695 protein-coding genes, 24 tRNA genes, 15 rRNA genes, 7 pseudogenes, 2 riboswitches and 1 other annotated feature (1 of these 744 only partly in view) are annotated in these 802554 nt (G+C 52.1%); of the genes and pseudogenes, 425 read left to right on the top strand and 316 right to left on the bottom strand.

What is annotated here, in order from left to right; all coding sequences use genetic code 11:
* Positions 1–606: 606 nt before the first annotated feature.
* The 9 genes from rpmH (at position 607) to HV243_RS24635 (ending at position 8295) form a co-directional block, all read left to right on the top strand.
* Positions 607–747, top strand: coding sequence for a 50S ribosomal protein L34 (gene rpmH / locus HV243_RS24675; protein ID WP_003023858.1), 141 nt, complete (start codon positions 607–609; stop codon positions 745–747).
* A gap of 17 nt (positions 748–764) precedes the next feature.
* Complete coding sequence (gene rnpA, locus HV243_RS24670) at positions 765–1124, top strand: ribonuclease P protein component (RefSeq protein WP_003844432.1); 360 nt, start codon at positions 765–767, stop codon at positions 1122–1124.
* Positions 1088–1345, top strand: a complete 258-nt coding sequence (gene yidD / locus HV243_RS24665; protein WP_003023846.1) for a membrane protein insertion efficiency factor YidD — start codon at positions 1088–1090, stop codon at positions 1343–1345. The genes rnpA and yidD overlap by 37 nt, the downstream gene beginning before the upstream one ends.
* A 2-nt stretch (positions 1346–1347) precedes the next feature.
* Positions 1348–2994 carry a membrane protein insertase YidC gene (gene yidC, locus HV243_RS24660; RefSeq protein ID WP_003023844.1) on the top strand — a complete coding sequence of 549 codons (1647 nt, stop codon included), beginning with the start codon at positions 1348–1350 and terminating at the stop codon, positions 2992–2994.
* A gap of 136 nt (positions 2995–3130) precedes the next feature.
* Positions 3131–4495 (top strand): tRNA uridine-5-carboxymethylaminomethyl(34) synthesis GTPase MnmE, encoded by a 1365-nt coding sequence (mnmE, locus tag HV243_RS24655; protein ID WP_016155071.1) that lies wholly within the window; start codon positions 3131–3133, stop codon positions 4493–4495.
* A gap of 180 nt (positions 4496–4675) precedes the next feature.
* Positions 4676–5857 carry an MFS transporter gene (locus tag HV243_RS24650; protein WP_049271660.1) on the top strand — a complete coding sequence of 394 codons (1182 nt, stop codon included), beginning with the start codon at positions 4676–4678 and terminating at the stop codon, positions 5855–5857.
* Positions 5826–6785: an HTH-type transcriptional regulator YidZ gene (gene yidZ, locus HV243_RS24645; protein ID WP_016155073.1), complete on the top strand. Its 960-nt coding sequence runs from the start codon at positions 5826–5828 to the stop codon at positions 6783–6785. The genes HV243_RS24650 and yidZ overlap by 32 nt, the downstream gene beginning before the upstream one ends.
* A gap of 166 nt (positions 6786–6951) precedes the next feature.
* A complete protein-coding gene (locus tag HV243_RS24640) occupies positions 6952–7698 on the top strand; it encodes a 4'-phosphopantetheinyl transferase superfamily protein (RefSeq protein ID WP_016155074.1) in 747 nt (248 codons plus the stop codon).
* A 30-nt stretch (positions 7699–7728) separates the two neighbouring features.
* On the top strand, positions 7729–8295 hold the full coding sequence (locus tag HV243_RS24635) for an NADPH-dependent FMN reductase (protein WP_003827046.1): 567 nt from the start codon (positions 7729–7731) through the stop codon (positions 8293–8295).
* A gap of 115 nt (positions 8296–8410) precedes the next feature.
* Here the strand turns inward: HV243_RS24635 and adeP are convergent, their stop codons facing one another.
* On the bottom strand, positions 8411–9748 hold the full coding sequence (gene adeP, locus HV243_RS24630) for an adenine permease AdeP (protein ID WP_016155075.1): 1338 nt from the start codon (positions 9746–9748) through the stop codon (positions 8411–8413).
* Positions 9749–9915: 167 nt separating this feature from the next.
* Between adeP and yieH the strand changes: the two genes are divergently transcribed.
* The gene (yieH, locus tag HV243_RS24625) at positions 9916–10581 is read left to right on the top strand and encodes a 6-phosphogluconate phosphatase (RefSeq protein ID WP_053389259.1); all 666 of its coding nucleotides are present in this window, start codon (positions 9916–9918) and stop codon (positions 10579–10581) included.
* An 83-nt stretch (positions 10582–10664) separates the two neighbouring features.
* Here the strand turns inward: yieH and phoU are convergent, their stop codons facing one another.
* The 20 genes from phoU to asnC form a co-directional block, all read right to left on the bottom strand.
* Entirely contained in the window at positions 10665–11390 is a 726-nt protein-coding gene (phoU, locus tag HV243_RS24620; protein ID WP_003023824.1) for a phosphate signaling complex protein PhoU, read from the bottom strand.
* A gap of 14 nt (positions 11391–11404) precedes the next feature.
* Entirely contained in the window at positions 11405–12178 is a 774-nt protein-coding gene (gene pstB / locus HV243_RS24615) for a phosphate ABC transporter ATP-binding protein PstB (RefSeq protein WP_003023821.1), read from the bottom strand.
* 106 nt (positions 12179–12284) lie between these two features.
* Positions 12285–13175, bottom strand: a complete 891-nt coding sequence (pstA, locus tag HV243_RS24610) for a phosphate ABC transporter permease PstA (protein ID WP_016155077.1) — start codon at positions 13173–13175, stop codon at positions 12285–12287.
* Complete coding sequence (pstC, locus tag HV243_RS24605; protein WP_016155078.1) at positions 13175–14134, bottom strand: phosphate ABC transporter permease PstC; 960 nt, start codon at positions 14132–14134, stop codon at positions 13175–13177. Before pstC ends, pstA begins: the two co-directional genes overlap by 1 nt.
* A 192-nt stretch (positions 14135–14326) precedes the next feature.
* Entirely contained in the window at positions 14327–15367 is a 1041-nt protein-coding gene (gene pstS, locus HV243_RS24600; protein WP_016155079.1) for a phosphate ABC transporter substrate-binding protein PstS, read from the bottom strand.
* Positions 15368–15699: 332 nt separating this feature from the next.
* On the bottom strand, positions 15700–17529 hold the full coding sequence (glmS, locus tag HV243_RS24595) for a glutamine--fructose-6-phosphate transaminase (isomerizing) (RefSeq protein WP_016155081.1): 1830 nt from the start codon (positions 17527–17529) through the stop codon (positions 15700–15702).
* Positions 17530–17752: 223 nt separating this feature from the next.
* Positions 17753–19123 (bottom strand): bifunctional UDP-N-acetylglucosamine diphosphorylase/glucosamine-1-phosphate N-acetyltransferase GlmU, encoded by a 1371-nt coding sequence (gene glmU, locus HV243_RS24590; RefSeq protein WP_019077996.1) that lies wholly within the window; start codon positions 19121–19123, stop codon positions 17753–17755.
* A 673-nt stretch (positions 19124–19796) separates the two neighbouring features.
* Entirely contained in the window at positions 19797–20216 is a 420-nt protein-coding gene (locus tag HV243_RS24585) for a F0F1 ATP synthase subunit epsilon (RefSeq protein ID WP_003023809.1), read from the bottom strand.
* A gap of 20 nt (positions 20217–20236) precedes the next feature.
* Positions 20237–21619, bottom strand: a complete 1383-nt coding sequence (gene atpD, locus HV243_RS24580) for a F0F1 ATP synthase subunit beta (RefSeq protein WP_003023806.1) — start codon at positions 21617–21619, stop codon at positions 20237–20239.
* A gap of 26 nt (positions 21620–21645) precedes the next feature.
* Complete coding sequence (atpG, locus tag HV243_RS24575; protein WP_016155083.1) at positions 21646–22509, bottom strand: F0F1 ATP synthase subunit gamma; 864 nt, start codon at positions 22507–22509, stop codon at positions 21646–21648.
* A 50-nt stretch (positions 22510–22559) separates the two neighbouring features.
* Entirely contained in the window at positions 22560–24101 is a 1542-nt protein-coding gene (gene atpA / locus HV243_RS24570) for a F0F1 ATP synthase subunit alpha (RefSeq protein ID WP_003023802.1), read from the bottom strand.
* Positions 24102–24113: 12 nt separating this feature from the next.
* A complete protein-coding gene (atpH, locus tag HV243_RS24565) occupies positions 24114–24647 on the bottom strand; it encodes a F0F1 ATP synthase subunit delta (RefSeq protein WP_006687767.1) in 534 nt (177 codons plus the stop codon).
* A 14-nt stretch (positions 24648–24661) separates the two neighbouring features.
* On the bottom strand, positions 24662–25132 hold the full coding sequence (atpF, locus tag HV243_RS24560; RefSeq protein WP_003827022.1) for a F0F1 ATP synthase subunit B: 471 nt from the start codon (positions 25130–25132) through the stop codon (positions 24662–24664).
* A 59-nt stretch (positions 25133–25191) separates the two neighbouring features.
* Positions 25192–25431 (bottom strand): F0F1 ATP synthase subunit C, encoded by a 240-nt coding sequence (gene atpE, locus HV243_RS24555; protein WP_003023794.1) that lies wholly within the window; start codon positions 25429–25431, stop codon positions 25192–25194.
* Between the two features lie 46 nt (positions 25432–25477).
* A complete protein-coding gene (gene atpB / locus HV243_RS24550) occupies positions 25478–26293 on the bottom strand; it encodes a F0F1 ATP synthase subunit A (protein WP_003023792.1) in 816 nt (271 codons plus the stop codon).
* A gap of 7 nt (positions 26294–26300) precedes the next feature.
* Positions 26301–26681, bottom strand: coding sequence for a F0F1 ATP synthase subunit I (gene atpI / locus HV243_RS24545; protein WP_003023790.1), 381 nt, complete (start codon positions 26679–26681; stop codon positions 26301–26303).
* A gap of 614 nt (positions 26682–27295) precedes the next feature.
* Positions 27296–27919: a 16S rRNA (guanine(527)-N(7))-methyltransferase RsmG gene (gene rsmG, locus HV243_RS24540; RefSeq protein WP_016155084.1), complete on the bottom strand. Its 624-nt coding sequence runs from the start codon at positions 27917–27919 to the stop codon at positions 27296–27298.
* Positions 27920–28022: 103 nt separating this feature from the next.
* A complete protein-coding gene (gene mnmG / locus HV243_RS24535) occupies positions 28023–29912 on the bottom strand; it encodes a tRNA uridine-5-carboxymethylaminomethyl(34) synthesis enzyme MnmG (RefSeq protein WP_016155085.1) in 1890 nt (629 codons plus the stop codon).
* A 372-nt stretch (positions 29913–30284) separates the two neighbouring features.
* Complete coding sequence (mioC, locus tag HV243_RS24530; RefSeq protein ID WP_016155086.1) at positions 30285–30734, bottom strand: FMN-binding protein MioC; 450 nt, start codon at positions 30732–30734, stop codon at positions 30285–30287.
* A gap of 88 nt (positions 30735–30822) precedes the next feature.
* Entirely contained in the window at positions 30823–31281 is a 459-nt protein-coding gene (gene asnC, locus HV243_RS24525; protein WP_003023780.1) for a transcriptional regulator AsnC, read from the bottom strand.
* A 151-nt stretch (positions 31282–31432) separates the two neighbouring features.
* On the opposite strand from asnC, the gene asnA reads away from it, so the two are divergent.
* Entirely contained in the window at positions 31433–32425 is a 993-nt protein-coding gene (gene asnA / locus HV243_RS24520; protein ID WP_053389260.1) for an aspartate--ammonia ligase, read from the top strand.
* A 3-nt stretch (positions 32426–32428) separates the two neighbouring features.
* Here asnA and viaA read toward each other — a convergent pair whose 3' ends face one another.
* On the bottom strand, positions 32429–33880 hold the full coding sequence (gene viaA, locus HV243_RS24515) for an ATPase RavA stimulator ViaA (protein WP_131351619.1): 1452 nt from the start codon (positions 33878–33880) through the stop codon (positions 32429–32431).
* Positions 33874–35370 carry an ATPase RavA gene (ravA, locus tag HV243_RS24510; protein ID WP_047358450.1) on the bottom strand — a complete coding sequence of 499 codons (1497 nt, stop codon included), beginning with the start codon at positions 35368–35370 and terminating at the stop codon, positions 33874–33876. The genes viaA and ravA overlap by 7 nt, the downstream gene beginning before the upstream one ends.
* Before the next feature lie 330 nt (positions 35371–35700).
* On the opposite strand from ravA, the gene kup reads away from it, so the two are divergent.
* The 7 genes from kup (at position 35701) to rbsR (ending at position 43647) form a co-directional block, all read left to right on the top strand.
* Positions 35701–37569 carry a low affinity potassium transporter Kup gene (kup, locus tag HV243_RS24505; RefSeq protein WP_053389262.1) on the top strand — a complete coding sequence of 623 codons (1869 nt, stop codon included), beginning with the start codon at positions 35701–35703 and terminating at the stop codon, positions 37567–37569.
* Between the two features lie 192 nt (positions 37570–37761).
* Positions 37762–38181: a D-ribose pyranase gene (gene rbsD / locus HV243_RS24500; RefSeq protein ID WP_016157824.1), complete on the top strand. Its 420-nt coding sequence runs from the start codon at positions 37762–37764 to the stop codon at positions 38179–38181.
* Positions 38182–38188: 7 nt separating this feature from the next.
* Positions 38189–39694 (top strand): ribose ABC transporter ATP-binding protein RbsA, encoded by a 1506-nt coding sequence (rbsA, locus tag HV243_RS24495; protein WP_003023764.1) that lies wholly within the window; start codon positions 38189–38191, stop codon positions 39692–39694.
* Between the two features lie 5 nt (positions 39695–39699).
* Positions 39700–40665, top strand: a complete 966-nt coding sequence (rbsC, locus tag HV243_RS24490) for a ribose ABC transporter permease (RefSeq protein ID WP_003023762.1) — start codon at positions 39700–39702, stop codon at positions 40663–40665.
* A gap of 24 nt (positions 40666–40689) precedes the next feature.
* Positions 40690–41580 carry a ribose ABC transporter substrate-binding protein RbsB gene (rbsB, locus tag HV243_RS24485; RefSeq protein WP_003023760.1) on the top strand — a complete coding sequence of 297 codons (891 nt, stop codon included), beginning with the start codon at positions 40690–40692 and terminating at the stop codon, positions 41578–41580.
* 141 nt (positions 41581–41721) lie between these two features.
* A complete protein-coding gene (gene rbsK / locus HV243_RS24480; protein WP_016157826.1) occupies positions 41722–42651 on the top strand; it encodes a ribokinase in 930 nt (309 codons plus the stop codon).
* A gap of 3 nt (positions 42652–42654) precedes the next feature.
* Complete coding sequence (rbsR, locus tag HV243_RS24475; protein ID WP_016155093.1) at positions 42655–43647, top strand: ribose operon transcriptional repressor RbsR; 993 nt, start codon at positions 42655–42657, stop codon at positions 43645–43647.
* Here the strand turns inward: rbsR and mdtD are convergent.
* Both mdtD and HV243_RS24465 read right to left on the bottom strand, forming a co-directional pair.
* Positions 43613–45040: a multidrug transporter subunit MdtD gene (gene mdtD, locus HV243_RS24470; protein WP_046276279.1), complete on the bottom strand. Its 1428-nt coding sequence runs from the start codon at positions 45038–45040 to the stop codon at positions 43613–43615. The genes rbsR and mdtD overlap by 35 nt on opposite strands.
* A 1-nt stretch (position 45041) precedes the next feature.
* Complete coding sequence (locus HV243_RS24465; protein WP_016157828.1) at positions 45042–45746, bottom strand: FadR/GntR family transcriptional regulator; 705 nt, start codon at positions 45744–45746, stop codon at positions 45042–45044.
* Between the two features lie 454 nt (positions 45747–46200).
* On the opposite strand from HV243_RS24465, the gene HV243_RS24460 reads away from it, so the two are divergent.
* From HV243_RS24460 to HV243_RS24435, 6 genes are all read left to right on the top strand, one after another.
* A 16S ribosomal RNA gene (locus tag HV243_RS24460) occupies positions 46201–47742 on the top strand.
* Positions 47743–47827: 85 nt separating this feature from the next.
* Positions 47828–47903: transfer RNA gene (locus HV243_RS24455), tRNA-Glu, on the top strand.
* Between the two features lie 220 nt (positions 47904–48123).
* Positions 48124–51030: ribosomal RNA gene (locus HV243_RS24450) — 23S ribosomal RNA — on the top strand.
* A gap of 98 nt (positions 51031–51128) precedes the next feature.
* A 5S ribosomal RNA gene (rrf, locus tag HV243_RS24445) occupies positions 51129–51244 on the top strand.
* The 16S, 23S and 5S rRNA genes sit together here with 3 tRNA genes alongside, the layout of an rRNA operon.
* 55 nt (positions 51245–51299) lie before the next feature.
* Positions 51300–51376, top strand: a tRNA-Asp gene (locus HV243_RS24440).
* 52 nt (positions 51377–51428) lie between these two features.
* Positions 51429–51504: transfer RNA gene (locus tag HV243_RS24435), tRNA-Trp, on the top strand.
* 101 nt (positions 51505–51605) lie between these two features.
* On the opposite strand, the gene hdfR is transcribed toward HV243_RS24435, so the two are convergent.
* Positions 51606–52451 (bottom strand): HTH-type transcriptional regulator HdfR, encoded by an 846-nt coding sequence (gene hdfR, locus HV243_RS24430; protein ID WP_094761725.1) that lies wholly within the window; start codon positions 52449–52451, stop codon positions 51606–51608.
* Between the two features lie 106 nt (positions 52452–52557).
* Here hdfR and maoP point away from each other — a divergent pair, with 106 nt between their 5' ends.
* On the top strand, positions 52558–52896 hold the full coding sequence (gene maoP, locus HV243_RS24425; RefSeq protein WP_003018025.1) for a macrodomain Ori organization protein MaoP: 339 nt from the start codon (positions 52558–52560) through the stop codon (positions 52894–52896).
* A gap of 25 nt (positions 52897–52921) precedes the next feature.
* On the opposite strand, the gene HV243_RS24420 is transcribed toward maoP, so the two are convergent.
* Positions 52922–54442, bottom strand: coding sequence for a YifB family Mg chelatase-like AAA ATPase (locus HV243_RS24420; RefSeq protein WP_053389654.1), 1521 nt, complete (start codon positions 54440–54442; stop codon positions 52922–52924).
* A 353-nt stretch (positions 54443–54795) separates the two neighbouring features.
* Here HV243_RS24420 and ilvL point away from each other — a divergent pair, with 353 nt between their 5' ends.
* From ilvL to ilvA, 6 genes are all read left to right on the top strand, one after another.
* Positions 54796–54894, top strand: a complete 99-nt coding sequence (ilvL, locus tag HV243_RS24415) for an ilv operon leader peptide (RefSeq protein ID WP_001311244.1) — start codon at positions 54796–54798, stop codon at positions 54892–54894.
* Positions 54895–55033: 139 nt separating this feature from the next.
* On the top strand, positions 55034–56680 hold the full coding sequence (gene ilvG, locus HV243_RS24410) for an acetolactate synthase 2 catalytic subunit (RefSeq protein ID WP_047499578.1): 1647 nt from the start codon (positions 55034–55036) through the stop codon (positions 56678–56680).
* Entirely contained in the window at positions 56677–56940 is a 264-nt protein-coding gene (gene ilvM / locus HV243_RS24405) for an acetolactate synthase 2 small subunit (RefSeq protein WP_003018017.1), read from the top strand. Before ilvG ends, ilvM begins: the two co-directional genes overlap by 4 nt.
* Before the next feature lie 17 nt (positions 56941–56957).
* The gene (locus HV243_RS24400; RefSeq protein ID WP_003829030.1) at positions 56958–57887 is read left to right on the top strand and encodes a branched-chain amino acid transaminase; all 930 of its coding nucleotides are present in this window, start codon (positions 56958–56960) and stop codon (positions 57885–57887) included.
* A gap of 156 nt (positions 57888–58043) precedes the next feature.
* Entirely contained in the window at positions 58044–59894 is a 1851-nt protein-coding gene (gene ilvD / locus HV243_RS24395; protein WP_016157832.1) for a dihydroxy-acid dehydratase, read from the top strand.
* Positions 59895–59899: 5 nt separating this feature from the next.
* Positions 59900–61444, top strand: a complete 1545-nt coding sequence (ilvA, locus tag HV243_RS24390) for a threonine ammonia-lyase, biosynthetic (protein WP_016157833.1) — start codon at positions 59900–59902, stop codon at positions 61442–61444.
* Between the two features lie 63 nt (positions 61445–61507).
* On the opposite strand, the gene fabV is transcribed toward ilvA, so the two are convergent.
* Both fabV and ilvY read right to left on the bottom strand, forming a co-directional pair.
* On the bottom strand, positions 61508–62701 hold the full coding sequence (fabV, locus tag HV243_RS24385; protein WP_016155101.1) for an enoyl-ACP reductase FabV: 1194 nt from the start codon (positions 62699–62701) through the stop codon (positions 61508–61510).
* A 175-nt stretch (positions 62702–62876) separates the two neighbouring features.
* Entirely contained in the window at positions 62877–63779 is a 903-nt protein-coding gene (gene ilvY, locus HV243_RS24380; protein ID WP_016155102.1) for an HTH-type transcriptional activator IlvY, read from the bottom strand.
* 152 nt (positions 63780–63931) lie between these two features.
* Between ilvY and ilvC the strand changes: the two genes are divergently transcribed.
* On the top strand, positions 63932–65407 hold the full coding sequence (gene ilvC / locus HV243_RS24375) for a ketol-acid reductoisomerase (protein ID WP_047358762.1): 1476 nt from the start codon (positions 63932–63934) through the stop codon (positions 65405–65407).
* Between the two features lie 53 nt (positions 65408–65460).
* On the opposite strand, the gene ppiC is transcribed toward ilvC, so the two are convergent.
* Positions 65461–65742 (bottom strand): peptidylprolyl isomerase PpiC, encoded by a 282-nt coding sequence (gene ppiC / locus HV243_RS24370; protein WP_016155104.1) that lies wholly within the window; start codon positions 65740–65742, stop codon positions 65461–65463.
* Positions 65743–65887: 145 nt separating this feature from the next.
* Here ppiC and rep point away from each other — a divergent pair, with 145 nt between their 5' ends.
* Positions 65888–67909 (top strand): DNA helicase Rep, encoded by a 2022-nt coding sequence (gene rep / locus HV243_RS24365; protein ID WP_053389655.1) that lies wholly within the window; start codon positions 65888–65890, stop codon positions 67907–67909.
* A gap of 47 nt (positions 67910–67956) precedes the next feature.
* Here the strand turns inward: rep and gppA are convergent, their stop codons facing one another.
* Together gppA and rhlB are read right to left on the bottom strand one after the other, a co-directional pair.
* The gene (gene gppA, locus HV243_RS24360) at positions 67957–69441 is read right to left on the bottom strand and encodes a guanosine-5'-triphosphate,3'-diphosphate diphosphatase (RefSeq protein ID WP_181603898.1); all 1485 of its coding nucleotides are present in this window, start codon (positions 69439–69441) and stop codon (positions 67957–67959) included.
* Between the two features lie 8 nt (positions 69442–69449).
* Positions 69450–70718: an ATP-dependent RNA helicase RhlB gene (rhlB, locus tag HV243_RS24355; RefSeq protein WP_003829013.1), complete on the bottom strand. Its 1269-nt coding sequence runs from the start codon at positions 70716–70718 to the stop codon at positions 69450–69452.
* Between the two features lie 143 nt (positions 70719–70861).
* Between rhlB and trxA the strand changes: the two genes are divergently transcribed.
* The 20 genes from trxA to HV243_RS24255 all read left to right on the top strand — a co-directional run bounded on the left by trxA (position 70862) and on the right by HV243_RS24255 (position 88032).
* Positions 70862–71191: a thioredoxin TrxA gene (gene trxA, locus HV243_RS24350; protein WP_001280776.1), complete on the top strand. Its 330-nt coding sequence runs from the start codon at positions 70862–70864 to the stop codon at positions 71189–71191.
* Between the two features lie 130 nt (positions 71192–71321).
* Entirely contained in the window at positions 71322–71441 is a 120-nt protein-coding gene (locus HV243_RS24345) for a rho operon leader peptide (RefSeq protein WP_049259789.1), read from the top strand.
* An 87-nt stretch (positions 71442–71528) separates the two neighbouring features.
* A complete protein-coding gene (rho, locus tag HV243_RS24340; protein ID WP_002437993.1) occupies positions 71529–72788 on the top strand; it encodes a transcription termination factor Rho in 1260 nt (419 codons plus the stop codon).
* 249 nt (positions 72789–73037) lie between these two features.
* Positions 73038–74141, top strand: coding sequence for a UDP-N-acetylglucosamine--undecaprenyl-phosphate N-acetylglucosaminephosphotransferase (wecA, locus tag HV243_RS24335; protein ID WP_053389656.1), 1104 nt, complete (start codon positions 73038–73040; stop codon positions 74139–74141).
* Positions 74142–74153: 12 nt separating this feature from the next.
* Positions 74154–75200 (top strand): ECA polysaccharide chain length modulation protein, encoded by a 1047-nt coding sequence (wzzE, locus tag HV243_RS24330; protein WP_046274879.1) that lies wholly within the window; start codon positions 74154–74156, stop codon positions 75198–75200.
* A 55-nt stretch (positions 75201–75255) separates the two neighbouring features.
* Positions 75256–76386 carry a UDP-N-acetylglucosamine 2-epimerase (non-hydrolyzing) gene (wecB, locus tag HV243_RS24325; RefSeq protein WP_047499573.1) on the top strand — a complete coding sequence of 377 codons (1131 nt, stop codon included), beginning with the start codon at positions 75256–75258 and terminating at the stop codon, positions 76384–76386.
* Entirely contained in the window at positions 76383–77645 is a 1263-nt protein-coding gene (gene wecC, locus HV243_RS24320) for a UDP-N-acetyl-D-mannosamine dehydrogenase (protein WP_046274881.1), read from the top strand. The genes wecB and wecC overlap by 4 nt, the downstream gene beginning before the upstream one ends.
* Positions 77645–78712 carry a dTDP-glucose 4,6-dehydratase gene (gene rffG / locus HV243_RS24315; protein WP_046274882.1) on the top strand — a complete coding sequence of 356 codons (1068 nt, stop codon included), beginning with the start codon at positions 77645–77647 and terminating at the stop codon, positions 78710–78712. The genes wecC and rffG overlap by 1 nt, the downstream gene beginning before the upstream one ends.
* A gap of 28 nt (positions 78713–78740) precedes the next feature.
* Positions 78741–79622, top strand: coding sequence for a glucose-1-phosphate thymidylyltransferase RfbA (gene rfbA / locus HV243_RS24310; RefSeq protein WP_016155112.1), 882 nt, complete (start codon positions 78741–78743; stop codon positions 79620–79622).
* Positions 79600–80277: a dTDP-4-amino-4,6-dideoxy-D-galactose acyltransferase gene (gene rffC / locus HV243_RS24305; RefSeq protein ID WP_047358754.1), complete on the top strand. Its 678-nt coding sequence runs from the start codon at positions 79600–79602 to the stop codon at positions 80275–80277. The genes rfbA and rffC overlap by 23 nt, the downstream gene beginning before the upstream one ends.
* 4 nt (positions 80278–80281) lie before the next feature.
* Positions 80282–81412 (top strand): dTDP-4-amino-4,6-dideoxygalactose transaminase, encoded by a 1131-nt coding sequence (gene rffA / locus HV243_RS24300; protein ID WP_016155114.1) that lies wholly within the window; start codon positions 80282–80284, stop codon positions 81410–81412.
* Position 81413: 1 nt separating this feature from the next.
* The gene (gene wzxE, locus HV243_RS24295; protein WP_019078442.1) at positions 81414–82664 is read left to right on the top strand and encodes a lipid III flippase WzxE; all 1251 of its coding nucleotides are present in this window, start codon (positions 81414–81416) and stop codon (positions 82662–82664) included.
* Positions 82661–83740, top strand: coding sequence for a TDP-N-acetylfucosamine:lipid II N-acetylfucosaminyltransferase (locus HV243_RS24290; protein ID WP_053389657.1), 1080 nt, complete (start codon positions 82661–82663; stop codon positions 83738–83740). Before wzxE ends, HV243_RS24290 begins: the two co-directional genes overlap by 4 nt.
* Positions 83737–85092 carry an ECA oligosaccharide polymerase gene (gene wzyE / locus HV243_RS24285; RefSeq protein ID WP_047358751.1) on the top strand — a complete coding sequence of 452 codons (1356 nt, stop codon included), beginning with the start codon at positions 83737–83739 and terminating at the stop codon, positions 85090–85092. Before HV243_RS24290 ends, wzyE begins: the two co-directional genes overlap by 4 nt.
* Entirely contained in the window at positions 85092–85832 is a 741-nt protein-coding gene (gene wecG / locus HV243_RS24280; RefSeq protein ID WP_053389658.1) for a lipopolysaccharide N-acetylmannosaminouronosyltransferase, read from the top strand. The genes wzyE and wecG overlap by 1 nt, the downstream gene beginning before the upstream one ends.
* Before the next feature lie 278 nt (positions 85833–86110).
* Positions 86111–87496, top strand: coding sequence for an amino acid permease (locus HV243_RS24275; RefSeq protein ID WP_016155119.1), 1386 nt, complete (start codon positions 86111–86113; stop codon positions 87494–87496).
* Positions 87497–87598: 102 nt separating this feature from the next.
* Positions 87599–87675 (top strand) — tRNA-Arg (locus HV243_RS24270).
* A 57-nt stretch (positions 87676–87732) separates the two neighbouring features.
* Positions 87733–87808: transfer RNA gene (locus HV243_RS24265), tRNA-His, on the top strand.
* A 20-nt stretch (positions 87809–87828) separates the two neighbouring features.
* Positions 87829–87914 (top strand) — tRNA-Leu (locus HV243_RS24260).
* Between the two features lie 41 nt (positions 87915–87955).
* A tRNA-Pro gene (locus HV243_RS24255) sits at positions 87956–88032 on the top strand.
* A gap of 459 nt (positions 88033–88491) precedes the next feature.
* Here HV243_RS24255 and hemY read toward each other — a convergent pair.
* From hemY to hemC, 4 genes are read right to left on the bottom strand one after another with little or no spacing between them, the layout of a single operon-like run.
* Positions 88492–89691, bottom strand: a complete 1200-nt coding sequence (gene hemY, locus HV243_RS24250) for a protoheme IX biogenesis protein HemY (protein ID WP_016155120.1) — start codon at positions 89689–89691, stop codon at positions 88492–88494.
* Positions 89692–89693: 2 nt separating this feature from the next.
* Positions 89694–90869 (bottom strand): uroporphyrinogen-III C-methyltransferase, encoded by a 1176-nt coding sequence (gene hemX / locus HV243_RS24245; RefSeq protein ID WP_053389013.1) that lies wholly within the window; start codon positions 90867–90869, stop codon positions 89694–89696.
* Between the two features lie 21 nt (positions 90870–90890).
* A complete protein-coding gene (gene hemD, locus HV243_RS24240; RefSeq protein ID WP_016155122.1) occupies positions 90891–91631 on the bottom strand; it encodes a uroporphyrinogen-III synthase in 741 nt (246 codons plus the stop codon).
* Positions 91628–92569: a hydroxymethylbilane synthase gene (gene hemC / locus HV243_RS24235; RefSeq protein WP_016157846.1), complete on the bottom strand. Its 942-nt coding sequence runs from the start codon at positions 92567–92569 to the stop codon at positions 91628–91630. The genes hemD and hemC overlap by 4 nt, the downstream gene beginning before the upstream one ends.
* A 395-nt stretch (positions 92570–92964) precedes the next feature.
* On the opposite strand from hemC, the gene cyaA reads away from it, so the two are divergent.
* The gene (gene cyaA / locus HV243_RS24230) at positions 92965–95511 is read left to right on the top strand and encodes a class I adenylate cyclase (protein ID WP_019078435.1); all 2547 of its coding nucleotides are present in this window, start codon (positions 92965–92967) and stop codon (positions 95509–95511) included.
* Between the two features lie 40 nt (positions 95512–95551).
* Here cyaA and cyaY read toward each other — a convergent pair whose 3' ends face one another.
* A complete protein-coding gene (gene cyaY / locus HV243_RS24225) occupies positions 95552–95872 on the bottom strand; it encodes an iron donor protein CyaY (RefSeq protein WP_003828967.1) in 321 nt (106 codons plus the stop codon).
* Between the two features lie 138 nt (positions 95873–96010).
* Here cyaY and HV243_RS24220 point away from each other — a divergent pair, with 138 nt between their 5' ends.
* The 8 genes from HV243_RS24220 to corA all read left to right on the top strand — a co-directional run bounded on the left by HV243_RS24220 (position 96011) and on the right by corA (position 103084).
* Positions 96011–96214 (top strand): lipoprotein, encoded by a 204-nt coding sequence (locus tag HV243_RS24220; RefSeq protein WP_003017937.1) that lies wholly within the window; start codon positions 96011–96013, stop codon positions 96212–96214.
* Between the two features lie 48 nt (positions 96215–96262).
* A complete protein-coding gene (dapF, locus tag HV243_RS24215) occupies positions 96263–97087 on the top strand; it encodes a diaminopimelate epimerase (RefSeq protein WP_016155126.1) in 825 nt (274 codons plus the stop codon).
* The gene (locus HV243_RS24210; RefSeq protein WP_047358746.1) at positions 97084–97791 is read left to right on the top strand and encodes a DUF484 domain-containing protein; all 708 of its coding nucleotides are present in this window, start codon (positions 97084–97086) and stop codon (positions 97789–97791) included. Before dapF ends, HV243_RS24210 begins: the two co-directional genes overlap by 4 nt.
* A complete protein-coding gene (gene xerC / locus HV243_RS24205; RefSeq protein WP_049040600.1) occupies positions 97788–98690 on the top strand; it encodes a tyrosine recombinase XerC in 903 nt (300 codons plus the stop codon). Before HV243_RS24210 ends, xerC begins: the two co-directional genes overlap by 4 nt.
* Entirely contained in the window at positions 98690–99406 is a 717-nt protein-coding gene (gene yigB / locus HV243_RS24200; protein WP_016155129.1) for a 5-amino-6-(5-phospho-D-ribitylamino)uracil phosphatase YigB, read from the top strand. The genes xerC and yigB overlap by 1 nt, the downstream gene beginning before the upstream one ends.
* An 88-nt stretch (positions 99407–99494) precedes the next feature.
* Positions 99495–101657, top strand: a complete 2163-nt coding sequence (gene uvrD / locus HV243_RS24195; RefSeq protein WP_016155130.1) for a DNA helicase II — start codon at positions 99495–99497, stop codon at positions 101655–101657.
* A gap of 265 nt (positions 101658–101922) precedes the next feature.
* Complete coding sequence (gene ysgD, locus HV243_RS25430; protein ID WP_212723238.1) at positions 101923–101979, top strand: YsgD/CorL family protein; 57 nt, start codon at positions 101923–101925, stop codon at positions 101977–101979.
* Positions 101980–102133: 154 nt separating this feature from the next.
* A complete protein-coding gene (gene corA, locus HV243_RS24190) occupies positions 102134–103084 on the top strand; it encodes a magnesium/cobalt transporter CorA (RefSeq protein WP_003017920.1) in 951 nt (316 codons plus the stop codon).
* Between the two features lie 41 nt (positions 103085–103125).
* Here corA and rarD read toward each other — a convergent pair whose 3' ends face one another.
* Together rarD and yigI are read right to left on the bottom strand one after the other, a co-directional pair.
* Positions 103126–104019, bottom strand: coding sequence for an EamA family transporter RarD (gene rarD, locus HV243_RS24185; RefSeq protein WP_016155131.1), 894 nt, complete (start codon positions 104017–104019; stop codon positions 103126–103128).
* A gap of 51 nt (positions 104020–104070) precedes the next feature.
* Positions 104071–104538 carry an acyl-CoA thioesterase YigI gene (yigI, locus tag HV243_RS24180; RefSeq protein WP_003017917.1) on the bottom strand — a complete coding sequence of 156 codons (468 nt, stop codon included), beginning with the start codon at positions 104536–104538 and terminating at the stop codon, positions 104071–104073.
* A gap of 165 nt (positions 104539–104703) precedes the next feature.
* On the opposite strand from yigI, the gene pldA reads away from it, so the two are divergent.
* The 3 genes from pldA to rhtC all read left to right on the top strand — a co-directional run bounded on the left by pldA (position 104704) and on the right by rhtC (position 108176).
* A complete protein-coding gene (pldA, locus tag HV243_RS24175; protein ID WP_016157849.1) occupies positions 104704–105573 on the top strand; it encodes a phospholipase A in 870 nt (289 codons plus the stop codon).
* An 88-nt stretch (positions 105574–105661) separates the two neighbouring features.
* On the top strand, positions 105662–107491 hold the full coding sequence (gene recQ / locus HV243_RS24170) for an ATP-dependent DNA helicase RecQ (protein WP_019078429.1): 1830 nt from the start codon (positions 105662–105664) through the stop codon (positions 107489–107491).
* Between the two features lie 64 nt (positions 107492–107555).
* Entirely contained in the window at positions 107556–108176 is a 621-nt protein-coding gene (rhtC, locus tag HV243_RS24165; RefSeq protein WP_016155134.1) for a threonine export protein RhtC, read from the top strand.
* 44 nt (positions 108177–108220) lie between these two features.
* Here rhtC and rhtB read toward each other — a convergent pair whose 3' ends face one another.
* Positions 108221–108841 carry a homoserine/homoserine lactone efflux protein gene (rhtB, locus tag HV243_RS24160; protein ID WP_003828938.1) on the bottom strand — a complete coding sequence of 207 codons (621 nt, stop codon included), beginning with the start codon at positions 108839–108841 and terminating at the stop codon, positions 108221–108223.
* A 110-nt stretch (positions 108842–108951) separates the two neighbouring features.
* Between rhtB and pldB the strand changes: the two genes are divergently transcribed.
* The 3 genes from pldB to HV243_RS24145 all read left to right on the top strand — a co-directional run bounded on the left by pldB (position 108952) and on the right by HV243_RS24145 (position 111764).
* Positions 108952–109968 carry a lysophospholipase L2 gene (gene pldB / locus HV243_RS24155; protein WP_053389014.1) on the top strand — a complete coding sequence of 339 codons (1017 nt, stop codon included), beginning with the start codon at positions 108952–108954 and terminating at the stop codon, positions 109966–109968.
* Positions 109969–109983: 15 nt separating this feature from the next.
* Complete coding sequence (yigL, locus tag HV243_RS24150) at positions 109984–110784, top strand: sugar/pyridoxal phosphate phosphatase YigL (RefSeq protein WP_008787091.1); 801 nt, start codon at positions 109984–109986, stop codon at positions 110782–110784.
* Positions 110785–110864: 80 nt separating this feature from the next.
* A complete protein-coding gene (locus HV243_RS24145) occupies positions 110865–111764 on the top strand; it encodes a carboxylate/amino acid/amine transporter (protein ID WP_016157852.1) in 900 nt (299 codons plus the stop codon).
* Here the strand turns inward: HV243_RS24145 and metR are convergent.
* Positions 111652–112605, bottom strand: a complete 954-nt coding sequence (gene metR, locus HV243_RS24140; RefSeq protein WP_003017908.1) for an HTH-type transcriptional regulator MetR — start codon at positions 112603–112605, stop codon at positions 111652–111654. The two genes, HV243_RS24145 and metR, sit on opposite strands and share 113 nt — an antisense overlap.
* Positions 112606–112839: 234 nt before the next feature.
* Here metR and metE point away from each other — a divergent pair, with 234 nt between their 5' ends.
* Positions 112840–115101, top strand: a complete 2262-nt coding sequence (gene metE, locus HV243_RS24135; RefSeq protein WP_053389015.1) for a 5-methyltetrahydropteroyltriglutamate--homocysteine S-methyltransferase — start codon at positions 112840–112842, stop codon at positions 115099–115101.
* Positions 115102–115203: 102 nt separating this feature from the next.
* On the opposite strand, the gene HV243_RS24130 is transcribed toward metE, so the two are convergent.
* The gene (locus HV243_RS24130; protein WP_016155137.1) at positions 115204–116010 is read right to left on the bottom strand and encodes a dienelactone hydrolase family protein; all 807 of its coding nucleotides are present in this window, start codon (positions 116008–116010) and stop codon (positions 115204–115206) included.
* 265 nt (positions 116011–116275) lie between these two features.
* On the opposite strand from HV243_RS24130, the gene udp reads away from it, so the two are divergent.
* From udp to tatD, 9 genes are all read left to right on the top strand, one after another.
* Positions 116276–117037, top strand: coding sequence for a uridine phosphorylase (gene udp / locus HV243_RS24125; protein ID WP_006686084.1), 762 nt, complete (start codon positions 116276–116278; stop codon positions 117035–117037).
* Positions 117038–117177: 140 nt separating this feature from the next.
* The gene (rmuC, locus tag HV243_RS24120; RefSeq protein ID WP_019078423.1) at positions 117178–118608 is read left to right on the top strand and encodes a DNA recombination protein RmuC; all 1431 of its coding nucleotides are present in this window, start codon (positions 117178–117180) and stop codon (positions 118606–118608) included.
* 94 nt (positions 118609–118702) lie between these two features.
* Entirely contained in the window at positions 118703–119458 is a 756-nt protein-coding gene (gene ubiE, locus HV243_RS24115; protein WP_003017897.1) for a bifunctional demethylmenaquinone methyltransferase/2-methoxy-6-polyprenyl-1,4-benzoquinol methylase UbiE, read from the top strand.
* 13 nt (positions 119459–119471) lie between these two features.
* Entirely contained in the window at positions 119472–120077 is a 606-nt protein-coding gene (ubiJ, locus tag HV243_RS24110; protein WP_016155139.1) for a ubiquinone biosynthesis protein UbiJ, read from the top strand.
* Positions 120074–121714 (top strand): ubiquinone biosynthesis regulatory protein kinase UbiB, encoded by a 1641-nt coding sequence (gene ubiB / locus HV243_RS24105; protein WP_016155140.1) that lies wholly within the window; start codon positions 120074–120076, stop codon positions 121712–121714. Before ubiJ ends, ubiB begins: the two co-directional genes overlap by 4 nt.
* A gap of 78 nt (positions 121715–121792) precedes the next feature.
* Complete coding sequence (tatA, locus tag HV243_RS24100) at positions 121793–122047, top strand: Sec-independent protein translocase subunit TatA (protein WP_003017888.1); 255 nt, start codon at positions 121793–121795, stop codon at positions 122045–122047.
* A 3-nt stretch (positions 122048–122050) separates the two neighbouring features.
* Positions 122051–122599 carry a Sec-independent protein translocase protein TatB gene (gene tatB, locus HV243_RS24095; RefSeq protein WP_047358742.1) on the top strand — a complete coding sequence of 183 codons (549 nt, stop codon included), beginning with the start codon at positions 122051–122053 and terminating at the stop codon, positions 122597–122599.
* Between the two features lie 2 nt (positions 122600–122601).
* Positions 122602–123393, top strand: a complete 792-nt coding sequence (gene tatC, locus HV243_RS24090; RefSeq protein ID WP_016155142.1) for a Sec-independent protein translocase subunit TatC — start codon at positions 122602–122604, stop codon at positions 123391–123393.
* Between the two features lie 41 nt (positions 123394–123434).
* Positions 123435–124217 (top strand): 3'-5' ssDNA/RNA exonuclease TatD, encoded by a 783-nt coding sequence (gene tatD / locus HV243_RS24085; RefSeq protein WP_047358741.1) that lies wholly within the window; start codon positions 123435–123437, stop codon positions 124215–124217.
* A 5-nt stretch (positions 124218–124222) separates the two neighbouring features.
* On the opposite strand, the gene rfaH is transcribed toward tatD, so the two are convergent.
* Positions 124223–124711, bottom strand: a complete 489-nt coding sequence (gene rfaH, locus HV243_RS24080; protein ID WP_016155144.1) for a transcription/translation regulatory transformer protein RfaH — start codon at positions 124709–124711, stop codon at positions 124223–124225.
* A 204-nt stretch (positions 124712–124915) separates the two neighbouring features.
* Between rfaH and ubiD the strand changes: the two genes are divergently transcribed.
* The 4 genes from ubiD (at position 124916) to HV243_RS24060 (ending at position 129287) form a co-directional block, all read left to right on the top strand.
* Complete coding sequence (ubiD, locus tag HV243_RS24075; protein WP_016155145.1) at positions 124916–126409, top strand: 4-hydroxy-3-polyprenylbenzoate decarboxylase; 1494 nt, start codon at positions 124916–124918, stop codon at positions 126407–126409.
* A 40-nt stretch (positions 126410–126449) separates the two neighbouring features.
* The gene (gene fre, locus HV243_RS24070; RefSeq protein WP_003828903.1) at positions 126450–127151 is read left to right on the top strand and encodes an NAD(P)H-flavin reductase; all 702 of its coding nucleotides are present in this window, start codon (positions 126450–126452) and stop codon (positions 127149–127151) included.
* 233 nt (positions 127152–127384) lie between these two features.
* A complete protein-coding gene (locus tag HV243_RS24065) occupies positions 127385–128299 on the top strand; it encodes an ROK family protein (RefSeq protein ID WP_053389017.1) in 915 nt (304 codons plus the stop codon).
* A 7-nt stretch (positions 128300–128306) separates the two neighbouring features.
* Positions 128307–129287: a LacI family DNA-binding transcriptional regulator gene (locus HV243_RS24060; RefSeq protein WP_053389018.1), complete on the top strand. Its 981-nt coding sequence runs from the start codon at positions 128307–128309 to the stop codon at positions 129285–129287.
* 213 nt (positions 129288–129500) lie between these two features.
* Here HV243_RS24060 and fadA read toward each other — a convergent pair whose 3' ends face one another.
* Both fadA and fadB read right to left on the bottom strand, forming a co-directional pair.
* Positions 129501–130664 (bottom strand): acetyl-CoA C-acyltransferase FadA, encoded by a 1164-nt coding sequence (fadA, locus tag HV243_RS24055; RefSeq protein ID WP_016155148.1) that lies wholly within the window; start codon positions 130662–130664, stop codon positions 129501–129503.
* 9 nt (positions 130665–130673) lie between these two features.
* The gene (fadB, locus tag HV243_RS24050) at positions 130674–132863 is read right to left on the bottom strand and encodes a fatty acid oxidation complex subunit alpha FadB (protein ID WP_047416480.1); all 2190 of its coding nucleotides are present in this window, start codon (positions 132861–132863) and stop codon (positions 130674–130676) included.
* A gap of 189 nt (positions 132864–133052) precedes the next feature.
* Here fadB and pepQ point away from each other — a divergent pair, with 189 nt between their 5' ends.
* From pepQ to rrf (HV243_RS24005), 9 genes are all read left to right on the top strand, one after another.
* A complete protein-coding gene (gene pepQ / locus HV243_RS24045) occupies positions 133053–134384 on the top strand; it encodes a Xaa-Pro dipeptidase (protein WP_016155150.1) in 1332 nt (443 codons plus the stop codon).
* Entirely contained in the window at positions 134384–134998 is a 615-nt protein-coding gene (locus HV243_RS24040) for an IMPACT family protein (protein ID WP_053389019.1), read from the top strand. Before pepQ ends, HV243_RS24040 begins: the two co-directional genes overlap by 1 nt.
* 38 nt (positions 134999–135036) lie before the next feature.
* Entirely contained in the window at positions 135037–136488 is a 1452-nt protein-coding gene (gene trkH, locus HV243_RS24035; RefSeq protein WP_003017848.1) for a Trk system potassium transporter TrkH, read from the top strand.
* A gap of 11 nt (positions 136489–136499) precedes the next feature.
* On the top strand, positions 136500–137045 hold the full coding sequence (gene hemG, locus HV243_RS24030; protein WP_016155152.1) for a menaquinone-dependent protoporphyrinogen IX dehydrogenase: 546 nt from the start codon (positions 136500–136502) through the stop codon (positions 137043–137045).
* 374 nt (positions 137046–137419) lie between these two features.
* Positions 137420–138961, top strand: a 16S ribosomal RNA gene (locus HV243_RS24025).
* A gap of 71 nt (positions 138962–139032) precedes the next feature.
* A tRNA-Ile gene (locus HV243_RS24020) sits at positions 139033–139109 on the top strand.
* A 108-nt stretch (positions 139110–139217) separates the two neighbouring features.
* A tRNA-Ala gene (locus tag HV243_RS24015) sits at positions 139218–139293 on the top strand.
* A gap of 208 nt (positions 139294–139501) precedes the next feature.
* Positions 139502–142408, top strand: a 23S ribosomal RNA gene (locus tag HV243_RS24010).
* A 96-nt stretch (positions 142409–142504) separates the two neighbouring features.
* A 5S ribosomal RNA gene (gene rrf, locus HV243_RS24005) occupies positions 142505–142620 on the top strand.
* A gap of 121 nt (positions 142621–142741) precedes the next feature.
* Here the strand turns inward: rrf (HV243_RS24005) and mobB are convergent.
* Together mobB and mobA are read right to left on the bottom strand one after the other, a co-directional pair.
* A complete protein-coding gene (gene mobB, locus HV243_RS24000) occupies positions 142742–143260 on the bottom strand; it encodes a molybdopterin-guanine dinucleotide biosynthesis protein MobB (RefSeq protein WP_095715465.1) in 519 nt (172 codons plus the stop codon).
* Positions 143242–143826, bottom strand: a complete 585-nt coding sequence (gene mobA / locus HV243_RS23995; protein WP_016157861.1) for a molybdenum cofactor guanylyltransferase MobA — start codon at positions 143824–143826, stop codon at positions 143242–143244. Before mobA ends, mobB begins: the two co-directional genes overlap by 19 nt.
* A gap of 69 nt (positions 143827–143895) precedes the next feature.
* Here mobA and HV243_RS23990 point away from each other — a divergent pair, with 69 nt between their 5' ends.
* From HV243_RS23990 to dsbA, 3 genes are all read left to right on the top strand, one after another.
* On the top strand, positions 143896–144165 hold the full coding sequence (locus HV243_RS23990; protein WP_003028616.1) for a YihD family protein: 270 nt from the start codon (positions 143896–143898) through the stop codon (positions 144163–144165).
* 76 nt (positions 144166–144241) lie between these two features.
* Complete coding sequence (locus tag HV243_RS23985) at positions 144242–145228, top strand: serine/threonine protein kinase (protein WP_016155155.1); 987 nt, start codon at positions 144242–144244, stop codon at positions 145226–145228.
* Between the two features lie 16 nt (positions 145229–145244).
* Positions 145245–145868: a thiol:disulfide interchange protein DsbA gene (dsbA, locus tag HV243_RS23980; protein WP_016155156.1), complete on the top strand. Its 624-nt coding sequence runs from the start codon at positions 145245–145247 to the stop codon at positions 145866–145868.
* A 13-nt stretch (positions 145869–145881) separates the two neighbouring features.
* On the opposite strand, the gene HV243_RS23975 is transcribed toward dsbA, so the two are convergent.
* Positions 145882–146742: an acyltransferase gene (locus HV243_RS23975; protein ID WP_233623861.1), complete on the bottom strand. Its 861-nt coding sequence runs from the start codon at positions 146740–146742 to the stop codon at positions 145882–145884.
* On the opposite strand from HV243_RS23975, the gene HV243_RS25635 reads away from it, so the two are divergent.
* The gene (locus HV243_RS25635) at positions 146636–146971 is read left to right on the top strand and encodes a hypothetical protein (RefSeq protein ID WP_240489674.1); all 336 of its coding nucleotides are present in this window, start codon (positions 146636–146638) and stop codon (positions 146969–146971) included. The genes HV243_RS23975 and HV243_RS25635 overlap by 107 nt on opposite strands.
* 215 nt (positions 146972–147186) lie before the next feature.
* Positions 147187–149973, top strand: a complete 2787-nt coding sequence (gene polA / locus HV243_RS23970) for a DNA polymerase I (RefSeq protein ID WP_053388930.1) — start codon at positions 147187–147189, stop codon at positions 149971–149973.
* A gap of 333 nt (positions 149974–150306) precedes the next feature.
* Here polA and yihA read toward each other — a convergent pair whose 3' ends face one another.
* Complete coding sequence (gene yihA / locus HV243_RS23965) at positions 150307–150939, bottom strand: ribosome biogenesis GTP-binding protein YihA/YsxC (RefSeq protein ID WP_005121851.1); 633 nt, start codon at positions 150937–150939, stop codon at positions 150307–150309.
* A 209-nt stretch (positions 150940–151148) separates the two neighbouring features.
* Here yihA and HV243_RS23960 point away from each other — a divergent pair.
* The 3 genes and pseudogenes from HV243_RS23960 to hemN all read left to right on the top strand — a co-directional run bounded on the left by HV243_RS23960 (position 151149) and on the right by hemN (position 153574).
* Positions 151149–151397: pseudogene (locus tag HV243_RS23960) on the top strand (hypothetical protein).
* A gap of 105 nt (positions 151398–151502) precedes the next feature.
* A complete protein-coding gene (gene yihI / locus HV243_RS23955; protein ID WP_019077947.1) occupies positions 151503–152012 on the top strand; it encodes a Der GTPase-activating protein YihI in 510 nt (169 codons plus the stop codon).
* A 188-nt stretch (positions 152013–152200) separates the two neighbouring features.
* The gene (gene hemN / locus HV243_RS23950) at positions 152201–153574 is read left to right on the top strand and encodes an oxygen-independent coproporphyrinogen III oxidase (RefSeq protein ID WP_053388929.1); all 1374 of its coding nucleotides are present in this window, start codon (positions 152201–152203) and stop codon (positions 153572–153574) included.
* 87 nt (positions 153575–153661) lie between these two features.
* Here hemN and HV243_RS23945 read toward each other — a convergent pair whose 3' ends face one another.
* The 4 genes from HV243_RS23945 to glnA all read right to left on the bottom strand — a co-directional run bounded on the left by HV243_RS23945 (position 153662) and on the right by glnA (position 157968).
* Positions 153662–153772, bottom strand: coding sequence for a YshB family small membrane protein (locus tag HV243_RS23945; RefSeq protein ID WP_003028631.1), 111 nt, complete (start codon positions 153770–153772; stop codon positions 153662–153664).
* 112 nt (positions 153773–153884) lie between these two features.
* Positions 153885–155294, bottom strand: a complete 1410-nt coding sequence (glnG, locus tag HV243_RS23940) for a nitrogen regulation protein NR(I) (protein WP_047357802.1) — start codon at positions 155292–155294, stop codon at positions 153885–153887.
* An 11-nt stretch (positions 155295–155305) separates the two neighbouring features.
* Positions 155306–156355, bottom strand: a complete 1050-nt coding sequence (gene glnL / locus HV243_RS23935; protein ID WP_016155163.1) for a nitrogen regulation protein NR(II) — start codon at positions 156353–156355, stop codon at positions 155306–155308.
* A 203-nt stretch (positions 156356–156558) separates the two neighbouring features.
* The gene (gene glnA, locus HV243_RS23930) at positions 156559–157968 is read right to left on the bottom strand and encodes a glutamate--ammonia ligase (protein WP_003028638.1); all 1410 of its coding nucleotides are present in this window, start codon (positions 157966–157968) and stop codon (positions 156559–156561) included.
* Positions 157969–158348: 380 nt separating this feature from the next.
* Between glnA and typA the strand changes: the two genes are divergently transcribed.
* On the top strand, positions 158349–160172 hold the full coding sequence (typA, locus tag HV243_RS23925; RefSeq protein WP_008786988.1) for a ribosome-dependent GTPase TypA: 1824 nt from the start codon (positions 158349–158351) through the stop codon (positions 160170–160172).
* A 66-nt stretch (positions 160173–160238) separates the two neighbouring features.
* Here the strand turns inward: typA and HV243_RS23920 are convergent, their stop codons facing one another.
* Positions 160239–161027, bottom strand: coding sequence for a DeoR/GlpR family DNA-binding transcription regulator (locus tag HV243_RS23920; protein WP_053388928.1), 789 nt, complete (start codon positions 161025–161027; stop codon positions 160239–160241).
* Positions 161028–161066: 39 nt separating this feature from the next.
* Positions 161067–161963, bottom strand: coding sequence for a sugar kinase (locus tag HV243_RS23915; RefSeq protein WP_016157866.1), 897 nt, complete (start codon positions 161961–161963; stop codon positions 161067–161069).
* Positions 161964–162135: 172 nt separating this feature from the next.
* On the opposite strand from HV243_RS23915, the gene yihU reads away from it, so the two are divergent.
* The 10 genes from yihU (at position 162136) to fabY (ending at position 171809) form a co-directional block, all read left to right on the top strand.
* The gene (yihU, locus tag HV243_RS23910) at positions 162136–163026 is read left to right on the top strand and encodes a sulfolactaldehyde 3-reductase (RefSeq protein WP_181603897.1); all 891 of its coding nucleotides are present in this window, start codon (positions 162136–162138) and stop codon (positions 163024–163026) included.
* A 25-nt stretch (positions 163027–163051) separates the two neighbouring features.
* A complete protein-coding gene (locus HV243_RS23905) occupies positions 163052–163939 on the top strand; it encodes an aldolase (protein ID WP_016157868.1) in 888 nt (295 codons plus the stop codon).
* Positions 163940–163970: 31 nt separating this feature from the next.
* Entirely contained in the window at positions 163971–164981 is a 1011-nt protein-coding gene (locus HV243_RS23900) for an alcohol dehydrogenase catalytic domain-containing protein (RefSeq protein WP_016157869.1), read from the top strand.
* Positions 164982–165050: 69 nt separating this feature from the next.
* Positions 165051–166484, top strand: coding sequence for an MFS transporter (locus HV243_RS23895; protein WP_053388927.1), 1434 nt, complete (start codon positions 165051–165053; stop codon positions 166482–166484).
* Positions 166485–166586: 102 nt separating this feature from the next.
* Complete coding sequence (locus tag HV243_RS23890) at positions 166587–167912, top strand: MFS transporter (RefSeq protein ID WP_016157871.1); 1326 nt, start codon at positions 166587–166589, stop codon at positions 167910–167912.
* A gap of 30 nt (positions 167913–167942) precedes the next feature.
* The gene (locus tag HV243_RS23885) at positions 167943–168833 is read left to right on the top strand and encodes an aldose epimerase (RefSeq protein ID WP_053388926.1); all 891 of its coding nucleotides are present in this window, start codon (positions 167943–167945) and stop codon (positions 168831–168833) included.
* A 90-nt stretch (positions 168834–168923) separates the two neighbouring features.
* Entirely contained in the window at positions 168924–169523 is a 600-nt protein-coding gene (gene yihX, locus HV243_RS23880; RefSeq protein WP_016157873.1) for a glucose-1-phosphatase, read from the top strand.
* Positions 169517–170389 carry a virulence factor BrkB family protein gene (locus HV243_RS23875; protein WP_019077938.1) on the top strand — a complete coding sequence of 291 codons (873 nt, stop codon included), beginning with the start codon at positions 169517–169519 and terminating at the stop codon, positions 170387–170389. Before yihX ends, HV243_RS23875 begins: the two co-directional genes overlap by 7 nt.
* Positions 170386–170823, top strand: coding sequence for a D-aminoacyl-tRNA deacylase (gene dtd / locus HV243_RS23870; protein WP_003028671.1), 438 nt, complete (start codon positions 170386–170388; stop codon positions 170821–170823). The genes HV243_RS23875 and dtd overlap by 4 nt, the downstream gene beginning before the upstream one ends.
* A 44-nt stretch (positions 170824–170867) precedes the next feature.
* Positions 170868–171809, top strand: coding sequence for a fatty acid biosynthesis protein FabY (fabY, locus tag HV243_RS23865; RefSeq protein WP_053388925.1), 942 nt, complete (start codon positions 170868–170870; stop codon positions 171807–171809).
* Between the two features lie 17 nt (positions 171810–171826).
* On the opposite strand, the gene HV243_RS23860 is transcribed toward fabY, so the two are convergent.
* The 3 genes from HV243_RS23860 to HV243_RS23850 form a co-directional block, all read right to left on the bottom strand.
* On the bottom strand, positions 171827–172279 hold the full coding sequence (locus HV243_RS23860) for a helix-turn-helix domain-containing protein (protein WP_053388924.1): 453 nt from the start codon (positions 172277–172279) through the stop codon (positions 171827–171829).
* Positions 172279–172587 carry a type II toxin-antitoxin system HigB family toxin gene (locus HV243_RS23855; RefSeq protein ID WP_053388923.1) on the bottom strand — a complete coding sequence of 103 codons (309 nt, stop codon included), beginning with the start codon at positions 172585–172587 and terminating at the stop codon, positions 172279–172281. The genes HV243_RS23860 and HV243_RS23855 overlap by 1 nt, the downstream gene beginning before the upstream one ends.
* Positions 172588–172671: 84 nt before the next feature.
* Positions 172672–173601, bottom strand: a complete 930-nt coding sequence (locus tag HV243_RS23850; RefSeq protein ID WP_149330683.1) for an alpha/beta hydrolase — start codon at positions 173599–173601, stop codon at positions 172672–172674.
* Between the two features lie 204 nt (positions 173602–173805).
* Between HV243_RS23850 and HV243_RS23845 the strand changes: the two genes are divergently transcribed.
* Together HV243_RS23845 and HV243_RS23840 are read left to right on the top strand one after the other, a co-directional pair.
* Positions 173806–174048, top strand: a complete 243-nt coding sequence (locus HV243_RS23845) for a CopG family transcriptional regulator (protein ID WP_016155181.1) — start codon at positions 173806–173808, stop codon at positions 174046–174048.
* Positions 174048–174422, top strand: a complete 375-nt coding sequence (locus HV243_RS23840; protein WP_053388922.1) for a type II toxin-antitoxin system VapC family toxin — start codon at positions 174048–174050, stop codon at positions 174420–174422. Before HV243_RS23845 ends, HV243_RS23840 begins: the two co-directional genes overlap by 1 nt.
* A gap of 36 nt (positions 174423–174458) precedes the next feature.
* Here the strand turns inward: HV243_RS23840 and fdhE are convergent, their stop codons facing one another.
* Genes fdhE through fdnG form a run of 4 tightly spaced genes read right to left on the bottom strand, consistent with a single transcriptional unit; the run spans position 174459 to position 179982 of the window.
* Positions 174459–175388: a formate dehydrogenase accessory protein FdhE gene (gene fdhE, locus HV243_RS23835; RefSeq protein ID WP_003028685.1), complete on the bottom strand. Its 930-nt coding sequence runs from the start codon at positions 175386–175388 to the stop codon at positions 174459–174461.
* On the bottom strand, positions 175385–176020 hold the full coding sequence (gene fdoI, locus HV243_RS23830; RefSeq protein ID WP_003028686.1) for a formate dehydrogenase cytochrome b556 subunit: 636 nt from the start codon (positions 176018–176020) through the stop codon (positions 175385–175387). Before fdoI ends, fdhE begins: the two co-directional genes overlap by 4 nt.
* Entirely contained in the window at positions 176017–176919 is a 903-nt protein-coding gene (gene fdoH, locus HV243_RS23825) for a formate dehydrogenase O subunit beta (protein WP_053388921.1), read from the bottom strand. The genes fdoI and fdoH overlap by 4 nt, the downstream gene beginning before the upstream one ends.
* 12 nt (positions 176920–176931) lie before the next feature.
* On the bottom strand, positions 176932–179982 hold the full coding sequence (gene fdnG / locus HV243_RS23820) for a formate dehydrogenase-N subunit alpha (protein ID WP_131351646.1): 3051 nt from the start codon (positions 179980–179982) through the stop codon (positions 176932–176934).
* A 194-nt stretch (positions 179983–180176) separates the two neighbouring features.
* On the opposite strand from fdnG, the gene fdhD reads away from it, so the two are divergent.
* Complete coding sequence (fdhD, locus tag HV243_RS23815) at positions 180177–181013, top strand: formate dehydrogenase accessory sulfurtransferase FdhD (protein WP_072161021.1); 837 nt, start codon at positions 180177–180179, stop codon at positions 181011–181013.
* 128 nt (positions 181014–181141) lie between these two features.
* Entirely contained in the window at positions 181142–181354 is a 213-nt protein-coding gene (locus HV243_RS23810) for a DUF1471 domain-containing protein (protein WP_003825262.1), read from the top strand.
* A 56-nt stretch (positions 181355–181410) separates the two neighbouring features.
* Here the strand turns inward: HV243_RS23810 and HV243_RS23805 are convergent, their stop codons facing one another.
* The 6 genes from HV243_RS23805 to HV243_RS23780 all read right to left on the bottom strand — a co-directional run bounded on the left by HV243_RS23805 (position 181411) and on the right by HV243_RS23780 (position 187283).
* The gene (locus HV243_RS23805) at positions 181411–183156 is read right to left on the bottom strand and encodes a putative frv operon regulatory protein (RefSeq protein ID WP_053388918.1); all 1746 of its coding nucleotides are present in this window, start codon (positions 183154–183156) and stop codon (positions 181411–181413) included.
* Positions 183156–184226, bottom strand: coding sequence for an aminopeptidase (locus HV243_RS23800; protein ID WP_053388917.1), 1071 nt, complete (start codon positions 184224–184226; stop codon positions 183156–183158). The genes HV243_RS23805 and HV243_RS23800 overlap by 1 nt, the downstream gene beginning before the upstream one ends.
* Entirely contained in the window at positions 184216–185661 is a 1446-nt protein-coding gene (locus tag HV243_RS23795; RefSeq protein WP_047357775.1) for a PTS fructose-like transporter subunit IIBC, read from the bottom strand. The genes HV243_RS23800 and HV243_RS23795 overlap by 11 nt, the downstream gene beginning before the upstream one ends.
* 10 nt (positions 185662–185671) lie before the next feature.
* Positions 185672–186118, bottom strand: a complete 447-nt coding sequence (locus tag HV243_RS23790) for a PTS fructose transporter subunit IIA (RefSeq protein ID WP_047357774.1) — start codon at positions 186116–186118, stop codon at positions 185672–185674.
* 182 nt (positions 186119–186300) lie between these two features.
* Positions 186301–186624: an AzlD domain-containing protein gene (locus HV243_RS23785; RefSeq protein ID WP_016155190.1), complete on the bottom strand. Its 324-nt coding sequence runs from the start codon at positions 186622–186624 to the stop codon at positions 186301–186303.
* Positions 186624–187283, bottom strand: coding sequence for an AzlC family ABC transporter permease (locus tag HV243_RS23780; RefSeq protein ID WP_016155191.1), 660 nt, complete (start codon positions 187281–187283; stop codon positions 186624–186626). Before HV243_RS23780 ends, HV243_RS23785 begins: the two co-directional genes overlap by 1 nt.
* A 101-nt stretch (positions 187284–187384) precedes the next feature.
* On the opposite strand from HV243_RS23780, the gene HV243_RS23775 reads away from it, so the two are divergent.
* The gene (locus HV243_RS23775) at positions 187385–187933 is read left to right on the top strand and encodes an XRE family transcriptional regulator (protein WP_016155192.1); all 549 of its coding nucleotides are present in this window, start codon (positions 187385–187387) and stop codon (positions 187931–187933) included.
* 336 nt (positions 187934–188269) lie between these two features.
* Positions 188270–189667: a carbohydrate porin gene (locus HV243_RS23770; protein ID WP_053388916.1), complete on the top strand. Its 1398-nt coding sequence runs from the start codon at positions 188270–188272 to the stop codon at positions 189665–189667.
* Between the two features lie 291 nt (positions 189668–189958).
* Here the strand turns inward: HV243_RS23770 and rhaM are convergent, their stop codons facing one another.
* The 5 genes from rhaM to rhaB form a co-directional block, all read right to left on the bottom strand.
* A complete protein-coding gene (gene rhaM, locus HV243_RS23765; RefSeq protein ID WP_016155195.1) occupies positions 189959–190273 on the bottom strand; it encodes an L-rhamnose mutarotase in 315 nt (104 codons plus the stop codon).
* Entirely contained in the window at positions 190270–191418 is a 1149-nt protein-coding gene (gene fucO / locus HV243_RS23760) for a lactaldehyde reductase (protein WP_053388915.1), read from the bottom strand. The genes rhaM and fucO overlap by 4 nt, the downstream gene beginning before the upstream one ends.
* Before the next feature lie 126 nt (positions 191419–191544).
* Positions 191545–192372: a rhamnulose-1-phosphate aldolase gene (gene rhaD / locus HV243_RS23755; protein ID WP_016155197.1), complete on the bottom strand. Its 828-nt coding sequence runs from the start codon at positions 192370–192372 to the stop codon at positions 191545–191547.
* Positions 192373–192515: 143 nt separating this feature from the next.
* Positions 192516–193775: an L-rhamnose isomerase gene (gene rhaA, locus HV243_RS23750; RefSeq protein WP_019077926.1), complete on the bottom strand. Its 1260-nt coding sequence runs from the start codon at positions 193773–193775 to the stop codon at positions 192516–192518.
* On the bottom strand, positions 193772–195241 hold the full coding sequence (gene rhaB, locus HV243_RS23745; protein ID WP_016155199.1) for a rhamnulokinase: 1470 nt from the start codon (positions 195239–195241) through the stop codon (positions 193772–193774). Before rhaB ends, rhaA begins: the two co-directional genes overlap by 4 nt.
* A gap of 300 nt (positions 195242–195541) precedes the next feature.
* On the opposite strand from rhaB, the gene rhaS reads away from it, so the two are divergent.
* The 4 genes from rhaS to tssD (HV243_RS23725) all read left to right on the top strand — a co-directional run bounded on the left by rhaS (position 195542) and on the right by tssD (HV243_RS23725) (position 198897).
* A complete protein-coding gene (rhaS, locus tag HV243_RS23740; protein WP_016157890.1) occupies positions 195542–196390 on the top strand; it encodes an HTH-type transcriptional activator RhaS in 849 nt (282 codons plus the stop codon).
* Between the two features lie 105 nt (positions 196391–196495).
* On the top strand, positions 196496–197335 hold the full coding sequence (gene rhaR, locus HV243_RS23735) for an HTH-type transcriptional activator RhaR (protein WP_053388914.1): 840 nt from the start codon (positions 196496–196498) through the stop codon (positions 197333–197335).
* A 181-nt stretch (positions 197336–197516) separates the two neighbouring features.
* Positions 197517–198230: a hypothetical protein gene (locus HV243_RS23730; RefSeq protein ID WP_053388913.1), complete on the top strand. Its 714-nt coding sequence runs from the start codon at positions 197517–197519 to the stop codon at positions 198228–198230.
* 187 nt (positions 198231–198417) lie between these two features.
* On the top strand, positions 198418–198897 hold the full coding sequence (tssD, locus tag HV243_RS23725) for a type VI secretion system tube protein TssD (RefSeq protein WP_053388912.1): 480 nt from the start codon (positions 198418–198420) through the stop codon (positions 198895–198897).
* A gap of 109 nt (positions 198898–199006) precedes the next feature.
* On the opposite strand, the gene rhaT is transcribed toward tssD (HV243_RS23725), so the two are convergent.
* Entirely contained in the window at positions 199007–200041 is a 1035-nt protein-coding gene (gene rhaT, locus HV243_RS23720) for an L-rhamnose/proton symporter RhaT (protein ID WP_046276208.1), read from the bottom strand.
* Positions 200042–200330: 289 nt separating this feature from the next.
* Between rhaT and sodA the strand changes: the two genes are divergently transcribed.
* Together sodA and kdgT (HV243_RS23710) are read left to right on the top strand one after the other, a co-directional pair.
* A complete protein-coding gene (gene sodA, locus HV243_RS23715) occupies positions 200331–200951 on the top strand; it encodes a superoxide dismutase [Mn] (protein WP_016155203.1) in 621 nt (206 codons plus the stop codon).
* Between the two features lie 235 nt (positions 200952–201186).
* Positions 201187–202170, top strand: a complete 984-nt coding sequence (gene kdgT, locus HV243_RS23710) for a 2-keto-3-deoxygluconate transporter (RefSeq protein WP_016155204.1) — start codon at positions 201187–201189, stop codon at positions 202168–202170.
* Between the two features lie 41 nt (positions 202171–202211).
* Here kdgT (HV243_RS23710) and HV243_RS23705 read toward each other — a convergent pair whose 3' ends face one another.
* Positions 202212–203108, bottom strand: coding sequence for a dihydrodipicolinate synthase family protein (locus tag HV243_RS23705; RefSeq protein WP_016155205.1), 897 nt, complete (start codon positions 203106–203108; stop codon positions 202212–202214).
* A 152-nt stretch (positions 203109–203260) separates the two neighbouring features.
* On the opposite strand from HV243_RS23705, the gene yiiM reads away from it, so the two are divergent.
* From yiiM to HV243_RS23685, 4 genes are all read left to right on the top strand, one after another.
* A complete protein-coding gene (gene yiiM / locus HV243_RS23700) occupies positions 203261–203935 on the top strand; it encodes a 6-hydroxyaminopurine reductase (protein ID WP_053388910.1) in 675 nt (224 codons plus the stop codon).
* A gap of 229 nt (positions 203936–204164) precedes the next feature.
* Positions 204165–204869, top strand: coding sequence for a GntR family transcriptional regulator (locus tag HV243_RS23695; protein ID WP_019077919.1), 705 nt, complete (start codon positions 204165–204167; stop codon positions 204867–204869).
* Positions 204870–204877: 8 nt separating this feature from the next.
* On the top strand, positions 204878–205834 hold the full coding sequence (locus HV243_RS23690; protein WP_053388909.1) for a TIM barrel protein: 957 nt from the start codon (positions 204878–204880) through the stop codon (positions 205832–205834).
* A gap of 118 nt (positions 205835–205952) precedes the next feature.
* Positions 205953–207203 carry an MFS transporter gene (locus tag HV243_RS23685; protein WP_029139693.1) on the top strand — a complete coding sequence of 417 codons (1251 nt, stop codon included), beginning with the start codon at positions 205953–205955 and terminating at the stop codon, positions 207201–207203.
* Between the two features lie 40 nt (positions 207204–207243).
* Here the strand turns inward: HV243_RS23685 and cpxA are convergent, their stop codons facing one another.
* Both cpxA and cpxR read right to left on the bottom strand, forming a co-directional pair.
* A complete protein-coding gene (gene cpxA, locus HV243_RS23680) occupies positions 207244–208617 on the bottom strand; it encodes an envelope stress sensor histidine kinase CpxA (RefSeq protein WP_016155210.1) in 1374 nt (457 codons plus the stop codon).
* Positions 208614–209312: an envelope stress response regulator transcription factor CpxR gene (gene cpxR, locus HV243_RS23675; protein WP_006686193.1), complete on the bottom strand. Its 699-nt coding sequence runs from the start codon at positions 209310–209312 to the stop codon at positions 208614–208616. Before cpxR ends, cpxA begins: the two co-directional genes overlap by 4 nt.
* A 150-nt stretch (positions 209313–209462) precedes the next feature.
* On the opposite strand from cpxR, the gene cpxP reads away from it, so the two are divergent.
* The 6 genes from cpxP to HV243_RS23645 all read left to right on the top strand — a co-directional run bounded on the left by cpxP (position 209463) and on the right by HV243_RS23645 (position 215589).
* Positions 209463–209963 (top strand): cell-envelope stress modulator CpxP, encoded by a 501-nt coding sequence (gene cpxP / locus HV243_RS23670; RefSeq protein ID WP_016155211.1) that lies wholly within the window; start codon positions 209463–209465, stop codon positions 209961–209963.
* A 147-nt stretch (positions 209964–210110) separates the two neighbouring features.
* Entirely contained in the window at positions 210111–211013 is a 903-nt protein-coding gene (gene fieF, locus HV243_RS23665; RefSeq protein WP_016155246.1) for a CDF family cation-efflux transporter FieF, read from the top strand.
* Between the two features lie 185 nt (positions 211014–211198).
* The gene (gene pfkA, locus HV243_RS23660) at positions 211199–212161 is read left to right on the top strand and encodes a 6-phosphofructokinase (RefSeq protein ID WP_003028778.1); all 963 of its coding nucleotides are present in this window, start codon (positions 211199–211201) and stop codon (positions 212159–212161) included.
* A gap of 206 nt (positions 212162–212367) precedes the next feature.
* Complete coding sequence (gene sbp / locus HV243_RS23655) at positions 212368–213357, top strand: sulfate/thiosulfate ABC transporter substrate-binding protein Sbp (RefSeq protein ID WP_016155247.1); 990 nt, start codon at positions 212368–212370, stop codon at positions 213355–213357.
* 104 nt (positions 213358–213461) lie between these two features.
* The gene (locus tag HV243_RS23650; RefSeq protein WP_016155248.1) at positions 213462–214211 is read left to right on the top strand and encodes a CDP-diacylglycerol diphosphatase; all 750 of its coding nucleotides are present in this window, start codon (positions 213462–213464) and stop codon (positions 214209–214211) included.
* Between the two features lie 73 nt (positions 214212–214284).
* A complete protein-coding gene (locus tag HV243_RS23645; RefSeq protein WP_053388908.1) occupies positions 214285–215589 on the top strand; it encodes an SLC13 family permease in 1305 nt (434 codons plus the stop codon).
* An 82-nt stretch (positions 215590–215671) separates the two neighbouring features.
* Here the strand turns inward: HV243_RS23645 and tpiA are convergent, their stop codons facing one another.
* Both tpiA and HV243_RS23635 read right to left on the bottom strand, forming a co-directional pair.
* Positions 215672–216439: a triose-phosphate isomerase gene (gene tpiA, locus HV243_RS23640; protein ID WP_003028783.1), complete on the bottom strand. Its 768-nt coding sequence runs from the start codon at positions 216437–216439 to the stop codon at positions 215672–215674.
* A 111-nt stretch (positions 216440–216550) separates the two neighbouring features.
* Entirely contained in the window at positions 216551–217147 is a 597-nt protein-coding gene (locus HV243_RS23635; protein WP_016155250.1) for a YiiQ family protein, read from the bottom strand.
* Between the two features lie 100 nt (positions 217148–217247).
* On the opposite strand from HV243_RS23635, the gene HV243_RS23630 reads away from it, so the two are divergent.
* Positions 217248–217679: a DUF805 domain-containing protein gene (locus HV243_RS23630; protein ID WP_131351658.1), complete on the top strand. Its 432-nt coding sequence runs from the start codon at positions 217248–217250 to the stop codon at positions 217677–217679.
* A 39-nt stretch (positions 217680–217718) separates the two neighbouring features.
* Here HV243_RS23630 and fpr read toward each other — a convergent pair whose 3' ends face one another.
* The 4 genes from fpr to HV243_RS23610 form a co-directional block, all read right to left on the bottom strand.
* Complete coding sequence (fpr, locus tag HV243_RS23625) at positions 217719–218465, bottom strand: ferredoxin--NADP(+) reductase (protein WP_049040560.1); 747 nt, start codon at positions 218463–218465, stop codon at positions 217719–217721.
* 95 nt (positions 218466–218560) lie between these two features.
* The gene (gene glpX, locus HV243_RS23620; RefSeq protein ID WP_053388906.1) at positions 218561–219571 is read right to left on the bottom strand and encodes a class II fructose-bisphosphatase; all 1011 of its coding nucleotides are present in this window, start codon (positions 219569–219571) and stop codon (positions 218561–218563) included.
* A gap of 135 nt (positions 219572–219706) precedes the next feature.
* Positions 219707–221215, bottom strand: coding sequence for a glycerol kinase GlpK (gene glpK, locus HV243_RS23615; protein WP_016155254.1), 1509 nt, complete (start codon positions 221213–221215; stop codon positions 219707–219709).
* Positions 221216–221237: 22 nt separating this feature from the next.
* Positions 221238–222083: an MIP/aquaporin family protein gene (locus tag HV243_RS23610; protein WP_016155255.1), complete on the bottom strand. Its 846-nt coding sequence runs from the start codon at positions 222081–222083 to the stop codon at positions 221238–221240.
* A gap of 428 nt (positions 222084–222511) precedes the next feature.
* Between HV243_RS23610 and zapB the strand changes: the two genes are divergently transcribed.
* Positions 222512–222757 carry a septal ring assembly protein ZapB gene (zapB, locus tag HV243_RS23605; RefSeq protein ID WP_019077914.1) on the top strand — a complete coding sequence of 82 codons (246 nt, stop codon included), beginning with the start codon at positions 222512–222514 and terminating at the stop codon, positions 222755–222757.
* 221 nt (positions 222758–222978) lie between these two features.
* Here zapB and rraA read toward each other — a convergent pair whose 3' ends face one another.
* The 7 genes from rraA to priA form a co-directional block, all read right to left on the bottom strand.
* A complete protein-coding gene (gene rraA / locus HV243_RS23600) occupies positions 222979–223464 on the bottom strand; it encodes a ribonuclease E activity regulator RraA (RefSeq protein WP_008787034.1) in 486 nt (161 codons plus the stop codon).
* Positions 223465–223556: 92 nt separating this feature from the next.
* Complete coding sequence (gene menA, locus HV243_RS23595) at positions 223557–224486, bottom strand: 1,4-dihydroxy-2-naphthoate polyprenyltransferase (protein WP_016157915.1); 930 nt, start codon at positions 224484–224486, stop codon at positions 223557–223559.
* 67 nt (positions 224487–224553) lie between these two features.
* Positions 224554–225885, bottom strand: coding sequence for an HslU--HslV peptidase ATPase subunit (gene hslU / locus HV243_RS23590; protein WP_003028803.1), 1332 nt, complete (start codon positions 225883–225885; stop codon positions 224554–224556).
* A 9-nt stretch (positions 225886–225894) separates the two neighbouring features.
* Positions 225895–226425 (bottom strand): ATP-dependent protease subunit HslV, encoded by a 531-nt coding sequence (hslV, locus tag HV243_RS23585; protein ID WP_003028805.1) that lies wholly within the window; start codon positions 226423–226425, stop codon positions 225895–225897.
* A 91-nt stretch (positions 226426–226516) separates the two neighbouring features.
* Complete coding sequence (gene ftsN / locus HV243_RS23580) at positions 226517–227491, bottom strand: cell division protein FtsN (protein WP_072034356.1); 975 nt, start codon at positions 227489–227491, stop codon at positions 226517–226519.
* 93 nt (positions 227492–227584) lie between these two features.
* Positions 227585–228610 (bottom strand): DNA-binding transcriptional regulator CytR, encoded by a 1026-nt coding sequence (gene cytR / locus HV243_RS23575; RefSeq protein ID WP_016157916.1) that lies wholly within the window; start codon positions 228608–228610, stop codon positions 227585–227587.
* Between the two features lie 156 nt (positions 228611–228766).
* On the bottom strand, positions 228767–230965 hold the full coding sequence (gene priA, locus HV243_RS23570) for a primosomal protein N' (protein WP_016155264.1): 2199 nt from the start codon (positions 230963–230965) through the stop codon (positions 228767–228769).
* Positions 230966–231222: 257 nt separating this feature from the next.
* Here priA and rpmE point away from each other — a divergent pair, with 257 nt between their 5' ends.
* From rpmE to HV243_RS23555, 3 genes are all read left to right on the top strand, one after another.
* Positions 231223–231435 (top strand): 50S ribosomal protein L31, encoded by a 213-nt coding sequence (rpmE, locus tag HV243_RS23565; protein ID WP_008787040.1) that lies wholly within the window; start codon positions 231223–231225, stop codon positions 231433–231435.
* Positions 231436–231774: 339 nt separating this feature from the next.
* Positions 231775–232455 (top strand): oligogalacturonate-specific porin KdgM family protein, encoded by a 681-nt coding sequence (locus HV243_RS23560; protein ID WP_053388905.1) that lies wholly within the window; start codon positions 231775–231777, stop codon positions 232453–232455.
* Between the two features lie 87 nt (positions 232456–232542).
* Entirely contained in the window at positions 232543–233967 is a 1425-nt protein-coding gene (locus HV243_RS23555) for a glycoside-pentoside-hexuronide (GPH):cation symporter (protein ID WP_053388904.1), read from the top strand.
* A gap of 53 nt (positions 233968–234020) precedes the next feature.
* Here the strand turns inward: HV243_RS23555 and metJ are convergent, their stop codons facing one another.
* Positions 234021–234338: a met regulon transcriptional regulator MetJ gene (gene metJ, locus HV243_RS23550; RefSeq protein WP_003825168.1), complete on the bottom strand. Its 318-nt coding sequence runs from the start codon at positions 234336–234338 to the stop codon at positions 234021–234023.
* A 265-nt stretch (positions 234339–234603) separates the two neighbouring features.
* Between metJ and metB the strand changes: the two genes are divergently transcribed.
* Positions 234604–235764, top strand: a complete 1161-nt coding sequence (gene metB / locus HV243_RS23545) for a cystathionine gamma-synthase (protein WP_053388903.1) — start codon at positions 234604–234606, stop codon at positions 235762–235764.
* A gap of 2 nt (positions 235765–235766) precedes the next feature.
* Positions 235767–238199: a bifunctional aspartate kinase/homoserine dehydrogenase II gene (metL, locus tag HV243_RS23540; RefSeq protein ID WP_016157920.1), complete on the top strand. Its 2433-nt coding sequence runs from the start codon at positions 235767–235769 to the stop codon at positions 238197–238199.
* On the opposite strand, the gene HV243_RS23535 is transcribed toward metL, so the two are convergent.
* Positions 238174–239349, bottom strand: coding sequence for a hypothetical protein (locus HV243_RS23535; RefSeq protein WP_053388902.1), 1176 nt, complete (start codon positions 239347–239349; stop codon positions 238174–238176). The genes metL and HV243_RS23535 overlap by 26 nt on opposite strands.
* Positions 239350–239482: 133 nt before the next feature.
* On the opposite strand from HV243_RS23535, the gene HV243_RS23530 reads away from it, so the two are divergent.
* Positions 239483–241039 carry a bifunctional UDP-sugar hydrolase/5'-nucleotidase gene (locus tag HV243_RS23530; RefSeq protein WP_019077905.1) on the top strand — a complete coding sequence of 519 codons (1557 nt, stop codon included), beginning with the start codon at positions 239483–239485 and terminating at the stop codon, positions 241037–241039.
* Positions 241040–241076: 37 nt separating this feature from the next.
* Here the strand turns inward: HV243_RS23530 and HV243_RS23525 are convergent, their stop codons facing one another.
* Positions 241077–241454: a carboxymuconolactone decarboxylase family protein gene (locus HV243_RS23525; RefSeq protein ID WP_053388901.1), complete on the bottom strand. Its 378-nt coding sequence runs from the start codon at positions 241452–241454 to the stop codon at positions 241077–241079.
* Between the two features lie 88 nt (positions 241455–241542).
* On the opposite strand from HV243_RS23525, the gene HV243_RS23520 reads away from it, so the two are divergent.
* From HV243_RS23520 to katG, 3 genes are all read left to right on the top strand, one after another.
* Entirely contained in the window at positions 241543–242451 is a 909-nt protein-coding gene (locus HV243_RS23520) for a LysR family transcriptional regulator (protein WP_053388900.1), read from the top strand.
* Between the two features lie 157 nt (positions 242452–242608).
* The gene (gene metF, locus HV243_RS23515) at positions 242609–243496 is read left to right on the top strand and encodes a methylenetetrahydrofolate reductase (RefSeq protein WP_016155273.1); all 888 of its coding nucleotides are present in this window, start codon (positions 242609–242611) and stop codon (positions 243494–243496) included.
* A gap of 168 nt (positions 243497–243664) precedes the next feature.
* Positions 243665–245845 carry a catalase/peroxidase HPI gene (gene katG / locus HV243_RS23510; protein ID WP_016155274.1) on the top strand — a complete coding sequence of 727 codons (2181 nt, stop codon included), beginning with the start codon at positions 243665–243667 and terminating at the stop codon, positions 245843–245845.
* Positions 245846–245929: 84 nt separating this feature from the next.
* Here the strand turns inward: katG and HV243_RS23505 are convergent, their stop codons facing one another.
* Genes HV243_RS23505 through ptsP form a run of 3 tightly spaced genes read right to left on the bottom strand, consistent with a single transcriptional unit; the run spans position 245930 to position 250225 of the window.
* Positions 245930–247033 (bottom strand): glycerol dehydrogenase, encoded by a 1104-nt coding sequence (locus HV243_RS23505; protein WP_049040568.1) that lies wholly within the window; start codon positions 247031–247033, stop codon positions 245930–245932.
* A gap of 12 nt (positions 247034–247045) precedes the next feature.
* The gene (fsa, locus tag HV243_RS23500) at positions 247046–247708 is read right to left on the bottom strand and encodes a fructose-6-phosphate aldolase (protein ID WP_053388899.1); all 663 of its coding nucleotides are present in this window, start codon (positions 247706–247708) and stop codon (positions 247046–247048) included.
* A 15-nt stretch (positions 247709–247723) separates the two neighbouring features.
* Positions 247724–250225 carry a phosphoenolpyruvate--protein phosphotransferase gene (ptsP, locus tag HV243_RS23495; protein WP_053388932.1) on the bottom strand — a complete coding sequence of 834 codons (2502 nt, stop codon included), beginning with the start codon at positions 250223–250225 and terminating at the stop codon, positions 247724–247726.
* 307 nt (positions 250226–250532) lie between these two features.
* On the opposite strand from ptsP, the gene HV243_RS23490 reads away from it, so the two are divergent.
* The 5 genes from HV243_RS23490 (at position 250533) to HV243_RS23470 (ending at position 255549) form a co-directional block, all read left to right on the top strand.
* Positions 250533–251612 carry a PTS fructose transporter subunit EIIC gene (locus HV243_RS23490; RefSeq protein WP_003825153.1) on the top strand — a complete coding sequence of 360 codons (1080 nt, stop codon included), beginning with the start codon at positions 250533–250535 and terminating at the stop codon, positions 251610–251612.
* A gap of 14 nt (positions 251613–251626) precedes the next feature.
* Positions 251627–251947, top strand: coding sequence for a PTS fructose-like transporter subunit IIB (locus HV243_RS23485; RefSeq protein ID WP_016155279.1), 321 nt, complete (start codon positions 251627–251629; stop codon positions 251945–251947).
* Positions 251948–252049: 102 nt separating this feature from the next.
* Complete coding sequence (locus HV243_RS23480; RefSeq protein WP_053388898.1) at positions 252050–254347, top strand: formate C-acetyltransferase; 2298 nt, start codon at positions 252050–252052, stop codon at positions 254345–254347.
* On the top strand, positions 254313–255191 hold the full coding sequence (locus HV243_RS23475; protein ID WP_053388897.1) for a [formate-C-acetyltransferase]-activating enzyme: 879 nt from the start codon (positions 254313–254315) through the stop codon (positions 255189–255191). Before HV243_RS23480 ends, HV243_RS23475 begins: the two co-directional genes overlap by 35 nt.
* A gap of 1 nt (position 255192) precedes the next feature.
* On the top strand, positions 255193–255549 hold the full coding sequence (locus HV243_RS23470; protein WP_016155282.1) for a PTS fructose-like transporter subunit IIB: 357 nt from the start codon (positions 255193–255195) through the stop codon (positions 255547–255549).
* On the opposite strand, the gene HV243_RS23465 is transcribed toward HV243_RS23470, so the two are convergent.
* From HV243_RS23465 to argE, 4 genes are all read right to left on the bottom strand, one after another.
* Positions 255536–256396, bottom strand: coding sequence for an AraC family transcriptional regulator (locus HV243_RS23465; protein ID WP_049269724.1), 861 nt, complete (start codon positions 256394–256396; stop codon positions 255536–255538). The two genes, HV243_RS23470 and HV243_RS23465, sit on opposite strands and share 14 nt — an antisense overlap.
* Before the next feature lie 86 nt (positions 256397–256482).
* Positions 256483–258216 (bottom strand): phosphoethanolamine transferase CptA, encoded by a 1734-nt coding sequence (locus HV243_RS23460; RefSeq protein ID WP_053388896.1) that lies wholly within the window; start codon positions 258214–258216, stop codon positions 256483–256485.
* 219 nt (positions 258217–258435) lie between these two features.
* Positions 258436–261087: a phosphoenolpyruvate carboxylase gene (gene ppc / locus HV243_RS23455; RefSeq protein WP_016157932.1), complete on the bottom strand. Its 2652-nt coding sequence runs from the start codon at positions 261085–261087 to the stop codon at positions 258436–258438.
* Between the two features lie 342 nt (positions 261088–261429).
* A complete protein-coding gene (gene argE / locus HV243_RS23450) occupies positions 261430–262581 on the bottom strand; it encodes an acetylornithine deacetylase (RefSeq protein WP_053388895.1) in 1152 nt (383 codons plus the stop codon).
* Positions 262582–262736: 155 nt separating this feature from the next.
* On the opposite strand from argE, the gene argC reads away from it, so the two are divergent.
* The 3 genes from argC to argH all read left to right on the top strand — a co-directional run bounded on the left by argC (position 262737) and on the right by argH (position 266015).
* A complete protein-coding gene (gene argC, locus HV243_RS23445) occupies positions 262737–263741 on the top strand; it encodes an N-acetyl-gamma-glutamyl-phosphate reductase (protein WP_016155287.1) in 1005 nt (334 codons plus the stop codon).
* A gap of 10 nt (positions 263742–263751) precedes the next feature.
* On the top strand, positions 263752–264525 hold the full coding sequence (gene argB, locus HV243_RS23440; RefSeq protein WP_053388894.1) for an acetylglutamate kinase: 774 nt from the start codon (positions 263752–263754) through the stop codon (positions 264523–264525).
* Between the two features lie 116 nt (positions 264526–264641).
* Complete coding sequence (gene argH, locus HV243_RS23435; protein WP_046276416.1) at positions 264642–266015, top strand: argininosuccinate lyase; 1374 nt, start codon at positions 264642–264644, stop codon at positions 266013–266015.
* Between the two features lie 64 nt (positions 266016–266079).
* On the opposite strand, the gene HV243_RS23430 is transcribed toward argH, so the two are convergent.
* Positions 266080–268251 carry a ricin-type beta-trefoil lectin domain protein gene (locus HV243_RS23430; RefSeq protein WP_131351667.1) on the bottom strand — a complete coding sequence of 724 codons (2172 nt, stop codon included), beginning with the start codon at positions 268249–268251 and terminating at the stop codon, positions 266080–266082.
* 481 nt (positions 268252–268732) lie between these two features.
* Here HV243_RS23430 and oxyR point away from each other — a divergent pair, with 481 nt between their 5' ends.
* Entirely contained in the window at positions 268733–269650 is a 918-nt protein-coding gene (oxyR, locus tag HV243_RS23425) for a DNA-binding transcriptional regulator OxyR (protein ID WP_003028858.1), read from the top strand.
* Here oxyR and sthA read toward each other — a convergent pair.
* Complete coding sequence (gene sthA / locus HV243_RS23420) at positions 269633–271033, bottom strand: Si-specific NAD(P)(+) transhydrogenase (protein WP_016155291.1); 1401 nt, start codon at positions 271031–271033, stop codon at positions 269633–269635. The genes oxyR and sthA overlap by 18 nt on opposite strands.
* A gap of 191 nt (positions 271034–271224) precedes the next feature.
* Here sthA and fabR point away from each other — a divergent pair, with 191 nt between their 5' ends.
* Both fabR and HV243_RS23410 read left to right on the top strand, forming a co-directional pair.
* Entirely contained in the window at positions 271225–271860 is a 636-nt protein-coding gene (gene fabR / locus HV243_RS23415; RefSeq protein ID WP_003028862.1) for an HTH-type transcriptional repressor FabR, read from the top strand.
* 15 nt (positions 271861–271875) lie between these two features.
* Positions 271876–272235, top strand: coding sequence for a YijD family membrane protein (locus HV243_RS23410; protein ID WP_016155292.1), 360 nt, complete (start codon positions 271876–271878; stop codon positions 272233–272235).
* A 45-nt stretch (positions 272236–272280) separates the two neighbouring features.
* On the opposite strand, the gene trmA is transcribed toward HV243_RS23410, so the two are convergent.
* A complete protein-coding gene (gene trmA / locus HV243_RS23405; protein ID WP_047357751.1) occupies positions 272281–273381 on the bottom strand; it encodes a tRNA (uridine(54)-C5)-methyltransferase TrmA in 1101 nt (366 codons plus the stop codon).
* A 115-nt stretch (positions 273382–273496) separates the two neighbouring features.
* A riboswitch (cobalamin riboswitch) is annotated at positions 273497–273684 on the top strand.
* Positions 273685–273748: 64 nt separating this feature from the next.
* Here trmA and btuB point away from each other — a divergent pair.
* The 9 genes from btuB to birA all read left to right on the top strand — a co-directional run bounded on the left by btuB (position 273749) and on the right by birA (position 284216).
* On the top strand, positions 273749–275605 hold the full coding sequence (gene btuB, locus HV243_RS23400) for a TonB-dependent vitamin B12 receptor BtuB (RefSeq protein ID WP_046276417.1): 1857 nt from the start codon (positions 273749–273751) through the stop codon (positions 275603–275605).
* Entirely contained in the window at positions 275550–276401 is an 852-nt protein-coding gene (murI, locus tag HV243_RS23395; protein WP_016157938.1) for a glutamate racemase, read from the top strand. The genes btuB and murI overlap by 56 nt, the downstream gene beginning before the upstream one ends.
* Before the next feature lie 375 nt (positions 276402–276776).
* Positions 276777–278318 (top strand): 16S ribosomal RNA (locus HV243_RS23390).
* Positions 278319–278389: 71 nt separating this feature from the next.
* Positions 278390–278466 (top strand) — tRNA-Ile (locus tag HV243_RS23385).
* 108 nt (positions 278467–278574) lie between these two features.
* Positions 278575–278650, top strand: a tRNA-Ala gene (locus HV243_RS23380).
* 208 nt (positions 278651–278858) lie between these two features.
* Positions 278859–281765: ribosomal RNA gene (locus HV243_RS23375) — 23S ribosomal RNA — on the top strand.
* A 96-nt stretch (positions 281766–281861) separates the two neighbouring features.
* Positions 281862–281977: ribosomal RNA gene (gene rrf / locus HV243_RS23370) — 5S ribosomal RNA — on the top strand.
* Between the two features lie 251 nt (positions 281978–282228).
* Complete coding sequence (gene murB, locus HV243_RS23365) at positions 282229–283257, top strand: UDP-N-acetylmuramate dehydrogenase (RefSeq protein WP_053390240.1); 1029 nt, start codon at positions 282229–282231, stop codon at positions 283255–283257.
* On the top strand, positions 283254–284216 hold the full coding sequence (gene birA / locus HV243_RS23360) for a bifunctional biotin--[acetyl-CoA-carboxylase] ligase/biotin operon repressor BirA (protein ID WP_046275709.1): 963 nt from the start codon (positions 283254–283256) through the stop codon (positions 284214–284216). Before murB ends, birA begins: the two co-directional genes overlap by 4 nt.
* Before the next feature lie 32 nt (positions 284217–284248).
* On the opposite strand, the gene coaA is transcribed toward birA, so the two are convergent.
* Positions 284249–285199 carry a type I pantothenate kinase gene (coaA, locus tag HV243_RS23355; RefSeq protein WP_003031107.1) on the bottom strand — a complete coding sequence of 317 codons (951 nt, stop codon included), beginning with the start codon at positions 285197–285199 and terminating at the stop codon, positions 284249–284251.
* 301 nt (positions 285200–285500) lie between these two features.
* Positions 285501–285569: pseudogene (locus HV243_RS25625) on the bottom strand (hypothetical protein); the annotation flags it as partial.
* 19 nt (positions 285570–285588) lie between these two features.
* Between HV243_RS25625 and HV243_RS23350 the strand changes: the two are divergent.
* From HV243_RS23350 to rpoC, 13 genes are all read left to right on the top strand, one after another.
* Positions 285589–285664, top strand: a tRNA-Thr gene (locus tag HV243_RS23350).
* A gap of 8 nt (positions 285665–285672) precedes the next feature.
* A tRNA-Tyr gene (locus tag HV243_RS23345) sits at positions 285673–285757 on the top strand.
* Between the two features lie 114 nt (positions 285758–285871).
* Positions 285872–285946 (top strand) — tRNA-Gly (locus tag HV243_RS23340).
* Between the two features lie 5 nt (positions 285947–285951).
* Positions 285952–286027 (top strand) — tRNA-Thr (locus HV243_RS23335).
* A 118-nt stretch (positions 286028–286145) separates the two neighbouring features.
* Positions 286146–287330, top strand: coding sequence for an elongation factor Tu (gene tuf, locus HV243_RS23330; RefSeq protein ID WP_003031109.1), 1185 nt, complete (start codon positions 286146–286148; stop codon positions 287328–287330).
* Positions 287331–287560: 230 nt separating this feature from the next.
* Entirely contained in the window at positions 287561–287944 is a 384-nt protein-coding gene (gene secE / locus HV243_RS23325) for a preprotein translocase subunit SecE (RefSeq protein WP_053389755.1), read from the top strand.
* A 1-nt stretch (position 287945) separates the two neighbouring features.
* Complete coding sequence (gene nusG / locus HV243_RS23320; RefSeq protein WP_003033125.1) at positions 287946–288491, top strand: transcription termination/antitermination protein NusG; 546 nt, start codon at positions 287946–287948, stop codon at positions 288489–288491.
* Between the two features lie 155 nt (positions 288492–288646).
* A complete protein-coding gene (gene rplK / locus HV243_RS23315; RefSeq protein ID WP_003033122.1) occupies positions 288647–289075 on the top strand; it encodes a 50S ribosomal protein L11 in 429 nt (142 codons plus the stop codon).
* A 3-nt stretch (positions 289076–289078) separates the two neighbouring features.
* Complete coding sequence (gene rplA, locus HV243_RS23310; RefSeq protein WP_016155300.1) at positions 289079–289786, top strand: 50S ribosomal protein L1; 708 nt, start codon at positions 289079–289081, stop codon at positions 289784–289786.
* 358 nt (positions 289787–290144) lie between these two features.
* Complete coding sequence (gene rplJ / locus HV243_RS23305; protein WP_053389756.1) at positions 290145–290642, top strand: 50S ribosomal protein L10; 498 nt, start codon at positions 290145–290147, stop codon at positions 290640–290642.
* A 66-nt stretch (positions 290643–290708) separates the two neighbouring features.
* Complete coding sequence (gene rplL, locus HV243_RS23300; protein WP_000028882.1) at positions 290709–291074, top strand: 50S ribosomal protein L7/L12; 366 nt, start codon at positions 290709–290711, stop codon at positions 291072–291074.
* A gap of 320 nt (positions 291075–291394) precedes the next feature.
* Positions 291395–295423: a DNA-directed RNA polymerase subunit beta gene (rpoB, locus tag HV243_RS23295; protein ID WP_003033111.1), complete on the top strand. Its 4029-nt coding sequence runs from the start codon at positions 291395–291397 to the stop codon at positions 295421–295423.
* Between the two features lie 76 nt (positions 295424–295499).
* Entirely contained in the window at positions 295500–299723 is a 4224-nt protein-coding gene (rpoC, locus tag HV243_RS23290; protein ID WP_016155301.1) for a DNA-directed RNA polymerase subunit beta', read from the top strand.
* A 147-nt stretch (positions 299724–299870) separates the two neighbouring features.
* Here rpoC and HV243_RS23285 read toward each other — a convergent pair whose 3' ends face one another.
* Positions 299871–300188 carry a PTS lactose/cellobiose transporter subunit IIA gene (locus tag HV243_RS23285; protein WP_047415986.1) on the bottom strand — a complete coding sequence of 106 codons (318 nt, stop codon included), beginning with the start codon at positions 300186–300188 and terminating at the stop codon, positions 299871–299873.
* 4 nt (positions 300189–300192) lie between these two features.
* Entirely contained in the window at positions 300193–300498 is a 306-nt protein-coding gene (locus HV243_RS23280) for a PTS sugar transporter subunit IIB (RefSeq protein WP_016155303.1), read from the bottom strand.
* A gap of 1090 nt (positions 300499–301588) precedes the next feature.
* Between HV243_RS23280 and HV243_RS23275 the strand changes: the two genes are divergently transcribed.
* Positions 301589–301801: an RNA chaperone/antiterminator CspA gene (locus tag HV243_RS23275; RefSeq protein ID WP_016155304.1), complete on the top strand. Its 213-nt coding sequence runs from the start codon at positions 301589–301591 to the stop codon at positions 301799–301801.
* 120 nt (positions 301802–301921) lie between these two features.
* Here HV243_RS23275 and thiH read toward each other — a convergent pair whose 3' ends face one another.
* The 7 genes from thiH to HV243_RS23240 form a co-directional block, all read right to left on the bottom strand.
* On the bottom strand, positions 301922–303055 hold the full coding sequence (gene thiH, locus HV243_RS23270; RefSeq protein WP_053389757.1) for a 2-iminoacetate synthase ThiH: 1134 nt from the start codon (positions 303053–303055) through the stop codon (positions 301922–301924).
* Positions 303052–303822: a thiazole synthase gene (thiG, locus tag HV243_RS23265; protein ID WP_047415991.1), complete on the bottom strand. Its 771-nt coding sequence runs from the start codon at positions 303820–303822 to the stop codon at positions 303052–303054. Before thiG ends, thiH begins: the two co-directional genes overlap by 4 nt.
* 1 nt (position 303823) lies before the next feature.
* On the bottom strand, positions 303824–304024 hold the full coding sequence (gene thiS / locus HV243_RS23260) for a sulfur carrier protein ThiS (protein ID WP_016155307.1): 201 nt from the start codon (positions 304022–304024) through the stop codon (positions 303824–303826).
* Complete coding sequence (locus tag HV243_RS23255) at positions 304005–304763, bottom strand: HesA/MoeB/ThiF family protein (RefSeq protein WP_053389758.1); 759 nt, start codon at positions 304761–304763, stop codon at positions 304005–304007. Before HV243_RS23255 ends, thiS begins: the two co-directional genes overlap by 20 nt.
* Positions 304756–305391 (bottom strand): thiamine phosphate synthase, encoded by a 636-nt coding sequence (gene thiE, locus HV243_RS23250; protein WP_016157945.1) that lies wholly within the window; start codon positions 305389–305391, stop codon positions 304756–304758. Before thiE ends, HV243_RS23255 begins: the two co-directional genes overlap by 8 nt.
* Complete coding sequence (gene thiC, locus HV243_RS23245) at positions 305391–307289, bottom strand: phosphomethylpyrimidine synthase ThiC (RefSeq protein WP_016155310.1); 1899 nt, start codon at positions 307287–307289, stop codon at positions 305391–305393. Before thiC ends, thiE begins: the two co-directional genes overlap by 1 nt.
* A gap of 83 nt (positions 307290–307372) precedes the next feature.
* Positions 307373–307495: riboswitch (TPP riboswitch) on the bottom strand.
* A gap of 49 nt (positions 307496–307544) precedes the next feature.
* Positions 307545–308033, bottom strand: a complete 489-nt coding sequence (locus tag HV243_RS23240) for an Rsd/AlgQ family anti-sigma factor (RefSeq protein ID WP_016155311.1) — start codon at positions 308031–308033, stop codon at positions 307545–307547.
* Between the two features lie 96 nt (positions 308034–308129).
* Between HV243_RS23240 and nudC the strand changes: the two genes are divergently transcribed.
* The 6 genes from nudC to HV243_RS23210 all read left to right on the top strand — a co-directional run bounded on the left by nudC (position 308130) and on the right by HV243_RS23210 (position 312488).
* Complete coding sequence (nudC, locus tag HV243_RS23235; protein ID WP_016155312.1) at positions 308130–308903, top strand: NAD(+) diphosphatase; 774 nt, start codon at positions 308130–308132, stop codon at positions 308901–308903.
* Between the two features lie 43 nt (positions 308904–308946).
* Entirely contained in the window at positions 308947–310011 is a 1065-nt protein-coding gene (hemE, locus tag HV243_RS23230; RefSeq protein WP_046276272.1) for a uroporphyrinogen decarboxylase, read from the top strand.
* 9 nt (positions 310012–310020) lie between these two features.
* Positions 310021–310701, top strand: coding sequence for a deoxyribonuclease V (nfi, locus tag HV243_RS23225; RefSeq protein WP_047359002.1), 681 nt, complete (start codon positions 310021–310023; stop codon positions 310699–310701).
* Between the two features lie 33 nt (positions 310702–310734).
* Positions 310735–311325, top strand: coding sequence for a YjaG family protein (locus tag HV243_RS23220; protein ID WP_003842015.1), 591 nt, complete (start codon positions 310735–310737; stop codon positions 311323–311325).
* A gap of 186 nt (positions 311326–311511) precedes the next feature.
* On the top strand, positions 311512–311784 hold the full coding sequence (hupA, locus tag HV243_RS23215; RefSeq protein ID WP_001044509.1) for a nucleoid-associated protein HU-alpha: 273 nt from the start codon (positions 311512–311514) through the stop codon (positions 311782–311784).
* A gap of 11 nt (positions 311785–311795) precedes the next feature.
* On the top strand, positions 311796–312488 hold the full coding sequence (locus tag HV243_RS23210; RefSeq protein ID WP_016155315.1) for a DUF1481 domain-containing protein: 693 nt from the start codon (positions 311796–311798) through the stop codon (positions 312486–312488).
* A 59-nt stretch (positions 312489–312547) separates the two neighbouring features.
* Here the strand turns inward: HV243_RS23210 and zraP are convergent, their stop codons facing one another.
* Entirely contained in the window at positions 312548–312988 is a 441-nt protein-coding gene (gene zraP / locus HV243_RS23205; RefSeq protein WP_016155316.1) for a zinc resistance sensor/chaperone ZraP, read from the bottom strand.
* 264 nt (positions 312989–313252) lie between these two features.
* On the opposite strand from zraP, the gene zraS reads away from it, so the two are divergent.
* Entirely contained in the window at positions 313253–314638 is a 1386-nt protein-coding gene (zraS, locus tag HV243_RS23200; RefSeq protein ID WP_053389759.1) for a two-component system sensor histidine kinase ZraS, read from the top strand.
* 5 nt (positions 314639–314643) lie between these two features.
* Positions 314644–315969, top strand: a complete 1326-nt coding sequence (gene zraR / locus HV243_RS23195; RefSeq protein WP_053389760.1) for a sigma-54-dependent response regulator transcription factor ZraR — start codon at positions 314644–314646, stop codon at positions 315967–315969.
* Here zraR and purD read toward each other — a convergent pair.
* Entirely contained in the window at positions 315966–317255 is a 1290-nt protein-coding gene (gene purD / locus HV243_RS23190) for a phosphoribosylamine--glycine ligase (RefSeq protein WP_016157951.1), read from the bottom strand. The two genes, zraR and purD, sit on opposite strands and share 4 nt — an antisense overlap.
* A gap of 15 nt (positions 317256–317270) precedes the next feature.
* The gene (purH, locus tag HV243_RS23185) at positions 317271–318860 is read right to left on the bottom strand and encodes a bifunctional phosphoribosylaminoimidazolecarboxamide formyltransferase/IMP cyclohydrolase (protein WP_047358998.1); all 1590 of its coding nucleotides are present in this window, start codon (positions 318858–318860) and stop codon (positions 317271–317273) included.
* A 619-nt stretch (positions 318861–319479) separates the two neighbouring features.
* Here purH and HV243_RS23180 point away from each other — a divergent pair.
* From HV243_RS23180 to aceK, 8 genes are all read left to right on the top strand, one after another.
* Positions 319480–321021, top strand: a 16S ribosomal RNA gene (locus HV243_RS23180).
* A gap of 85 nt (positions 321022–321106) precedes the next feature.
* A tRNA-Glu gene (locus HV243_RS23175) sits at positions 321107–321182 on the top strand.
* 220 nt (positions 321183–321402) lie between these two features.
* Positions 321403–324309: ribosomal RNA gene (locus HV243_RS23170) — 23S ribosomal RNA — on the top strand.
* A gap of 96 nt (positions 324310–324405) precedes the next feature.
* A 5S ribosomal RNA gene (rrf, locus tag HV243_RS23165) occupies positions 324406–324521 on the top strand.
* Positions 324522–324861: 340 nt separating this feature from the next.
* The gene (metA, locus tag HV243_RS23160; RefSeq protein ID WP_016155321.1) at positions 324862–325791 is read left to right on the top strand and encodes a homoserine O-succinyltransferase; all 930 of its coding nucleotides are present in this window, start codon (positions 324862–324864) and stop codon (positions 325789–325791) included.
* 268 nt (positions 325792–326059) lie between these two features.
* Complete coding sequence (aceB, locus tag HV243_RS23155; RefSeq protein ID WP_053389653.1) at positions 326060–327661, top strand: malate synthase A; 1602 nt, start codon at positions 326060–326062, stop codon at positions 327659–327661.
* A 35-nt stretch (positions 327662–327696) separates the two neighbouring features.
* Positions 327697–329001 (top strand): isocitrate lyase, encoded by a 1305-nt coding sequence (aceA, locus tag HV243_RS23150; protein ID WP_016155323.1) that lies wholly within the window; start codon positions 327697–327699, stop codon positions 328999–329001.
* Between the two features lie 102 nt (positions 329002–329103).
* Positions 329104–330831, top strand: a complete 1728-nt coding sequence (gene aceK / locus HV243_RS23145) for a bifunctional isocitrate dehydrogenase kinase/phosphatase (RefSeq protein ID WP_053389652.1) — start codon at positions 329104–329106, stop codon at positions 330829–330831.
* A gap of 17 nt (positions 330832–330848) precedes the next feature.
* Here the strand turns inward: aceK and iclR are convergent, their stop codons facing one another.
* Positions 330849–331673, bottom strand: a complete 825-nt coding sequence (gene iclR / locus HV243_RS23140) for a glyoxylate bypass operon transcriptional repressor IclR (protein WP_047357748.1) — start codon at positions 331671–331673, stop codon at positions 330849–330851.
* A gap of 195 nt (positions 331674–331868) precedes the next feature.
* Here iclR and metH point away from each other — a divergent pair, with 195 nt between their 5' ends.
* Positions 331869–335552, top strand: coding sequence for a methionine synthase (gene metH / locus HV243_RS23135; protein ID WP_047357747.1), 3684 nt, complete (start codon positions 331869–331871; stop codon positions 335550–335552).
* 241 nt (positions 335553–335793) lie between these two features.
* Positions 335794–337425 (top strand): Na/Pi cotransporter family protein, encoded by a 1632-nt coding sequence (locus tag HV243_RS23130; protein ID WP_016155327.1) that lies wholly within the window; start codon positions 335794–335796, stop codon positions 337423–337425.
* A gap of 56 nt (positions 337426–337481) precedes the next feature.
* Here the strand turns inward: HV243_RS23130 and pepE are convergent, their stop codons facing one another.
* Positions 337482–338171, bottom strand: coding sequence for a dipeptidase PepE (gene pepE / locus HV243_RS23125; protein WP_016155430.1), 690 nt, complete (start codon positions 338169–338171; stop codon positions 337482–337484).
* 156 nt (positions 338172–338327) lie between these two features.
* Positions 338328–338747 carry a rhodanese-like domain-containing protein gene (locus tag HV243_RS23120; protein WP_019077882.1) on the bottom strand — a complete coding sequence of 140 codons (420 nt, stop codon included), beginning with the start codon at positions 338745–338747 and terminating at the stop codon, positions 338328–338330.
* Between the two features lie 84 nt (positions 338748–338831).
* Here HV243_RS23120 and ftrA point away from each other — a divergent pair, with 84 nt between their 5' ends.
* Together ftrA and rluF are read left to right on the top strand one after the other, a co-directional pair.
* A complete protein-coding gene (gene ftrA / locus HV243_RS23115; protein ID WP_029139686.1) occupies positions 338832–339812 on the top strand; it encodes a transcriptional regulator FtrA in 981 nt (326 codons plus the stop codon).
* Between the two features lie 68 nt (positions 339813–339880).
* On the top strand, positions 339881–340756 hold the full coding sequence (gene rluF, locus HV243_RS23110) for a 23S rRNA pseudouridine(2604) synthase RluF (RefSeq protein WP_053389651.1): 876 nt from the start codon (positions 339881–339883) through the stop codon (positions 340754–340756).
* Here the strand turns inward: rluF and HV243_RS23105 are convergent.
* The 3 genes from HV243_RS23105 to lysC form a co-directional block, all read right to left on the bottom strand.
* Positions 340753–341025 carry a DUF3811 domain-containing protein gene (locus HV243_RS23105; RefSeq protein ID WP_003826541.1) on the bottom strand — a complete coding sequence of 91 codons (273 nt, stop codon included), beginning with the start codon at positions 341023–341025 and terminating at the stop codon, positions 340753–340755. The genes rluF and HV243_RS23105 overlap by 4 nt on opposite strands.
* Positions 341026–341126: 101 nt before the next feature.
* Positions 341127–342053, bottom strand: a complete 927-nt coding sequence (panS, locus tag HV243_RS23100) for a ketopantoate/pantoate/pantothenate transporter PanS (RefSeq protein ID WP_053389650.1) — start codon at positions 342051–342053, stop codon at positions 341127–341129.
* Positions 342054–342145: 92 nt separating this feature from the next.
* A complete protein-coding gene (lysC, locus tag HV243_RS23095) occupies positions 342146–343495 on the bottom strand; it encodes a lysine-sensitive aspartokinase 3 (protein WP_016155333.1) in 1350 nt (449 codons plus the stop codon).
* A gap of 302 nt (positions 343496–343797) precedes the next feature.
* Between lysC and pgi the strand changes: the two genes are divergently transcribed.
* The 5 genes from pgi (at position 343798) to HV243_RS23070 (ending at position 349689) form a co-directional block, all read left to right on the top strand.
* On the top strand, positions 343798–345444 hold the full coding sequence (gene pgi / locus HV243_RS23090) for a glucose-6-phosphate isomerase (protein WP_016155434.1): 1647 nt from the start codon (positions 343798–343800) through the stop codon (positions 345442–345444).
* Positions 345445–345914: 470 nt separating this feature from the next.
* Positions 345915–346157, top strand: a complete 243-nt coding sequence (gene yjbE / locus HV243_RS23085; RefSeq protein WP_053389648.1) for an exopolysaccharide production protein YjbE — start codon at positions 345915–345917, stop codon at positions 346155–346157.
* 63 nt (positions 346158–346220) lie between these two features.
* Positions 346221–346859 carry a YjbF family lipoprotein gene (locus HV243_RS23080; RefSeq protein WP_053389647.1) on the top strand — a complete coding sequence of 213 codons (639 nt, stop codon included), beginning with the start codon at positions 346221–346223 and terminating at the stop codon, positions 346857–346859.
* Positions 346856–347593 (top strand): capsule biosynthesis GfcC family protein, encoded by a 738-nt coding sequence (locus tag HV243_RS23075; RefSeq protein ID WP_046275309.1) that lies wholly within the window; start codon positions 346856–346858, stop codon positions 347591–347593. Before HV243_RS23080 ends, HV243_RS23075 begins: the two co-directional genes overlap by 4 nt.
* Entirely contained in the window at positions 347593–349689 is a 2097-nt protein-coding gene (locus tag HV243_RS23070) for a YjbH domain-containing protein (RefSeq protein WP_053389646.1), read from the top strand. Before HV243_RS23075 ends, HV243_RS23070 begins: the two co-directional genes overlap by 1 nt.
* A 34-nt stretch (positions 349690–349723) precedes the next feature.
* Here HV243_RS23070 and HV243_RS23065 read toward each other — a convergent pair whose 3' ends face one another.
* Positions 349724–350179, bottom strand: a complete 456-nt coding sequence (locus HV243_RS23065; RefSeq protein ID WP_165500024.1) for an acyltransferase — start codon at positions 350177–350179, stop codon at positions 349724–349726.
* 135 nt (positions 350180–350314) lie between these two features.
* Here HV243_RS23065 and psiE point away from each other — a divergent pair, with 135 nt between their 5' ends.
* Entirely contained in the window at positions 350315–350725 is a 411-nt protein-coding gene (gene psiE / locus HV243_RS23060) for a phosphate-starvation-inducible protein PsiE (RefSeq protein ID WP_003031674.1), read from the top strand.
* Positions 350726–351108: 383 nt separating this feature from the next.
* Here the strand turns inward: psiE and malG are convergent, their stop codons facing one another.
* The 3 genes from malG to malE form a co-directional block, all read right to left on the bottom strand.
* Entirely contained in the window at positions 351109–351999 is an 891-nt protein-coding gene (gene malG, locus HV243_RS23055; protein ID WP_016155340.1) for a maltose ABC transporter permease MalG, read from the bottom strand.
* A 14-nt stretch (positions 352000–352013) separates the two neighbouring features.
* Positions 352014–353558, bottom strand: coding sequence for a maltose ABC transporter permease MalF (gene malF, locus HV243_RS23050; protein WP_053389644.1), 1545 nt, complete (start codon positions 353556–353558; stop codon positions 352014–352016).
* 186 nt (positions 353559–353744) lie between these two features.
* A complete protein-coding gene (gene malE, locus HV243_RS23045) occupies positions 353745–354935 on the bottom strand; it encodes a maltose/maltodextrin ABC transporter substrate-binding protein MalE (RefSeq protein ID WP_016155342.1) in 1191 nt (396 codons plus the stop codon).
* A 359-nt stretch (positions 354936–355294) separates the two neighbouring features.
* On the opposite strand from malE, the gene malK reads away from it, so the two are divergent.
* The 9 genes from malK (at position 355295) to HV243_RS23000 (ending at position 366108) form a co-directional block, all read left to right on the top strand.
* Positions 355295–356404: a maltose/maltodextrin ABC transporter ATP-binding protein MalK gene (gene malK / locus HV243_RS23040; protein ID WP_016155343.1), complete on the top strand. Its 1110-nt coding sequence runs from the start codon at positions 355295–355297 to the stop codon at positions 356402–356404.
* Positions 356405–356580: 176 nt separating this feature from the next.
* The gene (locus HV243_RS23035; RefSeq protein WP_016155344.1) at positions 356581–357939 is read left to right on the top strand and encodes a maltoporin; all 1359 of its coding nucleotides are present in this window, start codon (positions 356581–356583) and stop codon (positions 357937–357939) included.
* Between the two features lie 113 nt (positions 357940–358052).
* Positions 358053–359000: a maltose operon protein MalM gene (gene malM / locus HV243_RS23030; protein WP_016155345.1), complete on the top strand. Its 948-nt coding sequence runs from the start codon at positions 358053–358055 to the stop codon at positions 358998–359000.
* Positions 359001–359180: 180 nt separating this feature from the next.
* The gene (gene ubiC / locus HV243_RS23025; RefSeq protein ID WP_053389643.1) at positions 359181–359678 is read left to right on the top strand and encodes a chorismate lyase; all 498 of its coding nucleotides are present in this window, start codon (positions 359181–359183) and stop codon (positions 359676–359678) included.
* A 13-nt stretch (positions 359679–359691) separates the two neighbouring features.
* Entirely contained in the window at positions 359692–360564 is an 873-nt protein-coding gene (gene ubiA, locus HV243_RS23020; RefSeq protein WP_053389642.1) for a 4-hydroxybenzoate octaprenyltransferase, read from the top strand.
* Positions 360565–361126: 562 nt separating this feature from the next.
* Entirely contained in the window at positions 361127–361687 is a 561-nt protein-coding gene (locus HV243_RS23015; protein ID WP_047357735.1) for a fimbrial-like protein, read from the top strand.
* Positions 361688–361894: 207 nt separating this feature from the next.
* Positions 361895–364303 carry a fimbria/pilus outer membrane usher protein gene (locus HV243_RS23010; protein WP_242672057.1) on the top strand — a complete coding sequence of 803 codons (2409 nt, stop codon included), beginning with the start codon at positions 361895–361897 and terminating at the stop codon, positions 364301–364303.
* 15 nt (positions 364304–364318) lie between these two features.
* Positions 364319–365056: a molecular chaperone gene (locus HV243_RS23005; protein ID WP_047357733.1), complete on the top strand. Its 738-nt coding sequence runs from the start codon at positions 364319–364321 to the stop codon at positions 365054–365056.
* Positions 365056–366108, top strand: coding sequence for a hypothetical protein (locus HV243_RS23000; RefSeq protein WP_046275044.1), 1053 nt, complete (start codon positions 365056–365058; stop codon positions 366106–366108). The genes HV243_RS23005 and HV243_RS23000 overlap by 1 nt, the downstream gene beginning before the upstream one ends.
* Positions 366109–366192: 84 nt before the next feature.
* Here the strand turns inward: HV243_RS23000 and plsB are convergent, their stop codons facing one another.
* The gene (plsB, locus tag HV243_RS22995) at positions 366193–368613 is read right to left on the bottom strand and encodes a glycerol-3-phosphate 1-O-acyltransferase PlsB (RefSeq protein WP_046275043.1); all 2421 of its coding nucleotides are present in this window, start codon (positions 368611–368613) and stop codon (positions 366193–366195) included.
* 171 nt (positions 368614–368784) lie between these two features.
* Here plsB and HV243_RS22990 point away from each other — a divergent pair, with 171 nt between their 5' ends.
* The 4 genes from HV243_RS22990 (at position 368785) to HV243_RS22975 (ending at position 371670) form a co-directional block, all read left to right on the top strand.
* Positions 368785–369153, top strand: a complete 369-nt coding sequence (locus HV243_RS22990; protein WP_003826594.1) for a diacylglycerol kinase — start codon at positions 368785–368787, stop codon at positions 369151–369153.
* 109 nt (positions 369154–369262) lie between these two features.
* On the top strand, positions 369263–369871 hold the full coding sequence (gene lexA, locus HV243_RS22985; protein WP_003826596.1) for a transcriptional repressor LexA: 609 nt from the start codon (positions 369263–369265) through the stop codon (positions 369869–369871).
* 134 nt (positions 369872–370005) lie between these two features.
* A complete protein-coding gene (dinF, locus tag HV243_RS22980) occupies positions 370006–371325 on the top strand; it encodes an MATE family efflux transporter DinF (protein ID WP_181603896.1) in 1320 nt (439 codons plus the stop codon).
* Between the two features lie 135 nt (positions 371326–371460).
* Positions 371461–371670: a CsbD family protein gene (locus HV243_RS22975; RefSeq protein WP_019077869.1), complete on the top strand. Its 210-nt coding sequence runs from the start codon at positions 371461–371463 to the stop codon at positions 371668–371670.
* Between the two features lie 48 nt (positions 371671–371718).
* Here the strand turns inward: HV243_RS22975 and zur are convergent, their stop codons facing one another.
* Positions 371719–372237, bottom strand: a complete 519-nt coding sequence (zur, locus tag HV243_RS22970; protein ID WP_046275041.1) for a zinc uptake transcriptional repressor Zur — start codon at positions 372235–372237, stop codon at positions 371719–371721.
* Positions 372238–372352: 115 nt separating this feature from the next.
* Here zur and HV243_RS22965 point away from each other — a divergent pair, with 115 nt between their 5' ends.
* From HV243_RS22965 to pspG, 3 genes are all read left to right on the top strand, one after another.
* Positions 372353–372841, top strand: a complete 489-nt coding sequence (locus tag HV243_RS22965; protein WP_016155350.1) for a cupin domain-containing protein — start codon at positions 372353–372355, stop codon at positions 372839–372841.
* A gap of 107 nt (positions 372842–372948) precedes the next feature.
* On the top strand, positions 372949–373947 hold the full coding sequence (gene dusA / locus HV243_RS22960) for a tRNA dihydrouridine(20/20a) synthase DusA (RefSeq protein ID WP_053389614.1): 999 nt from the start codon (positions 372949–372951) through the stop codon (positions 373945–373947).
* 133 nt (positions 373948–374080) lie between these two features.
* Positions 374081–374323: an envelope stress response protein PspG gene (gene pspG, locus HV243_RS22955; RefSeq protein ID WP_016155352.1), complete on the top strand. Its 243-nt coding sequence runs from the start codon at positions 374081–374083 to the stop codon at positions 374321–374323.
* Between the two features lie 232 nt (positions 374324–374555).
* Here pspG and HV243_RS22950 read toward each other — a convergent pair whose 3' ends face one another.
* Complete coding sequence (locus HV243_RS22950) at positions 374556–375539, bottom strand: quinone oxidoreductase (RefSeq protein WP_016155445.1); 984 nt, start codon at positions 375537–375539, stop codon at positions 374556–374558.
* A gap of 64 nt (positions 375540–375603) precedes the next feature.
* On the opposite strand from HV243_RS22950, the gene dnaB reads away from it, so the two are divergent.
* The 5 genes from dnaB (at position 375604) to HV243_RS22925 (ending at position 380915) form a co-directional block, all read left to right on the top strand.
* Positions 375604–377019, top strand: coding sequence for a replicative DNA helicase (gene dnaB, locus HV243_RS22945; protein WP_003826610.1), 1416 nt, complete (start codon positions 375604–375606; stop codon positions 377017–377019).
* Between the two features lie 47 nt (positions 377020–377066).
* Positions 377067–378146, top strand: a complete 1080-nt coding sequence (gene alr / locus HV243_RS22940) for an alanine racemase (RefSeq protein ID WP_016155354.1) — start codon at positions 377067–377069, stop codon at positions 378144–378146.
* Positions 378147–378275: 129 nt separating this feature from the next.
* Positions 378276–379469 (top strand): aromatic amino acid transaminase, encoded by a 1194-nt coding sequence (gene tyrB / locus HV243_RS22935; protein ID WP_053389613.1) that lies wholly within the window; start codon positions 378276–378278, stop codon positions 379467–379469.
* A gap of 249 nt (positions 379470–379718) precedes the next feature.
* Positions 379719–380432 carry an acid phosphatase AphA gene (gene aphA, locus HV243_RS22930; RefSeq protein WP_003826615.1) on the top strand — a complete coding sequence of 238 codons (714 nt, stop codon included), beginning with the start codon at positions 379719–379721 and terminating at the stop codon, positions 380430–380432.
* Between the two features lie 126 nt (positions 380433–380558).
* Positions 380559–380915 (top strand): MmcQ/YjbR family DNA-binding protein, encoded by a 357-nt coding sequence (locus tag HV243_RS22925; RefSeq protein ID WP_016155357.1) that lies wholly within the window; start codon positions 380559–380561, stop codon positions 380913–380915.
* Between the two features lie 94 nt (positions 380916–381009).
* Here the strand turns inward: HV243_RS22925 and uvrA are convergent, their stop codons facing one another.
* Entirely contained in the window at positions 381010–383832 is a 2823-nt protein-coding gene (uvrA, locus tag HV243_RS22920) for an excinuclease ABC subunit UvrA (RefSeq protein WP_016155358.1), read from the bottom strand.
* Positions 383833–384083: 251 nt separating this feature from the next.
* On the opposite strand from uvrA, the gene ssb1 reads away from it, so the two are divergent.
* The gene (gene ssb1, locus HV243_RS22915; RefSeq protein WP_003826621.1) at positions 384084–384608 is read left to right on the top strand and encodes a single-stranded DNA-binding protein SSB1; all 525 of its coding nucleotides are present in this window, start codon (positions 384084–384086) and stop codon (positions 384606–384608) included.
* Between the two features lie 66 nt (positions 384609–384674).
* On the opposite strand, the gene HV243_RS22910 is transcribed toward ssb1, so the two are convergent.
* On the bottom strand, positions 384675–384956 hold the full coding sequence (locus HV243_RS22910) for a YjcB family protein (RefSeq protein ID WP_016155360.1): 282 nt from the start codon (positions 384954–384956) through the stop codon (positions 384675–384677).
* A 551-nt stretch (positions 384957–385507) separates the two neighbouring features.
* Here HV243_RS22910 and HV243_RS22905 point away from each other — a divergent pair.
* Positions 385508–387094, top strand: a complete 1587-nt coding sequence (locus HV243_RS22905) for an EAL domain-containing protein (RefSeq protein ID WP_053389612.1) — start codon at positions 385508–385510, stop codon at positions 387092–387094.
* A 2-nt stretch (positions 387095–387096) separates the two neighbouring features.
* On the opposite strand, the gene soxS is transcribed toward HV243_RS22905, so the two are convergent.
* Positions 387097–387420, bottom strand: a complete 324-nt coding sequence (gene soxS / locus HV243_RS22900) for a superoxide response transcriptional regulator SoxS (protein WP_016155362.1) — start codon at positions 387418–387420, stop codon at positions 387097–387099.
* Between the two features lie 86 nt (positions 387421–387506).
* On the opposite strand from soxS, the gene soxR reads away from it, so the two are divergent.
* From soxR to HV243_RS22885, 3 genes are all read left to right on the top strand, one after another.
* Positions 387507–387965, top strand: a complete 459-nt coding sequence (gene soxR, locus HV243_RS22895; protein ID WP_016155363.1) for a redox-sensitive transcriptional activator SoxR — start codon at positions 387507–387509, stop codon at positions 387963–387965.
* A 604-nt stretch (positions 387966–388569) separates the two neighbouring features.
* Positions 388570–389919 carry a guanine/hypoxanthine transporter GhxP gene (gene ghxP, locus HV243_RS22890; protein WP_016155449.1) on the top strand — a complete coding sequence of 450 codons (1350 nt, stop codon included), beginning with the start codon at positions 388570–388572 and terminating at the stop codon, positions 389917–389919.
* A 157-nt stretch (positions 389920–390076) separates the two neighbouring features.
* The gene (locus tag HV243_RS22885) at positions 390077–391723 is read left to right on the top strand and encodes a Na+/H+ antiporter (protein WP_016155450.1); all 1647 of its coding nucleotides are present in this window, start codon (positions 390077–390079) and stop codon (positions 391721–391723) included.
* Between the two features lie 84 nt (positions 391724–391807).
* Here HV243_RS22885 and HV243_RS22880 read toward each other — a convergent pair whose 3' ends face one another.
* Positions 391808–392698, bottom strand: a complete 891-nt coding sequence (locus HV243_RS22880) for a LysR family transcriptional regulator (RefSeq protein WP_016155366.1) — start codon at positions 392696–392698, stop codon at positions 391808–391810.
* A 101-nt stretch (positions 392699–392799) separates the two neighbouring features.
* Between HV243_RS22880 and HV243_RS22875 the strand changes: the two genes are divergently transcribed.
* Positions 392800–393210: a CidA/LrgA family protein gene (locus tag HV243_RS22875; RefSeq protein WP_016155367.1), complete on the top strand. Its 411-nt coding sequence runs from the start codon at positions 392800–392802 to the stop codon at positions 393208–393210.
* Positions 393203–393892: an LrgB family protein gene (locus HV243_RS22870; RefSeq protein ID WP_049282883.1), complete on the top strand. Its 690-nt coding sequence runs from the start codon at positions 393203–393205 to the stop codon at positions 393890–393892. Before HV243_RS22875 ends, HV243_RS22870 begins: the two co-directional genes overlap by 8 nt.
* A 14-nt stretch (positions 393893–393906) precedes the next feature.
* On the opposite strand, the gene HV243_RS22865 is transcribed toward HV243_RS22870, so the two are convergent.
* Positions 393907–395196 carry a Gfo/Idh/MocA family oxidoreductase gene (locus HV243_RS22865; protein WP_053389611.1) on the bottom strand — a complete coding sequence of 430 codons (1290 nt, stop codon included), beginning with the start codon at positions 395194–395196 and terminating at the stop codon, positions 393907–393909.
* Positions 395197–395439: 243 nt separating this feature from the next.
* On the opposite strand from HV243_RS22865, the gene HV243_RS22860 reads away from it, so the two are divergent.
* Positions 395440–396387: a DUF4431 domain-containing protein gene (locus HV243_RS22860; protein ID WP_181603895.1), complete on the top strand. Its 948-nt coding sequence runs from the start codon at positions 395440–395442 to the stop codon at positions 396385–396387.
* A gap of 244 nt (positions 396388–396631) precedes the next feature.
* Here the strand turns inward: HV243_RS22860 and actP are convergent, their stop codons facing one another.
* The 3 genes from actP to acs form a co-directional block, all read right to left on the bottom strand.
* Positions 396632–398281 (bottom strand): cation/acetate symporter ActP, encoded by a 1650-nt coding sequence (gene actP / locus HV243_RS22855; protein ID WP_016155369.1) that lies wholly within the window; start codon positions 398279–398281, stop codon positions 396632–396634.
* The gene (locus HV243_RS22850) at positions 398278–398592 is read right to left on the bottom strand and encodes a DUF485 domain-containing protein (protein WP_016155370.1); all 315 of its coding nucleotides are present in this window, start codon (positions 398590–398592) and stop codon (positions 398278–398280) included. Before HV243_RS22850 ends, actP begins: the two co-directional genes overlap by 4 nt.
* 236 nt (positions 398593–398828) lie before the next feature.
* Entirely contained in the window at positions 398829–400787 is a 1959-nt protein-coding gene (acs, locus tag HV243_RS22845) for an acetate--CoA ligase (RefSeq protein ID WP_016155371.1), read from the bottom strand.
* A gap of 1150 nt (positions 400788–401937) precedes the next feature.
* Here acs and nrfA point away from each other — a divergent pair.
* The 7 genes and pseudogenes from nrfA to gltP all read left to right on the top strand — a co-directional run bounded on the left by nrfA (position 401938) and on the right by gltP (position 410101).
* Positions 401938–403374, top strand: coding sequence for an ammonia-forming nitrite reductase cytochrome c552 subunit (nrfA, locus tag HV243_RS22840; RefSeq protein ID WP_016155372.1), 1437 nt, complete (start codon positions 401938–401940; stop codon positions 403372–403374).
* Between the two features lie 44 nt (positions 403375–403418).
* The gene (nrfB, locus tag HV243_RS22835) at positions 403419–403985 is read left to right on the top strand and encodes a cytochrome c nitrite reductase pentaheme subunit (RefSeq protein ID WP_005132587.1); all 567 of its coding nucleotides are present in this window, start codon (positions 403419–403421) and stop codon (positions 403983–403985) included.
* Positions 403982–404653, top strand: a complete 672-nt coding sequence (gene nrfC, locus HV243_RS22830; RefSeq protein ID WP_016155373.1) for a cytochrome c nitrite reductase Fe-S protein — start codon at positions 403982–403984, stop codon at positions 404651–404653. The genes nrfB and nrfC overlap by 4 nt, the downstream gene beginning before the upstream one ends.
* Positions 404650–405606, top strand: coding sequence for a cytochrome c nitrite reductase subunit NrfD (gene nrfD / locus HV243_RS22825; protein WP_053389708.1), 957 nt, complete (start codon positions 404650–404652; stop codon positions 405604–405606). The genes nrfC and nrfD overlap by 4 nt, the downstream gene beginning before the upstream one ends.
* Before the next feature lie 8 nt (positions 405607–405614).
* Positions 405615–407826: pseudogene (nrfF, locus tag HV243_RS22820) on the top strand (heme lyase NrfEFG subunit NrfF).
* The gene (nrfG, locus tag HV243_RS22810) at positions 407823–408443 is read left to right on the top strand and encodes a heme lyase NrfEFG subunit NrfG (protein ID WP_053389710.1); all 621 of its coding nucleotides are present in this window, start codon (positions 407823–407825) and stop codon (positions 408441–408443) included. Before nrfF ends, nrfG begins: the two are co-directional and overlap by 4 nt.
* 344 nt (positions 408444–408787) lie before the next feature.
* Positions 408788–410101 (top strand): glutamate/aspartate:proton symporter GltP, encoded by a 1314-nt coding sequence (gltP, locus tag HV243_RS22805; protein ID WP_016155378.1) that lies wholly within the window; start codon positions 408788–408790, stop codon positions 410099–410101.
* A 50-nt stretch (positions 410102–410151) separates the two neighbouring features.
* On the opposite strand, the gene yjcO is transcribed toward gltP, so the two are convergent.
* Together yjcO and fdhF are read right to left on the bottom strand one after the other, a co-directional pair.
* Entirely contained in the window at positions 410152–410841 is a 690-nt protein-coding gene (yjcO, locus tag HV243_RS22800) for a Sel1 family TPR-like repeat protein YjcO (RefSeq protein WP_016155379.1), read from the bottom strand.
* A gap of 103 nt (positions 410842–410944) precedes the next feature.
* Positions 410945–413092, bottom strand: a complete 2148-nt coding sequence (fdhF, locus tag HV243_RS22795) for a formate dehydrogenase subunit alpha (RefSeq protein WP_081000494.1) — start codon at positions 413090–413092, stop codon at positions 410945–410947.
* A gap of 288 nt (positions 413093–413380) precedes the next feature.
* On the opposite strand from fdhF, the gene HV243_RS22790 reads away from it, so the two are divergent.
* The gene (locus tag HV243_RS22790) at positions 413381–414112 is read left to right on the top strand and encodes a response regulator transcription factor (RefSeq protein WP_019077857.1); all 732 of its coding nucleotides are present in this window, start codon (positions 413381–413383) and stop codon (positions 414110–414112) included.
* A 14-nt stretch (positions 414113–414126) separates the two neighbouring features.
* Here the strand turns inward: HV243_RS22790 and HV243_RS22785 are convergent, their stop codons facing one another.
* The 6 genes from HV243_RS22785 to HV243_RS22760 all read right to left on the bottom strand — a co-directional run bounded on the left by HV243_RS22785 (position 414127) and on the right by HV243_RS22760 (position 420289).
* The gene (locus HV243_RS22785; protein WP_094169356.1) at positions 414127–415131 is read right to left on the bottom strand and encodes a carbohydrate kinase family protein; all 1005 of its coding nucleotides are present in this window, start codon (positions 415129–415131) and stop codon (positions 414127–414129) included.
* Positions 415128–415988: a ketose 1,6-bisphosphate aldolase gene (locus HV243_RS22780; RefSeq protein WP_053389712.1), complete on the bottom strand. Its 861-nt coding sequence runs from the start codon at positions 415986–415988 to the stop codon at positions 415128–415130. Before HV243_RS22780 ends, HV243_RS22785 begins: the two co-directional genes overlap by 4 nt.
* Before the next feature lie 14 nt (positions 415989–416002).
* The gene (locus HV243_RS22775) at positions 416003–416686 is read right to left on the bottom strand and encodes a D-lyxose/D-mannose family sugar isomerase (protein ID WP_053389713.1); all 684 of its coding nucleotides are present in this window, start codon (positions 416684–416686) and stop codon (positions 416003–416005) included.
* Positions 416687–416806: 120 nt separating this feature from the next.
* Positions 416807–417748, bottom strand: a complete 942-nt coding sequence (locus HV243_RS22770) for an ABC transporter substrate-binding protein (protein ID WP_019077849.1) — start codon at positions 417746–417748, stop codon at positions 416807–416809.
* Between the two features lie 29 nt (positions 417749–417777).
* Positions 417778–418773, bottom strand: coding sequence for a hypothetical protein (locus tag HV243_RS22765; RefSeq protein ID WP_016155386.1), 996 nt, complete (start codon positions 418771–418773; stop codon positions 417778–417780).
* Positions 418766–420289, bottom strand: coding sequence for a sugar ABC transporter ATP-binding protein (locus HV243_RS22760; RefSeq protein WP_016155468.1), 1524 nt, complete (start codon positions 420287–420289; stop codon positions 418766–418768). The genes HV243_RS22765 and HV243_RS22760 overlap by 8 nt, the downstream gene beginning before the upstream one ends.
* Before the next feature lie 114 nt (positions 420290–420403).
* On the opposite strand from HV243_RS22760, the gene HV243_RS22755 reads away from it, so the two are divergent.
* Both HV243_RS22755 and yjdP read left to right on the top strand, forming a co-directional pair.
* Entirely contained in the window at positions 420404–422668 is a 2265-nt protein-coding gene (locus tag HV243_RS22755) for a hybrid sensor histidine kinase/response regulator (protein ID WP_053389714.1), read from the top strand.
* A 69-nt stretch (positions 422669–422737) separates the two neighbouring features.
* The gene (gene yjdP / locus HV243_RS22750; RefSeq protein WP_016155470.1) at positions 422738–423067 is read left to right on the top strand and encodes a DDRRRQL repeat protein YjdP; all 330 of its coding nucleotides are present in this window, start codon (positions 422738–422740) and stop codon (positions 423065–423067) included.
* A gap of 69 nt (positions 423068–423136) precedes the next feature.
* Here yjdP and phnP read toward each other — a convergent pair whose 3' ends face one another.
* The 16 genes from phnP to HV243_RS22670 form a co-directional block, all read right to left on the bottom strand.
* Entirely contained in the window at positions 423137–423895 is a 759-nt protein-coding gene (gene phnP, locus HV243_RS22745) for a phosphonate metabolism protein PhnP (protein ID WP_016155390.1), read from the bottom strand.
* A 9-nt stretch (positions 423896–423904) separates the two neighbouring features.
* Positions 423905–424339: an aminoalkylphosphonate N-acetyltransferase gene (gene phnO / locus HV243_RS22740; protein ID WP_016155472.1), complete on the bottom strand. Its 435-nt coding sequence runs from the start codon at positions 424337–424339 to the stop codon at positions 423905–423907.
* Complete coding sequence (gene phnN, locus HV243_RS22735; protein ID WP_016155392.1) at positions 424326–424880, bottom strand: ribose 1,5-bisphosphokinase; 555 nt, start codon at positions 424878–424880, stop codon at positions 424326–424328. Before phnN ends, phnO begins: the two co-directional genes overlap by 14 nt.
* A gap of 2 nt (positions 424881–424882) precedes the next feature.
* A complete protein-coding gene (phnM, locus tag HV243_RS22730; protein ID WP_016155473.1) occupies positions 424883–426019 on the bottom strand; it encodes an alpha-D-ribose 1-methylphosphonate 5-triphosphate diphosphatase in 1137 nt (378 codons plus the stop codon).
* The gene (phnL, locus tag HV243_RS22725; RefSeq protein ID WP_053389715.1) at positions 426016–426702 is read right to left on the bottom strand and encodes a phosphonate C-P lyase system protein PhnL; all 687 of its coding nucleotides are present in this window, start codon (positions 426700–426702) and stop codon (positions 426016–426018) included. Before phnL ends, phnM begins: the two co-directional genes overlap by 4 nt.
* A 116-nt stretch (positions 426703–426818) precedes the next feature.
* Complete coding sequence (gene phnK / locus HV243_RS22720; protein ID WP_053389716.1) at positions 426819–427577, bottom strand: phosphonate C-P lyase system protein PhnK; 759 nt, start codon at positions 427575–427577, stop codon at positions 426819–426821.
* The gene (gene phnJ, locus HV243_RS22715; RefSeq protein WP_049259807.1) at positions 427574–428365 is read right to left on the bottom strand and encodes an alpha-D-ribose 1-methylphosphonate 5-phosphate C-P-lyase PhnJ; all 792 of its coding nucleotides are present in this window, start codon (positions 428363–428365) and stop codon (positions 427574–427576) included. Before phnJ ends, phnK begins: the two co-directional genes overlap by 4 nt.
* A gap of 46 nt (positions 428366–428411) precedes the next feature.
* Positions 428412–429479, bottom strand: a complete 1068-nt coding sequence (locus HV243_RS22710; RefSeq protein ID WP_053389717.1) for a carbon-phosphorus lyase complex subunit PhnI — start codon at positions 429477–429479, stop codon at positions 428412–428414.
* On the bottom strand, positions 429479–430063 hold the full coding sequence (phnH, locus tag HV243_RS22705) for a phosphonate C-P lyase system protein PhnH (RefSeq protein ID WP_046274564.1): 585 nt from the start codon (positions 430061–430063) through the stop codon (positions 429479–429481). Before phnH ends, HV243_RS22710 begins: the two co-directional genes overlap by 1 nt.
* Positions 430060–430512: a phosphonate C-P lyase system protein PhnG gene (phnG, locus tag HV243_RS22700; protein WP_047499589.1), complete on the bottom strand. Its 453-nt coding sequence runs from the start codon at positions 430510–430512 to the stop codon at positions 430060–430062. The genes phnH and phnG overlap by 4 nt, the downstream gene beginning before the upstream one ends.
* Positions 430513–431238, bottom strand: coding sequence for a phosphonate metabolism transcriptional regulator PhnF (gene phnF / locus HV243_RS22695; protein ID WP_016155477.1), 726 nt, complete (start codon positions 431236–431238; stop codon positions 430513–430515).
* A 20-nt stretch (positions 431239–431258) separates the two neighbouring features.
* On the bottom strand, positions 431259–432038 hold the full coding sequence (gene phnE, locus HV243_RS22690) for a phosphonate ABC transporter, permease protein PhnE (protein ID WP_053389718.1): 780 nt from the start codon (positions 432036–432038) through the stop codon (positions 431259–431261).
* Positions 432039–432143: 105 nt separating this feature from the next.
* Positions 432144–433160, bottom strand: coding sequence for a phosphonate ABC transporter substrate-binding protein (gene phnD / locus HV243_RS22685; protein WP_016155399.1), 1017 nt, complete (start codon positions 433158–433160; stop codon positions 432144–432146).
* A gap of 80 nt (positions 433161–433240) precedes the next feature.
* The gene (gene phnC, locus HV243_RS22680; RefSeq protein WP_047416020.1) at positions 433241–434029 is read right to left on the bottom strand and encodes a phosphonate ABC transporter ATP-binding protein; all 789 of its coding nucleotides are present in this window, start codon (positions 434027–434029) and stop codon (positions 433241–433243) included.
* A gap of 132 nt (positions 434030–434161) precedes the next feature.
* Entirely contained in the window at positions 434162–434608 is a 447-nt protein-coding gene (yjdN, locus tag HV243_RS22675; RefSeq protein ID WP_016155401.1) for a VOC family metalloprotein YjdN, read from the bottom strand.
* Positions 434609–434747: 139 nt separating this feature from the next.
* Entirely contained in the window at positions 434748–435083 is a 336-nt protein-coding gene (locus tag HV243_RS22670) for a zinc ribbon domain-containing protein YjdM (RefSeq protein WP_003031835.1), read from the bottom strand.
* Positions 435084–435622: 539 nt separating this feature from the next.
* Between HV243_RS22670 and crfC the strand changes: the two genes are divergently transcribed.
* Both crfC and HV243_RS22660 read left to right on the top strand, forming a co-directional pair.
* Entirely contained in the window at positions 435623–437980 is a 2358-nt protein-coding gene (crfC, locus tag HV243_RS22665) for a clamp-binding protein CrfC (protein ID WP_053389816.1), read from the top strand.
* Entirely contained in the window at positions 437977–438870 is an 894-nt protein-coding gene (locus tag HV243_RS22660; RefSeq protein ID WP_016155403.1) for a diguanylate cyclase regulator RdcB family protein, read from the top strand. Before crfC ends, HV243_RS22660 begins: the two co-directional genes overlap by 4 nt.
* 30 nt (positions 438871–438900) lie before the next feature.
* Here the strand turns inward: HV243_RS22660 and kdgT (HV243_RS22655) are convergent, their stop codons facing one another.
* Entirely contained in the window at positions 438901–439899 is a 999-nt protein-coding gene (kdgT, locus tag HV243_RS22655) for a 2-keto-3-deoxygluconate transporter (RefSeq protein WP_016155482.1), read from the bottom strand.
* Between the two features lie 699 nt (positions 439900–440598).
* On the opposite strand from kdgT (HV243_RS22655), the gene proP reads away from it, so the two are divergent.
* Positions 440599–442101, top strand: coding sequence for a glycine betaine/L-proline transporter ProP (gene proP, locus HV243_RS22650; RefSeq protein ID WP_016155405.1), 1503 nt, complete (start codon positions 440599–440601; stop codon positions 442099–442101).
* A gap of 165 nt (positions 442102–442266) precedes the next feature.
* Here the strand turns inward: proP and pmrB are convergent, their stop codons facing one another.
* The 7 genes from pmrB to melR form a co-directional block, all read right to left on the bottom strand.
* Positions 442267–443349, bottom strand: a complete 1083-nt coding sequence (gene pmrB / locus HV243_RS22640; protein WP_016155484.1) for a two-component system sensor histidine kinase PmrB — start codon at positions 443347–443349, stop codon at positions 442267–442269.
* Positions 443350–444018 carry a two-component system response regulator PmrA gene (gene pmrA, locus HV243_RS22635; RefSeq protein WP_016155408.1) on the bottom strand — a complete coding sequence of 223 codons (669 nt, stop codon included), beginning with the start codon at positions 444016–444018 and terminating at the stop codon, positions 443350–443352. It lies immediately after the preceding gene.
* 4 nt (positions 444019–444022) lie between these two features.
* On the bottom strand, positions 444023–445660 hold the full coding sequence (eptA, locus tag HV243_RS22630; RefSeq protein ID WP_053389817.1) for a phosphoethanolamine transferase EptA: 1638 nt from the start codon (positions 445658–445660) through the stop codon (positions 444023–444025).
* Between the two features lie 145 nt (positions 445661–445805).
* Positions 445806–447143, bottom strand: a complete 1338-nt coding sequence (gene adiC, locus HV243_RS22625; RefSeq protein WP_016155410.1) for an arginine/agmatine antiporter — start codon at positions 447141–447143, stop codon at positions 445806–445808.
* Positions 447144–447270: 127 nt separating this feature from the next.
* A complete protein-coding gene (locus tag HV243_RS22620) occupies positions 447271–448032 on the bottom strand; it encodes an AraC family transcriptional regulator (protein WP_053389818.1) in 762 nt (253 codons plus the stop codon).
* A gap of 315 nt (positions 448033–448347) precedes the next feature.
* Positions 448348–450615, bottom strand: a complete 2268-nt coding sequence (gene adiA / locus HV243_RS22615; RefSeq protein ID WP_095715480.1) for an arginine decarboxylase — start codon at positions 450613–450615, stop codon at positions 448348–448350.
* Positions 450616–450892: 277 nt separating this feature from the next.
* Entirely contained in the window at positions 450893–451825 is a 933-nt protein-coding gene (gene melR, locus HV243_RS22610) for a transcriptional regulator MelR (protein WP_016155413.1), read from the bottom strand.
* Positions 451826–452094: 269 nt separating this feature from the next.
* Here melR and melA point away from each other — a divergent pair, with 269 nt between their 5' ends.
* The 3 genes from melA to HV243_RS22595 all read left to right on the top strand — a co-directional run bounded on the left by melA (position 452095) and on the right by HV243_RS22595 (position 455230).
* Complete coding sequence (gene melA / locus HV243_RS22605; protein ID WP_049259806.1) at positions 452095–453450, top strand: alpha-galactosidase; 1356 nt, start codon at positions 452095–452097, stop codon at positions 453448–453450.
* Positions 453451–453542: 92 nt separating this feature from the next.
* Entirely contained in the window at positions 453543–454973 is a 1431-nt protein-coding gene (gene melB, locus HV243_RS22600; protein ID WP_053389820.1) for a melibiose:sodium transporter MelB, read from the top strand.
* Between the two features lie 2 nt (positions 454974–454975).
* Positions 454976–455230, top strand: a complete 255-nt coding sequence (locus HV243_RS22595; protein ID WP_016155416.1) for a SemiSWEET transporter — start codon at positions 454976–454978, stop codon at positions 455228–455230.
* Between the two features lie 26 nt (positions 455231–455256).
* On the opposite strand, the gene HV243_RS22590 is transcribed toward HV243_RS22595, so the two are convergent.
* The 5 genes from HV243_RS22590 to HV243_RS22570 all read right to left on the bottom strand — a co-directional run bounded on the left by HV243_RS22590 (position 455257) and on the right by HV243_RS22570 (position 462172).
* Entirely contained in the window at positions 455257–455874 is a 618-nt protein-coding gene (locus tag HV243_RS22590) for a DUF2238 domain-containing protein (protein WP_016155491.1), read from the bottom strand.
* Positions 455875–456021: 147 nt separating this feature from the next.
* Entirely contained in the window at positions 456022–457668 is a 1647-nt protein-coding gene (fumA, locus tag HV243_RS22585; protein ID WP_016155418.1) for a class I fumarate hydratase FumA, read from the bottom strand.
* A 96-nt stretch (positions 457669–457764) separates the two neighbouring features.
* The gene (gene dcuB / locus HV243_RS22580; RefSeq protein ID WP_003031873.1) at positions 457765–459105 is read right to left on the bottom strand and encodes an anaerobic C4-dicarboxylate transporter DcuB; all 1341 of its coding nucleotides are present in this window, start codon (positions 459103–459105) and stop codon (positions 457765–457767) included.
* A gap of 719 nt (positions 459106–459824) precedes the next feature.
* Positions 459825–460544, bottom strand: coding sequence for a two-component system response regulator DcuR (dcuR, locus tag HV243_RS22575; RefSeq protein ID WP_016155419.1), 720 nt, complete (start codon positions 460542–460544; stop codon positions 459825–459827).
* The gene (locus HV243_RS22570) at positions 460541–462172 is read right to left on the bottom strand and encodes a sensor histidine kinase (RefSeq protein WP_016155492.1); all 1632 of its coding nucleotides are present in this window, start codon (positions 462170–462172) and stop codon (positions 460541–460543) included. The genes dcuR and HV243_RS22570 overlap by 4 nt, the downstream gene beginning before the upstream one ends.
* Positions 462173–462769: 597 nt before the next feature.
* On the opposite strand from HV243_RS22570, the gene HV243_RS22565 reads away from it, so the two are divergent.
* The 3 genes from HV243_RS22565 (at position 462770) to rrf (HV243_RS22555) (ending at position 467664) form a co-directional block, all read left to right on the top strand.
* Positions 462770–464311: ribosomal RNA gene (locus HV243_RS22565) — 16S ribosomal RNA — on the top strand.
* 234 nt (positions 464312–464545) lie between these two features.
* Positions 464546–467452: ribosomal RNA gene (locus HV243_RS22560) — 23S ribosomal RNA — on the top strand.
* A gap of 96 nt (positions 467453–467548) precedes the next feature.
* Positions 467549–467664, top strand: a 5S ribosomal RNA gene (gene rrf / locus HV243_RS22555).
* 166 nt (positions 467665–467830) lie between these two features.
* On the opposite strand, the pseudogene HV243_RS25620 reads toward rrf (HV243_RS22555), so the two are convergent.
* The 25 genes and pseudogenes from HV243_RS25620 to aspA form a co-directional block, all read right to left on the bottom strand.
* A pseudogene (locus HV243_RS25620) lies at positions 467831–467926 on the bottom strand (GNAT family N-acetyltransferase); the annotation flags it as partial.
* A 596-nt stretch (positions 467927–468522) separates the two neighbouring features.
* Complete coding sequence (locus HV243_RS22550; RefSeq protein ID WP_158083363.1) at positions 468523–469170, bottom strand: hypothetical protein; 648 nt, start codon at positions 469168–469170, stop codon at positions 468523–468525.
* On the bottom strand, positions 469157–470800 hold the full coding sequence (locus HV243_RS22545; protein ID WP_158083364.1) for a hypothetical protein: 1644 nt from the start codon (positions 470798–470800) through the stop codon (positions 469157–469159). The genes HV243_RS22550 and HV243_RS22545 overlap by 14 nt, the downstream gene beginning before the upstream one ends.
* A gap of 13 nt (positions 470801–470813) precedes the next feature.
* Positions 470814–471338 carry a tight adherence pilus pseudopilin TadF gene (tadF, locus tag HV243_RS22540; RefSeq protein WP_053390204.1) on the bottom strand — a complete coding sequence of 175 codons (525 nt, stop codon included), beginning with the start codon at positions 471336–471338 and terminating at the stop codon, positions 470814–470816.
* Positions 471322–471786 (bottom strand): hypothetical protein, encoded by a 465-nt coding sequence (locus HV243_RS22535; RefSeq protein ID WP_131351696.1) that lies wholly within the window; start codon positions 471784–471786, stop codon positions 471322–471324. Before HV243_RS22535 ends, tadF begins: the two co-directional genes overlap by 17 nt.
* Before the next feature lie 3 nt (positions 471787–471789).
* The gene (locus tag HV243_RS22530) at positions 471790–472533 is read right to left on the bottom strand and encodes a hypothetical protein (protein WP_053390202.1); all 744 of its coding nucleotides are present in this window, start codon (positions 472531–472533) and stop codon (positions 471790–471792) included.
* Positions 472530–473441, bottom strand: a complete 912-nt coding sequence (locus tag HV243_RS22525; RefSeq protein ID WP_181603894.1) for a type II secretion system F family protein — start codon at positions 473439–473441, stop codon at positions 472530–472532. Before HV243_RS22525 ends, HV243_RS22530 begins: the two co-directional genes overlap by 4 nt.
* The gene (locus HV243_RS22520; RefSeq protein WP_053390136.1) at positions 473438–474352 is read right to left on the bottom strand and encodes a type II secretion system F family protein; all 915 of its coding nucleotides are present in this window, start codon (positions 474350–474352) and stop codon (positions 473438–473440) included. The genes HV243_RS22525 and HV243_RS22520 overlap by 4 nt, the downstream gene beginning before the upstream one ends.
* Positions 474345–475598 carry a CpaF family protein gene (locus HV243_RS22515; protein WP_053390135.1) on the bottom strand — a complete coding sequence of 418 codons (1254 nt, stop codon included), beginning with the start codon at positions 475596–475598 and terminating at the stop codon, positions 474345–474347. The genes HV243_RS22520 and HV243_RS22515 overlap by 8 nt, the downstream gene beginning before the upstream one ends.
* Before the next feature lie 3 nt (positions 475599–475601).
* On the bottom strand, positions 475602–476747 hold the full coding sequence (locus HV243_RS22510; protein ID WP_053390134.1) for a hypothetical protein: 1146 nt from the start codon (positions 476745–476747) through the stop codon (positions 475602–475604).
* A gap of 1 nt (position 476748) precedes the next feature.
* Positions 476749–477210, bottom strand: a complete 462-nt coding sequence (locus HV243_RS22505) for a hypothetical protein (RefSeq protein WP_053390133.1) — start codon at positions 477208–477210, stop codon at positions 476749–476751.
* Positions 477197–478456: a pilus assembly protein N-terminal domain-containing protein gene (locus HV243_RS22500; RefSeq protein WP_053390132.1), complete on the bottom strand. Its 1260-nt coding sequence runs from the start codon at positions 478454–478456 to the stop codon at positions 477197–477199. Before HV243_RS22500 ends, HV243_RS22505 begins: the two co-directional genes overlap by 14 nt.
* On the bottom strand, positions 478443–479360 hold the full coding sequence (locus HV243_RS22495; RefSeq protein ID WP_053390131.1) for a hypothetical protein: 918 nt from the start codon (positions 479358–479360) through the stop codon (positions 478443–478445). The genes HV243_RS22500 and HV243_RS22495 overlap by 14 nt, the downstream gene beginning before the upstream one ends.
* A 16-nt stretch (positions 479361–479376) precedes the next feature.
* Positions 479377–479823 carry a prepilin peptidase gene (locus tag HV243_RS22490; RefSeq protein WP_053390130.1) on the bottom strand — a complete coding sequence of 149 codons (447 nt, stop codon included), beginning with the start codon at positions 479821–479823 and terminating at the stop codon, positions 479377–479379.
* Between the two features lie 308 nt (positions 479824–480131).
* Positions 480132–480386 (bottom strand): hypothetical protein, encoded by a 255-nt coding sequence (locus HV243_RS22485; protein WP_053390129.1) that lies wholly within the window; start codon positions 480384–480386, stop codon positions 480132–480134.
* A 90-nt stretch (positions 480387–480476) separates the two neighbouring features.
* Complete coding sequence (locus HV243_RS22480) at positions 480477–480716, bottom strand: hypothetical protein (protein ID WP_053390128.1); 240 nt, start codon at positions 480714–480716, stop codon at positions 480477–480479.
* 199 nt (positions 480717–480915) lie between these two features.
* Positions 480916–481449: a hypothetical protein gene (locus tag HV243_RS22475; protein WP_053390127.1), complete on the bottom strand. Its 534-nt coding sequence runs from the start codon at positions 481447–481449 to the stop codon at positions 480916–480918.
* Positions 481397–482110, bottom strand: a complete 714-nt coding sequence (locus HV243_RS22470) for a winged helix-turn-helix domain-containing protein (RefSeq protein WP_053390126.1) — start codon at positions 482108–482110, stop codon at positions 481397–481399. The genes HV243_RS22475 and HV243_RS22470 overlap by 53 nt, the downstream gene beginning before the upstream one ends.
* A 1056-nt stretch (positions 482111–483166) precedes the next feature.
* Positions 483167–483242: transfer RNA gene (locus tag HV243_RS22465), tRNA-Phe, on the bottom strand.
* 115 nt (positions 483243–483357) lie between these two features.
* Positions 483358–485370 carry a DUF1176 domain-containing protein gene (locus tag HV243_RS22460; RefSeq protein ID WP_046274479.1) on the bottom strand — a complete coding sequence of 671 codons (2013 nt, stop codon included), beginning with the start codon at positions 485368–485370 and terminating at the stop codon, positions 483358–483360.
* A gap of 67 nt (positions 485371–485437) precedes the next feature.
* Positions 485438–486013 carry a transcriptional regulator gene (locus HV243_RS22455; RefSeq protein WP_046274478.1) on the bottom strand — a complete coding sequence of 192 codons (576 nt, stop codon included), beginning with the start codon at positions 486011–486013 and terminating at the stop codon, positions 485438–485440.
* A gap of 36 nt (positions 486014–486049) precedes the next feature.
* Complete coding sequence (locus tag HV243_RS22450; protein WP_053390048.1) at positions 486050–487759, bottom strand: protein-disulfide reductase DsbD; 1710 nt, start codon at positions 487757–487759, stop codon at positions 486050–486052.
* Complete coding sequence (gene cutA, locus HV243_RS22445; protein WP_003025447.1) at positions 487735–488082, bottom strand: divalent cation tolerance protein CutA; 348 nt, start codon at positions 488080–488082, stop codon at positions 487735–487737. The genes HV243_RS22450 and cutA overlap by 25 nt, the downstream gene beginning before the upstream one ends.
* A gap of 131 nt (positions 488083–488213) precedes the next feature.
* Positions 488214–489515, bottom strand: coding sequence for an anaerobic C4-dicarboxylate transporter DcuA (dcuA, locus tag HV243_RS22440; protein WP_016151387.1), 1302 nt, complete (start codon positions 489513–489515; stop codon positions 488214–488216).
* A gap of 115 nt (positions 489516–489630) precedes the next feature.
* Complete coding sequence (gene aspA, locus HV243_RS22435) at positions 489631–491067, bottom strand: aspartate ammonia-lyase (RefSeq protein ID WP_016151388.1); 1437 nt, start codon at positions 491065–491067, stop codon at positions 489631–489633.
* A gap of 338 nt (positions 491068–491405) precedes the next feature.
* Between aspA and HV243_RS22430 the strand changes: the two genes are divergently transcribed.
* Positions 491406–491882 (top strand): FxsA family protein, encoded by a 477-nt coding sequence (locus tag HV243_RS22430; protein ID WP_016151389.1) that lies wholly within the window; start codon positions 491406–491408, stop codon positions 491880–491882.
* Positions 491883–491930: 48 nt separating this feature from the next.
* Here the strand turns inward: HV243_RS22430 and yjeH are convergent, their stop codons facing one another.
* The gene (gene yjeH, locus HV243_RS22425) at positions 491931–493196 is read right to left on the bottom strand and encodes an L-methionine/branched-chain amino acid transporter (RefSeq protein WP_053390047.1); all 1266 of its coding nucleotides are present in this window, start codon (positions 493194–493196) and stop codon (positions 491931–491933) included.
* A gap of 275 nt (positions 493197–493471) precedes the next feature.
* On the opposite strand from yjeH, the gene HV243_RS22420 reads away from it, so the two are divergent.
* The 3 genes from HV243_RS22420 to HV243_RS22410 all read left to right on the top strand — a co-directional run bounded on the left by HV243_RS22420 (position 493472) and on the right by HV243_RS22410 (position 496061).
* Complete coding sequence (locus HV243_RS22420; RefSeq protein ID WP_000027827.1) at positions 493472–493765, top strand: co-chaperone GroES; 294 nt, start codon at positions 493472–493474, stop codon at positions 493763–493765.
* A 43-nt stretch (positions 493766–493808) separates the two neighbouring features.
* Positions 493809–495455, top strand: a complete 1647-nt coding sequence (gene groL / locus HV243_RS22415) for a chaperonin GroEL (RefSeq protein WP_053390046.1) — start codon at positions 493809–493811, stop codon at positions 495453–495455.
* Between the two features lie 252 nt (positions 495456–495707).
* Positions 495708–496061: a DUF4156 domain-containing protein gene (locus HV243_RS22410; RefSeq protein ID WP_053390045.1), complete on the top strand. Its 354-nt coding sequence runs from the start codon at positions 495708–495710 to the stop codon at positions 496059–496061.
* A gap of 86 nt (positions 496062–496147) precedes the next feature.
* On the opposite strand, the gene yjeJ is transcribed toward HV243_RS22410, so the two are convergent.
* Complete coding sequence (gene yjeJ / locus HV243_RS22405) at positions 496148–497011, bottom strand: YjeJ family protein (protein ID WP_053390044.1); 864 nt, start codon at positions 497009–497011, stop codon at positions 496148–496150.
* Positions 497012–497193: 182 nt separating this feature from the next.
* Positions 497194–498222: an EF-P beta-lysylation protein EpmB gene (epmB, locus tag HV243_RS22400; RefSeq protein WP_047358982.1), complete on the bottom strand. Its 1029-nt coding sequence runs from the start codon at positions 498220–498222 to the stop codon at positions 497194–497196.
* A 41-nt stretch (positions 498223–498263) separates the two neighbouring features.
* Here epmB and efp point away from each other — a divergent pair, with 41 nt between their 5' ends.
* From efp to ecnB, 3 genes are all read left to right on the top strand, one after another.
* On the top strand, positions 498264–498830 hold the full coding sequence (efp, locus tag HV243_RS22395; protein WP_003025478.1) for an elongation factor P: 567 nt from the start codon (positions 498264–498266) through the stop codon (positions 498828–498830).
* Between the two features lie 57 nt (positions 498831–498887).
* Complete coding sequence (ecnA, locus tag HV243_RS22390; protein WP_016151394.1) at positions 498888–499022, top strand: lipoprotein antitoxin entericidin A; 135 nt, start codon at positions 498888–498890, stop codon at positions 499020–499022.
* Positions 499023–499129: 107 nt separating this feature from the next.
* Entirely contained in the window at positions 499130–499276 is a 147-nt protein-coding gene (gene ecnB / locus HV243_RS22385) for a lipoprotein toxin entericidin B (RefSeq protein WP_016151395.1), read from the top strand.
* A 30-nt stretch (positions 499277–499306) separates the two neighbouring features.
* On the opposite strand, the gene HV243_RS22380 is transcribed toward ecnB, so the two are convergent.
* Positions 499307–499906, bottom strand: a complete 600-nt coding sequence (locus HV243_RS22380; protein WP_053390043.1) for a LuxR C-terminal-related transcriptional regulator — start codon at positions 499904–499906, stop codon at positions 499307–499309.
* Between the two features lie 256 nt (positions 499907–500162).
* On the opposite strand from HV243_RS22380, the gene sugE reads away from it, so the two are divergent.
* Positions 500163–500480: a quaternary ammonium compound efflux SMR transporter SugE gene (gene sugE / locus HV243_RS22375; protein ID WP_016151397.1), complete on the top strand. Its 318-nt coding sequence runs from the start codon at positions 500163–500165 to the stop codon at positions 500478–500480.
* Here the strand turns inward: sugE and HV243_RS22370 are convergent.
* Positions 500477–501010 carry a lipocalin family protein gene (locus tag HV243_RS22370; protein WP_131351699.1) on the bottom strand — a complete coding sequence of 178 codons (534 nt, stop codon included), beginning with the start codon at positions 501008–501010 and terminating at the stop codon, positions 500477–500479. The genes sugE and HV243_RS22370 overlap by 4 nt on opposite strands.
* 93 nt (positions 501011–501103) lie before the next feature.
* A complete protein-coding gene (locus HV243_RS22365; protein WP_053390271.1) occupies positions 501104–502249 on the bottom strand; it encodes a class C beta-lactamase CMY-137 in 1146 nt (381 codons plus the stop codon).
* A gap of 131 nt (positions 502250–502380) precedes the next feature.
* Here HV243_RS22365 and ampR point away from each other — a divergent pair, with 131 nt between their 5' ends.
* Positions 502381–503253 (top strand): LysR family transcriptional regulator AmpR, encoded by an 873-nt coding sequence (gene ampR / locus HV243_RS22360; RefSeq protein WP_053390096.1) that lies wholly within the window; start codon positions 502381–502383, stop codon positions 503251–503253.
* 44 nt (positions 503254–503297) lie between these two features.
* Here ampR and frdD read toward each other — a convergent pair whose 3' ends face one another.
* From frdD to frdA, 4 genes are read right to left on the bottom strand one after another with little or no spacing between them, the layout of a single operon-like run.
* On the bottom strand, positions 503298–503654 hold the full coding sequence (gene frdD, locus HV243_RS22355; protein WP_032937775.1) for a fumarate reductase subunit FrdD: 357 nt from the start codon (positions 503652–503654) through the stop codon (positions 503298–503300).
* A gap of 10 nt (positions 503655–503664) precedes the next feature.
* Entirely contained in the window at positions 503665–504060 is a 396-nt protein-coding gene (gene frdC, locus HV243_RS22350) for a fumarate reductase subunit FrdC (RefSeq protein ID WP_016151401.1), read from the bottom strand.
* Positions 504061–504070: 10 nt separating this feature from the next.
* On the bottom strand, positions 504071–504805 hold the full coding sequence (gene frdB, locus HV243_RS22345; protein ID WP_016155500.1) for a fumarate reductase iron-sulfur protein: 735 nt from the start codon (positions 504803–504805) through the stop codon (positions 504071–504073).
* Positions 504798–506588 (bottom strand): fumarate reductase (quinol) flavoprotein subunit, encoded by a 1791-nt coding sequence (frdA, locus tag HV243_RS22340; RefSeq protein ID WP_016151402.1) that lies wholly within the window; start codon positions 506586–506588, stop codon positions 504798–504800. The genes frdB and frdA overlap by 8 nt, the downstream gene beginning before the upstream one ends.
* A gap of 324 nt (positions 506589–506912) precedes the next feature.
* On the opposite strand from frdA, the gene epmA reads away from it, so the two are divergent.
* Both epmA and yjeM read left to right on the top strand, forming a co-directional pair.
* Positions 506913–507890 (top strand): elongation factor P--(R)-beta-lysine ligase, encoded by a 978-nt coding sequence (gene epmA / locus HV243_RS22335; protein ID WP_003830517.1) that lies wholly within the window; start codon positions 506913–506915, stop codon positions 507888–507890.
* 214 nt (positions 507891–508104) lie between these two features.
* The gene (gene yjeM / locus HV243_RS22330) at positions 508105–509607 is read left to right on the top strand and encodes a glutamate/gamma-aminobutyrate family transporter YjeM (protein ID WP_046275844.1); all 1503 of its coding nucleotides are present in this window, start codon (positions 508105–508107) and stop codon (positions 509605–509607) included.
* 80 nt (positions 509608–509687) lie between these two features.
* Here the strand turns inward: yjeM and mscM are convergent, their stop codons facing one another.
* From mscM to rsgA, 3 genes are all read right to left on the bottom strand, one after another.
* Positions 509688–513002: a miniconductance mechanosensitive channel MscM gene (gene mscM, locus HV243_RS22325; protein ID WP_016151404.1), complete on the bottom strand. Its 3315-nt coding sequence runs from the start codon at positions 513000–513002 to the stop codon at positions 509688–509690.
* A gap of 17 nt (positions 513003–513019) precedes the next feature.
* Positions 513020–513988, bottom strand: coding sequence for an archaetidylserine decarboxylase (gene asd / locus HV243_RS22320; RefSeq protein WP_047358902.1), 969 nt, complete (start codon positions 513986–513988; stop codon positions 513020–513022).
* Between the two features lie 92 nt (positions 513989–514080).
* Positions 514081–515133, bottom strand: a complete 1053-nt coding sequence (gene rsgA, locus HV243_RS22315; RefSeq protein WP_181603893.1) for a small ribosomal subunit biogenesis GTPase RsgA — start codon at positions 515131–515133, stop codon at positions 514081–514083.
* A gap of 105 nt (positions 515134–515238) precedes the next feature.
* On the opposite strand from rsgA, the gene orn reads away from it, so the two are divergent.
* From orn to HV243_RS22295, 4 genes are all read left to right on the top strand, one after another.
* Positions 515239–515784 carry an oligoribonuclease gene (gene orn / locus HV243_RS22310; protein ID WP_016151407.1) on the top strand — a complete coding sequence of 182 codons (546 nt, stop codon included), beginning with the start codon at positions 515239–515241 and terminating at the stop codon, positions 515782–515784.
* A gap of 240 nt (positions 515785–516024) precedes the next feature.
* Positions 516025–516100 (top strand) — tRNA-Gly (locus tag HV243_RS22305).
* A 43-nt stretch (positions 516101–516143) separates the two neighbouring features.
* Positions 516144–516219, top strand: a tRNA-Gly gene (locus HV243_RS22300).
* A 43-nt stretch (positions 516220–516262) separates the two neighbouring features.
* Positions 516263–516338, top strand: a tRNA-Gly gene (locus tag HV243_RS22295).
* A gap of 269 nt (positions 516339–516607) precedes the next feature.
* Here HV243_RS22295 and queG read toward each other — a convergent pair.
* Positions 516608–517747 (bottom strand): tRNA epoxyqueuosine(34) reductase QueG, encoded by a 1140-nt coding sequence (queG, locus tag HV243_RS22290; protein ID WP_053389332.1) that lies wholly within the window; start codon positions 517745–517747, stop codon positions 516608–516610.
* Here queG and nnr point away from each other — a divergent pair.
* From nnr to HV243_RS22215, 15 genes are all read left to right on the top strand, one after another.
* The gene (gene nnr / locus HV243_RS22285; protein ID WP_072161053.1) at positions 517746–519293 is read left to right on the top strand and encodes a bifunctional ADP-dependent NAD(P)H-hydrate dehydratase/NAD(P)H-hydrate epimerase; all 1548 of its coding nucleotides are present in this window, start codon (positions 517746–517748) and stop codon (positions 519291–519293) included. The two genes, queG and nnr, sit on opposite strands and share 2 nt — an antisense overlap.
* Positions 519265–519726, top strand: coding sequence for a tRNA (adenosine(37)-N6)-threonylcarbamoyltransferase complex ATPase subunit type 1 TsaE (tsaE, locus tag HV243_RS22280; RefSeq protein WP_016151410.1), 462 nt, complete (start codon positions 519265–519267; stop codon positions 519724–519726). The genes nnr and tsaE overlap by 29 nt, the downstream gene beginning before the upstream one ends.
* A gap of 16 nt (positions 519727–519742) precedes the next feature.
* Positions 519743–521074 (top strand): N-acetylmuramoyl-L-alanine amidase AmiB, encoded by a 1332-nt coding sequence (gene amiB / locus HV243_RS22275; RefSeq protein WP_019078199.1) that lies wholly within the window; start codon positions 519743–519745, stop codon positions 521072–521074.
* Between the two features lie 9 nt (positions 521075–521083).
* Entirely contained in the window at positions 521084–522946 is a 1863-nt protein-coding gene (gene mutL / locus HV243_RS22270; protein ID WP_053389333.1) for a DNA mismatch repair endonuclease MutL, read from the top strand.
* Positions 522939–523889, top strand: a complete 951-nt coding sequence (miaA, locus tag HV243_RS22265; RefSeq protein ID WP_016151413.1) for a tRNA (adenosine(37)-N6)-dimethylallyltransferase MiaA — start codon at positions 522939–522941, stop codon at positions 523887–523889. Before mutL ends, miaA begins: the two co-directional genes overlap by 8 nt.
* A gap of 84 nt (positions 523890–523973) precedes the next feature.
* A complete protein-coding gene (gene hfq / locus HV243_RS22260; protein WP_003025584.1) occupies positions 523974–524282 on the top strand; it encodes an RNA chaperone Hfq in 309 nt (102 codons plus the stop codon).
* Between the two features lie 74 nt (positions 524283–524356).
* Positions 524357–525637, top strand: a complete 1281-nt coding sequence (gene hflX / locus HV243_RS22255; RefSeq protein WP_016151415.1) for a ribosome rescue GTPase HflX — start codon at positions 524357–524359, stop codon at positions 525635–525637.
* 189 nt (positions 525638–525826) lie between these two features.
* Positions 525827–527080, top strand: a complete 1254-nt coding sequence (gene hflK, locus HV243_RS22250) for an FtsH protease activity modulator HflK (RefSeq protein ID WP_016151416.1) — start codon at positions 525827–525829, stop codon at positions 527078–527080.
* 2 nt (positions 527081–527082) lie between these two features.
* Positions 527083–528087, top strand: a complete 1005-nt coding sequence (gene hflC / locus HV243_RS22245) for a protease modulator HflC (RefSeq protein ID WP_016155510.1) — start codon at positions 527083–527085, stop codon at positions 528085–528087.
* 82 nt (positions 528088–528169) lie between these two features.
* On the top strand, positions 528170–528367 hold the full coding sequence (locus HV243_RS22240) for a DUF2065 family protein (RefSeq protein ID WP_047358897.1): 198 nt from the start codon (positions 528170–528172) through the stop codon (positions 528365–528367).
* Between the two features lie 102 nt (positions 528368–528469).
* Positions 528470–529768 carry an adenylosuccinate synthase gene (gene purA, locus HV243_RS22235; RefSeq protein WP_003025606.1) on the top strand — a complete coding sequence of 433 codons (1299 nt, stop codon included), beginning with the start codon at positions 528470–528472 and terminating at the stop codon, positions 529766–529768.
* 216 nt (positions 529769–529984) lie between these two features.
* A complete protein-coding gene (nsrR, locus tag HV243_RS22230; RefSeq protein ID WP_003025609.1) occupies positions 529985–530410 on the top strand; it encodes a nitric oxide-sensing transcriptional repressor NsrR in 426 nt (141 codons plus the stop codon).
* 38 nt (positions 530411–530448) lie between these two features.
* Positions 530449–532911: a ribonuclease R gene (gene rnr / locus HV243_RS22225; RefSeq protein ID WP_053389334.1), complete on the top strand. Its 2463-nt coding sequence runs from the start codon at positions 530449–530451 to the stop codon at positions 532909–532911.
* Positions 532912–532981: 70 nt separating this feature from the next.
* Positions 532982–533713, top strand: coding sequence for a 23S rRNA (guanosine(2251)-2'-O)-methyltransferase RlmB (gene rlmB, locus HV243_RS22220; RefSeq protein WP_003830482.1), 732 nt, complete (start codon positions 532982–532984; stop codon positions 533711–533713).
* Positions 533714–533842: 129 nt separating this feature from the next.
* Entirely contained in the window at positions 533843–535465 is a 1623-nt protein-coding gene (locus HV243_RS22215; protein ID WP_131351705.1) for an isovaleryl-CoA dehydrogenase, read from the top strand.
* A gap of 85 nt (positions 535466–535550) precedes the next feature.
* Here the strand turns inward: HV243_RS22215 and yjfN are convergent, their stop codons facing one another.
* Entirely contained in the window at positions 535551–535826 is a 276-nt protein-coding gene (gene yjfN / locus HV243_RS22210; RefSeq protein ID WP_016151420.1) for a DUF1471 family protease activator YjfN, read from the bottom strand.
* Positions 535827–535973: 147 nt separating this feature from the next.
* On the bottom strand, positions 535974–536303 hold the full coding sequence (bsmA, locus tag HV243_RS22205) for a biofilm peroxide resistance protein BsmA (RefSeq protein WP_029139740.1): 330 nt from the start codon (positions 536301–536303) through the stop codon (positions 535974–535976).
* 181 nt (positions 536304–536484) lie between these two features.
* Here bsmA and yjfP point away from each other — a divergent pair, with 181 nt between their 5' ends.
* Entirely contained in the window at positions 536485–537234 is a 750-nt protein-coding gene (gene yjfP / locus HV243_RS22200) for an esterase (protein WP_053389336.1), read from the top strand.
* Here yjfP and ulaR read toward each other — a convergent pair.
* A complete protein-coding gene (gene ulaR, locus HV243_RS22195; RefSeq protein ID WP_016151423.1) occupies positions 537231–537986 on the bottom strand; it encodes an HTH-type transcriptional regulator UlaR in 756 nt (251 codons plus the stop codon). The genes yjfP and ulaR overlap by 4 nt on opposite strands.
* 106 nt (positions 537987–538092) lie before the next feature.
* Positions 538093–539157, bottom strand: a complete 1065-nt coding sequence (gene ulaG / locus HV243_RS22190) for an L-ascorbate 6-phosphate lactonase (protein ID WP_016151424.1) — start codon at positions 539155–539157, stop codon at positions 538093–538095.
* Positions 539158–539524: 367 nt separating this feature from the next.
* Here ulaG and ulaA point away from each other — a divergent pair, with 367 nt between their 5' ends.
* The 6 genes from ulaA to HV243_RS22160 are packed head-to-tail and all read left to right on the top strand — an operon-like array spanning position 539525 to position 543935.
* Positions 539525–540922 (top strand): PTS ascorbate transporter subunit IIC, encoded by a 1398-nt coding sequence (ulaA, locus tag HV243_RS22185; protein WP_016155515.1) that lies wholly within the window; start codon positions 539525–539527, stop codon positions 540920–540922.
* Positions 540923–540937: 15 nt separating this feature from the next.
* Complete coding sequence (gene ulaB / locus HV243_RS22180; protein ID WP_016151426.1) at positions 540938–541243, top strand: PTS ascorbate transporter subunit IIB; 306 nt, start codon at positions 540938–540940, stop codon at positions 541241–541243.
* An 11-nt stretch (positions 541244–541254) separates the two neighbouring features.
* Complete coding sequence (ulaC, locus tag HV243_RS22175; RefSeq protein WP_053389337.1) at positions 541255–541722, top strand: PTS ascorbate transporter subunit IIA; 468 nt, start codon at positions 541255–541257, stop codon at positions 541720–541722.
* 12 nt (positions 541723–541734) lie between these two features.
* Positions 541735–542385: a 3-keto-L-gulonate-6-phosphate decarboxylase UlaD gene (locus tag HV243_RS22170; protein ID WP_053389338.1), complete on the top strand. Its 651-nt coding sequence runs from the start codon at positions 541735–541737 to the stop codon at positions 542383–542385.
* A 9-nt stretch (positions 542386–542394) separates the two neighbouring features.
* On the top strand, positions 542395–543249 hold the full coding sequence (locus HV243_RS22165) for an L-ribulose-5-phosphate 3-epimerase (RefSeq protein ID WP_053389339.1): 855 nt from the start codon (positions 542395–542397) through the stop codon (positions 543247–543249).
* Positions 543249–543935 carry an L-ribulose-5-phosphate 4-epimerase gene (locus HV243_RS22160; RefSeq protein ID WP_053389340.1) on the top strand — a complete coding sequence of 229 codons (687 nt, stop codon included), beginning with the start codon at positions 543249–543251 and terminating at the stop codon, positions 543933–543935. The genes HV243_RS22165 and HV243_RS22160 overlap by 1 nt, the downstream gene beginning before the upstream one ends.
* A gap of 130 nt (positions 543936–544065) precedes the next feature.
* On the opposite strand, the gene yjfY is transcribed toward HV243_RS22160, so the two are convergent.
* Entirely contained in the window at positions 544066–544341 is a 276-nt protein-coding gene (gene yjfY, locus HV243_RS22155; RefSeq protein WP_016155520.1) for a DUF1471 family protein YjfY, read from the bottom strand.
* Positions 544342–544639: 298 nt separating this feature from the next.
* Between yjfY and HV243_RS22150 the strand changes: the two genes are divergently transcribed.
* The 6 genes from HV243_RS22150 (at position 544640) to HV243_RS22125 (ending at position 548070) form a co-directional block, all read left to right on the top strand.
* Positions 544640–545404 (top strand): TSUP family transporter, encoded by a 765-nt coding sequence (locus tag HV243_RS22150; protein ID WP_016151432.1) that lies wholly within the window; start codon positions 544640–544642, stop codon positions 545402–545404.
* A gap of 159 nt (positions 545405–545563) precedes the next feature.
* Positions 545564–545959, top strand: a complete 396-nt coding sequence (gene rpsF, locus HV243_RS22145) for a 30S ribosomal protein S6 (RefSeq protein ID WP_016151433.1) — start codon at positions 545564–545566, stop codon at positions 545957–545959.
* Between the two features lie 6 nt (positions 545960–545965).
* Positions 545966–546280 carry a primosomal replication protein N gene (gene priB / locus HV243_RS22140; RefSeq protein ID WP_003025674.1) on the top strand — a complete coding sequence of 105 codons (315 nt, stop codon included), beginning with the start codon at positions 545966–545968 and terminating at the stop codon, positions 546278–546280.
* A 4-nt stretch (positions 546281–546284) separates the two neighbouring features.
* A complete protein-coding gene (rpsR, locus tag HV243_RS22135) occupies positions 546285–546512 on the top strand; it encodes a 30S ribosomal protein S18 (protein WP_000135199.1) in 228 nt (75 codons plus the stop codon).
* Positions 546513–546553: 41 nt separating this feature from the next.
* Positions 546554–547003: a 50S ribosomal protein L9 gene (gene rplI, locus HV243_RS22130; RefSeq protein ID WP_003025676.1), complete on the top strand. Its 450-nt coding sequence runs from the start codon at positions 546554–546556 to the stop codon at positions 547001–547003.
* 143 nt (positions 547004–547146) lie between these two features.
* Positions 547147–548070: a DMT family transporter gene (locus tag HV243_RS22125; RefSeq protein ID WP_016151434.1), complete on the top strand. Its 924-nt coding sequence runs from the start codon at positions 547147–547149 to the stop codon at positions 548068–548070.
* Positions 548071–548124: 54 nt separating this feature from the next.
* On the opposite strand, the gene HV243_RS22120 is transcribed toward HV243_RS22125, so the two are convergent.
* The gene (locus HV243_RS22120; RefSeq protein ID WP_016151435.1) at positions 548125–548775 is read right to left on the bottom strand and encodes an OapA family protein; all 651 of its coding nucleotides are present in this window, start codon (positions 548773–548775) and stop codon (positions 548125–548127) included.
* A gap of 219 nt (positions 548776–548994) precedes the next feature.
* Between HV243_RS22120 and fklB the strand changes: the two genes are divergently transcribed.
* Positions 548995–549615, top strand: a complete 621-nt coding sequence (gene fklB, locus HV243_RS22115) for an FKBP-type peptidyl-prolyl cis-trans isomerase (RefSeq protein ID WP_003025685.1) — start codon at positions 548995–548997, stop codon at positions 549613–549615.
* 309 nt (positions 549616–549924) lie between these two features.
* Positions 549925–551334, top strand: coding sequence for a D-serine/D-alanine/glycine transporter (gene cycA, locus HV243_RS22110; protein ID WP_016151437.1), 1410 nt, complete (start codon positions 549925–549927; stop codon positions 551332–551334).
* Positions 551335–551414: 80 nt separating this feature from the next.
* On the opposite strand, the gene ytfE is transcribed toward cycA, so the two are convergent.
* Positions 551415–552077, bottom strand: coding sequence for an iron-sulfur cluster repair protein YtfE (gene ytfE / locus HV243_RS22105; RefSeq protein WP_003025690.1), 663 nt, complete (start codon positions 552075–552077; stop codon positions 551415–551417).
* Positions 552078–553052: 975 nt separating this feature from the next.
* Between ytfE and HV243_RS22100 the strand changes: the two genes are divergently transcribed.
* The gene (locus HV243_RS22100) at positions 553053–554606 is read left to right on the top strand and encodes a methyl-accepting chemotaxis protein (protein ID WP_053389020.1); all 1554 of its coding nucleotides are present in this window, start codon (positions 553053–553055) and stop codon (positions 554604–554606) included.
* A gap of 63 nt (positions 554607–554669) precedes the next feature.
* Here HV243_RS22100 and HV243_RS22095 read toward each other — a convergent pair whose 3' ends face one another.
* The 3 genes from HV243_RS22095 to HV243_RS22085 form a co-directional block, all read right to left on the bottom strand.
* Positions 554670–555635: a DMT family transporter gene (locus HV243_RS22095; RefSeq protein WP_053389021.1), complete on the bottom strand. Its 966-nt coding sequence runs from the start codon at positions 555633–555635 to the stop codon at positions 554670–554672.
* A gap of 76 nt (positions 555636–555711) precedes the next feature.
* A complete protein-coding gene (locus tag HV243_RS22090; RefSeq protein ID WP_016155523.1) occupies positions 555712–556536 on the bottom strand; it encodes an AraC family transcriptional regulator in 825 nt (274 codons plus the stop codon).
* 81 nt (positions 556537–556617) lie between these two features.
* The gene (locus tag HV243_RS22085; RefSeq protein WP_016151442.1) at positions 556618–557466 is read right to left on the bottom strand and encodes an SDR family oxidoreductase; all 849 of its coding nucleotides are present in this window, start codon (positions 557464–557466) and stop codon (positions 556618–556620) included.
* 85 nt (positions 557467–557551) lie between these two features.
* Here HV243_RS22085 and HV243_RS22080 point away from each other — a divergent pair, with 85 nt between their 5' ends.
* On the top strand, positions 557552–557956 hold the full coding sequence (locus HV243_RS22080; RefSeq protein ID WP_016151443.1) for a helix-turn-helix domain-containing protein: 405 nt from the start codon (positions 557552–557554) through the stop codon (positions 557954–557956).
* A gap of 48 nt (positions 557957–558004) precedes the next feature.
* On the opposite strand, the gene cpdB is transcribed toward HV243_RS22080, so the two are convergent.
* Positions 558005–559948, bottom strand: coding sequence for a 2',3'-cyclic-nucleotide 2'-phosphodiesterase (gene cpdB, locus HV243_RS22075; RefSeq protein WP_016155525.1), 1944 nt, complete (start codon positions 559946–559948; stop codon positions 558005–558007).
* Between the two features lie 187 nt (positions 559949–560135).
* Between cpdB and cysQ the strand changes: the two genes are divergently transcribed.
* The gene (gene cysQ, locus HV243_RS22070; RefSeq protein WP_016151445.1) at positions 560136–560876 is read left to right on the top strand and encodes a 3'(2'),5'-bisphosphate nucleotidase CysQ; all 741 of its coding nucleotides are present in this window, start codon (positions 560136–560138) and stop codon (positions 560874–560876) included.
* Here the strand turns inward: cysQ and HV243_RS22065 are convergent.
* Positions 560866–561423, bottom strand: a complete 558-nt coding sequence (locus HV243_RS22065; RefSeq protein ID WP_047358569.1) for a YtfJ family protein — start codon at positions 561421–561423, stop codon at positions 560866–560868. The two genes, cysQ and HV243_RS22065, sit on opposite strands and share 11 nt — an antisense overlap.
* A 327-nt stretch (positions 561424–561750) precedes the next feature.
* On the opposite strand from HV243_RS22065, the gene HV243_RS22060 reads away from it, so the two are divergent.
* On the top strand, positions 561751–561957 hold the full coding sequence (locus HV243_RS22060) for a DUF1107 domain-containing protein (RefSeq protein ID WP_003025710.1): 207 nt from the start codon (positions 561751–561753) through the stop codon (positions 561955–561957).
* A gap of 67 nt (positions 561958–562024) precedes the next feature.
* On the opposite strand, the gene HV243_RS22055 is transcribed toward HV243_RS22060, so the two are convergent.
* Together HV243_RS22055 and msrA are read right to left on the bottom strand one after the other, a co-directional pair.
* Positions 562025–563365, bottom strand: coding sequence for a hemolysin family protein (locus HV243_RS22055; RefSeq protein WP_003830418.1), 1341 nt, complete (start codon positions 563363–563365; stop codon positions 562025–562027).
* A 152-nt stretch (positions 563366–563517) separates the two neighbouring features.
* Positions 563518–564156 carry a peptide-methionine (S)-S-oxide reductase MsrA gene (gene msrA, locus HV243_RS22050; RefSeq protein ID WP_046275831.1) on the bottom strand — a complete coding sequence of 213 codons (639 nt, stop codon included), beginning with the start codon at positions 564154–564156 and terminating at the stop codon, positions 563518–563520.
* A 212-nt stretch (positions 564157–564368) separates the two neighbouring features.
* Here msrA and tamA point away from each other — a divergent pair, with 212 nt between their 5' ends.
* The 3 genes from tamA to HV243_RS22035 are packed head-to-tail and all read left to right on the top strand — an operon-like array spanning position 564369 to position 570222.
* Complete coding sequence (gene tamA / locus HV243_RS22045) at positions 564369–566102, top strand: autotransporter assembly complex protein TamA (protein WP_016155528.1); 1734 nt, start codon at positions 564369–564371, stop codon at positions 566100–566102.
* Entirely contained in the window at positions 566099–569875 is a 3777-nt protein-coding gene (gene tamB, locus HV243_RS22040; RefSeq protein ID WP_053389022.1) for an autotransporter assembly complex protein TamB, read from the top strand. Before tamA ends, tamB begins: the two co-directional genes overlap by 4 nt.
* A gap of 2 nt (positions 569876–569877) precedes the next feature.
* Positions 569878–570222 (top strand): gamma-glutamylcyclotransferase, encoded by a 345-nt coding sequence (locus tag HV243_RS22035; protein WP_016151451.1) that lies wholly within the window; start codon positions 569878–569880, stop codon positions 570220–570222.
* Positions 570223–570264: 42 nt separating this feature from the next.
* Here the strand turns inward: HV243_RS22035 and HV243_RS22030 are convergent, their stop codons facing one another.
* The 3 genes from HV243_RS22030 to ppa form a co-directional block, all read right to left on the bottom strand.
* Positions 570265–572274 (bottom strand): TonB-dependent receptor, encoded by a 2010-nt coding sequence (locus HV243_RS22030; RefSeq protein ID WP_053389023.1) that lies wholly within the window; start codon positions 572272–572274, stop codon positions 570265–570267.
* Between the two features lie 83 nt (positions 572275–572357).
* Complete coding sequence (locus HV243_RS22025; RefSeq protein ID WP_047358567.1) at positions 572358–573428, bottom strand: YncE family protein; 1071 nt, start codon at positions 573426–573428, stop codon at positions 572358–572360.
* A 199-nt stretch (positions 573429–573627) separates the two neighbouring features.
* A complete protein-coding gene (ppa, locus tag HV243_RS22020; RefSeq protein WP_003025726.1) occupies positions 573628–574155 on the bottom strand; it encodes an inorganic diphosphatase in 528 nt (175 codons plus the stop codon).
* 309 nt (positions 574156–574464) lie between these two features.
* Here ppa and ytfQ point away from each other — a divergent pair, with 309 nt between their 5' ends.
* The 5 genes from ytfQ (at position 574465) to HV243_RS21995 (ending at position 580249) form a co-directional block, all read left to right on the top strand.
* On the top strand, positions 574465–575421 hold the full coding sequence (ytfQ, locus tag HV243_RS22015) for a galactofuranose ABC transporter substrate-binding protein YtfQ (RefSeq protein WP_016155532.1): 957 nt from the start codon (positions 574465–574467) through the stop codon (positions 575419–575421).
* Between the two features lie 85 nt (positions 575422–575506).
* Positions 575507–577009 carry a galactofuranose ABC transporter, ATP-binding protein YtfR gene (gene ytfR, locus HV243_RS22010; RefSeq protein ID WP_046275826.1) on the top strand — a complete coding sequence of 501 codons (1503 nt, stop codon included), beginning with the start codon at positions 575507–575509 and terminating at the stop codon, positions 577007–577009.
* 13 nt (positions 577010–577022) lie between these two features.
* Entirely contained in the window at positions 577023–578045 is a 1023-nt protein-coding gene (ytfT, locus tag HV243_RS22005; protein ID WP_016155534.1) for a galactofuranose ABC transporter, ATP-binding protein YtfT, read from the top strand.
* Positions 578032–579033 (top strand): galactofuranose ABC transporter, permease protein YjfF, encoded by a 1002-nt coding sequence (gene yjfF / locus HV243_RS22000; RefSeq protein WP_016151457.1) that lies wholly within the window; start codon positions 578032–578034, stop codon positions 579031–579033. The genes ytfT and yjfF overlap by 14 nt, the downstream gene beginning before the upstream one ends.
* Before the next feature lie 103 nt (positions 579034–579136).
* Entirely contained in the window at positions 579137–580249 is a 1113-nt protein-coding gene (locus HV243_RS21995) for a methyl-accepting chemotaxis protein (protein ID WP_016155535.1), read from the top strand.
* Positions 580250–580301: 52 nt separating this feature from the next.
* Here the strand turns inward: HV243_RS21995 and fbp are convergent, their stop codons facing one another.
* Positions 580302–581300: a class 1 fructose-bisphosphatase gene (gene fbp / locus HV243_RS21990; RefSeq protein ID WP_016151459.1), complete on the bottom strand. Its 999-nt coding sequence runs from the start codon at positions 581298–581300 to the stop codon at positions 580302–580304.
* Positions 581301–581475: 175 nt separating this feature from the next.
* Between fbp and mpl the strand changes: the two genes are divergently transcribed.
* The 5 genes from mpl (at position 581476) to HV243_RS21965 (ending at position 587243) form a co-directional block, all read left to right on the top strand.
* Positions 581476–582852, top strand: coding sequence for a UDP-N-acetylmuramate:L-alanyl-gamma-D-glutamyl-meso-diaminopimelate ligase (mpl, locus tag HV243_RS21985; protein ID WP_016151460.1), 1377 nt, complete (start codon positions 581476–581478; stop codon positions 582850–582852).
* 287 nt (positions 582853–583139) lie between these two features.
* A complete protein-coding gene (locus HV243_RS21980; RefSeq protein WP_046275824.1) occupies positions 583140–583892 on the top strand; it encodes a MurR/RpiR family transcriptional regulator in 753 nt (250 codons plus the stop codon).
* Positions 583892–585214: a 6-phospho-beta-glucosidase gene (locus HV243_RS21975; RefSeq protein ID WP_053389024.1), complete on the top strand. Its 1323-nt coding sequence runs from the start codon at positions 583892–583894 to the stop codon at positions 585212–585214. The genes HV243_RS21980 and HV243_RS21975 overlap by 1 nt, the downstream gene beginning before the upstream one ends.
* Before the next feature lie 16 nt (positions 585215–585230).
* Complete coding sequence (locus tag HV243_RS21970; RefSeq protein ID WP_016155538.1) at positions 585231–585920, top strand: 6-phosphogluconolactonase; 690 nt, start codon at positions 585231–585233, stop codon at positions 585918–585920.
* Between the two features lie 6 nt (positions 585921–585926).
* Positions 585927–587243 (top strand): PTS transporter subunit EIIC, encoded by a 1317-nt coding sequence (locus HV243_RS21965; RefSeq protein WP_053389025.1) that lies wholly within the window; start codon positions 585927–585929, stop codon positions 587241–587243.
* Positions 587244–587306: 63 nt separating this feature from the next.
* Here HV243_RS21965 and yjgA read toward each other — a convergent pair whose 3' ends face one another.
* The gene (yjgA, locus tag HV243_RS21960) at positions 587307–587858 is read right to left on the bottom strand and encodes a ribosome biogenesis factor YjgA (protein WP_053389026.1); all 552 of its coding nucleotides are present in this window, start codon (positions 587856–587858) and stop codon (positions 587307–587309) included.
* A 95-nt stretch (positions 587859–587953) separates the two neighbouring features.
* Here yjgA and pmbA point away from each other — a divergent pair, with 95 nt between their 5' ends.
* The 11 genes from pmbA (at position 587954) to HV243_RS21905 (ending at position 597475) form a co-directional block, all read left to right on the top strand.
* Complete coding sequence (gene pmbA / locus HV243_RS21955) at positions 587954–589306, top strand: metalloprotease PmbA (RefSeq protein ID WP_003830385.1); 1353 nt, start codon at positions 587954–587956, stop codon at positions 589304–589306.
* Positions 589307–589353: 47 nt separating this feature from the next.
* Entirely contained in the window at positions 589354–589740 is a 387-nt protein-coding gene (gene cybC, locus HV243_RS21950) for a cytochrome b562 (RefSeq protein ID WP_016155540.1), read from the top strand.
* Positions 589741–590070: 330 nt separating this feature from the next.
* Positions 590071–590379, top strand: a complete 309-nt coding sequence (locus HV243_RS21945; protein ID WP_016151467.1) for a PRD domain-containing protein — start codon at positions 590071–590073, stop codon at positions 590377–590379.
* A gap of 10 nt (positions 590380–590389) precedes the next feature.
* A complete protein-coding gene (locus HV243_RS21940; RefSeq protein ID WP_003830384.1) occupies positions 590390–590752 on the top strand; it encodes an SFCGS family glycine-rich protein in 363 nt (120 codons plus the stop codon).
* A 2-nt stretch (positions 590753–590754) separates the two neighbouring features.
* Positions 590755–591054 carry a DUF4312 family protein gene (locus HV243_RS21935; protein ID WP_016151468.1) on the top strand — a complete coding sequence of 100 codons (300 nt, stop codon included), beginning with the start codon at positions 590755–590757 and terminating at the stop codon, positions 591052–591054.
* Positions 591055–591076: 22 nt separating this feature from the next.
* Complete coding sequence (locus tag HV243_RS21930) at positions 591077–591853, top strand: DUF4311 domain-containing protein (RefSeq protein ID WP_005134210.1); 777 nt, start codon at positions 591077–591079, stop codon at positions 591851–591853.
* Between the two features lie 11 nt (positions 591854–591864).
* Positions 591865–592509, top strand: coding sequence for a DUF4310 family protein (locus HV243_RS21925; RefSeq protein ID WP_003830379.1), 645 nt, complete (start codon positions 591865–591867; stop codon positions 592507–592509).
* A gap of 58 nt (positions 592510–592567) precedes the next feature.
* The gene (locus HV243_RS21920; RefSeq protein WP_053389028.1) at positions 592568–593701 is read left to right on the top strand and encodes an amidohydrolase/deacetylase family metallohydrolase; all 1134 of its coding nucleotides are present in this window, start codon (positions 592568–592570) and stop codon (positions 593699–593701) included.
* A complete protein-coding gene (locus HV243_RS21915) occupies positions 593685–594803 on the top strand; it encodes a DgaE family pyridoxal phosphate-dependent ammonia lyase (protein WP_053389029.1) in 1119 nt (372 codons plus the stop codon). The genes HV243_RS21920 and HV243_RS21915 overlap by 17 nt, the downstream gene beginning before the upstream one ends.
* Positions 594800–595540, top strand: a complete 741-nt coding sequence (locus tag HV243_RS21910) for a KDGP aldolase family protein (protein WP_053389030.1) — start codon at positions 594800–594802, stop codon at positions 595538–595540. The genes HV243_RS21915 and HV243_RS21910 overlap by 4 nt, the downstream gene beginning before the upstream one ends.
* Before the next feature lie 21 nt (positions 595541–595561).
* Entirely contained in the window at positions 595562–597475 is a 1914-nt protein-coding gene (locus HV243_RS21905) for a PRD domain-containing protein (protein ID WP_049043244.1), read from the top strand.
* A 32-nt stretch (positions 597476–597507) separates the two neighbouring features.
* On the opposite strand, the gene nrdG is transcribed toward HV243_RS21905, so the two are convergent.
* From nrdG to treR, 5 genes are all read right to left on the bottom strand, one after another.
* Complete coding sequence (nrdG, locus tag HV243_RS21900; protein ID WP_016151476.1) at positions 597508–597972, bottom strand: anaerobic ribonucleoside-triphosphate reductase-activating protein; 465 nt, start codon at positions 597970–597972, stop codon at positions 597508–597510.
* A gap of 175 nt (positions 597973–598147) precedes the next feature.
* Positions 598148–600286, bottom strand: a complete 2139-nt coding sequence (nrdD, locus tag HV243_RS21895; protein WP_016151477.1) for an anaerobic ribonucleoside-triphosphate reductase — start codon at positions 600284–600286, stop codon at positions 598148–598150.
* A 409-nt stretch (positions 600287–600695) separates the two neighbouring features.
* Complete coding sequence (gene treC, locus HV243_RS21890; RefSeq protein ID WP_053389031.1) at positions 600696–602348, bottom strand: alpha,alpha-phosphotrehalase; 1653 nt, start codon at positions 602346–602348, stop codon at positions 600696–600698.
* A gap of 49 nt (positions 602349–602397) precedes the next feature.
* Positions 602398–603816 (bottom strand): PTS trehalose transporter subunit IIBC, encoded by a 1419-nt coding sequence (gene treB / locus HV243_RS21885; RefSeq protein ID WP_016155564.1) that lies wholly within the window; start codon positions 603814–603816, stop codon positions 602398–602400.
* Between the two features lie 110 nt (positions 603817–603926).
* Positions 603927–604874 carry a trehalose operon repressor TreR gene (treR, locus tag HV243_RS21880; RefSeq protein WP_016155565.1) on the bottom strand — a complete coding sequence of 316 codons (948 nt, stop codon included), beginning with the start codon at positions 604872–604874 and terminating at the stop codon, positions 603927–603929.
* Between the two features lie 389 nt (positions 604875–605263).
* Between treR and mgtA the strand changes: the two genes are divergently transcribed.
* The 4 genes from mgtA (at position 605264) to HV243_RS21860 (ending at position 611214) form a co-directional block, all read left to right on the top strand.
* Complete coding sequence (gene mgtA / locus HV243_RS21875; protein WP_019078248.1) at positions 605264–607972, top strand: magnesium-translocating P-type ATPase; 2709 nt, start codon at positions 605264–605266, stop codon at positions 607970–607972.
* 375 nt (positions 607973–608347) lie between these two features.
* The gene (locus HV243_RS21870) at positions 608348–609325 is read left to right on the top strand and encodes a TRAP transporter substrate-binding protein (protein WP_047358554.1); all 978 of its coding nucleotides are present in this window, start codon (positions 608348–608350) and stop codon (positions 609323–609325) included.
* A gap of 62 nt (positions 609326–609387) precedes the next feature.
* The gene (locus HV243_RS21865; RefSeq protein ID WP_046275813.1) at positions 609388–609897 is read left to right on the top strand and encodes a TRAP transporter small permease; all 510 of its coding nucleotides are present in this window, start codon (positions 609388–609390) and stop codon (positions 609895–609897) included.
* A 30-nt stretch (positions 609898–609927) separates the two neighbouring features.
* A complete protein-coding gene (locus HV243_RS21860) occupies positions 609928–611214 on the top strand; it encodes a TRAP transporter large permease (protein WP_016151490.1) in 1287 nt (428 codons plus the stop codon).
* Positions 611215–611305: 91 nt separating this feature from the next.
* Here HV243_RS21860 and ridA read toward each other — a convergent pair whose 3' ends face one another.
* From ridA to pyrL, 4 genes are all read right to left on the bottom strand, one after another.
* Positions 611306–611692: a 2-iminobutanoate/2-iminopropanoate deaminase gene (gene ridA / locus HV243_RS21855; RefSeq protein WP_016151491.1), complete on the bottom strand. Its 387-nt coding sequence runs from the start codon at positions 611690–611692 to the stop codon at positions 611306–611308.
* 76 nt (positions 611693–611768) lie between these two features.
* Positions 611769–612230, bottom strand: a complete 462-nt coding sequence (gene pyrI, locus HV243_RS21850; protein WP_016151492.1) for an aspartate carbamoyltransferase regulatory subunit — start codon at positions 612228–612230, stop codon at positions 611769–611771.
* A gap of 13 nt (positions 612231–612243) precedes the next feature.
* The gene (gene pyrB / locus HV243_RS21845; protein ID WP_016151493.1) at positions 612244–613179 is read right to left on the bottom strand and encodes an aspartate carbamoyltransferase; all 936 of its coding nucleotides are present in this window, start codon (positions 613177–613179) and stop codon (positions 612244–612246) included.
* A 36-nt stretch (positions 613180–613215) separates the two neighbouring features.
* Entirely contained in the window at positions 613216–613317 is a 102-nt protein-coding gene (pyrL, locus tag HV243_RS21835) for a pyr operon leader peptide (RefSeq protein ID WP_003025819.1), read from the bottom strand.
* On the opposite strand from pyrL, the gene HV243_RS21830 reads away from it, so the two are divergent.
* The gene (locus HV243_RS21830) at positions 613297–613419 is read left to right on the top strand and encodes a hypothetical protein (RefSeq protein WP_085951096.1); all 123 of its coding nucleotides are present in this window, start codon (positions 613297–613299) and stop codon (positions 613417–613419) included. The genes pyrL and HV243_RS21830 overlap by 21 nt on opposite strands.
* Here HV243_RS21830 and HV243_RS21825 read toward each other — a convergent pair.
* The 5 genes from HV243_RS21825 to arcA (HV243_RS21805) all read right to left on the bottom strand — a co-directional run bounded on the left by HV243_RS21825 (position 613416) and on the right by arcA (HV243_RS21805) (position 618721).
* Positions 613416–613895 (bottom strand): arginine repressor, encoded by a 480-nt coding sequence (locus tag HV243_RS21825; RefSeq protein WP_047499901.1) that lies wholly within the window; start codon positions 613893–613895, stop codon positions 613416–613418. The two genes, HV243_RS21830 and HV243_RS21825, sit on opposite strands and share 4 nt — an antisense overlap.
* Positions 613896–614039: 144 nt before the next feature.
* On the bottom strand, positions 614040–615443 hold the full coding sequence (locus HV243_RS21820) for a YfcC family protein (protein ID WP_047499900.1): 1404 nt from the start codon (positions 615441–615443) through the stop codon (positions 614040–614042).
* Positions 615444–615498: 55 nt separating this feature from the next.
* Positions 615499–616503 carry an ornithine carbamoyltransferase gene (gene argF / locus HV243_RS21815; RefSeq protein ID WP_053388739.1) on the bottom strand — a complete coding sequence of 335 codons (1005 nt, stop codon included), beginning with the start codon at positions 616501–616503 and terminating at the stop codon, positions 615499–615501.
* Between the two features lie 55 nt (positions 616504–616558).
* On the bottom strand, positions 616559–617491 hold the full coding sequence (gene arcC, locus HV243_RS21810) for a carbamate kinase (protein WP_053388738.1): 933 nt from the start codon (positions 617489–617491) through the stop codon (positions 616559–616561).
* Positions 617492–617500: 9 nt separating this feature from the next.
* Entirely contained in the window at positions 617501–618721 is a 1221-nt protein-coding gene (gene arcA, locus HV243_RS21805; protein WP_181604083.1) for an arginine deiminase, read from the bottom strand.
* A gap of 673 nt (positions 618722–619394) precedes the next feature.
* Between arcA (HV243_RS21805) and HV243_RS21800 the strand changes: the two genes are divergently transcribed.
* Positions 619395–619847: a YhcH/YjgK/YiaL family protein gene (locus HV243_RS21800; protein WP_016151499.1), complete on the top strand. Its 453-nt coding sequence runs from the start codon at positions 619395–619397 to the stop codon at positions 619845–619847.
* Positions 619848–619946: 99 nt separating this feature from the next.
* Here HV243_RS21800 and argF (HV243_RS21795) read toward each other — a convergent pair whose 3' ends face one another.
* Positions 619947–620954 (bottom strand): ornithine carbamoyltransferase, encoded by a 1008-nt coding sequence (gene argF, locus HV243_RS21795; RefSeq protein WP_016155574.1) that lies wholly within the window; start codon positions 620952–620954, stop codon positions 619947–619949.
* A 163-nt stretch (positions 620955–621117) separates the two neighbouring features.
* Here argF (HV243_RS21795) and rraB point away from each other — a divergent pair, with 163 nt between their 5' ends.
* The 3 genes from rraB (at position 621118) to HV243_RS21780 (ending at position 623349) form a co-directional block, all read left to right on the top strand.
* Entirely contained in the window at positions 621118–621543 is a 426-nt protein-coding gene (gene rraB / locus HV243_RS21790) for a ribonuclease E inhibitor RraB (RefSeq protein ID WP_016151501.1), read from the top strand.
* Between the two features lie 51 nt (positions 621544–621594).
* Positions 621595–622353, top strand: a complete 759-nt coding sequence (gene miaE, locus HV243_RS21785; RefSeq protein ID WP_016151502.1) for a tRNA isopentenyl-2-thiomethyl-A-37 hydroxylase MiaE — start codon at positions 621595–621597, stop codon at positions 622351–622353.
* A 165-nt stretch (positions 622354–622518) separates the two neighbouring features.
* Positions 622519–623349: a hypothetical protein gene (locus HV243_RS21780; protein WP_053388735.1), complete on the top strand. Its 831-nt coding sequence runs from the start codon at positions 622519–622521 to the stop codon at positions 623347–623349.
* Positions 623350–623375: 26 nt separating this feature from the next.
* Here HV243_RS21780 and HV243_RS21775 read toward each other — a convergent pair whose 3' ends face one another.
* The 4 genes from HV243_RS21775 to pepA all read right to left on the bottom strand — a co-directional run bounded on the left by HV243_RS21775 (position 623376) and on the right by pepA (position 628960).
* Positions 623376–623879, bottom strand: a complete 504-nt coding sequence (locus tag HV243_RS21775) for a GNAT family N-acetyltransferase (protein ID WP_053388734.1) — start codon at positions 623877–623879, stop codon at positions 623376–623378.
* Between the two features lie 160 nt (positions 623880–624039).
* Complete coding sequence (locus HV243_RS21770; protein WP_053388733.1) at positions 624040–626895, bottom strand: valine--tRNA ligase; 2856 nt, start codon at positions 626893–626895, stop codon at positions 624040–624042.
* Entirely contained in the window at positions 626895–627338 is a 444-nt protein-coding gene (gene holC / locus HV243_RS21765) for a DNA polymerase III subunit chi (protein WP_016151505.1), read from the bottom strand. The genes HV243_RS21770 and holC overlap by 1 nt, the downstream gene beginning before the upstream one ends.
* A 110-nt stretch (positions 627339–627448) precedes the next feature.
* Entirely contained in the window at positions 627449–628960 is a 1512-nt protein-coding gene (gene pepA / locus HV243_RS21760; protein WP_003025870.1) for a leucyl aminopeptidase, read from the bottom strand.
* 153 nt (positions 628961–629113) lie between these two features.
* Between pepA and HV243_RS25420 the strand changes: the two genes are divergently transcribed.
* The 3 genes from HV243_RS25420 (at position 629114) to lptG (ending at position 631409) form a co-directional block, all read left to right on the top strand.
* On the top strand, positions 629114–629164 hold the full coding sequence (locus tag HV243_RS25420) for a hypothetical protein (protein ID WP_212723231.1): 51 nt from the start codon (positions 629114–629116) through the stop codon (positions 629162–629164).
* Between the two features lie 62 nt (positions 629165–629226).
* On the top strand, positions 629227–630327 hold the full coding sequence (lptF, locus tag HV243_RS21755; RefSeq protein WP_016151506.1) for an LPS export ABC transporter permease LptF: 1101 nt from the start codon (positions 629227–629229) through the stop codon (positions 630325–630327).
* A complete protein-coding gene (lptG, locus tag HV243_RS21750) occupies positions 630327–631409 on the top strand; it encodes an LPS export ABC transporter permease LptG (RefSeq protein WP_008786067.1) in 1083 nt (360 codons plus the stop codon). The genes lptF and lptG overlap by 1 nt, the downstream gene beginning before the upstream one ends.
* A 39-nt stretch (positions 631410–631448) precedes the next feature.
* On the opposite strand, the gene HV243_RS21745 is transcribed toward lptG, so the two are convergent.
* The 5 genes from HV243_RS21745 to idnD form a co-directional block, all read right to left on the bottom strand.
* A complete protein-coding gene (locus tag HV243_RS21745) occupies positions 631449–632951 on the bottom strand; it encodes a helicase HerA-like C-terminal domain-containing protein (RefSeq protein WP_029139751.1) in 1503 nt (500 codons plus the stop codon).
* Between the two features lie 79 nt (positions 632952–633030).
* Positions 633031–634029, bottom strand: coding sequence for a LacI family DNA-binding transcriptional regulator (locus HV243_RS21740; RefSeq protein WP_047358548.1), 999 nt, complete (start codon positions 634027–634029; stop codon positions 633031–633033).
* Positions 634030–634081: 52 nt separating this feature from the next.
* Positions 634082–635401: a gnt-II system L-idonate transporter gene (gene idnT, locus HV243_RS21735; RefSeq protein WP_016155581.1), complete on the bottom strand. Its 1320-nt coding sequence runs from the start codon at positions 635399–635401 to the stop codon at positions 634082–634084.
* Positions 635402–635588: 187 nt separating this feature from the next.
* Positions 635589–636353: a gluconate 5-dehydrogenase gene (gene idnO, locus HV243_RS21730; RefSeq protein ID WP_016151510.1), complete on the bottom strand. Its 765-nt coding sequence runs from the start codon at positions 636351–636353 to the stop codon at positions 635589–635591.
* A gap of 11 nt (positions 636354–636364) precedes the next feature.
* Positions 636365–637408 carry an L-idonate 5-dehydrogenase gene (idnD, locus tag HV243_RS21725; protein WP_053388732.1) on the bottom strand — a complete coding sequence of 348 codons (1044 nt, stop codon included), beginning with the start codon at positions 637406–637408 and terminating at the stop codon, positions 636365–636367.
* 217 nt (positions 637409–637625) lie between these two features.
* Here idnD and idnK point away from each other — a divergent pair, with 217 nt between their 5' ends.
* Positions 637626–638147 (top strand): gluconokinase, encoded by a 522-nt coding sequence (idnK, locus tag HV243_RS21720; RefSeq protein ID WP_047358547.1) that lies wholly within the window; start codon positions 637626–637628, stop codon positions 638145–638147.
* Between the two features lie 30 nt (positions 638148–638177).
* Here idnK and HV243_RS21715 read toward each other — a convergent pair whose 3' ends face one another.
* Positions 638178–639197, bottom strand: a complete 1020-nt coding sequence (locus tag HV243_RS21715) for an NAD(P)-dependent alcohol dehydrogenase (protein ID WP_053388731.1) — start codon at positions 639195–639197, stop codon at positions 638178–638180.
* A gap of 220 nt (positions 639198–639417) precedes the next feature.
* Here HV243_RS21715 and HV243_RS21710 point away from each other — a divergent pair.
* The 5 genes from HV243_RS21710 to HV243_RS21690 all read left to right on the top strand — a co-directional run bounded on the left by HV243_RS21710 (position 639418) and on the right by HV243_RS21690 (position 647167).
* Positions 639418–639502, top strand: a tRNA-Leu gene (locus HV243_RS21710).
* A 198-nt stretch (positions 639503–639700) separates the two neighbouring features.
* Positions 639701–640963 (top strand): integrase arm-type DNA-binding domain-containing protein, encoded by a 1263-nt coding sequence (locus HV243_RS21705; RefSeq protein WP_181603892.1) that lies wholly within the window; start codon positions 639701–639703, stop codon positions 640961–640963.
* Between the two features lie 203 nt (positions 640964–641166).
* Positions 641167–643845 carry a DNA methyltransferase gene (locus tag HV243_RS21700; RefSeq protein ID WP_181603891.1) on the top strand — a complete coding sequence of 893 codons (2679 nt, stop codon included), beginning with the start codon at positions 641167–641169 and terminating at the stop codon, positions 643843–643845.
* Between the two features lie 40 nt (positions 643846–643885).
* A complete protein-coding gene (locus HV243_RS21695; RefSeq protein WP_220132202.1) occupies positions 643886–645901 on the top strand; it encodes a DEAD/DEAH box helicase in 2016 nt (671 codons plus the stop codon).
* Positions 645902–645904: 3 nt separating this feature from the next.
* Entirely contained in the window at positions 645905–647167 is a 1263-nt protein-coding gene (locus HV243_RS21690) for a GIY-YIG nuclease family protein (RefSeq protein WP_181603890.1), read from the top strand.
* Positions 647168–647322: 155 nt separating this feature from the next.
* Here HV243_RS21690 and HV243_RS21685 read toward each other — a convergent pair whose 3' ends face one another.
* Complete coding sequence (locus tag HV243_RS21685) at positions 647323–648528, bottom strand: XRE family transcriptional regulator (protein ID WP_181603889.1); 1206 nt, start codon at positions 648526–648528, stop codon at positions 647323–647325.
* A gap of 12 nt (positions 648529–648540) precedes the next feature.
* The gene (locus tag HV243_RS21680; protein ID WP_181603888.1) at positions 648541–649209 is read right to left on the bottom strand and encodes a hypothetical protein; all 669 of its coding nucleotides are present in this window, start codon (positions 649207–649209) and stop codon (positions 648541–648543) included.
* Positions 649210–649511: 302 nt separating this feature from the next.
* On the opposite strand from HV243_RS21680, the gene HV243_RS21675 reads away from it, so the two are divergent.
* Positions 649512–651665: an AAA family ATPase gene (locus HV243_RS21675; protein WP_181603887.1), complete on the top strand. Its 2154-nt coding sequence runs from the start codon at positions 649512–649514 to the stop codon at positions 651663–651665.
* 2 nt (positions 651666–651667) lie between these two features.
* Positions 651668–652576, top strand: a complete 909-nt coding sequence (locus HV243_RS21670; RefSeq protein ID WP_181603886.1) for a hypothetical protein — start codon at positions 651668–651670, stop codon at positions 652574–652576.
* 316 nt (positions 652577–652892) lie between these two features.
* On the opposite strand, the gene HV243_RS21665 is transcribed toward HV243_RS21670, so the two are convergent.
* On the bottom strand, positions 652893–654692 hold the full coding sequence (locus tag HV243_RS21665) for a DUF262 domain-containing protein (protein WP_181603885.1): 1800 nt from the start codon (positions 654690–654692) through the stop codon (positions 652893–652895).
* Between the two features lie 554 nt (positions 654693–655246).
* Between HV243_RS21665 and HV243_RS21660 the strand changes: the two genes are divergently transcribed.
* Genes HV243_RS21660 through HV243_RS21650 form a run of 3 tightly spaced genes read left to right on the top strand, consistent with a single transcriptional unit; the run spans position 655247 to position 657774 of the window.
* Positions 655247–655930, top strand: a complete 684-nt coding sequence (locus HV243_RS21660; protein ID WP_181603884.1) for a WYL domain-containing protein — start codon at positions 655247–655249, stop codon at positions 655928–655930.
* A 38-nt stretch (positions 655931–655968) separates the two neighbouring features.
* Positions 655969–656973, top strand: coding sequence for a GTPase (locus tag HV243_RS21655; protein ID WP_181603883.1), 1005 nt, complete (start codon positions 655969–655971; stop codon positions 656971–656973).
* Positions 656974–656985: 12 nt separating this feature from the next.
* Positions 656986–657774: a hypothetical protein gene (locus tag HV243_RS21650; RefSeq protein ID WP_181603882.1), complete on the top strand. Its 789-nt coding sequence runs from the start codon at positions 656986–656988 to the stop codon at positions 657772–657774.
* 219 nt (positions 657775–657993) lie between these two features.
* On the opposite strand, the gene HV243_RS21645 is transcribed toward HV243_RS21650, so the two are convergent.
* Positions 657994–658212 (bottom strand): AlpA family phage regulatory protein, encoded by a 219-nt coding sequence (locus tag HV243_RS21645; RefSeq protein WP_181603881.1) that lies wholly within the window; start codon positions 658210–658212, stop codon positions 657994–657996.
* Positions 658213–658303: 91 nt separating this feature from the next.
* Entirely contained in the window at positions 658304–658951 is a 648-nt protein-coding gene (locus HV243_RS21640) for an inovirus-type Gp2 protein (protein ID WP_181603880.1), read from the bottom strand.
* A gap of 543 nt (positions 658952–659494) precedes the next feature.
* Here HV243_RS21640 and HV243_RS21635 point away from each other — a divergent pair.
* The 5 genes from HV243_RS21635 (at position 659495) to HV243_RS21615 (ending at position 662654) form a co-directional block, all read left to right on the top strand.
* A complete protein-coding gene (locus HV243_RS21635; protein WP_181603879.1) occupies positions 659495–660451 on the top strand; it encodes a hypothetical protein in 957 nt (318 codons plus the stop codon).
* Positions 660452–660600: 149 nt separating this feature from the next.
* Positions 660601–661422: a DUF932 domain-containing protein gene (locus HV243_RS21630; RefSeq protein WP_181603878.1), complete on the top strand. Its 822-nt coding sequence runs from the start codon at positions 660601–660603 to the stop codon at positions 661420–661422.
* 68 nt (positions 661423–661490) lie between these two features.
* On the top strand, positions 661491–661961 hold the full coding sequence (gene radC, locus HV243_RS21625) for a DNA repair protein RadC (RefSeq protein WP_181603877.1): 471 nt from the start codon (positions 661491–661493) through the stop codon (positions 661959–661961).
* Between the two features lie 12 nt (positions 661962–661973).
* Entirely contained in the window at positions 661974–662297 is a 324-nt protein-coding gene (locus HV243_RS21620; protein WP_181603876.1) for a type IV toxin-antitoxin system YeeU family antitoxin, read from the top strand.
* Positions 662298–662333: 36 nt separating this feature from the next.
* Entirely contained in the window at positions 662334–662654 is a 321-nt protein-coding gene (locus tag HV243_RS21615) for a TA system toxin CbtA family protein (RefSeq protein ID WP_181603875.1), read from the top strand.
* Between the two features lie 349 nt (positions 662655–663003).
* On the opposite strand, the gene HV243_RS21610 is transcribed toward HV243_RS21615, so the two are convergent.
* Together HV243_RS21610 and HV243_RS21605 are read right to left on the bottom strand one after the other, a co-directional pair.
* Positions 663004–663696 carry a hypothetical protein gene (locus HV243_RS21610; RefSeq protein WP_181603874.1) on the bottom strand — a complete coding sequence of 231 codons (693 nt, stop codon included), beginning with the start codon at positions 663694–663696 and terminating at the stop codon, positions 663004–663006.
* 482 nt (positions 663697–664178) lie between these two features.
* On the bottom strand, positions 664179–665051 hold the full coding sequence (locus HV243_RS21605) for a phosphorothioated DNA-binding restriction endonuclease (protein WP_081000487.1): 873 nt from the start codon (positions 665049–665051) through the stop codon (positions 664179–664181).
* Positions 665052–665309: 258 nt separating this feature from the next.
* Between HV243_RS21605 and HV243_RS21600 the strand changes: the two genes are divergently transcribed.
* From HV243_RS21600 to tssD (HV243_RS21590), 3 genes are read left to right on the top strand one after another with little or no spacing between them, the layout of a single operon-like run.
* Entirely contained in the window at positions 665310–665759 is a 450-nt protein-coding gene (locus HV243_RS21600; RefSeq protein WP_003830103.1) for an STM2901 family protein, read from the top strand.
* The gene (locus HV243_RS21595; protein ID WP_016155588.1) at positions 665753–666079 is read left to right on the top strand and encodes a DUF1493 family protein; all 327 of its coding nucleotides are present in this window, start codon (positions 665753–665755) and stop codon (positions 666077–666079) included. The genes HV243_RS21600 and HV243_RS21595 overlap by 7 nt, the downstream gene beginning before the upstream one ends.
* 18 nt (positions 666080–666097) lie before the next feature.
* Positions 666098–666583, top strand: coding sequence for a type VI secretion system tube protein TssD (tssD, locus tag HV243_RS21590; protein WP_016151545.1), 486 nt, complete (start codon positions 666098–666100; stop codon positions 666581–666583).
* Positions 666584–666645: 62 nt separating this feature from the next.
* On the opposite strand, the gene symE (HV243_RS21585) is transcribed toward tssD (HV243_RS21590), so the two are convergent.
* A complete protein-coding gene (symE, locus tag HV243_RS21585) occupies positions 666646–667008 on the bottom strand; it encodes an endoribonuclease SymE (protein ID WP_019078284.1) in 363 nt (120 codons plus the stop codon).
* A gap of 778 nt (positions 667009–667786) precedes the next feature.
* Here symE (HV243_RS21585) and HV243_RS21580 point away from each other — a divergent pair.
* From HV243_RS21580 to pdxY, 3 genes are all read left to right on the top strand, one after another.
* Positions 667787–669157, top strand: coding sequence for a tyrosine phenol-lyase (locus tag HV243_RS21580; RefSeq protein WP_016155590.1), 1371 nt, complete (start codon positions 667787–667789; stop codon positions 669155–669157).
* A gap of 188 nt (positions 669158–669345) precedes the next feature.
* A complete protein-coding gene (locus HV243_RS21575; protein WP_016151548.1) occupies positions 669346–670611 on the top strand; it encodes an aromatic amino acid transporter in 1266 nt (421 codons plus the stop codon).
* A gap of 11 nt (positions 670612–670622) precedes the next feature.
* A complete protein-coding gene (gene pdxY / locus HV243_RS21570; RefSeq protein ID WP_053389296.1) occupies positions 670623–671480 on the top strand; it encodes a pyridoxal kinase PdxY in 858 nt (285 codons plus the stop codon).
* A 470-nt stretch (positions 671481–671950) separates the two neighbouring features.
* Here pdxY and HV243_RS21565 read toward each other — a convergent pair whose 3' ends face one another.
* Complete coding sequence (locus HV243_RS21565) at positions 671951–673504, bottom strand: L-lactate permease (RefSeq protein ID WP_053389297.1); 1554 nt, start codon at positions 673502–673504, stop codon at positions 671951–671953.
* Between the two features lie 579 nt (positions 673505–674083).
* Here HV243_RS21565 and HV243_RS21560 point away from each other — a divergent pair.
* Genes HV243_RS21560 through HV243_RS21550 form a run of 3 tightly spaced genes read left to right on the top strand, consistent with a single transcriptional unit; the run spans position 674084 to position 676926 of the window.
* Positions 674084–674803 carry a (Fe-S)-binding protein gene (locus tag HV243_RS21560; protein ID WP_016155592.1) on the top strand — a complete coding sequence of 240 codons (720 nt, stop codon included), beginning with the start codon at positions 674084–674086 and terminating at the stop codon, positions 674801–674803.
* Positions 674804–674813: 10 nt separating this feature from the next.
* A complete protein-coding gene (locus HV243_RS21555; RefSeq protein ID WP_053389298.1) occupies positions 674814–676241 on the top strand; it encodes a LutB/LldF family L-lactate oxidation iron-sulfur protein in 1428 nt (475 codons plus the stop codon).
* On the top strand, positions 676234–676926 hold the full coding sequence (locus HV243_RS21550; RefSeq protein ID WP_016151553.1) for a lactate utilization protein C: 693 nt from the start codon (positions 676234–676236) through the stop codon (positions 676924–676926). Before HV243_RS21555 ends, HV243_RS21550 begins: the two co-directional genes overlap by 8 nt.
* A 48-nt stretch (positions 676927–676974) precedes the next feature.
* On the opposite strand, the pseudogene gntP reads toward HV243_RS21550, so the two are convergent.
* A pseudogene (gene gntP, locus HV243_RS21545) lies at positions 676975–678317 on the bottom strand (gluconate permease GntP).
* A 260-nt stretch (positions 678318–678577) separates the two neighbouring features.
* Between gntP and uxuA the strand changes: the two are divergent.
* From uxuA to HV243_RS21520, 5 genes are all read left to right on the top strand, one after another.
* Complete coding sequence (uxuA, locus tag HV243_RS21540; protein WP_016151555.1) at positions 678578–679762, top strand: mannonate dehydratase; 1185 nt, start codon at positions 678578–678580, stop codon at positions 679760–679762.
* Positions 679763–679840: 78 nt separating this feature from the next.
* A complete protein-coding gene (locus tag HV243_RS21535; protein WP_046275098.1) occupies positions 679841–681316 on the top strand; it encodes a fructuronate reductase in 1476 nt (491 codons plus the stop codon).
* A 221-nt stretch (positions 681317–681537) separates the two neighbouring features.
* Entirely contained in the window at positions 681538–682311 is a 774-nt protein-coding gene (gene uxuR, locus HV243_RS21530) for a Uxu operon transcriptional regulator (protein WP_029139754.1), read from the top strand.
* A gap of 647 nt (positions 682312–682958) precedes the next feature.
* On the top strand, positions 682959–683168 hold the full coding sequence (locus tag HV243_RS21525; RefSeq protein ID WP_016151558.1) for a hypothetical protein: 210 nt from the start codon (positions 682959–682961) through the stop codon (positions 683166–683168).
* A gap of 176 nt (positions 683169–683344) precedes the next feature.
* Entirely contained in the window at positions 683345–684352 is a 1008-nt protein-coding gene (locus HV243_RS21520) for a porin (protein ID WP_053389299.1), read from the top strand.
* Between the two features lie 59 nt (positions 684353–684411).
* Here HV243_RS21520 and HV243_RS21515 read toward each other — a convergent pair whose 3' ends face one another.
* The 4 genes from HV243_RS21515 to HV243_RS21500 all read right to left on the bottom strand — a co-directional run bounded on the left by HV243_RS21515 (position 684412) and on the right by HV243_RS21500 (position 688571).
* Positions 684412–684813 carry a hypothetical protein gene (locus HV243_RS21515; protein WP_053389300.1) on the bottom strand — a complete coding sequence of 134 codons (402 nt, stop codon included), beginning with the start codon at positions 684811–684813 and terminating at the stop codon, positions 684412–684414.
* A gap of 190 nt (positions 684814–685003) precedes the next feature.
* Positions 685004–686191: an MFS transporter gene (locus tag HV243_RS21510; RefSeq protein WP_053389301.1), complete on the bottom strand. Its 1188-nt coding sequence runs from the start codon at positions 686189–686191 to the stop codon at positions 685004–685006.
* Between the two features lie 97 nt (positions 686192–686288).
* Positions 686289–687569 carry a DUF445 domain-containing protein gene (locus tag HV243_RS21505; protein ID WP_016151562.1) on the bottom strand — a complete coding sequence of 427 codons (1281 nt, stop codon included), beginning with the start codon at positions 687567–687569 and terminating at the stop codon, positions 686289–686291.
* Positions 687570–687644: 75 nt separating this feature from the next.
* Complete coding sequence (locus HV243_RS21500; RefSeq protein WP_053389302.1) at positions 687645–688571, bottom strand: LysR family transcriptional regulator; 927 nt, start codon at positions 688569–688571, stop codon at positions 687645–687647.
* A gap of 219 nt (positions 688572–688790) precedes the next feature.
* Between HV243_RS21500 and HV243_RS21495 the strand changes: the two genes are divergently transcribed.
* Together HV243_RS21495 and metC are read left to right on the top strand one after the other, a co-directional pair.
* Positions 688791–690023 carry a dicarboxylate/amino acid:cation symporter gene (locus HV243_RS21495; protein WP_003019196.1) on the top strand — a complete coding sequence of 411 codons (1233 nt, stop codon included), beginning with the start codon at positions 688791–688793 and terminating at the stop codon, positions 690021–690023.
* A 30-nt stretch (positions 690024–690053) separates the two neighbouring features.
* Positions 690054–691244, top strand: coding sequence for a cystathionine beta-lyase (metC, locus tag HV243_RS21490; RefSeq protein ID WP_016155600.1), 1191 nt, complete (start codon positions 690054–690056; stop codon positions 691242–691244).
* Between the two features lie 92 nt (positions 691245–691336).
* Here metC and mdtM read toward each other — a convergent pair whose 3' ends face one another.
* From mdtM to HV243_RS21475, 3 genes are all read right to left on the bottom strand, one after another.
* Positions 691337–692578 carry a multidrug efflux MFS transporter MdtM gene (mdtM, locus tag HV243_RS21485; protein WP_046275093.1) on the bottom strand — a complete coding sequence of 414 codons (1242 nt, stop codon included), beginning with the start codon at positions 692576–692578 and terminating at the stop codon, positions 691337–691339.
* Between the two features lie 323 nt (positions 692579–692901).
* On the bottom strand, positions 692902–693552 hold the full coding sequence (locus HV243_RS21480; RefSeq protein WP_019078298.1) for a LysE family translocator: 651 nt from the start codon (positions 693550–693552) through the stop codon (positions 692902–692904).
* Positions 693553–693600: 48 nt separating this feature from the next.
* Positions 693601–694416, bottom strand: a complete 816-nt coding sequence (locus HV243_RS21475) for an AraC family transcriptional regulator (RefSeq protein WP_053389303.1) — start codon at positions 694414–694416, stop codon at positions 693601–693603.
* A 230-nt stretch (positions 694417–694646) separates the two neighbouring features.
* On the opposite strand from HV243_RS21475, the gene HV243_RS21470 reads away from it, so the two are divergent.
* Entirely contained in the window at positions 694647–695561 is a 915-nt protein-coding gene (locus HV243_RS21470; RefSeq protein WP_053389304.1) for an Rpn family recombination-promoting nuclease/putative transposase, read from the top strand.
* Positions 695562–695612: 51 nt separating this feature from the next.
* Here HV243_RS21470 and HV243_RS21465 read toward each other — a convergent pair whose 3' ends face one another.
* Positions 695613–697025, bottom strand: coding sequence for a PLP-dependent aminotransferase family protein (locus HV243_RS21465; protein ID WP_047414541.1), 1413 nt, complete (start codon positions 697023–697025; stop codon positions 695613–695615).
* A 177-nt stretch (positions 697026–697202) separates the two neighbouring features.
* Between HV243_RS21465 and HV243_RS21460 the strand changes: the two genes are divergently transcribed.
* Both HV243_RS21460 and HV243_RS21455 read left to right on the top strand, forming a co-directional pair.
* Positions 697203–697367: a DUF1127 domain-containing protein gene (locus tag HV243_RS21460; protein ID WP_064484482.1), complete on the top strand. Its 165-nt coding sequence runs from the start codon at positions 697203–697205 to the stop codon at positions 697365–697367.
* A 150-nt stretch (positions 697368–697517) separates the two neighbouring features.
* Positions 697518–699617, top strand: coding sequence for a DUF262 domain-containing protein (locus HV243_RS21455; RefSeq protein ID WP_053389320.1), 2100 nt, complete (start codon positions 697518–697520; stop codon positions 699615–699617).
* 43 nt (positions 699618–699660) lie between these two features.
* On the opposite strand, the gene symE (HV243_RS21450) is transcribed toward HV243_RS21455, so the two are convergent.
* The 5 genes from symE (HV243_RS21450) to HV243_RS21430 form a co-directional block, all read right to left on the bottom strand.
* Complete coding sequence (gene symE, locus HV243_RS21450; RefSeq protein ID WP_053389305.1) at positions 699661–700008, bottom strand: endoribonuclease SymE; 348 nt, start codon at positions 700006–700008, stop codon at positions 699661–699663.
* Between the two features lie 214 nt (positions 700009–700222).
* On the bottom strand, positions 700223–701974 hold the full coding sequence (locus tag HV243_RS21445; RefSeq protein WP_053389306.1) for a restriction endonuclease subunit S: 1752 nt from the start codon (positions 701972–701974) through the stop codon (positions 700223–700225).
* Positions 701974–703443 (bottom strand): N-6 DNA methylase, encoded by a 1470-nt coding sequence (locus HV243_RS21440; RefSeq protein ID WP_053389307.1) that lies wholly within the window; start codon positions 703441–703443, stop codon positions 701974–701976. Before HV243_RS21440 ends, HV243_RS21445 begins: the two co-directional genes overlap by 1 nt.
* Positions 703444–703513: 70 nt before the next feature.
* Entirely contained in the window at positions 703514–705943 is a 2430-nt protein-coding gene (locus tag HV243_RS21435) for a DEAD/DEAH box helicase family protein (RefSeq protein WP_053389308.1), read from the bottom strand.
* A gap of 95 nt (positions 705944–706038) precedes the next feature.
* Positions 706039–707205 (bottom strand): restriction endonuclease, encoded by a 1167-nt coding sequence (locus HV243_RS21430; protein ID WP_019078303.1) that lies wholly within the window; start codon positions 707203–707205, stop codon positions 706039–706041.
* 230 nt (positions 707206–707435) lie between these two features.
* On the opposite strand from HV243_RS21430, the gene HV243_RS21425 reads away from it, so the two are divergent.
* Together HV243_RS21425 and HV243_RS21420 are read left to right on the top strand one after the other, a co-directional pair.
* Entirely contained in the window at positions 707436–707723 is a 288-nt protein-coding gene (locus tag HV243_RS21425; protein ID WP_053389309.1) for a BrnT family toxin, read from the top strand.
* Positions 707710–708012 carry a BrnA antitoxin family protein gene (locus tag HV243_RS21420; RefSeq protein WP_046275900.1) on the top strand — a complete coding sequence of 101 codons (303 nt, stop codon included), beginning with the start codon at positions 707710–707712 and terminating at the stop codon, positions 708010–708012. Before HV243_RS21425 ends, HV243_RS21420 begins: the two co-directional genes overlap by 14 nt.
* A 307-nt stretch (positions 708013–708319) precedes the next feature.
* On the opposite strand, the gene HV243_RS21415 is transcribed toward HV243_RS21420, so the two are convergent.
* From HV243_RS21415 to HV243_RS21395, 5 genes are all read right to left on the bottom strand, one after another.
* Positions 708320–710167, bottom strand: coding sequence for a 3'-5' exonuclease (locus HV243_RS21415; protein WP_053389310.1), 1848 nt, complete (start codon positions 710165–710167; stop codon positions 708320–708322).
* Between the two features lie 186 nt (positions 710168–710353).
* Complete coding sequence (gene yjiA, locus HV243_RS21410; protein WP_053389311.1) at positions 710354–711310, bottom strand: GTPase; 957 nt, start codon at positions 711308–711310, stop codon at positions 710354–710356.
* 12 nt (positions 711311–711322) lie between these two features.
* Positions 711323–711517, bottom strand: a complete 195-nt coding sequence (locus HV243_RS21405) for a YbdD/YjiX family protein (protein WP_003830038.1) — start codon at positions 711515–711517, stop codon at positions 711323–711325.
* 49 nt (positions 711518–711566) lie between these two features.
* Positions 711567–713717, bottom strand: coding sequence for a pyruvate/proton symporter BtsT (btsT, locus tag HV243_RS21400; RefSeq protein ID WP_003830033.1), 2151 nt, complete (start codon positions 713715–713717; stop codon positions 711567–711569).
* Between the two features lie 289 nt (positions 713718–714006).
* Positions 714007–714549, bottom strand: a complete 543-nt coding sequence (locus HV243_RS21395; protein ID WP_053389312.1) for a hypothetical protein — start codon at positions 714547–714549, stop codon at positions 714007–714009.
* 191 nt (positions 714550–714740) lie between these two features.
* Here HV243_RS21395 and tsr point away from each other — a divergent pair, with 191 nt between their 5' ends.
* Positions 714741–716402 carry a methyl-accepting chemotaxis protein gene (tsr, locus tag HV243_RS21390; protein ID WP_016155617.1) on the top strand — a complete coding sequence of 554 codons (1662 nt, stop codon included), beginning with the start codon at positions 714741–714743 and terminating at the stop codon, positions 716400–716402.
* A 39-nt stretch (positions 716403–716441) separates the two neighbouring features.
* Here the strand turns inward: tsr and HV243_RS21385 are convergent, their stop codons facing one another.
* The 3 genes from HV243_RS21385 to HV243_RS21375 form a co-directional block, all read right to left on the bottom strand.
* Positions 716442–716957, bottom strand: a complete 516-nt coding sequence (locus HV243_RS21385; RefSeq protein ID WP_047358387.1) for a GNAT family N-acetyltransferase — start codon at positions 716955–716957, stop codon at positions 716442–716444.
* A gap of 52 nt (positions 716958–717009) precedes the next feature.
* Positions 717010–718371, bottom strand: a complete 1362-nt coding sequence (locus tag HV243_RS21380) for an MFS transporter (RefSeq protein WP_016155619.1) — start codon at positions 718369–718371, stop codon at positions 717010–717012.
* Positions 718372–718583: 212 nt separating this feature from the next.
* A complete protein-coding gene (locus tag HV243_RS21375) occupies positions 718584–719498 on the bottom strand; it encodes a GntR family transcriptional regulator (RefSeq protein WP_016151582.1) in 915 nt (304 codons plus the stop codon).
* A gap of 137 nt (positions 719499–719635) precedes the next feature.
* On the opposite strand from HV243_RS21375, the gene HV243_RS21370 reads away from it, so the two are divergent.
* Together HV243_RS21370 and HV243_RS21365 are read left to right on the top strand one after the other, a co-directional pair.
* Positions 719636–720658 (top strand): zinc-binding alcohol dehydrogenase family protein, encoded by a 1023-nt coding sequence (locus HV243_RS21370; protein ID WP_047358386.1) that lies wholly within the window; start codon positions 719636–719638, stop codon positions 720656–720658.
* Between the two features lie 13 nt (positions 720659–720671).
* Complete coding sequence (locus tag HV243_RS21365) at positions 720672–722117, top strand: tagaturonate reductase (RefSeq protein WP_047358385.1); 1446 nt, start codon at positions 720672–720674, stop codon at positions 722115–722117.
* A gap of 105 nt (positions 722118–722222) precedes the next feature.
* Here HV243_RS21365 and opgB read toward each other — a convergent pair whose 3' ends face one another.
* The 6 genes from opgB to HV243_RS21335 all read right to left on the bottom strand — a co-directional run bounded on the left by opgB (position 722223) and on the right by HV243_RS21335 (position 727951).
* Positions 722223–724514, bottom strand: coding sequence for a phosphatidylglycerol--membrane-oligosaccharide glycerophosphotransferase (opgB, locus tag HV243_RS21360; protein WP_053389313.1), 2292 nt, complete (start codon positions 724512–724514; stop codon positions 722223–722225).
* Positions 724515–724744: 230 nt separating this feature from the next.
* Positions 724745–725236: a DUF2501 domain-containing protein gene (locus tag HV243_RS21355; RefSeq protein WP_016151586.1), complete on the bottom strand. Its 492-nt coding sequence runs from the start codon at positions 725234–725236 to the stop codon at positions 724745–724747.
* Between the two features lie 70 nt (positions 725237–725306).
* Positions 725307–726044, bottom strand: coding sequence for a DNA replication protein DnaC (gene dnaC / locus HV243_RS21350; RefSeq protein WP_016155623.1), 738 nt, complete (start codon positions 726042–726044; stop codon positions 725307–725309).
* A 2-nt stretch (positions 726045–726046) separates the two neighbouring features.
* Complete coding sequence (dnaT, locus tag HV243_RS21345) at positions 726047–726586, bottom strand: primosomal protein DnaT (protein ID WP_016151588.1); 540 nt, start codon at positions 726584–726586, stop codon at positions 726047–726049.
* Between the two features lie 124 nt (positions 726587–726710).
* Complete coding sequence (locus HV243_RS21340) at positions 726711–727184, bottom strand: threonine/serine exporter (RefSeq protein WP_016151589.1); 474 nt, start codon at positions 727182–727184, stop codon at positions 726711–726713.
* Complete coding sequence (locus HV243_RS21335) at positions 727175–727951, bottom strand: threonine/serine exporter ThrE family protein (protein ID WP_016155624.1); 777 nt, start codon at positions 727949–727951, stop codon at positions 727175–727177. Before HV243_RS21335 ends, HV243_RS21340 begins: the two co-directional genes overlap by 10 nt.
* 458 nt (positions 727952–728409) lie before the next feature.
* On the opposite strand from HV243_RS21335, the gene HV243_RS21330 reads away from it, so the two are divergent.
* Together HV243_RS21330 and bglJ are read left to right on the top strand one after the other, a co-directional pair.
* Positions 728410–729135 carry a response regulator transcription factor gene (locus HV243_RS21330; RefSeq protein ID WP_053389314.1) on the top strand — a complete coding sequence of 242 codons (726 nt, stop codon included), beginning with the start codon at positions 728410–728412 and terminating at the stop codon, positions 729133–729135.
* Complete coding sequence (gene bglJ / locus HV243_RS21325) at positions 729096–729773, top strand: DNA-binding transcriptional activator BglJ (RefSeq protein WP_047414508.1); 678 nt, start codon at positions 729096–729098, stop codon at positions 729771–729773. Before HV243_RS21330 ends, bglJ begins: the two co-directional genes overlap by 40 nt.
* A 54-nt stretch (positions 729774–729827) precedes the next feature.
* Here the strand turns inward: bglJ and HV243_RS21320 are convergent, their stop codons facing one another.
* Positions 729828–730289: a YbaK/EbsC family protein gene (locus HV243_RS21320; RefSeq protein WP_053389315.1), complete on the bottom strand. Its 462-nt coding sequence runs from the start codon at positions 730287–730289 to the stop codon at positions 729828–729830.
* A gap of 365 nt (positions 730290–730654) precedes the next feature.
* Between HV243_RS21320 and HV243_RS21315 the strand changes: the two genes are divergently transcribed.
* Positions 730655–731998, top strand: a complete 1344-nt coding sequence (locus HV243_RS21315) for a PTS sugar transporter subunit IIC (RefSeq protein WP_053389316.1) — start codon at positions 730655–730657, stop codon at positions 731996–731998.
* A 29-nt stretch (positions 731999–732027) separates the two neighbouring features.
* Here HV243_RS21315 and fhuF read toward each other — a convergent pair whose 3' ends face one another.
* Both fhuF and HV243_RS21305 read right to left on the bottom strand, forming a co-directional pair.
* Positions 732028–732816: a siderophore-iron reductase FhuF gene (gene fhuF / locus HV243_RS21310; RefSeq protein WP_053389317.1), complete on the bottom strand. Its 789-nt coding sequence runs from the start codon at positions 732814–732816 to the stop codon at positions 732028–732030.
* Positions 732817–732924: 108 nt separating this feature from the next.
* Positions 732925–734001 carry a GGDEF domain-containing protein gene (locus HV243_RS21305; protein ID WP_016151597.1) on the bottom strand — a complete coding sequence of 359 codons (1077 nt, stop codon included), beginning with the start codon at positions 733999–734001 and terminating at the stop codon, positions 732925–732927.
* A gap of 255 nt (positions 734002–734256) precedes the next feature.
* On the opposite strand from HV243_RS21305, the pseudogene HV243_RS21300 reads away from it, so the two are divergent.
* Positions 734257–734509, top strand: a pseudogene (locus HV243_RS21300) (DUF1435 domain-containing protein).
* A gap of 39 nt (positions 734510–734548) precedes the next feature.
* Here the strand turns inward: HV243_RS21300 and HV243_RS21295 are convergent.
* The 4 genes from HV243_RS21295 to rsmC all read right to left on the bottom strand — a co-directional run bounded on the left by HV243_RS21295 (position 734549) and on the right by rsmC (position 736135).
* A tRNA-Leu gene (locus tag HV243_RS21295) sits at positions 734549–734634 on the bottom strand.
* 31 nt (positions 734635–734665) lie between these two features.
* Positions 734666–734751, bottom strand: a tRNA-Leu gene (locus tag HV243_RS21290).
* 28 nt (positions 734752–734779) lie between these two features.
* A tRNA-Leu gene (locus tag HV243_RS21285) sits at positions 734780–734866 on the bottom strand.
* Positions 734867–735106: 240 nt separating this feature from the next.
* Entirely contained in the window at positions 735107–736135 is a 1029-nt protein-coding gene (gene rsmC / locus HV243_RS21280; protein WP_053389012.1) for a 16S rRNA (guanine(1207)-N(2))-methyltransferase RsmC, read from the bottom strand.
* Positions 736136–736238: 103 nt separating this feature from the next.
* On the opposite strand from rsmC, the gene holD reads away from it, so the two are divergent.
* From holD to HV243_RS21240, 8 genes are all read left to right on the top strand, one after another.
* Positions 736239–736652, top strand: coding sequence for a DNA polymerase III subunit psi (gene holD, locus HV243_RS21275; protein WP_046275496.1), 414 nt, complete (start codon positions 736239–736241; stop codon positions 736650–736652).
* Complete coding sequence (gene rimI, locus HV243_RS21270; RefSeq protein WP_046275497.1) at positions 736621–737067, top strand: ribosomal protein S18-alanine N-acetyltransferase; 447 nt, start codon at positions 736621–736623, stop codon at positions 737065–737067. Before holD ends, rimI begins: the two co-directional genes overlap by 32 nt.
* 14 nt (positions 737068–737081) lie before the next feature.
* Positions 737082–737762: a pyrimidine 5'-nucleotidase gene (yjjG, locus tag HV243_RS21265; protein WP_016151600.1), complete on the top strand. Its 681-nt coding sequence runs from the start codon at positions 737082–737084 to the stop codon at positions 737760–737762.
* A gap of 92 nt (positions 737763–737854) precedes the next feature.
* A complete protein-coding gene (gene prfC, locus HV243_RS21260) occupies positions 737855–739444 on the top strand; it encodes a peptide chain release factor 3 (protein ID WP_016151601.1) in 1590 nt (529 codons plus the stop codon).
* Between the two features lie 305 nt (positions 739445–739749).
* Positions 739750–740367 carry a molecular chaperone OsmY gene (gene osmY, locus HV243_RS21255; protein WP_016151602.1) on the top strand — a complete coding sequence of 206 codons (618 nt, stop codon included), beginning with the start codon at positions 739750–739752 and terminating at the stop codon, positions 740365–740367.
* Positions 740368–740494: 127 nt separating this feature from the next.
* Complete coding sequence (locus HV243_RS21250; RefSeq protein WP_003019081.1) at positions 740495–740656, top strand: DUF1328 family protein; 162 nt, start codon at positions 740495–740497, stop codon at positions 740654–740656.
* A 245-nt stretch (positions 740657–740901) separates the two neighbouring features.
* On the top strand, positions 740902–741975 hold the full coding sequence (locus HV243_RS21245; protein WP_019078315.1) for a patatin family protein: 1074 nt from the start codon (positions 740902–740904) through the stop codon (positions 741973–741975).
* The gene (locus HV243_RS21240; RefSeq protein WP_053389011.1) at positions 741972–742748 is read left to right on the top strand and encodes a metal-dependent hydrolase; all 777 of its coding nucleotides are present in this window, start codon (positions 741972–741974) and stop codon (positions 742746–742748) included. Before HV243_RS21245 ends, HV243_RS21240 begins: the two co-directional genes overlap by 4 nt.
* A gap of 32 nt (positions 742749–742780) precedes the next feature.
* Here the strand turns inward: HV243_RS21240 and HV243_RS21235 are convergent, their stop codons facing one another.
* Together HV243_RS21235 and HV243_RS21230 are read right to left on the bottom strand one after the other, a co-directional pair.
* Positions 742781–743644 (bottom strand): YjjW family glycine radical enzyme activase, encoded by an 864-nt coding sequence (locus HV243_RS21235; RefSeq protein ID WP_053389010.1) that lies wholly within the window; start codon positions 743642–743644, stop codon positions 742781–742783.
* Positions 743616–745166, bottom strand: coding sequence for a YjjI family glycine radical enzyme (locus HV243_RS21230; protein ID WP_053389009.1), 1551 nt, complete (start codon positions 745164–745166; stop codon positions 743616–743618). Before HV243_RS21230 ends, HV243_RS21235 begins: the two co-directional genes overlap by 29 nt.
* 261 nt (positions 745167–745427) lie before the next feature.
* Between HV243_RS21230 and deoC the strand changes: the two genes are divergently transcribed.
* The 4 genes from deoC (at position 745428) to deoD (ending at position 749902) form a co-directional block, all read left to right on the top strand.
* Positions 745428–746207 carry a deoxyribose-phosphate aldolase gene (deoC, locus tag HV243_RS21225; RefSeq protein ID WP_016155634.1) on the top strand — a complete coding sequence of 260 codons (780 nt, stop codon included), beginning with the start codon at positions 745428–745430 and terminating at the stop codon, positions 746205–746207.
* 179 nt (positions 746208–746386) lie between these two features.
* Positions 746387–747709, top strand: coding sequence for a thymidine phosphorylase (gene deoA, locus HV243_RS21220; RefSeq protein WP_016151609.1), 1323 nt, complete (start codon positions 746387–746389; stop codon positions 747707–747709).
* A 50-nt stretch (positions 747710–747759) separates the two neighbouring features.
* The gene (gene deoB, locus HV243_RS21215) at positions 747760–748983 is read left to right on the top strand and encodes a phosphopentomutase (RefSeq protein ID WP_053389008.1); all 1224 of its coding nucleotides are present in this window, start codon (positions 747760–747762) and stop codon (positions 748981–748983) included.
* Between the two features lie 199 nt (positions 748984–749182).
* Positions 749183–749902 carry a purine-nucleoside phosphorylase gene (gene deoD, locus HV243_RS21210; protein WP_000224864.1) on the top strand — a complete coding sequence of 240 codons (720 nt, stop codon included), beginning with the start codon at positions 749183–749185 and terminating at the stop codon, positions 749900–749902.
* Between the two features lie 85 nt (positions 749903–749987).
* On the opposite strand, the gene lplA is transcribed toward deoD, so the two are convergent.
* The gene (lplA, locus tag HV243_RS21205) at positions 749988–751004 is read right to left on the bottom strand and encodes a lipoate--protein ligase LplA (RefSeq protein ID WP_053389007.1); all 1017 of its coding nucleotides are present in this window, start codon (positions 751002–751004) and stop codon (positions 749988–749990) included.
* A 20-nt stretch (positions 751005–751024) separates the two neighbouring features.
* Positions 751025–751666, bottom strand: a complete 642-nt coding sequence (locus HV243_RS21200) for a YtjB family periplasmic protein (protein WP_016151612.1) — start codon at positions 751664–751666, stop codon at positions 751025–751027.
* A gap of 115 nt (positions 751667–751781) precedes the next feature.
* On the opposite strand from HV243_RS21200, the gene serB reads away from it, so the two are divergent.
* From serB to nadR, 3 genes are all read left to right on the top strand, one after another.
* The gene (serB, locus tag HV243_RS21195) at positions 751782–752750 is read left to right on the top strand and encodes a phosphoserine phosphatase (RefSeq protein ID WP_003829946.1); all 969 of its coding nucleotides are present in this window, start codon (positions 751782–751784) and stop codon (positions 752748–752750) included.
* A gap of 83 nt (positions 752751–752833) precedes the next feature.
* Entirely contained in the window at positions 752834–754216 is a 1383-nt protein-coding gene (gene radA, locus HV243_RS21190; protein ID WP_053389006.1) for a DNA repair protein RadA, read from the top strand.
* A gap of 65 nt (positions 754217–754281) precedes the next feature.
* A complete protein-coding gene (gene nadR, locus HV243_RS21185) occupies positions 754282–755511 on the top strand; it encodes a multifunctional transcriptional regulator/nicotinamide-nucleotide adenylyltransferase/ribosylnicotinamide kinase NadR (protein ID WP_016151614.1) in 1230 nt (409 codons plus the stop codon).
* A 99-nt stretch (positions 755512–755610) separates the two neighbouring features.
* Here nadR and ettA read toward each other — a convergent pair whose 3' ends face one another.
* On the bottom strand, positions 755611–757278 hold the full coding sequence (gene ettA, locus HV243_RS21180; protein ID WP_003019019.1) for an energy-dependent translational throttle protein EttA: 1668 nt from the start codon (positions 757276–757278) through the stop codon (positions 755611–755613).
* 408 nt (positions 757279–757686) lie between these two features.
* Here ettA and sltY point away from each other — a divergent pair, with 408 nt between their 5' ends.
* Together sltY and trpR are read left to right on the top strand one after the other, a co-directional pair.
* The gene (gene sltY / locus HV243_RS21175; RefSeq protein WP_149330695.1) at positions 757687–759624 is read left to right on the top strand and encodes a murein transglycosylase; all 1938 of its coding nucleotides are present in this window, start codon (positions 757687–757689) and stop codon (positions 759622–759624) included.
* Positions 759625–759713: 89 nt separating this feature from the next.
* A complete protein-coding gene (gene trpR, locus HV243_RS21170; protein WP_019078321.1) occupies positions 759714–760040 on the top strand; it encodes a trp operon repressor in 327 nt (108 codons plus the stop codon).
* Positions 760041–760115: 75 nt separating this feature from the next.
* Here the strand turns inward: trpR and yjjX are convergent, their stop codons facing one another.
* The gene (yjjX, locus tag HV243_RS21165) at positions 760116–760631 is read right to left on the bottom strand and encodes an inosine/xanthosine triphosphatase (RefSeq protein ID WP_016151618.1); all 516 of its coding nucleotides are present in this window, start codon (positions 760629–760631) and stop codon (positions 760116–760118) included.
* A 52-nt stretch (positions 760632–760683) separates the two neighbouring features.
* Here yjjX and gpmB point away from each other — a divergent pair, with 52 nt between their 5' ends.
* Positions 760684–761331 (top strand): 2,3-diphosphoglycerate-dependent phosphoglycerate mutase GpmB, encoded by a 648-nt coding sequence (gpmB, locus tag HV243_RS21160; RefSeq protein ID WP_016151619.1) that lies wholly within the window; start codon positions 760684–760686, stop codon positions 761329–761331.
* Here the strand turns inward: gpmB and robA are convergent.
* Positions 761328–762197: an MDR efflux pump AcrAB transcriptional activator RobA gene (gene robA / locus HV243_RS21155; RefSeq protein WP_003837295.1), complete on the bottom strand. Its 870-nt coding sequence runs from the start codon at positions 762195–762197 to the stop codon at positions 761328–761330. The two genes, gpmB and robA, sit on opposite strands and share 4 nt — an antisense overlap.
* Before the next feature lie 211 nt (positions 762198–762408).
* Here robA and creA point away from each other — a divergent pair, with 211 nt between their 5' ends.
* Genes creA through creD form a run of 4 tightly spaced genes read left to right on the top strand, consistent with a single transcriptional unit; the run spans position 762409 to position 766433 of the window.
* Positions 762409–762882, top strand: a complete 474-nt coding sequence (creA, locus tag HV243_RS21150; protein WP_016151621.1) for a protein CreA — start codon at positions 762409–762411, stop codon at positions 762880–762882.
* 12 nt (positions 762883–762894) lie between these two features.
* The gene (creB, locus tag HV243_RS21145) at positions 762895–763584 is read left to right on the top strand and encodes a two-component system response regulator CreB (RefSeq protein WP_016151622.1); all 690 of its coding nucleotides are present in this window, start codon (positions 762895–762897) and stop codon (positions 763582–763584) included.
* The gene (gene creC / locus HV243_RS21140; protein ID WP_047500125.1) at positions 763584–765008 is read left to right on the top strand and encodes a two-component system sensor histidine kinase CreC; all 1425 of its coding nucleotides are present in this window, start codon (positions 763584–763586) and stop codon (positions 765006–765008) included. The genes creB and creC overlap by 1 nt, the downstream gene beginning before the upstream one ends.
* A 57-nt stretch (positions 765009–765065) precedes the next feature.
* Positions 765066–766433 (top strand): cell envelope integrity protein CreD, encoded by a 1368-nt coding sequence (creD, locus tag HV243_RS21135; RefSeq protein ID WP_053389004.1) that lies wholly within the window; start codon positions 765066–765068, stop codon positions 766431–766433.
* A gap of 60 nt (positions 766434–766493) precedes the next feature.
* Here creD and arcA (HV243_RS21130) read toward each other — a convergent pair whose 3' ends face one another.
* A complete protein-coding gene (gene arcA, locus HV243_RS21130) occupies positions 766494–767210 on the bottom strand; it encodes a two-component system response regulator ArcA (RefSeq protein WP_001194359.1) in 717 nt (238 codons plus the stop codon).
* 95 nt (positions 767211–767305) lie between these two features.
* On the opposite strand from arcA (HV243_RS21130), the gene yjjY reads away from it, so the two are divergent.
* From yjjY to thrC, 6 genes are all read left to right on the top strand, one after another.
* Complete coding sequence (yjjY, locus tag HV243_RS21125; RefSeq protein ID WP_042998021.1) at positions 767306–767446, top strand: protein YjjY; 141 nt, start codon at positions 767306–767308, stop codon at positions 767444–767446.
* Between the two features lie 399 nt (positions 767447–767845).
* On the top strand, positions 767846–768532 hold the full coding sequence (locus HV243_RS21120; RefSeq protein ID WP_016155643.1) for a tRNA/rRNA methyltransferase: 687 nt from the start codon (positions 767846–767848) through the stop codon (positions 768530–768532).
* Positions 768533–768738: 206 nt separating this feature from the next.
* Positions 768739–768865: a sequence feature (Thr leader region), on the top strand.
* On the top strand, positions 768744–768809 hold the full coding sequence (gene thrL / locus HV243_RS21115; RefSeq protein ID WP_181604081.1) for a thr operon leader peptide: 66 nt from the start codon (positions 768744–768746) through the stop codon (positions 768807–768809). Its footprint overlaps the feature before it by 66 nt.
* Before the next feature lie 23 nt (positions 768866–768888).
* Positions 768889–771351, top strand: coding sequence for a bifunctional aspartate kinase/homoserine dehydrogenase I (gene thrA / locus HV243_RS21110; protein WP_046275506.1), 2463 nt, complete (start codon positions 768889–768891; stop codon positions 771349–771351).
* A 1-nt stretch (position 771352) separates the two neighbouring features.
* On the top strand, positions 771353–772282 hold the full coding sequence (thrB, locus tag HV243_RS21105) for a homoserine kinase (RefSeq protein WP_053389003.1): 930 nt from the start codon (positions 771353–771355) through the stop codon (positions 772280–772282).
* Between the two features lie 3 nt (positions 772283–772285).
* Positions 772286–773572, top strand: coding sequence for a threonine synthase (gene thrC, locus HV243_RS21100; RefSeq protein ID WP_019078326.1), 1287 nt, complete (start codon positions 772286–772288; stop codon positions 773570–773572).
* Positions 773573–773656: 84 nt separating this feature from the next.
* Here the strand turns inward: thrC and yaaA are convergent, their stop codons facing one another.
* A complete protein-coding gene (gene yaaA / locus HV243_RS21095) occupies positions 773657–774430 on the bottom strand; it encodes a peroxide stress protein YaaA (RefSeq protein ID WP_053389002.1) in 774 nt (257 codons plus the stop codon).
* A 77-nt stretch (positions 774431–774507) separates the two neighbouring features.
* A complete protein-coding gene (locus HV243_RS21090; RefSeq protein WP_053389001.1) occupies positions 774508–775938 on the bottom strand; it encodes a sodium:alanine symporter family protein in 1431 nt (476 codons plus the stop codon).
* A gap of 274 nt (positions 775939–776212) precedes the next feature.
* On the opposite strand from HV243_RS21090, the gene tal reads away from it, so the two are divergent.
* The 3 genes from tal to HV243_RS21075 all read left to right on the top strand — a co-directional run bounded on the left by tal (position 776213) and on the right by HV243_RS21075 (position 779296).
* Positions 776213–777166, top strand: a complete 954-nt coding sequence (gene tal / locus HV243_RS21085) for a transaldolase (RefSeq protein ID WP_016151631.1) — start codon at positions 776213–776215, stop codon at positions 777164–777166.
* 110 nt (positions 777167–777276) lie between these two features.
* Complete coding sequence (gene mog / locus HV243_RS21080; RefSeq protein ID WP_016155649.1) at positions 777277–777864, top strand: molybdopterin adenylyltransferase; 588 nt, start codon at positions 777277–777279, stop codon at positions 777862–777864.
* A 124-nt stretch (positions 777865–777988) separates the two neighbouring features.
* Positions 777989–779296: an MFS transporter gene (locus HV243_RS21075; protein ID WP_047358363.1), complete on the top strand. Its 1308-nt coding sequence runs from the start codon at positions 777989–777991 to the stop codon at positions 779294–779296.
* A gap of 34 nt (positions 779297–779330) precedes the next feature.
* Here the strand turns inward: HV243_RS21075 and satP are convergent, their stop codons facing one another.
* Positions 779331–779897, bottom strand: a complete 567-nt coding sequence (satP, locus tag HV243_RS21070; protein ID WP_047358362.1) for an acetate uptake transporter — start codon at positions 779895–779897, stop codon at positions 779331–779333.
* A gap of 611 nt (positions 779898–780508) precedes the next feature.
* Here satP and dnaK point away from each other — a divergent pair.
* The 5 genes from dnaK to HV243_RS21045 all read left to right on the top strand — a co-directional run bounded on the left by dnaK (position 780509) and on the right by HV243_RS21045 (position 787722).
* Positions 780509–782431, top strand: a complete 1923-nt coding sequence (dnaK, locus tag HV243_RS21065; protein ID WP_016151634.1) for a molecular chaperone DnaK — start codon at positions 780509–780511, stop codon at positions 782429–782431.
* 85 nt (positions 782432–782516) lie between these two features.
* Positions 782517–783650 carry a molecular chaperone DnaJ gene (gene dnaJ, locus HV243_RS21060; protein WP_008786151.1) on the top strand — a complete coding sequence of 378 codons (1134 nt, stop codon included), beginning with the start codon at positions 782517–782519 and terminating at the stop codon, positions 783648–783650.
* A 190-nt stretch (positions 783651–783840) separates the two neighbouring features.
* Positions 783841–784794 (top strand): LysR family transcriptional regulator, encoded by a 954-nt coding sequence (locus tag HV243_RS21055; RefSeq protein ID WP_053389000.1) that lies wholly within the window; start codon positions 783841–783843, stop codon positions 784792–784794.
* Positions 784785–785108: a phage holin family protein gene (locus HV243_RS21050; protein ID WP_046275510.1), complete on the top strand. Its 324-nt coding sequence runs from the start codon at positions 784785–784787 to the stop codon at positions 785106–785108. Before HV243_RS21055 ends, HV243_RS21050 begins: the two co-directional genes overlap by 10 nt.
* Before the next feature lie 901 nt (positions 785109–786009).
* Positions 786010–787722 (top strand): aryl-sulfate sulfotransferase, encoded by a 1713-nt coding sequence (locus tag HV243_RS21045; protein ID WP_047414479.1) that lies wholly within the window; start codon positions 786010–786012, stop codon positions 787720–787722.
* Between the two features lie 64 nt (positions 787723–787786).
* Here the strand turns inward: HV243_RS21045 and HV243_RS21040 are convergent, their stop codons facing one another.
* Positions 787787–789358, bottom strand: coding sequence for a bifunctional UDP-sugar hydrolase/5'-nucleotidase (locus HV243_RS21040; protein ID WP_103928890.1), 1572 nt, complete (start codon positions 789356–789358; stop codon positions 787787–787789).
* A gap of 110 nt (positions 789359–789468) precedes the next feature.
* Positions 789469–790227, bottom strand: a complete 759-nt coding sequence (locus tag HV243_RS21035) for an outer membrane protein OmpK (protein WP_047414475.1) — start codon at positions 790225–790227, stop codon at positions 789469–789471.
* 573 nt (positions 790228–790800) lie between these two features.
* On the opposite strand from HV243_RS21035, the gene HV243_RS21030 reads away from it, so the two are divergent.
* The 6 genes from HV243_RS21030 (at position 790801) to nhaR (ending at position 798962) form a co-directional block, all read left to right on the top strand.
* On the top strand, positions 790801–792294 hold the full coding sequence (locus tag HV243_RS21030) for a sulfatase-like hydrolase/transferase (RefSeq protein WP_080859392.1): 1494 nt from the start codon (positions 790801–790803) through the stop codon (positions 792292–792294).
* 98 nt (positions 792295–792392) lie between these two features.
* Positions 792393–793592, top strand: a complete 1200-nt coding sequence (locus HV243_RS21025) for an anaerobic sulfatase maturase (RefSeq protein WP_100250040.1) — start codon at positions 792393–792395, stop codon at positions 793590–793592.
* Positions 793593–793616: 24 nt separating this feature from the next.
* A complete protein-coding gene (locus HV243_RS21020) occupies positions 793617–794867 on the top strand; it encodes an IS1 family transposase (protein WP_181603873.1) in 1251 nt (416 codons plus the stop codon).
* A gap of 118 nt (positions 794868–794985) precedes the next feature.
* Complete coding sequence (locus tag HV243_RS21015) at positions 794986–796701, top strand: aryl-sulfate sulfotransferase (RefSeq protein ID WP_046274470.1); 1716 nt, start codon at positions 794986–794988, stop codon at positions 796699–796701.
* A 156-nt stretch (positions 796702–796857) separates the two neighbouring features.
* Entirely contained in the window at positions 796858–798024 is a 1167-nt protein-coding gene (gene nhaA / locus HV243_RS21010) for a Na+/H+ antiporter NhaA (protein WP_016151635.1), read from the top strand.
* A 38-nt stretch (positions 798025–798062) separates the two neighbouring features.
* The gene (gene nhaR / locus HV243_RS21005; RefSeq protein ID WP_016151636.1) at positions 798063–798962 is read left to right on the top strand and encodes a transcriptional activator NhaR; all 900 of its coding nucleotides are present in this window, start codon (positions 798063–798065) and stop codon (positions 798960–798962) included.
* 292 nt (positions 798963–799254) lie between these two features.
* Here the strand turns inward: nhaR and rpsT are convergent, their stop codons facing one another.
* Positions 799255–799518: a 30S ribosomal protein S20 gene (rpsT, locus tag HV243_RS21000; protein ID WP_003018940.1), complete on the bottom strand. Its 264-nt coding sequence runs from the start codon at positions 799516–799518 to the stop codon at positions 799255–799257.
* A gap of 105 nt (positions 799519–799623) precedes the next feature.
* Here rpsT and HV243_RS25615 point away from each other — a divergent pair.
* From HV243_RS25615 to ileS, 3 genes and pseudogenes are all read left to right on the top strand, one after another.
* Positions 799624–799839 (top strand): annotated as a pseudogene (locus HV243_RS25615) (DUF2575 domain-containing protein).
* 7 nt (positions 799840–799846) lie between these two features.
* Positions 799847–800785, top strand: coding sequence for a bifunctional riboflavin kinase/FAD synthetase (gene ribF / locus HV243_RS20995; protein WP_053388869.1), 939 nt, complete (start codon positions 799847–799849; stop codon positions 800783–800785).
* A gap of 37 nt (positions 800786–800822) precedes the next feature.
* Positions 800823–802554: the 5' portion of an isoleucine--tRNA ligase gene (gene ileS / locus HV243_RS20990; RefSeq protein WP_047358353.1), read on the top strand. 1085 nt of this gene lie beyond the right edge of the window; only the first 1732 of its 2817 coding nucleotides appear in the window; the start codon lies at positions 800823–800825; its stop codon lies beyond the right edge, outside the window.

Genomic DNA, 802554 nt, shown 5'->3' with positions numbered 1-802554 from the left:
GGCGGACTCCACTCGAACAAAAGTCGATAAATGACAAAGGCTGAAACATTCATGATTGTTGACGCACATCGACAAGACCCTATGCAAAGGGTGACGTGCGAATTGCTATCTGCAATTTTTACCCGATCAGGATCCATTGAAACGATCAGGACCGCGGATCATAGCGTAAACTGAGAAAGAGATCTTCTGTTTCTCACAGATTCTTCCCGATTTATCCACAGGATGATCCAGAATCGGCTAAGTGTAAACGATCCTGGAGAAGTGCTGCAGGTTTTAGCGCGCATATTGAAAAAATTAATGAGTAAAGATGCTTTACTGCTTAAACGATCTAATAAAGATCCCGAGCGATCCTTGCGCTTTATCCGCCAGCCCGTATAATTCTTACCCCCAGCGAGTAACGGTCGCCTTACGGCGTCAACGCTGCCTGTTTTATACGCGAAACCATGCGGAAAAAAGCGGGAAATAAGGAAAGAGAATTGACTCCGGAGTGTACAATTATTACAATCCGGCCTCTTTAATCACCCACACTGTGGCGTAAGTCGTTCGAAATTCGTTCGGGTATACGCAAAAGTCAGTGAATTTATTCAAGTTTAGGTAGAAATCGCCATGAAACGCACTTTTCAACCGTCTGTACTGAAGCGCAACCGTTCTCACGGCTTCCGTGCTCGTATGGCTAATAAAAATGGTCGTCAGGTTCTGGCACGTCGTCGTGCTAAAGGCCGTTCTCGTCTGACCGTTTCTAAGTAATAAAAGCTAGCCCCTGAGTGGTTAAGCTCGCATTTCCCAGGGAGTTACGTTTGTTAACTCCCACTCATTTCACATTCGTCTTCCAGCAGCCACAACGGGCTGGCACGCCGCAAATCACCATCCTCGGCCGCCTGAATTCGCTGGGGCATCCCCGTATCGGTCTTACCGTCGCCAAGAAAAACGTTAAACGCGCGCATGAACGCAATCGGATTAAACGTCTGACACGTGAAAGCTTTCGTTTACGTCAGCACGAACTTCCAGCAATGGATTTCGTGGTGGTGGCGAAAAAAGGGGTTGCTGACCTCGATAACCGTGCTCTCTCGGAAGCGTTGGAAAAATTATGGCGTCGCCATTGTCGCCTGGCTCGCGGGTCCTGATAGCCCTTATTCGGGTCTATCAACGCCTGATCAGTCCGCTGCTTGGGCCGCATTGCCGTTTCACTCCAACCTGCTCGAGCTACGGAATTGAGGCATTGCGCAGGTTTGGAGTGATAAAAGGCAGTTGGTTGACGGTGAAACGCGTATTAAAATGCCACCCTTTACACCCTGGTGGTGACGATCCCGTCCCGCCCGGACCATTTGATACCAGAGAACACTAACGATGGATTCGCAACGCAATCTTTTAGTCATCGCTTTGCTGTTCGTGTCTTTCATGATCTGGCAAGCCTGGGAGCAGGATAAAAACCCGCAACCTCAGGCCCAACAGACCACGCAGACAACGACCACCGCAGCGGGTAGCGCCGCAGACCAGGGCGTACCGGCCAGTGGCCAGGGGAAACTGATTACGGTTAAAACTGACGTGCTTGATCTGACCATCAACACCCGTGGTGGTGATGTGGAACAGGCTTCACTGCCAGCTTACCCGAAAGAACTCGGTTCTACCGAACCGTTCCAGTTACTGGAAACCACGCCACAGTTCATCTACCAGGCACAGAGTGGCCTGACAGGTCGTGACGGCCCGGATAACCCGGCTAACGGCCCGCGTCCGCTGTACAACGTCGAAAAAGACGCGTTTGTACTGGCTGACGGTCAGAACGAACTGCAGATCCCGATGACCTATACTGACGCAGCGGGTAACACATTCACTAAAACGTTTGTACTCAAGCGCGGTGAATATGCTGTCAACGTTAACTACAGCGTGCAGAACGCCGGCGAAAAACCGCTGGAAGTCTCCACCTTTGGTCAGCTGAAGCAATCCATCAATCTGCCATCTCATCGCGACACTGGTAGCAGCAACTTTGCGCTGCACACCTTCCGTGGCGCGGCGTACTCCACGCCAGATGAGAAGTATGAGAAATACAAATTCGACACCATTGCTGAAAACGAAAACCTGAACGTCAATGCTAAAGACGGCTGGGTCGCAATGCTGCAACAGTATTTCGCAACGGCATGGGTTCCGCGTAACGACGGCACCAACAACTTCTATACCGCTAACCTGGGTAACGGCATTGCCGCTATCGGCTATAAATCACAGCCGGTACTGGTTCAGCCTGGCCAGACTGGCGCGATGACCAGCACCCTGTGGGTCGGCCCGGAAATTCAGGATAAAATGGCGGCAGTTGCACCGCACCTGGATCTGACCGTGGATTACGGCTGGTTGTGGTTCATCTCTCAGCCGCTGTTCAAACTGCTGAAGTGGATCCATAGCTTCCTGGGTAACTGGGGCTTCTCCATCATCGTTATCACCTTTATCGTTCGTGGCATCATGTACCCGCTGACCAAAGCGCAGTACACCTCCATGGCGAAGATGCGTATGCTGCAGCCGAAGATTCAGGCTATGCGTGAGCGTCTGGGCGATGACAAACAGCGTCAGAGCCAGGAAATGATGGCCCTGTACAAAGCTGAGAAGGTTAACCCGCTGGGCGGCTGCTTCCCGCTGATCATCCAGATGCCAATCTTCCTGGCGTTGTACTACATGCTGATGGGCTCCATTGAACTGCGTCATGCGCCGTTCGCTCTGTGGATCCATGACCTGTCTGCACAGGACCCGTACTACATCCTGCCGATCCTGATGGGCGTGACGATGTTCTTCATTCAGAAGATGTCTCCGACCACCGTGACCGACCCGATGCAGCAGAAGATCATGACCTTTATGCCGGTCATCTTCACCGTGTTCTTCCTGTGGTTCCCATCAGGTCTGGTGCTGTACTATATCGTCAGCAACCTGGTAACCATTATTCAGCAGCAGCTGATTTACCGTGGTCTGGAGAAACGTGGCCTGCATAGCCGCGAGAAGAAAAACTCCTGATATTAGTCGCAGGTGCGTTGGCTGCATTTGCTTGCCGCCTTCTTGCAACTTGAATTATTTCGAGTATTCACGGTAAAGTTAATGCCAGAGAAGGCGGTCATTAGACCGCCTTTTTTACATTTACAAGAGAGCTATCATGAACCATAACGACACCATCGTCGCTCAGGCCACCCCACCGGGACGTGGTGGCGTGGGTATCCTGCGCATCTCCGGCCTGAAGGCGCGCGAGGTTGCAGAAACCGTACTGGGGAAACTACCAAAACCGCGCTATGCCGACTATCTGCCGTTTAAAGACGCGGATGGCAGCACGCTGGATCAGGGAATTGCCCTGTGGTTCCCCGGTCCGAACTCCTTTACCGGTGAAGATGTTTTAGAGCTTCAGGGCCACGGCGGTCCGGTGATTCTCGATCTGCTGCTCAAACGTATTCTGACCATTCCCGGGCTGCGCATTGCCAGACCGGGTGAATTCTCCGAGCGTGCGTTTCTCAATGATAAGCTTGATCTGGCCCAGGCAGAGGCAATTGCCGACCTGATCGATGCCAGTTCAGAGCAAGCCGCTCGCTCGGCGCTGAACTCGTTGCAGGGCGCATTTTCTGCACGGGTAAATCATCTTGTGGAAGCGCTCACTCACCTGCGCATCTACGTGGAAGCGGCGATCGACTTTCCGGATGAAGAAATCGACTTCCTGTCTGATGGCAAGATTGAAGCGCAGCTCAACAACGTTATCAGCGATCTCGATGCCGTTCGTGCCGAAGCGCGTCAGGGCAGCCTGCTGCGCGAAGGGATGAAGGTAGTCATTGCCGGTCGCCCAAATGCCGGGAAATCAAGCCTACTGAACGCGCTGGCAGGTCGTGAGGCGGCCATTGTGACCGACATTGCGGGCACGACTCGCGACGTACTGCGTGAGCATATTCATATCGACGGTATGCCGCTGCACATCATCGACACTGCCGGTCTGCGCGATGCCAGCGATGAAGTTGAACGCATTGGTATCGAACGCGCGTGGCAGGAAATTGAACAGGCCGACCGCGTTCTGTTTATGGTTGATGGCACCACCACCGACGCCGTGGACCCGGCTGACATCTGGCCAGACTTTATTGCCCGTCTGCCAGCCAAACTGCCGATTACCGTGGTGCGTAACAAAGCGGATATTACCGGTGAGACGCTGGGCCTTAGCGAAGTAAATGGCCACTCACTGGTTCGCCTATCCGCGCGTACCGGTGAAGGCGTTGACGTGCTGCGTAACCATCTCAAACAGAGCATGGGCTTTGAAACCAATATGGAAGGCGGCTTCCTGGCGCGCCGTCGTCACCTGCAGGCGCTGGCAGAAGCGGCGGAGCATCTCGAGCAGGGTAAAGCCCAACTGCTCGGAGCATGGGCCGGAGAATTGCTGGCAGAGGAACTACGTCTGGCGCAGCAGAACCTCAGTGAGATCACCGGGGAATTTACCTCCGACGATCTGCTGGGAAGGATTTTCTCCAGCTTCTGTATTGGCAAGTAACGTTGTGTTGCCCGGTGGCGCGATGCCTACCGGGCCTACAGTACCCGTAGGTCGGATAAAGCAAAGCGGCTATCCGGCTACAAGTAATTTCCCATATGGAAATCACTGTTGTCCAAATGGCAACTCGTGCAGTTGACTCTCTGCCCGTATGCTTAGCGCCACATTCCTCATGAGGTCGCTATGACACGCTTTCTAATCTGCAGTTTCGCCCTGGTGTTACTCTATCCCGCGGGTATTGATATGTATCTGGTGGGGCTGCCCCGTATTGCTGCCGATTTACAGGCCAGCGAGGCGCAACTGCATATCGCGTTTTCGGTTTATCTGGCGGGAATGGCGACGGCGATGCTGTTTGCCGGGAAAATTGCCGACCAGTCAGGACGCAAACCCGTCGCTATTGTCGGTGCCCTCATCTTTATTTTCGCCTCTGCGCTGTGTTCATTCGCCGAAAGCGGTACGCCGTTTCTCACAGGCCGCTTTATTCAGGGCGTCGGCGCAGGCTGCTGCTATGTGGTGGCGTTCGCCATCCTGCGCGATACGCTCGACGATCGCCGCCGGGCGAAGGTACTGTCGCTGTTGAACGGTATCACCTGTATCGTGCCGGTACTGGCGCCGGTGATGGGGCATCTGATTATGCTCAAATACCCGTGGCAGAGCCTGTTCTACACGATGATCGGTATGGGGGTGGCCGTTTGCCTGCTGTCAGTGTTTATCCTGCGAGAATCGCGCCCAGCGACGCTCCCGGCATCTGCAGAGAAGAACCACCTATCTGAATCGCTGGTGAACCGTTTTTTCTTAAGCCGCCTGGCCATCACCACTCTCAGCGTGTCGGTGATCCTGACCTTCGTGAATACTTCGCCGGTGCTGTTGATGGAAGTGATGGGCTTTGACCGTGGAGAGTACGCCACCACGATGGCCATGACCGCAGGCATCAGTATGGCGGTCTCGTTCTCTACGCCATTCGCCCTAAGCGTGTTTAAACCTCGTGTTCTGATGCTGACCTCACAAGTGCTGTTTCTGTCTGCTGGTGTGGTGTTAACCCTTGCCAGTTCGCACATGGTGACGCTGTTTGGGCTGACCTTAATCTGTGCCGGGTTCTCGGTCGGCTTCGGTGTCGCGATGAGCCAAGCGCTGGGACCTTTCTCGCTGCGTGCGGGCGTTGCCAGCTCGGCGTTAGGTATTGCGCAGGTTTGCGGTTCCTCGCTGTGGATATGGCTGGCGGCGGTGCTCGGTCTTGATGCGCTGAATATGCTGATCGGGATTCTGATTGGCTGTAGCATAGTGAGTATCATGCTGATTATCACTGTTGCACCTAACCGGTCCACGCCAACTCATGAAGAAATCCCTCAGCAGTCTCGATCTTAATTTATTGCTCTGCCTGCAGCTGTTGATGCAGGAACGCAGTGTTACCAAAACTGCCAAACGGATGAACGTCACGCCGTCGGCGGTCAGCAAGTCGCTGTCGAAACTGCGGGCCTGGTTTGACGATCCACTGTTTGTAAACACCCCGCTGGGGCTAACGCCAACACCGCTGATGGTCAGCATGGAACAGAACCTGGCAGAGTGGATGCAGATGAGCAACCAGTTGCTGGATAAGCCGCACCATGAAGCGCCGCGCGGGCTGAAGTTTGATCTGGTGGCCGAAACGCCGCTGGTGATGATCATGTTTAACGCGCTCTCCCGACAGATCTATCAGCGTTATCCCCAGGCGACGATCAAAATACGCAACTGGGACTATGATTCGCTGGATGCAATTATTCGCGGCGAGGTGGATATCGGCTTTACTGGCCGGGAAAGCCATCCGCGTTCGCGTGAACTGTTGAGTTTGCTGCCGTTGTCGATCGACCATGAAGTGCTGTTTTCCGATCTCCCCTGCGTCTGGCTACGTGAAGATCATCCGGCATTGCAGGAAGAGTGGAATCTGGACACATTTCTGCGCTATCCGCACATCAGCATTAGCTGGGAGCAAAGCGATACCTGGGCGCTGGATGAAGTCCTGCAAGAGATGGGGCGTGCGCGCAATATTGCGTTATGTCTGCCCGGTTTTGAGCAGTCGCTGTTTATGGCCGCCCAGCCGGATCACGCGCTGATAGCCACAGCTCCGGTTTATTGCCAGCGTTATAACCAACTCCACCAGCTTCCGCTCGTGGCGCGTCCTATGCCTTTTGATGCCGCGCAGCTGGAAAAAATGCGCGTACCGTTCACCCTTCTTTGGCACAAACGTAACAGTCATAATCCTAAGATCGTCTGGTTGAAAGACACCATCAAGGCGCTTTATCGCGATATGTCTTGACGTTGCACCGCCACTTTGTTGCTAAATCGACTATTCTGGCAACAGAAATGTAAATATCGCGTAATGTATTCTATTTCAGCTTACTTTTTGGGCAGCAAAGCCTGCCTGGATGCCGCGTAAATGTTACTCTGGTAATTATCACGGACCATTAATCACGGAGCGAAAAATGGCGACACATTTTGCCAGAGGGATTCTTACGGAGGGACACCTGGTTTCAGCTCGCCTCCCTTCTCCATGTCATATCGAAGCAAGAGATCTCCCCGCTCATCGCCGAACACGTTTCCTGGCTTCCCGAAGTTTACTCGCTGAACTGATGTTTATGCTTTACGGCACCAGTACGCTGCCCGAGATTGTTACTCAGGCCAAAGGTAAGCCCATTTTTCGCGATAAGAACCTGCCGGGATTTTCGATTTCTTATGCCGGGAATATCGTTGGCGTTGCGCTAACAACTGAAGGAACGTGCGGGCTGGATATGGAACTGCAGCGAGCTACCCGCAGCTTTCACCATCCGCATTCAACGGAAACATGGCGCTTCTCCAGCAACGAAAATCTGTGGATCAATAACCAAAACGACCCCAACGAAGCACGCGCGCAGCTCATTACGTTGCGCCAGAGCGTACTCAAACTCACCGGTGATGTAAGCAATGATGATCCGCACGAACTCCAGCTTTTACCCGGCGCAGGACGTCTGAAATGTGCCCATGTTGCGCAGGTTGAAGCCATTTGCGATGCGGAAGATGTTCTGGTGTGGTCGGTTGCAGTTACGCCAACCATTGAAAAACTCAAGGTTTGGGAGTTTGATGGTAAACAGGACTGGAAAAGTTTGCCTGATATCCAGACCCGCGCCAATGAGCCTACGGGTCGCCTGATCCGGTTCTCTCAATTATGCGCAGCGAAGAGCCATACGCTTTGATTTAACCTTTATGATGAAACAGGAGTCACCATGTCAGAAACATTGAATGTTGTTACGTTACTGGGAAGTCTACGCAAAGGTTCGTTTAATGGAATGGTTGCCCGTACGCTGCCCAAGATTGCTCCAGCAGGAATGGAAGTCAACGCGTTGCCATCAATTGGTGATATCCCACTGTACGATGCCGACCTCCAGCAGGAAGAAGGTTTTCCGGCAAGCGTAGAAGCGCTGGCAGAGCAAATCAGGAAGGCTGACGGTGTCGTCATCGTGACACCGGAATATAACTATTCCGTGCCTGGCGGACTGAAGAACGCCATCGACTGGCTGTCCCGCCTGCCGGATCAGCCATTATCGGGTAAGCCGGTGCTGATCCAGACCAGCTCCATGGGCGCCATTGGCGGCGCGCGCTGCCAGTATCATCTGCGTCAGATCCTGGTGTTCCTCGACGCCATGGTAATGAATAAGCCGGAATTTATGGGCGGCGTGATTCAGAACAAAGTGGACCCGCAGACAGGTGAAGTGATCGACCAAAGTACGCTGGACCATCTAACCGGCCAGTTGACCGCATTTGGCGACTACATCCAGCGTGTGAAAGCCTAAAAGAAAAAGCCCGCTGGCTGCAATGCCTGGCGGGCCGTATCCGGTTATCAAATTTGCCTGATGGCGCTGCGCTTATCAGGTCTACACGCCTCGCGCAGCACTGTCTCAGCGGCAATTAATGCGCGTCGATAAACACAATCTTCAACACAAACAGCAGTGCGACAACGATGACGCACGGGCTGAGATCGCGGAAACGTCCGGTACCGATTTTCATCACACAGTAGGAAATAAAGCCCAGCGCGATACCTTCGGTAATCGAGAAGCTAAACGGCATCATCACGGCGGTAATAAACGCCGGAACGGCTTCAGTCAGGTCATCCCACTTAACGCGTGACAGGCTTGATGTCATCAGGACGCCAACGTAAATCAGCGCACCAGCGGCCGCATATCCCGGTACCATTCCCGCCAGCGGCGACAGGAAGATAACCAGCAGGAACAACAGGCCAACAACTACCGCGGTCAAGCCAGTACGTCCACCGACAGAAACCCCGGAAGAAGACTCGATATACGCGGTAACGGAAGAAGTACCGATAAACGCACCAGCAACCGATGACACGCTATCCACATACAGCGCCTGCTTCATACGCGGAAACTTACCCTTCGCATCCGCCAGACCGGCTTTATCCGTGACGCCAATTAGCGTACCGGATGAGTCGAACAGGTTGACCAGCATGAACGAGAAAATTACGCCCGCAAGACCAATGTTAAACGAACCAGCCAGATCAACATGCCCGATAACGGACATTACGCTCGGCGGCGCGGAGACGATCCCGTTGTAATGGACATCGCCCAGCATCCAACCCAGCAGCGTGGTCACAATGATAGAGATCAGTACCGCCGCATGGATGTTACGTGAAGCCAGAATCGCGATGATAAAGAAACCCAGAATACCGAGCAGTACGCTGTGGGACGTCAGGTTGCCAATAGACACCAGGGTGTCTTGGTTGGCGACGATAACACCAGCGTTTTTCAGCCCCATCATGCCGATGAACAGACCAATACCGCTGGTGATCCCCACGCGCAAACTAACCGGGATGTTGGCAATCATCCAGTAACGTACGCGGAAAATCGTCAGTAGCAGCAGACCTACCGCGCCCCAGAAGATTGCGCCCATACCGATCTGCCATGACAGGCCCATCGCGCCAACGACCACGAAGGCGAAGAACGCATTCAGACCCATAGCAGGCGCAAGTGCGACCGGCAGGTTGGCAAACAGGCCCATCAGGATGCTACCAAATGCAGCAATAAGGCAGGTGGTCACAAAGACGGCGCTGGTATCCATGCCAGCCACGCCAAGAATTTGCGGGTTAACAAAAACGATATACACCATCGTCAGGAAGGTGGTTAAACCGGCGATCACTTCGGTCCGTGCCGTCGTGCCATGTTCGCGCAGTTTGAACACGCGTTCCAGCATCCCCTGGCCAGAAGCCTGGGTTGTGTGTTGTTGACTCATTATCAATTTCCGAACAAGGAGGGAAAATTCGTCGCTATCCTATACCAAAATGCGACAATAGGGTTGGGTTATGAGCAACTTTTTTCATTGATTTTGCTTATACGGCAACGATTGCGTCGCCCAATAATGCATTACGAAAACGTTAAACTTGTTAAAACGGAAATGACATGTCCCAGATAGAAGCCGTATTTTTTGACTGTGACGGTACCCTTGTCGACAGTGAAGTGATTTGTTCTCGCGCGTATGTCAGCATGTTCCAGGCGTTCGGCATTACGCTCGATCTTGAAGAAACTTTTAAACGCTTCAAGGGGGTAAAGCTGTACGAGATCATCGACATTATCAACGAAGAGCACGGTGTCGAACTGGCAAAAGCCGAATTAGAGCCGGTTTACCGCGCAGAGGTCGCACGTCTGTTCGATACGGAACTGGAGGTGATTGCCGGAGCCAATGCGCTGCTGGACAGCATGACCGTCCCTATGAGCGTGGTATCTAACGGTCCGGTCAGCAAAATGCAGCACTCGCTGGGTAAGCTGGGTATGTTGCACCATTTCCCTGATTTGCTGTTCAGCGGCTACGATATTCAACGCTGGAAACCCGATCCGGCCCTGATGTTCCATGCGGCGAAAGCGATGGACGTTAACGTTGAGAACTGCATTCTGGTTGATGACTCCAGCGCAGGTGCCCAGGCGGGGATTTCTGCAGGGATGGAAGTGTTTTACTTCTGCGCCGATCCGCATAACAAACCAATCGATCATCCAAAAGTGACGACGTTTACCGATCTGGCGCAGTTGCCAGCGTTATGGAAGGCGCGGGGTTGGAATATTACGCGATAACTGAAAGGCCGGATGGCGCTAACGCTGATCCGGCCTGCATGTCTTGTAGAGCGGGTAAGCGTTAGCGCCACCCGCCACAAATATCACTCTTTCGGATCTTTGCCCGCCAGCAGCTTATCCAGCTCATCACCGCCCACGTGACGGAAGTCTTGTCCCTTCACGAAGTAGAAGATGTATTCGCAGATATTCTGGCAACGGTCACCGATACGCTCGATGGAGCGCGCGCAGAACAGCGCGGTCAGCACGCTTGGAATGGTACGCGGGTCTTCCATCATGTAGGTCATCAGCTGACGCACGATACCTTCATACTCCTGGTCGACTTTCTTATCTTCGCGATAAATACGTACCGCTTCGTCAAGATCCATACGCGCAAACGCATCCAGCACGTCATGCAGCATTTGTACGGTGTGGCGACCCAGTGATTCCAGGCTTACCAGCAGCGGCTGATGCTGTTGAGAAAATTTCTCCAGCGCGGTGCGGCAAATTTTATCCGCAACGTCGCCAATACGTTCCAGCTCAGCGATCGTTTTGATAATCGCCATCACCAGACGCAAGTCACTGGCGGTCGGCTGACGCTTGGCAATGATACGCACGCAGGCCTCGTCGATCGCCACTTCCATCATATTGACGTTCTTATCGCCCTCAATGACGCGCTTCGCCAGCTCACTGTCCTGATTGTGCATGGCGGTAATCGCATCAGAAAGCTGCTGCTCGACCATGCCGCCCATGGTCATCACCTGGGTACGGATGCTTTCCAGCTCTGCATTGAACTGGCCGGAAATATGTTTATTAAGGTTAAGATTATCCACAACAAGCTCCTGAATCAGCCGTAACGACCGGTGATGTAGTCTTCAGTTTGTTTCTTCGCGGGCTTGGTGAACAGATCGTCCGTGTTACTGAACTCAATCAACTCGCCCAGGTACATAAATGCCGTGTGATCGGAACAACGCGCAGCCTGCTGCATGTTGTGGGTAACGATAACGACGGTGTAATCCTCTTTCAGCTCAGTGATCAGCTCTTCGATACGCCCGGTAGAAATAGGGTCGAGCGCTGAACACGGCTCATCAAGCAGAAGCACTTCCGGGCGAATGGCGATCCCACGCGCAATACACAGACGCTGCTGCTGGCCACCGGAGAGAGAGTACCCGCTCTGGTGTAATTTATCTTTGGTTTCGTTCCACAGCGCGGCCTTGGTCAATGCCCACTGCACACGCTCGTCCATATCCGCACGAGAGAGTTTCTCAAACAGACGCACGCCAAAAGCGATGTTGTCGTAGATGGACATCGGGAACGGCGTCGGCTTCTGGAATACCATGCCCACTTTGGCACGCAGCAGAGCGATATCCTGAGTGTTGGTGAGAATATTGTCGCCATCCAGCAGGATTTCGCCTTCCGCACGCTGTTCCGGGTACAGTTCAAACATTTTATTGAACGTACGCAGCAACGTCGATTTACCACAGCCTGACGGCCCGATAAACGCCGTTACCTGGTTTTTGGCAATATCCAGGTTGATGTTCTTCAGGGCATGGAACTTGCCATAGTAGAAGTTCAAATCACGAACCTGAATCTTACCTGGGGCAGTATCAACCATACTCATTTCTATCTTTTCCTCATCATGCCTGATGGCGCGCAGCTTTCAGGCCTACAAATGTCTTCAATCGTAGGCCGGATAAGGCGTTTACGCCGCCATCCGGCACTTCGTCTTAACCGTGTTTCTTCTTCGCGAAAATGACGCGCGCCAGAATGTTCAGCAGCAGTACGCACAGGGTAATAATCAGTACCCCGGCCCAGGCCAGTTGCTGCCACTCAGCAAACGGGCTCATCGCAAACTTAAAGATAGTGACCGGCAGGTTGGCGATAGGCTGCATCATGTCGGTGCTCCAGAACTGATTGGAGAGCGACGTAAACAGCAGCGGAGCCGTTTCACCTGCGATACGTGCAATAGCCAGTAAAACGCCTGTAATGATGCCTGAGACAGAGGCCTTCAGGGTGATCGCAGAAATCATCTTCCATTTCGGCGTACCCAGCGCATAGGCGGCTTCACGCAGGCTATCCGGTACCAGCTTGAGCATGTTCTCCGTGGTACGAATAACAATGGGCACCTGCAGCAGCGCCAGCGCGATAACGCCCGCCCAGCCGGAGAAGTGCTCCATTTTTGCTACCACGATGGTGTAAACGAACAGACCGACCACGATTGATGGCGCAGAAAGCAGGATGTCATTGATAAAGCGGATCACCTCAGCCAGCCAGGACTTACGTCCGTACTCTGCCAGGTAGATGCCCGCCATAATACCAAGCGGTGTACCAAACACGGTCGCCCACAGAATTAACAGTCCGCTACCGGCCAGGGCATTCGCCAGACCACCACCAGCCGTATTCGGCGGAGGTGTCATTTCGGTGAACAGCGCCAGTGACATACCGTCAATACCGCGGGTGATCGTGGACATCAGGATCCAGATAAGCCAGAACAGACCGAATGCCATGGTCGCCATAGAGAGCGTCAGCGCGATGCGGTTCTTCAGACGACGACGCGCCTGCATTTTACGGCGGGATTCCGCAAGCGCAGCGGTGTTTTGCATTTCAAGCGTAGCCATTAGCGTGCCCCCTCGTTCTTCGCAAGGCGCATGATCATGAACTTAGACGCCGCCAGCACGATGAAGGTAATCACAAACAGAATCAGGCCCAGTTCCATCAACGCGGCAACGTGCAGTCCTGATTCCGCTTCGGCAAATTCATTCGCCAGCGCAGAAGTAATACTGTTGCCCGGCATGTACAGAGAGGCACTATCGAGCTGGTAGGTGTTACCGATGATAAACGTCACCGCCATGGTTTCACCCAGCGCGCGGCCCAGACCGAGCATCACGCCGCCGATCACACCGTTTTTGGTGAACGGCAGGACGATGCGCCAGATAACTTCCCAGGTAGTACAACCGATGCCGTAGGCTGACTCTTTCATCAGCACCGGCGTTTGTTCGAACACATCGCGCATAACCGCCGCAATGTACGGGATGATCATGATGGCGAGGATCACGCCAGCGGCCAGAATACCGATACCAAATGCCGGACCCGCAAACAGCGCGCCAACAAACGGAATGTTGGAAAGGATGTTCCCGACCGGCTCCTGGAAGTAAGTCGCAAACAGCGGGGCAAAGATAAACAGGCCCCACATGCCGTACACGATACTCGGTATTGCCGCCAGCAATTCAATAGCGATACCCAGCGGGCGACGCAGCCAGCCAGGAGCAAGTTCAGTCAGGAATAAGGCTATGCCAAAACTCACCGGAACGGCGATCAGCAGTGCGATAAGCGAGGTGACCAGCGTACCGTAAATCGGTACTAATGCACCGTAGATATCGTTTGGCGCATCCCATTCTTTAGTCCACAGAAAGGAGAAGCCAAATTTCTGAATGCTTGGCCAGGAGGAGATAACCAGAGAGACAATAATGCCACCCAACATCAATAGCACAATCAGCGCAGCCAGTTTTACCAGCGCGCTGAATATCATGTCACCTTTTTTACCCGGTGGGTTCAAAGCAGGCTTGGTTGCAGCCATAAATCACTCTTTAAGTTTGGGCCGGGAAGCACGCATTTTATCGTGCTTCCCGGCTAACGTAATGCCATACCCTAAATAATTCGAGTTGCAGCAAGGCGGCAAGCTTGTGAATACCCAGGAGCATAGATTCACTATGTGACTGGGGTGAACAAGCACAGCCAACACAGCTGCGGCTCGAAGTATGACGGGTATTTAGTACAGCGCTTTACCGCTGCTGTCCTTCACGTTGGTCTTCCATGCAGCACGAATCTGCTCAACCACGCTGTCCGGCAGGCTGGCGTAATCCAGGTCATTAGCCTGTTTGCCGCCATTTTTGTACGCCCAATCGAAGAACTTCAGCACTTCAGCGCCCTGCTCAGGTTTCTTCTGCTCTTTATGCACCAGGATGAAGGTGGTGGAAGTGATCGGCCACGCATCGTCACCTTTCTGGTTAGTCAGATCCTGAGCGAAGGTTTTGCTCCAGTCAGCGCCTTTTGCAGCGTTGGCAAAGTTTTCTTCGGTCGGACTTACCGGTTTGCCATCAGCAGAGACCAGCTTGGTGTACGCCAGGTTGTTCTGCTTAGCGTAAGCGTACTCAACGTAGCCGATAGAACCCGGCAGACGCTGTACGAACGCAGCGATACCGTCGTTACCTTTACCGCCCAGACCGGTCGGCCAGTTAACGGTAGAGCCGGAACCAATTTTAGATTTCCACTCTTCGTTCACTTTCGCCAGGTAGCTGGTGAAAACGAAGGAAGTACCGGAACCGTCAGCACGACGCACAACGGCGATATTCTGAGAAGGCAGCTTCAGACCCGGGTTCAGTTTGGTGATGGCTTCATCATCCCACTTCTTAATTTTACCGAGGTAGATGTCGCCCAGCGTTTTACCGTCCAGCACCAGTTCGCCGGATTTCAGGCCAGGGATGTTCACCGCCAGCACCACACCACCGATAACAGTCGGGAACTGGAACAGGCCTTCTTGCGCCAGTTTCTCGTCAGACAACGGTGCGTCTGAGGCGCCGAAATCAACGGTATTGGCCGTAATTTGTTTTACACCACCGGAGGAGCCGATACCCTGGTAGTTTACTTTGCTACCGGTCTCTTTCTGATAGGTATCTGCCCATTTGGCATACACTGGCGCAGGGAAGGTTGCACCTGCACCTGTCAGGCTCGCTGCTGCAAACGCAGAAAACGCGCTCATGGATAAGGTCGCGGCGACAACAGTTGCGACAGTGGTACGCATAACTTTCATAATGTCTCCTGCACGGTTTTCGTAAATCGTTGTTTGAGTTGCTACTGTGAGCAAAATAGGACAAACAGGTGACAGTTAAATGTACGAAATATGACAGTTTTATGACAATGAAAAACTTGGGAAGTTTTTTATCTAAAAATACATTTAAAACAGAATGTTAATCACCATCATGACAATAACATTTCGCTGAAATTTTCTTTTTATGACACTGAAAACAGTAGTTGAAGATGACGGTTTGTCACATAAAACAGGCGGGATAATTGATTAAAACAGAACAAGCTAAAAAAATGCCCCGCTTGCAGCAGGGCATTTTCAGTTCAGTTAAGTGCGGATTACTCTACGGTAACCGACTTTGCCAGGTTACGCGGCTGGTCCACGTCGGTGCCTTTAATCAGCGCCACGTGATACGCCAGCAACTGCAGCGGAACGGTGTAGAAGATCGGTGCAATCACCTCTTCCACATGCGGCATCTCAATGATGTGCATGTTTTCGCTGCTGGTAAAGCCAGCATCCTGGTCCGCAAAGACGTACAACTGACCGCCACGAGCGCGAACTTCTTCAATGTTGGATTTCAGTTTTTCCAACAGTTCGTTGTTCGGTGCAACTACGATAACCGGCATATCGGCATCAATCAGCGCCAGCGGACCGTGTTTCAGTTCGCCTGCAGCATATGCTTCAGCGTGAATATAAGAGATCTCTTTCAGCTTCAGCGCGCCTTCCAGCGCAATCGGGTATTGATCGCCACGGCCCAGAAACAGCGCATGGTGTTTGTCTGAGAAACCTTCCGCCAGAGCGGCAATGCGTTTGTCCTGAGACAGCATCTGCTCAATACGGCTCGGCAGTGCCTGCAGACCGTGAACGATCTCCTGCTCAATAGACGCATCCAGGCCTTTCAGACGAGACAGTTTCGCCACCAGCATCAGCAGAACGGTCAGTTGGGTAGTAAATGCTTTCGTCGAGGCCACACCGATTTCGGTACCGGCATTGGTCATCATCGCCAGGTCGGATTCGCGCACCAGAGAAGATCCCGGTACGTTACAAATAGCCAGCGAGCCCAGATAGCCCAGCTCTTTAGATAAGCGCAGACCCGCCAGGGTATCCGCCGTTTCACCGGACTGGGAAAGGGTAATCATCAGACTGTTACGACGCACGGCGGATTTGCGATAGCGGAACTCGGAAGCGATTTCGACATCACAAGGAATACCAGCCAGCGATTCAAACCAGTAGCGGGACACCATACCGGAGTTGTAGGACGTACCGCAGGCGATAATCTGGATATGCTCAACCTGAGACAGCAACTCGTTGGCACGTGAACCCAGCTCGCTTAAATCCACTTCACCGTGACTAATGCGCCCGGTCAGCGTATTTTTAATTGCGTTCGGCTGTTCGTAGATCTCTTTCTGCATGTAGTGGCGATAAATACCTTTTTCGCCCGCGTCATACTGCAGATTCGATTCGATATCCTGACGCTTCACTTGTGCGCCAGACTTGTCGAAAATAGAGACAGAACGACGGGTCACTTCTGCGATGTCACCTTCTTCCAGGAAGATAAAGCGACGGGTTACCGGCAGCAACGCCAGCTGATCGGAAGCGATAAAGTTTTCCCCCATCCCCAGACCAATCACCAGCGGGCTACCTGAACGGGCCGCCAGCAGAGTTTCCGGGTTACGGGTATCCATGATCACCGTGCCATAGGCACCGCGCAACTGTGGAATAGTACGCAGTACGGCTTCACGCAGCGTACCACCCTGTTCCAGTTCCCAATGCACCAGGTGAGCAATCACTTCGGTGTCGGTTTCAGAAACAAAGGTGTAACCACGGGTTTTCAGTAGTTCACGCAGAGGTTCATGGTTTTCAATGATGCCGTTATGCACCACAACAATGTGTTCAGAAACATGGGGATGCGCGTTCGCTTCTGAAGGTTCACCGTGTGTCGCCCAACGGGTATGAGCGATACCTGTACCACCATGCAGCGGATGTTCTTCCGCAGCAGCAGTCAGCATCTGCACTTTACCCAGACGACGCAGACGGGTCATGTTGCCTTCAGCATCGACAACGGCCAGACCAGCAGAGTCATAACCACGATATTCCAGACGACGTAAACCTTCGAGAAGGATTTCAGCTACATCACGCTGCGCGATAGCGCCAACAATTCCACACATATTTTTTGATTCCGAATTTAGGCATTTGCCTGTCGTTGTCGCTGACCTGTATTTGCCCTTTCCGGGCGCCCCGAGCCTTGTAGAGAGTGGGGTTATTTTTATGGTACTGCTTGTTGAGCGGAGGATTATGTTATCCCCTCATCTCTTGTCTGCCTGATGGCGCTTACGCTTATCAGGCCTACAGAACGTCACCGCACGTAGGCTGCCATCCGGCAAAAATCACTTACTTCTTCTTCACCGGACGCTGCCAGCCCTGTTTATGGACCTGAGGTACACGGCTTAATACCAATTCGTTATCGGCGACATTACGCGTTACGGTAGTGCCAGCAGCGATGGTGGCACCTTTACCCACGGTGACAGGCGCCACCAACTGAGTATCAGAACCCACAAACACATCATCACCAATAATGGTTTTAAACTTATTGGCACCATCGTAGTTGCAGGTAATCGTACCCGCGCCGATATTCACATTATCGCCAATTTCCGCATCGCCCAGATAGGTCAGATGACCAGCTTTAGAACCTTTACCCAGACGCGCTTTTTTCATTTCGACGAAGTTACCCACGTGCGCGCCTTCCTGCAGCTCAGCACCCGGGCGCAGACGCGCGAATGGACCGATGGTACAAGCGGCTTCCAGATGGGCATCTTCCACCACACTGTATGGGCTAAGCTCACAACCTTCACCAATCACGCTGTTTTTGATGATACAGCCAGCACCAATCTTGACGCGATCCCCAACGGTTACGTTACCTTCAATGATAACGTTAGTATCAATTTCAACATCGCGCCCGTGAATAAGCGTACCGCGAAGATCAAAACGTGCAGGATCGCGCAGCATCACGCCCGCCAGCAGCAGTTTCTCTGCTTGCTCAGACTGATAAACACGCTCCAGACGGGATAACTGAAGACGGTTATTCACCCCTTCCGTTTCGCTAATACGTGCTGGATGTACCGCAGCAATTTCGCGTCCTTCCTGATACGCCATCGCAATGATATCGGTGATGTAGTATTCACCCTGCGCATTGTTATTGGTGAGTTTGGACAGCCAGCGCTTCATATCAGCACCATTGGCAATCAGAATACCGGTGTTGATTTCCTGGATTTGGCGCTGCTCGTCAGTTGCATCTTTATGCTCGACGATACCGGTGACGTTACCGTTCTCACGCGTAATACGCCCATAGCCGGATGGATCATCCAGTTTTACCGTTAACAGGCCGATGCCGCCCTGCGGTTTAGCATCACGCAGGCTACGTAAGGTATCGGTAGAGATCAGCGGCACATCACCATAGAGCATTAAAATGTCTTCGTCATCACCAAAGAATGGCGCTGCCTGCTGCATTGCATGGCCGGTCCCCAACTGCTCTGCCTGCAGAATCCAGTTTAGATTGCCATCTTTCAGCGTCTGCTTAAGCAAATCACCACCGTGCCCGTAGACCAGATGTACGTGAGTGGCACCTAATTCATTAGCGGCATCAATGACATGCTGAACCATCGGCTTTCCTGCGAGGGTATGCAGCACTTTAGGGAGATCGGAATACATACGCGTGCCTTTGCCTGCGGCAAGGATCACGACGCTCATAGCATTATTCAACATACACGTCCTGACTGTAATTTGAGAACGAATTTATACCGTTTCACATTGAAAATACTACATTTTTTTCATCGTGAAATGGACCGAAGATAAAACGTTCAATCGGGGAAATTTCCCCTCTGATAACTCTCTATTTTCGTCTATTTCGGCGTCTTTTGTCTCCCAAAAACCAGGAGACTGCTCTTATTAAAGCCTAGGTTAATGTTTTTGCTATTTTTTTACTGCATGAATAAAGAGTTACAAAAGAAAAGTATAATTTTATTAATATGATTCAGCGAGAAGCAGAAAAAACAGACAGGGAAAATAGAGTTTTAAAAGGGAAGAGGACAAACGATAAAGCGGAGGAGGGGGATTTAATAACAGCTGGCGCGTGCTGATAACCGTATGAAGCATCGCGCCACAGAGCAGGTCGGGAAGACTAAACTTCCATGCTGCTGAAAAGGGCGATGATTTTATTAATCAGTTTCATGTTGCTATCCTGTTTTTACCTGAGTTAATTATGTGACACACATCACAAAAAAAAAGAGTCTACGCCTCATTTTTTAACCGATCAATATTTTTGTGACACAAATCACAAAATAATAAAACAGCTTTTTAGTTCCACTTTCACTGAAACAAAACCATAAAAAAAGCCAGCCTGGCAACCAGACTGGCTTTTGTGCTTTTCAAGCCGGTGTTACATCGCTTTTTTGGTCAACTCGATAACGCGCAGTTTCGCGATCGCTTTGGCCAGTTCCGCAGATGCCTGAGCGTAATCCACGTCACCATGAGAGCTCTTAATGTGCTCTTCAGCCTTACGCTTCGCTTCCAGGGCTCTCGCTTCATCGAGATCCTGTCCGCGAATCGCGGTATCAGCCAGAACGGTCACGCTGCCAGGCTGCACTTCGAGAATGCCGCCAGACAGATAGATAAACTCTTCATGACCGAACTGTTTAACGATGCGGATCATACCAGGCTTAATGGCGGTGAGCAGCGGTGCGTGACCCGGGAAAATACCCAGTTCACCTTCACTACCCGTTACCTGGATTTTTTCGACCAGACCAGAGAACATTTGCTGCTCTGCGCTGACGACGTCCAGGTGGTAAGTCATTGCCATATCACCCTCCGATTAAGGCGTTAAAGTTTTTTGGCTTTTTCCACGGCTTCGTCGATAGAACCAACCATGTAGAACGCCTGCTCTGGCAGGTGGTCGTATTCGCCTTCCATGATACCTTTAAAGCCACGGATGGTGTCTTTCAGGGATACGTATTTACCCGGAGAACCGGTGAATACTTCCGCAACGAAGAACGGCTGGGACAGGAAGCGCTGAATTTTACGTGCGCGTGCTACCACCAGTTTGTCTTCTTCAGACAGTTCATCCATACCCAGGATGGCGATGATGTCTTTCAGTTCCTGATAACGCTGCAGCAGAGACTGTACGCCACGTGCGGTGTCGTAGTGTTCCTGACCAACAACCAGCGGATCCAGCTGACGGCTGGTGGAGTCCAGCGGGTCAACTGCCGGGTAGATACCCAGAGAGGCGATCTGACGGCTCAGTACCACGGTTGCATCTAAGTGAGCAAAGGTGGTTGCTGGGGATGGGTCAGTCAAGTCATCCGCAGGTACGTATACCGCCTGAACGGAGGTGATAGAACCGGTTTTGGTAGAGGTGATACGTTCCTGAAGAACACCCATCTCTTCCGCCAAGGTCGGCTGGTAGCCTACCGCTGATGGCATACGACCCAGCAGAGCGGATACTTCTGTACCGGCCAGGGTGTAACGATAGATGTTATCAACGAACAGCAGAACGTCACGACCTTCGTCACGGAACTTCTCAGCCATGGTCAGACCGGTCAGAGCAACGCGCAGACGGTTTCCCGGCGGCTCGTTCATCTGGCCATATACCAGGGATACTTTGTCCAGAACGTTGGAGTCGGTCATTTCGTGGTAGAAGTCGTTACCCTCACGAGTACGTTCACCCACGCCCGCAAACACGGAGTAACCGGAGTGTTCGATCGCGATGTTACGGATCAGCTCCATCATGTTTACGGTTTTACCTACACCCGCACCACCGAACAGACCAACTTTACCGCCCTTAGCGAACGGACACATCAGGTCGATAACTTTGATGCCGGTTTCCAGCAGTTCCTGAGAGCTGGACAGCTCTTCATAGGAAGGTGCCGCGCGGTGGATAGCCCAACGCTCTTCTTCACCGATATCGCCTTTCATGTCGATCGGGTGACCCAGGACGTTCATGATACGACCCAGAGTTGCTTTACCTACCGGGACTTCGATCGGGTGTTCGAGATCTTTAACTTCCAGACCACGACGCAGACCGTCGGAAGAACCCATGGCGATGGTACGTACGATACCGCCGCCGAGCTGCTGCTGAACTTCCAGCACCAGGCTCTCTTTACCATTCATAACCTCAAGAGCATCGTACACGCGCGGTACGGCATCCTGAGGGAATTCGACGTCAACCACGGCGCCGATTACCTGGACAATTTTTCCAGTAGCCATCTTGAATCCTCTACGAATTAACCTGGTTATACCGCGGATGCACCACCGACGATTTCGGTGAGTTCCTGAGTAATGCTGGCCTGACGAGCTTTGTTGTATACCAACTGCAGCTCTTTAATCAGGCTGCCGCCATTGTCGGTCGCGGCTTTCATCGCCACCATACGTGCGGCCTGCTCGCTGGCCAGGTTTTCTACCACGCCCTGATAAACCTGAGACTCGACATAACGACGCAGCAGGGTATCCAGCAGCGCTTTCGGGTCTGGCTCATACAGGTAATCCCAGGATTTACGCTTCAATTCATCATCATCTGATGCCGGCAGAGGCAGCAGTTGGGTGATGGTTGGCGTCTGAGACATGGTGTTAATAAATTTGTTGCTGACAACGTACAGTCTGTCCAGACGACCTTCATCGTAGGCCTGCAGCATCACTTTAACCGGACCGATCAGTTCGGACAGGGAAGGGTTATCCCCCATACCGGTTACCTGAGCAATCACATTACCGCCAACGGAGTTAAAGAAAGACACGCCCTTAGAGCCGATCATTGCGATATCGCACTGAACGCCTTTATCGGACCATGCTTTCATATCCGCCAGCAGCTTTTTGAACAGGTTAATGTTCAAGCCACCGCACAGACCACGGTCGGTCGACACCACCAGGTAGCCCACGCGCTTAACGTCGCGTTCTTCCAGGTAAGGGTGCTTATATTCCAGATTACCATTCGCAAGGTGACCAATCACTTTGCGCATGGTCTCTGCATAAGGACGGCTGGCCGCCATGCGATCCTGCGATTTACGCATTTTGGAAGCGGCGACCATCTCCATCGCTTTAGTGATCTTCTGCGTGTTCTGGACGCTTGCGATCTTACTACGTATCTCTTTTGCGCCGGCCATGAGCTTCTCCTCAATGCCTTGCGGTCCGCCCTAAAGCAGACCGCCAGACGTTACCAGGACTGGGTTGCCTTGAAGGAATCGAGGATAGCTTTCAGCTTACCTTCGATTTCATCGTTATAGCCACCGGACTGGTTGATCTCTTGCATCAGCGGAGCGTGGTCACGGTCAACGTAAGCCAGCAGAGCGGCTTCAAAGCTACCGATTTTCGCCAGTTCCACATCTTCGAGGTAACCGCGTTCAGCCGCAAACAGCACCACACCCTGCTGTGCTACAGACATTGGGGCATACTGTTTCTGCTTCAGCAGTTCAGTTACTTTCTGACCGTGGCTCAGCTGCTTACGAGTAGCTTCATCCAGGTCGGAAGCGAACTGAGAAAACGCTGCCAATTCACGATACTGCGCCAGTGCGGTACGAATACCACCGGACAGTTTCTTGATGATCTTGGTCTGCGCTGCGCCACCTACACGAGATACGGAGATACCCGGGTTAACTGCCGGACGAATACCGGAGTTGAACAGGTTGGTTTCCAGGAAGATCTGACCATCTGTAATGGAAATTACGTTGGTCGGAACGAACGCAGAAACGTCACCCGCCTGGGTTTCGATAATCGGCAGAGCGGTCAGGGAGCCGGTTTTACCTTTAACTTCACCATTGGTGAACTTCTCAACGTATTCCGCGTTTACGCGGGATGCGCGCTCCAGCAGACGGGAGTGGAGGTAAAATACGTCGCCCGGGAATGCTTCACGTCCTGGTGGACGACGGAGCAGCAGGGAAACCTGACGGTAAGCAACAGCCTGTTTAGACAGGTCATCGTAAACGATCAGCGCGTCTTCACCGCGGTCACGGAAGTATTCGCCCATTGCGCAACCGGCATATGGCGCCAGGTATTGCAGAGCAGCAGATTCAGACGCGGTCGCCACAACAACGATGGTGTTGGACAGTGCGCCGTGTTCTTCCAGTTTACGAACCACGTTAGAAATGGTGGACGCTTTCTGGCCGATAGCCACGTACACACATTTGATACCGGAATCACGCTGGTTGATGATGGCATCGATTGCCATCGCAGTTTTACCTGTCTGACGGTCACCGATGATCAGCTCACGCTGGCCACGACCGATTGGGATCATGGCATCAACAGATTTATAACCTGTCTGTACTGGCTGGTCGACGGACTGACGTTCGATTACGCCTGGTGCGATAACTTCGATTGGCGAGAAGCCATCGTTATCAACCGGACCTTTACCGTCAATTGGGGAACCCAGAGTGTTCACCACACGACCCAGCAGGCCACGGCCAACCGGAACTTCCAGAATACGACCCGTACACTTAACCTTCATGCCTTCGGCGAGGTCAGCGTATGGACCCATCACAACGGCACCTACGGAGTCGCGCTCCAGGTTCAGTGCGATAGCGTAACGGTTACCCGGCAGGGAAATCATCTCACCCTGCATACAATCGGCCAGGCCGTGAATGCGGATAACACCGTCACTTACAGAAACAATAGTACCTTCGTTGTGAGCTTCGCTCACAACATTGAACTGAGCAATGCGCTGCTTGATCAGTTCGCTGATTTCGGTGGAATTCAGTTGCATGCTCCAGTCCCCTTAAGACTGCAAGACGTCTGCAAGGCGCTCAAGACGGCCGCGTACGCTGCCATCAATGACCATATCACCCGCTCGGATGATTACGCCAGCCATTACAGACTTATCGATTTTGCAATTCAGCTTAACTTTGCGTGACAGACGTTTTTCCATCGCTGCACTAATCTTCGTAAGCTGTTCATCACTCAGTGCATTGGCAGAAGTGACTTCTACCTCAGAGATAGCCTCACTGGCTGCACGCAGATGAATAAACTGCTCAAGAACATCCGGGAGCGCATTCAGACGGTTATTTTCAGCCATTACCCTAATCAGGTTTTGGCCGCTTTCGTCCAGCTGCTCACCGCACACGGCGATAAACGACTCAGCGAGCGTTTCCGGCGCCAGCGCGCCAGAGAGAAGCTCTGCCATTTGTTCGTTTTTCGTCACCTCAGCGGCAAACGTCAGCATATCCTGCCAACGGTCAACGCTTTGGTGCTCAACGGCAAAGTCAAAAGCTGCTTTGGCGTAGGGGCGAGCTACCGTAATAAATTCAGACATCAGCCCCTCCCTCCTTACAGTTCAGCGACAAGTTTGTCCACGATGTCGCTATTAGCAGCTTCATCCACGGAACGTTCGATGATCTTCTCGGCGCCAGCAACAGCCAGGATAGCAACTTGCTTACGCAGCTCTTCGCGAGCACGTTTACGCTCGGCGTCAATTTCCGCCTGCGCCTGTGCCACGATTTTAGTACGTTCCTGCTCTGCTTCAGTTTTAGCTTCGTCCAGGATCTGAGCACGGCGTTTGTTCGCCTGCTCGATGATTACCTGAGCTTCCGCCTTCGCTTTTTTCAGCTGGTCGGTCGCGCTGGCCTTTGCAAGGTCAAGATCCTTATGTGCTCGTTCTGCAGAAGCAAGGCCGTCAGCAATTTCTTTTTGACGTTTTTCGATGGCAGCCATTAAAGGCGGCCATACGTACTTCATGCAGAACAGAACGAACAGGACAAACGCGATGGCCTGGCCGAGGATTGTTGCGTTAAGATTCACAGCACAATGCCTCTATCTAGTTAACGTTCTGATATTGCTCTTAATTCAAGCAACGCTTACTACGCGACAGCAAACATCACGTACAGACCCAGACCTACAGCGATCATTGGGATTGCATCCACCAGACCCATAACGATAAAGAACTGAGTACGCAGCAGAGGAATCAGATCCGGTTGACGCGCTGCGCCTTCCAGGAATTTACCCCCGAGGATGCCGATACCGATCGCAGCACCGATTGCCGCCAGACCCATCATCACAGCGGCAGCAATGTACAGCAGATCCATATTCAGGTTTTCCATGACAGTCTCCAGTTTGTTTCAGTTAAAACGTAGTAGTGTTGGTAAATTAATGCTCTTCAGATGCCATCGACAGATAGACAATCGTCAGAACCATAAATATGAAGGCTTGCAGCGTGATAATCAGTATGTGGAAAATGGCCCATGGCACATTCAGGATCCACTGTGACCACCACGGCAACAGACCAGCAATCAGAATGAAAATCAGCTCACCGGCATACATGTTGCCGAACAGTCGCAGACCAAGAGAAATTGGTTTGGACAGCAGGCTTACCCCTTCAAGGATTAAGTTGACAGGGATGAACGCCCAGTGATTGAACGGCTGCAGCGTCAACTCTTTCGCGAAGCCGCCGATGCCTTTCATTTTGATGCTGTAGAACAGAATGAGGATAAATACGCCCAGCGCCATCGACAGGGTGATGTTCACGTCAGCAGACGGAACCACACGCAGAGCCGGCAGGCCAAAGATATGCTCACCGATGTACGGCAGCAGGTCGATAGGCAGTAAATCCATCAAGTTCATCAGGAATACCCAGACGAAAATCGTCAGGGCCAGCGGAGCAATCAGCTTGCTTTTGCCATGGTACATGTCTTTCACGCTACCATGCACAAAGCCGATTACCAGCTCAATCGCGGTCTGAAATTTACCTGGTACGCCGCTGGTCGCCTTTTTAGCTACGCTACGGAACATAAGCAGGAACAACAGACCCAGAACCACCGAGAAGAAAATGGAGTCAATATTGAGCGTCCAGAAGGTGGCTGGGGGGTTGTGCGGATCCACCAGCGAGAATGTACGTAGGTCCAACTGAAGGTTATTCAGATGGTGTCCTATGTAATCCTGCGGCGTCATATTTTCTGAAGCCATGATGCCTTTACCCTTTGTTGTTAATTACAGCCGGCGCCAGTATCTGAACCACCAGCACCAAAACCCACGTAACGATCAGCGGCATGAATACCGCTTTCAAAACAGCCAACGCCACCACCAGCAAAACCAGCATAGCTAACACCTTGAAGGCTTCGCCGAAGGCGAACGTCCAGGCTACTCGGCCTTTAGCTGGTGTATGCGCCTGGTGACGCCAGGCAAATATCATAAACAACACATTAGGCAGTAACACTGCCAATCCACCGCACAATGCGGAGATGCCCCAGAAAGGGTCTTTGAGGCTAAACAGCAATCCACTTGCTATTACCGCCAGAAACTGTGTGAGCAAAAGCTTACGAGCAACGTTTCGACTCAAGAGCGACATAGACATCACGTTTTTACTCCTGCTCCCTTCGAGGTATGCCGCGTGTCGTATAAAACGTTCTTTATGGCTTAGAGTCAAGCATCAAAAAGCGGTCAAATTATACGGTGCGCCTTCGTGATTTCAAACAATAAGTAGCTAAAAAGTGAATAAATGTTTAAATATTTTTCGCTACCCCACATTTATCACTTTTAAGCAAACTGTGAACGATCATGCAAAACTGCAAATGCCGCGTAAATACTGGCGGCAAAGCGTGCACCAGATCACATATTGAACATATTCACCTTCGCATAATTTATTTACGTGGCAAATGATGCCTTTTCATCTTTTTGATATTTAAGCGTAAAAATAGCCACTATTTAAAAAACAACAGCTAACAACAAAAAAACCACGCATTGACATTTATAATAAAAAATTAACACAACGGGCGGTTCTTACGTTCTATTTTTAGCAGACTGATATTTTCACAGCTGACTTGTTTCGCTTTTAACAAAAAACGGTACGTTATAGTTATGATGCAAAACCGTAAGGCGCTAGTGAATTGTAACGACATTTAACCACACTATTCCCTATGACTTTTAACACCTGAATAGCCGTTTTTTTTCTATTTTTTTTGATAAAAATTAAATTTTGTTTGGCTTAATAACCACCAGATGACGTTCACCATCCAGTTGCGGAACGCGTAATTTTTCGACCGACTCGACGCTGAATTCTGCAGGCAACGAAGCAATTTCATCTTCAGGCAACTGCCCTTTTAGCGCATAAAAACGCCCATCCAGGCCAGGCAAATGATGGCACCAACTCACCATATCAGTAAGTGACGCGAACGCACGGCTAATAACCCCATCGAACGGCGGCTCTGAAGGGAATTCTTCAACGCGACTTTGCACAGGAGTGATGTTAGTAAGCGCAAGCTCATGCTGCACCTGACGCAAGAAACGGACGCGTTTTCCCAGACTATCCAGCAGTGTGAAATGCGCTTCTGGGCGCACGATAGAGAGAGGAATACCCGGCAGGCCCGGTCCCGTACCCACGTCGATAAAACGCTCCCCTTTCAGATACGGCGCGACGACAATACTGTCCAGAATATGGCGCACCAGCATTTCGTTGGGATCCCGTACCGACGTCAAGTTGTACGCTTTGTTCCATTTGTGCAGCATATCGACATACGCAATCAGCTGATTTTTCTGGTGATCGGTAAGAGAAATACCAGCATCAGCCAGCAGACGAGAGAGTTTGTTGAGCACGGTCGTTACCTGTTCATAATCAATTTCCCGATGCGCTATAGCTTATCGGGACTACAAATTTGTAGGGCGGGCAGGCGAAGCGCCCGCCGCCAAAATAGTGTTATCAAGCGCTGCGGCGCAGCATACCTTGTTTCTTCAGCCATACCAGCAGAATGGAAATGGCGGCAGGCGTTACGCCAGAAATACGCGATGCCTGGCCGATCGATACCGGTTTGTGATCGTTCAGCTTGGCGATAACTTCATTCGACAAGCCTGAGACCTGACGATAATCCAGCGTTGCAGGCAACAGGGTGTTCTCATTACGCTGTTGTCTTTCGATTTCTTCCTGCTGACGGGCGATATACCCTTCGTATTTCACCTGAATCTCAACCTGTTCCGCGGCCTGAGCATCGTCGAGCGCTGGTGCAAACGCAGATAAAGAGGTCAACTGAGCATAGGTCATATCCGGGCGGCGCAGAAGATCTTCACCGCTGGCTTCACGTGACAAAGGCGTAGCCAGGTGAGCATTCACTTCTGCTGCAGATTCCGCTAACGGATTTACCCAGGTTGATTTGAGACGCTGACGTTCCTGTTCGATACGCTCCAGCTTCTCGTTGAAACGAGCCCAGCGCTCGTCGTCCACCAGACCCAGTTCACGACCAATTTCGGTCAGACGCAGGTCGGCGTTATCTTCGCGCAGCATCAAACGGTATTCTGCGCGTGAGGTGAACATGCGGTACGGTTCTTTGGTGCCAAGCGTACACAGATCGTCCACCAGTACACCAAGATAAGCCTGATCGCGACGCGGTGCCCAGCCGTCTTTCTCAGCAGACAAGCGTGCGGCGTTCAGACCCGCCAACATCCCTTGCGCGGCAGCTTCTTCGTAACCGGTAGTACCGTTAATCTGGCCCGCAAAGAACAGACCCTGGATGAATTTACTTTCCAGAGTGGGTTTCAGGTCGCGCGGATCGAAGAAATCATACTCAATCGCGTAGCCAGGACGGACGATTCTGGCATTTTCCATACCCTGCATGGAGCGGACAATTTGCATCTGCACATCGAACGGCAAGCTGGTGGAGATACCATTCGGATAAATTTCGTTAGACGTGAGTCCTTCCGGTTCGAGGAAGATCTGATGCTGATTACGATCGGCAAAGCGCATCACTTTGTCTTCGATCGACGGGCAGTAGCGCGGACCGATACCTTCGATCACGCCTGCGTACATCGGGCTACGATCGAGGTTATTGCGGATCACGTCATGGGTTCTCTCATTGGTATGCGTGATGTAACACGGCATCTGACGCGGATGTTGAGAAGCATCGCCCAGGAATGAGAAGACCGGCATCGGGTTATCGCTGTTTTGCTGGCCGAGCACGCTGAAATCAATAGTGCGTGCATCGATACGCGGCGGCGTACCGGTTTTCAGGCGGCTGACGCGTAACGGCAGTTCACGCAGACGGCGTGACAGCGGGATAGACGGCGGATCGCCAGCACGGCCGCCGCTGTAGTTGTCCAGACCAATATGAATTTTGCCGTCAAGAAAAGTCCCTACGGTTAATACAACCGCTTTGGCACGGAACTTCAGTCCCATTTGGGTCACTGCACCCACAACACGATCGTTTTCAACAATCAGATCTTCAACCGCCTGTTGGAAGATCATCAGATTGGGTTGATTCTCGAGTGCGGTGCGTACAGCCTGGCGATAGAGCACACGGTCGGCCTGAGCTCGGGTAGCACGAACGGCTGGCCCTTTGCTGGCGTTTAGTATCCTAAACTGGATACCTGCATGGTCGATCGCTTTTGCCATCAACCCACCAAGCGCATCCACTTCTTTTACCAGGTGTCCCTTCCCAATACCGCCGATCGCCGGGTTGCAACTCATCTGTCCCAGTGTGTCGATATTGTGTGTCAAAAGCAGAGTCTGTTGACCCATTCGCGCCGCGGCCATTGCGGCCTCGGTGCCTGCATGACCCCCGCCAATGATGATGACGTCAAAAGGATCCTGATAAAACATGGTAATTGCCTCGCATAACGCGGTGTGAAAGTGGATTGAAGCCCGGGCCGTGGATTCTACTCAACTTTAGTCGATCGAGAAAGCCCTGGGATCCTGGGTATTAAAAAGAAGATCTTTTTATTTAGAGATCTGTTTTATTGTGATCTCTTATTAGGATCGCAACTTTCTGTGGATAAGGGCGATCCTTTGAATAAGATCAACAGGTTGTTGAGGATCATTAGCTGTGAATGATCGGTGATCCTGGCCCGTATAAGCTGGGAGCAGAATGAAGGGTTATACACAACTCAAAAACTGAACAACGGTTGTTCTTGGGATAACTACCGGTTGATCCAAGCTTTTAACCAGACTTATCCACATAAAAAAGTACGATCTTTACAAATCTCTGAGCAATGGATGCCAGGATCCCAGCCAAATTTCAGCCGGATCTTCCGGAATTTCATGTTCCAGTACGTTGATCCTGAGCGTTTCGCCGATCTGTTTTGCTCCGCAGGCTTTCAGTTCGGCTTCCAGCTTGTCGATTGCGCCGCAAAAGGTGTCATATTCACGACTGCCGATCCCGATTGCACCAAAGTGCACTTGTGAAAGGTCCGGTTTTTGCTCGCATAAGGCATCATATAAAGGCTGCAGGTTGTCAGGAATGTCTCCCGCACCGTGCGTGGAGCTAATAATCAGCCAGATCCCATCAGTCGGGACCTCTTCAAGCATTGGCCCATGCAGTATTTCGCTGGAAAAACCCGCGTCGTCCAGTTTTTCAGCCAGATGCTCTGCTACATATTCCGCACTGCCAAGCGTGCTGCCGCTGATAAGAGTGATTTCTGCCATGATCGCCCACCTTTATAAAGAGGGCGTATTGTACGCTGTGAGCGAGCTGGGATCTACCTGTGGAAAAATAGGGGATTAAAAAAAGCGATCATGGCTTGATGGTACGCATGATCGGGTTTTGCAGGACGATCAGGGTCTCCGTGGACTGAATTTCGTCAATTGTTTGGATCTTGTTGATAAGTACCTGCTGTAACGCGTCGATCGACTTGCACATCACCTTTATAAAGATGCTGTAGTGCCCGGTGGTGTAATACGCTTCGGTCACCTCATCGAGGCTTTCCAGTCTGGCCAACGCTGACGGATAGTCTTTCGCACTTTTCAGGATGATGCCGATAAAGCAGCCGACGTCATAGCCCAACTGTTTGGGACTAACATCAATCCGTGCGCCGGTAATAATCCCGGCCTGCTTCATCTTCTCTACGCGAACGTGAATTGTCCCCGGGCTAACGCCGAACTGTTTGGCCAATTCGGCATAGGCCGTTCGGGCATTTTCCATCAGGGCGTCAAGAATGCCGCGGTCCAGATTGTCGATCTGATAATTTTCCATAGGTTTTTCTTATGTAGATTAATGATTCCCTCTATTTTAGACGTTAATTTTAACGAATCAAAATCGAAGAAGGCTTTTTGTTTGTTGATTATTGAATATTACCTACATTCTGTTGCTTAATCATAGGCAACAGGACACAGGAGTACACATAATGAAAACCGCTTACATTGCCAAACAACGTCAAATTAGCTTCGTAAAATCTCATTTTTCTCGTCAGCTGGAAGAGCGTTTAGGTCTGATCGAAGTTCAGGCTCCGATCCTCAGCCGCGTAGGAGATGGCACGCAAGATAACTTGTCGGGCTGTGAAAAAGCGGTGCAGGTGAAGGTTAAAGCATTGCCAGACGCTCAATTCGAAGTGGTTCATTCACTGGCGAAGTGGAAGCGTCAAACATTAGGACAACACGACTTTAGCGCAGGCGAAGGGCTGTACACGCATATGAAGGCCCTGCGTCCTGATGAAGACCGCCTTTCCCCGCTGCACTCAGTGTATGTTGACCAGTGGGACTGGGAGCGCGTGATGGGCGACGGCGAGCGTCAATTCTCCACTCTGAAAAGCACGGTAGAGGCTATCTGGGCGGGAATTAAGGCTACCGAAGCTGCGGTGAGCAAAGAGTTTGGTCTGGCACCGTTCCTGCCAGAGCAGATCCACTTTGTTCATAGCCAGGAACTGTTATCTAGTTATCCTGGTCTTGACGCAAAAGGTCGTGAACGTGCGATCGCTAAGGAGCTGGGCGCGGTATTCCTGGTGGGGATCGGCGGCAAGCTCAGCGACGGTCACCGCCATGATGTACGTGCGCCGGATTATGATGACTGGAGTTCAGCGTCCGAGCTGGGTCACGCCGGTCTGAACGGTGATATTCTGGTCTGGAACCCGGTACTGGAAGATGCGTTTGAGCTGTCTTCTATGGGGATCCGTGTGGATGCTGACGCTCTGAAACATCAGCTGTCTCTGACCGGAGATGAAGATCGTCTGAGTCTGGAATGGCACCAGGCGCTGCTGCGCGGTGAAATGCCACAGACGATTGGTGGAGGAATTGGGCAGTCGCGTCTGACCATGCTGTTGCTGCAATTACCACACATTGGTCAGGTTCAGTGTGGCGTATGGCCGGCACAGGTACGTGAAAGCGTCGCCTCTCTGTTGTAAGAATTAACGCCGCCAGCGTCTGAGCAGGCGGCTTCGCATCCCGGTATCAAAGCGCCAGATATGATCGAAAATGCGCATGATGCCGGGTTTACCATGTGCTGACATCGCCACCGCGTGAAAACGGTGCTGGTGCACCCGCTGTAATTCCTCCACTTTGCTGACAACCTCATCGGGCAATCGCTGTGCGATAAAATCTGAGATCACCACCGCATCAGCATCAAACCATTCCCGACCCTGCATGCGCTCAGTAATGGCGCGAAAACAGCTGGCAATATCGGTACCACCGCGAAAGCGCTGACTTAAAAAACGGATCGCCTGTTCGATGCCCTCCGGGCCGGATAGCTCATAGCGCACTACTTCTGTTGAAAACAGCATGATGAAACAGCGTCGGTTATCGGCAAGGGCGACGCGCATTAGCGCCAGGCAAAAGGCTTTCGCACACTGCTCATTAAAGCCGCCCATCGATCCCGAAGTATCAACGCAGACGATAAAAGGTCCGCGCGGTTGCTCGTCAAAATCCTGATGCACCACGGGGCGTTCCGTGACTTTCTCACGCCATGCTTCGCCGTGCAGGCGATAGGTCAACAACTGCTTTTCCACCAGTCGTCGGTAGAACTCGTATTCCAGTTCGGTAATGCCCAGAGTGGCCAGTTCCGGCGGCAGCAGGCGCAGGATATCGTCGCTTTGCTGGATGCCATCTACTTGCTCCGGGACGGTTGCCGGTTCGCGCACCAGGGTGCGGAAGGTTTCCATTGGCGCATCTTTACGCGGTACGGATTTCGCTTCTCTGGAACGGCCTAACTGCTCAGCCAGACGCTGGAGTTCAGGTTGTTGCGTCAGGAATTCGCCATATTTCACCATCAACTGATAATCACCGCGCTTGATTTGACCTGCGCTCATATCCCACAACCGGCCTGCTGCGTTGTCATTTTCTGCCAGTACGGGTTCCAGTTGCCCGCTAAGGGTCATCCGTTCCTGTACTTCACTGAGCAAATGCTCGCGCTCTTCTTCCAGCAGTTGCTGATTCAGCGTTGTGGTTTGCACCACCAGGCTCAGGCGCCAGCGCTGGAGAAAAAGCGTATGTAGGGCAGGCGTAAACGCGCTGTTGTCATTGACCAACTGCTGCGCTTGTCCGGCCCATGGCGAATGGAGGTGGTGTAATAGCGACAATATTTGCGGTAGCTGGACGATAAACTGCGCATGAGAGAGGAGCTGGCTTTGTTGATAGCATATAACCTCTTCCGCTAACTCCGGCGGTACATGGGTATCTTTGAGGCGGCTACGCAAAGATTCACGCCAGCGGGGAATATCGTCAGTGATCGCTTTTTTAAGGCGAGGGAATTTGTTAAAAAATACCACCATCTTCGGAGAAGCCAGTAGGGCGACGATCATCTCTTCGATCATCGCTTCTTCACTGACCGCCAGCATGATGTTGAGTGTATCAAGGGTCAGCATTGTTGCGCCTGGCGGATTTGTGCCCCGACATCCTGCAGGCTGGCCTCAATGCGGCCTAACCAGTCGCTATGAATAAACAGACATTTTTGCTGCTCGCTAAATGCGCTGTGCTGCTGATGCCACTCGTTATCGAGCGCTTCAAGCTCCTGTTTTATTTCAGCGGGCATACTCTCTTGTGATGTACCGGGCAATGCCAGGCGAGAGCCTTGTAAGCTGACGTCGCGTACAACCAGGTGCTGCGCGCTATCCACTTCCATGTTCAGCGTCTGGGCAAAACCGATGCCGTTTAATTTTCCGCGGATCTCTCCGCCTTTGGTTAACCACAGTTCCAGCGCGCTACGTTCGAAAGCAATATGGATTACTTCCATATCATGCAGCTTTAAGGGCTTTTGCAGTAGTAATGTCACGACGGATGACGTGGCCTCCGGCGGTAAATCATAATGAGGACGACGGCTGAACATGCCGCCCTGACGGATCACGGTGAATGCTGTTTTATCGCTTTGCTGCTGCTGGAGCTGAATGCGGCGCTGCACAATACTGCCCAGACGGGTCAGCATGGCTTGCTGTTGCCATGCGTGTCCGGTCATCAATATTTCCAGCTGCTGCTGCATTAGATTCAGGCTTTGTGCGTCGTACCACAGGCAGTCTTTCAGCAGGATCAGATCGATGGGAACTACCGCATCACGTCCGCTAAAGAAGGCGCTGGCCTGGAGCAAGCGAATGGCTTTTTTCCAGCGACGATCGGACACGTAGGGGGCATTCGGTAGCGTGTCCAGCTGCTGGCGCAGCATGAAAATAAGCTCAAACACGCGATCGGGAAGCGTGATGGCGCCAATGTCCTTTTGCCACTGGTAATACTCTTCATCCGTTACCTGTAACGATGCCGGGACCGGATTGTCGCTTTCATCCTGCTGACTTAACAGCATCGAGCGGAAGTTGGCCTTGTCCTGGACTTTATCCAGCCACAGACGAATCAGCATACGGTCGTACAGCGCTTCCAGGCTGCTGTCTGCCTCAGGCAGTTCGTTGGAGGCTGCCACCAGCAGGCGCATCGGGATTTTCTCTTCATGCGCGCCGTTGCGGAAGTGGCGTTCGTTGATGGCGGTCAGCAGGGTGTTAAGAATCGCCGGTCCCGCCTTCCAGATTTCATCGAGAAAGACGATTTCAGCTTCAGGGAGATAGCCTGCCGTTAAGCGTTCATAGCGACCTTCGTCTTTTAACGCCTGAATGGACAGCGGGCCGAAAACCTCTTCCGGCGTAGAGAAGCGCGTCATCAGATATTCGAAGGCGCGAGCATTTTGAAAGGCAAATTTCAGTCTGCGGGCAATTAAGCTTTTCGCGATCCCGGGAGGACCTAATAAGAAAACGCTCTCGCCGCTAAGCGCAGCCAGCAGACACAGACGAATGGCGTGGCTACGTTCATAAAGTCCCTTTTCCAGCGCATTGCTCAGACGGGAAATTCTTTCCGCTAATAAATGTGGGTGAGCCATAATGAAGTGGCGTCCTTTCGCCAAATGTACTGCATAAACAGCGAGTATAGATGCTTCACACCAGTGCAGTAATAGACTGAAGGTGCGCTTATTTTTCTTTGAGCCAGATTAATCTGGTCTCATTTAGGGGTACGATTTTGCGATTAATCGTGCATACTGTGCGCCTTTTTGTGGGCCAAGGGACGACGCACACATTTCTTATATATACACCAAATCAATCAAGCTGCACCAAGGCGGCAATGGAGTTTTCTTCTGGGATGGGGGGAATAACGAATGCAGCCCACGCGGAGGTGGCTTGAAAGATGATGTGTATAAACGAAAGACGAGTCTATGAGCACTGATAATAAACAATCATTGTCTGCGATTACCCTTGCGGCCATTGGGGTTGTCTACGGTGATATTGGTACCAGCCCACTTTATACGCTTCGTGAATGTTTGTCCGGCCAGTTTGGTTTTGGCGTTGAACGTGATGCCGTATTTGGCTTTCTCTCGCTGATTTTCTGGCTGCTGATCTTTGTTGTCTCCATTAAATACCTGACGTTTGTCATGCGCGCGGATAACGCCGGAGAAGGCGGGATCCTGACGCTGATGTCATTGGCCGGGCGTAATACTTCAGCACGAACAACCTCCATGCTGGTGATTATGGGGTTGATTGGCGGCAGCTTCTTCTATGGAGAAGTGGTTATAACGCCTGCTATCTCTGTGATGTCGGCGATTGAAGGTCTGGAGATCATTGCCCCGCAACTGGATACCTGGATTGTTCCGCTCTCGATAATCGTACTGACCCTGCTGTTTTTGATTCAAAAACACGGTACCGGCATGGTCGGTAAGCTGTTTGCGCCGATTATGCTGTTGTGGTTCCTGACGCTGGCGGTGTTAGGAGTGCGCAGTATTATTGGCAATCCGGATGTGCTGCAGGCGCTCAATCCGTATTGGGCGGTGCATTTCTTCCTCGAATTCAAAACGTTGTCCTTTATTGCGCTGGGTGCGGTGGTGTTGTCGATTACCGGTGTTGAAGCGCTGTATGCGGATATGGGCCACTTCGGTAAGTTGCCGATTCGCCTGGCATGGTTCTCCGTGGTATTGCCTTCGCTGGTACTGAACTATTTTGGTCAGGGGGCGTTGCTGTTAAAGCATCCTGAAGCGATTAAAAACCCGTTCTTCCTGCTGGCGCCGGACTGGGCGTTGATACCGCTCCTGATCCTCGCCGCGCTGGCAACGGTTATCGCTTCACAGGCGGTTATCTCCGGCGTCTTCTCACTGACGCGTCAGGCCGTGCGTCTGGGGTATTTATCGCCGATGCGTATCATCCATACCTCGGAAATGGAATCGGGCCAGATCTACATTCCTTTCGTTAACTGGATGCTCTATTTTGCAGTGGTTATTGTGATTGTGAGCTTTGAACACTCCAGCAATCTGGCTGCGGCGTACGGGATTGCGGTGACGGGGACAATGGTGCTGACCTCAATTCTGTCGACCACCGTGGCGCGCAAAAACTGGCACTGGAATAAATACTTCGTCTTCCTGATCCTGGTGGCGTTCTTGTGCGTCGATGTTCCGCTGTTCTCCGCGAACCTCGATAAACTGATTTCCGGCGGTTGGCTGCCTCTGACGCTGGGTCTGGTGATGTTCACCATCATGACTACCTGGAAAAGCGAGCGTTTCCGTCTGCTGCGTCGCATGCATGAGCACGGCAACTCTCTGGAGGCGATGATTGCCTCTCTGGAGAAATCACCACCGGTACGCGTGCCGGGAACGGCGGTGTACATGTCTCGTGCATTGAACGTCATCCCGTTTGCGCTACTGCATAACCTCAAACATAACAAGGTTCTGCATGAACGCGTTATTCTGCTGACGCTGCGCACGGAAGATGCGCCATATGTTCACAATGTGCGTAGGGTGCAGATTGAGCAGTTATCGCCCACCTTCTGGCGCGTGGTGGCCAGCTACGGTTGGCGCGAAACGCCGAACGTTGAAGAAGTGTTCCATCGCTGCGGTCTGGAAGGCTTAAGCTGTCGGATGATGGAAACCTCGTTCTTCATGTCGCATGAGTCGTTGATTGTTGGCAAACGACCATGGTATCTGCGTCTGCGCGGCAAGCTGTATCTGCTACTACAACGCAATGCGCTGCGCGCCCCGGACCAGTTTGAAATCCCACCGAACCGGGTTATTGAGCTCGGTACTCAGGTCGAGATTTAATCTCATCGACGCCCTCTTTCATTGCGAAAGGGGGCGTTTTGTTTTGTCCCTCCCAGTTTTCATTTCATCGAATGATAATCCTTGCGAAACGTTTCGATGGCGATCACATTTTCGTAACTTCGCGGTGGTTTTATCTCCACTCTTCGCTCTACACTTATCTTCAGCGAAACGTTTCGCTAGTGGGGAAAGAAAATGAAGAAAGGCACGGTACTCAACTCTGAAATTTCATCGGTGATCTCCCGTCTGGGGCATACCGATACGCTGGTGGTGTGTGATGCAGGTTTACCCATCCCGAATAGCACAACGCGTATCGATATAGCATTAACCCAGGGCGTACCTTCTTTTATGCAGGTACTGGATGTGGTGACACGTGAAATGCAGGTCGAGGCGGCCATTCTCGCGACGGAAATTAAACAACATAATCCGCAACTCCACGAAACGTTGCTCAGCCACATTGAGCAACTGCAACAACACCAGGGAAACACCATAGAAATTCGTTACACCACGCATGAACAATTCAAAAAACAAACCGCAGACAGTCAGGCGGTAATTCGCAGCGGAGAGTGTTCTCCGTATGCGAATATTATTCTCTGTGCTGGCGTCACGTTCTGAGGCCATCATGAACGCATTACTGCAACTCAAAGGGATCGATAAAGCGTTCCCGGGCGTAAAAGCGCTATCCGGCGCCGCGCTGAATGTCTACCCAGGCCGCGTAATGGCGCTGGTGGGCGAAAACGGCGCGGGCAAATCCACCATGATGAAAGTGCTGACCGGGATCTATACCCGTGATGCCGGTTCTTTATTGTGGTTGGGAAAAGAGACCACCTTTAACGGCCCTAAATCCTCCCAGGAAGCCGGAATCGGTATCATCCACCAGGAGCTGAATTTGATCCCGCAACTCACTATCGCCGAGAACATTTTTCTTGGCCGTGAGTTCGTTAATCGCTTTGGCAAAATTGACTGGAAGAAGATGTACGCCGAAGCCGATCTGCTGCTTGCCAAACTGAATCTGCGCTTTAAAAGCGACAGACTGGTCGGTGAACTGTCGATTGGCGATCAGCAGATGGTTGAAATTGCCAAAGTGCTGAGCTTTGAATCGAAGGTCATCATTATGGATGAACCGACGGATGCGCTCACCGATACCGAAACCGAATCCCTGTTCCGCGTCATTCGCGAACTGAAATCCCAGGGACGCGGCATTGTCTATATTTCTCACCGCATGAAAGAGATCTTCGAGATTTGCGACGACGTGACCGTTTTTCGCGATGGGCAGTTTATTGCCGAGCGTGAAGTCGCTTCGCTGACCGAAGACTCGCTGATTGAAATGATGGTGGGACGTAAGCTGGAAGATCAATACCCGCGCCTGGAAAAAGCGCCGGGTGATATTCGCCTTAAGGTCGATAACCTGTGCGGCCCTGGCGTAAACGATGTTTCATTCACGCTGCGTAAAGGCGAGATCCTTGGCGTATCGGGGCTGATGGGGGCCGGACGTACCGAGCTGATGAAAGTGTTGTACGGCGCATTGCCGCGCACCAGCGGTTACGTCACGCTTGATGGCCATGAAGTGGTCACCCGTTCGCCGCAGGATGGGCTGGCTAACGGCATCGTCTATATTTCTGAAGACCGTAAACGCGATGGTTTAGTGCTGGGCATGTCGGTGAAAGAGAACATGTCACTAACCGCGCTGCGTTATTTCAGTCGCGCTGGTGGAAGCCTTAAACATAAAGACGAGCAGCAGGCGGTAGGTGATTTTATTCGTCTGTTCAATGTTAAAACGCCATCGATGGAACAGGCTATCGGCCTGCTTTCTGGCGGTAATCAGCAGAAAGTGGCGATTGCGCGCGGTCTGATGACCCGACCAAAAGTCCTGATCCTCGATGAACCAACGCGCGGTGTTGACGTTGGGGCTAAGAAAGAAATCTATCAGCTTATCAACCAGTTTAAGGCCGATGGGCTGAGCATCATTCTGGTCTCCTCTGAGATGCCAGAAGTATTGGGCATGAGCGATCGAATTATCGTTATGCATGAAGGGCATCTCGGCGGTGAGTTCACTCGCGAGCAGGCCACTCAGGAAGTATTAATGGCTGCCGCTGTGGGCAAGCTTAATCGCGTGAATCAGGAGTAAAAAAGATGACTACCCAGGCTGTTTCTGGTCGCCGTTATTTCACTAAAGCATGGCTTCTGGAGCAAAAGTCGCTCATCGCTCTGTTAGTGCTGATCGCGATTGTTTCCACCATGAGCCCTAACTTTTTTACCGTTAATAACCTGTTCAACATCCTCCAGCAAACGTCGGTGAACGCCATCATGGCCGTTGGCATGACGCTGGTTATCCTGACGTCGGGGATCGATCTGTCTGTCGGTTCTTTGCTGGCGCTTACCGGTGCGGTTGCGGCTTCCATTGTAGGGATTGAAGTCAATGCGCTGGTGGCTGTCGCTGCGGCCCTGGCGCTCGGTGCTGCTATTGGCGCGGTAACCGGGGTGATTGTCGCGAAAGGCCGGGTACAGGCGTTTATCGCGACCCTGGTGATGATGCTGCTGCTGCGTGGTGTGACCATGGTATACACCAACGGCAGTCCGGTTAATACCGGGTTTACTGACAATGCCGATCTGTTTGGCTGGTTTGGTATTGGTCGTCCGTTAGGCGTCCCTACGCCTGTGTGGATTATGGGGATTGTCTTCCTCGCGGCGTGGTACATGCTGCACCACACTCGTCTGGGTCGTTATATCTATGCGCTGGGCGGTAACGAAGCGGCAACGCGCCTGTCCGGTATCAGCGTAAGTAAAATCAAAATTATCGTTTATTCCCTGTGTGGTCTGCTGGCATCGCTGGCGGGCATCATTGAAGTAGCGCGCCTCTCCTCTGCGCAACCGACGGCAGGTACTGGCTATGAGCTGGATGCTATCGCCGCGGTGGTGTTAGGTGGTACCAGCCTGGCGGGTGGTAAAGGACGTATTGTTGGGACGCTGATCGGCGCATTGATTCTTGGTTTCCTCAATAATGGTTTGAATTTGTTAGGTGTATCCTCCTATTACCAGATGATCGTCAAAGCGGTGGTGATTTTGCTGGCGGTACTGGTAGACAACAAAAAGCAGTAACAACGATTACAGGACATCTTAAATATGAACATGAAAAAACTGGCTACCCTGGTTTCTGCTGTTGCGCTGAGCGCCACCGTGAGCGCGAATGCGATGGCGAAAGATACCATTGCGCTGGTGGTCTCCACCCTCAACAACCCGTTCTTTGTTTCTTTGAAGGATGGGGCGCAAAAAGAGGCCGATAAGCTGGGCTACAACCTGGTGATTCTGGACTCACAGAACAACCCAGCGAAAGAGCTGGCTAACGTTCAGGATTTAACGGTTCGTGGAACTAAAATTCTGCTGATTAACCCGACAGACTCCGATGCTGTTGGTAACGCTGTGAAGATGGCTAACCAGGCGAAAATTCCGGTTATCACCCTTGACCGCGTTGCGTCCAAAGGCGAAGTAGTAAGCCATATTGCATCTGATAACGTGCTGGGCGGTAAGATTGCGGGCGATTACATCGCGAAGAAAGCGGGTGAAGGCGCGAAAGTTATCGAACTGCAGGGTATTGCCGGTACTTCAGCGGCGCGTGAGCGTGGCGAAGGTTTCCAGCAGGCTGTTGCGGCACACAAATTTAACGTACTGGCCAGCCAGCCGGCCGACTTCGACCGCACCAAAGGTCTGAACGTCATGCAGAACCTGCTGACCGCGCATCCTGACGTGCAGGCCGTATTTGCCCAGAACGATGAAATGGCGTTGGGTGCGCTGCGCGCACTGCAAACCGCGGGTAAATCTGATGTGATGGTGGTTGGATTTGACGGTACTCCAGATGGCGAAAAAGCAGTAAATGATGGCAAACTGGCTGCGACCATTGCTCAGTTGCCGGATCAGATCGGCGCGAAAGGCGTTGAGACTGCGGATAAAGTCCTGAAAGGCGAGAAGGTTCAGGCTAAATATCCGGTTGACCTGAAGCTGGTCATCAAGCAGTAATACCGATTCAGGTCGCTCGCGGCCTGATGGAGACATAAAGACGCCATCCCCGTATCGGGTTTTGGGGATGAAAGCGTAAAAAGAAAAGCAGGGCACGCGCCACCCTAATCCGGTGGCGCACTTTGACTTGGAACACCAAATATGAAAACCGCAGGCAACCTCGTTGTTCTTGGCAGTATCAATGCCGATCACATCCTCAACCTTAACTCTTTCCCGACACCTGGTGAAACCGTAACCGGTAACCATTATCAGGTTGCATTTGGTGGTAAAGGCGCGAATCAGGCTGTTGCTGCGGGGCGTAGTGGCGCGAATATCGCATTTATTGCCTGTACGGGTGATGATGATATTGGCGAAAGTGTTCGTAAACAGTTAGCCAAAGATAATATCGATATTGCGCCGATTAGCGTAATTTCGGGGGAATCGACCGGTGTGGCGTTGATTTTTGTGAATGGTGAAGGTGAGAACGTCATCGGCATTCATGCTGGTGCGAACGCGGCACTTTCGCCTGCGCTGGTGGAAGCTCAGCATGAGCGTATTGCCCAGGCGTCTGCCTTACTGATGCAGTTAGAGTCGCCGATCGAAAGCGTACTGGCTGCGGCAAAGATTGCACATCAAAATAAAACCACGGTAGCCCTTAACCCGGCCCCGGCACGTGAACTTTCTGACGAACTGCTGGCGCTGGTGGATATTATTACCCCGAATGAAACCGAGGCTGAAAAGCTCACGGGAATCCGGGTTGAAAACGATGAAGACGCGGCCAAAGCTGCGCAGGCATTGCACGCGAAGGGGATCCATACTGTACTGATTACCTTAGGCAGTCGCGGGGTGTGGGCCAGCGTAAATGGTGAAGGTCAGCGTGTGCCTGGGTTTAAAGTGGACGCCGTTGATACCATCGCCGCTGGGGATACCTTTAACGGCGCGTTAATTACAGCGTTACTGGAAGAGACTCCGCTGCCTGAAGCTATCCGATTTGCACATGCCGCTGCGGCGATTGCGGTCACCCGTAAGGGCGCACAGCCTTCCGTTCCATGGCGCGAAGAAATAGAAGCGTTTTTAAGTCAACAGAGGTAACGCTTGGCTACAATGAAGGACGTCGCCCGCCTGGCGGGGGTTTCCACGTCGACGGTTTCTCACGTCATTAATAAAGATCGCTTTGTCAGTGAGTCTGTCACTGACAAAGTTGAAGCGGCGATTAAAGAGCTTAACTACGCGCCCTCAGCGCTGGCGCGTAGTCTCAAGTTAAACCAGACCCACACTATTGGCATGTTAATCACTGCCAGTACCAACCCCTTTTATTCCGAGCTGGTGCGCGGCGTTGAACGTAGTTGTTTTGAACGCGGCTACAGCCTGGTGCTGTGCAACACTGAAGGTGATGAACAGCGCATGAACCGTAATCTGGAAACGTTAATGCAAAAACGGGTGGATGGCTTGCTGCTGCTCTGCACGGAAACACATCAACCTTCCAGGGAGATCATGCAACGCTATCCTTCTATACCGACCGTCATGATGGACTGGTCGCCTTTTGATGGTGAAAGCGATCTGATCCAGGATAACTCCCTGTTGGGCGGGGATTTAGCCACTCAACATCTTATCGAAAAAGGTTTTACGCGCATTGCCTGCATCACCGGGCCGCTGGATAAAACTCCAGCGCGTTTACGTCTGGAAGGATATCGGGCGGCAATGAAGCGGGCGGGGTTGCCGGTCCCGGAAGGTTACGAGATTACCGGTGACTTTGAGTTCGGCGGCGGCTTTGAAGCTATGCAAACGTTGCTGTCGCATAAACAGCGACCGCAGGCCGTTTTTACCGGCAATGATGCCATGGCGGTTGGCGCGTATCAGGCTCTGTACCAATCGGGATTGCGCATTCCGCAGGATATGGCGGTGGTGGGTTATGATGATATCGAGCTGGCGCGCTATATGACGCCGCCGCTGACGACCATCCATCAACCAAAAGATGAACTGGGCGAACTGGCCATCGATGTATTAATCCACCGGATGGCGCAGCCCGCATTACAGCAACAGCGCCTGCAACTTACTCCTGTTTTGATGGAGCGGGGGTCGGTTTAGGATTATGTCGCTCTTTAATCAGATTACGTCCATCTTTTGCTTTTAGCAGCATGAACATCAGCGCAGACACTACCGTGATAGCGCCCATCGTCATAAAGGTGTAGTGGAACTGCTCGACCGTATTGGTTCCTTCCATACCTTCATAGATACGCAGAACGGCAGCGCTGATGGCGACCCCTAAACTGATTGATAACTGCTGAGTAACGGCCAGCACACTGTTGCCGCTGCTGGCGTTTTCATCGGTCAGGTCCGCCAGAGTGATGGTATTCATGGAGGTAAACTGGGTGGACATCGCCATACCCAAAATGAACAACGGCAGGATCAACATCCAGACCGGCATGGCGGGAGATTGCAATGCGAACTGCGCAATCATCAGGCCGATAAATACCGTAACACCCACCAGTGTGGTTCTGTAGCCGAGCCGGCGCAGCACCTGCGTCACCATTGATTTCGCCAGTATTGATCCCAGCGCCGTTGGCGCCATCATGCAACCGGCTATCAGCGCCGGGTATCCAAAGCCTACCTGCAACATCAGCGGCATTAAGAAGGGCACGCACCCTGTACCCAGACGAGTGGCAAGGTTTCCGGCGATCCCGACGGAAAAAGTTCGGGTCTTAAATATAGGAAGCGATATTAGCGGCGTTGGGTGACGACGCGCGTGGCGAATGTAGGCGAGCAGTAACAGAATACTGGCAAGAATAATGCTGAGTGCTATCCAGGTCTCGACAAGCTTCTCACCGAACAGCTCTACCCCGCTGGAAAACAACACCAGGCTCAAACCAAACAGAAAGAAACCGGTCATATCAAAACCGCGGCGCGGCGTGGTGAAGTTCGGCATATATTTGCGGGCATAGAAGATACCGGCAACCCCAATTGGAATATTAATCAGGAAGATCCAGTGCCAACTGGCCCACGTGACCAGTACACCGCCCAATACTGGACCTAAAATCGGCCCCACAAGTCCAGGCATGGTTACGAAGTTAAGCACGGGAAGCAGTTCGCTGCGGGGGTAAGCACGTAATAATGCCAGACGGGCAACGGGCATCATCATGGCGCCACCGATGCCCTGAATGACGCGGAAAATCACCAGTTCGCTTAGGGAGCTGGACAGCGCACAGGCCAGCGAACCCAGCGTAAACAGGCTCACAGCTATCATAAAGACGCGCCGGGTACCAAACCTGTCTGCCAGCCATCCACTCACCGGGATCAGCATCGCGACCGTCAGGGTGTAGCTGATAATGGCCGACTGCATGGCGAGCGGAGAGCGGTTAAGGCTGTGTGCTATTGCGGGTAAGGCGGTATTGAGGATCGTGGCGTCTAGTGCCTGCATAAAAAAGGCCATGGCTGCTATCCACGGTAGCCCGGCCATACTGCGTGATTTCTTTTCTGACATATTATTTATCCGGTAGCACGTTCGGTGCTATCAGCAATGCCTGACAGGCAGCGAAGGCGCGATCGCCATCGCTCTCATCTATTGCGTCGACAATGGCCTGGTGTAAATCCAGCTTGACCACGTCGTTATAGGTAATAGAGGTAAAGTAGGTCTGGTAAACGGAATGGAAGAGTGACGCGAAGGAGATAAGGAACGGGTTCGCACTCATTTCATAGATGTGTTCATGCCAGGCGATATCAACCTCAATCCAACGCTCGCGTCTGAAGTTTCTTTTCAGCTCGACCATTTCTTCCATTAGCGTGTTGAGATGCGCTTTCTGTTCTGCCGTACCTATAGTCGCCGCCAGTAAACACGCCTGAGGCTCCAGGCTGATACGCATCACCAGAAAATGTTTAATGACCTGAGAGAAATTATCTTCTGTCATCCACCAGGTGAGCAGCTCCTGGTCGAGGAAGTTCCAGTTTGCCTGCGGCATGACGCGTGTACCAATACGCGGGCGCGGTAATACCATACCTTTTGCCGTTAACGTCTTTACCGCTTCTCTTACCGCGGTACGACTTACGCCAAACTGATCGCCCAGCTCTATTTCGCCAGGCAATATAGCGCCCGGTGCGTATTCACCTTTTAATATTCGCTGAGCCAGCTTTTCGGCCAGAACGTAGGACAGGTTTTTCTGTGCGGCTAGCTGTTGGGCATTTAACGGCATGAATGGTTTTCCTTACTTTATTTCCTATTCATTAGTATGCCACCTGGAAGCGTTATTGCGGCTGCAAAAGCGGCAATTTGCTTATTTTATGGCATGTTAATGGTGGTTTTGCTGAAAAAACACGCACTCGGAAAGTTATTTTAAATTTCCCCTTGTCAGCCTGAAATAACTCCCTATAATGCGCCTCCACTGACACGGAACAACGGATTACAAACCGCCGGGTCAGCGGAGAAAAGCGAAAATAAACGCTTGACTCTCCAGCGGGATGGCGTAATATGCACACCCCGCGCCGCTGAGAAAAAGCGAAGCGGCACTGCTCTTTAACAATTTATCAGACAATCTGTGTGGGCACTCGAAGATACGGATTCTTAACGTCGCAAGACGAAAAATGAATACCAAGTCTCTGAGTGAACACGTAATTCATTACGAAGTTTAATTCACGAGCATCAAACTTAAATTGAAGAGTTTGATCATGGCTCAGATTGAACGCTGGCGGCAGGCCTAACACATGCAAGTCGAACGGTAGCACAGAGGAGCTTGCTCCTTGGGTGACGAGTGGCGGACGGGTGAGTAATGTCTGGGAAACTGCCCGATGGAGGGGGATAACTACTGGAAACGGTAGCTAATACCGCATAACGTCGCAAGACCAAAGAGGGGGACCTTCGGGCCTCTTGCCATCGGATGTGCCCAGATGGGATTAGCTAGTAGGTGGGGTAACGGCTCACCTAGGCGACGATCCCTAGCTGGTCTGAGAGGATGACCAGCCACACTGGAACTGAGACACGGTCCAGACTCCTACGGGAGGCAGCAGTGGGGAATATTGCACAATGGGCGCAAGCCTGATGCAGCCATGCCGCGTGTATGAAGAAGGCCTTCGGGTTGTAAAGTACTTTCAGCGAGGAGGAAGGTGTTGTGGTTAATAACCGCAGCAATTGACGTTACTCGCAGAAGAAGCACCGGCTAACTCCGTGCCAGCAGCCGCGGTAATACGGAGGGTGCAAGCGTTAATCGGAATTACTGGGCGTAAAGCGCACGCAGGCGGTCTGTCAAGTCGGATGTGAAATCCCCGGGCTCAACCTGGGAACTGCATCCGAAACTGGCAGGCTAGAGTCTTGTAGAGGGGGGTAGAATTCCAGGTGTAGCGGTGAAATGCGTAGAGATCTGGAGGAATACCGGTGGCGAAGGCGGCCCCCTGGACAAAGACTGACGCTCAGGTGCGAAAGCGTGGGGAGCAAACAGGATTAGATACCCTGGTAGTCCACGCCGTAAACGATGTCGACTTGGAGGTTGTGCCCTTGAGGCGTGGCTTCCGGAGCTAACGCGTTAAGTCGACCGCCTGGGGAGTACGGCCGCAAGGTTAAAACTCAAATGAATTGACGGGGGCCCGCACAAGCGGTGGAGCATGTGGTTTAATTCGATGCAACGCGAAGAACCTTACCTACTCTTGACATCCACGGAACTTGGCAGAGATGCCTTGGTGCCTTCGGGAACCGTGAGACAGGTGCTGCATGGCTGTCGTCAGCTCGTGTTGTGAAATGTTGGGTTAAGTCCCGCAACGAGCGCAACCCTTATCCTTTGTTGCCAGCGGTCCGGCCGGGAACTCAAAGGAGACTGCCAGTGATAAACTGGAGGAAGGTGGGGATGACGTCAAGTCATCATGGCCCTTACGAGTAGGGCTACACACGTGCTACAATGGCATATACAAAGAGAAGCGACCTCGCGAGAGCAAGCGGACCTCATAAAGTATGTCGTAGTCCGGATTGGAGTCTGCAACTCGACTCCATGAAGTCGGAATCGCTAGTAATCGTGGATCAGAATGCCACGGTGAATACGTTCCCGGGCCTTGTACACACCGCCCGTCACACCATGGGAGTGGGTTGCAAAAGAAGTAGGTAGCTTAACCTTCGGGAGGGCGCTTACCACTTTGTGATTCATGACTGGGGTGAAGTCGTAACAAGGTAACCGTAGGGGAACCTGCGGTTGGATCACCTCCTTACCTTAAAGAAACGTTCTTTGTAGTGCTCACACAGATTGTCTGATGAAAAGTAAATAGCAAGGCGTCTTGCGATTGAGACTTCAGTGTCCCCTTCGTCTAGAGGCCCAGGACACCGCCCTTTCACGGCGGTAACAGGGGTTCGAATCCCCTAGGGGACGCCACTTGCTGGTATGTGTGAGTGAAAGTCGCCGACCGAAGTATCTCAAAACAGACTTTCGAGTCTCGTTTGAGATATTTGCTCTTTAAAAATCTGGATCAAGCTGAAAATTGAAACGACACACTGTTTCATTTCTCCGTAAACAAGAAATGAAAAGCGGTGTGTTCGAGTCTCTCAAATTTTCGCAACACTGAAGTGTTTTACGAAACATCTTCGGGTTGTGAGGTTAAGCGACTAAGCGTACACGGTGGATGCCCTGGCAGTCAGAGGCGATGAAGGACGTGCTAATCTGCGATAAGCGTCGGTAAGGTGATATGAACCGTTATAACCGGCGATTTCCGAATGGGGAAACCCAGTGTGATTCGTCACACTATCATTACGTGAATACATAGCGTAATGAAGCGAACCGGGGGAACTGAAACATCTAAGTACCCCGAGGAAAAGAAATCAACCGAGATTCCCCCAGTAGCGGCGAGCGAACGGGGAGCAGCCCAGAGTCTGAATCAGCATGTGTGGTAGTGGAACGGTCTGGAAAGTCCGGCGATACAGGGTGATAGCCCCGTACACAAAAGTGCATGTGTTGTGAACTCGAAGAGTAGGGCGGGACACGTGGTATCCTGTCTGAATATGGGGGGACCATCCTCCAAGGCTAAATACTCCTGACTGACCGATAGTGAACCAGTACCGTGAGGGAAAGGCGAAAAGAACCCCGGCGAGGGGAGTGAAAAAGAACCTGAAACCGTGTACGTACAAGCAGTGGGAGCCTCTTTATGGGGTGACTGCGTACCTTTTGTATAATGGGTCAGCGACTTATATTCTGTAGCAAGGTTAACCGAATAGGGGAGCCGAAGGGAAACCGAGTCTTAACTGGGCGTTAAGTTGCAGGGTATAGACCCGAAACCCGGTGATCTAGCCATGGGCAGGTTGAAGGTTGGGTAACACTAACTGGAGGACCGAACCGACTAATGTTGAAAAATTAGCGGATGACTTGTGGCTGGGGGTGAAAGGCCAATCAAACCGGGAGATAGCTGGTTCTCCCCGAAAGCTATTTAGGTAGCGCCTCGTGAACTCATCTTCGGGGGTAGAGCACTGTTTCGGCTAGGGGGTCATCCCGACTTACCAACCCGATGCAAACTGCGAATACCGAAGAATGTTATCACGGGAGACACACGGCGGGTGCTAACGTCCGTCGTGAAGAGGGAAACAACCCAGACCGCCAGCTAAGGTCCCAAAGTCATGGTTAAGTGGGAAACGATGTGGGAAGGCACAGACAGCCAGGATGTTGGCTTAGAAGCAGCCATCATTTAAAGAAAGCGTAATAGCTCACTGGTCGAGTCGGCCTGCGCGGAAGATGTAACGGGGCTAAACCATGCACCGAAGCTGCGGCAGCGACACTATGTGTTGTTGGGTAGGGGAGCGTTCTGTAAGCCGTTGAAGGTGTGCTGTGAGGCATGCTGGAGGTATCAGAAGTGCGAATGCTGACATAAGTAACGATAATGCGGGTGAAAAACCCGCACGCCGGAAGACCAAGGGTTCCTGTCCAACGTTAATCGGGGCAGGGTGAGTCGACCCCTAAGGCGAGGCCGAAAGGCGTAGTCGATGGGAAACAGGTTAATATTCCTGTACTTGGTGTTACTGCGAGGGGGGGACGGAGAAGGCTATGTTAGCCGGGCGACGGTTGTCCCGGTTTAAGCATGTAGGCGGAGATTCCAGGTAAATCCGGAGTCTTGTTAACGCTGAGGTGTGATGACGAGGCACTACGGTGCTGAAGTAACAAATGCCCTGCTTCCAGGAAAAGCCTCTAAGCATCAGGTAACACAAAATCGTACCCCAAACCGACACAGGTGGTCAGGTAGAGAATACCAAGGCGCTTGAGAGAACTCGGGTGAAGGAACTAGGCAAAATGGTGCCGTAACTTCGGGAGAAGGCACGCTGATATGTAGGTGAAGTGATTTACTCATGGAGCTGAAATCAGTCGAAGATACCAGCTGGCTGCAACTGTTTATTAAAAACACAGCACTGTGCAAACACGAAAGTGGACGTATACGGTGTGACGCCTGCCCGGTGCCGGAAGGTTAATTGATGGGGTTATCCGTAAGGAGAAGCTCTTGATCGAAGCCCCGGTAAACGGCGGCCGTAACTATAACGGTCCTAAGGTAGCGAAATTCCTTGTCGGGTAAGTTCCGACCTGCACGAATGGCGTAATGATGGCCAGGCTGTCTCCACCCGAGACTCAGTGAAATTGAACTCGCTGTGAAGATGCAGTGTACCCGCGGCAAGACGGAAAGACCCCGTGAACCTTTACTATAGCTTGACACTGAACACTGGTCCTTGATGTGTAGGATAGGTGGGAGGCTTTGAAGTGTGGACGCCAGTCTGCATGGAGCCAACCTTGAAATACCACCCTTTAATGGCTGGTGTTCTAACGTAGACCCGTGATCCGGGTTGCGGACAGTGTCTGGTGGGTAGTTTGACTGGGGCGGTCTCCTCCTAAAGAGTAACGGAGGAGCACGAAGGTTAGCTAATCCTGGTCGGACATCAGGAGGTTAGTGCAAAGGCATAAGCTAGCTTGACTGCGAGAGTGACGGCTCGAGCAGGTGCGAAAGCAGGTCTTAGTGATCCGGTGGTTCTGAATGGAAGGGCCATCGCTCAACGGATAAAAGGTACTCCGGGGATAACAGGCTGATACCGCCCAAGAGTTCATATCGACGGCGGTGTTTGGCACCTCGATGTCGGCTCATCACATCCTGGGGCTGAAGTAGGTCCCAAGGGTATGGCTGTTCGCCATTTAAAGTGGTACGCGAGCTGGGTTTAGAACGTCGTGAGACAGTTCGGTCCCTATCTGCCGTGGGCGCTGGAGAATTGAGGGGGGCTGCTCCTAGTACGAGAGGACCGGAGTGGACGCATCACTGGTGTTCGGGTTGTCATGCCAATGGCATTGCCCGGTAGCTAAATGCGGAAGAGATAAGTGCTGAAAGCATCTAAGCACGAAACTTGCCCCGAGATGAGTTCTCCCTGACCCTTTAAGGGTCCTGAAGGAACGTTGAAGACGACGACGTTGATAGGTCGGGTGTGTAAGCGTAGCGATACGTTGAGCTAACCGATACTAATGAACCGTGAGGCTTAACCTTACAACGCCGAAGATGTTTTGGCGGATGAGACATCGAAATTCAGCTTGATTACAGATTACATTGACAGACCCGAGAGGTGTGTTGATAAACAGAATTTGCCTGGCGGCTGTAGCGCGGTGGTCCCACCTGACCCCATGCCGAACTCAGAAGTGAAACGCCGTAGCGCCGATGGTAGTGTGGGGTCTCCCCATGCGAGAGTAGGGAACTGCCAGACATCAAATTGCAGTAAACCGGGATGAATAATCCGGGTAGTGACAAAGAAATTCGGTGGAGCGGTAGTTCAGTTGGTTAGAATACCTGCCTGTCACGCAGGGGGTCGCGGGTTCGAGTCCCGTCCGTTCCGCCACTTATTAGAAAATTAAGCCTGCTACCAAGCAGGCTTAATGATAAGAAAATTTAGGGGCGTAGCTCAGTTGGTAGAGCACCGGTCTCCAAAACCGGGTGTCGCGAGTTCGAGTCTCTCCGCCCCTGCCAGAAATAATCCTTAGCATTTTTGCTAAGGATTTTTTTTATCTGCAATTGAATTGTGCCTTCCTGCTGTTTTACTCCCGGCATCATCCTTGCCTATATTTTCTTTAATTTTCCAGAATATTCGTTCTTAGCAGATCGCAAATTAGTCCATTTTTATCGCTGTTTTGCAGCCAAACTGCATATAAAGGACGTGAAAGCGTTGTACTGTCGGTAACCGTATGGAGATCGCTTTTGGTTTTGGCCCAGTTGACGGGAAGCCAGCTAAAGCCCTTAATCACTGAAAGTTGCTGCCTGGCCAATTCTGCCGAACTGGTGGTGAGTACCGGCACTTCATCTCCCGCTATTAGTCCTGCTTCGTGTTGTTGGAAATCGGGTCCCCATTCCAGGCGTAAATAATTCAGCTCATCTTTGGTTTGCGAAGGAGAGCTGCAATAGAGCGCCAGCGTGAAATATCCCAACAGTTGGCTGCTAAATTCGTCCATTTTGGGTGTTTCGGTAGTAATCAGTAGATCAAGCTGTCGTTCATGAAGCTGTTTTACTAACGATTGGCGTTGAGCGATCCTCGCTTCAAACTGCAGGCTGGATTGTGGCTCCTGAGATTGATACAAACGCTTCAACCAGTCATTAAGCATGCACTCCCAGAGAGATGCGCTGGCACCGATAGAAAACTCGTTATGCCGCGAGGTATTCGCGACTTCCTTACGTGCTGCCTGCCACGTATTCATCAACGTTTCGGCGTAAGGCAATAATTTTTCACCTGCAGCGGTTAAACGGATATTGTTTCTGTGTCGGGTGAACAGGTTTACACCCAATTGATTTTCCAGTTGTCTGATCCGGAAACTAACCGCTGATTGGGTCAGGTAGAGCGCTTCAGCAGCCCTGCCAAAGTGGCGTGTCCGGCTAACTTCCAGGAAAGTTTTTAACAATTCCGTATCCACAACTCGCTCCATAAAATTATTTGTCGTTATGATTTAAATCTTTTGTTTGACGCTCTGTCAAGCGTAACTAATACTCCGCGCCATAAATAGCTCGGCCAAAGAATTAGGAGCGTGCAGGATGGCGGAAAGCTTTACGACGACTAATCGATATTTCGATAATAAATATTATCCCCGCGGATTCTCCCGTCATGGTGATTTCACCATTAAAGAAGCACAACTGCTTGAGCGTCACGGTTATGCTTTCAACGAGCTGGATCTGGGCAAGCGTGAGCCGGTAACTGAAGAAGAAAAACTGTTTGTTGCGGTATGCCGTGGTGAACGTGAGCCGGTTACCGAAGCTGAACGTGTGTGGTCTAAATACATGACGCGTATTAAGCGTCCAAAACGCTTCCACACCTTATCGGGTGGGAAACCTCAGGTGGAAGGCGCAGAAGACTACACCGAATCTGATGATTAATAAAAAAAGGGCGAAAGCCCTTTTTTTATGTCAGTAGTTTCTGCAGATGAATGAGTAACCTGTCTATCGCTCGGTACCCAACGGCCTCCTGTAAATGCTGGCGAGAGATGTGATCACATTGTTCGATATCCGCAATCGTTCGAGCGACCTTAATCAGGCGCAGCCAGGCGCGGATAGACAATCCGAGATGAGCGAGCGTTTCTTCAAGCCACTGTGCATCGTCGCTACGCAGTAGGCAGTATTTATGGATATCCTGACTGTCCAGATGTGCGTTTAACTTATTTTGCCGCTGATACTGACGCTCTCGCGCTGCCATAACACGTTGCTTCACCGTTGCGCTATTTTCCCCTTTCATCGCGCTCTGGCTGAGTATACCGGGCGGCGGTAAGGGAATTTCGAGGGAGAGGTCGAAGCGGTCAAGAAATGGACCTGACAATCGATTTAGGTAGCGCAGTGTCTGTTCTGGGGTACAGCGGTTATGGTTTCCCTGATAATGGCCCGTCGGGCTTGGATTCATCGCAGCTATGAGTTGAAAGCGTGCGGGATAGGTTATTTTTGCTCTGTTGCGGGATAGATGGATCTGCCCGGACTCGATGGGTTCGCGCAGTGCATCCAGCGTGCGCCGCTCAAACTCGGGTAGTTCATCCAGAAACAGTATGCCGTTGTGCGCTAAAGAGATCTCTCCTGGCGCAGGAATAGAGCCTCCACCGACCATGGCGGTTAATGAAGCACTGTGATGTGGCGAGCGAAAAGGGCGTTGCTTCCACTGTTTTTGTATCGTGTCGGAATGGATCAGACTGAGTATCGCGGCACTTTCCAGCGCTTCATCGTTGCTAAGTGGAGGGAGCAGCCCTCTGAGTCGACTGGCTAGCATAGTCTTTCCCGTACCCGGCGGGCCGATGAGCAAGAGGTTGTGGCCGCCTGCTGCGGTAAGCTCCAGCCCGCGTTTACCCTGTTCCTGGCCGATAACATCGCTCAGATCATCAGCTAATGCGTTAGGCGTAAAATCTGCGGATGATGGCCTGTCTAAATCATGCTTACCTTCGAGAAATGCGCATACGGTCTGCAGGTGATCGGCGATCAGGCATCCTTCGCCGTGTATCAGTCCAACTTCAGCGGCATTCTCTTTTGCGACAATAATTCGCCTGCCTGCACGAATGGCCTCGGTTGCGCTTGATATCGCGCCGGGAACGCCGCGTAGCGCGCCTGTAAGCGCTAATTCACCTACCAGCTCGTAGGTGTCGAGATTGTGGGGTGTAAGCTGCTCAGAGGCGGCCAGAAGCGCAACCGCGATAGGTAAATCATATCGCCCCCCTTCTTTCGGGAGATCGGCCGGAGCGAGGTTTATAGTTATCTTCTTTGTCGGGAATTCATAACCGCTATTAATAATCGCACTGCGTACCCGATCGCGAGCCTCTTTCACCGTCGTTTCGGGCAGCCCCACCATGGTTAAACCAGGCAGGCCGTTGCTGATATGTACCTCGATGGTAATGGCTGGCGCATTCACGCCTAGCGCGGCGCGTGTGTGAACAATCGATAGTGACATAATTCCTCCTGATAAAAGTATTATGTCGTAATACATCGCGGCAAGATTTCATATAATTACGGTTTTTAGATGCTGGTTCCCGTATTTTTGCGTAACGTATAACTGCTTGCATTAAGCTTGGAATGACGCCCGCAAATGCTTTTGAATGGTGTTTGTATTGGGGATCGGGTTACCGAGGATCGCTTGAAGCGTGAAATATTTTCATTTTTGATTTTTTTGTATAAAAAACAACGGTATTTATCTAAACCGTTAACGACGTCAGAAAAACGAATAAAAAAATATCTTGTGTCATTTGCAAATTCTATGGTAACTCTTTAGGTATTCCTTCGAACAAGATGCAAGAAAATACAAAAATGACAGCCCTTCTACGAGTGATTAGCCTGGTCGTGATTAGCGTGGTGGTGATTATTATCCCACCGTGCGGGGCTGCACTTGGACGAGGAAAGGCTTAGAAAACAAGCCTTAACGAACTAAGACCCCCGCACCGAAAGGTCCGGGGGTTTTTTTTGACCTTAAAAACATACACGAGGAGCAGAAAGTGAACGGTAGCATAAAATTCTGTTTCTCAAGATTTACGGCGGGGATGTAACTATGAATGGGGCACAGTGGGTGGTACATGCGTTGCGTGCACAAGGGGTTCAAACCGTCTTTGGTTATCCTGGTGGCGCAATTATGCCGGTTTACGATGCGTTGTATGACGGCGGCGTAGAGCACCTGTTGTGCCGACACGAGCAGGGTGCCGCAATGGCGGCGATTGGCTATGCCCGTGCGACCGGTAAAACCGGCGTTTGTATCGCTACTTCCGGCCCTGGCGCAACCAACCTGATCACGGGCCTTGCCGATGCGCTGTTAGATTCTGTTCCAGTGGTGGCGATCACCGGTCAGGTGGCATCACCTTTCATCGGAACGGATGCGTTCCAGGAAGTGGACGTGCTGGGGATGTCTCTGTCCTGCACCAAACACAGCTTCCTGGTACAGTCACTCGAAGAACTGCCGCGTATCATGGCTGAGGCTTTCGCCGTGGCGAATTCCGGTCGTCCGGGTCCGGTTCTGGTTGATATCCCGAAAGACATTCAATTAGCCAGCGGTACGCTGGAGCCATATTTTACGACCGTCGAAAACGTAGAGACGTTTCCGCACGCTGACGTTGAGCAGGCACGTAATATGCTGGCGCAGGCACAAAAACCCATCCTGTACGTAGGTGGTGGCGTAGGTATGGCGCAGGCGGTCCCGGCCCTGCGTGAATTTATCGCGGTAACCCAAATGCCGGTCGCCTGCACGCTGAAAGGTCTGGGCGCAGTAGATGCTGACTACCCGTACTATTTGGGCATGTTGGGAATGCACGGTACTAAAGCCGCGAATTTCGCGGTGCAAGAGTGCGATTTACTGATTGCGGTTGGCGCACGTTTTGATGACCGGGTGACTGGCAAGCTGAATACCTTCGCACCGAACGCCAGCGTAATCCACATGGATATCGACCCAGCGGAAATGAACAAACTGCGCCAGGCACACGTGGCGCTGCAGGGGGATTTAAATTCTCTTCTGCCAGCATTACAGCAATTGATGAAGATTGACGAATGGCGTCAGCACAGCGCTGAACTGCGCGCAGAACATACCTGGCGCTACGACCATCCGGGGGAAGCTATCTATGCGCCACTGTTGTTAAAGCAGTTATCCGATCGCAAACCTGCGGATAGCGTAGTGACAACGGATGTTGGCCAGCATCAGATGTGGTCGGCACAGCATATGACCTACACTCGCCCTGAAAATTTCATCACGTCGAGCGGTCTGGGGACGATGGGCTTTGGCCTGCCAGCAGCGGTTGGCGCGCAGGTTGCTCGCCCGAATGATACGGTAATCTGTATCTCCGGTGACGGTTCCTTCATGATGAATGTACAGGAATTGGGCACCGTAAAACGCAAGCAGTTGCCGCTGAAGATAGTTTTACTCGACAACCAGCGGTTAGGCATGGTGCGACAATGGCAGCAGCTGTTTTTCCAGGAACGTTATAGCGAAACCACCCTTACCGATAACCCCGATTTCCTCATGTTGGCCAGAGCCTTCGGCATTCCTGGTCAACACATCACCCGTAAAGACCAGGTTGAAGCGGCACTCGACACCATGCTGAACAGCGAGGGGCCATACTTGCTTCATGTCTCAATCGACGAACTTGAGAATGTCTGGCCTCTGGTGCCACCTGGCGCCAGTAACTCAGAAATGCTGGAGAAATTATCATGATGCAACATCAGGTCGCCGTTGAGGCTCGTTTCAATCCGGAAACGTTAGAACGTGTTTTACGCGTGGTACGCCATCGTGGTTTTCAGGTGTGCTCCATGAATATGGAAGCCGCCAGCGATGCGCAGAATATAAATATCGAATTGACCGTTGCCAGCCCCCGGTCGGTCGACTTACTGTTTAGTCAGTTAAGTAAACTGGTAGATGTTGCACATGTTGCTATCTGCCAGAGCACAACCACATCACAACAAATCCGCGCCTGAGCGCAAAAGGAAGAAAAATGACGACGAAAAAAGCTGATTACATTTGGTCTAATGGCGAGATGATTCGTTGGGAAGACGCGAAGGTCCACGTGATGTCCCACGCGCTGCACTACGGAACTTCTGTATTTGAAGGGATCCGTTGCTACGATTCTCACAAAGGGCCGGTAGTGTTCCGTCATCGCGAACATATGCAGCGTCTGCGTGATTCAGCCAAGATCTATCGTTTTCCCGTTTCTCAGAGCGTTGATGAGCTGATGGAAGCTTGCCGTGAGGTGATTCGTAAAAACAACCTGACCAGCGCCTATATCCGTCCGCTGGTGTTTGTTGGCGACGTAGGGATGGGCGTTAACCCGCCTGCGGGATACACCACTGATGTGATAATCGCCGCGTTCCCATGGGGGGCTTACCTCGGTGCTGAAGCGCTGGAGCAGGGGATCGACGCGATGGTTTCTTCCTGGAACCGCGTTGCGCCGAACACGATTCCTACCGCTGCTAAAGCAGGTGGTAACTATCTGTCTTCGCTGCTGGTGGGTAGTGAAGCGCGTCGTCATGGCTACCAGGAAGGCATTGCGCTGGATGTGAATGGCTACATCTCCGAAGGCGCGGGCGAAAACCTGTTTGAAGTAAAAGACGGCATTCTGTTTACCCCGCCGTTTACCTCTTCCGCGCTGCCGGGTATCACCCGTGACGCGATCATTAAGTTGGCGAAAGATCTCGATATCGAAGTGCGTGAGCAGGTGCTGTCTCGTGAATCGCTGTACCTGGCCGACGAAGTGTTCATGTCCGGTACCGCGGCCGAAATCACCCCAGTACGCAGCGTCGATGGTATTCAGGTGGGCGAAGGCCGCTGCGGTCCGGTCACCAAACGCATCCAGCAGGCCTTCTTTGGCCTCTTCACCGGTGAAACGGAAGATAAATACGGCTGGTTGGATTCAGTAAACCAATAACAAAATTAATATTTCCCCAAAATAGTTCACGTTGCAGGAAGATGGCAACGCAGCGAGCCCCAGGAGCTTACTTTAGTAGGTGACTGGGGGGAGCGAGGCAGCCCTCAGCTGCGGCGTGAAATATGCAGGGGAAAGACAGACGGGAGTTAATCAAGCATGCCTAAGTATCGTTCTGCTACCACCACCCACGGCCGCAATATGGCGGGTGCCCGCGCACTGTGGCGCGCCACCGGGATGACCGATGATGACTTCGGTAAACCGATTATCGCTGTGGTGAACTCCTTTACCCAGTTTGTGCCGGGCCACGTCCACCTGCGCGATCTCGGTAAGCTGGTTGCCGAACAAATCGAAGCCTCAGGCGGCGTGGCGAAAGAGTTCAACACCATTGCCGTGGATGATGGTATCGCCATGGGTCATGGCGGCATGCTTTATTCACTGCCGTCGCGTGAGCTGATCGCCGATTCAGTGGAATATATGGTTAACGCCCACTGCGCCGATGCGATGGTCTGCATCTCTAACTGCGATAAAATCACCCCCGGGATGTTAATGGCCTCTCTGCGGCTAAACATTCCGGTGATATTTGTTTCCGGCGGCCCAATGGAAGCCGGGAAAACCAAGCTCTCTGACCAAATCATCAAGCTTGATCTGGTTGATGCGATGATTCAGGGCGCAGACCCGAAAGTCTCCGACTCGCAGAGCGAGCAGGTTGAACGTTCGGCCTGTCCGACCTGCGGCTCGTGCTCCGGGATGTTCACCGCCAACTCGATGAACTGTCTGACCGAAGCGCTGGGTCTGTCGCAGCCGGGTAACGGTTCGCTGTTGGCGACTCATGCCGACCGTAAAGAGCTGTTTCTCAACGCAGGTAAACGCATCGTTGAGCTGACCAAACGCTACTACGAGCAGGATGACGCTTCAGCCCTGCCGCGCAACATTGCCAGCAAGGCGGCGTTTGAGAACGCCATGACGCTGGATATCGCGATGGGCGGCTCCACCAACACCGTTCTGCACCTGCTGGCGGCCGCGCAGGAAGCGGAAATCGACTTCACCATGAGTGATATTGATAAGTTGTCCCGCAAAGTCCCGCAGCTGTGTAAAGTTGCGCCGAGTACGCAGAAATACCATATGGAAGACGTGCACCGCGCGGGCGGCGTACTGGGCATTTTAGGCGAGCTGGATCGCGCCGGTCTACTGAACCGCGACGTGAAAAACGTGCTGGGACTGACTCTGCCTCAAACGCTCGATAGTTATGACGTTATGCTGACCAAAGACGACGCGGTGAAAAAAATGTTCCGCGCAGGTCCGGCTGGCATCCGTACCACCCAGGCGTTCTCGCAGGATTGTCGTTGGGACACCCTGGATGATGACCGCGCAGAAGGTTGCATTCGCTCGTTGGAACATGCTTACAGCAAAGACGGCGGCCTGGCAGTCCTGTACGGTAACTTCGCGGAAAACGGCTGTATCGTAAAAACCGCTGGTGTGGATGACAGCATCCTGAAATTCACCGGCCCGGCAAAAGTGTATGAAAGCCAGGACGATGCGGTTGAAGCTATCCTCGGCGGTAAAGTGGTTGCCGGCGACGTGGTGGTGATTCGCTACGAAGGGCCGAAGGGCGGGCCAGGCATGCAGGAAATGCTCTACCCAACCACCTTCCTGAAATCGATGGGTCTCGGTAAGGCCTGCGCGCTGATTACCGACGGTCGTTTCTCTGGCGGTACTTCGGGGCTTTCCATTGGTCACGTTTCTCCTGAAGCGGCCAGCGGCGGTAATATCGCAATTATCGAAGATGGCGACATGATTGCTATCGATATCCCGAATCGTGGCATTCAACTGCAACTGAGCGATGCGGAAATCGCTGCGCGCCGTGAAGCGCAAGAAGCTCGTGGTGACAAAGCCTGGACGCCAAAAGATCGTCAGCGTCAGGTCTCCTTTGCGCTGCGCGCTTACGCCAGCCTGGCAACCAGCGCCGACAAAGGTGCGGTGCGCGATAAGTCGAAACTAGGGGGATAATGACCATGGCGGATTCTCAACCCCTCTCCGGCGCTCCAGAAGGCGCCGAGTATCTCAGAGCAGTGCTGCGTGCGCCGGTATACGAAGCGGCGCAGGTCACACCGCTACAAAAAATGGAAAAACTCTCTTCGCGCCTCGATAACGTGATTCTGGTGAAGCGCGAAGACCGTCAACCCGTTCACAGCTTCAAGCTGCGCGGTGCTTATGCCATGATGGCCGGTCTGACCGAAGAGCAAAAAGCGCATGGCGTAATCACCGCATCGGCGGGTAATCATGCTCAGGGGGTAGCTTTCTCTTCTGCGCGATTAGGCGTGAAGGCGCTGATTGTCATGCCTACGGCTACCGCCGATATCAAAGTCGATGCCGTTCGCGGTTTCGGTGGTGAAGTACTGTTACACGGCGCGAATTTTGATGAAGCCAAAGCCAAAGCGATTGAGCTGTCGCAGCAGCAGGGTTTTACCTGGGTTCCTCCGTTCGACCATCCGATGGTGATTGCCGGGCAGGGCACGCTGGCACTGGAGTTATTGCAGCAGGATGCCCACCTTGATCGTGTATTCGTGCCGGTGGGCGGTGGCGGATTAGCGGCAGGCGTGGCGGTGCTGATCAAGCAGTTGATGCCGCAGATCAAAGTGATTGCCGTTGAAGCTGAAGACTCAGCCTGCCTGAAAGCGGCGCTGGATGCCGGTCAACCGGTCGATCTTCCGCGTGTTGGCCTCTTTGCTGAAGGCGTGGCGGTGAAACGTATCGGCGACGAAACCTTCCGTTTGTGCCAGGAGTATCTCGACGACATCATCACTGTCGATAGCGACGCTATCTGTGCGGCAATGAAAGATCTGTTCGAGGATGTGCGCGCGGTGGCGGAACCATCCGGTGCGCTGGCGCTGGCGGGGATGAAAAAGTACATTGCCCAGCACAACATTCGCGGCGAACGTCTGGCGCATATCCTTTCCGGCGCTAACGTTAACTTCCATGGCCTACGCTATGTTTCCGAACGTTGCGAGCTGGGCGAACAGCGCGAAGCGTTGCTGGCAGTAACTATTCCGGAAGAAAAGGGCAGCTTCCTGAAGTTTTGCCAGCTGTTGGGAGGACGCTCGGTTACCGAGTTTAACTACCGATTTGCTGATGCGAAAGACGCCTGTATTTTTGTTGGCGTCCGTCTGAGCCGTGGGCTGGAAGAGCGTAAGGAAATCCTCCAGTTGCTTAACGAGGGTGGCTACAGCGTGGTGGATTTGTCCGACGACGAAATGGCGAAGCTGCACGTGCGCTACATGGTCGGTGGGCGCCCGTCGAAACCCTTGCAGGAGCGGCTGTACAGCTTCGAATTCCCGGAATCTCCGGGGGCGTTGCTCAAATTCCTGCATACCCTGGGGACGCACTGGAATATTTCGTTGTTCCACTATCGTAGTCACGGAACCGATTATGGTCGCGTACTGGCGGCGTTTGAGTTGGGTGAGCACGAGCCTGATTTCGAAACGCGACTGAACGAACTGGGTTATGACTGTCATGATGAAACGCATAACCCGGCGTTCAGGTTCTTCCTGGCGGGTTAGCGGTAGCCATTAAAAAAGGGTTCATGTAAAAACATGAACCCTTTTTGCAACTGTATCAGCAGATTACAGCGTGATGACTTCGAATTCGACTTCGGTGTTTACATCCGCATCGTAATCCACTTCGTCGAGACCAAAACCGAACAGATTCAGGAATTCCTGCTTATATCCTGCATAGTCCGTTTTTTGCGCCAGGTTTTCGGTGGTGATCAGCGGCCACAGATCGCGGCATGCCTGCTGAATGTCTTCACGCAGTTCCCAGTCATCCATACGGATACGCTGGTTGTCATCAAGCGCCACTTTATCGCCGTACAGGCTGGTGGTCATCAGACGGTTGATCTGCTCGATGCAGCCTTCATGAATGCCCTGTTCTTTCATCAGCTTGAAGACCATGGAGATGTACAGCGGCATCACCGGAATCGCAGAAGAGGCCTGCGTGATAACGGATTTCAGTACAGCAACGTTAGCGGAACCGTTCAGCGGAGCCAGTTGATTACGCAGCGCGCCTGCCGCGCGGTCGAGATCTTCTTTTGCTTTGCCCAGCGCGCCGTGCCAGTAGATTGGCCAGGTCAGGTCAGTACCGATGTAGGAGTAGGCAACGGTTTTCACGCCGTCAGCCAGCACGCCTGCTTCGCTCAGCGCGCCCATCCACAGTTCCCAGTCTTCGCCGCCCATAACGGTGACAGTGTTCTGAACTTCTTCTTCGGTTGCCGGTTCAATGCTGGCGGTTATGATCTGATCTTTGTTGGTATCGATCGCTTTAGAGGTATAAACCTCACCGATTGGCTTCAGCGCAGAACGGACGATTTCACCGGTTTTCGGCATTTTACGTACCGGAGATGCCAGTGAATAAACCACCAGGTCAATCTGACCCAGGTCTTCTTTGATCAGTTTGATAACTTCGTCGCGACACTCGTCGGAGAACGCGTCGCCGTTGATGCTTTTGGAATACAGACCTTCACGTTTTGCGGCCTCATCGAAGGCTGCAGAGTTATACCAGCCCGCGGAACCTGGCTTGGTTTCCGTGCCTGGTTTTTCGAAAAATACGCCGATAGTGGCGGCTCCGCTGCCAAACGCGGCGGAAATTCTGGAAGCAAGGCCGTAACCGGTGGAAGCACCGATGACCAGCACGCGGGAAGGGCCGTTAGCGATTTTCCCGTTTTTCTTCACATAATCGATCTGTTTTTCCACATTGACTTTGCAGCCAGTCGGATGGGTCGTTGTACAGATGAATCCACGAATTTTTGGTTTGATTATCATAATGATGGCTAATTAAGTTTGTATTTTCGCTGTCAAGTGCGCAATGACACCGTCTGTTCTGGCTTGCTAAACGTGATGGTTAACAAGCCCCCCACATCTATTATGGCACGGGACATTATACAGAAAAGGAGCGCCAATACTGAATCTACCACTGATTTTAGGCCTGACGCTGGCGCTACTCGGCGGATTTACGCTCCAGAACAATCTTCCAGAACGCGTCGATCAGCGGCTCATGCAGCCGTTTTTTCGGTGCGCAGACGCCCAGCTCGAACGGCGTTTTTTCGTCGCTGCGTTCTAAAATCATCACGCGATTCCGTACCGGCTCCGGGCTGTTTTCCAGCACCACTTCCGGCAGCAGCGCCACACCGCAGCCCAGCGCCACCATCGAGACCATCGCTTCGTGCCCCCCGACCGTGGCGTAAATCGATGGGTTGCTGATTTTGTGACGGCGGAACCACAGTTCGATGCGGCGGCGTACCGGCCCCTGGTCGGCCATGATAAACGGCACCGTCGACCAGTCCGGCTTATCGACCGAAACCTGATTCCGTACCGGGCAAGGCAATGCTGGTGCGATCAACACTACCGTTAAATTCTCCAGCATCGAGAATGCCACAGCACCGGGCAGCGTCTCTGGCTTACCCGCTATTGCCAGATCGGCCTCTCCGGTGACCACTTTGTCCATCGCATCAGCGGCATCGCCGGTGGTGAGCTTAATTTCAACCGAGGGGTGCTCGGCGCGAAAGCGGTCGAGAATTGGCGGCAGGTGGCTGTAGGCGGCGGTAACCGAGCAGAAGATATGCAGCTCGCCCGACAACGACGGTCCCTGCTGATCGAGGGTGTGGCGCAATTGTTGATACTGCAACAGCGTCTGCTGGGCAAACACTCGCAGCTCTTCGCCTGCTTCGGTCAGCGTGACCGTACGGTTATCGCGCACAAACAGCGCCTGGCCGAGATCTTCTTCCAGCCGTTGGATCTGGCGTGAGAGTGTGGAGGGGCTGACGTGCATCGCCCGCGCACTGCGGCCAAAGTGGCGGCTTTCCGCCAGATGCAGGAACATTTTCAGATCGCGTAAATCCACGGACGAGCCTCCGATTTTCTACGTTGCAGATATTGCAATGTGATGTTGTGAATATATCAATTTCCGCAATAATTTTCCTGTTGTAATGTGGGTTCATTCTCGCTGAAACGCGAACCGAACAATAAGACAGTACAACATCACGAGGTATCACCATGGCTAACTACTTTAATACACTGAACCTGCGCCAGCAGCTGGCGCAGCTGGGCAAATGTCGCTTTATGGGTCGCGACGAATTCGCCGATGGCGCAAGCTACCTTCAGGGTAAAAAAGTGGTCATCGTCGGGTGCGGTGCTCAGGGGCTTAACCAAGGCCTGAACATGCGCGACTCCGGTCTGGATATCTCCTACGCCCTGCGTAAAGAAGCGATTGCTGAGAAGCGCGCTTCCTGGCGCAAAGCGACCGAAAATGGCTTCAAAGTAGGTACCTACGAAGAGCTGATCCCGCAGGCAGATCTGGTGGTTAACCTGACCCCGGACAAACAGCACTCCGACGTTGTACGTTCCGTACAGCCGCTGATGAAAGATGGCGCGGCGCTGGGCTACTCCCACGGTTTCAACATCGTCGAAGTGGGCGAGCAGATCCGTAAAGATATCACTGTGGTGATGGTTGCGCCGAAGTGTCCGGGTACCGAAGTGCGTGAAGAGTACAAACGTGGTTTTGGTGTTCCAACCCTGATCGCCGTTCACCCGGAAAACGATCCGAAAGGCGAAGGCATGGCGATTGCCAAAGCATGGGCTGCGGCCACTGGCGGTCACCGTGCAGGCGTGCTGGAATCGTCCTTCGTTGCGGAAGTGAAATCTGACCTGATGGGCGAGCAGACAATTCTGTGCGGTATGCTGCAGGCAGGCTCTCTGCTGTGCTTCGACAAGCTGGTGGAAGAAGGTACTGACCCGGCTTACGCCGAAAAACTGATTCAGTTCGGCTGGGAAACCATCACCGAAGCGCTGAAGCAGGGCGGTATCACCCTGATGATGGATCGTCTGTCTAACCCAGCGAAACTGCGTGCTTATGCGCTGTCCGAACAGCTGAAAGAGATCATGGCGCCATTGTTCCAGAAACACATGGATGACATCATCTCCGGCGAATTCTCTTCAGGCATGATGGCTGACTGGGCCAACGACGATAAGAAACTGCTGACCTGGCGTGAAGAGACCGGCAAAACCGCGTTCGAAACCGCGCCGCAGTTTGAAGGAAAAATTGGCGAGCAGGAGTACTTCGATAAAGGCGTGCTGATGATCGCAATGGTGAAAGCTGGCGTTGAGCTGGCGTTTGAAACCATGGTGGATTCCGGCATCATCGAAGAGTCTGCTTACTACGAATCACTGCACGAACTGCCGCTGATCGCGAACACCATCGCCCGTAAGCGCTTGTACGAAATGAACGTTGTCATTTCCGATACCGCAGAATACGGTAACTACCTGTTCTCTTACGCGTGCGTACCGCTGCTGAAAGAGTTCATGGCCACCCTGCAAACCGGAGATCTGGGCAAAGCGATTGCCGAAGGTGCGGTAGACAACGCGCAGCTGCGCGACGTGAACGATGCTATTCGCGGCCATGCTATCGAGAAAGTGGGCCAGAAACTGCGTGGCTATATGACTGATATGAAACGTATTGCTGTAGCTGGCTAAGAGGCCGCCTTTCGGCAAAAAAAGCCCGGTGTTTTAACACACCGGGCTTTCTATTAGTTACGGTACAGCACTTTAATGATGTGATAACCGAACTGAGTGTGCAGTGGGCCGGTTGGCTCCAGCACCGGGCAGGAGAACACCACTTTATCAAACGCCGGAACCATCTGGCCCTGGCGGAATTCGCCTAAATCGCCGCCGCGTTTGCCCGACGGGCAGATAGAGTGTTTCTTCGCCAGTTTACCAAAATCGGCGCCATTTTTGATTTGTTCCAGAAGATCGAGAGCCAGTTTCTCTTCTTTAACAAGGATATGCACTGCTGATGCTGTTTTTGCCATGGTTTGCGCTCTGAGTTGAGTGATAAATCAGGGCGCAATAGTAGCATGTAATCCGTGGTCTTCGGCGATGGGCTATGACCGATCCCCCTGGCGTCACTTTCTGCTACAATCCACATCCCCGTGTTTACAGATTGAGCAATCCTCTATGCGTTTGAACCCCGGACAACAACAAGCCGTCGAATTCGTCACCGGACCTTGCCTGGTGCTGGCGGGAGCGGGTTCCGGTAAGACGCGTGTTATCACTAACAAAATCGCACATCTGATCCGTGAATGTGGCTATCAGGCACGGCATATTGCGGCAGTAACCTTTACCAATAAGGCTGCGCGCGAGATGAAAGAACGTGTGGCGCAAACGTTGGGTCGTAAAGAAGCGCGCGGGTTGATGATCTCTACTTTCCACACTCTGGGACTGGATGTCATTAAGCGTGAATACGCCGCGCTGGGGATGAAGTCGAACTTCTCGTTGTTTGATGATACTGACCAGGTGGCCCTGCTTAAGGAATTGACCGAAGGGCTAATTGAAGACGATAAACTTATCCTTCAACAGTTGATTTCAACGATCTCCAACTGGAAAAACGATCTGATGACCCCAGCGCAGGCGGCAGCCAGTGCAAAGGGTGAACGCGATCGTATTTTTGCCCACTGCTATGGTCTGTATGACGCGCATATGAAGGCGTGTAACGTCCTCGATTTTGACGATCTGATCCTGCTCCCCACGCTGCTGTTGCAGCGCAATGAAGAAGTACGTGAGCGTTGGCAAAACCGAATCCGCTACCTGCTGGTGGATGAATATCAGGATACCAACACCAGCCAGTACGAGTTGGTGAAGTTGCTGGTGGGGAAACGCGCGCGCTTTACCGTCGTGGGTGATGACGATCAATCGATCTACTCCTGGCGCGGTGCACGTCCGCAGAACCTGGTACTGTTAAGCAAAGATTTTCCGGCGCTGCAGGTGGTGAAGCTGGAGCAAAACTATCGCTCATCAGGGCGTATCCTGAAGGCGGCGAACATCCTTATTGCTAACAACCCACACGTCTTTGAAAAACGGCTCTTTTCTGAGCTGGGCTACGGCGCTGAGCTGAAGGTGTTGAGTGCGAATAATGAAGAGCACGAAGCAGAACGCGTGACCGGGGAACTGATTGCCCATCACTTTGTGAACAAGACGCAGTATAAAGACTACGCCATCCTGTATCGCGGTAATTATCAGTCGCGAGTGTTCGAAAAGTTTCTGATGCAGAACCGCATCCCGTACAAAATTTCCGGCGGGACGTCGTTCTTCTCACGTCCGGAGATTAAAGATCTGCTGGCCTATCTGCGCGTGCTCAGCAACCCGGATGATGACAGTGCATTTTTGCGCATCGTAAATACGCCAAAGCGTGAAATCGGTCCGGCCACGCTGCAAAAGTTGGGGGAATGGGCGATGACGCGTAATAAAAGCCTGTTTACCGCCAGCTTTGATATGGGACTTAGCCAGACGCTAACCGGGCGCGGATATGATTCTCTGACCCGCTTTACGCACTGGCTGGGTGAAATTCAACGTCTGGCGGAGCGCGAGCCGGTTGCCGCCGTACGCGATCTGATCCACGGCATTGATTACGAATCCTGGCTGTATGAAACCTCGCCGAGCCCGAAAGCGGCCGAAATGCGTATGAAAAACGTCAACACGCTGTTCAGCTGGATGACGGAGATGCTGGAAGGTAGTGAGCTGGAAGAGCCAATGACCCTGACTCAGGTCGTTACCCGCTTTACCCTGCGCGACATGATGGAGCGCGGAGAGAGCGAAGATGAGTTGGATCAGGTGCAGTTGATGACGCTGCATGCTTCAAAAGGACTGGAGTTCCCGTACGTATTTATGGTGGGAATGGAAGAAGGATTTTTGCCGCACCAGAGCAGCATCGATGAAGATAACATCGACGAAGAGCGTCGTCTGGCTTACGTCGGGATTACACGTGCGCAGAAAGAACTTATCTTCACGCTGTGTAAAGAGCGCCGTCAGTACGGTGAACTGGTACGACCTGAACCGAGCCGTTTCCTGTTGGAACTACCACAAGATGACGTTATCTGGGAACAGGAGCGTAAAGTGGTGAGTGCCGAGGAGCGGATGCAAAAAGGGCAGGCCAGCATTGCTAACATTCGGGCAATGATGGCGAAAGCCAAAGAGAAATAGGTATTTTGTAGGCCGGATAAGCGTAAGCGCTATCCGGCAGCCAGCATCTAATGCACTTCCAGCGGCCAGTGGACATAACTTTGCCACTGTATTTCCTGATCGATTAACTCTGTACCTAATGGATGATGTTCCAGCCAGCCTTCCGGTAGCGTTAACGTCAGATTCTCATCCTGAGCTTGCAGGGTGATATGTGGCACTAAATCGTCGCGACGGCGAGCGGCGAAAATGATCGCCAGGCGTAGCAAACGGCAAAGGTGCTCCGCGATGCGTGGTGGCACAGCGTTTTGCTGGTGGAGTGAAGAGAGATCGACCGGATTAGTTTGGTTGAGCAACAGCGTGGCTAACAGTTTCTTCTGCGCGGGAGTAAAGCCCGGGAGATCGAGATTACGTACCAGCCAGGCGGCATGCAGTGGCGCCTGCTTATACTCTACGCTCAGTCCTATTTCATGCAACTGACAGGCACTTTGCAGCAGTTCACGACTAATGGCTTCAAGATGCCACTCATCTTTCACCTGTTCGAGTAAATGTACAGCCAATTGCGTGACGCGATTCGCCTGATCGGTGTCGACCATAAATCGACGCTGAATATTACGCAGCGTACGGCTGCGAATGTCCTGATCAACCGGCAAGTGCAGCATGCCGTAGACCAGACCTTCGCGTAGTGCGCCGCCGGCCAGAGTCATGCATTGAATATTCAGTTCGGTGAAAATGGCGATCAGAATGGCCAGTCCGCTGGGAAAAACCAGTGCGCGTTCCAGCGTTAACCCTTCTATTTCCAGCTCTTCCAGACGACCACAATGAATGGCGCGCTGTTTAAGCTGCTGAAGCTTGGCCAACGTAATGCGCTCATCCATGCCTTGCGCCATCATGATTTCCTGTAACGCCTGGACGGTGCCAGAGGCACCAACGCAAACTTTCCAGCCATGAAAACGCAGTTTGTCGGCGACCGGGCGCAGAACTTCGCGAGCCGCTTTCTCTGCTTCGTCAAAGTTTTCCTGTGCCAGATTACGATTGGTGAAATACCTTTCGAGCCAGGTGACGCAGCCCATTGACAGGCTGAACAGAGAGGTGGTTTGCGCGCCGGAGCCGGTAACCAGTTCAGTGCTGGCACCGCCAATATCAACGACCAGACGCTGATCGGCGCCGCCGGTGGTGTGGGCAACACCTTGATAAATCAGCCGCGCTTCTTCTTCACCGCTGATGACCTGGACAGGGCAGCCGAGGATCTCTTGCGCTTTGGCGATAACCTCATCGGCGTTTACCGCGATGCGTAATGTTGCCGTGGCGACCACGCGGATTTGCGGCTGAGGGATATCCTGCAGGCGTTCAGCAAACAGGCGCAGGCATTGCCAGCCGCGCTCCATAGCTTCAGCGGAAAGAACGTTGTCGCTGTTGAGGCCAGCGGCCAGACGCACCTTGCGTTTAATACGCGTGAGCGTCTGAATGCTTCCCGCCACCTCGCGTACAACCAGCATATGAAAACTATTCGAGCCTAAATCAATTGCGGCGTACAGCGAAGTGGTTGTGAGCATATCTAACGTTAACCTGAACGACGACGATTACGCGGAGCACCACCGGTACGGCGTGGGCCATTGCCTGTGCGCGGACGCGTTAAGCGTAACGGCTTCGGCAGATCGGTCATCAGCGCATCCGGGTTGTACTTGCTGACCGGGATCGAGTGACCGATATAGGTCTCGATTGCTGGTAAATTCAGCGCGTATTCTTCACAGGCCAGGCTGATAGAGTGACCGCTTGCTCCGGCGCGACCGGTACGACCGATACGGTGAACGTAATCTTCACAGTCATCCGGCAGGTCATAGTTAAATACGTGCGTTACGGCTGGGATATGCAGACCACGCGCGGCGACATCCGTCGCAACGAGAATGTCGAGATCGCCACGGGTGAACTCATCAAGGATACGCAGACGTTTTTTCTGCGCCACGTCACCGGTCAACAGACCGACGCGATGACCGTCAGCGGCAAGGCTACCCCAGATATCTTCACAACGATGCTTGGTGTTAGCAAAGACGATGGCGCGATCTGGCCACTCTTCTTCAATCAGCGTTTGCAGTAAACGCATTTTCTCTTCGTTGGAAGGATAGAAGAGCTCTTCTTTAATACGGTGACCTGTCTTCTGTTCTGGTTCGACTTCAACGTACTCGGCGTTATTCATCTGTTCGAACGCCAGTTCGCGAACGCGGTAAGAGAGGGTTGCAGAAAACAGCATGTTCAGACGTTGGGTGGTTGGCGGCATACGACGGAACAGCCAACGGATATCTTTGATAAAGCCCAGATCGTACATACGATCGGCTTCATCCAGCACCACGACCTGAATCGCGCCCAGGTTAATGTGGTTCTGTTTTGCATAGTCGATGAGACGACCGGTCGTGCCGATAAGAATATCGACGCCGCTTTCCAGCACTTTCAGCTGTTTGTCGTAACCGTCGCCGCCATAAGCCAGGCCTAATTTCAAACCGGTGGTCTGTGCCAGCGGCTCGGCGTCAGCATGGATCTGCACGGCTAACTCACGCGTTGGCGCCATAATTAACGCACGCGGTTGGTTCACCTTGCGATCGGCAATCGCGGGATGAGAGAGAAGATAATGAAACGTTGACGTCAGGAACGCCATCGTTTTTCCGGTACCGGTTTGCGCCTGCCCTGCAACATCACGACCTGCCAGCGTTAGCGGCAGCGCGAGGGCCTGAATGGGCGTGCAGTTATGAAAGCCTTTATTTTCAAGGGCTTCTATCACCTTTGGGTGCAGGGCGAAGTCGGAAAACTTCTGTTCTGTTAAATGTGTTTTGCTCATAGTGTGGTAGAATATCAGCTTACTATTGCTTTACGAAAGCGTATCCGGTGAAATAAAGTCAACCTTTAGTTGGTTAATGCTACATCAACACGTCGTTGATTAAGAGTACACCAACGCACCAGGCTTATTCCTGTGGAGTTAATATGAGCGATAAAATTATTCACCTGACTGACGACAGTTTTGACACGGATGTACTCAAAGCGGACGGAGCTATCCTCGTTGATTTCTGGGCAGAGTGGTGCGGTCCGTGCAAAATGATCGCTCCAATTCTGGATGAAATCGCTGACGAATATCAGGGCAAATTGACGGTTGCTAAACTGAACATTGACCAAAACCCAGGCACCGCGCCGAAGTATGGTATCCGTGGCATCCCGACCCTGCTGCTGTTTAAAAACGGCGAAGTTGCGGCGACTAAAGTCGGCGCACTATCCAAAGGTCAGTTGAAAGAATTCCTCGACGCTAATTTAGCGTAAGGAAGTCTCATGATCGGGCGACCATACTTCGAAATGATTCGGATGACTGGACGCCCGACTTGAGTCGTGCTAAGTTAGTGTTGACTTCGTATTAAACATACCTTATTAAGTTTGAATCTAGTTATATCCAATACTTCCCGTTGTTTCTCGCGCGAGAAGTGGACAGATTCCTGGCTTGTCACTCAATCCGTCTTGTCGTTTCAGTTCTGCGTACTTTCCTGTGACCAGACAGCGAACAGACATGAGTTGATGGCCGTAAACAGGCATGGATGACCCTGCCATACCATTCACAACATTAAGTTCGAGATTTACCCCAAGTTTAAGAACTCACACCATTATGAATCTTACCGAATTAAAGAATACGCCGGTTTCTGAGCTGATCACTCTCGGCGAAAATATGGGCCTTGAAAACCTGGCTCGTATGCGCAAGCAGGACATTATTTTTGCCATCCTGAAGCAGCACGCAAAGAGTGGCGAAGATATCTTTGGTGACGGTGTGCTGGAGATATTGCAGGATGGATTTGGTTTCCTCCGCTCTGCAGACAGCTCCTACCTCGCCGGTCCTGATGACATCTACGTTTCTCCCAGCCAAATCCGCCGTTTCAACCTCCGCACTGGTGATACCATCTCTGGTAAGATTCGCCCGCCGAAAGAAGGTGAACGCTACTTTGCGCTGTTGAAAGTTAACGAAGTTAACTACGACAAACCAGAAAATGCCCGTAACAAAATCCTCTTTGAGAACTTAACTCCGCTGCACGCAAACTCTCGTCTGCGTATGGAACGTGGTAACGGTTCTACTGAAGACTTAACGGCGCGTGTACTGGATTTGGCATCACCGATCGGTCGTGGCCAACGTGGTCTGATTGTTGCTCCGCCGAAAGCAGGTAAAACCATGCTGCTGCAGAACATCGCGCAGAGCATTGCTTACAACCATCCGGACTGCGTACTGATGGTGCTGCTGATTGACGAACGTCCGGAAGAAGTTACCGAGATGCAGCGTCTGGTGAAAGGTGAAGTGGTTGCGTCTACCTTTGACGAACCAGCCTCCCGCCACGTTCAGGTTGCGGAAATGGTTATCGAGAAGGCGAAACGTCTGGTTGAACACAAGAAAGACGTTATCATTCTGCTCGATTCCATCACCCGTCTGGCGCGTGCTTACAACACCGTGGTTCCGGCTTCCGGTAAAGTTCTGACCGGTGGTGTTGATGCCAACGCCTTGCATCGTCCGAAGCGTTTCTTCGGTGCGGCGCGTAACGTGGAAGAGGGCGGTAGCCTGACCATCATCGCGACTGCGCTGATCGATACCGGCTCTAAAATGGATGAAGTTATCTACGAAGAGTTTAAAGGTACCGGCAACATGGAACTGCATCTCTCTCGTAAGATTGCTGAAAAACGCGTCTTCCCGGCTATCGACTACAACCGTTCCGGTACCCGTAAAGAAGAGCTGCTCACCACTCAGGAAGAGCTGCAGAAAATGTGGATCCTGCGCAAAATCATCCATCCGATGGGTGAAATTGATGCCATGGAATTCCTCATTAACAAGCTGGCGATGACCAAGACTAACGACGACTTCTTCGATATGATGAAGCGTTCGTAATTCAGGTCTCATCCGAAAACGCCACGTTTTTACGTGGCGTTTTGCTTTTGTGGCTGTAATCTTAACGACACAATAACGATAATACGGTATGACATACCGCATGGCGAAGAAGGGTTGAAATTCGTATTTTGTGGTTGCTAATCATATAGAACCACCTGATATGGAGCTGATATTGAGTCGGGTTTCTCTTCTGAATAATTGGCTGGATGGTTATACTTCGTGTATTGATATTCTCTGAGAGCATGTATAGTGAATTTATTGACAGCAAGTACTGATCTCATCAGTATTTTTTTATTCACAACGCTGTTTCTTTTCTTTGCCCGCAAGGTCGCGAAAAAGATTGGATTGGTGGATAAACCCAACTTCCGCAAACGTCATCAGGGACTGATTCCGCTGGTTGGAGGGATTTCGGTTTACGCAGGCATTTGCTTTACGTTTCTTATCGCCGATTACTATATCCCGCATGCTACTCTCTACCTGGGTTGTGCTGGTGTACTGGTGTTTATCGGTGCCCTGGACGATCGTTTTGATATCAGTGTAAAAATCCGCGCAACCATCCAGGCCCTTATCGGCATCATTATGATGACGGTGGGTAAACTCTATCTGCTAAGCCTTGGCTATATTTTCGGCCCTTGGGAGATGGTGCTCGGTCCTTTTGGATATTTCCTTACCCTGTTTGCCGTCTGGGCGGCAATAAACGCCTTCAATATGGTGGATGGGATTGATGGTCTGTTGGGTGGATTATCTAGCGTGTCATTCGCCGCTATGGGGCTTATCCTGTGGTTCGATGGTCAAACAAGCCTGGCCATCTGGTGTTTTGCCATGATCGCCGCCATTCTGCCTTACATCCTGCTGAATTTGGGTATTCTCGGACGCCGCTATAAAGTTTTTATGGGGGATGCGGGCAGTACGCTGATTGGCTTCACGGTGATTTGGATCCTGCTGGAGACTACCCAGGGGCCAACGCATCCTATCAGCCCGGTCACCGCTTTGTGGATTATTGCCATTCCGTTAATGGATATGGTGGCAATTATGTATCGTCGCTTACGCAAGGGCATGAGCCCTTTCTCCCCGGATCGCCAACATATTCACCATTTAATCATGCGCGCCGGATTTACCTCCCGACAGGCTTTTGTCCTGATTACCCTGGCTGCAGCTATTCTGGCATCTATTGGCGTGCTGGCTGAATATTCTCGCATTGTCCCGGAGTGGGTGATGTTGGTGTTTTTTTTACTGGCGTTTGTCTTGTACGACATCTGTATTAAACGGGCCTGGAAGGTAGCGAGATTTATCAAACGTTTGAAGCGCAAGTTGCGTAGAAACCGTGAAAGTAAACCAGACTTAACCAAATAAATTGAGGGTACGATGAGACAACCATTACCGGGGGAAGATGCCGTGAGCGCTGAAAATGAACTGGATATCCGTGGGTTGTTTCGTACCTTGTGGTCAGGGAAGGTGTGGATCGTCGGTATGGCTCTCGCCTTCGCGATAGCGGCCCTCGCCTATACGTTTTTTGCGCGTCAGGAGTGGAGTGCCACGGCGATTACTGACAGGCCAACGGTCAATATGTTGGGTGGCTTTTACTCTCAACAACAGTTTTTACGCAACCTGGATATTAAGGCCAGTCTCGCGTCCACGGACCAACCGTCAGTAATGGATGAGGCCTATAAAGAATTCATTATGCAGCTTGCCTCTTGGGATACACGCCGAGAATTCTGGCAGCAGACTGATTACTATAAGCAGCGTATGGTCGGTAATAGCAAAGCCGATGCGGCGATGCTGGATGAACTGATCAATAACATTCAGTTTTTGCCTGGCGATACGCTGCGTAATACCAATGACAGCGTGAAGCTGATTGCCGAGACGGCTCCTGATGCCAACAATTTGCTGCGCCAGTACGTCGCGTTTGCCAGCCAACGCGCGGCACGTCATCTGAATGATGAGTTAAAAGGTGCATGGGCCGCACGCACTGTGCAGATGAAAGCGCAGGTCAAACGTCAGGAAGAAGTGGCAAAATCCATTTTCTCTCGCCGCGTCCACAGCATTGAACAAGCGCTTAAAATTGCTGAGCAGCATAATATTTCGCGTACTTCCACAGATGTTCCAGCTGATGAATTGCCGGATTCAGAATTGTTCTTACTCGGACGTCCAATGTTGCAGGCGCGACTCGAGAATCTGCAGTCAATTGGTCCGGATTTCGATCTGGACTATTTCCAGAACAGGGCAATGCTGAACACCCTGAACGTTGGACCAACTTTAGATCCGCGTTTTCAGACCTATCGTTATTTGAGAACGCCGGAAGAGCCGGTAAAACGTGACAGCCCTCGTCGCGCCTTCCTGATGATTATGTGGGGTATCGTTGGGGCTCTGATCGGTGCTGGTGTCGCGTTAACCCGTCGCCGTACGATTTAGCAATGCCGTTGCAGTGAGGGGCTGGGCCCTCACTGCCAATCCGAAGAGAATCGATGTGAAAGTACTGACTGTATTTGGTACGCGACCGGAGGCCATTAAGATGGCTCCTCTGGTTCATGCGCTGGAAAAAGATCCTGATTTTGAGGCGAAAGTTTGCGTTACGGCGCAGCATCGGGAGATGCTCGATCAGGTGTTGAATCTTTTTTCCATTGTACCTGACTACGATCTCAATATTATGCAGCCAGGTCAGGGACTAACAGAAATAACCTGCCGCATCCTGGAAGGGTTAAAGCCTATTTTGGCTGAATTCAAACCCGATGTGGTGTTGGTTCATGGTGATACCACAACCACGATTGCTACCAGTCTGGCCGCGTTCTATCAGCGCATCCCGGTGGGGCATGTAGAGGCTGGTTTACGTACAGGCGATCTCTATTCACCATGGCCGGAAGAGGCTAATCGTACGCTGACCGGGCGTCTGGCAATGTATCATTTTGCCCCAACAGAAAACTCGCGCCAAAATCTGTTACGAGAAGCTATCCCTGATGATCGTATTTTCGTCACGGGTAATACGGTTATTGACGCGTTGATCTGGGTTCGGGATCGCGTACTGGCGAGCGATGCATTGCGTGCTGAACTGGCAGAACATTATCCTTTCCTGAGCTCTGATAAAAAGATGATACTTGTGACCGGTCATCGTCGGGAAAGCTTCGGTCGCGGTTTTGAGCAAATCTGTCACGCCCTGGCGGAAATAGCCGCGTCTAACCAAAATGTGCAGATTGTCTATCCGGTACACCTGAACCCTAACGTCAGTGAGCCGGTCAATCGCATCCTGGGTCACGTTGAAAACGTGGTGTTGATTGAACCGCAGGACTACCTGCCATTCGTATGGCTGATGAATCACGCCTGGCTGATCCTTACTGATTCCGGCGGGATTCAGGAAGAAGCGCCGTCTCTGGGGAAACCTGTGCTGGTGATGCGTGAAACAACGGAGCGCCCGGAAGCTATTACCGCAGGGACTGTACGCCTGGTAGGTACAGACCCACAGCGGATTGTTGAAGAAGTCACGCGTTTGCTGCATGACGACAATGAATATCAGATCATGAGCCGCGCCCATAATCCGTATGGAGACGGGCTGGCATGTGACCGCATTTTAGATGCATTAAAAAATAATCGGATATCGCTATGAGTTTTACGACCATTTCTGTCATTGGGTTGGGTTATATCGGACTGCCAACGGCGGCTGCCTTTGCTTCCCGTCAAAAACACGTAATTGGCGTAGATATAAATCAACATGCGGTGGATACCATTAATCGCGGCGAAATTCACATCGTTGAGCCCGATCTGGGTGCGGTGGTGAAAACGGCGGTCGAAAATGGTTTTTTACGTGCGAGCGCGACACCCGTAGATGCTGATGCGTATCTGATTGCGGTGCCTACCCCCTTTAAGGGAGATCATGAACCCGATATGGTCTACGTAGAAGCCGCGGCGAAATCTATTGCGCCAGTTTTGAAAAAAGGCGCATTGGTGATTCTGGAATCCACTTCACCTGTCGGGGCAACTGAACAGATGGCCGCATGGCTTGCAGAAATGCGGGCTGACCTGACTTTCCCGCAGCAGGTCGGTGAACAGGCGGACGTTAACATTGCTTATTGCCCAGAGCGCGTACTGCCGGGTCAGGTAATGGTCGAACTGATTAAAAACGATCGGGTGATTGGAGGAATGACCTCCGTCTGTTCCGCGCGCGCCAGCGAGCTGTACAACATCTTTCTCGAAGGCGAATGTGTGGTAACCAACGCCCGCACCGCAGAAATGTGTAAGCTGACGGAAAATAGCTTTCGCGATGTCAATATCGCCTTCGCCAACGAACTGTCGCTGATTTGCGCCGATCAGGGGATCAACGTCTGGGAACTGATTCGGCTGGCAAACCGCCATCCACGCGTGAATATTTTGCAGCCCGGCCCTGGCGTAGGTGGACACTGTATCGCGGTCGATCCGTGGTTTATCGTGGCGCAGAACCCGCAGCAGGCGAAATTGATCCGCACCGCGCGTGAGGTAAACGATGGTAAACCGCATTGGGTGGTCGATCGGGTAAAGGCTGCCGTAGCCGACTGTCTGGCGGATACCAACAAACGGGCTAGCGAAGTGAAAATTGCCTGTTTTGGTCTGGCATTCAAACCCAATATTGACGATTTGCGTGAAAGCCCGGCGATGGGAATTGCGCAGAATATTGCGCAATGGCACAAAGGCGAAATGCTGGTGGTGGAACCGAACATCCATCAACTGCCGAAAAAACTGGATGGTATTTGCCAACTGGCGACGCTGGACGATGCTCTGGCACGTGCTGATGTGTTGGTCATGTTGGTTGACCATAATGAATTTAAAGGCATCAAAGGCGATGCGGTTCAACAGCAGTACATCGTTGATACCAAAGGGGTCTGGCGCTAATGAAACGAATTCTGGTTACCGGTGGAGCGGGATTTATCGGCTCGGCGGTTGTGCGACATATCATTCATGATACCGAGGATGCGGTGGTTGTGGTCGATAAGCTGACCTACGCCGGAAACCTGATGTCGCTGGAGCCGGTTGCGCAGAATTCCCGTTTTGCCTTTGAGAAAGTGGATATTTGCGATCGGGCATCGCTCGACAGGGTGTTTCAACAATATCAGCCGGACTGCGTGATGCATCTGGCTGCAGAAAGCCATGTCGATCGTTCAATTGATGGTCCGGCCGCCTTTATCGAAACCAACATTGTGGGAACCTACACGCTGTTGGAAGCAGCGCGCGCTTACTGGAGTACATTAGCCAGTGAGGAAAAATTGGCGTTTCGTTTCCACCATATCTCGACTGACGAGGTGTATGGCGATCTCCATTCCACAGATGATTTCTTCACCGAAACCACGCCGTATGCGCCGAGCAGCCCTTATTCCGCGTCGAAAGCCAGCAGCGATCATCTGGTTCGCGCCTGGCTGCGTACCTACGGTCTGCCAACACTGATTACCAACTGTTCCAATAACTATGGTCCGTACCATTTCCCGGAAAAACTGATTCCGCTGATGATCCTCAACGCACTGGCGGGCAAACCGTTGCCGGTATATGGCAATGGTCAACAGATCCGTGACTGGTTGTATGTAGAAGATCACGCCAGGGCGCTCTATTGCGTGGCGACGACGGGCACGGTTGGGGAAACCTATAATATTGGTGGCCATAACGAGCGTAAAAACCTGGATGTTGTCGAAACGGTTTGCAGCCTGTTGGAAGAGCTGGCTCCGCATAAACCGCAGGGCATCGCGCAGTACCGCGACTTGATCGCTTTTGTGGACGATCGCCCAGGCCATGATTTGCGTTACGCCATTGACGCTTCAAAAATTGCGCGTGAACTCGGGTGGATGCCGCAGGAAACGTTTGAAAGTGGAATGCGCAAAACCGTGCAGTGGTATCTGGATAATCAGGCATGGTGGAAACCCGTGCAGGACGGCAGTTACCAGGGCGAACGTTTAGGTCTGAAGGGCTAACAGCCTGGTTTTGCGGAGGAGACAACGCATGAAAGGTATCATTCTGGCGGGTGGCTCAGGTACTCGCCTGTATCCCATTACGCGGGGCGTATCGAAGCAACTATTGCCCATTTACGATAAGCCGATGATTTACTACCCGCTATCGGTACTGATGCTGGCGGGAATTCGCGAAATCCTGATTATCACCACTCCGGAAGATAAAGGCTATTTCCAGCGTTTGCTGGGCGATGGATCTGAGTTCGGCATTGAACTGCACTATGCTGAGCAACCGAGCCCGGATGGATTAGCGCAGGCTTTTATTATCGGTGAAACGTTTCTTAACGGTGAACCATCGTGCCTGGTGTTAGGGGACAACATCTTCTTTGGTCAAGGATTCAGTCCAAAACTGCGTCATGTGGCCGCCAGAACGCAAGGCGCGACGGTGTTTGGCTATCAGGTCATGGACCCTGAACGTTTTGGTGTTGTTGAGTTTGATGACAATTTTCGCGCAGTCTCTCTGGAAGAGAAGCCGAAAGCGCCGAAATCTAATTGGGCGGTGACAGGGCTCTATTTTTATGACAGCAAAGTGGTGGAATACGCGAAACGCGTGAAACCTTCTGAGCGTGGGGAGCTGGAGATTACGTCTATCAACCAGATGTATCTTGATGACGGACATCTGACGGTTGAATTGCTTGGGCGTGGCTTTGCCTGGCTGGATACCGGTACGCATGACAGTTTGATCGAAGCGAGCACTTTTGTGCAGACGGTGGAGAAACGCCAAGGCTTTAAAATAGCCTGTCTGGAAGAAATCGCCTGGCGTAACGGCTGGCTGGATGACGAAGGCGTGAAGCGTGCCGCCAGTTCACTGGCCAAAACGGGTTATGGTCAATACCTGCTGGAGCTGCTCCGTGCTCGTCCGCGCCAGTATTGAGCCGCTTAGCTGGGAAAATACGTTCTTTGGCGTGAATAGCGCCATTGTCCGTTTTGACCAACGCGCGCCAGTTCTAACTGCGGATGCGTTGCTGCCCTGGTCGCGTGTACAAGCAAAAATACTTGCCGCAAATAGCCATGAATTAGATGCTCTGCAGCATTTGGGTTTCTCACTGGTAGAAGGTGAAGTCGATTTTGTACTGCCGGTGACGTGTGCCAGCGGCGACCCCGGTGCGCAGGTCGCGCAACCTACGGATATCCCGGTATTACGCCATCTGGCAGGACAGGCATTTGCGCAAAGTCGTTTTCGCGCCCCGTGGTATGCCGAAGATGCCAGCGCGCGTTTCTACGCACAGTGGATTGAAAACGCGGTGCTGGGGACGTTTGATCATCAGTGCCTCATTTTTCGTAAACCGACTGGTGAGATTCGTGGCTATGTCTCGCTGCGTGAACTTAATGCGACCGAGGCGCGAATTGGCCTGCTGGCCGGGCGTGGTGCGGGTGCAGAACTGATGCAGGCCGCGCTTTGTTGGGCACAGGCCCGCGGTAAAACAACATTGCGCGTGGCGACCCAAATGGGCAACACCGCCGCGCTTAAACGTTATATACACAGTGGTGCGAATGTGGAAAGCACCGCGTATTGGTTATACAGGTGACACGATGATTCCATTTAATGCACCGCCGGTGGTGGGAACTGAACTCGATTACATGCAGTCTGCGATGAATAGCGGCAAACTGTGTGGTGACGGTGGCTTTACCCGTCGCTGTCAGCAGTGGCTGGAGCAGCATTTTGGCAGTGAGAAAGTGCTGCTGACGCCCTCCTGCACCGCATCGCTTGAGATGGCGGCATTGTTGCTGGACATCCAGCCTGGCGATGAAGTCATTATGCCGAGCTACACGTTTGTCTCGACGGCCAATGCCTTCGTGTTGCGCGGCGCGAAAATTGTCTTTGTTGATATCCGCCCGGATACCATGAACATTGACGAAACGCTGATTGAAGCGGCGATCACCGATAAAACCCGCGCTATTGTGCCGGTACATTACGCGGGCGTGGCCTGCGAAATGGATACCATCATGGGGCTGGCCACTAAACATAACCTGTATGTGGTGGAAGATGCCGCCCAGGGCGTCATGTCGACCTACAAGGGGCGTGCGCTTGGTACGATTGGTCACATCGGCTGCTTTAGCTTCCATGAGACCAAAAACTATACCGCAGGCGGGGAAGGTGGAGCGACGCTGATTAATGATAAAAAATTAGTCGAGCGTGCAGAAATCATCCGTGAAAAAGGGACTAACCGTAGTCAGTTTTTCCGCGGCCAGGTAGACAAGTATACCTGGCGTGATATCGGTTCCAGCTATTTGATGTCCGATCTGCAGGCGGCTTATCTGTGGGCGCAGTTGGAAGCGGCTGATCGTATTAACCAGCAGCGTCTGGCGCTGTGGCAAAAGTATTACGATGCCCTGGAACCGCTGGCGCGTGCCGGGCGTATTGAGCTGCCTTCGATACCGGAGGGTTGCGTACAGAATGCCCATATGTTTTACATCAAACTGCGCGATATCGACGATCGCACGGCGTTGATTAACTTCCTGAAAGAAGCTGAAATTATGGCGGTGTTCCACTATATCCCGCTGCATGATTGCCCGGCTGGCGATAAATTCGGCGTGTTTGCCGGTGTTGATCGTTACACCACCAAAGAGAGCGAACGCCTGCTGCGTTTACCGCTGTTCTACAATCTGTCGCCGGTGAACCAGCGAACAGTCATTACGACCTTACTCAACTACTTCGCCTGATATGTCGCTTGCAAAAGCGTCCTTATGGACGGCGGCCAGTACGCTGGTAAAAATTGGCGCAGGTTTGCTGGTTGTGAAGTTGCTGGCGGTGTCGTTTGGCCCGGCAGGCGTGGGGCAGGCGGGTAACTTCCGCCAGATGGTCACCGTGCTTGGCGTGTTGGCGGGGGCCGGCATTTTCAATGGCGTCACGAAATACGTTGCGCAGCATCATGACGATCCGGCCCGGCTCCGTAAGGTGGTCGGAACATCTTCCGCGATGGTGCTGGGATTCTCTACGCTGATGGCGGTGATTTTTTTGCTGGCGGCCGCACCTATCAGTCAGGGATTATTTGGTCATACTCATTATCAGGGGCTGGTTCGACTGGTTGCGCTGGTGCAGATGGGCATTGCCTGGGCGAACCTGCTGCTGGCGCTGATGAAGGGCTTCCGCGATGCGGCGGGTAACGCGCTGTCGTTGATTGTGGGGAGCCTGGTGGGTGTAGCGGCTTATTATGGCTGTTATCGCCTGGGAGGGTATGAAGGCGCCTTGCTGGGCCTGGCGCTGGTACCTGCGCTGGTCGTTATCCCTGCCGCGATAATGCTGATTAAGCGTGGGACTATCCCCCTGCATTACCTGAAACCCTCGTGGGATAACGGTCTGGCAGGGCAGTTAAGCAAGTTTACGCTGATGGCGCTGATTACCTCCGTAACGCTGCCAGTGGCATACGTGATGATGCGAAACCTGTTGGCGGCGCAGTACAGCTGGGATGATGTGGGGATCTGGCAGGGGGTGAGCAGTATCTCCGATGCTTATCTGCAATTTATCACCGCCTCATTCAGCGTTTACTTGCTGCCGACGTTGTCGCGTTTGACTGAAAAGCGCGACATTACACGCGAAGTGATCAAGTCGTTGAAATTCGTGCTGCCGGCGGTTGCTGCCGCAAGCTTTACCGTCTGGCTACTGCGCGATTTTGCTATCTGGCTGCTTTTCTCCGCTAAATTCACCGCCATGCGCGACCTGTTCGCCTGGCAACTGGTCGGTGATGTGCTGAAAGTCGGCGCCTATGTTTTCGGTTATCTGGTGATCGCGAAAGCGTCGCTGCGGTTTTATATCTTGGCAGAAATTAGCCAGTTCATGTTATTGACGGCGTTTGCACATTGGCTGATCCCTGCACATGGTGCGCTGGGCGCGGCACAGGCTTACATGGCAACGTACATTGTCTATTTCTCTCTTTGTTGTGGCGTGTTTTTACTCTGGCGTAGGCGGGTATGACTGTACTGATTCACGTTCTGGGATCGGATATCCCTCACCATAACCAAACCGTGCTGCGGTTTTTCAACGACTCGCTGGCCGCGATGAGCGAGCACGCGCGCACGTTTATGGTTGCAGGTCAGGATGCCGGATTCAGAGAGAACTGCCCGGCGTTATCGCTAAGCTTCTATGGTGGGAAAAAGGCGCTGGCTGAAGCGGTTATCGCGAAAGCAAAAGCGGATCGCCAACAGCGTTTTTTCTTCCACGGTCAGTTCAACACCAGCCTGTGGTTAGCGCTGCTGAGCGGGGGAATTAAACCGGAGCAGTTTTACTGGCATATCTGGGGCGCGGATTTATATGAAGTCTCCAGTGGACTGAAATTTCGCCTGTTTTACCCCATTCGCCGTATGGCGCAGAATCGTGTGGGCTGCGTATTTGCCACGCGGGGTGATTTGAGCTATTTCGCCGAACAGCATCCGCGCGTGCGTGGCGAGTTGCTCTATTTCCCAACGCGGATGGATCCCTCGCTCAATAATATGAGCAACGCGTGTCAGCGCAGCGGCAAGATGACGGTGCTGGTTGGCAACTCTGGCGATCGCAGCAATGAGCATATTGCCGCGCTACGCGCCGTCCATCAGCAGTTCGGCGACACGGTGAATGTGATTGTGCCGATGGGGTACCCCGCCAATAATGCGGCTTATATCGACGAGGTTCGTCAGGCCGGCCTGGCATTGTTTAGCGCTGAGAATCTGCAAATTTTAAGTGAAAAGCTGGAATTTGATGCCTATCTGACATTATTACGTCAGTGTGATTTGGGTTACTTTATTTTTGCCCGTCAGCAGGGGATCGGTACCCTGTGTTTGCTGATTCAGGCCGGTATCCCGTGCGTGCTCAACCGTGAAAATCCCTTCTGGCAGGATATGGTGGAACAGAATCTCCCGGTGTTATTTACCACTGATGAGCTCAGTGAAGGCGTCGTACGCGAAGCGCAGCGCCAGTTGGCATCGGTAGATAAAAATTCAATCACCTTCTTTAGCCCGAATTATCTGCAGCCGTGGCACAACGCGTTGCGTATTGCTTCAGGAGAAACCGTATGAGCCTGATGCAATTTAGCGGTCTGCTGGTGGTATGGCTGCTCTCCACCTTGTTTATCGCCACGCTGACCTGGTTTGAATTCCGCCGCGTGCGTTTTAACTTCAATGTTTTCTTCTCACTGCTGTTTTTGCTGACGTTCTTCTTCGGGTTCCCGTTGACCAGCATACTGGTGTTCCGTTTTGATGTGGCAGTTGCTCCGCCGGAGATCCTGCTGCAGGCCTTGCTGTCAGCCGCCTGTTTCTATGCCGTCTACTACGTGACGTATAAAACACGCCTTCGCAAGCGAGTCGAGGATAAGCCACGCAGGCCGCTATTTACCATCAATCGCGTTGAAGCGCATTTGACCTGGGTTATCCTGATGGCGATTGCATTGGTGAGCGTGGGCGTCTTCTTTATGCACAACGGATTCCTGCTGTTCAGACTGCAATCCTACAGCCAAATTTTTTCCAGTGAAGTCTCTGGCGTCGCTCTGAAGCGTTTCTTCTACTTCTTCATTCCGGCAATGCTGGTGGTCTATTTCCTGCGTCAGGACAGCAAAGCGTGGTTATTCTTCCTGGTGAGTACCGTCGCGTTTGGTTTGCTGACCTATATGATTGTTGGCGGGACGCGCGCCAATATCATCATTGCGTTTGCCATCTTCTTGTTTATCGGCATCATTCGCGGCTGGATTTCGCTGTGGATGCTAGCCGCCGCGGGCGTGCTGGGTATCGTCGGGATGTTCTGGCTGGCGCTGAAGCGCTATGGGATGAACGTTAGCGGCGACGAGGCGTTCTATACCTTCCTGTACCTCACGCGCGACACCTTCTCGCCGTGGGAGAATCTGGCGCTGTTGCTGCAAAATTACCACAATATTGAGTTTCAGGGGCTGGCGCCGATTGTCCGTGACTTCTACGTCTTTATCCCTTCCTGGCTGTGGCCTGGGCGGCCGAGTATTGTCCTCAACTCAGCGAACTACTTTACCTGGGAAGTGTTGAACAACCACTCAGGTCTGGCGATTTCGCCGACGTTAATTGGTTCACTGGTGGTGATGGGCGGGGCGCTGTTTATCCCGTTAGGCGCGATTGTCGTTGGACTCATCATCAAGTGGTTTGACTGGCTGTATGAGTTAGGCAACTGCGAAACCAATCGCTACAAGGCGGCGATTCTGCACAGTTTCTGTTTTGGCGCTATTTTCAATATGATCGTGTTGGCACGTGAAGGGCTGGATTCGTTTGTCTCGCGAGTGGTCTTTTTCCTCGTGATTTTCGGCGTGTGTCTGCTGGTGGCAAAACTGCTGTTTTGGCTATTCGATAGTGCGGGACTCATCCATAAACGAATCAAATCGCTGCCCCGGACACAGATTGAAGGATCGTAATGACAGATAACACAACTGCGCCACTCTACTCGCTGCGCGGGCTACAATTGATTGGCTGGCGCGATATGCAGCATGCGCTAAATTACCTGTTTGCCGAGGGACATCTCAGGTCAGGAACGCTGGTGGCAATCAACGCTGAGAAGATGCTGACGGCAGAAGATAACCCTGAAGTGCGGGATCTGATCAACGCCGCTGAGTTCAAATATGCGGATGGGATTAGCGTGGTGCGCTCAGTGCGCAAAAAATTTCCGCAGGCGCAGGTTTCACGCGTGGCAGGGGCTGATCTTTGGGAAGCGCTTATGGCGCGAGCCGGGCAGGAAGGAACGCCTGTTTTCCTGATTGGTGGCAAGCCTGAAGTTCTGGCGCAAACGGAAACCAAACTGCGTGCCCAGTGGCGCGTGAACATTGTAGGCAGTCAGGACGGTTATTTTACCCCGGACCAGCGTCAGGCATTGTTTGAACGTATCCACGCTAGCGGTGCGCAGATTGTGACGGTGGCGATGGGCTCGCCGAAACAAGAGATCTTTATGCGTGACTGCCGGAAGATTCACCCTGAAGCGCTGTATATGGGCGTCGGTGGTACCTACGACGTCTTTACCGGTCACGTTAAGCGTGCGCCGCGAATCTGGCAGAGTCTGGGGCTGGAGTGGCTGTATCGCTTATTGTCGCAGCCAAGCCGTATCACTCGTCAACTTCGCTTATTACGCTATCTCCGCTGGCACTATACCGGCAACCTCTGACGCCCTCCCTCCTTTGATAAGTAGCGTGATCTGCTAATTACGCTACTTATTCACAACATAATCGCTGCTTTCTCGCACAATCTATTTATTTTTTGAATGCTTTAATTGCCATTTAAGCGATTTTAGGAAACCATTCGCAACAATCATTGCAGTGCCGTGGTGTTTTTGACGCCAACCGTTAAGCGGTCGGTGCCGTATGGCCTGTTATGGCATAACAAGATGTACCCATAACGAGAACCGGTAATACCGGACAGTATGCAAACACAACAAGAGGATTTATGGCCGAGAACAAACCTGAGCTACAGCGTGGGCTGGAGGCTCGTCACATCGAATTAATTGCCCTTGGGGGGACTATTGGCGTCGGGCTATTTATGGGGGCCGCCAGTACCCTGAAATGGGCGGGACCTTCGGTTCTGCTGGCATACATCGTCGCCGGGCTGTTCGTCTTTTTCATTATGCGTTCTATGGGGGAGATGTTATTCCTCGAGCCGGTTGCCGGTTCATTTGCTGTTTACGCCCATCGTTATATGAGCCCCTTCTTTGGTTATCTCACTGCCTGGTCATACTGGTTTATGTGGATGGCGGTGGGGATATCGGAGATTACCGCCATCGGGGTGTACGTCCAGTTCTGGTTCCCGGAAATGGCACAATGGATACCCGCACTGATTGCTGTCGGACTGGTTGCGTTGGCAAATCTCGCCGCGGTTCGTCTGTATGGTGAAATTGAGTTCTGGTTTGCCATGATTAAAGTGACCACCATCATTGTGATGATCGTCATTGGATTAGGGGTGATTTTCTTCGGTTTTGGCAATGGCGGTCAGGCGATCGGCTTTGGCAACCTGACTGAGCATGGCGGCTTCTTTGCTGGTGGTTGGAAGGGCTTCCTGACGGCATTGTGTATTGTCGTGGCTTCTTACCAGGGTGTGGAGCTGATCGGCATTACTGCGGGTGAAGCGAAGAATCCGCAGGTCACGCTGCGTAGTGCAGTAGGGAAAGTGCTGTGGCGTATTCTGATTTTCTACGTCGGTGCGATTTTTGTTATCGTCACTATTTTCCCGTGGAATGAGATTGGCAGTAACGGTAGCCCGTTTGTTTTGACCTTTGCCAAGATTGGTATTACCGCCGCGGCAGGGATTATTAACTTTGTGGTCCTGACGGCGGCGCTGTCGGGCTGTAACAGTGGGATGTACAGCTGTGGGCGTATGCTTTACGCGCTGGCAAAGAATCGCCAGTTACCTGCCGCCGTTGGAAAAGTTTCGCGCCAGGGCGTGCCGGTTGCCGGCGTGGCTATTTCTATCGCGATCCTGCTGGTTGGTTCGTGCCTGAACTACATCATTCCCAACCCGCAGCGTGTGTTCGTTTATGTCTATAGCGCCAGCGTGCTGCCGGGGATGGTGCCGTGGTTTGTGATCCTGATAAGCCAGATACGTTTCCGTCAGGCGCATAAAGCGGCGATCGCCAGTCATCCTTTCCGCTCGATTCTTTTCCCGTGGGCGAACTATTTGACGATGGCGTTCCTGATTTGCGTATTAATCGGCATGTACTTTAATGAAGATACCCGAATGTCGCTGTTTGTTGGCATTATCTTCTTACTGGCCGTGACGCTCATTTATAAGGTTTTTGGCCTGAATCGTCATGGCACAGCCCAAAAATTGCAGGAATAAGCGACAAAACGCACAAACCATGACCAAACGATAATTTATTTTAAAAAAGCACTAGACAGCAGACCGAGACCTCCGTAATATCCAGCCCCGCAACGGCGCTAAGCGCCCGTAGCTCAGCTGGATAGAGCGCTGCCCTCCGGAGGCAGAGGTCTCAGGTTCGAATCCTGTCGGGCGCACCATTTAGTAATGGTGCCGGAGCTGCGGTGGTTTTAATACCGCGTAAAAGATTTGCAGTGGTGGCTATAGCTCAGTTGGTAGAGCCCTGGATTGTGATTCCAGTTGTCGTGGGTTCGAATCCCATTAGCCACCCCATTAATTTAAAGTTGTGAAATGCGAAGGTGGCGGAATTGGTAGACGCGCTAGCTTCAGGTGTTAGTGTCCTTAGGATGTGGGGGTTCGAGTCCCCCCCCTCGCACCACGACTTAAAGAATTGAACTAAAAATTCAAAAAGCAGTAAAACGGCGAGTAGCGCAGCTTGGTAGCGCAACTGGTTTGGGACCAGTGGGTCGGAGGTTCGAATCCTCTCTCGCCGACCAATTTTGAACCCCGCTTCGGCGGGGTTTTTTGTTTTCTGATTTTCCCTTCTCAGCCTTTATTTCCCCGAATTTCCTGATGTCTTAAAAAGTCCGGTTCCATTGTTTTTGCAGTGCAATCGTGGCATGCCTTGTGCAATAATATACGGGTAGATGCTCATTCCATCTCTTATGTTCGCCATCTGGCCTCATAAACTCAGGAATGATGCAGAGCCGTTTACGGTGCTTATCGTCCACAGACAGATGTCGCTCTGGCCTCATCAAACACCATGGACATAACGTTGAGTGAAGCACCCATTTATGTTGTCATACAGACCTGTTTAGCGCCTGCTCCAAAAGAGCGGGCGTTTTTTTATGCATATACACCTCATCCTTCAAGTCGCCTCGAAGCATCTCGAATGATTTGGTGTATATGAAATAACGGTAGGCCCGGTAAGCGAAGCGTCACCGGGCAAGAGGGAATTACTGCGGGGGATTGTTGTTCTGCAGCGTCAACATCAGGCCATCACGACGCATGGTGGCGGCTTCTTCTGGCTGATGCAGTCTGTCCAGCGCGTCAGCAAGCCAGGCGTAGTCATAGGCATCTGGACGCTGTTTGAGAGCGGCACGGAAGGCGAACGTGGCTTCCTGCCATTCGCCGTGCTTCATTAGCGACTGGCCCAGCGTGCTCCACAGTAATGGGCGATCGCCGACGGCTTTAATCTGCTGGCGCAACACTTTTTCTATCTGTTCCGGGTTGTTGGTTTTCAGACGCGGGATCGGCAGCACCAGGCGGTCGTCATACTGGCGTTTAAGACCATCAATGATGACCTGCTGTGCCGTATCATGATCGTCACACTCAATCAGATGTTCAGCCATTGCTACCTGCAGGGCAACCTGGTGACGGGTTTTACGGTTCTGGTTTTTCCACCATGCACGTAGCCCCTCGCTGCCCTGATCGGCGCGAACCTGATCCATCAGACCAACCCATGCCTGTTGTTCCAGCATCGCGCGGTGCTCGTCATCACCCACGTGCGCTTTTGCCATGGATGGAATGATATCCAGTAACGAACTCCATGCACCGGTACGAATGTAGGCCTGTTCAGCCAGACGCAGCACTTCCGGATGACGTGGCGTCACTTCCAGCAGTTTATCTACGCTGTGGCGCGCGGCGTGATTTTCATTACGCGCCAGCTGCAGGCGAACGCGAGTGATTTCTACCGGGATCGTATCATTTCCGGCCAGTTCGGCAGCACGCTCAAGGTGTTGGTTGGCACGTGCTTCGTCACCGCGCTGTTGAGCCGCTTCTGCCGCCAGCAGGTAATTCACTACCGGCTGTTCTGCATGATCGGCGTTTTTCGACATCAGCTTTTCAACCTGCTGATAATCGCCTTCTGCCAGCTTGAGCAGCGCCTGCTCCGTCTGCTTACGGGCGCGACGACGCTTCCGACCGACAAACCATCCGCGGGTATGCGCGCCAGTGCGGAAAATTCGGCGCAGCAGCCATTCAATCGCAAACAAGACGACCATTGCGACGATCAGAATGATCACCAGACCCGTCACGCTGGTTTCGATATTGTAATTATCCGTCTGGATCAGTACGTAGCCCTGATGACCGGCAATCATTGGACCGACAACGATCCCGGCGATCAATAGCACAAAGAGCAATAATACTTTTAGCATCATTATTCTCCTTGCGGCGCAGTTGCCGGAGTTTCAGCTGAAGGCGCAGGAGCTGCTGCAACCGGCGCTGTGGCAGGCTGTGCCAGTAAATTACGTACGCGGGTCTGCATGAGCTTGTCGAGAAGCGCCTGGCTCTGCAGCGTTTCCGGTACGTCCATGCTGATGCTTTGTTGGCTCAGTTGGTCTACCTCTTCAAGGAAAGCTTTGGTGGCTGCATCGTCGGTGTCGTAGTAGGCGCGCACCCAGGTGGAGACGTTTTCCAGCGCCTGGCGATATGTTTCCTCCTGATGACGCGGCACGGCCTGGGCGGCCACTAACAGGCGAGAACGGATATTTTCACGTAAGTAAACGTCCTGGTTCGGTGCCAGCAGCGGGACGGCGGTTTCATCACGACGGCGAACGGTGATAAAGCTGTCCATAAAGTTCTGCCAGCTTTTTTGCAGATTGATGCGCCATTCGCTGATCGAGCTGGAAAGCTCGCTGCTGTCGGAATCCATCGGCGAATCGTCGGTGTCGTTGTCGGCCAGACGCAGGTTATCAATCTGGTTAGAGAGCTGATTCACTTTCAGGATAATGCCGTCATAGTCGACCTGAGTCACCGCAGAGAGGCTCGCGATATCGTCGGTAATCGCGCGACGGGCGGTAATCAGGCTTGGGTCATTCATATCCGCCAGACTGGCGTCAGCGCTTTTCAGCAGCGCCGCGGCGGTAGTAACGTCCTGATCGCTCCATAATTTGCGACCGGCCAGTTTCACCAGAAAATCAGCCTGCGCCAGCAGCCATGTCCCGGCATCGCTGCCGGAGATAGTGGCGACTTTTTGCTGGACTTCGTCAAGCTGTTTGACCAGCGCGGCCTGCTGGCGAGCGGCTTCATCCAACTGCGTTGCCTGCTGCTTAATAATGCCTTCCAGCTCAGCTTTTTGGCTTTCTTGCGCTTTTTGCAACGCCGTAAGCTGGTTCGCCAGCGCATCGCTGGTTGCTGTCTGCGTTGTTGCCTGCTGTTTCCCCCAACCGTACAGCCCAACGCCTGCAGCCAGCGCAATAGCAATCGCCACTGCGCTCAGAATCAGCGCCGTGCTGTTCTTACTCTTTTTTTCAGTATTGACTGGCTGTGACGTGGTTTCCACGGCCTCCCTGGTCTCTTCAACCACGGCGGAGGATTTTTCTTGTTCCGTCATTATGGCATCCCATTATGAGAGTTATTGTAATGCGCGTAGTAGCGCATCGTTGTCGGCGTTATCAGCGACCTTAATATCTTGCCAGCCCAGTTCCCGGGCGAGGTGCGCCAGACGCTCACTGACGACCAGCAGCCGACAGCGTAGTAACCAGTGCTCACGATACCACTGCGGAATGAGCGACCAGAGCTGTTGTAGCATCTCTCCGCTGGTGACAACCACCGTGGTCACACCACGAGATTGCCAGCGCATCGCTTCTTCTGCACCATCGTAATATTTTGCACTGCGTTGATAACATTCACAAAAATCGACATCAGCTCCGCGTGCTGTCAGGGTTTCACCTATCAGCTCACGGCCACCATTGCCGCGTAATATAAGCGCGCGTTTTCCCGCAATATTTTGTAATTCAGGTAATTGTAGCAAGACTTCGCTAATTTCCCGATCCAGAGGGTAGTGAATATTGAAACCGCTAACGGTATGCAGCGCCAGCGCCGTTGTGCGACCAATGGCAAAATAACGCGGAAGGGAGGGCCAGCTTTTCCCTTGTTGCTGAAGTTCGGCATCTGCAAAGGTGACGGCGTGCTGCGAGAGGGCGAAGACCAGATCGTTTTCCGTCAGCGCCGACAGTCGGGAAGCAAGCGTTGCCAGTTCCCGACCGGGCGAAAACTCGATGAGCGGAAAGCTCCAGGCCACCTGCCCCAGTGTGCGCAGACGGCTCACTAACTCTTCCCCTGCGGGAGACGGGCGGGTGACCAGAATACTCATGCGGGGGCTTCTCCGTTGTAAACTTCAGCCAGAATGGTGCGCGCACCGTTCTCCAGCAGCTCTTCAGCCAGAGAGATGCCCATCTGTTCAGCTTCCTGCGCGGCGCCGCGACGTTCTCCGCATACCATCTGCGAACCGTCAGGCGCGCCGACCAGCGCCCGCAGCCAAATCTCACCGTTAATGAGTTCTGCATAACTGCCGATAGGGACCTGACATCCCCCTTCCAGGCGGGTATTCATGGCGCGTTCGGCTTTGACGCGCAGCGCCGTCTCTTCATGGTTGAGCGGCGCTAACAGCGCCTGAGTGCGCATATCATCCAGTCGACATTCTATGCCAACTGCGCCTTGCCCGACAGCGGGTAGGGAGACTTCCGGCGGCAGAGCGGTGCGGACTCGCGACTCAAGACCTAAACGTTTTAATCCGGCGACCGCCAGAATAATGGCGTCATAATCGCCGTTATCCAGTTTGCTCAGACGCGTACCTACGTTGCCGCGCAGCGAACGGATGACGAGATCCGGGCGACGCTTTGCCAACTGGCACTGGCGACGCAAACTGGATGTCCCGACGATACTGCCTGCCGGGAGTTCATCCAGCGTGTTGTACTTATTTGAGACGAAAGCATCACGCGGATCCTCTCGCTCGCAAATGGTGACCAGTCCAAGACCGTCAGGGAACTCAACCGGCACATCCTTCATAGAATGCACGGCGATATCGGCGCGTTTTTCCAGCAGCGCGACTTCTAGCTCTTTAACAAACAACCCTTTCCCCCCGACTTTCGCCAGCGGGGTATCAAGGATCACATCGCCACGGGTTACCATCGGAACCAGTTCCACGATCAGACCGGGGTGGTTTGCCATTAAGGCGTCTTTGACATAATGTGCCTGCCAGAGCGCAAGGGGGCTTTGGCGTGTGGCAATTCTCAAAACATTGTCTAACATGCTTGTTACCGTCATTATCAATCATTGACCATCCTAACATCCTTATCAAAGGGATGTCAGCGTTACGCTCAAACGTGAGTGAGAGGAAAAGGCGCTGCATCATCACTGGCAGTGAATAATGACGAGAAACCTCCCGACCGTATGAAGGAATTTACACGTAACGAACGGTGCTACACTTGTATGTAGCGCATCTTTCTTTACGGTCAATGAGCAAGGTGTTAAATTGATCACGTTTTAGACCATTTTTTCGGCTGTACAGCATAAAAAAATATGGGCGAAAAAACAGGTAACGGTTATTTTTGACATACGGTTTATCCGAATTGATGACGATTATTGTGAGCGCTTGTGCCGCAGCAATCGACAACATGACGGATAGCAACATCAGGCGATACGTCTTGTACCTCTATATTGAGACTCTGAAACAGAGACTGGATGCCATAAATCAACTGCGTGTGGATCGCGCGCTTGCTGCCATGGGACCTGCCTTCCAGCAGGTATACAGTCTGCTGCCGACATTATTGCACTACCACCATCCGCTGATGCCGGGTTACCTTGATGGTAACGTTCCCAAAGGCATATGCCTTTACACGCCTGATGAAACCCAACGCCACTACCTGAACGAACTGGAACTGTACCGCGGTATGTCACCGCAGGATCCTCCCAAGGGCGAACTGCCTATCACCGGCGTTTACTCAATGGGCAGCACCTCTTCGGTAGGGCAAAGCTGTTCCTCTGACCTTGATATTTGGGTCTGCCATCAATCCTGGCTGGATAGCGAAGAGCGCCAGCTGCTGCAGCGTAAATGTAGCCTGCTGGAAAGCTGGGCCGCCTCGCTGGGCGTGGAAGTCAGCTTCTTCCTGATTGATGAAAACCGTTTCCGCCACAATGAAAGCGGCAGTTTGGGTGGTGAAGACTGTGGCTCGACGCAGCATATCCTGTTGCTTGATGAATTCTATCGCACCGCTGTGCGTCTCGCGGGTAAACGTATTCTGTGGAATATGGTGCCGGGCGACGAAGAAGAGCATTACGACGATTACGTCATGACGCTTTACGCACAGGGGGTGTTAACGCCAAACGAATGGCTGGATCTCGGCGGACTCAGCTCGCTCTCCGCCGAAGAGTACTTTGGCGCCAGCCTCTGGCAGCTGTACAAGAGTATCGACTCCCCGTACAAAGCGGTATTGAAAACGCTGCTGCTGGAAGCTTATTCCTGGGAATACCCCAATCCACGCCTGTTGGCGAAAGATATTAAACAGCGCCTGCACGATGGTGAGATCGTCTCTTTTGGTCTCGACCCTTACTGCATGATGCTGGAGCGCGTTACCGAGTACCTCACGGCGATCGAAGACCCGACTCGTCTGGATTTAGTGCGTCGATGTTTCTACTTAAAAGTGTGTGAGAAACTGAGCCGCGAGCGCGCCTGCGTGGGCTGGCGTCGTGAAGTATTAAGTCAGTTAGTGAAAGAGTGGGGCTGGGATGACGCCCGTCTGACCATGCTGGATAACCGCGCTAACTGGAAGATTGACCAGGTACGCGAAGCGCATAACGAACTGCTCGATGCGATGATGCAGAGCTATCGTAACCTGATCCGTTTTGCCCGCCGAAATAACCTTAGCGTGAGCGCCAGCCCGCAGGATATCGGCGTGCTGACCCGTAAGCTGTATGCCGCGTTTGAAGCATTGCCAGGTAAAGTAACGCTGGTGAACCCGCAGATATCTCCGGATCTCTCGGAACCGAATCTGACCTTTATCCATGTGCCGCCGGGCCGTGCCAACCGTTCGGGTTGGTATCTCTATAACCGCGCGCCTAACATGGACTCGATCATCAGCCATCAGCCGCTGGAATATAACCGCTACCTCAATAAACTGGTGGCGTGGGCCTGGTTCAACGGCCTGCTGACCTCGCGTACGCATTTATTTATTAAGGGCAACGGCATTGTTGATTTGCCGAAGCTGCAAGAAATGGTCGCCGACGTGTCGCACCACTTCCCGCTGCGATTGCCAGCGCCAACGCCGAAGGCGCTCTATAGCCCGTGCGAGATTCGCCACCTGGCGATTATCGTTAACCTTGAATATGACCCGACGGCAGCATTTCGCAATCAGGTGGTACATTTTGATTTCCGTAAGCTGGACGTCTTCAGCTTTGGCGAAGAACAAAATTGCCTGGTGGGTAGCGTCGACCTGCTGTACCGCAACTCGTGGAATGAAGTGCGTACGCTGCACTTCAACGGTGAGCAGGCGATGATTGAAGCGTTAAAAACGATTCTGGGCAAAATGCACCAGGATGCCGCGCCGCCGGATAGCGTCGAGGTTTTCTGCTATAGCCAGCATCTGCGCGGTTTAATTCGCACCCGCGTGCAGCAACTGGTGTCTGAGTGCATCGAGTTGCGCCTCTCCAGCACCCGTCAGGAAACCGGACGCTTCAAAGCGCTGCGCGTTTCCGGTCAGACGTGGGGTCTGTTCTTCGAGCGCCTGAACGTCTCGGTACAGAAGCTGGAAAACGCGATTGAATTTTATGGCGCGATTTCACATAACAAACTGCACGGGCTTTCCGTTCAGGTTGAGACCAATCATGTGAAACTCCCGTCAGTGGTTGACGGTTTTGCCAGCGAAGGGATCATTCAGTTCTTTTTCGAAGAAACGGGTGATGAGCAGGGCTTTAATATCTACATTCTGGATGAGAGTAATCGGGCTGAGGTGTATCACCACTGCGAAGGTAGCAAAGAGGAGTTGGTACGCGATGTCAGCCGTTTCTACTCGTCGTCGCACGATCGCTTTACCTACGGCTCCAGCTTCATCAACTTTAACCTGCCGCAGTTCTATCAGATTGTGAAAACCGACGGGCGCGCGCAGGTGATCCCGTTCCGTACCCAGCCGATTAGCGCCGTGCCGCCCGTCAGTCAGGAAAACGACACTCCGCTGTTGCAGCAGTATTTCTCGTGAGCATGATGCCGGATAAGCGAAGCGTATCCGGCAATAAAACTTAACGGAAGCTCACCTCTTCACCCGCCTGCTGTGTCGCCGCCTGTTCTAGCAGATCCCAGAACGTTTCGCCGCTACGATCGCAGATCCACTCGTCGCCTTTCAGGTCAAAGTGGTAGCCGCCCTGTTTGGTTGCCAGCCACACCTGATGCAGCGGCTCCTGACGGTTAATAATAATTTTGCTGCCGTTTTCGAAGCTGATGGTCAGCACGCCGCCGTTGATCTCACAATCGATATCGCTGTCGCCGTCCCAGTCGTCCAGACGCTCTTCAATGGTCATCCACAGGGTGTCAGCAAGGCGATGAAATTCACTGTCGTTCATTTTCTTATCCTGTTTTTCGTGATGACGGCAGTATAACCTGAAACAAAACGCGTTGCAGATTACAGGCTAACTCTTGCTTTTACGCCTTCTCCTGCGATGATAGAAAACAGAAAGCATGAACTTTACAGGCAATCGATAATGAAAAACGTGTTAAAGCCACTCGCTGTCATTTTTACTCTGTTCAGCCTGACGGGCTGTGGGCTAAAAGGCCCGCTCTATTTCCCGCCAGCAGATAAAACCGCGCCGCCTCCGACCAAGAGCGTTCAGCCGCAATCGCAATCCACCACGCCAGAGAAAAACGATCGTGGGATTAGTGACGGGCCTTCTCAGGTGAATTACTGACGTCAGGAATAGATGTATATTTCTGTACCCGCGTGAACGGAGTGAATGATGCAATTCTCTAAAATGCATGGCCTTGGCAACGATTTTATGGTCGTCGACGCGGTAACGCAGAATGTCTTTTTCTCACCAGAGCTGATCCGCCGCTTGTCCGACAGGCATCTCGGCGTTGGATTTGATCAACTGCTGGTGGTTGAACCTCCGTATGATCCGGAGCTGGATTTCCACTACCGTATTTTTAATGCCGACGGTAGTGAAGTGTCACAGTGTGGCAATGGCGCCCGCTGTTTTGCCCGCTTTGTTCGCCTGAAAGGGCTGACCAATAAGCGTGATATTCGCGTCAGTACCGCTAATGGTCGTATGGTATTAACCGTAACCGACGACGAGCTGGTACGGGTGAATATGGGTGAACCCAATTTTGAACCCGCGCAGGTTCCGTTTCGCGCCAACAAAGCAGAGAAGACCTATATTATGCGCGTGGCTGAGCAGACAGTATTGTGCGGCGTGGTTTCAATGGGGAACCCGCACTGCGTAATTCAGGTTGATGATGTTGATACGGCCACGGTAGAAACGTTGGGGCCGGTTCTGGAAAGCCACGAACGCTTTCCTGAACGCGCCAATATCGGATTTATGCAAGTGGTAAAGCGCGAGCATATCCGGCTGCGCGTCTATGAGCGCGGCGCGGGTGAAACGCAGGCCTGCGGCAGCGGTGCGTGCGCCGCTGTTGCGGTTGGTATCCAGCAGGGCCTGCTGGCAGAAGAAGTGAGGGTGGAATTACCGGGCGGTCGACTTGATATCGCCTGGAAAGGTCCGGGTCATCCGCTGTATATGACTGGCCCGGCGGCACATGTCTACGACGGATTTATTCACTTATGAAGCAACCAGGGGAAGAACTACAGGAAACGCTCATGGAGCTGGACGACCGGGCGGTCGTCGATTACCTGCAACGTAATCCTGAGTTTTTTATCCGTAATGCCCAGGCAGTTGAAGCGATGCGTGTTCCACACCCGGTGCGGGGCACGGTCTCTTTAGTGGAATGGCATATGGCGCGGGCACGTAATCATATTAACGTGCTGGAAGAGAATATGGCGTTGTTGATGGAACAAGCCAACGCCAATGAAAGCCTGTTCTATCGTCTGTTAAATCTGCAAGCACGGCTGGTATCGGCCAGCAGTCTTGACGACATGCTGATGCGATTTCATCGCTGGGCGCGTGAGTTAGGGCTGGCTGGGGCGACGGTTCGTCTGTTCCCGGATCGCTGGCGACTTGGTGCGCCATCAAAATTCACTCATCTGGCATTAAGCCGTCAGGCTTTTGAACCGCTGCGTATTCAGCGTCTGGGCCAGTCACTGCACTATCTTGGACCGCTCAATGGCCCGGAACTTCTGGTCATGATGCCCGAAGCGAAAGCAATAGGCTCGGTGGCGATGTCGATGTTGGGGCAAGATGGATCCCTGGGCGTGATGCTGTTCAGCAGTCGCGACGTTAATCATTACCAGCAGGGGCAAGGTACGCAATTACTGCAGGAAATCTCGCTGATGTTGCCGGAGCTGCTGGAGCGCTGGATTGAACGCGTATGACCGATTCACCCCTTTCTCAGGATGTGGCGCGCTTTTTACGCTATCTGGGCGTTGAGCGCCAGCTTAGCCCGATCACATTGCTGAATTATCAGCGTCAGCTTGATGCCATCATTGCGTTAGCCGGAGAGACCGGTCTGCAAAGCTGGCAACAATGTGACGCTTCGATGGTACGCAGTTTTGCCGTGCGCAGCCGTCGTAAAGGGCTGGGGCCGGCGAGCCTGGCGCTGCGTCTCTCCGCATTGCGCAGTTTCTTTGACTGGCTGGTTAATCAGGGCGAGCTGAAAGCCAATCCCGCAAAAAGTGTTTCCGCGCCGAAAGCACCGCGTCATCTACCTAAAAATATCGATGTCGACGACGTTAATCGTCTGCTGGATATCGACCTCAACGATCCCCTCGCCGTGCGCGACCGGGCAATGTTAGAAGTGATGTACGGCGCAGGGCTGCGTTTGTCTGAACTGGTTGGGCTGGATATTAAACATCTCGATCTCGACACCGGCGAAGTATGGGTGATGGGGAAGGGCAGTAAAGAACGTCGCCTGCCAATTGGCCGCAATGCAGTGGCGTGGATTGAGCACTGGCTGGACCTGCGGGGGCTATTTGGCTGCGATGACGATGCGTTATTCCTGTCAAAACTGGGCAAACGCATTTCTGCGCGTAATGTGCAAAAACGCTTTGCGGAATGGGGGATCAAACAGGGGCTGAACAGCCACGTACATCCCCACAAATTGCGCCACTCTTTTGCGACGCATATGCTGGAGTCGAGCGGCGATCTGCGCGGGGTACAGGAGTTATTGGGGCATGCTAATCTCTCCACTACCCAAATCTATACCCATCTTGATTTTCAACACCTGGCTTCAGTGTACGATGCGGCGCATCCGCGCGCCAAACGGGGGAAATAATGCGTTTTTACCGGCCTTTGGGGCGCATTTCTGCGCTCACCTTTGACCTTGATGACACCCTTTACGATAACCGTCCCGTTATCACACGCACCGAGCAGGAAGCGCTCGCGTTTGTACAGAATTACCATCCGGCGTTGAATTCGCTGCAAAATAGCGACCTACAGCGCTTACGTCAGGCCGTTCGCGACGCTGAGCCGGAAATCTACCACGACGTTACCCAATGGCGTCACCGCGCCGTAGAGCGCGCTATGCTGGAGGCGGGATTGTCAGAAGCAGAAGCCAGAATGGGGGCAAATGCGGCGATGATGAATTTCGCCAAATGGCGTAGCCGCATTGACGTCCCGCAGGCGACGCATGACACGCTGAAGGCGCTGGCCCGCAAATGGCCGCTGGTGGCGATCACCAACGGTAACGCACAGCCAGAACTGTTCGGCCTGGGCGATTACTTTGAGTTTGTGCTGCGCGCCGGTCCCGACGGGCGATCAAAACCGTTCAGCGACATGTACGCGCTGGCGGCGGATAAACTGAAAATGCCTGTGGCTGAGATTCTGCATGTGGGCGATGACCTGACGACAGACGTGGCGGGGGCCATCCGTTGCGGTATGCAGGCCTGCTGGATCAAACCGGAAAATGCCGACCTGATGCAAACCGCAGACAGCCGTTTGCTGCCGCATATCGAAATTTCACAGTTGGCATCTCTGACCTCGCTGATATAATCACCAGCAGAACTCTGTATATATACCCAGCTTTTTGGCGGATGGCGCTACGCTTATCCGCCTTACCTACTTTTACGCGGCGGTGCCAATGGACGTTTCTTACCTGCTCGACAGCCTTAATGATAAACAGCGTGAAGCGGTGGCCGCGCCACGCAGCAACATGCTGGTTTTGGCCGGCGCGGGGAGTGGTAAAACTCGCGTGCTGGTGCACCGTATCGCCTGGTTACTGACGGTAGAGAACAACTCGCCATACTCCATTATGGCGGTGACCTTTACCAACAAAGCGGCAGCGGAAATGCGCCACCGTATTGGCCAGATCATGGGAACCAGCCAGGGCGGTATGTGGGTGGGTACATTCCACGGTCTGGCTCACCGTCTGCTGCGCGCGCACCATATGGATGCGAACCTGCCGCAGGATTTCCAGATCCTCGACAGCGAAGACCAACTGCGTTTGCTCAAGCGTTTGATCAAGGCGATGAATCTTGATGAGAAGCAGTGGCCGCCGCGTCAGGCGATGTGGTTTATCAATAGCCAGAAAGACGAAGGGCTGCGCCCGCACCATCTGCAGAGCTATGGCAACCCGGTTGAGCAAACCTGGCAGAAGGTGTATCAGGCCTATCAGGAAGCGTGTGACCGCGCGGGGCTGGTGGATTTCGCCGAGCTGTTGCTGCGCGCCCATGAACTGTGGCTCAACAAGCCGCATATCCTGCAGCACTACCGCGAACGCTTTACCAATATCCTGGTGGACGAATTCCAGGATACCAACAACATTCAGTACGCCTGGATCCGCCTGCTGGCGGGCGATACCGGCAAAGTGATGATCGTTGGCGATGATGACCAGTCGATCTACGGCTGGCGCGGGGCGCAGGTGGAAAACATCCAGCGCTTCCTCACGGATTTCCCGGGCGCAGAAACCATTCGCCTGGAGCAGAACTACCGCTCGACCAACAACATCCTCAGTGCGGCCAACGCCCTGATTGAAAACAACAACGGGCGTTTGGGTAAAAAGCTGTGGACCGATGGCATCGACGGCGAACCAATCTCACTGTACTGCGCGTTCAACGAACTCGATGAAGCGCGTTTTGTGGTCAATCGTATCAAAACCTGGCAGGACAACGGCGGTGCGCTGGAACAGTGCGCCATTCTGTATCGCAGCAACGCCCAGTCGCGCGTGCTGGAAGAGGCGTTGTTACAAGCCAGCATGCCGTACCGTATCTATGGTGGGATGCGCTTCTTTGAACGCCAGGAAATCAAAGATGCGCTCTCCTACCTGCGCCTGATCGCTAACCGTAATGACGACGCCGCATTTGAACGCGTGGTGAATACGCCAACCCGCGGGATTGGCGATCGTACATTAGATGTCGTGCGTCAGACCTCCCGTGACCGCCAGCTTACGTTGTGGCAGGCCTGTCGTGAGCTGTTGCAGGAAAAAGCCCTCGCGGGTCGTGCCGCCAGCGCCTTACAGCGTTTTATGGAGCTGATCGATGCGCTGGCGCAGGAGACCGCCGATATGCCGCTGCACGTGCAGACTGACCGGGTGATTAAAGACTCCGGCCTGCGCATGATGTACGAGCAGGAAAAAGGCGAGAAGGGTCAGACGCGTATCGAAAACTTAGACGAACTGGTGACGGCAACGCGCCAGTTCAGCTACAACGAAGAAGACGAAGACTTAATGCCGCTACAGGCGTTCCTGTCACACGCCGCGCTGGAAGCAGGCGAAGGGCAGGCGGATACCTGGCAGGATGCGGTACAACTGATGACGCTGCACTCGGCGAAAGGTCTGGAGTTCCCCCAGGTATTTATCGTGGGTATGGAAGAAGGCATGTTCCCCAGCCAGATGTCGCTGGACGAAGGTGGGCGCCTCGAAGAAGAGCGCCGCCTGGCTTACGTAGGCGTGACTCGCGCGATGCAAAAGCTGACGCTGACCTACGCCGAAACGCGTCGTCTGTACGGCAAAGAGGTTTACCACCGTCCGTCGCGCTTTATCGGCGAACTGCCGGAAGCGTGCGTTGAAGAGGTTCGCCTGCGTGCCACGGTTAGCCGCCCGGTGAGCCATCAGCGAATGGGCACGCCAATGGCGGAAAATGATACCGGCTACAAGCTCGGCCAGCGCGTGCGCCACGCTAAGTTTGGTGAGGGCACCATCGTTAATCTGGAAGGAAGCGGCGAGCACAGTCGTTTGCAGGTCGCGTTCCAGGGGCAAGGGATCAAATGGCTGGTTGCAGCCTACGCCAGACTGGAAACGGTTTGATCGGTTTGGCTTTGCCGGATGGCGACGCTGGCGCGTCTTATCCGGCCAACAGACCGGGTAACATTTTGATTTCCAGGCCGGACAAGGCGAAGCCGCCATCCTGCTATCCGTCGGTTAATATTCTGAAATCATAGATAAATAATTCCCCTCTGCTAACCTTTTTGTATAAGGGGAAATTATTACTTTTTCGCCATCTGTTGCGTGTTGACGTCAAAATTTTGCTGGCGTAACATGCGCGCACGATTACGCTAAGAGGACATTCGCCTTGGACACACCCAGTAGATACTGGCTCATTATCCTGTCATCCAGGATCAACTCCTAAGGCTATCCCTTTTTGCTGATAGCCTTCGCGGTTGTCAGCGACCTTCTGTTTTTTCCCGTCGCGCTGAGTCAGGCTGTTTAATGGTCTGAAACCCAATTTGTTTCTGTGTGCCCTCCGAACTGTCCGATAATTTTTTGCATTGGGAGTCCCGGTCATGCTGAGCGCATTTCAACTGGAAAACAATCGTTTAACTCGCCTTGAGGCAGACGAGATCGAGCACCTGGCCAGTTCGGTTTGGGTCGATTTAGTCGAGCCGGATGACGAAGAACGAAACCGTGTGCAAAAGGACTTGGGCCAGAATCTGGCTACGCGCCCTGAACTGGAAGACATCGAAGCATCTGCGCGTTTTTTTGAAGACGAAGACGGTTTGCACATTCACTCCTTCTTCTTCTATGAAGATGCCGACGATCACGCGGGTAACTCAACCGTCGCATTTACCATTCGCGAAGGTCGCCTGTTTACTCTGCGCGAGCGCGAGCTGCCGGCATTCCGCCTGTACCGCATGCGTGCGCGTAATCAGGCGATGGTGGATGGCAATGCCTACGAGCTGCTGCTCGACCTGTTTGAAACTAAAATTGAACAGTTGGCGGATGAGATCGAAAACATCTACAGCGACCTGGAAAAACTCAGCCGTGTGATCATGGAAGGGCGTCAGGGTGATGAATATGACGAAGCGCTTTCGACGCTGGCGGAACTGGAAGATATTGGCTGGAAGGTCCGCCTGTGTCTGATGGATACCCAGCGCGCACTGAACTTCCTGGTGCGTAAAGCGCGTTTGCCGGGGAGTCAGCTGGAACAGGCGCGTGAGATTCTGCGCGATATCGAATCCCTGCTGCCGCACAACGAATCACTGTTCCAGAAGGTTAACTTCCTGATGCAGGCGGCGATGGGCTTTATCAATATCGAGCAGAACCGCATCATCAAGATCTTCTCGGTGGTCTCTGTGGTGTTCCTGCCGCCGACGCTGGTGGCTTCCAGCTACGGGATGAACTTTGAGTTCATGCCGGAACTGCACTGGAGCTTCGGTTACCCAGGGGCGATTGTCTTTATGATGCTCGCGGGTCTGGCACCGTATCTGTACTTTAAGCGCAAGAACTGGCTGTAATGGCTGTGCCGGATGGCGGTTACGCCTTATCCGGCACTTCTTCAGCTCCGACGTACCCGTCGTTGCGTATAAATCGCATCCATCACGAAAACTGCCAGCGCCACCCAGATAAACGCAAACGTGACCATTTTATCCGCTCCCGGAACTTCACCGTAGAAAGTGACGGCCAGCAGGAACATTAGCGTGGGTCCGATATACTGGAAGAAACCCAGCGTGGACAGACGCAGGCGGGTCGCCGCGCCGGTAAAGCACAGCAGCGGAATGGTGGTCACGACACCTGCAGCAATCAGCAGAAGATTGAGTGACATGGGGTTTTGACCCATATGGCTGGTTGGGCTGTCCGCGATGCCAAACAGATAGATAGCCGCAACAGGTAAAAGCCACAGGGTTTCGATCAGCATGCCGGTTTGTGCTTCGACGGCAATCTTCTTGCGTACCAGACCATAGAAAGCAAAGCTAAACGCCAGGCCCAACGCGATGATTGGCAGCGATCCGAAGGTCCACAGCTGTACCAGTACGCCGCAGGCGGCTAACAGTACCGCCAGCCACTGCATGCGACGAAAGCGCTCGCCGAGGAAAAGCATTCCCAGCACAATATTCACCAGCGGGTTAATAAAATAGCCCAGGCTGGCTTCCAGCATATGATGATTATTGACCGCCCAAATGAACAGCAGCCAGTTTCCACCGATGAGCACTGCAGAGAGCGCCAGCAGGAAGATCTTCTTTGGCGTTTGTAGCAGCGTTTTGATGCCCGACCACTGGCGGCTGATGCTCATCAGTACCACCATAAAGAAAAATGACCAGATGACGCGGTGCGTCAGGATCTCATCCGCCGGGACATAGTAAATCAGCTTGAAGTAGGCAGGAGCGATACCCCAAATAAAATAAGCAGCAAGAGCGAGTAACACGCCCTGCCGCGTTTGTTTAGCATCCATCGGGAAAACTCATTTCAGAAATGTAACAGCAGTTTACCTTTTTTTGGGCTCTTACCCCACCATATAAGTGGCGGTTGCGCTGGCAATATAAAGCTGTTCTTCGTTATGCAGTTCCACGCGCGCAACGGCGACTTTATTCCCCGCCCGCAGCAGGCTACTGGTGGCGGTAAAGCGATTTCCTCTCCCTGGGCGCAGGTAATCAACGCGCAAATCGATTGTTCCCATACGTGACATTCGCTGACGCAGTTCGTCCTCGCTGATCGTCTCATGGCGGGTCAGCGTACTGCCAACGCACACCAGCCCGGCGGCAACGTCCAGCGCCGACGCGATCACGCCGCCATGTAGAATGCTTTGCGCCCAGTTGCCGACCATCATCGGTTGATTATTAAAGGCTAATTGAGCAAATTCTTTCTCATAGCGTTCAAGCTCCAGACCCAGAGCCCGGTTAAACGGCATGTGATAGACAAACATTTCACCCACTAACTTCAGCGCTTCCTCAGCAGTAAGTACGGCAGACATACGATCCCTACATCTCAATGGTTAATGAAATGTTGATATTATGCTTATTATTTGTTGTTTTCTACTTTAGGACGGGATAACTAACGAGGAACTCGCTAAGTATGTAGAATACTTGCCAGATAATTATACAATTCATCAATATTTTGGTTCAGGAGAACATTACCGATGCGGGCGATTCTGGGATGGTTACTACCAGCAGTCATGCTGCCGTTGACCGCGTATGCGCAGGAAGCGACAGTGAAAGAGATTCATGATGCACCGGCGGTTCGCGGCAGTATTATCGCCAACATGCTGCAGGAGCATGACAACCCTTTCACGCTTTATCCTTATGAGACCAACTATCTCATCTACACCAATACCAGCGACATGAACAAAGAGGCGATCAGCAGCTATAGCTGGTCCGAAAATGCGCGCAAAGATGAGGTTAAGTTTCAGCTAAGCCTGGCGTTTCCGCTCTGGCGCGGAATATTAGGCCCGAACTCGGTACTCGGCGGTTCCTATACCCAGAAGTCCTGGTGGCAGCTTTCGAACAGTGAAGAGTCTGCGCCATTTCGCGAAACCAACTATGAACCGCAATTGTTCCTCGGTTTCGCCACCGACTATCGCTTTGCCGGTTGGACGCTCCGCGATGTTGAAATGGGCTATAACCATGACTCCAATGGTCGATCCGACCCCACCTCACGTAGCTGGAACCGCCTTTACACCCGGCTGATGGCTGAAAACGGTAACTGGCTGGTGGAAGTTAAGCCGTGGTACGTTATCGGCAGCACTGACGATAACCCTGATATCACCAAATATATGGGCTACTATCAGTTGAAAATGGGTTATCACCTGGGTGACGCGGTGATCAGTGTGAAAGGCCAGTACAACTGGAATACCGGCTACGGCGGCGCAGAGCTGGGGGCCAGTTATCCCATTACCAAGCATGTGCGTCTTTATACCCAGGTCTACAGCGGCTACGGCGAATCACTGATTGACTACAACTTCAATCAGACCCGTGTTGGCGTGGGTGTAATGCTTAACGATATCTTCTGACAGGTATTGAGAGTATTTTAATCATTGCAGTTTCTCTCTCAGGCGCTGAAAATAGCGCCTGTTTTTATTTCAGGCTAATGGGGTTAATGTGGCGCAGGCGGAAGTGTTGAATCTGGAAATGGGCGCTAAACAGGTTTTGCAGGAAACCTTTGGCTACCAACAGTTTCGCCCTGGTCAGGAAGAAATCATTGATACCGTGATCGCTGGTCGCGACTGCCTGGTCGTTATGCCGACCGGTGGCGGAAAATCCCTGTGCTATCAAATTCCCGCATTATTGCTTAACGGCCTCACCGTTGTTGTTTCTCCGCTGATTTCTCTGATGAAAGATCAGGTCGATCAACTGCTTGCCAACGGCGTGGCGGCCGCGTGTCTGAACTCCACCCAAAGTCGTGAGCAGCAGCTTGAGGTGATGGCAGGCTGTCGTAGCGGGCAGATTCGCTTACTGTACATTGCGCCCGAACGCCTGATGCTGGATAACTTCCTTGAAAATCTGGCGCACTGGAACCCGGTGCTGCTGGCGGTTGATGAAGCGCACTGTATTTCGCAGTGGGGGCATGATTTCCGCCCGGAATACGCCGCGCTGGGGCAGTTGCGTCAGCGTTTCCCAACTCTGCCGTTTGTCGCGCTGACCGCGACCGCGGACGAGACAACCCGGCTGGATATTGTGCGTCTGCTGGGGCTCAACGACCCGTTAATTCAGATCAGCAGCTTTGATCGCCCGAATATTCGCTACATGTTGATGGAGAAGTTTAAGCCGCTCGATCAACTGATGCGCTACGTGCAAGAGCAGCGCGGTAAGTCCGGTATTATCTACTGTAACAGTCGCGCTAAAGTAGAAGACACCGCCGCGCGTCTGCAAAGCCGAGGCATTAGCGCCGGGGCTTATCATGCCGGGCTGGAAAACGCTGTACGTGCAGAAGTGCAGGAGAAATTCCAGCGTGATGACCTGCAAATCGTCGTAGCGACCGTGGCGTTTGGCATGGGAATCAACAAACCCAACGTACGCTTCGTGGTGCATTTCGATATTCCGCGCAACATCGAGTCCTATTACCAGGAAACCGGCCGCGCCGGGCGTGACGGCCTGCCTGCGGAAGCAATGCTGTTTTACGATCCGGCTGATATGGCATGGCTGCGCCGTTGCCTCGAAGAGAAACCCGCCGGACAACTGCTGGATATCGAACGGCATAAGCTCAATGCGATGGGGGCGTTTGCCGAGGCGCAAACCTGTCGTCGTCTGGTGCTGTTGAACTATTTTGGCGAGGGGCGTCAGGAGCCGTGTGGTAACTGCGACATCTGTCTCGACCCGCCAAAACAGTACGACGGACTCATGGATGCGCGCAAAGCGCTGTCGACTATCTACCGTGTTAATCAACGCTTTGGTATGGGTTATGTCGTGGAGGTTCTGCGCGGAGCGAATAACCAGCGAATTCGCGAGCTGGCCCATGACAAGCTGCCTGTCTATGGCATTGGTCGTGAGCAAAGCCACGAACATTGGGTAAGCGTTATCCGCCAGCTTATTCATCTTGGGCTGGTGACGCAGAATATTGCTCATCACTCCGCGTTACAGCTAACCGAAGCCGCGCGTCCGGTACTGCGTGGTGATGTTGCGCTACAGCTTGCGGTACCGCGTATTGTGGCGCTGAAACCGCGAGCGATGCAGAAATCCTTCGGTGGCAACTACGATCGCAAACTGTTCGCCAAATTGCGGAAGCTGCGTAAAGCCATTGCTGATGAAGAGAATATCCCGCCGTATGTAGTGTTCAACGATGCCACGCTGATTGAAATGGCTGAGCAGATGCCAGTTTCACCGAGCGAAATGCTGAGCGTTAATGGCGTGGGGATGCGTAAACTTGAGCGTTTTGGCAAAGAGTTTATGGCGCTTATTCGCGCGCACGTTGATGGTGACGACGAAGAGTAGTCAGCCAGGCAAAAAAGTGCCAGGATGGTGACTCACTGAACTATTTCCCCCGCGAGTCATTTTTATGTTAACGCTATTTTTCACCGTTGCGTTGGTGCATATCGTTGCGCTGATGAGCCCTGGTCCCGACTTTTTCTTTGTTTCTCAAACAGCGGTTAGCCGTTCGCGCAAAGAAGCCATGATGGGCGTGCTGGGTATTACCTGTGGCGTCATGGTCTGGGCTGGCGTAGCGCTGCTCGGCCTACATCTGATTATCGAAAAAATGGCCTGGCTGCACACCATTATTATGGTGGGCGGGGGGCTGTATCTGTGCTGGATGGGTTATCAGATGCTACGCGGCGCGTTTAAAAAACAGGATGTTGCGACTCCCACTCCGCAAGTTGAGCTGGCGCAGAGCGGACGCAGCTTTTTGAAGGGGCTGCTGACCAACCTGGCGAACCCTAAAGCCATTATCTATTTTGGCTCCGTGTTCTCATTGTTCGTTGGCGATAACGTGGGAACGGGCGCACGCTGGGGGATCTTTGCCCTGATCATCGTGGAAACGTTGGCGTGGTTTACCGTAGTCGCCAGCCTGTTTGCACTGCCGAAAATGCGTCGTGGCTATCAGCGTCTGGCGAAGTGGATTGATGGTTTTGCCGGTGCGCTGTTTGCGGGCTTCGGTATCCACCTGATTATTTCGCGTTAAGTTTCTTCCGGGCCGGATAAGCGCAAGCGCCTCCGGCACCTTCATCAGGCATGCCGTGCCGAGGCTAACAAGGCGCCTATCAGCATAAACAGCGAGCCAAACACTTTGTTTAACGCTTTCATTTGCTTTGGCCCTTTAATCCAGCCAGCAATGCGCGTGGCCAGCGTCGCGTAACCGATCATCACAATGATATCGACCACGATGGTCGTGACGCCAAGCACCACATACTGCATTAACTGCGGTTCCTGTGGCAGGATAAACTGCGGGAACAGGGCGGCAAGGAAAACAATGCTCTTGGGGTTGGTCAGATTAACAAAGACAGCGCGTTTAAACAGGCGGCTGCGCGATTGCGTATTCGCCATGGTGTTCAGATCGATAGCACCCGCCGCCCGCCATTGCTGAATACCCAGCCAAATCAGATAGGCCGCCCCCGCCCACTTCAGCACCTCAAATGCGATAACCGAACGTGAAAATAGCGTTCCCAGTCCTACGCCAACCAGAACGATATGAATGCCAAGTCCTGTCTGCAAACCAGCAATCGACGCGCTGGCACCGCGATAACCGTGACTGATGGCGGTGGTCATGGTGTTGATTGCGCCAGAGCCTGGAGACAAGCTCAAAATAATAGAGGTCAACAGGTAGGCGAACCACCATTCAAAGGTCATGAGAAACTCCCGGATTGTCTATTTTTATGCCACAATACGCTACTGCCGTTAGGTTGTGTCAGCGACGGCGAAAAAAACGATTTTACTTGGTCAGCGAGGCTGGATACCCGATGTTTCAGCAGCAAAAAGACTGGGAAACAAGAGAAAACGCGTTTGCTGCTTTTTCCATGGGGCCACTGACAGATTTCTGGCGTCAGCGGGAAGAAGCGGAATTTACGGGCGTGGATGATATCCCCGTCCATTTTGTGCGTTTTCACGCAGAAAAAAACGATCGCGTCATCGTCGTCTGTCCTGGACGCATTGAAAGCTACGTGAAATACGCTGAACTGGCGTATGACCTGTTTCATTCTGGTTTTGACGTCCTCATTATCGATCACCGTGGCCAGGGGCGTTCCGGGCGTATGCTTTCGGACCCGCATCGCGGTCATGTCGATAACTTTAATGACTATGTCGACGATTTAACCGCCTTCTGGCAGCAGGAAGTGCTACCCGGTCCGTGGAGAAAGCGCTATATACTGGCGCATTCAATGGGCGGTGCGATAGCCACGTTATTCTTGCAGCGCCACCCGAATCAGTGTGATGCCATCGCGCTTTGCGCGCCGATGTTTGGTATTGTGATGCGCTTTCCCGACTGGATGGTACGCCACATTCTGGACTGGGCTGAAGGGCATCCGCGGATCCGCGAAGGTTATGCGATGGGGACCGGGCGCTGGCGGGCGCTGCCATTCGGTATGAATGCGTTAACCCATAGTCGACAGCGCTATCGGCGCAATCTACGCTTCTATGCGGATGAGCCACGGCTGCGCGTTGGCGGCCCCACCTACCACTGGGTACGTGAAGGTATTCTGGCAGGCGAACAGGTTCTGGCTGGAGCAGGAGACGACGCGACGCCGACGCTGCTGATTCAGGCCGAAGAAGAGCGTGTGGTAGATAACCGCATGCACGATCGTTTTTGTGAACTCCGCGCCGCAGCGGGCCATCCCATAGAAGGGGGGCAGCCGCTGGTCATCAAAGGCGCGTACCATGAGATCCTTTTTGAAAAGGACGCAATGCGCTCAGTCGCGCTTAACGCTATTGTCGAATTTTTCGACAAGCATAACTCATCCAGCGGAACCCGCTTTGCCTAGAGGTTTAATTTTCTTATGTATCAGGTTGTTGCGTCTGATTTAGACGGTACGCTGCTTTCTCCCGACCATACTCTGTCCCCTTATGCCAAAGAGACGCTGAAGTTATTGACCGCTCGTGGCGTTAACTTTGTGTTTGCGACTGGCCGTCATCATGTTGATGTGGGGCAAATTCGCGATAACCTCGGCATTAAAACCTACATGATCACGTCCAACGGCGCGCGTGTGCATGATTCTGACGGGAATCTGGTGTTTTCCCATAACCTGGATCGCGACATTGCCAGCGACCTGTTTGGCGTAGTGAATGCAAACCCGGACATCGTGACCAACGTTTATCGTGATGATGAGTGGTTTATGAACCGCCATCGCCCGGACGAAATGCGCTTCTTCAAAGAAGCAGTGTTTAACTATTCACTGTTTGAACCTGCGCTACTGGAGCCGGAAGGCGTGAGTAAGGTGTTTTTCACCACCGATTCTCACGAAAGGCTGCTGCCGCTGGAGCAGGCGATTAACGCCCGCTGGGGCGACCGCGTCAACGTCAGTTTCTCTACGCTTACCTGCCTGGAAGTCATGGCTGGCGGCGTATCGAAAGGTCATGCGCTTGAAGCGGTAGCGAAAGCGATGGGCTACAGCCTGAAAGATTGCATCGCTTTTGGCGACGGGATGAACGATGCGGAAATGCTCTCCATGGCGGGTAAAGGCTGCATTATGGGCAATGCTCACCAGCGCCTGAAGGATCTGCATCCGGAACTGGAAGTCATTGGTCTTAATGCCGACGATGCCGTGCCGCATTATCTGCGAGAGCTGTTTTTGCAGTAATGTTTTTGTTCGTTAGTTGACCAGATGTCAACTTAAAACTTCGCTACAATGGGCGTACCTTTTGTTAAGAGACATCCATTGTGGCGTTACTCATCATTACCACAATTCTGTGGGCCTTTTCCTTTAGCCTGTTTGGCGAGTACCTTGCCGGTCATGTCGATAGCTATTTTGCGGTGCTGGTGCGCGTTGGGCTGGCGGCGCTGGTGTTCCTGCCATTTTTACGTACCCGTGGGCATAGCGTAAAAACCATCGCGCTGTATATGCTGGTGGGCGCCATGCAGCTTGGCATTATGTATATGCTGAGTTTTCACGCCTATCTGTACCTGACGGTTTCAGAACTGCTGCTCTTTACCGTGCTGACGCCGCTCTACATTACGCTGATTTATGACCTGATGAGCGGACGTCGTCTGCGCTGGAGCTACGCCTTCAGTGCGTTGCTGGCGGTGATTGGTGCGGGGATCATTCGTTACGATCAGGTGACCAGCCACTTCTGGACCGGCCTGCTGCTGGTGCAGTTGTCCAATATCAGCTTTGCCATTGGCATGGTGGGCTACAAGCGTCTGATGGAAACGCGGCCAATGCCGCAGCACAACGCCTTTGCCTGGTTTTACATGGGGGCCTTTATGGTGGCGGTCGTGGCCTGGTTCATGCTGGGGAATGCGCAGAAAATGCCTGCAACCACGCTACAGTGGGGAATTCTGGTCTTTCTTGGCGTGGCAGCGTCCGGCATTGGTTACTTTATGTGGAACTACGGCGCGACCCAGGTGGATGCGGGGACGCTGGGCATCATGAACAATATGCATGTGCCGGCCGGGCTGCTGGTTAACCTGGCTATCTGGCATCAACAGCCTCACTGGCCAAGCTTCATCATTGGTGCGGCTGTGATAGTGGCTTCACTGTGGGTACATCGAAAGTGGGTCGTTCCGCACTCCGTACAAACGGCAGGTGATCGCAGGCGTGATTCCGCGCTGAGCGAATAAACGCTTCCGTGACCGGCTGTCGCTGCTCGCCATCGCGCACGGCGGCGTATAGCCGGCTCCACAATCCATCACCCAGGGTTTTGGTCACCACCAGGCCCTGGCGTTCAAAACTCTCCACCACCCAGTGCGGTAAAGCTGCAATACCCATTCTGGCTGCAACCATCTGAATCAGCAGCAGGGTGTTATCCACGCTCTTCAGCGACGGACTAACGCCCGCAGGCTGCAAGAAATGCCGCCAGACATCCAGTCGACTCCGTTGCACCGGGTAAATAAGCAGCGTCTCACTGGCTAAATCCTCCGGCGTGATCTGCGTCTTGCTGGCCAGCGGATGGTCCGGCGCCAGAACCAGGCGGACTTCAAAATCGAACATCGGCGAGTAGTGCAGTCCGCTACGCGGCAGAATGTCGGATGTCAGCACCAGATCCAGCTCATCCTGCTGTAGCGCTGGTTGCGGATCGAACGTCACGCCGGATTTAAAGTCCATCTCCACCTGCGGCCAGTTCGCACGAAAATTCTCCAGCGCGGGCGTCAGCCATTGGATACAGCTGTGGCATTCAATAGCGATCCGCAGCCGGGTTTGCTGCGGTTCGTTGCAGGCCTGCAGCGCACGACCAATTTGCGGCAACACCTGATTTGCTAACTGCAGCAAAATTTCGCCTTGCGGCGTAAAGCGCAGAGGCTGGCTTTTACGGATAAAAAGTCGAAAGCCAAGGCGCTGTTCCAGATCGCTGAACTGGTGAGAGAGGGCGGATTGGGTCTGATGCAACGTCGCCGCTGCGGCCGCCAGCGAACCACTATTCCGCAACGCCTGGAGCGTTTTCAGGTGTTTAATCTCGATCATGAAAGTCCTTCACTTCGGCATGAACAAATTGCGCTTGAGGAATATACAGTAACTGTCAATTATGGATGTGTAAACATCTGGATGGCTAAAATCCTTCGTCTTTTAAATTTATGGTGCGTTGGCAGTGTTTTTCCACCCCGGTCACTTACTTCAGTAAGCTCCTGGGATGAATAAACTTGCCACCTTCCCTAAATTAAAAATCAATAGGATTTACATATAATTAGAGGAAGAAAAATGACAATACTTAATCACACCCTCGGTTTCCCTCGCGTTGGCCTGCGTCGCGAGCTGAAAAAAGCGCAAGAAAGCTACTGGGCGGGAAATTCTTCCCGTGAAGATTTGCTAACCGTTGGCCGCGAGCTGCGTGCCCGTCACTGGGATCAGCAGAAGCAGGCGGGCGTTGACCTGCTGCCGGTGGGCGATTTTGCCTGGTACGATCACGTGCTGACCACCAGCCTGCTGCTCGGCAACGTTCCGGCTCGTCATCAAAATAAAGACGGCTCGGTCGATATCGATACCTTATTCCGCATTGGCCGTGGCCGCGCACCAACCGGGGAGCCCGCGGCGGCGGCAGAAATGACCAAATGGTTTAACACCAACTATCACTACATGGTGCCAGAGTTCACCAAAGGTCAGCAGTTCAAACTGACCTGGACCCAACTGTTGGATGAAGTGGATGAAGCGTTGGCGCTCGGTCACAAGGTGAAACCTGTGCTGCTGGGACCGGTAACTTACCTGTGGCTGGGGAAAGTGAAGGGCGAACAGTTTGACCGCCTGAGCCTGTTGAACGATATTCTGCCGGTTTACCAGCAGGTGCTGGCTGAGCTGGCGAAACGCGGTATTGAGTGGGTGCAGATTGATGAACCGGCTCTGGTGCTGGAGCTGCCTCAGGTTTGGCTGAACGCCTTCAAACCGGCGTATGACGCGCTGACGGGTCAGGTGAAGCTGCTGCTGACCACCTACTTCGAAGGCGTAACGCCAAACCTGGATACCATTACCGCGCTGCCGGTGCAGGGGCTGCACGTTGACTTCGTGCACGGTAAAGATGATGTGGCCGAGCTGCACAAACGTCTGCCTGCCGACTGGTTGCTGTCAGCGGGGCTGGTGAACGGTCGCAACGTCTGGCGTGCCGATCTCAGCGAAAAATACGCGCAAATTAAAGATATCGTCGGTAAACGTGACCTGTGGGTAGCTTCTTCCTGCTCCCTGCTGCACAGCCCAATCGATCTCAGCGTGGAAACCCGCCTTGATGCAGAAGTGAAGAGCTGGTTTGCCTTCGCCCTACAAAAATGCAGCGAGCTGGCGCTGCTGCGTGATGCGTTGAACAGCGGTGATACGGCGGCAATTATGGCGTGGAGCGCACCGATCCAGGCTCGTCGTCACTCTACCCGCGTACACAACGCCGCAGTGGAAAAACGTCTGGCGGCGATCACCGCCCAGGACAGCCAACGTGCCAACGCTTACCCGGTTCGCGCCGAAGCGCAGCGTGCCCGCTTTAATCTGCCGGCATGGCCGACCACCACTATCGGCTCATTCCCGCAAACCACGGAAATTCGCGGCCTGCGTCTGGACTTCAAAAAGGGCAACCTGGATGCAAGTAACTACCGCACCGGTATCGCGGAACATATCAAACAGGCGATTGTTGAACAGGAACGTCTGGGGCTCGACGTGCTGGTGCACGGTGAAGCCGAACGTAACGACATGGTGGAATATTTTGGCGAGCACCTGGACGGTTTCGTCTTTACCCAGAACGGTTGGGTGCAGAGCTATGGCTCTCGCTGCGTGAAGCCGCCGGTGGTTATTGGCGATGTCAGCCGCCCGGAAGCGATCACCGTGGAGTGGGCGAAGTATGCCCAGTCGCTGACCGACAAACCGGTAAAAGGCATGTTGACCGGTCCGGTGACCATTCTCTGCTGGTCATTCCCGCGTGAAGACGTGACGCGTGAAACCATCGCTAAGCAGATTGCGCTGGCGCTGCGTGATGAGGTAGCGGATCTGGAAGCGGTGGGTATTGGCATCATCCAGATTGACGAACCGGCACTGCGCGAAGGTCTGCCACTGCGCCGCAGCGACTGGGCGGCGTATCTGGAGTGGGGCGTGGAAGCCTTCCGCATTAACGCGGCAGTGGTGAAGGATGAAACCCAGATCCACACCCACATGTGTTACTGCGAGTTCAACGACATCATGGACTCCATTGCGGCGCTGGACGCGGACGTGATCACCATTGAGACTTCACGCTCTGATATGGAGTTGCTGGAGTCGTTTGAAGAGTTCGACTATCCGAACGAAATCGGGCCGGGCGTATACGATATTCACTCGCCGAACGTCCCGAGCGTGGAGTGGATTGAAGCCCTGCTGAAGAAAGCCGAGCAGCGTATTCCGGCCGAGCGTCTGTGGGTCAACCCGGACTGCGGCCTGAAAACGCGCGGTTGGCCGGAAACCCGCGCCGCGCTGGCGAACATGGTCAAAGCCGCGCAGAACCTGCGTCAGGCGTAATTCCGTGCCGGTGGCCGGGAAGCGCAAGCGCTTACCCGGATTACAGGAAATAGCAAGAGTTGTAGGCCCGGTAAGGTATAGTCGCCGCCGGGCAATTAACGTTTATTTCTTCCCGCCGTATTGTGTGAACCACTCCAGCATTCTCAGCCAGCCATCTTTCGCGGACTCTTCGTGATAGCTCGGACGATAATCGGCGTTAAACGCATGTCCGGCATCCGGATAGACCACGATTTCCGCTTTTGCATTGGCGGCACGCAGCGCCTGACGCATTGTTTCAACGGTATCTTGCGGAATACTGGTGTCCTGGCCGCCATAAAGTCCCAGAACGGGGGCGTTAAGATCGGTCGCGATATCAACAGGATGTTTCGGTGAGTTGAGGGTTTTATCGCCCACCAGTTTGCCATACCACGCTACCGCCGCTTTTAACTGCGGATTATGAGCTGCATACAGCCAGGTGATGCGTCCACCCCAGCAAAATCCGGTGATCATCAACTGGTGGGCATCTCCTCCGTTACGAGAAGCCCAACTGGCGACGTGATCCAGATCGGCCAATACCTGAGAGTCAGGCACTTTGGCGACAAGGCTGCTGAGCAACGTAGGGATATCGGCAAAGTCATTGGGATCGCCTTCACGAAAATAGAGCTCTGGTGCGATAGCCAGATACCCTTCCAGAGCCAGACGGCGGCAAACGTCACGAATGTGTTCATGAATGCCAAAAATCTCCTGCACGACAATGACCACAGGCAGCGGGCCATCGGACTGTTTTGGTCGTGCGTGATACGCTGGCATATCATCGCCTTGTGAAGGTATGGACGTTACACCGGCGATAATGGCGTTATCCGGAGTGTGAACCGTGGTAGACGTCGGTGGAGATACAGCAGGTGCAAAGCCAGATTGTCGTGTTGTCATGGTATTCTCCGTACCCTTAAATATTCAGCCAAAAAGCGCATTGTTAACTATAGACACATGCAACGAACCACATTGCCTTAAACGGTCTATCTTTTGTGCAGGGCTTCCTTACATCGCATCATTTATGTGATTCAAGTCACTATTTTATGGTAATGGAATGCAATTGATTTACATCATAGTGATGACTGTCACGAAAATATGTTCATGCCTTCGGTAAAGTGTGTTTTTGCTTCTTCTGACAAAACCGATTCACAGAGGAGTTTTTATGTCTAAGTCTGATGTTTTTCATCTCGGCCTCACTAAGAACGATTTACAAGGGGCTCAGCTCGCTATCGTCCCTGGCGACCCGGAGCGTGTGGAAAAGATCGCCGCGCTGATGGATAAGCCGGTTAAGCTGGCATCTCATCGCGAGTTCACTACCTGGCGTGCTGAGCTGGATGGTAAAGCCGTGATCGTGTGCTCTACCGGTATCGGCGGTCCGTCAACCTCTATTGCCGTAGAAGAACTGGCACAGCTGGGCATTCGTACCTTCCTGCGTATCGGTACGACTGGCGCCATTCAGCCACATATCAACGTAGGTGATGTACTGGTCACCACAGCATCTGTCCGTCTGGACGGTGCAAGCCTGCACTTCGCGCCAATGGAATTCCCGGCCGTCGCGGACTTCGAGTGCACCACCGCGCTGGTGGAAGCGGCGAAATCTATCGGCGCCACCACCCACGTAGGCGTTACCGCGTCTTCTGATACCTTCTATCCGGGCCAGGAGCGTTATGACACCTTCTCTGGTCGCGTAGTGAGCCGTTTCAAAGGCTCAATGGAAGAGTGGCAGTCTATGGGCGTCATGAACTACGAAATGGAATCTGCTACGCTGCTCACCATGTGTGCAAGCCAGGGTCTGCGTGCTGGTATGGTCGCGGGGGTTATCGTGAACCGTACTCAGCAAGAGATCCCTAATGCGGAAACGATGAAACAAACAGAAAGCCACGCGGTGAAAATCGTGGTGGAAGCTGCGCGTCGTTTACTGTAATTCTCCCGTCTATTCAAAAAGGCCGACGCGTTCGGCCTTTTTATTTTGCGTAGTGCCTCGCAGGAAATTCCTTTTAAACTGGACGTTTATACAGCACAATTCTATTTTGTGCGGGTAAGTCGTTGCTGTAAGGGGGCGTTGTGGATATTTCAATTATGATGAGTGCCGTGCTGGCGTTAGCCGCAGGGCTGCTGGTGGGGTGGCTGGCAACAAAAGCGCACGCCGATCGGATCCGTGCCGACCTCATCGAAGAACGACGCGAACTGGATATTGCGCTAAGCGCCGCCCGCCAGCAGCTCTCACAGGAAGCCCACTGGCGCGATGAGTGCGAACTACTCAATAACGAATTGCGCAGCCTGCACAGCATCAACACCTCTCTGGAAGCCGATCTTCGAGAAGTCACTACCCGACTGGAAGCGACGCAGCAGCATGCGGAAGATAAAATCCGCCAGATGATCAACAGCGAACAGCGTCTGAGCGAACAGTTTGAAAATCTGGCGAACCGTATTTTCGAGCACAGCAACCGTCGTGTAGATGAGCAAAATCGCCAAAGCCTGAACAGTCTGCTTACACCGCTTCGCGAACAACTGGACGGTTTTCGACGCCAGGTTCAGGATAGCTTTGGTAAAGAGGCGCAAGAACGCCATACTCTGGCGCACGAAATTCGTAATCTGCAGCAACTGAACGCGCAGATGGCGCAGGAAGCGGTAAACCTGACGCGGGCATTAAAAGGCGATAACAAAACGCAGGGCAACTGGGGCGAGGTCGTACTCACGCGGGTGCTTGAGGCTTCCGGTCTGCGCGAAGGCTATGAATACGAAACCCAGGTCAGCATTGAGAACGACGCCCGTTCGCGGATGCAGCCAGATGTTATCGTCCGGTTACCGCAGGGCAAAGATGTGGTGATCGACGCGAAAATGACGCTGGTCGCCTATGAACGCTATTTTAATGCTGAAGATGAATACACCCGCGAGAGCGCGTTGCAGGAGCACATCGCCTCGGTACGAAACCATATCCGTCTGCTGGGGCGCAAAGACTATCAGCAGCTTCCTGGGCTGCGCACACTTGACTATGTGCTGATGTTTATCCCCGTTGAGCCTGCTTTTTTACTGGCGCTCGATAGACAGCCTGAACTGATTACCGAAGCCCTTAAAAATAACATTATGCTGGTTAGCCCTACCACGTTGTTGGTGGCATTGCGCACGATTGCCAACTTGTGGCGCTACGAGCATCAGAGTCGTAATGCGCAACAGATTGCCGATCGGGCCAGCAAACTTTATGACAAGATGCGGTTGTTTGTGGATGATATGTCGGCAATTGGCCAAAGCCTGGATAAAGCTCAGGATAACTACCGACAGGCGATGAAAAAACTCTCTTCAGGTCGTGGAAACGTCCTGTCGCAGGCAGAAGCGTTTCGCAGTTTAGGCGTGGAAATTAAGCGCGAGATTAATCCTGAACTTGCTGAACAAGCCACTACGCAGGATGAAGAGTACCGCTTGCGCTCGGTCCCTGAGACGCAGCAGGATGAACCTTACCCTGATGATGAAGCGGTAAACCAGCAATCAAACTAGTCCGTTTGGGGTAGTTGAACCGGGCAGAAGGGTAGGGCAAATTGGCCCAATCTGTTACACTTCTTGAACATTTTTTGGATGAGCAGGCACTGAGATGGTGGATAATTCACAAGAAACGACGCACTTTGGCTTTCAGACCGTCGCTAAAGAGCAGAAAGCTGACATGGTGGCCCACGTTTTTCATTCTGTGGCGTCTAAATATGACGTTATGAATGACTTAATGTCATTTGGCATTCATCGTTTGTGGAAGCGCTTCACCATTGACTGCAGTGGCGTGCGTCGCGGGCAAACCGTTCTCGATTTGGCGGGCGGTACGGGCGATCTGACGGCGAAATTCTCTCGCATGGTAGGCGAAACTGGCAAAGTTGTGCTGGCGGATATCAACGACTCAATGCTCAAAATGGGTCGCGAAAAGCTGCGTAATATCGGCGTCGTGGGTAACGTTGAGTACGTTCAGGCGAATGCGGAAGCATTACCTTTCCCAGACAACACGTTTGACTGCATCACCATCTCTTTCGGTCTGCGCAACGTAACGGATAAAGACAAAGCATTACGATCTATGTATCGCGTGTTGAAGCCGGGCGGACGTCTACTGGTGCTGGAGTTCTCCAAGCCGATTATCGAACCGCTGAGCAAAGCCTACGACGCATACTCTTTCCACGTTTTGCCGCGCATTGGTTCTATGGTGGCAAGCGATGCAGACAGTTATCGCTATTTGGCGGAGTCCATCCGCATGCATCCCGATCAGGACACCTTAAAAGCAATGATGCAAGATGCCGGGTTCGAAAGCGTTGATTACTACAACCTGACGGCAGGTGTCGTGGCGCTGCATCGTGGTTACAAGTTCTGACAGGAGATTGGGGATGCCTTTAAAACCCTTAGTGACCGCCGGCGTTGAAAATTTGCTTAACACCTTTCTGTATCGTTCTCCTGCGCTCAAGTCAGCCAGAACGCGTTTACAGGGCAAAGTGCTGCGTGTTGAGCTCAAAGGATTTTCAACACCGTTAGTGCTGGTGTTTAGTGAGCGCCAGGTCGATGTGCTGGGGGCATGGGAAGGCGAAGCCGATTGCACCGTAATCACACATGCCAGCGTGTTACCGAAATTACGCGACCGGCAGCAACTCACCACGCTTATCCGCAGTGGTGAGCTGGAGGTTCAGGGCGATATCCAGGTGGTACAGAACTTTGTCGCGTTGGCCGATCTGGCGGAGTTTGATCCCGCAGAACTGTTAGCACCCTATACCGGCGATATCGTCGCGGAAGGGGTCAGCAAAGTTTTGCGTGGTGGAGCGAAGTTCCTGTGCCACAACATTCAACGCCAGCAGCGCTATGTTGCCGAAGCGATCACCGAAGAGTGGCGTATGGCTCCAGGTCCGCTTGAGGTTGCATGGTTTGCAGAAGAAACGGCAGCCGTTGAGCGTGCGGTCGAATCTCTGGCCAAACGGCTGGAAAAACTGGAGGCCAAATGACGCCAGGTGAAGTACGGCGCCTTTATTTCATCATTCGCACTTTTTTAAGCTACGGTCTTGATGAACTCATCCCCAAAATGCGTATCACGCTGCCACTCCGGCTGTGGCGTTACACGCTGTTCTGGATGCCCAACCGACATAAAGACAAACCGCTGGGAGAACGGCTGAGACTGGCTTTACAGGAGCTCGGCCCGGTGTGGATTAAGTTCGGGCAAATGCTCTCTACCCGCCGCGATCTTTTCCCGCCACACATCGCCGATCAGCTAGCGTTATTGCAGGATCGGGTAGCCCCATTCGATGGGCAAAGAGCGAAAGAACAAATCGAAGAGGCGATGGGTGGGCTGCCCGTCGAGGAATGGTTTGATGATTTTGAGATCACACCGCTGGCATCCGCGTCTATTGCTCAGGTTCACACCGCGCGACTGAAATCGAATGGGAAAGAGGTGGTGATCAAAGTTATCCGCCCGGACATACTGCCGGTAATTAAAGCGGATTTGAAACTGATCTACCGCCTTGCTCGCTGGGTACCTCGCCTGATGCCAGACGGCCGCCGCCTGCGACCAACAGAAGTGGTCCGTGAATATGAAAAAACGTTGATTGATGAGCTGAATCTGCTGCGCGAGTCGGCGAACGCGATTCAGCTGCGACGTAATTTTGAAGACAGCCCAATGCTGTACATCCCGGAAGTGTACTCTGACTATTGCAGTCAGAACATGATGGTGATGGAGCGCATTTACGGTATTCCCGTTTCAGATGTCACCTCGCTTGAGAAGAACGGCACCAATATGAAGCTGCTGGCTGAACGCGGTGTTCAGGTCTTCTTTACTCAGGTATTCCGCGACAGCTTTTTCCATGCGGATATGCACCCTGGGAACATTTTCGTGAGTTATGAGCATCCCGAAAACCCGAAATACATTGGTATTGATTGTGGGATTGTGGGTTCTTTAAACAAAGAAGATAAGCGTTATCTGGCTGAAAACTTCATCGCGTTCTTTAACCGCGACTACCGCAAAGTTGCTGAATTGCATGTGGATTCTGGCTGGGTTCCGCCGGATACCAACGTAGAAGAGTTTGAATTCGCCATTCGTACCGTGTGCGAGCCGATTTTCGAAAAACCGCTGGCGGAGATTTCCTTTGGTCATGTGCTGTTAAATCTGTTCAACACAGCGCGCCGATTCAATATGGAAGTTCAGCCTCAACTGGTATTGCTACAGAAGACGCTGCTGTACGTTGAAGGTGTCGGACGTCAGCTCTACCCGCAGTTAGATTTGTGGAAAACGGCCAAGCCTTTCCTCGAATCCTGGATCAAAGATCAGGTCGGTATTCCGGCGCTTGTTAGGGCATTTAAAGAAAAAGCACCGTTCTGGGTCGAAAAAATGCCAGAAATACCTGAACTGGTGTATGACAGTTTGCGCCAGGGCAAATATTTACAGCACAGTGTTGATAAGATTGCCCGCGAGCTTCACGCGAATCATGTACGTCAGGGACAATCCCGTTATTTATTGGGCATTGGTGCAACATTGTTGCTCAGTGGAACATTCCTGCTGGTAAGCCGTCCTGAGTGGGGGCTTATGCCGGGCTGGTTAATGGCCGGCGGTGTCTTAGCCTGGTTGATCGGCTGGCGCAAAATGCGCTGAATTTTTCATCGCCCTAGGCAGGTCGTGTAACGTATACTACGGCCTTATTAATTCATCATCTATGACAGAGGAACATGTATGGGTGGTATCAGTATTTGGCAGTTGTTGATCATTGCCGTCATCGTTGTACTGCTATTTGGCACCAAGAAACTCGGCTCCATCGGTTCCGATCTTGGCGCGTCGATTAAAGGCTTCAAAAAAGCAATGGGTGATGATGAGCCAAAGCAAGATAAAACCAGCCAGGACGCTGATTTTACTGCTAAATCCATTACCGATAAGCAGGGCGAAGTGAAAAAAGAAGACGCCAAAAGCCAAGATAAAGAGCAGGTATAATCCGTGTTTGATATCGGTTTTAGCGAACTGTTATTGGTGTTCGTGATCGGCCTCATCGTCCTGGGGCCGCAACGTTTACCTGTAGCGGTAAAAACGGTTGCTGGTTGGGTTCGTGCTTTGCGTTCCCTGGCAACTACTGTTCAGAATGAACTGACCCAGGAGCTTAAGCTTCAGGAGTTTCAGGACAGCCTGAAGAAAGTAGAGAAAGCGAGCCTGACAAATCTGACCCCGGAGTTGAAAGCCTCAATGGATGAGCTGCGTGAAGCGGCAGAGTCGATGAAGCGTTCTTACAGTGTGCACGATCCTGAGAAAGAGAGCGATGAAGCGCACACTATCCATAATCCGGTGGTAAAAGAAGCTGAAGCGCAGCGAGAAGGGGTCACCCCTGCTGCCGCTGAAAACCAGGCCAGTTCGCCGGAGCAAAAACCGGAATCCACGGGTGCTAAAACGCCAGAGCCAACGGAAAACACTTCCGCTACGTTAATGGATGCAGAAAAGAAAGCTGTCGCACCTGTTGTCGAATCCTCCCCCTCGTCGAGTGATAAACCGTAAACATGGCTGTAGAAGATACCCAACCGCTCATCACGCATCTTATTGAGCTGCGTAAGCGACTCCTGAACTGCATCATTGCGGTAATCGTGATCTTTCTGGCGTTGGTTTACTTTGCCAACGACATTTACCATATGGTCGCGGCACCGTTGATTAAACAGATGCCGCAGGGTGCAACAATGATCGCCACCGATGTGGCTTCGCCGTTCTTTACCCCAATCAAGTTGACCTTCATGGTATCGCTGATCCTGTCAGCGCCAGTGATCCTCTACCAGGTGTGGGCATTTATAGCGCCAGCGTTGTATAAACATGAACGCCGTCTGGTTGTTCCGCTGCTGGTCTCCAGTTCGTTGTTGTTCTACATCGGCATGGCATTCGCCTATTTTGTTGTCTTCCCGTTAGCGTTTGGTTTTCTGGCCAACACGGCTCCGCAAGGCGTGCAGGTATCAACGGACATTGCCAGCTATCTCAGCTTTGTAATGGCGCTATTTATGGCTTTCGGTGTCTCTTTTGAGGTGCCTGTCGCCATCGTGCTGCTATGCTGGATGGGCATTACGACGCCAGATGATTTACGCAAAAAGCGTCCTTATGTTGTGGTGGGTGCCTTTGTCGTCGGGATGCTACTGACTCCGCCAGATGTCTTCTCGCAAACGTTGTTGGCGATACCGATGTACTGCCTGTTCGAGGTGGGTGTTTTCTTCTCTCGTTTCTATGTCGGTAAGCGACGTACGAGAGATGAGGACAACGAGGCTGAAGAAGCAAAAGAAGCCGAAGCCACCGAGAAAACTGAAGAATAAATTCAACCGCCCGTCAGGGCGGTTGTCATATGGGAGGAAGCATGTTTGATATTGGCGTTAATTTAACCAGTTCACAATTTGCGAAAGACCGGGATGAGGTCGTGGCGCGCGCCTTTGCTGCGGGCGTAAACGGTATGCTTCTGACCGGAACAAGCCTTCACGAAAGCCAGCAGGCGTTAAAGCTGGCGCAGCATTATCCGCATTGCTGGTCCACGGCTGGCGTGCACCCGCATGACAGCAGCCAATGGCAATCCTCAACGGAAGACGAGATTATCACGCTGGCAAACCAGTCGAAGGTAGTCGCTATTGGTGAGTGCGGCCTGGATTTCAATCGCAATTTCTCCACGCCGCAGGAACAGGAACGTGCTTTTGAAGCGCAACTGCGCATTGCTGCTGAACTGCAGATGCCGATTTTCATGCATTGTCGGGATGCGCATGAGCGTTTTCTGACGTTGCTGGAGCCGTGGCTGGACAGCCTCCCAGGCGCGGTGCTGCACTGTTTCACCGGTTCGCGCCAGGAGATGCAGGACTGCGTGGACCGAGGGCTTTATATCGGTATCACCGGGTGGGTCTGTGATGAACGCCGGGGGATGGAACTGCGGGAGCTGCTGCCGTTTATTCCGGTGGAAAGACTGCTGATAGAAACCGATGCACCTTATCTACTCCCTCGCGACTTAACGCCTAAACCGACGTCACGTCGCAATGAACCGGCGCACCTGCCGCATATTCTTGAGCGAATTGCTCACTGGCGTGGGGAAGACCCTCAATGGCTGTCAGCAACCATTGATGCCAACGTCAGAACGCTGTTCGAAGTGACCTTCTAAACGACTTATATTTTTCGAAAACCGGTATTTTTAACGCTCTGCTTAATCTCTTTATTCAAGAGGTTAAGCAGCAGCATGGAACGCGCTTCGCCATCCGGTTCGGTGAAGATCGCTTTCAGTCCCTCAAACGCCCCTTCAGTAATAATCACGCTGTCCCCTGGCTGAGGGGTTTGCGGGTCAACAATACCTTCAGGCTTGTAGATAGAAAGCTGGTGAATTACGGGGGATGGGACGGTCGCAGGCGTCGCTCCAAAACGAACGAAATGGCTGACACCACGCGTGGCGTTGATCGTGGTGGTGTGGATCACTTCCGGGTCGAACTCGACAAACATGTAATTAGGGAATAGTGGTTCACAGACTGTGGTACGTTTACCGCGCACCATTTTTTCCAGGGTGATCATAGGCGTCAGGCAGTTCACTGCCTGTCTTTCCAGGTGTTCCTGGGCTCGCTGAAGTTGCCCACGTTTGCAGTACAGTAAATACCAGGATTGCATAATAACTCTTATTCGCTTGTTCTGAGCGCTAGCATAGCAAAAGCCATGAGTTAAGTTAATTATACCCACCTCAAAGCAGGCTGAAACCCAACGGGTATATACTCCCAGGGCTTATATCTATCGCCAGAGTTCACGCTAATTTAACAAAAATACAGCATCACAATGATGAACGCCGTATAATGAAGCGCTTACGAAGAGGCCACAATGGACGCCATGAAATATCACGATTTACGCGACTTCCTGACGCTGCTTGAACAGCAGGGCGAGCTCAAACGCATTTCGCTTGAGGTGGATCCCCACCTGGAAATTACTGAAATTGCCGATCGCACTCTGCGTGCTGGCGGGCCTGCGTTACTGTTTGAGAATCCTAAAGGCTATTCAATGCCGGTGCTGTGTAACCTGTTTGGCACACCGAAGCGTGTTGCAATGGGGATGGGGCAGGAAGATGTCTCGGCACTACGGGAAGTCGGTAAACTGTTGGCGTTTTTGAAAGAGCCGGAGCCACCGAAAGGATTCCGCGATCTGTTTGATAAGCTGCCGCAGTTTAAGCAGGTGCTGAACATGCCGACTAAGCGGTTGCGCGGTGCGCCTTGTCAGCAAAAAATCTACTCCGGTGATGACGTCGATTTAAACCGTATTCCGATTATGACCTGTTGGCCGGAAGATGCCGCACCGCTGATTACCTGGGGGCTAACCGTAACGCGTGGTCCGCATAAAGAGCGGCAGAATCTGGGCATTTATCGCCAGCAACTGATTGGCAAAAACAAGCTTATTATGCGCTGGCTGTCCCACCGCGGCGGCGCGCTCGATTACCAGGAGTGGTGTGCGGCGCATCCTGGCGAACGCTTCCCGGTTTCGGTGGCGTTGGGGGCAGATCCTGCGACCATTCTGGGGGCCGTGACGCCCGTCCCTGATACATTATCCGAGTACGCATTTGCCGGGCTGTTACGCGGCACCAAGACCGAAGTGGTCAAATGTATTTCCAACGATCTGGAAGTGCCCGCCAGTGCTGAAATCGTGCTGGAAGGGTATATCGAACCGGGTGAGCTGGCCCCGGAAGGACCGTATGGCGATCATACCGGCTACTACAACGAAGTAGATAGCTTTCCGGTCTTTACCGTCACGCACATTACCCAGCGTGAAGAGGCGATTTATCACTCTACTTATACCGGACGTCCGCCTGATGAGCCCGCGGTGCTTGGCGTGGCGCTGAACGAAGTTTTCGTTCCTATTCTGCAAAAGCAGTTCCCGGAAATCGTCGATTTTTACCTGCCTCCGGAAGGCTGTTCATATCGTCTGGCCGTGGTGACGATGAAAAAACAGTACGCTGGTCATGCCAAACGCGTCATGATGGGTGTTTGGTCGTTTTTGCGCCAGTTTATGTACACCAAATTTGTTATTGTCTGCGATGATGATGTCAATGCACGCGACTGGAATGATGTGATTTGGGCAATTACTACCCGTATGGACCCGGCTCGGGATACGGTACTGGTAGAGAATACGCCAATTGATTACCTGGACTTTGCCTCGCCGGTTTCCGGCCTGGGTTCAAAAATGGGGCTGGATGCCACAAATAAATGGCCGGGCGAAACCCAACGCGAATGGGGACGCCCGATTAAAAAAGATCCTGAAGTAACTGCGCGTATTGACGCAATTTGGGATGAACTGGCCATCTTTAATGACGGCAAAAGCGCCTGAGGCGCGATCGTTTTGCCTATTGATCCGACAGAGAGAGCGCATGACAACCTTAAGCTGTAAAGTGACCTCGGTAGAAGCTATCACTGATACCGTATATCGCGTTCGTTTAGTGCCAGACGCGGCGTTTTCCTTTCGTGCTGGCCAGTATTTAATGGTCGTGATGGACGAAAGGGATAAGCGTCCGTTCTCCATGGCATCCACGCCGGACGAGCAAGGATTCATTGAGCTGCACGTTGGCGCCTCTGAGCTAAATCTTTATGCCATGGCTGTGATGGACCGCATTCTGAAAGACCGGGAAATCAAGGTCGACATTCCGCATGGCGAAGCCTGGCTGCGTGATGAAGACGAGCGCCCGCTGATCCTGATTGCCGGTGGTACAGGGTTCTCTTACGTGCGTTCCATTCTGCTTACTGCGCTGGCACGTAATCCAAACCGCGATATCACCATTTACTGGGGTGGGCGTGAAGAGAAGCATCTCTACGATCTCTCCGAACTGGAAGCGTTGTCTGTTAATCACCCGAATCTGCGCGTTGAGCCAGTGGTGGAACAGCCAGAAGACGGCTGGCGTGGTCGTACGGGAACCGTGTTAACGGCGGTATTGCAGGATTACGGTACCCTGGCGGAGCACGATATCTACATTGCCGGTCGTTTTGAAATGGCCAAAATCGCGCGCGATCTGTTCTGTAATGAACGCAGTGCGCGTGAAGATCGCCTGTTTGGCGACGCTTTCGCGTTCATTTAAGCGCTGTGCGCCGGAGCCCTTCCGGCGCATCCATCAATCATCTGTCTTCCAACTAGCAGGGCGCAGGCCCGGCGTCATTGCCTCTCTTTCTCATCATAATTATTTTTTAGTAAACATAATATGTCCGTCACTCAAACATAAATTGAGTTTTTGTGACAGCTCTCCATGTGTTTAGTAAACAAAATAGGCAAGCTGAACCGTATCACATTGTGAGACGCAAACGAGGAAAAACCATGAGGCTCGGACTGGATATCGGCGGGACTAAAATCGAAGCGGTGGTGATTGATAACGCGGGTGAAATTGTTTACCGCGAACGATGTGCGACACCAAAGCAGCGTTACGGTGATTTTTTCCAAGCCGTGACGGAGATGATAGCCAGGGCTATGCAGGCCATTAATCAGCCTTTATCGGTTGGCGTCGGGGTGCCAGGTGCGGTGGATAGCGAAGGTTTGATTAAGAATTCCAACATTCTGGTGCTGAATCAGCAGGCCTTTGCGCAAGATCTCGAGCGTGCATTAGGAATGCCAGTGCCCGTTACCAATGATGCCAACTGCTTTACCCTGTCAGAAGCGATGGACGGTAGTGGGCGTGGGCATAGCGTGGTATTTGGCGTGATCCTCGGTACCGGATGCGGCGGTGGTCTATGCATCGAGAACCGGTTGATCTCCGGCCCTAACGCCTGTGCCGGAGAGTGGGGGCATAATGCCTTGCCGCGCTACCGCGGATCTCGGGACGGGGCTGAAGTGACATGCTATTGCGGACAGTTGAACTGTATTGAGAGCTTTATTTCGGGTAGTGGCCTGGAGCGCCAGTATATGAATCACACCGCGCAACATATGGGTGTGCCACAAATTATGCAACGGGTAGCATCGGGTGATGCAGACGCCTGTTTGTTATGGGAACGCTATTGCGATCAACTGGCTCGCGCGTTGGCGAGTGTGGTAAATATGCTCGATCCCGATGTTATCGTGCTGGGGGGCGGGGTATCCAATATCGATTTACTGTACTCAGGCTTACAGGCGCGAGTGGCGCAGTACGTGTTTGGTAAACAGTGCCGCACACCGATCGTTCAGGCCCGCCACGGCGACAGCAGCGGCGTACGCGGCGCAGCCTGGCTGGGGGCGCAACAAGCCACAGTAAATCCATGAGACTGAAATGACGAAACCTGTACGTATCAGAGACATTGCCGACGCTTGTGGCGTCTCGGTTGGCGCTGTTTCCCGCGCGCTAAAAGGGCAACCGGGGCTGCGTGAAGAGACCCGGCAGCGCATTATTTCAGTGGCGCAGCAGCAGGGTTATGATTTTTCACGCCTGCGCGTAGACAAAATCAAACGTGTCCTGTTTTTACTGCATCGCCAGCACAATATCAGCCGGGCTTTACCGTTTTACTCTCAGCTGCTGCTGGGGATAGAAGATCTGTGTCGCGAAAAGGGGGTTGCGCTGAGCTTTCTCTCTATAGGTCCAGGCGATGCAGTGAGTGAGCAGGTGATGCTGCACCAGCCTGATGCGCTGATCTGCGCGGGATTTTTTGAACCTGAGTTGCTTGGGCTGCTACAACAGATGAAATTGCCGCTGGTGCTGGTGGATCTCTGGGCGCCAGGACTGCCTTGCGTGAATCCTGACAATACCCTGGGCGGCTATCTGGCCACGCAACATCTGATTGCGCAAGGCCGCAGCCGCATTGCTTTTCTTGCCAGTACGCTCGCGCACTACAGCATCCGTCAGCGTGAAAAGGGCTACCGTCAGGCATTGTATGAAGCCCGTTTGCTAATGCCGCCAGAGTATGACGTCGTTGCGCCGCCGCTGCTGGATACCGAGCAATCTCTGGTCGATGCGGTTAATGAGCTACTCAGACTGCCAGAGCCGCCCGATGCCATTTTTGCCTATAACGACGCGGCAGCGATGGTTGTTCAGCAGGTGTGTGCGCAGCAGGGTATACGTATCCCGGAAGATCTTGCGCTGGTGGGATTTGATGATATCGATGCTGCGTCCTGGTCACATCCGCCGCTGACTACCATTGCGGTTGATAAAAAACAGCTGGGGCGTGAAGCGCTGCGTTTACTGCTGGAAGAAAATCAGGAAGAGAATCTGCTGCTGCCGGTGCAGTTAGTGGTGCGTGGTAGTTCAGGGAAATAAAAAACCCGCCCCTGACAGGCGGGAAGAACGGCAACTAAACTTTCTCTCTTCGCCATTGGCACCATAACTGTGTTGGCTTCGCTCATTCACCCGAATCACTTACTATACGTAAGCTCATCGGGATTCATTCGCTTGCCGCCTTGTTCTGGCACCAATGGCTTTGAGATAACATTTCGTAGGCCGGGCAAGCGAAGCGCCCCCGGCATGCTTTGATTAAACTCGCTCAAATACCGTTGCGATACCCTGACCTAACCCGATACACATCGTCGCCAGACCAAACTGCACGTCTTTGCGTTCCATCAGGTTGAGCAGGGTGGTGCTGATACGCGCCCCAGAACAGCCCAGCGGGTGACCCAAGGCGATCGCCCCGCCGTTGAGGTTGATCTTCTCATCGATCTGCTCCATTAGCCCCAGATCTTTAATACACGGCAGGATCTGAGCGGCAAAGGCTTCGTTCATCTCAAACAAGCCGATGTCGCTGGTGGAGAGTCCCGCTTTTTTCAGCGCCAGCTTTGAGGCCGGAACCGGGCCGTAACCCATGATTGACGGATCGCAGCCGACAACAGCCATCGAACGAATACGGGCACGCGGCGTCAGACCCAGTTGACGGGCGCGGCTTTCGCTCATTACCAGCATCGCCGCTGCGCCGTCGGAGAGTGCAGAGGAGGTACCGGCAGTCACCGTTCCGTTCACCGGATCGAACGCTGGGCGCAGGGTGGAGAGCGCTTCAACGGTCGTTTCCGGACGGATAACCTCATCGTAGTTAAACTGCTTCAGCACGCCGTCGGCATCATGACCGCCGGTCGGGATGATTTCGTTTTTAAAAGCGCCAGACTGTGTTGCAGCCCAGGCGCGAGCGTGTGAACGTGCGGCGAAAGCGTCCTGCATTTCACGACTGATGCCGTGCATGCGGGAGAGCATTTCCGCGGTCAGGCCCATCATCCCTGCGGCTTTCGCCACGTTGCGGCTCATACCCGGGTGGAAATCAACGCCGTGGCTCATTGGCACATGGCCCATATGCTCAACGCCGCCAATCAGGCACGCCTGAGCATCACCAGTCATGATCATGCGTGCCGCATCGTGCAGCGCCTGCATGGACGAACCGCACAGGCGATTGACCGTGACGGCCGGAACGGAGTGCGGAACTTCCGCTAGCAGCGCGGCATTACGGGCGATATTGAAACCCTGCTCCAGCGTTTGTTGCACACAGCCCCAGTAAATGTCATCAAGCGCGGTTGGCTCCAGCGCCGGATTACGCGCCAGCAGGCTACGCATTAAATGTGCAGAGAGATCTTCTGCCCGCACGTTCCGAAACGCGCCCCCTTTCGAACGGCCCATCGGGGTACGGATCGCATCAACAATTACAACCTGTTCCATTGTGACTCCTTAAGCCGTTTTCAGGCTGCCAACCGGGCGGGCTGGCTCAACCTGGGGATAATACGGTTCGTTATGGCGCGCTTTATCACGCAGACCGACCGGAACTTCATACAGCGGACCAAGGTGCTGATACTGCTGAGCCATATCGAGATACTTCGCGCTGCCGAGCGTATCCAGCCAGCGGAACGCACCGCCATGAAACGGAGGGAAGCCCAGACCGTATACCAGCGCCATATCGGCTTCTGCCGGGCTGGCAATAATGCCTTCTTCCAGGCAACGCACTACTTCGTTGACCATAGGGATCATCATGCGGGCGATAATCTCTTCATCGCTGAAGTCGCGTTTCGGCTGGCTGACCTCTGCCAGCAGATCGTCAACGGTGGCATCTTCTTCTTTCTTCGGCTTGCCCTTGTTGTCTTCTTTATAACGCCAGAATCCGAGACCGTTTTTCTGCCCGAAACGGTTAGCATCAAACAGGGCGTCTATCGCATCGCGATAATCTTTCTGCATACGCTGAGGGAAGCCTGCGGACATCACCGCCTGCGCGTGGTGCGCGGTATCAATACCTACCACGTCCAGCAGATAAGCCGGGCCCATCGGCCAACCAAACTGTTTTTCCATCACTTTGTCGACTTTGCGGAAATCCGCCCCGTCGCGCAGCAACTGACTGAAACCGGCAAAATAGGGGAACAGCACGCGGTTAACGAAGAAACCAGGGCAGTCATTAACCACAATCGGCGTTTTGCCCATCTGGCTTGCCCAGGCGACAACCTTAGCGATGGTTTCATCCGAGCTTTTCTCGCCGCGAATGATCTCAACCAGCGGCATACGGTGCACCGGGTTAAAGAAGTGCATCCCACAGAAGTTTTCCGGACGCTTAAGCGCGCTGGCCAGTTCGTTGATTGGGATGGTGGAAGTATTCGAAGCCAGTACAGTGTCCGGGCGAACCTGATCTTCGGTTTCCGCCAGTACCGCTTTTTTCACTTTTGGGTTTTCTACGACCGCTTCAACTACCACGTCCACGCGTTCGAAACCGCTATAGTCGAGGGTGGGATGAATGGTGGAAATAACGCCCGCCATTTTCAGACCGTCAATTTTGCCGCGCTCAAGCTGTTTGTTCAGTAGCTTGGCCGCTTCGGTCATACCCAGCGTTAATGATTTGTCGTTGATATCTTTCATGACAACCGGCACGCCTTTCCAGGCCGACTGGTAAGCGATGCCGCCGCCCATAATGCCTGCGCCCAGCACTGCCGCTTGCTTTGGCGCTTCAACATTTTTGGTGAGCTTTTTGGCTTTGGCTTTCACGAACTGATCGTTAAGGAAAATTCCAACCAGTGCGCGGGCTTCATTGGTGTGCGCCAGTGGAACAAAGCTTTTATTTTCCAGATTCAGCGCTTCTTCACGACCAAAACGGGCCGCTGCTTCAATGGTTTTTACCGCGGTAATCGGTGCGGGATAATGCTTACCTGCCGTCTGCGCCACCATACCTTTGGCGATGGTAAAGCTCATTGCCGCTTCAATTTTGCTGAGTTTCAACGGCTCCAGCTTCGGCTGACGTTTGGCTTTCCAGTCGAGGTCGCCGTTAATCGCCTGACGTAATACCGCGATCGCGCCATCAAGCAGTTTGTCTTGCTTCACTACGCCATCGACCAGACCGATTTTTAGCGCCTGCTCAGCACCCACATCTTTACCCGCAGCAATAATTTCCAGCGCGCTGTCCGCACCCAGCATACGTGGCATACGCACGGAGCCGCCAAAGCCTGGCATAATGCCCAGCTTGGTTTCCGGCAGGCCGATGCGCAGGTCCGGCGTAGCCAGACGATAATCGGTCGCCAGGACACACTCGCAGCCGCCGCCCAGCGCATAGCCGTTAACCGCTGAGAGAGTCGGAACAGGCAGATCTTCCAGGCGATTAAAGACGCTGTTGGCAAAATGCAGCCACTGGCTCAACTGCTCTTCAGGCACGAGGAACAGTGAAAGGAATTCGGTGATGTCGGCACCAACAATAAAGGCTGCTTTGTTAGAACGCAGCAGCAGCCCTTTTAAATTCGGTTGTTTTTCCAGCACGTCAAGCGCATGGCCCAGGCTGGCAACGGTGGCCGTGTCGAGTTTATTGACTGAACCTGGGGCATCGAACACCAGTTCGGCGATGCCATCTTCCAGCCAGTCGAGGTACAGGGTGTCGCCTTTGTAAAGCATGTCAGTCTCCTGAATCCGCAAGGTGATCTGGTCATACCAGATGAATCGAAGTGTGTGTTTTATGTTAAAAAAATGCAAATGAATGATTAAAGAAATGACGATTTGATCACGCTCGGCAGAAATCACGCACTCACAAAACGATGTGCTAAGATGCGGACACTTGAGGTCAAAAAAACAGAAGGATAGAAAATGGAATCACTGGCCGCACTCTATAAAAATCATATCGTTACCCTACAAGAACGGACGCGCGACGCGCTGGAGCGCTTCAAGCTGGATGCGTTACTTATTCACTCAGGAGAACTTGTTAACGTCTTTCTCGACGATCATCCCTATCCGTTTAAGGTCAATCCGCAATTCAAAGCCTGGGTGCCTGTAACGCAGGTTCCTAACTGCTGGTTGCTGGTGGATGGTGTGAATAAGCCGAAATTGTGGTTCTACCTGCCGGTCGATTACTGGCACAACGTTGAGCCGCTGCCGACCTCTTTCTGGACGGAAGAAATTGAGATCATCGCGCTGCCAAAAGCTGATGGTATCGGTAGCCAACTGCCTGCTGCTCGCGGCAATATCGGTTACATCGGTCCGGTTCCGGAACGCGCGCTGCAGCTGGACATCGCGGCCAGCAATATCAACCCGAAAGGGGTTATCGACTACCTACATTATTATCGTGCTTACAAAACAGATTACGAACTGGCCTGTATGCGCGAAGCACAGAAAATGGCGGTGAATGGACACCGTGCCGCGGAAGAAGCGTTCCGTTCCGGGATGAGCGAGTTTGACATCAACCTCGCTTACCTGACTGCTACCGGTCATCGCGACACCGACGTGCCGTACAGCAACATCGTGGCGCTTAACGAGCATGCTTCGGTTCTGCATTACACCAGGCTGGATCATCAGGCTCCGTCTGAAATCCGCAGTTTCCTGCTGGACGCCGGTGCGGAATACAACGGCTATGCAGCAGACCTGACGCGTACGTGGTCGGCGAAAAGCGACAACGACTATGCGCATCTGGTGAAGGATGTGAATGACGAGCAACTGGCGCTGATTGCCACTATGAAAGCGGGCACCAGCTACGTGGATTATCACATTCAGTTCCATCAGCGCATCGCGAAGCTGCTGCGTAAGCATCAAATCATCACCGATATGAGTGAAGAGGCGATGGTGGAAAACGATCTTACCGGGCCGTTTATGCCGCATGGTATTGGTCACCCGCTGGGCCTGCAGGTACACGATGTCGCTGGCTTTATGCAAGATGACAGCGGTACGCATCTGGCCGCGCCGTCGAAGTATCCTTACCTGCGTTGCACCCGCGTTCTGCAACCGGGCATGGTCCTGACCATCGAACCGGGCATCTACTTCATTGAATCGCTGCTGGCGCCGTGGCGTGAAGGGCAGTTCAGCAAACACTTCAACTGGCAGAAAATTGAAGCCCTGAAACCGTTCGGCGGTATTCGTATTGAAGATAACGTGGTGGTCCACGAGAACAATATCGAAAACATGACACGGGATTTAAAACTGGCGTAATGGACAGTTGGTTAATCCCTGCGGCGCCGGTTTGCGTCGTTGAAGAGATCAAAAAAAGCCGCTTCATTACGCTGCTCGCCCATACGGACGGCGTAGAAGCGGCGAAAGCGTTTGTTGAGTCAGTCAAAATGGAACACCCGGACGCCCGCCACCATTGTGTGGCGTGGGTGGCGGGCGCGCCCAATGACTCGCAGCAGCTGGGATTTTCAGACGATGGCGAACCGGCTGGTACGGCAGGCAAACCGATGCTCGCGCAGCTGATGGGGAGTGGCATCGGTGAGATTACCGCGGTGGTGGTGCGCTACTACGGCGGTATCCTTCTGGGTACGGGTGGGCTAGTGAAAGCCTACGGTGGCGGCGTGAATCAGGCGTTGCGCCAGTTAACGACGCAGCGCAAGACGCCATTAACCGAATATACTTTGCAGTGTGAGTACGGTCAGCTGGCAGGCATTGAAGCTTTGCTGTGGCAGTTTGACGGTAAAGTTGTTGCCAGTGATTACCAGGCTTTTGTTCGGCTCAGGGTGGCGCTTCCTTATGCCAAAGTGGATGAATTTTCGGCAAAACTGGCGGATTTTAGTCGTGGTTCATTGCAATTGTTAGCGATTGAAGAATAATCCCCACCTCATTTTAAAGAACTAAGGAAGCGGCAGAGATGCATTTTCGCGCCATCACCCGAATCGTTGGACTACTGGTCATCTTATTCTCGGGGACAATGATTATCCCCGGACTGGTAGCGCTCATCTACCGCGATGGGGCAGGGCGTGCGTTTACTCAAACTTTCTTCGTTGCTCTGGCGATCGGCTCCATGCTGTGGTGGCCAAACCGTAAAGAGAAGGGCGAGCTGAAATCGCGCGAAGGGTTTCTGATTGTCGTTTTGTTCTGGACCGTGCTGGGTAGCGTGGGTGCGCTACCGTTCATCTTTGCGGAAAGCCCTAACCTCACGATAACCGACGCTTTTTTTGAATCCTTCTCCGGATTAACCACCACGGGGGCGACAACGCTGGTGGGGCTGGATTCATTGCCACACGCTATCCTCTTTTATCGACAGATGCTGCAATGGTTCGGCGGGATGGGGATCATCGTGCTGGCGGTGGCTATTCTGCCTATTCTTGGCGTCGGTGGGATGCAGCTCTACCGGGCAGAAATGCCGGGCCCGCTGAAAGATAACAAAATGCGTCCGCGTATTGCCGAAACGGCGAAAACGCTGTGGCTTATCTATGTATTACTGACGGTGGCGTGTGCGCTGGCGCTATGGTTTGCCGGGATGCCCGCGTTTGACGCTATTGGGCACAGCTTTGCTACGATAGCCATCGGCGGCTTTTCCACACACGATGCCAGCGTGGGGTATTTCGACAGTCCCACGATTAACACCATTATTGCTATCTTCTTGCTGATCTCCGGTTGTAACTATGGTCTGCACTTCTCTTTACTCAGCGGTCGCAGCCTGAAGGTCTACTGGCGCGATCCAGAATTCCGCATGTTCATTGGGGTGCAGCTTACGCTGGTGGCTGTCTGTACGCTGGTGCTGTGGATACACAATACCTACGGTTCGGCACTCACGACCATCAACCAGGCTTTTTTTCAGGTGGTATCGATGGCGACGACCGCCGGATTTACTACGGACAGTATTGCCCGCTGGCCGCTGTTCCTGCCGGTGCTGTTGCTATGTTCTGCTTTTATTGGCGGCTGTGCCGGGTCGACGGGCGGTGGCTTGAAGGTGATTCGAATCCTGTTGCTGTTTAAGCAGGGTAACCGCGAATTGAAACGACTGGTCCACCCGAATGCGGTTTACAGTATCAAGCTGGGTAACCGTGCTTTGCCGGAGCGAATCCTTGAAGCTGTGTGGGGATTCTTCTCTGCCTATGCGCTGGTCTTTATTATCAGTATGCTGGCGATTATTGCGACCGGTGTTGATGACTTCTCCGCGTTTGCCTCTGTTGTGGCGACGCTGAATAACCTGGGGCCAGGGCTGGGGGTTGTCGCCGACAACTTTGCCAGTATGAACCCCGTGGCGAAGTGGATCCTGATTGCCAATATGCTGTTTGGTCGTCTGGAGGTCTTTACCCTGCTGGTACTCTTTACCCCTACTTTCTGGCGTGAATAATGGAGTAACACGTGAAAACACTGATTCTTTTTTCTTCCCGGGACGGACAAACGCGTGAAATCGCCGAGTATCTGGCTTCTGAACTCAAAGAGCTGGGCGTTTGGGCGGATGTCGTTAATTTGCATCGTACCGCGGAGCCTGACTGGCAAAATTATGACAGCGTGGTGATTGGCGCCTCGATTCGCTATGGTCATTACCATGCAGCTTTTCAGGAGTTTGTGAAAAAGCATGCCACGCGGCTGAACGCGATGCCGAGTGCCTTCTACTCCGTAAACCTGGTTGCCCGTAAACCGGAGAAACGCACGCCGCAAACTAACAGCTATGCGCGTAAGTTCCTGATGAGTTCGCCGTGGCGGCCTGATCGCAGTGCGGTTATTGCTGGCGCTTTGCTGTATCCACGCTATCGCTGGTATGACCGCGTTATGATCCAACTGATAATGAAGATGTCAGGCGGTGAAACAGATACCAATAAAGAAGTGGTGTATACCGATTGGGAACAGGTCGCGGATTTCGCGCGGGAAATCGCCCAATTAACCCACAAAACGTTGTCAAAATAAGCACAAAGAATAAAAAATACGCACTCGGAAGATTATTTTAAATTTCCCCTTGTCAGCCTGAAATAACTCCCTATAATGCGCCTCCACTGACACGGAACAACGGATTGCACGCCGCCGGGTCAGCGGGGTTCCACTGAGGATCTCGCAGAGAAAAGCAAAAATAAATGCTTGACTCTGAATGAGGAAAACGTAATATACGGGACCTCGCGACAGAGCGCTAAAGCGCGTCGCAACTGCTCTTTAACAATTTATCAGACAATCTGTGTGGGCACTCGAAGATACGGATTCTTAACGTCGCAAGACGAAAAATGAATACCAAGTCTCTGAGTGAACACGTAATTCATTACGAAGTTTAATTCACGAGCATCAAACTTAAATTGAAGAGTTTGATCATGGCTCAGATTGAACGCTGGCGGCAGGCCTAACACATGCAAGTCGAACGGTAGCACAGAGGAGCTTGCTCCTTGGGTGACGAGTGGCGGACGGGTGAGTAATGTCTGGGAAACTGCCCGATGGAGGGGGATAACTACTGGAAACGGTAGCTAATACCGCATAACGTCGCAAGACCAAAGAGGGGGACCTTCGGGCCTCTTGCCATCGGATGTGCCCAGATGGGATTAGCTAGTAGGTGGGGTAACGGCTCACCTAGGCGACGATCCCTAGCTGGTCTGAGAGGATGACCAGCCACACTGGAACTGAGACACGGTCCAGACTCCTACGGGAGGCAGCAGTGGGGAATATTGCACAATGGGCGCAAGCCTGATGCAGCCATGCCGCGTGTATGAAGAAGGCCTTCGGGTTGTAAAGTACTTTCAGCGAGGAGGAAGGTGTTGTGGTTAATAACCGCAGCAATTGACGTTACTCGCAGAAGAAGCACCGGCTAACTCCGTGCCAGCAGCCGCGGTAATACGGAGGGTGCAAGCGTTAATCGGAATTACTGGGCGTAAAGCGCACGCAGGCGGTCTGTCAAGTCGGATGTGAAATCCCCGGGCTCAACCTGGGAACTGCATCCGAAACTGGCAGGCTAGAGTCTTGTAGAGGGGGGTAGAATTCCAGGTGTAGCGGTGAAATGCGTAGAGATCTGGAGGAATACCGGTGGCGAAGGCGGCCCCCTGGACAAAGACTGACGCTCAGGTGCGAAAGCGTGGGGAGCAAACAGGATTAGATACCCTGGTAGTCCACGCCGTAAACGATGTCGACTTGGAGGTTGTGCCCTTGAGGCGTGGCTTCCGGAGCTAACGCGTTAAGTCGACCGCCTGGGGAGTACGGCCGCAAGGTTAAAACTCAAATGAATTGACGGGGGCCCGCACAAGCGGTGGAGCATGTGGTTTAATTCGATGCAACGCGAAGAACCTTACCTACTCTTGACATCCACGGAACTTGGCAGAGATGCCTTGGTGCCTTCGGGAACCGTGAGACAGGTGCTGCATGGCTGTCGTCAGCTCGTGTTGTGAAATGTTGGGTTAAGTCCCGCAACGAGCGCAACCCTTATCCTTTGTTGCCAGCGGTCCGGCCGGGAACTCAAAGGAGACTGCCAGTGATAAACTGGAGGAAGGTGGGGATGACGTCAAGTCATCATGGCCCTTACGAGTAGGGCTACACACGTGCTACAATGGCATATACAAAGAGAAGCGACCTCGCGAGAGCAAGCGGACCTCATAAAGTATGTCGTAGTCCGGATTGGAGTCTGCAACTCGACTCCATGAAGTCGGAATCGCTAGTAATCGTGGATCAGAATGCCACGGTGAATACGTTCCCGGGCCTTGTACACACCGCCCGTCACACCATGGGAGTGGGTTGCAAAAGAAGTAGGTAGCTTAACCTTCGGGAGGGCGCTTACCACTTTGTGATTCATGACTGGGGTGAAGTCGTAACAAGGTAACCGTAGGGGAACCTGCGGTTGGATCACCTCCTTACCTTAAAGAAACGTTCTTTGTAGTGCTCACACAGATTGTCTGATGAAAATTAGCAGTAAGAAAATCTCTGCAGGCTTGTAGCTCAGGTGGTTAGAGCGCACCCCTGATAAGGGTGAGGTCGGTGGTTCAAGTCCACTCAGGCCTACCAAATTCGCCTCCGTGCTGTGTTACGGCGATGCTCGCATACTTCAGTATGCTTCGCACCACCGCGCCTTGCCCGGAAACGAATTAGGGTACAGAGATTAGCATTTACGATGGGGTTATAGCTCAGCTGGGAGAGCGCCTGCCTTGCACGCAGGAGGTCTGCGGTTCGATCCCGCATAGCTCCACCATCCCTTACTGCAAAAAAACAAGAAAACTTCAGAGTGTACCTGAAAAGGTTCACTGCGAAGTTTTGCTCTTTAAAAATCTGGATCAAGCTGAAAATTGAAACGACACACTGTTTCATTTCTCCGTAAACAAGAAATGAAAAGCGGTGTGTTCGAGTCTCTCAAATTTTCGCAACACTGAAGTGTTTTACGAAACATCTTCGGGTTGTGAGGTTAAGCGACTAAGCGTACACGGTGGATGCCCTGGCAGTCAGAGGCGATGAAGGACGTGCTAATCTGCGATAAGCGTCGGTAAGGTGATATGAACCGTTATAACCGGCGATTTCCGAATGGGGAAACCCAGTGTGATTCGTCACACTATCATTACGTGAATACATAGCGTAATGAAGCGAACCGGGGGAACTGAAACATCTAAGTACCCCGAGGAAAAGAAATCAACCGAGATTCCCCCAGTAGCGGCGAGCGAACGGGGAGCAGCCCAGAGTCTGAATCAGCATGTGTGGTAGTGGAACGGTCTGGAAAGTCCGGCGATACAGGGTGATAGCCCCGTACACAAAAGTGCATGTGTTGTGAACTCGAAGAGTAGGGCGGGACACGTGGTATCCTGTCTGAATATGGGGGGACCATCCTCCAAGGCTAAATACTCCTGACTGACCGATAGTGAACCAGTACCGTGAGGGAAAGGCGAAAAGAACCCCGGCGAGGGGAGTGAAAAAGAACCTGAAACCGTGTACGTACAAGCAGTGGGAGCCTCTTTATGGGGTGACTGCGTACCTTTTGTATAATGGGTCAGCGACTTATATTCTGTAGCAAGGTTAACCGAATAGGGGAGCCGAAGGGAAACCGAGTCTTAACTGGGCGTTAAGTTGCAGGGTATAGACCCGAAACCCGGTGATCTAGCCATGGGCAGGTTGAAGGTTGGGTAACACTAACTGGAGGACCGAACCGACTAATGTTGAAAAATTAGCGGATGACTTGTGGCTGGGGGTGAAAGGCCAATCAAACCGGGAGATAGCTGGTTCTCCCCGAAAGCTATTTAGGTAGCGCCTCGTGAACTCATCTTCGGGGGTAGAGCACTGTTTCGGCTAGGGGGTCATCCCGACTTACCAACCCGATGCAAACTGCGAATACCGAAGAATGTTATCACGGGAGACACACGGCGGGTGCTAACGTCCGTCGTGAAGAGGGAAACAACCCAGACCGCCAGCTAAGGTCCCAAAGTCATGGTTAAGTGGGAAACGATGTGGGAAGGCACAGACAGCCAGGATGTTGGCTTAGAAGCAGCCATCATTTAAAGAAAGCGTAATAGCTCACTGGTCGAGTCGGCCTGCGCGGAAGATGTAACGGGGCTAAACCATGCACCGAAGCTGCGGCAGCGACACTATGTGTTGTTGGGTAGGGGAGCGTTCTGTAAGCCGTTGAAGGTGTGCTGTGAGGCATGCTGGAGGTATCAGAAGTGCGAATGCTGACATAAGTAACGATAATGCGGGTGAAAAACCCGCACGCCGGAAGACCAAGGGTTCCTGTCCAACGTTAATCGGGGCAGGGTGAGTCGACCCCTAAGGCGAGGCCGAAAGGCGTAGTCGATGGGAAACAGGTTAATATTCCTGTACTTGGTGTTACTGCGAGGGGGGGACGGAGAAGGCTATGTTAGCCGGGCGACGGTTGTCCCGGTTTAAGCATGTAGGCGGAGATTCCAGGTAAATCCGGAGTCTTGTTAACGCTGAGGTGTGATGACGAGGCACTACGGTGCTGAAGTAACAAATGCCCTGCTTCCAGGAAAAGCCTCTAAGCATCAGGTAACACAAAATCGTACCCCAAACCGACACAGGTGGTCAGGTAGAGAATACCAAGGCGCTTGAGAGAACTCGGGTGAAGGAACTAGGCAAAATGGTGCCGTAACTTCGGGAGAAGGCACGCTGATATGTAGGTGAAGTGATTTACTCATGGAGCTGAAATCAGTCGAAGATACCAGCTGGCTGCAACTGTTTATTAAAAACACAGCACTGTGCAAACACGAAAGTGGACGTATACGGTGTGACGCCTGCCCGGTGCCGGAAGGTTAATTGATGGGGTTATCCGTAAGGAGAAGCTCTTGATCGAAGCCCCGGTAAACGGCGGCCGTAACTATAACGGTCCTAAGGTAGCGAAATTCCTTGTCGGGTAAGTTCCGACCTGCACGAATGGCGTAATGATGGCCAGGCTGTCTCCACCCGAGACTCAGTGAAATTGAACTCGCTGTGAAGATGCAGTGTACCCGCGGCAAGACGGAAAGACCCCGTGAACCTTTACTATAGCTTGACACTGAACACTGGTCCTTGATGTGTAGGATAGGTGGGAGGCTTTGAAGTGTGGACGCCAGTCTGCATGGAGCCAACCTTGAAATACCACCCTTTAATGGCTGGTGTTCTAACGTAGACCCGTGATCCGGGTTGCGGACAGTGTCTGGTGGGTAGTTTGACTGGGGCGGTCTCCTCCTAAAGAGTAACGGAGGAGCACGAAGGTTAGCTAATCCTGGTCGGACATCAGGAGGTTAGTGCAAAGGCATAAGCTAGCTTGACTGCGAGAGTGACGGCTCGAGCAGGTGCGAAAGCAGGTCTTAGTGATCCGGTGGTTCTGAATGGAAGGGCCATCGCTCAACGGATAAAAGGTACTCCGGGGATAACAGGCTGATACCGCCCAAGAGTTCATATCGACGGCGGTGTTTGGCACCTCGATGTCGGCTCATCACATCCTGGGGCTGAAGTAGGTCCCAAGGGTATGGCTGTTCGCCATTTAAAGTGGTACGCGAGCTGGGTTTAGAACGTCGTGAGACAGTTCGGTCCCTATCTGCCGTGGGCGCTGGAGAATTGAGGGGGGCTGCTCCTAGTACGAGAGGACCGGAGTGGACGCATCACTGGTGTTCGGGTTGTCATGCCAATGGCATTGCCCGGTAGCTAAATGCGGAAGAGATAAGTGCTGAAAGCATCTAAGCACGAAACTTGCCCCGAGATGAGTTCTCCCTGACCCTTTAAGGGTCCTGAAGGAACGTTGAAGACGACGACGTTGATAGGTCGGGTGTGTAAGCGTAGCGATACGTTGAGCTAACCGATACTAATGAACCGTGAGGCTTAACCTTACAACGCCGAAGATGTTTTGGCGAAAGAGACATCGAAATTCAGCTTGATTACAGATTACATCGACATGCGAAAAGCGTGTTGATAAACAGAATTTGCCTGGCGGCTGTAGCGCGGTGGTCCCACCTGACCCCATGCCGAACTCAGAAGTGAAACGCCGTAGCGCCGATGGTAGTGTGGGGTCTCCCCATGCGAGAGTAGGGAACTGCCAGGCATTAAATAAGTGAAGAAGCCCATCCTGCCGGATGGGCTTTTTTGCGTCTGTGCGGGATGAAAATCGCCGGAAGTGACCTCCCGCCTTATCCGGCCTACAAAGGCGTATCACGACACAGCAGCTATCTTCTTATCCATTGCGTAACAAAATCGGCAACTTGCTGTATATCGTTGATATCTAACAATGGAACATCCACCGCAAGCGGAATATCACTGGCAACCGCGATAACATAGTTGTCTAACGCCAGGTCCTCTGGACTGTGCCCGCAACCGTCGCGAAAAAGAACGATCTTAGCAACAGGTTCATGCTTAAAGCCCTCAACCAACACCATATCCAGTGTAGAAGCATCCATCCTGCTTACCAAGTACGCTAAATCCAGTTCAGGCTCTTCCGGGGTTTCTACCATTAATGCCCAGCGCTGCTGGCTGGCGACCAGGGTTTGTGCTGCACCGGCTTTGCGTAGCTCATAGCTATCTTTGCCGGGCTTATCAACATCCATCTTGTGATGAGTATGCTTAATCAATCCGGGACGAATGCCTCTGGCACGTAGCACCGGGATCAATTTTTTAAGCAGCGTAGTTTTTCCCGTTCCGCTCCATGCTGCTATAGCGAGTAATGGGATCATGATTTGTCCTGCCATTTTGCAAGTTCTTCAGGGGTGTTCACGTTCACGAACGCATCTTTATGATCGCTGAAATCGACAGCATGACCGCCAGCCTGGCGCATAAAGACCATGACGCGTCTTTCACCGGACTGAAGATAATCCTGTAGCAAGGGTTGCATGGTGCGGTGCATTAGCGCAATGGTCGGATGATCTCTTTCGCCATCATGCACCCAGACAACCGGTGCAGCTTTGCGCTGCTCCTTCAAACGTTTGACCAGATCGTGAGGAATATAGGGCATATCGCACGGGCAGAACAGAAACCACTCCCCCGCTTGCTGCAGGAATACCGATAGCATCCCGGCCAGTGGGCCAGGGAAATCGGCCAATGAATCAGGGATAACTTTCAGGCCGCTTTGTTGGTAAATATCCCGGTGGCGATTGGCATTAACCACCACGGTTTCGACCTGTAAAGCGAGGGTATCGGCTACGTGCCGCCAAAGAGGTTTACCGTCCAGCTCAAGCAGACCTTTATCGGTTCCGCCCATCCGTCTGGCCTTACCGCCTGCCAGCACAACCCCTGTTATTGCACTATCCAGAATCACTGATATCGCCTCTTTTAATGTGGGATTGACCCTGCTAACGTATCTGTATTGAGCCTAAGGAGCACAACCATGAAATGTAAACGTCTGAATGAAGTTATTGAACTCCTCCAGCCGGCCTGGCAGAAGGAACCCGATCTTAACCTGATGCAATTTTTACAGAAACTGGCGCAAGAGTCAGGTTTTGACGGCGAACTGGCGGATTTAACTGATGACATTCTGATCTATCACCTGAAAATGCGTGACTCGGCGAAAGACGCCGTCATCCCAGGTATTCAGAAAGATTATGAGGAAGATTTTAAAACCGCACTACTCCGCGCACGTGGCGTAATTAAAGAGTAAAAGCTTGTAATCGCCACCACCGAAAGCGCTGCGAAATGATATCCTGAATCATTCGTAGTATTTTCCGGATGATGGGATGAACGACAACGCTTTTAATTTCCAGACGCTACACCCGGATACCATCATGGATGCACTGTTTGAGCAGGGGATCCGGGTGGACTCCGGGCTTACCCCGCTTAACAGCTATGAAAACCGTGTCTATCAATTCCAGGACGAAGACCGTCGACGCTTTGTCGTTAAGTTTTATCGCCCTGAACGTTGGTCTGTCGAGCAGATCCAGGAAGAGCACCAGTTTGCTCTGGAACTGGTAAGCGATGAAGTCCCGGTAGCTGCACCGCTGGTACTAAGCGGCCAAACGCTGTTAAGCCATCAGGGTTTCCATTATGCGATCTTCCCCAGCGTCGGCGGGCGGCAGTTTGAGGCCGACAATATCGATCAGATGGAGGCGGTGGGGCGCTATCTGGGGCGTATGCATCAGACCGGATGCAAGCGTACTTTTGCCTTTCGCCCGACGATTGGCCTTGAAGAATACCTGACTGAGCCGCGTAAGCTTTTTGAACACGCACAGTTGATCCCATCAGGGCAAAAAGCGGCTTTCCTGAAGGCAACGGATGCGCTTATCGCGGTCGTTACCGAACGCTGGCATGCACGTTTTACCACGTTACGTCTGCACGGTGATTGTCATGCCGGTAATATTCTGTGGCGCGATGGTCCGATGTTTGTCGATTTAGATGATGCCCGCAATGGCCCGGCTGTTCAGGATTTATGGATGCTCCTCAATGGCGATAAAGCTGAACAACGCATGCAGCTTGAAACCATTATCGAGGCTTATGAAGAGTTTAGTGAGTTCGACACCTCTGAAATCGGACTGATAGAACCTTTACGCGCTATGCGTTTAGTTTATTATCTTGCCTGGCTAATTCGACGTTGGGCTGACCCTGCGTTTCCAAAAAACTTCCCGTGGTTAACCGGGGAAGATTACTGGCATCGTCAGACCGCGACCTTTATTGAGCAGGCAAAAATTCTGCAAGAGCCCCCCTTACAATTAACGCCAATGTATTAATCGGAGAAATTTGAACATGAAAAAATTATGGCTGGCGCTGGCTGGTATGGTTTTAGCTTTTAGCGCATCTGCAGCGCAGTTCCAGGATGGCAAACAATACATCACTCTGGAAAAGCCTGTTGCGGGTGAACCGCAAGTGTTGGAGTTCTTCTCCTTCTACTGCCCGCACTGCTATCAGTTTGAAGAAGTTCTTCACGTCTCTGATAACGTGAAGAAAAAACTGCCTGAAGGCACCAAGATGACCAAGTACCACGTCGAGTTTCTGGGGCCTTTGGGCAAAGATCTGACGCAAGCTTGGGCCGTTGCTATGGCGCTGGGCGTTGAAGATCAAGTAACCGTTCCGTTGTTTGAAGGTGTTCAGAAAACCCAGACCGTTCAGTCTGTAGCTGATATCCGTAAAGTGTTTGTCGACGCGGGTATTAAAGGTGAAGACTATGATGCGGCATGGAACAGCTTCGTGGTGAAATCACTCGTGGCGCAGCAGGAAAAAGCGGCGGCTGATTTACAGCTGCAGGGCGTTCCGGCAATGTTCGTGAATGGCAAATATCAGGTAAATCCGCAGGGCATGGATACCAGCAGCATGGATATCTTTGTACAACAGTATGCGGATACCGTGAAGTATCTGGTTGGTCAGAAGTAAAAGCAAAAGCCGGTCACTTGTGCTGACCGGCTTTTTCATATGAGGCTTTAATCGCGTCGAGCTGCGCGTCTTTCTCACTCCACAGCGTATTAAGCCATAGCTGAAACCGACGCTTGAATCCCTTATCGTTCACGTAATCACCGTGCAACTCTTCATGAATTGGCTCCAGATTTACCCGCACGACAATACGCGTTAGCTTACCGCTCAGCATATCGTAGAACGGTCGGCTGCTGTTTTCCGGATAGCACAACGTGACGTTCAACATTTTATCGAACTGCGACCCCAGTACGTTCAATGCCATCGCAATACCGGCCGCCTTTGGAGGGAGCAAGTTTTGATAAGGAGAGCGGGTTTGCTCACATTTCTCTTTGGTAAAGCGTGAACCTTCGACAAAATTCACAATAGTTGTCGGGTGTACGCGAAACTTCTCGCAGGAACGACGCGTTGTTTCGACATCTTTACCGCGCCGTTCTGGATGACGGAGCAGGTAGCCTCGCGAATAGCGTTTCATAAACGGCATATCCAGCGCCCAGCAGGCCAAGCCAATAAAGGGCACCCAGGCCAGTTGTTGCTTGAGGAAATATTTATTCATTGGGATGTGCTTACGGAACAGAACGCAAAGCACAACGATGTCAGCCCAGCTGTAATGGTTACAAATGAGCAGATACCAGTTTTTCTTGCTAAGACCTTCCAGTCCCTCGACATCCCACTTCAGTCGCGGATTGAGGTGTAGCAGTAGCGCCAGACCTTCACACCAGCAGTACATCATGAAATTACAGAAGACAGAAACCTTGCGCCAGACAACGGGAACGGGCAAAAGGAGTTTTACAACTCCGGCAAGGATGATCGGCACAGAACAAAAAATCGTGACCAATATGGTCAATACGATACTCAGCAACAGCGTTATCGCAGCGAGTATTCTCGTCATAATTAAATTATTCAAAAGGTTAGCCATAGATAGTGCGCTAAAGAGGCGCAAGGGGCTGATTTTATCAGAAAACGAACCAAATGATGGATCTTCCCTGAATAGAAAAAAAGGGAATATCTATCCACATCAGGATATAAGCTGTATAAATGGAATAAAATACTACGCATTTATTTAAGCTTATGAAATATATGTATAAAATAAATGATGTGTTAATTTTATTGCTATATTTAAAGAGCTGAAAATTATTTATTCACAAAGTTATCCACAGTCTTCTTTGCGATCAAAGCAGAAGATCTACAAAAGTTTTTCGACAAATGCGGCGAAAAACTCATGTTTTCATCCTGTCTGTGGCATCCTTTACCCATAATCTGATAAACAGGCACGGACATTATGGTTCAGATCCCAGAAAACCCACTTATCCTTGTAGATGGCTCCTCTTACCTGTATCGCGCATACCATGCGTTCCCGCCGCTGACTAACAGTGCAGGAGAACCTACTGGCGCGATGTATGGTGTCCTCAACATGCTGCGTAGCTTGATTCTGCAATATCAGCCGACCCATGCTGCGGTGGTATTCGACGCTAAGGGTAAAACCTTCCGTGATGAGTTATTCGAACACTACAAGTCACACCGCCCACCCATGCCGGACGATCTGCGTGCGCAGATTGAGCCTCTGCATGCGATGGTAAAAGCGATGGGGTTGCCACTGCTGGCCGTTTCGGGCGTGGAAGCAGACGATGTCATTGGTACGCTGGCGCGGGAAGCAGAGAAGGTGGGTCGTCCGGTGTTGATTAGTACCGGTGATAAAGATATGGCTCAGTTGGTGACGCCGAATATCACCCTGATCAACACCATGACCAATACGATCCTCGGCCCGGATGAAGTGGTGAATAAATATGGTGTTCCACCAGAACTGATCATCGATTTCCTGGCGCTGATGGGGGATTCCTCAGATAACATCCCTGGCGTTCCAGGCGTAGGTGAAAAAACCGCGCAGGCTCTGCTGCAGGGGCTGGGGGGGCTGGATACCCTCTATGCTGAATCAGACAAAATCGCGGGGCTGACTTTCCGTGGTGCGAAAACTATGGCGAGCAAACTTGAGCAGAATAAAGAGGTAGCGTACCTCTCTTATCAATTAGCTACCATCAAAACGGATGTTGAACTGGAGTTGACCTGCGAGCAGTTGGAAGTACGTCAGCCGGCAGCGGATGAACTACTTGACCTATTTAAACAGTATGAATTCAAGCGTTGGGTTACTGACGTTGAAGCGGGTAAATGGCTACAGGCGAAAGGAACGAAGCCGGCGGCAAAACCACAGGAAACTATCGCCGTCGATGAAACGCCTGAGGGGCCGGCCACGGTTCTCTCGTATGATAACTATGTGACAATTCTGGATGAAGCGACGCTGGAAGAGTGGATTGCGAAGCTGAAAAAAGCGCCTGTCTTTGCCTTCGATACTGAAACTGACAGCCTGGACAACATCTCCGCGAATCTGGTTGGCCTGTCTTTTGCCATTGAACCGGGTGTGGCTGCATATGTTCCTGTTGCCCACGATTACCTGGACGCCCCCGATCAGATCGCTCGCGACCGCGCGCTGGCATTGCTGAAGCCGCTGCTGGAAGATGAGAACGCGCATAAAGTCGGGCAAAACCTGAAGTATGATCGCGGTATCCTGGCGAACTATGGCATCGAACTGCGTGGAATCACCTTTGACACCATGCTCGAATCCTACATTCTTAACAGCGTCGCTGGCCGACACGATATGGACAGCCTCTCGGACCGCTGGCTGAAACATAAAACCATCACCTTTGAAGAGATCGCCGGAAAGGGCAAAAACCAGCTGACCTTTAACCAGATAGCGCTGGAAGAAGCCGGACGTTACGCTGCGGAAGACGCCGACGTTACGCTACAGCTCCATCTCAAAATGTGGCCAGAATTGCAGCAGCATAAAGGACCGCTGAACGTCTTTGAAAATATCGATATGCCGCTGGTTCCTGTTTTGTCTCGCGTTGAGCGCAACGGTGTGAAAATCGATCCGGCTGTTCTGCACAAACATTCAGAAGAGCTGACGCTGCGTTTGAACGAGCTGGAGCAAAAAGCGCACGAGATCGCCGGAGAAGCGTTTAACCTCTCTTCCACCAAGCAACTGCAAACTATCCTGTTTGAAAAGCAGGGTATTAAGCCGCTGAAGAAAACCCCTGGCGGCGCGCCATCAACGTCGGAAGAGGTACTGGAAGAGCTCGCGCTCGATTACCCATTGCCGAAAGTGATCCTGGAATATCGCGGCTTAGCAAAACTGAAGTCGACCTATACGGATAAGCTTCCGTTGATGATTAACAAGAAAACCGGGCGCGTTCACACCTCCTATCACCAGGCGGTGACCGCTACCGGGCGCTTATCATCTACGGATCCAAACCTGCAGAACATCCCGGTACGTAATGACGAAGGTCGTCGTATTCGTCAGGCGTTTATTGCGCCAGAAGACTACGTGATTGTCTCCGCAGACTACTCACAGATTGAGCTGCGTATCATGGCGCATCTCTCGCGTGATAAAGGTCTGCTTACCGCATTTGCCGAAGGGAAAGATATTCACCGCGCAACGGCTGCGGAAGTCTTTGGCTTACCGCTGGATTCCGTGACTGGTGAACAACGCCGCAGCGCGAAAGCCATCAACTTCGGTTTGATCTACGGGATGAGTGCCTTTGGTTTGGCGCGCCAGTTGAATATTCCGCGTAAAGAAGCACAGAAGTACATGGACCTCTACTTCGAACGCTACCCTGGCGTGCTGGAATATATGGAACGCACCCGTGCACAGGCAAAAGAGCAAGGTTATGTCGAAACGCTGGAAGGGCGTCGTCTCTATTTACCGGATATTAAATCCAGTAATGGCGCTCGTCGCGCTGGTGCAGAGCGCGCGGCAATTAACGCCCCGATGCAGGGTACTGCCGCAGACATTATCAAACGAGCCATGATTGCGGTGGACGGATGGCTGCAAACCGAGCAACCACGTGTGCGCATGATCATGCAGGTACACGATGAACTGGTGTTTGAAGTGCATAAAGATGACCTCGAAAGCGTCTCTAAAAAGATCCATCAACTGATGGAAAACGAGACCCAGATTGATGTGCCGTTGCTGGTGGAAGTCGGTAGTGGTGAAAACTGGGATCAGGCGCACTAAGGGTTTACTGAATAACGCCCCTTTTTCGTAACTAAGCAACATAAGATAGAACTTTTTGTGATGTCCATTAGAATTCCCTATGTAAGGAATGAAAAAAAATTACAAAAAGTGCTTTCTGAGCTGCTCAAAAAAGAGTAAAGTTATTCACGTAGGGTACAGAGGTAAGATGTTCTATCTTTCAGACCTTTTACTTCACGTAATCGGATTTGGCTGAATATTTTAGCCGCCCCAGTCAGTAATGACTGGGGCGTTTTTTATTGTGCGAAAGAAAAGTTTCGTACAGGCTGTAGGCCGGATAAGACGCGCAGCGGCGCTATCCGGCATATCGGTGGGTTACTCCCCGTCCTGCATCTCTTCAATCGGCGCCAGTTCACTAAACCAGCTATCCAGCTTCTGCCGAAGTTTGTCCACGCCCAGTTTTTTCAGTGATGAAAATGCTTCTACCTGTACATCACCGTTAAATGCCAGTACGGCTTCACGTACCATATTCAACTGGGCTTTGCGCGCACCGCTGGCCAGCTTGTCTGCTTTAGTCAGCAGTACCAGAACCTGAACGTTGCTCTCAACCGCCCACAGGATCATCTGCTGGTCGAGGTCTTTTAGCGGGTGACGAATATCCATCAATACCACCAGACCTTGCAGGCTCTGACGTTTTTCCAGATATTCAGCCAGCGCGCGCTGCCATTTGCGCTTCATCTCTTCCGGAACTTCGGCATAACCGTATCCTGGCAAATCGACTAGGCGTTTGCCGTCAACGACTTCAAACAAGTTGATGAGCTGAGTACGACCCGGCGTTTTAGATGTACGCGCCAGACTCTTTTGATTCGTCAGGGTATTTAGCGCACTGGATTTGCCTGCGTTGGAACGGCCAGCAAAAGCCACTTCGATACCGGTATCGGAAGGTAAGTGGCGAATATCAGGCGCACTCATCACAAAGTGCGTCTGTTGATAATTCAAGTTAGTCAAAGCAGTCCTCTCCATCAATCAGGGCTTTGCAGCGATTATACCTGAACCCCAGCAAAAGGCTGGTTTTTCGACGCGTAGGCTATGTAAGTAAAAACCTCGCACTTTGTGAGACATTGCCGATAGTTTCTATACGAGATGACAGAGTAAAAAATGACGTAACTAAAATAAATCATATAGTTAAGATAAGGCACTATTCTTAAAGTCCGAAATTGTTACCCAGGTTACTTGTACGTTTAAACCAAAGCGGTAAAGTAGCGCCCATAGCGAGGAAGCTGACAGGATAGTCGACTCAGGATGAGGGTCAGGAGCGCCAGGAGGCGAAGACACAGGATTGTCAGGGAGACAAACGTCTGGAGACGTTAGTAAAAGGAAATGGAAACAACACGGAATGTTTCAGGCTAAGGGAAAAACAGGGTGTGTTGATAGCCAACAAGGATTGTAGAGCCCGTAAGGGTTGAGAGTCAGGAAAAAAGGCGACAGATTACTCTGTCGCCTTTTTTCTTTATTTCTGCTAGATTCCGGCGCAATTATATACTGAATAAAACAGCCAAAGACGAATCATGATGAAACCAACTTCTACACCACGCGGTAAAGGTCCTGCAAAAGCGCGTCGTAAAACACGCGAAGAAATTAATCAGGAAGCTCGCGACCGTAAGCGCCAGAAAAAACACCGTGGTCATGCGGCGGGTAGCCGTGCGTCCGGTAGCGAAGGCGCATCTGGTGGCGGAAACCAAAATAAGCAAAAAGATCCTCGTATTGGCAGCAAAAACCCCATTCCATTGGGCGTGACCGAAAAAGTCACCAAACAGCACAAACCGAAGAGTGAGAAACCTATGCTTTCACCACAGGCTGAGTTGGATTTACTGGAAACGGATGAGCGCCTGGATGCGCTGCTGGAGCGTCTTGAAGCAGGAGAAACCCTGAGTGCGGAAGATCAGACCTGGGTTGATGCCAAGCTGGACCGCATCGATGAGCTGATGCAAAAGCTGGGTCTTTCTTACGATGACGAGGAAGAAGAGGAAGAGGAAGAAAAGCAGGAAGACATGATGCGTCTGCTGAAAGGCGGCAACTAACGGTTTTACACCGTGGGTCTTCCCGTCCTGCTTATAACCCTTCCGGTTATATGTTATCTGGTGTGGTTATTCGTTAAACTACAGCGGTTGTCGCGGCGACAGAAGTGGCTGCGCAACCGGCTTATCACCCGCACTGGGGTTAAGCCGGTACGCCGTACCCGCCAGAGACGCCATCGGAAGGAGTGAGCATGTCAGAGCAGTTAATAGACTGGGACCTGGCCCTGATCCAGAAATATAACTATTCCGGGCCACGATATACCTCGTACCCGACCGCGCTGGAGTTTTCTGAAGACTACGGCACAGAAGCATTTCTAAAGGCCGTAGCGCGTTATCCTGAGCGTCCGCTCTCGCTGTACGTTCACATCCCGTTCTGCCACAAACTGTGCTACTTCTGTGGCTGCAACAAGATTGTGACTCGCCAGCAGCATAAAGCAGATCAATATCTCGATGCCCTGGAACAAGAAATTATCCATCGCGCACCGCTGTTCGCCGCACGCCATGTCAGCCAGCTGCACTGGGGCGGCGGCACGCCAACGTACCTGAATAAAGCGCAAATCAGCCGTTTGATGTCACTGCTGCGTGGCAATTTCAACTTTAACGACGACGCCGAAATCTCGATCGAAGTGGATCCGCGTGAAATCGAGCTGGATGTCCTTGATCATTTACGCGCTGAAGGTTTTAACCGTTTGAGCATGGGAGTGCAGGACTTCAACAAAGAAGTTCAGCGCCTGGTGAACCGTGAGCAGGATGAGGAGTTTATCTTTGCGCTGCTGAATCATGCGCGGGAGATTGGCTTTACCTCAACGAATATCGATCTGATTTATGGCCTGCCAAAACAGACGCCAGAGAGCTTCGCCTTTACCCTGAAACGCGTGGCTGAGCTGAATCCAGACCGTCTGAGCGTCTTTAACTACGCGCACCTGCCGACGCTGTTTGCTGCCCAGCGCAAGATTAAAGATGCCGACCTGCCCAGCGCGCAGCAGAAGCTGGATATCCTGCAGGAGACCATCTCTTCACTGACCGAAACTGGCTATCAGTTCATTGGCATGGATCACTTTGCCCGCCCGGATGACGAACTGGCCATTGCTCAACGCGAGGGCGTTTTGCATCGCAATTTCCAGGGTTATACCACCCAGGGGGACACCGATCTGCTGGGGATGGGCGTATCGGCCATCAGTATGATTGGCGACAACTACGCGCAGAATCAGAAAGAGCTGAAGCACTATTACCAGCAGGTAGACGAACAGGGGAATGCGCTGTGGCGCGGAATTGCCCTGACCCGCGACGACTGCATTCGTCGGGATGTTATTAAGCTCCTGATCTGCAATTTCCGCCTCGACTATGCCGCCGTGGAACAACAATGGGATCTGAACTTCGCTGACTATTTTGCCGAAGACCTGAAACTGCTGGCGCCGCTGGCGAAAGATGGGCTGGTGGATGTGGATGAGAAGGGGATTCAGGTTACGTCGAAGGGGCGTCTGCTGATTCGTAATATTTGCATGTGCTTCGATGCATATCTGCGCCAGAAAGCGCGTTTGCAGCAGTTCTCGCGCGTTATTTAGCCGGGTTGCCCGGTGGCGCTTCGCTTACCGGGCCTACGAAATCTCAATACGTAGGTCGGGTAAGCGAAGTGCCACCCGACAAACCCGCTAGCTGAACAGCCCAACCAGCGCCGCACACAGCACGGCGGCAACCGCAGTTTGTGGCGTATGGCTTTCAACCGCACCGCTCGATAGCAGATTTATCATTGATTCCAGCATGATGACTTCCCCCCGTTTGCCGGGCACGATCATACTTAACTCATCGGAACAGTAAAGCGCAAAATAGCAGCAATTTGCGCTCAATTATCAATCTTTACACAGTGACCGATCGTCACTCCATTCCGAGTTCTTTTAACTTTCGCGTCAAGGTATTACGGCCCCAACCGAGCAGCCGTGCCGCTTCCTGTTTATGCCCCTGGGTATGACGTAGCGCGGTGGTCAGCAGCGTGCGCTCCATCTCCGGTTGAGCCTCTGAAAGCAGGTTTTGATGACCGGAACGTAATGCCCGATCCGCCCACTGTGCCAACAGGGTTGCCCAGCTGTCTGGCTGCATATGGGACGGTGCATCAGGCACGGTGGTTTCAAACAGTTCGGTCGGTAAGTCCTGAATGAGTACTTCCTGTCCGGCGGCCATTACGGTTAACCAGCGACAGGTATTCTCAAGCTGACGCACGTTTCCCGGCCATGACAGACGGGTGAGCGCCGCCTCGGTTTCAGTGTGTAATTGCTTGGCTTCTACTCCCAGTTCGCGGGCGGCCTCCTGCAGGAAATGACGCGCCAGGCGTGGGATATCTTCCCGACGTTCGCGCAGTGGCGGCAGATGTACCCGGATGACGTTCAGGCGATGGAATAAGTCCTCACGGAATTTGCCTTCCTGCACCCGCAGTTCCAGGTTCTGGTGCGTGGCGGCGATAATACGTACGTCCACCTTCACAGGCGCATAACCGCCAACGCGGTAAAACTGTCCATCGGCTAATACGCGCAATAAACGCGTCTGCACGTCCAGCGGCATATCGCCAATTTCATCGAGGAACAGCGTGCCGCCGTCTGCCTGTTCAAAGCGCCCCTGACGAATCGTATTCGCCCCGGTAAACGCCCCTTTTTCATGGCCAAACAGCTCAGACTCGATCAAATCTTTCGGAATAGCAGCCATGTTCAGCGCGATAAACGGTGCTTTGACGCGCGGACTATGACGGTGCAACGCATGGGCGACCAGCTCTTTACCGGTCCCGGACTCTCCGTTAATCAATACGCTGATTGAAGAACGGGACAGGCGACCAATAATGCGAAAGACGTCTTGCATTGCCGGTGCTTCGCCGATGATGTCGGTTGTTGGGCCGTTGATTTGAATATTACGCGGCTGCTGCTGTTCCTGATAATGGCTGATGGCGCGTTCGACCAGCGCCACGGCTTCATCAATATCAAAAGGTTTGGGCAGATAATCAAACGCCCCTTGCTGGTAGGCGCTGACGGCAGCATCCAGATCGGAGTGTGCGGTCATTATGATGACCGGAAGCATCGGATGCCGCTGTTTGATCTGTTTTAACAGCGTCAGGCCGTCCATGCCCGGCATACGGATATCCGACAGCAGTACGTCCGGCGTTTTGCTGGCCAGCGCGTCCAGTACCTCTTTACCACTCTCAAATGTAGTGCAGCTTAGTCCTGCCCCTGCGAGCGCACGTTCAAGCACCCAACGGATGGAACTATCGTCATCAACTACCCAGACTATTCCTCGTTGCATAAACGTCACCTTTATTTCCTGATAGGCAGGTAAACCGAGAACTCGGTATGACCCGGCCAACTGGTAAATTCAATTTTGCCGGAATGTTGATCAATCAAATTACGGGCGATGGATAATCCAAGGCCGGTACCGCCTTCGCGACCGCTGACCATTGGGTAGAACAGCGTGTCCTGCAAATGCGAGGGAATTCCCGGACCGTTATCCTCAACATCAATCCGCGCCGCCAGACGATAACGCATACCGTGCAGCGTGAGCTGAAACGCGGTGCGGGTACGCAGAATAATCTCGCCGCCTTCCGGTCCCAGCGCCTGCAAAGCATTGCGCACGATGTTCAGCAAAACCTGCTCGATCTGGTCCGGGTCGTGCAGTAATTCAGGCAGACTCGGGTCGTAATCACGAATCAGCGTGACGTTTTCCGGCAGCTCCATCGAGACCAGCGCCACCACGCGCTCCGCCACTTTGTGAATACTTTCTGTGACGTGCATTCCCGGCTGTTGCGGTCCCAGCAAACGGTCGACCAGATTACGCAGGCGGTCGGCCTGCTCAATAATGACTTTGGTATATTCAGTCAGCGCCGGGTCCGGAAGCGCTTTACTGAGCAGTTGCGCCGCGCCGCGTAATCCACCCAGCGGGTTTTTAATTTCGTGCGCCAGGCCGCGCACCAGATCGCGGGCAGCAATCTGCTGGGCGTGCTGGAGCTGTTCCTGGCTCAGACGGCGCTGGTTATCCATTGGCGCCATCTCCAGCAGGATAAGGCCATCAGGCAGCCTCTGAGCGGTCACAGAGAGGATATGTGAGTGGCTATCTATCACCAGCGTCACTTCGTTATCCGTAAAGCCCTGGCCTGCTTCCAGGCTCTCTCGCATCAGCCCGATGTTTAAGGAGAAATAACTCAACAGATCGGGAAGTGGGGTACCAAACAGTTTGCGGGAGCTTTGGGCGAGCAACTGTTGTGCCGCCGGGTTGGCGTAATGTACCGCCAGCTCATCGTCGACGAGTAAGATGCTGTTGATTAAAGAATTGAGGATCTGCCCAGCATCGGGCAGCGTGCCGGTTGCCATTCAGCAGTCTCCTGAAAAGTGTTGCACCAATTTAGTGCATTATAGCTTTTTACATCAAAAAAGCGCGAGGAAGCAGGTTGTTAGTGGAGAAAAAAGCCCATCCTGGGATGGGCTAAAAGTTCCACGGCAACTTAAAGACTCTATATTTTTCTTGCTACAGCCGCGTGGGTCGCAACAAGAAATCTACGGAGTATTGGTACTAATTAAACGCTGTAGTACAGCTCAAACTCTACCGGGTGCGGAGTCATGCGCACGCGGTCATCTTCTTCGCGACGCAGCGTAATGTACGCATCGATCGCTTCATTGGTGAACACGCCGCCTGCAGTCAGGAACTCACGGTCCAGATCCAGTTCTTTCAGTGCTTCTTCCAGAGAACCAGCAACCTGTGGGATCTCTTTCGCTTCTTCCGGCGGCAGGTCGTACAGGTTTTTGTCCATGGCTTCGCCCGGGTGGATCTTGTTCTTAATACCGTCAAGACCCGCCATCAGCAGTGCTGCGAAGCACAGGTACGGGTTAGCAGCCGGGTCCGGGAAACGCACTTCGATACGACGCGCTTTCGGAGAAGCCACTACCGGAATACGGATAGAAGCAGAACGGTTACGGGCAGAGTAAGCCAGCATTACCGGCGCTTCGTAGCCTGGGACCAGACGCTTGTAAGAGTTGGTGGTTGGGTTAGCCAGCGCGTTGATCGCTTTAGCGTGTTTGATTACGCCGCCAATGTAGAACAGCGCCTGCTCAGACAGACCCGCATATTTGTCGCCAGAGAACAGGTTTACGCCGTTCTTGGACAGAGACATGTGGCAGTGCATACCGGAACCGTTATCGCCAAACATAGGTTTTGGCATAAAGGTCGCGGTTTTACCGAAACGGTGAGCGACGTTGTGAACCACATATTTGTAGATCTGAATTTCGTCCGCTTTTTTGGTCATGGTGTTAAAGCGGGTCGCGATTTCGTTCTGACCTGCGGTCGCCACTTCGTGGTGATGCGCTTCAACAACCAGGCCCATTTCTTCCATGATCAGACACATGGTAGAACGGATGTCCTGAGAAGAATCTACCGGAGGAACCGGGAAGTAACCGCCTTTCACGCCAGGACGGTGACCTTTGTTACCACCTTCGTATTTGGTGGAAGAGTTCCATGCGCCTTCGATGTCATCGATAGCCACGTGGGAACCGGAAATGGACGCGCCGAAACGGATGTCGTCAAACAGGAAGAACTCTGGCTCAGGCCCGAACAGAACGGTGTCTGCGATGCCGGTAGAACGCAGATACTCTTCAGCGCGTTTAGCGATGGAGCGCGGGTCGCGGTCGTAGCCCTGCAGCGTACCTGGTTCCAGGATATCGCAACGGATGATCAGGGTGGACTCTTCATAGAACGGGTCGATGAGTGCAGTAGACGCATCTGGCATCAGAACCATGTCTGATTCGTTAATGCCTTTCCAGCCACCGATTGAGGAGCCGTCAAACATTTTGCCTTCTTCAAAGAATTCGGCATTTACCTGATGAGCAGGAATAGTGACGTGCTGTTCTTTACCTTTGGTATCAGTGAAGCGTAAATCAACAAACTTCACTTCGTGTTCGTTCAGCATCGTCAAAACGTGTTCAGCGGACATACTTACTCTCCCGGATTGGTCATGGTCGTCGTGGTAACGAAGTCTTCAATTCTGCAAAAAATTGGCCGTGTCGCCGTAAAAAATATAAAGCGAAATCTGTGCCAACTTTTAAATTGCCCCTAAAAGGCGTTATCATGCGCACTATCGTGCAAAGGGGCTGCACCATGAAGGTTGTATTGCACCATTATAGTGCTTTAATGTGAACATTAAGCACCATATTGGTGCAAAGCATGTCAGATTACCCCTTTTAACGCTCCGTGAATGTGATCACAAAGAAACTCTGCAATACTTGTTTGCGGAGGATGTTTGTGATCCTGTTTTGTACTGCGATTAATCCGTGTACAATAACGCGCTATTTCTAAAATGCCTGAGGCAAAGTTGTGATCGAAAATTTGCGTAACATCGCCATCATCGCGCACGTAGACCATGGTAAAACGACCCTGGTAGACAAGCTGCTCCAACAATCCGGTACGTTCGATGCACGTGCTGAAACCCAAGAGCGCGTGATGGACTCCAACGATTTGGAGAAAGAGCGTGGGATTACCATCCTCGCTAAAAACACCGCTATCAAATGGAATGACTACCGTATCAACATCGTTGATACCCCAGGGCACGCCGACTTCGGTGGTGAAGTTGAACGTGTAATGTCCATGGTCGACTCCGTGCTGCTGGTGGTGGATGCAATGGATGGTCCGATGCCGCAGACGCGCTTCGTGACCAAAAAAGCCTTTGCCCATGGCCTGAAGCCAATTGTTGTTATCAACAAAGTTGACCGCCCTGGCGCGCGTCCTGACTGGGTTGTTGATCAGGTATTTGACCTGTTCGTTAACCTCGACGCTACCGACGAGCAGCTGGACTTCCCGATCGTTTACGCTTCCGCGCTGAACGGTATCGCAGGTCTGGATCACGAAGATATGGCTGAAGACATGACTCCGCTGTATCAGACCATCGTTGATCGTGTTCCGGCTCCAAGCGTAGACCTTGATGGCCCGCTGCAGATGCAAATCTCTCAGCTGGACTACAACAACTACGTTGGCGTAATCGGCATCGGCCGTATCAAACGCGGTAAAGTTAAACCGAACCAGCAGATCACTATCATTGATAGCGAAGGCAAAACCCGTAACGGTAAAGTTGGTAAAGTTCTGACCCATCTGGGTCTGGAACGTATCGAGAGTGATATTGCCGAAGCGGGCGATATCATCGCGATCACCGGTCTGGGCGAACTGAACATCTCCGACACCATCTGCGACCCGCAGAACGTCGAAGCGCTGCCAGCTCTGTCCGTTGATGAACCGACCGTAACCATGTTCTTCTGCGTAAACACCTCCCCGTTCTGTGGTAAAGAAGGTAAATATGTTACCTCTCGTCAGATCCTTGACCGCCTGAACAAAGAGCTGGTGCACAACGTTGCGCTGCGCGTCGAAGAAACCGAAGATGCGGATGCGTTCCGTGTATCCGGTCGTGGTGAGCTGCACCTGTCTGTTCTGATCGAGAACATGCGTCGTGAAGGTTTCGAAATGGCGGTTTCCCGTCCGAAAGTAATCTTCCGCGAAATCGACGGCCGTAAACAAGAGCCGTTCGAAAACGTAACGCTGGACGTAGAAGAGCAGCATCAGGGTTCTGTCATGCAGGCTCTGGGTGAGCGTAAAGGCGACCTGAAAAACATGAATCCAGATGGCAAAGGCCGCGTACGTCTTGACTACGTGATCCCAAGCCGTGGTCTGATCGGCTTCCGTTCAGAATTCATGACCATGACTTCCGGTACCGGTCTGCTGTACTCCACCTTCAGCCACTACGACGATGTTCGTGCGGGTGATGTGGGTCAGCGTCAGAACGGCGTACTGATCTCCAATGGCCAGGGTAAAGCAGTTGCGTTCGCACTGTTCAGCCTGCAGGACCGCGGTAAGCTGTTCCTGGGTCACGGTGCTGAAGTTTACGAAGGCCAGATCATCGGTATTCACAGCCGCTCTAACGACCTGACTGTAAACTGCCTGACCGGTAAGAAACTGACCAACATGCGTGCGTCCGGTACTGACGAAGCAACGGTTCTGGTTCCGCCGGTTAAGATGACTCTGGAGCAGGCTCTGGAATTCATCGATGACGACGAACTGGTAGAAGTTACCCCAACCTCTATCCGTATCCGTAAGCGTCACCTGACTGAAAACGATCGTCGCCGTGCAATGCGTGGCGCGAAAGAAGAGTAATTAACGCTCTTTCTCAGGTAAGCATAAAAAAGCCGCTGATTTCAGCGGCTTTTTTTATCTAAAAGATCAGGTTGTTTCCTGCTCTGCAATGACTAGCTCAATATTTTCTAAATCAAGCAATTGCTTGAATGAATTTGGTGGTTGGGAATCGGTAAAAAATGCCCGAATTTTGCGCATATTACCGATGGATACAGCGGCTGAGGCGGTAAACTTAGTATGATCAGCAACTAACAGCGTATTACGTGCATGCTTAATCATCGTTTTGGCGACAAGCGCTTCGTTAACGTCAAATTCCAATAGTGTGCCGTCTTCCTCAATGGCACCAATACTGGTAATCAAATAGTCGGCTCTGAATCCTTCAATAAAGTTCACTGCTCCTGGACCAATAATACCGCCATTATGAGCACGTAACGTTCCACCGGGCACCATGACCTCAAGATCTTGATTCTTATATAAGATCTGCGCAACGCGAAGACTGTTAGTAATTATGCGTAGGTCCCGGCGGTTCAGCAAAGCTCGTGCGACGGCTTCTACCGTAGTACCAATGGTAATAAAAACCGTGCAGCGTTCAGGAAGATAATCAGCAACAGCCTCCGCTATCGCTTCTTTTTCCTGAATGAGGGACAACTCTCGCTGTTCGAAGGCGGTATTCATGATGCTGGATACACGTCCGGCTCCACCATGGTGTCGGGTGATCAGACCCTGTTCACTCAACTTACGAATATCTCGGCGCACGGTTTGTGTGGAAACATCCAGCAATTGTGCGAGCTCTTCAATATTCATATAGCCGCGTTCTGAAATGTAATGAACAAGTTGATCGTGACGCGGATTACCGGTGACTTCAATGATGCTCATGAATACTCCTGGACCTCTTCCCCGTAATTGTCGGCTATTTTACGCATAAAGTGACAAAAATGATTCGGTTTGCGCACGATTAGGAATTCCGGCTCGTCCGCCTGCCTGAGTGCATTTCATCGCCGCCACAGCACTTGCGAAACGGATAGCTTGATCAGTAGACATTTTCTCTGCGAGAGCTGCCGCCATAGCACCGTGGAAAACATCGCCTGCCCCAGTTGTATCCACAACATTGACAGAAAATGCAGTTTGTTGGCACGTTTGCCCATTTTCAATCCATAGTGATCCTTCACTACCAAGCGTAACGTACACTTTACCATTGGTATGCTTAGAGGCCAGTTTAAGTGCCAGTTGTGCATCATTCTGCCCGGTCATTCTCTTCAGACCTGGGGTTGAAAAAACTGCATGGTCGGCAAGTGCTACCAATGGGGTTATGTCTTGTGGAGTCATATCGGCATCCAGCAGTGTTGGGACACCTGCGGCACGTGCCAGCTCGAAGGATTTCAACGTCCCTTCATGCCAACGTACATCGGCCAGAACGATGTCATATCGAGAAAAATCAATCGACTCCAACCACTGAGCATCTGTACCAAGATCTGGGCTTGGATAGTTCACGATGATGCGTTCTCCGTGCTGATCGACCAATATTGCGGACTGAGATGAACGGGAATTCGGGTATTGCCGACAAAACTCGGTATTAACCCCCCAGACCTGAAGTTCGTTAAGCAAAGTATTCCCGCAACTGTCATCGCCTACGCGACCTATAAAATCAACGTCAATACCGAGCCGGGCAATGGCGACAGCCGCTGTTGCGGCTGGGCCGCCACCTGTTTCAAGGTATTGATTAGATTGATATTTACCCCCGCCATTGGGCAGGTCGTTTAAAGAATAAATACGGTCCTGAACGGTGATTCCAATACAAGCAATTCTGGTCATATTTGTTTATTCCTGTGTGATCTTGTCTTCTTTTGTTCATTTTAATGACATAAATGATCAAATTAGTGACATGTGTCTTGTTTTTAGTCATAAATTACAAATATGCTCAAAAACAGACGAAAACGAATTTTTAATTGTAATTATTTTGTCAACCTGAGACAGGAGAGCATTCATGACAACCGTTGCATTTTTGGGCTTGGGCCAGATGGGCAGCCCAATGGCTAATAATCTATTGCAAAAGGGACATGCTTTGCGTGTGTTCGACGTAAACCAACAGGCAGTCAATGAATTAGTACAAAAAGGTGCGACTGCTGCTCAAACCCCTGCTGAAGCCGCTAAAGATGCTGAATTCATTATCACTATGCTGCCAAATGGCGACATCGTTCGGCAAGTTCTGCTGGGTAAAGATGGCGTCAGTGAAGGCCTGTCCCCCAATGCATTGGTTATTGACATGTCCACGATTCATCCATTGCAGACCAATGCATTGATTCATGAGATGAGAGAGAAAGGCATCAGCATGATGGATGCCCCCGTGGGCAGAACGTCAGTTAACGCGATTGACGGCACGCTGCTGATTCTTGCTGGTGGAACGCCTGAACAGGTTGAACGCGCTCGCCCTGTGCTGATGTGTATGGGAAATGAACTGGTGGAAGCTGGCGGTCCCGGTATGGGGATCCGTGTAAAGCTCATCAATAACTATATGAGTATTGCGCTGAACGCCTTGTCAGCGGAAGCCGCTGTACTTTGCGAATCATTGGGTTTGAGCCTTGATGTGGCCATTAAGGTCATGAGCGGTACTGCCGCAGGTAAGGGGCACTTTACGACAACCTGGCCTGGCAAGGTACTTAAAGGAGATCTTTCTCCGGCATTCATGGTGGACCTCGCGTTGAAAGACCTGCGTATTGCCGTCGATGTCGCTAGTCAGACCGGTGCGCCGCTCAATATGGGCATTGCAGCAGAAACCTATTACACCCGTGCCAGCGAGAACGGTCGAGGCCGTCAGGACTGGAGTGCGTTGTTATCTCAGGTTCGTCAGCAGGCTGGCCGACCAGATTCACTATAAATTTTAAACAGTTACAGGAGTTATTATGTCTTCCCACAATACCCCATACACGCTGAAAGATATTTCTCGCCCTGGCGGTGGATTTGCCATGCTGGCCGTTGATCAGCGTGAAGCAATGCGCCTGATGTTTGCAGCGTCTGGATATCCTAAACCGGTTGCCGACAGCGTATTGACTGATTTTAAAGTTGCAGCAACACAAATTCTGTCTCCCTACGCTTCAGCGGTTCTGGCAGATAAACAATTTTGTCTCGATCAGATTGTCTCTCAAGGTGCAGTCGCTGATTCATGTGGACTGATTGTGGCGGCTGACCATTTTGTTCCGGGTAATGGTATTCCAGTTGATAGTGTCGAAATTGATAGAGCGATTGATCCGCATAAAGCCCGCGAAATGGGTGCGAAAGCCATGAAGTTGTTGGTGCTGTGGCGTGAAGATGAACCTGCAGAAGAACGTTTGGCTATGGTGGCTGAGTTTGTTCAACGCTGCCGTAGCGCAGGGTTGGTCAGCATCATTGAGCCGGTTGTCCGACCTCCTCGTCGTGGTTGGGAATTTGACCGGGAAAGCGCCATCGTTGCCGCAGCGGCTGAACTCGGCTGCACCGATGCTGACCTCTATAAAGCTGAAATGCCATTAGGCGGCAAAGGTGATGAACAGACCCTACTTGCTGCGTGTCAAAAGTTGCATGAACAAATGAAAATGCCGTGGGTCATTCTCTCTTCTGGTGTTGATGCGGATATTTTTGGCCGCGCGGTCCGTATCGCCATGAAGGGGGGAGCTTCCGGATTCCTGGCAGGGCGTGCCGTTTGGGCATCGGTTGTTGGTGCTCAAGATCCGCAAACAATGTTGCGTGATGTGTCGGTTCCACGCTTACAACGCCTGGCAGAAATCGTCGATGAAGGGATTTCTCAGCGTTAATCACCCATTTTAACGAATCTGGAGAAGAACCATGGATAAGATTACCCAAGTTCTATTTTCTGATATTGGGAAGGTGACCACCCAATATGTTGAGCTGCCGCACCAGGAACTTAAACCGCAAGAAGTCCGCATTGCTCCGGTGTTTTACGGAATATGTGGCTCTGATCTGCATGTACTGAAGGGAGGGCACCCATTTGCAAAACCTCCGGTTGTGCCTGGACATGAAATTGCGGCACGCGTAACTGAAGTGGGCAGTGAAGTGACGAATGTTAAGCTGGGCGATCATGTCGTAGTTGACCCAATAATGGCCTGCATGGAGTGTCGTGCTTGTAAAGCGGGTCGCTTTAATCTGTGTGAGCCGCCACAGGTTGCTGGCTTTCGGGCGCCGGGTTTTGCCCGCTCGCAGCACATTGTACCTGCACGAAACTGCCATGTTGCACCTGCTTCGTTACCACTAAAAGCACTGGCTTTCGCTGAGCCAGCAGCCTGCGCGCGTCATTGCGTGAGCCGTATGCCGAAAGCGTCATTGGAAAGTGTACTAGTGATTGGTGCAGGGACAATTGGCTTATCCATCGTTCAAGCATTGCGCATCATGGGCGCGGGAAAGATCACCGTCATCGAACCTGATGCCGCTAAGCGCGCGTTGTCGTTAAAGCTAGGTGCCACGGAAGTCTGGGCTCCGGGGGAATTGGATGCACAGGTCCGTTTTACGGGGGCAATTGATGTTGTTGCTGCCCAGACCACGCTGAATGATGCATTTACCCACGTTTATGCTGGCGGAACGGTAGTGTGCATGGGGGTACCGAGTGGCCCACGTGAAATTCCTCTTCCGATGATGCAGCGCTTCGAACGCGATTTGTTGAATTCCGGCATGTATATCCCGGAAGACTTCGATGCCGTGATTGAATGGCTTGCGGATGGGCGGTTTGACACCAGCGAACTGGTGACCGATCTCTTCCCTGTCGAAGATGCGGATAAGGCGTTTGAACGTGCGCAGCAAAATGACTCTATAAAAGTCATGCTGCAATTTGCTGAGGTTTGATGCTGTAACCCTCTGTCTGGCGCTGCTTAAGGGTAGCGCCATCCTACAACAATGAAAAAGGATGCTGCGATGAGTCACATCACCAGTCCTACACCTTACTCGATCGGTCGTCCCCAGGACGTGATTGATATTGTTAATAAACATTCAGCAGTAAACACCAGTGTCGGCGTCATTTTTATCGCTCTTGGCGGCATTCTAATTGATGCCTATCAGGCGGCGATGGTGGGGTTTGGTAATAAATATATTGCATTGCAATTTGGTATTTCGCCGGGGCTAGCGGCGACGGTTAACGCCTCTGTTTTAGTTGCCGCTCTGATTGGTGGATTGCTGGCGAACCGTGTGATTAACCGCTTTGGTCAAAAGCGTGCATTTATCATCGGAATGGGCCTGTGCACAATAGGTGCCGCAGCTGTCGCGATAGCCCCGAACATCTGGTGGGTGCTGGTGTGTCGCGTAATCATGGGATTTGGCTTGGGTATTGATTTCCCGCTGGCAACAAATGCGGTGGCAGAACTACGCGGCTCAACATCTAAGAAAACCGGTTCATCGGTTAATCTCTGGCAAATGGCCTGGTATGTATCAACTACGGTCGTCTATCTTGTGCTGCTTCCACTGCTGTTGTCGGGTATCGCAGAAGAGCAATTATGGCGCTATGGTATTTTCATTGGTGCTATTTTTGCCATCATTATCATGATCCTACGCTATTTCTTCATTGGCGAATCCGCAATGTGGGCCGCACGAGTCGGACGTTATGATAAAGCCTGCGATATTCTGGCTAAACGCTATGGTGTTCATGCTCGCGTTGCTGCCAAGTCAAAAAGCGATGATATTTCTGCTGAAAAAACAGAAAGTAAGTTTCATGGCGGGTATGGGATTTTATTTAACTCACGTTATCGCAATCGTACCATTCTCGGCTGCGTTGTGGCGACGATGCAAGCCTGGCAATACAACGCCGTGGGCGTTTATTTACCGCTGACTTTGGCGGGAATACTGAGCGGTGGATTAACCGGGGCACTTAGCGGTTCTGCGGTAGTGAATGCCCTGTGTGGCATTACAGGTGGATTGATTGGTTCACTTATCCTCCAGCGTTTGGGAACTCGCCTTCAGTCGATGTATGGTTTCGCCGTCGTAACGGTTGCATTACTGGCTTTAGGTGCATTAGCAACCACCAACCCATGGCTTTCTTTAGGTTTGTTGGGCGCGATCATTTTCTTCCATTCAGCGGGCCCGGGCGGCCTGGGAATGACCATTGCCACACTTTCTTATCCGCCATCTATTCGCCCGACAGGCGTAGGATTTGCTCGTGCAATTATGCGTACTGGGGCGATTGCCGGGCTTATTTTCTGGCCAATGTTGTGGGGTGCATTAAAGACAGAAGCGTTCTATTGGCTGGCAATTGTTCCTTTTCTCGGCTTCTTGACATGCGTGTTGATTAAGTGGGAACCACTTGGTGCAAACGTTGACGCTGAAGACGCTGAGGTACTGGCTGAGCTGGATAAATAACAAGCAAGCGCGTCGCAACATGTCGACGCGCTTTTTCGTATATCCGCCGCTTTTTTAGTGATTTTATTGCGCAGATTTCTCGCCGACCCGGAGAGGAAAAGTATGGCTGAAATAGAACATGTACCAGGGAAAGAGCTATCCGGCAAAGCCATGAGACGCGTTGTCATGGGCAGTTTCGCTGGCGCGTTGATGGAATGGTACGATTTTTTTATTTTCGGAACGGCAGCAGGGCTAGTCTTTGCTCCCCTGTTTTTCCCTGATAGCGATCCTTTTATTGGTTTAATCGCCGCATTCGCGACCTTTGGTGTGGGTTTTCTATCACGTCCGCTAGGGGGCATTGTTTTTGGCCATTTTGGCGATAAAGTCGGTCGCAAAATAACGTTGATTTGGACGTTAGCGATAGTTGGTTCCTCAACGTTTTTAATCGGCTTCATACCAACATACAAGGACATTGGTATCTGGGCCCCGATTATATTGATGGTTCTTCGTCTGGTGCAGGGGTTCGGTCTGGGTGGGGAATATGGCGGGGCTGCATTGATGACTATTGAATCTGCGCCTGAGGCGAAGCGCGGGTTTTTAGGTTCGCTCCCACAAACGGCAGCCTCGGTTGGGATTATGCTGGCGACAGGGGTGTTTGCATTATGCAATCACTTCCTGACCCAGGAAGAGTTTCTGGCCTGGGGATGGCGTATCCCTTTTTGGCTCTCTGCCATCATGTTAATTGTTGGGATGTTCATACGATTACATACTGAAGAAACACTGGATTTTAAAAAACAAAAAACGGCTGTCTCACAGGAACAATCAGCACCACCGTTGATTGAACTTTTCCGTAAGCATCCACGTAACATTCTGTTGGCGCTAGGGGCCAGGCTGGCGGAGAGCGTTTCGTCGAACATCATTAATGCCTTTGGTATTGTCTATATTTCCAGCCAGTTGGCATTATCAAGGGATATTCCACTCAACGGCATGCTAATCGCCTCAGCAATTGGCATTGTATGTTGTCCATTAATTGGTTGGATCTCTGACCGCGTTGGGCAACGGAAGATGTATTTATTTGGCGCTGGTTTTTGCATCCTTTTTGCATTCCCATTCTTCCTGCTGCTGGATACGAAAAGCACACTTATCATCTGGTGCTGCATGATTCTTGGCTATAACCTGGGGCCAACGATGATGTTTGCAGTACAGCCCACCTTATTTACTCGTATGTTCGGAACACGAGTGCGTTATACGGGTCTTTCATTTGCCTATCAGTTCTCCGCAATTCTGGGTGGGTTAAGCCCGCTAATTGCCTCCAGCTTGTTGGCGCTGGGAGGCGGGAAACCGTGGTATGTAGCACTGTTTCTGTTTGTTATCTCAATACTTTCATTCATTTGCGTCTGGCTTATCGAGCCACATTCAGACAATAAAAATGACGCTAATAACATTTAACTTCTTACCGAAATATCAGAGAGCAATAACATGAACAATGAATTGAATACTGAGCATTATCAAGCATTACAGCGTGCTTTTGATGCCGCCTGGCCGGGACCGATCGGTCAACCTATTTTGCTGGAAAAAGGACATTTACGTCTGCAAGTTTTTCCGCGTGATGGTGCCAGAATCACCTCGCTACAGGCATTTGGTTTTGAAGTGTTACGTCAATGGGAGCCACAGCGTAAAGCATTTCAGTATGGCTGCTTTCCTATGGTTCCTTGGGCAGGCCGCCTTGGCGATGCAACGTTGACAGTAGGGAAGAAACAGTACGCATTACCTGCTAACAAACCGCCTCATGCTCTACATGGTATGGCCTGTTATTCATCATGGGAAATTGTCGAACATAAAGCGGATACCTTGAAACTGCGCATGCCACTGGGCGCTCCATGGCCATGGCAAGGAGAGGTCCTGCAAACGCTGACCATTGAAGACGATGCGCTAATTCTACGCTTAGAAATTCATACTTTGTCTGAAACATTCCCTGCATCAGCTGGATGGCACCCTTGGTTTGCAAAACGACTCGACCAGCAGAATGAACAAGAACAATTACAGGTAATTTTTGATGCTGATTGGCAGGAAGAGGCTGGAAACAATGAGCTACCAACCGGTAAAAAAATCCCTCCACAATCAGGTCCGTGGGATGACTGCTTTGGTTTTAATAACGGTCTCAATGTCAGATTACAGTGGCCTGGTAAGCTGAGTATGACAATGACATCGAGTGCGCAAAGTCTGGTTGTCTTTGATAAACAGCCCGATGCAACTTGTGCCAATCCGCTTACTCAGGCGCCAAATGCGATAAATAGGACACCGCAGTTTGTCAGTGCAGGTCTTCCGTTGGTGATTGAGTCACGCTGGCAATTTGCACAGGAATTCTGATGGCTTAGCCAATAATCCCAACAGGGACGCATAGTCAAACTTCTCCTTTCCCGCTACAGTTATTCATCCACGGCGAATAAGGAGAAGGGCATGCTCTATATCTTTGATTTAGGTAATGTGATTGTCGATATCGACTTCAACCGCGTGTTGGGCACATGGAGCGATCTGAGCCGTGTACCGCTGGCCTCGCTGAAGCAAAGTTTCACCATGGGGGAGGCTTTTCACCAGCACGAGCGAGGTGAAATAACGGATGAAGCCTTTGCCGAGGCGCTATGTCATGACATGGCGCTGCCGCTAAGTTACGAGCAGTTCTCTCACGGCTGGCAGGCCGTTTTTGTGGCATTGCGCCCTGAAGTCATCGACATCATGCATAAGCTGCGTGAGCAGGGGCATCGGGTGGTCGTCTTGTCGAATACTAACCGTCTGCACACAACATTTTGGCCGGATGAATATCCTGAAATTCGTCAGGCTGCTGACCATATTTATCTTTCCCAGGATCTGGGCATGCGAAAACCGGAAGCGCGGATTTACCAGCATGTCCTGCAGTCTGAAGGTTTTTCTGCGGACGATGCGGTCTTTTTTGACGACAACGCCGATAATATTGAAGGAGCTAACCGGTTAGGGATTACCAGTATCCAGGTCGTCGATAAAACGACCATTCCTGACTATTTCGCGAAGTTGTTATGCTAAAAAATGTTCAGCAACAAGCCAGGCACCATACGCGTCCTGTACGGGCCTGGCTGAAGCTACTATGGCAGCGGATTGATGAGGACAACATGACGACGCTGGCAGGGAATCTTGCCTACGTTTCACTGCTCTCATTAGTGCCGCTTATCGCCGTTGTGTTTGCTCTTTTCGCCGCATTTCCGATGTTTTCCGACGTCAGTGCCCAGCTACGTCATTTTATTTTTGCAAACTTTATCCCGGCGACGGGAGACGTCATCCAGCGTTATATCGAACAGTTTGTCGCCAACTCGAACAAAATGACGGCCGTTGGGGCATGTGGGCTGATTGTCACGGCGTTATTGCTGATGTATGCCATTGATAATGCTCTGAATACTATCTGGCGCAGTAAGCGCACTCGTCCCAAAGTTTACTCTTTCGCCGTCTATTGGATGATTTTAACGCTGGGGCCGCTGCTGGCGGGGGCCAGTCTGGCGATCAGCTCTTATTTGTTGTCATTGCGCTGGGCCAGCGATCTCAACTCGGTGATTGATGACGTCTTGCGTATTTTCCCTCTGGTGCTTTCCTGGCTCTCGTTCTGGCTGCTTTACAGCATTGTACCGACTACGCGTGTACCCAATCGTGATGCGGTTATTGGCGCCTTTGTGGCCGCCGTGTTGTTCGAGGCCGGAAAGAAAGGATTTGCGCTCTACATCACGATGTTTCCGTCGTATCAGCTCATTTACGGTGTCCTGGCGGTGATCCCCATTTTATTTGTCTGGGTATACTGGACGTGGTGTATCGTCTTGCTAGGCGCGGAAATAACTGTCACTCTCGGGGAATACCGCAAACTTAAACAAGCCGCAGAACAAGAAGAAGCAGATCAACCATGATTGCATTAATTCAGCGCGTAACCCGTGCCAGCGTCACCGTGGAGGGTGAGGTGACGGGTGAAATTGGCCCAGGACTTTTGGTCTTGTTAGGTGTCGAAAGGGATGATGACGAACAGAAAGCGAACCGTCTGTGCGAGCGCGTACTCGGCTATCGAATCTTTAGCGATGCCGAAGGAAAAATGAACCTCAACGTGCAGCAATCAGGTGGCAGTGTGCTGGTGGTTTCACAGTTCACGCTGGCGGCAGATACCGAACGTGGCATGCGCCCGGGGTTTTCGAAAGGCGCTGCGCCCGAGCGGGCAGAAGCGCTGTATGAATACTTTGTTGAGCGTTGCCGCCAACAGGAAATGAATACGCAAACCGGTCGATTCGCTGCGGATATGCAGGTTTCACTGGTTAATGATGGCCCCGTGACGTTCTGGTTACAAGTATGAACCAGCTACCGGTGTGGCCGCGGGCAACAAGAGAGAATACGACTATGTATCACCTTCGAGTACCGCAAACAGAAGAAGAGTTGGAGCGTTACTACCAGTTTCGCTGGGAGATGTTGCGTAAACCGTTGCACCAGCCCAAAGGCTCCGAACGGGATGCCTGGGACGCGATGGCGCATCACCAGATGGTGGTGGACGAAGAGGGAAATCTGGTCGCGGTTGGGCGTTTGTATATCAATGCGGATAACGAAGCCTCCATACGCTTTATGGCCGTTGACCCCTCTGTGCAGGAGAAAGGGTTGGGCACGCTGATGGCGATGACCCTGGAGTCTGTGGCGCGTCAGGAAGGGGTAAAGCGCGTAACCTGTAGCGCCCGTGAAGATGCGGTCGAATTTTTCGCCAAACTGGGGTTTGTGAGTCAGGGCGAAATTACCACGCCGCAAACCACGCCGGTGCGCCATTTTTTGATGATTAAGCCCATCGCAACGCTGGACGACATTCTCCATCGCGGGGACTGGTGCGGACAGCTACAGCAAGCCTGGTACGAACATATTCCATTGAGTGAGAAAATGGGCGTGCGCATTCAGCAGTACACCGGGCAGAAATTTATTACGACGATGCCAGAGACAGGCAATCAGAACCCGCACCATACGCTGTTTGCCGGAAGCCTGTTTTCACTGGCGACGTTAACGGGCTGGGGGCTTATCTGGCTGATGCTGCGCGAGCGTCATCTGGGGGGGACGATAATCCTCGCCGACGCGCATATCCGATACAGCAGGTCAATTACCGGGAAACCTACCGCTATTGCCGATCTGGGCTCGCTGAGCGGTGACCTGGACCGTCTGGCAAGAGGCCGCAAGGCGCGCGTTCAGATGCAGGTCGGGGTGTTTGGCGATGACACGCCGGGCGTTGTGTTTGAAGGTACCTACATTGTGCTACCCGCGAAACCGTTTGGCGCATATGAAGAGGGCGGGAATGAGGAAGAGTAGGTCAGAGGGGATCCTCTTTACTCGATGAATGCGTCTGCCGGAAGGTTAAAGCGCTCTGCGAGCATTTTAATATGACTTACAGTCAGTGCTCTGCGACCATTCAAGATGTTGCTGACATTGGATTTTGAACCAAGTTCGTTGGCAAGATCTGCTGCTTTGAGACCATATTGATCCATGAGCGTACGCAGTAACGTAACGCCATGAGGAGTATGTTCCAGTTGTTGGTTGAGGGCACTGAACTCAGGCGCATGTTTTTCGTAGTCGCGGATCCGAGCTGAAAGCAGCTCAAACAACGGGTTTTCCAGGTCGTCACGATCAACCAGATACTCCACCAAAGCGAGTGCTTTTCGGTACTCTGCCTCATTTTGTTCTTTGCCTAACAGGGGGATTTTTTTCACTGCATCGGTAAAGGTATCGATCATCAATTTTACACTGGCTGTGTCTATCTGATGGCTTTCATGCGTTCTCATTATTTGTGACCCCGATAGTATGTGGTTAGTCTGTCATACTCGGCATGGTGAACGATATGCTTCACAAATACCTTTTGCAGTTTGAAATCAATATAGGCAATAAGTCTCAAGCAGTTACCTGAAACATTAATCACCCACCATTTATTTCTGTATTTAAAATTATCCAGTGAAGGTATGTACTGCTTCATCTCTTCAGGAGTGTGGAACATTTTTTTCTCTAAAATATTCAGCAAATCAACGAGTGCTGCCATGTGGTTTGGAAAACGGAGTATTGCCTCGTTGAAAGGTTTTCGGCTGATAACATGCATGGTGTAGTTCCATTACAGAGTTTTCAACCTGAAAGCAAAATAACGCAAGGCAATTAAGTTTTCAAGATGAAAACAAAAGATTAATCAAGCATGTCTTCCTGCTATAGGATTAACGACGCGCCAGGCCACATCTCGCATAACATTTCGTGCCGCCTGACTCACTCCTGCCAGCTGGAAAAATCCGTGGATAACGCCAAGATAGCGTTGGCAGGTGCACTCCACGCCCTGCTCCTGGAACCGTTGATACAGGGCCTCGCCCTCATCGCGCAGTGGGTCGAATTCGGCTGTAATGATGTGCGTGGGCGGCAGACCGTTGAAGTCTTCACGCCAGACTGGGCTGGCTTCGGGATGCCGCAGATCGGTTTGCGGCAAATACATCTCGTAACCCGAAAGCAACGTGTCACGTGTGATAATGTAATCCTGCCCATTTCGGTCGTAGCTCTCAAACCTGGCGGTTGCGTCCAGCATCGGGTAAATCAGCATAAGCTGCGCAGGTTGCCATTGATTGGCAGCTTTCAGGCGCAGTGCGGTGACCAGCGCCAGATGCCCGCCCGCACTGTCGCCAGCAAGCGTAATCCTGCCGCGGTCGACACCCAGTTTCTGGGCATATTTCCAGATAATATTGGCTCCCGTTTCAGCGTCGTTATGTGCAGCCGGGAAAGTATGCTCTGGTGCAAGGCGATACTGCACCGCAATGACTCGACAGCCGCTGTACCAGGCGAGCTGCCTTAGCTGGTTATCATGCGTCGCGAATCCGCCACTGACAAAGCAGCCGCCGTGATAATAGATAACGCAGGGTAGATTTCCCGTGGCGCCCCGCGGCGAAACAACGCGAAATGTCATTGCATCGAGTTCAATATCTTCAACCTGTACGCGGGTTTCAGTTTCTCCTGCCAGTACCGTGCTGGCAATGTAGCCAGCTCTCCGGTCATCAATATTTTGCTCGCGCGAAGAAGGGCGTCCCGCCGCGATAAATGCCTCAACCAGCTGTGCAATCCCGCTTTCCAGTGCCATTTATTATTTTCCTTATCTGTATGGATATACAGTTTTATAACCTGGATAGCCACGAATGAGAATGGGAAAAGTGACGGGTGTACGATTCTGGAAAGCGGCTCGCAAAAGTAAAAATCGTTCGCGTGAAGTCTATTTTCTCGCTTTTCTCGGGTGTATGTTGTGTGGAAATTAATCGCCAATGATATACTGGAGGTATATGTGAGTATGATGGCTGGGATGGATATGGGCAGAATTTTACTCGATTTATCAGACGAAGTGATCAAACGTCTTGATGATCTCAAGGTGCAGCGTAATCTGCCGCGGGCCGAGCTTTTGCGGGAGGCTGTTGAACAGTATCTTGAGAGGCAGGATCAAGCTGAAACGACAATTTCACGTGCTCTTGGGCTATGGCAAGGTTGTGAGGAAGATGGCGTTGATTATCAGCGTAAACTCCGTGAGGAATGGTAATGGTCACAGGATCTGCGCTTTTTGATACCAACATCCTCATCGACCTGTTTAGCGGGCGAAGTGAAGCAAAACTAGCGATAGAAACATGGCCGCCGCAGAACGCAATCAGCCTCATTACATGGATGGAGTTGATGGTGGGCGCAAAAAAATATCATCAGGAATTTCGCACACGCGTTGCGCTAGGCGCTTTTAATGTGATCGGTGTTTCACAGGATATTGCTGAACGAAGCGTGAGTATCAGGCAGGAATATGGGATGAAATTGCCGGATGCCATCATTTTGGCCACTGCGCAGATTCATCGTCTTACACTGGTTACGCGTAATACCAGGGATTTTGCAGGCATATCCGGCGTGGTCACACCGTATACGTTATAACCCGGGCGACCTGCGCCGCCCGGTAGTGCAAAGAACTTACTCCCCTTCACCCGGGAACAGGAACGGGTTGATGGAGCTGCGGGCAAAGCCCTCTTGCTCCATGTGTGCGTCCAGCATCAGTGAAGCGAGATCGTCGGCTACGGCCTCGACTTTCGGGTCTTTTTCCTGATAGAGAATCTTCAGGTAAGTCCCGCAATCGCCGCAGCTTTCAGCTTTAATTGCCGCCTGTTCGTTATCCAGCGACCAGTAGTTCAAATCACGGCTCTGCTCACAGTTGCTGCACTTCACGCGCACCACGTGCCACTCGGTTTCGCACAGGTTGCAGTGCAAATAGCGCAGCCCCTGAGTGGTACCGATTTGCACCATGCTGGAGACCGGCATTGAACCACACACCGGGCAGTACTGACGCTGTTCGCCGTATTCCGCACGGGCTTTGCCGGGGATCAGGCTCGCCATCTGCGCCCAGTAGAGCGACAGGGCAGCCCAAATGAACGGTGCTTTGTCGCTGCTGACGGAGGCGAAATCGGAGGCAAACAGCGCGCTGGCCATCAGTTCCAGCTCCTGCTCCGAGGCTTTTTCCAGATTCTCGATCACGGCCAGCGCAGGGCCGCTCATTTCCGGCTTCAGCTCAGCAATTAGCGATTGCAGCAGTTTTTGCCAGTGCTTGTCGCGTGGCAGAACGTGGATATCCAGTGGCGGTTTGCCCTGATCGTTCGCTTCTTTGATGCGAGCGGTCAGATCCATCTGCAGCGGATGGTCGTACAACACCACTTCCTGCGCGTGAGCGATCAGCGCGGCAAAACGCAGGTAATCACCCAGCGGGTTGTTCTCGGCCAGCTCGCGCAGACGTTCAGCGCGGCGGTTATACAAATTTTTGAGTCTGGGGAATAATAACGGCGGAATCATATCCGCCGTGCGTTTCTCGCTCTTCTCCAGCTCATCTTGCGGGATTATGCGAATACTCATTCAGATGACTTTTCCTGTTTCTGGCGGACTTCACGGTACCAGCGCGGGTGATGTTTCTTCGCCCATGAGCTGGTAACCCATCCTTCCACCATCGCGGTAATGGTGCCTTTCACCCAAAGGGCGGCGTAAATGTGCACCATGATAACCACAATTAACGCTACTGCGGCAAATGAATGCAGCATTAACGCGAATCGGATCACCGGGATTGAGAAAGCAGGCGCAAAATACGGACGCCAGATGACCACTCCGCTCACCAGCAACAGGACCAGGAAGATAATCGCCGCCCAGAATACGCATTTCTGGCCGAAGTTATAACGTCCCGTGTCACCTACTTCCTCGTTGACGACAATCTTACGAATATTCTTCGCCCAAAAGATATCATCCCGATTGATTAGATTGTGGTGCCAGTAACGGAAAAACATGATGATAAACGAGGCAAACATGATCACGCCGACAAACGGGTGCACAATTCGCGCCAGTTGCGGCGTGCCCATGATGTGCATCAGCCAGTTAAACGACGGGAAGAGAAAACCCATCCCGCTCACTGCCGCCAGAATGAAGCAGAAGGCGGTGATCCAGTGGTTGATGCGTTCCGGCGCCGTGTAGCGCACGATGGTGTCACGTCGTTTCATTTGCGCACCTCGTCTTTTTCTTCATGCAGATTGTCTTCTTCCTCTTCCGCACGGTTCGGGCCTACGCCGACGTAGTGGAAGATACTGGCCGCAAATGTCGCTGCAAAGCCGACGGCTGCGAGAGGTTTCCAGATGCCTTTCCAGAACTTCACGGTGGCGCTGATTTCCGGGTTCTCCGGCAGACCGTGGTACAGATTCGGCTTGTCCGCATGGTGCAATACGTACATCACGTGCGTACCGCCAACGCCTGCCGGATCGTACAGACCCGCGTTTTCGTAACCACGCGTTTTCAGCTCCGCCACGCGCTCACCGGCCAGCGTTTTCATCGACTCTTTGGTGCCGAAATGAATAGCGCCGGTTGGACACGTTTTCACGCAGGCTGGTTCTTGTCCGACCACTACACGGTCAACGCACAGCGTACATTTGTAAACGCGATTGTCTTCCGGGTTGAGGCGCGGCACGTCGAACGGGCAGCCCGCGATACAGTAGCCACAGCCGATGCACTGCTCGGACTGGAAGTCGACGATACCGTTGGCATACTGAATGATTGCTCCTTCGGCCGGACACGCTTTCAGGCAGCCCGGATCGGCGCAGTGCATACAGCCATCCTTGCGGATTAGCCACTCCAGTTTGTCGTTTTGTTCCACTTCCGAGAAGCGCATTACCGTCCAGGATTTAGCGGTCAAATCAGCCGGGTTGTCGTACACCCCAACGTTGTTGCCCACTTCATCACGGATGTCGTTCCATTCAGAACACGCCACCTGACACGCTTTACAGCCGATACAGGTGGTGACGTCGATAAGCTTCGCCACCTCTTCCTGATGGCCCCGCGCCTGAGGCGCGGGGGTGAAACCGTTAGTGGCGGAACGACGAATGATGTCTTGCGATTGATAAGCCATAGGTCGTCTCCGTTACACCTTTTCCACGTTCACGAGGAAGGATTTAAATTCCGGCGTCTGCGTGTTCGCATCACCGACGAATGGCGTTAACGTGTTAGCGATAAAGCCTTTTTTCGCCACACCTTCGTAGCCCCAGTGAATCGGGATTCCGATAGTGTCGATATCCTGACCGTTGGCCTTCAACGTGCGAATACGTTTAGTCACCACCGCTTTGGCTTTAATGTAGCCACGGTTAGAGGAGACTTTGACGGTATCGCCATGAGAGATACTGAGCTTATTCGCCAGCTTCTCGCCAATTTCCACAAACTGCTCCGGCTGGGCGATAGCGTTAAGCAGCGCATGCTTAGTCCAGTAGTGGAAGTGCTCGGTCAGACGGTAGGTCGTACCGACGTACGGGAACTTATCCGCTTTACCCAGTGCTTCCGCGTCACCTTTAAAGATACGTGCGGCAGGGTTAGAGATAACGTTCGGGTGCAGCGGGTTAGTCCCCAGCGGCGTTTCAAACGGCTCGTAGTGTTCCGGGAACGGACCTTCTGCCATCTTATCGATAGCAAACAGGCGTCCCATCCCTTCCGGCTGCATGATGAACGGCCCAACGTTGCTGCCCGGCGCGGCGGCACTGTAGTCTGGAATATCCATCCCGCTCCATTTCGCCCCGTCCCATTTCAGGATCTGACGTTTTGGATCCCACGGATTCCCCTGCGGGTCAGCGGAGGCGCGGTTATACAGAATACGTCGGTTGAGCGGCCACGCCCATGCCCAGCCCAGCGTATTGCCAAGGCCTGACGGATCGGCGTTATCGCGACGTGCCATCTGGTTGCCTTCCGGCGTCCAGCTACCGGCAAAAATCCAGCAGCCGCTGGAGGTGGTACCGTCGTCACGCAGTTGGGCGAACGAGCTAAGCTGTTGGCCTTTCTTGACGATAACGGCACCGGTGGCCGGGTCGATAATGTCGGCCAGGGCTTTACCGTTGCTCTCCATCGCCACTTCTTCCGAAGCCGGTTCGTGTGGTGTGGAGTAGTTCCAGGTCATGCTCAGCACCTGTTCCGGGTTCGCGCCACCCTGTTCGGCATACATCTTGCGCAGACGCAGGAAGATACCGGCGAGGATTTCACCATCGGTAACGGCAATTCCTGGGGCATCCGCACCTTTCCAGTGCCACTGCAGCCAGCGACCGGAGTTGACGATAGAACCGTTCTCTTCGGCGAAGCAGGTGGACGGCAGACGGAATACTTCAGTCTGGATTTTCGACGGGTCAACATCGTTCGACTCACCGTGGTTCTGCCAGAAGGTGGAGGTCTCTGTATTGAGCGGGTCGATGGTGACCAGGAACTTCAGTTTGGACAGTGAAGCCACAACCTTGTTTTTATTCGGGAATGATGCGACCGGGTTAAAGCCCTGGCAGATATAGCCATTCACTTTGCCCTGGTTCATCATCTCGAAGTACTGCAGGACGTCGTACCCTTTATCCCACTTCGGCAGCCAGTCGAAGCCCCAGCTGTTTTCCGCTGTCGCTTTATCGCCAAAGAAGGCTTTCATCATCGAAACGAAGAATTTCGGGTAGTTGCCCCAGTAGTTCACCTGGCCTTCCAGCAACGGTTTTGGCGTGTTGGCGGCAAGGTAAGTTTGCAGGTCAGTTTGCTTCTCGCTTGGCAGCGTCATATAGCCCGGCAGGCTTTGTGACAGCAGACCTAAGTCGGTCAGACCCTGAATGTTAGAGTGTCCGCGCAGGGCGTTAACGCCGCCGCCTGCCATCCCCATATTGCCCAGCAGCAACTGGATCATCGCCATGGTACGGATGTTCTGCGCACCAACGGAGTGTTGCGTCCAGCCCAGTGCGTACAGGAACGACGCGGTTTTATCTGGGCGGCTTGTTTCTGCGATGTACTCACAGACCTTCAGGAAGTCGGCCTTTGGCGTACCGCAGATATTTTCTACGACGTCCGGCGTGTAGCGGGAGACGTGCTGTTTCAGCAGGTTCCATACGCAGCGCGGGTGTTGCAGGGTGACATCGCGTTTGGCGAAGCCTTTTTCATCCAGTTCGTAGTTCCAACTGGTTTTGTCATACTTGCGTTTGTCCGCGTCGTAGCCGGTAAACAGGCCATCTTCGAAACCGTAATCCTCACGCACGATCAGGCTTGCGTTGGTATAGGCTTCAGTGTATTCGCGGTTGAATTTTTCGTTGTTCAGCAGGTACAGCAAAACGCCTGACAGGAAAGCAATGTCAGTACCGGAACGAATCGGAGCATAGAAATCAGCCACTGCCGCGGTTCGCGTAAAGCGCGGATCGATAACAATCAGCTTCGCGCCGTTGTGAATTTTGGCTTCCATCGCCCAGCGGAACCCGACCGGGTGAGCTTCAGCGGCGTTACCGCCCATCACCACAACGAGGTTGGCGTTTTTAATGTCGACCCAGTGGTTGGTCATCGCACCGCGACCAAATGTTGGAGCAAGACTTGCTACCGTTGGTCCGTGTCAGACGCGTGCCTGGTTGTCGACCGCGAGCATACCAAGCGCGCGGGAGAATTTTTGTGTTAAATAGCCGGTTTCGTTACTGGAAGCGGAAGCACACAGCATCCCGGTGGAAAGCCAGCGGTTAACGGTTACGCCTTCGGCGTTTTGTGCAACGTAGTTAGCGTCGCGGTCTTCTTTCATCAGCTTAGCGATGCGGTCAAATGCCTCATCCCAGCTAATCTGTTGCCACTTATCAGAGCCAGGTGCGCGGTATTCCGGGAATTTCAGGCGGCTTTCAGAGTGGATGAAGTCCACAAGTCCTGCCCCTTTCGGGCACAGTGCGCCACGGTTAACCGGGTGATCCGGGTCCCCTTCGATATGGAAGATGGATGCTTTGGCGTTTTTTGCTCCGTCACCGAGACTGTACATTAACAGTCCACAGCCAACGGAACAGTAAGTGCAGGTGTTACGGGTTTCGCGGGTGCGCAGCAATTTATATTGCCGTGTTTCCGCTAGCGCTACGCCGGGTGCAAAGCCCAGTGCCGCTGCCGTGGTGCCTGCCATACCGCCAGCGCAGATCTTAAAGAACTGCCTTCTGCTGACCTGCATGGTTCGCTCCTTGTTTCGACATTGTCACGTTCCCTTCGTTTTCCTATAACGCGAACGCGAGGGAAGTGGTTGTTATTTTTCTTTGCGGACGGGACCGCAAAGGTCCAGAATTGGGTGAATTTCCCTCCGTCCAGGAGGGGTTTGTAAAGAATACCACAATGTTGGTATGCGTGTTCCAATACGGTTAAAAGAAAGTGAATAAGATTATTCAAGAAAACATCAAGAATGTGACATCTCCGACAGGATCTCGTCAGTTGACCCTCTGGAAGCGCGAGGACTTGCAACATCCTCAGCCAGATGAGGTAGCTGAAGAAGTGCCTGTGGCGCTGGTATACAACGGGATTTCACACGTGGTGATGATGGCATCACCGAAAGATCTTGAGCACTTCGCGATGGGTTTTTCACTTTCTGAAGGCATTATTGAGTCCTCGCAAGATATTTACGGGATGGACGTGGTGCCTTCCTGCAACGGATTAGAAGTGCAGGTTGAGCTGTCCAGCCGGCGCTTTATGGGGCTGAAAGAGCGTCGTCGCGCGCTGGCCGGTCGGACTGGCTGCGGTGTTTGTGGCGTGGAGCAACTTAATGATATTGGCAAACCGGTCCAGCCGCTGCCGTTTACCCAGACATTCAATCTGGCGCATCTCGATAACGCCTTAAGGCATCTCCCTGATTTCCAGCCTGTTGGGCAACTGACAGGCTGCACGCACGCGGCTGCCTGGATACAGCCGTCAGGTCATCTGGCGGGTGGGCATGAAGATGTTGGACGTCATGTTGCGCTGGATAAACTGCTGGGACGACGTGCGATCGAAGGGGAAACCTGGCAGCAGGGCGCGGTATTAGTCTCCAGCCGCGCCAGCTACGAGATGGTGCAGAAGTCGGCAATGTGCGGCGTGGAAATCCTGTTTGCTGTTTCTGCGGCGACAACGCTCGCTGTGGAAGTTGCCGAACGCTGTAACCTGACGCTGGTGGGTTTTTGCAAACCGGGCCGGGCGACGATTTATACACATCCCGAGCGTCTGATAACTGAGTAACCAGTATTCAATTAATTTGAATAAGACTGGCAAATCCTTCCGCTTTTAGTTGTGCGATGAGATGGCTATTATTTATCACATCAAGGCACGGTGCCTTAATCAAACAACTAAGTTAAAGGGTTTATATCATGAAAAGCATCAAAACTTTTGTCGCAGTTATCGCTCTGGCTACTTCTTTCGGTTCTTTCGCTGCTCAGACAGTTACCGCAACCGGTTCTACACTGGAAAGCGCTGAAGCAAAAATTGCCGCTCAGGCTGAACGTGCAGGTGCCAGCGATTATAAAATCACTCAGGCATACACCGGCAACCGCGTGCACATGACCGCTGAACTGCTGAAATAAAATACCTCAGTACTGTCGAAAGAGCGCCCTTGAGGCGCTTTTTTCATTTCCGGTATTCACTGCCTGAGCAATCCGATAAACGCGTTATAGTCTTTCAATCCCGCAATAGTTTCTGCCGGATGGCTGCTCAGCACGCTGGATAAATAACTGAAGATTTTTAGCTCATGCCGCGCCTCGGCGGCGGCACAGGCGATCAGGACATGGCTGACCGGTTCGTTATTCACCAGAATAGGGTGTGCGAGGGTAATAAAGAAACCACGAAAGCGGCGCTCCTGTTCGCTCCAGCAATGAGGAATCGCCAGGCGATTCACGATCAGGTTTTCACCTTCATGCTCCCGGGCGCAAATGCGCAGCGCTTCGTCCTCGGTGATATGGCTCTGTGCCACAAGCTGGCCGCAGATCCGGCCGATGATACTCTGCCAGCTTTCGGCCTTCATATTGGCGTAATGGAAGCTGCCCGGCTGTAAAAAGAAACGTTCGGGCTGCTGGCGGATAAAGGCCGTTGCGAGGAAGTGTTTAATCTGCTCGGTACCTGCAGCGGTGATGATGTTCTTGATAGTTAAGGTATTTTTTATAGATTCATCAAGTAAATAGTGACTATTGTTGATGATTAACAGTGGGGTGATTTCTTCACTGATGGCGCTGACTTCACTCGTATTTCGCGCAATGATCACCCGACAATTCAGAACATCTCGCTCAATGGCCTGTTGGTTGATGGTGGCGATAGCATTCTGGTCGGATAACAAAATGACCGGCTGGCGCTCGTTTTGATGGCGCTCCAGGGCGCAGGCGAAGTAAAGCCCTATGAGGTCGCTATCGAACAGTGGGATATCCAGTTTTTCACGCAACAGGGCAATAAAACGCAGACTCAAATCGAAGGCGGCAGGCCAGGTCGACTTCAGGTTGTGCATACTGCTCTGGCGATGTTCTGGTACCCAAACCGGGGCAGAGACGCATCTCAGCAGGTGGCCGGTAATATTATCAACCAGTTGGGTATCGATAACGTTCAACGCAACGATGCCGGGAACGCTTTTTAACAACAAGGTCACCGCATCGGCAGAAATTGTCATTGCCTGCTGTTGTCTGATTTCCAGAAGGCCGATCAGTGTTCTGAAGGCGTTCTCGCCCAGGTAGACTCTTCCTTGTTCCACCGCATTTTTCAGTGAAACATACCGACACTCCGGCCATGATCCGGAGAGCTGGTTACGCAGGGCATAGACGGCCAGCACCAGACTTGCCAGGTACTCTCCCGAGATGAGCGGGAATTCATTAAGTTTTTCACATGCTGCATTGAGCCTGTCGATGTTGTCTCGGGTAATACCCGGCAGTGGAATTAAGAGGGGATCTTTTTTAAGCAGATTCGCCAACAGGATAATGCGCTTTTCTTCCGGTTCATCAATGAAATGACCGACGCCCGGGCGGCTGGCAAGACAAAAGGCGCGCTCATAGCGCTGCTTCAACCGTGGGAGACGATCGGCCACCCAGGTTTCAGGTAAATTGAGCGCCGAAGCCAGCTGTACACGCGGTGTAAAGGTATTGAGCAGAAGAAAGGCCAGCAACCGGTCATCATTATCATGGCGTTGCAGAAGCTGAAAATAACCGCGTCTGTCGACAATTTCCAACTGATAGCCCGCACTGCCGCCGGGCTGAATGCGGGCCTTACCGCTGAGGGTAAAATTGAGGTAGTCAATATCGCGCAGGATGGTTCTGCCTGAAACGCCAGTTTGCCGCGCCAGGTCGCCCAGCAAACACGGCTGCTGTTCAAGAAGATCCACCAATTTTAACTGGCGTTCCGAAAGCATTAACTCTCCCGGCGAAAGTCAGTAAGCGCGCGGACCTTTTCGGTCGACAGCGAGGTGAGCAGTTCCCGCACCAGCGTAAACAGCGCGTCGTAATCCGATGCGGAAATCATGCCGCTGTTGGCGTGGAGATAGCGAGTCGGCAGGCATAGTGCCGCCACCGGACGACCGCCGCCCATAACGTTATAGCGTCCACTGTCCGTCGCCCCGGTTTTCATGGTGCAAAACTGCAATGACGCACCGCTGTTTTCTGCACACGCTTTTAATGTGGCAACCAACTGCTGATTAGGGAAATAGCGCTTATCGAACAGCATCAGCCCTGGACCCTCGCCAAGCTTGAGTGGGTATTTAATGCTGTCGATTCCGGGCACATCGCCCGCAACCGCAGTATCCAGCACGATCACCACATCGGGCTTGATATGCTCCGCTGAGGTTTGCGCCCCGCGTAGACCCACTTCTTCTTCCACGCTGCCCACGCCGTACAGGGTAATTTCAGGGTTATTCACGGTTTGTAAAAGCTCGGCCATCAGGGCGCAGCCGACGCGATTATCCAGCGCTTTGCCGACGATCTTATCTTCGCCCCAGCGAGCGAAATTGGCTTCCGGGCTAACGAAATCACCGATCGCAATTCCGCGGTTTTCTACTTCTTCGCGGCTGTTGGCACCAATATCGATGAACATTTCGTCAAATGTCAGAGGTTGCTGTTTCTGCTTTTCCGTTAAGGCGTGCGGTGCTACGGAGCCGATTATGCCAGGGATTTTAACGCCCTTGCGGGTACGGATGGCGACCCGGTGGTTCAGCATCGACTGGCTCCACCAACCGCCAATGGTGGTGAAGCGCAAAAAGCCGCTTTCGTCGATATGCGTGACCATAAAGCCCACTTCATCCATGTGACCGACGATGGCAACCTTCGGCCCACGGTTGCCCTTGCGTGCGACAAAGCTGCCGAGGCCGTCAAAAGTGATTTCATCGACGCTGGAATCCAGCGCATTAATGAGAAGAGTGCGAACTTCCTGCTCATCACCGCTGACGGCGCTGGCTTCGCATAACTGCTGAAGTAACTCAATGTTCATGGGCAAGCTCCTGCTGTGCGGCTTTACGTTTCAGCCACAATCCTTTCAGGATGATAATTAACGAAATGTTCAGCGCCAGACCGATAGCCAGCACCAGGTAAAATGACCCCACCGGAGACATCAGGCCAATCAGCGGATCAAAGATACCTAAACCCGGCGCGAGACGTTTGATTCCAAAGGCGATGACCAGCATGCCGGTAATACCACCGGAGAGCGTATTGGCGGTAATCATCGGCAGCGGCGCGGCCAGCGCATAGGGGATTGCCGGTTCGGTGGCGACGGTGGCACCCACCACAATCGCACTGCTGGCGGCGGCCTTCTCCTGCTGGGTAAACAGTTTTGGCGCTAAATAGGTAGCGATACCTGCCGCGACGGGCGGCATCAGCGCCACCACGCCGACGATGGCGTACCAGTCATAGATATGTTTTTCCAGCAGTGAGAAGCAGAAGAACCAGGCCGTTTTATTGATTGGCCCGCCCATATCAAATGCCAGCATTGCGCCAACGAGGAAGGCTGCGCCCATTTTCATTGATGGTGGAATGGTGTTCAGGAAGTGCAGCAGCCCCCCCATGATGTCGGACATCACCGGGCCGATGACGTAATAAGTCAGTACGCCAAACACCAGCAAAGTGACAAACGGGATCAGCATGGAGCCGAGCAGCGGCTGCAACGCTTTGCCGAGCCGAACCTTGCGAAACCAAAGCACAAAGTAGCCAATTGCCAGCCCGAGTACGACCGCGCCGAGAAACCCCGCGCCGGACTGGGTGCCGAGTAGGCCTTTATCGTTCGCCAGGTAACACACCAGAAACGCCGGGGCAAAAGCGGGCTTATCGGCAATCGACCACGCGATGTATGCCCCCATAATGGGGATCATAAAGGTGAAACCCAGATAGCCGATGGATTCAACAACCCAGGTGAACGACGGCGCACCTTTCGACATATCGGCATAGGGCAAACCGAACTGCACCAGCATATTAGCGATGGCGACCAGAATACCGCCGCCAATAACAAACGGCAGCGCGGCGGAAACGCCAGCCATCAGGTGGCTCATCACGCTACCGTGCTGGACCTCCTGTTTTCCCAGCTTCACGCTGCTATCAGTGGCAAAAAGTTGTGAGTGAGTCGGTAACTGCGTAAAAATCAGGTCGATATTTTTCAGCGCCTGGGAAATGGCTATTTCATAGACTTTTTTCCCGGCGAAACGCGCCCGGTCTTCACCGCTCAGGCCGCGACCTGTAGCCAGAATAACGTAATCGGCAGCGGCAATTTCTTCACTGGTCAGTCGGTTTTCGACGCCGCTTGAGCCCTGGGTTTCGACTTTAATCGTATGGCCGAGCGAGCGCGCTTTTTGCTCCAGCGCTTCTGCCACCATATAAGTGTGGGCGATACCCGCCGGACAGTTGGTAATCGCCACTAAACGCAAGGATGACTCCATAGCCGCTTCCTTATGAGGTTAAGGTCTGATTGAGCAGGGCGAGCACCTGGTTGGTGTCGCCTTGCTTCAGTTGGTTGATGAAATCTTGATGGATAATTTTGCGGCACAGGGTGCCGATAATTTTGACCTGATCGTCCTCGCCCGTTTGTGGCACGCCGAGGCAGATCCAGCAGTTAACGTCCTCGCCGTCGCTGGCTTTCCAGTCCACTTTTTCTGATTTGCGCGCGAACAAGACGAAGGGGCGTGTGATACAGACGCTTTTACCGTGTGGGACGGCAATGCCCGAACCAAAGCCGGTGGAATGCAGCTTTTCGCGTATCAGCAGCGTTTGCAGGAAGGCGCTGCGGTCAGAGACGTAGCCATTTTGAAGCGCCATATTCGCCAGTTGCTTGAGGATGGCATAAACGCTATTCCCCTGAATATTCAGGTCAATGCAGTTAGCTGTAAGGGCTGTCATGATGGGACTCCGTTAAAAACTGTTTGATTTGATTTTAACGGTGAGATGGTGAAGAGATGAGCAGCAATATGTCAGCGGGAAGTGACAATTTGAGGCAGAGTTAGCGCCTGGTTTTGTGGGGTAAAACACATAACGCTACAGGTGATTACCCTGATGAATATTTCGCCAGGGTAATTATATTCTTAGTGTATACCCACCATTCGTAACAGCGCGGTTACCACCGCAGCGGCAACGATCACCACGATCAGCGGCATCTTACGCCAGGCGAGAAATACCGCAAAAGCCACGCCGAGTACGCGCGCCATTCCGGCAAAGTGTTCGCCCTCGTAAAAGGTGGTCGCCAGCGCAACGGAGAACAGTAATACCGTTGCGGCGTCGGAAAGCAGCGCCTGCGAGCGTTCTGAGAACGCTAAACGGCTTCCAAGCTTGGCTCCCCCTAAACGCATTAAATACGTTCCCAGAGATAACATGGCGATACCGACGATAAACAGCGTCATGTTGCCCATTATTTTTTCCTCGTCAGTAAGCCAAAGAGTGAGAGCAAAACCGGTAAACCGACCGGCGCAAAGGGAATGGCGGCAAGCGACAACGTGGCGCCGCTACAGGCACGAATCAGCGTAGTGCGGTTTTTGAATGCCGGGACGACCAGAGCCAGCAGAATGGCAGGGAAGACGGCATCCAGACCGATGGTTTCCGGGGCAGGGAGCAGTTTGCCGACGCCTGCGCCGATCAGGGTGCCAACAGGCCAGAAAATTGCGACGCCCAGACCGCACAGCCAGTAGGCGGCTTTACGTTGCTCAGGCGTTTTTTGCGACAGGCCAAAGACTACGCTTTCGTCGTTCATAATATGACAGCCGAGGAAACTGGCAGCTCGGGTGCCTACCAGATCGCGCACGGTGACGCCGAACGGCACGTGACGGGCGTTAACCAGTAAACCCGCAGCCGCAGCCGCCAGTGGATTACCACCGCTGGCGATAATGCCGATAAACATAAACTCGGACGCGCCCGCCAGCACAGTAATAGAGAGTACAAACGGTACCCACAGCGGGAAGCCGTAGGCCATCGCCAGCGAGCCGTATGACATGCCGACTACACCGACGGCCAGACAGACTAAAAATATTGCTTTTATCGTGTCGCCTTTGAGACTGGAAAAATAATGTTTCATACCGTTTTAGCCATATCGAACGAGTTTCCATTATAATGAACGCGACCAATTGGCTTTACAAGTCGAACAATTCGTTCGATATAAAAAACATGGAGTCGTGAATGACCCAGCCCATCAGTATGATCGCGAAAAGTCTGGTGCGTGAACGTCAGCGCACTGGTTTGTCGCTGGCGGAGATTGCCCGTCGCGCGGGGATTGCAAAATCGACACTCTCGCAATTGGAAGCGGGCAATGGGAATCCTAGCCTGGAAACGCTCTGGTCGCTGTGTGTGGCGTTAGATATTCCCTTTGCGCGCTTGCTGGAACCGCAGGAGCAAAAAACGCAGGTGATTCGCCGCGGCGAAGGGACAAAAGTCGTGGCTGAGCAGGCCCACTATCAGGCCATTTTACTGGCCGCCTGCCCACCAGGCGCGCGGCGGGATATCTATCTGCTGCTGACGCAGCCGGGCGCGGATCGTATTTCACAACCGCATCCACCGGGATCGGTTGAACATATTATCGTAACGCAGGGTAAGGCGATGGTGGGATTGACGGAAGCGCCGGAGGAGTTAGGTGAGGGCGATTATATTTGTTACCCTGCCGATCAAGCGCATATCTTTAAAGCACTGGAGCCTGACACTCAGGCGATTCTGGTTTCTGAGCAGAGTTAATTGAACGCTTATTAAATAAAGGCGCGGCGATTGTCGTTCGCGCCTTTATTATTTTTAATTATATTTTATTGTTATTCATATAAAATTGTTTTTATTATTTTTCGTTAATTTCAGCACTATTGTTATATCCCTCACATTCTTAATTATATCTACGTTACACATAATAAAATCAGTATGATAATAAATATTAGCCTGCACTGGTGCCACGTTTTAATGTTCTGAATTTATTTCAGTCATCGGTATCGTATTACCTATAAAAATATTTTTTGGATTTGCATGTTGCGCGTCTTCCGGTCGGAAGACGTTGGACGATCTTTATTTCAAGGAAAGCAAATAATGAAGAAATCGACATTAGCTTTAGCAATAGGTCTATTATTAGTGGCAAATAATGGCTTTGCTAAAACGCAAAAAATGACTCTGGAACAGCGGCTCGAACAACTGGAGGCTCGGCTGGAAGCTGCGGAAAACCGCGCGGCAAAAGCGGAAAATCAGGTGCAGCAATTGCAGGTACAGCAGGCTGCGGAGATCCAGGAAATTAAAGTTGCTCAGGGAAATACGCCAGTCAACGGCACTACGCCCGCACAAGAGACCAAAAAGAACGCCACTACCCCTAATCTGGTGCTCTCCGGCTATGGCGATCTGAAAATCTACGGCGACGTGGAATTCAACATGGATGCGGAAAGCAACAAAGGCGTGCTGGCGGCAACCAATTCGAATGTGGGCGACCCAACCAATGAACGCTGGGATCTGAACGGACGTATCCTGCTGGGCTTTGACGGTATGCGTAAGCTGGATAACGGCTATTTCGCCGGTTTTTCAGCGCAACCGCTGGCTGACATGACGGGTTCGGTCAATCTTGATGACGCCGCTTTCTTCTTCGGTCAGGAAAATGACTGGAAAGTAAAAGTCGGTCGTTTCGAAGCTTACGATATGTTCCCGCTGAATCAGGATACCTTTGTTGAGCATTCAGGGCATACCGCCAACGATTTGTATGATGACGGTAGCGGCTATATCTACATGATGAAAGAAGGTCGTGGCCGTTCAGATTCCGGCGGCAGCTTCCTGATGAGCAAACAGCTCGATAACTGGTATTTCGAGTTAAATACCCTGCTGGAAGATGGTACCTCGCTTTATCAGGATAGCCGCTATCATGGTCGTGAAATGTCGCAGGAGAAAAACGTGGCTTATCTGCGCCCGGTCGTCGCCTGGACACCGGTGGATGCGCTGACGATTTCTGCGGCCATGGAATCGAACGTTATCAATAACGCCTATGGATATACCGATGCTCAGGGCAACTTTGTCGATCAGTCCGATCGTAACGGTTACGGTATGACGATGACCTGGAACGGTCTGAAAGCCGATCCGGAAAATGGCCTGGTGTTTAACCTGAATACCGCTTATCTCGATGCGGATAACGAAAAAGACTTTACGGCGGCGGCCAACGTTCTGTGGAAGCGCTTTGAACTGGGCTATATCTATGCTCATAACAAGATCGACGAATTTAACGGTCTGATCGATCACGATGATAATGACTGGTTCTACAATGTGGGCACTTACGATATTCATACCATTCATGCGTCTTATTTAATTCCGAACGTGATGGATATGCAGAACTTTAATATTTATCTCGGCGCTTATTATTCGATGATTAACAGCGATAACAGCAATCCGGAGAATTATACCGACGACGACGACCGTTACGGCGCGCGTCTCCGTTTCAAATACTTCTTCTGATTTTCCGTTCTCAGGCGCCTGGATTCAGGCGCTTTTTTCTTAGAGCCTGGTCATCAGGTTTTTATTTCCCCACCCAGTTATTTTTGATTTTGAACTTGTCGGCGCGGTTGTAGCTACACGAGTAGTTAAATGCCGTCCCATCTTCCAGTTTGGTGACGCCGGAGACTTTCAGCATTGGCAAGCCTGAGCAGGTGCCGGGTCGTGGGGAAATGGCGTGGATGACAAAACGAACGCAATGCTGCTAACGGGAGAAAAAAGTTTCCTCCCCCGTCAGGGGAGGAAACAGAGCGGTTAAGGCAGATAAAACACTTCTTTTAGCTCAGCGCTGACTGGACTGTTGTCCGGGTTTGCCGGCATGACATCACGCATATGCTTCCACCAACGCTGGCAAACATCGGTGCTGGCAACGGCGTTCCAGCGCTCTTCTGACTCAATCTCGACGGTGGCGAACAGCAGGTTGCGTTCCTGATCGAGATAAATCGCGTAGTGATGGGCACCGTGCTCTTTCAGCACCGCTTCCAGTTCTGGCCAGATGGGATTGTGCCGACGTTGATACTCAACGTGCGCGTCGGCATTCACCTGCATCACAAAAGCCTTGCGGATCATAACGCCTCCAGATACAGCTCGCGGACTTCGTCGCGGCTGGCGGTGCGTGGGTTACACGGCGCGCATGGATCGGCCAACGCTTTATCCAGCCAGCCTTCAATATCCTCTTTCGTCACGCCAAGGGAACTAAAACCAGCCGGAATACCTACACGCTTGCTCAGGGCACGAATCGCGGTGATGGCCTCCATGCTTGCCGCTTCGTCGCTCATCCCGCGGGTGTCCACTCCCATCGCCTGCGCCACTCGGGCAAAACGCGCCACGGCGTTAGGGCGGTTAAAGTTTTCGATGATCGGCAGCAGGATAGCATTGCAGACGCCGTGCGGCAGGTTGTGGGTCGCGCCTGGCTGGTGTGCCAGCGCATGCACCAGACCCAGACCAGCACTGTTGAATGCCATACCCGCCAGATACTGACCAAACGCCATTTGTTCGCGGGCTTCGAGGTTATGACCATCGTCGACCGCTTTCGGTAGCCACAGGTTGATCAGGCGAATTGCTTCCAGGGCGTTGGCGTCGGTGAGCGGATGCGCGCCAACGGAAACATAGGCTTCCACCGCGTGAGTCAGGGCGTCCATGCCGGTTGCGGCGGTAACGGAGGCTGGGATTTCCAGCATCACGCTGGCGTCATCCACGGCGATATCCGGGATGATGTTCGGGTCGATGATCACCTCTTTGACCTTGCGGGCAGAGTCGATAATGACCGCGTTGCTGGTCATCTCTGCTGCTGTACCAGCAGTGGTATTGATGGCAACCAGCGGCACGCCCGCATTTTTCACTTTGCCCACGCCGGAGTAAGCGGTAGAAGGGCCAGGGTTGGCGGTCAGGATCTTCACCGCTTTGGCGGTATCGATCGGGCTGCCGCCGCCGAAGGCGATAATATAGTCACATTCTGCCCCCTGATATGCCGTAAAACCTTTCTGTACCAGCTCTTCTGTCGGATTCGGGAACACCTCATCAAACAGGTGGTAAGACATTTGATGTTCATCCAGTGCGACAAAGAGGCTATCCAGCAGGCCCAGCTTCACCAGTTGACCATCGGTGACGATCAGCGCTTTGCCCCATTGTTTATTCGCCACGAGATTCACCATATCGGCAATCGCGCCGGCGCCATGCAGGCTAATTTTTGGCAGTGCCAACATAAAGCTCATCACTATTCTCCTTAAAAAAAATCCCTGGTGCCCGATGGCATTACGCTTATCGGGCCGACGGTGAAACGTGCATCGTCATGTAGGCCGGATAAAGCGAAGCCGCATCCGGCGTTGAGTTGGCAGGTATCAGTACAGCTCTACGGCACTTGCCAGCGGAGTCACGCCAAAGCGTTTAGCCAGTGCTACCAGCTCTTCACGCGTGATGGTCTGCTTCATACCGCCCATCGAATAGATTTTGACTAAAACTTCGGCGGATTTTTCTGCGGTATCTATCAAGCCAAATGCTTCGTCGAGGGAGGGACCGCTGCCGAACACGCCGTGGAACGGCCACAGTACCAGCGAGTGTTTCTGCATTTCCTCGGCGGTTGCCTGGCCGATTTCATCCGTACCCGGCACCATCCACGGCAGAATGCCGACGCCATCCGGGAACACCACCAGACACTCGGTGCTGCCTTCCCACAGTTTGCGGGTAATCAGCGGGGTATTGTTTTCCAGCACGTAGGTCAGGGCGATCAGGTTGGTAGCATGGCAGTGCATGATCACGCGGTCTTTGCCGTTCGTCGCTTTAATACGCTCGCAATGGGAGAGGAAGTGAGCCGGCAACTCAGAGGTTGGCACCGCTTCGTGGGTCAGGCCCCAAAGGATGTGGTAGCCCGCGCCGTCGCTGTCTACTTTCACCACGCCCAAATTTGCCGCGGGATCGAGCTGAACGTTACGGAAAAATTTACCGGAACCGGTGACGATAAACGGCGTGTTCGCCAGCAAAGGCATTGGCTGACTTAGCGCGATATAGCGCGGTTTTTCGTGGAAATCGGCGCTAAATGGCGCAATGTCAGCCTCATCCAGACGCAGCGTCAGGTTGCCGCCGTTACGTTCGTCCCAGCCTTTCAGCCACGCGTCGGAAGTGGCTTTGATCATCCCCTGGACGAACCAGGAATTAGTCATGTTTTGCATATTCGGTGATCCTGTTGATTGCCCGATTATTATCGGGTCTTACGTAGGCCGGATAAGTGAAGATCCATCCGGCAATCGTCTTTCATTCATTGCCGGATAGCGACGTGGGGCGTCTTATCCGGCCTGTAAGCCTGGTGTCACGGTTAGCTACGTTTGCTCAAAATCTCTTTCTCATAAGCGCGCACGCTGTCCAGCCACTGGCTTCCTGCTGGCGTGTCGTGACGCTGGCAATACATCTCCCACACGGCCTGCCACGGCAGCGATTTTTGCTCTTCCAGCAAGGCCAGACGTGCGGTGTAGTCGCCGCTGGCTTCAAGCTGACGCAGTTGTTCGGTCGGTTCTAACAGCGCGCGCAGCAGGGCTTTTTTCATATTGCGGGTGCCGATAACCCACGCGGCGATGCGGTTAATAGAGGCGTCGAAGAAGTCGAGGCCGATGTGTACGCGGTCGAACAGGTTGTGGCGAACGATCTCGCTGGCAATCGCCTGCGTTTCATCATCCAGCAGCACCACGTGATCGCTGTCCCAGCGCACCGGACGGCTGACGTGCAGCAGCAGACGCGGTACGTACAGCATGGCGGCGGAGATTTTGTCGGAAATCACTTCAGTCGGATGGAAGTGACCCGCATCCAGGCACAGCGCGGTCTGACGGCTGGTGGCGTAACCCATATAGAACTCGTTGGAGCCCACGGTGTAGCTTTCGGCGCCGATGCCAAACAGCTTGCTCTCGACGGCGTCGATATGGTGCGCCGGGTCGAGTTTTTCGCTGATCACTTCATCCAGTGCTTCAAGCAGACGTTGGCGCGGTGCTAACCGGTCAACGGTAATGTCTTTCATGCCATCCGGGATCCAGATATTCATCACCGATGGCGTACCCAACTGCTCGCCAAAATACGCTGAGACGCGACGGCTGGCTTTGCAGTGGTCAATCCAAAACTGGCGAATGGTGTCATCGGCGTGGGCCAGCGTGAAGCCGTCGGCGCTCAGCGGGTGAGAGAAGCAGGATGGGTTGAAATCCAGCCCTAACTGGTTTGCTTTCGCCCACTCGACCCAGTTTTTAAAATGTTCAGGTTTGATTTGGTCGCGGGCAACCGGCGTATCGGACTCCAGATAGATCGCGTGCAAATTCAGACGTTTTGGACCCGGGATCAGGCTCAGCGCCTGCTCCAGATCGGCGCGCAGCTCGGTGGCGTTACGCGCTTTGCCCGGATAGTTGCCGGTAGCCTGAATACCGCCTGTGAGCGAGCCTTCCGGATTCTCGAAACCGGCGACATCATCGCCCTGCCAGCAGTGCATGGAGACCGGCAGACGATCGAGCTGGCGTAAGGCCGCCTCGACATCAATGCCTACCGCGGCGAAACGCAGTTTTGCCAGTTCCCAGGCTTGTTCAAGTTGAGTGGTCATGCGCAAAGCTCCTTTGTCTGTCGTAGTGATGGAAACTGCGCCTGGTAGCGGGCAATTTCACTTTCAGGATTTGGAATGAAGGTGGTCAGGTCGTAGTTGGCACGCACCACCTGACGGAAATCATCAACGTTGTTCAGCTCGTCCAGCGTCATCAACTGGATGCCAATATTGCCGAGCGTGGAGGCCTCAATCGGCCCGGACATCACGCGAATACCGCAGGCATCCGCGCACAGCTGGTTCAGTAGGGCGTTCTGGCAGCCGCCGCCAACGATGTGCAGTTGGCTAAATGCTGCACCACGCAGTTGTGCCAGTTCTTGCAGAATGTCAGCGTATAGCAATGCCAGGCTGTCGAAGATACAGCGCGCCAGTTCGGCGTTTTGCTGGGGAACGGGTTGACCCGATTCACGACAGGCCGCCTGAATTTCCGCGCTCATATCGTCGGGGTTGATAAAGCGATCGTCGTTCGGGTTTATCAGGAATTGGCAGGCCGGCAGCGCTTGCGTTTGGGCAATAAGCGTTGGCAGGTCGGTAATCTGGCGCTCTTTTAAAACGCGCTGGAGCAGCCACAGTCCCATGATGTTTTTCAGTACGCGGTAGCGCCCTTCCGCGCCCCCTTCGTTGGTGATGTTCGCCGCCAGCGCCGCATCGTTGGTATACGGCGTTCTGCTCTCAAAGCCCATCAGCGACCAGGTACCGGAAGAGAGATACGCACTATTTTTATCGGCCAGCGGTGAAGCGATGACCGCGCTGGCGGTGTCGTGACTGGCGACGGCCACAACCGGAATTTGGTTTTTCTGCGGGCAAATCCAGTGACCAATGACGTTCCCCGGATGCGTCGGGCGACCAAACCAGGCTTTGTCTGCCCCGGTCCACGCCAGCAGCGTGTCATCCCAGTCGTCGGTGTTGATATTGACTAACTGGGTGGTGGTGGCGTTGGTGTATTCCCAGTTCAATTTGCCGGTCAGGCGAAAGCTGAAGTAGTCGGGGATCAGCAGGGCATGTGCCACCTGCGCAAGCAGTTCTGGCTGCTGTTCAACCAGCGCACGTAGCTGATACAAGGTGTTAAACGGCAGAAACTGAATGCCGCTACGGCGGTAGATTTCACCTTTACCTGGCTGCGCCATCGCCTGTGACATAATGCCGGTCGTGCGGCTGTCACGGTAAGAGACCGGCAGACCAACACGTTGTCCGGCGTTATCGATCAATACGTAATCCACGCCCCAGGTATCAATGCCAATGCTGTCTATCCGAATGCCTTCATCACAGACTTTTTTCAGGCCAAGGCGAATGTCGTTTTCCAGGCTGTCGATGTCCCAGGTGTCAAAACCGTCCGTTTTTTGCAGACAGTTAACGAAGCGGTGGATTTCACGCAGCGTCAGGGTGCGGTGTTTACTGTCGTAACGTGCGAGCATTACGCGCCCACTGGATGCGCCGAGATCGACAGCGACACAATGGCGAAAAGTCATGGCGAGGTCCTTCTGAGTTTTATTGCACTCAGTCTAAGAACCCCGAATAAAGCGTACCTTCTTGACAGTGACAGCCCCAATTAGCGGCTGGCAACATGGCAAAGGTGAACGTGATGTTGTTCACAGTTTCCACTAATAGCGCGGATTTTGGCGGATGTGACGCCTTCCGCATTTCCCGATCTTTCCCGCCATTTCTTGAAGAATTAACCGTGTTTACGCACTTTGGCGTCAAAAAATTAAGGTGAGGGTAGGAACCCTTAATTACTATTCAGCCATATTCGTTAATCAGGGGGAGCCGTCATGACCGTACTGCATTGCGTGGATTTTTTTCCGACAGGTAAAGCGCCTGTGGCTATTGAACCGCGGCTTCCTCAGCCCGCGTTTCCTGAACATCATCATGATTTTCATGAAATTGTGGTGGTCGAACATGGAACGGGGATCCATGTGTTCAACGGACAGCCTTACACCATCAGCGGCGGTACGGTGTGTTTCGTCCGCGATCATGACAGGCATTTATATGAACATACTGACAATCTGTGTCTGACCAATGTGTTGTATCGCTCTCCGGATGCGTTTCAATTTCTGGCCGGGCTGAATCAGCTTTTGCCTCAGGAACAAAATGGGCAGTATCCCTCCCACTGGCGCGTAAACCAGGGCGTACTGCAGCAGGTTCGTCACCTGGTGGGGCAGATGGAGACGCTCGGCGAGGAGATGGATACGCCCACGGCGGCAAATCGCGAGATCCTGTTTATGCAGTTGCTGGTACTGCTGCGTAAAAGCAGCCTGATGGAAGCGGCGACCGATAACGATGCGCGGCTTAACCTTTTGATGGCATGGCTGGAGGATAACTTTGCCGAAGAGGTGTGTTGGGAGGCGCTGGCCGAGAAGTTTTCGCTCTCTTTACGCACTCTGCATCGCCAGCTTAAACAGCAAACAGGATTGACGCCGCAGCGCTACCTTAACCGTCTGCGACTGATTAAAGCCCGACATCTGCTCCGCCACAGTGATGACAGCGTGACTGATATCGCTTATCTCTGCGGTTTCGGTGACAGTAACCACTTTTCGACGCTTTTTCGCCGTGAGTTCGAGTGGTCGCCACGCGATATTCGTCAGGGGCGTGACCTTATAGCGGGAAGCAGCCTTCAGTAACGCGAAAGCTATCAACGTTTTTTACCGTCCGTTTGCTGATAATCATACCCTTTCATGCCGGATAAGCGCAGCGCATCCGGCAAGCGTACAGGTTGAGGTGATGTGATGGCGAATCATCTGGTTCTTTTGAAATCAGACTTTTTTGCGCATGAGCAGCAGGCTGTCGCCGTGGCCGATCGTTATCCGCAGGATGTCTTTGCTGAGCATACCCACGAGTTTTGCGAGCTGGTTCTGGTCTGGCGCGGCAATGGTCTGCATGTCCTTAACGAACGTCCGTACCGGATAACCCGTGGCGATCTGTTTTACATTCGCGCCGAAGATAAACACTCCTACACCTCCGTTAACGACCTTGTGTTGCAAAATATCATCTACTGCCCGGAGCGGTTAACGCTGAATGTTGACTGGCAAGGGGCGATCCCCGGATTTGACGGTACGCCGCGGCAGCCGCACTGGCGACTTGGCAGCGTTGGCATGACCCAGGCCAGACAGGTGATAAGCCAGCTTGAGCATGAAAGTAATCAGCGCGATGCGCAGGCCTTTACCATGGCTGAGCTGCTGTTTGGTCAACTGGTAACTCACCTTAAACGTCATCGTTATGCCACGGATACGCTTCCGGCGACGTCAAGTGAAACGCTGCTGGATAAACTGATCACCGCGTTAGCCGGTAGCCATGAGCATGCGTTCGAACTGGATACGTTTTGCGAGCGTGAACGGTGCAGCGAACGCGTTTTGCGCCAGCAGTTCCGTAGCCAGACCGGGATGACGATCAACCAGTATCAGCGCCAGGTGCGGGTGTGCCATGCACAGTATCTGCTCAAGCATAGTCGGTTGATGATTAGTGAGATTTCCATGCGCTGCGGCTTTGAGGATAGTAACTACTTTTCGGTGGTATTCACACGCGAAACCGGGATGACGCCGAGCCAGTGGCGTCATCTGGCTGAGTGAGGAATCATAATAATGTCGCATATTAGGGTGATAAAACCTGACAGCGAATACTCCCATAAAATAAAATCTCCACGATGGTTTATTGCTGTAAATAAAGAGTAAAATAGGAATAACGCCCATTATCATGGGGGGTGTGAACGTATATTATAATTTATCATCATAAATGACTGAGAGCTAAGTAATGCAGGCGTCTGACTATTTAAGGATGAAGTTTCAAAATGATAAACGGCTGGCTCTAACCACTCAGAATGCTGTTGGTGGAGTTTTTCAATCAGCCAGGGGTGTCGCTTCAGATATATATTCTGGTATTGAGCGAGCTAGTTGGTATTCATCATGTTTTATACCTCAATACAATGATATTTGTCAGGAGTTAAAATCTGAAGAAATAAGGATGCTCTATTCCATTGAGTCAATATATAGATATCGTGATGTAATTACATATATGCTTTATTTGTACTTCATAACGATAAGTGATGATGTTGATGAAGGTAATCCCGAAGGCTCTGCTCGTCAATTTATCAGAAAAATGTCCGCACTGGCTACTCATATGAATATTGCGGGAGGGACTCGGTATGCTTTTGCTTCTGCGGCTTCTATTGCGTTGTCTCAGTCTGGCTTCATGTCGAAAATCATCGTTGAGCGTTTATCTGCAAAACTGCCGCAAGCGGTATTTTTGCTGCAATTTTTCGGAGTTCAACAAAAGTGCGCTCTTGCTGCGCGGCAGCTAAAAGGAATTGATCCAGATTATTATTGGGCTTTATATCAGGCAAAGCTTGAAATGCTCTATTATTTTGTTGAGCCAGCTATTTCCAATATGATTAGTAGAGTAAAGTCAAAGCGCTTCTCAAATCTTGATAATTTAGCGGATTTTTTGCAGAGGGATTTTGGTGTTTAATAGTTTGATCACACTTTTATTAGAAAGTGTAGTGTTTCCAGCGCTGGTAATAGGCTTTGGTCTGTTATGGCTTCATCTATTTCCTGAATATTGTCTTTTACTAACATTAATAACGCTTGTTGTTTTGATGTGGTTATTCCCCCGGTTGACTTCACTATTCACTAGGTTTAAATAAAAGGAGTATTTCATGTCTAATCCAGCTTATTTGTGGCTAACCGATGAGGATGGTTCTCCTATGCCCGGCTCATGTCAGGCCGTAGGTCGCGTTGGAGCTATTGAAATAAAGTCACTAACTCATAACGTCAATATTCCGGTTGATAGTAATACAGGGCGCCTGACCGGTACGCGAATTCATGCACCCATCATGTTCCAAAAAGAATTCGACCGAGTTACACCCTTTTTGTACAGGGCCTTAAGTACCGGAGCTACGCTTAAATCCGCGATGATTAAAATGTACTCAATTAATGAAGCAGGGATGGAAAAGGAGTATTTCAACATAATCCTTCACAACGTGAAGCTCACTTCAATCACGCCTGATTTATATCTTGGCGCAACAACAGGCACACATCTTGAGACTGTTCTGCTGCGCTACGAGAAAATTACCTGGAAACATTGTGACGGTAATATCATTTATACCGATGAATGGAATCAACGTACAACCTATTAAGTCAGGGGTTGGGCAACGTGAAAATGGGTGTGAGGGATTATTTACTAATGATGGGAACTGGTGGATAGATGACGCCGAGCCAGTGGCGTCATCTCAGTACCCAACATGATTAGCTGGCCATTCCCAGACCAACAATGTTTGCCGCGACAATGATCACTACGCAGCCAAGACTTAGCACGCTGACCGGACGGCGACCCGCGTTTTTCCACTCTTTCAATACCAGTCCGACAATTCCGCCGCACAGAACATAGAAGCTCATGTGCAGCATCCAGCTTACATAGTCATACTGTGCCGGAATACGAGCGTGGCCCCAAGCGTAGAAGAAGAATTGCAGATACCACATCAAGCCACCAAGTGCGGAGAGCAGCACGTTGGTGATAATTAGCTGTTTGGCTAACGAGAAGTCAGCTTTTATCGACAAGTTTTTCACTTTTGCCAGACGAATGAAGCAGAAACCCAGGTTGACTAGCGCGCCACCGCCCATGATAACCACATAGCTTGGCAGGGCGACATACAGCGGATCAACGCCCAACGCGGCGGCGGCATCGTGCATTGGTTTAGCAGCGTTCATCGCAAATGACATCCCGGCAGAGAAAATGCCGCACATGACCGCCAGAACCAGACCTTTTTTCAGATTGAACTCTTCCGCTTTGATGCCCATTTTGCGTTCTTTTAACTGACCCGCACGGGTAACAATGCCCACGCCAATCAGCGCGACCAGCACGCCAAGCAGCGTCATGCGTCCGCCAGAGGTGTTGATCAGTACATCAAAGTTGCCGTTAATAATCGGGGTCATCAGCGTGCCGACAATCAGCGTAATACCAATCGCAATGCCGATGCCCATCGACATACCGAGATAGCGCATGGTCAGGCCATAGTTGATATTACCAATCCCCCACATCGCACCGAACAGAAACACCGGCGCCAGCGTGGAGAGGCTAAAGGAGCTGAAGTAGGCCCAGAAATCGGGAAGTAACATGGCGCTGATGGTCCATGGGAGGATAAGCCAGGAGACGATCCCGCCAACCGACCACATCGTTTCCCATGACCAATGTTTGACTTGCTTGAACGGGGCATAGAAACAGGCGGCACTGGCTGCGCCTATCAAATGCCAAAAGATACCCATCGTAATCGCGTTACTCATGACTTAATCCTCGTTATTTTTTATCGTCGGTAATTACCCCTCCGACCAAACGAGTTTAAAAATTATGCAGGTAGTTAACCTTTTAACGATTGCCGCCATTTGGCGCATGTTGGCAATCATCACGTTAAGTGGGTGATTCGGCTCACATCTTTAGCAATGGACTTGAGTCATCAAAACCTTGTAAAAAGTACGGCATTGATAATCATTTTCAATATCATTTAATTAACTATAATGACCCAACTGCTTACGCGGCGTTAACACTGGCCGCCCGACAATACTGGAGATGATTATGAGTTATACACTGCCATCCCTGCCGTACGCTTATGATGCCCTTGAACCGCACTTTGATAAGCAGACGATGGAAATCCACCATACCAAACACCACCAGGCTTACGTAAACAACGCGAACGCTGCGCTGGAAAGCTTACCTGAATTCGCGAGCCTGCCTGTTGAAGAGCTGATCACCAAACTGGATCAACTGCCAGCAGACAAGAAAACCGTACTGCGTAACAACGCGGGCGGCCACGCTAACCACAGCCTGTTCTGGAAAGGTCTGAAAACCGGTACTACGCTGCAGGGCGACCTGAAAGCGGCTATCGAACGTGACTTCGGCTCCGTGGACAACTTCAAAGCTGAATTTGAAAAAGCTGCGGCAACCCGTTTTGGTTCCGGCTGGGCGTGGCTGGTTCTGAAAGGTGACAAACTGGCTGTTGTTTCCACTGCTAACCAGGATTCCCCGCTGATGGGTGAAGCTATCTCTGGCGCTTCCGGCTTCCCGATCGTGGGCCTGGACGTTTGGGAACACGCTTACTACCTGAAATTCCAGAACCGTCGCCCGGACTACATCAAAGAGTTCTGGAACGTGGTGAACTGGGACGAAGCTGCCGCGCGTTTCGCAGCGAAAAAATAAGTTCTACGCTTTGATAAGCCCCTGCAAGCGATGCTTGTGGGGGTTTTTTTGTGATCAAAATCAATATAAAAACAATGATCCACTTAAATTGAAACAAGGTTTTATTATGCGAGTGGGATCACTTTTATAGTCTCTATGAATGTCTATCTTCGTTTCATCAAGACGGGCGCATCTCATAAGCAAGATGCAATCGCCCATAAAAATTGCCCCATTTTTATGTCTACAGGTGATGGAAATGCAGATCAAACGAACGATAGAGAAAATCCCAGGCGGCATGATGCTGGTGCCGCTTTTTTTGGGCGCGTTGTGTCACACCTTTTCCCCCGGCGCCGGGAAATACTTCGGCTCCTTTACCAACGGTATGATCACCGGTACGGTGCCTATTCTGGCGGTCTGGTTCTTTTGTATGGGGGCGTCGATCAAGCTAAGCGCCACCGGTACCGTGCTGCGTAAATCAGGCACGCTGGTCATAACCAAGATTCTGGTAGCGTGGGTGGTCGCGGCGATTGCTTCACGTATTCTGCCGGAACATGGTGTAGAAGTTGGTTTCTTCGCCGGGTTGTCTACGCTGGCGCTGGTGGCCGCCATGGATATGACCAACGGCGGGCTGTATGCCTCGATTATGCAGCAGTACGGCACCAAAGAAGAGGCCGGGGCGTTTGTCCTGATGTCGCTGGAGTCTGGCCCGCTGATGACTATGGTGATTCTGGGAACCGCCGGGATCGCTTCGTTTGAACCGCACGTGTTTGTCGGGGCCGTATTACCGTTCCTGATTGGCTTTGCGCTGGGAAATCTGGACCCTGAGCTGCGGGAGTTCTTCAGCAAAGCGGTGCAGACGTTGATTCCTTTCTTTGCCTTCGCGCTTGGTAACACCATTGATTTGAGCGTGATTGCGCAGACCGGTGTACTGGGTATTTTGCTGGGCGTGGCGGTAATTATCATTACCGGTATTCCATTGATTATCGCCGATAAACTGATTGGCGGCGGCGATGGCACAGCGGGGATTGCGGCCTCCAGCTCAGCTGGTGCGGCGGTCGCTACGCCAGTGCTGATTGCTGAAATGGTTCCGGCATTTAAACCGATGGCGCCGGCAGCAACTTCCCTTGTCGCCACGTCGGTGATTGTGACCTCCATTCTGGTGCCGATTATCACTTCCATCTGGTCGAAAAGAGTAAAAGCCAGGGCGGCGGAAATTGATATTCGTAGCGCCGTGAAGTAAGCCTCTTTTGCCGGATGGTCTGTTCCATCCGGCTTAACGATTTACGCTTTGACGACAAATACCTCATCGATGGTCCGACACTCACCCTCGTTCAACTCTCCGCCGGCATTTCGTGACACGCCGGTGCAATAGCCAAACTTACGCGATACCACGGTTTTGATGGTGGTGACGAAATCTTCGCCGATGGCGTAGATGGACATGTAGGTGCCAATCTGGTCCTGAATGTCGCGAAGTGCTGTCAGGTCGCCCTGTTTAAATGCTTCCCGTGCGCTGACAAACAGTTCAGGCATGACGTTGTTTAATCCTGAAATCACCCCCGCGCCGCCTGCCAGCAGGTTAGGAATGTAGTATTCGTCATAGCCGGACAACACGGCAAAATCCTCCCGTACGGCGCGGGTGGTCTGGATCATACTGCGAGTATGGGACTGGCAGTCGACGGTATCTTTAATGCCTGCGAAGTTGGGGAACTCGGCGGCGAGGGTGGCAACCAGTTCAGGTGTTAAATCGCAGCCAGTGCGCGCCGGAAAGTTATAGGCAAACCATTTACCGCTGAGCTTCTGCCCCAACTGACGGAAGTAGCTCAGCAGCTGTTTTGCCGTTTGCCCATAGTAGTAAGGCGGCAGGATCATCACGGCATCGTAATCGGCGCGATACGCTTCCTGCGCCATCAACAGCACATCATTCTGGCAGGTGGATGAGACGTTGGCGACCATCTTCAGCGAGCTCATAGCGCGGGCCTCGCGGATTAGTAACAGCTTTTCTTCGAGCGTAAAGGAGGCAAATTCCCCGATGCTACCCATCAGCAAAATCACGTCGATTTTGGCCTCGGTAAGGCGTTTGAGATGCTGGCTCAGACCGTTAAGATCGATCTTGCCGTCATTATCCATTGGCGTAATGGAAGGACACCAGACGCCAGCAAATTGCGATTGACCAGTCACGTTGTTGACTCCTTATTTGAAATGATGTTTCAAAACCAGATTACATTGATAGCATGTGTCCCTAAGTTTCATGTGAACCGTGCTCTCATTTTGAGCGACTGGGGTAAAATAAATGTGGTGTAATGGGGGAAATTTATCGGGAGAGGGAACAGATGCGATATCCGGTCGATGTTTTTACAGGCAAGGTTCGGGACTACACGGGAAGCCGTCCCAGCGCGATTGCTAAGGTCCAGGTTGACGGCGAGCTGATGCTGACCGAACTGGGGCTGACGGGTGATGAACAGGCGGAAACGAAAATTCACGGTGGGCCGGATCGCGCGCTGTGCCACTATCCGCGTGAACACTATCAGCACTGGAGACAAGAGTTTCCGGAGCAGGCAGAGCTCTTTGTCGCGCCCGCGTTTGGCGAGAATCTCTCTACTGAGGGGCTAACGGAAGAGAATGTATTTATTGGCGACATTTTCCAGTGGGGAGATGCGCTGATTCAGGTCACGCAGCCGCGCTCGCCGTGCTTTAAGCTGAATTTCCATTTTGGCATCAGCGATATGGCCAGCCAGATGCAGGAGGCAGGCAAGACGGGCTGGCTGTGCAGCGTCATCGCTCCAGGTCAGGTGTCGGCGGACGCGCCGTTGATCCTGGCTTCACGCGTCAGCGACGTCAGCGTGCGGGAGGCGATTGCCATTGCCTGGCATATGCCGTTTGATGACTCACAATATCACCGTTTACTCTCAGCTGCCGGGTTATCGAAAAGCTGGACCCGAACGATGCAAAAGCGTCGTTTAAGCGGCAAGATCGAAGACAATTCCCGCCGTTTGTGGGGAAAATAAAGCCATTCTGGCCATGCAATTAAATCAGGTGGTAACACCTGATTTGCCTCTCTCGTGGTTCTTATCTCTGCATACTAAGGCAGGTTAAAAAAACCTGCCTGTCACGCCATGTTTTCAGTCCATTCTTGATACCTGGCCCACAAAAAGAAACTCTGCGTTGAAAAAAAACTTGAGTATTTCCTGCACTCAAATATCTTAGCTTTAAATTGGTTTAAACCAGATGAGTAAGATGAAAAAGAAAAACAATGTTGATGTGCTTAGAGAGCGCTTTGAAAGCTGGTTAAACGAGAATAATTTGCCAGCGGGCTCTAAATTGCCTTCGGAGAGAGAGTTATGTGAGTTGCTGGATGCGAAGCGCATGACCTTACGTCAGGTTCTGATTGAGCTTGAGATCGATGCGCGTATCTTCCGAAAGAACCGCAGTGGTTGGTTTATTTCATCGAAGCGATTTATTTATAATCCCAAATCACTTTCCAGCTTTAATGCTGAAGCCTGTGCTCAGGGGCGCAAGCCTTTTTGGGGTTATTTAACCAAAGAAACGATTGCGACGGTTCCGCACCATGTTGATGATGTTTTTCTCTCCTCCGGTGATCGCTATTTAGTTACCGGTTGGTGTGGTCTTGATTCGCATAAAGTGTTTTACCATGAGTCCTATATTGATGCTGATGTTGCGCCAGGATTCATTAACAAATTGGGCAATCAGTCTTTTGCCAGCGTCTGGGAAGATGCGTTTGGTCATGCTTTAAATATCAAAGAAATGATTTTTAAACCGGTCAATATGCCAGAAGTGGCCTGCAAAGAGTTGGGCGTTGCGCCTAATACTTATGGAATTTTAGTAGAAAAACATCGGGCTACCCGAGACAAAAAAGTGGTTCAGGTTGATTTTGAATACTGGCGACTTGAATCTGTGGAACTTGTTATTCGTGATGAATGAGAAAAATAATGGGAAAATGCAACCAAGAACTTCTCGCTGAACGTGCGAGAAATATACCACTGTACCTACATGCTTATGCCTTTCATCTGAATATGCGCTATGAGAGAGTCCTTCCGGGCGATCTTCTGGATATTGCGCATCAGCAACAATTAAAGGGAGTGAAAATACATGTTGAGGATGGTGAGTCCCAATCGCTGCAGAAACTAAACGATCGGCAGTTGCACGATTTTAAAGAAAAGGCCAAAAAATATAACCTCGATGTACATATTGAAACGAGCGCATCGGACAAGGCGACATTGACGGATGCGATCCGTATTGCTGTGACAACTGGCGCAACTTCAGTACGTTTCTACCCGCGCTATGAAGGACATCTCAACGATGTCATGGCAAAGATTGCCAATGATATTGCGTGGTTGTCTCAGTATGACGATTGCGGACTAAGCTTTACTATCGAACAGCATGAAGATCTGCAAGGCCATGAACTGGTGACGCTGGTTAATAATAGTGGAATGAAGAATCTCTCTATTCTATTTGATTTTGGCAACATGATTAACGCCAATGAGCAGCCGCTTTCTGCGTTAGAGGTCATGTCCCCTCTAATCACTCAGGTACATATCAAAGACGCAAAAATTATTAAAGAAGGTAAAGGCTGGGGGCATGAGGCTTGTCGTTCAGGATACGGTGATTTACCAATGGAAGAGATGCTTAAGGCATTATTACTTTTAGGTGAGGACAAACCGCAAGTAAATGCTTTTGGTCTGGAAGAGGAAGTTGAATATTATGCTCCGGCATTTCGTTTTGATGATGAAGGTGATAATCCCTGGATCCCATGGCGCGATGCAAGCTATACGCCGCTGCCCGACAGTAACATGATTGATGCGCGACTGGCGCAGGAAAAAGAACATGCTCTTGCTCAAATAAAGTATATCCGTGATTTATGCGACAAGTTTACAAGTAATAAATAAACTTCTTTAAATATTATTAAATGCGAAAAGGGTTATGAAAATAACTCTCTTAATTTATTAGCTGCATGATTTAATTTAAATATTTCTCTCAACAAGCAATGAGGGTTTAATTATGTTCATGAACAAATGGGCAAGGCTCTGTTTTTTAATTTTAGGCGGCGGCACAATATTCAAACTTTCAAGTATGAAAGACGTTTTCTATGTGCCAATGCAAAGTGACTGGGGTTTAACCAATACGCAAATTGGTTTAAGTTTTACTGTTTATACGATTGTTCAGACAACCGGGCTTTTTCTGTCGCTCTATATCGCAGACCGTTATTCCAAGAAAATATTATTACCATTTGGTCTGATCGGCGTTGGGCTATGCGGTTTATATTTGGCGACGCTACCGTCATTTACCGGTTATCTTATTTGCTTTGCCGCAATGGCGTTCTTTGCCGATGTGGTTTATTGGCCGGTGTTATTGAAAGCTGTGCGTCTGCTAGGTACGCAAGAAGAACAAGGGCGTATGTTTGGCTTTTTAGAAGCCGGACGTGGCGTGGTGGATGTTATCGTCGCTTCTGGCGCTCTGTTTGTTTTCGTCCAGTTTGGTGAAGGTAAAGCGGGGATGCAGGCTGGACTGCTGTTTTATACGCTAATTACGCTGGCTGCGGGCGTTCTCACTTACTTTATTGTCGATGATGACAAAGTGAAAGGCGGCGAGAAAACCAGTGCCAACATGGAAGTCTTAAAGGGTATCAAACATGTGTTGTCCTGCCCTAACGTCTGGCTGGCTTCTTTAGGGATTTTCTTCGTTTACGCCGCGTACTGTGGCCTGACTTACTTCATCCCATTCTTAAAAGATATCTACATGCTGCCGGTAGCGCTCGTCGGCGCGTACGGCATCATCAACCAGTATGCATTGAAAATGGTGGGAGGGCCGATTGGTGGGCTGCTGGCGGATAAGGTTGCTAAATCACCTACGGTTTACCTGAAGTGGACGTTTCTGATCTCTGCTGCTGCTATGGTTGTTTTTATGCTGTTGCCACATCAAACGATGAATGTGTATATCGGTATGGCGGCGACGCTTGGATTTGGGGCGATTATTTTCTCACAGCGCGCCATTTTCTTTGCACCAATGGATGAGATTGGTACCCCGCGTGAATATGCCGGTTCGGCGATGGCATTTGGCTGTATCATCGGTTATATGCCCGCCATGTTTGCGTATACGTTATACGGTTATTTACTGGATACCAATAGCGGCATCACGGGCTATAACTATGTCTTTAGCGTGATGATTGCGTTCAGCTTAATGGGCTTTATCTGTTCGACCATTCTGGTGAAGCGGATTAAAAAGCAAAAGCTAGCGGCTGCGACTGTGGCAGCATAATGTGAGAACTTCCCCGGCATTACGTTACCGGGGAAGCCTGTTAAGCGCGTTTATACAGCGGCAACCAAATTACCAGCCGTAAACCACCCAGCGGGCTGTCTTCGGCTTTCACCCAGCCACGATGCTGTTGGATTGCGGTTTCAACAATCGCCAGACCCAGACCTGTTCCGCCAGACTCGCGATCGCGCGCCTCATCGGTACGATAGAACGGACGGAAAATCTGTTCTCGGTCTTCAGGGCTAACGCCCGGGCCATCGTCGTCGACGGTGATGGTAATCCCATCGATATCCACCGCGAAGCCAACTTCAATCTGCGTGTGTGAATAACGCAGGGCATTGCGCACAATGTTTTCCAGCGCGCTTTCCAGCGCATTTGGGTTGCCGTACAGTGGCCACGGACCCGGCGGGAAATTCACCGTGAGTGATTTACCCATCTGCTCGGCTTCAAAGGCGGCGTTATCCAGCACTTCGCCCCACAGCTGATTGGCTTTCACCGTTTCACTGACCAGCGCGTTTTTCTGCTGATTGCGTGACATCACCAGCAGGTCGTTGATCATGCTGTCCAGTCGATGAGCTTCTGTTTCAATACGCTCCAGCTCTTTGCTTTCACCGCTACGACGGCGCAGCAGCGCGGTGCCCAACTGCAGACGCGTCAACGGCGTTCTCAACTCGTGAGAGATGTCCGACAGCAGGCGTTGCTGCGAGGTCATCATTCGCTCCAGCGCCGTCACCATCTGGTTAAAGCTGGCACCTGCCGCCAGAAATTCCTGCGGACCGGCTTCCAGTTCCGGATGCTGGCGCAGGTTGCCCTGGGCCACCTCATCCGCCGCGTTTTTCAACTTACGCGCCGGTTTCGCCAGACTCCAGGCAAGCCAGAGCAGTAGCGGAGAGCTGACTAACATGGTGACAATCAGCAACAACAGCGGTCGGTCGAACAACAGATTGATAAAATCAGATTGTGAGCTGCTGGCAGGTCGAATGAGATACAGCTGGTAGTTATCTTCGCCGTCTCTGACGGAGAAAGGCCCGACCATCTCAACGCGACCGTATTTTTTCTTTTGCGGATGGTCGGCGTTATCGGCCTGACCAATAAAGTTACGAATGATCTGCATTTCGTTGCGTTCTGCGCCGATCACGCGTCCTTCCGTCGTAACAAGCAATAACCGCTGTCCTGGCGGCGCCCACTTGTCTATCGCCCGAAACAAGCGACGCCACCACATTAAATCATTGGGTGGATCGTTCGCCAGTTCAGCTTCAACGTGTTGCTCAATCATCAACCCCTGGCGCTGCTCGCTGTCCAGTAGCTCGGTCATCTGGCGTGAATCAAGCTTGGGTAACATCAGTACCAACATCAACACCAGTGCCAGCGTCAACCAGAAGATGGCAAAGATGCGTGCGGTTAAGCTCCCTATCATGAAGCGGAGACCATCAGGTAGCCGCGACCGCGCAGGGTTTTAAACCACGGGTGTCCGTCTTTACGTTCTGGCAGCTTACGACGCAGGTTCGAGATATGCATGTCGATCGCGCGATCGAAAGGTGTCAGGCGTTTGCCCAGCACTTCCTGGCTCAGGTGTTCACGCGAAACCACCTGACCGAGATGCTGTGCCAGCAAATAGAGCAGGGTGAATTCGGTGCCGGTTAATTCCAGGGTTTGCCCGTCAAAGCTGGCTTCCTGGCGACCCGGATTAAGGCTTAACGCATCCACTTCCAGAGTCGGCGAACCGTTGTCGCTGTTCTGCTGCTGTTCGCTCCAGTGTGAGCGACGCAAAATAGCGCGGATGCGCGCGACCAGTTCACGGTCGTTAAACGGTTTGGGTAAATAGTCGTCCGCGCCCAGCTCAAGGCCAAGTACGCGATCCAATTCGCTGCCGCGAGCGGTCAGCATGATTACGGGTGTCTGGTGTGTCTGACGAAGTGCTTTCAGCGTATCAATGCCATTTTTCTTCGGCATCATGACGTCGAGCAAAAGTAAATCGATGCTGTCATCCAGAAGCTCAAGCGCCTGTTCCCCATCATAGGCAACCAGCACATCGAAACCTTCCATTTCGAGCAACTCCTTTAACAGGGAAGTCAGCTCTCGGTCATCATCAACTAACAGGATTTTATTCATTGTTTACGTACCTCCGAGGCAGAAATTACGTCATCAGGCGTCGCTAATCTATGACTTTACGTTGTTTTACACCCCCTGACGCATGTTTGCAGCCCGAATCGTAAACTGTCTCTCGTTGAATCGCGACAGAAAAGATTTTGGGAGCAAGTGATGGGCAAAGTTACCGCTGCCGTCATGGCCTCAACGCTGGCACTGAGTACTTTAAGCCATGCAGCTGAAGTCGTCACAGGCGATCACTGGCACCTGGGTGAAGGCTCCGCGCAACGCAGCGTTCAGAGCCACATGTTCGACGGTATCAGTTTAACCGAACATCAACGTCAACAGATGCGAGATTTAATGCAGCAGGCAAGACACGAACAGCCTCCTGTTAATGTTAGCGAAATGGAGACAATGCATCGCCTTGTCACCGCAGAGAAATTTGATGAACGCGCTGTGCGCGCTCAGGCAGAAAGAATGGCGCAAGAACAGGTTGCCCGCCAGGTTGAAATAGCCAAGGTTCGCAACCAGATGTATCGCCTGTTAACGCCCGAGCAGCAAGCGGTTTTAAATGAGAGACATGAACAACGAATGGAGCAACTGCGCGACGTAGCGCACTGGAAAAAAAGCTCATCGTTGAATTTATTGAGTAGTAGCAACTCACGTTCCCAGTAGTAACCCTGTTTTCCTTGCCATAGACACCATCCCTGTCTTCCCCCACATGATGTGGGGGTTTTTTTTGCCCAAAATTTGTCACTCGGTTATTGCCTGACTGTTTTACTTCATCCGTTATACTAGCGGCATATCCTGGCAGGAGTGTTTATGAATCAAACCTATGGGCGGCTGGTTAGCCGGGCGGCAATCGCGGCGACCGTGATGGCATCGCTGTTACTTTTGATCAAAATTTTTGCGTGGTGGTACACCGGATCGGTCAGTATTCTGGCAGCGCTGGTGGATTCTTTGGTGGACATCGCCGCGTCGTTAACCAACCTGTTGGTGGTGCGCTATTCTTTGCAACCGGCCGATGATGAACATACGTTCGGACACGGAAAAGCGGAATCGCTGGCGGCGCTGGCGCAAAGCATGTTTATTTCCGGTTCGGCGCTGTTTTTATTCCTGACCGGGATTCAGCATCTCATCCAACCCACGCCAATGAAAGATCCTGGCGTCGGGGTGGTTGTCACCATCATTGCGTTAGTGTGTACAATCATTCTGGTCTCGTTTCAGCGCTGGGTGGTGAAGCGCACGCAAAGTCAGGCCGTTAGGGCGGATATGCTTCATTATCAGTCTGATGTTATGATGAACGGTGCAATTCTCGTGGCGCTTGGGCTGGCATGGTACGGCTGGCATCGCGCAGATGCCTTGTTTGCGCTCGGGATTGGCATCTATATTTTATATAGTGCATTACGCATGGGTTATGAGGCGGTACAGTCTTTGCTGGATCGCGCTTTACCCGATGAAGAACGTCAGGAAATTATTGATATTGTGACGTCATGGCCTGGAGTCAGCGGCGCTCACGATCTTCGCACGCGGCAGTCAGGGCCGACCCGCTTTATTCAGATTCATTTGGAAATGGAAGATAATCTGCCGCTCGTTCAGGCGCATTTAGTGGCTGAACAGGTAGAGCAGGCAATTTTACGGCGTTTCCCGGGATCGGATGTCATCATTCATCAGGATCCCTGTTCGGTCGTACCCAAGGAAGGCAAGATGTTTGAGCTTTTATAATTCGTTGTAAAAAAAGTGAACCGGGCCAGCATTTTGTGTATAAATTACCACCATTTGGCCTGACCTGAATCAATTCAGCAGGAAGTGATTGTTATACTATCTGCATATTCGTTGGATCGTTTCGATATGCGGAATCGACTTCCGGCAGCAGATTTCATTTTGCATTCCAAAGTTCAGAGGTAGTCATGATTAAGAAAATCGGTGTGTTGACAAGCGGCGGTGATGCGCCGGGCATGAACGCAGCAATCCGTGGTGTTGTACGTGCAGCGTTGACGGAAGGGCTGGAAGTCATGGGGATCCATGATGGCTACCTGGGTTTGTATGAAGACCGTATGGTTCAACTTGACCGCTACAGCGTGTCCGACATGATCAACCGTGGCGGTACATTCCTCGGTTCTGCCCGCTTCCCGGAATTCCGCGACGAAAACGTGCGTGCCGTGGCTATCGAAAACCTGAAAAAGCGTGGCATTGACGCACTGGTTGTTATCGGTGGTGATGGTTCATACATGGGGGCAAAACGCCTGACTGAAATGGGCTTCCCATGCATCGGTCTGCCTGGCACTATCGACAACGATATCAAAGGCACCGACTACACCATCGGTTATTTCACCGCTCTGGGTACCGTAGTCGAAGCGATTGACCGTCTGCGTGATACCTCTTCTTCTCACCAGCGTATTTCCATCGTTGAAGTGATGGGCCGCTACTGTGGCGATCTGACCCTGGCGGCTGCCATTGCTGGCGGCTGTGAGTTTGTGGTGGTTCCGGAAGTGGAATTCAGCCGTGACGATCTGGTTGCTGAAATCAAAGCAGGCATCGCGAAAGGTAAAAAACACGCGATTGTGGCGATCACTGAGCATATGTGTGATGTTGACGAACTGGCGCATTACATCGAGAAAGAAACGGGTCGTGAAACGCGTTCAACCGTACTGGGTCACATCCAGCGTGGTGGTTCTCCGGTGCCTTATGACCGTATCCTGGCGTCCCGTATGGGCGCATATGCCATTGAACTGCTGTTGGCCGGTCACGGCGGTCGCTGTGTAGGTATTCAGAACGAGCAACTGGTTCACCACGACATCATCGACGCGATTGAAAACATGAAGCGTCCGTTCAAAGGTGACTGGCTGGACTGCGCGAAAAAACTGTACTGATTGTTTTTTCCGCGCCTGATGGCGCTAAGCGCATCAGGCCTACAGGTTGCAAAGACTTGTAGGCCTGATGAGCCGCTAACCACCATTCGGCACCATTCCCCGCATTTATTCCCCCAAGTTATAGCAAATCTTTTTTTATTCTTTAATGTTTGGATACCTTTCTGGCACGCTTTGCTCATCACAACACCACATAAGAGAGCTGGGCGATGAACAAATGGGGCGTAGGGTTAACATTATTGCTGGCATCGACCAGCGTTCTGGCAAAGGATATTCAGTTACTTAACGTATCGTACGATCCAACGCGTGAACTGTACGAGCAGTACAATAAGGCCTTTAGCGCGCACTGGAAGCAGGAAACGGGCGACAACGTCGTGATCCGCCAGTCGCATGGCGGTTCGGGTAAACAAGCGACCTCCGTCATTAACGGCATTGAAGCCGATGTCGTGACGCTGGCACTGGCTTACGACGTGGATGCCATTGCTGAACGTGGTCGTATCGATAAAAACTGGATTAAGCGTCTGCCGGATAACTCCGCGCCATACACCTCCACCATCGTTTTCCTGGTCCGCAAAGGCAACCCCAAACAAATTCATGACTGGAACGATCTGATCAAACCAGGCGTGTCGGTCATTACGCCAAACCCGAAAAGCTCAGGCGGCGCACGCTGGAACTATCTGGCGGCATGGGGCTACGCCTTGCACCACAACAACAACGATCAGGCCAAGGCACAAGACTTCGTGAAGGCCCTGTATAAGAATGTTGAAGTGCTGGACTCTGGGGCGCGTGGCTCAACCAATACCTTCGTTGAGCGCGGTATCGGTGATGTGCTGATCGCCTGGGAAAACGAAGCCCTGCTGGCGACAAACGAGCTGGGCAAAGACAAATTCGAGATAGTGACGCCGAGTGAATCTATCCTCGCGGAACCGACCGTTTCCGTGGTCGACAAAGTCGTGGAAAAGAAAGACACCAAAACGGTGGCGGAAGCCTACCTGAAATATCTCTATTCTCCGGAAGGTCAGGAAATTGCAGCGAAAAACTACTATCGTCCGCGTGATGCAGACGTTGCGAAGAAATACGAAAATGCATTTCCGAAGCTGAAACTGTTCACCATCGACGAAGAGTTTGGCGGCTGGACGAAAGCGCAGAAAGAGCACTTCTCTAACGGTGGTACGTTTGACCAGATCAGCAAGCGCTAAATAAGTCTGTGATTTACCGACCCGGTGGCATAACGCGACCGGGTTTTTTATTTGTCATGGTTTTGCGTTACTCTTGCCCTTCAATGAGATACAGGGAACGCGTAATGAAAAAAGCAGGCTATCTTTTACTGGCGGTGATTGTAGTCGCCGCTGCTGCAGGTATCGGGTACTGGAAATTCACCGGTAACCCGGACGCATTACGCCAGATTGTTCTTCAGCAATGCCTGCCGCACCAGTTGCAGCAGCAGGATCCCGCGCCGTGCGCCGAAGTGAAACCGGATGCCGGATATGTGGTGTTCAAAGATCGTAACGGCCCACTGCAATACCTGTTGATGCCGACCTGGCGTATCAACGGAACGGAAAGCCCGTTGCTGCTGAAATCAGGGACGCCGAACTTTTTCTGGCTGGCCTGGCAGGCGCGCAGCTTTATGAGCCAAAAATACGGTCAGGAAATCCCTGACAAAGCGGTATCGCTGACCATTAACTCGCGTAGCGGGCGTACGCAAAATCATCTGCATATTCATATCTCCTGCCTGCGAACCGATGTCAGAAAACAGCTGGATGACAATCTGGCGAAAATCAGCACTCGTTGGCTGCCATTACCGGGTGGGCTGCGCGGTCATGAATATCTGGCGCGTCGCGTCACGGAAAATGAACTGGCGCAACGCAGCCCGTTTATGATGCTGGCAGAAGAGGTGCCGGATGCGCGTGAGCACATGGGCAGCTATGCGCTGGCGATGGTGCGTCAGAGCGATGAGTCCTTTGTCCTGCTGGCGACCCAGCGCAATCTGTTGTCGCTCAATCTCGCCTCCGCTGAGGAAATTCAGGATCATCAATGTGATATTCTGCGTTAACCCCACCTAATCTGGCATTTACTCCGCATGTCTGTCCCCGTATTCTTGTTGAAAAAAACAACAGGAGACAGGCATGTCGCTCTGGCTTACACACCCTCTGTTTATCCCCTCTCTGGTGGTTGGCATTACCATCCTGCTCTGGGCGACGTCGCTACTGCCGGAGTTTATAACGGCGCTGCTGTTCTTTGCCGTAGCAATGGTCGCCAAAATCGCACCTGCGGATGTGATCTTTGGCGGATTTGCGTCTTCGGCTTTCTGGCTGGTCTTTAGTGGTTTTGTGCTGGGTATCGCGATTCGCAAAACGGGGCTGGCGGACAGGGCGGCGAGAGCGCTGTCATCGCGATTGACCGATTCCTGGCCGTTAATGGTGGCGAGCGTGGTGCTGCTCAGTTACGCGCTGGCGTTCGTGATGCCGTCCAATATGGGGCGTATTGCGCTGCTGATGCCGATTGTTGCCGCAATGGCGAAGCGTGCCGGAATTAACGAGGGTACGCGCGCCTGGTATGGTCTGGCGCTGGCCGTCGGGTTTGGGACGTTCCAGCTTTCCGCGACGATTTTACCCGCTAACGTGCCAAATCTGGTAATGAGCGGCGCGGCGGAAGGCTCTTACGGCATCCACCTCAATTATCTTCCCTATTTGCTGCTGCATACGCCGGTTCTGGGTTGGCTGAAAGGCGCGGTGCTCATCATGCTTATCTGCTGGCTGTTCCCTGGCAAGCCCCACGCACCGCGCGATCTCACGCCAGCGGAACCCATGAGCCGGGATGAAAAACGTCTGGCCTGGATGTTAGCAGTGGTGCTGCTGCTGTGGGTAAGTGAAAGCTGGCACGGTATAGGGCCTGCGTGGACCGGGCTGGCGGCGGCGGTTATCACGCTGCTACCACGGGTGGGTTTTATCAATGGCGACGAGTTTTCCTCCGGGGTAAATATCAGGACCTGCATTTACGTGGCGGGGATTCTGGGGTTGGCAATTACCGTTACCCAGACCGGCATTGGCAATGCAGTGGGCGAGGCGCTGTTACAGGTGATGCCGCTGGATGAGGAAAAACCTTTTACCAGCTTTCTCGCGCTGACCGGCATTACCACCGCACTCAATTTTATTATGACGGCGAACGGCGTTCCGGCGCTGTATACCACTCTGGCGCAAAGTTTTGCCGATGCGACTGGGTTCCCGCTGCTGTCGGTAATTATGATTCAGGTATTGGGGTATTCCACACCGCTACTGCCGTATCAGGCTTCGCCGATTGTGGTGGCGATGGCGCTTGGGAAAGTGCCTGCGAGGGCGGGGATGCTGCTGTGTATCGCGCTGGCGACGGCAACATATCTGGTTCTTCTGCCGCTGGATTATCTGTGGTTTAGCGTGTTGGGTAAGTTGTAAAAAAAAGCCCGGTAGCGCTAACGCTTACCGGGCCTACAGTCTTGGAGGGCGGGTCAGCGAAGCGCTACCCGCCTCAACAGCATTACGCCTGTTTAGCCGCTTCTGCTGCTTTAACGATGACCGCGAAGGCATCTGCTTTCAGAGAAGCACCGCCAACCAGCGCGCCATCGATATCCGGCTGAGCGAACAGTTCTGCTGCGTTCGCTGCGTTTACGGAACCGCCGTACTGGATGATAACTTGTTCAGCGATTTTCGCGTCAGCTTTAGCAATGTGGTCACGAATGAATTTGTGAACAGCCTGAGCCTGAGCAGGAGTTGCAGATTTACCGGTACCGATAGCCCATACTGGTTCGTAAGCGATAACGACGCCTTCGAATGCTGCCGCGCCCTGAGTTTTCAGAACGGCGTCGATCTGACGTGCACAGACTTCTTCAGTTTTGCCCGCTTCGTTTTCTGCTTCGGTTTCACCGATGCACAGAACCGGAGTCAGACCTTGTTCTTTCAGCACGGCGAATTTTTTAGCGATCAGCTCGTCAGACTCTTTGTGGTAAGTACGACGCTCAGAGTGACCGATAATGATGTACTGCGCGCCGATATCTTTCAGCATTTCAGCACTTGTTTCACCGGTAAATGCGCCAGACAGGTTCAGGTCAACGTTCTGCGCGCCCAGGATAATGTGGCTACCGGCAGCGGCGTGTTTCGCCAGGTCGATATACATTTCCGGCGGAGCGATTGCTACTGCACAGCCAGCAACGCCAGCCAGTTCTTTACGCAGATTAGCAACCAGTTCGTTTACCATGTGGCGGCTGCCGTTCAGTTTCCAGTTACCCATCACTAAAGGATGTCGCATTTCATTTCTCCACGCTTGTCAGCGAATTAAGGAATATGGCCGCCCGTCAGGGCAGCATGGTCTGTGAAACAGTATAGAGATTCGTCTGCGGAAAGGCTTTGCTTTTTGTCATCAATTCGCCTTCTCAAGACTTTCTGATAGTGCCAGCTTAATCGGTTCAACAGCGAAGGTCAGCCCTTTTTCACCGTTATCTGCCACAACATAGCGAATTGCGCCTTCTGTTTCGGCGTAATAGTGTTTACCTTTGCCGGCAGCGAGCAGTTTTTGCAGCTTTTTCTGGCTCTGCTCTTTCGTCAGTAGCGGGGCGACGGTACGAATGACGGCGGTCATGTATTCCAGCGCTTTCGCTTTGGCCGCCTTTTGTTCTGGTCCCTGAATCGGCAACCAGGTTATCTGCATACTTTTGATTTTTAGCGTGCCGCGCTCAAGGGCGGAGGACGCATACAGGTTTTCATTGATTTTACTGGCCGCGCGGGTGAGGTTTGCTCGATCGCGGCTGCTGTCGATGGCGCGGAACTCATTCAGGATAAGCTTCGGATTCTGCGTATTAAAGTTTTCGCGAAACTGGCTAATCGACAGGTCAAAGGTCGGCGCACCCGCCAGTAAATAGGGGGCCGTGGTTGCCGTCGATGGCTCTTCCGCCCGTGCCGCAACGCTCGCGGTGAAGGCTGAAAACAATAATAAAAACAGTGTAAATCCTTGCTTCATCAATCGTACCTTTCGTTATGACTGCTCACGATTAAAACGGTAACTGTCGGGCTTGTCAAAAGGGTAAACTGTTCTGGAAGGTAATAATAAAGGAACTTACATGACCATACAGCAGTGGTTATTCTCATTTAAAGGGCGCATCGGGCGCCGTGATTTCTGGATTTGGATAGGTCTGTGGATCGTCGGAATGCTGGTTCTGTTCTCGCTGGCGAGCAAGCAATTACTCGATATTCAGACTGCGGCATTTTGTCTGGTTTGTCTGCTATGGCCGACGGCGGCAGTGACGGTAAAACGCCTGCACGATCGGGGACGTTCTGGAGCGTGGGCGCTGCTGATGATTTTGGCGTGGATGCTGCTGGCCGGAAATTGGACGATGTTACCCGGCATCTGGCAATGGGCGGTTGGTCGCTTTGTTCCGACGCTCATTCTGGTCGGCATGCTCATCGATCTGGGCGCGTTCATTGGCACCCAGGACGAAAATAAATATGGTAAGGATACGCAGGACGTAAAGTACAAAGCCGAGCGCCAGTAGTTGTCGACCGGAGAAGCGTAAACGCCGCCCGGCAAACCCTCACCAGTAGTGTTCAGCAGTCATATGGCCCGGTCGACGGCGCAGATGTTTGGTCATCTGCCGGGTCTCTTTCAGCAGTTGCTGCGTGTCGCGTACCATTTGTGGATTTCCGCACAGCATCACATGGCTGGTTTCTTTATCCATTGGCAGCCCTACCGCCTTTTCCAGTTCACCGCTTTCAATCAGCGCCGGTACACGCCCGGTCAGCGAATCTACGGCTGTCTCACGGCTAACAACCGTCTGGATGCGTAATTTACCTTCGTAGCGCTTTTCCAGCGCCTGCATCAATGGCAGGTAGCTCAAATCGGCGGCATAGCGTGCGGCGTGGACCAGCACCAGATTTTTAAAGCGATCCAGGTCTTTGCCTAACTGCAGAATCGACAAATACGGGCCGATAGCCGTGCCGGTTGCCAGCATCCATAGCGTTTCGCAATCAGGGACTTCATCCAGCACGAAGAAACCAGCGGCCTCGCTCACCACCTGAACTTCATCGCCAGGCTTTAGCGCCGCCAGTTGAGGGCTGAGTTTGCCGTCGGGAACCGTCACCAGATAAAATTCTAAGTCGGGGTTATCGGGCGCATTCACGTAGGAATAGGCGCGCTGGACGCGCTCACCGTCGATCTCAAGGCCAAGCTTGGTGAACTGACCTGCAGTGAAGGGAAGAACCGGAGCTCGCACGGTCAAACTAAACAGGGCATCGGTCCAGTTCTGCACCTTTGTGACTTTGCCTGTTACCCAATCTGCCATGGTGTTCTCCTGTCTGCTTTGATTGCCTTATCTTCGTTCGTTGGACGAAAGATTTCCAGCCCGGATGGGCTGGAAGGCTCTATTGATCAAATCAATTACAGGATGTGCGCCTGCACATCGGGATCTTTGCGATCGAGGTAGTGAATCGACTGAATGCGGCGGATCGTGCGTGATTTGCCGCGGATCAACAGCGTTTCGGTGGTTGCGATATTGCCTTTACGGCTGATCCCTTCCAGCAGATCGCCTTTGGTGATGCCGGTAGCGGAGAAAATGACGTTGTCGCTGCGCGCCATTTCTTCCAGACGCAGCGCTTTGCCCGCTTCAATGCCCATCGCGGTGCAGCGGGCCAGTTCCTGTTCGCCAATACGACGGTTCTCTTCGCTGTCGCCTTTGACGTCATGGCGCGCCAGCAGGCGGCCCTGCATGTCGCCGTCCAGCGCGCGGATGACGGCCGCGGAAACCACGCCTTCCGGTGCGCCGCCAATACCGTACAGCACGTCAACTTCGCTGTCAGGCATACAGGTCAGAATCGAGGCCGCAACGTCGCCGTCAGGAATGGCGAAGACGCGCACGCCCAGTTTCGCCATCTCTGCAATAACCTCGTCATGGCGTGGTTTTGCCAGGATGGTGACGGTCAGGTCACTCAGTGGTTTGTTCAGCGCGGCTGCAATGTTTCGCAGGTTGGTTTCCAGCGACAGATTCAGGTCGATGGACCCTTTTGCGCCAGGACCGACAATCAGCTTTTCCATGTACATGTCTGGCGCGTTCAGGAAACAGCCTTTATCGCCTACAGCCAGCACCGCCAGCGCATTCGCCTGGCCCATTGCCGTCATACGCGTGCCTTCGATAGGATCGACGGCGATGTCGACCGCATCACCGTGGCCGGTTCCGACTTTCTCGCCGATAAACAGCATCGGCGCTTCATCAATCTCACCCTCGCCAATCACGATGGTGCCGTCGATGTTGACCTGGTTGAGCATAATACGCATGGCGTTCACCGCCGCGCCATCAGCGGTATTTTTATCGCCGCGGCCCAGCCATTTATAGCCAGCCAGCGCGGCCGCTTCGGTCACGCGTGAAAATTCAATGGCAAGTTCTCGTCTCATTGCAAACTCGTAGCTGAAAGGAATGGCGCGAAGTGTAGCACAGGGGAGGGGACTAGATTATTGATGTGTGTGCGGGGTTGCCCCCGCACGAAGATATTGCCGGACAAGGTAACGTCGCCATCCGGCAATGACGAATTACTCGTCGTGATCTTCCCACGCCATGGCGCGTTTGACCGCTTTTTTCCAGCCGCTGTAACGGAAATTACGCTCGGTGGTTTCGATGCCCGGGCGGAATTCACGCTCGATGACCGCTTTCTCCTGCAGTTCATCCAGATTCTGCCAGAAACCTACTGCCAGACCGGCAAGGTAAGCCGCACCCAATGCGGTGACTTCGCGGACTTCCGGGCGCTCAACGCGCGTGCCGAGAATATCGGACTGGAACTGCATCAGGAAGTTGTTGGCGACCGCACCGCCATCAACGCGCAGGGCGTGCAGGCGAATACCGGAGTCAGCCTGCATCGCTTCCAGTACGTCGCGGGTCTGGTAAGCGATAGACTCAAGCGTTGCGCGGATGATGTGGTTGGAGTTTACGCCACGGGTCAGGCCGAAGATGGCTCCGCGTGCATACGGGTCCCAGTACGGTGCGCCAAGGCCTGTAAATGCCGGAACGACGTACACGCCGTTGGTATCTTTCACTTTGGTGGCGAAATATTCAGAGTCGAATGCATCGCTGATGAGTTTCATTTCATCGCGCAGCCACTGGATGGATGCGCCAGCCATAAATACCGCACCTTCCAGCGCGTAGTTCACTTCCCCGGTTGGTCCACAGGCGATGGTGGTCAGTAGTCCATTTTCGGACTTAACGGCTTTCTCGCCAGTGTTCATCAGCATGAAGCAGCCGGTACCGTAAGTGTTTTTCGCCATCCCTTCCTTCACGCACAGCTGGCCAAACAGAGCGGCCTGCTGGTCACCGGCAATACCGGAGATAGGAATACGAATGCCGCCTTTACCACCGATGTTGGTCTGGCCGTACACTTCAGAAGAACGACGCACTTCTGGCAGCATTGCACGCGGAATATCCAGCGCATCCAGCATCGTGTCATCCCAGTCCAGGGAGTGGATGTTGAACAGCATGGTACGAGAGGCGTTGGTGTAATCCGTTACGTGTACACGTCCCTGCGTCATTTTCCAGATAAGCCAGGTGTCTACCGTACCGAACAGCAGTTCGCCACGACGAGCGCGCTCACGTGAGCCTTCTACGTGGTCGAGGATCCACTTCACTTTAGTGCCGGAAAAGTACGGGTCAATTACCAGACCTGTGTTATTACGGATGTACTCTTCCATACCGTCGCGCTTGAGCTTTTCGCAGATATCCGCGGTACGACGACACTGCCACACAATTGCGTTATAGATAGGTTTACCGGTCTCACGCTCCCAGACGATGGTGGTTTCACGCTGGTTGGTAATACCGATCGCTGCAATTTCATCGGAACTGATATCGGCTTTCGCCAGAACTTCTACCAGCGTGGAGCTTTGGGTCGCCCAAATTTCCATTGGGTCATGTTCTACCCAACCTGCTTTCGGGTAGATTTGCTCGAATTCGCGCTGTGAAACGCTAACGATATTCGCATCGTGGTCCATTACGACCGCGCGGGAGCTGGTGGTGCCCTGGTCGAGCGCAACGATATATTTTTTTTCAGTCATGATTATTTGTCCCGTAGTCACATTACTGCGAAGCTTTTTGTTGAGTGTTGGTCGCAACGTCTTTCTCTTCAATCGCGCAAACATCGCACGGTAAATGGCGACCAATCAGTTTGCGATATGCCCATGCGCCTAAAATCGCGCCGGTAATCGGGCCAAACACCGGGACCAGGAAGTAAGGGATATCACGACCACCCGTGAAGGCAATCTCACCCCATCCGGCCATCCAGGCGAAGAGTTTCGGTCCGAAGTCACGTGCCGGGTTCATCGCAAAACCTGTTAGCGGACCCATGGAAGCACCAATAACGGCGATCAACAAGCCGATCAGCAGTGGTGCCAGCGGACCACGAGGTACACCGTTACCATCGTCGGTCAGAGCCAGAATCAGCCCCATTAGAATAGCGGTAATGACCATTTCAACCGCGAAGGCCTGCACAAAATTGATATGCGGGTTCGGATAGGTCGAGAAAGTACCTGCCAGACCCAGGCTTTCGGTACTGCCGCGCACGATATGGTTAGTTTGTTCGAAATCGATGAAAAGATTGTAATAAAGCCCGTAAACCAGTGCCGCTGCGCAAAAGGCGCCGGCAATTTGCGAAATAATAAAAGGAGCAACTTTGCGTTTATCAAAACAGGCGAACAGCCAGAGTGCGATGGTTACCGCTGGATTCAGGTGTGCACCAGAAACGCCTGCGGTCAGATAGATAGCCATCGCTACCCCCAGACCCCAGATGATACTGATTTCCCACTGACCAAAAGTAGCCCCAGCAACTTTGAGTGCAGCGACACATCCCACACCGAAGAAAATCAACAACCCGGTACCGAGGAATTCAGCAATGCACTGGCCTTTTAAGGTTGATGTTTGACTCATAATCGGATCCTGAAGAGAGTTTAATGTTTATTGTATGCGAGAAGGTCACTGACATCCCCGGAGCCGGTAGGCACACTGTTAATTTATCGTTAACGCTCAAAAACGAGAAATATCGAAATTGAAATGTGTGTACTCCATCAACAAAATGAGCGTTATCGCGCCATTTCGCGGTATTTGTTATACAAAAATAGTGTGAGCTGAATCATTTCAATGATCAATTCGTTAACACTTAAGAGTTATGATAGTAATGTCACCAGGAGAAAGACGAAAAGTGTTGCAAACCGCAATCTGCGCGGGATGCCGCTGGACAGGGATGACGCGGCTTCATACAATCGGTGTTAAGTAGAGTGCGCTCGTTTTTATTAAGGCGTCGCCGGTTATCGGGACGAGGATTTTTATCCATCAACGCCTTGCAATTCAGGAGAGGTATGACGATGTCATTAGAAGTGTTTGAGAAACTGGAAGCAAAAGTACAGCAGGCGATTGATACCATCACGCTGTTGCAGATGGAAATCGAAGAGCTGAAAGAAAAGAACAACTCACTGTCGCAGGAAGTTCAGTCTGCACAGCAGCAGCGTGAAGAGCTGGAGCGTGAGAACAACAACCTGAAAGAACAGCAGAACGGCTGGCAGGATCGTCTGCATGCCCTGTTGGGGCGTATGGAAGAAGTCTAATTCTCGTCATATTTCACGTTATGGCGGCGTTGGCTGCGTACATTCACCCCAGTCACATAGTGGCCTATGCTCCTAGGGATTCACTTACTTGCCGCCTTGCCCTGACGCGAAATCTATAGAGGATGTAGACTGCGAGTGCCTGTAGGCCGGATAAGGCGTAAGCCGCCAACCGGCAATCAGTGACAACGCATAAAAAAGGCACCTTGCGGTGCCTTTTTCACTTACTCGATATCGAGCGGGTCTTCGGAGAGGATTATCCCGGTGTTGTCGGCGTAAAGGTGGTCGCCGGAGAAGAATGTCACGCCGCCAAAGTTGACGCGCACATCGCTTTCCCCAATACCTTCTCCTGAAGCACCTACCGGAATTGCGGCAATCGCCTGAATGCCGATATCCAGTTCTTCCAGATCGTCTACCTGGCGGACTGAGCCGTAGATGACCAGACCTTCCCATTCATTCTGTACGGCCAGTCGTGCCAGTTCGGCATCGACCAGCGCACGACGGACAGAACCGCCGCCATCGACCAGCAGAATGCGACCACGGCCATTTTGTTCGAGCAGATCGTACAGCAACCCGTTGTCCTCGAAACATTTTACCGTGATGATTTGTCCGCCAAACGACGACCGTCCTCCAAAGTTAGAGAACAGCGGTTCCACGACGTTGACATCTTCCTGATAGATGTCACAAAGCTCGGATGTATCGTATTTCATAGGCTTAACGTTCAGTTGCTGCGAGAATTTTTAGTATATCGCGCTATGTGTACTGTTGGCAAAATCATCAATTGTTAATTGATATTTGTCAGTTAAAGAGACCACTGACTTAAGAAAATTCCAACGACAAACAGCAAGTTAGTTAATAGTGCCGCTTTTACGGTGCGTTCCAGCATCGGACGCATTGCCGCAGGATCCATTTCGCGCATCACGTAACGCGCCTGTTTGAAAAGCAGCGGAGCGGCAAGGATAAACAGCCATCCCCACAGACTTTGTAGCGAAAACAAGTTAAACAGCGCCAGGCAGACCAGCGTACCCATCAGCAGGCAGGCATGGTAGCGGCGGGCATTGACGGCACCTAAACGTACTACCAGTGTGTTCTTGCCGTTCTCTCTGTCGCTGTTGATATCGCGCAGGTTGTTGACGTTGAGCACGGCAGTTGCCAGCAGGCCACAGGCGGTGGCAGGCAGAATCAGCGCCGGAATCAGCGTATGCGCCTGCAGATACCAGCTTCCCATCACGCTAAGCCAGCCAAAGAATACCAGCACGGAAATATCGCCCAGACCGATATATCCGTAAGGGCGATTACCCACGGTGTAGGTGATCGCCGCGATAATCGACAGGCCACCAAGTACCAGGAAACCGACAAAATCCGCCAGCGTGTGACAGGCCACAGCAACCAGGGCCAGACCCGACAGACAGATCAACACCACGGTAACGATCAGCGCACGCTTCATCTGCTGTTGGGTGATAACCCCTTTTTGCATACCGCGCAGTGGTCCAATGCGGTCGGGCTTGTCGCTGCCTTTGACGGCATCGCCATAGTCGTTAGCGAGGTTGGACAGAATTTGCAGCAGTCCTGCCGTAATCAATGCCAACAGAGCAACCAGCGGATCGAAGTATCCTTGCCACCATGCTAATGCCGTACCGACGATGATCGCCGCGAAGGCGAGCGGTAAGGTCTTAGGTCGTAAACTTTCCAGCCAGGCTTGTGAGCGGCTAATTTTTTGTTGTTCAGTCATATTTAGCGCCAATAAAAATGGGGCTTTATCAGCCCCATCAACAGTGATGAAAATGCATTGAACGCGATTATAGGATAAAACGGCTCAGATCTTCATCTGCGACCAGCGCATCCAGATGTTTGCTCACATATTCGGCATCAATTGTGATGCTTTGGCCGTTTAAATCGCTCGCATCATAGGAAATATCTTCCATCAGACGCTCGAGAACGGTATGCAGACGACGTGCACCGATGTTTTCGGTGGTTTCATTGACCTGCCAGGCCGCTTCGGCAATGCGTTTAATGCCCGATTCGGTGAAGTTGATGTCCACACCTTCGGTCGCCATCAGCGCTTTGTACTGGACGGTGATGGAGGCATTCGGTTCGGTAAGGATACGCTCAAAATCGCTGGTGGTCAGCGCCTGCAGCTCGACACGAATCGGCAGACGACCCTGCAGTTCCGGGATCAGGTCAGACGGTTTCGCTACCTGGAATGCGCCAGAGGCGATAAACAGAATGTGGTCTGTTTTCACCATACCGTGTTTAGTGGAGACCGTGCAGCCTTCAACCAGCGGCAGCAGGTCGCGCTGTACGCCTTCACGGGACACGTCCGGGCCGGAGGATTCGCCGCGCTTACAGATTTTGTCGATTTCGTCGATAAACACGATTCCGTGTTGCTCAACGGCGTCGATAGCTTCCTGTTTCAGCTCTTCCGGATTCACCAGTTTGGCCGCTTCTTCTTCAATCAGCAGCTTCATCGCGTCTTTGATTTTCAGCTTACGCGGTTTTTGCTTCTGACCGCCCAGGTTCTGGAACATGGACTGTAGCTGGCTGGTCATCTCTTCCATTCCCGGAGGCGCCATGATTTCAACGCCCATCGGTGCGGCCGCGAGATCGATTTCGATCTCTTTATCATCCAGTTGGCCTTCACGCAGTTTTTTACGGAACGCCTGACGCGCTGCAGAAGGTTCCTGCGGCTGCTCTGACTGTCCCCAGTTATTTTTAGCCGGTGGGATCAGCACGTCGAGAATGCGCTCTTCCGCCATCTCTTCGGCACGGAAGCGGTTTTTCTCGATGGCCTGAACGCGGACCATTTTGATGGCAGCATCGGTCAGATCGCGGATGATAGAGTCAACTTCTTTACCAACATAGCCGACTTCGGTAAATTTCGTTGCTTCAACTTTGATGAACGGCGCGTTGGCCAGTTTTGCCAGACGACGGGCGATTTCGGTTTTACCGACGCCGGTTGGGCCAATCATCAGAATGTTTTTCGGCGTAACTTCATGGCGCAGCTCTTCGTTGAGCTGCATGCGGCGCCAGCGGTTACGCAGGGCAATCGCCACGGAACGCTTAGCGTTGTCCTGGCCGATGATGTGTTTGTTCAGTTCGCTGACAATTTCGCGTGGGGTCATTTCAGACATGGGGGATCCTTACGCTTTGGAGTTCAATTCTTCGATGGTATGGAAGTGGTTGGTATAAATGCAGATATCCCCTGCAATATCCAACGCTTTCTCAGCAATCTCGCGTGCGCCAAGCTCGGTGTTTTCCAGCAGAGCGCGTGCAGCAGCCTGGGCGTAGGGACCGCCGGAGCCGATGGCAATCAGATCGTTTTCTGGCTGGATGACGTCGCCGTTACCGGTGATGATGAGTGATGCAGTTTCATCCGCAACGGCCAGCAGCGCTTCGAGTTTGCGCAGCATACGGTCGGTACGCCAGTCTTTTGCCAGTTCAACGGCAGCTTTCACCAGGTGACCCTGGTGCATTTCCAGCTTGCGTTCAAACAGTTCAAACAGCGTGAATGCATCCGCAGTACCGCCCGCAAAGCCCGCGATGACTTTGTCGTTGTACAGACGGCGGACTTTCTTCACGTTGCCTTTCATTACGGTGTTACCCAGTGTGGCCTGACCATCACCGGCGATTACCACATGGCCGTTACGGCGTACGCTTACTATTGTTGTCACGAGCAGACCCCTTGGTTACAAATGCAAAACACAGGCCCCGCGCAGTATGCGGGGCGTAATGCAAGTATAGATGGGGGGGATTTTGGGGGTTTCAACCCCCAGTGGCGAGTCGAATGCAGTTTGTGTGACCAGCAACTTTCAGGCGGCTGATGGTGTTGTCGGCATTCTCTTTGCCTTTGACCGGACCAATGACCACGCGATTCCAGCCGTTATTGGTGGTAATACGTGAGTTGAAGCCTTCAAAAGCCAACTGCGCGCGCACGGTTTCTGCCTGCTCAGCGCCTTTAAATGAGCCGCACTGTACCATCCAGCGGCGTTCATCTTTTTTCTCCGCCGTCTGTTTTGGCGGCTGCGTTTCATTTGTTATCGGCGCGGCCGGCTGCGTTTTCGGTTGAGCGGCGGTGGTATGCGCAGGTGTTTGCAGTAGATCCTGATACGGCTGTTGAGCCGCCGGTTTTGGCTGCGCCTTCGGCTGCTGTACCGGTGCGGCTTGCGCAGTACGCGTTTGCTGCTGCTGGTACGGCTGTTCTGTTACCCGTTGGCGCGGCTGTTGAGCCTGCTGTTGGGTGTTATTCCACTGCTGCTGTTGCACCTGACGTTGACGCTGCAGCGTTTGCTGGCGTTGTTCCGCAGTTTGTTCGTTCCACGGTACTTCGTTGAGCTGCGTTGGCTGTTGGCGCATATCGGCCTGCATTTGCGCCAACAACTGGCGCTGCTCATTGGTAAGCTGATCGGCGTTCAGTACCTCGCCGCCTGCAGACGGTTCGGTAGGCGCACGTACGCCAGGCTGACGGCTTTCCAGCTCTTTGATGTATCGCCAGCGCTCTTCCGGTTTTGGCGGGATGCCATTACCGGTGACTTTCTGGTTTTGCAGCGTTTCGGACTCTTCTTTCTTGTGATGCGTAATGAAGTACAGACCACCGATAAAGGTCACGAGTACGGCTGCAGCAATAGCAACCATAGCGGGCGATACCGCAGGCGTATTGCGTTGTTTTTTCCGTGATGTGCTCTTCTTGCGCCGCGAAGGTGCCGGTTGGCCGCGACGTACATAATCTCGTTGTGCCACTATCGTTTCGCTGTATTTATTCGTTCGTCAGCCCGCCATGTTACTTAAGCGGCGGGCCTTTGACCAGACAGGGGAGTCCGAAAGCACTTTACTTTACGTCAGTGCCCGGGTAGTGCCCCGAATAATAAGCTCGCAGTCCAGTAAACGTGAGCCACTGCTGACGTTCTGACCTTGTAATTGATCGAGCAGTAACAGCATAGCTTCACGTCCGATATCGAAACGCGGCTGTGCGACGGTTGTCAGGGGTGGATCACAAAATTCCGTGAGCGAAATATTATCAAAGCCAATGATGGATAAATCGTCAGGTACCTTCAGACCCTGACGTTTGGCGTAAGAGAGTGCCCCCAGCGCCATGACATCGCTGTGGCAAAAGACCGCAGTAGGTGGCTGTGGAAGCTCAAGGAGTTGCTTAAGCGCATTGGCTCCCGCTTCATAGGTAAAGTCACCACGCGCGATGAAATGCGGATCGACCGTAATTCCACTGCGGCGCAATGCCTGAACGTAACCTTGCAGACGGTAATGGCACAGCGGCATATCCTCTGGTCCGGCGATACAGCCAATGCGTTTATGCCCCAGTTCCAGCAGATAGTTCATCGCGTTGAAGGCGGCGGTGAGATTATCAATGTGCACGGTGGGGAGTTCCAGCTCTGGCGCGAACTCGTTGGACATGACCATCGGCGGCAAGTTGCGCTGCTCTTCCACGCTGGCATCAAACGGCAGTCGCGAACTGAGCAGCACCATGCCATCGATCTGCTTGGTGATAATGAGGTTGAGGAAGGTCTTTTCCTGCTGATTCTGGTGGGCGCAGTCGCCGATAAGCACCAGATATCCCTGCTCAGCGGCGGTCACTTCTATGCCGCGAATCACTTCACTAAAAAACGGATCGCAGATATCCGGCACAATCACCAGAATGGTACGTGATTCATTACGCTTAACGTTGCGTCCCATTGATTGGGGTAAATATCCCACTTCCAGCGCAGCCTGTTCAACCTTGTTACGGGTTGACTGCGAGACTTTGTCCGGGTTCATTAATGCGCGGGATACGGTTGCCGTTGAGACTTTCGCCTTCAGAGCAACATCTTTCATCGTAGCGGCGGCAACCTGCTTATTCGGTTTCACTCTTTCTCCTCGCCAGAGAGCTGCTGGCACAGACTCGTCCTTGAATAGCCTTCATCTGAAACATTTTTATCAGATAGTTAATGGAAGCGGTTACAGAATTTTCATAAAAAGTGTGATGGATCTTTAATTTTACGATCCGCCTCGCATCGTGAGGGATTATCCCTCGATGGGATCGACATCCAGCACCCATTTAACCTTACGTGCATCGGGTAACGTATTGATCAGCGCCAGCGTACCGCTGACGATATGCTGCAGGCGAATTCGCGACGGATGTTGCAACAAAATTTGCCAGCGATAGCGACCGCCGCGCTTGGGGGCCAGGGCGGGAACCGGGCCGAGCACCCACAGTTTGTCATCGGCAAGCGGACTGGCCTGGATCAGATTTCGCAACTGTTGTAAGAACATTGGCGCATGCTGGTTGTTATGATCTTCTGCCCGCACGATCACATGGCTGGTCCACGGTGGAAGCTGGAGCGTTTGTCGCTCGGCCAGCGCCTGCTCGGCAAACGCGTCATAACCTTTGTACAGCAAAGTTTGCAGCAGCGGATGCTCAGGATGGTGCGTTTGTAGCACCACTTCGCCCTGTTTCCCGGCGCGTCCGGCACGGCCAGAGACCTGCGTGTAAAGCTGGGCGAAGCGTTCTGCCGACCGGAAATCTGCAGAGAACAGCGCGCCGTCAACGTCCAGAAGCGCCACCAGGGTGACGTCCGGGAAGTGGTGGCCCTTGGCCAGCATTTGCGTGCCGATCAGAATTCGTGCGCCGCCGCGATGTACTTCCGCCAGATGCTGCTCCAGCGACCCTTTACGGCTGGTGGTGTCGCGATCGATGCGTGAGATTGGCACGCCGGGGAAAAAAGGGGCCAGAGCCTGCTCAAGCTGTTCGGTGCCGAGTCCAACCGGAACCATATGCGTTGAGCCGCAGGAAGGGCACTGACGTGGTATTGGGCGCTGGCTGTCGCAGTGGTGGCAGCGTAAATGGTGCTGTGCCTGATGCAGCGTGTAGTAGTGATCGCAGCGCGGACATTCGGCAATCCAGCCGCAGTCATGACACAGCAGCGCAGGAGCAAAGCCCCGGCGGTTCAAAAACAGAATCACCTGGTTATCCGCCTGCAGGTGCTGACGCATACGGGTGATAAGCGCAGGGGCAAGTCCGGCCTGCACCTGCTGACCTTTGAGATCCAGCACGTGCTGAGTGGCTGGGCGCGCATTTCCGGCACGGCGCGTCAGGCGCAGCATGCGATATTTTTTCTGTCGCACGTTGCACAGCGTTTCCAGAGCCGGAGTGGCTGAGCCGAGAATAATCGGGATCTGCTCGCTGTGGGCGCGATAAACCGCGAGATCGCGCGCATGATAGCGCCAGCCTTCCTGCTGTTTATAAGAGCTGTCATGCTCTTCGTCGATGACAATCACGCCGAGATTTTTAAACGGTGTAAACAGCGACGAGCGCGTGCCGATAACAATCGCCGCTTCGCCATTTTTTGCTTTCAGCCAGGCCGAAAGACGTTCGCTGTCGTTCAAACCGGAGTGCAGGACTTCGACTGGCGCATTGAAGCGTTCGCGAAAACGGGCAATAGTTTGCGGTGTCAGGCCAATCTCCGGCACCATCACCAGCGCCTGCTTGCCCTGGGCCAGGACATTTTCCAGTACGCTTAGATAGACCTCTGTTTTGCCTGAGCCCGTCACGCCCGCTAATAGCCAGGCGCTAAAACTGTCCGCGGCGCTGTGAATCGCCCCGACGGCGGTGGCTTGCTCGGTGTTCAGTCGAAGACGCTCACCGGAAACCGCGTAGTGGGTACGCCAGTCGCTAAAACCAGGCGTTTCGCTCGCCAGATCGCACAGCCCTTTTTTCCGCAGCGCCTGTAATGCGGCGTCATTAAATTCGAGCTCAGCCACCTGGTCGCGCCAGATTTTTCCCTGGCGTAGCGCAGCCAGCGCCTGCTGTTGCTTGGGAGAGCGCTTGAGGCTGTTGAGATCAATAACCTGACCTTCTTCAGTGGCAAACCAGTACCATATGGGCGCGTTTGTCGCCGGGCGTCCCTGGCGCAGCAGAATCGGCAGGGCGTGAAACAGTACGTCGCCGATAGGATGGTGATAATAGTCAGCCGCCCACAGCAGCAGACGCCAGACGGAGGTCGAATAAACCGGCTCGCTGTCCAGCACTTCGAGAACGGCTTTCAATTCGCTCAGCGGCAGTTCGCTGTGCTCGCTGACGGATAAAACGATGCCCACGCGCTCCTGTTGCTTGCCAAAGGGCACGCGTACACGACACCCGGCTTTGGCGCTCATGCCTTCCGGCAGCAGGTAGTCAAAGGTGCGAGGTAGCGGAACGGGTAAGGCAACGTGCGCAACGGGCATTGAATCATCCTGACTTGAAATCTGGCGGGTTAGTATACACATTAGTGAAGGGTAGAATGCGGATCAGTTTGCATGAGCAGGTTAATTTCTGTATGATTCGCCGCCTTTGATGCAAATTGATTGCGTCAAACAATGACCATTACCCGAGAGTTTCAGGCTGTTGATGCAGCGTGAAAGGTGACGGGGAATAATTAACATCGCGTGGTGTCTGGCGTTAGGGCTGGAAGAGCGACGCGGCCTTAAACCGAGGTTTTCCCATGAAAAAAGATATTCACCCGAAATACGAAGAAATTACTGCAAACTGCTCTTGCGGTAACGTCATGAAAATCCGCTCTACCGTCGGTCACGATCTGAACCTGGACGTGTGCGGTCAGTGCCACCCGTTCTATACTGGCAAGCAGCGTGATGTTGCTACCGGTGGCCGTGTTGATCGCTTCAACAAGCGTTTCAGCATCCCAGGCAGCAAGTAAGTTTCAGCTGTCAGAAAAAAGCGCCTTATGGCGCTTTTTTTGTATCTGCGCCTGCAGACTGAAATTCGTATTGATGTATTGAATAATGTCTTTTATTTAATAAATAAAACGGTGTTTTTATTTTTGCGATAAAATGTTTCAACTGGTGATCTGCGTCCTTTTTATCTTCTTGTTTTTGCCACTTATGCCAATCTTTGGCAAAATACCAAAGGTTTCTTCCTTCTTTCTAAAATACACTTTCGTGGAAATATAAAATTATTCTTATTCCTTCATCGTTTCTTCATTTATGGACGGAGCGAGATGGGCAATTTCCTAGATTTAGTGTGAAGAGGGATGGTCATGAAATTTAAATCCACGTTATTACTGATTTCATTATTCTCTGCGGCCGCGCAAGCGGGTTATGTTGATTATCGACATGAATATTATGATGATGGTCGTAATTACGACCGTGTTTATATGTCGCATCGTTTTGCTACGGGTTTTGGTGTGGCAGTCGAGGCCATTTCACGTTCCGAAAATACGCAATCTAATGATGCGTGGAATAATATGGAAAGTAATGGCAACGAGTATACGGCCAGCTACCAGTTCACCTGGAAAGACCTTGTCTGGCAGCCGGGTATTGCGATCGAAACGGGCGATAACATCGCGATTTATAAGCCTTATATTCGCGTGCAGTATAACATCAATGACCATTGGTGGACCGCGTTCCGCTATCGTCAGGAGTACATGCGCAGAAACACTGACGGCAAGGATGACCGCATGGTCTATCGTCCGGAAGCATGGCTCGGTTACAACATCAATGACTGGATGTTTGAGCTGAACGGTATTTATAAAATTGCCGATAGCGAAGATTTATATAACAACCGAAAAGACGATTACGAATATAACTTCCGTGTGGCGTATAAAATAGGCTCATGGGTTCCATTTGTTGAGGTAGGTAACGTTTCCTCGGGGTATAACACCACAACCACAGACGATCGTCAGACCCGCTATCGCGTTGGTCTCGGTTATAACTTCTGACCGTTAATACACTTCGTATCGATTTATTACGCTGAGCATCGGTATACGCATAGTTTGCGTGAATAATGTGTCTAAGGAGTTAACATCATGTCTAATGATGGAACAATGATCGGAAGCAATCAAAATATTGCTGTCAGGCCTTTCGGATTAAGAGATAAATTCGGTTATTTATGTGGTGACCTCGGAACCTGTTTTATTCTTGGACTGGTAAATAGTTTTTTAATGATTTATTACACCAACGTACTCGGTATTTCCGGTGTTATTGTTGGTTCACTCTATTTTGTGACCAAACTCTTTGATGCGTTTGTCGACGTTGGCGTAGGGCGCTTATGTGATACCTCTAAACTGACGGTACATGGGCGATTTAACCCCTGGGTGCGCCGCATGAAGTACCCATTTTGCATCATTGCGGTCGTTCTGTTCCTGCCGTTTGTGCATGATTTTTCTTATACGGCGAAAATTATCTACATCTGCTGTTCCTATTTTATTTACGGTTCGCTGTTATCGACAGTGAGTATTCCGTATGGCGCCATGTCTGCGGCGATTAGCTCGAATCCGGAAGATCGCGTATCGCTGTCAACCTGGCGCAGCGTTGGGTCCGCCATCGGCGGCGGGACAACCGGCTTTTTTATTCCGATCCTGATGTACACCACTCTGGTGGACGGGAGCCAGGTGATCTCTGGGCAGCATTTCTTCTGGATTGCCATTGGTTGTTCTGTGCTGGGGTTTATCTTTTTAACGTTGACCTGTCAGTTAACGACGGAACGCGTGCGAGTGGAAAGAAAAGAGAGCATGCCGGTTTCTGTGCTGCTGAAGGGGTTGATACGCAATAAAGCGCTAATTGTTTTAGTGGTTGTGGATCTGCTGATTGTGATTAATCAGGGGTTGTCTGGTACCAACATGACTTACCTGTTTAATGACTATTTCCATAACAAAGAGGCCATGTCCGTTGCATTGCTATTCACCTTTGGCTCTCTGGTTTTGCTGGCACCCTCGGCATCCTGGCTCACGAAGCGCTTTGGTAAGAAAGAAGCCAGCGTAGGCGCGCTGCTCTTTGCGGTAGCCATGTATGTGATTATGTACTTCACTCACATTACCGACGCGAAGGTTTATTTGGTTTTCCTGTTCCTGGCGACGCTGGGTGCCGGGTTATTCAACCTGATGATTTGGGCGTTTATGACCGATGTGTGTGATTATCACCAGTATGTCACCGGCGATCGTGAAGATGGGACCGTCTATGGCGTGAACTTCTTCGCCCGCAAGGTTGGCCAGGCGTGCGCAGGGGCTATTGGCGGCTTTATGCTGGCCATCATTGGTTATCAATCTTCGTCAACGGGCGGCGCTGTGCAAACCAGCATTGTGCAGGAAAACATCTATACGATGGCAAATCTGTTACCGGCTTTATGCCTGTTCTTGGCAGCGGTCATTCTGATTTATTTCTATCCATTGAACCGTAAAGAGACGCTCAAAATGGAAGAAACATTGAATAAGCTTAATGGTATCAGTAAGTAACGTAGTGAGAAGCGGCGGGAGTAATCCCGCCTTTTCTCATCTGTCTTGAAAAATCAGTATTCCCACGTTTCCGGGTTGATACCCAGTTCACGCATGATTACCTTTGCTTCTTCCGGGATTTCATCGCTGCGCTCTTTACGCAGGTCGTCATCGTTGGGTAATGGTTGCCCGGTAAAAGCATGCAGAAACGCTTCACACAGCAGTTCGCTGTTGGTGGCGTGACGCAGGTTGTTAACCTGACGACGCGTGCGTTCATCGGTAAGGATTTTTAACACCTTCAGAGGAATGGAAACCGTAATTTTTTTGACTTGCTCACTCTTCTTACCGTGCTCAGCGTATGGGCTGATATATTCGCCGCTCCATTCAGCCATGAGATACCTAATCCTCTTTGTCATTAATATTGAGGCCAGAACCTGAGCCCGGACCATAATTGCGCGTAGTTTATCGTAGTGGCGTGGCCCTGACACGAAGTAAGCCGACGCAGATGTACGCTAATGCATATAATTTTAACGGCTATTTCCGGTTTGCTCAATCTATACGCAAAGAAGTTTAGATGTCCAGATGTATTGACGGCTATCGTAACTATGATTACTCTGGTGTCTGACTTTTCACCGACTCAGCCAGGATCTCCTCAATATGACGCGTAAACAGGCCACCATCGCAGTGCGTAGCGGGTTAAATGACGACGAACAGTACGGTTGCGTTGTCCCGCCGATCCACCTCTCCAGCACCTATAACTTTACCGGTTTTAATGAGCCTCGCGCCCATGACTATTCGCGTCGCGGTAACCCAACGCGTGATGTCGTTCAGCGTGCGCTGGCGGAACTGGAAGGTGGGGCGGGGGCAGTACTGACCAATACCGGCATGTCGGCGATTCATCTGGTGACCACGGTATTCCTCAAGCCTGGCGATCTGCTGGTCGCACCGCACGACTGCTACGGCGGGAGCTATCGTCTGTTTGACAGCCTGGCAAAGCGTGGCTGTTATCGCGTACTGTTTGTCGATCAAGGAGATGAGCAGGCGTTGCAGGCGGCACTGGCGGAAAAACCGAAGCTGGTGCTGGTAGAAAGCCCAAGCAACCCGCTGTTGCGCGTGGTGGATATCGCGAAAATCTGCCAGCTGGCGAGCGAGGCTGGTGCGGTCAGCGTGGTGGACAACACTTTTTTAAGCCCGGCACTGCAAAATCCACTGGCATTAGGCGCCGATCTGGTGTTGCATTCATGCACGAAATATTTAAACGGTCACTCCGACGTAGTGGCTGGTGTGGTGATAGCAAAAGATCCGGAAATGGTCACTGAACTGGCATGGTGGGCGAATAATATTGGTGTGACCGGCGGCGCGTTTGATAGTTATCTGCTGTTGCGCGGCCTGCGTACTTTGTCACCTCGTATGGAGGTGGCGCAACGTAATGCTCAGGCGATTGTGGATTATCTGCAAACTCAGCCGCTGGTGAAAAAATTGTATCACCCGTCATTGCCGGATAATCAGGGCCATGAGATTGCCGCGCGTCAGCAAAAAGGGTTTGGCGCGATGTTGAGTTTTGAGCTGGATGGTGATGAGCAAACGCTGCGTCGCTTCCTCGGCGGGTTGTCATTGTTTACGCTGGCGGAATCGTTAGGGGGCGTTGAAAGTCTGATCTCCCATGCCGCAACCATGACACACGCGGGAATGGCGCCAGAAGCGCGTGCTGCTGCCGGAATTTCGGAAACGCTGTTGCGTATCTCCACCGGTATTGAAGATGGCGAAGATTTAATTGCCGACCTGGAAAATGGCTTCCGGGCTGCAAACAAGGGGTAAACATGAGTGTGATTGCGCAGGCAGGGACGAAGGGTCGTCAACTGCACAAATTTGGTGGTAGTAGTCTGGCTGATGTGAAATGTTATCTGCGTGTCGCAGGCATTATGGCGGAGTACTCGCAGCCTGATGACATGATGGTTGTTTCAGCCGCAGGCAGTACCACTAACCAGTTGATTAGCTGGCTAAAATTAAGCCAGACCGATCGTCTGTCTGCGCATCAGGTTCAACAGGCGTTACGTCGTTATCAGAGTGAGCTTATCAGCGGTTTGTTGCCTCCTGAGGTGGCGGATGGGCTGATCGGCGCGTTTATTCACGATCTGGAGCGTCTGGCTGGGTTACTCGACAGCGGCGTGAATGATGCCGTCTATGCTGAAGTCGTCGGGCATGGCGAGGTGTGGTCGGCGCGTTTGATGTCTGCCGTCCTTAACCAACAGGGGCTGGAGTCGGCCTGGCTGGATGCGCGCGATTTTTTACGTGCCGAGCGCGGCGCTCAGCCGCAGGTGGATGAAGGTCTTTCTTACCCATTGCTGCAGCAACTGCTGGCGCAGCATCCGGGCAAACGCCTGGTCGTTACCGGTTTCATTAGCCGCAGCAACGCCGGTGAGACGGTACTGCTGGGGCGTAACGGCTCCGACTACTCGGCGACGCAGGTTGGCGCGTTGGCGGGGGTTTCCCGCGTAACCATCTGGAGCGATGTTGCCGGGGTTTACAGCGCGGATCCGCGTAAAGTAAAAGATGCCTGTCTGCTGCCGCTGCTGCGTCTGGATGAAGCCAGCGAGCTGGCGCGTCTGGCGGCTCCGGTTCTCCATGCCCGCACCCTTCAGCCGGTTTCCGGCAGCGATATCGATCTCCAGTTGCGTTGTAGCTATACGCCGGAGCAGGGATCGACGCGTATTGAACGCGTGCTGGCTTCCGGTACCGGGGCACGTATTGTGACCAGCCATGACGACGTTTGCCTGATTGAGTTTCAGGTTCCCACTGGCCAGGACTTTAAACTGGCCTATAAAGAGATTGATCAGATTTTAAAACGCACCCAGGTGCGTCCGCTGGCAGTGGGTGTGCATCCTGACCGCCAGTTGCTGCAATTTTGCTATACCTCCGAAGTCGCTGATGGCGCACTGAAAATTCTGGATGAAGCTGGCCTGCCGGGCGAACTGCGTCTGCGCCAGGGGCTGGCGCTGGTGGCGATGGTTGGGGCGGGCGTCACCCGTAACCCGCTGCACTGCCATCGCTTTTGGCAACAGCTGAAAGGTCAGCCGGTCGAATTCACCTGGCAGTCGGAAGAGGGCATTAGCCTGGTCGCCGTCTTGCGTACCGGGCCAACGGAGAGCCTGATTCAGGGTCTGCACCAGTCAATCTTCCGCGCGGAAAAACGCATTGGTCTGGTGCTGTTCGGCAAAGGCAACATTGGGTCGCGCTGGCTGGAGCTGTTTGCCCGCGAGCAGAGCACGCTCTCGGCGCGTACCGGATTAGAGTTCGTGCTGGCAGGAGTGGTTGATAGTCGCCGTAGTCTGCTGAATTACGAAGGGCTGGATGCCAGCCGCGCGTTGGCCTTCTTCGATGACGAGGCGCTAGAACAGGATGAAGAGTCATTGTTCCTGTGGATGCGCGCCCACCCGTATGATGATTTAGTGGTGCTGGACGTCACTGCCAGCGAGCAGTTGGCGGAGCAGTATCTGGATTTCGCCAGTCATGGCTTCCACGTTATCAGCGCCAACAAGCTGGCGGGGGCGAGCAGCAGTAATAATTACCGCCAGATTCATGACGCCTTTGAAAAAACCGGTCGCCACTGGCTGTATAACGCCACCGTCGGCGCAGGTTTGCCGATCAACCATACCGTGCGCGATCTGATTGATAGCGGAGATACTATTCTGTCGATCAGCGGGATCTTCTCCGGCACGTTGTCGTGGTTGTTCCTGCAATTTGATGGCACGGTCCCGTTCACCGATCTGGTGGATCAGGCGTGGCAGCAGGGTCTGACTGAACCTGATCCGCGCGTGGATCTTTCCGGCAAAGATGTGATGCGCAAGCTGGTGATTCTGGCGCGTGAAGCGGGTTACGACATCGAACCGGACCAGGTGCGCGTAGAGTCGCTGGTGCCTGCGCACTGTGAAGCAGGTTCTATTGACCATTTCTTTGAAAATGGCGATGAGCTGAACGAGCAGATGGTGCAACGCCTGGAAGCGGCACGTGAAATGGGACTGGTGCTACGCTATGTGGCGCGTTTTGACGCTAACGGTAAGGCACGCGTTGGCGTTGAAGCGGTACGCCCTGAGCACCCGCTGGCGGCACTACTGCCGTGCGATAACGTCTTCGCCATTGAAAGCCGTTGGTATCGTGATAACCCGCTGGTCATTCGCGGACCGGGGGCGGGCCGCGATGTGACCGCTGGGGCGATTCAGTCTGATATCAACCGCTTGGCGCAACTGCTGTAGTTTTTGTTGCCGGATAACATGTGTAAACATCGCCCTCAATGAGGGCGTTGTATTTATCTGCCAGCGACCTTATCGCCTGAAACACCGAATGGGCAGAGTAACGGGTACTTTGCTGAAATTCTGTCTGTTGCCGCAACCAGGCGAGAAAACGATGGCTTGCCGCCAGGGTTATTGACGCGCTTTCTTCAACCCGCCCCTGCGTTAACAAACACACCATTTTACGCATATCGCCTCGTTGCCAGATTTGCCACTGATTTCGCCACCATCCCTGATACGTTTTACCCAGCAATTGCCAGGGCAGCGTGCGCTGATCGCTATTCATTTCTTCATCAATAAACCACAGCGAGGCGCGATGATGGCGAAACTGTTCCGCCCATGCGGTAATCGCTGCGCCGCGCAGGAAGCATTCGTGGGCAATAATATGGGTTTTTACCTCTGGCCATAGATGGCTCAGCAGGCGGAAATGCCCATGGGCAGTAATGACCGGGCGTAAAATCGCGCCGCTGGCGTTCCGTTTAAGTATGGCGCTGCCGTACTGGATTTCATCAAACTGGCTGCGGCGTAAAAACTGGGTTTCCCGCTGACTCACTCGCTCAATGATATCGTCGTGAATGACTGTTGGCTCAGCACTGCCACGCCAGCGGTAAAGCAATGATATGCCGGCAGTGTGCGGCGTGAAGTTGCTGGAAATATGCAGAACATTGCCGCGAATAGCGTCAAAAGAGAGTAATACATAGAGTTGCTGGCCTGCACTAACGCCCTGAAAAGGGACGAGCAAGGGAATCGTCGCTATTTGTTCTGGCAAAACGATGCCGGTGGGAGGCGCCTGCTTTGGTGTCCACACTTTTTTGCAGTTTCGGCACTGGACGCGCTGGCTGCCCTGGGGATTATGCCCATAGCGGATGATTTCTCGTTGGTAGCAACATGGGCAAAACTGACCACGATTAGCGGCAAAATCCGCTAAATATGCCGACAACCAGCAACGGAACTGTTCCTCATCAAACAGCGGTGGAAGGCTGCCGCATGCCCGACAATGCAGTGCGGCATAACCTAGCCGATATTCTGGCCAGCTGTAATCAGCTGAGCTCGCCAGCCCCAGATTTTTGCAGCCAAAGGATTTGCAGCAATTGATAGTGAACAGTGACGTCATCCTGTTACCAACGATTTTTAATGGTCGTTGATTTTGGCCTGCAACTATCACCGATGGATGTGAGTTTTCTCACATAAAAAAACCTTTCAGAACGTAACGTAGCGAATCTTTATATGACTGAAAGGGATTGGTTATGAAGCTAAAAATGCTTGCTGTCGGTGTTCTGGTATCTTTACCGCTCTGGGCGAGTGCCAAAGATGTCACGATTATTTATACCAACGATCTCCATGCCCATGTCGAACCTTATAAAGTGCCATGGATTGCCAATGGCACACGAGATATTGGCGGTTGGGCCAATATCTCGGCGATGGTGAAGCAGGAGAAAGCGAAAAATAGCGCCACCTGGTTTTTGGATGCTGGCGACTATTTCACCGGGCCATATATCAGCAGCCTGACCAAGGGGAAGGCGATTATCGATATCATGAACACCATGAATTTTGACGCTGTCACCATGGGTAATCATGAATTCGATCACGGTTGGGACAATACGCTGCTGCAACTGAGCCAGGCAAAGTTTCCGATCGTGCAGGGCAACATCTTTTACCAAAACAGCAGCAAAATGTTCTGGGATAAGCCTTACACCATTATTGAAAAAGATGGCGTAAAGATAGGCGTGATTGGCCTGCACGGCGTGTTTGCTTTTGATGATACGGTTTCCGCTGCGACACGTGTCGGGATCGAGGCGCGGGATGAAGTGAAGTGGTTGCAACGCTATATCGATGAGCTGAAAGGCAAAGTCGATCTCACCGTGGCGCTGATCCATGAAGGCACGCCAGCGCGTCAGTCCAGTCTGGGGGGCACCGATGTACGCCGTGCGCTGGATAAAGACATCCAGACTGCAGGCCAGGTGCAGGGGTTGGACATCCTGATCACCGGTCATGCGCATGTGGGCACGCCGGAGCCGATTAAAGTAGGTAACACCCTGATTCTGTCTACCGACAGCGGCGGCATTGATGTGGGTAAACTGGTGCTGGATTACCAGCAAAAACCGCATCAATTTACCGTGAAGAACTTCGAGCTGAAAACCATTTTTGCTGATGAGTGGCAGCCAGACCCGCAGACGAAACAGGTCATTGATGGCTGGAATAAAAAGCTCGATAAAGTGGTGCAGCAGACGGTTGCCAACGCGCCGGTTGAGCTGACGCGTGCTTACGGTGAATCTTCTTCGCTGGGAAATCTGGCGGCAGATGCGTTGCTGGTTGCGGCGGGTAAAGATACCCAGTTAGCGCTCACTAACTCGGGCGGCATCCGGAATGAAATCCCTGCTGGAGTCATCACCATGGGCGCAGTCATTAGCACCTTCCCGTTCCCGAATGAGCTGGCAACCATGGATCTCACTGGGAAGCAGTTACGTAGCCTGATGGAGCACGGCGCGGGTTTAAGCAACGGTGTATTGCAGGTGTCCAAAGGACTGGAGATGAAGTATGACAGCAGTAAACCGGTTGGTCTGCGGGTTAGCGTATTGACGTTAAACGGCAAACCCATTGAGGATGCCACGGTTTATCACATTGCCACCAATAGCTTCCTGGCGGACGGCGGTGATGGTTTCACGACATTTACTGAAGGCAAAGCGCGTAACACATCCGGCGGTTACTATGTCTCTAATGCGGTCGTTGATTATTTCAAAGCGGGAAATACGCTGACGGATGAGCAACTCAAAGGCATGCGTGTGGAAGATGTGAAACCGTAGTGAGGTCAGGCCAGCAGATATTCCGCTGGCCTTTGTTTTAACCTCTGTGGGAGGCAAACACCTCTTTTGCAGCGAACAGGCCGTTTAGTGCTGCCGGGAATCCCGCATAAACTGCCATCTGCATCATCACTTCAATAATCTCTTCCTGCGTTAAGCCAACGTGCAGCGCGGCGGCGATGTGTACCTTAAGCTGTGGTGCGGCGTTACCCATGGCGGTGAGCGCCGCTACGGTGGCAATTTCTCTACTGCGTAAATCCAGCCCCGGCCTTGAATAGATGTCGCCAAAAGGAAATTCAATCAGGTATTGGGCGAAGTCCGGCGCGATATCCTTCAGGCTATCGACGACCGCATCTCCCCCTTTTCCATCAACCTGTTGCAGCATTCTCTGACCGGTTAAATAGCGTTCTGAATCCATGATAATCACCTCGTGAGTTAGTGTATGGCATGAGGATAGAGCGTGCGGAATGATTGGGGTAATACCGTTTCCGTGATACCTTTTCGGTATGACAATATCGCCTTTGCACTCTCTGGACATCCGCCTCCTACGCTATTTTTCCGTGGTGGCGGAAGAGAACAACATGAGTCGAGCGGCGCAGCGTTTATTTATGTCGCAGCCGCCGCTGAGTCGCCACATTCGCCAGCTTGAAGAGCGCCTGGGGGTGACGCTTTTTGTCCGTCATACCCGTGGACTTACGCTGACGGAGGACGGCCAGCGCGTCCTTGAAATCGTGCGCCCGCTATTGGCGTTACAGGATAAAACCTGGGCGGCGTTGAGTCAGATAGCGAAGACGGGAGAGCAATCTCTGCGCTTAGGGCTAAGTACAGCGTTTGAGCAGGGCGTTTTTGCGGCGCTTGAGTCGCAGCTTGCTACGCGTGTACAGAAGCTACATATTGTCCGTCATGGTTCGCCTGAACTGGCGCGCCAGGTGCGTCGGGGAAAACTGGATGCAGCGCTGGTGGCGCTACCGCTTGAGAATTCGGGTCTTAGCGTCACGCCGCTCGGCTGGCAAGAATCGATGATTGCCGCCTTACCCACGCTCTGGCCCGAGGCGGCTCTGCCTTCGCTCTCGTTAACGTCGCTGAACCACCGACCGCTGTTCTGGTTCAAACGTGAACGTAACCCTGCTTTTTTTGATTACACTCGACACATTTTTCGTCGTGCTGGTTACTCTCCTGCACTTATTGAGGAGCCGATGGAACATGACGTGCTGCTGGCACGGATCGCGCAGGGTGACGGTCTGAGCCTGGTTCCGGCCTCCTTTTCCGCTATCCAGCGTCAGGGCGTGATCTTCCTTCCGCTTACTGATACAGAATTGCGTCTTAGCATGGGGCTAGCGACGCTGCCTGAGAACGTAACAAAAGTAGAGTGGCTACAGACGGTCGTGACGCAATCCCTCACCATTTCAAGCTGATGTGAATTTTTTTCACGTTGGCTGAGTATTCCTCACCTTTAACGATGATTTTTGTGTTGACGCCAGCATGCTTTTCCGTCATTTTTACATCTAGACGTCTAAACGTATAGCAGTTCACAACACAACATATAACGACAAAAGATTGATGAGGTAAGGTATGAGCTTTTTTCACGCCAACCAGCGGGAAGCCCTGAATCAGAGCCTGGCAGAAGTGCAGGGTCAGATTAACGTTTCGTTTGAGTTTTTCCCGCCGCGCACCAGTGAAATGGAGCAAACCCTGTGGAACTCCATCGATCGCCTGAGCAGCCTGAAGCCGAAGTTTGTATCAGTCACTTACGGTGCAAACTCTGGTGAGCGCGACCGTACGCACAGCATTATTAAAGGCATTAAGGATCGCACAGGTCTTGAAGCGGTCCCGCACCTGACATGCATTGATGCGACCCGCGATGAGCTGCGTACCATTGCTCAGGACTACTGGCATAACGGTATTCGTCATATTGTTGCCCTGCGCGGCGACCTGCCGCCGGGAAGCGGTAAACCGGATATGTATGCTTCCGACCTGGTGACTCTGCTGAAAGACGTTGCAGACTTCGATATCTCCGTTGCGGCTTACCCGGAAGTGCACCCGGAAGCGAAAAGCGCTCAGGCGGATTTGCTGAACCTGAAGCGTAAGGTTGATGCCGGTGCAAACCGCGCGATCACCCAGTTTTTCTTCGATGTAGAAAGCTATCTGCGCTTTCGCGATCGCTGCGTGTCTGCGGGAATCGATGTGGAAATTATTCCGGGCATCCTGCCGGTATCTAACTTTAAGCAGGCGAAAAAATTTGCTGACATGACCAACGTCCGCATTCCTGCGTGGATGTCGACCATGTTTGATGGTCTTGATGATGACGCGGAAACCCGCAAGCTGGTGGGCGCAAATATCGCCATGGATATGGTGAAAATTCTCAGTCGCGAAGGGGTGAAGGATTTTCACTTCTATACCCTCAACCGTGCCGAGATGAGCTACGCTATTTGTCACACACTGGGTGTAAGACCTAACTAAACAGATGCCCCAGCCCTCTACGGAGGGCTTTTTGTTGATCATTTTGATCTACATCTCTGTAACTTAAAATATAAAAGGAATTAGCTATCGAATCTGTGGGTTATTTCGACTATATCTTATCTCTGGTGGTGTATATCGTAGTCAGAACACTGTAAAGGGAGCATATAGATGAGCATGTCCGACGATAGCCAAAACGCATCAACTGCCGGTAAGTGTCCTTTTCATCAAGGCGGTCACGATCAGAGCGCGGGAGCAGGAACGAATAACCGCGACTGGTGGCCAAATCAACTCCGCGTTGATCTTTTAAACCAACATTCCAACCGTTCGAACCCGCTGGGTGAGGACTTCGACTACCGCAAAGAGTTTAGTAAACTCGACTATTCTGCCCTGAAAGGGGATCTCAGAGCCCTTTTGTCCGAATCTCAACCGTGGTGGCCCGCTGACTGGGGAACCTATGCCGGATTGTTTATCCGCATGGCATGGCACGGCGCGGGAACCTATCGCTCTATCGATGGACGCGGTGGAGCGGGTCGCGGACAGCAGCGTTTTGCACCACTGAACTCCTGGCCGGACAACGTCAGCCTTGATAAAGCACGTCGTCTGCTGTGGCCAATCAAGCAGAAATATGGTCAGAAAATTTCCTGGGCCGACCTGTTTATCCTCGCGGGTAACGTGGCGCTGGAAAACTCAGGTTTCCGTACCTTTGGCTTTGGTGCCGGTCGTGAAGATGTCTGGGAACCGGATCTCGACGTAAACTGGGGTGATGAAAAAGCCTGGCTGACTCACCGTCATCCGGAAGAGCTGGCAAAAGCGCCGCTGGGCGCCACCGAAATGGGCCTTATTTATGTGAACCCGGAAGGGCCGGACCATAGCGGCGAACCGCTTTCTGCGGCAGCGGCTATTCGCGCGACCTTCGGTAACATGGGGATGAACGACGAAGAAACCGTGGCGCTGATTGGCGGCGGTCATACGTTGGGCAAAACCCACGGCGCAGCAGCGGCATCGCACGTTGGCGCCGATCCAGAATCCGCACCGATTGAAGCGCAGGGCCTGGGTTGGGCCAGCAGCTACGGTAGTGGCGCGGGCGCGGATGCAATTACTTCCGGTCTGGAAGTGGTGTGGACGCAGACGCCTACCCAATGGAGCAACTATTTCTTCGAGAACCTGTTCAAATATGAGTGGGTGCAGACTCGCAGTCCGGCAGGCGCGATTCAGTTTGAAGCGGTTGACGCGCCAGAAATTATTCCCGATCCGTTTGATCCGTCGAAAAAACGCAAGCCGACGATGCTGGTTACCGACCTGACGCTGCGTTTCGATCCTGAGTTCGAAAAGATCTCTCGCCGTTTCCTGAACGATCCGCAAGCGTTCAACGAAGCGTTTGCCCGTGCGTGGTTTAAACTGACGCACCGCGATATGGGGCCAAAATCGCGTTACATTGGCCCGGAAGTGCCAAAAGAAGATCTGATCTGGCAAGATCCGCTGCCGCATGCGTTCTTCAACCCAAGCGAAGAAGATATCCTGAAGCTGAAGGCGACCATCGCTGCTTCCGGACTGTCCGTGGGCGAACTGGTATCGGTAGCGTGGGCTTCGGCATCGACTTTCCGTGGCGGGGATAAACGTGGCGGCGCTAACGGTGCGCGTCTGGCGCTGGACCCACAACGTGGCTGGGATGTGAATGCCACTGCGGCACGCGTTCTGCCTGTGCTGGAAGGTATTTATAAGTCTGCCCATACTGCCTCGTTGGCCGATATTATCGTGCTGGCCGGTGTTGTCGGTATCGAGCAGGCGGCTAGCGCTGCGGGTGTCAGCATCAAGGTACCTTTTGCGCCGGGTCGCGTGGATGCGCGTCAGGATCAAACGGATATTGAGATGTTTGAACTGCTTGAGCCGATTGCCGATGGTTTCCGTAACTACCGCGCTCGTCCTGACGTGTCGACCACCGAGTCGTTGCTGATCGACAAAGCGCAGCAGTTGACGCTAACCGCACCGGAAATGACCGTGCTGGTGGGCGGTATGCGCGTACTGGGCACCAACTTTGATGGTAGCCAGCACGGCGTCTTTACCGATCGCCCTGGCGTACTCAGCACTGACTTCTTCGTCAATCTGCTGGATATGCGTCATGAGTGGAAGGCGGTTGATGAGTCACAAGAGCTGTTTGAAGGTCGTGACCGTTCGAGCGGCGAAGTAAAATACACCGCAACTCGCGCCGATCTGGTGTTTGGTTCTAACTCTGTACTACGCGCAGTGGCTGAAGTTTATGCCTGCAGCGATGCTCACGAGAAGTTCGTGAGAGATTTCGTTGCCGCATGGGTGAAAGTGATGAACCTGGATCGTTTCGATCTGCTGTAACAGACTATGCCGGATATCGCTTGTGCGGGTCCGGCATAGTATGAACAAAAAATCCCCGCAATTGCGGGGATTTTTATTGGCCGGTTATTCCCACTCTTGCAGGTAACGTTGACCGTACTGGTCAGCCACCAGCAGGGCGGCATACACCTGGTCCGGCGTTGCGCCGCCAGGCATGTTGTGGATGGTTTCGCCTTCGGCACAGGCAGCTTCAGCCACAATGCGCATTTTAGCCGGAATATCCTGTTTGATGTCCAGTTGCGCCAGGGTAATCGGCAGGCCAACGGAATGACACAGCGCCGCAACAGTTTCAATTTCATCGATCGGCGCGTTTTCCAGTACCAGTTGCGTCAGCGTGCCGAAAGCCACTTTCTCGCCGTGGTAATAGTGATGCGCATCCGGGATTGCCGTCAGACCGTTATGGATGGCGTGCGCCGCCGCCAGACCGCCGCTTTCAAAACCGACGCCGCTCAGATAGGTGTTGGCTTCAATAACGCGCTCCAGCGCAGGCGTTACCACGTGCTGCTCGGCAGCCAGCATCGCTTTTTCACCTTCTTCTATCAGCGTATTAAAGCACAGCTCAGCCAGCGCCAGAGCCGCCTGAGTGCACTGACCGCCCGCCATGGTGGTTGCGCCGCTGCGTGAACAGGCGCGTGCTTCGAACCAGGTCGCCAACGCATCGCCAATGCCCGCGGCTAACAGACGCGCCGGTGCGCCTGCGACAATTTTGGTATCAACAATGACCCTGTCCGGATTATTGGGCAGCAGCAAATAGCGATCGAATTCACCGGCATCGGTGTAAATAACGGACAGCGCGCTGCACGGTGCATCGGTAGAGGCGATGGTTGGCGCAATGGCGACAGGCACGCCCATAAAGTGCGCCAGCGCTTTGGCAGTATCCAGCGTTTTACCGCCGCCAATACCAAGTACTGCGCCACATTGCGCTTTTTCTGCCACGCCGCGCAGACGGTCGATTTCGTTTTGTGAACACTCGCCGCCAAACGGTGCAATCTCCAGCGCCAGTCCGGCATCCTGGAAGCTTTTTTCCAGTGCGCCCTGGGCAAAGCCTAAGACAAACTTGTCCCCAACGACCAGCCAGCGCTCTGCCAGTGGTTTGAGGTAGTTGCCAAGACGGGTAATAACATCGGCACCCTGGATGTACTTACCAGGTGATTGAATAATGCGATCCATACTTTATTTCCCTCACAGGTTGATGTGACCAAATGTATTGTTCCAGTCATGTTCAAACTTCTCTATTGCTGACTCTACCGCAGGGGTATTGAGCATTTGTTGCGCTACGTCTAATGGCAGGGTGATTGCTTCGCATCCTGCCAGTAAGCAATCCAGCGCCTGACGAGGGGTTTTAAAGCTGGCTGCCAGTACCATGCTGTTGGGCGCATGAAGTTCCAGTAACGTTTGCAGTTCTTGTACCGTGCGAATTCCGTCGCCGCCCTGCGCGTCAATACGGTTAATGTAAGGCGCGATATATTTCGCCCCCGCCAGCGCTGCCAGCAGCCCCTGAGAGGCACTGTACACGGCGGTTCCCAGCGTGGTGATGCCCTCTTTTTTCAGCATCTTGATTGCGGCCAGACCTTCGGATGTCACCGGGATTTTTACCACCAGACCGGGGACCGCGTTGCTCAGACGTTTGGCTTCCTCCACCATGCCTTGTGCGTCGCGGCTCATGGTTTGGGCAAACAGAATGCCCTCTTCGCCAATGGCGTTTTGCAGGCGCGGCAGCACATCCCAGATGGATTCTTTGCTTGCTGCCACAATGCTTGGGTTGGTGGTGACACCCGCGATTGGGAAGATGCGTGCCAGACGTTCGACTTCCGCGACGTTGGCGGTATCAAGGTAAAGTTCCATACAAAAACACCCTCTTTAAAGTTCAAGTTCATGTTGCAGCAGGCTGGCGATAGCGTCGGCAGAGGCGGCGTTAACCAGCGCGTTACGGAATTCTTCATGCATAATGCGCCGTGCCAGACGCGAGAAAATACGCATATGCTGGTCGCCAGCGGCGTGTTTGTTGAGCGTCAGCATAATAATGAACTGCGCATCATCATCACCCCAACGTACCGGCGCTTGCAGGCGCGCTACGCTGATAGTGGACTGCTCAATATGTTCTGATTTGCTGTGTGGAATGGCGAAGCTAAAACCTAATCCGGTAGAGAAGACCGCTTCGCGCGCCCACAGATCGGCTTCCAGTTTACGCGGATAGCGGCAACGACCTGCCAGCAGGAGGTTGTCGGTCATCCCTTTGATGACCTCCTCTTTACTACGCCAGTCGCTATCCAGCGTGATGCACTCGGCGGTAACCAGAGGGGTATCCTGTTGGGTCATGCGGAACTGGGCCAGCAGATGTTCGACCTCCAGCGACGTTCGACACGCCATTGCTTGATTCAGCAACTGACGGCAGGCGCGGCTGTCAAGTTGCGCCATCCGCGCTTTGGCGGCGGGAATGGAGGGAGCGCTCATGCTGATCTCGTCCAGACCCAGTCCCACAAGCAGCGGTAGCACTGAACCTTTAGCGCCAAGTTCGCCGCACAGGCCAATCCATTTCCCCTGCCGATGTACCGCCTGTACGGCGTAATCCAGTGCGCGCAAGAAGGCTGGATTCAGGCTGTTGTAATGGCGGGTAACTTTGGCGTTGTCGCGGTCGACCGCCAGCAGATATTGCGTCAGGTCATTACTGCCAATACTAAAGAAATCAATTTCTTCGCAGCATTGATCGATGATGAACATCACCGACGGAACCTCCAGCATGATACCGAGCGGGATCTTCTCATCAAATGGGATGTGTTCAGTGCGCAGTTGCTGTTTGGCTTCGGCCAGCTTCTCTTTGACCCACAGGATCTCTTCCATAGAGGAGATCATTGGGATCATGATTTTCAGGCTACCGTGCGCTGATGCGCGCAGGATCGATCGCAGTTGTGTGGTAAACAAAGCGGCGTATTCTTCATAGATACGCACCGCGCGATAACCGAGGAACGGGTTGGCTTCGGCAGGAATATTCAGGTAATCAACGGGTTTATCACCGCCGATATCCATGGTGCGCACAATGATGCTGCGTCCCTGCGCGGGCTCCAGCGCCTGGCAGAAAATGTTGTATAGCTCGTTCTCATCCGGGGCGCAGGTACGGTCCATATACAGCATTTCCGTGCGAAACAGGCCAACCGCTTCCGCACCGTTGCCAAAGGCTGCTTGCGCTTCCACGGAATGGGCGATGTTGGCGGCGACTTCCATGCGGATGCCATCCCCCGTGCGCGCCTCTTGGGTCAGCCAGATACGTTGTTGTTCTCGAATGGCATCCTGGATACGGGCTTCCTGCTGGTAGTAACGTACGACGGATTCATCAGGGGCAACAATGACCGCTCCTGCGTTACCATCGATATAAACCGTTTGCTGCAGCCATGGCATCAAGGATTCAATATCCACGCCAACCAGCGTAGGAATGTTGAATGACCGGGCGAGAATCACCGTGTGTGAAGTGGTACCGCCGCTTTTTAACAGCAAGCCTTTCAGCAATGTTTTGTCCAGTTCGAGGAACTGGCTCGGTGTGAGCTCATCCGCCATACAGACCGTAGGCTGGGTTAGTTTTCCCGGCGCAGGGAAACGCTGCTCTCCATAAATTTGCTGCAGAAGCTGGAAGCAGACATCGCGCACATCCAGCGCACGTTCCTGTAAATAACTGCTGCTGGAGCTGGCGAATTCATCACAAAAATGTCCGGCACTTTCGACAATCGCCTGGGCGCAGCTTAACCCGCGAGATACTCCAGCGAGCAGGTGCTGACGCAGTGAGAGGTCGCTTGCCAGCGAGCGGTGTGCTTCCAGAATCGCACTGGTTGCACCGTCGCTGTCGAGTAACCGAAACGCAATATTCTTCATCAGCAGCGTTAAGCCGTTATCCAGTGCCGCCTGCTCGGTTTCAATATCTTTAGCGGATGGGAGATTGTTAAGGGCGTTGAGATCCAGCGAAGAGAGCAGACTCAGAATGCCTCCCGCACTGCCGCTGCAGACGGTGCGAGCGCGAAAAAGCTGTGGGTTTAGATTGGTGAGGGATGCAGGAAGTGGCTCCAGCTCGTTGCTTTTGGCTTCCGCTAGCGGTGCATCGCAGTGTGGAAATTCATTACGTAACCATTGGGTTAAATGCTGGTGGGCTGCCTGTTCATCAGCACCGGAAATCAGCAACTGGCAGCTATCACCTGCCAGAGTATCGGTGCCAATCAGCGCCAATGCGCTCTTGGCGTTACCCCTACGTTCGGTACGCAGGTTGTGCCACTCAATGTGCGAAGTAAAGGTGTTGCACTGCGTTTCTATGTGACTTGCCGGGCGCGCATGTACGCCATTGGGCAGCTCACAGGTAAATTCCACAATCAGGGCCATAGCCTCATCTCCCATAACGATTTCTCGCTACAGGATAAAAGGGCAACGCCTGAGCCTGCCATCTGACAAATCTGCCAAAAACTGGATAAATGTAATGTAACCATCAAAGTGAGATATCCCTCACAAGTCAGCATGTCCTCTATAAATTCCGAGAAACTACAAGTTATGAGGCGGATCGCATTTTTGCGCTGACATTACAAAAGTCCAGCAAATGGCCTTTTTATCCACTGTTTGCGCCGCGTCGGATTGCCTATTGTTTTCCGCAACAAGTTTATGGATATGGGCTTTAGCAGCCTGGGAGCGACTTATGAAAGAGTTGGTACAAATCCTGAAAAATACCCGTCAGCATCTGATGACGGGTGTTTCGCATATGATCCCCTTCGTAGTCGCGGGTGGAATTTTGCTGGCGGTCTCCGTCATGTTGTATGGCAAGGGCGCGGTACCGGATGCGGCGACCGATCCTAATCTCAAGAAACTGTTTGATATTGGCGTCGCAGGGCTGACGTTGATGGTGCCATTCCTTGCCGCTTACATTGGTTATTCCATTGCTGAACGTTCTGCTCTCGCCCCTTGTGCGATTGGCGCATGGGTGGGAAACAGCTTCGGCGCAGGTTTTTTCGGCGCGCTAATTGCCGGGATTATTGGCGGTATCGTCGTCCATTATCTGAAGAAGATCCCCGTACATAAGGTGTTGCGATCGGTAATGCCTATCTTCGTTATTCCTATTGTCGGCACCTTTATCACCGCAGGCATCATGATGTGGGGCCTGGGAGAACCCGTTGGCGCGTTAACCACTAGCCTGACCGAGTGGCTGCAGGGTATGCAGCAGGGCAGCATCGTGCTGCTGGCGGTAATTATGGGACTGATGTTGGCCTTCGATATGGGTGGGCCGATTAACAAAGTTGCCTACGCCTTCATGCTGATTTGCGTGGCACAGGGTGTTTATACCGTGGTGGCAATCGCCGCGGTAGGGATCTGCGTGCCGCCGCTGGGCTTAGGTTTGGCGACGCTGATTGGTCGTAAGAATTTCTCTTCTGAAGAACGTGAAGCCGGTAAAGCCGCGCTGGTGATGGGCTGCGTTGGCGTAACGGAAGGCGCAATTCCTTTTGCTGCCGCCGATCCGCTGCGCGTTATCCCATCCATTATGGTGGGTTCCGCCTGCGGCACGGTAACCGCCGCGCTGTTTGGTGCGCAGTGTTATGCCGGCTGGGGCGGGCTGATTGTTCTGCCGGTCGTGGAAGGAAAATTGGGTTATATCGCGGCGGTTGCCGTGGGGGCTGTAGTGACCGCAGTGTGCGTTAATGTACTGAAAAGTCTGGCGCGGAAAAAAGTGTCTCAGGTCGACCAGAAAGAAGACGACCTGGATTTAGATTTTGAAATGAATTAAGCGAGGAATGAGTCATGACCAAGATTATCGCAGTAACTGCATGTCCTTCTGGCGTTGCCCACACCTATATGGCCGCCGAAGCGCTGGAAAGCGCCGCTAAAGCCAAGGGGTGGGAAGTAAAGGTTGAGACTCAGGGGTCGATCGGTCTGGAAAACGAACTGACCGCGGCGGATGTGGCAGAAGCCGACATGGTGATTCTGACCAAAGACATTGGTATTAAGTTTGAAGAGCGTTTTGCGGGCAAAACTATCGTTCGTGTCAACATCAGCGATGCAGTGAAACGTGCCGACGCCATCATGAACAAGATTGGCGCACACCTTGCGCAAACCGCATAACGGTTTGTTTGCCGGAGGGGGGGGCGACTTATCCGGCCTACTGATACGTAGGCCAGATAAGCACAGCGCCATCTGGCATCAGTTTTTCTACAGGAGTTCCTCATGACTAACCGTATCCAACGTTTAAAAAACGCTCTGTTTCAGAATAACCGCGAAATTTCGCTTGAGCGTGCGCTGCTATATACCGCCAGCCACCAGCAGACGGAGGGAGAGCCGGTTATTCTGCGGCGGGCGAAAGCCACCGCATATATTCTTGAGCACGTTGAAATATCGATTCGTGATGAGGAACTGATAGCCGGGAACCGTACCGTTAAACCGCGGGCGGGCATAATGTCACCGGAAATGGATCCTTACTGGCTGCTCAACGAGCTGGAGCAGTTTCCAACCCGTCCGCAGGACCGTTTTGACATCAGCGAAGAGGATAAACATCTTTATCGCGATGTGCTGTATCCGTACTGGGAAAAGCGGTCGATGAAAGATTTCATCAACGGTCAGATGACCGATGAGGTAAAAGCCGCTGTCCGTACGCAGATTTTTAGCGTTAACCAGACGGATAAAGGTCAGGGGCATATCATTATTGATTATCCACGCCTGTTGAATCTCGGGCTTGGCGAACTGGTAGCGCAGATGCGGGCGCATTGTCTGCAGCAGCCGGATAACCACTTTTATCAGGCTGCTCTGTTGCTGCTTGAGGCTTCGCAAAGCCACATTCTGCGTTACGCCCTGCTGGCAGAACAAATGGCGGAAAACTGCCCGGATGCGCAGCGACGTCAGGAATTGCTGACGATTGCGGAAAACTCCCGGCATAACGCCCAGCATAAGCCGCAAACCTTCTGGCAAGCATGTCAGCTGTTCTGGTACATGAACATTATTTTGCAATATGAGTCCAACGCCAGTTCGCTCTCACTCGGACGCTTCGACCAGTATATGCTGCCGTTTTATCAGACCTCGCTGACGCAGGGGGAAGATCCTGCATTCTTAAAAGAAATACTCGAATCGCTATGGGTGAAATGCAATGACATTGTACTGCTGCGATCCACCAGCAGCGCGCGCTATTTCGCTGGCTTCCCAACGGGTTACACCGCACTGCTTGGGGGATTAACGGAGAATGGTCGTAGTGCGGTAAACGTACTGTCGTTTCTCTGCCTTGATGCTTATCAGAGCGTACAACTGCCGCAACCAAATCTCGGTGTGCGCACGAACGCGTTGATCGATACGCCGTTCCTGATGAAAACGGCACAGACCATTCGCCTCGGGACCGGCATCCCGCAAATCTTTAATGATGAAGTGGTGGTGCCCGCATTTCTTAACCGTGGCGTCTCGCTGGAAGATGCGCGAGATTACGCGGTAGTCGGCTGTGTCGAGCTGTCTATTCCAGGCAGAACATACGGTTTGCACGACATCGCCATGTTTAATCTGCTGAAAGTAATGGAAATCTGCCTGCATGAGAACGAAGGCAATCGCGCGCTGACGTACGAAGACCTGTTGAAGCATATTCGTGCCAAAATCAGCCACTACATTACGTTGATGGTCGAAGGCAGTAATATCTGCGATATCGGTCATCGCGACTGGGCGCCGGTGCCGCTGCTCTCCTCGTTTATTAGCGATTGCCTGGATAAAGGGTGTGATATTACCGACGGCGGCGCGCGTTATAACTTCTCAGGCGTACAGGGGATCGGCATTGCGAACCTGAGCGATTCGCTGCATGCGCTCAATGGACTGGTATTTGAACAACAGCGCTTAACTTTTGACGAACTTTTGTCGGTGCTAAAAGACAACTTTGCTACCCCGGAAGGCGAGAAAATTCGCGCCAGGCTGATTAACCGCTTCGAAAAATACGGCAACGATATTGATGATGTAGATAACATCAGCGCCGAACTGCTGCGTCATTACTGCAAAGAGGTAGAGAAATACCAGAATCCACGCGGCGGGCAATTTACGCCGGGTTCATATACTGTCTCTGCGCACGTGCCGCTGGGTTCGGTCGTCGGAGCGACACCAGATGGTCGCTTCGCCGGGGAACAGTTGGCGGACGGAGGGCTGTCGCCGATGCTGGGGCAGGATATGCAAGGGCCGACGGCGGTATTGAAATCGGTCAGCAAGCTGGATAACACATTGCTTTCCAATGGGACTTTGCTGAACGTGAAGTTTACGCCAGCCACACTGGAAGGTGAGGCTGGTTTACGCAAGCTGGCGGATTTTCTGCGGGCATTTACCCAGCTCAAGCTCCAGCACATCCAGTTTAACGTGGTGAATGCCGACACATTGCGAGAAGCGCAGCTGCGCCCACAAGATTTCGCCGGGCTGGTGGTGCGCGTGGCGGGTTACAGCGCCTTCTTTGTCGAGCTGTCGAAGGAGATCCAGGATGACATCATTCGCCGCACCGCGCATCAGCTGTGAGGTTATTGACCCATGTGGCGAGGACGTCGCGCGTATATTCAATATTCAGCGTTACTCACTGAATGATGGACAGGGTATTCGTACGGTAGTCTTTTTTAAAGGTTGTCCGCATACCTGCCCGTGGTGCGCCAACCCTGAATCTCTCTCCCCACGTATTGAAACAGTACGGCGGGAGAGTAAATGCCTGCACTGTACACCCTGTCTACGTGATGCTGATGAGTGTCCCTCCGGTGCGTTTGAACGTATTGGTCGTGATATCTCACTGGATGAGCTGGAACGTGAAGTGATGAAAGATGATATTTTCTTTCGCACCTCTGGCGGGGGAGTGACGCTTTCCGGTGGTGAAGTGCTGATGCAAGCGCCCTTTGCCGTACGATTCCTGCAACGTCTGCGGCGCTGGGATGTTCGCTGCGCGATTGAAACGGCTGGCGATGCGCCAGCCAGTCGTTTGTTATCGCTGGCAAGAGAGTGCGATGAGGTGCTGTTTGACCTCAAAATTATGGATGTCCATTTGGCGCGTGAGACCATTAATATGAACCTGCCGCGCGTGCTGGCGAATTTACGACTAATGGTCGCTGAAGGGGTTAATGTCATTCCTCGCCTGCCGCTGATTCCGGGCTTTACGATGAATGTAGAGAACACGCAGCAGGCGTTGACGCTGTTGTCATCATTAGGCATAAAGCAGGTACACCTGCTACCGTTTCATCAATATGGCGAACCGAAATACAACCTGCTCGGATTACCCTGGTCGATGAAAGAAGTGCCCGTCCCGTCGGCGCAAGAGATAGGTTTTATACGTAAGATGGCAGAATGCGCCGGATTTCAGGTAACAGTAGGAGGATAGTATGGCCATCGCACCTGTACGATATCTGGTTGCTGTCACCGCGTGCGTAAGCGGCGTGGCCCATACTTATATGGCCGCTGAACGGCTGGAGAAACTCTGCCAGCAGGAGAAATGGAGCATCAAGATTGAAACTCAGGGCGCGTTGGGTACCGAAAATCGCCTGACGGAAGAAGATATTAACCGCGCTGATGCGGTGTTGCTCATTACCGATATTGAACTGGCAGGAGCAGAGCGATTTACGCAGAGCCGATACGTCCAGTCGGGCATTAGCGCATTTCTGCGTGAGCCGCAGCGGGTGATGAGTGCCGTGCGAAAGCTGCTTTCTGCACCACAGCACACACATCTTACTTTGGATTAGCTTTTATCTCCGTCAGCTGGCTGTGGTATTGCCGACGATATTCTGACGGCGAACGTTCGGTATTTTTGCGAAACAGGCGGCAGAAATAGTTGCTGTCAACAAACCCACAGGTGTGCGCCACTTCTTTGATCTTCAGCTCATAACCCTTCAGCAGCGTTTTCGCGTGTTCCAGTCGCGTGTGATTCAGGTATTCGTTAAACCCGATAGCGCCCGTTTTTTGAAACAGGTGGGAGAGGTAATTAGGTGAGATGTAAAACGCCTGCGCGACGGATTCTCGGGTGAGCGGCGAAGCGTAGCGTTCATCAATATAGTCGCGAATGGCTTCGAAAAGCGCCTGACTGCGTGATGCGGTCTGGATCTGGCTGCCCAGCAGATCGCGGCAGTGGCTCAGTAAGCTCGCAACGATTAGCCTTGCGGTTTGTTGCTCCTGCGGTTGCATCTGCATTTCATTGAGCGTTTGCAGCAGGAAAGAGCCAATTCGTGGCCCACGCCGCGCGACGTGCTGGCGGGTAAGATTATGATATTGCTTGCCGTCCCACTGGACGATGCTGAAACCCAGTTGCTGTTTGCCGAACAGAATGCTGAGCGTGGTGACCGGTGTGAGCCACTGCGGAAAGTTCCAGCCGCCAGCCGGAACGAATATCACATCGCAAGGCAGTAACGTCGCGGATGCGCCAGCAACTCCGTTATCGGTGAACTCACCTTCCAGCACAATTTCCAGCCGGGGAAAATCGACCTGATACGCCAGCTCCGGCGTTGAGCTACTGGTGCTGGCAAAATAAACCTGGCGCAGCGGCGTGGGGCCGTTAATCAGGCGGGAGAGAAGATGGCTGACGTCGTGATACATGTTAATCCCTTGCAGGCAGCAGACAGGGGAAACAGTAACCGCCATCATAAAAAAAGGCCACTCTTTAAGAGTGGCCGATACGAGTATTACTGATTACCGATTTGATCGCCGTACGGCAGGCTATCGTAATCAATCAGGGCATTCTTTTTGTACGGATTGCCAATCCAGCGGGTCGTCTCTTTGAACTGCGGGCTGGTAATGGATCGGGTCGGATCAAACCCGTCGTAGGTGAAGCCCGCTAAATCAGACCAGGTGTGGATAAGCTCTGAGCTGCTGTATTTACGGCTCACATACTGAGAAAAATTACGCGGGTGTGCGGCCTGCCATTTTTCAGAGGTCCACAGCAGGAACGGTACCGTATACATATGGCGCGTCGGGTTGTCTTCATTACGACCCTGCGTTTTATGCGGTGGCGTATCGTATACCTCCTCCCCGTGATCGGAGAAGTAGAGCAGGAAGCCGTTCGGATCGGTCGCTTTATAGTCTTTGATCAGAGTGGCAATGATATGGTCATTGTAGACATTCGCGCTGTCGTAATCGTTGTATGCTTCCAACTGATCATCATCCAGGCCGGGGGGAACGTTGTCGACATTGTTATCGAATTTACCCTGACCATCCGGATAGCGGAATTTGTACTTAATATGCGTACCCAGCAGGTGCACGATGATGAACTTTTTCGGTGCCGGGTCGGCCAGTACTTCTTTAAATGGCGCCAGCACATTGCTGTCATATTCGCGCGCACTTTGCGTACGCTGCTGATTCATATAGAACTGCTTATCCGTCTGCTTAGAGAACACGGTCAGCATGGTGTTGCGAGCCGTCATCGTCTGCTGATTGGTGATCCAGAAGGTTTTATAACCTGCCTGTTTCATCATATTCATCAGAGACGGTTGAGTCAGGTACAGGTCCGGATTCTTCTCGTTGGCGAAGGTCAGCGCCTGCTGCAGGATTTCAATGGTGTACGGACGTGACGTCACGACATTATTGAATACGGTGAAGTTAGGATCGGATTTATGCAATGCATCCAGTTCTGGCGTCGTTTCGCGCGGGTAACCATACAGGCTCATGCGACCACGCTGCGTTGACTCGCCAATGACCAGCACCAGCGTACGTGGAGCATCGCCGGAGTTATCTTTGAAGTTAGCCAGTGGCGGCAGGGCATTGTTCTCATTCAGCAGGCTATTGAGTGAGGTCAACTGCTGACGGTACTGATAATACCCGGAGATGAATTGCCACGGTGCGGCAGGCTCCATACGTGAGGCGAGACCATCCAACGTTTTTTCAAACGGCTTGTGTTTGATGAAAGTGTTAACGGCTATCGGATGCAGAATCAAACCGTACAACAACGCAAACGACACCAGATAGCGCCAGGGCGATGGAATATGAACAGGGCGCAGACGCGTCCACAGCAGAATAGCGATAGCTGTATAGGCCAGGGCGATAAGAACAATTTTTAGGCTGAAATACTGGCTGAGATATTCGCTGGCTTCGTTCGCATTGGTTTCAAACATCACATACAGAACGCTTTGCGAGAACTCTTGTCCGTAGATGACGTAATAGCTCAGAGCAGCCAGCGAGGCCGCCCATAGCACTACGCCAATGACGGCAGCAATAATGCGGATACGGTTTGGAAATAAAAATACCGGGATCAACCACAGCGAACTGAATAGCAAGGAGTCGCGTAAACCTGTAGAACCGCTGTAGCCGCTAAAGTAGATAACGCCCTGCAGTAATGAGGAAAAAAACCAAAAATAGAGGAGCGCCCAACCCAGGGCTTTCCAGCTAAATTTAGGTTTAGACTGGAGTTGTAAGGATTGCATAATGTGAGCCTGTCTTTAATCGTAGCGCCAAGAGTAGCGACTTAATATTAAGAGGAACTTAAGCATCAAGATCTTAGGATCGTGTTTTGCTGTTGATATATTCACAATGTGAATATATTCAGGCGGGAATATATTGAAAAAGAAGCGGTTATGACAGCAGTTTTTGTTGTCGCCTTCGTACAATAGCACGAAGGCGACGAGGGGGGACGAGGGGGGACGTTAGCCTGTATTACGCATGCCGGCTGCGACACCAGCGATTGTCACCATCAGCGCTTGTTCAACGCGCGGATCCGGTGCATTGCCTTGCTCTTCCGCCAGGCGTGAGCGGTGTAACAGCTCAGCCTGTAAGACATTCAGCGGGTCAGTATAAATATTTCTTAACTGAATGGACTCGGCAATCCACGGCAGGTCGGCCATCAAATGTGAGTCGTTGGCAATCGCCAGCACGACATCGATATCGGCTTCCAGGCGCTGACGCAGCTCTTCACCCAGCGGCCACAGCTCTTTTTTGACCAGGCGCTGATCGTAGTATTCTGCCAGCCACAGGTCTGCTTTGGCGAAAACCATTTCCAGCATGCCAAGACGTGTGGAGAAGAATGGCCAGTCGCGGCACATTGCTTCGAGTTCGCTTTGCTTACCGTCTTCAACCACTTTTTGCAGTGCGGTGCCTGCACCCAGCCATGCTGGGAGCATCAGGCGGTTCTGCGTCCAGGCAAAAATCCACGGAATGGCGCGCAGAGACTCTACCCCGCCGGTTGGGCGACGTTTTGCCGGACGTGAGCCGAGCGGTAATTTACCCAGTTCCTGCTCTGGCGTTGCGGAGCGGAAGTAAGGGACGAAGTCTTTGTTTTCACGTACATATCCACGATAGAGCTCACAGGAAATATCGGAAAGCTCATCCATGATATGACGCCAGTTATCTTTCGGCTCTGGCGGCGGTAACAGGTTGGCCTCCAGAATTGCTGCGGTATACAGCGACAGGCTGCTGATGGTCACTTCCGGCAGGCCGTACTTAAAGCGGATCATCTCCCCTTGTTCTGTCACGCGCAGACCGCCTTTCAGGCTGCCTGGTGGTTGAGAAAGCAGCGCCGCATGCGCAGGCGCGCCGCCGCGACCAATGGAGCCACCGCGACCGTGGAACAGCGTCAGTTCGATACCGGCTTTTTCGCAGGTTTTGATCAACGCGTCCTGCGCCTGATATTGCGCCCAGGAGGCCGCCATCACGCCTGCATCTTTTGCGGAGTCAGAGTAGCCAATCATGACCATCTGTTTGCCCTGAATAAAGCCACGGTACCAGTCAATGTTCAGGAGCTGGGACATGACGTCATCGGCGTTGTTGAGGTCGTCCAGCGTTTCAAACAACGGGGCAACCGGCATAGCAAAACCGATACCGGCCTCTTTCAGCAGCAGATGTACGGCCAGTACATCCGATGGCGTTTTCGCCATTGAGATAACATAGGCGGCAATAGAGCCATACGGGGCTTCAGCAATGACCCGGCAGGTGTCGAGCACTTCGCGGGTGTCGTTGCTCGGCTCCCAGTTACGTGGGAGCAGCGGACGCTTGGAGTTCAGCTCGCGGATCAGGAAAGCCTGTTTATCCGCTTCCGACCAGTTTTCGTAGTCGCCAATGCCCAGATAACGGGTCAGTTCGCCAAGGGCTTCAGTGTGACGGGTGCTTTCCTGACGAATATCAATACGTACCAGCGGTACGCCGAAACATTTCACGCGGCGTAGGGTGTCGAGCAATTCGCCATTGGCGATAATGCCCATGCCACAGGCCTGCAGAGACTGATAGCACGCATATAGCGGGTCCCAGAGCTGTTCGTTTTGGGTGAGAAGTCCCGCAGGTTTCGGTAATTTCTCGCCTTTCAGACGGGCTTCCAGCCAGGCCTGGGTTGCCATCAGACGTGAACGCAGGGTTTTCATCAGATAACGATAAGGTTCTGCTGCGCCTTCTTCGCCCACCAGCGCCAACAGTTCCGGTGTGGCATCCACCATCGACAGCTCAGAAATCAGAAACTGAATGTCTTTCAGGAATAGATCGGTCGCTTTCCAGCGGCTGAGTAGCAGCACGTGACGGGTGATATCCGCCGTTACGTTCGGGTTGCCATCGCGGTCGCCGCCCATCCAGGAGGTAAAGCGAACCGGGACAAAATCAACGGGCAGCTTATAGCCCAGATGCTCTTCCAGTTGTTCGTTCAGCTCGCGCAGATAGTTTGGTACGCCTTCCCACAGGCTATTTTCAACCACTGCGAAGCCCCATTTGGCTTCATCAACCGGGCTTGGGCGCAGCTTGCGGATTTCATCCGTATGCCAGGACTGGGCAATCAACTGGCGCAGACGGCGCATCAACTGATGGCGCTCGTAATCGACGAGGTCTTTGTTATCAAGTTGCTTGAGACAGGCGTTCACTTCACCCATTTTATGGATCAGCGTACGGCGGGTGATCTCGGTCGGGTGGGCAGTGAGAACCAGCTCCAGGGAGAGAGATTCGACGGCTTTTTTGATGGTGGCTTCATCGAGGTTGGGCTGCTCTTTCAGTTTACGCAGAGTGCGAGCAATCACTTCCGGGTTGCTGGCTGCTTCGCCTTTTGGCGAAATGCTGTGGTACTGCTCGGCGGTGTTGGCCAGGTTCAGAAACTGGCTAAACGCGCGGGCAACCGGCAGTAGCTCGTCGTTAGACAGGTTTTGCAGCGTAGTGAGCAGCTCCTGGCGATTGACTTCATTGCCGGCGCGGGATGATTTGGACAACTTACGGATTGTTTCTACGCGGTCAAGAATGTTCTCTCCCAGCGCATCCTTGATGGTCTCCCCCAGCACTTTGCCGAGCATACTGACATTACTACGCAACGCGGAATATTGTTCGTTCATATTAACCCAGACACCCCATCTTTAATTTATGCGTCCTGTATCTTTCGCGCAACATCGGCGTTGGCTGCGCTCGCCCACCCGTCACTTACTTATGTAAGCTCCTGGTATGAGCTCGCTTGCCGCCTTGCTATGACACGAAATCTCTCGGACTTTGTTTGTTAGCCGTCTTTTATAAAGCCACGTAAAAGTCGTGACGTCAATTGCTGCGAAATCGGTTCAGCAAACGAAAAAATGACGGGAATTTACGTTATTTAATTCACATCGAATCAAATAAGCTTTGCTTATGGAAATGTTAATAAATTACCTCGCTTACCACTAAAGGGTTAGCGAGGCGATAAGCGGTTAATGCCAGCAGAAATGATGCACAACCTGGGTGATCAATTCGCGGGTTGGCTTAATAAAACGAGTTTCAAGATACTCATCCGGCTGATGCGCCTGATTAATGGAGCCAGGCCCTAACACCAGCGTCGGGCAAAGCGTCTGGATAAACGGCGCTTCGGTGCAGTAGTTCACCACTTCTGTCTGTGCGCCCAGCAGTTTCTCAACCACTTGTACCAGTTGATGATCCGGTGGGCACTCATAGCCTGGAATTGGCGGATGCAGCTCCGACACCGTCAGGCGACCCGGCCAGCGCTCGCTGACCGGGGTCAGCGCGTCGTTAAGTAAGCCATTGAGATCGTTAAGCGTCATGCCGGGCAGTGGGCGAATATCCATATGCAGCTCGCAACAGGCGCAGATTCGGTTGGCGGCGTCGCCGCCGTGGATGTGACCCAAATTTAATGTCGGATACGGGACGGTAAAAGCATCATGGTGATAGCGCTCTTTCAGGTCATCGCGCAGATTCATGATATGGCCGATGGCATCATGCATCAGTTCAATGGCATTCACGCCACGAGCCGGATCGCTCGAATGACCCGATTGTCCCAAAATGCGAATCGCATTAGAGATATGACCTTTGTGCGCGCGGACAGGTTGCAAAGAAGTGGGTTCGCCAATGATCGCGCAGTCCGGGCGTAAAGCGGTGGTTTCAGAGAAATAACGCGCTCCCGCCATGCTGGTCTCTTCATCGGCAGTGGCCAGAATGTATAGGGGCTTTTTCAGTTGAGTGACGTCGACGTCACGCAGCGCGTCGAGGATAAAGGCGAAGAAGCCTTTCATATCTGCCGTACCCAAACCGTAGAGCTTATTGTCATGCTCGGTCAGGGTGAACGGATCGCGCGTCCAGCGTCCGTCGTCAAAGGGGACGGTATCGGTATGGCCCGCCAACAACAAACCACCGGCTCCCTGTCCAATGCTTGCCAGCATATTGAATTTATTGCGCGTGTCGGGAACCGGCTGGACCTCCACATTAAAGCCTAAATCTTTGAACCAGTCCGCCAGCAGAGTGATTAAACCTGCATTACTTTGGTCGAGCGCTGCTTCGGTGGCGCTAATCGACGGCATGGCAATCAGAGCGCGGTATATCTCGAAAAATGGCGGTAAATTGTTTTTCATTGTTGACACACCTCGGGTCATGATAGTATCAATATTCATGCAGTATTTGTGAATAAAAATACATTAACGTTGAGCGTAATAAAACCCACCAAGTGTAAGGTGAGGTGATAAAGGCTTATATCTGGCAACAGAATCTAAGAAGGTGAGCAGCCCCGATGTTGAATACGCTGATTGTGGGCGCCAGTGGCTATGCCGGCGCAGAGCTTGTGACCTATGTAAATCGCCATCCTGATATGACCATAACCGCTTTGACCGTCTCAGCGCAAAGCAATGATGCAGGAAAATTAATCTCTGATTTGCATCCGCAGTTGAAAGGCATTGTCGATTTACCGTTACAGCCAATGTCAGATATCAGCGAGTTTAGCGCAGGGGTGGACGTTGTGTTCCTCGCAACGGCGCATGAGGTGAGCCATGACCTGGCCCCGCAGTTTTTGCAGGCAGGATGCGTGGTGTTTGACCTCTCGGGCGCGTTTCGCGTAAACGACGGCGCGTTCTATGAAAAATATTACGGCTTTACCCATCAGCATCCCGACCTGCTGGAGCAGGCGGTTTATGGACTGGCGGAGTGGAGCGCAGACCAACTGAAAGACGCGAATCTGATTGCCGTGCCGGGTTGCTACCCGACGGCGGCACAGCTGTCGCTGAAACCACTGATTGATGCCGGGCTGCTGGATCTCAGCCAGTGGCCCGTAATTAACGCCACCAGCGGCGTGAGCGGCGCGGGACGTAAGGCGGCTATTTCCAACAGCTTTTGTGAGGTGAGCCTGCAGCCGTATGGCGTGTTTACCCATCGCCATCAGCCGGAAATCGCTACTCACCTTGGTGCGGAGGTGATCTTCACCCCGCATCTGGGCAACTTCCCGCGCGGAATTCTGGAAACCATCACCTGCCGTTTGCAAGCGGGCGTAACCCATGCGCAGGTGGCTCAAACGTTGCAACAGGCGTATGGCGATAAGCCACTGGTGCGTCTGTATGACAAAGGCGTTCCGGCGCTGAAGAACGTGGTTGGCTTACCGTTCTGTGATATCGGGTTTGCCGTACAGGGTGAGCACCTGATCGTGGTGGCAACTGAAGACAACTTATTGAAAGGCGCGGCGGCACAGGCGATGCAGTGCGCAAATATTCGTTTTGGCTTTGCTGAAACGCAGTCTCTTATTTAAGGGTGCAACGATGAATCCATTAATTATCAAGCTGGGCGGCGTTTTACTGGATAGCGAAGAGGCGCTGGAGCGTCTGTTTACCGCACTGGTGAATTATCGTGAGTCGCACCAGCGACCGCTGGTCATTGTGCACGGTGGCGGCTGCGTGGTTGACGATCTTATGAAGCAGCTGAACCTGCCGGTGAAAAAGAAAAATGGTCTGCGCGTCACGCCAGCCGATCAAATTGACATTATTACCGGCGCCCTGGCGGGAACAGCGAATAAAATCTTACTGGCCTGGGCGAAAAAGCATCACATCGCATCCGTGGGTCTGTATCTTGGTGATGGCGATAGCGTAAAAGTGACGCCGCTCGATAAAGCGCTGGGTCATGTTGGACTGGCGCAGCCGGGTTCGCCTAAGCTGATTAACACACTGCTGGAAGGCGGTTTTCTGCCGGTAGTTAGCTCTATTGGTGTTACTGAAGACGGACTGCTGATGAACGTTAATGCCGATCAGGCGGCAACGGCGCTGGCGGCAACGCTGGGTGCGGATCTGATCCTGCTCTCTGACGTAAGCGGTATTCTGGATGGAAAAGGCCAGCGTATTGCCGAAATGACCGCCGCGAAAGCGGAACAACTGATTGAACAAGGTATTATTACTGACGGCATGATCGTGAAGGTCAATGCGGCGCTGGATGCCGCGCGCACGCTGGGTCGCCCTGTGGATATTGCCTCCTGGCGTCATGCCGAGCAACTTCCGGCGCTGTTTAACGGCATGCCAATTGGCACGCGGATTTTAGCGTAAACTATTTTGTACCCGATGGCGGTTACGCCTTATCGGGCCTACGTGAACCGAACCTGTACGCCGGATAAGCTAAGCGCCATCCGGCGTTGATATTCAAGATATTAAGGAAGCAAGTTATGGCACTTTGGGGTGGGCGTTTTACACAGGCAGCAGATCAGCGGTTCAAACAGTTCAACGACTCGTTGCGTTTTGACTACCGCCTGGCAGAACAGGATATTGTCGGCTCTGTGGCCTGGTCTAAAGCGCTGGTAACGGTCGGCGTACTAACTGCCGATGAACAGCTGCAATTGGAAGAGGCGCTGAACACTCTGCTGGAAGAGGTTCGCGTTAATCCGCAGCAGATCCTGCAAAGCGATGCCGAAGATATTCATAGCTGGGTGGAAGGTAAGCTGATTGATAAAGTCGGCCAGCTTGGTAAAAAACTGCATACCGGACGTAGCCGTAATGACCAGGTCGCCACCGATCTTAAACTGTGGTGTAAAGACACGGTTATTGAATTACTGTCGGCCAACCGTCAGCTGCAAAGTGCGCTGGTGGTGACGGCAGAGAATAACCAGGACGCCGTCATGCCGGGTTACACCCACCTGCAACGTGCGCAGCCGGTGACGTTTGCTCATTGGTGTCTGGCCTATGTCGAAATGTTGGCGCGTGACGAGAGCCGTCTGCAGGATTCGCTCAAGCGTCTGGACGTCAGTCCACTGGGCTGCGGCGCGCTGGCGGGTACGGCGTATGAAATCGATCGCGAGCAGCTGGCCGGTTGGCTGGGCTTTGCCTCGGCGACGCGTAACAGTCTGGACAGTGTTTCTGACCGTGACCACGTGCTGGAGTTACTCTCCAACGCTTCTATCGGCATGGTGCACCTGTCGCGTTTTGCTGAAGACCTGATTTTCTTTAATACCGGCGAAGCGGGCTTTGTCGAGCTGTCCGATCGTGTAACTTCGGGTTCATCTCTGATGCCGCAGAAGAAAAACCCGGATGCGCTGGAGCTGATCCGTGGCAAATGCGGTCGCGTGCAGGGTGCGCTGACCGGCATGATGATGACCTTAAAAGGTCTCCCGTTGGCATACAATAAAGATATGCAGGAAGACAAAGAAGGGCTGTTCGATGCGCTCGACACCTGGCTGGACTGTCTGCATATGGCTGCGCTGGTGCTGGATGGCATTCAGGTGAAACGTCCGCGTTGTCAGGAAGCAGCGCAGCAGGGTTATGCTAACGCCACCGAGTTGGCGGATTATCTGGTAGCAAAAGGCGTCCCGTTCCGCGAAGCACACCATATTGTGGGTGAGACGGTGGTCGAGGCGATTCGTCAGGGCAAACCGCTGGAAGCGCTGTCGCTTGCTGACTTACAAAAGTTCAGTCAGGTGATTGGCGATGACGTTTATCCGATCCTCTCGTTGCAATCGTGCCTGGATAAACGTGCGGCGAAAGGCGGCGTGTCGCCACAGCAGGTGGCGCAGGCGATCGACTACGCGAAGGCGCGGCTGATTTAACGTCGGTAATAAAAGAGGCCATCCTGAGGGATGGCCTTGTCATGTTTCTATTCTGGATAGCAGTTTACGGACGATAAATCTCAAATTCCTGGGCGACGTTATTGTCGGTGCAGGTACTTAAGGTGACATAACCGTCGTTACCCACCGTCATACAACGTTGCGTGCCTTCCTTCTGTGAGACGAACTTGTTGTTTTGCCAGGTCCATGTCTGATTTTTGTTGGTATCAGTCGGGGTGTGGCAGGTGTAAGAAATAATATTTCTGCCTTCAACATTATAACCGTTTTGAATATCCAGGCAGCTCTGGCTATTGCCAATTACCAGACGTTCACGGGCATCAAATTTAAAGGTCTGGTTGTTGGAGCCGGAGCAAGCATAGGTGAACAAACGATCGCCATTCCGGATTTGACCGTTTTTGACATCCAGGCAGAGGTTGTTTTTCCGTGATTTATAAACACCGGTGACGACCTCTTTTTCATCTGCGTGAGTAAACGGCGCAAATACTTGGCTGTATGCGTACATCGGTGCCTGCTGTGCGGTCATACCGCTGTGCTCCGGGCTGACCTGCTTCGCCACGCCCGGCTGATCGCGTGCCATTGACCACGCGCCAATCATGCCGAGGTTGCGTTTTTTCGCGTCGTCCATCACCAGTTTCGCATCGGACAGATAGAACACTTCGCCCTGTACATCGTTGTAACCGATCATCGGGGTGGTGCCCATCATGGCGTTGATCTCTTTGTCAGATTTCTCTGGCCAGATTTTTTTCAACTGGGTGAACATGTTGTCGATGGCGGACGTGGCGCATTTACCGTGGATGTTCTGCCCTTCGGTACCGTCTGACTGGCAGACGGCATTACCGTAGTCCATGGTCATTACGTTAATACCAGCCAGCTCAACGCCGACATGGCGCGCATTTTCCAGCACATACAGACCTTCAGCCGTCAGACCGGTCGGCAGAATTGGCAGGGTGTACCAGATCCCGACTTTGCGACCTTCCTCTTTCCACTGAGCCTGAACCTCTTTTACTGCCTGGTTGCGGCGATCGATGGAATCCTGATCGGCCACCCATGTGCCTTCGATGTCAAAATCCAGCACGTTCAGGTTCAGGTTATCAACAATGTCGTAGTAGAGTTTTTGCAGATCTTTCACATTCTTACAGGCAGCCGCCAGCGGGGAGTTATTCGCTCCGCCAATGGAAACCATCACATCGCCACCGGCTTCACGCAGCGCTTTTATTTTGCTGTACTGTGAGTAATCCTGCAGATTATAGGCCGTACCCCAGGTTGGGATGCACTGCTCGCCGCTTTTCGCGACGACAAACGCCATGGTGAAGTGGGTAATGTTTTGCTCTTTCGCCAGTTTCGCCAGATCCGGAATGCTGTTCAGGCTAAAGTCGACGTATGGTGCATAAACGTGGGCAGGCCATGGATTCTTCGGCGTCCCTACGCGCTCTTTGGTGCCAGTCCAGTTGGTATAAATCGCCCATGGGTTTTTATCATACGGCATAACGCCTTTGACTTTCGTCTGAGCGACATAAGGTATCCCTTTGTGGACCGCCAGTTTGCCAGGTTCGTAAAGCGCAATGGAGTTGATCTGTGGGGCATTATTAAATTGTTCCTGGGTGAATTCGACCGTTGGACCTAATGGTTTCCACGGACGGCCATTGGTGCCGGTCGGGTTCTGGTTACCTGCAATAGAAGGGTTATCGCCAACGGTATAGTACAGTGCTTCATAAGACTGTCCGTCAACTTTGACCTCATCCCCTTTGTTGTAAACCTGGCTGGAACGCCAGTCGGGTACTGGCGTATAGAGTTTCCACGGGTTGTCGGCACCTGGGGTAAAGGAATAAGCCGGAATGGGCCTGGACGCTTCATATGTCACATCCTTATAAGCGACAATATCATCTTTGGCATAATCTTTTTCTGCGCTGAATGCGTCGTGGGCAACAGGCGTGGCGCTCCCGGATTCACAAGTGGTTGGGTTGCCATATTGATCGATTTCCGCTTTTGTGGCATCGCGCACATAACTCCACGGATTATCCCAGTTTTCAGCTGACGCGCCCTGTGGGCAATTATCGGCATTTACATACCAGCGGTTACTATAAACTTTACTGTCAAAAATAACTTCAATGGTGTTTCCACCTGACTGACCGCTCCAGGCTTCCAGGGCGAATGCGTTTGCGGCGCACGACATCAGACCTGCCGCGAGAAAATATCGCGAAATAGTATTGAGTTTCATAAAAGATTCCATTCGATAAATATTAGAAAAATATGGGTGAATGTACTCTAAATAATTAGAGTGGCGAAGAAACGAGTGTTCTTGCGATTTGCCATATATTGAATATCGCGCGGTTATTATTTATGAACCTGATAGGGCGTCAAATATATAAATGATACAAAATGTTTTTGATTATTTTAATTTAATATGATTTTAATTTAAATAATCGAATGGAAATATCTAATTTATATTTTGTATATATTTTTTTGAATGTATTCGCGCGGGCGCAAAAAAAATGCGGACTCAAGGTCCGCAAAAGTTCACGTTGGCTTTAGTTATTTCGAGTATGAGAGAAACTCTCAAAACGGACAGTAGCTTCAAGGGTTAAAGGGGTACCGTTCCGTTTCTGTGGTGCATTATTAAACAGAAAGCTTGATAGGGATAATCGTTCGTTGCTATTCTACCTATCGCTACGAACTATCGTGGCGATGGAGGATGAATAATGAATATTCGTGATCTTGAATACCTGGTGGCGCTAGCCGAACATCGTCACTTCCGACGAGCGGCAGACTCCTGTCACGTTAGTCAGCCAACGCTGAGCGGACAGATCCGCAAGCTGGAAGATGAGCTTGGCGTCATGCTGCTGGAGCGTACGAGTCGCAAAGTGCTGTTCACTCAGGCAGGTTTACTGCTGGTGGATCAGGCGCGCACCGTGCTGCGCGAGGTCAAAGTGCTCAAGGAGATGGCAAGCCAACAAGGCGAGACAATGTCTGGACCGCTGCATATTGGTTTGATCCCAACGGTGGGGCCATACCTGCTGCCGCATATTATTCCTATGTTGCACCAGACCTTCCCAAAACTGGAAATGTATCTCCATGAGGCGCAGACGCATCAGCTGTTGGCGCAACTGGATAGCGGTAAGCTCGACTGCGTCATTCTGGCGCTGGTGAAAGAGAGTGAGGCGTTCATCGAAGTACCGTTATTTGATGAGCCTATGCTGCTGGCGATCTATGAAGATCACCCATGGGCAAACCGCGACTGTGTGCCGATGTCCGATCTGGCGGGTGAGAAACTCCTGATGCTAGAGGATGGCCACTGCCTGCGCGATCAGGCGATGGGCTTCTGCTTTGAAGCGGGTGCCGATGAGGATACCCATTTCCGGGCGACCAGTCTGGAAACGCTGCGTAACATGGTGGCGGCAGGCAGCGGTATTACCTTACTGCCTGCGCTGGCCGTGCCGCCGGAGCGTAAGCGTGATGGCGTTGTCTATCTGCCCTGCATCAAGCCTGAACCGCGCCGTACGATTGGCCTGGTGTATCGTCCAGGTTCGCCGCTGCGCAGCCGTTATGAACAGCTGGCAGAGGCCATCCGTGGGTCAATGGATGGCCATTTCGACAGTGCGTTAAAACAGGCGGTTTAAGCCATTTAGCGCTGCTACCCGATAGGCTTCCGCCATGGTTGGGTAGTTAAAGGTGGTGTTAACGAAGTATTCGATGGTGTTACCACCACCTTTTTGCTCCATTATCGCCTGACCGATGTGAATAATTTCGGCCGCGCGTTCCCCAAAGCAGTGGATCCCCAGAATCTCTTTCGTTTCGCGATGGAACAGGATCTTCAGCGTTCCGACACTCATACCCACGATTTGCGCACGTGCCAGATGTTTAAACTGGGCGCGGCCAACCTCGTATGGAACTTTCATGGCCGTGAGCTGCTGCTCGGTTTTCCCGACGGAGCTGATTTCCGGAATGGTATAAATTCCGGTCGGGATATCTTCGATCAGATGCGCGGTAGCTTCGCCTTTTACCAATGCCTGGGCGGCAATGCGTCCCTGATCGTAGGCCGCCGATGCCAGACTCGGATAGCCGATCACATCTCCTACGGCATACACGTGCGGCAGCGCCGTCTGGTACATGCTGTTGACCTTCAACTGTCCGCGGCTGTCGGTTTTCAGCCCAATATTTTCCAGCGCCAGCGAATCGGTATTACCGGTACGGCCATTGGCGTACAACAGGCAGTCGGCTTTCAGTTTCTTACCGGATTTCAGATGCATGATGACGCCGTCATCGCAACCTTCAATCTTCTCGTACTCTTCGTTGTGGCGAATGACCACTCCGCTGTTCCAGAAGTGGTAAGAGAGCGAGTCGGACATCTCTTGATCGAGGAACGCAAGCAGACGATCGCGGGTGTTGATTAAATCGACTTTGACGTCCATTCCACGGAAGATCGACGCATATTCGCAGCCAATTACTCCTGCGCCATAAATCAAAACATGGCGGGGTTCATGGTGCAGGCTCAGGATAGAGTCGCTGTCATAAACCCGGGGATGGGAAAAGTCGACATCCACCGGATGATAGGGGCGTGAACCACAGGCGATGATGAACTTATCCGCGGTCAGCGTTTCCACCGTGCCGTCGTGGCATTCAAGGGCGAGTGTGTGTTCATCAACAAAACGGGCATTTCCCTGCAAAATTTCACAGTGGTTGCGCTCGTAAAATCCTTGCCGCATACGCGTTTGCTGATTAATAACGTTATCAGCGTGGTTGAGAATATCGGCGAAAGAAGAACGAAGGAGTCGGGAGTGGTCGCTGTAAAGTGGGTTCTGATTGAATTCAATAATACGGCTGACGGCGTGGCGGAGGGCTTTCGACGGGATGGTCCCCCAGTGGGTACAGCCTCCGCCGACGTTATGATAGCGCTCAATCACCGCGACGCGCGCTCCTTGCTTAACCAGACCCATTGCAGCGCCTTCGCCGCCGGGACCGGAACCTATTACTATTGCATCGTAATCGTAGGAATGTGACATGGTCAGGCTTACCTGTTCTTATACATAAAAGCAACAGAATAGTAACATCGTTGTCGGGATAACCCAATTATCGTTGTGCTTTTTTGCGAACTCGAAGCACAAACTGCGCGTAAACAATCATTCACAAAGCCATGCCAACCGCCTAATCTCTGGTATAGTGCCAGCAAGGTATGTGGAAGGATTCAGACATCGTGATGGGCGTTAGAGCGCAACAAAAAGAAAAAACCCGGCGTTCGCTGGTAGAAGCCGCATTTAGTCAACTCAGCGCTGAGCGTAGTTTTGCCAGCCTCAGTTTACGCGAAGTCGCTCGTGAAGCGGGCATTGCGCCAACCTCGTTTTATCGCCATTTCCGCGATGTGGATGAACTCGGCCTGACGATGGTGGATGAGAGTGGTTTGATGCTGCGTCAGTTGATGCGTCAGGCGCGTCAGCGTATCGCGAAGGGCGGGAGTGTGATCCGCACCTCGGTCTCAACATTTATGGAGTTCATCGGCAACAATCCCAACGCCTTCCGTTTATTATTGCGCGAGCGTTCGGGAACCTCCGCGGCGTTTCGCGCAGCGGTCGCTCGTGAAATTCAGCACTTCATTGCGGAACTTGCGGACTATCTCGAACTCGAAAACCATATGCCTCGTGCGTTTACTGAAGCGCAGGCCGAAGCCATGGTCACCATTGTGTTCAGCGCCGGGGCAGAAGCACTGGATGTTGGCGCCGAGCAGCGTCGACAGCTGGAAGAACGGCTGGTATTGCAACTGCGCATGATCGCGAAGGGCGCATTTTATTGGTACCGCCGTGAACAAGAGAAGATGACGCATCACTCCGAGTAACGAGAAGGACGAGCAATGAAACAGTCAGGTCAAGATAAAGGTACGCTGCTGCTGGCGCTGGTTGCTGGCTTATCGATCAATGGCACATTTGCGGCGCTGTTTAGCTCCATTGTGCCATTCTCAGTATTCCCAATTATTTCGCTGGTGCTGACGGTTTATTGTCTGCATCAACGCTATCAAAATCGTACGATGCCTGTGGGGTTACCGGGCCTGGCCGCCGCCTGTTTTATTCTCGGCGTTCTGTTGTACAGCACTGTGGTGCGCGCTGAATATCCGGATATTGGCTCAAACTTCTTCCCAGCGGTTCTGTCTGTGATTCTGGTGTTCTGGATCGGCTTTAAAGTGCGTAACCGTAGACAGGAAATCGTGGAGTAATATTTGTAGGCCGGGCAAGCGAAGCGCCCCCGGCCAGGACATCATTTACCTGGCGGTCAGTAATACTCCGCACTCCATATGGTGCGTATACGGGAACTGATCGAACAGAGCCAGGCGTGAAACATTGTGCGTCTGGCTTAACGTTTCCAGGTTCTTACACAATGTCTCCGGGTTACAGGAGATGTACAGAATTCGCGGGTACGCCTGCACCATTTTCTCTGTTTCGCTGTCCAGACCGCTGCGCGGTGGGTCAACGAAAATGGTTTCACACTGGTAACTCTTCAGATCGATTCCCTGCAAACGGTTGAACTCGCGAACCCCGTTCATCGCCTGAGTAAACTCTTCGGCCGCCATGCGGATAATTTGTACGTTATCAATATGGTTAGCCGCAATGTTGTATTGCGCAGCAGCCACGGACGGTTTAGCGATTTCAGTGGCCAGCACGCGGTTGAAGTTTTGTGCGAGGGCTAACGAGAAATTGCCATTGCCGCAGTACAGCTCAAGCAGGTCGCCTTTTGATCCCCTGGTGACATCAATCGCCCATTCCAGCATCTGAATATTCATGGCGGCATTCGGCTGGGTGAAGCTGTTCTCAACCTGGCGGTAGATAATCTCTTTACCCGCAACCGGCAAGCGTTCGTCAATGTAATCCTGGTCCAGCTCGATTTTGGTTTTGGTTGCCCGGCCAATCAGATGCACGTTCAGGTTTTGCGCCCGTAACGCATCCCGCAGCGCTTCAGCTTCCTGACGCCATTCATCATCCAGCTTTTTATGGTACAGCATCGATACCACCGCCTGATCGCTCAGGGTAGTGAGGTAATCAATCTGGAACAGTTTGTGGCGCAGGACGTGGTTGTTGCGAACACCGTCGATCATTGCCGTCATCAGCGTGTTGATAAGCTCGCTGGCCGCCGGGAAACTGTCGACGCGGATACGGCTTTTGGTCTGGCTGTCGAACATGATGTGGTACAGATCATCCCCGTCATGCCACAGACGAAATTCCGCGCGCATACGGTAGTGGCTGACCGGCGAGCGAAACACTTCCGGAGCCTGTGCATAAAATGGCGTCATTAAGCTCTGCAGACGCACTACTTTTTCAGCTAACTGGGCGTCGTACTGTTCTGTCGGAAGGTGTTCGGGGGTCATGATGCGTCCTGAAAAATAAAAGTACGCGGGGATTGTAGGGATTGCTCAACAGATGTCCAGTCATTGATGATTTCCGATATTGTGATGCGCGGTCTGGACACCAGGTTGTAACAAACTGTAGCATCCGTTTTCCGGTCCTGTGAGTTAAAAGGGAATCCAGTGTGAATCTGGAGCTGACGCGCAGCGGTAAGGAAGGTAGGGGATGAGCGCACCTGGTGCAGACACTGCGGCTTGCCGTGGGAAGTCATCATCTCTTTAAGTTGCCTCCAAGCCCGAAGACCTGCCGGCTAACGTCGCATCTGGTTTTCATCATCGCGTACTATCGGTGGGACCTGCGGCATCCTTCTTATATTGTGGATGCTTTACAATGATTAAAAAAGCTTCGCTGCTGACGGCGCTCTCCGTCACGGCATTTTCTGGTTGGGCGCAGGATTCAGGCCCGGATACCCTTGTCGTTACAGCTAACCGTTTTCAACAACCGGTAAATACCGTGCTTGCGCCAACGGATATTGTTACCCGCGAAGATATTCAGCGCTGGCAGTCAAAAGATCTTAATGACGTGATGCGCCGTCTTCCTGGGGTAGATATCTCACAGAGCGGCGGAATGGGAAAAAGTTCCTCTCTGTATGTTCGCGGCACCGAAGCGCGGCATGTCCTGGTACTGATTGATGGTGTGCCGATGGCGCGGGCGGGCATTAGTAACGCGATTGATATTGGCCAGCTCCCGGTATCGTTGGTGCAGCGCATTGAATACATTCGCGGACCGCGTTCAGCGGTGTACGGCTCCGGCGCGATTGGCGGCGTCGTCAATATCATTACGATGAGCAATGACGATAAATCGCAGATCAATGCCGGTATGGGAACGGATGGTTACCAGACCTATGATGGCATCATAAATAAACGGTTTGGCGATACGATCGTAACGGCTGCCGGGGCATATGAGACGACCAGGGGCTTTAACATTCAGCCTGACTCTCCCTATCGCGGTGACAGTGACCGGGACGGCTACCGCAACAAGCTGTTCTGGGGAGGCGTACAGCATAAGTTTAACGATAACGTCTCTGGGTTCTTTCGCGGCTATGGCTATACGGCGAATAGCGATTACGATCAGGGTTCATATGGCTATGTTGGCGGCAATGATGAAGCTCAGAATTACACTCAATCCTGGGATACTGGCCTGCAATACAGTTCTGGCATCTATTCTTCTCAGCTGATCGCCAATTATCAGCACCTGAAAGATTACAACTACAGCAACGAGCTCGGTCGGTATGCGGGGGATGCCTCGCTGGATAACATGGAGCAACGTTATATTCAGTGGGGTAATAGTGTTGAAGTTGGGCACGGGGCGGTTAACGGCGGGGTTGACTGGAAACAGGAAAAGCTGACCTCCAGCAGTACAACGAAGGCCGATACTTACAAACGTGATACCACCGGACTCTATCTGACCGGGCAGCAGCAAATCGATAGCGTCACGCTGGAAGCTTCTGGCCGTGAAGATCATGATGAGCAGTTCGGCTGGCATGGGACATGGCAGACCGCTGCGGGCTGGGAGTTTGTTGATGGCTATCGGGCGACTCTCTCCTATGGCACGGGTTTCCTGGCGCCGTCCCTTGGGCAGCAATATGGCGCGACGCGTTTTGCATCGTCTTATGGGCCTGGCATTGCCGCCAACCCAAATCTGAAGCCGGAAGAATCCAGGCAGTGGGAGGCCGGTATTGATGGACTGACCGGGCCGCTGGATTGGCGTCTTTCTGCATATCATTATAAAGTTCAAAACCTGATCGATTATAAAGATAACCAGTACGTCAATCTGAAGTCAGCCACCATTAAAGGTCTGGAGTGGACTGGAAATATCACCACTGGTCCGGTAGATCACCACCTGACGCTGCAATATGTCGATCCGCGTGATGATGAAACTAATAAGGTTCTCTATCGCCGTGCTAAGCAGCAGGTAAAGTATGAGCTGACCGGGCAAATCTTTGAACTCGGCTGGAATGTAATGTATCAGTACCTCGGCGAGCGTTACGATAACGACTACGACAATAAGAGAGATGTAAAAATGGGTGGGGTTAGCCTGTGGGATCTTGGCGTGTCATATCCAATCACCTCACAGCTGACAGTTCGTGGTAAAATCGCCAACCTGTTCGATAAAGATTACGAGACAGTTTATGGCTACGCAACTGCAGGACGGGAATACACCTTGTCTGGCAGCTACACTTTCTGATCCGCGCCCCACTGTGCTGGTGTTTGATTCCGGCGTCGGTGGGTTGTCGGTCTATGACGAGATCCGGCGTCTTCTGCCGGATCTCCACTATATATACGCTTTCGACAACGTCGCCTTTCCTTATGGAGAGAAGAGCGAGGAGTTTATCGTCGAACGTGTTGTTGAGATTGTGACTGCGGTCCAGCAGCGCTATCCCCTCTCTCTTGCGGTCATCGCGTGTAATACAGCAAGCACGGTATCGCTCCCTGCATTACGTGAGAAATTTGCCTTTCCGGTTGTGGGCGTGGTGCCTGCTATTAAACCGGCGGCGCGACTCACGGCGAATGGTGTGGTGGGACTGCTGGCTACGCGTGCAACGGTGAAGCGTTCATATACCCATGAGTTGATTGCACGGTTTGCTAACGAATGTCAGATAGCGATGCTGGGTTCCGCTGAACTGGTGGAACTGGCGGAAGCGAAGCTGCACGGTGAAACCGTTTCTCTGGAAGAACTGCGTCGTGTCCTGCGCCCTTGGCTGCGGATGTCGGAACCACCTGACACGGTGGTGCTCGGATGCACCCATTTCCCTCTATTACGGGAAGAACTTTTACAGGTCCTGCCTGAGGGGACGCGGCTAGTAGATTCTGGTGCCGCGATTGCGCGTCGTACGGCCTGGTTATTAGAACATGAAGCGCCAGACGCGAAATCAACTGATGAGAATGTCGCATTCTGCATGGCAATGACGGCAGAAGCCGAACAATTATTGCCCGTGCTGCAGCGTTATGGCTTTAAGACGCTCGAAAAACTGGCTGTTTAGGCTGTTTTGGTGGAAAAGTAGGCACTCGGAAGATTATTTTAAATTTCCCCTTGTCAGCCTGAAATAACTCCCTATAATGCGCCTCCACTGACACGGAACAACGGATTGCACGCCGCCGGGTCAGCGGGGTTCCACTGAGGATCTCGCAGAGAAAAGCAAAAATAAATGCTTGACTCTGAATGAGGAAAACGTAATATACGGGACCTCGCGACAGAGCGCTAAAGCGCGTCGCAACTGCTCTTTAACAATTTATCAGACAATCTGTGTGGGCACTCGAAGATACGGATTCTTAACGTCGCAAGACGAAAAATGAATACCAAGTCTCTGAGTGAACACGTAATTCATTACGAAGTTTAATTCACGAGCATCAAACTTAAATTGAAGAGTTTGATCATGGCTCAGATTGAACGCTGGCGGCAGGCCTAACACATGCAAGTCGAACGGTAGCACAGAGGAGCTTGCTCCTTGGGTGACGAGTGGCGGACGGGTGAGTAATGTCTGGGAAACTGCCCGATGGAGGGGGATAACTACTGGAAACGGTAGCTAATACCGCATAACGTCGCAAGACCAAAGAGGGGGACCTTCGGGCCTCTTGCCATCGGATGTGCCCAGATGGGATTAGCTAGTAGGTGGGGTAACGGCTCACCTAGGCGACGATCCCTAGCTGGTCTGAGAGGATGACCAGCCACACTGGAACTGAGACACGGTCCAGACTCCTACGGGAGGCAGCAGTGGGGAATATTGCACAATGGGCGCAAGCCTGATGCAGCCATGCCGCGTGTATGAAGAAGGCCTTCGGGTTGTAAAGTACTTTCAGCGAGGAGGAAGGTGTTGTGGTTAATAACCGCAGCAATTGACGTTACTCGCAGAAGAAGCACCGGCTAACTCCGTGCCAGCAGCCGCGGTAATACGGAGGGTGCAAGCGTTAATCGGAATTACTGGGCGTAAAGCGCACGCAGGCGGTCTGTCAAGTCGGATGTGAAATCCCCGGGCTCAACCTGGGAACTGCATCCGAAACTGGCAGGCTAGAGTCTTGTAGAGGGGGGTAGAATTCCAGGTGTAGCGGTGAAATGCGTAGAGATCTGGAGGAATACCGGTGGCGAAGGCGGCCCCCTGGACAAAGACTGACGCTCAGGTGCGAAAGCGTGGGGAGCAAACAGGATTAGATACCCTGGTAGTCCACGCCGTAAACGATGTCGACTTGGAGGTTGTGCCCTTGAGGCGTGGCTTCCGGAGCTAACGCGTTAAGTCGACCGCCTGGGGAGTACGGCCGCAAGGTTAAAACTCAAATGAATTGACGGGGGCCCGCACAAGCGGTGGAGCATGTGGTTTAATTCGATGCAACGCGAAGAACCTTACCTACTCTTGACATCCACGGAACTTGGCAGAGATGCCTTGGTGCCTTCGGGAACCGTGAGACAGGTGCTGCATGGCTGTCGTCAGCTCGTGTTGTGAAATGTTGGGTTAAGTCCCGCAACGAGCGCAACCCTTATCCTTTGTTGCCAGCGGTCCGGCCGGGAACTCAAAGGAGACTGCCAGTGATAAACTGGAGGAAGGTGGGGATGACGTCAAGTCATCATGGCCCTTACGAGTAGGGCTACACACGTGCTACAATGGCATATACAAAGAGAAGCGACCTCGCGAGAGCAAGCGGACCTCATAAAGTATGTCGTAGTCCGGATTGGAGTCTGCAACTCGACTCCATGAAGTCGGAATCGCTAGTAATCGTGGATCAGAATGCCACGGTGAATACGTTCCCGGGCCTTGTACACACCGCCCGTCACACCATGGGAGTGGGTTGCAAAAGAAGTAGGTAGCTTAACCTTCGGGAGGGCGCTTACCACTTTGTGATTCATGACTGGGGTGAAGTCGTAACAAGGTAACCGTAGGGGAACCTGCGGTTGGATCACCTCCTTACCTTAAAGAAACGTTCTTTGTAGTGCTCACACAGATTGTCTGATGAAAATTAGCAGTAAGAAAATCTCTGCAGGCTTGTAGCTCAGGTGGTTAGAGCGCACCCCTGATAAGGGTGAGGTCGGTGGTTCAAGTCCACTCAGGCCTACCAAATTCGCCTCCGTGCTGTGTTACGGCGATGCTCGCATACTTCAGTATGCTTCGCACCACCGCGCCTTGCCCGGAAACGAATTAGGGTACAGAGATTAGCATTTACGATGGGGTTATAGCTCAGCTGGGAGAGCGCCTGCCTTGCACGCAGGAGGTCTGCGGTTCGATCCCGCATAGCTCCACCATCCCTTACTGCAAAAAAACAAGAAAACTTCAGAGTGTACCTGAAAAGGTTCACTGCGAAGTTTTGCTCTTTAAAAATCTGGATCAAGCTGAAAATTGAAACGACACACTGTTTCATTTCTCCGTAAACAAGAAATGAAAAGCGGTGTGTTCGAGTCTCTCAAATTTTCGCAACACTGAAGTGTTTTACGAAACATCTTCGGGTTGTGAGGTTAAGCGACTAAGCGTACACGGTGGATGCCCTGGCAGTCAGAGGCGATGAAGGACGTGCTAATCTGCGATAAGCGTCGGTAAGGTGATATGAACCGTTATAACCGGCGATTTCCGAATGGGGAAACCCAGTGTGATTCGTCACACTATCATTACGTGAATACATAGCGTAATGAAGCGAACCGGGGGAACTGAAACATCTAAGTACCCCGAGGAAAAGAAATCAACCGAGATTCCCCCAGTAGCGGCGAGCGAACGGGGAGCAGCCCAGAGTCTGAATCAGCATGTGTGGTAGTGGAACGGTCTGGAAAGTCCGGCGATACAGGGTGATAGCCCCGTACACAAAAGTGCATGTGTTGTGAACTCGAAGAGTAGGGCGGGACACGTGGTATCCTGTCTGAATATGGGGGGACCATCCTCCAAGGCTAAATACTCCTGACTGACCGATAGTGAACCAGTACCGTGAGGGAAAGGCGAAAAGAACCCCGGCGAGGGGAGTGAAAAAGAACCTGAAACCGTGTACGTACAAGCAGTGGGAGCCTCTTTATGGGGTGACTGCGTACCTTTTGTATAATGGGTCAGCGACTTATATTCTGTAGCAAGGTTAACCGAATAGGGGAGCCGAAGGGAAACCGAGTCTTAACTGGGCGTTAAGTTGCAGGGTATAGACCCGAAACCCGGTGATCTAGCCATGGGCAGGTTGAAGGTTGGGTAACACTAACTGGAGGACCGAACCGACTAATGTTGAAAAATTAGCGGATGACTTGTGGCTGGGGGTGAAAGGCCAATCAAACCGGGAGATAGCTGGTTCTCCCCGAAAGCTATTTAGGTAGCGCCTCGTGAACTCATCTTCGGGGGTAGAGCACTGTTTCGGCTAGGGGGTCATCCCGACTTACCAACCCGATGCAAACTGCGAATACCGAAGAATGTTATCACGGGAGACACACGGCGGGTGCTAACGTCCGTCGTGAAGAGGGAAACAACCCAGACCGCCAGCTAAGGTCCCAAAGTCATGGTTAAGTGGGAAACGATGTGGGAAGGCACAGACAGCCAGGATGTTGGCTTAGAAGCAGCCATCATTTAAAGAAAGCGTAATAGCTCACTGGTCGAGTCGGCCTGCGCGGAAGATGTAACGGGGCTAAACCATGCACCGAAGCTGCGGCAGCGACACTATGTGTTGTTGGGTAGGGGAGCGTTCTGTAAGCCGTTGAAGGTGTGCTGTGAGGCATGCTGGAGGTATCAGAAGTGCGAATGCTGACATAAGTAACGATAATGCGGGTGAAAAACCCGCACGCCGGAAGACCAAGGGTTCCTGTCCAACGTTAATCGGGGCAGGGTGAGTCGACCCCTAAGGCGAGGCCGAAAGGCGTAGTCGATGGGAAACAGGTTAATATTCCTGTACTTGGTGTTACTGCGAGGGGGGGACGGAGAAGGCTATGTTAGCCGGGCGACGGTTGTCCCGGTTTAAGCATGTAGGCGGAGATTCCAGGTAAATCCGGAGTCTTGTTAACGCTGAGGTGTGATGACGAGGCACTACGGTGCTGAAGTAACAAATGCCCTGCTTCCAGGAAAAGCCTCTAAGCATCAGGTAACACAAAATCGTACCCCAAACCGACACAGGTGGTCAGGTAGAGAATACCAAGGCGCTTGAGAGAACTCGGGTGAAGGAACTAGGCAAAATGGTGCCGTAACTTCGGGAGAAGGCACGCTGATATGTAGGTGAAGTGATTTACTCATGGAGCTGAAATCAGTCGAAGATACCAGCTGGCTGCAACTGTTTATTAAAAACACAGCACTGTGCAAACACGAAAGTGGACGTATACGGTGTGACGCCTGCCCGGTGCCGGAAGGTTAATTGATGGGGTTATCCGTAAGGAGAAGCTCTTGATCGAAGCCCCGGTAAACGGCGGCCGTAACTATAACGGTCCTAAGGTAGCGAAATTCCTTGTCGGGTAAGTTCCGACCTGCACGAATGGCGTAATGATGGCCAGGCTGTCTCCACCCGAGACTCAGTGAAATTGAACTCGCTGTGAAGATGCAGTGTACCCGCGGCAAGACGGAAAGACCCCGTGAACCTTTACTATAGCTTGACACTGAACACTGGTCCTTGATGTGTAGGATAGGTGGGAGGCTTTGAAGTGTGGACGCCAGTCTGCATGGAGCCAACCTTGAAATACCACCCTTTAATGGCTGGTGTTCTAACGTAGACCCGTGATCCGGGTTGCGGACAGTGTCTGGTGGGTAGTTTGACTGGGGCGGTCTCCTCCTAAAGAGTAACGGAGGAGCACGAAGGTTAGCTAATCCTGGTCGGACATCAGGAGGTTAGTGCAAAGGCATAAGCTAGCTTGACTGCGAGAGTGACGGCTCGAGCAGGTGCGAAAGCAGGTCTTAGTGATCCGGTGGTTCTGAATGGAAGGGCCATCGCTCAACGGATAAAAGGTACTCCGGGGATAACAGGCTGATACCGCCCAAGAGTTCATATCGACGGCGGTGTTTGGCACCTCGATGTCGGCTCATCACATCCTGGGGCTGAAGTAGGTCCCAAGGGTATGGCTGTTCGCCATTTAAAGTGGTACGCGAGCTGGGTTTAGAACGTCGTGAGACAGTTCGGTCCCTATCTGCCGTGGGCGCTGGAGAATTGAGGGGGGCTGCTCCTAGTACGAGAGGACCGGAGTGGACGCATCACTGGTGTTCGGGTTGTCATGCCAATGGCATTGCCCGGTAGCTAAATGCGGAAGAGATAAGTGCTGAAAGCATCTAAGCACGAAACTTGCCCCGAGATGAGTTCTCCCTGACCCTTTAAGGGTCCTGAAGGAACGTTGAAGACGACGACGTTGATAGGTCGGGTGTGTAAGCGTAGCGATACGTTGAGCTAACCGATACTAATGAACCGTGAGGCTTAACCTTACAACGCCGAAGATGTTTTGGCGGATGAGACATCGAAATTCAGCTTGATTACAGATTACATCGACATGCGAAAAGCGTGTTGATAAACAGAATTTGCCTGGCGGCTGTAGCGCGGTGGTCCCACCTGACCCCATGCCGAACTCAGAAGTGAAACGCCGTAGCGCCGATGGTAGTGTGGGGTCTCCCCATGCGAGAGTAGGGAACTGCCAGGCATCAAATAAGTGAAGAAGCCCATCCTGCCGGATGGGCTTTTTTGCGTCTGCAGGGAGTGAGAACTGCCGGATGCGGCGTGCCGCCTTATCCGGCCAGCGTCTGTTATTACCGGATACAGCGCCTGTAAACCTTATTCTGCCTGTGATTGCAGCCTCATCGGTTGCAAAGCAACATCCTAAGCTTCCATAACACAAGCCATCCCGCTGCATATACGGTAAACTAAGCGCGATTTTGCATCAGGAAAGCGTCTATGAATCACTCCCTTAAAGCCTGGAACACCTTCGGTATCGATCAACAAGCTAATGTGCTTGTCTGTGCTGAAAATGCGCAACAACTACTAAATGCCTGGCAATCAGCCAATGCATCACATCATCCAGTGCTAATCCTGGGCGAAGGGAGTAACGTCCTGTTTCTTGATGCCTTCCATGGAACGGTGATCGTCAACCGTATCAAGGGAATAGCGATTACAGAACAACCTGATGCGTGGCATTTGCACGTAGGCGCGGGTGAAAACTGGCATCATCTGGTAGAGCATACGCTGCAGCAAAGCATGCCCGGGCTGGAAAATCTGGCGCTGATCCCCGGCTGCGTGGGTTCATCGCCAATCCAGAATATTGGTGCCTATGGCGTAGAACTGCGGCGCGTCTGCGAATACGTGGACTGCGTAGAGCTTTCGACCGGCAAACATCTGCGCGTTAGCGCCGCAGAATGCCGATTTGGTTACCGTGACAGTATCTTCAAACATGAGTACCAGGATCGTTTCGCGATTGTAGCTGTTGGTCTGCGCTTACCTAAACAGTGGCAACCCGTTCTCACTTACGGTGACCTGACGCGTCTTGATCCTGCCACGGTAACGCCTCGGCAGGTTTTTGATTCTGTTTGCCATATGCGCACCACAAAACTGCCCGATCCAAAAGTAAACGGTAATGCAGGAAGCTTCTTTAAAAATCCGGTTGTTACCGCGGACATTGCGCAGGAGCTCCTGGCGAAATTCCCGACTGCACCTCATTACCCGCAGGCTGATGGCTCTGTGAAACTGGCTGCTGGCTGGCTTATCGATCAATGTCAGCTAAAAGGCATGCGCATTGGCGGCGCAGCAGTACATCAGCAGCAGGCACTGGTGCTGATCAATGCAGGCCATGCTACGAGTCAGGATGTGGTGCAACTGGCGCATCACGTACGCCAAAAAGTCGGTGAGAAATTCAATGTCTGGCTTGAACCGGAAGTCCGGTTTATTGGCCCACTGGGTGAAGTGAATGCCGTGGAGATCGTTGCATGAAGGATAATACCGTCCCCCTGACGCTTATTTCATTATTAGCCGATGGCGAATTTCACTCTGGTGAGCAACTCGGTGAAAAGCTGGGAATGAGCCGTGCGGCAATCAATAAACATGTCCAGACGCTACGTGACTGGGGTGTTGATGTATTTACTGTCCCTGGTAAAGGATACAGCTTACCTGAACCTATCCAGCTATTAGATTCATCACTTATTTATTCTCAGCTGGATGGCGGGAATATAACGGTCCTGCCGGTTATCGACTCTACCAATCAGTACCTGATGGATCGAATTGGTCAACTCGAGTCAGGGGATGCCTGCATCGCTGAGTATCAGCAGGCCGGTCGTGGTCGTCGTGGACGTAAATGGTTCTCTCCCTTTGGCGCCAATCTGTACCTTTCAATGTTCTGGCGACTGGAACAAGGACCGGCAGCCGCGATTGGCCTGAGCCTGGTGATTGGTATTGTCATGGCTGAGGTTTTACGCGATCTGGGCGCGGATAAAGTACGTGTTAAATGGCCCAACGACCTCTATTTGCTCGACCGTAAACTGGCAGGGATCCTGGTTGAACTCACCGGAAAAACGGGCGATGCCGCACAGATTGTTATTGGGGCGGGTATAAACATGTCCATGCGTCGGGTTGAGGAGAATGTGGTTAATCAAGGCTGGATTAATCTGCAGGAGGCGGGTATTACCATTGACCGCAATACTCTGGCTGCCCGACTGATCCGCGAGCTGCGCGCTGCCCTGGTACTGTTTGAGCATGAGGGCCTGGCGCCGTATTTGTCCCGCTGGAGGGCGCTGGATAACTTTATCGACCGTCCCGTTAAACTTATTATTGGTGATAAAGAAATATTTGGCGTATCTCGTGGAATAGATGCGCAGGGTGCATTACTACTCGAACAAAATGGCGTGATAAAACCCTGGATGGGTGGGGAAATATCGCTTAGAAGCGCTGAATAATAAGAAGGGGAGCTATGGCTCCCCTTTATTTTTTATTTTCGTAATCTGACTTGCTCAACGGCATGATTGGCGCTTTTCGTCATGATTAAGCTGGCTCGCTCACGCGTTGGTAAAATATTTTGTTTTAAATTCAACCAGTTGATTTCTTTCCACAGTGATGTGGCCGTGTTGATTGCCTCGTCTTCCGACAATTTCGCATAGTTATGGAAATAAGAGTCTGGGTTGGTAAATGCCCCTTCGCGGAATTTCAGGAAGCGGTTGATATACCACGTCTGGAGTAATTCTTCTGGCGCATCAACATAAATAGAAAAGTCGACAAAGTCAGAAACAAATACATGATGTGGATCGTGAGGATAGTCCATCCCGCTTTGTAATACATTGAGCCCTTCGAGGATTAATATGTCGGGCTGGGCAACGGTCTTGTCGCCATCAGGGATCACATCATAAATCAGATGAGAATAGACCGGTGCCGTAACGTTGGGGACGCCAGACTTTAGATCGGAAACGAATTTAACCAGACGGTGCATATCATAGGACTGAGGAAAGCCTTTCTTCTTCATGAGCCCACGATCTTTCAACACCTGGTTAGGATGAAGAAAGCCGTCGGTAGTGATCAGCTCAACCTTACGATGCTCGGGCCAGCGACTCAGCAACGCTTGCAACACACGTGCAGTCGTACTTTTGCCGACGGCGACGCTGCCAGCAATGCTAATAATATAAGGAATACGCTCGCCGTTGGTGCCTAAAAATTGCTCCAGCACAGCCTGACGCCGCAGGTTCGAACTGATGTAAAAATTTAGCAAACGCGATAATGGTAAATAAATCTCAGCAACTTCTTCCAGCGATAAGTCTTCGTTAATGCCTTTCAGACGAGCAATCTCTTCCTCGGTCAGAGTCATCGGCACGGAATCACGAAGCGCAGCCCACTGGTTGCGATCAAACTGTAGGTAAGGCGACGTTAACGCTTGCTCTTTTATACTCATACGCATGGTCTGGCTGTCATTGCTATATCAGGTCTGCGGTAAAAAACGAAATCATCCCCGGTACGCAATGGCACGCACATTTCAGTTAATTTGGACAATGGGCAGGAGGGTAACACCAGATGGGAGGGAATAATAAGAAAAAATCGTCCCCTGAAACGCAATGTGACGGCTATTCCAGATGTATAAAGATGCACTTTCTCTCTATTGATAACGGCATGCTGGAGCAAAATGCCTTCTGGGAGCGCGGCTGACGTTGGAAATTTGTTCAATTCGAAGAAGAAATAGATTATTTATCGGTCGTATAGCGCAAAATGTGAGCGATAGAACATTTTATGCAATTTTTTAGTTGCATGAGTGCGCATGTCTCCATAAAATGCGCGCTACTTGATGCCGACTTAGCTCAGTAGGTAGAGCAACTGACTTGTAATCAGTAGGTCACCAGTTCGATTCCGGTAGTCGGCACCATCAAGTCCGGTGGGGTTCCCGAGCGGCCAAAGGGAGCAGACTGTAAATCTGCCGTCACAGACTTCGAAGGTTCGAATCCTTCCCCCACCACCACTTTCTGGCAGCGTTATCGCCGCCTGAGTTGGTTAAAAAATTAATCAGCTCGAATAAAAAAGAGAGAAATCTCTTTTTTATTACAGAAAGAACTGGGTAGCCGAGTTTCAGGATGCGGGCATCGTATAATGGCTATTACCTCAGCCTTCCAAGCTGATGATGCGGGTTCGATTCCCGCTGCCCGCTCCAGACGTGCTGATATGGCTCAGTTGGTAGAGCGCACCCTTGGTAAGGGTGAGGTCCCCAGTTCGACTCTGGGTATCAGCACCACTTCACTTCTCCTTCCCGTTTCTCTCTGTTTACTTTTAAAAGCATTCAACAGCTCAGGCATATGGCCTGGTTGATGTGGTGATATCACCGATTTATCCGTGTCTTAGAGGGACAATCGATGTCTAAAGAAAAATTTGAACGTACAAAACCGCACGTTAACGTCGGTACTATCGGCCACGTTGACCATGGTAAAACAACGCTGACCGCTGCAATCACTACCGTACTGGCTAAAACCTACGGCGGTGCTGCTCGTGCATTCGACCAGATCGATAACGCGCCGGAAGAAAAAGCTCGTGGTATCACCATCAACACTTCTCACGTTGAATATGACACCCCGACTCGCCACTACGCACACGTAGACTGCCCGGGCCACGCCGACTATGTTAAAAACATGATCACCGGTGCTGCGCAGATGGACGGCGCGATCCTGGTTGTTGCTGCGACTGACGGCCCGATGCCGCAGACTCGTGAGCACATCCTGCTGGGTCGTCAGGTAGGCGTTCCGTACATCATCGTGTTCCTGAACAAATGCGACATGGTTGATGACGAAGAGCTGCTGGAACTGGTAGAAATGGAAGTTCGTGAACTTCTGTCTCAGTACGATTTCCCGGGCGACGACACTCCGATCGTTCGTGGTTCTGCTCTGAAAGCGCTGGAAGGCGAAGCAGAGTGGGAAGCGAAAATCATCGAACTGGCTGGCTTCCTGGATTCTTACATCCCAGAACCAGAGCGTGCGATTGACAAGCCGTTCCTGCTGCCTATCGAAGACGTATTCTCCATCTCCGGTCGTGGTACCGTTGTTACCGGTCGTGTAGAGCGCGGTATCATCAAAGTTGGTGAAGAAGTTGAAATCGTTGGTATCAAAGAGACTGCTAAGTCTACCTGTACTGGCGTTGAAATGTTCCGCAAACTGCTGGACGAAGGCCGTGCTGGTGAGAACGTTGGTGTTCTGCTGCGTGGTATCAAACGTGAAGAAATCGAACGTGGTCAGGTACTGGCTAAGCCGGGCTCTATCAAGCCGCACACCAAGTTCGAATCTGAAGTGTACATTCTGTCCAAAGACGAAGGCGGCCGTCATACTCCGTTCTTCAAAGGCTACCGTCCGCAGTTCTACTTCCGTACTACTGACGTGACTGGTACCATCGAACTGCCGGAAGGCGTTGAGATGGTAATGCCGGGCGACAACATCAAAATGGTTGTTACCCTGATCCACCCAATCGCGATGGACGACGGTCTGCGTTTCGCAATCCGTGAAGGCGGCCGTACTGTTGGTGCGGGCGTTGTTGCCAAAGTAATGAGCTAATTGCCGAATAACATTTGACGCAATGCGCAATAAAAGGGCATCATTTGATGCCCTTTTTGCACGCTTTCACACCAGAACCTGGCTCATCAGTGATTTTATTTGTCATAATCATTGCTGAGACAGGCTCTGAAGAGGGCGTTTAGTCCGAAACGCACCAGAGCATTTCGGTTTGGATCGCCTCGCTTACGCGGGGTGAAAATGTTTGTAGAATACTTCTGACAGGTTGGTTTATGAGTGCGAATACCGAAGCTCAAGGAAGCGGGCGCGGCCTGGAAGCGATGAAGTGGGTTGTTGTCGCTATATTGCTGCTTGTAGCTATCGTTGGCAACTACCTCTATCGTGACATGATGCTGCCGCTGCGTGCGCTGGCCGTAGTGATTCTGATTGCCGCAGCGGGTGGTGTCGCGCTGTTGACAACAAAAGGTAAAGCGACCGTTGCTTTTGCCCGTGAAGCGAGAACCGAAGTCCGTAAGGTCATTTGGCCAACTCGCCAGGAAACATTGCACACCACATTAATTGTGGCTGCGGTTACCGCAGTAATGTCACTGATCCTGTGGGGACTGGATGGTATTCTGGTTCGCCTGGTATCCTTTATCACTGGCCTGAGGTTCTAAGATGTCTGAAGCCCCTAAAAAGCGCTGGTACGTCGTTCAGGCGTTTTCCGGTTTTGAAGGCCGCGTAGCTACATCGCTGCGCGAATATATCAAGTTACAAAATATGGAAGAGTTGTTTGGCGAAGTCATGGTGCCGACCGAAGAAGTGGTCGAAATCCGTGGCGGCCAGCGTCGCAAGAGCGAACGTAAATTCTTCCCGGGCTATGTATTGGTCCAGATGGTGATGAATGACGCAAGCTGGCACCTGGTGCGCAGCGTGCCGCGTGTGATGGGCTTTATCGGCGGTACATCTGACCGTCCGGCGCCGATCAGCGACAAAGAAGTTGATGCGATCATGAACCGTCTGCAGCAGGTTGGCGACAAGCCGCGTCCGAAAACGATGTTTGAGCCAGGTGAAATGGTTCGCGTTAGCGACGGTCCGTTCGCTGACTTTAACGGCGTGGTTGAAGAAGTGGACTACGAGAAGTCTCGTCTGAAAGTTTCCGTATCTATCTTCGGTCGTGCGACTCCAGTTGAACTGGACTTCGCTCAGGTTGAAAAAGCCTAACACCCCGATCAAAAAAGCGACGATTTAATCGTTGCACAAGGCGCGAGATTGGAATACAATTTCGCGCCTTTTGTTTTTATGGATCCTATCCGTAAAACGAATTTAATCACGGGGAGCCTCCTTGAGGCGTTATAACCCAACTAGAGGAATTTAGAATGGCTAAGAAAGTCCAAGCCTATGTCAAGCTGCAGGTTGCAGCTGGTATGGCTAACCCGAGTCCGCCGGTAGGTCCTGCACTGGGTCAACAAGGCGTGAACATCATGGAATTCTGCAAAGCGTTCAACGCTAAAACTGATTCCATGGAAAAAGGTCTGCCAATCCCGGTTGTTATCACCGTTTACGCTGACCGTTCTTTCACTTTCGTTACCAAAACGCCTCCGGCAGCAGTTCTGCTGAAGAAAGCGGCTGGTATCAAGTCTGGTTCCGGCAAGCCGAACAAAGACAAAGTGGGTAAAATTTCCCGCGCTCAGCTGCAGGAAATCGCGCAGACCAAAGCTGCCGACATGACTGGTTCCGACATTGAAGCGATGACTCGCTCCATTGAAGGTACTGCACGTTCCATGGGCCTGGTAGTGGAGGACTAAGAAATGGCTAAACTGACCAAGCGCATGTCCGTGATCCGTGACAAAGTTGATGCTACTAAGCAGTATGACATCAACGAAGCTATCGCTCTGCTGAAAGAGCTGGCCACTGCTAAATTCGTAGAAAGCGTGGACGTTGCTGTTAACCTCGGCATCGATGCTCGTAAATCTGACCAGAACGTACGTGGTGCAACTGTACTGCCGCACGGTACTGGCCGTTCCGTTCGCGTAGCCGTATTTACCCAGGGTGCAAACGCTGAAGCTGCTAAAGCTGCAGGCGCTGAGCTGGTAGGTATGGAAGATCTGGCTGAACAGATCAAGAAAGGCGAAATGAACTTTGACGTTGTTATTGCTTCCCCGGATGCAATGCGCGTTGTTGGCCAGCTGGGTCAGGTTCTGGGTCCGCGCGGCCTGATGCCAAACCCGAAAGTTGGTACTGTAACTCCTAACGTTGCTGAAGCTGTTAAGAATGCTAAAGCTGGTCAGGTTCGTTACCGTAACGACAAAAACGGCATCATCCACACCACCATCGGTAAAGTGGATTTTGACGCTGACAAACTGAAAGAAAACCTGGAAGCTCTGCTGGTTGCGCTGAAAAAAGCAAAACCGACTCAGGCAAAAGGCGTGTACATCAAGAAAGTTAGCATCTCCACCACCATGGGTGCTGGCGTTGCCGTTGATCAGTCCGGTCTGACTGCGACTGTGGCGAACTAATATTCGCCTTTACGTGGGCGGTGATTTTGTCTACAATCTTACCCCCACGTATTCTGCTAATTGCAGACGTATATCTGAGATATTCAGGCTGTGGCAAGGCAGTTAACGCCACGACAGATTGAATAGCGACAGATAGAAAAGATTTGTTCGTTGGAGCCTGGCCTAATCCAGGCCTCCGTCGAAGACCGCAGGTGTTTCGTAAGAAACTTAATGCCCTGCGTAGACGGTGACAGAACGCTAAGATTATTTCTGATACTCTGGCTTGTTTCTGCTCACCGTATTTAGACGCTCTCTCCGTTGGGGGGAGTGAAGTGAGTTCCGGAACATGAGTTCCGGCAAACATCCAGGAGCAAAGCTAATGGCTTTAAATCTTCAAGACAAACAAGCGATTGTTGCTGAAGTCAGCGAAGTAGCCAAAGGCGCGCTGTCTGCAGTAGTTGCGGATTCCCGTGGCGTAACTGTAGATAAAATGACTGAACTGCGTAAAGCAGGTCGTGAAGCTGGCGTATACATGCGTGTTGTTCGTAACACCCTGCTGCGCCGCGTCGTTGAAGGTACTCAGTTCGAGTGCCTGAAAGACACGTTTGTTGGTCCGACCCTGATTGCATACTCTATGGAACACCCGGGCGCTGCTGCTCGTCTGTTCAAAGAGTTCGCGAAAGCGAATGCAAAATTTGAGGTCAAAGCCGCAGCCTTTGAAGGTGAGTTGATTATGGCATCGAATATCGATCGCCTGGCAACTCTGCCGACCTACGAAGAAGCAATTGCACGCCTGATGGCAACCATGAAAGAAGCTTCGGCTGGCAAACTGGTTCGTACTCTGGCTGCTGTACGCGATGCGAAAGAAGCTGCTTAATCGCAGTTATCTTTGTAAAGCATCTGCTTACGTATAAACTTATTCTGATTTTCAGGAACAATTTAAATGTCTATCACTAAAGATCAAATCATTGAAGCAGTATCCGCTATGTCCGTAATGGACGTTGTAGAACTGATTTCTGCAATGGAAGAAAAATTCGGTGTTTCTGCTGCTGCTGCTGTAGCTGTAGCTGCTGGCCCGGCTGAAGCTGCTGAAGAAAAAACTGAATTCGACGTAATTCTGAAAGCTGCAGGCGCTAACAAAGTTGCTGTTATCAAAGCAGTACGTGGCGCAACTGGCCTGGGTCTGAAAGAAGCTAAAGACCTGGTAGAATCTGCACCGGCTGCGCTGAAAGAAGGCGTGAGCAAAGACGACGCAGAAGCACTGAAAAAATCTCTGGAAGAAGCTGGCGCTGAAGTTGAAGTTAAATAAGCCAACTTTTCTGGTTGCAGCCTAAGAAATTAGGCTGATGGCTGGTGACTTTTTAGTCACCAGCCTTTTTGCGCTGTAAGGCGCCAGTAGCATTTCACACTGTTTGACTACTGCTGTGCCTTTCAATGCTTGTTTCTATCGACGTCTTAATATACTGCGACAGAACGTCAGTTCTGTGTAAATCGCAATGAAATGGTTTAAGCGTGATAGCAACAGGCATTGCGGAAAGTATTCGATTTTCCGGTCAACAAAATAGTGTTGCACAAACTGTCCCTTCGTCGGACAGATGGGTCGACTTGTCAGCGAGCTGAGGAACCCTAATGGTTTACTCCTATACCGAGAAAAAACGTATTCGTAAGGATTTTGGTAAACGTCCGCAAGTGTTGGACATACCTTATCTCCTTTCTATCCAGCTTGACTCGTTTCAGAAGTTCATCGAGCAAGATCCTGAAGGGCAGTATGGTCTGGAAGCAGCTTTCCGTTCCGTTTTCCCGATTCAGAGCTACAGCGGTAATTCCGAGCTGCAATACGTCAGCTACCGCCTTGGCGAACCGGTGTTTGACGTTCAGGAATGTCAGATCCGTGGCGTGACCTATTCCGCACCGCTGCGCGTAAAACTGCGCCTGGTGATCTACGAGCGCGAAGCGCCGGAAGGCACCGTAAAAGACATTAAAGAACAAGAAGTCTACATGGGCGAAATTCCGCTCATGACAGACAACGGTACCTTTGTTATCAACGGTACCGAACGTGTTATCGTTTCTCAGCTGCACCGTAGTCCTGGCGTCTTCTTTGACTCCGACAAAGGTAAAACCCACTCTTCGGGTAAAGTGCTGTATAACGCGCGTATCATCCCTTACCGTGGTTCCTGGCTGGACTTCGAATTCGATCCGAAGGACAACCTGTTCGTACGTATTGACCGTCGCCGTAAACTGCCTGCGACCATTATTCTGCGTGCACTGAACTACACCACTGAGCAGATCCTTGACCTGTTCTTTGAGAAAGTTGTTTTCGAAATTCGTGACAACAAGCTGCAGATGGAACTGGTGCCGGAACGCCTGCGTGGTGAAACCGCCTCCTTTGACATCGAAGCTAACGGCAAAGTCTACGTCGAAAAAGGCCGTCGCATCACTGCGCGCCACATTCGCCAGCTGGAAAAAGACGATATCAAACATATCGAAGTTCCGGTTGAATACATTGCTGGTAAAGTTGCGGCTAAAGACTACGTTGACGAATCTACTGGCGAGCTGATCTGCGCAGCTAACATGGAGCTGAGTCTGGATCTGCTGGCTAAGCTGAGCCAGTCTGGCCACAAGCGTATCGAAACGCTGTTCACCAACGATCTGGACCACGGTCCGTACATTTCTGAAACTGTACGTGTCGACCCAACCAACGATCGTCTGAGCGCGCTGGTAGAAATCTACCGCATGATGCGCCCTGGTGAGCCGCCGACGCGTGAAGCTGCTGAAAGCCTGTTCGAGAACCTGTTCTTCTCCGAAGACCGCTATGACCTGTCTGCGGTTGGTCGTATGAAGTTCAACCGTTCTCTGCTGCGCGACGAAATCGAAGGTTCCGGTATCCTGAGCAAAGATGACATCATCGAAGTGATGAAGAAGCTCATCGATATCCGTAACGGTAAAGGCGAAGTCGATGATATCGACCACCTCGGTAACCGTCGTATCCGTTCCGTAGGCGAAATGGCGGAAAACCAGTTCCGCGTTGGCCTGGTACGTGTTGAGCGTGCGGTGAAAGAGCGTCTGTCTCTAGGCGATCTGGATACCCTGATGCCTCAGGATATGATCAACGCTAAGCCAATTTCTGCAGCAGTGAAAGAGTTCTTTGGTTCCAGCCAGCTGTCTCAGTTTATGGACCAGAACAACCCGCTGTCTGAGATTACGCACAAACGTCGTATCTCTGCACTCGGCCCAGGCGGTTTGACCCGTGAACGCGCAGGCTTCGAAGTTCGAGACGTACACCCGACTCACTACGGTCGCGTATGTCCAATCGAAACGCCTGAAGGTCCGAACATCGGTCTGATCAACTCCTTGTCTGTGTACGCACAGACTAACGAATACGGCTTCCTCGAGACTCCGTACCGTAAAGTGACCGACGGTGTTGTAACTGACGAAATTCATTACCTGTCTGCTATCGAAGAAGGCAACTACGTTATCGCTCAGGCGAACTCCAACCTGGATGACGAAGGCCACTTTGTAGAAGATCTGGTTACCTGCCGTAGCAAAGGCGAATCCAGCTTGTTCAGCCGTGACCAGGTTGACTACATGGACGTATCCACCCAGCAGGTGGTATCCGTCGGTGCGTCCCTGATCCCGTTCCTGGAACACGATGACGCCAACCGTGCATTGATGGGTGCGAACATGCAACGTCAGGCGGTTCCGACTCTGCGCGCTGATAAGCCGCTGGTTGGTACCGGTATGGAACGTGCTGTTGCCGTCGACTCCGGTGTTACCGCGGTTGCTAAACGTGGCGGTACTGTCCAGTACGTGGATGCTTCCCGTATCGTTATCAAAGTTAACGAAGACGAGATGTACCCGGGCGAAGCAGGTATCGACATTTATAACCTGACCAAATACACCCGTTCTAACCAGAACACCTGTATCAACCAGATGCCTTGCGTATCTCTGGGCGAGCCGGTTGAACGTGGTGATGTGCTGGCAGACGGTCCGTCCACCGACCTCGGTGAACTGGCGCTCGGTCAGAACATGCGCGTGGCATTCATGCCATGGAATGGTTACAACTTCGAAGACTCCATCCTCGTATCTGAGCGTGTTGTCCAGGAAGACCGTTTCACCACCATCCACATTCAGGAACTGGCATGTGTGTCCCGTGACACCAAGCTGGGGCCGGAAGAGATCACCGCTGACATCCCGAACGTGGGTGAAGCTGCGCTCTCCAAACTGGATGAATCCGGTATCGTTTATATCGGCGCGGAAGTAACCGGTGGCGACATTCTGGTTGGTAAGGTAACGCCGAAAGGTGAAACCCAGCTGACGCCAGAAGAGAAGCTGCTGCGTGCGATCTTCGGTGAGAAAGCGTCTGACGTTAAAGACTCTTCTCTGCGCGTGCCAAACGGTGTTTCCGGTACGATTATCGACGTTCAGGTCTTTACTCGCGATGGCGTAGAAAAAGACAAACGTGCGCTGGAAATCGAAGAGATGCAGCTGAAGCAGGCGAAAAAAGACCTGTCTGAAGAACTGCAGATCCTCGAAGCTGGCCTGTTCAGCCGTATCTACGCTGTGCTGGTTTCCGGTGGTGTTGAAGCTGAAAAACTCGACAAACTGCCGCGCGATCGCTGGTTAGAACTCGGCCTGACCGACGAAGAGAAACAAAATCAGCTGGAACAACTGGCTGAGCAGTACGACGAACTGAAACACGAGTTCGAGAAAAAACTCGAAGCGAAACGCCGTAAAATCACTCAGGGCGACGATCTGGCACCGGGCGTGCTGAAGATTGTTAAGGTTTATCTGGCGGTTAAACGTCGGATCCAGCCTGGTGATAAGATGGCAGGTCGTCACGGTAACAAGGGTGTAATCTCTAAGATCAACCCGATCGAAGATATGCCACACGATGCTAACGGTACGCCGGTAGATATCGTGCTGAACCCGCTGGGCGTACCATCGCGTATGAACATCGGTCAGATCCTTGAAACCCACCTGGGTATGGCTGCGAAAGGTATCGGCGATAAGATCAACGCCATGCTGAAACAGCAGCAGGAAGTCGCGAAACTGCGCGAATTCATCCAGCGTGCTTACGATCTGGGTTCAGATGTTCGTCAGAAAGTTGACCTGAATACCTTCAGCGATGAAGAAGTTCTGCGTCTGGCTGAAAACCTGAAAAAAGGTATGCCGATTGCAACGCCGGTGTTCGACGGTGCGAAAGAGTCTGAAATCAAGGAACTGTTACAGCTGGGTGGCCTGCCGACTTCCGGTCAGATCACACTGTTCGACGGTCGTACCGGTGAGCAGTTCGAGCGCCAGGTTACCGTTGGCTACATGTACATGCTGAAACTGAACCACCTGGTTGATGACAAGATGCATGCGCGTTCTACCGGTTCTTACAGCCTGGTTACTCAGCAGCCGCTGGGTGGTAAGGCTCAGTTCGGTGGTCAGCGCTTCGGGGAGATGGAAGTGTGGGCGCTTGAAGCATACGGCGCGGCATACACCCTGCAGGAAATGCTCACCGTTAAGTCTGATGACGTGAACGGTCGTACTAAGATGTATAAAAACATCGTGGACGGCAACCATCAGATGGAACCAGGCATGCCGGAATCCTTCAACGTACTGTTGAAAGAGATTCGTTCGCTGGGTATCAACATCGAGCTGGAAGACGAGTAACTCTCGATCAAACAGGTCACTGGTGCTGGCGTAACAGCCAGCGCCAGATTGTGCTAACTCCGACGGGAGCAAATCCGTGAAAGATTTATTAAAGTTTCTGAAAGCGCAGACTAAAACCGAAGAGTTTGATGCGATCAAAATTGCTCTGGCCTCGCCAGACATGATCCGTTCATGGTCTTTCGGTGAAGTTAAGAAGCCGGAAACCATCAACTACCGTACGTTCAAACCTGAACGTGACGGCCTTTTCTGCGCCCGTATCTTTGGGCCGGTAAAAGACTATGAGTGCCTGTGCGGTAAGTACAAGCGCCTGAAACACCGTGGAGTGATCTGTGAGAAGTGCGGCGTTGAAGTGACCCAGACTAAAGTACGCCGTGAGCGTATGGGCCACATCGAGCTGGCGTCTCCGACCGCTCACATCTGGTTCCTGAAATCTCTGCCGTCCCGTATCGGTCTGCTGCTCGATATGCCGCTGCGCGATATCGAACGCGTACTGTACTTCGAATCTTATGTGGTTATCGAAGGCGGTATGACTAACCTGGAACGTCAACAGATCCTGACTGAAGAGCAGTATCTGGACGCGCTGGAAGAGTTCGGTGACGAATTCGACGCGAAGATGGGTGCGGAAGCAATCCAGGCCCTGCTGAAGAGCATGGATCTGGAGCAAGAGTGCGAAACTCTGCGCGAAGAGCTGAACGAAACCAACTCCGAAACCAAGCGTAAGAAGCTGACCAAACGTATCAAACTGCTGGAAGCATTCGTACAGTCTGGCAACAAGCCAGAGTGGATGATCCTGACCGTTCTGCCGGTTCTGCCGCCAGATCTGCGTCCGCTGGTTCCGCTGGATGGTGGTCGTTTCGCAACATCAGATCTGAACGATCTGTACCGTCGCGTGATCAACCGTAACAACCGTCTGAAACGTCTGCTGGATCTGGCTGCGCCGGACATTATCGTACGTAACGAAAAACGTATGCTGCAGGAAGCGGTTGACGCCCTGCTGGATAACGGTCGTCGTGGTCGTGCGATCACCGGTTCTAACAAACGTCCTCTGAAATCTTTGGCCGATATGATCAAAGGTAAACAGGGTCGTTTCCGTCAGAACCTGCTCGGTAAGCGTGTTGACTACTCCGGTCGTTCTGTAATCACCGTAGGTCCATACCTGCGTCTGCATCAGTGCGGTCTGCCGAAGAAAATGGCACTGGAACTGTTCAAACCGTTCATTTACGGCAAGCTGGAACTGCGTGGCCTGGCCACCACCATCAAAGCCGCTAAGAAAATGGTTGAGCGTGAAGAAGCTGTCGTTTGGGATATCCTGGACGAAGTTATCCGCGAACACCCGGTACTGCTGAACCGTGCACCAACCCTGCACCGTCTGGGTATCCAGGCATTTGAACCGGTACTGATCGAAGGTAAAGCTATCCAGCTGCACCCGCTGGTTTGTGCGGCATATAACGCCGACTTCGATGGTGACCAGATGGCTGTTCACGTACCGCTGACGCTGGAAGCCCAGCTCGAAGCGCGTGCGCTGATGATGTCTACCAACAACATCCTGTCTCCGGCGAACGGCGAACCTATCATCGTTCCGTCTCAGGACGTTGTATTGGGTCTGTACTACATGACCCGTGACTGTGTTAACGCCAAAGGCGAAGGCATGGTGCTGACTGGCCCGAAAGAAGCTGAGCGTATCTATCGCGCAGGTCTGGCCTCTCTGCATGCGCGCGTTAAAGTGCGTATCACTGAATACGAAAAAGATGAAAACGGCGAATTCGTTGCGCACACCAGCCTGAAAGACACGACCGTTGGTCGCGCCATTCTGTGGATGATCGTACCGAAAGGTCTGCCTTTCTCCATCGTCAACCAGGCGTTGGGCAAGAAAGCAATCTCCAAAATGCTGAACACCTGTTACCGCATTCTGGGCCTGAAACCGACCGTTATCTTCGCTGACCAGACAATGTACACCGGCTTTGCTTATGCAGCGCGTTCAGGTGCATCTGTTGGTATTGATGACATGGTCATCCCAGAGAAGAAACACGAGATCATCTCTGAAGCGGAAGCTGAAGTTGCTGAGATCCAGGAGCAGTTCCAGTCTGGTCTGGTAACCGCGGGCGAACGCTATAACAAAGTTATCGATATCTGGGCTGCGGCGAACGATCGTGTATCCAAAGCGATGATGGATAACCTGCAAACCGAAACCGTGATTAACCGTGACGGCGTAGAAGAGCAGCAGGTTTCCTTCAACAGCATCTACATGATGGCCGACTCCGGTGCGCGTGGTTCTGCAGCACAGATTCGTCAGCTGGCCGGTATGCGTGGTCTGATGGCTAAGCCAGATGGCTCCATCATCGAAACGCCAATCACCGCGAACTTCCGTGAAGGTCTGAACGTACTCCAGTACTTCATCTCTACTCACGGTGCTCGTAAAGGTCTGGCGGATACCGCACTGAAAACAGCGAACTCCGGTTATCTGACCCGTCGTCTGGTTGACGTCGCGCAGGACTTGGTTGTTACTGAAGACGATTGCGGCACGCTGGAAGGCATCACCATGACCCCGGTTATCGAGGGTGGTGATGTTAAAGAACCGCTGCGCGATCGCGTTCTGGGTCGTGTGACTGCTGAAGACGTTCTGAAGCCGGGTACGGCGGATATTCTAGTTCCACGCAACACGCTGCTGCACGAACAGTGGTGTGACCTGCTGGAAGAGAACTCCGTTGACTCCGTCAAAGTCCGTTCCGTTGTATCCTGTGACACCGACTTTGGTGTATGTGCGCACTGCTATGGTCGTGACCTGGCGCGTGGCCACATCATCAATAAAGGTGAAGCAATCGGCGTTATCGCGGCACAGTCCATCGGTGAACCGGGTACACAGCTGACGATGCGTACGTTCCACATCGGTGGTGCGGCATCTCGTGCGGCTGCTGAATCCAGCATCCAGGTGAAAAACAAAGGTAGCATCCGTCTGAGCAATGCGAAGTCGGTTGTTAACTCCAGCGGTAAACTGGTTATCACCTCACGTAACACCGAACTGAAACTGATCGACGAATTCGGCCGTACCAAAGAAAGCTATAAAGTGCCTTACGGCTCCGTTATGGCGAAGGGTGATGGCGAACAGGTTGCTGGCGGCGAAACCGTAGCGAACTGGGATCCGCACACCATGCCGGTTATCACCGAAGTGAGTGGTTTCGTCCGCTTCACTGACATGATCGACGGCCAGACCATTACTCGTCAGACCGACGAGCTGACCGGTCTGTCTTCTCTGGTGGTTCTGGATTCTGCAGAACGTACTGCGGGTGGTAAAGACCTGCGTCCGGCACTGAAAATTGTTGATGCTCAGGGCAACGACGTTCTGATCCCAGGCACCGATATGCCTGCTCAGTACTTCCTGCCGGGTAAAGCGATTGTTCAGCTGGAAGATGGCGTACAGATCAGTTCTGGTGACACCCTGGCGCGTGTTCCGCAGGAATCCGGCGGTACCAAGGATATTACCGGTGGTCTGCCGCGCGTTGCGGACCTGTTCGAAGCACGTCGTCCGAAAGAGCCGGCAATCCTGGCTGAAATCAGCGGCATCATTTCCTTCGGTAAAGAAACCAAAGGTAAACGTCGTCTGGTTATCACCCCGGTAGACGGTAGCGAGCCGTACGAAGAGATGATTCCGAAATGGCGTCAGCTCAACGTGTTCGAAGGTGAACGTGTAGAACGTGGTGACGTTGTTTCCGACGGTCCGGAAGCGCCGCACGACATCCTGCGTCTGCGTGGTGTGCATGCTGTAACTCGTTATATCGTTAACGAAGTTCAGGACGTATACCGTCTGCAGGGCGTTAAGATTAACGATAAGCACATCGAAGTTATCGTTCGTCAGATGCTGCGTAAAGCCACCATCGAAAGCGCTGGTAGCTCCGACTTCCTGGAAGGCGAGCAGGTTGAATACTCCCGCGTCAAGATTGCTAACCGCGATCTGGAAGCGAACGGCAAAGTGGGTGCAACATTCTCCCGCGATCTGCTGGGTATCACCAAAGCGTCTCTGGCAACCGAGTCCTTCATCTCTGCAGCATCGTTCCAGGAAACCACGCGTGTCCTGACCGAAGCCGCTGTTGCAGGTAAACGTGATGAACTGCGCGGTCTGAAAGAGAACGTTATCGTGGGTCGTCTGATCCCGGCGGGTACCGGTTATGCGTACCACCAGGATCGTATGCGCCGCCGCGCAGCGGGCGAACTGCCAGCTGCTCCGCAGGTGACTGCTGAAGATGCGTCTGCCAGCCTGGCAGAACTGCTGAACGCAGGCCTGGGCGGTTCTGACAACGATTAATCGTTGCTGACACTAATAAAAAACCCGCTTCGGCGGGTTTTTTTATGTCGATGGATTTAAGATGTATTATGTTGGCCGGATAAGGCATCAGCTGCCATCCGGCATGATGACGCCAGGCTTATGAGGCCTACGGCTTACGCCATCCGATCAGTTTACTGGTGGCAAGCGTCGATACAGTTCAATCATATCGCCTGCCAGATCCTGAATCACCATGGCATTCATCAGGTGGTCCTGGGAATGGACGGTGATGAGATTAACCGGTAGTTTGCCGGTACCTTCGTCAATTCCGATCAGCTGGGTCTGGATTTTATGTGCTTGTTTAACATACTCGCGTGATTCTATCATCGCGTGTTCTGCCCCGGCGAAATCACCTTTACGCGCCAGTTGCAACGCCGTCAGGGCTTGACTGCGCGCAGCTCCGGCGTTTACCAATAATTCCATGATGATCGTTTCTAACTCTTCCATGCCATCACTCCAGTAGTTTCAGCGCTTTGTCCAGTACCGCATCGCCTTTCATCATGCCGTAATCCATCATATCGATAACGGCGACTTTTTTTCCTAGCGGGTCGGCGAGCGCCTGCAGCTTGGCCTGTTCATACTTAACCTGTGGGCCGAGCAATACGATATCCGCAGTGGCGATATTCTCTTCAAACTCAGCCACCGGGACCGCTTTGATAGTGACGTCGACTCCTTTTTTCTGGGCGGCATCTTTCATCTTTTGCACCAGCATGCTGGTGGACATTCCGGCGGCACAGCATAAAACGATGTTTTTCATAAGCAGTCTCGATCAACATGTGTGGGTTGATAATTATCGCGAGCCAGCCGCAGCAACAACTGCTTTGCAACGATTGTGTGCAAAGCATCACAAAGAAAGTCACTTTTTCTGAAACCGGTTACAAAAAGAGGCTCAACCCTACGATCTGGCCCTGAGTTGGCGATTGTTGACCCATTTATCATATGCAGGAATATATAATCACTGTTAATAAAGACATGTTATAAAAAACAGTATTGACAGCGTTTTTTAAACCCGTATGTTAATACTTAACAGCGGAGAAATTGTAGTTTGCTGTTAACGTAGTAAGTGTTAGTAGAGCTTGATTGGGGGTTGCGATAAAGGCCACGAAGTATTTTTGTATGGGATAGTCGATGCTGAAAACGCTATTTATTCACCTCGACAATGCTTTCAGGCCACGTAGTTGATATATCTAATCGCAAATAGTTAGTAAAACGCGACGATGTAACGCCATGATTTAATAGTAAATGTTTGCGGTTTCTGTTTTCTGGTTATCGCAAGGGAAATAAGGCAACGCATCAAAGAGTATATGTCGCGAGGGGAAGTGTACTTGTTTAGGTCACCAGCCTTGAGTTTTATTATCAAGTGGGTGGAATGTGTTTAACGGTAAATAGAGGACGGTTTTAGTTAGTATCAATATCCAATATTATCTGTAGTAAACGTGTACATTTTAAAGTAGTACCATCAGCAGTATTAAATCGTTAAGTTTATTAATGTTAAATTTGAAGTGTGTAGTAACTTAAAGCCCTGACTGCAATGGTCAGGGCTTTTGTTCATTTTAGATCAAGTTGTTACCTGAAATGCTCAACCGCGATGGTGTAACATTTCGGCGCTGAGCGATTATTAAATAAATTAATGCTTGCTTATTGATTAGAAGTAAGTCTACTATAGCAACATCGGTTTGATACACAGACCTTATGAAAGCAGTTTTAGTAAAGCAGTTCTCAGTTCAAGCGTTATCCTCAGATACTCTTCTTCATGAGCCTCCTCCCTAAGTGCCCCATAAGTTAATTTCTGCAAAACAGGCCATCTTCGCTGCTTAAGCGGCTCAAAAATATGAAAGGAAGTATCTATGTCTAACAAAATGACTGGTTTAGTAAAATGGTTTAACTCTGAGAAAGGCTTCGGCTTTATCACTCCTCAGGACGGTAGCAAGGACGTGTTTGTGCATTTCTCTGCTATCCAGAGTAACGATTTTAAAACATTAGACGAAGGTCAAAAAGTGGAGTTCTCTGTGGAGAATGGCGCTAAAGGCCCGTCTGCTGTTAACGTTGTCGCGCTGTAATCGCCGATAATTTCACTAATGCTTACGATAGCGATGAAGGCCAGAGCCTGAGCAGTTAAGTGACAGTGAAGAAAAAACCCGCGAAAGCGGGTTTTTTCGTTTTATGCGATTGCTCCGGACTTACGGTATCTGCGAAGCGCGTCCCAGATAGCTGTCCCAGTCCTTCCACACGGGCTGTAACCCCTGCGCCATTAGTGCTTCAGCAACGGCTTCTGGGCGACGGGCGTCGTGTGGGGAGAACTGTTCCAGTTCAGGATGGTTATCGGCATAACCGCCGGGCTGTGTTTTTGAGAAGGCGCTGACGTTGTTGATCGCCAGCGGGATCACATGATCACGGAACCATGGCGATTCGCGGGTGGAGAGCGACAGCTCAATTTCTGGCGCCAGTAAACGAAACGCGCAAATGGTTTGGACCAACTGTCGCTCGTCCATGATCGATGCGGGTTCAACGCCACCGGTGCATGGGCGCAGGCGAGGGAAGGAGATGGAGTAGCGGCTCTGCCAGTAATGCTGCTGCATCCACAGCAGATGTTCAGCTACCATATAGCAATCGACCCGCCAGCTGTCGGACAAACCAATCAACGCGCCAAGACCGATTTTGTCGATCCCTGCGCGGCCCAGCCTGTCCGGCGTTTCCAGTCGCCAGAAGAAATCCTGCTTTTTCCCCTTCAGATGGTGGCGAGCGTAAATCGCCTCATGATAGCTCTCCTGATACACCATCACGCCATCCAGTCCCAGCATCTTCAGCTCCGCATATTCAGCCTCTGACAGCGGCTGAACTTCCATCTGCAACGAGGCAAACTGGCGGCGAATGGTGGGCAAATGGCGACGAAAGTAATCCATTCCGACTTTTGTCTGATGTTCACCGGTGACCAACAACAGATGCTCAAAACCCAGCTCACGGATAGCGGTACACTCTCGTTTTATCTCATCTTCGTCCAGCGTTTTGCGTTTGATACGGTTGCTCATGGAAAAGCCGCAGTAGGTGCAGTCGTTGGCGCAAAGATTCGAGAGATACAGCGGCACATAAAAGCTGACCGTGTTGCCGAAGCGCTGCCGGGTCAGGCGCTGCGCTCGCTGTGCCAACGGCTCCAGAAAGTCGGCGGCGGCAGGGGAGAGCAACGCCATCAGATCGTCGCGACTAAGCTGTGAAGCGTTGAGGGCGTGCTCCACGTCAGCGGCGGTTTTACCGTTGATACGCAGGCGGATGTCATCCCAGTCAAGCTGGCGCCAGCGGTCGCTGAACGTTTTCATACGAAGGCCTCCAGGAATCCGGTTAACGGGCTGGTGGCGCTTGCCTGCGAACTTTTGCTTCCTGGTACCGCCTGGCGCGCCAGAAGGCCCGCTTCAACCGCCAGACGGAAGGCGGTAGCCATCGTGACCGGGCAGTCGGCCACGGCGATTGCCGTGTTGACCAGCACTGCGTCGGCACCCATTTCCAGCGCCTGTGTGGCGTGGCTGGGGACGCCAATACCCGCATCAACCACCACCGGTACGGTTGCCTGTTGGATAATAATCTCCAGCATCGCTTTCGTTTCCAGTCCCTGATTAGAACCGATGGGCGCGCCGAGCGGCATTACCGCCGCGCAGCCGACCTCTTCCAGCCGCTTACACAGCACCGGATCCGCGCCGCAGTAGGGCAGCACCACAAAGCCCAGTTTCACCAATGCTTCCGCGGCTTTTAACGTTTCAATCGGATCCGGCAATAGCCAGCGGGCGTCCGGGTGGATTTCTAATTTTAGCCAGTTTGTGCCCAGCGCTTCACGTGCCAGCTGGGCGGCGAAAATAGCCTCTTCCGCGGTTTTCGCCCCAGAGGTGTTAGGCAGTAGCGTCACCCCCGCGTCGATAAGTGGGGCCAGAATGGCATCGTTGTGCTGGCGCAAATCCACGCGCTTCATCGCCAGCGTCACCAACTGGCTGCCGGAGGCGCGAATCGCCTCGACCATCAGCTGCGACGAAGCAAATTTTCCGGTGCCGGTGAACAGATGTGAATCAAACGTTTTGTCGGCAATACGTAACATATCAACCCCCTGCAATAACCTGAAAAAGCAGGATCTGGTCGCCTTCCTGCACGATTTGCTGCTCCCACTGCTCGCGCGGCAGGATCTGCTGATTGAGCGCCAGCGCCGCTCCCGGTTTAAGTTGATTTAGCGCAGTGAGCAGCCCGCTGACGGTTTGTCCCTCGGCGCACTGCATCGGCTCATCATTGAACTGAATCTGCATGTTGTCCTCCGCAGACCGGGCAGCCGCTGGCACGACGCAGCGCGAGGCTGCGCCACTGGCTGGTTTTACCGTCGAACAGGCGTAGCTCTCCATTGGGAGTTTCAATGCCGCTGAGTAATTTAATCGCCTCCAGCGCCTGCAAGGTGCCCATCACGCCCACAACCGGGCCGACGATGCCGGCGGTGCGGCAGTTGCGTTCCGGCTCTACATCATCCGGCCACAGGCAACGGTAACAGCCTTGTTCCCACGGTGGCGTCAGTACCATTAGCTGGCCGCCAAAGCCCACAGCGCTGGCGGTGATGAGCGGAGTGTTGAGCATCACGCAGGCGGCGTTAATTTCCTGGCGCGTCGCCATGTTGTCGGTACAGTCGAGCACCACGTCGGCACGCGCTACCGCATGCCGGAGCGCCTCACCGGTCAGCCGCTGCTCAAGGACGACCAGCTCGCTGTCCGGATTAAGGCATGCCAGATGTCGCTTTGCCGCCTGTGCTTTCGGGCGGGCGATATCATCGGTGGTGAACAATATTTGCCGTTGCAGGTTGCTCAGATGAACGTCATCATCGTCCGCCAACGTCAGCGTGCCGACGCCCGCTCCCGCCAGATACAGTGCCGCAGGCGAGCCGAGCCCACCTAAACCGACGATCAGCACATGGCTATCGAGCAGCTTTTGTTGGCCCTCAATGGCAATGTCGGCGAGCAGGATCTGGCGGCTGTAGCGCATAAAATCGCGGTCATTCATCGCCGGCTCCCGCAATGTCCAGTAGCTGCGCCGTGGCTGCCTGCCAGTCTGCGGCGTGGGTTATGGCGCTGACCACGGCAATACTGCCAACGCCGGTCGCCAGCACCGCTGGGGCGCGCTCAAGGCTGATGCCGCCGATAGCGACAGTGGGGTAATCCGCCAGTCGTTTACTATGGCTTGCCAGCTGCGTGAGACCCTGCGGGGCCGACGGCATCTGCTTGGTTTGCGTCGGGAAGACATGACCCAGCGCGATATAAGAAGGCTTAGCAGCCAGCGCTACGTCTATCTCCATATCATCGTGAGTGGAAACACCCAGGCGTAGCCCCGCCGCCTGAATCGCCTTCAGGTCGGTGGTTTCGAGGTCTTCCTGGCCCAAATGCACGCCGTACGCGTTGTGCTTAATTGCCAGACTCCAGTAATCGTTGATAAACAGGCGAGCGTCATAGCGACGCCCCAACTCTATGGCGGCAATGACGTCGGCTTCGACCTCTTCATCACGTTTATCTTTAATGCGCAGTTGGATCGTGCGCACACCTGCCTGCAGCAAGCGTTCAATCCATTCAACGCTGTCTACCACCGGGTAAAGCCCGAGGCGGAACGGCACGGTCGGGAAATCAGGCTGGTACATCACGCCTCCTCTTTTTTGAGGTAGATTTCGCCGCCTTTGGCGCGGAAGTTCTCCGACATATCCGCCATTCCGATTTCAATGGTTTGTGCGGCGGCGTAGTCGCGGACCTCCTGGCTGATTTTCATCGAGCAGAACTTCGGCCCGCACATGGAGCAGAAGTGGGCAACCTTGCCGGACTCCTGGGGCAGGGTTTCATCGTGATAGGCGCGGGCGGTGAATGGGTCGAGTGCGAGGTTAAACTGGTCTTCCCAGCGGAATTCGAAGCGCGCTTTCGACATGGCGTTATCGCGGATCTGCGCACCCGGATGGCCTTTGGCTAAATCAGCGGCGTGGGCGGCAATCTTGTAGGTAATCAGCCCTTGCTTCACGTCTTCTTTGTTCGGCAGGCCAAGGTGCTCTTTTGGCGTGACGTAGCACAGCATCGCACAGCCAAACCAACCGATCATCGCCGCACCAATGCCGGAGGTGAAGTGGTCATAGCCCGGCGCGATATCTGTCGTCAACGGCCCTAAGGTGTAGAACGGCGCTTCATGGCAGTGCTCCAGCTCTTCGGTCATATTGCGCTGGATCATATGCATCGGCACATGACCCGGGCCTTCAATCATCACCTGCACGTCGTATTCCCAGGCGATTTTGGTCAGTTCGCCCAGCGTATGCAGCTCGGAGAACTGCGCCTCGTCGTTGGCATCCTGAATCGAGCCTGGACGCAGGCCGTCGCCGAGAGAGAGCGAAACGTCATAGGCGGCACAGATTTCGCAAATCTCGCGGAAATGTTCAAACAGGAAGTTCTCTTTGTGATGAGAGAGACACCATTTCGCCATGATCGAACCGCCGCGCGAGACAATACCTGTCAGGCGTTTGGCGGTCATCGGCACGTAGCGCAGCAGTACGCCCGCGTGAATGGTGAAGTAGTCGACGCCCTGTTCGGCTTGTTCGAGCAGCGTGTCGCGGAAGGCTTCCCAGGTGAGATCTTCGGCGATCCCGTTAACCTTCTCCAGCGCCTGGTAGATCGGTACGGTACCGATCGGCACCGGGCTGTTACGCAGGATCCACTCGCGGGTTTCGTGAATATAGCGGCCGGTAGAGAGGTCCATCACCGTATCTGCGCCCCAGCGGGTCGACCACACCAGCTTCTCCACCTCTTCTTCAATGGAGGAGGTCACCGCCGAGTTACCGATGTTGGCGTTCACCTTCACCAGGAAGTTGCGGCCGATGATCATCGGCTCGGATTCCGGGTGGTTGATGTTGGCAGGAATAATCGCGCGGCCCGCAGCGACTTCATCACGCACGAATTCCGGGGTGATGTTTTCCGGCAGGCGAGCGCCAAAGTTCATCCCTGGATGCTGATGGCGCAGCACTTCACTACGAATGCGCTCGCGGCCCATGTTTTCACGGATGGCGATAAATTCCATCTCCGGGGTAACCATCCCCTGACGGGCATAGTGCAACTGGGTAACGCGCTTGCCGGCTTTGGCGCGTTTTGGCGTCAGCAGGCCGCTGAAACGCAGCTCGTCCAGGCCATCGTCGGCCAGACGTTCTTTGGTATAAGCGGAGCTACGGTCGTCTAATTCTTCGCTATCATTACGCGCCGCAATCCACGGCTGGCGCAGTTTCGCCAGACCCTGCTGAACGTTAATCGCCACATCAGGATCGCCGTACGGCCCGGAGGTGTCGTACACCGGCACGGCTTCGTTCTCTTCAAACTGCGGGTTGTCTTTCGTACCACCAATCAGCGTAGGACTTAGCTGGATTTCGCGCATCGGGATGCGAATATCCGCCTGCGAACCGGTGATGTAGATACGTTTTGAGTTAGGAAAGGCGGTACCTTCCAGCGTGTCGATAAAGTGTTGGGCTTGGGCGCGCTGTTCGCGGCGTGATGGTTTAGTAGTGGCAGACATAGCTCATTCCAAATAAAAGTAAGGATATGGCTTGTCAGACGACGGATGAAGCAAGAGAGACGAACGCCAAAGGGCGATACGGTTGTAGATTGACTCTTGTTCCCTTCGCAGGTTTTAACCTGATCAGGTTCCGCGGATCCCGAATTAACGGTCTCAGCCTTTTCCACTCATGCTGCTGTGGAAAATAAGCACTCCGACAAGAAGTAACCTCAAAAAGAGGTAATGAATGTAAATTACGCGTTAATGTCGCAAATCTCAAGCAGGACGTTTGATCATGCCACTCTCGTGCATCGCATCAAAAACCAGCATGATCAGCTTATCTTCCAGCACGAACCGGGCTTCCAGCGCCTCGCCGATATCCGATAAGGCCTGTTGAAATTCAAGGAAGTTATCGTGATCAATGGCGGTCTCCAGACTGGAATCATAGTAGTCCATGATCAGTTGCGTATTGGCTTCCAGGAGCGGCCAAATTTTTGTGGCTTTTAAAAGCTGCCCGTTCCCTTCCAATTTATGGAGAATACGTTCATAAATACTGAAGTGTCCGGTGGAAAGGTAATCGACCAGGCTCTGGCAAAAATCATCCAGCGCCTTTTCATTGAGCCGCATGTACGATTCTTTGCCAGGCTTAATGCCAACCAGATTGTAGTAAGCCACGAGCAGGTGCTTACGTACATGTAGCCAGCGATCAACCAGTTTGTTACTTCCTCCGACGTGCTCCGTCAGGCTTTCCAGCTGGTTTAGCATGATTGACTCCGCAAGATGGTGTTTAGGAACGGCTCACCCGTAAATGTAAAAATAATGTAAACAACATGCCTGTGAAGCAAAGGTTGCGCAAGAGATATGGATCGTATAATTGAAAAATTAGATAGCGGCTGGTGGATTGTCAGTCATGAGCAAAAGTTATGGTTGCCTCATGGCGAACTGCCTTACGGCGACGCAGCAAGTTTTGATCTAACCGGGCAGCGCGCACTTCCTATAGGCGAATGGGAAGGGGAGACGGTCTGGCTGGTGCAGCAGCAGCGTCGGCACGATATGGGGTCTGTGCGCCAGGTCATTGACCAGGATGTTGGCCTGTTTCAACTGGCCGGACGCGGCGTACAACTGGCCGAGTTCTACCGCTCACATAAATTCTGCGGTTACTGCGGTCATCCCATGCACCCGAGTAAAACGGAATGGGCGATGCTGTGTAGCCACTGTCGAGAACGCTACTACCCGCAAATTGCCCCCTGCATTATCGTTGCTATTCGCCGTGACGACGCTATCCTGCTTGCCCAACATGTTCGCCATCGTAACGGCGTGCATACCGTGCTGGCGGGTTTTGTCGAAGTGGGCGAGACCCTCGAGCAGGCGGTGGCGCGCGAAGTCATGGAAGAGAGCGGCATTAAGGTAAAAAACCTGCGCTACGTCACTTCTCAGCCGTGGCCGTTCCCACAGTCTTTGATGACCGCATTTATGGCGGAGTATGATAGCGGCGAAATTGTTATTGACCCGAAAGAACTGCTGGAAGCGAACTGGTATCGCTACGACGATTTACCGCTCCTGCCCCCGCCGGGCACCGTCGCGCGTCGATTGATTGAAGATACTGTCGCCCTCTGTCGGGCAGAGTATGAGTGACACACATGTTACACTGGCGTGAAATAGCTCAAGGAATGGAAAAATGACCGAACTGAAGAACGATCGTTATCTGCGTGCGCTGCTGCGCCAGCCCGTTGATGTCACTCCGGTATGGATGATGCGCCAGGCGGGCCGCTATCTACCGGAATATAAAGCCACGCGTGCCGAAGCGGGCGATTTTATGGCGCTGTGCAAAAATGCCGAGCTGGCCTGCGAAGTTACGCTGCAGCCGCTGCGTCGCTATAAGCTTGATGCGGCGATCCTCTTTTCGGATATCCTGACGATTCCCGATGCGATGGGACTTGGGCTGTATTTTGAAGCCGGAGAGGGCCCACGCTTTACCTCACCGATCGCCAGCAAGGCTGACGTCGACAAACTGCCGATCCCGGACCCGGAAGATGAGCTGGGGTATGTGATGAATGCGGTGCGCACTATCCGCCGTGAACTGAAAGGCGAAGTGCCGCTGATCGGCTTCTCCGGTAGCCCGTGGACACTGGCGACCTATATGGTCGAAGGCGGCAGTAGTAAGGCCTTCACCGTGATTAAAAAGATGATGTACGCCGATCCAAAGGCGCTGCATCTGCTGCTTGATAAGCTGGCGAAGAGCGTCACTCTGTACCTGAACGCGCAGATCAAAGCGGGCGCGCAGTCGGTAATGATTTTCGACACCTGGGGCGGTGTGCTGACCGGTCGCGACTATCAGCAGTTCTCCCTGTATTACATGCACAAAATCGTCGACGGCCTGATGCGCGAGAACGAAGGTCGTCGCGTACCGGTGACGCTGTTCACTAAAGGCGGTGGTCAGTGGCTGGAAGCGATGGCGGAAACCGGCTGTGATGCGTTAGGTCTGGACTGGACCACTGACATTGCCGATGCGCGTCGTCGTGTAGGTCATAAAGTGGCACTGCAGGGCAATATGGATCCGTCCATGCTGTATGCGCCGCCAGCCCGCATCGAAGAAGAGGTGGCGACGATTCTGGCCGGTTTTGGTCAGGGTGAAGGCCATGTCTTTAACCTGGGCCACGGCATTCATCAGGATGTCCCGCCAGAGCATGCGGGTGTCTTTGTGGAGGCGGTACATCGGTTGTCTGAACAGTACCACCGCTAAGGAGTCATTATGGATCTTGCGTCATTACGCGCGCAGCAGCTTGAACTGGCCTCTTCAGTGATCCGCGAGGATCGCCTGAGGAACGATCCACCGGATCTGATCGGCGGGGCGGACGTTGGGTTCGAGCAGGGGGGCGAAGTGACGCGAGCCGCGATGGTCTTACTGAAGTACCCCTCGCTGGAACTGGTTGAATACACGGTGGCGCGAATCGCCACCACCATGCCCTACATTCCTGGCTTTCTCTCCTTTCGCGAAACACCCGCGCTGATGGCCGCCTGGCAGCAGCTTTCGCACAAGCCTGATCTGCTGTTCGTTGACGGTCACGGGATCTCTCACCCTCGCCGTCTGGGCGTGGCCAGCCATTTTGGCCTGCTGGTGGATGTCCCGACGATTGGCGTGGCGAAAAAACGGTTGTGCGGCAAGTTTGAGCCGCTCGCCGCCGAACCTGGAGCGTTAGCGCCGTTGTTGGATAAAGGCGAACAGCTGGCATGGGTTTGGCGCAGCAAAGCACGCTGTAACCCGCTGTTTATCTCTACGGGTCATCGCGTGAACCAGGACAGCGCGTTAGCGTGGGTACAACGCTGTATGAACGGCTATCGTCTGCCCGAACCAACACGCTGGGCAGATGCGGTGGCATCCGAACGCCCTGCTTTTACGCGGCTTGCAGCAAAAACGCCCCATATCGGGTAAACTGCCGCTAATTTCCGTATTTGAGAACTCATCATGTTACAAAATCCGATTCACCTGCGTCTGGAGAAGCTGGAAAGCTGGCAGCACGTCACGTTTATGGCCTGTCTGTGCGAACGCATGTACCCCAACTACGCCATGTTCTGTAAGCAAACCGAATTTGGCGATGGACAAATTTACCGCCGAATTCTGGATTTGATTTGGGAAGCGTTGACGGTTAAAGACGCGAAAATCAATTTCGATAGCCAGTTGGAAAAATTTGAAGAGGCTATTCCTTCAGCAGACGATTACGATTTGTACGGCGTTTATCCGGCGATTGATGCCTGTGTGGCATTAAGCGAACTGATGCATTCGCGTCTTAGCGGTGAAACGCTGGAACATGCAATTGAGGTTAGTAAGGCTTCGATTACGACGGTTGCGATGCTGGAAATGACCCAGGCTGGTCGTGAAATGACCGATGAAGAGCTCAAAGAGAACCCGGCCGTTGAGCAAGAATGGGATATTCAGTGGGAAATTTTCCGACTTTTAGCCGACTGTGAAGAACGCGATATTGAGCTGATAAAAGGGCTTCGTGCAGACCTGCGCGAGGCTGGCGAGAGCAATATTGGTATAAATTTTCAGCAATGACACCATAAAACGTGATTTAACGCCTGATTTGTCGTGCCTGAAGGCTTCCCATCCGCCCCCGGTCTGGTCTACATTTGGGGGGCGAAAAAAAGTGGCTATCGGTGCGTGTATGCAGGAGAGTGCTTTTCTGGCATTTCCGTCGCACTCGATGCTTAGCAAGCGATAAACACATTGTAAGGATAACTTATGAACAAGACTCAACTGATTGATGTAATTGCAGACAAAGCAGAACTGTCTAAAACACAGGCTAAAGCTGCTCTGGAATCCACTCTGGCTGCTATTACTGAGTCTCTGAAAGAAGGCGATGCTGTACAACTGGTTGGTTTCGGTACCTTCAAAGTGAACCACCGTGCTGAGCGCACTGGCCGCAACCCGCAGACCGGTAAAGAAATCAAAATTGCCGCAGCTAACGTACCGGCATTTGTTTCTGGTAAAGCACTGAAAGACGCGGTTAAGTAATTCGCGTGGCAGTGAACAGTTTTATCGAAGGGGCGGTTTCGCCCCTTTTGTCTATCTGGCGTCATTCGCTTTGGCTTTCAGGTGTGCTGTTACTGTCTGCCTGTAGTCGCCACTCTGAGCTTCCTCCATTCACGGCCAGCGGCTATGTTGGCGATCAGGGGGCGGTACGCATTTGGCGTAAAGATTCCAGCGACGATGTTCACTTGCTCTCGGTATTTAGTCCGTGGCGTAAAGGCGATACCACCACCAGTGAATACCGCTGGCAGGGTGATTCGCTCTCGCTGATAGAACTCAACACTTACAGTCAACCACCGGAACATGTCCGTATACGCTTCGATGACCGGGGCGAACTGAGTTTCATGCAGCGTGAAGTCGATGGGCAAAAGCAGCAGCTTTCCAGCGATCAAATTGCGCTTTACCGCTATCGTGCCGATCAAATCCGCCAGACCAGCGATGCGTTGCGTCAGGGACGGGTGATATTGCGTCAGGGACGCTGGCATGCGAATAACACAGTCACGACCTGTGAAGGTGAAACACTGAAGCCCGATCTGGAATCGTGGGCGATAAACCACATTGAGCGCCGCCAGAGCCATTCATCTGTAGAAGTGAGTGTGGCATGGCTGGAAGCGCCCGAAGGGTCGCAGCTACTGCTGGTTGCTAATGAAGATTTTTGTCACTGGCAGCCTACTGCCAAAACCTTCTGAAAACCTGATGCCAGGACATCGGGCCAGATAAGGTGAGGCCGCCATCCGGCAAAAACCGTTTACCAGTGGCCCATTCCCATATGGCCACCGCGATGGTTACCGCCACCGCCGCACCCGCCGTAGCCCATTCCCGCTCCGCGAGGTACGCCTGCCTGGGCCATTGCGACATCGCGTTTAACGCGCTGCTCATCCAGTGACTGATTCAACGCCTCCATCTCTTTTGCCACGGCATTAATTTTTGCTGTGTCTGGCGAGCTGGCTGTTAGCAACGCGTTGTACTCATAACGTTTAGAGGTCAGCTGTTGGCGCAAGGCGTTGGTCTGCGAGTAGTAATCATCATAGATTTTCTGCGCGGTAGCCTGCTGCTCAGTGGTCATTGGCGTACCGCCTCGTTGCTGCATTCCATCACCATATCCCCAGTGATTCTGCGCCAGCGCCGGGGTAGAGCCCAACGCGATAAGAGAGAGTGCAATCAGCGCCAGTTTGTTGTTCCGTTTCATGGGTCGTTCTCCTGTTGGTTAGATTACATTTCCTATTGCATCTTCCGTGCCAAAGCGGCAATCCCGGTCCCGCGGGCGTTGTAGTCGTGGCCTTTACAGGGCGACGAGTAAAAATGACTCGCCAGAACGCGCCGGCGGGTCATTTTTACCCGCTACTTTCAGCGGTTTGTGTCTGAGGGCAGGGTTATCACGGAGAAAAAATGGCATGATTTCTGCTGTATACCTGCAACGATGAAAGGAACAGGTGGGATAAAGGGAGAGCGTATGCGTCTTTATAAGGACACGGCGGCCAAGTGGTTGAGCCGACTCTTGCTGGCGGCAATCCTGATTTTGGTCGGTTGGTTTTCGATTATGACCATTCGGGACTATGGGCGGGAAAGCGGCGCCGCGCGGCAAACGCTACTGGAAAAAGGCAGCGTGCTCATCCGCGCTCTGGAGTCTGGTACGCGCGTAGGTATGGGGATGCGCATGCATCATGCTCAACAGCAGACGCTGCTGGAGGAAATGGCCGTACAACCAGGCGTGCTATGGTTTGCCGTCGTTGACGATCATGGCGTCATTATTACTCACAGCAATTCCGCGATGGTCGGTAAAACGCTCTATTCACCGGATGTCCTGCGGCAACTAAGCCCCGGGGAACAAGAAAGCTGGCGGAATATTGACATGCCTACGGGGGACGGTGAAAAAACACCGGTCCTGGAAATTTATCGTCAGTTTCAGCCGATGTATGGTCCAGGACGTCATGGCATGGCGCGCTGTGCCAGCAATGACGGACAGCTTATCCCCCCCGCACAAACCATATTTATCGCTTTTGATGCCAGCGATCTGGCTGCGACTCAGGCAAGAGAGTGGCGTAACACCCTGATCGTCCTGTCTGCGCTGGCGGCCGTGCTGCTGGCCACTGTGCTGACGTTCTTCTGGTATCAACGCTATCAGCGCTCGTACAAAGAACTGCAGGATGCGATGAAGCGTAAAGAAAAACTGATGGCGCTCGGACATCTGGCGGCCGGGGTCGCGCATGAGATTCGAAACCCGCTTTCATCGATCAAGGGTTTAGCGAAGTATTTTGCTGAACGAACTCCGCCTGGTGGTGAGTCGCATGAGCTGGCGCAGGTGATGGCGAAAGAGGCGGACCGTTTAAATCGGGTGGTGAGCGAGCTGCTGGAGCTGGTGAAACCTGCGCATCTGACGCTGCAACAGGTGGATCTCAATGAGGTCATCACCCACTCATTAAACCTGGTGAGTCAGGATGCGGCAAGCCGGGAAATCCAGCTACGTTTTTCGGCCAGTTCCACGCTGCCCGCTATTCAGGCCGATCCCGACCGACTGACTCAGGTGCTGTTGAATCTGTATCTGAACGCCATTCATGCGATTGGTCGTCAGGGCACGATTACGGTTGAAGCGAGTGAAAGCAGCGGCGATCGCGTTAAAATCGTGGTTATTGATAGCGGGAAAGGGATTGCAGCGGAACAGCTGGAGGCCATTTTTACGCCTTACTTCACGACTAAAGCGGATGGAACCGGCCTTGGGCTGGCGGTAGTGCAGAACATAATTGAACAGCACGGTGGTACCATTCATGTGGCAAGTGTTGAGGGCAAAGGCGCAACCTTTACCCTCTGGCTGCCGACCAACGCGAAACAACAGGATTAACAAGGATGACGCGCGGAAAAATCAATATTCTGGTGGTAGATGACGATATCAGCCACTGTACCATTTTACAGGCGCTGCTGCGCGGCTGGGGTTATGAGGTCGCGCTGGCCTATAGCGGGCAAGCGGCACTGGAACAGGTGCGTGAACGCGTATTTGATTTAGTGCTGTGCGATGTGCGTATGGCGGAGATGGACGGCATCGCAACGCTGAAAGAGATTAAAGCGCTGAATTCGGCGATTCCGGTATTGATCATGACGGCGTTCTCCAGCGTGGAGACCGCCGTTGAGGCGCTGAAAACCGGGGCGCTGGACTACTTAATCAAGCCGCTGGATTTTGATTGCCTGCAGGAGACGCTGGAAAAGGCGCTGGCGCATACGCGGGAAACGGGCGCTGAACTGCCGTCAGGGTCGGCTGCGCAGTTTGGCATGATTGGCAGCAGTCCGGCGATGCGGCAGTTGATCAATGAAATCGCGATGGTTGCGCCCTCGGATGCAACGGTGCTCATTCACGGAGACTCCGGTACGGGGAAAGAGCTGGTGGCCCGGGCGCTGCATGCCAGCAGTGCCCGCTGTGATAAACCGCTGGTGACGCTGAACTGTGCGTCGCTTAATGAGTCGCTGCTGGAGTCCGAACTTTTTGGACATGAGAAAGGCGCGTTTACTGGCGCGGATAAGCGGCGGGAAGGGCGCTTTGTGGAAGCCGAAGGCGGCACGTTATTTCTTGATGAAATTGGCGATATCTCACCGCTAATGCAGGTGCGTCTGCTGCGGGCTATCCAGGAGCGGGAAGTGCAACGGGTTGGCAGCAACCAGACTATTGCGGTTGATGTCCGGCTGATCGCCGCCACACATCGCGATCTGGCGGAGGAAGTTAACGCCGGGCACTTTCGTCAGGATCTCTACTATCGCCTGAACGTCATTACTGTTGAAATGCCAGCGCTGTGCCAGCGTCGGGAAGATATTCCTCTGCTGGCCGAACATTTTCTCCAGCGTTTTGCCACACGTAATCGAAAAGCGGTGAAAGGCTTTACTCCGCAGGCGATGGATCTGCTGATCCACTATGACTGGCCGGGTAATATCCGTGAGCTGGAAAATGCGATTGAGCGTTCGGTGGTGCTGCTAACGGGGGAATATATTTCCGAACGCGAGCTGCCGATGGCGATTGCCGCGACACCGATAAAAACGGAATACAGTGGCGAGATCCAACCGCTGGTGGATGTCGAAAAAGAAGTGATTCTGGCGGCGCTGGAAAAAACGGGCGGCAATAAAACCGAAGCCGCCCGTCAGTTAGGTATTACGCGCAAAACGCTGCTGGCTAAGCTCAGCCGTTAGTTTTGCTCACGTTCGATGGCGCGCCAGCCGATGTCGTTACGGCTGAAGCTGCCGTCCCAACGGATGTCGGTCATCAGGGCGTAGGCACGCTGCTGCGCCTCGGCAACGGTGTTGCCCAGCGCGGTGGCGCACAGGACGCGACCGCCGTTGGTCAGCACGCGATCGTCAGCAGACAGTTTGGTGCCCGCGTGGAACACTTTACCGTCAGCGACTTCTTCCAGCGGCAGGCCGTGGATCTCATCGCCAGTATTGTAGTTGCCCGGATAACCCCCTGCGGCAATCACTACGCCCAAAGAGGCGCGTTCGTCCCACTCAGAGGTTTTCTCATCCAGCTTGCCGTCACAGGCGGCAAGGCACAGCTCCACCAGATCCGATTTCATACGCAGCATAATCGGCTGGGTTTCCGGATCGCCGAAGCGGCAGTTGAACTCGATAACCTTCGGGTTGCCCTGTTTGTCGATCATCAGACCCGCGTACAGGAAACCGGTGTAAGTGTTCCCTTCCGCCGCCATGCCTTTTACGGTTGGCCAGATGATGCGTTCCATGGTGCGCTGATGAACGTCATCAGTCACCACCGGTGCAGGTGAGTAAGCGCCCATACCGCCGGTATTCGGACCGGTATCGCCGTTGCCCACGCGTTTGTGGTCCTGGCTGGTGGCCATTGGCAGCACGTGCTCGCCGTCAACCATCACGATAAAGCTCGCTTCTTCACCGTCGAGGAACTCTTCGATAACGATACGGTGGCCCGCATCGCCAAAAGCGTTACCTGCCAGCATGTCATGAACGGCGGCTTCGGCTTCCTCCAGCGTCATCGCGACGATAACGCCTTTACCGGCGGCCAGGCCGTCGGCCTTGATAACGATCGGCGCGCCTTTCTCACGCAGATAGGCCAGCGCAGGCTCAATCTCGGTGAAGTTCTGATACTCCGCCGTTGGAATGTTATGACGGGCAAGGAAATCTTTGGTGAAGGCTTTGGAGCCTTCCAACTGCGCTGCACCTTCGGTTGGGCCGAAGATTTTCAGACCGGCGGCGCGAAACGCATCGACCACGCCAATTACCAGAGGCGCTTCTGGGCCAACGATGGTCAGATCGATCTTCTCATTCTGGGCAAAGCTCAGCAGCGCCGGAATATCGGTCACGCCGATTGCCACGTTTTGCAGCGCAGGTTCCAGCGCGGTGCCCGCGTTGCCTGGTGCGACAAATACCGTTTCGACTTTTGGCGACTGCGCCGCTTTCCAGGCCAGCGCGTGTTCGCGCCCGCCGTTGCCAATCACTAATACTTTCATCGTCTGCTCCGTGGATTAATGGCGGAAGTGGCGCATGTCGGTGAACACCATCGCTATGCCGTGCTCGTCGGCGGCAGCAATGACTTCATCATCACGGATAGAACCGCCCGGCTGGATCACGCAGGTCACACCGGCGGCGGCGGCGGCATCAATCCCATCGCGGAACGGGAAGAAGGCGTCGGATGCCATAGAGGAACCTTGAACTTCCAGACCTTCGTCGGCGGCTTTAATCCCGGCGATTTTTGCGGAATATACGCGGCTCATCTGGCCTGCGCCTATGCCGATAGTCATGTTCTCTTTGGCGTAAACAATGGCGTTGGATTTTACAAACTTAGCTACTTTCCAACAGAACAGCGCATCGCGCAGTTCCTGTTCGGTCGGCTGACGTTTGGAAACTACGCGCAGTTCACCTTCGCTCACCATACCCAGGTCACGATCCTGAACCAGCAGACCGCCGTTAACGCGTTTGAAGTCCAGGCCCGGCACACGTTGTGCCCACTGACCGCAGGTCAGCACGCGGACGTTCTGTTTGGCGGCGGTGATTTTCAGTGCGTCTTCGGTTGCGGATGGCGCGATGATCACTTCCACGAACTGACGGGAAATGATGGCTTGAGCAGTTTCGGCATCCAGTTCGCGGTTGAAGGCGATGATGCCGCCGAACGCGGAGGTCGGGTCGGTTTTATAGGCGCGGTCGTAAGCATCGAAAATAGAGGTACTGACAGCCACGCCGCACGGGTTAGCGTGTTTGACGATCACACAGGCTGGCTCGTTGAATTCTTTTACGCACTCCAGCGCCGCATCGGTATCGGCGATGTTGTTGTAGGAAAGTGCTTTGCCCTGTACCTGCTGCGCGGTGGCAACGGACGCTTCTTTAACATTCTCTTCTATATAGAAGGCAGCCTGTTGGTGGCTGTTCTCGCCGTAGCGCATATCCTGCTTCTTAATGAAGTTCAGGTTCAGTGTACGTGGAAAGCGACCGGCGGCTTCTTTGCTTTCGCCGTGGTAGGCCGGAACCATGCTACCGAAGTAGTTGGCGATCATGCTGTCGTAAGCGGCGGTGTGTTCGAAGGCTTTAATCGCGAGATCGAAACGTGTGTCGAGGGTCAGAGAACCGTCGTTGGCATCCATCTCTTTAATAATGGCGGCGTAGTCGCTGCTCTTCACAACGATAGCCACATCTTTATGGTTCTTGGCAGCGGAACGCACCATCGTCGGGCCGCCGATATCAATGTTTTCTACCGCATCTTCCAGCGAGCAGCCTTCACGGGCAACGGTTTCGGCGAACGGGTACAGGTTAACAACCACCATGTCGATAGGTGCGATGCCGTGCTGTTCCATAATCCCGTCGTCCTGACCACGACGACCAAGAATGCCGCCGTGGACTTTCGGATGCAGGGTCTTTACGCGTCCATCCATCATTTCCGGGAAGCCGGTGTAATCGGAAACTTCGGTCACTGGCAGGCCTTTCTCAGCCAACAGGCGCGCAGTGCCACCTGTAGACAGCAGCTCCACACCGCGTGCGGAAAGTGCCTGAGCGAATTCGATGATACCGGCCTTGTCAGAAACACTGAGCAGAGCGCGGCGGACTGGACGACGTTGTTGCATGGTAAATCCCCTGGATTTGACTATTACAGAGAGCGTTAGGTGAATTCTTGGCTAAAAACTCAGCTAACGCCCCTTACGGGGCATCCTTGTTGTGCGGGGGCATTGTAACGAAAACGTTTGCGCAACGCTCGCGAATTTTTAATTTTCGATTTTGACCTCTTCTTTTTCCGTTGAAGGATGCTCATATAAACAGAGAAGTGCACAAACGATCGCGTGGTTTGTGGATAACTCTGTGTGTAAATGGGTATAAGGCGGGGTTTTGCTGTGGAATGCAGCGGTCAGTCATTTTTCTGCAATTTAAGGGTTGCGGGCCGCGGGAAACTCCCTATAATGCGCCTCCATCGACACGGCGGATGTGAATCACTTCACACAAACAGCCGGTTCGGTTGAAGAGAAAAACCTGAAAATGAGGGTTGACTCTGAAAGAGGAAAGCGTAATATACGCCACCTCGCGACAGAGCGCTAAAGCGCGTCGCAACTGCTCTTTAACAATTTATCAGACAATCTGTGTGGGCACTCGAAGATACGGATTCTTAACGTCGCAAGACGAAAAATGAATACCAAGTCTCTGAGTGAACACGTAATTCATTACGAAGTTTAATTCACGAGCATCAAACTTAAATTGAAGAGTTTGATCATGGCTCAGATTGAACGCTGGCGGCAGGCCTAACACATGCAAGTCGAACGGTAGCACAGAGGAGCTTGCTCCTTGGGTGACGAGTGGCGGACGGGTGAGTAATGTCTGGGAAACTGCCCGATGGAGGGGGATAACTACTGGAAACGGTAGCTAATACCGCATAACGTCGCAAGACCAAAGAGGGGGACCTTCGGGCCTCTTGCCATCGGATGTGCCCAGATGGGATTAGCTAGTAGGTGGGGTAACGGCTCACCTAGGCGACGATCCCTAGCTGGTCTGAGAGGATGACCAGCCACACTGGAACTGAGACACGGTCCAGACTCCTACGGGAGGCAGCAGTGGGGAATATTGCACAATGGGCGCAAGCCTGATGCAGCCATGCCGCGTGTATGAAGAAGGCCTTCGGGTTGTAAAGTACTTTCAGCGAGGAGGAAGGTGTTGTGGTTAATAACCGCAGCAATTGACGTTACTCGCAGAAGAAGCACCGGCTAACTCCGTGCCAGCAGCCGCGGTAATACGGAGGGTGCAAGCGTTAATCGGAATTACTGGGCGTAAAGCGCACGCAGGCGGTCTGTCAAGTCGGATGTGAAATCCCCGGGCTCAACCTGGGAACTGCATCCGAAACTGGCAGGCTAGAGTCTTGTAGAGGGGGGTAGAATTCCAGGTGTAGCGGTGAAATGCGTAGAGATCTGGAGGAATACCGGTGGCGAAGGCGGCCCCCTGGACAAAGACTGACGCTCAGGTGCGAAAGCGTGGGGAGCAAACAGGATTAGATACCCTGGTAGTCCACGCCGTAAACGATGTCGACTTGGAGGTTGTGCCCTTGAGGCGTGGCTTCCGGAGCTAACGCGTTAAGTCGACCGCCTGGGGAGTACGGCCGCAAGGTTAAAACTCAAATGAATTGACGGGGGCCCGCACAAGCGGTGGAGCATGTGGTTTAATTCGATGCAACGCGAAGAACCTTACCTACTCTTGACATCCACGGAACTTGGCAGAGATGCCTTGGTGCCTTCGGGAACCGTGAGACAGGTGCTGCATGGCTGTCGTCAGCTCGTGTTGTGAAATGTTGGGTTAAGTCCCGCAACGAGCGCAACCCTTATCCTTTGTTGCCAGCGGTCCGGCCGGGAACTCAAAGGAGACTGCCAGTGATAAACTGGAGGAAGGTGGGGATGACGTCAAGTCATCATGGCCCTTACGAGTAGGGCTACACACGTGCTACAATGGCATATACAAAGAGAAGCGACCTCGCGAGAGCAAGCGGACCTCATAAAGTATGTCGTAGTCCGGATTGGAGTCTGCAACTCGACTCCATGAAGTCGGAATCGCTAGTAATCGTGGATCAGAATGCCACGGTGAATACGTTCCCGGGCCTTGTACACACCGCCCGTCACACCATGGGAGTGGGTTGCAAAAGAAGTAGGTAGCTTAACCTTCGGGAGGGCGCTTACCACTTTGTGATTCATGACTGGGGTGAAGTCGTAACAAGGTAACCGTAGGGGAACCTGCGGTTGGATCACCTCCTTACCTTAAAGAAACGTTCTTTGTAGTGCTCACACAGATTGTCTGATGAAAAGTAAATAGCAAGGCGTCTTGCGATTGAGACTTCAGTGTCCCCTTCGTCTAGAGGCCCAGGACACCGCCCTTTCACGGCGGTAACAGGGGTTCGAATCCCCTAGGGGACGCCACTTGCTGGTATGTGTGAGTGAAAGTCGCCGACCGAAGTATCTCAAAACAGACTTTCGAGTCTCGTTTGAGATATTTGCTCTTTAAAAATCTGGATCAAGCTGAAAATTGAAACGACACACTGTTTCATTTCTCCGTAAACAAGAAATGAAAAGCGGTGTGTTCGAGTCTCTCAAATTTTCGCAACACTGAAGTGTTTTACGAAACATCTTCGGGTTGTGAGGTTAAGCGACTAAGCGTACACGGTGGATGCCCTGGCAGTCAGAGGCGATGAAGGACGTGCTAATCTGCGATAAGCGTCGGTAAGGTGATATGAACCGTTATAACCGGCGATTTCCGAATGGGGAAACCCAGTGTGATTCGTCACACTATCATTACGTGAATACATAGCGTAATGAAGCGAACCGGGGGAACTGAAACATCTAAGTACCCCGAGGAAAAGAAATCAACCGAGATTCCCCCAGTAGCGGCGAGCGAACGGGGAGCAGCCCAGAGTCTGAATCAGCATGTGTGGTAGTGGAACGGTCTGGAAAGTCCGGCGATACAGGGTGATAGCCCCGTACACAAAAGTGCATGTGTTGTGAACTCGAAGAGTAGGGCGGGACACGTGGTATCCTGTCTGAATATGGGGGGACCATCCTCCAAGGCTAAATACTCCTGACTGACCGATAGTGAACCAGTACCGTGAGGGAAAGGCGAAAAGAACCCCGGCGAGGGGAGTGAAAAAGAACCTGAAACCGTGTACGTACAAGCAGTGGGAGCCTCTTTATGGGGTGACTGCGTACCTTTTGTATAATGGGTCAGCGACTTATATTCTGTAGCAAGGTTAACCGAATAGGGGAGCCGAAGGGAAACCGAGTCTTAACTGGGCGTTAAGTTGCAGGGTATAGACCCGAAACCCGGTGATCTAGCCATGGGCAGGTTGAAGGTTGGGTAACACTAACTGGAGGACCGAACCGACTAATGTTGAAAAATTAGCGGATGACTTGTGGCTGGGGGTGAAAGGCCAATCAAACCGGGAGATAGCTGGTTCTCCCCGAAAGCTATTTAGGTAGCGCCTCGTGAACTCATCTTCGGGGGTAGAGCACTGTTTCGGCTAGGGGGTCATCCCGACTTACCAACCCGATGCAAACTGCGAATACCGAAGAATGTTATCACGGGAGACACACGGCGGGTGCTAACGTCCGTCGTGAAGAGGGAAACAACCCAGACCGCCAGCTAAGGTCCCAAAGTCATGGTTAAGTGGGAAACGATGTGGGAAGGCACAGACAGCCAGGATGTTGGCTTAGAAGCAGCCATCATTTAAAGAAAGCGTAATAGCTCACTGGTCGAGTCGGCCTGCGCGGAAGATGTAACGGGGCTAAACCATGCACCGAAGCTGCGGCAGCGACACTATGTGTTGTTGGGTAGGGGAGCGTTCTGTAAGCCGTTGAAGGTGTGCTGTGAGGCATGCTGGAGGTATCAGAAGTGCGAATGCTGACATAAGTAACGATAATGCGGGTGAAAAACCCGCACGCCGGAAGACCAAGGGTTCCTGTCCAACGTTAATCGGGGCAGGGTGAGTCGACCCCTAAGGCGAGGCCGAAAGGCGTAGTCGATGGGAAACAGGTTAATATTCCTGTACTTGGTGTTACTGCGAGGGGGGGACGGAGAAGGCTATGTTAGCCGGGCGACGGTTGTCCCGGTTTAAGCATGTAGGCGGAGATTCCAGGTAAATCCGGAGTCTTGTTAACGCTGAGGTGTGATGACGAGGCACTACGGTGCTGAAGTAACAAATGCCCTGCTTCCAGGAAAAGCCTCTAAGCATCAGGTAACACAAAATCGTACCCCAAACCGACACAGGTGGTCAGGTAGAGAATACCAAGGCGCTTGAGAGAACTCGGGTGAAGGAACTAGGCAAAATGGTGCCGTAACTTCGGGAGAAGGCACGCTGATATGTAGGTGAAGTGATTTACTCATGGAGCTGAAATCAGTCGAAGATACCAGCTGGCTGCAACTGTTTATTAAAAACACAGCACTGTGCAAACACGAAAGTGGACGTATACGGTGTGACGCCTGCCCGGTGCCGGAAGGTTAATTGATGGGGTTATCCGTAAGGAGAAGCTCTTGATCGAAGCCCCGGTAAACGGCGGCCGTAACTATAACGGTCCTAAGGTAGCGAAATTCCTTGTCGGGTAAGTTCCGACCTGCACGAATGGCGTAATGATGGCCAGGCTGTCTCCACCCGAGACTCAGTGAAATTGAACTCGCTGTGAAGATGCAGTGTACCCGCGGCAAGACGGAAAGACCCCGTGAACCTTTACTATAGCTTGACACTGAACACTGGTCCTTGATGTGTAGGATAGGTGGGAGGCTTTGAAGTGTGGACGCCAGTCTGCATGGAGCCAACCTTGAAATACCACCCTTTAATGGCTGGTGTTCTAACGTAGACCCGTGATCCGGGTTGCGGACAGTGTCTGGTGGGTAGTTTGACTGGGGCGGTCTCCTCCTAAAGAGTAACGGAGGAGCACGAAGGTTAGCTAATCCTGGTCGGACATCAGGAGGTTAGTGCAAAGGCATAAGCTAGCTTGACTGCGAGAGTGACGGCTCGAGCAGGTGCGAAAGCAGGTCTTAGTGATCCGGTGGTTCTGAATGGAAGGGCCATCGCTCAACGGATAAAAGGTACTCCGGGGATAACAGGCTGATACCGCCCAAGAGTTCATATCGACGGCGGTGTTTGGCACCTCGATGTCGGCTCATCACATCCTGGGGCTGAAGTAGGTCCCAAGGGTATGGCTGTTCGCCATTTAAAGTGGTACGCGAGCTGGGTTTAGAACGTCGTGAGACAGTTCGGTCCCTATCTGCCGTGGGCGCTGGAGAATTGAGGGGGGCTGCTCCTAGTACGAGAGGACCGGAGTGGACGCATCACTGGTGTTCGGGTTGTCATGCCAATGGCATTGCCCGGTAGCTAAATGCGGAAGAGATAAGTGCTGAAAGCATCTAAGCACGAAACTTGCCCCGAGATGAGTTCTCCCTGACCCTTTAAGGGTCCTGAAGGAACGTTGAAGACGACGACGTTGATAGGTCGGGTGTGTAAGCGTAGCGATACGTTGAGCTAACCGATACTAATGAACCGTGAGGCTTAACCTTACAACGCCGAAGATGTTTTGGCGGATGAGACATCGAAATTCAGCTTGATTACAGATTACATCGACATGCGAAAAGCGTGTTGATAAACAGAATTTGCCTGGCGGCTGTAGCGCGGTGGTCCCACCTGACCCCATGCCGAACTCAGAAGTGAAACGCCGTAGCGCCGATGGTAGTGTGGGGTCTCCCCATGCGAGAGTAGGGAACTGCCAGGCATCAAATAAGTGAAGAAGCCCATCCTGCCGGATGGGCTTTTTTGCGTCTGCAGGGAGTGAGAACTGCCGGATGCGGCGTACCATTTTATCCAGCCCATCATGTTGTAACCGGTGTTCAGGCCTGAGAAGCGCAGCACACCAGGCTCTCCCGGCAGCACATTGCCTGTTACGCGAACGACGAATAGCATTCTCCTTTTTTCTTTACTGCACTAATCTACAGCAAGGAGCCGTGAAACTTTCTCAACTTGAGGATGAAGGCTCGACATTCGCATGATTCCTGGGTATCTTCAGCTATCTGGATGTCTAAACGTTTAAACGTATGTAGTGAGGTTATCAGGTTATGCCAATTCGCGTGCAGGACGAGCTACCCGCCGTCAATTTCTTGCGTGAGGAAAACGTCTTTGTGATGACGTCATCTCGCGCTTCTGGTCAGGAAATTCGTCCACTGAAGGTGCTCATCCTCAACCTGATGCCCAAGAAGATTGAAACGGAAAACCAGTTCCTGCGTTTACTGTCTAACTCCCCGCTGCAGGTAGATGTTCAGCTATTGCGCATTGATGCCCGCGAGTCACGCAACACCCCTACGGAGCATCTGAATAACTTTTACTGTAATTTCGAGGATATCTGCGATCAGAACTTTGATGGGCTAATCGTGACCGGCGCGCCGTTGGGTCTGGTTGAATTTAATGACGTGGCTTACTGGCCGCAGATTAAACAAGTGCTTGAATGGGCGAAAGATCATGTTACATCGACGCTCTTTGTCTGTTGGGCGGTGCAAGCCGCATTGAATATCCTGTACGGAATTCCCAAGCAAACCCGTACGGATAAACTCTCAGGCGTCTATGAGCACCATATTCTTCATCCTCATGCGCTGCTGACGCGTGGATTTGATGATGCGTTCCTGGCCCCGCATTCGCGCTATGCCGATTTTCCTGCTGCCCTTATCAGGGACTATACCGATCTCGAGATTTTTGCCGAAACAGAAGAGGGAGATGCCTACCTGTTTGCCAGCAAAGATAAACGTATCGCCTTCGTAACGGGCCATCCTGAATATGACGCCCATACACTCGGCAGTGAATATTTTCGTGACGTCGAAGCGGGCTTAACGCCGGAAGTGCCCTATAACTACTTCCCAAAAGATGACCCGCAAAATAAACCGCGGGCAACCTGGCGTAGCCACGGCAATCTGTTGTTTACCAACTGGCTCAACTATTACGTTTACCAGATCACGCCATATGATCTGCGTCACATGAATCCAACGCTGGATTAATCTTCTGTAACAGACGATCCTTAAGCGTTTCAGCATGTTGAATCAGGCACCTTCGGGTGCCTTTTTTATTTCCGAAATGCACCTCACTGTGTAATTAAATTTTATTTATATTGTTATCAATAGGTTAATTAATAATTAAATTAAAAATGGAAATTGTTTTTGATTTTGAAATTTAAATGAGTAGTCTTAGTTGTGCTGAACGAAAACCGCACAACGATCCTTCGTTCGCATTGGGGATGTGTTTGGATCAATGACGAGGAACTACGCAATGAATCAACAGGCAACGACAACCGATGAACTGATCTTCACCAGGCCGCGTGGCGAACAGGAACAGCAGATTCTGACCGCTGAAGCGGTGGAGTTTCTGACCGAGCTGGTGACAAGATTTACGCCAAAGCGGAATAAACTTCTGGCTGCACGTATCCAGCAGCAGCAGGATATTGATGACGGTAAGTTGCCTGACTTTATTTCGGAAACAGCTTCCATTCGTGAAGGTAACTGGAAAGTTCGCGGTATTCCTGATGATTTACTGGATCGCCGTGTAGAGATTACCGGACCGGTTGAGCGCAAGATGGTTATCAACGCGCTGAACGCGAACGTCAAAGTCTTTATGGCTGATTTTGAAGATTCGCTGGCTCCTGAGTGGAGCAAAGTTATCGACGGGCAGATCAACTTGCGCGATGCAGTCAATGGCACCATTAGCTACACCAACGAAGCCGGTAAAATTTATCAACTCAAACCCAATCCGGCCCTGTTAGTGTGCCGCGTTCGCGGTCTGCATCTGCCGGAAAAACACGTCACCTGGCGTGGCGAATCGATCCCGGGCAGCCTGTTCGACTTCGCCCTCTATTTCTTCCACAACCACAAAACGTTGCTGGCAAAAGGCAGTGGCCCTTATTTCTATCTACCCAAAACGCAGGCCTGGCAAGAAGCGGCATGGTGGAGCGAAGTGTTCAGCTATGCAGAGGATCGCTTTAATCTGCCGCGCGGCACAATTAAAGCGACCCTGCTGATTGAAACGCTGCCAGCCGTTTTCCAGATGGACGAAATTCTGCACGCGCTGCGTGACCACATTGTGGGCCTGAACTGCGGTCGCTGGGACTACATTTTCAGTTATATCAAAACCCTGAAGAACCACCCGGATCGCGTGTTGCCGGACCGTCAGGTGGTGACGATGGATAAGCCATTCCTCAGTGCGTATTCGCGTCTGCTGATTAAAACCTGTCATAAACGCGGCGCGTTCGCGATGGGCGGCATGGCCGCGTTCATTCCCAGCAAAGATGCGGAACGTAACAACCAGGTTCTGACCAAGGTAAAAGCGGACAAAGCGCTGGAAGCCAATAACGGTCATGACGGCACATGGATTGCCCATCCAGGACTGGCAGATACCGCAATGGCGGTGTTCAACGACGTACTCGGTGAAAACAAAAATCAGCTGTTCGTGACCCGTGAAGAAGATGCGCCGATTACCGCAGAACAATTGCTGGCACCCTGTGAAGGTGAGCGTACTGAAGAAGGTATGCGTGCCAACATTCGTGTCGCGGTGCAGTACATCGAAGCGTGGATCTCCGGTAATGGCTGCGTACCGATTTATGGTCTGATGGAAGATGCGGCCACCGCCGAAATCTCTCGTACTTCCATCTGGCAGTGGATCCACCACCAGAAAACGCTCAGCAACGGCAAACCGGTTACCAAACCGTTGTTCCGCCAGATGCTGGCCGAAGAGATGTTGGTGATTCAGGACGAACTGGGAGAACACCGCTACAGCAGCGGGCGTTTTGATGATGCCGCGCGCCTGATGGAGCAAATCACCACTTCCGACGAGTTAATTGACTTCCTGACGTTACCGGGCTACCGCCTGTTGGCCTAATTTACCCACAATTTATCCTAATGGAGCATCTGCACATGAAAACCCGTACTCAACAAATCGAAGAATTACAGAAAGAATGGACTCAACCGCGCTGGGAAGGCATCACCCGCCCCTATAGCGCGGAGGAAGTGGTGAAATTACGTGGCTCGGTCAACCCGGAATGCACGCTGGCGCAGCTTGGCGCGGCGAAAATGTGGCGTCTGCTACACGGCGAATCGAAGAAAGGTTATATCAACAGCCTCGGTGCGCTGACTGGTGGTCAGGCGCTGCAGCAAGCGAAAGCTGGTATTGAAGCGGTCTACCTTTCAGGCTGGCAGGTGGCGGCAGATGCCAACCTGGCGTCCAGCATGTATCCGGATCAATCGTTGTATCCAGCGAACTCCGTTCCGGCGGTGGTGGACAGGATCAACAACACATTCCGTCGTGCCGATCAGATCCAATGGTCAACCGGTATTGAGCCGAACGATCCGCGCTATGTGGATTACTTCCTGCCGATCGTTGCAGATGCGGAAGCGGGTTTTGGCGGGGTACTGAACGCGTTTGAACTGATGAAATCGATGATTGAGGCTGGTGCAGCGGCCGTTCACTTCGAAGATCAGCTCGCATCGGTGAAAAAATGTGGTCACATGGGTGGCAAAGTCCTGGTGCCGACTCAGGAAGCTATCCAGAAACTGGTGGCAGCCCGTCTGGCTGCAGACGTTATGGGCGTTCCGACGCTGGTGATTGCGCGTACCGATGCTGACGCAGCCGATCTGATTACGTCTGATTGCGACCCATACGATAGCGAGTTCATCACTGGCGAACGTACCAGCGAAGGGTTCTACCGTACGCATGCGGGCATTGAGCAGGCGATCAGCCGTGGCCTGGCCTACGCACCGTATGCGGATCTGGTGTGGTGTGAAACCTCCACGCCGGACCTCGAACTGGCGAAGCGCTTTGCCGATGCTATTCATGCGAAATTCCCAGGCAAACTGCTGGCCTACAACTGTTCGCCATCGTTTAACTGGCAGAAAAACCTGGATGACAAAACCATTGCCAGCTTCCAGCAACAGCTGTCCGATATGGGTTACAAATACCAGTTCATTACGCTGGCGGGTATTCACAGCATGTGGTTCAACATGTTCGACCTCGCGCATTCCTATGCGCAGGGTGAAGGCATGCGCCACTACGTTGAGAAGGTTCAGCAGCCGGAATTTGCGGCTGCTAAAGATGGTTACACCTTCGTGTCCCATCAGCAGGAAGTGGGGACAGGCTATTTCGACAAAGTAACCACCATCATTCAGGGCGGCACTTCTTCAGTGACCGCGCTGACCGGCTCGACTGAAGAATCGCAGTTTTGATCAATGCCCGGTGGCGCTGCGCTTACCGGGCCTACGAAGGGATGTAGGCCGGATAAGCGAATGCGCCATCCGGCATGACATTGTGCCGGATGGGAGAAATTGATGACGCGTGGCCTGGAATTACTGATTGCTCAGACGATTTTGCAAGGTTTCGACGCCCAGTACGGGCGTTTTCTGGAAGTGACCTCCGGCGCGCAGCAGCGTTTTGAACATGCCGACTGGCACGCGGTTCAGCAGGCGATGAAAAGCCGTATCCACCTTTACGATCATCATGTGGGTCTGGTGGTGGAGCAACTGCGCTGCATTACTGATGGCAAAAGTACCGACGCGGATTTTTTACTTCGCGTGAAAGAGCATTACACCCGGCTATTGCCAGATTACCCACGCTTCGAGATTGCGGAGAGTTTCTTTAACTCCGTCTATTGCCGGTTATTTGACCACCGCTCGCTGACTCCCGAGCGACTGTTTATTTTCAGCTCTCAGCCAGAGCGCCGTTTTCGCACGATCCCACGCCCGTTGGCGAAAGACTTTTTTCCCGATGCCGGCTGGGAGTGGCTGCTTACGCGCGTCCTCAGCGATCTGCCCTTGCGTCTGCCATGGCAGAACAGACATCGGGATATCCACTACATCATCGAACACCTGACCGAAACGCTGGGGGCGGATGTGTTGCAGCGCAGTCATTTGCAGGTGGCGAACGAACTGTTTTATCGCAACAAGGCCGCCTGGCTGGTCGGGAAGTTGATTACCCCTTCCGGGACGCTGCCGTTTTTACTGCCAATTCACCGTACTGACGAGGGCGAACTGTTTGTCGATACCTGCCTGACCACGACGGCGGAAGCCAGTATCGTGTTTGGCTTCGCCCGCTCGTATTTTATGGTTTACGCCCCGCTGCCCGCCGCGTTAATGGAGTGGCTGCGCGAGATCCTGCCCGGTAAAACCACCGCTGAATTGTATATGGCGATCGGCTGTCAGAAACACGCGAAGACCGAAAGTTACCGCGAATATCTGCTCTATCTTGCCCATTGCGATGAGCAATTTATCGAAGCGCCGGGGATCCGCGGCATGGTGATGCTGGTATTTACCCTGCCAGGCTTCGACCGCGTCTTTAAAGTCATCAAAGACAAATTTGCGCCGCAAAAAGAGATGTCGGCCGCCCACGTCCGCGCCTGTTATCAACTGGTCAAGGAGCACGATCGTGTCGGACGGATGGCTGACACCCAGGAGTTCGAGAACTTTGTGCTGGATAAACGGCAAATCGATCCGTCGCTGATGGCGCTGTTGCTACAGGAAGCCCCGGAAAAAATTACCGATCTCGGCGAGCAGATTGTCATTCGCCATTTGTATATCGAACGACGGATGGTGCCGCTCAATATCTGGCTGGAGCAGGTCGAAGGCCAGCAACTGCGCGATGCAATTGAAGAGTACGGCAATGCCATTCGTCAGCTGGCCGCCGCCAATATTTTCCCCGGCGATATGCTGTTTAAGAACTTCGGCGTGACTCGCCACGGGCGCGTGGTGTTCTACGACTACGATGAAATTTGCTACATGACGGAGGTGAATTTCCGTCATATCCCGCCGCCGCGTTACCCGGAAGATGAGATGAGCGCTGAACCGTGGTATAGCGTATCGCCGGGGGATGTCTTCCCGGAAGAGTTTCGTCACTGGCTATGCGCTGACCCGCGTATCGGGCCGCTATTTGAAGAGATGCATGCTGACCTGTTCAGTGCCGACTACTGGCGAGGTCTGCAAACGCGGATCCGTGAAGGACACGTGGAAGATGTTTACGCCTACCGGCGCAAACAGCGGTTTTGCATCAGATTTGCGGCTTGATGTCCGGCAACCCTTTCTTAACGAAATCCGCCGTATGCCAGCGTGACTTCTTTCGCCGCTTTGATCGCCATGGCACCAAACTCGGTCACTCGATCGTCGGTAATGCGCGAAATGGGTCCGGAGATGGAAATAGCGGCAAACGGCTCGCGGTGTTCATCATAAATGCACGACGCCACGCAGCGCAGACCCAGCGCATGCTCCTCATCATCAAAGGAGTAGCCGCGCTTGCGCGTCTGGGCTAAATCCTCTTTCAAATGCACCGGCGACACCAACGTGGCGTGGGTGTAAGCGTGCAGCCCTTTACGGTGCAGCAGGCCAGTCACCTGTTCTTCACTCAGTTGGGATAAAAACGCCTTACCCGCACCGGAGGCGTGCATCGGCAGTTTGCCGCCGATAGGCGCGGACATGCGCATCAGCTGGGTACACTGCACCTGGTCGATAATAATGGCCTGATGGTCGCTTTGATCTAATACGGCCAGGTTTACCGTCTCGCCGGAGTCTTCCATCAGCTTGCGCAGGATCGGGTGGACAATCGCCAGCAAATTACGGCTTTGCAAAAAGCTGCTGCCGACGATAAACGCATGCGCACCCACGGCCCAGTGGCCTAATTCACCCACCTGACGGACAAATCCTTGCTGCTGCATGGTGGTCAACAAACGGTGAGTCGTGGAGTTTGGCAAGCCGGCCTGCTGTGCCAGCTCGGTTAGCGCCACGCTGCCGTTGGATTCCGCAATCCACTCCAGTAACTTCAGGCCGCGGGTCAGAGACTGAACCTGCCCGGTTGCAGGCGTAGTAGCAGCGGCGGGTTTTCTACCGCGTTTCGCGGGGATTGTGGCAACCATGGCGGACTCCTTTTCTGTATCGTGGAAATCATTTTCGTTTTATTCAATTATAATGCAAGAATTCCTGTACTGATCGGATGAGTGAAGCTGAACATGTCTCATGTTGGCCGTTGTTCTCTTTTCCACCTCTCAGGTTTGTGCCAGTATGGTCTGTTGAGTTTTTTTCGGTCTGGTTGAGCGTTGTCGGGAGCGAGTGTGAGCAGCAAAGTTGAACAATTACGTCAGCAGTTAAATGAACGTATTCTGGTGCTGGACGGCGGTATGGGCACCATGATCCAGGGATATCGTCTGAGCGAAGAGGATTTCCGCGGCGAACGCTTTGCCGACTGGCCGTGCGATCTGAAAGGCAACAACGACCTGTTGGTGCTCAGCAAACCTGAGGTGATCGCCGCCATCCATAACGCCTATTTTGAGGCGGGCGCGGATATCATCGAAACCAACACCTTTAACTCCACGACGATCGCCATGGCGGATTACCAGATGGAATCCCTGTCGGCGGAAATCAACTTTGCAGCAGCCAAACTGGCGCGCGCAGCGGCAGACGAATGGACGGCACGCACACCGGAAAAGCCGCGTTATGTCGCGGGCGTGCTCGGCCCAACCAACCGTACGGCGTCTATCTCGCCTGACGTCAACGACCCGGCTTACCGCAATATTACCTTTGATCAGCTGGTGGCCGCCTACCGTGAATCCACCAAAGCGCTGGTGGAAGGTGGCAGCGACCTGATCCTGATTGAAACCGTCTTCGATACCCTGAACGCCAAAGCCGCTATTTTCGCGGTTAAAACCGAATTTGAAGCGCTGGGCGTTGAGTTGCCGATTATGCTCTCCGGCACCATCACCGATGCTTCCGGGCGTACGCTCTCCGGTCAGACAACCGAAGCGTTCTATAACTCACTGCGCCACGCCGATGCGCTGACCTTCGGTCTGAACTGCGCCTTAGGCCCGGACGAGTTGCGCCAGTACGTGCAGGAGCTGTCGCGCATTGCCGAATGCTACGTTACCGCGCACCCGAACGCCGGGTTGCCGAACGCCTTTGGCGAATACGATCTCGATGCCGACACTATGGCGGCGCAAATACGCGAGTGGGCGCAAGCGGGCTTCCTCAACGTGGTCGGCGGCTGCTGCGGCACCACGCCGGAACACATCGCCGCGATGAGCCGCGCAGTGGAAGGCTTGCCGCCGCGCCGCTTGCCGGAAATCCCGGTAGCCTGCCGTCTGTCTGGCCTTGAACCGTTGAATATTGGCGACGATAGCCTGTTTGTGAACGTCGGCGAGCGTACCAACGTCACCGGTTCGGCGAAATTTAAGAGACTGATCAAAGAAGAGAAATACAACGAAGCGCTGGATGTCGCCCGTCAGCAGGTGGAAAGTGGCGCACAGATTATCGATATCAACATGGATGAGGGGATGCTCGACGCCGAAGCGGCGATGGTGCGTTTTCTCAACCTTATCGCCGGTGAGCCGGATATCGCCCGCGTGCCGATTATGATCGACTCCTCGAAATGGGACGTCATCGAAAAAGGGCTGAAGTGCATTCAGGGTAAAGGCATCGTTAACTCCATCTCGATGAAAGAGGGGGTGGAGACCTTTATCCACCACGCGAAGTTGCTGCGACGCTACGGTGCCGCAGTGGTGGTGATGGCCTTTGACGAGCAGGGGCAGGCCGACACCCGTGCGCGTAAAATTGAGATTTGCCGGCGGGCGTACAACATTCTTACCGAAGAGGTAGGCTTCCCGCCGGAAGACATTATCTTCGACCCGAACATCTTTGCGGTCGCGACCGGGATTGATGAGCACAACAACTACGCCCAGGACTTTATCGGTGCCTGTGAAGACATCAAACGCGAACTACCGCACGCGCTGATCTCCGGCGGCGTCTCCAACGTGTCATTCTCCTTCCGTGGTAACGACCCGGTTCGTGAAGCCATTCACGCGGTATTCCTTTACTACGCCATTCGCAACGGCATGGACATGGGGATCGTCAACGCCGGACAACTGGCGATTTACGACGACCTGCCCGCCGAGCTGCGCGATGCGGTTGAAGATGTGATCCTCAACCGTCGTGACGATGGCACCGAGCGTCTGCTGGAGCTGGCTGAGAAATATCGCGGTAGCAAAACTGATGACACTGCCAATGCCCAGATGGCGGAATGGCGCAGTTGGGACGTGAAAAAGCGCCTCGAATATTCGCTGGTGAAAGGCATTACCGAATTTATTGAGCAGGATACTGAAGAAGCTCGCCAGCAGGCCGCGCGTCCGATCGAGGTGATTGAAGGGCCGCTGATGGACGGGATGAACGTGGTTGGCGATCTGTTTGGCGAGGGCAAAATGTTCCTGCCGCAGGTGGTGAAATCCGCCCGCGTGATGAAGCAGGCGGTGGCCTACCTCGAACCGTACATTGAGGCCAGCAAAGAGAAAGGCTCCAGCAACGGCAAGATGGTCATTGCTACCGTGAAAGGCGATGTGCACGATATCGGCAAAAACATCGTTGGTGTGGTGCTGCAATGTAACAACTACGAAATCGTCGATCTTGGCGTGATGGTGCCAGCGGAGAAAATCCTCAGAACGGCACGTGAAGTGAATGCCGATCTGATTGGTCTTTCCGGGCTGATTACCCCGTCGCTGGACGAAATGGTCAACGTGGCGAAAGAGATGGAGCGTCAGGGGTTCACTATTCCGTTGCTGATTGGCGGCGCGACCACCTCAAAAGCGCACACGGCGGTGAAAATAGAGCAGAACTACAGTGGTCCGACGGTTTATGTGCAGAACGCCTCGCGTACCGTTGGCGTAGTCGCCGCACTCCTCTCTGACACTCAGCGCGATGACTTTGTCGCCCGTACGCGTAAAGAGTACGAAACCGTGCGTATCCAGCATGCGCGTAAGAAACCGCGGACCCCACCAGTAACGTTACAGGCTGCCCGCGACAACGATCTGGCCTTCGACTGGGAAAACTACACGCCGCCGGTGGCGCACCGCCTCGGCGTACAGAGCGTTGAAGCCAGCATCGAAACGCTGCGCAACTACATCGACTGGACGCCGTTCTTTATGACCTGGTCGCTGGCCGGGAAATACCCGCGCATCCTCGAAGATGAGGTGGTGGGAGAAGAGGCGAAACGTCTGTTCAAAGACGCCAATGATATGCTGGATAAACTCAGCGCTGAGAAGACCCTGAATCCGCGCGGCGTGGTGGGCTTGTTCCCGGCTAACCGCGTGGGGGACGACATCGAGATTTACCGTGACGAGACGCGTACGCACGTCATCAACGTCAGTCATCACCTGCGCCAGCAGACGGAAAAAGTCGGTTTCGCCAACTACTGCCTGTCTGACTTTGTTGCGCCGAAACTGAGTGGCAAAGCGGATTACATCGGTGCTTTCGCAGTTACCGGCGGTCTGGAGGAAGATGCACTGGCGGACGCCTTCGAAGCCCAGCATGACGACTACAACAAGATCATGGTGAAAGCGATCGCCGACCGTCTGGCGGAAGCGTTCGCGGAATATCTGCACGAGCGCGTGCGTAAAGTCTACTGGGGCTATGCGGCAAATGAGAACCTCAGTAACGAGGAGCTGATCCGCGAAAACTACCAGGGAATTCGCCCGGCACCGGGCTATCCGGCTTGCCCGGAACACACCGAAAAGGCCACCATCTGGGAACTGCTGGATGTAGAAGCGCACACCGGGATGAAGCTCACCGAATCCTTCGCGATGTGGCCAGGTGCGTCGGTTTCCGGCTGGTATTTCAGTCATCCAGACAGCAAGTACTACGCCGTGGCGCAAATCCAGCGCGATCAGGTTGAAGATTACGCCTTCCGTAAAGGCATGAGCGTGGCGGAAGTCGAACGTTGGTTAGCGCCTAATCTGGGCTATGACGCTGACTGATTCACAAAACTGTCATCTTTATTTACAACAAACAGGGCACTCAATGAGTGCCTTGTCTCTTTATTACGTTTAAACCCTTATACTGAAAGAACGTTCATCGGTAGTGCTTGCCGGATGGCGGCGTAAACACCTTATCCGGCTACTGGCATATTTTTGTAGGCCTGATAAGCGTGGCGTCATCAGGTGTTATGTCATCGCTATGAGCCTCAGGAACATATAACGATAAGGAGAACCTGATTCCGTGCTAACTCTGTTACACCTGCTTTCTGCTGTCTCTATGCTGGTTTGGGGTACGCATATTGTGCGCACCGGCGTGATGCGCGTCTTCGGCGCCCGCTTGCGTACCGTACTCAGCCGTAGTGTTGAAAAGAAGCCGCTCGCCTTTTGTGCGGGTATCGGCGTGACGGCGCTGGTGCAAAGCAGCAACGCTACCACCATGCTGGTGACCTCGTTTGTCGCGCAGGACCTCGTCGCGCTCACCCCTGCGCTGGTGATTGTACTCGGCGCCGACGTCGGGACCGCGCTGATGGCGCGTATCCTGACCTTCGATCTCTCCTGGCTGTCGCCACTGCTGATTTTTATCGGCGTGATCTTCTTTCTCGGACGTAAGCAGTCCCGTGTGGGGCAACTGGGGCGGGTGGGTATTGGACTGGGGTTGATTTTACTGGCGCTGGAACTGATTGTGCAGGCGGTAACACCGATCACCCAGGCTAACGGCGTACAGGTTATTTTCGCCTCGCTCACCGGCGATATCATGCTGGATGCGCTGATTGGCGCCATGTTCGCGATTATCAGTTACTCCAGCCTTGCGGCGGTGCTGCTGACGGCAACGCTGACCGCGGCAGGCATTATCTCGTTCCCGGTGGCGTTGTGTCTGGTGATTGGCGCCAACCTCGGCTCTGGCCTGCTGGCGATGCTTAATAACAGCGCCGCTAACGCCGCCGCCCGCCGTGTGGCGCTCGGTAGCCTGCTGTTTAAGCTGGTGGGAAGCCTGATTATCCTGCCGTTTGTTCATCCGTTGGCAAATCTGATGGATGAACTGCCGCTGCCGAAATCTGAACTGGTTATTTACTTCCATGTCTTCTACAACCTGGTGCGCTGCGTGGCGATGGTGCCGTTCGCAGAACCGATGGCGCGTTTTTGTAAGCGCATCATCCGCGATGAGCCGGAGCTGGATGCGCATCTGAAGCCCAAGCATCTGGACGTCAGTGCGCTGGATACGCCGACGCTGGCCCTGGCCAATGCCGCTCGTGAAGCTCTGCGCATCGGCGACGCGATGGAGCAGATGATGGACGGGCTGAAGAAGGTGATGCATGGCGAGCCGCGTGAAGAGAAAGAGCTGCGCAGGATGGCGGACGACATTAACGTGCTATACACGGCAATCAAGCTTTATCTGGCGCGGATGCCAAAGGATGAACTGGCGGAAGAGGAATCACGCCGTTGGGCGGAGATTATCGAAATGTCGCTTAACCTCGAGCAGGCTTCCGATATTGTCGAACGTATGGGCAGTGAGATAGCGGATAAGTCGCTGGCTGCCCGTCGCGCATTCTCCGTGGAAGGATTGAAAGAGCTGGATGCGCTCTTCGATCAACTGCTCAGCAATCTGCAACTGGCGATGTCGGTGTTCTTCTCTGGTGACGTGACCAGCGCCCGTCGTCTGCGCCGTAGCAAGCACCGTTTCCGTATTCTCAACCGTCGTTATTCGCATGCGCACGTTGACCGTCTGCATCAGCAGAACGTGCAGAGCATCGAGACCAGCTCCTTGCACCTGGCGCTGCTGGGCGATATGCAGCGTCTGAACTCGCTGTTTTGTTCCGTGGCCTATAGCGTGCTGGAACAGCCGGATGAGGACGATGAGCGCGACGATTATTGAGTGAGGTGGACCGGTTGGCCGGATAAGGCATTTATGCCGTTATCCGGCAACGTCGGTTAGAAGCAGTGACCTGCTTCAAGGGCAACCGCGTCTTCACCCGCTTTAAAGACGTAAGTGGTGTTCGGACCGCCAAGAACCGCCTGGCCGTTACTCACCTTAATCCAGTTTCCTTCCGGCAAACCAATCACCGTCAGCTCTGGTGCCACAACCAGCAGCTCGCGAATACGCTGTTCACGCGTTTCGCCTTTGTGGCCTTCCGGAAGCGCATTGGTGAAATGTGGGTTAATCTGCAGCGGGAACAGACCCAGGGCATCAAAACCTTTTGGATCGACAATCGGCATGTCGTTGGTGGTGCGGATGGTCTGGCAGGCGAGGTTAGAACCTGCGCTCCAGCCGATGTACAGCGCACCGCGTTTGACGACATCCACAATCGGCGCCAGCAGTCCGCGCTCGCGGCTCTCTTTCAGTAACTGGAAGGTGTTACCCCCGCCGACAATCACCAGCTCTGCGTTTTCAATGGCAGCGATCGGATCGGCAACGGTATGAATGCCAGTAACGTTGACGCCCATTGGCGCAAAGATGGCTGCCGTTTTCGCCGTGTATTCATCCCAGGTTTGCGTCACGCCAGCGAACGGAATAAACACCGCCGTACGGCGACCATTCAGCTGCTCAGCAATCAGTGGTAGCGCATGTTCCATCCAGCCTTTGCCCGGCAGCGTCGAGTTACTCAATAAAAGCAGTTCCATCATTTCTCCATGTAATCAGAAAATTACAAACCGCGCTAATGCTACCACTATCAGCGTAACGCCTTACTGATATGGCTCACGATGTTGGAAGGGGGGAAAGCCGAACGGGTTAACCACAACCTCCTGTTGGAAAAGCCCGTTCAGACTTAACAACGATCAATCTATTGAAACAGCGTCCTTTTGCGTAGTGGCAAACGCCAGGCCTTCGTCCTCCCAGCCCTTAATACCACCAATCATTATTTTCACCGGTCGACCTAGCTGCGCCAACTTCAGCGCCGCGCGATCGGCCCCGTTACAGTGTGGGCCAGCGCAATAGACGACAAACAGTGTGTCCTGTGGCCATTTTTTCAAGGATTCCGTATTTATCAGTCGATGGGGAAGATGAATTGCGCCAGGGATATGACAACGGGAAAAACTCTCTGCACTCCCCACCACATGTAAAAGCACAAAATCTTTGTCGTCAGCAGCCATCGCGGAATGAACGTCAGAACAATCCGTCTCCATATTCAGACGTTGCTGGAAATGGGCGATAGCTTGTGCAGATGAAGCGGCTGGAATATCAGTTACGGTACTCATATTGTTGTTTTCTCTTGTGGTGAAATCAGCTGTTGTGTTACCTCTTATCTCATCAAAAAATTAACCTCGAAACACCCTCTGACCATGACAGATTCCGCCAGGATCATGACAACATCTTCTCGCCCGTTGGTCGTTGCACTCGCTTATGACGGGCTATGTACTTTCGAGTTTGGCGTCGCAGTGGAAGTTTTTGGGCTTCCGCGACCTGAACTGGGAGAGAGCTGGTATCGTTTTGCCGTGGCTTCGGTTGATCAAGGTGAATTAAGGGCAACTGGCGGGGTTCGTATCGTGGTGGACGGTGGATATGAATTGCTGCAGGAAGCGGACACTATTGTCATTCCTGGCTGGCGTGACGTGAGCTCACCGGTCCCGGAAGCATTATGCGATGCGCTTCGTGAAGCACATCAACGCGGTTGTCGAATCATCTCTATCTGTTCTGGTGTATTTGTTCTGGCTGCGGCAGGTTTGCTGGATGACCGTAAGGCGACGACGCACTGGCGTTACGTCAGTGAACTCCAGCGACGCTTTCCCGCCATCAACGTCGTGGAAGATGTCTTGTATGTCGGTGACCACGACGTGCTCACTTCGGCAGGTAGTGCGGCAGGGATTGATTTATGTTTGCATGTGGTGCGCACTGATTTTGGACTTGAGATTGCCAATAACGTGGCCCGTCGCCTGGTGCTGCAGCCCCACAGGGATGGCAGCCAGACTCAGCAGCAATTGCGTCCTGTTGCCCGCAGTCGGGAAAGCCAGCGTTTTGGTCTTTTGCTTGACTGGTTACATAACAATATCGCGCAGAAGCATACTCTTGACGCTCTGGCCAGCCAGGTCGGTATGAGTCCCCGAACGTTGATGCGGCGATTTCAGGAGTCAACGGGGCTTACTCCCGCACGTTGGCTGATGAATGAACGGCTAAACCGTGCGCAGCAGGCGCTCAATACATCCCATATCAGTATTGAGCAGATCGCGCAGCAAACCGGGTTCGGCAGCGCAAACTCTTTGCGTTACCACTTTCAAAAACGATTTGGTATCAGCCCGCAGGCATTACGTAATCAGATGCGATAGCACATTTTCACGCTCTGCTTTTTTATCCCCCGCAAGGTAGGGTATATTTCGCTGTCAAAGGAGAAATTATGCTGCCCGACTCATCCATCCGATTAAATAAATACATCAGTGAAAGCGGAATCTGCTCGCGCCGCGAGGCGGATCGCTTTATCGAACAAGGGAATGTCTTCCTGAATGGTAAACGCGCCACCATTGGCGATCAGGTGATGCCTGGCGACGTCGTAAAAGTGAATGGTCGGTTGATTGAGCCGCGTGAAGCGGAAGATCTGGTTTTTATCGCGCTGAACAAGCCGGTAGGGATTGTCAGCACCACTGAAGACAGCGAACGCGACAACATTGTTGATTTCGTTAACCACAGCAAGCGCGTGTTCCCAATCGGTCGTCTGGACAAAGATTCCCAGGGACTTATCTTTCTGACCAACCACGGCGACCTGGTGAATAAAATCCTGCGTGCAGGTAACGATCACGAAAAAGAGTATCTGGTGACGGTAGATAAGCCGGTCACTGATGACTTTATCCGTGGGATGAGTGCCGGTGTGCCAATCCTTGGCACCGTCACCAAGAAATGTAAGGTCAAGAAAGAAGCGCCGTTTGTGTTTCGCATCACGCTGATTCAGGGGCTGAACCGCCAGATCCGTCGTATGTGCGAGTACTTTGGCTATGAAGTTACTAAGCTTGAGCGTACACGTATCATGAACGTTGGTCTGTCCGGCCTGCCGCTGGGTGAATGGCGCGACCTGACGGATGACGAACTGATCGACCTGTTCAAGCTGATTGAGAACTCGTCCTCAGAAGCCAAACCGAAGGCGAAAGCGAAGCCAAAAACAGCAGGCATTAAGCGCCCGGTGGTGAAAATCGAAAAATCGGCTGAGAAAGAGAAATCGCGCCCGGCGGCAAACGGGAAGCGTTTTACCTCGCCGGGGCGTAAGAAGAAAGGGCGTTAACGTCTGCCGCGCGTTGGCGTATTCGCTGACCAGGAAAATGATGCTTCCGCATCCGGTTTATAAGCCTGCTTTTTCTTCAACTGGCGGGCTTTTTTAGCTTCTGCTTCGCGCAAGGCCATCAGTTTATCGATGTACTCTTTCTTGATGCTGTTGGTCTCAGCGTTGGTCAGCAGTCGACCATGCGCAATGCGCGCGCGGTCGAGCAGCGTTTTCAGTTCACGCTGTTCGCGCTCGGTCATCTCTTTTTGGGTAATGCGGGGGAGTGCCATAAGGGTGCCCTCTGTTAGCCGATATCCGCAGTGTACGGCAAAGTGCAGAGGCTGGGTAGGCCGGATAAGGTGTTAGCCGCTATCCGGCCTGCCGCCGTCAATTAGCGGCGTTCTTTTTCTTTAATCGGTTTACCGGACCAGTAACCTGCCAGCAGCGAACCGGAAAGGTTATGCCAGACCGAGAACAACGCGCCGGGCAGCGCCGCAAGCGGGCCAAAGTAGATTTTGCCCAGCGCAGCGGCAAGGCCTGAATTCTGCATGCCCACTTCAATAGCCAACGTACGACAGGTTGACTCGTCGAAACCAAACAGTTTTCCGCCCCAGTAGCCGCCGAGCAAGCCAATGGTGTTATGCAGGATCACGGCGATAATCACCACAAAGCCGACAGACGCAATGTGCGAGGCGGAACCCGCCACAACGGCGCTGATGATCGCCAGGATGCACACCATAGAAAACGCCGGTAGATACGGTTCCACGGCTTTTACGACGCGTGGGAACAGATGGTGAATGACCAGCCCCAAAGCAATCGGAATGACCACGATCTGCAGAATACTCAGCAGCATACCCATCACATCCACCTGGATATGCGCGTCGACATACAGCCGTGTCAGCAGCGGCGTGGCGACAACGCCGACCAGCGTTGAAACCGATGAAATAGTCACGGAGAGCGCCACATCACCTTTTGCCAGATAGATCATGACGTTCGATGCCGTTCCGCTGGCGACGCTACCGACCAGCACCATCCCTGCCGACAGTTCCGGCGGCATATTAAATGCCAGCGCCAAAATCCATGCGGCGAGCGGCATCACCAGATAGTGCAGGAAAATACCCGCCGCGACAGGTGCGGGGCGTGAAAGTACGCGTTTAAAGTCGTCCACCTTCAGGTGAACGCCCATGCCGAACATGATCAGCATCAGCAACGACGGCACGAATGGCCCGGCAGGCGTAAAGGTGGAGGGCGTGTAATACGCAATAACAGAGAGCAGCAGCGCCCATAACGGGAACAGCCGCGTGAGAGTAGCGAGCATGTTATCTTCCTTGCGATTGAAATGTGTTGTGTTGTTATAAAAAAGCCGGGTTCGAGCCCGGCTATAGTTATTGTTTATCGCGTGATGAAATATTATTCAAACAAATTATGGTGCAGCTTCTGTACCACCTGTTCGGCTTCGCTACCGGGCACCAGGAAGCACAGGTTATGGCTGGACGCGCCGTAGCAAATCATGCGGATGTTGAACGGCTCCAGTACACCAAACACCTCTTTACCCACCCCGCAGGCTTTGGACAGGTCGTTGCCAATCAACGCCACCAGCGCCAGGCCTTCTTCGACTTCAACCCGGCACAGGGCAGACAGTTCCATCAGCAGAGACTGCGTTAACAGCGTATCGCCGGTGGAGGTTGAACCGGTGGTATCCAGCGTCAGCGCTACGCTGACTTCAGATGTGGTAATTAAATCTACCGAGATATTGTGGCGTGCAAGGATGCCGAACACTTCTGCTAAAAAGCCGCGAGAGTGCAGCATATTCAGGCTATGCAGCGTCAGCAGCGTCTGCTTACGGCGTAGCGCCAGCGCACGGAACAGCGGTGGATTCGCGGTTTTATTACAGACCAGCGTACCGCCTGCTTTTGGATCCTTGCTGGAGCCAACAAATACCGGGATATCGCTACGTACGGCCGGCAACAGGGTTGCCGGGTGCAGCACTTTCGCGCCAAAGGTCGCCATTTCCGCGGCCTCTTCAAAGGCGATTTCATCAATACGCTGCGCAGCAGGAACAACGCGCGGATCGGTAGTGTAAATGCCAGGAACATCGGTCCAGATATCGACGCGCGTTGCGTGCAGCGCTTCGGCCAGCAGGGCGGCTGTATAATCGCTACCGCCGCGCCCCAACGTGGTGGTGCGGCCTTTGCCTTCGCTGCCGATAAAACCCTGAGTGATTACCAGACCTTCGCTCAGACGCGGGGCCAACTGGAGCGTTGCCAGTTCAGCCAGCGCCGCGACGTCGGGTTCTGCGCGACCAAAACGATCGTTGGTGCGCATCACTTTACGCACGTCAAACCACTGCGCTTGCACGTTGCGTTCACGCAGGATCTCGACGAACAACAGGGTAGACATCAGTTCACCGTGGCTGACCAGTTCGTCGGTCAGGGCGGTTGAGGTCGCCAGTGACGCCGCTTCTGCCAGCGTGGTGATGTTTTCCAGCAGACGTTCAATCTCTTCACGAATTACGTTTGGATAACGCAGGCGTTCCAGAATATTGAACTGAATTTGACGAATGGCGTCGAGTTTTTCGAAGCGCTCGGTTGGCTCCAGCCCTTCAGCCAGTGCGACCAGCAGGTTGGTAATTCCAGCGGAAGCGGAAAGTACCACTACACGGACGTTAGCATCAGAAAGTACCACATCAGCGCTGCGATTCATGGCATCAAAATCCGCCACGCTGGTACCGCCAAACTTGGAGACAACTACATCAGTCATAACTACCTCGTGTCAGGGAATGAATAGAGCGACCATGGCACATAAGGCAGAACGAAAACCGGTGCAGGCGCAAATGCAAATACCGTATTTATAAATAAAATGTGTAGCTTGCACTGTCAACGCTGGGATTATGCGGATTTTTCATGCTGCGTTTCCGTTCAGTAACAGCGCTTATAACATCTATACTTTTTACCTTGGTTCGATGGATACAAGGGCGATGGCATTAAAACAATCACACTTTTCTGTGACTGGCGTTACAATCGATCTCAGTCACAATTCTCAAAATCAGAAGAGTATTGCTAATGAAAAACATCAATCCAACGCAGACCTCAGCCTGGCAGGCACTACAAAAACACTTTGAAGAGATGAAAGACGTTACTATCGCGGATCTGTTCGCGAAAGATAGCGATCGTTTCGCTAAATTTTCCGCGACGTTTGACGATCTGATGCTGGTGGATTTCTCCAAAAACCGCATCACTGAAGAGACGCTGGCTAAACTGCAGGATCTGGCGAAAGAGACCGATTTGGCAGGCGCCATCAAGTCCATGTTCTCCGGTGAGAAAATTAACCGCACTGAAGACCGTGCCGTGCTGCACGTGGCGTTGCGCAACCGTAGCAACACTCCAATCATCGTTGACGGCAAAGATGTGATGCCGGAAGTGAACGCGGTGCTTGAGAAGATGAAATCCTTCTCTGAAGCGATTATCTCCGGAAGCTGGAAAGGCTATACCGGTAAAGCCATTACTGATGTCGTGAACATCGGTATCGGCGGTTCAGACCTCGGCCCGTTCATGGTGACCGAAGCGCTGCGCCCGTACAAAAATCACCTGAACATGCACTTTGTGTCTAACGTCGATGGTACGCACATTGCCGAAGTGCTGAAGAAAGTGAATCCGGAGACTACGCTGTTCCTGGTCGCTTCCAAAACCTTCACCACTCAGGAAACCATGACTAACGCCCACAGCGCGCGCGACTGGTTCCTGGCGACCGCTGGCGACAACAAGCACGTTGCCAAGCACTTCGCAGCGCTCTCCACTAACGGTAAAGCGGTTGGCGAGTTCGGTATTGATACCGCCAATATGTTCGAGTTCTGGGACTGGGTTGGCGGTCGTTACTCCCTGTGGTCTGCAATCGGTCTGTCCATCATCCTTTCTGTGGGCTTCGACAACTTTGTTGAGCTGCTTTCTGGCGCGCACGCCATGGACAAACACTTCTCCACCACTCCGGCGGAGAAAAACTTGCCGGTGCTGCTGGCGCTGATCGGTATCTGGTACAACAATTTCTTCGGTGCTGAAACCGAAGCGATTCTGCCGTACGACCAGTATATGCACCGTTTCGCGGCCTACTTCCAGCAGGGCAATATGGAATCCAACGGTAAATACGTTGACCGTAACGGCAATGCGGTGGATTACCAGACTGGCCCAATCATCTGGGGTGAGCCGGGTACTAACGGTCAGCATGCGTTCTACCAGCTGATTCACCAGGGTACCAAAATGGTTCCGTGCGATTTCATCGCTCCGGCAATCACCCACAACCCGCTGTCGGATCACCATCCGAAACTGCTGTCTAACTTCTTCGCTCAGACCGAAGCGCTGGCTTTTGGTAAATCTCGTGAAGTGGTTGAGCAGGAATACCGCGACCAGGGTAAAGATCCGGCAACGCTTGACCACGTTGTGCCGTTCAAAGTGTTCGAAGGTAACCGTCCAACTAACTCCATCCTGCTGCGCGAAATCACACCGTTCAGCCTGGGTGCGCTGATTGCGCTGTACGAGCACAAAATCTTCACTCAGGGCGCGATCCTGAATATCTTCACCTTTGACCAGTGGGGCGTTGAGCTGGGCAAACAGCTGGCGAATCGCATTCTGCCAGAGCTGAATGATGATAAAGAAATCACCAGCCATGATTGCTCAACTAACGGTTTGATTAACCGTTATAAGTCCTGGCGTTAATCTGCTTCTTCCTTCGAGCCGCAGCGCTGTTGGCTGCGTTCGTTAACCCCGGTCACATAGCTATCTATGCTCCCGGGGATTAACGATCTTGCCGCCTTGTTGCAATTCGAATGAATTTGCAGATTACTTATAAAAAAAGCCGATATTAATATCGGCTTTTTTTATAATCTGGCTCCCGAATATCTACGCTTTTGCTTTACACCTTTATTGAGCTTAATCCTAAAATAATTCATTCAACGTTATCGTGTTTCTGGTTTTTTCAGAATTACCGGATGTTGTGTTTTTGTTTTTATATTTTAACTTAATGATTGTATTGATTTAATTATCTGCCGTTAATCATTTTATTTCTTGCTATCTAATTATCCTAAATTCCCGCCTGGCGTAATTTGCGCACTTTGGCTTGTGTATACTCGATCTCGCCCGAAATTCTTTTGGGTAAATCTCCATTCATACAATGAAGGGAATTTGTGATGAAAAAAGTTCTGTATGGCCTTTGGGCTATATCTGCGCTTGCGGCGACTTCTGTCTATGCTGCCCCCATTCAGGTGGGTGAGGCTGCAGGGTCGGCTGCCGCGTCGGTTTCGGCAGGAAGTTCCTCCGCAACCAGCGTGAGCACCGTAAGTTCTGCGGTGGGGGTTGCCCTTGCGGCAACCGGTGGCGGCGATGGTTCTAACACCGGAACCACAACCACCACAACCACCAGTACCCAGTAATACCGGTACGTTTAATTCTAACCACACTTCGGTGTGGTTATTTTGCCGCTGCGGAGAAATGTCGTGAAGCGACCAGCGCTGATAATGGTTTGCCTGTTATTACAGGCGTGCTCAGCCACCACCGAAGGGCTGGGTCATTCGCTATGGGATAGCGTGTTTGGTACTCCCGGCGTACAGATGACGGACGATGAAATCAAAAACATGCCTTACGCCAGCCAGTACATGCAGCTCAACGGCGGCCCACAACTGTTTGTGGTACTCGCGTTCGTGGAAAACGGACAGCAGAAATGGGTGACTCAGGATCGGGCCATTCTCGTCACGCAGTCTGGGCGCATGGTGAAAACGCATCTCGGCGGGGATAACCTGATCGAGGTGAATAATCTCGCGGCAGATCCGCTCATCAAACCAAACCAGATAGTTGATGGGGCAACATGGACCCGCACGATGGGCTGGACCGAACATCAGCAGGTGCGCTATGCCACCGCCCACTCGGTTTTCGAATGGGATGGCACTGACACCATTAAGGTTGGTAGCGAAGATACGCCAGTACGGATCCTTGACGAAGAAGTCATCACCGATCAAACGCGCTGGCATAACCGCTACTGGATCGACAGCGAAGGGCTGATTCGCCAATCGGAACAGTATCTTGGCGCACGTTACTTCCCGGTGAAAACCACGCTGATTAAGGCGGCAAAATCATGATGAAACGAGCCGTTGTGGCGCTGCTATTGAGCCTGAGCGCAGCGTCAGTTTTTGCTGCGGGTAGCGTTAAGGTCTTTACCTCCGCCAGCGAAGAGCCAAAAACGTTGACCGGGGCCGAACATCTGCTCGACCTGGTTGGGCAGCCGCGGTTGAGTAATAGCTGGTGGCCAGGAGCGGTTATCAGCGAAGAGCGGGCAACGACGGAAGCAGAGCGTCAGCAGCAGGCATTACTGGCTCGTCTGGCGATGCTCAGCGCTGAAGAAAGCGGTGACGATGCCGCGGCTATCAACGCATTGCGCCAGCAAATTCAGGCGCTGAAGGTGACCGGCAGACAGAAGATTAATCTCGACCCGGATGTTGTGCGCGTCAGTGAGCGAGGCAACCCGCCGTTGCAGGGCAATTACACGCTGTGGGTCGGACCGCAGCCAACGGATATAACGCTGTTTGGCCTGCTAAGTCATCCGGGTAAACAACCGTTTATGCCCGGGCGCGATATCGCCAGCTATCTCGATGGGCAACGTCGGCTCAGCGGCGCAGATCGTAGCTACGCCTGGGTCATCTATCCCGACGGACGCACGCAAAAAGTCCCGGTCGCCTACTGGAACAAACGTCACGTTGAGCCGATGCCCGGCAGCATCATTTTTGTCGGACTCTCTGATGCCGTCTGGCGCAGCACCCCGGATGAAATCAATGCCGACATTCTTCGCACCCTGACTCAGCGGATACCCGAATAATGAGAAAAACTTATCTGCTCAGCTTACTGGCGCTGGGCGTAAGCGTTGCCTGCCATGGTGAAACCTGGCCCGCGCCCATTGGACCTTCCCAGTCCGATTTTGGCGGCGTGGGACTGCTGCAAACCCCAACCGCACGCATGGCGCGTGAAGGCGAAATGAGCCTTAACTACCGCGATAACGATCAATACCGTTACTACTCTGCGTCGGTACAACTCTTCCCCTGGCTGGAAACCACCCTGCGCTATACCGATGTGCGTACCAAAAAATACAGCGGCGTGGAGTCGTTTTCTGGCGATCAGACTTATAAAGATAAGGCTTTTGATCTCAAACTTCGCCTGTGGGAAGAGAGCTACTGGATGCCGCAGGTGGTGGTTGGCGCGCGGGATATCGGCGGAACCGGCCTGTTTGATGCGGAGTATGTGGTGGCGAACAAAGCCTGGGGCCCGTTTGATTTCTCTCTCGGCCTTGGCTGGGGATATCTCGGGACCAGCGGCAACGTTAGCAATCCGTTTTGCTCATACAGTGATAAATTCTGCCATCGCGATAACAGCTACAAGCAGGCCGGTTCTATTGACGGTAGCCAGATGTTCCACGGCCCGGCGTCGCTGTTTGGCGGCGTAGAGTATCAGACTCCCTGGCAGCCGCTGCGCCTGAAACTGGAGTATGAAGGTAATAATTACCAGCAGGATTTTGCCGGCAAGTTGGATCAGAAGAGCAAGTTTAACGTCGGCGCTATTTATCGCGTCACCGATTGGGCCGACGTTAACCTCAGCTATGAGCGCGGGAACACCTTGATGTTTGGGGTCACGCTGCGGACTAACTTTAACGATCTGCGACCAAACTATAACGACAATACCCGCCCGAAATATCAACCACAGCCGCAGGATGCCATCCTGCAACATTCGGTGGTGGCGAATCAGTTAACGCTGCTGAAATATAACGCCGGGCTGGCGGATCCTAAAATTCAGGTGCAGGGCGATACGCTGTATGTAACGGGTGAACAGGTGAAATACCGTGATTCGCGCGAAGGGAGCGAGCGTGCTAACCGGATCGTGATGAACGATCTTCCCGATGGGATCCGCACGATCCGCATTACGGAAAACCGCCTTAACTTGCCGCAGGTGACGACCGAAACGGAGGTTTCCAGCCTCAAGCGCCATCTGGAAGGCGAGCCGTTGGGCCATGAAACTCAACTGGCACAAAAACGCGTCGAGCCCGAGGTACCGAAAACGACCGAGCAGGGCTGGTATATTGATAAGTCACGCTTCAATTTCCACATCGATCCGGTGCTAAATCAGTCGGTGGGCGGCCCGGAAAACTTCTATATGTATCAGTTGGGCGTGATGGGAACGGCGGATTTGTGGGTTACCGATCATCTGCTGACCACCGGGAGTTTGTTCGCCAACCTCGCCAATAACTATGACAAGTTTAACTACACCAACCCGCCGCAGGATTCGCATTTACCACGCGTGCGTACCCATGTGCGTGAGTATGTGCAAAACGATGTCTACGTGAATAACCTGCAGGCCAACTACTTCCAGTCACTCGGAAACGGGTTCTACGGACAGGTTTACGGTGGCTACCTGGAAACTATGTACGGCGGAGCGGGGGCAGAAGTGCTGTATCGCCCGCTGGACAGCAACTGGGCGTTTGGTGTTGACGCCAACTACGTGAAACAGCGTGACTGGCGCAGCGCGCAGGACATGATGAAGTTCACCGACTACAGCGTGAAGACCGGGCATTTGACGGCTTACTGGAATCCTTCGTTCGCCCAGGATGTACTGGTGAAAGCCAGCGTGGGGCAGTATCTGGCGGGGGATAAGGGCGGAACGCTGGAAGTGGCGAAACGCTTTGACAGCGGCGTAGTGGTGGGCGGCTATGCGACCATCACCGACGCCTCGCCGGATGAATACGGAGAGGGTGATTTTACCAAAGGGGTGTACGTTTCTGTGCCGCTGGATCTGTTCTCGTCAGGCCCAACCCGCAGCCGTGCGGCGATTGGCTGGACGCCGTTAACACGCGATGGCGGCCAGCAGCTTGGACGTAAGTTTGGTCTGTACGACATGACCAGCGACAGGAGTGAAAACTTCCGCTGATAGATGGCCGGATGGGACCTGCGCTTATCCGGCTCTATAAACGACGTAATAATTTTGCCGGATTTCCCGCATACACGCCTTTCTCGGTGATCGATTTGGTCACCACGCTTCCCGCGCCGACGACCGCGCCATCGCAGATAGTGACCGCCAGAATGGTCGCTCCGCTGCCGATCGAGACATCGTCGCCAATCGTAATACGTCCCCAACTGTTGCGGTCGGCATTGGGTTTTCCTTCGCGAAACATATCGTTGGCGAACATCACGCCGTGACCGATAAAACAGCGGGCGCCGAGGGTGACATATTCGCAGATGAAAGTGTGCGACTGAATTTTGCTGTCTGCGCCAATCTGCGTATTACTCTGGATTTCAACAAATGGTCCGACAAAAACGTTGTCCCCTAATGTGCAGTCGTAGAGATTTGCGGGTTCATAGATCACCACGTTCTCACCGCAGGTAACGTTGCGAACAGCGGATTGTCTGAGCTGCATAATTCATCCTGTGAAATGTGTCGTGACATACATCATTCCCTGCTGACCTTTCTTGCACAAAATATAAACAAAAAATGTAGATCTCTGTCACATTTTTGCGTTATACAGGAACCTCGCCACTGAGTAAGAGGTGCTGTTATGACGTCGCTATCTCGTCCACGCGTGGAGTTTATCTCCACTATTTTACAGACCGTGTTGAATCTGGGGTTGCTGAGTCTGGGCCTGATCCTGGTCGTATTCCTCGGGAAAGAAACGCTGCATCTGGCGGATGTGCTGTTCGCGCCGGAACAAACCAGCAAGTATGAACTGGTGGAAGGGCTGGTGGTTTACTTTCTCTACTTTGAATTTATCGCGCTGATTGTGAAGTACTTTCAGTCAGGTTTTCACTTTCCGCTGCGCTACTTTGTCTATATCGGGATCACTGCGATTGTGCGGCTGATCATTGTCGATCATAAAGCGCCGATGGATGTGCTGATCTATTCTGCGGCGATCCTGCTGCTGGTGATCACCCTGTGGCTGTGTAATTCCAAACGGCTGAAGCGAGAGTAAAAAAACAACACGCCGCATTCGGGCTGCGGCGTGTTGCATGTCAGGGTTACTGCGCAGAGGCTGGCTGGGTTTTCTCCGCCGCGGGTTCCCACAGCTCTTCAAATTTATCCATCGTCATGATCGCTAATACGGTAAAGCTTAGGTTGATCACGCCGATGGCGATAACGCCTGCGGCAAACTAATTCTGTTTAATTTGTCGAGTTTCAGGCGAAAAATTGATTTGCAGTGATGGGGGCACGAAAGGAAATAATCGTAAGCGTAATGCAAAATAACATAAAAAAAGGGCGCTCCGTAGAGCGCCGAATAACAGTCACAGGTTGGGATAACATAAGTTGAGGGTTGCAGTGGCATTGCCCGTTGCCGGGCAGTTACTTCGGTAAAACTTAACCTTTCACACCACCCGCTGTCAGTCCGTTAACCAGCCAGCGCTGTGCCAGCAGGAACACCAGAGTGATCGGAATGGCTGAAAGTACAGCTGCGGCGGCAAAGTCGCCCCACAAATAGTTCTGTGGATTGAGGTACTGCTGCATACCTACCGCAAGGGTATAGCTGTTCACATCACGCAGCAGCAGTGATGCGACCGGTACTTCGGTAATCGCGGCAATGAAAGACAGAATAAACACGACCGCCAGAATCGGAACGGAAAGCGGCAGCAACACCAGGCGGAATGCCTGCCATGGCGTTGCGCCATCCAGCGCGGCCGCTTCTTCCAGCGAACCGTCGATGGTTTCGAAATAGCCCTTAATCGTCCACACATGCAGCGCAATACCGCCGAGATAGGCGAAGATCACGCCACCGTGAGTGTTCAGACCAATAAACGGAATGTACTGGCCCAGGCGGTCAAACAAAGCATACAACGCGACCAGAGACAGCACCGCCGGGAACATCTGGAATATCAGCATCCCTTTCAGTAGGGTTGCTTTGCCCGGGAAGCGCATACGGGCAAAGGCGTAAGCGCAGGTGGTGGAAAGCGTCACGATACCGATCGCGGTAATGGTGGCTACTTTCACCGAGTTCCACAGCCATAACAGCACCGGGAACGGCGGCGGCGTCACGCGGCCATCCGCATGCTCAACGCTAAAGCCCAACGCCAGTTTCCAGTGTTCCCAGGAGATGTTTTCCGGGATCAGGCTGCCGGTGGCAAAGTTACCTTCACGCAGCGAGATAGCGATAACCATCAGCAGCGGGAACATGATCGCTGCAATGAAAATCAGCAGCAGCAAGTGCGTTGTTAAGAGACGCAGTTTCTGAGATTTGGGTTGTACCATAGCCATGTTCGTTGTCTCCCTTAATCAAACTTCATACGCGTGGCTTTCAGGTTCACGATGGCCAGCGCACCGACCAGCAGGAAGATCAGCGTGGCAATCGCCGCCGCCAGACCGAAGTCCTGACCACCGCCGCCTTCGAAGGCGATACGGTAGGTGTAGCTCACGAGCAGGTCGGTATAGCCTGCTGGCGTGGTGGTACCAAGACGGTCTGGACCACCGTTGGTCAACAGTTGAATCAGCACGAAGTTGTTAAAGTTAAAGGCGAAGCTGGCGATCATCAGCGGCGTCAGCGGCTTAATCAGCAGTGGCAACGTAATCTTAAAGAAGTTCTGGAACGGACCTGCACCATCCATCGCCGACGCTTCATACAGGTCGTCAGGGATCGCTTTAAGCAGACCCATGCACAGGATCATCATGTACGGGTAACCAAGCCAGGTGTTGACGATAATAATCATCGAACGCGCGGTGGTTGGGTCGCTGAACCAGGCCGGTTTGATGCCAAACAGCGCGCTCAGCATCATGTTGATTTCACCGAAGCTCTGGTTGAACAGTCCTTTGAAAATCAGAATCGAAATAAACGACGGTACGGCATACGGCAGAATCAGCAGGACACGGTAAATCGCTTTGCCTTTGAGAGACTCCCACTGTACGAGACAGGCCAGTACCATCCCCACGGCCACGGTGAGGATCACGGTCAGAACGGAGAAGACCACCGTCCAGACAAAGATGGCGAAGAACGGTTTCTGAATGCCTTCGTCGGTAAATACGCGGGCGAAGTTGTCCCAACCGATGGCAACGGTATAGCCTGGGCTGAGTTTTTCGTTACCCCAGCTACCGTCAGCGTTAATTGCCTGATAATAACCAATATCGTTGTTGGCGCGGTATTTTACGCCGCTTTGGCTGTTGGTAAGCGTGCCGTCATCAGCGAGCGTATAGAGTGGCTGCGTGCCGGAAAACTGGCGCAGTGAACTCATAATCACTTTGCTTTCATCTGGCAGGATGGCGGTGAGTTGGGTTAACGCCTGGCGATTTTGCGTGATGATTCGCAGCGTCGCACGTTCGCCCGCTGGCAGCGCCTCGGCTTCTTTCAAATGCAGTTTCTGTTCGCCGCCAAATTTAAAGGCGTCGGAGAGATAATTCTTGCCGGTTTCACCGTCGGTGAGGGCCAGTTGCCACTCCGTACCCGCCGGATACAGGCCGAAGTTGTAGGTTTTCCCCGCCTGATAAGAACGGTCCATCAGGACTTCCTGAGCACGTTCAAAGGTCAGTTGGTTGGTGCTGCTGTAGTTGGTAAAGGCAATTGCGATAGTACAAATCAGCGGAAACAGGACAAACAGCCCCATCCCGGCAACGCCTGGGTAAACATAGCGCCAGGCGTAGGCTTTACGGTTAGCAAAAATATACAGGCCAGCAGAGCTTAAAATCAGCGTCATGATGGCAAACAGGTACTCCCCCTGAGCATACATCAAAACAACAAGGTAACCGACCAGCAGCCCAAGCAGACCCATCACTGACCATTTCAGCCGGTCGCTTTGCCACCAGTGTTTCTTTTTAATGACATCCATGGGGATCAATCCTCTTTACGCTTTATCCTTCGCACTACCTCTTTGTTGGCTGCGGAAGCTCACCCCAGTCACTTACTTATGTAAGCTCCTGGGGATTTGCCTCCTTGCCGCCTCGATGTAGCGCGAATGATTTCGCGTAACAACGTATTCAATAAACCTGATTCCCTAAGAAATAAGGGAACCGTATTACTTGGTGATACGACCTTGTGCATCTTTCAGCGCGGCATCGACGGTCTGACGGCCGCTGGCAGCGTTGATCACTGCGGTACGAACGGCATACCAGAATGCGGACATCTGCGGGATGTTCGGCATGATCTCGCCTTTCTGGGCGTTATCCATGGTGGCCGCGATACGCGGGTCTTTTGCTAACTGATCCTGGAAGGATTTCAGCGCAACCGCGCCCAGCGGTTTGTCCTTATTCACTTCATCCAGACCCTGATCGGTCAGCAGGTAGTTTTCGAGGAACTCTTTTGCCAGTTCTTTGTTCGGGCTGGCAGCGTTGATACCTGCGCTCAGAACGCCCACGAACGGTTTGGACGGTTTACCCTTGAAGGTTGGCAGCAGGGCAACGCCGTAATTCACCTTGCTCTTATCGATGTTGGACCACGCCCACGGACCGTTGATGGTCATCGCGGTGTCACCTTTGTTAAAGGCCGCTTCGGCGATGGAGTAATCGGTATCCGCGTTCATGTGTTTGTTCTTGATCAGATCAACCAGGAAGGTCAGACCCGCTTTTGCGCCCGCGTTGTCCACGCCCACGTCTTTCACGTCGTACTTGCCGTTTTCAAACTTGAACGCGTAACCGCCGTCGGCGGCAATCAGCGGCCAGGTGAAGTACGGTTCTTGCAGGTTGAACATCAGCGCGGATTTTCCTTTCGCCTTCAGCTCTTTATCCAGCGCAGGAATTTCTTCCCAGGTTTTTGGCGGGTTCGGAACGAGGTCTTTGTTGTAAATCAGCGACAGCGCTTCAACCGCAATCGGGTAGGCAATCAGTTTGCCGTTATAGCGTACGGCATCCCAGGTGAACGGATAGAGTTTGTCCTGGAACGCTTTATCTGGGGTGATTTCAGCCAGCAGGCCAGACTGAGCGTAGCCGCCAAAACGGTCATGTGCCCAGAAGATGATGTCAGGGCCATCGCCAGTCGCGGCAACCTGTGGGAACTTCTCTTCCAGTTTGTCCGGGTGCTCAATGGTGACTTTGATACCGGTGTCTTTCTCGAATTTTTTGCCCACTTCAGCGAGGCCGTTATAGCCTTTGTCGCCGTTAATCCAGATAACCAGCTTACCTTCTTCAATCTTGGCGAGAGCCGAGGCGGAAAACATCATCGTCGTTAATGCAGACAATGCGAGGATGCGTGCGCCAGTTTTGATTTTCATAGTTCCCATCCTGTTTGGTGATTTTGCAGAGGTGGCTTAACGGTTACTAGTTTCTTTATACGACAACCTCTTTCCATCCTCCTTACCCCTACGCCCCACCCGCTCTTTATGTGATCTGTGTTACATAAATGTGAGTATTGCGTACTGGCGCACATAAAAACCCACTGATTTTTGCAGGCTGCATCACGAAATTCCTCCGCGGCGTACGGCCCGGGTCTCAGACGCTGTTCTCTCATCCTCCCGCCTCCTCCCCCATAAAAAAGCCGGGGGTGGAGGATTCACGCAGTCAAGGGATCACGCATAGTCAGCCCATCATGAATGTTGCTGTCGATGACAGGTTGTAACGAAGGGAGAAGGGCATGGCGAGCGTACAGCTGCGAAATGTAACGAAAGCCTGGGGTGACGTGGTGGTATCGAAAGATATCAATCTCGACATTCACGAAGGGGAATTCGTGGTGTTTGTCGGACCGTCAGGCTGCGGTAAGTCGACCTTGCTGCGTATGATCGCCGGGCTTGAAACCATCACCAGTGGCGACCTGTTTATCGGGGAGACCCGGATGAACGACATTCCCCCCGCCGAACGCGGCGTGGGTATGGTCTTTCAGTCCTACGCGTTGTATCCCCATTTATCCGTCGCAGAAAACATGTCGTTTGGCCTCAAACTGGCTGGCGCAAAAAAAGAGGTGATGAATCAGCGCGTGAATCAGGTCGCGGAAGTTCTGCAACTGGCGCACCTGCTGGAGCGTAAACCGAAAGCGCTTTCCGGCGGACAACGTCAGCGTGTGGCGATTGGCCGAACGCTGGTTGCCGAGCCGCGCGTATTCCTGCTGGATGAACCGCTGTCGAACCTCGACGCCGCTCTGCGTGTGCAAATGCGTATTGAAATCTCCCGCCTGCATAAACGTCTTGGCCGCACGATGATTTACGTCACCCACGATCAGGTCGAAGCGATGACGCTGGCCGACAAAATTGTGGTGCTGGATGCTGGTCGCGTGGCGCAGGTCGGCAAACCGCTGGAGCTATACCACTATCCGGCTGACCGCTTTGTGGCGGGCTTTATTGGTTCGCCGAAGATGAACTTCCTGCCGGTGAAAGTCACCGGGACGGCCATCGATCAGGTGCAGGTTGAACTACCCAACCGCCAGCAAATATGGCTACCAGTGGACAGCCATGCGGTACAGGTTGGTGCCAACATGTCTTTAGGTATCCGCCCGGAACATCTGCTGCCCAGCGATATCGCCGATGTCACCCTCGAAGGTGAAGTGCAGGTGGTCGAGCAGCTTGGTCACGAAACTCAAATTCATATCCAGATCCCCGCCATCCGTCAAAACCTGGTTTACCGCCAGAATGACGTGGTGTTGGTAGAAGAGGGTGCCACATTCGCTATCGGCCTGCCGCCAGAGCGTTGCCATCTGTTCCGTGAGGATGGCACTGCATGTCGTCGGTTGCATCAAGAGCCGGGCGTTTAAGGTCCCCATAAAAAACGAAACGCAAAGCCATTCGAAGCTACATCGAGGCGGCAAGTAAATGAATCCCCGGGAGTGTACAAAGAGTACGCGACTGGGGTGAAAGAACGCAGCCAACAAAGAGGCAGCCCGAAGGGGGACGCGTTTAAAGAAAAGCAATGATCTCAGGAGATAGAACGATGATTACTCTGCGCAAACTCCCTCTGGCGGTTGCTGTAGCAGCAGGCATTATGTCTGTTCAGGCAATGGCTGTAGATTTCCACGGTTACGCTCGTTCCGGTATTGGCTGGACAGGGAGTGGCGGTGAACAACAGTGTTTCCAGGCAACCGGTGCACAAAGTAAATACCGTCTCGGTAACGAATGTGAAACCTATGCGGAAATCAAATTAGGTCAGGAAGTGTGGAAAGAAGGCGATAAGAGCTTCTACTTCGACACCAACGTTGCTTACTCCGTCGCACAGCAGAATGACTGGGAAGGCACAGACCCGGCATTCCGTGAAGCAAACGTGCAGGGTAAAAACCTGATCGAATGGCTGCCAGGCTCCACTATCTGGGCCGGTAAGCGCTTCTACCAGCGTCATGACGTACACATGATCGACTTCTACTACTGGGATATTTCAGGTCCTGGCGCCGGTATTGAAAACATCGATCTGGGCTTCGGTAAACTGTCTTTGGCAGCGAGCCGTTCACAGGAAGCGGGTGGTTCATACGCTTTCAGCAGCCAGAATATCTATGATCGTACCAAAGACACCGCGAACGATGTATTTGACGTTCGTTTAGCGCAGTTGGCAACTAACCCGGATGGGATGTTGGAACTGGGCGTTGACTATGGTCGCGCGAATACCACCGACGATTACAGGCTGGCGGACGGCGCATCTAAAGATGGTTGGATGTTCACCGCTGAACATACCCAGAGCATGCTGAAGGGCTACAACAAGTTTGTCGTTCAGTACGCCACAGATTCCATGACCACCCAGGGCAAAGGCCTGAACCAGGGTTCTTATGGTTCTTCCACTACGACCATTGAAGATCCCGTTACTGGCGTTAAAACCAACTATGCCAACAATGTTGTGAATAACAACGGTAGCCTGTTCCGCGTGCTGGACCACGGTGCAATCTCCCTGGGCGACAAGTGGGACCTGATGTACGTCGGTATGTACCAGAACCTCGACATGGATAACGACCTGGGGACCGAATGGTACACCGTCGGTATTCGCCCGATGTATAAATGGACGCCAATCATGAGCACCCTGCTGGAAGTCGGTTACGACAACGTCAAATCTCAGCAGACCAGCGATCGCAACAGCCAGTACAAAATCACCCTGGCCCAACAATGGCAGGCGGGTGACAGCATCTGGTCTCGTCCGGCAATCCGCGTCTTCGCAACCTATGCAAAATGGGATGAAGAGTGGGGTTACATCAAAAATGGTAACGACGTAACCAAATTCGCAGCGGCAACGAACTCTGGTCTCAGCACAACCAGCCGTGGCGACAACGATGAGTGGTCCTTCGGTGCCCAGATGGAAATCTGGTGGTAATTCAGCACTAACCTGACGTAAAGACCGAAAGAGGGGCGCAAGCCCCTCTTGATTACGGTTTAGCGCGCTATTGCCTGGCCACCGCTGAACCCATGCTATCTGAGGTGATAACAATGAAAATGAAGAAAAGTCTCGTTGCCCTTTGTTTATCTGCAGGGTTATTTGCCAGCGCACCTGGCATCAGCCTGGCCGATGTGAATATTGTTCCGCAGAACACCACCGCGGCCCCATCTATTCCCACTGCGGCGCTGCAGCAGTTAACCTGGACGCCTGTTGATCAATCCAAAACCCAGTCTTCGCCGCTTGCGACAGCGGGTCAGCGTCTGGATGTCGCCGGTATTACTGGCCCGGTCGCTGCGTATAGCGTCCCGGCGAATATTGGCGAGCTCACCCTGACGCTGTCCAGTGAAGTGAATAAACAAACCAGCGTATTTGCGCCAAACGTATTAATTCTTGACCAAAACATGACGCCATCTGCGTTCTTCCCCAGCAGCTATTTTACCTACCAGGAGCCCGGCGTGATGAGTGCCGATCGTCTGGAAGGGGTAATGCGTCTGACGCCAGCGCTGGGTCAGCAAAAACTCTATGTTTTGGTCTTTACCACTGATAAAGATCTCCAGCAGACCACAACCCTGCTTGACCCGGCAAAAGCCTATGCCAAGGGCGTAGGTAACGCTATTCCGGATATTCCAGACCCGATCGCCCGTCATACCACCGACGGTTTACTGAAACTGAAAGTCAAAACCAGCTCTTCCTCCAGTGTTCTGGTCGGGCCGCTGTTTGGCTCATCCGGCCCTGGTCCTGTCACGGTGGGCAATACCGCCGCGCCTGCGGTGACCTATGCGGCTCCGGCAGCAGCCGTTGCTGCTCCAGCGCCACAACCGGTGAAGAAAAGTGAGCCGATGCTGAACGACACGGAAAGTTATTTTAACCAGGGCATTAAGGATGCCGTTGCGAAAGGCGATGTCGATAAAGCGCTGAAGCTGCTTGATGAAGCTGAGCGTCTGGGATCCAAATCTGCCCGATCCACCTTTATCAGCAGTGTAAAAGGCAAGGGGTAAACATCGCCCCGCATTGTTGATTTTGCAACAACTGGTGCGTCTCCTGGCGCACCTTTTTTTATCCTTCGGTGCTAATTGTTACACTTATGTTGCTCTGGCGATCACTTAATTGTGTTTGCTCACCCCGTAATGCATTTTCTGCGATACAATGCCTTCAAGTTATAAATCGGAGAGTAAGGCATGCCACACCCTGCGTTAACGCAACTGCGTGCGCTGCGTTATTTTGATGCGATCCCGGCGCTGGACGCCCAACTGCTCGACTGGTTGTTACTGGAAGATTCCATGACTAAACGTTTTGAGCAGCAGGGAAAACAGGTCACCGTAACGTTGATTCGCGAAGCATTCGTTGGGCCAAATGAGGTGCCTGAAGAGCTGCCGCTGCTGCCTAAAGAGTCCCGTTATTGGTTACGTGAGATCCTGTTATGCGCGGATGGTGAACCCTGGCTTGCCGGGCGGACCGTGGTGCCTGAATCAACCTTGTGCGGCCCTGAGCTGGCCTTACAAAATCTGGGAAAAACCCCGCTCGGACGTTACCTGTTTACATCATCGACATTGACCCGAGATTTTATTGAGATTGGCCGCGATGCAGCGCTGTGGGGGCGCCGTTCCCGCCTGCGGCTGAGCGGTAAGCCGCTGATGCTTACCGAGCTTTTTCTACCTGCATCGCCGTTGTACTGAGAGGAAGATAAAGATGGAGTGGAGTCTGACGCAGAATAAGCTGCTGGCATTTCACCGCTTGATGCGTACGGATAAGCCAATCGGTGCCTTACTGCTGCTCTGGCCTACGCTGTGGGCATTGTGGGTGGCAACCCCAGGCATGCCACAATTGTGGATCCTGGCGGTTTTTGTCGCTGGCGTTTGGTTAATGCGCGCTGCTGGCTGCGTGGTGAATGATTATGCCGACAGGAAATTTGACGGACACGTTAAACGCACCGCAAATCGACCGCTGCCAAGCGGGGCCGTCACTGAAAAAGAGGCCCGAACGCTGTTCGTCGTATTGGTACTGCTGGCCTTCCTGCTGGTTTTGACGCTCAACACGATGACCATTTTGTTGTCCGTTGCGGCGTTAGCGCTGGCGTGGGTTTACCCGTTCATGAAACGCTATACGCACCTGCCGCAGGTGGTGCTGGGGGCGGCGTTTGGCTGGTCGATCCCGATGGCGTTCGCCGCCGTGAGCGAGTCCGTACCGCTGAGCTGCTGGCTGATGTTCCTCGCCAATATTCTCTGGGCGGTGGCCTACGACACGCAGTATGCGATGGTTGACCGCGATGATGACCTGAAGATCGGCATTAAATCGACCGCGATTCTGTTCGGTCAAAACGACAAGCTGATCATTGGTATCCTGCAGGTGGGCGTACTGGTGCTGATGGCGCTGGTGGGTTGGCTAAACGGGCTGGGACTGGGTTATTACTGGTCTCTGCTGGTGGCTGGCGCGCTGTTTGTATATCAGCAGAAACTGATCGTCAATCGCGAGCGTGATGCCTGTTTTAAAGCGTTTATGAACAATAACTACGTCGGTCTGGTGCTGTTCTTAGGGCTGGCGATGAGCTACTGGCAGCCTTAATTGCTTGTACTCATCATCATTTATGCTGCAAAAGCAGCGAAGAAGAGCCAACGTTGTAAAGAGATTTTGGCTCTTCTTTGCTTCTAATGATACCTTTCTCGTGATAGCTATCTTTTACTCACTATAAAACGTCATTTTTTTTGTCAATCAGCTTTACAGAGCTGAAATTTATTATTCATTAAATTTATATATTATTTAAATGTTTTATGATTATACATATTATTAATTTATTTAATTTTGATAAATAAATCAATAATCCGTTTTTTCAATGAGTTTGCATGTGATGAAAAACGGTGTTTATCACTATACTTTAAGAATTTGCTTATGTTTCCATTTGTTTCATTTTGTGTGTGTATGTATGTAGATTGACTGAATACTTTATTAAATTTATCTAATTTAATAAAGTAAATCCTTAATGGTAAATTTTTATCTGTAATAAGGACTAGAGAGAAATATTACACTCAAATAGTTTTATTCATTCTTATCTAAGAATCACCTCTAATGATATTAAATTATCAGTTGGAGGGTGGCTAGGTATTATTATTGTAAAGGATTATATAAAATGTTCAAAAAAACACTATTAGCTGTAATCGCTGCTTCTGCTTTTTCTGGCGCTGTTTTCAATGCCTCTGCTGCTGACCAGGGCCACGGGAAAATTACGTTCCAGGGCATCGTTATTACCGCGCCTTGCTCTATCGTTCCAGGCGATGAAGATCAGACAATTAATCTGGGCCAGGTCGCTGATAAAGTCCTGAATGGCGATAGCAAATCAAGACCGGTTGACGTCAATATCCGTCTGCAAGATTGTGTTCTGACGACGGGTGGCACAACTATCGATAAAGTAAAAGTGACTTTCTCATCTGCTAATGCGGATAGCAGCACTAACCTGCTGAAAAACACTGAAGACGGTCTCTACGGTTCAGCGACGGGCGTGGGCGTTCGTCTCCTGACCCAGAGTGGTGCAAACGTAGTAATGGGCACTGAACAGCTCGTGAATTTGGTTGCGGACAACTCTAATCAGGTTCTGACTTTCAAAGCCCGTATGGAAGCTGTGGCAACGCCGGGTGCTGTAACCCCGGGTAACGTTAAATCCGACGTCAATTACGTTCTGGCTTACAACTAATCGCTTCGCGATTGATTATTCTGTAGTCAAAGTCGGTGAGGGAATCACCGACTTTTCAATGTTTTATTAAAAGAAACGAATTTTATGGAAAATAAAAAAAAGGTCGCTTTAAGCAAATTATTTGTTTTAATAAAACAGTCTCTGTACCCAGTGATCATCACTGCGGCAACACTTACACCTGCCTGGGCGGTTCAGTTCAATACTGGTATGCTCGATCTTGAAGATAAAGAAAATATTGACCTCAGCCAATTTGAAAAAAAAGGATTTATTCCGGCGGGGCAATATATTGCCAATGTTGATATCAATAAAAGGCGCTTCCCGAATACATGGTCATTTGAGTGGATCAAAGCCGATAACGAAAGTGGTTCGCTTCTTTGTCTGACCAATGAAGACTTAACAGCGTTTGGTTTCGCGGATGAATTCATCCAGCAGTTGCACCCCATCAACCCACAGGGGTGTTTAGATGTCGTCAACAAACCTGAACTTGTCGTCAGACTGGACAAAGCCGATATGGTCGTCACCCTTATTGCGCCCCAGGCGTGGATGAAATATCAGGCCAAAAACTGGACGCCACCGGAGTTTTGGGATGATGGTATTGCCGGACTCATACTGGATTACAACGTGTATGCCAGCCAGTATGATCCTGATGAGGGTGATAAGAGCCAGAGTCTCAGCTCCTATGGCACGCTGGGTTTTAACCTTGGCGCATGGCGTTTGCGCTCGGATTATCAGTACGACAAATCGTACGTAGATGGCCATTCAACCAGCAGCAATAGCGGAATGGATCGTACCTATCTGTTTCGTCCCATTCCCTCTATTGCCTCGAAACTGACTCTGGGTCAGTACGATCTGAATTCAGATTTATACGATACGTTCCATTTTACCGGTGCGTCGCTGGAAAGTGACGACAATATGCTGCCGCCTGACTTGCAGGGATACGCGCCGCAAATTACCGGTATTGCGCAGACTAACGCTAAAATTACCGTCACCCAGAACGGACGAATGGTTTACCAAACGACGGTTTCCCCAGGGCCGTTTAATATCACGGATATCGGTGATACTTTCCAGGGGCAGCTTGATGTGACCGTGGAAGAAGAGGATGGACGCAAAAATACCTTCCAGGTCGGCGCATCTTCAATCCCTTTCCTGACCCGTAAAGGTCAGGTACGTTACAAAGCTTCAACCGGTAAACCTACCTCTGTGGGTCATACCGATGTAAATAACCCCATGTTCTGGACCGGCGAATTTTCCTGGGGATGGGCGGGGAATACCTCACTTTATGGCGGGGCGTTACTGACAGCTGACGACTACCAGGCCGCCACCGCAGGTATGGGTTTTAACCTGAACAGCTTTGGCTCTCTCTCATTTGATGTGACGCGGGCGCAGGCAAATTTGCGCACCGGGAATAAGCAGGATGACGAGAAACAGCGTGGCTATAGCTACCGTATGAACTATGCCAAACGGTTTGAATCGACTGGCAGTCAAGTGACGTTTGCAGGCTATCGTTTCTCCGACAAAGAATACGTTACCATGAGTGAATACCTCACGGCACGAAGCGGTGACAACTCGAATTACAACGAGAAAGAGAGCTATGTCCTTTCTTTTAACCAGTATATTGATGCGTTAGCGGTTAATACCTATCTCAACCTGTCACGAAATACGTATTGGGATGAGTCTGCCAGCACTAACTATACGCTGTCTGTTAGCCGAAATTTTGATATTGGCAGCTTCAGGGGGATCTCCTCCTCAATGTCGATCGGTCGTTCGGAATGGGATGGCACAGAACAAACGCAATATTATCTGACGTTCTCAGTTCCACTGGAGCAAAACAAAAGACTTTCCTGGAGTATGCAGAAAAATGGTAGCGGCGGTATGTCCCATACGGCTTCTTACTATGATTCTTCCGACCTCAACAATTCATGGAACATTTCGGCAGCGGGCGACGAAAGTGATTTCCGCAAGGCAGAGCCTACCCTCCGTGCGGGCTACCAGCACTACTCGCCTTATGGACGTTTAAACGTAAACGGCAGCGTTCAGCCCAACGCTTATAACTCCATTATGGCGGGCTGGAACGGATCGTTCACTTCTACGCGTCATGGAATGGCGCTTCATGATAACAGCAACGGCAATAATGCCCGCATGATGGTCGACAGCGATGGTATTAGCGGTGTTCCGTTAAGTGATAAACGCACTGTGACCAACATGATGGGTATTGCTGTTACCAACTCGGTCAGTAATTACATGACTTCCTCTGTTCGTGTGGACAGCGATAAATTACCGGATGGCGTAGATATCAATAATTCAGTCATTAACACGACGCTCACCGAAGGGGCAATTGGCTATGCGAAGCTGAATGCAACAAAAGGTAATCAGATATTCGGTGTTATCAGACAGGAAGATGGCCGCTATCCACCGCTGGGCGTGACCATCGTGGATATTACCAGCGGTAAAGATGTCGGTCTGGTTGCTGATGAGGGTTATGCCTATCTCAGTGGGCTTCAGGAAGACAGTAAATTACGTCTTCAGTGGGGAGATAATACCTGTGAAATCACGCCTCCAGACGAAAGTAATACTAGCGGTCAGGTACTAATTTTACCGTGTAAAAAAGTAAATTAATTCAGGATGAATAAAATGAAACCCACATACATTGTTAAAGGACTAATCGGTTTATTAAGCGTTTGCTCTGTTGCAAATGCCGCGGTCTCTCCGGACAGAACGCGCATTATCTTTAATGAGACGGATAAAAGCGTCTCTATCAGATTAACCAACCAGAGCAAAGCCTTGCCTTATTTGGCTCAGTCGTGGGTTGAAGATAAAGACAGTAAAAAAACGCGGCAGTTTATCTCACCTTTGCCGCCTCTGCTGCGTATTGAAGCCAATGAACAAAGCCAGGTGCGTCTGATGGGGCAACCCGCGTTGAAGCAACTCCCGGCAGACAGAGAATCCCTCTTTTACTACAACATACGAGAAATTCCGCCGCGTACAGAACAACAAAACGTCATGCAAATGGCCATGCAGAGTCGGCTGAAATTATTCTGGCGTCCCAAAGCTATCGTTCTGAAAGAGGGGCAGGCGGTACCCATGGAAAAGGTGGACGTCTCGCGCACGGTATCGGGAATTACCGTTAAAAATGGCACGCCTTACCACATGACCATCGGTTATATCGGTGTTGATGGTAAAACGCTTTTGCCGGGAACAAAGAGTTTTATGGTTAGTCCTTTTGATCAGGCCACTTCAGAGATCAAAAATCTGCCCGCTAAATTCCAGATTGGTTATATCGGTGACTATGGCGGTTTAAACATGTTTAGCGTGAACTGTACAGCGGTGCAACCTGTTTGTCATAGCGAACCCGTGCAGAGGGGGAAATAATGAAAACGATGATTAAGCTGTTTTGTGCATTGCTTTTCCTTGCCTCATCATCATCATGGGCGGTTGATTGCTATCAGGGGCAACGTGGCGGAAATACAAGCGCCACGGTTCGTTTGAATCCATTTAAAGTGCCTTCAAATGCAATACCGGGTAGTAAAATATGGGAAAGTTCGGACATCAACGTCACCGTGTATTGCGATAATTCGGTGGGGTGGACGGAGAATGATCCGACGGAAGAACTGTTCGCTTGGGTTAAATTATCAGCGAAAAATGACATGTCCGCCTTAGAGAGTGACTATTTTATCGTTGGCGTAAACTATAACGGTCAGGATTACGATGGGGTTGATGTACCAGTTCCCACCAATGCTTGTCTGGATAAAATCAGCCTCGAGAACGGTTATGTTGAATATCATTGGCCGTCTGCGTGTCCTGGTGCTGGGGGGGCCCCAGTGCAAAATACTACTTTTAACGCTCGCTTTCGTTTGTATGTGAAGTTAAAAGCCTTTCCTGCTGACCCTGATGCTGTCTATAACTTCGGCGCTATTAATGTGTTGCAGTTTGATGGTGATGGCGGTGCGAATTTACAGTCCAATGCGAAAAACTTTAATTTCAATATCACTGGGTTGGATAACATTGAGTTCCTGGACTGTAATGTCGATATCAAAGTTTTCCCGGAAAGCCAAATCGTCGATTTCGGGGCATTTACAATGGATGATTCTACTGTGGTCGAAAGGCCATTTTCGGTTTCAACGATCAGGGATGCGACTGCAGAATGCTCAGAAAAGTTTGATGTTACCCTAAGTTTCAATACTGACGATCTCTATGGCACGAGCCACGCGGATATGAAGAATGGTTTATTAATGCAAATAAGGGATGAAACTGAAGGAGAAGACCTTGAGTTGAATCGCTATTATCCCTTTGCGACTTACAATCCAGGTGATGCAAGTACGGTGACCCATAACTATAAAGCGAAGCTAACGAAAAATCCGCAGAGAGAGGTTGAATTCGGTCCTTTCAGCAAGGATTTGATCCTCAAGCTCAACTATGAGTAGCCAGAGCTAAAAAAGCGGGCCACATTATGTGGCCCGCTTTTTGTTTAGATGCTCGTTATACTTCAAACCATATCTGCCGCATATTTATTCGTCCTGAGCTGCGCTTTCAATGGTCAGACGCACATCTGACGTGACCAGTTCGGCCAACATCTGATAGATCTTCATCGTCTCTTCCGGTTCGGCATCTCCGGTATCGCTGATGAATCCCTCGTCACGCAGCGTCAGCACCAGAGAGCTGAACACGGCTTTATCGAAGAATTCCGGCGCGTTAATGCCGTGCAGTACGGAGAGGCGTTGCGCCACGGTGCGGCTCTCTTTCTCCAGCGTGCCACGGTTGATAGACGGGTTCGCGCTCAGCAGCCAGAAGGTAATGGCGTAGCGTTGCAACGTCTCGCGAGCACCCGCCGCCAACAGCTGTAGCGTACGGGAGCGGGCCGGATTGATATGCAGTTCGTCATCGTTCAGGGCGATCAGTCCCTGGCGCTGCATTTCGCTGGCCAGTTCGTCAATCACTCCGGCGAGTTCATCACGCTCCCAACGTAAGAACAGCTCTGCTTTCAGCATCGGGTACAGCGCATCAATATGCTGCTGTAGCGCGGCGCGTGAAATACGACGATGCTGAGTCACAATGGCTGCCATTAACGAAGGCAGAACCAGCATATGCGCAATGTTGTTGCGGTAATACGTCATCAATACCGCCTGCTCGCGCGGCAGAATGATGATGTCACCGATGGTGTCTTTCTCGACCTCAAACTTATTCATCTGTAAGGCATGGTCGATCAATTCACTGGCGCTCTGCGCAGGAACCGTAGCATCCGCCGCATACGGCACGTTGCGCAGCAGACTCAGATAGCAGTCGAGCTGTTCAGTCAGTTGCTCACGGGTCAGAGAGCGCTGGCGGGAGGCCAACAGCGCGGTACAGCACAGGTTCATGGCATTGGCCGCGCCTGCATTGTTAATGCGTACCATCAGATCGGCGGCAATGTTATTCACCGTCGGCGTCAGCCAGGCTGGGCGGATGGACTCGATAGGATCGATCGATTCACGCCACTCCGGTACATGCTGGTTGAGGTAAGTCATCAATGGCATCGGTTCGCCAAAGTTGACATACCCCTGGCCCAGATTACGCAGCTTGCTCAAGCCACGCAGCATTTGCGGCAGACTCTCTTTCTCTTTCGTCGCGCCACGCAGCTCTTTCGCGTACGTGCCCACTTCCATTACGTGCTCGTAGCCGATGTAGATGGGGACGAGAGTAATCGGACGCGTACCGCCGCGCAGCATCGCCTGAATGGTCATCGACAGCGTGCCGGTTTTCGGGTCGAGCAGACGCCCGGTACGTGAACGGCCTCCTTCGACAAAGTATTCAACCGAGTAGCCGCGGCTGAACAGCTCGCCCAGGTATTCGCGGAAAACGGTGGAATAGAGCTTGTTGCCCTTGAAGGTACGACGAATAAAGAACGCGCCCAGACGGCGGAAAATCGGACCTGCTGGCCAGAAGTTCAGGTTGATACCGGCAGCGATGTGCGGCGGAACCAGCCCCTGGTGGTACAGAACGTACGACAGCAGCATATAGTCCATATGGCTGCGGTGGCACGGAACATAGACGATTTCGTGCCCATCGTGCGCCAACTGACGTACACGCTCCGCATTGTGAACGTTAATCCCCTGATACAGACGGTTCCAGGTAAAGCCCAGAATACGGTCTGTCAGACGAATCATCTCGTATGAGAAGTTAGCGGCAATCTCTTCCATCAGCGCAATGGCATTTTGCTGCGCTTTTTCGTGGGAGATTTTTTTACTGCGCGCTTCATCTTCTACCGCGCGAGCGATAGCTTTTGAGGCCAGCAGTTTATTGAACAGGTCCTGGCGGGCAGGGAGGCGCGGGCCGACTGCGGCCAGACGCTGACGAGCAAAGTGCATGCGCGCCACGCGAGCCAGCTTCTGAGCGATGATTTTATCCGTACCGTGTTCGTCCGCCATGCGACGCAGGGAGACCGACGGGGAGAAGCGGACAAAACTGTCGCGACCCAGCCAGGACACAGCAAAGAATTTCTGTACGCCGTTCAGCATGCGCAGCGGCGGATTGACCTCGCCTTTTTCACGCCCAGGCGCGCGGCCAAACATCACCGAAACCGGCACCATTTGCACATCCAGGTCTGGATTGCTGCGATGCAAGTCGAGATAGTTATGGAACAGCTTAATGGACTCTTCTTTCGGCGTGTAATAGGTGAACACGCGCGGGCCGCCGTGAATAAACACGTAGCGCGGCAGCAGAGTTCCGTCTATCTCCAGCGGTTCCAGGGGATCCGGGAGATCGTGCACCAGACATTGGGCACGCAGCGTCAGCAAGTCTGCTTTTGAATTGTACGGTAGGACGTACATAATGGGACGCGAAGTATCGAGCCCCAATTCCGGGGCAGGTTCTGCCGGAATAGACTTGCTTTTTACCAGGACGCTTAATGGTAAATTCAGTAATTTGTAGTAAATTCGTGGCCAGCCGGACATAAACGATGTAAAGCCTCTGGTTAATAATGCAAATGCGCTGCAAGGATATCAGAAAGTTTAGTGAATTTCTGGTGTATCCGGTCATACTTCGCGCTGCTTTGCCACACCCTGAAACAAACGGGGTAACGTTACAATGACATTGACGCTAATAATGTAAAAAGGTTCTTTTTGATGGCCAATAATACCACTGGATTCACCCGAATTATCAAAGCTGCAGGCTATTCCTGGAAAGGTTTTCGCGCCGCATGGATCAATGAGGCGGCATTCCGCCAGGAAAGCGTTGCCGTACTGTTGGGCGTAGCCATCGCCTGCTGGCTGGACGTTGACGCCATTACCCGCGTGCTGTTGATTGGTTCCGTGATGCTGGTGATGATCGTTGAAATCCTCAACAGTGCGATTGAGGCGGTGGTTGACCGTATTGGCTCTGAGTATCACGAACTTTCCGGTCGGGCGAAAGATATGGGCTCGGCGGCGGTATTGCTGTCTATTTTTGTCGCTCTGATCACCTGGGGCATCCTGTTGTGGTCGCATTTGCGATAAAGATTCCACAACTGCATAAATCTCCTGTTTTTTGTGCAGTTTGCGGTTCCAAAATCACCTTTAGCTGTATATACTCACAGCATAACTGTATATACACCCAGGGGGCGGAATGAAAGCGTTAACGGCCAGGCAGCAAGAGGTGTTTGATCTCATTAGGGATCACATCAGCCAGACAGGTATGCCACCGACGCGTGCGGAGATCGCGCAGCGTTTGGGGTTCCGTTCCCCAAACGCCGCTGAAGAACACCTGAAAGCGCTTGCGCGTAAAGGCGTACTTGAAATTGTATCCGGCGCATCGCGCGGTATTCGACTGCTGCAGGAAGAAGAAGAAGGGTTACCGCTTGTCGGACGTGTGGCGGCAGGCGAGCCACTGCTGGCGCAGCAGCACATCGAAGGTCACTATCAGGTCGATCCTTCACTGTTCAAACCGAACGCCGATTTTCTGCTGCGCGTCAGCGGTATGTCGATGAAAGACATCGGTATTATGGACGGTGATTTACTGGCTGTGCATAAAACTCAGGATGTGCGTAACGGTCAGGTTGTTGTTGCCCGTATCGACGACGAAGTCACCGTTAAGCGCCTGAAAAAGCAGGGCAACAAGGTTGAGCTCCTGCCAGAAAACAGCGAATTTAAACCTATTGTTGTCGACCTGCGCGAGCAAAACTTCACTATTGAAGGGTTGGCGGTAGGCGTCATTCGTAACGGTGAATGGCTGTAATTTTCTGTTGATTCCCTGTAGGCCGGATAAGACGTTTACGTCGCTATCCGGCAACTTGCCCGGTGGCGCTACGCTTACCGGGCCTACACAGCATCTTTTTTCAGTACATCTAACTTCTTCTCAGGCTCTCCTGTATGCCTTTCTTTACCTCTTCTGATAAAGCACTCTGGCACCTCGCCTTACCGATGATCTTCTCCAATATCACCGTTCCCCTCTTGGGACTGGTGGATACCGCGGTGATTGGTCATCTGGATAGTCCGGTCTATCTTGGCGGCGTTGCTGTTGGCGCCACGGCGACCAGCTTTCTCTTTATGCTGCTACTTTTTTTGCGCATGAGTACCACCGGCCTTACCGCGCAGGCATTTGGCGCGAAAAATCCGCAGGCGCTGGCGCGCGCGTTGGTGCAGCCGCTATTGCTGGCGCTGGGCGCGGGGCTGCTTATCGCACTGTTTCGTACGCCGATTATCGATCTGGCTCTGCACATTGTCGGCGGAAGTGAGGCGGTACTGCAGCAGGCCCGACGCTTCCTGGAAATCCGCTGGTTAAGCGCACCCGCGTCGCTGGCGAATCTGGTGCTGCTCGGTTGGTTACTTGGCGTTCAGTATGCGCGCGCGCCAGTTATCCTGTTGATTGTCGGCAATATTCTCAACATTGTGCTCGATTTATGGCTGGTAATGGGCCTGCATATGAACGTACAGGGAGCGGCGTTAGCGACGGTGATTGCCGAATATGCCACGCTGCTAATTGGCCTGATGATGGTACGCAAAGTCCTGCATATGCGTGGAATTTCGCTGGCAATGTTGAAGCTGGCGTGGCGTGGCAGCTTCCGTCGTTTGCTGGCGCTCAACCGCGACATCATGCTGCGTTCGCTGCTGTTACAGCTCTGCTTTGGGGCCATTACGGTTCTGGGCGCGCGTTTGGGAGGCGACATCATCGCGGTTAACGCCGTTCTGATGACTCTGCTGACGTTTACCGCCTACGCGCTGGATGGATTTGCCTATGCCGTGGAAGCGCATTCGGGTCAGGCCTATGGGGCGAGGGATGGCAGCCAGTTGCTTGATGTCTGGCGGGCGGCCTGTCGACAGTCCGGTATTGTGGCTATTCTGTTTTCGCTGGTTTATGCCCTGTTTGGCGAGCAGATTGTTGCGCTGCTGACCTCGCTGCCGCAAATCCAACAGTTGGCCGATCGCTATCTTTTCTGGCAGGTGGTTTTGCCGCTGGTGGGGGTGTGGTGTTATCTGCTCGACGGTATGTTTATTGGAGCGACACGGGCTGCAGAAATGCGCAACAGTATGGCCGTTGCCGCAGCAGGGTTCGCATTAACGCTACTGGCTTTACCGTTGCTGGGAAATCATGGTTTGTGGCTGGCGTTAACCGTTTTTCTCGCGCTGCGTGGGCTTTCCCTGGCCTTTATCTGGCGACGTCACTGGCGTAATGGAACCTGGTTTGCCTGAACGGATGGTTAAAAATTCCGAATAGTAAATAAAACCCAGAATCCCTGACTACACTTATTCTCACGTCCAGCAAAAACAGCATGTGTCTGGACATGGCACTCTCGCTATTCACAACCTAACGATGAGGACTTGATGATGAATAAAGACGAAGTCGGCGGTAACTGGAAGCAGTTTAAAGGTAAAGTGAAAGAGCAATGGGGCAAACTGACCGATGATGATATGACGGTCATTGAAGGTAAACGTGACCAACTGGTCGGTAAAGTCCAGGAGCGTTACGGTTACGCGAAAGATCAGGCGGAGAAAGAAGTGACCGATTGGGAAAAACGTAATGATTACCGCTGGTAATTAACCCTTCCCTCCTGAGAGTACAAGGATGTACGCTCTCCCACCCGCTTAACGCCCAACTTTTTTCTTCACCTGAATCGTATGGTCATGCTGGCATTCGCCAGGGTGACGACATGACTCAACCTCCACACAGGCCGGGCACAGTCCATGGGCTTCAATAACGTTATGTCGCAGGGCAAAGCCCATTTTGGCTGCCAGCGTATGCATGATGTCTTCCACGCCTTCCGCGCACTCTTCTTTTACCACACCACAGCGGTCGCAAATGAACATTGCGGAACTGTGAGTTGGCTGATCGAACAGATGGCAAAGCACATAGCTGTTGGTGGATTCCACCTTGTGCACAAACCCTTGTTCCAGCAGAAAATCGAGCGCACGATACACGGTCGGCGGCTTGGCCTGCGGCTCGGTTTCCCGCAACAGGTCAAGTAGGTCGTAAGCGCTGATTGCGCCTTCCTGCAGGCTCATCAGGCGCAGCACTTCGAGGCGTTGTGGCGTAAGACGTACGTTGCGTTGCGCACAGAGTTTTTCAGCTTGAGTCAATAACTCCTGCGTGGTGGTTTTGTCCATTTGGCGCCTCGATTTGCGTGCAAGGTTAATCCCTTACTTTAACATGTTCTGTTTAAAACACCGAGATCCACCACGGTGTGCTATACCTGACCCATCGCAATACTGGAAAATAATCATGAAAAGACCCGATTGTATTCGTCACTGGCGTGAAGTTGAGGGGGCTGATGATTCCACCTATCCCGACAGCGATGAGCTGTTTTCCATAGGTGCGCCGCTTGCCCGCAAGCTGGGGTTAGGGCGACTCGGCATTCATCATGAGCGCCTGCCGCCGGGCCGACGCACCTCGTATCCGCACGCTGAAAGCGATGAGGAAGAGTTTATCTATGTGCTGGAAGGATATCCTGAAGCCTGGATTAACGGTTATTTATGGAAGCTGGAACCGGGTGACAGCGTCGGTTTCCCGGCGGGCACCGGCGTGTGTCACACCTTTATCAATAACACCAGTGAAGAGGTACGTCTGCTGGTCGTGGGTGAGGCGAACAAAAAATACAATCGTATTTATTATCCGCTTAATCCGGTTTATGCCGCCACGCGTGAGGACCGCTGGGTCGACCATCCACCGCAGTTTTTTGGATCTCACGACGGAAAACCGGGGCGTAAATAGCGCTTGTCGGGGAGCAGGGAGGGGGAACCGCGAGGATGTGGCTCACTATCGTAACGGTCTATGCTATAGTAGCGCCCCTTTTTTAACCGGATGCTTGAATATTCGCCATGCTGCCTGAATCTCAGTCTACCGCTTTTCCCGCTCATCGTTTTTCTATCGCGCCGATGCTCGACTGGACGGACAGACATTGCCGCTACTTTTTGCGCTTACTGTCCAGCCAGACGCTGCTCTACACGGAGATGGTAACCACCGGCGCGATCATTCATGGTAAAGGCGATTATCTGGCGTATAGCGAAGAAGAACATCCGGTCGCTTTGCAACTGGGCGGGAGCGATCCGGCTGCGCTGGCGCAGTGCGCAAAGCTTGCTGAACAACGGGGCTATGACGAAATTAACCTCAACGTGGGTTGCCCTTCCGACCGTGTACAGAATGGAATGTTTGGTGCCTGTCTGATGGGGAATGCGCAACTGGTCGCTGATTGCGTCAAAGCGATGCGCGATGTGGTATCGATTCCGGTAACGGTGAAAACCCGTATCGGTATTGATGACCAGGACAGCTACGAATTCCTGTGCGATTTCATCAACACGGTCTCCGGTAACGGTGAATGTGAGATGTTTATCATCCACGCCCGCAAGGCTTGGTTGTCCGGGCTAAGCCCGAAAGAAAACCGCGAAATCCCACCGCTGGATTATGACCGTGTTTATCAGCTAAAGCGCGATTTTCCGCATCTGACGATGTCGATCAACGGTGGCATAAAATCGCTGGAAGAAGCGAAAATCCATCTGCAACATATGGATGGCGTGATGGTGGGGCGCGAAGCTTATCAAAACCCAGGCATTCTGGCGTCCGTTGACCGCGAGATTTTTGCTGTCACCAGCGAAGATGCCGATCCGGTCGCCGTAGTGCGTGCGATGTATCCGTATATTGAGCGTGAACTGAGTAAAGGAACCTATTTGGGGCATGTCACGCGCCATATGCTGGGACTGTTTCAGGGGATTCCAGGGGCACGGCAGTGGCGTCGCTATCTGAGCGAAAATGCGCATAAAGCCGGGGCAGATATTGAGGTTCTGGAACATGCGCTGAAGCTGGTGGCAAACAAACGTTAAGTTTTCGCCAAAAGTTAGTGAATTTCACCACGCCCTGCGCTTCGTCGTGGGGCGTTTGCTTTATAAATCAATATATTAATTTTGGCATGTTTCTTGTAAAGCTGTGGAGAGTATTTCATTTCGGGAGAGAGCCATGCTGGAACTACTTTTTGTGATTGGATTTTTTATCATGCTGATGGTCACCGGCGTATCTTTGCTGGGAGTGCTGGCCGCATTGGTGGTAGCCACTGTGGTGATGTTTTTGGGCGGACTATTTGCGTTGATGATTAAACTGTTGCCCTGGCTGTTATTGGCCGTTGCCGTGGTGTGGGTTATCAAGGCGATAAAAGCGCCAAAAGTCCCACAGTATCAGCGCAATAACCGCCGATTTTACTAAGGTATTGAGCGGTGTGTCACAACCTGCAACATTGCCTTTAGAAGCAAATAGGAATTGATTATCAAATCTGTCACTATTGCCAGGTTAACGAATTCATCGAGCTGTACCCTACATACAGCCGAACTAAAAAAAGAAAGGGCTTCCTACGGGAAGCCCTAATTCTTTCTTCCCCCTTCATAATTCAAACCGCAGGTTTGTTGGCGGCTTGAATTATTTAGCGGAAATGAGGGCGTTACGGGATCAGCAAACTCGACCCCTGTGTGGCCCGGCTTTCCAGCACTTCATGAGCACGCTGCGCGTCGTGCAGTGCGAACGTCTGGCCCGGTGCGACATCCACTTTGATCACTCCGCTGGCAATCAGCGAGAAAAGCTCATTGCTGGCTTCGGTTAATTCATGGTGGTTGGTGATGTAACCCTGGAGTGAAGGGCGAGTCACGTACAGCGAACCTTTCTGATTCAGAATGCCTAAGTTAACGCCAGTCACCGGTCCGGAAGCATTACCAAAGCTGACCATGAGCCCCCGGCGCTGCAGGCAATCCAGTGAGGCTTCCCAGGTATCTTTCCCCACCGAGTCATACACCACCCGCACTTTTTTACCGCCAGTGATCTCTTTTACTCGTTCTACAATGCTCTCTTCACGATAGTTAATGACCTGCCATGCGCCGGCCTGCAGCGCAATTTGCGCTTTTTGCGCATTACCGACGGTGCCAATCAGCTTCGCACCCAATGCTTTTGCCCACTGGCAGGCAATCATACCGACGCCGCCTGCTGCCGCATGGAACAAAAATGGTTCATCGGGCTGAATTTCATAGGTCTTACGCAACAGATAAAAAACGGTGAGCCCTTTAAGAAATGAGGCTGCAGCTTGTTCAAACGAGATAGCGTTGGGCAAAATAGCGGTTTTATCAGCCGGGACGTTATGCACTGAGCTGTAGGCGCCCAGGGGAGACTGAGCGTAAACCACGCGATCGCCGGCTTTAATGTGCGTCACTTTGCTACCGACTTTACTGACCACGCCTGCGGCTTCGGTACCCAGACCGCTGGGCAGAGAAGGCGGCGGATAAAGACCACTGCGGATATAGGTGTCGATATAGTTGATCCCAATCGCTTTGTTCTCGACCTGGATTTCATTTTCCGCCGGGTCTACAGGCGTAAACTCCACAGCCTTGAGTACATCAGGGCCACCATGCTTGTGAAATTCAATACGTGTTGCCATGCTTCCTCCAAAAGAAATGTGGTAATCTTTCGACCCAATCATTATCTCGGTAACTCCATTCACTATGGCAGGAAATAAACCCTTCAACAAACAACAGACTGATGCTCGTGAGCGCGATCCCCAGGTCGCCGGGCTGAAAGTACCGCCGCACTCGATTGAAGCGGAACAGTCGGTGTTGGGCGGTTTAATGCTGGATAACGAGCGCTGGGACGATGTGGCTGAGCGTGTGGTGGCGGAAGATTTTTATACCCGACCGCACCGGCACATCTTCACCGAAATGCATCGCCTGCAGGAGATGGGAAAACCCATCGATCTGATCACGCTTGCAGAATCGCTGGAAGTTCAGGGGCAACTGGACAGCGTCGGCGGTTTTGCTTACCTGGCTGAGTTATCTAAAAATACGCCAAGTGCAGCGAACATTAGTGCCTATGCGGATATTGTCCGCGAACGTGCCGTTGTTCGTGACATGATTTCGGTGGCGAACGAGATCGCGGAAGCCGGGTTTGATCCGCAAGGCCGTTCCAGTGAAGATCTGCTGGACCTCGCGGAATCCCGCGTCTTTAAAATTGCTGAAAGTCGCGCCAACAAAGACGAAGGTCCGAAAAATATTACCGATGTGCTCGACGCTACCGTCGCGCGTATCGAACAACTGTTCCAGCAGCCACACGACGGTGTCACCGGGGTCAACACCGGTTATGACGACCTCAATAAAAAGACTGCTGGTTTGCAGCCGTCAGACTTAATTATCGTCGCCGCGCGTCCGTCGATGGGTAAAACGACATTTGCAATGAACCTCGTCGAAAATGCGGCGATGTTGCAAGATAAGCCGGTTCTTATCTTTAGTCTTGAAATGCCCTCAGAACAGATCATGATGCGTTCCCTGGCCTCACTCTCACGTGTAGACCAAACCAAAATCCGTACCGGTCAACTGGATGATGAAGACTGGGCGCGAATTTCCGGAACAATGGGTATTTTGCTGGAGAAACGAAACATCTATATTGATGACTCCTCCGGCCTGACGCCAACGGAAGTGCGCTCGCGTGCCCGTCGTATCGCCCGCGAACACGGTGGTATCGGACTTATCATGATCGACTACCTGCAGCTGATGCGCGTGCCGTCGCTCTCCGACAACCGTACGCTGGAAATTGCTGAAATTTCCCGCTCGCTGAAAGCGTTAGCGAAAGAACTGCATGTGCCAGTGGTGGCGCTGTCGCAGCTTAACCGCTCTCTGGAACAACGCGCCGATAAGCGTCCGGTCAACTCGGATCTGCGTGAGTCCGGCTCCATCGAGCAGGATGCCGACTTAATCATGTTTATCTATCGTGATGAGGTTTATCACGAAAACAGCGACCTGAAAGGCATCGCCGAGATCATTATCGGTAAACAGCGTAACGGCCCGATCGGTACGGTGCGCCTGACGTTTAACGGTCAGTGGTCGCGCTTCGATAACTATGCTGGCCCGCAGTACGACGACGAATAACAACACTGAATCAGGTTACTCAAGCAAATACTTATCAAGGAATACAAATGCAAGCGGCAACTGTAGTCATTAACCGCCGCGCTCTGCGACACAACCTGCAACGTCTGCGTGAACTGGCTCCAGCCAGTAAACTGGTTGCGGTCGTGAAAGCGAACGCTTACGGCCATGGTCTGTTAGAGACCGCGCGAACGCTCCCCGATGCGGACGCTTTTGGTGTCGCTCGTCTTGAAGAAGCCCTGCGGTTGCGAGCGGGAGGGATCACGCAGCCCATCCTGCTGCTGGAAGGATTTTTTGATGCTTCCGATCTGCCGACTATCTCCGCGCAGCGTCTGCATACTGCCGTCCACAACCAGGAGCAGCTTGAAGCTCTGGAAGCCGCGGTACTGGCTGAACCGGTCACCGTCTGGATGAAGCTCGACACGGGAATGCACCGCCTGGGCGTGCGTCCGGAGCAGGCCGAGGCGTTTTATCAGCGCTTGACACAATGCGAAAACGTGCGCCAGCCGGTCAATATCGTCAGCCACTTTGCGCGCGCGGACGAGCCTGAGTGCGGCGCGACCGAAAAGCAGCTCGATATCTTCAATAGCTTTTGCGCAGGCAAACCGGGTCAACGTTCGATCGCCGCGTCGGGTGGTATTCTGCTGTGGCCGCAGTCTCACTTCGACTGGGCGCGTCCGGGGCTGATTCTGTATGGCGTATCGCCGTTGGAAAACCACTCTATCGGTGCCGATTTTGGCTGCCAGCCGGTGATGTCGCTCACTTCCAGCCTGATTGCGGTGCGTGAACACAAAGCGGGCGAGCCGGTTGGCTATGGTGGAACCTGGCTGAGCGAGCGCGACACGCGTCTGGGCGTGGTGGCGATGGGCTATGGCGATGGTTATCCGCGCGCTGCGCCGTCTGGGACACCGGTACTGGTCAATGGCCGTGAAGTGCCGATCGTCGGTCGCGTCGCGATGGATATGATTTGCGTCGATTTAGGTCCCGAGGCGCAGGACAAAGCCGGCGATTCGGTTATCCTGTGGGGTGAAGGCCTGCCCGTTGAACGCATTGCTGAAATGACGAAAGTAAGTGCTTACGAACTTATCACGCGCCTGACCTCAAGGGTGGCAATGAAGTACATCGATTAAGTTCATGATGTGCCGGATAAGGCGGTTACGCCGCCATCCGGCAATATTCCTCTCAACATCCTCTCGATCTTCTCCCGCTTCCGGTTTATTGTGTTCTTAACCCCTGCCTGTAAACCTGGAGAACCACACGTGTTTCAAAAAGTTGACGCCTACGCTGGCGACCCGATTTTATCGCTCATGGAGCGTTTCAAAGACGATGCACGTAGCGACAAAGTGAACCTCAGCATCGGTCTGTACTACAACGAAGACGGCATTATTCCTCAGCTTAAAGCGGTGGCAGAAGCGGAAGCCCGACTGAATGCCAAACCGCATGGCGCTTCGCTGTATCTGCCGATGGAAGGTCTGAACACTTATCGCCATACTATTGCGCCGCTGCTGTTTGGCGCAGAGCATCCGGTTCTCCAGCAGCAGCGCGTCGCAACGATTCAGACGCTGGGCGGCTCCGGTGCGCTAAAGGTTGGCGCAGACTTCCTGAAACGCTATTTCCCTGATTCTGGCGTGTGGGTCAGCGATCCGACCTGGGAAAACCACATCGCGATTTTTGAAGGTGCTGGATTCGAAGTAAGTACTTACCCCTGGTATGACGACACCACCAATGGCGTGCGTGTCAACGACCTGCTGGCCACGCTGAACACCTTACCGGCGCGCAGCATCGTACTGCTGCATCCGTGCTGCCATAACCCGACGGGTGCGGATTTAACCCCCGCGCAGTGGGATGGTGTCATTGAGATCCTGAAAGCTCGCGATCTGATCCCGTTCCTGGATATTGCTTACCAGGGTTTCGGCGGCGGAATGGAAGACGATGCCTATGCGATCCGCGCCATTGCCAGCGCCGGATTGCCTGCACTGGTCAGCAACTCATTCTCGAAGATTTTCTCTTTGTACGGCGAACGTGTCGGCGGACTTTCAGTGGTCTGTGAAGACGCTGATGCCGCCAGCCGCGTTCTGGGGCAGCTAAAAGCGACGGTGCGTCGTAACTATTCCAGCCCGCCAAACTTTGGTGCGCAGGTCGTGGCCGCGGTGTTGGGTGATGACGCGCTGAAAGCCAACTGGCTGGCGGAAGTCGAAGAGATGCGTACCCGTATTCTGGCGATGCGCCAGGCGCTGGTTAACGTATTGAATGCGGAGATCCCTGGTCGTAACTTTGATTACCTGCTGCAACAGCGCGGGATGTTCAGCTATACCGGGCTCAGCGCTGCTCAGGTCGATCGCCTGCGCGATGAGTTCGGTGTGTACCTGATAGCCAGCGGTCGTATGTGCGTGGCCGGGTTGAATCACGGTAACGTGCAACGCGTGGCGAAGGCATTTGCCGCCGTCATGTAACCGGGTTTTTAGGCCTGATAAGCGTCGCGCCATCAGGCATTGTATTGCCGGATAGAGGTGTAATCACCTTATCCGGCCTACTTTCTTTCACCGTGCTATTGGTCTGTTTTCCAATGTGATCATGCTCTTTTTCCAGGACAAAACCAGAGAAAATCCTTCCTTTCCCTCCCCCTAAGGGGTAAGGTCAGATAGTTTTTTGACCAGTTGTTAATAAAAAAATGATAACTAACTGACTACTTAGGGAAAAATATGCGCAAGTTTACGTTGGCACTGAGTGCCGTTTGTTTATTGTTCACGCTAAATCAGCCGGCCCAGGCGTTAGTTTCTTCTCCCTCTCAGCTTAATCCAGGCACCAACGTTGCAAAACTCGCTGAGCAGGCACCCATTCACTGGGTCTCCGTGGCACAAATTGAAAACAGCCTGACCGGACGCCCGCCGATGGCCGTCGGGTTTGATATCGATGACACCGTCCTCTTTTCCAGCCCAGGCTTCTGGCGCGGAAAAAAAACGTATTCTCCGGACAGTGAGGATTACCTGAAAAATCCGGCCTTCTGGGAAAAAATGAACAATGGCTGGGACGAATTCAGCATTCCGAAAGAAGTGGCGCGTCAGTTGATTGATATGCACGTGCGTCGCGGCGACAGCATCTTTTTCGTAACCGGGCGTAGCCAAACGAAGACCGAAACGGTGTCGAAAACGCTGTCCGATAACTTTCACATCCCGGCCGGCAATATGAACCCGGTCATTTTTGCCGGTGATAAGCCGGGTCAGAATACGAAAACGCAGTGGCTGCAGGATAAAAATATCCGCATGTTCTACGGCGACTCTGATAATGACATTACCGCCGCCCGAGATGTGGGTATTCGCGGTATTCGTATTTTACGCGCTTCTAACTCCACTTATAAACCGTTGCCACAGGCCGGCGCGTTTGGTGAAGAGGTGATCGTCAACTCGGAGTATTGAGGACGTTGCTTGCGGTTGTTGTTTTTTTAAACAAATTTGCGTTGCCTGCTTTTACCTTTTGCGGACTTGCTGCACACTGAATAAAAGATGTTCTCATTAGGCAATATGCTGGTAAGGGGAATTAAGATGACGAATTCGGAGTTGCTGCAATACTGCATGGCAAAAATGGGCGCCGAGCAGAGCGTACACAGTGACTGGAAGGCCACACAAATCAAAGTCGAAGATGTGCTTTTTGCCATGGTAAAAGAGGTGGAAGAACGCCCGGCGGTGTCACTGAAAACCAGCCCGGAACTGGCAGAGTTGTTACGTCAGCAGCATAGCGATGTACGGCCAAGCCGGCATCTCAATAAGGCGCACTGGAGTACGGTGTATCTGGACGGCTCGCTGCCGGATTCGCAAATCTACTACCTGGTAGACGCCTCTTATCAGCAGGCCGTAAACACGCTGCCGGAAGATAAACGCCGGATACTGGCGCAGTCCTGATCTGTTTTCCGCAATGAGGCGCCAGCGCCTTATCCGGCCTACAAGCAATTATGCATATTTTGTAGGCCTGATAAGCGTAGCGCCATCGGCATGATTACAACAGTGGTTTGAGGAAACGGGCCGTGTGTGAGGCTTCACACTCAGCGACCGTTTCTGGTGTGCCTGAAACCAGAATTTCCCCGCCGCCGCTGCCGCCTTCCGGACCGAGATCGACAATCCAGTCAGCGGTTTTTATCACGTCCAGATTGTGCTCAATCACTACGATGGTGTTGCCCTGATCCCGGAGCTGATGCAGCACGTCCAGCAGTTGCTGAATATCCGCAAAATGCAGACCGGTGGTCGGTTCATCGAGAATATACAGCGTTTGACCGGTACCGCGTTTGGACAGTTCACGCGCCAGCTTTACGCGCTGCGCTTCACCGCCCGAGAGCGTGGTGGCGGACTGACCCAGTCGGATGTACGTCAGACCCACGTCCATCAGCGTTTGCAGCTTACGTGCCAGCGCCGGAACGGCATCGAAGAACTCACGCGCTTCTTCAATCGTCATATCCAGCACCTCGTGGATAGTCTTGCCCTTATACTTAATCTCCAGTGTTTCACGGTTATAGCGCTTGCCTTTACACTGATCGCACGGCACGTAGATATCCGGTAAGAAGTGCATTTCGACTTTGATCACGCCGTCGCCCTGACAGGCTTCACAGCGTCCGCCGCGGACGTTAAAGCTGAAACGACCCGGAGTATAACCGCGCGCACGCGACTCCGGCACACCGGCAAACAATTCGCGCACTGGCGTAAACACGCCGGTGTAGGTTGCCGGGTTAGAGCGCGGCGTACGGCCAATCGGGCTTTGGTCAATGTCGATCACTTTGTCGAAATGTTCCAGACCCTGAACATCACGATATGGCGCGGGTTCAGCCAGCGTGGCGCCGTTCAGCGCCGTCTGCGCAATCGGGAACAGCGTGTCGTTAATTAGCGTCGATTTACCCGAACCGGAAACACCGGTAATGCAGGTAAATAAACCAACCGGCAGCGTCAGGGTGACATCTTTCAGGTTGTTACCGCGCGCGCCGGTCAGCTTCAACACTTTTTCCGGGTCTGCCGCCACGCGCTGTTTCGGCACTTCAATCTTGCGCTTACCGCTCATGTACTGGCCGGTCAGCGACTCAGGCACGGCCATGATATCTTTTAGCGTACCTTCGGCAACCACCTGGCCGCCGTGAACGCCCGCGCCGGGGCCGATGTCGATAACGTGGTCAGCGGCGCGAATCGCATCTTCATCGTGCTCAACCACAATGACGGTATTGCCCAGATTACGCAGGTGGATAAGCGTACCCAACAGACGCTCGTTATCGCGCTGATGCAGACCGATAGACGGTTCATCCAACACGTACATTACGCCGACCAAACCTGCGCCGATCTGGCTTGCCAGACGAATACGCTGGGCTTCGCCGCCGGAGAGCGTTTCTGCTGAACGCGACAGCGTCAGATAGTTGAGGCCGACGTTGACCAGGAACTTCAGACGATCGCCAATCTCTTTGAGAATTTTCTCTGCAATCTTCGCTCGCTGACCCGCAAGCTTCAGGTTGTTGAAGAAATCCATGGCGTGACCGATGCTCATGTCGGAAATCGCGGGCAGCGGCGTATTTTCGACAAATACGTGGCGGGCTTCCCGGCGTAAACGCGTCCCCTCACAGCTGGCGCACGGTCGGTTGCTAATGAACTTGGCTAATTCTTCACGTACCGCGCTGGATTCCGTCTCTTTATAACGGCGCTCCATATTGTGCAATACGCCTTCGAACGGATGGCGGCGTACGGACGTATCGCCGCGATCGTTCATGTATTTAAATTCGATATTCTCTTTGCCGGAACCGTACAGCACCACTTTATGCACGGCAGGGTTCAGGCTGGCCCATGGGGCTTCGACGTCGAATTTATAGTGTTCCGCCAGTGACTTAAGCATCTGGAAGTAATAGAAGTTACGGCGATCCCAGCCGCGGATAGCACCACCGGCCAGCGACAGTTCCGGATTTTGGATCACCCGGTCAGGATCGAAATACTGCTGCACGCCGAGACCGTCACAGGTCGGGCATGCACCCGCTGGGTTATTGAACGAGAACAGACGTGGTTCCAGCTCGCGCATGCTGTAGCCGCAGATCGGACAGGCGAAGTTGGCGGAGAACAGCAACTCTTCCGCTTTCGGATCGTCCATATCGGCGACCACCGCCGTACCACCGGACAGTTCCAGCGCGGTTTCAAAGGATTCAGCCAGTCGCTGGGTGAGATCGTCGCGTACTTTAAAGCGGTCAATCACCACTTCAATAGTGTGTTTCTTTTGCAGTTCAAGCTTGGGCGGATCGGAAAGGTCGCACACTTCACCGTCGATACGGGCGCGGATATAGCCCTGGCCTGCCAGGTTTTCCAGCGTTTTAGTATGCTCGCCTTTACGCTCCTTAATCACCGGCGCCAGCAGCATCAGACGTTTGCCTTCCGGCTGCGACAGAACGTTGTCCACCATCTGGCTAACGGTCTGGGCCGCCAGGGGAACGTCGTGATCCGGGCAGCGCGGTTCGCCAACGCGGGCAAACAGCAGACGCAGATAGTCGTGAATTTCGGTAATCGTACCTACCGTGGATCGCGGGTTGTGGGATGTCGATTTTTGTTCAATTGAGATGGCGGGAGACAGCCCCTCAATGTGGTCGACATCCGGCTTTTCCATCAGCGACAGAAACTGACGCGCGTACGCGGAAAGGGATTCAACGTAACGACGCTGCCCTTCGGCATACAAGGTGTCGAAAGCGAGCGAAGATTTGCCTGAGCCCGAAAGCCCGGTGACGACAATCAGCTTGTCGCGCGGGATGACGAGGTTGATGTTTTTGAGATTATGGGTGCGGGCGCCCCGAACTTCGATCTTATCCATTCATCTTTCCCGGATTAAACACTTTTTTGCCTGGCTGCATGGTGCTACCGGCGATCACAAACGGTTAATTATGACACAACCTGACCTGAATGGATATACAGTATTGGAATGCAAAACGCAGATGCCTGTGCAACAATGTCTGTCTGGGGTTGTTTACTGGAATCGATCTCGCAACGTAGTAAAAGCGCTATTGGAAATGCTACAATCCCGCGCTTACACTTATTCAGTAACGTTTTTCAGGAGACACGATCATGGCCAGCAGAGGCGTAAACAAGGTGATTCTCGTCGGTAATCTGGGCCAGGACCCGGAAGTACGCTATATGCCGAATGGTGGCGCAGTTGCCAACATTACGCTGGCTACTTCCGAATCCTGGCGTGATAAAGCGACCGGCGAAATGAAAGAGCAGACTGAATGGCACCGTGTGGTGCTGTTCGGCAAACTGGCGGAAGTTGCCAGCGAATATCTGCGTAAAGGTTCCCAGGTCTATATCGAAGGTCAGCTGCGTACCCGCAAATGGACCGATCAATCCGGCGTAGAAAAGTACACCACTGAAGTTGTGGTTAACGTTGGCGGCACCATGCAAATGCTGGGCGGTCGTCAGGGGGGTGGGGCTCCGGCAGGTGGCGGCCAGCAGCAGGGTGGTTGGGGTCAGCCTCAGCAGCCGCAAGGTGGCAATCAGTTCAGCGGCGGCGCGCAGTCTCGCCCGCAGCAGTCGGCTCCGGCAGCGCCGTCTAATGAGCCGCCGATGGATTTCGACGACGATATTCCGTTCTAATCCTTCTGCTTTTCGCTGAAAATTATGGCTACCTCAGGACTGGGGTAGCCATATGCAATTCTGTTATCAGTTCAACACCATCGGCCAGTCTGGCGGTGTATGACTCATCACTTCAACCATTACGGTTTCAATGTTCTTCCAGATTGCGGACATATCCACCAGGGTTATGCCGAGTAATCCGGTCGCAAACCAGCAGGCAAAAACCAGCCCTAAACCGCTGCTAATGACGGCCAGGCCAATATAATCTGATTTACGAAAACGGATATTAAGCGTACTGGCTAAAAACATCAGCACTGCACTGAGTAATTGCCACCGCAGAAGAACCACGCCAGTTGTTATCGTTGCCATGAAAAACGTCCTCAGAAAGTCTGGATGCCCAGGACAGCGCGGGGGTGTTCACCGAGGGTGTAGTACTCTGGCTATCGACGGGCAATAACATGAATGAAACATCGTTTCTGTTACATGATTTTTGTGAACTATATCACATATGCTCGTTTGTTCACCAGTGTTGGGCGTATTTTTTGCAGGACGATAACCATGTTAAATATGTGGGTATATTCAAGCAAGCAACGATACTAAATAATCAATCTTAAAGATGCATTTTTGTTGCCTGTTTTATTTATCCTAAATTCATCGTTAAAAAAATCTAATGAATTTCTTAAATAAAGCCAGGATAGTGCTTATAAAAAATTACTCCTTGAGGATAATAACGTTATGAAATAAGCATAACTTTAAGTTTGCCTTACGGAAAAATAATATCATCATCAACTATTATCAGACTTTTACATAGAGAAGTCTGTTGCTAATACTGATAGATTCATGCAACTTAATCAGTCGGTGTTTATAGCATCTTGCCTTAATGGGTTCTGGCATATACGAAACAGGGAAACAGGGCTGACATGAATCACAGTGCGCGACGCAAGATACTGAAGTTCCTCGGAACATTCATGGTGGTATTGCTCCCCGTGGTGCTGGCGTTATGGTTTGCTCAAATCCGGGCAATGTCCGAAACCCGTAATCAACTTCGCTCTTTTGCGCAACTGGTGTTAAATAAAACTGAATTGGTGATCCAACAAGCCGATTTAGCGCGAGATATGGCCCTGTTGTATCAAGGTAAGATGTGTACCCCGGCACATCAGAAAAATATGCTAGATATTATTCGTGGTCGTTTATATATCAGCGAGCTAATTTATGCGCAGGGCGATCATTTTTTGTGCTCTGCGTCGATGGCGCCGCCAGTCGCCTATATTATGCCGACCGCCGACTATAAACGTACGCCGGACATCTCCATCTATTACTATCGCGATACCCCCTTTTTCGCTGGCTACAGAATGACGTATATGCAACGTGGAAACTACGTTGTCGTCATCAACCCATTATCTTACAGCGAAGTTATGTCAGATGACCCGGACCTGTCCTGGGGCGTGTATGACACGGTAACGGGTACTTTTTTCTCTGCCAGCGAAGGGGCGCCTATTGCGCAGTTATTGCCGTTGGTGCACGGTGAAGCCTCAACCTTCCAGTTGGACGATCGCTTCTACACCAAAGTGCATTCAGAAAAACGCCCGATTGCGATTATTGTGTCGACCTCGGATAAACGCATACATTCGATTTTCTATCATGAGGCTGCCTTAACGATTCCTTTCGGGATTATCTGCAGCATCCTGATGCTGTTAATGTGGTGGCGCACGCGTCAGGAATACTTATCTCCCCGCCGCTTGTTAAAACGCGCAATCAAAAAACGTCAACTGTGTCTGCACTACCAGCCGATCATTGATATCGAAAACGGTCAGTGCGTAGGGGCTGAGGCTCTGCTGCGCTGGCCGGGCTGTGATGGTGAAGTAATGAGCCCAACCGAGTTTATTCCGCTGGCTGAAAAAGAGGGAATGATTGAGCGGATCACGGATTACGTGATTGAAGAGGTATTCAACGATTTAGGATATTTTCTTTCGGCGCATCCTCAGCTTTATATCTCGATAAACCTCTCTGCTTCTGACTTTCATTCATCCCGACTTATTGCCCTGATTACCGACAAAAACCGTGAGTACTCTGTGGCGGCCCAGCAAATTAAAGTTGAGGTGACGGAACGCGGGTTTATTGATGTAGATAAAATGACCGCGGTAATCCAGGCGTTTCGTCAGGCGGGTTATGAAGTGGCGTTTGATGATTTTGGGACGGGATATTCCAATCTACACAATTTATCCGCGTTGAATATCGATATCCTGAAGATCGACAAATCATTTATTAGTACGTTGTCCACCAACAGCACCAGTCACCTGATTGCCGAACATATCATCGAAATGGCGCAAAGCTTACACCTGAAGATGATTGCGGAAGGGGTAGAGACGGTTGAGCAAATCGAGTGGCTGCGCGAACGTGGCGTACAGTATTGTCAGGGCTGGTATTTTGCGAAGGCGCTGCCGCCACAGGAGTTCATGCACTGGATACAACGGTCGCCCGCCATACTGACGCAGAGCGGGCAATAATCTTACAGGCGGTGGCGGTAATCGCTGGGGGTACGATCAAACTCGCGGCGAAACACGCGTGAGAAGGTTTGTTGTGATACGTAACCAAGATCCATCGCGATATCGAAAATAGGTCGCTCGGTCGTCCGCAGTTCAACAGCAGCCAGCAGGAGTCGACGCTGGCGGATATAGTCACCCAACGTCTGGCGCATCACCGTGCGGAACATTCTCTGTAAATACCACTTCGAGTAACCTGATTTTTTCGCCACCGCCTCAATGTTCAGCGGCTGATCGATATGGTCGTCAATCCATTCAATAAGGGTCTGAATAATCTGCTGATGGGACATAGGGCTGCCTCTTTTTCAGTATTCGATTCGTCGTTTTGTCTGTGGGCGAGTATAATTCCTCAAGTTAACTTGAGGTAAAGCGATTTATGGAAAAGAAATTACCCCGAATAAAAGCGCTGCTCACGCCTGGTGAAGTCGCAAAGCGTAGCGGCGTGGCGGTATCAACCCTGCATTTCTATGAAAGCAAAGGGTTAATCAGCAGTATGCGCAACAGCGGCAATCAGCGCCGATACAGACGTGATGTGTTGCGTTATGTGGCGATTATCAAGATTGCTCAACGCATCGGGATCCCGTTGGCAACGATCGGTGACGCGCTCGGCGTATTACCTGAAGGACATTCGCTCAGTGCTAAAGAGTGGAAGCAGCTCTCTTCGCAATGGCGTGAAGAGCTGGATCGACGCATTCATACTTTAGTGGCGCTACGCGATGAGCTGGATGGGTGTATTGGTTGCGGTTGTTTGTCGCGCAGCGATTGCCCGTTGCGTAACCCTGGCGATCAGCTTGGCGAGAAGGGGACCGGGGCGCGTCTGCTGGAAGATGATTGATGTGAAATATCTGATGGATGGACGGATATAAAACTAAAGCGCCACAGAGGGCGCTTTAGTTTGGTTCCGGTCTTTGTCTTTCACTCTATCCCGCTGGTTCACGGGAGGGTTTCCCCCGACATCAACACCCCTCAGTCGAGCACATTAGGTGAGGTTCCGGTCTGTGTTGATAATGTAATTGTAAGCCACCTCTCTCCATTTACCAGTGAAATGGTGATTTTTTAGCCAAAAAATTTTCCGCATCTTCACCGGTTTTCTTGCGCAAGTTTGCGTGAAAAAGGCACACCGATGTTGTAATAACTCCGCAAATTTTGTTGCCAGACTGCGCATTGACGATAACGTTTGCGCATCGACTGATTATTTATTGCGCGTTATAAGAAGAAATGAGTAAAAAGCGGCAAAGTTCAGTTGAAAACCAGCGTATGATCGCTGGATAATCGTTTGCTTTTTTTTACCACCCGTTTTTTATGCGCGGAGCTAAACGTTTGCTTTTTTGCGACACCCCTATTGACGCAAACCTGGCACATGGAGAAAACGTTTAGCAGGCAGTGGATTGTCCAGCACGCATAATGACGAAAAAATAAACTCTCAGGGGATGTTTTCTATGTCTACGCCTTCAGCGCGTACCGGCGGTTCACTCGACGCCTGGTTTAAAATTTCGCTCCGCGGCAGTACCGTTCGTCAGGAAGTCGTTGCCGGATTAACGACGTTCCTGGCCATGGTCTACTCCGTTATCGTGGTTCCGGGGATGCTGGGTAAAGCCGGATTTCCGCCTGCCGCTGTATTTGTGGCAACCTGTCTGGTCGCGGGCGTCGGTTCTATTGTGATGGGCCTGTGGGCAAACCTGCCGCTGGCGATTGGTTGCGCCATTTCTTTGACGGCGTTTACCGCATTCAGCCTGGTACTGGGACAACATATCAGCGTGCCTGTTGCGCTGGGTGCGGTGTTCCTGATGGGTGTCCTGTTTACCATCATTTCCGCGACCGGTATTCGTAGCTGGATCCTGCGCAATCTACCGCAGGGTGTTGCGCACGGTACGGGGATTGGTATCGGCCTGTTCCTGCTGCTGATTGCGGCAAACGGCGTGGGTCTGGTTATTAAAAACCCGCTGGACGGCCTGCCGGTTGCGCTGGGCGATTTCGATACCTTCCCGGTGATTATGTCGCTGGTAGGTCTGGCGGTGATTATTGGCCTCGAAAAACTGAAAGTACCGGGCGGTATCCTGCTGACTATTATCGGTATTTCCGTAGTGGGTCTGATTTTCGACCCGGCCGTACATTTCTCCGGTATTTTTGCCATGCCGTCTCTGAGCGACGAAAACGGCAACTCGCTGATCGGTAGCCTGGATATTATGGGCGCACTAAACCCAATCGTACTGCCGAGCGTGCTGGCGCTGGTCATGACCGCTGTCTTCGATGCGACCGGAACCATCCGTGCGGTAGCCGGACAGGCGAATCTGCTGGATAAAGACGGACAGATTATTGACGGCGGCAAAGCGCTGACCACCGACTCCCTGAGCAGCGTGTTCTCTGGCCTGGTGGGCGCTGCACCGGCGGCGGTTTATATTGAATCCGCAGCGGGTACGGCGGCAGGCGGCAAAACCGGCCTGACGGCGATCACCGTTGGCGTACTGTTCCTGCTGATCCTGTTCCTCTCTCCGCTCTCTTATCTTGTACCAGTATATGCAACGGCACCTGCGCTGATGTATGTGGGCCTGCTGATGTTGAGCAACGTAGCGAAAATCGACTTTGCTGACTTTGTCGACGCTATGGCGGGGCTGGTAACGGCCGTATTTATCGTGCTGACCTGTAACATCGTGACCGGCATTATGATTGGCTTTGCTACCCTGGTGATTGGCCGTATCGTCTCTGGCGAATGGCGCAAACTGAACATCGGCACAGTGGTCATCGCCATCGCGCTGGTGGCCTTCTACGCTGGTGGTTGGGCTATCTAATCCTCATTTGATGAAGATTCTGAAAACGGGTGGCTTTGGCCGCCCGTTTTTATTTTCACAACACTCTCGTTGTCTTTTGCGTTACTCTCAAGTAGATAGAATTGAGGCACGACGCCTCTCATCACTGATCATAAGAAACATCGCAAACAGGGAACGCATGGAAATCTTTTTCACCATACTCATCATGACCCTTGTGGTCTCGCTGTCGGGGGTTTTTACTCGCGTATTGCCATTCCAACTCCCTTTACCCCTTATGCAGATCGCCATCGGCGCCTTGCTGGCGTGGCCGACGTTTGGTTTGCATGTGGAATTCGATCCTGAGCTTTTTCTGGTTCTGTTCATCCCGCCGCTGCTCTTCGCCGATGGCTGGAAGACGCCAACCCGTGAGTTTCTGGAGCACGGGCGAGAGATCTTCGGCCTTGCGCTGGCGCTGGTTCTGGTCACGGTGGTCGGGATTGGCTTTATGATTTACTGGCTGGTGCCGGGGATCCCTCTCATCCCGGCCTTTGCGCTGGCCGCTGTCCTGTCGCCAACCGATGCCGTGGCCCTTTCCGGCATAGTGGGGGAGGGACGCATACCGAAGAAAATCATGGGTATACTGCAGGGCGAAGCGTTGATGAACGACGCCTCCGGTCTGGTGTCACTGAAATTTGCCGTCGCCGTGGCGATGGGCACGATGGTGTTTACGGTTGGTGGCGCAACGCTTGAATTCTTCAAGGTAGCGATTGGCGGTATCCTGGCCGGTTTTGTCGTCAGTTGGCTGTACGGGCGCTCCCTGCGTTTTCTCAGCCGCTGGGGGGGTGATGAACCGGCAACGCAAATCGTTCTGCTGTTCCTGCTGCCGTTTGCGTCTTACCTGATTGCGGAACACATCGGTGTTTCCGGCATCCTCGCGGCGGTCGCAGCCGGGATGACGATCACCCGTTCCGGGGTAATGCGCCGGGCGCCGCTGGCGATGCGTTTACGTGCTAACAGCACCTGGGCGATGCTGGAGTTTGTGTTTAACGGCATGGTTTTCTTGCTGTTAGGACTGCAGTTGCCGGGGATTCTGGAGTCTTCTTTGGCGGCGGCAGAAGCCGACCCGAATGTTGAAATCTGGATGCTGTTTACCGATATCGTGCTGATTTACGTGGCGCTGATGCTGGTACGTTTTGGCTGGCTGTGGACGATGAAGAAGTTTAGCCTGCGCTTCCTGAAGAAAAAGCCGATGGAGTTTGGTTCCTGGACGACGCGTGAAATCATGATCGCCTCCTTTGCGGGCGTGCGTGGGGCCATTACTCTCGCCGGTGTGCTCTCTATTCCGCTGCTGTTACCGGATGGTAGCGGCTTCCCGGCGCGATATGAGCTGATCTTCCTTGCCGCGGGCGTGATTCTGTTCTCGCTGTTTGTTGGCGTGGTGATGCTGCCGCTTCTGCTGCAACACCTGGAAGTGGCAGACCACTCGCAGCAGCAGAAAGAGGAACGAATTGCCCGCGCTGCCACGGCGGAAGTGGCGATTGTCGCCATCCAGAAAATGGAGGAGCGTCTGGCCGCAGACACCGAAGAGAACATCGACAATCAGTTGCTCACCGAGGTAAGTTCACGCGTCATCGGTAACCTGCGTCGACGCGCCGACGGACGCAACGACGTAGAAAGCTCGATGCAGGAAGAAAACCTCGAGCGGCGTTTCCGTCTGGCGGCCCTGCGTTCCGAGCGCGCGGAACTTTATCACCTGCGCGCCACGCGGGAAATCAGCAATGAAACGTTGCAAAAACTGCTGCACGATCTGGATTTGCTGGAAGCGCTGTTGATCGAGAACGAATAAACGGTTGTGCCTGATGGCGCTACGCTTATCAGGCCTACGGAATCCAATTGTAGGTCTGATAAGCGTTAAGCCGCATCTGGCATGTTACGACTCTTGCGTTAGCCAGAACCCTTCACAGCATTTGAGCCACGCCTGGGCGCTGTGCGACAGATACACCCCTTCGCGCCAAATCATGCCCAACTGCCAGCGTAAATCACTCTCCAAAGGGATCCAGCGCAGCGTCTGCTTATCCAAGCGCTGGCAAATCGGCTCCGGTAAAATGGCGATCCCGACTCCGGCTTGCACCATCGCCGCCAGAAAATCCCACTGCCCACTGCGTACCGCGATGCGGGGTTTGACATTGTGCTGGTTAAACAGCTCAAGCAACTGACGGCTCAACGCGAAATCTTCGTTATAGATAAGCAGGGGATGCTCCGCTAACGCCTCGGGGGAAATGGATTCACACGTTGTCCACTGACCGGAGCGGGGGACCAGCACACAGAGCGGATGGCTAAAAAGCGGTAAGGTCGCCAGGCCGCTCTCTTCTTCAACCGGCAGCGCGGTCATCGCGACATCCAGATCGCCGTTCATCACCGCCTGCTGGACGGTTAAGCCTCCAAATTCAGACACCTTCAGTTCAACGCCGGGATAGCGCTGGCGAAACAGGCTGATAGGCCCGGCCATCAACATACCGACCATGGGGGGGATGCCGAGGCGCAGCACTCCCTTGTTGAGGTGATTAATGTCGCTGAGTTCTGCTTCGAGCTGGCGAAACTCGGCGAGGATCGCCAGGCCGCGTTCGAAAACAACCTGTCCAGTGTCGGTTAACAGCAGTCGCCGACCGTCGCGGATTAACAGCGTGCAGTTAAGCTCGTCTTCAAGGTTCTTCAACATCTTGCTGATGGTGGGCTGGGTGACAAAAAGCTTCTCCGCTGCGCGGGTAAAGCTCTGCTGACGAACCACCTCAACAAAATAGCGCAGCGTTCTGATATCCATGATTATTCCTTAAGACTATGCCTGCAATGAGTTTAATTCATTTCAGTCCTGGACGGGGGCTCTCTATACTGGCGCTCTCTATTTTTTAAGGACATACCCTCATGGCTGTGGCGATAAGCCGCGTGACGCCTGCCGTTATTCATCGACTCCAGATCCCCGTTCAGGTTCTGTTGTACGCAGGTCTATTTGTATTTGCTCAATATCTTGTCTCCTGGTTGCATCTGCCGCTTCCTGCCAACCTGGTTGGGATGGTGCTGATGTTGGCGCTGATTGTCTGCCGGGTTATCCCGTTGAACTGGATTCGCGCAGGCGCTCGCTGGTTACTGGCTGAAATGCTGCTGTTTTTTGTTCCGGCGGTGGTGGCTGTAGTCAACTATACGCAGCTGTTGTTGGTCGATGGTTGGCGCATATTTGCTGTCATTGCGCTAAGTACGTTGATGGTGCTTGGCGCAACGGCGTGGGTCGTGGATAAAGTGTATCGCTATGAAATGAGCAGGCTAAACCGTGAGTAATTTCCAGCTAAGCGTGCTGTGTCTGGTGATTACGCTGGGCATCTATTTTGCCAACAAGCGCCTGTATCGCCGTTTTCGTAAATTACCGCTGATGCCGTTAGTGTTCACTCCGGCGCTGCTGGTCCTGATGCTGGTCTTCGGGCATATCTCCTGGCAAAACTATATTGGTGAATCGCACTGGTTGCTGTGGCTGTTAGGCCCTGCGACCATCGCTTTTGCCGTTCCGGTTTATGACAACCTTGCCGTGATTAAGCGGCACTGGATGTCACTGACGGCGGGCGTGGTGACGGCAACGCTGGTGGCCGTTACCAGTTCCGTGTGGCTGGCGCGTCTGTTTATGTTGCCTGATGAAATCCAGCGTAGCCTGGCGGTGCGCTCCGTCACCACGCCGTTTGCGCTGGCAGCAGCAGAGCCGTTGGGTGGGCAACCAGACCTGGTGGCATTGTTCGTGGTAGTGACCGGTGTATTTGGTATGGCGGTTGGCGATGTACTGTTTTTACGGCTTTCTATTCGGGAAGGGATGGCGAAAGGCGCAGGATTTGGCGCAGCCTCGCATGGTGCGGGCACGGCGCGCTCTTATGAGCTCGGCCAGCAGGAGGGCGTGGTCGCCAGCCTGGTGATGATGCTTTCCGGCGTGGTGATGGTGCTGGTAGCGCCGCTGGTCGCAAGGCTGATGTTCTGACCAGCGGCTGTGTGCTATTTCAAGCGTGAAATCAGCGCGAACTCTTTAAAATTCACCGGCCGCTGTTGCTGCATTGAAATATTCCCGGCGATACCGGTCAAAATCGACATGGCGCCGGCGCGATGGTCGGCGGCACGCTGCAACGGATCGTGCCGCGGTTCGCCAAACAGATCGGCCAGCATCGCATTATCTCCACCGCCGTGACCGCCTTCGCCGAGGGTAAAATCAGCTTGCCACGGCGCGGAAAACATCGGGAAAACAGTGATGTCACAGGCTTCAAGGCAACCTTCGTTATCCCGCTCGCCTCCGGCGTTGACGTAGGATTTCTCAACGATTTTCATCTCCAGGCGGCCTTCGCTGCCGTTAAAGACCACGTTCAAGCCTTCCCACGGCAGCCAGGTGTTCAGTGAGTAGGTAAGCTGCACCTGATTCTGATACTTCACCAGCACCGACATGGTGTCTTCAATGGTGATGCCGTCGCTGAATACGCTCTGGTCGCGGAAATAGTTATCTTCGTGTTCTGCATCCAGATAGAGCGCTTTAAGCTGAGGGTTTTCGGCCATATGCAGCGCAAACGGATCGTCTTTGGCCTGCGCATAGCCGTGAGCGCGCGGGTAAAATTGCGTCACGCCCCGGCGTTCGGCGTTCTCTTTTCCATAAAAACGCAGGCTGCCTTCGGCATACACCCGCTCGGGATAACTGCCCAGCCAGAAGTTCATTAGATCAAAATGGTGAGTAGATTTATGCACTAATAAGCCGCCGCTATTACGTTTTTCGCGATGCCAGCGACGGAAATAATCGGCACCGTGTTCGGTATTGAGCAACCATTCAAAGTGAACTGAATAAACTTCGCCAATCGTACCGTTCATCAGCAGTTCGCGAACCTTGCTGTGGTGCGGTGCATAGCGATAGTTAAAAGCGACGCGTAACTGACGGCCGGTCTCTTCAATGGCGTCCAGAATCCGCAGGGCGCGTTGCTCATCGATGGTCATCGGTTTTTCGGTGATCACATCGCAGCCTGCGCGTAGCGCACGCACGATATAGTCGTCGTGAGTCCGGTCCATGGTGGTCACAATGATGATATCCGGACGCGTTTCGCGGATCATCTCTTCAAACTGCTGCGCCTTCCAAGTGGAGACCGGGGGCGCACCTTCGTTCGCCAAAAGCTGGTTGGCGTAATTCATACGGGTTTGATTGGTGTCGCAAAAGGCGACCAGACGTGCATTTTCTTTCCACTGCCCGCCAATCGCGCTGATGTAAAGTCCCGCGCGCCCGCCAGTTCCTACCAGGGCATATTTCTTCATAACATCCTCATTTATAAAAAATGAATTAACGTGTTGATGTAATAAAAACAATATTTCAATTTTATTTTTATACAATAACGCTAATGCAGAAGATGGATACAACGCAGAAGGAAAAATGTGATCCCCAGCCAAAATGACCGGAAGAGAGGGTGAGATTCTGATTTTCTTAGAGGCTATGTTTAAATTTATGTTTACGCCTTAGAATAATGATAAATGTTACTCGCCATTGTAAGGATGCGCAGCGTGAAATATTTGTGGTTATCTGCTCTTTTGTTTAGTCATGCCGTTTTGGCCTGGTGTCCTGATGAAGACCAACAGGTGACACTTCAGGGAAAATTAATACAACAGACATTACCCGGTTCGCCAAATTACGAAAGCATCAAAGATGGCGATGAAGCGGTAACTTATGATTATCTTAAATTGGATCAACCGTTTGAGTGCGATGTTAACGGTGAGCGTGAAAATGTTCCGCTAGTGCAGATTATCTTGATGGGCAAAAATAAGCTTAATTACGCCGATCTTGCTCCTTCTCTGGGAAAAGATGTCATCCTGACCGGGAAAACGATGTATGCCCAAACGGGTCATCACTTTACTTCTGTGCTGCTTATTCTTTATAGCGCCAAAAACGTTACTCCCATCACCACGGCGGAACAAAAGAAAAGCGCGCTGCTGCAGTTTCAACAGTTCCAACAGGCGTTGCGGGAGAAAAACGTTGTCGCGTTGAAAACATATTTTGTCTTTCCTTTGCAGGGGACGCTATTTGACTTTATTGATTATGATGAAAACCGTCAGGAAGATGTACTTACCGAGACTGTGTTTGACCAAAATTCGCAGCAGATTATGGCGCATCTGCAGATGCTTGCCAGCATCGGTGTTGATGCTGAATCCCTGATGATAAACGAGTACAGAATTAACGCGCTTTCGGAACATGAGCAGCAGCATCGCTATTTTCCTGCGGATGAAGATGGCATGTTTTATTATGAAGAACATGGTAAACGTCATACCGTTAAAGGAACATGCGATACCATCGCCCAAGGGGAACTTACGGACGGTATTCTTTTTATTTCACAGGGGACCGGTCCTAATACGCAACTTCCCGGCCTTTCAGAGTATTGTGATGGTGCGACGTCATATATGTTCAAGCTGGTTGATGGCAAACTGCGACTGACGGGGAGTTTTACCGCAGGGTAGGGACGTATTACAAAAGGAATGAAATAAAAATAGAAAAGGATGTTAATAAATGCTTAATGATTTATTTCTGGGGTGCCGGGTTGCTGGCTTTTTGGAAGGGCTGGCAGTGGCTAAATCTTGTGTGTGCGATTATTTTCCTGTTGCTTATCGCTGTGCCTGCTCGTCGCTTGATAACGGATGAGAATCCAGGATGATTCGCTGAACGTCTTCCCCGGCCAAAATGACCGGGGAAGAGGAGGAGTGGTTAGTGCGCGCGACCTTGTTCTACGCCGTACCCGGTCTGGGAACGGATGAACTGAGCACGGAACTGCTCGCGTTCGCGATTACCTTCTTCTGAGTTATCGGTAGCAGAGAAGAACCAGATCCCGAGGAACGCTACGCTGATGGAGAACAGCGCCGGATATTCATACGGGAAAATGGCTTTTTCGTGACCAAGGATCTGGACCCAAATCGTCGGGCCAAGCACCATCAGCACCACCGCCGTCAGCAGACCTAACCAGCCGCCCAACATCGCGCCACGCGTGGTCAGTCTTGACCAGTACATGGAGAGCAGAATGATCGGGAAGTTGCAGCTGGCTGCGATAGCAAACGCCAGACCTACCATGAAGGCGATATTCTGGTTCTCAAACAGCACGCCGAGCAGGATGGCAATCACGCCCAGCACCAGTACGGTGATTTTCGACACCTTCAGTTCTTCACGTTCGGTTGCGCCTTTACGGAACACGTTGGCATACAGGTCGTGAGAAACGGCCGATGCGCCCGCCAGCGTCAGGCCTGCAACCACCGCCAGGATGGTGGCAAACGCCACGGCTGAGATGAAGCCCAGGAACAGGTTGCCGCCCACTGCATTCGCCAGGTGAACCGCCGCCATGTTGTTACCGCCGATCAGCGCGCCAGCAGCGTCTTTATACGCCGGGTTAGCGCCTACCAGCATGATCGCGCCAAAGCCGATGATAAAGGTCAGGATGTAGAAATAACCCATAAAACCGGTGGCATAGAACACGCTCTTACGCGCTTCGCGGGCATCGCTGACCGTGAAGAAGCGCATCAGGATGTGCGGCAAGCCTGCCGTACCAAACATCAGGCCGAGACCTAACGACAGGGCGGAGATCGGATCTTTTACCAGTCCGCCCGGGCTCATAATGGCTGAACCTTTCGGGTGTACCGCCATTGCTTCGGTGAACAGGTTGTTGAAGCTAAAGCCGACGTGCTTCATCACCATAAAGGCCATAAAGCTGGCGCCGAACAGCAGCAGAACGGCTTTGATGATCTGTACCCAGGTGGTCGCCAGCATGCCGCCAAACAGGACGTACATCATCATCAGCACGCCAACCAGTACGACGGCGATGTGATAGTTCAGACCAAACAGCAGCTCAATCAGCTTACCTGCGCCGACCATCTGGGCGATCAGATACAGCGCGACCACCACCAGAGAACCACAGGCCGACAGAATACGGATTGGTCCTTGCTTCAGACGATAAGAAGCAACATCTGCAAAGGTGTAACGACCCAGGTTACGCAGACGCTCAGCAATCAGGAACAGGATAATTGGCCAGCCGACCAGGAAGCCGAGTGAATAGATCAGCCCGTCATAACCGGAGGTAAACACCAGCGCGGAAATCCCGAGAAACGATGCCGCCGACATATAGTCGCCCGCAATCGCCAGCCCGTTCTGGAAACCAGTGATGTTACCGCCGGCGGTGTAGTAGTCATTACGCGAACGTACGCGCTTAGACGCCCAGTAAGTAATACCGAGCGTAAAGATGACGAAAATCAGGAACATGACAATCGCCTGCCAGTTGGTTGGCTGGCGTTGGACTGCACCGCTAATAGCATCCGCCGCGTTTGCGGCGAAGGGCAGCGTGGCGGCAAGCGCCGTCAGGACTCTCTTCATGATGCTTTAACCTCGTGCAGAACCGCATTGTTCAGGCGGTCGAATTCACCGTTTGCCCGCCAGATATAGATCCCGGTCAGGATGAAGGAGATGAGGATCACACCGACCCCAATCGGAATACCCCGGGTGACGCTGGTTCCCGCGTGTAGCGGCGTACCCAGCCAGCCAGGCGCAAAGGCAATCAGTAAAATAAAGCTGATGTAAACTGCCAGCATGATGATGGACAGAATGGTGGCAAACCGTTGCCTTTTTTCAACTAACTCCCTGAAACGCGCACTGTCTTCTATCCGCTGATAAATAGAGTCATTCATCACAGAGTTCTCCAGAGGCCCCCTTCGTCTTTCACGTTGCAAGTGTGTTGGCCGCACTCGCCCACCTCAGTCACATAGTTAACTATGCTCCTGGGGATGCGCTCGCTTGCCGCCTTCCTGCAACGCGAAATCCTTTGGGGTGGGTTATTATATTTTCCCTCCCGGTCAGGGGAGGGGTAGGGGTAGGATTTGTAGGCCCGATAAGCCGCGCACCATCGGGCATTTCACGGTTATGGTTATGATGGCATCGCGATGGCCTGCTTCTCTTCGAGCAGTTTCTCTACCACGCCAGGATCGGCGAGGGTCGAGGTATCGCCCAGATTGCTGGTATCGCCCGCCGCGATTTTACGCAGAATACGGCGCATGATTTTGCCGGAGCGGGTTTTCGGCAGTGAGTCGGTCCAGTGCAGCACGTCTGGCGTTGCCAGCGGACCAATTTCTTTACGTACCCAGTTGCGCACCTCGGCGTACAGCTCAGGTGACGGCTCTTCGCCGTGATTCAGCGTGACGTAGGCGTAGATCGCCTGGCCTTTAATATTATGCGGAATACCCACCACCGCGGCCTCGGCGATCTTCGGATGTGACACCAGCGCCGATTCGATTTCTGCCGTTCCCAGACGGTGGCCAGAGACGTTCAGCACATCGTCCACACGACCGGTGATCCAGTAATAGCCATCTTCGTCACGACGCGCGCCGTCGCCGCTGAAGTACATATTCTTGAAGGTAGAAAAGTAGGTCTGCTCAAAGCGTTCGTGATCGCCAAACAGCGTTCTCGCCTGGCCCGGCCACGAGTCGGTAATCACCAGGTTGCCTTCGGTCGCGCCTTCCAGCGGATTACCCTCGTTATCGACAATCGCAGGCTGTACGCCAAAGAACGGACGGGTTGCGGAACCCGCTTTCAGCTCGGTGGCGCCCGGCAGCGGGGTGATCATGAATCCACCGGTTTCGGTCTGCCACCAGGTATCGACGACCGGGCATTTTTCGTTGCCGATCTTCTTCCAGTACCACTCCCATGCTTCGGGGTTAATTGGCTCGCCAACGGAACCCAGGATACGCAGCGAGGAGCGGTCAGTGCCTTCAATCGCTTTATCACCTTCTGCCATCAGGGCGCGGATGGCGGTCGGCGCGGTATACAGAATATTGACCTGGTGCTTGTCCACAACCTGCGACATACGCGCCGGGGTTGGCCAGTTTGGCACGCCTTCGAACATCAGCGTGGTTGCGCCGCAGGCCAGCGGACCATACAGCAGGTAGCTGTGCCCGGTTACCCAACCCACGTCAGCAGTACACCAATAGATATCGCCCTGATGGTAGTCAAACACGTACTTAAAGGTGGTTGCGGCATAGACCAGATATCCGCCGGTGGTATGCAGCACGCCTTTTGGCTTGCCGGTTGAACCGGAGGTATAGAGGATAAACAGCGGATCTTCCGCGTTCATTTCTTCTGGCTGATGTTCTGGGCTGGCTTTCTCGATAAGATCGGACCACCACAGGTCACGGCCTTCCTGCCATTCCGTTTTTCCACCGGTACGTTTGAGGACGACCACATGTTCCACGGTTTTCACGTTCGGGTTTTTCAGCGCATCATCGACGTTCTTTTTCAGCGGGATGGCGCGGCCGGCGCGCACGCCTTCGTCGGCGGTGATCACCAGACGTGAATTGGAGTCGATGATACGTCCGGCGACGGCCTCTGGTGAGAAACCACCGAAGATGACCGAATGCACCGCGCCAATGCGGGCGCAAGCCAGCATAGCAACCGCCGCTTCCGGCACCATCGGCATATAAATGGCCACTACGTCGCCTTTTTTAATGCCTAAATCCAGTAGCGTATTGGCGAAACGGCAAACATCGCGATGCAGTTCGCGATAAGTAATGTTTTTGCTTTGGGTGGCGTCATCGCCTTCCCAGATGATGGCGGTGCGATCGCCATTTGCCTGTAAATGGCGGTCAAGGCAGTTTGCGGCCAGGTTCAGGGTGCCGTCTTCGTACCATTTAATCGACACGTTGCCCGGTGCGAAGGAGGTGTTCTTCACCTGGCTGTACGGCTTGATCCAATCAAGTATCTTTCCCTGCTCGCCCCAAAATGTGTCGGGTTCGTTAACGGATTGCTGGTATTTCTCTTCGTACTGCTCCGGGTTTATCAGGCAACGATCCGCAATGTTTGCGGGAATAGCGTGTTTATGTATTTGGCTCATGGTTTTTGTTCTCCTTGTAGGATGTTAATAATATGTCTCATAAACGTTAAATGTAGGGGCTTTGAGAGTTTTGTTTAGTATTTGCGCGGCAGATCACGCAATAAACGAATTGTGCAAATTAGCGGCAAACTTAATTTTGAAGGGAACTAGCAAAAATTGATTAAATCTCGCGATAACATGTAGTTATCTAAAGGATTATTGAAAAGGTGATCTATCTCTGAATTAGACAAAAGAGTGAGGGGCAGAGGGTAATGCCAGTTAGTTAAGCATTATGCAGAACATGTGATCCCGGCTCAGGGTTCCGTTCACCTCAGCAATATCAATTCTATGAGGCTCAGACACCTGTGAACGTGCAAGAGAGGCTCACCGCCGCCTCCCTTGCATCCCTGGCTCCCGGCGGGAAAATCGTCGCTGCGCGATTCATTCGTCTTATGCCGTCTGCCTGTCGGGTCGGGGCCGAGCCTGCGTCCCTGCAGGCCGTCCCCTCTGCCCGCATCCCTGCGGGCAAACCCGGTCAGCCGTCAACGCCTCATCGATTTTCAGCCGGACCGGGGTCATCGCTGCAACGCACTGACTTCCAGTTAAATCTTTTTTGCTGTTCAGATAAAAAACGCAGGTGGTCAGGTGTGGGCTGGTCCGGCTGAAAATTGCCGACGTGTTTCCGTAAGGCCGGGAGAACCCGCAGGGATGCGGGTTCAGGGCGCGTTTTGCAGGGAGGCTACCTCGCGCCCGGCCCGGTAGCCTGGAGGAATAAACGGAGGGGACCACGAAGTGGCAATTTTCCCGCCGGGAGCCGGGATTGTTAAGGGTACGGCGATAGTACCCTTAACACGTTCACAGGTCGTATTGCCTCAGAGAAGTGACAAACATGAGGTGAACGTAGCAATACGCCGGAGGCAACGGATTCATTACCTCCGTATGTGTCACTCATCCTCGTTAACTGACAAGTATTAGAGGTTAGAGGGGGGCGTATAACTCTAAAGTGGTATTTTACATACACTTACAATTGATTAAAGACAACATTTTCAGTGTGGTTTCTTGTTACAAATAGGGTGGAGCAATGTCATGACAGTATTCGTGTGGTTGCTGTTATGGAAAACAATAAAAGAACCGCCATTGCAGATAATGGCGTCATCTGGATGAGACCCCTATGGCAAGGATAAAATCACGCGTACGCCGTTTCTTCAGCCTGTTATTACCTTTATTATTTATTTCTGCTGTTCACGCTGAACAAACTCCTGTACCCGCAAAAACCGTCACCGTTGAAGCGAAGAATGAAACCTTCGCTCCTCAGCATCCCGATCAATATCTCTCCTGGAAAGCCACGTCTGAGCAATCAGCCCGTGAAGATGCGCTGGCAGAAGATCCGCGTCTGGTGATCCTGTGGGCGGGATATCCATTCTCGCGCGATTACAACAAACCGCGTGGACACGCCTATGCCGTGACCGATGTACGTGAAACCTTACGTACCGGCGCCCCAAAAACGGCTGAAGACGGCCCGCTGCCGATGGCCTGCTGGAGCTGTAAAAGCCCGGACGTAGCGCGTCTGATCCAGAAAGATGGTGAAGATGGCTACTTCCACGGTAAATGGGCGCGCGGCGGTCCGGAAATTGTTAACAATCTCGGCTGTGCAGATTGCCATAACACTGCGTCACCAGACTTCGCCAAAGGCAAGCCAGAGCTGACGCTGTCGCGTCCTTATGCAGAACGCGCGATGGAAGCAATCGGCAAACCGTTTGAGAAAGCCGGTCGCTTTGATCAGCAATCCATGGTCTGCGGTCAGTGCCACGTGGAATACTACTTCGACGGTAAAAACAAAGCCGTTAAGTTCCCGTGGGACGAGGGCATGAAAGTCGAGAACATGGAGAAATACTACGACACCATCGCCTTCTCTGACTGGACCAACTCCCTGTCGAAAACGCCGATGCTGAAAGCGCAGCACCCGGAATATGAAACCTGGAGCGCGGGCATTCACGGCAAGAACAACGTGACCTGTATCGACTGTCACATGCCGAAAGTGCAAAACGCGGAAGGCAAGATCTACACCGACCATAAGATTGGTAACCCGTTCGATAACTTTGCTCAGACCTGTGCGAACTGCCACACCCAGGATAAAGCGTCCCTGCAAAAAGTGGTCGCCGAGCGTAAACAGGCTATTCATGACCTGAAAATCAAGGTCGAAGATCAGCTGGTTCATGCGCACTTCGAAGCGAAAGCCGCATGGGATGCGGGTGCGACTGAAGCGGAAATGAAGCCGATTCTGGAAGATATCCGTCACGCACAATGGCGCTGGGACCTGTCTATCGCCTCACACGGTATTCACATGCACGCTCCGGAAGAGGGTCTGCGGATGCTGGGTAGCGCCATGGATAAAGCCGCCGATGCGCGTACCAAACTGGTCCGTCTGCTGGCGACCAAAGGCATCACCCATGAAATCCCGTTACCGGATATCTCTACCAAAGAGAAAGCCCAGGCGGCGATTGGTCTGAACATGCAGCAAATCAATGCTGAGAAGCAGGACTTCATCAAAACGGTGATTCCGCAGTGGGAAGATCAGGCGCGTAAAAACGGTCTGTTAAGCCAATAACCCCATTTCGCCCCGTCAGGGGCGGATAACTCAACGGAGTGAATATGAGCGTATTACGTTCGTTATTAACTGCTGGGGTGCTGGCGTCAGGCTTGTTCTGGAGCCTGAGTGGAATCACTGCCACGCCAACGCCGCAGGAGTCGGATCAACGCTGGACGGTTACCCAACAGCGTAATCCGGATGCCGCCTGTCTGGATTGTCACAAGCCAGATACCGAAGGCATGCATGGTAAGCATGCAGAAGTCATCAACCCGAATAACAAACTGCCGGTCACCTGCACCAACTGTCACGGCCAGCCGTCACCGAACCACCGTGAAGGGGTGAAGGATGTGATGCGCTTTAATGAGCCGATGTACAACGTTGAACAGCAGAACAGCGTCTGTATGTCCTGCCACCTGCCTGAGCAGCTACAAAAAGCGTTCTGGCCACACGATGTCCACGTAACCAAAGTGGCGTGTGCCAGCTGTCACTCACTGCATCCGAAGCAAGACACGATGCAGACGCTAAGTGATAAAGGACGGATCAAGATTTGCGTCGATTGCCACAGCGATCAGCGTAACAATCCGAACTTTAACCCGGCGTCGGTTCCGTTGCTTAAGGAGCATCCATGAGTTGCTCTCGTCGCCAGTTTATCACCCGCGTCGGCGCGCTGGTGGCAGTGAGCGGGACGGCGGGACGCGTTGTGGCGAAGACGCTGAACATCAACGGCGTACGTTACGGTATGGTACATGATGAGTCACTATGCATCGGCTGTACGGCCTGCATGGATGCTTGTCGGGAAGTAAACAACGTGCCGGAAGGGGTATCGCGTCTGACGATTATTCGCAGCGAGCCGCAGGGGACGTTTCCTGATGTGAAGTATCGCTTCTTCCGTCATTCGTGCCAGCATTGCGACCATGCCCCCTGCGTTGACGTCTGCCCGACGGGGGCATCGTATCGCGATGCCGCCAGCGGTATTGTGGATGTGAATCCGGACCTGTGCGTTGGCTGCCAGTACTGTATCGCCGCGTGTCCTTATCGCGTGCGCTTTATCCATCCGGTTAGCAAAACGGCGGATAAATGCGATTTCTGTCGGAAAACCAATCTGAAAGCGGGCAAGCAGCCCGCCTGCGTTGAGTCATGTCCGACGAAGGCGCTGACGTTTGGTAATCTGGACGATCCCAACAGCGATATCTCCCGCTTGTTGCTGCAGAAAACCACCTACCGTTACAAGCTGGCGTTGGGCACAAAACCGAAGGTCTACCGCGTTCCCTTTAAATTTGGGGAGGTGAGCCAATGACATCCGCTTCTGCATTTCATTTTGAATCACTGGTGTGGGACTGGCCCATTGCCATCTATCTGTTCCTGATTGGCATCTCCGCCGGACTGGTCACGCTGGCGATTCTGCTGCGTCGTTTCCATCCGGAGGCGGGCGGTTCTGACAGCACGCTGCTACGCACTACGCTGGTGTTAGGGCCGGGGGCGATTATCTTCGGTCTGCTGATTCTGGTGTTCCACCTGACGCGTCCATGGACCTTCTGGAAACTGATGTTCCACTACAGCTTCACTTCGGTGATGTCGATGGGAGTCATGTTGTTCCAGTTGTACATGGTGGTGCTGGTGCTGTGGCTGGCAAAAATCTTTGAAAAAGAGGTGATTGCTCTGCAACAGAGCTGGCTGCCGCGATTAGGGATCGTACAGAAAATGCTGACGTTGATTGCGCCGTTTCATCGCGCGCTGGAGACGTTAATGCTGGTGCTGGCGGTCCTGCTCGGGGCGTACACCGGTTTTCTGCTGTCGGCGCTGAAATCCTACCCGTTCCTGAATAACCCGATCCTGCCGGTGCTGTTTCTGTTCTCCGGGATCTCCTCCGGCGCGGCGGTGGCGCTGATCGCCATGGCGTTACGTCATCGTAGCAATCCGCACAGTACCGAAGCGCACTTTGTGCATCGCATGGAAGTCCCGGTGGTATGGCTGGAGATCTTCCTGCTGGCGGCGTTTTTCGTCGGTCTGGCGCTGGGCGATGACGGCAAAATGCGCGCGCTGGCGGCGGCACTGGGCGGCGGATTCTGGACCTGGTGGTTCTGGCTGGGCGTGGCCGGGCTTGGGCTGATACTGCCGATGCTGCTAAAACCTTGGGCCAACCGCAGTTCGACGTTTCATGGCGTGCTGGCAGTGTGCGGCGCCAGCCTGACCGGCGTACTGCTGCTGCGCTTTTTTATTCTCTATGCGGGTCAGCTAACCGTTGCGTAAGGTGATATCTGGACGTTCTCCTTCCTGAAGCCGGTTTTCTGGCACTGTTGTTAAGCCTCGGGGTCAACGTGTTGACCCCGCTTGCCGTGTTGGTGGGTGTCCGCCAGCGCTGGCAAGGCGTAATGCGCCTGGCAAGCGTGGGCATGTGGACGCAATTTTCGCTGCTGCTGCTGGCCTTTGCCATTCTGATATTCTGCTTTCTGACCAGCGACTTTTCGGTGGTCTACGTTGCTCAGCATAGCTACAGCCTGCTGCCGTGGGGATTAAAACTGGCGGCGGTGTGGGGTGGGCATGAAGGATCGCTGCTGCTGTGGGTGCTGTTTCTTTCCGGCTGGAGCGCGCTGTTCGCCTTGCGCTATCGGCGTGATTCCGACCTGCTGTTTCCGTTAACGCTCAGCGTCCTCGCACTGATAACGGCCCTGCTGCTGCTGTTTGTGGTGGTATGGTCCGATCCGTTCGTGCGTATCTTCCCGCCAGCCATTGAAGGGCGCGACCTTAACCCGATGCTGCAACATCTCGGGTTAATCCTCCATCCGCCGCTGCTGTACCTGGGTTACGGTGGCTTGATGGTGGCGGCAGGCGTGGCGCTGGCCTCGCTGCTGCGCGGTGACTTTAATGCGCAGAGCGCCGGGGTGTGCTGGCGCTGGGCGCTGCCTGGCTGGTGTGCGCTGACGCTGGGGATTATCCTCGGCTCCTGGTGGGCCTACTGTGAGTTGGGCTGGGGCGGCTGGTGGTTCTGGGACCCGGTAGAAAATGCCTCCTTATTACCCTGGCTTTCCGCCAGTGCGCTGCTGCATAGTCTGTTCATCACGCGCCAACGTGGGATCTTCCGCCACTGGTCGCTGCTGCTGGCGATCGTCACGCTGATTTTATCGCTGCTGGGGACGCTGATTGTGCGTTCCGGCATTCTCGTTTCCGTGCACGCTTTTGCGCTGGATAACGTCCGCGCCACGCCGCTGTTTGCGCTGTTTACCGTATTGAGCCTGGCATCGCTCGGGCTGTATGCCTGGCGGGGACAGCAAGTCCGCCAGAATGCGCGTTTTGGCGGCTGGTCGCGCGAGATGCTGATTCTGGTCGCGCTATTACTTTTTTGCGCGGTGCTGCTGATTGTGCTGATTGGCACCCTTTACCCGATGATTTACGGGTTGTTCGGCTGGGGGCGGCTCTCCGTGGGCGCACCGTACTTTAACCGTGCTACGCTGCCCTTTGGCCTGCTGATGCTGCTGGTTATCGTGCTGGCGACGATCAGAAGCCGCAAAGTGTCTGTGCGTTGCCAGCTTCCGGCACTGCTGGCGCATGCCGGGGTGCTGGTGTTTGCGGCTGGGATCGTCTTTTCCAGCGGTAGTCGTCAGGAGATAAGCCTGAATCTGAGCCCCGGGCAGCAGGTGGAACTGGCGGGCTATATTTTTCGTTTTGAGCGTCTCGACCTGGAAGCAAAAGGTAACTACACCAGTGAAAAAGCGCAGATCACGCTGTGGCAGAATGAGAAACGCATTGGCAGCCTGGAGCCTGAAAGACGCTTCTATGCCGCGCGCCGTCAACAGATGATGGAGCCGGGGATCCGCTGGAATCTGATGCATGACTGGTATGCGGTAATCGGCGAAAAAACCGGACCGGACCGTTATGCCATGCGCTTGTACGTGCAGACCGGCGTGCGCTGGATTTGGGGCGGGGGACTGTTAATGGTCTGTGGTGCGCTGCTGAGCGGATGGCGAGGGAGAAAGCGCGATGCATAAACTAATCAACGCGTTGCCGGATGGCGGCGAACGGGGTGTGAAAACGGTAGGTCGGATAAGCGCAGCGCCATCCGGCAGAACATGTTTACTCTTAGCTATCATTTTGTTTTTCATCGCCTTCGCGACACATGCCCAGGTTGTGGACACATGGACTTTTGCCAACCCACAACAACAGGAAAAAGCGTTGTCTATTGCCAGTCAACTGCGCTGTCCACAGTGTCAAAACCAAAACTTGCTGGAATCCAATGCGCCGGTAGCGGTCAGTATGCGCCACCAGGTTTATAGCATGGTGGCGGAAGGGAAAAGTGAAGCCGAGATAACGACGTGGATGACCGATCGCTACGGTGATTTTGTGCGCTACAACCCGCCGTTGAATGAGCAAACGCTGCTGCTGTGGGCGTTGCCGTGCCTGCTGTTATTACTGGTGGGCGTGGTGGTCTGGCGGGTGAGAAGGCGTCAGCGCGTAGAGGAGGATGTGCAATGAGCCAGTCCAACCATTCCCCTGCGCCGTTACGCCCACTCCCCGTGAAGTGGCTGACCGCTGCGACGGTGCTGATGGTTATGGCCTGCATCGGAGGTTACCTGTTGACGCCAAAATGGCAGGCGGTGCGTCAGGAAAAGACGCGGCTGGCGGACCCATTACATGCGTTCACTGATGAAAATATTCAGGAAAAACAGCTGCTTTTGCTGCAATCGCAAATTCGTGCTAATCCACAGGACGGTGTGAAATGGGCGCAACTCGGTGAGTACTATCTTTGGCAAAACGCGTATCATAATGCGCTGCTGGCCTACGAGCAGGCGCTGCGTGTAGGGGGTGAAAATGCTGAGATCTATTCAGCGCTGGCAACGGTATTGTATTACCAGGCCGGGCAGCATATGACACCGCCCACTCGCGAGATGATTGATAAGGCTCTGGCGCTGGACCCGACAGAGGTCACTGCGCTGATGCTGTTAGCCTCAGATGCGTTTATGCAGGCAGACTACGCCCAGGCCATTTCAGTGTGGCAAAAAGTTATGGATTTAAACTCGCCGAGGGTGAACCGGGCACAGCTCATTGACTCTATTAATATGGCGAAGTTGTTGCAGAATCGGCAAAAATAAATTTGTTTCTTTTGTGATTTGTATCATTTGGCCTGTTTAAAAAACAGGCGAACGAACAAATGAGCAAAAAAAACTCACGCCATGACTTCTTCATTTTTGAACATATTAAAATTCTTTTATAACAAAAAGTTATTCATTGATACCCCGATAAAATTGCATTTTTATGCATAAATTCAGCTGAAGGCTCTGTTCCTGGAGGGTTGCGCGAGACAGTACGCAAATGATAATGATAATAAGCGTTAAAAAACTCCATAAACGAACGCAACACAATTCATACCCTTTCAGTATGTACTATTACCACACACCGCATGTGGAATAGCGCTCCATCGAGGAAGTCCGTTGTTATGAAAAATTTGAAAGTCAGCCTGGCATGGCAGATTCTGATCGCTATGGTGCTGGGCATTCTGCTGGGGAGTTACCTGCATTACCATAGTGACAGCCGCGAATGGCTGGTTGTAAACCTGCTGTCACCGGCGGGCGATATCTTTATCCATCTGATCAAAATGATTGTGGTGCCCATTGTTATCTCTACGCTGGTTGTCGGTATCGCCGGGGTCGGCGATGCAAAACAGCTGGGCCGTATTGGCGCCAAAACTATTATCTATTTCGAAGTAATCACCACCGTGGCGATTATCCTGGGTATCACGCTGGCGAATGTGTTCCAGCCAGGCACCGGGGTGGATATGTCGCAACTGGCGACCGTGGATATTTCGAAATATCAAAGCACGACCGCAGAAGTACAGAGCCACGCGCATGGCCTGATGGGGACAATTTTGTCACTGGTGCCAACCAACATCGTCGCATCGATGGCAAAAGGCGATATGCTGCCGATTATCTTCTTCTCGGTGCTGTTCGGTTTAGGTCTGTCTTCCCTGCCGGCAACTCACCGCGAGCCGTTGGTTACCGTATTCCGCTCTATTTCCGAAACCATGTTTAAAGTCACTCACATGGTTATGCGCTACGCGCCAGTCGGTGTTTTCGCGCTGATTGCCGTTACCGTCGCGAATTTCGGTTTTGCCTCCTTGTGGCCGCTGGCGAAGCTGGTGCTGTTGGTGCATTTCGCCATTCTGTTCTTCGCGCTGGTGGTGCTGGGGATCGTGGCGCGCATCTGCGGTCTGAGCATCTGGATCCTGATCCGCATTCTGAAAGACGAGCTGATTCTGGCTTACTCTACCGCCAGCTCCGAGAGCGTACTGCCGCGTATTATTGAGAAGATGGAAGCCTATGGCGCGCCCGCTTCAATCACCAGCTTTGTGGTGCCGACCGGCTACTCATTCAACCTTGATGGTTCAACTCTGTACCAGAGTATCGCCGCTATCTTTATCGCGCAGCTGTACGGTATCGACCTGTCGCTGTGGCAGGAAATCGTGCTGGTGCTGACGCTGATGGTGACCTCAAAAGGGATTGCGGGTGTGCCGGGCGTATCATTCGTGGTGCTGCTGGCTACGCTGGGCAGCGTGGGGATCCCACTGGAAGGCCTGGCGTTTATCGCCGGTGTTGACCGTATCCTCGACATGGCGCGTACCGCGCTGAACGTGGTGGGTAATGCGCTGGCGGTACTGGTTATCGCCAAGTGGGAACACAAATTTGACCGCAAGAAAGCGCTGGCCTATGAGCGCGACGTGCTGGGTAGATTTGATAAGACCGCTAATCAGTAATTCATGACAGCTTGCCGGATAAGCGTAGCGCTATCCGGCAATGCAAATCATTACCCGTTTGTTAACTTATCAAACTCTTCGCAGCCGGTATCGAATCCTTCCATACAGCTCAGATTCAGCCAGTGCAGCGCCTTCTGTTTATTCTTCACGATAAAACCCTGTTCACCGTTTAAGAACATCATCCCTGCCCAGTATTCGGAATAACCGGTGCGGGAAATGGCTGAGCTTCGTTTGAAATACCACGTCGCTTTCTCATCGTCAGCGGGAATGCCCACGCCGTTGGCGTAAATCAGGCCGAGCAGCATTTGCGCGTCGACGGCGGAGTCATTTTCCAGGTCTTCGGAGGCGTTTTGCAGCAAGGTAATGGCTTTAGGGTAATCGGTACGTCCAGCCTGGGTGTTGACCAGAATCCGCGCCAGGGTAAGTTCTCCCGCTTTACTGCCTGCTTTGGCTGCTTTTTCCGCCAGCGTTTTAGCCTGGGGGTAATCCAGACTGACCGGATTCGTAATTTTGATTTGCGCCAGTAGCGCGCAGGCGTCGGCATCGCCGTTGTCGGCGGCTTTTTGCGCCCAATACTCGGCTTTGCTCAAATCGCCCGAACTGAACCAGGTATCGGCAAGAAAGTACTGTGCGCGACGATCCCCTGCCTCAGCGGCCTGCAAGTACTGGCTTCCTGGCTCAGTATCACTGGCATGGGCAAAGAATGTCATAAAGAACATCAATGCAATGAGTTGTTTCATTTTGAGTTTTATTTAGGGTACGGAATGAACAGTATAAAGAGATCGTATGGATAAAAAAACAGCCTCCGGGCGGAGGCTGTTGCAGAACAGTTACGTAAACGGACTAACCCATCGCGCTTTCGCGCAGGCTGGCTTTCAGCTTGGTGTACTCATCAATGACATACTGCTCGGCAGCGCGCTGATCGGCAATGCGTTCAACGTTAACGGCACAGTACTTGTACTCCGGCGTTTTGGTAATCGGGCTTAAGTTCTCGGTTACCAGCTCATTACATGCGCCAATCCACCACTGGTAGGTCATGTAAATCGCGCCTTTGTTTGGACGATCGCTGACTGCTGCACGGGTAATGACCCGGCCTTTACGCGAGTTAACCCACACCAGCTCTTCATCCTGGATGCCCAGGCGTGCTGCGTCGGCGGTGTTGATCTGGGCATAGCCCGGCTCATCCGCCAGCGCGGCCAGCGCCGCACAGTTACCGGTCATCGAACGGCAAGAGTAGTGGCCGACTTCACGCACCGTAGACAGCACCATCGGGTACTCCTCAGTGAGTTTGTCGATTGGCGCTACCCAGTCGCAGGTAAAGAACTGCGCCAGGCCGTTCGGGGTATCGAACTTCTCTTTGAAGAGATAAGACGTACCCTGGTCGGTTTCTGAGGTGTCGCGGCAAGGCCACTGGATATAACCCAGTTCGCCCATTTTCTCGTAAGTGGCACCGTAGAAATCCGGGCACAGATGACGCAACTCATCCCAGATTTCCTGGGTGTTGTTGTAGTGCATCGGGTAGCCCATACGGGTGGCGATTTCACTGATAATCTGCCAGTCCGTTTTCAGATCCCACTTCGGCTCAACGGCTTTAAAGAAGCGCTGGAAGCCACGGTCAGCCGCGGAGAAGACGCCTTCATGCTCGCCCCATGACGTAGACGGTAAAATAACGTCTGCGGCAGCGGCAGTTTTGGTCATGAAGATATCCTGCACGATGACCAGTTCCAGATCCTCAAAGCCTTTGCGCACTGCGGAGAGTTCAGCATCAGTCTGTAATGGATCTTCACCCATAATGTACGCCGCGCGGACTTCGCCATGCGCCGCACGGTGCGGCAGTTCACTGATGCGATAGCCGGTATGCGCAGGCAGACTTTCCACGCCCCAGGCTTTAGCGAACTTCTCGCGGTTAGCCGGATCTTTCACATACTGATAGCCCGGATAGGTATCCGGTAGCGCGCCCATGTCGCATGCGCCCTGAACGTTGTTCTGGCCACGAACCGGGTTAACGCCCACGCTTGGCTTACCGAGGTTGCCGGTCAGCATTGCGAGGCTGGTCAGTGAACGCACGGTTTCCACACCCTGATAGAACTGGGTAACACCCATGCCCCACAGGATGGCCGCGCTTTTTGCCGTGGCGTACATACGGGCAGCCTGACGAATATCCTGTGCGCTAACGCCAGTGATATCTTCGACGGACTCCGGCGTGTAGCCTTCGACAATCTTGCTGTACTCTTCGAATCCTTCGGTACGGGAGGCGACGAACGCCTGGTCGTACAGTTTTTCTTCGATGATGACATGACCCATGGCGTTGAGCAGCGCGATGTTCGAGCCGTTTTTCAACGCGATGTGCATATCGGCAATACGCGCGGTTTCAATTTTGCGCGGATCGCAGACGATAATTTTCGCCCCGTTACGTTTAGCGTTAATCACGTGATTCGCCACGATCGGGTGGGAATCCGCCGGGTTGTACCCGAAGATGAACACTAAATCTGTGTTATCAATTTCATTGATAGCATTACTCATTGCGCCGTTACCGACCGATTGGTGCAGACCTGCAACCGAAGGGCCGTGTCAGACGCGAGCGCAGCAGTCAACGTTATTGGTACCAATAACGGCGCGCGCGAATTTTTGCATTACATAGTTGGTTTCGTTACCCGTACCGCGAGATGAACCGGTCGTCTGAATAGCGTCCGGGCCATACTTCGCTTTGATGGCGCTCAGACGAGTGGCGACGTAATCAAGCGCTTCATCCCAGGAAACGGATTCCAGTTTGCCGCCACGCTGGCGACGGATCATTGGGGTTTTCAGACGAGGGGTCAGGATCTGGGTATCATTGATAAAATCCCAGCCATAGTAGCCCTTCAGACACAAGGTACCCTGGTTGGTTTTCCCCTGCGCCGCTTCAGCCCGGACGATTTTGCCGTTATCGACCACCAGGTTGATTTTGCAACCTGATGCGCAATATGGGCAAACCGTGACGACTTTTTTCATCGGTCTCGCTCCAGTTAATCAAATCACGCATACGCGCTTGTCGCTTGAGTTATGCATCTTTTATGCCATGTTTTTATCAAGGGCATTAGTCGATATTACGGGCGAATTTTGCGCAAAACCCTGACGAAAAACAGGCTGTCGTCATATTTGACGTGACGAATCTCCAATACGTGACGGCCCGGCAGTGTGACCGAGGTTATGTTTCCCACACATCCTTGTGCCTTATCGCTGTCACTCTGTGCAGAATCAATCACACTCATTTAAGTTGGCCAGAAATGGGGAAAAACAATGAAGCCAGCCATACTGGTTGTGGATGATGACATCGCTGTCTGCACGCTTTTACAGGATGTGCTGAGCGAACACGTCTTTGCAGTGACCGCATGTCACACCGGGCAGGAGGCGCTGCGCTGCATTGAGACTCAGCCGGAAATCGCTCTGGTATTGCTGGACATGATGTTGCCTGATATTAACGGTCTGATGGTGCTGCAGCAGGTGCAAAAGATGAGACCCGGATTACCGGTGGTGATGCTGACCGGGCTTGGCAGCGAGTCGGATGTGGTTGTCGGGTTGGAAATGGGCGCTGACGACTACATCGGTAAACCGTTCAATGCGCGGGTGCTGGTGGCGCGGGTAAAGGCGGTACTCAGACGCGTCGGCGTGTTAACGGCAGAAAGTGGCAGCCCGCAAACCACGGGGCTTTCTTTTAACGGTTGGCATCTCGATACCGCCGGTTGCCAGTTACATAATCCTCAGCAACTGAAGGTGGAGTTGACGCAGGGGGAATACAGCCTGCTGCTGGCGCTGGCCCAAAACGCCCGCCGGGTACTTAGCCGAGAACAACTGCTGGAACTGACGCGCAGCGACAGCGTTGAGGTGTTTGACCGCACCATTGACGTGCTAATCATGCGGTTACGGCGAAAAATAGAGAACAACCCGCATCAGCCGATGCTGATCAAAACCCTGCGCGGGCTGGGCTATGTGTTTGCCGCCGACGTTCAGCATCATGATAAGGCGGCGTAAACGTCTTATCCGGCTTACAAGGACGCTATATCGGCTTTTAGCTCTGCCAACGTTTTCGCGCCGTCTATCGCGTTGGCGCACAGCAAACTGGCCCGTGCGCAGGCGTGTGCCAGCCTGACGCTGTCCGTCAGCGACCAGCGTTCATGACAGCCATACAAAAATCCGGCGCAAAACGCATCTCCCGCCCCGACGCTGCCAACGATCTCCTCCTGCGCCAGATATTGTGACGGGATCCAGACGCCCGGCAGATCCGGCGCTTCACCCCAGGCGCCTTCCGGACAGTGGATAACCACCCGCTGGCGAACGCCCGCATTCAGCAGTTCGCGCGCAGCGGTGGCGATGTGCGCAATATGCAGCTCCCCGTTGGGCTGGCGGATCTCCAGCCCGCTGAATTCCCCGGCTTCCAGCTCGTTAATTACCAGATAGTCGAGATGGCGCAGAGCTGGCATCACCAACGGCTGATAGCGCGGGTCGCCCTTGCGTGAAACCAGATCCAGTGATGTTTCAAAGCCGTTGTCGCGCATTTGCGCCAGCAGCCGTGCGCTACGCGTGCCGTACTCCTCATCCGGCATGTCCAGACTGTCGAGCAGCAGCAGATAGCCAAGATGGAAGATTTTCATCGAGGTATCCAGTTGCTCAAAAGCGGGCAGATCCAGCAGCCGGTTGGCACCGGGGGAGTGGAAAAAGGTGCGCTGACCGCTGGGATCGGTCATCACCTGTGACATCGACGTGGGGGCGAAAGTCGTGCGCTGCACATGTTGGCGATTAACATGATACTGCTCCAGCATCGCCATGATGTAGTCGCCGTCGCTATCCTGACCGATTAACCCCACCGCCTGCAGCGGCAGTCCGGTGTGCATTTTCGCCAGCGTCAGCAGTACGTTCAGCGGCGCACCGCCCGTCGCGCGTTCGCTACGGATGATTTCCGCCAGCCAGCCGCGTTCCGGCCACTGCACGATTTGATGCACATGATCGACCAGCATGTTGCCTGCGGCGATAACGCCTCTGCGTTCCATCAGACCCGTCCCGCGCTGCCAAAAATACGCATCTGTTCTGAAACGGTATCGGTAATGGCCTCTTCAATGGCGAGCAGCAGTTCGGCGAATTCGTCGTACAGGGGCTGACGATTCGCTATTCTTGTCTCTACCGCTGACAGCGCCGCCTGCGACATGCCGGTATAGAAGTTGATTTTGTGAATGCCGAGTTCAATTGCGCGCTTGAAATCGTCGTTGCTGATGCCGGAACCGCCGTGCAGTACCAGCGGGATCGCCGCCTGCTGGCGAAGGGCGTCCAGACGCGGAAAGTCGAGCACCGGTTCGCCTTTATATTTGCCGTGTGCATTACCAATGGCGACCGCCAGCGCGTCAATCCCGGTTCTGTCGACGAAATCACGCGCCATCATCGGGTCGGTAAATAGCGACTCGTCGGCATGACCATACAACGCGCCGCCCTCATCGCCTCCCACCGCGCCCAGTTCGGCTTCCACCGATACGCCGACGGCGTGACACATCTTCACCACTTCGCGGGTTTGACGAATATTTTCTTCATACTCCAGCGTGGAGCCATCAAACATCACTGAACTGAAACCTAAGCGCAGTGCCCGAACCACCGACTCAAAGTGCAGGCCGTGGTCAAGGTTCAGCACTACCGGAATGTCATGCCGCGCGGCTTCGAACTTGACCGCTTCGACCAGAGAATCCAACGAGATATATTTAAAATGCACCTCGGCGATGTTGATGATAAACGGCGAACGTTCCTGATTTGCAGCGGCAAACAGCGCGCGCAGGAAGTGTGAGTCCAGAACGTTAAACGCCCCTAAGGCATAGCGGTGCTCGCGGGCATGGGCAAGGCCATCGGCGAGAGATATCAACGGCATAATGCGCTCCTTGGTTAGCGGAACAGGCGATACTCATTACACAGCACCAGCTGCGCCGGTTCGTCTTCTTCAATGTCGTTATAGCGGGCGATCGGTTGCAGAAAGTGGTTATCGTGGTCGTCGTCATTAACAGAAGAAACCTCGCCGACCAGCACGTCGCCAAAACCTTCTTCCGCCCAGAAGCTGTGATACAGGCCCGGTGGCAGGCAGATGCTTTCACCCGGCGTCAGGCGCAATTGACTGCCTGCCGCATGGGTTTGCCGACAGCCGTCAATCACCACGCTCACGTCGCTGTCCTCCGTTTGTTCTCGGAGCCCCGCATTCCACAGTTCCACAATTAAATTACCGCCGCCGCGATTGATAATGTCTTCGCGTTTGCGCCAGTGAAAATGCATCGGCGTCACCTGCGCATCGCGAACATGCATGATTTTCTCGGCGTAGCATTTCTCGTAAGGCATTCCTTTCGGCGAGCCATTACGCAGGGTAAACAGCGTTAACCCTTGCGCGGCGAAATTGTTGCCGCCAAACGCGGTGACATCCCAACCAAGCTTAAGGTCGAAAACTTCGCTCCAGGCGGCGGGATCAAGCTTGCGCCATTGGGTCGGCGGGAAACTGGCGAAAGGGGGGAGATGCACGTCGTGCAGAGAGAAAAACTGGCGCGTGTGGCCCAGTATCTCGTTGATAGCGGAACGTTTCATCGGCAGAATCCTCCTTAATATCATGCCGGATGGCGCTGCGCTTATCCGGCCTACAAAATCATACCGATCTTGTAGGTCGGATAAGGCATTTTTGCCGCCATCCGGCGTTGTTGTGGCGGGTTATTTCACCGTCCAACCCTTATAGCTACCGACGTTGTTTTTATCGATCATCGTCACCGGGATCAGTACGGGCTCTTTCGGGGCGGGTTTCCCCTGCAATATGTCATAGCCGATTTCGACCGCTTTGGCAGCCATCACCTGCGGATCTTGTGCAGGCGTCGCCACAAATAGTGAGTTTTCCCGCTTCAACGCTTCTTCAGCGTCTGGCGATCCGTCTACGCCGACAATAAAGAATTCGCTACGTTGTGCCTGTTTTGCTGCCAGATCGGCACCGATCGCTGTAGGATCGTTAATGGCGAATACGCCGTCGATCTTCGGATTCGCCGCCAGCAGCGCGGTCATGATCTCCAGCCCGCCTTCGCGACTGCCTTTAGCGTTTTGGTTATACGACAGCACTTTGATATCCGGGTGACGTTTAAACTCGGTCTGGCAGCCTTCCACGCGGTTCTGGACGGCGGAAACCGGCGGCCCGTTGATAATGACGACGTTGCCTTTCCCTTTCAGACGGTCGGTAATGTATTTACAGGCCATTTCACCCGCCTGGGTGTTATCGGAGGTAATGGTCGCATCTGCGCCTTCCGCCGCTACGTCAACGGCAACCACTACAATCCCTGCGTCTTTCGCGCGTTTTACCGCTGGGCCGATGCCTTTGGAGTCGGCGGCGTTAAGAATAATCATGTCGACCTTGGCGGCAATAAAGTTGTCGATTTGCGACACCTGTTGTCCCAGATCGTAGCCGCTGGAAACCAGCGTCACTTTAACGCTATCACCCGCCAGTTTGCGTGCTTCCAGTTCCGCGCCTTTGGTGATCTGCACGAAGAACGGGTTGGCCAGATCGCCCACCGTAACGCCGATCGATTTCAGTTCTTTTGCCTGCACAAACGGAGCTGCAGCAAGCAGTGCGCCAGCACAGAGCGCGGTGACTAAGGGCTTCAATCTCATGCTGTATTCCTCGAAGTAAAATGTTGTTGTTATGCACTTTGATGGTGTCGGGTACGGTATTTGTCGATCAGTACCGCTATGATGATCACCGCCCCTTTGATCACCAGTTGCCAGAAATAGGAGACGCCCATCAGCGTCATGCCGTTATTGAGCGTGGCGATAATCAACGCCCCTACCAGCGTGCCGGTGATGGTACCGATCCCCCCAACAAAGCTGGTACCGCCGAGGATCACCGCCGCGATGGCGTCCAGCTCGTAACCCATGCCTAAGTTGCCGTTGGCGCTGTATAGCCGCGAGGCGCTCATCACCCCGCCAAGACCTGAGAGCACACCGCTCATGCCGTAGACGAACAGCAGCACCAGCCACACTTTGATACCGGTTAAACGAGCGGCCTGCATATTGCCGCCGACCGCATAAATATGAACGCCGAGTGTGGTGCGCCTAAGAATGAACCAGCACATCACCACCACCGCCAGCGCAATGACCACTAGCCACGGAACCGGACCAAGATAGTTGTTACCGATCCACTCAAAGCTGATATTGGAATTGATCACCGTCGTGCCGTCGGCCAGCAGATAGGCCGCGCCGCGCAGCGCCGTATACGTTCCAAGCGTGACGATAAACGGTGGCAGTCCGGCAAAAGCAACCAGCGCGCCGTTAAACAACCCCAGCACCAGACCGAGCATCAGCGCCGCCGGAATCGACAGCATGGCAAATTCAGGGATCAGCGAAACGACCATAGCCGCGACGGCGGTGGTGCCGAGAATCGAGCCAACCGAGAGGTCGATCCCGCCGGTCAAAATAATGAAGGTCATGCCTGCCGCCAGCACGATGTTGATCGACGCCTGGCGGGTTATATTCAACAGGTTGCTTTCGGTAAAAAAGTTTGGCGCGATAAAGCCAAATACCGCCACTATCAGGATGAGAATCGGCAAGATGCCGACCGTTTGCATCAGATCGCTCATCAGCAATTTTTTCGCGGAGGCGGATTTCGCCACCTGCTGGGGAGTGGTTGGATTATTCATGGGACACCGCCTGATGATGGGAGTCGTTCACGCCGGTTGCCAGCGTCATAATATTTTCCTGGGTAATACTTTGCCCGTTCAGCTCACCGGCAATGCTGCCTTCCCGCATGACGTACACGCGATCGCTCATACCGACAACTTCCGGCAATTCGCTGGAGATCATCAGGATCGCCACGCCTTTGCGCGCCATGTCGTTCATGATCCGGTAGATCTCGCTTTTGGCACCAACGTCCACGCCGCGCGTGGGTTCATCGAGGATCAAAATGCGTGGGCCGATCGCGACCCAGCGAGAAATCAGCAGCTTTTGCTGATTACCGCCGGACAGCCCGCCCGCGCGTACCTGGGCGTGCGGAACGCGGATGTTGAGCAACTGGATGGCGTCATCGGAAATAGCCTGCGCCTTTTTGCGATCGAGCATGCCCCAGTTGGCGTCACGTTCCAGCGTCGCCATGGTGATGTTCTCTGCTGCCGCCAGCTCTAAAAACAATCCCTGCTCTTTGCGGTTTTCCGTCAGAAAGCCAATGCCGTGGTCAATCGCCTCGCGAGGGGAGTGGATCACCACCGGTTCACCGTCTACTTCAATCATGCCGCCGATGGCTTTACGCACGCCAAAAATCAGTTGAGCCAGTTCAGAACGCCCGGCGCCGACTAACCCGGCAAGTCCGACGATCTCCCCGGAGCGCACCAGCAAACTGCACGGCTGGACTTTATGGCCGTCGGTCAGGTGGTGGACGTTGAGGCGCGCTTTACCTAAGGGAATATCGCGCTCTTTGTTGAACAAATCGCTTAACGGTCGGCCCACCATCATGCGCACCAGCTCAGAGGCGTTGAGTTTGTCTCGGGTCAGGCTGCCTACATATTGCCCGTCGCGCAGGACGCTGACGCGGTCCGAGAGTTCATACACCTCCGCCATGCGGTGGCTAATGTAGATAATCGCCATCCCCTCATCGCGCAGGCGCATGATCAGTTCAAACAAGCGGTGGGTTTCACGTGAGGAGAGGGCGGCAGTGGGTTCATCCATCACCAGAATGCGGCTGTTACGGTGCAGGGCGCGGGCGATTTCCACCTGCTGCTGTTCGGCGATGGTCAACGTCATCACGCGATCGCTGGCCTTAAACTGGGCGCCGAGCCGGTCGATGACTTTTTGCGACTGCATCACCATCTCTTTACGTTGGACCAGACCGCCGCGCGACAGCTCGCTGCCAAGAAAGATATTTTCCGCCACCGTCAGGTTCGGCGCGAGCTGCATCTCCTGGTAAATCAGCGTGATGCCTGCGCTGAGCGCGTCTTTTGGCCCGCGAATGTGAAACGGCTGACCGTCGATCAGGATCTCACCGCTGGTGGCGGTATACGCGCCCGCGAGGATCTTCATCAGGGTGCTTTTCCCCGCGCCGTTCTCACCCATCAGGGCATGAATCTCACCCGGCCAGACCGTTAAATCGACCCCTTTCAGCGCGTAAAATTTACCAAACGCTTTGGCAATGTTGCGCATCTCCAGAACCGGTGTCCTGCTCATAGCGGATCTCCTGTGGGGTGGCCGATATCAGCAGTCCATCACAGGAATGTAAATGCAAAATGTCAGAAGCCGTTCATATTTGTCATATTGCGATTTTTCTTCACGGAGCGTGATATGCCGCAACCAGGACGTCACTTTTTCGCCAGTGCGCGCGGACGATTGCTGTTCTTCAATCTGCTGGTGGTGACGGTCACGCTGATGGTAAGCGGTGTGGCGGTGCTGGGGTTTCAGCATGCCAGTCAAATCCAGGAACAGGTGCAGCAGCAAACTGTTGACGACATGACCGGCAGCATGAACCTGGCCCGGGATACGGCGAACGTGGCGACGGCGGCGGTGCGGCTGTCGCAGGTGGTCGGCGCGCTGGAATACAAAGGTGAAGCGGAGCGGCTGCAGGAGACGCAACGGGCGCTGAAGCATTCGCTGGAACAGCTGGCTACCGCGCCGTTGGCGCAGCAGGAGCCGGCGCTGGTCGAGCGTATTATCCTGCGCAGCCAGGAGCTGCAAAGCAGCGTGGAAGGTATGCTGCAGCGTGGGCAACGGCGACATCTGGAACGTAACGCCTTGCTCAGTTCGTTGTATCAGAATCAAAGTTATTTACGTCATCTGCAAAAGCTGACCGGCGCGCAGGATGACGTGCTGCTGGGGCAGATAGACCGCTTAATTGTTGCCGCCATTGAAACACCCACGCCGCGTTCGGTGGTGAAACAACTGGACGGCGTGATGCCCGCGCTGCCTGTGCAAAATAGCAATCCGCTGATTACCAACATCCTCATCGACTTCAACCAGGAGTTGCATAAGCTGGAGCCGCTTTCTTCTGCGCTTGAGCAGAGCGATTTGGCGATCAACTGGTATATGTTTCATATCAAAGCGCTGGTGGCGATCCTCAACAGCGATATCAACCGGTATGCTTCGCAGGTGGCGCTGATCTCCGAACAGCGGGTGGCGCAAAGCCATCAGGAACTGCAATCTGGCGCGTTGTTTATTTTGGTGTTTGCGCTGTTGGCGGTGGTGATCACCGGTTTTGCCGGCTGGTATATCTACCGTAACCTCGGTTCTAACCTGACGGCCATTTCGCGGGCGATGACCCGGCTGGCGCATGGTGAATCGGACGTTAGCGTCCCGGCCCTGCAGCGGCGCGATGAGCTGGGCGAGCTGGCCCGCGCCTTTAGCGTCTTCGCCCGTAATACGGCATCGCTGGAGCACACCACCCGACTGCTAAAAGAAAAAACCAGCCAGATGGAAATCGACCGCACCGAGCGCCAGGGGCTGGAGGAAGCGCTGTTGCACAGTCAGAAACTGAAGGCGGTAGGGCAACTGACGGGCGGATTAGCGCATGATTTCAATAACCTGCTGGCGGTCATTATTGGCAGCCTGGATCTGGTGAACCCAGACTCTCCTGACGCGCCACGGGTCAATCGGGCGCTAAAAGCCGCCGAGCGCGGGGCGCTCCTTACCCAGCGGCTGCTGGCCTTTTCGCGCAAACAGTCGTTGCATCCCCATGCGGTGGAGCTGAAAACGCTGCTGGAAAATTTGGGCGAACTGATGCGCCACTCTCTTCCGGCTACGTTGACGCTGGAGATTGAAGCCCAGTCTCCCGCCTGGCCCGCGTGGATTGATGTCAGCCAACTGGAAAACGCCATTATCAATCTGGTGATGAATGCCCGTGACGCCATGGACGGGCAGGCGGGCACGATTAAAATCCGTACCTGGAATCAGCGGGTCACGCGCAGCGATGGGCGTAAGCAGGATATGGTGATGCTGGAAGTTGCCGACCAGGGAAGCGGGATGTCGCAGGAGGTGAAAGCTCAGGTCTTCGAGCCGTTTTTCACCACCAAACAGACCGGCAGCGGCAGCGGGCTGGGGCTGTCTATGGTCTACGGTTTTGTGCGCCAGTCCGGTGGCCGCGTGGAGATTGAAAGCGCTCCTGGGCAGGGAACGACGGTCAGATTGCAGCTTCCTCGCGCGGTTGTGCCGGTGCAGACACCGGTGGAGACAATCGCACAGCACACTCCGACTCGCGGTGAAAAACTGGTGCTGGTTCTCGAAGATGAAGCCGATGTGCGCCAGACGTTATGTGAGCAATTACACCTGCTGGGCTACCTGACGTTAGAGGCCGCCAACGGCGAACAGGCTATGCATATGCTGGCGGCTTCATCCGAGATTGATATTTTTATCAGCGACTTAATGCTGCCCGGCGGTTTAAGCGGTGTGGATGTGATTAATCATGCGCTGGCACATTATCCACAACTGAACATCCTGCTGATTAGCGGCCAGGATTTACGTCCGGCGCATAACCCGGCGCTGCCGGATGTGGCGTTATTGCGTAAGCCCTTCACCCGGGGAGAACTGGCGCAGGCGCTGCGGCATTCGCGTAATTGAGATTCCTCCGCTACCCGCGCAAATACGCTTTGATTACCGTGGGGCGAGTTTCTTGATGAGGCTGGTTTTATGCAACGCTCCGCGACATTCTTACTTTTCACTCTGCTGATGATGACCACCGTATCGGCGCAGGCCGATATTATCGATGACGCCATCGGCAATATTCAGCAGGCAATTAACGACGCCTACAAACCGGACAGCGGGCGGGATTATGACGACTCTCGTGATGAAAGCTGGCAGCGACAGATGAGTGACGATCGTCGCAGGCAGTATGATAATCGCCGCCGCCAGTTTGAAGACCGACGCCGCCAACTGGATGACCGCCAGCGCCAGCTCGATCAGGAACGGCGTCAGTTAGAAGACGAAGAGCGCAGAATGGAAGAAGATTACGATCGTTAGCGCAATCTTTCGCTGGCAAGGTTATAGGGGGCAGAGACCTGTTAACAAGCCTTTAAGTGCGATGTAAACCTACCTCAGCACAATCTCCATTCCGTCATACCCGGCTTCAAGCCCTGTCGGTAGCGGATTCTCCATCATCCACAAATCAAACTGATGACTGATATGCGTCAGGATCACCCGTGGGCAGCGGATAACCTCGTTCAAGGCGATAACGGTATTTACATCGCTGTGATTGCGCGGCGGCTCCGCGCGCGGGGCGTGGCTGCAGTCGATGATAATCACCTGAGGCTGGTTATTGTGGAGAAACTTCAGCGTCTTGTCGGGAAGTCCGGCGGTATCGGAGAGCCACGCCACGCGGCTGTGCGCGGTCTCCAGCAGATAGCCAAACGTCAGCTTTGAATGGTTGAGCGGGAGTGGTGTCACCTGCAACCCTTGCAGGTTAAACACCACGAATGGCGCGACGGTATGGCTAAAATCGAGGATGCCAGGGTGCTTAAACAGATCGTCGCATCCCTGTTCATCCGGCGGACCGTACACCGGGATAGTCGCCCCCACGCCCCAGCGCAGCGGAAACAGCCCCTGCACGTGATCCATATGGTAGTGGGTGAGCAGAAACTGCTGGAAGCTGCCTGCTGGCCAGTCGTCCATCAGATGCGGGATCCCCGCGTCCAGCAGCGTCACCGCATTGTTAAATTTGACCACCCCGCTACAAGGGCGTCGACGGTATTGCGCCTGTAAGCGTGCTCGTTGGCAAGCCGCACAGTCACAGCCAAATGCCGGCACCAGTTGCGCGCCGCCGGTTCCCGTCAGCGTAATGGTCAGACTCATGGCTCCCCCCTACAACGGTTTGGTGAAGCGAAAATGGCTCATGGTATAGCCTTCGCGCTGGTAAAAGCGGTGCGCGTCAAGGCGTTGGGTACTGGTAGAAAGCTCGGTTATTTCTGCGCCCGCTTCGCGCGCGGTAGCTTCGGCCCAGGTCAGTAACTGACTACCCACTTTTAGTCCTCGTGCCTGTGGCATCACCACCAGTTCCTGGATCTCGCCAATCCAGTTGGCGTGGTGCAGATGAAACTGCAGGTGCAGACCGATCAAGCCGACGACCTGTCCGTCGAGCAGCGCCAGCTGGTAGTGCATATTGGGATCTTGCAGATTTGCGGCGTAGCCGGCGCTAAAGGCCTGCAGGTCGAATTGGCCCTGTTTCAACTCACAGATAAGCGCGTAAACCGCATCGGTATCGTATAGCGTGGCGCGGCGTAATTCACAGACAGACATGTTTCTTCTCCTTGCGTCCCATCAGGGTGAGCAGTGTATCGACAGACTGTAGCAAACTTCCATCATTGTTCAGGACGTGGCAGTCATATGGCGTGTAGCGTGCCGCGCGTTCAAGGCGGGCAGCGATTTCCGTTTCGCTCTCCCGCCCACGTGCCTGCAGGCGCTGGCGTAAAATGGCCGGGGAAACCTGTAAGCAAATGGGAAGTAAAGAAGCGCCGTAACGGGCCTGCGCCTGGGGCAGATGCGCGCGCGAGCCGTTGACCACCACATCAAAACCGGCGTGCAGCCAGAGGTCAATCTCTACGCCGACGCCGTAATAGAAGCCGTTGGCGTGCCAGCTCAGCGCCAGCAGGTTCTGCCCGGCGCGGGTAAAAAACTCTGGTTCGCTGAGGGCAATATGGTTTTCATTCCCTGCGTTGGCGGCGCGGGTGATGTAACGGTGCGCCACCAGCAGTTGCGCAGGTTCCTGCTGGCGAAGTTCTGCCAGTAGACTGTCCTTACCGGAGCCGGACGGCCCCATCAGCCAGATCAGTTTCCCCATAGTCAGAATACCCTTTTGCCCTGACGCCAGACGTGGTCGATATGGATGTGATCGCCTTTGCGATGCGCCAGCACCAGATCCGCGCGTTTACCTTCGGCTACAACGCCACGATCGTCGAGATTTAATGCCCGCGCCGGATTGCGGGTCACCAGACGAATGGCCTGCGGCAGCGTAAAGCGGTTGGCGTCATCGTCCGCCACGCGAAATGCCGCATCGAGCAGGCTGGCGGGGTAGTAGTCGGAGGAGAGAATATCCAGCAGCCCCAGCTCAGCCAGCTTATGCGCCGCAACGTTGCCGGAGTGAGAACCGCCGCGCACGATGTTGGGCGCGCCCATCAGCACGTTCATGCCATGCTGGCGCGAGGCCTCTGCGGCGGCAAAGGTAGTAGGAAATTCGGCAATCACGCTGCCAAGTTGATGCGATTCCAGCACATGATCGCAGGTGGCATCGTCATGGCTCGCCAGCGCTATCTGGCGCTCACGACACATCTGAGCAATCGCCGTGCGGTTGGGTTGCGACCAACGTGCAGCCAGAGCTAACTGTTCTTCTTCGTAGCGGGCCATTTGCTCGTCGGTAAGTGAATACTTGCCCTGATAGTACTCGCGGTACTTCTCGCGATTGGCGAACTGACGCTGGCCGGGGGAGTGGTCCATCAGCGATACCAGCGTCACCGGCTCACGACCGACCAGTTTTTCAAACAGCGGTAGGGTGGTGTGATGCGGCAGCTCGCAGCGCAAATGCAGGCGGTGCTCGGCGCGATTGACCCCGCGCTTTTGCGTCTCTTCCACCGCGTTGATCATCTTCTCCAGATTTTCCAGACGGTCGCCACCGTCGCGCACATCGCCAATCGCCACCGCGTCCAGCACGGTGGTAATGCCGCTGGCGACCATCAGCGCGTCGTGGCTGCTCATCGCCGAGTGGGCGGGCCAGTCTACCTTCGGGCGCGGGGTGAAAAACTTGTCGAGATTGTCGGTATGCAGCTCGATAAGCCCTGGCAGCAGCCAGCCGCCTTCTCCGTCCATCGCTTGGGCCAGTTGGCTCTGACTTTCGGCAAAGGCGCGGATCGTTCCGCCCTCAATTTCCAGCGATCCTTGCACCACTTCATCTTCCAGCACCAGCTTTACATTATTGATAATCATGCTGTTGTTCCCATCAGGTGCAGGCGATCCGCGACGCGGTCGCGCACGGTTTGATCGTGAAAAATGCCGACAATTGCCGCGCCGCGGGCTTTCGCTTCTTCAATCAATGCGACGACGGCGGCGCTGTTTTTGGCGTCCAGCGAGGCGGTGGGCTCATCGAGGAGTAGAATCGGGTAATCGACGATAAACCCTCGGGCGATATTGACGCGCTGCTGTTCGCCCCCGGAAAACGTCGACGGCGCCAGATGCCACAGCCGCTCCGGCACGTTCAGGCGGGTAAGCAGGTTAGCCGCTTTGGCTGCGCACTCCTCGCGTGACACGCCGAGATCCAGCAGCGGCTGCATCACCACATCCAGCGCAGAAATCCTTGGGATCACGCGCAAGAACTGGCTGACCCAGCCGATGGTTGAACGGCGAACTTCCAGCACTTTACGTGCCGGAGCCTGCACCAGATCGACCCATTCATCGCTATGGCGGATGTGGATGTGTCCTTCATCCGGCAGGTAGTTGGCGTACAGCGAACGCAGCAACGTGGATTTGCCGCTGCCAGAGTGACCGTGCAGCACCACGCATTCGCCGTTTTTAACTTCCAGCGTGGCGTCTTGCAGCACCGGCAGACGCACGCCGTTTTGCTGATGCAGTACAAAGGTTTTACTGACGTTTTCAACGTGAATCGCGTTCATTTTTAGCCTCTTTAAGCATTTTTGCGTTCGATTGCCTGATGGCGCTTCGCTTATCAGGCCTACAACCGATGCCGATCCGTAGGCCGGGTCGCGAAGCGCCACCCGGCAAGACAAAATCAGTTTTGCAAAACAGATGACACCAGCAACTGGGTATACGGATGATGCGGATCGTCGAGTACGCGGTCGGTTAACCCACTTTCCACCACCTGACCCTGCTTCATCACCAGCAAACGGTCGGCCAGCAGGCGTGCTACGCCCAGATCGTGGGTGACAATAACCACTGCCAGATCCAGTTCCACCACCAGGCCGCGCAGCAGGTCCAGCAGTTTGGCCTGTACGGAAACGTCCAGACCGCCGGTGGGCTCGTCCATAAACACCAGTTTGGGATGGGTGACGAGGTTGCGGGCGATCTGCAGGCGCTGCTGCATGCCGCCGGAAAAGGTGGTTGGCAGGTCGTCGATACGCGAGGCCGGGATCTCCACTTCTTCCAGCCAACGCTGCGCGGTGGCACGAATGTCGCCGTAGTGGCGCGCCCCGGTGGCCATCAGGCGTTCGCCGATATTGCCGCCAGCGGAGACCTGACGGCGCAGGCCATCCAGCGGATGCTGATGCACCACGCCCCATTCGGTGCGCAGCAGACGGCGACGGTCGGCCTCGTTCATGCTGTACAGCGAACGGTTCTGATACAAAATCTCACCGCTCTGCGGCGTTAGCCGTGAAGAGATCGATTTCAGCAGCGTGGTTTTGCCGGAACCGGACTCGCCGACGATACCCAGCACTTCGCCAGGCCACAGGTCAAAAGAGACATCGCTGAAGCCCTTGCCCGGCGCGTAGAGATGGGTCAGGTTGTTGACTGAAAGCAGCGGTTGCGTCATTTGCTGAGGGCCTCACTCTGTTGGCGGCAGTAGTCGGTGTCGGAGCAGACAAACATGCGTTTGCCGGTGTCATCGAGCACCACTTCATCGAGATAGCTGTGGGTTGAGCCACAGATGGCGCAAGGCTCATCCCAGCTCTGCACGGTAAACGGGTGATCGTCGAAATCGAGGCTTTCCACGCGGGTGTAAGGTGGAACGGCATAGATGCGTTTTTCGCGGCCTGCGCCAAACAGTTGCAGGGCCGGCATCATGTCCATCTTCGGATTGTCGAATTTTGGAATTGGCGACGGGTCCATGACGTAGCGGTCGTTGACCTTCACCGGATAGGCGTAAGTGGTGGCGATATGGCCGAAGCGGGCGATATCTTCATACAGTTTCACCTGCATGATGCCGTACTCTTCCAGCGCGTGCATGGTGCGGGTTTCCGTTTCGCGCGGCTCGATAAAGCGCAACGGCTCGGGGATCGGGACCTGGAAGATAATGATCTGGTCTTCCACCAGCGGCGTTTCCGGGATGCGGTGGCGGGTCTGGATCAGCGTCGCGTCTTCCGTGCGCTCGGTGGTGTTCACCCCGGTCACGCGTTTAAAGAAGTTGCGAATCGACACGGCGTTAGTGGTGTCATCCGCGCCCTGGTCAATTACCTTCAGCACGTCCGGCTCGCCAATCACGCTGGCGGTGAGCTGAATACCGCCGGTTCCCCAACCGTAGGGCATCGGCATTTCACGTCCGCCAAACGGCACCTGGTAACCGGGGATCGCCACCGCTTTCAGAATCGCGCGGCGAATCATGCGTTTGGTCTGCTCATCAAGATACGCAAAGTTGTAGCCGGAGAGGTTAGTGGTCACGGGTGGCCTCCTGTTGCAGGCGTTTGAGCAGTTCCAGCTCGGCCTGGAAATCGACGTAATGGGGAAGTTTGAGGTGCGAAACAAAACCCGCCGCCTCGACGTTATCCGCATGCGCCAGCACGAATTCTTCGTCCTGCGCCGGTCCCGTGACCGATTCATCGTATTCGGCTACCTGTAGGGCGCGGTCCACCAGCGCCATCGCCATCGCTTTACGTTCGCTCATGCCGAACACCAGCCCGTAGCCGCGGGTAAAATGGGGGGATTCGTTTTCTGGCGCGACAAAACCGTTGACCATTTCACACTCGGTCATCAGCAGTTCACCGACGTTCACCGCAAATCCCAGCTCTTCCGGTACGGTTTCCAGTGCCACATAGCCACTGCGAATTTCGGCGGCAAACGGGTGATTGCGCCCGTAGCCGCGTTGGGTGGAGTAGGCCAGCGCCAGCAGATATCCCTCATCGCCGCGCATCAGCTGTTGCAGACGTGAAGCGCGTGAACAGGGGTAAACCGGTGGCGTGCGGGTAATGTCGTCGGGCGTGGCACCATCATCCTCTTCACGCTTTGCCAGTCCCTGGTTGGCCAGCAGGGAAAAGACGTGCGGAGAGGCGTCCTGCGCGTCGTCTGCGCTGCGCAGGGGTGGCGTTTCGCCATTGGCCAGCAGGGTAAAATCCAGCAGGCGATGGGTGTAGTCATAAGTGGGACCTAACAACTGCCCGCCGGGAATATCCTTGTAGACCGCAGAGATTCGGCGCTCAAGGCGCATTTCTGCACTGTTAACCGGTTCGCTGACCGCCACCTTTGCCAGCGTAGTGCGGTAGGCGCGGAGCAAAAAGATGGCTTCGACGTTATCGCCGCTCGCCTGCTTCAGCGCCAGCGCGGCCAGTTCGCGGTCGGCGATGCCGCCTTCGGTCATCACCCGGTCGACGGCCAGGTTCATCTGTTGTTCGATTTGCGCCACGCTCAGTTCAGCAATGGTCTCATCGCCCCGGCGTCGGTTTTCCTGCAGGGCGTGGGCGTTGGCTATCGCCTTTTCGCCCCCTTTGACGGCGACGTACATCAGCACACCTCCACATGGGTAGTTCGCGGAATAGCCAGCAGGCGTTCGCCGCAGGTGAGGATCAGGTCGACCCCCAGCGGGAACGGATGCGGGCGTTCGGTGAGTTCGTGAATCAGGCATTCCGGTAGCTGTGGCGCGATCATGCGCTCTTCAGCGATACCGGCGCCGGTCAGACGCAGCATGCGTCCACCGCTTAATCCAGAGACCTGCACAATCAGCGTGGCGCTGGTTTCTGGCGCGACGGCGGAACCGGCGGAGAGGGCGTTAAGCTGTTCGCTGCTGATGCGTTCGTCGGCGACGGCAAAGGTCGCCAACTGCGGCTGATCCACCAGCGGCGCGTTGGTGTGAAAACGCAGATTCTGCCGGGCGATATCGTTATCCATCGACGGCGCAAGCCAGACCGGCGTGTCGCCATCGACCAGGGTCAGTAGCACGCTGGTGGTTGCCAGGCCCAGTGGCTGCCAGCCGTGTTTCAGTTGATGCAGGGCGACGATCACGCCCGGCTCACTCATGGCCTTCAGCAAGCGACGAAAGCTCTGCTGAGCATCCTGAACGGGTAAATTAAAAGCGGTTTGTAAGGTCATGCGTTATCTCCGCGTACCAGCGTGAAGAAGTCGACCCGGCTGGCGTTGACTTCGGCACGGCGTGCGCTAATCAGCGCATCGCGTTCCGCTTCCAGCGGGGCAATTAAGGTTTCCATTAGGCTCTGGAAATGCGTTTGTTCCTGCAGCAGCGCGTCAATGACCGCGCACTGCTCGGCGTGTTGTTTGTTGCGGCCCAGCAGGTAGCTGTAGCCCAGCGTGCCGCTCTTCAGGCGTACCACTGCGCGGGTAAGCGTGGTATCACCGGCAAAGAAGCGGTTGCCGGTGCCGCCCATGCGAGCCTGGAGCTGCATCAGTCCGCATTCCGGTGCGCGGATAAGTTCATAGTCTGGCGTCAGTTTGAGCGCGTGGATGCGGGCGTTCAGGGCATCGGCATTGCTGTAAGCCAGCGCGCGCATCCAGCGCTGGCGGGTAGCGGTATCGAAATGCATTCAGTGCTCCATAGTGAATTCGATCATGTCGGCGCGGGTCAGGCTGACGGAGTATTCCGCCGCGTGTTCTTCGCCTTCACGGTGGTTCAGGGTGCGCACGCACAGCAGCGGCGCCATATTGGGGATTTCCAGCACTTTGCTCTCTTTAGCCTGTGCGCGGCGGGCGCTGATGCGCGTTTGTGTGCGCAGGAGCGTCAGACCGGACTGTTCGCGCAGGTAGTCGTGCAGTGAGCCGTTGTTAAAGCCCTGCAGCAGCGGCCATAGCGTGAGGTCGGAAAAATAGTGGTCGATCTGGCACAGTGCGATACCGTTTACCCGGCGCAGGGTGCGCAGATGAATCACGTTATCGCCCTCGTTAATGCTGAGCGCATCGGCAATGTGACTGGAGGCCGGGCGCAGCACCGCCAGCAGTTTTTCGCTGGTGGGGTGGCTGCCCTGGTCCAGCAGGTTCTGGCTAAAGCGCGCCTGGGCATTAAGCGGGTAATCGAATGGGCGCATCAGTACCAGTACGCCAACGCCCTGGCGACGCTGGACCCAACCACGCTCAACCAACTGGTCAATAGCGCGGCGCAGGGTGTGGCGGTTTACCTCGTAGCGCGCGGCAAGCTGATGCTCGGCGGGCAGATAGTCACCGCAGCGATAATGATGACGAAGCTCCTGCTCAAGTCTCGCGGCAATTTCCTGATAACGCGTTGGATAACTGGTCGGATGTGTAGACAAGTGCATAGCAATCAATGCCTCGCTAATCAGATAAAGTGCTTACGCAAACGCTGGGAAAGGAAATCCAGCAGGCTGACGGTGACGATGATTAACACCATCAGGGCGCAGGTTTGCTGGAACTGAAAGCCGCGAATCGCCTCCCATAAGGTCACGCCAATACCGCCCGCACCCACCATTCCGACCACCGTGGCCGAGCGGACGTTGGATTCAAAGCGATATAGCGAGTAGGAGATAAGCAGCGGCATGACCTGTGGCAGAACGCCGTACAGAATCTCTTCAATTTTGTTGGCCCCAGTGGCGCGAATGCCTTCTACCGGACCCGGCTCAATGGCTTCTACCGCTTCCGAAAGCAGCTTGGACAGCACCCCGGTGGTGTGGATAAACAGTGCCATTACCCCGGCGAACGGACCTAAGCCCACGGCGACAACGAACAGCATGGCGAAGACCATTTCATTGATGGCGCGGCAGGCGTCCATCAGGCGACGCATCTGCTGGTAAATCCACCACGGTACAAGGTTATCGGCGCACATCAGGCCAAAGGGAATCGACAGCACAACGGCGAGGGCGGTACCCCAGACGGCAATTTGCAGGGTGACGGCCATTTCACCGAGATAGTCCTGCCACTGACTGAAGTCTGGCGGAAAGAAGTCGGCGGCGAAGGTCGCCATATTGCCGGAATCCTGGATCAGCGTGAGCGGAGCCATTTCGGCACCTTTCCACGAGACCACCAGCACGGCGAGAAGAATGGCCCAGCTCAGCAGTGAGAACCAGCTACGTTTGGGCGGGGCGACGGTGATGGTTTGCATGTTTAGCTCCGTGCGTAGGTTTATCGCCGGATGGCAGCTCTTGCGCCTTATCCGGCCTACAGAACATCGTCTGCCCGGTAAGCGAAACGCCACCGGGCATCAGGTTTACTGCACCGCTTTAGTCACGCTGGTCATGGCGCCCAGGGCGGCGGTCAAACGGTCAAGGTCGTCGAGCTGCGCTTTCAGCGCCGAGGTTTTGCTGGTTTTCTCTTCCTCGTTCAACCCTTTGTTGCCCTTCACGCCCTGCATCTCTTTAAACAGCGCCAGTTGGCGAATCGGTACCAGTTGCAGGTCGCTGGAGGCACGGAACGGTGCCCATCCCAGGCGTTCCAGTACGGTTTTCTGTTCCGGCGTTTTGCCGTAATTCATAAAGAAGTCGTACACCTTGTCCTTGGTGGTTTCGGAGAGGTTTTTGCGCCAGACGATCGGATCGCCCGGGATCAGCGGTGACTTCCAGATAACCTTCAGCTCTTTCAGTTTTTCCGGCGCGGAGGTTTTCAGCTTGTCGAGGTTTTCGGTGTTGTTGGTGGCGACATCGACCTGTTTGTTGGCGACGGCCAGCGCGTTGGTTTCGTGTCCGGCGTTAACGGTGCGTTTGAAGTCGCTGGCGGAGATGTTGTTTTTGGCGAAGACGTAGTAACCGGGGACGAGGAAGCCTGACGTTGAGTTAGGATCGCCGTTGCCGAATGTCAGATCCTTACGTTTGGCGATCAGATCGTTCAGGTTGTTGATCGGACTGTCTTTGTTAACGATCAACACGCTCCAGTATCCCGGGGAGCCGTCGGCAGCGACGGTTTGGGCAAACACTTGTCCGTTAGCGCGATCCACCGCTTCCATTGCCGAGAGGTTGCCGTACCAGGCGATATCAACTTTGTTAAAACGCATTCCCTGAATGATCCCGGCGTAGTCCGGGGCGAAGAAGGCGTTCACTTTCACGCCCAACGATTTTTCCATGTCCTTCAGGAACGGTTCCCACTGTGGCTTCAGGTTTTGCTGTGATTCGGTCGAAATAATGCCAAAGTTCAGCGCTTTTTCTTGCTCTTCGGCCTGCGCCGGGCTGAACAAGGTGCTGATGCTGAACATGCTGGTAAAGGCCAGCGCGGCAACGGTCTTATAGCTCATGTTGTTTCCTTAATTAGTCTTTGTTCCAGGCTATTTCACTTGCCAGCCTGGCTGCGCCAATAACGCCTGGTTTTTTAGAACTATGCAGCCTGCGCGTTCTGTTCGACGCGGTTCATGCTGCGGTAGAGATGGTCAAAACGATCGTTATCAAAATGCTGGCTGCTGCCATCAAAGAAGACGTTGCCCTGACGAAGCGCGACAATGCGTTCGCAGTAGCGCAGGGCGTAATCCACCTGATGCAGCGTGACGACCACGGTGATGCCGTCGGTCTGGTTAATGTCGCGTAGGGTGTCCATCACGATGCGTGCGGATTCCGGGTCCAGCGAGGCTATCGGCTCGTCGGCAAGGATCACTTTGGCTTGCTGCATCAGCGCGCGGGCAATCGCCACGCGCTGCTGTTGCCCGCCCGAAAGCGTGGAAACGCGCTGGTATGCAAAGTGCGCCATGCCAACGCGGGTCAGCGCCTGTAATGCACGCTGTTTCTGTTCCTGGCTAAACCAGCTAAAACAGGTGCGCCAAAACGGCGTGCTGCCGAGTGCGCCAATCAGGACGTTTTCCAGTACCGTCAGGCGGTTAACCAGATTGAACTGCTGGAAGATGTAGCCGGTGTAGGCGCGGCTTTTGCGGATATCGCGCGCCAGGCGGCCTTCATGTTGAACGGTGCGACCCAGCAGTTCGACGTGGCTACCAGGGGATTTATCACCGACGATCAAACCGCTTAAATGACGTAAAAGGGTGGATTTGCCGGAGCCAGACGGCCCAAGCAGAGCCACCATCTCACCGGAACAGATGTTCAGATCAACCGCATTGAGTGCCTGATGTTGATTGAAGGACTTGGAGAGTTTTTCGACGCGAATAATCGTTTGCATGATGCGGCCTCCCTTAAAAAGTGGCCCCATCGTGGCGGATCAATGTGACGTTTTCGTTAAGGGATGGTTACTTGGTGATGAAGAGTTGAGCGATTTTTGATGACAGTACGGGAGGGCTGGCCTCCCGTTGGATTACTCTGTAGGTTGCTGCTGTTTGACGACGTTGATCATCCACGGCACGCCATACCGATCGCTCACTTTACCGAAACCATGAGCCCAGAAGGTTTCCTGCCAGTCCATTTCGATTTTTCCGTTTGCTGCCAGGTTATCAAACCAGCGTTTGCCTTCGTCGACGTTTTGCGTGTCGAGTACCAGCGTAAAGCCAGAGTAGTGGGCATTTCCGTCGGGGGCGCTATCGCTCATCATGATGTCGCTGCCCGCAACGCGCAGGTTGGCGTGGGCAATGGCGGTATCGGGGAATTTCATGCCTGAAGGGCAACCCTCTTCGCTGTTCTGCGCCGGTTTGGGCATTTCACCGAAGTTGATTTTGTAGAGTAGCTCAGCGCCTAATGTTTTTTGGTAGTAGGCGATAGCATCAGCGCAGTTGCCTGCGAAGGAGATATAGGGACTTAACGGCATAATCTTTACCTCAGGTAAAAGAAACCAGTTAAGTGTAGTTATCGTCTGCAAAAATAAGCCAGGCGGGAAGTATGAGCTTCCCGCCTGGCAGATGAGCTGGCGTCGGCCTGATTGACGTAGCGCCATCAGGCAATTTGCATCAGTTCTTTTTCACAAACTCAGATTTCAGCTTCATTGGGCCAAAGCCATCGATTTTGCAATCGATGTTGTGGTCGCCTTCAACCAGACGGATGTTCTTCACTTTGGTCCCGATCTTCAACATGGAAGAGCTACCTTTTACCTTCAGGTCTTTCACTACGGTAACGCTGTCGCCGTCAGCCAGCAGGTTGCCGTTGGCATCTTTAACGATCAGTTCGTCGCTGTCCTGAGCCGGTTCAGCATCGTTCCATTCGTGAGCGCATTCCGGGCAGATGAACATGCCGTTATCTTCGTAAGTGTATTCGGAGTTGCATTGTGGGCAGTGTGGTAATGACATGTGGATTTCCTCAAAAGTCAGCAGGGGCAAATGCGCCCAAAAATGGCAGATTGCCGAAAAAGGCCGCAATTATACATAAAATCCCTGCTTTTGTCGGGACTACTGCGTGATTATGCAAAATGATCTGCTGTAAAGACCCTTTGCTTTTACCTCAATGAAAGTAGGGCGGAATATTTTTTAAGGGAAATTGCTACGCTTAGGTATTTAAGATAAGGTGAGGCGAAATATCTGATATTCATAGGTAACGTTGTTTACGGATGCCTAAGCCATTGTGATTGAATATCATTGACCCCCTTAATTTTAGTAGGGGGATTACGCGGGTATTTTTTAAAACTGAACTACGCTGTTTATCTTTCTTACTTATTACATAAGTGAGAGGCATCCGGCCAGCGGTTATACGCCAAATTTATTTTAATAATATCAGTTGGTTGTTTTGATTTTAATTATTTCTACACGTAATTATAAAAGCCAAAAAATCTATAAATAAAACGATTGGGCTAAATAAAAGTAATGCCATTTGCGTTAAGGAAGAATTTTCCATGCACACACAGACAATATATGAATTAAGTCAGGAAGCGGAACGCTTGCTGATGCTCTCGCTTGAACATCTCAGGCAATTGCAAAAATTGCCTATGACGTCGTTGGATGATGTCGCGCTAAAACAAGGAGAGCATAGCAGACAGGTGGTTCAGCCTCTGCATTTCAGCGCGCGTGGCATGGATGTCCAGCAGGCAACGCTCAATAATGAACTGCGTAAGATTACGCGTCTGGAAATGGTGCTGGCGATTGTCGGTACCATGAAAGCGGGAAAATCGACGACGATTAACGCGATTGTAGGGACCGAAGTTTTACCTAATCGTAATCGTCCCATGACGGCGCTACCAACGTTAATTCGCCATACGCCGGGGCAGAAAGAGCCGGTGTTGCATTTTTCACATGTCACGCCTATCGATGCCTTAATGAAGGTTTTACAGCAGCGCGTGCGCGAGTGCGATCGCCAGCGTCTTACGCAGACCCTGGAAGTTGATAAGGATATGAATGTCCTGCTGCAGCATATTGAAAACGGCGTGGCATTTGAGCGGTATTACCTTGGCGCACAGCCTATTTTCCATTGCCTTAAAAGTCTGAATGACCTGGTGCGTTTGTCAAAAGCACTGGAGGTGGATTTTCCTTTTGCCGCCTATGCCGCGATTGAGCATATTCCGGTAATCGAGGTCGAATTTGTCCATTTGGCCGGTCAGGCGAGCTATCCGGGGCAATTAACCCTGCTGGATACGCCGGGGCCGAATGAGGCCGGGCAACCGCATCTACAAAAGATGCTGAATGAACAGTTGGCGCGGGCTTCTGCGGTACTGGTGGTGATGGATTACACCCAACTGAAATCGATTTCCGATGAAGAAGTGCGCCACGCTGTCATGGCGGTCGGCAAGTCAGTGCCGCTGTATGCGCTGGTGAACAAATTCGATCAGAAAGACCGCAACAGTGACGATGAAGAGCAGGTGCGGGCATTAATTTCCGGCACGCTGATGCAAGGTGGGATTGCCCCGGAGCGAATCTATCCGGTTTCTTCGATGTGGGGGTATCTGGCGAACAGGGCGCGTCATGAGCTGATGGCTCGCGGGCGGCTGCCGGATCACCAGGTGCAACGTTGGGTACAGGATTTTGCCGAAGCGGCGCTTGGCCGACGCTGGTGCACCAACGATCTTGAGGATACGGAGCACATCCGCCATGCAGCCGATCTGTTGTGGGAGGATTCGCTGTTTGAGCAGCCGATCCAGAAAGTGATTCATGCCGCTTACGCCAATGCTTCGCTGTATGCGCTACGCTCAGCGTCGCATAAGTTATTGAACTATGCGCAAAGCGCGCACGAATATCTGGAGTTTCGCGCCCATGGGTTAACGGTTGCCTATGAAAAACTGCGGCTGAACATCACGCATATTGAAGAGGATATGCAGCAGTTAGAAGTGAGTCAGGGGCGGGTGAGTGATGAAGTCAGTCATGAGGTCGAGCTGGCGCTGGAGGCTGCCGCGGCCTATCTCAATGAGCAACAGACTGAGATTTTGTGCGGCATCAACACGTTCTTTATCAAAGAAAACGTCCTGATGATGTCACAACATGGCCAGGGGGCTGGCGTTTCCTCGGCAGAAATGGCCGGAGAAATGCTGGTGTTGCACGATGAAGGGCAGGCGAAAATCGTGCTGGATAAAATGCGCTCGTCCTGTGAAGTTGTCTTGCTGGCAGCGCAGGAAAGCATCAGTCGGGATTTAGCTCTGCGCTTTGAACAGCTTGAGTCGACGCTGTCCCGGGCGCTAAATGACGCCATGCGCCCCATTGAGCAGCGGGTGAAAGAGGAGCTGAACCACGCTGGTTTTCGTGCGCGGATCCGTTTTCCGGCGTTTCATGCGGCGATGTTTAACTTCAACACCCGCCAGTTGTTTAACGAGGCCATTGAGCAGGATATTCCGGCGGAAAATGCGCCGTCAACTGGCGGTGTGGTGCGTGATACCTTCTCTCGCTGGTTGAATCAGCCCAACTGGGGATGGAATGAGTACGTCGAAACAAAAACGCGTTATCTCATTGATATGGGTGCACTGCATAAGAACCTTGTGCACTATGTCACCCAGTTTTGCCAACAAATTCGTAAAGCTTTAGCTGCGCAGGTCGATATTTCCGTTACGGCAGGCATGGCCACGTTTTTTGCTGATTTTTCACTGTGTTTGACGCAATTACAGGCGAGCCTGCGTGAGAGTTTGACCCTGCGCCAGCAAAATGAATCTGCGGTGAATGCCTTGAACGAACAACTGCAGCATCGCATTACGACTGCGGCATGGCTTTATGAAGATTCCCGCTTGCTGCGCGACGATATCAATACCCTTTTTGCAACCGAGCACACATGACTAACGTGTTACTGGAAGGCCCCGGGCGGACGCTGGAGTGTGTCTACCCGAAGTTTATGGTCGATCTGGTTCAGGGAGATGAAACCAAACGTTCCGGCGGTTTTCTGCAGCAGCAGCAGCGGCTGCGTGCGCGCCTGACGCAGGAGGTGCTATCCCAGACGCAACTGCGAGCATGGGTGTTGGCAGGCGTGTCCAGCGAGCATCTGGTGATGCGTCTAAAACTGGTGGAAAAACTGGCGGGCATGATCGATCCGGGCCATCTGGCGCTGGTACGGATCGCCGAAGGGTTGATGTTTTTACAACAAACCGAACACCCGCGTGGACTCTCCACGCCCGGTCTTCTGCAGCAGATAAATTCACTCGCTGACTGGTTTACCCAGCGCGGCGCTTATAAAGAGAAGGCAGTAACGCAACGCGGCCTGACGGTGCAAGCGGGCGAACATAGCGAGCAAATTTTTACCCGCTGGCGGGCTGGCGCGTATGACGGCTGGTCGTTACCTGGACGCTGTTTTGTGGCGTTAGAGGAGCTGCGTTGGGGAGCATTTGGTGACGCCTGCCGGTTAGCAAATGCCGATGTGGTGTCAATGCTAAAAGACAACCTGCGAACGATGGCTGCTCAGGCGTTGGCAGACAGCGTGAATGCGGCCCCCGCCACGCGTCATTACTATCATCATTGGCTCAGCACGCCGGTTGTTGGCGGCTCGGGTGAGCACAACGATATGTTGAGCTGGCTCGGAGACTGGTGCGATGCGCAGCGTCATCCGGTGAGCTGGTCGGTGACGCAGCGTTGGCAAAATGTGGCGTTGGGCATGCCGAGATTGTGTTCGGCGAAGCGGCTGGTTGATGCGATGGTTGAGGAGATTTTTGCACCGTCCCCGCTCATCAATTGAGCAGGAACGGTGAGTGGGATAAAGGCAGGTTTAGTGGTGCAGGGAGTCTGCCGGGGTAGCCGCCGTCTCATTGACGACCGGGTTTTTATTAAAACGTTTGGCATACAGCGCGGTGATAATCGGCACCAGAATCGCGGTGACTATCACGCTGGCGGCAACCAGCGCCGTAGCGGATGCGGCAACCGGTTCAAATGCCGGGTTAATCTGGGCGATAATCACCGGGTTTGCCACTGCAGCGCCTGCTGCAGAAGAGGCTGCTACGCCTGCCGTACCGTTCCCGCCACCAATAACGCGGTCAGCAATAATCAGCGGAATACCGGTGATGACGATAACCGCGACGCCCAGCAGGATGCCCAGCAGACCCGTATCAACGATGACGCTCAGGTTAATCGTGTTGCCCAGCGCGAAGCCGAAGAACGGGATCAGCACCGGCGTGGCTTTGCTGAAGAAGGAACGCAGATCGTGATCCAGGTTACCCAACGCAAAACCAATCAGGAACGGTAATACCGCGCCGACAAAATGGTGTGGTTCGAAGGAAGCCAGACCCGCGGAGCCGAGGATCACCATGGTCATTAACGGACCGGATTCCAGAGACATCAACACAAATGCGCCAGACTCTTCTTTGGTTCCGTATTGGTTCATCAGGCTGGCGTACAAACCGCCGTTGGTCATGTCCATCGCTGAAACAATCGCCAGTACCGAAAGACCGGCAAAGAACCCGGTTTGAATACCGGTATCAGGAATAAATGAAGCAGCAATCATTGCCACTACCCATGCTACGGCTATTTTAGTTAATACCAGTGTGCCGGATTTGCGTAATACCGTGCCGGTTGCTCGTAAATCAATAGATGCACCGATACAAAAAAACCACACCGCCAGAATCGGCACCGTTCCGCTGATCATTCCTTTGGTAAACGAACCGAAATACGCGCCGGTATCCGGAGCTAACGTATTTAACACTGCGCCTAATAACAGAGGAATCAACATCATTCCGCCAGGGATGCGTTCAATCGTGGCTTTAATTTTCATAAGCGTCCTCATCTCTTGTCGCAGGTAATACACGCGCAAGGAAGTAAAAATTAATAAATTCAAGTAGTTACTGATGTTTCTTAACAAAGAAAACAGCTATCTCTTTGTTTTATAAAATCTAACGCGGCATACGTTGAGCGTGTTGCTGCTCCCAGGGATATTGCGTCTGGAATTAGTTTGCATTCATGGGAACATTGATTCAATCAAAATAAAACGATGTTTTAGTTATCTTCATCACATATTCCGAGCAAAAGTTCCTGAGTGCTCTGATAATTAAAAAAGCTGTGATCTTTTTGTGAAGAGATTAGGTGGGTTTTTGCCTAGCAGAATAATAGTGACTGTTGTGATTGTTGGTGCAACAAAGCGATTTATTCTTGTATTTAATTGCCAGAAAATCGCAAGCATTACATGTAAAAAAGTTGACTAAGAATGACCTGATTTACGCATGTTGACGAAATGGAAATCTATATGTGAAGTTGATCACAAATTTAAACACTGTTAGGGTAAAGAGGTCATTAACCGCCCAATCAGGCGTCAACAGGTTCGGTTGTACTGCTCGTTTCTCGTCAGTGTAAGTAAACCTGCTACGCTTGTTACAGGGAATGCGTCTGTGCATTCCCCGCTCGGTGATGACCTTGACGCAGGGGCGTTGAGGGACTCGATCTGTAGCGTGACAGGGCTAAGTCTATGAGGACGAGTATGCTAAAAAGGAAAAAAATAAAACCAATTACGCTGCGCGACGTTACCATCATTGATGACGGTAAACTGCGAAAAGCCATTACCGCGGCGTCGTTAGGTAATGCGATGGAGTGGTTTGATTTTGGTGTTTATGGGTTTGTTGCTTACGCATTAGGTAAAGTGTTCTTCCCGGGGGCTGACCCCAGCGTACAGATGGTTGCTGCACTTGCCACCTTCTCTGTTCCCTTTCTGATTCGACCGCTTGGCGGATTGTTCTTCGGTATGCTTGGCGATAAATACGGTCGTCAGAAGATCCTCGCTATCACCATTGTGATTATGTCGATAAGTACCTTCTGTATCGGTCTCATTCCCTCGTATGCCTCGATTGGTATCTGGGCGCCGATTCTGCTGTTGCTGTGTAAAATGGCGCAGGGGTTCTCAGTCGGCGGAGAGTATACCGGGGCGTCGATTTTTGTCGCAGAGTACTCGCCAGACCGTAAGCGCGGATTTATGGGCAGCTGGCTGGACTTCGGCTCGATTGCCGGGTTTGTGCTGGGTGCGGGCGTGGTAGTCCTGATCTCAACTATCGTCGGCGAAGAAAACTTCCTTGAGTGGGGCTGGCGTATTCCGTTCTTCCTGGCGCTACCGTTAGGGCTTATTGGCCTGTACCTGCGTCATGCACTGGAAGAGACTCCGGCGTTCCAGCAGCACGTGGATAAACTGGAGCAGGGCGATCGTCAGGGACTGCAGGACGGTCCGAAGGTGTCGTTTAAAGAGATTGCGACCAGGCACTGGCGCAGCCTGCTGGCATGTATTGGTCTGGTGATTGCCACCAACGTCACCTACTACATGCTGCTCACCTATATGCCGAGCTACCTGTCGCATAACCTGCATTACTCTGAAGACCACGGCGTGCTGATTATTATCGCCATCATGATTGGTATGCTGTTTGTGCAGCCGGTGATGGGTCTGCTCAGCGACCGCTTCGGGCGCCGTCCGTTTGTGATTATGGGCAGTATTGCGCTGTTTGTGCTGGCTATTCCGGCATTTATTCTGATTAACAGTAACGTCATCGGCCTGATTTTCGCCGGGTTGCTGATGCTGGCGGTGATCCTCAACTGCTTTACCGGGGTGATGGCGTCAACGTTACCAGCGATGTTCCCGACGCATATTCGCTACAGTGCCCTGGCCGCAGCGTTTAATATCTCGGTATTGGTCGCCGGTCTGACACCGACGTTGGCCGCATGGCTGGTGGAAAGCTCGCAGAATCTGATGATGCCTGCTTATTATCTGATGGTGATTGCGGTGATAGGTTTAATTACCGGCGTGACCATGAAAGAGACGGCTAATCAGCCGCTGAAGGGGGCTACGCCTGCCGCTTCGGATATTCATGAAGCGAAAGAGCTCCTCGGCGAGCACTACGATAATATTGAGCATAAAATCGAAGATATCGATCAGGAAATTGCTGAGCTGCAGCTTAAGCGTACGCGCCTGGTGCAGCAGCATCCGCGGATTGATGAGTAATCATGTGATTTATCATATCCACTTAAGGTTGGCTTAATCTGTGTCAGGCAAACTCTCCTCCAGAGTATCGGAGGAGAGTGTCATGAAAAACCGCATTTATGAAAGTTTGACCACCGTGTGCAGCGTGCTGATCGTTAGCAGCTTTTTGTACGTTTGGGTGAGTTCTTACTGACCTTTCTCTAATTCCACCCAAGCGCGAGTGCCGGTGGTTCCCTGACGATTTTGCAAATAGAAATGCCCGTGATGTAATTGGGTGATACGACTGACAATGCTCAGCCCCAGCCCAATCCCGCCAAAACGGCTGTCCATACGCACAAACGCTTTACTCAGCTCCCCGCATTTACTCTCATCAATGCCAGGGCCTTCATCTTCGACGGCGATAACGGCATCATGCTCTGTATTCAGGCTAATCGTAATATGGGTGCCTTCCGGGCTGTAACGATGCGCGTTCTCCACCAGATTTCGCAGCAGCATTCGTAATAGCGTCGCATCGCCACGTACGACAACGTCCGCCGTGCTTTGCGGTAGGAGCAGCGTCTGCTGACGCTGGTCCAGCATGGTGCTGAGTTCATCGTAGGAGGGCAAAATCACGTCCTCCAGCAGTTTGACATGCTGGTAGCTCCCGGCCGAGAACGACTGTCCAACGCGGGCGAGTTGCAGCAGTTGCGACACGCTGTCCATCATTTGGTCAAGGCGGGCAATTAACGGTGAAACGTCGACCTTATGGGTTTTGGACAGTAATTCCAGATGCAGGCGAACGCCTGACAGTGGGGTGCGCAGTTCGTGGGCGACATCGGCGGTAAATAAGCGTTCGTTTTCAATGGTGCTCGTCAGCCGCGTCACCAGCTCGTTGAGCGCTGAGACGACCGCCTGGATCTCAACGGTTGAACTGTGAACTTCAATCGGAGCAAGGTTATCGGCTGCCCGCGTTTCTAACTCTTTTTGCAGATCCGCCAGCGGGCGAGTAATACGTCGTACTGCCTGGTAGCAAATCAGCAGCGTCAGGCTGACCATAAAGATACCGGGGACGATCAGGCTGGCGATGGCCTCGCGGATTTCATGCAGGATGTGGCGATCGTTGTTACGATTTTCGCGTAACGCCTGCTCAAATAGCTGTATTTGTTCGGTGCTTTCGTGCCACAACCAGAAGGTGCTAATCAACTGGAAGACCAGCAGAATAAGACCGATGGTCAGCATCAGGCGATGACGCAGCGGGAGCGGTTTTTTTAGATATTGCAGTAGCTTCACTTAGCTTTCCTCAGTGGCAACCAGCATATAGCCAAATCCCCTGACTGTGCGGATACGTGATTTACCCACTTTGTCCCGCAGGTTGTGAATGTGCACTTCCAGCGTATTGGTCGACGGTTCGTTATCCCAGCTGTAGATGTCGTTATACAGGATCTCCCGGTGTACCGGGCTGCCCGCTTTAAGCATCAGGCGCGACAGGAGTGCGTATTCTTTCGGCGTTAAGATAACTTCTTGTCCATCCATCCACACCTGGCGACGACCGATATTCAGCGTCAGGTTACTGACAATGAGTTCACTTTCACCCTGATTGTTATGACGACGCAGCAGCGCCCGGATGCGGGCATGCAGTTCTTCCAGTGCGAACGGTTTGACCAGATAGTCATCGGCGCCAACGTCTAGCCCGCTGACCCGGTCTTTCACCGTATCGCGGGCGGTGAGGATAAGCACCGGCACGGTGTATTTTTTCTGTCTGATGCGGTTCAGGAAGTGCAGGCCGTCTTCATCCGGTAAGCCCAGGTCCAGAACCACCAGACTGTAATGCCCGGTCTCCAGACACTGCTCCGCGGCACGGGCCGTTGATACGCCGTCGCAGGCATAGCCTTCTGTTTGCGCGGCGAGTATCAGTCCCTGTAATAACAACGTATCGTCTTCAACAATCAGAATTTTCATTCGTTTAGCCTCCCCGGCAGGGTTGCAGAATATCATCTGCTGCCTGATATTTCTGTGTTTGCACGCCTGTTAATCCCAGCAGGGTTGAGAAGAGATTATCCTGTGAGAAGTCCTCTGAGCCTGCCCGTTTTTGCAAACATGTCTGAGAGACTTGATAGCGTTGCTGATAATCTTCTGAGAGCCACAGCAGCATCGGCACATGTTTTTGCGTATCTGGCGCAATCGAATATGGCAGGCCGTGTAAATAGATGCCATTTTCCCCTAAGGATTCACCGTGATCGGAAAGGTAGACCAGGCTGGTGGTGAAATTATCCTGATGCTCTTTCAGTATATTGATTGCTTTATCAACAATATAGTCGACGTAAAGAATGGTGTTGTCATAGGTATTGACCAACTGTTGCTGTGAACAAGTCTGGATTTCGTTGGTGTCACAGGTTGGCGTAAATTTCTTGAACTGCGCAGGATAGCGGTTGTAATAGGTCGGACCGTGGCTGCCGATGGTGTGCAGCACAATCACGCCGTCGCCTTGCAGGTTATTAATGTACTCTTCCAGCCCGTGGAACAGCACGTCATCGTAGCATTCCCCGTCAATACACTGCCCTGGCAGGTTCAGCTTAGTCATATTCTGGTGCGGTACCCGGTCACATGCCCCTTTGCAGCCGCCGTCGTTATCGTTCCACAGAACGTTAATTCCCGCCCGCTGAATAATGTCGAGCACGCCTTCCTGATGCTGCGCCAGTTCTTCATCGTAGTGCGCGCGTGGCATACCCGAGAACATGCAGGGGACAGATACTGCCGTTGCCGTTCCGCAGGATGTGGTGCGGGGGAAATAGACCACATCATCTTTTTCCAGCAACGGGTTGGTCTGGCGCGAATAGCCTGATAGCGAGAAGTTATCGCCGCGTGAGGTCTCGCCGAGCACCACAATCGTCAGGTTCTTACGCTTTTCTTTCACCATCAACGGATTGCGATGGGCGTCTTCACCAATGCGTACCAGCGGCAGGTGGGCCAGCCTCTGGTGTGAATACCAGGAAGAGGTCGCCACAATGCTGTTGGATGGGCTGAGGGATTTCACCAGTTCTTTATTGTTGCGAAACAGTGAGGCGTAATCTTTGTAGAAGAACGCGGCGACCAGCACGATCAGCAGCGCGGAGATCAGAATATTCGCGCCACGGAACAGTACGCTGCGCATGGCCGGGGAGATCGGTTTGATTCTTATCCAGCAGGCAATGAGCGCGGCGAGAATGCCGCTTACTCCGAGCGTGATGAGCATTTGCGGCGTCAGCAAAGCAAAGGTTTCGGCGGGTGTGGTGTCCATCATATTGGCGATCATCGAGCGGTCAATGATGATGCCGTAGGTCATGATGAAATATTGGGCCGATGCGCCAACCAGAATGAAAACGCAGGCCACCAGGCGATTAAGCCACAGGAATGAGGCCAGCGTCAGCACAATGTTCATGACGCTGAAAGCGACGACCGGCATCGACAAAAACACCAGCAGGTTGCGCACGGAATCCAGGGGCAGTTCTTGCAGCACTTGTTTATAGAACGCAATGTTCAGGAAAGTCGCAAGATAAAATGAGATCAGGAGAAGCCAGCTGATTAGCCCGAGAGTGGGTCTTTTAAACAGGTGCTTTAACATTAAGGGGGTTCCATCGACTAAGTGCTACAAATCCTCTCAAAGTAAAATTAAGCCAACCTTAAGTTCTTAATGTTGATTTCAGGAATCGCGGGGGGCGGCGTTGGCCCGATGAACTTACGCCATCGGGCAACGACGACTGTTTGCGTTAGTTATTGTTTACCGGGGCATCCAATGGATATGGGTTTTTATGGATCCGATTGTAGTTCAGTGCATACAGCGCGGTGATGATCATCAGTGTGACGAATGACCACATCACCTCTTTGGCACCGGAACCGACAACGGCCCAAATGCAGTAAACAAAAGCGATAAAGGTCACCAGTAAGTACATCGGACGCGCTTTACCAAAGTGACCATGGCCGAGCAGCAGCAGCGCGGCGCAGGTGTACAGATACGGCACCAGCGTGAAGATAACGGAGACCGAAGAGACCAGACCAAACTCTTTCGCAGCGTTTGGCGACATGCTGCTGAACTGGAAGATGGTCATCAGAACGCCGACGATAATTAACCCGGCTACCGGCGTACCGGCTTTGTTAACGCGGGCAAAAATCGGTGGGAACAGGCCGTCATCGGCTGCCGCTTTGGCGGTTTGCCCGGCAAGCAGCGTCCAGCCGCCCAAGGAACCAAGGCACCCGGCCGCGGCACAGAAGGAGACAATCGCCCCAGCGGTGTCTCCCAGCGCCATGCGCGCGGCATCACCGAACGGGGAGGCTGAAACACGCAGCGCCGCGTTAGGGATCATACCCATAATCGCCGTGGTGGAGAGCACATAGCAAACGGCGGCAATCAGCACGCCGCCCATGGTGGCGATAGGCACGTTACGTTTGGGATTTTTAACCACACCTGCCGCGACGGAGGCGCTTTCCACGCCGATAAATGACCACAAGGTTACGTTCAGAGTGCTTTGAATCGCACCGAAGGTGTTCATACCGCTGACGTTCCATGCCGCCATATAGGTTTCACCCCGGAACCAGAACCAGCCGAAGACGGCAATACCGACAATTGGCACCAGCGCCAGTACCGTTGCGACGGCCTGTACACGGGTGATCATTTTTGGTCCGACAATGTTCAGCAACACGAAGATCCACAGTACCACGACGCAGGTCAGCGTCAGGACCAGCGGATCTTTTAAGATGGGGAAGAAGTAGCTCAGGTAACCGACGCCAATAACCACCATGGCGATGTTACCAATCCAGCAAGCCAGCCAGTACAGGACGTTGGTCTGGTAGCCCAAAAAAGGACCGAAACAGCGGCGGGCATAAGCGTAAGAACCACCGGGACTGGAGTCTAAGGACGACATTTTCGCGTACACCATCGACAGCGCCAAAGCACCGATAATAGTGACCAACCATCCGTAGATTGCAATCCCGCCAGTTGACGCAAGGTTTGCGGGTAGCAGGAATACACCGGAACCCATAATATTCCCCGACACCATAAGGGTGACGGGGATTAAGCCCACTTTGTGAGCATCAGCATCCGTCGACATATTTAGTAACTCCTGATAAGGATAAATGACGTCTTATCATACCTCTTCAGAAGACTATTTTATGATGGCGGACTGGGGGTATCGCTAATGCTGATATTATTATGGCTTATCGCTAACTGATTAAAAATCAGGCAGCGGATGGCTCCCTATGTTGACTGACATAATGCAGAGGCGTCATCCCATAGAACTCTTTGAATACGGAAATAAAGTACGAGGTACTGTTATATCCGCACAGTTGAGAGACCTGGGAAATGTTTTTGCCATCCATCAATAATTGATTGACGGCATAACGCATGCGACACGTGGTTATTATTTGGCTATAACTTGTATTTTCACTTTTGAGCTTTTTCTTTAACAAACTGGGGCTCAGGCATAAGCAACTGGCAACCATGCTTAAATTCCAGTCTTTATGTATATCGCTCTCAATAATGTGATAAACGCTGTCGCTGATACGACTGCGTAGTATATGCATGAGCAGAGAAATAAACTTTTTGCTGCCGAGAAAGCGTGATAACACCGTGAACAGTAGCGAGCGCGTGCGCACACTTTCACCTTCGTCCATTGTGTCCATTACGCTATATTGGGCAGCCACCCGGAAGACATCCGGCGTCAGACAGACGGCGGTCATCACTGGGTTGGCACTGCGTTGCCAGAGTGGGATCTGTGAAAGGTCTTTATTTAAAAAACGTAGATAGTCTTTAATGATATCACGGCTGATATGTACGACCAGTGCGTTATTAAGTGATGAGAAATCGATAATATTATTATCGCATGCTGCCAGCGCCATATGATTAGCTTTTAAGCTGATGGCTTCTTTACCGTTAATCCTTAACCAAACATCCTTCTCCGTTAATACAACAACACAAGCTGCTCTGCTGCAAACCCTCATACCCAAACTCCAGGAATATGAACATAAAACACCGTAGCTCACCATCAGATGAACCATATCGGCTAAATTGAAATTGTATGATGAATCCAGGACCGCATTAAAATAACGTGTCTGAAATTAATTACAATGTTTGGTGGGAATTTTCTTATGTACACTTTTTTTTACGCAAGTGGAAACGTGATATTTGCGTATAAAAAAAGCGCGGGGTGGTCCCGCGCAAAAAGGTATGACAATGTTATTGTTTTGCAGCAATACTCAGGAATTACTCAAGCATGACATGTCTACCTTAAAAATCGGACTATCTATAAAATGACATTATGCTTTCACGCACATGACGTGATATACACCGTCAATAATTTCCGTTCCTTCGGTTTCATGTTCAAATCCAGGGAAGTGGTGGTCCCAGGACTGCAACGAACGTAGATAACTAATCTGCGGGCTATTGGCGTCGCCAAAGTTTTCCCCGGACAGCAGCATTGGAATTCCCGGTGGGTAAGGAATCACGGAATTCGCAGCTATACGACCCGGCAGATTTTCAATGGCCACCATCTCAACGTTATCGCTGACTATCGCGTTATAGGCTTCACGCGGGGTGATTTCAGCAACGGGCAGGCCAGAGTAGGCCGCGTTGAGTCGGCTGCCAGGGTTGTTCTCTTTCAGCCAGGCAAACATGGTGTCGCCCAGATCGTGAATGCCCATGTTGGCGTAAGTGTCAGGATGTTCCTCAACCAGTTCTGGCATCACCTGCGCCAGCGGTGTATTGGCATCGTAATGGTGTTTGAATGAGCACAGGGTATTGATCAGCGTGCCCCATTTCCCACGGGTAATCCCCATTGAGAACAGGAACATAATCTGGAAATCGGTGGTACGGGTCGGCACGATACCGTGGCGGCCAAGCCAGGCGGTGACCAGCGCTGCCGGTACGCCGCTCTCTTCCAGTTCGCCATCATCGCCCATCCCCGGTGCCAGAATACTGACTTTGATTGGGTCCAGCATGCTCCAGTTATCCGGCAGGTCTTTAAACCCGTGCCAGGTTTCACCCGGACGCATCACCCAGCAGTTCTGGTCAGTGGTCAGGAGCTGGGTTGGCGCATCGGCAAAGTCATAGGTTTTGCCGGTCTGCGGGTCAGTCACCACTTCTTTGTTCCACGGTTTGAAGAACCAGTCGCCTTCGGCGGAAAATTCTTTGTACAAACGCGCCATGGCCTGACGGAAATCGACCGCTTCGTCGATCACTTCCTGGGTGAGCGACAGACCGCTGTTGCCGTCCATCATGGAGACCGCCACGTCGTTTGATGCGCAGATGGCATACAGCGGAGAGGTGGTGGCGTGCATCATGTACGCCTGGTTAAAGCGGGAGAAGTTCACGGCCCCACGACCTTCACGGACGTGAATGTAAGACGCCTGAGAGAGCGCGTTCAGCAGTTTGTGGGTCGAGTGGGTCGCAAAAACGGTAGGACCGTTATGATCGCCCGGCGCGCCACGCATAGCGTAGTGATCGGCATAAATTGGGTTAAAGCGGGCATAGCCGTACCAGGCCTCATCGAAGTGGATGCGATCGCTGGTTTGCGCGAGCAGGTCCTGGGCCTCTTTGGCGTTGTAGCAAACACCGTCATAAGTACAGTTGGTCACAACGCTGTAAGACGGTTTTTGCCCGGCCTTGCCCTTGGTCAGCGGGCTTTCGCTGATTTTTTTCTGCAATGTTTCAGGTTGCATTTCTTGCGGGTAGATAGGGCCGATAATGCCGTACCGGTTGCGACTTGGCACCATGTACACCGGTTTTGCGCCGGTGAGGATCAACCCCTGCTCGATAGATTTGTGGCAGTTACGATCCAGCACCACGACGTCGTTGTCGGTCATACAAGCCTGCATGATGGTGCGGTTAGAGCCGGAAGTCCCGACCACTACGGACCAGGATCGGTCAGCGCCAAACACGCGGGCGGCATATTTTTCGCTCTCGCCAAATGCGCCGGTATGATCCAGCAGTGAGCCGAGCGATGCGCGTTCAATACCCATGTCGCTACGGAATAAGTTTTCACCGTAGTAATCATGATAAAAACGACCCGCCGGCGTTTTGGTAAATCCGACACCGCCCTGGTGACCAGGCGCCGCCCAGGAGTATTCATGGATGTCGCCGTATTTCATCAGCGCGCTGAACAGTGGCGGCAGAAGCTGCTGGCGGTAACGGGTCATCGCCGCAACGGCACGTCCGGCGATAAAGTCTGCGGTATCTTCCATAATCCAGGCGAATTCATCGACAAGCTCCAGCAGGTCGCGATCCAGCGATGCGGTGGCTTTTTCGCGATCGCCCAGCAGGAAAACGGGAACGTTTTGCTGGCGCTCGTGGAGCTTGCCGATCAATTGCCTGACGTTCAGGTGCTCGTCTTGTTGTTCCATTTGATAGCTGAACATCAGGCAATCAATGGCTTCATTAGCGGCGAGGATTGCGTAACCATCGTCGAATGAGGTGGACTTAATGACGGTAACATTTTGGCGGCTTAATGCGTCAGCCAGACGTTCGACAGCGCTACCGACCCAGGTGTCCTGATGCAGAAACTCACTTTCAACAATTAATACTTTCATCATCTTTTACCCGGTTGTGGAAAGGTTGCAATTTATGGATTGCAGACACACCGTATGAATGTGACGCAGGCAAGTATTATCCTGACAAAATGGGCTGTAAAGCGGGTGATAAATAGTCTGATTTTTGTTTAATTTGTTTTTAAACAAATAGTTATCTTTGCTTATTGGCGATTTTTCACCGCTGTTTATCGACAGGGGGAATATTTTTTTGGCTGATACTGATATCGGCGAACGATAGGGATCGTAGGCCGGGGTAACGCCGGTGGTTTCTGGCTGCTCAGCCAGCCATTGTTTGCCGGCGCTGCTGGCTCAGTTTGCGGTACTGCTGCGGCGACATGCCGACAAACTTGCTGAAGGTGTCATAAAAACGGCTGCTGGATCGGAATCCGGCGGTCAACGCGACGTCAAGAATGGTTTTATCGGTATCGCTAAGCAATGCGCGGACGTGATTGATCCGCATTGCGGTGATGTACTGCTTCATGGTGAGTTGCATCACGCGCTGGAAAATCCCCATCGCGTAGTTGGCGTTGAGCTTCACGTGTTCCGCGACGTCGTTGATAGTGAGCACCTGATCGTAGTTATCGGCAATAAAACTCAGCATCTGGCTTACGTAAAACTGGGCGTGCCGCGAAACGCTGTTTTTGTGCGTCCGCGAAGTTTTATTGACCAGGATTGGCTGCCAGCCGGAAAGGCTAAACCGCTTGAGCATCAGACCAATTTCATCAATGGCGAGCTGGCGAATTTGCTCGTTCGGGTTGCTCAGCTCCTGTTGCCAGCGCTGAACTTCAAAGGTGCTTAGCTGCTGCGACGCCAGCGATTTGATGACCATGCCATGGGTAACGTGGTTGATCAGTTCGCGATCCAGCGGCCAGGAAAGGAAAAGGTGCATCGGTAAATTGAAGATAGCCATGCTTTGGCAGCTGCCGGGACGCGTGAGCTGATGCGGCGTACAGGCCCAGAAAAGCGTAATGTGTCCCTGTTTTATCTGCACCACTTCGTTGTTGATGAGGTACTCAACATCGCCATCAAACGGCACATTAATCTCCACCTGCCCATGCCAGTGGCTGGCAGGCATAGCATGCGGTGAGCGCAGCTCAATATCCATCCGTTGATATTCTGAGTACAGCGACAATGGGCTGCGGGTTTGCTCTTCATCGCTGCTGCACATGTGCGGATCGGGGGGAAGAGGCGATGTCGGTAATGTACTCATGGTTGCTCCATTTCCTGAATTATCAGAATCATGTCATTTGCTGCGCATTAAGGCTGAGAATCAGGACACAAATCGGACCGATATCATTGAGCATAGTGAGATTTTGGGGCCGCATACTCTGCTTTTTGTGCAATTTTGTCCCATAAACTCAGATCCAGTATGGGACAAAGAGGCGATCTGAGTTTATGGGAATGCTCGCCAGGGAAGTCGGAAGTTTTCATCAATGCGCTGTGCCACCATGACTGTGTTCACTAATGTTCTGGAGAGTCATGATGTCTGCACCCAAAATTACCTTTATCGGCGCCGGTTCCACGATTTTCGTCAAAAATATCCTCGGGGACGTCTTTCATCGCGATGCGCTGAAATCTGCGCATATCGCCTTGATGGACGTCAATCCTACTCGGCTGGAAGAGTCACACATTGTGGTGCGTAAGTTGATGGACTCAGCGGGCGCGTCCGGGCGTATCACCTGCTATACCGATCAAAAAGCGGCATTGCAGGATGCTGATTTTGTGGTGGTCGCTTTCCAGATTGGTGGCTATGAACCTTGTACCGTTACCGATTTTGCGGTGTGTAAACGTCATGGTCTGGAGCAGACGATTGCCGATACGTTGGGGCCTGGCGGCATTATGCGCGCGCTGCGCACTATCCCGCATTTATGGCAGATTTGTGAGGATATGACCGAAGTCTGCCCGCAGGCCACCATGCTTAACTACGTTAACCCGATGGCGATGAACACCTGGGCAATGTATGCGCGCTATCCGCATATTAAGCAGGTTGGATTGTGTCACTCGGTGCAAGGGACAGCGGAGGAGCTGGCCCGCGATTTGAACATCGACCCGGCCTCTTTGCGCTATCGCTGCGCCGGGATCAACCATATGGCGTTTTATCTGGAACTTGAGCGTAAAACGGCTGACGGTGCTTATGTGAATCTCTATCCGGAGCTGCTGGCGGCCTATGAATCTGGTCAGGCGCCGAAACCGAATCTTCACGGTAATACCCGTTGTCAGAACATTGTGCGTTATGAAATGTTCAAAAAGCTGGGCTATTTCGTCACTGAGTCGTCGGAGCATTTCGCGGAATATACGCCGTGGTTTATCAAACCAGGGCGTGAGGATCTGATTGAGCGCTATAAGGTTCCACTGGATGAGTATCCAAAACGCTGTGTGGAACAGCTGGCAAACTGGAACAAAGAGCTGGAAGAGTACAAAACGGCGGCGCGGATCGAGATTAAACCGTCACGTGAATATGCCAGCACTATCATGAACGCTATCTGGACCGGTGAACCGAGCGTGGTGTATGGCAACGTTCGCAATGACCATCTGATCGATAACCTGCCGCAAGGCTGTTGCGTGGAGGTGGCTTGCCTGGTCGATGCGAATGGTATCCAGCCAACGAAGGTGGGTACTCTCCCGTCACATTTAGCGGCCATGATGCAAACCAATATCAATGTTCAGACCCTGCTAACGGAAGCCATTCTGACGGAAAATCGCGATCGCGTTTATCACGCGGCGATGATGGATCCGCATACCGCCGCGGTATTGGGGATTGAGGAGATTTATGCGCTGGTGGACGACCTGATCGCGTCTCATGGCGACTGGCTGCCGGCCTGGTTACACCGTTAACACACCATTACGCCGGGCAGAGCATCCGGCGTTTAACCTCTGACGTTTCCTCTAACAGAAGGCGGGCGCTGGTAACGGCGACCCGATACCCTATGAGCATCTCTCTGAAAACAAAACTCAGTTACGGATTTGGAGCGTTTGGTAAGGATTTCGCCATCGGTATTGTGTACATGTACCTGATGTATTACTACACCGACGTGGTGGGATTATCGGTGGGGCTGGTCGGAACGTTGTTCCTGGCGGCAAGGGTCTGGGATGCGGTAAACGATCCCATCATGGGCTGGATTGTGAACGCCACCCGGTCGCGGTGGGGAAAATTTAAACCCTGGATCTTACTCGGTACGCTGGCGAACTCATTGGTGCTGTTTTTGCTTTTTAGCGCACATTTGTTTGAGGGCACTGCGCAAGTCGTATTTGTCTGCGTGACGTATATATTATGGGGAATGACCTACACCATTATGGATATTCCATTCTGGTCGCTGGTGCCAACTATTACGCTGGATAAACGCGAGCGTGAACAACTGGTGCCGTTCCCTCGTTTCTTCGCAAGCCTGGCTGGGTTTGTCACCGCGGGGGTAACGCTACCCTTTGTGAGCTATGTTGGCGGGGCCGATCGCGGCTTTGGTTTCCAGATGTTTACGCTGGTGCTGATTGCATTCTTTATCGTTTCTACCGTTGTTACGCTGCGTAATGTGCATGAGGTTTATTCGTCAGATAGTGAGGCAACGGCGGACAGCAGTCGTCTTGGGCTGAAAGCGATCGTTGGGCTCATCTATAAAAACGACCAGTTATCCTGCCTGCTAGGCATGGCGCTGGCTTACAATATTGCCGCCAATATCATTGCAGGCTTTGCCATTTACTATTTTACTTATGTGATTGGCGATGCAAGCCTCTTCCCGTACTACATGTCTTACGCAGGAGCGGCAAACCTGCTGACGCTGATTTTCTTTCCTCGATTGGTAAAAGCGTTGTCACGACGGATCCTGTGGGCTGGGGCATCCGTGCTGCCGGTGCTCAGCTGTATCGTTTTGCTGGTGATGGCGTTAGCCGGTTTTCATAACATCTTACTCATTGTTATTGCTGGTATTTTACTGAATATTGGTTCAGCGCTTTTCTGGGTGTTGCAGGTCATTATGGTGGCGGATACTGTTGATTACGGTGAATACAAACTGAATGTACGTTGTGAAAGTATCGCTTATTCAGTGCAGACGATGGTGGTAAAAGGAGGGTCTGCGTTTGCCGCTTTCTTTATCGCAGTGATACTTGGGGTGATTAATTACGCGCCGAATGTCGCGCAGTCTGCAGAAACCATTGTTGGTATGCAATTCATTATGATCGCGCTACCAGCACTCTTTTTTGTGGTGACCTTAGTCCTTTACTTCCGCTTTTACCGACTGAACGGCGACACGCTGCGCAGGGTCCAGATTCATTTGTTGGATAAGTACCGTAAGGTGCCGCAGCACCATGAGCAACCGGATATCCCGGCTATTGCGATAGTCACCCCAGGTGATGTGAAGGCGTAGCTATGGAATGGCATTCGTGGATTGGGTATTTGGCGGCTAGCCTGACGACGCTCTCATTCTTACCGCAAGCGATTAAGGTCATTACCACCCGCAACACGCAGGGTATCTCCGGTTTAATGTATGTAATGTTTGTGTGTGGGCTGGTGTTGTGGCTGATTTATGGATTATTGATTGAAGATACTGCCGTCAGCATGGCGAACTTTCTGACACTCCTGTTCGCCTTGCCGATTCTGGTTATTAAGTCTCGCAATGGGTAGGGCTGATTGCCGGATAAGCGTCAGCGCTATCCGGCAGTTTTTAACTGTCTGTTGTGCCAGCCCGCCAACACGAGCACCGTGGTTAGCGCACCGAGCAGGGCGCAGAACATATCCGACTGGGTATCCCACGGGTCGCCCTGCGTCCCGAGAAAATCATCCGCTCCCTGACCCATCGCCAGCGCCGCCCACCATTCGATCAGCTCATACATCGCGCTAATCGCCAGCGCCACGCAGCAGACCAAAAATGCCAGCATTTTGCGGCCACGAACTATATTACCGCGCACTAAAATCTCTCTTGCCGTCAGGGCGGGCACCAGACCCTGGAAGAAGTGACCCAGCTTGTCATAGGGGTTACGACTGAGATCCAGCCACTCCTGAACCTGAAAACCGACAGGGACTTTAGCGTAGGTATACATACCGCCGACCATCAGAATGATGGCGTGCAAGAAAATGAGCGTGTAGAGCAATGGCGTCAGCGGGTAGCGCTTCACGGTCGCCAGCAACAGTGGGACGACAATAATGACCGGAGTAACTTCCATCAGCCAGGTGATTTTCTCCGTGGCAGAGACACCGGTGTAGATAAGTATTAGCGCCAGGAGCAGCGCGCCAGAGTGCAAGATTGTGGAGTTCAGTGTGCGGAGCATGGCGAATTCACAAGTAATGGAAAAGGTTACTATTCCCTGTGAGCGGCAAAAATTCAACGCCAGTAAATGGGGGGATAAAGTTGGCCCGGGGGGATCACTGGACTGACGCCAAAAATCTGTTGTCAGTCCAGTGCCGGGCCGAATGGGTTACTTCGCGCAGTTAGCGCATTGTTTGCTGACGATTTGCTGGAAGAAATCGTTGCCTTTGTCATCGACCAGAATGAAAGCCGGGAAATCTTCGACTTCAATTTTCCAGATAGCTTCCATACCCAGCTCAGGGTATTCCACGCATTCCAGATGTTTAATACTCTGCTGCGCAAGTACCGCAGCCGGGCCACCAATGCTACCTAAATAGAAGCCGCCGTGTTTATGGCAGGCATCTGTCACCTGCTGGCTACGGTTACCTTTTGCCAGCATGATCATGCTGCCGCCGTGAGACTGTAGCAGGTCAACATAGGAGTCCATACGACCCGCAGTGGTTGGTCCTAAAGAGCCGGACGGATAACCCGCAGGTGTTTTGGCCGGGCCCGCGTAGTAGATAGGGTGATCTTTCACGTACTGCGGCAGACCTTCGCCGGACTCAATACGTTCTTTTAGCTTCGCGTGGGCAATATCGCGACCGACAATGATGGTGCCGCTCAGCGACAGACGGGTAGAAACCGGATACTGAGAGAGCTGAGCGAGGATCTCTTTCATTGGGCGGTTAAGGTCAACTTTAACCACTTCACCTTCGCCTGCCTGGCGCAGCGACTCCGGAATGTACTGGGCTGGGTTATGTTCCAGTTTTTCGATCCAGATCCCTTCGCGGTTAATCTTGGCCTTGATGTTACGGTCTGCGGAGCAAGACACACCCATACCAACCGGGCAGGATGCGCCGTGGCGAGGCAGGCGGATCACGCGGATATCGTGCGCGAAGTATTTCCCGCCAAACTGGGCGCCGAGGCCGAGTTTCTGCGCTTCTTCCAGCAGTTCCTGTTCCAGTTGCAGATCGCGGAACGCCTGGCCGTGCGCATTACCTTCAGTCGGCAGTGCGTCATAGTAGTGTGTGCTGGCCAGCTTCACCGTTTTCAGGGTGCTTTCCGCTGACGTGCCGCCAATGACGAATGCAATGTGGTACGGCGGGCATGCTGCGGTACCCAGCGTGCGCATTTTCTCTACCAGGAAGTTTTTCAGTTTGCCGGGCGTCAGCAGCGCTTTGGTTTCCTGATACAGATAGGTTTTGTTCGCTGAACCGCCGCCTTTGGCCACGCACAGGAATTTGTATTCGTCACCATCCACGCTGTACAGGTCGATTTGTGCGGGCAGGTTGGTGCCGGTATTCACTTCTTTGTACATATCCAGCGCCGCGTTTTGCGAGTAGCGCAGGTTATCTTCAATATAGGTATTAAATACGCCCTTGGAGAGTGCCGCTTCGTCGCCGCCACCGGTCCAGACGCGCTGACCTTTTTTACCCATGATAATTGCCGTACCGGTGTCCTGGCAGGTTGGCAATACGCCTTTAGCAGCGATTTCGGAGTTTCTCAGGAACTGCAGCGCTACGTATTTATCGTTTTCGCTGGCTTCGGGATCATGGAGAATTGAGGCGACTTGCTGTTGGTGTTCAGGGCGGAGCATGAAGGAGGCATCGTGGAAGGCTTGTTGGGCCAGTAGCGTAAGTGCTTCAGGGGCTACTTTCAGGATTGTTTCGCCTTCAAACTCGCCGACGCTGACGTGATCGGAGGTCAGCAGGTAGTACTCAGTTTTGTCTTCCCCCAGTGGGAAAGCTGCCTGATAAGTGAATTCAACTTTTGACATTTGCTTCCAGCCTTTTCATTTTTCTCAGGAATTTTAAAATTCTCTGTGTCTTGACGGTGGCGTGCCGTTCCAAAGCGGACGGCACGCGCACTGTAATTACAGGAAACCGTACATTGCAGCGAAGATCCAACCAAAGACACAGGATACGCTCACGCCGATCAACCCAGGTAGAATGAAGCTGTGGTTGATAACGAAACGGCCAATGTGGGTGGTGCCGGAACGGTCAAACTGAATAGCCGCCAGATCGCTCGGGTAAGTCGGCAGAATGTAGTAACCGTAACATGCCGGAGCGGAAGCAACGATGTACGCTGGATCAACCCCAATTGCCAGTGCGACCGGAACAATCGCCGCCAGCGCCGCAGCCTGGGAGTTTACAAATTTGGAAACCAACAGCAGAACAATTGCATAGGCCCACGGATACTCTTTCACCATATTGCCCAGCACACCTTCGATTTCCGTCATGTGCGCGCCGAACATTGTTTCGGCCATCCAGGCAATACCGTACACCGCCACAATCGCGATCATACCGGAACGGAAGACTTCGTTTTTAGATATTGAAGCGGGATTGGTCTTCGTCAGGATAATAATCAGCGCACCGGTCAGCAGCATGAACATCTGGATAACCAGTACCATTGACAGCGGTTTGCCGCTGAAGGTAGGGCGCAGCTCAGAGAACGCGCCGAGCACGGCAACAACGGCGATAGCGGCAAGGAAGATCCACATGGCCAGCCAGTTGCTTTTCGGCAGCTTTTTGTCTAACAGTGTGGCGGTATCGCCATAAACGTAGTTGTGGTTTTCAGGAACGGAAATAAACTTCTGGAACTCTTCATCTTTATCCAGATCTTTACCGCGGAACCAACTGAAGATACCGATCGCCAGGATACCCAACAGGGTAGACGGGATAGTGATGCTAAGCAGGTCGAGGAATTCAAGATGCTTGCCTTCAAACGTTACGTTACCCAGCATTGCGACCAGTGATACAACGGCCACGGACACCGGGCTGGCGATAATCCCCATCTGCGCACCGATAGAACTCGCCGCCATCGGACGTTCCGGGCGAATATTGTTCTTAATGGCAACGTCATAAATGATTGGCAGGATGGTGTATACCACGTGGCCTGTACCGCAGAGAATCGTCAGGGTGCAGGTAACGAACGGGGCGACGATGGAAACGTATTTTGGGTTACGGCGCAGCAGCTTTTCAGCGATTTGCAGCATAACGTCAAGGCCGCCGGAGGCTTGCAAGGTTGCCGATGCGGCCACCACGGCAATAATAACCAGCATTACATCTACAGGTGGTTTACCCGGCTGGAGATGGAAAACGAAAACCAGAATGACCAGGCCGATACCGCCTAATAAACCCAGCGCGATACCGCCCTTTCTGGCACCATAAAACAAACATATTAATATTATAAGAAGTTGTATACTAAATAACATTTTATTTACCCTCGCGAAAAAACCAGTCAATTTTTTGAAAAATGGATCTGTGCCACATTCTTTTTTGCCGAAATAGGCATCAAAAAATGGTCAGTATTCGATATGTCCGTATTTGCGATTAATGTTCAAATGTCTTGCTAGAATGTTTTTTTTAACGTTATGGCGATATTTAGCTTTTTTCTGTGGCTTTGATCAGAGGAGAGAATCCTCAGGCGATGGGAAGCAGAGCTGGACATGGAGAGCTGCGGTTGACGCTGTAATTTATCTGTTTTGCGTTTTCCGCTATTACGTGAACCACCGACAGAATGGGTGAGTAGGTTATTTGTGTGATCACACTCACGCCATTTCATAATGTGATGAGGTTGGCGTGCGGATACTTTTATTTGCTCACAAAAATGTACGGTGTCCATGGTACGTAGCATGGTCTCCATTGCTACCAGTCTAGATTTTGTATGTCTGGTTAATTTCAGACTAATCCTTTATGGGTAAAAATACACACTCTGCGAGCTAGATAATACTTAATTAACTTTTGTTAGCGATTTTGAAATTAAAAACAGTGTGACGTTAATCAATATTAAAATAATACATTTAACATGCCGGATACAAATATATTTGATCTAACGCAAATTTATAATTCTGCAGCATGATTCAGAAAAGTAGGGATTTTTCATTATTTTAATAATTGTTACTTTCAAATAACAAATAATCCCAAATTGTTTTTATTGGCAATATTGTTTTAGTAATGAGTAATGTTCAGCCTGAACGCGGTAACGATAAACCGGTCTACCGGTTACGCCATAATGGATGCTGGTAAATAGGATGTGACAATTGACGAGCCAGATAAGATATTTACGGCAAGAAACGCGCGAGATATTGACCTCGTTGGCCAGTTCATCGGTGGAGAATTCCTGATCCTGATGCTCATCAATCCACTGGCACAGCGTGCGTAACGTTTGTGGCGTTAATCCTTTAGGTAAGCGCCGCGCTTCCTGTTCATTGGAGGAGCTGCCGTGAATCAACTGGTCAAGCTCAGACTGTTCATAGTACTGATGCTTTTCCATCTCGGTTTTCTTTTGTAGCCAGCCGGTCAGCGCCTCTTCAAAACGGGACGCCTGGAACGGTTTGATCAGGTAGTCAACGACACCATAGTGGAGAGAGTCTTTGATGGTGGTCGCGTCAGCGGCGGAAGAGATGACAATAACATCACACTTGCAACCTTCGCTGTGCAATACAGGCAACAGATCCAGACCGTTTTCTTTTTGCATATAAATATCAAGCAAAATCAAATCGATATGATTACCGCTATGAAAGATTATCTCTTTTGCTTTCTCCAGCGTGGAGGCTGTGCCGCAGCAATGAAAACCGGAGAGTTGCGCGACATAACGGCGGTTTAATTCCGCTACCATTGCATCGTCATCGACAATTAAGACATTGATCATCTGCTGGCCCTCTCACCATTCCACGGTAACTGTACAAAAAATTGGGTGAAGATCCCAGGTTCTGACTCGACGGAAATATTGCCGCCAACGTTTTCAACCTGTTGTTTAACAAGCGCTAAACCAACGCCCCGTTCGGTTCCTTTTGACGAAACGCCCTTCTCAAAGATGTGCTCAATGTGTTCGGGGGCAATCCCCGGACCATCGTCATTCACTTCGCAATGCAACCAGCCGTGTCGATAATGCAAGGATACGCTGATCTCGCCACCAGGTTCTTGACCTAGCGCCTCCAGGGCGTTTTCAATCAAATTCCCCAGAACGGTAATCAGCACAGCCACCTGATCTTCGTTGCTGTTTTCCGGCAACTGGCTTTCATTGCTGATCACCAGGCTATGGCCTAAATCAGATGTGCGATTAATCTTACTGAGTAAAAATCCTGCGATCACCGGGGATTTTATTTTTCCTAACAGTGAGCCAATCTCTTCCTGATAACTGTTCGCGGTCTTCAGGATGTAATTTTCAAGCTGCTTATAACTTTTCAGATGCAATAATCCCAGAATCACGTGCAATTTATTCATGAATTCGTGGGATCGTTCACGAAGTGCGTCGGCATAGTTGACCATGCCGTCCAGTCGTTGCATTAGTTTTCGGACTTCAGTCTTATCTCTGAATGTTGAAATGGCCCCGATGATTTTACCGTTGCTGAGTACCGGCACCGTGTTAATTAAGAGTAGCCGATCCTTCACCATGATCTCTTCATCGCGACGCGGCGTTCCGTCATGCAGTACCTGTGAAAAATCGACCACTTTTGACCATGCGTGGCTGAGCGTGGAGAGCTGGGCATCGTCTTGCGATTTGTGGTAATCCAGCAACTCTTGTGCCGCCTGGTTTATCAGCGTCACTTCACCGCACTCGTCAACGGCAATGACGCCTTCCTTTATAGAGTGCAGCATCGCCTGGCGTTGTTCGAACAGATTGGAGATTTCATAAGGCTCCAGACCAAACAGAATACGCTTGAGGACTTTGACAAATACCCATGTGCCGAGCAGCCCAACCAGCACGCCAAATAAGATGGACCAAAAGATGCTGCCACGGCTGTTATTGATCTGCTCAGTCACCCTGCTTAGCTCAAGGCCGATCGACACGACGCCTATCTGCCGGTGATGCTCGTCATAAATAGGGGTAAATACGCGCAGGGCTTGCGCCAGAAATCCGCGATTAATGGCGACATTCTCTTTCCCTTGCAGGGCCAGCAAAATGTCATCGCCTTTAAACGGCTGACCGATTCGCTGCGCTTCGGGATGGGAGTAACGAATGCTTTGCATATCGGTGACGACGATGAACAAAAAATCGTTGCTCTTATTCACCGCCTGGGCAATCGCCTGAATACCGCTTTCCTCGGGCTTTTTCATTAGCCCCTGGCGGATCTCCGGGGAGTTTGCCAGCGTTCGTGCGACCGCAAGCGCTTTACCCGCTAATGCATCGCGCGTCATGTTGCTGATTTGCGAGAAATAAATCAGATGAACGACAAGCAGCACGGAGAAGAGTACCGCACTGACCATGAGGATCACGGTAGTGCCGAGCTTCATCGGGCGTTTGCGTATAGCAGTACGTTGCAGAGAGTGTCTCATCACGGTCCTGGAATCACGGTTTGTATGGGTATTATCGCCTGATGGGATGCGTAATTCAAAGGTGGTAGGGATGATGGGGCATGGGCTGCCTGTGCTTTTCTTCTATATATAGCGTAGAGCGAGTCTCTTTTTATATAGAGATTTCCTTATCTGCTTTCACTTCTTTCAGGGAGGCTGACCACTATTTTGCTTACGATTGTGGATAACTCTGTGTGTAAATGGGTATAAGGCGGGGTTTTGCTGTGGAATGCAGCGGTCAGTCATTTTTCTGCAATTTAAGGGTTGCGGGCCGCAGGAAACTCCCTATAATGCGCCTCCATCGACACGGCGGATGTGAATCACTTCACACAAACAGCCGGTTCGGTTGAAGAGAAAAACCTGAAAATGAGGGTTGACTCTGAAAGAGGAAAGCGTAATATACGCCACCTCGCGACAGAGCGCTAAAGCGCGTCGCACCTGCTCTTTAACAATTTATCAGACAATCTGTGTGGGCACTCGAAGATACGGATTCTTAACGTCGCAAGACGAAAAATGAATACCAAGTCTCTGAGTGAACACGTAATTCATTACGAAGTTTAATTCACGAGCATCAAACTTAAATTGAAGAGTTTGATCATGGCTCAGATTGAACGCTGGCGGCAGGCCTAACACATGCAAGTCGAACGGTAGCACAGAGGAGCTTGCTCCTTGGGTGACGAGTGGCGGACGGGTGAGTAATGTCTGGGAAACTGCCCGATGGAGGGGGATAACTACTGGAAACGGTAGCTAATACCGCATAACGTCGCAAGACCAAAGAGGGGGACCTTCGGGCCTCTTGCCATCGGATGTGCCCAGATGGGATTAGCTAGTAGGTGGGGTAACGGCTCACCTAGGCGACGATCCCTAGCTGGTCTGAGAGGATGACCAGCCACACTGGAACTGAGACACGGTCCAGACTCCTACGGGAGGCAGCAGTGGGGAATATTGCACAATGGGCGCAAGCCTGATGCAGCCATGCCGCGTGTATGAAGAAGGCCTTCGGGTTGTAAAGTACTTTCAGCGAGGAGGAAGGTGTTGTGGTTAATAACCGCAGCAATTGACGTTACTCGCAGAAGAAGCACCGGCTAACTCCGTGCCAGCAGCCGCGGTAATACGGAGGGTGCAAGCGTTAATCGGAATTACTGGGCGTAAAGCGCACGCAGGCGGTCTGTCAAGTCGGATGTGAAATCCCCGGGCTCAACCTGGGAACTGCATCCGAAACTGGCAGGCTAGAGTCTTGTAGAGGGGGGTAGAATTCCAGGTGTAGCGGTGAAATGCGTAGAGATCTGGAGGAATACCGGTGGCGAAGGCGGCCCCCTGGACAAAGACTGACGCTCAGGTGCGAAAGCGTGGGGAGCAAACAGGATTAGATACCCTGGTAGTCCACGCCGTAAACGATGTCGACTTGGAGGTTGTGCCCTTGAGGCGTGGCTTCCGGAGCTAACGCGTTAAGTCGACCGCCTGGGGAGTACGGCCGCAAGGTTAAAACTCAAATGAATTGACGGGGGCCCGCACAAGCGGTGGAGCATGTGGTTTAATTCGATGCAACGCGAAGAACCTTACCTACTCTTGACATCCACGGAACTTGGCAGAGATGCCTTGGTGCCTTCGGGAACCGTGAGACAGGTGCTGCATGGCTGTCGTCAGCTCGTGTTGTGAAATGTTGGGTTAAGTCCCGCAACGAGCGCAACCCTTATCCTTTGTTGCCAGCGGTCCGGCCGGGAACTCAAAGGAGACTGCCAGTGATAAACTGGAGGAAGGTGGGGATGACGTCAAGTCATCATGGCCCTTACGAGTAGGGCTACACACGTGCTACAATGGCATATACAAAGAGAAGCGACCTCGCGAGAGCAAGCGGACCTCATAAAGTATGTCGTAGTCCGGATTGGAGTCTGCAACTCGACTCCATGAAGTCGGAATCGCTAGTAATCGTGGATCAGAATGCCACGGTGAATACGTTCCCGGGCCTTGTACACACCGCCCGTCACACCATGGGAGTGGGTTGCAAAAGAAGTAGGTAGCTTAACCTTCGGGAGGGCGCTTACCACTTTGTGATTCATGACTGGGGTGAAGTCGTAACAAGGTAACCGTAGGGGAACCTGCGGTTGGATCACCTCCTTACCTTAAAGAAACGTTCTTTGTAGTGCTCACACAGATTGTCTGATGAATGATGAACTTCTGAATGTACTTTCGAGTGCATTAAGAAGTTTTGCTCTTTAAAAATCTGGATCAAGCTGAAAATTGAAACGACACACTGTTTCATTTCTCCGTAAACAAGAAATGAAAAGCGGTGTGTCCGAGTCTCTCAAATTTTCGCAACACTGAAATGTTTTACGAAACATCTTCGGGTTGTGAGGTTAAGCGACTAAGCGTACACGGTGGATGCCCTGGCAGTCAGAGGCGATGAAGGACGTGCTAATCTGCGATAAGCGTCGGTAAGGTGATATGAACCGTTATAACCGGCGATTTCCGAATGGGGAAACCCAGTGTGATTCGTCACACTATCATTACGTGAATACATAGCGTAATGAAGCGAACCGGGGGAACTGAAACATCTAAGTACCCCGAGGAAAAGAAATCAACCGAGATTCCCCCAGTAGCGGCGAGCGAACGGGGAGCAGCCCAGAGTCTGAATCAGCATGTGTGGTAGTGGAACGGTCTGGAAAGTCCGGCGATACAGGGTGATAGCCCCGTACACAAAAGTGCATGTGTTGTGAACTCGAAGAGTAGGGCGGGACACGTGGTATCCTGTCTGAATATGGGGGGACCATCCTCCAAGGCTAAATACTCCTGACTGACCGATAGTGAACCAGTACCGTGAGGGAAAGGCGAAAAGAACCCCGGCGAGGGGAGTGAAAAAGAACCTGAAACCGTGTACGTACAAGCAGTGGGAGCCTCTTTATGGGGTGACTGCGTACCTTTTGTATAATGGGTCAGCGACTTATATTCTGTAGCAAGGTTAACCGAATAGGGGAGCCGAAGGGAAACCGAGTCTTAACTGGGCGTTAAGTTGCAGGGTATAGACCCGAAACCCGGTGATCTAGCCATGGGCAGGTTGAAGGTTGGGTAACACTAACTGGAGGACCGAACCGACTAATGTTGAAAAATTAGCGGATGACTTGTGGCTGGGGGTGAAAGGCCAATCAAACCGGGAGATAGCTGGTTCTCCCCGAAAGCTATTTAGGTAGCGCCTCGTGAACTCATCTTCGGGGGTAGAGCACTGTTTCGGCTAGGGGGTCATCCCGACTTACCAACCCGATGCAAACTGCGAATACCGAAGAATGTTATCACGGGAGACACACGGCGGGTGCTAACGTCCGTCGTGAAGAGGGAAACAACCCAGACCGCCAGCTAAGGTCCCAAAGTCATGGTTAAGTGGGAAACGATGTGGGAAGGCACAGACAGCCAGGATGTTGGCTTAGAAGCAGCCATCATTTAAAGAAAGCGTAATAGCTCACTGGTCGAGTCGGCCTGCGCGGAAGATGTAACGGGGCTAAACCATGCACCGAAGCTGCGGCAGCGACACTATGTGTTGTTGGGTAGGGGAGCGTTCTGTAAGCCGTTGAAGGTGTGCTGTGAGGCATGCTGGAGGTATCAGAAGTGCGAATGCTGACATAAGTAACGATAATGCGGGTGAAAAACCCGCACGCCGGAAGACCAAGGGTTCCTGTCCAACGTTAATCGGGGCAGGGTGAGTCGACCCCTAAGGCGAGGCCGAAAGGCGTAGTCGATGGGAAACAGGTTAATATTCCTGTACTTGGTGTTACTGCGAGGGGGGGACGGAGAAGGCTATGTTAGCCGGGCGACGGTTGTCCCGGTTTAAGCATGTAGGCGGAGATTCCAGGTAAATCCGGAGTCTTGTTAACGCTGAGGTGTGATGACGAGGCACTACGGTGCTGAAGTAACAAATGCCCTGCTTCCAGGAAAAGCCTCTAAGCATCAGGTAACACAAAATCGTACCCCAAACCGACACAGGTGGTCAGGTAGAGAATACCAAGGCGCTTGAGAGAACTCGGGTGAAGGAACTAGGCAAAATGGTGCCGTAACTTCGGGAGAAGGCACGCTGATATGTAGGTGAAGTGATTTACTCATGGAGCTGAAATCAGTCGAAGATACCAGCTGGCTGCAACTGTTTATTAAAAACACAGCACTGTGCAAACACGAAAGTGGACGTATACGGTGTGACGCCTGCCCGGTGCCGGAAGGTTAATTGATGGGGTTATCCGTAAGGAGAAGCTCTTGATCGAAGCCCCGGTAAACGGCGGCCGTAACTATAACGGTCCTAAGGTAGCGAAATTCCTTGTCGGGTAAGTTCCGACCTGCACGAATGGCGTAATGATGGCCAGGCTGTCTCCACCCGAGACTCAGTGAAATTGAACTCGCTGTGAAGATGCAGTGTACCCGCGGCAAGACGGAAAGACCCCGTGAACCTTTACTATAGCTTGACACTGAACACTGGTCCTTGATGTGTAGGATAGGTGGGAGGCTTTGAAGTGTGGACGCCAGTCTGCATGGAGCCAACCTTGAAATACCACCCTTTAATGGCTGGTGTTCTAACGTAGACCCGTGATCCGGGTTGCGGACAGTGTCTGGTGGGTAGTTTGACTGGGGCGGTCTCCTCCTAAAGAGTAACGGAGGAGCACGAAGGTTAGCTAATCCTGGTCGGACATCAGGAGGTTAGTGCAAAGGCATAAGCTAGCTTGACTGCGAGAGTGACGGCTCGAGCAGGTGCGAAAGCAGGTCTTAGTGATCCGGTGGTTCTGAATGGAAGGGCCATCGCTCAACGGATAAAAGGTACTCCGGGGATAACAGGCTGATACCGCCCAAGAGTTCATATCGACGGCGGTGTTTGGCACCTCGATGTCGGCTCATCACATCCTGGGGCTGAAGTAGGTCCCAAGGGTATGGCTGTTCGCCATTTAAAGTGGTACGCGAGCTGGGTTTAGAACGTCGTGAGACAGTTCGGTCCCTATCTGCCGTGGGCGCTGGAGAATTGAGGGGGGCTGCTCCTAGTACGAGAGGACCGGAGTGGACGCATCACTGGTGTTCGGGTTGTCATGCCAATGGCATTGCCCGGTAGCTAAATGCGGAAGAGATAAGTGCTGAAAGCATCTAAGCACGAAACTTGCCCCGAGATGAGTTCTCCCTGACCCTTTAAGGGTCCTGAAGGAACGTTGAAGACGACGACGTTGATAGGTCGGGTGTGTAAGCGTAGCGATACGTTGAGCTAACCGATACTAATGAACCGTGAGGCTTAACCTTACAACGCCGAAGATGTTTTGGCGAAAGAGACATCGAAATTCAGCTTGATTACAGATTACATCGACATGCGAAAAGCGTGTTGATAAACAGAATTTGCCTGGCGGCTGTAGCGCGGTGGTCCCACCTGACCCCATGCCGAACTCAGAAGTGAAACGCCGTAGCGCCGATGGTAGTGTGGGGTCTCCCCATGCGAGAGTAGGGAACTGCCAGGCATCAAACAAGTGAAGAAGCCCATCCTGCCGGATGGGCTTTTTTGCGTCTGCAGGGAGTGAGAACTGCCGGATGCGGCGTACCATTTTATCCAGCCCATCATGTTGTAACCGGTGTTCAGGCCTGAGAAGCGCAGCACACCAGGCTCTCCCGGCAGCACATTGCCTGCTATCCGTGCACGGGGTTGAGTAACAGGTACTGTCGCTCGAGATCGTCCACTTCTGTACGTCCCGTCACGTTAAACCCCATCTTCTTATAGAAGCCAGATGTCAGCTTGTTAAAAGGCACGACTAATCTTACGTATGGATTTTGTGAGGGGTAGAGCAGTAAAGATATTGAGAGATGATCGGTTGGAAAGTATCAGAAACTATAAAAGCAAAAACCCGCCTCTAGGGCGGGTTCTTTAGAATAGTGGTGCCCGGACTCGGAATCGAACCAAGGACACGGGGATTTTCAATCCCTTAAAAAAATACCAAACGATCTAGTAGAACTGACAGCCCTTTACTGGTTTACCTTAAGTAAAATGTTTCAGTTGGGCGCTACAAGCCTTAAATGAGGTTCAAATGAGGCGTTTCGGAGCTACCAGATATCTACCATTGAGCATGGATGGCTTATTACAGTGTAGCTTCGTAGGTCTGACATCTATGTTGAATTAGATGAAAGAACCTCATCCAGAGCAAGCAAAGTAATTACATCCCCAGCAATATCTGATCTGATTCCTGGCGATTCCGACCTCACCATTATAGTGATGGGCTGCCCCCAGAAGAATCAGAGAACAGATACCATTTTTACTGTAAACCGTGGCCAATACTACTTGACCACTACAGTTTTGTCAGACGATACTTGCATTAAGTATGAAGTTAAATACCTTTTTTCAGCAAATAAAGGTCAGCACGTCTGAAGCGTGGATTGCTCTCTAGACGCTCATCGGTTGCTCCCTTTTTGCCCAAGGGAATAAGAAAGGTATCAAAATTCTTTGCCACTACTTGATGAGCAAGGTACTGTGCTCGCCTTAAAGACAGCCAGTCATTAAAAGAATCTTCCCCTGTAGCATCCGTACTACCGACAATCAACAGTATATAATCCTCAGCCGAATATTGCGCAATGGCATTACGTATATTGCTGAGGTCTTGCCGGTTTCGATTCGCATGCGCGCTAGCAGGAGAAAAGTACACGCTGCCAATCAGCTGCGGACTCACTTTCAGCTGGTTTTGAAGGATTTCCATATAGTTACTTTGCTCGCCCGCAAGACGGGGCGAACAGAGTTTATCAAGATGATCCAAAAACAAACGTGTTTTCTTCGCTCGCGCAATAGCCTCCTGGGAAATGACGGTGCGCGTTGTACCATCATAATTCAAGGCGTCATTTTTTTTGTTTTTTATTAGAGAGTTGGAATGAGTCACACTGCGGTTTTCACAGTTAAAAGTCGTCATTCCCTCCATCGGCTTTGCAAAGGATATACCCGATATAAACGAGAAGCAGATGAAATAATATTTAACCATTGACATTACGGGTCGTCGACTCCTGGGAAAAATAATGTATAAAACGCGTTTCGATTTCTTTGTCGAAATCATCGACATAATTATCAAGAAAAATAAAGCCGGTATCGTTATTCCAGCTCGTGGCGCATTGCAAAGCCACATAGTTATCAGCAGCATCCGCATCCGGTGCCACCACCACGAGTTTACTTACCTTTCCTGAAGAGAAGGTATTCTTAATGGTTGTACAAGCTTCCTGAACGCCAGCTAAGGTTTCTGGATCGATGGAATCATCTTTCCCTGAGATAAACATAATCACCACATTGCGGGTAAGGCTTGAACTCCCCGAAAAAAAACTTCTTCCGGCCCAAAGCAACCCTTCCAGCGCCAACAGATCTTTCCCGGAATAGTCTATTGAGTTAAGCGCGGATTTAACGCTTTCCGGTGAGGACATATTGCTGCTAACCACAGTCGATGGGCAGGTATTCGTGTCGCCAAAATAATTATTTCTGGAGACAGAAAGTGCATAGTGAACCGTTGGCGATAACGTGATTTTCGACGCAGACTGAGAATAGTTCTCTTCGGGCATGGAAAAATCACCCTGATTTGCTACCTCATCTGTGTAATCTTCGAAATAGCGATAATTCTGGTAGCGCTTTGCATAGTGCTGCGCCAACGGCAGGAATTTTATATAGTTTTCACTTGCCTGGAGGTCTTCAACAACCTTGGTTTGTTTATCTACCTTTTCCTGAGCATTATCAATGCTAGCCTCAAGCTGCGGCAGGCTATTGGTAAGCGAAGTCAACTGGTTATTAACTGAATCAATTTGCTTTTGCAACTCAGCATACTCTTCGGTGCCCGGTTTATACTTAGCCTGTTCTTTCTTAAGATCGGCTAACTTTCTGTCCAGAGTAACGATAGAACTATTGGTACTGGAAAAGTTATTTTTTGCAGAGGTAAGTTGCGACTTATAGGATGTCAGAAGATCTTCCTCCCTAAAAGCGTTCTCCCACCAGACAAAACTAAAGTCGTCACCACGGTTAATTCCCGTATAACATCTACCGGCATTATTGACGCGATAAGAATAGGGAATAATATTGACCCTGGTATCCGCAGCATCACCCGTTAACCGTTTTATGGCATTATAAAGGGGCTGACTAACGCGGCTCATATTCGGTTTATTTTCAGGAGTACTTTCAACGGCCAGATGTATATTTAAAGGATGAAGGACCTTAACCGTATTATCCAGAGAAGTAATATTGAGATGTTTGCTTAAGTGCAGCGAATCATTCAATGTTTCAAAGGGGACAGTGGTGGTTTGCGAAGTATTTGTTCTTGCTGAAATAATTTCCTGCAGCCGATCATTATCTTTCAACTCCTCCATATCCTCTACGGAAGCATACTTGAACTTCTGCGTATACTTAAAGGGGCTTGTACCCGATGCGCTGACAATCTCATTAAGCGCTGTCTGCGAACGACCATGATCGATCAGGGAAGTCCGAGCGACAGCGCTGGTAATATGGATATTTCTTAGTTTATCCAGGATAGAAAATGAAGTGTTTTCTACCCAGAATATTGAGATCATCACCATCATGCCACCAATAGCCCATAGCGGCATTAAGCTTCCCTTTTCAGAGAAAAAATGCGTTTGTAATTTCATTTATGATTCTCTATCAATGATGATGTCCAGGCATCACCGAACTGCTGCCAATAACGAGATCACCATCAGAATAAAACATATTACTTATTTTACGGCAGACGGTAACTCTATACATTCCGTTATTTTTGGCAAAAGAAGTTTGAACATTGAAGCTATAAGCCGATAGCTTTTTTTTCAAAGAACATTGTGTCCCGTCCTTTGAAGGAATATGGATTACCTGATAGGCATCTGTCTGATAGGCAACCTCTTCGACATAAAGATCGAAAAACTCTTTCGACGATTCCCCAAGAGCCTGAATATGATGCCTTAAAAGCTCAATATCTTTTGCCTGCAAATTTTTATTACTAAATAATGTGGATCGCTGCGCAACCAGACTGGCGACCTGGGCCGAAGTTTTTTCAGCACTATAACTTAATACCATCACGTAAGTTTGCTGCAGAGCGTAAATAAAAAGTCCGGAAAAAAACAAAAATACAAAGGCGGCCTCAACTGCGACACTGCCTTTTTCACAGTTAAGTCGTTCACCTATAGTAGTCATTAACAGCGATAGTCTCTCTTATCAGAACAACAGGAAGGCCAAATAACTCGCATATTTCATCACTGGATGCCAAGCGTTTGACCTCATAACTAAATTTGATTATTTTACTTTTTTCACTACATTTTTCGGCCGTTGTTTTTGAAATATCACTATAACACTCGACGGCAGATGGCTTATATTTCAATGAATTAAAATAGTTTCCTGTTCCCAGAGATTTTATCTGTTCGTCAAAATCAAAAGATAACTTGTCTGGTTCACTCTTAAGCAAGGCAAGATCGCTTCTTTCGGTGGCCAGGGATTCATTCAAGGCGATCATTGCCATATCATTTTGAAATTTCAATATCTCATAGGTAAACATGATAAACATAAAGATAATCAAAAAAACCATAGAGGTTTCTATTGATGCAACTCCTGACTCAGATTCGAAATCGTTTAAAAGCTGGGTCATATTTTATATTTTACTGGCTTTAAGTTCTTTCATAATAATATTGGCGTCGTCGATAGAATAACGGGTTAAAAGTAGATCATAAGCCCGTCCAGTGCTACCTTCGCTGACGAGACTAAGGATCAGATTTGAGAAAATTTGTTCACTATCTTGCTCCTGATAGGCCTGATAAAAAACATCTGCGACTGGCGTCGCATTACCGGCTTTAGTCTTCTTCATCCACTTTGCCAGATTGATATTCTGCGCGAGGGCGTCATTGCCAGGCAAAAATTGCTTTGCCTTCTCCAGAAGTGCTATGCAGGTATTAAAAGCATTTTTTTTACAATAGGCGATGGCTACATACATCATACCTTTCCCTTTATCTTCATCGGCCAGAACCGAACTCGACTGATTGAGATCTTCATAATGTTCAATTGCGCTATCCAGCTCATTACGTAACAAATTGTTCCGCAATAGCGCAATTTTCAGACGGGAATAATGTCGGCTACTGGCATCAACCATTTTGCTCAGCGCGGTCAGCTCGCTATTTTCCATGTCGTAACGATTAAGCTGATGATAGATATCAGCAAGGCGGAAGCGAACATCAACATCATAAATATTATTTTGAGCCTCCACCCGAGTAAGTTCCAGGGCCTTTTCAAGCGCACCGACTTCTACCGCTAGCGCGGCAGTTAGTCTGGTATCCTTGGAACTATTAACCTGCGAGCAAGAACAGGCCAGTAGAACAAATAAAACAAGAAACTTTTTCATGAAATCATATCCAACGAGAGATTTTGCATGGAGCGTAATAGGCCAGGTAAAATAATTTCCACAATAATAGGAAACATGATAAACAAAATTAATGGAATACCCATCTTTGCATTCACTGCACCAATTTTTTCTTCCGTTTCAATAAAATGAAACTGCCGTATCTCTTGCGCAAGGTTTTGCAGACTGCTGTGCATGCCCGCCCCAAACTGCGCCGAGTTCTTCACCGTAGAATTAAACTCCTGAACTTCAGAAAGGGGAACTTCTAGGTAAAGACGATCGCAGGCCTCATTCAGTGAAGCATATTTTATGGCATTACCAAAGTTAGATATACTTTGTCCCAGTAACGGAGAAAAGCGATGAAGCAAGGGTGATATAGCATCTACCGAAGAGGTTAACGTCATCCCGGTTTTGATGCAGGTTGACATGAGATCAAGAAAATAGACAAAGTTTGTTCTGAACTTCAGAAGTTGTTTTTTATGTTTACGCTCAAGATGTATCTTTAAACCAATATAAAAAATCGTACTCCACACCGGAAACGCATAGAAAGGTATATCACCAAACGTTGCCTTAACCACCAACATTGCCAGCAAGACCAAATATGCAGCAAATACACCAAGATAGAACAGGGTGCTTTGCTCATGGTTATAGTAGCCAGCATTCCTTACCAACTCATGAAACTGAGTCTGGCTCAGATACTTTTCGTTAAATTTATATATCTTTTCTTTCAGGTGGTTAAATATATACTTCGCTCTGTTAGAAAAACTTAAATACTCTGTGATGGTATTATGTTTAGAAACGATAAAATAAAATCTATCGTAATATTCCTCTTCTTTTTTTTGTTTTCTTATAACAAAGAAGAATACAACAACACCAAAAGCAAAAAGGATAATGGAAACTATCTGGATCACAGTTCAACCTTTTGAATCATCCGCGATATAATTACAAAACCTAGCGAAACGCTAATGACCACATAAATCAGAACATAGCGCCCATAAAGTTCATTAAACAAATAAATAAAATTCGCATGTGCAAAAGAATACATCACACCGAGCATTATCGCAGGCAAGGTTGCTAGAATAAAAGCAGCCCCACGCGATTCAGAAGTCAGCGCTCTGGTCTTCTTTTTGATTATCTGTGCGGCAATTAAGTCATCCGCCAGAGCCATCAATGTATCCTTTAAACTGCTGCCTTTCTGCACAGAAATTTTCAGGTAAGAGCTAAAAACATAGTATCCCTTGTAAGGATAGATTTCTTCGCCCTTATCCAGTATTTCTTCGAAACTGACTCCGCTTTTTAGCTGCAATGAAATTCGCTTAAACTCTCTCTGCATAATGCCAGTCAGGTTAATCGAAACTGAATCGACGGAAGCATAAAGCGTTTGGCCCACGGCGAGGTTACGGCTAATCAATCGCAGCGCATACGGAAAATGAACTTCAAAGTAGTCACTGAATGCTTTCTGGTATTTTTTACGTACGACATAAACTGCAATGGCAAACGTCGTCCCAACAGACAGCGCATACGTCAAAGGCGAAGTCTTAAACGTTATGCAACAAAACCCCACAAAACATACGTAGCCGAACGTCAGAATAGATGCCGTGACAACATTCTTAATGCCATAAATAAGAATAAAATCCGGTGACGAACTGCCACTAAAATACGACCCCAATGTCTTTTTAGACACTGTTTTCGCCTTGCTTTCTATAAAATCATCGCCCATGATCGCAGCAAGCTTGCGGTTGAGATATTGAGTCTTAACTCGTTTAAAAATAACCCAGCCAGGCAGGAGACAAAAAAATATGAAAGCAAAAAAGCTAGTCATTGATAATTTCCTTCAACTCCTGCTGCAAACCATAAAATGCGACTTTACGATCCAGAAGAGAATGCGAAAAATTACGTTGTTGCTGATACACCTGTGTACCATCATTTTTTTTAACGCTGTTAAGGACGAAAACATCCTGGCTTTGTATCACATCCCCTTCAATACCACCGATCTCGCTGATACAGGTAACCTTACGTTCACCGTTCGACAAACGAGCACATTGTACAATAATGTCTACAGCCTGAGAGATCTGTCCTTTTAATGTTCTGGTAGGAATATTGGGATTGGCCATCGACAGCATACTTTCCAGACGAACCAACGCATCCTTTGGCGTATTGGCGTGAATGGTTGAGAATGACCCATCGTGCCCGGTATTCATTGCCTGCAACATTTCAAAGGCTTCTTCACCACGGCACTCACCAATAATAATGCGGTCCGGGCGCATACGGAGTGAGTTAATCACCAAGTCACGTATGCTGATATTGCCCTCACCGTCAACACCTTTCGGGCGGGATTCCAGTCTGACAACATGCGCCTTTTGGATCTGTAATTCCGCCGCATCTTCTATTGTCACTACCCTGTCGCCATCGTTAATTTCATTGGAGAGTGCATTTAACAACGTCGTTTTACCCGAGCCTGTGCCGCCAGAGATAATAATATTCGCTTTAACGCGCACCATCAGACTCAGATAATGCGCCATCTCCGGGGTCATGGAAGAAAAATTTATCAGTTCCATCAGACCCAGCTTATCTTCTTTAAACTTACGGATTGAGATAGTACAGCCATCCAGAGCTATCGGCGGAACAATAATATTTACGCGGCTACCATCTTGTAAGCGTGCATCCACCATCGGTGAACTTTCATCCACTCGTCTGCCTATCGCTGCCACGATTCTTTGTGCAACGCGCATTATCTGATCGTTGTTTTTAAAGATAGATTCCAGCCGAATCAACTTCCCCGCTCTTTCAATATAAAGTGAAGATGTCCCGTTTACCATAATATCATTTACCGAGGTGTCATTTAACAACTCCTGCAATGGGCCAAGGCCAAATATATCATCATAGTAACTTTTTACCAGCTTATCTATATTGCGTCTGGTGATAATGATATTTTCACTATCGAGAATTGAAATCAGTTGAGTCTCAATTGAATCCAGTGTTTCAACAATATCAACAACATTATTTCCATCTATTTTTAGTCGCTCCACCAAAAGGCTGCGTACTTTCTCATATTCTTTGATTTGCATAACTTACCTGAAAATAAAGTCAATGATATTTATGGTGTTATCTTTTTTGAATCGACTTAAAAAAGATTCCTCTCTTAACATGGTGGTAGAGAAGTCAACCTTAACCCCAAGTTTGGAATGAATATCATTATCGGTTATACGCAACCCGGCATGGTGCAAAGGTTGCCGTAAGCAGAACAATTTGTCTTTACCTTTACCATTGCTTTCTTGCTTAAAAGATATTTTGTTACGTAAAAAGTTTAGATTATAAATGGACTCTATTTGACCATTGGTGAGCAACACTCGTATATCACTATTATCCAGTAAATTCATTCCTGCTGAGGATGTCATTAGATAATAGGGTACATTGATAAAAATAAACCCGTAGATATCTGAGACAGAATCAATAAAGTTATCAATGCCTTTAACCAGCGCATCTGAATCACTCATAGATATGTCATCCATTAATAAATTGAATGAAATGTAGTCAAAATGCTCATCAAATGCATTAATAAGCTTACGGGATGACAGCGAATCTAATTCTTCACCATCCCGGGTTATATGTTGTAGCGCTTGCTTATTCGCGCGTACGCCCAGATCGGCATCATAATAAATATTAGCCAGATCACAGTTAATAAACAATGTTGAGTAAGATTTAAGCGTTTTATTCTTTTTTAAGTCTCTGAAGGCGTAATAACTCAAATTAATATCTGGGGTTGTATTGCAGATCGCAATCGTCATCGAGGTTCGCGACCGGACATAGCCAAATCCTTTAAGAATGGTTTTAGTTAGTCTGGGTAAATCAACATTATTAATAAAGTATGCGGCATAACCTTGTTCTTCTGCGTTCCACGATGCATCTAGGGAATTATTATCACCAAGCAGTACCGCCGGATAGCGCCCGCGAAGAATCATGGCAAACTCTTCTATATCGCTGCTGGAGTACGACGTACCATCTACAATAAACCACAGACGGCTTGACGTTGACACCCAGTCTTCAATGATCGTGATCGTATCCTTTGGTGTGGCAGTATGGTATTCCAGTCCAATGCCATAGACACGAAGCGCTTCTTCTAGTTCGGATGTTTGTTTGTTAGTGGAACTAAAATAAATAACTAAATCTTTCTTTTTAGCTGGAGAAAAACGTTTTTTAAACTTATCAAAATTCATGCTAAATCCTCAATTGCCGATCGTTAATGCTGGTAGCACAAATTTCAGATTGATTGTATTCACGTATTTCACGAGTGCTACTTTTATACCAGTTAAAATCATCCAACTGATTAACATAGCAGGCTTTTGGATTGTACTTGTTAAGCTGTAGTTGTATATCATGGATTGCATCGCTAACCACCACTTCAGATTTAATAGCATAAGTGTTTACAAGGTTAACAGCTATTGCATGTGCCGCATTTATATTTTCATTTTTACTGAAAACCGTCGCATTAACAAACCCATTGGCGGCGTTCTCAAGAATTATTTGCTCTAGTTTTAAAAATGTATATGCATCTGGTTGGGTAGTAATCTTGATAATGATAACATTATCATCCACGGTATTTAACCAGTTATCAGGCACGCTACATGCGCTGACAGCCAGGCTAACAAGCACAATTATTAATCTTTTACTCAATGACATAATCGGCCTCTTTCAACAATTCCATCGTGGACTTATGGGTCACTTTATTGATATTGAAAAAAGTTTCCCATGGACTGGAAAAACTGGCAAGTGGGAGACTAATAGTATTTTTTTCGGTAGGCTTGATATATTCTACCGTCGCAAAAATCACCAATTCACTTCTACCACTGTTAAAACCTATAGATTTAAATAATGCACCAAACATGGGAATATCACTCAGGCCAGGCACCTTGTTGACATATTGAGCTTGGTTATTATCAATTAATCCACCAAGAACAAAGCTTTCCCCATCGCGCATGCGCACCGAGGTCGCGACATTTCGGGTATTAATGGTCGGCAACTCTGTGTTTTCATATTTGTAATAGCCACCAATTTGTGATGACTCAACGGTTACATCCATGCTGATAGATGCGTCTGTATTTATCACCGGGGCAAAATTAAGTTTAACACCATAGTCTTTCCATTCAACCGTTGAGCCATTTTCACTACGTTGAAATATAGGAATCTGGCCGCCGCCATGAAAGCTTGCCGTCTTGCCATTCGTCACGGTCAGACTGGGTGTGGTGAGAACATTGGCAAGATTATTTTTTGCAAGTGCATTGATTGCAATGCCTAATGAGTTGAAACTCATTCCTTTTACCATGGAACTGTAAAGCCCACCACTGATGGTTAAATCGCTTCCGTTACTGGAGACAGCCCCCTGGCCCCAATCAATTCCCAGCGTCTCGGTAACCTCTTTAGACACTTCGGCGACGGTAACACGTATTTTAATCTGTTGATTCTTCTGCGTGAACAGTGAGTACTTTATTTGCTCCTCACTAAAGTATTCCTGGACGAGATCTTTTATATAATCAATATCTTCACTGGTGCTGACGGTGCCGCTGATGGTTAAAGAATTTCCCATGTCGATAGCTTTAACTTCTTTGAAACCTTCATTGGCTAGCAAAGTATTGATGACGGTAGCCTGACCACGAAAATCATTTACGGAAATCGGAAGCGTACGCGCTTCCCCTTGTTTACCATTGATAATAATATTGGTCTGGCCGCTGGTTTTGCCAAAAATATAAATGTTATGTTCATCCACCACTCTGAAATCTGCAACATCGGGAGAACCAATAACAACTGTATCAATGTCGAAATCAACTCTGTACTCTTTCGTTTTATTAACATCAATATCAAGTGCAAGGCATGCATGACTGAACATGAGCAACAGTAAACCGCCAAGAGTTTTATTAATTACGTCCATTTGAACTTTTTGCTCCTCGAATCTCGATGACTTTAATTTTCTTCTCTGCCAGTGGCGCACCAGAAACAATATCCGCAGCGGTTATTTCTCTTGAGTCGACGCTGATACTTGCTAACGGCTTGTTAAGCATGGTCACTGTCACAGGTGAAACAAAGAACATCCCCAGAACCTGGGCCTGAATAACGCTATCAATGTCATCCTTGTTAAAATAGGCATAAACAATTCTGGTATCGGGCGCATTGCCGCTTTTATCTAATTTACTGGAACTTCTATCAATAGTATCACCCTTAGAAATATCCAGCAGACTAGATTTTTTTTCTTTCCCAGCCCGGTCTTTGGCATTTTTAACAATCCAGACATTACTGGCAAACTTCTTCACGCGCGTATCTTTGTAATCTTTACCTGTTGAGCCACCTCTCTTCTGGTAGAAATCTTCACGATAGATCTTGTTATCGTTAGAGATCAAATAAAGGTCTACAAAACCGTAGTCAGCTACTTTGGGATTTAGAATACTTTCAGCACTTACCGATAATGGAAAGGCAATAAGTTCAGAATCTATTTTTTCTGGCAAATTCTTAAGATTTTCCAGAGTCAAAACCTGCCCTGCACTGATTTCAGTTTCGGCAATTGCACCTTCGCTAAGCAAAACATCCATCTTTTTTTCATCCAGCGCTTCTGCCAGTTCATCAGGACGTTGCCCAGGGTTAAATTTAATCGTTTTTCGGGTATAAAAGTCACCTTCAGGAATTTCACCTCTTTGCATATCTTTCTGCGCCACGAAATATACGCTTTCGATGCGTTCGTCAATGATGGGTTGCTTATCATCAGCCCCTTTTTTATAAATACCCATTACGCCAACCAACATCACGACAATAGCCAGAATTGCTATATATCTATAGCGCATATAATTCGCCTTTCATTCAACCGATAAAAGTAAACGTGCATAAAGCTAATGCTATAGGTATACCGTAAGGAATACCTTTTTTAATCATATCAACTTTTCCCAATGGCGGTATTTTGCACAAGACAAAATGCCACAGCAGGGACCAGCATCCACCAATAAAAATCACCACATAGAGAATAGCTATGTGCCATTGCTCAGGACATAATAACAAGGTCAGAAAAAGAAACTTTACATCTCCCATCCCGATAATATTTTTATATGATAATGCAATGCCGCAAGACAACGTGATCGCTGGGATAATATATCCCCCTCTAACATAGCAATTGCTTTCATCTAAACCAAGTAAGTAAGCAAATCCAATGAAAAGCAGTACAACCAGGGCTTTGTTGGGGATGCGCCGGTATCGAATATCCATCCACATAATATATATGGATGTTAAAACAATCAGAATATAAAGAATCATACTTGTTCAGTACCTATGACGGGAGGTAATCACCCCATTATACCCATCACTAATACCATTTTCGTACACGCATCATACAATCTACCCATATAATAGAAATTTTCATTAGAGCCTCCATGAACGTCAAAGATATAATACTCTCATGCAGACGTCGCTACGCCAATAATAGCGTATTCAGTCGCTGCTACATCTGTATCTTGGACAAGATGATTTGCTGCCTTTGGCAAATAAAGTTAATTTTAAATAGATATAAACCTTTAGATTTCCTTCTGCGCTATCTCAAGTGCCAACAATAATAACAAAATTCTTTAAGTTCCTCTTGTCAAGATAGTTTCAGCATATGTTATTTTGACTTCCATAATTTTCCATGCGTATACAAGGGCGATCAAGAAATCCCCACCCTCCCGGGAAAAAATGAAATATAATCCTGCTGACATCGCCACACCAATAATGGCATATTCAATCGCAGTAACACCTGCATCACGGGAGAAATGGTTAACGGTCTGTGGCAATGCTACAAGCTTTATACCGATATACAACTTAAGAAGAATTTCATAGATCACGTAATTATCAAACCTGCAAATGAAGAATATAACATGGCCATATAACACTGACCTGTAATTTGGTCAGTGTTATTCATTATGACCGCGTAATTACTTATTCAGAATGTTGCCCGCACCTGTGATTTTCGTAGACATTGTTTTCCATGCGGCTTCCAAGGAGGCGAGGAAGCCACCCTCATCAAAGATGTAGAACAGACCAGAAGCCATTGCCACACCAATAATGGCATATTCAATCGCAGTAATTCCCTTCTCACCGACTAGGTGATTTACTTTATGTGCCATATGAATGTGAGCGGCAGTGTATGCTTTAATAATCATGTTGTTTAACATCGTCAATTCCAATTATGAACAATGGGTTACTTAGAACATTCAGTCGGTCTATTTCAAGGATCAAGTAGACACAAGCAAGAATATGTTATTTGTTTACACCAAGCGTTAACTTGATTACGGCATAGTAAGACGCTGAACTTCCTTTGTCATATCAAAAAAAAATATATAAATAAAATACCTTATTCTATAAATAAAATCACTAGCGATCTCTTTTAAGTATAAAGACCAGTTTATCATTTATCTGTTCGTTTATAGCTTCAATCGGAAAGATATCTTCATTGTTCATGATGAGTACAAACTGCCCCCGACTCTGATGCATGGCTACCGGGATAAAACGTGTCTCTTCAAATTTTTTCATTCCGCTCGTCGTCTGAGCTCTTCCTGAGATAGTGGCTTTTGTAAAAGACTGTTTTTGCAATGATAATGTTTTGAATTCAACATAGCTTTCCGCACGATACGTATTTTCAGATACAGCCAGTTTGCTTTTATCTCTGGTAACCTTTATAAAAGTCATTTTATCGTCGATATCAAAGGTTACATTCACTTTGACAACATAATTGTTTTCATTTGACCGCAATATTCCATGGTAGCTTGATGTAAAAATGCTCTGCTCACGTTTACCGTCAAACCAGGCAAGGCCAACAGCAAAAAAGATCAGTGCAGCAAGTAGTATCAAGTATTTAAAGCGATGTATTGCAGAGCGTTGTATTGGTATCGACAATTTCGCCATCATCAAGCGTCCTTCTGACTAAATGACAATTCACATTCCTTTTGTTCAACTGATAATCTATGCGTTCTTTATGAAAAGTGAATTTCACACCATCAAGATAAAACTGATTAATTTCATCTTTCGAATATTCCCTTATGACACCAACACCGACTCCCGCCATACTGCAGGCCAACAACAGTGACATCAATACAATGACCCTTAATGATAGCTTTTTACGCGCCCTGATACTTTTTTTATGATTATTTAACATTTCATGCTTTACAGAGTGGTCGGTAATGACGATCAACGCATTAGCTTCGCTGGATGCTAAATCCTCAGGTTCACACGTGGGACCGATGTCGCTATCGAACGTAAACAGAGCTGCAATATCCTTATCAATAACATAACCTTCCCGAGGCTTCGTCTTTATCAATTGCCTATCATTGTCCTTAATTTTCCTACGTAGCGAGTTGATCGTTTGATTTATTGTAAAATCACTTACAAATCGCCCATTCCATACTTCCTCTGCAATTTTCTGGCGTGAGATACAGGCCGGAGATGTATTTAAAAGAATCTCCAGAAGACATTTTTCCTTCGCCCGTAAAGCGATCATTTCACCTTTGAGATACACATTTTTGTTGTCTAAATTAAGGTCGCTATCGTTGCAGTCATCTACAGTAACCATATGAAATGTCCTTCGTCTTTCTGTACCACCATTATAAGAACGGAAAATTACAAATCACTATTTTTGTCTATATATGTTAAATCAACGAGAAAATACAATGTTTATTATTTTATGCGATATATTATCTCGCTTAGTGGCACTCTTTTTCGTAACGCGAGATTTCTGGATCATATTTCATAAAAATACAAGCTTTTCATTTCTAAACGAATGCTAAACAAGTCGTATTTTATATTCTATTTATCCGGAAATCCTCTCTCTGGTAATGGTTGCCATATAAACTAACTTTCTGTATCTGCAAGTTTAGTCATAAAATGTAAGCATAACGTAAAGAATTTCGCACCCGGCATTACGCTATAATTCAATTACCCGGCCCACGTTCAATATATATTTCATTTTTTATAAAAGTGATAACTTGCTAATGGGGTCCCATACCCCAGACCAAAGCTGCAGCTCCAGCGGCACCTTATTTTTACCTTTCTGGCGGTTTAGCCCGTCCCCCCTTTCCCTCCTGCTACACCTCTATAGGGCAGATTTGTCTATGGGCCCGGGGTCACTCCATAACTCAATTACCAGTTCTACTGGTAAATCATCATACTATGACGTGGAAAGCGGGGAATTTTGCTGATGCGAAGAATCGTAAGGGGAAATAGGAATATTACAGGTGGAGTAAATGGTGGAAACACCCGACTGACAAGGGGGGGTTGATGACGCTGAGTTTTTCCCCCTTGCCTGAAGAGGAGTCTCCCCGGTCTTCCCCCGGGGGCAGGGTCAGGTAATTTGTTGTTAAATAAGGTAAATTATGAAACCCCCCATTTCCCAGTATTCTCTGCTTCATTATGAATAATCTTAGAGAAAGGAACCGTAGAGGACCGTAGAAAGACCGTAGCAGTGGGGTAAGGAAGAGACACATCAGAGGGTGTTGAGGTGTCTAAAAGTAACGCACATCTGCGAAAATGGCGAGAAATCCAGCAAACAATTAACGTGCCGTAACGACCAGAAATCTACCGTAGCCAGAAAAGGAAAAAGCCTCGCTTTTCAGCGAGGCCTTATGAATAGTGGTGCCCGGACTCGGAATCGAACCAAGGACACGGGGATTTTCAATCCCCTGCTCTACCGACTGAGCTATCCGGGCAACGGGGCGCATTAAACCGTAATCCGGACACCCCGTCAACCAAATTTCTCGCTTTTTCTGTCGGTTGCTTAACTATGCAGCGATTTCGCTGTTTTCTCGAGGGTTTTGCTCAAAATTACAGCCCACCGTTATCGCCTTCGCGGGGAACCCATTCACTTTTAATGGATGTTACATGGCGTGTGCCGGTAACTGAATACTCTCCGACAATATCCTGATCTTTTGGCGAAACGAGAGTGATGAACTCTCCTCTACCAAAATAACTCTCGACAGAACCGATAAGGCACTCCCCATTTACCCAGACAGGAATGGCTGCGACAGGTTCAGACGTATAGTTCCCTGCAATCCCTGAACTGTAATTGTCCGCGTCTTCCTGCAACGTACCGGCAGGGATTGGGCAGATAGGGGAAACGCCGTCGCTTGCCTGTTGGTTTTGTAAAAGAATGCTTTGCATTTTGTTCAGTTCGGTAATGAGCTTTGTTTTGTCTTTGGTATTCAATTTCGGGAGTAGGGGTTGTCCTTCTTCCCGTGGTTCGATTGAATTCATATCGTATTCATAGCGATAGTGGACGGCTACGACGGGAGCCTTCTCGTCTGGGCTAAATGGACGCAACAGATAAAGCTTCTCTTCATTATATAAGCCGTTGTACCAGAGAGCGTAAACCTTACCGTTGATGCGCACCCATTGGCTCCACTGGTTGGCGCCGCGCCCATTCTCCGAAAATAGCGCCCCGGGTACGCCAAAGTTATCGTCATCCTGTTTGCCATTAACGACGACGAAGGCATTATCACCGCGTTTGAGTACGCCGGTGTAGCTGAATAATCCTGTGCCACCAACGTAGCTGTTGATGATGAGATCGCGTTTACCGTCGTCATCCAGATCAATGAGCGTAAAGTTCACGCCTCCATTTTCCGAATCGACACTAAACGTTGTGCGGGAAAATGCCTGCCACTCATCATCGCTAATCTCAAGGGAGGGTTTCGCGGTTGGTTCTGTTGAGTCTTCAGCGTAAGAGATCCTGAAATCAGTGATTTGACCGATTAATGGAAACTGACTGGCGATTTTGCTCAGTTCTAAGCCCGGATCGCTTTTTTGCATGCTCTCTACGGCGCTACGTAGCGTTTTTAGGGCCGTGTTATCCGTGTCTACATCAGACTGAGAACGTACGATGCTAACGAACGTAGGGAGCGTCCAGACACCGCCAACAGAAAGGTTTCCTTGTCCGCCGCTGCGGTATTCGTCGCGCAAGGTGAAGTTGTTACCCTCCCAGACCCAGAGCTGAATGGGATCGCTGAAACGGGCTATCTCACCGTTCTCATATTCACTGGCATCACTCGTGATTAGTTTAGGCGAAGAAGTTAGTTCAGTATTGGTTAGCCAGAGGATGGTACGTGAGCTATCAAAGCATTCGGTTTGAATGAGTACATGTTGTTTATCCACCGGAATGCGGTAATAAATGCGTTCCTGACCCTCTTCCAGTTCGCGGCAATTCATCTCGGGAGTGACCCTAATTTGGGGTTCTATTTTTTGTCGCTGCGCGGTCGTTAATGGTTCCACGTCCGGCGTGCGGATGACGGGTTGGGTGATGATAAGTGGGGCAGGCTCAGCGTTAAGCACATCATTACTGGTTTTATCTCCTGGATGCAGCACAGCGCTTTGGGTATTGATGCGTTTCTGGAATTCATCCATTTTCAGCAGCACAGCGCTCGAACCTGCATTAGAAAGCAGTAATCGTTCGCCATCTGCTGCAAACTCAATGGTATTGTCCTGACGTAAGGCGTCCAGAAACACCTTTCGCTGTTGGTAGTTGAGTTTAAAATATCCCTCTGCGGAAAACGTTAGCGCGCCTTGCTTTTGACCATCAATAAAAAGCGTGGCGTCTTTCAGGGAGGGTTGATTCGCCGTACGCTGTGCAAAAGCAACCTCGACATACACGCTGGTGTCGGGGCCAGCCGCACGTGTGAGCAGTACGCTTACCGCATGGTCACTATAACCTGCTGCCCGACAGGTACCCGTATTATCACACGCAACTTCCCAGTCTTTATGTGCAAACGAAAAACCGTTTAATGGATTGGCATACAGGGGGGCAGAGATAAAACCTGCGAGGAGAATGCAGTGCGCGAGACGCATATAATTCCTTTTAATATGTCGGTATTGCCGAAATTATATGCGGTTCACAAAAGTTACGAAATCCGAATTAAGTCAGCGCACCGCCCATACGGCACTGAGCAAAGCGCAGGATATCTTCAGCCAGGCGGTGTGCCGTTTCGACATCAGCATGGCTACGATTCACCAGCATGCGGCTCAGACAGCCCTCCAGCACCAGTTCCATCTGTTTGGCAACCATTGCAGGGTCGTCAACTTCCAGCGTCGTCAGCAGCTCATGGGTGAAGTCATGTGCCGCCTTTTTTTGCTGATCGGCTAACTGATGGAGCGGATGCCCGGGATCGGGGTAAAACGTACAGGCGGCGATAAACAGGCAGCCTGGATAGCGATTATTGCTCACGCATTCGGACAGCGCGGTGTAGCGTGCCAGTAATTTCTGTTCAGCGCTCAGGGTGTCATCCAGCAAAAGTTGACGCCGCCAGATATCCACCCGCTGGCTGAGGTAACGTAACGCATCGTACAGAATGGCCTCTTTGTCGGGCCAAAAGCGTTGTAGTTCATCAAGAGGATAATCGATACGTTCGGCCACCATTTCCAGTGTGGTATTGGCTATCCCTTGAACCTCAAGTAATTTCAGGGCTTCTCCCAGGACATCTTCACGTTGCACGGTATTCTCCTCCGTATTTCCTGTTGCAAGTGTCGCTCACGGTTGGCGATCGCGCAAATGTGCGCTGAAGGTCGCGGCATCCATAAAGCCGGTTACCCGAGCCTCCGGATGCTCTTTCCCCTCGGCGTCAAAGAACAAAATAGTCGGCAAACCTAAAACCTGTAGATGTTTCAGCAGAGCGACATCCTGGGCATTATTTGCAGTCACATCCGCCTGCAAAAGCACCGTGTCGCCTAGCGCTTGCTGAACCTGCTGATTGCTAAACGTATACTTCTCAAACTCCTTACAGGCCACGCACCAGTCAGCATACAGATCCAACATCACGGGTTTGCCTTTAGCTTGTGCCAGCGCCTGATTTAGCGCATCCACCGAAGCCACAGGCGTGAGGTTAAGGTGTGTCTGGGTTTGAGCATGCGGCACGCCGAACGCCCAGTCCTGCAATGGCCGTACGCTTACCAGCGCTGCAGCTAACAGGATAATTTGCACGATGCGCATCCAGGCGTGCTTTGCCTGCAGGCTGGTGATAAATGCCCAGCTAAAGAATGCGACGCCCAACAGCGACCACAGGCGAACGCCCCAGTCGTCGCCAATGATGCGTTCGAGTAAGAAGACGGGGAGCGCCAGAATGACAAAGCCAAAAGCGGTTTTGACATGTTCCATCCATGGGCCGCTTTTAGGTAACAGACGATTACCGAATACGGTAATTAGCATCAGAGGTAATCCCATCCCCAGCGCGTACAGATACAGCGTGCCGCCTCCCAGCCACATGTTCCCGCTCTGAGCGATATACAGCAAAATCGCGCTTAGCGGGGCCGTTGTACAAGGAGAACAGATGAGGCCGGCAATCGCCCCCATCGCAAAGACGCTACCGGGGGAACCGCCTTGTTGACGGTTACTCATCAATGTAAGGCGTGTTTGCAGCGATGAAGGGAGCTGCAGCGTGAACAAGCCAAACATCGAAAGGGCCAGCAGCGTAAAGACCACGGCAAGGCCAATCAGGACGTAAGGATGCTGTAGCGCAGCCTGGAACTGCAATCCGGCGGCCGCAACAACCAGACCCAGCGCGGTATAAGTGAGCGCCATTCCCTGGACGTAGATAAACGTCAGCAGCAGCGCGCGTCCGGTTGATAAGCGTTGTTTGCCGCCCAGCACGATACCGGAAATCAGCGGATACATCGGCAATACGCAAGGTGTAAATGCGATGCCAATTCCGATTAGCAATGCCCACAGCGCAGAGAAGGGAAGCTGGGTTGCAGGTTGTGGTCTCTCTTGCAAAGTATCGGTGGCAGGCACTGGCGCAGGTGTCGCCCTGGTATTGGCAGACACTTCACTTAATGGCACCGTTTTAGTTTCAGGCGGATAGCAAAAACCGGCGTCGGCACAGCCCTGGTATGTGACCGTTAATGTTGCGCCAGATTTAGCCTGATTGACCGTGACCGGGATAGTCAATTGTTTACGGTAAATCTCACTTTTGCCATAAAACTCATCTTCATGCCAGACGCCTGGCGGTAGTTTTACCTCGGCGATATCGGCCTGAGATGGCGTAATGCTTATCTGTTTGCGATACAGATAGTAGCCATCTTTAACCTGCCATGAGAGGTTCAGATCGTGTTGGTTTTGCTGAAAATCAAAAACAAACGCCCGATCGGCAGGAACAAACTGCGAGCGGCCAGGCGCGTCAAATAATCCGGCAAAGGTAGATGTGCTGCACAGCAGCAGGATCAGCGTAAGGATGCGTTGAGCCATGAGCGGTAATCAAAGTCTCCGTGAGTGACGGGTAAAACCAGAAGTTCAGGCGTTTGGTATGGATGATGTGACTTCAGGCAATCGAGAAGGGCTTGCTGGTGTGTGACGGTGGTTTTTAAAATCATCTGGACTTCATATTCCTGCTCCAGCTTACCTTCCCAATAATAGAGGGAGGTCGCGCCAGGCAGCAGCGTCACGCAGGCAGCCAGCTTTTCCGCCAGCACTTTGGCGGCCAGATCCTGGGCGGTTGCTTCATCCGGGGCGGTACAGAGCACCACAACGGTATCGGGGATGGAAATATCCTGACTCTTTACATCAAGCATAAACACCTCGAAAGAACAGAGTAACCAGCTAAAGAGTGGTCACTATACAACGGACGAGGGAAGGATGTTAGTTAAAGCGGGATGATGAGGAGGAGGAACAGCAGGGCGCGAAGGCACCCTGCAGTAAAGTTTTACAGCATGAAGCTGCCCAGCAAGAAGCCGAAGCAGACAGCCAAAAGCACGCCCAGAGTACCCGGGATGAAGAACGGATGGTTAAAGACGAATTTACCGATGCGGGTTGTACCGGTGTCATCCATCTGCACCGCCGCAACCAGAGTTGGGTAGGTTGGCAGAATGAACAGGCCAGAAACAGCTGCGAAAGACGCAACAGCAGTCAGTGGGGAAACGTTCAGAGCCAGAGCCATCGGCATCAGTGCTTTAGCGGTTGCAGCCTGAGAGTACAGCAGCGCAGAAGCAAAGAAGAAGATGACAGCCAGCAACCACGGATGACCCTGAATTACGCTACCTGCAGTATCTTTGATCCAGTCAATGTTGTGAGATACGAAGGTATCACCCAGCCATGCAACACCCAGGATACAAATACAGGCGCTCATACCCGCTTTAAAGGTGCTGGAGTTCAGGATGGAGTCAGTTTCAACGCGGCAGACGATCGTAGTCAGCGTCGCGACGCTCAGCATGATGATCAGGATTGCGTTGGTGGTGTTCATCAGCGGTTTAGCAACCAGGCCGAGGCTTGGGCTGTTGATGATGGCGTATACAACTACGCAAATCACGCCCAGCAGGAACAACCAAACGGAGGTTTTCGCGCCAGCTTTGATTTCAACTTGTCTTTCACCACGCAGTTCAACCAAACCTTCTTCCAGACGCTTACGGTAAATCGGGTCGTCAGACAGTTTGGAGTTGAACAGCATCGTTACCAGGAAGGACATCACCAGAACGGCCAGCAGAGTGGACGGAATGACCACGGACAGCAGGTGAATGTAGCTGATGCCATGACCTTCCATTACGGAAGACATGTAAACCACAGCTGCGGAGATTGGCGACGCCGTAATCGCAATCTGTGCAGAAACCACTGCGGTAGAGAGCGGACGGCAAGGTTTGATACCTTGTTCCTTCGCGACTTCAGCGATAACCGGCAGAGTTGCCAGAGAAATGTTGCCGGTACCGGCAAAGATAGTCAGGAAATAGGTCACGATTGGTGCAAGGATCGTGATGTATTTCGGGTTTTTACGCAGCAGTTTTTCAGTTTGATGAACCAGATAGTCCAGACCACCGGCAATCTGCATGGCAGAGATGGCAGCGATAACCGCCATGATAATGGAAATAACATCGAACGGAATATTACCTGGTTTTACGCCAATAGCGGCAAGAACCAGAACACCCAGCCCACCTGCAAATCCAATACCGATACCCCCAAGTCTGGCACCTAAAAAGATTGCCAGCAAAACGATGATAAGTTCTAAAACTATCATATTAGCCTTCCTTGTTGTTTAACAAGTTGATATTAAATTGTTGTTTTTAAGTAACTTCGAGTAAGAAAAAAGGCACGTCATCATGACGTGCCTTCTCCGGTACTACCCTACACGATTACTGTTCGCTTTCATCAGTATAACGTTTTGCTTTATAAGCAGGGTGCATCAGGTTCTGTGCAGAGAAGATATCGTCCAGTTCAGACTCGGTCAACAGACCGCGTTCCAGGACAACTTCACGTACGCTCTTACCGGTTTCGGCACAAATTTTACCGACGATGTCGCCGTTGTGGTGACCGATGAACGGGTTGAGGTAAGTAACGATGCCGATGGAGTTGAATACAAACGCTTCACAGACTTCTTTGTTAGCAGTGATACCACTAACGCATTTTTCCAGCAGGTTGTAGCAAGCATTGCTCAGAATGTGAATGGATTCAAACATTGCCTGGCCAATGACCGGCTCCATTACGTTCAGCTGCAGCTGACCAGCTTCAGATGCCATAGTAACGGTGATGTCGTTACCGATGACTTTAAAGCAAACCTGGTTTACGACTTCTGGAACAACTGGGTTCACTTTTGCTGGCATGATAGAAGAACCAGCCTGCAGTTCCGGCAGGTTGATCTCGTTCAGACCAGCACGTGGGCCAGAGGAGAGCAAACGCAGGTCGTTACAGATTTTGGACATCTTAACAGCCAGACGTTTCAGTGCGCCGTGAACCATAACGTATGCGCCGCAGTCAGAAGTTGCTTCAATCAGGTCTTCTGCCGGAACACAGGCGAAGCCAGTGACTTCAGCCAGTTTCTGTACTGCCAGCGGGGAGTATTCTTTCGGCGTGTTCAGACCCGTACCGATTGCAGTTGCACCGAGGTTAACTTCCAGCAGCAGCTCAGCGGTACGACTAATGTTTTTCACTTCTTCTTTCAACAGTACGCTGAAAGCATGGAATTCCTGACCGAGGGTCATCGGTACAGCATCCTGCAGCTGGGTACGGCCCATTTTCAGGATGTCCTGGAATTCAACAGCTTTTTGTTCGAAGCCTTCACGCAGCTGGTTCAGGGCATCGATCAGTTTGATGATGGATGCGTATACCGCGATACGGAAGCCAGTTGGGTAAGCGTCGTTGGTAGACTGACATTTGTTAACGTGGTCGTTCGGGTTCAGGTACTGATATTCACCTTTCTGGTGACCCATCAGTTCCAGACCGATATTGGCCAGCACTTCGTTGGTGTTCATGTTGACGGAGGTACCCGCACCACCCTGGTAAACATCTACCGGGAATTGATCCATGCATTTTCCGTTATTCAGGACTTCATCACACGCCGCGATGATGGCATTTGCCACACTCTTAGGAATGGTTTGCAGCTCTTTGTTGGCCATTGCCGCTGCCTTTTTAACCATTACCATACCGCGAACAAATTCAGGAATGTCGCTGATTTTGTTGTTGCTAATGTAGAAGTTTTCAATCGCTCTCAGAGTGTGAACACCGTAGTAGGCGTCCGCTGGAACTTCCCTGGTACCCAACAAGTCTTCTTCGATACGAATGTTGTTTAACATGTGAACCTTCTTTTTCAAGCTGCCAATGATTTGACTAAACACACAGGATATATGTGATTTCGATTGTTTCTCGACCGACGATTATCCCCTGCATCGGTCTGATACTCGAGATCATATGCTGGTTCAGGATTTCTACCGTAATCTGGATCACTTAAAGCGTGGAATTTACCCCTTATTTATTATTCTGTGAAATGGATCACCCCTTTAGGATTAATACTAAAAATAAGTGTACAAGCGACTTGAAATTTTGCTAACCACCTCAACATCTAATTGATGCGAGTCACATAATTCATCGGGCAGGCGTTGAAAAAAACGACTGTTATTGACAGGAGAACCCTTTGCGCTGGATACCATTACTTGCCATTTTTCTCTATGTTTACATAGAGATATCTATTTTTATTCAGGTTGCCCATGTCCTGGGTGTCCTGATGACGCTGATTTTGGTTATTTTTACGTCGGTTATCGGTATGTCTCTGGTTCGTAACCAGGGATTTAAAAACTTTTTACTGATGCAACAAAAAATGGCGGCTGGTGAAAGTCCGGCTGCAGAAATGATCAAGAGCGTGTCGCTGATCATTGCTGGTCTGCTGTTGGTACTGCCCGGTTTTTTCACCGATTTCCTCGGTCTTCTTCTTTTATTACCCCCGGTGCAAAAACATCTGACGATGAAACTGCTGCCGCATTTGCGTTTTTCGCGTATGCCGGGCGGTGGTTTTAGCGCCGGAACCGGTGGCGGTGAGACCTTTGATGGCGAATTTCAGCGCAAAGACGACGATCGCAACCGTATTGATCATAAAGACGATCCTCGGGATTAAGCATCAGTATGCGGGCCGGATAAGCGTGAGCACCATCCGGCAAAATGCTTATCTGCCGGATGACGGCGTCAACGTCGCCTTATCCGGCCTGCGGGGTAAAAACAGCCACAGCCCTGCCAGCATAATCAGCGCATACAGGCTCTTCCAGCCAACCATTGCCAACAGCAGCAGACACAGTAGACCGCCAATGACCGCCAGCATGCGATAATGCCCTTTCAGTAATCGACATCCCGCCAGCATGCACAGCAAATAAATCATAATAAAGATGCCGTTAGCATAGATGATCAACGCATCGAGATTGATTTTCAGTATATAGATGCACAACGTACTGATCACGCAGCAGCCCAATACGGCGTTTAGCGCATTGCGCGGAAGGTGACGGGGTGACAGACGCGCCAGATGGCTCTCCGGCTTATATTGCGCTTGCGACCAGACCAGCCGGGCGAAGCTTTGAATATAAATGTTGAGACTGGCAAAACAGGCCAGATAACCAATGATGCAGGCGACCCACAGTGCCTGTACGCCAAATAACTGCACGACGATCTCTGGCAGTGAGGCCGCCGCCGCCATTTGCTCACCGTAGGCGCCAAAATGAAGCACGACGACGGTGCATGCCCAATAAACAGAGCCCGCAAGCAGCAGGCCGATCATCAGCGCGCGCGGGAAATCCCGCTCCGGGTTTTTGAATTCAGATGCCAGATGGGCAAACGCTTCAAGGCCAACAAAACACCAGAACATCACCGACAGCGCGGCGAACAGTCCGGGGAGCTCAATCTCGGTTATCGTAGGGAAAGGGATTTCGCCAGGTTTCACATCGCCTGCCCACCAGATGGCGACAATGAGGGCAACAATCAATCCGGCAATGACCGTTTGCAGATTAGCGCTAGAGCTGGCACCGTGGGAGCCGATATACCAAACCAATGCCAGCGTACCGAGCTCTGCCAACAGAAGCTGTTCGTCATGCCAGCCAAACATCGCCTGACCAAATCCGGCGGCAATATGTAATGCCGCAGGCAAGCCGACGGGAATCACCGACAAAAATAGCCATCCGGTGACGCGCTCCAGGCGTGAGCCAAAGGCCATACCAACAAAATGCGCCACGCCACCCGCGCTGGGAAAATGACGACCCAGTACGGCAAAGACAATCGCCACGGGAAAGACTAAAACAATCAGCACCGGCCAGGCCCACAGGCTGTTGTTGCCGGCCACCAGCGCGGCTAGCGCAGGGACGGCGAAAACGCCTGTACCTAGCAATGATGTCGACAACAGGCCAATGCCCTGAGCCAGTCCCAGCTCTTGTTTCAGTCCGCTCATAAGTTGTTATCCGGTTATGCCCATTGACCGGGCTACAGCGCAGATTTTTGATGGTATCACAATCGTATTTGCTTATGACGACGTGACTGAAATCGTTATAAAATGTGATGCGCGTCGGCGTTTTGACGGAATTTTCTGCTGATATAAATTTTTTTTCGCTTGCCCCCTTGAAGGTACAAAGCCCCATCCCCATTTCTCTGGTCACTAGCCGGGAAACCGTTCACGGGCCGGCGTCACCCATAACTGATAAAGACTTTCTCAAAGGAGAGCTATCAATGAGTATTCGTCCGTTACATGATCGTGTGATCGTCAAACGTAAAGAAGTTGAATCTAAATCTGCTGGCGGCATCGTACTGACCGGTTCTGCAGCAGGTAAATCAACTCGTGGCGAAATCATCGCTGTCGGTAAGGGCCGCATCCTGGACAACGGTACCGTACAGCCGCTGGACGTTAAAGTCGGCGATATCGTTATTTTCAACGATGGCTACGGTGTTAAATCTGAGAAGATCGACAATGAAGAAGTGTTGATCATGTCTGAAAGTGACATCCTGGCAATTGTTGAAGCCTAATCCGCGAACGACACTGAACATACGAATTTAAGGGAAAGAGAAAATGGCAGCTAAAGACGTAAAATTCGGTAACGACGCTCGTGTGAAAATGCTGCGCGGCGTAAACGTACTGGCAGATGCAGTGAAAGTTACCCTCGGTCCAAAAGGCCGTAACGTAGTTCTGGATAAATCTTTCGGTGCACCGACCATCACTAAAGATGGTGTTTCCGTAGCCCGTGAAATCGAACTGGAAGACAAGTTCGAAAACATGGGGGCGCAGATGGTGAAAGAAGTTGCCTCTAAAGCGAACGACGCTGCAGGCGACGGTACCACCACCGCAACCGTACTGGCGCAGTCCATCATCACTGAAGGTCTGAAAGCCGTTGCTGCGGGCATGAACCCGATGGATCTGAAACGTGGTATCGACAAAGCTGTCGCTGCTGCCGTTGAAGAACTGAAAACACTGTCCGTACCGTGCTCTGACTCTAAAGCTATTGCTCAGGTTGGTACTATTTCCGCTAACTCCGACGAAACCGTAGGTAAACTGATCGCTGAAGCGATGGACAAAGTCGGTAAAGAAGGCGTGATCACCGTTGAAGACGGTACCGGTCTGCAGGACGAACTGGACGTGGTTGAAGGTATGCAGTTCGACCGTGGTTACCTGTCTCCTTACTTCATCAACAAGCCGGAAACTGGCGCAGTAGAACTGGAAAGCCCGTTCATCCTGCTGGCTGACAAGAAAATCTCCAACATCCGCGAAATGCTGCCGGTGCTGGAAGCAGTAGCAAAAGCGGGTAAACCACTGCTGATCATCGCTGAAGATGTTGAAGGCGAAGCGCTGGCAACTCTGGTTGTTAACACCATGCGCGGTATCGTGAAAGTCGCGGCGGTTAAAGCGCCTGGCTTCGGCGACCGTCGTAAAGCGATGCTGCAGGATATCGCTACCCTGACCGGTGGTACCGTTATCTCTGAAGAGATCGGTATGGAGCTGGAAAAAGCAACTCTGGAAGATCTGGGTCAGGCGAAACGCGTTGTTATCAACAAAGACACCACCACCATCATTGATGGCGTGGGTGACGAAGCTGCAATCCAGGGTCGCGTGACTCAGATTCGTCAGCAGATCGAAGAAGCAACTTCCGACTACGACCGTGAAAAACTGCAGGAGCGCGTAGCGAAACTGGCAGGCGGCGTTGCGGTTATCAAAGTTGGTGCTGCGACTGAAGTTGAAATGAAAGAGAAGAAAGCCCGCGTTGAAGATGCCCTGCACGCGACTCGTGCTGCGGTAGAAGAAGGCGTGGTTGCTGGTGGTGGTGTTGCGCTGATTCGCGTAGCGTCTAAAATTGCCGGTCTGAAAGGTCAGAACGAAGACCAGAACGTAGGTATCAAAGTTGCGCTGCGCGCAATGGAATCTCCGCTGCGTCAAATCGTACTGAACTGCGGCGAAGAGCCGTCTGTAGTGGCTAACACCGTGAAAGCGGGTGACGGTAACTACGGTTACAACGCTGCAACTGAAGAATACGGTAACATGATCGACATGGGTATCCTGGATCCAACCAAAGTAACGCGTTCAGCTCTGCAGTACGCTGCTTCTGTTGCGGGTCTGATGATCACCACCGAGTGCATGGTTACTGACCTGCCGAAAGGCGATGCGCCTGACTTAGGTGCTGCTGGTGGTATGGGCGGCATGGGTGGAATGGGCGGCATGATGTAATTTAATCTTCATACTTCAAGCCGCAGGTTCATTGGCTGCGTTCGTTTACCCCAGTCACTTACTCATGTAAGCACTGGGGGATTCATGAACCTGCCGCCTGCCTGCAACTTGAATTATTTGATTAAATACGTATCTCGCGAAAAATGAGAAACCCTCGGGCAGAAATGTCCGGGGGTTTTTCTTTTGGTCATCTTTTTAGTATATGATTCAGCTACGGACATAACGTCCAGCTCATTGATTATGGGGAATGACATGCACGTGAAATATTTAGCAGGGATCGTTGGTGCCGCGCTACTGATGGCGGGTTGTAGCTCCAGCAACGAACTGAGTTCAGCCGGGCAAAGCGTACGCTTCGTCGAAGAGAAGCCTGGCGCAGAGTGTCAACTGATTGGCACTGCAACCGGTACGCAAAGCAACTGGCTTTCTGGCCAGCACGGCGAAGAGGGTGGCTCTATGCGTGGCGCAGCAAACGATCTGCGTAACCAGGCTGCGGCAATAGGTGGTAACGTGATTTATGGCGTCAGCAGCCCATCACAGGGAATGCTGTCCAGCTTTGTTCCTACTGCCAGTGAAATGACCGGACAGGTTTATAAGTGCCCAAATTGATAAATGCTGTTGATGCCTGATGGCGACGCTAAAACGTCTTATCAGGCCTACGATACAAATTCGTCGGCCTGATAAGCGCAGAAACATCAGGCATTTTGAGCGTTATGCACAGACTGAGCGCGTAAATGATGCAGCGCGCGCAGGCACTGATCCTGATTGAGCTTTTGCGCCTTATCACCCGTCAACGTTCTGACAAACACCTGGCACGGTACACCAGAAAGCTTTTTCAGCCGTGGGCTGAAATCGAGAAGACGGCGAGTAATGGCTTCGGCCTCTTTGCTGCCGGAAGTGGCGCGAGTTTTTACTACCGAACCACAGAACTGGGCTTTTCCTTGATCATCTGTATAGCGGTAAATAATCGCCAGATAATGATTAAACAGGCTTTGTTTCCATTCGGGGTGCGTATAAGAGTCGTATTCCAGATTGTCGTTTTCTTGGCAATCAACATCGTACAGCGGCAGGAAATCCAGCAGCGATGTAATTCGTAGCGCTAATTCCCGCATGCCAGCATTATTTATTGCATGAATAACAGCATGGACCAGCACCCGAATCTGTAGTTCATTAATCAGTAATTCACGCGTTTGTCCATCATGCAGTGTCAGAGAAAATGTTAAGTTTTCGCCTTTGTCATCCACTAACATCAGCGAATTTATGCGACGATTAATGTCGGCATTTTTTAGCTCATCTTCCTGAATCAAAGGAATATTTTCGTGCATCTTTTTGCTGACTTTATCGCATTCCTTCTCATATTGCGCATGCTCTTCTTCGCTAAGCTGATGTTTGACGGATAGCCTGCTTTCCAGGGCGATAAGCAGATCTCTTAGCCCAAGCGGAGAAAGAAAAAATAACGACGATTTATTCCTTGGTTCTTTTATCTTTAATGCTAAAGCAATAAACTCATTCTTTTGACGAATAACACCGGTATTAATGCCCTTAATACTTATAACCATAAAGGTTCTCCCTAACCATATATTTATTAATATTCTGAATTTGGTTCTACTAATACAAATTATGAATTAATGATTTTATAGCACTAATTAAAATAGCACAGATTAAAAGCGTGGCTCCACTTGTGAGGATTTAAATAATAAGTAATCGTGGTGAGTGTCCGAAATCGGACACTCAATAATGGTTATTGTTGGCGTAGTTGCAGATCCAACGGCGTTTTACTTGGCTCTCCGCCAATTTCACGCGCCAGTTTGGGGACCATATAGCCGGAAACCAACGTCAGCAGTTCACGCATAATGTGACGTGCCTCATCGTCGCTGACCATAAAGTGGGCGGCACCTTGCACTTTGTCCAGTACGTGCAGGTAATAGGGCATCACCCCCGCATCAAACAGGGCGTTGCTCAGGTTCGCCAGCGTTTGTGCGTTATCGTTCACGCCACGCAGCAAAACGCTTTGGTTGAGTAGCGTGACGCCAGCGGTACGCAGTCGGACCATCGCCTGGTGAAACGCCTCATCGACCTCATTGGCGTGGTTAATGTGGTTGACCAGCAGAACCTGCAGGGAGGAGCGCGCAAAGCGCTGGACCAGTCCTTCAGTAATGCGCGCGGGGATCACAATCGGCAAACGGCTGTGAATGCGCAGACGCTTAATGTGCGGGATGGCTTCCAGTTGCGTGAGTAACCAGTCCAGTTCATGGTCCTTGGCCATTAGCGGATCACCACCGGAGAAGATAATCTCATCCAGCTCAGGATGCGCGCTAATGTAGTCCAGGGCGACCTGCCAGTTGCGTTTATTGCCCTGGTTTTCGGCATACGGGAAGTGTCGGCGGAAGCAATAGCGACAATTTACCGCGCAACCGCCTTTAACCAACAACAGCGCCCGATTGCGATATTTATGCAGCAAACCGGGGACCACGCTGTGCTGTTCTTCCAGCGGATCGGTCGAGTAGCCAGGTGCAGCAACAAACTCTTCCTGGGAAGTAAGTACCTGACGCAAAAGCGGATCGTCCGGATTGCCTTTTTCCATACGAGCAATAAAGGCGCGCGGTACGCGCAGGGCGAAAAGTCGTCTCGCGTCGCGTCCGGCCAACAGTTTTTCATCTGCGTCTATATTCAAAAGATGCAGAAGTTCATCAGGATCGGTCACAACATCGGCAAGTTGCGATAACCAATCTTCTCTGGATGGGGTATTTAGGGTTACAATATGCGCCATTTTGTGGCTTAGCTACCAGTTAACAATTTTCAGAGGGCCTTATGGCAACGTACTATAGCAACGATTTTCGTGCTGGTCTTAAAATCATGTTGGACGGCGAACCTTATGCGGTTGAAGCCAGCGAATTCGTTAAACCAGGTAAAGGCCAGGCATTTGCGCGCGTTAAGCTGCGTCGCCTGCTGACCGGTACTCGCGTAGAGAAAACCTTCAAGTCTACCGACTCCGCTGAAGGCGCAGACGTAGCCGACATGAACCTGACCTTCCTGTATAGCGACGGTGAGTTCTGGCACTTTATGAATAACACCACTTTCGAACAGCTGGCTGCAGACGAGAAAGCGGTAGGCGATAACGCTAAATGGCTGCTGGACCAGGCTGAATGCATCGTGACCCTGTGGAACGGTCAGCCGATCTCCGTGACTCCGCCAAACTTCGTTGAGCTGGAAGTCGTTGAAACTGACCCAGGTCTGAAAGGCGATACCGCTGGTACTGGCGGCAAACCGGCTACTCTGTCTACTGGCGCAGTCGTTAAAGTTCCGCTGTTCGTACAGATCGGTGAAGTGATCAAAGTGGATACTCGCTCCGGCGAATACGTTTCTCGCGTAAAATAAGATATCTATTTGATCTTATGGCGCAGGTTGCTGCGCCATACTTTTTCCAGGGCAGGAATGATGAAACGTCTTCTCAGTCTTGTAATGCTCATCCTTTTCACCAGCACTCTCCTGGCGGGTTGTAATACCGCGCGCGGCTTCGGTGAAGACATCAAACATCTTGGCAATTCAATCTCTCACGCCGCCAGCTAACACTCTCTCATAGTCTTAAAAACGGTTGTTTATCCATCACACTTCCGGATCTTGTCTATTATTAATGAGCTATACACAAACAATATTGGCTAGAAAAGGAAGACGTTATGGTTAAAAAGACAATTGCTGCGATCTTTTCTGTGTTGGTTCTTTCTTCAGTGTTGACTGCGTGCAATACCACGAAAGGTGTTGGGCAGGATATCTCTGAGGGCGGTAGCGCAATCTCTGGTGCAGCGACAAAAGCTCAACAATAATCATGAACGGTACGACGTCACGTCGTACCGTTAATTCCCCTTCCCGGGGAGTGAGAGAAACGGCGAGAAGCGGTTCCCCATGTGCAGTTTCATGCGGATATTCCGTTTATAGGTGTAGACCGTCTTGCCATGAATGCTGAGTGCGGCGGCTATCGCATTGTTACTCACACCATCCATCCACATCGACAATACTTTCTCCTCCTGCGGCGTAAGCAGCGGAGTCGCGTTTTCGGCTATTTCTAATGTGGGGCGAAGCTGTAGTGCCTCCTGAATCGTGTGTGAGAGCGCGTTCAACGTGGTGTGCTTGGTTAAGACCGAATGGGCGACGGATTGAGAGGAAGCAATTGAGGTGTGCTGCCTTTCAACTGATTGCAGTAAAATCAGCGGGATGACGCCGCAGCTCATGAAAAAGGGCTTAATTGGCGGACTGGTATGCGTCTCGCTAATAAAACTGTATAAATCCGCGATCACCAGATGCGGCTTCCACTGCAAAATATGCTCTTTTGCTAACAGGAGATTATTGATCCCTGACACAAGAAATGAGGAGCTGAACCTGCCAGAATGATTAAGCAAGGCCTCAATCCCTGTGCGGGTAAAGTGGCACCGGTCAATCACTAAAATTTTAAGCATAACCTTTTCGCATTCAGAAGAGAGGCAATCGACTTTCCGGATTCAGAAAGCCCTTCATCATAGAGAACTCCGATGAGTGCCAAATGCGGGAACTACGCCGCTAATTATGCTTAATTCTTGCTTTTAGCGGGCAGCGAATAAAAAGGTTGAAATTCATTTTCTCTCGGGCAAAAATGCCATTTCACACATCAGCTTTGCAGGACGACCTGCAAACGCTTCTTTCACCGGGGACGGCCCCATTGTTCTGGAGCCTGATATGTCCTGGATCGTACTATTAATTGCAGGTCTGCTCGAAGTTGTCTGGGCGATTGGCCTGAAATATACCCACGGTTTTACGCGTTTGACGCCAAGCATTATCACTATTGTGGCAATGATCGTCAGTATCGCCATGCTCTCCTGGGCAATGCGTACGTTGCCTGTAGGAACCGCCTATGCCGTATGGACCGGTATCGGCGCAGTCGGGGCGGCCATTACAGGGATTCTGCTGCTGGGTGAATCTGCCAGCCCGGCGCGGTTACTGAGCCTCGGGCTGATTGTGGCCGGTATTATTGGCCTCAAGCTGAGCACCCACTAAGCGCCAGGCTGTTTTACCCAAATCAGCTTATTCACCTCAAACCCTTCCCGGGTCGCGATGGCCAGCATTTGCTGTTTCATTTCATCTGAAATAGTAGGGGTCCGTGAAAGGATCCACAGGTAGTCGCGATCCGGCCCGCAAACCAGCGCGTGACGATATTCTCTGTCGAGGGCAATCACGTTATACCCGCCATAGAAGGGGCCAAAAAACGAGACCTTGAGCGCAGCGCGGTTTGGGTCGCCAGTGAAGTAGGCTTTCCCCTCCGTTTTCTGCCACATTCCTCTGTCCGGGTTATAGCCCTTGTTAATAACATTGATACCGCCGTCGTCGCGCAGGCTGTAGGTAGCAGTCACTTTTTCCAGTCCGCGCTCGAATCGATGGTCGAAACGCGCAATTTCATACCAGGCGCCCAGATAGCGTGTGGCATCAAAGTTATTTACTACGGTAACACCTTTCGGGGGTGTTGGGGTGCTGCAAGCGACAACCAGAAATGCAGCCGTAACTGCAGCAACGACGGGCAGAATGCGCATGGGATTTTCCTTGCTGGATTTTTGTTAAGTGTAGATGACAGCAGGAAAAAAAGAGAAAGAAAGGAAGCCCAATATCCAGGGCCTCCTTGTCCGTTACTGCAGTTTTTCAAGAATGCGCCAGGCGGCCTCGACGCGAACAGGGTTTGGGTAGCTCTTGTTTGCCAGCATCACGATGCCAAGGTTTTTTTCTGGAACGAACGCAACGTAGCTGCCGAATCCGCCAGTGGAGCCCGTTTTATGCACCCATGAGGCTTTCACGGCAGGCGCGGGCGGGTTTACCTCAACGGCAGGAAGCGCTGCCAGTGCCACTTTGCTGTCGCTACCACTAATTATCGAGTCGGCCTTCACCGGCCAGTTCAGCATCTCCCAGCCCAGGCCCTGGTACATATCGCCAATACGCCAGTAACGTGACTGCGCAAGCTCGATGCCCTGCTGGAGCGTTTTCTCCTGAACCTGGCTGGCGTCCATGTTGGCCTGAACCCAACGGGTCATATCGATAACGCTCGATTTCACCCCGTATGCTTCGGCATCAAGTTGGCCAGGGGATACATGCACTGGCTTTCCTTCGCGATAACCCCAGGCATAATCTTTTTGTTCGCTCTGCGGAACCGTAATCCAGGTATGCGCCAGTTTTAAGGGGTGCAGGACGCGTTTGGACATCGCCTCTTCGTAGCTCATGCCTGAGGGTTTCACTGCCAGGGCGCCAAACAGACCAATGCTGGAGTTAGCATAAAGACGTTTAGCGCCTGGGGCCCATTGCGGCTGCCAGTTTTGATAAAAGCGTAGTAACGCGGCTTTATCCGTAACGTCGTCCGGAACCTGAAGCGGCAGGCCGCCTGCCGTGTAGGTGGCTAAGTGCAGCAGGCTGATACCCTGCCACTGCTTACCAGTCAGTTCAGGCCAGTAATGCGTGACCGGATCGCTGAGCTTAATTTCGCCGCGGGCGATAGCATCGCCGCCCAGCACGCCGTTGAACGTTTTACTGACCGATCCGAGTTCAAACAGCGTTTGTTGAGTGACTGGACGGTTATTGGCGATATCGGCTTTACCCCAGGTAAAGTAATAAGGTTTCCCCTGATAGATAATCGCAACGGCCATACCCGGAATAGCCTGCTCCTGCATCAGCGGTGTGATGGTGCGGTTAACGATATCGGCAATTTGTTGTTCTGTTTTTGCGGCGGCAAACGTGGAGAACGAAGCTGTCAGCAGCAGCGCGCAGCATATCGATTTTTTCATCATGAAATCAGTTCCGTAATTAAAAGCGAAAGGGTGTCCGGGCCCGTCAGACGTAATCAGTGTGTTTGATTTGCACCGTGTTGACAAACGGTTAAATTTAGCAGCAGATATAAGTTTTTCTAACAGGCCAGATAATGACGCGTAGCTATATCCCCCTTAACTCGCTGCGGGCTTTTGAAGCAGCGGCCAGACATCTCAGCTTTACCCGCGCTGCGATTGAGCTCAACGTGACGCATTCTGCAATAAGCCAGCATGTGAAAGCGCTGGAGCAACAGCTGAATTGTCAGCTTTTTGTGCGTGGTTCTCGAGGGTTAATGTTGACGACTGAAGGGGAAAGTCTGTTACCTGTACTTAATGACTCTTTCGATCGTATGGCGGGGATGCTGGATCGTTTTGCCACTAAACAGACTCAGGAAAAACTAAAAATTGGCGTGGTGGGGACCTTTGCGGTCGGCTGTCTTTTCCCTCTGTTGAGCGACTTTAAGCGCCACTATCCGCATATTGATTTGCATATTTCCACCCACAATAACCGTGTAGATCCCGCCGCCGAAGGGCTGGATTATACTATTCGCTACGGAGGAGGAGCCTGGCACGATACCGATGCGCAATATTTGTGTAGCGCGCTGATGTCTCCGCTGTGTTCACCGACATTGGCCTCGCAGATTAAAGCACCTGTGGACATCCTGAAATTTCCGTTATTACGATCGTATCGGCGTGATGAATGGACGCTTTGGATGCAGGCCGCCGGAGAAGCGCCTCCGTCACCGACGCACAACGTGGTGGTGTTTGACTCGTCCGTCTCAATGCTGGAAGCCGCGCAGGCGGGGATTGGTGTGGCAATTGCACCGGTAAGAATGTTCACGCATTTGCTCAGTAGTGAACGTATCGTGCAGCCTTTTTTAACGCAGATTGATCTGGGGAGTTACTGGATAACGCGTTTACAATCTCGTCCGGAGACGTCCGCGATGCGTGAGTTTTCCCGCTGGTTGACCGGGATGCTGCACTAATAAAAAGGCCCGCCATTGGCGGGCCTGATAATTAACGCATGCGATTAGATGGTCAGGATCCCAATAGCCGTTACAACGGTCAGGATAGCTGCCAGTCCGTAGAATACCCATTTGCCCGCAGGCACGTGGATTTTCAGGTCATGCATCGCGTGGTGCATACGGTGTAAACCGCACCACAGCGGCAGAACGATCATCAGGAACAGAAACGCACGTCCGATGAAGCTCTGAGCGAATGCCAGTATGCGTTCATAGCTGAAAGCATCAGGAACAAAGCCCAGCGGCAGCATAATGCCGACCAGCAGGATCATCACCGGCGCAATGATTGCGCTCCACATACCGCCTGCACCAAACAGGCCCCAGAATACGGGTTCGTCAGAGCGTTTTGGATTTGGATTAATCATTCCGGACTCCTTACCAGAACAGGGCAACAAACAGTATTACTACTGTCGCAACCACAGTAACTGCCCAGAGACCTTTGATGATCGGCTCTGGCCCCATTTTTTCGTCTTTTACGATGATGTTGGCAGCTTTTGGCGCCAGTTCAAACCAGGTTTTGGTATGCAGCAGCGCTGCTGCCAGGGCGATAATATTCAGGATCACCACCACCGGGTTTTGCAAAAAGGCGACAAAGCCCATCCAGGACTCTGCACCATGCTTGAGTGCAAACAGGCCGATAATCAGTTCAATGCTGAACCAGACTGCCGGAACCGCCGTGCCTTCGCGCAGCATGTAAAAACGATAAAATGGCAGCTTTTTCCACCAGGTGGACGTCATTGGTCGCACATAGGGTTTGCGTTTAGTCGTCATCGTGCACTCCTTAGCGTGGTTTCAGGGTAGCGATAAGAAAGTCTTTTGAACTTTCAACTTTACCCTGCTGAATGGCCGCAGCCGGATCGACGTGTTTCGGGCAGACTTCGGAGCAGTAGCCCACAAAAGTACAGGACCAGACGCCGTTCGGGCTGTTCAACTGAGCCATACGCTCCTTCTTACCGTGGTCGCGGCTATCTTCGTTGTAACGATGCGCCAGCGTAATCGCAGCCGGTCCAATGAACTCTGGGTTCAGGCCGAACTGCGGGCACGCGGCGTAGCACAGACCACAGTTGATGCAACCGGAGAACTGATGATACTTCGCCATCTGCGCCGGAGTCTGGGTGTTTGGACCCTGATCCGGTGTACGCGGGTTACCGATGATGTACGGTTTGATCGCTTCCAGGCTTTCGATAAAGTGCGTCATGTCGACGACCAGATCGCGCTCAATCGGGAAGTTGCCCAGCGCTTCAACCTTCATGCCGCTGGTGTAATCACGCAGGAAGGTTTTGCACGCCAGTTTAGGTACATTGTTGACCATCATGCCGCAGGAGCCGCAGATCGCCATACGGCAGGACCAGCGGTAGCTCAGGTCCGGTGCCAGGTTATCCTTGATGTAGCCCAGCGCATCCAGCAGTGACGTGGTTTCATCATAAGGAACTTCGTAGAAAGCACTGTGCGGCGCGGTATCGGTTTCAGGGTTATAGCGCACCACCTCAACTTTCAAGTTTTTCATCTCAGCCATTCGCCTTCTCCTTCTTATCGGCTGCTTCCGCTTCGCCACCGTAAACACGTTTAGCCGGTGGCAGAGTGGTGATTTTCACGTCGCTGTATTCCAGGCGAGTCGTGCCGTCAGCATCGCGGAAGGCGAGGGTGTGTTTGAGGAAGTTCACATCGTCACGCTCGGTGCAGCCTTCATCCAGACGCTGGTGCGCGCCGCGGGATTCTTTACGCGCCAGAGCAGAGTGCGCCATACATTCAGCAACGTTCAGACCGTGACCCAGTTCGATGGTGTACAGCAGGTCGGTGTTGAAGACGCTGGAGGTATCAGTGATACGTACGCGCTTGAAGCGTTCCTGCAGCTCCGCCAGTTTATCAACGGTTTTCTGCATGAGTTCCGGTGTACGGTAGATACCGCAACCTTCTTCCATGGACAGGCCCATTTCGTCACGGATCTTAGACCAGTTTTCGTTACCTTCCTGGTTAACCAGATCTTTCAGACGTTTTTCAACGCCAGCAACCTGCGCATCGAGCGCGGCACTGTTTGCAGCGCCAGCCGTTGCAGCACGTTCTGCAGCCTGTTCACCGGCCATACGACCGAAGACCACCAGTTCCGCCAGGGAGTTAGAACCCAGACGGTTAGCGCCATGCAGACCAACAGAGGAACATTCGCCCACAGCGAACAGACCTTTAATGCGGGTTTCACAGTGCTGATCGGTTTCGATACCGCCCATGGTGTAGTGCGCGGTAGGACGTACCGGGATCGGCTCTTTAACCGGATCGACACCCACGTAGGCTTTCGCCAGTTCGCAGATGAACGGTAAACGTTCGAGCAGTTTTTTCTCGCCGAGGTGACGCAGGTCGAGGTGAACCACATCGCCACGCGGGGTGGAAATGGTGTTGCCTTTACGCCATTCGTGCCAGAAAGCTTGAGAAACTTTGTCGCGCGGACCGAGTTCCATGTATTTGTTTTTCGGCTCGCCCAGCGGGGTTTCCGGACCCATGCCGTAGTCTTGCAGATAACGGTAGCCGTTTTTGTTGACCAGGATACCGCCTTCACCACGGCAGCCTTCGGTCATCAGGATGCCAGAGCCTGGCAGACCCGTCGGGTGATACTGAACGAATTCCATATCACGCAGCGGAACGCCGTGGCTCAGCGCCATGCCCATACCGTCGCCAGTTACGATGCCGCCGTTGGTGTTGTAACGGTAAACACGACCTGCGCCGCCCGTTGCCATCACAACAGCATTAGCACGGATCTGCATCAGCGTGCCTTCCATCATGTTCATGGCAACCAGGCCGCGAGCATGGCCATCATCAACCAGGATATCCAGAACGAAGTGTTCGTCAAAGCGCTGAATCTGCGGGAACTGCAAAGATGTTTGGAACAGCGTATGCAACATGTGGAAGCCGGTTTTATCCGCGGCAAACCAGGTACGCTCGATTTTCATACCGCCGAAGCGACGTACGTTGACGCTACCGTCTTCACGGCGGCTCCATGGGCAGCCCCATTGTTCCAGTTGCGTCATTTCAGTTGGGCAGTGGTGGACAAAGTAATCCACGACATCCTGCTCACACAGCCAGTCTCCGCCTGCTACCGTATCGTGAAAATGGTAGTCAAAGCTGTCATGATCCTGCGCGACAGCAGCAGAGCCGCCTTCGGCAGCAACGGTATGGCTGCGCATTGGGTACACTTTTGAGATCAGTGCGATTTTAGCGTTGGGATTTGCTTGTGCGGCAGCAATTGCAGCACGTAATCCCGCGCCACCGGCGCCTATAATGGCAAGATCGGCTTGAAAGGTTTGCACGACATTCCTCCAGATTGTTGTTATTTCATTCCTGCCTGAAATCAGATGCTTCATCGGCTTCAAACAGGTTATGAACGCGTTTCCACTGCTCCTTTATAGGTACAATAGTATAGTCTCAGGGATGTGCGGGAAATTTGACGTGTTCGATTTTTTTAGCGTGTCAAAGGGGGGAATTATCATTGAATTTGATTAATTTAATTACTAAACCACCCCATGTCGCTTTTTTTATCCAATTGCCAGTGTGGATTATTGGCGCGCGAAATTTGTCTCGTTAACGCGATACGAGTAGACTTCGTGCCCTTGTCTTAAATCGGAGAAACAACCATGAGCGAAACGGCAACCTGGCAGCCGAGCGCGTCCATCCCCAATCTGTTAAAACGTGCAGCAATTATAGCGGAGATTCGCCGCTTTTTTGCCGATCGTGGCGTGCTTGAGGTTGAGACCCCTTGTATGAGTCAGGCAACGGTAACGGACATCCATCTGTTCCCGTTCGAAACGCGTTTCGTCGGCCCTGGACACTCCCAGGGAATGAATCTCTATTTAATGACCAGCCCGGAATACCATATGAAGCGCCTGCTGGTGGCAGGATGCGGCCCGGTGTATCAACTGTGCCGCAGCTTCCGTAATGAAGAGATGGGGCGTCATCATAACCCTGAATTCACCATGCTCGAGTGGTATCGTCCGCACTACGATATGTATCGCCTGATGAATGAAGTGGATGATTTGCTCCAGCAGGTGCTGGACTGCTCACCTGCGGAAAGTCTCTCTTACCAGCAAGCCTTCCAGCGCCATCTGGAGATAGACCCGCTGTCTGCGGATAAAACCCAACTGCGGGAAGTGGCGGCGAAATTGGATCTCAGCAATATTGCCGATACCGAAGAAGACCGGGACACCTTACTGCAGTTGCTGTTTACGATGGGCGTTGAGCCGCATATTGGCAAAGACAAACCGACGTTTGTGTATCATTTCCCGGCCAGCCAGGCATCACTGGCGCAAATCAGTACCGAAGATCACCGCGTGGCTGAACGTTTCGAGGTTTACTACAAAGGTATTGAGCTGGCGAATGGTTTCCATGAATTGACCGACGCGCGCGAACAGCAGCAGCGGTTTGAACAGGATAACCGCAAACGTGCCGCGCGTGGCTTGCCGCAGCAGCCGATCGACACCAACCTGCTTGAAGCGTTAAAAGTGGGTATGCCGGATTGCTCTGGTGTGGCGCTGGGCGTTGACCGTCTGGTGATGCTGGCGTTGGGCGCAGAGAGCCTGGCCGAGGTTATCGCATTTACCGTCGATCGCGCGTAACGCACTCCCCTTCAATACAAAGTGGCGGTGAAATAGCCACTTTGTAGCATATTTTTTCATTTACCCTCTAATAGCCACAATTTACTCCTGGATATTTGATATCGTTCAGGTATCAATTCTGTGTTGATTTTTCTATCGCTGAACTCTGAAAAGAGGGCAGTGCCAACCGGTGAGTGGCGTTTGTTAAACGCTTGCCAGAGTAAGGGATGGTTTAATGACCCAAACAATAAAAAAGATGAGCTTAATAGGTCTCATCCTCATGATATTTACGTCTGTTTTCGGTTTTGCGAATAGCCCCTCCGCATTCTATCTAATGGGGTATAGCGCGATTCCGTGGTATATATTTTCTGCATTATTATTCTTTATCCCATTTGCTTTAATGATGGCGGAAATGGGGGCTGCCTATCGGAAAGAAGAGGGCGGAATCTATTCGTGGATGAATAATAGCGTTGGGCCACGCTATGCGTTTATCGGCACGTTTATGTGGTTTTCTTCCTATGTGATATGGATGGTAAGTACCGCAGCGAAAGTCTGGGTACCTTTTTCAACCTTCTTATTTGGCGCAGACATGACGCAGCACTGGCGTTTTGCGGGGCTTGAGCCTACGCAGGTCGTCGGGTTGCTCGCCGTCGGTTGGATGATTCTGGTAACCTGCGTGGCCTCCCGGGGTATTAATAAGATTGCTCGTATTACGGCTGTAGGCGGAATTGCCGTAATGTGTCTTAATTTAGTTCTGTTGTTAGTGAGTGTCGCTATTTTGTTATTAACTGGTGGTCACTTTGCGCAGGATATTAATTTCATCTCCTCACCTAATCCGGGATATCAGTCCGGTCTGGCCATGTTGTCATTTGTTGTGTTTGCCATTTTTGCATACGGCGGAATAGAAGCCGTGGGTGGATTAGTTGATAAAACAGAAAAGCCAGAAAAGAACTTTGCGAAAGGCATTGTCTTTGCCGCGATTGTCATTTCTGTCGGTTATTCACTGGCCATATTTTTATGGGGCGTTAGCACCAACTGGCAGCAAGTATTAAGCAATAGCTCGGTCAACCTCGGCAATATAACGTATATCCTAATGAAAAGCCTCGGGATGACGTTAGGTAACGCGCTGCATCTTTCTCCTGAAACCGCGATGACGACGGGGGTGTGGTTCGCGCGTATCACCGGGCTTTCTATGTTTCTCGCTTATACCGGCGCTTTTTTCACGCTCAGCTATTCGCCACTAAAAGCGATTATTCAGGGAACGCCGAAGGCGCTGTGGCCAGCGCCGATGACCAAACTGAATGCCGTGGGGATGCCGACGACGGCAATGTGGTTGCAGTGCCTGCTGGTGAGCCTGTTTATCCTGCTGGTTTCGTTTGGCGGCGATACGGCTTCAGCGTTCTATAACAAACTGACGCTGATGGCGAACGTCTCGATGACGCTACCGTATCTGTTCCTCGCGCTGGCGTTTCCGTTCTTTAAAGCCCGTACGGGCCTGGAAAGACCGTTTGTTGTCTTTAAAACCCGAGCGGCGACGTTACTGGCCACATCGGTGGTTGTGCTGGTGGTGACGTTTGCCAATGTGTTCACCATCATCCAGCCGGTGATTGAAGCTGGGGACTGGAACAGCGCATTGTGGATGACCGGAGGCCCGATCTTCTTCTCGCTGTTGGCAATGGCGATTTATCAGAACTACAGCCGTCGCACGGCCAACGAGCCTGAGTGGGCGGTGGAGTAAACTTCCTGCTGAATCCGGCCTACAAAAATGATTCTTCGTAGGCCGGATTCGGCGAAGCTGCCATCCGGCATCATTTTTGTTTACAAACTCCCCGCCGGGCGACTGCTTCTGCCCGCAGAACTTAAGGTTCTTCCCGTTTGCTTACCGCCGAGGCTCTCCAGACGCATCTGGAACGGTGGGAACGGCATATCGATACCGTGCTCGCGGAAGCCTGCCAGAATCAGCTGGTGGATTTCGTGGCGCAGCGGCATACGATGCCCCATCTCAGCGGCATAAATACGCAGTTCGAAGATTTGAATCCCTTGCTGCAGGTCAACCAGGAAGACTTCTGGCGCCGGGTTATCGATAACCAGTGAGCAGCGTTGTGCGGCAGTAAGCAGGATCTGCGTAACCTCCTCGCTGTTAGCCTCCGACGGTGCCGGGATGGTTAATACCACACGGGTGACCGAATCCGATAACGACCAGTTGATAAACTGCTCGGTGATAAAGGCTTTGTTGGGCACGATGATCTCTTTGCGGTCCCAGTCGCTGATGGTCGTGGCGCGGGTATTAATTTTCGTCACGCTACCGGTAAGATCGCGAATCGTCACCGTGTCGCCAATGCGGATTGGTTTTTCAAAGAGGATAATCAGGCCGGAAATAAAGTTGGCGAAGATCTCCTGCAAACCAAAGCCCAGACCGACACCGAGAGCCGCTACCAGCCATTGCAGTTTGGACCACTCAATACCGATCATTGAGAAGCCAACCAGACCGCCAATCAGCATCAGCAGGTACTTGGTGATGGTGGTGATGGCGTAACCGGTGCCGGGGGTTAAATCGAGATGTTGCAGCAGCGCCAGCTCCAGCAGCGCGGGCAGGTTGCGCACTAACTGGGTAGTGATGATAAACACCAGGATTGCGATAAGCACTGCACCCAGCGTTATCGGCTCTAAACTTTCCACACCCTGCACCGTGGAGGTGACATCCCATAACGAGATATTTTCCAGGAAGCCGAAAGCGGAATGAATTTCTGACCACAGCACAATGACCGAGAGCAGGGCGATAAGCATCAGGATAGAGCGCACCAGGCGCAGTGATTGCGCGCTGATAGCATCCAGATCCACTTCGCTTTCATCAACATCAATCGTGCCTTCAAGGCTGGTGGAATGCGCTGGTTCTTCTTCACCCCGTGCGCGCTGCGCCAGCATTTCGGCACGTCGATGCTTGGCGCGGTCAAACGCCAGCCGGCGGCGCTGGATCAGCATCCAGCGGCGGATAACGTGATACACCACCAGTAACAAGAACCAGATAGCTACGGACGTTTCCAGACGCGCCAGTAAAGCTTGCGACGTGGCGAGATAGCCCACTGCCGCAGCGAGAATGGCAATCAGCGGTGCGCCCATCAGCATATTCCACAGCATGCTGTTGACCATGTTATCGCTGTTGCCTTCTTTATCGAGGTACAGCGGTATCCCGGCGCGTTTCAGGCTCAGGGTCACGACCGCCAGCGCACCGCAAATCAGAATAAAGCACAGACGCCCCAGTGAGGCGGAGAATTCCCGGTCATTGAGATTATCAAACATAATCACCGCCATGATCAGCGGCACAATCAGCCCGATACTCATCAGGTAATAGTGCATGGCTTTCGCGACGCGGTTACGCGGCCAGCCAAAGTGGGCAATGAACAGACCGTTTGGGCGCGCAAAGGTGGCGCAAATCATTACTGCCCACAGCATGGGCACCGTGGCGGTAACGCCATCGCCGATAGCGACAGCTAATGGATAAGGCCAGGCTTCCTGCAATCCGTAACCGAGCGTTGCCCACAGCACCGGCAACGGAGAAGCGACGAGTATCGACCAGAACACCGTGCGTATCGTCAGCCAGAAGTGGTCCTGGGTGACTTTCCCGACCCGCGCAGATGAACGCTCCAGAAAACGGGTGAAGTGTTTGCGCGAAGAGAGGCTAAAGCCAACCAGCACCAATGCCGCGAAAAGCGGCAGCAGCGTTTCTTTGCTGGTCAGCATCATGATGCTGGCTTTGCCCAACTGATTAAACGTATCTAATGAGATCAGACGCCGCAGATCCTGGACGATGTCGACAGGCCAGGAGAGGGAGATGGGGCTAACGTCCGAGGTCCAGAACAGATAGCGGTGCGTTGCTTCGTTGACCTCTTTTAGCGCATCTTCCAGTTGGCTGTTAGAGACTTTGAGCTTGGTCAGCTCAAGGATCAGCGTATCGCCGCCCTGTAACAAAGAGTTCAGCAGCTCACGCTGGGTGCGTAACTGGGCGTTGAGAATGCTGCTCTGTTCAGCGGTCAGCGGTTGTCCATCGGCCTGATGAATCTGACGCAACTGCGGCTGTTTGTTGAGGAGATCCTCATAGCGCATACGGTGCACGCGAAGCTGCGCCATTTCGGTATCCAACTGCTGAGGCTTGGGCATTTCCGGTAAACGGGATACCTGCGCGCGCAGCGCTTCTCCCAGCATATTTGAGACCCCAAGCCACTGAGACTGCTCTCGCAGCGTATTCAATGCCTGGCGCACCTGTAGCGTTTGGCTGGCGGCTTGACGCTGTTGCGAGGCGACCAGGTCCATACGTTGCGCCTGCTGGTTTAATGCCTGAGACAGTTCGCGGTTAACCTTGAACTGGTCGACAATACCTTCCGGCAGTCCCGCGCTGTTTTCCGCCAACAGTTCGGTGCTTTCCAGCGCTCGCTCTGCCTCACGCTGACGTTGACTGTTGAGCTGGTTGCGCAAAGCCTGCAGGTAAGTATCGAGCTGCTGGCTCTGTTTTTCCGCCAGCTCTGAGCGCATACGCGCCAGCTCCTGGCGGTTATTAGCGGAAAGCTGCGCCAGCTCCAGTTCATCGACCAGGGCTTTGAGTTTGGCGGATTCAGCCTGCATCGCCTGATTCTGCGCGGGATTAGAGTTGGCGGTACCAATACGTCGCTCAAGCTCATTTAGCTGGCGGCGGGCATCGGTTTGCTGTTGAGGAAGCTGGCTTAACGAGTCGGCGATTTCCCGGGCGCGATCCTGCTCCTGCTGGGCCTGACGACTCTTTTCCAACAGTTGGCTGCTGACCTGGAGGATCTCCTGGTTTAACGCATCGGTGGTGAGTCCGGTTGGCACATTGCGCGGTTCATCGCGCAGGTTGCTAAGCTGCGCGCGTAATGTTGCGGACAGCTTGGGGAAGTTATCAATAACCTGCTGATATTGCTGGGCACGCTCGAGAGAACCTTTACGCTCCTCGAGGGCATTCAGCGCGGACTGGAGCGCCTCGACAGTTTCTGGCTGAGCAGGTTTCGCCGCTTTTGCCTGCTCCAGTTCCTGGGTGAGTTGTTTGGCATCGGGGGCCGTCGCAGCGTACGCCCCCAGGCTGAGGCACCAGGCCATCAGAAAAGTGATAATCAGGCGCACAGCAGCGATTCCTATGTTTAACTTTCGTCTTTTTTGTCGTCAACCAGCGGGCTGGCGTCGTGTTCTGCTTCGATCTCTTCTTTCGCAAGCGGGGCAGGTTCTGCCTCTGGCGTCACGAATGTCTCGGTCGAGATGGCCATTGGCTGGCCGATTTTGGTCACAGAAAGGTCCTGTAACTGCTCAACCAGGTTAACTTTACCAGGCGCGAACAGGTTGATAACGGTGGAACCGAGCTTAAAGCGGCCCATTTCCTGACCTTTCAGCAGCGCCACCGACCCTTCGCTTTCGCCTTCCGGCCAGGTCCAGCGTTTGATGACGCCTTCACGCGGTGGGGTAATGGTGCCAGCCCATGCGGTTTCAATACTGCCGACGATGGTCGCGCCGACCAGAATCTGCACCATCGGGCCAAATTCGGTATCAAACAGACAGATTACGCGTTCGTTGCGTGCAAACAGGTTTGGAACGTTTTGCGCAGTCAGGATATTTACAGAGAAGAGATCGCCTGGCACGTACATCATTTCACGCAGGATACCGTTACACGGCATATGTACACGGTGGTAATCGCGTGGAGATAAGTAAGTGGTCACAAACGTACCGTTGCGGAATTTGTCCGCCATCTGGTAGTTGCCGGCCAGCAGTGCTTCAAGGGTATAGCTGTGCCCTTTGGCCTGCAGCAGTTTGTCTTCTTCGATGCTTCCTAACTGGTTAATCACGCCGTCAGCAGGCATGACCAGTACGTTTGGATCGGTGTTAATCGGGCGAACGTCGTCGCGCAGTGGGCGAACAAAAAAGTCGTTAAAGGTGCGATAGCTGGCGGTGTCCGGCTTTTGCGCCTCTTTCATATCGACCTTGTAATATTTCACGAACAGATCGATAACCAGTTTAGTCAGCCATCCTGCTCGTTTGCTCGCCCCCCAACCCGCCAGGCGAGTGAGCCATAGTTTCGGCAGAATGTATTGTAGCGAAAGCTTAAATGAGTTTAACAAGGTAGCCTCCAGGCCATAATTTGTTCCCGATCCGGCATACGGGCCGGATCCTGAAAAAAGGGGGACGATTCTAGCGATGCTTAGCTTAGTTGTCAGTTGTCTGTATCAGAAAAGTTTTTACGTGTTTTTACCTGCGCCATGCTTTCCAGGATGCGGTGATAATTTTCAAACCGAGTTTCGGCTATTGCCCCTTTTTCTACGGCCTCACGGATAGCGCAGCCTGGATCGGTATCATGCTTGCAGTCGCGGTATTTGCAGTGGCCCAGGTAGTCATGGAATTCGACAAAACCATGTGCGATTTGTTCCGGCTCCAGATGCCACAACCCGAACTCACGTACGCCAGGGGAGTCGATAACGTCACCACCGTGCGGGAAATGATACAGGCGAGAGGCAGTGGTAGTGTGCTGTCCAAGGCCAGAGTTGTCGGAGACATCGTTGGTCAGGATCTCTTCCTGCAGACCGAGAAGATTATTGAGCAGGCTAGATTTACCAACGCCCGACTGACCGGCAAAAATGCTGATGCGATCGGTTAATGCTTCTTCAAGCGGTTTCAGGCCGTCTTTAGTACGGCTTGATACCATCAACACGCGATAGCCAATGTGGCGATAAATATCCATCTGTTCGTTAACAAAGGCCATGCCTTCATCATCCAGCAGATCGATCTTATTCAATACGATAATTGGTTCAACGTGTAGCGTTTCACAGGCTACCAGATACCGGTCGATAATATTGAGTGACAGCTCGGGTAAGATGGCTGAGACAATAACGATCTGGTTGATGTTGGCGGCAATGGGTTTCACCCCGTCGTAAAAGTCGGGACGTGTCAGTACCGAGGTACGCTCGTGTACCGCCTCAACGATGCCTTTGACATTCACGCCTTCTGCTGCTGCTTTTCCCGGGCGCCAGACAACGCGATCGCCGGTGACCAGCGAGCGAATTGTACGGCGGATGTTGCAGCGGTGAATCTCACCGTCAGCAGATTCCACGTCGGCATGCATACCAAAACGGCTGATAACGATGCCTTCAGCGGTTTCGCCAAACAGGTTGTCGTCGTAGTCTGGCTTCTCCGTGGACGTTTTCAGACGACGCTGGTGATTGGCGTTCACACGGCGCTGTTGGCCTTTGGAGAGTTTATTCTTACTCAATCGGACTGACTCCTGGTCGCCCATAATGGGCAAAACATTTATGATACACGCAATTTTAGATGAATATAGTCACACTGAATGTGACGCTGAAGGGTGGAAAATAGCATGAGTGCCAATGAAAACAACCTGATTTGGATCGATCTGGAGATGACAGGTCTGGATCCCGAGCGCGATCGCATAATTGAGATAGCCACGCTGGTGACGGATGCCAACCTGAATATTCTGGCTGAAGGACCGACAATTGCGGTGCACCAGTCCGACGAACAGCTGGCATTAATGGATGACTGGAACGTACGTACGCATACCGGTAGTGGGCTAGTGGATCGCGTGAAGGCGAGCACCATGGGGGATCGTGAAGCTGAACTGGCTACGCTGGCTTTTTTGAAAGAGTGGGTTCCAGAAGGGAAATCACCTATCTGCGGCAACAGCATCGGTCAGGATCGTCGTTTCCTGTTTAAATACATGCCGGAGCTGGAGGCGTATTTCCATTATCGCTATCTTGACGTCAGTACGTTGAAAGAGCTGGCGCGTCGTTGGAAGCCGGAAATTCTTGCTGGCTTCACCAAGCAGGGAACGCATCAGGCGATGGACGATATTCGTGAATCTGTTGCTGAGCTTGCTTACTATCGCGAACATTTTATTAAGCTTTGATTTTGTGGATGGTCGGGCGGCGCTGTGGCTTACCCGGCCTACGAATATCGTTCCTGCGTGCTTGCACTGAGGTAGGATTGTCGCTAAATTAGACGACTTGCCGATAAATTCAGCACTTAAACAGAAAAACGAAAAAATCGCTTTTAAGGGGGTTGCAGCTAAACGGATTTCTCGTATAATGCGCCTCCCGTAACGACAGAGAATTACACGTTACGGCAGCAGCAAAAGCAGTACAAATTTGCGGGAATAGCTCAGTTGGTAGAGCACGACCTTGCCAAGGTCGGGGTCGCGAGTTCGAGTCTCGTTTCCCGCTCCAAAATTTGAAAGTGCTTATGTCTACAAAGCACAGACACACCCAAGCGGGAATAGCTCAGTTGGTAGAGCACGACCTTGCCAAGGTCGGGGTCGCGAGTTCGAGTCTCGTTTCCCGCTCCAAAATTTGAAAGTGCTTATGTCTACAAAGCACAGACACACCCAAGCGGGAATAGCTCAGTTGGTAGAGCACGACCTTGCCAAGGTCGGGGTCGCGAGTTCGAGTCTCGTTTCCCGCTCCAAATTCTTACCCCAATAAAAATATCCACAGCGAATAAATACGTTGGGGACGTTTTGTTTCGTCATTGACATACTCTTGTAAACAGACTTATCCACAGGTTCGGGTATTATTCCTGGATTGCAAAAAACTTAGTCGGGTGAATAGTATCATTTTAACTCTTTGAAAATATTGAATTAATTATCATTTCAAATTGTTAATGCGATCACTTGACGATTTTTTCCCTCTTGAATATCAATGTGTTTTTATTTTTATACACAAGCTGTGGATGACTTAAGCGTCACGCGGCAGACCCTTTTCAATGACCCTGACCAAACGTTGTTTCTTCGGTAACTGCACTTCAACTACGCAGGCATTTCGCTTCTCGATTTGCTGAGCAACCGCCCACTCTATGTGTTCGTCGAGAAGTGGGTGCTCACCTCTGCGACTTTCCAGCGCGTGAATAACGGCTTCATCCCATGGGGCATTACCCAGCGCAACAGCGATATTTCGCAGCCAGCGCAGGTGACCAATACGACGAATAGCAGACCCCTCCGTGACTTTTAAAAACCACGCTTCGCTCCAGCTAAACAGCTCTATTAACTCTGGAGCATGAAGTTGTTTGCGTGGGTTGAAGTCATCCTCTGTCGTCAACTGCGAGTATCGGTTCCACGGGCAAATGAGCTGGCAATCATCGCAGCCGTAAATTCGATTCCCCAACAGGGGACGAAATTCTTCCGGGATCGCGCCTTCCAGTTCGATAGTGAGATAAGAGATACAGCGGCGCGCATCTACCGTGTAGGGTTCAACGATGGCCCCGGTGGGACAGATGGTCATACAGGCGACGCATTTCCCGCATCCTTCTTCTACTGGGTTGTCGACCGGCAGGGGCAAATCGATCAGTAATTCCCCGAGAAAGAAAAATGAACCAGCTTCGCGATTGAGGATAAGTGAGTGCTTACCTGTCCAGCCAAGCCCGGCTTTTTCCGCTAATGGACGCTCAAGAATGGGCGCAGAATCGACAAAAGGTCTAAAATTCAGCGAAACGCAGTGCTGTTGAATCCTCTCTCCCAGCTTTTTTAAGCGGTTACGCAGCAGTTTATGGTAGTCGCGCCCAAGCGCGTAACGGCTGACGTAACCCAGAGTGGGGTTTTTCAACGTGCTGGCAAAGGCCGCATTGGCAGGAAGATAGTTCATACGTACGCTGATGACACGTAACGTACCGGGTAATAATTCGTGAGGTCGGGCGCGCATCATGCCGTGACGGGCCATCCAGTCCATCTCGCCGTGATAGTGTTTATCCAGCCAGGCCTGCAGTTTGGGCTCCGCTTCGCTGAGGTCGGTATCGGCAATACCGACCTGCTGAAAGCCAAGCTCCAGCCCCCACTGCTTAATATTTTGCGCTAACTGATTGAGATCGAGGGGCTCTGACATGACGGACCATACAATGAAGAAAAACCCCGCAAGTATACCACACTCCATTTGGCACGCCGATGACATCAGGCGGATGGAGCGAGAGGCGGCAGACAGTTTAGGACTGACGTTGTACGAGCTGATGCAACGGGCGGGAGAGGCGGCGTTTCAGGTCACCCGCGAGACATATCCAAACGCTCAGCACTGGCTGGTGCTATGTGGTCATGGCAACAACGGTGGTGATGGTTACGTGGTGGCAAGGCTTGCCAAAGCTCAGGGGCTTGATATTACGTTGCTGGCGCAGGAGAGTGATAAAGTGCTCCCCGAGGAAGCACAGCAGGCGCGCGACGCCTGGCTTAACGCCGGTGGCGTCATTCATGCTGCGGATATCAATTGGCCAGATCGCGTGGACGTCATTATTGATGCGCTGTCAGGCACGGGCTTAAAACACGCGCCGCGTGAGCCTCTCTCGGCATTGATCGAACGTGCCAATCACCATCCTGCCCCTGTCGTGGCGATAGACATTCCATCCGGCCTGCTGGCGCAGACGGGCGCGGCGCCGGGTGCGGTTATCAATGCTGCGCACACCGTGACCTTTATTGCGTTAAAGCCTGGTCTGCTAACCGGTAAAGCGCGCGATGTCACCGGACGCCTGCATGTTAACGCACTCGGACTGGACGACTGGCTGGCGGGACAGAACGCGCCGCTGCAACGGTTTGATGCTCAACAGCTTGTACACTGGTTAACGCCGCGTCGACCCACCTCGCACAAAGGCTCCCACGGTCGGCTGGTGATCATCGGTGGTGACCACGGCACGGCTGGCGCAATACGCATGGCCGGTGAAGCGGCGCTGCGTGCAGGAGCCGGGTTGGTCAAAGTGCTAACCCGAAGTGAAAATATTGCGCCTATTCTGACTGCCAGACCGGAACTGATGGTCGATGCGCTGACGCCGCAGACTCTGGAAGAGAGCCTGGCGTGGGCGGATGTTGTGGTAATAGGACCAGGGCTTGGTCAGCAGGAATGGGGTAAAAAAGCGCTGCAAAAGGTAGAGAATTTTCGCAAACCGATGCTCTGGGATGCGGATGCGCTGAACCTGCTGGCAATCAACCCTGATAAACGTCACAATCGCGTGATCACGCCGCATCCTGGTGAAGCCGCGCGACTTCTGGGCTGTTCCATTGCAGAAATTGAAGACGATCGATTACTTTGCGCACAACGTCTGGTAAAACGGTACGGAGGCGTCGTCGTGCTGAAAGGCGCGGGTACGGTTGTTGCTGCCGAACAGGCCGAATTGGGTATTATTGATACCGGCAATGCTGGAATGGCCAGCGGCGGAATGGGTGATGTGCTTTCCGGTATTATTGGCGCATTGCTCGGACAGAAGCTTACCCCGTATGATGCGGCATGTGCGGGATGTGTCGCACACGGTGCGGCGGCGGATGTGCTGGCGGCGCGTTTTGGTACGCGCGGCATGCTGGCGACAGATCTCTTTACCACGCTACAGCGTATTGTTAACCCTGATGTGATTGACGTTTATCATGATGAATCGAGTAATTCCACTACCTGATGAGCAGGCGACTTTAGACCTGGGACTGCGGGTAGCCAAAGCCTGTGATGGCGCGACGGTAATTTATTTGTACGGCGACCTGGGGGCGGGTAAAACCACTTTCAGCCGGGGATTCCTGCAGGCGTTAGGTCACAAAGGAAATGTAAAAAGCCCCACCTATACGCTGGTTGAACCCTATTCGCTCGATAATTTGATGGTATATCACTTCGATCTGTACCGACTTGCGGACCCAGAGGAGCTGGAATTTATGGGGATCCGCGATTATTTTGCCAATGACGCCATCTGCCTGGTGGAATGGCCGCAACAAGGTAAAGGTGTACTGCCAGACCCGGACGTCGAAATACACATTGAATATCAGGCGCAAGGTCGAGAGGCGCGCATAAGCGCAGTCTCCTCATCGGGTGATTTATTGCTGGCGCGTTTAGCCGATTAACCTTAAGGGTGGCGGGATGATTTATCGCATCAGAAACTGGCTGATGGCAACACTGGTCCTGCTGTGCGCGCAGGCAGGGGCCGCCAGCCTCTCCGATCTTCAGGTGTCCAATGGCGATCAGCAAGCGCGGATTACGCTGAGCTTTATTGGCGATCCTGAATACGCAGTTTCGCAGGACGGGAAACGAACCGTCGCGTTGGATATTAAACAAACCGGTGTGATTCAGGGGTTACCGCTGCTGTTTAGCGGCAATAATCTGGTGAAATCTATCCGTTCCGGCACGCCAAAAGATGCACAGTCTCTGCGCCTGGTGGTGGATTTAACCGAGAACGGCAAAGCCGAAGCCGTAAAACGCCAGAACGGCGGCAATTATACCGTCGTGTTTACCATCAAAGCTGATGCGCCTCCGCCGCCTCCACCACCTCCAGTGGTTGCGAAGCGTGTTGAAGCGCCGGTTATCGCCCCGCGCCCTGCCGAGCCTGCGCGTAATCCGTTTAAAGCGGAAAACGATCGCACCACGATGGTAACCAACAGTAATACCTCCACACGACCTGCGGCGCGCGCCAGTACCAGTAACGGCGAAAAAGTAGTTATCGCCATTGATGCCGGACACGGTGGGCAGGATCCTGGCGCTATTGGTCCCGGTGGCACACGTGAGAAAAACGTCACGATTGCCGTGGCGCGTAAACTGCGCAGTTTGCTCAATGATGACCCGATGTTTAAAGGCGTACTCACCCGTGATGGCGATTACTTTATCTCGGTGATGGGGCGTTCAGACGTTGCGCGTAAACAAAACGCCAACTTCCTGGTCTCTATTCATGCGGATGCTGCGCCAAACCGGGATGCCACTGGTGCTTCCGTCTGGGTACTGTCAAACCGTCGGGCAAACAGTGAAATGGCCGGCTGGCTGGAACAGCACGAAAAGCAATCGGAACTGTTGGGTGGGGCGGGCGATGTGCTGGCAAACAGCCAGTCCGATCCTTATCTCAGCCAGGCCGTGTTGGATCTGCAGTTCGGTCATTCGCAACGCGTTGGGTATGATGTAGCGACCAGCATGATCGGCCAGTTAGAACGTATTGGCTCGATGCATAAGCGTCGTCCGGAACACGCCAGCCTTGGGGTATTACGTTCGCCTGATATCCCGTCAGTGCTGGTTGAAACTGGCTTTATCAGTAACAACAGCGAAGAGCGTCTGTTGGCGAGTGATGACTACCAGCAGCAGCTGGCCGAGGCAATTTACAAAGGATTGCGTAACTATTTCCAGGCGCACCCGATGCAAACCGGGCCTCAAGGCACACCGGCGCAAACCGCCAGTGCGGTATCGCCTGGTAACACGTTAACAAATTAAGGATTAGCCATGCCGATTCAGGTTCTACCGCCACAGCTGGCGAACCAGATTGCCGCAGGCGAGGTGGTAGAACGGCCTGCGTCAGTGGTGAAGGAGCTGGTGGAAAACAGTATCGATGCCGGTGCGACGCGCATTGATATTGATATTGAGCGCGGCGGCGCGAAGCTTATCCGTATTCGTGACAACGGCTGCGGGATTAAAAAAGACGAGCTGGCGCTGGCGCTGGCGCGTCATGCCACCAGTAAAATTTCCTCGCTTGACGATCTCGAAGCCATCGTGAGCCTCGGGTTTCGCGGCGAAGCGCTGGCCAGTATCAGCTCCGTTTCTCGTTTAACCCTGACGTCGCGTACGCAAGAACAACCTGAAGCCTGGCAAGCCTATGCCGAAGGGCGCGACATGGATGTGACGGTTAAACCCGCTGCGCATCCGGTGGGAACCACGCTGGAGGTGTTAGATCTGTTCTACAACACTCCGGCGCGGCGCAAGTTTATGCGCACCGAGAAAACTGAATTTAATCATATCGACGAAATAATCCGCCGCATTGCGCTGGCACGTTTTGATGTGACGATTAATTTGTCGCACAACGGCAAAGTGGTGCGCCAGTACAGGGCAGTGGCCGCGGATGGGCAGCAAGAGCGCCGACTGGGCGCGATTTGCGGCACGCCGTTTCTGGAACATGCACTGGCGATTGAATGGCAGCATGGCGATTTAACGCTGCGCGGTTGGGTGGCCGATCCTAACCACACAACGACGGCGCTGGCGGAAATCCAGTACTGCTATGTGAATGGCCGGATGATGCGCGACCGGCTGATCAACCATGCTATCCGCCAGGCCTGTGAAGATAAGCTGGGAGCCGATCAGCAGCCCGCTTTTGTGCTGTATCTGGAAATCGACCCGCATCAGGTGGATGTTAACGTACATCCCGCCAAACATGAGGTCCGTTTTCATCAGTCCCGCCTGGTGCATGATTTTATTTACCAGGGCGTGTTGAGCGTCCTGCAACAGCAGCTTGAAACGCCGCTGCCGTTGGCTGATGACGATGAGCCTGCCCCAAGGCACATCCCGGAAAACCGCGTCGCGGCCGGGCGTAACCATTTTGCCGAACCGGCCCCGGCGCGTGAACCTGCGACGCCGCGTTACTCAGCATCTGCTGGCGCTGGCAGTAGTGGTGGCCGTCAGACGGGGGCCAGCTGGCCTCATGCCCAACCTGGATATCAAAAGCAGCAGGGTGAGATTTATCAGCAACTGCTACAGACGCCGGTTCCGCCGCGTAAAACGCCGGTTTCTGAAACGCCATCAGCACCTCTGACCGGCAACGGTCAGGGCTTTGGGCGGGTGCTAACCATTGTCGGTACGGACTGCGCATTACTCGAATGCGATGGTCATATTCGGTTGCTGGCATTGCCGGTGGCGGAACGTTGGCTACGTCAGGCGCAGTTAACGCCGGACCAGGGCGTCGTTTGCGCTCAGCCGTTACTGATCCCTTTACGTCTAAAAGTGACCGCTGATGAAAAAGCGGCGCTGCAAAAAGGGCAGAGCCAACTGGCTGAGTTGGGTATTGAATTTCAACTGGATGCACAGCATGTGACCATCCGGGCGGTGCCTTTACCCTTACGCCAACAAAATTTACAAATCTTGATTCCTGAACTGATAGGCTACCTGGCGCAGCAGTCCGAATTCGAACCGGGCAATATTGCACAGTGGATTGCACGTAATCTGATTAGCGAGCATCCGCAGTGGAGCATGGCTCAGGCGATTACGCTGTTAGCGGATGTTGAGCGGCTTTGCCCACAACTCGTGAAGGCGCCGCCGGGTGGTTTGTTACAACCTGTTGATTTACATTCGGTAATGAATGCCCTGAAACATGAGTGATACCCGTAAGGCGAGCCTGCCAAAGGCGATTTTTTTGATGGGGCCGACGGCCTCCGGTAAAACGGCACTGGCAATTGAATTGCGTAAAGTTTTGCCTGTAGAGTTGATAAGCGTTGATTCCGCCCTTATTTACAAGGGGATGGATATCGGTACAGCCAAGCCTGATGCAGATGAATTACAGGCCGCGCCGCACCGGTTGCTGGATATTCGCGATCCGTCCCAGGCGTACTCTGCTGCGGATTTTCGCCGCGATGCGTTAGCCGAGATGGCCGATATCACCGCCGCGGGGCGTATTCCGCTGCTGGTGGGCGGCACAATGTTATATTTCAAAGCCTTGCTTGAAGGGCTGTCGCCGTTACCGTCGGCGGACCCGGAAGTCAGGGCCAGAATTGAGCAGCAGGCGGCAGAGCATGGGTGGGACGCGTTACACCGACAGCTTCAGGAAATAGATCCGGTGGCTGCGGCGCGTATTCATCCAAATGATCCGCAAAGACTTTCCCGGGCACTGGAAGTTTTTTTCATTTCGGGTAAAACTTTAACGGAGCTGACGCAAACGTCAGGAGATGCTTTGCCGTATCAGGTGCATCAGTTTGCTATCGCCCCGGCGAGCCGTGAACTGCTCCATCAGCGAATTGAGCAGCGTTTTCATCAGATGTTGGCTTCAGGTTTTGAAGCAGAAGTCCGGGCGCTATTTGCCCGTGGAGATTTGCATACGGATTTGCCTTCCATTCGTTGTGTAGGGTATCGCCAGATGTGGTCATACATTGAAGGCGAAATTTCATACGATGAAATGGTTTATAGAGGTGTTTGCGCCACGAGGCAGTTGGCGAAGCGACAGGTAACCTGGTTGCGTGGTTGGGAAGGGGTGCACTGGCTTGACAGTGAAAAGCCTGACCAGGCGCGAAACGAAGTATTACAGGTTGTTGGTGCTATCGCGAACTGAATGTGTACAATTGAAACGTATCGTGCGCAATTTTTCAGAATCGAAAGGTTCAAAGTACAAATAAGCATATAAGGAAAAGAGAGAATGGCTAAGGGGCAATCTTTACAAGATCCGTTCCTGAACGCACTGCGTCGGGAACGTGTTCCAGTTTCTATTTATTTGGTGAATGGTATTAAGCTGCAAGGTCAAATCGAGTCTTTTGATCAGTTCGTGATCCTGTTGAAAAACACGGTCAGCCAGATGGTTTATAAGCACGCGATTTCTACTGTTGTCCCGTCTCGCCCGGTTTCTCATCACAGCAATAATGCCACCGGCGGCACTGGCAGCAACTACCATCACGGTAGCAACGCGCAAGGTTCATCTGCGCAACAGGACAGCGAAGAAACCGAATAAGGTTGTTAGCTGTTTTACACACGGGGAGCCAGCGATCCTGCGTTCCCCGTTGATATATATTAAGGGGTTGACGCTTGTTTGACCGTTATGATGCCGGTGAGCAGGCGGTACTGGTACACATCTATTTTTCGCAAGACAAAGATATGGAAGACCTCCAGGAGTTTGAATCTCTGGTTTCTTCCGCCGGTGTCGAAGCAATGCAGGTGATTACCGGGAGCCGTAAAGCACCGCACCCGAAGTATTTTGTTGGTGAAGGTAAGGCAATCGAAATTGCGGAAGCCGTAAAAGCGACTGGCGCTGCGGTGGTGATTTTTGATCATGCTCTAAGCCCCGCCCAGGAACGTAACCTGGAACAGTTGTGCCAGTGTCTTGTTATCGACAGGACAGGTCTTATTTTAGATATTTTTGCCCAGCGTGCGCGCACCCATGAGGGGAAGTTGCAGGTTGAGCTGGCGCAGTTGCGCCATATGGCTACTCGTCTGGTCCGTGGCTGGACCCACCTTGAAAGGCAAAAGGGCGGGATTGGTTTGCGCGGTCCGGGTGAAACCCAGCTCGAAACCGACCGTCGTTTGCTGCGTAATCGCATTTTGCAAATACAGTCGCGCCTGGAAAAAGTTGAAAAGCAACGTGAGCAGGGGCGACAGTCGCGCAAGAAAGCGGATGTCCCAACCGTATCACTGGTGGGATATACCAACGCCGGAAAATCCACCCTGTTCAACCAGATCACCGAAGCCCGGGTTTACGCAGCGGATCAGCTGTTTGCAACCCTGGACCCAACGCTGCGCCGTATAGACGTAGCGGACGTCGGTGAAACCGTGCTGGCGGATACCGTAGGGTTTATCCGTCATTTGCCGCACGACCTGGTGGCGGCGTTTAAAGCCACCCTGCAGGAAACGCGTCAGGCGACATTGCTGCTGCATGTTATTGATGCTGCAGATTTTCGTGTGCAGGAAAACATCGAGGCCGTCGACACGGTGCTCGAAGAGATCGATGCGCATGAGATCCCGACTCTGCTGGTGATGAATAAAATCGATATGCTGGATGATTTTGAACCACGTATCGACAGAGATGAAGAGAATAAACCCATTCGCGTTTGGGTTTCAGCGCAAACGGGAATAGGTATACCACAGCTTTTTCAGGCTTTGACTGAGCGACTTTCCGGTGAGGTGGCGCAGCATACGTTGCGTTTGCCGCCGCAGGAAGGACGTCTGAGAAGCCGGTTTTACCAACTTCAGGCAATAGAAAGAGAGTGGATGGAGGAGGACGGCAGCGTAGGTCTGCAGGTTCGTATGCCGATCGTAGACTGGCGTCGCCTCTGTAAACAAGAACCGGCACTGGAAGACTATATTGTCTGACCTGACGGATATGGCCTGAAGATTTTTTCGCCTCTATACCTTGTGGGTTTTGTGCAGCATGAAGGTGGCAAGTCCTGAAATCTTCAGGAGCATAGTCAACTATGTGACTGAGATTAAAGGGCGTAGCCAACGCATCGGCAGCGCAAAATACGCAGGTATAGCATCGCATAACAAATATGGAGCACAAAAATGGCGTGGAATCAGCCCGGTAATAACGGACAAGACCGCGACCCGTGGGGAAGCAGCAAACCTGGCGGCAACCCTGAGGGAAATGGAAACAAAGGTGGTCGCGATCAGGGACCTCCCGATCTGGATGATATCTTCCGCAAACTGAGTAAAAAGCTCGGTGGTCTGGGTGGCGGTAAAGGTGCTGGTTCTGGCGGCGGTAGCTCATCGCAAGGCCCGCGTCCGCAATTGGGTGGTCGAGTCTTTACTATCGCAGCGGCAGCTATCGTCATTATCTGGGCGGCCAGCGGTTTCTACACCATTAAAGAAGCGGAACGCGGCGTGGTGACACGCTTCGGTAAATTCAGCCATTTGGTTGAACCGGGTCTGAACTGGAAACCGACCTTTGTCGACGAAGTGACCCCGGTCAACGTGGAAGCCGTGCGTGAACTTGCCGCATCCGGCGTGATGCTGACCTCTGACGAAAACGTCGTACGCGTTGAAATGAACGTGCAGTACCGCGTGACCGATCCGCAGCGTTACCTGTTTAGCGTAACCAGCGCGGATGACAGTCTGCGTCAGGCAACCGACAGCGCCCTGCGTGGGGTTATCGGTAAATACACCATGGACCGTATCCTGACCGAAGGGCGTACCGTTATTCGTAGCGATACCCAGCGTGAACTGGAAGAAACGATCCGTCCGTACAACATGGGTATCACCCTGCTGGACGTCAACTTCCAGGCAGCACGTCCGCCGGAAGAAGTAAAAGCCGCGTTTGACGATGCCATTGCAGCACGTGAAAACGAGCAGCAGTACATCCGTGAAGCAGAAGCGTACACCAACGAAGTTCAGCCACGTGCTAACGGTCAAGCGCAGCGTATCCTGGAAGAAGCGCGTGCTTACAAAACGCGAACCATCCTGGAAGCACAGGGTGAAGTGGCTCGTTTCGCAAAAATTCTGCCGGAATATAAAGCCGCACCGCAAATTACTCGCGAGCGTCTGTATATCGAAACCATGGAAAAAGTGCTGAGCAATACCCGCAAAGTCCTGGTTAACGATAAGGGCAGCAATCTGATGGTTCTGCCGCTGGATCAAATGCTGAAAGGCGGTAGTGCGCCAGCAGCAAAGAGTGACAGCAGTTCAAACCTGCTGCGTCTGCCGCCAGCAACGACGTCCGGCACTGGAGCAAGCAATACCTCGTCCACCAGTCAGGGCGATATTATGGACCAACGCCGCGCGAACGCGCAGCGTAACGACTACCAGCGTCAGGGGGAATAACGATGCGTAAGTCAGTTATTGCGATTATCATCATCGTTCTGGTAGTTCTGTTCATGTCTGTCTTTGTGGTCAAAGAAGGCGAGCGCGGGATTACTCTGCGCTTTGGTAAAGTTCTGCGTGACGATGAAAACAAGCCGCTGGTTGTTGCACCAGGCCTGCACTTCAAGATTCCGTTTATTGAATCTGTGAAGATGCTGGATGCGCGTATTCAGACCATGGACAACCAGGCCGATCGCTTTGTTACCAAAGAGAAGAAAGACCTGATCGTTGACTCATACATTAAGTGGCGCATCAGTGACTTTAGCCGTTACTACCTGGCAACGGGCGGTGGCGATGTTTCTCAGGCAGAAGTCCTGCTGAAACGTAAGTTCTCTGACCGTCTGCGTTCTGAAATTGGTCGTCTGGACGTGAAAGACATCGTTACCGATTCCCGCGGTCGTCTGACGCTGGAAGTTCGTGATGCGCTGAACTCCGGTTCTGCTGGCACGGAAGATGAAGTCGCGACACCGGCGGCAGATAGCGCGATTGCCGAAGCGGCTGAGCGTGTTCAGGCTGAAACAAACGGTAAAGTACCGGTCATCAACCCGAATAGTATGGCGGCATTGGGCATCGAAGTGGTTGACGTGCGTATCAAGCAAATCAACCTGCCTGCTGAAGTGTCTGAGGCTATCTACAACCGTATGCGCGCTGAGCGTGAAGCGGTAGCGCGTCGCCATCGTTCACAAGGTCAGGAAGAAGCGGAAAAACTGCGTGCCACGGCGGATTATGAAGTGACTAAAACGCTGGCAGAATCTGAGCGTCAAGGCCGCATCATGCGCGGTGAAGGCGATGCAGAAGCCGCTAAACTGTTTGCCGATGCGTTCAGCCAGGATCCTGACTTCTACGCCTTCATCCGTAGCCTGCGTGCTTACGAGAAGAGCTTCGAAGGCAACCAGGACGTGATGGTCATGAGCCCGGATAGCGATTTCTTCCGCTACATGAAGACTCCGAGCACTACGACACGCTAATAAAGTTCCAGCGGTTTTAAACCAGCAAAACCACCGGCATCCCCAGGGATGCGGTGGTTTTCTTTTTATAAAAGGACGATGGATGAATTCAACAATTTTGCTGGCGCTCGCGCTGGTTTTGGTGCTGGAAGGCCTGGGCCCTATGCTTTATCCCCGCGCGTGGAAGAAAATGATTTCCGCAATGGTGCAACTTCCCGAAAATACTTTGCGTCGTTTTGGTGGAGGTCTTGTGGTTGCGGGCGTTGTGGTCTACTACATGTTGAGGAAAACGATTGGCTGATCAATAAGTAGCCTATTTTGCGGATTTTCGCATGCAAAAAGTGCTGTATATCTGAAAAAGCGGTGGTAGAATCCATTTTTAAGCAAACGGTGATTTTGAAAAATGGGTAACAACGTCGTCGTACTGGGCACCCAATGGGGTGACGAAGGTAAAGGGAAGATCGTCGATCTTCTGACTGAACGGGCTAAATATGTTGTGCGCTACCAGGGTGGTCACAACGCAGGCCATACTCTCGTAATCAACGGTGAAAAAACCGTCCTCCATCTTATTCCATCAGGTATTCTTCGCGAGAATGTCATCAGCATCATCGGTAACGGTGTTGTACTGTCTCCGTCCGCGCTGATGAAAGAAATGAAAGGACTGGAAGATCGTGGCATCCCGGTTCGCGAGCGCCTGCTGTTGTCTGAAGCTTGTCCGCTGATCCTTGATTATCACGTTGCGTTGGATAATGCTCGTGAGAAAGCGCGTGGCGAGAAAGCGATCGGTACTACCGGTCGTGGCATCGGTCCGGCTTATGAAGACAAAGTAGCTCGTCGCGGTCTGCGCGTTGGCGATCTGTTTGATAAAGCAACCTTCGCTGAAAAACTGAAAGAAGTGATGGAATATCACAACTTCCAGCTGGTGAATTTCTATAAAGTTGAAGCAGTTGACTACCAGAAAGTGCTGGATGATGTGATGGCGATTGCCGACATCCTGACCTCTATGGTTGTTGATGTTTCCGATCTGCTGGACCAGGCGCGTAAGCGTGGCGATTTCGTCATGTTCGAAGGCGCACAGGGTACCCTGCTGGATATCGACCACGGTACCTATCCGTACGTAACGTCTTCCAACACCACCGCAGGTGGCGTGGCTACCGGCTCCGGCCTGGGTCCACGTTATGTGGATTACGTTCTGGGTATTATCAAAGCTTACTCAACACGTGTAGGCGCGGGTCCGTTCCCGACCGAGCTGTTTGATGACGTTGGCGAGTTCCTGTGCAAACAAGGTAACGAGTATGGCGCGACCACCGGTCGTCGTCGTCGCACCGGTTGGCTGGACTCCGTTGCGGTACGCCGTGCAGTACAGATTAACTCCCTGTCTGGCTTCTGCCTGACCAAACTGGACGTACTGGACGGTTTGAAAGAGGTGAAAATCTGTGTCGCTTATCGTATGCCGGATGGCCGTGAAGTAACGACTACCCCGCTGGCTGCAGACGACTGGAAAGGTATCGAGCCGATCTACGAAACCATGCCGGGCTGGTCTGAATCCACCTTCGGGGTGAAGGAACGTAGCGGTCTGCCGCAGGCAGCACTGAACTACATCAAACGTATTGAAGAACTGACCGGTGTGCCGATTGATATTATCTCAACTGGCCCAGACCGTACTGAAACCATGATCCTGCGCGACCCGTTCGACGCATAATTCTGGTTATAGCGTGGCGTCGAATGGCGCTGCGCTTGCACTATCTTAGGCCGGATGAGGCGCTTTGCATCATAATCCGGCTTAAAATCACGTAAGTTCCTCGCTTTTTTCCTTCCTGAACTGAAATAAATTAGCGACCTGGCTGGTGGCTGGTTTATCATCAATGTAATTAATACCACCAGGTTTATCCGTTTTATCCCTTTTCCTGAGGTTGATGTGCAGTTAACAAGTTTCACCGATTACGGATTACGTGCGCTAATCTACATGGCGTCACTTCCCGAAGGACGTATGACCAGTATTTCTGAGGTGACAGAAGTCTACGGCGTGTCCCGTAATCATATGGTCAAAATAATCAATCAACTTAGCCGTGCGGGCTTCGTTACTGCTATTCGAGGAAAAAATGGCGGTATCCGCCTGGGTAAACCAGCTAAGGATATTGGTATTGGTGATGTGGTTCGCGAGCTGGAACCACTATCGTTGGTCAATTGTAGCAGCGAGTTTTGCCACATTACCCCAGCCTGTCGACTTAAACAGGCGCTTTCTAAGGCAGTGCAAAGTTTTCTCACGGAACTGGACAACTACACACTTGCTGATTTGGTTGAAGAGAATCAACCGCTTTATAAATTATTGCTGGTGGAGTGACGAAAATCTTCATCAGAGCTGACAATGGAGGAACCTCGATGTCACAAGATCCTTTCCAGGAACGCGAAGCAGAAAAATACGCGAATCCTATCCCGAGCCGGGAATTTATCCTCGAACATTTAACTAAACGTGAAAAACCGGCCAACCGCGATGAGCTGGCCGCTGAACTCAACATTGAAGGTGAAGAGCAGCAAGAAGCGCTGCGTCGCCGCCTGCGCGCCATGGAGCGTGACGGGCAACTGGTCTTCACTCGTCGTCAGTGCTATGCGCTGCCGGAGCGTCTTGACCTGCTGAAAGGTACCGTTATTGGCCACCGTGATGGCTACGGCTTTCTGCGCGTTGAAGGCCGCAAAGATGACCTGTACCTGTCCAGCGAGCAGATGAAAACCTGTATTCATGGCGATCAGGTGTTGGCACAGCCGCTGGGAGCGGACCGTAAAGGTCGTCGCGAAGCGCGTATTGTGCGCGTACTGGTACCGAAAACCAGCCAGATTGTCGGTCGCTACTTCACCGACGCTGGCGTTGGGTTTGTCGTCCCTGACGACAGCCGCCTGAGCTTTGATATCCTGATCCCGCCGGAAGAGGTGATGGGTGCTCGTATGGGTTTCGTGGTCGTGGTTGAGCTGACCCAGCGTCCGACGCGTCGCACTAAAGCGGTGGGTAAAATTGTTGAAGTCCTGGGCGACAACATGGGAACCAGCATGGCCGTTGATATGGCGCTGCGTACTCATGAAATCCCGTATATCTGGCCTCAGGCGGTCGAAAAACAGATCGCTGGCCTGAAAGAAGAAGTGCCGGAGGAAGCGAAAGCCGGACGTGTCGATCTGCGCTCCCTGCCGCTGGTCACTATCGATGGCGAAGATGCGCGTGACTTCGACGATGCGGTTTACTGCGAGAAGAAACGCGGCGGCGGCTGGCGTTTATGGGTGGCGATTGCTGACGTAAGCTATTACGTTCGCCCGCCGACTCCGCTGGACCAGGAAGCGCGCAGCCGTGGCACATCCGTCTACTTCCCATCGCAGGTTGTTCCGATGCTACCGGAAGTGCTGTCTAACGGATTGTGTTCGCTCAACCCGCAGGTGGACAGGCTGTGTATGGTCTGTGAAATGACCATTTCGTCGAAAGGCCGCTTAACAGGCTTTAAATTCTACGAAGCGGTTATGAGCTCCCATGCGCGTCTGACCTACACCAAGGTCTGGCACATGCTGCAGGGCGATCAGGAACTGCGTGAGCAGTACGCGCCGTTGGTTAAACACATTGAAGAGCTGCATAACCTCTACAAAGTGCTGGATAAAGCGCGTGAAGAGCGTGGCGGTATCTCGTTTGAAAGTGAAGAAGCGAAGTTTATCTTCAATGCTGAACGCCGTATTGAGCGTATTGAGCAGACGCAGCGTAATGACGCGCACAAACTGATTGAAGAGTGCATGATCATGGCGAACATCTCAGCGGCGCGATTCGTTGAGAAAGCCAAAGAGCCGGCACTGTTCCGCATTCACGATAAGCCGACGACCGAAGCGATTAATTCGTTCCGTTCGGTGTTGGCGGAGCTGGGGCTGGAGCTGCCCGGCGGTAATAAACCCGAGCCGCGTGATTACGCCGAACTGCTGGAGTCGATTGCTGACCGTCCTGACGCAGAAATGCTGCAAACTATGCTGCTGCGTTCAATGAAGCAGGCGATTTACGATCCGGAAAACCGCGGTCACTTTGGCCTTGCGTTGCAATCTTATGCACACTTCACCTCGCCGATCCGTCGTTACCCGGATCTCTCCTTGCACCGGGCGATTAAGTATCTGCTGGCGCAGGAGCAGGGCCATAAAGGCAACACCACGGAAACGGGTGGCTACCATTATTCGATGGAAGAGATGCTGCAACTGGGTCAACACTGTTCGATGGCCGAGCGCCGTGCTGACGAAGCCACACGCGACGTCTCTGACTGGCTGAAGTGCGACTTCATGCTGGATCAGGTAGGTAATGTCTTCAAAGGCGTGATCGCCAGCGTGACCGGGTTTGGTTTCTTCGTCCGTCTTGATGAGCTGTTTATCGACGGTCTGGTGCATGTCTCCTCCCTGGATAACGACTACTATCGTTTTGACCAGGTTGGGCAGCGTCTGACGGGAGAATCCAGCGGTCAAATGTATCGCCTGGGCGATCGCGTGGAAGTTCGCGTGGAAGCGGTCAACATGGACGAGCGTAAAATCGACTTCAGTTTGATCTCCAGCGAACGTGCACCGCGCAATGAAGGTAAAACCGCGCGTGAAAAAGCGAAAAAAGGCGATGCGGGTAAAAATACCGGTAAGCGTCGTCAGATGGGCAAAAAAGTAAATTTCGAGCCGGATAGCGCTTTCCGCGGCGAGAAGAAAGGCAGAGCCAAACCTCAGGCGGATAAAAAAACGGCTGAGAAGAAAGGCGATAAAAAAGCGAAAAAGCCATCGGCAAAAACGCTTAAAATCGCTGCCGCCACCAAAGCTAAACGCGCGACGAAAAAGAAAGTCGCGCAATAACAGCCATAAACAGTAAGTCGGGCAACCTCGCGTTGCCCGCGTTACGCATAAACTATTAACGAGTACATTCATGAGTGAAATGATTTACGGCATCCATGCGGTGCAGGCTCTGCTGGAACGTGCGCCTGAGCGCTTCCAGGACGTCTTTATTCTCAAAGGTCGTGAAGATAAACGCCTGCTGCCGCTGATCCACGCACTGGAAGCACAGGGTGTTGTCATTCAGCTGGCTAACCGCCAGTTCCTGGATGAGAAAAGCGAGGGTGCGGTACATCAGGGAATTATTGCTCGCGTGAAGCCGGGTCGTCAGTATCAGGAAAACGATCTGCCGGATCTGATTGCTACGCTCGATCAGCCGTTCTTTTTGATCCTCGATGGTGTTACCGATCCGCATAACCTGGGGGCATGCCTGCGTAGCGCCGATGCTGCTGGCGTCCATGCTGTTATCGTACCGAAGGATCGTTCTGCGCAGTTGAATGCAACGGCGAAAAAAGTGGCTTGCGGCGCGGCAGAAAGCGTACCGCTGATCCGTGTGACCAACCTGGCGCGCACTATGCGTATGCTGCAGGAAGAGAATATCTGGATCGTCGGAACCGCAGGTGAAGCTGACCATACTCTCTATCAGAGCAAAATGACCGGACGTCTGGCGCTGGTGATGGGCGCAGAGGGTGAAGGTATGCGTCGTTTGACCCGCGAACACTGTGACGAACTGATCAGCATCCCGATGGCTGGGAGCGTTTCGTCGCTGAACGTTTCAGTTGCGACGGGCATCTGCCTGTTTGAGGCTGTACGCCAGCGCGGCTAAACTATCTCCCTCATTTCTCTCTTATCTCAAGCCATCCTTCGGGATGGCTTTTTTGTGACCGTTGTCCCATGCGTGCTGCCTTCTGCCTGACCATACTTAAGGTGACGGCCATTGACGGAGGGAGACACAATGCACTGGCAAACGCATACCGTTTTTAACCAACCTGTACCGCTCAATAACAGCAACTTATATCTGTCCGATGGCGCGCTGTGTGAAGCGGTTATCCGTGAAGGCGCTGGCTGGGATAGCGATCTTCTCGCCAGTATTGGTCAGCAGCTAGGGACTGCCGAGTCGCTCGAGCTTGGCCGTCTGGCCAATGCTTTTCCACCCGAGTTGTTGCGCTACGACTCGCAGGGTCAGCGGCTGGATGATGTGCGTTTTCATCCTGCCTGGCATTTGCTGATGCAGGGATTGTGCGCCAATCGCGTACATAATCTGGCCTGGGAAGAAGACGCGAGGCAGGGAACATTTGTCGCCCGGGCAGCCCGTTTCATCCTGCATGCGCAGGTGGAAGCGGGCACGTTGTGTCCGGTTACCATGACTTTTGCCGCCACGCCGTTGTTACTTCAGATGTTACCTGCCCCCTTTCACGACTGGTTTACGCCGCTGCTAAGCGACCGTTATGACTCGCATTTACTGCCAGGAGGGCAAAAGCGTGGGTTATTGATCGGCATGGGAATGACCGAGAAGCAGGGGGGGTCAGATGTGCTGAGCAATACCACTCAGGCAGAACGTCTTACAGACGGCTCGTATCGGCTGGTGGGACATAAGTGGTTTTTCTCCGTGCCGCAAAGCGATGCCCATTTGGTACTGGCCCAGGCAAAGGGAGGCTTATCCTGCTTTTTTGTACCGCGATTTTTACCCGACGGGCAGCGTAATGCTATCCGTCTGGAGCGGCTGAAAGATAAGTTAGGCAATCGCTCCAACGCCAGCTGCGAGGTTGAATTCCACGATGCGATTGGCTGGCTATTGGGTGAAGAAGGGGAAGGTATACGTCATATCCTGAAAATGGGTGGGATGACGCGTTTTGACTGTGCGCTCGGTAGTCATGGCATGATGCGACGTGCTTTTTCTGTCGCGATTTACCATGCGCACCAGCGACAGGTTTTTGGCAAACCATTGATCGAACAACCGATGATGCGCCAGGTATTAGGTCGGATGGCGCTCCAACTGGAAGGTCAGACGGCGTTACTGTTCCGACTGGCGCGGGCCTGGGACCGTCGCGCTGATGCCAAAGAATCTCTGTGGGCCAGACTGTTCACACCAGCAGCGAAATTCTCTGTTTGCAAGGCCGGTATGCCGTTTGTTGCAGAGGCGATGGAAGTGCTCGGCGGGATTGGCTACTGCGAGGAGAGTGAGTTGCCGCGCCTGTATCGTGAGATGCCGGTAAACAGTATCTGGGAGGGCTCTGGCAACATTATGTGCCTCGATGTATTGCGGGTGCTGACAAAACAACCCGGCATATACGATATGCTCAGCGAAGCCTTTGCTGAGGTAAAAGGGCAAGACCGACATTACGATCGAATGGTACGTCAACTACAGCAGCGTTTACGTAAACCCAGCGAGGAGTTGGGACGGGAGATTACACAGCAGCTTTTCCTGCTCGGTTGCGGGGCGCAGATGTTGCGCTATGCCTCTCCGCCAGTGGCGCAGGCCTGGTGTCAAATGATGCTCGATACGCGTGGTGGACTACGATTGTCCGAGCAGGTGCTGAACGACTTGCTCCTGCGGGCAACGGGGGGATTACGGTAATAATATGCCTGATGGCGACGCTGGCGCGCCTTATCATGCCTACATTCAATGTAGGCCGGATAAGTTTACGCCATCCGGCAATCTGTTAAGCATAGAGTATGGCCTGTACGCGCCAGTTGTCGGGCTGCTGGTCTTCGTACATCTGAATGATCCGATACCATGAGGCACCCTGTTCATCCGCTTTTAACGCGACAACTCGTTCTACATCCTGCGGATTCCCTGCAATGTTACTGACAGATATCAGGCCAATTTCGTTCAGGCCTGTAACGCAGTCAGCACTGGCGAACTCGGCAGACTGCGCCGTAGTACCTACCAGTCCGGCAGAAAGCAGCAGTGAGGATAAGGCAAGTGATTGTTTCATCGTCAGCTCCATTATTCGTACCCCTACACACGGCAGGGCATTCCATCGCGATAATAAACCTCAAGCTTCCTGCTGTTGGTTTATTGTGCACAGGTAAACGCATAGCGGCGCAAAGCAATGTAAAGCTGACTAAATTCCAACCCAATGTTATTTACGATACAAAATAGCCTGTGAATACCATTGGCCTGTCACGATGGTTTCATCCACTAATAAAACCACGTAGTAATCAGCTTTAGCCGCGACGGCTTTGTCACGGATCTCTGCCAGCGCATCATCCGGAGAGCCTCTTACCAGCGCGCTGACCGTTCCTATTCGCTGTAACCCATTACTCTGGTCACGGCGGATCTCCTGCGGGTGGTCGGCAACGGGCGGTGCGGGTTGCGGCGTTCCCTGTAGCACGCTACAGGCGCTTAAAAGCATCACCAGCAATAAAGAGGCAAACCGACGCATAACTCTATCTCGTTTCCTGATAGCCATAGTGTAGTGCCTTATCAATTTCCCTTTAGGGGAATGTTCCCGAAGTGTTATCTCTCACGCGATTTTCGAATGAAAATGTTGCGAAAGCGTAACCCAGTTCTCAACATTATGAATCATTGCCGAACACATTCGCTTGCGTTAAGTATTGCTGCATGGCATACCAGAAAAAAAGAGGCGACAAATGATTGAAATTGAAACACGACAGTTGGCTGGTATCCCTGTCCTGCACGCCGTTCCGGCTGGTAAACGCGAGTGTTCACTCCCTTGCATTATTTTCTATCACGGGTTTACATCTTCAAGTCTGGTTTATAGCTATTTTGCCGTTGCTCTGGTTCAGGCCGGATTCCGGGTTGTCATGCCAGATGCGCCCGACCATGGTGCCCGCTTCAACGGTGATGCTCAGGAGCGAATGTTCCGCTTCTGGCATATATTGCAGCAAAGCATGCAGGAGTTTACGACGTTACGTGCGGCGCTGGTGGCGGAAAATTGGCTATCAGATGAAAGACTTGCTGTTGCGGGGGCGTCGATGGGAGGCATGACGGCGTTGGGCATTATGGCCCGCCATCCCGAGGTTAAATGTGTAGCCAGCCTGATGGGTTCGGGCTATTTTACCCGTCTTGCACAGACGCTTTTTCCCCCTTTACGAGTCCAGACGCCAGAGCAGCAGACGGAGTTCGATGCCGTTATCGCACCGCTCGCCGAATGGGACGTTACGCATCAGCTACAACGCCTGGCCGACAGACCGTTGCTGTTGTGGCATGGACAGGAGGACGATGTGGTGCCCGCGGTTGAAACCTTCCGCTTACAGCAGGCGCTGATTCAGGCAGGGCTGGATAACAATTTAACCTGCCTGTGGGAAGCGGGCGTACGCCACCGCATCACGCCAGAGGCGCTGGCAGCGACGGTAACGTTTTTTCGCCAGCACCTTTAAACGCGCACGATGCTTACGCCCTGAGCTTCAAGTTGTTGCAGAATCTCAGGGTTAGCATTTTTGCCGGTAATGAGCATATCGATTTGATCGGCGCGACTGAACAGCATCCCCGCGCGTTCACCGACCTTACTGCTATCGACCAGCACCACCAGTTTACCCACTACGTTAAGCATCTTCTGCTCAGCCATCGCGGTTAGCATATCGGTTTTATACAGTCCGTCCGCGGTCAACCCTTTACCGCTGGTAAACATCCAGTGTCCGGCATACAGGCTATTTTCGCTGCCTTGCGGACTAAGCGTGATGGACTGGCTTTTGTTGTATTGCCCTCCCATGATGATCACGCTGTCATGCTCCTGGTCGATCAGATAGTTCGCCAGCGGCAGATAATTGGTGATGATCTGCACCGGCTTGCCGCACATTTCACGACCAAGCAGGAAGGCGGTTGATCCGCAGTTGATCACCACGCTTTCACCCGCATTTACAAGCTGGGATGCGGCCTTGGCAATGCGAACTTTTTCATCGTGGTTCTGCGCCTGATGCAGATTCATAGGTGTCCAGCGCGGACGTTGCTGGGTGATGGCTTCTGCGCCATTGCGGACTTTCTTGAGTTTGCCGCTTTCGTCGAGTTTATTGATGTCCCGGCGTGCTGTGGCTGGTGAAATCCCCAGACGCTCAATCACGTTCTCAACGGTAACAAAGCCCAACTGCGCCAGCATATCCAGCAATATTTGATGTCTTTGTGCTTCAGTCATGAGCTATTCCGATACAAATTGATTTGAAAAGATGATATTTGAAATAGCCTGGAAATACTAAAGTAAATGGGAAAAAATGCCGGAATAGACCGGCATTTTGTAGGGGTCACAAGAAGGATTTAAACGGCAGATCCGGTTCAATCGTGAAGCAGTCATCAAAGCCGCGCGGGTAGTGATATTCAAAGTTGTCTTTGTCCAGCGGCCAGGTGAACTTACCGCCCACCTGCCAGATAAACGGCTTAAAGCCATACTTCAGTCGATCTTTTTTCATCTCCCACAGTACGCGGATCTCCTGAGGGTCGGCCTGGAAGTTTGACCAGATGTCATGATGGAAAGGGATCACCACTTTCGTATTCAACGCTTCCGCCATGCGCAGCATGTCGGAGCTGGTCATTTTGTCCGTAATCCCGCGCGGATTCTCACCGTAGGAGCCGAGCGCAACGTCGATCTGGTGCTCGTTGCCATGCTTTGCGTAGTAGTTAGAGTAGTGCGAGTCTCCGCTGTGGTACAGCGTTCCACCCGGTGTTTTGAACAGGTAGTTTACCGCACGTGCATCCATACCATCCGGCAGCACACCTGCCGCTTTTTGATCGGCAGGTAGCGTGATTAATGCCGTACGATCAAACGCGTCAAGCGCATGAATTTCAATATCTTTCACTTTCACCACATCGCCTGGTTTTACCACGATGCAGCGCTCTTTTGGCACACCCCAACCGATCCACAGATCCACACAGGTTTGCGGCCCGATAAATGGCACGTCATCGGCGCAGTTTTGCATGACGGCGGCCGCGACATTCACGTCGATGTGATCGTTATGATCGTGTGTCGCCAGCACCGCATCGATCTGTCGAATTGCAAACGGATCAAGAACAAACGGCGTGGTGCGCAGGTTTGGCTGCAGTTTCTTCACCCCAGCCATGCGTTGCATCTGGTGGCCGGTTTTCATTAGCGGGTTACCGTGACTCTGTTTACCCGTCCCGCACCAGAAATCGACGCAAATGTTCGTCCCGCCTTCCGACTTCAGCCAGATGCCGGTACAGCCAAGCCACCACATAGCGAATGTGCCCGGGGCGACCTGCTCCTGTTCGATCTCTTCATTCAGCCAACTTCCCCACTCCGGGAATGTGCTCAGGATCCATGATTCACGCGTGATGCTTTTTACTTTACTCATCGCATTTACCTTCATATTTATTCAGATTAAGTCAATTTATGATTTGTTTTGATTGATATTGACATCATTTTTTCAAGAAGGCAATGCGTTGATTTTTGGTGTTCAGCGGGGAAATGTGATCAAGTCACAGCGTGACAGGATGGTTTACTTGAATGTTGGATTTGTATTTTATTGTTTTAATAGAGTTTATTTTGTCGTCGATGAATGAGAAGTAAAGCCACTCTGCAAGTGTGTGAATTATTTGCGTACTGCATCACATTTAATCAAATTCAATCTTGTTGTGATTACTTTTGAAAATTAGAGTGAGGGCACAACATCCTGGGCATCTGTAATGAATGTTCAGCAACTTCGTCTACTGGAGATCGTTATGGAGATCCTCTACAACATCTTTACCGTCTTTTTTAATCAGGTTATGACCAACGCGCCCTTGCTGTTGGGTATTGTGACCTGTCTTGGTTACATCCTGCTGCGTAAAAGCGTCAGCGTTATTATCAAAGGCACGATCAAAACGATTATCGGTTTTATGTTGCTGCAAGCGGGATCGGGCATTCTGACCAGCACGTTTAAACCGGTGGTGGCGAAGATGTCCGAAGTTTACGGTATCAATGGTGCGATTTCCGATACCTATGCCTCCATGATGGCAACCATCGAACGTATGGGCGATGCCTATAGTTGGGTGGGTTATGCTGTGCTGTTGGCGCTGGCGCTGAATATTTGTTACGTACTGCTACGGCGTATTACCGGCATTCGCACCATCATGCTGACCGGCCACATTATGTTCCAGCAGGCGGGCCTGATTGCCGTCTCTCTCTACATCTTTGGTTACCCGATGTGGACCACCATCATCTGCACCGCGGTGCTGGTGTCCCTCTACTGGGGCATTACTTCCAATATGATGTACAAGCCGACGCAGGAAGTGACCGACGGCTGCGGTTTCTCCATCGGTCACCAGCAGCAGTTCGCTTCATGGATTGCCTACAAAGTCGCGCCTTATCTGGGTAAGAAAGAGGAGAGTGTTGAAGATCTGAAGCTGCCGGGCTGGCTGAATATCTTCCATGACAACATCGTTTCTACCGCGATTGTTATGACCCTCTTCTTCGGCGCGATCCTGCTCTCTTTCGGCATTGATGTGGTTCAGGCGATGGCGGGTAAAACCCACTGGACGGTCTATATTCTGCAGACCGGTTTTTCGTTTGCCGTCGCTATTTTCATCATCACTCAGGGCGTACGTATGTTCGTTGCTGAGCTTTCAGAAGCGTTCAACGGTATCTCTCAACGTCTGATCCCGGGTGCAGTGCTGGCTATCGACTGCGCGGCGATTTATAGCTTTGCGCCCAACGCGGTGGTCTGGGGCTTTATGTGGGGCACCATCGGCCAACTGATTGCGGTGGGCATTCTGGTGGGTTGCGGCTCTTCTATTCTGATTATCCCTGGCTTTATTCCGATGTTCTTCTCGAACGCGACTATCGGCGTGTTTGCTAACCACTTTGGCGGCTGGCGCGCGGCGCTCAAGATTTGCCTGGTGATGGGGATGATCGAAATCTTCGGCTGCGTCTGGGCGGTGAAGCTCACCGGGATGAGCGCCTGGATGGGCATGGCGGACTGGTCAATTCTGGCGCCGCCGATGATGCAGGGCTTTGCCTCCATCGGCATCGTGTTTATGGCCGTCATTATTCTGATTGCACTGGCTTATATGTTTTTCGCAGGACGCACCTTGCGCGCTGAGGAAGACGCAGAAAAACAACTGGCAGAACACTCTGCTTAATAAGGGGTTCCGATTATGACCGTACGTATTTTGGCTGTATGTGGCAATGGGCAGGGGAGTTCCATGATCATGAAGATGAAGGTGGATCAGTTTTTAACCCAGTCAAATATTGACCATACGGTAAACAGTTGCGCAGTAGGCGAATACAAAAGTGAACTGAGCGGCGCGGATATCATCATCGCTTCTACCCATATCGCCGGTGAGATTACCGTATCAGGCAATAAATATGTTGTTGGCGTACGCAACATGCTGTCTCCCGCCGATTTTGGACCAAAACTGCTGGAAGTGATCAACGCGCATTTCCCTCAGGACGTGAAGTAAGGAGGTGGCCTATGAAATTACGTGATTCGCTGGCAGACAATAACGCCATCCTTTTACAGGCCGAGGCCAGCTCCTGGCAGGAAGCGGTAAAGCTGAGCGTGGATCTGCTGGTTAAGGCTGATGTGGTTGAACCACGCTACTACCAGGCCATCCTCGACGGAGTCGAACAGTTCGGCCCGTATTTCGTGATTGCGCCCGGCCTGGCAATGCCGCACGGCCGTCCGGAGGAAGGGGTCAAGAAAACCGGTTTTGCGCTGGTGACGCTGAAAACACCGCTGGTGTTTAACCACGAAGATAACGACCCGGTCGACATCCTGATCACCATGGCGGCAGTAGACGCCAGCACACATCAGGAAGTCGGCATCATGCAGATCGTGAATCTCTTTGACGACGAAGCCAATTTCGACCGTTTACGTGCCTGCCGTACCGCGCAGGAAGTGCTGGATTTAATTGATAACGCCACTGCGGCGGCTGTTTAAAAGGATACCAAAATGTCATTACCTATGTTGCAGGTTGCGCTGGATAACCAATCAATGTCTTCCGCCTATGAAACGACGCGTCTGATTGCCGAAGAGGTCGATATCATTGAGGTGGGCACGATTCTTTGCGTGGCAGAGGGGGTGCGCGCCGTACGCGATCTGAAGGCGCTTTATCCGCATAAAATTGTGCTGGCGGATGCCAAAATCGCCGACGCGGGTAAAATCCTCTCGCGCATGTGTTTCGAAGCCAACGCTGACTGGGTTACCGTCATCTGCTGTGCGGATATCAACACCACCAGGGGGGCGCTGGAGGTGGCGAAAGAATTTAACGGCGACGTGCAGATTGAACTGACTGGTTACTGGACCTGGGAGCTGGCGCAGGAGTGGCGTGACGCGGGCATTGGGCAAGTGGTATATCACCGCAGCCGTGACGCGCAGGCGGCGGGTGTGGCGTGGGGAGAGGCAGATATCAGCGCCATCAAACGCCTTTCTGATATGGGCTTTAAGGTCACCGTCACCGGCGGCCTGGCGCTGGAGGATCTGCCGCTGTTCCAGGGGATCCCTATCCACGTCTTTATTGCCGGACGCAGCATTCGCGATGCCGCCTCTCCGGTAGACGCTGCGCGTCAGTTCAAACGTTCCATCGCCCAACTGTGGGGATAAGGAGCGACTATGTTGTCGAAACAGGTCCCGCTCGGTATCTATGAAAAAGCGCTCCCCGGCGGGGAGTGCTGGCTGGAACGCTTGCAGCTGGCGAAGGAACTGGGCTTTGATTTTGTCGAAATATCGGTTGATGAAACCGACGATCGCCTGGCGCGTCTTGACTGGCACCGCGAGCAGCGACTGGCGCTGGTGGCCGCTATCGCTGAGACAGGGATACGCGTACCGTCCATGTGCCTGAGCGCTCATCGTCGTTTCCCGCTTGGCAGTGAAGATGATGCGGTGCGCGAACAGGGGCTGGAGATCATGCGTAAAGCCATTCAGTTTGCGCAGGATATCGGTATTCGCGTTATTCAACTGGCGGGTTACGACGTCTATTACCAGCAGGCCAATAACGAAACGCGTCGTCGGTTTCGCGATGGGCTGAAAGAGAGCGTGGAGATGGCGAGCCGCGCGCAGGTGACGCTGGCGATGGAAATCATGGATTATCCGCTGATGAATTCGATCAGCAAGGCACTGGGTTATGCCCACTATCTCAACAATCCGTGGTTCCAACTGTATCCCGATATTGGCAATTTGTCGGCGTGGGATAACGACGTGCAGATGGAGCTGCAGGCTGGGATGGGTCATATCGTTGCTGTACACGTGAAGGATACCAAACCCGGTGTATTCAAAAATGTGCCGTTTGGTGAAGGGGTTGTTGAGTTCGAACGTTGTTTTGCGACGCTCAAACAGAGTGGGTACTGCGGACCATACCTGATTGAGATGTGGAGTGAAACGTCGGACGACCCGGCACGTGAAGTCGCGAAGGCGCGCGACTGGGTGAAGGCGCGAATGGCCAGCGCAGGTCTGGTGGAGGCGGTGTAATGCAAAAACTTAAACAGCAGGTTTTTGAGGCCAATATGGATTTGCCGCGCTACGGGCTGGTGACGTTCACTTGGGGGAACGTCAGCGCCATTGACCGCGAGCGCGGTCTGGTGGTGATTAAGCCTAGCGGCGTCGACTACCAAACGATGCAGGTAGATGACATGGTGGTTGTGGATCTGGCCGGCAACGTAGTGGAAGGGCGCTATCGTCCTTCTTCTGATACCGTCACCCATCTGGTGCTGTATCGCCGCTATTCTTCTCTCGGCGGCGTGGTGCACACCCACTCAACGCACGCGACGGCATGGGCGCAGGCGGGTCTGGCAATTCCCTCGCTTGGCACGACGCATGCGGATTACTTCTTTGGCGATATTCCCTGCACCAGGGCGTTAACTGAAGCTGAAGTTCAGGGCGAGTATGAGCTAAATACCGGCAAGGTGATTGTCGAAACGCTGGGGGAGGTGGAACCTTTGCATACGCCTGGCGTAGTGGTGTACCAGCATGGCCCGTTTGCCTGGGGCAAGGATGCTCACGATGCGGTACATAACGCCGTGGTGATGGAGGAAGTGGCAAAAATGGCATGGATTGCGCGTGGCATTAATCCGGCGCTTAGCCCCATCGACAGTTATCTGATGAATAAGCATTTCATGCGTAAGCACGGTCCAAACGCCTATTACGGACAGAAGTAACGACTAAGTCCTGGAGCCCAATCATTCAGGTGATGTTATCGATCTGGCTTCGGGACTTTTTTGCAAAAAAAGCCCCCTGTGAAGGGGGCAAATTAAACTGCAGCAATGTTCTCGTTGGTTATTTCTGGTGCTAGCGGTAAATATCTGCACTGGCGTGCATATTTCCGTTACTACCGGGTTCCCTGGTGAGGATCACGTGGTAGTAGGTTGCGCCTTGCGCATCGGTCTCTTCATTCAGGGCCTGAGTGGCTTCACTTTCAGTGGCGAAGTTATGATTTATGTAAATGACGCCTAAGCTCTGCACATCATCCATATTCCTGGCCTGATGATTGTCAATTTTGATGGCTGCCGTTGCATTTGCACTAAGCAAAAGCATAGCCAGAAGGGTCAAAACACGGGCTCGCATATGTACCTCCTCGACTGCGGTCTCTGGTTGCCTCTCTCCTGTGAGTGATTAGCTTCTGATGTAATTTTAACCGTTACCGGCGCAGTCGATAGCGACCATTTCTGATGCAGTTGTTCAAAAAATTACCGCATAGCCATCTTTTCTTTTATTAACAGGCCGCTGGTGTGTACCGCTGCGGTGAAAAATACCTGTCTTTCGCGCATAAGCACTTACCAAATAGTCAATTTAATCGGGTGAGTACGCCGTTTATAGTGAGCCGGATAATTAATATAACTTTATGATAATAAGGCAAAAACTTATGGATACTTCATTCATGGATTTCAGCTACTTTGTGATTATGTTTATGGTCGCGCTGGTGGCAGGCTTTATTAACGTGGTGTCGGGCGGCGGTGGTTTTCTCTCGATTGGCGCACTGTTAATTTCTGGTTTACCCCCGGCGAATGCGCTGGCAACCAATAAAATTCAGGCACTGGGCAGCTCGCTGACCTCCGGGATTTATTTTTTACGCCGGGGGCATATCAACGTGCAGGAGCACAAGTATGTGTTTTTATCTGCCTTTATCGGTTCTGCGATGGGAACGACGCTTATCCAGTTCATTGAACCGGAGCTGCTGAAGAAACTGCTCCCGATCCTGATTATCGCGGTCGCTATCTACTTTATTTTTGCGCCAAATCTCAGCGAACCGAAAAGAAAGCAGCAGGTATCCCTGTTTCTCTTCTCGTTGATTGGCGGGGGATGCATTGGTTTTTATGACGGCTTTCTCGGTGCCGGGGCTGGCTCCTTTTATACCCTCAGCTATATCCTACTGTGGGGATACAGCATCGATAAGGCGCAAATTCACTCGAATTTTATTAACCTGGCATCCAACATCGCCTCGATATTGTTCTTCATTTTTGGCGGTAAAATGATCTGGTCACTGGGGCTGGTGATGTTTGCCGGGCAGTCCCTCGGCGCACGTCTTGGCGCGACGGTCGTACTAACGCGCGGCAAGAAAGTTATCCGACCCATGATTGTCATTGTCTCCATTTGCATCAGCGTCAAAATGCTGCTGGATATGTATTAATGGCGACATGATAAATAATCGTACAATTACCTTGAGTTTAGTGGCAGGCGCCAGTATTATGACGCGTCAATTTTTCAGCCGACCTTTAACACGTTCCTTGCCTCCCCGGGCCTCGGCTGACCCAGACAGGAGGCTGAATAATCCGTAAGGAGCAATTCGATGCGTCATTACGAAATCGTTTTTATGGTCCATCCTGACCAGAGCGAACAGGTTCCGGGTATGATCGAACGCTACACTGCTGCCATCACTGGTGCAGAAGGCACGATCCACCGTCTGGAAGACTGGGGCCGCCGTCAGCTGGCTTACCCGATCAACAAACTGCACAAAGCTCACTACGTTCTGCTGAACGTTGAAGCGCCGCAGGAAGTGATCGATGAGCTGGAAACTACCTTCCGCTTCAACGATGCCGTTATCCGCAGCATGGTTATGCGTACTAAACACGCTGTTACCGAAGCATCTCCGATGGTTAAAGCGAAAGACGAGCGTCGTGAACGTCGCGATGATTTCGCTAACGAAACCGCAGATGATGCTGAAGCTGGGGATTCTGAAGAGTAATTTCTGATGACCAACCGTCTGGCGTTGTCCGGCACCGTGTGCAGGGCTCCCCTTCGAAAGGTCAGTCCATCAGGAATTCCTCATTGCCAGTTCGTGCTTGAGCATCGTTCTGTGCAGGAGGAAGCCGGGTTTCACCGGCAGGCGTGGTGCCAAATGCCCGTTATTATTAGCGGACACGAAAACCAGGCCATTACTCACAGTATAACGGTCGGTAGCGCAGTGACCGTTCAGGGGTTCATCTCTTGCCACAAGGCAAAGAACGGCCTGAGCAAAATGGTTCTGCATGCCGAGCAGATTGAATTGATAGATTCTGGAGACTAGCCATATGGCACGTTATTTCCGTCGTCGCAAGTTCTGCCGTTTCACCGCGGAAGGCGTTCAAGAGATCGACTATAAAGATATCGCTACGCTGAAAAACTACATCACCGAAAGCGGTAAGATTGTCCCAAGCCGTATCACCGGTACCCGTGCAAAATACCAGCGTCAGCTGGCTCGCGCTATCAAACGCGCTCGCTACCTGTCCCTGCTGCCGTACACTGATCGTCATCAGTAATCGGTCACGGTCCATTAATACGACTTTGAGAGGATAAGGTAATGCAAGTTATTCTGCTTGATAAAGTAGCAAACCTGGGTAGCCTGGGTGATCAGGTTAACGTTAAAGCGGGCTATGCTCGTAACTTCCTGGTACCACAGGGTAAAGCTGTTCCTGCTACCAAGAAAAACGTTGAATTTTTCGAAGCGCGTCGCGCTGAGCTGGAAGCTAAACTGGCTGACGTTCTGTCCGCTGCTGAAGCTCGTGCTGAGAAAATCAACGCACTGGAAACCGTAACCATCGCGTCTAAAGCTGGCGACGAAGGTAAACTGTTCGGTTCCATCGGTACTCGCGACATCGCTGACGCTGTAACTGCAGCTGGCGTTGAAGTAGCTAAGAGCGAAGTTCGTCTGCCGAACGGCGTTCTGCGTACCACTGGTGAGCACGAAGTGAGCTTCCAGGTTCACAGCGAAGTGTTTGCTAAGCTGACTGTAAACGTAGTTGCAGAATAAGTTTTTATTCTGATTACCGCGTAAAAGCGCCGGCCTTGTGTCGGCGTTTTGCTTTTCTGTTCCCTCCGCTTTTCGCTCTGGCTATTCTTTATCCTTTTCGGGATAATCATAAAAATAAAACATTATTTCAAAGTGGTGATGGAATGGAACCAACGCACCAACCTCTGTTTGCGCGTAAAAATGTTGTCTACCTGAGCGCAGCGTTCTGCTGTCTGCTGTGGGGGAGCGCCTATCCGGCGATCAAAAGCGGATATGAGATCTTCCAGATTGCCACGGATGACATTCCCTCAAAAATTGTCTTTGCCGGCTATCGCTTCCTGTTTGCTGGATTATTGCTGCTATTGCTGGCGGTGGCGCAGCGTAAACCGATTGGCCGGTTAAGCCCGCGTCAGTACGGTCAGCTCACGCTGTTGGGACTGACGCAAACCTCGCTGCAATACATTTTCTTCTATATTGGCCTGGCGTTCACGACGGGGGTCAAAGGGTCGATCATGAACGCGACCGGCACCTTCTTCAGCGTGCTTCTGGCCCATTTTATCTATCAGAACGACAAGCTGAGCTACAACAAAGTGCTGGGCTGTATCCTGGGTTTTACCGGCGTAATGGTGGTGAACTTTAGCAGCGGACTGGATTTTAACTTCAGCCTGTTAGGGGACGGTTCAGTGGTGATGGCGGCCTTTATTCTTTCTGCCGCCACGTTATACGGTAAACGCATTTCTCAGACGGTAGACCCGACGGTAATGACAGGATATCAGTTGGGTGTCGGCGGTCTGGCGCTGGTTATCGGCGGCTACGCTTTTGGCGGCACGCTGACCGTACACGGCGCGTCTTCAGTGGCGATTCTGGGCTACCTGACGTTACTCTCTTCGGTCGCTTTTGCGTTGTGGAGTATTCTGCTCAAGCATAACCGCGTGGGGATGATTGCGCCGTTTAACTTCCTGATCCCGGTTTCGGGGGCGGTACTGTCGGCGATATTCCTCGGCGAAAACATTCTCGAATGGAAATATGCGCTGGCGCTGGTGCTGGTCTGTTCCGGGATCTGGTGGGTGAACAAGGTGAAGCGCTGACGCTTCACCTTGATGTCTGATGCGCTGTGTTTATCAGGTCTACAGGTGTGCCGGTTAACGGGCGCGAATAAAACTGCCGTTAGGTTGTCGAGTAAACAGTACCTGCTGACCATTACCGGTATCAATGGTTAATCCCGTTACCACGCCGTTGGCATTCTGCCTGATTTGTACCATCTGGCCGTCTTTCAGGTTGCTCAGCGGTTTTCCGGCACCTTCAACCTGCGCCATTGCGTATACATCGGTTGGCGGGAGGTTATGGTCACGGAATACCTGCGCCAGCGTTTTGCCCGAGTCTACGCGATAGGAGCGCCACTGCTGCTCAATTCCACTATCCTGTTGGAAAGGTTGCGTCTGCGGCTGAGATTGCTGAGCCTGCGGCTGCGCGTCTGGTTCTCCTTCCTGGATTGGCTCTGGGGCAAGCGGAGCGACCTGGCCCGGATCGTTTTGCGGGGCGACCAACTGTGCCTGCAGTTGAGCTTCGGTCGGTGGCTGCGACTGTGACTGTAAATCCAACTGGGCAGTACGCGTAACCACAGGGGCATCGCTGGTGTCACTGGAGGGCAGCAGGAAGCCTATCACCAGCACGATAGCAGCAATTATAATTCCGCGTCGGTGCATAGGCGGTAGCGGATCCATAATGCGAAAATTGTCCGGTGCATGCCAGATTTTCGCCAGGGTTGGTTTTAATTCAAAGCGCCCGGGCATGGCTTTCCTCCTGCTCCGCGTCTCGTTCCTCGATCATAGAGTATAGATGGCTAATGCTATGATGTTCGTCATATTACCCGCTTTCGTGACGTCAACGCGGGGTATTCCTATTGTTTATGTTTCCTCGCGATTTGTCATCTGTTCCCGAGACAAAGTTTTACCGGATGCGGCATGGCTGATATGCTGCCCGCTACTTTACATCCGATGAAAGGAAATATGATGGCTAACCCGACTTTTGACACTATCGAAGCGCAAGCAAGCTACGGCATTGGTTTGCAGGTAGGACAACAGCTGAGTGAATCCGGACTGGAAGGACTGTTGCCTGAAGCGCTGGTAGCGGGTATCGCTGACGCGCTGGAAGGTAAGCACCCGGCAGTGCCGGTTGATGTTGTGCATCGCGCACTGCGTGAAATCCACGAACGCGCTGATGCAGTACGTCGCGAGCGTTTCCAGGCTATGGCGGCTGATGGCGTCAAATATCTGGAAGAAAACCGTGAGAAAGAGGGTGTGAACAGCACTGAATCCGGTTTGCAGTTCCGTGTTCTGACTCAGGGCGAAGGTGCTATTCCTGCGCGTACTGACCGCGTTCGCGTGCACTACACCGGTAAACTGATCGACGGTACCGTGTTTGACAGCTCTGTCGCACGCGGCGAACCGGCTGAATTCCCGGTTAACGGCGTGATCCCTGGCTGGATTGAAGCGCTGACCCTGATGCCGGTAGGTTCCAAATGGGAACTGACTATTCCTCAGGAACTGGCTTACGGCGAGCGTGGCGCTGGCGCGTCCATTCCTCCGTTCAGCACGCTGGTGTTCGACGTTGAGCTGCTTGAGATCCTGTAAGCAGTGACTTCTGTTCCCTCCGAGGCCGGGGGGAACAAAAAAATAGCGTGAAAAGCTATAGTTACGTGGTTGTCGATATTTTATTTTGCAAATGCCTCGTTAGCGTGTATTTTTGTGAGCTGATTCGCGCTATCAGAGTGATATGACACTCACTTTAAACATTAAATTAACATTATATCTAAATCTTAGTATTCATCCCGCCAATTCTTACCTAATATCGATGAGTCCTGATAATCAGGAACGTCGTATCATAGACACACTAAAGGCCGTAGAGCCTGAACAACACAGACAGGTACAGGAAGAAAAAACATGGTAGATCAGGTAAAAGTCGACGCCGCTGAAGAGGCTTCGTCTGAACAGTCGCTACGGCGCAATCTCACAAACCGTCATATTCAACTTATTGCTATTGGTGGTGCTATTGGTACCGGCCTGTTTATGGGCTCTGGTAAAACCATCAGCCTCGCCGGACCGTCGATCATCTTTGTGTATATGATTATCGGTTTTATGCTGTTTTTCGTGATGCGTGCAATGGGTGAATTGCTGCTCTCGAATCTGGAGTACAAATCTTTTAGTGATTTCGCCTCTGACCTGCTCGGGCCATGGGCCGGGTATTTTACCGGCTGGACTTACTGGTTCTGCTGGGTTGTTACCGGGATGGCAGACGTTGTCGCCATTACGGCGTATGCGCAATTCTGGTTCCCCGAACTTTCAGACTGGGTCGCCTCGCTGGCGGTGATCGTGCTGCTGCTGAGCCTCAACCTTGCCACTGTAAAAATGTTCGGAGAGATGGAGTTCTGGTTTGCGATGATCAAAATCGTCGCCATCATCGGCCTGATTGTCGTTGGTCTGGTGATGGTGCTGACGCACTTCCAGTCGCCAACCGGCGTTCAGGCATCGTTCACGCATCTGTGGAATGATGGCGGCTGGTTCCCGAAAGGTCTGAGCGGCTTCTTTGCTGGCTTCCAGATAGCCGTGTTCGCGTTTGTGGGTATTGAGCTGGTGGGAACGACCGCTGCAGAAACCAAGGACCCAGAGAAATCTCTGCCGCGCGCCATTAACTCGATTCCGATCCGTATCATCATGTTCTACGTTTTTGCGCTGATCGTGATTATGTCTGTAACACCGTGGAGCTCGGTAGTGCCAACCAAGAGCCCATTCGTTGAACTGTTTGTGCTGGTCGGTCTGCCTGCCGCGGCGAGCCTGATCAACTTTGTGGTGCTGACTTCAGCTGCCTCTTCCGCAAATAGTGGCGTGTTCTCTACCAGCCGTATGCTGTTCGGCCTGGCACAGGAAGGCGTAGCGCCTAAAGCGTTTGCCAAACTGTCTAAACGCGCAGTTCCGGCGAAAGGTTTAACCTTCTCCTGTATCTGTCTGCTGGGCGGCGTGGTGATGCTTTACGTGAACCCGAGCGTGATTGGCGCGTTCACCATGATCACCACCGTGTCGGCGATTCTGTTCATGTTCGTCTGGACCATCATTCTTTGCTCGTACCTGGTGTACCGCAAGCAGCGTCCGCACCTGCATGAAAAATCAATCTACAAGATGCCGCTAGGCAAGCTGATGTGCTGGGTATGTATGGCGTTCTTCGTCTTCGTACTGGTACTGCTGACGCTGGAAGATGATACCCGCCAGGCGCTGATCGTGACGCCGCTGTGGTTCATCGCGCTGGGTCTGGGTTGGTTGTTTATCGGTAAGAAACGTATGGCAGGTATGCGTTAATTTTAGTGCCCGGTAGCGCGATGCTTACCGGGCCTGAATTCCGTAGGCCGGATACGCGTTAGCGCTATCCGGCGATATCTTTACTCCCCGGCGAGAGCTCGCGGGAACAACACATTATTTTCCAGACTGATGTGTTCCATCAAGTCGTCGATCATCTCGTTAATGCCGTTATACATGGCTTTCCAGGTGGTGCAGGCTTCTGGCGGCGGCGTCACGTTATGGGTGATGTGTTTGATCACTTCGACCAGTTCACCGGCATCGTCATGTTCGCTTTCCATCACGCTGATTGGTCCCATCGCCTGGCTACCCATGCCCTGTTTGATCATCGGGAACAGGATCTGCTCTTCTTTCATCATATGGCTGGACAGCTCTTCATGCAGCATGGTCAGGTTTTTCGCCAGACCGCGTGGTACGTTCGGTTTATCTGCGTGAACGCGTTCAACTTTCGTGGCCTGCAGAATCAGTTCCGGCAGCTGTTCGCGGTGTCTGTCGTGATAACGCACGATGATATGATCGATGATTTCAGCCAGTGCCACGGTACGCCAGTCTTTCTCCAGCGGCTGTTCAGCCAACTGCGCGAGCTGTGCCTCAATAACGTCTAAATCCAGCTCTTTACGCGCAGCAGCGCGTGCCAGCGTTTGCTTACCGCCGCAGCAGTAATCCATATCGTATTTACGAAACAGGGCCGAAGCGCGAGGAATAGAGAGCGCCAGTTCACCTAAAGGTTGATCGCGATAAGACATTGCCGTTACCTCATTCTCAATAATATAAGATGTATTTTAAATGCAACTTATGGCGAAGGATATAACCCTTTCGGGGTGCAATGCCGTTCAGTTAAGCATGTATGGAGAACATGTGATTCCGGCTCAGGGTTCCGTTCACCTCAGCGATATCAATTCTCTGAAGCTCAGATACCCGTGAACGTGCAAGAGAGGCTCACCGCCGCCTCCCTTGCATCCCAGGCTCCCGGCGGGAAAATCGTCGCTGCGCGATTCATTCGTCTTATGCCGTCTGCCTGTCGGGTCGGGGCCGGGCCTGCGTCCCTGCAGGCCGTCCCCTCTGCCCGCATCCCTGCGGGCAGACCCGGTCAGCCGTCAACGCCTCATCGATTTTCAGCCGGACCGGGGTCATCGCTGCAACGCACTGACTTCCAGTTAAATCTGTTTTGCTGTTCAGATAAAAAACGCAGGGGGTCAGGTGTGGGCTGGTCCGGCTGAAAATTGCCGACGTGTTTCCGTAAGGCCGGGAGAACCCGCAGGGATGCGGGTTCAGGGCGCGTTTTGCAGGGACGCTACCTCGCGCCCGGCCCGGTAGCCTGGAGGAATAAACGGAGGGGACCGCGGAGCGGCAATTTTCCCGCCGGGAGCCGGGATTGTTAAGGGTACGGCGATAGTACCCTTAACACGTTCACAGGAATTGGTGTTTCAGAGAAACGATGAACATGAGGTGAACGGAACCCTTTCTCTGAGATAGCATGTTCATCACCTCCGCCAATACAGGCTGATGATTTCTGATACAGAGGAGTTAACTGAACGGTATTGCTTTCGTGGTGGGGTGTTTTGTGAGGAATATCACGAAAATTTCTTGTTTCGTTAAGGTGCTGAATCTTATTAGAAAGGAGAGGGGCGGCGAAAAAAGCCGCGCGACAGGATTAAATAAGCGCACGCCGCTGCCGATAGTTAGACCTCAGACAATACCTGCATAATAAAAGGCTACAGATGTTTAAACGAATCAAAGTGATAACCTTACTTATCACCGTGTTACTCGCCCTGGGCGCGATGCAGCTCATCTCCGCGGGCGTCTTTATTGGCGCGCTCAATAACGATAAGCAAAACTTTAACGTCTCTCAGCTTTCCAGCCAGAACGTGGCCGAGTTTACCGATGCGTGGATTAGCCTGAACCAGGCTCGCGTCACGCTCAACCGGGGCATGTTGCGTTTACAGGGAACGATGGCTAGCGAGATTAACGGCGGTCAGTTGAAGGAACTGGTGAACACGGCAAATCGCCTGTTGGCCGAATCGAAAGAGCATTACGATAAATACTACGCCCTGCCGGAAACGCCGGGGCTTGATGAACATCTGGCCGATCGACTGGAAGAGCAGTACGGCATCTATTCTGCGACGCTGGCTAAAATGAACGCGCTGCTGGCTGAAGGTAAGCTGGAAGAGATGTTCAAGCAGAATGCCGAGCAAAAGCAAACGGCCATGCAGGAAGTCTATCGGGAATGGCGTAGCGCGCAAACGGCGCTGGCCACTGCCGGAATGCAGGACAATGAGAGTGATTACCAGAAGATAATCTGGCTGTTATCCGCCGTGATGCTGATTGTCGTCACCGTGATTATCGCCAGCTGGCTGGCAATGCAGCGAGTGCTGCTCAAGCCTCTCCACGAAGTGATGGGGCATATTCGCCACATTGCTGCGGGTGATTTGACGCACAGCATCAACGCCGATGGCAGCAATGAGATGGCGCTGCTGGCAGTCAACGTTCGCGACATGCAGCAGGCGCTGGCGAACACAGTCAGCGTGGTGCGTGACGGGGCTGACACCATCTATACCGGCGCAGGTGAAATTGCCGCCGGCAGTAACGATCTCTCTTCACGTACCGAGCAGCAGGCCGCCTCTCTGGAAGAGACTGCTGCCAGCATGGAACAACTCACCGCTACCGTGAAGCAGAACGCGGATAACGCGCGTCAGGCGACCAGTCTGGCAAAAAATGCCTCACAGACGGCGCAGAAAGGCGGAACCGTGGTTGATGGCGTAGTGCGTACGATGGATGAAATTGCCACCAGTTCCAGCAAAATCGCGCAAATTACCAATGTTATCGACGGCATTGCCTTCCAGACTAATATTCTGGCGCTGAACGCGGCAGTAGAAGCGGCGCGTGCGGGCGAGCAGGGGCGTGGGTTTGCCGTGGTCGCTGGCGAGGTCCGTACACTGGCACAGCGTAGCGCTCAGGCGGCGAAAGAGATTAAGGCGCTGATTGATGACTCGGGGAATCGGGTAAATGCCGGTACGGCGCTGGTGCATGAAGCGGGTGAAACGATGGCGGAAATTGTGAGCGCCGTGACCCGTGTGACCGACATCATGGGCGAGATAGCCTCGGCTTCTGATGAACAGAGCCGGGGTATCGATCAGGTAGGTCAGGCGGTTGCCGAGATGGATCGCGTGACGCAGCAAAACGCCTCGCTGGTGGAGGAGTCCGCTTCCGCCGCCGCTGCGCTCGAAGAGCAGGCAGCACGACTGAATCAGACCGTAGCGGTGTTTAAAGTTTAACGTCTACTCCGGCCTACAAAATAATATCTTGTAGGTCGGATTAGCGCAGCGCCGTCCGGGCCATTATGATTGTGGAACCACGACGACGCTTGGTTTCTGTGGTTTGGCTCTGACGGCTATCACCACCCCAACAATCAGCAGCGCAATGCCGCTTACCGTCAGCAGCGTCGGGAATTCCTGGCGCAGGATAAAGGTGTACACCAGGCCAGCCAGCGTTTCGAAGACAATCAGCGGGCCGAGGATCACCGTCGGCAATTTTTGGCTGGCGACGTTCCAGCACAGTGCGCCAACCCACGAACACAATACCGCAATCGCTATCATCAGGCCGATAAACACGCCCGGACGCGGGCCGAAGGGCAGGGCAAAGTCCGGCGTTTGTCCGTTCAGCCACAGGCAGGCTGCAATATAACCGAGCAGAGAAACAGGCAACGTTACCAGTGCCTGGGCCGTCGCCCACATCATCGGGTGCTTATCTGGATTCTCGCGCAGCCAGCGGGCATTACGCAGCGCATACCACGCCCAACACACTACCGAGATCAGCGCCAGCGCGATTCCAGAACCATAACGCCAGCCGCTAAAGTCGGGTAAGCCTTGATTCAGCTCCGAGATATTCACGCACAGCAGACCGATACCAATCAGCACCAGCGCAGGCGACAGACGCCACCATGATAATTTGCCGTCGCGCTGGCTGTAGAGCAGGTTAGCGAAGACCGGGATCACAACCGGCAATGTACCAATAATCATCGTTGAAACCGGCGCGCCAGTGCGCTGGATGGCGCTTGCCAGGCAAACGTAATAAATCAGATTACCCATCATCGTTAGCGCCAGCGCAGTGACCCAGTCTTTGCGCGTCAACTGACGCAAGCGTACACGCCCCAGCCAGGCAATCGGCAACGCTATTAGCCCCAGCGCCAGATAGCGCCCCATCGACTGCAATACCGCCGGATATTCCGGTACGATCAGCGGCCCAACAAAAATTAATCCCCACATCAGCCCAGCCAGCAGGGCATACAACACGCCGCTAATCATTTTTGACATCCACATCGCTTAACAATAAGTCGAGTGTAGGCAGGAAAAATGCAGCCGTATTGTATGAGATTGCTGTTCAACGCCGGACGACTTGTTTCTGATAACGTACCGGCGTAATACCGTAGCGATGGGTAAACGCGCGGGTGAGATGCGACTGGTCGGTGAGGCCGGTTGCGGCAGCGACCTCCGCGGCGGGCATTCCGTGAGTGAGAAAACCTTTGGCTCGCCACAGGCGGATAGCCATCAGCATCTGGTGCGGCGTGACGTGGAAATGAGATTTAAACTGGCGCTGAAAATGCCAGGGACTCAGCGCTGCAACCCGCGCCAGTTCGTCGAGCGTGACCGGGTGCATATAATTATCGTGCAAATACTCGCGTACCCGTTCAAAGCGATGCGCTCCCTCCGGTAATACCGGCGCATGGCGGGCCAGCGGCTGGAACGTGTCGATCAGATCGAGTAATAGCCCTTTTTGCGCCAGCGGATCCTCAGTGTTCCACAGGCCATGGATCAGCGAGCAGATCTGGCGCGAGCGTAGCGGATCGTGGCGCGTTACGTCATGAAACCACCAGTGGCGGATCCCGGTGACTTCTTCCAGAAGATCGGGCTCAAGATAGATCATCCGATAGCGCCAGCCGTCGGCGGTTTCCGCTTCGCCGGTATGTAGCTCATCGGGATTCATGGTGACGACGGAATGGGCGGGGGCCACGTACTGCGTGCCGCGATAGCGAAAACGTTCGGCTCCGGCTTCTATCGCGCCAATACCAAACGCTTCATGGGTGTGGGGTTCAAAGGCGTAACGCGAGATGTGCGCATGATACAGCTCAACGCCCGGCACCTGTGCCAGATGGCGAAAGCGGGCGCTGTCTTTCTCATCAATAAACTGCTCAGGTACACCTTGCACGTCTTCTCTCCCCACGCATCATCATGTCATTATCAGAGAGGATGCGCGGGGATGCCACCACAATTAACTAATTTTTAACACTTACACGATGCTTTTGACGCTGTCTGCCAGCGACGTGGTTGGGCGACCAATCAGTTTGCTCAGCGTATGGCTGTCGTCGAAGAGGCCACCTTTAGAGGCACCAACGTCTGAGTCAGCCAGCATGTCCGCCAGTCCGGCAGGCAGACCTACACTTTTCAGCGCGGCGGCAAAATCAGCTTCGCTCAGGTTTTGATACACCACTTTTTTACCGCTCTGTTTTGCCAGTTCGGCCGCCAGCTGGCTCAGGGTCCAGCCTGCGTCGCCCGCCAGTTCATAGATTTTACCGGCATGACCGTCTTCACTGATGACGCGCGCGGCGGCAGCGGCATAGTCGGCACGGGTCGCCGAGGCGATTTTGCCTTCTCCCGCCGCCCCAATAAACACGCCGTGTTCCAGCGCGGCTGGTGCGCTGGCGAGATAGTTTTCGGTGTACCAACCGTTACGCAGCAGCGCGTACGCGATACCGGATTCAGCCAGCATCTTCTCGGTTGCGACATGCTCATCAGCCAGCCCCAGCGGGGAGCGATCGGCGTGCAGCAGGCTGGTGTAGGCGATAAATTTCACGTGGGCCGCTTTCGCCGCGTTAATCACGTTGCGATGCTGCGGGGCACGTTGTCCCACTTCGCTGGAGGAGATTAGCAGTAACTTGTCTATCCCCTGTAAGGCCGTGGTAAAGGCAGCTTCATCACTGTAATCCGCCTGACGAACGGTAATGCCCTGCTGGCTAAGCGCCGTCGCTTTAGCAGGATTACGCACAATAGCCACAATCTGGCTGGCAGGAACGGTTTTCAGTAGCGTTTCAATAACGTGTTGGCCCAGTTGGCCAGTGGCACCAGTAATCGCGATCATAGGATAACTCCTTTGGTATTGGTCTTGTGTTTAATCACATTAACACCTAAACTTACTTTTGGTAAGTACGTACAAAAAGGTTAGTATGAAAATGACAGCTTTGACGCTCTCCCAGCAATTACGTGATGGCAACTTGTTTGCCGAGCAGTGTCCCTCCCGCGAGGTGTTAAAACACGTCACCAGCCGCTGGGGTGTATTGATTCTGGTGGCGCTGCGCGACGGTACGCACCGTTTCAGCGATTTGCGCCGTAAGATGGGCGGCGTCAGTGAAAAAATGCTGGCGCAATCCCTGCAGGCGTTAGAACAGGACGGGTTTATCAATCGGGTGTCATATCCGGTGGTACCGCCGCATGTGGAGTATAGCCTGACACCGTTGGGTGAGCAGGTGAGCGAAAAAGTCGCAGCGCTGGCGGACTGGATAGAGGTGAATTTGCCGCAGGTTTTGGCAAATCATACCGTTAAGAACGAAGACGTCCCGGCATCAGCGTAAACGACCTGGTCGGGCTTGCCGGATGGCGCAGCGCCACCCGGCGTGGTCTTACTTACTCAAATCCAACTGATAAATGGCGAAGCCGATGTCATCGGTAGCGACTTTCTTCAGTGGATACTGGCCTTTCTCTTTGATAAACGCAGCGGCTTTATCAGACGGTGATGTTTCAAAGCGAATATCCAGTTGTGTCTCGCTGTGAATCGGCGCCAAACGCCAGTTGTTATCTGCCGCCGGATGAATTTCGCCTGCGCTCTTTGTCTGGGAACCTATCCATGCTGCCAGCACCGAGCGGTTTTCATCTGGTGATGCAAACGCGATGTGGCTGTCGCCGGTCCCGGCAAACTTACCGCCGTAGGCGCGGTAGTTGTTGGTCGCGACGAGGAAGGTTGCGTTCGGATCGATCGGTTTGCCGTTAAAGGTCAGATTTTTAATACGCTCCGCTTGCGGGTTAATCGTCTGGCATTCACCGTCATAGCGAGCGGGTTGTGAAACATCAATCTGATAATTCACGCCGTCAATCACGTCGAAGTTATAGGTACGGAAGCCATCCCAGTTAATTAACGACTGTGGTTTGCTGCTGTGGATATCAATCTGATTAAACTGCCCGGCAGAACATTCCAGCCACTCTTTCACCTCTTTACCGCTGGCTTTCACCACGACCAGGGTATTGGGATAGAGATACAAATCAGCGGCGTTACGGAAGGTAAGCTGACCTTTTTCGACTTCGACAAAGCTGGCCGGATCGTTCTTGCGTCCACCGACTTTAAACGGCGCAGCGGCGGAAAGTACCGGTAGTTTTGCCAGGTCCGGATCGCCCTGGATAAAATGTTCCACATAGGCTTTCTGCGCGTTATTCACCACCTGCACGGTCGGGTCGTCCTGAACCAGCGCCAGATAGCTGTACATGTTGTCGGCAGATTTACCGATTGGTTTGCTGACAAATTCACGCGTGGCATCGTGATCGGCTTTTAGGATCTCAACGATTTTTTGGTCTTCGCCAGCCAGTGATTTTTTGGCCGCGGCGTCATAAATCGGGCGCGCCTGCGCTTTCCCCTGCGTAACCTGCCATTTACCGCTGTCGTTATTCAGCACTAAATCCACCACCCCCAGGTGATCGCCCCACATGCCCGGCATCACCGCAGGAACGCCATTGAGCGTGCCTGTTGTGATATCTGCGCCTTTGATGTTGGCAAAGTCTTTCCCCGGGAAAACGGCGTGAGCGTGACCAAACATAATGGCATCCACGCCCGGAACTTCACTGAGGTAGTAAACGGAGTTTTCCGCCATCGCCTGGTATGGGTCGGCAGAAAGCCCGGAGTGAGCAACCACCACCACGACATCGGCACCTTTGGCTCGCATTTCCGGCACGTATTTACGTGCGGTTTCCGTAATGTCATTCACCGTCACTTTGCCGCTGAGGTTGGCTTTATCCCAGGTCATGATCTGCGGCGGCACAAAACCGATATAGCCAATTTTCAGCGTCTGCTTGTTTCCTTCCTGATCGACAACCTCAGTCTCTTTGATTAGATAAGGAGTAAATAGCGGCTTTTTGGTCTTAACGTCGATGATATTGGCGTTAACGTAAGGGAACTTCGCCCCGGCTAGCGCGTTGTGCAGATACTCAAGACCGTAGTTAAATTCATGGTTGCCAAGGTTACCCACTGCGTAATCCAGCGTATTCAGTGCCTTATATACCGGATGCGTTTCGCCCGCTTTCAGCCCCTTGGCCGCCATATAATCCCCGAGCGGGCTGCCCTGAATCAGATCACCGTTATCAACCAGCACGCTGTTTTTGACTTCACCACGTGCTGCGTTGATCAGGCTTGCCGTACGAACCAGGCCAAATTTTTCAGTCGGCGTATCTTTGTAATAATCGAAATCCATCATATTGCTATGTAAATCAGTGGTTTCCATTATGCGCAGATCGACGGTCGCGGCATTGACGCTGGCTGCAATCAGCGTGGCCAGAAACGTTGCACTAAACTTAATCATCAGGGGCATCCTTTTAAGATCTAAGCCACAAAAGAAAATGTATATAAATCTTCTTGCTTACAGAACTGTGAATCATGACATGAATATAGCGTTTAAAACCGCAGACGCTATCACAGTTGGCGGATCCTTTGGCGATCGGGTATAAGTAAAACAACGAGTTAACACCACGACAGAAACGAGGTGGAGAATGTTAGAACATGTATGCCAGCTTGCACGGAATGCGGGCGATGCCATTATGCAGGTCTACGATGGAATCAAACCGATGGAGATTACCAGCAAGCAGGACGATTCTCCGGTCACGGCGGCGGATATCGCCGCGCATACGGTGATCCTCGAAGGATTACTGGCGCTGACGCCGGATATTCCGGTCCTGTCTGAAGAAGCGCCTCCTGGCTGGGATGTTCGCCAGCACTGGCAGCGCTACTGGCTGGTAGACCCGCTGGACGGTACCAAAGAGTTCATTAAGCGTAACGGTGAATTCACCGTCAATATTGCGCTTATCGAGCAAGGAAAGCCGGTACTGGGCGTGGTTTACGCGCCGGTGATGAAAGTGATGTACAGCGCGGCAGAAGGTAAAGCGTGGAAAGAAGAGTGCGGCGTGCGCAAACAAATCCATGTTCGTGACGCGCGTCCGCCGTTGGTGGTGATTAGCCGCTCGCATGCTGACAATGAGTTAAAAGAGTATCTGCAACAGTTGGGTGAGCACCAGACCACGTCGATTGGCTCATCGCTGAAGTTCTGCCTGGTGGCGGAAGGGCAGGCACAGCTGTACCCACGTTTTGGGCCAACTAACGTATGGGACACCGCCGCTGGCCACGCTGTTGCCGCCGCAGCCGGGGCGCACGTTCACGACTGGCAGGGGAAATCTCTGGATTACACCCCACGTGAATCATTCCTCAACCCCGGCTTCCGCGTCGCTATTTACTGAGTAATTTGTGCAGCAGGGCAATAACCTGCTGCACCTCTTCCTGCGTTAACGCACCATCTTTTGCCCACTGAACGCGTCCGTCCTTATCAAGTACGGCGATAGCGGAGCTCTCTTCATCCAGTTGCCAGGCTTTACGCGCAATGCCATTGCTGTCGACAATAAATTGTGACCACGGGTAGAGCTTCTTATTGCTCTCCAGACTGCTGCGTACAAACATACCGGAGCCAGGAATGGCGTCATCGGTGTTGACGATCGTGGTGGTCTGGTATTTGTCGTGCGGCAGGTTGGCCGCCTTGATTGCCTCGATCAGCGTAGCATTTTTCTCTTTGGCGGAGGTGCGTCCGGCAATGTGTTGCACAATTCGCACTTTCCCTGGCAACTGCGCGCTATTCCAGCTTTTGTAGCTAAACTTATCGTTATCGAGAATCAGTTCGCCGCGATCGGCGATCCCCACCGGCGGTACGCGCTGGTTGGTCTCAAACGAATGCGCACCGGCAATCATCGGCAGCAGCAGGCACGACAGCGCCAGCAGTTTTTGTAAGGTCATAGGTTTTCCTTCTTTCTTTATTTTGCAGGTGATCCGACCACTTGGGTCTGGAATTTAATCATATGTGCGATTGATGCTTTTTCCCGCAAGCGCGATGCCAGTTTGCGGACGGGCGCACAAATCCTGCGAAAAATGAAGGCTTATACTGAAGACAGCGAAGCGTTGAAAAGATAATTCTGAATATTTGTAACCTGAAGGTAAATAAACTTATACACGCTGGAAACATGAGCGAGATAGTCTATAGTCATAGGGCATTAAAATTTGCGCCTGAGGATTGTCGGACCGATTGTGGTACCGCAAAGGCGTAATGCTCAGCAGGAGACAACAATGAAAATTTTCCAACGATACAACCCGCTGCAGGTGGCGAAGTACGTGAAGATCCTGTTTCGTGGACGGTTATATATCAAGGATGTAGGCGCTTTTGAATTTGATAAGGGTAAGATTCTTATCCCAAAAGTGAAGGACAAACTGCATTTTTCCGTGATGTCCGAAGTTAACCGTCAGGTCTTGCGTCTGCAAACTGAGATGGCTTGATCAAAGTGCTATGCGGTAGTTAAAAAAACGGCTCCTGGATGGGAGCCGTTGATGTTTCTGCAGGACGTTAAGACGCCTTTGCCTCTTCTTTTGCATCCGGCAGTTTCGGTACCAGTACGGTAGGTTTACTGTCCAGACGCGTCACCAGCAGCTGATCGATCTTGTAGTTATCGATATCCACCACTTCAAATTTGTAGCCTGAATACTTCACCGAGTCGGTGCGTTTCGGGATTTTACGCAGCATGAACATCATAAAGCCGCCGATGGTTTCATAGTTGCCGGACTGCGGGAACTCATCGATATCCAGGACGCGCATAACGTCATCAATCGGCGTACCGCCATCGACTAACCATGAGTTTTCATCGCGCGCCACGATCTGCTCTTCCAGACCCTGACCGACTAAATCGCCCATCAGCGTAGTCATAACGTCGTTGAGCGTGATAATCCCCACCACCAGTGCGTACTCGTTCATGATGACGGCAAAGTCTTCGCCTGCGGTTTTGAAGCTTTCCAGCGCTTCAGAGAGCGTCAGCGTATCCGGCACAATCAGCGTATTGCGGATCTGTACGCCACTGTTCAGCGCCATGCTTTGGTTCGCCAGTACGCGGTTGAGGAGATCCTTTGAATCGACATAGCCAATGATGTGGTCGATATCTTCGTTACACACCAGGAATTTGGAGTGTGGATGTTCCGCCACCTTGTTCTTCAGGCTTTGCTCATCTTCGTGGAGATCGAACCAGATAATATTCTCGCGCGAGGTCATGGAAGACGGTACGGTACGGGATTCCAGTTCGAACACATTTTCAATCAGCTCATGTTCCTGCTTACGCAGAACCCCCGCCAACGCACCCGCTTCGACCACGGCGTAAATATCGTCCGAGGTGATGTCGTCTTTACGCACCATCGGGATCTTAAACAGACGGAAGATGTTATTTGCCAGACCGTTGAAGAACCACACCAGCGGGCGGAAGACGAGCAGGCAGAAGCGCATCGGGTTGATGATACGCAAAGCCACAGCTTCTGGCGCAATCATACCGATGCGTTTCGGAGTTAAATCCGCGAACAGGATGAACAGGCCAGTAACCAGCGAGAACGACAGAATAAAGCTTAACTGTTCGGACAGCTCTGGAGTGAAGTACTTCGAGAAAAGGCTGTAAAACGCCGGGGAGAATGCCGCATCACCGACAATACCACCGAGAATAGCGACCGCGTTAAGGCCAATTTGCACGACGGTAAAAAACATGCCGGGGTTTTCCTGCATCTTCAAAACACGTTGTGCGTTTACGTTGCCTTCATCGGCAAGCAGTTTAAGTTTTATTTTGCGTGATGCAGCAAGCGAGATCTCGGATATCGAGAAAAACGCACTCACGGCGATCAGGCAGAGAATGACTAAAATACTGTTTAACATATCTTATCCGACCGTTAAGGCCAGATCCTCGGAAGGGATAAATTGATAAATCCGTGTGAAATACACATTGAAAACCGGTCCGAAGGGAGTGGACCGGCAATTTCAGGAGCTAGTATAGCGTAAGGTACTGTAAAGCCGCCAGAGGGTGGCGATTATCCTTGTGGCGGCAGACAAACGCCAATCCCGCCAATGCCACAGTACCCATAAGGATTTTTATGCAGATACTGCTGGTGGTCGTCCTCGGCATAGTAGAACGGGGTTGCGGTAGTGATTTCCGTTGTAATAGTGCGCTCGTCGCCAGCGGCGGTCATTGCTGCCTGAAAACGCTCAAGGCTTGCCTGTGCCGCGACGGTTTGCTCCGGTGTTAACGGGTAAATGGCGGAGCGATACTGCGTCCCCTGGTCGTTCCCCTGACGCATGCCCTGCGCCGGGTCGTGATTTTCCCAGAACACCTGCAGCAGTTGCTCGTAGCTGATAACATGCGGATCATAGACGACGCGTACCGCTTCGGCGTGTCCGGTATCGCCGGAACACACTTCCCGATAGGTTGGGTTAGGGGTGTAGCCGCCGGTATATCCGGCCGCTGTGCTGTATACCCCGGGTAATGACCAGAATAAACGTTCAACGCCCCAGAAACATCCCATGGCGAAAAAGGCTATCTCCATACCGTCGGGCACGTTGGTCATCGAATGTTGGTTAACCGCATGCAGCGTTGCCACTGGCATCGGGGTGTTGCGTCCAGGTAGGGCATCTGCTTGAGTAACAAGATGCTTTCTATCAAATAAACTCATGGCCGTTCTCCCGAAATCAGTCATTTGGGTTAAGGTTGTAACGAGACGCGTCTTTGCCCACAATAAACGGCGTGAATACGTCTAGAGTTAAACATAAGAAATATTTGGGTTGTCGTCTGTTTTTCAACTCTTATTGTTGATTTTTTGTTAAGCCGAGGAACGGCATAGTATTTTTTTCCAGGGGTGGGAAAAAAGGATATTCAGGAGAAAATGTGCCACATATCCGTCAGTTATGTTGGGTGGGATTACTGTGCTTAAGTGGCTCCGCCGCCGCAGCGAATGTTCGCTTACAGGTCGAAGGATTATCAGGACCGCTGGAGAAAAACGTCCGTGCGCAGCTATCCACGATTCAAAGTGATGAAGTCACTCCAGACCGACGCTTTCGTGCGCGCGTTGATGATGCCATCCGCGAAGGGCTAAAAGCGCTGGGCTACTTTGAGCCCACCATTGATTTTGAGCTGCGTCCGCCGCCGGCGAAAGGACGCCAGGTGCTGATTGCCAAAGTGACCCCTGGTGAGCCGGTGCTGATTGGCGGCACCGAAGTGATTCTGCGCGGTGGCGCACGTACGGATAAAGATTACCTGGATCTGCTGAAAACGCGACCGGCAATCGGCACCGTGCTGAATCAGGGGGACTATGATAACTTCAAAAAATCACTCACCAGCGTGGCGCTGCGCAAAGGCTATTTCGACAGTGAATTTAATAAAAGCCAGCTTGGGATAGCGCTCGAACGCCGCCAGGCATTCTGGGATATCGATTACAACAGCGGTGAACGCTATCGCTTTGGGCATGTCACTTTTGAAGGCTCGCAAATTCGCGATGAGTACCTGCAAAATCTGGTGCCCTTTAAAGAGGGTGAAGAGTACGAGTCGAAAGATCTGGGCGAACTGAACCGTCGTCTGTCGGCGACCGGATGGTTTAATTCCGTGGTCGTCGCACCGGAATTTGATAAAGCCCGTGAAACCAAAGTGCTGCCGCTGAAAGGCGTGGTGTCGCCGCGAACTGAAAATACCATCGAAACCGGGGTCGGTTACTCAACTGACGTCGGTCCACGGGTGAAGACCTCGTGGAAAAAGCCGTGGATGAACTCCTATGGCCACAGCCTGACCACCAGCGCCAGCATCTCTGCGCCAGAGCAGGTTCTTGATTTCAGTTATAAAATGCCGCTATTAAAGAACCCGCTGGAGCAGTATTACCTGGTGCAGGGGGGCTTTAAGCGTACCGATTTAAACGATACCGAGCAGGACTCCACTACGCTTGCGGTTTCCCGCTACTGGGATCTCTCCAGCGGCTGGCAGCGCGCGATCAACCTGCGCTGGAGCCTCGACCACTTTACCCAGGGTAACGTCACTAACACCACCATGCTGCTCTATCCGGGCGTGATGATCAGTCGGACGCGCTCGCGCGGCGGTCTGATGCCAGTCTGGGGCGACTCCCAACGTTATTCCATCGATTACTCCAACACGGCCTGGGGTTCAGACGTTGATTTCTCCGTCTTCCAGGCGCAAAACGTCTGGATCCGCACGCTGTACGATCGTCATCGCTTTGTAATGCGCGGCAACCTCGGCTGGATCGAAACCGGGGACTTCGACAAAGTACCGCCGGATCTGCGTTTCTTCGCCGGGGGCGATCGCAGCATTCGCGGCTACAAATACAAATCTATTTCGCCTGAAGGCAGCGACGGCAAGCTGAAAGGGGCCTCTAAACTGGCGACCGGCTCGTTGGAATATCAGTACAACGTGACCGGAAAATGGTGGGGCGCGATGTTTGTCGATAGCGGCGAAGCGGTCAGCGATATCCGCAGAAGCGATTTCAAAACCGGTGCCGGGGTCGGCGTACGCTGGCAATCGCCAGTGGGACCCATCAAGCTCGACTTTGCTGTCCCTGTGGGCGACAAAGATGAACATGGTTTACAGTTTTACATCGGTCTGGGGCCTGAATTATGAGTTTATGGAAGAAGATAAGCCTCGGCGTGCTGATTTTTATCCTGCTGTTGTTAGGCACGGTGGCGTTCCTCGTCGGCACCACCTCGGGCCTGCATCTGCTCTTCAAAGCGGCGAATCGTTGGGTTCCGGGGCTGGAGATTGGTCAGGTCACCGGCGGCTGGCGGGATTTATCGCTCAAAAATATTCGTTATGACCAGCCTGGCGTGGCGGTGAATGCTGGCGAAGTGCATCTGGCCGTGGGGCTTAACTGCCTGTGGGACAGCAGCCTGTGCGTCAACGATCTGTCGCTGAAAAATATCAACGTGGCGATCGACAGCAAAAAGATGCCGCCATCAGCGCCGGTTGAAGAGGAAGAGAGCGGTCCGCTTAACCTTTCCACACCTTACCCAATCACGCTTTCGCGCGTGACGCTGAACAACATCAATATCAAAATCGATGACACCACGGTTTCGGTGCTGGAATTTACCTCCGGCCTGAACTGGCAAGAAAAAACGCTAACCCTGAAGCCAACGTCATTACAGGGGCTTCTGATTGCCCTGCCTAAAGTGGCGGAAGTGGCGCAGGAAGAGGTTGTCGAACCAAAGATTCAAAATCCGCAACCGGATGAAAAACCGCTCGGCGAAACGCTAAAAGATCTGTTCTCAAAGCCGGTGCTGCCGGAAATGACCGATGTCCATCTGCCGCTCAATCTCAACATTGAAGCGTTTCGCGGCGAGCAGCTGCGCGTGACCGGGGATACGGATTTAACGGTACATAACATGCTGCTGAAAGTGAGCAGCATTGACGGCAACATGAAACTCGATGCACTGGATATCGACTCGAATCAGGGGACGGTAAAAGCCAGCGGCACGGCGCAACTGACCGACACGTGGCCGGTCGATATTACGTTAAACAGCACGCTCAACGTCGATCCGTTAAAAGGCGAAAAGGTGAAGCTGAAGGTCGGCGGCGCGCTGCGTGAACAGCTGGAAGTCGGCGTAAATCTGTCTGGTCCGGTGGATATGGACCTGCGGGCGCAGGCGCGTCTGGCGGAAGCCGGATTGCCGCTCAACCTTGAGGTGGTGAGTAAGCAGGTTTACTGGCCGTTTACTGGCGACAAGCAGTTCCAGGCTGATGACATCAAGCTCAAACTGACCGGTAAGATGACCGACTATACGCTGTCGATGCGTACCGCTGTGAAAGGGCAGGATATTCCTCCGGCTACCATCACGCTGGACGCCAAAGGCAACGAACAGCAGATCAATCTCGACAAACTCAGCGTTGCGGCGCTGGAAGGGAAAACTGAGCTGAAAGCGCTGGTGGACTGGCAGCAGGCGATCAGCTGGCGCGGGGAGCTAACGCTGGATGGCATCAACACGGCGAAAGCGATCCCGGAGTGGCCATCAAAACTGAATGGCCTGGTGAAAACTCGCGGCAGTCTGTACGGCGGAAGCTGGCAGATGGAGGTGCCCGAGCTGAAGCTGACCGGCAACGTGAAGCAGAACAAGGTTAATGTGCACGGCTCGCTGAAGGGTAACAGCTACCTGCAGTGGACGATTCCGGGCCTGCATCTGGAACTGGGACGCAACAGCGCGGATGTGAAAGGGGAACTGGGGGTCAAAGACCTCAATCTCGACGCGACGATTGATGCCCCGAGCCTGGATAACGCGCTGCCGGGACTGGGCGGTACGGCGAAAGGGCTGGTAAAAGTTCGCGGTACGGTTGAAGCGCCACAGCTGCTGGCGGATATCACCGCCCGGGGTCTGCGCTGGCAGGAGCTGTCCGTCGCTCAGGTGCGCGTCGAAGGCGACGTGAAATCGGCAGAGCAAATCGCTGGTAATCTCAACGTTCGCGTAGAGCGGATTGTACAGCCTGACGTGAATATTGGCCTGGTGACGCTCAATGCCAAAGGTAGCGAAAAGCAGCATGAGCTGCAGCTGCGCATTCAGGGGGAACCGGTCTCCGGGCAGCTCTCCCTGGCAGGTAGCTTTGATCGCCAAGAGCAGCGCTGGAAAGGTGCGTTAAGCGATACCCGCTTCCAGACGCCGGTCGGACCGTGGTCCCTTAACCGTCCTGTCGCGCTGGATTATCGCAATCAGGAACAGAAAATCAGCATTGGGCCGCACTGCTGGAACAACCCGAATGCGGAACTGTGCGTACCGCAAACTATTGATGCCGGTGCACAAGGACGCGCGGTGGTGAACCTTAACCGCTTTGACCTGGCGATGCTAAAACCGTTTATGCCGGATACAACCCAGGCCAGCGGTGTTTTCACTGGCAAAGCAGATGTGAGCTGGGACACCACCAAAGAGGGGCTGCCGCAGGGGCAGGTTACGCTGAGCGGACGTAATGTGAAGGTCACGCAAAGCGTAAACGATGCGCCACTCCCTGTGGCGTTTGAAACGCTGAATCTGACCGCCGACCTGCACAATAACCGTGCCGAGCTGGGTTGGCTGATTCGCCTGACTAACAACGGGCAGTTTGACGGCCAGGTGCAGGTGACGGATCCGCAAGGACGCCGCAGTCTCGGCGGCAACGTCAACATCCGCAACTTTAATCTGGCGATGGTGAACCCCATTTTCTCGCGCGGTGAAAAAGCGGCAGGGGTGATCAACGCCAACCTACGTCTGGGCGGCGATGTGCAAAGCCCGCAGCTGCTCGGACAGTTGCAGCTGAGCGGTCTGGATATCGACGGCAACTTTATGCCGTTTGACATGCAGCCAAGCCAGTTAGCCGTTAACTTCACCGGAACACGCTCAACGCTGGCGGGCGTGGTACGTACGCAGCAGGGCGAAATTAACCTGAGCGGCGATGCCGACTGGAGTCAGATAGACAACTGGCGGGCGCGCGTTGCGGCTAAAGGCAGCAGGGTTCGTATTACCGTGCCGCCGATGGTCCGCCTGGACGTATCGCCGGACGTGGTCTTTGAAGCCACGCCGAGCCTGTTTACCCTTGATGGCAACGTGGATGTGCCGTGGGCGCGTATCGTGGTACACGACCTGCCGGAGAGCGCGGTAGGGGTTTCCAGCGATATGGTCATGCTTAACAACAATCTGCAACCGGAGAAACCGCAGACAGCAGGTATTCCGATCAACAGCAACCTGAACATCCACGTCGGTAACAACGTGCGTATTGACGCCTTTGGTCTGAAAGCGCGTCTGACGGGCGATCTGAAAGTGGTGCAGGATAAGCAGGGACTGGGGCTGAACGGACAAATTAATATTCCGAGCGGACGTTTCCATGCCTATGGTCAGGATCTGATTGTGCGTAAGGGCGAGCTGTTGTTCTCCGGTCCGCCGGATCAGCCGTTACTCAACATCGAAGCAATTCGTAACCCGGAAGCCACCGAAGACGACGTGATCGCCGGGGTTCGCGTCACGGGCACCGCCGATGAACCGAAGGCAGAAATCTTCTCCGACCCGGCGATGTCGCAGCAAATGGCGCTTTCCTACCTGCTACGCGGACAAGGACTGGATAGCGAACAGAGCGACAGCGCGGCAATGACTTCAATGCTTATTGGTCTGGGGGTTGCACAAAGTGGTCAGGTTGTGGGTAAAATCGGGGAGACATTTGGCGTAAGCAATCTGGCACTGGACACACAAGGGGTGGGTGATTCATCTCAGGTGGTTGTCAGCGGATACGTACTGCCAGGTCTGCAGGTGAAATATGGTGTGGGTATATTTGACTCCTTAGCGACACTCACGCTACGTTATCGTCTGATGCCTAAGCTATATCTGGAAGCAGTGTCTGGCGTAGATCAGGCACTTGATTTGCTCTATCAGTTCGAGTTTTAGCAATGCGAATATTTGTCTACGGCAGTTTACGAACCAAACAAGGCAACAGCCACTGGATGACCAATGCCCTGTTGCTGGGAAATTTCAGTATCGACAACTACCAGTTGTATAGCCTGGGCCACTATCCAGGCGCCGTTCCAGGAGAGGGAACAGTACACGGGGAAGTTTATCGTATTGATAACGCCACGCTGGCAGAGCTTGACGCTCTGCGTACCCGTGGCGGTGAATACGCACGCCAGTTAATTCAAACGCCGTACGGAAGTGCATGGATGTACGTGTACCAACGTCCGGTTGATGGCTTAACGCTGATTGAAAGCGGTAACTGGTTAGACCGAGACCAGTACTGATATGAACACGCCACCCTCGGGTGGCGTTGTTTTATTCTGGATTTAAAACTCCACGCGCGCGCCGAGGTTATAGCGGCGTCCTTCCACCTGTGCGGATTCGTTCCACGCGGTTGTCAGTTTCGGATCCTCATCCAGCACGTTGTAGACCCCAGCCATCAGTTGCGTGTGCTTATTGAGCTGATAACGTACGCCTACGTCCACCATCGTGTAGTCATCGTATTTATAGTTATTGCCGCTGTTGCGGTTACTGCTGCGATAATTCACCGTACTCCATACGTCCAGGCTTTGCGTTGCCGCCCAGTTCAGCGACAGATTCGCCATATGGCGCGGATAATCGTTTAGCGCGTAGCCTTTGTTAACGCCGCTTTTTTGTTCGCTGTGGTTCCAGGTGTAGTTAGCGTTGGCTTTTACATCGGCGGTAATCTGCCAGTCGGCATTCAGTTCTATACCGTATACATCCGCCTCGCTGACGTTGAAGTATTTACTGACGGAATCCGCGTTGTAGCCGTTGACGGAGCACTGGTTCGTCGACGTGGTTTCACAAATAGTTTGTTCAGCAATTTTGTCTTTGAACTGCGTATAGAAGACGGTGCTGTCGACCGATAGCGCATCTCCCGTCCAGTAGAGGCCAAGTTCAGAGTTAACGCTTTGTTCAGGTTTCAGGTCGTCGTTACCAACGGTGAGGAAGGGATAAGGTACGGTTGAGCCGTAAGGGGTTACGAAGTTGCTGGACGTCGCACGCAGCTCCGGTTTTTTATAGCCTGCGGAAACGCCGCCTTTCAGCGCCCAGTCATTGCTAAAGGCCCAGTTACCGTACATTTTCGGCGTAATATGTGTGCCAAAATTGTCATCCTGGTCCATCCTCGCTGACGTGGTCAGGATGAAATCGCCAATGCTCCAGCCGTCTTCAGCAAACAATGCCCAACCGTTACGGCTGATTTTGGTCACCGGGTCAGATCCGGGCAGCGTTTTGTTGGCCACATCAAAGCGGTCATTCAGCTCTTCGCGCGTGAAATTCGCCCCAACGGTCAGTTTATGGGTGTCGAGCGTGAAAGTGGTTTGCGAATTGGCGACGTAGTTCTCCATCTGCACATACTGCGGGGATTGTCCGTCATAAACGTACTTCGAACGGCCTTTTTCATAGTTTATGTAGTTGGTCGTCGCGATGGTGTCGTCTGCATACCAGCCGGTATGCGTCAGGGTGGCGGCGTTACGATCGAACAGCCATGACCACGGCGCACCGCGTTTCTGGGTACGGTTTTTTTCCTGCTCACCGGTGACCACGTTGAGATCGAACAGGTTATTCTCGCTGGCGGCCAGGCCCAATGTCATATCAACGGATTTACGATTGTGTTTGCCAAAATAGTTATTGCGATCGTCATCGCGACGGTCAAGCCAGTCGGCCGCCACGCTAAGGCCGAGAACATCGGGCACAATCGGCCCCATGGTAAACAAATTCATCTGGCTGGTATTACCTAAATACTGGTGTTCCTGCAGCCAGGTATTGGCAGCAATTGCCGTGGTCCACTCTTTTGCGCCGTACGGTTTTTTGGTAATGACGTTAACCACACCGCCGATGGCGTCTGAGCCGTACAGCGAGGACATCGGCCCACGGATAACTTCGATACGCTCAATGGCCTCCATTGGCGGTAAGAAGTTGGCTTCAGTACCAATATCATGTCCGTAAGGGCGAGATTCACCGGTATTTTGTTTGACGCTGTTGACCATAAAAGCGGTATAGGACGGGTCCATGCCGCGGATCATAATGCTACCGGCGTTCATGCCGCTGCTGTTGGTGACCGAGACGCCGGGAAGGTTTTTAATGGCTTCACCGATGCTACGGTCCGGCTGAATATCCAGCGTGTTACGATCAATAACTGAAATAGTGGCCGGCGCTTCGCGTTTTTGCTGCGAGAATCCGGATGCGGTGATCACCATTTCATCTTCGCTAGTGCGTGAGGTCTCGGTGAGTTCTTCTGCCTGGGTGGGGAAAATAACACCGCCTGAGAATGCAACGATCCCTGTCAGCGTAATAAGTTGACGCATTTTCATAATATAGACACCTGAAAAGTAAAAAATAAAAACATCACCTTGCAGCTCAAAAAAGCTGCAAGGTGCAGATAGTTTTTTAATTATTAATATTTAGAGAGATCGATTTTCAGCACGTAGTCGGGCTTCACACCTGTCATTTTTTCCGACTGTTTGACGCTGACGTACAAGGTGTTAGCATCAGCCGAGAGCGCCAGACTGTTAGGTAATGCATTGGTTTCAATGCTTTGTTTTACCTGGTGGGTCTTGCTGTTCACAATGCTGATGCGTTTAGCATTACGGTGGGTGATATAAACTTCCTGGCGTTTTTCGTTATATATCACCGCCAGCGAGTTAATAACCTTAATTGGTGCAATAACCTTACCGGTATTAATATCAACAACCAGTACATCCGCTAAATCCGGATCGGTCAGGAATGCGCGGTTATTTTTTGCATCCAGGGCAATATTCAGGAAAAAATGTTTTTTATCTGGCTCAATGGTAAAGCGATTAATAATTTGATGGTTGGTGGTATCCAGCGTAATAAGTTCGTTTCGGCCATTCACAACATACAGGCGGTTCTTATTTGCATCCACGGCCATGCCGGTCGGGTACTGGCCCATGTTCTCGAGGGTGGCGATTTTCTCGCGCTTTTGTGTGTCCACCACCCAGACTATGCCCTTTTCAGCCACGCCGGAAACGTACAGACGGTGGTGCTGTTTATCGAGCACCATTTCACGCGTATGAACAATATCTTTCGGGTTTTTGGCTTCGCTCAGTTGCAGTATCGCCAGCTCTTTACCGCTGCGGGTATCGACTAGCGTTACTGAACCTTCCAGCGTGTTGCCGACATACAGCACCTGGTTTTCTTCATCCAGCGCGGTGGCAAAGGCACGACGACTGGTGTCGATGACTTCAGTCGTCGTGAGTTTCTCCAGATCGAGTTTGTAGATAAGCCCGCTGGTTTTATCTTTATCAAACGACGGCGACGAGGCGACAAAAAGCGCATTCTGCTGGCTATCAACCGCCAGCTCATACACGCCGTTACCGACATCGCGAGTCAGAAAATCTTTCTCAGGTAGCGTCTGCGCCACGCTGGACAGGCTGGTAAATAACAGCGCTGTGGCGAGTGCCACGCAGGAATAGCGTTTCAGGGGCTTCACATTGTGGAGGTTCATTGACTTTTATTCACATTTATTTACATGATGAGAATGATAATGAGATCTAATATCATTCGCAATTAAGATAAATGAAATGTGACTACCCATTCTGGTAGGTCAAAAAGAAAACAGCGAAGGGGAGAGGTGGTAGAACGTAGAAATTTAAAAACCCTTACTAACCAGAGACTGGCGTTCAGGGTTTTAAGCTAACGCGAACTTACTTCTTCGCGCGCTCGAAAGAAGCAACGATTTCAGCTTTAGCGGCTTCAGCGTTGTCCCAACCGTCAACTTTCACCCATTTGCCCGCTTCGAGATCTTTGTAGTGTTCGAAGAAGTGGGTGATCTGCGCTTTCAGCAGTTCCGGCAGGTCGGTCACATCTTTGATGTGATCGTATTCTTTGCTCAGCTTAGTGTGCGGAACCGCAACCAGTTTCGCATCTTCACCGGATTCGTCAGTCATTTTCAGTACGCCAACCGGACGGCAGCGGATCACTGAACCTGGCTCCAGCGGGTACGGAGTCGGGACAAGAACGTCTACCGGGTCACCGTCCAGAGACAGGGTGTGGTTGATGTAACCGTAGTTGCACGGATAGAACATCGCGGTGGACATGAAGCGGTCAACGAACAGGGCGCCGCTCTCTTTGTCAACTTCGTATTTGATCGGATCTGCGTTGGCAGGGATCTCGATAACAACGTAGATATCTTCCGGCAGGTCTTTACCGGCAGGGACGTTGAGTAAGCTCATGTCTGTTTCCTTTAAATAAGCTATGGCAAACAAGTGGCGGGTATTATAGCCAACTCGCGCTGAATGTCTCCGCTTGTTTTCGCTTTCTCTGCGCTCATTTTCTTCTTTTTACCCCTCTCTCGTGACAGAAAAATCCATATCTTCAGCCGCATTTTTCATAGCGGGATGAAAGCGATTACAAAGTTGTGATTAACGTTTTATTTACTTTTTTGAAGTGTGATGTAACGCAATTCGTTACATGCTCAATTGTCTATAGTTTTTTCGCGACGGTTTATTAACCAACAATAATCACCCTACGAGGACGCACTTATGTGGAAGCGCTTACTTTTAGTCACAGCAGTTTCGGCAGCCATGTCGTCTATGGCAATGGCAGCCCCTTTAACCGTAGGATTTTCGCAAGTTGGCTCTGAATCCGGCTGGCGCGCCGCAGAAACCAACGTTGCGAAAAGCGAGGCTGAAAAGCGTGGTATTACGCTGAAAATCGCTGACGGCCAGCAAAAGCAGGAAAACCAGATTAAAGCAGTTCGCTCATTTGTTGCGCAGGGCGTTGACGCCATCTTTATTGCGCCAGTCGTGGCAACGGGTTGGGAACCGGTTTTAAAAGAAGCTAAAGATGCCGACATTCCGGTCTTTTTGCTCGATCGTTCCATCGATGTAAAAGACAAATCTCTCTATATGACCACGGTCACTGCCGACAACGTGCTGGAAGGTAAATTGATCGGCGACTGGTTGATTAAACAAGTGAACGGCAAGCCGTGTAACGTCGTTGAGCTGCAAGGGACCGTCGGGGCCAGCGTGGCCATCGATCGTAAAAAAGGGTTTGCTGAAGCCATCGCCAGCGCACCAAACATTAAGATTATCCGCTCACAGTCCGGCGACTTCACCCGCAGTAAAGGGAAAGAAGTGATGGAGAGCTTTATCAAAGCGGAAAACAATGGCAAGAACATCTGCATGGTTTACGCCCATAACGATGACATGGTGATCGGGGCGATCCAGGCGATTAAAGAAGCGGGCCTGAAACCCGGCAAAGATATTCTGACCGGTTCCATCGACGGCGTACCGGATATCTACAAAGCAATGATTGACGGTGAAGCCAACGCCAGCGTCGAGCTGACGCCGAATATGGCAGGCCCGGCATTCGACGCGCTGGAGAAATTCAAAAAAGACGGCACGATGCCTGAAAAGCTGACCATTACCAAGTCGATCCTCTATCTGCCGGATACCGCGAAAGAAGAGTTAGAGAAGAAGAAAAACATGGGCTACTAGTTTTGCTGCCGGTCTTCCGTAGGCCTGATGGCGTTGCGCTTATCAGGCCTACGAAAAGGCCGTGATTTCGTACCGGAGGAATGCCATGACCACCGACCCCCATCAGGAAATCCTCCGCACCGAAGGATTAAGCAAATTCTTTCCCGGCGTCAAAGCGCTGGATAACGTGGATTTCAGCTTGCGTCGCGGTGAGATTATGGCGCTGCTGGGAGAAAACGGAGCCGGTAAATCGACGCTAATCAAAGCGCTGACCGGCGTTTACCATGCCGATCGCGGCACGATCTGGCTCGAAGGCCAGCCTATCTCCCCCAAAAATACCGCCCATGCCCAGCAGTTGGGGATCGGTACCGTGTATCAGGAAGTGAATCTGCTGCCCAATATGTCGGTAGCGGATAACTTGTTTATTGGCCGTGAACCGCGGCGTTTTGGCCTGCTGCTGCGCAAGCAGATGGAAAAACGCGCGACGGAGTTGATGGCGTCATACGGTTTTTCCCTCGACGTGCGCGAGCCGCTGAACCGCTTTTCCGTGGCGATGCAGCAGATCGTCGCTATCTGTCGGGCGATCGATCTCTCCGCGAAAGTGCTGATCCTCGATGAGCCCACCGCCAGTCTTGATACCCAGGAGGTAGAAATGCTGTTCGGCCTGATGCGGCATCTGCGCGATCGGGGCGTCAGTCTGATCTTCGTTACCCACTTCCTCGATCAGGTCTATCAGGTCAGCGATCGCATTACCGTCCTGCGTAACGGCGGCTTCGTTGGCTGCCGTGAAACCCGAGAGCTGCCACAGATCGAACTGGTCAAAATGATGCTGGGTCGCGAACTGGATACCCATGCGCTACAGCGTGCGGGCCGTACGTTGCTGAGTGATAAACCAGTGGCGGCCTTTAGCGACTTTGGCAAGAAAGGCACCATCGCGCCGTTTGATCTTCAGGTGCGTCCTGGTGAGATCGTCGGTCTCGCTGGACTGCTGGGATCCGGGCGAACGGAAACGGCGGAGGTGATCTTCGGTATTAAACCCGCCGACAGCGGCAGTGCGCTGATCAAAGGCAAAGCGCAGACCTTGCGATCGCCGCATCAGGCTTCGTGTCTGGGGATCGGCTTCTGTCCGGAGGATCGCAAAACGGATGGTATTATCGCCGCCGCCTCGGTGCGGGAAAACATCATTCTGGCATTACAGGCGCAGCGTGGCTGGCTGCGGCCTATTCCGCGGAAAGAACAAAATGAGATTGCCGAGCGTTTTATCCGCCAGCTCGGAATTCGCACCCCCAACGCTGAACAGCCGATCGAGTTTCTCTCTGGCGGCAATCAGCAAAAAGTATTGCTCTCGCGCTGGTTACTGACCAAACCGCAGTTCCTGATCCTCGATGAACCCACGCGTGGGATCGACGTCGGCGCGCATGCCGAGATCATTCGCCTGATCGAAACGCTGTGCGCGGATGGTCTGGCGCTGCTGGTGATTTCATCCGAACTGGAAGAGTTAGTGGGCTATGCCGATCGGGTCATTATTATGCGCGATCGCAAACAGGTGGCTGAGATCCCGCTGGCTGAACTGTCCGTACCGGCGATCATGAACGCCATTGCGGCCTAAGGAGACTATGGTGATGCCTCAATCTCTCCCTCAATCCACTCCGCCGCAACGGCGATTCCGCTGGCCAAAGGGCATGCCACAACTGGTGGCGCTACTGCTGGTGCTGCTGGTGGATAGCCTGGTCGCGCCGCACTTTTATCAGGTGATTTTGCAAGATGGTCGGCTGTTCGGTAGCCCGATTGATATTCTCAACCGTGCCGCCCCCGTGGCGCTGTTAGCGATTGGCATGACGCTGGTAATTGCCACCGGCGGCATCGACCTTTCCGTAGGCGCCGTCATGGCTATTGCCGGTGCCACCACCGCGGCGATGACGGTGGCCGGGCACAGTTTGCCGGTGGTGCTGCTTGCCGCCTTAGGCTCCGGCATTCTGGCAGGGTTATGGAACGGGATTCTGGTGGCAATCCTCAAAATCCAACCGTTCGTTGCCACGCTAATCCTGATGGTGGCCGGACGCGGAGTGGCGCAGCTTATCACCTCCGGGCAGATCGTCACCTTCAATTCGCCCGAACTGTCGTGGTTTGGCAGCGGCTCGCTCTTACTGTTCCCCACGCCAGTGATCATTGCACTGTTAACGCTGGTGGTGTTCTGGCTACTGACGCGTAAAACGGCGCTGGGGATGTTTATTGAAGCGGTAGGCATCAACATTCGTGCGGCAAAAAACGCCGGGGTGAACACGCGCATTATCGTGATGCTCACCTATGTGCTGAGCGGTCTGTGTGCGGCTATCGCCGGCATTATCGTCACGGCGGATATCCGCGGGGCAGATGCCAATAACGCCGGATTGTGGCTGGAACTGGATGCCATCCTGGCGGTAGTCATTGGCGGTGGCTCGCTGATGGGCGGGCGCTTTAATCTGCTGCTGTCGGTGGTCGGGGCATTGATTATTCAGGGCATGAACACCGGGATTTTACTGTCGGGCTTCCCGCCAGAACTAAATCAAGTGGTCAAAGCCGTGGTGGTGTTGTGTGTGCTGGTCGTGCAATCACAACGCTTTATCAGCCTGATAAAAGGAGTGCGTGGTCATGATAAAACGTAATTTACCGCTGATGATCACCCTCGGCGTGTTTGTGCTGGGTTACCTCTACTGCCTGACACAATTTCCGGCTTTTGCTTCAACCAGAGTTATCTGCAATATCCTGACCGATAACGCTTTTCTGGGCATCATCGCCGTTGGCATGACCTTCGTGATTCTCTCTGGCGGGATCGACCTGTCCGTTGGCTCGGTGATCGCGTTTACCGGCGTATTTCTGGCGAAGGCCATTGGCTACTGGGGTATATCTCCGCTGCTGGCGTTTCCCCTGATTCTGCTGATGGGCTGTGCGTTTGGCGCGTTTATGGGGTTACTGATTGATGCGCTCAAGATCCCGGCATTCATTATTACCCTGGCGGGAATGTTCTTCCTGCGCGGTGTCAGCTATCTGGTGTCTGAAGAGTCGATCCCAATTAACCATCCGGTTTATGACATGCTCTCAAGCCTGGCATGGAAAATTCCCGGCGGCGGTCGCCTGAGTGCAATGGGATTGCTGATGCTGGCGGTAGTCGTCATTGGCATATTCCTGGCGCACCGTACGCGCTTTGGTAATCAGGTTTACGCAATTGGCGGCAACGCCACCTCTGCCAACCTGATGGGGATCTCAACCCGCAGCACGACCATCCGTATCTATATGCTGTCGACCGGGCTTGCGACGCTTGCCGGCATTGTCTTTTCAATTTACACCCAGGCGGGTTATGCGCTGGCGGGCGTCGGCGTTGAGCTGGATGCGATTGCCTCAGTCGTGATTGGCGGAACCCTGTTGAGCGGTGGGGTCGGTACGGTGTTAGGAACGTTGTTTGGTGTCGCCATTCAGGGGTTGATCCAGACCTACATTAATTTTGATGGCACATTAAGTTCCTGGTGGACGAAGATCGCGATTGGCATTTTATTGTTTATTTTTATTGCCTTACAGCGCGGTCTAACGGTACTTTGGGAAAATCGTCAAAGCTCGCCAGTAACCAGAGTGGGGACGGCGGCAACACCAAAGTAACATCCTGATTTTTCACTAAACATTTAAATACCTAAACTTTTTCCGGTTGTAGTCGATAGGTTCTGTACAGGTCTGTTTTAACCCTACAACCGGAAATATAACGATGCCAAAATCCCTTTCAATTCGATCAAGTTTGTTGGTGTTATTGTCTCTGCTGACGTTCCTTCTGTTGCTGACCGGCGGTATGGGGCTGTATGCCTCTACCCGTATCATTACTTCGTTGATTTACCACGGTATTATGAGTGCCTCGATGTTGGCTGCCCTCGCGTTGCTGGCGGTGATTTGGTTCATGTTGCGAAATAAGTTTCTCAAGCCGCTGGATAATATGGTTGAGCAACTGGAACGCCTGGCGACGGGGGATTTGTCGCCGGTTACCGCGCTGTCGGCCAGCGCCGAATTCAACCGTCTGAACGCGGCAATGGATGAAATGCGCCATGCGCTGGGCGACTCGGTACAGCGTGTCCGCGATGCCAGTTTACAAATTGATATTGGTAGCCGTGAGCTGACGGCCGGGAACCAGCATCTGGCACAACGTACTGAATCGACAGCCACTTCGCTGGAGCAGACCGCCGCCAGTATGGAAGAACTCACGGCGACCGTGAAACAGAATGCGCAGAACGCGGAACAGGCACACCAGTTGGCAAAATCGGTGTCGGATACCGCCGATCGCGGCAGTGAGATGGTGTGCTATGTGATTGAGAAAATGCGCGATATTTCCGGCAGTTCCAGCCGAATCGCCGACATCCTCAGCGTAATCGACGGTATTGCTTTCCAGACCAATATCCTGGCGCTCAATGCTTCTGTTGAAGCGGCACGTGCCGGTGAGCAAGGGCGGGGCTTTGCGGTCGTTGCGGGTGAAGTGCGTAATCTGGCCAGCCGCAGCGCCGAGGCGGCAAAAGAGATCCGCACGTTAATCAGCGATTCACACACCCACGTGGGAGAAGGCAGCGAGCTGGCGCAGCAGGCGGGCGAAACCATGGATGAGATTGCCAATGAAGTGATGCGCATGACCAAACTGATGCGTGAAATTGCCAGCGCGTCGCAGGAACAGAGTCGCGGTATTGAGCAGGTGAATATCGCGGTGATTCAGATGGATGAAACGGCGCAGCAAAATGCGGCGCTGGTACAGCAATCTTCAGCGGCTACCCGCTCGTTGGAAGAGCAGTCACATGCGCTGCTCGAAGCAATGGCGGCGTTTAAAGTACAAACGGCGTAGGGGATAAATTTGCCGGATGATGGCGTTAACACGTCTCATCCGGCAAAGCGTATTACGCGTCCGGGAATTCGCGGATAAAGCGTTCTACATCTTCAACCATATGGTCGTTACCTACGAAGAAGGAGCGACGCTGGTGCAGGCTTTCCGGGGTGATATCCAGAATGCGATCTTTACCATCGCTCGCTTTGCCGCCCGCCTGCTCGGCCAGGAAGGCCATCGGATTGCATTCGTACAGCAGACGCAGCTTCCCTTGCGGGTGGCTGGCGGTGCTTGGGTACAGGTAGATCCCGCCTTTGAGCAGATTACGATGGAAATCCGCAACCAGAGAGCCAATGTAGCGCGAGGTGTACGGGCGCTGAGTTGACTTATCTTCTTCCTGGCAGAATTTAATGTACTTCTTCACGCCGTTCGGGAATTTAATGTAGTTGCCTTCGTTAATGGAGTACGTGCTGCCTTTCGCCGGGAAGCGCATACGTTCCTGGCTGAGGCAGAATACGCCCAGAGAAGGATCGTAGGTGAAGGCGTGTACGCCACAGCCGGTGGTATACACCAGCATGGTGGAAGAACCATAAACAACGTAGCCCGCAGCAACCTGCTTGTTGCCTGGTTGCAGGAAATCCTCTTCCGTGACCGGCGTGCCGACTGGGGTTACGCGGCGATAAATAGAGAAAATAGTACCGACAGAGACGTTAACATCGATGTTGGATGAGCCATCCAGAGGATCCATCAGCACAACATATTTTGCGTGTTCACAGCCTTCAAAGACGACGATTTCATCTTCTTCTTCCGAGGCAATGCCCGCCACAATGTCGCGCGCCTTCAGTGCAGCTTTCAGTTTTTCGTTCGCGAACAGATCGAGTTTTTGCTGAACCTCTCCCTGCACGTTCTCAGCACCGCTGGCACCCAGGATATCGACCAGACCGGCCTTGTTGATATCGCGGTGGATGATCTTGGCGCCCAGCTTTATTGCCGACAACAAAGCAGTGAGTTCACCGGTAGCATGAGAAAACTCGTGCTGCTTTTCGACAATAAATTCACCTAACGTTTTCATAACACTTTCCCTGCAATTTATGTGGAGTAAAGCGACCGCAACAATATTAACAAATATTTCCATTGCCGCGCTTAGGTGAATCGCGCCAGCAAACTACGGAATATCCTGAAATGCGTTTCTCACTTGCCGGACATGTGCGTAAAATGGCCCCCAGATTAAAAAAGGATAGTGACGTATGCGCATTCATATTTTGGGAATTTGTGGCACTTTTATGGGCGGTCTGGCGATGCTGGCGCGCTCACTCGGTCATGAAGTAACCGGTTCGGACGCCAATGTGTATCCGCCGATGAGTACCTTACTTGAGAAGCAAGGCATTGATCTGATTCAGGGTTACGATGCCAGCCAGCTCGATCCGCAGCCGGACCTGGTGATCATTGGCAATGCCATGACCCGGGGTAATCCGTGTGTGGAAGCGGTGCTGGAAAAGAACATTCCGTACATGTCCGGCCCGCAGTGGCTGCATGACTTTGTGCTGCGCGATCGTTGGGTACTGGCGGTTGCGGGGACGCACGGCAAAACCACCACCGCCGGAATGGCGACCTGGATCCTCGAAGCCTGCGGCTATAAGCCTGGCTTTGTGATCGGCGGCGTACCGGGTAACTTTGAGGTTTCCGCGCGCCTGGGTGAGAGCGACTTCTTCGTGATTGAAGCGGATGAGTACGATTGCGCCTTCTTCGATAAGCGTTCTAAATTCGTACATTACTGCCCGCGTACGCTGATCCTCAACAACCTTGAGTTCGATCACGCGGATATTTTTGACGATCTGAAAGCGATCCAGAAACAGTTCCACCACCTGGTGCGTATCGTGCCGGGCCAGGGACGCATTATCTACCCGGAAAACGACATCAATCTGAAACAGACGATGGCGATGGGCTGCTGGAGCGAACAAGAGCTGGTTGGTGAACAAGGTCACTGGCAGGCGAAAAAGCTGACCACTGATGCATCCGAATGGGAAGTGTGGCTGGACGGTGAAAATGTTGGCGTGGTGAAGTGGGGCCTGGTAGGTGAGCACAACATGCACAACGGTCTGATGGCGATTGCTGCCGCGCGCCATGTTGGCGTCGTGCCTGCAGATGCAGCCAATGCGCTGGGCTCGTTCATCAACGCCCGTCGTCGTCTTGAGCTGCGCGGCGAAGCCAATGGCGTGACGGTGTATGACGATTTCGCCCATCACCCAACGGCCATTCTGGCAACGCTTGCGGCGCTGCGCGGTAAAGTGGGTGGCACGGCGCGCATCATCGCGGTGCTGGAACCACGCTCGAACACCATGAAAATGGGCCTGTGCAAAGATGACCTGGCGCCGTCGTTAGGGCGTGCGGACGAAGTGTTCCTGCTGCAACCCCCGCATATTCCGTGGCAGGTAGCAGAAGTCGCTGAAGCCTGCGTTCAGCCTGCGCACTGGAGCGGCGATGTGGATGCGCTGGCAGATATGGTGGTGAAAACTGCACAGCCTGGCGATCACATCCTGGTGATGAGTAACGGCGGGTTTGGTGGCATCCATCAAAAACTGCTGGATGGCCTGGCGAAGAAAGCCCAGGCAGAAGAAGAGTAAAAAAATGCCCGGTGGCGCTACGCTTACCGGGCTTACGATCCGTTGTGGGCCGGATAAGGTGTTTACACCGTTATCCGGCACTTTCTCAGGAGCACGATCTCCGTTGCCATCCGGCCTTCTGGTTACGCCATACTTCTCAACGGAATGGGAAGCCTCCATATGGAAATTTATAACTCAGATCGCAGAAATTAATTTCTAAATCATAAAATCTATTTCCGCTTTTCCCTTGCTAATATCCCCTCGAGAGCCAATGTGGCGTAAGTGCCACATAATAAAAGGTGCGCTCCATGCGAAAAAATTTAACCAATAATGAACTGCGAGTTTATAAATTCTGTCAGGAGAACCCTGCTGATGTTTATAAAATGAAAATTCATGAACTGGCAGATCGCGTTTATACTACCGCGCCATCTATTTCTAAGCTGGTAAAGAAATTAGGCTTTAATAATTTCCAGGAGTTTAAGGTCAACATTCGGGACGTATTCTCCAGATCGCAAAACTCGCAGCACCATAACGCGTTTGTTAGCGAATATATACAAGAAATGCAGGATGCTTTAGCCAGAGTGTCTGAGAATAAAGTCAAAGTCTTTTGTGATTTTTTGTCCGACTGCAATACGATTATCACCTGGGGATACGGTACATCAGATAGCGTGGCGAACTATGTTAGCTATAATCTGATGGTGCTGGGCTTTAATATCCTCAATGAAACAGACTACACCAACTGTAATGTCCGCAGCCGCTTTCTGACCGCTAACGATTGTATGCTGATTGTTTCCAACAGCGGTGAGTCAGAAATGCTGGAAGAGATAATTTTTAATGCCAGAAAAAACGGCATCAAGGTGGCCGCGATTACCAGCCGGGAAAACTCTACGCTGGCGCTTAAGGCCGATGCGGTCTTGATCTACAAAAACGCCATTATTAAAGATACTGCTTTCGAAAATATAAGCTATCCGATCCAGATAGCCATCGTAGATATTATGCTTTTCCATTTATCCAATGTCAGAAAAGTGTCGTTGAAATTTAATTCAAAAGTAGAAGACTAATGAAAAAACTAAAACTCGTGGTGATTGGTGCGGGTAGCAGCTATACGCCAGAACTGATTGAAGGTGTAATTAAAAACTACCACCAGCTTCCCATCTCTCACATCGCTTTTGTCGACGTTGAAATGGGTAAAGAGAAAATGAACATCATTTTCGATCTCACCAAAAGAATGCTTGCCAAAGCAAATTTACCAATTGATGTCATCCAAACTTTTGACCGCAAAACAGCGCTGCTGGGTGCCGACTTCGTGGTGACTCAACTGCGCGTCGGTGGTATCGATGCCCGAATCGTTGATGAAAAACTGCCGAAGTCATACGGTTTTATTGGCCAGGAAACCAACGGCGCGGGCGGGATGTTCAAAGCTCTGCGCACCATTCCGGTCATCATTGAAATAGCGAATGAAATGAAGGCGATTTGTCCAAACGCCTGGCTGATTAACTTCACCAATCCAGCTTCCATGGTGACAGAAGCGGTACTCAAATACAGCCACAACAATCGGGTCATCGGCCTGTGCAATGGTCCTGTCAATATGACCCATCAGGTGGCCGGGCTGCTGAATGCTAACGTAGAGGATTTATACGTCGAGTTCAAAGGCTCCAACCATATGAACTTTATTACCAAAATTTTGCATAACGGCGTCGACCGTACCCGCGAAACCATCGAGATAATCAACGCCGCCGACGTCGATGCACTGAGCTTTAAAAACATCAGCAATGAGCAGTTTCATAAAGAGCTGCTGGCCGCCACCAATCTGATCCCCTCTTCCTATTTAAAATACTACCTCAAGACGACTGAAATGCTGGCCGAGCAGGAAGCAGCCGAGCAATCACGGGGTGAGATCGTCAAAAATATCGAAGCCGAACTGTTTAAAAAATACAGCGACGTTACGCTTCAGGATAAGCCTAAAGAGCTGGAAGCCCGTGGCGGTGCGCTTTATTCCACCGCCGCGCTGAACGTTATTCGCGCTATTTACCGCGACGATAAGAGCATTCAAACCGTCAACGTTCGTAACGGCGGTGCTATCACTAATTTACCGGAAGAGGCGGTAGTTGAAGTGAACTGTGTGATTACCCGTAATGGTCCGATTCCAATTTGTACTGGTGAGATCCCATCTCCTGCGAAAGGGATTGTTTCCATGATGAAAGACTATGAAGCGCTGATCGTCAAAGCCGCCGCCACCGGCGATTATCAAGCGCTTATTTCTGGCTTTATTTTCAACCCATTATGCTCAAGCGACACTTCGGGCGTGGCGTTAGTCAAAGAGATGCTGCTGGCCAATAAAAAGTATCTTCCTTTATTCGCCAAAAAGATTGAATCACTTTAATAGCGAGAAGAAACGGATGAAATGTACAACGTTTGATACCAATGCCGCGCTGGCTGAACAGGTCGTTAGTGAGCTATCCGCGCTCAAACCACATTCTCGCGTGCTGATCCCCTCCGGTAGCACGCCTCACTGGATTTACGAAGCACTGGCAGCGACACCGTTTGCCGAACGCCTTACCTTCTTTGCGCTGGATGAGTGGGTCAACGTGCCCAGCGAATCAGATGGCAGCTGCCTGAACATGATTAATCAGGACTTTGTGCACAAATGTGCCTATCCGGTGCGGTTAGTCCATTTCAATCCGTTTGCCTCTACGGCACAAAATATTGCCCATTACCAAACCGCGCTCAACGGTGAAGAGTTTGACTATGTAATTCTGGGCGTGGGAATGAACGGGCATATCGGCTTAAACGAGCCGGGCGTGCCGTTTGATGAGGATTATCTACAAACTCAACTGGATGACGTAACAATTAACGTTGCCAGCCATAAATACTTCTCCGGAGATGTCACCCTCACCGAGGGTATTACCGTCGGGCTGAATAAAATCATCAAGGCTGGAAAAGTGATTGTCATCATCAACCACGATACGAAAAAAGATATTTATCAGGAGATTGTTAACGGCGATGCGCACCACACTCAGGTTCCTGCCATCTATATCAAGCAGTTCCCGCAGGTTAATTATTACGTGACAAAAAACCTTATAGGGTAAGCGGGCATGAGCATAACCTCTCTACTCGAACAAAAGATGTTGCCACTGGCCGAGAAAATCTCGTCAAACATCTACCTGACCGCACTAAAAAATGCGTTTATTGCCCTGATTCCCTTTTTGATTGTCGGTTCATTTTTCGTATTGTTAACCAACTTTCCTGTTAACGGCTATCACGAGTTTATGAGTTCGCTGTTAGGGGAAGGCGTGCTGGATAAGCTCAATTACGGGATTAACGCCAGCTACGGATTAATGACGCTGCTGGTGATTATCACCTTCTCAAAGGAGTTAGTTGAAAAGCTTAATCTCAGCCAAAGTTCCGCTATTTTACCGGTGGCGATCTTCTTCTTAATGTCGCCTGGTCATATTACGACAGGATCGGGAGAAATCGTCGCCGATGCTTACGCGCTGCTCGACTTTAGCTCTGAATCGATGTTCTTAGGGATTATCGTTACTGTGGTCACCATCAAGGTGGTTCAGTTTCTGGAAAACAGGGCTTTTACCATCAAGATGCCTGCGAGTGTCCCGCCAGAGATTGCCAGGTCGTTTAAATCGCTGGTACCTATCTTCTTAGTGCTACTGTTCTGGATTATCGCCAAGGTGCTGTTTGAGAACACGCCTTTTGGTACGCCGGGGAAATTTATCAGCGTCATGTTGCAACAGCCGTTGCTGTATCTGGGGAATTCCCTCTTATCGCAACTGATTGCTGAGATGATGATCAGTTTCTTCTGGTTCTTTGGGATCCATGGCGACTCTATCATGACATCCGTAATGGGGCCTATCTGGCAAACGCTCAGTGCGCAGAACCTGGCGCAAACTCAGGCCGGGCTGGTAGCGACCAACATCATTACTCAGCAGTTCAGGGATGTCTATTTGATTGCCGGCGGTACGGGCTTTACCGGAGCGCTGTTGATTAGCATCTTTATGGTTGCCAAAAGTACGCGATTAAAGCAGCTCTCACGGCTGGCGGCACCGGCGGCAATTTTTAACATTAATGAGCCGGTTATTTTTGGTTTGCCAATCGTGCTTAATCCGCTGATGCTTATCCCGTTTATCATTACCCCAATGGTGCTGTGTACGGTTACTTATGTGGTTATCGCATTCGGCTGGGTTCCCCCCACCTCTGGTATCTCCATTCCCTGGACAACGCCGATCTTTATTTCTGGTTTCCTCACCACCGGGATTTCAGGCATTGTTTTACAGGCCGTGAATCTGGTTATCGCCACCGCGATTTATACACCGTTCGTGAAGATTTTAGATAAGCAGTATCTGCATGAAGAGAGCCAGTCAGAGAACGCTATGGGCGAAATGCAGCCCCAGCAGTAAGAGCACAGAATCCAGGCCGGATGAAGTATTTACATCATCCGGCACTTTCTGCAGACGAAGAGGTTAGATTTCGTTTTCCGCCAGTTCACGCAGATACTGGAAAATCTGACGTGCTGATTTCGGCGGCTTGTTGCCTTCTAGCTCTTTCTTCGCATTGCGAACCAGAGAACGAAGCTGCTGGCGATCGGCGTTTGGCCACAGGTTCAGCACTTCCGCTACCGCATCATCACCTTCGGCGATCAGGCGATCGCGCAGTTGCTCAAGCTTGTGAAACAGTACAACCTGTTGGTTGTGACGGTTTTTCAGCTTGTCCAGCGCCTGACGGATAGGATCAACATCGCGCTGGCGCAACATTTTGCCAATCAGCTGCAGCTGGCGGCGGCGACCTTCCATCTTAATACGCTGGGCCAACTCAATCGCGGCACGTAAATCCGCGTCGAGCGGGATTTTATCCAGCGCGTTTTTCCCCAGTTTTACCAGTTCCACACCCAGGTGTTTTAACTCCTCGGCGTCACGTTTTATTTCACTTTTACTGACCCAGATAATTTCATCGTCTTCGTCTTCGATGTCATCACCGGGAACGTCGTCGAGCCAGTCTTCGGGCTGCTTAGTCATGTCAGGCTCCTTAAAAAAAGAGGCTAATGTTACCAGTTAAGATGCGCACTGAAAAACGGTTCTCTGTTAGACTTCAGAGAAACTCTCTCTACATTATGGCATTTGCGATGAAAGTAATCTCACAAGTTGAAGCGCAGCGTAAGATTCTGGAAGAAGCGGTCTCGACGGCACTGGAATTAGCGTCAGGTAAGTCGGATGGCGCGGAAGTCGCTGTGAGCAAGACCACGGGTATTAGCGTCAGCACCCGTTATGGTGAAGTGGAGAACGTAGAATTCAATAGCGATGGCGCGCTGGGGATTACGGTTTATCACCAAAACCGTAAGGGCAGCGCATCGTCCACCGATTTAAGCCCGCAGGCGATTGCACGTACCGTGCAGGCCGCGCTGGATATTGCACGTTACACCTCACCGGACCCGTGCGCGGGCGTGGCAGATAAAGAACTGCTGGCCTTTGATGCGCCCGATTTGGATCTGTTCCACCCGGCGGAAGTGTCCCCTGACGAAGCTATCGAACTGGCAGCCCGCGCGGAACAGGCGGCGCTACAGGCCGACAAGCGTATCACCAATACCGAAGGCGGCAGTTTTAACAGCCACTATGGCATCAAAGTGTTTGGTAACAGCCACGGGATGCTGCAGGGCTACTGCTCCACGCGTCATTCTCTTTCCAGCTGCGTCATCGCGGAAGAAAATGGCGATATGGAGCGTGATTACGCCTACACCATTGGCCGGGCGATGGGCGATCTGCAAACGCCGGAATGGGTGGGGGCAGACTGTGCTCGCCGCACCTTATCTCGCCTCTCTCCGCGTAAACTTTCCACCATGAAAGCACCAGTGATTTTTGCCAACGAAGTGGCGACTGGGCTGTTCGGACATCTGGTCGGCGCGATTGCCGGTGGTTCGGTGTACCGTAAATCCACCTTCCTGCTCGACTCGCTGGGCAAACAAATTCTGCCGGAATGGCTGACTATTGAAGAACATCCGCACCTGCTGAAAGGGCTGGCGTCGTCGCCGTTCGACAGCGAAGGCGTACGGACCGAACGCCGTGACATTATTAAAGACGGTGTGCTGACCCAATGGCTGCTGACCAACTATTCCGCACGTAAGCTGGGACTGAAGAGCACCGGTCATGCGGGCGGGATCCACAACTGGCGAATTCCGGGACAGGGTCTAAGCTTCGAGCAGTTGCTCAAAGAGATGGGCACAGGTCTTGTGGTTACCGAGCTGATGGGCCAGGGCGTTAGCGGCATTACCGGCGATTACTCGCGCGGCGCGGCGGGTTTTTGGGTCGAAAACGGCGAAATTCAGTATCCGGTGAGTGAAATTACCATCGCCGGTAACTTAAAAGAGATGTGGCGCAATATTGTGACCGTAGGCAACGATATTGAAACACGCAGTAATATACAGTGTGGTTCGGTATTGTTACCGGAGATGAAAATCGCCGGGCAATGATACTCGTTAAGGCGTTAATTTTTTAATAATAAAAAAGGAAGTGAGCAATGCGTAAACACCTGTTAGCGATCGTCGCGGCTTCAACGCTGGTTCTTGGTTCTTCTGCGTTTGCAGCCGATCTCGAAGATGACATGGGGATCCTCAACGACAACCTGAAGATCGTCGAAAAAACGGACAATGCGACTGAACTGAAAGACGCGTTGACCAAAATGCGTGCAGCCGCGCTGGATGCTCAAAAGGGAACGCCGCCGAAGCTGGAGAGCAAATCCCCGGACAGTGCGGAGATGAAAGATTTCCGCCACGGCTTTGACACGCTGATCGGTCAGATTGACGGCGCGCTTAAACTGGCGAACGAAGGTAAAGTCAAAGAGGCGAAAGCCGTTGCGGAAGACCTGAAAAAAACGCGCAACGAAAACCACAAGAAGTTCCGCTAATCTACTCTATCCGGCCTGCATAACCGTAGGCCGGATAAGACGCTGCGCCCCTGCATCCCATAAGTAAACGCTATCCCCATCACATTTTTTCATTTTTATCGTCCATTCATTGTTCGCATTTCCTTCCATTTTGCTGCTCACTCTTGCGATCTCAATCACATTCTTCCAGTGATTAATCGTGGTCCTGGCCCTTTTTGCGGCACAGATCACTATCGCTGCGCCCCTTTCCACTTCGAAGTGGAAAACAACTCGCTACAAACTTTTAACCCCCGCCGCTAAGTTACCCTCAGAGCCACTAGTGGGGTAAGACGAGTGAATAACGGAGCTGTAATGAATGACATGGGGGAATCGGTGGAACTGGCCGACCGCATGCTGGCGCAGGTGTATGCCTTGCTGCGTGAACGCCACATTATTCCCAACGCTGTACAGGAACAGATGCTGACGTCGCATGTTCGCGCCATGGCGCACCGCTCGGTAACGGGTGAACCCTTACCAGAAGTCGATGCCAGCTTGTTTGATGAAATTTCTGCCGAATCAATGGCGCTTGCCCGTGACGTGGTCGCTGAGTTTGGCAATCTTCCTGAGGAAGAGGCCTGGCTGCTGTCGGTGCACTTCGAAGTCGCGAAAGACAACCTTTAAGGAGCAAAAGATGGAACAGATTACCGTAGTGATTGGCGATCGTCTGGGTAAAGGCCAGAAAGTGGCGGCAGGCGTTGAGAAAGCGGGCGGCCGTGCGGTTGTGGTGCCGGGCGTTGCGGCAGATATGAAGCTGGGTGACGTGATGAAAGCGGAAAACGCCACCTTTGGCATCTCGTTTTGCGGCAGTGGCGGCGCGGGTGCGATTACCGCGCAGACCAAATACGGCTACAAGGCGAAATACGGCATGCGCTCGGTTGATGAAGGGGTCACGGCCATCAACGAAGGTTGCAACGTGCTGGGGTTCGGTTTTATGGACAAAGAAGAACTCGGTGAGCGCCTGGTACAGGCGTGGCAAAAGAAACACGGCGCTTAAGCATGAAAGAACAATTCACCACCACGGTGAGAGTCACTGGCAAGGGCGAGGCCAAAGCGCGCGCCTTTGCCGATGCCCTGAACCACGTTCAGGCAGCGGTGATGAAAGCGTCGCCGCATATCTTACTGCGTATTGAGCCACAGGATGTGCAGGTTGTTCAAGCGCGTGAATCGGTGCGCAAAGAGGCATTTTTATTCCTCTTTTTGCGCCGGGAAAGACGCACCTTCAGCGTGGAGCTGGACGTGACCGTCAACGTGACTGCCATCAATCTCGACAAGGTGGATTTCGTTACGCAACGCTGATTCTTTATTAAAAGGCATAATTATGTTCCTGATAATATTAATAAAATCGCTCATCATCGGCGGCCTGGTTGGCGTCGGTGTCGGCGCTGGGGCTGCACGCATGTTTCATGCGCCTACCACTCAAGGGATGGGCGCGTTTCGTACTCTGGGAGAACTGAATTCCTGTGAAGGGGATCCGGCTTCTCACTTCTCGTTCGGCCTGGGCTTCTTCTTTAACGCCTGGGCTTCCTCCGTTGCGGCGGGGGCGTTCACTCAGGACGTCGACCATCGCATCATCCCCAACTGGGGCGCTGCTGCGCTGATGGTTAAAAACCGCAACGTCGGTGAAACGCTGCACGATCCCAAGCGCATGGCGATTGCCTGCGGCGTTATCGGGATGATCGTCGTGACCTTCCTGAACCTCACAGCGTCATCCGTACCGGAAGCGTTGCAGGTGACCGCCGTCAAGGTGCTGGTGCCTGCGGCTAACCTGCTGGTTAACACCGTGATGCCAGTGATCTTCTGGCTGGCGGCGATCGATGCCGGTAAAAAATCAGGCTTCTGGGCCACCGTCTTTGGCGGCGCGGCGCAGCTGATTATGGGCAACGCCGTTCCGGGTCTGGTCCTTGGCATTCTGATCGGTAAAGGCGTGGAAGAGAGCGGCTGGAACCACGTCACTAAAGTGATGATGGTGGCTATCGTCGCGCTGTTTGTCCTGAGCGGCTTCTTCCGCGGCTTCGACATGAAGATGATCGAATCCTTCCATCTGACCGTGCCTAACTGGCTCGAACTTATCCACAACTCGCTCAGCGGCAAATAACGGAGGCCATCATGGAACAGAATAAAGGTTTTTGGTTCGCTGACTGGTCGTTCCCGATCTTCGTTGGCCTGCTCTCCTCTGGCGTATTTGCCGGAACGCACATGTACTACCTGTACGGTATTGGCGCATTTAACGAAGTCGCTTTTGTGGCGATGCTGAAGGCGGGAATGGACACCGGCTCCTACGGGGCGGTGGCGGCGTTTGGTGCAAGCTTCCTGTTTGCCCGCATCATTGAAGGTTCGCTGGTGGGGATTCTGGATATTGGCGGGGCTATTCAGACCGGGGTCGGGTTAGGTGTTCCGGCGCTGCTGCTGGGCGCAGGTATTATCTTCCCGGTTGCCAACTTCGCAGCGTCGCTGGTTACCGGTCTGGTGATTGGTCTGGCGATTGGCTACATCATTATTCTGGCGCGTAAGTTCACCATCAATCAGAGCGACTCGACCTACGGCGCGGATGTCATGATGGGGGCCGGTAATGCCTCCGGCCGCTTCCTCGGGCCATTGATTATCCTCAGCGCGATGACGGCGTCTATCCCTATCGGCATCGGTTCACTGGCGGGCGCGCTGCTGTTTTACCTGTGGCAGAAACCGATCACCGGCGGGGCGATCCTTGGGGCGATGATCCTCGGGTCCATCTTCCCGATTGCCATTAGCTAACTGTTGATTTGTAGGCCGGATGAGGCGGTTGCGCCGCCATCCGGCAAAGGAGAGAGCGATGTTTGATTTACTCCTGCGCCGTGCGCGCCTCGTTGACGATACGGTGAGCGATATTGCGCTCAAAGACGGCAAAATTGCGGCGTTGGGCGACGTTGATGGCCCGGCGCTGAAAACCATCAAACTGGGCGGCGAGTACTACGTCAGCGCAGGTTGGATTGATTCCCACGTTCACTGCTATCCGAAATCCCCGATTTATCACGACCAACCGGACAGCGTCGGTATAGCTACCGGCGTTACCACGGTGGTGGATGCGGGCAGTACCGGGGCGGATGATATCGATGATTTTTATACCCTGACCCGGGAATCGACCACCGAAGTGTATGCGCTGCTGAATATTTCCCGCGTTGGGCTTATCGCCCAGAACGAGCTGGCTAATATGGCCAACATTGACGCCGATGCGGTTCGACAGGCGGTGAAGCGCCATCCTGATTTTATCGTCGGCCTGAAGGCGCGCATGAGCAGCAGCGTGGTCGGTGAAAACGGCATTACGCCGCTGGAGCGCGCCAAAGCGATGCAAGCGCAGAACGGTGACCTGCCGCTGATGGTGCACATCGGCAACAATCCGCCGGATCTGGATGAGATCGCCGAACGCCTGACCGCGGGCGACATCATTACCCACTGCTACAACGGTAAGCCGAATCGCATTCTGACGCCGCAAGGCGAGCTGCGGGCGTCAGTGACGCGGGCGATTTCACGCGGTGTGCGTCTGGACGTTGGGCATGGCACTGCCAGCCTGAGCTTTGCGGTGGCAAAACGCGCTATCGGTCTGGGCATTTTGCCGCACACCATCAGCTCCGATATTTATTGTCGCAACCGTATCAGCGGCCCGGTGTATTCCCTGGCGAATGTGATGTCGAAATTTCTCGCCATTGGGATGTCGCTCCCGCAGGTCATTGAGTGCGTTACTGCCAATGCCGCCGATGGTCTGCGCCTGAAACAGAAAGGGCGACTGCAGGTTGGTCTGGATGCCGATTTAACCCTCTTTACGCTTAAGCGCCAGCCAACCGTGCTGGTAGATGCAGAAAACGACAGCCTGCAGGCTGAACAACTGCTGGTGCCGCTTGCCGCAATACGTGCGGGCAAGGGCTATATGACCGAACAAGGGAGCGCGGAACATGCCTTCGATTTTTGAGAAATACAATTTAAAACAGGTGATTAACACCTCAGGCCGCATGACGGCGCTCGGCGTTTCTACGCCACGACCAGAAGTGGTTGAGGCCGCAATGGCGGGGATGAATCAATATTTTGAGATGAAAGACCTGGTCAATAAGACCGGTGACTACATTGCGAAATTGCTGGAGGTGGAAGGGGCTACCGTCGTCTCCTGCGCTTCGGCCGGAATCGCCCTGTCAGTGGCTGGAGTGCTGGTTAAGGACAGCGACTGGCTGCTGGAGAACCTGCACGTCGCGCCGATCGAGAACAACGAAATCGTGCTGCCCAGAGGCCACAACGTCAACTTTGGCGCTCCGGTTGGCACCATGGTGGCGCTCGGCGGCGGCAAGCTAGTGGAAGCGGGTTATGCCAACGAATGTTCCGCCGCTCAGCTGGCGGCGGCCATTACGCCACGCACGGCGGCCATTCTGTATATCAAATCTCACCACTGCGTCCAGAAAAGCATGCTCAGCGTGGAACAGGCTGCGGTGGTGGCGCGTACGCATAATCTGCCGCTAATCGTGGATGCGGCGGCGGAAGAGGATTTGCAGTGCTACTACCGGGTTGGTGCGGATCTGGTGATTTATAGCGGTGCGAAGGCGATTGAAGGGCCAACCAGCGGCCTGGTGATTGGCAAAACCCAATACGTTGAGTGGGTGAAGCGCCAGACCGCGGGGATTGGTCGGGCGATGAAGGTGGGCAAAGAGGGGATTCTTGGCCTGACCTGCGCCATCGAACTGTATCTGAACGCGCAGAAAGAGAGCGGCGCGGAGATGGTCGAGAAAATGACGCCGTTCATTAATGCGTTAAACCAGCTTCACGGCGTAAGTGCCCGCGTGGTGTGGGACAGCGCAGGGCGCGACATCGCGCGCACCGAAATTAAGTTTGACGAAGCGGCAACCGGCATCGCCACAGGTGAACTGGTCGACGCGCTCAAGCAGGGAGAGTACGCGATTTACTTCCGTGGTTACAAAGCTAACGAAGGCATTATCGAAGCCGATGTGCGCAGCGTGGATCGCGCGCAACTGGAGATTGTGGCCCGTCGAATTGGTGAAGTGATTTCGCAGGAGAAAAAAGCATGAAACTGACCCCTAACTTTTATCGCGACCGCGTCTGCCTGAACGTGCTGGCGGGCTCCAAAGAAAATGCCCGGGATATTTACGCGGCGGCGGAAGGACACTTGCTGGTCGGTGTGTTGTCAAAAAATTACCCGGATGTCGCAAGCGCGGTTGCGGATATGCGTGAATACGCAGCGCTTATCGACAATGCCCTCTCCGTGGGGCTGGGGGCGGGCGATCCCAACCAGTCGGCGATGGTCAGTGAAATCTCCCGTCAGGTGCAGCCACAGCATGTTAATCAGGTCTTTACCGGCGTGGCGACCAGCCGCGCGCTGCTGGGTCAGCAGGAGACGGTGGTCAACGGTCTGGTCTCGCCAACCGGCACTCCGGGCAGGGTGAAAATCTCCACCGGTCCGCTGAGCAGCCAGACGCCAGACGGCATTGTGCCGGTAGAAACCGCGATTGCGTTGCTCAAAGACATGGGGGGGAGCTCGATTAAATACTTCCCAATGGGTGGCCTGAAGTGCCGTGAGGAATACATTGCAGTTGCCCAGGCCTGCGCCCGCCATGACTTCTGGCTGGAGCCCACCGGCGGTATCGATCTGGATAATTTCACTGAAATTTTGCAGATCGCCCTGGATGCCGGAGTGAGCAAAATCATTCCTCACATCTATAGTTCGATTATTGATAAGGTGAGTGGTAACACCCGACCGGACGACGTGCGCCAGCTGATGGCGATGACCCGGGCCTGCGTAGGCTAACTGACTGATGAGGAAACTGACGTGCGATTCCCCAACCAACGTTTAGCGCAGCTGTTTGGCATGCTGCAAAACGAAGCGCTTCCACAGGACGAGCTGGCGCAGCGGTTGTCGGTTTCCACACGCACCGTACGGGCGGATATCACTGCGCTAAACGCGCTGCTCACCCAGTACGGCGCGCAGTTTGTCCTCAGCCGGGGTAACGGTTATCAACTCAAAATTGACGACCCGGCACGTTATCATGCCCTGCAAACGCAGCGACCAGACGCGTTGCTGCGCATCCCTCGCACCAGCCAGGAGCGGGTGCACTGGCTGGTGGTTCGTTTTCTGACGTCGGCCTTTTCGCTGAAGCTGGAGGATTTGGCTGATGAATGGTTTATCAGCCGCGCGACGCTGCAAAACGATATGGCTGAGGTGCGCGAGCATCTGCAACGTTATCATCTGACGCTGGAAACGCGCCCCCGTCACGGTATGAAGCTGTTTGGCAGCGAGATGGCGATCCGCGCCTGTTTGACCGATCTGCTATGGACGCTGGCGCAGCAGGATCCACAGCACCCGCTAGTGACGCAAGAGGCACTAAATGCCGGGATCCCTGAACAGCTACAACCTGTTTTGCAGGATATTTTTGCCCGTTTTCACATTCGCCTGACCGATGAGGGGGAGCTGTTTTTGCGGTTGTACTGCGCGGTGGCGGTACGGCGGATTAGCGAAGGGTATCCCCTCCCGGAATTTGCCGCAGAAGAAGCCGAGCAATCAGTGTGCCTGGCCACGCGGGAAATCGCAGCGGTATTGCACCGACTGGCGGATAAACCGCTTACCGTTTCCGAAGAGAACTGGCTGCAGGTGCATATCGCCGCCCGCCAGGTACAAGAGATCGCCCCCAGCGCCATCAATGCGGATGATGACGAAGCGCTGGTCAATTACATCCTGCGGTTTATCAACAGCCAGTACAACTACAACCTGTTGAATGACAAACAGTTACATGCTGATCTGCTGACGCATATTAAGACGATGATCACCCGGGTGCGTTACCAGATAATGATCCCCAATCCGCTACTGGAAAATATTAAACAGCACTACCCGATGGCGTGGGACATGACGCTGGCCGCCGTCTCGGGATGGGGAAAATATACGCCGTACACCATCAGTGAAAATGAGATTGGCTTCCTTGTGCTGCATATTGGCGTCGGGCTGGAGCGTAGTTACAACATCGGTTATCAGAGGCAGCCAAAAGTTCTGCTGGTATGCGATGCTGGAAATGCGATGCTGCGGATGATTGAGGCGGTGCTGGCGCGTAAGTATCCGCAGATAGAAATCGTTGATACCGTGACGCTACGCGACTACGAACAGCGGGAAAGCATCAGCGAAGATTTCGTCATCTCTACCGCGCGGGTTGGTGAAAAAGATAAGCCTGTGGTGATGATTGCACCGTTCCCTACCGATTATCAACTGGAGCAAATTGGCAAACTGGTGCTGGTCGACAGAACCCGTCCGTGGATGTTGAACAAATTCTTCGATGCCGCCCATTTTCGTGTGATCGACGAGCCAATGGATCAACAAACGTTGTTCAACGTTTTATGTCGCCAGTTGCAGGATGAAGGCTTTGTCGATGCGGAGTTTCTTGATTCGGTGGTTGAACGTGAGGCTATCGTCAGCACCATGCTGGGTGACAGCATTGCCCTGCCGCACGCCCTCGGTCTGCTGGCAAAGAAAACGGTGGTCTACACCATCCTCGCCCCGCAGGGTATCGCCTGGGGGGATGAAACGGCGCATGTGATCTTCCTGCTCGCCATCAGCAAAAGCGAATACGAAGAAGCGATGGCGATCTACGATATTTTCGTCACCTTCCTGCGCGAGCGCGCGATGACGCGACTCTGCGCATGCCGGAATTTCAGCGAGTTCAAAACAGTTGCAATGGAGTGTGTGAGCCGTTTTTGAGGGGTGGAAAACAGAACCTCTACTGCTGGAAATTAACGCAAATGATGCACAACCTGGTTGCTGCTCCCGCGCCAGATTAGCGCCGGGTCTTTGAGATCCTGCACGTATTTGCCATCGACCAACACGTTGATGAGATCGACAACCTGCATTTGCGCGGCATCGAGTTCATCGAGCTTGTAGCCGGTCCACACCCAGATGTCTTTTCCCGGACACTCAGCGCGAATGCGCTGCACCAGTTGCAGAATATCCGGCACGTTTTGTGGATGCAGCGGATCGCCGCCGGAGAGTGAGATCCCCTGACGGTGAATACGCGTGTCGTTCAGATCGGCAATGATCTTGTCTTCCATCTCTTTGCTAAACGGCTGGCCGGAATTGAGCCGCCAGGTGCTTTTGTTATAGCAACCGGGGCATTCATGCACGCATCCTGAAACAAACAGGGTACAGCGAGTGCCGGGACCGTTAACGATGTCGACAGGGTAATACTGATGGTAATTCATTAGCGCTTCTCATCCGTTTATCAATTCGCGCCATAGCTGCGTTCGTGCGCCCGAGTCACTTACTTATGTAAGCTCCCCGGGACTTACTCATTTGCTGCCTTGCTATGACGTGAATTGCGTTGCGGAAATAATGGCCCGAAAAGCGTCGCATCGCCGGGCAATAAAATCGTCTAAATTAACCGATCTGCCCGTTCCCTAAATGCTTAACGCGGCGCTTCACTTCTTCCTGCTTACCGGCGTTAAACGGACGTGCGTCCGGGCTGCCTAAATAACCGCAGACGCGGCGGGTGACCGATACGCGGGCGGCGTCGTGGTTACCACATTTCGGGCAGGTAAAACCTTTGCTGGTGCACTCAAATTCACCGGTAAAGCCGCACTCGTAGCATTCATCGATTGGCGTGTTGGTCCCGTAATAGGGCACGTGCTGATAGCTGTAATCCCAGACGTCTTCCAGCGCTTTCAGGTTGTGCTGAATATTCGGGTATTCGCCGTAGCAAATGAAGCCCCCGCTTGCCAGCGGCGGGTACGGCGCTTCGAAATCGATCTTGTCGTACGGGTTAACCTTCTTCTCCACGTCGAGGTGGAAGCTGTTGGTGTAGTAGCCTTTGTCGGTCACGCCCGGGACCACGCCAAATTCGGCGGTATCCAGACGGCAGAAACGGTCGCACAGGTTTTCACTTGGCGTGCTGTACAGGCTAAAGCCGTAGCCAGTTTCGTCTTTCCACTGATCGACCGCCTGACGCAGGCGTTCCACAATGGCGATACCTTTGGCGCGCAGCTGCTCGCTGTCATACACATGCTTGTCGCCAAACAGCGCATTGATGGTTTCGTGAATACCGATGTAGCCCAGAGAGATGGATGCACGACCATTTTTAAAGATTTCTGACACATCATCGTCCGCTTTCAGACGCACGCCGCAGGCCCCTTCCATATACAGAATGGGCGCCACGCGGGCCTTCACGCCTTCCAGGCGCGCAATGCGGGTCATCAGCGCTTTACGCGCCAGTACCAGACGATCGTCGAGCAGTTTCCAGAAGGTGGCTTCATCGCCATGCGCTTCCAGGGCGATACGCGGCAGGTTGAGGCTGATAACGCCGAGGTTGTTACGTCCGTCGTGAATCTGCTCGCCGTTCTCGTTTTCCCACACGCCGAGGAAGCTGCGACAGCCCATTGGCGTTTTGAACGAGCCGGTCACTTTGACCACCTGATCGTAGTTCAGGATGTCCGGATACATACGCTTGCTCGCGCACTCCAGTGCCAGCTGTTTGATGTCGTAGTTCGGATCGCCAAACTTGTGGTTCAGACCGTCACGAATCGCGAACACCAGTTTCGGGAACACTGCGGTTTTACGATTTTTACCCAAGCCGGCAATACGGTTACGCAGAATGGACTGCTGGATCAAACGCGATTCCCAGCTGGTTCCCAGGCCAAAACCAAAGGTCACGAACGGCGTCTGACCGTTGGCGGTATGCAGGGTGTTCACTTCATACTCGAGAGACTGGAATGCGTCGTAGCACTCTTTCTCGGTACGGGAATGGGCATAACCGTCGGCGTCCGGGATCTGCCACTCTTCAGCGGTTTTACGATGTTTATTAAAGCTCTCGGTAACGAACGGCGCGAGAACTTCATCAATACGGTTAATGGTGGTGCCGCCATAAATATGGCTGGCGACCTGCGCGATAATTTGCGCGGTGACGGCGGTCGCGGTAGAGATGGATTTTGGCGGTTCAATCTCCGCGTTACCCATCTTAAAGCCCTGCGTCAGCATGCCTTTCAGGTCGATCAGCATGCAGTTAAACATTGGGAAGAACGGAGAGTAGTCGAGATCGTGATAGTGAATATCACCACGCTCGTGCGCCTGGACGACATCACGCGGCAGTAGGTGCTGACGCGCATAGTGTTTGGCAACGATACCGGCCAGCAGGTCGCGCTGGGTCGGGATCACTTTGCTGTCTTTGTTGGCATTTTCATTCAGCAGAGCAGAGTTGGTTTGCTCAACCAGACCACGAATTTCCTGGTTCAGACGGCCACGTTTTTCACGCTGGATATCACGGTCGTGGCGATATTCGATGTACGCACGGGCGAGTTGTTTGTACGGGCCAGACATTAACTGGTTTTCTACCGCTGTCTGGATCTCGTTGATATCGACCTTGCTGCGCTCATTCATCTGGCTACTAACGACTTCTGCGACGGTGGCACAGTAATCTGCGTCATCGACTCCCGCTGCTTTAGCTGCACGCAGAATGGCTTCTTTGATGCGCTCTGATTTAAACGGCACTTTACAGCCATCTCGTTTCATCACATGCGGTGTCATGATCACTCCATATTTATAAGAACAGGTTATCCACAGAGGTTGGGGAGGCCATCAGGGCTTTATTCATCTCTATTGCCAATGACTTCCCGCAATCCTGACCCACTTTATCCACAATTCCACCGTGAAGCGGTGCACTGTAGTTGTAGCAATTGTAGTCGATTAATACAACATATTGGGTCGGCGTGCATTTTAAGTTCTATATGTAGTGATTTGCATCAAGGATGTTTACGATTTATTTGATGTAGCGCAAAGTAAAAATCGGAGCGTACAGATGACGGGCACTACAGCCGATTGTAAATTGTGGGCAGAAAATTCTGATTAATTATTCAACAAAAACAGAAAGGTAAGCTGAGCGTAGGCATCAAAGCCCGGCAGCGTTATGCGTACCGGGCCTGAACATAATTGCAAGCTATTTTTGCAACCACCAGACGGCTTCAAAAGGACGCAGCGTCATGTCTGCGGGTTGGCTGGCGACCTCGGCATAGTTGTGCATCAGCACCTGCCAGTTGCCGTCGGTCTGGGTCGGCTGCCAGCTCTGGAAGGTATCGCTCAGATTAGCAATGACCAGCAACCGCTGTCCTTGCCATTCACGTTGATAGCACCACAGATGCGGGCTGCCCGGTAGCAGATCCTGATAGTCGCCCCAGGTGATAACCGGCTCTGCTTTACGCAATGCGATCAGCTTCTGATAGGTATAGAACACCGAGTCGGTATCGCGCAGCGCTGCCGCCACGTTGATATCCGCTGCGTTGTCGCACAGATTGATCCACGGTTCACCCGCGGTGAAGCCCGCGTGTTTGCTGGCATCCCACTGCATCGGCGTGCGGCTGTTATCGCGCGATTTACTGGCGAGGATCGCCAGCAGCTCTTGCGCATCGCGCCCCTGGCCGTTCAGGGCGGCAAACATGTTATGGCTTTCCACATCGCGATAATCGGTAATCTGGCGGAAGTGCGGATTGGTCATGCCGATCTCTTCACCCTGGTAGATGTAGGGCGTGCCCTGCATACCGTGCAGCACCATCGCCAGCATTTTTGCGGCCGGAACGCGGTATTTACCTTCATCGCCAAAACGCGACACGATGCGTGGCTGGTCGTGGTTACACCAGAACAGCGCGTTCCAGGCCTGATTGTGCATGCCTTGCTGCCAGTGGCGGAATAGGGTTTTGAGCGCCACATAGTCGGGTTTGGCTAACGTCCACTTCTCACCGTTGGGGTAATCCACTTTCAGGTGGTGGAAGTTGAAGGTCATCGACAGTTCGCTGCCATCGAGTGCGGCGTACTGCTGGCAGTTTTCCAGCGTGGTAGAAGACATTTCGCCGACCGTCATCAGGCCGCGGGGCGTGAAGACGTCGCGATTCATTTCACGTAAAAACGCATGCGCACGCGGGCCGTCGGTATAAAAACGCCGCCCATCGCCGTCGGGATCGCTCGGGAAGTCCTGATTTTTAGAGATAAGATTCACCACGTCGAGACGCAGCCCGTCCACGCCGCGATCGGCCCAGAACTCGCACACTTTTTTTAGCTCGGCGCGGACCGCCGGGTTCTCCCAGTTCAGGTCTGCCTGCTCCGGAGCAAAGAGGTGCAGATAGTACTGCTCGCTTTCGGCGTGCCAGCCCCAGGCGCTGCCGCCAAATTTGGAGTGCCAGTTATTCGGGAGACTGTCTGGCGTACCGTCGCGCCAGAGGTAAAACTGACGATACGGGCTGTCTTTATCCAGCGCCTCGCGAAACCAGGGGTGCTGGGTTGAAGTGTGGTTAAACACCATATCGAGAATAATACGGATGCCGCGCGCTTTCGCCTGCGCCACCAGTTCGTCAAAGTCTGCAAGCGTTCCGTAGGCCGGATCGACAGACATGTAATCCGCGACGTCGTAACCGTTATCAACCTGCGGCGAAATATAGAACGGCGTTAGCCAGATGGCATCAACCCCCAGCGTTTGCAGATAGCCGAGGCGCTGCGTCACACCGCGTAAATCGCCGGTGCCGCTGCCGGTGGTGTCCTGAAAACTCTTGGGGTAAACCTGATAGATGACGCCGTTTTGCCACCAGTGGGGAATATTCATGGTTGTTTCCTGGAAATACGATGGGGCGCAACTGCGCCCCGAAGAAAAGTTAGACAATTTGTAGTGTGCCCATACGGTGTTTACGCTGATAAACGAATGAGGTCAGTACCATGGGGATAACAATCGCAATGACCATTGCCATGCCAAATACCTGCCAGTAAGTCGGCTGGATGGAGAGGATGCCCGGCAAACCGCCGACGCCAATTCCGTTCGCCAGCACACCGTTCAGGCCGCACAGCAGTCCGGCGAGACCGGAACCGATCATCGCGCACAGCATCGGGAAGCGGTATTTCAGGTTGATCCCGTACATGGCAGGTTCAGTGACCCCGAGATAGGCGGAGATCGCGGCAGGAACGGAGATTTCACGTTCATTGTGTTTGCGACTGGAGATGATGATCCCGACTACCGCAGAGGCCTGAGCGATATTCGACAGTGCGATCAGCGGCCATACCGGCGTACCGCCCATGCTCTGAATCATCTGCATGTCGATAGCCAGCGTGGTCTGATGCACGCCGGTTATCACCAGCGGGGCATACAGGAAGCCGAACAGCGCCGCGCCAATCGGGGCAAAGCTGCCGGTCAGCAGGTGACGGACCGCAAACGCGACACCGTCGCCGATCATGCGGCCAAACGGACCAATAAAGGCGTGCGCGAGGAATACCGCGAGGATCAACGAGCACACCGGGACGATCACCAGATACAGATAATCCGGGACGATGCGTTTCATGCGTGTCTCAATAAACCCGAGCGCCAGACCGGCCAGCAGTGCCGGAATAACCTGTGCCTGATAGCCCACTTTCTCAATGCTGAACAGGCCGAAGTTCCACACTTCCGGTACCTGTTGACCGAGTAGATAGGCGTTCATTAGCTGCGGTGAAACCAGGGTCACACCCAGCACAATACCGAGGATCGGCGTACCGCCCATTTTCTTCACTGCTGACCAGCAGATCCCGACCGGCAGATAGAAGAAGATCGCTTCGCCAATTAGCCACAGGAAGTCGTAAAGGGTTTTCAGCGAAGGGTGCATCTGCGCCAGCGTCTGCCCGTTGCTCATGGGCAGATCGCCAATCACATTACGGAACCCCAAGATCAAGCCGCCGCTAATCAGCGCTGGCAGCAGCGGGAAGAAGATCTCCGCAAAATGAGAAATCAGCTGTTCGTGCCATTTCATATTCTGCCGCGCGGCTTTTTTCGCCTGCTCTTTGTCGGCGCTGGCCTGACCGGTTGTCGCCAGCAGCGCTTTGTAGTAATCGCCCACTTCGGTACCAATCACCACCTGAAACTGCCCGGCGTTGGTGAAGCAGCCTTTGACCATCGGCAACTGTTCGATCTCTTTTGGCCTGGCATTCGCAGGCTGATTCAGCACAAAACGCAGGCGAGTAATGCAGTGACTTACCGTGGCGATATTGTCGCGCCCGCCTACCAGCTCAATCAGCCGGTCGATGTCTGCTTGTTTAATTTTGCTCATTATTAAGCCCTATTGTTGACCTGCCGCCAGAGTATATCGTCGATGAAAATTTAAAAATGGGAACGTTCCCGAAACGCAGCGAAGATCACAAATTAACGCTCAGAAAGCGATCAGGAGAGGGTGGAAGGAATAACGATTTGTCGTAGTTCGCTACGGCCATTGATCTGCTCGATCAGCTGCGAGGCCGCTTGTCGTCCGGCTTCGGCATATCCTGGATCGACGGTGATTATTTCCGGATGGAGGAATTTCATCAGCGGCGTACTGCCCACGCTCGCCAGCTGTAGATTCTCAATTCGCTGCTCTTGCAGATATTTGCTGACACCAAGGGCGAGGGTATCCGTCGCGCAGACTAAGGCAGTGGTTTCCGGGGTGATGACGTTGGCGGCCTGCTCATAACCCTGCTTCATGGCAAGACCCGGTAGCGCGGCTACAGGATGCAGTTTGTGTTTCTTACAGAACGCCAGGTAGGCTTCATGGCGGCGCTTACCGGTGGTCACGTCGCTATGGGGAACGCCAAGAAAGCTGATATGGCGATGCTCGCGATCGTATAAACGCTGCATCAGGGTGCGAATGGCGCCTTCATCGTCATAGCAGACGGAGGCAAAGCCTTTGGCATCTCTTGCCAGCAGCACCAGCGAATCCTGCCAGGAGGCGAGCATGGATTCACTTATGCCGGTAAAACCAAACAGCACCACGCCGTCAATATTGCGGCGTCTGAGCATGCCGAGATGCTCTTCAACCAGTTCGGGCGAGAACTGGCTTTCCATCATGATCGGGTCGTAACCCTGCTCATAAAAGGCGGGCAGCATGGTTTGCACGGCGAGATTTTCCGAAAGCGAGTCCAGACGCGTGACGATGATCGCCACCACCTTGTCACTTTGTCCGCGCATGGCGCGTGCGGAGCGGGAAGGGGAAAAACCGTGCTGATTCATCACCGCTTCAACGCGTTCGCGGGTGCGTTCGCTCACGCCGCTTTCATTGTTAAGCACACGGGAAACGGTTGATTTTCCCACACCGCTTAAGCGGGCGATGTCTTTAATTGTCAGCCGGTTTTGCATCCTGTTTTCCCGTGTTGCGTGTGAAGTTATGCCAAATAGAGAATAACTTTACTCAAGCGCAGCGCAATGGGCAAAGTCTGGTATACGTTTGGTTTAGTTTCCATGGTTTATCATACTGCCATAATTGCCACAAACCTTATGGTTTTCTGCGTATAATCCGCAGCGTAAATCATTCACTTACCGGAGGCTATATGGATCCCGATCCCACCCCTCTCCCGAGATGGAGAAACTCCCCTTTCCGGTAAGCCTGTCTTTCACTGTCTTACCGGAGCAGTAAGACAGTGACGTTCTGACGTCCCTGTTGTGATTTTAATATTGCCATCAGGTAAGGCTTTGCCACGCCTGAAGGATTTACTGCGCCTGTTGAGACTGGCGCAGAGGGACTGCCTATGTTCAAAAATATTACTCGCCAGCTATTTGCCCGGCTAAACCGCCATTTACCACATCGTCTGGTGCATCGCGATCCGTTGCCTAATGCCCAGACCGTTGCCAGCACGCCGATCCCACCATCGCTGAGCGAACATTGTCTGAAAATGGCGCTGATGGACGAAGCCGCGCTGTGGAAAACGTTTGGCGCGCACCCGGAAGGATTAAACGCCGCAGAAGTGGAAAACGCTCGCGAATTACATGGTGAGAACCAACTGCCGGCGCAGAAGCCGTCGCCGTGGTGGGTGCATCTGTGGGTCTGCTACCGCAACCCGTTTAATATTTTGTTGACCATCCTCGGTGCGATTTCCTATGCCACCGAAGATCTGTTTGCCGCTGGCGTCATTGCTCTGATGGTCGTCATCTCTACGCTGCTGAATTTTGTGCAGGAGGCGCGTTCCACCAAAGCGGCAGATGCGCTGAAAGCGATGGTCAGTAACACCGCTACGGTGCTGCGCGTTATCAACGAGAAAGGAGAGAACGGCTGGGTTGAACTGCCGATCGACCAGTTAGTTCCCGGCGATATCATTAAGCTGGCGGCAGGGGATATGATCCCGGCCGATCTGCGTGTGGTGCAGGCTCGTGACCTGTTCGTGGCCCAGGCTTCGCTGACCGGTGAATCGCTGCCGGTGGAGAAAGTCGCAACCAGCCGCGACCCGCAGCAAAGCAACCCGCTCGAATGCGATACCCTGTGCTTTATGGGCACCAACGTGGTGAGCGGCACGGCGCAGGCCATCGTGATTGCGACCGGAGCCAATACCTGGTTCGGGCAACTGGCGGGCCGCGTCAGCGAGCAGGAAAGCGAGCAGAATGCTTTCCAGAAAGGGATCAGCCGCGTCAGCATGCTGCTGATCCGTTTTATGCTGGTGATGGCGCCGATTGTGCTCATCATCAACGGCTATACCAAAGGCGACTGGTGGGAAGCGGCGCTGTTTGCCCTGTCTGTCGCGGTGGGGCTGACCCCGGAAATGCTGCCGATGATCGTCACCTCGACGCTGGCGCGTGGGGCGGTGAAGCTGTCAAAACAAAAGGTCATCGTCAAACACCTCGACGCCATTCAGAACTTTGGCGCGATGGATATCCTGTGTACCGATAAAACGGGCACCCTGACACAAGACAAAATTGTACTTGAGAATCATACAGATATATCTGGTAAGCCCAGCGAGCACGTCCTGCATTCTGCGTGGTTGAACAGTCATTACCAGACCGGGTTGAAGAATCTGCTGGATACGGCAGTGCTGGAAGGCGTGGACGAAGAATCAGCCCGCCAGCTCTCTACCCGCTGGCAGAAAATTGATGAGATCCCGTTTGACTTCGAACGCCGCCGCATGTCGGTGGTGGTCGCTGAAGAAACCGATGTGCATCAGCTGGTGTGCAAAGGCGCGCTGCAGGAGATCCTCAGCGTCTGCACCCAGGTGCGCTATAGCGGTGAGGTTGTCCCGTTAGATGACAACATGCTGCGTCGGGTGAAGCGCGTCACGGATACGCTGAACCGGCAGGGGCTGCGCGTGGTGGCGGTGGCGACGAAGTACCTGCCAGCGCGTGAGGGCGATTACCAGCGTATTGATGAATCAGATCTGATCCTCGAAGGCTATATTGCGTTCCTCGATCCGCCGAAAGAGACCACCGCGCCAGCGCTCAAAGCGCTGAAAGCCAGCGGCATTACTGTGAAAATCCTGACTGGCGATAGCGAGCTGGTGGCGGCGAAAGTGTGTCACGAAGTGGGGCTGGATGCGGGCGATGTGGTTATCGGTAGCAACATTGAAGGGTTAAGCGACGATGAGCTGGCAACGCTGGCCCAGCGCACCACGCTGTTTGCTCGTCTGACACCGATGCACAAAGAGCGCATTGTCACGCTGCTCAAGCGCGAAGGTCATGTGGTTGGCTTTATGGGGGATGGCATTAACGATGCCCCGGCGCTGCGTGCGGCGGACATTGGTATCTCCGTTGACGGCGCGGTTGATATTGCGCGTGAAGCCGCTGATATCATCCTGCTGGAAAAGAGCCTGATGGTGCTGGAAGAAGGGGTGATCGAAGGACGCCGTACTTTTTCTAACATGCTGAAGTATATCAAAATGACGGCCAGTTCTAACTTCGGTAATGTGTTTAGCGTGCTGGTGGCGAGCGCCTTCTTACCGTTCCTGCCGATGTTGCCGCTGCACTTACTGATTCAGAACCTGCTGTACGATGTATCCCAGGTGGCGATTCCGTTTGATAACGTCGACGAAGAGCAGATCAAAAAGCCGCAGCGCTGGAATCCCAGCGAGTTGGGGCGCTTTATGATCTTCTTTGGACCAATCAGCTCGATCTTCGACATTCTGACATTTTGCCTGATGTGGTTCGTCTTCCATGCGAATACGCCAGAACATCAGACGTTGTTCCAGTCTGGCTGGTTCGTGGTAGGCCTGCTGTCGCAAACGCTGATTGTGCATATGATCCGTACCCGCCGCGTGCCGTTTATCCAAAGCCGCGCCGCATGGCCGCTGATGCTGATGACGCTGGTGGTCATGGTGGTAGGCATTGCATTACCGTTCTCGCCGCTGGCCAACTATCTGCAATTGCAGGCGCTGCCGCTGAGCTACTTCCCGTGGCTGATTGCGATTCTGGCGGGCTACATGACATTAACCCAGCTCGTGAAAGGTTTTTATAGCCGCCGCTACGGCTGGCAGTAATCCTCAACTTCTTTGCAGGAGGGTGTTAATACTCTCCTGCATTTCTCTTTTTCATTCGAAAGATATTCTCCCGAAATATTGGTGTTTTATTTTTATTGAAATGCTAACGCGGGTAATTAGTATCAAATTGCCTTCTTTGCGTTGTTTTTTTATCAATAAAACGATCTGCGTTGCAAAAATGAAACAGCGTGCTAAAAATTATAAGAATCTGCGATTTTTTGTGAACGCAGTCATCGAAATAAATTGTTACACCAGTTAGTCTGCGCAGGTAACGTCGTTAAGAAAGTTTCTCGCTGCCCGTTTTTAATTCCGGCAGTCATTTGCTCTGCAAGCTATTCCTGTTAATGGATATTATGAACTTCTGGAGAAGGACAAATGAAACTGACAAAAAACCTGTTAAGTCTGTGTATTGGCGCGTCTGTATTACTGGCGAGTCATGCAACGCTGGCACAAACCTTTCGCGCCGCAGATGTGCATCCGGCTGATTACCCAAACGTTGTTGCAGTGAAACATATGGGGGAGAAACTTAACGCCGCGACCGAAGGTCGTCTGGAGATCAAAACATTTCCAGGTGGTGTGTTAGGCGATGAAAAACAGATGATTGAACAGGCGCAATTAGGCGCCATTGATATTATTCGCGTCTCAATGACGCCAGTTGCCGCAATTCTCCCTGAAATAAACGTGTTTACCCTGCCATATATTTTCCGCGATGAGGACCATATGCATAAGGTTCTTGACGGCATGATTGGTCAGGAGATTGGCGACCGTCTGACAGCCAATACCAAATCACGACTGGTGTTCCTTGGCTGGATGGATGCGGGAACGCGCAACCTGATCACCAAGAATCCGGTAGTGAAACCGGAAGATTTGCACGGCATGAAAATCCGCGTTCAGGCCAGTCCGATAGCGCTGGATACCCTAAAAGCGATGGGCGCTAACTCCATTGTGATGGGCGTCAGTGAAGTATTTAGTGGCATGCAGACCGGCGTTATTGATGGTACGGAAAATAACCCGCCAACGTTTGTTGCGCATAACTATTTGCCGGTCGTGAAAAACTATACCTGGAGTAAACACTTTATTATTCCTGAGCTTTTTCTGTTCTCGAAAGCCAAATGGGATAAGTTAAAAAAAGAAGACCAGGAACTCATTATTAAACTCGCTAAAGAAGCCCAGGTAGAGCAACGTAAACTTTGGCAGGATTATAATGCGAAATCGCTGGAGACCATGAAAGCCAACGGTGTTCAGTTCCACGATATTGATACGGACTATTTCTATAAAGCCACGCAGTCAGTACGGGATAATTACGGTAAAGACCACCAGGATTTGATCAAACGTATTCAGGATGTGAAGTAATTCATCGGGTGGAGGATATCAATCCTCCGCCTGAGTCTTTTGATTAATTCGAGGTGATGATTATGGGTGAATGCTATTCATCGGTAATGGATTTTCTTTATCGAGTGTCAATGTGGATTGCCGGTATCGCATTATTGGTTATGGTCGCCATTATCCCCATTGGCATATTCGCGCGTTATGTCCTGAATAACGCCCTGTCATGGCCTGAGCCAGTCGCCATTCTTTGTATGGTGACATTCACCTTTATTGGCGCGGCGGTGAGCTATCGCGCAGGTTCGCATATCGCGGTAAGCATGGTGATTGACCGTCTGGGGGAATCTTCCCGCCGTTACTGCTCGGTAGTCGCAGACGTTATGTTAATGGCGATAAGCCTGTTCATTCTGTGGTACGGCTCCATGCTATGCCTCGAACTGTGGGAACAGCCCGTGGCGGAATTCCCAATTTTAAGCGCCGGGCAAAACTATCTCCCGTTGCCGATTGGCTCTGCTATTACGCTACTGTTTATCGTTGAGAAGATCTGCCGTGGCTCGCAGTACCAACGTCCTGTTGTCATGCTGGGATCGACCAGCTAGTTACCGCCCCCATTTCAGAAAGGAAAGCAGATGGATGCATTTATTCTCGTCTTTACGCTCGGCATTATGCTGGCGATTGGGGTACCGGTAGCGTACGCGGTTGGCATTAGCGCCATCATTGGGGCCTGGTACATTGATATTCCGCTGGAAGCGGTGATGATCCAACTGACCAGTGGGGTGAACAAGTTTTCGCTACTGGCGATCCCGTTCTTTATTTTGGCCGGGGCTATTATGGCCGAAGGGGGCATTGCGCGGCGGCTGGTAAACTTTGCCTATATTTTCGTTGGCTTTATTCGCGGCGGGCTGTCGCTGGTCAACATTGTGGCCTCGACCTTTTTTGGCGCAATTTCTGGATCGTCGGTGGCCGATACCGCGTCTATCGGTTCGGTAATGATCCCGGAGATGGATAAAAAAGGTTATCCACGCGACTTTGCTGCAGCGGTCACTGCCAGCGGCTCGGTGCAGGCGATCCTCACGCCGCCGAGCCATAACTCGGTTATCTACTCGCTGGCAACGGGCGGGACGGTGTCGATTGCCGCGCTGTTCATCGCCGGGATCCTACCGGGCCTGCTGTTAAGCTTCAGCCTGATGGTGATGTGCGTCGCTTTTGCGCACAAACGCGGTTATCCAAAAGGGGAGCGCGTACCGTTTCGCCAGGCGCTGAAGATATTCGTCGATACGCTGTGGGGCTTAATGACCGTTGTGATCATCATGGGCGGTATCTTGTCAGGTATCTTTACCGCGACGGAATCTGCGGCGATTGCCTGTCTGTGGGCCTTCTTTGTCACCATGTTTATCTATCGTGACTATAAATGGTCTGAACTGCCGAAGCTGATGTTCCGTACGGTGAAAACGGTCACTATCGTAATGATCCTGATAGGTTTTGCCGCCGCGTTCGGTGCCGTCATGACCTATATGCAGTTGCCGATGCGTATCACCGAAGCTTTCACCAGCATCTCGGACAACAAATACGTCATCCTGATGTGCATTAACATCATGCTGTTGTTGATCGGTACGCTGATGGATATGGCGCCGCTGATCCTGATTTTGACGCCGGTTTTGCTACCGGTGACCAACGCGCTCGGCATTGATCCGGTCCATTTTGGGATGATCATGCTGGTGAATTTAGGGATCGGCCTGATAACGCCGCCGGTAGGGTCGGTGCTGTTTGTGGCCAGTGCGGTGAGTAAGCAGAAAATTGAGCAGGTGGTGAAGGCGATGCTGCCGTTCTACTTCGTGCTGTTCCTGGTGCTGATGATCGTCACGTACATTCCGGCGATTTCGCTGTTCCTGCCGAGACTGTTTGGTGTGATGTGATAAACGCCCGGTGGCGCTCGCGCTTACCGGGCCTGCAAACTATGCTTGCGTAGGCCGGATAAGGCGAAGCCGCCATCCGGCACAAAAAGACTTAGCGACGAACGGCGATCGCTTCAATCTCGATTTTCACGTCTTTCGGCAGACGGGCAACTTCCACGCAAGAACGCGCCGGGAAGGTGGCGTTGTGCTCGGTGAAGAACGCTTCGTAGGTCGCGTTTACGGTTGCGAAATCGTTCAGGTCTTTAACGAAGACGGTAGTTTTTACGATGTCGCCCACTTTCAGGCCTGCTGCTTCAACGATAGCTTGTACGTTTTCCAGCGACTGACGCGCCTGAGCGGACACGTCTTCCGATACGGCACCGGTTTTCGGATCGACCGGGATCTGACCGGAAGTGATTACCATGCTACCCAGGTCAACGCCCTGAACGTATGGGCCGATTGCTGCTGGTGCATTTTCCGTCGCGATAGTCTTGCTCATGATTTCTCCTGAATTACAGCGGTAATAGAATGTTCCCGGCCATTATAGGGAGCCGGGAAATCATTACCAACACCAATTAGTTGGCCAGCACCACATAATGCGAAAACTCTTTTTCACAGTATTTGCATTTGAGTGCGATGTCGTCAGCGCGCTTTTTCACTGAAAAACTGGACGATACTGGTTCAGCATGGCTGATGCAGTTGCTGTTCGGGCAAACCAGCACGTTATCGATACGTTCAGGCAGGCTCGGACGTGATTTCCCCACCACGTCATAATCGTCAATGCGGTTTACCGTTGCCTGCGGAGCGTAAAGGGAGAGCTGGTTTACCTGCTCGTCGGTCAGGAACGTATTTTCGATTTTAATCAGGTCTTTACGGCCCATTTCGCCAGACGGCAGGTTCAGGCCGATGGTGATACGCTGGTCGGTTTCAGTCAGTTTGAACAACGTCAGCAGCTTAAAACCAACCTGTGCGGGAATGTGGTCAATTACGGTGCCACGTTTGATGGCTTCAACCTGCAGTTTGTTATCGTGTGTCATCTCTTTTTCTCCCTTACAGTGCCAGTTCGCTATTCAGTACCAGTGCCAGTAACGCCTGGCGGGCGAAGATGCCGTTGCCAGCCTGCTGGAAATACCAGGCGTGCGGCGTCTTGTCGACGTCGGTGGTGATTTCATCGATGCGCGGCAGCGGATGCAGCACCTTCATGTTCGCTCTGGCACCGTTCAGATCGCTGGCACGCAGAACAAACTGTGCTTTCACATTGGCGTATTCGGACGGGTCCAGACGCTCTTTTTGTACGCGGGTCATGTAGAGGATATCGACCTCCGCCATTACCTCTTCGATAGTGCCATGCAGGCTCCAGGCGATACCTTTTTCATTCAGCATATCCAGAATGTATTGCGGCATGGCCAGCGCGTCCGGGGCGATGAAGTAGAAGCGGTTACCTTCGAACTTTGCCAGCGCCTGGGTCAGGGAGTGGACGGTGCGGCCATATTTCAGGTCACCCACCATGGCGATTTGCAGATTGTCCAGGCGACCCTGCGTTTCCTGAATGGTAAACAGATCCAGCAGCGTTTGGGTGGGATGCTGGTTGGAACCGTCGCCGGCGTTCAGTACCGGCACGTTACCGGAGAACTCGGTTGCCAGACGCGCGGCACCTTCCTGCGGATGACGCATCACGATGGCGTCGACATAGGTGCTGATGACGGAAATGGTGTCGGCCAGAGTTTCGCCTTTTTTGCCAAGCGACGTGTTGCTGCTGTCAGAGAAACCCACCACGCTGGCGCCCAGACGATGCATGGAGGTTTCAAAAGATAAACGGGTGCGGGTTGACGCTTCAAAGAAGCAGCTGGCGATGACCTTATGTTTTAACAGCTCTGGCTGCGGGTTAGCTTTTAATTTCGCCGCCGTCGCGAGGACCAGATTAAGGTCATCGCGGCTGAGGTCGTTTATGGAAATGATGTGTTTTTGATAGAGCGGGTTAGCCATGTTTATCTCCTGACGCCTGGGCAAAAAAAAAGCCCCTCAATTGAGGGGCTCGGAATGGGTGATCAACGGAAAGAAAAACGGCAGGCCAGCGTCCTTTTTCAGACGCGGTAAGACAAAATGTCGTACACACTGAACCATACATCCTCCCGGCAAATTGTCCGCGATTATACTCAGCTCCGTTATGGGATCAAGCGAAAAATGCACTATTTATTCATCGCAAACGGTTCTTATGAATTTTAATTCATTTTGAATAGATAATTAATCTGCTTGTGGATCAGGCCCGTTCGCTGCACCACCCGCGGTGCGACCCAGACAATACTGCTACCGGCAATGACGCCGAGAATTTCTGGCAACGCGTGATAATCGAGGATTCTGGCTACGGCGCGACCATAGCCTGCCGCCGTGTGGATGAGGATAAACTCGCTATTGTGTTCCACGCTGACCACCATTTCAGCAATCGATCGGGCAGCATCAGGCGCGGGTCGTGATTGCGGATTTACAGAATAAATTTTTTGCCCTTTTGTATTTCTTATTTTTATAGCACCGAGCAGTTTCAGCAGACGAGATACCGTTGACTGGCTAATCCCGGTGAAACCATGGTGTTGTAGATCGCGGCGAAGCGCTTCCTGAGACAGGTAGCTTTTTTCGCTAATCAGGCGCTGACAAATCGCCAACTGTTTCTGCTCTTTGGTCGAGTAATCATCGAATTCCTTCATAAAAACACCCTAAATTTATCATTTGTATCAATGCGATGGCGAAATTCACCACATTTGCAGTATCAATAACGGCTCAAACGGGCGGTTGTGCAGAAAAACGAGAGCGCGCTCAAAAAAGCCGTCGTGATCCGACGGCCAGCAGGACTACAGCATCGCGCCGATACTCAGAACAACCATGTTCAGCACCGTCAGAATTAGCAGCAGTGGTGCGACCCATTTCAGGTAGCGCACATAAGGAACGCGAGCGATGGCCAACCCACCCATCACAACCGCTGAGGTGGGGGTAATCAGATTCACAATGCCGGAAGCGGATTGATACGCGGTGACGACCAGATCCCTTTGCACATGGGCGAAGTCAGCCAGCGGGGCCATAATGGGCATCGTGAGCACCGCCAGGCCAGACGAGGAAGGGACCAGGAAGGAGAGCAAGACTTCCAGCCAGTAAGTCACATTGATGAAAATGGTGGTGGACAGACCGGAGACTAAATTTTCGGCGCTGTGCAAAATGGTGTGGGTGATCATGCCGTTGTCCATCACCACGACGATACCGCGCGCAATGCCGATAATCAGCGCCACGCCGAGCAGATCCCGTGCCCCGTCAATGAAGGTACTGGTGAATGCTTCTTCACTCATGCGGGCAATTACGCCGACGATAATCGCAGATGCCAGAAAAACCCCAGATATTTCAGCCATCCACCAGCCGAGCACCGCGACGCCATAAATCATCACTGCAAAGGCGGCGGCGAATATCAGCAGGATCCACTTACGCGTAGCCGTGAATTCAAGATTGGTATTGGCGCGACTACCGAGAAAATGGGCACGGTTTTCCTCCATTTTATCGGCCACGATGGAAAGCTCAGGATGGCTGCGAACTTTCCGTGCATAGCGCATGACCCATACCACACAGATAACATAGCCGACGACCAGCAGCAGAATGCGCATCAGCATTCCCTGGGTGAAGGGGATCCCGGCGGCGTTAGCGGCGATAACCGTTGCGAAAGGGTTGATTGTTGAACCGAGGGTGCCGATGCCTGCGCCAAGCAAAACGGTTGCGGCAGCAACCAGTGGATCAAAGCGCGCAGCCATCATGACCGGAACCAATAAGGTGTAGAAAGGAAGTGATTCTTCCGCCATGCCGTAAATCGTGCCTCCGGCGGCGAAAAGTCCCATCAGGATGGGGATCATCCACTCTTCTTTGCCGTTCAGCCTGACCGTCACGCGTTCGATTCCTGCGTCGATGGCGCCCGTTTTGTTTACCACACCGAGAAACCCGCCAATAATCAGGACAAACAACGCCACATCAATCGCGCCTGCGGTGTAGGTTTCGTGGTTATAAAGCCCGTCAATCGGAGCCAGCAGTACAGCCGTTAAACCTTGTGGATGCGCCTCTGTTGGGGCATAGGTACCGGCAACCGGCACTTCTTTGCCCAGGGTGGCATTCATCGCCATCTGGTATTTCCCGGCAGGGACAATCCAGGTCATAACGGCGACGAGCGCAATAAGAATAAACAGGATGGTATACGCGCTGGGAAATTTGAATTTGCCCATGATGTTCTCCGGATAGCTTGGGCATATGCCGCCAGGCGACACATGCCCGCTGGGGTTAGTCGCCGAGTGTCGCTACCATGACTGCTTTAATGGTATGCATCCGGTTTTCTGCTTCGTCGAAGACGATGGAATGCGCTGACTCAAATACCTCCTCCGTGACTTCAAGCCCTTTCAGGCCGTAAGCCGCTTCGATTTCACGGCCCACTTTGGTGTGCTCGTTATGGAAGGCGGGCAGGCAGTGCATGAATTTCACATTGGGATTGCCGGTCGCATCGATGACCTGCTGGTTAATTTGATAAGGCGTCATCAGGCTGACGCGTTCTGCCCACGCCTCTTTGGGTTCTCCCATCGAAACCCAGACATCGGTGTAGAGAAAGTTCACGTCGTAAACGCCTTCCTCAACATCCTCTGTGAGCGTAATGCGCGCGCCCGTCACGCTGGCGATTTCACGGCATTCGGCAACCAGCGCCTCGTCCGGCCAGAAGGATTTCGGTGCGACCAGACGAATATCCATCCCCATTTTCGCCGCGCCGACCATCAGCGAATTGCCCATGTTATTGCGGGCGTCACCAAGGTAAGCGAAGCTCAGTTCGGGTAAGGTTTTACCCGGGGCGTGTTCCAGCATGGTCATCAGATCCGCGAGGATCTGCGTAGGGTGGAATTCATTCGTCAGCCCGTTCCAGACCGGCACACCAGCGAACTGCCCCAGTTCTTCCACGATCTCCTGGCCGTAGCCGCGGTATTCAATACCGTCATACATGCGGCCTAACACGCGGGCGGTATCTTTCATCGACTCTTTATGACCAATCTGCGAGCCGCTTGGGCCAAGGTAGGTCACCTGTGCGCCCTGATCGAAAGCGCCGACTTCAAAGGCGCAGCGGGTGCGAGTTGACGTTTTTTCGAAGATTAGCGCGATATTTTTACCAACCAGCGTTTGCCTTTCGCGTCCGGCTTTTTTTGCCGTTTTTAACTCGATAGCCAGATCGATCAGGTACTGGATTTCCGTTGGGGTGTAGTCCAGCAATTTGAGAAAATTGCGATTTTTCAGGTTAACAGTCATGAAAATATCCTTATGTAGGCTGGATAAGGCTTCGCTTTACCCAGCAAAAAAAGCCTTAAGCGTTAACATCAGTGGCTTCGCGCCGAATTAGCGTGCCTTTGTCACCGGCGAGAATGGCCGAACCGTCAGCCAACGAGCCGATGCCAGCAATCCCGTGACAGTGAGAGACAAATTCCGCGCAGGCGGTGACTTTGGGGCCCATTGAACCGGCGTCGAATTGCATTTCGCCGAGCCGTTCCGGCGTAATCTGGGCCAGCGGGCGCTGGGTAGGTTTGCCCCAGTCGAGATACACCGCATCGGCATCGGTCAGGATCAGCAGCGCATCGGCGTGGATTTGTTTGGCGAGCAGGGCGGCGGAGAGATCTTTGTCGATCACCGCTTCAATACCGTGGTAGCCATCGGCTTTTTCCACCACCGGTACGCCGCCACCGCCGTTGCAGATAACCAGATGATCGCGGGCGATCAGTGTGCGAATGGCGTCACTTTCCACGATTCGTTTGGGTTGTGGAGAGGGCACAACACGGCGGAATGCTTTACCATCGGCTTTGAAAACCCAGCCTTTTTCCACCTGTAACGAGTGGGCCTGGGGTTCGTCATAAATCGGCCCGATATATTTGGTGGGATTGCTGAAGGCCGGATCGTGGGCATCGACTTCAACCTGAGTCAGCAGGACACTAATTTCACGCTGTGGGAGCTGGTTTTTCAGGGCCTGTTGCAGCATATAGCCAATCATTCCCTGACTTTCTGCGCCGAGAATATCGAGCGGATAGGGGGTGACGTTGGCATAAGCACTGTTTTGTAACGCCAAAAGTCCAACCTGCGGGCCATTGCCGTGTACCAGAATTACGCGCCACTGCTGCGTGAGCTGAGCGAGAGTTCTTGCCGCCAGCTCAATATTCTTGCGTTGGATGTCGGCTTCCAGCGGTTCGCCGCGTTTGAGTAGCGCATTGCCGCCCAGCGCCACAACCAGGGTAGGTTTGTTTTCCATAACGTCTCCTTAAATACCGTCGCGTTCCAGTGGGCAACTCATGCAGCGCGCACCGCCGCGCCCACGTCCCAGTTCGTCGCCAGGAATGGGTAAAACAGTGATGCCAGCTTTGTCGTATTTTTCGTTGGTCCAGATGTTGCGTTCGTAGCCCACCACAACCCCGGGGCGCAGCGTCAGAACATTGTTCGCGTCATTCCACTGTTCGCGTTCAGCTTCGAAGGCGTCGCCACCGGTGGTGATCAGATTGATCTGGTCGAGGCCAAGTGCTTTTTCGAGGGCATGTACCAGCGTACTTTCCTGGGTGCGTTTCAGGCCGCCACGCCCGTCTGGTGTCAGGGTCCAGCACTGGACATCCGGGCGCACCACTTCCGGGTAGACGGAGAAGGTATCGATATCGATGTGGGTCATGACGGTATCGAGGTGCATACAGGAGCGATGTTTCGGCAGTTCGACTGCGATGACGCGTTCTGCCTGGCGATGCTTAAATAGCGACTGGGCAAGGAACTCAATGCCCTGCGGCGTGGTACGTTCCGACATACCGATGAGAACTGCGCCGCGACCAATGACCAGTACATCTCCACCTTCTAATGTGGCGTGGTCGTAATTAATATTTTCATCGCCGAAATATTTAATAAAATCACCATCGGCAAATTGTGGATGCCAACGGTAAATCGCCCGCAAGTTATTAGTTTCTCGTTGACGTGCAGTTTTTGCCATCGGATTAATGGATACGCCGTTATATATCCAGCATGAGGTGTCGCGGGTAAATAAGTGGTTTGGTAATGGCTTCATAATAAAGTCATTAATATCGTGAGTATCGACCACCATATTTTTGATTGAGGCAGGAATTTCTCCGTATGTCAGCCCACCGCTTAAATGTCGGGCGAGCTCCCGGTGCTGCATATCTGCAAGCCAGGCGCGAATATCCGTGGCGAAAGCGGGGCCAAGGCGATAATCAGAAATTTGTGTATCCAGTAGCCAGCTTTTGGCATCGGGGATATCCAGAGTTTGTGTCAATAAATCAGTGAGTAACAGAACCTCAATTCCCTGTTGACGTAACGTGTTGGCGAAAATGTCATGCTCTTCTCCTGCACGTTCTACCGAAAGAACATCATCAAAAAGCAATTCCTGGCAATTTGATGGCGTCAGCCTTTTTAGGCTGAGGTGAGGGCGATGTAGCATTACGCTACGTAATTGACCGATTTCAGATCCGACATAATGCTTTTCCATCATTATTCCTTTAATACAATTTTAAAAAATAAAGAGGAGGTGCCTGCAAATAATGTTTATTGCAGTCATGGTTTTTCAGCTGATTTCAGAATCTATATTTAGATCTTATCTGATATAGAAACGTGATTCATTTCACAGTCAGGTCGATGTTTGGCATTTGTTGTTTAATTTATGAGATGGCTCTGAGAATTTAAAAAATAAAAACATGAATAATTGAATTACTACGCAGGAATATGTCTTGTTATTTAGCTGTGTTAATTTTATGTACATATCTAAATATTTAATAAATTAAATAGTGCGTTGATTTTTATATGTTTTTCTATATTTGATGAATTTTTATGCGAATCTATTATTTTATTATTTGTGCTGTAAGGTTTATTTCAAAATAAATATGACGATGAAGAAAGATAACGAAGGAGACGTAAACTGTGATCGATTGCTGGTTTTTCTAACAAAGCTTTTTATAACAGTGAGTTAGTGACTGAGTTGAAAAGTATGAGACGAAAGTTATGCAGAGTTTATGCATAACCTGTTGCTGGCTATTAGCAATTATTTAACATCATCAGCGATAAACATGCGTTGACGCAAAATATCGGCAAATAGCAGTGGTATGGCAGACCGTTTTTTCGTATAACAACCAAAATGAAACGATGTTTTAATTAAGGGGTTTGAAATGATTGTCGGCAATATTCACAACCTGGATGCCTGGCTGCCGGAAGAGCTGCGTCAGGCGATTGAGCACATTAAAGCGCACGTGACGGATGCGACGGAAAAGGGTAAACACGACATCGACGGCGAACGTCTGTTCTATCTGATTGCTGAAGATATGACGGAGCCGTTTGCGCAGCGCCGCGCCGAATATCACGCTCGCTATCTGGATATTCAGATCCTGCTCAAAGGTCAGGAAGGCATGACTTTCAGCACGCAGCCTGCGGGCGCACCGGAAACTGACTGGCTGGCGGATAAAGATATCGCCTTCCTGCCGGAAGGCGAACAGGAGAAAACGGTGGTGCTGAATGAAGGTGACTTCGTCGTCTTTTATCCGGGTGAAGTGCATAAACCGCTGTGCGCAGTCGGCGCTCCGGCGCTGGTACGTAAAGCCGTGGTGAAAATGCGGGTAGCATAAACCAGTTTGCCGGGTGCGACTTACCCGGCCTACGGAAGCACGATGGTAGGCCGGATAAGGTGCGTCAGCATCGCCATCCGGCAATTCAATCACGCAACGCTATGATTTGGAAAGCGTCGCGACCATCACCGCTTTGATGGTGTGCATCCGGTTTTCTGCCTGATCAAATACGATACTGGCGGGTGACTCAAACACCTCGTCGGTCACTTCCATGCCGCCGTGCAGACCATATTCCTGCGCCATTTGTTTGCCAAGCGTGGTTTGATCGTCATGGAACGCAGGCAGGCAATGCAGGAATTTCACCTGCGGATTGCCGGTCAACGCCATCATCGCGCTATTAACCTGGTACTTACGCAACTGCGCAATACGTTCGGCCCATTTCTCTTTCGCTTCGCCCATCGATACCCATACGTCGGTATAGATGAAGTCCGCGCCTTTCACGCCCGTGGCGACATCTTCGGTTAGCGTTATATTGCCGCCGTTTTTCTGTGCCAGCGCTTTACACTCCGCAACGAGGCTTTCCTCCGGCCAGCAGGCCTGGGGCGCGACCAGACGCAGATCCAGTCCGGTTAACGCAGCGGCTTCCAGCATGGAATTGCCCATATTGTTGCGGGCATCGCCGGTGTAGACCAGCACCATCTCATTAAACGCTTTACCCGGCAGGTGTTCCTGCATCGTGAGTAAATCCGCCAGCAACTGGGTGGGGTGAAATTCGTTGGTTAATCCGTTCCAAACCGGAACTCCGGCATATTCCGCCAGCGTCTCGACAATTTCCTGACCGTGGCCCCGATACTGAATACCGTCGTACATACGACCGAGTACGCGGGCGGTGTCTTTGATCGACTCTTTATGACCAATCTGGCTGCCGCTCGGCCCGAGATACGTCACGCGCGCGCCCTGATCGTATGCGGCAACTTCGAAAGAGCAACGGGTGCGGGTTGAGTCTTTTTCGAAGATGAGCGCGATGTTTTTACCGGTGAGTTTAGCGACCTCTGTACCGTTTTTCTTATCCGTCTTGAGCTGCGCGGCGAGCTGGAGCAGTGACGTGAGTTCAGCAGAGGTGAAATCAAGCAGTTTCAAAAAATGTTTCTGATAAAACGCAGACATAGTTCCCTCACATGGCTTAGGCCATTTATTGAATTAAAATTCAATTTATATGGATGTTTATTCATTTGCAACCTTGTTTAACAAATCTTTCCTGGAAAGGTGGAGGCAATGACAGCGGTATGTGACAATAAGAGTATCGGCAGGACATTATGAGGAATGAGCCATGGCAAACCCGGAACTACTGGAAGAACAGCGTGAAGAAACGCGCTTGATTATTGAAGAGTTACTCGAAGATGGCAGCGATCCAGACGCGCTGTACACCATCGAGCATCACCTTTCCGCGGACGACTTTGAAACCCTGGAAAAAGCGGCAGTAGAAGCCTTCAAGCTGGGTTATGAAGTGACCGAGCCGGAAGAGCTGGAAGTGGAAGAGGGCGACACGGTTATTTGCTGTGACATCCTGAGCGAATGTGCTCTGAATGCCGAGTTGATCGACGCTCAGGTTGAGCAACTGATGAACCTGGCTGAAAAATTTGATGTGGAATACGACGGTTGGGGCACCTATTTTGAAGACCCGAACGGCGAAGAAGGTGAAGACGGCGACGATGAAGACCTCGTCGACGAAGATGATGACGGCGTGCGTCACTAAGTCATCTGCTGACCTACGGTAGCGTCTGCTGCCGTAGGCCAAGGATAACGTATGGATTACCTGCAAATACTTTCCCCGATCCACAACTTCCTGCACTGTAAAACGCCCCAGGCCTGGCTTGATAAAGCGCGAGCCCCGACGAATCTCCCTCTGTTACTGACGGATCATCTCGTCTGCGAGCTAAAAGCGGCGCAAACGGCCATGCTGCTGGTGCGTAAGTATGTTGCAGATAAACAGGGATCGCAGGCGCTACTGGACTGGCTGAAACCCTATGAAGCGTATGCTTTCAGAGAAGGGGATGAACCGGATTTTATCGCGCTGAATAAACAGATAAGCAAAAGCGTAATGCCGCAAACTGACGACCCGTGGGGGCGCAAGCTGATCGACAGCATGGTTTTGCTGATCAAAGAAGAGCTGCACCACTTCTGGCAGGTGCGTGAGGCGATGATGAGCCGCAACATTCCCTACGTCAAAATTACCGCCAGCCGTTATGCCAAAGGCATGCTTAAAGAGGTGCGAACCCACGAGCCATTAACGCTAATCGATAAACTGATTTGCGGGGCTTACATTGAGGCGCGTTCTTGTGAACGGTTCGCCGCGCTGGCGCCGTATTTGGATGACGATTTACAGGCATTTTATCTTTCGCTGCTGCGATCCGAGGCGCGGCACTATCAAGACTATCTGGCGCTGGCACAGCAGGTTTCTGCCGACGATATCAGTAGTCGGGTGCGGTTCTTTGGCGAAGTAGAAGCCGCATTGATTACTTCTCCCGACGATGAATTCCGCTTCCACAGCGGCGTGCCAGCCTGACTCTCTTCTCTGACGCGCGGCGCTAATCGTCGCGCGGTTTTACCTTTCCTGTTTCCATTAGCAAAATCTGGTGGCTGGAAATCGCTCGCTGCTGCCGTAATAATCAAAACACACGAAGGGGAAATATATCCCCGCAACAGAGACTGTTTTGCATAAGGATGGTTAATGAACTGGGCACACGTATTGTTGGCGGGTTATATCGGGGCGGTGATTGCTATCGTCGTTGGCATGTTTCGCAAAAAAGGCTGGCTGGGCAAGATCTCCGGCGCGGTGGTTTTTGTGGTAGCGATTGTCGCGTGGAATCTGTTTGATGTGCACTACCTGATCCCGCGCGAAAGCCCTGATTATGGGCTGACGGACGCGCAGAAATTTGAAAATGCGATGCTGGCAATGCCTGTTTATCAGGTACTTAAAGAGCAGGAACCCGCGTTATGGCAGAACATCCTCAACCAGGCAACGCAACTGAAAGAAGCTGGGAAAAGCGAACAACAGATTATCGACGCTATTCAGCCGCAAATCCTGCAGGTACAGATGGCGCGTTTGCAGCAGGCACCCGATGCCAATGTGATTGAGTATATGAAAATTAACCTCGAGCAGATTGCTGCGGTGGCAAAAGTGGGCGATGACGAGTGTTTTCGCTTTCTGTTCCCGGCGGTGAAAGGCGGGATTAACCCGGTGCGTATTATTCCGCGGGAGCTGATGAATCGTCGTATGGCCAGCGACATGAGTATGATGCACGCGGCTTATGGCCCGAACAAACATACGGTTACGGCGCAAGAGAAACAGCTGGCGCTTCAGGATCTGCAATCCATCGGCCCGGGATTGGTACAGCGCTTTGGACCGGATATCCAGATTATGGCTGATCCGAGTAAAGGTGTGGGCAAAGAGAAAGTCGCTTGTGAAATGGTGCAGGATTTATGGTCACAGGTGCTGAAGCTGCCAACCGCTCGCGCGGCTGGCGTCATTCGGCTGATGCTCTCCGCCGAAATGCAGTAACACAACCATTGCCCCTCCGGCTGAAGTCAGAGGGGTTTTAACATCCGCACTTCGCAATCCACGTGCCCGGTACAGCCCAGCGCTTCGCTGATATGCTCAAACCCTAAATGTTCATACAGGCGGATTGCCTCGGTCAGAAACGCCGTGGTCTCCAGATAGCACTGTTTGAAACCCTGCTCACGGGCATGTTCGAGGGCCATCAGCGCCAGCTTTTTCGCCAGCCCCTGACCGCGTGCGCTCGACAGGAAGTACATCTTTTGCAGTTCGCAAATGTCCGGTTCGCTACATCCTAACGGCGCAACGCCGCCGCCGCCCACGACTTCACCGTTTTGCTCAACCACCCAGTAGGCCGCGCCCGGCTGGCTGTAAACCTGGAATAGTTCATCCAGATTAGGGTCGGCAACGGTATAGCCCTTATCGGCAGTAAGCCCGTATTCAGCGGAAACTTTGCGGATCACGTGGGCAATTGCGGCGTTATCATCGGCAGAAATTCGACGCAGCGTCGCCGCGACGGAGGTAATGGCACTCATAGCGAACTCATGACATAAAAGTGAGACATATGCAGTTAATACCACTGCGGTAAGGGGAAGCGCAAGCGAGGATAATTCAACAAAAAGCCTCTGAGCATATGCGTCAGAGGCTTTTATCGTCTGCGGTGTTGGATGCGATACGCTTATCCGACAAACAGCTTTACAGCGCGGCGATGACCGCCTGCTGTTCTATCAGCTTCGCTTTCGCTTCCGCATAACCGTCCAGTTTCTCACGCTCTTTGGCGATAACTGCTTCCGGTGCGCGAGCAACGAAACCTTCGTTGGAAAGTTTGCCTTCGATACGGGCAATCTCACCTTCGATTTTCGCCACTTCTTTCGCCAGACGCGCCAGCTCATCTTCTTTATTGATGAGGCCAGCCATCGGGATCAGCAGCTCGGCGCCGTCGATGATTTTGGTCACGGAGACTGGACCTTTGTCATCGGCTGGCAGTACGGTGATGCTTTCCAGACGCGCCAGGTTCAGCAGGAAGCTGCGGTTATCGTTCACACGGCGCATCGCATCAGCGCTGCAACCGCGCAGCAACAGTTCGAGCGGTTTACCTGGGGCGATGTTCATTTCCGCACGGATGTTACGTACGGCAACGATCGCCTGCTTCAGCCATTCGGTATCAGCCAGTGCGGCTTCATCAATCTGTGCGGCGTTATATTCCGGGAACGGTTGCAGCATGATGGTGTCGGCGGTAATACCGGAAATCACCTTCACGCGCTGCCAGATGGTCTCGGTGATGAACGGGATGATCGGATGCGCCAGGCGCAGCAGACCTTCCAGAACGGTGACCAGCGTATTGCGGGTGCCGCGCAGTTCAGACTCGGAACCGCCGTTCATTACCGGCTTGGTCAGCTCCAGATACCAGTCGCAGAACTGGTTCCAGGTGAATTCGTACAGAATGCCCGCGGCGATGTCGAAGCGGAAGTTGTCCAGCGCTTCGCGGTACGCTTTGATGGTCTGGTTGAATTCAGCAAGGATCCAGCGATCCGCCAGCGATAGGGTCATTTCGCCGCCGTTGAAGCCGCAATCCTGGTCTTCGGTGTTCATCAGCACGAAGCGGCTGGCGTTCCACAGCTTGTTACAGAAGTTACGGTAACCTTCCAGACGCTTCATATCCCAGTTGATGTCGCGACCGGTAGAGGCCAGCGCCGCCAGGGTGAAGCGCAGTGCGTCGGTGCCGTGCGGCTCGATGCCGTCCGGGAACTGCTTCTCGGTACGCTTGGCAATCTTCTCGGCCAGCTGCGGCTGCATCATGTTGCCGGTACGTTTCTCCAGCAGTTCTGCCAGGGAGATACCGTCGACCATATCCAGCGGGTCAATGACGTTGCCCTTGGATTTGGACATCTTCTGGCCTTCGTCGTCGCGGATCAGACCGGTCATGTAGACGGTCTTAAACGGCACCTGCGGCTTGCCGTTTTCATCTTTGATGAAGTGCATGGTCATCATGATCATGCGGGCAATCCAGAAGAAGATGATGTCGAAACCGGAAACCATCACGCTGGTTGGGTGGAACTGACGCAGCGCGTCGGTGTTTTCCGGCCAGCCCAGGGTAGAGAAGGTCCACAGTGCGGAGGAGAACCAGGTATCGAGTACGTCTTCGTCCTGGCGAAGCTGAATGTCGGCACCGAGGTTGTTTTCCTGACGCACTTCGTCTTCAGTACGGCCGACGTAGACGTTGCCGTCGTTGTCATACCATGCCGGGATACGGTGACCCCACCACAGCTGACGGGAAATACACCAGTCCTGAATATCGCGCATCCAGGAGAAGTACATGTTTTCGTACTGCTTCGGTACGAACTGAATGTCGCCGTTTTCAACCGCTTCAACCGCCGGTTTCGCCAGCACGTCGGCACGGACGTACCACTGATCGGTCAGCATCGGTTCAATAACCACGCCGCCACGGTCGCCGTAAGGTACGGTCAGGTCGTGCGGTTTAATTTCTTCCAGCAGGCCCAGCGCATCAACGGCGGCAACCACCGCTTTACGCGCGGCAAAGCGCTCCAGCTTCTGGAACTCAGCCGGGATTTCATTGGAATAAACGTCGGACTCTTCGCCTTTGGTGTCGTACACTTCCGCGGTTTCACGGATGTCGCCGTCAAAGGTCAGAATATTGATCATCGGCAGGCCGTGACGTTTCCCGACTTCGTAGTCGTTAAAGTCGTGCGCCGGGGTGATCTTCACGCAGCCGGTGCCTTTTTCCATATCAGCGTGTTCATCGCCGACAATGGGAATGCGGCGGTTAACCAGCGGCAGAACAACAAATTTGCCAATCAGATCTTTATAACGCGGATCTTCCGGGTTGACGGCCACGCCGGTATCGCCCAGTACAGTTTCCGGACGGGTGGTGGCGACGACCAGGTAATCTTTACCATCAGCGGTTTTCGCACCGTCGGCCAGCGGATAGCGGATGTGCCACATTGAGCCTTTCGACTCGCGGTTTTCCACTTCCAGGTCGGAAATCGCGGTGCGCAGTTTCGGGTCCCAGTTCACCAGGCGCTTGCCACGGTAAATCAGGTCTTCTTTGTACAGGCGAACGAAGACTTCTTTCACGGCATTGGAAAGACCTTCGTCCATAGTGAAGCGCTCGCGCTCCCAGTCAACGGAGTTGCCGAGACGGCGCATCTGGCGGGTGATGGTGCCGCCGGATTCCGCTTTCCACTGCCAGATTTTGTCGATAAACGCTTCGCGACCGTAGTCGTGGCGGGTTTTACCTTCTTCAGCGGCAATCTTACGCTCAACCACCATCTGGGTTGCGATACCCGCGTGATCGGTACCTGCCTGCCACAGAGTGTTTTTACCCTGCATGCGCTGGTAGCGGATCATGGTATCCATGATGGTTTGCTGGAAAGCATGACCCATATGCAAACTGCCGGTGACGTTCGGCGGCGGGATCATGATGCAGAAGGACTCTTTGCTTTCATCGCCGTTAGGTTTGAAATAGCCCTGCTTTTCCCAGTGCTCGTAAAGCGGCTGTTCGATATCTTGTGGGTTGTATGTCTTTTCCATTATTTCCAGGTTGCCGTATTCAGGTTAAAACCAGCCACGCGGTAAGCTTTGTAGCGATCGCGTGCCGATTGTTTCAAAGAATCTTCGTAAGGAACGAAGTCTATCACTTCTGTGAAAGCGGTGGCAAAATCTGCAAAGCCAACGCGCAAACTGATAAGCAGGTCGCGCGGGCTGCTGTTGCGTTTCTCCGGCCAGGCAATTTCTACCGGTGCGCCGCCTCTGGGGCCTTCACCTGCCAGATTATGCGGAACAAAGCTTTCTGCCGGTCTTGCCCACAGGGCTTCATCCAGTCGAAGAGCCTGCTTTTCGTTTTCGCAGGCGATCAGCACGCGCTTGCCAGCACGCCAACGTTCTGCGGCAATTTCACACACCAACTGCTCGACGGCGCTTAAGCCATCGTGTTGCGTGTCATTGTCCAGAAGATAGAAAGTTGCGTTTCTCATATATGGGGCTTCTTCTGGTGAATTTAAATGCGTTGCCATGATGCACAACCGTAGGCCGGATGGCGTTGCGCTTATCCGGCCTACGGGTCTTATTGCTTGTGCTTACCGCCTTACTCTTCGCCGTTAAAACCGGCACGATTGAGCAGGAACTGCGACAGCAGCGCCACCGGACGACCGGTTGCGCCTTTGGCTTTCCCTGAACGCCATGCGGTACCGGCGATATCGAGGTGCGCCCAGTTGTACTTACGGGTAAAGCGTGACAGGAAGCAGCCCGCGGTAATGGCGCCGCCAGGACGTCCGCCGATGTTCGCCATATCCGCAAAGTTGGACTCTAGCTGCTCCTGGTATTCATCGCCCAGCGGCAAACGCCACGCGCGGTCGCCAGCCTGTTCGGACGCACCGATCAGCTCATGCGCCAGCGGGTTGTGGTTCGACATCAGTCCGGTGATGTGATGGCCCAGCGCAATCACGCACGCGCCGGTCAGGGTTGCGACGTCAATCACCGCTTCTGGCTCAAAGCGCTCGACGTAGGTTAATACGTCGCACAGGACCAGACGGCCTTCGGCATCGGTATTGAGTACTTCAACGGTCTGGCCAGACATGGTGGTCAGCACGTCGCCTGGGCGATACGCGCGGCCACCCGGCATATTTTCGCAGCCTGCCAGCACGCCGACGACGTTGATTGGCAGTTGAAGCTCGGCCACCATGCGCATCACGCCATATACCGCTGCCGCGCCGCACATGTCGTATTTCATCTCATCCATGCCTTCGGCAGGTTTGATGGAGATACCGCCGGAGTCAAAGGTTAACCCTTTACCGACCAGCACGATCGGACGCGCGTCTTCGGATGGATTGCCTTTGTACTCGATGACCGACATCAGCGACTCATTCTGCGAGCCGTGACCGACGGCCAGATAAGAGTGCATGCCCAGCTCTTTCATCTGCTGCTCGCCGATCACGCGGGTTACAACATTTTTGCTGTAGCTGTCTGCCAGTTGGCGCGCCTGAGAGGCGAGGTAGGCGGCGTTACAGATGTTCGGCGGCATGTTGCCGAGATCTTTTGCTGCTTTAATGCCGGCGGCGATCGCCAGACCGTGCTGGATCGCACGCTCACCGCTGGTCAGTTCCCGGCGGGTCGGTACGTTGAAGACCATTTTACGCAGCGGACGACGCGGCTCGCTTTTGTTGGTCTTCAGTTGATCAAAGCTGTACAGCGTTTCCTGTGCTGTCTCAACGGCCTGACGCACTTTCCAGTAGTTATTGCGCCCTTTGACGTGCAGCTCAGTCAGGAAGCAGACGGCTTCCATTGAGCCAGTATCATTCAGCGTATTGATGGTTTTCTGAATGACCTGCTTGTACTGGCGCTCATCAAGCTCGCGCTCTTTGCCACAACCAATGAGGAGAATTCGCTCAGACAGAACGTTAGGAACATGGTGCAGCAACAGGGTTTGACCTGGTTTGCCTTCCAGTTCGCCACGACGCAGCAGTGCGCTGATGTACCCGTCGCTGATCTTGTCGAGCTGCTCTGCAATCGGAGAGAGACGGCGTGGTTCAAAGACACCCACGACGATGCACGCACTCCGCTGTTTCTCCGGGCTACCGCTTTTTACACTGAACTCCATGCACTACGCTCCTGAATCTTAAAGACAACGGCGGTGGCTACGGATAGAATTGCAAGCTTTCGTAACTCATACCCGCTGTTGCGGTGACTTCGTGTTAATCTTAACGTTATTACGGCATTGGCACGTCAGAACAATTTCTGAGAGGTGGATCCGTTGAGTATAATGATCTTAGCGACGATTTCGACGACTCAAGAGAATAAATGACGTTTAAGCCATGAAACAAGCTAAATTCCGGCAAAAGACGGGTTTTTACGGGCGTATTTAAAGTGATAATCATAAGATATCTGGTTCGGGAAACGCTCAAAAGCCAACTTGCGATCCTATTCATCCTGCTTTTGATCTTCTTTTGTCAAAAGTTAGTCAGGATCCTTGGTGCGGCGGTTGACGGTGATATCCCGGCGAATCTGGTGCTCTCGCTGCTGGGGCTGGGCGTGCCAGAAATGGCGCAACTTATCTTGCCATTAAGCCTGTTCCTCGGGCTGCTGATGACGCTGGGCAAACTGTATACCGAAAGTGAAATTACGGTCATGCACGCCTGCGGGCTGAGCAAGGCTGTCTTAGTAAAAGCGGCGATGGTGCTGGCGCTGTTTACCAGTATTATTGCGGCGGTCAACGTGATGTGGGCCGGACCGTGGTCCTCCAGACATCAGGACGAAGTCCTGGCGGAGGCGAAAGCGAACCCCGGTATGGCGGCGCTTGCTCAGGGGCAATTCCAGCAGGCCACTAACGGCGGTTCGGTGCTGTTTATTGAAAGCGTTGACGGCAGTAACTTCAACGATGTGTTCCTCGCGCAAATCCGCCCGAAAGGTAACGCCCGTCCTTCGGTGGTGGTAGCGGACTCCGGTCATCTTACCCAATTGCGCGATGGCTCCCAGGTCGTGACGCTGAACCAGGGGACGCGTTTTGAAGGGACCGCGCTGCTGCGCGATTTCCGCATTACCGACTTCCAGAATTATCAGGCGATTATCGGTCATCAGGCCGTGGCGCTGGATCCAAACGATACCGACCAGATGACCATGCGTACGCTATGGACGACCGACACCGATCGCGCCCGTGCGGAGCTGACCTGGCGTATCACGTTAGTATTCACCGTATTTATGATGGCGCTGATGGTTGTACCGCTGAGCGTGGTGAACCCGCGTCAGGGTCGCGTACTGTCCATGCTGCCAGCAATGCTGCTCTATTTGCTGTTCTTCCTGGTTCAGACATCGCTGAAGTCGAACGGCGGCAAAGGTAAGCTGGATCCGGTGTTCTGGATGTGGACGGTTAACCTGGCGTATCTGGCGCTGGCGATTGTGCTTAACCTCTGGGATACGGTGCCGATGCGCCGCTTACGTGCCCGTTTTATGCGTAAAGGAGCGGTATAATGCAGCCTTTTGGTGTACTTGACCGCTATATCGGTAAAACCATTTTCACCACCATCATGATGACGTTGTTCATGCTGGTGTCGCTCTCCGGGATCATCAAGTTTGTCGACCAGCTGAAAAAAGCCGGGCAGGGGAGCTACGATGCGATGGGCGCCGGGCTGTATACCCTGCTCAGCGCGCCGAAAGATATCCAGATCTTCTTCCCGATGGCGGCGCTGCTGGGTGCTTTGCTGGGGCTGGGCATGCTGGCGCAGCGCAGTGAACTGGTGGTCATGCAGGCTTCTGGCTTTACCCGTATGCAGGTGGCGTTGTCGGTGATGAAAACCGCGATTCCGCTGGTGTTGCTGACGATGGCCATCGGCGAATGGGTGGCGCCGCAGGGCGAACAAATGGCGCGTAACTATCGTGCGCAGCAGATGTACGGCGGCTCGCTGCTCTCTACCCAGCAAGGTTTGTGGGCGAAAGATGGCGACAGCTTTGTCTACATCGAGCGGGTGAAAGGTGACGCCGAGTTAGGCGGAATTAGCATCTACTCCTTTAACGACAAGCGCCGTCTGCAGTCCGTTCGCTATGCCGCAAGCGCGACGTTTGACCCGGAGCAGAAGGTCTGGCGTTTGTCGCAGGTGGATGAATCCAACCTGACCGATCCGAAGCAAATCACCGGCTCGCAGACGGTGAGCGGTACCTGGAAAACCAACCTTACACCCGACAAGCTCGGCGTCGTGGCGTTGGATCCTGATGCGCTCTCGATTAGTGGTCTGCATAACTACGTGAAGTACCTGAAGTCGAGCGGCCAGGACGCCGGACGCTACCAGCTCAATATGTGGAGCAAAGTCTTCCAGCCGCTGTCTGTGGCGGTAATGATGCTGATGGCGCTGTCGTTTATCTTTGGTCCGCTGCGTAGCGTCCCGATGGGCGTGCGCGTGGTGACAGGGATTAGCTTCGGCTTTGTGTTCTATGTGCTGGACCAAATCTTTGGCCCGCTGACGCTGGTGTACGGCATTCCGCCGATTATCGGCGCGTTGCTGCCAAGCGCCAGCTTCTTCCTGATAAGCCTGTGGCTGATGCTGCGTAAGTCCTGATATTCGCCCCTCCCGCTGTGCGGGAGGGGCGCCTTCCTGCTAGCGTTTTCTCCCGCCCATCAAACTCCCCAACATGCCGCGGATTATCTGATTGGTGACCTGCCGCGCTGCGCTTTTCGCCACGCTCTGTACCACGCCATCGCGCTTGCCGCCGCGCGGTCCGGTGCTGCCAAACAGAATATCCTTCAATCCACCGAGAATACCGCCGTCCACATCGATCGCTTTACCGTTGGCGGGAGGTGTATTTTGCTGCTCGGTGCTGGCCTGCACGCCTTGCTGTAAACGCTCATAGGCGGACTCGCGGTCGACCTGTTCTTCATATTTACCGTACAGCGAGGAGTGATTGATCAGCCCGTTACGCTCGTCATCCGTCACCGGTCCCATCCGCGAGCACGGCGCAATCACCATTGCTCGTTCAACCACCGACGGGCTGCCTTTGGCGTCCAGAAACGACACCAACGCTTCGCCGGTTCCCAGTTCCTGAATGGCTTTTTCGGTATCAAATGCCGGGTTGGCGCGCATGGTTTGCGCGGCGGTTTTCACCGCTTTCTGATCCTTCGGTGTAAACGCGCGCAGGGCGTGCTGCACGCGGTTCCCCAACTGACCGAGCACGTTGTCTGGAATATCTGACGGGTTTTGCGAGACGAACCACACGCCGACCCCTTTCGAGCGAATCAGGCGGATCACCTGTTCGATTTTATCCAGCAGCACCTGCGGGGCGTCGTTGAACAGCAGGTGAGCTTCATCGAAGAAGAACACCAGTTTTGGCTTCTCCAGATCGCCTGCTTCCGGCAGCTGTTCGTACAGTTCGGAGAGCATCCACAGCAGGCTGGCGGCGTACAGTTTGGGCATCTGGTAGAGCTTCTCTGCGCTGAGGATGTTGATCATCCCTTTGCCGCTGGCGTCAGTTCGCATCCAGTCTTTGATGTCCAGCATCGGTTCGCCAAAGAAGTGCGCCGCCCCCTGTTGCTCCAGCGACAGCAGTCCACGCTGGATTGCCCCGACCGAGGCGCTGCTGATATTGCCATATTGATTCTGGAAGGATTTGGCGTTATCGCCGATGTACTGGGTAATGGCTCGCAGGTCTTTGAAATCGAGCAGCAGCAGGCCCTGGTCATCGGCAATGCGGAAGATAATATCCAGCACGCCGGACTGTACGTCGTTGAGGTTCAGCAAACGGGCCAGCAGCAGCGGGCCGAGGTCAGATACCGTGGCCCGCACGGGGTGACCTTTTTCGCCGAAGATATCCCACACCGTGACCGGATTAGCATGCGGTTGCCAGTCGGTAATGCCGATATTTTTCAGGCGGGCGAGCAGCTTTTCAGAGGCCTGCCCTTCCTCGGCCACGCCGGTTAAGTCGCCTTTCACATCGGCCATAAATACCGGTACGCCAATTTCAGACAACGATTCGGCCAGCTTCTGTAGCGTGACGGTTTTACCGGTCCCGGTCGCGCCGGTAATCAGTCCGTGACGGTTGGCCATGCCTGGCAGTAAAAACAGTTCGGTGTCCGGCGTGCGGGCAATTAGCAGGGGTGTGCTCATTGAGATTTCCTCCATTTATCTTGCCTGGAGTATAGGCAATGTCCATCAAAGAGAGTATGCGATGGCCGGAGAAAATGACTTAAAGCGTATTGCCGTGATAAATCTGGTACCCCAAATCCACGGTGTTGTGGTTATGGTCGTTGTTCTTGATTTTGCTCAGCAACATCTGCGCTGCCATGCGGCCTATGTCAAAACGTGGGGTGATCACGCTGGCGAGGCTTGGGATCATCTGCCTGCCCATTTCCAGCCCGTGGAAACCGGCAATCGAGATCTGTTCCGGAACGGCCAGATCGCGCTCGCGGCACAGCAGCAGCGCGCCCATCGCAATATCGTCGTTGGTGCAAAAAACGCCGTCTAAATCCGGATGCGCGGCGAGCGCGTCCCGCATCATCTGAGTGCCGAGATGGATGGACGAAATAGAACGCGGATTGACGCGCAGCGGCACCAGACCCCGGCGCGTCATGGCATCGCAATAGCCGCGATAGCGCTGTTCATCGCGGACGTCGTCTTTCGAACCGAGATAGAGGATTTTGCGCCGCTGGCGTTTATCCAGCATGGTGCTGACCATATCAAATGCCGCCTGACGGTTATCGAAGCCTACTTCCATGTCCAGACGATCGCCCTGAATATCCATCAGCTCCACCACCGGAATGTTGGCTGAACGCAAAAACTTCACCGTGCGCAGGGTGTGATATTTTTCGGACAGGATAATGCCGTCGATATTATACGACAGCAGATTGATCACCGACTCTTCCTCGGATTCCCGGTCGTAATTGTAGTTGGCGATCAGCGTCTGATAGTTATGATCCGAGGTGACCGACTCAATGCCGGCCAGAATGTCAGCGAACAGCTGGTTTTGAAACGAGGGGATCAGCACGCCAAGCGTATAGCTTTGCGCATTCAGCAGCATCGCGGGCGCGCGGTTGGGGATGTAATTAATCTCCTCCATAATCTGCGCGATGCGTTCACCGGTTTCCTTTGCGACCTTTTTTGGCGAGCGAATGTAGCGGCTCACCGTCATTTTGGTCACGCCCGCCAGCGTGGCGATGTCTTGCAAAGAAATTCTGTGGTTCCTCATTTTCTCTCCAGTGCCGGGGAGCGCGGATCTGTGCTCCCCGGTGATGACCGTCTTAATGCAGAATGGCGTTCAGCGCCAGAACCCCCAGCAGCCCCATAATGGAAATCAGCGTCTCCATTACCGTCCAGGTACGCAACGTTTCCCCGACGCTGAGATTAAAATAGCCTTTAAACAGCCAGAATCCCGGATCGTTAACGTGGGAGGCAATCACGCTGCCCGCGCCGGTAGCCAGCACCATCAGCGCCGGGTCGGCGTGAGTGACGTTAATAATCGGCAGTACCACGCCTGCGGTGGTGATCGCCGCCACGGTGGCTGAACCGAGCGCGATACGCAGCAAGGCGGCGACCGTCCAGCACATCAGCAGCGGAGAAAGCGATGTGCCGGTCATCAGGTGCGAGATATATTGCCCCACGCCGCTGTCGACCAGAACCTGCTTAAACGCGCCGCCCCCGGCGATGATAAACACAATCATCGCAATCGCACCGATAGAGTCGCCAATGATATCCATAATTTGCTCGATCGTACGTCCGTTACGCCGACCAAGGGTAAAAATGGCGAGCACGATAGCGATAAACAACGCGACCGCAGGGTTACCGATAAACTCAAAGAACACCCGTACGCTGTTGGTTTTCGGCAGCGTGATTTCGCACACTGCGGCGACCGCCATCAGTATGACCGGGATTACCGCGGCAAAGATACTGTTCCAGAACGACGGCATCTCTTCTTCGGTGAACAGATGCGGGTTGAATAACCCTTCCGGCGGCGCTTTCTCAAAGCGGGTCAGCAGCTTAGAAAACAGCGGCCCGGCAACAATCACCGTCGGGATAGTAATAATAAAGCCGTACAGCAGGGTGGTGCCGAGATTAGCCTCGAAAATGGTGGCAATCGCGGTCGGCCCCGGATGCGGCGGCAGAAAACAGTGGGTCACGGACAGCGCAGCTACCATCGGGACGCCAACGTACAGCAGCGGCAGGCCGGAAGAGGCCACCACCGTAAACACCAGCGGCAGCAGCAGAACAAAGCCGACTTCGAAAAACATCGCCAGACCCACCACCAGACCGGTGATCACCAGCGCCCACTGCACGCGTTTCTTACCAAACGTGCCAATTAACGTGGTGGCGATGCGCTGAGCCGCGCCGGTATCGGAAATCAGCTTACCGAGCATTGCACCGAAGCCAAGGATCATCGCCAGACCGCCGAGCGTCCCGCCGATCCCATTTTGTATTGAGTGCAAAACGGCCTGGGCATCCATCCCTTCGGCAAAACCGACGACCGCCGCCACCAGGACCAGAGCAATAAAGCCGTTAACTTTAAAACCAATCATCAGGACCAGGAGCAGCGCGACGCCTGCCGCAATTATTATTAATGGCATAATCGTTTCTCTTATATCCCCGTCATACTTCAAGTTGCAGGTGTGTTGGTTGCGCTCACTCACCTGAATCACTTACTCAAGTAAGCTCATCGGGTTCATTCACTTGCCGCCGTCCTGCAACTCGAATTATTTAGGAGTGGCCAAAAATGCAGCGCCTGGGCGCTGCGTGATGTTGCGTTGTGTTGTATCAGACGGCGACCAGCATGCCGCCATCGACAAACAACAGGTGCCCGTTAACAAAATCGGATGCTTTGGAAGAGAGGAAGACCGCCGCGCCAATCAGCTCCTGCGGATCGCCCCAGCGCGCGGCTGGCGTACGTTTGCACAGCCAGGCGGTGAAGGCTTCATCCTCGACCAGCGCTTTGGTCATCTCGGTTTTGAAGTAGCCCGGTGCGATACCGTTGACCTGGATATTGTGGCGCGCCAGCTCAACGCACATACCGCGGGTGAGCATTTTCACCGCGCCTTTCGAGGCGGCATACGGCGTGATGGTGTCGCGGCCCAGTTCGCTCTGCATGGAGCAGATGTTGATGACCTTCCCGGCCTGACGTTCCACCATGCGACGCGTTACCGCCTGCGAGACCAGGAACACCGCCGTCTGGTTAACGGCAATCACATCGTTCCAGTCCTGCTCCGGGAACTCGGTAAACGGATGGCGGCGCTGAATACCGGCGTTATTCACCAGCACATCGATTGGGCCAATGTCTTTTTCGATATGGTCGATGGCGGCATCAATGTCCTGTTTCTGCGTAACATTGAACGGCGCGGCAACGGCGCGGATCCCTTCCTGTTGCAGTTTGGCGACGGCAGCCTCCGCGCGCTCCGGCGTAATATCATTGACGATAATCTGCGCGCCATATTTACCCAGCCCGGTCGCCAGTAAATAACCGATACCCTGGGCCGAACCGGTGATCAGAATATTTTTGCCATCCAGCGAAAAAAGATCGTTCATTATGTTCTTCCTTATTTTGTTTCAGCAAAAACGAGCTGGACTTTCGCTGCCTGGGTTTTATCTCCGGCAAAGATCAGCGCCTGTTCAAGCTCGGTAAACGGATATTCGGCGCTCAGTAACGGCAGTGGATCGATAACGTTATTCGCCAGCCACGACACCGCAGTGTTGAACTCGGTGGTAAAGCGGAACGAGCCTTTGAGCGCGATCTCTTTGCCGATCAGCATCATCATCGGGAAGTCCGGCACCGCGCCGCCCATGCCGACCTGCACCATCACGCCTTTCGCGCGGGTGACCTCCAGGCAGGTGGTGATTGAGGACGGATGACCAGAGACTTCGAAGCTGACGTCGAAGTAGCCTTTTTCTTTTTTCCACTCATCGAGCGAGTCCTGCTGCGGGTTAATCAGCGTGTCAGCACCCATCTGCTGGGCAAGCGACAGCGAGCGCGGGCTGATATCAGCACAGACAATTTCTGCTGCGCCGAGCGTTTTCACCGCGCTGACGATCAGGCAGCCGATAGGCCCCACGCCGGAGATAAACACGCGCTTGCCCTGCAGGTCTCCTGCTTCATGCGCGGCGTGGATCGCGACTGCCAGTGGTTCGGCAAAGGCCATGACTTTTTCATCGGCGTGCTGGGGGTAGGGGATGCACTGCGCGGTATCGACGGTTTTAAATCGGGTAAAGCCGCCGTCAACGTGGGGAAAATACATGGCGCTGCCAAAAAAGCGCATTTCCGTGCACTGGTTTTCTTCGTGCTGCAGACAGTATTTACAGCCGCCACAGGGCTTCGACGGATTAATAGCCACCGACTGACCTTCATGTAATTCTTTTGAGTCGCTGTGCACCACTTTACCAATAACTTCATGGCCTAAAATCATCGGTGCTTTAACGGTAAAATTACCGACTTTTCCTTCCTGATAATAATGTAAGTCGGAACCACAAATTCCGCCGCGGGTAATTTGTACCAGCGTTCCTTTATTATTCCATTCAATATTTTGGTCGGTAATGGCAACAGTTTTCTTACCCGCGACAACGCAGGATTGGGTTTTGACTTGCATAAATGCCTCACTGGTCAGGTAGTAACCTCGGCAGCATTTAAACGGTTTTGATTGTTATTATTTGTGATAAAGATCACGCTGGAAAATTGTTACACTACAATGTTACGCATAACGTGATGCGCCTTGTAAATCTGCTCAGCCGCGCCGAAAAAAGGTGAATTCTGCAATGTGGAAGGCGTAGTATCGCGCCATGGAATATGAATCTGGAGTTTTTTCAATGGCCGGGGAAAGTTATATTTTGATGGGCGTTTCGGGTAGCGGTAAATCTTTAATTGGCAGCAAAATTGCTGCAGTATTATCGGCCAAATTCATTGATGGTGACGATCTCCATCCGGCCAAAAATATTGATAAAATGTCTGAAGGTATTCCATTAACCGATGAAGACCGACTACCGTGGTTAGCGCGATTAAATGACGCTTCATACAGTTTATATAAAAAGAATGAGACCGGGTTTATTGTTTGCTCGTCATTAAAAAAACAGTATCGCGATATATTGCGGCAGGGCAGCCCGAATGTGCATTTTTTGTGGCTGGACGGCGATTACGAGACCATTCTGGCGCGCATGCAGCGTCGGGCAGGGCATTTTATGCCGGTGGGATTACTCAAAAGCCAGTTCGATGCGCTGGAGTGCCCGCAGGAGGACGAACGTGATATTGCCCGCATCGACGTGAACCATGACATTGAGCATGTGACGGAACAGTGCCGCCAGGCGGTGCTCGCGTTTCGTAACGGGCAATAAGCTCAGCCCCTTGCGGGACTGAACCTTGCATCAGAAGTCGGCTTTCAGCACCACGCGGTAGCGGGCTTTGCCGTCACGCACGTGCTGGATAGCTTCGTTAATTCGCGACATCGGGTACAGTTCGGTGGTGGGCGACACCTTGCTGCGCCCGGCAAACTTCATCAGCTTGCGTAGTTCGAACGGCGTACCGGTTGCTGAACCGGAGATGCTGCGATCGCCGGCAATTAAGGTGAACGCTGGCACCGGCAGCGGCTTCAGCACCGCGCCGACGGTATGGAAGTTACCGCCGTAAGCCAGCGCTTCAAAATAAGGCTGCCAGTCGAGATCGACGTTAACCGTGTTAATAATGAGATCGAACTGGCCCGCCAGCGCTTTTAGCGCATCCGGATCGCGGCTGTTAACCACCTTATCCGCCCCCATCGCCAGCACTTCCTGCTCTTTCGCCGGATTGGAGCTGAACGCGGTCACTTCGCACCCCATTGCGTGTAACAGCTTAATGGCGATATGCCCCAGGCCGCCGATGCCGATCACCCCAACGCGGCTGGTGGCGGTGATATGGTGCATCAGTAGCGGTTTGAACACCGTGATACCGCCGCACAGCAAGGGACCCGCCGCCGCCAGATCGATGCTCTCCGGCAGCGGGATCACCCACTGCCAGTCTGCCCGCAGCTTCTCGGCAAAGCCACCGCGATTGAGAATAGTGGGAACGGAACCTTCCAGGCAGTTAATCTGATTGCCGTTGATACAGGCGTCGCAGTGCCCGCAGCTGCGCGCCGTCCAGCCAATGCCGACACGCTGACCAACCTTCAGACCTTTATCTTGCGCCGCGCTGCCGAGCGCCGCCACGCGACCAATCACCTCATGCCCGGCCACCAGCGGATACTGAGAGAACCCCCATTCGTTGTCGATCATCGACAAATCGGAATGGCAGATACCGCAGTAATCGACCTGGACTTCCACATCTTCCGGCTTAAGCTCGCCCGCATCATATTCATAGAGTTCGAGTTCGCTGCCCGCCGCTTTTGCGGCGTAGCTTTTTATCATCGACATCGTGTTTCCCTCAGTGTGGTGTTGAACTGGAAGTGTAGAGCATGGGGAAACGGGACGCTTCGCAGAAGGGGGGATTAATAAGGGGACAAACTGTGACGATGGTTGCAGGTGAGAAAGGGAATGCTGAAATTTTCAACACTTAGCGAGTCAGGCACACGCTGGTGCTTGCATGGTGGCGCATGACAGGTATAATCCACAACGTTTTCCGCATCCCTTCCGTGCCGGAGTGGCGAAATCGGTAGACGCAGTTGATTCAAAATCAACCGTAGAAATACGTGCCGGTTCGAGTCCGGCCTTCGGCACCATCGGAACATCAATAGACGTCAACAGACGTCTTTTTTTGTGCCTGAAATCCAGTATTCGCAAGGCTTACCTCGCTTTTTCACTCAACCTAAGTCAACCTGATTCAATCTACATCAACTTACTGATGCGGGTACAACTGCGGGTATATCGCGGTTCGATAATGCTTGTACCCACACAGAACCCTTGAAAGGATACTCATCATGGCTCTGAGTGATGTGAAGGTTCGTTCGGCTAAGCCTGAAGCAAAAGCCTATAAACTGACTGACGGCGACGGTATGGTTTTGCTTGTTCATCCGAACGGCTCAAAATACTGGCGGCTTCGTTATCGCTTTGGCGGTAAAGAGAAGATGCTGGCACTGGGAAAATACCCCGAAGTCTCGCTGGCGGATGCCAGGGCACGTAGGGATGAGGCCCGTAAGCTATTAGCTAACGGCGTGGATCCCAGTGAAAACAAGAAAGCCGTTAAGGTAGAGCAGGAACAAGAAGCGATAACGTTTGAAGTGGTAGCCAGAGAGTGGCACGCCAGCAATCAGAAGTGGTCTGCATCGCATAGCGCTCGTGTATTGAAAAGCCTCGAAGATAATCTCTTTGCTGCCATCGGTAAGCGGAACATTGCTGAATTGAAGACACGGGATCTGCTTGTACCCATCAAAGCCGTCGAGTCATCCGGGCGGCTCGAAGTTGCCGCCCGTTTACAGCAGCGTACTACCGCGATCATGCGCTTTGCTGTGCAGAGCGGTTTAATCGACTACAACCCTGCGCAAGAGATTGCCGGTGCGGTTGCTACGGCGAAAAGACAGCATCGTGCTGCTCTCGAACTGAACCGCATTCCTGAATTACTTCATCGCATTGATCACTACTCTGGCAGGCCGTTAACTAGGTTGGCCGTGGAACTCACTTTGTTAGTTTTCATTCGTTCAAGCGAGCTACGCTTTGCTCGCTGGTCAGAAGTGGATTTCCAAACTGCTATGTGGACGATTCCGGGCGAGCGTGAGCCACTGGAAGGAGTCAAGCATTCTCAGCGTGGTTCGAAGATGCGCACTCCACATCTTGTTCCTTTGTCGCGACAAGCTCTCGCTATCTTGGAAAAGATCAAAAGCATGAATGGGAACCGAGAGCTGATTTTCGTGGGCGATCACGATCCGCGTAAGCCGATGAGTGAGAATACGGTTAACAAGGCTCTGCGAGTGATGGGCTATGACACGAAAACGGAAGTCTGTGGGCATGGATTCAGGACGATGGCGTGTAGCTCATTGATTGAGTCGGGGCTGTGGTCGAGGGATGCGGTGGAGCGGCAGATGAGTCATCAGGAGCGTAGCTCTGTGCGGGCGGCTTACATTCATAAGGCCGAGCATCTGGGGGAGAGGAGGCTAATGTTGCAGTGGTGGGCTGATTATCTTGATGCGAATCGGGAGAAGGGAGTAAGTCCGTTTGATTTTGGGAAACTAGAGTCTACGCGGTAGTAACGGCTGTCTTGAGGATAAATTTCCGCTGAGGATTAGGTACTCTGAGCAAAGCCTGCCGCCTTGCGGTGGCAGGCATATGGCTTAAGTTTTCTATTTTTTTGATACAACCTAGGTAACGCATTGGAACTACTTGATAAAATTTTCTTCGGTTAGAATGAGAGCATCATCCTCTACGGGTACTGTATTTTTTAGGAATAACAATGGCTGTTAATCAGGCGAAAATTTTTGAACATCTCGAACAACTGGTTGAAAACCCTGAGCAAGACGAATTTATCTACGGCTTTTTAACTGCTTTTGAGTTCCCTAAAGCTACCCTAAGTCTCATTCGGCAAGGCGGGGCGCGGAATGTTGCGAAAGTGCCTGGGCACGTTGGGTTAAAAAATAAGCTCTATTACCAACCAGTAGCCGATAGCGGTGATATCGATTCTGCTTTTGAGCAACGTATTGCCGATATGGCTATTGCAAAAAATAAGATCCGTTTTGTGCTGATGACAAATTTTGTTCGTTTTTTAGCCTGGGACACACTTACGAAGGAGCGTCTCGATATTGAGTTTGAAGAGTTACCCCGCAACTACGGTTTTTTCTTACCGCTGGTCGGGCTGGAGAAGGCTATTCTCAATAGTGAAAACCCGGCTGATGTGAAAGCCGCTGAAAAAATGGGAAAACTATTTGATCTTATCAAGGAGCGTAATGATTTAAGCAAAGCAGAAGATATCCACGCGCTTAATGTTTTCCTCACTCGTTTGTTGTTTTGCTTTTTTGCCGAAGATACTGGCATCTTTGAAAAAGGTCAGTTTACTTCCGCAGTTAAGAGTTATACCGCTGAGGATGGCAGCGATTTAGATCAGTTCCTAACGTACCTCTTTACGGTGATGAATAGCAAACTGGATAGTCCATCACGACAATCACTTCCCATTCATTTAACTGCATTTCCTTATGTTAATGGTGGCTTATTCGCCAGCGATGAGCCTGTTCCAGAGTTGGGGTTGAAGGGCAGACGTATCTTACTTGAATGCAGTGCAATGGACTGGAGTGAGATTAATCCTGACATTTTCGGTAGCATGTTCCAGGCTGTGATTGATGTAGAGCAGCGTAGTCGATTAGGCCAGCATTACACCTCCTACAGCAACATAATGAATGTAATACAACCACTATTTCTTGACCCACTGCGTACGGAGCTGGAAAAACAACGCTCAAATACGAATGGCCTTAAACGGTTACTTCTTCGTCTGGGGAAAATGAAGGTTTTTGATCCTGCCTGCGGTTCAGGAAACTTTTTGATTGTTGCCTATAAAGAACTGCGTCTTTTGGAGATGGATGTTATCCAAGCTCTCTTGCAGTGTGACCCACAGTCTATTTTTATGAGCGGTATTCATCTCGACCAGTTCTATGGCATTGAGATTGATGATTTTGCTTGTGAGATAGCACGTTTATCTCTCTGGCTTGCCGAACATCAGTTAAATAAACAGTGGGAAGAACACATTGGTTCAGCACCACCAGCATTACCGTTGCGTTCATCAGGTAAAATTTGGAGCGGTAACAGCCTGAAAATTGATTGGCAGACAGTATGTCCAAAGAATGTTGATGAAGAAGTTTATGTGATTGGTAACCCACCGTTTTTAGGAACAACTGGACGTTCAGATGAACAACGTGCTGATATGCAGGCTGTATTTAGTGGTTTTAAATCATTGGGTTATCTGGATTTTGTTGCTTGTTGGTTTTGGAAAGGGGCGCAGTACATTCAGAACAGCCGTGCCGAGCTGGCTTTGGTAGCTACCAACTCTCTCTGCCAAGGCGAGCAGGTAGCAACGCTTTGGCCTGCCATATTCGGGCTAGGACTGAGTATTCATATTGCTTACCCCACTTTTACATGGGCAAATAATGCTCGCGATAAAGCGGCGGTACATGTAGTTATTGTTGGTTTATCAGGTAGAAGTAAAGCTCGTCAACTATTTCAAAGAATTGATGGTCAATGGCACAATAAACAAGTAAGCAATATTAGCCCCTATTTAGTAGAGGGAAGTAATGTTGCTGTAGTGGCGCAAACTAAACCGCTGGTAGAGGGTGTTCCAACATTGTTATTTGGTAACAAACCTACTGATGGTGGTAATTTGCTGCTGGACCGAACTGAGCGTGATGCTTTGCTCGAAAAAGAACCAAAAGCGGCATGTTGGATTAAAAAAGTTTTAGGGGCAGATGAATTCCTGAATGGCAAAGAACGTTGGTGTTTGTGGTTGGTCGATGCCACACAAAATGACTTTCAGCAAATGCCCGAAGTTCACAAACGTATTGAAAAAATTCGATCGCTACGAATCAAAGCAGGGCACCCGGCAGCCCTTAAAATGGCTGAGAAGCCACACCTATTTATGCAGGTTAGCCAACCAAAAACTGGCGATTACATTCTGATACCGGGAGTCTCATCAGAGCGTAGAACTTACATTCCCATAGGCTTCTATGATTCCAATGTAATCTCAACCAATGCAAACTATATTCTTCCCAACGGGACCCTATACGAGTTTGCTATTCTAACTTCATTAATGCATAACGACTGGATGCGACAGGTCGCAGGACGTTTGAAAAGCGATTATCGTTATTCGGCAAAAGTGGTTTACAACACCTTCCCGTGGCCTAAGACGAACGATGCGCAGCGCAAATCTATTATTGCGCTGGCAAAAACTGTGCTATTGACGCGTGAGAATTATCCCGAAAACACGCTGGCGGAGTTATATGATCCACTTAAGATGCCAACTGATCTTTTTGAGGCTCATCAGGCGTTAGATAAGGCCGTTGATCGTCTTTACCGTGACAAACCATTCAGGGACTCCACTGAGCGTTTGAGTTGCCTGTTAGAGCGCTACGAAGCGCTGACTAAAGCATAAGGGGTCGCTCTGGCAGCCAGGGCATACAGAGGATTGCATTGTGGAAAATATTTTACAGGTGACTTACGGGCAAACTGGGCAAAGTGCGAGTCTAAATGAGTTTGGTATGCGGGAAATGCAGGCTCGAGCCTTTGAGCAGCGCAATAGCTCTTATCTACTTATCAAAGCTCCGCCAGCGTCTGGTAAATCAAGAGCATTGATGTTTCTTGCCTTGGATAAACTTGTTTATCAGGGTTTACGCAAAGCTATTGTCGCGGTCCCTGAAATGTCTATCGGAGGTTCGTTTAAAGATACTGAACTTACGAAGCACGGTTTCTTTGCTGACTGGAAAGTAAAACCTGAAAATAATCTGTGCATTGGCGGTGGAGAGGCTGGGAAGGTTGAAGCTTTTAAACGATTTATGGCGAGTCCTGACGACATTCTGGTCTGTACTCATGCCAGCCTGCGTTTTGCTTTCGATAAGCTGAATGTTGAATTGTTTAATGACTGCCTGGTTGCAATTGATGAGTTCCATCATGTCTCCGCGGATGAAAACAACCGTTTGGGCAATCTGATTGATGCTCTGATGAAAGGTTCTAATGCACATATTGTTGCAATGACTGGTTCTTACTTCCGAGGGGATACCGTACCCATTTTGCAGCCCGAAGATGAAGCTCAGTTCACGAAAGTGACCTATACCTACTACGAACAGCTCAATGGATACCATTATTTAAAATCTTTAGGCATTGGCTACCATTTTTATCAGGGTTCATACATCAAGGCACTACCTTCAGTGCTGGATGCTAGCAAAAAAACCATCATCCATATTCCCAATGTTAATTCCGGCGAATCAACAAAAGATAAACATGCTGAGGTTGATGCCATCTTGGATGCGCTGGGGGAGGTGAAGCTGCAAGAGCCAGATACGGGTATCTATCGAGTGAAACGCAAAAGCGATGGTAAGTTATTACGTGTAGCGAATCTGGTTGATGATAACCCGGCAGAAAGACCGAAAGTACAGGCGTATCTGCGTAATATCCACTCTGCCGACGATATGGATATCATTATTGCGTTAGGTATGGCGAAAGAGGGGTTTGACTGGCCTTTCTGTGAGCATGTGCTGACCATTGGTTATCGCAGCTCGATGACAGAGATTGTGCAAATAATTGGGCGTGCGACACGCGATTGTGAAGGCAAAACTCACGCACAGTTTACTAACCTTATTGCTCAGCCTGATGCTCAAGATGATGACGTTAAAGTATCAGTAAACAACATGCTTAAAGCCATCACTACCTCGTTGTTGATGGAGCAGATCATGGCTCCAAATATTCAATTTAAACCACGATCTCAATGGGCTGGCGAGCCGTTACCTGCTAATACGGTTCTGGTTGATGATCATGCATTACCGGTATCAGACAAGGTTCTAACAATCCTTAACGGCGGTAAAAACGAGATCCTGGCGGCGCTAATGGCGAATGAGCAGGTGGTTAAAGAGGCTATTACCGAGTCAACACCGCCTGAGGTAATTACTCAAGTAGTGTTACCATCGGTGATACAAACGCTTCACCCTGACCTGACTGAATACGAGCTAGAACAGGTTCGCAGCGGTATTTTGCAGAGTCTTTTTGTAGGCCAATGTGGTGGGTTAGTTGATGAAGCCGATTTGCCGTCGGATGCCATCATTGATTACAGCCAAGGTCAGCGTTCCGGCAATTCGAATGATTCATTAAACGTAAACAATCAGTTTATAAAAATGGGTGATAAATTCATCAATATTGAGAACTTGAATATTGACTTAATTGATGCGGTAAATCCTTTCCACGGTGCTTATGAGATTCTATCAAAATCAGTTACCGCGACAATGCTAAAAACTATACAGGAAGCAGTCAGAGCTAATCAGGCACAGGTATCTGAGGAGGAGGCGGTAATGCTCTGGCCAAGAATTAAAGCGTTTGCCAGTGAGCATAAAAGGGAGCCATCGCTGAATGCCAGTGACGCAATAGAGGTTCGTTATGCAGAAGCGTTAGCTTACATCCGAAAAATGAAACAACAGCGTACTGTGCGACAGGAACCGTAACTTATGCTCAGACTTTCACCTCTTCAAGTTCGTCAAAAAGTGACAATTGATGACATTTTTTCTGAACCAGACGATCTTGGCTTACTCGTAGTCGAACCACTAAAAATATATTCCCCTACAGGTAATCTGCCTGTAAGCAGATTAGAAGAAATTAATGCATTTTATGTGGTTCATGGGCGTCCACCTCTACCCGATTCGGAGGAATTTAAGGAAACGTTGCTAGCACAGCGTTTGAGGGCTCTCAAGGATAACAAACAATATCGCGAGATGCTGCAGCCATTTGATATTCATGGCTTACTAGCAGGTGAAAATAACGAGAATACCCTTGAATCATCTGTATCATTCTCAGTTCCTCCCGTCGAGGTTGATAGGTCGGAGTTGGTCACCTCTCTGGACGATATCTTTGCTGATGACGATGATGGATTGCTCTCATTTGCTGAGCCCGATATTTTCACGTTAAAACATGTTCCGGTTGAAAAGAAAACACAGCCTGACGAAATTGCCAAACGACAGCCGTGCCCTGATTTTTATCGATTTTCCCCACTGTTTGAGACAGTCCAAAATGGTCTGAAAACGGGGGCGTTTTCATTTGTTCGCTTCCGCCATGAGTTAAAAATTCATGAAGGTGATTTTTTTATTCTCAATGGGCTAATGGGCTATGTAGATAAAGTTGGTGAGCGATTGGAGGAATATGGACCTTGGAATGCCCGTGTGCATTTGGTGTTTGAAAACGGAACTGAGATGAATATGCTTTTCCTCTCGCTTACGCATGGTCTGGTACGAGATACAGAAGGTCGTAAAGTTGTCTTGAATGGACAGTCAATACGTCCTGATGAAGCACCGGTTCCTACAGGATATGTCTATGTCCTCGCCACGCATAGCGACCAGCCAGCTCTTCAACGTTTTAAACCTGATTTGTATAAAATTGGCTTTACTGAAGGAACTATCGAAGAGCGCATCAAACACGCTGAAAAAGATAAAACATTCCTTGAAGCACCCATTCGTATAGTCATGACTACGCAATGCTTCAATATCAATACTCACAAATTTGAAACGCTTATTCACGGTTTTTTAGGTAAGCAACGGCTCAATATCACGCTACGGGGGGTGGATGGACAAATTTATCATCCTCGCGAATGGTTTCATGCGCCTTTAGCGACTGTGCTCTCTGTGATCAAGTACATTCTTGACGGTACAATTTCGCAATACCGGATGGACAATACGACAGGGAAGATTGTGGCGAAGAAAGATACTGGTCATTCGTGAAACTGGTGGTAACCAGTTGCCAAATGATTCGAGCATTCCAATTCTGTATAAGTTATTTATACATAACAAGATTTGCTCCAAGCTATATAAGCTGACACTACCCTAGGAATTGTAGCGTCAGCCTTCATCGGCAATTTCAGCGCAGCATCAGTTATTTAAGGTTTGCGAGTGAACAAATTGACAACATTTGATTTCTCATCCTCTCTTACTGCAGGTGTCAGACTATTCTTGAGTTTAATTTTTGAATTAATATCAAGTAATGGTTTATCTGCTAAATATCCGCGTGGAAGAGAAAGAATATCTTCGGCATCAACACGGGACATGCTTAAAGTTTCAAGTAAGGTTGATTTAGAGAATGTGTTTGTTTCAAACAACAAATTGATACATCGAGGCAGCAATCTCACTGACTCTGGTTTGCGAAGATCATCAAGTGGTTCGCCTTTTCTCCAGCCTCGAGCAGAAACGCTTTTATATAGGCGCTGGTATTCTAGCGGAGAAATGAGTTCCAATGATTTAGCTCTATGAATCATGGATTGAGCAGACATTCCCCAACGAGTTTTCAATGAAATAAAGTTCTCAAGCGTTGGAAACGGAGGTAATTCTACCGAAAATGCTTCCTCTGGTAACATCAAACATGCTGCAAATTTATGTGCTTGCTCCTCAATTGGTTTAAAATTGACAGAATCAAGCCTTTCGACATATCTGTGCAGTACGACGTGTCCAAGCTCATGTGCAGCGTCAAAACGACTTCTGTAATAATTATCTTTGTCACTGGCAAGAATAATGTAAGGACGACTCTCTGACTCATTCCATTGAGAATATCCATCCATCATTGCGCTTCCCTGTTCAAAACGAGAACATACAACTCCGGCATTTTCAATAATCAAAAGCAAATCGGTAATAGGGGCTATACCTAATCCCCACTGCTGACGGCATTTTGCAGCCATCAATTCGATCATTTCATCATCAATTGCACGGTAATCTGTAACCTCTAAATGAGGAACATCTACTTCAGGATAATCAAGGTATTCCTGTAAAGTTGCAGAAACCTCCTGCAACCACCCCATGTAACGCTCAGAAGCATTGCACAAATCTTTCGCTGTGTTTGCCATAGTTCTGAAGAAAACTGGATTGTTCTCTTTTTTCACCGTTGGTTTGATAAACCATGTGACAGGACAGTTCAGAACCTGTCCCAAGATCGCAATGACTTCTGCATCAGGAGAATGACTGCCATTCTCCCATTTCGTAATCGTAGAGGGGGAACGGTCAACCAAACGACCCAAATTAATTTTAGATAATCCTCGAGCTTCACGAAGCTGAGTTAACCTTTCCGGCTGAAATCCCGTTATTCCCACTCTCATAATTTCACCACGTTAGCCTTCCTGTTCTTTCAGGCGTTTCTTCAGCTGTGGAATAACCTTGTCTGGTATGACTACAGCTTGTTCAGTATGGTAAAGCTCAAGCAGCTCGCTTACTGAACGGTTAAAGTGATACCCCTTCATATTTGTAAAGGGAACGACAATCCTTAGGTCCAGCATGTTATCTTGCGAATGACCGTGAGGTGGGTTGATATTTAAAACCAACATTCCTAGAGTGCCAACTCCACCTTCTGATTGATCACGTTCGCTAAATAAATCTGGCGTATATCCTTCAAAACTCTCGTTTAATTCTGCTAATAAAGAACGATGTTTTGCACCTCGAATGCACTTTTCATCATAGTTCAGCCCGATTCGACTAATCTTCACTCCTGCAGAGTTCACTATGATGTAGCTCTCACCTTTAGGTGTCGTGTCCACGTCACAACAAACAATACCCGAGCTTTCTGCAGCTCTTCGAAAAGCTGCATTCAGTACATAATGTCGTGCTTGAGGGCGAAAGCGTGATTGTTCTGGCTCACCTAGTTTTGCGATGCTTCCCATTGTAAGCGCATTTGCAGCCACGTATGCGGTATGGAGTTCTTCTTGGATGTTAAGCCAGAATTCTCGCTGAAAGGCATTTACGATCAGTCCGCTAATGTCCTTTTGTACGTCATCTTTACTCATTTAGATACCCTGATTGCGTTAAGCAGATTTAATCATAGTTTTTTTTCGTTTTGACGGCAAGAAGAGATCATCTCTATGAGGTGCCTGAAATATTCGTAGTAAGAATGAGCCTTAGATACTTGGGCACAGGGACGTTGCTTTCGCTCGCAATAGTGAATGTTTAGCTACGTGATTTTGGGTATGTTGCGTTAGGCTTCATCTGTAGGGTAGCTGCTGCAATATGAACGAAACAGGCGTACGATTATGCTTAATATTCAAACCATTCGTTATGACGTCTCGCCGACCAACTTGCCAGGATTTTCATGAGAAAGATTAAAAGACTCAACGCTGACATCCCAGACGATTTAAAACCGGCTCGTATTGTTCAAGAAGAAAGCGAGTTGAGAAAATATTTTCTCCAGTCACCTAAATTGCGTAGTCACAGCCGTCCTCCCATTAATAAAGAAATTTTTTATTCTGAAAGCGTTTGGTCTGCATTGCAGAAAACCTTCCATAGCCGCTGTGCTTGGTGTGAAACCCATGTTGCGTCACATGATGGGGAAATTGTCCATTTTCGCCCTCTCAGTAACGCAAAAGGGCTAAAGGAAGAGGAAAGTCTGGATTCTTACGGTTGGTTGGCATATGTGTGGGACAATCTTTTTTTGTCGTGCTCAGGGTGTAATCGTGTGCGTCGTAATTACTTCCCTGTTGGGTCCGCACGAGCTCCAGTTCTTTCGACGTGGAGAGGTGCAAACATTCTAGAAACGGTATTTTTGATTAACCCCTGTCTGGATGACCCCATTCGGCACCTGTCGCTCAATCGTGATGGGACACTGGTGGCCTTAACAGATAAGGGGCAGCACACCCTCATGCTTTTTGATCTCAACCGAACTGACCTGATTTTTTCCCGAAAAAAACAAATCAATCATGTCCATTCCTTCTTCTCCGGAAGGGAAGGTTCTGTCGATGAATTCCAAAAATTTTATTTAAGTGATGATTGCCCTCAGGGTATAGTAAATTTGATCATAGCTATGTTTATGAAGGAGCATGTTGGGGGGAGACCATGCCGTTCCACAAACCAAGTCGAATCCTTTATCAACGACAGCGTGAAACTTGGGTACTTTTCATTTGATAACAATGCGGATACCCCAGTAGAGATATTTGAGGAAATTGAGCAGCTGAGTTACAGGGATGTTGAATATGACAAATTTGCCAGCATCTTAGATTATGAAAGTCAGGCCTCTCGTCATCTGGAAAAAATCGATATTCATCATTTTAAAGGCCTTGGTCACTTCACCCTGAATCTGAAACACAGTGAGTCAAAATCTCTTGCCCCTTGTATGATGCTACTAGGAGAAAATGCGACAGGCAAAAGTTCAATTCTTCAATCTATTGCACTAGCAATGATGACCGCAGCTCAGCGTAAAAAACTGAACCTGCTCTATGACGACTTTATTGCCCGGGACAATGGTGAGTGGACTGTAGATCATATTCAACCTGCTGAGATTAGTCTTACATTTAATGATGGTACGAGTAGCATGTTTCGTATCGATGAAAATTTCAATGCCATCGGGGAAGGTGTTAGCAACATTGTTTTTCTGGCATATGGGGCAAGACGCTTTGTGAAACCACTTAAGCAAGGAGGCCTAAGAAATAGTATTATAAGCAATACGTTATTCAATCCAGTTGCTCTGTTGTCAAATCCAACCGGATGGTTACAAGAATGTGATGATGACGTATTTCTATCAGTTGCTAGGGCAATGAAGGAGATCCTTGCTCTAAAACAGGATGATATCATTTTCCGCAATGACCAAAGACATATCATGGTCCGTGCGCACAAGCGTAACACACCGCTTGAAAATATGAGTGATGGCTACAAAGCTTTGTTTTATGTGGCTATCGACATTATGCGTCATATGCTTAAGCGTTGGGACAACCTGGAATATGCTTCCGGAATTGTCATAATTGATGAAATTGAAACACATCTGCATCCACGGTGGAAAATGCAGGTGGTGAGCGCTTTCCGGCGAGCAATGCCAGGAATCCAGTTCATATTTACGACCCACGACCCTCTATGTTTGCGAGGAATGTTTGATGGTGAAGTGCATGTGTTAAAACGTGATGAAATGCACTTAATCACCGAGGAAGACGATCTGCCTAGGTTTCAGGGATTGAGAACGGAACAACTTCTAACATCTGAGTATTTTGGTCTTCTAACACCTAATGATCCGGATCTTGAACGGAGGCTAGAAGATATTGCCGGACAAGAGGGAGACCATCAGGCGGAATATATTCGTCAGGTAGAACAGGAACTCAGTGAAATGACTGTGCTTGGCACGACTCTGAGCCAGCGTGTAGTCCATGAGGCATTAGCGCGATATTTGATTTCCGTAACGCGAAAGCAGCCTGAAGCCAAAGATATTAAAGAGGATGCCATCAGAGCTATCCTTAACGTCCTGGTTCAAAAAGGTTATTGATCATGATTAAAATTGATCGTTCAGCCGAGCCGGTACCGACCTCACTAACTATGGCGGGTAATGTTGTTGATAATGAACGTAGTGCCGCGCAAAGCTATTACACAGCTGTACCAGCTCCTAGTAAAACTTATAAATTTAAGCGATATAAAGAAGATGATATCGTCGAAGCTTTAGAACGCCTTTTTCATGGGAAATGTGCCTATTGTGAGAGTAAATACATTGGCACCCAGAAAATGGATGTTGAGCATTACCGCCCCAAAGGAAAAGTAAATGAAAGTCAGACACACCCAGGCTACTGGTGGCTAGCTCTTGATTGGGATAATTTATTGCCCTCGTGCACAGACTGCAATCGACGTCGCGGACAGAAGATCGCTGTTTTAGAGGCAGATGGTACTATTGTTTTTACCGATTCGATGGAAAATGCTGGTAAGGAATGTGCCTTTCCTGTTTCCGGTCCCTACCGGGCGTGGAATAGCCAAGATAACCTCGCCCTTGAAGTCCCTCTATTGATCAACCCCTGCCAACATGATCCTGATGACCATCTTAGTTGGCATATCAGTAATACGAAGGCGCCGATCCTATTGGCAAAATTATTGGGGGCACAGCCGGATCAGAAGGGTGTAAGTAGTATTGAAATCATGGGGTTAAATAGATTTGGACTGGTGAATGAGCGGGCAGCAGTGTTACAACAGATTGAAGTTCAAGTAAAAAATATTTACCAGCTGATAGACATTACAGCGATTATGCCAGCCTGTGAAGCGAGGGATCGCTGCCTAATAAAGATTGGGCAGGATATCGATGAGTTGCATGCCTGCTATAAACCTAATCGGCAGTATGCCTCAATGGTGAAATCCTACATCGAACCGCATATGAAAACGCTAAAGCGATATCTTGTTGGGTTGTTGCCATGATTTAATCGATGTAGCCGTTTTCCCTGTAATGATCCACCATCCACATAGCTAGTTCCCTCAAAAAACAGCGTGGCAGTCTACAGACTGCCAACTGCCAACTGCCAACTGCCAACTGCCAACTGCCAACTGCCATTTTCTGAAGACAGTTTGGCAGTCTTTCATGAGGGTAGCGATGCCATCTTTTACCTAGTTTACTGTCGCGAATGGTACTGTAAGCCAAAGACTGAATTGACCTGTACGAAAATTGTTTTAAAGCTACCTCCAGCGAACTGTGGATTTCTACAGTAAATCCCACATTGAATTGTGCCGAGGAGAATCAGTTTAGGTTCAAAGCCTTACCCATTGCCCTCTCTATCAGTCCAAGTAATTCTTTTTGTCTCTGCTCGTAGAATGCTTCAAAATTGTCAGTGCGTAATGGGTCTACTGGGATGTGATGACTTCTCAAGAGAGCATTCATCGCGGCGTCAGCTAGTTGTACTTGGGGGTGAGATTGCAACGACGCTAGATAAACCGATGGGGCTGAACCGCCAATCATTCTGTTTGCTTTAAATGAAATCGGTGTTTTGTTAATGATGGAATCATACTTACGTCTTGGTATTCCGTTCTTCTCGCACCAATCTTTCGGGAAAATATGATGGATATCCACTGGAACTTCGTCAGCCTCTAGGCTACGGATTTTCGATTTCCAGAAAAGATCCTGAGCACCATCGCGTAAGACTAGAACGTTTATACCTTTATAAGCTGCACTCAGTCTGGATGTGAGAGAGTCTAGGCGATCAATTTGGAAGTTGGCATCGTTAATTGTTCGAGGAAGATCCCCTTTACTTTCAATCCATTTAAGTAGCTCTTCAACATCATTGGCAATACGCGTTTCTACCGCACCACCGTAAAGTTCACCTAGTACACCACACCAGAACCATCTAGCAAGTTTCTGATGAATTTGTGGTTCTCTCCAACGTTCTTCATCTTTGCTGCAAATGATGGTCATGACTGCTGCTAGAGGAGCAATTTGGGTTCGATACGGTAATTCACGCTGAGAACTAAAACGTTCCTGGCGAAGAAACTTTGCAGCATTTTTAAATCCACTTTCTACAACTTCAGCCCAATTTAGGTAAGCTTCTAATGGTAGCTCAAGAACAGAGGCACGTTTTGCACTAACCGGAGAGACTTGTTTAGCAGTTTTACCTGCAGCTAAATCAGCTTTACGTTTTTCCAAGGTATGCAACATTGTGATGGCTTGTAAAAAGTCTGTGCTTTCAATGCCATTCAGAATCACTTCTTCGGAAATCCTTTCTTTGCGCGAGGTGATATTTCTAATTTCGCTGCCATACCAGTCATCACGAAGATTGTAGCCATCAGCTGCATAGCTTGCGGTAACAAGCTCAAATACAGACAGTGGTACACCACCCGTATTTACCTTTTCGAATACGAGGCATACAGCTTCTTTGGTAGTATCTTTTTTCAGAATAATTAAGGGAATTTGATAATCGTTATAAGCATCCAGTACCTGTGTTTTGAATTCAAAGAAATGTGGTACAGCATTGGCATTGTGGGTGTAGAGATCTTGTAACCAAGCCATAGCTTCGAGGATTTCCGAGCATGGGAAATAAAGCTGCTGGCATTCGAGTTCTCGGGTAGAAAGATCGATATCAACTTTTCGGCCAAAATCACTGCGTATTTGACGAGTACCATCAGTCGCAATAATTGCGTCATCCAGCCTGTCCGTTCCCATAAGAGCAGTGGGAATATGAATATAGTAATAGCGATCGATAGGTTTTCCCTTATCGGTCGTTGTTTTCACTGGACCTTGAAGTTTTAGCACTTGGGTTAATGTTGTTAGCCGCTGCTGACCATCTAAGATTAGTTTTTCTGGGGATGGCAAACCGGAGGAGGGAACATTTTCTACCGGTCTGACTTGGAAACGTACCTCACCTCCTGTTTCCAAAAGCATCACTGCGCCCACTGGAAATGAACGACCAAGACTGACGAGTAGACTACGAACATGCTCATCGTCCCATACCCAACCTCGTTGAAAATCTGGTAACTGGATTTTCCCTTCAACAATATCTTTAAGAAGGTCTTTAAGCGGAAGCTTAGTACTATCAAACGTCGACATTTCCACATCCTTGCGTAGTAACAATTGTTCGAACTATACAACGATGGTGGATTGTTTGCATTGCCCCGAGCTGGGGAATGAAATGTTTGGGCTATGAAGGACTTTAAAGGAGGATTGCTTACGTTAGGATTTGTTGCCCTCAGGCAGACCAGTAGTTTGTTACGAGACCTAACTAGCCAAAAAGAAACCCCGTCTTGGCTTACCTACAACTATAGGGCAGGATCGTCTACCGGGGTGGGGTCAGTCCAAACAATATAATCAATACAAGGGTATATATTGGTTTAGAATTATTTTCAGTACTAAATCATTTTCGTGAGCAGCAGATATCCTATTTCTGACAATGCGGAATGCGACAGGTTGTGTCGTTTTTTTGATGATGACTTCGCTTTGGAATCAACTAATTAATTAATATTTCATAGTGTTAGATAGCAATAGTCATTCCCACCATTTTTTCAATCCACCTCCCTTTGGTACGACATAACGTGTCGAACCAGTACGTCATAATCTCCCATATCAATATCTGGTTATTTTGGGAGTTCAGGACTGTTCTCACCATGAAAACACAACATGATCATTATGACCGCCTGTCCGTCAGGTTATCGGTCATTATCAGCCGGTTAATGTCTGGCCAATCCTTGGAGCTCAAAGCACTGGCAAATGAGTTTGGTGTTTCAGAGCGCACTCTACAGCGGGATTTTCAGCAGCGTCTAATTCATCTGGATCTTGAACATTCCAGTGGCTGCTACCGACTCATCCGGCGAACTGGTCGAGAGCATTTACCCAATACCTTTGCGTTTATCCTCAACTCTGGCATTTCGGGGATCATTCCGGCTCAGAACCGCAGACTAATCCGGCTGATTACCAGCAGCGCTGGTGGTTCTCCATGTCTAATCGGGCATGGAGGACTGCCATCGCCAATCACCCAGACTACCTGCTTTCTGGAGCTGGCCGAAGCTATCCGTGACTACCGGGCCGTCACGCTATTAGTCAATGGAAAGAGCTACGAAGGAGTGGCTCCCCGCCGCCTGATCTTCCAGTCCAGAAACTGGTTCCTTGTGGCTACTCGAGCAAGAAAGCTACAGGTGTTTCGGATGGAAGACGTTAACGCTGTGACGGTCCTTGACACCTCTTTTCGCAGAAAGCCTGAACTTGATGCACTCACCGCCAGTGAGGAGTTTATTTCGGCTCTTCCTCACTTTCGTTTCATCAGCGACGTTATTCACACCTTCAAAGAGTAACTGGCAACGTTCATTTCAACATAAGCAAGGAGACCTTTATGGATGACCCGGTAAAGGGCGAAGGCCGGATGATTACTGATGCTAATGGCATCACCAGAAGAGAAGGGGGGATTTCATCAATATGGAGCACTATGTTTAAGGGCAACAACGGGATAAAAGCCGACAATCCGCCGCAGATACCCGACATCAGGGATATTCTCGATATTTTCCCTCATTCACTGCGGGAAAGTCTGGTGAACAAAATCAGTGAAGCTATCGACTATGAACCCGTGATCGGCATCATGGGAAAGACAGGTGCGGGTAAATCGAGCGTGTGTAATGCCCTGTTTAAAGGTGAAGTGTGTGCGATCAGTGACGTTGAAGCCTGCACACGTGAGGTTCAGGAGCTGCGCATACGCTTTGGTAAACGTTCGCTGAAGATAATCGATATCCCTGGCGTCGGTGAGAATGCTTTACGGGATAAAGAGTACGAAGATCTTTACCGTACTTTGCTTCCCTCACTGGATCTCATCCTCTGGGTGATAAAAGGCGATGATCGGGCTTTTTCTGCAGATGAGTATTTCTATAACAATGTCCTGCTCCCTGCCGGTGGGGGTGAGCGCGTTTTGTTCGTTCTCAACCAGGTGGATAAAATCGAGCCCTTCCGTGAGTGGGATACACACCTGCATCAGCCGTCCCCGGCACAGTGCATCAACATCGAAAAGAAAGAAGCCTACATTACTGAACGATTTGGCTTTACGCGCTATCCGGTCATCCCCATTTCCGCCGATGAGGGCTACAACATCCTTCGTCTGGTCGAAACGATGATCCGCGCATTGCCTGATCGGGCTAAAAGCAGCACCGCCTCGCAGTTTAAGGAAGAGTACAAAACCGATGACGTAAAGACGGAAGCGAAAGGCGGCTTTGCCAGCGTTGTCTCCCTGATACTTGACGACGTTATTGATTCTGTTCCGTTACCAAAGCCCGTCAAAGAGCTTGCCCGTAAGGGGAAAGATAAGGTTATCGAGTGGGCGGGTAACGTCTGGGACCATTTTTTTGGATAAGGAAAATATGTAATGAAACCACTGATTATTCCTGCACTGCTGATAGCGTTATTTGCTGCTGCTCAGTCTGCTCATGCAGGTGGCGGTTACGACCTGCAATGCCTGCTTGAAAACGGCGAGCAAATGACGCTCAGCCATGCCAGTGATACCGTTTATATCAGTTTTGAAAAGCCAAGCGGTGACACCGAAGAAGGCGGTTCCGTCATTAAACTGGACATTCCTTCCGGTGAGGCGAAACAGACTGTCATCGCTAAATCAGAGGCGGGAACCGCTTCTTTCACGTTGCGCGGAGAAAGTGACGATATTGAAGGCGCTGTTGCTGTCAATTATTCGGAATATGATGGTACAGGCGATGCTTATTACACGACCATGAATTCACAGGGGCAGGAAACCAGCACCGTATCCTGCAAACCCGGTACGATTAACGTTTCCAGGAGCCTCCTTCAGAACGGTATTAATGGCGTGGGTAGCCAGCAGGCTAATAAGCCTGCATCCTCTCAGCAACAGCAGGTACAGCAATCCACGACGCCACCGTTTAAAGTACAGTTTGGCAGCGCCGTCAGCAATGAAGGCTGGAATACTAAATATGGCGTTATTCAGCTCACTATTACTGATGACAACGTGGTACTGAAATCCATTAGAGTTAACAGGGGAAACTGTAAAATGGAGAGCGTCGGTAACAGAACCCTTCCTGCCAAATATAAATTCGGTGATGTGGCCACGTTCAAATATATGAAATGTGATCGTATTATCGAAGCCAGTATTGCGACCGATTCCGGTAGCTGGACCTTCAATAATTAAATTTAACTATGGTGAGTCCGGGGGATAAGTGTCAGTCAATTATCCGACACTTCCCCCTTTTAATTATGTTTAACCCCGCTGGGATGTCATTCATTTCATCCCTACAACGCCCCTTAACAAATAACGCGCAGCAACAGCCCTGCCAGACGTTTACTGACATAGCGCTTGTGTCGGGGTTACTGTTTACGGATAAGGCGTGTGGAAGTGGCCTCAAGGGCATTATTTGCGGGATTCTTCAATGTGCTCCATCACCCAGCGCCTGACATCACTCTCCCGCCAGCGGGAACTGCGGCCAAACTTGATAGGTCTGGGGAACATCCCGTCCTTAATCAGCTTGTAGAACCACTTATCGGTTAGACCCGTGAAGGTGGTGATGAAGACCATATCCACCAGCTTATCGTTCATCAGGTCGGTATCGGGAGTCGGAAGATTGTTCATGACGATTGTCCTTCTGTCTTTGAGTGGGTAAAAGACAGGAGCAGAACTAACCTATTGATTTAAGGTTATGTTGCGTGCTCTGTCATTACAATCACTTCTCCGGTAATAAATTACTTTTAGCTTTGGCCTTAAACTGACTACAGCCAAAATTGCGCTCACCGTCATCATTTTCTTTTGAGCGTTTTTTGGCGAGATAGCAGATACGGTTCAGGTAATTCATATAATCCGGGGAGTCAGTTCCCTGTCTGCGGTTTAACTCGAACACCCCGGGCAGCCAAAAGCGAACGTTCTCTTGTGTTCCAGCCCGTAGCTTCAAAGCATGGTGCCATGCTTTGACAGCCATCATCAGCAGAAATCCTCTCGCCTTTCCATTCATGTCCCTTGCCAACATCGACTTAGTGAACACCTCACGGTTAACCAGCAGCACCAGGTGATAATGTTTATTGCCATTAATATCACCGAACTCTCTGGCCCATGCGTAATACACCGGGCAAGGGTATAGGCGTTTACCTTCCCTGCTGCGTTTTTTCAGATAAGCGGCAATCTGCGCTTTCAGTGAGGCAATAAAACGGGTTATCACCGCAGATTCGTGGCCCTTATGTTGGTTATGCTGCGGCAGGTATAGATCCAGCCCGAAGGCTAATACACGGGCATGCTCATTCATCACGAAGGCTGTCAGCGCTTCCAGACGCTGCATATGGTAGGCATTCTTCTCGCGGTTACTTTCTTTGAGTATCATTTCCGGACTCTCATGTAGTTGGAGACATATCCATGAGTGCCTCAGTAACTTTTAATGCAGGTACAGGACGAGCAAAGAAAAAACTTCCTCACTCTACTACTGGCTTTAGCCTCTGATGGTAGCAAACTCCCTTTCTTGACGGTGCTATACCCCCTTTCCGATGATTCTTTGTATACCCTATATCTGTATGGTTCTGTTCATACTGTAGAGATCAACTATAAACATATAATTGGTACCGGCAGTAAAGAATCACTGATATCGCCACCTGTCACCCCGTATACCCCTGCGGTATCGGGTTTCTGGCTGTTATTACTCCCCTTCATTCGGTCTAAAACCACTCTTAAGTTATCCCGGCACGCTGACTACGGGCTATTTCTTGCCCAGGTTTGCGGATGAACATTTTACTGCCACTCATGTCACCATGCCGGGTATTGCCGAAAACGGTTGTTTTTGCATGGAATATTCAATTGATTTAAATCAGTTTTTAAAAAGGTGCAGCACTGTTAAAATCTAAAAAGTGCTGCACCTTATAAGGAATGTGTTATGGTAAGTAAAAAAAGGATAACGGTTAATCTTTCCTATCCTGAACTTCATCAAATGATAGTGAGTCTGGCGAAAAGGACGGGTAGTAGTAGTTCAGCTGTTATTCAGGACATGATTTTGGATGCCTTGAAGTACAGGATGGAAAACGATGCACTTTTACCTTCAGGTAAACTGGTGGCGAATAAAAATCTGGTGCCGGAAAGGGTTTTTAATGCGGGTTTTGAAATCAATAACCTGACTATTGATGGAATGGTCAGGGGAACAACCGATACGTTTCATCGTTTATTTCAAAGAGATAGTTTTATCGAAACGCTTCCTTACATCATGTTTAGTGACGTGCCAAAGCCTGCGGAAGCAATAAACAAGAATGATATACTTAGAAGAGTAATTGCATACCTGCAGACAAAACTTTATGTCCCTGATAATAGTGAATTCAAACCAGCGTTGTTTTTGTTTTTTATCGGGAAAGTAACAGTAAAATATAGACAGCACACCGCTGATGGCCTCGAAGTGAAAATTGATTTTTCATGTAAAGTTATTCCTGTGCACACGAACAGATCAAACGGCGATGAAGCGCTTTTGTTCGATCTGAATAATATTAAGTACAGACCCTTTCATGACATAGCCAAAAAAGGATGGAACAGAAAAAAACATTCACACCAGTTGTATATTAATGGTCTGGAAGGCATGCGTGGGGGCGGTTTTTTTGTCGGGGTTTTGTATGAGCCGCAATCACCAGATGAATTGGTAACCCCATCAGAGGGAGACTTTATTAGCAGTACAGGTCTCAGATATCGATTTTTTAGGCACCCATCAGCTGTTAAAATCATAAAGAATCATTTTCCGAAATCAGTCACTATTGACCCGAATGGAACCACCTACACAGTAAAAGAAAAAACTATACAAGATTTGGACACGCTCAACCGGGCTTTCAGGAAGCAGAATGCTGGCTGGTAATATTTAAATTACAGTCGTTTTTATCTCTGTACTATCCGTGTGATCTTACCCGAATTTTACACAATCTTTTTTCATCGTTCACTTTCAGAAAAGACCATGCCTCACTCTTAGGCATGGTCTTTTTTTCATATCTCAATAAGGAACTAATAATGACACGTTTAGCCAGCCGCTTCGGTGTGGTCAATCTCGTTCGACGCGACCGCCCGCTAACCCGCGATGAACTGGCGCATCATGTGCCCAGTGTATTCAGCGAAGAAAAGCATGAATCCCGCAGCGATAGGTACACATACATTCCGACCATTACCCTGCTTGATAACCTGCAACGTGAAGGCTTTCACCCATTCTTTGCGTGCCAGACTAGAGTCCGAGACCAGAGCAAACGCGAACATACTAAGCACATGCTACGTCTGCGTCGTGAAGGACAGATTACTGGCAAGCAGGTGCCTGAAATTATACTGCTTAATAGCCACGACGGCTCCAGCTCATACCAGATGCTGCCGGGGTTATTCAGATCGGTTTGCCAGAATGGACTAATTTGCGGTGAGAGTTTTGGAGAGGTACGTGTGCCACATAAAGGCAACGTGGTGGAGAAAGTCATTGAAGGAGCTTACGAAGTGCTGGGGATTTTTGATCGCGTAGAAGAGAAACGCGATGCCATGCAGTCGCTGATGTTACCGCCACCTGCTCAGCAGGCGATGGCTAAAGCGGCATTAACCTATCGTTTTGGTGAAGAGCATCAGCCGGTGACGGAATCGCAGATCCTTTCCCCGCGCCGCTGGCAGGATGAAAGTAACGATCTGTGGACCACTTATCAGCGAATTCAGGAAAACCTGATTAAAGGCGGTCTGTCTGGACGAACCACCAAAGGCAAACGCACCCATACGCGTGCTGTAAAAGGTATCGATGGTGATGTGAAGCTTAACCGTGCTCTATGGGTGATGGCTGAGAATATGCTGCAGCTTGCCTCATGAACCTTTTTATTCTCCCTTCCCTCAGGCCTTGCCATTAAACCGGCGAGGCTTTTTTTTAAGGAACAAATATGTCTGTATTTAATTTATCCCCGGTATTTCCTGCAAACGAGCAACGCGTCATTCGTCGGGCATTACGCCTGCTGGAGAAATATCAGCGTCAACCGAGTGAGCCATTTACCTCCACCAGCTTCACTAAAACCTGGCTGCAATTACAGATGGCTCATCAGGAACGTGAAGTTTTTATCGTGGTGTATCTCGATAATCAGCACTGCCTGCTGGGATGCGAAACACTGTTTACCGGCACACTCAGCCATACCGAAGTGCATCCCCGCGAAGTAGTTAAATTGGCTCTGAAACATAATGCCGCTGCGGTAATTATGGCGCATAACCACCCGTCAGGTACGACAGAAATCAGTCAGCAGGACAAACACATCACTCAGCGGATAGTGAAAGCGTTAGCACTGGTTGAAGTGCGAGTGCTGGATCATTTGGTTGTTGGGAATGAAGTGGTTTCTTTTGCTGAGCAGGGTTTGCTTTAAACGGAGGTTTTCATGCCATTCATACCACCCTATGAATGGGGGCTACAAAGCGATATCACCCCACGATTTGGCGCTAGATTAGTCCAGGAAAGAAACTGTCTGCATTACCTGGCTGACAGGGCTGAACTGACGGGGGAATTTACCCCGAAGCAACTGCAGAAACTGGATCAAGCTTTCCCGCTGTTTATCAGTCAATTGGAAGCAATGCTGCGTTCCGGTGAGCTAAATCCACAGCAGCAACATCAGGTGACCATTCAACTTGCGAGTTTAACCTGTATAGCTGATACCCGTGGTAGCTGCGGCTACGTTTACATTTCTATTTATCCAACCCCGTAACACCTTCTCTCTTCCCCTTTTCTCAGGACCCAACTCATGCACATTTCATCTGTACCGACCACGGTGCCGGTTTCGTCACGTCTGTCGCCCGTACTGGTCTGGCGGCAACTGTTAACGTATCTGCTGGAACACCATTACGGACTGACGTTGAACGACACGCCATTTCACGACGATGCGGCCATTCAGGAACATATTGAAGCGGGAATAACATTGGCTGATGGGGTTAATTTCCTAGTGGAGCGCTACGAACTGGTACGCATCGACCGCAAAGGATTTACATGGCAGGAGCAGACACCATTCCTGACTGCAATTGATATTCTCAAAGCCAAACGAGCTACTGGATTAATAAATACTTGAATCCTTCGAACCTCATTCCTGATTGTTACCTCTGAACTTTCCAACTTTTATTCATCTCATAATGCGCCTGCCATTCCCGGCAGGCGTGTTTACTTTAATAGACGATTAACGATGCAAACAGAATTCGATGTATTGACGGAGTAAAATAAACTCATCCTTACGACCAGTATCGGGCGTGTTGTCACTGGCCGTGACTCTACCCAACCTCAGAATGAAAAGCTCCTTCAGCAGCTTAATGTTGTATTCCAACCAACCTCAGAAATTGGTTAGGGAACAAGAATGAGTCCTCAAATTCGGGGCACCTTTTAATTGGTAATGCTGAATCAAGAGCATAAGGAAATTGCAATCTTCAACTATCTTTCCATGTTGTAGCTTTCATAATCATATGCCAGCCATCCCCTCCGCTGATAATCTTTAACATAGGTGTTCCACCCGCACACAAGCCATCAATAAAATCAGATAGGTAAACATACTGATTTGCAAAACGAATGCTCATTCTCGCTCGTGACGATAGTGAATCCTGATTTATGTTCGCTCCTAAGTATTCTCTGATATATTTATCGCGACAATGAGACCACTGTGGCTTAGAGCTCTCGATCTCAAGATCCACAAAATCAAAGACATTTTCCCTAAGTGAAAGTGCGGTTTCTATCACCAGTATCTGGTAATCAGTCTCAAATTCTTTCGTATCCGAGAGTAGCTGATAAATATCCCTAAATTCTAAAAGATTTTGGTAAACGAGGAGGTTAGCTTTTTGTTGTATCTTTAGTGATTTTAGCGTTGTCTTGATGGCTATCGATTTCAGCTTTTTAAGCTCATCGGTGATCCTTTCGGCTTCATTGAGCCTCTCCTGAAATTTTACGGAGTTACCTCCTATCGAAAACTCGGTGATCGAGGGTAACAGCGTGTATACAGCAACGCCCAGACATCCTGAAATGATAAATGCCACAAAAGCAGTACCATCGATCAATCTGGAAACCAGTAGGGCGACGCCTAGAATCAGCACAGCAAGAAAAAGTGATACATTCAGCAATTTTTTCATCCGTGAAGACCTTTTGGACTGTTTTTACTTGAAATTCAGTAATCGAAACTTTCGACTGTCTTGAGTCGGTAACAACTTCATTGTGCGTGCTTTCAACTGGCAGTTTCAAGGACAACGTGCCCCTAGCTCGTTTAAGGATAGGGTTTTAACGAGCTTTTAAACTCTAGTCAAAAGCGAAAGTTATAAATCCCACAGTGCATTAATCAACGAGGAGCAGGCCAAACCATCGTCTGCTCATGGTTGGCTTTGACTACTCTTGTTTGCATTTAAAGCCTACGAAGAAAGTTTTTCGGCCAGTCAGAATCTTGCTTTGATAGCCATATCGGTGTTCTACTGGTATGGCTTTATACCCACTCGCAATGTCTATTTTTTGTACGAATTTTAACTTGTGGGTACAAGTGAGGGTATAACTATTTATGCCTTTTTATAAACTTCATTGATATCAGTCTATTGAGTGTAAAATTCGAGTCCGGCCTTCGCACTCATCCCCTAAACACCTCCTTCCTGTGCCACTCTACAAACCCTTCTTTTGGATAATTCTCGCGCATCATCGGCAGCGCTATCGATTTACCGTCGAAATCCCAGAACAGTCTGCCCACCATGCCGCTGCCATTCACTGCGGGTGATACCTGAACCCGCATACTCTCATCCAGCCCAATCGAACCTTTATCAAAGGCTTTATGGTGGATTGCACACAGCGCCAGTCCGTTTGAAATCTCGCACGGGCCACCATGCTGTTTCCATTTGATATGGGCCGCTTCAAGCGCAACTGAAGTGCTGTCGTGGCGCATATTGAAGCCACAAATGGCGCATTCATAGTTATAAGCACGCAGAACCTGCTGGCGGAACAACGGGTCCCGCTGTTTGCGGATTTGCAGGATATCAAACCCCAGTTCATCCGCGATTTCTTCCTGAATGCTTTCGGTGAAGTGCGCTTCGAGGATTTGCTGGGCCAGGGCGTTGATGAGGTTCTTGTTCTTTTTCAGCAGGGCAAAATGTTGTTCATCAAAGCCTCCGGCAACGTTATGCGTCACCAGTTCTCCGGCAGGGGGCTGTTTACTGCTGCCGGATGTTGAGCACTGCTCGGCGTTTTGTAGCTCCCAGAACCCATCGCTCTGTAAGCGCCAGAAGGGCATATCCGGGCGGTACTGCGTGCGCTGTGGTCCAAATCGCTCCAGCAGGCTATGCAACGGGTCGCGAACCTCCGAACCGTAGTCAAACAGGCGACCGTGACCCTGCAGATAACCCGCCAGCACATGTAGCAGCAGCAAAGGTTTGTGCGGCGCACGCTGCTCGCCTTTACGCCAGATGGTGATGTCGGCAATTGCCTGCTGCAGGGTTTTACTGGAAGTCATTGATTTCATTATCAGGTAAATAATTGCGATGATGCTCGCAAAATATCACCTGATCAAGCAAAGACGGGTTGATGCGCTATCGACGTCACTTATTGGTATCAATTTGATAAAGCACTATGCGTGGCATGTTGTCTGACATCAACGACATCACTTTTATGTTTTCTGAAAAACACATACGCCACGGCAGTTACCGTTCCCCCACCAGGGTACGCAGGAGTACGATAAGCATGCAAATTATTGCATATCGAAGGATCTCTGATGGACACAGTAGAGGAACTCAACGGAACATACTTTTATAAAGGGGTCTGTAACATTTCTGCAGGTGAGCTATTTTTCTGGATTTTTCTCGACAAAATTGATGAACAATTTGGGGGAATTAAAGATGTGGTAACAATGTCATGTATCATTCTTGGGTTACCATTGCTGAAAACACGGGGTAAACCATATGGGGCAACACAAGGCACATCAATTGCCTCCAAATATTCTCGTGAGTTTCTTAACGTAACATTGTCCGTCAGGCTTCCTACCATCACCAATGCCAGTATCAAATATTTAAAACCAATGATGACTAACAATCTGGGGGCATTCGTTGGACGAACAATTCCTGTGATTGGTTGGGCATTACTCGCAAGTGATGTCGCCCAAATTGTCTATAAAACGGTGAATACCTACAACACCATTGCCAGAGAGGAAGATCGCGTATGGTGACGGATAACGAGGTATTAGAATTTTTTCGGGGAGAGTTATCTCTCGCGGTAACGTTTACTTTCAAGCCTATCCCGATTGAACTTGATACGCCGCTGCAAGGTTACGCTGAATGGGATGAATTACCGTATGCCATTGATGATTTTGGAGAGAAATATAACGTTGATGTTTCTGTGATTGATTTCGAGGCCTATTACCCGTGGGAAAGAGAATCGGTCTATAGAAAATGGTTTACCAAAGAACCCATCAAGCAAGTGTCAAAACCGCTTACTGTGCGTATGTTCGCAGAATCAGCCAGAGCAGGCCGCTGGTTATATGATTGATTACAAGGAGTGTTGAAAATGGCTGTACCCGTTCATTTATTTTTAAAAGACGATGGTGGCGCGATGATTCGTGGAGGCTCGGATGTCCAGGGACGTGAAGGCAGTATTGAGTTACGTGGTTTAACACATAACCTTAGCATTCCAACCGATGGTGCCACTGGAAAGCTAACCGGCACACGCCAACATGGCCCATTTCTTTTTGACAAAGAGATCGATTCCTCCAGCCCATACCTTTACAAAGCAGTTGCGACAGGTCAGACACTTCAAAGTGCGGAACTTAAGTTCTATCACATAAACGACGCAGGCCAGGAAGTGGAATACTTTAATACCCTGCTTGAAGGTGTAAAAGTTGTATCAGTGACACCAATCGTGCATGACACACGTACGGTAACGGGAACCGGACATTTGGAAAGCGTACAACTGCGCTATGAAAAAATCACCTGGTGTATCGTAGATGGCAATATTCAATATACCGACGCCTGGAACGAACGCACTACGGCATAAAGCAAAAGTGGCGTAATACCCCAAAAAAGGCGCCCTTCGGCGCCTCAATTACCATCACATTCTCACCCCTTCGACCCTTTCCCCGCAATCACCCCGATAAACTCCAGCACCTGCTTTTGCTTACGCGCGGAGAGCTTTTCCACGGCGCGCAGGGATTTCATCAGTTCTGACTCTTCGGGTTCGGGCGCGCGGGCGGTTAACACAATGCAGCCTTGCATGACGCGCACATCGACGCGGGTGCCGGTGTCGAATCCGGCGGCTTTAAGCCACTGGCCCTTCATCACGATGGACGGAAACTGGACATACTTCACCGGCAAACGGCTGTAATCAGGATAACCGCTCGCATAACCCACCTTCAGGCAACGGTTATCTGCGACGTACACTTCTGGATCAAATGAAACTGCAATACAATGCGTATCAGTCATGGTGACTATTCTCCGATAATAGTTACTGCGATTAGCGATGCGGAGGTGTTGGCGCACCTTCGCATCGCGCTAATAAAACCCCTGTAAATTACCCCAGTAATTGGCGGGAAGTCCAGATGTAAATAAGATGAAATAAGCGCGATTAGCACGCTTTCGGAATAAATAGAAATCCTCTCTATCCCAATAAACATAGTATTATTCACCGTATAAATTCATTCCTGTCCCATCCTCCTGATACCTGCCATTTCCAGAAAATAACGCCCATCTGTATCAGGCCAAAAATGCGATCTAACTCACTGAAGCAAATAGCAAACTCTGAAACAACGCCGTTTTGTACACTTTGCTTTACACTTTTAGTGATGTGAATCACAAATATAAATCCGTGAAGTGATCCGACTCTCACAAAATGGGGTGTACTCATTCAGCAATACAGTATGAGCACAGACTGGAAAGTTAAGTTTTCAGTATTTCCCCTCTCCACGGGGGCACCATCGCAAATGGCAAATCAACACGCAAAAAAAAACTTGTTGAATATGAACGGGTAAAAAAACGACGTGTGATTTGCATCACCTACATTTACAGCTTTTTAAATTATTGCCAGTGATTAATGTTGACCAGGCTATTTCCATAATCAATTAAATCTTGCATAGTGCCTCCACATTATTTCTCCCCCTGACTCAGGAGGCGAATAGTTATATTTCATCAGACTTTATTGATGAACCAGGTATGCTTTACTTCACATTAATACGTACATGACCACTGTTACTGGAGAAACAAAATGAATTATCCGGCAGAACCCTTCCGTATTAAAAGCGTTGAAACTGTATCTATGATCCCGCGTGATGAACGCCTTAAGAAAATGCAGGAAGCGGGATACAATACTTTCCTGTTAAATTCGAAAGATATTTATATTGACCTGCTGACAGACAGTGGCACTAACGCAATGAGCGACAAGCAGTGGGCCGGCATGATGATGGGTGATGAAGCCTACGCGGGCAGCGAAAACTTCTATCATCTGGAAAGAACCGTGCAGGAACTGTTCGGCTTTAAACATATTGTTCCTACTCACCAGGGGCGCGGCGCAGAAAACCTGTTATCGCAGCTGGCAATTAAACCGGGGCAATATGTTGCCGGGAATATGTATTTCACTACCACCCGTTATCACCAGGAAAAAAATGGTGCGGTGTTTGTCGATATCGTTCGTGACGAAGCGCACGATGCCGGTCTGAATATTGCTTTTAAAGGTGATATCGATCTTAAAAAATTACAAAAACTGATTGATGAAAAAGGCGCCGAGAATATTGCCTATATTTGCCTGGCAGTCACGGTTAACCTCGCAGGCGGGCAGCCGGTCTCCATGGCTAACATGCGCGCGGTGCGTGAACTGACTGCAGCACACGGCATTAAAGTGTTCTACGACGCTACCCGCTGCGTAGAAAACGCCTACTTCATCAAAGAGCAAGAGCAGGGCTTTGAGAACAAGAGCATCGCAGAGATCGTGCATGAGATGTTCAGCTACGCCGACGGTTGTACTATGAGTGGTAAAAAAGATTGTCTGGTGAATATCGGCGGCTTCCTGTGCATGAACGATGACGAAATGTTCTCTTCTGCCAAAGAGTTAGTCGTTGTCTACGAAGGCATGCCATCTTACGGCGGCCTGGCCGGACGCGACATGGAAGCCATGGCGATTGGTCTGCGCGAAGCCATGCAGTATGAGTACATCGAGCACCGCGTGAAGCAGGTTCGCTATCTGGGCGACAAGCTGAAAGCCGCTGGTGTACCGATTGTTGAACCGGTGGGCGGTCATGCGGTATTCCTCGATGCGCGTCGCTTCTGTGAGCATCTGACGCAGGACGAGTTCCCGGCGCAAAGCCTGGCTGCCAGTATCTATGTGGAAACCGGCGTACGTAGTATGGAGCGCGGAATTATCTCTGCGGGCCGTAATAACGTGACTGGTGAACACCACAGGCCGAAACTGGAAACCGTGCGTCTGACTATTCCACGCCGCGTTTATACTTACGCGCATATGGATGTGGTGGCTGACGGTATTATTAAACTTTACCAGCACAAAGAAGATATTCGCGGGCTGAAGTTTATTTACGAGCCGAAGCAACTCCGTTTCTTTACTGCACGCTTTGACTATATCTAAATAATAATTATGGCCCCATCTCAGGATGGGGCTTTTTTGTATTTCTTTTCCATGAACAGGAAGCCTTTGCGGTGCCCGTTACCGTGACATAACTACAAAAGTAAACCCTGACTCCGACATTTTTATTATCCGCATGATGTACAAATGACAGCTGTAATTATAACGAATAGTCTACAGGAACATTTATCATGGATATTAATGCCATTGAGCGACAGAGTAGTACCCCCGGACTGATTAGCGGAACCATGTTGGTTATCGCGACCGTAGTGGGTGGAGGGATGTTTTCCCTGCCGATTGCGATGGCTGGCGTATGGTTCCCCGGTGCGTCAGTTATTCTTCTGTTTATCGCCATCATGATGTTATTAACCGGTCTGATGCTGGTCGAAGTTAACCTGCATTATGGCGCTGGTGCCAGTTTTAATACTTTTACTCAGGATTTATTAGGTCGAAAGTGGAATATTGTGGTCGGTATCGCTTTCGGTTTTGTGCTGTATATTCTGACCTATGCCTATATCTCTGGTTCGTCGGCGGTGATGGCGCAAACCGTGTTCAAATACAGCGGCGTGCGCTTTCCGGCGAATATCTCGGTGGTGATCGTCAGTATGCTGGTCGGGGCGATTGCCTGGTACAGCTCCTTGTTGGTTGGACGTATTACTACCGTGTTGATCATCGGTAAGTTTATCGCGTTCTTTGCCACCTTCTCTGGCCTGGTGGGTCATATCGAAGTGGCGAAACTCGTCGACAGCGTGGCGGTGGCGCTGCCCAATTCGCAGTACCTGCCGTATATCCTGATGACGTTGCCGTTCTGCATTATCTCGTTTGGTTTTCACGGTAACGTGCCGAGCCTGGTTAAGCTGTATGGCACGAGCGGGATCTCAAATATTACGCGTTCGATTATCATCGGCACGCTGTTTGCCCTGCTGCTGTATATCTTCTGGCTGGGCGTCACGATGGGCAACATCAGCCGTTCCTCATTCCCGCCAATTATCGCTAAAGGCGGCAATATCGACGTGTTTGTCGAGGCTATCAGCGGGCTGTTCACCAGCCGTTATATGGATCTGATCCTGACCTTCTTCGGCAACTTTGCGGTAGCCAGTTCCCTGCTGGCGGCGACGCTTGGCCTGTTCGATTACATCGCCGACCTGTTTCACTTCCCGGATGACGGCATGGGTCGCCTGAAAACCGCGCTGGTGACCTACTTCCCGCCAGCCGCTGTGTGCTTCTTCTTCCCGAACGGGTTTGTCCACGCCATTGGTTACGCCGGTCTGGCCTTTACCATCTGGAGCGTGATCCTGCCGCCGTTCCTGGTGAAAGCGGCGCGGAAACGTTTTCCGACCGCCAGCTATACCGCGCCGTGTAATAACACCGTACTCAATCTGGTCATTGTCTGTGGGGCGGTTGTCTATCTGACGGTTGTTCTGGACGTATTTGGTCTGCTGCCAACGTTTCGCTAGACGGAGTCAAAATGAAAAACGTGTTGTCTGTTCAGTCGTCAGTCGTTTATGGCTATGCCGGAAATAAAGCCGCCGTGTTGCCGATGCAGCTCTCGGGGATCGATGTCTGGCCGTTTTACACCGTACAGTTTTCCAACCACACCCAGTACGGGATGTGGCAGGGCATGGCAATGCCGCACGGCGAGCTGAGCGCCATCATCAGCGGGCTGGATGACCTGCAAAAACTGGCGCAATGCGATGCCGTACTGTCCGGGTATCTCGGGGACAAACGCCATTGCGAAGAGGTGAAGCTCGCGGTCACCACCATTCGCCAGCGTAATCCCCAGGCGCTCTATTTTTGTGATCCGGTGATGGGCGACCCGCAAAAAGGCTGCATCGTCGCGCAGGGCGTGGAGTCTTTTTTTGTCGATGACGCCATTCAACTGGCTGATGTGATGGGGCCGAATCTCTATGAGCTGGGCGTGCTGACGGGCAGACAACTACGTAGTTTTGACGAGGTGGTGGAAGCGGCGCAGCAGCTGGTGGCGTGGGGCGTGAAGAAGGTGCTGGTGAAACATCTCGGCGACTGCTCGCGCGACAAAAAGGCGTTTGAAATGCTGCTGGTGACGGCGGAACAGACGTTACACATCGCCCGGCCGCTGTATACCTTTGCCAAAATGCCGGTGGGCGTTGGGGATCTGATTTGCAGCGTGATGCTGGCCTCACTGCTCAACGGTTATGAGGACAAGCAGGCGCTGGAGCGGACCACCAGTGTCGTCGACGCAGTAATGCGGCTGACGAAAGAGCACGACTCGTATGAACTGCGGCTGATAGACGCGCGTCACCAGATAATGGAGCCGCAAATTCGCTATCAGGCAACGGTGCTGTAGCGCCGCAAGGAGGCTCTATGTTTCTGACACTGCTACGATTTCAGCATCCGCTGATCTACCGTTTTGCATGGCTTCGTCTGTGGGTCAGGGTGTTAAGAGCGTGCGGGCTGCGTAAGTGAAAGGGGAGAACATTTTCTCTGCTGCCGGATGCGGCGCTTGCGCCTTATCCGGCCTACAAATGAGCGTGAAACGTAGACCCGATAAGCGAAGCGCCATCAGGCATTAGCGCCAGGCATTACACGCGGAAGTAGCGTGGTGGGATCAACGCGGAAAAGGCGTCGAACTTCTTCACCATCTTTTTCCAGAACAACATAACAACAATCCTCGATTTGAAACATCGGCGCTATTTTAGTCAGCGCCGACAAATCGTAAAGCCAGTCGCTTCGTTTCGATCCTGAAGCGGTGTAAACCTTTTTGGTCACCAGGTCGTCAAATACGGTTGCCGTGAATTTGACGGGGTTGACAATGGATTACGCCATAAACCAGTAATAAAAGAGACCGACTTTCAGGCCGAGGATCACAATATAGGCGCAGCAGTATTTCATGGTGCCAGACATTATCTGGTTGGCCTGTCCGTCCATTTTGGTGGCTGAAACCGCAATGGCGATACTCTGCGGCGAAATCATTTTCCCCCCCGTTGCGCCAGAAGTATTCGCCGCCGCGAGCCAGTTGGGATCGATATGCAGTTTACTGGCGGCAATGGTTTGCAGTTTGCCGAACAAAATATTTGAGTTGGTATCGCTGCCGGTAACAAACGTGCCCAGCGCGCCAATCACCGGGGCGAGGAAGACGTAGGAACTGCCGGTCAGATCGACAATCGACTGGGCCAGCGTGGAGATAATCCCGCTGAGATCCATCACCGTGGCCAGCGCGACAATCGCCATAATCGCCACAATGGAATTTTTAAGCTGGAAAATGGTTTTGATAAACACTTCCAGCATCCCGCGTGCGGACGCTCCCTGAATAAAACCGCCGATAAGGGTCGCAAAGATGATCAGCATCCCCGGCGTGGTCACCCATTCAACTTTCAGCGCCAGCGTGTTGCCGTCGGCGAGCGTGAAATGCAGCACCGAGGCCAGTTGGGACGCCGCGCCTTTGATCGTCGGGAACAGCGGTGAGCACAGCAGGATAAAAACAAAAATAAACAGATAGATAGAGCCTACGCGGAACAACACTTTTGCCGAGCGCGGCGTGGTTTCGCGGGTATGGCTGACCTCAATGCGCCACTCGGGATCGGTTTTCCCTTTGCGCAGGCGACTGACCATCGCCACAGCAAACAAGCTGACCAGGCTACCGGCAAAGGCGGGCAATTCCGCGCCAAGATGGATGGCGACAAAATATTGCGGAACCAGCGTGGTGATGCCGCAAATCAGCGTGATCAGAAATACGCCACGAATGGCTTTCAGGCCGCCGCCAATAATGCAGACAATGACAAACGGCAGCAGGATATTAAACAGTGCGAGCTGCAGAATAATGGTTCCGCCTAAGGTATACACCGGCAGGTTAACCTGTTCCGCCAGAATAGAAACCGGGATCCCGACCGCGCCGAACGCGGTGGGAACGGTATTCGCCACGAGAGAAGCGATCGCCGCCTTCAGCGGGTTGAATCCCAGCGCAATAAGAATGCCGATCGGAATGGCGACCGCAGTGCCATAACCTGCCGCGGCTTCAAGGAATCCGCCGAAGCACCATGAAATCAGTAGCACCTGAATACGCTTATCTTCGCTAATGCTGGCGAGAATATCGCGCAGAATATCCAGCGCCTTGGTCGCCTGCATGACGTTATAACTGAAGATGGCGCCGAGGATCACAATCACAATCGGCCATAACCCCTTCAGGGCGCCATAGCCTATCGCGGCTTTCAGATTCTGTACGGGCATTTCCCAGAATATGGCCGACAGCGCGGCAGTGAATACCAAAGAGATCAACACGGAATAATGGATGGGCATTTTCAATTTCAATATTAAAAATACCATCAGTAGTAAAGGAGAGAGTGCCAGGGCAAACATAAAATATTCTTTCATTGCTATTCCTGATTGTTCATTAAACCTGATTTATATTTATGGTGGGGAGGCTACATTGCTGGGTTAATAAAGTATGTAAACTGAATCGCTTCAGTGAATAAAGTAATTATGATTTGTAGTTTTGTAACTATTGTAATCTTTTAATTAAAATCCAATGCCAGGTAAATATACTTAAGAGTAAGCTTAATACCTATAAATAGTTATATGATAACCTTTTTAATAATGCTGGTGATGAGAATAGTAAGCACCTGAAACTGTTTTTAAGGTGTTCATAATGCTGTGGTTTTAAATATAAAAATGTGAGCGAGACCGAAAGAAATAAACCTGGTTGTTGCATATGGGGGTTGATTAGGGGATTATTTGGTTTTGTCATACAAATGATAATACAGACATATGCGACTGTCCTGACTTAAGAAGCGGAGAGTCGGCATCAAAGGAAAACGACCCGAGCATCACCATGAACCCAGGTATTAGTAAAAACAGCAAACAGAAAAACTGGGCGTGAAATACGGCTGAACCTTTGCTTGATATCGCGATATCAAGCGCAATAAACAGAAATGAAGCAATGGAGTAGTTATTGTGAATGTAAATTTCTTTGTTACCTGCATTGGTGACGCACTGAAATCACGGATGGCACGAGACTCCGTATTGCTGCTGGAAAAACTCGGTTGCCGCGTTAATTTCCCCGAGAAGCAAGGGTGTTGCGGTCAGCCAGCCATTAACAGCGGTTACATCAAAGAGGCGATCCCTGGGATGAAAAACCTGATCGCCGCCCTGGAAGACAACGACGATCCGATTATCTCGCCAGCAGGCTCCTGTACCTACGCGGTAAAAAGCTATCCGACGTATCTGGCCGATGAACCGGAATGGGCGCTGCGTGCCGAAAAGGTCGCCGCGCGTATGCAGGATCTCACCTCCTTTATCGTCAACAAGCTGGGCGTGGTGGATGTCGGTGCCAGCCTGCAGGGCCGCGCTGTCTATCATCCCTCTTGTAGCCTGACTCGGAAGCTGGGGGTGAAGGAAGAGCCGCTTACGCTGCTGAAAAACGTGCGCGGGCTGGAGCTGCTGACGTTTGCCGATCAGGATACCTGCTGCGGCTTTGGCGGGACGTTCTCGGTCAAAATGGCCGAGATATCCGGCGAGATGGTGAAAGAGAAAGTCTTACATTTGATGGATGCACAGCCGGAATATTTGATTGGCGCAGACGTCAGTTGCCTGCTGAACATTGGCGGTCGACTGCAACGGGAAGGCCAGCCGGTCAAAGTGATGCATATTGCTGAAGTGCTGATGAGCCGCTGAGGGGAAAGAGATGTCGATAAAAACCAGCGATGTAGAATTTAAACTGCGCATTCGTCAGCAGATAGAAGATCCGATCATGCGCAAAGCCGTGGCCAATGCGCAGGAGCGTATTGGCGCAAATCGACAAAAAATGGTCGATGAGTTAGGCCACTGGGAAGACTGGCGCGATCGTGCCAGCCAGATCCGCGATCACGTGCTGAGCAACCTCGACGCTTATCTGTATCAACTCTCCGAGAAAGTGACGCAAAACGGCGGCCACGTCTATTTCGCCAAAACCAAAGAAGAGGCCACCGCCTACATTCTGCAGGTCGCGCTCAGCAAAAACGCGAAGAAGGTGGTGAAGTCCAAGTCGATGGTGACCGAGGAGATCGGCGTCAACCATGTCCTGCAGGATGCGGGAATCCAGGTGATCGAAACCGATCTCGGGGAATACATCCTGCAATTGGATCAGGATCCGCCTTCGCACGTCGTGGTGCCGGCTATTCATAAAGATCGCTATCAGATCCGCCGCGTGCTGAACGAGCGTCTGGGGTATGACGGCCCGGAAACCCCGGAAGCCATGACCTTGTTCATTCGCCAGAAGATCCGCGAGGATTTCCTGAGTGCCGAAATCGGTATTACCGGCTGTAACTTTGCCGTGGCGGAAACCGGTTCAGTATGCCTGGTGACCAACGAAGGCAACGCGCGCATGTGCACCACGCTGCCGAAAACGCACATTGCGGTGATGGGCATGGAGCGTATCGCGCCGACCTTTTCCGATGTGGATGTGCTGATCACCATGCTGGCGCGCAGCGCCGTGGGCGCTCGTCTGACGGGCTATAACACCTGGCTGACTGGCCCGCGTGAGGCGGATAACGTGGACGGACCGGAAGAGTTCCATCTGGTGATTGTCGATAACGGTCGCTCGCAGGTGCTGGGCTCTGAGTTTCGCGATGTGCTGCGCTGCATCCGCTGCGGGGCCTGTATGAACACCTGCCCGGCGTATCGCCACATTGGCGGACACGGCTATGGCTCTATCTATCCCGGCCCTATTGGCGCGGTGATTTCTCCACTGCTCGGCGGCTATAAAGATTTTAAAGACCTGCCGTACGCCTGTTCCTTATGCACGGCCTGCGACAGCGTCTGCCCGGTGCGTATTCCGCTGTCAAAACTGATCCTGCGTCATCGTCGGGTGATGGCCGAGGAGGGCATTACCCCGAAAGCTGAGCGACGGGCGATCAAAATGTTCGCTTATGCCAATAGCCATCCGGGGCTGTGGAAAGTGGGGATGATGGCGGGCGCGCATGCGGCAAGCTGGTTTATCAATGGCGGGAAAACCCCGCTCAAGGTTGGCGCGATTGGTGACTGGATGGAGGCGCGCGATCTGCCTGATGCTGACGGCGAGAGCTTCCGCAGCTGGTTTAAGAAACATCAGGCGCAGGAGAAAAAGAATGGATAACCGTACCGCGTTTTTAAACACCATCGCCCAGGCGCTGGGTCGCCCGCCGCGTTTCGAACCGCAAGCGGATGCCGCGCCGGTTAACAATTATGCCAACGAGCGCCTGACCGAACTTAGCCCGCAGCAGCGCTGCGATGCGTTTATCCAGTTCGCCAGCGAAGTGATGCTGGCTCGCTGTGAACTGACTCGCGAGGACCAGGCCGCAGAAGCAGCGCTACGCCTGTGTGAAGAATTGGGTCAGCCGGTAGTGCTGAGCGGCGACAGCCGACTGGTGGCGCTGGGCATCACCGAACGCTTGCAGCAGGAATGCAACGCCGTGGTCTGGGATCCGGCGCGAGGCAGCGAAAATATTACCGAGGCCGAGCAGGCGAAAGTCGGCGTGGTGTATGCCGAGTATGGCCTGACTGAGTCCGGCGGCGTGGTGCTGTTTTCCGCGCCGGAGCGCGGGCGTTCTTTGAGCCTGTTGCCGGAATCCTCGATTTTCGTGCTGCGTAAAAGCACCATCCTGCCGCGCGTGGCACAACTGGCAGAAAAACTGCATCAGAAAGCGCAGGCCGGTGAGCGTATGCCGTCGTGCATTAATATTATCAGTGGACCCAGCTCGACGGCGGATATTGAGCTTATCAAGGTGGTTGGGGTGCATGGCCCGGTGAAGGCGGTGTATCTGATTATTGAGGATTGTTAAGGCAGGAGAAAGAACCGCTCTGGGCTGTGGGCCAGAGCGGTATCGACGTTATGCAATCATGCTGATGATCAACACGATAATCAGACCAACCACGGAGTTCACCAGCTCCAGCAGACCCCAGGTTTTCAGCGTATCCTTCACCGACAGATCAAAGTAGCCTTTGAACAGCCAGAACGAGGCATCGTTGATATGGGTCAGGGTGTTGGAGCCTGCCGCCGTCGCCAGTACCAGCAACGCCGGATCGACGCCCACCAGTTGACCGGTTGCCGGGTCGAGAATGGCTGCGCTGATAATCCCCGCCGCCGTCATGGCTGAGACCACGCCCTGACCGGTTGCCAGACGAATAAGCACGGTTATCAACCACGCATGATGTATGGAGAAATATTGCCGTGCGACATCAGCATGCCGATGGTATCGCCGATGCCGGTATCGATAATGGTCTGCTTCAGTACGCCGCCCGCGCCGATGATCAGGATTACCATGGCGATGCTTTTCACCGCGTTTTCAAAGGCGTTCATCACCCACTGCATGTCGTGACCACGCGCGGTACCAAACAGCACGAAGGCGACAATCATGGCGATAAACATCGCAATTGGCGAGGAGCCTAAGAAGTTGACCACTTCCCACGCCTGCGTTCCTTTCACCAGCCAGATGTTGGCGATGGTGGTGGAGATCATGATGATCGCCGGGATCAGCGGAACCAGAATAGAGACGCCGAAAGACGGTAGATTGTTCTGGTCAACCGGTACGTCGGCCTTCATGAATGACGGCGTCGGGCGATCGAGGTTGCCGAGGAACTTCGGCAGGATAAGCCCGGCGCAGATCACGCTCGGAATAGTCACCAGAATACCGTAGATGTAGACCATACCCATGTCAGCGCCGTAGGCGTTAACCAGCGCGACCGGACCAGGCTGCGGCGGGAACAGAGAGTGGGCGGTGGTGGCGGCGGCAACGGCAGGAATCGCCAGCTTGAGGAACGGGATCTTCGCTTCTGCGGCAATGACGATCACCAGCGGCGCCAGCATAATAAACGCCACTTCATAGAACATCGCCAGGCCGAAAATCAGACCAATAATGATCACCGACAGTTGCACATAGCGCAGCCCGAGTCGCGCCAGCAGCGTATGAGCAATCTGATGCGCCGCTCCGGAATCGACCATCAGCTTACCGATGACTGCCCCGAATACCACGATAATCGCCAACTCACCCAGCGTGCTGCCAAAGCCGGATTTCATGGTGTGCAGCAGCGCCATTAAGTCCATACCCGCCAGCATGCCGACCGAGAGCGCCGCCAGCAGCAGGGCGACCATCGAGTTTATTTTGAATCTTAGATTGAGCACCAGCATCAGACCGATGCCGAATACGACCCACAGAATATTGAGAACATGCATATAACGTCTACCTTTATTGGTTGAACTATTATGATTTTGGTTGAGATGTTATCCGTATTGGTTAACCATTGATGCGATGAATGTCACATTGCGTTACATGTTTACATCTTTACTGCGCTTCCTGGCCGCAAAATGGCGATCTAATCAGCAAAAATCGTGATTTGGTTAACCAATTCATTCCTTCAGGTTGACATGTCATACCAAAAGGAGGAATTTATGTGCCATATCGTCGAGTCCATAACGTAAATGAGGAATAAAAGATGGAACAGACATGGCGCTGGTATGGTCCTAACGATCCGGTCACCTTAGCGGATGTACGTCAGGCGGGTGCCACGGGCGTGGTCACCGCCTTGCACCATATCCCGAACGGGGAAGTGTGGACGGTTGATGAGATCCTAAAACGCAAAGCCATTATTGAGCAGGCGGGCCTGGTCTGGTCGGTCGTCGAAAGCGTACCGATCCACGAAGACATTAAAACCCGTTCTGGTAACTATCAGCAGTGGATCGCCAACTACCAGCAAAGCCTGCGTAACCTGGCCCAGTGCGGCATTCGTACCGTGTGCTACAACTTCATGCCGGTTCTCGACTGGACCCGTACCGACCTGGAATACGTCCTGCCGGACGGCTCCAAAGCGCTGCGTTTTGACCAGATTGAATTCGCCGCCTTTGAGCTGCACATCCTCAAACGTTCGGGCGCGGAAGCGGATTACACCGCCGAAGAGATTGCTCAGGCGAATGAACGCTTCGCCACCATGAGCGATGAAGACAAAGCGCGTCTGACCCGCAATATCATCGCCGGTCTGCCGGGCGCGGAAGAGGGCTATACGCTTGACCAGTTCCGCCAGCATCTTGCGCGTTATAAAGATATCGATAAAGCCGCACTGCGCGAGAACTTTGCCGTCTTCCTGAAAGCAATTATTCCTGTGGCGGAAGAAGCAGGCGTGCGGATGGCGGTACACCCGGACGATCCGCCGCGCCCAATCCTCGGCCTGCCGCGCATTGTTTCCACTGTGGAAGATATGCAATGGATGGTCGATACGGTCAACAGCATGGCGAACGGTTTTACCATGTGCACCGGCTCCTACGGCGTCCGGGCGGACAACGATCTGGTCGACATGATCAAACAGTTTGGCCCACGTATTTACTTCACCCACCTGCGCTCCACGCTGCGTGAAGATAACCCGAAAACCTTCCATGAAGCGGCGCATCTTAACGGCGACGTCGATATGTACGAAGTCGTGAAAGCGATCGTTGAGGAAGAGCAGCGCCGTAAAGCCGAGGGTAAAGAGGACCTGATCCCAATGCGTCCGGACCACGGCCATCAGATGCTTGACGATCTGAAAAAGAAAACCAACCCAGGCTACTCCGCGATTGGTCGCCTGAAAGGGCTGGCGGAAGTGCGTGGCGTTGAGATGGCTATCCAGCGCGCTTTCTTTAGCCGCTAAAGCGAGTTGCCGGCCACCTGTCTGGCCGGCTTTTTCTTTTCTCTTCCGTTGGTCATTCAACGGGTTCTGGAGTTCACGATGACAACGACAATTGCCAATAGCAACCTGCCGGTTGCTCGCCCTGCATGGGACTGCTCGCGCCTGCAATCCCGCATTGTTCACCTGGGATGCGGCGCATTTCACCGCGCGCACCAGGCGCTGTACACCCATCATCTGCTGGAAACCACCGACAGCGACTGGGGGATCTGTGAAGTTAACCTGATGCCGGGTAACGATCGCGTCCTGATTGAAAACCTGCGCAAACAGCAACTGCTGTATACCGTGGCGGAAAAAGGCGCGGACAACACCGTGCTGAAAGTGATTGGCTCGATGAAAGAAGCGTTGCACCCGGAGCTTGACGGTTGTGATGGTATTTTACAGGCTATGGCGCGCCCGCAGACGGCAATTGTCTCGCTGACGGTCACGGAAAAAGGCTACTGCACTGATGCTGCCAGCGGTCAGTTAGATCTCAATAACCCGCTGATTAAACACGATTTGGCGAATCCAGGCGCGCCGAAATCGGCGATTGGTTACATCGTACAGGCGCTGCATCTGCGTCGTGAGCAAGGGCTTGCGGCCTTTACCGTGATGTCCTGCGATAACGTGCGTGAAAATGGTCATGTGGCGAAAGTCGCGGTGCTGGGTCTGGCGCAGGCGCGCGACCCGCAGCTGGCGCAGTGGATTGAGGCTAATGCCACTTTCCCGTGCACCATGGTAGACCGCATTGTTCCGGCGGCGACGCCAGAAACGTTGCAAGAGATTGCCGACCAGTTGGGCGTGTACGATCCGTGTGCTATCGCCTGTGAGCCATTCCGTCAGTGGGTTATCGAAGATAACTTTGTTAACGGTCGCCCTGACTGGGATAATGTTGGTGCGCAGTTCGTTGCCGATGTGGTGCCGTTTGAAATGATGAAACTGCGTATGCTCAACGGCAGCCACTCTTTCCTCGCGTATTTGGGCTATCTCGGCGGCTATGAAACTATCGCTGATACCATGACAAATCCGGCGTACCGCAAAGCGGCGTTCGCGCTGATGATGCAGGAGCAAGCGCCGACGCTGTCGATGCCGGAAGGCACCGATCTTAACGCCTATGCGACGCTGCTCATCGAGCGTTTCAGCAACCCATCACTGCGTCACCGCACCTGGCAGATTGCGATGGACGGCAGCCAGAAATTGCCGCAGCGCCTGCTGGATCCGGTGCGTCTGCATCTGCAAAACGCCAGCGACTGGCGTCACCTGGCGCTGGGCGTGGCGGGCTGGATGCGCTACACCCGTGGCGTGGATGAACAGGGGCAGGCCATTGATGTTGTCGACCCCTTGCTGGCTGAGTTCCAGCGCATTAACCAACAGTTCCAGGGGGCCGAACGCGTGACGGCGCTGCTGGGGCTGAGCGGCATTTTTGGCCATGATCTGGCGGAAAACGCTGATTTTGTTGAGTCAATTATCGCGACGTATCAACAGCTGTGTGAACACGGTGCACGCGAGTGCGTTGCGGCGTTAGGCGCTGACGCATAATCCCCGAAGTATGACGGGTCAATCAAAATGCTGATTTGGTTGACCCGTTTTCTGTTTTTGGCTTCCCGCAAATGCTATAGTTCAGGCGAAAAAATGTTTTTTGTAGGCTTGATAAGATGCGTCAGCGTCGCCATCAGCCAACGGCACAGGTGCCGGTTGGCAGCGCATGTGCCTTATCCGGCCTACGGATCTGAATTGACGCATCTGACGGACATAACACGATGAAATCGAACACTTCTCAACAAAGACCCTACCAGGAAGTGGGTGCAATGATCCGCGATCTGATTGTCCAGACGCCGTACCAACCCGGGGAGCGTTTGCCGCCGGAACGTGAAATTGCTGAGATGCTCAACGTCACTCGCACGGTGGTTCGCGAAGCGTTAATTATGCTGGAAATTAAAGGTCTGGTGGACGTGCGTCGCGGCGCCGGGATCTACGTACTCGACAATGCAGATGCGCAGACCATCGACAGTACGGATGTCAATCATTGCAATGACGCGGGTCCGTTTGAGCTGCTGCAGGCGCGACAGCTGTTGGAAAGCAATATCGCCGAATTCGCCGCGCTGCAGGCAACGCGTGAAGATATCGTTAAAATGCGCCAGGCGTTACAGCTGGAAGAGCGAGAGCTGGCCTCCAGCGAAGCGAACGGTTCTGAAAGCGGCGACATGCAGTTCCATCTCGCCATAGCCGAAGCCACGCATAACAGCATGCTGGTGGAGCTGTTTCGCCAGTCATGGCAGTGGCGTGAAAACAACCCGATGTGGATCCAGCTCCATAGCCACCTTGACGATACCCATTACCGTAAAGAGTGGATGGGTGACCACAAACAGATCCTGGCGGCATTAATCAAAAAGGATGCCCGCGCAGCCAAGCTGGCAATGTGGCAGCATCTGGAAAACGTCAAACAGCGCCTGCTGGAGTTTTCAAATGTTGATGACATCGACTTTGATGGCTATCTGTTTGATTCCTGGCCGCTGGATAAAGTTAACGCCTGATTTTCCTTCCTCTCCCATGCGGGCTGTTGCAGCCCGCGCGACACTTTTCAGCACAAAAGTTTATTGCATAACAACGCTTTTTTCTCGTCATGAACGTCACGTAAAAAAAGGTTTCCATCACCTCAGATGATGATTTTTCCTCCGTCGTTACGCGGTGAAAATTGATTTATATCAATTAAAAACAACTTATTTTTGCATGCGAAAAAATGCATTGTTTACCTTATTTTTACCTTTCCGTGCTTATTTTTAGACAAAACGGGCCTGTGTTAAGTGAGAATCAAACTGATTTACGCGGTGGTCAGAGCGAGGCAGCCCGGAATAACAGTGCATAAAAACAGGCGCTTCACGGAAATGTAGACATTAATAACGGCACGTAACTTATTGGCTGTAATGATGTTTTGATTTGATGTCATGTTTATTGTCAATAGTTCTGGCTTTTTTAATCAAATGAATAAAAGTGAATATATGTAAAGTTAAAATTACACATTATTCTATAATCAAGTTATCTTTCATTTGAAATGCTGTTCCAGTTTTTTGTCCGTTATTAACAGTTTCATTACTATTGTCACTGTATTTTGCCGTTGACATGTTTTTACACTGACTGCATATTTCATCGCCATAAGCGTGTTTGCGTTCAGGAGATGATAATGCCCTCTCGAGATTACCCCGATATTAGAAAGGCCAGGGGTACCCGTTCAAAAGATATGGTTCTTTTAAGTGCCCGTGTCGATACCTCTCTGTGGGAATATGTTCGTACGCTGGCATTTGAAACCCGTAAAAGTAAACAAGATATTATTGCCGAAGCAATAATGTTATATCGCTCTGTTAATGAGAGCGTAAACGAAGAATCCAAGTAATTACTCTCTGTTCGGGTTTTATTTAACCCAAAATGATATGTGTCTTGCCACTTTATTATTACCTTCATTGGTGTGTTAGAGGTTTTCCCCTTTTCCATAGGGGGCTTTTTTATGCGGGTATTCTGCCTTCATAACAAAGTTGATAGCAAAATTCACAATTAAAAGTGAGTAATAACATGAAAAAGTCAGCAGTGGCATTAGCTGTAATGGTATTAGGGGTAACCTCCGTTCATGCAGCGGAAATTTATAATAAAGATGGCAACAAACTGGATCTGTACGGCAAAGTAAAAGCGGTCCATTCCTGGACTGGCGGCACCGATGCCGACGGTACATACGCGCGTCTGGGTTTTCGCGGTGAGACACAAATCAACGATCAACTGACCGGTTATGGCCAATTTGAAAGTCAGTTTGATGCCTCTAAAGCAGAAGGTTCTCAGAATGGCGTCAATACACGTCTGGCGTTTGCTGGCCTGGATTATGGCCATGACGTTAGCTTTGACTACGGTCGTAACTACGGTATTGCTTATGACGTGGGAGCTTACACTGACACTCTTTCAGAGTTCGGCGGCGACTCCTTTGAAGATACTGACCGCTTCCTTACTACACGTACTGCTGGCGTTGCAACACTCCGCACCAAAAATCTGTTTGGAGCCGTTGATGGTCTGAACATTGGCGCGCAATACCAGGGCCAGGATGACACTAACACTAGCCCGGCAAAACAGCATGGCAATGGCTATGGCTTCTCCCTGGGTTATGACAATATTGCGGATTCCGGCGTATCTGCGATTGCGGCCTACACCACCAGTGCGGTGACTGCTCTGCAGAAACGAAGCGGCTGGGATGGCGAAAACGCAGAGTTCTGGGGCGCGGGTCTGAAATATGATGCTAATGCCATCTACGTCGCGACCATGTACGGCGAGTCCCACAACCTGATTCAGGATGCGGATAAAGCTGAGCACTTTGAAGCAATGGCTGCGTATGTGTTTGATTTTGGTCTGCGTCCGAACGTGGGTTACGTTCACGCGCGTGACAACAACAATAATGACCTGACTGAATACGTAGCGTTGGGCACGGATTACTACTTCAACAAAAACATCGTGGCTGATGTGGGTTACAAAATTAACCTGCTCGACGGCAAAGACGACGACAACCAGGTTGTTGCGGGTCTGACCTATCAGTTCTAATTTGTTGTACTAGCATAAAAGGCGTCTTAGTTAAGACGCCTTTTTTACCTCTGCCGTGTTTAAACTTGCTGCCTCTCTTTGACCTGTCCACCGCTAAACAGCCATTGCCAGATGCCCACTTTTACCCATGCGACCACGCAGATAATCAGGTAAAAAAGTGGATTATGCGTAATGGTAACGTACATGACCTCCATTAAATCCACATGCAAATTTCCGGCAATTGCCATATTGATAACAAAAATTGAGGCTACCGCGCTGGCCAGTAAAATAAATACGGCCTGAAGCTGGGTTATCTCTGGTAACCTGCCAGAGGCCCATTGCCATAAAAATGTTGTTGTTAACAGGAATATAAGAAACAATCCTAACGCGCCAAACAAGCCAAAGTCTTTATAATCCTTTAGCGTGCCAATTAAACCCACCAAAATAATTAACCCCAGTAGTATTTTTTTAAACCATGACATGTACTTTTCCCGAAGATAGTGTTGATGCTGAGTTAATATGTCCATTTTTACGCATTTTAAATTGAGTTTATAAATGAACAACCGGGGATTATAAATTGTCTGGCGGGTAATTGCCGATTATTTGTGGTTTATTAAATGTTGACATTTGATTGCGGACTAATCCTAAGATACCTGTTTATAAGGTTGTCGATTATACCCTTTTGGGGGAGGCGAAACGCTGTTTGTATAATTGTGTGAGGCTGATCAGTGCCGCAATAAACAAGGCGACGGAACCGCATAGCGTGGCATTAACGATCGCTTGAGCGCCGCTTCCCAGCAGGCTGGTTAATAGCGGCCCGAGTATTTGCCCAATGCCGTAAGTCAGGGTGACCAGGCCCAGCAGATTAATATTGCGCGGTACGCTAAGTTGACGGGCGAGCGGCATGACCAGCGAAGTGGTCCCCATAAACGTTGCGCCAAAACCCACGCTGCTTATCACCAGCAGCGGCAAGGAGTCGCTGGCGAGCGTCATGACCACGCAGCCGCTTTGGATCAGTAAATTCGCCGTCAGGCATTGCAATACCCCCCAGCGTCGGGCAGCCCACAGCCAGGCGAAACAACCCGGAATAATCGATATGCCGACCAACGACCAGAGATGGGCCGTCAGCAGCGGCGACCCGGCACTTTTCGCCATCAGTGGCAGGTATGTAGCGACAATGATGTAGCCAAATCCGGCTAACCCATACAGTAGCGCCAGCAGCCACCAGGACATAGGCTGATGCTCTGTTTTTACCGGTGCTGCGGCGGGGAGCGCATGGTGGCGAGATGGCAGGAGCATAACGAGTAGCACAAAGAATACAGCGGAAGCTGCCGCTGCCCCCAGCCAGAGCGTGTGCGATGACAGCGCAAAATGCAGACCGCTGATGACATATTCATTGCCCAGCAAAATGCCTGCGCCAACGCCGGAGAACAACGCCGCGATCACGAAGGGATGCCGGGTATGATGCAGGACGATCATCGAACCAAAGATCATCATACCGGCACTGGCGACGCCTGCCAGAAAACGGATCAACATCACCAGCGCGGGTTGCTTAACGCTTGCCATTGCCAGAATCAATCCTGCGGTAGCGAGCGCAGAAGTTAACAACATCGGGCGTAAACGTGAGGGAAGATGGAAGAGCCCGAAGGAGAAGAGCAGGCTTCCCGCCAGATATCCGGCGTAGTTGGCGCTGGCAATCCAGGAGAGCTGGTCAAACGTAAACTGACCTTCCGACAGCAGTACCGGGAGCATCGGCGTATACAGAAAGCGTCCAATTCCCATGCCCAGCGTTAAGACCAGCATGCCAAAGAGCGCGACGCTGATGGCATGACGATTTGAATCGGGGCTTCCCTCGGACATACGGACTCTCATTTCACGCTGTTAGTTTGATAATTGTTATATTACATGTGCAAATGATAATGAAAAGTAAAATAAAAACAGGGATTTTACTTTCTCCTTAAAAATTCGCCAGCGTCAGCAGGGAAGGAATTTGCGACAACAGATATAACACCAGCCCAATAGAACCGCCGACCAGCGTGCCGTTGATGCGGATAAACTGTAAATCTTTGCCGATGTTTAGCTCAATTTGCTGCGACATATCGCGCGCATCCCAGCTTTTCACCGTGTCGCTGATGTGGCGCGTCAGGAAGGTGGCGAACTCCGGCGCAACTTTATACGCGGCCTGCTCCAGATGCCCATTCAGTGAGGCGCGCAGGGCGCTATCGGCAACCAGTGTTTCGCCGAACCACTGTCCGGCGCTGGCGATGCGCTGCTTCACGCGCGAATCGTCAGCGTTAATGTCGGTTTTCACCCACTGGCGCAGGTCTGCCCACAGTTCGCCAAGATAACGGTTGAAAGCTTCGTCTTCCTTCAGATAGTTTTTCATGCTTTCGGCCCGCACGGCCATCTCCGGATCGTGTTTGAGCTTATCGATTAGCTTAAACGTGGCGCGATCGAAGGCGTGGCGGATCTGATGCGCCCGATCGTGGCTGATGTCATCCAGTAAGGAATTAACGGCATCAGACACCAGTTCGGCGCTGTGCTCGCCCAGCCATTCAGTCGGCAGGATCTTCGCTTTCAGCGGATGCTCGGTCTCCAGCCAGTGCACGATCTGTCGGGCGATAAACGCCCGCGAGCTGTCGCGCTGGAGCAGGGCGATAAGTTGGGCGATCAATGTGTCGAGCAACACCTGATGGCGGTTGTTTTTGGTCATGCTTTCCAGCATCAGCGCGCTGGTACCGGAGAGATCGACCTTGTCGATGGCTTTGTGCACTGCCCGCTTGATCAGCCGCTGAATGCGGGCGTCGTCGGTGAGTTCGAGAAAACCGCTCATGATCTGCAGCAGATGCTGGCCAATTCGCTGGGCGTTTTCCGGTTGGCTGAACCAGTTACCGATCAACAACGCCGGTTCATGGCGGCGGATCAGGGCGATCAGGGACTGGGTGTCGAGAAATTTTTCCTGCACAAACTGACCAAGGTTCTCCCCGATCCGATCCTTATTGCGCGGGATAATCGCCGTATGTTGCGAGATAAACGGGATTGGTACCCGACGAAAAAGCGCCACCACGGCGAACCAGTCCGCCAGCGCGCCGACCATCGCCGCTTCGGCGATCGCTTTGATCCCGAGCACCCAGAAGTTAGGCGGCAGAAACAGCGTGATGACGAAGGTAGCGGCGGCAATCAGCAGCAATGAGAGCGCCAGTCGCTTGGCGCGTTTGAGTTCAGCAATTTTATTCATAGGCTTAAGGATAGAGCCAGACGGGGGGATCGCGCAAAAAATGTGGAGCGCCTCCCATTTTCAGACGAGCAAAGCTTACTCCGGGATCCAGTTGTCCCAGGCGGGTAAGGGGCCGAGTTCCGCCACCAGAAAATCGATAAACGATCGCACCTTCGGATTGCTGTACTTACTGGGAAAATGGAGCGCATACAGGGCGTGGGTTTCGCAGGTGATGGTGCCGTCGAGCATCAGCGGCGTTATCTCTTCTTTTTGAATATGATCGCCAATCAGATAGGTAGGCAAATACGCCACTCCCTGATCTTCTAACACCGATTTCAGCAATACCAGACTGCTGTTGGCCTGGATAGGCATATGCAGTTTTAACTGATGCAGACGATCCTGTTCATCCGCCACCTTCAGCACCGGCGTGAGACCTGGGTAAACCAGGCAATCATGATTGACCAGATCGCTACGACGCTGGGGCATGCCTTTTTTGGCAAGGTAGCCGGGTGAGGCGCAGTACGCCCAGCGGACAGGCACCAGCTTGCGCATTGCGTAGTTCTGCGGTGGTGCGGTGGAGATTCGCAGGGCGATGTCGAAATCCGTTTCGTTCAGATTCACGAAGTTATCGTTGAGATCGATATACAGATTCACATCTGGGAACTGGGAACGATATTTATCCACCAGGTTCACCAGCCGGGAATAACCAAACGCAATTGAGCAGGTTATGCGTAATTCACCCTGCGGGCTGTGGTAATAACCGGAGGTGGTATTCAGCGTTTCATCGAATTCTTTCAAAAGCTTATTGGCGCGGTTAAAGAGATATTGCCCGGCATCGGTCAGGGTAATACTGCGGGTGGTACGTTTAATTAATGTCGTGCCTAACGTATCTTCCATTGCCGCCAGGCTTTTGCTGACCGCAGATGGCGAGACGTTGAGCTGCGCCGCGGCTTCTGACAATCCTCCGCAGTCGACGATTTTAATGAAAAACTCCAGATGCTTGAGTGAAATCGGCGTACTCATAGTTTCCTTTTATTCACAAGTGATTTGCAAAAACGGTACGAATAGGCCGTTACATTCGCGTTTTAAACATGCAACTATTGAATCACAGGAAACAACTTGCTGGCAAAATGAAAAAATAACAACTTAGGTGAGTTACGTCACAAAATAAAAGGAGGCGAAACGGAAACTCATCACATTGTGAATTTAATCTCATTAAATATTATTCTAAAGGTACCGATTATGTGGTCACGACTCGAACCCTACAGATCGTCGATTATTTTATTAGTTGCTCTGGTGATTGGCGGCTTATTAGGTATTTATGCCCCCTCGTTTGCAAGTAAACTCCAGCCAATCGGCCAGATATTCTTAAATCTGCTATTTATGATTATTGTGCCGCTGGTGGGGATCAGCGTCATGTCTTCGATCGCCAGTATGACCGACCTGAAAAGGCTGGGGCGCATTATGGCGATTATCTTTATTGTTTCGATCGCAATGGCCTTTATTCCGGCTGCCGGGATCGTTGCGCTGGCGCTATGGTATAACCCGGCGCAGGGCGTCACTATCGATCTTTCGCAGTCGGTGCAGGCGGGCAGCGGTAAGATGGATTTTGTCAGCATGATCACGACCAGCGACTTTATCGGACTGTTTTCTAAGTCCAATATTCTGGCGCTGATTGTGATGGCGATTATTGCTGGTGTGGCGATTGGTCAATCGGATCAGGCCGGTAAGCGCATTGCGTCGCTGCTGGAAGATGCCAATACCGTGATCATGAAGATCGTCTCGATCATTATGAAGGTCGCGCCGATTGGCCTGGGCTGCTATTTCGCTGCCACTATGGCCAGTCAGGACTCTGCGCTGCTGTTAACCTTTGCTCGCGCTATCGGCCTGTTCATGGTGGCTACGCTGGTCTACTTTGTTTTTGGCTCGATTCTCTATTCGTATATTGGCGGCGGGATTCCGGCGGTCAAAGCTTTCTGGCGTAATGCGATTGAACCGTCTGCGACTGCGCTGGGGACTTGCTCTTCGCTGGGGACTCTCCCGGTGACGCTGCGTGCCGGTAAGGCGATGGGGATTAACCCGGAAATCGTTGATGTCTCCATTCCGCTACTGGTTAACCTGAACAAAGGTGGCGTGGCGATGATTGCCGCGCTGAAAATTGTCTTTATCTATTCCGTGCTGGGCATGGAGTTCACCACCGAGACCTTCTTCCTGACCATGCTGATTGCGGTGCTCTCCGCCATTATCGTCGGCGGCGTACCGGGCGGGGCATTCCTCGGTGAAATCTTTATCGTCACTACGCTGGGCCTGCCAATGGAAGCGATCCCGATGTTAGTAGTGCTGGGCACGATTACCGATGCGCCTGCCACACTGATTAACGTTATCCATGATTTGAATGCGGCGCAGATTGTTGAACGGTTCGCTGGAAAAAAGCAGACCAACACTGAAATAAACTCTACTGCTGCGGTGGTATAGGTTTCACACGGATTAAGAACAGGAGATGTTATGAAAGACGCAATGAAGCTTGAGACGCAATTAGTTGTTGCGGGTCGCGACAAACGCTACACCCAGGGAGCGGTGAATCCGGTTATCCAGCGCGCCTCTTCGCTGGTGTTTGATACCGTGAAAGACAAAAAATTCGCCACCGCCAATCGCGCAAATGGCGAGCTGTTTTACGGTCGTCGCGGAACCTACACCCACTTTGCCTTCCAGAAGGCAATGAGCGAACTGGAAGGCGGCGTTGGCTGCGCGCTTTACCCGTGCGGCGCTGCGGCGGTGACCAATGCGATTCTGGCGTTTGTTCAGGGTGGCGATCATATTTTGATGACGGGCGCGGCCTACGAGCCAACCCAGGATTTTTGCAATAAGATCCTGAGTAAATTCAATGTGGAAACAACGTATTACGATCCGTTGATTGGTGCTGGTATCGTTGATCTTCTGCGTCCGGAAACGAAAGTTGTATTCCTCGAATCGCCAAGTTCGATCACCATGGAAGTCCAGGATGTACCGGGGATGGTGAAAGCTATCCGCGCGGTTAATCCGGAGATTGTCATTATGATCGACAACACCTGGGCGGCGGGTGTGCTGTTCAAAGCGCTGGAATATGGCGTGGATATTTCCATTCAGGCGGGAACGAAGTACACCATCGGTCATTCGGACGGCATGCTGGGCACGGCGGTGTCCAACGCGCGTTGTTGGGATCGTCTGCGCGAGAACTCCTATTTGATGGGGCAAACGCTTGATGCCGATACGGCCTACAACGGCAGCCGTGGATTGCGCACCCTGGCGGTACGTCTTAAGCAGCATCAGGAGAGCAGCATCCATATTGCCCGCTGGCTGTCGGCAAGGCCGGAAGTGGCGCGGGTGAATCATCCGGCATTACCGGAATGCCCGGGGCACGAGTATTTTCAGCGTGACTTTGCCGGAAGCTCAGGCCTGTTCTCGTTTGTGCTGAAAAAGAGACTGACCGACGAGCAGATGGCGAATTTCCTCGATAACTTCTCGCTGTTCCATATGGCCTATTCGTGGGGCGGATTTGAGTCGCTTATTCTGGCGAATCAGCCGGAAGAGCTGAACAGCATTCGCCCAGCCGGAGAGGTAGATTTCAGCGGCACCCTGGTCAGGGTGCATATTGGCCTTGAGGATATTGGCGACCTGATTGCCGATCTGGAAGCAGGGTTTGCGCGCATTGCTTAAGATAATGTGATGGTTGCCGGATGCGGCGCAAGCGCCCTATCCGGCCTATCACTACGACATAGGCCGGATAAGCGTCAGTGCCATCCGGCAGGTTAGTTTTCAGTGGCTAACGTTGTTGTTTCATGCTGGCGAACCCGCTTCAGTAAGCCTGCCAGGGTAAAGACGACAGCAATACCCGCCGCAACCGCCAGCAGATGAAACGAAATCCTGCCGCCGTTAAACCACAGCCAACGTCCGATTTCGACAGAAACCGCCATCACCGTCAGGATGACCATATTCAGCGACGCCGAGACCGTACCCTTCGGTAAGTTGTTGGAAAACAGCGTAAAGCGGAACAGCGTCGGAAAGATCATACCAATGCCAAACGCATACAGGCTGGTTCCCAGCACCGACCACAGCCAGACGTGCGGCCACAGCAAATTGCCGGCAATCAGCACCGCCAGTCCGCTCAGTTGAATGGGTGCCGCCCGCCAGATAAAGCGTGGCTGGGTTGGATCCTTCACAAAACGAACAACCACCATATTGGCGACGATCACCGCGCCAAACACCGGTGCCTGCGCCCAGGCAAACTCTGATGTGCTCATACCGCCAGCGTCGATCAGGATCACCGGCGAGACCGCCACCCAGCTCATCATCGGGATATAGCTTAGCGACAGCGTGGCTGCGCCAAACAGGAATACCCGGTTGCGGAAAACGTCGCGGAAATCACACAGTACGCCGCGTGCACTGAACGGCACCGCGCCGCGCTTAACGGTTTCCGGCATTGCTAACGCTAGCCCAATCAGGGCGATCAGCCCCATGGTGGCGATAATGGCAAACAGGACTTTCCAGTGTACAAAGTGCATCAGCGCTGCGCCGGAGAGTGGGCCGATAACTGGCGCAACCAGCACAATGGAGGTGATTATCGCCATTAACTTAATGGCCTTCGTTTGCCCAAACGCCTCCTGCACCGTGACATAGCCAACGGTAGCGATAAAGCAGATGCTGGTGCCCTGTACAAATCGGGCGACCAGAAATTGCGTCATTGAGGTGGTCAATAGCGTGGCAGCGCAGGCGAGCGTAAAGATTAACGCCCCCGCAATCAGCACCGGTCGACGGCCAATCCGGTCGGAGAGCGGTCCCAGCAGCCATTGCAGCGCCATGCCGCCAGCCAGATAGAGGCTCACCGCAGCGGGGGCCAGGCTGACGTCGGCGTTGAAATCACGCACCACATTGATGATGCCTGGCTGGATCAGGTCCGTCGACAGATAGGCGGCGAAGTCATATAAAATCAACGCGACAGGAAAAAATAGCGTCGTGGTGCGTTGGGAGAAAAACGCGAGAATCCGTTGCATAAAACAGCTCCTTTTCGGGAGAAAACCCTCAACGGGAATAGCGAAATTCAATACCGTCTTTGAGACGTCAGACCGATGACAGAAAAAAGCAGACTGCAAATGTACTGAATTTCATGTAATCAAAAACGCTGCCTGCGCGAGGCGCAAACAGGAGAAACGTTTTCAGACTCGGGTCAGAAAACGTAACGATTACAGGTAACAATCAGCACATCGCACCTCGGGAAGAATTGGTTGAATGGATAATAGCCACCCAAAGTGTAATGCGGATTGGATATTAATTAAACGAGTTTATCCGCTTTATTTGCAGAAAATCGTCACGCTTATCAGAAAGTGACGCTCTGCAGAAAACGCAGCGCGATTGCACAACCGAAGACGATCAATACGCCGCCGGCGATACGCTCGATCCACAATATCCCTCTGGTTAACCGTCGCTGGATCTGCGGTAAGCCGATGAACATCACGATCAGCAGATCCCAGAACAACACCACGCTGGTCATCCAGATCCCGCTCATGGTTTGTTGCAGCAGCGTCACCGACGGGCCGAGCAGGGCGGTCATCAGCGCCAGATAGAACAGCGCATTTTTTGGGTTGAGCAGCGATGAACCTAATCCCAGCAGCAGCTGTTTACCAAATCCTGGACAGGTAGACTGGGCGTCTGCTCCGGTCAGGGTTTGCGGGCGGCTGCGTATAAGCAGGCTGCCAATCCATAATAAATAGAGCGCGCCCAGCAGCTCAATAACCGTAAACAGCAGGGGAAGCTGGCGCAGAATCCCCCAACCAATAATCGCCAGCAGAATATACAGCCCGTTGCCAATGGCGATCCCCACGCACAGTCCGGCGCTGCCGCGCATCCGGTAACGTACGGCGTAACCGACCAGTAAAAAGAAGTCCGGCCCTGGGCTGAGTAGTGCAACAAAATGCGCCAGCGCCAGCGCGGGAAAAGCAGACGGAAAAAGTTCAGCAAGCGGCGACATAGCGACCTCAGAAAATGAATCAGAGATCAGCGTACGCCTGACGCAACGCTAATTATTGTCTGATATTGATCGTCCCAATGCGTACTGGCGCGGTGTGGCTGCTGTGTAGCGAACAAAGGTGCGATGGAAATGGCTCTGGTCGGCAAACCCGCTCTGGTAGCCGACATCGACAATCTCGTCCCCGGCCCGTAGCCGCTGACGGGCATAGTCAATCCGCATCATGTTCAGATAATTTCCCGGCGTCAGCCCGGTATCCTGCTTAAAGGTCCGAATCAGCGTCTCTTTACGCATGTGACACTCATCTGCCAGCTCATCCAGCGAGGGTGGGGAGAGCAGACTGGACTGCAACCGCTTGCGCAGATACTGGCTGGTGACGCTTAGGTTTTCAGGTGTTACCGACTGCAATGGCAGCGAGCGCAGCAATGCTTGTGCAGCATCAGTTATCTGCGTCGTTTGCCGTTGCGGCATGAGCGCCACAAGGTGCATGTAGCACTGGAATAATTGCGGATCGCGGATAACAGGAGTGCGCGTGCAAAGCCGTTGATTGCTGTTCAGCGCAGGCAGATGGGCAAGACACCACCGGGTATCAAGATAAAGCATGTGATAGCTGCGAAATTGCCCGTTGACGGGATTACAGCTGTGAGGTGTCAGTGGTGGGATCACAATGAGATCGCCCACCTTCAGATGGTATTCCTTGTCATCGCACAGGCAGCAGGTTCCTCCCTCGAGAATTGCCCCAATCGAGAGCTGAGAGTGGTGATGGCGCTTATAGGCCTGCTGGCTGCGCCAGGTGCTGCGCAGCTCCAGCCACGGCAGTTGCTCATCACGCCAGAACGATTGTGGAATATCTCGGGTATGCGTCACATCGTGTCCTCCATGAAAGTGATGACTAGTTATAGCACAGGCCCTGCGGTGAAAAAGCGGGAATGTGCATTGAGGTCGTGATTCTGCGTGATGCGTTCCAGACAAATGCAGACGTTACAAAGGGGCGTTTTTATCCCGGAAATCGTCTCGCAAAGAGAGAAAGTTACAGGTGAGGGTGTGGTTTACCAGCGCTACAGTCACGGCATCTTATTTCCAGGTGATGGATCGCCATGAACAAAGCACCGACTTCCACCCCGCATGATGCGGTCTTTAAAACGTTTTTGCGCCACCCTGAGACAGCTCGGGATTTTCTACAAATACATCTTCCCGCTTCGCTGCGCGAACTTTGCGATTTTCAGACGCTGAAACTCAAGCCGGATAGTTTCATTGAAGAGGATTTACGTGCGCACTATTCCGATGTGTTGTGGTCCGTGAAAACGACGGAAGGTGATGGCTATGTTTATGTGGTGATTGAACACCAAAGCACACCGGATGCGCATATGGCATTCAGGTTGATGCGTTACGCGGTAGCGGCCATGCAGAAGCATTTAGATGCCGGGCATCAGCAATTACCGCTGGTGGTGCCGATGTTGTTCTATCACAGTGCGAAAAGCCCATATCCTTATTCCCTATGCTGGTTGGACGAGTTTGCCAACCCGAAGCTGGCTCGTCAGCTGTATGCTGTGGCGTTTCCGCTGGTGGATATTACGGTTATCCCGGATGACGAAATTGTGCAGCATCGACGTATGGCGCTGCTGGAGTTAATCCAAAAACATATTCGTCAGCGCGACCTTATGGGGCTGGTCGAGCAAATTGTTTCCCTGCTACTTACCGGACTGACTAATGACAGCCAGATAAAGACGCTGTTTAATTATATTTTACGAACTGGCGATGCGCCTCGATTCAGTGAGTTTATTCGTGAGGTTGCCGAACGTTCACCGCAGTATAAGGAGCATTTGATGACGATCGCCGACAGATTGCATGAGGCAGGGCTACAAAAAGGCAGGCTGGAAGGGTTACAGGAAGGGCGACGTGATGAGGCGCTCCGTATTGCCCGCACCATGCTGGCAGACGGTATTGATATCTGCACGGTACAAAAAATTACCCGGCTTTCCGCAGAAGATATTCAGGGTTTAAGTCATTAGATATGAGTTAAATCGCATAATCGTCTGGCCGAAATCACCGGGCGGTCCGGTTTACTCTATCGCCATCTTTACCGCCTCGCCGAGCTTTTGCATCACTTCCTGATGCTTCTCGTTTGGCGGCAACGCGCAGTTGATGCGTACGCAGTTGCGATACTTTCCGGATGCGGAGAACAGCGATCCCGGTGCGACCTGGATTTTCAGGCGACAGAGCTGCTTAGCGACGCAGACCATATCGACCTGGAGCGGCAGCTCGACCCACAGCATAAAGCCGCCTTTCGGTCGAGTGACGCAGATCCCGCAGGGAAAATATTCTCGTACCCAGCAGGTGTAGATCTCCATATTACGCTGATAAATCTGGCGCATACGCCGGATATGCCGATGGTAATGACCTTCGCGCACAAAGGAGGCTGCTGCCAACTGCGTAGCGGGAACGTTAGTACCAATGACGGCGTACTTCATGTGTAGCAGTTTGTTGTAATAGCGACCGGGAACCACCCAACCCACGCGCAGTCCGGGGGCTACGGATTTGGTAAACGAACTGCAGAGTATTACCCGGCCGTCACTGTCCCAGGAGTGGATCGTACGCGGGCGCGGATACTCTGTGGCCAGTTCGCCATACACATCATCTTCAAAAATGACGATGTCGTGACGCTGGGCGAGGGCGAGCACCGCCCGCTTACGCGCATCCGGCATAATGAACCCGAGAGGGTTGTTGCAGTTGGGAACCAGCAGCACGCCTTTGATCGGCCACTGATCCAGCGCCAGCTCCAGCGCTTCAATGCTGATCCCGGTATCCGGATCGGTTGGGATCTCAATCACCTTGATCCCCAGACCGCGCAGTAGCTGCATTGTGCCGTAGTAGGTGGGGGATTCAACGGCGACAATGTCCCCTGGCTGACAAACCGCCAGCAGCGCCAGCGACATTCCGCTCTGGCTCCCGTTGGTTATCACAATATCATCGGCGTTGAGGAGTGAACCGCTGTCCAGCATCAGACGGGCGATCTGCTGGCGCAGATCCTGGCTGCCGGGAAGCTTGTCGTACCCCAGCACTGCCTTCAGGTTATGCTGCACTACGCGGCTGAGTTCGCGCCAGAGCGGTTTCAGGCTCGGTTGACTGACATCTGGCGCGCCGCTGCTGAAGGGGATCACAGATTTATCGCTATGCCCTTTTAGCATATCCAGCACCAGATCCCACTGCGTTATCTCGACCGGACGCTGCACCGGGCGTGACATCGGCGGTACGGGCGGCAGCGCTTTTTGCGGCGCGACAAAATAACCGGAACGCGGCTGCGGGGTGATCAGTTGCCGCTGTTCCAGCATCTGATACGCCTGCTGGACGGTGCTGATACTGACCCCGTGCTCCTGACTCAGGTTACGTACCGAAGGCAGTTTTTCGCCATGGCGATACAACCCCTGCTCAATGCGTTCGGCCAGCAGATTGGCCAGATGTTGGTAACGCGTCATGCTGTATCCCTTATGGGTACCATACAGATTAAAAAACCAGTACAGATTGGCGTGAAAAAAGCGATGCAGAACTCTTTTTAACCAATCTGTATGTTAAATAAAAGTACTTTGTGAGTCTGTATTGCTTAGGGCCAAATCCGTGAAGATAAAGCCTCAGACAAGGCGGGGAGGCAAGGTATGGAATTTCATGAGAATAAAGCAAAGCAGCCATTTATTGGGTTTGTTCTGATCTGGCGGGCATATAAGGCGTGGCGGTTACGGGCGCAAACGCGGCGCGTATTGCAACAGATGAGTAATGAGCGGCTGCGGGACGTCGGGCTGCGACGCGATCAGATCGAATAGCCGCGGATGGTGTTTCCTGAACGGTTTTGTGGCGACCTCGTTTGTAGTGGGGCGATGGAAGAGGAAGGACTGGGAGAAATTGCTCCTGGTTCTGCCAACGAAGGGAGTATTATTGAAGCACTTTTGCTTCATGGAAGGATTATTATCAGGATGAAAGCTACAGAAGCCCGATTACTCGATTTCCTCAAACGCTCACAGCAATTTGTTATTCCCATCTATCAACGAACCTATTCATGGTCTGAGCAGCAATGTCGTCAGCTTTGGGACGATATTCTCCGTGCCGGACAACGTGACGATATTTCGGCCCACTTTATTGGCTCCGTTGTTTATATAGAGCAGGGACTGTATCAGGTTTCGGGGATTTCTCCGTTACTGGTTATTGATGGTCAACAGCGCCTGACGACGGCGATGTTACTCCTTGAGGCGTTATCCCGTCATCTTGGCGATGAAGAGTTGATTGATGGCTTCTCCGCCATGAAGTTGCGCAATTACTATTTGCTCAACCCCTACGAGTCCGGAGAGCGGGGATACAAGCTGTTGCTGACGGAGACGGATAAAGACAGCCTGCTGGCGCTGATTAAACAAAAACCGCTGCCTGAAAACGGTTCGCAGCGGATTGAGGCCAATTTTAGATTCTTCGATGAACAAATCAGCAAATTAGGCGATGACTTGATTTCGCTGTGTCGTGGGCTATCAAAGCTATTGATTGTCGATGTCGCTCTGAATCGCGGGCAGGATAACCCGCAGCTAATTTTTGAAAGCATGAACTCTACGGGCAAGGCGCTCAGCCAGGCCGATTTAGTGCGTAACTTTATTCTGATGGGGCTGGAGCCAGAGCATCAGGCGCGCCTGTATGACGATCACTGGCGGCCGATGGAAATTGCTTTTGGTCAGAAAGGATACAGCGAATATTTCGACAGCTTTATGCGTCATTACCTGACGGTCAAAACGGGGGATATTCCTAGGACCGATGAAGTTTATGAAGCATTTAAGTTACATGCACGTAGCCAGGCTATCGCCGAAGAGGGTGTGGATGCGCTGGTAGCGGATATTCAGCGCTATGCGGAATATTTCTGTGCGATGGCGCTGGGGAAAGAGAGCGATAAGCAACTTGCTATAGCGTTTCAGGATTTACGGGAGTTAAAGGTTGATGTTGCTTATCCGTTCCTGCTGGTGCTGTACCACGATTACCGGGAGGGCAATTTATCACACGATGATTTTCTGAGTGCGATACGCCTGGTTGAGTCGTATGTTTTCCGCCGCGCGGTGTGCGCTATTCCCACCAACTCGCTGAACAAGACCTTCGCCACATTTTATAGAGTACTGGATAAAGAAAACTATCTGGAAAGTATTCAGGCGCATTTACTGGAACTGCCGAGCTATCGACGTTTCCCGGACAACGATGAATTTAGCCACAAGTTAAAAGAGCGCGATCTGTATAACTTCCGTAGCCGTAGTTACTGGCTACGCCGCCTGGAAAATTACGGGCGCAAAGAGCGCGTGGCGGTGGATGAATATACGATTGAACATATTATGCCGCAGAATGAAAATCTGTCGGCAAAATGGCGTGAAGAGCTGGGCAGCGACTGGCAGCGGATACATAAAGAGCGGCTACATACGTTGGGAAACCTGACGTTAACCGGCTATAACTCCCGTTATAGCGATAAAGTCTTTACAGAAAAACGCGATATTGATGGCGGCTTTAAAGAAAGCCCTTTGCATTTAAACGCCGGATTAGGGCAGTGCGAGAAGTGGGATGAAGCGGCGATAGATGCTCGGGCCGAGCGGCTGGCGAAGCGTGCCGTTCAGGTCTGGAGTGCTCCTGAGTTGGATGAAGATGTTCTTGATGGCTATCGTCAGCAGCCGGAAAAAGCGATGAACTACAGTCTGACGGATTTCCATCAACTGGAGGTCGGCTCACATAGCCGGATGCTATTTGACCAACTGGCACCAGAGATTTTAAAGCTGGATGCGAGTATCACACAGGAAGTGCTGAAGCTGTATATCGCCTTCAAGGCGGAGACCAATTTTGTGGATGTCGTACCGCAGAAAAGCCGGCTGCGCCTGTCGCTGAATATGCCGTTCCATGACCTGGTCGATCCGAAAGGGATGGCGAAAGACGTAACGGATCTTGGTCGCTGGGGCAATGGTGATGTAGAGGTCGGTTTCAGCGATATTGCCCAGCTTCCGTATGTGATGGGGCTGATTCGCCAGGCATTTGAAAAACAGATGGATAGCGCGGTGGCGTAGCCTCGATGTCAACCCGGCAGCGTGGAGACTGCCGGGGATAACGTTATCGTTTCTGCCTGAGCGGTTTTGCCGAAATTACGTCGATAAACTCCTGCACCTGCTGTTGCTTACGCGCGGACAGCTTGCACACCCGACGCAGCGACTGCAGTAACGCCGGTTCTTCCGGTTCCGGCAGCTTGGCCGTCAGCACAATGCAGCCGGGCATCACTCTGACATCGAATTTGCAGCCGGTGGCGAAACCGGCTGCCTCCAGCCACTGGCCTTTCATAATAATTGCTGGAATATGTGTGTAATCCGGATAACGACTCGCATAACTGACGGTGGCAACGCGGTTATTTTCTGGGGAGACTTCTGGAGCGGTGAATTCTGCAATAGAATGCGGGGTAGTCATGGTCTCTATTCCTTATTAATAGGGATTGTGATTAGCGAGGCGCTCGTGTTGCAGCACGGGCGTCTTGCGAAAAATACCTGTATATATCATCAGGGAATAGAAGGAAAATCCAGCTGAAAATGAATGAAAATAACGGCGTGGATGCGGGGATGGATTATTTCTGGTGATGGGAATAAAGCGGCTATTTAGCCGCTTTATTGGTTTCTGGGGTGGGTTAATTTATGGCTGCGTCGGTGAGGGCGTCGGCCAGGTGGAGCTGGGTTTGTTGAGCGGATTTGAATGCTAAAGTTAAGGTTTCAAGGATTCCCATGAATATATTGACTGTTTTAACGATTCTTTTTTGCTCTTTTAATGGAGGTACAGGGAATAGAAATTTGCTTATTTCGCCAAGATATAAACAAGGTTGTGCTCCACCGCGTTTGTGCGAGTGAATCATAGATTGTAATAACTGGGAGTCCATAGCTATTTTTAAGAAATTTGACTCAATAATTAATGGTTTTATTATTGCAACACTACGTACGAGTGCAAATTCAGAGTCGCCAGTAATTAATGATGATCTTCCTATTGTTCCGCCAACCGAAACGATTAATAGATCACCTTTTTCAGGTAAGCATCTTTCACGGGATTTTATATAGCTAGACTCTGAAATATAGTCACAGTTTTCATAGTCTAAAAAACCATCGCGAATATTTTTGGCTGAAAGTAATTTATAACCTTCAGCAATGCGTGGTGGAGTTTTATGATCACCATCGGTAATCTTCGATGCAATATGATCTAATCTAGACCATACCCACCCATCTGGCAGTTCAAACGGTTTTTCCCCATCACCAATAGGTGGCAACGGTTTTTGCTTTTTAATTTTCCCGTCTTTCACCAGTTGCGCTTTTTCCTGCGCAATACGTTTGAGCAGTTCAGAGGCTGGTTCGTCGTTCGGATCCTGCGGCACCAGTTTGCCCATCACCGCCAGTTGCAGAATGGTCTGTTTTAAGGCGTTAATGCTGGCTTCGGTGGTAAACAGCGTGTCGAAATGTTCGCTGATACGCGCCCAGTTTTCGGCCAGTTCATCGGCATTCTGGCTGTCGGTTAGCGTGGTTAGCAGGGTTTCAACCAGCTGTTGATGGGCGTCCAGACTGGTCAGGGAGTGCTGTTCCAGTTGGTCGCAGAGGGACATTAGTTCCTCATATTTTTTTACTATTCGTATTTGTTCTTCTGTGCTCGGAACAGGCACTATCAGCATAGACAGAGATTCCGAGTTTAATGTATTTCCCATAATAGCTTGTTTGGTATTTCCAAGTTGAGATATTAATGGGAGTAAATGGAATAGATAGTTTCTATTTAGTCCATTCATCTCATGTATTGATATGATAGCTTCATTATGATAAGCATCAATATTCAATAGTGAGGTTTTACCTACAGTGAGTTTAAAACTCATTAGTATAGTTCCAGCTGGATCCGGAGGGTATTTAAATATATCCTCTTTAGCCTTTTTAGAAATATATTTTGATGTTATCTCTACAATACCATTTTGAACAAGATCACTAATGCTAACCCACGGAATACCGTTTTCGTGTGAACCCCAAAAACTAGAATCTTTAGTTGATGGTGTTTTCCCTACTTGATAATGAGTAATTTCAGGTAGTCGCGCCCACTCCCACCCCATCGGCAGCTCAAATGGTTTCTCCTCCTCGCTAATCTCCGGCAGCGGCTTGGGCTTTTTAATCTTCCCCTGTTTCACCAGTTCGGCTTTTTCCGCCGCAATGCGTTTCAGCAGCACCGACGCCGGTTCATCGTTCGGATCCTGCGGTACCAGTTTCCCGCGCACCGCTAGCTCCAGAATCAGCTCGCGCAGCTTCTTGATGCCATACAGATCAATCTTACCCGAGCTGCCGCGCCCCGCCGTGGAGCGGGTTTGCAGCGCCGTGGTCCAGGTGTCGATATGGTCAACAATCAGTTTTTCCACCGCCATCAGTTGGCCTCCTTACCGGAGAGCGCCGCGCCGAGAATATCGCGCAGCTGGTGGCGCAGGGTCTGGATTTCTTCCTGCTGCTTCGCGTACTGCGCGAGTAGTTCGTCCGGATCGTGGCTGACGGTTTCCGCCTGGTGCGGGTTCTTGATATCGAGGTTAAAGTTGCGGGCAATCACCTCGTCGATGCTGACCTTCCACGCCTGTTCGTTCTCGACGCGGCTGGCGAAGCCGTCGGCCTCGTTGCCCCACCAGTCGATCTCGGCCTGGAACTCTTCAAACTTCATCGGTTTGGTTTTGCTGTAGTTCTTCACCCCTGCCGGGTACGGGTGCTCGTAGAACCAGATCTCTTTGGTCGGCTGGCCTTTGGTAAAGAACAGCAGGTTGGTTTTGATCCCGGTGTACGGGTTAAACACGCCGTTCGGCAGACGCACGATGGTGTGCAGGTTGCATTCTTCGGTGAGCAGCTTTTTGATCTTGGTTTTCACGCCTTCACCAAACAGCGTGCCGTCCGGCAACACCACCGCTGCACGACCGTTTTTCGCCAGCACTTCAATAATCAGTTGCAGGAACAGATCCGCCGTTTCGCGGGTCTGCATATCGGAAGGGAAGTTCTTCTCGATGCCGTCTTCTTCGGTGCCGCCGAACGGGGGGTTGGTGACAATCACATTCATCTGATCGTCCCAGGAGGAGAGCGGTTTATTCAGGGTGTTGTCGTGGCGGATTTGCACCGGCACTTCAATGCCGTGCAGCAGCATATTGGTGGTACACAGCAGGTGCGGCAGCTGTTTCTTCTCCACGCCGTGGATCTGTTTTTGCAGGATCTGACGGTCTGCTACCGTGTGCGCGTAGTGATTTTTAACATGGTCAAACGCGCAGGCGAGGAAGCCGCCGGTGCCGCAGGCCGGGTCCATAATGGATTCGCCAAGCTTCGGATCGACACGATCGACCATAAAACGGGTCACGGCGCGCGGGGTGTAGAATTCACCCGCGTTGCCTGCGGCCTGTAAATCCCGGAGGATCTGTTCATAAATATCACCGAACAAATGACGTTCGCTGGCGCGTGTGAAATCAATCTCGTTGAGCTTGTTGATCACCTGGCGCAGCAGGGTGCCGTTTTTCATGTAGTTATAGGCATCGCTGAACGCCTGCTTAACCACATAGCCGCGCGGGTTGATATCGATCTGCGCGGGCAAGTCTTTCAGGGTCGGAAACAGATCGTCGTTGACGAATGCCAGCAGTTTATCGCCGGTGATCCCTTCGTTATCGGCCGCCCAGTTGCGCCACAGGTAGCGCTCAGGCATGGGCAGTTTGTATTTTTCCTGCTCAATTTCCAGCGCCTGCTCCTGGGCGTCGAAGATCTTCAGAAACAGTAACCAGGAGAGCTGACCCAGACGCTGTGCGTCGCCATCGACACCTGCATCTTTGCGCATGATGTCCTGTAATGATTTGATAGCCGAGCTGATTGACATGGGGTCGTCCCTTTATAAAAAAATAAAGCCACCTGCGGCAGACGGGCCGCAGGTGGCGTAATCAGGATTTTCAGGCGGAGCGGGGAGGAAGCTGGTAAATTTCGCTTTCCAGGTCGCTCACTGCCTGCATATAGGTGCCTTTATCACCAAAGCCGTCGGTGATGATCTCCTGCAGAGTGCCCATCTGGTCGAACGGCTTAAGCTTCAGCACCTGAATATTCTCGATTTCTTCCACGCCCGCATCGGCGTATTTGTCCAGCAAATTGCTGAGTACGGCCTGGGCGGCATCGGAATATTTGGTGAAATAATTACGCTTGCGAACGTTATCTGCGCGCTCTTTGCGCGTGAGCGGCGGCTGACCATACACCACGTGGCACAGCATGTCGAACGGGTCGAGCTCTTTGCCCACCTCTTCCGCCAGCACATCCCAGAGGATGCCCTGTAATTCGAGCTCTTTGATCACCGCCGCTTTGCGGTCAGCATCTTGCCATTTTCGGACAAAATCATCCAGTGAGGCGCACTCTTTGAGCACGGTTTTTCGGGTGTAATCTTTGAAGGATTCGGTGACCAGCCTGCCGTCGGCGTCGTAATACTGGACACGTTGCGATACTACCCCAACGGTAACGCCGTTAATGTGGAATTTGCGGACCCGGTTGTCTTCCTCTTCCGGCATCGGGCCGGAGTCGTCCATCGGGCGGGTGGTGTAAGGAGCCGGGTCCTCGTCCGCTCTGTTGACGTCTTCATCGGCAAAGACGTCAGGTGTTTCTTCATCCAGCGTTTCGTTGAATCCGGAGTCCGGATCCGCAATGTCATCAGGCGTGGCTTCCATCACTTTTTCAGGAATACCGTCAAAGCGCTCGTCGGCAAACAGTTCAGTGGCCTTTTTGAAATCGAGAATGGTGAACCACAGTTTGCCGTAGTTTTCTTCGATGCGGGTGCCCCGGCCAATGATCTGTTTAAATTTGGTCATTGAGCGGATGGTTTGATCCAGCACGATCAGTTTGCAGGTCTTAACGTTGACCCCGGTGGTCATTAATTCTGAGGTGGTCACAATCACGGGCCATTCTTTTTTCTTGTCACTGAAGTTGTCGAGTTGTCCCTTTCCTTCATCGTCATCACCAGTGATTTTCATCACATATTTATCGTTACGTTTTACCATCTCCGGGTTGAGGTTGATCAGTGCCCGACGCATGCGTTCGGCATGCGGAATGTCTTCGCAAAATACGATGGTCTTATCCATCGGATTGGTGCGTTTGAGGTAGTCGGTGATGGTGCGTGCAACCAGTTCAGTCCGCTCGTCGATGACCATTGTGCGGTCAAAATCTCTCTGGTTGTAGATTCGATCGTCGATCAGTTCACCGTTGAGATCGCTCTGGCCGCGCACGGGCCGCCAGCCCTGTAAATCAACATCAATATCGACGCGAACCACTTTGTAAGGCGCGAGGAATCCATCCTCAATCCCTTCTTTCAACGAATAGGTGTAAATAGGATCGCCGAAATAGCTGCTATTGGAGATCTCATGCGTTTCTTGCGGCGTGGCGGTCATACCAATCTGGGTAGCGGAGCTGAAATAATCCAGGATTTCACGCCAGGCACTGTCTTCAGAGGCGCTGCCACGGTGGCATTCGTCGATGATAATCAGGTCAAAGAAATCTGGCGAAACCTGCTTAAACGCTTTTTGCTGCTCTTCGTTGCCGGTTAACGCCTGATAGAGTGCAAGATGGATTTCAAAAGCGGGGTCGAGAGTACGACCGGTGACTTTGGTCATCGCGGAGCCGAAAGGCTGGAAATCATCGCGTTTAGTTTGATCAACCAGGACGTTACGGTCAGCCAGGAATAAAATGCGTTTCTTCACGCCGGCTTTCCATAAACGCCAGATGATATGGAACGCCGTCAGCGTTTTACCTGTCCCCGTTGCCATGACTAACAATGCTCTTTTTTGCCCGGCGGATACGGCTTCCAGCGTTTTGTTGATGGCTTGAAGCTGATAGTAGCGCAGCCGTTTCTCGCTGCCGTCGTTGTAGTAATCTTGTGCGACGATCGGCATCTGAGCGGCGGTATACCCTTTCCAGAGGCAATATTTCTGCCATAGTTCGTCAGGCGTTGGGAATTCGTCGAGGGTAATTTCACGCTCAATCGCGCCAGTTGAGGTTTTATCGTGGAAAATAAAGCCGTCGCCGTTGGAAGCAAACGCAAAGGGAACGTCGAGCAGGTGCGCATAACCCAGTGCCTGCTGCATACCTTTGCCGATTTCATGCTTATTGGCTTTGGCCTCGATAACCGCTAGTGGCATGTTGAGCTTGTGGTAAAGCACGATATCGGCAGATTTGACCTTTCGACGTGCCGCCACTTTACCGCGCACGATGACTTTGCCGTCCCGGAGTTTGACCTCTTGTCTGATTTGCGTTGTGTCGTTCCAGCCAGCGTCAAGGATGGCGGGCATTACGCGTTTGGTGATGATGTCTGCTTCCGTCAGGGTACTCAGGTTCAGGTCAGCCATGTCCGTTCTCTACCGATAATGAGATTGCTTTGATTTTACACAATATTGTTATGCAAGCCATGAACAGAAATGGCTGTGCTACAGCGTCTGGCACGTTATTCAATCTCCAGCTCATCAAACAGCTGTAAATCCACATCCAGCAATTCCACTGCGTTGCTTCGGCGAATGCCGACGTTGTTTTCAATCAACAGCTCCAGCAGGCGATCGCCGTCGATTAAGGTAATCGGCGCGGCGCCTGGGAACAGCGCTGCTTCCGCGCATTTGGCGGCAAACTTGCCGGTAGTGATCAGCGTGCCGCGAATGGCTTTGTGGTAAGGCAGTGCGCCGCGTAGCTGGTCGATATACGGGCGCGTGATGGTGTTCTGCATCCGTTTTACCTGCACCACTTCGGTAATGGTGGTGATGCCCACCTGAACCTTACCAATCACATCCACGCCTTTATCGCCGGAGGCTTTGGTCACTTCAACCTGCTCGTAGCCCATTGTTTCAAGTAGCTGAGCCACCAGATGTTCAAATTTGTACGGATTCATAGTGGAGAGCTGGTCGCGCAATAGCTCTTTTTGCTGCTGGTTATAGCGTTTTACCGCATCCAGCAACTCCTTACGTGGATCGGTTCGACGTTCAGGCAGTGCCTTACCGAGCCATTTTCGGCCAGCCTCGGTAATTTTGTAGCTCATCCCTTCACGGGCTACCAGATCGCGCTCGACCAGGTTGTACAGCCGGGCGTAGAGCGTAGTTTTGACTGAACTGGGGGAGGCAAATTTTGAGTGCTGATGTAAGAATGCCTGCCACTCGGGTAGCAGATCAGCGCGTCTGGCCTGCTCCCGGCCGGCGAGCAGTTCCAGTAGTTGCAACATGCCTTCTGTATCGTCGAGTTTACGCAGTGTGGCTTCATCGTTATCCAGAAATAATCGCCCCTGTTCGCTGGGGTACCAGCCGCCGTCTTCGTGGGTCTGCATAAGATCGAACAAAGGGTTATTGATAAACATGTAGCAGCCATAGCTGTGGCGGGGGTTGAGAATATGGTTATCCATCTTCCAGATCTGCCAGGCTATTTTGGCATCTTCGCCGCTGAGCCGTTCTTTAATCCAGTTATCCGGCTCTGACCAGTCAACCGGGTTTTGTGGCGTACCCGTTTGTTCCTGAATGGCGGTGATCATATTACGCACCGCTTTGACTGAACATCCAGCCACGGCATTCATCATGGCTCGGGTCTGATCATAAGTTGGAAAAAGCGGGGTAATCACTTTGTACTTTTTCACGTTGGTCCCTTAACGAGTGCAATGGCAATAGCTTCCCATACCAGATGAAAAATTCCATGGGATGAATCACTTATCGGAATGAAAACTGCCAGTGCCGGATGGCGGCTGCGCCTTATCCGCCTACTAACTTCACTCTATTAAAAGCAAAATGTGATGTTATTTCCAACAATTTCGCTATAATCGTAAGATAATTGTATATACACTTTTGTATATACAATTAGGGAAAGAACATGCCAATGGAGTTTGAGTGGGATGCAAACAAGGCACAAAGTAACCACCGTAAACATGGTATTCGCTTTGAGGACGCAATATTGGTTTTCGACGATCCCCAACATCTGTCGCGGCAGGATCGGTATGAGAACGGTGAGTATCGCTGGCAGACCATTGGTCTCGTTCATGGCATTGTGGTTATTCTGGTTGCCCATAGCGTTAGGTTTGAAAGTGGCTTTGAAGTCATTCGTATCATCAGTGCCAGAAAGGCAGATCGTAAAGAGAGGAGTCGTTATGAACATAGTTAAACATAAACGCGGCAGCGTATCCGCGCTGAGTGCTCAGCATGAGGCTGAACTGAAGGCGCTGGCGAATAAACCGGACGATGATATTGATTACAGCGACATTCCCGTGACCGAGGATGAGCTGTGGTCAGAAGCTCATCGCGGTAAGTTTTTCCGTCCGTTGAAAACGCAGGCGTCGGTACGCATTGATGCCGATGTGATGGAATGGCTGAAGCGCCCCGGGAAGGGTTACCAGACGCGTCTCAATGCCATTTTGCGCGAAGCGATGCTGCGCGAGCAAAACAAGAAATAGTCAGAATATGCAGGGACTGTGAGTGCCGGATAGCGGCTGTGCCTGATCCGGTCTACGGGAAGCGGAATTTCCTGGCCCGATAAGTGTAGCGCCACCGGGCATCTGCGAGGTTATTTCTGCTGCGGTTCTCCGCTAAAATAACCGCAGCTGTCAAATTAGTGGAACACCTGCGGCATCATGCCGAGATGACAAACCGATTACCACCAGTGAACAGTGGGTTGTAACGCAGCAGGGCGTGTTGAAATAGGATTCGCCCCTCTCCGCTGTAGGGAGAGGGGAATGTTTACGGATTCCTGGCGTGGCTCCGTTAGATCACCTTTGCGCTATTTTCGTAGGTGTTGATAAGATGGTCGCGCAAGCTCCCTGTTCCGTGCATTGTCACCAAAAGATTCTGGCGCGCGCGGGTAAATCCGACATACAGACGCTTGATGTCGTCACTCAGATCTTCCTCATCCCTTTCCTTTGCGGCATCCATAATAGCCACTGAGTGAAATTCAAGCCCCTTACTGCTTGGTAAAGGCATTACACAAAGGAGATCATTTTGCGGCGACCAGTGCTTTTTGTCATCGCTGGTCACAATCATTTGGTAGGGGATGCTACGCGCCGCGAGACGTGGCCCCAGCATCCCCGAAATGCTGTATGTTGAAGGGCACAGTATGGCGATCTCTGACCATGCAATACCTTGTTGTCGCTGCTTTGTCACCCAATCGAGCACGTGAGTAATCTCCTCGTCCTGATTATCAAAGCTGGCCAGTGCCGGGTAAGTGCCGGACAAGCCTCCAGCATCGGGTTGCTGGTATTTGAGCGCCTCTTCAATGTGATTATTGAGATAATTAAAGGCAATGTTGCTGGCAAAATGGAGTATTTGCCGGGTATTACGATAGTTGGTATTCAGGATCGTAGTGCGGCCGAGGGCCTTAATATTGACACTAGAGAGTGTGAAGTCGAGGGCTTTCTTTTTCTGGTAGATAGACTGGGCGTCATCGTAGAGGAAAAGAAGGGAGTTATCTTTGTTGTCTGGCATACGTGCGAGTATTCTCAGCCACTCCGGTTTAAAATCGTGTCCCTCGTCTATTAGGACTGCGCTGTATTGCTCCGGTTTTATACTCCCCTTTTCAAATGCCACCGTCAGTGCATTTTCCATCAGCTCAATAAAGTTTTTGCTTTTCGGCGGAAGACAATGATGTGCATTTAACTGTTGATAACACCAGGCATGAAAATGGATGACTTCGACGGGAAGTCTTAAAGTGTGCTGCTCAAGCTGTGATTTGAGTTTTTTGGCCAGCGTGATGTTGTAGCAAATCACCAGGATCGGCTTGGTGTTTTCAATATTGTTGGCAAGCTCAATACAACGGTGGTGCAAAATGAGCGTTTTACCGGATCCTGCCACGCCATGAATAACACGGTGTCCTGCACCCATGCTTCTGGCGAGTTGTTCCTGGTTCCTGTCCATCATGCAAACCACATCGGGGGTGTGGAACGTAAAATTGTTCAGATCAACCTGCGTAACGGATGCGTTAATGCGTACATCGGGATATAGATGCCATCGGATACGGTCGAGTTGCTGTGGTGTAGTGTGATGAGCGTAGTTATGTCTGAGAAGGGATTCGAGCCGGGCAGAGATTTGTTCCTTGGTCATAAACTCGCTGAGTTCGTCTTTGCAAATAACCTGGCTGGCTGGGAATAGTTCATTTATCGCTTCGGGTGGAAAACTCTTTTCTAGCTGTGCTCGGGTGATATTGCTCAAATAAACACCAAATCCATACGGCATAATAAAGCTGCCTTCATAATCACCTTGTTGCTGGCGAAGCAGCGGATCTTTTTTTAGGCTATTGATAGTGTGAAAGGTATATTGACGAACCTGTTCGAGTGGATTCTTGAACGGTTGAATGCCGTCTTTAGTTTCATAATGAATATGTGATTTGTTGGCAGATTTAATTTTTGTAATAAACCAGTCTTTTACTTCTATAAATAACAAACCTTTTTCGGGGGTTAGAATTACAAAATCCGGATGCTCTTGCTTGTCTCCCATTCGGGTGTCATACCAGCAGGTACACTGTTCGCTGAGTCCCCCCTCAAGAAGTCTTGCCAGTCTTTTTTCGCCGGCAGTAATTTTCTCGCTACAACTGCTTATTGTGGGAATAATGATTGCCATGTTACGCCTACCAATTCATGAAAATTATATAAATATGTTAAATTAATATTCCGAGAGATATTAATAAAAACATGAATTCATCATGGGTAATGACATTAACAGACAATATTACAAACAGAAAGCGTGATGCGAGATATTTGTTTCAGAGATATTTGCTCCCTTTCACAAATAAAAGGGAGCGGCTGTTTACTTCTTCAACCCCGCAAACGCGGCTCGGATCTCGTCTTCCGGCAGGTTAATGCCGATAAACACCAGCAGGCTGTGCGGTTGTTCGTCGCCCCACGGGCGATCCCAGTCGGCGCTGTACAGACGCTGAACGCCCTGGAACAGCAGGCGGTTTGGCTCGTCTTCAATCCACAGCATGCCTTTGTAGCGCAGCAACTTCTCGGCGGATTCCAGCAGCAGATTTTCCATTACCCGCGACACGTCACTGATGTTTACCGGGTAATCCAGCTCGACGACGATCGAGGAGATATCATTTTGCTTATCGGCGATAAAGTGGAAGCGTGGTTTGGCGCTGACCACGTTCTCCTCGAGCATGAAACCGTTGGTATCGAACAGCAGGGAGAGGTCGATATCACCATGCGTGACGGTATACACCGGGGCGCGGGCGTTGATGCGCGCCAGGCGCTCACGCAGTTTCTCGCTTTCACCCGCCACGTCGGTTTTGGTCAGTAGAATGCGGTCAGCGTAGCCCACCTGCGACTGGGCGATGGTGAACTGGTTCATCTGATCGTCGGCATGTACCGCGTCAACCAGCGCAATCACACCGTCCAACAGGTAGCGTTCGCAAATCACTTCATGGGAGAAAAAGGTCTGGATAATCGGGCCGGGGTCAGCCATGCCGGTGCACTCGATCACCAAACGGTCGAAATGGATGGCGCCTTTATCGAGGTTGTCGAGCAGATCTAACAGTGCGTCTTCCAGCTCACTGGAGCGTGTACAGCAAATGCAGCCGTTGGTCAGGGTTTTGATCTGCGTGGCGCGGTCGCCAATCAGCTGATCGTCCACCGAGACTTCGCCGAATTCGTTTTCGATAACGGCAATCTTATAGCCGTGCTGCTCGTTGAGAATATGGCGCAGCAGGGTGGTTTTACCCGCGCCAAGAAAACCGGTGAGTAGGGTAACTGCAATCGGGGTCATTCATTTCTCCTTCTAACAGCAACTGCTTCCGCCGCTACCGTAGCGGGCTTCCTGGCGCTCGCGGAAGAATTCTTCGTAGGTCATGTACGGCTTATCGGGATGGTTGGTCTTCATGTGCTCGACGTAGTTGTCGTAGTCCGGAATGCCAATCAGCATCTTTGCCGCCTGACCGAGGTATTTTTTTGCCTGACCTAAAGTACCAAACATAAACAATCCTGATAAGCGAAAAGCCCCGCCGAAGCGGGGCTGAATACGGTTAGTGATGTGAAGAGGTCTTCACGCCGCCTTCCGGCACCGGTACATACGGCGTCTCTTTATCAGAGCGACCGTTGATGGCGCGGGCTTTCTGCCAGGTACGGAACCCGTAGAAAATGATGCTGTACACCACCACCAGGAACAGAATACTCAGGCCTGCGTTGGTGTAGTTGTTGACGACGATGTGGTTCATGTTGGCAATCTGCTGAGCGGTCAGTTCGCCGCCGTTAGCAATCTTCTCTTTGTACTGATTCGCCATGAAGAAGAAGCCTTCCATCTGCGGGTTGGTGCTGAACAGTTTCAGACCCAGCGCCCAGGTGGTGCAGATAAGCAGCCATACTGCCGGAACAACGGTAACCCAGATATATTTGGTGCGCTGCATTTTAACCAGTACCACGGTGCCCAGAACCAGTGCCACGGCAGCCAGCATCTGGTTAGAGATACCGAACAGCGGCCACAGGCTCTTAACGCCGCCCAGCGGGTCAACAACGCCTTGATACAGCAGGTAACCCCACAGGCCTACGCAGCCCGCAGTACCGATGATACCCGCAACCAGAGAGTCGGTTTTCTTCAGGAACGGAACGAAGTTCCCCAGTAAATCCTGCAGCATAAAGCGGCCAGAACGGGTACCGGCATCCAGTGCGGTCAGGATGAACAGTGCTTCAAACAGAATACCGAAGTGGTACCAGAAGCCCATATCAGCCATTGGCAGCACTTTGTGGAACACGTGAGCGATACCAACGGCCAGCGTCGGCGCGCCACCTGCGCGGTTCAGAACGGACGGTTCACCGATGTCTTTCGCGGTCTGCAGGATCTGCTCAGGCGAAATGACGAAGCCCCAGGAGCTGACGGTCGCCGCCGCATGTGCGGTTACGTCTTTCAACTGCGCCATAATCAGCGGGGCGTTCTCGCCGCTCATTTCATGCAGGTTCGGCATGGTGATGCCAAGGCCTGCTGGCGGGGTGTTCATTGCGAAGTACAGACCCGGTTCGATGATGGACGCGGCAACCAGCGCCATAATCGCCACGAAGGATTCCATCAGCATGGCGCCGTAACCGATAAAGCGCGCGTCGGTTTCACAGGCCAGCAGCTTCGGTGTGGTACCAGAAGCGATCAGCGCGTGGAAGCCAGAGACCGCACCACACGCGATGGTGATGAACAGGAACGGGAACAGAGCGCCTTTCCACAGCGGACCAGTACCATCAACGTACTGAGTCATCGCCGGCATTTTCAGTTCCGGGTTGAGGATAACAATCCCCACCGCCAGACCGACGATAACGCCGATTTTCAGGAAGGTAGCCAGATAGTCGCGCGGCGCGAGGATCAGCCATACCGGCAGCAGCGCAGAGATAAACGCGTAGCCGATCAGGGTAAAGGTAATGGTGGTGTCTTTAAAGGTCAGCGCCGGGCCCCAGTACGGGTCGTGAGCAATCACGCCGCCGAAGTAGATGGACGCAACTAGCAGCACAATACCAATCACCGACACTTCGCCCACACGACCCGGTCGCAGGAATCGCATGTAGATCCCCATGAATAGCGCGATAGGTACGGTTGAGCAGACGGTGAACACACCCCACGGGCTTTCAGCCAGCGCTTTCACCACGATCAGCGCCAGTACCGCAAGGATGATGATCATGATTAAGAAGCAGCCGAACAGCGCAATGGTTCCCGGGATCGGGCCCATCTCTTCTTTGATCATCTCACCCAGCGATGCGCCGTTACGGCGTGAAGAGATAAACAGCACCATGAAGTCCTGCACCGCACCGGCCAGCACGACACCCGCCAGCAGCCACAGCGTACCGGGCAGATAGCCCATCTGCGCGGCCAGTACCGGCCCAACCAGCGGACCTGCACCTGCGATAGCGGCAAAGTGGTGGCCAAACAATACGTTACGGTTGGTTGGAACGTAGTTCAGACCGTCATTGTTGATGACCGCCGGCGTGGCACGCGTCGGGTCAAGTTTCATCACCTTTTGGGCGATGTACAGACTGTAGTAACGATAGGCCACCAGATAAACAGAAACTGAGGCGACCACGATCCACAGGGCACTGATGTGCTCACCCCGACGTAATGCCACTACCGAGAGGCAGAATGCACCGATGATTCCGAGAATCACCCAGGGTATGTGCTTGAATATCTTTTTCGTATCCATAGTAAAACCTGGTATCTAATTAATAATTGGCCGAAGCCGCGTGGGTTTGATCTTGTGTTTGAGGAGGTAATTTGACTGCTATGTTGGGGGGATCTTGCCAGAGAAATACGCGCGTAAAGTAAGGTAAATAAGTGAGCGGTTGTATGTCAGCTTAAGCGGTCCCAAGTGTCAGTGAGCGGTAAGCAATGGGGGTGAGTGGGGGCATTTATGTGATTGAGATCACGGCATTATAGCGTTCGCCCATCTACATGCCGTGTTTTCCAACTGACGAAGCATCTCACTGAGATACTTAGATCACGATATAACAGTAAGGCGTATGTTCGATGTCTTTAAGCAACACATGTTTCTTACGTGATTTAGTCAGGTAATATTTTTCATCCAGATAATAGTCAATCAGTTCATCGAGGCGCTCTTTGTCTATGCGGGGCGTTACTCCTAACGTCCAGAAGCTACGCAGCTCTAATTCCGAACGTTTGATTTTTGCGCTTTTAACCAAATCCGCAATCATATTTCTGACGCAGCTTGTCGGATCCTGGTTCTGCTTGAGCTCAAGCGCAATGTAGCTGTCCTGCGTCCATCCTTTTTTCCGCAATAAGAAATCTGCACGCACAGACACACGCTGTGGATTTTTCCGCAGATCGCAAGCGAGGGTCTGTTCACGCCACCATTCATGACCTGTCGAAGCCAACAGATTGGCAAATTCTATCTGCATCCACACTTCCCAACCGGAGATGTTGTACTGATCGATGATATTGAGCTTTTGACGAACATCTTCACGTTCAAAAAAGTGGTGTGCGAGAGTGGATAGGTGATCAAAATCGCGATTCAACATAGAAGCATCCTTTTCTTAAAAAACGGGAATCCTACACCTAAGGCGCAACAGAACGACAAATTTTTTGCGTAATTTGTCATAGGGAACGGGATTTAATGTGAAAACGATAATTCTGTGGCAATTGCTGACACCATAAAGTTTTCTCTTTCCAGGCCGAAAACCAGAGTATCTGTCTAGCGGAAAGAGAAAACATGTTAAAACGAATGAAGATTGTTACCAGCTTACTGCTGGTATTGGCGCTATTTGGCCTTTTACAGCTCGCCTCGGGCGGCTTGTTTTTTAACTCACTTAAGAATGACAAAGAGAACTTTACCGTTCTGCAAACCATTCGCCAGCAACAGTCTGCGCTTAACGCCACCTGGGTTGAGCTGCTGCAAACGCGTAATACCCTGAACCGGGCGGGTATTCGCTACATGATGGATCAGAGCAATATCGGCAGCGGTGCGACCGTTGCTGAGCTGATGCAGGTAGCCAGCACAGCGCTGAAACTGACGGAAAAAAACTGGGCGATTTACGAGTCGCTCCCGCGCGATCCGCGTCAAAGTGAAGCCGCGTTCCAGGAGATCAACCGCACCTATGACATCTATCACGGCGCGCTGGCGGAGCTGATCCAGTTACTGGGTGACGGGAAGATCAATGCGTTCTTTGATCAACCCACGCAAAGCTATCAGGATGGTTTTGAGAAGACATACATCAACTACATGCAGCAGAATGATCGCCTGTATGACATAGCAGTGGCAGATAACAACAGCTCTTACAGCCAGGCGATGTGGGTATTGGTCTGTGTACTGATTACCGTACTGGCGGCAATTATTGCGGTCTGGTTCGGCATCAAACTGACTCTTATCTCCCCAATGAACCGTCTGATCGACAGCATTCGTCATATCGCCAGCGGCGACCTGGTGAAGCGTATTGAGGTGGAAGGTTCCAACGAGATTGGCCAACTGGCGGAAAGTCTGCGTCACATGCAGGGTGAGCTGATGAACACCGTGGGTGATGTGCGTAACGGTGCCAACGCGATTTACAGCGGGGCCAGCGAGATTGCGATGGGCAACAACGATCTCTCCTCGCGTACCGAGCAGCAGGCTGCATCTCTGGAAGAAACCGCAGCCAGCATGGAACAGCTGACGGCGACCGTGAAGCAGAACGCCGAAAACGCGCGTCAGGCCAGCCATCTGGCCCTAAGCGCTTCTGAAACCGCGCAAAAAGGCGGCAAAGTGGTGGATAACGTGGTGCAAACCATGCGCGACATCGCTTCCAGTTCGCAGAAAATCGCCGACATTATCAGCGTCATCGACGGCATTGCCTTCCAGACCAACATTCTGGCGCTCAACGCCGCGGTAGAAGCTGCGCGTGCGGGCGAGCAGGGCCGTGGTTTTGCGGTGGTTGCGGGTGAAGTTCGTAACCTGGCCCAGCGTAGTGCGCAGGCCGCGCGCGAGATCAAGAGCCTGATTGAAGACTCGGTCAGCCGTGTGGATGTGGGTTCAACGCTGGTAGAAAGCGCTGGTGAAACCATGGATGAGATCGTCAATGCGGTAACCCGCGTGACCGATATCATGGGTGAAATCGCCTCTGCTTCTGATGAACAGAGCCGCGGTATCGACCAGGTCGGTCTGGCCGTTGCTGAGATGGATCGTGTGACGCAGCAGAACGCCTCGCTGGTGGAAGAATCCGCCGCCGCCGCTGCGGCGCTGGAAGAGCAGGCCAGCCGCCTGACCCAGGCCGTTGCCGTGTTCCGTATTCAGCATGACCAACAGCGCGCGCGTGACGTTGCTGCCGCTAAACCGGTTTCAACGGTCCAGCCGCGAAAAGCTGCGGTAACGGATGCCGGGGATAACTGGGAAACGTTCTAAGTTGGTAATGCCCGATAAGGCGTAGTCGCCCGCGGGCAATTAACGCAGCATCAGGCGCATGGCGCAGCGTAGTTCGTACGTCTGCCCGTGCGCCGCTTCGTCTTCTCTTTTCTGGCGCAGCAGTGCAGGAAGCGTCTCGTCAGCCAGCATTTCAAACCCCAATCGTGCGTACAATGGCGCATTCCACGGCACATCACGGAAGGTGGTCAGCGTGAGCGATGTATAACCTTTCTCGCGCGCCTGTTCGGCAACATAGCCAATCAATCTGCGACCAATACCTTTTCCCTGCCACTCCAGATGCAGTGAAAGTTCAGCAATAAACAGCGATGACCCCAGTGTTTCGGCAACTAAAAAACCGACCGGATGCTCGTCGACCTGCGCCAGCCAGCTCATGCCAGCAGCGGCAAATGCCCGATGCTGGTCAACCGATATAATCTGGTCGTCAGCAATCCACGCCAGTTCGGGGATGAGTAAAAAACGTTGCCCCGCAGATCGTTCGATGGCGGGAAGAGCGGCAGTTTCTGCCAGAGTGGTGGAGCGTAAGGTGATGTTCATTTGTCGAGCATAACATGCCCGATAAGCGCGGTGTTATCGGGCATCATGAGGATTAATCTTTACGCGGATCGCTGATGGGTTGGCGCACCAGGAAGATGTAGGCGAGGGCTCCCACCATGGTGACGCAGCCACAGATGATTAGCGCCAGACGGAAAGAGTTGGTGGTATCAACAATAAATCCGGTGACGATTGGTGCAAACGACGCGCAGATAAAGCTGGCAAAGTTCTGGATACTGCCCACGGAGGCGGTCATGCGTGAGGCGACGGCTACGTGGATCAGACCCCAGCACGAGGTGCCGGCGAAGTGGATACAGAACAGCGCCATACCGATCAGTAATACGGCGGCCATCGACGTTGTGGCCTGCGGCACGATGAAAGTGAAGGCCGCAGAACAGAACATCCCGGCGATAATACAAATCTTACGGCTCTTAATCGGTGCCATACCGCCTTTCACCAGCCAGTCGGTAACAAAACCGTTAATTAACATGCCGGCTGCGCCAAACAGGAATGGGATCGCCGCCATTAATCCGGTGCTTTTTAAATCCAGGTTGTAGGAGGTTTGCAGGTAGCCTGGCAGCCACGCCAGATATAACCACGCGGTGTAGTTGATGCCGCTAAAGCCCAGCATCATGCCCCACATAGTGCGGTTGCGGAACAGGCTGCGCCATTCGGCAAAGCTCAGCGGATCGCGGCGGGCATTGACGCTACCGGCGTTCAGATACGCTTGTTCAGTAGCGCTCAGCGCAATCTGCTCGCGGTTGCGATACAACATGTACCAGCCGATGGCGAGGAAAATACCCAGCACGCCGATGGTAATAAACATCCAACGCCAGCCCATCACCAGCATCATGGCAGCCAGAATCGGCGGGCTAATGGCAACACCGATGGTGGAAGCGGCGTTGAATAACCCCATTGGGCGACCGCGCTCTTTGATGTTAAACCAGTCGTTGATGACCTTTACGCCGCACGGGTTCATGGGCGCTTCGCCGATCCCCATCCCGATACGCACGAGAACAAACTGAGTGAAGCTGTGAACCATGCCAGACATCGCCTGAAACAGCGACCAGAAGAACATCCCCAGCCCCAGCATAATGCGCGGACCTTTGCGATCCAGCAGCGGGCCGCAGGGCAGCTGTGCAATACCGTAAGCGAGAGAAAACACTGACAGCAGTACGCCGATTTGCGTGGCGCTCAGCCCCAGTTCTTCACGAATCGTTAAGTTGGCGACCGACAGTGAACTGCGGTCGAGATAATTAATCACCGCAGCAAAAAATAATAAAATCATTGCTGTGGTCTGAATACGTTTTATTCGGCTACTGCGTTGCACCATGCCCTCAGGCGGAACGTTAATATCCGCAGATGACGACGTGCCAAACGAAGAACTCGGGTCGAGGGTAATATTATTTTTTTCCACGCCGGACTCCTGAACCTCAATAATTTATTTTCACACAGCCGGGCTGTGCAGTATTGAAAAAATACCAGTGATGAATCAATTTGCTCATCACCGCTCACAAAAGTTTTTAATGCAGTCGACTTAGCGTGAGCATAGGCAAGCGGTATTTTTCCGGCGTTTTTATTTTTATAAAATCGTGCTCCCGGTAATGGTTTGCTGTTTTTTATCGGTACTTAATGAGCGGCGCTATGGCTTTGGTTGATGGAGCGAATCATCGATTGTTTGGCTGAATTCAAATGGTTACAGAGCGCCAGGGTGGCATCCAGGTCGCTGCGGCAAATCAGTGCGCTGAGGATGGTCATATGCTCATCAATGGCAATGATATTGCGCTGCTTGAGGTCGCTTTCATCCCACTGATAATGAAAGTGGAAAATCACGGAGATGATTTCAAGTGATTGATTAAAAAATATATTATCTGCTGCGGAGAGCAGTAAAGCATGAAACTCACGGTCTAACTGCGAGAACATACGAAAGCTGCTGCCGATGCTGTCGCGCAGGACCCGGTGACGCTCCAGCAGTGTTTTAGCCTGCAGCCAGCGCGGGTCATCGTCGGGCAGATTGAGAAAATGCTGCAGGGAATGGGTTTCCAGCATCTCTCTGAGTTCAAACAGCTGTTCCGCATAGGCCTGATCGAACTGCTTCATGCTCCAATGGCCGCGTTTTTCGTTTTTGATCAGATTGTAACGTTCGAATTTTAAAAGATATTCTCTCACCACCACCGGGCTGACCCCTGCAGCTCTGGCAAGCTGTAGTTCGGAGAAACTCTCCCCTGCGCGTAGCTGACGCTGGTTGATCATGGTGAAAAAAGCCTGCTCAAAAATCCGGTTTTGCTCAGTCATGGAGGCGGTGGTACAGGCAAAACCGTCGTCATGGTCGGGTTTACGTACGATGACATAGTGGCTGCCGACCTGGGTCAGCACGCCGCACTCGCCTAAGTGGCTCAGCATATGGCGCACGGTGGTGCGGCTGATGTTGTACATCTCCGCCAGCGCGCTTTGCGACGGGAGGGGGGAAGGGATATGACCACGCGCCATATCATCGATTATCTGGTTAATCACATTGTGGCGTAAGTTCTGTGAACGGCTCATGGCTTCTCCTTTTTGCGTATTAAAACCCGATTTAAAACATTTTTATGCGCTGGGATTCACAGATTGTGTTTCTGCTTTCTCCGGCTTTTTTATTTTCGTTGATATCTGAGGCAACAAAAAAACAGGAGAGCAGAATCATGTCTACGATGAATACGTTGATTTGCCAGGAACCTAAAAAATTAGTCTGGAAAGAGCGTGAAATACCTATTCCGGGTGAGGGTGAAGCATTAATAAAAATTAAATCAGTCGGGATTTGCGGTACCGATATTCATGCCTGGGGCGGCAATCAGCCATTTTTCAGCTATCCACGTGTGCTGGGTCATGAAATATGTGGGGAAATTGTCGGGCTGGGCAAAAATATACAGAATTTGAAAAATGGTCAGCAGGTGGCGGTTATTCCTTACGTGGCCTGCCAGCAGTGTCCGGCCTGTCTGAGCGGGCGCACTAACTGCTGCGAGAAGATTTCGGTGATTGGCGTGCATCAGGATGGCGGCTTCAGCGAATACCTGTCCGTACCGGTCACCAACCTGTTGGATGCGCAGGGAATTGATCCGCAGGCGGCGGCGCTGATTGAGCCTTATGCCATTAGCGCGCATGCGGTACGCCGGGCGGCAGTGGCTCCGGGTGAGCAGGTGCTGGTGGTCGGTGCCGGTCCGATTGGTCTGGGCGCGGCGGCGATTGCCAAAGCCGATGGCGCACAGGTGGTGGTCGCCGATACCAGTCCGGCTCGCCGGGAGCATGTGGTTTCCCGGTTGGGGCTCCCGGTTATCGATCCGTCTGCTGAAGATTTTGATGCGCAGTTGCGTAACCAGTTTGGTGGTTCGCTGGCGCAAAAGGTCATTGATGCCACGGGCAATCAGCATGCGATGAACAACACGGTGAATTTGATTCGCCATGGCGGCAGCATTGTTTTCGTTGGGCTATTCAAAGGCGATTTGCAGTTCTCCGATCCGGAGTTCCACAAGAAAGAGACCACCATGATGGGCAGTCGCAACGCCACACCGGAAGATTTCGCCAAAGTGGGCCGCCTGATGTCGGAAGGCAAACTGACCGCCGACATGATGCTCACGCACCGTTACGCATTTGCCACACTGGCGGAAATCTACGAACGGGATGTGATTAACAACCGTGAACTGATTAAAGGCGTGATCACGTTCTGAGAGGGTAAATGTGATGAAGACATTGAATCGACGTGATTTTCCGGGTGCCAGCTACCCAACGCGCGTGATCCAGTTTGGTGAAGGGAATTTCCTGCGGGCGTTTGTCGACTGGCAACTGGATATCCTCAACGAGCAAACCTTTCTGAACGCTGGCGTGACCATCGTTCGCCCGATCAATAGCGATTTTCCACCGTCGCTGAATACCCAGGACGGGCTGTATACCACGCTTATTCGCGGTCTAAACTCGCAGGGCGAAGCGGTGAGCGAGGCGCGGCTTATCCGTTCGGTGAATAACGAAATCAATCCGTATCAGGACTTCGCGGCGTATCTGGCGCTGGCCCACAATGCGGATATTCGCTTTGTGTTTTCAAATACCACCGAAGCCGGAATTAGCTATCACGCGGCAGACCGGGTCGATGATGCGCCGCCGGTAAGCTTTCCGGCTAAACTGACGCGTCTGCTGCTGGAGCGTTTTAATCATTTTGAGGGCGCGGTGGATAAGGGGTGGGTCATTATCCCGTGCGAGCTTATCGACTATAACGGCGAGGCGCTCAAAACGCTGGTACTGCAGTATGCGCAGGAGTGGCAGCTTCCCCCGGCGTTTGCCGACTGGGTGGCGACGGCAAACACCTTCTGTTCCACGCTGGTCGACCGCATTGTCACCGGCTACCCGCGAGAAGAAGCCGCCGCGCTGGAAGCTACGCTTGGCTATCACGATGCGTTTCTCGATACCGCGGAGCATTTTTACCTGTTTGTGATTCAGGGGCCGCAGTGGCTGGCGGAGGAACTGAAGCTGGCGCAGTGTCCGCTGAACATTCGGGTAGTGAGCGATATTAAACCGTACAAAGAGCGTAAGGTCGCCATTCTCAATGGCGCGCATACGTCGTTGGTGCCGGTGGCCTGGCTGTGTGGTCTGGAGACCGTCGGCGAAGCGATGCAGGATGCCGATGTCCGTCACTTTATCGAGCGGGCGATTAGCGAGGAAATTATACCGGTATTGGGTCTCCCGGCGGATGAACTGCGTGAATTTGCCGACGCGGTGAGCGGGCGTTTTCAAAACCCCTACATTCGTCACCAGTTGCTTTCCATTGCGCTTAACGGGATGACCAAATTCCGTACCCGAATTTTGCCGCAACTGCTGGCGGGCCAGCAAAATGGGCGCTGGCCCGTGCGGTTAACGTTCGCCCTCGCGGCGCTGCTGGCGTTTTATCGCGCTGAGCGGGAGGGAGAACGCTATCCGATACAGGATGATGAGCAGTGGGTTAGCCTGTATGCCAGTCTGTGGCCGCGAGTTGGCAAAGATTTAACGCTGCGTGAACTGGTGGATACTGTGCTCGGCGATGCGGCGCACTGGGGTGAAGATTTGACGTTGCTGCCCGGGCTTGCCGGGCAGGTGACGGCAAACCTGGAAATGATTCTGGTGCAGGGTATGCGCCAGGCAGTGAAAAGTCTGGAATAAGGTTGCCATGCAGCGCCCGGTGTGGTGTTGGGCGCTGTTTTTTTTCAGACAATAAATGCGGCTAGCTGTAAGGCTGATAAGCGAAGCGCCATCAGCCATTTCATGTTACGAGCCCTGAGCGACCACTTTGATTTCAACCATCCCGATCCCCAGCTTACGCGGCGAGTGGCCGAGAATATTGCCCTCGTTGGTGGCGACCGGATCGGGCGGGACAATCACCAGCGTATCGGCATCCGCCGGGTTATCAAAATGCAAGGTAGTGGTAGTGACATCATGGCCTAACACCAGCGTCTGTTCCTCGTGGCCAACGCGTACGGGAATAGGGCGATTGGCGTTGTCGCCGAAGGCTTTCGCTGTAATGACCAGATCGAATTTCTTCGGCAGCGGGGCCTTGTACTCGATGGTCACCTCTTTGCTGAGCTGCGCATTGGACCAGCGCCCCCAGGATTCGGGGCGTGATATGCCGCTAAACTGTTTAACCTCTTCCGGCGCGCCCGCCACGTTGAAGACGAAGCTGTCGGCTTTGTAGCGAATGTCGTTATCGACAATTTTCAGCGTATCAACGTTACCTTTGTAGCGCTCCATGTCGATCACCGTGTCTTTAAACACGGTTTTACTTTTCCATTTGGCTTTGTCGACGTGCTGCACGATTTGCTGTCCGCCTAACTGGCCTTGCGATACGCACCAGTCGGTGGAGAGCGCCAACTCCGGGGCCCATAGCTGCGCCATTTTGTAGCAGCGATCAACCCAGACAAAGTTATCTCGCGGCGCGAAATCTGCCAGTTGGAAGCGCAGCGGGGCCGAGTATTCGCTTTCCGGCAGCGGCTCGACGCGTTTGTCCGATACGCGCAGCAACAACGGCAGGCGGAAATGGCTGCCGGAGAAAGAGATCATGTTTTTGTCCTGGTCGACGGTGAACTCTTTCATCTCTTTCGGGAAATTCCACAGGCGGATGATATCGGGCTTCCACGCCAGCATTTTTTCTTTGATGTTCAGGAACACTTCAGACGCGGATTCGCTCGACAAACTGCTGCGGCCAAGACCGATAAAGTTATCGCCACCGAGAATATCCAGTACCGTTGCCCCGTTATCCATCGTGTTACGCTTCACCGCCAGCGTGTCCTGCTGTGGCTGGTCGCCGCGCAGCACGAAGAACAGGTTGTTGCGATCCTGCTTGTTCAGATACTTCCATGCGGTGTTGTTCATCGCCAGATGATCGGAAGAAACCACGATAACGGTATCTTTGAACCACGGTGAGGCTTTGATCTTATTGATAAATTCGGCAATGTTTTCCTGGCTGCAGCTGACCGCGCTGAAGGATTGGTTGGCCTTCCCGTCGATGTCATAACGTTTACGGTTGCAGCTACGTGAGATAAATCCATCTGGATGATGGGTATCCACAGTCAGCGTAAACAGTGAAAAGCGCTGGCCCGAACGCGAAAGCTCTTCGAATTTTTTCCATGCTTCATCCAGCACGGTATCGTCGTAGAAGCCCCAGTCGTTGCGATAGGCCGGGTCCGCAACCACGCTTTTTAACTCTTCCGCACCGTAGAGATGATCAAAACCGTGAGATTTCAGGAACACGTCTTTGCCGGCAAAGCGCAGGTTGGCTCCCTGCACAAAGTAGTTTTGATAGCCGGAGTTTTTCAGGATATCGCCCAGACAGATATTGTTGGGGAAGAAGCTGGAGACCGACGCCGAGGCGTTGCCTTCAAACGGCGCAAACAGCGGAATACCGCACTGGGAGGCGACCATGCCAGCGATTGTGTAATCGGTACCCGGAAGTTGCATGGTATTGCTGAAATCCAGACCTTCGTTTTTCAACGCACCGAGTTCCGGGGTCAGATCCGGGAACGCGTCGTTGTTAAAATAGGTGCGCTCGAGGCTTTCGCCATAGATATAAACCAGATTCAGCTTCGGGTTGGGAATCGTTTTTGACGGCTCTTTATAATAGGTTGGGAAATCCGGATCGCCATCGCGCGACTGCGACTTTACCAGTTCGGTTATCTGGTGAAACGCCGGGCTGGCGTCTACGGAGGCCAGCGCCAGCAGCAGGGCCAGCAGACTGTAACCCACATGATGCGGATGATGGCGACGGCGGCGCAGAATCCAGCCGAGAGCGACAAAAACGGTCGTCAGGGCCAGCGCAATCCCGACGCCAGGTAAGATATATTTTCCAATTCCCGCGCCGGTCAGGCTATTGGTCAGCGTGTACAGAACCGCGTCATTGATACCGTCGCCGGTGAAATAGTCACTGGCATACAGCGTGATATTCAAGACAATAAAAATCCCCAGCACCGTTAACGTGGCAGCAAACCACCAGGTGTTGCGACCCGCTTTCCAGGCGTAAATCAGCACTGAAGCGAGAAACAGAGTAATGGAGATGAGTTCTGACAACGATCGATCCTCAGTAAACCGGGCAAACGCCAGGCAGGCTAATGATTTTGGCAAAGCACAATGTAATAGCGATGTTGCATTGCTGCAATTGTAGTGACATTAAATTACGTTGTTATTCAGAATTGGTTTAGATATGCGTGTTTTTTGCGGGGGATTTACTGATTATTTGACGTGTGAATTTTATGGGGAGCAGGTTGATGCCGCGCAGGGTATACGCGGCATGTCGTGCGTCAGGAAATGAAGTTCATACCCTGTTTTAACACCAGATCGCAGGCCTTGGTTTTTACCTGCTTCGCCAGCGAGCTGTTGCCAATTGTGTTCAGGTCCAGTTGTTGACCATCTTTGGCGTTGAGCAGCCCCTGAATGCCGTCCATATAGTTGGTGTCTTGTTTCTGCTCCGGAGCACTGAGGCCTAGTTTATCCAGCACCTGGTTTTTGACGTTCTGCGTGTCGGTGACCGAGGCCAGTTTCTGTTTCGCGCAATATTCCAGGATCCCGGCGGCGTTATTCATGCTGCTGGAGGTCAGCGACTGATTGCTGCCATTCAGTAGACTGGTCAGGGAAGAGAGCGACGAGCCGCCCTGCGAGCCGGAGCTTTGTTTGCTCAGTTCGCTGGCCGCGCTGGAGAGCGAATCCTGCCAGGAGGCGGCGAAAACGCTGGTCGAGATGAGCGTGCTGGCGGCAAGCGCACAGCACAGCAGACGTTTGGTTGTTTTCATCATTATATGCAACTCGTGTTATGCCTTTTCAGCGCAGTATAGCGCCGGCAGTCTTAGGAGTGGTCCTAATACGTTAATACTCTTTACCGGTTACCCGACTACGGTAGCTTTCCCAGTTAAAAATCACCCACAGGCTGTTGCCAAGGCGCATACGATCCATAACCCGCTCGCCCAGCAGTTTGTTCATTTCATCCATATTGCTGTTGGTCAACATACCGGTCGGGCGTTTTGAAGACGAGCGGCGATCGACGATCTGGTTGATGATCACCTTTTCATAGCGGGATTCGGTCTGCACGCCGATTTCGTCGATCACCAGCAAATCGACATTGCTGAGATCGTTGAGTAGCTGTTCTTCGCTGGTTTCACGGTTGCTGAAGGTATCTTTCATGGCTGACATAATGTCCGCGACGGTGATAATCAGCACCGACTTGCCGCGCAGCAGCAGCTCGTTGCAGATAGCGGCGGCCAGATGGTTTTTGCCGGTGCCGGGCTTGCCAGAGAAAATAAAGCTGGCGATGTTGCCGTCAAACTCTTCAACGTACTGGCGAGCTTTGCTCAGGGCGTTCATCTGACCTTCGCATTCCACCCGATAGTTATCGAACGAACAGTTCTGATGCAGTGGACGAATACCGGAACGGTTGAATGTGCGCTGCATTTTCATGGCTCGGTTTTCACGGGCCAGCGCTGCGGCGCGAATTTCACCTTGCTCTTTTTGCCATGCCAGCAGCTCCTCGCCCGTTTTAAAGGCTGGCTCGACATTAGCCGGCATCATTTTTTGCAGACGTTTCATCAGGTCGCCAACGTTTTTCATCGTTATCCTCTAAAACCCGGTGGAATATGGTTGTCAGGCTCGCTGACACTGTTCACATCGCGCTTCGGCATTCCGCCATTGCTGGCCCGGCCAATCTGGATGCTGCGTGCCAGTTTTTGCTGCCACTGAATATGGTGAAAGACTTTGCCTTCGGCCTGCCAGTAGGCGACAAATGAGGCCAGTTCCTCGGCGGTGACCGGTTCTCTTAACGCCACGCCCCACAGGGCGGCCTGGCGCTGAAAGTCGGCATCGGGCTGCCAGTCAGCGTACATCGCAAATTTCCCCATTGGCACGACAACAGGAGCGGTTTGCGGCTCTTCATAAAATTGTGCATCCAGCGTCACATCGCTTCCCGGGCGTGACAGCTTCTCTTCAAGCGCTAACAACTCGGCCAGTCGTGCAGGCGTCACCGCGTAAAATGCTGGCGCGTTATTGGCGAATACGGCTACGGCGCCGCCCGCAGACCTGGCCAGCACCGTGTGGTGATCGTGTAGTAAGGCGTCAATGCTAGTGACGTCCGGCGTCAAAATTTTGCTGGGCATAATGTTTCTCAATACTGAACAACAACCGAGAAGGGGACTGCTTTTATAGTAACACAGAGAAGAAGGAGAGCAGCAGATGAGGGGGGCGATTCCCCTCTCTGCGAGGAGCTAACAAAGCGTGCCGCTAAACACGCGGGCGTTTGCGATACAGCCATAATCCCGGTACGGATAGCCCGATAGAGAGCGCTCCGACAATCGATGAGGCTTTCAGGAAATTGGTCAACAGCGTGATCATCAGCGCTTCGCTGTAACCAAAATGGCCGATTTTTACCGCCGAGATCATGGCGGTATAGGCCGAGATCCCAGGGAACATGGGGATTACTGCCGCAACGGTGAAGACTTTCGGATGCGCCAGATACCAGCGTGACCACTGGATCCCAATGCAGCCCACCAGTAGCGACGCCATAAAAGTTGACCATTCGATATTAAATCCAGCGCTCATCATCACCATTCGTGAACCGTGGCCGAGTGCGCCGAGTAACGCGCACCAGGGGAGCGCCCGATGTGGTACGTTAAATACCATGGCAAAACCAAGCGCCGGAATCGCCGACAGGATCATGTCCTGCATTAGCGCCAAAATGAAATCGATCACGCCCATCCGCGAAGCCCCCATAAGGTCATCGACATGACTACGCCAATGCAGGTCGCCAGCGTCAGCAGACTGGCAATAGCCCAGCGAGCGAGCCCTGTATTAATGTGTCCCTTAAACATATCCGCGACGGAGTTGATCAACGGAAAACCCGGAACCAGCAGCAGCACGCTGGCGGCCATGGCGATGGTTGGAGTGTGGTTAAACGTCGGCAAGGTCAGCAGCAGACCAGAAATCGAGGTTGCCACAAACGCAGTAATGCAGAAGTTGATTTGCGGGTGCAAATGCCGGGACGCCAGAATCTGGCGAATATACATTGCCACCATACTGGCGAAAAAGGTGATCACCGCGCCATCCCATCCGCCATTATTGAGTTTACAAAAGCAGGCGCAGGACAAGCCGACCATAAAGGCGACCAACCATCTTGGATAGCGCAGCGGCTTAATCTGGCTAAAGCGTTTCTCAACGCCTTTAACATCCAGCAGTTTGTGTTCCGCCAGAATAACGATGTGCTGCACCTCCGTCACGACGTGCATGTTAATTCCGCGATCCTGATTTTTTCGCGTTGAAGTCAGGCACTGCCCGTCTTTAATGGTGGTCAGGACGATGGCGTTAGAGGAGATAGCGCTTTCTACGCTATCCATGCCAAGCGCCAGCCCGAGGCGGGTGGATAGCTCGTCAACCAGCGCACTTTCTGCCCCATGCTGAAGTAAAAAAAGACCGCATTGAATACATAACCGTGTAACCGTTCGCTGTGACGACTGCTCTGTTTGCATGACTCGCTCTGACTGAAAAGGATCTCTTTGCGTGGCGGATGTCTTCTTTTTATCATGAAGCATGATCCTGTTGGCTCTGGCTAAGATCAATCTTTGCGTCGAAAAAAGATGCAGATCGTACGTCTGATGCGTTTGCACACCTCACTTGCTTATCAATAAAGACAGCACTTATGAAAATGTAATGTTATTTATCAGGATGGAAAATACGTAAGCAACGCTAACGATCTATTGTAGTTCTTTTAATTGTACAAAGAGTGTATTCATGAGTAATTATTGGCATGATGGTTCAATAGTTTGATGCTACTGGGATTGTAGCGGTATAACTTTGTTTATAAATAAAAGCCAAGGATAAACAATTCACCTCGTCTATTGTTTAGGGTTTCCTGTTAATTAATACTTTTAATTTATCAGGGGATTTTTAATAAGTGCGAATACGGACTGGTGAGTGTGGAGGAGATATGTTGCCAGGACGCTGCAAAAACGCAATTATTATTAGTAAATTACCGATCGTACAAACCGGACTTAAAAGTGTAATGCAGGGGCAGTTCGCTGATTATGAACTTACCTACTGCCGCTCCGTCGAAGAATTGACGTTGCTGCAGCTGCGTTGTGCCGATTTGGTGATTGCTGACTTATCCGGAGACTGTAATCATCCACGTTCAGTCTGCGAACAGTATTATTCTTTATTATCTCAATACCGCGATATTCATTGGATATTTCTCGTTTCTCGTGTTTTTTATCCGCTGGCCATTGAATTGCTGATGTGCCCTGTCAGTTCGCTGTTATCTGATGCCGAGACGATTGAAAGTTTGGTGAATGTTATTCACGCAGGAAATAGCCGTGCCGAGAGAATTAGCAAGTCTCTGCTCTCTCCGCCCCTGATGCCAGAATTAGCAGACCATAGCGCCCGCTCAATTGTACTTACCCTCTCGGAGAGGAAAGTGCTGAGACTCTTGGGAAAAGGTTGGGGAATTAATCAGATTGCGACATTGCTGAAGAAAAGCAATAAAACGATCAGCGCCCAAAAGAACAGCGCTATGCGTCGCTTGTCGATACATAGCAATGCAGAAATGTACGCCTGGATAAACAGTTCTCAAGGATCGCGAGAATTGAATTTACCTTCAGTTTATGGAGAAACCACGGAATGGAAAGCCGAAGCATCAAAAGAAACGTTGCGCTGGTAGAGAAGTGCGCGATGAGTAGCGTCGGTATTAAGAGCCTGTTTAATACCATGCCGGATAACCAATACGAACTTCATATCTTTTCGAGCCAGCCTGCATTTAGTCAGGTGATGTTAAAAACGTCGTTTTCGGCGGTTATTTTCTCCCTCTCTGCAATCAGAACCGATCGCAGGGCCGGGTTAGCTTATCTGACGGAATTAGCGGTAAATTTTCCGCGTATTCGCCGGGTGGTGATTGCTGATGATGACGCTGAAGCGCGATTAATCGGCTCTTTGTCGCCGTTGCCGTTAGATGGCGTTGTGAGCAAATCTTCTTCGTTAACGGTACTGCAGGACGCGTTATATACAGTATTGAACGGTCCCAACCGGGGAACCGAAGGTTCTAAAAACCATTGGTATATCAATCAAAGCCGTATGCTCAGTCCAACAGAACGAGAAATACTGCGCTTTATGTCGAATGGCTATTCAATGCCGCAGATCGCTGCTCAGTTAGAGCGGAATATTAAAACCATTCGGGCACATAAATTTAATGTGATGTCCAAGCTGGGCGTGAGCTCAGATGCCGGACTGCTGGATGCTGCAGATATCCTGCTGTACCTGCGTGCAGGTGAACCTGCACCTTTTCTACAGGCGGCTTCTTAGCGGGTAATGTTAGATCGTTTCGTGCCGGGTTTCGTTATCGGCACGGAACGTGAATCATCCCTGACACACATCCACCCAGGTGGCGGAAGTCAGCTCAGCCATCCTTTCTGGCGTGATACGAACGGCGCTGTGGATGGCGCCTGCGGCGGGAAGCACTTCAGCGTAATGCTTCAACGAAACGTCGCAGTATACCGAAATCGGCGTTTCCAGTCCGAAAGGGCAAACACCGCCAACGGGATGGCCCGTCGCGTTCACTACTTCATCGCTACTCAACATACGGGCTTTGGCACCGAAAGTGCTCTTTAGCTTTTTGTTATCCAGTCGGGCATCACCTTTGGCGACGACCAGAATAATGTCGTTCTTGACCTTCAGCGAAAGCGTTTTCGCGATCTGGCCTGGTTCGACGTTATGGGCTTTCGCTGCCAGATTGACGGTAGCTGTGCTCTGATCTAATTCGATAATCTCAATATCTGGTGCATATTGCGCTAAAAATTGGCGTACTGATTGCAAACTCATTCTTCTCTCCAAATCGCCTACAGGCAGCTCCATCCAGCAGAAAACCGCATGGCGTAATTTGTCATAGGGGCAAGCTCGCTGTAAATATTTTAATGTAACAACATGGCAACATTGGCAGTTTTTCGATCGTCTTCACAATCAAAGAAACCGGTTACAGTAACCGGTTGCAGAATGCTCAAATGGCGATTAATACTGAAGTTGTCACTTCCTCTGTATTACATAATAAGAGCCATCTATGAAACTGAACTCAAAATGCAGTAGCGCTGGCGTTCCTCCCGGCACGGTTGCGAAAAGTAGTAATGGGCTTTACGTGGTGGTGTTGACACCAGCACGGTTGCAGGGTTTTGCACAACGGGAGAACGGCTATGTCTACTAATAATGCTGTGTTTAATGTGATTTTCCGCTTCGTTGAAAATTACGTCAGCCCTGTTGCCGGGCGCATCTCTTCACAACGTCATGTGATGGCTATCCGTGATGGGTTTATTTCGGCGATGCCCTTTATGATCGTAGGCTCGTTTCTGCTGGTTTTCGCCTATCCACCTTTTTCTCCGGATACCACCTGGGGGTTTGCACGTGCGTGGCTGGATATGGCGAAACAGTTTGAAGGCCAAATCCTCACACCGTTTGATATGACGATGGGGATCATGTCAGTCTACATATGTGCGGCTATCGCTTATAACCTGGGCAAGCACTATGTGAAGTCACATCAGCTAGATCCCTTCATGTGCGCGATGCTATCGATCATGGCTTTTTTGCTGATTGCTGCACCGAAAACCAAAGGCACTATGCCGGTTGATAGCCTTGGCGGTACGGGGATTTTCACTGCCATCCTGGTGGCTATTTACTGCGTTGAAATGATGCGCTTCCTGAAGGCGCACAACATCGGCATTCGTTTACCCGATCAGGTGCCGCCGATGATCAAAAACTCCTTCGATCTGCTGATCCCTGTGCTGGTGGTGGTGCTGACGCTGTACCCGCTGAGTCTGGTGATTCAGTCGCAGTTTGACATGCTGATCCCGCAGGCCATCATGGCCATCTTTAAACCACTGGTGTCTGCAGCGGATTCTCTGCCAGCGATACTGCTGGCGGTGCTGATCGGCCATCTGCTGTGGTTTGCGGGTATACATGGCGCGGCAATTGTGTCGGGAATGCTGCAAATGTTCTGGCTCACCAATCTCGGGATGAACCAGTCGGCGCTGGCGCAGGGCGCGCCTTTACCGCATATCTTTATGGAAGCGTTCTGGACGTTCTTTATTGTGGTTGGAGGTTCCGGCGCGACGATGGGGCTGGTGATTTGCTATCTGCGTAGCCGTTCGGCCCATCTGCGATCGATCGGGCGTTTGAGCGTTGTCCCGAGCATTTTTAATATTAACGAACCGGTGATTTTCGGTACGCCGATTGTCATGAACCCAGTGTTCTTTATTCCCTTCCTGCTGGCCCCGATGGTGAACGCAGTGCTGGCCTGGGCGGCGATGAAGCTGGATTTAATTGGGCGGGTGATTTCAGTGGTTCCCTGGACGGCCCCGGCACCGGTTGGCGCGGCATGGGCGTTAGGCTGGGATTATCGTGCGGCCATTCTGGTTGTCCTGCTGGCACTGGTGTCTGCCGTCATCTACTTCCCATTCTTTAAGGTTTACGAAAAACAGCTATTAGCGCAGGAAAAAGAAGAAGCACAGCGTATAGAAGAGGAAAATCAGCAGGTTGCATAACTTACGGGCGAGGGGCTACGGCTCCTCGCTTACTTCAGCGTGCAGTCACCGCATTGCTGGACATCGGGCAGGCGATAGCGCTGGCAGCAGGTTCTGCGTACTAACAGTCCCTCGCGCGGAACAACGGTACGCCACAGGGGATTATCCTGACCGCAGGAGAGTTGCTTCTCAAAAAAACAGGTCTGGCGCAGTGTGGTCAGCAGTTCTTCACCTAATAACGGCTTCATTTCCGTTAAATACCAGTGAATTAAATATCCGGTGTTGCTCCAGATAAGCTTCGCATTGATCTCGCCTGTCGCTTCCAGCGCCTGCACAACCGGCGTCAGCGCCGAGAGAATCAGCGTTTCCATGCGTTGCTGAGGAGACTGGGCCGTGACCTGGTGATCCTGATGCACGTCGATCCAGAAGCAGGCAGCACGGCCTGTTTCGTGGAATTCTACGTGCATGTGTTCAGGAGAGACGTCGATGGCCTCTTTTTGCGTCAGCAGGGCCACCATGAGCGGAGGCATCATCAGGCCGATATACCACTGCGCCCAGAGAGAAATTAGCGGCTTATTTTCGCGTGGCAGCGTGGGCTGATTGCGATAAATATGGTCCGAATAGACAGCCAGCAATGAACTTAGCGTCGTTGGTTGCGTCCATTCATGTAGCGTCATCGCACCTGGCGCGGGCGTTTCGTCAAGACGAATGAAGTCCAGCAGGTGCTCACGGGTGTTGGCTATCGTTGCGCGTACGGCAGCAGCCAGCGAGGGTATCTTTGCAGGCAGAGGGCTACGCCAGATGACATCTTCAACGATCGGTGCGGAACGATAAGCCATGTCGATATAAGGATGTTAATCTTAATGATAATGATTGCTAATCCTATAATTGACATTGAGCGATGGCAAGATCTTTGTCGCCATCCCGGGCCACACCGCACAGATAGCTCAGGCAGAAGGGCAGTTTACCCGCAGGTCATCGCTGACCAGCGTACTGTTGCGCCCAAGGCTCTTGGCCTCATAAAGGGCTTTATCCGCTCGGGCAACAGCGGCATCAATATCCTGCTCGACCAGAGGCGCAATACCAATACTCACGGTTACGTTGGTTGCCACGCTCTCGTTAAACATGTGAGGAATTTTAAGGTCGTACACCTTCTGGCGAATACGTTCGGCGGCAGCCTGGGCCTGCTGGGGATCGACCGCGGTCAGCAAAACCATAAACTCTTCCCCACCAAAGCGCGCCACCACGTCCCGGGAGCGCACGGAGTCACGAATTGCGGCAGAGACGCGGATCAGCGCCTGATCTCCCATCATATGACCGTAGTGATCGTTATAGGCTTTGAAATGGTCGATATCCAGCAGCAAGACGTAGTGCTTCGCGTTGCTCAAGGCCAACAGCGTATCGAGTCGGTGTTGCAGCCCCCGGCGATTGTACAAACCGGTTAGCGGGTCGAGCATGCTGAGCCCGTTCAGGGTTTCCCGTTCTTCCAGCAGTTTATACATCAGCTGCTGGGCGAAGCCATCGTAGCGCTTTTGTATCACATGCTGGATGGCGATCCCGGCCATGGGCAGCGCCATAAAATAGATAATTCGCAAACCATGCTCGCTGCCATTTAGCCATAAACAGACGGCGACGGAAGGCAATGAGTGAAGCGTAAACGCGATGATATTATTGGCAAAAGCGATAGAACCAATAAACAGCACGCTGAGAAGCGCGATTAATAGAAAATAATAATCATTATGACCCAGAGCGTTATATTTCAGGAAAATATGTAATGCCCATAGCAAACCAAAAACGATTGAAATAAAAGGAAGATTAATTCTTTTATCCACATATTTCCTATGCCATGCCAGCAACAATGTACTCATCACGAGAATCAGCAATGCCGGTACTGACAACGCTTTGACGGCAAACAGGGGAAAAAAAAGCGTAAACAGTGCGGAGACTGCGTTGAGCAGCAGAAATAATCGTAAAGAGAGTTGGTATTTTTTGGTGCGCAGAGCTCGCCAGGATTGTACTGTCATAGGTAAATATTGTTAGTTATCTGCAATGTACGAAGGTGTGTTGGTAAATAAAACAAATAACGAACGGGGTATCATTCGCAGAGGTTTTTATTGTTTTTAGTTGAAAAGCTAACCGGCGAGCAATTTATCACCTTAAATTATTCATGTCATCAATCGTTAAGTAAAACTCATATAATTGATAGTGCCTCCCAGCTGACCAATGAGAAAATTTATCATATGATATTGGTTATCATTATCAATGTCATAGGTGGTACCATGTTGCAACGTACGCTGGGCAGTGGATGGGGTGTTCTGCTGCCGGGAATACTGATTGCCGGGAATACTGATTGCCGGGATGGCATTTAGCGACCTGTCGGTCTACGTATGGAAGGCGATGATTGTATTAGGATTACTGTTGACTTCACTCATGCTGTACCACAAGCGTTTGCGGCATTTTGTCCTGTTGCCTTCATGTGCGGCGCTGATCGGCGGCATTGTTCTGGTGATGATGAACGGGAATCAGGGATGAACAAAACAGGGAAGAAAATCAAGAGGGAAATAAGATAATTGGTGCGAGGGGGGGGACTCGAACCCCCACATCCTAAGGACACTAACACCTGAAGCTAGCGCGTCTACCAATTCCGCCACCTTCGCACAGTCATCTTATTTTTTGATATCGCCTCGTTGGTGCGAGGGGGGGGACTCGAACCCCCACATCCTAAGGACACTAACACCTGAAGCTAGCGCGTCTACCAATTCCGCCACCTTCGCCCAGTGCGAGCAATATCAACGTGGATTATGGTGCGAGGGGGGGGACTTGAACCCCCACGTCCGAAAGGACACTAACACCTGAAGCTAGCGCGTCTACCAATTCCGCCACCTTCGCATACCATCGACACTCAAAAAAGTATCGTTACCACGGAGGCGCATTCTAGTGGTTTTCAACTTTTCGTCAATAGTTAATTGCCCAGGACGCGCTTAATTGATGTAAAAATGGGCGCTAAACGCAGGCCGTGTAAACGAAGTGCCACCCCGCATTTAGCAAACCCTGCCGGATGGCGGTGCAGGCACCTTATCCGGCATGGGATGGCCGTGCAGGCACCTTATCCGGCATGGGATGGCCGTTCTACTTCTTCGCCTGACGCGTCATGATGGTGCGATAGACCTTGAAGCGACCGGTCTGCGCGATAACTTCGTGGAAGCCAAACACTTCATCCAGTACCTTCGGATAAGGCAGGAAGGCGTTCGCCACGATACGCAGTTCACCGCCGCTGTTGAGGTGGCGCACTGCGCCGCGAATCAGCGTTTGCGCGGCATCGAGGCTGGTCTGCATCCCGTCGTGGAACGGTGGGTTGGAGATGATCATATCAAAGCGACCCGTCAAGTCAGAAAAGACGTTACTGGCGATTACGTCTCCTTCAATACCGTTGGCAGCAAGCGTTGCGCGGCTGGCTTCAACGGCGGCGGCACTAACATCGCACAGGGTTAAACGCACTTTTGGCGAGTGGCTGGCTAAGGCGACGGAGAGTACGCCTGCACCACAGCCGACATCCAAAACTTTGCCTTTGGTGTGCGGCGTCAGCGTGGAGAGCAGCAGTTGGCTGCCAACATCCAGGCCGTCACGGCTGAATACGCCCGGCAGCGTTTTGATGGTCAGATTTTCGGTCTGGTATTCATCCCAGTATTTTTCTGCATCAAAGACCGGCTGTTTTTCCAGACGACCATGGTACAGACCACAGCGACGCGCGCTGTCGACTTTGTTCAGCGGCGCGTATTCGGCCAGCATCTGCTCTGCGCTACGAACGCCGCTGCGGTTCTCACCAACAACAAAAATATCGGTGCCCACCGGTAACAGCGACAGAATGTTCATCAACTGGAACTGGGCTTCCGGCTTATTCTTCGGCCAGTAGTAGATCAGCGTATCGCTATCGGCAACGTCATCGGTCTGGGCGACGAGGCTAAAGCGAACGTTGTCGCCCATCTGGCGGTTAAGCACCTGCCAGTGGTGAAGCTGCTGAGTGTGCGCACGGCTGGCGGCGCATTCAAAATGGGCAGGCAGGTCATCCTGCAAATCACCGGCAAACAGAATACGGCTTTGTTCGAAATCATCACTGTGGCGCAGCAAGACTTCACTTGCCGGGGTAAAAGCAGACATGGAGTGCTCCTTAAATTGTACAGCGGGGGATTATAGTTGTTTGATGGCACGGATTCGACAAATTTGCTATATTTGCGCCCCTGATAGACAGGAGTGTTTCGCTATGACATCCCGACGAGACTGGCAGTTACAGCAACTGGGCATTACTCAGTGGTCATTGCGTCGTCCCGGCGCACTGCAGGGCGAGATCGCGATTTCAATTCCTGCGCACGTCCGTTTGGTGATGGTTGCTGCACAATTACCCGCACTAACCGAACCGTTGATGAGCGATATTTTACGCGCATTAACCGTCAGCCCGGATCAGGTTTTACAACTGACGCCTGACCGCGTCGCCATGCTGCCGCAGGGCAGTCGCTGTAATAGCTGGCGGCTGGGAACCGAAGAGCCGCTGCTGCTGGAGGGCGCTCAGGTCGAGAGTCCTGCGTTTAATGAATTACGGGAAAACCCCGCGGCCCGCGCCGCGTTATGGCAACAAATCTGCGCATATGAACACGATTTCTTCCCTCGAATCGACTGATTTACCTGCAGCATTTCAGATTGAAAAACGCGCTCACGCTTTTCCGTGGAGTGAAAAAACATTTGCCAGCAACCAGGGCGATCGCTACCTCAATTTTCAGTTGAGGGTTGACGACGTAATGGCCGCCTTTGCGATTACACAGGTCGTGCTGGATGAAGCTACGCTGTTCAATATTGCCGTCGATCCTGACTTTCAGCGCCGGGGCCTGGGGCGTGAGCTACTGGAATACCTGATCGATGAGCTGGAAAAGCGTGGCATTTTGACACTGTGGCTTGAAGTACGCGCCTCAAATGCTGCCGCTATCGCGCTGTACGAAAGCCTGGGCTTTAACGAGGCGACGATCCGGCGCAATTACTATCCGACGGCCGATGGTCATGAAGACGCCATTATAATGGCATTGCCAATCAGCATGTAAGACAAGGTGTAATGATGAAGAAGTGGGACTGGATTTTCTTTGATGCCGACGAAACGCTGTTTACATTTGACTCGTTTACCGGCTTACAGCGGATGTTTCTCGACTATAGCATTACCTTTACCGCTGAAGATTTTCAGGACTACCAGGCCGTAAATAAACCGCTGTGGGTGGATTATCAAAACGGTGCGATAACCTCATTACAACTCCAGCACGCTCGTTTTCAGAGCTGGGCTGAACGCCTGAAGGTTGAGCCAGGCCAGCTTAATGACGCCTTTATCAATGCGATGGCGGAGATTTGCTCGCCGTTGCCAGGGGCGGTTTCTCTGCTCAATGCGATTCGTGATAAAACAAAAATCGGTATTATTACTAACGGCTTTACGGCGTTGCAGCAAATCCGCCTTGAGCGGACGGGGCTGCGCGACTATTTTGACCTGCTGGTGATTTCTGAGCAGGTTGGCGTGGCAAAACCCGATCCCCGTATTTTTGACCATGCGCTGGAGCAGGCGGGCAATCCTGAGCGTTCCCGCGTACTGATGGTGGGCGACACCGCAGAGTCCGATATTCTTGGCGGCATTAACGCCGGGCTATCCACCTGCTGGCTAAATACGCACCACCGCGAGCAGCCAGCGGGCATTCAGCCGACCTGGACTGTAGCGTCATTAAGCGAACTGGAGCGGCTCCTGTGTAAACACTGATTGCCTCCCCCCCGTTGATGGGTAAAATAGCCGCAATTTTTCGTATTCAACTTGCACGGCCTGTTGCCGTGCTTACCTAAGAAGATTTGACTATGACGTTGTCTCCTTATTTGCAAGAGGTGGCCAAACGCCGCACTTTTGCCATTATTTCTCACCCGGATGCCGGTAAAACGACAATTACTGAAAAGGTACTGTTATTCGGACAGGCGATCCAGACCGCCGGTACGGTAAAAGGCCGTGGCTCCAGCCAGCATGCGAAATCTGACTGGATGGAAATGGAAAAGCAGCGTGGTATCTCCATTACCACTTCTGTGATGCAGTTTCCATATCATGACTGCCTGGTAAACCTGCTGGACACCCCAGGGCACGAAGACTTCTCTGAAGATACATACCGTACTCTGACGGCGGTGGACTGCTGCCTGATGGTCATCGACGCCGCAAAAGGTGTTGAAGACCGGACCCGTAAGCTGATGGAAGTTACCCGTCTGCGTGATACCCCGATCCTGACCTTTATGAACAAACTCGACCGTGACATCCGCGATCCGATGGAGCTGCTGGATGAAGTCGAGAATGAACTGAAAATCGGCTGTGCGCCGATCACCTGGCCGATTGGCTGCGGTAAGTTGTTCAAAGGCGTCTATCACCTATATAAAGACGAAACTTACCTGTACCAGACGGGTAAAGGCCACACCATTCAGGAAGTGCGCATTGTTAAAGGTCTGAACAACCCTGAACTCGATGCCGCCGTGGGGGAAGACCTGGCGCAGCAGCTGCGCGACGAGCTGGAGCTGGTGCAGGGCGCGTCTAACGAGTTCGACCATGAGCTGTTCCTCGCGGGCGAAATCACCCCGGTATTCTTCGGTACCGCGCTCGGTAACTTCGGCGTTGATCATATGCTGGATGGCTTAGTGGAGTGGGCGCCTGCGCCGATGCCGCGTAAAACCGACACCCGTGTCGTTGAAGCCTCAGAAGAGAAGTTCACCGGCTTCGTGTTTAAAATTCAGGCCAACATGGACCCGAAACACCGTGACCGCGTGGCGTTTATGCGCGTGGTGTCCGGCAAGTACGAGAAAGGTATGAAAATGCGCCAGGTGCGCATTGGTAAAGACGTGGTTATCTCCGATGCGCTGACTTTTATGGCCGGTGACCGTTCTCACGTGGAAGAAGCGTATCCGGGCGATATTCTGGGTCTGCACAACCACGGCACTATCCAGATTGGCGATACTTTTACCCAAGGCGAAATGATGAAGTTCACCGGTATTCCGAACTTCGCGCCGGAGCTGTTCCGTCGTATTCGTCTGAAGGATCCGTTGAAGCAGAAACAGCTGCTGAAAGGGCTGGTTCAGCTGTCCGAAGAGGGCGCAGTGCAGGTTTTCCGTCCGATCGCTAATAACGATCTGATCGTGGGCGCTGTTGGTGTGCTGCAGTTCGACGTGGTGGTTTCACGCCTGAAGAGCGAATACAACGTTGAAGCGATTTATGAGTCGGTCAACGTAGCGACAGCACGCTGGGTAGAGTGTTCTGACGTGAAGAAATTCGAAGAATTCAAGCGTAAAAACGAAATTCAGCTGGCGCTGGATGGCGGCGATAACCTCACTTATATCGCGCCGACCATGGTTAACCTGAATCTCACCCAGGAACGTTACCCTGACGTTCAGTTCCGCAAAACGCGCGAACACTAATCGACCTTCAGGGCACGGTATCCGCCGTGCCCTACAACTTTTCCTGTCTTTTAAATCCCTTGCGGAATGTTCTTAAAACCTCTCGTTTTTCTTTTGTTTGCACGTTTTTTAGTCAATCTGGACTGCGATCACGAAATCCTGAACTATATTTAACAATGTGATGACATAAATGTCGGCGTTAAATGCTTTTTAGGCTGCCTGTTGCAGCTTCTATTGCTGATATTTATTCCACTTACAAGATTAGTTGCTGGCTCAAGCCGTTTACGGCAGAGCGCAGCTTTTAGCAAACATACAGGAATACATCGATGACAATGACAGGACTTAAGATTTCTAAAACGCTGCTGGCTGTGATGCTGACCTCCGCTGTTGCAACGGGTTCTGCTTATGCAGAAAACTCCACGACGGATAAAACGCAATCCGGCGTCGAAAGTGCGGGGCAGAAAGTCGATAGCTCCATGAACAAAGTCGGTAATTTCATGGATGACAGCACCATCACTGCGAAAGTAAAAGCCGCGCTGGTGGATCACGATAGCATTAAGAGCACCGACATTTCCGTTAAAACCGACCAGAAGGTGGTGACGCTAAGCGGGTTTGTTGAAAGCCAGGCACAGGCCGAAGAGGCAGTTAAAGTCGCCAAAGGCGTTGAGGGTGTGACCTCCGTTAGCGACAAATTGCACGTACGTGATAGCAAAGACACTTCTGTAAAAGGCTATGCGGGCGATACGGCAATCACCAGTGAGGTAAAAGCCAAGCTGCTAGCCGATGATATTGTCCCTTCCCGCAAAGTGAAAGTTGAAACCACCGATGGCGTGGTACAGCTTTCAGGAACCGTTGAATCACAGGCTCAAAGCGATCGCGCTGAGAGCATCGCCAAAGCGATTGATGGCGTGAAAAGCGTCAAAAACGATCTTAAAACTCACTAATTAGACTTAATTCGTCCTCCCGACGTTTGTCGGGAGGCGTGTTGTGCACCACACTGAAAATATCGCCGATGGGCAGCCTGAGTGCTCATATCAAGCGGTGACATTAACTATGGTAAAGGAGAAGCGCATGTTTCGATGGGGCATCATATTTCTGGTTATCGCGTTAATTGCCGCTGCACTGGGTTTTGGTGGACTGGCGGGTACCGCTGCTGGCGCAGCGAAAATTGTTTTTGTGGTGGGGATCATTCTGTTTCTGGTCAGCCTGTTTACAGGTCGTAAACGGCCCTAGCGACATCCCCTTTATTCTTCAAGTTAAAGGTGCGTGGGCTACGCGTGCTCGCCCGTATCACTTACCAGAGTAAGCTGGTCGGGATTCACGCCCTTGCCGCCTTCTTGTGACTCGAATTATTTTGGGGATTAACCGTAAAGATAACTTGCTACTAAGCCAGTCCACCGGACTGGCTTTTACGGTTTTAGCATCAGGCAATTTGCGTTACTTTGTTGTTCTATTACAAAAACAACAGGAAGGCAGAGGTGGGGCAGAGAATACCCGTCACGCTCGGTAATATTGCGCCGTTATCGTTACGTCCGTTTCAACCAGGCAGTATGGCGCTGGTGTGTGAGGGCGGCGGACAAAGAGGCATCTTCACCGCTGGCGTATTGGATGAATTCATGCGCGCGCAGTTCAATCCTTTTGATCTCTTCTACGGGACCTCCGCTGGTGCGCAAAACCTTTCAGCCTATCTTTGTAACCAGCCGGGTTACGGTCGTAAAGTCATCATGCGTTACACTACTCGACGTGAATTTTTTGACCCGGTGCGCTTTGTGCGCGGGGGAAATTTAATCGATCTCGATTGGCTGGTGGATTCGACTGCATCCCAGATGCCGCTGGCGATGGATAACGCCGAGCGCCTGTTTGCCGCAGGGAAATCGTTTTATATGTGCGCCTGTCGGGGCGATGACTACACGCCAGGCTATTTTTCGCCGAACCGGCAAAACTGGCTCGATCTTATTCGTGCCTCCAGCGCGATTCCCGGGTTCTACCGCGCCGGGGTTGCGCTGGATGGTGTGAATTATCTCGATGGGGGAGTCAGCGACGCCATTCCCGTGCAGGAAGCGGCGAAGCAGGGGGCAAAAACGCTGGTGGTTATCCGCACCGTGCCTTCGCAAATGTATTACACCCCGCAGTGGTTCAAGCGTATGGAACGCTGGCTGGGCGAAAGCAGCCTGCAACCGCTGCTGAATCTGGTCCAGCATCATGAAGCCAGCTATCGCGCGATTCAGAGTTTTATTGAGAAACCGCCGGGTAAGCTGCGTATCTTTGAGATCTACCCGCCCAAACCGCTCCATAGCATGGCATTAGGAAGCCGTATTCCGGCGCTGCGGGAAGATTACAAGACCGGACGCCTGTGTGGTCGTTACTTCCTGGCAACCGTCGGTAAGCTGCTGGCGAAAAATGCGCCGCTGCCTCGTCAGACGCCGAAGATTATGGTGCCGGGACCGGTCGTGGTTCCACCTGCGCCGGTGGCTAACGACGCTCACGCCCCCGTGGTGACCAATGCGCCTCAGGCTAACGACACGACGTTTAATAATGAGGATTTGGCGTGAGTTATCGTTTTATTGATACGCATTGTCACTTTGATTTTCCGCCGTTTACGGGCGATGAATCTGCCAGTATTCAGGGCGCGACTGACGTCGGCGTGCAAAGCATTATCGTTCCGGCCACCCAGGCGGCAAATTTTTCCCGTGTACTGGCGTTAGCGGAAAATTACCCTCCATTGTTTGCCGCCCTGGGGCTGCATCCCATTGTTATTGAGCAACATAGCGATGACTGCCTGGAGCAGTTGCAGCAGGCGCTGGATAAGCGTCCGCAAAAGCTGGTGGCGGTAGGTGAGATTGGGCTGGATCTTTATCGGGACGATCCGCAATTCGATAAGCAAGAGCGGCTGCTGGAAGCGCAGCTTAAGCTGGCGAAGCGTTACGAACTGCCGGTGATCCTGCATTCGCGGCGCACTCATGACAAGCTGGCGATGCACCTGAAACGCCATGCTTTACCGCGAACCGGCGTGGTGCATGGGTTTTCCGGGAGCGTGCAGCAGGCCGAACGTTTTGTGCAACTGGGCTACAAAATTGGCGTGGGCGGCACCATTACCTATCCGCGCGCCAGTAAAACCCGCGAGGTAATGGCGCAACTGCCGCTGGACTCACTGCTGCTGGAAACTGACGCGCCGGATATGCCGCTCAACGGCTTTCAGGGACAGCCGAATCGCCCGGAGCAGGTGGTCAGAGTCTTTGATGTCCTCTGCGAGCTGCGCCCGGAACCTGCGGATGTTATCGCTGATGCGCTGTATCGCAATACGACGGCGTTATTTGATTTTTAATTGCCGGACGACGGATACGTCGCATCCGGCAATCACAGGTACAGCGCCGGGAAGATCAAATTATCCACCCCGCGCTCGCGCAATCCTTGCGCCAGTTGCTCCACATCCTCAGGCGTGGCGCTCGGCCAGTCCTTCGCTTCGCCGTACACCCCGTGCGCATGAAAGGCATTTAGCCGCACTGGTACATCACCTGAACGTTTGATAAACGCCGCCAGTGCATCGATATGCTGTAGATAATCCACGTGGCCAGGAATAACCAGCAGGCGCAGTTCCGCAAGTTTTCCCTGCCCGGACAAAAAGGTAATGCTTTGTTTAATCAGCGTGTTATCGCGGCCAGTCAACTGTCGATGACACGCGCTATCCCAGGCTTTTAAATCGAGCATTACGCCGTCGCATACCGGCAGTAGTTTTTGCCAGCCGGTTTCGCTCAGCATGCCGTTGCTGTCTACCATGCAGGTCAGGTGTTGCAGCTGCGGATCGGTTTTGATCGCGTTAAACAGCGCCACGATAAACGGCAACTGGGTGGTCGCTTCGCCGCCGCTGACCGTAATTCCTTCAATAAACAGCACCGCCTTGCGAATATGCCGCAGCACTTCATCAACGCTCAGGGTTTGCGCCATCGGCGTGGCCTGCTGTGGGCACATGTGCAGGCAGGTATCGCACTGCTGACATACGTCGGATTGCCATCTCACTTTCCCCGCACTCAGGCTCAGCGCTTCATGCGGGCAATGCCGGACACATTCCCCGCAGTCGTTGCAGCGTCCCATCGTCCACGGATTGTGGCAATTTTTACAGCGCAGGTTACATCCTTGCAGAAACAGAGCCAGGCGACTGCCCGGCCCGTCGACGCAGGAGAAAGGAATGATCTTACTTACTGAAGCGCATCTGCTGTTCATGGCTAATCACGCGAGGTTGTCGTTCCAGAATGCGCGTATTGCGCGCGGCTTCTTCGCCCAGCCAAGTGGTGTTGGTGCGTGAACCTTCGGCGCGATATTTTTCCAGATCCGACAGGCGTACCATATAGCCGGTGACGCGGACCAGATCGTTACCACTCACGTTGGCAGTAAACTCACGCATCCCAGCTTTAAACGCCCCGAGGCACAATTGCACCAGCGCCTGAGGATTGCGCTTGATGGTTTCATCCAGCGTGAGAATGTCGCTGATCCCAGCGTGATAATACGCATGATGCGGCGCGACGGTTTGCAGGTGAGTGATCGGATCCGGCTCATCGCCGTAGGGCAGACGCGCGCCCGGCGTGGTGCCGATGTCAGAACTGATCCCTGACTGTGCGTGCAGCATTGCGCGCTGCTTCCAGCCAAATTTCACCGGGGTACTTTCTACAAACTCCGCCAGTTGGGCGCTGATGCGATAGCCGAGCTGATTGGCGACCTCGTCTTTTCCGTAGCGAGCATTCTGCCCCGCCTTATCGCACAGCAGGTTCACCGCCTCCGCCAGGCCATACATGCCGAACATAGGGACAAAACGTTCGGGATCAATCAACCCTTCCTGCACCAGGAAGCTATTCTCAAAGAAATGTGATTTTTCATAGAGGAATTCACATCGTGAATCAATGATGGCGATTTGCTGCTGGCAATAGTGCGGTAGGGTGCGCGTAAAGAAGTCATCGACAGAGGTGCTGCGCTCTGCGATGGCTTTCAGATTGAGCCTGACCAGCGTGCTTCCACCCCCGGCGAGCGGCAACGAGTTGTAACAGCTGACGACGCCATACTGACCTTTTGTGAAAATTTTATCATTTTCGGGGCCGTTGGAAATGTGCGGCTTACTGCACTCGCAGATATTTTTCGCCACGTTGAGCAGCAGGTCGTCAGGTGTAATTTGCGGATCATAAATGAACGTCAGATTAGGCGAAACCTGCTTTAACTCTGCTTCTGCGCGTAAAATTGCACGGGTGACAGGCGTATCTGCGGGGCCGATATTGGCATGCATAAATGCGTCTGGCAGGGTTCTGTCGAGATAACGCCAGAAACGTTTTATTCGAATATCGATCTCATCTTGTGTTAGAATTCTAACATACGGTTGCAGCAGAACGTCGAGCTGGCCGAGATAGACCGGCATCGAGGTGACTGACGGAACGTGGTGATACAGGATGGTGAGTAAGGATAACGCGTCATCAAGATCCCTGGCTCCTTCCAGTTCCAGCCATGAGGAACCGTTGGCCAGAAAACGCGCGTAGTCGGGTAAAACATAGCGCGGTTTGAACGGGGCATGACCTTCATACATATCGCAGATCACCCCGTCATCCAGCGCTTGGCGAGCCTCAGCAGGTAGTTGCGGGTAAGGCAGCGCGTTTTCAGCCTCCAGCGCCAGGAAGTGGCGTTTCTGCTCAGGGCTGAGCACCGGACTGGTCACGATTTGTTGGCAACGCTGTTGCAGCGCGAGTTCGCTTGAAGTGGGCATCGTTGATTCCTTTTTATCCCGAAGGTGTAACGCCATTGTAGAAAGCAACGCCGCCACAACCTTTGATCCGGATGCGCCTGATGCCACCGCATCCCTTCTTGAAAGGTAATTTATTTGAAGTAGATCTCATTAGAGTAATGCAAATCTGTATGTGGTTTTCATTAACTGTGATGTATATCGAAGTGTAATAGCGAGCGGATGTTAGAATACTAACAAACTCGCAAGGTGAAATTTTATACGGCGATGCCGTTGGAGAATGTTATGACCGATTTAACAGCAAGCAGCCTGCGTGCACTGAAACTGATGGACCTGACCACCCTGAATGACGACGACACCAATGAAAAAGTGATCGCGCTGTGTCATCAGGCGAAGACCCCGGTAGGCAACACTGCCGCTATTTGCATCTATCCGCGTTTCATCCCTATCGCGCGTAAAACGCTGAAAGAGCAAGGCACTCCGGACATCCGTATTGCAACCGTGACCAACTTCCCGCACGGCAACGACGACATCGAGATTGCGCTGGCTGAAACCCGCGCGGCGATTGCCTACGGCGCGGATGAAGTTGACGTGGTGTTCCCTTACCGTGCCCTGATCGCCGGTAACGAGCAGGTTGGTTTTGATCTGGTTAAAGCATGTAAAGATGCGTGTGCGGCGGCAAACGTGCTGCTGAAAGTGATCATCGAAACCGGTGAGCTGAAAGAAGAGAGTCTTATCCGTAAAGCGTCTGAAATCTCCATCAAAGCGGGTGCTGATTTCATCAAAACCTCTACCGGTAAAGTGCCGGTAAATGCGACGCCGGAAAGCGCACGCATCATGATGGAAGTGATCCGCGACATGGGCGTTTCTAAAACTGTAGGTTTCAAACCGGCAGGCGGCGTGCGTACCGCAGAAGATGCACAGCAGTTCCTGGCGATTGCTGACGAACTGTTTGGCGCTGACTGGGCCGATTCCCGTCACTATCGTTTTGGCGCATCCAGCCTGCTGGCGAGCCTGCTGAAAGCGCTGGGTCACGGCGACGGTAAGAGCGCAAGCAGCTACTAATTACTCGTCATACTGCAAGCCGCAGGTGCGTTAGCTGCACTCCCTCACCCCAGTCACTTACTGTAGTAAGCGCCTGGGGATGAGCTTCCTTGCCGCTTCCTGCGACTCGAATTGTTTAGAGTAATCATTCATTGCAGTGGGTTTTCCGCTGCATTTAACCTGATTTATCGGGGGTTACCATGTTTCTCGCACAAGAAATTATTCGTAAAAAACGTGATGGTCATGCGCTGAGCGATGAAGAGATTCGTTTCTTTATCAATGGGATTCGCGACAACACCATCTCTGAAGGGCAAATCGCCGCCCTGGCGATGACCATTTTCTTCCACGATATGACAATGCCTGAGCGTGTTTCGCTGACCATGGCAATGCGTGATTCAGGAACCGTGCTGGACTGGAAAAGCCTGCAACTGAACGGCCCGATTGTGGATAAACACTCTACCGGCGGCGTGGGTGACGTAACATCACTGATGTTAGGCCCGATGGTCGCTGCATGCGGCGGCTATATTCCGATGATCTCCGGACGTGGTCTGGGTCATACCGGCGGTACGCTCGATAAACTGGAAGCCATCCCAGGGTTTGACATCTTCCCGGACGATGCGCGTTTCCGTGAAATTATTAAAGACGTGGGTGTGGCGATTATTGGGCAAACCAGCTCGCTCGCACCGGCGGACAAACGTTTTTATGCCACCCGCGATATTACCGCGACGGTGGATTCCATCCCGCTGATTACCGGCTCTATCCTGGCGAAAAAGCTGGCGGAAGGACTGGATGCGCTGGTGATGGACGTGAAAGTAGGCAGCGGCGCCTTTATGCCGACCTATGAGCTTTCTGAAGCGCTTGCCGAAGCGATTGTCGGCGTGGCGAACGGGGCGGGTGTACGTACCACCGCGCTGTTAACCGATATGAACCAGGTACTGGCATCCAGCGCAGGTAACGCGGTAGAAGTCCGCGAAGCGGTGCAGTTCCTGACAGGTGAATACCGCAATCCACGTCTGTTAGACGTCACGATGGCGCTGTGCGTGGAAATGCTGATCTCCGGCAATCTGGCGAAAGACGATGCCGAAGCCCGTGCGAAATTGCAGGCGGTGCTGGATAACGGCAAAGCGGCAGAGATTTTTGGTCGCATGGTTGCGGCGCAGAAAGGCCCGACCGATTTCGTCGAAAATTATGCGAAGTACCTGCCGACGGCAATGCTCAGCAAAGCGGTATATGCTGATACCGAAGGTTTTGTCAGCGCTATGGATACCCGTGCGCTGGGAATGGCGGTTGTTTCCATGGGCGGCGGTCGTCGTCAGGCTTCGGACACCATTGATTACAGCGTTGGCTTTAGCGACATGGCGCGTCTGGGCGACAGCGTAGACGGACAGCGTCCGCTGGCGGTGATCCACGCCAAAGACGAAGCCAGCTGGCAGGAAGCGGCGAAAGCGGTCAAAGCGGCAATTAGCCTTGACGATAAAGCGCCAGAAATTACACCGACAGTCTATCGTCGTATTACCGAATAACTGTATACTGATCTGATCGCTTTTTTGCGGCGCAGATGTTGGAGAACAAGATGAAACGTGCATTTATTATGGTGCTGGACTCCTTTGGTATTGGTGCGACTGAAGATGCGGATCGCTTTGGCGACGTAGGCTCAGACACTATGGGACACATTGCAGAAGCCTGTGCGAAAGGCGAAGCTGACAAGGGTCGCAAAGGTCCACTGAATCTGCCTAACCTGACCCGTCTGGGCCTGGTGAAAGCTCACGAAGGTTCTACCGGTAAAATTGCTGCTGGTATGGACGGTAACGCGGAAGTGATTGGTGCCTACGCCTGGGCGCATGAACTCTCTTCCGGGAAAGACACGCCGTCTGGCCACTGGGAAATCGCGGGTGTTCCGGTTCTGTTTGACTGGGGTTATTTCTCCGATCATGACAACAGCTTCCCGCAGGAACTGCTGGATAAACTGGTCAAACGTGCCAACCTGCCGGGCTACCTCGGCAACTGCCACTCTTCCGGTACCGTGATCCTGGATCAACTGGGTGAAGAGCATATGAAAACCGGCAAGCCGATTTTCTATACTTCTGCAGACTCCGTGTTCCAGATTGCCTGTCACGAAGAGACTTTTGGCTTGGATAAACTCTACGAACTGTGTGAAATCGCTCGTGAAGAACTGACCGAAGGTGGTTACAACATCGGTCGTGTTATCGCGCGTCCGTTTATCGGTGATAAAGCGGGTAATTTCCAGCGTACCGGTAACCGTCACGATCTGGCCGTTGAGCCGCCAGCACCGACTGTGCTGCAGAAACTGGTCGACGAGAAAGACGGTCAAGTGGTTTCCGTCGGTAAAATCGCGGATATTTACGCTAACTGCGGCATCACCAAAAAAGTGAAAGCTACCGGCCTGGACGCGCTGTTCGACGCCACCATCAAAGAGATGAAAGAAGCGGGTGATAAGACCATCGTCTTCACTAACTTCGTTGATTTCGACTCTTCCTGGGGACATCGTCGCGATATCGCTGGTTACGCTGCAGGTCTGGAACTGTTCGACCGCCGTTTGCCTGAACTGATGGAACTGGTGGGTGAAGATGACATTCTGATCCTGACCGCTGACCACGGCTGTGACCCGAGCTGGACCGGCACTGACCACACCCGTGAGCACATTCCGGTGCTGGTTTACGGCCCGAAAGTGAAACCAGGCTCTTTAGGTCACCGTGAAACTTTCGCGGATATTGGCCAGACGCTGGCGAGCTACTTTGGTACATCGCCGATGGACTACGGTAAAAACATGCTGTGATACCCGTTGTCTTTCGCGCTGTAGATGCGTTGACTTCATTCGCTCACCCCGGTCACATAGGTAATCTATGCTCCCGGGGGTTCCGAATTCGTCGCCTTCCTACAACGCGAAATCCTTAGGGTATTTGAATTCGTTTTGTCGGTTGGGTAAGGCAGTGCTACCCCCCCGACAAAAACAATAAATCAAAAGGGAACTGAAGATGGCAACTCCACATATTAATGCAGAAATGGGTGATTTCGCTGACGTCGTATTGATGCCGGGCGACCCGCTGCGCGCAAAGCATATTGCTGAAACTTTCCTCGAAGATGTTCGTGAAGTGAACAACGTTCGCGGCATGTTAGGTTTCACCGGTACTTACAAAGGCCGTAAGATCTCCGTTATGGGTCACGGGATGGGTATCCCGTCCTGCTCTATCTACACCAAAGAGCTGATCACCGATTTTGGCGTGAAGAAAATCATTCGCGTAGGCTCCTGCGGCGCTGTGCGTATGGACGTTAAACTGCGTGACGTGGTTATCGGTATGGGCGCCTGCACCGACTCCAAAGTAAACCGTATCCGTTTTAAAGATCATGACTTCGCAGCTATCGCTGACTTCGACATGGTGCGTAATGCAGTTGATGCGGCAAAAGCGCTGGGCGTAGACGCGCGCGTGGGCAACCTGTTCTCCGCTGACCTGTTCTACTCTCCGGACGGCGAAATGTTCGACGTAATGGAAAAATACGGCGTGCTGGGCGTGGAAATGGAAGCGGCGGGTATCTACGGCGTTGCGGCTGAGTTTGGTGCGAAAGCGCTGACCATCTGCACCGTGTCCGACCATATCCGTACTCACGAGCAGACCACTGCCGCTGAACGTCAGACGACCTTCAACGACATGATCAAAATCGCACTGGAATCCGTTCTGCTGGGCGATAAAGAGTAAGTGTTGTGATGCCCGGTAGCGCTGCGCTTACCGGGCATACAATCGATGTATGCCGGACCGCCATCCGGCATTTTCAGGCCCGCGTTTAGCTCACTGCACTGGCAATCCACGCTGACAGCTCGCGTAACTCTTTCTCCTGCTGTGGGAAATCAACCAGCAGCGCTTCGCACTCCTGTTGCAGCATATCCGCACGGTACAAACACCCCTGCAGACGACCCGCCAGCGCTTCTAACGGCGCGGGATTGAGGCTGTCGGTAAAGACCTGCGTACGGGTAATATGACCTTTTTCCACGTCGAAATGCAGCTCAACGCCGCCCCAGGTGAAACGCTCGTCCAGAAGATGCGAGAACGCGGGCGCCTGACCAAAATTCCACTCCCAACTGCTCTGACGGGCAAAGGTTTCGGCAAAGTTCGGCAGATCCGGGGTTTTGTCCGGCGAGATAATATCCGCTTCGACACGTTCGCCGTAGTGGGCAAAAAAGGCTTCCGTGATGGCCTGACAGACCTGTTTGTGGGTGATGCCCGGCAACAGCTCCGTTAGATTCGCTACGCGCGAGCGAACCGAGGTGATGCCTTTGGCGGCGAGTTTCTTTTTATCCGGATTGAGATAGTTTGCCAGGCGGCTGAGATCGGCGTTCAACAACAGCGTGCCGTGGTGGAATCCGCGGTCTTTCGTTTCCCGATAAGCAGAGCCGGAAACTTTGCGATCGCCGTCTGGCGTTTTCACGACCAGATCGTTACGCCCGGAGGCGTCGGCGTCTACGCCCAGCGCGTTCAGGGCATGGAGGACAATAGCAGTAGAGATGGTTTTGTCGTACTCCGGTTTACCGGCCATAAAGGTAAAGCAGGTATTGCCTAAGTCATGGAACACCGCGCCGCCGCCGCTGCTGCGACGGGCGAGCCGCACGTTGTCTTCTTCCATACGGCGGGTATTACACTCTTTCCACGGGTTTTGCGCCCGGCCAATCACCACCGTATCGGCGTTACGCCACAAGAACAGGACGCGCTGCGTGGCGGGCATCTGGCGAAAAATGCACTCTTCGACCGCGAGGTTAAACCACGGATCGTAAGAGTCTGAGATAAGCAGGCGTAGTGTCGTCATGGTCGATTTCCTTTCTGTTATTACTCTTTCTTCTCGTTATCTTCTTCCTGTACCGGTTTGTTGGCGGTCAGCAGGAAAGGGGATTGCTGCCAGCGGGTGCGCTTGCCTTGCAACAAGGTACGGGTGAGCACCACGCCAATTGCCAGTGACAGAAGCAGCATTAGGCGTAAGATGTTGGTGGTGTTATCCACCTGCTTGGCTTCGGTGGCGAGCGTGTGGGTATCCAGCGTCAGGCGTAGATAGCCCAGTGGACCATTTCTTCCCTGAATGGGCTCGACAATCTGCTGGTTAAAATAGCCCCCGGCTTTTTTGCCGTCCAACGCCAGTCGGTCACGAACGTTGACGCTCTCACCGGTGCGTGTAATCAGGTCTCCCTGTTCATCGTAGACCCCCGCATCCAGAATACGGCTACTTTCCGTGAGCTGCGAGAGTACCGCTTTAATGCGCTTTTCATCCGGCGTTTCGGTACGCATCAGCGGGGCGACGTTCAAGGAGACCTGGCGAGCCAGCGTGCGCGCCAGCTCTTCGAGCTGCGGATTACGCTGCTGTTGGTGGCTTTGACTAAACCAGGACGCGCCCTGCATCAGAGCAACGAGCAGCGCAAGGCAGGACAATACAATCACTGCACGATGAAGTCGGAATTTCAGTTTTGTGCGAGCCATATTCCACCTGCTGAAAATTTGAGACTTAATGTTGCCAGAAGCGCTGGTTACAGGGTAGCCTCATGCGTTATTTTCCCCTGATGATTCCGACCCGAACGATTTTACAGGAGCTTTAATGCCTAACATTACCTGGTGCGATCTACCTGAAGATGTTTCTCTGTGGCCAGGTCTGCCTCTCTCTTTAAGCGGTGATGAAGTCATGCCGCTGGATTACCACGCGGGCCGCAGTGGCTGGCTGCTGTACGGTCGTGGGCTGGATAAACAACGGTTAACGCAATACCAGAGCAAACTGGGTGCAGCGATGGTGATCGTGGCGGCGTGGTGCGTTGAGGATTATCAGGTGATTCGTCTGGCGGGCTCGTTAACGCCGCGTGCGGCAAAACTGGCGCATGATGCCAAACTGGATGTTGCGCCACTGGGTAAAATTCCGCATTTGCGCACGCCGGGTTTGCTGGTGATGGACATGGATTCAACGGCTATCCAGATCGAGTGTATCGATGAAATTGCCAAACTGGCGGGAACCGGCGAAATGGTTGCGGAAGTCACCGAACGCGCGATGCGCGGCGAGCTGGACTTTACCGCCAGCTTGCGCAGCCGCGTGGCGACGTTGAAGGGCGCTGATGCCAATATTTTGCACCAGGTGCGCGAAACGCTACCACTGATGCCTGGCCTGACTCAGCTGGTGTTAAAACTGGAAACGCTCGGCTGGAAAGTGGCAATTGCCTCCGGCGGTTTTACCTTCTTTGCCGATTATCTGCGTAACAAACTACGTCTGACGGCGGCTGTGGCAAACGAGCTGGAGATCATGGATGGTAAATTCACCGGCAACGTGATCGGCGATATCGTCGATGCCCAGTACAAAGCCAACACCCTGACCCGCCTGGCGCAGGAGTATGAGATCCCGATGGCGCAGACGGTGGCGATCGGCGATGGCGCCAACGATCTGCCGATGATCAAAACGGCTGGACTGGGTATAGCGTATCATGCCAAACCCAAAGTGAATGAAAAGACGGAGATTACGATTCGTCACGCTGACCTGATGGGCGTGTTCTGCATTCTCTCTGGCAGCATGAACCAGAAATGATTTAATTGCCTGATGGCAAAGTGACCGTAGGCCGGATAAGCGCCCACGCTGTCCGGTAAACGCGCTAACGAAAGAGGTAAAACGTGGCCAAAGCTCCAAAACGCGCCTTTGTTTGTAACGAATGCGGGGCCGATTACCCGCGCTGGCAAGGGCAATGCAGCGCCTGTCAGGCCTGGAACACCATTACCGAGGTACGCCTTGCAGCGTCACCAACGGTGGCGCGTAACGAGCGGCTCAGCGGCTATGCCGGGAATGCGGGCGTCGCAAAAGTGCAGAAGCTGTCTGATATCAGCCTTGAAGAGTTGCCGCGTTTTTCCACCGGATTTAAAGAGTTTGACCGCGTGCTGGGCGGCGGTGTGGTGCCCGGCAGCGCCATCCTGATTGGCGGTAACCCCGGCGCAGGGAAATCAACGCTGCTGCTGCAAACGCTGTGCAAGCTCGCTGAGCAGATGAAAACCTTGTACGTCACCGGCGAAGAGTCTTTGCAACAGGTGGCGATGCGCGCGCATCGACTCGGTCTGCCGACGGCGAATCTGAACATGCTGTCGGAAACCAGTATCGAACAAATTTGCCTGATTGCCGAAGAAGAACAGCCGAGGCTGATGGTTATCGACTCCATTCAGGTGATGCACATGGCGGATATTCAGTCTTCGCCGGGCAGCGTGGCACAGGTACGCGAAACCGCGGCTTACCTGACCCGCTTCGCCAAAACGCGCGGCGTGGCGATTGTCATGGTCGGCCACGTCACCAAAGACGGCTCGCTGGCCGGTCCAAAGGTGCTGGAGCACTGTATTGACTGCTCGGTGCTGCTCGACGGCGACGCCGATTCTCGTTTTCGTACTCTGCGTAGCCATAAAAACCGCTTTGGCGCGGTGAATGAACTGGGCGTCTTTGCCATGACCGAACAGGGGCTGCGTGAAGTTAGCAACCCTTCCGCTATCTTCTTAAGCCGTGGCGATGAAGTCACCTCCGGCAGTTCGGTGATGGTGGTCTGGGAAGGCACGCGCCCATTGCTGGTGGAGATTCAGGCGCTGGTCGACCATTCGATGATGGCGAATCCGCGTCGTGTGGCGGTCGGTCTGGAGCAGAACCGTCTGGCGATTCTGCTGGCCGTGCTGCATCGTCACGGCGGCTTGCAGATGGCGGATCAGGACGTGTTCGTCAACGTGGTTGGCGGCGTGAAGGTTACCGAAACCAGCGCCGATCTGGCACTGCTACTGGCAATGGTTTCCAGCCTGCGCGACCGACCGCTGCCGCAGGACTTAGTGGTCTTTGGCGAAGTGGGACTGGCGGGCGAAATCCGTCCGGTACCCAGCGGCCAGGAGCGTATTTCCGAAGCGGCGAAGCACGGCTTTCGTCGGGCGATTGTTCCTGCCGCCAACGTGCCGAAAAAAGTGCCGGAAGGGATGCAGGTCTTTGGCGTTAAGAAGCTTACGGATGCTTTAAGCGTGTTTGACGACCTATAATAAAATACCCGCCGTCTTTCCGGCGGTATTGGGTATTACGTTTATTTTTACAGCAGGAGGCTCTTGTGTCATTTGATTATCTGAAAACTGCCATTAAGCAAAAGGGCTGTACCCTGCAACAGGTGGCAGATGCAAGTGGCATGACCAAGGGATATTTAAGTCAACTGCTGAATGCCAAAATTAAAAGCCCCAGCGCGCAAAAGCTGGAGGCGTTGCACCGGTTTCTCGGGCTGGAGTTTCCGCGCCAGCAGAAGAATATCGGTGTGGTATTCGGTAAGTTTTATCCGCTGCATACCGGCCATATCTATCTTATCCAGCGCGCGTGTAGTCAGGTCGATGAACTGCATATCATCATGGGATATGACGACACGCGCGATCGCAGCCTGTTTGAAGACAGCGCTATGTCGCAACAGCCCACGGTGCCCGATCGTCTACGCTGGCTGCTGCAAACCTTTAAGTATCAGAAAAATATCCGTATTCATGCCTTCAACGAAGAGGGTATGGAGCCGTACCCACACGGTTGGGATGTGTGGAGCAACGGGATCAAAACGTTTATGCAGGAGAAAGGGATCCAGCCTAACTGGATTTACACCTCTGAAGAGTCAGATGCCCCGCAGTATCTGGAACATCTGGGGATCGAAACCGTGCTGGTGGATCCCAAACGGACGTTTATGAACATCAGCGGCGGGCAAATCCGTGAGAACCCGTTTCGCTACTGGGAGTATATTCCTACAGAAGTGAAGCCGTTTTTCGTGCGCACTGTGGCGATCCTCGGCGGAGAGTCGAGCGGAAAATCGACGCTGGTGAACAAGCTCGCCAATATCTTTAACACTACCAGTGCGTGGGAATATGGGCGTGATTACGTCTTCTCCCATTTGGGTGGTGATGAGATGGCGTTGCAGTATTCTGACTACGATAAAATCGCCCTGGGACAAGCCCAATACATTGATTTTGCAGTCAAGTATGCCAATAAAGTGGCGTTTATCGACACCGATTTCGTTACCACTCAGGCCTTCTGCAAAAAGTATGAAGGGCGTGAACACCCGTTTGTGCAGGCCCTGATTGACGAGTATCGCTTTGACCTGGTGATCCTGCTGGAGAACAATACTCCATGGGTGGCGGATGGCTTACGCAGTCTCGGCAGTTCGGTTGACAGAAAAGCGTTTCAGTCGCTGCTGGTCGAGATGCTGCAGGAAAACAATATCAATTTTGTGCACGTTCAGGAGCCCGACTATGACGGTCGATTTCTGCGCTGCGTGGAGTTGGTGAAAGAGTTGATGGGCGAGCAGAGATAGCGTAAATGCCGGATGGCGTTGCGCTTATCCGGCCTACAAGTCGCACTAACCTCGTAGGCCGGATGAGGCGTAACGCCGCCATCCGGCGCTTAACGGTAATTACTTCGAAATACGCTTGTACTTAATACGCTTCGGCTCCAGCGCATCTGCGCCCAGCGTGCGTTTCTTGTACTCTTCGTATTCGGTAAAGTTACCTTCGAAGAACTCAACCTTACCTTCATCCTGGTAATCCAGAATGTGGGTCGCGATACGGTCGAGGAACCAACGGTCGTGCGAGATGACCATCGCGCAGCCCGGGAACTCCAGCAGGGCGTTTTCCAGCGCGCGCAGGGTTTCGATATCCAGGTCGTTGGTTGGTTCATCAAGCAGCAGCATGTTGCCGCCAACCTGCAGCAGCTTCGCCAGGTGCAGACGACCGCGCTCACCGCCGGAGAGTTCGCCTACGCGTTTACCCTGATCAACACCTTTAAAGTTGAAGCGGCCTACGTAGGCGCGGCTTGGCATCTCGGTGTTGCCGATCTTCATGATATCCAGCCCGCCGGAAACTTCTTCCCACACGGTTTTGCTGTTGTCCATGGCGTCACGGAACTGGTCAACGGAGGCCAGCTTGACGGTTTCACCCAGTGTGATGGTGCCGCTGTCTGGCTGTTCCTGACCGGACATCATACGGAACAGGGTAGATTTACCCGCGCCGTTCGGACCGATGATGCCGACGATGGCGCCTTTCGGTACGGAGAAGCTCAGGTCGTCAATCAGAACGCGATCGCCGTAGGATTTACGCAGATTGGTGACTTCAACGACTTTATCACCCAGACGTGCTCCAGGTGGGATAAACAGTTCGTTGGTTTCGTTACGCTTCTGGTATTCGGTGTTGTTCAGCTCTTCAAAACGTGCCAGACGGGCTTTACCCTTAGACTGACGGCCTTTAGCGCCCTGACGCACCCACTCCAGCTCTTTCTCAATGGATTTACGGCGAGCCGCTTCCTGAGACGCTTCCTGCGCCAGACGCTGATCTTTCTGCTCCAGCCAGGAGGAGTAGTTGCCTTCCCATGGAATACCTTCGCCGCGGTCAAGCTCCAGAATCCAGCCCGCAACGTTGTCGAGGAAGTAACGGTCGTGGGTAATCGCCACCACGGTGCCTTCGAAGTCGTGCAGGAAGCGTTCCAGCCACGCAACGGATTCGGCGTCCAGGTGGTTAGTCGGTTCGTCGAGCAGCAGCATGTCTGGTTTTTCCAGCAGCAGGCGGCACAGCGCGACGCGGCGGCGTTCACCACCGGAGAGATTCTCAATTTTAGCGTCCCAGTCCGGCAGACGCAGGGCGTCAGCGGCACGCTCAAGCTGCACGTTCAGGTTATGACCGTCGTGCGCCTGAATGATCTCTTCAAACTTGCCCTGTTGCGCAGCGAGTTTATCGAAGTCGGCGTCCGGCTCGGCGTACTTTGCGTACACTTCATCCAGACCTTTCAGCGCGTTAACCACTTCGGCAACCGCTTCTTCCACGGATTCACGAACGGTATGTTCCGGGTTCAGTTTCGGTTCCTGCGGCAGGTAACCGATTTTAATGCCAGGCTGTGGGCGAGCTTCACCTTCGATATCGGTATCAATGCCGGCCATGATGCGCAGCAGGGTCGATTTACCCGCGCCGTTCAGACCAAGAACACCGATTTTGGCGCCAGGGAAGAAGCTCAGTGAGATGTTTTTAAGAATATGACGTTTCGGCGGAACGACTTTGCCGACACGATGCATGGTATAAACAAATTGGGCCACGTTGGACTCGCCTCTTTATTTATCCCGTCATACTTCAAGCTACAGATGCGTTGGCTGTGAGTTACTCGGCTCATCCATGAGCCTCGCCCTTGCGGGCCGCTGCTCCGCAGCGTTCAAATCTGTTCCTGACAGATTTGTTGTTCCCCCCAGTCACGCACTTTGTACGCTCAGGGGATTTACTCCCTCGCCGCCTTGCTGCAACTTGAATTATTTAGGGCTAATTATTGGTAAATAGTTATCAAAGGCGAAGTGTAGCCTTTTTCATTGCCCAATCCCAGCCAGCAGATCTCACTCGCAACAAAAGTAAAAAAGTGTCCGTGACGTGGCGCATTCTGCAATGTCTGGTTAGCATGAACTAATTAAGCGGCATGATGCTGCACAGACGTAACATGAGAAGAGGAAGAGCTTGTGGACAAAGCCAATCAATTTACCTGGCGCCTGCTGGCGGCCAGCGTATGTCTGCTGACGGTCAGTCAAGTGGCGCGAGCCGATTCCCTGGATGAGCAGCGCAATCGCTATGCGCAAATTAAACAGGCCTGGGATAACCGACAGATGGATGTCGTAGAGCAGATGATGCCCGGCCTGAAGGATTATCCTCTGTATCCTTATCTGGAATATCGTCAGATTACTGACGATCTGATGAATCAGCCTACCATTACCGTTACCAATTTTGTGCGCGCCAACCCGACGCTGCCCCCCGCGCGTACTCTGCAATCACGTTTCGTGAATGAACTGGCGCGACGGGAGGACTGGCGTGGACTGCTGGCGTTCAGCCCAGAAAAACCGGGTACCACGGAAGCGCAATGCAACTATTACTTTGCGAAATGGAGCACCGGGCAAACCGAAGAGGCCTGGCAGGGCGCGAAAGAACTGTGGTTGAGCGGGAAAAGCCAGCCGAACGCCTGTGACAAATTATTCGGCGTATGGCGCGCCTCAGGAACTCAGGATCCGCTGGCGTATCTGGAGCGTATTCGTCTGGCGATGAAAGCCGGGAATACCGGTCTGGTCACGGCGTTGGCTGGACAAATGCCCGCGCAATACCAAACTATCGCTTCGGCGATCATCGCGCTGGCCAACGATCCGAATTCGGTGATGACCTTTGCACGCACCACTGGCGCGACGGATTTCACCCGACAGATGGCGGCGGTGGCTTTTTCCAGCGTGGCGCGTCAGGACGCGGAAAACGCCCGCCTGATGATCCCATCTCTGGCGCAGGCGCAACAGCTGAATGACGAGCAAACCCAGGAGCTGCGCGACATCGTCGCCTGGCGTCTGATGGGCAATGACGTTACCGATGAGCAGGCCAAATGGCGCGATGACGCCATTATGCGCTCGAATTCCACCTCGCTTGTGGAGCGCCGGGTGCGCATGGCACTGGGAACCGGCGATCGTCGTGGTCTGAATACCTGGCTGGCGCGTCTGCCAATGGAAGCAAAAGAGAAAGATGAGTGGCGTTACTGGCAGGCGGATCTGCTGCTTGAGCGCGGGCGTGAGGCGGAAGCCAAAGAGATCCTGCACCAGCTCATGCAGCAGCGCGGTTTCTATCCGATGGTGGCGGCACAGCGTCTGGGTGAAGAGTACGAGCTGAAAGTGGATAAAGCCCCGGCAAACGTTGACTCTGCGCTGACTCAGGGACCGGAAATGGCACGTGTGCGCGAGCTAATGTACTGGAACCTGGACAATACCGCACGCAGTGAATGGGCGAATCTGGTCACCAGTCGCACGAAGTCTGAGCAGGCTCAGCTGGCGCGTTACGCGTTCAACAATCACTGGTGGGATCTGAGCGTACAAGCGACGATCGCCGGTAAGCTGTGGGATCATCTGGAAGAGCGTTTCCCACTGGCCTACAAGGATCTGTTTACACGCTACACCAGCGGCAAGGATATTCCGCCAAGCTATGCGATGGCGATAGCGCGTCAGGAAAGCGCCTGGAACCCGAAAGTAAAATCGCCGGTTGGTGCCAGCGGGCTGATGCAGATTATGCCGGGCACGGCGACGCATACGGTGAAAATGTTCACGATTCCAGGTTACAGCAGCCCGAGCCAACTACTGGATCCTGATACCAACATCAACATTGGTACCAGCTATTTACAGTATGTCTATCAGCAATTCGGTAATAACCGCATTTTCGCGTCGGCGGCCTATAACGCCGGACCGGGGCGCGTTCGCACCTGGCTTGGCAATAGCGCGGGTCGTATCGATGCTGTCGCGTTTGTCGAAAGCATTCCATTCTCTGAGACGCGTGGCTACGTGAAGAACGTGCTGGCTTACGATGCGTACTATCGCTATTTCCTCGGTGACAAACCGGAGTTGATGAGCGACGCAGAATGGCAACGTCGTTACTGATCGTGTCGGTTGTGTTATGCTATCGTACTCGTTAAAGAGTACAAAAGGGGGAGGCAAGCACGCTTCCCCCGCAACGATGGCGATAACTTATGACTCAGCAATCACCCTATTCGGCAGAGATGGCAGAACAGCGTCACCAGGAGTGGTTACGTTTTGTCGATCTGCTTAAACACGCCTATGAACAAGACTTACACCTGCCCTTGCTCAATTTGATGTTAACGCCGGATGAGCGCGAAGCGCTGGGCACGCGCGTGCGTATCATTGAAGAGCTGCTGCGCGGCGAGATGAGTCAGCGCGAGCTTAAAAACGAGCTCGGGGCGGGGATCGCCACCATTACACGGGGGTCGAACAGCCTCAAATCCGCACCGGTGGATCTGCGTCATTGGCTGGAGCAGGTGCTGCTAAAAAATGCCTGATGGCACTTCGCTTTCAGGCCTAATTATGTGGCGCGGTTGTGGCCGGATAAGGCGAAGCCGCCATCCGGCACAACGCTATAAATACACTGCGTTATGAAACGGGCTGAGCGCCAGAATCACCGCCTGGTGGTATACGCTTGAGCGCGTCAGCTTGCCCGCGGTAAAGACGCCGATAGCGCCCTCTTTACGGCCAATCTCATCAATACCCGTGTAGTCCGACATCACCGGACCGAGCGCTTCGCCCTGACGGACTCTGTCGAGAATGACAGCTGGCAATGGCAGCGTGGCTGAACGGGCTTCGCCGCGCTGGACGCCATTATCAATCACCACCCAACTGAAGGTCGCATCGTCGTCAATTCCCGCTTCAATAGCGACCCAGAAATCAGCCTGCGGGTGCAGACGGCGCGCATTATCAACGCGATTTCGTGCGCCAGTGCGCGTTTCCTGGTTTCCGAAAGGTTGTTCCGGCACGCCACTCTCGACGGCGACGGGTTCAATATGGCAGGATCCTTCCCCGAAAATCTCTTCAAATGCCCGCAGAATTGCCTGAATTTTGGCAGGATTGGTGGTCGCAGAGATAACCTTGTGCATAATTAAGCTCAGTTTGAAAATTCATCGCATCGCAGTATAACGGAAAAAAAGCATGTTACAGGTATACCTTGTTCGCCATGGCGAAACGCAGTGGAACGCCGAGCGACGTATTCAAGGCCAGTCAGACAGCCCACTGACCGCTAAAGGTGAACAGCAAGCCATGCAGGTGGGCGAACGCGCCCGCACGTTTGGTATTACGCATGTCATCAGCAGCGATTTAGGTCGTACACGACGCACCGCAGAAATCATCGCCCAGGCCTGTGGCTGTGATATCACCTATGACTCACGTTTGCGCGAGCTGAATATGGGCGTGCTGGAGCAACGCCATATCGATACGCTGACGTCGGAAGAAGAGGGCTGGCGTCGCCAGTTGGTGAACGGTACGGTGGAGGGGCGTATTCCTGAAGGGGAATCGATGCAGGAACTGAGCGATCGCGTCCACGCGGCGCTGGCATCCTGTCTGGAGTTGCCGCCGGGGAGTCGTCCGCTGCTGGTCAGTCACGGTATTGCACTGGGTTGCCTGGTGAGTACGATTCTGGGATTACCGGCATGGGCTGAACGTCGCCTGCGTCTGCGCAACTGTTCTATTTCTCGCGTCGATTACCAGGAAAGTTTGTGGCTGGCGCCGGGATGGGTAGTTGAAACGGCAGGGGACATCTCACATCTGGACGCCCCTGCGTTAGACGAACTGCAGCGCTAGCGGCGAATCGGAATCAGGAATTCGCAGCGCAGGTTGATCGGGCGATCTCCCGCTTTGGCATCTTCTGCCGGGTAGTATCGCTCGATATCCTGCCCTTTACGGCGCGTCAGGTTCAGCATTGGCATGCATGTGCCGTAAACCGTCAGGATAAACTCCTGTACACCGGTCCCCAGCCCTTCATAGGTAAACATCACATACTCGCCGCCTTGTAGCAGGATAGGCTGTGCCGACGGCACATAACCATTGGCCTGTTCCGGCGTCAGTGCTGTGGTGTAAAACACTTCCTGCTCGTCATCTTTTTCAATGCTCGGACGCGTTTCGTTCAGCCCGTACAGCACCGGTGGGATCGCAGGAGCCTGGCTAAGGAAGTCGCGCCAGAACTGAATTCGCATTTCATGACGGAAATCTGAAATCTGCTCCAGCGAGCAGGAATAGCTTTGCGTGGTGCCAAGCAGTTGCGTATCTTCCAGCGTGACAAACTCGTGCGCAGGCATGGCAAATTCACCCAGTCGCATAGGCGGGCGAATACCAAACGCGCTCCATTCCGGCGAACGGCGATACAGCGCAGGCGTCTGGGAAAACTGTTTCTTGAACGCGCGGGTAAAGGTTTGTTGAGAGTCAAAGCGATATTGCAGCGCAATATCCAGAATTGGGCGTGCAGTCAGGCGCAGCGCCACTGCGGATTTCGATAAACGACGGGCGCGGATATAGGCGCCAATAGCATGGCCCGTCACGTCCTTAAACATTCTCTGCAGGTGCCACTTGGAATAGCCTGCTTTTGCCGCCACATTGTCAAGCGACAAAGGCTGATCCAGATGACCTTCCAGCCAGATTAATAGGTCGCGAATAATGCCAGCCTGATCCATAAAATATCCTCATCCTTTCAACAACGAGTACCTGACGTCAGGTATGAGGATAATAGCATTTTTTGCTGTTTTAGCATTCAGTGTTTTTTTTGCTCATAAATGCTTTTTTCGATCATTCGAAAGCGTGATTATTGTAATCCTGTGATCTGTATACGTTTTATCTTAGAATGTCGAATAATTACACAGAGTAACTTTTAAAAATGGTAACAATATGAAATATAAGAGCTTAATCATTTCCTCAATTCTGCTGATGTTAGCGCAGGTCGCCCATGCGGAGCAGATTGGATCTGTCGATACGGTGTTCAAAATGTTTGGGCCGGATCATAAAATTGTGGTCGAAGCGTTTGACGATCCAGATGTTACCAACGTGACCTGCTACGTGAGCCGGGCGAAGACCGGCGGCATCAAAGGTGGGCTGGGGCTGGCGGAAGATACCTCCGATGCCGCCATTTCCTGTCAGCAGGTGGGGCCGGTAGAACTGAGCGACAGAATCAAGAACGGCAAAGCGCAGGGCGAAGTGGTATTTAAAAAACGTACCTCGCTGGTGTTTAAATCCTTACAGGTCGTGCGTTTTTACGACGCGAAACGTAATGCACTGGCCTATCTGGCCTATTCAGATAAAGTGGTCGATGGATCGCCCAAAAATGCCATCAGTGCGGTGCCCATCATGCCGTGGCGGGAATAACAAGGAAGCAAAATGCAACAACCGTTGATCTGGTTGGTTGAGGATGAGCAGGGCATTGCCGATACGCTCATCTACATGCTGCAGCAGGAAGGTTTTAGCGTGGAAGCGTTTGAGCGCGGGTTACCTGCGCTGGAGAAATCTCGCCAGCGTTGTCCTGATGCGATCATTCTGGATGTCGGACTACCGGATATCAGCGGTTTTGAACTGTGTCGACGCCTGCTGGAGCGGCATCCAGCGTTGCCGATCCTGTTTCTGACCGCGCGTAGCGATGAGGTGGATCGCCTGCTGGGGCTGGAAATTGGCGCGGATGACTATGTTGCCAAGCCTTTCTCACCGCGCGAGGTGTGCGCCCGCGTGCGTACGCTGCTGCGGCGGGTGCAGAAATTCTCTGCTCCTTCATCGACGACGCGTTGCGGCGATTTTGAACTTAATGAGCTGGCCGCGCAGATTACCTGGTTCGGCAAGCCGTTAAACCTGACGCGCTATGAATTTCTGTTGCTGAAAACGTTGCTATTGTCGCCGGGGCGCATTTACTCACGCCAGCAGTTGATGGATTTAGTCTGGGCCGATGCGCAGGACACCTTTGACAGAACGGTCGATACCCACATTAAAACGCTGCGCGCCAAGCTGCGGGCTATCAACCCTGAGCTTTCCCCCATCAATACGCATCGCGGTATGGGATATAGCCTGAGGAGCGTCTGATGCGCATTGGCATGCGTTTGTTGCTCGGCTATTTTCTGATTGTTGCCGTCGCCGCCTGGTTCGTTTTGTCGATCTTTGTACAGGAAATTAAACCAGGCGTCCGCCGGGCAACCGAAGGCACTTTGATTGATACCGCCACGCTGCTGGCTGCGCTGGCGCGCGATGACTTGCTCTCTGACTCTCCAGCCAACGGCAAGCTGGCGCAGGCATTTTCGCAACTGCATAACCGCCCATTCAGCGCCAATATCAGCGGCATTAACAAAGTCCGTAATGAATACCATGTCTACATGACGGACGCCCAGGGTAAGGTGTTGTTTGATTCCGCAAACCAGGCTGTCGGTCAGGACTATTCTCGCTGGAACGACGTGTGGTTAACCCTGCGTGGGCAATATGGCGCCCGCAGTACGCCGCAAAACCCGAACGATCCGGAAAGTTCAGTGATGTACGTGGCCGCGCCGATCGTAGACGGCGGACGTATTATCGGAGTGCTTAGCGTCGGTAAACCGAATGCGGCGATGGCGCCGGTGATTAAACGCAGTGAACGGCGGATGCTGTGGGCCAGCGCCGTATTGCTGGGCATTGCCTTAGTGATTGGCATCGGGATGGTATGGTGGATAAACCGCTCCATCGCCCGGCTGGCGCGCTATGCCGACTCCGTTACCGAGAATCGCCCCGTCCCACTGCCTGATTTAGGTAGCAGCGAGCTACGTAAACTGGCGCAGGCGCTGGAAAGTATGCGACTGAAGCTGGAGGGCAAAAACTACATTGAGCAGTATGTTTATGCGTTAACGCATGAACTGAAAAGTCCGCTGGCGGCCATTCGCGGCGCGGCTGAGATTTTGCGCGAAGGTCCGCCGCCGAACGTGGTTGCGCGCTTTACCGATAATATCCTGACGCAAAATGCGCGCATGCAGGCGCTGGTCGAAACCCTGTTACGCCAGGCGCGGCTGGAGAATCGACAGGACATTACGTTGACGCCAGTGGCGGTAGATGCGCTGTTTGCTCAGCTCAAAGAGGCGCGTAGCGTGCAACTGGCGGCAAAAAACATCACGCTTACCATTATGCCTTCATCGCTTAGCGTCGCCGCCGAGCCTGCGTTACTGGAGCAGGCATTGGGGAATTTGCTCGACAACGCTATCGACTTCACACCACAGGACGGGACGATTACGCTGAGCGCGCATCAGCAGGATGAACTGGTCACGTTGCAGATAATCGACAGCGGCAGCGGGATCCCCGACTTCGCGTTGCCGCGTATTTTTGAGCGTTTCTATTCGCTGCCCCGTGAAAATGGGCATAAGAGCAGCGGTTTAGGGCTGGCGTTTGTCAGTGAGGTTGCGCGACTGCACGAGGGGACGGTGACATTGTGCAACCGACCACAAGGCGGCGCACAGGCCTCGTTTACGCTTCACGGTCACTTCACATAACTTCAAATTCTCCGCACATAGCTGTTCTACCTTGCTGATATTGCAAAGGAGAACGCTATGTTTAAATCACCCCTGTTTTGGAAAATAGTCACCTTAGGTGGCGCAATACTGCTGCTGTTAATTCCGCTGACGATGGTCAGGCAGATCATCGTGGAGCGATCGGATTACCGCGATGAAGTCGAAGATGCTATCCGACAGAGCACCAGCGGGCCGCAAAAGATGGTAGGACCGTTGATAGCCATTCCGCTAACGGAACTTTACACCTCACTGGAGGATGGCAAAGAAATCCAGCGTAAGCGTAGCTATATCCATTTCTGGCTGCCGGAGTCGTTGGTAGTTGAGGGGAATCAGAACGTTGAAGCGCGTAAAATCGGTATTTATGAGGGCCAGGTCTGGCACAATGATGTTTCGGTGAAGGCTGAGTTTAACGCCGAACGGTTGGGTGATTTAAATCATCCTAATATCAGCATTGGCAAACCGTTTATTGTGGTTGGCGTGGGGGACGCGCGCGGGATTGGCGTGGTAAAAGCGCCGCAGGTCAATGGAACGTCGCTGGCCGTTGAGCCTGGGACGGGGCTGGATGGACGTGCGCAGGGGATCCACATTCCGCTACCCGATGCGAGCTGGGCTGAGCAAAATCTGAGCATGGCGTTGTCGCTTAATTTGAGCGGAACCGGCGATTTCTCCGTCGTTCCGGTTGGGCGTAACAGTGAAATGACCTTAACCAGCAACTGGCCGCATCCCAACTTTCTTGGGGACTTTCTCCCGGCTAAGCGCGAAATTAGCGAATCAGGATTCAAGGCTCAGTGGCAAAGCAGCTGGTTTGCGAACAACCTCGGCGAGCGCTTTAACGACGAAAAGATTGGTTGGCTGGGCATGCCAGCGTTTAGCGTCGCCGTCGCCACGCCTGCAGATCAGTACCAGTTAACGGACAGGGCGACAAAGTATGCCATCCTGCTGATTGTGCTGACCTTTATGTCTTTCTTCGTCCTTGAAAGTATGACCAATCTGCGCTTGCACCCGATGCAGTATCTGCTGGTGGGGCTATCGCTGGTAATGTTTTATCTGCTGCTGCTGGCACTGTCGGAACACATCGGTTTTACGGCGGCGTGGATAACGGCAAGTCTGGTGGGGGCGTTGATGAACGGTGTGTATCTGCAGGCGATATTGCAGGGCTGGCGGAGCAGTATTTTGTTCACCGTGGCGCTGCTGGGGCTGGATGGAGTGATGTGGGTGCTGCTACGTTCACAGGATAGCTCTTTACTGCTGGGAACCGGCGTGCTGTTGTTCGCGCTTTGTGGGGTCATGTTCCTGACGCGTCATCTTGACTGGCACTCGCTGGCACAGCCAAAAGCAAAGCCAAAATCTACAGAACTTCCAGAGCTTCAGCCTGCGCAGAGCGACGAATTTCGCTTGTGGAAATAGAGCGGTAGGGAAATGAAAAACGGCGCATAAAGCGCCGTTTTTATACCAGTGAGGATTGAATTAATCCTGCAGGTCGCCGCAGAAACGGTAGCCTTCACCGTGAATGGTGGCGATGATTTCTGGCGTATCCGGCGTTGATTCGAAATGTTTACGAATGCGGCGGATCGTCACGTCAACGGTACGGTCATGCGGCTTCAGTTCGCGACCGGTCATTTTTTTCAGCAGTTCTGCGCGAGACTGGATTTTGCCCGGATTCTCACAGAAGTGAAGCATGGCGCGGAATTCGCTGCGTGGCAGTTTATACTGCTCACCGTCAGGACCAATCAGAGAGCGGCTGTTGATGTCCAGCTCCCAGCCATTGAACTTGTAGCTTTCGACGCTACGGCGTTCTTCGCTGACAGTACCCAGGTTCATGGTACGGGACAGCAGGTTACGAGCACGGATAGTCAGTTCGCGCGGGTTAAACGGCTTGGTGATGTAATCGTCTGCGCCGATTTCGAGGCCGAGAATTTTATCGACTTCGTTATCACGGCCCGTCAGGAACATCAGCGCAACGTTAGCTTGTTCGCGAAGTTCGCGCGCTAACAGCAGGCCATTTTTCCCAGGCAGATTGATATCCATAATCACAAGGTTGATATCATATTCAGAGAGAATCTGATGCATTTCCGCGCCATCTGTCGCTTCGAATACATCATAGCCTTCTGCTTCGAAAATGCTTTTCAACGTGTTGCGTGTTACTAACTCGTCTTCAACGATAAGAATGTGCGGGGTCTGCATGTTTGCTACCTAAATTGCCAACTAAATCGAAACAGGAAGTACAAAAGTCCCTGACCTGCCTGATGCATGCCGTAAATTAACATGATCGGCGTAACATGACTAAAGTACGTAATTGCGTTCTTGATGCACTTTCCATCAACGTCAACAACATCATTAGCTTGGTCGTGGGTAGTTTCCCTCTGGACCCGACAGTGTCAAAAACGGCTGTCATCCTAACCATTTTAACAGCAACATAACAGGCTAAGACATGCCGGACACCCAATAAAACTACGCTTCGTTGACATATATCAAGTTCAATTGTAGCACGTTAACAGTTTGATGAAATCAACGTATCCAAATGTTTGCTTTCATCACAAAATTGCAATATTACAACTAGTTGCACGAGCAAATTAATAAATGTAATGAATCCAACCGGTGCGATCCATTTTAAATTAAATTATCATGGATAAACAGAGGGATATGCAACTTTTGTTAACATAAAAGGCAATAGTACACCCGGGAAATAGTTTAGCATTTTTTAATGGATGCGAAATGCTTTTTCAGTGATTTCTGTTAAAAATATGTAAATTTGCACTGCGTAATATGTTGAAGCACGTCACATTATTCCTTGCAGACTGGCCAAAAAGAGTATCGAAATGCGTTTAACAATTATTCTGGTTGCCCCCGCCAGAGCGGAAAATATTGGTGCGGCTGCCCGCGCTATGAAGACCATGGGGTTCACCCAATTACGCATCGTTGACAGCGAAGCCCACCTGGAACCCGCCACGCGATGGGTCGCGCATGGTTCTGGCGATATTATTGATAATATTAGCGTTTTTTCAACGTTAGCGGAGGCGCTGCACGACGTAGATTTTACCGTCGCGACCACTGCGCGTAGTCGGGCGAAGTTCCATTACTACGCTACGCCGGTCGAACTGGTTCCTCTGCTGCAGGAAAAATCAACGTGGATGGATCACGCCGCGCTGGTTTTTGGTCGTGAAGATTCAGGGCTGACCAACGAAGAATTGGCCCTGGCGGATGTACTCACCGGTGTACCTATGGTGGCTGACTATCCTTCACTCAATTTGGGGCAGGCGGTGATGGTGTATTGCTATCAATTAGCAGGTTTAATACAACAACCCGTCAAAAACATTGAGGTGACGGATGAGCTTCAGCTACAGGCATTGCGCGCGCGCGTTTTGCGTTTATTAGCCACGCTGAACGTTTCTGACGACATCAAGTTGACGGACTGGCTGCAACAGCGAATGGGTCTGTTAGGGCAGCGAGATACGGCAATGTTGCACCGTTTTTTACATGATATAGAAAAAAGCATCACGAAATAAAATATCGACCTACATTTTTTGCGTGGTGTTTTGCTCTGGATTCAAGTAGGGGTGACATACTGTATTGGTCGAAACTAAAAGGGCAAGCAGTCGCTCGTGAACAAGTTTCGGAATGTGACCAATTTAAAAATTTATTGACTTAGGTCAGCAGATACTTTAACCCTAAAAGAATACAGGACAGATAATAAATAATTACAGAGCACACAACATCATGAAACGCATCAGCATCACTATTACCACAACCATCACCATTACCACAGGTAACTGTGCGGGCTGACGCGTACAGGAAACACAAGAAAAAGCCCGCACCTAAACAGTGCGGGCTTTTTTTTCGACCAAAGGCAATGAGGTAAACCATGCGAGTGTTGAAGTTCGGCGGTACATCAGTGGCAAATGCAGAGCGCTTTCTGCGGGTTGCCGATATTCTGGAAAGCAATGCCAGACAGGGGCAGGTCGCGACCGTTCTCTCTGCCCCCGCAAAAATTACCAACCATCTGGTGGCGATGATTGAGAAGACCATCGGTGGTCAGGATGCTTTAGCCAATATCAGCGACGCCGAACGCATTTTCTCTGAGCTGTTGGTGGGTCTTGCCGCCGCGCAACCGGGTTTCCCGCAGGCTCCGCTCAAAGCCTTTGTTGAACAAGAGTTTGCACAGATTAAGCACGTCCTGCACGGTATCAGCCTGCTGGGTCAGTGCCCGGACAGCATCAATGCCGCGCTTATTTGCCGTGGTGAAAAAATGTCGATCGCCATCATGGCTGGCCTGCTGGAAGCGCGCGGGCACAACGTGACGGTCATCGACCCGGTAGAGAAATTGCTGGCGGTAGGCCATTACCTCGAATCTACCGTTGATATCGCCGAATCTACGCGCCGCATTGCCGCCAGCCGTATTCCTGCGGACCATATGGTTCTGATGGCAGGATTTACCGCCGGGAATGAGAAAGGAGAGTTAGTGGTGCTGGGGCGTAATGGCTCTGACTACTCTGCCGCCGTACTGGCCGCCTGTTTGCGCGCCGATTGTTGTGAGATCTGGACCGATGTCGATGGCGTATATACCTGCGATCCGCGCCAGGTACCCGACGCCCGACTGCTGAAGTCGATGTCTTATCAGGAAGCGATGGAGCTTTCTTACTTCGGCGCTAAAGTGCTGCACCCGCGCACCATTACCCCTATTGCCCAGTTCCAGATCCCGTGCCTGATTAAAAATACCGGCAATCCACAAGCGCCCGGCACGCTTATCGGTGCCAGCAGTGATGATGACGATTTGCCGGTAAAAGGGATTTCTAACCTCAATAACATGGCGATGTTTAGCGTCTCCGGCCCTGGGATGAAAGGCATGGTGGGGATGGCGGCGCGTGTTTTTGCCGTGATGTCGCGCGCAGGCATCTCGGTGGTGCTGATCACCCAATCCTCTTCTGAATACAGCATCAGCTTCTGCGTCCCGCAGGGCGACTGCGCGCGTGCGCAACGCGCCATGCAGGATGAATTCTATCTCGAACTGAAAGAAGGCTTGCTGGAGCCGCTGGCGGTGACTGAACGTCTGGCGATCATCTCGGTTGTTGGCGATGGTATGCGCACGTTGCGTGGCATCTCGGCGAAATTTTTTGCCGCGCTGGCTCGTGCGAACATTAATATCGTGGCAATCGCCCAGGGCTCGTCTGAGCGTTCCATTTCGGTAGTGGTGAATAACGACGACGCGACCACTGGCGTGCGTGTGACCCATCAGATGCTGTTCAACACCGATCAGGTGATTGAAGTATTTGTCATTGGTGTTGGCGGCGTGGGCGGTGCGCTGCTGGAGCAGCTTAAACGTCAGCAAACCTGGCTTAAAAAGAAGCATATCGATCTGCGCGTGTGCGGTGTGGCGAACTCGAAGGCCCTGCTGACCAACGTCCATGGTCTGAATCTGGAAAACTGGCAGTCGGAGTTGGAAAGCGCGAAAGAGCCTTTCAACCTGGGGCGCTTAATTCGTCTGGTGAAAGAATATCATCTGCTCAATCCGGTGATTGTCGACTGTACGTCAAGTCAGGCGGTTGCGGATCAGTATGCGGATTTCCTGCGCGAAGGCTTCCATGTGGTCACGCCGAACAAAAAGGCCAACACGTCGTCGATGGATTACTACCATCAGCTGCGTTTTGCTGCGGCGAAGTCTCGTCGTAAATTCCTGTACGACACCAACGTAGGCGCGGGCTTGCCGGTAATTGAGAACCTGCAAAATCTGCTCAGCGCGGGCGATGAACTGCAACGTTTCTCCGGTATTCTTTCTGGTTCGCTGTCGTTTATTTTCGGCAAGCTGGATGAAGGCATGAGCTTCTCCGAGGCCACCACCATGGCGCGTGAGCTGGGCTATACCGAACCCGATCCGCGTGACGATCTATCCGGTACGGACGTGGCGCGTAAGCTGCTGATCCTGGCCCGTGAAACCGGTCGTGAGCTGGAGCTTTCTGACATTGTTATTGAGCCGGTCCTGCCAAAAGAGTTTGATGATTCCGGTGATGTTTCCGCGTTTATGGCGAAATTGCCGCAGCTGGATGACGCCTTTGCCGCGCGTGTGGCGAAAGCCCGTGATGAGGGGAAAGTATTACGCTATGTTGGCAATATTGAAGAGGATGGCGTCTGTCGCGTAAAAATAGAAGCAGTAGACGGCAACGATCCGCTGTTCAAAGTGAAAAACGGTGAAAACGCGTTGGCGTTTTACAGCCACTATTATCAGCCGCTACCGTTGGTTCTGCGCGGATACGGCGCGGGTAACGACGTGACGGCGGCGGGCGTATTTGCCGACCTGCTACGCACCCTTTCATGGAAGTTAGGAGTCTGACATGGTGAGAGTTTATGCCCCGGCTTCCAGCGCCAATATGAGCGTCGGGTTTGATGTGCTCGGAGCAGCGGTAACTCCGGTGGACGGTTCGCTGTTAGGCGATGTGGTATCCGTTGAGGCGGCTGACCATTTCAGCCTTAACAACCTTGGTCGCTTTGCCAATAAGCTGCCGCCTGAGCCGCGAGAAAATATTGTCTACCAGTGCTGGGAGCGATTCTGTCAGGAGCTGGGTAAAAGCGTTCCGGTGGCGATGACGCTGGAAAAAAATATGCCGATTGGCTCCGGGTTAGGCTCCAGCGCTTGTTCCGTTGTAGCGGCGCTGGTCGCCATGAACGAGCATTGCGGTAAACCGCTCAACGATACGCGCCTGTTGGCGATAATGGGTGAGCTGGAAGGGCGTATCTCCGGCAGTATTCATTACGATAACGTCGCCCCGTGCTTTTTAGGCGGTATGCAGTTAATGATCGAAGAAAACGGCATTATCAGCCAGCAGGTGCCAGGCTTTGATGAGTGGCTGTGGGTCCTCGCGTATCCGGGAATTAAAGTGTCGACGGCAGAAGCGCGGGCGATTTTACCTGCGCAGTATCGCCGTCAGGACTGTATCGCCCACGGGCGGCATCTGGCTGGGTTTATCCATGCCTGCTATTCCCGTCAGCCAGGGCTTGCCGCGAAGCTGATGAAAGATGTCATTGCTGAGCCGTACCGTACCCGCCTGCTGCCAGGCTTTACCCAGGCGCGTCAGGCGGTAGCGGAAATCGGGGCGCTGGCCAGCGGCATCTCTGGTTCGGGGCCGACACTGTTCGCTTTGTGCGACAAGCCGGATACGGCGCAGCGTGTAGCAGACTGGCTGGGTAAAAATTATCTGCAAAATCAGGAAGGCTTTGTTCATATTTGCCGGTTGGACACGGCGGGCGCACGGGTACTGGGATAATCAATGAAACTGTATAATCTGAAAGATCATAACGAACAGGTCAGCTTTGCACAGGCCGTCACGCAAGGGCTTGGCAAGAATCAGGGATTGTTTTTTCCGCACGATTTGCCGGAATTCAATCTGTCAGAAGTCGATGAGATGTTGAACCAGGATTTCGTTAGCCGCAGCGCGAAGATCCTTTCCGCATTTATCGGTGATGAAATCCCACAGGAGATTCTGGAACAGCGCGTGCGTGCGGCGTTTGCCTTCCCGGCGCCGGTGGCTCAGGTTGCCGCGGATATCGGCTGTCTGGAGCTGTTCCACGGCCCAACGCTTGCATTTAAAGACTTTGGCGGGCGCTTTATGGCGCAGATGCTGACGCATATCAGCGGCGACAAACCGGTCACCATTCTGACGGCGACCTCTGGAGACACTGGTGCGGCAGTCGCACATGCCTTTTATGGTCTGAAAAATGTGCGCGTGGTGATCCTTTATCCGAACGGCAAGATTAGCCCATTACAGGAAAAACTGTTCTGTACACTGGGTGGCAATATTGAAACCGTGGCGATTGATGGCGATTTTGATGCCTGTCAGGCGCTGGTGAAACAGGCGTTTGATGACGAAGAGCTGAAGGTAGCTTTGGGGCTGAATTCGGCTAACTCAATCAACATTAGCCGTCTGCTGGCGCAAATCTGTTACTACTTTGAGGCCGTGGCTCAACTGCCGCAAGAGGCGCGTAATCAGCTGGTTATTTCCGTTCCCAGCGGCAACTTTGGCGATCTGACAGCCGGGCTGCTGGCAAAATCACTGGGCTTGCCGGTGAAGCGTTTTATCGCGGCGACCAACGTCAACGATACGGTTCCACGCTTTCTTGCACAAGGTGAGTGGGCGCCTAAAGCGACTCAGGCGACGTTGTCGAATGCGATGGATGTCAGCCAGCCAAATAACTGGCCGCGTGTGGAAGAACTGTTCCGCCGTAAAATCTGGCGTCTGAATGAGCTGGGTTATGCCGCTGTTGACGATGCCACTACTCAGGACACGATGCGTGAGCTGCATGAGATGGGGTACACCTCAGAACCGCATGCGGCGGTGGCTTACCGTGCGCTGCGTGACCAACTGAACCCTGGCGAGTACGGCCTGTTCCTCGGCACTGCGCATCCGGCCAAGTTTAAAGAAAGCGTTGAAGAGATTCTTGACCTGACGCTGGCTCTGCCAAAAGCGCTGGCGGAACGCGCGGACCTGCCGCTGCTTTCTCATCACCTGCCTGCTGATTTTGCTGAACTGCGCAAGCTGATGATGACCCGCGGTTAACGGTTGTGCCCGCTGGCGCTTTGCTTAGCGGGCCTACAAAACCTGTCGGCCGGATCGGGCGTTCGCCGCCATCCGGCCTTTTTACTACTGCTCCTGGCGCTTAAACACCAGTTCGCCATTTCCTGAAGCTTCTTCATCAAAGAAATAGCCTTCGCTGTTAAAGGCAGTCAGCTGTTCTGGCTGCGTTAAGCGGTTCTCAATAATGTAGCGACTCATCAGGCCGCGCGCTTTTTTGGCGTAGAAGCTGATGACTTTGAACTTGCCGTTCTTCTCGTCGAGGAAGACCGGTTTGATAAGCTCCGCATTGAGTTTTTTCGGCTTCACGGATTTAAAATACTCATCCGAGGCGAGGTTAATCACTACGCTGTCGCCTTGCGCTTCCAGCGCTTCGTTAAGTTTATCGGTGATGGTATCTCCCCAGAACTGGTAGAGATCTTTACCTTTCGCATTGGCCAGACGAATACCCATCTCCAGACGGTAAGGCTGCATCAAATCCAGCGGACGCAAAACGCCGTACAGCCCGGACAACATCCGTAAATGTTGCTGAGCGAAGTCGAAATCCGCTTCGCTGAAGTTTTCAGCCTGCAGTCCGGTATACACGTCGCCTTTAAACGCCAGAATGGCCTGGCGTGCGTTTTCCGGCGTGAAGTCAGGCTGCCAGTCATGGAAACGCGTGGCGTTTAGATCCGCCAGCTTGTCACTAATTCCCATCAGCTTGCCAATTTGCGGAGCAGAGAGTTGGCGCGCCACGTGAATAAGCTGCTGAGAGTGATCCAGCAGTTCGGGCAATGTATGACGTGTCGTTGCCAGCGGACTTTGGTAGTCGAGCGTTTTTGCAGGTGAAATCAGAATCAGCATATCCAGTCCTTGCAGGAAATTTACTGCGACTTTAGCAAAAAAAACGACAGAATTGATCGATGGTTGCGATTGCCGCGCTATCCGCGCGGCGGCTCATCCCAGCTTTCTGGCGCAAGTTGTTGTCTGATATCAGGATAACGGCGCGGATCGAATTCTGGGCGCACCCCGAGTTTGCGTTGGCGTAGATAGTCGCAGGCGATAGTCTGCACAACCGGTGAAAGCAGCAGAATCGCCGTCAGGTTAGTGATGGCCATACACGCCATAATGATGTCCGCCAACTGCCAGATCAGCGGAACGCTGACTAATGTTCCGCCAATAACGGTGCTAACGGTGGCGATCCGTAATAGCCAGATGACGAGGATATTGTCCAGCTTCAGGAAAACGAGGTTGTTTTCCGCATAGATGTAGTTGGCCACGATAGAGCTAAAGGCAAACAGAATCACAATTAACGCCACGAATCCGGCACCCCATTCTCCCGTCACTGAAACCATCGCTTTCTGGAGTAACTGGATGCCTTCCATCGGTACATAGCTGGCGTCATTACCCGCCAACAGAACAATCATCGCGCTGGCCGTACAGAGAATCAGCGTATCAACTAATACTCCGATCATTTGCACAATGCCTTGTGCCGCAGGATGCGGAGGCCAGGATGCTGCTGACGCGGCCGCGTTCGGAGTTGATCCCATTCCGGCCTCATTAGAAAACATACCGCGTTGAAAGCCGCTGGCAATGGCCTGGCTTAGTGTATACCCGGCGGCACCGGCTGCGGCTTCCTGCCAGCCAAAGGCACTTTTTATAATGGTCATGATAATGCCGGGGAGCTGTCCGAAATGCCACAGACAGATGACGATGCTGCAACCGACCCACAACAGCGCCATCATCGGAACGAACCATTGCATCAGGCGGGCAACGCCTTTAATGCCGCCAATGATTGCCAATAATGACACTATTGCCAGTGCGATACCGGTGAAGAGGGGAGGGATATCAAAAGCAAAGGTCAGCGCATGAGAGACCGAATTAGCCTGAACGCTGTTAAAAATCAGACCATAAGCAATGAGTAAAAAGATGGCAAAAAGAACGCCCATCCAGCGCATGCCCAGCCCACGCTCCATATACCACGCAGGACCGCCGCGAAACTGTCCCTTGCTGTCGCGCTCTTTATACAGTTGGGCAAGAGAGCTCTCGGCAAATGACGTCGCCATACCAATGATCGCCGAGACCCACATCCAGAACACGGCTCCCGCGCCGCCAGCGGCAATCGCCAACGCCACGCCCGCCAGATTTCCGCTACCGATACGTGCGGCAAGACTGGTGCATAAAGCCTGAAAGGAAGTTAAACCGCCCGGCTGCGGGCTGATGCTGTTTTTAAGACTTTTGCCAAACTGGCGAATATAGCGAAACTGAATAAACCCTGTACGCCAGGTGAACCAACATCCTGCGCCAAGCAGGAGGTAGATCATCACCGATCCCCAGAGTATTTCATTAATAAATGAGAAAAAATCAGGCATTAACATCCCTCTTGTTGATGCCGGTAAGCGCGAATATTCCCGTGTAAGCGCTACCAATAATCGACCAGTATATACCTTATAAGGTGATTGATTACGGGAGTTTATCATAACAATCGTTATATCCCTTAATTGCGCATCACAGGCTTGGCGATGCGTAATCAGGGCTGAGCGGCTGGTCGGACAATCCAGGCGGTTGCGCTGAGAGTGCGTCGTGCTATCATCAGGGAAGATCGGTTACATCCCCCTAACAAGCTGTTTAAAGAGAATCGCTATCATGACGGACAAATTGACCTCCCTTCGTCAGTTCACCACAGTAGTGGCCGACACCGGAGACATCGCGGCAATGAAGCTGTATCAGCCTCAGGATGCCACAACTAACCCTTCTCTCATTCTTAACGCAGCGCAGATCCCGGAATACCGCAAGCTGATTGATGACGCTGTAGCCTGGGCTAAGCAGCAGAGCAACGACCGTGCGCAGCAGGTCGTCGACGCGACCGACAAGCTGGCAGTAAATATCGGTCTGGAGATCCTGAAACTGGTCCCAGGTCGTATCTCCACTGAAGTTGACGCTCGTCTGTCCTACGACACCGACGCGTCCATCGCTAAAGCAAAACGCCTGATCAAAATGTACAACGATGCTGGCATCAGCAACGATCGCATCCTGATTAAACTGGCTTCAACCTGGCAGGGCATCCGTGCCGCTGAGCAGCTGGAAAAAGAAGGCATCAACTGTAACCTGACTCTGCTGTTCTCCTTCGCGCAGGCGCGTGCATGTGCAGAAGCTGGCGTATATCTGATTTCTCCGTTCGTTGGCCGTATTCTTGACTGGTACAAAGCCAATACCGACAAGAAAGAGTATGCACCGGCAGAAGATCCGGGTGTGGTTTCCGTAACGGAAATCTACGAGTACTACAAACAGCACGGTTACGAAACCGTAGTTATGGGTGCGAGCTTCCGTAACATCGGCGAAATCATTGAGCTGGCAGGCTGCGATCGTCTGACGATTGCTCCGGCACTGCTGAAAGAACTGGCGGAAAGCGAAGGTGCTATCGAACGTAAACTGTCTTTCTCCGGCGAAGTGAAAGCGCGCCCTGCACGCATCACCGAAGCTGAGTTCCTGTGGCAGCATAACCAGGATCCGATGGCTGTAGACAAACTGGCGGACGGTATCCGTAAGTTTGCTGTAGACCAGGGTAAACTGGAAAAAATGATCGGCGATCTGCTGTAATCATTAGTGCGTGGCCCTGATATGGGTCACGCTACCTCTTCTGAAACCTGTCTGTCCTTCCCTTCGCAGTGTATCATTCTGTTTAACGAGACTGTTTAAACGGAATAATCATGAATACTTTACGCATTGGCCTGGTTTCCATTTCTGACCGTGCTTCCAGCGGCGTTTACCAGGATAAAGGTATCCCGGCCCTTGAAGAGTGGCTGGCGTCTGCCCTTACCACCCCTTTTGAGCTGCAAACGCGATTGATCCCGGATGAACAGGCGATCATCGAACAGACCTTATGCGAGCTGGTAGACGAAATGAGTTGTCATCTGGTGCTGACTACCGGCGGAACGGGTCCGGCCCGTCGTGACGTAACGCCTGATGCGACACTTGCCGTAGCCGACCGTCAGATGCCGGGCTTTGGTGAACAGATGCGCCAGATAAGCCTGCACTTTGTGCCAACGGCGATTCTTTCCCGTCAGGTTGGCGTGATTCGCAAGCAGGCGTTGATCCTGAATCTGCCTGGGCAGCCAAAATCGATCAAAGAGACGCTGGAAGGCGTGAAAGATGCCGACGGTAAGGTTATCGTGCCGGGTATTTTTGCAAGTGTACCGTATTGTATACAGCTATTGGATGGGCCGTATGTGGAAACCGCACCGACTGTTGTAGCATCTTTTCGTCCTAAAAGCGCAATACGCGATACAAAAGCCTGAAAGTAGCCCGATCGTGACATAAGTGCCAATGACAGTGGAGTATTGAATTGTTTACGATATAGTAATTTTTGCTTTACATATATCAACAAACAGATTCAATTACTTCACTGACTCATGGTTTGCTATGTCACAACACACTCGACCGCTGAATCGCCAGGATTATAAAACCCTTACGCTTGCTGCCCTTGGTGGTGCGCTTGAGTTTTATGATTTCATTATCTTTGTCTTCTTTGCCGCTGTTGTTGGCGAGCTCTTCTTCCCCGCAGACATCCCTGAATGGCTACGTCAGGTGCAAACCTTCGGCATTTTTGCCGCCGGCTATCTGGCGCGTCCGCTGGGGGGCATCATCATGGCGCACTTTGGCGATCTGGTCGGACGCAAGAAAATGTTCACCCTGAGCATTTTACTGATGGCGATACCGACGCTGGCGATTGGTCTGTTGCCTACTTACGCCTCAATGGGGATCCTCGCGCCGCTGCTGTTACTGCTGATGCGTATTTTGCAAGGCGCTGCCATCGGCGGAGAAGTTCCGGGCGCGTGGGTGTTTGTGGCGGAGCATGTACCGGAGCGTCGCATCGGCATTGCCTGCGGAACGCTGACTGCCGGCCTGACGGTGGGAATTCTGCTGGGGTCGGTGGTTGCGACGCTGGTGAACACCAGCCTGACGCTGCAGGCGGTGCATGATTACGGCTGGCGTATTCCTTTCCTGCTGGGGGGCGTGTTTGGGCTGGTGGCGATGTACCTGCGTCGCTGGCTGCAGGAGACACCCATATTTCTCGAAATGCAGCAGCGTAAAGCGTTGGCGCAAGAGCTACCGGTGAAGTCAGTGGTGAGCAAACATAAAAAAGCGGTAGTTATTTCAATGCTGCTGACCTGGCTGCTATCGGCTGGGATTGTGGTGGTGATCCTGATGTCACCAGTCTGGTTGCAGAAGCAGTATGGCTTTGCGCCGGCGCTAACGTTACAAGCCAACAGTGTCGCTACCATTATGCTGTGCGTCGGTTGCCTGCTGGCTGGGTTTATTGTCGATCGGGTCGGCGCCAGCAAAACCTTTATTGTCGGCAGCCTGATGCTGGCCTGTTCAAGCTGGTTTTTCTATCACCTGACCGGCAGCCATCCCCAGCATTTGTTCCTGTTATACGGGCTGGTGGGGTTATGCGTTGGCGTGGTGGGTGCTGTGCCTTATGTGATGGTGCGGGCGTTTCCGGCGGAAGTCCGCTTTACCGGAATATCCTTTTCTTACAACGTGTCGTACGCCATTTTTGGTGGTCTGACGCCAATCGCCGTCACGATGTTAATGAGCGTGTCGCCAATGGCTCCGGCCTGGTATGTGCTGGCGTTATCGCTGGTAGGGCTAGGTTTGGGGATTTGGCTGCGACAGGATCTTTATCATCGCGATTCGAGCGTACAGGCAGAGTTACAGCGCTTGTAAGGAATATCCCCCCGTCAGGGGGGATAGCATCAGATTAGTGCGCTTCACCAATTGGCAGGATGGTACGGCCAAACTGTTCGTTCAGCACTTCACCCATCGCCAGGTAAATGGCGCTTGCGCCACACACTAAGCCTACCCAGCCAGCAACGTGAATGATCGCTTCGTTACCCGCAATGTTGCCCACGGCCAGCAGGGCGAACAGCACTGTCAGGCTCAGGAACACGAACTGCAGCATGCGCGCCGCTTTCAGCGTACCGAAGAACATGAACAGAGTGAACACGCCCCACAGACCGAGGTAAGCGCCCAGGAACTGACTATTGGTTGCATCCGCCAGGCCCATTTTCGGCATCAGCAGGATCGCAACCAGCGTCAGCCAGAACGAACCGTAGGAGGTAAAGGCGGTTAAACCGAAGGTGTTGCCTTTTTTATATTCCAGCAGTCCGGCAAAAATTTGCGCGATACCGCCGTAGAAAATGCCCATCGCCAGAATAATAACGTCCAGAGCGAAGAAACCCGCGTTGTGCAGGTTAAGCAGAATGGTGGTCATGCCAAAGCCCATCAGGCCCAGCGGTGCCGGATTAGCCAACTTAGTGTTGCCCATAATTCCTCAAAATCATCATTGATTGAATGGTGAAATAGTTTCCCCGAATAACGATCGCTGTCTTCGGGGCGCGGCATGATAATCAGGGGAGAGGGCACTGTCTATGATCTAACGAAGGGTAAATGAATTATTTTCCCTGTGATGGGCATCACGCTAGCCAGTTACGGCGGTGCTGCTCAGCAGAAGGCCCATAAGCAGGCTGGCGGAAAGGGTTAACACGGATTTCATGGAGTTTCTCTTTGACGGCTGCAAAAGTGTGTGACTTCAGACCATATTACCGTCGTCATAAAAACGATTCATGCTCGTAATCTTTTCTTTTTATTGCAATTTTCATGTGAATAGCTTTCCTGGTTTAATTGGTTGTATGAATTAATTCTGGTTGGCGACTATTCATTTTTCTCTCTTTTTGCCTTTTTTCTGCGAATTTATTGCCACAAGGCTAAAAAAATTTTTCATGCCCCCCTTGATGACGTGGGTTACGACCCCATCTTGTAGACAACCGCAGTGGTGAGTCTGAAAAAAAACGATTCAGGGTAGTTGAAACCGCACGTTTCGCCCTTATTACAGATTCACAACCACATGATGACCGAATTTTTAGTGGAGACGTTTAGATGGGTAAAATTATTGGTATCGACCTGGGTACTACCAACTCTTGTGTAGCGATTATGGATGGCACTACTGCACGTGTGCTGGAGAACGCCGAGGGCGATCGCACCACGCCTTCTATCATTGCTTATACCCAGGATGGTGAAACTCTGGTTGGTCAGCCGGCTAAACGTCAGGCAGTGACAAACCCGCAAAACACCCTGTTTGCGATTAAACGCCTGATTGGCCGCCGCTTCCAGGACGAAGAAGTGCAGCGTGATGAAGCCATCATGCCGTACAAAATCATCGGTGCTGACAACGGTGATGCATGGATTGATGTAAAAGGTCAGAAAATGGCACCGCCGCAGATTTCTGCTGAAGTGCTGAAAAAAATGAAGAAAACGGCTGAAGATTACCTGGGTGAACCGGTAACTGAAGCAGTTATCACCGTACCTGCATATTTTAACGATGCTCAGCGTCAGGCAACCAAAGACGCCGGCCGTATCGCAGGCCTGGAAGTAAAACGTATCATCAACGAACCAACCGCAGCTGCACTTGCTTACGGTCTGGATAAAGAAGTCGGCAACCGTACTATCGCGGTTTATGACTTGGGTGGTGGTACTTTCGATATCTCTATTATCGAAATCGATGAAGTTGACGGTGAAAAAACCTTCGAAGTTCTGGCAACCAACGGTGATACCCACCTGGGTGGTGAAGACTTCGATAGCCGTATGATCAACTACCTGGTTGACGAATTTAAGAAAGATCAGGGTATCGACCTGCGTAACGACCCGCTGGCGATGCAGCGTCTGAAAGAAGCCGCTGAGAAAGCGAAGATCGAACTGTCTTCCGCTCAGCAGACCGACGTGAACCTGCCGTACATCACTGCAGACGCGACTGGTCCGAAACACATGAACATCAAGGTGACCCGTGCGAAACTGGAAAGCCTGGTTGAAGACCTGGTTAACCGTTCTATCGAGCCGCTGAAAGTTGCTCTGCAGGATGCTGGTCTGTCTGTTTCCGACGTTCAGGACGTTATCCTGGTCGGTGGCCAGACTCGTATGCCGATGGTACAGAAGAAAGTTGCTGAGTTCTTCGGTAAAGAGCCGCGTAAAGACGTTAACCCGGACGAAGCTGTGGCAATCGGTGCTGCCGTTCAGGGTGGTGTATTGACCGGTGATGTGAAAGACGTGCTGCTGCTGGACGTTACCCCGCTGTCTCTGGGTATCGAGACCATGGGTGGCGTGATGACTGCACTGATCGCGAAAAACACCACTATCCCGACCAAGCACAGCCAGGTGTTCTCTACCGCTGAAGACAACCAGTCTGCGGTAACCATCCATGTGCTGCAGGGTGAACGTAAACGTGCCGCTGATAACAAAGATCTGGGTCAATTTAACCTGGATGGCATCAGCCCGGCTCCGCGCGGTATGCCGCAGATCGAAGTTACTTTTGACATCGATGCCGACGGTATCCTGCACGTTTCCGCGAAAGACAAAAATAGCGGTAAAGAGCAGAAGATCACCATCAAGGCTTCTTCTGGTCTGAACGAAGAAGAAATTCAGAAAATGGTTCGTGAAGCAGAAGCGAACGCAGAATCTGACCGTAAGTTTGAAGAGCTGGTTCAGACCCGTAACCAGGGTGACCATCTGCTGCACAGCACTCGCAAGCAGGTTGAAGAAGCTGGCGACAAACTGCCGGCTGATGACAAAACTGCCATCGAGTCTGCACTGACCGCGCTGGAAACTTCTCTGAAAGGTGAAGACAAAGCGGATATCGAAGCGAAAATGCAGGCGCTGGCACAGGTTTCCCAGAAACTGATGGAAATCGCTCAGCAGCAGCACGCACAGCAGCAGGCTGGCGCAGCAGGTGCTGATGCTTCTGCAAACAACGCGAAAGATGACGACGTTGTCGACGCTGAGTTTGAAGAAGTGAAAGACAAAAAATAATCGCCCTTTGAACGGGTAATTACTGGCACGGGCGAAGAGGTTTCCTCTCCGCCCGTGCACGCATGTTAGGGGCAGATAAAAAGAGATGGCTAAGCAAGACTATTACGAGATTTTAGGCGTTTCCAAATCAGCGGAAGAGCGTGAAATCAAAAAGGCCTACAAGCGCCTGGCCATGAAATATCACCCGGACCGCAACCAGGGTGATAAAGAGGCCGAAGCCAAGTTTAAAGAGATCAAAGAAGCGTACGAGATCCTCACCGATGCGCAAAAACGTGCGGCTTATGATCAGTACGGCCATGCAGCGTTTGAGCAAGGCGGTATGGGCGGCGGCGGCGGTTTTGGCGGCGGGGCCGACTTCAGCGATATCTTTGGTGACGTGTTTGGCGATATCTTTGGCGGCGGTCGCGGTCGTCAGCGCGCCTCACGTGGTGCTGATTTACGTTACAACATGGATCTCACTCTGGAAGAAGCCGTGCGTGGCGTCACCAAAGAGATCCGTATTCCGACGCTGGAAGAGTGTGATGTTTGCCACGGCAGCGGTGCGAAGGCGGGCACGCAACCCCAGACCTGTCCAACCTGTCACGGTTCTGGTCAGGTGCAGATGCGTCAGGGCTTTTTTGCCGTACAGCAGACCTGTCCACACTGTCAGGGCCGCGGTACGTTGATTAAAGACCCGTGCAACAAATGCCATGGTCATGGCCGCGTTGAGAAGAGCAAAACGCTGTCCGTTAAGATCCCGGCTGGGGTTGATACTGGCGACCGTATTCGTTTAGCGGGTGAAGGTGAAGCCGGTGAACATGGCGCGCCAGCAGGCGATTTGTACGTTCAGGTGCAGGTAAAACAGCACCCAATTTTCGAACGTGAAGGCAATAACCTGTACTGCGAAGTGCCGATTAACTTTGCGATGGCAGCGCTGGGCGGCGAGATTGAAGTGCCGACGCTGGATGGTCGCGTGAAGTTAAAAATCCCGGGCGAAACGCAGACCGGCAAACTGTTCCGCATGCGTGGTAAAGGCGTTAAGTCAGTACGCGGCGGCGCACAGGGCGATCTGCTGTGCCGTGTGGTGGTTGAAACCCCGGTAGGCCTCAACGACAAGCAGAAGCAGTTGCTGAAAGATCTGCAGGACAGCTTTGGCGGCCCGACCGGCGAGCAAAACAGTCCGCGCTCTAAAAGCTTCTTCGACGGTGTGAAGAAATTTTTTGACGATTTGACGCGCTAATTTACAGCTGTCTTATTAATTAAAAGGCCTTGGATTGAAGAATCCTGGGCTTTTTATTTTTGTATCGAATACAAAAATAATTAGTTAGATATCAAGAATAAATCTTCAGGAAAAATGATGAGAAATGATTTTTTAAAATAAAGATTTTCTTCTATTTTTTGCTCAGTTAATAGAAGAAAAGGTGAGTGAAATGCTTGTGCGCGAAAATGATTTTGACTTCAATTTAATTAAGATATTTAATGCCGTTGTGGAATCCGGAAACGCTTCTCGAGCTTCCGAGAGATTATCCATAACACCAGCTGCAGTTTCTCAGGCGTTAAGTCGATTACAGAATATTTATTCATTTAAACTCTTTGAACGAACCCGAAAAGGGTTGACGCCTACGAAAAAAGGATTGGAACTCCATAAGGCCTATAGCCATGTTGTGAATGTAATCAACGCTACATATTCACTTTCAAAGATTAACTACGATCCTCCAGCAATAACTTTATTAGGGAGTGATATTGTAGAAAATTATTATCTCCATCATTTTATTAGGAATGATGAGTTAATTGAAAAGTATGAAATAAATCATTATGCAGTAAATAAAAATAGCGAAGATACTTTGGCTGAAATGTTACTTTCTGGAGTGGGTGATATTTTAATTAATCTTTCACCACCAAAAAACTTTGATATTGAAGTTCATCTTATTGACGTTTTTAGGCAATATGTTTGTATTTGTGGCAACGACAATCCACTATCAATCTTAGAACAAATCACACTACACCATTTTTATACTTTTTCACATGCGGTATATCAATCTGATATGTTCTCTCCTGAAGTAATGGTTTATACCAATAGCGTTGATCATAGAACAGAACGTAAAATAGGTTATCGCAGCGATTCTATGTTAGGGGTAGTCAATATAGTAGAAACAACAAATATGATCTGCATTGTACCTCTTGAGTTGGCTTCATTTTTTAAATATACCAGAGGGTATGATATTAAAATATTATCACTGCCTGATGAAATATTTTTTAAAACAATCCCTGTTTATGCTTCTTTATATAAAAAAAGCAAATATTATGTTGTGCTTAGAGAGTGGATAGTGATACTGCAATCTAAATATTCATCTATAAATGATCGGGATAATTTATGTCAGTGATAATAAGTTCAGAACCTGCCTTAAAGTATATTATAGAGCTAGAGACTATTCTTGCGATTATTATCGTGAGTGCTTGGGGGGGAGTCGTTAGCTATCTCATGAGAGAAGCCCGAGGACGAAAGAAAAAAAATATAGCAGGATGTTTAAAACAAGTCATTATTTCATGTTTTACAGGTTTTTTACTCTCTGGCATTGCTCTTGATAAAGGTGCTGGTATAAATATGATACTCATATTGTCAGGGCTGGGAGGGGTTTTTGCTGGGCCCGTACTGAAAATGTTGAAAGATAAACTGGCACAGGTTTTTGCTAAGTGAGCTGTATTGCCCGTCCATGGGCATTACCATACTTAAAGCAAGTAAAATCTTAGTGTGATATATAGAATTATTGTAATAAATAAAATCATTGCATAATAATACAGAAACGGTTTCTGCAGGAAATGATGTTTGCTATTTAAGCATTTTATTTCTATGTTTTCATTAATCTGTACTCCTTGACGTGGAATTGTAATGAACAAATTGTCAATGCCAAAAATTCTCAGGTCTTTTCTGACCAGATAGAGTAGTTGAGTCAGATTAGCATCACTTATAAATGTACTCCTGTCCTCCCATAATGCTTCCGCAATATGATTTTTCCTTATCACCAGTTCTTGCGCATGAGTTAGGATGAAATTTAAACATTTAGAACGCATATGAGTAAGTTTTATAGTTCGCTTCCCATCTTTACTTTTTAATTCATGGCTGGCGTTATCATACATACAACTATTTTTAATAATGTAAATGGTCATTTATATACCATGGTTAGTTTAATGTGTTCAGAAATATTAAATACAAATTTTCTGTTATTCAATACATATGCATACCTGTTGCATGTAAAAACGATACGTGTCACATAAGTTATGATATTTTTAGTTTGTATTAATTTTAAATTAAATAGGAGTTATTTATTTAATTGGCCATTAGGGGGGTAGGGAGGCATTATTGAGTTTTTTGACATAGGCTGAATGGCAATTTATAGACTTTTATTTGGGGATATATGGCATAGCATATTAATAGATGGTTTTATAGTCACATAAATTTTTTGTTTCTTCATAAAGATGTTTTTTTAGATTATTTTATTACTAGTTATTTGTACGAATACTACGGTTCTGTTTATCTTACCAGCTATCGGATTATATAGCCGATTGGAAATGAAAACTTTTTGTGAAAGGATAGAGATATGCAAATTAATAAATTACAAATTAGTCAACCAGAACCTCGTATGCCAGTTAACCAGAAAATTGATGTTGATAACGCAACGGTGCTTTCGCATAATGCAATCTATCAAACACTCCTCTCTGCAGTGGTGGAAACTAATGATTATGATAATGCCATAGTTACGTTAGATCCTTATAGTACGGCACCTTTAAGCCTATATCTGGGTATTTGGGGGAAATTGAATGAAGATATCAAAATTAATGTGCAGGATAGCAAGGGGATAACGGTAGCTGTATCCTGGACCTACAGCATGCAGACCGGTGCAAACCTGATTCCAGTTTCGGGTCTGGTTGCCGGGGAGGATAATGTCGTTACCTTAATCTCAGGTGCGCAGATTGTTGGGCAATACACGGTAACCCCATCAGCATTGCCGCCATCGGATTCTGCTGATATCAGTCTTGGCTTCCCTGTCATCACTGTGACAAAGTCAGTTGACGATTCCTCATTAGTTGCAGATGGCCTTTATTTTTCAACATATTTTGATCGCTATAATCTTGCCTTTGATCAAAATGGCATCGTTCGTTGGTATGTCTCTCAGGCAATTCCTTCTTATAACTTTGTCCGAACAGACAGCGGGCATTTCCTGGCTACGTCACAAGGAATTAATCACTGCCTGGATATGTACGAATTTGACGTAATGGGCAGAGTATATGCAGTCTATCTCCTTGATAATGAGTTTCATCACTCTATTCTGCCATTAGAGAACAATCTGGCTATTGCCCCCTCGGAATATACTAATGGACGTCCAGATGATTACTCAACAGGTAAAGATGGTGTTTCCATTATCGATCTCACTTCAGGGCTTGAGGTTGCTTATTATGACATGTTAAAAGTGATGGACTATTCTCGTTCGCCACGTCCATCAGGAAGTGCACCGGGTCAATCGGCTACGATGGATGACTGGCTGCATATCAACCAGAGCTATATTAATACAACCAATAATGTGCTGGTTTCATCAGGGCGTCACCAAAGTGCCATCTTCGGTGTTGATGTCGACTCGGGCCAACTGCGTTTTATTATGGCTGATCATGAAGACTGGGCCTCCGACTTTGAGGAATACTTGCTGACACCAGTCGATGAGTCAGGTAATCCGCTGTTTGATTTTTCTACTCAAGATGGAATTGATTTAGCGAACAGTAATTTCTGGACATGGGGGCAGCATAATATCGTAGAGATTCCAAATGCTGAGATCGGTATTCTGGAGTTTTTAGTTTTTGACAATGGAAATTATCGTTCTCGAGACGATGCCAGGAGCTTGTTGCCAAAGGATAACTTTAGCCGGGTAGTTCAGTTTAGAATAGATCTAAACACGATGACGGTAACACGCTCGTATGAATATGGGAAAGACGAGGTTGGTAGCAGGGGCTACAGCAGCTTCGTAAGTGCCAAGCATTTATTGAGCAATGGTAATCTGGTCATCCATTTTGGTGCAAGCACCATGGATGAAAATGGTCGTCCTCTATCTGCCCAACCGGGATACAGTGATATTGTGGATCCGCAAGATGGAAGTCAGGCGCTGGGGATGTTGGTATTACAAGAGATCAATAAGCAGACGAAACAGCTTCTTTTTGAGGCGACGGTAACGTCAGGTTATTATAAAAATGCTGAAGTAAATGGTGATGATTATCGTTATGATATTTCTGCTTTCAGAGTTTATAAACTGCCATTATTTTGATAAGTAAAAATGAATGCGGCCATGATTGTGGCCGCATTATGTATTAAATGATCTTACTAAAAAATCATTTGCTAATATCGTCAACACGCATTGTGTGATCAGGAACAATGTTCTTCACATGCTCCATGTAATCGATTATTGCCTGAGCGGTTTGTAATCCCTTAATGTATTTAACATTTTTACTATTGGTGAAACTAAATCCACCACCGCCTTTCCCGATAAAAGAATCCAGAGCAATAGTATAAAATTGACTGTCTTCTACCGGTTTTCCTTTAATATTAAACGAAACAATACGCTGCCCCAACGGTTTTGTGCTGTCGTATTTAAACTGTACCGTTTTTGACGCGTGTAGCGTCCCATTTTTCAAATCTGCGGCATGAGACATAATTGACCTGAGATCTTTACCGCTGATCTCCACACTCATTACATCATTAGTGAATGGATACATGCTCAATACATCACCATATGTAATGTTGCCTTTGGGTAATTCGGAACGAATACCGCCAGCATTATAGAATGAGGCATCGGCGTAAGGTACCTTATACATCAAAGCATCAGTAATTAAATTACCTGTAGTAGCAGATTCACCATAAGAACGGGTCAAAATCTCAGGTGAGTAGGCGACGACTCTGTCGGTAATTTTCTTAACTTTATTGTTCCACTCATCGATTTTTGCCTGTGTTTGCGGATCAGGCTTATAGGTATCTGCGTACATCGTGATTAGCTTACCATTGTAGCTATCCACTTTTTTGGTTTCAGGGTTCCAGTCGAGGACTAACTTGCCTAACTCAATCGTGTAGGCATTAGTTGAAACCACCAACGTATCGCCGACTTTAATGGGTTCTGGAGTACCTTTATGGGCATGGCCGGTGATCAGTACGTTCAACCCGTAGCCTTCAAGCGTTTTAGCCATTTCAACGTCAGCTTTCAGCGCACGGGCAACGTCTTCATCACCACCGCTGGATTGACGACCCGGTACACCTTCATGCGCGAGCAGTACTGTCAGGTCAACTTTCCCTTTCAATTCTTCCAGTTGTTTCTTCACATACGGTACGGGATCCTGGCAGTCAACACCTTCACGGACGCCTGCGGCAATTGCTTCATAAAATGCCGAAACGCCGTGCATCCCAATAACACCAATTTTCAAACCATTTTTTTCGACGATGGTATAAGGTGTTTTAATTAATGGTTTATCACTATTGCTGTAAAACACGTTGTTGAGCAGTACCGGAAATTTAAGTTTACTCAGTTGTGTGACTAGATTTTCATGTCCATGGTCAAACTCATGATTTCCTACCGAAACGGCATCATAGGGCATGGTATTCAAAATATCGATAATGGCTTCACCTTTGGTTAAGGTGCTGATATAAGGGCCAGTAAAATAGTCACCTGCATCAAAGAAAAAAACATCTTTATCTTTTTCTTTGGCATCCTTAACTATTTTAGAGATAGGAGCAAATCCTCCTACCTCACGTGTCTTCGACACAGAAGGAATAATCCCTGGTGTAACGTGAGCATGCAAATCATTTGTGTAGTAAATGGTAATGTCTCTGGCATCTGCAGTAAAGGTTATAGCAGATGATAAACCAATACATAAAGACAAGAGGGACAGCGAGAATTTATTCTTCACATTCATATTCATATTCCATTTATTCGATATATTGACAATTACACCTCACCGCATCTGATATATCGGATGCAGAGTTTCAAACTGGGTTATTTCTTTTTTATTTATTTTGATAGTAATCAGAACTCGAAGCCAATCATATAATTCATACGGTCACCATAATCTTTATAACCTAATTTATTATTAAAGTAACGATAGGATACCGATGCAGTCCAGCTAGGTATAAATTTCCATGTGAAAGTCACTGCGCCATTCAGACCAGTATGTCCACCTTGTTGCTCTGCATAGGCATCATTACGATCCATTTCAATTTCATTCCAGTTGGAAACAGCAAATTTTTCGTTAAACATTTCAAAATTATATGCCGCAACCCAACCAAGTACATATCCGTTAAGGCCAGTAGCCTGACCGTATTTTTTTGACGTATAGTCGTTGGATAAATTGTGTATAGCCACATAGGGTTTAATGAACCATGATTTTTCTACCAGACCAAGGTAGCCGACCCCATACATCATATTCAATTCATCACCAAACGTGTTCTCCATCGACATATAGAGTTTGGTCATCAACGTAAAATCAGAACCTTCTATCGGACGATAATGTCCGAGAAACTGAGTAACGTGGTTCCGTCCTTCGACTGGATGGTTGAGAACGTTCATTTCGTAAAATGAAGCAAATTCACCTCTGTCGAAAACGGCGCCAAAATCAGCCACCGCTTTCCACACTTCACCACGATCGACGTTTACGAAACCTTTATTCCAGTCACCATACCCGAGACTAATTTTCCCATATACGCGTTTTAGTTCAGCTGAATGACCATTAAAACAGGCTAAGATAAGGCATGCACCAAGTAGACTATTAATGTATTTTTTGTTCATGCTCAGCTCCGTGAGGTAAAGAAAATAATAAAGTGTAATGCTTTTGAAAAAAAGGAAGTCTATTGGTTGATGTTTTGTTTGTGAGTGATAGGTGTCGCAAAAATACCAGTGTTCGAATATTAATTTGAGAAAGTGTCGGGAGGTGTTGTTTTTTTTATGCTAACTTTATGTTTTTTTGAATATAAGGCGTGTTACCGGAGTAACGCGAATATTTTTTATCGATGCTTTTGATATTCTTTTTGTATGACTTATTCGCTATTAGCAACTTAGTGCCGAGAAAACAACATATGCTGACATTAACGAGATATAGAGAGGGTGAGGGAGGTGTTTGGGATCTTCGTCACTTGTTATTGTGCAGTTTTTTAATAGAATTTTCTGGTAAGTTTATATAAATGAAAATGATACTTTAATTATTAATATAGCGTCTGCGAATGTATTTGTTTCTTTATTTTTTTTCAATCACTCTTTATTGCATGCTGATGTAATAGTGAGTGCCAGAAATCAACCGAAAATATTAAGCCTTTTGGCAAGTTTATTGCGTAATTGGTGATGTGATAATTCAAAGGAGTTGAAATGAAAAGAACTGTTGTTGCCAGTATGATCGGACTGGCCTTATGTGCCGGAAGCGTATCGTCAACCGCGCAGGCTGCTACGGATAAACGTCCTAACTTAGTCATCATTCTTGCTGACGATTTAGGCTATGGCGATCTCGCGACTTATGGCCATCAAATCGTCAAAACCCCTAATATCGACAAGCTGGCGCAGGAAGGGGTGAAATTTACCGACTACTATGCACCTGCGCCGCTGTGTTCTCCTTCTCGTGCTGGTTTATTAACGGGGCGTATGCCGTTTCGTACCGGGATACGCTCATGGATCCCTGAAGGGAAAGACGTCGCATTAGGACGCAATGAATTGACGATTGCCAATCTGCTGAAAGAGCAGGGCTACGACACGGCGATAATGGGCAAATTACACCTGAATGCCGGAGGAGATCGCACCGATCAGCCGCAAGCGAACGATATGGGATTCGATTACACCCTGGTGAATGCTGCCGGGTTCGTAACGGACTCAACTTTAGATACCGCAACAGAGCGCCCGCGTCATGGCATGGTACATCCAACCGGTTTTGTGCGTAATGGCAAGCCGATTGGTAGAGCAGAGACCTTCAGTGGAGAATTAGTAAGCTCTGAAGTTGTGAACTGGTTGGATAATAAGAAAGATGATAAGCCGTTTTTCTTATACGTCGCCTTCACAGAAGTTCATAGCCCACTGGCATCGCCGAAAAAGTATCTCGATATGTATTCACAAAACATGAGCGACTACCAGAAACAGCATCCGGATCTGTTCTACGGAGATTGGGCTGATAAACCGTGGCGCGGCACGGGAGAATATTACGCCAATATCAGCTATATGGATGCGCAGGTCGGTAAAGTAATGGATAAGATTAAGGCAATGGGTGAAGAAGATAACACCATTGTCATTTTTACCAGCGATAACGGACCGGTCACACGCGAGGCTCGTAAAGTGTATGAACTGAACCTGGCGGGCGAAACGGATGGGCTTCGCGGTCGTAAAGACAATTTGTGGGAAGGCGGCATCCGTGTTCCGGCAATCATCAAGTATGGTAAACATATTCCGCAGGGGATGGTAACGGATACGCCGGTTTATGGTCTCGACTGGATGCCGACGCTGGCAAATATGATGGATTTTAAACTGCCAACAGATCGTACCTACGATGGGCAGTCTCTGGTGCCATTACTGGAACAGAAAACATTAGCGCGTCAGAAGCCACTCATTTTTGGTATTGATATGCCATTCCAGGATGATCCAACGGATGAGTGGGCTATTCGCGATGGTGACTGGAAAATGATCATCAATCGCGAAAATAAACCTAAATACCTCTACAACCTGAAAAAAGATCGTTTTGAAACCCTTAATCAGATTGGCAAGCAGCCTGATATCGAAAAACAACTGTACGGTAAGTTCCTGAAGTACAAAAAGGATATTGATAACGATTCCTTAATGAAAGCCCGAGGTGAAAAACCGACGCCAGTAACCTGGGGTTAATCGGATAACAACAAAAAAATAGAGTATGCCACTTAGGGCTATGCCCGCCTGGCTCAGTATTTTTATGCTGAGCCGGGTTCTTTTATTTATGGACCTCCGTGATGCAAAGGAAAAGTTGTCAGGTAATGGTTAAGCCGACAGGATCAGTATGCAATCTGGACTGCAAATACTGTTTTTACCTGGAAAAAGAGAAGCTCTATCCAGACAGAAAAGCAAATTTCAAAATGTCAGATGAAATGCTTGAATTATTCATCAAGCAACACATTGCCGCACAGGATGTGGATGACGTCATTTTTGCATGGCAAGGTGGAGAACCGACTCTGATGGGGCGCGCGTTTTACCAGCGGGCGATTGAACTTCAGCAGCGTTACGCTGAGGGGAGAACCATAGTAAATACCTTTCAGACTAATGGCGTTTTGATCGACGAAGAATGGGCTGAGTTTTTCAAGAAGAATGATTTTCTGGTGGGGATTTCTGTTGACGGTGACGCCGCGCTACATGATGAATGGCGTGTTACTCGTTCGGGTAAACCGACACATGAGAAAGTGGAGCAGGCCATTAAACGCCTGGTACGTCACGGCGTTGAGTTTAATACGCTGACGGTGGTTAACCACACTAATATGTCTCATCCACTGCAGGTTTACCAATATCTGAAAAGCATTGGTAGCCAGTATATGCAGTTTATTCCATTAGTGGAGAGGCGTAGTGACAACAGCGATGCCGAGTTGGCTGCACCCTGTGATAAACAAACGAAAATGATGCCGTGGTCCGTTGACTCACTTGAATTCGGCCATTTTCTCAATGCTATTTTTGATATCTGGATCCGTGAGGATATTGGTAATATTGGCATACAGATATTTGAGCAGACGCTGGCTGCCTGGTGCGGATTACCTCCGCATGTGTGCGTGTTTTCTCCAACGTGCGGCAGTGCATTCGCAATGGAAATGAATGGTGATGTTTATAACTGCGATCACTTTGTCTATCCGCAGTACAAACTAGGGAATATTCAGCATACAACGGTGCGTGCGATGAACAATAGTGAGCAAAATCGGCAATTCGGCAATGATAAAAGCCGTACCATGGCGCAAGAATGTTACTCCTGTCAGTGGCGGTTTGCTTGCAATGGGGGATGTCCTAAACACCGATTTCTCCCCTCAGTCTCAGGAGTATCGAATCAGAACTTTTTATGTGCTGGTTATCAGTTGTTTTTTTCCCATACTGCACTAGCGATGGGGGCGATGAAAACGCTCTATGAAAATAATATTTCGCCAGCAGAGATAAAAACAATATTTGTGTGATAGTAATATTCGCAGGGAGTGAATATGTTTTCTCGAATCAATGTTGATGCCTGTAAAACACCTACTTGTAAAAATATGGGTATATTAAATAGTCCGGATTATTTAACCCAAGGGAAGGAGATTCTGTGTAGAGAATGTGGATTTTTGTTCCCCATCATTTCTGAGTACTCGCTCAATCTCTTCCGTCAGTCGGCAAACCAGGCCTGGAAGGGATTGATTAAAGCTTGTCCTGGCTGCGGTAGTTCATCACTGAAAAAATATGGATTTTCCGCTCAAAGAGAGGCGCGACTATACTGCCTTGAGTGCCACAAAACGTTCGTTTCCCCAAGAGAACATAAGGCAGATATCCGTCAGGAAAACCTTGCCAGACTTATCCAGGAAGGCGCTTCGTTGTCTGATATTAGAGCGACACTTTCATTAGACAGCACGGGTCTAAACCGTGCGCTACAAAAATTATCCCGCAAGGTAAATGAGGCTGAACGAGAGTTCGTTTTTCCTGCGTTTGATCTGGCGATGAGTACGTGCGCTTTTCGGGTTAAATTTAATGGCGGCGACAACAGTTTGTATGCTCTGGTTACGGCGGAAGAGAGCAGTGGCAGGGTTATCGCTGTGACAACTAATTATTCCACGCAGCCTGTCGAAAACGAATATCAGTACATTTCTGAATACGAGGAACGTCTGCCGCCTGGGACGTTAGCGCATCTTGTCCAACGCAAAGAACTCATGACGATGCGGCGAAATACCCTATTTGATATCGACTTTGGTCCCGCCACGCTTTACAAAAACGATCCCGGGATGTTGGTAAAACCGGTTCTTCCCGCGTACCGGCATTTTGAGCTGGTCAAAGAGCTTACGGATGAGCACTCCCTCAATGTTCAGCACGACATCGATCATGAGTGTTTTATATTAGGAGGATGTATGATGGCTAATCTGCAATCTGTGCGGCAAGGTCGTTGTCATATATCATTTGTAAGAGAAATGGGGGGTTCACCTCCGGATAAAGACTTTCCTTATCGAGTGTTCCTTAGTGGCGGAATACGTAATAATGTCTGGCGAGCCTTCTCAACACGCGGTTACTCTAAAGCCGTATGTAACCTCACAGGAAATAAAAAAACGAGTATGCTACGCTACGCTACCTTAACGGGCAGCACTAAATTTATTCAGTTTTTGCATACGCATCCGTTTTTCTTTCAGCTTAGCCGCCTGTCTCCTGCCAATGTTACGGTCGTACTGAATTATTTAAAATTTGAATATAATAAAAATATAATGCGATAACGGAATGTTTTTATTGATATTAATTGATACTTTTTGATTGCCTGATTGATACATCCCCAGTGTATTTATTTTGTTGTTCCGCTGTGGAACGATGAAATGAATACATTGGACACGCATAATGAAAAAGATTATTTCCCCCGATATTAAGTTGCCTACACCTCGTCCCGCTGTTAATCAGGAGATTGACAGCAATAATGAGATGGTTCTCAGTCATACAGCTGTTTATCAAGATTGTCTGGCTCGGATCACTGATGAGAATACGTTGGAAAATGCGGTCATTGTTCTAAACCCTTATGGTACAGCGCCTTTAAGTGCATATGCCGGTGTTTGGAGTGCTGAAGAACGTACTGTAACGCTGAAAATTCAGGATCTGGCGCAAAGCGCGATACAAGTCGTGCAAGATTTTACGTTGAATGTGGGGGCGAATCTGCTGCCTGTACTTGGCCTAGTGGCAGATGTCGATAACCAACTGGCTATTTTGGTTGATGAAGTCGTTATCGCCACTTATACGATAGCAACCCAACCTTTACCTGCAACGGATTCTGCAGATGTGCAGTTAGGGTTTCCTGTTATCAATGTGACTCAACCAGTGACTGACGCCGACCTGATTGCGCCGGGCTGCTATTTCATTACGCATTTCGACCGCTATAACTATGCTCTGGATCAGGATGGTGTGGTGCGTTGGTACGTGACACAGGACTTCCCGTCATTCAATTTGGTGCGCATTGATAACGGTCATTTCTTGGCTACATCAGAAGCTAAAAACACCTACCTTGAGATGTATGAGTTCGACATGATGGGACGGCTGTATACTTTTTATATTCTGGATAACCAATTCCACCACTCAATTTGGCAATGGGACAGTAATACCATCGTCGCGCCTTCCGAATATACCTCGGGCAGACCAGATTCACTGAAGACTAATGAAGATGGCGTCTCAGTTGTGGATTTATCTACCGGGCTGGAAATTGCCTATTACGACATGGCCGCTATTCTTGATACCTCACGTACAGCGAGACCAACGGGGACGGCACCTGGTGAAGATCCGACCGCTCAGGACTGGCTGCATATCAACCAAAGCTATGTTAATGAAACGAATAGTTTGCTGATCGCTTCAGGGCGTCATCAGAGCGCTGTTTTTGGCATCAGCCTCGAGACTGAATCGCTGCAGTTTATTATGTCCACGCATGAAGATTGGAGCGAGGAGTATAAGCCTTACCTTCTGACTCCGGTCGACAGTGATGGTGTCCCTCTTTATGACTTCAGCAATCAGGATGATGTGGATGCGGCAAACCGTGATTTTTGGTCGTGGGGACAACACAATGTGACGGAAGTGGCTAATGACGAACCAGGAATGGTCGAATTTATGGTATTCGACAATGGTAACTATCGCTCTCGTGTTGATAGTAAAAGCCTGCTTCCACCAGATAATTACAGCCGGGTTGTACACTTTATCGTTGATTTGAACGCAATGACGGTAATGCGCCCTTTTGAATACGGTAAGGAGTTGGGAGCTCGCGGTTATAGTAGTTGTGTAAGCGCCAAAGAGGTGTTGCAGAATGGCAACATCGTTGTGCATTTCGGCGATTGCACATTTGACGAAAATGGCCGAGCTATCTCTTGCCAGCCGGGGGATAGCGACATTATTGACCCGCAGGAAGGAAATGAAGCATTGGGGAATTTGCTTCTGCAAGAAATTGAACCGGTAACCAAGTCGGTGCTTTTTGAGGCGACAATGACCTCTGGTTACTATAAAAACGAGGAAGTGAATGGCGTAGGCTATCGCTATGACATCACCAGTTTCCGCGTTTATAAAATGGGACTGTATGCCTGATTAGGTCTCAGTGTTTTGCGCTCTATGCCCGACATCTGTTCGGGCTTTTTTATTCGTAAAAACCGATCTATTCATCATGAATAATCTAATTTTAACGAGCTTTCTGAAGGTGTAAGATAGTATTTACGAAGTATTCACCCAATAGAGAGAATAAAAGTGAAACATCTGCATCGTTTTTTTAGTAGTGACGCCTCGGGGGGCATCATTCTGATCATCGCTGCCGTGGTTGCTATGCTGATGGCAAATATCGGGGTTACCAGTGGATGGTACCACGCCTTTCTGGAAACGCCCGTTCAACTGCGGGTTGGCGCGCTTGAGATCAACAAAAATATGCTGCTGTGGATCAATGACGCGTTGATGGCGGTGTTCTTCCTGTTGATCGGTTTGGAAGTGAAGCGTGAGTTAATGCAAGGTTCGCTGGCCAGTCTGCGCCAGGCTGCGTTTCCGATCATTGCCGCTATCGGGGGCATGATTGTCCCGGCGCTGCTGTATCTGGCATTCAACTATGCTGACCCTATCACCCGTGAGGGTTGGGCGATCCCGGCGGCAACGGATATCGCTTTTGCATTAGGCGTGCTGGCGCTGTTGGGCAGCCGTGTCCCACTGGCGTTGAAAATCTTCCTGATGGCGCTGGCGATAATTGATGACCTCGGCGCTATTGTGATCATCGCGTTGTTCTACACCAGCGATCTCTCGCTGCTGTCGCTGGGCGTTGCCGCGTGCGCGATCCTTGTCCTGGCAGCATTGAATCTGTGCGGTGTAAGACGTACCGGTATTTATATTCTGGTTGGCGTAGTGCTGTGGACGGCCGTACTGAAGTCTGGCGTGCATGCAACTCTGGCGGGCGTGATCGTCGGTTTCTTCATCCCGTTGAAGGAAAAACACGGGCGTTCGCCGGCGAAGCGTCTGGAGCATGTTCTGCACCCGTGGGTGGCATACCTGATCCTACCGTTGTTTGCCTTCGCTAACGCGGGCGTCTCACTGCAGGGCGTCACCATTGATGGACTGACTTCGGTGTTACCGCTGGGGATCATTGCTGGCCTGTTAATCGGGAAACCACTGGGTATCAGCCTCTTTTGCTGGCTGGCGTTACGCTTCAGGATGGCGCAATTGCCGGAGGGAACGAATTTCCAGCAAATTATGGCGGTCGGTATTCTGTGCGGCATTGGCTTTACGATGTCGATTTTCATCGCCAGCCTGGCGTTTGGGACCGTCGATCCTGAGCTGATTAACTGGGCGAAACTAGGGATCCTGATCGGTTCTTTGCTGTCGGCGGTAATAGGTTACTGCTGGTTACGCACCCGGTTGAACGCAGCAGCCTGACGGGATAACCCTTTCGTGACAATTTTCAGGGAGAGTGTATGTCTCATATAAACTACAACCACCTGTACTACTTTTGGCATGTATATAAAGAAGGATCGGTGGTTGGTGCAGCAGAGGCGCTTTATCTGACACCGCAGACCATTACCGGGCAGATTAAAGCGCTTGAGGAACGCTTACAGGGAAAGTTGTTCAAGCGGAAGGGGCGTGGACTGGAGCCCAGCGAATTAGGCGAATTGGTTTTTCGTTATGCGGATAAGATGTTCACGTTAAGCCAGGAAATGCTGGATATCGTGAACTATCGCAAAGAGTCGAATTTACTGTTCGATGTCGGCGTGGCGGATGCGTTGTCCAAACAGCTGGTCAGCAGCGTGCTGAATGCCGCAGTCGTTGAAGATGAACAAATCCATCTGCGTTGTTTTGAATCAACGCACGAGATGCTGCTTGATCAGCTCAGCCAGCATAAACTGGATATGATTATCTCCGACTGCCCGATCGATTCTACGCAGCAGGAAGGGTTGTTCTCAGTGCGGATTGGCGAATGCAGCGTGAGCTTTTGGTGCACCCAGCCATTGCCTGAGAAACCATTTCCGGCCTGCCTAGAAGAGCGTCGATTGCTGATCCCTGGACGCCGTTCGATGCTCGGGCGTAAGCTGTTGAACTGGATTAACTCACAAGGGCTGAACGTTGAAATCCTTGGCGAGTTTGATGATGCCGCGCTGATGAAAGCGTTCGGCGCAACGCATAACGCTATTTTTGTTGCGCCTACGCTTTACTCCCACAATTTCTATGCCGATGATTCAATTGTTGAAATTGGACGCGTAGAGAATGTGATGGAGGAGTATCACGCCATATTTGCGGAAAGAATGATCCAGCATCCAGCGGTGCAGCGTATTTGCAATGCGGACTACTCGGCATTATTTAAGCTGCAATCAGCCTGATCGTCGTAATGCTTCCGGCTGCGGTGGTTGCCTACAGCCGGAAGGATTCTACTGCTTTAATAAATTCCGGTACTGACCACCTTCGCGGATAAATACCGGAATTCTGTTCCGTGGCCAGCCGTTTTCAAGCATCTCTCGATATCTCTTGGGGCGGTTATCCACCTTCGGCCAGACAGAGACTATCAGCTCAATGCCTAGTGAATGACGGTTGCTGTCGAATCCGGCTGCAAACGACGGGCATAAAAAAACCCGCTTACGCGGGTTTTTTCACAAAGCGACAACAAGCAGGCGATTAAGCCAGTTTGTTGATCTGTGCAGTCAGGTTTGCTTTATGACGTGCAGCTTTGTTTTTGTGGATCAGACCTTTAGCAGCCTGACGGTCCACGATCGGTTGCATTTCGTTAAATGCTTTCAGTGCAGTAGCTTTGTCGCCAGCTTCGATAGCTGCGTATACTTTCTTGATGAAAGTACGCATCATAGAGCGACGGCTAGCGTTGTGCTTGCGGGCCTTTTCAGACTGAACGGCGCGCTTCTTAGCTGATTTGATATTAGCCAAGGTCCAACTCCCAAATGTGTTCTATATGGACAATTCAAAGGCCGAGGAATATGCCCTTTTAGCCTTCTTTTGTCAATGGATTTGTGCAAATAAGCGCCGTTTAAATTGCAGCACTCGTTGCGTAGTGATGGCGCAGGATTCTACCAGCTTGCGGGGCGTGAATACAGCCTTTCCACGAGAAAAATTGCATTGGTGTGCCCGTGAAGGGCGTCAATTTGTTTCATAACGATGAAAACCATCCTCTTTCTGTTTCGTAGAAACAATCGCCGGTTAACGTTGAACGCGGTACAGGGTATACTTTCACGATTTTCACTGTTTTGAGCCAGACATGAAGCTGATACGAGGCATACATAATCTCAGTCAGGCCCCGCATGGGTGTGTGCTGACTATTGGTAATTTCGACGGCGTGCACCGTGGCCATCGTGCGTTGCTGCAGGGCTTACGGGAAGAAGGGCGCAAACGCAATTTACCGGTGATGGTGATGATTTTCGAGCCGCAGCCGTTGGAGCTGTTTGCGACGGACAAGTCACCTGCGCGCCTCACCCGCCTGCGGGAAAAACTGCGTTATCTGGCGGAGTGCGGCGTTGATTACGTGCTGTGCGTGCGTTTTGACAGGCGCTTCGCGGCATTAATGGCGCAGACCTTTATCGGCGATCTGCTGGTGAAGCGCCTTGGTGTACAATTTCTTGCCGTTGGTGATGATTTCCGCTTTGGCGCTAGCCGTGCGGGCGATTTCTTGTTATTACAGGAAGCGGGCGCTGAGTATGGTTTTGATATCACCAGCACTCAAACCTTCTGTGAAGGCGGTGTGCGCATCAGCAGTACCGCGGTACGTCAGGCGCTGGCGGAAGATAACCTGCAACTGGCCGAAAGCCTGCTTGGGCATCCTTTTACTATCTCAGGACGCGTAGTTCACGGTGACGAGTTAGGGCGCACTATCGGTTTTCCGACGGCAAACTTACCGCTTCGTCGCCAGGTTTCTCCGGTGAAAGGGGTTTATGCGGTTGAAGTAATGGGGCTGGGTGACAAACCTTTCCCCGGCGTCGCCAACATCGGCACACGCCCGACGGTAGCAGGCGTACGCCAACAGTTGGAAGTGCATCTATTGGACGTTGTAATGGACCTGTATGGTCGCCATATAGATGTAGTACTGCGTAAAAAAATACGCAGCGAACAGCGATTTGCCTCGCTGGATGAACTAAAAGCGCAGATTGCGCGTGATGAGTTGACTGCCCGTGAATTTTTTGGGCTAACAAAACCGGCTTAATGCCTATACGAGTTTTAAATACGGAACCGAGAATCTGATGAGTGACTATAAATCAACCCTGAATTTGCCGGAAACAGGGTTCCCGATGCGCGGCGATCTCGCCAAGCGTGAACCGGGAATGCTGGCGCGTTGGACTGATGATGACCTGTACGGCATCATTCGTGCGGCCAAAAAAGGCAAAAAAACCTTCATTCTGCATGATGGCCCTCCTTATGCGAATGGCAGCATTCATATTGGTCACTCGGTTAACAAGATTCTGAAAGACATTATCGTGAAGTCCAAAGGACTCACGGGATTCGACTCGCCTTACGTTCCGGGCTGGGACTGCCACGGCCTGCCTATCGAGCTGAAAGTAGAGCAGGAATACGGCAAGCCGGGCGAGAAGTTCACCGCCGCTGAGTTCCGCGCCAAATGCCGTGAATACGCAGCGACGCAGGTTGACGGTCAGCGTAAAGACTTTATCCGTCTTGGCGTGCTGGGCGACTGGTCGCATCCGTACCTGACCATGGACTTCAAAACTGAAGCCAACATCATTCGTGCGCTGGGTAAAATCATCGGCAACGGTCACCTGCACAAAGGTGCGAAGCCGGTGCACTGGTGCGTTGATTGCCGTTCCGCGCTGGCGGAAGCGGAAGTTGAGTATTATGACAAAACCTCCCCGTCCATCGACGTTGCGTTCCACGCCGCCGATCAGGACGCGGTAAAAGCGAAATTTAGCGTTTCTGACGTCAATGGCCCGATCTCACTGGTTATCTGGACTACCACCCCGTGGACGTTACCGGCGAACCGCGCAATCTCTCTGGCGCCTGATTTTGACTATGCGCTGGTGCAGATTGACGGGCAGGCTGTGATTCTGGCGAAGGATCTGGTTGAAAGCGTCATGCAGCGTATTGGTGCGGCTGAATACACTATTCTGGGCACCGTAAAAGGCGCCGAGCTGGAACTGCTGCGCTTTACCCATCCGTTTATGGGCTTTGACGTGCCGGCTATTCTTGGCGATCACGTTACGCTGGATGCGGGTACCGGTGCGGTCCATACCGCCGGCGGCCACGGTCCGGATGACTACGTCATTAGCCAGAAATACGGTCTGGAAATCGCTAACCCGGTTGGCCCGGACGGCGCATATCTGGCGGGTACCTATCCGGATCTGGACGGTGTGAACGTCTTTAAAGCCAACGACAAAATCGTTGCGCTGCTGAGCGATAAAGGCGCTCTGCTGCACGTTGAGAAGATGCAGCACAGCTACCCGTGCTGCTGGCGCCACAAATCGCCGATCATCTTCCGTGCGACTCCGCAGTGGTTCGTCAGCATGGATCAGAAAGGTCTGCGCGCACAGTCGCTAAAAGAGATCAAAGGCGTGCAATGGATCCCGGATTGGGGCCAGGCACGTATTGAATCGATGGTTGCCAACCGTCCTGACTGGTGTATCTCACGTCAGCGTACGTGGGGGGTGCCGATGTCTCTGTTTGTTCACAAAGACACCGAAGAGCTGCATCCGCGTGCTATCGAACTGATGGAAGAAGTGGCCAAACGCGTTGAAGTTGACGGCATCCAGGCGTGGTGGGATCTCGATCCGAAAGATATCCTCGGCGATGAAGCTGACCAGTATGTCAAAGTCCCGGATACGCTGGACGTGTGGTTCGACTCCGGTTCAACCCACTCATCCGTTGTGGACGTGCGTCCTGAGTTTGCAGGCCATGCGGCAGATATGTATCTGGAAGGTTCTGACCAGCACCGCGGCTGGTTCATGTCTTCTCTGATGATCTCCA

It is taken from the genome of Citrobacter sp. RHBSTW-00599, from assembly GCF_013784065.1.
Taxonomy (GTDB): Bacteria; Pseudomonadota; Gammaproteobacteria; order Enterobacterales; family Enterobacteriaceae; genus Citrobacter; species Citrobacter braakii.
This window is presented reverse-complemented; position numbering and strand designations above follow the sequence as displayed.

Bases quoted from the DNA above. Each gene is read 5' to 3' on its own strand.
- rpmH (WP_003023858.1), top strand. From the start codon at position 607: ATGAAACGCACTTTTCAACCGTCTGTACTGAAGCGCAACCGTTCTCAC.
- yidD (WP_003023846.1), top strand. From the start codon at position 1,088: ATGGCGTCGCCATTGTCGCCTGGCTCGCGGGTCCTGATAGCCCTTATT.
- yidC (WP_003023844.1), top strand. From the start codon at position 1,348: ATGGATTCGCAACGCAATCTTTTAGTCATCGCTTTGCTGTTCGTGTCT.
- mnmE (WP_016155071.1), top strand. From the start codon at position 3,131: ATGAACCATAACGACACCATCGTCGCTCAGGCCACCCCACCGGGACGT.
- HV243_RS24650 (WP_049271660.1), top strand. From the start codon at position 4,676: ATGACACGCTTTCTAATCTGCAGTTTCGCCCTGGTGTTACTCTATCCC.
- yidZ (WP_016155073.1), top strand. From the start codon at position 5,826: ATGAAGAAATCCCTCAGCAGTCTCGATCTTAATTTATTGCTCTGCCTG.
- HV243_RS24640 (WP_016155074.1), top strand. From the start codon at position 6,952: ATGGCGACACATTTTGCCAGAGGGATTCTTACGGAGGGACACCTGGTT.
- HV243_RS24635 (WP_003827046.1), top strand. From the start codon at position 7,729: ATGTCAGAAACATTGAATGTTGTTACGTTACTGGGAAGTCTACGCAAA.
- adeP (WP_016155075.1), bottom strand. From the start codon at position 9,748: ATGAGTCAACAACACACAACCCAGGCTTCTGGCCAGGGGATGCTGGAA.
- yieH (WP_053389259.1), top strand. From the start codon at position 9,916: ATGTCCCAGATAGAAGCCGTATTTTTTGACTGTGACGGTACCCTTGTC.
- pstB (WP_003023821.1), bottom strand. From the start codon at position 12,178: ATGAGTATGGTTGATACTGCCCCAGGTAAGATTCAGGTTCGTGATTTG.
- pstA (WP_016155077.1), bottom strand. From the start codon at position 13,175: ATGGCTACGCTTGAAATGCAAAACACCGCTGCGCTTGCGGAATCCCGC.
- pstC (WP_016155078.1), bottom strand. From the start codon at position 14,134: ATGGCTGCAACCAAGCCTGCTTTGAACCCACCGGGTAAAAAAGGTGAC.
- pstS (WP_016155079.1), bottom strand. From the start codon at position 15,367: ATGAAAGTTATGCGTACCACTGTCGCAACTGTTGTCGCCGCGACCTTA.
- glmS (WP_016155081.1), bottom strand. From the start codon at position 17,529: ATGTGTGGAATTGTTGGCGCTATCGCGCAGCGTGATGTAGCTGAAATC.
- glmU (WP_019077996.1), bottom strand. From the start codon at position 19,123: ATGTTGAATAATGCTATGAGCGTCGTGATCCTTGCCGCAGGCAAAGGC.
- HV243_RS24585 (WP_003023809.1), bottom strand. From the start codon at position 20,216: ATGGCAATGACTTACCACCTGGACGTCGTCAGCGCAGAGCAGCAAATG.
- atpD (WP_003023806.1), bottom strand. From the start codon at position 21,619: ATGGCTACTGGAAAAATTGTCCAGGTAATCGGCGCCGTGGTTGACGTC.
- atpG (WP_016155083.1), bottom strand. From the start codon at position 22,509: ATGGCCGGCGCAAAAGAGATACGTAGTAAGATCGCAAGCGTCCAGAAC.
- atpA (WP_003023802.1), bottom strand. From the start codon at position 24,101: ATGCAACTGAATTCCACCGAAATCAGCGAACTGATCAAGCAGCGCATT.
- atpH (WP_006687767.1), bottom strand. From the start codon at position 24,647: ATGTCTGAATTTATTACGGTAGCTCGCCCCTACGCCAAAGCAGCTTTT.
- atpE (WP_003023794.1), bottom strand. From the start codon at position 25,431: ATGGAAAACCTGAATATGGATCTGCTGTACATTGCTGCCGCTGTGATG.
- atpB (WP_003023792.1), bottom strand. From the start codon at position 26,293: ATGGCTTCAGAAAATATGACGCCGCAGGATTACATAGGACACCATCTG.
- atpI (WP_003023790.1), bottom strand. From the start codon at position 26,681: ATGTCTATGTCGCTCTTGAGTCGAAACGTTGCTCGTAAGCTTTTGCTC.
- mnmG (WP_016155085.1), bottom strand. From the start codon at position 29,912: ATGTTTTATCAGGATCCTTTTGACGTCATCATCATTGGCGGGGGTCAT.
- mioC (WP_016155086.1), bottom strand. From the start codon at position 30,734: ATGGCAGAAATCACTCTTATCAGCGGCAGCACGCTTGGCAGTGCGGAA.
- asnC (WP_003023780.1), bottom strand. From the start codon at position 31,281: ATGGAAAATTATCAGATCGACAATCTGGACCGCGGCATTCTTGACGCC.
- asnA (WP_053389260.1), top strand. From the start codon at position 31,433: ATGAAAACCGCTTACATTGCCAAACAACGTCAAATTAGCTTCGTAAAA.
- viaA (WP_131351619.1), bottom strand. From the start codon at position 33,880: ATGCTGACCCTTGATACACTCAACATCATGCTGGCGGTCAGTGAAGAA.
- ravA (WP_047358450.1), bottom strand. From the start codon at position 35,370: ATGGCTCACCCACATTTATTAGCGGAAAGAATTTCCCGTCTGAGCAAT.
- kup (WP_053389262.1), top strand. From the start codon at position 35,701: ATGAGCACTGATAATAAACAATCATTGTCTGCGATTACCCTTGCGGCC.
- rbsD (WP_016157824.1), top strand. From the start codon at position 37,762: ATGAAGAAAGGCACGGTACTCAACTCTGAAATTTCATCGGTGATCTCC.
- rbsA (WP_003023764.1), top strand. From the start codon at position 38,189: ATGAACGCATTACTGCAACTCAAAGGGATCGATAAAGCGTTCCCGGGC.
- rbsC (WP_003023762.1), top strand. From the start codon at position 39,700: ATGACTACCCAGGCTGTTTCTGGTCGCCGTTATTTCACTAAAGCATGG.
- rbsB (WP_003023760.1), top strand. From the start codon at position 40,690: ATGAACATGAAAAAACTGGCTACCCTGGTTTCTGCTGTTGCGCTGAGC.
- rbsK (WP_016157826.1), top strand. From the start codon at position 41,722: ATGAAAACCGCAGGCAACCTCGTTGTTCTTGGCAGTATCAATGCCGAT.
- mdtD (WP_046276279.1), bottom strand. From the start codon at position 45,040: ATGTCAGAAAAGAAATCACGCAGTATGGCCGGGCTACCGTGGATAGCA.
- HV243_RS24465 (WP_016157828.1), bottom strand. From the start codon at position 45,746: ATGCCGTTAAATGCCCAACAGCTAGCCGCACAGAAAAACCTGTCCTAC.
- hdfR (WP_094761725.1), bottom strand. From the start codon at position 52,451: ATGGAGCGAGTTGTGGATACGGAATTGTTAAAAACTTTCCTGGAAGTT.
- maoP (WP_003018025.1), top strand. From the start codon at position 52,558: ATGGCGGAAAGCTTTACGACGACTAATCGATATTTCGATAATAAATAT.
- HV243_RS24420 (WP_053389654.1), bottom strand. From the start codon at position 54,442: ATGTCACTATCGATTGTTCACACACGCGCCGCGCTAGGCGTGAATGCG.
- ilvL (WP_001311244.1), top strand. From the start codon at position 54,796: ATGACAGCCCTTCTACGAGTGATTAGCCTGGTCGTGATTAGCGTGGTG.
- ilvG (WP_047499578.1), top strand. From the start codon at position 55,034: ATGAATGGGGCACAGTGGGTGGTACATGCGTTGCGTGCACAAGGGGTT.
- ilvM (WP_003018017.1), top strand. From the start codon at position 56,677: ATGATGCAACATCAGGTCGCCGTTGAGGCTCGTTTCAATCCGGAAACG.
- HV243_RS24400 (WP_003829030.1), top strand. From the start codon at position 56,958: ATGACGACGAAAAAAGCTGATTACATTTGGTCTAATGGCGAGATGATT.
- ilvD (WP_016157832.1), top strand. From the start codon at position 58,044: ATGCCTAAGTATCGTTCTGCTACCACCACCCACGGCCGCAATATGGCG.
- ilvA (WP_016157833.1), top strand. From the start codon at position 59,900: ATGGCGGATTCTCAACCCCTCTCCGGCGCTCCAGAAGGCGCCGAGTAT.
- fabV (WP_016155101.1), bottom strand. From the start codon at position 62,701: ATGATAATCAAACCAAAAATTCGTGGATTCATCTGTACAACGACCCAT.
- ilvC (WP_047358762.1), top strand. From the start codon at position 63,932: ATGGCTAACTACTTTAATACACTGAACCTGCGCCAGCAGCTGGCGCAG.
- ppiC (WP_016155104.1), bottom strand. From the start codon at position 65,742: ATGGCAAAAACAGCATCAGCAGTGCATATCCTTGTTAAAGAAGAGAAA.
- rep (WP_053389655.1), top strand. From the start codon at position 65,888: ATGCGTTTGAACCCCGGACAACAACAAGCCGTCGAATTCGTCACCGGA.
- gppA (WP_181603898.1), bottom strand. From the start codon at position 69,441: ATGCTCACAACCACTTCGCTGTACGCCGCAATTGATTTAGGCTCGAAT.
- rhlB (WP_003829013.1), bottom strand. From the start codon at position 70,718: ATGAGCAAAACACATTTAACAGAACAGAAGTTTTCCGACTTCGCCCTG.
- trxA (WP_001280776.1), top strand. From the start codon at position 70,862: ATGAGCGATAAAATTATTCACCTGACTGACGACAGTTTTGACACGGAT.
- rho (WP_002437993.1), top strand. From the start codon at position 71,529: ATGAATCTTACCGAATTAAAGAATACGCCGGTTTCTGAGCTGATCACT.
- wzzE (WP_046274879.1), top strand. From the start codon at position 74,154: ATGAGACAACCATTACCGGGGGAAGATGCCGTGAGCGCTGAAAATGAA.
- wecC (WP_046274881.1), top strand. From the start codon at position 76,383: ATGAGTTTTACGACCATTTCTGTCATTGGGTTGGGTTATATCGGACTG.
- rffG (WP_046274882.1), top strand. From the start codon at position 77,645: ATGAAACGAATTCTGGTTACCGGTGGAGCGGGATTTATCGGCTCGGCG.
- rfbA (WP_016155112.1), top strand. From the start codon at position 78,741: ATGAAAGGTATCATTCTGGCGGGTGGCTCAGGTACTCGCCTGTATCCC.
- rffA (WP_016155114.1), top strand. From the start codon at position 80,282: ATGATTCCATTTAATGCACCGCCGGTGGTGGGAACTGAACTCGATTAC.
- wzxE (WP_019078442.1), top strand. From the start codon at position 81,414: ATGTCGCTTGCAAAAGCGTCCTTATGGACGGCGGCCAGTACGCTGGTA.
- HV243_RS24290 (WP_053389657.1), top strand. From the start codon at position 82,661: ATGACTGTACTGATTCACGTTCTGGGATCGGATATCCCTCACCATAAC.
- wzyE (WP_047358751.1), top strand. From the start codon at position 83,737: ATGAGCCTGATGCAATTTAGCGGTCTGCTGGTGGTATGGCTGCTCTCC.
- wecG (WP_053389658.1), top strand. From the start codon at position 85,092: ATGACAGATAACACAACTGCGCCACTCTACTCGCTGCGCGGGCTACAA.
- HV243_RS24275 (WP_016155119.1), top strand. From the start codon at position 86,111: ATGGCCGAGAACAAACCTGAGCTACAGCGTGGGCTGGAGGCTCGTCAC.
- hemY (WP_016155120.1), bottom strand. From the start codon at position 89,691: ATGCTAAAAGTATTATTGCTCTTTGTGCTATTGATCGCCGGGATCGTT.
- hemX (WP_053389013.1), bottom strand. From the start codon at position 90,869: ATGACGGAACAAGAAAAATCCTCCGCCGTGGTTGAAGAGACCAGGGAG.
- hemD (WP_016155122.1), bottom strand. From the start codon at position 91,631: ATGAGTATTCTGGTCACCCGCCCGTCTCCCGCAGGGGAAGAGTTAGTG.
- hemC (WP_016157846.1), bottom strand. From the start codon at position 92,569: ATGTTAGACAATGTTTTGAGAATTGCCACACGCCAAAGCCCCCTTGCG.
- cyaY (WP_003828967.1), bottom strand. From the start codon at position 95,872: ATGAACGACAGTGAATTTCATCGCCTTGCTGACACCCTGTGGATGACC.
- HV243_RS24220 (WP_003017937.1), top strand. From the start codon at position 96,011: ATGAAAAACGTGTTAAAGCCACTCGCTGTCATTTTTACTCTGTTCAGC.
- dapF (WP_016155126.1), top strand. From the start codon at position 96,263: ATGCAATTCTCTAAAATGCATGGCCTTGGCAACGATTTTATGGTCGTC.
- HV243_RS24210 (WP_047358746.1), top strand. From the start codon at position 97,084: ATGAAGCAACCAGGGGAAGAACTACAGGAAACGCTCATGGAGCTGGAC.
- xerC (WP_049040600.1), top strand. From the start codon at position 97,788: ATGACCGATTCACCCCTTTCTCAGGATGTGGCGCGCTTTTTACGCTAT.
- yigB (WP_016155129.1), top strand. From the start codon at position 98,690: ATGCGTTTTTACCGGCCTTTGGGGCGCATTTCTGCGCTCACCTTTGAC.
- uvrD (WP_016155130.1), top strand. From the start codon at position 99,495: ATGGACGTTTCTTACCTGCTCGACAGCCTTAATGATAAACAGCGTGAA.
- corA (WP_003017920.1), top strand. From the start codon at position 102,134: ATGCTGAGCGCATTTCAACTGGAAAACAATCGTTTAACTCGCCTTGAG.
- rarD (WP_016155131.1), bottom strand. From the start codon at position 104,019: ATGGATGCTAAACAAACGCGGCAGGGCGTGTTACTCGCTCTTGCTGCT.
- yigI (WP_003017917.1), bottom strand. From the start codon at position 104,538: ATGTCTGCCGTACTTACTGCTGAGGAAGCGCTGAAGTTAGTGGGTGAA.
- pldA (WP_016157849.1), top strand. From the start codon at position 104,704: ATGCGGGCGATTCTGGGATGGTTACTACCAGCAGTCATGCTGCCGTTG.
- rhtC (WP_016155134.1), top strand. From the start codon at position 107,556: ATGTTAACGCTATTTTTCACCGTTGCGTTGGTGCATATCGTTGCGCTG.
- rhtB (WP_003828938.1), bottom strand. From the start codon at position 108,841: ATGACCTTTGAATGGTGGTTCGCCTACCTGTTGACCTCTATTATTTTG.
- pldB (WP_053389014.1), top strand. From the start codon at position 108,952: ATGTTTCAGCAGCAAAAAGACTGGGAAACAAGAGAAAACGCGTTTGCT.
- yigL (WP_008787091.1), top strand. From the start codon at position 109,984: ATGTATCAGGTTGTTGCGTCTGATTTAGACGGTACGCTGCTTTCTCCC.
- metR (WP_003017908.1), bottom strand. From the start codon at position 112,605: ATGATCGAGATTAAACACCTGAAAACGCTCCAGGCGTTGCGGAATAGT.
- metE (WP_053389015.1), top strand. From the start codon at position 112,840: ATGACAATACTTAATCACACCCTCGGTTTCCCTCGCGTTGGCCTGCGT.
- HV243_RS24130 (WP_016155137.1), bottom strand. From the start codon at position 116,010: ATGACAACACGACAATCTGGCTTTGCACCTGCTGTATCTCCACCGACG.
- udp (WP_006686084.1), top strand. From the start codon at position 116,276: ATGTCTAAGTCTGATGTTTTTCATCTCGGCCTCACTAAGAACGATTTA.
- ubiE (WP_003017897.1), top strand. From the start codon at position 118,703: ATGGTGGATAATTCACAAGAAACGACGCACTTTGGCTTTCAGACCGTC.
- ubiJ (WP_016155139.1), top strand. From the start codon at position 119,472: ATGCCTTTAAAACCCTTAGTGACCGCCGGCGTTGAAAATTTGCTTAAC.
- ubiB (WP_016155140.1), top strand. From the start codon at position 120,074: ATGACGCCAGGTGAAGTACGGCGCCTTTATTTCATCATTCGCACTTTT.
- tatA (WP_003017888.1), top strand. From the start codon at position 121,793: ATGGGTGGTATCAGTATTTGGCAGTTGTTGATCATTGCCGTCATCGTT.
- tatC (WP_016155142.1), top strand. From the start codon at position 122,602: ATGGCTGTAGAAGATACCCAACCGCTCATCACGCATCTTATTGAGCTG.
- tatD (WP_047358741.1), top strand. From the start codon at position 123,435: ATGTTTGATATTGGCGTTAATTTAACCAGTTCACAATTTGCGAAAGAC.
- rfaH (WP_016155144.1), bottom strand. From the start codon at position 124,711: ATGCAATCCTGGTATTTACTGTACTGCAAACGTGGGCAACTTCAGCGA.
- ubiD (WP_016155145.1), top strand. From the start codon at position 124,916: ATGGACGCCATGAAATATCACGATTTACGCGACTTCCTGACGCTGCTT.
- fre (WP_003828903.1), top strand. From the start codon at position 126,450: ATGACAACCTTAAGCTGTAAAGTGACCTCGGTAGAAGCTATCACTGAT.
- HV243_RS24065 (WP_053389017.1), top strand. From the start codon at position 127,385: ATGAGGCTCGGACTGGATATCGGCGGGACTAAAATCGAAGCGGTGGTG.
- HV243_RS24060 (WP_053389018.1), top strand. From the start codon at position 128,307: ATGACGAAACCTGTACGTATCAGAGACATTGCCGACGCTTGTGGCGTC.
- fadA (WP_016155148.1), bottom strand. From the start codon at position 130,664: ATGGAACAGGTTGTAATTGTTGATGCGATCCGTACCCCGATGGGCCGT.
- fadB (WP_047416480.1), bottom strand. From the start codon at position 132,863: ATGCTTTACAAAGGCGACACCCTGTACCTCGACTGGCTGGAAGATGGC.
- pepQ (WP_016155150.1), top strand. From the start codon at position 133,053: ATGGAATCACTGGCCGCACTCTATAAAAATCATATCGTTACCCTACAA.
- HV243_RS24040 (WP_053389019.1), top strand. From the start codon at position 134,384: ATGGACAGTTGGTTAATCCCTGCGGCGCCGGTTTGCGTCGTTGAAGAG.
- trkH (WP_003017848.1), top strand. From the start codon at position 135,037: ATGCATTTTCGCGCCATCACCCGAATCGTTGGACTACTGGTCATCTTA.
- mobB (WP_095715465.1), bottom strand. From the start codon at position 143,260: ATGGCAGGACAAATCATGATCCCATTACTCGCTATAGCAGCATGGAGC.
- HV243_RS23990 (WP_003028616.1), top strand. From the start codon at position 143,896: ATGAAATGTAAACGTCTGAATGAAGTTATTGAACTCCTCCAGCCGGCC.
- HV243_RS23985 (WP_016155155.1), top strand. From the start codon at position 144,242: ATGAACGACAACGCTTTTAATTTCCAGACGCTACACCCGGATACCATC.
- dsbA (WP_016155156.1), top strand. From the start codon at position 145,245: ATGAAAAAATTATGGCTGGCGCTGGCTGGTATGGTTTTAGCTTTTAGC.
- HV243_RS25635 (WP_240489674.1), top strand. From the start codon at position 146,636: ATGAAATTACAGAAGACAGAAACCTTGCGCCAGACAACGGGAACGGGC.
- polA (WP_053388930.1), top strand. From the start codon at position 147,187: ATGGTTCAGATCCCAGAAAACCCACTTATCCTTGTAGATGGCTCCTCT.
- yihI (WP_019077947.1), top strand. From the start codon at position 151,503: ATGAAACCAACTTCTACACCACGCGGTAAAGGTCCTGCAAAAGCGCGT.
- hemN (WP_053388929.1), top strand. From the start codon at position 152,201: ATGTCAGAGCAGTTAATAGACTGGGACCTGGCCCTGATCCAGAAATAT.
- HV243_RS23945 (WP_003028631.1), bottom strand. From the start codon at position 153,772: ATGCTGGAATCAATGATAAATCTGCTATCGAGCGGTGCGGTTGAAAGC.
- glnG (WP_047357802.1), bottom strand. From the start codon at position 155,294: ATGCAACGAGGAATAGTCTGGGTAGTTGATGACGATAGTTCCATCCGT.
- glnL (WP_016155163.1), bottom strand. From the start codon at position 156,355: ATGGCAACCGGCACGCTGCCCGATGCTGGGCAGATCCTCAATTCTTTA.
- glnA (WP_003028638.1), bottom strand. From the start codon at position 157,968: ATGTCCGCTGAACACGTTTTGACGATGCTGAACGAACACGAAGTGAAG.
- HV243_RS23920 (WP_053388928.1), bottom strand. From the start codon at position 161,027: ATGAGCATCATTGAAGTCACCGGTAATCCGCGTCACGATCAACTTGTT.
- HV243_RS23915 (WP_016157866.1), bottom strand. From the start codon at position 161,963: ATGACCAGAATTGCTTGTATTGGAATCACCGTTCAGGACCGTATTTAT.
- yihU (WP_181603897.1), top strand. From the start codon at position 162,136: ATGACAACCGTTGCATTTTTGGGCTTGGGCCAGATGGGCAGCCCAATG.
- HV243_RS23905 (WP_016157868.1), top strand. From the start codon at position 163,052: ATGTCTTCCCACAATACCCCATACACGCTGAAAGATATTTCTCGCCCT.
- HV243_RS23900 (WP_016157869.1), top strand. From the start codon at position 163,971: ATGGATAAGATTACCCAAGTTCTATTTTCTGATATTGGGAAGGTGACC.
- HV243_RS23895 (WP_053388927.1), top strand. From the start codon at position 165,051: ATGAGTCACATCACCAGTCCTACACCTTACTCGATCGGTCGTCCCCAG.
- HV243_RS23890 (WP_016157871.1), top strand. From the start codon at position 166,587: ATGGCTGAAATAGAACATGTACCAGGGAAAGAGCTATCCGGCAAAGCC.
- HV243_RS23885 (WP_053388926.1), top strand. From the start codon at position 167,943: ATGAACAATGAATTGAATACTGAGCATTATCAAGCATTACAGCGTGCT.
- yihX (WP_016157873.1), top strand. From the start codon at position 168,924: ATGCTCTATATCTTTGATTTAGGTAATGTGATTGTCGATATCGACTTC.
- HV243_RS23875 (WP_019077938.1), top strand. From the start codon at position 169,517: ATGCTAAAAAATGTTCAGCAACAAGCCAGGCACCATACGCGTCCTGTA.
- dtd (WP_003028671.1), top strand. From the start codon at position 170,386: ATGATTGCATTAATTCAGCGCGTAACCCGTGCCAGCGTCACCGTGGAG.
- fabY (WP_053388925.1), top strand. From the start codon at position 170,868: ATGTATCACCTTCGAGTACCGCAAACAGAAGAAGAGTTGGAGCGTTAC.
- HV243_RS23860 (WP_053388924.1), bottom strand. From the start codon at position 172,279: ATGAGAACGCATGAAAGCCATCAGATAGACACAGCCAGTGTAAAATTG.
- HV243_RS23855 (WP_053388923.1), bottom strand. From the start codon at position 172,587: ATGCATGTTATCAGCCGAAAACCTTTCAACGAGGCAATACTCCGTTTT.
- HV243_RS23850 (WP_149330683.1), bottom strand. From the start codon at position 173,601: ATGGCACTGGAAAGCGGGATTGCACAGCTGGTTGAGGCATTTATCGCG.
- HV243_RS23845 (WP_016155181.1), top strand. From the start codon at position 173,806: ATGATGGCTGGGATGGATATGGGCAGAATTTTACTCGATTTATCAGAC.
- HV243_RS23840 (WP_053388922.1), top strand. From the start codon at position 174,048: ATGGTCACAGGATCTGCGCTTTTTGATACCAACATCCTCATCGACCTG.
- fdhE (WP_003028685.1), bottom strand. From the start codon at position 175,388: ATGAGTATTCGCATAATCCCGCAAGATGAGCTGGAGAAGAGCGAGAAA.
- fdoI (WP_003028686.1), bottom strand. From the start codon at position 176,020: ATGAAACGACGTGACACCATCGTGCGCTACACGGCGCCGGAACGCATC.
- fdoH (WP_053388921.1), bottom strand. From the start codon at position 176,919: ATGGCTTATCAATCGCAAGACATCATTCGTCGTTCCGCCACTAACGGT.
- HV243_RS23810 (WP_003825262.1), top strand. From the start codon at position 181,142: ATGAAAAGCATCAAAACTTTTGTCGCAGTTATCGCTCTGGCTACTTCT.
- HV243_RS23805 (WP_053388918.1), bottom strand. From the start codon at position 183,156: ATGCTTTCGGAACGCCAGTTAAAATTGGTGGATCTTCTTGAACAGCAG.
- HV243_RS23800 (WP_053388917.1), bottom strand. From the start codon at position 184,226: ATGAACATTGAGTTACTTCAGCAGTTATGCGAAGCCAGCGCCGTCAGC.
- HV243_RS23795 (WP_047357775.1), bottom strand. From the start codon at position 185,661: ATGGAGTCATCCTTGCGTTTAGTGGCGATTACCAACTGTCCGGCGGGT.
- HV243_RS23790 (WP_047357774.1), bottom strand. From the start codon at position 186,118: ATGACAGCCCTTACAGCTAACTGCATTGACCTGAATATTCAGGGGAAT.
- HV243_RS23785 (WP_016155190.1), bottom strand. From the start codon at position 186,624: ATGGGCAACATGACGCTGTTTATCGTCGGTATCGCCATGTTATCTCTG.
- HV243_RS23780 (WP_016155191.1), bottom strand. From the start codon at position 187,283: ATGAAACATTATTTTTCCAGTCTCAAAGGCGACACGATAAAAGCAATA.
- HV243_RS23775 (WP_016155192.1), top strand. From the start codon at position 187,385: ATGACCCAGCCCATCAGTATGATCGCGAAAAGTCTGGTGCGTGAACGT.
- HV243_RS23770 (WP_053388916.1), top strand. From the start codon at position 188,270: ATGAAGAAATCGACATTAGCTTTAGCAATAGGTCTATTATTAGTGGCA.
- rhaM (WP_016155195.1), bottom strand. From the start codon at position 190,273: ATGATCCGCAAGGCTTTTGTGATGCAGGTGAATGCCGACGCGCACGTT.
- fucO (WP_053388915.1), bottom strand. From the start codon at position 191,418: ATGAGCTTTATGTTGGCACTGCCAAAAATTAGCCTGCATGGCGCCGGC.
- rhaD (WP_016155197.1), bottom strand. From the start codon at position 192,372: ATGCAAAACATGACTAATTCCTGGTTCGTCCAGGGGATGATCAAAGCC.
- rhaA (WP_019077926.1), bottom strand. From the start codon at position 193,775: ATGACCACTCAACTTGAACAAGCCTGGGAACTGGCAAAACTGCGTTTC.
- rhaB (WP_016155199.1), bottom strand. From the start codon at position 195,241: ATGACTTTTCGCCATTGTGTCGCTGTCGATCTCGGCGCATCCAGTGGG.
- rhaS (WP_016157890.1), top strand. From the start codon at position 195,542: ATGACCGTACTGCATTGCGTGGATTTTTTTCCGACAGGTAAAGCGCCT.
- rhaR (WP_053388914.1), top strand. From the start codon at position 196,496: ATGGCGAATCATCTGGTTCTTTTGAAATCAGACTTTTTTGCGCATGAG.
- HV243_RS23730 (WP_053388913.1), top strand. From the start codon at position 197,517: ATGCAGGCGTCTGACTATTTAAGGATGAAGTTTCAAAATGATAAACGG.
- tssD (WP_053388912.1), top strand. From the start codon at position 198,418: ATGTCTAATCCAGCTTATTTGTGGCTAACCGATGAGGATGGTTCTCCT.
- rhaT (WP_046276208.1), bottom strand. From the start codon at position 200,041: ATGAGTAACGCGATTACGATGGGTATCTTTTGGCATTTGATAGGCGCA.
- sodA (WP_016155203.1), top strand. From the start codon at position 200,331: ATGAGTTATACACTGCCATCCCTGCCGTACGCTTATGATGCCCTTGAA.
- kdgT (WP_016155204.1), top strand. From the start codon at position 201,187: ATGCAGATCAAACGAACGATAGAGAAAATCCCAGGCGGCATGATGCTG.
- yiiM (WP_053388910.1), top strand. From the start codon at position 203,261: ATGCGATATCCGGTCGATGTTTTTACAGGCAAGGTTCGGGACTACACG.
- HV243_RS23695 (WP_019077919.1), top strand. From the start codon at position 204,165: ATGAAAAAGAAAAACAATGTTGATGTGCTTAGAGAGCGCTTTGAAAGC.
- HV243_RS23690 (WP_053388909.1), top strand. From the start codon at position 204,878: ATGGGAAAATGCAACCAAGAACTTCTCGCTGAACGTGCGAGAAATATA.
- HV243_RS23685 (WP_029139693.1), top strand. From the start codon at position 205,953: ATGAACAAATGGGCAAGGCTCTGTTTTTTAATTTTAGGCGGCGGCACA.
- cpxA (WP_016155210.1), bottom strand. From the start codon at position 208,617: ATGATAGGGAGCTTAACCGCACGCATCTTTGCCATCTTCTGGTTGACG.
- cpxR (WP_006686193.1), bottom strand. From the start codon at position 209,312: ATGAATAAAATCCTGTTAGTTGATGATGACCGAGAGCTGACTTCCCTG.
- cpxP (WP_016155211.1), top strand. From the start codon at position 209,463: ATGGGCAAAGTTACCGCTGCCGTCATGGCCTCAACGCTGGCACTGAGT.
- fieF (WP_016155246.1), top strand. From the start codon at position 210,111: ATGAATCAAACCTATGGGCGGCTGGTTAGCCGGGCGGCAATCGCGGCG.
- pfkA (WP_003028778.1), top strand. From the start codon at position 211,199: ATGATTAAGAAAATCGGTGTGTTGACAAGCGGCGGTGATGCGCCGGGC.
- sbp (WP_016155247.1), top strand. From the start codon at position 212,368: ATGAACAAATGGGGCGTAGGGTTAACATTATTGCTGGCATCGACCAGC.
- HV243_RS23650 (WP_016155248.1), top strand. From the start codon at position 213,462: ATGAAAAAAGCAGGCTATCTTTTACTGGCGGTGATTGTAGTCGCCGCT.
- HV243_RS23645 (WP_053388908.1), top strand. From the start codon at position 214,285: ATGTCGCTCTGGCTTACACACCCTCTGTTTATCCCCTCTCTGGTGGTT.
- tpiA (WP_003028783.1), bottom strand. From the start codon at position 216,439: ATGCGACATCCTTTAGTGATGGGTAACTGGAAACTGAACGGCAGCCGC.
- HV243_RS23635 (WP_016155250.1), bottom strand. From the start codon at position 217,147: ATGAAGCAAGGATTTACACTGTTTTTATTATTGTTTTCAGCCTTCACC.
- HV243_RS23630 (WP_131351658.1), top strand. From the start codon at position 217,248: ATGACCATACAGCAGTGGTTATTCTCATTTAAAGGGCGCATCGGGCGC.
- fpr (WP_049040560.1), bottom strand. From the start codon at position 218,465: ATGGCAGATTGGGTAACAGGCAAAGTCACAAAGGTGCAGAACTGGACC.
- glpX (WP_053388906.1), bottom strand. From the start codon at position 219,571: ATGAGACGAGAACTTGCCATTGAATTTTCACGCGTGACCGAAGCGGCC.
- glpK (WP_016155254.1), bottom strand. From the start codon at position 221,215: ATGACTGAAAAAAAATATATCGTTGCGCTCGACCAGGGCACCACCAGC.
- HV243_RS23610 (WP_016155255.1), bottom strand. From the start codon at position 222,083: ATGAGTCAAACATCAACCTTAAAAGGCCAGTGCATTGCTGAATTCCTC.
- zapB (WP_019077914.1), top strand. From the start codon at position 222,512: ATGACGATGTCATTAGAAGTGTTTGAGAAACTGGAAGCAAAAGTACAG.
- rraA (WP_008787034.1), bottom strand. From the start codon at position 223,464: ATGAAATACGATACATCCGAGCTTTGTGACATCTATCAGGAAGATGTC.
- menA (WP_016157915.1), bottom strand. From the start codon at position 224,486: ATGACTGAACAACAAAAAATTAGCCGCTCACAAGCCTGGCTGGAAAGT.
- hslU (WP_003028803.1), bottom strand. From the start codon at position 225,885: ATGTCTGAAATGACCCCACGCGAAATTGTCAGCGAACTGAACAAACAC.
- priA (WP_016155264.1), bottom strand. From the start codon at position 230,965: ATGCCCGTTGCGCACGTTGCCTTACCCGTTCCGCTACCTCGCACCTTT.
- rpmE (WP_008787040.1), top strand. From the start codon at position 231,223: ATGAAAAAAGATATTCACCCGAAATACGAAGAAATTACTGCAAACTGC.
- HV243_RS23560 (WP_053388905.1), top strand. From the start codon at position 231,775: ATGAAATTTAAATCCACGTTATTACTGATTTCATTATTCTCTGCGGCC.
- HV243_RS23555 (WP_053388904.1), top strand. From the start codon at position 232,543: ATGTCTAATGATGGAACAATGATCGGAAGCAATCAAAATATTGCTGTC.
- metJ (WP_003825168.1), bottom strand. From the start codon at position 234,338: ATGGCTGAATGGAGCGGCGAATATATCAGCCCATACGCTGAGCACGGT.
- metB (WP_053388903.1), top strand. From the start codon at position 234,604: ATGACGCGTAAACAGGCCACCATCGCAGTGCGTAGCGGGTTAAATGAC.
- metL (WP_016157920.1), top strand. From the start codon at position 235,767: ATGAGTGTGATTGCGCAGGCAGGGACGAAGGGTCGTCAACTGCACAAA.
- HV243_RS23535 (WP_053388902.1), bottom strand. From the start codon at position 239,349: ATGACGTCACTGTTCACTATCAATTGCTGCAAATCCTTTGGCTGCAAA.
- HV243_RS23530 (WP_019077905.1), top strand. From the start codon at position 239,483: ATGAAGCTAAAAATGCTTGCTGTCGGTGTTCTGGTATCTTTACCGCTC.
- HV243_RS23525 (WP_053388901.1), bottom strand. From the start codon at position 241,454: ATGGATTCAGAACGCTATTTAACCGGTCAGAGAATGCTGCAACAGGTT.
- HV243_RS23520 (WP_053388900.1), top strand. From the start codon at position 241,543: ATGACAATATCGCCTTTGCACTCTCTGGACATCCGCCTCCTACGCTAT.
- metF (WP_016155273.1), top strand. From the start codon at position 242,609: ATGAGCTTTTTTCACGCCAACCAGCGGGAAGCCCTGAATCAGAGCCTG.
- katG (WP_016155274.1), top strand. From the start codon at position 243,665: ATGAGCATGTCCGACGATAGCCAAAACGCATCAACTGCCGGTAAGTGT.
- HV243_RS23505 (WP_049040568.1), bottom strand. From the start codon at position 247,033: ATGGATCGCATTATTCAATCACCTGGTAAGTACATCCAGGGTGCCGAT.
- fsa (WP_053388899.1), bottom strand. From the start codon at position 247,708: ATGGAACTTTACCTTGATACCGCCAACGTCGCGGAAGTCGAACGTCTG.
- ptsP (WP_053388932.1), bottom strand. From the start codon at position 250,225: ATGGCCCTGATTGTGGAATTTACCTGTGAGCTGCCCAATGGCGTACAT.
- HV243_RS23490 (WP_003825153.1), top strand. From the start codon at position 250,533: ATGAAAGAGTTGGTACAAATCCTGAAAAATACCCGTCAGCATCTGATG.
- HV243_RS23485 (WP_016155279.1), top strand. From the start codon at position 251,627: ATGACCAAGATTATCGCAGTAACTGCATGTCCTTCTGGCGTTGCCCAC.
- HV243_RS23480 (WP_053388898.1), top strand. From the start codon at position 252,050: ATGACTAACCGTATCCAACGTTTAAAAAACGCTCTGTTTCAGAATAAC.
- HV243_RS23475 (WP_053388897.1), top strand. From the start codon at position 254,313: ATGACATCATTCGCCGCACCGCGCATCAGCTGTGAGGTTATTGACCCA.
- HV243_RS23470 (WP_016155282.1), top strand. From the start codon at position 255,193: ATGGCCATCGCACCTGTACGATATCTGGTTGCTGTCACCGCGTGCGTA.
- HV243_RS23465 (WP_049269724.1), bottom strand. From the start codon at position 256,396: ATGTATCACGACGTCAGCCATCTTCTCTCCCGCCTGATTAACGGCCCC.
- HV243_RS23460 (WP_053388896.1), bottom strand. From the start codon at position 258,216: ATGCAATCCTTACAACTCCAGTCTAAACCTAAATTTAGCTGGAAAGCC.
- ppc (WP_016157932.1), bottom strand. From the start codon at position 261,087: ATGAACGAACAATATTCCGCGTTGCGTAGTAATGTCAGTATGCTCGGC.
- argE (WP_053388895.1), bottom strand. From the start codon at position 262,581: ATGAAAAACAATTTACCGCCATTTTTCGAGATATACCGCGCTCTGATT.
- argC (WP_016155287.1), top strand. From the start codon at position 262,737: ATGTTGAATACGCTGATTGTGGGCGCCAGTGGCTATGCCGGCGCAGAG.
- argB (WP_053388894.1), top strand. From the start codon at position 263,752: ATGAATCCATTAATTATCAAGCTGGGCGGCGTTTTACTGGATAGCGAA.
- argH (WP_046276416.1), top strand. From the start codon at position 264,642: ATGGCACTTTGGGGTGGGCGTTTTACACAGGCAGCAGATCAGCGGTTC.
- HV243_RS23430 (WP_131351667.1), bottom strand. From the start codon at position 268,251: ATGAAACTCAATACTATTTCGCGATATTTTCTCGCGGCAGGTCTGATG.
- oxyR (WP_003028858.1), top strand. From the start codon at position 268,733: ATGAATATTCGTGATCTTGAATACCTGGTGGCGCTAGCCGAACATCGT.
- sthA (WP_016155291.1), bottom strand. From the start codon at position 271,033: ATGTCACATTCCTACGATTACGATGCAATAGTAATAGGTTCCGGTCCC.
- HV243_RS23410 (WP_016155292.1), top strand. From the start codon at position 271,876: ATGAAACAGTCAGGTCAAGATAAAGGTACGCTGCTGCTGGCGCTGGTT.
- trmA (WP_047357751.1), bottom strand. From the start codon at position 273,381: ATGACCCCCGAACACCTTCCGACAGAACAGTACGACGCCCAGTTAGCT.
- btuB (WP_046276417.1), top strand. From the start codon at position 273,749: ATGATTAAAAAAGCTTCGCTGCTGACGGCGCTCTCCGTCACGGCATTT.
- murI (WP_016157938.1), top strand. From the start codon at position 275,550: ATGGCTACGCAACTGCAGGACGGGAATACACCTTGTCTGGCAGCTACA.
- murB (WP_053390240.1), top strand. From the start codon at position 282,229: ATGAATCACTCCCTTAAAGCCTGGAACACCTTCGGTATCGATCAACAA.
- birA (WP_046275709.1), top strand. From the start codon at position 283,254: ATGAAGGATAATACCGTCCCCCTGACGCTTATTTCATTATTAGCCGAT.
- coaA (WP_003031107.1), bottom strand. From the start codon at position 285,199: ATGAGTATAAAAGAGCAAGCGTTAACGTCGCCTTACCTACAGTTTGAT.
- tuf (WP_003031109.1), top strand. From the start codon at position 286,146: ATGTCTAAAGAAAAATTTGAACGTACAAAACCGCACGTTAACGTCGGT.
- secE (WP_053389755.1), top strand. From the start codon at position 287,561: ATGAGTGCGAATACCGAAGCTCAAGGAAGCGGGCGCGGCCTGGAAGCG.
- nusG (WP_003033125.1), top strand. From the start codon at position 287,946: ATGTCTGAAGCCCCTAAAAAGCGCTGGTACGTCGTTCAGGCGTTTTCC.
- rplK (WP_003033122.1), top strand. From the start codon at position 288,647: ATGGCTAAGAAAGTCCAAGCCTATGTCAAGCTGCAGGTTGCAGCTGGT.
- rplA (WP_016155300.1), top strand. From the start codon at position 289,079: ATGGCTAAACTGACCAAGCGCATGTCCGTGATCCGTGACAAAGTTGAT.
- rplJ (WP_053389756.1), top strand. From the start codon at position 290,145: ATGGCTTTAAATCTTCAAGACAAACAAGCGATTGTTGCTGAAGTCAGC.
- rplL (WP_000028882.1), top strand. From the start codon at position 290,709: ATGTCTATCACTAAAGATCAAATCATTGAAGCAGTATCCGCTATGTCC.
- rpoB (WP_003033111.1), top strand. From the start codon at position 291,395: ATGGTTTACTCCTATACCGAGAAAAAACGTATTCGTAAGGATTTTGGT.
- HV243_RS23285 (WP_047415986.1), bottom strand. From the start codon at position 300,188: ATGGAAGAGTTAGAAACGATCATCATGGAATTATTGGTAAACGCCGGA.
- HV243_RS23280 (WP_016155303.1), bottom strand. From the start codon at position 300,498: ATGAAAAACATCGTTTTATGCTGTGCCGCCGGAATGTCCACCAGCATG.
- HV243_RS23275 (WP_016155304.1), top strand. From the start codon at position 301,589: ATGTCTAACAAAATGACTGGTTTAGTAAAATGGTTTAACTCTGAGAAA.
- thiH (WP_053389757.1), bottom strand. From the start codon at position 303,055: ATGAAAACGTTCAGCGACCGCTGGCGCCAGCTTGACTGGGATGACATC.
- thiG (WP_047415991.1), bottom strand. From the start codon at position 303,822: ATGTTACGTATTGCCGACAAAACGTTTGATTCACATCTGTTCACCGGC.
- thiS (WP_016155307.1), bottom strand. From the start codon at position 304,024: ATGCAGATTCAGTTCAATGATGAGCCGATGCAGTGCGCCGAGGGACAA.
- HV243_RS23255 (WP_053389758.1), bottom strand. From the start codon at position 304,763: ATGAATGACCGCGATTTTATGCGCTACAGCCGCCAGATCCTGCTCGCC.
- thiE (WP_016157945.1), bottom strand. From the start codon at position 305,391: ATGTACCAGCCTGATTTCCCGACCGTGCCGTTCCGCCTCGGGCTTTAC.
- thiC (WP_016155310.1), bottom strand. From the start codon at position 307,289: ATGTCTGCCACTACTAAACCATCACGCCGCGAACAGCGCGCCCAAGCC.
- HV243_RS23240 (WP_016155311.1), bottom strand. From the start codon at position 308,033: ATGCTAAACCAGCTGGAAAGCCTGACGGAGCACGTCGGAGGAAGTAAC.
- nudC (WP_016155312.1), top strand. From the start codon at position 308,130: ATGGATCGTATAATTGAAAAATTAGATAGCGGCTGGTGGATTGTCAGT.
- hemE (WP_046276272.1), top strand. From the start codon at position 308,947: ATGACCGAACTGAAGAACGATCGTTATCTGCGTGCGCTGCTGCGCCAG.
- nfi (WP_047359002.1), top strand. From the start codon at position 310,021: ATGGATCTTGCGTCATTACGCGCGCAGCAGCTTGAACTGGCCTCTTCA.
- HV243_RS23220 (WP_003842015.1), top strand. From the start codon at position 310,735: ATGTTACAAAATCCGATTCACCTGCGTCTGGAGAAGCTGGAAAGCTGG.
- hupA (WP_001044509.1), top strand. From the start codon at position 311,512: ATGAACAAGACTCAACTGATTGATGTAATTGCAGACAAAGCAGAACTG.
- zraP (WP_016155316.1), bottom strand. From the start codon at position 312,988: ATGAAACGGAACAACAAACTGGCGCTGATTGCACTCTCTCTTATCGCG.
- zraS (WP_053389759.1), top strand. From the start codon at position 313,253: ATGCGTCTTTATAAGGACACGGCGGCCAAGTGGTTGAGCCGACTCTTG.
- zraR (WP_053389760.1), top strand. From the start codon at position 314,644: ATGACGCGCGGAAAAATCAATATTCTGGTGGTAGATGACGATATCAGC.
- purD (WP_016157951.1), bottom strand. From the start codon at position 317,255: ATGAAAGTATTAGTGATTGGCAACGGCGGGCGCGAACACGCGCTGGCC.
- purH (WP_047358998.1), bottom strand. From the start codon at position 318,860: ATGCAACAACGTCGTCCAGTCCGCCGCGCTCTGCTCAGTGTTTCTGAC.
- metA (WP_016155321.1), top strand. From the start codon at position 324,862: ATGCCAATTCGCGTGCAGGACGAGCTACCCGCCGTCAATTTCTTGCGT.
- aceB (WP_053389653.1), top strand. From the start codon at position 326,060: ATGAATCAACAGGCAACGACAACCGATGAACTGATCTTCACCAGGCCG.
- aceA (WP_016155323.1), top strand. From the start codon at position 327,697: ATGAAAACCCGTACTCAACAAATCGAAGAATTACAGAAAGAATGGACT.
- aceK (WP_053389652.1), top strand. From the start codon at position 329,104: ATGACGCGTGGCCTGGAATTACTGATTGCTCAGACGATTTTGCAAGGT.
- iclR (WP_047357748.1), bottom strand. From the start codon at position 331,673: ATGGTTGCCACAATCCCCGCGAAACGCGGTAGAAAACCCGCCGCTGCT.
- pepE (WP_016155430.1), bottom strand. From the start codon at position 338,171: ATGGAACTGCTTTTATTGAGTAACTCGACGCTGCCGGGCAAAGGCTGG.
- HV243_RS23120 (WP_019077882.1), bottom strand. From the start codon at position 338,747: ATGAGTACCGTAACTGATATTCCAGCCGCTTCATCTGCACAAGCTATC.
- ftrA (WP_029139686.1), top strand. From the start codon at position 338,832: ATGACAGATTCCGCCAGGATCATGACAACATCTTCTCGCCCGTTGGTC.
- rluF (WP_053389651.1), top strand. From the start codon at position 339,881: ATGCTGCCCGACTCATCCATCCGATTAAATAAATACATCAGTGAAAGC.
- HV243_RS23105 (WP_003826541.1), bottom strand. From the start codon at position 341,025: ATGGCACTCCCCCGCATTACCCAAAAAGAGATGACCGAGCGCGAACAG.
- panS (WP_053389650.1), bottom strand. From the start codon at position 342,053: ATGCTCGCTACTCTCACGCGGCTGTTCCCGTTATGGGCGCTGCTGCTC.
- lysC (WP_016155333.1), bottom strand. From the start codon at position 343,495: ATGACTGATGTAGTTGTCTCCAAGTTTGGCGGTACCAGCGTGGCGGAT.
- pgi (WP_016155434.1), top strand. From the start codon at position 343,798: ATGAAAAACATCAATCCAACGCAGACCTCAGCCTGGCAGGCACTACAA.
- yjbE (WP_053389648.1), top strand. From the start codon at position 345,915: ATGAAAAAAGTTCTGTATGGCCTTTGGGCTATATCTGCGCTTGCGGCG.
- HV243_RS23075 (WP_046275309.1), top strand. From the start codon at position 346,856: ATGATGAAACGAGCCGTTGTGGCGCTGCTATTGAGCCTGAGCGCAGCG.
- HV243_RS23070 (WP_053389646.1), top strand. From the start codon at position 347,593: ATGAGAAAAACTTATCTGCTCAGCTTACTGGCGCTGGGCGTAAGCGTT.
- psiE (WP_003031674.1), top strand. From the start codon at position 350,315: ATGACGTCGCTATCTCGTCCACGCGTGGAGTTTATCTCCACTATTTTA.
- malG (WP_016155340.1), bottom strand. From the start codon at position 351,999: ATGGCTATGGTACAACCCAAATCTCAGAAACTGCGTCTCTTAACAACG.
- malF (WP_053389644.1), bottom strand. From the start codon at position 353,558: ATGGATGTCATTAAAAAGAAACACTGGTGGCAAAGCGACCGGCTGAAA.
- malE (WP_016155342.1), bottom strand. From the start codon at position 354,935: ATGAAAATCAAAACTGGCGCACGCATCCTCGCATTGTCTGCATTAACG.
- malK (WP_016155343.1), top strand. From the start codon at position 355,295: ATGGCGAGCGTACAGCTGCGAAATGTAACGAAAGCCTGGGGTGACGTG.
- HV243_RS23035 (WP_016155344.1), top strand. From the start codon at position 356,581: ATGATTACTCTGCGCAAACTCCCTCTGGCGGTTGCTGTAGCAGCAGGC.
- malM (WP_016155345.1), top strand. From the start codon at position 358,053: ATGAAAATGAAGAAAAGTCTCGTTGCCCTTTGTTTATCTGCAGGGTTA.
- ubiC (WP_053389643.1), top strand. From the start codon at position 359,181: ATGCCACACCCTGCGTTAACGCAACTGCGTGCGCTGCGTTATTTTGAT.
- ubiA (WP_053389642.1), top strand. From the start codon at position 359,692: ATGGAGTGGAGTCTGACGCAGAATAAGCTGCTGGCATTTCACCGCTTG.
- HV243_RS23015 (WP_047357735.1), top strand. From the start codon at position 361,127: ATGTTCAAAAAAACACTATTAGCTGTAATCGCTGCTTCTGCTTTTTCT.
- HV243_RS23010 (WP_242672057.1), top strand. From the start codon at position 361,895: ATGCTCGATCTTGAAGATAAAGAAAATATTGACCTCAGCCAATTTGAA.
- HV243_RS23005 (WP_047357733.1), top strand. From the start codon at position 364,319: ATGAAACCCACATACATTGTTAAAGGACTAATCGGTTTATTAAGCGTT.
- HV243_RS23000 (WP_046275044.1), top strand. From the start codon at position 365,056: ATGAAAACGATGATTAAGCTGTTTTGTGCATTGCTTTTCCTTGCCTCA.
- plsB (WP_046275043.1), bottom strand. From the start codon at position 368,613: ATGTCCGGCTGGCCACGAATTTACTACAAATTACTGAATTTACCATTA.
- HV243_RS22990 (WP_003826594.1), top strand. From the start codon at position 368,785: ATGGCCAATAATACCACTGGATTCACCCGAATTATCAAAGCTGCAGGC.
- lexA (WP_003826596.1), top strand. From the start codon at position 369,263: ATGAAAGCGTTAACGGCCAGGCAGCAAGAGGTGTTTGATCTCATTAGG.
- dinF (WP_181603896.1), top strand. From the start codon at position 370,006: ATGCCTTTCTTTACCTCTTCTGATAAAGCACTCTGGCACCTCGCCTTA.
- HV243_RS22975 (WP_019077869.1), top strand. From the start codon at position 371,461: ATGAATAAAGACGAAGTCGGCGGTAACTGGAAGCAGTTTAAAGGTAAA.
- zur (WP_046275041.1), bottom strand. From the start codon at position 372,237: ATGGACAAAACCACCACGCAGGAGTTATTGACTCAAGCTGAAAAACTC.
- HV243_RS22965 (WP_016155350.1), top strand. From the start codon at position 372,353: ATGAAAAGACCCGATTGTATTCGTCACTGGCGTGAAGTTGAGGGGGCT.
- dusA (WP_053389614.1), top strand. From the start codon at position 372,949: ATGCTGCCTGAATCTCAGTCTACCGCTTTTCCCGCTCATCGTTTTTCT.
- pspG (WP_016155352.1), top strand. From the start codon at position 374,081: ATGCTGGAACTACTTTTTGTGATTGGATTTTTTATCATGCTGATGGTC.
- HV243_RS22950 (WP_016155445.1), bottom strand. From the start codon at position 375,539: ATGGCAACACGTATTGAATTTCACAAGCATGGTGGCCCTGATGTACTC.
- dnaB (WP_003826610.1), top strand. From the start codon at position 375,604: ATGGCAGGAAATAAACCCTTCAACAAACAACAGACTGATGCTCGTGAG.
- alr (WP_016155354.1), top strand. From the start codon at position 377,067: ATGCAAGCGGCAACTGTAGTCATTAACCGCCGCGCTCTGCGACACAAC.
- aphA (WP_003826615.1), top strand. From the start codon at position 379,719: ATGCGCAAGTTTACGTTGGCACTGAGTGCCGTTTGTTTATTGTTCACG.
- HV243_RS22925 (WP_016155357.1), top strand. From the start codon at position 380,559: ATGACGAATTCGGAGTTGCTGCAATACTGCATGGCAAAAATGGGCGCC.
- uvrA (WP_016155358.1), bottom strand. From the start codon at position 383,832: ATGGATAAGATCGAAGTTCGGGGCGCCCGCACCCATAATCTCAAAAAC.
- ssb1 (WP_003826621.1), top strand. From the start codon at position 384,084: ATGGCCAGCAGAGGCGTAAACAAGGTGATTCTCGTCGGTAATCTGGGC.
- HV243_RS22910 (WP_016155360.1), bottom strand. From the start codon at position 384,956: ATGGCAACGATAACAACTGGCGTGGTTCTTCTGCGGTGGCAATTACTC.
- HV243_RS22905 (WP_053389612.1), top strand. From the start codon at position 385,508: ATGAATCACAGTGCGCGACGCAAGATACTGAAGTTCCTCGGAACATTC.
- soxS (WP_016155362.1), bottom strand. From the start codon at position 387,420: ATGTCCCATCAGCAGATTATTCAGACCCTTATTGAATGGATTGACGAC.
- soxR (WP_016155363.1), top strand. From the start codon at position 387,507: ATGGAAAAGAAATTACCCCGAATAAAAGCGCTGCTCACGCCTGGTGAA.
- ghxP (WP_016155449.1), top strand. From the start codon at position 388,570: ATGTCTACGCCTTCAGCGCGTACCGGCGGTTCACTCGACGCCTGGTTT.
- HV243_RS22885 (WP_016155450.1), top strand. From the start codon at position 390,077: ATGGAAATCTTTTTCACCATACTCATCATGACCCTTGTGGTCTCGCTG.
- HV243_RS22880 (WP_016155366.1), bottom strand. From the start codon at position 392,698: ATGGATATCAGAACGCTGCGCTATTTTGTTGAGGTGGTTCGTCAGCAG.
- HV243_RS22875 (WP_016155367.1), top strand. From the start codon at position 392,800: ATGGCTGTGGCGATAAGCCGCGTGACGCCTGCCGTTATTCATCGACTC.
- HV243_RS22865 (WP_053389611.1), bottom strand. From the start codon at position 395,196: ATGAAGAAATATGCCCTGGTAGGAACTGGCGGGCGCGCGGGACTTTAC.
- actP (WP_016155369.1), bottom strand. From the start codon at position 398,281: ATGAAGAGAGTCCTGACGGCGCTTGCCGCCACGCTGCCCTTCGCCGCA.
- HV243_RS22850 (WP_016155370.1), bottom strand. From the start codon at position 398,592: ATGAATGACTCTATTTATCAGCGGATAGAAGACAGTGCGCGTTTCAGG.
- acs (WP_016155371.1), bottom strand. From the start codon at position 400,787: ATGAGCCAAATACATAAACACGCTATTCCCGCAAACATTGCGGATCGT.
- nrfA (WP_016155372.1), top strand. From the start codon at position 401,938: ATGGCAAGGATAAAATCACGCGTACGCCGTTTCTTCAGCCTGTTATTA.
- nrfB (WP_005132587.1), top strand. From the start codon at position 403,419: ATGAGCGTATTACGTTCGTTATTAACTGCTGGGGTGCTGGCGTCAGGC.
- nrfC (WP_016155373.1), top strand. From the start codon at position 403,982: ATGAGTTGCTCTCGTCGCCAGTTTATCACCCGCGTCGGCGCGCTGGTG.
- nrfD (WP_053389708.1), top strand. From the start codon at position 404,650: ATGACATCCGCTTCTGCATTTCATTTTGAATCACTGGTGTGGGACTGG.
- nrfG (WP_053389710.1), top strand. From the start codon at position 407,823: ATGAGCCAGTCCAACCATTCCCCTGCGCCGTTACGCCCACTCCCCGTG.
- gltP (WP_016155378.1), top strand. From the start codon at position 408,788: ATGAAAAATTTGAAAGTCAGCCTGGCATGGCAGATTCTGATCGCTATG.
- yjcO (WP_016155379.1), bottom strand. From the start codon at position 410,841: ATGAAACAACTCATTGCATTGATGTTCTTTATGACATTCTTTGCCCAT.
- HV243_RS22790 (WP_019077857.1), top strand. From the start codon at position 413,381: ATGAAGCCAGCCATACTGGTTGTGGATGATGACATCGCTGTCTGCACG.
- HV243_RS22780 (WP_053389712.1), bottom strand. From the start codon at position 415,988: ATGCCGTTGATATCTCTCGCCGATGGCCTTGCCCATGCCCGCGAGCAC.
- HV243_RS22775 (WP_053389713.1), bottom strand. From the start codon at position 416,686: ATGAAACGTTCCGCTATCAACGAGATACTGGGCCACACGCGCCAGTTT.
- HV243_RS22770 (WP_019077849.1), bottom strand. From the start codon at position 417,748: ATGAGATTGAAGCCCTTAGTCACCGCGCTCTGTGCTGGCGCACTGCTT.
- HV243_RS22765 (WP_016155386.1), bottom strand. From the start codon at position 418,773: ATGAATAATCCAACCACTCCCCAGCAGGTGGCGAAATCCGCCTCCGCG.
- HV243_RS22760 (WP_016155468.1), bottom strand. From the start codon at position 420,289: ATGAGCAGGACACCGGTTCTGGAGATGCGCAACATTGCCAAAGCGTTT.
- HV243_RS22755 (WP_053389714.1), top strand. From the start codon at position 420,404: ATGCCGCAACCAGGACGTCACTTTTTCGCCAGTGCGCGCGGACGATTG.
- yjdP (WP_016155470.1), top strand. From the start codon at position 422,738: ATGCAACGCTCCGCGACATTCTTACTTTTCACTCTGCTGATGATGACC.
- phnP (WP_016155390.1), bottom strand. From the start codon at position 423,895: ATGAGTCTGACCATTACGCTGACGGGAACCGGCGGCGCGCAACTGGTG.
- phnO (WP_016155472.1), bottom strand. From the start codon at position 424,339: ATGTCTGTCTGTGAATTACGCCGCGCCACGCTATACGATACCGATGCG.
- phnN (WP_016155392.1), bottom strand. From the start codon at position 424,880: ATGGGGAAACTGATCTGGCTGATGGGGCCGTCCGGCTCCGGTAAGGAC.
- phnM (WP_016155473.1), bottom strand. From the start codon at position 426,019: ATGATTATCAATAATGTAAAGCTGGTGCTGGAAGATGAAGTGGTGCAA.
- phnL (WP_053389715.1), bottom strand. From the start codon at position 426,702: ATGAACGCGATTCACGTTGAAAACGTCAGTAAAACCTTTGTACTGCAT.
- phnK (WP_053389716.1), bottom strand. From the start codon at position 427,577: ATGACGCAACCGCTGCTTTCAGTCAACAACCTGACCCATCTCTACGCG.
- phnJ (WP_049259807.1), bottom strand. From the start codon at position 428,365: ATGATTCGCCGCGCGATTCTGAAAGCGGTGGCGATCCCCGGTTACCAG.
- HV243_RS22710 (WP_053389717.1), bottom strand. From the start codon at position 429,479: ATGTACGTCGCCGTCAAAGGGGGCGAAAAGGCGATAGCCAACGCCCAC.
- phnH (WP_046274564.1), bottom strand. From the start codon at position 430,063: ATGACCTTACAAACCGCTTTTAATTTACCCGTTCAGGATGCTCAGCAG.
- phnG (WP_047499589.1), bottom strand. From the start codon at position 430,512: ATGCATTTCGATACCGCTACCCGCCAGCGCTGGATGCGCGCGCTGGCT.
- phnF (WP_016155477.1), bottom strand. From the start codon at position 431,238: ATGCACTTGTCTACACATCCGACCAGTTATCCAACGCGTTATCAGGAA.
- phnE (WP_053389718.1), bottom strand. From the start codon at position 432,038: ATGCAAACCATCACCGTCGCCCCGCCCAAACGTAGCTGGTTCTCACTG.
- phnD (WP_016155399.1), bottom strand. From the start codon at position 433,160: ATGAGCTATAAGACCGTTGCCGCGCTGGCCTTTACCAGCATGTTCAGC.
- phnC (WP_047416020.1), bottom strand. From the start codon at position 434,029: ATGCAAACGATTATTCGCGTCGAAAAACTCTCCAAGTCCTTCAATCAA.
- yjdN (WP_016155401.1), bottom strand. From the start codon at position 434,608: ATGCCGTTAAGTCCCTATATCTCCTTCGCAGGCAACTGCGCTGATGCT.
- HV243_RS22670 (WP_003031835.1), bottom strand. From the start codon at position 435,083: ATGTCATTACCACACTGCCCACAATGCAACTCCGAATACACTTACGAA.
- crfC (WP_053389816.1), top strand. From the start codon at position 435,623: ATGCACACACAGACAATATATGAATTAAGTCAGGAAGCGGAACGCTTG.
- HV243_RS22660 (WP_016155403.1), top strand. From the start codon at position 437,977: ATGACTAACGTGTTACTGGAAGGCCCCGGGCGGACGCTGGAGTGTGTC.
- kdgT (WP_016155482.1), bottom strand. From the start codon at position 439,899: ATGAAAATTAAAGCCACGATTGAACGCATCCCTGGCGGAATGATGTTG.
- proP (WP_016155405.1), top strand. From the start codon at position 440,599: ATGCTAAAAAGGAAAAAAATAAAACCAATTACGCTGCGCGACGTTACC.
- pmrA (WP_016155408.1), bottom strand. From the start codon at position 444,018: ATGAAAATTCTGATTGTTGAAGACGATACGTTGTTATTACAGGGACTG.
- eptA (WP_053389817.1), bottom strand. From the start codon at position 445,660: ATGTTAAAGCACCTGTTTAAAAGACCCACTCTCGGGCTAATCAGCTGG.
- adiC (WP_016155410.1), bottom strand. From the start codon at position 447,143: ATGTCGACGGATGCTGATGCTCACAAAGTGGGCTTAATCCCCGTCACC.
- HV243_RS22620 (WP_053389818.1), bottom strand. From the start codon at position 448,032: ATGAGGGTTTGCAGCAGAGCAGCTTGTGTTGTTGTATTAACGGAGAAG.
- adiA (WP_095715480.1), bottom strand. From the start codon at position 450,615: ATGAAAGTATTAATTGTTGAAAGTGAGTTTCTGCATCAGGACACCTGG.
- melR (WP_016155413.1), bottom strand. From the start codon at position 451,825: ATGAGTACATTACCGACATCGCCTCTTCCCCCCGATCCGCACATGTGC.
- melA (WP_049259806.1), top strand. From the start codon at position 452,095: ATGATGTCTGCACCCAAAATTACCTTTATCGGCGCCGGTTCCACGATT.
- melB (WP_053389820.1), top strand. From the start codon at position 453,543: ATGAGCATCTCTCTGAAAACAAAACTCAGTTACGGATTTGGAGCGTTT.
- HV243_RS22595 (WP_016155416.1), top strand. From the start codon at position 454,976: ATGGAATGGCATTCGTGGATTGGGTATTTGGCGGCTAGCCTGACGACG.
- HV243_RS22590 (WP_016155491.1), bottom strand. From the start codon at position 455,874: ATGCTCCGCACACTGAACTCCACAATCTTGCACTCTGGCGCGCTGCTC.
- fumA (WP_016155418.1), bottom strand. From the start codon at position 457,668: ATGTCAAAAGTTGAATTCACTTATCAGGCAGCTTTCCCACTGGGGGAA.
- dcuB (WP_003031873.1), bottom strand. From the start codon at position 459,105: ATGTTATTTAGTATACAACTTCTTATAATATTAATATGTTTGTTTTAT.
- dcuR (WP_016155419.1), bottom strand. From the start codon at position 460,544: ATGATCAATGTCTTAATTGTCGATGACGATGCAATGGTAGCGGAATTA.
- HV243_RS22570 (WP_016155492.1), bottom strand. From the start codon at position 462,172: ATGAGACACTCTCTGCAACGTACTGCTATACGCAAACGCCCGATGAAG.
- HV243_RS22550 (WP_158083363.1), bottom strand. From the start codon at position 469,170: ATGTCAATGGTTAAATATTATTTCATCTGCTTCTCGTTTATATCGGGT.
- HV243_RS22545 (WP_158083364.1), bottom strand. From the start codon at position 470,800: ATGAAATTACAAACGCATTTTTTCTCTGAAAAGGGAAGCTTAATGCCG.
- tadF (WP_053390204.1), bottom strand. From the start codon at position 471,338: ATGACTACTATAGGTGAACGACTTAACTGTGAAAAAGGCAGTGTCGCA.
- HV243_RS22535 (WP_131351696.1), bottom strand. From the start codon at position 471,786: ATGACCCAGCTTTTAAACGATTTCGAATCTGAGTCAGGAGTTGCATCA.
- HV243_RS22530 (WP_053390202.1), bottom strand. From the start codon at position 472,533: ATGAAAAAGTTTCTTGTTTTATTTGTTCTACTGGCCTGTTCTTGCTCG.
- HV243_RS22520 (WP_053390136.1), bottom strand. From the start codon at position 474,352: ATGACTAGCTTTTTTGCTTTCATATTTTTTTGTCTCCTGCCTGGCTGG.
- HV243_RS22515 (WP_053390135.1), bottom strand. From the start codon at position 475,598: ATGCAAATCAAAGAATATGAGAAAGTACGCAGCCTTTTGGTGGAGCGA.
- HV243_RS22510 (WP_053390134.1), bottom strand. From the start codon at position 476,747: ATGAATTTTGATAAGTTTAAAAAACGTTTTTCTCCAGCTAAAAAGAAA.
- HV243_RS22505 (WP_053390133.1), bottom strand. From the start codon at position 477,210: ATGTCATTGAGTAAAAGATTAATAATTGTGCTTGTTAGCCTGGCTGTC.
- HV243_RS22500 (WP_053390132.1), bottom strand. From the start codon at position 478,456: ATGGACGTAATTAATAAAACTCTTGGCGGTTTACTGTTGCTCATGTTC.
- HV243_RS22495 (WP_053390131.1), bottom strand. From the start codon at position 479,360: ATGCGCTATAGATATATAGCAATTCTGGCTATTGTCGTGATGTTGGTT.
- HV243_RS22490 (WP_053390130.1), bottom strand. From the start codon at position 479,823: ATGATTCTTTATATTCTGATTGTTTTAACATCCATATATATTATGTGG.
- HV243_RS22480 (WP_053390128.1), bottom strand. From the start codon at position 480,716: ATGTTAAACAACATGATTATTAAAGCATACACTGCCGCTCACATTCAT.
- HV243_RS22475 (WP_053390127.1), bottom strand. From the start codon at position 481,449: ATGATGGCGAAATTGTCGATACCAATACAACGCTCTGCAATACATCGC.
- HV243_RS22470 (WP_053390126.1), bottom strand. From the start codon at position 482,110: ATGGTTACTGTAGATGACTGCAACGATAGCGACCTTAATTTAGACAAC.
- HV243_RS22460 (WP_046274479.1), bottom strand. From the start codon at position 485,370: ATGCGTCTCGCGCACTGCATTCTCCTCGCAGGTTTTATCTCTGCCCCC.
- HV243_RS22450 (WP_053390048.1), bottom strand. From the start codon at position 487,759: ATGGCTCAACGCATCCTTACGCTGATCCTGCTGCTGTGCAGCACATCT.
- cutA (WP_003025447.1), bottom strand. From the start codon at position 488,082: ATGCTTGATGTAAAGAGTCAGGATATTTCCATCCCCGATACCGTTGTG.
- dcuA (WP_016151387.1), bottom strand. From the start codon at position 489,515: ATGATAGTTTTAGAACTTATCATCGTTTTGCTGGCAATCTTTTTAGGT.
- aspA (WP_016151388.1), bottom strand. From the start codon at position 491,067: ATGTTAAACAACATTCGTATCGAAGAAGACTTGTTGGGTACCAGGGAA.
- yjeH (WP_053390047.1), bottom strand. From the start codon at position 493,196: ATGAGCGGACTGAAACAAGAGCTGGGACTGGCTCAGGGCATTGGCCTG.
- HV243_RS22420 (WP_000027827.1), top strand. From the start codon at position 493,472: ATGAGTATTCGTCCGTTACATGATCGTGTGATCGTCAAACGTAAAGAA.
- groL (WP_053390046.1), top strand. From the start codon at position 493,809: ATGGCAGCTAAAGACGTAAAATTCGGTAACGACGCTCGTGTGAAAATG.
- HV243_RS22410 (WP_053390045.1), top strand. From the start codon at position 495,708: ATGCACGTGAAATATTTAGCAGGGATCGTTGGTGCCGCGCTACTGATG.
- yjeJ (WP_053390044.1), bottom strand. From the start codon at position 497,011: ATGGTTATAAGTATTAAGGGCATTAATACCGGTGTTATTCGTCAAAAG.
- epmB (WP_047358982.1), bottom strand. From the start codon at position 498,222: ATGGCGCATATTGTAACCCTAAATACCCCATCCAGAGAAGATTGGTTA.
- efp (WP_003025478.1), top strand. From the start codon at position 498,264: ATGGCAACGTACTATAGCAACGATTTTCGTGCTGGTCTTAAAATCATG.
- ecnA (WP_016151394.1), top strand. From the start codon at position 498,888: ATGATGAAACGTCTTCTCAGTCTTGTAATGCTCATCCTTTTCACCAGC.
- ecnB (WP_016151395.1), top strand. From the start codon at position 499,130: ATGGTTAAAAAGACAATTGCTGCGATCTTTTCTGTGTTGGTTCTTTCT.
- HV243_RS22380 (WP_053390043.1), bottom strand. From the start codon at position 499,906: ATGCTTAAAATTTTAGTGATTGACCGGTGCCACTTTACCCGCACAGGG.
- sugE (WP_016151397.1), top strand. From the start codon at position 500,163: ATGTCCTGGATCGTACTATTAATTGCAGGTCTGCTCGAAGTTGTCTGG.
- HV243_RS22370 (WP_131351699.1), bottom strand. From the start codon at position 501,010: ATGCGCATTCTGCCCGTCGTTGCTGCAGTTACGGCTGCATTTCTGGTT.
- HV243_RS22365 (WP_053390271.1), bottom strand. From the start codon at position 502,249: ATGATGAAAAAATCGATATGCTGCGCGCTGCTGCTGACAGCTTCGTTC.
- ampR (WP_053390096.1), top strand. From the start codon at position 502,381: ATGACGCGTAGCTATATCCCCCTTAACTCGCTGCGGGCTTTTGAAGCA.
- frdD (WP_032937775.1), bottom strand. From the start codon at position 503,654: ATGATTAATCCAAATCCAAAACGCTCTGACGAACCCGTATTCTGGGGC.
- frdC (WP_016151401.1), bottom strand. From the start codon at position 504,060: ATGACGACTAAACGCAAACCCTATGTGCGACCAATGACGTCCACCTGG.
- frdB (WP_016155500.1), bottom strand. From the start codon at position 504,805: ATGGCTGAGATGAAAAACTTGAAAGTTGAGGTGGTGCGCTATAACCCT.
- epmA (WP_003830517.1), top strand. From the start codon at position 506,913: ATGAGCGAAACGGCAACCTGGCAGCCGAGCGCGTCCATCCCCAATCTG.
- yjeM (WP_046275844.1), top strand. From the start codon at position 508,105: ATGACCCAAACAATAAAAAAGATGAGCTTAATAGGTCTCATCCTCATG.
- orn (WP_016151407.1), top strand. From the start codon at position 515,239: ATGAGTGCCAATGAAAACAACCTGATTTGGATCGATCTGGAGATGACA.
- nnr (WP_072161053.1), top strand. From the start codon at position 517,746: ATGACGGACCATACAATGAAGAAAAACCCCGCAAGTATACCACACTCC.
- queG (WP_053389332.1), bottom strand. From the start codon at position 517,747: ATGTCAGAGCCCCTCGATCTCAATCAGTTAGCGCAAAATATTAAGCAG.
- tsaE (WP_016151410.1), top strand. From the start codon at position 519,265: ATGATGAATCGAGTAATTCCACTACCTGATGAGCAGGCGACTTTAGAC.
- amiB (WP_019078199.1), top strand. From the start codon at position 519,743: ATGATTTATCGCATCAGAAACTGGCTGATGGCAACACTGGTCCTGCTG.
- mutL (WP_053389333.1), top strand. From the start codon at position 521,084: ATGCCGATTCAGGTTCTACCGCCACAGCTGGCGAACCAGATTGCCGCA.
- miaA (WP_016151413.1), top strand. From the start codon at position 522,939: ATGAGTGATACCCGTAAGGCGAGCCTGCCAAAGGCGATTTTTTTGATG.
- hfq (WP_003025584.1), top strand. From the start codon at position 523,974: ATGGCTAAGGGGCAATCTTTACAAGATCCGTTCCTGAACGCACTGCGT.
- hflK (WP_016151416.1), top strand. From the start codon at position 525,827: ATGGCGTGGAATCAGCCCGGTAATAACGGACAAGACCGCGACCCGTGG.
- hflC (WP_016155510.1), top strand. From the start codon at position 527,083: ATGCGTAAGTCAGTTATTGCGATTATCATCATCGTTCTGGTAGTTCTG.
- HV243_RS22240 (WP_047358897.1), top strand. From the start codon at position 528,170: ATGAATTCAACAATTTTGCTGGCGCTCGCGCTGGTTTTGGTGCTGGAA.
- purA (WP_003025606.1), top strand. From the start codon at position 528,470: ATGGGTAACAACGTCGTCGTACTGGGCACCCAATGGGGTGACGAAGGT.
- rnr (WP_053389334.1), top strand. From the start codon at position 530,449: ATGTCACAAGATCCTTTCCAGGAACGCGAAGCAGAAAAATACGCGAAT.
- rlmB (WP_003830482.1), top strand. From the start codon at position 532,982: ATGAGTGAAATGATTTACGGCATCCATGCGGTGCAGGCTCTGCTGGAA.
- HV243_RS22215 (WP_131351705.1), top strand. From the start codon at position 533,843: ATGCACTGGCAAACGCATACCGTTTTTAACCAACCTGTACCGCTCAAT.
- yjfN (WP_016151420.1), bottom strand. From the start codon at position 535,826: ATGAAACAATCACTTGCCTTATCCTCACTGCTGCTTTCTGCCGGACTG.
- bsmA (WP_029139740.1), bottom strand. From the start codon at position 536,303: ATGGCTATCAGGAAACGAGATAGAGTTATGCGTCGGTTTGCCTCTTTA.
- yjfP (WP_053389336.1), top strand. From the start codon at position 536,485: ATGATTGAAATTGAAACACGACAGTTGGCTGGTATCCCTGTCCTGCAC.
- ulaR (WP_016151423.1), bottom strand. From the start codon at position 537,986: ATGACTGAAGCACAAAGACATCAAATATTGCTGGATATGCTGGCGCAG.
- ulaG (WP_016151424.1), bottom strand. From the start codon at position 539,157: ATGAGTAAAGTAAAAAGCATCACGCGTGAATCATGGATCCTGAGCACA.
- ulaA (WP_016155515.1), top strand. From the start codon at position 539,525: ATGGAGATCCTCTACAACATCTTTACCGTCTTTTTTAATCAGGTTATG.
- ulaB (WP_016151426.1), top strand. From the start codon at position 540,938: ATGACCGTACGTATTTTGGCTGTATGTGGCAATGGGCAGGGGAGTTCC.
- ulaC (WP_053389337.1), top strand. From the start codon at position 541,255: ATGAAATTACGTGATTCGCTGGCAGACAATAACGCCATCCTTTTACAG.
- HV243_RS22170 (WP_053389338.1), top strand. From the start codon at position 541,735: ATGTCATTACCTATGTTGCAGGTTGCGCTGGATAACCAATCAATGTCT.
- HV243_RS22165 (WP_053389339.1), top strand. From the start codon at position 542,395: ATGTTGTCGAAACAGGTCCCGCTCGGTATCTATGAAAAAGCGCTCCCC.
- HV243_RS22160 (WP_053389340.1), top strand. From the start codon at position 543,249: ATGCAAAAACTTAAACAGCAGGTTTTTGAGGCCAATATGGATTTGCCG.
- yjfY (WP_016155520.1), bottom strand. From the start codon at position 544,341: ATGCGAGCCCGTGTTTTGACCCTTCTGGCTATGCTTTTGCTTAGTGCA.
- HV243_RS22150 (WP_016151432.1), top strand. From the start codon at position 544,640: ATGGATACTTCATTCATGGATTTCAGCTACTTTGTGATTATGTTTATG.
- rpsF (WP_016151433.1), top strand. From the start codon at position 545,564: ATGCGTCATTACGAAATCGTTTTTATGGTCCATCCTGACCAGAGCGAA.
- priB (WP_003025674.1), top strand. From the start codon at position 545,966: ATGACCAACCGTCTGGCGTTGTCCGGCACCGTGTGCAGGGCTCCCCTT.
- rpsR (WP_000135199.1), top strand. From the start codon at position 546,285: ATGGCACGTTATTTCCGTCGTCGCAAGTTCTGCCGTTTCACCGCGGAA.
- rplI (WP_003025676.1), top strand. From the start codon at position 546,554: ATGCAAGTTATTCTGCTTGATAAAGTAGCAAACCTGGGTAGCCTGGGT.
- HV243_RS22125 (WP_016151434.1), top strand. From the start codon at position 547,147: ATGGAACCAACGCACCAACCTCTGTTTGCGCGTAAAAATGTTGTCTAC.
- HV243_RS22120 (WP_016151435.1), bottom strand. From the start codon at position 548,775: ATGCCCGGGCGCTTTGAATTAAAACCAACCCTGGCGAAAATCTGGCAT.
- fklB (WP_003025685.1), top strand. From the start codon at position 548,995: ATGGCTAACCCGACTTTTGACACTATCGAAGCGCAAGCAAGCTACGGC.
- cycA (WP_016151437.1), top strand. From the start codon at position 549,925: ATGGTAGATCAGGTAAAAGTCGACGCCGCTGAAGAGGCTTCGTCTGAA.
- ytfE (WP_003025690.1), bottom strand. From the start codon at position 552,077: ATGTCTTATCGCGATCAACCTTTAGGTGAACTGGCGCTCTCTATTCCT.
- HV243_RS22100 (WP_053389020.1), top strand. From the start codon at position 553,053: ATGTTTAAACGAATCAAAGTGATAACCTTACTTATCACCGTGTTACTC.
- HV243_RS22095 (WP_053389021.1), bottom strand. From the start codon at position 555,635: ATGATTAGCGGCGTGTTGTATGCCCTGCTGGCTGGGCTGATGTGGGGA.
- HV243_RS22085 (WP_016151442.1), bottom strand. From the start codon at position 557,466: ATGATCGCGATTACTGGTGCCACTGGCCAACTGGGCCAACACGTTATT.
- HV243_RS22080 (WP_016151443.1), top strand. From the start codon at position 557,552: ATGAAAATGACAGCTTTGACGCTCTCCCAGCAATTACGTGATGGCAAC.
- cpdB (WP_016155525.1), bottom strand. From the start codon at position 559,948: ATGATTAAGTTTAGTGCAACGTTTCTGGCCACGCTGATTGCAGCCAGC.
- cysQ (WP_016151445.1), top strand. From the start codon at position 560,136: ATGTTAGAACATGTATGCCAGCTTGCACGGAATGCGGGCGATGCCATT.
- HV243_RS22065 (WP_047358569.1), bottom strand. From the start codon at position 561,423: ATGACCTTACAAAAACTGCTGGCGCTGTCGTGCCTGCTGCTGCCGATG.
- HV243_RS22060 (WP_003025710.1), top strand. From the start codon at position 561,751: ATGAAAATTTTCCAACGATACAACCCGCTGCAGGTGGCGAAGTACGTG.
- HV243_RS22055 (WP_003830418.1), bottom strand. From the start codon at position 563,365: ATGTTAAACAGTATTTTAGTCATTCTCTGCCTGATCGCCGTGAGTGCG.
- msrA (WP_046275831.1), bottom strand. From the start codon at position 564,156: ATGAGTTTATTTGATAGAAAGCATCTTGTTACTCAAGCAGATGCCCTA.
- tamB (WP_053389022.1), top strand. From the start codon at position 566,099: ATGAGTTTATGGAAGAAGATAAGCCTCGGCGTGCTGATTTTTATCCTG.
- HV243_RS22035 (WP_016151451.1), top strand. From the start codon at position 569,878: ATGCGAATATTTGTCTACGGCAGTTTACGAACCAAACAAGGCAACAGC.
- HV243_RS22030 (WP_053389023.1), bottom strand. From the start codon at position 572,274: ATGAAAATGCGTCAACTTATTACGCTGACAGGGATCGTTGCATTCTCA.
- HV243_RS22025 (WP_047358567.1), bottom strand. From the start codon at position 573,428: ATGAACCTCCACAATGTGAAGCCCCTGAAACGCTATTCCTGCGTGGCA.
- ppa (WP_003025726.1), bottom strand. From the start codon at position 574,155: ATGAGCTTACTCAACGTCCCTGCCGGTAAAGACCTGCCGGAAGATATC.
- ytfQ (WP_016155532.1), top strand. From the start codon at position 574,465: ATGTGGAAGCGCTTACTTTTAGTCACAGCAGTTTCGGCAGCCATGTCG.
- ytfR (WP_046275826.1), top strand. From the start codon at position 575,507: ATGACCACCGACCCCCATCAGGAAATCCTCCGCACCGAAGGATTAAGC.
- ytfT (WP_016155534.1), top strand. From the start codon at position 577,023: ATGCCTCAATCTCTCCCTCAATCCACTCCGCCGCAACGGCGATTCCGC.
- yjfF (WP_016151457.1), top strand. From the start codon at position 578,032: ATGATAAAACGTAATTTACCGCTGATGATCACCCTCGGCGTGTTTGTG.
- HV243_RS21995 (WP_016155535.1), top strand. From the start codon at position 579,137: ATGCCAAAATCCCTTTCAATTCGATCAAGTTTGTTGGTGTTATTGTCT.
- fbp (WP_016151459.1), bottom strand. From the start codon at position 581,300: ATGAAAACGTTAGGTGAATTTATTGTCGAAAAGCAGCACGAGTTTTCT.
- mpl (WP_016151460.1), top strand. From the start codon at position 581,476: ATGCGCATTCATATTTTGGGAATTTGTGGCACTTTTATGGGCGGTCTG.
- HV243_RS21980 (WP_046275824.1), top strand. From the start codon at position 583,140: ATGCGAAAAAATTTAACCAATAATGAACTGCGAGTTTATAAATTCTGT.
- HV243_RS21975 (WP_053389024.1), top strand. From the start codon at position 583,892: ATGAAAAAACTAAAACTCGTGGTGATTGGTGCGGGTAGCAGCTATACG.
- HV243_RS21970 (WP_016155538.1), top strand. From the start codon at position 585,231: ATGAAATGTACAACGTTTGATACCAATGCCGCGCTGGCTGAACAGGTC.
- HV243_RS21965 (WP_053389025.1), top strand. From the start codon at position 585,927: ATGAGCATAACCTCTCTACTCGAACAAAAGATGTTGCCACTGGCCGAG.
- yjgA (WP_053389026.1), bottom strand. From the start codon at position 587,858: ATGACTAAGCAGCCCGAAGACTGGCTCGACGACGTTCCCGGTGATGAC.
- pmbA (WP_003830385.1), top strand. From the start codon at position 587,954: ATGGCATTTGCGATGAAAGTAATCTCACAAGTTGAAGCGCAGCGTAAG.
- cybC (WP_016155540.1), top strand. From the start codon at position 589,354: ATGCGTAAACACCTGTTAGCGATCGTCGCGGCTTCAACGCTGGTTCTT.
- HV243_RS21945 (WP_016151467.1), top strand. From the start codon at position 590,071: ATGAATGACATGGGGGAATCGGTGGAACTGGCCGACCGCATGCTGGCG.
- HV243_RS21940 (WP_003830384.1), top strand. From the start codon at position 590,390: ATGGAACAGATTACCGTAGTGATTGGCGATCGTCTGGGTAAAGGCCAG.
- HV243_RS21935 (WP_016151468.1), top strand. From the start codon at position 590,755: ATGAAAGAACAATTCACCACCACGGTGAGAGTCACTGGCAAGGGCGAG.
- HV243_RS21930 (WP_005134210.1), top strand. From the start codon at position 591,077: ATGTTCCTGATAATATTAATAAAATCGCTCATCATCGGCGGCCTGGTT.
- HV243_RS21925 (WP_003830379.1), top strand. From the start codon at position 591,865: ATGGAACAGAATAAAGGTTTTTGGTTCGCTGACTGGTCGTTCCCGATC.
- HV243_RS21920 (WP_053389028.1), top strand. From the start codon at position 592,568: ATGTTTGATTTACTCCTGCGCCGTGCGCGCCTCGTTGACGATACGGTG.
- HV243_RS21915 (WP_053389029.1), top strand. From the start codon at position 593,685: ATGCCTTCGATTTTTGAGAAATACAATTTAAAACAGGTGATTAACACC.
- HV243_RS21910 (WP_053389030.1), top strand. From the start codon at position 594,800: ATGAAACTGACCCCTAACTTTTATCGCGACCGCGTCTGCCTGAACGTG.
- nrdG (WP_016151476.1), bottom strand. From the start codon at position 597,972: ATGAATTACCATCAGTATTACCCTGTCGACATCGTTAACGGTCCCGGC.
- nrdD (WP_016151477.1), bottom strand. From the start codon at position 600,286: ATGACACCGCATGTGATGAAACGAGATGGCTGTAAAGTGCCGTTTAAA.
- treC (WP_053389031.1), bottom strand. From the start codon at position 602,348: ATGAATATTCCCCACTGGTGGCAAAACGGCGTCATCTATCAGGTTTAC.
- treB (WP_016155564.1), bottom strand. From the start codon at position 603,816: ATGAGCAAAATTAAACAAGCAGACATCGACCGGCTGATTGAGCTGGTA.
- treR (WP_016155565.1), bottom strand. From the start codon at position 604,874: ATGCAAAACCGGCTGACAATTAAAGACATCGCCCGCTTAAGCGGTGTG.
- mgtA (WP_019078248.1), top strand. From the start codon at position 605,264: ATGTTCAAAAATATTACTCGCCAGCTATTTGCCCGGCTAAACCGCCAT.
- HV243_RS21870 (WP_047358554.1), top strand. From the start codon at position 608,348: ATGAAACTGACAAAAAACCTGTTAAGTCTGTGTATTGGCGCGTCTGTA.
- HV243_RS21865 (WP_046275813.1), top strand. From the start codon at position 609,388: ATGGGTGAATGCTATTCATCGGTAATGGATTTTCTTTATCGAGTGTCA.
- HV243_RS21860 (WP_016151490.1), top strand. From the start codon at position 609,928: ATGGATGCATTTATTCTCGTCTTTACGCTCGGCATTATGCTGGCGATT.
- ridA (WP_016151491.1), bottom strand. From the start codon at position 611,692: ATGAGCAAGACTATCGCGACGGAAAATGCACCAGCAGCAATCGGCCCA.
- pyrI (WP_016151492.1), bottom strand. From the start codon at position 612,230: ATGACACACGATAACAAACTGCAGGTTGAAGCCATCAAACGTGGCACC.
- pyrB (WP_016151493.1), bottom strand. From the start codon at position 613,179: ATGGCTAACCCGCTCTATCAAAAACACATCATTTCCATAAACGACCTC.
- HV243_RS21830 (WP_085951096.1), top strand. From the start codon at position 613,297: ATGTCGTACACACTGAACCATACATCCTCCCGGCAAATTGTCCGCGAT.
- pyrL (WP_003025819.1), bottom strand. From the start codon at position 613,317: ATGGTTCAGTGTGTACGACATTTTGTCTTACCGCGTCTGAAAAAGGAC.
- HV243_RS21825 (WP_047499901.1), bottom strand. From the start codon at position 613,895: ATGAAGGAATTCGATGATTACTCGACCAAAGAGCAGAAACAGTTGGCG.
- HV243_RS21820 (WP_047499900.1), bottom strand. From the start codon at position 615,443: ATGGGCAAATTCAAATTTCCCAGCGCGTATACCATCCTGTTTATTCTT.
- argF (WP_053388739.1), bottom strand. From the start codon at position 616,503: ATGACTGTTAACCTGAAAAATCGCAATTTTCTCAAATTGCTGGACTAC.
- arcC (WP_053388738.1), bottom strand. From the start codon at position 617,491: ATGGAAAACAAACCTACCCTGGTTGTGGCGCTGGGCGGCAATGCGCTA.
- arcA (WP_181604083.1), bottom strand. From the start codon at position 618,721: ATGGAAAAGCATTATGTCGGATCTGAAATCGGTCAATTACGTAGCGTA.
- HV243_RS21800 (WP_016151499.1), top strand. From the start codon at position 619,395: ATGATTGTCGGCAATATTCACAACCTGGATGCCTGGCTGCCGGAAGAG.
- argF (WP_016155574.1), bottom strand. From the start codon at position 620,954: ATGTCTGCGTTTTATCAGAAACATTTTTTGAAACTGCTTGATTTCACC.
- rraB (WP_016151501.1), top strand. From the start codon at position 621,118: ATGGCAAACCCGGAACTACTGGAAGAACAGCGTGAAGAAACGCGCTTG.
- miaE (WP_016151502.1), top strand. From the start codon at position 621,595: ATGGATTACCTGCAAATACTTTCCCCGATCCACAACTTCCTGCACTGT.
- HV243_RS21780 (WP_053388735.1), top strand. From the start codon at position 622,519: ATGAACTGGGCACACGTATTGTTGGCGGGTTATATCGGGGCGGTGATT.
- HV243_RS21775 (WP_053388734.1), bottom strand. From the start codon at position 623,879: ATGAGTGCCATTACCTCCGTCGCGGCGACGCTGCGTCGAATTTCTGCC.
- HV243_RS21770 (WP_053388733.1), bottom strand. From the start codon at position 626,895: ATGGAAAAGACATACAACCCACAAGATATCGAACAGCCGCTTTACGAG.
- holC (WP_016151505.1), bottom strand. From the start codon at position 627,338: ATGAGAAACGCAACTTTCTATCTTCTGGACAATGACACGCAACACGAT.
- pepA (WP_003025870.1), bottom strand. From the start codon at position 628,960: ATGGAGTTCAGTGTAAAAAGCGGTAGCCCGGAGAAACAGCGGAGTGCG.
- lptG (WP_008786067.1), top strand. From the start codon at position 630,327: ATGCAGCCTTTTGGTGTACTTGACCGCTATATCGGTAAAACCATTTTC.
- HV243_RS21745 (WP_029139751.1), bottom strand. From the start codon at position 632,951: ATGAGCACACCCCTGCTAATTGCCCGCACGCCGGACACCGAACTGTTT.
- HV243_RS21740 (WP_047358548.1), bottom strand. From the start codon at position 634,029: ATGAGGAACCACAGAATTTCTTTGCAAGACATCGCCACGCTGGCGGGC.
- idnT (WP_016155581.1), bottom strand. From the start codon at position 635,401: ATGCCATTAATAATAATTGCGGCAGGCGTCGCGCTGCTCCTGGTCCTG.
- idnO (WP_016151510.1), bottom strand. From the start codon at position 636,353: ATGAACGATCTTTTTTCGCTGGATGGCAAAAATATTCTGATCACCGGT.
- idnD (WP_053388732.1), bottom strand. From the start codon at position 637,408: ATGCAAGTCAAAACCCAATCCTGCGTTGTCGCGGGTAAGAAAACTGTT.
- idnK (WP_047358547.1), top strand. From the start codon at position 637,626: ATGGCCGGGGAAAGTTATATTTTGATGGGCGTTTCGGGTAGCGGTAAA.
- HV243_RS21715 (WP_053388731.1), bottom strand. From the start codon at position 639,197: ATGTCGATGATAAAAAGCTACGCCGCAAAAGCGGCGGGCAGCGAACTC.
- HV243_RS21705 (WP_181603892.1), top strand. From the start codon at position 639,701: ATGGCTCTGAGTGATGTGAAGGTTCGTTCGGCTAAGCCTGAAGCAAAA.
- HV243_RS21700 (WP_181603891.1), top strand. From the start codon at position 641,167: ATGGCTGTTAATCAGGCGAAAATTTTTGAACATCTCGAACAACTGGTT.
- HV243_RS21690 (WP_181603890.1), top strand. From the start codon at position 645,905: ATGCTCAGACTTTCACCTCTTCAAGTTCGTCAAAAAGTGACAATTGAT.
- HV243_RS21685 (WP_181603889.1), bottom strand. From the start codon at position 648,528: ATGAGAGTGGGAATAACGGGATTTCAGCCGGAAAGGTTAACTCAGCTT.
- HV243_RS21680 (WP_181603888.1), bottom strand. From the start codon at position 649,209: ATGAGTAAAGATGACGTACAAAAGGACATTAGCGGACTGATCGTAAAT.
- HV243_RS21675 (WP_181603887.1), top strand. From the start codon at position 649,512: ATGAGAAAGATTAAAAGACTCAACGCTGACATCCCAGACGATTTAAAA.
- HV243_RS21670 (WP_181603886.1), top strand. From the start codon at position 651,668: ATGATTAAAATTGATCGTTCAGCCGAGCCGGTACCGACCTCACTAACT.
- HV243_RS21665 (WP_181603885.1), bottom strand. From the start codon at position 654,692: ATGTCGACGTTTGATAGTACTAAGCTTCCGCTTAAAGACCTTCTTAAA.
- HV243_RS21660 (WP_181603884.1), top strand. From the start codon at position 655,247: ATGAAAACACAACATGATCATTATGACCGCCTGTCCGTCAGGTTATCG.
- HV243_RS21655 (WP_181603883.1), top strand. From the start codon at position 655,969: ATGGATGACCCGGTAAAGGGCGAAGGCCGGATGATTACTGATGCTAAT.
- HV243_RS21650 (WP_181603882.1), top strand. From the start codon at position 656,986: ATGAAACCACTGATTATTCCTGCACTGCTGATAGCGTTATTTGCTGCT.
- HV243_RS21645 (WP_181603881.1), bottom strand. From the start codon at position 658,212: ATGAACAATCTTCCGACTCCCGATACCGACCTGATGAACGATAAGCTG.
- HV243_RS21640 (WP_181603880.1), bottom strand. From the start codon at position 658,951: ATGATACTCAAAGAAAGTAACCGCGAGAAGAATGCCTACCATATGCAG.
- HV243_RS21635 (WP_181603879.1), top strand. From the start codon at position 659,495: ATGGTAAGTAAAAAAAGGATAACGGTTAATCTTTCCTATCCTGAACTT.
- HV243_RS21630 (WP_181603878.1), top strand. From the start codon at position 660,601: ATGACACGTTTAGCCAGCCGCTTCGGTGTGGTCAATCTCGTTCGACGC.
- radC (WP_181603877.1), top strand. From the start codon at position 661,491: ATGTCTGTATTTAATTTATCCCCGGTATTTCCTGCAAACGAGCAACGC.
- HV243_RS21620 (WP_181603876.1), top strand. From the start codon at position 661,974: ATGCCATTCATACCACCCTATGAATGGGGGCTACAAAGCGATATCACC.
- HV243_RS21615 (WP_181603875.1), top strand. From the start codon at position 662,334: ATGCACATTTCATCTGTACCGACCACGGTGCCGGTTTCGTCACGTCTG.
- HV243_RS21610 (WP_181603874.1), bottom strand. From the start codon at position 663,696: ATGAAAAAATTGCTGAATGTATCACTTTTTCTTGCTGTGCTGATTCTA.
- HV243_RS21605 (WP_081000487.1), bottom strand. From the start codon at position 665,051: ATGACTTCCAGTAAAACCCTGCAGCAGGCAATTGCCGACATCACCATC.
- HV243_RS21600 (WP_003830103.1), top strand. From the start codon at position 665,310: ATGGACACAGTAGAGGAACTCAACGGAACATACTTTTATAAAGGGGTC.
- HV243_RS21595 (WP_016155588.1), top strand. From the start codon at position 665,753: ATGGTGACGGATAACGAGGTATTAGAATTTTTTCGGGGAGAGTTATCT.
- tssD (WP_016151545.1), top strand. From the start codon at position 666,098: ATGGCTGTACCCGTTCATTTATTTTTAAAAGACGATGGTGGCGCGATG.
- symE (WP_019078284.1), bottom strand. From the start codon at position 667,008: ATGACTGATACGCATTGTATTGCAGTTTCATTTGATCCAGAAGTGTAC.
- HV243_RS21580 (WP_016155590.1), top strand. From the start codon at position 667,787: ATGAATTATCCGGCAGAACCCTTCCGTATTAAAAGCGTTGAAACTGTA.
- HV243_RS21575 (WP_016151548.1), top strand. From the start codon at position 669,346: ATGGATATTAATGCCATTGAGCGACAGAGTAGTACCCCCGGACTGATT.
- pdxY (WP_053389296.1), top strand. From the start codon at position 670,623: ATGAAAAACGTGTTGTCTGTTCAGTCGTCAGTCGTTTATGGCTATGCC.
- HV243_RS21565 (WP_053389297.1), bottom strand. From the start codon at position 673,504: ATGAAAGAATATTTTATGTTTGCCCTGGCACTCTCTCCTTTACTACTG.
- HV243_RS21555 (WP_053389298.1), top strand. From the start codon at position 674,814: ATGTCGATAAAAACCAGCGATGTAGAATTTAAACTGCGCATTCGTCAG.
- HV243_RS21550 (WP_016151553.1), top strand. From the start codon at position 676,234: ATGGATAACCGTACCGCGTTTTTAAACACCATCGCCCAGGCGCTGGGT.
- uxuA (WP_016151555.1), top strand. From the start codon at position 678,578: ATGGAACAGACATGGCGCTGGTATGGTCCTAACGATCCGGTCACCTTA.
- HV243_RS21535 (WP_046275098.1), top strand. From the start codon at position 679,841: ATGACAACGACAATTGCCAATAGCAACCTGCCGGTTGCTCGCCCTGCA.
- uxuR (WP_029139754.1), top strand. From the start codon at position 681,538: ATGAAATCGAACACTTCTCAACAAAGACCCTACCAGGAAGTGGGTGCA.
- HV243_RS21525 (WP_016151558.1), top strand. From the start codon at position 682,959: ATGCCCTCTCGAGATTACCCCGATATTAGAAAGGCCAGGGGTACCCGT.
- HV243_RS21520 (WP_053389299.1), top strand. From the start codon at position 683,345: ATGAAAAAGTCAGCAGTGGCATTAGCTGTAATGGTATTAGGGGTAACC.
- HV243_RS21515 (WP_053389300.1), bottom strand. From the start codon at position 684,813: ATGTCATGGTTTAAAAAAATACTACTGGGGTTAATTATTTTGGTGGGT.
- HV243_RS21510 (WP_053389301.1), bottom strand. From the start codon at position 686,191: ATGTCCGAGGGAAGCCCCGATTCAAATCGTCATGCCATCAGCGTCGCG.
- HV243_RS21505 (WP_016151562.1), bottom strand. From the start codon at position 687,569: ATGAATAAAATTGCTGAACTCAAACGCGCCAAGCGACTGGCGCTCTCA.
- HV243_RS21500 (WP_053389302.1), bottom strand. From the start codon at position 688,571: ATGAGTACGCCGATTTCACTCAAGCATCTGGAGTTTTTCATTAAAATC.
- HV243_RS21495 (WP_003019196.1), top strand. From the start codon at position 688,791: ATGTGGTCACGACTCGAACCCTACAGATCGTCGATTATTTTATTAGTT.
- metC (WP_016155600.1), top strand. From the start codon at position 690,054: ATGAAAGACGCAATGAAGCTTGAGACGCAATTAGTTGTTGCGGGTCGC.
- mdtM (WP_046275093.1), bottom strand. From the start codon at position 692,578: ATGCAACGGATTCTCGCGTTTTTCTCCCAACGCACCACGACGCTATTT.
- HV243_RS21480 (WP_019078298.1), bottom strand. From the start codon at position 693,552: ATGTCGCCGCTTGCTGAACTTTTTCCGTCTGCTTTTCCCGCGCTGGCG.
- HV243_RS21470 (WP_053389304.1), top strand. From the start codon at position 694,647: ATGAACAAAGCACCGACTTCCACCCCGCATGATGCGGTCTTTAAAACG.
- HV243_RS21465 (WP_047414541.1), bottom strand. From the start codon at position 697,025: ATGACGCGTTACCAACATCTGGCCAATCTGCTGGCCGAACGCATTGAG.
- HV243_RS21460 (WP_064484482.1), top strand. From the start codon at position 697,203: ATGGAATTTCATGAGAATAAAGCAAAGCAGCCATTTATTGGGTTTGTT.
- HV243_RS21455 (WP_053389320.1), top strand. From the start codon at position 697,518: ATGAAAGCTACAGAAGCCCGATTACTCGATTTCCTCAAACGCTCACAG.
- symE (WP_053389305.1), bottom strand. From the start codon at position 700,008: ATGACTACCCCGCATTCTATTGCAGAATTCACCGCTCCAGAAGTCTCC.
- HV243_RS21445 (WP_053389306.1), bottom strand. From the start codon at position 701,974: ATGGCGGTGGAAAAACTGATTGTTGACCATATCGACACCTGGACCACG.
- HV243_RS21440 (WP_053389307.1), bottom strand. From the start codon at position 703,443: ATGTCAATCAGCTCGGCTATCAAATCATTACAGGACATCATGCGCAAA.
- HV243_RS21435 (WP_053389308.1), bottom strand. From the start codon at position 705,943: ATGGCTGACCTGAACCTGAGTACCCTGACGGAAGCAGACATCATCACC.
- HV243_RS21425 (WP_053389309.1), top strand. From the start codon at position 707,436: ATGCCAATGGAGTTTGAGTGGGATGCAAACAAGGCACAAAGTAACCAC.
- HV243_RS21420 (WP_046275900.1), top strand. From the start codon at position 707,710: ATGAACATAGTTAAACATAAACGCGGCAGCGTATCCGCGCTGAGTGCT.
- HV243_RS21415 (WP_053389310.1), bottom strand. From the start codon at position 710,167: ATGGCAATCATTATTCCCACAATAAGCAGTTGTAGCGAGAAAATTACT.
- yjiA (WP_053389311.1), bottom strand. From the start codon at position 711,310: ATGACCCCGATTGCAGTTACCCTACTCACCGGTTTTCTTGGCGCGGGT.
- HV243_RS21405 (WP_003830038.1), bottom strand. From the start codon at position 711,517: ATGTTTGGTACTTTAGGTCAGGCAAAAAAATACCTCGGTCAGGCGGCA.
- btsT (WP_003830033.1), bottom strand. From the start codon at position 713,717: ATGGATACGAAAAAGATATTCAAGCACATACCCTGGGTGATTCTCGGA.
- HV243_RS21395 (WP_053389312.1), bottom strand. From the start codon at position 714,549: ATGTTGAATCGCGATTTTGATCACCTATCCACTCTCGCACACCACTTT.
- tsr (WP_016155617.1), top strand. From the start codon at position 714,741: ATGTTAAAACGAATGAAGATTGTTACCAGCTTACTGCTGGTATTGGCG.
- HV243_RS21385 (WP_047358387.1), bottom strand. From the start codon at position 716,957: ATGAACATCACCTTACGCTCCACCACTCTGGCAGAAACTGCCGCTCTT.
- HV243_RS21375 (WP_016151582.1), bottom strand. From the start codon at position 719,498: ATGAGCCGTTCACAGAACTTACGCCACAATGTGATTAACCAGATAATC.
- HV243_RS21370 (WP_047358386.1), top strand. From the start codon at position 719,636: ATGTCTACGATGAATACGTTGATTTGCCAGGAACCTAAAAAATTAGTC.
- HV243_RS21365 (WP_047358385.1), top strand. From the start codon at position 720,672: ATGAAGACATTGAATCGACGTGATTTTCCGGGTGCCAGCTACCCAACG.
- HV243_RS21355 (WP_016151586.1), bottom strand. From the start codon at position 725,236: ATGATGAAAACAACCAAACGTCTGCTGTGCTGTGCGCTTGCCGCCAGC.
- dnaC (WP_016155623.1), bottom strand. From the start codon at position 726,044: ATGAAAAACGTTGGCGACCTGATGAAACGTCTGCAAAAAATGATGCCG.
- dnaT (WP_016151588.1), bottom strand. From the start codon at position 726,586: ATGCCCAGCAAAATTTTGACGCCGGACGTCACTAGCATTGACGCCTTA.
- HV243_RS21340 (WP_016151589.1), bottom strand. From the start codon at position 727,184: ATGGGCGTGATCGATTTCATTTTGGCGCTAATGCAGGACATGATCCTG.
- HV243_RS21335 (WP_016155624.1), bottom strand. From the start codon at position 727,951: ATGCAAACAGAGCAGTCGTCACAGCGAACGGTTACACGGTTATGTATT.
- HV243_RS21330 (WP_053389314.1), top strand. From the start codon at position 728,410: ATGTTGCCAGGACGCTGCAAAAACGCAATTATTATTAGTAAATTACCG.
- bglJ (WP_047414508.1), top strand. From the start codon at position 729,096: ATGGAAAGCCGAAGCATCAAAAGAAACGTTGCGCTGGTAGAGAAGTGC.
- HV243_RS21320 (WP_053389315.1), bottom strand. From the start codon at position 730,289: ATGAGTTTGCAATCAGTACGCCAATTTTTAGCGCAATATGCACCAGAT.
- HV243_RS21315 (WP_053389316.1), top strand. From the start codon at position 730,655: ATGTCTACTAATAATGCTGTGTTTAATGTGATTTTCCGCTTCGTTGAA.
- fhuF (WP_053389317.1), bottom strand. From the start codon at position 732,816: ATGGCTTATCGTTCCGCACCGATCGTTGAAGATGTCATCTGGCGTAGC.
- HV243_RS21305 (WP_016151597.1), bottom strand. From the start codon at position 734,001: ATGACAGTACAATCCTGGCGAGCTCTGCGCACCAAAAAATACCAACTC.
- rsmC (WP_053389012.1), bottom strand. From the start codon at position 736,135: ATGTCTGCTTTTACCCCGGCAAGTGAAGTCTTGCTGCGCCACAGTGAT.
- holD (WP_046275496.1), top strand. From the start codon at position 736,239: ATGACATCCCGACGAGACTGGCAGTTACAGCAACTGGGCATTACTCAG.
- rimI (WP_046275497.1), top strand. From the start codon at position 736,621: ATGAACACGATTTCTTCCCTCGAATCGACTGATTTACCTGCAGCATTT.
- yjjG (WP_016151600.1), top strand. From the start codon at position 737,082: ATGAAGAAGTGGGACTGGATTTTCTTTGATGCCGACGAAACGCTGTTT.
- prfC (WP_016151601.1), top strand. From the start codon at position 737,855: ATGACGTTGTCTCCTTATTTGCAAGAGGTGGCCAAACGCCGCACTTTT.
- osmY (WP_016151602.1), top strand. From the start codon at position 739,750: ATGACAATGACAGGACTTAAGATTTCTAAAACGCTGCTGGCTGTGATG.
- HV243_RS21250 (WP_003019081.1), top strand. From the start codon at position 740,495: ATGTTTCGATGGGGCATCATATTTCTGGTTATCGCGTTAATTGCCGCT.
- HV243_RS21235 (WP_053389010.1), bottom strand. From the start codon at position 743,644: ATGAACAGCAGATGCGCTTCAGTAAGTAAGATCATTCCTTTCTCCTGC.
- HV243_RS21230 (WP_053389009.1), bottom strand. From the start codon at position 745,166: ATGCCCACTTCAAGCGAACTCGCGCTGCAACAGCGTTGCCAACAAATC.
- deoC (WP_016155634.1), top strand. From the start codon at position 745,428: ATGACCGATTTAACAGCAAGCAGCCTGCGTGCACTGAAACTGATGGAC.
- deoA (WP_016151609.1), top strand. From the start codon at position 746,387: ATGTTTCTCGCACAAGAAATTATTCGTAAAAAACGTGATGGTCATGCG.
- deoB (WP_053389008.1), top strand. From the start codon at position 747,760: ATGAAACGTGCATTTATTATGGTGCTGGACTCCTTTGGTATTGGTGCG.
- deoD (WP_000224864.1), top strand. From the start codon at position 749,183: ATGGCAACTCCACATATTAATGCAGAAATGGGTGATTTCGCTGACGTC.
- lplA (WP_053389007.1), bottom strand. From the start codon at position 751,004: ATGACGACACTACGCCTGCTTATCTCAGACTCTTACGATCCGTGGTTT.
- HV243_RS21200 (WP_016151612.1), bottom strand. From the start codon at position 751,666: ATGGCTCGCACAAAACTGAAATTCCGACTTCATCGTGCAGTGATTGTA.
- serB (WP_003829946.1), top strand. From the start codon at position 751,782: ATGCCTAACATTACCTGGTGCGATCTACCTGAAGATGTTTCTCTGTGG.
- trpR (WP_019078321.1), top strand. From the start codon at position 759,714: ATGACTCAGCAATCACCCTATTCGGCAGAGATGGCAGAACAGCGTCAC.
- yjjX (WP_016151618.1), bottom strand. From the start codon at position 760,631: ATGCACAAGGTTATCTCTGCGACCACCAATCCTGCCAAAATTCAGGCA.
- gpmB (WP_016151619.1), top strand. From the start codon at position 760,684: ATGTTACAGGTATACCTTGTTCGCCATGGCGAAACGCAGTGGAACGCC.
- robA (WP_003837295.1), bottom strand. From the start codon at position 762,197: ATGGATCAGGCTGGCATTATTCGCGACCTATTAATCTGGCTGGAAGGT.
- creA (WP_016151621.1), top strand. From the start codon at position 762,409: ATGAAATATAAGAGCTTAATCATTTCCTCAATTCTGCTGATGTTAGCG.
- creB (WP_016151622.1), top strand. From the start codon at position 762,895: ATGCAACAACCGTTGATCTGGTTGGTTGAGGATGAGCAGGGCATTGCC.
- creC (WP_047500125.1), top strand. From the start codon at position 763,584: ATGCGCATTGGCATGCGTTTGTTGCTCGGCTATTTTCTGATTGTTGCC.
- creD (WP_053389004.1), top strand. From the start codon at position 765,066: ATGTTTAAATCACCCCTGTTTTGGAAAATAGTCACCTTAGGTGGCGCA.
- arcA (WP_001194359.1), bottom strand. From the start codon at position 767,210: ATGCAGACCCCGCACATTCTTATCGTTGAAGACGAGTTAGTAACACGC.
- yjjY (WP_042998021.1), top strand. From the start codon at position 767,306: ATGACTAAAGTACGTAATTGCGTTCTTGATGCACTTTCCATCAACGTC.
- HV243_RS21120 (WP_016155643.1), top strand. From the start codon at position 767,846: ATGCGTTTAACAATTATTCTGGTTGCCCCCGCCAGAGCGGAAAATATT.
- thrA (WP_046275506.1), top strand. From the start codon at position 768,889: ATGCGAGTGTTGAAGTTCGGCGGTACATCAGTGGCAAATGCAGAGCGC.
- thrB (WP_053389003.1), top strand. From the start codon at position 771,353: ATGGTGAGAGTTTATGCCCCGGCTTCCAGCGCCAATATGAGCGTCGGG.
- thrC (WP_019078326.1), top strand. From the start codon at position 772,286: ATGAAACTGTATAATCTGAAAGATCATAACGAACAGGTCAGCTTTGCA.
- yaaA (WP_053389002.1), bottom strand. From the start codon at position 774,430: ATGCTGATTCTGATTTCACCTGCAAAAACGCTCGACTACCAAAGTCCG.
- HV243_RS21090 (WP_053389001.1), bottom strand. From the start codon at position 775,938: ATGCCTGATTTTTTCTCATTTATTAATGAAATACTCTGGGGATCGGTG.
- tal (WP_016151631.1), top strand. From the start codon at position 776,213: ATGACGGACAAATTGACCTCCCTTCGTCAGTTCACCACAGTAGTGGCC.
- mog (WP_016155649.1), top strand. From the start codon at position 777,277: ATGAATACTTTACGCATTGGCCTGGTTTCCATTTCTGACCGTGCTTCC.
- HV243_RS21075 (WP_047358363.1), top strand. From the start codon at position 777,989: ATGTCACAACACACTCGACCGCTGAATCGCCAGGATTATAAAACCCTT.
- satP (WP_047358362.1), bottom strand. From the start codon at position 779,897: ATGGGCAACACTAAGTTGGCTAATCCGGCACCGCTGGGCCTGATGGGC.
- dnaK (WP_016151634.1), top strand. From the start codon at position 780,509: ATGGGTAAAATTATTGGTATCGACCTGGGTACTACCAACTCTTGTGTA.
- dnaJ (WP_008786151.1), top strand. From the start codon at position 782,517: ATGGCTAAGCAAGACTATTACGAGATTTTAGGCGTTTCCAAATCAGCG.
- HV243_RS21055 (WP_053389000.1), top strand. From the start codon at position 783,841: ATGCTTGTGCGCGAAAATGATTTTGACTTCAATTTAATTAAGATATTT.
- HV243_RS21050 (WP_046275510.1), top strand. From the start codon at position 784,785: ATGTCAGTGATAATAAGTTCAGAACCTGCCTTAAAGTATATTATAGAG.
- HV243_RS21045 (WP_047414479.1), top strand. From the start codon at position 786,010: ATGCAAATTAATAAATTACAAATTAGTCAACCAGAACCTCGTATGCCA.
- HV243_RS21040 (WP_103928890.1), bottom strand. From the start codon at position 789,358: ATGAATGTGAAGAATAAATTCTCGCTGTCCCTCTTGTCTTTATGTATT.
- HV243_RS21035 (WP_047414475.1), bottom strand. From the start codon at position 790,227: ATGAACAAAAAATACATTAATAGTCTACTTGGTGCATGCCTTATCTTA.
- HV243_RS21030 (WP_080859392.1), top strand. From the start codon at position 790,801: ATGAAAAGAACTGTTGTTGCCAGTATGATCGGACTGGCCTTATGTGCC.
- HV243_RS21020 (WP_181603873.1), top strand. From the start codon at position 793,617: ATGTTTTCTCGAATCAATGTTGATGCCTGTAAAACACCTACTTGTAAA.
- HV243_RS21015 (WP_046274470.1), top strand. From the start codon at position 794,986: ATGAAAAAGATTATTTCCCCCGATATTAAGTTGCCTACACCTCGTCCC.
- nhaR (WP_016151636.1), top strand. From the start codon at position 798,063: ATGTCTCATATAAACTACAACCACCTGTACTACTTTTGGCATGTATAT.
- ribF (WP_053388869.1), top strand. From the start codon at position 799,847: ATGAAGCTGATACGAGGCATACATAATCTCAGTCAGGCCCCGCATGGG.